We start from the raw sequence: 866,495 nt of genomic DNA, 5'->3' as shown, positions 1-866,495 counted from the left end.
CCGTGTCCGACTGGCCGCTGCTCAACGCCCTGCTCAACACCGCCAGCGGCGCCACCTGGGTGTCGCTGCACCATGGTGGCGGCGTGGGCATGGGCTTCTCCCAACACTCAGGCATGGTCATCGTCTGCGATGGCACCGACGAAGCCGCCGCGCGTATCGCTCGCGTGCTGACCAACGACCCCGGCACCGGGGTGATGCGTCACGCCGATGCCGGTTACCAGATCGCCATTGATTGCGCCAAGGAGCAGGGTTTGAACCTGCCGATGATCACTGGTTGAGGGGGTATTCGACGGGCATCAGCCCGTTCATAGGCTCAAGGATGAAGGCCAGATAAAGAGCTGTGCTTATTTTTGAACTGCCGATTCTTCATGACCGTCATTGGGAGTACCAAACAATGCAGATCAACAAAACGTTACTCGCCACACTGATCTCCATAGGCTTACTCGGCGCCGTTGGCAGCAGCCAGGCTGCGGGCTGGTGCGGCTCCGGCAAGGTGGTGAAATTCGCCGGCCTGAACTGGGAGAGCGGCATGCTGCTGACCGACGTTATGCAGTTCGTCCTGAAAAACGGCTATGGCTGTGAAACCGATAGCCTGCCGGGCAATTCGATCACCATGGAGCAAGCGCTGGCGAACAATGACATTCAGGTGTTCGCCGAAGAGTGGGTCGGCCGCAGTGATGCCTGGAACAAGGCCGAGGCTGCCAATAAGGTGGTTGGTGTCGGCGCGCCTATTGTCGGTGCTACCGAGGGTTGGTATGTCCCACGCTTTGTCATCGAAGGCGACAGCAGCCGGGGTATTGAGGCAAAAGCGCCGAAGCTCAAGACGGTGAAGGATCTGGCGCAGTACGCCGAGGTTTTTCGCGATCAGGAGGAGCCTGACAAAGGGCGCTTCTACAACTGCCCGGCAGGCTGGACCTGTGAGCTGGAAAACAGCGACATGCTGAAAAAGTATGGCCTGGCAGATCGATACACCAACTTCCGCCCCGGCACGGGGCCTGCGTTGGATGCTGCCGTACTGTCCAGCTACAAGCGTAAGGAGCCGATTCTGTTCTATTACTGGTCGCCTACACCGCTGATGGGGCAGGTCGATCTGGTCAAACTCGATGAGCCTGGTGTGAACAAGGACGTCAGCATCAAGGTTGGTCTATCCAAGGCATTCCATGATGAGGCACCGGAGCTGGTGGCCGTGCTGCAAAAGGTCAACCTGCCCATCGAATTGCTCAATCAGAGCCTAGCCAAAATGGCCAACGAGAAGATGTCTTCCGAGCAACTGGCGCACGCCTTCCTCAAGGAGCATCCCGAGGTTTGGCACACCTGGGTAAGCGACGACGCGGCGAAGAAAATCGACTCCGCGCTCTGAGCATGAACCACCGAGGGGGCCATGCTCCCTCGTCTGAGCAGCACTTTTAGCGAGAGCGAACCATGTTCCCCGAGCGCTTTACATTCTCCATCGCTGACTGGGTCAATGGCTGGGTCGATGCCCTGGTGACCAACTATGGCGACGTGTTTCGGCAGATATCCGATACCTTGCTATGGGCCATCGTGAATCTGGAAAGTCTGCTTCGCGCTACGCCCTGGTGGTTGATGCTGGCAGTTGTCGGCGCCATCGCTTGGCACGCGACGCGACGAATCCTTCCGGTGCTGAGTATTGTCGGCTTGCTGTTTTTGGTGGGCGCAGTCGGTCTGTGGGACAAGCTGATGCAGACGTTGGCGCTGATGATGGTGGCCACGTTTATCTCGGTGCTGATCGGGATTCCGCTGGGGGTTCTATCTGCGCGCAGTGACCGCCTGAGAACCGTGTTGATGCCCATGCTGGACATCATGCAGACCATGCCCAGCTTTGTGTATTTGATCCCGGTGCTGATGCTCTTTGGTCTGGGCAAGGTGCCGGCGATCCTGGCGACGGTGATTTACGCCGCGCCGCCGCTGATTCGTCTGACCGATCTCGGCATCCGCCAGGTCGATCGCGAGGTGATGGAGGCGGTGAGTGCATTTGGTGCCAACCGCTGGCAGCAATTGTTCGGTGTGCAACTGCCGTTGGCCCTGCCCAGCATCATGGCCGGGATCAACCAGACCACCATGATGGCGCTGTCGATGGTCGTGATTGCCTCGATGATCGGCGCGCGCGGCCTGGGTGAGAACGTACTGATCGGCATTCAAACGCTCAACGTCGGCAAAGGCCTGGAGGCCGGGCTGGCCATCGTCATTCTGGCGGTGGTGATTGATCGCATCACTCAGGCCTATGGCCGCTCGCGTCATCATGAGACCAGCCAATGAGCAAGATCGAAGTCAAAAACGTCTACAAGATCTTCGGCGCTAAGGCAGATGCCGCCGTGAAGATGATTGAGCAAGGCAAGAGCAAGGCCGAGGTGTTGCAGGACAGCGGCTGTGTGGTCGGCGTCAACAACCTTTCGCTGTCGATCGAAAGCGGCGAGATTTTCGTCATCATGGGCTTGTCCGGCTCCGGCAAATCCACGCTGGTGCGCCATTTCAACCGGCTGATCGATCCCACCAGCGGGCAGATTCTGGTCGATGGCGAAGATATCCTGACCTATGACGACGCGGCGCTGGAGCAATTTCGGCGACGCAAGATCAGCATGGTGTTCCAGAGCTTCGGTCTTCTGCCGCACAAGAGCGTGCTGGAGAACGTCGCCTACGGCTTGAAGATCCGTGGCGAAGCCAAGTCCCTGTGCCTGGAGCGGGCGCAGCACTGGATTACCACCGTTGGTCTCAAAGGGTACGAGAAGTCCTATCCGCATCAGTTGTCTGGCGGTATGCGCCAACGGGTTGGTTTGGCCCGAGCGCTGGCCGCCGACACCGACATCATTCTCATGGACGAAGCTTTCAGCGCCCTGGATCCGCTGATTCGTGCCGACATGCAGGATCAGTTGCTGGAGCTGCAGAAATCGCTGCACAAGACCATTGTGTTCATCACTCATGATCTGGATGAAGCGGTGCGTATCGGCAACCGCATCGCCATTTTGAAAGATGGCCAACTGATCCAGGTGGGTGACCCCGGCGAGATTCTCCACAAGCCCGCCGATGAATACGTGAACCGCTTCGTCCAGCGTCGTGCCACCGCGCTGTAGTGCCCCGTTAGAGGATTTTGCATGTCGTGCGCCGCTACCGTCTCGCTTGGCAATGGCCCGTTAACCTGGCAGGAGGTGGTTGCCGTTGCCCGTCATGACGCCCGCCTGGAACTGACCCCGAAAGCCTGGGCGCGCATCGATAATGCCCGGCAGATCGTCGAGCGCATCGTCGCGCGCGGCGAGCGCGCCTACGGCATCAGCACGGGGCTGGGCGCCCTGTGCAATGTCGTGCTGCAAGGTGAAGAGCTGGCCCAGTTGTCGAGAAACACCCTGCTCAGCCATGCCTGCGGCGTGGGTGAGCCGCTCAAGGATGAACAAACCCGAGCCATCATCTGCGCGGCGATCAGCAATTACAGCCATGGCAAGTCCGGCATCGACCGGCATGTCGTGGCGGCGCTGCTGGATCTGCTCAACAGCGGTATTACGCCGCGCGTGCCGTCGCAGGGATCGGTCGGTTACCTGACCCATATGGCGCATGTCGGTATCGCTCTGTTGGGCATCGGTGAAGTGAGCTACCAGGGGCAGATCGTGCCGGCGGCCAGCGCCCTGGCAGCAGAGGGGCTCGCACCCGTGGTGCTGGGCGCCAAGGATGGCCTGTGTCTGGTCAACGGTACGCCATGCATGACCGGGTTGAGCTGCCTGGCGCTCGACGATGCCACGCGGCTGATGCAATGGGCGGACGTCATCGCCGCCATGAGTTTCGAGGCGCTGCGCGGGCAGATCGACGCCTTCGACCCGGAAATCATCGCGCTCAAGCCACATCCAGGCATGCAGCAGGTTGCCGCCAACCTGCGTGCCCTGCTCGCGGGCAGCGAGGTGATCGCCGCAAGCAAGGGTATTCGCACCCAGGATGCATTGAGCATCCGCTCCATCCCGCAAATCCATGGCGCCTGCCGCGATCAGTTGGGCCATGCCATCAGGCAGATCGAGACCGAACTCAACTCGGTGACCGACAACCCGCTGGTGCTGGGCACGCCCGAGGCCTATCGCGTGGTATCGCAAGCCAACCCGCATGGTGAGTCCGTGGCGTTGGCGGCGGATGTGCTGGCCATCGCCATGGCCGAGCTGGGCGCCGTGGCCGAGCGCAGGCTGGATCGACTGATCAACCCGCTGGTCAGCGGCCTGCCGGCCTTTCTGGTCAGCCAGCCTGGGGTCAACTCCGGCATGATGATCGTGCAATACGTCGCCGCTGCCCTGGCTGGGGAGAACCGCCAGTTGGCGCAGCCGGCTGTCATCGACAATTTCGTCACCTCCGCGCTGCAGGAGGATCACCTCAGCCTGGGCACCAGCGCGGCGCTCAAACTGGGCAAGGTTATCCACAACTGTACGCAGATACTGGCCATCGAATATTTGCTGGCGGCTCAGGCGTTCGAGTTTCTCCAGTCGCAGCGCTTCGGTATTGGCACCGACTGCGCTTGGCGCCTGCTGCGCGAACGGATACCGGCATATGACCAGGATCGCTGGCTGGCGCCGGACATTGCCCAGGCCGCTGACCTGCTAAGGCAGGCGCAGAGTCTGGAGACGATCAGCGCATGCCTGCAGAGAACGCTATGAAACACGTTTGGCAGCACTGCCATACGGCGACCTATCCGATCATCACCGAAGGCTCGCGCATCGCCTGCACCACCTTTGCCATGACGCCCGAAGAGGCGCTGGCTGGCATCACCTTCAACGCGGCGCGAGCGCTGGACCAGGGCCACGGCAGCCTGGAACAGGGCAAGAGTGCCGACGTTATCGCCTGGGACATCCAGCGTCCTGCCGAACTGGCCTGCTGGCTGGGCGGCGACCTGCCCAAATGCGTCATTCGCCATGCCCAAGAGAACACAGCACATGGATAACGTACTTACCTTCAAACGCGGCCGGATTCCGCTACTGATCAGCATGCCGCACCCCGGCACCGAGTTGACCGGCGCCGTTGCCCAAGGGCTGGTGGCCGGGGCCGAAGAGCTGAGCGACACCGACTGGCACATCCCACGGCTTTACGCCTTCGCCGAAGCGCTGGGGGCCAGCACGTTGGCGGCGAGCTACTCGCGTTATGTCATCGACCTTAACCGACCAGCCGATGACACGCCGCTGTACAACACAGCCACCACCGGGCTGTACCCGGACACCCTGTTCGATGGCCGACCCTTGTACAAAGCGGGCATGACCCCCTCGGCGCAAGAGCGGGCGCGCTACCTCGAGCAGATCTGGATGCCCTATCACCAGACCCTGGCCAGCGAACTGCAGCGGCTGAAAGCCGAGTTCGGCTACGCCTTGCTGTGGGATGCCCATTCCATTTGCTCGGCGGTGCCACGGCTGTTCGACGGCAAGCTGCCGGACTTCAATCTGGGCACCTTCAACGGCGCCAGTTGCGACCCGAGCCTCGCCACAGAACTGACGCGCACCTGCGCTCAGCATCCGGCCTACAGCCATGTGCTCAATGGCCGCTTCAAGGGCGGCTATATCACCCGGCATTACGGCGCGCCGGAGCAGGCGATTCACGCGGTGCAGCTAGAGCTGGCACAAAGCACCTACATGGATGAGGTGGCGCCGTTCACCTACCGTGAGCCGCTCGCCCAGAACACCCAGCGCGTGCTGCAGGCCTTGCTCGAAACCCTGCTGCAATGGGGCGAAAAGCGCTATGGGTGATCCGAGCTGATCGGCGCTTGCAGGCGTTCATCTTGTAGACTGCCCAGGCCGCACGTTGCCACTGTCGGCCGAAACAGGAGAAAGGATGAAACGCGAGGACGTGAAACACCGAACAGCCCAAGGCGTGCTGTTTGACACCCAGATCATGGTCAACCCGGCCAATACCGCCGAATGGATCGTCATGTTCAAGAAAGGCGCCGGGCGCAGCTTCTTCTTGGTCGATGACGCTGACCAGGTGGAGGCCTTCTCCAGCCTGGATGATTTACTGCCCGAGCTGCGGGCCCTGGGTATCAAACGTATCGAAGTGCAACTCTGAGCGAGAGTTGCTAACAGTTGGCGTGGATCAACTTGTGGATATCCTTGTGATACACCGCTAAAGCCCTGATGAACAGGGCTTTTCAGCGATTTGTACAGAAATTGACCCTCATTAAAAGGCTATCCACAAAGCCACTGGATAATATGCATTGATTCCTGTTGATAAGTTGATCAAGGCCATGTGAACCGTGGCTTTGAGCGATCTGTACAGTTTTTCAGCACAATTCCGTGGCTTATCCACAGCCCGGACGGTAGAGGTGGCGATGTGCGGCGTCATACAGCGCCGATTCGGCGAAAGCGCCCGGATTGAGCACATGGCCGACCAGAATCAGCGCCGTGCGGCGAAAATCCTTGGTCGCGACCTTGGCCTCGATATCGGCGAGTGTGCCCAACACCCAATCCTGATCCGGCCAGCTCGCTCTGTGGATAACCGCGATAGGGCAGTCGGCGCCGTAATGCGGCAGCAACTCACAGATTATTGCGGGTAAATGGCGCACGCCAAGATGAATGGCCAGGGTTGCGCGGTGCCTGGCCAGATCGTGCAGTTGCTCGCCCTCGGGCATCGGCGAGGTGGTGCCGTAGCGGGTAAGGATCACTGTCTGGGCGATGCCCGGTAGGGTCAGCTCGCTTTCCAGCAGCGCCGCACAGGCGGCGGTGGCGGTGACGCCGGGGATGATCTCGAAGGGGATGCCGAGGGTGCGCAGTTCGCGGATCTGCTCGCCAATGGCGCCATACAGCGAGGGGTCGCCGGAATGCACGCGGGCCACATCCTGGCCGCGCTCATGCGCCTGGCGTAGCAGCTCGATGATCTCGTCCAGATGCAATTCGGCGGTGTTGACCACCTGCTCGGCGCAATGGCCTTGCAGCACTGCCTCTGGCACCAGCGAACCGGCGTAGAGAATGACCGGACAGTTGTGGATAAGCCGCTGGCCCTTGACGGTGATCAGCTCGGGATCGCCAGGGCCGGCGCCGATGAAGTAGACGGTCATGCTAAGGGTTCTCTCGAAAATGTGGCCAGTGCACAGGTGGCGCTGGCGCTGCGGTGTTTCTCTCCGAGCGCCCTGGGGCGTGCCCCCAGGCTGGCCGCCAGTGCCAGGGCGCAAGGCTCGGCCACGGCGGGGCTGCCGGTGGCGACTTGGCTGAGCGTGCTGCCGCCTGATATCGCCGGGTGGCGGCTCAGTTGTTCGGGGGTAAAGAAAACCAGTTCCAGGCCCAGGTGCTCGGCCAATTGTCGCAGCCCAGGCTCGTCGCGCTTGTGGGCGATGCTGGCCAGGCCGATCAGGTTGTCCACTGTCAGCGCATGCTGCGTCAGGCTGTGGATAAGCAGGCGGAGCAGCTCATCCATCGGGCAATTACGGCGGCAGCCCAGCCCGGCAACGACCTGTGGCGGCGAAGCAGATGAGGCTGTGGCAGTGGCTGGCGACATGAGCGGTATTCGGGTGGCGTGGGCGCGTAGCTCATCATGGCCCCTGCCAGTGGTCAACCGCGATTGACCGGCTGCTGCGCTCTGCGTAGCCTTCTCGCTTTCGAGGTTCTTCCCGGCGCGCTGCCGGGAAGCTAAGAGGGAACAGGGTGATGCCCTGGCTGTCCCCGCAACTGTGAATGGCCTTAAACCCTTCGAGACACCACTGCCTTTGGCGGGAAGGTGAAGGATGCACGAGCGTGCAGGCCGTGAGCCAGGAGACCTGCCTCGATCAACAGCCATTTTGCTCGGACGGGGTGTTCCGAGGCGGCCAGCACGTTACGCGTGCCTGTCTGCCCGTACCCGTCCGCCGAATTTACCGACGCCACGGGATCATTATGAAAACCCTCGCCAAACTGCCTGTCACCATCGTCACCGGATTCCTCGGGGCCGGTAAAACCACCCTGCTGCGTCACCTGCTGGCCAATGCTGAAGGCCGCCGTATCGCGGTGATCGTCAACGAATTTGGCGAGCTGGGCATCGACGGCGACATCCTCAAGCAGTGCTCCATCGGCTGCAGCGAAGAAGAAGCCAATGGCCGCGTCTTCGAGTTGGCCAACGGCTGCCTGTGCTGCACCGTGCAGGAAGAGTTCTTTCCGGTGATGCGCGAGCTGGTGGCGCGCCGTGGCGACCTCGACCATATCCTTATCGAAACCAGTGGTCTGGCCCTGCCCAAGCCGCTGGTGCAGGCCTTCAACTGGCCGGAAATCCGCAACGCCTGCACCGTCGATGCGGTAATCACCGTGGTCGATAGCCCGGCCGTGCTCGCTGGTACCTTTGCCGCCTTCCCCGATCAGGTCGACGAGCAACGCAAGCTCGACCCCAACCTCGACCACGAATCGCCCCTGCATGAGTTGTTCGCCGACCAGTTGGCCAGTGCCGATCTGGTGATCCTCAACAAGGCCGACCTGCTCGACCCCCAAGCGCTGGCTGCGGTGCGTGCGGAAGTCGCTGAAGAGCTGCCGCCCGCAGTGAAAGTTATCGAGGCACATGGCGGCGAACTGCCGTTGGACGTGCTGCTGGGCTTGAACAGCGAAACCGAGCTGCATATCGACAGCCGCCGTACTCATCACGACGATGAAGACGAAGACCACGATCACGAGGAATTCGACTCGTTCCACGTGGAACTACCGGAAACAGAGGAGGCGCGCCTGCTCGCTGCATTGAAGGATGCAGTGGCCAAGTACGGCATCCTGCGCGTGAAGGGCTTCGCGGCGATCCCTGGCAAACCCATGCGCCTGCTGGTGCAGGGCGTCGGCCAGCGCTTTGACCGTCACTTCGACCGCGCCTGGCAAGCCGACGAGCCGCGCATCAGCCGCCTGGTGGTGATCGGCCAGCAGCTCGACCGAGCGGCCATCGAGGCTGAACTCAAAATGGCGTTGGCCTGAGAGAGGGGGGGAGGGGGCTTTAGCCGCGCCGGCTTTGCTGATCGTCGCGGCTAAAGCCCCTCCCACCGAGCGGATATGCACTTACTTCGCACCCAGCCCGGCGCTCAACTGCCGGCCGACAGCATCGCCGACCTCGGCCAGACGCCCGCCGAGCTGGTAATCCTGTGCACCGGTGATTCGCACCTGTCGCTGCTCGCCGAAGCGGCCCGGCAACTGCCGACCGACTACCCCAGCCTGCGTCTGGCCAGCCCGGCGCAGTTGAGCAACAACGCTTCGGTGGACTTCTACGTCGAGCGGGTGCTGCAGCACGCCAAGGTCATCCTGATCTCGGTGCATGGCGGGGTGAGTTATTGGCGCTACGGCATCGAACGTCTGATGGAACTGGCTGCGCTCGGCACGCAGGTGATCATGGTGCCCGGCGACGATCAGCCGGATCCGTCCCTGATGGCCATGGGCAACGCCAGTGAGGACGACAGCCGCCGTCTCTGGCAGTACCTGCGCCAGGGCGGGCTGGACAATGCCGGGCAACTGTTCCGTTTTATCGGCAGCCGCTGGCTCGGGCGTAGTGAGAGCTGGGTCGAGCCGCAGCCGCTGCCGCGCGTCGTCCTCTATCATCCGCAGCGCAGCCCGGCGCAGTGGGCTGATTGGCAGGCGTCGGGGGCCTCTGAAAACGTCGAAGAGGCAGTCTTCAGGGGGGCCCCGCAATGGGGGCCCGGAGCGCCCGTGGTGGCGCTGCTGTTCTACCGCAACCACGTGCAGGCGGCGAACACCGCCTTTGTCGACACCTTTTGCCAGCATCTTGCCGCTCAAGGTCTTAACCCGCTGCCGATTGCCGTGGCCAGCCTCAAGGAGGCGGCCTGCCTCGATCAGGTGCAGGACTGGCTGGACGAGACTGGCGCCGCGCTGATCATCAACACCACCGGTTTTGCCCTGTCCAACCCCGAAGCGCCGCAGAGTCGACCATTTCGCCGCGACATTCCGGTGTTGCAGGCCATCTGCTCGCTGGATAACCAGGCGCAGTGGCAGGGGAGCGCGCAGGGCCTGGGCTCGCGTGATCTGGCCATGCATGTGGTGCTGCCGGAGCTGGACGGCCGCCTGATCGGCCCGGCGATCAGCTTCAAGGGCCTGGCTTGGCGCAGCGAGCGCAGCCAGAGCGACGTGGTGTGCTACCAGGCGCATGAACCGGGCATGGCCTATGTCGCGGAACTTGCGCGTAACTGGTGTCAGTTGGCGATTAAAAGCAACGATCAGAAGCGAATCGGTCTGATCCTGGCCAATTATCCGACCCGCGATGGCCGTATCGGCAATGGTGTGGGGTTGGATACGCCGGCCGCTGCGCTGAACATCCTGCGCGCTCTACAGGCGCAGGGCTACCCGGTGGATAACCTGCCGGACAGCGGCACCGCGCTTATCCACAGCCTGCTCGGTGGTGTCACCAACGACCTCGACAGCCTCGACGCGCGGCCCTGCGCGCAGAGCCTGGCGCTGGACGACTATCTGGCGTTTTTCCACAGCCTGCCAGCGGCCAACCAGCAGGCGGTGCGCGAGCGCTGGGGCGAGCCGCAGAACGACCCGATGTTTCGCAGCGGGCGGATGATGGTGGCTGGTCTGCGCTACGGTCTGACCTTTATCGGCATCCAGCCGGCGCGCGGTTATCAGCTCGACGCGGCGGCGGTGTACCACGACCCCGATCTGGTGCCACCGCACGGCTATATCGCCTTCTACGCCTGGCTGCGCAAGGCCTTCGCCGCTGATGCGCTGATCCACGTCGGCAAGCACGGCAATCTGGAGTGGCTGCCGGGCAAGAGTGTCGGGCTGTCGCCGAGCTGCTGGCCGCAGGCGCTGATCGGCCCGCTGCCCAACGTCTACCCGTTTATCGTCAACGATCCGGGCGAGGGCGCGCAGGCCAAACGCCGTACCCAGGCGGTGATCATCGACCACCTGATGCCGCCTTTGACCCGCGCCGAAAGCTACGGCCCGTTGCGCGATCTGGAGCGCCTGGCCGACGAGTATTACGACGCCAGCCAGCTCGACCAGCGCCGCGCTGTCGAGCTGCGCGGCGAGATTCTGGTCAAGGTGCGCGAGGCCAGCCTCGACCGCGAGCTGGGCCTACAGCTCAATGACGACGCCGACAGTTGGCTGCCGCAGCTCGACGCCTACCTGTGCGACCTCAAGGAATCGCAGATTCGCGATGGCCTGCATGTGTTCGGCGAATCGCCCTGTGGACAACTACGCCGCGACACCCTGCTGGCGCTGCTGCGCATCCCCCGTGGCGACGGCCAGGGCGCCAACGCCAGCCTGCTGCGTGCGCTGGCACTGGATCTGCAACTGGGCCTCGATCCGCTCGACTGTGACATGGGCCAGCCGTGGGACGGCCCACGTCCGCAGCAGTTGCTGGCTGTGGATAACAGCCTGTGGCGCACCGTCGGCGATACCCGCGAACGCCTGGAGCTGCTGGCGCTGACGCTGATCGAACAGCGTCTGAGCGGTGATGCCTGTGCACAATTTGGTGAGGCGGTACGGCTGATTCTCGACAGCCTGGCCGGACATATCGCGCCTTTGTTGGATGCCTGCGGTGAGTCTGAGATGGGTGGCCTGCTCGCCGCGCTGGCTGGGCGTTTCGTCCCCGCCGGGCCGAGCGGTGCGCCGAGTCGCGGGCGGTTGGACGTGCTGCCCACCGGGCGCAACTTCTTTACCGTCGACGTGCGCCACCTGCCCACGCCGACCGCCTGGCGCCTCGGCGTGCAGGCGGCTGATCGCCTGCTGGAGCGTCATCTGCAGGACGAGGGCGATCACCTGCGTCAGCTCGGCCTGTCGGTCTGGGGTACGGCGACCATGCGTACAGGCGGCGACGATATCGCTCAGGCCCTGGCGCTGCTCGGCGTGCGCCCGGTGTGGCAGCCGGGCAGCCAGCGCGTCGAGCGCTTCGAGGTGTTGCCGCTGGAACAGCTCGGTCGGCCACGGGTGGATGTCACCCTGCGTGTGTCAGGCTTTTTCCGCGATGCCTTCAGCAATCTGATTCGCCTGTTCGACGAGGCCGTGCAGGCGGTGATCGAGCTGGACGAACCGGAAGACATGAACCCGCTGTCCGCGCGGGTCTGGCGCGAGTCGCTGGTGCTCAAGGACGGTGGCCTGGACGAAGCCGAAGCGCGGCGGCAGGCCGGCTGGCGGGTGTTCGGCGCCAAGCCGGGCGCCTATGGCGCCGGGGTGCAGAACGCCATCGAAGAGCGCCTGTGGCAGAGCCGCGCGGATCTGGCCGAGGTGTATCTGAACTGGGGCGGCTACGCCTACGGCAGCGGCGCCGAGGGCGCGCCTGCGCGGCAGCGCTTCGTCGAACGCCTGGAGCAGATGCAGGCGGTGCTGCACAACCAGGACAATCGCGAGCACGACATCCTCGATTCCAACGACTACTACCAGTTCCAGGGTGGCATGCTGGCGGCGGTGGAAACCCTGCGCGGGCTCAAGGTGGCCAGCTACTTCGGCGACAACAGCCAGCCAGATACGCCGCGCATCCGCAGCCTCAAGGAAGAACTGAACCGCGTGGTGCGCGCCCGCGCCGCCAACCCCAAGTGGATCGAGGGCATGAAGCGCCACGGCTACAAGGGCGCCTTCGAACTGGCCGCGACCATCGACTACCTGTTCGCCTTCGACGCCACCAGCGAGCTGGTCGATGACCACCAGTACGCACTGCTCACCGATGCCTATTTGCTGGACAAGAACACCCGCGACTTTATCCAACAGCACAACCCCGGCGCCCTTAACGACATCCTCGAACGCCTGCTCGAAGCCCAGCAACGCGGCCTGTGGCAGAATCCCGGCGATTACCGCGAAGTGCTGGAAAACCTGCTGCTCGATAGCGAGGAGTCATGACGCGACTCGCACCCTACGCTTCGGCTCTGAACCCCGTAGGGTGGGTTAGCCGCCCGGCTCGGCGTTGGAGTTATCCGCCGACGCAATGGCGGCGTAACCTACCAGCGCAGCTACCAGCGGACACCCATGGTGGGTTACGCGGTGCGGCACGTTGCGTGCGGGCGGTTGGCGTGGTGCTCTGCACCGCTAACCCACCCTACGCCTCGGCTCTGTACTTCGTAGGGTGGGTTAGCCGCCCGGCTCGGCGTTGGAGTTATCCACCGACGCAATGGCGGCGTAACCCACCAGCGCAGCTATCGGCGGACACCCATGGTGGGTTACGCGGCGCGGCAGGTGATGTGTTGGCCTATAGCGCGGTTGCCAGCGCCGTTAACCCACCCTACGGTTGCGATGCACCGATTGTGGGAGGCGCTTTAGCGGCGACAGGCTCGCGGCTCAAGCCCTTCCGACAAAAGCCAGGTGCGACCCTTCACCACCACGGATCACTGTCATGACCGAACATCACTTCCCCCTTGCCGCTGTGGTCGGCGCCGATTCGTTGAAGCTGGCGCTGTGCCTGGCAGCCATCGATCCGGCCATCGGCGGGGTGCTGATCGAAGGCCCGCGCGGCATGGCCAAGTCCACCCTGGCCCGTGGCCTGGCCGACCTGCTCGATGGTGGGCGCTTCGTCACCCTGCCGCTGGGTGCGAGCGAGGAGCGCATCGTCGGCACTCTGGATCTGGACGCTGCACTGGGCGAAGGCCGGGCGCAGTTTTCCCCTGGCCTGCTGGCCCGTGCCGATGGCGGTGTGCTGTATGTCGATGAGGTCAACCTGCTGCCGGATCATCTGGTCGACCTGCTGCTCGATGCCGCTGCCAGTGGCGTCAACCATGTCGAGCGTGACGGCATCTCCCATCGGCATACCGCGCGCTTCGTGCTGATCGGCACCATGAACGCCGAGGAAGGCGAGCTGCGCCCGCAACTGCTCGACCGCTTTGGCCTCAATCTGGCGCTGGATGGTCAACCGCAGCCAGCCGAGCGTGCCGAGATCGTGCGTCGTCGCCTGGCCTTCGATGCAGGCCCCGCCGCCTTCCTGCAACGCTGGCAGGGTGAGCAGGCCGCTCTTGCCGAACGCTGCCGCAACGCCCGTCAGCGCCTGGCTGATATCCCGCTGGATGATGCCGCTCTGGGCGAGATCAGCCAACGCTGCTTCGCCGCTGGCGTCGATGGCCTGCGTGCCGATCTGGTCTGGCTGCGTGCTGCCCGCGCCCATACCGCTTGGCGTGGCGCGGCGGGTATCGAGCCTGTGGATATCGAGGCTGTGGAGGACTTCGTCCTGCGTCACCGCCGTCGCCAGCAGCAACCGCCGGCTGCCACACCGCCCGAACAGGGCCAGGCGCCGCAACAGGCGCAGGAACAGAGCCAGGGCGAAGGGCAGTGGGGCGAGCTGCCCGCGCAACCACAGGTTATGGGCGAGCGACGCGTGCCGCCGCGCTGGCCAAAAAAGCCCTGAGCATCCGCCCGCGCACAGCCACTGGCGCGGATGCCCGCAACCGGCCCGGACGACTCGGCGGCGGCCTGCATGGCGCCGCACGTAAGGGCGCGCGCGGGCGTATCGACTGGTCGGCGACCCTGCGCCAGGGGCGCCCGCAACGGCGTGAACAGCTCATATTGCGCCCGCGCAGTCAGCAGGCTGAGGAGCTGTGGCTGGTGCTGGTCGATGCCTCCGCCTCTACTCGCCGCCATGGTGCGTTGAGCCTGGCCAAAGGCGTGCTCGCCGAAGTCTTCGACAGCGCCTACCGCCAGCGCGCGCGCCTGGCCGTGCTACAAGCCGGTGGTCGCGAAGCGCAATGGCTGTGGCAGGGGCGCAAGGCCAGCGCGGAGTTGCATCAATGGCTTCAAGAATTAGGCGCCGGAGGCGGCACGCCGCTGCTCGACGCGCTGAGTCAGGCGGGTGACTGGCTGTCGCGTCGGCAACGGGCGAAACCGAGCGAACACCAGCGCCTGCTGATCCTGACCGATGGCCGTCTGCGTGATCTGCCAAATCTGGCGCCGCTGCCGTGCCCAACCCTGCTGCTCGACACCGAACGCGCGCCCATCCGCCTGGGCCGCGCCCGCCAGTTGGCGCAGGTGCTGCAGGCCGACTACCACCATATCGACGACCTGGCGCCCGGCGTGCCAGGGCGCACCTGGAGAACCCCATGAAAACCCTGCTGCTGGTCGGCATCGGCGCCGGCGACCCGGACTACATCACCTACCAGGCGATCAAGGCGCTGCGCTGTAGCGACGTGATCTTTCTGATGGACAAGGGCGCGGCCAAGCACAAGCTCAACGCCCTGCGCCGCGAGATCTGCGCGCGCTTTCTCGACGGCCACACGCCGCGCTTCGCCGAAGGCCTGCAACCGGAACGCGAACGCGAGGCAACGGACTACCGCGCCAGCGTCGACGAACTCAACCGCGATAAACAGGCGGTGTTCGAGCAACTGATCGACGAGCAGATGGCCGATGGCGAGACGGCGGCCTTTATGGTCTGGGGCGACCCGTCGCTGTACGACAGCAGCATCCGCATCATCGAGGCCATCGCCGCGCGGCGTAGCGATTTCGTCTACGACGTCATCCCCGGCATCACCAGCTTGCAGGCGCTGACCGCACGCCACCGCATCCCGCTCAACAGCATCGGCCGCGCCGTGGAAATCACCACCGGCCGCCTGCTCGCCGAAGGCTGGCCACAGGGCGTGGACAGCGTGGCGGTGATGCTCGACGCCAAGGACACCTACCGCCGCTTTGTCGGCCAGGGCCTGCATATCTACTGGGGCGCCTATGTCGGTACTGCCGATGAAATCCTCATTGCCGGGCCGCTGGATGAGGTGGCAGAACGCATCGTCACCACCCGCGCCGAGGCACGCGAGTGTAATGGCTGGATCATGGATAGTTATTTGCTTAGAAAGGAAGGCGTGGCAGGGGAGTGAGTGGCGCGTGCTTGCGCCCTTGTAGCCATAGAACCTACGATTTCACCCAAGTGGATTGGGGGTTCCCGGTCGGCGCTATGGCCTCGGTGCGATCACCGGGGCCTTTCGCTTTCTAGGGGCGGATAAATTTTCAGGCCCCATCCCTCGAAGCCAACACCCAGCTACATACGACCGCCGCTGCAGAAGAACTTTTCGAGTCAGCAGGAGCAGGGCGGACATCGCTTTTTATGTCCGCCAATATGCAGGCTGCGAACCTCGATTGGTGGATGAGAAGAGCGTCATCCACCCTACGTGCTGCGCAAGGAAGGTACGGTGCAGGACTGAGATCAGAAACGGTGGACAAGAAGAATGAGTCAGGATGGTGGCGAAGTGCCTTCGTTATGCGGCATGATAAATCGCTTTGACTAAGAAAATTGTCCCCCAGGGTCTGCAACGCTAAATTTTCGTAGGAGAGAACATGGACGTAGGTGTTTACAAAATAACTGAAGTAACCAATGAGCAGATACTTTCAAAGATACGAAAGCATGAAAGCTTTACGCTTGAGTGTGAGGAGTTTGACCGTTACAAGAACACTCTTGCATGGCTTGAGAAGGCCATTGAAGCGGAGGGTATGAAGGTACGGATTTACATGAAAGCTCGGGTCGCTACTATGGGTACTGCTGTTTTGTCAGGCTGGGGCTCGGTAGCTGCTGCTGCGGCTGGTATTGCAATGGCAGCACACAATATTGCTACATGGTCGCCAGACTATGAGATCGCCAAACATCCAATAGGAAATACTCTTTACGTTAATTATAAAAAATATAGTTGATTAGAAAAAGTAGGGTGGAAACTGCAAAGCGTTTCCACCATTTCCCAGTCAGTCATAATGTCTTGGCTTAAAAGAAAACCAAAGTAGTAGTTAGGATTTATTTATTTACAGCCCAAAATAGACCTGCTCGCTTTTCTAGGCTATTTCCTTTTCATGGGGCAATTTCTAGCATCGTGATTCCTGCCATTGCATACACTGCATCGCCGTGCATCAGGGCAAGTTTGGGCGTTATGCCCAGGCCTGTTACATACCGAGCAGCGATTTACGTTAGGACAGTTTCTGATAGTGTGGTTACCTGCGCCACAATGACTGCAAGACATATATAAACTCCTTGTAAATTTGATGAAAAAGTAAATTACAGTCTGGTGGCTTTACAAAGCTTTGTGCTGAATGTTGCTGCCAGCAGCATAAAATACCGAAATTTATATTTTTAGGGATGGTCTGAAATAGCCCGACATTTCCGGCCGACTTCGACCTCTGCCGATTTTGAACGCACCGACCAGTCAAAACCGGTCAGGTTGTCCGCTCAGCGCTTCGTTTTTGGCCGTCACGAGCACNAGGGTGGTGCAGGGATACTTCAATTACCACGCCGTGCCAGGAAACCTGCGGAGACTGAATGGCTTCCGTCTGGAACTGACACGTGCTTGGCGGCAGTCGTTGCTACGCCGCAGCCAGAAGCACCGCTTACCGTGGCGTCGCTTCAAGCGACTGGTGAACGCATTCATACCTTATGTCAGGTTGGCACACCCCTACCCGGCAGAACGTTTTCGCGTCAAAACCTGAGGTAGGAGCCGTATGCGGTAATGCTGCACGTACGGATCTGTGCGGGGGGCGGTGGGTAACCACCGTCTCTACCGCGACCCCCATTCTCTCCCACATTCTCATGGTCTAGGCTGTCTTAGAAATCAAGGGTGTTTCAAAATCTATTACGTTTACAAGAAGCCCCTCAATCATTCTTGTTAAGTCGGCGTGCTTTTCGCTAGTTGCAATTATAACTTGTCGTTTCATATTGCGAGTTTCAGATGCTCTTTCGATGAATGTCTTGAAGTTGACTTCCTTGGTTTCCTGTTGACGTGGTTCATCTAATATAAGCAGTCCGAGGTGATTGGTGCTGAGTCCTTCCAAATGATTGTCTAAAGTTAGAAGAGAGTATAGGTAGGCCCATATAACTCGGATATTGTCACTGGCAGAAGCCTCGGAGCCTAAGTCAACATCGTCAATTGAGGGTTTGTATGTGCGCTTTGAGATTTCAAAATCTTCAATGGGGGTGCTTTTGTATTCAAAGTCACTCAAATTCTTCTTAAATTGCTCGCTCAACTCTCCGAGCTTAATGTAGTCGTTGCGGCTAAAACCATCCCATGGCAGCTTTGAAATTGATCCTACTACTCTAGACCACTCTAGTTTTGTTGCAGATAATTTCTCTTTTATTTCGAGCTCAAGTGTAAGGGTTCTTTCGATTGCTTCTATTTTTTCTTCAATCAGAATTTCTTTTCTCAACTGAGCTCTAGATGGGGTCCCTTTAACATCAATAAGGCTTTCTTTTAGTGAACGAATTTCAGCTCTTGTTGAATTTACCTTGTCCTGGGCCTGAAGGATCAGTGTTCTTTTGCTTAGTGCCTTGCTTTCTTCTCCCGCTCTTAGGGATTCAAAAACTGAAAGTTGTTTCTCTAGATACTTTATGTTGTCGTCAATTCCTAGTGCGGACTGATTGTGCATGTGGGGGAGCAACGAATCCTCTATTGGCTGATTGCAGGTTGGGCAGCGGCCATTTAGGAATTTGAATTCTTCAGTGGAGCCGTAGTCATGAATTTTTTTTATGTCTCGGTATTTGCGGAGTCCTTCCTTGACCGCTTGAATTCGTTTGTCAATAGATCTGACGTAGTCTTCACTAACGTCTATATCCGAAAAAATAATTGAAATGGCCGAATCTTCTTCTGAAAGTTTTTTCATTAAGAGGTTGAGCTCTAGCTCTTGGGTGAGCGTTTTTGACTCAGATTCAGAAGTGGAGGTGAAGGCTGACTTTAGTGTTTTTAATTCGATCTTGAGTGTCGCTAATTGATCGGATAGATTCGTTTTGCGGGACTCGCTGTCTAAGATGTAAAGATCAGTTGAACTGTTTATGGTTTCTTGCTTGCTGATGTCATCACTGACAGCCGGGTCAACAAATGCGTAAATCTGTCGTGCGATGGAAATAAGTTTTTCAATTGTTACAGTCCAGATCGACTCAAGATTGTTTCTTTTGACAAGCAACTGTTGTCTCTTTTTGTTGTTCTCTTGGATGTCTAGATCTAGGTTGTATTCAAGAACTCTGCTGGCGAGATCTTTGATGCCGAGGTAAGTAGGAAGAATGTTAAGGATTCCGCCCCAGCCCCTGGTTTGCTCAACATAGTTTACTGAAAAAATTGACTCCAAATAGAGGGGGCAGGTATTTCCGTCATACTTGATGACTTGTGGATTTTCTATTCCAAGAAAATTCTCTAGGAAATTATGGAAGCCTCGTTCTCTAACCGCTGCGCCAGGATCTCGAACAAAGTAGTCTGTGAAGGAGGTGTCGGAGAAAAAATCGATGCTGTCAATTTTTTTGCAATAAACTGATATGACTCGGCTTTTATCTTCGATGCCGCTTCTTGATATTGTGATTGTCTCGCCTGTACTGTTGGATATCTCTAGGAAGACTCTGGATTCTGTGACAAGCGCATACCCGCCATCGGCCTTTTTAAGTTTGCTGGTTAGCGCAGACTTTAATGGGTTTTTCCTGCTGGGGCCTAAGGTTCCTTCTAGGCCTAATGCGTATACAATGCTTTGCACACAGGTTGATTTACCTAGTGTGTTGTCAGCCCGGATAATATTTAGTCCATAAGTAAAGGCTATGTCTACTCCAAAGTTACCCTCGTTTGTCTTGGATATAATTTTAAGCCTGTTTATCCTAAGCCTGCTCACGGAGATCACCGGAAATTAGTTTGTCAATAATGGTGTCGGTGAAGAAAGGTTTGCTAAAGTTCTGCATGAATTCTTTTTCTTCTGCAAATACTTCTTCGTCGGAGTCAATTGATTTGGCGAATGCTAGGCCTCTAATTGACAGCTTAATGCTTTTTGAAGGTTCTAGTTCGAAAACTCCCTCGCCTAGCCCTATGTTGATGGCTCTATCCACTAGAGGATCAAATCTGATATTTACAGCGGAGAAGAGATCTTGGAACTCAGAAAAATAATTCTTTCTCTTTTCGTGGGATGAAATCAAAGAGCTAAGTACTTGTATTTTTTTTACTCCTGCTTTATTTCCAGGGCTAAGTTTGAGCAGGATAAGAGCAATTAGAGATATTCTCCAGAGCGGTCTGAGTTCGGGCTCTACTGGGGTGCCGGTTTGTCGAAAGACTACTCTGTTCGGGATAGTGTCTAAGATATTCATTTATTCAAAATCCAAATTGCAGCGCATAAGCCAATCGGCCACGGTCCCGGTTGCAATGCAGTCCAAATTGTCCTCGTGGAGCTTGCTTCTCTTGGCAAGGGCTTCTTTAAGAGCTGTTGCATGTTGAGTTGGACTTTTCTGCTGTGCTTCGAAGTACTCCACGTGTAGCTTTTCCTCCCTTTCCATCACTCCAGAAGTGATTTGAGAGTGGTATTCAGGGTATTCCTGTTTTAGATCCTCAAGCATGTTCTGAGCGTAGATTGCTTGCTTAAACATTGCATCCCTAGCTTTCTCGATTTGATGTTGGGATGCTGGTTTAAGCTTTGATAGCTTCGTCTCTATGTTGCTTGCGAACTCTGACTTGTCGGCTTGGTAAGCACTTATGTCAATATCTGATATTGTTTTCCTTTCCAGTCGGAGCACTCTGATGCCTTGCTCTAATAGCTCCGACTCTTCTGTCTTGAATGTGCTTCTGTCCCATACAAGAACATGGAAGTCTTTATTGTCAACATAGGGTAGCTGGGCGGCAATTACTTCTGCTGTTTTTGTCGAGGCGTGAGCGTTCAGATGTCTTGAAAGGTGGTTTGGTACGACAAGTATCCATCGTCTGATCTTGGTCGAGCCGAAAATTGATGACAGAGCGTTGTTTTTGTTTTCTATGAATTTGTTGATGTCAGTTGTCATTTTGTCACGCTGCTTTTCATAGAGCTGCGCCATAGTGCAAAGCTCTTCAGGGCAGAAGGCTTGATAGGCATTGCCGCAGAAAGAAAATCCTTCAATTCCGGCATCTCCATTATGCCTATCGGGTATGGGGACATAGTTTTCTTGTCCATGTTTTATTCTGAGGAGATCATTTACATGCTCTTCCCATTCTTTTCTTTCCCATGCTTTATTTGGACTGATTTCCATAAATTTCCCGTACGAGGCTAATGCGCGTCATGCCAATGTACAAAGCGTGATAATTCTATTTCCTTAAATATTTGGGGTGGGTCACGATGTTTACCTCCCTTGTATCTATAAATTCTGCATCGTTCGGCACTTCGGAAACCCCGAACATCCCCAAAACTGCTGCCCCGCCTTCGGCCCTGACTTCACCGTGCGAATCAGTAACGCACTGCCACATTTCGGACACTGCCGCTCTGCCGTCGGATCACTTCGGCGCTTGAGGTTTTGCACATGCTCGCGGTGGGTGGCAAGCGTCGGCGCGCGGCGGCCGCTTTTCAGGGCGTGCAGCATGGCGTCGACTTCAGCCTCACTGAATACCGGCTGCTGGAATGACTGGATGTAGCGGATAAAGCCGATGCCCTGGGTCACGTTGGCCGGCACTTCAGTCTTGAAGGTGCTGCCGCCGACGAAGGTGATGACCGAATGCAGGTGTTCTGGGCTGACGCCAAGGGTGGCTTCCAGGGCTTTGAGGTGTTTGTAGTTCTGCCGCAACGGGTTCTGGAATTTGAAGCTGCGTTTGTAGAGCTTCTGCGTCCACTGCGTCTGTTTCTCGCTGCCGAAGATCCAGCCGCTCATGTTCTTCGTTTCCAGCACGAAGATGCCGTAAGGCGAGAGGAATACGTGGTCGATCTGCGTGGTGCCGTCCGGCGTGTTCAGGGTGACGTTGTGCAGACGGCGGTAGGTCTGCTTGTCCAACTGCCAGTGGGCGAACAGGCGCACCAGCAGTTCACCGATCTGCCCCTTGGCCCAGGGCGATTTGAGCAGGCCAATCAGCAGAGCTGCCGGGATAAACCAGGTCAGCATGCCCCAGACCTGGGCGACTATCGGGCTGTAATCCATTTTCTTCCTTGAGCCGAGCTGCTTGATGGAGAGGCGAGCAGGTGTGCCGAAATCCAGATGCCTGGCACTGAGCCGGATGATGGCTTATTGCTCACAATGGCTCAAGGGAGCCTCTAAAAACTACCGGCGTTCTCATCACTGGGTTAAAAGCAGGCTCGGAATGCTCATGTACAAAAGTACACTCCGCTTTCTCGCCTGCTTTTGCCTTGTGCTGACTGCCCCGCCTACGTTTTTAGGGGCACCCTTCTCGGGGGGCGCGACCATTGTTCTATGGCGAGATGACCCACAAGGGAGTTACTTGGTCGGCTCAGGTGCTCAGCGCGCTATCTGGTAACGGGTGCTGCGCCCGCCACCAGGCAGTCGCTCGATGCAGCCCTTTTCCAGCAGGTCGCTCAGGTGGCGGGTCGCGGTGGCTTTGGATACCTTGGCTACAGCTTGGTATTGCGCCGCGCTGATACCGTTTTCGAAACCCTGTTCGCCGCCATCGAGCAGGCGGTTAAGCACTTTGACTTGTTCCGCAGATAGCGTTTGGCTGCGGTGTGCCTGCCAGAAGCGCGCCTTGACCAGCACTCGGTCGATACGAGCGAGGGCCTGCTCCAGGCTATTGTGCAAGGTCGCGAGAAACCACTGCAGCCAGGCGGTGATATCCAGGGTGCCTTTCTGGCTAGCTTCGAGGATGCGGTAGTAACCGGTGCGGTCGTCGAGGATGCTCGCAGACATGGCATGGAAGCGAATGGTCTGCTGTTCGCCCTGGGCCAGTGCTAGGTCGGTAATGGCGCGCGTGAGGCGACCGTTGCCGTCATCGAATGGGTGCAGAGTGACAAACCAGAAATGGGCAATGCCGGCGCGCAGAAAAGGATCGAGGCTGGGATCGCTGCGGCTGCTCTCAAACCAGGCGAGAAAAACGGCCAATTGCGCTTCCAGCCCTGCGCGCGGAGGTGCTTCGAAATGGACGGTCGGTTGATCGATGCGACCGGAAACCACCTGCATGGGCTCTTCGCCGCGCAGTGCGCCGATGTGCAGGGGGCGAGCCCGCAGTTGCTCATCGGTGGGGAATAGCCAGCGCTGCCAGGTGAACAGCCGTGGTTCGTCCAGCGGTTGTTGGTGCGCGCGGGTGGCATCGAGCAACAGTTCCGCCAGGCCTTCGGAGAGGGGCGTGGTGCGACCTTCTTCATTCAGCCCCAGGCGCCGCGCCAATGATGAACGAACAGAACCGACATTCAACTGCTCATCCTCGATGGCTGAAGAGGTGACGATGTTCTGCAGCATGGCATCCAGGCTGCTCTGCACTTCGGTGTCACTGCCCACCGCACCGAGCATTCCTAACAAACGCCCCTGAGCCTGGCTGCAAGCGCGCAGCAGCGAGGCGAGCGCTTCGGCTTGCCAACTGAAGTGCGGCCAGTCGGGCTGCTGCCAGATCCAGAGCGGGTCATTCATGAGAGTTGTACATCCATGAGCCGATTAATGAGTCTATTCGGCTCATTTGGTGAGCCGATAATGCCGCCGATTCGGCTCGCTGTCTAATTCTCAAGTCGGGCTTACTGGTCGATGGGCGCGGAATCATCGGGGGGGCAAACCACTATTTGGAGCTTCCACCTGCATTTCAAAGGCTCTGCATTGTTTGGCATGTTGGACGCGTCGAGCATCCGCAAAACTGCTGCCCGCCTTCGGGCCCTGTATTCACCGTGCGAATTCGTAGTGCGCTAGTGCATTTCGGGCACAGCCGCGCGGCTGTCGGATCGCTGCGACGTTTTAGGTTCTGCACGTGCCAGCGGTAAGTGGCCAGGGCCGACACACGGCGGTCGGTTTGCTTGCCCAGTCGCCAATGGGCGAATAGGCGCACCAGCAATGGCCTGATCTGCCCCTTGGCCCAGGGGCAATTTGAGTCGGTTAATCAGCAGGGCTGCCGGGATAAACCAGGCCAGAAAGACAAAAGCCGCGCAGTGCGCGGCTTTGAAGATGGTGGGCCCAGCAGGACTTGAACCTGCGACCAATCGATTATGAGTCGACTGCTCTAACCAACTGAGCTATAGGCCCGAAACGAGCGCGGATTATAGCGGCGGCTGGTGCTCAGCGCCAAGCGCTTGAGTTGTCTGGAAAAATCACTAGGTGGAAATAACAACCCCGGCCTGGGCCGGGGTTGTAGGGGTCACTCGTCGAGGAAGGAGCGTAGGTGCTCGCTTCGTGTCGGGTGACGCAGTTTGCGCAGGGCTTTGGCTTCGATCTGGCGGATACGCTCACGGGTAACGTCGAACTGTTTGCCCACTTCCTCAAGGGTGTGGTCAGTGTTCATGTCGATACCGAAGCGCATGCGCAGAACCTTGGCCTCGCGGGCGGTAAGGCCGCCGAGCACTTCGCGAGTGGCTTCCTTGAGGCTTTCGACCGTAGCAACGTCGATCGGGGACTGCATGGTGCTGTCCTCGATGAAGTCGCCCAGGTGCGAATCTTCGTCGTCACCAATCGGGGTTTCCATGGAGATCGGCTCTTTGGCGATCTTCAGTACCTTGCGGATCTTGTCCTCGGGCATTTCCATGCGTTCACCCAGCTCTTCCGGCGTGGGTTCGCGACCCATTTCCTGCAGCATCTGGCGGGAGATGCGGTTGAGCTTGTTGATGGTCTCGATCATGTGCACCGGGATACGGATGGTGCGCGCCTGGTCGGCGATCGAGCGGGTGATCGCCTGGCGAATCCACCAGGTGGCGTAGGTCGAGAACTTGTAGCCGCGGCGGTATTCGAACTTGTCCACCGCCTTCATCAGGCCGATGTTGCCTTCCTGAATCAGGTCGAGGAACTGCAAGCCACGGTTGGTGTACTTCTTGGCGATGGAGATAACCAGGCGCAGGTTGGCCTCGACCATTTCCTTCTTGGCGCGGCGAGCTTTCGCTTCACCGATGGACATGCGGCGGTTGATGTCCTTGATCTCGGCCAGGCTCAGGCTGCATTCGGCTTCCAGGTCGACCAGTTTTTGCTGGCAGCGCTGGATGTCGGCTTGCAGATTGCCCAGGGCTTCGGCGTACTTGGCCTTGCCTTTGGACAGGTCGGCGGCCCAGTCCATGTCGATTTCGTTGCCGGGGAACATGCGCAGGAAGTCAGCACGCGGCATGCGCGCATCACGTACGCACAGTTGCATGATGGCGCGCTCTTGCGCACGCAGGCGCTCAAGCGCGCTGCGCACCTGAATGACCAGGGCGTCGTATTGCTTGGGCACCAGCTTGATCGGCATGAACAGCTCGGCCAGTGCGGCCAGCTCTTCAGTGACCTGCTTGCTGCCGCGGCCATGTTTCTTCAGGGCTTTCTGGACGTTTTCGTGTTGCTCGGCCACGGCGTTGAAGCGGCGTGCGGCTTCTTCCGGGTCCGGGCCGCCGTCGCCATCGGCTTCGTCGTCGTCGCCTTCGCTCTCTTCGTCCTCGTCTTCGTCGTCATCCTTGGCGTTAGCGCCGTCCTGTACGGGGACTGGGGCGGCTGCTTCGTCCGGGACACTGCCGTCATCCGGGTCGATGTAGCCGCTCAGTACCTCGGCCAGGCGACCGCCTTCGGTGGTGACGCGGTTGTATTCGGAGAGGATATTGTCGACGGTGCCGGGGAAGTGAGCGATGGCGCTCATCACCTCGCGGATGCCTTCCTCGATGCGTTTGGCGATTTCGATTTCGCCTTCGCGGGTCAGCAGTTCCACGGTGCCCATTTCGCGCATGTACATACGCACTGGGTCGGTGGTGCGCCCAATATCGGTCTCAACGGCTGCGAGTGCGGCGGCTGCTTCTTCTGCGGCTGCTTCGTCGGTGTCGGCCTCGGCCAACAACAGGGCGTCCGCATCCGGGGCGCTCTCGAATACGTTGATCCCCATGTCGTTGATCATGCGGATGATGTCTTCCACCTGTTCCGGATCGGAAATATCTTCCGGCAGGTGGTCATTGACCTCCGCATACGTCAGGTAACCCTGCTCGCGACCGCGGCTGATCAATTCTTTCAAACGAGATTGCTGTTGCGCTTTTACGGACATAACACCCTATCCACTGAAGGTCTTGGCGGGCTGAAAACAAGCCGAGGATTATACCAGAGAAAGAGCCCTAAATGCCAGTTGAAGAGGGGGCTACTGGAGGTGTCTCACGGCTCAATAAGGCGCGGAGCTGGTCTTTCTCCTCTGCGCTCAGTTCACTTAGACGGGCTTTGCGCAGTAATTGTTCAAGGCTGCGTTCCCGTTGTCGGGCTGCAAGGGTAGTTATAGTGTCGAAAAACTGCTGTTCAAGGTTGTCGGCGGTAATTAGCCATTCCTTTTCTGCCAGGGCGCGCAGCAGGCGGCCTTGTTCGGTGCCGTGCCAGCGGGCGATCAGTTGCAGTGAGCGCAGCTTGGGGCTTTTCTGCAGGGTGCCGATCAGGGCGACGAGCAGTTGTGCGTAGGTGTCTTCTTCGTCGGCGAAGTGGCTGACGTCCTCGACTTTCTGCGCCAGGTGCGGGTGGTGCAGAAGCGTGCGCAGGGCGATCAGGTGTGGGGATTCGACGCTCACCGCCGTGCGCGGCGGGTAATCCCGGCCCTGGCCCTTGCGATTCCACTTGCCGCCGCCTTTCTTCCAGTCCCCTCCGTCCTTCTTCCAGTTGCCTTTGTTTGGCTGGCTTTCGTAGCTCTGGTAGCTGGGGGCTGGCTGCTCGTAGCCGCCCAGGTCATGGGGGGCGTCGTAATAGTCGCCGCTGGGGATGTCGGCATAGTCCGGGTAGGCGTTGCCGCTGGGCTGTGTCTGCGATTGGCTGGGCGCTTGGCTGCGCGGTGCGTTGCTGATTTGGCTCAGGGCTTCGCCGGACAGGCCGGTGAGCTCGCTCAGGCGCTGGCGCATGAGTGCACGCAGGTTGTTGCCGGGGATCTTGTCGATCAGCGGCGCGGCAAGGGTCACCAGGTGTGCCTTGCCTTCCAGTGAGCGCGGGTCGGCCTCTTCGCATAATTGCTGGAAGAAGTAGTCGGCCAGCGGTTGTGCGTGCTGGTTGATGCGGGCGCGGAAGGCGTCGGTGCCTTCGGCGCGAACCAGGGTGTCCGGGTCTTCGCCGTCGGGCAGGAACAGAAAGCGCGCGCGGCGACCGTCCTGCAAGCTCGGTAGGGTGGACTCCAGGGCGCGCCAGGCAGCGTTGCGCCCGGCGGCGTCGCCGTCGAAGCAGAACAGTACGCTGGGCACGATGCGGAACAGGCGTTTGAGGTGTTCTTCGCTGGTGGCGGTGCCGAGGGTGGCGACGGCGTTGCGCAGACCCTGCTGGGCCAGGGCGATGACGTCCATGTAGCCTTCGACCACCATGATCTCGTCGAGATCACGATTGTGCTTGCGTGCCTCGTACAGGCCGTAGAGCTCCTGGCCTTTGTGGAATACCGGGGTTTCCGGCGAGTTGAGGTACTTGGGCTTGTCGTCGCCCAGTACGCGACCACCGAAGGCGATTACCCGCCCGCGACTGTCGCGAATGGGGAACATGATGCGGTCGCGGAAGCGGTCGTAGCGCTTGCCGGTATCGGCATTCTCGATCAGCAGGCCGGCGTCGATCATCGCTTTCTGCTGCAGGGTGTCGCCGCCCATTTGCTTGAGCAGGTTGTCCCAGCCCGGCGGGGCGAAACCGAGGCCGAAGTCGCGGGCTATCTCGCCGGTCAGGCCGCGCCCTTTGAGGTAGTCGACGGCATATTTGCGCTGCGGGTGGCTTTTCAGTGCTTGGCGATACTGTTCGGCGGCTGCTTCCAGCAGCGGGTAGAGCGGTGAGTCGACCGGTTGTCTGGGTTTGTGCCCGCGCCCGCTTTCTTCGCGCGGTACGTCCATGCCGGCGCGCTTGGCCAGTTCCTCGATTGCCTGGGGAAATTCCAGTTGGTCGTGGTCCATGACGAAGCCGAGGGCGTTGCCGCCGGCGCCGCAGCCGAAACAGTAGTAGAACTGCTTGTCCGGGCTGACGGTAAAGGAGGGGGTCTTTTCCTTGTGGAAGGGGCAGCAGGCGCTGTAATTCTTGCCGGTCTTTTTCAGTTGGATGCGCGAACTCACCACATCGACGATGTCGGTGCGGTTGAGCAAGTCATCGATGAAGGATTGCGGAATCAGACCGGCCATAGGTGCTCAGCATAGCCGCCCGTGCGGGGAGGCAGAAAGCAGAAAACTCCGCTGTTCACCCGAGGTGAGGCGGAGTTCCTAAAAAGCAATGCCCGGCAAGGGCCGGGCATTCGGGCGTCGCGTGTACTGTATTAGTACAGGCGGACGCTGCGACGCTGCTCGCGCTGCACTTTCTTGGCGTGACGCTTAACAGCGGCAGCGGCCTTGCGCTTACGCTCGGCAGTCGGCTTTTCGTAAAATTCGCGGCTGCGGACTTCAGCCAGTACACCGGCTTTTTCGCAGGAGCGCTTGAAACGACGCAGGGCTACGTCGAAGGGTTCGTTCTCTTTAACTTTGACGGCTGGCATCCAGGTCGTACCTATCTTTGATTACCGGTTTCAACGCTTTCCCGGCAGGTGGCTCGGGTGCGTCGGATTTCAAGGGTTGCGGATGTTACCGCCTCATCGCGCGGAATGCAAAGCCCTTAGGTCGAAAAGCGCTGGCCGCTCCGCCGAGCGGCGCTTATCATGCGCGCCTTCGTTCCACGCTGCAAACCAAGGCCTCGCTCCATGCTCGTACTGGGATTGGAAACCTCCTGCGATGAAACCGGCGTCGCGCTCTTCGATTCGGAGCGTGGTCTGCTGGCCGATGCGCTGTTTAGCCAGATCGACCTGCACCGCGTCTACGGCGGCGTGGTGCCGGAGCTGGCCTCGCGCGATCACGTCAAGCGCATGTTGCCGCTGATCCGTCAGGTGCTCGACGAGGCGCAGTGCCAGGCGAGCAATATCGATGCGTTGGCCTACACGGCTGGCCCTGGCTTGGTCGGTGCGCTGCTGGTCGGCGCGTCCTGCGCACAGGCGCTGGCCTTCGCTTGGGGCGTGCCTGCCGTGGGCGTACATCATATGGAAGGCCATCTGTTGGCGCCGATGCTGGAAGAGCAGCCGCCGCAGTTCCCGTTCGTCGCTTTGCTGGTCTCCGGTGGGCATACCCAGTTGGTGCGGGTCGATGGTATCGGGCAGTACCAGTTGCTCGGTGAGTCGCTGGACGATGCTGCCGGCGAAGCCTTCGACAAGACCGCCAAGCTGATGGGCCTCAATTATCCCGGTGGGCCGGAGATCGCCAAACTGGCCGAGCAGGGCGCGCCGGGGCGTTTTGTCTTCCCCCGGCCAATGACCGACCGGCCCGGCCTGGATTTCAGCTTCAGCGGGTTGAAGACCTTTGCGCTCAATACCTGGCAGCAGTGCCGGGACAGTGATGGCGACCTCGACCAAGCCCGTCGCGACATCGCGCTGGCCTTCCAGCAAGCGGTCGTCGAGACTCTGACCATCAAGTGCAAGCGCGCTCTCAAGCAAACAGGTTTGAACAATCTGGTGATCGCCGGCGGCGTCAGTGCCAATAAAGCGTTGCGTGAGTCGCTGGAGCGTATGTTGGCTGAGATGCGCGGCCAGGTGTTCTACGCACGGCCCCAGTTCTGTACCGATAACGGCGCGATGATCGCTTATGCAGGCTGTCAGCGTTTACTGGCTGGGCAGCACGAGGATCTGGCGATCAAGGTGCAGGCGCGCTGGCCGATGGAAAGTCTACCGGCGATCTGACGGGATGTTTGCCTCGTAGGAGCGGCTTGAGCCGCGATTCCCGTGAGGCAGGTTGCTTAAAAGCGCCGCTCGCGCCCGGCGAACAGATCGCGCAGGTTGTTGCGGTGACGCCAGACGATCAGTGCGGTCAGTACGCACGCGGGCAAGAGCGCCGCAGGTTGTTGCCAGGCCAGCAGTGGCAGGGTCAGCGGTGTGGCGATCAGCGAGGCTAGCGAACTGGTGCGGGTTAGCAGGAATACCAGCGCCCAGGCTCCTAGAGCGAGCAAGGCGGCTGGCGGGTAAAGCCCTAACAGCATACCGGCGGCGGTGGCGACGCCCTTGCCGCCACGGAAGCGGAAGTACAACGGGTAGAGGTGGCCGGTGATGGCTGCTAGCCCGATCCAGGCTTGTTGTTGCAGGTCAAGCCCGAACAGCTTGGCTATGAGGATGGGTAGCAGGCCCTTGAGCAGGTCGCCGAGCAGCGTCAGTATGGCGAGCTTGCGGCCTGCCACGCGCAACATATTGGTGGCGCCGGGATTGCCCGAACCGTTGGCGCGAGGGTCGGGTATGCCGCTCAGGCGGCTGAGCAGGATAGCGAAGGAGAGCGAACCGAGCAGATAGGCAAGGACTGCCAGAAGCCAGAACATGGTGGCCATTCCAGAGCTTGGGGTGGCCCGATTCTAACGAGGTGCGGCGCCCTTGTCGTGGCGCGGAGAGGCAGGTGGACAGAGTATTTATCGAGGGGCTTGAGGTCGAAACGGTGATCGGCGCCTACGACTGGGAGCGCGACATCCATCAGTGTCTGCGTCTGGATCTGCAGATGGGCTGGGATAACCGCCCGGCTGCCGCCGATGACGACCTCGATAAAGCACTCGACTACGCCAGTGTTTGCGCGCGTATCCAGGCATTCGCCACTGAGTCGCAGTTCATCCTGGTGGAAACCTTCGCCGAGCGCCTGGTGCAGACGCTGATGGCTGAATTCGATATTCCCTGGATGCGCCTGAAATTGACCAAGCCCGGTGCGGTGCCGGCGGCTCGTGGTGGTGTTGGTGTGGAGATCGAACGCGGATGTCTCTGACGCGGATCTACCTCGGCCTTGGCAGCAATATCGAGCGTGAGGCTCATTTGTGCGCCGGCCTCGACGCGCTGGCCGGTTTTCTCCATGACCTGCAGTGCTCGCCAGTGTTCGAGAGCCACGCGGTGGGCATCAAGAGTGGCAATTTCTTCAATCTGGTGGTGACCGCCACGACGGATCTGCCTTTGGCTGAGCTGGATCGTCGGTTGAAGTGCATTGAGGCCGACAATGGTCGCTATGCCCCGGAGCGTAAAGGCCTGCCGCTGGATATCGACGTACTGCTGTACGGCGATCAGGTCGGCAACTTCGATGGCTTGGTGTTGCCGCGCGCGGAAATCCTCAAGAACGCCTTCGTGCTCTGGCCGCTGTCGCTGCTGGCGCCGCAGTTACCGCACCCGCTCGATGGACGTCCGTTCGCCGAGTTGTGGGCCGTCGCTCAGATCGAACAGCAGCTATGGCCGGCGGCCTTTCAGTGGCGCGAGGCCGAGCTGACGCCGGCTGAGCTGTTGCAGGCGCTCGATCGGTAGGAGCGGATTCATCCGCGACAAGGCGTGCAGCGGGGCTTTGATGATCGCGGCTGAAACGGAATGCCGCCCAGCCGCTCCTAGGCATATTGCTCTTTGTAGGCTTTGAGTGCCTGCAGGCGCTCGCGGTTGAGCGCTTCACCCAGTTCAGCACCTTTGAATCCCTTCTCCAGCAGCGGTTTGACTGGCACCTGGCGTGTGGCTTCGCCAGCGCCTAGCAGGTAGGCGGCTTGTGGGTATTCGCGTTGTTCCAGGCCGTGACGACCGCGTGCATCCATCTCGCAGGCCGCGACGAATTCGGCAAAGCGCTGCGGGCGGCGGAACACATCGAAGCGCTGTAGCAGTTCCAGCAATGTCGAGGGGCGCAACTCCAGCGCGCGGTGGCCATGGGTGTGAAACTCGCCAACCAGTAACGCCAGCTCGGCGCAGTCGCGCGGTACCTTGCAGCGCTCGTTGATTGGCTGGATCAGGCGCAGCCCTTTGTGTTCATGGGCGATATGCCGTGGCCACTCATCCGTTGGCGTCAGGCCCTTGCCCACGTCATGCAGCAGGCAGGCCCAGCGCACGGTCAGCGGTTGCTCATGCTCGGCGCACTGGCGCAACACGGCGAGCACATGCACGCCGGTATCGATCTCGGGGTGATGCGCCTCGGGCTGTGGCACGCCGAACAGGGCGTCCACTTCTGGCAGCAGGACGGCCAGGGCGCCGCAGTCGCGCAGTACCTGCACGAATACGTCCGGGCGTGGTTCCATCAGGGCGCGGGAGATTTCCTTCCAACTGCGCTCCGGGGTGAGATCGCTCAGTTCACCGGATTCGGCCAGTTGGCGCATCAGTGCCAGGGTTTCGGGCGCGACGCTGAAGCCGAGTGGCGCATAGCGTGCGGCGAAGCGTGCGACGCGCAGCACGCGCAATGGATCCTCGGCGAAGGCGGGGGACACATGGCGCAGCAGGCGCGCGGCGAGATCCTGTTGGCCGCCGTAGGGGTCGTACAGTGTGCCGTGGTCGTCCTCGGCTATGGCATTGATGGTCAGGTCACGACGGATCAGGTCGTCTTCTAGGCTGACATCGGGGCTGGCATGGAAGGTGAAGCCGCCATAGCCACGCCCGCTTTTGCGTTCGGTACGGGCCAGGGCGTATTCCTCACCTGTTTGCGGGTGCAGGAATACGGGAAAGTCGGCGCCCACCGGGCGGTAGCCGAGTTCGAGCATTTGCTCGGCGCAGGCGCCGACCACGACCCAATCCACTTCGCTGACTGTGCGGCCCAGTAGGCGGTCGCGTACGGCACCGCCAACCTTGTATATCTGCATCACTGTTCCTCCGTTGAGTGCGGAGGATAGCGGTTGTGCGGTGCGGCGGGGTAGTTTCAGGCAATCATGGCCGTTTACCGCTTGCTTTCGATCAGATGGGCGAAATTGCCAGATCCAGGCGCGGGTAATCCCCTTCGCCTTCATGGCTACCGCGAGGTGGTACGTGTTGGGCGGTAATCAGTTGCTCGCCTTGCAGGGTTTCCAGATGGATGTCGAAGCCCCAAAGGCGATGCAGGTGCTTGAGCACTTCACCTGTTGAGTCGCCTAGAGGTTTGCGGTCGTGCTGCTGGTGGCGCAGGGTCAGCGAGCGGTCGCCACGGCGGTCGACGTTCCAGATTTGGATGTTGGGCTCGCGGTTGCCGAGGTTGTATTGGGCGGCGAGCAGTTCGCGAATGGTGCGGTAGCCCGATTCATCGTGGATAGCTGGCACGAGCAGTTCATCCTTTTGGTCGTCGTCGAGAATGCCGAACAGCTTGAAGTCGCGGATGACCTTGGGTGAGAGGAATTGCAGGATGAAGCTCTCGTCCTTGAAGCTGCTCATGGCGAATTTCAGGGTGGTCAGCCAGTCGCTGCCGGCGATGTCAGGGAACCAGCGCTTGTCTTCTTCGGTGGGCTCCTCGCAGATACGGCGGATATCACGGTACATGGCAAAACCCAGGGCATAGGGGTTGATGCCGCTGTAGTAGGGGCTGTCGAACGACGGTTGGTAGACCACGCTGGTGTGCGACTGCAGGAACTCCATCATGAAGCCGTCGGTGACCAGGCCCTCGTCGTACAGGTCGTTCATCAGGGTGTAATGCCAGAAGGTGGCCCAGCCTTCGTTCATTACTTGGGTCTGGCGCTGCGGGTAGAAGTATTGGGCGATCTTGCGCACGATACGAATGACTTCGCGCTGCCAGGGCTCCAGCAGGGGGGCGTGTTTTTCCAGGAAGTAGAGGATGTTTTCCTGGGGTTCAGCGGGGAAGCGTTTGTTGTCCTTCTCGCCGCTCTTGTCCGCACTTTTGGGAATGGTGCGCCAGAGGTCGTTGATCTGCTTCTGCAGGTGCTCTTCGCGATCCTTCTGACGGCGCCGTTCTTCCTCGGCGGAGATGGGGTAGGGCCGCTTGTAGCGATCTACGCCGTAGTTCATCAGGGCGTGGCAGGAGTCGAGCAACTCCTCGACTGCGTCGATACCGTAACGCTCTTCGCACTGCATGATGTACTGCTTGGCGAACACCAGGTAGTCGATGATCGAGCTGGCATCGGTCCAGGTGCGGAACAGGTAGTTACCCTTGAAAAAGCTGTTGTGCCCATAGCAGGCGTGGGCGATCACCAGCGCCTGCATGCAGATGGTGTTTTCCTCCATCAGATAAGCGATGCAGGGATCGGAGTTGATCACGATTTCGTAGGCTAGGCCCATCTGCCCACGCTTGTAGCCTTTTTCGGTGGCCAGGAAGTGCTTGCCGTACGACCAGTGGTGGTAGCCAAGCGGCATGCCGACCGAGGCGTAGGCGTCCATCATCTGCTCGGCGGTAATCACTTCGATCTGGTTGGGGTAAGTATCCAATGCGTAGCGCTCGGCAATGCGCGCGATTTCTCGGTCGTAGGTGCGGATCAGTTCGAAGGTCCATTCCGAACCGGTGGAAATCGGCTGACGCTTCTTCTCAGCAGTGCTCATGGCCACTCCTCAACTTACCAGGCGACGCTGGAACAGCTCGCGGAATACCGGATAAATGTCTGCCGCTGACACCAGTTGCTGCTGGGCGAAGCTGTCGGCGAAGGCTTCGGCCACTCGTTCGTATTCGAACCACAGCGCCTGGTGCTCGCGTGGGGTGATTTCGACATAGGTGAAATACTGCACGAACGGCATGATCTGGTTGATCAGGATGTCGCGGCAGGTTGGTGAGTCGTCGTTCCAGTTGTCACCGTCGGAGGCTTGGGCGGCGTAGATGTTCCATTCGTTGATTGGGTAGCGCTCGGCCATGATCTCCTGCATCAGCTTGAGTGCGCTGGAGACGATGGTGCCGCCGGTTTCGCGGGAGTAGAAGAACTCCTCCTCGTCCACTTCCTTGGCGCTGGTGTGGTGGCGGATGAATACCACGTCGATCTTGTCGTAGTTGCGCTTGAGGAACAGGTACAGAAGGATGAAAAAGCGTTTGGCTACGTCCTTCGTGGCCTGGGTCATCGAGCCGGAAACGTCCATCAGGCAGAACATGACGGCCTTGGAGCTGGGGTTGGGCTGCTTGGTCAGCAGGTTGTACTTGAGGTCGAAGGTGTCGAGGAAGGGCACGCGGTGGATGCGTGCGCTAAGGCGCTCGATCTCTTCCTGAATGCTCTGAATATCACCAAAGTTGTCTGGCTCTTCACGGCGCAAGCGTTCCAGCTCGGCTTTGGCTTCACGCAGTTTGGCGCGGCTGGAGCCGGACAGGGCGATGCGCCGGGCATGGGCCGAGCGCAGGGTGCGGATGATATTGATGCGTGAGGGGTTGCCCTCGCTGCTGATACCCGCGCGTACCGTCTTGAAGGTATCGGCGCCGGTCAGATGGCGCTTGACCAGATTCGGCAACTCCAGATCCTCGAACATGAAATCGAGGAATTCCTCCTGGGTGATCTGAAAGACGAACTCATCCATGCCTTCGCCAGAGTTGCTCGCCTTGCCGCTGCCGCGTCCGCCACCACCGCCTTGTGGGCGAGGGATGCGTTCGCCGGTGGTGAATTCCTTGTTGCCGGGGTGGACGATGGTTTGCTTGCCGCCCCGACCGTGATGCAGCACCGGCTCGTCGATATCGCGGCCGGGAATGCTGATCTGCTCGCCGTGCTCCATGTCGGTGATGGAGCGTCGGCTGACGGCTTCCTCCACCGCTTTCTTGATGTGTTCACGGTAACGCCGCAAAAAGCGCTGGCGGTTCACCGTGCTTTTGTTTTTGCCATTGAGGCGTCGGTCGATCACGTAGCTCATGACATCTCCTTCGAACCTGTTCAGAGCCTGCTGCGCGTCGGCCCTGCTGCGTTGAAAACAGGTTCGGACTGCTCATTTACAGCTCGTAAACTCCGCGTCCTCACCTGTTTACGCCTTGCAGTGCTCTAGCTCGCGAGGCTTTGAACAGGTTCTTGCCCGCCCGTAGCCACAGGCAGGCAGCGAATGACCCGGCGCGGGCGGCGCCGGACAGGGCTTACTGAGACTTGCGAACCCGCAGATACCACTCCGACAGCAGGCGCACCTGCTTCTCGGTGTAGCCGCGCTCGACCATGCGTTTGACGAAGTCGTTGTGCTTTTGCTGATCCTCTTTGCTGCCTTTGGCATTGAAGCTGATGACCGGGAGCAGATCTTCGGTGTTGGAGAACATTTTCTTCTCGATCACCACACGCAGCTTCTCGTAGCTGAGCCAGGTCGGGTTTTTGCCATTGTTGTTGGCACGGGCGCGCAGCACGAAGTTGACGATCTCGTTGCGGAAATCCTTCGGGTTGCTGATGCCAGCCGGCTTCTCGATTTTCTCCAACTCTTCGTTGAGCGCTACACGGTTGAGGATCTCGCCGGTTTCCGGGTCGCGGTATTCCTGATCCTGAATCCAGAAGTCGGCGTACAGCACGTAGCGGTCGAAGATGTTCTGCCCGTATTCGCTGTAAGACTCCAGATAGGCCGTCTGAATCTCCTTGCCGATAAACTCGATGTAGCGCGGCGCCAGGTATTCCTTGATGTAGCGCAGATAACGCTCGCGGACCTCGGCGGGGAACTGTTCCTGTTCGATCTGTTGCTCCAGCACGTAAAGCAGGTGCACTGGGTTGGCCGCGATTTCGTGTGGGTCGAAGTTGAACACCTTGGACAGGATCTTGAAGGCGAAGCGCGTGGATAGACCATTCATGCCTTCATCGACACCGGCGCTATCGCGGTATTCCTGAATGGACTTGGCTTTCGGATCGGTGTCCTTGAGATTCTCACCGTCGTAGACGCGCATCTTCGAATAGATGTTGGAGTTTTCCGGTTCTTTCAGACGGCTGAGTACCGAGAACTGGGCGAGCATTTTCAAGGTGTCCGGCGCGCAGTGGGCCTTGGCCAGCGAACTGTTGATCAGCAGCTTGTCGTAGATGCGGATTTCATCGTTGACGCGAAGGCAGTAGGGGACCTTGACGATGTAGATACGGTCGATGAAGGCCTCGTTGTTCTTGTTGTTGCGGAAGCTGTGCCATTCCGATTCGTTGGAGTGGGCCAGCAGGATGCCGCTGTAGGGAATCGCGCCGAGGCCTTCGGTGCTGTTGTAGTTGCCTTCTTGAGTCGCGGTCAGCAGGGGGTGCAGCACCTTGATCGGCGCCTTGAACATCTCGACGAACTCCATCAAGCCCTGGTTGGCTCGGCACAGCGCGCCGGAGTAACTGTAGGCGTCAGCGTCGTTCTGCGGAAACTCTTCCAGCTTGCGGATATCCACCTTGCCCACGAGCGCGGAGATGTCCTGATTGTTTTCGTCGCCAGGCTCGGTCTTGGCTACGGCGATCTGGTTGAGGATCGACGGGTAAAGCTTGACCACGCGGAACTGGCTGATGTCACCGCCGAACTCCTGCAGGCGCTTGGTGGCCCAGGGCGACATGATCGAGTTGAGGTAGCGGCGCGGGATGCCGTAGTCCTCTTCGAGGATGGCGCTGTCCTCGGCGGCATTGAATAGCCCTAACGGTGATTCGAATACCGGTGAGCCCTTGATGGCGTAGAAGGGCACCTTTTCCATCAGTTGTTTGAGTTTTTCGGCCAGTGACGATTTACCGCCACCAACTGGGCCGAGTAGATAGAGAATCTGTTTCTTTTCTTCCAGACCCTGGGCTGCATGGCGGAAGTAGGCAACGATCTGGTCGATGCATTCTTCCATGCCGTGGAAGTCGGCGAAGGCGGGATAGCGGCGTATCACCTTGTTGGAGAAGATACGCGACAGCCGTGGATCGCCGGAAGTATCCAACAGCTCCGGTTCGCCAATGGCCATCAGCAGGCGCTCGGCCGCGGTGGCGTAGGCACTGCGATCCTGCTTGCACAGTTCGAGGTACTCCTGCAGCGAGTACTCCTCCTGGCGGGTCGCCTCGAAACGTTGTTGGAAGTGACTGAAAATGCTCATGACTTCACCTCGCTCGATGCTGGATGCTGGCGTGGGTCGTCGGGCGAGTAGGCGCTGGGTAACTCCGGCTGAAGGTTGGCCGGGATGAATCCCCCAAATCCTAAAGATCGTTACCGATGGCCCAATGTCGGTTGGCCGACTCTATCTTGCTACGGATGGCCTGAGTAAGAGAATAGTTCTTTCTGGCCTGGGTCAAGGGCATGACAACTATAAGAGATTGTTACCGCCTCTCGGTAAATGGCTGCAGGCCAGAGCTGGTAAGGCTTGCAGCCAATTAAAAATTATTCTTCGCCGCCTTGGGCAATTTCAGTTGGATAGGTGGCGTGCCATAGCTCGAAGCCGCCATCAAGGCTGTACACCTCGGAAAACCCCTGGCCGACCAGATAGGCTGCTGCACTCTGGCTGGAGTTGCCGTGGTAGCAGGAGACGATCAGTGGAGCGTCTAGGTCGGCATGGGTGATGAAGTCGTGCAGGGAGTGATTGTCCAGATGGCGCGAGCCTGCGATATGGCCGTTGGCGAAGCTGTGTGGGTCGCGGATGTCGACCACCACGGCGCCTTTCTCGCGCAGTGTTTGGGCTTGTTGGGGGGATATACGCTGAAATTCGCTCATTGAGTGCCTCTGAGAGAGTCGTGTTCTAGGCCCGAGGGCAGGTGCAACGATGATGTTCGCCGCTGTCGACGTTGAGCAGGGTCATGGCGCCGCCCCATACGCAGCCAGTATCCAGCGCATAGATGCCGGGCTCTTGGCAGTTGCCTTCGAGTGCGGCCCAGTGGCCGAAGATGATCTTTTCGCCGCGCGTCTTGCGTTGTGGATGGCTGAACCAGGGGGCGAAGCCTGGCGGCGCACTGCCAATGCCCTCTTTGCTCTTCAGATCCAGGGTGCCATCGGCCTTGCAGAAACGCATGCGCGTGAAGTAGTTGGTGATTACGCGTAGGCGTGTGACGCCGTGCAGCTCCTTGTTCCATTTGGCCGGTTCATTGCCGTACATGCCGTCGAGAAACAGGGGCAGGCGGGTGTCGTCGCGTAGGGCTTGCTCGACCTCGGCGGCGCGGCGCAGTGCCTTATTCAGCGTCCATTGCGGTGGAATGCCAGCGTGAACGAGGGTGACCTGGCGCTCGGCGTCGTGGTGCACCAGTTTTTGTTGGCGTAGCCAGTCGAGCAGGTCATTGCGATCCGGTGCGTCGAGAATCTCGCGCAGGGTGTCGCCCTTTTTCAAGCGCTCGATGTTGTGCGCCACGGCCAGCAGGTGCAGGTCGTGATTGCCCAGCACGCAGGTCACTGCATGGCGGATGGAGAAAAGAAAACGCAGTGTCTCGAGTGATTCCGGGCCGCGATTGACCAGATCGCCGACCAGCCAGAGCTGGTCGTGTGCAGGGTCAAAGGCGACTTGTTCAAGCAGGCATTTGAGCGGTTTCAGGCAACCTTGTAAGTCGCCGACGGCGTACACCGCCATCAGTGCAGCGCTCCGGGTACTGCTAGACGAAAGGGGGCGATGGTGGCGTCGAAGCGTTTGCCGTCTTCGGCGAGCATCTGGTAGGTGCCCTGCATAGTGCCGACCTGAGTGGTCATCACCGTGCCGCTGCTGTAGGTGTGATTGGCGCCGGGCTCGATATGTGGTTGCTGACCGACCACGCCGGCGCCGCGCACTTCCTGCACCCGGCCGTCACCGTCGGTGATGATCCAGTGACGTGAGAGCAATTGGGCGGGTATCTCGCCGTTATTGGCGATGGTGATGGTGTAGGAAAAGGCGTAACGGTTTTCTTCTGGCTGCGATTGTGCGGCCAGATACCGGGTGGTGACGCTGACGTCGATCTGATAACGAGGGTCGGACATGCAGGAAACTCTTCAAGCCTGTTGGCAGTTTAGACCTGGCTGGCGGCCTGGTGCGCGGCAAGTTGATCGGCCAGGCGCACGAAGGCGGCCAAGTCGAGTTGTTCCGGGCGCAAGCTGCCATCGACACCGGCGGCCTCGATGGCGTCGGCCGGCAACAGTTGCTTGAGGGTATTGCGCAGGGTCTTGCGCCGCTGATTGAAGGCTTCGCGCACCACGCGTTCGAGTAGGTGCGGGTCTTGCGCCGGATGCGGCAGTGTTTCGTGCGGCACTAGGCGGACGATGGCCGAGTCCACCTTGGGCGGCGGATTGAAGGCGCCAGGGCCGACATTGAACAGATGCTCAACGCGGCAGTGGTATTGCACCATGATCGACAGGCGGCCCCAGTCACCGCCGCCAGGTTCGGCAGCCAGGCGCTCGACCACTTCCTTCTGCAACATGAAGTGCATGTCGCGAATCACCGGCGCATTGTTCAGCAGGTGGAATATCAGCGGTGTGGAGATGTTGTAGGGCAGGTTGCCGACTACGCGCAGGCTGTGTGGTGCCGCATTGAGACGGTCAAAGTCGAATTTCAGCGCATCGCCCTGATTGAGGATAAAGCGCGGATTGTCGCCGAACTTAGCTTGCAGAATGGGGATAAGGTCGAGATCCAGCTCGATCACGTCGAGCTGTGCGCCGCTGCCCAGAAGGCCTTCGGTCAGTGCGCCCTGGCCTGGCCCGATTTCCAGCAGGCGCTCGCCTTCCTTGGCGCGAATGGCGCGCAGGATGCGATCAATCACGCCGGCATCGTGGAGAAAGTTCTGGCCGAAGCGCTTGCGCGCACGGTGTTGGTATTCGGACATGGAGCAGCTCCAGGCTTCAAGCTGCAAGCGTCAGGCAAGAGCGTAAAGCGAAAAGATAAAGAGGCGAAGCTTATCAGTTGAGGCTGTCCCCGGCACCCATGCTGGGCAACTTGCGCCTTCAACTTGTGGCGCGAGGCTTGCTGCATGTAGCTGCTGCCATCTGGTACGCCGTTTCCAGGGCAACGCGCAGACTGCCGGTGTCGATCTGGCCGGTACCGGCTAGATCCAGCGCTGTACCGTGATCGACCGAGGTACGGATGATTGGCAGGCCCAGGGTGACGTTCAGGGCGGCGCCGAAACCTTTGTACTTGAGTACCGGCAGGCCTTGGTCGTGATACATCGCGAGGACCGCGTCGGCATTCTGTAGGTATTTGGGGGTGAACAGCGTATCGGCTGGTAGTGGGCCGATCAGGTTCATGCCCTCCGCGCGCAAGCCTTCCAGAGTCGGCTCGATGATTTCGATTTCTTCGCGACCCAGGTGGCCACCTTCGCCTGCATGGGGGTTGAGCCCGCAGACCAGAATGCGCGGTTTGGTGATACCAAACTTGCTTTGCAGATCGGCATGGAGGATGCGTGTGACCCGCTGCAGGCGTTCGGCGCTGATGGCCGCGGCAACATCCTTGAGCGGCAGGTGAGTGGTCACCAGTGCCACGCGCAGTCCGTGGGTGGCCAGCATCATGACGACCTGCTCGGTTGCCGTCAGCTCGGCGAGAAACTCGGTGTGCCCGGAGAAGGCAATGCCTGCCTCGTTGATTACGCCTTTGTGCACGGGCGCGGTGATCATCGCCGCGAAGGTGCCGTCCAGGCACCCCTGGCCTGCGCGGGTCAGCGTCTGCAGCACATAGCTGGCATTGGCGCGGTTCAGTTGTCCGGCTGCGCAGGTCTGCGCCATGGCTGTATCCCAGACATAGAGGCTGCCTGCGGGCGCTGGTCTGTCGGGCCAGTGCTCAGGGCCTGTCTCGATCAGTTCGATGTTCAGTGACAGTTGTGCTGCGCGTGACGCCAGTAACTGACGACTGGCGATGGCTACAAGAATCTCAGGCTGCGCCTCGCGGGCCAGCAGCAGGCAGAGGTCGGGGCCAATGCCGGCAGGCTCACCAGGGGTCAGGGCAAAGATCGGAGCGGCACTCATGGCGTATCTCGGTGGCTGGGCGTGTCAGGCAGTTTAATCTGCCTGTGGCCATAACGAAAAAGCCCGGCGCAGGCGCCGGGCTTTTGTGTTCACTACGGCCTATAGCTTGACTTCGACATAGGCCTCATCGCGGATCTGGCGTAGCCAGGTCTGCAGCTCTTCGTCGTATTTGCGGTTGCGCAACAAGTTGGCCGCTTGCTGTTTGCGGAACTCCTCGCTGTTGTCGGTCGCGCGGCGGCCAAGCACTTGCAGGACATGCCAGCCAAAAGGCGTCTTGAACGGCTTGGACAACTCACCGCTAGGGGTGTTGTTCATGACCTGGCGGAACTCGGGTACCAGCGCGCTCGGGTCGATCCAGTTGAGATCGCCGCCGTTGAGGGCCGAGCCGGGGTCTTCGGAGTAGCTTTTCGCCAGTTCCGCGAAGTCTTCGCCGGCAAGGATGCGCTGGTAAAGGCGCTCGACCAGGCGCTGGGTTTCTTCTTCGCTACGGATTTCGCTTGGCTTGATCAGGATATGGCGCACATGCACCTCGTCCCGTACCTGAGTGTCGCCACCGCGCTTCTCGACCAGCTTGAGGATGATGAAGCCGCCGGGGGTGCGAACCGGTTCGGTCACTTCACCCGGCTGCAGCGAGTTGAGCATGGTGTCGAAGGGAGGCGGCAGTTGACCTGCCTTGCGCCAGCCCATCTCGCCGCCTTCCAGGGCGTTTTCGCTAGCCGAATGGGCGACGGCCAGTTGAGCGAAGTCGGCGCCTTGTCGTAGTTGTTTATAGATGTCCTGAGATTGGCGATCGGCTGCCTGGATCTCGCTGGACGAGGCTGCTTCCGAAACCGGAATCAGGATGTTGGCCAGGTGGTACTCCTCCGACAGTTGCATTTTGCCGAGGTCGGAGGCGAGGAAGTTTTGTACTTCCTGGTCGGTAACCTGAATACGCTCAGCAACGCGACGCTGGCGCACGCGGCTGATGATCATTTCTCGGCGGACCTGATCGCGAGCATCTGCATAGGACAGGCCATCGCGGGCCAGCGCTGCGCGGAATTGTTCGAGCGACATGCCGTTACGCTGGGCAATGGTGCCCATCGCTTGGTTCAGTTCTTCATCGCTGATACGAATGCCGGAGCGGTCGCCGATCTGTAGCTGAATGTTCTCGATGATCAGGCGCTCAAGTACCTGCTGGCTCAGCACATTTTCGGGTGGCATGGCGCCGCCGCGCTTGGCGATGGTTTGTTCGACATCACGCAGGCGTGCATCGAGTTGGCTTTGCATGACCACGTCGTTATCGACGATGGCCACTACACGGTCCAGCGGGCGAACTTCGGCATGCGCCGTTGCCGCCAGTAGCGCTGCGCCCAACAGCAGGGGGCGCAGGTAATCAGAAAGCTTGGTCTTCACGTTCACGGTAACCTTGAATGCCTTGGTCGAGGAAAGTTTCCACCTTGTTGCCGATAACGCCGCCGAGTCCCTTGAAGACGATCTGCAGGAAGATGCCGCGGTCGGCTTCGTCGTTACGCGACGGGTTGAGGCTGACTTCGTCGTAGTCGACCCAGTAACGGTTGATCAGGCGCAGTTTCCAGCAGCAACTGTCGTACTCGAAGCCGCCGAAGGCTTCCAGCGTACGGTTGCGGTTGTAGTCGTACTGCCAGCGCGAAATTACGCTCCACTGCGGAACCAGCGGCCAGATGACGGAGAAGTCATGCTGGCTGATCTTGTAGTAGTCCTTGATGTAACCCGCAGTGCCAGGTGTGCCGTAGTCGCCACCAAAGCGCCACTGACCACTTGCCTGGTCGTATCGTACGGTGTCGTTGCGGTAGCGATAGCCCAGGTTGACCACCTTGTTCGGGTTGTCTTCCGGCTGGTAGTGGAACATGGCGCTACCTGAGCGGGTGCTGCGCTGATCCGGGTCCCAGTTGAAGGTGGAGTTCAGGCGCCAGTCACGGTTGAAGCGGTATTGGTATTCGAGAGCGTAGGGCGAAACGTCAGCCGTGGCGTCCTCGCGGGTGCGATAGTCGATACCCGGCATCTGCACTTTGCGGTCTTCGAAATAGAACGCCTGGCCGATGCTGAAGCGCTGACGCTCGAAGCCGTTCGGTTCGATCCAGCGGCTGGTCACACCCAGCGACAGCTTGTTTTCGTCGCCGATGCGATCTTTACCGGTGAAGCGGTTTTCACGCCATAGCGAGCCATAGCTGAAGGTGCTTTCACTGGTGTCGAACACAGGGATGTCGGTTTGGTCTTCTTCAGGCGCGTATAGATAGAAGGCGCGCGGCTCCAGGGTCTGGCGGTAGTCCTTGCCGAACAGTTGGGTGTTACGGTCGAAGTACAGGCCGCTGTCAACGCTGAACAGGCCCAGGCCGCGGTTTTGGCTGCTGCTGTAATTTTGACCGAAGAAGAAGTCGTTTGGATTGGCCTGGGCCAGGTCTCTCTTACCTTGACTATCCAGAGTCAGGTCGTAGTTGGTCTGCAGGTACTTAATCTTCGGCGTTATGAAGCCCCAGCTTGAAGTCATCGGCAGACTGACCGACGGCTCCAGATGCAGGCGCTCACCATTGGCGCGGGCCAGGCCGCGGACTCGGGCGTCATACCACTGCTCTGGGTTGCCATCCTTGTTGATATAGTTGCCGTCGCGCAGGCTACGGTCGAACTTCACGAACTCGGTGGCATAGGCGAAATTCAGGCCGCCCGGCTCGAAGGGCAATTTGCCGTTAAGCGTTAATTGCGGCAGACGATCATACGGGGTGATGTCGGTGATCGTCGTCAACTCGTAAGACTGCAGGTTCAGTTTGGCGGTGTAGCTGTCGCCGCGGTAGGTGAGCGTGCCGCGTTGATCGACGTAGGAGCCGTTGTCGATCCCCAGGTCGCTGTTCAAGTCCTGGAAGTAGTACGGGTCGCTGATGTCGGTGTAGTCGACCTCGGCGAGCAGGCGCGAATCGAGGCCTTGCTTGTGCTGCCAGCTATACATCCAGCGCTGGTCGGCGTATTCCGACTGCAGTTTGCGCTCGTCTTCCTCGTCGTTGAGCCATGCGCCGCCAACTTGGCCTTCGCTGCTCTTGGTCAGGTAGCGGAACTCGCCTTCCATGAGCAGGCCGCGCTTGGTCATGTAGGTCGGGTACAGCGTGGCGTCGTAGTTCGGCGCCAGGTTGAAGTAGTACGGCGTTTGCAATGCAAAACCGGTGTCGCTCGCCGTGCTGAAGCTTGGCGGCAGGAAACCGGATTGACGGCGATCATCGATCGGGAAGTAGATGTACGGGGTGTAGAACACCGGAATGTCTTTGACCCGTAGCGTCACGTTGGTTGCGGTGCCGAAGCCGGTTGCCGGATTCAGCGTGACGTTGTTGCCCTTCAGGTGCCAGGCATTGTCACCCGGTTCACAGCGGGTGTAGGTGCCATCCTTGAGGCGGATGATCGCGGTTTCTTCACGTTTGGCGTACAGCGCACTGCCGCGTACATGCGCTTGGTGCAGCACGTACTCGGCGTTGTCGATCGTAGCTTCGCCGTTGTCGAGTTGCAGGTCGGCACGATCACCGACAACCAGCATGCCTTTGTCGCGCAGACGGACATTGCCGACCAGTTCGCCACGATTTTCCGCCTGGTGCAGGCTGGCTTCGTTGGCTTCGACTTGCATGCCGGACTGGCGCAGTACGACATCGCCGGCCAGGGTTGCCACCTGCTGTTCCTGCTCGTAGCGCGAGGCTTTGGCCGAGACGAACATGGGGGCTTCATTCAGCGGCGTGGTGTCGTCCATGCCGGGGCGCAGTGGCTCGACATAGGCACCAGCGCAATAAGGGCCTGCTTCTGCCAATTGCGCTGCGGTCAGCTTGTCACGCGGAACCCAGTCGATGTGGCTGTAGTCAGCACTGCGTGAGGCCAGGGCTCGCCCCTTGCTCTCTGTGACCAGTGTTGGCCCAGCCTCCTGCTTGGCGGTCGCCTCGGCTGCCGGTGTTCCAGGCGCGCTGACGGCGTCACGGCTGTGTACCGGGCGCGGAGGTAGAGTGCTAGCTGCGCTTTTGGGGGCACAGGCCCAGCCACCGGTGGGCGACGCCGAGCAGTCGTATTGCTCTGCGGCGAACGCCTGTAGGCTGAAGGCGGGCTGTAAGGCCAGGAGGCTGCCGGTAACCAGCAGCGGGAACTTCTTGCGAAACGCGGGGTGTTTGACTGCCATCTTGTTAGTCCGGGCTTCCTGCGCGCTATCGGCCCAGGGGCCGCACGCCTCTCGATGGGCTGAAAAAGATGCTGGATAATAAAGCATGACCCGCGCAACGGCTAGCGCCGTCGGAGACCCCTAGATGTCCGAACACGATGTACGTCTGCAACACCTGCAAGCCTGGCTTGCCGAGCAATTGCCCATTCTGTTTGCTGCACGCGGCTGGGGTGAGGTTCCCGAGGCCGAACTGACGCCTGCCAGCAGCGATGCCAGTTTCCGCCGTTATTTTCGTTGGCAGGCCGGTGAACGCAGCTTGATTCTGATGGACGCGCCGCCGCCTCAGGAAAATTGCGCGCCCTTCGTGCGAATCGCTGCCTTGCTGGCCGGCGCCGGTGTGCATGTGCCCGAGGTGTTGGCGGCTGATCTCAAGCAGGGCTTTCTGATCCTCGATGATCTGGGGCGTCAGACCTACCTAGACGTGATCGGTGGAGACAATGCCGATGCCCTATTCAATGACGCCATCGAGGCTTTGCTGTTGCAGCAGCGCCTGCCGCTTGACGGCGACTTGCCGCATTACGATGAAGCGCTGCTGCGCCGCGAATTGCAGTTATTCCCCGAGTGGTATGTGCAGCGGCATCTTGGCCGCAGCTTTACGCCTGAGCAGGAGGCAGCCTGGCAGCGGATCAGTCGCTTGCTGATCGACAGTGCGCTGGCGCAGCCCAAGGTGCTGGTGCACCGTGACTTCATGCCGCGTAATCTGATGCAGAGCACGCCTAACCCCGGCGTGCTGGATTTTCAGGATGCCGTCTATGGCCCGGTGACCTACGACATCACCTGCCTGTTCAAGGACGCATTCTTGAGCTGGCCCGAGGCGCGGGTACGAAGCTGGCTGCAGGACTACTGGCAGCGCGCCGGGCAGGCCGGTATTGCGGTGCAGTCGTCACTGGATGAGTTTCTGCGTGCCAGCGACCTGATGGGCGTGCAGCGTCATCTGAAAGTAATTGGCATCTTCGCGCGCATCTGTCATCGCGACGGCAAGCCCAAATACCTGGGCGACGTGCCGCGCTTCTTCGCCTATATCCAGGCGGTGCTGGCGCGCCGGCCCGAATTGGCCGAGCTCGGTGAGCTGCTGGCCTGCCTCTCCGTAGATGAGGTTCGCTCATGAAGGCGATGATTCTTGCAGCAGGCAAGGGCGAGCGTTTACGGCCATTGACTCTGCATACACCGAAACCTCTAGTGAAGGCGGCAGGTGTGCCGTTGATCGAATATCACGTGCGGGCCTTGGCCGCTGCTGGTTTCACCGAGTTGGTAATCAACCACGCTTGGCTGGGGCAGCAGATTGAGGACTACCTTGGCGATGGCGCGCGCTTCGGTGTACGCATTGCCTATTCGCCGGAGGGCGAGCCGCTGGAGACCGGCGGTGGCATCTGCAAGGCGTTGCCGCTGCTGGGCGCTGCCCCGTTTGTTGTGGTCAACGGCGATATCTTTACCGACTACGCTTTCGCCGAGCTGCGTCGGCCTCTGACTGGGCTGGCGCACTTGGTCTTGGTGGATAACCCGGTGCACCACCCGCTGGGTGATTTCATCCTGCGCCAAGGCCAGGTGCAGGATGCCGAGGCAGACGGCGAACGCCTGACCTACAGCGGTATCGCCGTACTTAGCCCTGAGCTGTTCGTCGGCTGCCAGCCAGGTGCGTTCAAGCTTGCTCCGTTGCTGCGTAAGGCGATGGCGGCGGATCAGGTCAGTGGTGAGCGACATGTTGGGCGCTGGATCGATGTCGGTACCCATGAGCGCTTGGCCGAGGTCGAGCAACTATTGATGGAGTCCGCTTAGGTGTTGTGGCCGGTAACGGTGTTGGGTGCGGCAGCAGGCTGGGCGCTGGCCAGCATTCCGGGTGCTTTGCTGGGCGGCTTGCTCGGTCAGGTGCTTGATCGACGCTTGCGTCTGCATGATTGGCATGCCTTGCGTGAGCGCTTGGGCGGGCGCCATGCCGCAATTGATGACGAACTGCTGTTTGTCATGCTCGGGCGCCTGGCCAAAAGTGGTGGGCGTGTCGTGCCGAGCCACATTCAACAGGCTCGCTCGGAGATGCAGCGCATGGGCCTGGACGACGTGGCGCAGCGTCGCGCCATCGATGCTTTCGCCCGTGGCAAGACTGGCCGTGACAACCTGCGTGCGCCCTTGCAGCGTCAGCGTGAGCGGGCCGAGGCTTTGCTCAGGGCTTGCTGGCGCATGGCTTGGGTTGATGGTCGGGTGGCGCCCAGTGAACATGAGCTGATCCGGCTTTGGGGCAAGTGGTTGGGCTGGGACGCGGCGCGCGTTGAGCGCTTGGGCGAGGAATATGCACCCAAGCGCAGCCAGCAGCCGACGTCGGCGGGTGGGAGTTATCAGGAGGCGCTGCGCCTGCTGGGCGTGACCGCGGATGCCGAGCCGGAGGTGATCAAACGTGCCTACCGACGTTTGCTCAGTCGCCATCACCCGGACAAGCTGGTTGGTTCCGGGGCGTCGCCCGAGCGTATCCGCGAGGCCACCGAAATCACCCGGCAATTGCAACAGGCCTATGCGTTGATCCGTCAGCGCCGTGGGCTGCGCTGATGCGCTAGCTCAGCTTGCGCAGGTGCTGCTTTAGCCAGCCGCGTAGGCGGCGATAGAGCTGTTCCTGTTCGACCGCACGATTGCCCGGCAGGGCTTTCATGGCGACCTGTATATAGGTGGGCAGCTTGGCACGCTTACTGGCCTGCAGACGCTTGAGTGCTGCATTGCGCTCCTCGACCTGATCTCTGTAGTAGAAGTCGCCAACTGCCACCGGCAGTTGTGTCACCAGTTCGTCCAGCGGCGGCGTGAAGCCTGCCGGTACTGTAGGCGCCACCATCAACAGGTTTTGTACCGAGGCCGGCTTGCGTTCGTTGAGGTAGCGAATCGCCCAATAAGCGCCACTGCCATGCCCCAGCAAGACGATATGTATTGACTCTTGCTGCTTGGCAAACTCGATGGCGGCGTCGATGCGTGCCATCACCCGTTCGGCGTGTGCGTCGCGGCGCTCCTGTGGGCTGGGGATGGTGGGGGTATTGCTGGCCGCTTCGGCTGGGGGCGACGCTTCGCCATTGGCTTTGGCTGAAGGTTCTGTCGGCGGATTCGTGCTGTTCTCGGCAGGTGTCGGGGTGGTGCTGCGCGGTGGCAGAGGGTCGCCGTCCGGGTCGGGTAGGGTCAGGCTCAGGCTATTCCAGCCGCTGTCAGGCAGCTTGCGTCGTAATGGGCCGATGACCTGGGCATCGTTGGCATTTTCCATATCTGCGGGCAGTAAAATGATCGCGCCTGTCGGCTCGCCGACATTGGCCGGCAGCCATAGGGCGAGAAAGCTTTCCTGGTTGGCTTGCAGCATCTGCTGTTCGCGTTTGTCCAGGCGTTGCTCCAGTGCTTGCGTTTCGCTGACGCTACGCTCCGGCAGGGGCTGGCGCTCATTCTCGGGGGGTGTTGTGGCATCGGCGGGTGTTGCGCTGTTGACCGGCGCTGATTCCTGGGCCCAGGCCGAGGCGCTGATAAGCAGGCATAGGCCGAGCAGGGCAGGCGAGGTGGCGCGCATCGAGGATTCTCCAAAATTTCTTTGTCTGAGCCTAATGCCGAGCGCTGTGTTTGTCAGGCGGTGATCCTTGGTCTGGGTTAACTTAGGCTGTCGCGCTTGTGGATTCGCCCCGTCTATGAAGTCTCTTCTCGCCCTTATTTTCCCGCTCTGGTTGCTGCTGGGTGGCTTGCCTGCTTGGGCTGAGTCCAACCGAATGTCGCTGCGGCCGACCTTTGATGCCGAGCAGCAGGCTTGGCTGGCGGCTCATCCGGTGCTGCGTGTCGGGCTGGTACGGCAGGCGCCCTGGGTGCAGATGGAGCGCAATCGGCATCTGTCTGGCGCCAATGTTGAATTGATGCAGCGTTTGCTCGATGGCATGGGGGTAACGCCTGACTGGCGCCTCTACTCATCGCTCGATGCACTGGAGCAGGCTGTGCAGGCCGGTGAGGTGGATCTGGCGCCGGGTATGCAGCAGACGCCTGCCGGGTTGCGCCTGTGGCATTACTCCATGCCGTACCTGCGTGTCCCGCATCTGGTGGTCGGTGAGCCCAGTGGTAGCGGCTCTGTGGAACTGGATCAACTCGCGTTGGAGCAGTTGGTGGCCGTGCGTGCGCCCAGTCAGGCGGCGGACTACCTAGAGCGCACGCACAGCAATCTGCGTCTGATGAAGCTCGGTACCGAGCGCGCGGCCTTGCAGCGAGTGCTCAATCAAGAGGCTGACTACGCCGTGCTAGATGAGGCCAGCTTGAGCCTGTTGCTGCGCGAATCGCGCTTCGCGAATTTGCGTATCGTCGGCGATATCGGCTTGCCGCAACTGCTGCGCCTGGCTTCGCGCATCGATGCCCCGGAACTGGCAGCCATTGTCGATCGCACCTTACAAGCCATGCCTGCGCGAGAACTGGAAGACCTGCGTGAACGCTGGCTGCCGCTGCGTTATCCGCAGATGAGCGACTTTGTCGGCTTCTGGAAAACCATCACCCTGTTCTTCTGCCTGATGCTGTTGATCGGCGGCACGGCGCTTTATCGCCAGCGTCAGCAAACGCGCTTGTTGGAGCGTGACCTGCTCAGCGCGCGTGGTGAGCTTGATCATCACCAACAGGCCGCCGAAGCGCTGCGCCTGAGCCAATTTTCCATTGACCACAGCACGGTCGGCATTCTTTGGGTCAACTGGGACAGCCATCTGCGCTACGCCAACCGAGCGGCTGAGCGCATGCTCGGTTATCCCGCGGGCAAATTGGTGGACAAGCCTTTGAGCCATCTTGAGCCCGGCCTGGACATGGATCGCTGGTTGAATCTGTGGCGGCGTGTGCGCGAGCAGGATGATGCGGTCGCCAGCTTCGAAATCGATTGCCTGCGCGCCGATGGCAGCCGGATGCCGACTGACGTATCGCTGAGCTTTCTGCGTTATCGCCAAGCCGAGTACCTGGTGGTGTTTCTCAGTGATGTCACTGAACGCCGTCGCGCCCGCGCGGCGCTGGAAGAGAGCGAGGCGCGCTTCAAGGGGATTGCCGGCAATGTGCCGGGTCTGGTTTTCCGCCTGGAGCGGGCCGGGCCTGGGCAGGTGGTCAATTTCGCCTATATCAGCGAGGCCAGTCAGGAAATGCTCGGCTGGCCTGCGCACGAGTTGCAGCGTGAGGATCGTGGTATTCGCAGTCTGGTGCACCCGCAGGATCTGCACAGCTACCTCAACAGCCAAACCTTGGCCTTAGAAGGCGAGAGCGACTGGTATTGGCAAGGGCGCATCCTGACCGCCGAGCAGGAGGTGCTGTGGGCTGATATTCGTACCACCGCGCGTTCACTTGGCGGCGGTCGGGTGGTGTGGGACGGCATTCTCTGGGATATCACCGAGAACAAGCTGGCCGAACTGGCCCTGGCCGACTCGCGAGCGCGCTTGCGCGATTTGTCGGCGCACCTGGAGAGCGTGCGCGAAGAAGAAAAAGCGCGTATCGCCCGCGAAGTGCATGACGAACTGGGGCAGGTGCTGACCGTGCTCAAGCTGGAAACGGCCATGTGTGAATTGGCCTGTGCCGGGCAGATTCCGGCTCTTGATGAGCGCCTGGCCAGCATGAAGCGCCTGATTGCGCAGCTCTTCCAACTGGTGCGCGATGTGGCCACGGCGCTGCGCCCGCCGATTCTCGATGCCGGTATCGCTTCGGCAATCGAGTGGCAGGTGCGGCGTTTCGAGGAGCGTACGCAGATTCCCTGCCTGGTGAGCGTGCCGGAGCAACTCGTGGAACTGCCTGATGCGCAGGCCATTGGCCTGTTCCGTATCCTGCAGGAGGCGCTTACCAACGTCATGCGTCATGCCGGCGCGCACAGCGTCGAGGTGCGCTTGTGCTGGGAGGGGGACAGCCTGTGCTTGTCGGTCATCGATGACGGCAAGGGTTTCGACCCAGCATTGCGCAAGCCAGGACAATCGTTCGGCCTGGTTGGTATGCAAGAACGCATGCTCATGCTTGGCGGTCAGTTGCAGATTGACAGCCAACCGGGCGAGGGCACTACGCTGTGCGCGCGCATAGCGGTCAATGAGGAGGTATCGGCGTGATTCGGGTTCTGGTGGCCGAAGACCACACCATCGTGCGGGAAGGCATCAAGCAACTGATCGGCATGGCGCGCGATCTTGAAGTGGCGGGGGAAGCGAGCAACGGCGAGCAACTGCTTGAGGTGCTGCGTCGTACACCGTGCGATGTGGTGTTGCTGGATATCTCCATGCCTGGCGTCAACGGCTTGGAGGCCATTCCACGAATTCGTGCACTGAGCGAGGCGCCGGCGATTCTGGTGCTGTCGATGCATGACGAAGCGCAGATGGCGGCGCGTGCGCTCAAGGCCGGGGCTGCCGGTTACGCGACCAAGGACAGCGATCCGGCGCTGTTGATCACTGCCGTGCGCAAGGTCGCCAGCGGCGGTCGTTATATCGACCCGGCACTGGCCGACCGCATGGTCTTCGAAGTGGGCCTGACCGATTCGCGCCCGCCCCATGCGCAACTGTCCGAGCGTGAGTTCTCGGTGTTCGAGCGCCTGGTGCGCGGTGAGGGCGTCAACGATATCGCCCTGCACCTGGCCGTGAGCAACAAGACCGTGAGCACCCACAAGGCGCGCCTGATGCAGAAGCTCGGCGCGCATTCGGTGGCCGATCTGGTGCGCTACGCCATGGAGCATCGTCTGGTCTGAGAGCTGGCTCTGTGGGAGCGGCTGGCCGGCATTTTGCTTCAGCCGCGATTGGCTAGAGAACGCGAAGCTTCGCGGCTAAAGCCGCTCCCACACTTCGTGGGGGACTCGAAAGCCGTGGGTGGATGACGCTCTTTTCATTCACCGTTGCGATATGGGTACATCCGCATGGGCGGACATGAAAAGCGCTGTCCACCCTACTCATGGATTAGCCATGGGGTGCCTTCGATAACCGACACGATCACTCGGAATTTGTAGGGCGATCCCTACACGAGATTCTCCGCCCGCCTGATATCAGCTTGTCATCCCGCCCGATTTTTCACCTTTGCCTTGGCGGCCTACTCTTGGTTCATCGGCCTGAGACAAGAACAAGGGTGTGGTGTGATGGCAAACGATGTACTGGTGAGCTTCCGCGGCGTGCAGAAGAGCTACGACGGCGAAACGCTGATCGTCAAAGACCTCAACCTGGATATCCGCAAGGGCGAGTTTCTGACCCTGCTCGGCCCGTCCGGTTCCGGCAAGACCACCAGCCTGATGATGCTGGCCGGTTTCGAAACGCCGACCGCTGGCGAGATCCTGCTCGATGGACGCTCGCTGAACAAACTGCCGCCGCACAAACGCGATATCGGCATGGTGTTCCAGAACTACGCGCTGTTCCCGCACATGACCGTGGCGGAGAACCTTACCTTCCCCCTGAGCGTGCGTGGTATGTCGCGCACCGACATCAGTGAGCGGGTCAAGCGCGCCCTGTCGATGGTGCAGCTCGATAATTTCCGCAATCGTTATCCGGGCCAGCTTTCCGGTGGCCAGCAGCAGCGCGTGGCGTTGGCCCGCGCACTGGTGTTCGAGCCGCAACTGGTGCTGATGGACGAGCCGCTCGGCGCGCTGGACAAGCAGTTGCGCGAGCACATGCAAATGGAGATCAAGCATCTGCACCAGAGCCTGGGCGTCACCGTGGTCTACGTGACCCACGATCAGGGCGAGGCACTGACCATGTCTGACCGTGTGGCCGTGTTCCATCAGGGCGAAATCCAGCAAATCGCGCCGCCGCGCGAACTCTACGAAACCCCGCACAACACCTTCGTCGCCCAGTTCATCGGCGAGAACAATCGTCTGGCGGGGGAACTGCTCAGCCGCGATGGCGAGCAGTGCGTGGTGCGCCTGGCGCGCGGTGAAGAAGTGCGCGCCATGGCGGTCAACGTCGGCGCCGTCGGCGAGGCGGTGAGCCTGTCGATTCGCCCCGAGCGTATCCGTCTCAACGGTCATAGCGAGAACTGCCCGAATCGTTTCTCCGGGCGCATTGCCGAATTTATCTATCTGGGCGATCACGTGCGTATCCGCATGGAGGTCTGCGGCCAATCCGATTTCTACGTCAAGCAACCGGTGGCCGAGCTGGACTCGACCCTGGCGGTTGGTGACCTGGTTCCGCTCGGCTGGTCTGTCGAGCATGTCCGCGCGCTGGATCCACTCCAAGCCGAGTGAGCCGTTCGCGCAGTGCTTCACCTTTACCCGTAACACAGAGGAGCTGATAAGAATGACGAAAACCCTGAAGCTCGCGGCATTGGCCCTGGGCGTTAGCTGTGCAATGCCGGCACTGGCGGTGGATCTGACAGCGGTTTCCTTCGGCGGCGCGAACAAGGCGGCGCAGGTCAAGGCGTTCTACGAACCCTTCGAGAAGGACACCGGCAACAAGGTGATCGGCGGCGAATACAACGGTGAAATGGCCAAGGTCAAAGCCATGGTCGACACCCGCAGCGTGAGCTGGGATCTGGTCGAGGTGGAGTCACCGGAACTCGCGCGTGGCTGTGATGAAGGTCTGTTCGAGGAACTCGACCCGGCGCAGTTTGGCGATCAGTCCAACTTCATCGATGGCGCCATCCAGCCGTGCGGCGTCGGCTTCTTCGTCTGGTCCACCGTACTGGCTTACAACGCCGACAAACTCAGCGCGGCGCCGACCAGTTGGGCCGATTTCTGGGACGTGCAGAAATTCCCAGGCAAGCGTGGTCTGCGCAAGGGCGCCAAGTACACCCTGGAATTTGCCCTGATGGCTGACGGCGTGCCGGTCAAGGACGTGTACAAGGTGCTGGCCACCAAAGAAGGCCAGGATCGTGCGTTCAAGAAGCTCGACGAGCTGAAGCCGAACATCCAGTGGTGGGAAGCTGGCGCCCAGCCGCCGCAGTACCTGGCTTCCGGTGACGTGGTGATGAGTTCCGCGTACAACGGCCGTATCGCTGCCGTACAAGCCGAGAGCAACCTGCAGGTGGTGTGGAACGGCGGCATCTACGACTTCGACTCCTGGGCCATCCCGCGTGGTGCCAAGAACGCCGAAGCGGCCAAGGAATTCATCGCCTATGCGGTCAAGCCTGAAGCGCAGAAGACCTACTCGGAAAACATCGCCTACGGCCCGGCCAACAAAAAGGCCATCGAGCTGCTGGCGCCGGAGCGTCTTAATCTGATGCCGACCACGCCGGACAACATCGCCAACCAGGTGGCTATCGACGTGACCTTCTGGGCTGACTATGGCGAGCAGTTGGAGCAGCGTTTCAACGCCTGGGCCGCGCGTTAAGTCGCCTATCCGGCCCCGCCCTGCGGCGGGGCCGTCTGAATTTTCTTCTTGCTTGCGGAGTTGTCCATGGCCGCCGTACTGCCTGCCAACGATTTGCCTGGGCTGAGCCTGAAGCAGCGTCTGGCCCGTGCCGAGCGTTTCAATCGTCTGAAGTCCAAGGCGCTGATCCTGCCGCTGTTGCTGTTCCTTTTCCTGACTTTCCTGCTGCCCATCGGCGCCTTGCTGCTGCGCAGCGTGGATAACCCGGAAGTGGTCGGCAGCCTGCCGCGTACCGTCGAGGCGATTGCCGCCTGGGATGGCCGCGGCTTGCCGGAGGAGGCGGTGTATCGGGCGATTGCCACGGATATCGCCGAGGCGCGCCGCAATCAGAGCCTGGGCGATCTGTCCAAGCGCCTGAACATGGAGCTGGCAGGTTTCCGTAGCCTGGTCAGCAGCACCGCACGCAAGTTGCCGCTACGTGAAGAGCCGACTTCTTACCAGACCGCCTTCCTCGATATGGATGAGCGCTGGGGCGATCCCGCCTATTGGCAGGTTATTCGCCGCAATGCCTCGTCGGTGACGCCGTATTACCTGCTGGCCGCGCTCGATCATCGCATCGATGACCTCGGTGAACTGGCCCAGGCTACGCCGGATCAGGCCATTTATCTGGATATTTTCGCCCGCACCTTTTGGATGAGCCTGGTCATCACCGCCATCTGTCTGGTGCTGGCTTATCCGCTGGCGTACCTGCTGGCGAACCTGCCGACCCGTTCCGGCAACCTGCTGATGATTCTCGTGCTGCTGCCGTTCTGGACGTCGATTCTGGTGCGGGTTGCGGCCTGGATCGTGCTCTTGCAGTCCGGCGGTCTGATCAACACCGCGCTGATGTCGCTGGGCATCATCGAGCAGCCGTTGCAACTGGTGTTCAACCGCAGCGGCGTTTACGTGGCCATGGTGCACATCATGCTGCCGTTCATGATCCTGCCGATCTACAGCGTGATGAAGGGCATCTCGCCCAGCTATATGCGCGCGGCGGTGTCGCTCGGTTGCCACCCGTTCGCCAGCTTCTGGCGGGTGTACTTCCCGCAGACTCTGGCCGGTGTCGGTGCCGGTTGCCTGCTGGTGTTCATCCTGTCGATTGGCTACTACATCACCCCGGCGCTGCTGGGCAGTCCGAACGACCAGATGATCAGCTACTTCGTCGCCTTCTACACCAACACCACCATCAACTGGGGTATGGCCACTGCTCTCGGCGGCCTGCTGCTGGCTGCGACGCTGGTGCTCTACGTGGTGTATAGCTGGCTGGTTGGCGCCAGCAAACTGCGGCTTGGCTAAAAGCGGTCTGCATCTGATGACCCTCGCCCATTTATGGGAGAGGGTGCCCGAAGGGCGGGAGAGGGTGCTTGTTTTTGCACCACTGCTTCTCGGTAACCGAACTCGGGAGAATGGCGCAAAAGAGCGCCCTCTCCCCCAGCCCCTCTCCCGCAAGCGGGAGAGGGGAGCTAAACGCTCAAGTGGAGTAATGCCCCATGCTCAGCCCCTATATGTCGCCCATCGAGCGCCTCTGGTACTACGGCCTGCGCCTTATCTGCGCTCTGGTGCTGCTGTTTCTGATCCTGCCGGTGCTGGTGATCGTGCCGCTGTCGTTCAACTCCGGCACCTTTCTGGTCTACCCGCTGCAGGGCTTCTCGCTGCGCTGGTACGAAGACTTTTTTATGTCCGCCGACTGGATGCGTTCGCTGAAGAACAGCCTGATCATCGCCCCGGCGGCGACCATGCTGGCCATGGGCTTCGGCACTCTGGCGGCCATCGGCCTGACCCGTGGCGAGTTTCGCGGCAAGGCGCTGGTGATGAGCCTGCTGATCTCGCCGATGATCGTCCCGGTGGTGATCATCGGTGTCGCCAGCTACCTGTTCTTCGCGCCGCTGGGCCTGGGTAACAGCTACCTGTCGCTGATTTTGGTGCACGCGGTGCTCGGCGTACCCTTCGTCATCATCACCGTGTCGGCTACGCTGCAGGGCTTCAACCACAACCTAGTGCGTGCCGCCGCCAGTCTCGGCGCCTCGCCAATCACCACCTTCCGCCGGGTGACCCTGCCGCTGATCGCGCCGGGGGTGATTTCCGGCGCGCTGTTCGCCTTCGCCACCTCGTTCGATGAAGTGGTGGTGACGCTGTTTCTCGCCGGCCCCGAGCAGGCCACCCTGCCACGGCAGATGTTCAGCGGCATCCGCGAGAACCTGTCACCGACCATCGCCGCCGCCGCCACCCTGCTGATCGGTTTCTCGGTGCTGCTGCTGCTGACCCTGGAGTGGCTGCGCGGGCGTAGCGAGAAGCTGCGCACTTCGACGCCGGAATAGAACGTCGCGGTTGCATGAATGAGGCCTCGCCTGGGAAACCGGCGGGGCCTTTTGCTATGAGGCGAATTGGCGCGTCTGATCCCGTAGCGCTGTCAGATAGCCATTGAGCCGTTACAATGCGCGCCACCGTGACTCAAGCCCTCAGAGGTGCGCCATGCAACCCTTCGCCATCGCCCCGTCGATCCTTTCCGCTGACTTCGCCCGCCTGGGCGAGGAAGTGGACAACGTACTCGCCGCTGGCGCCGACATCGTCCATTTCGATGTCATGGACAACCACTACGTGCCCAACCTGACCATCGGCCCAATGGTCTGCGCGGCGCTGCGCAAGTACGGCATCACCGCGCCCATCGACGCGCACCTGATGGTCAAACCGGTGGATCGCATCATCGGCGACTTCATCGAAGCGGGCGCCAGCTACATCACTTTCCACCCGGAAGCGTCCGAGCACATCGACCGCTCCCTGCAACTGATCAAGGCCGGCGGCGCCAAGGCCGGCCTGGTGTTCAACCCGGCCACCCCGCTGGACGTGCTCAAGTACGTGATGGACAAGGTCGACATGATCCTCTTGATGAGCGTCAACCCTGGCTTCGGCGGGCAGAAGTTCATCCCCGGCACCCTCGACAAGCTGCGTGAAGCGCGCGCGCTGATCGATGCTAGCGGCCGCGAGATTCGCCTGGAAATCGACGGCGGCGTCAACGTGCAGAACATCCGCGAGATCGCCGAGGCGGGCGCCGACACCTTCGTCGCCGGCTCGGCGATCTTCAACCAGCCGGACTACAAGGCGGTGATCGACGCCATGCGTGCCGAACTGGCCCAGGTGCGTGGATGAAACCGCTGCGCGTGTTGTGCGGCGGCGAGCTGCCGCGCCTGGTGATGTTCGACCTGGACGGCACGCTGATCGACTCGGTGCCGGATCTGGCCGAGGCCATCGACCGCATGTTGGTCGAGCTGGGCCGTACGCCGGCTGGTGTCGAGAAGGTGCGTGATTGGGTCGGTAATGGCGCGCGGGTGCTGGTGCGTCGCGCTCTGGCCGGTGGTCTGGATCATTCGGCAGTGGGCGAGGCCGAGACGGAAGAGGCGCTGGCGCGCTTTCTCGATATCTATGCCGACTGTCATCACCTGACTGCGCTCTACCCAGGTGTACATGAACTGCTCGAAGCGCTGAGCACGGCGGCTGTCGAGCTTGCGGTGGTCACCAACAAGCCGGAGCGTTTCGTCGCGCCGCTGCTGGAGCAGGTCGGCCTCGGTGGGTACTTTCGGTGGATCATCGGCGGTGACACCCTGCCGCAGCAAAAGCCCGACCCGGCGGCGCTATTGCAGGTGATGCGCTTGGCTGATGTTACCCCGGCGCAATCGCTGTTCGTCGGCGACTCGCGCAATGATGTACTGGCTGCCCGCGCTGCTGGCGTGCCTTGCGTGGCGGTGAGCTACGGCTATAACCATGGCCGCCCGATTGCCGAGGAAGAGCCGCAACTGCTGGTCGATAGTCTCGCCGAACTGCTCTGACACATCTCCAGTTGTGCCATTCGGCTTTCGTAGGAGCGGATTTATCCGCGAAACGGGCAATTAAGATCGCGGATAAATCCGCTCCTACCAAGCTAGCGCTTTGCCCCGCTTGCAGCGTTTGGCGTGTAGCTGCTAACGTGCCCGCTCTCCTTATTCCCCGCCTGTCGAGATGCTTTTGTGGTGGTTACCTGCAAACTCTGGATGAAAGTGATCAAGGCTCTGGCCCGTTGGCGCTGGCGCGCTTGATCTCGTCCTGCCGCCGTGCGCGGCCCGTCTGCATCTGACCGATTTCCCGAGCCACGAGGCTAATCATGACCCACGAAGAATTCCTGCGTTTGGCCGCTGAAGGCTACAACCGCATTCCGCTCGCCTGCGAAACCATCGCCGACTTCGACACGCCGTTGTCGATCTACCTGAAACTGGCTGACGCGCCCAACTCCTACCTGCTCGAATCCGTGCAGGGTGGCGAGAAATGGGGGCGCTACTCGATCATCGGCCTGCCGGCGCGCACCGTGCTGCGTGTGCAGGGGCACGAGGTTGTGATTACGACCGATGGTGTCGAGGTCGAGCGCCACACCAGCCGCGACCCGCTGGCGTTCGTCGAGCAGTTCAAGGCGCGCTACAAGGTGCCGACCATCGCCGGTCTGCCGCGTTTCAACGGTGGCCTGGTCGGTTACTTCGGCTATGACAGCGTGCGTTATGTGGAGCCCAAGCTGGCTGATGGCGTGAATCCCGACACGCTGGGCACGCCGGATATCCTGCTGATGGTGTCCGATGCGGTGGTGGTGTTCGATAACCTGGCCGGCAAGATGCACGCCATCGTGCTGGTCGATCCGGCTGAGCCTGATGCTTTTGCACAGGGGCAGGCGCGTCTGCGTGATGTGCTGCTCAAGCTGCGTCAGCCGATCACCCCGCGTCTGGGCGTGGATCTGGCCGCTGCGCAGGGCGAGGAACCGGCGTTTCGTTCCAGCTACAGCAAGGCTGACTACGAGGCGGCGGTCAACTCCATCAAGGAGTACATCCTGGCCGGGGACTGCATGCAGGTGGTGATTTCCCAGCGTATGTCGATCCCGTTCACGGCGGCGCCTATCGATCTGTACCGCGCGCTGCGCTGTATCAATCCGACGCCTTATATGTACTTCTTCAATTTCGGTGACTTCCATGTGGTCGGCAGCTCGCCGGAAGTGCTGGTACGTGTCGAAGATGGCCTGGTCACCGTGCGCCCCATTGCCGGTACGCGCCCGCGTGGCGCCACGGAAGAGGCCGATCTGGCGCTGGAGCAGGATCTGCTCGCCGATGCCAAGGAGGTCGCCGAGCACCTGATGCTGATTGATCTGGGCCGCAACGATACGGGTCGCGTATCGCAGGTCGGTTCAGTCAAGCTGACCGAGAAAATGGTCATCGAACGCTACTCCAACGTCATGCACATCGTTTCCAACGTCACCGGTCAGCTCAAGCCCGAACTGTCGGCGATGGACGCACTGCGCGCGATCCTGCCGGCCGGCACCCTGTCCGGTGCGCCGAAAATCCGCGCCATGGAAATCATCGACGAGCTGGAGCCGGTCAAGCGTGGCGTCTACGGCGGCGCGGTTGGTTATTACGCCTGGAACGGCAACATGGACACCGCCATCGCCATTCGCACCGCGGTGATCAAGGACGGCGAACTGCATGTACAGGCTGGCGCGGGCATCGTTGCCGATTCGGTGCCTGCGTTGGAATGGGAAGAAACCCTGAACAAGCGCCGCGCCATGTTCAAGGCCGTGGCCTTGGCGGAGCAGGGCTCGCGCTGATCCGAGCGCATAACGAAAAGGGCAGCTCAGCAGGCTGCCCTTTTCGTTTCCGCTGCCTGGGGATCGCGCTCCACCCAGGCTACAAACCGTAAGGTGGACGACGCTGTATCCGTCCACCATGAGTTCGGCAAGATGGTGGATGAAAAGAGCGTCGGGTACGCGCCCCGATCCACCCTACTTGGCTGTAGCCTGGGTGGAGCGCAGCGATACCTGGGGCGATTTCAGCCCTCCAGCTTGGCCAACGCCGCCCCGGCATCCAGATAGGCGCCGGCCTGCTCACGAATATGCAGGGTGCCATCTGCTGGCGCACTGATTTGGGTTTCCATCTTCATCGCTTCCATCACCGCGATGACCTCGCCTGCTTTTACCTGTGCGCCGTCCTCGACCAGCCAGGCATGCAGGTTGCCGGAAATCGGCGCGCTGATCAGACCTTCTTCGGCAGCAGGCGCTGTGCCCTGCGCTGCAGACTGCGCCGGGCCACCAAGCGGGGCCAGACCCTGCAGCAGGGCGCTGGGTAGGCCCAGTTCATGGCGCTTGCCGTCGATTTCGATAAAGGTGCGCAGCACCGCGTCGCCCGCCACTGGCGGGGTGCGTGGGGCCAGGGTGATTTGTTCGGCGAAGTCGGTCTCGATCCAGCGCGTGTGTACGGCGAAGCGCTCGGCAGCGGTGAAGTCCTCGTGGTCCATCACCGCGCGGTGGAAGGGCAATACCGAGGCGATACCGTCGATCTGAAATTCAGCCAGGGCACGGCGGGCGCGGCTGATGGCCTGCTCGCGGGTAGCGCCGGTGACGATCAGCTTGGCCATCATCGAGTCGAAGTTGCCGGGCACCGTCGAGCCGCTTTCCACGCCGCTGTCCAGGCGCACGCCAGGGCCGCTGGGGGCGCGAAATTCGCTGATGCGCCCTGGTGTGGGCAAAAAGCCCTTGCCCGCGTCCTCGGCGTTGATACGGAACTCGAAGCTGTGTCCGCGCGGTGTTGGCGTGGCACTGAATGACAGCGGCAGGCCGTCGGCGACGCGCAGTTGTTCGATCACCAGGTCGACGCCGGTGGTTTCCTCGGTGACCGGGTGCTCCACTTGCAGGCGAGTGTTCACCTCCAGAAACGACAGGGTGCCATCGGCGCTGAGCAGGTATTCCACAGTGCCGGCACCGACGTAACCGGCCTTGGCGCAGATGTCGCGCGCGGACTGGTGAATGCGCTGGCGCTGCGCCTCGCTGATGAACGGCGCTGGCGCTTCTTCCACCAGCTTTTGGTTGCGCCGTTGCAGCGAGCAGTCGCGGGTGCCGACCACGACGACATTGCCGTGGGTGTCGGCGATCACCTGCGCTTCGATATGGCGCGGGCGGTCGAGGAACTGCTCGACGAAGCACTCGCCACGGCCGAAGGCAGCTTCGGCTTCACGCACCGCCGAGGCGTACAGCTCGGCCACTTCGTCCATGCGCCAGGCCACTTTCATGCCGCGCCCGCCACCGCCGAATGCGGCCTTGATGGCGATGGGTAGGCCGTGCTGCTCGGCGAAGGCCAGCACTTCGGCGGCGCTGTGCACCGGGCCGGGTGTACCGGCCACCAGCGGCGCGCCAACCTGTTGGGCGAGCTTGCGCGCGGCGACCTTGTCGCCGAGCACGTCGATGGTTTGTGGGTTAGGGCCAATCCAGGTCAGCCCGGCGCCCTGCACGGCGCGGGCGAAGTCAGCGCGCTCGGAGAGAAAGCCATAGCCGGGGTGCACGGCATCGGCGCCAGCGCGTTTGGCGATGGCCAGCAGTTTGTCGATGTTCAGGTAAGTATCGGCCGGGCGTTCGCCGTCCAGCGCGTAGGCTTCGTCGGCATGGCGTACGTGCAGGGCGTCGCTATCGGCATTGGCGTAGACGGCCACGCAGGCCACGCCGTGGTCGCGGCAGGCGCGAGCAATGCGTATGGCAATTTCACCACGGTTGGCGATCAGGACTTTTTTCATGGCTGGTTCTTCGCATCGGCAGTGAGAAGGGAAGCGTCGGGCACAAGCTCAACGAATGCCTCAATCGGATTGAAGCGAATCTGTGCATTGATCGGGATTTGCCCGGCCAGATCCAGATGGTGGCTGGCCACGGCGGCGATCACCGGATAGCCGCCGGTCAGCGGGTGGTCGGCGAGAAACAGCACCGGTTGGCCGCTGGCGGGCACTTGGATGGCGCCCAGTGAGGTGCCTTCGCTGGGCAGTTCGTCATGTTGGCAGCGCTCCAGCGGCACCTCGCCCTCAAGGCGAATGCCGACCCGATTGGATTGCGGGGTGACGCGCCACGGCTGGCTGCTCAGGCGTTCGATGGCCGCCTGGGTGAACCAGTCGCTGCGCGGGCCCATGACCACGTCCAGGGTGATGACGTCCTGGGTGGTCGGCAGGTCGAAGGCGGGCGACTCTTGTAGCGATACGCTGTTACCGGCGCTGATCTCATCCAGGGGCAAACGGTCGCCGATCCTGAGTGGTTCTGGGCCGACCTGAGCCAGGCTGTCGTAGGACAGGCTGCCCAGCACAGGCTGCACCTGAAAACCGCCGCGAACCGCCAGGTAGCTGCGCAGCCCGGCCTGGGGCGCGCCGAGGCTGACGCGGTCGCCGTCGTCCAGCTCGATAGGTTGATAGTTGTCTGGCTGCCAGTACAGGCCGCTGGCGGTGGTGATGCTGAGCGGCGTCCGGGCTCCCGTCACGGCGATGATCGCCCGGCCACGGCAGACGAAGCTCAGGCCGCCGAGCACCACTTCCAGACAGGCGCAGGCCGAGTCGTTACCCACCACGCGGTTGGCGGCGCGCAGGGCTGTACGATCGAGTGCACCAGACAGCGACACGCCCTGGTCGGTGTGACCGGCGCGGCCAAGATCCTGCAGCACGCTTTGCAGGCCGGGGCTGAGAATTTCCAGGTGCGCGCCACTTGGCTGGTCAGGGGCTGGTGGTTGCGGGCGCGCAGGCAGGCCACCGCTTGGCAGCGGCCCGGCATCCTGAAAACGCACTTTGTAGCCGGGGCGCAGCAGGGCTGCTTCGGCGCGGTTCAAGTCCCACATTTGTAGCGGGGTGACACCGATGATTTGCCAGCCACCGGGGCTGGCCTTGGGGTAGATCCCGCTGAAGTTGCCAGCCAGGGCCACGGCGCCCGCTGGAATGCGTGTGCGCGGGGTCTGCCGACGTGGCACCTGAAACTCGGCGCCGCCGCTCAGGTAAGCGAAGCCGGGGGCGAAGCCGCAGAAGGCCACTTCGTAATCCGCGCTGGTATGGCGGCGCACCACTTCTTCGCGGCTGATGCCGAGTAGCCCGGCCACTTCGTCGAGATCCTCGCCGTTGTAGTGCACGGGGATTTCCACCCGGCGGCTTGCGCGGCTGCTGCGCTGGCTGAGGTCACGAGCGGCGAGGTTGTCGATCAGGCTCTGGCGGTCGATGGCGCTGGGGCGGTATTGGATCAGCAGGGTGCGCGCTGCCGGGACGATTTCCTCGATCCCGGCGATGGGCTCGGCCTGCAGCGCCGCGAACAGTGCCAGGGTTTCGTCCAGATCCGCCAGCTCGACCAGCAGCGCATTCAGGTTTACAGGGAGAAAACGCACTGCAAGCTCCTAAACGTGGTACGCGCTGTCAGGCACGTCGGTGATGAACATATGGCCGGGGGCGTGGGTAATCGCGAAGGGCACGCCGGAGGCCATGACCGCCGCCTGGGGCGTCACGCCGCAGGCCCAGAACACCGGAACTTCGCCGGGCTCGATACGCACGGCATCGCCGAAATCAGGCTTGTGCAGATCGACGATGCCCAGACCCAGTGGCTCGCCGATATGCACCGGAGCGCCGTGCACCGAGGGATAGCGCCCGGAAATGGCGGCTGCCTCGGCGACGCGATCCGCCGGGATTGGCCGCATCGACACCACCATCTCGCCATGCAGACGGCCCGCCGGGCGGCAGGCGCGATTGCTGCGGTACATCGGCACGTTGCAGCCATCGGCGATATGCCGCACCTCGATACCGGCTTCCTGCAGACCGGTCTCGAAGGTGAAGCTGCAGCCAATCAGGAAGGTCACCATGTCGGTGTGTTCCGCCCAGGCGGCGGTGGCGTCGCTGACTTCCTCGGCCAGCTTGCCATCACGCCAGATACGGTACAGCGGCAGGTCGGTGCGCAGGTCGGCGCCTTCGGCCAGTACCGTGTGCGGGCTGCCGGCGTCGCTCACGTCGAGCACCGGGCAGGCCTTGGGGTTGCGCTGGGCGTAGAGCAGAAAGTCGTAGGCCCAGTCGCGGGGCAGGGCGATCAGGTTGGCTTGGGTCATGCCCGGCGCGATACCAGCGGTGGGCGCGACGCGGCCGCTGCGGTACTCGGCGCGGGCCTGGCGGGCGGCGGCAATGGCGGCCTGCTGGGCGCGTTGGATGGCATTCATTGGGCAACTCCGGCGAAAGCTTGCAGAGATACGCCGGACTGCTCCAGCAACTGGCGCACCTCGCGGGCCATTTGGATGGCGCCGGGGCTATCGCCGTGCACGCAGATGGAATCGGCTTCGATGCGGGTGAGGCTGCCGTCGATGGCTTCGACCTCGCCGGTTTGCACCAGGCGCAGCATGCGTTGGGCCACCTGTTCGGCGTCGTGCAGCACGGCACCTGGCTCGCGGCGTGACACCAGAGTGCCCTGCGGCGTGTAGGCGCGGTCGGCGAAGGCTTCGGCGATGCAGGTCAGGCCTTCGCGGCGGGCCAGCTCGATCAGCGGTGAGCCAGCCAGGGCAACGAGCACCAGGCGCGCGTCGACCGCACGGATCGCCTCGATCACCGCTAGGGCCTGGCGGGTGTCGTGAGCGATGGTGTTGTACAGCGCGCCGTGGGGCTTCACATAGCGCACCGAGGTGCCTGCGGCAGTGGCCAGGGCCTGTAGGGCGCCGATCTGGTAGATCACATCGGCGGTCAGATCAAAGCTGGCCACGTCCATGTTGCGGCGGCCGAAGCCAACCAGATCCGGGTAGGCGACGTGGGCGCCGATGGTCACGCCCTTGGCTGCGGCAGCCTTGAGGGTGCGCAGGATGCCCGCCGGATCGCCCGCATGGAAACCGCAGGCGACGTTGGCGCTGCTGACGATATCGAGCATGGCGGCATCGTCGCCCATGTGCCACTGGCCGAAGCTCTCGCCCAGGTCGCTGTTGAGGTCGATGGAAGGCATGTCGAAGTCTCCTAGAGGTTGACGAAGGCGAGGATGGGGCCGACCGATTTGGCTGCCATGTACCAGGTCAGCAGGCAGGTTATGGCGCCGAGCATCAGCAGCCAGCGTGGATAGTGATAGCCGCCCATCAGATCGCTGCGGCGCCAGCCCACGTAGACGAAAATGCTCAGGCCAATGGGGAGAATCAAGCCGTTGAAACCGCCCGCAAATAGCAGCAGGGCGGCAGGTGCAGTGCCCAGTGCCAGGTAGACACTCAGTGACACGGCGATGAACGCCACGGTCGCACGGTTGCGCCCTCGCTCGCCGATGCCGGGCACGAAGGCGGTGATGAACGACATCGAGGTGTAGGCCGCACCGATCACGCTGGTGATAGCGGCAGCCCAGAGTACCAAGCCAAAGGTGCGCAGACCGAGTTCACCGGCTGCGGCCTGGAAAGCCTGGGCTGCCGGGTTGGCGCCTTTGCCTGAGGTGTCGATGACCGCACCGCTGACGGCTACGCCGAGAATCGCCAGAAACAGGATGTAGCGCATCACGCCGGTCATAGCGATACCGCTGAGCGCTGCTTTGGTGACTTCCTTGATGTGTTCTTCGCCAACGAGGCCGCGATCGAGCAGGCGGTGTGCGCCAGCATAGGTGATGTAGCCGCCCACGGTGCCGCCAACGATGGTGGTGATGGTGGCGAAGTTGATCTGATCCGGCCAGACAGTCTGGCGCAGCGCCTCGCCCAGCGGCGGATTAGAGGCGAAGGCAACGAACAGGGTGAGCACAATCATCAGCAGACCCAGCACCACGATCAGGCGGTCGATGGCGATGCCTGCACGCTTGGACAGGAAGATGCCGATGGCCACCAGGGCGCTCAGGGCTCCGCCCCATTTGGGATCAAGTCCCATCAAGGCATTCAGGCCCAGGCCCGCGCCCGCGATGTTGCCGACGTTGAATACCAGACCGCCGAAGATCACCAGCAGGGCGAGCAGATAGCCGCTACCGGGAATCGCGGCGTTGGCCAGGTCCGAGGCGCGCATGCCGGTCAAGGACACGGTGCGCCAGACGTTCAACTGCACCACGAAGTCGATCAGGATTGAGGCGAGAATGCCGAAGGCGAAAGCCGCGCCCATGGTGGCGGTGAAGGTGGCGGTCTGGGTAATGAAGCCAGGGCCGATGGCCGAAGTGGCCATCAGGAATATCGCGGCGGTCAGAGAGGCGCGGCGTGAGCGGGTGAAGTCGCTAGCGGTTTGATCTTGCATGAGGCACTCCAAAGCGTTGGCTGGGTGTTTGCCGAAGACAACGCAAGCAGCGTGCCATGCCCTTTCTTTTTGGCTCTATCGTTGATTCACAATGAATTAATTGTTCAACAATACATGATGTTTGGTTGGTATGTATGCACTATTTTGTTACCTAATTACCCTGGTGTGTTCCATCATGATGCGCGAGGTTACATCCAGAGTGCTTGCCTGGCTGCGCGCAGTCATAGACCATCTGCCAGCCTGCAGCGAGCAGGTGAACATCAGTGAATGACGGGTAAGTGCAACGGATGGAGCAATGAGCAACGACACACCTGAAAATCCGCGCACCCTCGGTGAAACCGTGACGGCCGAGATCCGTCGCCAGTTGGTCGATGGCGAGCTGGTACCGGGGCAGCGTTTGTCCGAGGCGGCCTTGAGCGCGAGCCTGGACATCTCGCGTAATACGCTGCGTGAGGCCTTTCGCGTACTCACTCAGGAGGGTTTGCTCAAGCACGAGCCCAATCGCGGCGTATTTGTCGCGGTGCCTGATATGGCGTCGATCATCGATATTTACCGAGTACGGCGCTTTATCGAGTGCCAGGCGCTGGCGCAGGCGTATCCCAAGCACCCGGCGGTACTGCGCATGGCCGAGGCGGTGGCGGCTGCCAAGCGTTGTCGTCAAGCGCTGGACTGGAGAGGCGCAGGCACGGCTAACATGGCTTTCCACGCGGCAATCGTCGAACTGGCCGACAGTGAGCGCCTCAATACGTTTTATGCTCACCTGTCCGCTGAACTGCGTTTGGCCTTCGGCTTGCTCAACGATGCCGAATTTCTGCACTCGCCTTACATCGATATGAATGCCTCGATTCTCGAACGCCTCGAAGCAGGCCAGGCACAGGAAGCGGCACAGGCGCTGGACGCCTATCTGGTGCAGTCCGAGCGGATCGTGCTGGCCGCCTATGCACGTCGCTCACGCTGAGCGGCGCTCACGGTTGCGCGTGATCATTAGCTGGGCTACTGTGCCGCAACCGTGATGCGAGATACCTCCCGTGATCTATAGCAGTACCCTCCTGATGCGCCTGATCAAGGCCGTCGCCCGTTGGCGCTGGCGCGCCTAACTTCCCTGGCCGGCCCTGCCGGTATCTTCCTGTTCGCCCTTCTCCTGTAATCATTGATCCTGCCCGTGCAAACTCCAGCACAAGCCAAGGCGGGTAAAGATGCCGGTTTTAGATGAAGAGGCTTGAAGTTAAGGCAGTAAAATCAAGAGGTTAAGCAAAAAATGCTGCTGATGATCGACAACTACGACTCCTTTACCTACAACGTCGTGCAATACCTGGGCGAGCTGGGTGCCGATGTTCACGTCATTCGTAACGACGAACTTAGTATTGCCGAGATCGAAGCACTCAAGCCTGAGCGCATCGTCGTCTCGCCTGGCCCGTGCACGCCCAGCGAGGCTGGGGTGTCCATCGAGGCGATCCTGCATTTTGCCGGCAAGCTGCCGATCCTTGGCGTCTGCCTCGGCCACCAGAGCATCGGTCAGGCTTACGGCGGCGACGTGGTGCGCGCGCGTCAGGTGATGCACGGCAAGACCAGCCCGGTGTTCCACGAGGACAAGGGCGTGTTCGCCGGGCTGAACAAGCCGCTCACCGTGACTCGCTACCATTCCCTGGTGGTCAAGCGTGAAACCCTGCCCGATTGCCTGGAAGTTACCGCCTGGACGCAACATGAAGACGGCTCGGTCGACGAGATCATGGGCCTGCGTCACAAGACCCTGAACGTCGAAGGCGTGCAGTTTCACCCCGAGTCCATTCTCACCGAGCAGGGCCACGAACTGTTCGCCAACTTCCTCAAGCAGACCGGAGGCGTGCGCGCATGAACATCAAGGAGGCTTTGAGCCGGATCGTCAACCAGCTCGATCTGACCACCGAGGAAATGCAGGCCGTCATGCGCGAGATCATGACCGGCCAATGCACTGACGCCCAGGTTGGTGCCTTCCTGATGGGCATGCGGATGAAGAGTGAGACCATCGATGAGATCGTCGGCGCCGCCAGCGTGATGCGCGAACTGGCCGCGCCGGTGGTGATCGACGCCGAGCGTCTGGTCGACACCTGCGGCACCGGTGGCGATGGCATGAATATCTTCAACGTCTCCACGGCAGCGGCCTTCGTCGTCGCAGCCGCAGGCGGTAAAGTGGCCAAGCACGGTAACCGTGCGGTATCCGGCAAGAGCGGCAGTGCTGATCTGCTCGAAGCTGCCGGTGTTTACCTGGGGCTCAAGCCTGAGCAGGTGGGCCGCTGCGTCGAAGCGGTCGGTGTCGGCTTCATGTTCGCCCCGTCTCATCATGGCGCGATGAAGCATGCCATCGGCCCGCGCCGTGAGCTCGGCCTGCGCACGCTCTTCAACATGCTTGGCCCGATGACCAACCCGGCTGGAGCCAAGCATCAGGTCATCGGTGTATTCAGTCAGGCGCTTTGCCGCCCGATGGCTGAAGTGCTACAACGCCTGGGCAGTGAGCATGTATTGGTGGTGCATGCGCAGGATGGCCTGGACGAGATCAGCCTGGCCGCGCCGACCTTCGTGGCTGAGCTCAAGGACGGTGTGGTCAGCGAATACCGTATCCAGCCCGAGGATTTCGGCATCAAGAGCCAGAGCCTGATCGGCCTGACCGTCGATAACGCTGAGCAGTCGCTGGAGTTGATCCGCGATGCACTGGGGCGACGCAAGACCGACAATGGCCAGAAGGCCGCCGATATGATCGTGCTCAATGCCGGCGCAGCGCTGTATGCCGCCGACCATGCCAGCAGCCTGCGCGAAGGCATCCAGTTGGCGCATGACGCCCTGCATACCGGTCTTGCGCGCGAGAAGCTGGAGGAACTGGTGTCCTTTACCGCCGTATTCAAACAGGAGAACGAAGGGTGAGCGTACCAACCGTACTGGAGAAGATCGTCGCCCGTAAGTTCGAGGAAGTGGCGGTGCGCCGTGCTCAGGTCAGCCAGGCTGAACTCGAAGCCGCTGCGCGCAGTGCCGAGGCACCACGTGGTTTTGCCCGTGCCCTGCTGGAGCAGGCCGCGCGCAAACAGCCTGCCGTGATCGCCGAAGTGAAGAAGGCATCCCCCAGCAAAGGTATTCTGCGCGCCGATTTCGTGCCGGCCGATATTGCTCGCAGTTACGCGAGTGGCGGTGCGACCTGTCTCTCCGTGCTGACTGATATCGACTTCTTCCAGGGCGCCGATCAGTACCTGCAGCAAGCGCGGGCGGCGTGTGCACTGCCGGTAATTCGCAAGGACTTCATGGTCGATCCGTACCAAATCGTCGAGGCCCGTGCGTTGGGTGCCGACTGCGTGCTGTTGATCGTTTCCTGTCTGGATGATGGGCGTATGGCCGAGTTGGCCTCGGTGGCCAAGGATGTTGGCCTCGACGTACTGGTCGAAGTGCACGATGGCGACGAATTGGAGCGTGCACTCAATACCCTCGACACGCCTCTGGTCGGTATCAACAACCGCAACCTGCATACCTTCGATGTCAGCCTGGAAACCACTCTCGATCTATTGCCGCGTATTCCGCGTGATCGTCTGGTGGTGACCGAAAGCGGTATTCTCAACCGTGCCGATGTCGAGTTGATGGAGATTAACGAGGTTTACGCTTTCCTCGTCGGCGAAGCCTTCATGCGTGCAGAAAACCCCGGCGGCGAGCTGCAGCGCTTGTTCTTTCCCGAGCGTGGTCGGCCTGCCGTAATTGGCACGGCCCCCGAATAGCGCGCATAAAAAAGCCGACGATCAAGCCGGCTTTTTATTGGATGGTCTTCAGCGGGTGCCGAAGACCACCATGGTTTTGCCTTTGACGTGCACCAGTCCCTGCTCTTCCAGGGACTTGAGCACGCGCCCGACCATCTCGCGCGAGCAGCCGACGATGCGGCCAATCTCTTGTCGGGTAATCTTGATCTGCATGCCATCGGGATGGGTCATGGCATCGGGTTGTTTGCACAGATCCAATAGGGTGCGTGCAACACGGCCAGTGACATCGAGGAACGCCAGGTCGCCAACTTTACGCGTGGTATTGCGCAAGCGTTCGGCCATCTGACTGCCGAGGGCGAAGAGGATGTCCGGGTCCTGCTGGGTCAGTTCGCGGAACTTGGCATAGCTGATCTCCGCGACTTCGCATTCGGTCTTGGCGCGAACCCAGGCGCTGCGCTCCTTCTCCGCGCCTTCTTTTTCGAACAAGCCCATCTCACCGAAGAAATCGCCCGCGTTGAGGTAGGCGATGATCATTTCGCGACCGTCATCATCCTCGATGAGGATGGTGACCGAGCCCTTGACGATGAAAAACAGGGTTTCGCAGCGGTCTCCTGCATAAATGATGGTGCTTTTGGCCGTATAGCGGCGGCGATGACAATGCGCGAGCAGTTTGTCGAGGTGCTTGATTTTTGGGGTTAGGGTAATCGCGACCATGCCTGGATTCCGAATAATAGATAGGTGGGCCTTTATCCAACAGGCAATCCCTTATTACTTATCTGGACAAGTGTGCCAGCATTCCGGCGCCAGCTTAACAGGCACATGATAACAGTGGTGTGTTTTGTGACCTGGCTAACACAGGCTAGTTGAACTTTGACGTATTGGTCATACAACGGCGTGTCTACGGCCTGTGCTAACCTGCACACCTTTGCAAAGCAACGGAGCCTGGATAGATGAAAGCGCGCGTGCAGTGGGCTGGCGAAGCCCTGTTCCTCGGTGAGTCCGGCAGCGGCCATGCCGTGGTGATGGACGGCCCCCCCGAGGCTGGTGGCCGCAACCTGGGCGTTCGCCCGATGGAGATGGTGCTGATCGGCCTGGGTGGCTGCAGCAATTTCGATGTGGTCAGCATTCTGCGCAAGGGGCGTCAGCCGGTGGAGAGCTGCGAGGTGTTTCTGGACGCCGAGCGTGCGGACGAAGAGCCCAAGGTCTTCACCAAGATCCACCTGCATTTCGTGGTCAAGGGCCGTGGATTGAAGGAGGCTCAGGTCAAGCGTGCCGTTGAGTTATCTGCGGAGAAATACTGCTCGGCCTCGATCATGCTGGGGCGCGGTGGTGTGGATATCAGCCACGACTACGAGATTGTCGAGCTGGGCTAAGACGCTTTGCCGTAAACAACAAGGGCGCCAATGGCGCCCTTGTTGTTTCAGATGCGGTAGGTGCTTTTGGTCATGACCTTCGATAGCAGGGACATGCCGAACTTTACCGGTGCCGGGAAGCGCACGCCGCCCGCCGCCAGGGCGCTATCGGCGTGCTGCTGTTCGTCTAGGCGCATTTGTTCGAGGATGGCGCGAGACTTGGCATCATGCTCGGGTAGTTGCTCAAGATGTTCGTCGAGGTGCTTACACACCTGATCTTCGGTGGCCGCGACGAAGCCCAGGCTGACGCGGTCGCTGACCAGGCCAGCCACTGCGCCGACGCCGAAGGACAAACCATAGAACAGTGGGTTGAGCAGGCTGGGTTGACTACCCAGCTCGCGGATACGCTGTTCACACCAGGCCAGGTGGTCGACTTCTTCGTCGGCTGCATGCTCCATGGCGTCGCGGACTTCGGGCAATTTGGCGGTCAGGGCTTGGCCCTGATAGAGCGCCTGAGCACAGACTTCACCCGTGTGATTGATCCGCATGAGACCGGCCACGTGGCGAGACTCCTCACTGCTCATTTCACTCTCGGTCTGCACGATGGCGGGCGAGGGGCGGGCGGATGCACCGCTGAATGGCAGCAGGGTACGCAGGGCAGTGTCGGCCTGCAGTAACAGGCGATCGACAGGTGAATAGTGGCGTTCGCTGGCCATGGGGCACCTCCGGATGGTACGACGGCCTAGTTTACTGCAAAGTTGCGCGAACGTCCGTGCTCAGGGCAGTTCGCGCAGCACGCGAAATCCCAGGGCATAGTCGCGGTGCTGCGGCTGCTTGAGGTCGCGCATGCTGCTTCTCAGATAGACCGGGCCGCTGTTCCAGGCGCCGCCGCGTACCGCGCGGGGGCTATCGTCGAGTAGGGCAGCACTCTGGGTTTCGCTGCCGTCGAAGCGCTGAGTGAAGCGAGAGGCGGTCCACTCCCAGACATTGCCCGCTGTGTCATGCAGGCCGAAGCCATTGGCCGGGAACTGCCCGACGGCAGCGGTTTTGTTGCGCAGCAGTCGCGAGGTGGCGCAACCGCGGCAGTGGGCGCGTGGTGCCTGTTCTGTGCTGTCGAGTTCATCCCCCCACCAGTAGTAGCTCTGGCTGCCACCGCGCGCGGCGTATTCCCATTCGGCCTCGGTTGGCAGGCGGTAACGCGCGTCGCTCTGCTGCGAGAGCCAGCGCGTATAGGCTTGGACTTCATGCCAGGAAATATGAATCACAGGCCGTTGGGCTGAGAGCCCCCAGCCTTCGTTGTCTGGCATCGGTTGCCCGGTGGCTTTGGCGTAGTGCTGCCAGTCGGTGAAGGTGATCTCATAGCGACCAATGGCAAAGGGGCGCTCGATTACGATGCTACGTGGCGGACGTTCGTTGTCATTGCCGCGTCCGCTGCTATCGCCCATGAGAAAACGACCTGCCGGGACTTTTACCAGTTCCGGCCCGGACTCGCCGTCTTGTAGGTGATCGCGAAAGGCTTCGCTGGCGCTTGCCGGTAGCGTAAGCAGTGCAGCTAGGCATGCGCCGAGAATCGGGTGGGTGAGCTGGCGCGCGCTCGACTCTTGCACGACACGAGGCCTGCGGCGAGGATCTATGGTCAGCCAGCGCATGCGGTATTTCCCGTCGTTGCCAAACGAGCGATGGTAACCCTGCTGTTGTGGTGGGCCAAATTTCACAAGGAGCTTGTGTTGAAGAACGATATTCATGATTTGGGATTGGTGCTGGATTCGAAGGTCAAACTGGTGGTCATCGAGTCTTGGGATGAGCCTCGGGTGCTGGAGACGCTGACTGGCCTGGCGGTCAAGCGCGGGCTTGGCCTGCACACCTGGTCGGTGACTGAGGGCCTACAGCGTCTGGGCTTCGGCGGTGCGGATGTCGGTGAGTCGCCGACACTGGAGCCCGAGGCTGCGCTGCGCCTGATCAAGGCCGACCCGCAGGCGAACCTTTATGTGATGTGCGACCTGCACCCGTTCCTCGACGAAAATCCCCGCCTGGTGCGCCTGCTCAAGGAAATTGCCATGAGCGAGGCGGCGCACAAGCCGACCCTGGTGCTGGTTTCCCACGCGCTCAAGCTGCCGCCGGAAGTGCAGCGCTATGCGGCTCGCTTCAGCCTTTCCCTGCCTTCCGAAGACGAACTGCTGGGTATCGTGCGCGACGAGGCTACACGCTGGAGCGAAGGTAATCGCGGCGCTCGGGTGCGTACCGACAACCGTACCCTGCAACAGGTGGTGAAGAACCTGCGCGGCCTCAGCCATGCCGAGGCGCGAGCGCTGGCGCGTAATGTCATCTGTGATGATGGGGCGATCACCCAGGAAGATATCCCCGAGCTGAACAAGACCAAGTTCCAGTTGCTGGATCTGGAAGGCGTACTCAGTTTCGAGTACGACACCGCACGCTTTGCCGAGGTCGGCGGGCTGGTCAATTTGAAACGCTGGCTGGCTGAGCGTCAGGCCGGTTTCCTCGAGGGTAAGCTGCTCGATGCACCCAAGGGCGTCATGCTGGTCGGCGTTCAGGGTGGCGGCAAGAGCCTGGCCGCCAAGGCAGTGGCCGGGCTTTGGGGCCTGCCGCTGCTACGCCTGGATTTTGCCTGTCTGTACAACAAGTTCTTCGGCGAGACCGAGCGCAACCTGCGCGAGGCGCTGCGTCTCGCTGAGCAAATGGCGCCCTGCGTGCTGTGGATGGACGAGGTAGAGAAGGGCCTGGCCAGCGGTGATCATGATGGGGGCGTGAGTCAGCGCGTGCTTGGCACTTTGTTGACCTGGATGGCCGAGCGCAAGGCGCCGGTGTTTGTTGTGGCCACGGCTAACGCAATCGACCGGTTGCCGCCTGAATTGGTGCGCAAGGGGCGTTTTGATGAGCTGTTCTTCGTCGACTTGCCTGCGGCTGAGGTGCGTGCCGATATCTTCCGTATTCATCTGGAGCGACGTGAGTTGGAGGTCAGCCGTTTCGATCTTGCGCAGTTGGTGCAGGCCAGCGAAGGCTTTTCCGGGGCGGAGATCGAGCAGGCGGTGGTCAGCGCTTTGTATGCCGGGCAGGCGCAGCAGCAGGCTGTCGACCAGGCGCTGTTGCTGCGTGCCCTGCAAGGGACTGCGCCTTTGTCCGTGGTGATGGCCGAGCAGTTGGCGGCCCTGCGTAGTTGGGCTCATGGGCGTACGGTCGATGCCGGCTAGACGGCGCTAGCGCTTAGTGAAGGGCTGTGTAATGCGGCCAGCCAGTTTACGCATCAGCCAGCGAGGGGTCAGGCGCGGCAAGGTTGCCAACAGGCGATTGCGCCAATTGGGGATAATCAGCGGCTGATTTTTCTCCAGGGCACGCACGGTGAATAGGGCAACCTGATCGGCGTTCATCATCCAGGCGCTGCGCTCCAGGCGTGAGACATTCATCCGTGCGCTGCGAAAGAATGCGGTGCGCGTCGGGCCAGGGCACAGTACCGAAACACGAACGCCATAGTGCCGCAGTTCTTCGCGTAGCCCCTCGCTCAAGTGCAGGACGTAGGCCTTGCTGGCGTAGTAGCTGCTCATCCAGGGACCAGGGTGGAACGCTGCGACCGAGGCGACGTTGAGAATCTGCCCGCCGCCTTGCAGGGCCATGCGCTTGCCGAGCGCGTGGCACAGGCGTGTCAGGGCCAGCATATTGACTTCCAGTTGCTCCAGTTCGTGCATCCAATCCTGCTCAAGGAATGGCCCCGCATAGCCCCGCCCGGCATTGTTGATCAACAGGTCGATATGCCAGTCACCTTCCTCCAGCTCCAGCAGCAGCCCGGATATCTGCAAGGGTTTGCCGAGGTCGCAAAGCCGAAACAGCACTTGCACACCGAAACGCTGTGCCAGTTCGCTGGCGATGCTTTCCAGAGCATCGCGCCGACGCGCTACCAAAATCAGGTTACGCCCGCGACGCGCCAGTGCTTCGGCGAGCGCCAGGCCAAGTCCGCTGGAGGCGCCGGTAATCAATGTATAGCTAGGCATGACGGATAATCAGCGCGCCTCACTGTCGCTGGTGTGCTGTGAACTTGCGGCGCGTTCGACATAGCCCTGGTACTGCGGTAAGGCAATGGCGGCAAGAATAGCGATGACCGGCACCAGCAGGCTCAACCCTGCCAGCACTTTGACCGAGGTGCTGTTGGGCGGCGGCGGTGGGCCGTAGCGGTTGACACTCTTGGTGCCGGGAACAATCAGTATCAGCAGCGAGAAAAAGCCGCCCACGACGGGCACGAAATTGATCAACCATAACCAGCCGGACCAGCCGATATCGTGTAGCCGCTGGATACCGATAAACACGCCAACGGCAAGCATGGCAATGACTCCGATCGCCAAGATCAGGGTGCCGAGGATACTGGAGATGGCCGAGGCGCCGACGAACAGCAACGACAGTGGAAGCATGCACAGCAGCATGGCCATGCACCAGCCCAAATAGCGGATGCGCCCGATGCGCCCACTGATGCTGAATACCTTGAGTTCGCCGAATTGCGGAAGGTTTTCGGCGACATCGGCTTGCGGCGGTGCGTAGGGCGAGGTTGCCGTTTGCGCTGCGGCCGTAGGGGCAGTGGCAAGCTGCGCTTGGCGTGCGAGGTACTTCTCGATGACGATGCCGCAAGCACCGCAGCTCTCTGACTTGGGCTGTTCATGCCCGCATTTCGGGCAGGGCATGGACGCTCCGCTGCCTTCGGTTGGCGCGCTGTCGGCATGCTCTTCTGTTGGCACCAGGCTCAGACTTGTTGCCAGATTCAGCTCTTTACGCACTCGTGCACCGGCTTTCTGCAAGGCCTCCAGATACTGGTCGGCTTCGCGTTCGGTCAGATCCTTTTTCAGGGTTACCGCCGCCCCTGTGAACAACGCGTTGATTCGTGTGCTGTCGCTCTTGAACAGGCGGGCGAGATTTTCCTTGACCGTTTCCAGTGTGGTGTCGGGCATCAGTTCGCCGTTGAACACGATCTTGTAGGACGGTTGGTTCATGCGAGCTTCCTTGTCTGCTTGGGTTATGGGCAGGGGCCGGGTTTGACGAAGGTGATTCAGAGCAATCAGCGAATGAGGGCGCTTGGACGGTAAAGCGCGCATCTCGCCAATCTGTCGCTAAGGACTGCTAGTGTCGTGAGTTTGATGCCGTAGCAGTGTGCTTCGGCACCTCAGCTCGGCGGGTGAAGCGTAGAGCGCTCACAGGCCAGAGCACAAGCGGCCTGCAGCACAATTCACGTACTTGGCAGTGTTGACCAGCGACCAACCAACTGGCCGCCACGCAGCAGGCGGATTTCACGGAATCTGCCGATCACCCCTTCGCTGACCAATGGGCGTAGAAATACCCAGTCATTGACCTGTAGTCGGGTCGCAGAACTTCCAATCAGGCGCTCCTGGTCGGCGCTGCGACCATACAGTTTGTCGTAATCAAGCCCTTCAGGCGCAATTGCTTGGGCTGGCCAATGTCCGCCATAAAGGTAGTAGGCCTGCTGACGATTGGGATTCCAAGCCTCCAGCACGCGCTGTGCTGGTTGTAAGAAAGGCAGGGCGCCGTCTACCACCTTGAGCACCGGGCTGGCGATCCACAGTGCAGGTCGATGCTCGTTTAACAACTCGGTCTCGAAATCGCCGGGCTTAACTAAGGCCGAGCCCACCGTAACCTCGTTAAGTGGTGTATCTAGCTGGCTGTGTAATGCATAGGTCAGGCTGCCTGCACCATTGAGCAGCGGCTGAGTGGGCCAGATGTCAGTGAAGGTTTGGGCTGTCGCCAGCATATCGGCGTAGCGCTGGGTTGCTTGTGTGAAGGCCTCGCGACTGCTGATCCAGGGCGGTGTTCGGGCGATATGGGCGTCATAGCCCATCAGCCCTCGCAGGTGCAGGTTCGGTCTTTGGGTCTGCAGGAGCTGTAGGGCATGCGACAGGTTGGCCGGGTCGGCAAAACCACCGCGTTGCAGGCCGACATCGATTTCTAAGGCGATGCGCAGTGGGCGCTGCAGGGCTTCGGCCAGTGCCGCGTAGTCCTGCAGGCGCGCCTGCGTGTCGATTAACCAGGTTAGCTGCTGATCGGGATTGAAGGTGCTGTAGTGCGGTAACTGGCGATAGAAGTCGAGAGCCGCATGCGCCGACATGGGCTTGCCCAGCAACAGGTCCGCCTGTGGAAAGCTGCGCGCCAAGTGATTCAGGTGTGGTCGATGAAAAACCATGAAACGCTGGGTGTCGAGGCGCTTGGCAAGGTATTGCAGCAGCCCCGGCGATGCCAGGGATTTGACGGGTAAGCGTAACTGCAGGCGTTGGCCAAGGCGCTGAGCCAGCAAATCAGTGTTTTGGTCGAGTTGATCGAGGTCCAGCACTAAGACCGGTAGGCCGTCACTGTCAGCTTTGAGTTGCGCGTTGAGCGATTCGAAGTAGGGGGAATAGGGCTGGCCGCTGTCACCGGGGCGTATCGCCCAGATTCCAGCCAGCCCAAGTATGCCAAGGCCCAGGAAGTGACGGCGTTTCATCGGCAGTGGCGTTGTCTCTGTTGGGTGGTTTGACACGAGTGTAGGTATCGGCGGAGCAAAGCAGGCTAGGGCACGTTGAAGTCTTTAGAACGGGCGAACGACCACCAAGATGACGATGCCAAGCAAGGCCAGCACAGGCGCTTCATTGAACCAGCGATAGAAAACGTGGCCGCGGGTGTTTTCACCGCGTGCGAAGCGTTTGAGCTGCGCGCCGCAGACGTGATGATAGGCCACCAATGCAATGACCAGTGTGAGCTTGGCGTGCATCCATCCCTGGCTGAAGTAGTAGCTTGGGTTGAGGCTGATTAGCCAGATCCCTAATGCTAGGGTCAGAATCATCGAGGGCATCATGATCCCGCGATAGAGCTTGCGCTCCATGATGCAGAAGCGTTCGTGGCTGGTCGCATCGCTGCTCATGGCGTGATAGACGAACAACCTTGGTAGGTAGAACAGACCGGCGAACCAGCAGACCACTGCGATGATGTGAAAGGCTTTGAGCCACAGGTATAGCATGGGGGCATCCTCGGGGCATCTAATGTGCCGGATAGTAGAGGTTGTCACGCTACTGCGTCACCATCGGGTTTGGCGCCTGGCCAATGCAGCTTTATCATCGCCGGTTTACCAGTTGTATCTGGCGGGGGCATTTGATGGTCAACGATGTGATCGGCTTTGAGCTGCCAGCGAGTGGGGGCGTTACAACTTATGGCGTTGTTCTGTTGTGGCGGCATGTCGTGCAAGCCCTGGTCGGCTACCTGCGGGCGTTGCCATGAGTGCTGGCTGGGAGGTTCGTTTCAGTGATCCGCGACGTGAGCGCTTGCGTCGTCGTCTCGTATGGTTTCTGGTGCTGAGCATTCCTCTGGTATTCGCGGCTGGATGGTTCATTGCCTACTTGGGGTTCGCGCCAGATGCCGAAGAAACCCAGACGCTGCAGGCGCGCATCGTCGAGCAGGACAAGGAGCTGGAGTTTCTTCGTCAGCGTCTGGCTGTCGTGGGGAGCGGCGAGAAGGTAGGCCAGCAGGCGATGGAGCAAAATCGCCGAACTATCAAGCTGCTTGAGGAGCAGGTTTTCGCGTTGCAACAGGATGTCGCGTTCTACAAGGGGGTGTTAGCGCCTGGCAGTCGTCGAGATGGATTGCGTATTCGCGCCTTCGAACTTCAAGCGACCGATGATCCATTGCGTTTTCGCTACAAACTGCTGCTCAGTCGCGTTGGCTCTGCCGAACAACCGCTGGAAGGAAAACTGCGCATCAGTATCGAGGGTAAGCAGGATGGTAAAGCCGCCAAGCTTGCTCTAGCTGCAGTCAGCGAGGAGTTCGAGGGTGAGAAAACGCCATTTTCCTTCAAGCATTTTCAATCCTTGCCCGAGGCTGGTCGCTTTGGTGAATTAGCGTTGCCGAAAGGGTTCGTGCCGAGTCAGGTTAAGGTCGAGGCCGAAGTTAGCGGGCAAAAGCTGCAGAGTCGTACATTCAAATGGTTAAAGAAGGAGTAACACCCGCTCATGTGGAATAAAGAGAAGCCAAAACCAGATTTACAGCGTTTTAGCGGTAAGACCAGTCTCATCGCCTCGGGGGCTGAGCTGATCGGTAACATGCGCTTTCAGGGGGCTGTTCAGGTCGATGGCCGGGTCACGGGCAATCTGGTGGCGTCTGAGGGGTTGGTTCGGATTAGCGTTGGCGGCATGGTTGAAGGTGAGGTTCGAGCACCTCATATCGTCGTAGACGGTGAGGTGGTCGGTGATGTCTTCGCTTCGACCCATCTTGAGTTGGGGGCGCGCGCACGGGTTCGCGGTAATCTTCATTACGCTCTGATGGAAATGGCCATGGGCGCACAAATCGAAGGACGCCTGTGCCCAATCAAGGAGGGCGAAGGACGCCCGTTAGAGTTGCCTGAAACGCTGGATGTCGAGCAATAGTTGACCGATTTTCTAGGGCAAGCGGATAATGCATGCCTAACGCAGTATGGCGCATGTCGCCGGGAGTACAGCATGAGCGTCGAAAGCTTCACCCCTGCCCCCTTGCACTTCACCCAGGGCGCAGCCAGTAAGGTGAAGAACCTGGTTGATGAAGAAGGCAATCCGCGTCTGAAACTACGCGTATTCGTCACGGGCGGCGGTTGTTCTGGTTTCCAGTATGGCTTCACCTTCGATGAAGACGTTGCCGAAGATGACACCATTGTCGAGCGCGAGGGTGTCAGTTTGGTCGTCGATGCCATGAGCTTCCAGTACCTGGTCGGCTCGGAGGTCGATTATCAAGAAGGCCTGGAAGGGTCGCGCTTTGTGATCAAGAATCCCAACGCCACAACGACTTGTGGCTGTGGTTCGTCGTTCTCGATCTGATCGATCTATGTTCGCTAACGCCGCGTCTTGTATGCGGCGTTTTCATTTAGGCCGGATAGATGGCGCCGAGTACGCGTAGCCCGCGTGCGCCAGTGACACTGGGTCTATTGGCGGCAATGCCTTCCAGTGTGCAGTGTGCGAGCCAGGCGAAGGCCATTGCCTCGATCCAGTCCGGGTCGATGCCACAACTGCTAGTGGATGCGACTTCTGTGCTGGCAAGCAGGGCACTCATGCGTGCCATTAGGTATCGATTATGTGCCCCGCCACCGCAAACCAGTAGGCGGTCAGTCTGCGTTTGAGCCTGCTGCAAGGCTTCACAGATGCTGCGGGCGGTCAGCTCTACCAACGTCGCCTGCACGTCCTGTTCGGCGACTTGCGGGTGGCGTTTCAGGTGACTGAGCAGCCAGTTTAGGTTGAATAGCTCGCGCCCCGTGCTCTTTGGTCCATGGGTCGAGAAGAAGGGATCACTTAGTAGGTCGCTGAGTAACGCTTGCTGCACTGTCCCGCTTGCACCCCAGGCACCGTCGCGGTCGTAGGATTCATTGCGGCAATGTTGTATCCAGGCATCGAGCAGCACGTTTCCTGGGCCGCAGTCGAATCCGTGTACTTCATGTTCTGCTGTGAGCAAGCTCAGGTTACTGAATCCCCCGATGTTGAGGATGGCGGTGCATTGCTGCTCTGAGCCAAACAGTGCCTCATGAAAGGCTGGCACCAGTGGCGCACCTTGGCCGCCTGCTGCAACGTCACGCCGCCTGAAGTCTGCGATAACGCGGATCCCGGTACGCTCTGCCAAAAGGGCTGGATTACCGATCTGGATGGTAAAGCCGCGAGTCGGCTCATGGCGCACGGTCTGACCATGGCTGCCAATCGCACGAATCTGCTCTGCCGCCAAGCTTTGCTGTTGGAGCAGCGTATTGATGCAGTCTGCTGCCAGCTCCGCCCATTGATTTTCGGCAATGGCTGCGCGCGCAAGCTCATCATCGCCAGGGCTGCAGAGCTGCAGCAGTGCGCAACGCAGTGGGTCAGGAAGAGGGCGGTAGAGTGTCGCGATCAGGCGCGTGGTATGGCTGGCCTGTTCAATCAGCGCAATGTCCAGTCCGTCTAGGCTGGTGCCGGACATCACGCCGATATAGAGGTAAGACATGGATTAAGGCTTATTGGCGGCCAGCATGGTGGCTCTTTCCTGATCCATGCGAGCCATCAATGGCTTGCTTTGCTGCATGAAACGCGATTTCTCGTTGGCAGCGATCGGGTCAGCCATTGGCAGCTTCTGGCTCAGTGGGTCTACATGCACGCCGTTGACCTGGAACTCATAGTGCAGGTGAGGTCCTGTGGAAAGGCCGGTCGTACCGATATAGCCAATGATCTGGCCTTGTTTGACGTTAATGCCATTACGCATGCCTTTGGCAAAACCTTGCATATGTGCATAAAGCGTCCGGTAGCGCTGGCCATGCTGGAGAATCACGGTATTGCCGTAACCACCGTTGCGACCGGCGAGGACGACCTTGCCATCACCGGCAGCCTTGATCGGCGTGCCGCGGGGGGCTGCGTAGTCGACGCCTTTGTGGGCACGGATCTTGTTGAGAATCGGGTGCTTGCGCCCATTTGAAAAGCGCGAGCTGATGCGAGCAAAGTCGACCGGGGTACGGATGAACGCCTTGCGCATGCTCTCGCCATTGGCGGTGTAGTAACTGGTGTTGCCCTGACGGTCGGTGTAGCGCACCGCGGTGTAGGTCTTGCCTCGATTGGTGAAGCGGGCAGATAGAATGTCGCCTGTGCCGACACGCTTGCCGTTGATCACCCTATTTTCGTAAACCAGTTCGAACTCGTCGCCGTCGCGAATATCCATGGCGAAGTCGATGTCATAACCAAATATATTCGCCAGTTCCATCGTCAGGCCATGAGAGAGGCCAGCGCGCTTTGCCGAGAGGAATAGCGAGCTGTTGATCACGCCATGGCTGTAAGTATCGACGACCTCAGGTTTGACCACCTCACTCTGAAACTCATAGCCCTTGTCGGTACGGCTCAGGCGAATGGTTTCCAGCTCGTTGAGCTTGCTTTGAAGATTCTTGAGTTTGCCTTCCTCGTCCAGTTCGAACTGCAGGACTTGGCCTATCTTGAGGTTGCTAAATTGCTTGGCGTCCTTACTGCTATTTAGCGCCTCATGAAGGTCGTTGGCATTCAAGCCCACTTTGGCGAATACCGTTGAAAGCGTATCGCCGTTAGTTACGGTGATGCTTTTGTGGGTTGGGTCGTCGGGGGGCAGGTCTGCAGCAGCGAGAGCGTTTTCGTCAGCGTCTTCTAGTCCAGCGCTGTGCTCGGTGTCCGAGCTTTCTTCAATCAGAGCAAATGGAGAGGCAGTTTTGTCGTCTGCTCGTCCCGCTCGGAGGTCATCCTTTTCCTGCAGCACCATTTCGGCATCGTTGCCGAGATCCAGATCGATGAATGTCTTCTGCGCTTCGACTTCACGCGAAGGAAACACCAGCAGAGCCAGGCTCAAGAGCGCAGCAACGCCGCTCGCTGCCAGAATATGGGACTTTGGATAGAGTGGCGGCGCTTTAGATGTAGAGGTCATAGGGCTGCTTTTGAAGTGAAAAGATGAAGATTAAAAGAAGCGCATGATGAATATGCACTAACTGTATAAAATATAACCAAAACCGCCCAGAGGCAACCCTGCAGATGATGAACGACGCCGGGGCTGCCTTGCGCTGAGCAAAACTTGTGATTTGTTGGCGTTCTTGTATGGTTGGATCCCTTTTGAATACGGTCATTGCGAGTCATTTTATGAAGTCGGTTGAAGAGCAGCTGGCGCTTATCAAGCGTGGTGCGGAAGAGGTTCTGGTTGAGGCTGAGCTGGTAGAAAAGCTCAAGCGCGGTCAGCCGCTGCGGATCAAGGCGGGTTTCGACCCTACTGCGCCCGATCTGCATCTCGGTCATACCGTCCTTATTAATAAGCTGCGTCAGTTTCAGGAGCTGGGGCATCAGGTGGTCTTCCTGATTGGTGACTTCACCGGAATGATTGGTGATCCGAGTGGCAAGAGCGCTACTCGCCCGCCTCTAACTCGTGAGCAGGTGCTGGATAACGCTGAGACCTATAAGCAGCAGGTCTTCAAGATTCTCGATCCGGCTAAGACCGAGGTGGCGTTCAACTCCACATGGATGGATCAGCTCAAACCGGCTGAATTTATTCGCCTGGCATCGCAGTACACCGTGGCGCGGATGCTTGAGCGCGACGATTTCGATAAGCGCTACACCAGCAATCAGTCGATCGCCATTCATGAGTTCCTCTACCCATTGGTTCAGGGGTATGACTCCGTTGCGCTAAAGGCTGATGTGGAGCTTGGTGGTACCGACCAGAAATTCAACTTGCTGATGGGACGCGAGTTGCAGCGTGCCTACGGTCAGGAATCGCAGTGCATTGTCACCATGCCCTTGCTCGAAGGGCTCGATGGTGTGAAGAAGATGTCCAAGTCTCTTGGTAACTACGTCGGTATCCAAGAGGCGCCAGGTGTGATGTACAGCAAGCTGGTGTCCATGCCAGATGCACTGATGTGGCGTTACTTCGAGCTGCTCAGCTTCCGTACCATGGAGGAGATTGGGCAGTTCAAGCGTGATGTCGAGCAGGGAGCGAATCCTCGCGATATCAAAATCAAGCTGGCTGAAGAGCTCGTTGCGCGCTTCCATGGTAAGGAGGCTGCTGCCAGCGCACACCGTTCTGCTGGTAATCGCATGAAAGATGGCGAGTTGCCCGAAGATTTGCCAGGGGTGGAGCTGGCTTCGGCTGAGGATATGCCGATCTCCTCTGTTCTTAACAAGGCAGGCTTGGTTAAAAATGCAGCGGTAGCTCGCGATCTTCTTGGGTCGGGTGGCGTGCGTGTTGACGGTGAGGTGGTCGATCGCGCCTTCCTCTTCAAAGTAGGTTCCACTCATATCTGTCAGGCTGGTAAGAAAGCCTTTGCGCGCATCACGCTCCTCAAAGCAGAGTAACAAGACTGCAATCAAGGCTTGACGCGTATTCTGCTGGATGTAGAATGCGCGCCGGTCGACAGGGTGGTGGTTGAGTCCTGTTGGTGATTCGATCAAGTGGATCGAGAGCGGTAGAAAAGAGGTGTTGACAGCGGTTTTGAACGCTGTATGATTTGCCTCCCGCTTGAGAGAAGAAGCTCTGATCGAAAGCGCAAGTGGTTGAGTAGAAAGAAGTTTCTCTGGAAACAAAATCGAAAAACAGCTTGACGGATTGAAAGGCTGCTGTAGAATGCGCGGCCTCGGTTGAGACGAAAGGCTTAACCAACTGTTCTTTAACAACTGAATCAAGCAATTCGTGTGGGTGCTTGTGAAGTAAGACTGAGAGTCGAAAGATTATCAGCATCACAAAGCAACACTCGTTAATTCGAGAGTTAACTCTTTAGTAATAAAGAGATTTGCGATTGCTGAGCCAAGTTTAGGGTTTTCTCAAAACCCAAGCGTTCGACCAGCTCCTTAGGAATCTCAGGCAGCTCTTTCTTGGCCTTGATGGCCGGGGTCTTTTTGCTAGGCATGTCATGCACCTTAAACGCATGTGATGCCCGAACACAAAATTACTGACAGTCCCGTTTCGCCCTCCCGGGCGAGTCACTTTTGGGGCAAAAGTAACCAAAACCTCCGCCCTTTCATCCGGCCCTCGCTGCGCGAGGGTTCGCTCACTCCATCGCCGCTCCAGAGGCCCGCCGCGGTGGGCCATCCATGGCCCATCGCAGCTCTCGCGACATCCATGTCGCTCAACCTCTTCCACGACGATTCCGTTCGCCCTCCTGGGCGGGCTCTGCACGCGCCTGAAACTACGGTTATTCCCCGAGACTCTGCGTGCCTGAACACTGGTCAGCCCTAGGGCTGACCAAGATGCCGACTGAAAGCCGACAAGCTATCTAAGCGCATGAAACTACGCGAATGAAACTATTGGTTTAGCTCGGCGCCCCATCGCGACTTCACGACTACCAAAACACTGTGTGCAACACCTGGTATACCAGTTCGTTCAGGCGCGCAAATGCCCCCTTCAGGAGGCCGAACGTAGGCATTGCACAGGGGGCGAGCGGTATGGATGCCGCGAGATACCGATGGCGGCCCCGCTTGAAGGGCCATGGATGGCCCTTGCAAGCCGACCCCGGAGCGGTGCCGGAGTGAGGGAAGTCGAGCGAAGCGAGACCCGGATGGCGGGGTGCGCTTTCTTTTGCTTACTTTTCTTTGCGCATTTCAAAGAAAAGTGAGTCGCCCGAGGGGGCGAAACCCGGAATATCTGAACACGCCGTAGCGGCGTTGGAACACCCGCCCGGGAGGGCGAAACCAAAAACATCAGCAAAAACGCGGCAATTCGGAACAGATACCGAAACGCCGATAAGCAGCCCGAACACTGAAAACAAGCGAGCACTCATACAAACTCGCCAGTCCGGCACTCCCATAACCCACAAACAAAAACGGCTCGCCCCCAAGAGGGCGAGCCGTTGCGTCACGCGCGGATCGATCAGAACTCGTGATCAGCGGTATCCGGGTTCAGGTCGGAGATACCGAGCTTGCCCGAGGCCTGTTCGATGGCGCCGGTCTGCTTGACCAGAGAGGCAATGATGCCGCGGATCATCGCTTGACCTTCTTTGTTGTCAGCCGCGATCAACTGGTCGAAATGCACGTTGTTCTTCTCGGCGCTGTCGACCAGCTTTTGCAGCTCGGCCTGGGTGGCGTCGAGGTCGGCCTTGAGGGTGGTGTCAGTCGGTGCATCGATCTTCGCGACCATTGCCGACAGGCTCGGGCCGGTCAGGGTGCTGCCGTCGACCTTTTTGTATTCGCCCAGGTAGACGTTGCGAATACCCAGCGCGTTGTAGAAGTGCGAGTTGTGGGTGTTGTCGCTGAAGCAGTCATGCTCATCTTCGGTGGAGTTGGCTTCCAGCGCGACCTTCATGCGCTCGCCCGCCAGTTCGCCGAGCGACAGACTACCCATACCGAACAGCATCTTGCGCAGGCCGTTTTCGGCCGAGTCGCTGACCAGTTGGCTGCGGTAGTTGTCTTCGACGCCTGCCTTCCATTGCTCGACCATGTCGTTCAGGTCGCTGACCAGCAGGTCGGTAGCCGCTTTCAGGTAGGCGCGGCGGCGGTCGTTATGGCCGCCGGTGGCCCCTTCACCTTCCAGATAGTCGGTGTACGGACGCTCGCCTGCACCCGGCTTGGTGCCGTTCAAATCCTGGCCCCAGAGGAGGAATTCGATGGCGTGGTAGCCGGTGGCGACGTTGGCTTCGGAGCCGCCCAGTTCGTTCAGGCTGGCCAGCAGTTCGCCGGTGATGTTGCTGACGTCGATCTTGTCTTCGCCGACCTGAATCTCGGTGTTGGCGATGATGTTGGCCTGCGCACCTGGGTTGCCCAGCGCATGCTGATAATCCGGGGCGACGTAGTCGATCAGGCCTTCATCCAGCGGCCAGGCGTTGAGTTGGCCTTCCCAATCGTCGACCACCGGGTTGCCGAAGCGGAACACTTCGCTCTGCATGTAAGGCACGCGGGCAGCCAGCCAGGCTTGGCGGGCGGCTTTCAGGGTTTCTTCGCTGGGGTTGGCGAGCAGGGCGTCGACGGCGCTTTGCAGGGCCTTGCCGGTGCTGGCAGCGTCGCTGAACACAGCCAGGGCCAGATCCGCGTAATGATTGACCACGGCTTTGGCGGCGGCTTCGTCGACCTTGCTGGCGCTGGCAACTGGCGCGGCGCTCTCGCTGGCAGCCGGAGCGGCGGCTTGGGGGGCGGGCGCTTTGTCTTCACCACAACCGGCGAGGGATATGGCGATGGCCAACAGGCTGGCAGAAGCCAGGGGCATACGAATCATGACGGGGTCCTTTACAGAGCTTAATGTGAAGGCGCTGGGATCCGCGGATGAACACTGCTTCATCGGCTCTGGAGAATGCGCCAGGGCTGCATTTCCGGGGAGCTATGTGCAGAGGTTATCGACTGGAAGCCAAGCTGCGCCTGAAAAACCGCGACATAATGCAAATGTTTCGCATTATGTGTAAAGGCCAATTTATGCCTGGGCTGTGCGAGATATCGCTGTTGAGCCCAAATGATGTGGCTAGAATGCCAGCATCCCAGTCGCAGCCCCTTATGGAGAGAGCCGATGAGCCTGACTGCCGTGATCCTGATTGTTGCCATCGTTTTGTTAGGCGCCTACGCGATTACTCTCTACAACGGTCTGGTTCGCCTCAAGCATGGCGTGAGCAAGGCGTGGTCGAATATCGATGTGCTACTCAAACAGCGTCATGATGAATTGCCCAAGCTGGTGGAGACTTGCAAGCAGTACATGCAGTACGAAGGCGCCACCCTGGAGCGGGTAATTGCCGCTCGCAGCGCGGTGGCCAGTGCCCGTGAGCAAAAGGACGTGAGCGCTCTGGGTAAGGCTGAAGGGGGCTTGCGGGCCGGTCTTGGGCAACTCTTTGCGCTGGCCGAGAATTACCCGCAACTCAAGGCCAACGACAGCTTTCAGCACCTGCAGCAGCGCATCACCGGTTTGGAGAACGGCATCGCAGACCGCCGTGAGCTGTACAACGAGGCGGTGAATCTCAATAACGTGAGGATCGAGCAATTTCCTGATGTGATTCTGGCGCGCCTATTCAATTTCCAGGCTGCCGAGCTGCTGGTGTTCAGTGAGGCGGAAAAGGCCGACGTAGACCTCAAGTCGCTGTTCAACTGACATGCTGCAGGCTGATCCAATGGGCTTCTTCATGGCCCTCGGTCTTGCCCTCGCTGCCTGTCTGGGCGGCGCCTGGTGGAGCCTGCGGCGTTGGTCGCAGGCGCGCCATTTGCTCGATACGCCCACTTCGAAGATTCGTTCGGCGGCACAGGGATACGTCGAGTTGTATGGCGTGCTGCAGGCATTGCCGGACGCCGATATTCGTGGGCCGCTGACCGGCAAACCCTGCCTTTGGTGGCGCTTTCGTATCGAGCAATACCAGTGCGACGACAAAAAAAGTAGCTGGCGGGTGATCGATAGCGGCAGTAGCGAAGCTTTGCTGTGTTTGAGCGATGGTACCGGCGAGTGCTTGATCGACCCGCGCGGTGCCGAGGTTCGTCCTGTGGTGCGCGAAACCTGGGAAGGTTATCAGCGTCATCCACTGCGGCTGGTCAAACCGGGATTGCTCGGTTTTCTCAGCAGCGGCCAGCGCTACCGTTATGTTGAAGAACGCCTACATGTTGACCAGCCGCTGTATGCCATCGGTGACTTCAGCACGCAGGGGGCGGCCCATCAGGTTTTTGACGTGTCGGCGGCCCAAGGCGCGGTGATCCGCGAATGGAAGGGGGATTTTGCGGGCTTGCTGCGCCGTTTCGACAGCGATGGCAATGGCCAGTTGGATGAGCAGGAATGGACGCATGTACGCCTGGCCGCGCAGTTAGAAGCTGAGGATCGGCAGCGTGTAGACGTTCAGCAGCCTGCTCGTAACCAGATGGCCAGGCCGCGCGAGGCGCAGCCGTTCATTTTGTCCAACTCTGGGGAGGATGAGCTGGCGCGCAACTTCTACTGGCAGGCCTCTGGTGGCGCGTTACTGTGTTTGGCTGGCGCGTTGGCCACGGCTTGGTTGCTGGGCGTGCAGCATTGGTGACGCAGGGCGCAGGCAGCCGATAATGAAAACGCCGCGATTATCGCGGCGTTTTCATTGGCGCTTATCAAAGCGTAGCGGCTGAACTCAGGCGTTGTGATTGTTTGAGAAATAGTATCAGTTCACGTGCCGGTAGCGGTTTGCTGTACAGGTAGCCCTGACCTTCATGGCAGCCTTGGGCGATGATGTAAGCCTCTTGTTCGGAGGTCTCTACACCTTCGGCAATGACCTGCATGCCGAGGCTTTTGCCGAGCTGGATAATGGCACGCACGATGGTCGCGTCGTCTTCGTCTTCCAGTAAGTCCTGCACGAAGCTCTTGTCGATCTTGATTTTGTCCAGTGGCAGGCTCTTGAGGTAACTCAGTGAGGAATAGCCAGTACCGAAGTCATCAATGGCGATCAGTGCGCCGGAGCGGCGCAGGCTAAGCAGATGCTGGGCGGCGGTGCTGATGTCTTCCATCAGGCCGGTTTCGGTCACTTCCAGCTCCAGGCTTTTGGCCGGCAAGCGGTAGACCTGCATGAGGTTGTTGACCACGCGTGGCAGTTCGGAGTGGTGCAACTGCACGGTGGACAGGTTGATGGCCATGCGCAAATCGGCGAAGCCCTGATCGTGCCACTCGCGCAACTGGTGGCAGGTCTGATCGAGCACCCATTCGCCAATGGGAATGATGGTGCCGTTTTGCTCAGCCAGTGGAATGAAAAGATCCGGCGGGACGAAGCCATGCAGTGGATGCTGCCAGCGTAGTAAAGCCTCGACGCCGACCACGCGGTGATCGCGGTAGTCCACCTGCGGTTGATAGACCAGATGCAGTTGGTTCTGCGCCAGAGCGTCGCGTAGGTCTTTCTCCAGTTCGCGACGGCGGCGCATCTCGCTGTCGACGCTGGCGATGTAGAACTGGTAACGGTTGCGCGAACGGCTCTTGGCCAGGGTCATGGTTTGTTCGGCTTTCTGCAGCAACTTCTCGGTACTGTCGCCATCTTCGGGGAACAAGGTGATGCCGATGGTGGCGCGCAGGCGTACTTCCTGGCGGTCGAGCTGGAAGGGTTGCTCCAGATCGTCCAGTACGCTCTGGGCCAACTCTGCGGCTTCGTAAGGTTGCTCGATATCGGCCTGCACCAGGGCAAATTGGTCACCACCGAGGCGGGCCAGTGCACCGAGGCGACCGCTGTGGCTGCGCAGGCGATCGGAGAGGGCCAGTAGCAACTGGTCGCCGCTCTGGTAGCTGAATTGCTCGTTGATCCCCTTGAAGTCGTCGAGACCGACGCAGAGTACGGCAACGCGCCGCTGCAGGCGGCCTGCGTCTTCGAGAATCTGATCGAGTTGTTGCTGCAGTTGTTGGCGGTTGGGCAGGCCGGTGAGGAAGTCATATTGAGCCATGCGCAGCAGGCTGTTCTCCGCTTCGCGGCGCAGGGTGGTGTTGCGTTCAATGGAGGCGAGCAACTGGTTGGCGGTATTGATCCACAAGCCCAGCTCGTTGTTCTCATTGCCAGGGAGCATGGGCAGCTTGTGCTCGCTGGGACGATCCGGGTTGATGTGCGTCAGGTGCTCGATGATCTTCGACAGTGGCTTGGTCAGCAGCCAGTGGTAGACCAGATAGAGCACCAGGCCCATGGCCATGGCGCGTAATACGCCGGAGATGAAGATGACTACGGAGTTGGTGACGAAGCTTTCGCCGTAAGCCGCGGTGTCTAGGACGATATTGAGGTCGCCGTAATATTCGCTGTAGGGGCCGCGGCCAACCAGTTTGGTGGAGAACTGCTGTTCCTGGCCGAGAATGGGGTCGGTTAGCCAGCGGGTGGGTATTTGCGCCAGGTCGCGCGAGCGTTCGGCGAGCATGGGTTCATTGGGATGGCCGATGGAGGCGTAGCGCACCGACTCGTGCTGGAAAAGGCCCTCGATCACTTGCATGCCCATTTCCCTGTCTAGGCTGTACACCGCCTGGGTCGAGGGATCGCGGAACATGCCGAGGATACGCTGCGCATCGTTGCTGACGGCCTGACGCGTCTTGTAGACGTCGAAAACGATTTGTGCACAGCTAAGCACTACCCCGACCACCAGTGCTGAGAGCAGCACCACGCGGAGCAACTTCAGTGACAAGCTGTTCTTCAATTCCAGCTTCAAATGCAATTCCTTGTGTCGGTGTTGCAACGTCATCAGGCAAGAGTATTGGCAATCTCGCTCTAGCCGTCAAAGGGCCGGTATGAGTGGTGGCACTTTTCTTTTTTCAAGATCGAGCCTGGTGCAAGGTGAAGTGGCAGTAGGTGACCTTTGCTCTGTGTCGGTGCGTGTTATTGATACTTGAGCGTTTTTTCATCCATGTGGCGGCTGGCACAAGAGTTGCGGATGGTGGCACATCGACCATCGGGGATACTGGGATGAAAATGCTCTGGCTGTTGCTCCTGACTGTCTGTTTCGTACCTCAGGCCTATGCGGCCAGCGATGAGGCTGTCAATACCGCCTGGCTGGTGCTGGCAAGCGTGCTGGTGTTTTTCATGCAGGCGGGCTTCGCCTTGCTGGAGAGCGGTATGTCGAGGGCCAAGAACGCCGTTAACGTGATGATGAAAAATTACGTGGATTGCTGTGTCGGTGGGGTGGTTTTCTGGTTGTTCGGTTTTGGTTTGATGTTCGGTGCCAACCTCACGGGGTGGTACGGGATGAGTCATTTCGCTGTACATGACGGGCAACCCTGGGATTACACCTTCCTGCTTTTCCAGATGATGTTTGCCGCCACCGCCGCAACCATCGCCAGTGGTGCCATGGCTGAGCGTACGCACTACTGGGCGTATCTGATCGGAGCGGTGGTGATCAGCGGCGTGATCTACCCGATTTTCGGGAGCTGGGTCTGGAGTGGCTTGTATGGTGGCCAGGGGTGGCTGGCCAAGATGGGCTTTATCGATTTTGCAGGCTCCACCGTGGTGCACAGTATCGGCGCCTGGTGTGCATTGGCCGGTGTTCTGTTACTCGGCCCGCGCCTGGGGCGTTATGGCAGTGCAGGTGATGTGCGGCTGATCCCGGGGCATAACCTGGGGATGGTGGCGTTGGGGGGATTCATCCTCTGGTTTGGCTGGTTCGGTTTCAATGCTGGGAGCAATCTGGAGGTCAGTAGCAAGCTCGGTCTGATCGCGCTCAATACCCATCTTGCAGCCCTTTGCGGTGCCATTGGTGCGCTGGCGGCGCAACGCAGTACGGCCAGCCCGGTGTTGTTGAGCAGTACGGTCAATGGCTCCATTGGTGGGCTGGTGGCAATTACGGCCGGTTGCGCCACTATGGCGCCAGGGTATGCCGCGCTGACGGGGCTGATTGCCGGTTTCGTGGTTATCTATGGTATGCGTCTGCTTGATCGGTTGCGTATCGATGATGTGGTGGGGGCCGTCCCCGTGCATGGTTTCGCCGGTATCTGGGGCACCCTGGCTGCGGGGCTTTTCTATCAGGGTGATCTGTTCAATGGGGCGCGTGTAGCGGTGCAGGCATTGGGCGTTGCCTCGGCTTTTCTCTGGGCTTTCCCATTGGCGTTGCTGCTTTATTGGTTGCTGGCCAAGACCATTGGCTTGCGTGTTTCCGCCCAGCACGAGCAGCGTGGGCTGGATTTTGCCGAACATGCAGAAGTGGGGTACCCGGAGTTCAATCTGGCGCAGACCTTCGATAACGAACAATGGTCGCGGAGGGGCTAACCATGCGATTGAGCCTGCGCCGTCGTGCCATTTATACCGGGTTGGCCGGTCACTTTTCCGATGATGAGCTGTGGCCCTTGTTGGCGTTGTGGGAAAAAAAGTATTCGGACAAGCCGCCTTTTGCCCTCAACGAGTTTCTAGGTGAGGTGGTGCTGCGTAGCGAGCGAAAGCTCGAACGAGCAAGGCTTTATCGCGAGCTTGTCGGAGCGCTGACCGGTGCCGCTGACAATTTGCTGCCCGATCCCGAGGCGCAACTGGCGGCCTGGCGTGAGGGACGTAACGAAGCTGCGCGCAGCATGAGTGGTCCTGATACGGCTGCGCAGGCTAGCTTTCTGGCCCTCAACCAGGCATTGCTGGCTCAGATGGATAGCGTGCAACAACAGGCGCTAAGGCGTTTCGCGGCGGGTAATCTCGGCGGGATGGAGGTCAGTGTTGAGCTGAGCGCGCGCCTGCAGGCCTGGTTTGAGCAGGGCGCGATCGATGGCATCGAGCGACTGGGGCTTGAGCAATTGCGCAAGCTGCTCAATCTGCTTTATATCGGGTTATGCGAGTATTTCGGGCCGGTGCGAGCCGACCGCATGCTCAGCCAGGCCATCAGTCGTGTGGATGAACAGGGCACTGCTGGCTCCGCACGGCGATTGCTCTGAGGGAGTGGTGGCGAAAACAAAGAACCCGGCCGAGGCCGGGTTCTTGTCTTACGGGGCGCTGATTCAGGCCGCGTAGTTCTGGGCGACGAAGTCCCAGTTGACCAGGTTCCAGAACGCCTCGACGTACTTCGGACGGACGTTGCGGTAGTCGATGTAGTAAGCATGTTCCCAGACGTCGCAGGTCAGCAGCGGGGTGTCGCCGCTGGTCAGCGGGCAGCCGGCGCCGATGGTGCTGGCCAGGGCCAGGGAGCCGTCAGCTTTCTTCACCAGCCAGCCCCAACCGGAACCGAAGGTGCCGATGGAAACCTTGCTGAACTCTTCCTTGAACTTGTCGAAGGAGCCGAAGGCAGCGTTGATGGCATCAGCCAGGGCGCCGGTCGGCTGGCCACCGCCGTTCGGCGACAGGCAGTTCCAGTAGAAGGTGTGGTTCCACACTTGAGCGGCGTTGTTGAAGATGCCGCCCGAGGAAGTCTTGACGATCTCTTCCAGGCTCTTGCCTTCGAACTCGGTGCCCGGCACCAGGTTGTTCAGGTTCACCACGTAGGTGTTGTGGTGCTTGTCGTGGTGGAATTCCAGGGTCTCGGCGGAAATGTGCGGCTCGAGAGCATTCTTTTCGTAAGGCAGCGGCGGCAATTCGAAAGCCATGGTCTATCTCCTACTCAGGTCGTGTGCGGTATACGCATGAGGCCGATCACGGGCGGCCTTGACGGCAGGCTGGGGTCAGCCTGCGAGCGGCGTGGAGTTTGTACTCCTTGCGCCACAGACTCGGGATCATAGCACCCAGCCTCAGGCTTAACCACGCAACATCTGTGTGGGAAAGCCGATGCCAGGGCCTCTGCTGCGCTCTCTGCGAGTGTTTGGCTGTGTCTGCGGGTGCTTGGGCCTTAAAGGGCACCGGCTTTCTTCCAAGCCAAGTAGCTGCTAACCAGCTCAGGCCCCAATTCGCCGGGACGGGCATCGAGAACCGGAACGCCATGAGCGGCCAGGCGCTCGTGCAGGCCTGCGCGGGCGTTGAGGTAGTCCAGGGTGCCGCAGTAGGCCAGCGCCTGATCGAATTGCTCGACCGGTTCCTGGCGCAGACGGTCGAGCACCTCTTCGCGCAGGCTGGCAATCAGTACGCGGTGTTGGCGTGACAGGCGTTTGACCGCCGCGAGCAGATCCTGGTCATCTTCGTCGCGCAGGTTGGTTACCAGTACCACCAGCGCGCGGCGCCGTTGGCGGGCGAGAAGCTGCTCAGCAGCGGCGCTGAAATCGGCAGGCTGTTGGCTGGTTTGCAGGTCATACACGGCACCCAGCAGGGTGTTGAGCTGGGCCTGGCCCTTGACCGGGGCCAGGTAGCGCTGGTGATTGCCGGCGAAGGTTGCCAAGCCCACCGCATCACCCTGGCGTAGAGCCACGTAGCTCAGCAGCAGGCAGGCGTTTAGGGCGTGATCGAAGTGCGACAGCTCGTCGTCCTGGCTGCGCATGCGGCGGCCACAGTCGAGCAGGAAAACGATCTGCTGGTCGCGCTCGTCCTGATATTCACGGGCGATTGGCGTGCGTTTGCGTGCGGTGGCTTTCCAGTCGATCTGGCGCAGGGTGTCGCCGTCGCGAAACTCACGCAATTGGTGAAACTCCAGACCCAGCCCCCGGCGTGGACGCTGGCGCACGCCCAGTTGGCTGAGCCAGTCGTCCACGGCTTTCAATTGTGCGCCATAGAGGCGGGCGAAGTCGGGGAAGACGCGGCTTTCACCTGCCACATCGAGCAGGCGACGGCCCTGCCATAGGCGCAGGGGACTAGGCAGTAACAGTTCGCAGCGGTTGAAGGTGAAGTGGCCACGCTGCTGGGGTTTGAGGCGGTAATGCAGTTGTGTCTGCTGGCCAGGGTGCAGGTCGACGCGCAGCGGCATGTGCTCGAACGTCATGCCGTCTGGCACGTGGTCGAACAGTTCGATCTGCAGGCTGTGGGCGAAGTTGTGCTGCACGTTTAGCTGCACGTCGCTCCAGCGGCCCAGCGGCAGGTTGCCCGGCAGTGTGCGTTGCACCCTGGGCGTGGGCAGGCGGCGTAGCCACAGGGCGTCCACTGCAGCGATCAGGGTCAGGGCGAACAGTACGGCCCAGCCCAGTGTCTGCAGGTTGGCCGACAACTTCACTCCCAGCAGCGGCAAGGCACCGAGCAGTATGGCGGCGGCCAGCAGCGTGCCGAGCAGGGCGAGGAGCAGGCGCGATGGCTTCATAGACGCGGTGCCGGCACCTGATCGAGCAGTTGTTGCAGCACCTGGTCCACCGACAGGCCTTCGATGTCCAGCTCTGGAGCCAGGCGCACGCGATGGCGCAGCACGGCCAGGGCGCAGCCTTTGATGTCATCGGGCAGGACGAAGTCGCCGCCGCGTAGCAGGGCTCGGGCACGAGCGCCGCGTACCAGGGCGATCGAGGCGCGCGGCCCGGCGCCCATGGCCAGGCCTGGCCAAGTACGCGTGGCGCGGGCCAGACGCACGGCGTAGTCGAGCACCTGGTCGTCGAGGGGTAGGTCGCTGGCGATCTTCTGCAGGGCCAATACGTCCTTGGCTTGCAGCAGGGTGCGCAGCGGGCTGACTTCGAGCATGTCGGCCTTGGCCGAGCGGGTGACCTGACGCACCATGCTCAGCTCTTCGTCCTGCTCCGGGTAGTCCATGCGCAGTTTGAGCATGAAGCGGTCGAGTTCGGCTTCTGGCAGTGGATAGGTGCCTTCCTGCTCAATGGGGTTCTGCGTGGCCAGCACCATGAACGGCAGTGGTACAGGCAGGGCGCGACCTTCCAGGGTCACCTGACGCTCCTGCATCACCTCTAGTAAGGCGGCTTGGGTCTTGGCTGGCGCGCGGTTGATCTCGTCGGCCAGCAGCAGGTTGGTGAAAATCGGTCCCTTGCGCAGCTTGAACTGCTCGCTTTGCAGGTCGTACACCGCGTGGCCGGTGATGTCGCTGGGCATCAGATCCGGGGTGAACTGGATACGCGCGAACTCGCCGCCGAAGCAGCGGGCCAGGGCGCGCACCAGCAGGGTCTTGCCCAGGCCGGGTACCCCTTCGACCAGTACGTGGCCGCCGGCGATCAGCGCTGTGAGCACATCGTCGATCACCGCGCTCTGGCCGATCACGGCCTTGCGCAGTTCGTTGCGCAGCGCTTGAGCCAGCGTGCTGGCGCGCTGGCGCTGCTGCAGTTGCGGGTTGGCGGGTGTGCTCGCTGCATCGGAAGCCGGCAGGGTTTCGGTTTCAGGCGTCTGTTCGCTCGTCATAGGGCATTCCTGAGGGTTTGCAGGTGGGCGACCTGGCGGGTGAAGTCACTGGCGGATAGGCGCTGCTTGGGCAGCGGGCGCATGGCTTGGCTGATATCGCGCGAGGGCAGGCGCGTGAGGCGACCCAGTATCTGCCATTGTTCGGCGACGCCGAGTTTCTCGAATCCGGGGTAGCGGCGCCGGGCGCGGCGTTTGATGTCCTGTTGCAGGTTTTGCAGCAGGCTGTGCTGGCCGCTGCGGCGCAGCAGGAAGTCGGCACTGGCGCGCAGGTGTTCTTCCAGTTGCCTGCGTGCGCGGCTGCTTGGGGCGATCAGCGGCCCGTGGCGCATGCCCGCATGCCACAGTGCCGCGCCGATCAGCAGGGCCAGTGCGAGCAGCGCCAGTGGGAAGTTGCGCAGCAACTGGCTGAACAGATTGTCATGGTCGGCACGGTAGAGCAGGGTCACGGCGCTGTCCTGGCTGAGGTACCAGAGCAGCCAGGCATGGTCATATTCATTGATGGCGCGGTTCTGCCAGATCCACGGGTCGCTCAGTACGGTGACCAGCCCTTCGCCGTGGTAAAGCTGCAGCAGGTGCGTGGCCTTGGCGCTGTTGGCCCAGGCGTGGGCACGGTTCTGTGCGTCGTACAGGTGGAAGTCGGTGTCGAAGGCGATGTAGGCCGGTGCGTCTTCGTTCTGCAGGTAAAGCTTAGTCAGATTGGGGTAGGGGTCTTCATCCTGAGCCTCGGCGGCGGGCTCGCTTTGCGCTTCATCTTCGAGGTCTTCGCTCGTGTACTGCTCGATGTCGAGCAGGTCGAGCAGGATATCGCCGCTCTTGCCTTCGTCTTTGTCCCACAGGCGTTCGGCGATCAGCAGCAGGTGGCCGCCGTTGGCTGTCCATTGCAGTAGGTGTTCGGCCTGGCGCGGCGTCATGTCGCTACGGTCGGCCAGTAGCATCAGGGTCTGGCCCTGGCTGGGCAGGCTGGCCAGTACGTCCAGGCCATCGATTTGTTGCACGCTGATCCCTTGCTGACGCAGGAAATACTCTGCAGCCAGGTAGGGATTGGCGGCCACTTCAGGCGCTGGGCCGTGTTCGACGGTTTCCTGATACGGCTGCAGGTTCTGCGTGAGGTAGATGGCGAATAGGCCGACGAGCAGCAGTACGGCCATCGCGGTGATAAACCCGGCGCGACGGCTCATGCTTGCGCTCCCTGGTCGAACAGTTCTCGCCAGCTCTGGCAGAGGGCTTGTGCCTGTTCTGCTGATGGTTGGCGATGACCGTAGGCGAGCGCTTGCCAGTGCCGGGTCAGTTGCTCGCTATAGCTTTGCAGGTCTTGGTGGTTCAGGTTTTCAACTAGGCCCAGCACTTCGCCTTCGGTGTGCGATGCCTTGAGTGCGAGTTGATGCTCGTAGAGCAAGCGGCTGAGCAGTGCGCGGTAGAGCAGGCCAAGCGCGGCTCGTGGGTCGCTGTCCCAGAGCCGTTGCGCTTCGCTGGCGACATCGTCTGGCAGGCTTTGTGGTGCCACTTCCAGGCCGAACAGTTGCGTGGGCGCAGCGATACGCTGGCGCTTTTTCGGCAAGCCGAGCCGTTCACCGAAGGTCTGCAGCCAGTCACGACAGCGCCAGAGGATAAACGCCAGCAGAGCGAGCAAGCTGCCCCAGAGCAACACTTCGAAGAGCTGTGCGAGTGTGTCCAGGCTGTTGCTGAAGTTGAAGAGCTTCTCCAGCAGATCAGCGAAACTGTTGTCAGTTTCTGGCTGAGCTTGCTCCGGTTCGTCCTCGGTCTGTTGCTGTTCTTCACCCAGGCGCCAGCGGGTGACGCTTTCGCGGTGTTGGAAGGGCGGGGCGTCGAGTAGTCTGCTGATGCCGTCGTGCGCGGCCTGGCTGCTCAGCGGCTGTTTCAATAGGCGTGGTGCATCTGGGCCGTGCGGGTCGAGCTGCGTTGCAGGAGCAGCCTCATCGGCCCAGGCCGTCGTGGCGGGTTGGCCCAACAGCAGGGCGCAGCCCAGCAGCAAGGCGTAGGCGGTTCCAATCAGACGTTGGCGCAGTCGGCGCAATACCAGCTCGATATCCCAGGCCTCCAGCTCGGTACGACGATTGAGGTAGAGGGTGAAGCCGCAGGCGACATAGACCGGCTCCCAGGCGATCAGTAGTAGGGCGTAGCCTGCGTTCGATAGGTGTTCTAGCCATAGCCATTCGCCGCTGTCGGGCGTAACCAGGCTTTGCCAGTTCCAGTTCAGTTCTATCTGTTGCGGCAGCATCAGATAGAAGAGGGTGCCGAGGCCCATCCACAGAGCGGTTTCCAAGTGTACGCCAACTACGGTTAGCCAGGTCGCCGCGCCGTTGCTGCGCTGCCCGAGTACGATCAGGCGTTGGCTGCGTGCTTGGCCCGAGAGGCCTTCGAGTTGCAGCACCGGCAGGTCGAAGCTGCGTGTCGTGCTTAGGCGGCGCCAGGTCAGGCTGGCCAGCAACTGGGGCTTCAGCAGGCTTGGCCAGGCCTTGAGCGCCTGTTTGAGTGTCGGCGTAGTGCCGAACAGCGCTTGCGAGAGGATATACAGCGGCAGGCGCTCGTAGGCGGGCTTCAACCACCAGAATAGGAATATTGCCCAGCCCGGATACTGCCAGAGCAGCGCGCAGAGCAGGGCGAAGATCGGCAGGGTCACCAGTGCCCAGCTAAGCATGAGCAGGCGGGCATGTCGTTGCGCCATGAGTACGCCCAGATCCAGCGCCTCCCAGGCACTACGTGGGCGAATGGCTACGCTGGCTTCAGTCAGGCGCATATTGCCTCCGACCAACGAGGCACAGATAGCCCAGTACCAATGCCCAGAGCGCGGCGCCGACTATGTATTTGATCTGCGGTGTGGCTACGGTGGTGGACGACCAGAAGGCTTCGATAAAGGCTGCCAGCAGTAGGAACAGGATGACTCCGGCGACCAGTTGCACGGCTTTACCTGCCGCTTGGCGTAGCGCCTCGCCACGGCGCAGACGCCCAGGCGCGAGTAAGGCCCAGCCCAGCTTGAGGCCGGCGGCGCCGGCCAGGGCGATGGCGGTCAGTTCGAAGGCGCCATGGCCGACGACGAATGACCAAAAGGTTTCGCTGTAACCAATGCGCGTCAGGTGGCCGGCCACGGCGCCGATCATCAGGCCGTTGAACAGCAGGAAGAACAGGCTGCCCAAGCCCAGCAGCAGACCACTGGCGAAAGTCTGAAAGGCGATGCCGATGTTATTCATGATGTAGAAACCGAACATCATCCAGTCGTCGCCGGAGTCGCGTTCGCCGAAGCGGCCAATACGGCGGGCATCGGGATCGTACATGCGCTCCATCGAGCTGACCTGGCTGGGGTCGACCAGGCTGTAGATCAGCTCGGGAAACAGGTAGGTGAGTAGCCCCATCAGTATCAGGCTGCCGAAAAACAGCAGGCTGGCTGCACCGACGAAGCGCCATTCACTGCGTACCAGTTGCGGGAAGCCGCTAAGGAAGAAGCGGGCTATCTGGGCACCAATATGGCTGCGGTGGCGATAGAACTGCTGATGACCACGCATGGCCATGCGCTGCAGTTGATCGATCAGATGACTGCTGTAGCCTCGCGCCTGGGCCAGGGCCAGATGCTGGCAAAGTTGCCGATAGTCGGCGGCGAAACTCGTGCAGTCTTCGCTTTGTGTCTTGCCTTGCTCTAGCGTATCGAGCTGCCTGGCGAAGTTGTCCCACTCGGTTTGGTGGCGGTTTTCGAACAGGCTTTGCTTCATGGTGTGGTTCCCAACAGGCCGCGGGCGATGCCATTGAGTCGTGCCTCGGCCTGTTCGCTCGGAACCTGTAGAGGCTCTGCCAGCAGGCCCGCCAGTTCGGCTCTGCGTGCTGCGGAAAGTTGCCCGCCGCGTTCGGCGAAACTCAGCAGTGCGCGCTGTTCCGCCAGGGTCAGTGGGAAGGGGGGCGGCAGTGGTTCGGCATCCGGCAGGTTGGGGCGCGTTGGTGCCTCGTCGCGGTAGACCACCAATGTTCCGGCGGCGATATCGCCCAGGCGTTTGAACGCCGAATGATTGAGGCAACTGAGGATCCCCAGGGTATAGCCGAAGGGCAGCAGGTCGACGAAGCGCAGCAGGTTGCGCGTCAGCGACGCAGCCCAGCCTACAGGCGTGCCATCGTCATGCACCACGCGCAGCCCCAGCATCTGTTTGCCGGGGGAGCGCCCTTGGTTGAGCACTTCGAACAGCACCATGTACCACCACGTGACCAGGAACAGCACGATGGTGCCCAGGCCGATGCCGAACTGCCCGAGTAGGCCTAGCACTAGGTACGCGCCGCCAAGAATCAGGCCGCGGATGACCAGGTCAATGGCGAATGCCAGGGCGCGAGGCACGAGGCTGGCCGGGCGCAGATGCAGGTCGATGCCCTCTGGTGTTTCCACTTCATAGTGGGTGTCCAGGGCGACAGCAGAACTGGAGTGGGTAGATGATGGCATCGGCAGTCTGTATGGACGAAAGCCCGATGCTAGCGAGCAGCGGGACACAAACGCAACCGGGCCGCAGGGCGGCCCGCATAGAGTCAGGCAGCCGGTGCTGGTAGAACACCGAAAATGCGCTGATACAGCTCACCGAGCATGACGATGAACATGGGGACGGTCCAAATCAGGCCGATGCCTAGCGGCAGTGCACTGACGAACAGCAAGATGCCCATGGCTAGCAGTAGGAAAAACACTTTGAACCAATGTTGGTTGATCGCTTTGCAAGACACCAGTATGGCCTGCCAGGCAGATAGCCTGCGCTCGACGATCAGGGCAATGGTCAGGATCAGTGCGACCTGCAGGTAGATGCCCGGCACGATGAGCAACATGTAGCCGATATTGGTGGCGATCACCATAAGGATACCGGCCACCAAGAGCGGCAGGGTCCGGCCGAAATGGCTGAAAATTTCCGCAAAATGCAGGGGTTGGCCCGCCGCCTGGCGAATACCGATCATGTTGATGCCCGCCAGGAAGGGGTACATCAGGGCCACGATGACCACTGAGCTGAGTATGATGGCGCCGAACATGCCGATGAAGCCCGCGATGGCCATACCGCCACCGGCGCTGCCACCCATCGCGCTCAAGCCGATGAAACCGAAGCCAAAAATCATGGCCGCGATGTAGACGACGATCTGCGCGGCTATCAGCGCGCCCATGGCCACTAGAAAACCGCCCCAGATCAGCCCCTTGGTGCCGCTGGTTTTACGCCAGGCGCTAGCGAGCAGTTCACCGATCTCAAAGTCGTAACCGCGTGCCAGCGCAAGGCGCGGATCAAGGCTGACTTGCTCGTTTGTGATGGGGCTAAGATCGCTGCTGGGCGCGGAATACGGATTGATTACGCTGCTCTCACTCACGGTTGCGTCCTTGTAGGGAGTGGATGGAAGCGGCATCGTAGTGGCTTGACGAGCGCCGCTCAATCGCAAGTAGCAGGCGTTTCCCGCATTGAGCATTCGGTCACGTTTCTTTACGGTGGCCGATCCGTTCGATGCCGCTATCGCCTAAAGGAATCTGTTTTGAGCCACAGCATCTTCTGGTACGACTACGAAACCACCGGTATCAATCCGCGCTGTGATCGCCCGATCCAGGTGGCCGGTATCCGCACCGACGAGGCGCTCAACGAAATCGGCGAGCCGCTCAATATCTACTGCCGCCTGAGCGACGACATACTGCCGCATCCGGCAGCCTGCCTGGTGACCGGTATTGATCCGCAGCGCCTGGCCCTGTTGGGGCTTGACGAGGGCGAGTTCATCACCCGTGTACACGCAGAGTTGGCGCTACCCGGTACGTGCGGCGCGGGTTACAACACCTTGCGTTTCGATGACGAGGTCACGCGCTACAGCTTTTACCGCAACTTCTTCGACCCCTATGCCCGTGAATGGCAGGGCGGCAACAGTCGCTGGGATCTGATCGATCTGGTGCGTACGGCCTATGCTCTGCGCCCAGAAGGGATCGAGTGGCCGCAGGAGCAGGGGCGCGTAACGCTTAAGCTGGAACGGCTGACCCAGGCCAACGGCATCGATCATGGGCAGGCGCACGATGCACTTGCGGATGTGCGCGCCACCATTGGCCTGGCGCGGCTATTGCGCGAGCGCCAGCCACGGCTCTATGACTTTCTCTATCGCTTGCGTAGTAAGCAGCGTGTACTCGACCAGATTCGTCTGTTGCAACCCATGCTGCATATCTCTGGCCGCTTCTCGGCGGCGCGGCATTATCTTGCCCCAGTACTGCCGCTGGCCTGGCATCCGCGTAATCGCAATGCCTTGATCGTGATTGACTTGCAGGCCGACCCGGCACCGTTGTTCGAACTGGATGCCGACACCCTGCGTAGTCGCCTATATACCCGCCATGAGCAATTGGCTGAGGGTGAGTTGCCGGTGCCGCTGAAGTTGCTGCATATCAATCGTTGCCCGGTGGTGGCGCCGCTTTCCGTTTTGCGTGAGCAGGATTGTCAGCGCTTGGCGTTGGATTTGTCGCGGTGCGAGCAAAACGCCGAGCGTCTGCGTAGTAACCCCGGCGCCTGGCAAGACAAATTAGCGACCCTCTATAAGGACGAAGATTTTGCTGGAAGTGCCGATCCTGAACAGCAGCTATACGACGGATTTATCGGCGACCGTGATCGGCGTTTATGTGAGCAGGTCAGGCGTGCCGAGCCGGGTGATCTGGGCGCGGAAAAGTTTCCGTTCGATGATCCGCGTTTACCTGAATTGTTGTTCCGTTATCGTGCGCGCAACTTTCCAGGCAGTTTGTCGGCGGAGGAGCGTCAGCGCTGGTTTGACTTTTGCCGCCAGCGCCTGAACCAACCTGAATGGGGCGCACCGAACACCCTGGCGCAGTTCAAACAGGCAGTGGAAAAGTTACGCAGTGATTGCACAGCGGAGCAGGTGCAACTTCTTGCTCAATGGCTGAACCATGCCCAGGGGCTTGAACTTCGTTACGGGTTGACGGAGTAAGCCATTGGCCCGTGCGGGGCTGACCAAACCTGTTATACGGCGTGTGTCATGCACCGTTAGGCGAAGGCTGACTCAGGGCAAATAAATCAGCGAAATAAAATGACGGAAATAAAAAACGCCAGCGAGGCTGGCGTTTTGGGCGGTGCCGATAGAATCAGCCCAGCAGGGTGGCCCAACCTTCTACGGTGTCCGCGCCCCATTTGGCTTTCCATTCTTTCAGCGTTTTGTGATTGCCACCTTTGGTTTCGATGACTTCGCCAGTGTTCGGGTTTTTGTATTGCTTGACCTTGCGAGCGCGCTTGGCGGTCGGTTTGGCAGCGCTGCGCGATACTTTGCCGACTTTGGCTTCTGGGTCGAGCAGGGCGATGATGTCGCGCAGCGACTTCTGATATTCACCCATCAGGGTGCGCAGTTTGCCTTCGAACTCCAGCTCTTTTTGCAGCTTGTCGTCTTGCGACAGGTTCTTCAGACGCTCTTGCAGTTCTTTGATGGCTTCTTCAGTAGCGCGGTATTCGTTGATCAGCGACATGGATTTTACCTTATGAAGGGGGTGTACAGCGAACAGTGAGCTAATGGTAGTCAGGCTTCAATAACAAGTAAACAACGAACGGAAAACATTTGCAGTTGTGCAGTAACTGATGGATGGCTTCGGCTGCAATAACTGATGGAGTATGTAGCACGTGGAAAGTTCAGGGGTACGGCATTGGCTTTGCTGCAAGGACGCTAGGCTCAGCAATGCCCGGTCAGTCTGAACGGGAGCTGTATTAATTTAATCGAGCATCAAGGTGTTTTTAGCAGGCCGTTGAAAAACTACCTGAGTTAAAGCGGCCTCGCGTGCGAGCTCAGGCTAGACGCCTTCGTCTGCTCATTTACACAGGTAAAGTCGAACGTGACTCCGAGCGTTTTCGGCTGTTTTGTGGGGGCGCAATCATTATTGCCAGCGCGCCACTCGACGACCTTTCTTACAGAACGCTTCCGTCTGTTGGCTTTATACACATTGTGTATGAGGCCGCGTTGCAGCGCTGGTTGGCACGCCTTGCATCGCGCGCGTGGTGCTCGAAGCTCCGGCGTGCATGAGGTTGACTGATGGCATTGCTCGACGGCTTTTCTTCTAAACCCTAGAATGGCGCACTTTTGCGCTGTTAGCCGGGGTTATTACTTCATGCGTACATTCAGATTGGTCATTTCCTGCCCGGACGGTGTTGGTATCGTTGCCAAAGTCAGTAACTTTCTAGCCACTTACAATGGCTGGATTACCGAGGCCAGCCATCACTCCGATGCCCAGAGTGGCTGGTTCTTCATGCGTCACGAGATTCGCGCGGATTCGCTGCCGTTCGACCTGGACGGGTTCAAGCAGGCCTTTGCTCCTATTGCGCGTGAGTTTTCCATGCAATGGCGCATCACGGATTCAGACCAGAAGAAGCGCGTGGTGCTGATGGCCAGCCGCGAATCGCACTGCTTGGCCGACTTGCTGCATCGCTGGCATAGCAATGAACTGGACTGCGAGATTCCCTGTGTGATCGCTAACCATGACGATCTGCGCAGCATGGTCGAATGGCATGGCATTCCGTACTTTCACGTACCGGTCGATCCGAAAGATAAGGCGCCGGCTTTCGCCGAGGTGGAGCGTCTGGTCAAGGAACATCAGGCCGATGTCATCGTGTTGGCGCGTTACATGCAAATTCTGCCACCGGCCTTGTGCGCCGAATATGCGCAGCGGGTGATCAATATTCACCATAGTTTCCTGCCGTCGTTCGTGGGGGCCAAGCCTTATCACCAGGCTTCGTTGCGCGGTGTAAAACTGATCGGCGCGACTTCGCACTACGTGACCGAGGAGCTTGATGCCGGCCCGATTATTGAGCAGGACGTGGTGCGCGTGACCCATCGCGACGATATCGAGGAAATGGTGCGCCTTGGCAAAGATGTAGAGAAGATGGTGTTGGCGCGTGGACTACGCTATCACTTGGAAGATCGGGTTCTGGTTCACGACAACAAGACAGTGGTATTCGACTGATTCTGTTGCGGGGGCGAGCCCATCCAACGCGCAGGAGGCTGCCCCCATGCTCAAGTCCATCAAGGTGCGTGACTACATGACGCGCCATCTGGTGACCTTCAGGTCGGACACCGACTTGTTCACCGCCATCAATCACCTGCTGGAGCACCGTATTTCCGGCGCTCCAGTGGTCGATTCCCAGGGCCACTTGATCGGCATGCTGTCGGAAGGCGACTGCTTACGCGGCATCCTTTCCGGCGCCTATTACGAGGCAACCGGCGGCTGCGTCAGCACCTACATGACTACCGATGTTGAGACGGTTGGCCCGGATGCCGATGTCATCGAGTTGTCTCAGCGTTTTCTTAGCGGTCGACGTGGCCGCCTGCCTGTTATTGAGAATGGTCGATTGGTCGGACAGGTCAGCCGCCATGATGTGCTGCGTGCGGTCAAGGAGTTTGCCCAGCATGATCCGGGTCATGTGGCCAGTCGCGCGTAGGAGTGTCCGTGCATGAGTGATCCTTTGGACAAGGCGACCTCCACGGCGCCGCCCACCGTGGGTGAGGGCTGCGTGCGGCGCTACGACCCGCATGCGCTGAGCGATGATGATGGCACCGAATTTCCTGGCGCCGCCGAGCTATGGCTGCAGTTGCAGGAAGCGCCAGAACAGACGGATGAGACCTAGCCAGATAGACTCGCGCGTCTGAGCGGCGAACGCATTGATTGCACAACGCTGTCCCGCCAAGTGAAGATCGCTTGCTGGTCTGCCTTGTCCAAGGCCTGGCAGCATTCGATCGCTAACTTAGAGGATGGCAAGATGCCCGCAGCTTCTCAGTTCATCATTGGCGCCAGTCTCCAGGGTCAGCCGATTGGCCAGCCGCTGAGTTTGGCCAACCGCCATGGTTTGATTGCCGGTGCGACCGGCACTGGCAAAACCGTGACACTGCAACGGTTGATCGAAACCTTTAGTGACGCTGGCGTGGCTGTCTTCGCGGCTGATATCAAAGGTGATCTCTGCGGCCTTGGCGCTGAGGGCGCGCCACACGGCAAGGTAGCCGAACGCATCGCCAGTATGCCTTGGCTGGAGCATCGCCCGCAGGGCTATCCGCTGACGTTGTGGGATGTGCATGGCATCAGTGGCCATCCGCTGCGCACCACACTCAGCGAGATGGGGCCATTGTTGCTGGGGGCATTGCTCGAACTCACCGACAGCCAGCAGGCCGCGCTCTACGCCGCGTTTAAGGTGGCCGACCGCGAGGGGCTGTTGTTGCTCGATCTAAAGGATCTCAAGGCGCTGCTTGGCTATCTCAAGGACAATCCGCAGGCCTTGGGCGATGACAGTGCGCTGTTTACCCCCGCTTCGGCCCAGGCGCTGTTGCGGCGTTTGGCTGGCTTGGAGCAGCAGGGCGCTGAAGCGCTTTTCGGTGAGCCTGCCTTGCAGCTCGAAGACCTGCTGCGCCCTGAACGTGATGGTCGTGGTCGTGTGCATCTGCTCGATGCTAGCCGCCTGGTGCATGAAGCACCGAAGGTCTATGCCACCTTTTTGCTCTGGCTGCTGGCTGAGTTGTTTGAGCAACTGCCGGAGCGTGGCGATGCTGACAAGCCGCTAATGGCCTTGTTCTTCGATGAGGCGCACCTGCTTTTTCAGGGCACACCCAAGGCGCTGCAAGAGCGTTTGGAGCAGGTCGTGCGGCTGATTCGGTCCAAGGGCGTGGGGGTGTATTTCGTGACCCAATCGCCAAACGATCTGCCGGACGCTGTATTGGCGCAGTTGGGTTTACGCATTCAGCATGGCTTGCGAGCTTTCACGACCAGAGAACAGAAGGCCTTGCGTGCGGTGGCCGAGGGATTTCGTCCCAACCCGGCTTTTGACAGCCTCACGGTTCTGAGCGAGCTGGGGATCGGTGAGGCTCTGGTCGGCACTTTGGAGGAGAAGGGCACGCCTGCCATGGTGCAGCGTGTGGCTGTAGCGCCGCCGCAGTCTCGCATTGGCCCGCTGAGTGATGCCGAGCGTGCTGTGCTGGTGCGCCAGTCACCTTTGCAGGGGCGTTATGACAAGCCGATTGATCGTGAGTCCGCCTATGAGTTGCTGACCGCTCGCGCTGAAAAGAGCGCCGCTGGTGCTGTCGAACGGGCTGATCAGTCAGCGGCCGAGCCAGGTCTGGGGCAAATGGCGGGAGAGTTTCTCGGCGGTATTGCCGGACAGGCGCTGAAATCCGCGGTACGTCAGGCGGCTAACCAATTAGGGCGCCAGTTGGTACGTGGCTTGATGGGCTCGCTATTGGGCAGCAAGAGACGCTGAGTGATTAAGCGCAGCACGCAGGGTGCCGACGTATCGCCGATGCTGCGTTGAAATTGCTCTCAGAGTGCTCATTTGCAGCGCGTAAACTGCACCTGCTGTGATTTCGCGGGGCCGTCATCGGTATTGCGCTGGCTACCTCGCCTACGTTTTTAGAGGCGCCCTTTACCGCTCGCATTTAGGTGGCGCGCGGTAAAGGTGCGTTTGATCGGGCTGTTGCAGAAAACGCTTTTTAACGATGCACTCACCGAGTGCAGATAGTTTCTCAACTGCGGCTAACCCGGCGCCCGGTTGCTAGCTGAAAGTTCAAAAAACGGCCGAGAATTTTCCGATGGCTGCACGCTGTTTGGTGCATCTGCAGGCGCATTGTGCCGGCAGTCTCAAGCCGCGTATAAGAACCTTGTTAAGCCAGTGGGTATGCATGACACCCGCTGGGTTTCAGCGCATGCGGCAGTCTCAGTTCGCCGCTTCGTTGGCAGCGTCCTGTTTATCTTGGCGTTCTTTTTCGATCTTTTCGAGTTCTTTCTCGAAAGCCTGGTCTAGCAGGCTGGGGCGTTTACGCCAGGGCCTGCGGTCCGGATCCGGCTGGGCGGCGTAAGTCACTACTTCTCCGCCGTAAACATCCTTGTAACGCTGCGCCTGGCGCTCAAGTTCGGCACGCAGTTCGTCTTTCGTCACTTGGTTTTCCTATGTTTTTCATGGGTTCGAATAGCGCGTGAGGCGTCGTGCTTCACTGTGGCGGCTATTCGTTGGGACGGGGAGCGTCGATAAGTCTGCAACCTGTCGGTGCATAAGAGTATGGCTGGCAGATTTCGTTACGCTTAAATATGTAATGTTTTTTGCAGAGGTTATTTATATCCCAGCGGGCCATTATGGCGAAATGCCGCAGGCTGTCCAGTATCAGGATGTCGCAGTGCTCGATACTGCGTGCGATTACGCAGTTGCATTCGCTTGCGTGCATCCAGGGTGGGAACTCTGAAGTCCATTTGTGCAAGTGGTGTGTCTACTTTTTGCATAGCAATTGCTATGAGCAGACATGGCCGGATACGCGTGATGCATTAATTGATAGTGTCATCGTACAACCGCTAGGCTATGATTACCGTTTGACCGCTAGCCGAGAATTGCCGCTGATATGGATAACTCCACCGTCCAACCCCGCGCCCGTCGCAAGCACCGTAGCCTGGCCCAGGAGCTGGTTGCCGAGCTGTCGCAGCGCATTCGCGATGGCGTGATCAAGCGCGGCGACAAGTTGCCGACCGAGTCGGCGATCATGGAGGAGCAAGGCGTTAGCCGTACCGTTGTGCGCGAGGCGCTTTCACGTCTGCAGGCGGCAGGGTTGGTAGAAACCCGCCATGGTATTGGTACCTTTGTGCTCGATACCCCGAGCGCCAGCGGTTTTCGTATTGACCCGGCCACCATCGTCACCTTGCGAGATGTGCTGGCTATTCTCGAATTGCGTATCAGCCTTGAGGTGGAATCGGCCGGTATGGCCGCGCAGCGCCGTACTGAGGCGCAACTGCGTACTATCCGTGAGGCGTTGGACGTCATTAACGAGAGTTCGGCCAGTGCCAGTGATGCGGTAGCCTCGGACTTTCACTTCCACCTGCGTATTGCTGAGGCGACTGGCAATCGCTATTTCACGGACATTCTCAGCCACTTGGGCACCAGCATTATTCCGCGTACTCGGGTCAATTCTGCGCGCTTGGCGCATGACGACCAGGCTCATTACATGGCCCGCCTAGAACGTGAGCACGAGCAAATTTTCGAAGCCATCGCCCGTCAGGATGCCGAGGCTGCGCGGGCCGCCATGCGCTTGCACCTGACCAACAGTCGTGAGCGCCTGCGCCAAGCGCACGAGGCAGCCGAGGCTGAGGCATTGCACGGCTGATGCTGGCCTGCCGTTAGCGGCGGGCCAGCAGAACCACCCCACCGACAACGATCAGGCCGCCCAGCACCTGCAGGGCACCGAGCACCTGGCCTAGGATCAGCCAGCCGAACACCATGCCGGCTACCGGCTCCATGTTCATCACCGGGGCGTTGTGCGCGATGTTCAGGCGCGGCATGTAGATGAACAGCATGGAAAAGGCCGCCCCATAGAGCACCACCAGGCAGCTCAGCGCAATCCAGCCGGTCATGGCGTTGGGTGGGTTCAGACTGCCTGGTAGCAGGCCGCTGCCCCCCAGGGCGCCAGAGGCAACCAGTACCACGCTCAGAGTGAGCATGCTGCGAATCGACCCCGCCAGTTTCGACAAGCGATGCTCGGTGATCCACAGGGCGACGGCGAATACTGCCGCAGCGGTCAGACCAAAGGTAATGCCGACCAGCCACTGGCCATCTGTGGCGTCGCTGCCAAGCAGGCGTTCCGGCACATCCAGTACCAGTATCAAGCCGAACAGGATCAGCCCCATGATAGCTAGCGCCTGGCGTGTCGGTGCAGTGCCACCTAGCACCCAAGTCAGCAGCGCCAGCAGGATGGGAGACAAATTCACCACCAGCAGTGCCAGCGCCACCGGGATTCTCGCCACGGCTGAATAAATGCAAAAGCTCTGTACCGCGATCAGTAGCCCCAGCAGTATTTGCCAGCCCCAGGTACGGGCGTCCAGGCGCAGTGATTCACGACGCCAGAACACCAGCGCTGCCAGTGCTACCAAGGTGACGCCGGCGCGGCAGAGCATGGCCAGCAACAAGCCGGTGTCATGGTCGAAAGCGATACGTGCGGCGATGTGGTTGGCGGCGAAGGAGCAGGCGATAGCCGCCAGAATCAGCACGGCGATATGGCGGGGGAAGAGAGTGGAGCTATGCATGACGACAATCCTGTTTGTCATGGCCCAAAGTAAAACGCCGCCCCAGTGGGCGGCGTTTGCTTGCGTTGCCCTGGGCCGTCAGAGCACGACGCTCGGTAACCACAGCGAGATGGCGGGGATGTAAGTGACCGCCATCAGCACCGCGAACAAAGCGGCATAGAAGGGCAGCAGCGCTTTCACGGTGCTCTCGATGCTGACCTTGCCGACGGCCGCGCCGACGAACAGTACCGCGCCGACCGGCGGGGTAATCAGGCCGATACCCAGGTTGACCAGCATGATCATCCCGAAGTGCACCGGGTCTACGCCGAAGGAGGTTACGACCGGCAGCAGGATCGGTGTCAGGATCAGGATGAGTGGTGCCATGTCCATCAACGTGCCCAGCACCAGCAGCATGAAATTCACGCACATGAGGATCACATAGCGGTTATCTGACAGGGTCAGGAAGGCCGTGGTGATCTTCGACGGAATCTGCATTAGGGTCATGATGTAGCCAAAGCTGGCGGCGAAGGCAATCAGGATCATGACGATCGACAGAGTACGCACCGTGCGGTGCAGCATCTTCGGCAGTTCGCTCCACTTATAGTCGCGGTAGATGAACATGGTCACGAAGAAGGCCCAGACCACTGCCACGGCTGCCGACTCGGTGGCGGTGAACACGCCGCTGAGAATACCGCCGAGGATGATGCCCATGGTCATCAATCCCCACAGTGCCTCGGCGCAGATCTTCAAGGCCTGGCGCAGCGGGATCACTTCACCCTTGGGATAGTTGCGTTTACGGGCGAATACCAGGCACAACGCGGCCATGGTGAAGCTCAGCAGCAGGCCAGGGCCGATACCAGCGACGAACAGCGCGGCAATGGACACTGTGCCGCCCGCGGCCAGCGAGTAGATCACCGAGTTGTGGCTGGGCGGTGTGAGCAGCGCCTGTACCGAACCGGAGACGGTGACGGCGGTGGAGAACTCGCGCGGGTAGCCCTTTTTCTCCATTTCCGGGATCAGCACCGAGCCGACCGAAGCCGTATCGGCCAGGGACGAGCCGGAGATAGCGCCGAAGAAGGTCGAAGCGGTGATGTTGACCAGCGACAGGCCGCCACGGACGAAGCCTACCAGCACTCCAGCGAAGGCCACCAGGCGGCGCGCCATACCACCTTCGGCCATGATCGCGCCGGCCAAAACGAAGAACGGGATGGCCAGCAGAGAGAATTTGTTCACGCCGCCGGCAATCTGGATCATTACGGCATGCAACGGAATATCGATCCACCAGGCGCCGATCAACGAGGCCAGCCCCAGTGCGTAGGCAACCGGTACGCGTAACAGAATCAGGGCGATGAAGCTGCCCAGCAAGATGACTGCGTCCATTACACGGCCTCCTTGGCGTCTTCGTCGTTTTCATAGTCGACGACTCGACGCTTGTGCTGATCGCCATACAGCAACTGTTCGATGACGAACATCAGGGTGAGGAAACCGCCCAGCGGGATTGGCATGTAGCTGATGCCCACACGCATCCAGGTCAGGGTACTCAGGTATTGATTCCAGGTGGCCACACATAGTTTGTAGCCCCAGATCAGCATGAACAGGCTGATCGCGCCCATGGTCAGGCGTACGAACAGGGTTAGCAGCGGCTGCAGCCCTGCGGGCAGGCGGTCACTCAGTACCTGGACTGCCATATGGGCGCCAGCGCGATAGCTGGCGGCCGCGCCGATAAAGGTAAACAGCACCATCAGTAAAATGGCGATGGGCTCCGGCCAGCCGAGTCCTTGGCCGAGCACGTAGCGACTGAATACACCCCAAGGAATGATCAAAGCCATGATCACGATTGCCATACCGGCTACTGCAATGCAGGCCCGGTAAATAACGTCATTGACGCTTAGCACCAGAGTTTTCATGAGTCGTTACCGGACGCGGCGCCTTTCGGCGCCGCATCTATTTTCAGGGGGAGGGGTTACTGCACCGCTTCGATACGCTTGATCAGGTCTGCGAACTGTGCGCCGTATTTCTCGCGAACTGGGGCGGTGGCGTCGTAGAACGGTTTGGTGTCGACTTCGATGTACTCGACGCCTGCGGCCTTGAGCTTCTCGTCGCTGGCTTTTTCCTTGGCGGTCCACAGTTCACGTTCTTCCAACTGGGCCTCTTTAGCCAGTTTCTTCACCAGTGCCTGCTGCTCAGCGGTGAGCTTGTTCCAAGTGGTTTTGGACATCAGCAGCGGCTCGGGCAGGATCAGGTGGTGAGTCTGGGTGTAGTACTTGGCTGCGCGGTAGTGGTTGTGCTCGAGGATGGTCGGCGAATTGTTCTCGGCGCCGTCGATCACGCCGCTTTGCAGGGCGCTGAAGATCTCGCCGGTGTCCATGGCGATGCCGTTGGCACCCATGGCATTGAGGGTATCGATGAACAGCGGGTTGCCGATCACACGGATCTTCATGCCTTTGAGGTCTTCGATCTTGCGCACCGGCTTCTTGGTGTAGAGGCTGCGGCTGCCGGCTTCCATCCAGGCCAGACCAACCATGTTGAAGTCGGATTCAGTGATGGCGTCGAGAATTTCCTGGCCAATCTCACCGTCGATCACCTTGCGCATGTGGTCGACATCGCGGAACACGAACGGCATGTTGAACACATTGGTGGTCGGTACTACTGGGCCAACCGAACCGAGGCTGACGCGGGTGAGTTGTACGGCACCGATCTGGGTCTGTTCGATCACTTCCTTCTCGGAGCCGAGCACGCCGCCTGCGAACATGCGCGATTTGATCTCACCATTGGTGCCTGTTTCGAGTTTCTGGCCCAGATGCTCCATGGCCACCACGGTCGGATAACCTGCAGGATGAATTTCGGCGATTTTCAGCGTCATCTCCGCTTGGGCAAAGGATGACAGGCCGAGTGCGAGCGGAAGTGCGGCGAAAAGCAGCTTGCGTTTGAGGTTCATGTGGAAAGCTCCATCTTGTTGTTGTTGGTGAACAGCATGACTAGCCGGTGCCGCTCTGCAGCGGCCCAGGGTGGATCGGATCAGGGGTGGTAGGTTGGCTCCGCGAGGCCACGCACGCCGGGGTCAAGGGCGAATACGCCGCCGGCCAGTGGCTGATCGGCCAGATCGCCGCCTGGACGGATCGAGGTCACGAACAGCGTGTCCAGGTTGGCGCCGCCGAAGGCGCACATGGCGGGTTTCTTCACCGGTACGGCGAGCGAGCGATCGAGGTGGCCATCGGGCGTAAAGCGATGGATCAGGCCAGCGTCGTTACCGCAGATCCAGTAGCAACCATCGACGTCGATAGCTGCGCCGTCTGGGCGCCCCGGATGCTGGTTCATATCGATGAACAGACGGCGGTTGTGCGGTGTGCCGCTGTCAGTGTCGTAATCGAAGGCCCATACCGCCTGCACCGAAGGGTGAGAGTCGGATAGGTACATGGTGCGTCCATCTGGGCTGAAGGCCAGGCCGTTGGGCACGATGAAGTCATCAAGCACTTGCTGCAATTGACCGTCGAAGCGGTACAGCGCGCCAACACGAGCGCCTGCGGCCATGTCCAAAAGCATGGTGCCGGCCCAAAAACGGCCTTGGCGGTCGCAACGACCATCGTTGAAGCGCATCTCCGCCTGGGCGTGTTCGACAGTGGCGAGGCGCTCGGCCCGCAGGTTGCCATCATCTTGCGCTTGTAGGTGGAAGATGCCGCTTTGCATGCCGGCAATCCAACCACCGGCAGGGTGGATGGCGAGGCAGGCCAGCATTTCGGGTGCTTGCCAGCTCTGCGTCTGACCATCGGCCAGGCGCCAGCGGTGCAGACGGCCGACTGGAATATCGGCCCAATACAGGGCTTGTTCTGCTGTGTGCCAGACCGGGCTTTCACCGGTGGCGTTGCGTGCATCGAGGATCAGTTCGGCTGACATGGGGCGCTCTGCTTGTTCTGGTGGTGTAGCGATGGCGGGCAGGATCAGTCGTCGCCGAACGGGCCTGCGGCAACGAAAGCGCCGCCTTGATAGATGCGCGCGGGATCATCGTCTGCAGGCATCGGCTGCTCCTCGACCTTGTCGCGGAAGACTTCCGAGCTGTCCTTGGCGGTAAAGCCCAGGTGCGCGGCAAGGTGGTTGTCCCACCACACTTCGCGATTCGCCGACATGCCATAGACCACGGTATGGCCCACGCTCGGCGTGTAGAGCGAGCGCTCGATCAATTGGGTCAGGTCGTCATAGCTCAGCCAGGTGCTCATCATGCGGCGGTTGGCTGGCTCGGGGAACGAAGAACCGATGCGAATGCTGACGGTTTCGATGCCATAGCGATCGAAATAGAAGTTCGCCATATCTTCGCCATAGGCCTTGGACAGGCCGTAGTAACCGTCCGGGCGACGCGGGGAGTGAGCGTCGATTCGCTCGTCCTGCTTGTAGAAGCCGATGACATGGTTGGAACTGGCGAACACCACGCGTTTCACGCCGTGGCGACGGGCTGCTTCGTAGATATGGAATACGCCGCAGATGTTGGCGCCGAGAATTTCTTCGAAGGGACGCTCTACCGAAACACCGCCGAAGTGAATGATGGCGTCGACCCCCTCGACTAGTTCATGCACAGCGTGCTTGTCGGACAGGTCGCAGTGCACGATCTCTTCGTGCGGGCCTGTGGCGGGAGCCATCTCGCCAATGTCGGACAGACGCAGGATATTTGTGTAGGGGCGCAGGCGTTCGCGCAACACTTTGCCCAGGCCACCGGCGGCACCGGTCAGCAGCAGGCGATTGAAGGGGCGCAGTTCGCTGGAAGTGTTTGTCATGGAGTGGCCTGAATTCATTGCTTGTTGTTATTGAATTGTCATACGTTGTCGTATGACTTGGCCCGATTATCAACACCGGTCGCGAGCGATGTCAATGTGAGGTCTACGACTGATCCATTCCGTCCAGCTAAGCGTAGTTACCAAGAATGGGCTTGAAGGGCGCTGATTACGGTATTTTGAAGGGACTGTAGCCGCTCTATATTCGGCTTATCGTCAGGTGCGCAGGCATAGAGACGGGTGGTGCACCAGTGCAGTGAGTCTATGGATTGCGCGAATGCAACATATTCGACCATAGTTGTATGACAACGGGCGTCTGATTCAATACCTACAAATTTATACTTGGGTGAACAAGGAGTGACCCATGAGTAGACGATCCTCCGCTGCACGATCCGGCAATGCCCCGACACTTATCGACGTGGCCAAGGTCGCCGGTGTTTCGCCTATTACCGTATCGCGCGCCTTGGGGCGGCCCGAGGTGGTTACGGCCGCGACGCGCAAGCGAGTGTTGGAGGCCGTGCGAGCGACAGGCTATGTCCCGAACATGGCGGCGGGTGCTCTGGCATCGAGTCGCAGTCGGCTGGTGGCGGTATTTCTACCCACTATTGCTAACTCGATATTTTCCGACACCGTACAAGCACTGACTGATCGCTTGGCTGTGGCAGGTTATCAGACGCTGCTGGGCCTGACCGGTTATAGCCCCGAGCAGGAAGAGGCCTTGCTCGAAGCTGTGCTCGGGCGCCGCCCGGACGGCATCGTGCTGACCGGTACCGAACACACCCAGGCCAGCCGCGAGCGCCTGGCGCGTGTGGGCATGCCGGTGGTCGAGGCTTGGGATCTGGCGGCGCAAGCGCTGGATATGCAGGTAGGGTTTTCCCACGAGGCCGTAGGCAGGGCCGTGGCCGATTACCTGCTGCGCAAGGGCTACCGGCGCATCTCGGTTGTCAGCCTCGACGATCCCCGTGGCCTGCGCCGTTACCGCAGCCTGGCGCAGGCGTTGGCTGAGCAGGGCGTGGAGCTGATCGATACGCAGATACTGCCAGCACCGGCGACCCTGGGGGTTGGCCGCGAAGGCTGCGCCCGGCTGTTGCAAGTGGGCAGGGCCGGTGATGTGGTGGTATGCAGCTCCGACACTCTGGCTCAGGGCGTATTGGCCGAAGCTGCTAGCCGTGGCTTACGTGTGCCAGAGGATCTGGCGGTCATCGGCTTCGGCGACCTCTCTAGCGCTGCGTACAGCCATCCACCGCTGACCACCATCCGCATCGACGGGGCGCGTATCGGCAACGCTATCGCCGAAGCGCTGCTGGCCCGTATTGCCGAACCGAATCTGGCGCGTCAGCCGTTAAGGCTGGATGTGGGATTCGAGCTAGTGAGGCGGGGGAGTGGGTAAGTTGTGACTGATGCAATTATGAATGTATCCATATCCGATTTATTGCGTGGTGCTCATGCTTTGCCAATGGTGATATAGGCCTGCAATGTCTTAAGAGTACAGAAAAGACATCGTTTCTTTGATCTGTTTCAGCGGCTAATCCCGCTAAGCCATTTCTAAAGGTAAACGACCTTCTTAGTCGGGAATCTAGCTATCCCAATTTCCTGCGCCATTGCTCTTCCACTTAAAAACCATCATTGAATGATTGCGCAATCATCGTAGCCTGAATCAGGTTGCTCATTTTCGGCGGCCTCGTTGGGTCGTCGGCTGTCCATTCCGAGGAGGTTTGCATGAATGATCGATCCAACCCTGTCTGTGCCGATGATGACCGCATCGTCTGGTTGAGCATGCGCTCTGTGGCATTGCCGCTGGCCAATCCGATTAGCGATGCCAAGGTACTGACCGGGCGGCAGAAGCCGATGACCGAAATCGCCATCCTGATCGCCGAGATCGAGACTCGTGACGGTCATCGAGGCCTGGGCTTCAGCTATTCCAAGCGCGCCGGTGGCCCTGGGCAGTTCGCTCATGCTCTGGAGGTGGCGCCGAATCTGATTGGCGAGAACCCCAGCGATATCGCCAAGCTGTGGGACAAGCTGTGCTGGGCTGGTGCTTCGGTCGGGCGCAGCGGCTTGGCGACCCAGGCCATCGGCGCGTTCGACGTCGCCCTGTGGGATCTCAAGGCGCGCCGCAGTGGTCTGTCGCTGGCGCGTTTGCTCGGCAGTCACCGCGATTCCGTACGCTGCTACAACACCTCGGGGGGGTTTCTGCACACGCCGCTCGACCAACTGCTGAAGAACACCGACACCTCCCGCGAGAAGGGCATCGGTGGGATCAAGCTCAAGGTTGGCCAGCCGGACTGGGCGCTGGATATTCACCGCGTCAGCACCGTGCGCGAACACCTGGGTGAGAGCTTCCCGCTGATGGTCGATGCCAACCAGCAATGGGATCGCCCGACCGCACGACGCATGTGCCGTCGGCTGGAGCCGTTCAATCTGATCTGGATTGAGGAGCCGCTGGACTGCTACGACGCTGAAGGCCACGCCGAGCTGGTGCGCCAGTTCGATACGCCGATTGCTACCGGCGAGATGCTTACCAGCCCGGCCGAGCATTGGGAGTTCATTCGTCAGCGCGGTGCCGATTTCCTCATGCCCGATGCGCCGCGCGTTGGTGGCATCACTCCGTACCTGCGTGTGCAGGCTCTGGCCGAGCAGGCTGGCATGACCCTGGCGCCGCACTTCGCCATGGAGCTGCACGTGCACCTGGCCGCCAGCCATACGCGCGAGCCGTGGGTCGAGCACTTCGAGTGGTTGGAGCCGCTGTTCAACGAGCGCCTGGAGATTCGCGACGGGCGCATGCTGGTGCCGACCCGTCCGGGCCTTGGTTTGAGCCTGAGCGAGCAGGTGGCCGCCTGGGCGGTGCAGCAGGCCGAGGTTGGCAAGCGCGCCTGAGCTTTCAACTAGGCGGATAAATCTCGCGAGCGGCCTGGCGCACGGCATCGATCACCGCAGGCAAGGCAGGGTTGTCGTTGTCGTCGCGCCAGACCAGATGCAGTTCGCCGCACACGCCTTTGGGGAGCGGCAGGTCGCGGAACCGTATCTGCTCGAAGCGAATGGCGCTGGCGCTACGTGGCACCAGCGCCAGCCCCATGCCGGCATTGACCAGCGACAGAATGGTCAGGGTCGAGCCCAGTGCCTGGACGAACTCTGGTTGAATGCCGCTGGCGCGAAACAGACCGGTGTGCAACTCGTTGAACGGCTGCCAGGCCGTATGAGCGTACAGGATGAAAGGTTGGCCATGGAGCATCTCCAGGGTTGGCTGCTCGTGCTGCGCCAGTGGGTGCTCGGCGGGGACGGCCAGTACGAACGGCTCGTGCAGCAGGCACTGTGAAATCAGGCCTGGCTGCTGCAGTGGCGCGCGTACGATGGCCAGATCGACTCGGCGCGCATGCAGCGCTTGAGTCTGTTCGAAGGTGCCCATTTCCAGCAAGGCAATGTCCACGCCTGGCCGCGCGCGCCTGGCTGCGGTAATGGCGCGTGGCAGCACGTCATACACCGCGCTGGCAACGAAGCTGATGTTCAGCGAACCACTTTCACCAATGGCCGCCAGGCGCGCGCTCTGGGCGGCGCGCTGAGCTTGATCGAGCAGTGCCTGGGCTTCGACGAAAAAGGCGCGACCAGCCGCCGTCAGTGTTACTGAGCGCGTACTGCGGGTGAGCAGGCTGACACCTAATTGATGTTCGAGTAACTGAATCTGTCGGCTCAGCGGCGGTTGGGTCATGTTCAGGCGTTCGGCAGCGCGGCGGAAATTCAACTCTGCAGCCAGGGTGGTGAAGCAGCGCAGTTGGGCGAGGTCGAACATTGATTCAATCCGGGTATCAATCAAGTGATTGATTAGATTAGACCTGGATCAATGAAGGCGTCCATCATCTGCATCAAGCTGCTGTAGACGTCGTTCTAGAGCGCTTGAGGGATAGTGGGACGGAAAAGAAACCGCCCCCTGAGCAGAGGGGGCGGTGAGGTGGGTCAGGTACGCAGGATTTCGTTGATCGCGCTGGGTTTGGGACGCAGCGCGCTGAACACCTGCCAAAGCACGAACGCCAGCGCCAGGCCGAGGAAGGTGCCGGCGATGGGGTTGGTGAGGAAATCGGCAAAGTTGCCATCCGACAGCATCAGGCCGCGGCGCAGGTTGGTTTCCGCCATCGGCCCGAGGATGAAGCCGATGATGAACGGCGCCGCTGGCATGCCAGCCTTGACGAAACCATAGCCGAGCAGACCGAACAGCAGGATCGACCAGACGTCGAACAGGCGGCTGGACAGGCCGAAGGCGCCGACCACGCACAGCACCAGGATGATCGGCAACAGGATGTGCTTGGGCACGTCGAGCAGCTTGATGAACAGGCGCAGGCCATAGAACTCCATGAACAGCATCATGACGGTGGCGACGATCAGGGCGGCGAAGATGGTGTACACCAGCGGGCCTTGGCTGATGAACAGCAGCGGGCCGGGCTGGATGCCGTGGATCAGGAAGCCGCCGAGCAAGATCGCGGTAACGGTGTCACCGGGGATGCCCAGGGTCATCAGTGGCAGCATGGCGCCCCCGATACCGGCGTTGTTGGCAGTCTCGCTGGCGACCACGCCACCAATGTTGCCCTTGCCGTAGGTGTGGCCATCCTTCGCACGCTTCTTGGCGATGATGTAGGACACTAAGTTGGAGGTGCCAGCGCCGATACCCGGAAGAATACCAATGCCCAGGCCGATCAGGCCGGAGCGGCCAGCGTTGGGCAGTTGCTCGCGGAACTCCTTGAGCGAGAAGCCGAAGCCCTTGATGTGCTTCATGCTCACCGACTTGGCCTTGCCCTGCACGGCATGGCGACCGGTTTCGGCGACCTTGATGATCTCAGCTACAGCAAACATGCCGATCATTACCGTGAGCATGGAGAAGCCGCCGTTGAGTTCACTGAAGTCGAAGGTGAAGCGGCGGATGGCTTCGACCGGGGCGATACCAACGGTGGAAACGGCGATACCCAGCGCGCCGGCGAACAGCCCCTTGATCATGGAGCCCGCCGACAGGGTGGCGATCAGGGTCAGGGAGAAGATGGCGATGGCAAAGTATTCGTGCGGGCCGAAGCTCAGTGCCACCTTGGCCAGTTGCGGGGCAATGAACATCAGCGCCGCGATACTGAAGATGGTGCCGAGGAAGGAAAACACGATACCGACGCCGAGCGCCTTCACGCCTTCGCCTTTTTCCATCATTGGGCCACCGTCAAAGACCGTGGCGATGGAGGAGGGGGTACCCGGTATTTTCAACAGGATGGCGGAGATCAGACCCCCCGACGTGGCGCCGATGAACAGTGCCACCAACAGCGACAGACCCGCGTGTGGGCCCATGGTGAAGGTCAGCGGCAGGCACAGGGCCACGGCCATGGTGGCGGACAAGCCGGGCACCGCGCCGAAGACGATGCCCACGGCTACGCCGACGGCCATCAGCAGCATGATATGGATGGAGAAGACGGCACCGAAGCCTTGCTGCAGTAATTCGAGCATGGTCGATCCTCAGAGGAAGTTGTTCAGCAGGCCAGCGGGCAGCAACAGGTCGAAGGCCTCGCGGAACAGCAGGAAGATGACGGCCGAACTGATCACGGCGATCAGGGCATAAGTCAGGTGACGGACTTTCTGCTTCACCGGCGTCAGCACGATGAACTGCAGATATAGGTACAGCGCGGTCATGATCGGGAAGCCAATCGAGCCGAGCAGGGCCATGTAGGCGAGAATCAGAGCCAGGGTCTTGATGACGGTTTTCGGTTCAATGATCTCTGGTGCCGCTTGCTCACTGCTCTCATCCGCTTCTTTGCTTGGTGGCTCGGCGCTTACCGTAGCCTTGCTGGCAAAGGCGCTGAACAGTTGCATCACGCCAAGCAGTAGCAGCAGGCCGGAAAGCAGCACGGGCACGGTTGCGGCGTCTACGCCTTGGTGTCCGGGCAGTTGGTAGCTCATCACCATATAGCTAACGCTAGCGGCCAACATGGCAAGGCCGGTAATCAGTTCTTTCTTGTTCAGGGTGCTCATCGCATGCCTCGATGTTCTGAGGTGCGCTGCCGACCGGCATCAGGCCGGTCGGCAGCACTTTTGGGCTTACTTGGCCTTGCGCAGGTCATCCTTGAACTGCATGAAGTCATTGCGGGTCTTGGCCAGAATGGCCTTGGCATCTTCAGTGGCGTAGAAAGAAACCGGTTGTTTGAACTTCTTCAGATCCTCGGCGTACTCAGGCACTTCGGTGATCTGCTTCATCAGGTCAGACATTTTCTTGATGATGGCCGGGTCGGTACCTTTCGGGAAGGCGACCACGTAAGGCTTGTCCATGGTGATGTCCAGGCCTTGTTCCTTGAGGGTCGGTACATCGCCAAGCATGGGGTTGCGCTCGGCGTTGGGTTGGCCCAGTGCGACCATCTGCCCGCCCTGAACATAATCTTGTACCGAGCCATAGGTGATGGCGCCCATACCCAGGCGACCGCCGAGCATGCCAACCACGCGGTCGGATACGGTGCCGCCATCGACCATCTTCAGCTTGATGCCAGCCTGTTTCTCCAGCATCAGGCCTTGCAGGTGGGAGAAGCTACCCATCTCGGTGCCGTAGGTGACGCTGCCCGGATTGGCTTTGGACTTCTCAATCAGCTCTTTCATGTTGTTCACGCCGACCTGTTTGGAGGCGACGAACACGGTGCTCTTGTCGACGCCAGCGAAGCAGGCGACGTCGAAGGCTTCATAGCTGTCTTGGGTCAGCCCGGCGACTTCGTTGACGATCAATTGGCCTGGGTGAGTGAAGAGGATGGTGTTGCCGTCCGGTGCTGCGCCCTTGACCTGCTCGGCTGCCAGAGTGCCGCCGCCACCTGCGACGTTGGTGACCACCATGGTTTTGCCGGTGATCTGGTTGAAATATTTGGCCATCATGCGGGCGTTGAAGTCGGTGTCACCGCCGGGGTTGGCGATCACCACCACCTGGATCGGACGAGTCGGCCAGTTGACCTCGTCAGCGAAGGAGGCCGCGTGGCTGACCAAGGCACCGATGCCGACAACGGCAGAAAGGAGAGAAGCGCGGAATGTTTTTTTCATTGGAATGCTCCGGGTGGGGGATAGAAGTCGCGTGAGTCAGTCGCGACCGAGGCTGGGACGTTTCGGGTCATACTGCCAACCCGAAACCAGGTACTGCATGGCCATGGCGTCGTCACGCGCGCCATTGGCGACCTTCTTGTAAAGCTCGTGGGCGGCCATGATCCGCTCCATGTCCGGCTCGATACCGAGGCCGGGTTTGTCGGACACCTGCACCTGGCCACCAACGATCTGCAGTGGCTCGCGGGTCAGGCGTTCTTCACCTTCCTGCCAGATCCAGTGGGTGTCGATGGCGGTGACGCGGCCCGGTACGGCGGCGGCGGCATGGGTGAACATGGCCAGGGAAATGTCGAAGTGATTGTTGGAGTGCGAGCCCCAGGTCAGGCCGAATTCTTCGCACACCTGGCCGAGGCGCACGGCGCCCTGCATGGTCCAGAAGTGCGGGTCGGCCAGCGGAATGTCGACGGCTTCGAGGCGCAGCGAGTGGCCCATCTGCCGCCAGTCGGTGGCCACCATGTTGGTAGCGGTGGGGATACCGGTGGCGCGCTTGAACTCGGCCATCACCTCACGGCCTGAGTAGCCGTTTTCCGGGCCGCAGGGGTCTTCGGCGTAGGCCAGCACATGGCCTTGGCCTTTGCACAGGGCGATGGCTTCGTCCAGCGACCAGGCGCCATTGGGGTCGAGAGTGACGCGGGCGTCGGGGAAGCGCGCTTTGATTGCGCGGATCGCGTCCATCTCCTCGGCGCCGCGCATCACGCCGCCCTTTAGTTTGAAATCGTTGAAACCATAGCGGGCATTTGCCGCTTCAGCCAGGCGGGCGATGGCCTCTGGTGTCATCGCGGCTTGGTGACGCAGGTGGTACCAGTCATCCGCCGAACCTTGGCCGGCAAGGTAGGGCAGGTCGGTACGCTGGCGGTCGCCGATATAGAAGAGGTAGGCGAGCATCGGCACATGATCGCGCTGCTGACCACTGCCGAGCAGCTCGCAGGCCGGTACGCCCAGATGCTGGCCGAGCAGATCGAGCAAGGCCGCTTCGACTGCAGTGATGACGTTATCCAGGCGCAGGTTGATCTCGTGCGGTTGCTTGAGCACGCGTGCTTCGGATTCCGAGGTGACCTGATGCTGAGTGGTCTGCGGGCCCTTGGCCGGGCCGGAGATGGCTTGGCGCAGGCTGTTGAGGGTGCGGTTGTAACGGCCAATAGGCTGGCCGATCACCAAATCGCGGCAGCGCTCTAGCGCTTGGCGAATACCTTCGCCGCCTGGTACTTCACCGCAGCCGGTGTGCCCGGCGTTATCTTTGAGCAGTACCAGGTTGCGGGTGAAATAGGGGGCATGGGCGCCGCACAGGTTGAGCAACATGCTGTCATGACCGGCAACCGGAATGACCTGCATATCGATGATCAGCGGTGTGCTGTTATCTGCGTGTTGTTGCATGTGGCTTGTGGCTCCGAGCATGGCGCGACCTTGGCCGCGAAATTCGATTCAGGCGTTCGATAGGTTGTGCGCGGAGCAAAACCTGGTGGCTCGGGAGAGGTTGGCAGGAACACCGTCATGAAAGGTGTTGTGGCCGTGTACGCGGATTGCGCAGCCAGGGTGGGCCTGAGTGCCGCAGATGGCAGTGAAGGTCGGTGACATGACCTGAGCCTCGCTTGTATTTTTATTTGAAAGTCATAGGTTGTCATATGACATGGCGAAATTAGTACCAGTCAGATTGGGGGCTGTCAACGCTGTTTTGGTCTAGGATGATTGCGCTGCCATTCGCCAGGATGTTGTGCTAAAAGCGCTTCAAGGCCCTTATTTTCAGCGTAAGACAAGGTGCGCTCAGGGTGTGCCGAAATCGATTGAATGCACTTCGTCGAACGGGGAGTGCAAAAACTGGTGTTTTTTTTGTTGTTGTACGATAACGTATCTCTACAGCTTCGGCTGACGTTATTCCTCACAACTCGCTCTACAGGGTGTTCGCATAATGAATCCACAAGAACTGAAGTCCATCCTCTCTTCCGGTCTGCTGTCCTTCCCCGTGACCGATTTCGATGCTGCCGGCAATTTCAATCAGGCGGGCTATGTGCGCCGCCTGGAGTGGCTGGCGCCGTATGGTGCGTCGGCGCTGTTCGCCGCCGGTGGTACCGGTGAGTTCTTTTCGCTCGACAGCAACGAGTATTCGCAGATCATCAAAACTGCTGTTGATACCTGCGAGAAGTCCGTACCTATCCTGGCTGGCGTCGGTGGCCCGACTCGCGTAGCCATTCAGATGGCTCAGGAAGCCGAGCGCCTGGGTGCCAAAGGCCTGCTGCTGCTGCCGCACTACCTGACCGAAGCCTCGCAGGACGGCGTTGCCGCTCACGTCGAGCAGGTGTGCAAATCGGTGAACATCGGCGTGGTGGTTTACAACCGTAACGTCTGCCGCCTCAACGCCAACCTGCTGGAGCAACTGGCTGAGCGTTGCCCGAACCTGATCGGTTACAAAGATGGTCTGGGTGACATCGAGCTGATGGTGTCGATTCGTCGCCGCCTGGGCGATCGCTTCACCTACCTCGGTGGTCTGCCGACCGCTGAAGTCTATGCTGCTGCCTACAAGGCCTTGGGCGTGCCGGTTTACTCCTCGGCGGTGTTCAACTTCATCCCGAAAACCGCGATGGAGTTCTACAAGGCTATCGCAGCGGAAGATCACGCCACCGTTGGCAAGCTGATCGATGATTTCTTCCTGCCGTACCTGGACATCCGTAACCGTAAGGCCGGTTACGCAGTGAGCATCGTCAAGGCCGGCGCCAAGATCGTCGGTTACGATGCCGGCCCGGTACGTGCCCCGCTGACCGATCTGCTGCCGGACGAGTACGAAGCTCTGGCCAAGCTGATCGAAGCGCAAGGCGCTCAGTAATACCGCTGTTGGCCGCTCGCACCGCGGGCGGTTGGCGGCCAGTGTGTCCCGCCTCTTGTTAGGCGGGTTGCACTAGGGTTTGTACGAAAAGTCGTCGAGCGAAGGTCATGCGATACCGATGGCGGCACCGCAAAAACAGGTCAGGAACGGTCTGAGTCGCGCTCGACTTTACGAGCTGTAAATGAGCATTCCGAACCCGTTTTTAACGAAGCATCACCGAGCGCAGGCACTTTTCGTACAGAGCCTAATCAATTGTCAAACCCATAAGAACAACAGGGTAACGCTCATGAATTCACAGACTCCTGCCTCTGTCGGCACTCCGCTGATCACTGAGCTGCAAGTCGTACCGGTCGCCGGCCAGGACAGCATGCTGCTCAACCTGAGCGGTGCCCATGGTCCTTATTTCACTCGTAACATCCTTATTCTCAAAGACAGCGCTGGCCATGTTGGTGTCGGCGAAGTCCCAGGCGGCGAGGGCATTCGTCAGACCCTCGAAGACGCCCGCTCGATTCTCGTCGGCCAGCCGGTCGGCAACTACAACGCACTGCTCAACCAAGTACGCCGCGCTTTCGCTGACCGCGATTCCGGTGGCCGTGGCCTGCAGACTTTCGACCTGCGTATCACCATTCACGCCGTGACCGCGCTGGAGTCGGCACTGCTCGATTTGCTCGGCCAGCACCTCGGTGTACCGGTCGCAGCTCTGCTTGGTGAAGGCCAGCAGCGCGATGCAGTGGAAATGCTCGGTTATCTGTTCTTCGTCGGCGACAAAGGCAAGACCGATCTCGGTTACCGCGACGAGTCCGATGCCGATGACGAATGGTTCCGTGTGCGTAACCAGACGGCGCTGACCCCGGAGACCGTGGTGCGCCAGGCCGAAGCGGCGCACGCGCGCTACGGCTTCAATGACTTCAAACTCAAAGGTGGCGTGCTGCACGGTGAAGCCGAGGTTGAGGCGATCCGTGCCCTGGCTGCGCGTTTCCCCGATGCCCGTGTAACGCTCGATCCTAACGGTGGCTGGTCGCTGGATCAGGCTATAGCCCTGTGCCGCGACCTGCATGGCGTGCTGGCTTATGCCGAAGACCCGTGCGGCGCCGAGAACGGCTACAGCGGTCGTGAAGTGATGGCCGAATTCCGCCGTGCTACCGGTCTGCCGACGGCGACCAACATGATCGCCACCGACTGGCGGCAGATGGGCCACACCATCTCCCTGCAATCGGTGGACATCCCGCTGGCCGACCCGCACTTCTGGACCATGGCCGGTTCCGTGCGCGTGGCGCAGATGTGCAACGACTGGGGCCTGACCTGGGGTTCGCATTCGAATAACCACTTCGACATCTCCCTGGCCATGTTCACCCACGTCGCCGCCGCTGCTCCGGGCCGTGTCACCGCTATCGACACGCACTGGATCTGGCAGGACGGTCAGCACCTGACGCGCAACCCGCTGCGCATCGAGGGTGGCCTGGTGCAGGTGCCGAAAACGCCAGGTCTTGGCGTCGAGCTGGACTGGGATGCATTGGCCAAGGCGCACGAGCTGTATCGCGCCAAGGGGCTCGGTGCGCGCGATGACGCAGTCGCCATGCAGTACTTGATCCCCAACTGGACCTTCAATAACAAGAAGCCCTGCCTGGTGCGTTGAGTCGGGCCCGCAGTCCTGTAGGGTGGGCTTTAGCCCACAAATAATGCAGCCGGTGGGCTGAAGCGGAGCGCCGCCCGGCCCACCCTACAAGTGTGCAGTCCAACCCTACGGGCTCAGCCTTTCCTTTTGCTACGCGAGCCTTACCGATGCCTGATGCCAAACCGGGTCGTGTGCGCTACCGCATCCTGCTGATGCTGTTTCTGGTGACCTTGGTTACCTTTGCCGACCGTTCCAGCCTGTCGATTGCCGGTACTGCCTTGCAGGAAGGCCTGGGGATCGATGCCGTGACGCTTGGCTATATCTTTTCGGCTTTCGGCTGGGCCTATGTCATCGGGCAGATTCCCGGTGGCTGGTTGTTCGACCGTTTTGGCACCAAACCGGTATATACCCTGGCGCTGTTCCTCTGGTCAGGGTTGACCCTATTGCAGGGCTTCGTCGGCTGGCTGCCGACCACCTGGGCGGTGAGTACGATATTTCTCTTGCGCCTGCTGGTGGGCTTTGCTGGCGCACCATGTTTTCCCGGTAACGCGCGGGTGACGGCGTCCTGGTTTCCTTCTGCTGAGCGGGCTACCGCTACGGCCATCGCCAGCTCGGCGCAATATGCCGCCACTGCACTGTTCGCCCCGCTGATGGGCGCGGTGGTGCAAATGTTCGGCTGGCAATACGTGTTCATCATTCTCGGTTGTCTGGGACTGGGGTTGTCGCTGCTGTGGCTGAAGAATCTGCACAGCCCGCGTGAGCATCCGCTGCTCGGTGCGCCGGAGCTGACGTTGCTGGAACGGGGCGGGGCGCTGGTCGACCTCGATCAGCGCGCGGGTGCGACCGGCCCGCAGTGGCGTCATCTGCGTCTGCTGCTGACCCAGCGCACACTGCTCGGCATTTACCTGGGGCAGTACTGCAATAACGCGATTACCTATTTCTTTCTGACCTGGTTTCCGGTGTACCTGATCCAGGGCCGTGGCATGAGTATCGTCGGCGCCGGTTTCGCCGCTGCGGTGCCGGCCATCAGTGGCTGCATTGGCGGTGTGCTGGGTGGGCTGTTGTCCGACGGTTTGCTGCGCCGTGGTCATTCGCTGACGCTGGCGCGCAAGTTGCCCAGCGTGCTCGGCTTACTGTTGTCGAGCAGCCTGGTGCTGTGCATCTTCGTCGACAGCGATGCCGCCGTGGTGGCGCTGATGACTCTGGCCTTCTTCGGCAAGGGTTTGGGTTCGCTGGGCTGGACGCTGGTGGCCGACACCGCGCCGCGGCAGATACTCGGCCTGTGCGGCGGGCTGTTCAATACCTTCGGTAACCTGGCTGCCGTTACCACGCCAATCGTCATTGGTTACCTGGTCAGCCTGACCGGCTCATTCGATGGTGCACTACTTTATGTGGGCGCCAATGCCTTGCTGGCGGTGATTGGTTTCACGTTCATCGTCGGTCGTATAGACAGGATCGAGCTGCCGGCCGAAGGCCCTAGAGCAGCGTCCTGAGTGCCTAATGTAGGAGAACTTATCCATGCAGTTGATTCCCCATCAGGATTCGCCCCGTTACATCCGTCTGCACCCGAGCGATAACGTCGGCGTGGTGGTCAATGACCAGGGTGTGGCCGTGGGCGGTCAGTTCGACGATGGCCTGACGGCTATCGAAGGCATTCCGCAGAGCCACAAGGTGGCGCTGGTCAATATCGCCGAAGGCGGTGAGGTGGTGCGCTATGGCGAGGTCATCGGCTATGCGCTCAAGCCCATCGCGGCCGGTAGCTGGGTCACCGAGCAGGTGTTGCGCATGCCCGAGCCGCCGGTGCTCGACAACCTGCCCAAGGCAACGATCAAGGCCACGCCTGGCGAGCCGCTGGAGGGTTACACCTTCGAAGGTTTCCGCAACGCCGATGGTACGGTGGGCACGCGTAACATCCTGGCCGTGAGCACCACCGTGCAGTGCGTGGTCGGCGTGCTCGATCACGTGGTCGAGCGCGTGCGCAAGGAAATCCTGCCCAAGTATCCGAATGTCGATGACGTGGTGGCGCTGTCGCACAGCTACGGCTGCGGCGTGGCGATCAACGCGCCGGACGCCGTGGTGCCGATCCGCACCCTGTACAACATCAGCCGCAACCCCAACTTCGGCGGCCAGGCGCTGGTGATCAGCCTGGGCTGCGAGAAGTTGCAGGCCAACCAGTTGATGGATGGCGATGCGCTCACCAACGGCATGGACGAGGAAGATTGGCTGTTCCGCCTGCAGGACTCCGGCACCGGTTTCACCGGCATGGTCGAGCAGATCATGGCCATGATCGAAGAGCGCCTGAAGGTGCTCGACCTGCGCCGCCGTGAGACGGTTCCAGCCTCTGAACTAGTGGTAGGCATGCAATGCGGCGGCAGCGATGCCTTCTCCGGCATCACCGCCAACCCGGCTTTGGGTGTGGCCGCTGACCTGCTGGTGCGCGCTGGCGCCACCGTGATGTTCTCGGAAAACACCGAAGTACGTGACGGTATCCATCTGCTCACCCCGCGCGCGGCGAGCGTCGAGGTGGCCGATGCATTGATCCGCGAGATGGACTGGTACGACTGCTACCTGCAACGTGGCATGGCCGACCGCAGTGCCAACACCACGCCGGGTAACAAGAAGGGCGGGCTGAACAACATCGTCGAGAAGGCCATGGGTTCGATTGCCAAGTCCGGCAACGGCACCATCGCCGGGGTGGTGTCGCCGGGCGAGCGCATTCGCGGCAAGGGCCTGTGGTTCTGCGCCACGCCGGCCAGCGACTTCATCTGCGGCACCCTGCAACTGGCGGCAGGTATGAATCTGCACATCTTCACCACCGGTCGTGGCACGCCGTACGGCCTGTCCATGGTGCCGGTGATCAAGGTGGCCACACGCACGCAACTGGCTGAGCGCTGGCCGGACCTGATCGACGTCGACGCCGGGCAGATCGTCTCCGGGCGCATGACGCTGGAGGAAATGGGCTGGCACATCTTCCAGCTCTATCTGGACGTGGCCAGCGGTCGCAAGCAGACCTGCGCCGAGCACCTGCGCCTGCACAACGATCTGGTGCTGTTCAACCCGGCGCCGGTGACCTGAGATGACGGGCCTGTCCGATGATCTGCTTGAGGCATTGCGCGAGGCGGTCGGCGAGACTGGCCTGATCCTTGATGCCGAGCGTATGCAGAGCTACCTGAGCGACTGGCGCGGCGCCTATCGTGGTCAGGCGGCGGCGGTGTTGCGTCCCGCTTCGACCGAGGAGGTTGCCGCCGTGGTGCGCTTGTGCGCGCAGGCTGGCGTTGCTCTGGTGCCACAAGGCGGCAATACCGGCCTGTGCGGCGGCTCGATCCCTGACGGCTCTGGCGCGCAGATCGTGCTGTCGCTGACGCGCATGAAACGCATCCGCGCAGTGGACGTGGGCAATGAAACCATCACCGTCGAGGCCGGGGTGATCCTGCAACAGTTGCAGGAAGCCGCCGCCGAGGTGGGTCGACTGTTCCCGCTGTCCTTGGGCGCCGAAGGTAGTTGCACGGTCGGTGGCAACCTGGCGACCAATGCCGGTGGCACCGCGGTGCTGCGCTACGGCAACATGCGCGACCTGACCCTGGGTCTGGAAGTGGTGTTGCCTGATGGGCGTATCTGGGACGGCCTGCGCGGGTTGCGCAAGGACAACACCGGCTACGACCTCAAGCACCTGTTTATCGGCAGTGAGGGCACCCTGGGCATCATCACTGCCGCCGTGCTCAAACTGTTCCCTGCCGTGCGCAGCCTGACCACCGCTTGGGTAGCACTGCCGAGTCCGCAGGCAGCCATCGAGCTGATCGGGCAGATGCGTGGGCTATGTGGCGACCGCCTGACCGGCTTCGAGCTGATGTCGCGGCAAAGCGTGGAGTTCGTCCTGCGCCATGTCTCCGGTGTCAGCGATCCGTTCGCCGAGGTGCACCCCTGGTACGTGCTGATCGAGCTGAGCGACACCCAACCCAACGCGCCCTTGAACGAATTGCTGGAAGAGGGCCTTGGCGCCGCCTTCGAGCAAGGCGTGGCGCTGGATGCCGTGGTTGCCGCCAGCGACGCTCAGGTGCGCGCCTTGTGGGCGCTGCGCGAAGGCATCTCGGAGGCGCAGAACCACGAGGGGCCGAGCCTCAAGCACGACATCAGCGTGCCGGTCAGCCGTATCCCTGACTTCATCGCACGCACCGATGCCGCGCTGCAACAGGCCTTCCCCGGTGTGCGGATCGTGGCCTACGGGCATGTCGGTGACGGCAACCTGCATTACAACATCAGCAAGCCGGTTGGCGCCGAGGATGCGCCGTTCAAGGCGCAGGCCGAGGTGATCATGCGGCTGATCTATGACTCAACCCTGCAAGATGCCGGCAGCATCAGTGCCGAACATGGTCTGGGCCAATCCAAACGTCTGGCTGCGCAGCACTACAAGGCGCCGTTGGAGCTTGAGTTGATGGCGCGCATCAAGCAGGTGCTGGATCCGGCCGGGCTGATGAATCCAGGCAAAGTGTTGTAAATCGTACATACGAAACAGGAGGTTCCATGAGCAAAGCCAAGGTGTTGCAAATTGGCCCGCTAAGCGAGCGCTTCAACCGCGAGCTGGCCGAGGCGTACGAGGTCAGCGCGCTGTGGCAACAGGCCGAGCCGCTGGCGTTTCTGCGTGAGCACGGCGCGCAGTTTCTGTACATGGTGTCTTCGGCACGTTTCGGCTGTACGGCTGAGCAACTCGCACTGTTGCCCAACCTGCAAGCGATCAGCAGCTTCGGTGTTGGTTACGACCCCTATCCGTTGGATCTGCTGCGTGATCGCGGCATCGTGCTCAGCACCACCCCGGATGTGCTCAACGATTGCGTGGCCGACCTGGCCATGGGCCTGATGATCGACAGCGCGCGGCGCCTGTCCGAGGCCGACCGCTTCGTGCGCAGTGGCGCCTGGAGCAGCACCACGGGCTTCCCGCTGGCGCGCCGGGTCAGCGGCAAACGCCTGGGCATCGTCGGTCTCGGTCGTATCGGCGAGGCGGTGGCACTGCGCGCGTCGGGCTTCTCCATGCCGGTGCGTTATCACAACCGCCGACCGGTGGAGGGCAGCCCTTACCCGCATGAGCCGGATCTGCTGGCACTGGCGCGCTGGGCGGACTTCCTGGTGCTGACTTGTCCGGGGGGCAAGGCTACCCATCATCTGATCAACGCCGAGGTGCTCGAAGCGCTCGGGCCAGATGGCTTTCTGGTCAACGTCGCACGTGGCTCGGTGGTCGATGAGGCTGCGCTGATCACGGCGTTGCAGGACAAGGTAATTGGTGGCGCCGGGCTGGACGTGTTCGAGCGCGAACCCCAGGTGCCTGCGGCGCTACGCGAACTGGATAACGTGGTGCTGTTGCCGCATGTCGGCAGCGGCAGTGTCGAGACGCGCCAGCAGATGGCCGACCTGGTGCTCGACAACCTGCGCGCCTACATCGCCACCGGCAAACTGTTGACCCCATTGTAGGGCGGGTGCAACCCGTCAATCGAGGTGGCGGGTTGCACCCGCCCTACGGCATACGCCGGACAGCGCCTGCTGCCTGGCCTATCGTTGCACCGTCACAAGCGGTGCAATCGTTCCTTCCCTCCCCGTAGTACCCCCGGCGCACCACAAGTGCGCCGTTTTTTCTCCTGGCGCTAAGCCCTGTAAACTGTCGCGTTTTCCGCAAGCAAGGGGCGATTACCGTGCAGTCGGTCATTTCCATCGCGCAACTGAACAAAACCTATGCGTCCGGGCATCCGGCGCTGCAAGGCATCGACCTGGACATTCGCCAGGGCGAAATCTTCGCCTTGCTCGGCCCCAACGGCGCCGGCAAGACCACCCTGATCAGCATTATTTGCGGCATCGTCAATCCGGGCGAGGGCACGGTGCTGGTCGGCGGCAAGGACATCGTCCGTGACTACCGCGCGGCCCGCTCGCAGATCGGCCTGGTGCCGCAGGAACTGGTCAGTGACGTGTTCGAAACCGTCTGGGCGACGGTCAAGTTCAGCCGCGGCCTGTTCGGCAAGAAGCCCGATGCAGCCTACCTGGAGCAATTGCTCAAGGATTTGTCTTTGTGGGACAAGCGGGGCGCCAAGATCATGGAGCTTTCCGGCGGCATGAAGCGCCGGGTGATGATCGCCAAGGCGCTCTCCCACGAGCCGCAGATTCTCTTCCTTGACGAGCCCACCGCCGGTGTCGACGTCGAGCTGCGCCGCGATATGTGGGCCATGGTGCGGCGTCTGCGCGAGCGCGGCGTGACCATCATCCTCACCACCCATTACATCGAAGAGGCCGAGGAAATGGCCGACCGCATCGGGGTGATCAGCAAGGGCCGCATCATCCTGGTGGAGGACAAGCAGGTGCTGATGCACAAGCTGGGCAAGAAGCAGCTCACCCTGCAGTTGCAGCAGCCTTTGTCCTGCGTACCGGCCGAGCTGGCGCGCTACGGGCTGGAGCTGGCCGATCAGGGCCATGCCCTGGTGTTCACCTTCGATGCCCAGCACGAGAACACCGGTATCGCCGAGTTGCTGCGTGACCTGGCCCAGCACGGCATCGACTTCAAGGATCTGCAGTCGAGCCAGAGTTCGCTGGAGGAAATCTTCGTGTCCCTGCTCAAGGAGTCGCGCGCATGAACCTGTATGCCATCAAGGCCATCTACCTGTTCGAGCTGGCACGCACCTGGCGCACCTTGCTGCAGAGCATCGCCACGCCGGTGATCAGCACCTCGCTGTACTTCGTGGTGTTCGGCTCGGCCATCGGTGCGAGCATGACTCAGGTGCACGGCGTGAGCTACGGCGCCTTCATCATTCCCGGCCTGATCATGCTGGCGCTGCTGACCGAGAGCATTTCCAACGCCTCGTTCGGCATCTACATGCCCAAGTACTCGGGTAGCATCTACGAGATTCTCTCGGCGCCGGTCTCGTACCTGGAGATTCTGATCGGTTATGTCGGCGCGGCAGCCACCAAGTCGGTGATCCTCGGCATCATCATCCTGCTCACCGCCAGGCTGTTCGTCGATTTCGAGATTCAGCATCCGCTGTGGATGGCAGCGTTCCTGGTACTGACGGCGCTGACCTTCAGCCTGTTCGGCTTCATCATCGGCGTGTGGGCCGATGGCTGGGAGAAGCTGCAGATCGTCCCGGCGCTGATCGTCACGCCGCTGACCTTCCTCGGCGGTGCGTTCTATTCCATCAGCATGCTGCCGCCGGCCTGGCAGACGGTGACCCTGTTCAACCCGGTGGTGTACCTGATCAGCGCCTTCCGCTGGAGCTTCTACGGCGTGTCCGACGTCAACGTCGGCGTCAGCCTGGCGATGGTGCTGGGTTTTCTGGCGCTGTGCATCGCGCTGGTGGGCTGGATCTTCAGGACCGGTTACCGGCTCAAGAGCTGAAGCTGAGCGTGAGAGGGGCATTCGCGGCTGAAGCCGCTCCTACGTGCACGCTTCAAATTGTAGGAGCGGCTTCAGCCGCGAAAAGTGGGAGCGGGGGCATGATGCCCCCGCTCATTCTCAGCCTGTAGGGCGGGCGAAACCCGCCATGAATAGTTGGCGGGTTGCACCCGCCCTACAAATATGAGGTAAGCGCCGCAGTCACGATTTATTTCGAATCGTCGCGGCTAAAGCCCCTCCCACGGGATCAGCTTTCTTCGCTGGTTCCTCGAAGGTTTCCACTGCTGATTTAGCGCGCGTTGAAGCGCCAGGTGGAGATGCCGTCAGATGTAGGGCGGGTGCAACCCGCCATAAATAGGTGGCGGGTTGCACCCGCCCCACGGGAAGCGCCCCACAGAAGCCGTCGGGTCATTTCACCCGCAGTTCGCACTCGAAGGTTTCCGCCGGCGGCACGTTCGGCTCCCACGGCTGCTGGTAGGTCAGTAGCAGGCGGCCTTCGCCAGCGTCGCGCGCCGTGAAACGCCAGATGGATATGCCGCCTGCGCCCACCAGCCCGGCGTCTTCCGGGTTGCTGTAGACCTCGGGGCCGAGGCTGCGCAGCACTTTCTCCGCGCCGTCGCGAATTTCCCAGCGAAAACCAGTGGTGGGATTGCTCGGCAGGCTGAGGATCAGTTGCTGGCCCTTGTCCAGCGTCAGCGGGCATTGCCGCTGCTTGCTCAACTCCAGCGTGCCGCTCTGATGAGCGCAGGCGCTGAGTAGGGCCAGGACGGGTAAGGTAAGCAGGCGCAAGGTGGCGTGCATGACGAACTCCAGTCGACGAAACCTGGCCCAGCATAGCCGCATTGGCTTGCCGGGCGCGACCTCGCTGCTTATACCGTCGCGGCTAAAGCCCCTCCCACGAGAGCGTGATCAGGTTGTGCTCTGTGGGAGGCGCTTCAGCGGCGATCTTTGTGGTGTTAGTCGAACAACACCTTGGCCACGTCGCCATAGCGCTTGGCGAAGTGCACGGTGATGCCTTCCTTGAGATAGTCAGGCAACTCCTCGTAACTGCCGCGATTGGCCTCCGGAAGGATCAGTTCATGGATCTTCTGCCGCCGCGCCGCGATCACCTTCTCGCGCACGCCGCCGATGGGCAGCACCTGGCCGGTGAGGGTCAGCTCGCCGGTCATGGCTACACCTTTCTTCGGCGCCTGATTGCGCGCGAGCGAAAGCAGGGCGCTGGCCATGGTGATGCCCGCGCTGGGGCCGTCCTTGGGCGTGGCGCCTTCCGGCACGTGCAGGTGGATGAAGGCCTGGTCGAAGAAGGTCGGGTCGCCGCCGAGCTGCTTCAGGTGCGAGCTGACGTAGCTGTAAGCGATTTCCGCCGATTCCTTCATCACTTCGCCGAGCTGGCCGGTGAGCTTGAAGCCGCGGTTGAGCGTGTGGATGCGCGTCGCCTCGATCGGCAGTGTGGCGCCGCCCATGCTGGTCCAGGCCAGGCCGGTAATCACCCCGGTGCCGGCCAATACCCGCTCGTTGCGGAACACCGGCATGCCGAGGGCTTGTTCCAGATCCTTGGCGCCAATGCGGATTTTCGTTTCAGGATCATCCAGCAATTTCACTACGGATTTACGCACCAGTTTGCCCAGTTGTTTCTCAAGCTGACGCACGCCGGCCTCGCGGGCGTAACCTTCGATCACCGCGCGCAGCGCTGCATCGCTGATGGACAGACGCGCCTTCGGCACGCCGGCTTTCTCCAATTGCTTGGGCCACAGGTGACGCTTGGCGATGGCCAGTTTTTCCTCGGTGATGTAGCCGGACAGGCGAATCACCTCCATGCGGTCGAGCAGCGGGCCGGGGATGGAGTCGAGGGTGTTGGCGGTGCAGACGAACAGCACCTTGGACAGGTCCAGGCGCAGGTCGAGGTAATGATCGAGAAACTCGACGTTCTGCTCCGGGTCGAGGGTTTCCAGCAGCGCCGAGGCCGGGTCGCCCTGGTAGCTGGTGCCCATCTTGTCGATCTCGTCGAGCATGATCACTGGGTTCATCACCTCGGTTTCCTTCAGCGCCTGCACCAGCTTGCCGGGCATGGCGCCGATGTAGGTGCGGCGATGGCCCTTGATCTCCGCCTCGTCACGCATGCCGCCCACAGAGAACCGGTAGAACGGCCGACCGAGGGATTCGGCGATGGATTTGCCGATGCTGGTCTTGCCCACGCCGGGCGGGCCGACCAGCAGCACGATGGAGCCGGCGATCTCGCCCTTGAAGGCGCCGACGGCGAGGAACTCGGTGATGCGCTGCTTGATGTCGTCCATGCCAGCGTGGTGCTTGTCCAGCACCTTGCGGGCGCGGCCCAGGTCGAGCTTGTCCTCGCCATGTACGCCCCAGGGCAGGGCGGTGGCCCAATCCAAGTAGTTGCGGGTGACGGCGTATTCCGGCGATCCCGCTTCGAGGATTGACAGCTTGTTCAGCTCCTCATCGATGCGCTTCTGCGCGGGCGCCGGCAGGGTTTTGCCTTCGAGGCGGGCGAGGAATTCCTCGCGGTCGGCGCTCTTGTCGTCCTTGCTGATGCCCAGCTCCTGCTGGATCAGCTTGAGCTGTTCCTTGAGGAAGAACTCGCGCTGGCGTTCGCCGATCTGTTTGTTCACTTCGGCCGACAGCTCCTTCTGCAAGCGGCCGACCTCGACCTCCTTGCGCAGCAGCGGCAGTACCTTCTCCATGCGCTTGAGCATGGGCACGGTGTCGAGCACTTCCTGCAGTTCGGTGCCGGAAGCGGTGGTCAGCGCTGCGGCGAAGTCGGTGAGTGGTGACGGGTCGTTGGGGCTGAAGCGGTTCAGGTAGTTCTTCAGCTCTTCGCTATACAGCGGGTTGAGCGGCAGCAGCTCCTTGATCGCGTTGATCAGCGCCATGCCGTAAGCCTTGACCTCGTCACGTGAGTCGTTGGGCGACTGTGGGTATTCGACCTCAGCCAGATAAGGGCCGCGACGGCTGAGCCAGCCGCGAATACGCACGCGGCTCAGACCCTGGGCGACGAACTGCAGCTTGCCGCCTTCCTCGCTGACATGGTGCACGCGCACCAAGGTGCCGTGCTCGGGCAGGCTGTCGAGATCGAACTCGCCGTGCTCGTCCGGTGGGGTGTCGACGAAGAACACCGCCATGCACTTGTGCTCGGTATTGCCCACGCGCGTCAGGGTTCGGCCCCAGGGCTGCTGGTTGACGATCACCGGCAGTACCTGGGCAGGGAAGAACGGGCGGTTGTGGATGGGGATGATGTAGAGCTTGTCCGGCAACTGCTGCGCGGGCAGTACCAGGCTGGTGCTGTCAGCCTGGACGTGAACCTCGACGGCTTCTGGGGTGTTGTCCTGATCGTTCATGGAGCACCTGTGCGTGTACGTTGGCTGCTACATGGGGCGAAGCTTGGTGCTTTTCAACGTCTGCCGTCGGCTTCATCTGTGCTCCTGGCGGATTGCCTGCAAGCGTTCATCGATCAGTGGAGTGAGCAGGGCGAAGCACTGCCCAGGTGTGAGACGGATGTGCCGTGTGTCGATGAGTTCCTGTTCGAGGTGTGTCAGCAGGGTCAGTATTTGCTGATCGGGTGAGTGGCTGCGTAAGCGCTGGCAGATGAAGCGCAGTTGCATCTGCAGTCCCGATGGGCAGCGTCGGTTGCGCGCCGCGCGTACGCAGAGGCCACGCAGGCGAGCGAGGTCTTCGACAGCTCGGCAGGCCTGACCGATGCCGCGAAAGTTTGCTCGCCTGCGCTGTAGGCGATCCTCAAGTTGCTCAATCAGTGTAAGCAGCGCTTCGATCAACTGGCAGTGAGCATCGAAGTCTGCCGGGTTGCGCTGGAGTGCTGGCCACTTATCCGTGAGTGCAGGCGGGGGATGGCTGTGTGGCCAGTGCTGAAAAAGTTGATCGATATGGCGAGCTATGGCTAGGCGTTGGTTGATGCCTGCACTGTCTTGCAGGCCGCCTAGACCCCGGTGTTTTTGTAGGGCTTCAAGCAGATCCAGGCAATCATGGATAACTTCGCTGTCTGCAAGGTCGTCGGATAGTTTGGTTTGACGGCCGGTTTTCCCGCGCCTGATGAGGAGCCATCCCAGGGTCAGGAATGCCAGCAGCAGAATGAAAAGTGTCAGGTATTGCTGGGGCATGAGGCTCTCAGGCGTAAGCGTTGGCACGCTAGCTCAAGTAATGTCTCTGTGGCGTTTCTGGAGTCTAACGGGTCGAGCGGCAGCGTAGCAGGGAAACTTTCAGGGCTTTTGCTTCGCGGCAAAAATGTATCGGGTTGCTATAGGTGCAACCTTTTTCGACGAGGGGTTGCGGCGCTGTCTGGTAAATCGCGGTAAAGTGCAACCCACATTCCGTGCCGCAAGTCATAACCATGCTGCAAGCCCGAGTGATTCGCCTGGACGAACAGGCCCATATACATGCCCACGATCATCACCAATTGGTGATGTCGCTGGTTGGTCGCGCCGAATTTGAAGTGGCCGGTCGTGGTGGTGAAGTTTGCCGCATGCGCGCTTGCCTGGTGCCGGGCGATGAAGCTCACCAGTTTGCCGGCATGGGTGAAAACCGCATGCTGATCCTCGATCTGGACGAGCAAGACACGCCCAGCGAAGACCTCGAATTGCTTCATCGGTTGTTCGAAACGCCGAGTTATCCAGCGCTGGATGCCGACTTCCAGAACCTGCTCAACTATGCCGGCGCGGAGCTTGAGCGCTATGGCAGTGACTCGATCCTGGCGCGCTCCATTGGTGGCGTGTTGCTACGGGCCTTGCATTTGCGCCTGTTCGGCGAGTCACGTAGCCGGGTGCAGGGGGCGTTGGACTTGCAGCGTCTCGATGGTTATATCGGCCAGCACTTGGCGCGGCGCATCAGCGTGGCTGAGCTGGCTCAGGTGGTTTGCCTCAGCCCCAGTCATTTCCATGCGCAGTTCAAGAGCAGTGTGGGGCTTACGCCGCATCAGTATTTGCTCAAGACGCGCCTGGATCGTGCGGCGCGTCTGTTGCGCGAGAGCAATCTGCCGTTGGTGCGAATCGCCGAAGAGTGTGGTTTCTCCAGCCAGAGTGCGTTGACCACGGCAATGCGTCGCTATCTGGGGCTGACACCGAAGCGCTTGCGCGCCGAGTAGGCGCCGTTGCTGCTCAGGCGTAGTTCTGCGGGCTCAGCTTGCGCTCGATCAGCTCGATAAGGATGTGCAGCACTTTGATGTGCAGCTCCTGCACGCGGTCGGCGAAGTCGCCGCCTGGCGCGCAGATGCACACGTCGGCCAGGCTTTCCAGCAGCGAGCCGGGCTTGCCGGTCAGGGCAATCACCTTCACGCCCAATGCCTTGGCAGCTTCGGCCGCGTTGATCACGTTGGGGCTCTTGCCGCTGGTGCTGATGGCGATTAATACGTCACCGGCGCGGCCATGGGACTCGATATAGCGCGAGAAGATGAAGTCGTAACCGAAGTCGTTGGCCACGCAGCTAATGTGGCTGGGGTCGCTGATCGACACCGCAGCGATGCCGGGACGGTTCTTGCGGTAGCGTCCGGTCAGCTCTTCGGCGAAGTGCATGGCATCGCACATCGAGCCGCCGTTGCCGCAGGAGAAGGCCTTGCCCTTGTGCTCGAAGCTCTCGACCAGCAGCTCGGCGGCCTTCTGGATATTGCCCAGGGTCTGTTCGTTGGCGAGGAAGGCCTCCAGCGCGCGCTGGGCTTCCTGCAGGCTGTTGCGGATATGTTCGATCATCGTAGGTCTTAGAACCTCTTTTAAAGTTTCGCGAGCTAGAGCCATGCAAGGCAAAAACTGGCGAGAAAGCGGAGTTTACGAGTTGTAAATGAGCATTTCGAGCCAGTTTTTAACGCGGCAGGGCCGAAGCGCAGCAGACTTTAAATAGGTTCTCAGGGCAGTTCAGGGCTGGAGTAGAACGCTGTCAGCACTTTGACCAAGTGATCCAGGTCATGGCTGCCTGCAAGTTCACGCACCGAGTGCATGGCGAAGGTGGGCAGGCCGATATCGACCGTGCGTACGCCGAGCTGGCTGGCAGTGATGGGGCCGATGGTCGAGCCGCAGCCCATGTCGCTGCGCACCACGAAGCTTTGTACCGGTACTTCGTTTTCCAGGCACAGGTGGCGGAAGAAACCGGCGGTCTCGCTGTTGGTGGCGTAACGCTGGTTGCTGTTGATCTTGATAACTGGGCCAGCATTGAGCTTGGGGCCGTGGTTGCCGTCATGCTTGGCTTCGTAGTTGGGGTGCACGCCGTGGGCGTTATCGGCCGAGACCAGCAGCGAGCGTTGGATGGCACGAACGAAGGCGTCACCTTCCGGCAGCACGCGGCGCAGCACTTGTTCGAGGAACGGGCCATCGGCGCCGCATGCCGAGCAGGAGCCCACTTCTTCGTGGTCGGTGCAGACCAGTACGCAGGTTTCCTCGTCATCCGAGTCGATCAGCGCTTGCAGGCCGGCGTAGCACGACAGCAGGTTGTCCAGGCGCGCGCTGGCGATGAAATCCTGGTTGAGGCCGACAATGGCGGCGCTCTGGGTGTCGTAGAAGCTCAGCTCGTAGTCCAGTACCGCGTCCGGGTTGAAGTCATGCTCCATGGCCAGTTGCTCGGCGAGCAGGGCACGGAAGTCGGCGGTTTCGCTGCTGGCGAGCTGAGCGAGGATTGGCGGCAGTTCGTTCTGCGGGTTGATCGCCCAGCCCTGGTTGGCCTCACGGTTGAGGTGGATGGCCAGGCTGGGGATCACGGCGATGGGCTGGTAGAAGTCGATCAACTGGCTTTCGACCTTGCCGTCGCGGCGATAGGTTACGCGGCCAGCCAACGACAGGTCGCGGTCGAACCAAGGCGCGAGCAGGGCGCCGCCGTAGACTTCTACACCGAGCTGAAAGTAGCCCTGGCGCTGCAGCTCGGGGCTCGGTTTGACGCGCAGGCAAGGGCTGTCGGTATGCGCGCCGACCAGGCGAATACCGCCGTCAACGGCCGGGCGCTTGCCCAGCTTGAAGGCGATGATCGAGGAGTCGTTGCGGGTCACGTAATAACGGCCACCGGCCTCGGTGTGCCAGGGTGCACGTTCATCGAGGTGACGGTAACCGGCGGCTTCCAGGCGCATGGCCAGGCTGGCGGTGGCGTGGAAGGGGGTCGGCGAGGCGTTGAGAAAATCGAGCAGGCCTTGGGTCAGTTCTTCGCGCATAAAAGCTCCGGACAGCGATGGCGCGAGTGTAACCAATTTGCATCGCCCTGTGCCGGTCGCGCACTCGTTTGGGGCGATAGTTTCAGGCTATTCGTTAGGCGTTTGCGGGGGGCTTGGGCGACGGTCGTAGCGGTCAGAATGGTGGATGAAAAGCGTCATCCACCCTGCTGGGCGCCTCTAAAAACTACCAGCGTTGCCATTGCTGCGTTAAAAACAGCCTCAAAATGCTCATTTACAACACGTAAATTGCGCTTTTTCGGCTGTTTTTGCTCTGCACTGGCTGCCTCGCCTACATTTTTAGAGGCACCCTACGGCGGGTGATCAAAATGGCGCCGGGCATTCGAAGCGCATACGCTCGCCGCTTTGCGGGTGGGTGAGGGCGAGCATGCTGGCGTGTAGGCACAGGCGCTCATGGGCGGCCAGGGCTTGTTCGTGGGCGTAGAGGCGGTCGCCCAGCAGCGGGTGACCGATGGACAGCATGTGCACGCGCAACTGGTGGGAACGGCCGGTGATGGGCGTCAACTCCACTCGGCACCAGTCGCCGCAGCGCTCGATGATGCGCCAGTGGGTCAGGGCGTGCTTGCCCAGTTCGTGGTCGACCACGTGACGCGGCTTGGTCGGCGGGTCGTAGCGTAGCGGCAGGTCGATGCTGCCGCTGTCGGCTTCGGGCTGGCCCCAGCACAGCGCGGTGTAGGCCTTCTCGGTCTCGCGGTCATGGAACTGGCGCGACAGCTCGCGGTGGCTGTCGGCGTCGCGGGCCAGAACGATGACGCCCGAGGTTTCCCAGTCCAGCCGATGGACGATGCGCGCCTCGGGATAGCCGTTTTCCTGCAGGCGGGTGACCAGGCAATCCTTGTTGTCATCGGCGCGGCCGGGCACCGACAGCAGCAGGGTGGGCTTGTTGATCACCAGCAGTGCGGCGTCCTGGTGGAGAATTTCGATCTGGCTTAGGGGCATGGAATGTGGGCTGGTGTAGGAGCGGATTTATCCGCGATGCTGTTGGTCTGTAGAGGCTTCGCGGATGAATCCGCTCCTACAGGTGCGTATGGCTACAAATGAACACGGCGGCCGAAGCCGCCGTGAGCGTTACCGGTTCGACTTAACGATCCGGCAGGGTGATGTTCAATTCCAGGATCGAGCAACTGCCCTGATCTTCCAGTGCCACCTGCACGTCCTTCTGATCGATGTTGACGTACTTGCGAATCACCTCGACCAGCTCCTTCTGCAGGGCTGGCAGGTAATCCGGTTGGGTACGCTGGCCGCGCTCGTGAGCGACGATGATCTGCAGGCGTTCCTTGGCGATGGAGGCTGTGGTTTCCTTCTTGCGCGAGCGCAAGAAGTCGAAGATGTTCATTCTCGACCTCCAAATAGTCTTTGCAGGAAGCCCTGCTTCTTCACGTCCAGGAAGCGGTGTGGCATTTCCTTGCCAAGGAGGCGCTCGACGGCGTCGCTATAAGCTTGGCCTGCATCGCTTTGTTCGTCGAGGATGACCGGGATGCCCTGGTTGGATGCCTTGAGTACGGCCTGCGATTCGGGGATCACGCCGAGCAGGCGGATGGCGAGGATTTCCTCGACGTCTTCGACGCCGAGCATTTCGCCCTTGGTGACGCGCTCGGGGTTGTAGCGGGTCAGCAGCAGGTGTTCTTTGATCGCGTCCTCGCCTTTCTCGGCGCGGCGTGACTTGCTGGCCAACAGGCCGAGCATGCGGTCGGAGTCACGTACCGAGGACACTTCCGGGTTGGTCACGACGATGGCTTCGTCGGCGAAGTACATGGCCAGGTGGGCGCCTTTCTCGATGCCGGCTGGTGAATCGCAGACCACGTAGTCGAAGGTTTCCGAGAGTTCGGCGATGACCTTTTCCACGCCTTCGAGGGTCAGTGCATCTTTGTCGCGGGTCTGGCTGGCAGCCAGGACGAACAGGTTCTCGATGCGCTTGTCCTTGATCAGGGCTTGGGTAAGGCTGGCTTCGCCGTTGATCACGTTGACGAAGTCGTACACCACTCGGCGTTCGCAACCCATGATCAGGTCAAGGTTACGCAGACCGACGTCGAAGTCGACGATGACGGTCTTGTGCCCGCGCAGGGCGAGGCCGGTACCGATGGCAGCGCTGGTGGTGGTTTTGCCGACGCCACCCTTGCCGGAAGTGACTACGAGGATCTTGGCCAAGGTGATTCACCCTAAAAAATGAAAATAACGCGGGAATCCATAGGCCAGTCGAGGCTTGCGGATGCCCTTTGAAGAAGGCCTGAAAACGTCCTGCATGGCTGCCGTTACGTCGATAACAGGTCGGTATATGCGCCGGTTGTCGACTGTTTTGGGCGGTTTCGCCGGGGTTTCAGACGCTCCTTTTGTGTCCATGAAAAATGGCCGCAGTATCCGTCAAAGGCGGGTGATGTTCAACACGTCGCCAGACAGGCTGACCTGTACCGAATCACCCCAGAGCGGATGGCGGCGCAGGTCTTCTGCAACCTTGTATTGGCCTGCGATGGAGAGCATTTCTGCGCCCATTTGCTGGCAGAAAATGCGCGCCGTGACATCGCCCTTGATACCGGCCAGGGCGCGGCCGCGCATAGGCGCGTAAACATGGATGTTGCCGTCGGCGAGAAGTTCCGCCCCGGCGCTGACCGGGGCGAGCACGATCAGGTCGCCGCCCTGGGCGTAGATCTGCTGGCCGCCGCGTACCGGCGTGGTCACCACGCGGGTCGGCTTGCGCTCCGGCTCCACTGGTTTGGGCGGCGCCTTGGGGGCTGGATCGATGGGGCGTTCGCGCGCACCGGAGGGCGGCAATACTGGCAAGTCGAGCGCTTCGGCGGCGGCGATGTCGCTGTCGCGCACGGCGCGTACAGCCAGGGTGCGCAGGCCGTGGCGGCGGCAGACGTCCATCAGTGCGTCGAGGTTCAGCTCGCCTTCACCCTCCGGCATTTTGTCCAGGGCCAATACCAGCGGCGTGTTGCTGAAGAAGGCCGGGGCCTGGGCGACTTTCTCGGCGAGCTGGGCGTCCAGGCGTTCGAGGTCGTTGTGCGCCAGTTCCATCACGGTGATGGCGAGCATGCTGCCCTTGAGCTGGAATACGGGGTCTTGGTCGAGGAGATCGGCTTGGCTCATGGTCGGGCGCGGGGCTTCTGCAGCGGTACGAAAGGTTGCGGGTCTTATAGCGGTATCGACTGCACACCGCAACTCGCAACTCCTATGCCGGAGATTGACCGCCAAGTGCCGCGCAGGTTCGCCCTCTGGGGGATATGGTCGACGGCGAGGCGGGCAAACTGGGGTAGAATGCGCGGCTTTGCCTGTGACCGGATCTGCTTCATGGAACGCCCCCGATTTCGCGCTTTCTTCCTTCATCCGCGCTTCTGGCTGCTGTGGCTGGGCCTTGGGCTGCTGTGGCTGCTGGTGCAGTTGCCTTATCGCTGGCTGCTGGCCCTGGGGCGAGCGCTGGGCTGGGTGATGTACCGCAGCGCCGGCGCGCGGCGGCGTATCGCTCGGCGCAATCTGGAGCTGTGCTTCCCACAGAAGAACGAGGCTGAGCGCGAACGTCTGTTGCGCGAGAACTTTGCCTCCACCGGCATCGCCTTCTTCGAGATGGCCATGAGTTGGTGGTGGCCGCGTGCGCGTTTGGCGCGCCTGGCGCATGTCGAAGGCTTGGAGCATTTGCAGCAGGCGCAGGCCGAAGGTCAGGGCGTAATCCTCATGGCGGTGCACTTCACCACACTGGAGATTGGCGCCGCGCTGCTTGGTCAGTTGCACACCATCGACGGTATGTACCGTGAGCACAAGAACCCGCTGTTCGACTTCATCCAGCGCCGAGGTCGCGAGCGGCACAATCTCGATGCCACGGCCATCGAGCGCGAGGACATCCGCGCCATGCTCAAGGTGCTGCGTGGCGGCCGCGCGATCTGGTACGCACCGGATCAGGATTACGGGCGCAAGCAGAGCATTTTCGTGCCGCTGTTCGGCGTTCAAGCCGCTACTGTCACTGCCACCACCAAGTTCGCACGTCTCGGTAAGGCGCGCGTGGTGCCGTTCACCCAACGTCGCCTGGAAGACGGCAGCGGCTATCGGCTGGTGATCCATGCGCCGCTCGAAGGCTTCCCTGGCGAGAGCGAAGAGGCCGATTGCTTGCGTATCAACCAGTGGATCGAGCACGCCGTGAGCGCCTGCCCCGAGCAGTACCTGTGGGCCCATCGCCGCTTTAAAACGCGCCCGGAGGGAGCGCCAAAGCTGTACGGGAAGCACCGCTAGCCGCTCTATACTCAAACAAAAAATTGGATCGTCCGATGACCGTTATCGCTCAGCCACATACGCCCGTCACCGGGCTGATCCTGTCCGGTGGTGGGGCGCGAGCGGCTTATCAAGTGGGCGTGCTGGCCGCCATCGCTGATCTTCTGCCGGACCCGAGCCACAATCCCTTTCCTGTCATCGTTGGCACTTCGGCGGGTGCGATCAATGCCGTTGGCCTGGCTTGCGGGGCTCTGCAGTTCGGTGAGGCGGTGCGTCGGCTCACTGCGGTCTGGCAAAACTTTCATACCCATCAGGTGTACCGCAGCGACTGGCCTGGCGTGTTGCATCAGGCTGCGCGGTTTCTTGGTCATAGCCTTCTGGGCCTGGGACGTGAGACGCCGGTGGCATTGCTCGATAGCAGGCCATTGCGCAATTTGCTTGAGCGTGAGCTGGACTTCTCCGGCATTGCTGCTGCCGTGCGTCAGCGCAAGTTGCGCGCGGTTGCGGTGACTGCTTTTGGCTACGAGAGCGGCCAGGCGGTGACCTTCTATCAGGGCCGCGCGACCATCGACCCCTGGTTTCGCCATCGGCGTGTGGGCGTTCCGACGCGCCTGGCGTTGGATCATTTGCTGGCCAGCGCGTCGATTCCGTTGATCTTCCCGCCGACCAAGATCAATCGCGAGTATTTTGGCGATGGGGCGGTGCGCCAGTCGGCACCGATTAGCCCAGCGTTGCATTTGGGCGCCAGCCGCGTACTGGTGATCGGGGTCAGCAACAATGCGCAGTCTGCGGCAACTGAAGTGCCGCGCGCTAGTAGCCAAAGGCCGCCGACACTGGCGCAGATCGGTGGGCACCTGCTTAATAGCACCTTTATCGATAGCCTGGAGAGCGATATTGAATTGCTCAACCGGCTCAACCAGTTGAGCGCCATGCTGCCGGGTGAGCCGCGCAGCCGGGGGCTGGGTATGAAGCCGGTGGATGTGCTGGTGGTGGCGCCGAGTCGGCCGCTGGATCAGATTGCCGCACGTCATCAGCGTGAGCTGCCGCGTGTGCTGCGGTTGTTCTTGCGTGGGCCGGGGGCGACCAAGGCGGGTGGTGCCGGTGTGCTCAGTTATCTGCTGTTCGAGTCGGGCTATTGCAACGAGTTGATCGAACTGGGCTATCAGGACGCCATGGCGCGTAAGGCTGAGCTGTGCTCCTTCCTTGGGTTGGCCGAGGCGACGCAGCCGCTATAAACCGAGCGGCTGCGTATTGTGCCAATTCAGGCCAGCACGCCATCGCGAAAATCACGCAGGGCCTGTTCGATTTCTTCGCGGCTGTTCATCACGAATGGCCCGTACTGCACGATGGGTTCGTTCAAGGGTTTGCCCGCAATCAGCAGCACGCCAGCGCCTTGGCGGCTGCTCAACTGCAGCGCCCCTTCATTTGACAGGCGCACCAGGCGACCGGTCTTGATCGGATCCGGGCAGGCGTCTGGCAAGTGCAATTCACCTTGGTAGACATAGAGCATTACGCGGTGTCCGTCCGGCAGTTTGGGGCTGATAACGCCGCCCGCCGGCAGGCGCAGGTCGAACAAATGCGGTTCGGTGTGTGGCCGTTGCACGGCGCCGACCTGTTGGATCTGGCCATCGTCGAATTGACCGGCAATCACCACCGCTTCCACGCCTTGTGCCGTGGTCAGGCGGGGGATGTCCGTGGCGGGAATATCGCGATAGTCGGCCTCGCCGAGCTTGTCCTTGGCGGGTAGGTTGAGCCAGAGCTGAAAGCCGCGCATGGCGCCGGATTCCTGTTCGGGCATTTCACTGTGGATGATGCCGCGCGCAGCCGTCATCCACTGCACACCGCCGCTGCCGAGCAGGCCGACGTTGCCCAGGTGATCCTCATGGCGCATGCGCCCTTCGAGCATGTAGGTGACGGTTTCGAAACCGCGGTGCGGGTGCGGTGGGAAACCGGCGATGTAGTCGTCGGGGTTATCTGTGGCGAATTCATCGAGCATCAGGAACGGGTCGAAGCGCTCCAGGCCAGCGCCACCTATCACGCGGTTGAGGCGTACGCCTGCGCCGTCTGATGCGCGTTGGCCGGGTTGGATGCTGAGAACGCGGCGGTGCTGGGTCATGGCGGGCTCCTGTACGTTAAGGAATGCCGCCATGCTAGGCGTATTGAGTCGATAAATGGTTGGAAAATACTTCGGCAATGAATCGAATAAATCGATTCATTGCCGATTGAGAGTCAGTCCGCGATCTGCAGTTTGCGGGACTCGTGATAGAAGAAACGCAGCTTCTCGTACTCGAATGGCGAGCTGAACTGGCCGTAGCGGAAACTGGTATTGGCGCGCTGGTCGACCGCTCTGAAGACCGTGATGCCGGGGTTGTCACTGCTCGCTTCGGCGACGTTCAGGTAATTCACCGCAGTTTCCAGGCTGTAGTCGGCGACCAGGCCGCCCGTGTCACGCAGGTTGGAAGGGCCGAGCAGTGGCAGCATCAGGTAGGGGCCGGCCGGTACGCCGTAGTAGCCGAGGGTCTGGCCGAAATCCTCGCGGTACTTGGGCAGGCCCATGGCAGTGGCAGGGTCCCACAGACCGCCGATGCCGAGGATGGTGTTGAACAGCAGGCGCGCGGTGTTGTTCATCGCCCGTTCGCCCTTGAGCTGCAGCAGGCTGTTGGCCAGGCTGGGGATTTCGCCGAGGTTGCTGAAGAAGTTGTGCACGCCGGTCTGTATCAGGTTGGGCGTAACGTACTGGTAGCCCTCGACGACAGGCAAGAATACCCACTGATCGAAACGGTAGTTGAAGTGGTAGACGCGGCGGTTCCATGACTCAAGCGGGTCGTAGACCTGCAGGGCGTCGCTGGAGGCGCGTTCGAACTCCTGTTGGTCGAGCCCCGGATTGAACTTGAGCTCCTGCAGTGGATTGGTGAAACCATCATCATCGACTTGGCCTGCGGCCATTGCCTGCCCGCTGCTCAGCAGCAGGGCGGCGATCAGGATTTTGTGCTTAGCCACGGAAGAACTCCAGCATGGCGTCGCTGTTGACGCGGTAGTTGAGGTTGCCGCAGTGCCCGCCACGCGGGTACAGGGTCAAGCGGTCGCCGAAGGTGCGGCGCAGGAAGCCGATATCGCCTTTGCCGAGGATCAGATCATCGGCGTTGTGCATCACGGCAACCTTGTCACTGCTTTTGAGGTAGTCCTCCAGCGCGTAGAGGCTGGTGTCATGCACCAGTTGGTTGAGGCTGCCGCCGTCGTAGCGGGCGCGCCACATGGGCACCAGTTGTTCGGTGATGTAGCAATCGAAGTCGCAGCGCAGCGCTGCCTGGAAGAATGGCGTGAGGCTGGTGCCTTCGTTGATGTGGTAATCGCGTGGGGTGATCAGGCCGCGGCGGTTGAGCAGATCTGAGGTGAATACGATATCGGCCGCAGAGAAACGGAACGAGGTGCCAATCAGCATGGCCATCTGCTCGTCGGTGAGGTGCTCTTTGGAGCGTTGGAAGTCATAGAGCATGGCTTCGTTGATGTCGAAACCGCCCTTGTCGTTGAAGTAGCGGGTCAGCTTGCTCAGCACCAGTTCGTAGAAATTGGTGCTGTTGTCGATGCCCTGCACACGGGTTTGCACCAGCTTGTCGAGGTTGCTGATCGAGGTGTAGAGGTTCACTGGCGGGTTAAGCAGCAGCACGCGCTTGAAGTTGAAGGCGCGGCGGGTTTCGTCCAGATGGCTGACGAAAGCGGCATGCAGGGCGCCCAGGCTGTAGCCGGTGAGCATGAAGTCGCTGACTTGCAGATTCGGATGCTGCGCGCGAACCGCTTGCATGGCGCGATACAGGTCGTCGGCATCATCTGGGCTGTAGCCGGGGGTGGCGGAGCGTGATGCCGAGGCCATGAAGTCATAACTGGTGGGTGAGGAGAGCTGTACCACATGGTAGCCCGCGCCGTAGAACAGTTTCTTCAGGTATTCGGTGGTGGTACTGCTGTAGCTCGCGCCGGTGCCGGAAATAATGAAAATCAGTGGTGCCTTGCCTTTCTGCTCGGCCAGGCGGTAGTGCATGCGGGTTACGGGCCAGAAGTTGTCGAGCAATTCGAACTGGCGGTCCGGGCGTAGGCGCACGGAGTAGTCGCTCTGGTCGATGTCGCGATCATCCGGCAGCGTCGGGCGCAATTCCGGTGGCGTGGTGACGATGGTGGCTTCGAAGGGGTTGGCCAGTGGATAGCCATAGCTTGCCACGTCGATATCGGCGGCCGCAGCGGACACACAGAAAACCAGGCCACCGAGCCAGGTGGCAAGTCGTGCAAGGCTGGACATAGGTAAAGTCCCTTTAATAAGAGATCGTCTGGGATAAACAGCGTGCGTATGACAACGGCTATCCAGGCAAAGTGCCATTTGCGCCGCTGAAATGCCGATCTGGCCAATGGCGCATGTGTAAGTCATTGCGCGGCAGTTGAGCACAGGCCAGGTTGCGCGGCCATCGGCATAGGATGATTGGCCAGTCGGTTGGATGGGCGGCGGCTCGTGCTGTATTGCGCTGGCTCAGGCGTGGTGATGCAGCCAGGCGTGCTTTGGGCGTTCGCCGGGTGTTTGGCGATTCTTTTCGAAACGCTGCCAGAGTTTTTCGTGGAAGTAGAAACCAACCGAATTGCACAGAGGCTCGACCGCCGCGACCAGGCCGCTGACCGCGATGCTGCCAGTCAGCAGATACGCCACGCTGAAGGCGATGCAGAAATGCATGATGGTGAAGGTCAGGGTCTTGAGCATGGCGCACCTCGTTGCGAATCATTTGCTTAGTGAAGGCTAGTGCGCTGCAGGCTTCTGTGGAAATTCGGGCCTTGCATGGGCTTGATAGTCTTTGGGTATTGATTGTCTTTTTTCGACCTGTTTTATCTATGGATCTCACGTTCAGAGACGTTCGTATAGGCTCGCTCTTCATCTATTCAGGAGTGATTGTGCGTGCAGATCAGCGATATTCCCTTCGGTGTGACTGACTGGGCCGCGCTCAGTCCGACCGAGCATCCAGGGGACAGTGGAACCGCTTATTGGCGAACCTGCACCTTCGGGGCGATACGGGTTCGCATGGTGGAATATTCGCCTGGCTACCTGGTCGACCATTGGTGCCACAAGGGGCATGTGTTGTTGTGCCTGGACGGAGAGCTGCACACCGAGTTGGAAGATGGTCGGGTGTTCGTGCTCAAACCGGGCATGAGCTATCAGGTGGTCGATGGTGCTGAGGCTCATCGCTCGTCCACCGCCGTCGGCGCGCGGCTGTTCGTGGTCGACTGATGCTCTGGCGCCTGGCTGCCGATGCGTTGGTGCTGCTGCATCTGGCGTTCATTGCGTTCGTCTTGCTGGGCGGCTTGCTGCTCTGGCGTTGGCCGCGCCTGAGTTGGTTGCACTTACCTGCCGTGGCTTGGGGCATTGTGGTGGAGGCCTTTCACCTGATTTGCCCACTGACGCCCTGGGAAAATCAGTTGCGTCGAGCGGCAGGCGATGCCGGATATGCAGGTAGCTTCGTCGAGCACTATGTGCTGCCGGTGATCTATCCCGCCGGTTTGACGCCGCAGATTCAGCTCGGGCTCGCGGCCGTGGTGATTGTGCTCAACGCCACGGTTTATACCGCGCTGCTGTGGCGTTGGCGCCGATACACGCGGCGCTGATTTGCCCTGCCTATTCATGGGGCTGATGAAGGCTCGGAGCCGCCACTGCCTTCGCTACACTGCCAGCCATTGCAAACGAACACTCAAAGGCAGGCCTCTATGCAAAATCGCATGATGATCACGGGTGCAGGTTCCGGACTGGGGCGTGAAATCGCTCTGCGCTGGGCGCGCGATGGCTGGCAACTGGCGCTGTCGGATGTCAATGAAGGCGGCCTGGCTGAAACCCTGGCGATGGTGCGTGAGGTCGGCGGCGATGGCTTCACTCAGCGCTGCGATGTGCGTGATTACAGCCAACTGACGGCGCTGGCCCAGGCCTGCGAGGTGAAGTTCGGCGGCATCGATGTCATCGTCAACAACGCCGGCGTGGCCTCTGGTGGTTTTTTCGCCGAGTTGTCACTGGAGGACTGGGATTGGCAGATCGCGATTAACCTGATGGGCGTGGTCAAAGGCTGCAAGGCGTTCCTGCCGCTGCTGGAGAAGAGCAAGGGCAAGATCGTCAACATCGCCTCCATGGCGGCCTTGATGCAAGGGCCTGCGATGAGCAACTACAACGTGGCCAAGGCCGGTGTGGTGGCGCTCTCGGAAAGCCTGCTGGTGGAGCTGCGCGAACAGGAAGTCGGCGTGCACGTGGTGTGTCCGTCGTTCTTCCAGACCAATCTGCTCGACTCCTTCCGTGGCCCGACGCCGGCCATGAAGGCGCAGGTGGGCAAGTTACTGGAGAGTTCGCCGATCAGTGCGGCGGATATCGCCGACTACATCCATGCGCAGATGGCCAAGGGCAGCTTCCTTATCCTGCCGCATGAGATGGGGCGCATGGCGTGGGAGTTGAAGCAGAAAAACCCACAGGCGCTCTATGATGAAATGGCCAGCATGGCTGAGAAAATGCGCAGCAAGGCCCGTCCCAAGGATTGACCAGTAGGTCAGCTTATCGCCCCGGCGGGCTTGCCCCGCCAGAGTGACAGCGGTAGGGTGGCGCCCCCTGCCTGCCGTACGATTGTGGATAGCCTGTGACTGTTCTTCCTCGGAGCCTGCTGCTGCTGGCTCTGATACTGGCGGCGTTCAACCTGCGCCCTGGTATCACCTCCCTCGCGCCGCTTATCGAGCGCATTGCCACCGAACTTTCTCTGAGCCGCGGCTTTATTAGCCTGACCACCGCGTTGCCGGTGTTGTGTATGGGCTTGTTGGCGCCGCTGGCACCGCGTTTGGCGCAACGCTTGGGCCTGGAGCGCACGATCATGTTGTGCTTGGGATTGATCGCTCTGGCCGTATTGACGCGTCTGGCCGCGCAACACAGTTACCTGCTAATCGGCAGCGCCATTGTGCTCGGAGCCGCCATTGCGGTGGCTGGACCGTTGCTATCGGGGTTCATCAAACGTCATTTCGTTGGCCAGGTCGGGCGCGTGGTGGGCTGGTATTCCCTGGGGATGGCGCTGGGCGGGGCGGGCGGTGCGGTGCTGACTGCGCCATTGACCGGCCTGTTCGGTGATGCCTGGTATTTCGGCCTGGCCATTTGGTCCGTGCCGGCGCTGATTGCGACGCTGCTGTGGATGGGCTTGCCCAATCAGGTCGGCGGCCCCCAGGAGGGCGAATCGGCAGGGCTGCCCTGGCGTGAACCGCGCGCCTGGTTGTTGAGCAGCTTCTTCGCCATTCAAGCGGGGCTGTTCTACGCCATCGCCACCTGGATCGTGGCGCGTTACCACGAGGCTGGTTTGAGCATGCTGCACAGCAATTCGCTGCTCAGCATCATCATGCTCATGGGCCTGCCCAGCTCCTTCCTGCTGCCCTGGTTGGCGCAGCGCTTCGATGCCCGTTACACCCTGTTAATGCTCTGTGGGCTGACCACCTGCCTATGCCTGGCGATGATCACCTTCCTACCCGGCCTGCTGCCCGAGGTGTTCGCCTTCGTTATGGGGTTCTCGCTGGGCGGCTCTTTTGCGTTGTCGTTGGTGTTACCCCTGTATGAGGCAGGCTCGCCGCTGGCGGTCAGTCGCTGGACGGCGATGATGCTATTCACCGGTTATGGCCTGGGTAGTCTGACGCCGATCCTCACCGGGCTGGCGCGTGACTTGTCAGGCAACTACCGTTTGCCATTCGCGGTGCTGACCGTGCTGGCGTTGGTGATGGCGGCGTTGGCCTGGCTGCTCGGGCGCAAGCGCCAGGCGCAGGGCTGATTCTTCGCAGCAGTTCCTTCCGTGCCTGGGATGGCTGTGTTAGAAGGCAGGCTGTTTTTTCTGGAGTGCCGGTGTGGAGTCCGAATCCATCGTTTATGGCTGCATCCGCGACTGGCCGTCGGATGCGCCCGAGCAGCGTCGTCTGCGCCGCGAAACCAATCATGCTGTGCTGGCCGAGTTGCCGTCGGGTGATCTCTGGCCTTTTCTTGGGCGCGAAATGTTCTCTTTTTGCGAACTGCCTGGGGCCGGTCTGTACCAGACGCAGGTAATTCACTTCGGTGCCAGCTACGGCGCCGTGGAGTACGAGTGGAACCTGTGGATCGAAGCCTTCGAGGCCCTGCTCAAGCGCCTGTATTGGGCCAGTGCGGTGGTACACCTGGAGACTGAACTCAACGGCGTGCACACCTTTCGTTGGGAGTCCGACAGTGGTTTTCACAGCCCGCAGGAAGGCGCGTTGCGCGTGCGCTGTGCCTGGGAGCGTGAAGGGATGCTACGCAGCTAACCTCTGGAGCGGATGATGCTCAACTACTTGCTATTTCTGCTGGCGGCTGTGTTCGAGATTGCAGGCTGCTACGCCTTCTGGATGTGGCTGCGTCTTGACCGTAGCGCTCTGTGGAGCCTGCCAGGCGTGCTTAGCCTGGCGTTGTTCGCGCTGATTCTGACGCGCGTTGAGGCATCTTTTGCCGGACGCGCCTACGCCGCTTATGGCGGTGTGTATGTCGTGGCGTCTCTAGCCTGGTTGGCGTTGGTCGAGAAGGCGCGGCCATTGGCCAGTGATTGGCTGGGGGCTGCACTGTGTCTGGCTGGCGCGGCGGTCATCCTGCTCGGGCCGCGTTTGCAGGGACCGTGAAAATACGTCCCTTATAAGCATTGGGATTAAAAAGTTCCCGTGTAACCAAATCTTTATATATCAGCAACTGGGCTGAAATAACCCCTCGCCAAGATTCCCCCCAACACGAACGAGCCCATCGCTCGGGTGTTTCAACACTTAAAGTCCAACAGGGGAATCCTCGATGATCCGTAAGCACTTTGCCGGTTTCGCAGCCAGCGCCCTGGCTCTGGCCGTTTCCGCCCAGGCTTTCGCCGGCACCGTCACCACTGACGGCGCTGACATCGTAATCAAGACCAAAGGTGGTCTGGAAGTCGCTACCGCCGACAAGGAGTTCGGCTTCAAGATCGGTGGTCGTCTGCAGGCGGACTACAGCACTTTCGATGGTATTTACACTGCCAACGGCGATAACGCCGATGCGGCCTATTTCCGTCGTGCCTTCCTTGAGCTGTCGGGCTATGTCTACAAGGACTGGGCATACGTGATGAGCTACGACTTCTCTCACAATGCTGGCAGCGCCGACGATGGCTACTTCGATGAGGCGTCCATCGCCTATACCGGTTTCGCGCCGGTTGCCATCAAGGTCGGTCGTTTCGATCCTGAATTCGGTTTGGAGAAAGCCACCAGCTCCAAGTGGGTGACCGCTCAAGAGCGTACGGCTGCATACGATCTGGTCGATTGGGCCAACAGCCATCAGAACGGTATGGGGATTCAGGTTTCTGGTACTGCGGGTGATTCGCTGTACGGCTCCTTCAGCCTGAGCTCCAAGGACCAGAACGATGTCGATGGCGACAGCACCAAGCAGTTCAACCTGCGTGGCGTCTTTGCTCCGATGCACGAAGCCGGCAAAGTCCTGCACCTGGGTGTGAACTACGCTCGTCGTGATCTTTCCGATACCGCATTCGATGGCCGTATCCGCAGCCGTCTGGGCATGCGTGGCGTGAGCACCAACGGTGGTAACGACGCCGGTGCCAACGGTAACCGCCTGGTACTCGGTGGCATCCAGACTTCGCCTGCCGGCTCTTACGACAACGACAGCGCGCTGGGTCTTGAAGCCGCGTTCGCCATGGGCCCGTTCTCGGTTCAAGGCGAGTACATCAAGCGTGACATGAAAGCCGACAGCTCTGCTTTCGACGATATCGAAGGCAAGGGCTACTACGCTCAAGTGGCATACACCCTGACCGGCGAAGCGCGTGGCTACAAGCTCGGCAAGTTCGACAGCCTCAAGCCGAACAACAAGCAAGTCGGTGCCTGGGAGCTGTTCTATCGCTATGACAACCTGTCGGTCGATGACGATAACGGTGCCCGCGCCAATATCGGTGACATCGAAGCCAAGGTGCATAACCTGGGCGTGAACTGGTACGTCAACGATTCCGTGAAAATCAGCGGCGCCTACGTCAAGGCCAAGGTGGACAACGCCACCAACGCCAATGCTGATGATGACGGCGATGGCATGGTTTTCCGTGCGCAGTATGTCTTCTAATAAATAAACGCTGTTTTACCCCTGTTGAACCCCGCCCTCGTGCGGGGTTTTTCATGTAGCGCTCAGTCTGCGCGAACCTTGGGTCAGCGTTTGCCGTGGGGGCACGGCGAGCTTTAAAGTGTCTGTTTTGGGGTTTGACCTATGCCCATTACGCTTGTCGACTCGCTCAATACGTTGTCTGCCGATAGTTGGGACGCCCTGGTGCCGGAGGCGCAGCCTTTCCTACGCCATGCCTTTCTGTCGGCGCTCGAAGACAGCGGCAGCGTGGGCGGTCACAGTGGCTGGCAGCCCTCGCATCGGCTGTGGGTGGACGAGCGCGGTGAGCTCCAGGCGGCGCTTCCGGCCTATCTCAAACAGCACTCTTACGGTGAGTATGTGTTCGACCATGGCTGGGCTGATGCCTGCCATCGCGCGGGTATTGCCTATTACCCCAAGCTGCTGGGGGCTGTGCCGTTCTCGCCTGTCAGTGGGCCGCGTCTGCTGGGTTCGGCGCAGGCCGCCACGCAGTTGCTTGTGGCACTGAGCAGCGGTTTGGAGGCTGAAGGGCTGTCGAGCCTGCATGTCAATTTTACCCATGCGGCGTGCGATCAGGTGCTGGAGGCGCAAGAAGGCTGGTTGCAGCGCCTGGGCTGTCAGTTTCATTGGCACAACCGCGGCTATCGCGATTTTCAGGACTTTCTCGATGCGCTCAGTTCGCGCAAGCGCAAGCAGATGCGCAAGGAGCGCGAGCAGGTGGCGGGGCAGGGGATCGATTTCGACTGGCGCCATGGCGCGCAGTTGAGCGAAGCGGACTGGGACTTCGTCTATCACTGCTACGCCAACACCTATCACGTCAGGGGCCAGGCGCCATACCTGACGCGTGCATTCTTCAGCCTGCTGGCCGAGCGTATGCCGGAAGCGATCCGCGTGGTGCTGGCACGTCAGCATGGGCGGGCGGTGGCCATGGCGTTCAGCCTGGTCGGCGGTGATACCTTGTATGGCCGTTATTGGGGGTGTTTGACTGAGTTCGATCGGCTGCACTTCGAAACCTGCTTCTATCAGGGCATGGCGTATGCCATCGAGTCTGGCTATCAACGCTTTGATGCCGGTGCTCAGGGCGAGCACAAGTTGATTCGTGGCTTCGAGCCCGTCATCACCCACTCCTGGCATTACCTCTGTCATCCCGGCCTGCGCGCCGCCGTGACGGACTTTCTCGAACAGGAGCGTGTTGGTGTGCTCGCTTATGCCGAGCAGGCCCGTGTTCATCTACCGTATCGGCAGGTATGATCGCGGGCCTCGGGCACTGACGAGACCGCCAGGGCGCGGCTTGATCTGCTGTAGCTCTGCCTCATCGTGCTGCTGCGCTTGGTTTTTCCGACGGCGCCAGGAGCGCTATCGCGCATGCAGCAGAAGTTCCCCTGCGCGGAGTTTTTTGCAATAACTCCAGAGTTTTTTGCAAGAAGCTCGCGCGCCTGAGCCTCTACATTCAGCCTTTCACTTTCAAGCGGGCCGTTTTTCGGGCGTCTGGATTGGTTGGCGCAGGATGCCGGGCTAGACCGAAAGAGGCCGTTTGCAGCCGAAACCCTGCACGTTACGGCGCTTCGGCTGCTGGGGAGCGTAGGGTGTTTACCGTACGTTGGCCTATTGGGGGGCAGATTGATGCATACGCCCGCCTGAAAGTGATTGGTGCCCGACGCTTGCCGCGTGCGAGTGAGCTTTTGCCAATCAGGGCATGGGGTGATCCCGATGCCGATAACAACAAACGAGAGGGGATAACCCCAATGACAGCTAGTACTCCAATGCTCGTCACCTTCGTGGTGTACATCGCAGCCATGGTGCTGATCGGCCTGATCGCCTATCTGCGCACCAAGAACCTTTCCGACTACATCCTTGGCGGTCGCAGCCTGGGCAGTTTCGTCACCGCGTTGTCTGCGGGCGCTTCCGATATGAGTGGTTGGCTGCTGATGGGGCTGCCGGGCGCCATCTTCGTGGCCGGCATTTCCGAGAGCTGGATCGCTATTGGTCTGGTGATCGGCGCCTACCTCAACTGGCTGTTCGTGGCCGGCCGTCTGCGTGTGCAGACCGAGCACAACGGCAACGCCCTGACCTTGCCGGACTATTTCACCAACCGCTTCGAGGATAACAGCCGTATCCTGCGCATCTTCTCGGCGCTGGTGATTCTGGTGTTCTTCACCATCTACTGTGCTTCGGGTGTGGTGGCCGGTGCTCGCTTGTTCGAGAGTACGTTTGGCATGTCCTACGAAACCGCACTGTGGGCTGGCGCCGCTGCGACCATTGCCTACACCTTCATTGGCGGCTTCCTGGCGGTGAGTTGGACTGACACCGTGCAGGCCTCTTTGATGATCTTTGCCCTGATCCTGACGCCGATATTCGTGCTGATCGGCACTGGTGGTTTCGATCCGGCGATGACGGCCATTGAGGCTGTCGATCCGAGTCACTTCGACATGCTCAAAGGCGCCACCTTCATCGGTGTGATCTCGCTGATGGCCTGGGGGCTGGGGTACTTCGGCCAGCCGCACATTCTGGCGCGCTTTATGGCTGCCGACTCGGTCAAGTCGATCCCGGCTGCTCGTCGCATTTCCATGGCCTGGATGATCCTGACCCTGGCCGGTGCCGTGGCCGTGGGCTTCTTCGGTATCGCCTACTTCTCGGCGCATCCTGATGTCGCCGGCCCGGTTGGTGAGAACCCGGAGCGGGTATTCATCGAGCTGGCCAAGCTGCTGTTCAACCCCTGGATCGCCGGTATCCTGCTGTCGGCGATTCTGGCGGCGGTGATGAGCACCCTGAGCTGCCAATTGCTGGTGTGCTCCAGTGCGCTGACCGAGGACTTCTACAAGGCCTTCCTGCGCAAGGGCGCTTCGCAGACCGAGCTGGTTTGGGTCGGCCGCGCCATGGTGCTGTTGGTGGCGCTGATTGCTATTGGCTTGGCTGCCAACCCGGAAAACCGTGTGCTGGGTCTGGTGTCTTACGCCTGGGCTGGTTTCGGCGCGGCCTTCGGCCCGGTGGTGATCCTCTCGCTGCTGTGGAAAGGCATGACCCGTAACGGCGCGCTGGCCGGTATGTTGGTGGGGGCTGCCACCGTGATCGTGTGGAAGAACTGGATCGGTCTGGGTCTGTACGAAATCATTCCGGGCTTCATCCTCGCTACGCTGGCCATCGTGATCTTCAGCCGTATCGGCCAGGCGCCGAGCCAGTCGATGCTCAGCCGCTTCGATCAGGCCGAGAAAGAGTACAAATCGGTATAATCGGGCCGTTGAACAAAAGGCGATGATTGCGCTGCAGTCATCGCCTTTTTTATTGGGCGCAGTAAAAACAGGACAGCTCCATGCACAGCAATGACCCCCTGCACGGCCTCAGTTTGCAGACCATTCTTACGGCTTTGGTTGAGCGCATTGGCTGGGAAGGGTTGGCCCGGCAGGTGGATGTGCGTTGCTTCAAGCATGAGCCGAGCATCAAGTCGAGCCTGACCTTCCTACGCAAGACGCCCTGGGCGCGCGCCAAGGTCGAGGCGCTGTATCTGCAGACATTCCGCTCGCTCAGTTGAGGGCGATGCCTAGTGCCTGTAATGCCTGGCGGTAGCGATTGCCGGCCATGCTCAGGCCGTTGTTATGGTTGGCGCCATTGATCAGCAACAGGCGTTTGGGCTCACTGGCTGCGGCGTACAACGCCTCACTGAAACGTGCCGGTACGAAGCGGTCATTCTGTCCATGGGCGATCAGGACTGGAACGCCGACATCGCTGATCTTGCTCAGTGAGTCGAACTCCTGCGACAACAACCAGTGCAGCGGCCAGGCGGTGTTGGTGACGGCCTGGGTTACCTCTGCCAGATTGGTGAAGCTGGATTCGACGATCAAACCGCCAGCCTGTGGTGTAGACGGCTCTTGTGCCAGTTCGTGAGCCAGGTTGACAGCTACCGCGCCGCCTAAGGAGTGACCGTAGATAAAGCGTTTGCCTGCATCGGGTTGCAGGCTGGCGAGATGTTCCCAGGCGATGCGCGCGTCCTGATAAACACTGCCCTCGGAGGGCAACTGCCCCTGGCTCTGGCCAAAGCCACGGTAATCGATGGCCAACACGGCAAAGCCCATGGCATGCAGGCGCTCAATGCGAAACAGTTGCCCGGTCAGGTTCCAGCGTGAGCCGTGCAGGTACAGCAGTGTTGGCGCATTCTCACGCGCGGCTGGCCACCACCAGGCATGCAGGCTTTCGCCGGGAGCCAGGGCTGATGATTGCAGTTCGCTTTCCTTCACCCCTACAGGCAGGCCGCTGAACCAGCGCGCGGTGCCAGGCTCGATGCGAAATACCAGCTTGCGCTCGGTTTCTTCCAGTTTGGCGCAGCCGATGGGTAGAACGATGGCCAGGCACAACAGAGCCAGCAGGCTCATGCGTCGGCGACGCAACAGGGTAAGCGCGGACATGGCGACTCCGAAAAGGGGCGAATGCGGAATAAGCGTGACCCTGGCAGGCGCATGTGCGCCTGACCAGTCGCCGAGAGTTACCGCGTATTACTGGCTGCTGGGCAGTGGTGTATCGGGCGCCTGGCAGTGTGTCGCGTTGCCTGCTTGCAAGTAGGGTGCAAGCAATGGCGCCATCCCTTTGAGCACCTGCACCGGCAACGCCGAGGTGAAGGTAAAGCGCTCGGCCGCGCGCCCCGGAACGAATGCCGTCAGAGTGCCGTAGTGATTGGGCCCGAGATAGAACACGAAGGTCGCGGTGCGGTTCATGGCGTGCGAACTCAACACGCGGCCACCAGCACCGACGCTTTCGATGCGATTGTCGCCTGTGCCGGTCTTGCCGCCGAGAGTCAGGGGTTGCCCATCGGGTAGTTGGAAGCTGCCCTGCAGTCGCCGTGCGGTGCCACCCTCGACGACTTGAGAAAGTGCGCCGCGCAGAGCCGCTGCCACTTCCGGGGCCATCACCTGGCGGGTTTGACCACCATCGTTTTGTAGGCGCGTTTCATAAGGGGTGTCTGCTGCAAAATGCAGGGCATCGACCCGTAGCACGGGCTGACGAATGCCGTCGTTGAGAATGATGCCCATGAGTTCGGCCAGTGCTGCCGGGCGATCTCCCGAACTGCCGAGTGCGGTGGCCAGGGATGGCACCAGATGAGCGAAGGGGTAGCCGAGTTTTTTCCAGCGCCGATGCAGGTCGGAGAAGGCTTCGACTTCCAGCATGATGCGAATACGACTGTCGCGGGCGCTCTTGTGGCGACTGCGCAGCAGCCAGCCGTACACCTCCTGGCGTTTGTCGAAACTGGCGGTCACCGCATCCTCAAAAGTGGCCTGTGGGTTATCGGCAAGAAAGCCCAGCAGCCATAGCTCCAGCGGATGCACACGGGCGATGTAGCCTTGATCCGGCAGGCTGTAGGCTCCTGGCCCGTAGGCGCTGTAGAGCTGGGCAAGACGTACCTCGCTGAGCGTCTCTTGTGGCAGTTGTGCGCGCAGGAAGGCGGCGAAGGTGGCGTGATCGGCCTGGGGTTGCAGGTAGCGGTGTATGGCCGCCAGGCGTACCGGCGTTTGCCGCAGGCCGCTGAGGAAGGTGTCCAGGCGTTGTTGTGCTGCCTGGCCCTGATACTTGCGCCAGAAGCGCAGAAGGAAGGTTCGTCCTTCGCGGTCGGCAAAGCGCTGCAGGTACTTCAGGCGACGCGGATCGCTGTCGTCATGCAGTAGCTCGGCGCTGTTCTGGTAGGTGCTGTAGCGCACCAAATCACGCATCAGGCGGACGAAGGGCAGATTGATCGATTCACGCAGGGCTTCGCGCAGCGTGGGGTTGCGCCCATTGTCTTCGCGGCGGAAGTTACCGAAGGTGTGAAGGCCTCCGCCGGTGAAGAAGCGCTCCTGCGGATTGGCCGAATAGCGCCGTTCCAGGGCTGCATCGAGCATGGCGGTCAGATCGGCGCCTGGATGGCTGCGCAAGTAATCGAGACTCCAGCGGCTCAGGTAATCCTGCTTGGCGATGTCCAGTGCATCCAGCTCGGCGTTGCTCTTGCCAGCGTAGCGCTGGTGCAGTTCAGCGATGATCTCCAGGTAGGTCGCCAGCACGCGCAGCTTGGCAGTTGAGCCCAACTCCAGTTTGCTGCCTTCGTTGATATCGAAGGGCTGGTCGGTGCTGTCGGTTTGTACACGAACCCGGCTGCCGTTTGGCGTGCGTTCGAAGAGGGTGAAGCTGTAACGCACTTCGGCGGTTTTCTCCGCTGACAGCAGGCGCTCGCCGAACAGGCCGATCTGGCCGGCAAAGGCTGGATCGGCCAGCCGTTGCAGGTAGGCGCTGACGGCTTGCTGTAGATCGCGCTGCAGAGTGCTTTGGGCGGTCAGATCAAGCCGGTCGAGGTCGTACAGTGGCAAGCCGAGCAAGGCGGAAAGACGAGAGCGCACCACGCTGATGCCTTTGTCGCTTTCCACCGTACGCAGGGGAGGCTGCAGTTCCCAGTCGCGATAGTGCATGGGCTGGCTCAAGGCGGCGTCACGCAGGGCGCTATCGATTACTCCCGCACTGGCCAGTAGGCGCAGGTGACTGTCGGTCAGCGCTTGCAGATCCTTGCGTCCCTGGGCCAGGTAGTAGGTGGGCCGCCGCTGGGCGATCATCAGAGCCAATACCTGGCGCAAGGCCAGACCGCGTTCGGCCAGGCTGGCCTGGGGCGTACGCGATGGATCGAGTAGCGCATTGACCTGGTCGAAATCGGCGCCGTACCAGATGCGCAGGCCATCGGCTACGCCATGCACCTCACCGTGTCCGGGGGCAGCCGATAACGGCACGCTGTTGAGGTAGTCGCGTACGATCAATTGGCGCGCAGCCAGGGTCTGCGGCCCTTGCTGATAGGCGCGGACGCTGGCAGAGACCATTTGCCGCAGCTTGTCGCCGGCTGACAGGGTGAGCCCATCGGGGGAATGTCGGTATTTCTCTAACTGCGTGGCCAGGGTGCTGCCGCCTGCCGACTGCCCTTCGAAGTCGAGGAACTTGCCCATCTGCGACAGCGCCGCCATGGCGAAACGAGGCCAGTCCACTGCCGGGTTGGCTTGAGGTTGATCCTGAGTGAGCAGGTGACGGTTTTCGATGAACAGCAGGCTGTTGACCACCAGCGGCGGGATCGCGGCAAAGTCTGTATAGCCCTGCCGTGGGTAGTGAAATGCATAGAACGGCAGGCCACGGCAATCAGTCAGGGTCAGGCCGACGCTGCTTTTCTCCTGGTAGGGCGGGAAGAAGCCTTGTTGGCTATAGCGCATCAGGGCAGGCGAGAAACGCACCTGTTCACTGATATGGAAGTCACGCTGCTGCAGGCGTTCGAGCAGCAATGGTAGGTAGGCATAGCCCTGGCGTTTATCGAATGGGCCGTCATGCGGGTAGTCAATGGCTGGGCTTGGGCCGGGTTGCAGCGCGTAAGTCAGTGTCGCGGCGTAACGGCTGATTTCGCGTGCCTGGAAGTGCGAGCTGCGCAGCTCGAAAACCAGCAGGCTGCTGCTGCCCAGCAAAAGGCTCGTCAGCAGCAGGTAAAGCAGCCATTTGCGGCGCCGTGTCGGCGACGGTTTGGCAATCCATGCATGCTGGTCAGGATCGAATGATTGCGCTGTACTCATCATCGCCCCCACTGCATGCCGGTTTGAGCGCACGGGACGCAACCTGTGAGCAAATGCTCGCCTGGTCGTTGATGACAGTCTAGATCGCGTCTGGCATCGTTGCCGGGCGATCATCTGCGTGGCGCCATGCCATTGCGGGTCGTGCAAACCATAGAATGTTTGGCAAACCCGTGTGCGGACGTGTGTATGCAGCGAGATCACCGTGAGCAACTGAGGATGAGTTGGCAGGCTAACGCCGATGCCTGGGCTGCCGCCGTGCGCGAGCAACGCATTGAGAGCCGACGCCTGGTGACGGATGCTGCGATCCTGCAGGCGGTGCTGGCCTTGCAACCGAGTCGTGTGCTCGACATTGGCTGTGGTGAGGGGTGGCTATGCAGAGGCCTGGCTGAGCATGGCATTACGTCTGTTGGCGTGGATGCTTCTGCCCCTCTGATCGAAAAGGCGCGTGCCGCCTGCAAGGGGGGCAGCCAGTACCGTGTCTGTGGCTATGCAGAGCTGCAAGGCCAGGCTGAGCAGTTGGGTCAGTTCGAGGTGTTGGTATGCAATTTTGCGTTGCTTGAGGAGCCACTCGATGCATTGATGCGCAACTTGCACCCGCTCCTGGCGCCCAATGGCTGCCTGTTGATCCAAACGCTGCACCCCTGGCGGGCGCGCCATGGCGAACCGTATCAGGATGGTTGGCGCGTCGAAGATTTCGTCGGTTTCGGTGAGGGCTTTCAGGCGCCTATGCCCTGGTTCTTCCGCACCCTGCAGTCCTGGCTGAGTTTGATTGCAGCCACCGGCTGGCGCCTGGAGTGGCTGCAGGAACCATTGCACCCGGAGAGCGTACAGCCGGTTTCCCTGTTGCTGTTGCTCAAACCACTGTAAGCCGCTTCAAGGGCCGTGCCCTCAGCGTGCCTCTGGGTCGGCTGCCAGCCTACCGGCATCATGCAAGAGCGCTTTGAGGAAGGCGTCCTGCAGCTCTGGATCGTTGCGCGTCAGCTCGATCAGGCTTTGTTCCAGCTCACTGGCTTCTTCCTCAAGGCCAAGGTCGGACAAGCGCTTGACGCGATGCACCCACTGCGCCACGTCGCCGCCTTCCAAGTCCTCGAAGATCAGATCGTGAGCTTCGTGCAGTTTGCCGCGCAGGGTATGGCTGACCACGAGATTGGCTTCGGCCTTTGCTTCACCTTGCTCGTCCTCAATGCTCAACTGCAGGCTGCTGATACGGCCAACATCCTGTTCGCTGAAAGGACTGTCCAACAGGTTCAGGCGTAGCACACCATTACGGTCAGTCAGTAGCTCGAACTGCTGTTGGCCGGCTGTGACCTGTACTGGGCGTTCGGCCCACGGCAGGTTGCTGTATTCCATGTGCCGATCCTGCTGCACTTCGTCGATGCTGGCCAGGTTCTGCTCGGCGCGACCGTTGGACTCCACGTTCATGAACGGGTTGAGGCCCGCCATGCCGTAGCTGATCCAGTCGCGCGTCGCGGTTTCCGGCAGGCTGCCGAGTAACGCCACGTTGAGCACGTTGGCGCCGACACCGGCGACCACAGCAACGGCGCCCATGGGCACTTCATAAATTTCGCGCCATGGCTGATAGGGGGTATAGCGGTCGTAGCGGCGAGTGACCTCGAAATCGGTGACTTCGAAGCTTTTTTGTTCATGCACACGAACGCGCCGTTGCGGCAACTCCAGCACCTTGGGTTCACCCACGTCGATCTGCAGGGTGTGATCCAGCAGTTTGCGCTCGACGCGCTCCTCATGCTCGCTGCGTTGCGGTAGGTGATTGGCGCAACCGCTGAGGAAAAAGGCGCCGCACAGGGCGGCGCCGATGAAACGAAGGTTGTAGCTCGTGTGCATGATGGCTCGACGGTGCGGTGTGATCAGCGGCTGATACGGGCTTGCAGGAAGGGCAGAACGTCGGCCAGGGCGATGGACTGCGGTTCGGTTTCGGCGCGGCTCTTGTATTCGAGGTTGCCCTCGGCCAGGCCGCGATCGCTGACCACGATGCGATGCGGAATGCCGATCAGCTCCATGTCGGCGAACTTGATGCCGGGGCTGGTCTTCTTGTCGCGATCGTCCAGCAGCACTTCGTAACCGGCAGCGGTCAGTTCGGCGTAGAGCTTGTCGGTGGCTTCGCGCACTTGCTCGGTTTCGTAGCGCAGTGGCACCAGAGCGATCTGGAAGGGCGCCAGGGCGTCGTTCCAGCGAATGCCGCGCTCATCGAAGTTCTGCTCGATGGCGGCAGCAACCACGCGGGAAACGCCGATGCCGTAGCAGCCCATGGTCAGGACTACCGGTTTGCCGTTCTCGCCCAGCACCTGGCAGTTCATCGCTTCGCTGTACTTGGTGCCGAGCTGGAAGATGTGGCCGACTTCGATGCCGCGCTTGATTACCAGCGTGCCTTGGCCATCGGGGCTCGGATCGCCTTCAACGACATTGCGCAGGTCGGCTACGGTCGGCACCGGCAGGTCGCGCTCCCAGTTGACGCCGAAGTAGTGCTTGTCGTCGATGTTGGCGCCAATAGCGAAGTCGCTCATCAGTTCCACGGAGCGGTCGATGATGATGGGCAGCGGTAGATTCAGCGGGCCGAGGGAACCTGCACCGGCACCGATGGCGGCGCGCAGCTCGGCGTCGCTGGCCATGGTCAGCGGGTTGGCGACCTGCTCCAGGTTGGCGGCCTTAATCTCGTTGAGCTCATGGTCGCCACGCACTACCAGGGCGATCAGCTTGCCTTCTTCGGCAGCATGCACGATCAGGGTCTTGATGGTCTTCTCGATCGGCAGGTTGAAGCCTTCGACCAGAGCGGCGATGGTTTTCGCATTTGGGGTGTCGACCAGGCGCAGTTCTTCGGTCGGTGCCGGGCGCACTTTCTCGCGCGGCAGGGCTTCGGCCTTCTCGATGTTGGCGGCGTAGTCGGAGCTGTCGCTGAAGGCGATATCGTCTTCGCCGGAGTCGGCCAGCACATGGAATTCATGCGAGCCAGTACCGCCGATGGAGCCGGTATCGGCCTGCACCGGGCGGAAATTCAGACCCAGGCGGGTGAATACGTTGCAGTACGCCTGATGCATGCGGTCGTAGGTTTCCTGCAGGGAAGCCTGGTCAGCATGGAAGGAGTAAGCGTCCTTCATGAGGAACTCGCGTCCGCGCATCAGGCCGAAGCGCGGACGAATCTCGTCACGGAACTTGGTTTGGATCTGGTAGAAGTTGATTGGCAACTGCTTGTAGCTGTTCAGCTCATTGCGGGCCAAGTCGGTGATGACTTCCTCGTGGGTTGGGCCGACGCAGAACTCGCGATCATGACGATCCTTGATGCGCAGCAGCTCGGGGCCGTATTGCACCCAGCGACCGGATTCCTGCCACAGCTCGGCTGGCTGGATGGCGGGCATCAGCACTTCCAGGGCGCCAGCAGCGTTCATCTCTTCGCGCACCACGTTCTCCACCTTACGCAGCACGCGCAGGCCCATCGGCAGCCAGGTGTACAGGCCAGAGGCCAGCTTGCGGATCATGCCGGCACGCAGCATCAGTTGGTGGCTGATCACCACGGCATCGGAAGGGGTTTCTTTCAGGGTCGAGAGCAGGAACTGACTGGTACGCATGTTTGGCCGTTCTGTCGATTACGAGGGCTTGGAGTAGGGCGGCATTGTACGGTGCCTATACAGTGGCGTACAGGACGCAGCGACGTTCATTGGGGGGAGGTATAGGGAGTGGCTAGAGTGAGGTGCAATCCCTGATTCAGGGTGCTCCCTCGATAGCCAAGGTTATCTGAGCATGATTGACTCGAAAAAAACTGTGTGCTTGACGTTTCTATATTGCCGTGAGTTTGCAAATGATACGAAAGCTACATGTATAAAGATTGACTTGTTAGGAAAAACTCGCAGGTATGTAGTTGCGATAATGTTTAATTGTTGAAGGGTGTATAAAAAATCCGATGCTTGTTTTCAAGCATCGGATTCTCTTTCTACCGATCAGGCGCACCTGAGACTTCTATGAAGCTTAGGCTGCTTGAACTAGCAACTTTGATCCTTACAGGACTTCCAACGGGTATTCAATAATTACGCGGAAGTCATTGTTGTCGGAACCATAGTTAGCATTCTGAATGCTATTGGCGCGATAGATGGCGCTACGAAGACGGAAGGACAGGTCTTTAGCTGCACCTTCCTGTATGACGTACTTGGTTTCGAAGTTGAACTCCTTCTCTTTGCCTTCTTCGGTGCCTGCGCCGTAATTGATGTTGTCGCCGGTGACATAGCGAGTCATGAAGCTCAGGCCGGGGACACCGTACTCAGCCATGTTGATGTCATATCGTACTTGCCAGGAACGCTCATCTTCGCGGTCAAAGTCAGAGTACTGAATGGAGTTAGCGAGGAAAATACTACCGCCGCCATCAACGCCGTAGGCGTAAGAAGAATTACCCGAAGAGCGCTGGTGAGCCAGGGTCAGCTTGTGTGCGCCGAAGGAATAAGCAGCAGCAAGGCTCCAAATCTTGTTATCGATATCGCCTGACAGTTTGCGACCGTCATCGTCGGTTTTGTAAGCGTTGAAATCAAAGTTCAGAGCCTGGCTTTCTGCTAGAGGCAGATTGTAGTTCAGGTTGACATACTTCTTCTTGAAGTGATCTTCGACATCCGACGCATGTACGCCGCCGCTGAAGTTTTCAGTGAAGCTGTAGTTGGCGCCAACGATATTTGCCTCAGTCAGCTCTCGGCCATCACGGCCTGTTCCTGTCTGGCGGCTGATGGCGGTGAAACGACCTGCTGTTAGCTCGAGGCCTTCAATCTCATTGCTGGTAATCAAGGTGCCAGTGGCTACTTCTGGAAGGATCCGGGCATCGTCAGTGGAGAAAACGGGGCTGGCTACAATCTGGTTGCCATACTTTAGTACGGTATCAGATACGCGGAACTTGATAGCGCCGCCGACTTCGCTTTGGGTGTCCTCGGCTTCACCTTCACCATTTCTGGAGAATTGGCCAATGCCGGCGCGGCCTTTACCTGTATCAAGCTTGATGCTGCTCAGGGAGTGGGCGTCAACACCTACGCCAACGGTACCTTGGGTGAAGCCAGACTCATACATCAGGCGAATACCCAGACCGAACTCTTCGCTGTAGCCATTACGTTTGGTCGAGGCTGAGTCTGTGAGGGTGCTTGCACCATTCTTGTAATCGCGGTTGTGGTACAAGGCACGGTTCAGGATATTGAAGCTGCTGTCTTCAATGAAACCGTTCGACTCGGACTGCGCGCTGGCGAAGGCCAGTTGGCTGGTGCCCGCAGCTACTGCCAGGGCGATTACGCTCCACTTCATCACTTGCATCGTGATTGCTCCTTTGGTTTGGAAGAGTTGCGCTGCCCACTATTTTGTTATATGGGCGGCTCTTTCTTTTTGTGTCGGCGCTAACTTATAGCACTCGGCCAATGTTGGCGATAGTTACAGTCTATCTCTGACGACTTCTTGAGGCTCATGTCGCATCGAGCTGGAAGAATGTCGCAAATGTATAGCTCTGCTTCTTGTGCTATGTCAGCCCGACGCCTTCGCGACTTGGTGGGTGCCAGATGCCGCTGTTATTGGTCGACTGCACGGCTTACCGAGCATTGCTGAGAGTGTTAGCAAGAGTCGTGCACAATTTCATCTTGGCGAGCTAATTTGTTGATTTTTACCGCTCTCTGTCTGCTCGGATGCACGTCTGGCTGGGGTTAGGCCCCGTGAGGCTTGGTCTAGGTTCGCTCGAACCTTGTTTTTCTTGGAGGCGGGAAGTCAGTTTGGCGCGCTGTCTTGAAGGCGCGTTGTCGGTAACGCATGGTGCCGGGTATTACGTTAGGAAACAAAATGGTGCGCGTCTATGCGGTGTGTTTGCTGGTGCGCCTCTATCTGGTGCGCGTTTTTCGGGTGCTCTGGCGGCGTGCTCTGCGTATGCTGCGCGACTTCTGATTGGGGTGTTCGCCCGCGCTAAGCTTGTGGCAAGGCTGTATAGGAGAGATGTCATGTTCACGCTGGATTCACGTTTGCAGCAGGACTGCCTGTTGGTTGGAGACTTTCCGTTGAGTCGCTTGTTGTTGATGAATGATGCCCAGTATCCCTGGTTCATTCTCGTGCCCAGGCGTGAGGAGGTTAGCGAGCTGTTTCAGTTGGATGCTGAGGATCAGCGTCAACTCTGGCTGGAGACGACGCTGCTAGCCGAAACGCTGAAGGATACTTTTGCCGCAGACAAGATGAATGTTGCGACGCTTGGCAATGTGGTGAGCCAGTTGCACATGCATGTGATTGTGCGCAAACAGGGTGATCTGGCCTGGCCTGCCCCGGTCTGGGGGCGGCATCCGGCTGTTGCTTATACGTCTGAGCAGATCGAGGTGCTCAAGCACAAGCTGCGCTTGGTGCTGACGGACAGCTTCCATTTTGCGGAGGATGTTGTATGAGCCTGGAGGCGCGCGTAACTGAGTTGGAAAGTCGTTTGGCGTTTCAGGATGACACTATTCAGGCGCTCAATGATGAGTTGGTCGAGCAGCAAAAGCGCATTGAGCGCTTGCAGTTGCAGCTAGCGGCATTGGCGCGGCGTCAGGAAGAGTTGCAGGGGCAGGTCGGTATCGTCGAAAGCGATGCGCCGCCGCCGCATTATTGATCAGCAAAGAAAAGCCCGCGTTTTTTAGCGCGGGCTTTTCTTTTCTAGCGTGCTATTTAGCGGCGCGCTGGAGCAGCGGCGATAACGTCTTCCGCCTGCAGGCCCTTGTCGCGTTGCATCACGGAGAACTCCACACGTTGGCCTTCGACCAGTACACGGTGGCCTTCTCCGCGAATCGCGCGAAAGTGCACGAAAATATCTTCGCCACAGTCGCGAGAAATAAAGCCGAAGCCTTTGGATGTGTTGAACCACTTCACGGTGCCGGTTTCTCGTTCCTCTTCCGGGGCGCTGATGCTTGGGGTTTGCACTGGCGCTTCGGTTTTGGGGGCGTTGGTGGTGCGCTCGCTGCGTGGAAGCTGGCTAATCAAGTGCAGTGCCACTGCGAGACTGGTAATCAGCAGGCTCAGCCAGATCGCAGGGTGGTTACCGATGCTTGGCAGGGGGGCGAGCAGGACCAGGGTTTGTAGTCCGGCTGCCAGAATTAGCAGGGTGCCTGCGACGCTTTGTAGTTGCTGGTGTTTGTGTGGGGCGCTTGGGGCAAGGGCGAGATTGAGCAGGGCGATCAAGGCCAAATACAGCGCATCTGGTGTGGCCAATAATCCTTCTGGTGCGCTTAGGCCGAAAAATAGAGAGAGTAGCAGGGCGGCAAGCCCCACCAGTAGGTGGGCGATTTTCAACATATTCAACGAGCTCACTGATTCAAGGGTGACATTACAGGTAATGGTATGGGTATGTGGCCGTCGCGGCGCGGGGCCATGTCGTCGCAGGTAGAGAGCGCGACGCGCGCGGCGTATTTAACAGCAAAGGTAGGGGCTACTCAAATCAAGCGCTTAGCATGCTTTCGCTGAGTAGTGGGTGAACCTGGTTACGACCGCCGCGCTTGGCTTGGTAGAGTGCGTCATCGGCTCGGGTGAGCAGGGTTTCGAATGTGTCGCCTGGTTCTGCCATGGCGACGCCGAAGGATGCGGTGATGCTGTCTAGAACCTGATCGGTGCTGCGTACCTTCACTCGCAGGGCCTGGATTTTGTTGCGCAAAAGGTCAGCAAAACGGTGGGCATCCTCGAAAGTGGCGCTATTGCGCAGTACCACGCAGAACTCCTCTCCGCCATAGCGTGCGGCGAAGGCGTGCGCTGGCAGTTGATCGCGAAGCAATTGTCCGACGTGTTGCAGTACGCGGTCACCCAGTGGGTGGCCGTATTGATCGTTGAATTGCTTGAAGTGATCGATGTCCAGTATGACCAGGGCCAGGCCTGTGCTGGATTCATCCAGTGCCTGATCCAGCAGGCGGGTGAAGGCGTGGCGGTTGAATACGCGGGTCAGGCTGTCCAGGGTCGCGGCGAGGTGGGCGCGTTCCAGTTGGCTGCGCAGGTGATGGATTTCGTTCTGTGCGGCGCGCAAACGGTAGAGAAATTTTTCTTGCTGATCCTGCATGAGCTGAGTGCTTTCCTGCAGGTCGTTGAGCACGTTGGGCAGGTCGTCGATGATTGGTTCCTGTAATGCGCTCAAGCCTTGCGCCAGGCTGAGTTGATAGTTCTGGCTGCCGCTTACACTACGCGAGACGTCATCTTCGATGTCATCGACCAGTTCGATGACCTGCTGCTGGTTGGCGCGTGCTTGTTCGAGCTCGCCGTGTATCACGTATTCACGAAACAGCTTGGTTGCGATCTCTGGCGGGAAGGCATCGAAGTCTTCGACCACTTTATCCAGGCGTCGATTGAGTTCAGGGTCGCTGCCTTTGCTGTAGCAATACCACAGTGCGTAATGCACGGGGTTAGGGGGGATTTCGTGGCGCACCATCAGGGGAACGGCTTGCTTTAGCAGTTCAGCCGCTTCGCGGGTTTCCTCGGGGAAGAGTTCGAGGACGGTTGGGGTCTTGGAGGGCGGGGGCATACGTGCACTGTGGCGTGGTCACTGTGTGTACAGCATAGATCAGTGCGCGTTGCAGGGCTATTGAAAAGGCCCGGCGAGCCGGGCCTTTATGTTAATCAGGCTGCAAGGAGGCTGCGTAGCATCCAGGCAGTTTTTTCATGAACTTGCATGCGCTGGGTGAGCAGATCTGCCGTAGGCTCATCGCTGACTTTGTCCAGCAGCGGGAAAATACCGCGCGCTGTGCGTACGACGGCCTCTTGGCCTTCAACCAGTTGTTTGATCATGCCTTCTGCGTTTGGCACGCCTTCTTCTTCTTTGATCGAAGATAGGCGTGCGTACGCAGCATAGGTGCCTGGCGCTGGGAAGCCGAGAGCGCGGATGCGCTCTGCGATTGCGTCTACAGCCAGGGCCAGCTCGGTGTACTGCCCTTCGAACATCAGATGCAGGGTGTTGAACATCGGGCCGGTCACGTTCCAGTGAAAGTTATGGGTTTTCAGGTAGAGGGTGTAGGTATCGGCCAGCAAGCGCGAGAGGCCTTCGGCGATGTCGGCGCGGTCCTGCTCGGCGATTCCGATGTTTATATCCATGGTTTTCTCCTTTCATGTGGCTCGGGAAATGGCTGTCCCGATTTTGCGCAAAGCCTAGCACGGTGGTGATTGAGTCCGTTTTGGCTTATATCAATTACATGAATATTCTGAGGCTATTAATAGCATCGAGTTCATTCTCGTCCTAAAAGCCTGGTCTGATGGTGCTTGGTCGCTTGCTAAATCATTTGTGCAAATGCGCTTCGGGTGCTGCCTTGCGGCTGCGTCGAGGCGATTTAGGCTATATAATCCCGCGCTTTGTCAAAGCTGGGTGCACGCCAAGCGTGCAGTTCGGCGCCAGCCCAAGCTCAAGCGAGCCGGGCGAGACCTGACCTGTCCAAGACCTTAGAGAAGCGAAACACGATCATGATGCGCAGCCACTATTGCGGCCAGTTGAACGAGAGCCTGGATGGCCAGGAAATCACCCTTTGCGGCTGGGTCCACCGTCGCCGTGACCATGGCGGGGTGATCTTCCTCGATATCCGTGATCGTGAAGGTCTGGCACAGGTGGTGTTCGACCCGGATCGTGCCGAGACTTTCGCCAAAGCTGACCGTGTGCGCAGCGAGTACGTGGTCAAAATCACCGGTAAAGTGCGTTTGCGCCCTGAAGGTGCGCGCAATGCCAACATGGCATCCGGCGCTATCGAAGTGCTGGGCTATGAGCTGGAAGTGCTCAACGAAGCGGAAACCCCGCCGTTCCCGCTCAACGAGTATACCGACGTTGGCGAAGAAACCCGCCTGCGCTACCGCTTCATCGACCTGCGCCGCCCGGAGATGGCCGAGAAGCTCAAGCTGCGTTCGCGCATCACCTCGAGCATCCGTCGTTACCTGGATGAAAACGGCTTCCTCGACGTCGAGACGCCGATCCTAACCCGCGCTACTCCTGAGGGCGCGCGTGACTACCTGGTGCCGAGTCGCACTCACGCCGGTAGCTTCTTCGCCCTGCCGCAGTCGCCGCAGCTATTCAAGCAGTTGCTGATGGTTGCTGGCTTCGACCGTTACTACCAGATTGCCAAGTGCTTCCGTGACGAAGACCTGCGCGCTGATCGTCAGCCGGAATTTACCCAGATCGACATTGAAACCAGCTTCCTCGATGAAGCGGACATCATGGGGCTGACTGAGACCATGGTGCGCAACTTGTTCAAGGAAGTGCTGGATGTCGAGTTCGGCGAGCTGCCGCACATGACCCTGGCCGAGGCCATGCGCCGCTTTGGTTCGGACAAGCCGGACCTGCGCATTCCGATGGAGCTGGTCGACGTTGAGGATCAGCTCAAGGATGTCGAGTTCAAGGTCTTCGCCGGCCCGGCCAACGATCCGAAGTGCCGCGTGACCGCGCTGCGCGTGCCGGGTGGGGCGAGCATGCCACGCAAGCAGATCGATGATTACACCAAGTTCGTCGGTATCTACGGCGCCAAGGGGCTGGCTTACATCAAGGTCAACGAGCGCGCTGCCGGTGTCGATGGTCTGCAGTCGCCGATCGTCAAGAACATCCCGCTGGACAACATCAACGTGATCCTCGATCGCGTCGGTGCGGTCGATGGCGATATCGTGTTCTTCGGCGCCGACAAGGCCAAGATCGTCTCCGAAGCGCTGGGCGCACTGCGCATCAAGCTGGGTCACGATCTGAACCTGCTGACCTGCGAATGGGCGCCGTTGTGGGTTGTCGACTTCCCGATGTTCGAGGAAAACGACGACGGCAGCCTGACCGCCATGCATCACCCGTTCACGGCGCCTAAGTGCACTCCGGCAGAGCTGGAGGCCAACCCGGCTGCCGCGCTGTCGCGTGCTTACGACATGGTGCTCAACGGTACTGAGCTGGGTGGCGGTTCCATTCGTATTCACGATAAGGCCATGCAGCAAACCGTTTTCCGTGTACTGGGCATCGATGAGGCTGAGCAGCAGGAGAAGTTCGGCTTCCTGCTCGATGCGCTGAAGTTCGGTGCGCCACCTCATGGTGGTCTGGCCTTTGGTCTGGATCGTCTGGTGATGCTGATGACCGGTGCGCAGTCGATTCGCGAAGTGATTGCCTTCCCGAAAACTCAGAGCGCGGCCTGCGTTATGACTCAGGCGCCGGGTGTGGTGGATGCCAAGTCGCTGCGCGAGCTTCACATTCGTCTGCGCGAGCAACCCAAAGCCGAGTGATAACCTGCTGCGCTTGGTCATGCTGCGTTGGAAAGAGGTTCGAAATGCTCATTTGCGTCAGCAAACTGCGCTTTCTCACTTCTTTCCGCCTTGCCTGACCTGCGCTCGCGACGGTTTTCATCTCGGCTTGCGCCGGTTGTAGTCTGTTTTGAAAAAGATGGAGTGAGTTATGGCTGGTCATTCCAAATGGGCCAATATCAAGCACCGCAAGGGTCGTCAGGACGCCAAGCGGGGCAAGATTTTCACCAAACTGATTCGTGAGCTGACGGTCGCCGCCAAGCATGGCGGCCCGATCCCTGCGGATAACCCGCGTCTGCGCTTGGCCGTGGACAAGGCGCTGACTAACAATATGTCGCGTGACGTGATTGATCGCGCCATCGCCCGTGGTGCTGGCAACAACGAAGCCGACAACGTCGTCGAGTTCAGCTACGAAGGTTATGCGCCGAGCGGCGTGGCGATCATCGTTGAAGTGATGACCGATAACCGCAACCGTACTGCGGCGGAAGTGCGGCATGCCTTCACCAAGTGTGGCGGCAATCTGGGCACCGATGGCTCGGTGGCTTATATGTTCGAGCGCAAGGGGCAGATCAGCTTCGCGTCAGGTGTCGATGAGGATGCCTTGATGGAGGCTGCGTTGGAGGCGGGTGCCGATGACGTGGAAATGGGCGAGGATGGCTCGGCGCTGGTGTCGACCAGTTTCACCGAGTTTCACGCCGTGAACGAGGCGCTGAGTTCGGCTGGTTTCAAGGGGGAAGAGGCGGATATCGCCATGATCCCCTCGATCAGTGCGCCAATTGGTGACCTAGAAACTGCGCAAAAGGTGTTCAAGCTGATCGACATGCTCGAAGACTTGGATGACGTGCAAAACGTCTACCACAACGCTGAAGTCTCCGACGAGATCATGGAGCAGCTCGGCTGAGTCGGCTCGTCGCCCGCATGCGTAGGGTGGGCTGGCGGTGATCCGCTTGGGTTCGTCATGCCAGGCGGTCTTGGTGGGCTGAAGCCCACCCTACGCCCACCCTACGCCTCCCACCCTGCGTTTGCTCTGCGGTTTTCTCGGGTTCTGCCAGTGCGTCACGAGTGACGGCGCATGTGGACGCCCGTATACTCGCCAACTGGATAAATAGACAGTTGCCGACATGACCCTCATCCTAGGAATCGATCCCGGCTCGCGTATCACCGGCTATGGCGTGGTACGCGATACCGGACGTGGCTGCGAGTACGTCGCCTCCGGCTGCATTCGTACTGGCAATGGGCCGCTTGCCGAGCGTTTGCAGATCGTCTTTCGTGGTGTCGGTGAGGTGATACGCACCTATGGCCCGGTCACCATGGGCATCGAGCAGGTCTTCATGGCGCGTAATGCCGACTCTGCGCTCAAGCTCGGGCAGGCGCGTGGTGCCGCCATCGTCGCGGGGATCGAGGCGGGGCTGGAAATCAGCGAATACACCGCTACTCAGGTCAAGCAGGCGGTCGTGGGCACGGGGGCTGCTGACAAGCAGCAGGTGCAGATGATGGTCATGCATCTGCTGGGGCTGGTGCAAAAGCCGCAGATCGATGCCTCGGATGCCTTGGGTATTGCCTTGTGTCATGCCCATCATCGGCAGAGTCTGATTCCTCATGGTCTGGCCAGCGCCAAGCGGCGCGGTGGTCGTCTTCGTTTATAACCTGCTAAGGAATTTCTGGTGATCGGACGTTTGCGCGGCACCCTGGCGGAGAAGCAGCCGCCGCATTTGCTTCTGGATGTGAATGGCGTCGGTTACGAACTGGAAGTGCCGATGACCACCCTTTATCGTCTGCCTTCGGTGGGTGAGGCGGTTACCCTACATACCCATCTGGTGATTCGTGAGGACGCGCACCTGCTGTATGGCTTCTTCGAGAAGCGCGAGCGGGAGCTGTTTCGCGAGTTGATCCGCCTCAACGGCGTAGGGCCGAAGCTGGCGCTGGCATTGATGTCTGGTCTTGAGGTTGATGAGTTGGTGCGTTGCGTGCAGGCGCAGGACACGGCGGCGCTGGTCAAGGTGCCGGGCGTGGGCAAAAAAACAGCCGAGCGCTTGCTGGTCGAGCTCAAGGATCGCTTCAAGGCTTGGGAGTCGATTCCGTCCATTGCACCCTTGGTGGTTGAACCTCAGCGGGCGCAGGCAGTCTCAAGCGCGGAGAATGATGCTGTTAGTGCGCTCATCTCTCTTGGCTATAAGCCGCAGGAGGCCAGTCGGGCCATCGCTGCCGTCAAGGAGGATGGATTGACCAGTGAAGATTTGATTCGTCGCGCATTGCGCGCAATGGCCTAATGGAAAGTAATCGATGATCGAAGCTGATCGCCTGATCACCGCTAGCCCGCGTGAGCGTGAAGAGCAGCAGGACAGAGCCATTCGCCCTCTGCGGCTGGCGGATTATATTGGTCAGCCTGTGGTACGCGAGCAGATGGGGCTGTTCATCCAGGCGGCGCGTGGCAGAGCTGAAGCGCTCGACCACACCTTGATCTTCGGCCCGCCGGGCCTAGGCAAGACCACTCTGGCCAATATCATCGCTCAGGAAATGGGCAGCTCCATCAAATCGACCTCGGGGCCGGTGCTGGAGCGACCGGGGGACTTGGCCGCGCTGCTGACCAACTTGGATAGTGGTGATGTTTTGTTCATTGACGAAATTCATCGCCTATCGCCGGTGGTCGAAGAAGTGCTGTATCCGGCCATGGAAGACTTTCAGCTCGACATCATGATCGGTGAGGGGCCTGCCGCTCGCTCGATCAAGCTGGATCTGCCGCCGTTCACCCTGGTCGGCGCGACGACTCGAGCTGGGATGCTGACCAATCCGTTGCGTGATCGCTTCGGTATCGTGCAGCGCTTGGAGTTCTACGGTATCGACGATCTTGCGACCATCGTTTCGCGTTCTGCCGGGATTCTCGGTTTGCCTATCGAAGCCAAGGGCGCCTACGAGATCGCCCGCCGCGCGCGTGGTACGCCGCGTATTGCCAACCGCCTGCTACGCCGCGTGCGAGATTTCGCTGAGGTGCGTGGCAATGGCCAGATTTCCCAGGCCACTGCCGATCAGGCATTGAACCTGTTGGATGTCGACGAGCATGGTTTCGATCACTCCGACCGGCGCTTGCTGCTGGCAATGATCGAGAAATTTGACGGTGGCCCGGTAGGGCTGGACAGCCTGGCCGCAGCCATTGGTGAGGAGCGTCATACCATTGAAGATGTACTGGAGCCCTACCTGATTCAGCAGGGCTACATGATGCGTACTCCGCGTGGGCGCGTGGTCACCCGACATGCCTATTTGCACTTCGGTCTGAACATTCCCAAGCGCCTTGGTGAGTCGTCGGCGCCTGACCTTTTTTCCACAGGTGAGCAATGACTAAAAAATTGTTACCGGCCTGGATTGGCAAGTCCAAGAGGCAGGCATAGAGTATGCGCGCGCAAAACGGAGTCCAGCCGTTCAGTTACCGCTGTCGGGTCTATTACGAAGACACTGATGCCGGTGGCATCGTCTACTACGTCAACTACCTCAAATTCATGGAACGGGCTCGCACCGAGCGCCTGCGTGAGCTGGGTTATGCCCAGTCGACGTTGGCCGGTGAGGGCTTGTTGTTTGTCGTGCATTCGACCGAGGCGCGCTACCACGCCCCGGCACGTTTGGATGACGAGTTGCTGGTCAGCGCTGATGTAATCGAATTAAACCGTGCCAGCCTGCGCTTTCGTCAACAGGTCAGGCGGGCCGCGGATGATGTGCTGCTCTGTGAGGGGCAGTTCCTGGTGGCCTGTGTGTGCACCGAAAACTTGAAGCCCCGAGCTATTCCCGAGTCGATGCGTAATGCATTGGCGGGGTCGCAGGTGCCAGATCAAATTGCAGCAGGAGAGTAAGCGTGGAAGCCAACGCCGTTGACCACATGTCGATGTGGAGTCTGATCAGTAACGCCAGTCTGGTGGTGCAGTTGGTGATGCTCACCCTGGTGAGTGCATCAATCATTTCCTGGGTGATGATCTTTCAGCGCAGTAACGCGGTGCGTGCAGCCAAGCGTGCGCTGGATAACTTTGAGGATCGTTTCTGGTCAGGCATCGATCTGTCCAAGCTCTACCGTCAGGCCGGTAGCAACCCGGACCCTGATTCGGGGCTGGAGCAAATTTTCCGCGCTGGCTTCAAAGAGTTCTCGCGTCTGCGCCAGCAGCCGGGCGTCGATCCTGGTGCGGTGATGGATGGTGTCGCTCGCGCTATGCGTGTGGCTATCTCCCGTGAGGAAGAAAAACTGGAAACCGCGCTGCCGTTCCTGGCGACCGTTGGCTCCACCAGTCCTTATATCGGCTTGTTCGGTACCGTGTGGGGCATCATGAACTCCTTCCGCGGTCTGGCTCAGGTGCAGCAAGCCACCCTGGCTACTGTTGCTCCGGGTATCGCCGAAGCACTGATCGCCACGGCAATCGGTCTGTTTGCCGCGATCCCGGCGGTGATTGCCTACAACCGTTTCTCCGCTCGTGGCGAAATGCTGATCGGTCGTTACTACACCTTCGCTGACGAGTTCCAGGCCATCCTGCACCGCAAAGTGCACACCTCGGACGAATAAGGCAGGGCTCAAGCCATGGCGAGAATTCGCAACAGACGCAAGCCGGTCGCCGAGATGAATGTGGTGCCCTACATCGATGTGATGTTGGTGCTGCTGGTTATCTTCATGGTCACCGCGCCGATGCTCAACCAGGGCGTCAAAGTCGATCTGCCCAAGGTCAGCAGTGAGGCGTTGCCGCAGGACAACGACGCCCAGGTGCTGACCATTTCCATCAAGGCCGACAAGACCTACTACTGGAACATGGGCAGTGAGGTGGACATCGATACCGAGCAAGAGCGCGCCTCCACGCTGGCGCAGATGACCCAGGCCGTATCGGCGATCATCAACGAGAACCACCGTCAGGGTAAGAAGGTGCAGGTGTTCGTACGTGGTGACAAATCAGTCGATTACGGCACCGTGATGGCGGCCATGGGTGGCCTGCAGCAGGCCGACGTGGGCAACGTCGGATTGATTACCGAGGCCCCCTGATGCAGCAAACCGAGCGTTCGCAGTCGGAAAGCTACTTCTGGCCCATCGTTTGGGCCGTGGGTCTGCACGTCCTGATGTTCGCCATGCTGTTTGTCAGCTTCGCCTTCTCACCGGAGCTGCCTCCAGCGCGTCCCGTGGTGCAGGCTACGCTGTATCAGCTTAAATCACAGAGCCAGGCCACTACCCAGACTACGCAGAAGATTGCAGGAGAGGCACAGAAAACCTCTGCGCCGCAGTTCGAAACGGAGCGTCTGGAACAGAAAAAAGCCGAAGAGCAGAAGCAGGCTCAGGCTGAGGCGCAGAAGGTGGCGGCTGCCAAGAAGGCAGAGGAACAAAAGCAGGCTGAGCAGGCCAAAGCTGAGGCAGCCAAGAAAGCAGAGGCGGAAAAGGCGGCTGAGCAGAAACGCCAAGCCGATATCGCCAAGAAGCGCGCAGAAGAGGAGGCGAAGAAAAAAGCGGCTGAGGACGCCAAGAAGAAGGCGGCCGAAGACGCGAAGAAGAAAGCAGCAGAGGAGGCCAAGAAAAAGGCCGATGCCGAAGCTGCCAAGAAAAAAGCTGCCGAGGAGGCCAAGAAGAAAGCCGAAGCGGCCAAGCGTAAAGCGGCCGAAGAGCAGAAGGCGGCAGCACTGGCTGATTTGCTCTCGGACAATGTTCAGAACCAACAGGCGCTGGCAGATACGCACGGCGATCAGGTCGCGGGCAGTCTTGATGACCTGATCATCAACCTGATTACCCAGAACTGGCAGCGCCCCATGTCGGCACGTCGTGGCATGAGTGTGGAATTGCTGATTCAGATGTTGCCTGATGGCACCATTACCAACGCCAGTGTCTCGCGCTCCAGTGGTGATGCGCCGTTCGATAACTCGGCTGTTGCTGCAGTGCGTAACGTCGGTCGTATTCCCGAAATGCAGCAATTGGATCGCGCCACCTTCGACAGCCTTTACCGGCAGCGTCGCGTCATTTTCAAACCGGAGGATTAAGCTCTGTGAATAACCTGATTCGTATTGCCCTGTTAGGGCTGGTCATGTTGGTCGGCAGCGTTCAAGCCGCTGACCCGCTGGTCATTTCCCAAGGTGCCGACCGCGCTACGCCAATCGCCGTTGTACCTTTCGGTTGGCAGGGTGGCAGTGTGCTGCCTGCTGACATGGCCGAGATCGTCGGCAATGACCTGCGCAACTCCGGCTACTTCGAGCCGATTCCGCGGCAGAACATGATCAGCCTGCCGACCCAGGCCAGTGAAGTCATCTACCGTGACTGGAAGGCTCTTGGCGCCCAATACGTGTTGGTGGGCAACGTCGTGCCCAATGGCGGCCGCCTGCAGGTGCAGTACGCTCTGTTCAATGTCGCCACCGAGCAGCAGGTGATGACGGGTAACGTCGGTGGTGGCACCGATCAACTGCGTGACATGGCGCACCATATCGCCAACCAGTCGTTCGAGAAGCTCACTGGGGTCAAGGGCGCTTTCGCTACCAAGTTGCTCTACGTGACCGCTGAACGCGTTGGCACCAACAATACTCGCTACACGCTGCAGCGTTCTGATTACGACGGCGCGCGTGCGGTGACCCTGCTGCAGTCGCGTGAGCCCATCCTGTCGCCGTCTTTCGCGCCTGATGGTCGTCGTATCGCTTACGTGTCTTTCGAGCAGCGTCGTCCGCGCATTTTTGTGCAGCATATCGACACTGGGCGTCGTGAGCAGATCACCAACTTCGAGGGCCTCAACGGGGCGCCGGCCTGGTCGCCGGATGGTTCGCGCCTGGCCTTTGTGCTGTCGAAGGACGGCAACCCAGAAATTTACGTGATGGACATGGGTAGTCGGCAGATGCGTCGGGTGACCAATCACTATGCCATCGATACCGAACCATTCTGGGGTAAGGACGGTCAGACTCTGTACTTCACCTCGGATCGTGCAGGTAAGCCGCAGATCTACAAGACCAATATCAATTCAGGGGGCGTTGAGCGAGTGACCTTTGTGGGTAACTACAACGCCAACCCGAAATTGTCGGCCGATGAGAAGATGTTGGTGATGATCCACCGTCAGGACGGTTTTACCGTATTCAAGGTGGCTGCTCAGGACTTGGAAACCAACCGTTTGCGTATTCTTTCCGACACAAGTTTGGATGAGTCGCCCACTGTTGCGCCCAATGGCACCATGCTAATCTACGCCACCCGCCAGCAGGGCCGGGGAGTCTTGATGTTGGCGTCCACCAATGGACGCGTGAGGCTCCCTCTTCCTACCGCTCAAGGCGAAGTTCGAGAGCCTTCTTGGTCCCCTTACCTGAACTGATGCGGTGCTTCACCTTTATTGCTTAACACACTGGGGTTCATTAGGAGTTACATGATGGAAATGCTGAAATTCGGTAAGTTCGCTGCACTGTCCCTGGCTCTCGCCGTTGCCGTAGGTTGCTCCTCCAAAGGCGGTGACGCTGCTGGCGAAGGTGCTGTTGACCCGAACGCTGGTTACGATGCCAACGCCAACGCTGGCATGGATAGCAGCCTGAGCGAAGAAGCTGCTCTGCGCGCTATCACCACCTTCTACTTCGAGTACGACAGCTCCGACCTGAAGGCCGAAGCTATGCGCGCTCTGGACGTACACGCCAAAGACCTGAAAGCCAACGGCAACCGCGTTGTCCTGGAAGGCCACGCTGACGAGCGCGGTACCCGTGAGTACAACATGGCTCTGGGTGAGCGTCGTGCCAAGGCCGTTCAGCGCTACCTGGTTCTGCAGGGCGTTTCCCCGGCTCAACTGGAGCTGGTTTCCTACGGTGAAGAGCGTCCGGTTGCCACTGGCAACGATGAGCAGTCCTGGGCTCAGAACCGTCGCGTAGAGCTGCGCAAGTAATTTGCCATGCTAAAGTGCCGCCGTACTCTGACCGCTCTTACGCTCGCCTTGCCGCTTGCGGCAATGGCGGAAGTCCCCGTAATGGAAAGCAGCTCCATGCAAGGTAGCAGCTATCCTCCTGCGGGCTATGGTATGGCTGGCGCCTCCGCCGAATCAGGGGCGCAAGCTCCTGCTTCGGCGCAGGGCATGCTGTTCAATCAGCTCCAGCAGATGCAGCAGGAACTTGCGCAACTGCGTGGCATGGTTGAAGAGCAGCAGAATGAAATCCAGCGCCTCAAGCAGGAAGGCCTGGAGCGTTATCAGGATCTTGATCAACGTATTTCAGCCGGCGCTGCTGCCGGTGCTCCCGCTCAGAATTCTTCTGCCAATGGTGCGATCAACGCCGCTGGCACGCCGACGCCGCCTGCTGCCCAGCAACAGGCTAGCGCCGAGCCGGGTGATCCGGCCAAGGAAAAACTTTACTACGATGCCGCCTTTGACCTAATCAAGGCCAAGGATTTTGACAAGGCATCACAGGCCTTCACTGCCTTCCTCGGCCGCTATCCCAATAGCCAGTATGCCGGCAATGCCCAGTATTGGCTGGGTGAGGTCAATATGGCCAAGGGTGATTTGCAGGCTGCTGGTCAAGCGTTTGCTAAGGTCAGTCAGGCCTATCCGAACCACGCCAAGGTGCCGGATTCGCTGTTCAAGCTGGCTGATGTAGAGCGCCGCCTGGGCCACAACGACAAGGCGCGCGGTATTCTCCAGCAAGTTATCGCCCAGTTTCCAGGTAGCTCGGCCGCTCAATTGGCTCAGCGCGACCTGCAGCGTTTGTAAGTGACGCAGTTATGGCAAAACCCGCGCTCAGGCGCGGGTTTTTTCGTTTATGTCATCGCTCCAAGACGGCTCTAATATCTTCCTTTAGAATGGCCGCCCGCGCTGTCTTGGGGTTTCAGCTTCGCTGATGTCTCCAGGTCGCGCCTCGTCATGCCGAGACTCGGCATTGTTTTCAACGCAACGGAGGCGGATGACCTGTTTCGTCATCACGCCCGTGGCTACTATGCAAGAAACTCTGCGTATCACCGAGGTTTTCTACTCGTTGCAGGGGGAGACGCGTACCGCCGGCTTGCCGACGGTATTCGTGCGCCTGACCGGCTGCCCCCTGCGCTGTCAGTATTGCGACACAGCCTACGCCTTCAGTGGTGGGGAGGTTGTGACGCTCAATAGCATCCTCGAACAAGTGGCCGCTTATCGGCCTCGTTATGTTTGTGTGACGGGCGGTGAGCCACTTGCTCAGCCCAACTGCATCCCTTTGCTTGCTCGCTTATGTGACGCCGGTTACGAGGTGTCGCTGGAAACCAGTGGCGCGCTCGATGTGTCTGCTGTCGATCCGCGTGTAAGCAAGGTTCTTGATCTGAAGACGCCCGGTTCGGCCGAGGTGCAGCGTAATCGCTACGAGAATATCCAGTGGCTGACGCGTAATGACCAGGTCAAGTTTGTCATCTGCTCGCGCGAGGACTACGACTGGGCGGTTTCCAAGTTGATTGCGCATGACTTAGCAGCGCGCGTCGACGAGGTGTTGTTCTCGCCCAGCCACAAGCAGGTCGACGCGCGTGCGCTGGCTGACTGGATCGTGGCGGACAACCTGCCAGTACGTCTGCAACTGCAACTGCACAAGATTCTCTGGAACGACGAGCCGGGACACTGATATGAGCGAGAAAAGAGCAGTCATCCTCCTCTCTGGAGGGCTGGATTCGGCCACGGTGGTGGCAATGGCAAAAGCAGAGGGCTATGCCTGTTACAGCATGAGTTTCGATTATGGCCAGCGCCACCGTGCTGAACTGCAGGCTGCCGAGCGAGTGGCGAGGCAGTTGGGCGTGATCGAGCATAAGGTCATTGGGCTCGATCTGAACGGTATGGGCGGCTCGGCGCTGACCGATAGCAGCATCGCCGTGCCGGAAACGCCGGGCGAAGGCATTCCCGTGACCTATGTGCCAGCCCGCAATACGGTGTTTCTTGCTCTGGCCCTGGGTTGGGCTGAGGTGCTCGGTGCCCGCGATATCTTTATCGGCGTCAATGCGGTGGATTACTCGGGTTACCCTGATTGTCGGCCAGAGTTTGTCGAAGCTTTCGAGCGCATGGCCAACTTGGCAACCAAGGCTGGTGTGGAGGGGCAGGGCTTTACCATTCGCGCGCCGCTACAGTACATGAGCAAGGGCGAGATCATTCAAGCTGGGACGCGCCTGGGGGTAGATTACGGCCTGACCGTTTCCTGCTATCAGGCTGATGAGCAGGGGCGTGCCTGTGGCAAGTGCGATAGTTGTCGTCTTCGTGCAGTCGGATTCGCGGCTGCTGGCGTAGAAGACGCGACCCGTTATTTTTAAAAAACTTTTCGTATAGTGTTGATTTCCTGAATTAAATCAGTATCATGCGCCTCGCGTTGGGTCGTTAGCTCAGTCGGTAGAGCAGTTGGCTTTTAACCAATTGGTCGTAGGTTCGAATCCTACACGACCCACCAACATCGCAAGAGCCAGTCGAAAGACTGGCTTTTTTTTGCCTGGAAAAAGCCTCTGGCCGGTCGTGGCATTGGCTGCTTAGGGCAGGTGTATACTCGCGGCTCGCTTACGAGCGCCACAGGTTGGATGATATGTCGCAGATTTCCGAACGCCTTCTGGTTCAGGCCCACCTCGATGCCAAGCAGCCCAAGCCGCTGACTGCCGAGGAGGAGGCTGTCTATCGCCACGAAATCGCCGCCGAGCTGAAAAAACAGAACGCCGTGCTGGTGGCGCATTATTACTGTGACCCAGTGATTCAGGCGTTAGCTGAGGAAACCGGCGGGTGTGTTGCCGACTCCTTGGAAATGGCGCGTTTCGGCAATCAGCACCCGGCGCAAACCGTGGTGGTGGCTGGGGTCAAGTTCATGGGTGAAACAGCGAAGATTCTTAACCCGGAAAAGCGCGTGCTGATGCCGACGCTGGAGGCTACCTGCTCGCTGGATTTAGGGTGCCCGGTGGACGAGTTTTCGGCCTTCTGCGACCAGCATCCTGAACGCACCGTCGTGGTTTACGCCAATACTTCGGCTGCGGTGAAAGCGCGTGCAGACTGGGTGGTGACGTCTAGCTGCGCTTTAGAGATCGTCGAGAGCCTAATGGACAACGGTGAGTCCATCATTTGGGCGCCGGACAAGCATCTGGGCAATTACATCCAGCGCGAAACCGGTGCGGACATGCTGTTGTGGGATGGCGCCTGTATCGTCCATGAAGAGTTCAAGTCCAAGCAGCTTTTGGACATGAAGGCGCTCTACCCAGATGCCGCTATTCTCGTTCACCCTGAGTCGCCGCAGAATGTGGTGGAGCTGGCCGATGCGGTGGGTTCGACTAGTCAGTTGATCAAGGCCGCGCAGACGCTGCCGAACTCTACCTTCATTGTTGCTACCGACCGCGGCATCTTCTACAAGATGCAGCAGTTGTGCCCGGACAAGACTTTCATCGAGGCGCCCACAGCCGGTAACGGCGCGGCCTGCCGTAGCTGCGCGCATTGCCCGTGGATGGCGATGAATACGCTAGAGCGCGTGCTGACTGGCCTGCGCGAGGGGGAAGGGGAAATCCATGTCGATCCTGCGCTGATTCCCAAGGCGATCAAGCCGCTCAAGCGCATGCTTGATTTCACTCAGGCGGCCAAGCTGAAGGTAGTTGGCAACGCCTGATCAGGCAGCGCTTGTTGCTTTGCATAGCTGAAGACTGCGTGCTGATCCTCGGATTGCACAGGGCTACGATCAACTGACCTAGTTTATGGACTCGTTGACGACATCGAGCAGGGCGCGCAGGCGGCCGTAGTCGCGGCCGTTGAAGGCGAAGGCCAGGCGTGTCAGGTGGCACAGTTCAGGCTCGTCGCGCTCCTGTTCGCAGTGGGGTTGTTGAGTAAAGCCTCCACTCTTGCATAACCCGCCGAACTCTTCGTTCAGTCGCGTCAGTGTCTGCTCATTCAGTGGGTGGTTGAGGCGAATGACGAAGCGGTCCTTGAGCCAGCGGCTGGAGTGGAAGTTGCGATAGAAATGGGTGATTTCTTCTACCGCCTCTTCGGGGGTGTAGACCAGGCGCATCAAATTCAGGTCGTTGGGCAGTATGTAGCCACTGTCTTCCAGTTGGCTGCGGATGAAGCTCAGTGCGCTTTCCCAGTAGCTGCCGCCAGGCTGGTCAAGCAGCACCACCGGAACCAGCGGGCTCTTGCCGGTCTGGATCAGGGTCAGCACTTCCAGGGCTTCGTCGAGCGTGCCGAAACCACCAGGGCATAACACCAGGCCGTCAGCTTCCTTGACGAAGAACAATTTGCGCAGAAAGAAGAAGTGAAAGGACAGCAGGTGGTGGCTGTCGCGCATGGTGGCGTTGGCTTTTTGCTCGAAGGGGAGGGTGATGTTGAAGCCTAGGCTGTTTTCCGGGCCTGAGCCTTCGTGGGCGGCAGCCATGATCCCACCGCCAGCACCGGTAATCACCATCAAGTCCCGGCGTGCCAGCAAAGAGCCTAGCTCGCGGGCCTGGCGGTAAAGTGGGTGTTCTGCTGGCGTACGTGCCGAGCCGAACACTGTAACTTTGCGTCGACGTTTGAGCTGTTCTAGCACGCCGAAGGCTTGCTCCATCTCGCGTAGGGTCTGCAGCATGATCTTGGCGTCCCAGCGGTTACGGTCGGCCTGCGCCATGCGCAGCACGGTGGTCAGCATCTCTCGGTACAGCGCTAGGTTTGGGCTGTTGCGCGGGGCGCTGAGGTTGATCAGTTCATCGAGCTTGCTGCTCAGGTCGACTTCACTGGTTTGCACATGGCGTGAGAGGTAGTCGTCCGGTTCGTAAGGCATGGAAACGCTCCTTTGCGGGAGGGCGGGCATGGGCGCATAGCGTCTGCGCCAAGGCCGGTGTCTTGATTATGGCGCTTTGTAGGTGATGCTGCAGTCTCGCAGTAGTCCCGTGCAACTGCGATATAACGCGGCACGGAAGACTGCTGCTGGGCATGAAAGGCCTGTCCAGCCGAGGTTGCTGCAGATCATCCATCATGTTGATGGCCAAGAAGTTAGCGCAAATGTGACGAGATACCGTTCGTCTGTGGAACTCAGGTAATGCCTGGCGTCTGATTTACTTGCAGGAAGTGGGTGTTTCCGCGAAGCTCGCCATCGATACGCATGGCGGGCTTTATTGTGCGCCAGATGGATCGTTGCGTATCGAAGCCGGAAATCCAACGGCCTGCATCGAGTATCGACGGGTAGAGGAGGGCAGGTATGCCCAAGCTGATAGTGGAAGTGGATGAAGAGCTGTACCAGATGCTGCAGGAAGCTGCGCGCGTGAACCAACTAACCCTGCAGGATGAATGCCTGCGTCGTTTGGAGGGTGGGGTGCGGCGCTCGCGTTATATGGATGCCCTGCTGGCAGAGTTGCGTGCTGGCGATGCACAACGCCGCGCCAAAGGCTGACAGCGGCGCTGAGTTGAGCGTTTATAGGCCGCAGTCGGTGCGATCGAAAACCTCGGTGGTAATCGGCCGATTGCTGTGGTATTCACTGAACTGGTAACGCAGTTGTGCACCTTTGCTCATTAGTTGGCGGTAGCCGTTGTTGCGGCACACGCTTGCTGCCAACTGGCTCCTGACCGTATCGGGGTTGCCGCGCATCTTTGCCGCATGTGCAGAGCGCACACTGAGGTGGTTGATCAGGGTGTGCCCATCGACGGTATAGCCTTGGTCGAGAATATCCGCGTTGATCGCTCGCGGCGTGCCCACGCTACTCTCTTGGGCAACCTTCTCCAGCAATTGCGTCAATTCCATCTCCTTCAATGAGGCGGCCTGTGCCATGGGCAGCGTCAGGCTTAGCGCGAGTGCAGGGATGATGTAACGCAACATGGGGAAGCTCCTGAAAACATTGGTGTGGGTTTGACCGAGTGTTACCGCGATTGTTCGCAGCGCTGCGCCTGTGTCGTCGGTGGTCAAATTTGTCGATGCCGAGCCGCTCTCAAGGCCAGGTGCTGCGCAAGTTGGCGCTCAATGGCAAGGCTAGCAGTCTACGGTTTTGCGTGTGCTGCAGATACCGGCGTTCCTGGTTCGCTTCTCCCTGCTGTAAATAGCGTCGTGGCGCAGCCCTGATGGCTCACGGTGTCTGAAGTTGTGTGGTTGCGGGTGCTAGAATTGCGCTCTTTTTGCGGGCCCGTTGTTTCATGAGCCAAATGCCTAACTCTCTGCATGCTGTTGCCAGGCTACGCGCCGAACGCCTGGCGCGCAGTCTGAAACCCTTTATTGCTCGCGGCTCACGTGCCGAGCGCTGCCCGGACTGTCGCATTCAGCCTGCTTGCTGCCTGTGTGCATGGCGGCCGCAGGTCGCGGCGTATGCGGGAATGTGTCTGGTCATGCATGACATCGAGGCGCTCAAGCCGAGCAATACCGGCTGGTTGATCGCCGATGTGGTGCCTGACACTCACGCCTTCGGCTGGGCGCGTACCGAGGTCAATCCGGCGCTACCTGCGCTGCTCGCTGAGCCGCAGTGGCAGCCCTATCTGGTTTTTCCCGGTGAATATGCCGGGCAGGAGCGGGTGGTCGATGAGGTCAGCGTGGCGCCGGGTAAGCGGCCATTGTTCGTGTTGCTCGATGCAACCTGGACCGAGGCGCGCAAGATGTTTCGCAAGAGCCCCTATCTGGATGCGCTGCCGGTGCTCAGCTTCAAGCCGGAGCAGTTGTCGCGCTATCGCCTACGCCGGTCGACGCGCGGCGACCACTTGTGCACTGCCGAAGTGGCGGCGCTGTGCCTGGAGCTGGCCGGTGATGCCCAAGCCAGCGCCGCTTTGGACGACTATCTGGATGCCTTCAGCCAGCACTATTTAGCCGCCAAGCGGCGTCTGCCGCTGGATCTCAATGACGCGCTGCACCAGCGTTTGCAGGCGTATCGCTGATCGTGGCTGGTTTGGGCCATAGTTGTGCGATCAACATGCCCGCGAACATTAACGCGCAGCCCAGATAACCGCCTGGCGCCAGCACCTCATCCAGTAGCAGGGCGCCCGCAATGGCGGCAAAGACGGCTTCCAGCGACAGGATGATCGCTGCGTGCGAGGCGATGGCATGCTGCTGCGCAACCACTTGCAGGGTGAAGCCGACCGCCACGCCAAGCAGTCCACCGTAGAGAATCGCGGGTGCCGCTTCGATCACGCCGTCCAGCGTCGCGCTTTCGAAGCACAGAGCCAGGAACAGGCTGATCACCGCACAGGTGATGAACTGAATCAGTGCCAGGCGCAACGGATCGTGACGGCTGGCGAAGAAGCCAACCAACAGCACATGCACGCCCCAGACGAAGGCGCCGGTCAGTTGCAGCCAGTCGCCAGGCGCTACGCTGAAATCGTCGCCGACGCTGAGCAGGAACATGCCGACTACCGCCAGGCTGGCACCCAGCCAGATTCCCAGGCCGCTGCGTTGGCCGATGAATAGGCAGAGTATTGGCACCACAATCACGTAAAGCCCGGTGATGAAACCGGAGTTGGTCACGCTAGTGAACAGTAGGCCGACTTGCTGCAGGTTGATGCCTAGCGCGAGCACCACGCCCATGCTCATGCCTCCGAGCAGCAGGTTGCGATTGATTGGGGCGGGCGGCTGATGAGCGCGCCGCTGTAGCAGCGCGAGAACTGGCAGCAGCGCCACGCTGGCCAGGACGAAGCGCAGGCCGGTGTAAAGAAAGGGGCCGATATTGTCCATCCCCATGCGCTGGGCGACAAAGGCACTGCCCCAGATCATCGCCGTCAGCAACATCAGCAGATCGGCACGCAGGGCTTGGCTTGGCATGGGCAGGTTCTCGGCGCAAAGTCGCGCATCGTGCCGCAAAGCATGAGGCTTGACCACCCTGCCGTGTCTCGGCATGCTGGGCGCCGCTTTCGCGCCACAAGGGTGGCGTAGTGCCGTGGGGTGCTACGCTGGGTCGGCGCGATAACGGTGCTTTATTAATGTGCCGCTCATAAAAAGAACAGGATCTGCCAATGGCTGCCTATGAAATCCTGATTGCCGACGACCATCCGTTGTTTCGCAGCGCTCTGCATCAGGCGCTGACGCTCGGCCTGGGGCCTGATGTGCGCCTGGTCGAGGCGGCGAGCATCGCCGAGCTGGAAGCGTGTCTGGCTGAGAAGGGTGACTGGGATCTGGTGCTGCTTGATTTGAATATGCCAGGCGCCTATGGCTTCTCCGGCCTGGTGTTGTTGCGCGGGCAGTATCCGCAGATCCCGGTGGTGATGATCTCCGCGCAGGAAGATGCGTCGGTGATCGCACGTTCCCGTGAGTTTGGTGCCAGTGGTTTCATTCCCAAGTCCAGCCCGCTGGAAATCCTCCAACAAGCTGTGCGTCAGGTGCTTGACGGCGACACGTGGTGGCCTCCAATGGCGGAGACGAGCGCTCCGGTTTCCGAGGAAACCAAGGCGGCTAGTGCTGGGCTGGCAAGCCTTACGCCGCAGCAGTTCCGTGTCTTGACCATGGTTTGCGAAGGTTTGTTGAACAAGCAGATTGCCTATGAGCTGAGTGTCTCTGAGGCCACCGTCAAGGCGCATGTCACCGCGATATTCCGCAAGTTGGGCGTACGCACGCGTACCCAGGCGGCGTTGCTGTTGCAGCAAATGGAATCGATCCCTGCGCAGTAGTGCGCTAGATGCAGTAATCTGCGCGCCTATTTCTGCAGGGTGATGCTCATGTCGCCATTTAAGGGTCAGGTCGGCCTCCAGCGCATTCTCAATGCCGCCCGTTACTCGCTTGATGGCCTGCGTGCGGCTTTTATCGGCGAGGCTGCGTTTCGCCAGTTGGTACTGCTCAATCTGCTGCTGATTCCGGCGGCCTGGCTGTTCGATGTCGGTCGTGGTGAGCGCGCTTTGATGATCGCCGTATGTCTGCTGGCGCTGATCGTCGAGTTGCTTAACTCGGCGATTGAGGCGGCTATAGATCGTATTTCCCTGGAGCGGCATCCCTTATCGAAGAATGCCAAAGACATGGGCAGTGCCGCGCAGTTGGTGGCGCTGGTCATGATTGCCTTGGTCTGGGTCTCTATTTTGCTCGGCTGAGCCTCAGAAGATGGGTTGCAGGACGATCTGGTCGCTGCGGCTGACCCCGGCGGTGAACGCGCGGCATTGCTCAAGGAATTCGCGCATGGCGGCGGTCTGGTATTTCTGTCGGTGACGGATGAAGTAGAACTGCCTGCGCAGATCCAGCTCCGGGGTTTCCACTGCCACCAGGCTGCCACGGCGGATGGCGTCGCGCAGCGCCAGGCGCGAGATGCAGCCGATGCCCAGGCCAGATTCCACTGCCCGCTTGATCGCCTCGGTGTGTTCCAGCTCCAGGCGGATATTCAGTGAGCGTGGGTGGTGGCGCATGGCCTGGTCAAAGGTCAGGCGCGTGCCGGAGCCTTGCTCGCGGAGGATCCAGGCTTCGTGAGTGAGTTCTTCCAGGCTGGCGCTGCCGCGCTGTGCCAGTGGGTGTTGCGGTGCGCAGAACACCACTAGCTCGTCTTCCACCCAAGGCTCCACTTCAATCTCTGGATGTTGGCAGTCACCTTCGATCAGGCCCAGATCCAGCTCGTAGTGGGCGACCTGTTGCACCACATGGGCGGTGTTGTGCACCTGCAGTTTGACCCTGCACTCGGGATGGTTCTGCATGAAACTACCGATCAGCAGGGTGGCCAGGTAGTTGCCGATCGTCAGCGTGGCGCCGACATTGAGTGAGCCGAAACCGCTCTTGCCTCCCAGTAGGCGCTCGATCTCCTTGGCCTGATCGAGCAGCGCTACGGCTTGAGGCAGCAATTGTCGGCCCAGGGCGTTGAGGGCCAGGCGTTTGCCGGCGCGATCGAATAACTGGCAATCGGACTGGCGCTCCAGTTCGGTGAGCGAGGTGCTGGTGGCCGACTGCGACAATGCGAGCGATTGCGCAGCGCGTGAAACGCTCTCATGCTGCGCCACGGCGACGAATACTTGGAGTTGTCTGAGGGTAAATCGCATATCGATATAACCGATAACCTATATCTTGATAATCCACTTAACAGATATTGTTGCTGCGAATAGAATGCCGCGCAATCGTGCCTTCAGGCGCCGTGTTTCTCGAGGAAATCATCATCATGAGCAATATGAACGTCGAGCGTGTGCTCAGCGTCCACCACTGGAACGACACTCTGTTCAGCTTCAAGTGCACCCGTGATCCGGGCCTGCGCTTCGAGAATGGTCAGTTCGTGATGATTGGCCTGCAGCAGGAAAACGGTCGCCCGCTGATGCGTGCTTACTCCATCGCTAGTCCTAACTGGGAGGAGCACCTGGAGTTCTTCAGCATCAAGGTGCCGGACGGCCCGCTGACCTCGCAGTTGCAGCACCTGAAGGAAGGCGACGAAATCATCATCAGCAAGAAGCCCACCGGCACGCTGGTGCTCGATGACCTTAACCCCGGCAAGCACCTCTATCTGCTCAGCACCGGCACCGGTCTGGCGCCTTTTATGAGTGTGATTCAGGACCCGGAAACCTATGAGCGTTTCGAGAAGGTGATTTTGGTGCACGGCGTGCGCTACGTGAACGAAGTGGCCTACCGTGAGTTCATCACCGAGCACCTGCCGCAGAACGAGTTCTTCGGTGAGGCGCTGCGTGACAAGCTGATCTATTACCCCACCGTCACCCGCGAGCCGTTCGAGAATCAGGGCCGCCTGACCGACTTGATGCGCAGCGGCAAGCTGTTCGCCGACATCGGCCTGCCGCCGATCAACCCGCAGGACGACCGCGCGATGATCTGCGGCAGCCCGAGCATGCTCGACGAGACCAGCGAAGTGCTCGACAGCTTCGGCCTGAAGATCTCCCCGCGTATGCGTGAGCCGGGTGACTACCTGATCGAGCGTGCCTTCGTCGAGAAGTGACGCGTGCTTAGCTAGATCAGCCCCATAAACGACAATGCCCGTATCAAAAGATACGGGCATTGTCGTTTATGGGCATTAACTTCGTAGGCACCGGCCAGTGCCTGGGGTTAGTCGCCGAACGGGCCCGCCTGAGTGAATGCACCGCCTTGCAGATGAGCAGAGGGATCGTCTGCTGCCGGTTTTGGCTGTTGCTCCATTTGTGCGCGGAAGCGCTCGGAGCTGTCTTGTGGGTTGAACCCCAGGTGCGCGGCGTAGCGGTTGTTCCACCATACGTCACGGTTGGCCGACATGCCGTAGACCACGGTGTGGCCAACGTCTTTGCACAGCAGGGCACGCTCCACCAGATGGCCTAGGTCAGCGAAACTCAGCCAGGTCGAGAGCATGCGTACATTGCGCGGCTCTGGAAACGAAGAGCCGATGCGCAGGCTGACGGTCTCGATGCCGTAGCGATGGAAGTAGAAGGTTGCCAGGTCTTCGCCGTACGACTTGGACAGCCCGTAATAGCAGTCGGGGCGACGCGGCGAGTGCGCGTCCACTTCTTCATTCTGTGGGTAAAAGCCGGTGACATGGTTGGAGCTGGCGAATACGACCCGCTTGATGCCTTCCTTGCGCGCAGCTTCGTAGATGTGGAAGGTGCCACGGATGTTGGCTTCGAGAATCTCTTCGAAGGCTCGCTCGGTGGAAATCCCGCCCAGGTGGACGATGGCGTCTACGTCTTTGGCCAGTGCCAGCACTGCGGCTTTATCGGCCAGGTCGCAGGTTACGACTTCTTCGTGCTCTCCGGCCGCCGGGGCCATCGGGCTGATGTCGGAGACGCGGATGATCGAGGCATGTGCTTGCAGTGCTTCGCGCAGAACCTGTCCGAGGCCGCCGGCCGCACCTGTCAGGAGTAAGCGATTGAAAGGCTTGTCGCCGGTGTTCGAGGCGGATGCGGTCATGCTGTGAACCTTTGCTTGTGGGGGAGAGGGATATGAGAGCCGGGCAGCCGATTGGCTGCCCGAAGGGGGTTACATGAAGTTGTACTGAATCCCCAGACGCCAGCGAGCCTGGCGGTCATCGGTCGTTGAGTTGACCCGGATGTCACCGACTTCCATGAAGGGCGTCCATTGTTTGTTGAGCTTGTATTTGACGACCAGATTCTGCTCGTAGTCGCTTCTTTTGTTGTCGTAGCGGATGTAGTCGGTGGCGAAGTGGATGTACTGGTACTCGAAGGCCCAAGGGCCTTTCGGGGTGAAGCCGAGCCAGCCTTCGTAACGTGTGGTGTTCTGGTTGTCTCTTGCGCGATTCCCTACATTTTCATCAATGGTGTCGCGGTCTCGGCGGCGGGCGTCGTGGCGCAGGCGGGTGGCCACATACCAGGTGTCGTTGATCTTGTAGTTGTACTTCAGGCCGAACTTGTAGGTGGTGCTATCGCTGCCGCTGTCCATCTGAAAGGCTGGGGTCAGCGTCGATTGCGGACTGAGTTTGAGGTTGTAGTCGACTGTGAACTCGTGGCCGTTGTTGACCAGGTTGTCATAGGCGACATCCTCGCGGCGATTTCCAGCGGTTCTGTATTTGATCTCGGCCCCGAAGCCCAGGCCGCTGTCCATCCGGTAGCTGAGCTTGATCCGGTCGGAGTGCATGCTGTCGTCTTCGGTGAAGCCGTGGCGGTAGTTGATGTTGGCTGAGTCGGCGTAGGCATGGAAAGACAGGCCGAGTGCAGCTACGGCAACGAGAGTGCGGAGTGTGTTGTTCATACGATCTTCTTTTTTGTTTTTGTTGGGGTAGATGTACTGCTAGGGGTGTGGCGTGTTGGGGGGGGTGGTGCTCCTTCGTTCGAGTTTTTCTAGACGTTATCGTACAAGTTTTCAGTTGTCTACAAATTTGTTCAGTGTTGTCGGATGACGTCTGTGTGATTGCTATGTTCAGGTTTTATAAGGGTTTTGTAAGGCTGTAGAGGGCGTATTGCGAATGTGATGCCTGTTTTTTTTAGGATTTATAAAGTTTAGAAAGGGTTCTTCTCAAAAGTTGTATGATGACGTAGGATGGATTTCAGCGTATGAATCGCTCGCCATAAATTCAATAAGAAGGCTCTGACGTCCATGATCATCACTGCTGTAAACGTCCAGATTTTTTCCTATCCCACCCGTCGTGCCGTAGACAGTGCAGGGCATGCTCATCCGGGTGATGTCACGCAGGCTCAGATGGCTCTGCTACGGATCAAGACCGAGTGCGGCTGTGAAGGCTATGCGCTGGGTGCTCCCGAGCTGATCCGTCCTTATGTGCTCGATGGCTTCGTGCGCAAGGTGCTGGTGGGGGCTAATGCCTTCAATCGCGAAAAGATCTGGCACGACCTGGCACATTGGCAGCGTGGCAGTGCCAGTCAACTGACCGATCGCGCCCTGGCGCTGGTTGAGCAGGCGCTCTGGGACTGGGCTGGGCGCAAGTTGAATGTGCCTGTGTACAAGCTGATTGGCGGTTACCGGGACAAGGTGCCGGCCTATGGCTCGACCATGTGCGGTGATGAGCTGCCAGGCGGTTTGTCCACCCCGGAAGAATATGGTCGCTTCGCCGAAACGCTGGTCAAACGCGGCTACAAAGCCATCAAGTTGCACACCTGGATGCCGCCGGTGTCCTTCGCTCCCAGCGTGAGCATGGATATCAAAGCCTGCGCTGCCGTGCGTGAAGCTGTTGGCCCGGATATCGCGCTGATGATCGACGGCTATCACTGGTACAGCCGTACCGATGCCCTGACCATCGGTCGTGCTCTGGAGAAATTGAATTTCGCGTGGTTCGAAGAGCCGATGATGGAAGATTCGGCTGAGTCCTATGCCTGGCTGGCAGGGCAACTGGATATTCCAGTGCTAGGCCCGGAAAGCCTGGGTGGCAAGCACTTGAGCCGTGCTAGCTGGGTGAAAAATGATGTCTGCGATATCTTGCGCGCCGGCGTGGCTGGCGTTGGCGGTATTGCGCCTTGCCTGAAGGTGGCGCACATGGCTGAGTCGTTCGGCATGGACTGCGAGATTCACGGCAATGGTGCCGCTAACCTGGCCGTGGTCGGTGCAATCAAGAACTGCACCTGGTACGAGCGCGGTCTGTTGCACCCGTTCCTGAATTACGACGAAGTGCCGGCTTACCTCAAGCGCCTGGTTGACCCCATGGATGAAGATGGCTTCGTTCATCTCTCGGATCTGCCGGGGCTGGGTGAAGACATCGACTTCGATTACGTGGAAACCAACACGCTGCAACGCTTCTGATTCGTGTGTGGTGGCGCGCCAGATGGCGCGCCGCTTGAGAGTCCAATAAATATAAAAAGGCTATCTCGCATGAGTGTTCTTCCCAAGATTTGGGCGGGGGTTTTTGCTGCTTCTCTGGCAATGACCTCGGTGCCTGCAGCATTCGCCAAAACGCCAGCCGACCAACTGATCGTCGGCATGAGCATGATCAACTTGCTGTCGCTTGACCCGGCGGCGGCTACCGGGCTGGATGTCTCGGAGGTCAATGCCAACCTCTATGACATGCTATTGGTGCAGGACACCAAACAGCCGAACATCCTGGTGCCTGCGCTGGCTGAAAGCTGGCAGATCAGCGATGACCGCAAAACCCTGACGTTCAAACTGCGCAAGGGCGTCAACTTCCAGTCCGGCAACCCGTTGAGCGCCGCTGACGTTGCTTGGTCGTTGCAGCGTGTACTCAAACTCAATCTGGCCTTGTCGACGACGTGGAAAGCCTATGGTTTCACGGCGGATAACGTCGAGCAGTACATGCGCGCCGTGGACGACTACACCTTCGTTGTCGAGCTGCCTCGTCCGAGCGACCCGATGCTGGTGCTCAATACTCTGGCGACTTCGCCCAGTGCCTTCATTCTCGACCGCAAGGTGGTCATGCAGCACCAGAAGGGCGATGACATGGGCGGCGCCTGGCTGACCACCCATGCGGCCGGTAGCGGGCCATTCATTCTGAAGGACTGGCGTGCCAACGATGTGATCCTGATGAACCGCTTCGATGGTTATTGGGATGGTCCGGCCAAGCTCAAGCGTATCGTCATGCGTAACATGACCGAGTCGCAGTCACTGCGTCTGATGGTCGAGCGGGGCGATTTGGATATCGCCAAAGGTATGGCTGCGCCGGATATCGAGGCGCTGGAGAGCTCCGATCAGGTCAGCACGCAGAGCGTACAGCGTGGCACGCTGTATTACGTGGCCATGAGCCTCAAGTCCAAGCCTTTTGAAGATGTTCGTGTACGCAAAGCCGTGCGTTCATTGATCGACTATCAGGGCATCAATCAGAGCGTCATGCCGCACTACGGTTTGTTGAACCAGCGCCCGCTGCCGTTGGGGCTGCCCGCGCGGCTGGACGATCCGGGCTATAAGCTCGATGTCGCCGAAGCCAAGCGGCTGCTCGCCGAGGCCGGTTATCCCAATGGCTTCAAGACCACCATTCGCGTGCTGGTCGAGCCGCCGTTCATCAATATCGCGTCCAGCCTGCAGGCCACTCTGGCTCAGGCGGGTATCCAGGCGTCACTGGTGACGGGAACGGGTAACCAGATTTACGGTGCGATGCGCGAGCGTAGTTTCGACATTATCGTCGGGCGTGGCGGTGGTGGTGCCGAGCGGCATCCGCATTCGAGTCTGCGTACGCTGGTGTACAACCCGGACAACCGTGACGAGGCCAAGTTGAGCAACTTCCAGGGATGGCGCACATCGTTCTACAGCCCTGAGCTGAACAGCCTGATCGAGAAGGCCGAGGTTGAGCCGGATGCGCAGCAGCAACTGGCTCAGTACCAGCAGATCCAGCAAATGCTGGACGAGCAGGTGGGTGCGATCATTCCGATTTCGCAGATGACCGACACTGTGGTGCTGTACCACGACGTTCAGAACTACCAAGGCCACACCGCGGCCACCACCCGATACAAAGACGTCTACAAGTCGCGTTGAGGAGCGCTTGCGCTCCCTCGCTTCGGTGATTGGTAACGCTTTTTCAGGAGCCTGTTATGTTGTTTTCGACTGCCTCTGTGCTCGGCGCACGCGCCTCGGCACTGTCTCGTCGGGCCGGCACCGTGCTGGCGACCTTGCTGGGTCTGTTGGCGCTGACCTTCTTTATTGGTCGGGTCATGCCGCTGGATCCCGTACTCGCGGTGGTCGGGCCGGATGCCGATAGTTCCACTTACGATCAGGTCTACCAGGCCATGGGCCTGGATAAACCGATCTGGACGCAGTTCGGCTTGTATCTGGGCGACCTGCTGCGGGGCGACTTCGGTAATGCCCTGCTCACCGGGCACCCTGTGCTCGATGACATCAAGCGGGTGTTTCCGGCCACTATCGAGCTGGCAACGCTGGCCATTGTGTTCGGTGTGCTGATCGGTTTACCGCTGGGGGTTGTGGCGGCCAGCAATCACGGTCGCCTGGGCGATCACGTGGCGCGGGTGCTGACGTTGTTCGGCTATTCCACACCAATCTTCTGGGTCGGCATGATGGGGCTTCTGGTGTTCTACGCCTGGCTCGGTTGGGCAGGTGGGGCGGGGCGCATCGGTCTGGCTTATGACGGCATGGTCGATGAAGTCACTGGCTTGCTGCTGATCGACACCGCCCTGGCGCGTGACTGGGATGCCTTCTTCAGTGCGCTGCAGCATATCGTCCTGCCTGCGCTGATCCTGGGGCTCAACTCGGTCGCCTATATCAGCCGTATGACGCGCAGTTTCATGCTCGAGCAGCTCTCTCAGGAGTACATCATCACCGCTCGGGTCAAGGGCCTGTCACGCCGCCAGGTCATCTGGGGGCATGCCTTCCGCAATATTCTCGTGCAACTACTGACCGTCGTGGCTCTGGCCTATGGCTCGCTGCTTGAAGGCGCCGTGCTGATCGAGACCGTGTTCGCCTGGCCCGGCTTCGGTCAATACCTGACCAGCAGCCTGATGCTGGGTGACATGAATGCGGTGATGGGCTGTGTGCTGATCATCGGCCTGATTTTCGTGGCGCTGAACCTGATCAGTGACGCGCTGTACAAGGTGTTCGATCCGAGAACCCGCTAGCTCGCTGGGCTGGCATTCAAACCAAGTCGATAACTATAAAAAGAAGGTAAGCATATGAAAAAAACATTTCCGCTCCTGCGTCTGAGCCTGCTGGGTACGCTGCTGGCGTTTGGCCCGATGGCCGCCGTACAGGCCAAGACGCCAGCCGATCAACTGATCGTCGGCATGAGCATGGTCAACCTGTTCTCCATCGATCCGGCCAACGCGCCAGGTCTGGATGCCTCGGGGATCAATGCCAACCTGTACGACACGCTGCTCAAGCGTGACGGTGGCAGCCCGGAGAAGCACCTGCCGCAACTGGCCGAGCGCTGGGAAGTCAGCGAAGACGGCAAGCAGATCACCTTCCACCTGCGCACTGATGTCAAGTTCCACTCTGGCAATGCGCTGACTGCAGAAGACGTAGCCTGGTCGCTGTATCGGGTGATGAAGCTCAACTTCGGTTTGGCCACCACCTGGAAAGCCTACGGCTACAGCACCGAAAACATTCAATCGCTGATTCGTGCCACTGATGCACACACGCTGGTCATCGACCTGCCGCAACCGGTCAACCCTTTGCTGGTCATCGACTCGCTGGCCACTTCGCCCAGCGCGGTAGTGGTGGATCGTCAACTGGTGCTCAAGCATGAGAAGGACGGCGATCTGGGCGCCGCCTGGCTGGTCACCAACGAAGCGGGCAGTGGCCCGTTCACCCTGACCAAGTGGAGCGCTAACGACGCATTGGTGATGACGCGCTTCGATGGCTACTGGGCTGGCCCGGCAAAAATGAAGCGGATCCTGATTCGCCACATGACCGAGTCGCAGTCGCTGCGCCTGATGCTTGAGCGTGGCGATCTGGACTTGGCTTATGGCATGGCCGCACCGGATATCAAGGCGATCGAAAGCTCTGACAAGTTGCAGGTTCAGGCATTGCAGCGTGGCACCATCTATTACGTGGCCATGAGCATGAAACAGCCGGAGTTCGCCAAGCAGAAAGTACGCGAGGCGGTGCGCAACCTGATCGACTATCAGGGGCTCGATAAGCAGGTGATGCCGCACTACGGCAAGCTCAATCAGCGTCCGATGCCGCTGGGGCTTGAGGCGCGTCTGCCCGATCCGGGCTACAAGATGGATGTTCCCAAAGCCAAGGCGCTGCTCGCCGAAGCCGGTTATCCAGAGGGCTTCAGCACCACCATCCGCACGCTGTCTGAGCCGCCGTTCATCGATATCGCGGCGCGCATGCAGTCGACTCTGGCGCAAGCCGGTATCAAGGCCAGCATCGTCACTGGCACGGGTAACCAGGTGTACGGCGCAATGCGCGCACGTAATTTCGAGATGATCGTGGCCCGTGGTGCCGAGCGTTATCCGCACCCGTACTTCAGCCTACGCACCTTTGCCTATAACCCGAATAACAGCGATGACGCCGGCTTGCCGAACTTCCAGGGTTGGCGCGCTTCGTTCTTCAGTGAGCAGCTCAACGAGCTGATCGATCAGGCGGGTGTCGAGCGTGATGCCGACAAGCGCATGGCCATGTACCACAAGGCTCAGGATCTGTACGAGGAACAAGCAGGGCCGATCATGATGATTTCGCAAATGGTCGACACCGCTGTCAGTGCTGCGGACGTCAAGGGTTTCACCGGCGATGACGCCGAAGCGACCCGTTACCTGGGCGTTTACAAGCAACGTTGAGCACCAGCCAGGGCGCTTCCCGGCGCCCTGGCTGGCCATGACTTCAGATTGAGAACATGCCGATGATTGCCAACATGTCTTCTAGTCAATCCACTGCTAAGCAACGGCCTGATGCAGTGCCGTCGTCCAGTCTCGGCGCGCTGTACAAGAGCAGCCTGCGTGTACTGAGGCATCTGATCTATAACCCCATGACCCTGGTGGGCTCGCTGGTGGCATTGTTGCTGGTGGTGGTGGCCTGTTTCGCACCCTGGATCGCCACGCACGATCCGCTGTTGCAGAACCTCGCCAATGCCCTGCAGGCACCCAGTGCTGCGCATTGGTTCGGTACCGATGAGTACGGTCGCGACATTTTCAGTCGGCTGGTCTACGGCGCCCGTGTGACGCTGTACATCATCGCGCTGGTGACCATTATCGTCGGTCCTATCGGGCTGTTCATTGGCACCGTATCAGGCTACTTCGGTGGCATCGTCGATACCCTGTTCATGCGTATCACCGACATCTTCATCTCCTTCCCAAGCCTGGTGCTGGCGCTGGCCTTCATCGCGGCACTGGGCCCAGGCCTGGAGCAGGCGGTGATCGCCATTGCGCTCACGTCTTGGCCGCCGATCGCGCGTCTGGCTCGGGCTGAAACCCTGTCGCTGCGCAAGGCCGATTTCGTCGTTGCGGTCGAGCTGCAGGGCGCCTCCTCGACGCGCATCATCCTGCGTCACATCGTGCCGATGTGCATGCCATCGGTGATCGTACGGCTGACCATGAACATGGCCGGCATCATCCTCACCGCTGCCGCGTTGGGCTTCCTCGGTCTGGGGGCGCAGGCACCGCTGCCGGAGTGGGGGGCGATGATTTCCACTGGCCGACGCTACATGCTTGAGTGCTGGTGGCTGGTCGCTGTACCAGGGGCCGCCATCATGTTGGTGAGTTTGGCGTTCAACCTGCTGGGCGATGGCCTGCGGGACATTCTCGATCCGCGTAGCGAATAACAGGAGGCTGTATGTCGACACCCAAACTCAATGTCGATTCGCTCAATGTGCGTTTCGTCAATGGCAAGAAAGTCATGCACGCGGTGCGCGATGTGTCGTTCACCCTGGGCCGGGAAAAGCTGGCTATCGTGGGGGAGTCCGGCTCGGGTAAATCCACCGTAGGGCGCAGCTTGCTCAAGCTGCATCCGAGCAGCACGCAGATCACCGCCAAGGCGCTGCAATTTGGCGACATCGATCTGCTCAGCGCCAGTGAAAAGGCCATGCAGAAGATTCGTGGTCAGCGCATCTCGATGATCATGCAAGACCCCAAATATTCGCTTAATCCGGTGGTCAAGGTCGGCGATCAGATTGCCGAGGCCTACCTGGCACACTTCAAGGCCAGCCGCAGTGAGGCGCGCGAGCGTGCCCTGCTGATGCTGGAGAAGGTGCATATCCGCGATCCCAAGCGCGTCTATGAGCTGTACCCGCATGAGGTCAGCGGTGGCATGGGCCAGCGCATCATGATCGCCATGATGGTCATTACCAACCCGGAGGTGATCATCGCCGACGAGCCCACCTCGGCGCTCGACGTGTCGGTGCGCCAGCAGGTGCTCAATGTGCTCGAAGAGCTGGTGGTCGAGCAGCAGATGGGGCTGATCTTCGTCAGTCACGACCTCAATCTGGTGCGCAATTACTGCGACCGGGTGCTGGTGATGTACGCCGGTCGAGTGGTCGAGTCGCTGGCTGCCTGCGATCTGCAATACGCCGAGCATCCCTATACCCGTGGCCTGTTGTCTGCCTTGCCGAGCATGGACAACCGCCGTGCGCGCTTGCCGGTTCTGCAACGCGATCCACTCTGGCTCACCTGCTGAGGTAACTGACCATGTCCATGATCCAAGCCCGCGCGCTGAACCTCAGCTTCGGTTTCGGCAGTTCGCTCAACCAGGTTCTGCACGATGTCGAGTTGAGCGTCGAAGACGGCGAATCCTTCGGCCTGGTCGGTGAGTCCGGCTCTGGCAAAACCACTGTTTTGCGCTGCCTGGCCGGGCAATACCGGCATTGGAGCGGCGAGCTGAGCATCGCCGGGGTGCCGTTGCAGCACAAGATTCCCAAGGAGCACTTTCGCAAGGTGCAGATGGTCTTTCAGGACCCCTACGGTTCGCTGCATCCGCGCCACACCATCGATGCGGCCCTGCGTGAGCCGCTGACCATCCATGGTATGGGTGATCGTGATGATCGCATCAATGACATCCTGCTCAAGGTCGGCCTCAACGACAGCTTCCGCTATCGCTACCCGCACCAGCTTTCTGGTGGGCAACGGCAGCGTGTGGCGATTGCCCGCGCGCTGATTCTGGAGCCGCGCGTCTTGCTGCTCGATGAACCGACTTCGGCGCTGGACGTGTCGGTACAGGCGGAGATTCTCAACCTGCTGTCGGATCTGCGTCAGCGCGAGAAGCTCACCTATCTGATGGTCACTCACGATCTTGGGGTGGTCAGCCATCTGTGCGACAAGGTTGCGGTGATGCAGCACGGGCGCATCGTCGAGCGCCTTGATAGCCAGGGCCTGAGCCAGGATCTGGCCACTCATGAGTACACCCGTATGCTGGTGCAAGCCAGCCGTGACTTCAGTGCCGAGTCCCCGCGCGCCGTGGGCTAAGCACTGCAGTAACTGTCAAACAGCCTCATCGGCAGGGTTAACCGATACCCACGACGCTGGGTATCGGTAGCGGTTTTACCGCGTGCCGGATTTCACGCAACAGGATGGCGTAATGAAGCTCAATCATCGGCTTATGCTCATGGTGTTTTGTAGCGTACTCGGCCTAATACTGGTCGCCGGGTTCGGTTTGAGTGCCCTGCGCTCGAACATGCTGGAAAACAAGCGTGGCGAGATTTTCACCGTGCTCAATCTAGCGATTCAGCAGGTGGCTTATTTTCAGGAGCAAGAGAAGCGCGGCCTGCTCACGCGCGAGGCGGCGCAAGCGCGAGCGGTCGAAGCGTTGTCGAGTTTACGTGACGGCAAGAAGACCTATGTATGGGCGCGGACGGTGGGCGCTTTGAGCCTCGTGCATCCCAATGCCGAGGTGATTGGCAAGGTCGATTTCGGCTCGACCCAGCCGGACGGGCGGAGCAAGTGGCAGACCTATCTCGATGGCCTGCAAGGCAAGCCTTATGCCTTCTTCGACGATATGTCCCGTTACCCCGGCGTGGATAAACCTGTGCCCAAGATCAACGGCATCATGCGCGTCGAGGGTTGGGACTGGTTGGTGGGGTTCGGCATTTTCGTTGATGACATCGATACCGCATTCTGGCGCCTTGCCTGGCAACTCGTTTGTGTCGGTTTGCTCGCGTTATTGCTGAGCGTGACGGTGGCTTGGGGCATGTCGCGCGGTATCTACCGCAGCCTGGGCGGTGAGCCCATGTATGCCGCTGAAGTGGCGCGGGCTATCGCCGCAGGTGATCTCAGTCACCCCGTGCAAGGACGCTTCGGGGCGGACAGCCTGTTGGCTGCGGTGACCACCATGCAAAGCAACTTGCGCGACATGATCGTCAGCATGCAGGACGGCGCGCAAATGCTGGGCCAGGCGGCCCGAGGCCTGACCGGGCAAATGCAGCAGATCGACCAGGCCTCTTTGCAAACCTCGGAGGCGACGGCGGCAACGGCGGTGGCTATCGAGCAGATGTCCGACACCATCGAGCATATCTCCAGCAGTGCCCGAGAAACCGAAAGCAATTCGGCGCGTTCTGCGCAGTTGGCGCTCGAAGGTGAAGAGCGCGTGGTGCAGGCGGCAGCGGCAATCGCCGAGGTGTCCACACAGGTCGAGAACGCTTCGCAGCGCATTGCCGGTTTGGTCAAGCGCACCCAGGAAATCGACGGCATCACGGGTGTGATCAGCAACATTGCCAGTCAGACCAACCTGCTGGCGCTGAATGCGGCCATCGAAGCCGCGCGGGCAGGGGAGCAGGGGCGTGGTTTCGCCGTGGTTGCCGATGAGGTGCGCAACCTCGCGCAGCGTACGGCGCTGGCCACGCAGGACATCACGCGGATGATCGGCTCGATCCAGGTCGACACCGGCTCTGTGGTCGAAGGCATGACTGCGGTTACCCCGCAAGTGGCCAGTGGCTTGGCGCTGGCCGAGCAGGCTGCCGAGGCTCTGCGTGAGATCAACAGTGGCGTGTCACTGACACTGGTGCAGGTGCAGGGGGTGGCTAGCTCCACCGCCGAGCAAAGCCAGGCCAGTGCCAGCGTTGCGCAGAACATCGACAACATCGCCATACGTGTCGAGGAGTCTGCCACCTCGGTGCGTGAGGCTCGCGGCAATCTGCATTCGCTGGAAAACCTGGCTGACCAATTACGCGAATCCGTTGCGCGTTTTCGTTTGTAACCGGCCCGCTATCAAGCAGAAGGAGTGCCCCACTTCACCAGCCCAATAACAGCCCATCGTCTTTACGAAGCAACTGACCTGTTGGCGCAAGCCGACATGGCAAACCCTCGGTGTGATGATTCAAACAATAAAAAAGGAAAGCGAAATGCCCTCTGAACACTCTGCAACTCTGCCCCGTCATCTGCTGGCTCGTGCCGCGCTCACGTCTCTGATGCTGGGCTTCAGTATCCCGTCATGGGCGCTGCAGGCGCCGTCCAAGGTACAGGTTCCGACGCTGGCCTACGATGATCAGCAGATCATCCTGGTTTGGGAAAAGCCGACTGACCACGCCGACATCGTCGATTATCACGTCTATGCCAATGGCAAGCTGCTGGGCGGTAGCAATGCCAACAACGATCAGGTATCGCCAGCCAAGCCGTATATCGATCATTTCTACGAGCAGGACACGCGCAACTTCCATCACCGTATCGCCATTCACAGCTTTACCGCTGAAGGGCTGACGCCGGACACCGAATATCGCTTTACCGTGCGTTCGGTCGGTCGCGATGGCAAGGAGTCGGCCGATAGCCCGGTGATCGTGCAACGTACCACCGCCGTGCCTGCCTTGTTCGATGTGAAGCGCTATGGTGCCAAGGGTGATGGCAAGACGCTCGATACCGCAGCGATTCAGGCCGCCATCGATGCCTGTACGGTCGGCTGCAAGGTGTTGCTGCCGGCGGGTACCTACAAGAGTGGTTCGCTCTATCTCAAGAGCAACATGACGCTGGAAATCGCCGAGGGCGCGACTCTGCTCGGTTCCGAGCGTCCGGAAGATTACCCGCGCGCCGGTTATATCCAATACCCCTATTCGACCACCGTGCGTCCGGCCTCGCTGATCAACGCCTTGCCGCGCGACCCGCGTAGTCATCAGGAGTTCGAGAACATCCGCATCGTCGGTAAGGGCACCATTGATGGCAACGGCTGGAAGCGTAAGGAGGACGTAATCGATGAGCGTGGCCAGCCTCTGCCGTTCTATCTGCCTAGCGACAATACCCGCTACATGCAAGATGGTGTGCTGGCCAAGGCGCAGGTCGAGCGCGCGGTGGCCGAGGGGATGAATGTCAAGGATGCCTATGGGCAAATGCGTTCATCGCTGATCACCTTCCGTGATGTGAAGAACGTCTTCTATGGCGGCTTCACCGTGGTCAATCCGGCCTATCACGGCATTATGAACCTGGAAACCCAGAACGTGGTGCTGGCCAACACCACGCACAAGACCTATGACGCCAACAATGGTGACGGCATCGAGTTCGCCAACAGCCAGGGTGCGATGGTCTTCAACAACTTCTTCGATACCGGCGATGACTGCGTCAACTTCGCTGCCGGCACAGGGGCTGATGCGGTCAAGCAGAAGACTCAGGATGGCGCCTGGATCTTCAACAACTTCTTCCGCAAGGGCCACGGTATGGTGGTGGCGGGCAGCCATACCGGTGCCTGGATTCAAAACATTCTGGCTGAAGACAATGTTTCCGACGGCACCGATGCTGGTCTGCGCATGAAGAGCACCAACTTCATGGGGGGCGGCGCGCGCAATGTCACCTTCCGTGACTCGGCTATCCGCAACACGGTCAAGCAGGGCTTCATCTTCACCCTCGATTACAACGACCCGAATGCCATCCTCGATTACAAGCGCTCGACCATCCCAGGGCAATTCCGCGATATCAACGTCAGTGACGTAAGCGTGGAGAACGCACAGATGGCGGCAATCGAGGTCAAAGGTGACAGCCAGCACGATGCCTGGCACCAAGGGTTGGTGTTCGAGCGTGTTCGTTTCAGCGGCCAGGCCAAAGCCAAGATCGATGGGCTGAGGGATTCGCGTTTCGTCGATGTGAGCTTTAGCGACATGGCGGATGCCAACCCGTGGCAGGTCAGCAACAGCCAGGGGCTGAGCTTCGAGGGTGTGAATCCTGCCCCCTGATCACGGGCGATAAAGGGCAGGCGTTCTCGCGTTATTCGCTGTAGAACGCCTGAACCTCCTGAGCTTCACGCAGACGTCTGCGGCTGTTGCTCAGGTGCAGGAACATTGCGGTACGCGCGGCATCGACCTGGCGGCTGATGATAGCGTCGAAGATTTGCTGGTGTTCGGCGTTGATGCCTGCCAGGTAGCTGCTGCGGTTGCTTTGCCCGTTGTACGCGGAGTTCATCCGGGTGCGCGGGATCATTTTGGTGCCGAGGTTTTTCATCATGTCGATCAAGTAGCGATTGCCAGATGCCTTGGCGATCTTCAAGTGAAACTGAAAGTCGGCATTGGTAGTGCTGCCGGGTTTTTCCGGGCCCTCCAGCAGGGCTTGTAGGGCCTGCTCCAGCTCTTCCAGTGCTTGTGGTGTGGCGTTTTGTGCGGCCATGCCAGCGGCTTGTACTTCGATGCTGAGACGAAACTCCAGCAAGTCCAGTACATCGGACAGTAACACGATGGTTGCAGGCCCCAGGTTGAAGCCTTCTGGTGCCGGCATGTCGAGCACGTAAGTGCCGACGCCATGGTGGGTTTCGACCAGGCCAGCAGCTTGCATGCGTGATATGGCATCACGCACGACCGAGCGGCTGACATTTTCACTGGCCATGATCTGGGCTTCGGTGGGGAGCTTGTCGCCACGCTTGAGTTCGCCCGTACGCATACGCTGGGCAAAGCTTTCAACCAGGGTTTCGGCAAGGCGGCGAGGCTGGATTCTGGCACTAGAGGGCGAAGACGGCATTGTCGGGCTCTGTATTAAAGATGCTGAAGTATAGAACCTTATGGCTGTGATGTTGCGGCTATAATCCGAAACTAATCGACTTAAGTGGATTGATACAATGGAGCGTGCCGCACCTGAACGGCGCTTGAGCCTGGCCCAGCAGTTGGTGCTGGAGTTGTCACAAAAAATTCTCTCTGGCGAGTTGCCGGCTGGCAGCAAATTGCCGACCGAGCAAGCCTTTACCGAAGAGCGCAAGGTCAGCCGAACGGTGGTGCGTGAGGCCATGTCGCGTTTGCAGGCCGAAGGTCTGGTCGAGACGCGCCGCGGCATTGGCACCTTCGTGGTGGATGCGACTCGGCCTGGTGAATATCAAGATGGTCTACAGGACAGCAGTGATACTCATGATGCCGTGGCCATCACCGAGTTGCGTATGAGTCTTGAAGTCGAGGCTGCGGCACTGGCGGCCCGGCGAGCGACACCTGAGCAGTTGCAGGTCATCCGCACCGCTTTGGACAGAGCCAATGAGGTCGGGCTACGGCACAAGGATTGCGCCAGTATCGAGTTTGACTTTCATCTGCAGATTGCCCTGTGTACCGGTAATCGTTTCTTCAGTGATGCCATGATGCACATGAGCAAGGCATTGATCGGTGCTACTCAGGTAGCCACCGATGAACGTAGCCGACTTCTGCAAGCGCGCGAGCGTGAGCAAATTTATGCGGCCCTTGAACAGCGCGATGCTGAAGTGGCAAGGGCAGCGATGCTGTTGCACCTGACCAACCGCTTGTATCAGGCACGTAACGCTGAGGCTGGCTGAGTCCAGCTTGGTTGCAGCGGCGGTGTCGCCTCAGGTGTCCCTATGCTGAATGATCAGGCTCACGACGTAATGGGCCGATACTGCAGGGAAAACTGCAATTGGCAGGATTGGCCGGGCTCCAGCAGTAGCAGCCCAGGGCGTTCAGGCATGTGGTGAGCGTTGACTGGGTGAGTGACCGGCTCGAAGCAGAAGAACTTCTGCTCCGGCGGGCAGTACAAGAGAAATACGTCAGTCCCTTGCGCTTGGCAAACAAGCTCATACCCTGCGTCTCGCTGAATGATGCGTGCGCTGCCTGGCCAGGCGGTGAAGGCATTGTCGACCAGCTCATGCGGCAGCCAGGCCGCTTTGTTGAAATTCCATTGTTCAGGCAGTTCGACCCACTGGGTTGAAAGCCTGTTTTCATCGCATAACCAGACGCCTTTGGCAGGTGCCTCCAGATAGGTGTGCTCGGTACGCGTCAAGTAGGGGTGCAAGCCCAGTCCGTACCAGGTTGCCTGTGTGCCCATGTGGGTGGCGCCTAGGGTTAATGTCAGGCAACCATCGCTCAGTTGCACGTGCAGGCTGGCGCGATAGGGAAACGGCGATTGGCTGTCGAGCTGTAAGTAAGCGCTCTGATGATTGGCCTGTAGGATTTGCCAGGGTTGTTGCCAGGCCGTGCCATGCACTGACAGCGTTGCATGTTCTGTATTGGCGGGTAGTGGCTGCCAACCGCTGGGGGTTTGAAATCCCCCTGCGCTGATGCGATTTGACCAGGGAAGCAGGGGGTAGCAGCCCAGACGTCTGGGGTTGGCACTGGCGATGGCCTGTGCATCGCTGTGACGCAACAGCGGCCAGCCATCACTCAGGCGCGTCCAGTTGACCAGGCTGGCGCCTGCTTCTGGGGCGAGGGTCAGTTGTGTCAGGCCATCGTTCAAGGTCAGTAAGGTGGTTGTCATCGAAACTCCAAAGCAGGGGCTTAGCTAAAGTCGTTACTTATCGGGTGATGCCGTTGTGTCACGCTGAGTCAGGCTGCTCTGTTTCCCACTTCAGGGGCGCAGGGACGGCACTCAAGCGTTATTGCCAAGTATGTATATCGCTGTACTTCTTGCCGGAAAGCGCCGCCAGCCCGGCACCATCACGCACGACGGTGGGCCGCAGGAAGACCATCAGGTTGCGCTTGATATGTGCCTCGCGGGTGGAGCGAAACAGCCGTCCNTCAGGCGCGTGCAGAGCCCGCCCAGGAGGGTGAACGGAGTCGTCGTGGAAGAGGTCGAGCGACAGGATGTCGCGAGAGCCACGGAGGGCCATGGATGGCCCATCGTGGCGGGCCTCTGGAGCGGCGATGGAGTGAACGAACCCTCGCGAAGCGAGGGCCGGATGAACGGGCGGAGGGTTTTGGTTACTTTTGCCCTGCAAAAGTGACTCGCCTGGGAAGGCGAAACCAAAGACATCAACAAAACGCGACAATTCGGAACAAGCAACAAGCAACAAGCAACAAGCAACAAGCAACAAGCAACAAGCAACAAGCACTCACACAAACTTGCCAGTCCGGTGCCAATACTGATTTTCCCAAGATTCCGCGAAGAACCTAAAAAAACCGGCATGCGCCGGTTTCTTCATCTGTTCGAGGCTTATTGGTCGAACTCGTCCCAGCCGCCCATTTCCTTCCAGCGGTTGACGATGCCGCAGAACAGTTCGGCGGTCTTTTCGGTGTCGTAGCGCGCCGAATGCGCTTCCTTACCGTCGAATTCGATGCCAGCCGCCTGGCAGGCCTTGGCTAGCACGGTTTGGCCGTAAGCAAGGCCGGCCAGGGTGGCGGTGTCGAAGCTGGAGAACGGATGGAAGGGGTTGCGCTTGATGCCGCAACGCGCCACCGCCGCATTGAGAAAGCCCAGGTCGAAGCTGCTGTTGTGGCCAACCAGAACCGCGCGTTTACAACCGGCGGATTTGATCGACTTGCGCAGGCTTTTGAAAATCTCACCCAGGGCGTGTTCCTCGCTCACCGCCATGCGCAGCGGATGGTCGAGTTTGATGCCGGTGAACTCCAGGGCCGCTTGTTCGATGTTGGCGCCCTCGAACGGTTCGATGCGGAAGAAGTGGGTGTGATCCGGGTAGAGGAAGCCGCTCTCGTCCATGGCGATGGTGGTCGCGGCAATCTCCAGCAGGGCGTCGGTGGTGCTGTTGAAACCGCCGGTCTCGACGTCCACCACCACTGGCAGGTAGCCACGAAAGCGCGCCGCCATGGGCGTACGCGGGCCGGAGGGCAGGCTCGGTTCGAGTTCGTCGTCGTAGTTGTCTTCGCTCACGCCTGTTCCTCCAGCAGCTTCCAGCGCAGGGTTTCGCCGGCGCGCAGCGGGATCACGCTGTTTTCGCCCAGCGGCAGCGAGGTCGGCACGCTCCACTCTTCACGCACCAGGGTGATGCTGTCGGTGTTGCGTGGCAGGCCGTAGAAGTCCGGGCCGTGATGGCTGGCGAAGGCCTCCAGCTTGTCCAGCGCATTGCTCTGTTCGAACGCTTCGGCGTACAGCTCGATGGCGGCATAGGCGGTGTAGCAGCCGGCGCAGCCGCAGGCGGCTTCCTTGGCGTGCTGGGCGTGCGGTGCCGAGTCGGTGCCGAGGAAGAAGCGCGGGTTGCCGCCGGTGGCCGCATCAAGCAGGGCTTCCTGATGGATGTTGCGCTTGAGAATCGGCAGGCAATAGAAGTGCGGGCGAATACCGCCAACCAGCATGTGGTTGCGGTTATACAGCAGGTGGTGGGCGGTGATGGTGGCGCCGACGTTGGCCGAAGCGGCCTCGACGAACTGCACCGCGTCACGGGTGGTGATGTGCTCGAAGACCACCTTGAGGTTCGGAAAACGCTCGACCACGCGGGTCAGGTGCTCGTCGATAAAGGCCTTCTCGCGGTCGAACACGTCGATCTCGGAACGGGTCACCTCACCGTGTACCAGTAGCAGCATGCCGACTTCGGCCATGGCTTCGAGTACCGGGAAGATCTTGTCGATGCTGGTCACGCCCGAGTCGGAGTTGGTGGTGGCTCCCGCCGGGTAGAGCTTGGCGGCATGCACGAAACCGCTGGCCTTGGCCGCACGCACGTCCTCGGCAGTGGTTTTGTCGGTGAGGTAGAGCACCATCAGCGGCTCGAAACGGCTGCCGGCCGGGCGTGCAGCGAGAATGCGCTGGCGATAGGCGTCGGCTTCCTCGGCATTGCGTACCGGCGGAACCAGGTTGGGCATGATGATGGCGCGGCCAAATGTACGCGCGGCATCGCCGACGGTGTGTGGCAGCACCGCGCCATCGCGCAGGTGAATGTGCCAGTCATCGGGACGCAAAAGAGTCAGACGGTCGGACATGGAGGCTTCCAGGCGGGTAAAACGTGGCCGCATGGTAACTGAAAAGCACCTTCTCGCGCTCGCGCCAGCGCGATCATCGCATGCAGGGGTCAAGTTTCTGCGACCCTGACCGATACCCCGTGAGAATGCCGTGAACCGCCGTGGAGTCGACCGTGCGTGCGCCCAATTACCTCCTGATCAGCCTGTTGGCTGGCATGCCGCTGTGTTTGCCTGCGCATGCCATCAGTTTCCAGACGCGCCTGGAGAAGGTGGAGTGGATGGTCGAGGGCGACAAGTTCGAGTGTCGTCTCAGTCAGCCGATCAGCCATTTCGGCAGTGGCGAGTTCGTGCGTCGCGCGGGTGAGCAGGTCACCTTCCGTCTCAAGGCCAGTGAACACTGGCTTGGCAACGGTTCGGCAACCTTGTTGGCCGCCGCCGCACCCTGGCAGCCCGGGCGTGGCGATATCAACCTCGGCGTGGTCAGCGTGGCCAGTGGCGAGGTGCCGTTCAATAGCTCGCAGGAGCAGGGCGCGCGACTGCTGGCCGGCTTGCTGGAGGGACGTAGCCCGGTGGTGCGGCATCGCACCTTCAACGGTGGCGAAAGCCTGGAAGTGCGCTTGCTACCGGTGAAGTTTCATCAAGCTTATGACGACTACGAAGCCTGCACGGCCAAGTTGCTGCCGGTAAATTTCGATCAGATTCGTCTGGCGCAGGTCGGCTTTCCCGGTGGAGGTATCGACCTCGATCCGATGGCCAAGGCCAAGCTCGATGTCGTTCTTGAGTTCGTCAAGGCCGACCCGACCATCAATAGCTTTCAGATCGATGGGCATGCCGATAACAGTGGCAATCGCCTGACCAATCGCGACCTGTCGCGTCGTCGGGCCTTGGCCGTGCAGGATTACCTCAAGGCGCATGGCATACCCGTCGAGCAGATCACCGTGCGTTTTCACGGTGAGCGCTACCCCTTGGTGCCGAACACCAGCGAGGCCAATCGCGCCAAGAATCGCCGCGTTACGCTGCGTCTGGATCGCTTGCCGCAGGCCGAGGCGCCACAGGCGGACGCGCCTGCTCCCGCCGCAAGGCCCGTGGATCCGCCCGGTAGTCGCCCCTCCTGAGCCACTTTGGCGTCGCTTGGTCAACTCCGCCTGTCGCGCCCCTGTAAATTGAGCCGCTTGGTCAGTAGAATCACGGGTTTTACCGTACAACCCGTGGAGTGATGGCATGGCGGACGTCAAAAAGGTAGTTCTGGCCTATTCCGGTGGCCTGGACACCTCGGTGATCCTCAAGTGGCTGCAAGATACCTACAACTGTGAAGTGGTGACCTTCACCGCCGACCTCGGCCAGGGCGAAGAGGTCGAACCGGCCCGCGCCAAGGCTCAGGCCCTGGGCGTCAAGGAAATCTACATCGACGATCTGCGCGAAGAGTTCGTGCGTGATTTCGTCTACCCGATGTTCCGCGCCAACACCATTTATGAAGGCGAGTACCTGCTGGGTACTTCCATCGCCCGTCCGCTGATCGCCAAGCGCTTGATCGAGATTGCCAACGAGACCGGCGCTGACGCCATCTCCCATGGCGCCACCGGTAAGGGCAACGATCAGGTGCGTTTCGAACTGGGCGCTTATGCGCTCAAGCCGGGCGTGAAAGTCATCGCTCCTTGGCGCGAGTGGGATCTGCTGTCGCGCGAGAAGCTGATGGACTACGCCGAGAAGCACGCCATCCCGATCGAGCGTCACGGCAAGAAGAAGTCGCCGTACTCCATGGACGCCAACCTGCTGCACATCTCCTATGAAGGCGGCGTGCTGGAAGACACCTGGACCGAGCACGAAGAGGACATGTGGCGTTGGACCCAGTCGCCGGAAGCGGCGCCGGACGTACCGACCTACATCGAGCTGACCTACCGCGCCGGTGACATCGTTGCCATCGACGGCAAGGAAATGACCCCGGCGCAGGTGCTGGCCGAACTGAACCGCATCGGTGGCGAGAACGGCATCGGCCGTCTGGACATCGTCGAGAACCGTTTCGTCGGCATGAAGTCCCGTGGCTGCTACGAAACCCCCGGCGGCACCATCATGCTCAAAGGCCACCGCGCCATCGAGTCGATCACTCTCGACCGCGAAGTCGCCCACCTGAAAGACGAGCTGATGCCGAAATACGCTAGCCTGATCTACAACGGTTTCTGGTGGAGCCCGGAGCGTCTGATGCTGCAACAGATGATCGACGCCTCCCAGGCCAACGTGAACGGTGTGGTGCGCCTGAAGCTGTACAAGGGCAACGTCATTGTCACCGGTCGCAAGTCCGACGAGTCGCTGTTCGACGCCAACATCGCGACCTTCGAGGAAGATGGCGGCGCTTACAACCAGCAGGATGCGGCGGGCTTCATCAAGCTCAACGCCCTGCGCATGCGTATTGCCGCTGGCAAGGGCCGCAAGCTGGTCTGATCGACCGCTCGCGCTATGCAACGAACCCCGGCCATGTGCCGGGGTTTGTCGTTTTGGGGCAGTTAATTTCTGCGTTCAAACAAAAGCCCCGGCTGGCGGGGCTTTTGTTTGAAGGCCGTGACACTCAGATATCGAAGTCGTATTCGGCTAACTGTTTGTGCAGGCGGCGTTCTTCGAGAAAGTTGTCGATGATGCGGCGTTTGGTCAGATTGGTCTTGGCGACTTCCACCGCAGGCTCGGCATCGTCCGCGTCCTCTGCGACAAAGTCTTCGTCCAGTTCGAGGTCTTCTTTGTCAGTGCTCATTTACTTCACTCCAAGCCCATCACCGGGGGGCATTTGCGCACCTTATAGCGGCAAAAAATGAGCGGGTAAAAAAGATTTTTTCAATCAGGAGATGGTCGGTTTCTATGGTCGATCAATCGTCGGAGGTCTTGGCCTTGTACTCGCATAGATCTTCGATGCGGCAGGCACCACAGCGGGGTTTACGCGCGGTGCACACGTAGCGCCCGTGCAGGATCAGCCAGTGGTGGGCGTCGAGCAGATAATCCTTGGGCACGAACTTGAGCAGCTTCTTCTCCACCTCCACCACATTCTTGCCGGGGGCGATGCCGGTGCGGTTGCTGACGCGGAAGATATGCGTGTCCACCGCCATGGCGAGCTGACGGAAGGCGGTGTTGAGCACCACGTTGGCGGTCTTGCGGCCGACGCCGGGCAGCGCTTCGAGATCCTCGCGGTTGTCCGGCACCACACTGCCGTGTTTCTCGATCAAGATGCGGCAGGCTTCGATGACGTTCTTCGCCTTGCTGTTGTACAGGCCGATGGTCTTGATGTACTCGGATAGTCCCTCGACGCCGAGGGCGTAGATGGCCTCTGGCGTATTGGCCACCGGGAACAGCTTGGCCGTGGCCTTGTTGACGCTGACGTCGGTGGCCTGGGCCGAGAGCGTCACCGCCACCAGCAGCTCGAAGGGTGTGCTGTAGGCCAGCTCGGTCTTCGGTTCGGGGTTGTCCTCGTGCAGGCGACGGAAAATTTCCAGGCGTTTGGCGGCGTTCATTCGATCACTCCGGTAACGCGCACGCGGCGGCTTTGGGCAGGGGCTTCGGGCGCGGCGGCCTTGGCTCGTTCGGCGGCGATCTGGTCGATGCGGTTCTTGCCGGCGATCAGCAGGCCGAGAACGATGAAGGCACCCGGCGGCAGGATGGCCAGCAGAAAGCCGCGGTAATCGTGCACCAGGGTGAGTTTCCAGTCGGCGGCAATCGGGCCGAACAGCAGGTGCATATTGGCGAACAATGCGCCGGTGCCGAGCAGTTCGCGGATGGCGCCGATCAGCACCAGCACCGAGCCGAAGCCCAGGCCCATCATCAGGCCGTCATAGGCGGCGCGGGCCGGGTCGTGCTTGGCGGCGAAGCCGTCGGCGCGGCCGAGGATCACGCAGTTGGTGGTGATCAGCGGGATGAAGATGCCGAGTATCTGGTACAGCTCGTAGGTGTAGGCCTGCATCAGCAGCTCGATGCAGGTGGTCAGTGCGGCGATGATCATGACGAAGGCCGGCAGGCGCACGGCGGTATTGACCACCCCACGCACCAGCGACACGGCGGTGTTGGAACAGATCAGCACCACGGCGCTGGCCAGGGCCAGACCGAGGGCGTTGACCGTGGAGTTGCTTACCCCCAGCAGCGGGCAGAGGCCGAGCAGTTGTACCAGCGCTGGGTTGTTCTTCCACAGGCCGTTGAGGGTGATGTCGCGGTAGCTGGTCATCGTTCGTCCTCCGCCAGGCCCAGTAGCTGGGCACGGTGCGTATCGAAGTAGCGCAGGGCGCCGTGCACGGCCTTAACCACGGCGCGCGGGGTAATGGTGGCGCCGGCGAACTGGTCGAAGTCGCCGCGATCCTTTTTCACCGCCCAGCCCTCTTCGCCGGGGTTATCCAGAGATTTGCCGGTGAAACCGAGTGTCCAGTCGCTCTTGGCCAGCTCGATCTTGTCGCCCAGGCCTGGTGTTTCCTTGTGGCTGAGCACGCGCACGCCAGCCAGGCGGCCATCGGCATAGATGCCCACCAGCAGGTGGATGGCGCCGCTGTAGCCGTCCGGTGCGGTCACCGGCAGGATCAGCGCGCTGGGCTGGCCATTCTTGAGCGCCAGGTAGGCCGACTGTGGGCTGCGGTGGCCCAGTTCGGGGGCGTTGAGTTCGATGCGGTTATCCAGCAGGTGATTGTCGTAGCTGCCTGCTGGCAGGATTTCGGCCAGGGCGCGCACCTGGGCTTCGCGCTCGGCATTGGCGATGCGTTCGGCAGTGCCCTGCTGCAGCAGGGCGACGCTACCCACCGTGGCGATGGCGAACAGGCCGAGCACCAGGGCATTCTTCAGCATCGAGCGGCTGAGTTCCGGCAGCATGCTCATTCTCCCAGCTTGAAGCCGCTGTTGGGCTTGCGATGGCCGTAGCTGCGTGGCCGGGTGTAGTAGTCGATGGTCGGCGCCGCCAGGTTCATCAGCAGCACGGCGAAGGCCACCGCGTCCGGGTAGCCGCCCCAGGTGCGGATCACGTAGACCAGCACGCCGACACCGATGCCGAACACCAGGCGCCCGCGATTGCTGGTGGCACCGGACACCGGGTCGGTGACGATGAAGAAGGCGCCGAGCATGGTGGCGCCGGTGAGCAGGTGCAGCAGCGGCGAGCCGTTGGAGTCCGAGCCGCTGCCGTTCCAGAACAGCAGGCTCATGACGAACAGCCCGGCGAGCATGCCCAGCGGCGCGTGCCAGGTGATCAGGCGCTTGTGCAGCAGGTACAGACCGCCTGCAAGGAAGGCCAGATTGACCGCCTCGCTGCCCGCGCCGCCGAAGCGACCGAAGGCCAGGTTGCTGGCGTACAGTTCGTCGATGGTCAGGCTCTTGTTCACCTTCAGCGCGTCCAGCGCGGTGGCCTGGGCCCAGCCATCCGGCAGGCTGGCGATACCGAGGATGTGCTGGATGCCGTCCAGTGCGGCGACGGCGTGTGGCGCGGGCCAACTGGTCATATCGACGGGGAAGGAGATCAGCACCACCACGTAGCCGACCATGGCCGGGTTGAAGGGGTTCTGCCCGAGGCCGCCATAGAGCTGCTTGCCGAGGCTGATGGCGAAGCCGCAGGCGATCAGCGTCAGCCACCAGGGCGAGTAGGGCGGCAGGGCCAGGGCCAGCAGCACGGCGGTGACCAGGGCGCTGTAGTCCTTGAGAAAGAAGGCGATCGGGCGTTTGCGTGCCGCCAGCAATGCAGCCTCGAAGCCCAGGGCGCAGAGGCTGGCCCAGACCAGGTTGAACAGGGTGCCGACGCCGAACAGCCAGGTCAGGGCGAAGATGCCCGGTACGGTGGCCAGCAGCACCTGCAGCATGACCTGCTGGGTACGGTTACTGCCCGTGGCGTGGGGCGATGTGATGCGGGGCAGGGCCATCGGCGCTCCTGTTACTGCGTTCGTATTGACCGCAGTGGTGTTTATTCCCCGGATTGCATCCGGGCTACGGTTGTCTGTGCCGCCCGGCTACTCTGGGCTGTTTTTATGTAGCCCGGATGCAATCCGGGAAAGTTGTCAGGCTTGGTATTCCGCCAGCTTGCGTTCGGCCTCGGCCAGGCGCGTACGGGCCTGCTCCAGCGCATCGCTGGCGGCGTTGTCGTCACGCTCCAGCTTGCGCAGGTCGGCGCGGGCGAAGGCTACTTCGGTCTTCAGGGCTTTCAGTTCGGCGTCCACACCTGGGCGCTCGGTGCGTACCATCTCCGGTGCCGGTTTGCCCGAGGTTGCCTCCGCTGCGTGCAGGGCTTGTTCAGCGGCGGCCAGGGCCTCGCGCAGCGGTTGCAGCGCGGCTTCGTCGCTGTCGGCTTTTTCCGCCTTCTTCAGTTCGGCGCGTTTCATTGCCAGCTCGATCTTGGCCTTTTTCAGCGCTTCGTCACAGGCGGGTTTGGTGGTGGCAGCAGGTTTCTGGCTGTCTAGCTCGGCCAGGGCTTTCTCAGCGGTTTCCAGTTGCTGGCGCACGCGGGCGAGTTCGGCTTGCTGATCGTCGTCCGGGGCTTCGAGTTTTTCCAGCTTGCGCAGTTGCGCCTTGAGCATGGCGGCTTCGATCTTGGCCTTCTTCAGTGCTTCATCGCCTGCTGGCTTGGGCGTCGGGGCAGGGGCTGTCGCCTGGGCTTCGGCCAGGGCCTTCTGTGCGGCTTCGGCAGCCACGCGCAGCTCGGCGACCTGTGCCTGCAACTCGGGCGTGTCGTGAGCGGCCAGTTGCTTTTCTGCCTTCTTCAACGCGACCTGGGCCATGCTGGCTTCGATCTTGAGCTTCTTCAACGCTTCATCGGCTGGCGCGGCAGCAGTTGTCGTGGGGGCGTCGGCTTGCGCTGCCTTGGCGCGCGCGGCTTTCTCGGCGCGGGCCTTGCGCTCGGCTTCCTTCTGCTCTTCGGCGCGGCGCAGGCGTTCCTGGCGTTGCTCGAAGCGCTGTTTGGAGTGTTCGGCCTTGAGTTGCTTCTGCTCCAACTCGCGGATTTCCGCCTTGGCTACGCGGTAGTACTGCACCAGCGGGATGCTCGACGGGCAGACGTAGGCGCAGGCGCCACATTCGATGCAGTCGAACAGGTTGTGCTCCTTGAGCTGCTCGTGCTCCTGGCCGAGGGCGAAGAAGTGCAGTTGCTGTGGCAGTAGGCTGGCTGGGCAGGCCTGCGCACATTCGCCACAGCGGATGCAGGGCATAGCTGGCGCTGGCGGCGGCAGTTCGGCAGCGGTGCTGGCCAGCAGGCAGTTGCTGGTCTTGATCAGCGGCACGTCGAGGCTGGGCAGGGTAAAGCCCATCATTGGCCCGCCCATGATCAGGCGATTGAGCGTGCCCTGATCGAGCTCGGCGAACGCCAGCAATTCGCCCACTGGCGTGCCGAGCAGTGCCTCGACATTGCCGGGTCGCGCCAGCGCTTCGCCAGTGAGTGTGGTGATGCGTGAGATCAGTGGCCTGCCGAGCAACACGGCGTCGTGGATGGCCATGCAGGTGCCGACGTTCTGGCAGAGGATACCGATATCGGCAGGCAGGCCGCCGCTGGGCACCTCGACGCCGGTGAGAATCTGGATCAGTTGTTTCTCGCCGCCGGACGGGTACTTGGTGGGGAACACCCGCACCTGATAGTCGCGCCCGGCACAGGCTGTTTGCACGGCGGCGATGGCCTCGGGCTTGTTGTCCTCAATGCCGATCAGCACCTGCTGCGGTTGAATCAAGTGGGCGAGTATGTCGATACCCGCCACCAGCTCGGCGGCGCGCTCGCGCATCAGCATGTCATCGGCGGTGATGTACGGCTCGCACTCGGTGCCGTTGATGATCAGCGTGTGGATCTTCTGCGTCGGCCGGGCGGTGAGCTTGACCGCCGTGGGGAAGCCGGCGCCGCCCAGGCCGTTGATCCCGGCTTCGCGGATCAGCGTCAGCAACTCACTGGGCTCCAGGCTGCGATAGTCGGAGTGCGGCGCCAGCTCGATCCATTCGTCCAGACCGTCGCTGTCGATGACGATGGCCGGCGCCAACATGCCGGAAGCATGCGGATAAGGCTGCTCACCGATAAAGGCGACGCTGCCGGAGGTCGGCGCATGCAGCGGCACACTGACGAAACCGTTGGCCTTGGCGATCTGCTCGCCCTTGCGCACGTGCTGGCCGACGACCACGCAGGGCTCGGCGGCAGCGCCGATATGCTGGCCGAGCGGCAACACCAGCCGCTTTGGCAGCGGTACCTGCTGGATCGGTGTGCGGTTGGACAGTGCCTTGCGCTCGGCGGGATGGATGCCGCCTGGGATGTCCCAGATTCTTTCCTGCACGGTCATGCCGCCTGCTCCCGGTCACTGGCGATCAACTGGCCGGGTGCCAGTGGTTTGTCCCATTTCCAGCTTTGCACGCTGCTGCCCACGACGATCATGTCGATGCAGTCCACCGGGCAGGGCTCGACGCACAGGTCGCAGCCGGTGCATTCGCTGGCAATCACCGTGTGCATCTGCCGCGCCGCACCGACGATGGCGTCCACCGGGCAGGCCTGGATGCACTTGGTGCAGCCGATGCACTCGGCCTCGCGGATGAAGGCGACCATCTGCGGCTTCTCGCCTTCTACCGCATCCAGAGGTTCAGCCTCGACATCGAGCAGATCGGCCAGGGCGGCGATGGTGGCTTCGCCGCCGGGTGGGCACTTGTTGATCTTGTCGCCGCCGGCGATGGCCTCGGCGTAGGGCTTGCAGCCGGGGTAGCCGCACTGGCCGCACTGGGTCTGCGGCAGCAGGGCGTTGATCTGTTCGGCGATGGGGTCGCCCTCGACCTTGAAGCGCACGGCGGCAAAACCGAGGATGGCGCCGGCGATCAGGCACAGCGCGAGCAGGGCGAGAACGGCGACCAGCACCAGGCTCATAGCTTTATCAGCCCGGAAAAGCCCATGAACGCCAGCGACATCAAACCTGCGGTGATCATGCCGATGGCCGCGCCCTGGAAGGACTTTGGCACATCTGCGATGGCGATGCGCTCACGCATGGCGGCGAACAGCACCAGTACCAGGGAGAAGCCCAGCCCCGCCGCGAAGCCGTTGACGGTGGCGGTGACGAAGGTGAATTCGGCCTTGTTGGCGTTGAGCAGGGCCACGCCGAGGACGATGCAGTTGGTGGTAATCAGCGGCAGGAAGATGCCTAGCACGCGATACAGCAGCGGGCTGGTCTTATTCACCACCATCTCGGTGAACTGCACCACCACGGCGATCACCAGAATGAAGCTGATGGTGCGCAGAAACTCCAGATCCAGCGGTTTGAGGATGTACTGTTGCACCAGGTAGCTGCACATGGCAGCCAGGGTCAGCACAAAGGTGGTCGCCAGCGACAGGCCGATGGCGGTTTCGATCTTCTTCGACACGCCCATGAACGGGCACAGGCCGAGAAACTGCACCAGCACGAAGTTGTTGACCAGGATGGCGCTGACCATCATCAGGACGAGTTCGGTCATGGGGTTGCCGTCGAATGCGCAAAGGCCTTAGGAAAAGGGCGCCTATTATCGGGAGAAGCAGCGGCGCGCTACAAGTCACAAGCTGCAAGTAAAAGCGCAAAAGCCAGGCTGACGCTCAGCGTCAGCCTGCATTCTGATTAGCCTGTAGCCGCTTTATTTGACGCGCTGGCCCGGCTTGGCGCCGCTGTCGGGGCTGAGCAGGTAGATTTCTTCACCGCCGGGGCCGGCGGCCAGCACCATGCCTTCGCTGATGCCGAACTTCATCTTGCGCGGCGCCAGGTTGGCCACGTACAGGGTCAGGCGGCCTTCCAGCTTGCTCGGGTCGGGGTAGGCGGACTTGATGCCGGAGAACACGTTGCGTTTCTCGTCACCGATATCCAGCGACAGGCGCAGCAGCTTGTCGGCGCCTTCGACGAACTCGCATTTTTCGATCAGCGCGATACGCAGGTCGACAGCGGCGAAGGCATCGAAGTTGATCTCGGCGGCCAGCGGGTCTTTGGCCAGTTCGCCGTTACCGACATACGGGTTCCCGGCTGGTTTGCTGGCTTCGGCGGCCAGGTCTTCCTTGGAGGCTTCGGTCATGGCTTCGATCTTTGCCGGTTCGATGCGGGTCAGCAGCGGGTTGAACGGGTTGAGCTGGTGATTGGCCAGCGGCGTGGCCAGGTCTGCCCAGGTTAGCGCCGGTACGTTGAGGAAGGCTTCGGCGTCACTGGCCAGTTTCGGCAGCACTGGCTTGAGCATGATCACCAACTGGCGGAACAGGTTGATGCCCAGGGCGCAGATTTCCTGCACCTCGGCCTGCTTACCCTCGACCTTGTTCAGCGCCCACGGCGCCTTGTCGGCGATCCAGGCGTTGGCACGGTCGGCCAGCGCCATGATCTCGCGCATGGCGCGGGAGAAGTCACGCGCTTCGTAGGCGTCGGCGATGCTCGGCGCGGCGACCTGGAAGGCATCCCACAGGGCGGGCTCGGGGTTGGCGGTGACCAGCACACCGGCGTTGCCCTTGTGGATGAAGCCGACGCAGCGGCTGGCGATGTTGACCACCTTGCCGACCAGATCGGAGTTGACCTTCTGCACGAAGTCTTCGAGGTTCAGGTCGAGGTCATCGACGCCACGGCCCAGCTTGCTGGCGTAGTAGTAGCGCAGGTATTCCGGGTTCAGGTGGTCGAGGTAAGTGCGCGCCTTGACGAAGGTGCCACGCGACTTGGACATCTTCTGCCCGTTGACGGTGAGGTAACCGTGCACGTTGACCGCGGTTGGCTTGCGGTAGCCGGCGCCTTCGAGCATGGCCGGCCAGAACAGGGCGTGGAAGTTGACGATGTCCTTGCCGATGAAGTGGTACAGCTCGGCCGTGGAATCCTTGCCCCAGAAGGCATCGAAATCCAGATCCGGGCGGCGCGCGCAGAGGTTCTTGAAGCTGGCCATGTAGCCGATTGGCGCATCCAGCCAGACGTAGAAGTATTTGCCCGGCTGATCGGGGATCTCGAAGCCGAAGTAGGGCGCATCGCGGCTGATATCCCACTCCTGCAGGCCGCCATCGAGCCATTCGGCGATCTTGTTGGCCACGGCCTCCTGCAGTGCGCCGGAGCGCGTCCACTGCTTGAGCATGGCCTCGAAGTCCGGCAGCTTGAAGAAGAAGTGCTGCGATTCCTTGAGCACCGGGGTGGCGCCGGAGATGGCCGATTTGGGGTTCTTCAGCTCGGTGGGGGCGTAAGTGGCGCCGCATTTTTCGCAGTTGTCGCCGTACTGATCCTCGGCCGCGCATTTCGGGCAGGTGCCCTTGATGAAGCGGTCGGCGAGGAACATGCCCTTCTCGGGGTCGAAATACTGGGTCACGGCGCGGGTGGCGATATGGCCCTTGTCGCGCAGTGCCAGGTAGATGGCGGCGGACAGCTCGCGGTTCTCGTCCGAGTGGGTCGAATGATAGTTGTCGAAATCCACGCCGAAATCGGCGAAGTCGGCCATGTGTTCGGCACGCACGCCGTCGATCAGTTGCTCGGGGGTGATGCCTTCTTTCTCGGCGCGCAGCATGATCGCCGAGCCGTGGGCATCGTCGGCGCAGACGTAGACGGCCTGGTTACCACGCAGTTTCTGGTAGCGCACCCACATGTCGGTCTGGATGTATTCGAGCATATGGCCGAGGTGGATCGAGCCATTGGCATAGGGGAGGGCGCTGGTAACGAGAATCTTGCGGGCTTCGGTCATGGTGATCGGCTGCACGGGGAAAACGAGGGAAGTCGGCAACTATAAAGCAGCGGCAGGCTGCAAGCCACCAGCGACAACAACAGCGCTTCTTGCTCGTGGCCTGACACGTGGCGCACGTGGCTGCTGTTAAGATGCCTGTCTGATTTTTTGTCTGCCTTCTGGAGTTCATGCATGAGTGCCGTCACCCGCGAAGCGGTCGAAGCCTGTCTGCGTCAGTTCACCGACCCCCATCTCGAGCAGGATCCGGTCAGTGCCGGTTGCCTGCGTGAGGTCGATATCCAGGGCGCGCACGTGTCCGTGCGGCTTGAACTGGGCTATGCCGCTGGGCTGTTCAAGAATGGCTGGGCGCAGATGCTGCAGATGGCGCTGGAGAACCTGGCCGGGGTGGACCGCGCCAAGGTGCAGGTCGATTGCGTGATCGAGGCGCATCAGGGCCAGGCCCAGGTGCCTGCCCTGGCCAATGTGAAGAATGTGATTGCCGTCGCCTCGGGCAAGGGGGGGGTGGGCAAATCCACCACTGCCGCCAACCTGGCGCTGGCGCTGGCCCGTGAGGGCGCGCGCGTGGGCATCCTCGATGCTGATATCTATGGCCCCAGTCAGGGCATCATGTTCGGCATTGCTGAAGGTACGCGCCCTGAAGTGCGCGAGCAGAAGTGGCTGGTGCCGATGCAGGCGCATGGCGTGCAGGTGATGTCCATGGCCTTTCTCACTGACGACAACACGCCGATGGTCTGGCGCGGGCCGATGGTCAGCGGCGCGCTGCTGCAACTGCTTACCCAGACGGCCTGGGATGATCTCGACTATCTGGTGATCGACATGCCGCCGGGCACTGGCGACATCCAACTGACTCTGGCGCAGAAGGTGCCGGTGGCCGGCAGCGTGATCGTCACCACCCCGCAGGATCTGGCCCTGCTCGACGCCAAAAAAGGCGTGGAGATGTTCCGCAAAGTGCACATCCCGGTGCTGGGCGTGGTGGAAAACATGGCCGTGCACATCTGCTCCAACTGCGGTCATGCCGAGCACCTGTTCGGCGAGGGCGGTGGGGAGAAGCTGGCGGCGCAGTACGGTGTAGAACTGTTGGCCTCGTTGCCGCTATCGATGGCCATACGCATGCAGGCCGATGAGGGTAAGCCGACCACCATTGCTGATCCGGAAAGCCAGATCGCCATGATCTACCAGGATCTGGCGCGCAAGGTCGGTGCGCGTATCGCCCAAGGCGGGCAGATTGTCATGCCGAGTATCGAGATCAGCGAGGATTGAAAGCAGCCGGCAGCGGCATCTGATGACTCTCTCCCATTTATGGGAGACGACTGCATGGATGCAGGAGGTAGGGCGACGCAGGATGCTAAAGCCGAGGGTGCCCGAAGGGCGGGAGAGGGTGATGGACGAATCCTTCTCCGACCCGGTTTGCGTAGGAGCGGCTTCAGCCGCGAATCGCGGATAAATCCGCTCCTACAAAGGCGTGCAATCAACCATAAAAAAGCCCCGCACTGGGCGGGGCTCTTTACTGCAGCTTAAAAGCGCAGATCAACCAACGATCTGAACTTCTTCAGCTTGCATGCCTTTCTGGCCGCGGGTAGCCACGAAGGAGACCTGCTGGCCTTCTTTCAGGGTCTTGAAGCCGTCGGCCTGGATGGCTTTGAAGTGTACGAACAGGTCGTCACCGGATTGCGGGGTGATGAAGCCGTAGCCTTTCTCATCGTTGAACCACTTGACGGTGCCAGTCTGACGATTGGACATGTGATGTCTCCTAACTAAATTGATAACAGCCTCGGAAAAGCCCAGGCCGGGACTGAGTGCAACGAGTACTAGGAGTCGGACGATGTTTGGATCGAGATCTAGGCATCAAGTAGCGATTCGCGGTGACACATGCAGCACAGTGGGTCACACCATACGTGTTTTTAGCGCCAAGTGCTAATACGCCATGCAGCTTTTTTCGCAAAAAATCCATGAAGGTGCGGGGGGCGCTCTTTGATGGGGGGAGCCAGCATCGGATAAGATGCGTGCACTTTTTCGCAATGAACCATTCAGGACCTTCGCCATGAGCATCAAATCGGACAAGTGGATTCGCCGCATGGCCCAGGAACACGGGATGATTGAGCCTTTCGTCGAGCGCCAGGTGCGCGGTGCCGACTCCAGCCGCGTGATCTCCTACGGCGTTTCCAGCTACGGCTACGACGTGCGTTGCGCGGATGAATTCAAGGTGTTCACCAATATTCACTCGGCCATTGTCGATCCGAAGAACTTCGACGAGAAGAGCTTCGTCGACATCAAGAGCGATGTCTGCATCATCCCGCCGAACTCTTTCGCCTTGGCCCGTACCGTCGAATACTTCCGTATTCCGCGCGATGTGCTGACCATCTGCCTGGGCAAAAGCACCTACGCGCGCTGTGGCATCATCGTCAACGTCACGCCGCTGGAGCCAGAGTGGGAAGGCCATGTGACCCTGGAGTTCTCCAACACCACCAACCTGCCGGCGAAGATTTACGCCCACGAAGGTGTGGCGCAGATGCTGTTCCTGCAGTCCGACGAGGCGTGCGAGGTGTCGTACCGTGATCGTGGTGGCAAGTATCAGGGGCAGACGGGCGTGACCCTGCCGAAAGCCTGATCGACCTTCATGATGCAAAGAAGCCGGGCTATGCCCGGCTTCTTCTTTTTTGCTCTCTGCGATCAGGGCACCAGCGGCAGCTCGCGCTTGTGACGGGTATTGTCATAGGTACGCACGATGGTGGCATAGGCCTCGTCGCTGACCTTCTCGCCATGCAGGAAGGCGTCGATTTCGGCGTAGGTCACGCCGTGCGCTTCTTCGTCCGGTTTGCCTGGGCGCAGTTCTTCCAGGTCGGCGGTCGGGGTCTTCATCACCAGGTGCTGCGGTGCGCCCAGATGCGCGGCAATGGCGCGTACCTGCTTCTTCACCAGGCCGGACAGCGGGGCGAGGTCGCAGGCGCCGTCGCCGAATTTGGTGAAGAAGCCCATCACCGCTTCGGCGGCGTGGTCGGTGCCGATCACCAGGCCATTGTTGGCGTTGGCGATGGCGAACTGGGCAACCATGCGGATGCGCGCCTTGATGTTGCCGACAACGAAGTCGCGGCGGGCATCAGTGAGTTTTTGCAGGTGGGTGACTTGTTCACCCAGGCCGCTGACGGCGGCGGCGATGTTGACGGTGTCTTCTTCGTCAGCGCGGATGAATTTCAGCGAATCCTGGGCGTCGTGCTCGTCATGCTGGGCGTTGTGCGGCAGGCGTACGGCGATGAATCGGTAGGCGCTATCGCCAGTCTCCGCGCGCAGTTCTTCGACCGACAGTTGCGCCAGGCGCCCGGCTGTCAGCGAGTCGACGCCGCCGCTGATGCCCAGCACCAGCACCTTGAGGCCGGACTGCTTGAGGGTGTGTTTGATGAAATTCTTGCGCCGCTCGATCTCTCCGATCAGCGCGGCGGCGTCGGCAAAGGGCGGCACGACGTCGAGGGCGGCGGCAATTTCGGCTTGGCGGTTGCTCATGTCTGTGTCCTCACTGGGCGTCACTGACGCGAAAGACGTGTTTGAGGTAGTGGACGAAGTTTTCGTCGCGGCATTGGGTCTTGCCGGGGGTGTCGGATATCTTGGCCACCGGCTGACCGTTGCAGGCGATCATCTTGATGACGATGTTCATGGGCTCGACGCCGGGGAGGTCGCAGGTCAGGTTGGTGCCAACGCCGAAGCTTACGTGGATTCGCCCGCAAAGTGCACGGTAGAGGTGTAGCGACTTCTTCAGGTCGAGGCCGTCGGAGAACACCAGGGTCTTGCTCATAGGGTCGATGCCGAGCTTTTCGTAGTGGGCGATGGCTTTTTCCGCCCACACCAGCGGATCGCCGGAGTCGTGACGCAGGCCGTCGAAGAGCTTGGCGAAGTACAGGTCGAAGTCGGCCAAAAAAGCATCCATGGTGATGCAGTCGGTCAGGGCGATACCCAACTGGCCACGGTATTCGCGTACCCAGCAATCCAGCGCGGCGATTTGGCTGTCGATCAGGCGCGGGCCGAGTTGCTGGTGGGCCATCAGCCATTCGTGGGCCATGGTGCCGATGGGTTTGAGGTCGAACTCGCGCGCCAGGTGCAGATTGCTAGTGCCAACGAAACGCCCTGGGAAGTCGCGCTTGAGGATGCGTACGGCCTGTTCCTGCACGCGATAGGAGAAACGCCGACGGGTGCCGAAGTCCGCCAGTTGGAAGCCGGCCAGCTCGTTGTCACTGGCCTCGCTGCGCAGCCAGTCGATTTTCTCGTAGAGGCGCTCAGCCGCGTGTTCCAGTAGCACTTCGCGGTAGCGGTAACGGTTGCGCACTTCGCTGATGATCGCCAGCAGTGGCACTTCGAAGAGGATCACATGTAGCCAGGGGCCACGCAGGCGAATGCTCAACTGGCCGTCTTCGATACTGGTGTGCACGTAGCGCAGGTTGAAGCGGAACAGGCTGAGAAAGCGGATGAAGTCCGGCTTGATGAACGGAATGCGTTCGAGGAAAGCGAGCTGATCGACGGTCAGGCTCAGCTCACTGAGGCGCTCGAACTGGTAGCGGATCTCGGCCAGGTAGGGTGTCAGATCCTCGCTGTTGCGGCAGCGGAATTCCCACTCCACTTCGGCGTTGGGGTAGTTGTGCAGCACCGCCTGCATCATGGTCAGTTTATACAGGTCGGTATCGAGCAGGTTCTGCACGATACGGTCGGCGAAAACGCTGTCACTCATCCTTGGCACTCCAGGGGCATGTCCAGTTCTTGTGCGTTTTTGGCGAAGAGGATGCCTGCTTCGTTCATTGCCTGCAGTGCGAGCGATGCGGTTTCGTCGGCGATGGCGCGACAGGCGGGCAGGTAGACGATCACCTCGAAACCCGCCCGGCGCAGTTGCAGTGCGGTGGTCTTGACGCAGTAATCCAGCGCCAGGCCGCCGACCAGCACCCGTTCGACGCTATTGTGTCGGAGAAACTCGATCACGCCTGTGCTGCGCTTCTCGGCCAGGTCGTGGTAGCAGGCGCCGTAGGGGTGCAGATCCGGCTCTATGCCTTTCCACACGAAGTAGTCGTAGTCCAGCGGTGTGGGCAAACCGTCTAGCAGTTCAAAACCAGGGGTGCCGGGCACGCAGTGCCTTACCCAGGTCAGGTCGGCATTGGCCAGGGGGAGGGCGCGCAGCATGTCTTCATGACTGTCGACGACCCAGGCAGCGTGTGGGCTGTGGGCATCTTTGCTGCCGATGCGTAGTTGCGCATGAGTGGCCATCTGGTTCAGCGCAGCAACGATGCTATCGCCGCCGGGCACGGGCAGCTCGTTGGGGCAAAGCGGAGTAAAGCCTTTCTGAGCGTCTACATCGAAGCTGGCGGTCTTCATGGCGCACCTCTGTGCTGCGTGTTAGATGGGCACATATTCCACCTGATGAAATATGTGGTCAAGCGTTTTTCTGATTCAGGGGTGAAAACAGATGGCTTATTGGTCAAGATGAAATAAGTGCAAGCTGAGGTGAGGGACACGATGAGTGCAGTGGAAGTTCTGGCTGGTGTTGATATCGTGGCGCTGCGTCTGAGTGAGGCGGGGCGCCTGCAGGTGCTGTTGTTGTGTCGCCAGCGTGAGCCCTATGAGGGGCAGTGGGCATTGCCGGGCGTGCTAGTCAATGGTCGCTGCGCCGATGTCAGCCTGGATGCCGCGGCAGCACGGGCTCTGGTCGATAAGGCGCGGCTGCAACCGCAGTACCTGGAGCAGGTGGCAACAGTGGGTAATGGTGCGCGCGATCCGCGTGGTTGGTCACTGAGCACCTGTTACCTGGCGCTGCTGGCGCCGGACGCTGAACCGCAGGATGAGCACCTGCGCTTCGTTGAGTTGCAGGCCATTATGGCAGGTCAGCAGTCGCTACCCTTCGATCACGCGCAACTGGTGCGTTTGGCTGCCGAACGCTTGCAGGGTAAGTCGGTGTACAGCTCGTTGCCGTTGTACCTGCTGGCCTCGCGCTTCAGCGTGACTGAGGCGCTTGGCGCTTATCAGGCCTGCCTGGGGCAACCGGTGCAACACACCACGCTGCGTGGGCGCCTGGAGCGGATGAGGGCGCAGAGCTGGATTGTCGATACCGGTGAGAAGAACTACCCGAAGATGGGGCGACCGCAAACGCTGCTGCAGCATTGTCCGCAGGCCGACGAGGCGTTCATTTTTGATCGCAGCTTGCTGGCTTGAGGCGAGGCACAAAAACGCAGGCAAAAAAATAGGTTCTTCGCGGAATCTTGGGAAAATCAGTATTGGCACCGGACTGGCAAGTTTGTGTGAGTGTGCTCTGGTTTCCGGTGTAAAGCTGCTTATCGCGCTCTGCTGATGGCTCCCGTTTCGCCTCCCGGCGACCTTCTTTTGTCAAACGCCACAAAAGAAGGCAAAAAGTCTTGGCCCTGCCATCCGAGCTAGGCGCCCCCGCCCTGCTGCGCCGGGGTTCGTTCGCTCCATCGTTGCTCCGAGGGTCGGCGTACATGGCCATCCCTGGCCCATTTCGCGGGGCCGCCATCGGTATCTCGCCGCATCCCTGCGGCTCGCCCCTCTACACAACGATTCCACTCACCCTCCTGAAGGGGCCATTCGCGCGCCTGAGACTATAGATTTGACTCGATGACCACAGCGGCTCGCTGTTGCTCTTGCCAGAGCACTCCCAGCTACACCTGAGTTACCGCTGGTTCAGGCGCGTGCAGAGCCCGCCCAGGAGGGTGAACGGAGTCGTCGTGGAAGAGGTCGAGCGACAGGATGTCGCGAGAGCCACGGAGGGCCATGGATGGCCCATCGTGGCGGGCCTCTGGAGCGGCGATGGAGTGAACGAACCCTCGCGAAGCGAGGGCCGGATGAACGGGCGGAGGGTTTTGGTTACTTTTGCCCTGCAAAAGTGACTCGCCTGGGAAGGCGAAACCAAAGACATCAACAAAACGCGACAATTCGGAACAAGCAACAAGCACTCACACAAACTTGCCAGTCCGGTGTCAACCCGTCATTCCCCCTGAAAATGCGATGAACCAAAAAATAGGCGCCAGAGGCGCCAGGGGAGCATTGCAATCGATGCATAGGTTCTGAGCCCGTATTGATCAGGAAGTTCAATGCGGTGCGGTTTTTCTGTGGATAAAAGAAAAGGCGCCAAAGGCGCCTTAAAGATGATCGATGGAGTAAGTCGATTATTCAGAGGGTGGTGCTGGTTTGAAGGTTCAGCGCCACCCGACGAACGGTCATTATCGGGCGGGCACTAGGAGTAGCCGCTGGTTGCCGTAGACCTTGTCCAGATTCTTCGACTGGAACGGGAAACTCATGTAGCCGCCCTTGAGCCACGCGTCGATGCCGTCGGCATAGTGCTGGCTGGCCGGGTTGCCGGATTGCCCGGAGCTGTTGACGCCGCTCAGCGGCTCTTCGGCAGCGAAGTCGACGACGATACGCATGGCCGGGATCAGGGCCGTGTCGAAACTCTGCCCCCAAGGGTAGGCCGAGGTGTTCAGCGTGCTGTGATCGCCTCCGGCCGGGTAGGGGCCGCGATCCAGATAGCCTTTGAGCGCATTGATGCTGCTGCGCTGGCTGGCGCTCATGTAGGGCGCCATGCGCGTGGTATCGGTGACCCATTCGTAGGTGTGCAGTTTGCCCCACTGCCAATTGCGCCGCTCGTTGCCCAGGCGGCTCTCCAGTAGCGCGATGCTCGCGGCCAGGCTGCGTGCCAGAATGGTCGGCTTGTCTTCTTTCTGCGCGGTGCGTACGTCATCCCAGAACGGGCTATCAGGACGGCCGAGCAGGTGGTCAGCTTGCGCCGAGTAGGAGGTATTGGCGGTTTCCACCAGGGCCTTCCAGGCCGGGCTGCCTTCGGGGCCCAGTTCGTCGAGGAAGATCTGCCGCGCGCTTTCCTGCAGGAAGGCGCCGTAGACGGCCGCATCGGCAGAGGTGGCGGCCAGTTTGCCGTCAAAAGCCAGCAGGCGTTTCAGCGCCTCATCGGCGCGCTCACGCTGACCGGCTGGCAGGGCGGCGATGGCCTGGCGCAGCGGGTCATGCATGAGCGGGTCGTTGAACATGGTCTGCAGCTTGGCGACGAAGGGCGAAGTCTGGTCGTACTGCATGGCGATCATGCTGCGCCCATCGTGGCGGCCCTTGCTGGCCAGTTCGGCGATGCGTTCGGCGCGCTCCGGGTAATACCAGGAACTGGACAACTGCATGCCATAGCCAGGTGGCGCGCTGCGTTCATTGGCGCTACCCAGCCAGCCCTGGGGTGGGTCCTGATCGTAAGGATGCAGCATGGGGTCGGCATAGCCATCCCAGGCATAGCGCTCGTCCCAGCCGGGCGACGGCAGTAGGCCGCGGCCTTCGCGGCGGTTTGGATAGCGCCCGGTCACTTGCCAGCCGATATGCTGGGCGTCGGCGAAGAGGATGTTGAGCGGCATGGCGCGAATCTCGCGTGTCGCCTCGAAGGCCTCGTCAACTGACTGCGCGCGGGACAGGTCGAAGAACGCATCGAGGCTCTTGTCGTGTTCGAACACGGTGCTTTTCAGCGCCAGGCCATAGCCACTCTGCAACGGTAGCGGTTGCAGCCTGTTCTTGCGCTCGCCCAGCGCGGTGTTGAGCAACGGGCCGTTGCGGGTCTCGTAGAACGTCTCGCGGATTGGGCGTTGGCCTTTGATGAAGAAGGTTTCCTGGTGCTCGCTGACCGGCAGCCATTTGCCATCGGCCTGGTACATCAGGCGGCTGCCTTCGCGCTTGATGCGCTCAAGGAAGAGATCCTGACTGTCGCCCATCACCATGGTCATGCCCCAGGCTAGCTTGCCATTGTAACCGGCCACCACGGCGGGGACTCCAGCCAGGGAGATACCGGCGGCCTGGTACTTGGGCGAGCGGATCTGCACGAAATTCCACAGCGAAGGCATGCTCAGCGGCAGGTGCGTATCGTTGGCCAGCAGGCTCTTGCCGGTGCGGCTGTGCTCAGGTGCGATGGCCCAACTGTTCGACGCGGCGACGCCGAGCATGTGCTGATCGGCGACCTGCGCGGCGGTGCGAGCCATTGCCTGCAGGCCGGGTAACTGGCCCTTTAGATCGAGGCCGGCGAGTTTCTCCGCTTCGGCGAAGGGCAGCGGCTCGTCCGGGTAGATCGGCAGCAGCCAGGGCAGCTTGTCGACGCCGACTTGCTGGGCCATGGTCAGCGCGGCGATTTCTTCCTGCAGGTTCACCGACAGGCCGAAATTCAACAGGCAGAACAGCAGCACCGAATCCTCGGGCTTCCAGTATTCGGGGCGGTAGCCGGATTCGGCCAGATCCATCGGCAAGCGGTCGCGATAGCGGAACAGGTAGGCGTTGACGCCGCGTGCGTATACCTCGAAGAAGCGCTTGAGGCGTGGAGAGGCATCGGCGTAAAGAATTTCCGCGCTCTTTTTCAAGTTGACCGCACGCATGAAACGGTCCATTTCCAGCACGCCCGGCCCGGCCATCTCTGCCAGGCGGCCTTGAGCCAGCAGGCGCATGCCGACCATTTGGCTGAGGCGATCACCGGCGTGCACGTAGCCAAGGGTGAAGAGCGCATCGTGGACGGTACTCGACTCGATCAGCGGCATGCCCAGGGCGTTGCGCCGCACCGAGGCGCTTTCGGCCACGCCCTTGACTCGCTCCACACCACCGGTGGGCGGTAGGCTGTCGGCATAGCGGCTATTGAGTAGGGACTGGCAGCCGGTGAGGCTGAGCAATGAGGCGGCAAGCGTCAGGCGGGCCAGCAGGCGCATGGCGAATTTCCTTGGTATGCGAGCGGGTGTGGCCGGTCGTATCGACCGGCCACAAAGGCGCCAAGGTAAAGAGGCCGCTGCGGCCTGGCAAGAGGGCTCAGGCGTTCGTTTGCACGCGCGTTAAGCCATCGTCGAGCAGCCAGCGGGCTGCCGTACGGGCGGCGGCCTTGTGTTGCAGCTCCAGCTCGTTGAAACGCTTCTCGAAACGCCGCCGCTCGGTCTTATCCAGCGCTTTCCAGGCCGCGTGGGTTGGCACATCGGCAGTGGCGGCGAAGATCAGGTGGAATACCTGGCAGCGGCTGTCGTTGCTCAGGGCACTGTCGTAGTTGTCGAGCAGTACCTTGATGCGGATGGCGCCCTCGATCAGCGGCAACTGCTCGTCGAGCAGGCTGCTGGCAAGGATGCTCAGGTCACCGCCGAGCTGTGCCTGGCGTTCCTCGCGTGCCTTGTCCTGGGCGCGCTGTTGGGCCCAGACGCGGCGCCAAAGATGCCAGGCATAAGCGCCCAGCGCTGCGATCAGCAACAAACCGAGCAGCACAGACAGGGTCAGGGCGTTCATGCGCGGATCAGGCGCCGTGGCACTTCTTGAATTTCTTCTGGCTGCCGCACGGGCAGGGATCGTTGCGGCCGACATCCTTCAGCGCGTTGCGTACCGGCTCCTGATGGCCGTGATTGCAATGCGGGCCATGCACATGACCGTGATCGTGATGGTCATGATCATGGTCGTGGTTGCAGTCGGGGCCGTGGACGTGGGGTTGGTTGCTCATGAGGGTTACTCCGGGATGAAATCGCCGGGAATTATCTCGCCATTGCGCGACATGTGCACGTTGCGGCTGAAGAGCATGCCTGTTTTTACTTCGCCATTGAGGGTGTAGCGGATCGGCTGGTTGGGTTTTTCCAGCATCTTCACCACCTGGCGCACATGGCGCCAGAGGTTGGTACGCACCGGCACTTCGAAGGTGTATTGACCATGAGCGGGCACAGTGAACCACTCGCTGGAGGAACCCGCGGCGAGAGGGATTTCATTGAGTGTGATGTCGTATTCAAGGCCGCGCACTGGCAGGCTGACGCTGTTGGGGTTGTCGATACGAAAGCGCAAGCGAAACTCTTGTTCGAGCAGCTTGGCTTTGATCACGTCCACTTTGATGAGTCGGACATCCGGGTCCTTGAAACTACCTGTCATCCAGGTGGAGCATCCTGCCAAGCCTGAGATCAGGCTAAAAAACATCAGTAGGCTGATAATTCTTATCGTTTGCGCCTGAGAAAACATTTCATACCCCCATTGCGCGCCAGTTTAACAAGCATCTGCTTGGCTGCAACCTGGCGCGCGTCAATTATTTTCCGGGTGTCTCGATTAGCTTGTCGAGTCGCCTAAGCCGCTGTTTGCTATACGTTCGAGCGGTTTTGCCGGAGGCTGTGGGCGGTGCTGCGACGGCGTCGTTGTGAGCCGGAAAAAACCTGCGCCATACTGAGTGCCGAATAGGACAGGAGTGTGACCATGAGCCGCTATGAGATCGCCTTTTCCGGGCAACTGATACCGGGTGCCCAGTCGGACGCGGTCAAGGCCAATCTGGCCAAGCTATTTCAGGCCGATGCACAGCGCATCGCCTTGCTGTTCTCCGGGCGTCGCATCGTCATCAAGAGCAACCTCGATGCCGCTGGTGCCGAGAAGTATCGGGCGACGCTGCAGCGTGCCGGTGCTCTGGTCGAGGTGGTCGATATGGACATGCCTGTCGAGGAAGTGGAGCTGGCGCCGCCGCCCACAGAGACGCCGAGCGCTCCAGTTGCGGCCGCTCAGGCAGTGCGTCCGGGGCGCTTGCAGGTGGCACCACGTGATGAGTACATGGCGGCTTTCAGTAATGTTGACGCGCCGGACTTCGGTGTCGCCCCAGTCGGCAGTGATCTGCAAGATGCCAAGGCTGAACCGGTGGCGCCAGCAGTGGATTTGTCGCAGTTCAGTCTGGCTCCCGTAGGTAGCGATATGGGGCAAGCGCGCCCGGACGCACCTGCACCAGCGCCGGATACTTCACACCTCAAGCTACAGGAGTGAAACGCCTGCAAACGCCGCGACATCGGCGATGGCGCGGCGTTTGCGGCCAATTAGCTTGCGTTTTTCATGCACTTGGCCTCGGCCTCTTCGGGCTTGAGGTTGCGCACGGTTGTATAGAACAGCTCGCAGGTCTGTAGCTTGTTCGTGACCTGCCACTTCTGCTTGCAGCTATCGAGTGTTTGCTGGGCATTGGCCGCTGGTTGTTGCCCCATGTCCGCTTGCCAGCAGGCGGCGCTGAGATCCTCCCCCATCACCTTGATGCCCGTAGCGTCGGCTTTGGCCTGGTTGCCTTGATTGTTGGCAGGGTCAGCGGCGTACCAGATATAGCTGGGGTGGTTGGCGCCCAGTACAGCGACTGAGGTATTAGGTGCAGGTGTGATTTGCCCCAGGCCGAGTACTGGCAGATTGACGCCGTATTGCTGCTTAACCCAGCTACGCACTGGGCTGCCGAAGGCAACCATGGGCAGGCTTGCTCCATTTTTGCCTGCGCTGAGTTCGCTGACCATGCGTTGTTGGTAGTTGTTGAAGTAGCCGTAAACGCCCTCCAGTGTGCTGCCCGCGTTGGCGGGCGCGGCAATGGGGGCGATGTCGACGATGGTTTGGTAGGCCGGTGTCTGCGCCAGGGCGATGCCGTTGTAGCCGAGTAGTGCGGCCCAGCGGTCGGTTGTTTTGGACTCCAGGTAGTCTTGTGCCTGGGTCAGCGAATAGTCCGGTGGGAAGTGCAGCAACTCGACGCTCTTGCGGTTCTCCAGCGCCATGCCCAAGGGCAGGAAGAAATACCAGTCATACGCCCATTTACCATCCTTGTTCAGGCGGCTGGCGCCGTCGTAGGCCAGTTCGCCTGCGTCGAGCAACTGCTGCAACGGTTTGCCGTAACCATCCGGTACGCCACTGAAATAGGCCTGGATGCGCTCGCCTTCGCGCTTCACCTTGACGCTGGCCTGCGGGTAGCCGTCGCGTTGCAGGCTTTGGCCAAGGTAGTGCTCGACAGTCTGTTCCAGCGTCCAGTCACGAAAGCAGATTACGTTGCAATTGTTGGGGTAGGCGAACAGGCGCGTGACGCGCTGGCTGTCGCCTAGGTCGATGACATTCCCCGATTGCCCGCTGGGGACACTGGCGCAACCGGCCAGCAGGCTGGCCAGAACGAGGGCGATACCATGTTGCTTGTGCATATACATCTCCTTTGTTGAACGCGGGCGTTGGCTGGCCCGGCGCCGTCAACTCAAGCAGATGCATGGGCGCTTGTCAGGTCTTCATCCTAAATAGGTGCTGCAGCATTTCTTGAACTTTTGCCCACTGCCGCAGGGGCACGGATCGTTGCGGCCTGCCTTGAGGGGGGCGGTTGGGTCGATGAAATACCAGTGCCCCTCGTGCTGAACGAAGGCGGAGCATTCGCGGTGGCTGTGCTCGCCTGCCGCGTCATGCCAGCGTGCAGTGAAGGTGACCTGAGCATGCTCAGGTTTGCCGCCGAATACTTCGCTGCCTTGTACCTCCAGGCCGAGCCAGGTGCTCTGTGCGCTCCAGGCCGCGATGGCGTTACGGTCCAAGTGGGCTTGCTGAGCTGGTAAGGTGGTGGCTACCAGATAGTCCACCAGGCCCAGCACGTAAGCACTGTAGCGCGAGCGCATGAGTTGCTCGGCGCTGGGGGCTGGGGTGCCCGCGTGGTAGCGCCCGCAGCACTGCGCCAGTGGGTCGCCGCTGCCGCAAGGGCAGTTGGAAATCGCAGTATTCATCGCCTCACCACCAGTATTTGCCGAAAAGCTCGGGGTTGGCCCAGAACTTTGCATTCAACCAGTCGGGAACTTGCTTGTAATCGAGTAGATCATAGGTGAACAGATGTAGCACTTGGCCTTCACGCTGGAAGCATTCGCTGGCTTGCATCGCGAGGGAATAAAAGTCGGTTTCTTGCCAGTCGCAGGCGTGCATATCCACTAGGGTGGCGACGCGGTTGGCATTAAGGTTGCGAATACCACCGAGCAGTTCCAGCCCTTGTTTCTTGGGCAGGTGCTCCAGGCAATCGATCAGCAGCGCCAGATCGTAGCGCTTGCCGCGTAACTCGGCAGCCAGTGGCGCGGCAGGTGCGATATCTATGCAACACTGTGGATGGGCGTCTTGGAAGGCGCTGACGGCAGGCAGGGCGCTGGCGCCAACCAATAGCAGATGCTGCGGGGCGTAGCGGTCGAGCAGGGCAGCTAGAGCCTGCTGAGGGGTACGGGAAGAGGGGGTGCTGGTCATCTGGCGTCCTCGGGCTGGGAGGCAAAGGCTAACCCAGTGCGTCATTCACTGCCATTTCGGCAGGGAACGCGCCATTAGGGCGCATGCATCATCGTGGAAAAAGGCATAACTGGCATATCACCTGATAGCCGTCTTTACTGGTTGAGGATCGGTTATGGGCCGATGAATATTGGAGACCTAAAACTATGAGTATCACAAGGAATGCAGTACCCCTGATTCTGGCCAGCACCCTGCTGACTGGTTGCGCCGGTCTGCAGAAGACCGATTGGCCTACCTGTGCTGCCGTTGGCGGTGTCGGTGGTGCGGCGTTGGGTGCAATTGAAAGTTCTAGTTGGGCGGGGGGCGGCGCACTGGTCGGCGCTGGCATGGGCGCAGCCTATTGCTGGGTGCACGGTGCCGATGCGCAGCAGGTAGCCGTGGTCGAGGAAGAAGTCGTCGTCGAGGAGCCAGCCGCGCCGGAGCCGATGGAAGCGGTGCGCGTTGAGCTGGACGTCAAGTTCGACTTCGACAAAGCGCAGGTCAAGCAGGACAGCTACGGCGACATCAAGGCACTGGCTGACTTCATGAAGCAGTATCCGTCCACCAGCACCGTGGTTGAAGGGCACACCGACTCCGTGGGTAGCGATAAATACAACCAGGGTCTGTCTGAGCGCCGTGCCAAGGCCGTGCGTGACGTGCTGGTCAACCAATATGGTGTCGAAGGTGGTCGCATCAATGCCGTGGGTTATGGCGAGTCCCGTCCGGTGGCTGACAATGCCACTGCCGAAGGCCGTGCCATCAACCGTCGCGTAGAGGCTGCCGTCGAAGCGCGCCCCTGATTCCGGGCGTGTCAGCAAGCCCCGTCTGGCGTAAGCCAGGCGGGGCTTCGTTTTTTCAGGTGGTGCCTGACTGGAAAGGTGCAAGGCATGGATATCGCGCGTTGCTCTGGTGGTTGTCTGCGCGACCGGTTAACGTGCTGCACCCATCAGAAAAACGTAAACGAGGGCAGGATGAAGGTACTGATGATGCTCGGCAAGGTGTTGGCCGGGGCGTTCTGGCTGGTCTTCGCGGCGGCGTTGGCTAGGTGGCTGGATAGCCCGTTCGAGCAGATGATCTACGTGCTGGGCGCCTGCCTGTTGCTGTTGCATGGCTTGCAATTGTGGCTGTTCGCCAATCTCCTGGCGGCACGTGGCAGCCTGCTGCATGAGCGTCTTCAAGTGCTGCTGTTCGGTATCTTTCACCTCTATCCGTTACGCAAGGTGTCGGCGCCTGCGCCTACGAGCGTTGCCGATCAGGAGGTGGCCCATGCGTAGCCTGGCATTGGCCTTGTCTTTGTGTGCGGCGACGGCCATGGCCGATTCGCAGATCCGCGTGGCCAGCCACACCTTGATGCGCCTGCCCACCTCAGCGAGCGTGTTGCAGCTTGACCGCGTGGAGGTGAAGGATCAGGCGACGCTGATGATTCCCGCCACGGTCAAAGAGCTGCGCATCGGCCAACTGCTGATGGGTCGCGATGCCCATATTGGCGTAGCGCCGAGCGACCAGCCTCTGCGCCTCGAAGTGTTCGACGCCGATGTTGGCGATGGCGCCTGGATCAGTGCCAAGGGCGCGCCCGGCACCTACCGTCATCCGGCTACAGCGGGGCGTGAGATTCGTGTGAAGATGCACAAGCTGACTCTAGAGTCGCTGACGCTGGATGTGCGCGGTGGGCGCGGTACGCCGGGTTATGCCGGGCTCGATGGCGCTCACGGGAAGCCGGGCGGTTGCACCTGGGGCAGCGCCAGCGCTGGCTACGATGGCCAGGATGGTAGTGACGGCCATCCGGGCGCGCCGGGTGGCAAGGTCACCCTGGAAGTGCCGAGTGAGGTGCCGCAGGAGAAGTTGAACGTGCTGCTTGCAGGCGGTGCCGGTGGCAAGGCGGGAGCGGCTGGTCGTGGTGGCCGCGGTGGTGCTACCAAAGATTGCTGGCTGTATGACGTCAAGGGCGCGCCGGATGGCCGTTCGGGCGAACCGGGGCGTGAAGGCAGTCCTGGCCCCGAAGGGGATCTGCAGGTATTGCGCTTCTGAGTCAGAGCGCCGGGTGCGAGCCCGGCGCTTGTTTGCCACTCAGAACGACGGGCGCATGGCCACCAGCGCGATCAGCGCCATGCCGATCGACAGATTACTGCCGACTACACGGCGAATGCGCCCCAGTACCTGACCGCCGGCTGGCCAGTCTTCTGCTTCCACGGCGCGGCGCAGCTCCGGCAGTTGCAGGGCCTGTATGCGCAGAAACAGCGCCAGCATCACCAGATACAAGCCCATCATGATGTGCACGTAGCGTGGTGCGCCGTCGAAGCCACCATAGCCCGCGTGCAGCATGCCCATGCCTGTCACCGGCAGCACCAGCACCGCGGCCCATACCCAAACGAAGAAGCGCTTGAACACGTTCAGCCACAGGCGCAGGCGGGCAGGAGCGTCCAGCACCTCGACGGCGGCGGGGCGCAGGATCATCCAAGCGAAAAACATGCCGCCGACCCAGATCAGGGCAGCCAGCAAGTGCAGGGTGTAGAGCGGTGCGTAGACGGTCATCGGGCCTCTCCTGTCGGTTGTTCTCATGATCGATTTGGCACAGGGTTCTGCGCCGGATCGATTGGCGCGTTATGATAGCCACCGCTCCGCGAATACTGAAAATTTATCCAGCCTTTTTCGTTTCAGAATCCATGCTCAGCACCGAACTCAAGTCCCAGATCCAGGGCGCCTATTCCCGCTTCCTTGAGGCCAAGTCGCTCAAGCCTCGCTACGGCCAGCGGTTGATGATCGCCGAGATCGCCAAGGTGCTCGGCACCATCAAGAGCGACGACGAGGGCAAGCGCCTGGGCGAGCCTGCCGTTGTGGCCGTGGAGGCCGGAACCGGCACCGGCAAGACGGTGGCCTACAGCCTGGCCACCATCCCCACCGCCAAAGCGGCCGGCAAGCGCCTGGTGATCGCCACCGCCACCGTGGCGTTGCAGGAGCAGATCGTGCACAAGGATCTGCCCGATCTGTTGCGCAACAGCGGCCTGAACTTCAGCTTTGCCCTGGCCAAGGGGCGTGGTCGCTACCTGTGCCTGTCCAAGCTCGACAACCTGCTGCAGGACGGCGCCGCGCAAAGCGCCACGGCGCAGTTGTTCGAGGACGAAGGCTTCAAGCTCGACGTCGACGAGCAGGGCCAGAAGCTGTTCAACGCGATGATCGAAAAGCTCGCCGGCAACAAATGGGACGGCGACCGCGACAGTTGGCCCGAAGAGCTGGAAGACAGCCGCTGGGCGCAACTGACCACCGACCACAGCCAGTGCACCAACCGCCATTGCCCGAACTTCCAGCAATGCGCCTTCTACAAAGCGCGCGAGGGCATGGGCAAGGTCGATGTGATCGTCACCAACCACGACATGGTGCTGGCCGACCTCGCACTTGGCGGCGGCGCGGTGCTGCCCGACCCGCGTGAAACCCTCTACGTGTTCGACGAAGGCCACCACCTGCCGGACAAGGCCATCGGCCACTTTGCCCATTTCACCCGCCTGCGCTCGACCAGCGAGTGGCTGACCCAAATCGACAAGAACCTGACCAAGCTGCTGGCGCAGAACCCGCTGCCGGGCGACCTCGGCCGCCTGATCGAACAGGTGCCGGAGCTGGCCCGTGAGCTGAAGACCCAGCAGCAGTTCATGTTCACCGCCTGCGAAGAGCTTGCCGACTTCAAGGCTGGTGAGGACATGGAAGGGCGCGAACGCCCGCGTCATCGCTTCGTCGGCGGCGTGGTGCCGGAGCACCTGACCGAGCTCGGGCTGGAGCTGAAGAAAGGCTTCTCCAAACTCAACGACCTGTTTACCGGCGTAACCGAACTGCTCAAGGAAGCGATGGACGGCGAGGGCGCCGTGGGCATCGCCAGCCACCAGGCCGAGGAGTGGTACCCGCTATTCGGCAGCCTGATGGCGCGGGCCAAGGGTAATTGGGAACTGTGGCTGGCCTTCACCGCCGAAGACCCGGAAGAAAGCCCGCCCATGGCGCGTTGGTTGACCCTGGCCGAGAGCGGCGCGCTGTACGACATCGAGGTCAACGCCAGCCCGATCCTCGCCGCCGAAACCCTGCGTCGCAATCTGTGGAACGTCGCTTACGGCTGCCTGGTGACCTCCGCGACGCTGACCGCGCTGGGCACCTTCGACCGCTACCGCATGCGTGCCGGGCTGCCCAAGGTGGCGGTCACCGCCATCGTGCCGAGCCCCTTCCACCACGCCGATGCTGGCGTGCTGCGCGTGCCCGACCTCAAGGCCGACCCGCGTGATGCCACCGCGCACACCGCCGCGATCATCCGCGAGCTGCCGACGCTGGTGGCTGGCAGCCGTGGCACGCTGGTGCTGTTCTCCTCGCGTCGGCAGATGCAGGACGTGTTCGACGGCCTGGAGCGTGACTGGCGCAAGCGCGTGTTCATCCAGGGCAACCTGTCCAAACAGGAAACCCTGAACAAGCACAAGGCGCGCGTCGACTCCGGCGAAGAGAGCGTGTTGTTCGGTCTGGCCAGCTTCGCCGAGGGGGTCGACCTGCCCGGCGCCTACTGCGAGCATGTGGTGATCGCCAAGATTCCCTTCGCCGTGCCGGACGACCCGGTCGAGGCGGCGCTGGCCGAATGGATCGAGGCGCGCGGCGGTAACCCGTTCATGGAGATCGCCGTACCCGACGCCTCGTTGCGCCTGGTGCAGGCGTGCGGGCGCCTGCTGCGTACCGAGGCCGACCGCGGCACCATCACCCTGCTGGATCGGCGCGTGGTCACCCAGCGCTACGGCAAGGCGATTCTCAATGCACTGCCACCCTTTCGTCGGGAAATCCACTGAAACGCCCGTGGCGCGGGCGTTTTGTCGATTGGTAGCGGTTCCCAACTGGCGCATTGGCTGAAACAATGCGCGCAAATTCCTTAAAGGAGTCAACTGTGCAGGTTCAGGGTTATTTCGACTTGCGCTTCGAGGCGGTGAAGGAAGCCTTCGCCAGCCTCTTCGACGATCCCCAGGAGCGCGGCGCCGCGCTCTGTATCCAAGTCGGCGGCGAAACCGTCGTCGATATCTGGGCCGGGGTGATGGACAAGGACGGCCAGCAAGCCTGGCACAGCGACACCATCGCCAACCTGTTCTCCTGCACCAAACCCTTTGCGGCCGTGGTCGCCCTGCAACTGGTGGGCGAGGGCAAACTCGAACTCGACGCCCCGGTGGCCCGCTATTGGCCGGAGTTCGCAGCAGCCGGTAAGGAGCGCATCACCCTGCGTCACCTGCTCTGCCATCAGGCCGGTCTGCCCGCGCTGCGCGAGCCTTTGCCAGCCGAGGCGCTGTACGACTGGTCGACCATGACCGCCGCGCTGGCCGCCGAGACGCCCTGGTGGTCGCTTGGTGAAGGCCAGGGCTATGCACCGATTACCTATGGCTGGCTAATTGGCGAACTGATTCGCCGTGTCGAAGGACGCGGCCCCGGCGAGAGCATCGCCGCGCGCATCGCCAAGCCACTGGGCCTGGATTTTCACGTTGGCCTGCCCGATAGCGAATTCGACCGCGTGGCGCATATCGCTCGTGGCAAGGGCAACCTTGGCGACGCTGCCGCGCAACGTCTGCTCAAGGTGATGATGAGCGACGCCGGCGCCATGAGTACGCGCTCGTTCACCAACCCGCCGTCGATCATGACCAGCACCAACAAGCCCGAGTGGCGGCGTATGCAGCAGCCTGCGGCGAACGGCCATGGCAACGCCCGCAGCCTGGCCGGTTTCTACGCCGGTCTGCTCGATGGCGGTCTGCTGGAAAGCGAACTGCTCGCCGAGATGACCCGTGAACATGGTGTCGGCGAGGACAAAACCTTGCTCACCCGCACCCGTTTTGGCCTCGGCTGCATGCTCGACCAGGCCCAGGTGACCAACGCCACCTACGGCCTTGGCGGCAATGCCTTCGGCCATCCAGGGGCCGGTGGTTCGAGCGGCTTCGCCGACCCTGAGCGCGATGTCGCGTTCGGTTTCGTGATCAACAACCTGGGGCCCTATGTGCTGATGGATCCGCGTGCACAAAAACTGGCGAAAGCCTTGGCCCAATGCTTGTAACTGCCCGGCCAAATGGCTTGGCGGTGCTGCGAATAATTCGAATTGATTGAGACCCTGGGGGGCTTCATGCGTAACAAGATCATTGCCTTTACCTGCTGCCTGCTGATGGCCGGCTGCTCCAGTTCGGACCAGAAGAAGGAAGAGGCCGCCAAGGTTGCCGTGATGCCACCACCGCAGGTCACGCGTGCCTGGCTCGACGAGTACGAGCCGAAACTGCGTGAGGCGGTCAAAGGCAGCAACTTCGAGTTTGAGCGCCGTGAGAACCTGCTGGTAGTCACCGCGCCGGTGCAAGGCTCGTTCAACCCGGATCGCCCGCAAATGCTGCTGCCCGCCAGCCTGGGGCCGATCACCCGTGTGGCCAAGCTGCTCGAAGCCGACAACGATGTCGCCGTGGTGGTGCTCGGCCACGCCGACAGCAGCGGTGACGCCGCCGCCAATCTTGACCTGAGTCAGCAACGTGCACGTGCCGTCACCTCGATCTTTCGCCTCAGTGGCCTCAAGCAAAACCGTCTGCAGGTCATGGGCCTCGGCTCCGATGCTCCACGTGCGGCCAACGACACGGCTGCTGGGCGTGCCCTTAACCGCCGCGTGGAAATCCTCCTGACCTCGCCGGACACCATGCGCGGCCTGATCGCCAAGTACAGCCAGCCGCCCAAGGCCGAGCTCAAGGATGCGCCCAAGGTAGCTGCCGTAGATCAAGGAAAACAGGTCAAGTCGGAGTAAGCTTGGGGGCATTTCCACCCTGATACGGTGCTGTCTACGCTGCCTCTGGCGCTACAGCACCTAAGGAACTGCCATGACCCAAACCCTGGCCGATATGCGCCGTGACTACACCCGCGACGGTCTGAGCGAAACTCAGGCCCCGCTGGACCCCCTCGCCCTGTTCCGCCAGTGGTTCGAGGATGCCGTGAAGACCGAGCAACCGCCGGTCGAACCGAACGCCATGAGCCTGGCCACCGTCGACGAAGACGGCCGCCCGCATTGCCGTGTGCTGCTGCTCAAGGGCCTTGACGAGCGTGGCTTTACCTTCTTCAGCAACTACGACAGCGCCAAGGGGCGCCAACTCGCGGCGCGTCCGTTCGCAGCGATTACCTTCTTCTGGCCCAGCCTGGAGCGCCAGGTGCGTATCGAAGGGCGGGTCGAGCAGGTGACTCCGGCCGAATCCGACGGTTACTTCCAGGTACGCCCGCTGGGCAGCCGTATCGGCGCCTGGGCCTCGCCGCAGAGCCGTGTGATTCGCGACCGCGCCGAGCTGGAAAACCTGCTGGCGGAAACCGAAAAACGCTTTCTCAACCAGACCCCGCATTGCCCACCGCACTGGGGCGGTTACCGCCTGCTGCCCGAGCGCATCGAGTTCTGGCAGGGCCGCCCGAGCCGCCTGCACGACCGCCTCAACTACCGCCTCAAGGGCGAGGCCTGGATTCGTGAGCGGCTGGCGCCTTGAGGCGGGCCAGCGTGGTGAGAGTGTCGGTCAGTTGTTTTTCAGGCTTTGACGCGTTCCACGAATAGCGACCTGAGTATATTTTTGATTTTGTTTGAGGGACTGCCTACGACCATAAGTAGGCCGCTAGTCCAATAAATAAACTCGTCCTCTTCGTGCTGTGATTTTAATGAGGAGTTTTATGAGTATTTTGATGCGAGGAACGTGTGGAACTAATTTTTGATGTTTGGCAGTGGGTGGAGAATGCAGCTGTCCCATTCTCCCCGGTAGATCCCGCGTCGTGGGGGCAGCTAGGTGACTGGGTTGGGGGAGTCGGAGGAACATTTATCACTTTTGCTTCTCTTGTCGCGCTAGTTTTTACTCTGCGGCTGAATAGAGCTGCGATGACTCGGCAAAGTGTATATGCACTTTTTGCAACAATGTCCAAAACGCATGATGATCTCACTGCGTCATTTCAGATATACAATTCAAATGGGGCGGATGTATTTAGAGTTTTACTCAGCGATTTCAATGTTTGTCTCAATGCTACTGTAAAAAATTATCCAGAGTTGAATGTGCGTCAAACCATTGATGTGGCTTATTCATTATTTTTTTATGGGGCTACCATCTCAGGTCGTGATTATCTCAAAGAAACATATGATTCAAGTAAAGTAAAAGCGATTCTTGACGATATTAGTCTTAGGAGGAACAGGCTCACTAGTCTATACCCAAAGGCAAAAGGACATAGGTTAAGTGGGAATCAGGCTCGTCTTTCAAATTATTATCGGAATCTTTATGGGATTTATTCTTTCATTGATGAAAGTAAATTGCCCGCGAGAGAGAAACGCAGCATCCTCAAAACTGTTCGGACTAGAATGAGCAATCATGAGCAGGCGCTGTTGGCTCTCAATATTTGTTCGCATCTTGGGGCAAAGTGGGAGCATGAAAAACTTTTGGCGCGGTATGAGCCGATAAAAAATATTCCAAAGGCTTTCCTGAGTTTGCCTGGTGGTTCGTCGATTGAGGATTTTTTTCCAGAAGTAAATTTTGAGTTTGAGCAGCGGCGTAAATCGAGAGTAATTCTTCTGGGGTTCGATTTGTACGGAGTATTCTTTTCGATAAAGGTAAGGCATGCAGCAAACAAGCAAGTAGCCCGTACAACCGCCGCAAATGGTGGATGAAAAAGCGTCATCCACCCTACGCTGGAATAACCGCCGTGTAGGGTGGGCAACGCGAAGCTTGCCCACCAGGTTTCAGGGCACATCACCGCTCAAGAATGAGCCGTTATGCTCAATTGCCAGGCGCACTCCGAGCATTAACCGCGCGCCCCTGCAGCCAGATCACTGCGCTCCGCGCTGCAGCTCCGCTTGCCGCCAAGGCAACGGCAGTCGATAGGGCCCTGGGCCGGTCAGGGCCAGGCTGGCGAAAATCACCAGCATCCACCAGGCGAATTGGCCTTGTTCCAGGCTCCAGTCGGGGTGCACCATTACCAGTGCCACCAGCAGCACGGCGATGATCGGCAGGCAGGCCAGGCGTGCATAGAGCCCGACGATCAGCAGCAAGGGGCAGAGCACTTCGGCGAAGATCGCCAGGCTCAGTGTGAGTGTCGCGCCCAGGCCAAAGGGGTCTTCGATTTGCTGCAGGGCGTCTGGCCAGTGCAGCAGCTTGGGCAAGCCATGGACTTGCAGCAGCAGGAGGGCGGCGGTCACGCGCAGGAACAGCAAGCCCCAGGCGAGCGGGGCGGGCAGTGGTGGGGTGGCGGGGGTCATGAGTGGCTCCGAGTCGTTGGATGGATGCCATCAGCTTGTGCGTCTCGCCGCGCCAACGCTTGCATGCCTGTGCTCAGCTTGTACCCGTGCGCGCATGCTCGATCCCCGAGCGCCGCAATAAAGCCACACATCCTTTCAAAGCGAGCACGTCGCTTCAATTCTTATGCGTTGCGCTGGCAGAAGCTGATGGCTCCCTAATTCCATTCTTGGAGAACCACCATGGCTACCGCTATCGCCGCTCCCGGCAAAACCCTGCTCGATCCGCACAACCACACCCTGATCATGATTGACCACCAGTCGCAGATGGCCTTCGCCACCAAGTCCATCGACGCGGTGAGCCTGCGTAACAACGCCGCGCTGGTAGCCAAGGCCGCCTGCGAGTTCGAGGTGTCGACCATCCTCACCACCGTCGCCGAGAAGAGCTTCTCCGGCCCGATCTTCGATGAGATCAAGTCGGTATTCCCCGATCATCAGGTGATCGACCGCACCAGTATGAACACCTGGGAAGACCCGCGCATTGCCGTGGAAGTGAACCGCATCGGCAAGCCGAAGATCGTCCTCGCCGGTCTGTGGACTTCCGTGTGCATCGTTGGCCCGGCGTTGTCGGCGCTGGATCAGGGCTTCGAGGTGTACGTGATCACCGATGCCTGCGGCGACGTATCCACCGAGGCCCACGACATGGCCGTGCAGCGCATGATCCAGCTCGGCGCGCGCCCGATGACCGCTCTGCAATACCTGCTCGAACTGCAGCGCGACTGGGCCCGTGGCGAAACCTATAACCAGACCGTGAAGACTGCCATTGAGAACGGCGGCGCCTACGGCCTGGGCCTGATCTACGCCAAGACCATGTTCAACGCCTCCGAAGGCCACTGATATGAGCATCGAAAAGGTGCTTTACCGCGCCTATGCCGAGGCCACGGGTGGGCGTGACGGCCGCGCCCTTTCCAGCGACGGCGTGCTCGACGTAGCGCTGACCACGCCGCGCGAGCTGGGTGGTGCCGGCGGCGCCGGTACCAACCCGGAACAGTTGTTCGCCGCCGGTTATTCGGCCTGTTTTCTCGGCGCCATGAAGTTCGTCGCGGCGCGCGACAAGCTGGCCATTCCGGCTGACGTGTCGATCGAGGGCGTGGTTGGCATCGGCGCCATCCCCACCGGTTTCGGCATCGAGGTGGAGTTGCGCATCAGCCTGCCCGGTCTCGACGCCGAGGCGGCGAACACGCTGGTGGAGCGCGCGCACATCGTTTGCCCGTACTCCAACGCCACGCGCGACAACATCGACGTGACCCTCACTCTGGTTGCTTGAAAGGAGCAGACAACATGCCCCGTATTGCCTTGCTAAGTGCAGTCATCGCCCTGGCCATCGGCCAGGTGCACGCCGCTGATTACAGCGGCGTGGAAAGTAACACCCGAACCTTCCTCGAAGCGTTGGAGAAAGGCGGCGGCAAACCGCTGGAAAGCCTCAGCCCGCAGGATGCACGCGCCGTGCTGGTGGGCGCGCAGAACTCGGTAAAGGTCGACCTCTCCGGGGTCAAGGTCGAAGCCAAAACCATCCAGATCGGCGGCCAGCCGCTGAAACTGATGGTGGTGCGCCCCGAGGGCGTCAAGGGCAAGCCGCCGGTGTTCATGTTTTTCCACGGCGGCGGTTGGGTGCTGGGGGACTACCCGACCCACGCGCGTCTGATTCGCGATCTGGTGGTGAACTCTGGGGCAGTGGCCGTCTATGTCGACTACTCGCCGTCGCCGGAAGCGCACTATCCCATCGCCATCGACCAGGCCTACGCGGCCACCCGCTGGGTGGCCGAGCACGGCAAGGAACTCGGTGTGGACGCCAGCCGCCTGGCTGTGGCCGGCAACAGCGTTGGCGGCAACATGGCCGCCGTGGTGGCGCTCAAGGCCAAGGAGCAGGGTACGCCCAAGCTGCGCTTCCAACTGCTGCTGTGGCCGGTGACCGACGCCAGCTTCGATGACGCGTCCTACAGTCACTTCGCCCAGGGCTACTTCCTCACCCAGCCGATGATGAAGTGGTTCTGGGACAGTTACACCACCGACGCCGCCCAGCGTGCCGACATCCATGCCTCGCCGCTGCGCGCCAGCAGCGAACAGCTCAAGGGCCTGCCACCAGCGCTGGTGCAGACCGCCGAGTTCGACGTGCTGCGTGACGAAGGCGAAGCCTATGCACGCAAGCTGGACGCAGCCAGCGTCGAGGTCACCGCCGTGCGTTACAACGGCATGATTCACGACTACGGCCTGCTCAACCCGCTGGCCCATGCGCCGACCGTGCACACTGCGATGCGCCAGGCCGGTGTCGAGCTGAAGCGGCATCTGCAATGAGTAGCCTCCGGTCTGATGAAGGGCAGGGGGCGGGCGAGCCGGTCACCCTGCTGATCCGCCATCGCGTACGGCCCGTTCAGGCGGCGCAATACGAGGCCTGGCTACGCCGTATCGTCGGCGTCGCGCAGGACTATCCGGGGCATCTCGGGGTGGATGTGATCCGCAGCCATGAACAGGGCTCGCCGCTGTTCATCAGTGTGCTGCGCTTTACCGGGCCGGAGCGTCTGCAGGATTGGCTGGGCTCGGAGGTGCGGCGGCAACTGGTAGCGGAGATAGCGCCACTGTTGCTGGAGGACGAAGCCCTGGAGCTGAACCCGACGCGCGAATTTTGGTTCGCCCCGGCCAGCTCACAACAGCCACAACCACCGCGCTGGAAGCAGGCCTGCGTGAGCTTCCTGGTGATCCTGCCGCTGAGCCTGCTGGTGCCGCTGTTGTGGCACCCGGCATTCGTCGCCTGGCCCTGGCTGGGCGGCTGGTTGCCGAGCAACGTGGTCATCACCCTGAGCATCGTGCTGCTGGTGGTCTACCTGTTCATGCCGCGCGTCACCCGCTGGCTTGCACCCTGGCTGGAAAGCACTAGCAGCAGAGACCGCCATGAGCGATGAGTCCACTTCCAACAGGCGGCGCGTTTTCTTGCCGTCTGGTCCATTCTCGGCGCCGCTGGGGCGCTATAGCCGACGTTGCCGATCTTCGGCGGCGTGCGGCAAGGAGGTTCTTGCATGCATCCCGATCTGATTCTGTTCAACGGCCGTCTGCACACGGTCGACCGTGAAAACCCGCAGGCCACGGCAGTGGCCATCAAGGACGGGCGCTTCATCGCCGTCGGTGGCGACGCCGAGGTCATGCCGCTGCGCGGCGCCGGCACCCAGGTCATCGACTTGCAGCGGCGCACCGTGATCCCCGGCCTCAATGACTCGCACCTGCACCTGATCCGTGGCGGCCTCAATTACAACCTGGAGCTGCGCTGGGAAGGCGTGCCCTCGCTGGCCGATGCCCTGCGCATGCTCAAGACCCAGGCCGAGCGCACCCCGGCGCCGCAGTGGGTGCGTGTGGTCGGTGGCTGGAACGAATTTCAGTTCGCCGAAAAACGTATGCCCACCCTGGAGGAAATCAACCAGGCGGCGCCGGACACCCCGGTGTTCATCCTCCACCTCTACGACCGTGCGCTGCTCAACCGCGCGGCGCTGCGGGTGGTCGGCTACGACCGCAACACGCCCAACCCGCCCGGCGGCGAGATCGTCCGCGACGCCAACGGCGAGCCCACCGGCATGCTGGTGGCGCGGCCCAACGCGATGATCCTCTACGCCACTCTGGCCAAGGGGCCGAAGCTGCCGCTGGAATACCAGGTCAACTCCACCCGCCAGTTCATGCGCGAGCTCAACCGCCTCGGCGTGACCAGCGCCATCGACGCGGGCGGCGGCTTCCAGAACTACCCGGACGACTACCAGGTGATCGAACAACTGGCCAAGGAGGGCCAGCTCAGCGTACGCATCGCCTACAACCTGTTCACCCAGAAACCCAAGGAAGAGCTGGCCGACTTCCAGAACTGGAGCAAGATCGTCAAACCGGGGCAGGGCAGCGACTTCTTCCGCCACAACGGAGCGGGCGAAATGCTGGTGTTCTCCGCCGCCGACTTCGAGGACTTCCTCGAACCGCGCCCGGATCTGCCGCAGAGCATGGAAGATGAGCTGGAACCGGTGGTGCGCCACCTGGTCGAGCAGCGTTGGCCGTTCCGCCTGCACGCCACCTATGACGAGTCCATCTCGCGCATGCTCGACGTGTTCGAGAAGGTCGACCGCGACATTCCCTTCAATGGCCTGCCATGGTTCTTCGACCACGCCGAAACCATCAGCCCGCGCAATATCGAGCGCGTGCGCGCCCTCGGCGGCGGCATCGCGATTCAGGATCGCATGGCCTTCCAGGGTGAATACTTCGTCGACCGCTACGGCGCCAAAGCCGCCGAACAGACCCCGCCGATCCAGCGCATGCTCGCCGAAGGCGTGCCAGTCGGCGCCGGCACCGATGCCACCCGCGTCTCCAGCTACAACCCCTGGACGTCGCTGTACTGGCTGGTCAGCGGCAAGACCGTCGGCGGCCTGGAGCTGTACCCGCAGGGCCTATCGCGCGCCACCGCGCTGCAACTGTTCACCCATGGCAGCGCCTGGTTCTCCAGTGAGCAGGGCAAGAAGGGGCAGATCAAGGTCGGCCAACTGGCGGATCTGGTGGCCTTGTCGGCGGACTTCTTCGCCATCGAGGACGAGCAGATCAAGTGGCTGGAATCGGTGCTCACCGTAGTCGACGGCAAGGTGGTTTACGCCGCCGCCGAATTCGACAAACTCGGCCCGCCTGCACTGCCGGTGATGCCCGACTGGTCACCGGTGGCCCTGGTACCCGGCCACTGGCGGCAGAACGCACCACTGGTGGCCCAGGTACACCAGTGCGTCGGCTCCTGCGCCGTACACGTCCACAACCACGAACGCGCCCGCCTCTCCAACGCCCCAGTCAGCGACTTCCAGGGCTTCTGGGGCGCCTTCGGCTGCTCCTGCTTCGCTTTCTAAAGCAGCACCCCGTATCGCCTTTTGGGCGATGCGGGGAATTTTTGTTTGGGCTGTGGGGATTTGTATTTAGAGGGATTGGCTGCTTTCGGCCTGGAGCAGACGATCACAACCCGCTAGCAACTCATAGCCTGTTTGTCTCAAGTCGAAAGAAAAAGCTCAGCCAAGCACGATTGGATCTGGCCCCAGACGCTGCTCTCTGTCGATAGCGGCAATTGCTCCCATATCATCGGTAGTCAATTCGAAGTCGAACACGCAGTAGTTCTCTCGGATACGAGCTTCCGTGACTGACTTGGGAATGACCACCAGGCCAAGCTGCAGATGCCAGCGGATGATTACCTGAGAGCACGTACGGTCATGCTTAGCCGCAATTTTGCGTACTAGCGGATCGGCGAGTGCTTTCCCCTGCGCCAATGGGCTCCAGGACTCGGTACGAATTCCAAGCTCGGCGTTGCTCTTGCGTAGGTCAGCCCGCTGGAAGTATGGGTGCAGCTCGATCTGGTTCAGGACTGGGGCAACTCCTGTTTCCTCAATCAGGCGCTGCAGGTTATCTGGGTTGAAGTTTGAGACGCCAATGGAGCGGGCCTTGCCTAGCTTCTTGGCCTCGATCATCGCCCTCCAGGTATCAACGAATAGTCCTTTCGCCGGCGCCGGCCAGTGAATGAGTAGCAAGTCGACGTAATCCAGCTTGAGCCTAGCCAGGCTCTTATCCAGAGCTTGGCAAGAAGCTTCAAACCCCTGGTCGGCGTTCCAGATCTTGGTGGTTACGAAGACCTTCTCACGGTCGATACCGGAGTCACGCAGGCCTGCTCCGACACCTTCCTCGTTTTCATAGATCGAGGCGGTATCAATGTGACGGTATCCGATCTTCAGCGCTTGGCTGACGGAGGTGCGGGCTTGCTCTTGGCTTGCTTGCCAAACCCCCAAGCCCAGTTGGGGAATCACATTCCCGTCGGATAGCTCGATCATAGGTTGGTGGTTCGTCATGGTTACCTCACCAGGGATTAACAAAACAGTTCGGAAGCAGTGGAGTGCTCTTTCATCGATGGGATCACTTTGACGGCGATGTGGTTCTTGCCGCTCTTTCCAGCATCACGGAAATGACCATCGCCACGATGCCCAGGAGCGCAAGCAGGGCTCCAACCCACCCCGTTGATGCCCAGCCTAAACCCATAGCGATAGACATCCCGCCGAGGCCCGCTCCCACCGCGTTCGAGATGTTGAAGGCGCTGTGATTGAGTGCGGCAGCAAGTGTCTGTGCGTCTCCGGCGACATTCATCAAGCGCACCTGAAGAGCGGGTACCAGTGCGAAACCACAACCGACCAGGAACAGAACCGCGAGCGTCCCAACCTTCGACGGAGCAAGCAGAGAGAACAACGTCAGGAAAATCACGTTCCACACCATGATGGCGAAGATGGCTCGGATGAGCCCGCGATCCGCTAACCAGCCACCAATCAGGTTGCCAGCGATCATGCCGACGCCCCAGAAGGCCAGCACCATCGGTACCTGGTTGATAGAGAAGCCTGTCACCTCGGTCAGCGTTGGAGTGATGTAGCTGTACACCGCGAACATGCCACCGAAACCGATCGAAGCAGTCGCTAACGTCAGCCATATCAATGGGCGCTTGAGCCCACTCAGCTCGGCCCTAGGACTGGCGTTTGGATCACACGGTACCGACGGGACGTACAGCCAGAACAAGAGCATTGTGGCGATACCCGCTACAGCGAGTGATCCAAAAGCTGCTCTCCAGCCGAACGTTTGACCTATCCAGGTCGCCGCGGGCACACCTATCACGTTGGCGGCCGCAAGACCGGCCATTACATATCCAGCCGCTTGCGCCTTTCGCCCTTCACCCACCATGGCGGTAGCAACCAGGCAGGCAACGCCGTAGTAAGCACCATGAGGTAGTCCTGCCAGAAAGCGTGCGCCCAGCAGACTGAAGTGGTCCCATGCGACAGCACTGGCGGCGTAGCCGATGGCGAATAGTGCGATGAGGGCAATCAAAAGTGCTTTTCGAGACGAGCGTGCTGCCAGGATCGCGATCAGCGGAGCACCAATCACAACACCCAGCGCATACGCGCTGATGTAGCTGCCTGCCGTTGGTATAGACACCCCGGTGCTTTCGGCCAGGCCGGGCAAGAGGCTCATCGAAGCGAACTCACCGGTACCGATGAAAAGGCCTCCAAGCCCGAGGGTGACTATCGCAGTTGCTACGCCATGCGGGGCGTGAATTTCTGAATTGTCTGAGAGACGCTGTGAGGCGCTGGATATCGAGGCCATGGAAGTTCTCGGAAAAAGATGCCCACACCTGCAGAGGTTGGGCAATGCAAAGGAGCAGTAAGAGGTTGCTGCGCTTCAGCGCACTTCGATGGGGTTACTGCGGCGGGGCTACATCAGCGATGTACGCGTTGAACTGCTCGCGGAACGCGGGATGCCAACGAGATAAGGCAGGTCGGTTTTGGATAAGGTCGTCTGCGCTCCACTGCATACGCCGCTGATCCAGTTCGCGACTGACTTCGTTGTCCTCGCAGAAGATGTAGAAGTCGCTACGAGCCAAGCCCTCCAACAAGCGATCAACGACCTGATCGGCTGTCCATGGCGCGTTGGGTTTTGCGGAGCCGGCCGCCATGCCCGGAAAATTCATCGGTGTGAACGTGTAGCCGGGAATCAGTAGATGGGCCGATACGCGGCCATTGGTACGCTCGCGCAGCTCATGCTCAAGGTGCTCGGTCAGCACCTTCACTGCGACCTTCGAAACAGAGTAGGCGGTGTTTCCTGGAGGGGTGGTAATTCCTTCCTTGGAGCCAACATTAACCATTGCGGCTGGGTAGTCTTGGGTGAGCAGGTATTCGACGAACAGCTGCTGGACTGCCAGAACCGCCCAGAAGTTGACCTCCATCGTCTTACGCCACTGTTCCTGGTCGTTCCAAGGGCCAGCCCCTTTGAGAATGGCGGCATTGTTGACCACGAACGATACTTCGCCGAACTCTCGGGCCACGGCAAACAGTTCCTGCAACGCGCTTGGAGACGTTACATCCCCTGTGACGGTGGTTACCTGAGCATTCGCGTTCTCGCCATATAGCGAGAGTACTGCTGCGTCGAGTGCGGTCTGGTTCTTATCGAATAGAACAACCTTCATCCCCAATCGGGACAGGCGACTAGCAATTGCATAGCCGATTCCGACTGCCGCGCCGGTGATGACTGCAACTCGGTTCTGGCGGATAGCTGGATGATCCATGAGTAATCTCCTGGATTGGGATTAGGTGGACGAATCCACGCGAAGAATGACTTCGGTGATCTCAGCGGGCACGCCGATACGAATGGGGAATCCATTCCAGAGGCCAGTTCCATTGCTCGTGTAGAGCGTCATCGCACCGACCTGGTAGGCGCCGGAGATGAAACCTTCGTTGGCGTAGCGGCCCACCTGATCCAGTCCCTTGATCATTCCGCCGTGGGTGTGGCCAGAGAGCTGCAGGGATACGCCTGCTTGGGCGGAGCGATCTGCACCGGCTGGTCGGTGCTTGAGGAGAATGATGGGAGCAGTTTCTGGCACTCCCATGAGCGCAGCATTCAGGTTAGGCCCAGCCATCCCGAATTGAGCGGCAGCTTCGTCGGTAACACCGGCTACGACCAGCGACTCGGTGCCTGCTCCAATCACTACGTGCTCGTTCAGCAGCATCTGTATGCCGAGGCGCTCGAACTCGGTGCGCCACTGTGGCTCGTTGAAGTAGTACTCGTGATTGCCAGGAATGCCGATGATGCCGAGGCTAGCAGTCAGCCCTGCCAGGGGAGCCACATCGAGCTGTCGATCAGTGGTTGTCCCATCCATCAGATCGCCTGTGATCAGAATCAGGTCGGGATTGAGTGCATTGGTACGGGCGACAACCGCTTCTACCCAGGGCGTCTGGAAGAGCTTGCTGATGTGCAGATCTGTCAGCTGCACTACTCGCAGGCCGTCCATCGCTTGCGGCAGATTCTTGATCCTGACTTCCACAGTGCGAACGCCTGGCACCTGCGCCGCTTGGTACACGCCAAATGCCGACAGAAGAAGGGCGAAAGATGCGGCCACGTACCGATTGCTGGGTCCTACCAGCTTTTTGGCTGCACGTATCCGCAGGACTGACAGAATGCCGTTGGCCAGATCTGCCAGCACCACGAATACGAACAGCAGAACGAACGAGCAGAAAGCCCAGCCTGCGACCAACACTGCCCAGCGTGGCATTTCGGGCGAGAACATACTTCCGAACACCCAGATCTGAATCAGGTGGTACTTCGATACCACGAGCAGGACGGCAGCCAGGGCAATACGTCCGCCCTTCGAGATAGGTAAAGGAAAAACGAAACGCCACAGGACGTATAAGTAAGCAAAGCCAAGATAAAGGTGGAACACGGGAAGAACTCGTCTTGGGGCGATGGAGTCAGATCAACTATTGTTGAATTTATTTAATGTTAATCTGTAATTGGAGCAGCTTTGTTTAGGCTTTCTCCATGAGCTATTGAGAAATTCTCAACATTAAAGGCGCCCCGATGCCAGTACTCCCGACCACAAAGCTGTCACGAGCCGACTTAGCCGATCTGAATTCCTTTCTTGCGGTGGAGAGTCATCGCAGCTTCTCCAAAGCGGCCGTTGAACTGGGTATCACCACGTCCGCGCTTAGCCATTCCATTCGAAATCTGGAGACCCGCCTGGGAGTAAGGCTGCTTAACAGAACCAGCCGAACAGTTTCCCCGACAGACGCTGGCGCAACCTTGGCGAAGCGTCTGGCTGTTGGTTTTCAGGAAATTGGAGGGGCGCTGGCGGAAGTAGATCGGCATCGCGACCGTCCTGCAGGTCGCCTGCGTATCAACGTCCTCAGTGACGGGGCTCGACTGCTCTTCAATCGGTGGCTGCCGAAGTACCTGGAAGCCTATCCGGATGTGTCAGTCGAGGTTGCAGTGGATGATCGGATGGTGGACATCCTGGCTGCCGGTTTTGATGCGGGTATCAGGTATGGCGGGACGATCGCTGAAGACTTCATTGCTGTCCCCATCAGCGAACAGCTGCGCTGGGTTGCTGCGGCATCGCCTCGTTACCTCAACCGGACATCGCGGATCCTGGTGCCGGAGGATCTGAAGAACCATAACTGCATTCAGATTCGTACCGGTCAAGGCATTATCTATCGCTGGGACTTCGAGAAGGAAGGCGATCACCGAGTGATTGAGGTACCCGGCCAGCTTTGTGTGAACGAAACCGAGTTTGGTATTCAGATGGCGCTATCGGGCAGAGGCATTACGTACTGCCTTGAGGAGCGCATTGCAGATTACATCTCGCGAGGAGAGCTCCAGGTCGTACTACCTGACTGGGCACCCATTGAGCCGGCATTCCACATCTACTACCCAGGCCGCCGGCAAATGCCTCCAGGTTTGCGTGAGTTAATAGACCTGCTTCGCACCGACTCAGCCACCTGGTAGCTAGTCGTAGAGCTCGCTGCTCGCCAATAGGTGGGTGGTTGATCGATACCTGAGAGTCCCTGAGGACTTTGCCTACGTTTGCTTTTTGGCGAAAGCAGTCGCAGCCAAGATTTGCTGCCATTCTTCTTGGTCAAACCCGGCCCGCCCAATCGCTTTCCCTTGGCCACAGACCAGGCTACTGATCCCGCCAACCCCTACCACCGAGCATTACGACCATCGATAAGGCTGTATGAAAGCTGCGTATCGGATACCCTTGCACCACGAATCAACCAGGATGCTGTGAACTGAACCATGGGTTTCGAACAACTAGCTGAGCTACGTGACCGCCTGCGGGCTGAAAAAGGCCAGGCCAAGGCCGAGAACGCGAAAGAGCAGGTCAAGACCGAGGGCGCCAAGCCGCACAAGCGCAAGCCGCAGCCTAAAGCCAAGCAACGTGAGCAGGATCCGGCCGTTGAGGCGATCTGGCGTTTGCAGAAGCATTTCCCTCTGGCCTTCCCGGTCAATCCAGCACCCAAGGTGCCGCTCAAGGAGGGCATTCTCAAGGATGCCGAGCAGCATCTGGAGTTGCTGGGTATCACTCTGGAGCAGCTCAAGCTGGGCATCGCGGCTTGGTGCCGGGGCGGGCGTTACTGGGCGGCGATGACCGAGAATGCGCCGCGTCTGGATCTGCAGGGCCAGCCCGTTGGTGTGGTGACGGCGCCGCAGGCGCAGCATGCCAAGCAGCAGGCGCGGCGTCAGCGTATGGAGGCGCGGCGTCAGGCCAAGCCGAAAGCCGACGCGCCAGAACAGTCCGTTGAGAGCCACGCGCAGCCTAGTGCGCAATAAGTCATTGGGGTGTCCACGGTTGACGACGAGTCGTGCGTCAACCGCGTCGGCGTGGCTCAAGTGCCGAGCCGTGCTCATGGCGCTATTGCTCTGGCCAATTGGCGCTAAACTCCCTTGCCATGACTGATATCGCTATCTTGCTGTTTCCCGATGTACTGCTGCTGGATGTGGCCGGGCCGGTGGAGGCGTTTTCCATCGCCAATCGCTACCTGTCCGCCGAGCAGCATTACCGCATCCGTACACTGGCTCCGGGCGAGCGTCAGGTACGCGCCTCCTGCGGCCTGCTGATGGTCGCCGACGAGTTGATCGAGGAGGCGCCCGCTGTTGGCCATGATCTGCTGTTGGTGCCTGGCGGGCCAGGCGCTTACAACGACGATCACAGTGCCTTGCATCCATGGCTGCGCCAGGCGGCGGCAGCGGCGCGGCGTTTCGGCTCGATCTGCACCGGGGCGTTTATCCTCGGTCAGGCTGGGTTGCTCGATGGGCGCCGGGTGACCACCCACTGGAACTACACCGAGCGGCTGGCCGGGCGGCATCCGCAGGCGCAGGTGTTGAGCGAGCAGATTTACCTGGCCGACGGCAATCTCTACACCTCGGGTGGTATCACCGCCGGTATCGACCTGGCCCTGGGCATCATCGCCGAGGATCACGGCAAGGCGGTGGCCGTTGCGGTGGCCAAGGTGCTGCTGGTGGCCAAGACGCGTCAGGGCGGGCAGGCGCAGTTCAGCCCGCTGCTGGCCGAGGTGGCGCGCGAGGATACGCCCGTGGCGCGCGCCCAGCGCTATGCGCTGGAGCACCTGGCCGAAGAGCTCGGCGTCGAGACGCTGGCTGGTGTGGCGGGGCTTAGCGCGCGGCATTTCTCCCGGCTATTTAGCCGCGAAGTGGGCATGACGCCGACCGAGTTTGTCCACGACGCGCGTATCGATCATGCCCGGCAATTGCTCGAAAGCACCGATCTGCCGTTGAAGACCATCGCTTTTCGCAGCGGTTTGGGCAGTGTGCGCAGCATGCGCGTGCTGTTCACCGAGCGTCTGGGCCTGACACCTGCGCATTATCGTCACCAGTTCAGTTGATGTCCGAATTTTGCCCCACGATGTCCGCCAGGCGCCCCACGCTGGCGTTCTAAGGCATCGCTGCGGGCGGCATCATCTCTTCCTATATCCAGCACGCACCTCTATCCGCTCCGCGCGGTGGTTGGGGCGTTGGTGTAACCGGGAGGGAGCAAGCCGATGGATACCGGTAACGCGCAGAGCGATCTACCCGCGATTCGTCTGTCGGCCTGGCAATTGTGCCGGGCCAAGCAATTGATCGAGGCGCACCTCGACGAGCCCTTGAGCATCGCCTGGCTGGCGCGTGAGTGCAGCCTGTCACGCTGTCATTTTTCCTGCGCCTTTCATGGCAGTACGGGGGTGTCGCCGCATCAGTGGCTGACCCGTGCGCGGTTGGCGCGGGCGCGTAACCTGTTGCTTGCGGGCAATAGCGTGGCGGCGGTGGCCTGTGCCTGCGGCTTCAACGACCAGGCACATTTCGCTCGGGTATTCTCCCGCTGGCAGGGCCTGGCGCCGAGCCGCTGGCGCTCTGCGCAGCAGCTCGACGGCTGAGCACCTGCTCATGATCTTTCGGCACGGTTTGGCCGCTAATTGGCGAAAGCAGCCGCTCGCGATGTTGTAGGAGCGGCTTTAGCCGCGAGCGCTTTGCGCCCAAAAAAGCTCGGGGCTGAAGCCCCTCCTACATGTTCACCGAGCTCCTTCAGGGTGAACAGGTGCTGAGAGCTCTGCGGCGGGGCAGGCCCGCTGCAGAGCGTGGGCGGATGCTTACTTGGCCTGCAGGGCGAAGTAGCTGGTCATCAGGTTGCGGTAGTTGGGGATGTGCTCGGAGAGCAGGCTGCCGAGGCCTTCGATGTCGTTGCGCCAGTCGCGGTGCAGTTCGCAGGCGACGCTGAACCAGTTCATCAATTGCACGCCAGCGGCGTTCATGCGCGCCCAGGCCGCCTGTTGCACGGTTTTGTCGAAGGTGCCCGAGGCATCGGTGACGACGAACACATCGAAACCCTCGGCGATGGCCGACAGCGCCGGGAAGGTCACGCACACGTCGGTGACCACGCCGGCGATGATCAGTTGCTTGCGCCCGGTTTTCTTCACTGCCGCGACGAAGTCGTCGTTGTCCCAGGCGTTGATCTGGCCGGGGCGGGCGATGTACGGCGCGTCCGGGAACTGCGCCTTCAGCTCCGGCACCAGCGGGCCGTTGGGACCTTGCTCGAAGCTGGTGGTGAGGATGGTCGGTAGGCCGAAGAACTTGGCGACATCGCCCAGGGCCAGCACGTTGTTCTTGAAGTCGCTGGGGGTGAAGTCCTGCACCAGCGAGATCAGGCCGGACTGGTGGTCGATCAGCAATACGGCGGCGTCGTCTTTGTTCAGGCGGTTGTAGGGCTTGCTCATGGTGTGGCTCCTCGTGGGGTGGGTGTTTCACTGACGTGGCGCGGCGAGCAGATGGCGAATGCGAATGGGCTCGTCGGGCATTTGGTAGCGCCGTGCGCGCGCTTCGATGCGTTGCTCGGCGCGGGTGACGCGGTCGTGATGGCGCAGGTGTTCCAGCCAGGATTCGTCGAAGAAGAACTCCTGCCAGCGGGTCGGGTCTTCGGCGTCCTGCACCAGGCCCCAGGAGAAGGCACCGTTGCGCCGACGCATATGTCGCACGTCCTGCATCGCGGTTTGGAAGGCATCGCTGTCGAGCGGGGCGATGCGGTAGTCGAGGGTCACCAGCAGCGGGCCGCGCTCGCGTTCGAGGGCGTCGTCGAGAATCGGTGCAGGCCAGTGCAGCGAGGGCGCCAGATCATCGGCCTTGCTGACCGGTAACACGAAGCGCCAACCCGCCAGCAGGCCAAGTGCGAGTAAGGTGCTGCTGCCAGCGAAGGCGGCGCTCAGCGACACCGTACTGGCCAGCGCGCCCCAGGCCAGCCCGCCGAGCGCCGAGCAGCCGAAGAAGGTCAGGATGTACAGCGACAAGGCGCGTGCTCGCACCCAGGCCGGCACGGCGGTTTGCGCTGAGAGCTGCAGGCTAGACAGTGCCGCGATCCAGGCCATGCCGCTGAGCAGCATCACCGGCACCAGCGCGGGCATGCTGCGCAGCACGGCCAGCCCGCCCAGCACCAGGGCGTAGACCAGGCTGGCGCCGGTCAGCAGGCGGTCATTGCCGTAGCGGTTGCGCAGGCGTGGCAGCAGGGTGGCGCCGAACACCGCGCCGATCCCGACGCAGCCGAGCAGGATGCCGTAGTCCAGCGCGCTGCCGCCGATCTCGCGGCGCACCAGCACCGGCAGCAGCGACATGCCGGCCGAGGCGCCGATGAAGAAGGCCGCGGTGCGTACCAGCACCGCCTGCAGCGAGTGGCTGCTGCGGGCATAGCGCAGGCCCACACGCAGCGCGCCGAACAGGCGTTCGCCCGGCAGTACGCTGTGGCTGGGGGGGCGCTTCCAGCGCGCCAGGGCGACGATTACCGCGAGAAACGAGGCAGCATTGAGGGCGAAGGTCAGCCAGGGGCCGCTGAGGCTGACGAGAATGCCGGCCAGCGCCGGGCCGATGGCACGGGCGACGTTTACACCGAGGCTCGACAGCGCCACGGCGGCGGGCAATTCGGTGTGCCCGACCACCTCCGGCAGCATGGCCGACCAGGCGGGCATCATCAGCGCCGTACCGATGCCCATGGCGAAGGTCAGGCCGAGCAGCAGCTCGACGCTCATCCTGTCGCAGGCCGTGAGCAGGGCCAGGGTCATGGCCACGGCGGCCATCCAGCATTGCACGAGGAGCAGCGAGCGGCGCTTGTCGACGATATCGGCCAGCGCGCCAGCGGGTAGCGCCAGGAGGAATATCGGCAGGGCGCCGGCCACCTGCACGGCGGCCACGGCCAGCGGGCTGGCCGACAGCGAGGTCATCAACCAGCCGGCGCCGACCTCGTGCATCCAGGTGCCGATATTGGAGGCGATGCTGGCCAGCCACAGCGCCAGGAACAAGCGACTGCGCAGCGGCTGCCAGGGGGAACTGGCGCTCGGGGAGGCAGCTTGGGGGNACGTGCAGCTTTGCTGGCAGCACGACGCTGCCAGGCCCGTACACCGGAAAAGCTGACGCAGTTACAGCGCTGGGCTGTGCAGACGGCAGAGCGTATCGGCCACAACAAGGCAGCGGTGGCCCTGGCCAACAAACTGGTGCGGATCTGCTGGGCGGTGTGGTGCCATGAGCGGCGCTTCAATGGCAATTGGCAGAGCGTAAAGCCCGCCTGACGGCGGGGGTAATCAGAAAGGTGTGATGGTTTTCTTGTGGTTGTGGTGAATAGCGAAACTGTCGGAACAGGCGAGTCCTGCAGCGGAACAAGGCCGATAACAAGTGTGATCCCCGTGATCGATTGAACGCTTGGCCCCCGCTGCGCGAACTACAGAATGGCCAGGGCGTGAGCGCCCACAACAGGCCGGATATACGAATGCAACCGCGCTGACGACAGGTTCGAAAAGCTATTGCTCACTACTTGTGGGGAGAGTCCATATACCAGTTGTTAGGCATTCTATGCAACATATTCTGGGGGAGGAAGATCGCCGGATACTGTGTTTGGTGAGAAAATGTACGAGGTGTGGAATCTCTTTTTACCGCGCAGCTTGTTTGGTAAAGATAATAACCAGTTAATGATTCCCGGCGGCGCGTCATAGTAAATATTTAATGTGAATGTCTGGTTCTTCAGGCCCAGTGGCAGGCCGCCGCCTTCTGCGTATTCAAGTAAATCGTTATTGTCGAACTTAAAAAGAAGTTGAGATTGACCTGGCGCGAATTGTGCGACTGTTTGATTTATGAGGCCTCCGATTGTTTCTCTCGGAGAATTTCGCTTTAAGTTGCCCTCAATAGTTATGTTCACATTTTCTGCGCGAACGCCGCCAATGTTTATGAGCGTAAACTGAATAAAAATATCTTGAAATCGTGTCTTGTGCTTTGTAAGTGCGCCATTAGAGCCGTTAGGGATGTCGAACTCCTGCTCCGGGCCAAATCTGTTGCAAACCTGATGATATACCTCAAGCACTGGCCGCTTGTAGTTGCTAACAACCTGTAGGCCAACCCTTAAAGAGCCTGTAATGGCAGAGGCGGGGACTTCGATCATATTTGATTTGCCTAACGTTTGGTTAAGGGGCGGGCTTTAGCCCGTCCCAGTGAGCGCAGCGAACGATTTGAATCTGTTGTTAGGCTATGTAAGATTTATTCTTGTTTCGTCTAGAGGCGATATAGCTTGCTTCTGGGGAGAAACGAAGTTTATGCCTGAAATTGGTGACTCAGTAGATTGGCAAAAGCCCCAATAAGGCCCGCGCTCGCCATCCTTTGGGTAGGCCACGATGCTAATTGAGCTTTCATCCGTGTACTCCGTGTATATGCCAAGAAACATTCTGGATCTAACCACTTCTGGCTCTTTAGAGAACGGATTACGCTCTGGGAGCACCATTCCGAGTACCAACGCCAGATCTTCATCTGGAAGTGCTTTGAGTGCGGCCACTAATTCAAGGTTGGTCATTCTTTCTTGATTGCCTAACGTTTGGTTAAGGGGCGGGCTTTAGCCCGTCCCAGTGAGCGCAGCGAACGATTTGAACCAGTTGTTAGGCGTTCAACACGCTGATGTTTGATTGAGTGTGGTAATCCCCACTGAAATCAGTACTCGTCAGAAGTAGAATTTTCTCCTAATCGGATCAAGGAAATTTTGCGTGAAGACATCGCGTTTTTCGGACAGCCAGATCATCGCCATCCTCAAGCAGGCCGAAGCCGGCAGCCCAGTCCCCGAGCTGTGCCGCGAGCATGGCATCAGCTCGGCGACTTTCTATAAGTGGCGCGCCAAGTTCGGCGGCATGGACGCCTCGTTGATGACCCGGCTGCGTGAGCTGGAGGAGGAGAACCGTCGCCTTAAGAAGATGTATGCCGAGGAGCGCCTAAAGGCCGAGATCATTCAGGAAGCGATAGCAAAAAAGTGGTGAAGCCATCTCGGCGTCGAGAGATGGCGCAGCGCGCAGTTCGCTCGGGCCGAGTCAGCATCAAGCTAGCGTGCCAGGCCTTCGGAGTTAGCGTCACCTGCTATCGCTACCAGTCGCAGTTGTCTTCGGAGAATGCAGAGATTGCCGACCACCTGATTCGCCTCACGCACAACCAGCGCAACTGGGGTTTCGGCCTGTGCTTCCTGTACCTGCGCAACGTGAAAGGTTATCGCTGGAATCACAAGCGGGTGTACCGGATCTATCGGGAGCTGGAGCTGAACCTGCGGATCAAGCCGCGCAAACGCATCGTGCGGGAGAAGCCCGAACCGCTGGCGGTGCCAGAAGCGATCAATCACTGCTGGTCGATGGATTTCATGCATGACCAGTTGGCCGACGGTCGTAGCTTCCGCCTGTTCAATCTGATCGACGACTTCAACCGGGAAGCCCTGGCCATGGATATCGACTTGTCACTGCCGACGGAGCGAGTAGTGCGCGCACTGGATCAAGTCATCGAATGGCGCGGCAAGCCGCAAGCCATTCGCAGCGACAACGGCCCGGAATACATCAGCAGCAAGCTCGTTCTCTGGGCAGAAAAGCATGGCATCCGCCTGGAGCATATCCAACCAGGCAATCCGCAGCAGAACGCCTATGTCGAACGCTACAACCGTACGGTGCGTTACGACTGGCTGGGACATTACTTGTTCGAGTCCATCGTCGAGGTGCAGGAGCATGCAACTCGCTGGGTGTGGACATACAATCACGAACGGCCAAACATGGCCTTGGGAGGTATCACTCCCAAACAGAAGTTGGCCCTCGCGGCCTGACCTCTACTTCTGCCAGGTACTAAAAATGGGGGGATTACCGTGTCAGCCAAATATTATATCTAGTCTGTTATTCCAGTCTTCGCCAAAGCGTTTGGATGGGACGCCTATGCGCACGGTTGGATTGTTTATGTCGGTCGTAGAAAATTGGAAGTGTACATCTCTGTGTGAAAGCACACCGTTTTTTGATACTTCGGTGTAATGGAGTTGCCAGGATTTCATGTATTGGTAATCGACAATTTTTATATTGTCTTTGGATTTTATTAGTAGGATTTTTTTATTTTCTGCATCAAAACAAATATATCCGGTTGAGAATGTACCGAAGCCCAGTTTATTGGTAGAGAATTTTGTGTTGTATTTCTGGTCTTGTGCCTCAATGAGTGCTTCTAGCTCGGTTTTTCCGTGATTCAACCGGTATATTGCTCCGCGAAACATTAGATAGAATAGCCAAAGCCCTAATAGGGTTAACCATAGGAAGATAAGTGGCGAAAAGAATATTGTTGCTATAAACGCAATTGCGCCGGCAATTAATAGCAAAGGTTTTTTCATGCGTTCCTCGTATGGTTTGTTTTGATGCCTAACAGTGATTAGATGGAAGGCGGTACTAACGCGATAGTAGAGCCTTCCATCTAACTCCGCACCATCGTCATTCCCACCACAAAGCAAATCTATTTAAATCAATACCTTATCGCGCCTCAACTGACTTGCCAACGTATTCGCTTGACCTCTTCTTTTTGCTCCAGCATGGCGCTGGGTACAGCGTCGATGGATGGCGCTTTCCCATCCGCCGTTTGCTGTGCCTGCTCGCTACTTGCTGGCGAAAGCCTTAACTCGCACAAAGGCGACCCCCAGGGCAGCCGCAACAAGCACGGCATGTCATAACGTGCAGCAGAGCCACCTGCACATAAACGGGCCACGCCCGCATCAAGCAGTCTTACGCACATTCAGGAGCGCGACGGTTTGAGCCCGGACAAACGCGGCAGCAGCGCTCGCTCGAACAGTCTTGGGAAGAAGCGCGCCAGCACCCGCGCACGCCAGTCGACGTTGGACAGTACCAGCAGGCGCTTGCGCTTGAGCGCGCCGTGGTAGATCGCTTCGGCGACGTCTTGTGGCGAGGCCACTTTGCCCATCGCCAGTGCAGGCTGCGCCGCCACCGAGCCGTCGCCGACCAGGGCGTTCTTGCGCAGGTCGGTGGCGGTGAAGCCGGGGCACACCAGCATGACGTTCACGCCCGAGCCCTTGAGTTCGTAGCGCAGGGTTTCGAACAGGCCATGCAGGGCATGCTTGCTGGCGTTGTAGGCGCTGCGGTAGAGCAACGGGGCGATGCCCGACAGTGAACTGAGTACGATGATTTGGCCGCTGCGGGCGATGAGGCTGGGCAGGGCCGCCTGGGTGCAATGCAGGGCGCCGAAGTAGTTGACTGCCATGATCCGCTGAAACACCTCCTGGCGGGTGTCGGCGAAGGCGCTGCGGTGGGTGACGCCAGCATTGTTGACCAGTACGTCGATGCCGCCGAAGTGCTCGATCGTCAGCGCCACCGCGCGTTGCACCGCAGCGGCGTCAGCCACGTCGCAGAGCAGGCCGAGCGCCTCGGCATTGTGGTGGTCGGCCAGGTGCTGCACCAGGCTATCGAGCGCGGCTTGGTCGAGGTCGAGGATGACCAGGCGCGCACCGGCCTGGGCCATCCGCATGACCAGCGCACGTCCGATACCGGCACAGCCGCCCGTGACCAGCACCACTTTGCGTTCGAAGACCTTGTTGGCGAATACTTTGCGATGCATCTGCGCACTCCCCTTCAACCCTGTCTGCCTACAGCATGAACATGCCAGATTGCCCCAGCCTGGGCCACAGCCTCGCGCTCGGGTATCCTCGCCACCTTCCCAGCATAGTCGTCGCCACTGCCATGTCCTTGCCTCGCTTTGCCCGCCTGTTCGCACTCACTCTGGTGCTGCTGCTCGGCGCGTTGTGTGCGCTGATTTATGCACTGACCTGGCAGCCGCAAGCGCGCGAGCAGGCGCCGAGTGCCTGCAACGGCCAGGTGCCGCCGCTACAGCCGGGCCAGGCGCTCAAGGTGATGACCTGGAACGTGCAGTACCTGGCGGGCAAGCACTATGTGTTCTGGTATGACCTGCCCGGTGGCGATGGCCCGGACGAGCGCCCGAGCAGTGAGGATCTGGCCACCACCCTCGATGAGGTGGTACGCATCCTGCTGGATGAAAAGCCCGATGTGGTGCTGCTGCAGGAGGTGCACGACGGAGCACGCGCCAGCGACTATCAGGATCAGCTCGCCCTGCTACAAGAGCGCCTGGGCGACCTTTATCCCTGCGCCAGCCAGGCCCTCTATTGGAAGGCGGGCTTCGTCCCGCACCCGCATATTCTCGGCAGCGTCGGCATGAAGCTGGCCACCCTGAGCCGCTTCCAGATCGCCCGCGCCGAGCGCCTGCAACTGCCGGAGCCGCCCAGCAATCCGATCAGCCATTTATTCCAGCTCAAGCGCGCGCTGCTGGTCAGTTACCTGCCGATCCGTGGCGGCGGCGAGCTGGTGGCCATCAACACGCACTTCGATGCCTTCGCCCAGGGCGATGACACCATGCAGCGCCAGGTGGCGATGACCGATGAGCTGCTGCAGCAATTGCAGAAAACGGACGCGCCCTGGCTGCTCGGCGGCGACCTTAACCTGCTGCCGCCCGGTCAGTTTGAGCATCTGCCGCCAAGCCAACGCGGCTGGTACACCGCCGACAGTGAGTTGCTGGCTCTGGCCAGCCGCTACCCGATGATCCCCAGCCTGTCGCAGGCCAATGGTAGCGAGCAGGCGCAGTGGTACACCCACTTCCCCAACGACCCGGCGGCCAGCGGCCCGGATCGCACCCTCGACTATCTGTTCTACAGCCAGCAACTGACGCCCTTCAGCAGCCAGGTTCGCCAGCACGACACGCTGTCGATCTCCGACCATCTGCCGGTCATTGGCCGCTTCTTCCTGCCGCACGGGCAGTAGCCGCGATCATCGTCGACCTCACTGAATCGTGTAGCTGAAGGTGTTTTTCACGTTGGCCACGGCCACGGCATGGCCGTTGACCACGCGCGGCTGATAACGAAAGGTCTTGGCCGCCGCCAGCGAGGGTTTGACGAACAGTGGGTGGCAGTCGCCGACCACGCGCGGATCTTCCACCCGGCCCGCGGCATTGACCGTGTAGGCCACGGTGCATTCGCCCTCGATCCTGCGTTGCAGCGCTTTGGCCGGGTAGTCCGGCGCCTGCTTGGCGATGGGCAGATATTGCCGACTGGCCGCCTCGGCTTCGGCACGGGCAGCGGCGGCGGCATCCTGCGCGGCCTGGCGTTCGGCTGCGGCCTGGCGCGCCTGGGCCAGTTGCTGCGCCTTGAGCTGCGCCTGACGCGCCTGTTCTTCTCGGGCGCGCGCTTCACGTGCCAGTCGTTCCTGGCGCTGCGCCTCTTCCCGGCGCTGCTGGCGTTCACGCGCCTGCTTCTGCACCTTTTCCTCACGCTGCTGTTCCATCCGTTTGAAGGCCAGATCGGCCTGTTCCAGCGGCGGCGCGGCAACTATCGGCTCAGGTATGGGCGCCGGTGCTGGTGCCGGAGCGGGAACAGGCGGCTGCATCGCGACGGGCTCCGGGGTTGGTGGCACAGGCGCAGGCAAGGTAATCAGTTGCGTGGTCAACACCTTGGCCACGGGCGTAGGCAGCGTGATTGGCTGGCTCAGGCTGAACAGCACATAAGCCAGGCCAACATGCAGGGCCAGCGCCACGCCAAAGGCAACGCCATGTTCACGCCAGGCCGGCCAGACTGCAGTGGACGCGGGCATCTCCAGGGTCAGGCTGCTCATTTCAGGGCGCCTCGGTGATAAGGCCCAGGTGGCTGACGCCGCCGCGCTGCAGCTCGGCGATACCGGCCACCACGGCGGCGTAATCGGCATGCTGATCGGCGCGCACATACACCTGGGTATCGGGCCTGGCGGCGACCAAAGCGGCGATCTTCTCGCGCATTTCGTCTTTGTCCACGGCGCTGTCGGTCTGCGCCTCGATGTTCACCTCGCTGCCCAGGTTCCAGTAGAAGCTGCCATCGGCTTTCACCGAGAGGGTGACGATGCGCTGCTCACCCGGCGTCGGCAGCGCCTCGGCGGCCACCTTGGGCAGCTCGATCTGCACGCCCTGCACCAGCATCGGCGCGGTGACCATGAAGATCACCAGCAGCACCAGCATCACGTCGATATAAGGCACCACATTCATTTCGGCCTTCAGGCCGTGCTTGTGCGTCGGTCGAACCAGCATCGTGCGATCCTCCTCAGGCTGCGGCGGCGACGTTCGGCGCCGCGCCATTGAGGCGGCGATGCAGACGGCCCTGCAGCTCGTTGCCGAAGGCGTAATAGCGGGCAATGAGCGTCTGGCTGCGCGCCGAGAAGCGGTTGTAGGCCATCACCGCCGGGATCGCCGCGAACAGGCCGATGGCGGTGGCGATCAGTGCTTCGGCGATGCCCGGCGCCACGGTGGACAACGTCGCCTGCTGCACCTGGGACAAGCCGAGGAAGGAATTCATGATCCCCCACACGGTGCCGAACAGGCCGATATAGGGACTCACCGAACCGACGGTGGCGAGAAACGGCAGGCCCTTTTCCAGACGTTCTTCCTGCTCGGCGATGGCCACCGCCAGGCTGCGTTCAACGCCGTCGAGCACGCTGTCCGGGCTGCCAGCGGCATAGGGCTGCAGTTGGCTGAAGCTCTGGTAACCCGCCAGGAAGATACGCTGCAGGGCGGCATCGTTTGGCAGCTCTTGTTGGCTGCCTTCGCGGTACAGGGCGCTGATTTCATCGGTGCGAAAACGCTTGAGGAAGGCCTTGGCCATTTGCTCGCTGCGGCGCAGCACCGCGCCGCGCTGGACGATCAGATACCAACTGAGCAACGAGGCCAGCAGCAGGCAGAGCATCACCACCTGTACGACGATGCTGGCATCACTGATCAGTCCCCAGATGGTCATGTGTTCGAAATGGGCTTGGTTTTGCATCATGCTTTCCTTCAATGGCTTGAGCCCTCGGGCTCTCATTGGAAAACCGCGACGTTGCATACCGATGACAGGTGCAACGCCGCTCGTCTCACTCCAGCCCCAGCGCGGCGGCAACCGCTGTCCAGGGCACGTATTTGTAGTTCTGGTTGTCTTCGGGCATGCGCTTGCGACCGTCCTGTACAACCAGCAGCCCCTTGCTCCATGGGCCGCCGAGGTTGGCGGAGCTGATGTCTAGGCCGTCGGTTTCCGAAGCGCCGTCGATGCCGCGTGCGGCATTGAGGCCGATGCGAAAACTGCCGCGCAGCCGATACGGCGCCTGCGCCTCGACCACCACGTAGCTGTCGTTGCCCTGACTGGAGATCACCAGGTAGTCGCGCGTGTCGCCGTGATAGAGGCCCAAGCCTTCGATGTCGTCCTTGAGCGGGCCACCCACGGCGATCACCTGGGTGAAAGTGGCTGGCGCCTCGGCGCGGGCATCCAGCGCCCACACCGCTACGTCTTCCTCGCCGATGTACAGGCGCTGATTGCGGTCATCGGCAACGCAGCCCTCGGGTTGGCTGGCAGTGTTGAAGCGCCGCAGCAGCTCGCCGCGAGCCTTGCCATGCGTGCCGCTCAAGCGGTATTGCAGGAAGGTGCCGTCCTTGTCGTTGACGATGGCATCGATGGCGCCGTCGCGATTCTGGAACAGGCACAGGCCGTAGATTTCCTTGAGCGGCGTGGCGACCTGGCCGATGTCGGCAAGCACGCCGCTGCTGCGGTCGATGGCGAACAGGTGCAGGCTGTTGGTATCTCGGTTGCTGGCCACAGCCAGATCGACCTGGCGGCTACCCAGGGTAAAACCTGGGCGCAGGTCGACATTGTTCAGGCGCCCGACGCGTAAGTCCTGCACCTGCTTGCCGGCCAGGTCATAGACCAGCAAGCCGCCCTGCTTGTCGGTGCCTAGCACACGACTGCGCTCGGGGTGAGTCGGGTTGACCCAGATCGCCGGATCATCGGCGGCATCGCCCAGGCTCGGCGCCACGTCGGTTTGCACCTGCGGCGTGAGCATCGGGATCAGCGGCGGCGCAGGGCTCTTGTGCGGTTGCCAGTTCAGCGAGGCGCTGCGGGCGCCCTGTTCGTCGACCAGCAGCAGGTCGAGGCCTTGCGCCGAAGCCCGCGCGCTGATGCCCTCGGGCTTGTCGAGGCTGGCCAGGCTGAGTACACCGGCACGCTGCCACTGCTCGGCGTGGCGCTGGAACAGGTGCAGATTGGCGGCGTGGGCATCGAGCAGCAACAAGGCATCAGGCAGCACCGCCATGCCATCGGCAGATGCCTGCAGCGCACCGAACGGCGTGACCATTTCCACGGGTTCACGCTGCAAGGGGGCTTCGGCGCCCGCCTCGTAGCGCCACAGCCCCACGCCCTCTTCGTTGACGTAGAGGCTGGCCGAACGGTCGTCGACCTGGCAGCGGCTGCTGCTCGGCGGCAAGCTCAAAGCACGCACGCGCCGCGCCTGCGCCAGGGGCTGGCCGCGCTCGGCCACCAGCCACTGCTCGCCAATACCCTCCTCGCCGACCAGAAACAGCAAGTCATTGCGCGCCTCATCGCGATACAAACACAGCCCCTCGATGGCGAAATCGGTCTTGGGCAGGTAGCGCGGCGCGCTCCATTGCCGCTGCCCGTCGAGCCTTGTCAGCAGGGCTTGCTGGCGTTTCTTGTCGACAGTGGCGACCAGCACGCCCTCGACGTCGGCGCGATGGTCGAGCGCGGCGAAACGCCCCGGCAGTTCACTGACGACCTGCCCGTCTTGATCGATCAACTGCAGGCTCTTGGCGCTGATCTGCAAGCGTTCGGCACCGCCCAGAAACGGCAGCGGCGCCAGCCACTGGGTGTTTTCAGTGGCGATCAGATGATCGCTGATGGTCAGCGCAGGCGCAGCGGCAGCGGCCTGCGGCGCCTCGTTACTCTGGCACGCGGCCAGGGTGATACAGAGCCCCAGCAGGGGCAGATTGAACAGTCGCATAGATTGAGAATTTCCTGGATCAATTACCGGGTTGCAGTGACCTGAAATGTGTTCCAGGTCGCCGGATACAGCTTTGCGTTTTTCCCAAAACTGCCTGCGATATGGCGGTGATCGTGTGGATTAGGCTTTAGCCGCGAGCCTTTGGCGTCTGGATAAAAGCTCGCGACTAAAGCCCCTCCTACATCACTCATTCAGCCAGCCGGCAGCTTCACCTTTCACTCGCCAATCCCTGGCGGATAAGGCGCAGGCGTTCAAAACCCCGCCATCAAAAATGGGTCAGCGTCAGGCCGATCTTGTACGTCGGGCCATACTCCTCGTACTGGGCGTTGTAGCCGGGGCGGCCGTTGTAGACGTAGTAGGACTCGTCGGTGATGTTCTGCGCCTCCAAGCTCAACTGCAGTTCTGGGGTGATGAAGTAGCCGGCCTTGATGTCGACGAACAGTTGGTCGTCCACGTACAGATCCTGGCGCTTGTCCTGCACCGAGCCGATCTGGTTCAGGTAGCTGGATTTGTAGTTGGCCGCCACGCGCAGGCTGAAGCGCTCGTTCTCCCAACCGACCATGAAGTTACCGACGGTGTCGGACTGATTCGGCAGATCGATGGAGCGCTTGGCGCCCTGCCCTTCGATGCTCGCATCGGAGCGGCTCAAGGTCAGGTTGGAGCCCACCAGCAGGCCGTTCCAGGGCGCTGGCAGCCAGTCGAACTTCTGCGAGTAGGCCAACTCCAGGCCATACAGTTTGGCGCCACTGCCATTGGCAAAACTCAGCGCCTCGTCAAAGCCCGCCCAGGCGCCAGAACCGGCGAGGTCGGTGTTGTAGATGAAGTTGTCGATGTCCTTGTAGAAGGCGAAAGCCGAAACCACCCCGGCGCGGCCCATGTAGTGCTCGATGCCGAGGTCGAAATTCATCGATTCCAAGGGCTTCAGGTCGGGGTTACCGAACGAGGCGTCGTTGCCGTCGATGGCGAAACCCGGCGCCAGTTGGCCGAAGGTCGGGCGCACCACGGTGTTGGTCCAGGCGGCACGAATCGCGGTCGATGGCGACAACTGATAGCGCGCATGCAGGCCTGGCAGCCAGTGGTCGTAGCGGTTCTTGCTCTCGGTGTTCTGGTACACGCCGTCACGCTGGCCAGTACCCTTGGCCTCGAACTCGGTGCCCTCGTAACGCAGGCCGGCGATAAAGCGCCAGTCGTCCACGTCCAGGGTGTTCATCAGGTAGGCGGCGTTGATGTCTTCGTGCATGTCGAAGTCATTGATGCGCGAATCTTCCTCGTCATAGAACGAATTGCGATCCAGCCCGCCGATCAGATCCTTGATCGCGCCCGCACTGATGCCATTGCCGAAATTGCCCAGGGCGTAATCGACCCTGCCGCTCTGGAAGCCGCTTAGGTCAACGCCGCTGAAGTTGTCATAGACCCAGGTTTCGGTGTCGCTGGTCTTGGTGCGGCGGCTGAGCTTGCCGCCAAATTTGACCTGGGCGGCGTTGCCGTCCAGCGCGTAGTCGCGGGCCAAATCCAGACGGATGTTCTTTTCCTGATCCTGGCTGTCGGACTCCTCCCACTTCACTTCGTCGAGGTCGAAGGACGACGGATCGTAGAACCCGCTGCCCACGCTCAGCGCCGGTTTGCGCGTGCCATCGAAACCGATGCCGGTAAAGTCACCGACGAATTTGGCGCTGGCGATGCCGCCCGGATTCGTCTCCGAGGCCTGGCTGTAACCGGCCTGGCCGCTGATCGTCCACAGGTCGATCATGCGCTCACCGCCGAACACGTAGGACTGGATTTCCTGCGTCTCTTCGCGTGACTTCAACGCGCGCCAGCCCTCGCCATTACCGCGCTCGCCCGGTGCCTGGGCATCGTCCAGCTTGAGCCCCGCCGAGTTGCGCGTTTCGGTGTCCTTGAACTTGCTGTACAGGGTGCGCAGGTAGTAGTTGGAGAGGTCATCGGGCTGATAGTCGAAGTTCAAACCAAAACCGCTGCGTTCACGGGTGATGGCGTAGTCGCGCTGTTCGAGTTTCTTCAGCCGTGCGCCATTGTCGAACTCCCAATCGCCACCGGTTTCGACGTTGTCCGAGCCAAACTTGCGATCCTGCCAACTGAAGGCCGCGGCCACGCCGAAGTTGTCCACACCATCGCCCAGGCTGAAGCGGTCGCTGATGGCGCCGGAAAGCTTGGGGCTGTTTTTGCTGACATTGGTGTCGTGACTGGCCTCGCCGGACAGGGTGTAGAACAGGCCGTCATGGTCGAAGGCCGATAGGCTTTCCACCTCGATGGTGCCGCCCAGGGAGTTGGCGTCCATGTCCGGGGTCAGGCTCTTGACCACCGACAGCGACTGCACCAGCTCCGATGGCAACACATCCAGCGCCACCGCGCGGCGGTCGCTCTCCGGCGCGGGCACCAAGGTGCCGTTGATGGTCACGCTGTTCAGATCCGGGGCGATGCCGCGCACACTGACGAAGCGCCCTTCGCCCTGATCGCGCTCCACCGACAAGCCGGGGATGCGCTGCAGCGCCTCGGCAGCGTTGTCGTCCGGCAACTGGCCAACGGCATCGGCGTGCACCACGCTCTCGATGCTGTCGGAGTTCTTCTGCTCCTGCAGGGCGTTATCGATGCTGGCCGCCTGGCCGATCACCTCGACACGCTCGATTGCCTCTTGCGCCCAGGCAGGCGCGGTGCTGATCGCCAGGGCCAACACGCTGACGTGAAAGCTGGCATTACGGATTTGACGCAATGGCTTTGCCACCTTGAGTTCCTCGTTGCAATGGTCCCTGGCACACCAGGCAATGGCAGCGAACGCTAGAAATCCTTTGTGGCACTTGCATGACAGACCCAGCGCGCAAGACCCGAAAACAGCGGGTTACGACCTGTTTTGAGCTGAATTGACCTCGCCCAAGCGCGCGCTAAACGCAGCCAGAGCGCCGCCTGGCGGCCCTGCAAACGCCCCGCTACGGCGCCAATGCGCCGCCTGGCAGGCGTTATCGGCCTGGCCATGCGCTCGCCGCCATTTGCCACGGGCGAAAAACGCTCGGCTCAGGCAACGATTGCCTGAGCCGAATCGACCCCCCTGCCAGTCATCGAAGCGTCATGCGCCTTTGCTTACGTGAGCCAGCACAGTGCATCGCCATATCACCGCCGCGCGTCATTGGATTGAGACATTGCGCAGGCATGCTGGCCTACACGCACGGGCGCAAGGAGAACCGATGAAGTCATTACTGAAACTGCACGGCATGACGCTGGCCGGCCTGCTGCTGGCCGCCAACGCAGGCCTGCTGATTTATCTGGCGGCAGGCCAGATCAAGCCCTGGAGCAAGATCGACTGGATGGATGTGGTCGGTGAAGGTGGCACCTGCCTGATTCTCTGCGGCTGGCTGCTCATGCTGCTGCACGGGCGCCCAGCCGGGCACGTCACCCGCCTGCTGTCACTGGGCCTGAGCTGCATTGCCTTCTCGATGTGGATGGACAGCCTCGACGAGTTCATCCAGTTGCCGAGCGAGGTGCTCTGGGACAACTGGCTGGAAACCGCGCCCATGCCCGTGGGCATGCTGCTGCTGACGCTGGGCATGTATCACCTGCAGCAGGAGCAGCGCGCCATCAGCGAGCAAATGCGCAAACGCGAGCACGTACTGCGCGACCACCGCCTATTCGACAAGCTCACCCCGCTATCCGGCGCCCAGTACCTGCGCCTGCATCTGCAGCAAGCCCTGCTGCAGGCCCGTGCCGAGCAACAGCCGCTGTCGCTGTTGGCCATCGATCTGGATGACTTCAGCCAGATCAACCAGCGCTACGGGCAGGACGAGGGCGATCAGGTGCTACAGGCCGTCGCCCACCTGCTGCTGCTCAATCTGCGCCAGCAGGACATACTCTGCCGCCTGGCCGGCGACCGCTTCGTCGCCGTGCTGCCCAACACCGGCGAGCAGCAGGCGCAGGGCATGGCAGACGAACTGCGCCAGAGCATCGCCAGCCTCGCCCACCGCAGCCAACGCCACGGCGAACGCCTGCAACTGCGCGCCACGGTCGCCGCAGTGATGGCCCTGGATGAGGACGAAGGGCAACTGCTCAAACGCCTCAACCTGGCCCTGGCCCGCGCCAAACCACGCCTGGCGCGCAGCGCGTGACCGCCATGGGCTACGAATGCGACAGCCGTTTCATCGCCGCGCACCATCTGCCGGCGGTGCTGATTGACCTGGCCCATTCGCGCGGCATCGACAGCCATCACCTGCTGCGTGGTTGCGAGCTGTTCTATGAGGACATCGTCACCGGCCAGGCCCACATCAGCCCCAGCCAGTTCCTGCGCCTGATCGGCAACGCTCAGCGCCTGCTGGATGCGCCGGACAGCAGCTTCCTCTTCGGCCAGCGCCTGTGGCCGGGGCACTACGGCGCTGGCAGCCATTTGCTGGAGCAGGCCGACCACCTGTTGCAAGCGCTGGAGGATCTGACCACCTACCGCGCCCTGCTCTCGCCGTTGCTCACGCCGGTGCTGCACCTGGATGAGCACTACCTGCACCTGTACTGGCGCGACAGTTGCGGCGCCGCGGCTCTGCTGCCCTTTTTACTGGAAGCGAGCATGACCGCCGTGGTTGCCCTCGCCCGCCGCCAATGCAACGAGCGCCTGCCGTGGCGCTTCCAGTTCGCCTACGCCGAGCCGAGTTATGTCGAGCAATACTGGGTGCACCTGGGTGACGCCTTGAGCTTCGAGCGCCCATCGACGCTCATGAGCCTGCCGCGCGAATACCTGCTGCGCCCCTGGCCGAACGGCGGCACAACGAGCGCACGGGTCGCCCGCCAGGCCTGCAACGAACAACTGCAAACCTGGGGTTGGCACTGCAGCCTGCTCGACGCGCTGCACGAGCACCTCAGTACACAGATCTGCCACCCCCTGAGCCTGGAGCGCGTCGCCAGCGCCTTCGCCACCAGCCCGGCGACGCTCAAGCGCAAGCTGGGCAAGCACGGCACGCATTTTCAGGAACAGCTCGACCTGGCCCGCCGCGACCTGGCCCTGTACCTGTATCAGGTCAAAGGGTGTAGCAACGATGAAGTGGCGCAGCGCCTGGGCTTCAACGACACCACCAACTTGCGCCGCTCGTTCAAGCGCTGGACGGGGCGGGTGCCGAGCGAGCTGGGCCAGTTGCTGTGTCGCTGATCGCCCCCGGCAAGCATGATCGCAGGCGCACGCCACAGGTATAGTGGCGGACTCTTCTCGCTGCTCCATGGCCCTGATATGCGTCGCTTTCTTCCTTCCTTGTCGGCACTGCAAGCATTCGAAGCCGCCGCGCGCCACCTGAGCTTCACCCGCGCGGCAGAAGACCTGCAAATCACCCAGAGTGGCATCAGTCGGCAAATTGCCAATCTTGAACGGCAACTGGGCGTGGAGCTGTTCCAGCGCTCAGGCTCGCGCCTGATCCTGACCGACGCGGGCAAAACCTACCTGCGCGATGTCGACCACATGCTCAACCAACTGGAAGAAGTGACCATCGATCTGGTGCGTGGGCGCAAGGCCGATATGTCGCTGATGATCGGCGCCAACCCGACCTTCCTGTCGCGCTGGCTGATTCCGCGTCTGGACAGCTTTTTCGAGCTGGTGCCAGGCGTGCCAATCGATGTGTTCCCGATTGCCGGTGAGATCGACTTTCAAACCAGCGCCATCGACATTGCCATCGCCCGTGGCGCCGGTGCCTGGACCGGCGCCCGCGCCCTCGAACTGTTCACCGAAAAGCTGGTGGTCGTGGCCTCGCCCAAGCTGGTGCCGCTGCACACGAAACTGCAGCACCTGGATTTCGACCGCATCCCGACCTTGCAGAACTCCAGCAGGCCAAGCCTCTGGTTGCAGTGGCTCAGGGCCACAGGAGTGGCGCACACCGGGCATATTCAGGGCGCCCGGTTTTCCCACAGCGAAATGCTGATCAGCGCCGCCATCAGCGGTCTGGGCCTGGCAGTGGTGCCGCTGCACTACGTGAGCAAGGAACTGGAACGTGGCGAACTGCACCTGCCATTCGGCGCGCCGACTCAATCCAGCGATTCGTACTGGGTCATCAGCCCCGAACGCAAGCTGCATAAAAAGCATGCCCTGGACTTTCGCGACTGGTTGATCCAGCAGGCGCGCAAGGACGTCGCCGTCATCCCCGAGTGGCTGCACACCTCGATCTGAAAGCAGGCTTCACGGCCTGCATGACACTTTTCGTCATGATTGATCCCGTGCAGCAAACAGTTGCAAAAGGCCACTGCGCAGTAGCGACACACCAGAAAATGCGGGTAGCAAAGCCAGCACAAGCGGGTTTCTGCAAAGGCTTTTTCGCGCCCGGCATGCAATGACTAAAAGTCATCAGCAAGCAACTTATACTCACTTGCCCTCCCCTACAGTGTTCGCCAAGATGCTGAAACGCGTGGCCCAGGCCTGCGCCTCATCCAAGGAGTCATGAGTGCCAAACAATGCACACAAGCTCGGCGTGCTCATGCTGAACACCCATTTCCCGCGGCCGCTAGGTGATATCGGCAACCCTGGCTCGTTCGCCCAGCCGGTGGAGTTTCTCACCGTGCCTGCGGCCACGCCCGGCACGGTGGTCAGCCGCGAGGCCATCGCGCCGCAGGTCGTGCAGGGCTTTATCGATGGCGCCCAGATTCTCGTCGAACGCGGCTGCGAGCTGATCACCACCTCTTGCGGTTTTGCCTGTGCGATTCACGATGAACTGGAGCGCGCCATCGCCGTGCCGTTCGTCTCCTCGGCGCTCAATATGATTCCGGCGCTGGTCGGGCAACTGGGCGCAGACACGCCACTGCCGGTCATCACCTACGACGGGCGGGTATTGTCCAAGCGCCATTTCGGTCGTTTCTGGGCTGACAATGTGGTCATCCAGGGCATCGAGAACGGCCAGGAGCTGTACCCGGTGATCAAGCACGATCGCCCTCAGCTCGATGCTCACCTGGCCGAACAGGACGTGCTGCACAGCGTCGCCCAGGTGCTCGAACAGCACCCTGGCAGCCAGGCCATCGTCTTCGAATGCACCAATCTGCCGCCTTACCGCCAGGCGGTGGAAAAACGCTTCGGCCTGCCGGTCTATGACATTTTCTCCGCCCTGGCCAGCGTCAGCGCTGAGCGGCGGCATGCCGCCACCACACTGTGACGACACGGGAACCGCATATGAACGTAATCGTCGTGGGAGCAGGCATTGTCGGCGCCTGTGCAGCGCTTGAGCTGCTCAAGAGCGGTGCCCGCGTCACCCTGATCGACGCGGGCCCGCCCGGCGGCGAGCAAGCAGCCAGCCATGGCAACGGCGCGTGGCTGAGCCCCGCCTCGGTGGTGCCCATGTCCACCCCTGGTCTGTGGAAAAAGGTGCCCGGCTATCTGCTGGATAAAAGTGGCCCGCTGACGATCCGGCTCTCGTCCTTGCCGGGTCTGGCGCCCTGGCTGTGGCGTTTTACCCGTGCTGGCTCGACGCTGGAGAAGGTCGAACAGACAGCCCGCTCACTCAGCCGACTGCTGCGCGACGCGCCTGAACGGCATCGCCAACTGGCCAAGGAGGCCGGCCTCGAACACCTGATCAGCCACAACGGCTTGCTCTATGCCTACCCGGACAAGGCCGCCTTCGAAGCCGAAAGCCTGGCCTGGCGGCTGCGCCGCCTCAATGGCGTGCGCTGGCAGGAGTGGGGAGCGGCCACCCTCCGCCACAAGGTGCCGCAACTGGCGGACAAATACGGCTTCGGCGCCTGGGTCGAGGACGGCGCCCACTGCCTGAACCCCGGCGCCTATGTGCGCGGCCTGGTCGACTATGCCATCGCCCAGGGCGCCAACTTCATTAGCGGCACCGTGAGCCATATCGACAAGCAAGGCAACCTGACGATCAACGGCCAGGTGCTGCCGACAGACAGAATCGTGATTGCCTGCGGCATCGGCTCCGGCGAGCTGTGCAAGATGCTCGGCGACGACATCCCCATGCGCAGTGAGCGCGGTTACAACATCGTCATCAAGGAGCCGGGTTTCGAGCTGCCCATGCCGGTCATGCCCAGCGACGGCAAGATGGCCAATACCTCGACCAACGAAGGGCTGCGCTTTTCCGGCCAGGTCGAACTGGCCGATGAAGCCGCCGCCCCGAACTGGCAGCGCAGCGATATTTTGCTGCGGCACGCGGCAAGCACCTACCCGGCGATCAAGGACAAGGTATTCGACCCGGCGCGCATGACTCGCTGGATGGGCAAACGCCCGTCCGTGGCCGACGGCCTGCCGGTGATTTCCCAATCGCGCGCCTCACCGCGAATTTTCTATGCCTTCGGCCATGGTCATATCGGCCTGGCATCGGCACCGAAAACCGCCGAGCTGCTGGTCGCGCTGATGCACAACAAGGCAACCTACGCCGACTATAGGGTCGAGCGTTTTTACTGAACCACCATGCAATGGACGCCCGACAAACCTGTGTCGCCAGAGGGAACGAATACAAAACCAAGCCTGCGCATGGCGCGAAATGACAACAACAGGCCGTGCGAACACTCTGTTACTGCCTCGAAAACAACTCATCCAAACAACCGAGGGTCAGCAAAATGAAGCTTCCTTTTCCATCCTTCAGTGCAGTGCTGGGCGCCGCCTTGATCCTGTTTGCCAACGTCGATTCGGCACTCGCCGATAGCGAAACCTCCCTGGCCCGCGTCGAGCGCACCAAGACGCTGCGCGTCGGTGCGGTCAACGGCGCCGTGCCCTATTTCAGCAAGAACCTGGTCAGCGGTGAGTGGGCCGGGTTCGGCCCGGACTTCGCCAAGAATCTCGCCGACGAAATGGGCGTGAAGGTCGAATACGTTGAAACCACCTGGGGCAACGCCGTACTGGATCTGCAATCGAACAAGATCGACGTGATGTTCGGCATGGCCGAAACCCCGGCGCGCAAGGAGATGGTCAACTTCTCCAAGCCGATTTTCCAGAACACCTACACCATGGTGTGCAAGCCGGGCTACCCGGAAAAAACCTGGGAACAGTTCAACGCGCCGGATGCGAAGATTTCCGTCGATGTTGGCTCATCCATGGATAACTTCGTGACCAGCATGCTGCCCAAAGCCAACATCTCGCGCCTGGAGAACACCAGCGCAGCGACCATGGCGCTGCAATCCGGGCGCGTCGACTGCCAGGTACTGGTGGTGCTGCTGGCCCAACCGCTGCTGAAAAAGCTGCCCAACATCGGCAGCATCCAGGTGCCTGAGCCCGTGCTGTCGGCGCCCGTTACCATCGGCATGCAGAAGGAAGCCGACAACGGTTTTCGCGATGCGGTGAACAACTGGCTGGCCAAGGAGCAGAAGAGCGGCGCCGTGCGCCAAGTGGTGCTGGACAACATGCAGAAGCTCGCCGGTGTCGAGCCTGAGTCCTTCCCCGCTTCGGTCAAGTTCGAGTAGTCGCTATGCCTTCGTATACCTGGGATTTCACCTTCCTCGCCAATTACAGCCCGCTGCTGCTGACAGGGATTGGTTATACCCTGCTGTTCACCCTGATCTGCGTGCTGCTGGGCATGTTGATCGGCGTGCTGACGGCCTTGCCGCGCCTGTCCAGCAACATCTGGGTGCGCGCGCCCTTTCGGGCCTACGTGGAGGTTTTTCGTTGCACGCCGGTGCTGGTGCAGTTGGTGTGGTTCTACTACGCACTGCCGGTGCTGACCGGTATCCAGATCTCGGCCACGACGGCGGCGGTGTTGTGCCTGTCGCTGTACGGCGGCTCGTTCTACTCCGAGATTTTCCGGGGCGGCATCATCTCGGTCGATGAAGGGCAAAGCGAAGCAGCCAAGGCTCTGGGTATGCGACAAGGCCAGGTGATGCGCCGCGTGGTGCTACCCCAAGCGCTCAAACGGATGGTGCCACCGCTGGTCAACCAATCGATCATGCAGTTGAAGAACACCTCGCTGCTGTCTGTGCTGGCGTTGCCGGATCTGCTCTATCAAGGCCAGATCATCGCCCACGACACCTATCGCCCGCTTGAGGTCTATTCGGCGATCGCGGTGATCTACTTCATCATCCTTCTGCCAGCCACCATGTTGTCCAAGCGCCTGGAAACCCGCTTGAGCAGCAACACAGGAGCTTGAACATGACATCGCCGATCATCAGCGTTAACAACCTGAAGAAGTCCTTCGGCCAACTGTCGGTGCTCAAGGATGTCTCGCTTGAGGTCAACAAGGCCGAAGTGGTGGCACTGCTCGGGCCTTCGGGCTCCGGCAAGTCCACCCTGCTGCGCTGCCTGAACCTGCTGACCATCCCTGATGGCGGCTCGATTCAGGTCAACGACAGCAGCCTGTCCTTTGCCCAGGGCAAGCACTCCAAGCTGCCCAAGGACAAGGCGCTGGCACAGTTTCGCGCCAACACCGGCATGGTCTTCCAGCAGTTCAACCTGTTCCCGCACATGAGCGTGCTGCAGAACGTCATGGAAGGGCCGGTGACGGTCAAGAAGATGCCTAAGGATCAGGCCAAGGCCCTGGCCTTGAACCTGTTGGGCAAGGTCGGCCTGGGCGACCGCGCCGACTACTACCCGGACATGCTCTCCGGCGGGCAGAAGCAGCGCGTGGCCATCGCCCGAGCGCTGGCCATGGAGCCGGCGGTGATGCTTTTCGACGAGGCCACCTCGGCCCTGGACCCGGAGCTTGTCGGCGAAGTGCTGAGCGTGATGAAGTCACTGGCCAGCGAAGGCATGACCATGATTCTGGTCACCCATGAAATCGCCTTCGCCCGCGAGGTGGCGGACAAGGTGATCTTCATGAAAGACGGCGTGGTGGTCGAAGCCGGGCCGCCCTCGGTGGTCATCGACAACCCCACGTGCGAAGCCACGCGCAACTTCCTCAGCCACTTCTATGGCAGCAACGCCTCGGCGCCAACGCCCGCCTGAAAACCTGACACGGCGCGCCGCTCAGGCGCGCCCGCCAAGGCCCTAGCTGCGGTAAAGGTCTGGACGCCGCAAACGCACATATTCAAATGCCTGCCGGGCCTCTGCGATGGCGTCGTGCTCCAGTGTCACCAGCAGCAGCTCTTGCTCATCCCCCGCCCGGCTCAGCACCTGACCATCAGGCGCGGCCACGCTGCTCAAGCCGCAATACTCCAGCTCCCCCTCGCGTCCCGTGTAATTGGCGTAGGCGACGAAAAGCTGATTCTCGTAGGCGCGCGTCGCGATCAGCGTCTCGGCGACGAACTCGAAGGGGCGCATATTGGCGGTCGGCACCAACACCAATTCGGCACCGGCCAACGCCAGACTGCGGACGCTCTCGGGAAACTCCACGTCGAAGCAAATCAGCAGGCCGATCTGCCAGCCGTTGAACGTGAAGACCTGCGCCAGCGCATCCGCAGCGCTGAACTGTTGCTGATCGAGCACCCCGTACAGGTGCGTCTTGCGATAGTTGGCGAGCGCCACGCCGTGGTTATCGATCAGTTGCACGCTGTTGAACAGGCGGCCGTCAGCGTCACGCTCCGGGTAGCCATAAAGAATGCCCAGGCCCAGCTCGCGGGCGATGGCGGCAATCCGCGCGGCCGCCGGGCCATCAGCCGCCTGCGCCAGCGCCGCGACACGCTCGGCGCCAATGTTGTAGCCACTGAGAAACATCTCCGGCAGCACCAGTAGCTGCGCGCCGCTATGCGCCGCCTGGCGGGCGAAGCGCTCCAGGCGCTGCAGGTTGCTGTCTACGTCACTCGGGCCAGGGCGGCACTGGTAGAGAGCCAGTTTCATCATCTGCTCCTTCAATCGCTATACGATCTGCGCGCACGCCACGGGGTGCCACGTCTCAGTCCGGCAATTGCATCGGCCCCAGCTCGGCAAAGCAATCCCCCGGCCCTGGGTTTTGCGCATGGGTGGCGCCGCCGAAGTGACGCATGATGCCCCACACGGCATTGAGCGACGTCTGCACCGCGCCCTCGACCCAGGCTGGCGTCCACGACACATCATCGCCCGCGATAAACATGCCGCGCTGCTCAGCAGGCATCTCGTCCTGCATGAAGTGCGCGTACATGCGCTGGTTGTAGCGGTAATGGCCCGGCAGCGCGCCCTTGAAAGCGCCGAGAAAATGCGGATCGGCCTCCCAGGACACGGTGATGGGATTGCCGATGATATGCCCGGCGATATCGACCTTCGGGTAGACCTTCTGCAACGCGCTGAGGGCAAGCTGGACGCGTTTTTCCACCGGATGCGGCAGCATCTTCATGGCATCGCCCATCCACGAATAGGAAAGGCAGATGACGCCGGGCTTGTCGTCGCCGTTATCGAGCAGATAGGTGCCGCGAGTCAGGCGGTCGGTCAGGGTCATGCTCATCACGTCACGCCCGGTTTGCGGATCCTTGTCCTTCCAGAAGGGCCGATCCACCATGACGAAGGTTTTCGAAGACTGCATATAACGGGTGCGATCCAGCGCCATCCACATCTTCTGCGAGAACAACGCCTCCTCGCACTCGATCTGCGTGGTCAACAGCCAGCTCTGGCAGGTCGTCAGTACGGCGGCGTACTCGCGGGTATCGCCCCAGTAATCGGTCACGGCGAGATTACCGCTGCTGGCGCGGGCGATTTTCTTCACCCCAGGGCGCGGCGCGCCGTGGTGCAAACTGGCCAGCGAGGTGCCCGCCGGCCAGTGCGCGCACTGCTGCGGGACGTGACTCCAGATACCACACGGTACCTGCTCGACGCCGCCGACGACCAGATGCTGGTGATCGTCGCAGTTGGTCATCACCACGCGAAAGATCTCCAGCATCGAGTTGGGAAAATCCGAATCCCAGCCGCCAGTGCCGAAGCCAACCTGGCCGAAGATCTCGCGATGCCGGTAGCTCAAACGGGAGAAAGCCTTGGAACTGGCCACGAAGTCATAGAAGGTGCGGTCATCCCAGATCGGCACCAGCTCATTCCACAACGCCTTGAGTTTGGCCGCATCGCGCTCGCGAATGGCATCCTGAATTTCGGAGAAGCGCGCGCCATCTTCCAGGGCATCGGCCCAGGCCTGCGCGACCTCACGGAAGATTTCCGGCAGGTCATCGAGCGTCTCGGCGTAATGGCTGGTGCCTTCCAGATCCACCACCGTGCTGCCCGAGGCCGGGGTCAGCGGATTGGGGAAGGGTCGCGTCTCCAGCCCCAGCTTGTCGACATAGTGATAAAAGGCCGTGCTGGACACCGGAAAGCGCATACCGCCCAGCTCGGCGATCACACCTGCGGCGCCCTCGAAACGCTCCGAGCGCAAACGCCCGCCCATCTTCGAAGCCTCATACACCACGGGTTTGAGCCCCAGCTTCATCAGCTCGTAGGCCGCCACCAACCCGGCAATCCCCGCCCCGACAATCGCCACTTCCTGACCATATTGCCCACTGGGAATGCTGCCGAGCCCGGCGGGATGTTCAAGCCAGTCATCGTAGGCGAAGGGAAAATCCGGCCCGAACAGCGTCACAGGCTTTTTGCCGGGCGTATGAGGGTGACGCTGGTGCATGGGGCTCTCCCGCTCGTTCAACAACAGGGCAACGCAAGAGTATAAAAAGCGCTGCGCTCGTGAATGGATGGCCAACGCCAAGCGCTCGCCGTGCGCAACACTATTGCAAAGCGGGGTGTTGAAATGAACCCGGCAAACTGCAAGATTGACGACTAATTTCAATCAATTCGACAAGCCAAATGAGCAATATGACGAAAAATACCGATGCCAGCCTGCTGAACCTGCTGCGCGCCAACGCGCGCGCCCCGGTTTCCGAACTGGCTCGCAGCCTGGGCGTCTCGCGCAGCACCGTGCAAAGCCGTATCGAACGGCTGGAGCAGCAAGGCATCATCACCGGCTACTCGATCAAGGTATCGGACAGCTATGCCCAATCCCTGGTGCGCGCCCACGTGCTGGTAACAGCGCTACCCAAACTCTCCCACCAGGTCGTCCAGGCATTGGAAAAAATCGAAGAAGTGAAAACGCTGCATTCGGTCAGCGGGCAATTCGACATGATCGTGGTCGTAGAAGCCCTGTCGATCAGCGACCTGGACGCCCTGCTCGACCGTATCGGCGCACTAGACGGCGTCGAGCGCACCATGTCGTCGATCATCCTGTCCACGCGGATCGACCGCTGAAGCGCCCTCCAACACCGGCCATCAAGCGGGCACCCGCCTCACTTGCGCGGTTTGGCCCGCGCCGTCGGTTCGGCAATCAAGGGATCATCCGGCCAGTAGTGCTTGGGGTATCGGCCCTTCAAATCCTTCTTCACCTCGATATAGGTGTTGGCCCAGAAGCTGGCCAGATCCTGCGTCACCTGCACCGGGCGGCGCGCCGGTGATAGCAGGTGCAGCTTGAGGCCAAGGCGGCCACCGGCAATGCGCGGCGTGGCGGCCAGGCCGAACAGTTCCTGAAGGCGCACGGCGAGCACTGGCGGGTTCTCCGTGTAGTCGATGGCGATACGCGAGCCAGACGGCACGGCCAGGGTACGCGGCGCCAGTTCGTCGAGGCGTTGCGGCAACGGCCAGGGCAGCAGGGTTTGCAGGATCGACGACAGGTCGAGGTTGGCGAAGTGGCTGAGGCGGTTGACCTTGCTCAGGAACGGCGTCAGCCACTGATCGAGGCTGGCCAGCAGCGCGCTATCGGACAAGTCCGGCCACTCGCTCTGCCCCTGTTGCTGCATGTCCAGCTCGCGCAGCAGCGCCACGCGCGCCTGCCATTGGCGCAGTTCGGGCGTCCACGGCAGCAGTTCCAGGCCCTTGCGCCGCACCAGGCCGACCAACGCGCGGCAGCGGGCGTCTTCGTCCAGCGCGGCCAAGGCCTGGCGCTCCAGCACCAGTTCGCCGACCTTGCACTGGCGCTCGGCGCGCAGCACGCCTTCGCGCTCGTCCCAGTCGAGCACCTCCAGCGTCTGCACCTGCTCGGCCAACTCACGCTCGAACAATGCTGGGTCGAGGTCGGCGGCGAGATAGATGCGCTCTTCGCGCTGGCCCTGGCGGCTACCCAGATCAGCGACCACCAGCCATTCGTGCTTCATCAGCGCGTCGGCTTCGCCAAACTGCGCGGCGCGACCATTGGCCAGGCGGTAGTCGGCGCCACCGGTGCGGCGTTGCTGGGCGATGCGATCCGGGTAGGCGCAGGCCAGCAAGCAGCCAAGCCAGCGCGGGTGCTCAGGATCGCTCACGGCCTGTGTGATGGCTCGCCCTCTGAGCAGCCCCGAGAACTGTCGCGCCAACTGTCGTGCACGCTGCACAGCGCCTTGCGCGCCACGCCCAGCGCGGCTTTCACCACTGAGCAAGGTCAGGCGGCTGTGCAGATCGGCGCCGCCACCACGCAGAATATCGCGCTCGGCCAGCAGTGCGGCCAGGTCGCAGGCCAGCGCACCGAGGCCCAGCGCCTGGCCACGTAGCAGCAGATGGGCGATACGCGGGTGGCTGGGCAGCTCGGCCATGGCCTGGCCATGGGCATTGAGCGCACCACGCTCATCCAGCGCGCCAAGACGAGCCAGCAGGTCGACGGCCTGGGCGTAAGCCGCTGCTGGCGGCACGTCGAGCCAGCTCAGCTCCTGCGGCGTCACGCCCCAGCGCAGCAGTTGCAGAGCCAGAGCGGCGAGATCGGCCTGGAGAATTTCAGCGCTGGAATAGGCGCTGAGCTGTTCGTGCTGCGCCTGCGACCACAGCCGATAGCAGGCGCCCGGCTCCAGACGCCCTGCCCGACCGGCACGCTGCGTGGCCGAAGCGCGGGAGATGCGCTGGGTGTCGAGGCGCGTCATGCCGCTGGCCGGGTCGAAGCGTGGCACCCGCGCCAGGCCGGCATCGATCACCACGCGCACGCCGTCGATGGTCAGGCTGGTTTCGGCGATATTGGTGGCCAGTACCACCTTACGCTTGCCTGCCGGGGCCGGATCGATGGCCGCACGCTGGGCGGTCAGATCCAGCTCACCGTGCAGCGGGCAGAGCAGGATGTCATCACGCCCCGCCAGCGCCTCGCCCAGTTGCTCGGCCACGCGGCGAATCTCGGCCTGGCCCGGCAGGAATACCAGCAGACTGCCGGGCTCGTCGACCAGTGCCTGCTGCACCGTCTGCAGCACACGCGGCTCGATCCATTCACCGGCCTGAAACGGCGCGCCCCAGCGAATATCCACCGCGAACATGCGCCCTTCGCTGCGCAGCACCGGCGCCTCGCCCAGTAGCGCAGCCAGGCGCTCGCCTTCCAGCGTGGCGGACATCAGCAGCACTTTGAGTGGCCGCTCGCCGCTGTCTGCGCCGCGAAACATGGCGCGGCCATTGAGGGTCAGCGCCAGGGCCAGATCGGCGTCGAGGCTGCGTTCATGAAATTCATCGAATATCACCAGGCCGACGCCCTCCAGCGCCGGGTCATCCTGCAGACGGCGCGCCAGAATGCCTTCGGTGACCACCTCGATACGGGTGTTGGGCCCCACTTTGCTGTCTAAGCGAATGCGATAGCCGACCGTCTCACCAACCCGCTCGCCCAGCTCGCTGGCCAGGCGCTCAGCCGCCGCGCGCGCAGCCAGGCGGCGTGGTTCGAGCATAAGGATGCTTTGCCCGGCGAGCCACGGCGCATCGAGCAATGCCAGCGGCACACGGGTGGTCTTGCCGGCGCCGGGCGGCGCTTCCAGCACCACCTCATGGCGGGCAGACAAAGCATCGCCCAGAGCGGGCAACAGAGCATCGATGGGCAGTACGTTCATGAGGTCTCCACAGTCGGTCGGCGATTATAGGGCACTTGCCTCACTCACCCGCACTGGGCTCGTACTGCGCTCAATAGCGGCGAACCGCCAGCGCCTGCGTCGGTCTGAGAAAAACCGAGATGGCCGACGCGAAGAGAATTTTTGGCGCAACCGCATCGGCGCTATCGGGGCATGCAATATCAGAATGCTATAGTTGCGCCACTTTCTCTGGAGGTGCTCATGAGCACGAGATCCCGCGTTATCGCTGGCGTTGTCGCCGCTACCCTACTCACTCAACTGTCGGCCTGCGGCACGATTTTCTACCCGGATCGGCGTGGTCAGATCGAAGGCAAGGTCGACCCGGTTATCGTCGCTGCCGACGCCATCGGCATCCTGTTTTTCGTCATCCCCGGCTTGATCGCTTTCGCCGTGGACTTCGCCACCGGCGCCATCTACCTGCCGGAGGGCAAAACCGCACAAGTCGACCCACAGCAGCTCAAGCAAGTCATCGGTGCAGACGGCAAGGTCGATCAACTGGCGCTCAAGCAACTGATCGAAACCAGCAGCGGCCAACAACTGCCGCTTGATGACCCACGCCTGATCCAGCACAGCGGCAGCGCCGAGCAACTGGCCGCTTACGGCCTGCGCCCGGCCGCCTGAGCCCATGCAGGATCAGCAGCATGCCAGGCTGATGCGCCTGGCCACACGGGCAGCGCTGGCCGTAGCGCTGACCCTGGTGCTGGCCAAGGCCATCGCCTGGTGGCTCAGCGGTTCGGTCAGCCTGTTGGCAGGGCTGACCGACTCGTTGCTCGACAGTGCTGCCTCACTGATCAACCTGGTCGCCGTGCACTTCGCCCTGCGCCCGGCTGACGAGGACCATCGCTACGGTCATGGCAAGGCCGAAGCGCTGGCTGGGCTGGCCCAGGCGCTGTTCATTGGCATCAGTGCCATTGTTATCGCGCTGCAAGGCCTCGAACGGCTGCGCTCTCCGCAGGCACTCGATGCGGAAGGCGCGGGCATCGCCGTGATGCTGCTGTCGTTGGCCCTGACCGTCGCCTTGCTGAGCTTGCAACGCAAAGTGGTGCGTGAAACCGGCTCCACAGCCATCCACGCCGACTCGCTGCATTACCGCTCCGACATCCTGCTCAATAGCAGCATTCTCGTCGCCCTGCTGTTGACCCACTTTGGCTGGCAACAGATGGATGCGCTGTTCGCCCTCGGCATCGCGCTTTACATCTTCTGGAGCGCCATCAGCATCGTGCGCGGCGCCGTTGCCGTGCTGATGGACGAAGAGCTGCCCAGCGAAACCTCGCAACACATGCAGCAAGTGGCTAGCGCCGTACCGGGCGTGCTCGGTGTACATGACCTGCGCACGCGCATTTCCGGCACGCGCTGGTTCGTGCAACTGCACCTGGAGTTGCCCGGCCAGATGAGCCTAAGCGAAGCCCACGCGCATTGCGAAGCGGTGGAACAAGCCATCCATCAACACTACCCACGCGCCGAAGTGCTGGTGCATGCCGACCCACAGGAAGTGGTGCGGCACTGAGCGCAACCGACAGCAAAAATCCCAGGCATAAAAGCAGTTGGTGACGACGGATCTTTGTAGTTCTGGCGTTTGCAGGGTTTGTATCGACAAGGATGAGGCGCCACTCAGGTCGAAAGACGCTGAAAGTCCTCCTGCTCACTTTAAACGCCTGGCGAAGTCACCTGATCAATGTAGGCATCAAAGAACCACTCCGGGATCTCTTCGCTTCGGTACTCAAGAGAAGTGCCATCGGTAATCTCGGCCAGCCAAACAGACTCTTCGCCGGAGTTATCGAAGATATAGGCGCGATTCGAAGCAGCAACAGCAGATGGCAACAGAGCCAATGTCTTGTAGTAGCGCTTTACGATCTTGTCAGCATCAACATCGTGCCCATTTTCTTTAACCCTGATGGCCACCCGGTTGATGTTGATTTCTGGATCTTCAGTCGCGACGAAATATAGGTAGGTTCGGTAGCCACGTAGCTGCGCATCGCGCATAAATTCGACCTTGCTCTCGTGAGACATCACGGTTTCGAAGGTAAAAGATTGCTTCTGATTGAGCAGCCGTTGCCTGATGAAGTCAGCAAGCACTGACGCATGATAGGAATTTATTTTCTTGATCTTGCGGAAATCGATCCGCCCCTCATCCATTACCAAGCATCGCGACTCTGCCTGGAGCCCCTCCTTGACGGTGAGGTGGTGCTGCTCAAAGAACACTCGAAGGGCCGCAGTCGTCGAGACGATGCCATAGGCGCGAAGATCAACGAAGCCAGTCTCCTTGGCAGCCTTCTCGATATCGTCGGCGTTGACGTAAATGTTGATCAATTCGAGGGGAACTAGCCCCTTGATGGTGCTCTTGCCTGACCCATTAGGGCCTGCAAAAACGCGGAGTCTAGGAGTAGTCACAGGCGAAAAGGCCTAAGCCATACGCTGCACGGTGACAACTTGCCCTACGGTTACTTTCCGTCGCGGCTTGGCTTTGCCGACGATGCGGACACTACCATCTGCGCTAGTTTCAACTAGGTCACGGCCCAGAACGCCCATTACGGCCATACCTGTGGAGAGGGCACGAGAATGCGCCGACCGCGTTGCACGAACGGCGACATCTGGAATCATGCTCTCCAGCTTCGCAATTTCCTTCTCACTGAGGGATTTCTTCTTCGGCATGTACGTCTCCACTGGCCCTGGGGCAGGAATAGTCATCGACGTCATAATAGCCTCGCCTGACCGCATTCAAAAGGTTTCTCGCCGTACGGGGCGGCGCATAATAGCCATTCGGATAAGTGGCCACTGCTGAGCTGCTATAGCTGCCGTAGAACGGTGGGTTTGACGCTCGAAATCCAATCCTCGTGTCGTACGTGTAGAGTCTGCCTCCATCAAGCGAAAAGCGTTTAGCCATCTCCAAACCATGGCGACATCGCAAAGGTGGCATAAACGAGAAAGGGGCCTTGCGGCCCCCTCGGATCTGTCCGGTACTGGCGATGTTGTCGCCGCTTTCTTCGCCTGCCTGGTTGGGCAGTGCGGACCCGGGAGCCGGTACGATCCGGTGGGATCGTCGGCGCCGACTCGCCTGATTGGGCGAGGCCGGTAGGACATTTCGTCCGGGCCGTGAAACTGAGAGAAAGCTTACGCCTGCCACGCCGACAGAAGATTGCGAATATTGCGTGCATATTTACTCATTGCGCAATGATCCACCATGAGAGCAATATCTAGCGCAATCCAGCAACAGAACAATGAAGAAATGGACAAACTCGACCGCTACGACCTGAACATTCTCGCCGAATTGCAGCGCAACGCTTCCCTGTCCAATCAGGAGCTTGCCGAACGCATTGGTCTATCGCCCTCGCCCTGTTCGCGCCGGGTCAAGCAGCTAGAAGACGACGGCTATATCACCGGCCAGGTCGCCCTGCTCGACCGTAAGAAACTCGGCCTGAGCCTGACCGCCTATGTGCTGATCGGTATGGACCGGCACACGCCGGAGCGCTTCGAGCATTTTCAGGAGGTGATCCTCAAGTGCCCCGAGGTGCTGGAATGCTGCCTGGTGACCGGGATGGACGCCGACTATCAACTCAAGGTAGTGGTGCCGGACATGGATCATTACCAGAAGCTGCTGCTGGGCACGCTGACGCGGATCGACGGGGTTGCCAGCGTCCGGTCGAGCTTCGTGCTGCAGCAGATTCTCTCCAGCACCCAGTTGCCCCTGCAGCATCTACGCGGCTGATCGACGCACACGTAGCGCCAGGGTGCAGGCGTATACTCTGCGCCCGCACTTTGCGTGGTGCCGCTCGGTGCTCGCGGAGAAGTATCGTCATCCGGCGCCAGGGTTTTCGCCCTGGTGGTAGCAGGCGCATGAGGCTGTCATGGAAACCGAACAATTCGAAGCCCTGATGATGTACGTCCTGGTGGGCGGGCTGATTCTGTTCATGTTCTTCATCATCTGGGATCTGGCCAAGAAGTCCAAAGCAGGCCGCCTGGGCACCGCCATTTTGTTCCTTGGCCTCGGGCTGTGCCTGGTCGCCTTCCTGGCCAAGCCCATCATCACCTACATCATCGAGGTCACACGCGGCATCCACGGCTGATGCCAGCGGCCTAATCCAGGCGGGCCGGGACTTCGCGCCACTGCCCAGGCTGCAATTGCTGCAGATGCCAAGGGCCGATGGCCACCCGCACCAAACGCAGCGTGGGCAGGCCTACGGCAGCCGTCATGCGCCGCACCTGGCGGTTGCGTCCCTCGCGAATCACCAATTCCAGCCAGGCGGTCGGCACACTCTTGCGAAAACGTACCGGCGGGTTGCGCGGCCACAGCTCGGGCTCGTCCAGCAGATGCGCCTCGGCCGGTAGTGTGGGGCCGTCATTGAGCGTCACGCCATCGCGCAATTGCTGCAGTTGCGCTTCGTTCGGCTCACCTTCGACCTGTACCCAGTAGGTCTTCGGCAGCTTGTGCTTGGGGTCAGCGATACGCGCTTGCAGGCGGCCATCGTTGGTCAGCAACAACAAGCCTTCACTGTCACGATCCAAACGTCCAGCCGGGTAAATGCCAGGCACATCGACGAAGTCCTTGAGCGTGGCGCGGCCCTGGTCATCGTTGAACTGGGTAAGCACGTCGAACGGTTTGTTCAGCAGCAGCAGACGCGGCTGCACAGGCGGCGTCTTGGCTACTCGACGAGGAGCGGCGGGGCGACGATTGGTAGGAGGGCGAGGACGGGACATACGGCGCGGTTCGATGAAACATGACGGCGCAGTGTACCCCACGATAAGCGGCGCTGATGGTATTTCCACGCAGCATCACAGCGGCTAATCTGCTCGTCCGTCCTTTGCAAGCAGGAGCCACCATGAGCAACAGTGCCGAACTCGCTACTTTCACAGGCTGGGCCGCCACCGAGCCCAAGGCGCCCCTGCAGCGCCTGAGTTACGACCCAGGCCCGCTCGGCGCCGAAGAGGTCGAAGTGGCCGTGGAATACTGCGGCATCTGCCATTCCGATCAGTCGATGATCGACAACGAATGGGGCAATGCGCGCTATCCCTTCATCCCCGGCCATGAAGTGGTCGGCACCATCGTGCGCCTGGGCGAAAATGCGCGTGGCCTGAAGCTCGGCCAGCGCGTGGGCATCGGCTGGTACAAAGGCAGTTGCATGCACTGCGGCTCGTGCATGGAAGGCTCGCACCAGCTATGCCGTTCGGTGAAACCGACCATCGTGGGGCAGCCATGGCGGCTTCGCCGACCGCCTGCGCTCGCACTGGGCCTGGGCCATACCGCTGCCCGAAGGGCTCGATCCGGCACTGGTCGGCCCGCTGTTTTGCGCCGGTTCCACGGTGTTCAGCCCGCTACTGGAGTTCGATATCAAGCCCACCGACCGCGTTGGCGTGGTTGGCATCGGCGGCCTCGGTCACCTGGCGCTGCGCTTTCTCAACGCCTGGGGCTGCGAGGTCACGGCCTTCACCTCATCGCTGAACAAGCAGGATGAGGCCAAGCGCCTGGGCGCGCACAATGTGGTGGCCTCCACCGATAGCGCGGCGATGCAGGCGATTGCCGGTACCCTGGATTTTCTGCTGGTCACCGCCAGCGCCGACCTCGATTGGCCCACGCTGATCGCGACCCTGCGCGGCAAGGGCCGCCTGCACTTTGTCGGCATCGTGCCCAGCGCCATCCCGGTGCACGTGTTCAACCTGATCCCGCAGCAAAAGAGCCTGTCCGGCTCCCCCGTGGGCTCGCCGAAAAACATGGCGACCATGCTCGAATTCTGCGCGCGGCACCAGATTCTGCCGCAGGTCGAGCAGTTCCCCATGAGCCAGGTGAACGAAGCCATCGACCACCTGCGCAGCGGCAAGGCGCGCTACCGCGTGGTACTCGACGCCAGCCGCTAAGCGCACGGCTGAACGCGTCTGCCCCGGCTAGTTGGCGGGGGCAGACGTGCGGCATCAGGCTATAGGCCAGGCCGCGACGATCCCCTCCAGCGCCTGCTTGAGCTCAACCCGGCTGGCCGCAGCGGCCAGGCTAACGCGTACCGCGCGTATTGGATTAGCCTCGACCGCGAAGACCTCAGCCGGCACCACGTCCACCCCCTGCAACCGGCAAGCATCAGCCAACCCGGCGGGCGTCTCGACATCCAGCCACAGATGCGGCGCCACCGCCCTGCCCTGCGGCATACGCGGCCCCAGCACGCGCGCGGCCAAGCGCCAGCGCTGCTGCAACTCCTCGACCTGCCAGGCCAGGCGCTGCTGCGCCACGCCGCTTTCGATCCACTCACAGGCCAGCGCCAGGCTCAACGGCGTCACCGCCCAGCGCGTGGCCTGCGCCTCGCAGTCGATACGTTCGAGCAACTCAGGCGCCCCGGCGATAAATCCCAGACGCAAGCCTGGTGCGACACTCTTGGACAGGCTGCTGATCAGCAGACAGCGCTCGGGCAGTTGCACCGCCAACGGCGCCTCGCTGCCAAGCACGCCGTAGACATCATCCTCGATGACCCACAAACGGCGACGCCGCGCCACCTCGGCAATGGCCGCGCGGCGCTCGGCATCCAGGCAGGCGCCGGTGGGGTTTTGCAGACAGGGCGTCAGTACCACCACGCGCGCGCCGGTGGCCCTGGCCTGGCGGTCTAGGTCATCGGGCAGGATGCCGTGCGCGTCCATCGCCACGCCATGCAGCGGCAGACGCAACTGCCGCGCGGCGGCCTTGATCCCCGGCGCGGTGTAGCGCTCCACCAGAATCGGCTCACCGGCCTCGCACAGCGCCAGCAACGCCGCCGACACCCCCTGCTGCGCGCCCGCACAGAGCAACAGGCCGCCTGGCGCCAACTCCAGATCACGTCGGCGCAGCCAGGCGGCAGCGGCCAGGTGCGTGCGCTCGACCAGCGCCGCCGAAGGGTAAGCCTGCAGTGCATCCAATTCGCCACGCGCCGCCAAATCAGCGAGGCAGGCGGATAGGTCACGGTTGCTCGGATCATGCACTGGCACGTTAGTCGACAGGTCGATCAGCGCGCCCTTTGCGCTCGATTGCTTGAGGCGAAACAAACTCGCTTCGCGGCTGCTGGCCAGCACATAGGTGCCACGGCCAACCTCACCGGACACCAAATGCCGACGCGCCGCCTCACGGTAGGCGAGCATCACCGTGCTCGGGTTGATGCCCAGCGTCCAGGCCAGGCGCCGTTGCGGCGGCAGGCGTTCACCGGGCAGCAGATCGCCGCGACCAATCGCGCTGGCAATGGCCTCGACCAGTGCCAAATAGGTGGGTAAGGGGCTGTCGCTAAGGTCTGGGAGCCACATTGCTTGCCATGCAATATAAAGATTTACCCATACAATGCGCCGCACTAGCATCATGGTCAACGCCACCCGGAGTGCCCGTCATGTTCGACCTTGCCCAACTGCGCCAAAGCGCTGAACTGGTTCACCGCCATATGGCCGCCACTGCGCAACTGGCCTGGCCGCTGTTGAGCCAACGGCTGGGCTGCGAGGTCTGGGTCAAGCATGAGAACCACGCGCCCACCGCCGCCTTCAAGGTGCGCGGCGGGCTGGTGTATATCGATGCCCTGCTACGCCGCGAGCCGCAGGTGCGCGGCTTGGTCACCGCCACCCGTGGCAATCATGGTCAAAGCCTGGCGCTGGCGGCGCGCGCCGCGGGCCTGGCTATTCGCATTCTGGTACCGCACGGCAATGCACGTGAAAAGAACGCCGCCATGCGCGCCCTCGGCGCCGAGGTGATCGAGCATGGCCGTGACTTCGACGAGGCCCGCGCCGAGGCCGCGCGCATCGCAGAACGCGACGGCCTGCACGGGGTGCCATCGCTGCATGAGGATCTGGTGCGCGGCGTAGCCACCTACGCCCTGGAGCTGCTGGAAGCGGTGCCAAGTCTGCGCCGGGTCTATGTGCCCATCGGCCTAGGCTCGGGCATTTGCGGGATGATCCGCACTCGCGACCTGCTTGGCCTCGACACCGAGATCATCGGCGTGGTCGCCAGCGGCGCCGACGCCTATGCACGCAGCTTCGAGCAAGGCCGCCTGGTGCAAACCGAACGCGCCGAGACCCTGGCCGACGGCATGGCCTGCCGCCAGCCGCAGCAACTGGCGCTGGACATCATCCGCACCGGTGCCGCGCGTATCGTGCGGGTTGATGACGAGGAGATTCGCTGCGCCATCCGCGCCTACCACGAGGACACCCACAACCTCGCCGAAGGGGCTGGTGCGGCGGCTCTGGCCGCCCTGATGCAAGAACGCGAGCGCAATGTCGGCGAGCGCGTGGCGGTCGTGCTCAGCGGCGCCAATATCGATCGCGCGGCCCTGGCCGAACTACTGCGCGGCGAGGCCGTAGTCGCCTGACTCAGAGCAACGACACAGGCCCCGCTGAACGACGAGTGGGCGTCTGCCGCAACCCGCGCGACACGCCCCACTCTGCCGCTATCAGCACCAGCAGCAAGCCGATCTGGAGCAACAGAGCCATGTACAACGGCTTGAAAATTTGAGTGAGCTGGCGCTTGAGCAGCGCCAGGAGAAACTCGGCCTGAAACAACTGTTCGATACGCGCATCCAGTACCTGCGTCAGCACCTGCTTGTTGAGCCCGCTGTAAGCTGAGCTTTTGTCGACCACCAACTCACCGATGGCCTTACCCAGCAAACTCACCTGCAAGCGGTCGAACAGCTCCAACGCCATATGCTCCAGCATCGATGCATCGGCACGTTCGCTCGCGGCCAGCAGACGTTCGCGGTGCAGATAATCACGCGCCATCTGGTTGAGCACGTCCTGAATGCTACTGCCGCGTAGCACCATCAGACTCTGCTCATCCTGAACCTCGACATACGCCTGAAAATCACGCCAGGTATCATCGGCCAACACCTGCAGCGCGGGCGTAAAACTGTCGAGATGGCGATAGAGCTGCTGCTGACTGCCGTACAACAGGCCGCCCTGCAGGCCGAGAAGACCTCCAGCCAGCGGCAAGAGCAAAAAGTAGAGTTTGAGCAGCCCATGGTGCCAGGACGCGTTGCGCGCCAACCAGCCCGAGTGGTGCAGTTTGAATGCCAGCAGCAACCCGCCAGCCGCACCCAGTAGCAGAGCCAGGGCGATGCAAGAAAAAAGACTGAAGAAACTGAAGGGCTGCCACAAAGCGGTGAGCAGCAGACGGGCCTGTTCCATGCGTATTACCTCCTTCATCCATGACGAGGGCGAGTCTAAACCAGAGCACCGACCAGCGCCGCCAGGGCGTGGCCAGATTGTGCGTCAGGCCACGCCCCTCAGAACCTGTTCACGATCTTTATGCACCTGAAAAGGCAAAAGCAGTTGATGAACATGTAGGAGGGGCTTCAGCCCCGAGCTTTATTTGGGTAAGCCGCTCCTACAAGATCGCGAGCGGCCGCTTTCACCAAACTGCCAAAACCGACGAACCTGGTGAACAGGTTCTAAAAACATCAGCGGAACGGCGGCTCGTCGAAGCTGCGCAGCTTGCGCGAATGCAGCGAGTTGAGCTGGCTGCGCATCAGCTCCAGGGCGGCGATGCCGATATGCAGGTGCTGCGTCACCGCACGCTCGTAGAAGGCGCCCGCCGCCCCCGGCAGCTTGATCTCGCTGTGCAGCGGTTTATCCGACACGCACAGCAGCGTGCCGTAGGGCACCCGCAGGCGATAGCCCTGGGCGGCGATGGTGCCACTCTCCATATCCACCGCTACGGCGCGTGACAGGTTGATCAGCGGTCGCTCCTGGGCCCAGCGCAGCTCCCAGTTGCGGTCGTCATAGGTCAGCACGGTGCCGGTGCGCAGGCGCTTTTTCAGCTCATCGCCCTCTTCGCCGGTGATCAACTTGGCAGCCTCCTGCAGCGCCTGCTGCACCTCGGCCAACGCCGGCAGCGGAATGTGCGGCGGCAGCACGCGGTCGAGAATGCCGTCGCGGCGCATGTAGGCGTGGGCCAGCACGTAGTCGCCGATGGTCTGCGACTGACGCAAGCCGCCGCAGTGACCAATCATCAACCAGCAGTTGGGGCGCAGCACGGCCAGGTGGTCGGTGATGTTCTTGGCATTGGACGGGCCGACGCCAATATTGACCAGGGTGATGCCGTGGCCATCGGCAGCCTGCAGGTGATAGGCCGGCATCTGGTAACGATGCCAGACCACATTCTCGATGATCGCCTGCATCTCGCCTTCGTTCATGCCGCGCTCAATCACCACATTGCCCGGCAACACCATGCGCGTGAAGCGCGAGTCGCCCACCAGCATGTCCAGGCCATGGCGAATGAACTGGTCGACGTAACGGTGATAGTTGGTCAGCAGAATCCACGGCTGCACATGGCGCCAATCGCTGCCGGTGTAGTGCTGAATGCGCTTGAGCGAAAAGTCGGTACGCGCGGCGTCGAACAGCGCCAGCGGCAGCGGGTCGATATTCTCCCAGTCATACAGGCCATCGGCCGTGCCATCGGTGGCGGCAGACAGGTCGGTGCTGGGGAACACCCGCGCCAGCTCGGCAGCAGTCACGCCGCTGCCAGCCAGCTCATCGCCGCCCTCGACCACATACGGATAGGGAATATTCTGCTGGCTGCGACCGACCTCCACACGCAAGGTGAAGTCATTCATCAGCGGGCGCAGTTGCTCCAGCAGGTATTTGCGAAACGCCGACGGCTGGGTCACGGTAATCGCGTAAGTACCCGGCACCTGCACCTTGGCGTAGGCACGCACAGTGGTCGGCACCTCACCCTGGCACAGGTAGATCAAACGCAGTTCAGGGTAACGGAACAGGCAATGCTCGCTGGCATCCGGGCTCACGCGCGCCTTGAGATAACGCTTGAGCGCATGGCTCAGCGCCCCAGTGGCCTCGTGGTACAACGCGGCAAGGCGATCGACCGCCTCTTCGGGAGTGTGGACAACGACAAAATCATCGGAGCAGGCTTTCACAGGCGTCTTCCTGGCTGAACGAACGCCTCTATCTTGCCTGTAACTGCATGGCAAAACATAGCGTGGCGACCGAGCGAGTCGGTCGCCACACCGCCATCATCAGGCCGCCTGGTGCAAACGCACGTTGAACAGCGGGCCCCGGCTAAAACCTGACAAGCTCTTGGCCGCCGCCAGTACGCCCAGATCGATCAGCGGTTCAAGCAGAATCACGCTCATATAGGCCAGGCCGAAGCTGCCCACCGCAGCCAGGTTATCGCTGGTGAAGCCGTGGCCGTAGAAGGCCCAGAAGCCGACCCAGGCGACGATGCCGCCCTGATAGACGCTCGACAGCGCCAGCGCCTGCTTATAGGACAGCTCGACATAAGCGGTGCCAGGTGAGACAACGCGCTTGGCCAGCACGCTGATCGCCCACAACGGCACCAGCAGCGTGGTGACATTCATGCCGTACTGCGGCAAGTCGAACGGTGCGAACAGCAAGCCCTGCAACAGCAGACCCGCTGCCAGGCCAATGGCAGTAGCACCAGCGCCAAACAACAGCAGCAAGGTCGAACCGAGGATCAGGTGCACCTCGGAAACGCCCACCGCATGGTGCGGCAATACCTCGAAAAAGCAGAACACCAGCGCCGAGGTCAGCAAGCTGCGCAGCGCCAGAGCGCTTACCCCGCCGTTGTCACGAATGGCATCACGCGCCAGTTTGGCCGTCAGGCCAAAGGCGCCGACTGCCGTTGCGTAGCTGAGAAAGATCTTGGCGCCTTCAACGACACCCGGTTCGATATGCATGCAAGTTCCTTGGCCGCGCCCACCGCGCGACGATTCGGATGGAGGGTGGGCACAACGCCCGTTGTCGATGGCAGGTCTCCTGGCTCACGGCTTGGCACTTCGCCCACCTTCCCAACCAAAGTCAGTGGCATAGGGGCATCGTTCGCCGCTTACAGTTGCGGGGGCAGCCAGGGCATTGGCGGAATTCGCCGCACCCTGTTCCCTTTTCATCCGCGTCACGTACGTGCACGCAGAACCATCGCGCGCCAGATTACGCGCCTGACCAGGGAAAAAACAGCACGTCTGGGCGGCAAGCTTGGTTCATCGCCGCTGGCGCGGGGAACACGTGGAGAGTACGCGGCGTGCTACTTTCGCCCCCGGTTCATCCCCGCTGGCGCGGGGAACACTTGGCCATTTCAAAGCCAAGTGCTTTCAGCTTCGGTTCATCCCCGCTGGCGCGGGGAACACAGCTTAACTTTGACATGATGACCGACTGCGGACGGTTCATCCCCGCTGGCGCGGGGAACACGCCCGGCAGACTGCTGACTTTATAGAAGCGAACGGTTCATCCCCGCTGGCGCGGGGAACACCTCGGCAGCCGCAGTACGCTGCGCTTGCGTGCCGGTTCATCCCCGCTGGCGCGGGGAACACATTGCCTAAGTTTGAGAAAACCACGGCCTTTGCGGTTCATCCCCGCTGGCGCGGGGAACACTGCTGCTGGTGCTGGCGATTGTCCTTATCGAACGGTTCATCCCCGCTGGCGCGGGGAACACACCGCAGACATCGCATCCAACATCCTCACCGGCGGTTCATCCCCGCTGGCGCGGGGAACACCTCACCGCCTGCGCGGATCAAATCGCCGTTTTCGGTTCATCCCCGCTGGCGCGGGGAACACTGTCTGTTCGCGGCTAAGGCCGGTACGGATGGCGGTTCATCCCCGCTGGCGCGGGGAACACCGTACCAGCAAGAGCCGGAGTCAATTCTCTGGCGGTTCATCCCCGCTGGCGCGGGGAACACGCTGTCTGCTACGTCCTGGAGCACTATCCCAACGGTTCATCCCCGCTGGCGCGGGGAACACGCACAGCTCGACGCCTGGGCCAAGTTCCCTGACGGTTCATCCCCGCTGGCGCGGGGAACACCCGTCCATGCCCGCGCCGCGCCACATTTCGAGCGGTTCATCCCCGCTGGCGCGGGGAACACCGATTTGCCGTAGCACTCGACAATGATCTTGCCGGTTCATCCCCGCTGGCGCGGGGAACACCACCAGCAGCAGCTCCAAGGGGAGGGGCGTTGCGGTTCATCCCCGCTGGCGCGGGGAACACTAGCTATCAGCACCGCAATTATCACCCGTAGACGGTTCATCCCCGCTGGCGCGGGGAACACGAAGGTTCCAGAGCGCGGTAGCTACATATGGGCGGTTCATCCCCGCTGGCGCGGGGAACACCGCCTTATTGCGCGCCCACTTCTGAGCAATCTCGGTTCATCCCCGCTGGCGCGGGGAACACAAAATTTCCTCATACATGATTGTGAGCATGAACGGTTCATCCCCGCTGGCGCGGGGAACACCAGTCGGGCCATGTGGGTTTTAGACTGGCGGACGGTTCATCCCCGCTGGCGCGGGGAACACCCTTAGCGTAACCAATTGTTCCCAAAAGAAAAAATCAGCAGCTAAAAATCTACCAACTTTCCTTGTTAAAGATCGGGTGTTTCAGGAGGGTAAAAAGCGACCAAATGCAGGCCGTCGAACTCCACCGGGAGGCGGCGGTTTGGCCCAAGCGTCTGGAACTCATACCCCGACTCATGGTTGCTCGCCCAGGCCATCACTACGTTGCCATCTTCATGCCCCTTGCTCAGGTGCTCCCAGATCATTTCACGGGTACGCCTGGAGACATCACCGATATAGACACCAGCCCGTACTTCCAGCAGCCAGATGGCCATGCGCCCACGCAGGCGTGGCGGGACGTTCTCGGTGACCACGACCAGAAAGCTCATTACTGCGCCCTGTGCCCGGCATCGCCGATGCTTTCCGGGTTGGGGATCGCCGGTGGCACGGACTCCGGCGGCGCCTCGGGCGGCGAGATCCCGCCTGCCGACAGCACCTCTTCGATGATGGGGATGATCTTGCCGAGGATCTTGCTGGAACGAAACAGATCACGACAGCCCAGCCGCACTTCACGCTCGGGCTGGTGCGGTGTCTTGGCGGCGATGCGAAAGGCCAGCGGTACAACGGTCTCGAACTTGAACAGGTCAGCGATATCGTAGACGAAGGACAACGGCTTGCCGGTGTGGATGAAGCCCACCGCCGGCGCATAGCCTGCCGCCAGCACGGCGGCCTCGGTGATGCCATACAGGCAGGAGGTGGCTGCCGACAGGCAACGGTTGGGGATATCCGCTGCATCCCATTCGTTGCGGCCATAGTTGCGCGCCCGCCAGTCGACGCCGCATTGCTTGGCCAGCAGCTTATAGGTTTCGCGTACGCGGGCGCCCTCGATACCGCGCAACTGCTCGACGCTACGTCGAGCCGGTGCTGGCTCCTGAAAGCGTAGCTCGTACATCTTGCGCACCACCTTGAGCCGCAACTCATCGTCCAGCGCCAGCTTGGCCTGATAGAGCAAGCGATCCGCCCGCGCTCCGCCAGGCTGACCACTGGCATACAGGCGCACGCCGGACTCCCCCACCCACACCAGCAAGGTGCCGACGGTGGAAGCCAGGTGCACGGCAGCGTGCGAAACCCGCGTGCCGGGTTCGAGCATGATGCAGGCCACCGAACCGACCGGAATGTGCATACGCACGCCGGTCTTGTCGATGACCACGAAAGCACCGTCCTGCACGTCGATCTGCCCGTACTGGACGAAGATCATCGACACCCGATCCTTCATCGGCAGGGGTTTGAGCGGAGGCAGCAGGTTACCGGCCATGTTCAGACGCCTTCATCGAGCAATGGCTGCCGAGTAGCTTCGACCAATACGCGCATTTGCCGAATAGCCAGCTCGTTCAATTTCAGCAGGCGCTCGGACTGGGGCAGCCCTTCACTGATGAAGTGCGCGTTCATCGATTCCAGGTTGGCCAGACAGACCAATTGATGGACGTCGGCATGATCACGCAGATTGCCTTTCAGTCCTGGGTTGGCATCACGCCATTGTCGAGCGGTGACGCCGAACAATGCCACGTTCAACAGGTCGGCCTCACTGGCATAAACGAAGCTGATCTGCTGTGCGCTCAAGGTTTCGGGAATCAGATTCTCGCGAATGGCATCGGTATGGATCAGGTAGTTGACCTTGGCTAGGTTGCGGCGAATATCCCAACCCAACTGCTGAAACTCTTGCTCCTTGAGCCGCTGAAACTCCTTGATCAGGTAGAGCTTGAACTCCACCGAAATCCAACTGGCAAACTCGAAGGCAATATCCTTTTGGGCAAAGGTGCCACCATAACGCCCAGCTTTGGAAACCAAGCCAACAGCACCGGTCTGCTCGATCCACTGCTTGGGGGTCAGGGTGAAGCTATTAAGCCCTGCCTGCTTTCTAAACCCGTCGAATTCGACGGGTTTAAAATCGGGGTTATTGAGTTGCTCCCAGATCCCCAGAAACTCGAGGGTATTGCGATTACGCAACCAGTTGCGGATCAAGTCATCAATTCGATCCGCGTTTTTGTATCGCGCGATATCCGTTATGGAGATGTACTCAACCCCATCCTTGATATGCGTATTGATGTCCTGCTCAAGCACCTGCAGCTTGGCTTTCATGCAGCCCTCCATTTCTGCTCCAGAATCAGCCGCGCCCCACGCTGAGCAGCCCACAGCCGAATGCCTTGCCCGGGCCGATGCCTTGTTCAAGCGCACGACTGAAGGCCGCCAGTTCGCGCACCTGCAAGCGCCCCTCGAAGCACACCCGTTGCAAGCTGATGCGGCTGTCACCCTTGCGGCTTGCCAGCATATCGCTGGCCGTGACCAGGGCCGCTTCGACCGCGAAACCATGGCGCTCGCCCTGACGACTCAACCAGGCAAGTTGCTCCTGCTCGCCCACCAGGCCATAGCGTTTGCCCTGGCGCGTCACGGTTGGATTGGCCAACAGACGAAAGCGGTAGCGCACCCCGCCCTCGACCCAGGATTGGAGATCGAGCGGTTTGCTTTCGATCTCGCGCTGCAGGTAATTGGGCAGCACCTGCAAGGCCGACCAGTCGCCAGCCTGCGCCGATTGCACCAGCACCACAGGGCTTGCCCAGGCATTACTGCCCGCTTCCAGACGCCAGAGAAAACGCGCCGGAGTACTCTGCTCATCGGGCACGAAGGCACGGGCCAGCGTACGGTGCATCTCGTAGGCATCGGCCAGGTCACGCCGCGCCTGGGCGCTGCGCGGGTCAAGCGTCAGTCTGGTCAGGTACATGTAGCACTCCCGATTTCACGTAACGTGGGCCGAAACGACGTTCGGCAAAAGGCGCGACCGGCTGATCCAGGCGGACGGCGCCTTCCTGAGCATCTTCCAGCAGGCAACGCAGGGTTGGCTGTGAGTCGTCTCGGCGCGCACTGCTTAGCCTTGGGTATTGCGCCAGCGCTGTCTCCAGCGGCAGGGGCGACAAGCCATCGGGCAGCCAGACAGGCATGCCCGGCGCGAAGCTCTTGCGTCCCAGCGCCAACGGCCAGTGCGGGGCGCGCAAGGCGGCGTGAATGCGCGTCAGCAGGTCTTCATCCGCCCCTTCCAGACCGACCAGAAAGGCCGCATCCGACAGGTAATAGCGCGGGCTGACCACGGTGCGTCGCAAGTCCGACTTACCCGTGGCGATCAATACGCCGGTCGCTGTCTGGTAATCGCGCATGGGCGCGCCTTCATGGTCGACACGCACGCCCATGCGCAGGGCCGCCAAATCCTCGACCGGCTCATGCCGATCCCGCCCCAGGGCCGCACAGACCAGCCCAAGCACACCCGATTTGGAAGGCTCCAACTGGGTATCGCGCTCATCGAAGCGGCTGGTGGTGCCCCAGGATTGCATCGGCCCCTGCAAACGCAGCAACAGGGTGGCCATGCTCAACCCTCCAGTTGCGCGGCAACCTGCGTGCGTACCCAGGCCGCCAGCTCACTCAGGTTCTGCACCTGAGTGCCCTTCTGCGCAGGCCAGGCGTCGCTCAGATCGAGATACGCCCACTGATCGCGGGCATCGGCATAGACCGCCGCCAGCTTGCCCTCATGCTTGGCCAACTCGCTGACCGACAGCCCAGTCAACGATGCATCCTGACGGGCAGCGATGGGTTTCTCGAAGGCATTGGCCAGGTTCAGCGGGCCGGCGTGGCGCAGACAAACGCCGACGAAACTCGGCAGGTTATGTGCGGCGAAGGTGTTCTGCTTGCCCGTTGGGATGGCGCGCACCACGGCTTGGGTGAAAGCCTCTAGGGCGGACAGGGTCAGTTCGCGATCCTGCTGCAGGTTGCCGAGCAGCTTGCCAGCATCGACCACGGCATAGCGGTACAAGGTGGCGGAGTTGAACTCCACCTGGCCGATCATGCCGGCGCCGGTTTCGTCCGGCCCGCCTTTGTCGTCGACGGCGGTGAAGTAGTCGAACTCACGCTCCACGCGATGAGTACTGATGGCATGGGCGACCTGGCAGGCAGCGTCCTGGTTGACCTCCGGCATGTCGGCGAGCATGCGCCCGAACAGCGCCACGTCCACGGCCTTGCCGCCGTCGAGCAGGGCCTTGGCCTTTTTCACCACATCTGCCGGGGCGCTGGCCTTGGCTTCCTTCTTGCCTTTCTTCTCGCCACCCGCCGGGGCTCCGGCCAGTTCGTCCCAGTGCTGTTCGATCAGCGCAGCGAAACCCGCGATTTCGGCTTCGCCGAGAAACAGCAGGTACTCGGTCTTGCCGTCGTCTTTGAGCTTGAGACCAGCAGCGGCCAGGGCAACTTCGATCTTGCCTTCGGCTTCCAGCGGATCACGCCCAACCAGACGCTCCAGCAACAGCGCCTTGAGCTTCTTGGTACGCACGCCGCGATACTCCGGGGCGACCAGCTCATGCTCCTGCGCCGCCAGGCGAATGGCGCGCTTGAAGCACTGGCTGCTGACCCGCGCACGGCGATGACCACCGAACAGAGCATCCTTGGGCGCACCGGTGTCATCGCGGTTGAGGTTGGATGGGGCGAAGTTCTGGATCAGGTGAAACTCGACAAACAGACTCATGATGTCCCTCTCAGTCGTTGACAGCTTGTTCGGTGGATTCGGCAGCAGGCGTCGCCAGCGCACGATAGAAGTCCCGCGCCCAGCGCTGGCGTACGTTGTCGCGGCGCTCGGCATCGATATAGGGGTTGAGCCAGACGCTCAGGTCGCGCAGCAGCACGGCGTAGTCCAGCGGGCGATCATCGGCGGCCAACAGGCTGATGATCTGGCGCAGATACACCGCCAGGTTTTCCGCATCGGCACCGAGCAAGGCGACGAAGCGTTGCTCGATGCTGGCGCTTTCACGCTTGCGCATCAGTTCGCCAAGGCTGGCAGCCAGGCTTCGCGCACCATGATGAGGATGAGCGGCGTATAGGCCCGCCGTCAGATACAGCGCCAGGCGCGAAGCGTCCTGAGCATGCCGCTCGACCGCGACGAAGCGCTCCACATAGGGATAAGCCGGCGGATAGCTACCCGGCTCGAAGCTCAGGCTGCGGCGCAAGGTGGCGATGGCGCCCCGGTCACGCTCTTGCAGGCGCTGCAAATGGGCGATAAAGCTCTGCGCGAACTCACTCATGCGCGAACCTCCTTGTCAGGTGTGGGAGTCGCCCGCAACGGGGCAAGCAGCCCCAGCAGACGTGAATGATGACGTGCCTCGGCACGTAGAGCTTTGGCGCCTCGGCCCAAGCCGGCCAACACGGCCTGCCAGGCATCACGGGCGGCGTCATGCAGGCTCTGGCGCCAGAGTGCTTCGGCCTCGTCCAGTTCGTCGTTGCCCAACAGCGCCATGGCATGGCCCAGATGGCGCTCGGCACTGGCGAAGTACAAGGCGCCCGCTGGCCCGGCATCGATCAGGCTACGGGCACGAGCCCAGGTGTCCTTGCTGCCGGGGTCGGGCAGGGTTTCGGCGAGCATGCCGGTGGCCAGCTTGCGCAAGGCGGTAAACAACTCTTCGGCATCGCGCACATAGCGGCGCAGCTCGTTGGCGTGATCGGCGGAAGCCAGCAATTTGGACGGCAGTGCGATGCGTTCGGAGCGCCAGCGCAGCAATTTGGCCTGATCGCTGGCCAAGCCTGCGATCAGCAACGGTTGCACACCGCTGCCCAGGAAAAGTTGCAGATTGGCCGCCCACTCCAGCACCGCCGCAGGCTGCGAGGTCTTGCCTTCGGCATCCGGCAACAACGCGGGTAAGTCGCGCCACAAGGCACGGCCTTCGCTGAAGCTCAGGCGCACCAGGCTATTGCTGCCGGCCCGGTAGCTGGCCATTGGGTCGGGGGCCTGCACGTCGTCGCCCAGAGCCAAACCAGCGGCAAAGCGAATCCACTGCACACGCTGTTCATCGTCCGCCAATAGCAAAACTGCTCGGCTTTGCCGGGTGTAGCGATCATTGGGGCCAGTCGCCACCTCAGGGTCGCCACGCAACTGGGCAATGCTCGGCGCGTTGCGCTCCCAGGCGGGCAGGTCTTCATGCCCTGTTTGAGTCGGCGGGTGCAGAGCCAGGCACAAGCTTTGCCCCAGTGAATCGCCCACCGGCATTACCGCTGCCGTATTGGCCAAGGCGCCTGCCTTGTCGGAGTCGCGCAGCGTCTTGACCAGGCCGCCGGGCGTGAATTGCAGAAAGCCCAGCAAGGTACGCAGCGCATCGGCGGCTGCGATGCTGCGCGGCGCCAGGTCACAGGAGTGATCGAACACCACCGGCGCATTGCCGTTGGCGCTGGCCAGGGAGATTTGCGTCCAGGGTTTGAGCTTGTCGCGGGTTTCGTCGGCGTCAGCCAGTGCCGCCACCTGCATGAAGGGGTACTGCGGATGGAACAACCAAAAGCGCTCGCGCCAATGCTGCAGATAGTCGCGAATGGCGGCCAGCGGCAGCCCGTTCTGATACCAGCGCACACGCTCGGCATCCGTCCAGCGCCCTTGCGCCTGGCTGATGGCGCGGTGGGTAATAGCCAGCAACAGCCGGTATTGAGCGATCAGGCCCGGCGGCGAGGTTTCCGCCAGGGCACTGATCTCGCCGGCCTGTTCGAAGAGCGCCAACAAGCCCAGCTCACGCACCTGCCCATCGTGCATCCGTACCGCCAGCCATGGCTCGTCGAGCAGATTGAAAGACTCACTCATGCCTATCCCCCATTCCCTGTTGCCACGATTCCATATCCCTCTCCCTGAATCTAACAGGCCTGCAGTAAAGCAGACAAAGTGCCACTACGGCATGAGTCAAATCAATTCAACCGGCAAACTCCCAGGGGTTGACCAGTGCCACGCCCGTGGGCAGAAAGTCCGCCACGTTGCGTGTGGCGACCGTCATGCCATGCACCAATGCCGTGGCCGCGATCAGCGCGTCGCGTTCGGCCCGAGGGTCGGGAACGTGCAATTGCGCGCAGCGCTGCGCCACGGCGGCGTCGACCGGCAGGATGCGACCGGCGAAGCCAGGTAATACGTGGCCATCGAGCCAGGAGCGCAGCAGGCTGCCCTGCTGCGGGTCGCGTCTTTCCACCAGCAAAACGCCGGTTTCCAGCTCAAGCACGGTGATAGCGGAAATAAACAACTGCCCCGGCACCAGACGCTGAGCCCAGGCCGCCAGGCGCGGGTCGGCCTTGCCACTCTTGGCCTTGCGCAGTTCGGACACGACATTGGTGTCGAGGACGAACATCAGCTCAAGTCCGCCGGGCGCGACAAACCTTGCGCACGCGGCGCCTCGAACTCAATGTCCTCGACTGTCGGCATGGCCAGCAGATCGATGATGCTGCCGGGGCCGCCGGTCAGACGCTGGTATTGCTCGATGCTCAGCAGCACATGGGCCAGCTTGCCACGATCCGTGATAAAGACCGGCCCCCGATTAGCAGCGCGCTTGGCGCCACTGGTGTCCTGATTGAACTCGCGACTGGTAAGGATGGTTTGCATGGCGCACCTAGAAATGTAGAAACATGCCTACATGATACGCCTGATCATCATTCGGGCAAGCCACTAGCTGCGCCGCGCTGATAGACCAAGCCCAATTCATCCTCCAGACGCACCGTCAAACGCCCGATCTGCAGGCAGCCATCGATCAGTACCAGCGGCTTGAGATGACGCAGCAACGGATGCTCATTGAACGACCGCCGCGACTCCAACGCCTGCGTATGCTTGACCAAAGCGGTGCGTGAGGTTTTTAGCTGGCGGGCATGGAGCTGTTTGGCCAGCGCGTTGGGCAGCGGCTGATCGGGGTCGAAGGCCTCGCCACCTGGTGTCAGGCTCCAGCCACCGGGCACTTCATGCACGGGTATCAGCGTTACCGAGTCGTCACCGAGGCGGGTGTAATTGGGCAGCCCCAAGCCTTCCTCGCCCTCTTCATAACCGCGATTTTTCTGGGTGTAGGCGTTCTGCGGTTCGGCCTCGGGGTCGATGGCGACGTTGCGGGCCATCATGCGCTCGGTCTGCCGTTTGCCCAAGTAACTGCCGTAGGCCTCATCCTCGATAAAGGCACGATCCGCCTCGGCCAGATCCGCCGGTAAATCCTCGCAGTCATACACCGCCTGCACCAGCCGGTCGATGTCCTGTGGCAGGTGTAATTCCTGCTCACGCGACAGCAACGCCCAGGTGCGCCCAAGGATGTAGGGCTCATAGACGTATTCCCAGGCCGTGCTCTTGAGATCGGGCAAGGCTTCGGGCGCCAGCCCCGCCACATACAAGGTCGCCTGCCGATGTGCCTCGGGGCGCTCGCGCTGGTGGCGATGCAGACGACCGGCGCGCTGCAGAATCAGATCCACCGGCGCTAGGTCAGTAAGCATGAAGTCGAAGTCGATATCCAGGCTCTGCTCGGCCACCTGGGTGGCGATCAGCAAAGCCCTGGCCGGGCGCGCGCCACCCTCACCAAAACGCGCCAGCACGGCCTTTTCCTGCTCGCTGCGCTGATTGGCCGGGAAGCGCGCATGAAAGAGCAGCAGCGAAACCTCATCGCCCAGTTCAGCCTTGAGTTTTAGGTAAAGGCTTTGCGCGCGATCCACGGTATTGACGATCAGCGCGCCGCAACCACCTTGCTGCACCAGCACACAGGCCTTGGCGATCAGGCTGTCGACATCTTCCGCCACGGCCTGCAGGTGAATCGGCGGCAGTGGCCGCGAAGCACAGGTGCCACCCTTGAGGCCACGATCATCGGCCAACAACAGACGCGGATAGCTCAGATCGGGCGCGCTCTCCGGGGCAACGCCCCAGGCACGTAGCAAGGCATCGCGACGCGGCGCCGGCAAGGTAGCGCTCATCAACACTACCGAACTGCCCATCGCCTTGAGCCAACGCAGCAAGGCTTCGATCAGGCCGCTGGTGTAGGTGTCGTAGGCATGTACTTCATCGAGCACCACCACGCGGTTGCTCAAACCCCACAAGCGCACGAAATGGTGTTTGACGTTGAGTGTGGCGAACAGCGCCTGATCCACAGTGCCAACGCCATAAGGCGATAGCAGCGGGCGGCGGCGCTGAGAGAACCAGGCCGACGAGGACACGCTCTCGCCCTCGGCACCATAAATGCCCCGTAGCGCCAGCACCTGTTCGTTAAGCCCGGCGCCACCATGTACCAGTTGCACGTCCAGCGCCGTATCGCCCGAGAAGCCATGGAGAAAGGTCAAAGCACGGTTGAACAATGCATTGCCTGTGGCCTGCGTCGGCAGCGCGACATACAGGCCACGATGTTGGTTGGCCGCCTGCAGCCGCAGGTGAGCGAGAAAGGCCAGCTCGGTCTTGCCCTCACCCATCGGCGCCTCGACCAGCAGCAGTGCCGGGCCTTGTACACCACCGAGCAAGCGATCAGCCTCGCGCTGCAAAGGTCGCGCCGTCAGCTTCGGGCGCTGGACGATCTGTGCGATCAGATGATCCGCTGTGGACGAGTCTTTCAACAAAGGCTGAAAGACTCGCCAACCGATCTGCTGCAATGCCTGATCCGCGCGTAAGCAGGCATCAACATGATGCTCGGCCAGCAGCGCGTGGCGCTCGCCCAAGGGAAACCATTCGGGGTTGGAGCCAATCCAGTCAGCCACGCTGGTCAAGCCTGCCAGCCATTGCACCGCTGGCTGCGACAAGGCCTCGGTCTGCGGAGTGCCCTGTGGCGCCAATACGCCCCAGTAAGCCGCGAATATCTGCCGACGCGCCTCGCTCCAGGCCGGTGGCTCGAACGCCGGTTTGGCCCGATTGAATTCGCTTTGGTTGAAGTTGTAGCCATGGTGGGCGCTGATGGCCTGCAACACATGGCGAATCCACAACAGATGGCCGATACCCTGGCCAGGCAAGTGCTCCCAGAGCAACGCTGCACTGGCGCAAGCATGGTCGGTAACACCCAGGGCACGGTCGGGAAAGGCCAGCCCAAGCGCCTCACCGGCCTGTCGCCCTTCGAACCACTTGTCCTGAAAGCCGGGGATGGCCTTGCCGAAGTCATGCAGGCCTACCAGGCAGGCAACCCAACGCGCAACATGCTCACGCCCCAGGCCCAACGCCTGAGCGGCCCAATCCAGTGTGCTCGGAGGCTCATGAGCCAGCATCCGCTCGGCCACCGCAGCCACGTCCAGCAAATGCGCCAGCACACCATGGCCGTAGCCTTCACCACTCTTGGCCCAGAGGCGGCGGGCCTGGTCGCTGAGATCGGCGAATCCTTTCATCTGGCACTCCTTGCATCATGAAACTCGACTTGAAACAAAGTGCCACCATCGCCAGCGACAGACAATCGCAGGCATCGAAAATGCATCGCTGCTGCAAGAAAATCAGTGCAGCACTTGCCCCGTTAGCAGGAATGTGTAGAGCCGCCAGAGGCGGTGCAGCGCTGCGGCACTCATCCCTGCAAATGCGAATAGCAGGAAGTCACCACCTGCGACTCAAGCAGGACCATGCAAATACTTGTAGCGCACTCACCGCGGTATTAAAGTTCGATACCATGAACAATAAACCGAAAAACACTCTGCAAGCCATCTTCGCCAAGCCAGCCTCCAGTTCGCTTGAATGGGCTCGCATTGAGTCTCTTTTTATAGCGGCTGGCGCCAGGACTATCGAGGGCAATGGCTCCAGAGAGCGCTTTGAGCTGAACGGCGTGATCGGCACCTTTCACCGCCCCCACCCCGACAAGGAAGCCAAGCCCTACCAGGTTCGTGATGCTCGGGCCTTCCTTGAGCAAGCAGGAGTCACCCCATGAACGCAATGAATTACAAAGGTTATGCCGCTCGCATCGAATACAGCGATGAAGATGGTCTCTTCATTGGCCATATCGCAGGGATTCGCGATGTAGTGGGTTTCCATGGTGAGTCGGTAAAAGAACTTCGCGGTGCCTTTGAAGAAGCTGTCGACGATTACCTCGAAACCTGCGCCAAACTAGAGCGCTCGCCACAAAAACCCTACTCCGGCAAACTCAGCCTGCGCCTGGAGCCCGCGCTTCATGCGTCGGTCGCCGTGAAAGCCGAATTGGCTCACAAAAGTATCAATCAATGGGTGGTGGACGTGCTGGATCGCGAGGCACATGCCTGACAACTGCACGATCACACTCACCAGCGCAGAAGCATCCCTCGACCACAATTCAACGAGCACCGCAGCGTGCTCAACAGTCGCTAGGAGCAAGCCCCCCACAAAGGCCGCGCCGACAGCCGCTACAAGGCCTCACTTCGAGCGACTCCTTGAATTTGCCATTGCGCTCCATCCCCGCTGGCGCGGGGAACACTTCAAGTACCTGAAGCACGATCTGCGCGAAGGCGGTTCATCCCCGCTGAGCGGGGAACACTTCAGCGCCGCTATCGAGCTGGCCGCGCAGGACGGTTCATCCCCGCTGGCGCGGGGAACACTCGTCGGCGGTCATGGTCTGGCCCAGCACGCCCGGTTCATCCCCGCTGGCGCGGGGAACACCATTAGTGGCGCAACTAGGTTTTTGCCCCGTACGGTTCATCCCCGCTGGCGCGGGGAACACAACATCCTGCCACCAAGCCTCAAAAACCATGGCGGTTCATCCCCGCTGGCGCGGGGAACACCAGCACATCGAGGCCTTTGCAGGCGTTCCACACGGTTCATCCCCGCTGGCGCGGGGAACACGCCCTATATGTAAAGCGTATTTCGATCATCTGCGGTTCATCCCCGCTGGCGCGGGGAACACCTGCTAATGCCTGCCACGCTCGGAATGGGTGACGGTTCATCCCCGCTGGCGCGGGGAACACAAGGCCAGCGGATCCGGTAGATGTCGGGCCTACGGTTCATCCCCGCTGGCGCGGGGAACACGTGCTTCCCATCAGTGTACAGCGACTGCATTTCGGTTCATCCCCGCTGGCGCGGGGAACACTGTCCACTGAGCCAGAGGCTCCGAAAGTCAGCCGGTTCATCCCCGCTGGCGCGGGGAACACGGAAGTCGAAGTCGCGCTTGAGGCGGCTGAGCACGGTTCATCCCCGCTGGCGCGGGGAACACAACATTACCGGCGAGGCTCAGCAGCTTATTGACGGTTCATCCCCGCTGGCGCGGGGAACACGTCGACCAGTTAGAACCTGACCACTGGCTGCGCGGTTCATCCCCGCTGGCGCGGGGAACACACTTAGCGTAACCGATTGTCCCCAAAGGGAAAAATCAGCCGCTAAAAATCTACCAACTTTTCCTTGTTAAAGATCGCTCTGGCATCAAAACAGATTCGGCGTGCTGCGCGCCAGTAACGCCTCGACGTCGACCCCACGCGGCAGGGTGCCGTAGACCCGGCCACGGCCCTCCAGGCGGCTGGCGATAAAGGCATCGCTGACCACGCTGTTGCCCGCCTCCAGCAGCAACTTGGCCTGCAGGGCCACGGCCATGTCCTCGGTGAGTTGGCGGGCGCGGTACTGGATGTCGGCGGTATCGGCAAAATCGGCCTTCAGGCGCTGGATATGTGCCTTGAGGCGGGCATCGCCGTGACCATCGCCCAACTCATCGAACAGTGCATCGAGCACACCTGGCTCCTTGGACAGGGCGCGCAGCACGTCCAGGCATTGCACGTTGCCGGAGCCTTCCCAGATGGAGTTGACCGGTGCCTCGCGGTACAGGCGCGGCATGATGGTTTCCTCGACGTAACCGGCGCCGCCCATGCACTCGCTGGCCTCATAGATCATTTCCGGTGCGCGCTTGCAGATCCAGTATTTGCCCACGGCAGTGACCAGCCGGGCGAACTTGTCTTCCTGAGCATCATGCGAATGGTCGAGTGCGCGCCCCATACGCATGCAAAGCGCCAATGCGGCTTCGCTCTCCAGTGCCAGGTCGGCGAGCACGTTCTGCATCAGCGACTGGTCGGCGAGCAGCTTGCCGCCCACCTGGCGATGGGCGCAGTGGTGCGCGGCCTGGGTCAGAGCCTGACGCATCAGGCTGCTGGAGCCGACCATACAGTCGAAGCGGGTCATGGCCACCATCTCGATGATGGTCGGCACGCCGCGCCCTTCCTCGCCGAGCATCCAGGCAAAGGCGCCGCGATATTCCACCTCGCTGGAGGCGTTGGCCCAGTTGCCCAATTTGTTTTTCAGGCGCTGGATATAGAACGCATTACGCGAGCCGTCCGGGCGATGGCGCGGCAGCAGGAAGCACGACAGGCCCTTGTCGGTATGGGCCAGGGTAAGGAAGGCGTCGCACATCGGCGCCGAGCAGAACCATTTGTGCCCGACCAGCTCGTAGCCCTGCCCTGGCCCGCCCTGGCCGATGGGGTAGGCGCGGGTGGTGTTGGCGCGTACGTCGGTGCCACCCTGTTTCTCGGTCATGGCCATGCCGATGGTGACGCCGAGCTTCTGCTCCATCGGCAGGTTGCGCGGGTCGTACTCGGTGGCGAGGACCTTCGGCAGCCACTGTTCGGCCACGTTGGACTGCAGACGGATGGCGGGCACGGCGGCGAAGGTCATGGTCAACGGGCAGCCGCTGCCCGCCTCGGCCTGGCTGTGCAGGTAGGTCAGCCCGGCGCGGGCGACATGAGCGCCGGCGCGTGGGTCTGTCCAGGGCAACGACGGCAGGCCGTGCTCGACCGCTGTACGCATCAGTTCATGGTAGGCCGGGTGAAACTCGACCAGATCAATGCGGTTGCCATACCGATCATGGCTCTTGAACACCGGTTTGTTCTCATTGGCGAGAAAGCCGGCTTGCATCAGCGTGCCACCGGCCAGCGCGCCATAGGCGTGCAGGCGCTCATGGGCCCAGGCGCCGTCATAGCGGCGAATCCATTCTTGTAGCGGCAGGTCGAGGCGATAGAGGTTGGCGCCGTCCAGGCTCGGCACCTGGTTGAACACGGCATGAGTTTCGGCGTGCAAATTTGGGGTCATCACGTAGCTTCCTTGGCGGCCAGGGCGCATGGCCGCAGTGAAGCAAGCTTCAGACCGGGAGCAAAGAGGCGATAGCGCCAAATCGACGGATCAAAGCAGCCACCTCCTCGCTCAGGTCGGCGTGCTTAGGCGCGACAGAGTACCCAGTCATGCAGCAGCACGCGCAGCTCGTCGAACTTCACCGGTTTGGCCAGGTAATCGCTCATGCCGGCGGCCAGGCAGCGCTCGCGATCCCCGCTGTGGCTGTGGGCGGTGATCGCCAGCACCGGCAACTCGGCGCAGTCAGGCAGCGCGCGTAGCGCTCGACAAGTGGCAAAACCATCCATGACCGGCATCTGGCAATCGAGCAGCACCGCGTCCACTTGCTCGTTGCGCAGCAGATCCAGCGCCTCTGCACCGTTGTCGGCGGTGCGAACGCGATAGCCCAGTTTGAGCAGCATGCCGCGCGTCACCAGTTGGTTGATGGCATTGTCCTCGACCACCAGCACCGTGCATTGCTGCGGCGTGCGCTGTACTTGCCCGGCGCCGGGGCGAGCAGACCGCACTGGCGCGCTCAGCGGTTGCGGCGGCAGGGTTAGCGGTACGTCGAGACGGAAGCGGCTGCCCTGGCCCGGCGCCGAGTCGTGCGTCAGGCTGCCACCGAGCAGATCGACCAGTTGCCGACACAACGCCAGGCCGATACCCAGGCCGCCATATTGACGCGTCATCGAGCCGTCGAGCTGACGAAAACGCTGGTACAGCAGGTTTTGCGTCGGGTCAAAGCCGATGCCGGTATCGCTCACCACCACGCTCAGGGGTAAACCTTCGGCGCTCTGGCCGGCGCGCCCAACATCCAGGCTAACCTGCCCGGTGTGGGTGAACTTGATGGCGTTATCCAGCAGATAGCCAAGCGCCTGTGCCAGCTTGCCGGCATCGCCTTCGAGCACATCGGGCAGGCTTTCATCGAGATTGAGCTCAAAGCGCAGATTTTTATCTTCGGCACGCGGCGCATATTGGGCGCGCAAGCCATCGAACAGGCCGCGCAGGCTAAAGGTCTCGCGACGGGGGTACAGTTTGCCGGCCTGCAGCTCGGTCATTGCCAGGATGTCATTGACCATGTGCATCATGTCGCGCGCCGAGGAGGCAGCGGTTTTTTGGTACTGCTCCAACTCCACGTCCATCTTCAGCGTTTGCATCAACTCCAGCGAGCCGATTACCCCATTCATCGGGGTGCGCAACTCGTGGGTAACCGTGGCGAGAAACTCGTCCTTGAAGCGGTTGCTGTCGGCCAGTTCCTGGTTGAGCGCCTCCAGCTTGTGCCCGGCGTCCTGCAGGATGCGGGTGCGCTCTTCCTTCATGGCGTTGATGCGGTCGGCCAGCGCCAACGACAGCAGGGCCACCTCCAGTGCCGAGCCAATCTGGCTGGCGTACATGGTGAGGAACATATTGGGCAGGTAGCCCAGCACCATCAATGTGTTAATCACCCCTCCGGCCAGGAAGGTGGTCCAGGCGAAGATGAAATAGCGCGCCACACGCATGCCACGCAGCCAGGCCAGAATGCCGGCGGCGAAAATCACTACGGTGAACACCAGCGCCAAATAGGTGGCCAGACGTAGCGCGGTGGCATAGCTGATGGTCAACGCCAGCCCCATCACCACGGCGCCACACAACACCAGCGCCAGCAAACAGCGATCGACCCAGGGGCTATGCTCGCGGGTATGCAGGAAGCTACGCGCAAACTGGCAGCCGAAAAGCGCAGCCGAGCCGATCAGAAACGGCGTGGAGGCATTGGCCCACCAGGGGCTGTTGGGCCACAGATATTCGATGCCCGCGCCGTTGACCGACACCTGGTACAGACCGAACGAAGCGATGTAGAGGATGTAATAGAGGTAGCTGGTGTCGCGCACGCTGAGGAAGATGAACAGGTTGTACACCAACATCACCAGCAGCACGCCGTAGATGATACCCAGCACATAGATGCGCTCGGGCTGCTGCTCCAGATAGGCATTGGGCGCCCACAACGTCAGCGGCGCCTGGATCGAGCCCTGGCTTTCCAGGCGCAGGTAGAAACGCTGCGGCTTACCGGGCGGCAGGTCGAGCTCGAACAGGTAGTTGTTTTGCTTGATCTGGCGGCTATCGAAGGGCAAGCCATCGCCGGTGCGCTGGGTCAGGCTGAAACGCCCATCGGCACCACGACTGTAGAGTTCCAGATGGTCGAGCGGTGGGTAGGCCAGCTCCAGCAACCAGTGGCGCGGGCCTCTGTGCTGCTGTGGTTGATACTGCAGATCCAGGCGCAACCAGAACACCGAGCGCGAATAGCCGGCATTGAGCACGGGCCGCTCATGCCTCACGAAGCTGCGCTCCAGCGCCGGCGAAACGATGTCGTCGATGCTGGCATCACCGCGCACGTCCTCGAACACGTACATGCTCTGCCCGAGCGGCAGCGCACGCGTTTGCTCGTCGAAGGTAACGGCACCTGCAAGTGAAGAAACAACAAGGCCCAGGAAGAGCAGGAACAGCCGGTACATACAACCCCACGAGCCCTGTCGGACAACATCGGGATCCCATTCCCCCTTCAATCCCTCGATGATGTCGTCACGCATGGCAGACTTAATTCGAATGCCAATACTCTAGGGGCTGCCGGGCCGCTTTGCCAGGCGTTTTCGGTACGCCAGTGCAGCCTGGCGGCGGCAACGCGTAGAGAGGTCGACAGAAGCGGTTAGTGATAAGCTCGCGCACCATGAAAACGCCAAACTCCCGCCCCGTAGTGCTCTGCATGTCCGGCCACGACCCCAGCGGTGGTGCCGGTCTGCAAGCCGATATCGAAGCCCTGCTGGCTCAAGGCTGTCACGCCGCTCCGACGGTGACCGCGTTGACCGTGCAGGACACCGTCAACGTCTCCGATTTTCGCGTGCTCGACCGCGACTGGGTGCTGGCCCAGGCCCGCGCGGTGATGACCGACATGCCAGTGGCCGCCGTCAAACTGGGCATGCTCGGCTCGGTGGAAATGGTCGATACCGTGCTCGACGTGATGAGCCAGTTGCCTGGCATCCCGCTGGTCTGCGACCCGGTGCTACGCGCCGGTGGTGGCGGCTCGCTGGGCCAGGATGACGTTGGCTATGCCATGCGCGAGCGCCTGTTCGCCGCTGCCACCATCGCCACGCCGAACCTGCCGGAAGCGCGCATCCTCGCCGAACTGCCGGAAGGTACAGCCGACGAATGCGCCGAGAAGCTGCTGCACTTCATCGAGCACCTGCTGATTACCGGCGGCCATGGCGACGAAGCAGAGGTGCACAATCGCCTGTACTGTCGCGACGGCAGCCGCCACACCTTTACCTGCGCGCGCCTGCCCGGCAGCTACCACGGCTCCGGCTGCACCCTGGCCAGCACCCTGGCCGGACGCTTGGCGCTCGGCCAGGAACTGGTCAGCGCCGTGAAAACTGCCCTGGATTACACCTGGTGCACCCTGCGTGACGCCGAGCAGCCCGGTCACGGCCAGTACGTGCCACGCCGCCTGCCATTGGACTACGGCCAATGACGCCACTACGCGGCCTCTACGCCATCACCGACACACCACTGCTGGCTGGTGGCAAGCTGCTGCCCTACGCCGAGGCGGCGCTGATTGGCGGCGCGCGCCTGTTGCAGTACCGCGACAAATCCGCCGATGCCGGGCGTCGTTTCGATGAGGCCCAGGCCCTGGCCGAACTGTGCCAGCGCCACGGCGCCACGCTGATCATCAACGATGATCTGGAGCTGGCTGCGCGCCTGGGCGTCGGCCTGCACCTGGGCCAGACTGACGGCTCGCTGACCGCCGCCCGCGCCCGCCTCGGCACCGAGGCCGTGATCGGCGGCACCTGCCATGCCCAACTGGAGCTGGCCGAGCGCGCCGTCGCCGAAGGCGCCAGCTACATTGCCTTTGGCCGCTTCTTCAACTCCAACACCAAACCCGGCGCCCCGGCGGCTACCGTGGAGTTGCTGGATCAGGCCCACGCACGTTTCACCCAACCCATCGTCGCCATCGGCGGCGTGACCCTGGAAACCGCCCCCAGCCTGATCGCCCGTGGCGCCAGCCTGGTCGCCGTGATCCACGCCCTGTTCGCTGCGGACTCCGCCCTTGAGGTGCAAGACCGCGCCCGCGCCTTTGCCGCGCTGTTCGATTGATCATTTTGCAGAGAGAACCTGACATGTCCCGCTCCGAAATCCTCTTCGCCAACGCTCAGAAACACATCCCTGGCGGCGTCAACTCGCCGGTACGCGCCTTCCGCAGCGTCGGCGGCACGCCGCTGTTCTTCAAGCACGCCGAAGGCGCTTATGTGGTGGATGAGGACGACAAACGCTACGTCGACTACGTCGGATCCTGGGGCCCGATGATCCTCGGCCACAGCCACCCGGACGTACTCGACTCGGTACGTCGCCAGCTCGAACACGGCCTGTCCTACGGCGCGCCGACTGCGCTGGAAACCGAGATGGCCGAGCTGGTGTGCAGCCTGGTGCCGTCGATGGAGATGGTGCGTATGGTCAGCTCCGGCACCGAGGCGACCATGAGCGCCATCCGCCTGGCACGTGGTTACACAGGCCGCGACAGCATCATCAAGTTCGAGGGCTGCTACCACGGTCACTCCGACAGCCTGCTGGTCAAGGCCGGTTCCGGCCTGCTGACCCAGGGCGTGCCAAGCTCGGCCGGGGTGCCAGCGGACTTCGCCAAACACACCCTGACCCTGCCCTTCAATGACATCGCGGCGGTCGAGCAGACCCTGAGCGAAGTCGGCCAGAACGTGGCCTGCATCATTGTCGAGCCGGTGGCCGGCAACATGAACTGCGTGCCGCCAGCGCCGGGCTTTCTCGAAGGTCTGCGCGCACTGTGCGACCAGCACGGCGTGGTGCTGATCTTCGACGAAGTGATGACCGGCTTCCGCGTCGCCCTCGGCGGCGCCCAGGCGCACTACGGCATCACCCCGGATCTGTCGACCTTCGGCAAGATCGTCGGCGGCGGCATGCCGGTCGGCTGCTTCGGCGGCAAGCGCGAGATCATGGGCTGCATCGCCCCGCTCGGCCCGGTCTACCAGGCCGGTACCCTGTCCGGTAACCCGCTGGCGATGGCCGCTGGCCTGACCACGCTCAAGCTGATCAGCCGTCCGGGGTTCCACGCCGAGCTGAGCGACTACACCTCGCGCATGCTGGCCGGCCTGCAAGAGCGCGCCGATGCCGCCGGCATTCCCTTCGTCACCACGCAAGCCGGCGCCATGTTCGGCCTGTACTTCAGCGGCGCCGACGATATCGTCACCTTCGCCGACGTGATGGCCAGCGACAGCGCCCGCTTCAACCGCTTCTTCCACCTGATGCTGGACGGTGGCGTGTACCTGGCGCCGAGCGCCTTCGAGGCGGGCTTTACCTCCATCGCCCATGGCGACAAGGAGCTGGAAATCACCTTCGCGGCCGCCGAGCGCGCCTTTGCCGAGCTGAAAAAAGGCTGATGCAGTACAGCACCGCGCTCAGCGATGCCTTGCTGGCCATCGCCTGCGCCGCCTGCGCCGTACTCATCGGCCAGGCGCGCGGACGTTACAGCGAAGGCGATCAACCGGCCCTGTTCTGCGCGCTGCTGGGTGTGCTCATGCCCGCAGCAGCGGCAAGCATTGGCGTGCTGCGTTACGGTATCGATCCCAGTTGGCAGGCGGCTCACCTATGGCTTTCCCAAGCCAGCAGTTTTCTCGGTCTGCCGCTACTGGGCGCCGCCGCTTTGGCGCTCGGCCGTAGTTGGCAATGGAGCCGCCCAACCTGGGGACGCATCCTGCTGGGGCTGTGTGCCTTCTTCGAATTGTTCCGACAGTTCGGCCATCTGCAGGAATATCGCCTGGCCTTACACCTGGCGAGCCTCGCCGCGATTGCCTACGCCGGCATGGTGCAGTGGCCACGGCGTGGGCCGCTGATTGTCAGCCTGGCAGCAACCGGGGTGTTCCTCCTGGCGGGTTTGGCGAGCGCGAATGACGGTAGGCTCGGCCCAGTGCGCTACATCGACCTGTTCCATGGGCTTCTCGCCCTGGGCTACCCGCTGCTAGCCTGGCTACTGTTGAACTTACCGGGAATCCGCACCCAACAAGCCGGGTAAAGGCTTTGTAAGATTGTCGCGGTTTATTCCATAATGCGCCGGTCGGCACGTATCGCGCCGATCGGGCCTGTGACCCGCCCCGAACCGCTGAGGCACCGTAATCCAGATGACTCGCACCGGCCGCACCCTGTCCATGGGCTGCCTGTTGCTTTTCCTCCCGCTGTTTGCACTTGCAGGCGGCAACTCCCTGCTGATCCCGGCGACCGGCAGTTGCGCCCTGAACGGCCCCAACGAAGAAATGCCCGATGCACTCGCCAGTTGCCAGGACATGGCGCGCAGCGGCAACGTCCAGGCCGCCTTCGAACTCGGCGAATACTATTACGACGGCAAACGCACCCCGCGCGACCTCAAGCAGGCGCTGACTTGGTTCGAGCGTGCCTCGCTGCAGGGCCACGCCGAAGCGCAACTGCGTCTAGGCACCATGTTTTTCCGGGGTGAAGGCGTAGCAGCCAACAACGTGCAGGCTTACATCGTGCTGAAGATGGCCTCGGTCAATGGCTCGGACGAAGCCATGGACACCGCCGACCTGGTGTCGGCACAGATGCGCCGTGATGAGCTGGAAATCGCCAGCCAGGTGCTAGGGCAGATCTTCCGCAGCTACCTACTGGAACTGCAGACCGCCGAAAGCCGCTCACCCTTCGCACCGCTGCCCTGACCCGTAGGGTGGGCTTCGGGTGGGCCGCAATCTGTTTCGGCCGTAGGGTGGGCTTCAGCCCACCAAGATACCGTTCACTGGTGGGCTGAAGCCCACCCTACTTCCAGCATTTCTGTGTAGACGCTTACTTGTCCGGCATTGGCATGGGAAATGGCATCACGTTGCCGCCGCCCTTGGCTTCGCTGATCTTCGCCGTGCCCAGGCGCTCCACCTCGTCGATGCGGATGATCGCGTGCATCGGCACGAAGCTGCGCACCACACCCTCGAACTGCGCCTTGAGCTTCTCTTCGCTGGGGTCGACCACCAATTGGCTACGCTCGCCGAAGACGAACTCCTCCACTTCCAGAAAGCCCCACAGATCGCTCTGAAAGATCTGCTTGGCATACATCTCGTACACCTGACCCTGGTTGAGGAAAATCACCTTGTAGATGGGATCGCGCTTGCTCATGAAGACTCGAAGTCAGGAAAAACGGGGCGCGCAGGATAGCACAGCCCAGCCGAACGACACCGCGCACCCGCAACTGGAATAACATGCAACGACCATCAAGGATGAGCCCCATGCCACGCCATCGTATTTCACACGCCTTGCTGCTCAGCGTCGCCCTGGCACTGCCCGCGTACGCCACAGAAAAGGATTGTTCGACAGAGGCACTGCGCCGCCCACTGGTCGACGCCCTGGTATCCAGGGGCGATTACGAGAGTGCGATCGATCGCCTGGAGCAGGTCAAACAACGCCAGGATTCCTGCGATCCCGAGACCCTGGATGCCAATTGGTATTGGCTGCGCAGCGATCTGTCTTTCACCTACCTCAAGGTCGGCCGCGAACAGGACTGCCTCGCCTTGCTCGCACCACTGATCGACAACCCGGCCAGCTCCCAGAACATCATCCAGCAGAATCTGGAGGACTCGGGCCGACTGCAGCACGCTCTGGAAACCAACCAGCGGTTATGCACCGCGGCTCATGAGGCACGGCTTGGCGCTTATGCATCAACGCCTTGCCCATACCCCGTAAGCGGCGCACTGGCCAGCGTTGCCACCGCGGCAGGAGGTTGCCTAGCGCTCATGCCTGGCGCAGAAGCGGCAAACTGCCCTCAGCTTGAGCAATGGCAACAGGGAAAACCTATCCGCCAGATTCGCTCCGTAAAGACCGATATCGATAGCCCGCTCGTCGATACGTCGCGCTGCTGCAGTATCAACGAATTGCGCGTGGCAGAGAATGACGGCCAATACCGCCTGCGCCTGGCCGGTGAAGGGCGCGACTGCTACGGCGGCAGCGCCTACGACCTGATCGATACTCTCTATTTGCTGCAGGACAACGAACTGATACCCGAACGAGATTTTTCGCGCACGCGCTGAGCGGTAGCATCGCCCTTGGCACACGCCTATAATGCGCGGTCATTTTTTAACCACCTCAGACAGTGCCATGACCAAGAAGCTCTATATCGAAACCCACGGTTGCCAGATGAACGAGTACGACAGCTCGCGCATGGTCGACCTGCTGGGCGAGCATCAGGCCCTGGAGGTCACGGAAAAACCCGAAGAAGCCGACGTGATCCTGCTCAATACCTGCTCGATCCGCGAGAAGGCGCAGGACAAGGTGTTCTCCCAGCTCGGCCGCTGGCGCGAGCTGAAGCAGGCCAACCCGGATCTGGTGATCGGTGTCGGCGGCTGCGTGGCCAGCCAGGAAGGCGCGGCGATTCGTGATCGCGCGCCCTATGTCGACGTGGTATTCGGCCCGCAGACCCTGCACCGTCTGCCGGAGATGATCGACGCCGCGCGCGTGACCAAGACCGCGCAGGTGGACATCAGCTTCCCCGAAATCGAGAAATTCGACCGCCTGCCCGAGCCGCGCGTCGATGGCCCCAGCGCCTTCGTCTCGGTCATGGAAGGCTGCAGCAAGTACTGCACCTTCTGCGTGGTGCCCTATACCCGTGGCGAGGAAGTCAGCCGCCCGCTGGTCGACGTGCTAATGGAAATCACCTCCCTCACCGAGAAGGGCGTGAAAGAAATCACCCTGCTCGGGCAGAACGTCAACGGCTATCGCGGGCAAGCGCCGGATGGCCATATCGCTGATTTCGCCGAGTTGCTGCACGCCGTGGCCGCGCTCGATGGCGTCGAGCGCATCCGCTACACCACCAGCCACCCGCTAGAGTTTTCCGACGCGATCATCGCCGCCCATGCCGAGATCCCGCAGTTGGTGAAATACCTGCACCTGCCGGTGCAATCGGGCTCGGATCGCATCCTCGCAGCAATGAAGCGCAACCACACCGCGCTGGAATACAAGTCGCGCATCCGCAAGCTGCGTGCGGCGGTGCCGGACATCCTGATCAGCTCGGACTTCATCGTCGGCTTCCCCGGCGAAACCGAAAAAGACTTCGAGCAGACCATGAAGCTGATCGAAGACGTCGGTTTCGACTTCTCCTTCTCCTTCATCTACAGCTCGCGCCCCGGCACCCCGGCTGCCGATCTGGTCGATGAAACCCCGGAAGAGGTGAAAAAGCAGCGCCTGGCCCTGCTGCAGCACCGCATCAACCAGAACGGCTTCGAAAACAGCCGACGCATGGTCGGCACGGTGCAGCGCATCCTGGTCAGCGACTACTCGAAGAAGGATCCGGGTATGCTCCAGGGCCGCACCGAGCAGAACCGCATCGTCAACTTCCGTTGCGATAACCCGCGCCTGATCGGCCAGTTCGTCGACGTGCACATCGACGACGCCCTGCCGCACTCACTGCGCGGTACCCTGCTCGATACCGACACCCTCCACTAAAGACGCAGCCGCCGACACTTTGCGTTGTCGGCGGCCAGCGTTATGCTGCCTTTCCAACCCAGCCAAGTGACGATCACACCATCACCTTGAACGCTTCCCTAGAACCCCATCGCTTCACCCTCGAACCCTTCGAGGCCCGCCGTTTCGCCAACCTCTGCGGCCAGTTCGACGAGCACCTGCGCCTGATCGAAGAGCGCCTCGGCCTGGAAATCCGCAACCGAGGCAATCAGTTCGAGATGCTCGGCGCCGCCGATAAAACCCAGGCCGCCGAGACCCTGCTGCGCAAGCTGTACCGCGAAACCAAAGCCACCGAGCTATCGCCCGACCTGGTGCACCTGTATTTGCAGGAATCCGGCGTCGAAGAGCTGGTCAACCCGAGCAACCTGCCGCAGGTGACGTTGCGCACCAAGAAGGGCGTGATCAAGCCGCGCGGCGCCAACCAGCAGCGCTACGTCAAGGCGATCCTCGACAACGACATCAACTTCGGCATCGGCCCGGCCGGTACCGGCAAAACCTACCTGGCCGTGGCCTGCGCGGTCGACGCACTGGAGCGCGAGCAGGTGCGACGCATCCTGCTGGTGCGCCCGGCAGTCGAGGCTGGCGAGAAGCTCGGCTTCCTGCCCGGCGATCTAGCGCAGAAGATCGACCCCTACCTGCGCCCGCTGTACGACGCGCTGTACGAGATGCTCGGTTTCGAGCACGTGGCCAAGCTGATCGAGAAACAGGTGATCGAGATTGCGCCGCTGGCCTATATGCGTGGCCGCACCCTTAACAACAGCTTCATCATTCTCGATGAAAGTCAGAACACCACCGTCGAGCAGATGAAGATGTTCCTCACCCGTATCGGTTTCGGCTCCACCGCCGTTATCACCGGCGACATCACCCAGGTCGACCTGCCGCGCGGCACCAAGAGCGGCCTGGCGCATGTCATCGAGGTACTGCGTGACGTGCCCGGCATCAGCTTCACCCACTTCAAGCCCAAGGACGTCGTGCGCCACCCGCTGGTACAACGTATCGTCGAAGCCTACGAGCGCCACGACGCACGCCTGAACGGCAAGGGCGACAGCCACGATGCTTGAGCTCGACCTGCAACTGGCCACTGACGGCCAACACCCGGATGAGGCGCAACTGCGCCAATGGTGCGAACTGGCGCTGCGCCAGCGCACAGCCGATTCGGAGCTGACCATCCGCCTGGTCGACGAGGCCGAAGGCCGCGAACTGAACCACACCTGGCGGCACAAGGACTACGCCACCAACGTACTGTCCTTCCCCGCCGAGATTCCCGATGGGATTCTCGACATCCCGCTGCTGGGCGACCTGGTGATCTGCGTGCCGGTGGTCGAGCGCGAAGCCGCTGAGCAAAGCAAGACGCCGCAAGCGCACTGGGCCCATCTGGTGATCCACGGCTGCCTGCACCTGCTGGGCTACGACCATATCGAGGAAGACGAAGCCCTCGAAATGGAAGAACTGGAACGACAATTGCTCGCCGAATTGGGTCATCCCGACCCCTATGCCGGCGATGAATCTCCTAATGAAAAGGACCCCGAGTAAAACGCCATGAGCGAAGACCGATCGAGCAACGAGCAGAAGTCCTGGTTCAACAAGCTGACCCAGGCTTTTGCTCATGAGCCGAGAAACCGCCAGGAACTGCTGGAAGTCCTGCGCGAAGCCCACCAGAACAAACTGCTCGACAGCGAAGCGCTGGCCATCGTTGAAGGTGCCATTCAGGTCGCTGACCTACAGGTACGCGACATCATGGTGCCGCGTTCGCAGATGATCAGCATTAAAGCCAGCCAGACGCCACAGGAATTCCTCCCGGCCATCATCGAAGCGGCGCACTCGCGCTACCCGGTCATCGGCGAAGGCCTCGACGACGTCATCGGCATCCTCCTGGCCAAGGATCTGCTGCCACTGATCCTGCAGGGTGACCAGCCCAACTTCAACATCAAGGACATGCTGCGCCCGGCCACCTTCGTGCCCGAGTCCAAGCGCCTTAACGTGCTGCTGCGCGAGTTTCGCGCCAACCACAACCACATGGCCGTGGTCATCGACGAATACGGCGGCGTGGCCGGCCTGGTGACCATCGAAGACGTGCTGGAACAGATCGTCGGCGACATCGAGGACGAGCACGATGTCGAGGAAGACAGCTACATCAAGCCGCTGCCTTCCGGTGACTACCTGATCAAGGCACTGACGCCCATCGACAGCTTCAACGAAGCCTTCGACAGCCAGTTCTCCGACGACGAGTACGACACCGTCGGCGGCCTGGTGATGAATGCCTTCGGCCACCTGCCCAAGCGCAACGAAGTCACCGAAATCGGCGAGTTCCGCTTCCGCGTGCTCAACGCCGACAGCCGCCGCATCCACCTGCTGCGTCTGACCCCGGTAAGCCGCTGAGCCTCCAGCCCGAGGCGCGGCATTCGCGTCCTCGGGCAATCCCCCCTACAATCGCGCCCTTGAGCAGCAACGGGATCGCAACCTCATCATGAAACCCTGGATTCTCGGCCTGACTGGCGGCATCGGCAGTGGCAAAACCGCCGTTGCCCAGGCCTTCATCGACCGCGGCGTGCACACGGTGGACGCCGACCACGCTGCGCGCTGGGTGGTCGAACCGGGCCGCCCGGCACTGACGAAGATCGTCGAACACTTCGGCGCCGAGATCCTACAGGCCGACGGCACGCTGGATCGCGCCGCGCTGCGCCAGCGCATCTTCGCTGTACCCGAGGAGCGGCGATGGCTGGAAGCCCTGCTGCACCCGCTGATCGGCCAGGAGATCGCGAGCGTACTGGCGCACGCCGAGTCGCCCTACGCGATTCTGGTGTCGCCGCTGCTGATCGAATCCGGCCAGCATCGCCTGACCCAACGAGTACTGGTGGTGGACGCTCCCGAAGCGCTGCAAATCGAACGCACCATGGCGCGCGACAGCGCCAACGAAGAGCAGGTGCGCGCCATCGTCAAGGCCCAGGCCGACCGCGAAGAGCGCCTGCGCCATGCCCATGACGTGCTGAGCAACGACCGCGATCTGGCCTGGCTGGATCGCGAGGTCGAGCGCCTACACACCTTTTACCTGAGCCTGCGTGGAGGCCAAGCATGACCACCATCGTCCAATGCCCGACCTGTGGCGCCCCCGTCGAATGGAAAGCCGAGAGCACCTTTCGGCCGTTCTGCAGCGAGCGCTGCAAGCTGATCGACCTGGGTGCCTGGGCGGCTGAAGAGCACGCCATTGCTGGCAATGATCTGGAAGACGATCTGTTCAGCGGCGATCTGCCGACCAGGCCGCACTGAGGCCACGCGCACTCGCTAGAGTGATGCAACAGCCTTGTGGGGTGTTGATACCGGACTGGCAAGGTTGTGTGTTGTCTTTAGGCGCCTGTTCCGAGTTTCCGCGTTTTTGTTGATGTTTTTGGTTTCGCCCTTCCGGGCGAGTAACTTTTGCGGGCAAAAGTCACCAAAACCTCCGCCCTTTCATCCGGCCCTCGCTGCGCGAGGGTTCGCTCACTCCATCGTCGTTCCAGAGGCCCGCCACGGTGGGCCATCCATGGCCCATCGTGGCTCTCGCGACATCCATGTCGCTCGACCTCTTCCACGACGATTCCGTTCGCCCTCCTGGGCGGGCTCTGCACGCGCCTGAACCCGAGGTAACCCAGAAGTAGTGCGGAGTGCTTGAACATGGGTCAGCCGTAGGGCTGACCGGGATGCTGGCTGAAGGCCGGCAAACTGAAACTATGCGAATGAAAGTTTTGGTTTAACCCGACGGCCACATCGCAACGTCACAGCTACCAGAACACGCCGGGCGTACCTTGGAATGCCAGTTCGTTCAGGCGCGGGAATGTCCCCTTCAGGAGGGTGAGTGGAATCGTTGTGTAGAGGGTTGAGCGGCATGGATGCCGCGAGAGCCGCGATGGGCCAGGGATGGCCCTTCGCGGCGTGCCCTCGGAGCAATGATGGAGCGAACGAACCCCGGCGCAGCCGGGGCCGGATGATGGGGTGCGCTTTCTTTTGCTTACTTTTCTTTGCGCAGCTCAAAGAAAAGTGAGTCGCCCGAGGGGGCGAAACCCGGAATCTCTGAATACACCGCAGCGGCGTCCAGGACACCAAAAAACAAACAACCTTGCCAGTCCGGTATCAACACACTGCCAAAGCCTATGCCTGCATCCCTATCCCGAGACAGCTCAGGCCCTAAGGCCGCATAAAAACATACTCCCGCTCATCATCGAGATTGTCGGCCAGAAACTGCAGCTCATGCGCCAGCTCCTGCGCCTCGCGTTGCGCCTTGTTCATCTGCACCACTTCGCTGAGCAACGTGCGCAGCGCCAACAGTCTGTCGAACCCTTGCGCCTCGGCAGCCTGCAAATCGGCCTGCAACGCCGCTTTTGCCCATGCATGAATACTCATGATCACCTCCTGCGGTTTGCCACAGGATGGCGCGGACGACAGCAGCAGCCTTGACCCGGATCAACCCCAAATGATGCATTCAACGGGCTGATGAAGGCCCATCAGCCGTCGCGCTCGTTGTCCTTCCACGGCGCCTGCAGATAGCGGCTGCGATTGAAGGTTTCCAACCAGTCCGGGTAGAACACCACCAGCGCGCTGACCACGGTGCCGTTGATGAAGGCCTCGGGGAAGATGACCAGCCACAGGTAGCCGACGAAGTCGTCGAGCCACGGCGGCATGGGGAATAGCTCATCCAGCCACAGCAGCGCCAGCCCACCAAGCAACGTCACCAGGGTTGCCAGGGCCGCAGGGAAGAAGCCACAGCAGAAGATGTAGACGAACAAATTGCGCGGTTTTAGACGCTCGACGTACTGCGCGCAGAGTTCGGTGATCAGCACGGGAATCAGGATCAGCAAGAAGCCGTTAACGCCCAACGCGGCCAGATCCAGACGGCCCATCAGCAACAGGCCGAGCTGCGCCGCCAGACCGGCGAGAATCGCCAGCGGCCAGCCCAGCAGCAGAGTCACGGCAGTCATGCCGATAAAGTGATAGGACAGCCCGGAGTCGAAGTCGCGCCGCACCAGCCAGAGCAGGAACAGCCCGAGCATGGTGCCGAACAGCAGGTGCTGGCGACGCAGATCGCTGAATAGTTCCAGCCATGGGGCACGTAACACGGCCCAGAGCAACGCAGGCAAGTAGACCAGCCAGCCCAGCAGCAGGGTGCCAAATGCCAGCAGGTTGGCGGCGATCATGCGCGGTTCTCTCGTCAGCTCATCACGCCCGCAGTCTACACCGAGGGTTACACACTGCCGACGCTGGCATGGCGCCCCGGCATGCGGCTAAGCTGGCGCCATGGACGACTCAGATTACCTGCGACTGCTCACCCACCAGGCCGAGCAGGCCAATGCCTTTCTCTCCAACGCCAAAAAATGGGAGCGTGAGCGTTGGGTCTGCCAGCGCCTGCTGCAAGCGCTTAACGTGCCTCAGCACAGTGCCGACTTCACCCCCAGCAGTCAGGAGCCGCCGGACGTCGTGTTTCGCGATGCCAATTTCGAAGTGTTCTTCGTGCTCGATGAAGGCCGTCGCCTCAACGACGAGTGGCGCGCCGAGCTGGAAAGGCGCCGCAGCGCCTTCTCGCTGAGCCAACTGGTTCGGCGCGAGGCACGCCCCAAGCGTATTCCAGCCAGTGAGCTGCAGGCTCGCCTAGCGCCAACGCTGCGCAAGAAGGCGCATAACTACCGTGAACGCGGCATCGATCTGGGCGAGCTGGATCTGGTCGCCTTCGTCAACCTCAAACGCGCCGAGCTGGACTGCAATAGCTTCTTCCCGCCACCTACCGAATACCTGCGCCAGGGCTGGCGTTCGCTGTCGATGGTCGGCCCGCGCTTCGCCCGTGTGCTGTTCGCCCACCCAGACGCCCCGGATTTTCTGCGCCAGAACCTCGGTCGCAGCCTGCTGTTCGATATAGGGATCGGCCTGTGAGCACCTTGCAAGAGCTGCTCGCCGAGGTACCACAGATCGGCCAGGTGCGCTGGATCGGTGTACGCCCGCAACGTGGCGCGCCGATGCTCGAAGTCGAAGCGGTGGAAAGCCGCCTGGAAGCTGGCCTGACTGGCGACCACAGCCGCCCCGGCCCCCGCAATGCGCGCCAGGTGACCTTGATTCAATGGGAGCATCTAGCCGTAGCGGCCGCCCTCATGGGTCGAGACGCCGCGCTTCACCCCGGCGAGCTACGGCGCAACATCGCGGTTTCCGACATCAACCTATTTAGCCTCAAGGGCCGACGCTTTCGGATCGGCCAGGCAGTTTTCGAAACCACCGGCTGGTGCCAGCCATGCGCCAAGCTGGAGGCACGTCTGGGCCGGGGCACCTTCCAGGCCATGCGCGGTCATGGCGGTATCACCGCACGCGTGGTGCAGGGCGGCATCATCCGCCAAGGTGATCCGGTACAAGCCATGGAGCCAACGCTCGCCAATGCCAACGGCCAAGCCTAGAATGGCCGCCTCGTCAAAGAGGCCCCGATGACCAGCCGCCTTAGCCCAGACGACCTACTCCAGGTCGCGCCCCCAGCAGTAGAGCGCGCGCCAACCCTGGCGGCGCTGATGCCAGCTTGCCGCCGTCATCGCCCGAGGTCTCCTCGCCCGTTTATTGAATCGACTGATGCTATGAGCTGCCTCGCGCTCGCCCAGTCCGCCCCTTATTTCCTTCAAAACCTTGTGAGCATCCAATATGACTCATCGCATCGTGATCGTCGGCGGCGGCGCCGGCGGCCTGGAACTGGCTACCCGCCTGGGTAGAAAACTCGGCAAGAGCGGCGCCGCGCGCGTCATTCTGGTCGACGCCAACCTGACCCATATCTGGAAACCGCTGCTGCACGAAGTGGCCGCCGGCTCGCTCAACTCCTCGGAGGACGAACTGAACTACGTGGCCCAGGCCAAGTGGAATCACTTCGAGTTCCAGCTCGGACGCATGGCCGGCCTCGACCGTAGCGGCAAGACCATCACCCTGGAACCGACGCTGGACGAGGACGGCCAAGTGCTGATGCCCGAGCGGCAGATCGCCTACGACAGCCTGGTGCTCGCCGTGGGCAGCACCACCAATGATTTCGGCACCCAGGGCGCTGCCGAGCACTGCCTGTTTCTCGACACCCGCGCACAAGCTGAACGCTTCCACCGCAACCTGCTCAGCCAATACTTGCGCGCCCACGCCAATGAGCAGGCGCAGGGCACGCAAATCGACGTGGCCATCGTCGGTGCCGGTGCCACCGGCGTCGAACTGGCCGCCGAACTGCACCACGCCGCGCAGCAACTGGCAGCCTACGGCCTGAACCGGATTCGCCCGGAGGACATGCGTATCACCATCATCGAGGCCGGCCCTCGCGTACTGCCCGCCCTGCCCGAGCGCATCGCCATCCCCGTGCACCAGACCCTGCTCAAGCTGGGCGTCACCGTGCTGACCGGCGCTGCGGTCAGCGAAGTTACCGCTGAGGGGCTGAACACTCAAAACGGCCAATTTATTCCCGCGAGCCTCAAGGTCTGGGCCGCCGGCATCCGCGCGCCAGGCTTTCTCAAGGATCTCGATGGTTTGGAGAGCAATCGCATCAACCAACTGGTGGTGCGCCCGACGCTGCAAACTACGCTGGACGATGACATCTTCGCCTTTGGTGACTGCGCGGCCTGCCCGCAGCCCGGTAGCGACGGACGTAACGTGCCGCCGCGCGCGCAGGCTGCGCACCAACAGGCCTCGATGCTGGTCAAATCATTGCGCCTGAAGCTCAGCGGTGAAGCCCTGCCGCAATACCACTACCGTGACTATGGCTCGCTGATCTCGCTGTCACGTTTCTCTGCGGTGGGCAACCTGATGGGGAACCTGACTGGCAGCGTCATGCTCGAAGGCTGGCTGGCAAGAATGTTCTACGTCTCGCTCTACCGTATGCACCAGATGGCGCTCTACGGCCCACTGCGCACAGCTCTGCTGATGCTCAGCGACCGCATTGGGCGCAGTACAGAACCACGCCTCAAACTGCACTGAGGCGGTCAATATCGGGCTGGGACGCCCCATCAGGACTGCCGCCTTGCCGAACACCAGCCCCCACGCCCCGCGTCAATCCGCGCTCACCCTGCTGATCGCCGCCACCGGCGTGGTGTACGGCGATATCGGCACCAGCCCGCTTTATACCCTGCGCGAAGTCTTCAACTACGGCGTGCAGCCCAACCATGACGGTGTGCTCGGCATACTGTCGCTGATCATCTGGTCGCTGGTGTGGGTGGTTTCGATCAAGTACGTGCTGTTCATTCTGCGCGCCGACAACGACGGCGAAGGCGGCGTCATGGCACTGACCGCCCTGGCGCAGCGCGCCGCCCGCAATCACCCCAGGCTACGGCGCATTCTGCTACTGCTGGGTCTGTTCGGCGCCGCGCTGTTTTTCGGCGACAGCATGATCACCCCCGCCATTTCGGTGCTGTCAGCCGTTGAAGGGCTTGAGATCGCCTTCGACGGTATCGATAGCTGGATCGTGCCTTTGGCACTGCTGATATTGGTCAGCCTGTTCCTGATTCAGAAGCACGGCACCGCGCGCATCGGCATTCTATTCGGGCCGGTCATGCTGATCTGGTTCCTCACGCTCGGCGGCCTCGGTCTTTACGGCATCGCCCAGCACCCACAGATATTGCAGGCGTTGAACCCTTACTGGAGCGTGCACTTCTTCATCAGCCATCCGGGGATTGGTGTCGCCATTCTCGGCGCCGTGGTGCTGGCGCTGACAGGCGCCGAGGCGCTGTATGCCGATATGGGGCACTTCGGTCGTCAACCCATCGCCCGCGCCTGGTTCATCCTCGTGCTACCCGGCCTGCTACTCAACTATCTGGGCCAAGGCGCGCTGATCCTCAGCAACGCGCAAGCCGCGCACAACCCCTTCTTCCTCCTCACTCCAGGCTGGGCCCTGCTGCCAATAGTGCTGCTGTCGACCCTGGCCACGGTCATCGCCTCACAAGCGGTGATATCCGGTGCGTTCTCGCTGACGCAGCAGGCGATCCAACTGGGCTACATCCCGCGCATGTTCATTGAGCACACCTCGTCAACCGAGCAAGGACAGATCTACATTGGCGCAGTCAACTGGGCACTGATGCTCGGCGTGGTGCTGCTGGTGCTGGGGTTCGGTTCCTCCGCCGCACTGGCTTCGGCCTATGGCGTGGCCGTGACCGGCACCATGTTGATCACCACACTGCTGGCCGCAGCCGTGGTACTGCTGCTGTGGCAAATGCCCAAGTGGCTATCGATCCCATTGCTGCTCGGTTTTCTTGTGGTCGACAGCCTGTTCTTCGCCGCCAATCTGCCCAAGATCGCCGCAGGCGGGGCCTTTCCGCTGCTTGCAGCGGTCGTGCTATTCACCCTGATGGCCACCTGGAAGCGCGGCAAGGAGCTGCTCGTCGAGCGCCTAGCGGACAACGCCCTGCCCCTGGCCACCTTCATCGACAGCATCAGCCGTCAGCCAGCGCTGCGCGTACGCGGCACCGCCGTATTTCTGACCGCACGAGCCGATGCCGTGCCGCACGCCCTGCTGCATAATCTCCTGCACAATCAAGTGCTGCACGATCGCGTGGTGCTACTCACCGTCATCACCGCCGACAGCCCTCGCGTCGCCCCCAGCCAACGCCTTGAGCTGCACGACCACGGTGAAGGCTTTTATCGGGCGATTGTGCATTTTGGCTTCAGCGAACGCCCGGACGTGCCCCGTGCCCTGGCCCAGAGCCAAGTGGACGCCGTGGATTTCGAACCACTCAACACCACCTACTTTCTCAGCCGCGAGACGGTGATCGCCAGCCCGCGCACCGGCATGGCACGCTGGCGCGAAGTGCTGTTCGCCTTCATGCTGAAAAACGCCAACAGCAGCCTGCGCTTCTTCAACCTCCCCGCGAACCGGGTGATCGAACTGGGCACACAGGTGGAAATCTGAGCGTGCGCGAGGCTCGGAGACTGCTGCGCTTCTGAGCAGCAAACGCCAGAAACGACGAAGCCCGCACAAGGCGGGCTTCGTCGTTTACATGGTGGGTCGTGTAGGATTCGAACCTACGACCAATTGGTTAAAAGACAATTGGCCCGGGAGCGTCTAGGAAGGGTCTCTACGTAGACCAGAAGTCCTGCCTGCCAGGCGTTGCAGCCTCTAATGAACCCACATTAGAGGCGCAAAACCATGATCATCGCATCGGTCGTATCGACCAAAGGCGGTACCGGCAAAACCACTACTTCCGCAAACCTAGGCGCTTTCTCAGCCGATTCAGGTTTGCGAACCCTCCTGATAGACCTAGACCCGGTCCAACCTTCTCTTTCTTCCTACTACCCCATCATCGAAGAAGCACAGGGAGGTATTTACGACCTCCTCGCATTCAACATCACTGATTTTACTCGAATTATTTCAGCGACCTCCATCGCGAACCTGTCGTTGGTCATCTCCAATGACATTAACAACCAGCTGATTAACCTACTTCTGCAGGCACCCGACGGACGATTGCGCCTGGCAAACCTAATGCCGGCTTTCGAAGATCACTTCGACCTGGTGATCATCGACACCCAGGGTGCTCGTTCGGCCATGCTAGAGATGGTCGTTCTCGCCTCCGACGTGGCCATCTCCCCGCTCCCACCAAACATGCTCACCGCTCGCGAGTTCAGTCGCGGCACCATGCAGATGCTGGATGGCCTGAAGGCTTACGGACGTCTGGGCCTGAAGATTCCTCCCGTCAAGATCGTGGTCAATTGCCTAGATCAGACCACCGATGCACAAATGATCTTCGAAACCGTCCGCGAGATTTTCCAGGACAACCAGGATATCTCGGTGCTCGACAGCACCATTCCTGCTGCTGTCGTCTTCCGAAGCGCAGCCTCCCAGGGCATTCCCGCACACCGACTGGAATATCGCCAGCCTTCCAACCGGCAGTCCCCATCGGCCCTGAGCATCATTCGCCAGTTGGCCATCGACGTGTTTCCCCAGTGGCGTGACCGTTTCGAGGCAATGACCGAGGAGAAAGTTGCCCAGATAGCCAAGGCAGGGCGTTGAGATGGCCAATACCAAGCGGGACACTTTGAGACAGGCCACCGGCATCACCGCCGACCTGGTGATGGAGCTGGGCAAGTTCTACAGCGCCAAGGAAATGCGCAGCCTACAGACAGGCCTCACCAGCGCCGCACGCGAGCTCAGGGCGCTCACACACACAAATTCGCTGCTTGGGCGCGTCGGCGCCCACCTAAGCCGGGATCAACACGAGCTCCTGCTCGACGCAGCGGCGCTTCTCGACTCGGTAAAGGACAACGTCGAACACGCCAAGGAACGCAAAGACCGCGCAGAGAAGGCGGCGGAAAAGCGGCGTGCTGAACGAGAACGTGAGGCTAAGCGGCTGGTATCTCAGGCGTTTCCGATGCCTGTGGACACTCTGGAGGCGCAACTTGACCTGCTCAAGTTGGTCTTGGTTGCTCATTCCGTTGCTATTCCCGCCCTTTACCGTGATTACGGCCGTTTGCATCAGTCCTTGCGCGAAGACATGCAGCACAACAACCGCCTGATCGGCCTTGGCCAGGCTGAGTGGCGAATGCGCAATGTGTCCAGTGCCCGACATGCGCTTGAGCACGCCTTTGAGGAGTTCCTAACCTGGGGCGACGCAGAAACACCAACTGCTCGTTTACAGCACCTGCAGGAGCAGTTAGCTGCTAATCGGGACAAGGTGCTGGCGGACCCTGGGTCGGTTGAAACGATTCGAATTTGGTCCGAAGGACTACCCCTCATCTATCAGGGGAAGCAAGCATGAAACTGCTCAGCCACGCCAACTTCGAACACACCACTCTGCAGCACGTCATCGAGAAGGCTGAAGGCAGCAGCAAACAGGTGTTCGACCTGATCCACCTGTCCCTGGACTCCGGGCAGGAGCTTATCCTGCTCGCTGTCGCCGGCCCCAACCTCGATGCTGTCGGCATGATCCTGGAAGGCGTCCGCAATCTGCAGCCGGAGGCCAAGTGATGAACAAACAGAAGGTCCTAGACAAGGTCGCCAAACTGATGGCCTTGGCCAACTCCGCCGGCGCGACTCCGAACGAAGCAGAAACTGCACTGCGTCAGGCACGCGCCCTGATGAGGCAATACAACCTCGAGGCCGTCGAGCTGATTGCTCACGCAGTTAGTGAGTCGAGCATCCCCACGAATACGCGCCGCTCCCCCAAAGACTGGCTGCATTCGTTGGCCTCAATCTGCGCATCAGCTTTCGACTGCAGCCATATCGCCTACTTCAACCAGGTGCACGGCTGGTCATTCAAGTTCCTGGGCAAAGGCATCTCGCCTGAACTTGCAGCCTATGCGTACTCCGCACTGCACCACCAGTTGATAGCCGCCCGCCGGGAGCATGTTGCCCAGCAAAAGCGCTGCCAGCTAAAAACCAAACGCCGGCGCGGCCAACTGTTCGCCGAGGGCTGGTTGAATGCGGTCGCCACCAAGGTTGCGCAGTTCGCTGGAGCGATGGAAGACTCGACCCAGCAAGAGATCAAGGCCTATTTGGATCTGCATCATCCAGACCTGAAACAGATATCGATCACACCATTACAGGCCAAGGGACACGACACCGGCTCTCTGTATGCAGGCTGGGCCCAGGGTAGCAAAGCCAATCTGCACCGTGGTGTTGCCCAGGCACAAGTGGGCGCACTGGTCTACGGGGGTGGTCAATGAACCACCTGGACCTCTCCCCACCCCACTCCATTGAGGCTGAGCATGGAGTGCTCGGCGGCCTGATGCTAGATAACAACACCTGGGATCTACTGGCCGACCTGCTGGTTGCCGAGGACTTTTTCCGGCACGACCACCGCCTCATTTTCCGAACCATCGCCAGCCTGGCCGAGAAGGCCATGCCGTTCGACCTGATTACTGTGTCCCAGTCGATGGAGGACATCGATGAGGCAGGCGGTCTGCCCTACCTCGCGGAACTGTGCAAGAACACCCCGTCAGTCGCCAACATTGAGCACTACGCCAGCATCGTGCGTAACCGGGCACATCTGCGCCGCCTGATGTCGCTGGGGTATCAGTGCTCACGGGATGCCTCAGATCACCAGGCGGACGCCAATACGGTGCAGGAGCTGGTTGAGCAGAAGCTGTTCGCTCTTAGCCAGGATCGCACTGTTACTGAGTTCGTGGACGTCACCCAGTGCCTGATGGGCGTCGTCAACAAAGTCGACGAGCACTTCAATGGCAACGTCTCGGTTACCGGTGTTGCCTCCGGCCTGCATGATCTGGATCTGCTCACCGCAGGCTTCCAGCCTGCAGACTTGGTCGTCCTGGGCGCCCGACCATCGATGGGCAAAACCTCCCTGGCTCTGAACTTTGTCGACACTGCGCTGCAGAGCAAGCCGAAAGAAACAGTCCAGGTGTACAGCCTTGAAATGCCGGCCGAGGCTTTGATGTACCGACTGATGGCCATCCTCGGCCATCTGGACCTCAGCAAGCTGCTGAAGGGACAACTGGAAGATGAGGACTGGCCGAAACTCACGGCCGCAGTCGCTCGAATCAAAAGCTACGGCGAACGTCTTGTCATCGATGAGTCTAGCGGCCTGACGCCGGCAGCCATTCGTGCCAAGGCCCGCCGAGCGGCTCGACGCTTCGGGAAACCCTCCCTGATCCTGGTCGATTATCTGCAACTGATGAACTGCCCAGGGCAGGAAAATCGGGCGAACGAGATCAGCGAGATCTCGCGCTCATTGAAAGCCTTGGCCAAGGAGATGAACTGCCCTGTTATCGCTCTCTCGCAGTTGAACCGGGCTCTGGAGCAGCGGCAGAACAAGCGGCCCATCAACGCAGACCTGCGCGATAGCGGCGCTATCGAGCAAGACGCGGACATCATCATGTTCGTGTACCGAGACGAGGTCTACCACCCAGAGACCGAGTTCAAGGGCATTGCCGAAATCATCTTAGGCAAGCACCGCAACGGCCCGACCGGGACTATTAGAACAGCCTTTATTCCACACCAGACTCGCTTCGCGAACCTCAGTGCCAACAGCGATTGGCAAGGAGTTCGTGCATGAAGAAGCATCCAGTGCTCATAGCCGCAATGAACTCTCACGACATGCGCAAGATATTTACCTACTTCACTCTAGATATGGATGTCGATCTCCTCCACGCCCTAACCTCCGAGCAAAGCTCCCAAGTCATTGCACGCCACCATATGGCAGCGTCTGCACGCTCTGCTCCAGCTCAATCTGCGCAAACAAATGTCGTAGCGGCATGTGATAGCCCTCAAACGCCATCGACACAGCCAGCCGCTAACTCAGTGCTCAATGAACTTTTGCAGGCACCTCTACCTTTGCGTCCCTGGCTTGCAAGCCATGCGCAATTTGACCGAGCCCATCTTTGTACCCGGCCATCAGAAGAGGTGAATGCTGATCGCTCAGCCCTAGACGCTGAGGAGCAGCAGCCATGAATGCCTCATACGACTGCTTGAGCAAGGATCTAGAGCCTTCATCTTCTGCCAGTACGTGCCCGATAATTTTCAACGCATCACAAATTCCCGCGATCAGCGCTGAAGAGTATTGCCCATCGGCATCCAGCTCTGCGGGCTCTTTCCCATCTGCGTTTTTCTTCAAGATGGACCTCCGGAGGTCTATGAGTGGGTTGGTTTGCTCACCCAAAACTCTACCACTGGACACATCCGGCACACTTTACACCCTGCTCACGGCAACACCGACCGTGCAGCAAGGTATCGCTCGTCGCATCCCGAATAGCGGCGCTCTTCACGTCGTTTCTCGCACCACGAACCTCAGTGCCAACAGCGATTGGCAAGGAGCCCATGCATGACCACAACCCCAATGCAGTTAACGCACCATTGCCGCAATTGCGACGCCCACCATCCTCTCCATCGGGTTCGCCAGTGCATTCCAGCTGATAACACGCCTGAAGGTGAGGTCGAGGTGATGGTATGCCCAACTTGCGGTAGCTACGACCTAGAGCAGTTGCTGGAGGCCGGTCATGCAGAGTAGCGCAGCGCTATTCCCGTCAATCCCGGCCAGCGTCTCTTTCGAAGCCTCGGCGGTTGCCCATGCCCACCGTGTAGGTGTGAATGCCTTTGAACTCGATGCGATCGCGCAGGTGATCAGCCGGCTGGCCCGTAACGACAACACCGTAGTGCCGGCCAGCATGCAAAACGACCTAACCGAACTGGAGCATCTCGGCTATGTCGAGCTATCTCCAACCGCCAGCGGAACGGTCTCGGTCAATCTGCTTTGCCCTGGAGCTCTTCTGTCGAGTTACTTCTGGTCGGTCTGGGTACCGCGTCATTTGCTGGATCGTGCCTTGAAGGTTTCCGTTCTGCCCTATCTCGACGCTCAGTCAGAAGTGCAGCACTGCACCGTAGTGTTCCGCATTCCAGGCTCCCGCGAGGCAACCCGCGAGTTCCTGACGGACTTGGGCACGAAGTTCCCTGGTCATGCACCCGAGATCATCGCCATTCAGGTCGGCAACGGCCTGGAGGACAAGGAGCGGACTGCTGGAGATCGGCCATGACTGAGATAACGACCTTCCGCCCCTTGGAGAAGATCAGCACTTCCGAGCTCCAGTTGGAGATCAAGTTGCGCAAAGGCCCAGACTGGATCTGTGTCGGATGCGGCTACCACGCCGACGGCAGCGGCCAATGGCCCTGTCCCGACTGCGGCAAGAGAGGGAACTGGACTGGCGGTTGGAATGTGGAGCATCCACACCGCTTCCATGCCTGCCGCCTGGCCTGGGAGTCGCGCATCTGCTCCCACCTCCGCCCCATTGCCACCGAGCTGTGTGCTGTTGGAATTGGCCAAGCGCTGAAGTTGGACAAGCTGCAGGCCGAGGTCAGCATGCTGCGCTCTTCTCATGACAACGAAGTTGTACGTCGTGCTGCACTTGGCGAGCAACTGAACCAGTTGCTGCAGCAACTCCTCGCCGCCTCCAGCGCGGGAACGCTGCCGAAAGACCGCCAGGCCATGGAGGAGTGGCTGCTAGAGCTCGATAGGGAGGCCACCCATGCGTAGTTTCCTTCGCGGTGCCCGGGAAAGCCTTCGCCAGCTAGCCACTTTTGCGGAGACCAATGGCTGGACGATCACCCGCACCTCTGGTGGTCACATCAAGTTCAGCAAATTCGGCCACGCCTCAATCTTCGCCTCTTGCACCTCTAGCGATCACCGCGCCGATCGCAATGCACTCGCGAGTCTTCGCCGCGCCAACCGTACCTCTTCGTCCGACTCCAAGGAGGCAATCTGATGCCTATCCGTCATTGCATTGTTCATCTGCTCGATCACCCCATTGATGGAGGTGCCAAATGATCAGCTCACACTCTGTTGAACCAACAGTAGCGCTCGCCAGTGAATCGGATACCGCCGCATGCGCTATTCAAGCTGTGCCTGTTGAGCGAGATCAGCACGGTTTCTGGACACATCCGCAATACCCCCAGTTCTGGGACGAAGGAACCACGTCATCTGAGATCAATGCCTGGCTCTCAGCTAACGGTCTTCAGAGCCAAGTCACGGAATACGAGTACGACGCCCCCGACGAGCTGCAGGCGATCTGGATGGAAACAGGCACGCCTGCCTGCTGCCGTTGGCAACCCACCGAGCCAAGTGGTAGCGGCTGGTTCATCTTTTCGCTCCACGACACTGAGCGTGGGCCAGTGTGTGTTTGGGTACGGCAGAAGCCTCTATCAGACGAAAAGGAGGCACGCTAATGCCTATCCGTCACTGCATCGTCCACCAGATCGACAAGAAGCCAGACGGCAGCCCTTCCGTGCTGCACGCCCGTAACAGCGAGCTGGCCACGTCGCAAGCCATGGAAAACCTGCTGGCCGACCTCAACGAGAGCTACAACGCCAAGCAGGGCAAAGCCTGGGGCCTGTTCCACGAGGAATCCGGCGCCTACCCGTTCAGCGGCTGGCTGAAGGCCTACTTGGATGGCAAGCAGGACTTCACTGCCTTCAGCCTGGAATCCGTCGAGCATCTGCAGCGGTTGATCGAGGAGTCCAACCTGTCCACAGGCGGCCACGTGCTGTTCACCCACTACCAGCAGGGTATGACTGACTACCTGTTGATCGCCCTGCTGCACCACAGCGAAGGTGTGGCGGTGACCGACGCGCTGGACGTGGCTCCGGCCAAGCACCTCGACCTCGGCCAACTGCACCTGGCTGCGCGTATCAACATCAGCGAGTGGCAGAACAACAAGCAGTCCAAGCAATACATCTCCTTCATCAGGGGCAAGAACGGCAAGAAAGTCTCGGACTACTTCCGCGACTTCATCGGCTGCCAGGAAGGCGTCGACGGCCCCGGCGAGACGCGCACCCTGCTCAAGGCCTTCAGCGACTTCGTCGAGAGCGAAGACCTGCCTGAAGAGCAAGCGCGCGAGAAGACCAAGACCCTGGTCGGTTATGCCAGTGGCCAGGCCAAGCTGGGTGAGCCAATTACTCTGGAAGAACTCTCCGGGCTGATCGACGAGGAACGCCCCAAGGCCTTCTACGAGCACATCCGCAACAAGGACTACGGCATGGCCCCGGAATTTCCGGCGGACAAACGCACCCTGAACCAGTTCCAGCGTTTCACCGGCCGCGCAGAGGGCCTGTCGATCAGCTTCGAGGCTCACATGCTGGGCTCGAAGATCGATTACGACGAGGGCCGCGACACGCTGGTCATTCGCCAAGTGCCGACGCAGCTCCGTGAGCAGCTTCGTCGAGCCCAGAAAGGAGCGGGCCAATGAGCATTAAGCCTATCACCGCCCGAATGCTGTCAGGCCGCCTGGAAACAGTTGCCCGGCACTTGGATATACACGAGGAGCACCTGGTGCTCTTTGCACAGATTGCCGATCAACGTTTCCCCCTGACAACCGGAAACTTCCTTATCGATGATAACGGCACGCTCTTGATTGAGGATCAGACTCCCAACGCTGCGGTCGCGGCTATCGAATATGCCTTGAGCCACGACGATCCCATCGCGTTTCTTCGGTGCTGGCTTCAGTGCTTGCGTGAGGGCAACTTCGGTGCGTTGCGCAGCGAATGGCGAAACGTGCCTGAAGAAGTATTCATCGGCGCGGATTCTCACACGCCCACCACCGAGGCGTTGGATGTGCTCAGCGCACACGAACACGCCTTACTTAAAGACCTTGCCATACCTCACTTTCGCCCTCAGTCAGAGGGACAGCAGTGGCTTGCCGCATACCGACATCAGCCACTGCTATTCGCCAAATTCGGACTGTCTCAGGTCGAACAAGACTCCATCCTGCTGCAGGTTTTCAACAACTTCTACCGTGTTCTCACTGCGCTTGAGTTGACTGAGAGTCTTCGTCAGCAAGTATCACAGATATCCAATGCTCAACCACGTCAGAACCCTCGGAGCTAATGCCATGGAGCACATCCACAACCCTCCTCCATTTTGCACCAAGGTCGATGATGTCTTTGAAAGCAACACTCTCGCCTATTCGGGGAATTACTGGGATATGCCCTGCTTGATAAAGCAGATGAAACGCGCCATCAGGCATTGTGATCGCGCGCGTCTCACCGCTCCTTTGTCTCAGCGCATAGCTGACTCTGTACCTGAATTTTTCCTCAGTTCCTTTCATGCCGGACCTCCTGTGGTCTGTGGTCTTGGTTCGCACCCGCAACCCTACCACCGGATGAGTCCGGCACCACTTTCCCACGTACAAGACAGGTGCCCGAGAGGAGTCCGTCCATTCCCTGGCTATCCGTTGTACCCCAGCCGCCACAGTTGAAGCGCCGCTGACTCGAACAAACAGATTCTGGAGGCTGCCATGCCCGTCAAATCGCAATCGCCACGCAAAGATGAAGAGAAATTCGTTGTTCGCCTGCCCGCGGGTATGCGCAAACGTATCGCCGACAAGGCGCGCAACAACACCCGCTCCATGAACGGGGAGATCGTCTATCGCCTGGAGCGTGCCGACGAGCTCGAGGTCGAACTGAAACGTGCGAACGAGGTAATCGACCGACTACTCACCGCTCCGAAAGATAACGCTGCCCAAGCCCTGGAGGCCTAACCATGTCGTCCAAACCTTCCTTGGCCGACCTGAAAGGGCAGCTGCTGCGCCCCGGGTTCCAGCCAACCTCGCCAACTGCCGAACGCTTCAGCGATCCGATCGTTGATACACCGGTGGTTCTGACCCTGGACGATGTGCTCCCCTACGACTCCAACCCTCGGACAACCCGCAACCCGAAGTACGCGGAGATCAAGGAGTCGATTCGCCAGCGGGGCCTGGATGCCCCGCCCCCTGTAACTCGTCGACCAGGCGAGGACAAGTACCGGATCCGCAACGGCGGCAACACTCGCCTTGCGATCCTGAACGAGCTCTATCGTGAAACAGGAGATGAGCGGTACTTCCGCTTCAACTGCTTGTTCCGCCCCTGGGATCAGGCCCGAGGCGAGATCATCGCCCTCACCGGCCACTTGGCTGAGAATGATCTGCAGGGTCAGCTCATGTTCATCGAGCGAGCCGTGGGCATCGACAAGGCGAAAGCGCTGTACGAGCAAGAGGCTGGGGTAGCAATCTCCCAGCGAGAGCTAGCTCGGCGTCTTTCCGCTGATGGCTATCCCGTCTCGCACTCCCATATCAGCCGGATGCAAGACGCCATCCGCTATCTCCTGCCGGCGATCCCTAGCGTGCTCTACTCAGGCCTAGGAAAGCATCAGGTCGAGAAGATTCTGTCGCTCAGAAAAACATCTTTGCAATGCTGGGAGCTCCACAACAAGGACAACAGCATCGACTTCGAGATGCTGTTCCAGGATGTGCTGGCCCAGTTCGAAGGTGACGCCGAGGAGTTCTTGTTCCAGCGCTTCCAAGACGAGCTGATCGCACAGATGAAAGACCCATTGGGCATGGGCTATGAGGCAATCCTCCTGGAGATCACCCAGAACCAGGAGCAGCTTCGTCGCACCACGCCCGTGGTAAACCTACCTCAGGCTGCGCCCACCACACACCTGCTGGAAACAGAGACACCGCCACCAACGACGACCACTGTTCCGGTCAACACAGATCCACAGCAGAACGCCCAAGACAATAATCAGCAGCCAGCGCCGCCACCTCCTGCAGCTCGCCAGCCGCGCAAGGTTGCTCCCCCTCCTCCCGAGCAAATGAGTCCGCAGGAGCGCCAGTCTCGCCTGGAGGGCCACGTTGCCAGCCCAGTTTCGACGACACCGCGTGTCACCGAGATGAAACAGCGACTGGCTGCCCTTGACGGAGAAACGCTCCCTGACTTCAACGCCAACGTCCTTGTCGCCGTCCCTGTCCAGGCAGGAGGACTGCACCCGGTCTCCGACCTCTGGTACATCGAGCGCGAAATCGACAGTCCGGCAGAGCTCCGCCAGCACATCGCGGCCATGGCGCGCGAGATCGCTGAATCGGTCAACGCTCCCGGCGAATTCGTTGAGGTTGAGGGTGGCATTGGCTTCAGCTATCGCCACCCAGATGTGGACGTTGAAGTAACTGCAACAGCCCAACACACCCTGACCCTGCTCCAGTCCCTGAGTGGAACCATGGGCATTGCCCTGAAGATGCTCAAGCAGCAGCCCGAGCAGATGGATGCCATCGGGGAATTCCAATTCGCTGCAGGACTCAGCCAGATCCTTCTCGGCCAGCCTCTGGCCAAGGACCAGGTTCCAGATGACTCCGGTCGCCTCAGCGACGGAGCCCTGGTCAAGCTGTTCCGCATCATCCGGCTAGCACGGCGGTTGATCGACTTGGAGATTCAGGCAATCCAGAGCACGGCGGCACAGACCGCCAGCTGAGTTCGGACTTTTTGGGGAGGGAATCAATGATGTCCAAGTCACCGATCAACGAGGCAGTTCTGTCGCAGGTGTTGAACCACATGCGCAACGGCCAGCTACGGCGGTGTACGGAGATGGGGCTTGAGCCTGAAATACTGGCCCAGCTCCAACAGCCTTCTGTGCTGAGCCTACTGCTCAACACTCCCGTGTCGTGGTGCCAGGTCACCATCGACACCGAGATGGTGAAAAAGCTGCTCACAGGTGCCGAGCGCTCAGAGGAAGAAATGCGCATGATCGAGCGGGCTCTGCGACTGGGGGCTACAACCACCATGCTGCAACAGTTCTTCGGGCTCTCACCGCAGGATGTCGCGCTGCAGCGACTGATGATGGGCGTGCGAGTACGGCGCGGTCGCTGGAGAGAGTTCAGTGAGGAACTGGACGCCCTACTCTGGCACCGATGGACTCACCTCATGGAGGAGCACCAGGTCGAGGTTGAAGACAGCATGGCCATGCTCGATATCGCCATGCTAGTTGCAGAGGAACTCAATGCGCCTCAGGAATCGGACGACAGTGCAGAGAGCCTCAGCCTGGCCATCATCTGGAACAGGATCCACACCTGGATAGGTGAAGGCTTCTATCCGCCGACCAAAGACAAGTCCTGGAAGCCCAGGAAACTACATTTGGTCTCTCGGCAACAGCTTCCATTGGCGTCTGCGGAAGGTAGACCAGACCTATGAGGCTTGCTCGGTTCCCAATAGCAACACTCTTGGATTCGGCCTCGGGACACCTCGAGGCCCATTTGCTTCAAAAGAAAGAACAAGCTGCAGCCGGTACCGCCACCCCTAATACCTATTCAGGAATCATCTTCAGCGGGAACCCTCATGAGACGGTGCCCCGCCGCCTGCTGCTGGACGATAGGTTAACCCCTCTGGAGCGCAACGCTTGGCAAGTGTTTCGCCTCTTGGTCAACGAGGATGGCATCACCGCCTTCCCGACCTATGAACAGTTGCGTCCTTACCTGGGTATGCACCCGGGTAAGTCAGCTTCCCGGGAGACTGTCGCCAAGGCATTGACGGTCCTTCGCCTGACTCGCTGGCTCAGCCTAGGCCGTCGTGTCCGCAACGACCTTAGCGGCCAGGTTCAAGGCAACGTCTACTTGCTTCACGATGAGCCGGTCAGCCCCGCCGAGGCCCTGGAGTTCGATCGCGACTACATGCAGTTGCTTGGCCAATCGATGGATCACCCCAACCGTGCCATTCGAGAAATCGCGGAGATCACTTGGCGCGAGTTCGCCAGTGACCACGACGTCGGTCGTCGACTCCCCTCTCGTATTGAGGCGATTGAAGATCGCCTGAACAGCCAACAGTGGGCCCTGGAAAGCAATCTGGCAGCACTACCAGCACCTGAGTTCGGAATCCGAACTCAGCCAATTGACACTCAGTCGTCACTGAGTTCGGAATCCGAACTCAGTGAAAAACCAGCGGAGCAGAGGGCTCTTCCGCTGAGTTCGGATTCCGAACTCAGCCAAAAGTCACAGAGTTCGGCCTTAGTTCGGAATCCGAACTCATATAGTACGTATACAAATACACACAAAGCTGTATGTAAAAGCTCTGTACCTGTGGACAGACCTGAGCAGGACACGATGGCTCGATGGTTGATCGCACTTGAGCAGATGCCGTCGGAGCAAAAAATGAAGGCCCATGCCTCGATGCAGCGTGTGCCGATAGAACTCAGGGCAGCCGTCATCGAGCAGTGGCTGCATCGGTGTGCCTCTGGCGGAGTACGCAACCCGCTGGCCTACCTGTTGAGCTGCGTGCAACGAGCAATCCAGGGCGATTTCAACGCGGACTGGCGACCCGAGTCCCCGCCGCCCACGTCTTCGCCTAATCCACAAACCCCAGTTGGAAATGGCACAGCTCCAGGCGCGGCCATCTCGGAACGGGTACCGGGGCCACAACCACCGCGATCCACCGAGAACGTGCGCACGGCCCGTGAGCAACTGATGGCCATGCAGCACATTTTGAGCCCCCGGAGCGCCAACCAAGCCAGCAAAACACTGCCTGACGCCCCCCAATAGCCCACACAAATCAGGAATTCTCAGATGAAAAACGCACAGTCAGGTTGCAACATCCGCTTCTCGATCCGACAGGTTTTACCCTGCATGATGATCAAGACCGTAGCCATTCCATTACCCCTTTGCCTCCTTGGGGCTATGGCCTTGGTTCACTGGGGGCAATTGCGTCAGGAGCCCTGGTACTGGCTGATGTGGGCCAGCACCAACGTCACGCTGATCTACACCTTGCTCTGCTCCTCGCTCTGCACGGCCTGGACCGCCAAGCTACACCGAGATGAGGTAATGACTTCTCGTCGTGGGCTCATCGGCCTGCTCGTCAGCTCAATCGCATTTTGGATTCTGGGAGCCTGGCTGCTCGCCAGCCCAGTCTCGGACGAACTTGAGCGCATTACCGCACGAGATGGTAGCCGTCTTCCGCTTCCCGATGCGGCACTGATTGCCTCTCTCGGACTGCTTTTCTGGAGTTTACTGAGTGCCTGTCTGGCGCTATTTCGCCTATTAGAAAAAGTAGTGTTTAACGACTCCAATGGGAGTGCTCAACGGGCCGGAAACCAACAAGTACACAATGAAAAAAATGACCAGCAGCAGCCCCAGGTACGACGTTAGCTTTCTCATAACCTCTCCAACATGACCAATTCAGCGAGAACCTATCACGAACCGATTGACCTGGAATCACCGGGGCCAAGCAGTACCAGAGTGGTGCGGCCCGCACCACTCCAGCAAGGATCTGCCAGCAGCACCGCGCTATGCCCGGGGCATAGGCACAGGGTGGTGCCACGGGCATCACCCCGGTCAGGGTCAGCCTGCGACACCGGCCAACTGCTGAGTGTTGCGGCCAGCAACACCCAGAGCCAGATCCAGACAGCGGCGCCGACCAACTGCTGAGTGTTGCCCCGGGCAACACCCCGGTCAGGGTCAGCCTGCGGCACCGACCAACTGCTGAGTGTTGCCCCGGGCAACACCCCGGTCAGGGTCAGCCTGCGACACCGGCCAACTGCTGAGTGTTGCCCCGGGCAACACCCCGGTCAGGGTCAGCCTGCGGCGCCGACCAACTGCTGAGTGTTGCCCCGGGCAACACCCCGGTCAGGGTCAGCCTGCGACACCGGCCAACTGCTGAGTGTTGCGGCCAGCAACACCCAGAGCCAGATCCAGACAGCGGCGCCGACCAACTGCTGAGTGTTGCCCCGGGCAACACCCCGGTCAGGGTCAGCCTGCGGCACCGACCAACTGCTGAGTGTTGCCCCGGGCAACACCCCGGTCAGGGTCAGCCTGCGACACCGGCCAACTGCTGAGTGTTGCCCCGGGCAACACCCCAGGGTCAGCCTGCGACACCGGCCAACTGCTGAGTGTTGCGGCCAGCAACACCCAGAGCCAGATCCAGACAGCGGCGCCGACCAACTGCTGAGTGTTGCCCCGGGCAACACCCCGGTCAGGGTCAGCCGGCGGCACCGGTCAACTACTGAGTGCTGCCACTGGCAACACCCCGGTCAGGGTCAGCCGGCGGCGCCGGTCAACTACTGAGTGTTGCCACTGGCAACACCCCGGTCAGGGTCAGCCTGCGGCACCGACCAACTGCCGAGTGGTTCCACTGGAACCACTCCAGCCAGATCCAACCGGCGACACCGGCCAACTGCTCAGCTATTCCACTGGAATAGCTCCAGCCAGATCCAGCCAGCGGTACCGGCCAACTGCTGAGTGGTTCCCCGGGAACCACTCCAGCAAGGATCTGCCAGCAGCGCCTCCTATATAGAGAAGAAACGCCAGCCTCTACGAGCAACAACAAATCCCCTTCCATCGGGTTGCGGATTTATTGCTGCACCTGCACCAACTGAATTGCAGCATGGGCGCGAACCCTTCCCATAAGGAAATCCCGCGCTATGGTTGATAACTACCGGCTCAACATCGGCTCCCTACGGAGCGATGTGAAGCTCACCCTCCACACGCATCACGCTGCCCGCATCTGGATGGGGCGGCCCAAGACCGACACCAAGCCTGGGATCATTGGTCTGTCCGGCTTCTGCTCCCTCATCAACCGCATGTCCCGCGGCGCGACCCAAGACGACCCCTACTCAGACTGGTGGATGATCCTGGTCGAAGAGAAAGTCTCCCAGTCGGATGAAGCACTGAAGGCTCTCGATGAGCGCCTGGACGACGTGATGGCCTGCCTCCCCGCAGCCATCACCATCAGCAACAACCTCTCGGTCCAGCCGGTCAGCATGCCGCTGTTCATCTCCAACCCTCTCGGGTTCAAGGCCGTCTACCTGCTCTCCTCCTATGACGAGATCGTTCGCCGCATTCTGCTGGCACAGCACGTCGGCCTCATCGGCCGACGCGACATGGAGCTATGGATCGATGAGGGTGCCGCAGTCCTGCGCAAACTCTTCGGGCTGGCCCAGCACTATCGTTACTCGGGTGCTGCACGCGACGACTTTGCCGCTAACAACGCGAAGGCTGAAGCAGCTCGCAAGATGTACGAGCGCCACGGGGACATTCCCCAGGACATCCTGGAAGGCACTCGCCGCTCCAACTTCGCGCCTCCGATCACCCGGGGCCAGCAGGAACTGACGCCTGAGCCCTTCACCGACACCCGCGACGCCGACGAGGAGTGACCATCATGGGGCAGAAGAACTCCACCACGGGCTCACTGCAACAGACTGTCTTCCAGCCTCTGCAACAGAGTGCCTTCCAGGGGCTGCAACAGAGTGCCTCACTAAAAGGCCTTTTAAAGCCTTTTAAAGGTAAGGGGGAACTGGACCAGTTTGTGGAGCAATGCCGAGCACTGGAGGTGGGTTTGAAGGAGCTTGCCCAGGAAGTGCTGGCCCAGGTCCGTCGCCCCCCGTTCACTCTGTTGGCCGTCCGTTTGATCGAGCAGAACACCCAAGCCGGAACCACCTTTCTCCGCTGGCAGCACGTCGCCACTCGGAAGATGGGCGTGGGCGTTTGGGCCGAGATGATCGGCCAAGCCAGAACACCGATATCGATGCTGCAGGATCTTCACGCCCTGGAGCTGCAGCGCATCACCCTCAACATGCAGATCAGCCTGATCCACTCCATCGGCAAACAGGCCGCCGAGTGCGCCGAAAAGATGGGCCAGGCCCAGGCCGAAATCAGTAGCCGGCTGCAGCAGATCACCAACCAACAGCAACACCAATAACCGAGGTATTCAGCATGAGCACTACCGCACTGAACACCAGCAACGAGAACAGCAAGGTTTCCGTTGAGATCATTGATGGCAAGCCGACTACAACCAGCCTTGATGTGGCCAAGCATTTCGGGAAACAGCACAAGGACGTCCTGCGCGCAATCCGCAACCTGGATTGTTCGCCCGAGTTCCATGAGCGCAATTTTGCGCCCATACAAATCGACGTTGATCTGGGCATGGGCAGGAGCCGGAAAGACCAGGCATTCCGTATGACCCGCGATGGATTCACCTTCCTCTGCATGGGGTTCACCGGAAAGGAAGCCGCGAAGTGGAAGGAGGCGTACATCATTGCTTTCAACAAGATGGAGCAGGTGCTGATCGAGCAGCCGGAGATCCTGAGCCACAAGCATCTGCTTCGGTTCGCCCTGAAGACCCTCGAACTGATGCGCGATCGTACGCTGGGGCTTCCGCCCCGGCCAAGCACCGAGCAGGTGGTGCAGAACTACCTCGCGCTGGAATCGCTGGACCACGCCACCCCCGAGCAGATGGAACAGGCGATCACCTTCCTGCAGGGGCAGATCATCGGCGAAGGCGCGGCAGCCAAATCCCTGCCCGGTGTCGCCGGCAGCTCCATCGCTAAAGACCTGCTCTATGGCCTTCTCCGCTCCGCCCACGACGCCGAACTGCTCTTCAACTCGCTCTACGACAGTGGTGTCGAGAAGCTGGCCAGCGAGGTCTTCAAGAGCCACATGGCCAACAAGCTCGCCGAAACATCTCGCCAGACCCGTGACCTGCTGGGCTACGTCGCCAGCCGCGCTACTCACAACCCATTCACCAATAAATCCACTCACTGAGGAACACGCTATGGGTACGTCCATACAAAACTGGGAAGGCAACATCGGCTCCAAGCCGGAGTTCAAGGAGTTCCCCAACGGCAACAAAGAGCCTCGTCGCCTGCTGCGTCTCAACGTCTACTTCGACAACTCGGTGCCGCAAGCCGCAGGTGGCTATGAAGACAAGGGCGGGTTCTGGATGAACATCGACTATTGGCATAAGGATGCTGAGGCCTACTCGCGCCTGTTCCAGAAAGGCATGCGCGTGACTGTCTCAGGCCGTGTGGTGATGGATAGCTGGGAGAAGGATGGCGAAGAGTACGAAGCGCTGAAGATCCAGGCCAACCGCGTCGGGATACTGCCGCATCGTATCGAGTCCGTGACCCTGACCGCGTCTTCGCAAGCCCAGAATGGGCAGCAGCCTGCGCGCCAACAGCCGCAGCCGGACGTCTACCCGGACGATGAAATGAACTACTGATGGAGGCATAATTCGGCGCCGCCATTCGTGTAGCGGTCGGTGAAGGTGACTCGTTCATCGTCATCCTCCGCCACACATCAGCCCGTCGAGAAGTCTGAGTCATTGCCATGAGCAACCCACAGCAGCCCCTATCCCCCGAAGAAATCTCCCTCCTCGAGCTCTTCGAGCGGCTCGATGCAGTCCAGCAAGAACGGGTTTATGCGATTGTCACCGACCGCATCGAAGGTCGGGCCTCACATGCCGAGTTCCAGGAACGTCTGAGAGCCCTCTCAGCCGGCTAGGGGCTTAAATCGCGCCACACGTGACTCTGTTGGGGGACGAAACGTTGCATCGGCAACCCTGCGCGCCAACTCCTGCCACAGCCAGCGCTCCGACCGAAATAAAATCGCGCTAAACGCGGTTTTACTGGTGACGGCGAACCAATCAATCGGCAATCTGTAGCACACATTCTGCGAGCCAACCTGGAAAAATCGCCCAGTTCGTGACGCCATTGATGGGAGACACTCTCTCCTCGGGAGACACGCCCTATGCCGGACAAGCACCCCGAAGTGAAAACGCTGGATAGGCGTCAGTTCAACAATCCCCATCACACTGTCGCAGCTGCTGGGGCGGAAGCCGCCCGGAAAGGGTTGCCGTTGCATACCTGCCCATATAGCCATCCCGCCATGCGGGCATCCTGGTTAAAAGGGTTTGCCCAGGCACAGCAAATGGCTCTCCCGCTTTTCGATGCTGCCGATTGAACAATCTGGTGCTGGATAGGTTTCCCGTGGCGAACTCATCGGCTCGTTAAGCTCCCACTGGGGACACATTGCGCGTGCCCTGCTCCTGGTACTCCTGAGGCAGGTCAAATCCAGCCCCCACGCTAGTGCCCATTTCCCATTGTTCCTAGTCATCACTGCCCTGACAGTCCGATCTGGCAAATCGAGAGGGGCAACCCATGAATCTGTTGATCATCGAAGCACCTGGCAAGCTGAAGAAGCTGCAGCCGATGATGAAGAAGCTTCGACCTGGTGAGGATTGGCTGGTGATCGCCAGCGGCGGCCATATCCGCGATCTCCCGGCCAAAGGCCAGGACGAGACCATGATCACCACCGGCGTGCGCAAGAACTACGCTCCGGTCTACGAAGTCCTGGAAAAGAGCGCTCGCAACGTCCGTTCGATCAAGGCGGCGATGAAGCAGGCTCACGAAATCTACCTGGCCACTGACCCTGATCGCGAAGGCGAGAGCATCAGTTGGCACATCCAGCAAGAGTGCGGGATCGAGCACTACAAGCGCATCACCTTCAACGAGATCACCCTCAAGCGTGTCCAGGAAGCCCTGGCAAACCCTCGCCAAATCGACCTGAAGCGGGTCGCCTCGCAGGAATGTCGGCGGGTTCTGGATCGAATGGTCGGCTACCTGGTGACTCAGGAACTCCGGCGGCTGATGGGGAAGCCAACATCTGCCGGGCGCGTTCAAACGCCTGCGGTGTACCTAGTCGTGCTGCGCGAGCGCGAGATCCAGAGCTTCGTGGTCATCAACCACTTCGGCGCCAGGCTGCACTTCACTACTCCCTGCGGTCGGAGCACCTGGAGCGCGGAGTGGCAGCCAGTACCGGACTTCGCGTCGAAGGAACGCCCCTACATCCAGGATGGCAACCTCGCCCAGTTGGTCGCCTCCACGCGCAACGTGGTGGTCGAGGCCTGTGAGAACCGTCAGGCCGAGCGCAACCCACCTGCTCCGTTCATCTCGTCATCGCTGCAGCAAGCCGCCAGCAATGCCCTCCGCTGGGATCCGGACAAGACCATGCAGGTCGCCCAGCGACTGTACGAACAGGGCGTCATCACCTATCACCGGACAGACAACCCCAACGTTCCGGATGATGCGATGGAGGACATCCACGAGGTCGCCAACTCGCTTGGTTTGAAGGCTGTCGCCGAGCGTCGCACCTTCAAGGCAGCTGAAGGGGCCCAGGAAGGCCACCCAGCCATTACGCCAACCGACTGGGCAGCGGAGAGCGCAGGCGAGGATTCTGAAGAGCAGGCGCTGTACAAGCTCATACGAATACGGGCGCTGGCCAGCCAGTTGGAGGCCGCTATTTACGATGTTCGCACTGCCAAGCTGCTCGCCGTAGGCCCAGACAGGAAGCCCCTGCGATTCGTCGCTACCGGGAAGGCAGTGGTCTACTTGGGCTGGATGAAGCTCCTGCAGGCCGATGATACCGACGAGCCAGAGGATGCAGAGGCGGATAACCCGGTACCAGCGCTCTCCCCAAAGCAGATTCTGCCGGTTCAACGGGGCGAGTTACTGAAGAAAAAGACCCAGCCTCCGGTGCGCTACTCCAAGGCGAGCCTGATCAAAGAGATGGAGCGCCGCGGGATCGGACGCCCAAGTACCTTCGCCTCGATCATGAAGAACATCATGAGCAAGGGTCTGATCGAGGAGAAGAACCGCAAGTTGATACCGGCTCCGTTGGGCGTGGAGACCATCGCAAGGCTCGAAGGGTTCTTCAGCTTCATCGAGCTCGACTTCACTCGGGAACTGGAGCGTGATCTGGACAAGATCGCCCAGGGCACGGACACCTACGGTGCCGTGGTCGCCAGGCTGCACAAGCGCCTGGAGGACGAACTGTCGAAACAGCGAGGACTACCCAGCGTGGCCATGCAGTCGTACAAGCCATCCAAGCCTGCGGCGACATCGAGCAGCGAGTACAAGTGCGGCAAGTGCGGCCAGCCCCTGGCCCGGCGGCAGAAAAAAGGGGAAGGCGGCTACGACTTCTGGGGCTGCACCGCTTACAAGGCCGGCTGTAAGGTGAGCTACCCCACCACAAGGGGCAAACCGGACTTCGACAAACCACGCGGCCTCTGACCAACTCTGGCGGCTACCCGCGCACCAGGTAGTGCGCGGGAATTCACTCCCCATCCTGGTGCCCATTTGCCATAGATTCCAGCACAGGCCAACGCCGAGAGTGCCACCTCAGACAGAGGAGCACAGGCATGGCGCTACTGGAGATGCCGGCAGCATCGGGCCCAGCAGTACCCGATCCCACCCTTAACAAATACTCCGCGCGGCAATTAGCCGTCGCCACCACCTGGGCAGATCACTTCAAGCTGAACGGCAACAACCGTTCCGACTTCCTTCGGCACTATCTGCGCTCAACAGCCACCACCAGGTGCTGGACAGTTCCTCTAGGCGATCCGAGTCAGAAAGTGCAGCCGGTACTGACCCGCATGGGCGATCACCTTCAGCTGTTCGATGGCCAGCAGATCCGCTCCATGACGTTGCGGCCCGCTGATCGCATCGCGAACAAGCCTCCCAAACCTGTAGCTGCAGCCAATCTAATCAGCCGACTGGGCGAGCGCTGGCATGCCGTTTCTCTGCTGACCTCCTTCAGCAAGAGCGCTCGCGCTCTGTCGATGAAGATGGCAGATGCCGACCTAGGCCAGCTCAAACGCCGACAGTGGATCACCAGCACAGGCCGCCACAATCGCTTTTTCGGCGTTCGCTGTCGCTTCTACCTGATACAGATCGGTGCAGCCCTCAAGGCATTCAATCTCCACCTGGACCAGGAACTGCTGTTTGCCATTCGCTCGGTCAGTTGCCCATCGCCAGAGCTCTACAACTGGCTGGCAACCGGCGACCGTACTCGACGCCTGCAGGCGCTACGGGCACAGCCGATACTGATTCCCCTGATGGTGCTGAGTGAGGACATGCACTGGCCTGGCTGGGATGAGGACAATGCCAAAAGCTCGCCATGGGGCTGTCTCAACCGCTTCATGCACTGGAGCCCGTCGAACTCAGTTCTGCCAGGCCAGGTGATCGGTACAGCTGTAGACAATGGATTACCGCTGAATGACGTGCTGGCCTGGCTGCTCAGTAGCATCAGGTCCTCGGTGCGCTTCCTCGGCCAGGTCCGCCCTCACCATGCAGGTAGCGCATTGACACACCTGCAGCGAGAAGGTCGAGGCTCTGGATGGCACGCCCTGCTGGCAGGCGCATCGCTCGGCAATCGCCGCCCCACTCGCAAGTCAGATTGGACGGCCTTTTACTCCATCTGGCAGGAGCTGCCCTACGATTTGCGATACGGGGGAAGCAATCTCAATCGCTTGTTCACAGGCTGCCCCTCCGACTGGGGCGATCCCGCATGGGCGAAGATCTCCACTCGCCTGGCCGATTTGAAGGAGCTGCTCAACAACCTAGACAGCGGCACCCCTGACGCTATCTCGGCCAAAGCCAGGTTGAAGAGATTCCTCAGTGCCAGCACTTATCACCAGATCGGGCACCTGGTGGATGATTTCCACAAGGCTTTGTACGTGATTCGAGCCGAGCTCGACGCACAAGATCCAGCACGTAAGGACTCGGATGAGTTCACTCGCTGGCAAGCGCTTCTGCCAAACAAAGGCATCGTGGATTGCCCCAATGGGCTGCAGATCGTCGAGCTGCAGTGTCCCTCGGATCTAATTGCCGAGCACCTGGCGCTCAGTCACTGCATCGATACTTACGACGAATGGGCCTATCTTGGCCACTGCCGTTTGGTCTCAGTCCGGCGAGATGGTCGGCCGCTCGCCTCGGCCGAGCTTACCTTGCGCAACCGCACCCCCACCGAAACCATTGATCGCTGGACGCCCCGACACCTGCATACACAGCAGCTGCGTTCGAGAGGAAACGCCCCGGTACCGAAGAACTCACCGGTGAACGACGCGTACGTGTGGTTCATCGACCAGGTGAAATCGGGCGCCATCCCGGTCGTTCTGGATTGGCCAGACATGACCCAGTACATGACCCGCTTCGCGGATTATGGCCGGAAAGAACGGCATATCCGGGCCGTGGCTCAATGGGTCCTCCAGCGACTGGGTGATGTATGAGCCGTCCGAAGCAGATGAATCGGCGCCCCGCGCTGCTGAGCAAGGTCGTTTTCGACGGTTACGACTTCGGCGTGCTGCTGCAGTATGTCGAAGGTGCCAACCGGCTGCTCCTCGAGCGCGACGGGTTCTACATACGACGTGCTGAACACCCACTTCACCGGTACTGGCGCCTGCCCAAGAGCAAGCTGCTGCCGGAACTGGACGTGCTGTTCCACCGACTGGCCGAGCTGGTGGACGGGCGCTACAGCGAGTCCTGGCAATCGTTCTGCAGCAAGCTCGAGGAGGCCCAATCCTCACCTGATCGCCAGGCATTCATCTGGGGGCTGTCGTTACGCCTTGCTCCGCTTGTCCAGGGCGGCTGCCTACTGTCAGGGGACTACCACCCTGGGGTGGTGGCAGTCGCAAGGAGGATGCGTGGCGTTTTCCTCGGTCAGTCTAGGTCCTGGCGCATAGACGCCTCCCCTGAGTTGGTGCGCAGCAACATCATCCTGGAACTGGGCCTCGCGGAAGAGCAATTCGAGATCCTGGACACACTGCAAGAGCTGCTGAGCGATGGATCAGTGGCGCCGGCTGATGACATCACCAAAATCAGCATCGGTGGGCCTGCCCAGGAAAGGGAGGCAAAGAGTTCCGAGGAGGATTCGTCTGCAGACGTCTACCTGGCCGCTGTCCCATCGATCGAGCGCACCGAGTTTACTGAGCAGGCCATCCAGCAGGCTCTATTGGACTACTCGCTACTGGATCACCAACCAGCGGGTATCCAGCATCTGCTGCAGCGCACTAGTGCATTGCTGGCAGACGACATGGGGCTCGGTAAGACCCGTCAAGCAATCATCGCTGCTGCCATTCGGGCTGCTGGGAAGCCGGTTCTGGTGATCACATTGTCCACGCTGCTGATCAACTGGAAGCGAGAGATTGAGGCCGTCTACCCGAGCGCGCGCATCACCCTGCAGGCGTTCGATGCTGATGCGCAATGGATCCTCATCAACTACGAACGACTGGGCGACTTCGTGCTACAGGCCGCGCACTTTGTGGTCATGGTTGTCGACGAAGCCCACAAGCTGAAGGAGCCAACGGCAATGTGGACCCGGCATGGGTTCGATATCGCCGCCAAAGTGCCGAATCGCTACCTCCTGACCGGCACTCCCGTGCTCAATCGTGAATCCGAGCTGCATACGCTGTTGCGCCTTTCAGGCCACCCAGTGGGCCAGCTCCCACTGAAGGAGTTCTGCGACCAGTTCGCCGGCAGCCCAGAATTCAGGCAGGCGCTGCGTGAGGCCATTGGCGACTGGATGCTACGCCGGCGCAAGGACGTACTCACAGGGCTCAAGGGCAAGCAACGACAGCCGCTACCGGTTGAACTGTCCCAGGAAGAACGCAGCAGGTACGAGCAAATCCGCTGCGAAGATCGACCTATCTTCGCCAGGCTCGGCGCACTTCGCTTGTTCCTGGAACAAGTCAAAGTCCGCGTCATCATGGAGCTGCTGGCCGAGCTCGATATCGAGGACAAGGTGATCCTGTTCTGCGAGTTCAAGGAGACCGTCACCACCCTCCGCGAGCGTTGTGAGGCGACGGGGTATGGCTGTGTAACGCTGGTCGGTAGTGACTCGCTGACCAAGCGGCAGAAAGCGATCGACAAGTTCCAAGCAGACCCTGATACCAGAATCTTCATCGGCACGACGTCAGCTGCTGGTACAGGGAACAATCTCACGGCAGCGAACTACGTCATGTTCCTGGGCTTACCTTGGACGCCAGGCCTGCAGGATCAGGCGGAAGATCGCGCGTACCGGAATGGGCAAATTCGCCTGGTGGTGGTGAAGATCCCATTGGTCGAGAACACCATCGACCAGCAGCTCTGGCAGATGCTGATTGATAAACGGCAGTTGGCCCAGGATCTGATCGAGCCCGATGCTGCCGCAGCGAATCGCTCTGAACTGGCAGCACATCTGTAGCCAACTGCGACTGGCCCGTCAACAACCGCAGAAAATGGGTACGGGTCAGATACTGCATTTCCTGCTGCTGTTCGCCCCCTTGCACCCGCAACATGAACACCCCTACCCGTGGAGAGCGCTGCCGTGCCTACGCTTCTGAACCAACCGTCATCAATTGCTAACTGCCGAAAAAGCTTGGTTCTTTCGGCCATCTTCCAGTTGAACGAACTACGGAACTTGTCTCAGAGCGTCCCTGCTCTGCGGGACCGCTTTCCACTGCTTGCGCTTGAGCAAAATCTGGATGTCTTTCTCGACCTCATCCATTGTTTTGCGTACAGCGCTGCGCGCAACTCAGCGATCGTCCCGGCTATCATTTACGAAACCATCGAACAAGAACTTGGTGAGCTCCCTATTACAATTGAGGAAGTTCGGGCTGTACTCAACACGCCTTTGGGCGAAGCGCTGTCACTTCAGGTATGACCTTGCCTTCGCCCTCAGCCGCTCACGCTTCAAGTAGGTGTTATAGAACTTACCGCCATCGAATTGGATTTTCTGTCTATACAGAACTTCAAAAGCGTCAGCGCCTTTGCCCGCGTAAATCTCCACCACATTCATGACGATAGACCCCGTGCCATTCTCGCCTCCCAAAGAGTGGCTATCGAAAAACAGCCGAATCTTGTTGGCCGGCACCTTGTCCCTTCGCCTGACCCGCTCCTGTCCGTAGACCTTCTGCGTGCAAAAGCTTTCGGACTTCGCGTTGATGGCCGCAGCCAAGCAACTGCTGACCGAACAGCCATACAGGTCCTTTGCCTCGGTCATGAAGGCAAATCCGAAGGGCAAGTTGAAGAGATTGATCGCCTTGTATTCATACCCCTTGTTCAAGGCGAAATCCCTGAGCATCGCCTCCACCACCTGCTCGCTCAGCTTTATCTGAATGGCGCTCTCCAAGAAACTAGTCACCAGATCAATATCGGTGACAACGACGTCTCTCACCTCATTGCTTTTGAACCCACCCACCCTTCTCGCCTTGCTGTCGAAGCGCTCGGGATTGGCCAGGCTGCATGCTTGGTAATTGGCCTGGTTGTATTCGGCCAGCTTGGGAACGCTGTAGGGGGCGTGTGCGGCATAGAGAATGGCTTCCTGCGTTTCCGGCAACGTCCTGTTGATGAGTATCACCGGATTCTTGCAGTCAGGACATAACGCATAGGCGTTCAGCTTGCCGCCTCTCTCCTGTGAATAAGGAAACTCCCTGTTGGTCGCTCGATAGTAGTTGGCCTCTGTGAGGACGATTGGTTTTCCTGGGTCCGCTAAAACACTAAAAACATCCATACTCAACCCCCAATAAATCGTATTTCATAGGATCTGATTGAGCCCAATGCTGCGGGCCGAGCTGGCAGCTCTGCTCTAACACTCGGCGCCCAACTCCAAAGCTTTGCGAGTCAGTTCCCAGGCCCAGCCAAACTCTGGGTAACACGGCTTGCCCACGGTCCTCCCTGAAACGACACATCGCCATCGGTCTCCGTCATATCGCAGAGCGTGTAAGACGGGTGTGATATCTAGGTATTCCGTCGGAGCCAAGGTCACCTCACCACGAACGATGCCTTGACTGATCGAATGGTTGCCTCCGCCCACCCAGCCAATGCCAAGCGGGTACATATAGCAGACCCTGTGATTCGTCGATTGCTCGAACTCACCTTCGGGAAGCCCAAGGCCAATCGCACCAAGCTTGGCCACAAGACTGGTCGGGTGCCAGGCGGTCGGGAGCACAACATCGGAAGCCAGGTTGAGGGTCTCTTTCCCTGCTACGCATGACACAAGGCAATGGCTGTTGATATACGAAACAACGTCGCTATCCAGTTTTTGGGAAAGTCCAGAGAATCCCAATGCGAGCGGCCACCACAACGAGTCCGGACCATGATTCTCCGGTTTGAGGTATGCCTCTCGCATGTGCCGTGCCTGAATTGGCCGCAGAACAATCTTCACTAGGTCATGCAACCCTTCGGCATTTCGCTTTGCAACCAGTTCGTCCGCCCACTTCATCAGGCACTCAAACTGTGACCGTGGCGACTCATCACCTCGCCCCCTCTTCCACCACATCACACTCTGAACCCAGCGCCTCACACTTTCCTCCTGCAAAAAGTTCCTTCCCGACAGCCAAGAAAATAACCCAACGGCTGGAGTATCTATTTCCTGCTGCACCCTGGCAATTTGCCTGCCAACGTGACCCCATCACCAAAGGGGGCCTTTCGGCACATGATCAGGCAGTTGACCACTCTCTCGCTGCTCGCGCTCGTCGCCAGTTGCACCACACAGAAAGCAGAGCCGCCCAAGCCGGCATTCGATAGCAGCCGCAATCCGGACATCCTCGCCCCCGACCTTTACCCCAACGGTTCGGTCGCCGAGAAAGAACCGGTGGTTCGCTACGGGCGGTACACGCTCGTCAGCACTCAGCCCGAGTCCGGCCAGCGCGACCTGATGGCCCAGATCATCGACGTGACCATCCCGGCGAACATGCGCCCGAATGTCCGCGATGCAATGCAGTATGTCGTTGATCGCTCCGGCTATACGCTCTGCCCTTCGGATAGCGGGCACGTCAACATCCTCTTCACCCGCCCCCTGCCGGCAGCGCAGTACAAGATCGGGCCAATGACTCTGCGCAACGCACTGCAGGTGCTCGCAGGACCGGCCTGGCATGTGAAGGTCGACGAGGTCAATCGTCAGGTCTGCTACGTCCTGCGTCCGGGCTATCAACTGCCCGAACCTACTAAACCCGCGCCCACCCTCTACGCCAAGCAGAGCGATACAACGCCGGCATCCTCGACGCCCCAAGCACCTGCGATTGCAGCAACCAGCACAAGCAGCAGCCCCGTCGTGATCGCAACAGCCCCCACTGCAGCACCAATAATCGCCAGCTCTGCCCCAAGCAACCCTGCAACTCCTGTTGTGCTCCCTGTGGTGGTACCTGCCAAGGATGGCCCTACTACCTCGATGCCCCAGGCACTGGCCGTAACCGCCAGCACTGCATCCTCGAAATCGCCATCGCTCAATACAACGCCGCTTCCAGCCACTGCGATCGCGAAAGCAGCTCCGGCTCCCCGGCCGCTGCCCCAGGTATGGACGGCCGAAACTGGCTCAACCCTGCGTGAGTCTGTCGAGGCCTGGGCCGCGCGAGCCAACTGGAAGGTGAAGTGGCTGGCCAAGGGCCTGGATTACCCGATTGAGGCACCGCTGACCTTCGAGGGCACCTTTCAGGATGCAATAGGTGAATTGTTCCCCCTCTACGACTCAGCCCCACGTCCGTTTTACGTCAACGTGCATCAGGCCCCCCAACGGCTCATCGAGGTTGTGGAGAAGAAATGATGTTCAACCGCAGACTCAAGCAAGTAACCGCCCTGGCCCTCCTCGCCTGCGCCCTGACAGGGTGCGCAATGCAGCGTGTGGACGAATCCATTCGGCGGACCGAGGCCGCTGCTGGCTCGGCAAGTGCTATTACATCCAGCATGCGTACCGCGCCGACCAACGCCAAGCGCGATACGGTTGTCCACTCCGACAAGCCCTGGGTCAGCACGCAGCCGATTATTTCCAAACGCGGCCTGGCACCTCACCAGAACTGCCGGTTTATCTGGAAGCCTGTCGTTGCAGTAACCCTGCTGCAAGCCGCCCAGGAAGTAATGAGCCAGTGTGGCCTGAATGTGCAGATCACCCCGGACGCGATGAATCCAACCACGACCAGTGCTCCGATCGCGGCGTCCAACGCACCGGCTACGCAGTCCAACCAGGACATGGCCAGCATGCTCTTCCCCAGTTCGGTAACTGGGGCAACATCCCAAGGCAACAGCTTTGCGGCCTTGAGTGGCTTCGGAGTCGGCGCGACCGCTCCGATCTCGGGTATTTCATGGAGCGATAAGGTCTCAGGCTTTCTCGACCTGGTGACGTCCCGCACGGGGTTGTCGTGGCGCTTCGACCCTGTTGAAAACGCAGTGGTGATCTACTACCTGGACACCGAGACATTCCGCATCTTCGCCTTCGACGATACCAACCAGATGGACTCAACAGTGCGTTCTGGCATGAGCGCGTCCACCGGTGTTAGCGGAGACAGCAGCTCCGGGACGCAGAGCGGCGGTACAAGCTCTGGTATCAGCGGCAGCTCTGGGAGCAGCCAAAGCACTACCGTGACGCTGAAAACATCCCTGCTCAATGATATCGAGGGCAGCGTTAAGTCGATGTTGACCCCTGGGGTAGGCCGCCTGGCGCTGTCCCGAGCAACCGGGACGTTGACCGTCACCGACCGCCCAGAAGTGCTGCGCCGGGTCGCACAGATCATCAAGCATGAAAGCGACAGCATTACCACCCAGGTAATCCTGAACGTAAAAGCCGTATCCGTAACGCTGACGGACAAAGATCAACTGAGCGTCGACTGGAACCTGGTCTACAAGTCGCTCAGCGATGACTGGGGCATCAACCTCAAGAACACCGTACCGGGAATCGACCCCAGCGCCATTTCCGGCTCTGTCAGCATCTTGGACACCGCGAATAACTCCTGGGCTGGGTCGAACGCCATGATCCAGGCTCTCGCACAGCAAGGCAGAGTTTCTGCCGTTCGATCCCCCTCAGTAACCACCCTCAACCTGCAGTCGGCATCCATTCAGATAGGCCAAACCAAGAGCTACCTGGCCTCCAGCCAGATCAGCAACGTAGCTCAGGTCGGCTCCACCACATCCCTCATCCCTGGCACCATCACCAGCGGTTACAACATGACCCTGCTGCCGATGGTGATGCCGGAGAACGAGCTGCTCCTGAAGATCAACATCAATATGTCGTCCACCCCAACTTTTGAGGAGGTGGAAAGCGGTGAATCCAAAGCTCAGTTCCCCAGCTATGGCGTACAGATCTTCGACCAGAAAGTACGCCTGCAGAACGGCGAAACACTGGTTCTGAGCGGCTTCGAACAAGACTCGGAAGACGCCAACAAAACCGGCACCGGCGATCCAGGCTTCTTCGGCTTGGGCGGCGGGCGCTCGAGGAGCTCGGAGCGAACCGTCATCGTGGTGCTGATCACCCCGCTGGTCATGAGCAAGACTGCCAGCGGGATCCAGTACATCCCCCTCGATCAGTTCCACGCCGCGAATGACGACTCGTGGGGCGTATCGCCTGCAGTCCGCTCAACCTCACGCGGGGCCATGTGAGATGGAAGCCGAGATCACTCGATCCGACCCAGCCTCTTGGGTTCGGATCCTGACCTACCACGGTCGCAAGTTCGTCACCGGCCTGTACTGGCACCCATTGAGTTCGCCCCAGAAGTTCATGAAGGAGGCCCGTGCCTACGGCAAGCAGAACGATCTGGACTTTGTAGCCATCCGGGAAACGCCGACGAAGATCCAGGCTGGTTTCGTCTCGAAGAAGCTTGGTGCAGTCAAAGGCATGTACTCCCTGGCGAGAGCACTGGCTGGGCAGTTCGAGAGCGACTTTGTAGCCTGCTGGAAGATCGACGATGACTGCTATGCCGTCGTCGGCACCTCTGAAGGCGCCATCATCCCCGGCGTTGACCTGGTCACCACGCTAGCTGAGGCGAAGCAACGAATTGTCGGCCTGCAGAACAGGGGGCTGCTGAAAGGAGTGCAACTGTTCGTACCGGAAGGCTTCGGCTTTGATGTGCGGCCGTTTGACATCGAGGAGCTGCTCGCACCGGAGCGCTTGCGCAACGAGTTCAAGCTACGACAGTTAACCTTCGGGCTTTCGCGCAAAGAGTTGGCCAGCGCGAGCATGCTCGCGGGAGCCATTGTCTCCGCTGCCGGCGTATATCACCTGTGGAACATGCATCAGGAAGAACAAGCTCGTCAGGCCGCCATCGCCGCCGAGCAACGACGCCAGGAAGAGCTCAAGGCAAAGAACGCCCAGGCGAAAGATCCTCTGGATCTGGCAGCACTGGACCACCCATGGGCGTCACTGCCTGACACCGTGGACATGGTGAGAGCCTGCAGCAAGGCTGAGCGAGTTCTCCCCTTGTCGATCGCTGGCTGGCTATTTGAATCCTCGAAATGCGACGGGCAGGCTCTCGCTGCGACATACCACCGAACCGGTACCGCCACGGCCAAGCAGTTCACTGAGGCTGCGGTCGAGCTGTTTGAAGAGCCGCCGGCATTCTTGATCGACAACGGTAACACGGTTGGGGTGCGCGTCGCCCTGAAGGTGGCTATTGGTCGGAACGAAGCACTGCCAAACCAGGGCGAGGTGCTGCGCGAAGTGTCGAGCCACTTCTACATGCAGGGTGTTGAGCCGCAGTTCGCCCCAGTCCAGGCTGGGCCCATCCAGAAACTACCTGGAAACGACGAGAACCAACCTGCCCAGACCGTAATGCCGCCATGGGCAAAGCTCTCGTTCAAAGCAGAAACCAAGCTGCCACCAGCCCTTGCGCTGGAGGGGCTGCCAGACCTTGGCGTGCGCACCACCCTCCTCGAAACCAACCTCAAGAACAGCCAGTTCACCTGGTCTGTCGCAGGAGAAATCTATGCGAAGCCGCAATGAAATATTGACGCCTATGATTCTGTGTCTGCTGGGCTGCCTGACGTCGCTGTCGCAGACTGCACACGCCACTACGGTAGGCGAACTCACCGACGTGCAAGCACAGGCTGTTCTGGCCGAGGCCAGAGTCAGACTGGCCGAGGCACAGGCCAAGCTGCCGCCGAAGCCCAACACGACCGCCGCGTCCACAGGCACGACTACGCAACCTACCAAGGATGTTGACCTTCCAGCTCCGGTAGTTCGCACGATCTACGGTGCCGGCGGCCGCATGACTGCCTCATTTCTGTTTCCTGGAGGAGTCGAGGCTGACGCCGGTGCTGGCCAGGACCTTCCTGGGGGCTACCACGTCGAGTCGGTGAGTATGGACAAAGTCATGCTGAGCAAGTCAGGCAAACGATTCCCCGTTGGGTTCTCCAACGTTGCCCCCAGCGCGTCTACGACAATGACACAGATGGGTAGCATGGTTGCTCCGGCCTTGCCCGGGGCCACCATGGGCCAGCACTACCAGCCGACATCGCCGCTCGGGCAGTGAGGTGAAGCCATGACAAGTCTCACTTCCGCATCGCTGTTGCCACCCTTGGTATTGACCGCCCCTGGTGAACGTTGGGAGCTGTCGCCCCCTGAGCGTGAAATCATGGCGCTCACCGAGGACGGTGCGCTCTATGTCTCCGGCAGTCACCTGAACGACCTGCATGTAATGGCGTTCTGCAACAGGCTGGAACGCGCGGGAATCATTTTCCGAGTCGAGACGGTCGCCCCTGACACCATTAATCGTCTCTACAAGGCAGGTATTGTCCAAGCTGGCGAGGCATTCGTAAGCGACGGAGAGGAGGTCTCGCGCAACCAGCTGGAAGTGATAAAAATCATACGGGAAGCCTGCGAGCATCGGGCCAGCGATATCCATTTCATCGTCGCCCCCGACGGCAAGAGCAAGATCCGGTTTCGAATCGATGGTCGGCTCACTACGGTACAACGACCTCGCCACCAGCACATCAAGGACCTCTGTTCCACCATCTACCAGTCCATGTGCGACGTGGCCGACTCCCTGTTCCAGGAACACCTCCCTCAAGATGCACGAGTCAGCAAAAAGTTCGTAGATCAGTTGAGCCTCTATGGAGCTCGCGTCTCCACACGCCCACGAGCTCCAGGCTTGCTGATGGTTTTGCGCCTGCTCTACAACGATGAGGGGCTGAGTAGCCTCAAGGATCTCGGCTACCTTCCAGAGCAGATAGATCTGCTGCAACGAATGCTCCGCCTCCCGTATGGGATGAACATCCTATCCGGCCCAACTGGGTCGGGTAAGTCGATGACCCTGAAAGTCATTCTTGAAATGCTGGATCGGATGATGGGTGGTGCCAAACACATCCTGACCATCGAGGATCCACCCGAGTACAGCGCCGAAGGTGAAGGCATCAACCAGACGCCGCTGGTCTACGACACCACCGACCCTCAGGCGGAGATTCAAGCCTGGGCAGCTGGTATCAGCAACGGCATGCGCCTCGACCCCGACTACATGATGATCGGCGAAATCCGGGAGATCTTCGCGGCAGTCGCATCGTTCCGCGGAGCTATGACCGGACACGGCATGTGGTCCACGCTCCATACCAACACCGCGATCGGGATCCTGCAGCGACTGCTCGATCTCGGGGTAGACCCCTCACTCCTGTTCGACCCTGCCCTGTTGACCGGAATGATCAACCAGAGCCTGCTGCCGAAACTCTGCATCCACTGCCGGCAGCCATTCCTCTCACAAGCACATGCTCTGGCACCTGACTTGGTTGAGCGGGTGAGGAAGTGCTGTACACCTGAAACGGTCTTCGTGCGGGGGCCTGGCTGCGAACACTGCCGCTCAACTGGCATTTCTGGTCGGTCGGTGGTGGCAGAGGTTCTGATGCCTACCCTGAAGTTCATGCGGGTATTCCGCTCGAAAGGTGCTGCTGAGGCACGAAACTACTGGGTCAAAAGCATGGGTGGGATCACCAAGCATGATCACGCCATACGTCGTATCAACCAGGGCATCTTCGACCCGGCACTAGCCGAAGTGATCATCGGCCCCCTGGACATGGATCTGTACGTGCTCGATGACGAGGAGGTTAGCTCGTGATCGCAGAAGTCTGGCATGAGCTGCAGGAGCGTTGGTACAGCACCCAGTTTGGAGCCAAGGAGCGCCTGCAGTTCTACGAAAGCATGGCCACTCTCCTCGAGAACGGCGTAACGCTCAATGATGCCGTTCGCGAGGTCCATGGCATCTACAGCGATGATGGGAAACAACGCTATCACCCGATCGCCATGGCAAGCCGCGAAGCTGCCATGGGAGTGGCCAACGGCAAGGCCCTGGCCGATGCCATGGTGCACTGGCTGCCGGCGCAAGAACGGGCACTGATCGATGCCGGACAGGAGAGTGGGAATCTTATCGGAGCCCTCAGCGACTGCGCCCGCCTGATCGAAGCCCAGGGCAAGATTCTCGGGGCGGTTATCACCGCCACAGCCTATCCGATGATGCTGTGGGCGTTGCTGATCTACTTGCTGCATGTGATCGCCAACAAGATGGTGCCGAACATGGCCCGGATGAGCGATCCGGATAGCTGGACTGGGACGGCAGCGATGCTTTACAGCCTGTCTAACTTCGTCACAGGCCCCGGCATCTACTTTCTGATCAGCATCATCCTGTTGCTGGTCTCTGCCATTTGGTCGCTGCCCTACTACACCGGCCCTGGTCGAGTTGCGCTGGATCGGCTGCCCCCTTGGCACATCTACAGAACCCTGCAGGGCACCACATTCCTGCTGAACGTTGCAGTGATGCTGCGCGCTGGCATCAAGCCTTATGACAGCCTGCAGATGCTCAGCAGGACCGCCCCGCCGTGGCTTAAGCAGCGCATTGAGGCCACTCGCTACGGAGTTGGCCTAGGGCAGAACCTGGGCCAGGCCTTGAAGAACGCAGGCCATGAATTCCCAGACAAACAGGCCATTCAGTTCTTGTGCGTCCTGGCTAGCCGTAAAGGCTTTGCTGAAGCCGCCATGCGCTTCAGCTCACGCTGGCTGGAGACAAGCCTCAAGCAGGTCGCTATTGCGGCCAAGCTGATCCTCAACCTCTCTCTCCTGCTTGTCGGCTCAGTGATGGTGCTGGTCCTTCTCGGCTCCTACGAGATGGAAGCCATCGTGCGGGCCGGCATCCAGCAGTAACCCAAGCCCCCATCAAAGGAACTACAGATGCACACTCAGAGCAAACTCAAACAGCTAGGCTTCGTCTCCATCGAGGTTGTGATCGTCCTGGTCGTCGTAGCCATTGGCATTGGCCTGGCCGTAGCCCGAGGCGGTGGCCTCTTTGGCTCGTCGGACATTTCAGAGGAGCAAGGGAACCTCGCGACCTTGATCAACAACACCCGCGCGCTCAAAGACAGGAACGGTTACGGCACTTCGGGTACCGACCTGGTGCCGAGCTTGATTGCCACCAACGGCATCCCCCAGAACATGAGCGTGGTTAATGGCGTCCTGTACAACACCTATGGCGGTGCTGTCAGCATCACCTCTACGGGCATCGGCTTCACCCTAACCAACTCCAGCCTGCCGAAGGATGCCTGCGTTTCCCTGGCGAAGTCGTCCAGAAGTGATCGCGAGCAGACCCGGATCAACAGCGGAAGCACCATCACCGGTGACGTCACAACCGTTGCAGCAACTTCCGCCTGCAGCGGTACCACCAACACGATCGCCTGGACCATCAATTCGTGAGTTTGATCACTGCCGCTGACTTCATCGACCTCTACCTGGGCGACGACTTCGCGGATGTGAAAGGGCTGCAAGGAGCTGGCTCCCGTAGGGTGCCGGCCCCCGACGCCTGGGCTGAAGAAGTGAAGGTTCTGAAAGAAAAGTGCCAATCGACCTACCAAGACGGTCATGACCCTGAATTCGCCCTGGTCGTAGACGGTGTGATCCTGCGGGTGACTCAGCTGGATAACGCTTTCACCGGCAGCATTTTCGTTGTGCGCAAGTCCAACGCAGAGATCCGCGACTTCTACCAACTGGGCTTCCCCCAGGAAGTAGTCGATGCGCTGCTCGCACCAACGTTACAAGGGCTCGTCCTGATCGTGGGCGACATGGCCACCGGCAAAACCTCCACTGCTGCATCGCTAATCGTCGCCCGGCTACGGCGCCATGGTGGTATCGGCTTCGCAGTCGAGGATCCGCAAGAAACCAACACCAATGGCCAGCACGGCCTGGGTCGCTGCATCCAGGTGAGAACATCCAGGAAGTCTGGCGGCTACAGCGAGGCCCTGACACGAACTCTGCGCTCCGGCGCAGACCTGGTGCTGGTAGGCGAGATCCGCGACGAAGACACCGCGTATCAGGTCTGCAAGGCCTCACTCAACGGGCACCTGGTCATTGCAACCATGCACTCGAAAACCGGATCACAGGCCATCGAGAAACTGGTCACGCTCGCAAAGCCTCTTGCCCCAAACGCCTACGAGGTAGTTGCTGAGGGGCTGCAGGCCGTGGTCTGCCAGTCTCTGGAACAGATCGGCACTACAAGGCATCTGGTTGCAGAGCCGCTGTTGCTGACCGAAGGCGACCAGCACTCAATTCGCGACAAGATTCGCCGGCAGAACATTCATCTCATCGAAGAAGACATTCTCCGCCAGAAGCAGGCAAGCCTGTGGGGTTAACCATGAAGAGTCAAAGCAGAGGTTTTATCAGCATCGAGATTCTGATCGTGCTGATCGTCATCGCCATGGCCATCGTCCAAGGGAGCCGACTTTACGGGGAGTACCTGGACGGTCTGAACCAGCAGATGGCTGCCCAGCAACAGATCAAGGTTGCTGAGGCAGGAAGCAAGTACATCAAGGACAACTTCGCTGCGGTATTGGCGGCGGCCGGGCCGACTGAACCAGCGGTGATCACCGTGACCATGCTGAAAAACACTAAATATCTACCAACAGGGTTTAGCGACCAGAACATCTACGGCCAGTCCTACCGCATCCTGGCGCGAAAGCCTGACGTGAACCAGCTGGAGACGCTGGTAGTCACGACTGGAGGTACGGCTGCAGGCGAGATCGACATTCGCAGGGTCGCCCAGCTCATCGGTGCACAAGGGGGCTACATCTCCACCACAAATACAGCAATCGCCCAGGGCGCCGCCTGGCAGGTGCCTTTGAGCAACTTCGGTATCACACCTGGTGCCGGACGATTAGCCACCGCTTTGTTCTTCCAGAACGGAGCGGTCGCCAATGACTACCTGTACCGGAATGCGGTACCAGGCAAACCCGAGCTCAACGAGATGAACACTGCCCTCGGCATGAGGGGAAACAACATCAACAATGCCGGAGACGTGAACGCCAACGGCAACGTCAATGCGCAGGGCAACCTGAACGTTGCAGGTGACGCAGAGGTCGACGGCCAACTCTATACCAGCGGCTGGCTGAGAACTCGTGGAGATGGCGGCTGGTTCAGCGAGAAATGGAACGGCGGCTGGTACATGACCGACTCGACGTGGGTTCGCTCGTGGGCAAACAAGAGCATCTACACCGGCGGTGAAGTGCGTGGCGGGACCGTGCAGTCGGATGGCCGTACTACTGTTGGCGAGTACCTGATGATCAGTGGCACGGCGACTGAAAACACGGCTTGCTCACCGAATGGGCTTCAAGCCAGCAACGCCAACTCTAGCGGCCCCCCCACATTATATTGCCAATCCGGTGTGTGGAAGGCAGTCGGAGGAACTGATCGATGGGGGGGCTCATATTGGACAGGAACGCAATTCGCAACTGGCTGCGGAAATGTAAACCCATTTACAGGCTCGTGTAGTTGTCCTGCTGGATACGTTGCAAATCAGCAGTTTGCTATTCAAATCGAAGGCTGCCAACCATGCCGATCTTTCAGTTGTTATAAGAAGCCGTGATTGCCAATCCGGTGTCTGGCGAGCCCCAGGTGGTGTTAATACAGTCATGGCTAGTTGCACTAGCCCAGCAGATCGATTCCAATCGGGCTGTGTAGCATATTGCCCTGCACCGACCAAGATTCTCTCAGGCGGTTGCAGCGCCCCGAACATTAACTGGGAAATCAATGTTTCTGCCCCATCGGGAAACGGATGGTATTGCCTGGGCAGTGAAGACTATGGAAGCGGCTGGTATAACTTCTCCGTGACTGGTTACGCCATATGTGCGTATTAGCTTGCCAATCCGGTGTGTGGCGCGCAGTAGGGATTAGCGCTACTACTGTGATTCGCGTGGGCAACCCATGCGCATGCGCTGCAAACGAGATCAGAACCGGATGTTCAGGCAGACAATCAAGCAGTTATGACACATATGCTGTGTCCCCTAACATGTGCTATGGCGAGGCGGGCTCTGCACAATGCATCTGCGCTAGCTTTCAATGAGAGCAATTTGCGCAGACCCGCAATACCCTCACTTACACCGGACATCTGGCAAGAAGGCAGTTTTGCAGGCGAAGCTATTTAAGATTAAGAGCTTGGCAAGCCATGTGGTAACTATCGAGGCTTTTGTCATTAATCAAGCCAATGAGAACCGCTCCTTCAGGACAGTATGCGGCTCCTGAATTAGACGAGTCGTGATAAGACACGTAACCGCCGATTAGCTTTTCTCCGAGCGTTACGCCCGAGGCGGAAGTCCACACACCGGATTGGCAATCTAGTATAGATAGCCAATTGCTAGATAGTTCCAGTTGTTCTGCAGGTTTGGACACCTTACTGCTATGCGGTTGCCATCTATAATGCTCGCAAATGAGTAATCCGGTCCATAGGTGGCCGAGTCGTGGCTTACATTTGCATTCAAATGGAAATGCTGTGAAGTAAACCCGGCAGGCATTGTTACAACTACGGCAGCCCCAGTAGTAGCACAGTTATATGTTCCCCATACCGTTCGTAGCCTGCCATTGTCACACCAGCCATTCAGGCTATCCCCGTAGCAGGTCTGACTCCCCATTGCCTGCCAGACACCGGATTGGCAATCCTATTTGTAGCAGTACACAACTTGCGTTCCACTCCCGGAGTAAAACCAATTTCCATTGCTGAAGGTTAAGGATTTTGAGTTCCCGCTGCCGTAGTTAAGCGTACACATGGTCCAAGCCCCTAAGGAGGACCCAGAAACGCGGTAAGGGCCATCAAGACTTCCTTTGCTGCCAGTCCACACACCGGATTGGCAATCAAGAAGGGCAGCAAATTGCGGTGGCAGTTATCACGACAGTAGAGCCAGCGCCGACACGCGAGCATGTGACGGAGTTATTTGTGATAACTCGTGGCATAGCGTCGTATTGAACGCTATCGCCATCAGTATCCGTCGTCCTGCATGCCAGGCCCGTCATCGTGTAACTTGCGGGACAAGTGCTGGTCGAGTGCAGTGATCCAGATCCAGCGTTAGTGCTTTCAACGCGACCACAAGCGCCTACTCCACTATTCCCACGCCACGCACCGGATTGGCAAGGTAGTAGGCCTAAAACTCTGTTCTACTGCGGGCTGTAGATCCGCAAGGCATCACCGAACTTCAATAAAAAAGTGTGAGGCCTCTAGGCTGCAAGCTCGTAAGTGGTCAGCGGATCAAGCATGAACACTTCCGCCTCATTCACCTGGTCAAGGTACTGGTCCGGGGCTGGAATGTGGGACCGGTCACGCAGAGCAGTCATCAAGTGTCGGAGCAGCTCGTCCTGGGCACTTCGAACTGCGATATCCAGGGACGGGCCATGCCCTTGCACTCCCTCAAAATCGAGGACGCGAACCACGATGCCCTCTGGCTGCTGTTTGGCAATCGCTGGATAGGGTACCAAGTGGTTAATAACGACCTGCTGACCTCGATGTCGGACACCCTCCAGCTTCTTCACCAACTTGGCAGCCTTCAGATGCGTATATCGTTTAAGCATCGACAAGCTCTTGTGCCCGGAGATCGCAGCGATCTCCATGATATCGAGCGTGTTGAGTTCAAATAGCCTGGAACAGGCCTCATGACGTAAGTCGTGGAAGTGCAGGTCCTGGATGCCCAGGCGCATGGTCATAACGCGCCAGGCAGACTTGAGTCCGTTGGCTGTGTAAGCAAACACACGCCCTTTGGTCTTCACCCCCAGACGCTTGAGTGCATCACGTGCCTTCGGGCTGAGCGGCACGTCACGCTTCGTACCGTTCTTGGTATCCGGTAAATGGGCAATGCCGCTGCGCAGATTGATATGTTCCCACTCTAATTTGAGTAGCTCTCCCTGCCGCATCGCAGTCTCCAATGCGAGCACTACCAGCGACAGAAGCTCGAACGTAGGATGATTATGGCAGTAGCGGAAGATCAGCCGCTCTTCTCGGGGAAGTAGTCGCCGATCTCGTCCCGGAGGAGACTTGGGCTTACGGACTCGCGTGACGGGATTCAGATCGCATACCCCCCACTCGATCAACCCGACGTCGAATACGTTGGAGAGCAGGGACATCTCCAGGCGTACTGTTGCATTTGAAATGGGTTTGCCGCTCCGCGGGTTCACCTGTGACAGGCGATTGTCTCTATAGGTGGCGATGTGCGATCCCGATATGTCGCGCATAACCATGCTACAGAGCGGCGACTTCATAAGCTGCGCAAGCCTATACGACTCCTGAACGTAGCTTTTTTTCAGGATCGAAACCTTTTCACGGTAGAGCTTCAGACCTTCGCCAAGCGTGATGTTATGGCTCATCTCGGACTTCCAGTTGGGCCTCTATCAGCATGGCCAACTGGGTGAACGTGATGCCCAACGCCCGACAGAGGCAGATCAAAGTGTCGAGTGTCGGTGAGCGCAGCCCACGCTCAAGCAGGCTGATGAACGAACGATCCAACCCCGCCTCGAAACTGAGGGCTTCCTGGGACAGATGTTTTTCGTTGCGCAACTGGGAGAGCACCCGGCTAAAAGCGAGGCTGTAGTTCAGTTCGCTGTGGGGTTCACTGCTCAAAAGCCCGACCTTCGTTGAAAGGTCAGATTCTGAGTATCGTGACTATTGTCGTCAGCGGACTATAGTCACGAAAATTTTCCTGCCTGATTCCGGCTGTATGCAATCCCAGGTATGATGAGAAATTACAAATTCCGAACGGAACTCATGTGAATGCCAATTCTCTGGCTGGTGTTAGTAGTCCTGGTCTTTTCAGGCGGAATGGCGATGCGCTCCAACAATATCGCTGTACAGGCTGTGGACAGCTCTACCGTCGACACACTGAGCCAGAGCCTGCTGGTGTATCGCTGTGCTGCAACTGAGTTCGCGCATGCCAACCCCTCATTTGTCGGCGCCCCTAACGACGCTGTGTTGAACTTACCCACGTGGTTTAAGAAGCCAGCAGGGATCTCTGCTTACATCCAGGCAGGAAAGAGCTACACGTACATGGCTGGAGGCCCAAGCGGACTGCTTAGTGCGCTTTCCGTGGCCACTGAGTCCGAGCAGATTGGAGTGAAACGCTCCGGATTTCTGGTATCTAACCGCTCAACAAGTACCGGAATTGCCCTACCTGCTGCAGTGCCCGAGGAGGCAATAGTCGCTTTGAACTGAGCGATCTCCCGTGCCTGGCAAGGCCTGCAATAGTTCGGTCACTTGCCAAGCCACAGGGGGCAAACTCATAATGCCATCAGTAACGTTTCCACCTCGCTGGCTACTGGCGGTCATCAGTAGCGCCCTGGTGTTGCAGGCTTGCCTCTTCACCAAACCAAAAGCACGCTTAGCTCCGGGAAGGGCGTGCGAATCTGGTTGAGGATTCTCCCTGTGTCTCCCTGTCTCTTGCTGGGCACGCAGCCGTCTAACTCGTGAAAAGCGGGTTCATAGACACATAGGGTTCTCTTGAGGTTCGGTGCATTCTGATCTAAGGGCCGCACTGGTGTTGTGGCCCATCCTTTTCCTCTCTCGATGGGTAGCCTGATAGTCCTCGGCAGGGCTATCAGGCTACCCATTGGGTATTCTTGTCCTGCCGGTGGCCCGCCGGCGAAAAGAAGGGCTCCCTTTGTGCGCGGATGCGTGCCTTTTGTTTGCTGGCCATAGCCACGATAACCGGCCAGGTGATGTGAGACGTAACGATCAAAGCCCAGGGATCGACGCTTCAACTTTCACAGGTGGCATACTTCTCTTCGATTCTGATTCCTCGACTACAGTCGGGGGCATCTCTTGACTTGGTTGCCCTCGGCCGCTTTTCCCCTCCCCTCTTTGCCCCCTCCGCTCATCCCGCCTCGTTAGCCTTGCTCCCCACTTGACACTTTCCAGCACCACTCAGATGATAGGGGCGTGCTCTGCTGACGTCGTCAGCAACATGCCCATGCAGCTCGGATCTGAGAGGCTGCGACACGTTGCTCGTGTTGGTCCACCCAAGGTCGCATAGCTTCTGGTAGCGCGACCGGTCGATTCTGATCGATAGAGGCACATTCCGCCCACCCAGCGGGGAATTCACTTCCCCGTCAGGGACAGTGTTTCTCCGCATCTTCAATCTGCAGGAGAAGCACCATGTCTCATACTTCAACGATCGATTCTGACCTCCCTTGCCAAGCAATCTACCAAGGTACGGGTTCTGCCGCAGAGATCGAGGCTCAAGTAGATAGGTTCTATGGCGAGGCCGTAAAACGCTACCCCACGTACGAGACGATGGTTCAGTCTCACTTCTGCGAGCTTATGCGCAACACATTCGGAGAAAACGAAGAGGTCAATCAAGACGTGGCATATGCGTATGCATATGCCCGCGAGCTGTACGATTACCTCTCCCAAGATGAACTGGATAAAGCAAATGCCGATGCTTTCAATAAAGGCATCTGCTCACACGGGCTCACAGCAAAGACGTGCCCTTGTGGTTGCTTTGAACTTGAATAAATCTTACCTAGCTGGGGCAACTGTTTCGGTTGCCCCAGCATGCTACTCCGCCCCTGCTGCGCAGCCTTCTTGTTGCCCCGCCCCTCCACTTGACACTTCTACAACACCGATCCGATCATAGAGACGTGAGCTGCTGACGTCGTCAGCAACCATGCCCATGCAACCTGAACCCGAAGAGTTGCGACACCTTACCAGTGTTGGTTCACCCGAAGACCGTTTAGCTTCTGGCAGCACGGTTGATCGGCTCCCGCCGATAGAAGCACCTTCCGCTAACCCAGTGGGGAATTCACTTCCCCGTCAGGGACAGTGTTTCTCCGCACCTTCAACCTGCAGGAGAAACACCATGACCGAGCAAACTGCTAGCTACTACATCGGCTATGCCCTAGGCACCGTCACGCGGATATTCCTGCGTGCCATGCGAAAGAGAATGCCTGCCTCCACTGCTGCGACAGCTCACCTTGGTCAAGCCAAGCAAGTCATGCCGGCAGCTACGTACCCTAGTGGTAAAGCCCTGGAGCACATATGCCAGGTACCCGCTATCGTGCGCCGCAGAGGCGTCGACCTCAACGCCTGGTTTGAAGCCAACACCAAAGAGGCGCAGGTGAAAAAGCCACGGCGCACTCGGACTCGCACCCCTAAACAGAAACCTAACGCTGCGGCCGTACCGGCACTTCGGATGGGTTCGCTCAACGAGCTTATTGCTCCCGTTGAGCCAGCCATGAGTTGCTGACAAGAAACACAGCGCCCCTCTTGCGAGGGGCTTTTTTCTTCCAGGGGCTTGACATCTCAAAGCTCTATTTACATATTTCTCACCCATGTGCTGCTGACGTTGTCAGCGACCATGCCCGAGCAGTCACGATCTGTGAGACTGCCACACGGTTTAACGTGTTGATCGCCCCCTAGAAATCGCCAAGCTTCCGGTAGCGCGATTGATCAATCCGAAAGGACTGATGGAAGCACCCTCACCTCAGCGGTCACCGCATCGCAATCAACATATACCTTCGCGGGGAATACTTTTCCCTGGGGGGCAAAGTGTTTCTCCGCTTTCAACTACTGAAACTGGAGAATCACCATGAGCAACGCACAATCCAACGAAGCCAAATACTTCGACCTGCATACCACCGGTATCGGTTACCTCAACCGTATCCGCGAAGTGAAGCCACGTAAGGGCTCCCCTTTCATGGCGACCACCATCGCAGCCCTCCGTGGCTCGTCTGATGATGTGGAGTACACCTACATCGACTGCAACGTTGTCGGCGCCGAAGCTGAAAAGCTCGTCCGTCGCTGCATTGAAGCCGTTGATGCCGACAAGAAGGTCCTTGTGTCCTTCCGCATCGGCGACATCTGGGCAGATGCCTTCACCTACGAGAAAGGCGAGAAGCAAGGTCAACCCGGCGCAAGCCTCAAGGGTCGACTGCTCTTCATCGGCTGGATCAAGGTGGATGGTGAAACTGTCTACGAAGCCAAACCGAAAGATAACGCTTCTGACTCGGATCAGTCCGGCGAAAAGCGCAAAGCGAGCTAACGCAACATAGGCCCTCGGAAGGGGGCCCCAATTTTCTAAGCTAACCCATCCGGGGGGCCACCAATGCCCCTGGCGTGGTGCTCTCCAATATCAAATTTGGAGAGTCATCATGAGCACTAACGATCAAGCATTTGTAGTAGCCCCCCTGCCGGAAGTTGAGGAAATCACTGCCGGCGACGCCCTCGAAGAACTGCTCGAATCTGAGCGTTTTGTAGAGTATGCCTGGGCTGTTCTCGCAGCCTGATTCACCCTCAAGGCACCTTCGGGTGCCTTTTACTTTTCCCGACGGGGCTTGCCCCTAGGGCTGCTCCTCGATCACCAGGAGCACACCATGCCCCCCCCGAATCCTTTCGCCAACAACCCACTGAGCCTCACAATTACCAGGTTGCTGCAAATCACCTACGCCAACGACTGCCCGCCCTGCCATCGACTGCTGCACCCCACCCAGGAGATGCTCAGCGATGATCAACTGCAATGCTTCCCCTGCGCCTTCACTGATGAAACTGCTCTGATCACCGAAGGGCAGGACGTCGATGACGAGCTACTGGACACGCATATCTCTAGCGGGATCGTTCGTCAGGTTATCTATGCCATCAACGGCGACATCAAGGGTGTTCAGAGCCATGTCGCCGACACCTATAGCGCCGAGCAAGCACAGCAGTTGGTGGATCTACTGAACTCAACTGACATCCGTGCCTGCTCGGCCTGGGAGATCAGTGACCAGCACCTGGATCACGATGCTCACCAGTACCTAGTGCGAGTGACAGACGAGACTTGGTACACCGGCCTGGCCTTCGAGGCCTTCAAACTTTGGAAGCCTGGAGCACTCGGCATCCAACTGGTGACGGACTACTGGAGCTCGCTACTGGATGACTTAACCTTGCAGGCCTTTTACCAGGAGCAGCTACGCAACGGCGTGCCGACGTGCTTGGTCAATCTGCTGCATCTGGCAGCAGCGGCATCTGTCCGGTACGTGATGTTCGATCCAGACGCAAGCCAACTCGATGGCCTGCCGGTTTTCGAACGAGTTGAGTTGAACGAAAGCCATCGTTGATGGCACCCGTCCCAGCCGCGTGAATCTGTGAAGCGGCGCCGCAACTGCAGACTTCTCGACGGCGCGCGTTTTCGCCCTGGGAATGCACGAAGCAGTTTCACAAATAGCCTGACGGCTAACACCACCTCACCCTGACGGGGCTCTCGCCCTTCAGGGCGCAGTGCCTGCGTCACCTTGAAAAGTAAACGCTATGGCTACTGCAACCAACAAAATCACCGTCCGCATCATTGCAGATCACACCCCGGAAAACCCGCGCACATCGGACGTTCTGGGGATGATGGTATGCGCGCCAGGTCGCCACAATCTCGGTGATGACAATGCCAAACAATACGCGTTGGAAATCATCTACAAGCACCTGTCTGAAAAGACTCTGGAGATGATGCATTTTGACCCGGACTACCTGCCCGACGTCGAGCGAGCGCTGCAAAAAACCGAACAGGTGATCCTATTGCCGCTATACCTTTACGACCACGGAGGCATAACGATGAGAACGACCCCGTTTCGCTGCCCCTGGGACAGTGGAAAAGTCGGCTTCATCTTCATTTCCAAGGCCGCTGCACGCACAGAGTTTGGTTGGAAACGACTGACCGCCGGGCGTATAACCACACTCCAGACATACCTGGAAGGCGAGGTTGAAACTTACGACCAATACCTAACAGGCGATGTATGGGGTTATGAGGTAGTACACGATGGCGAAGTTGTGGAATCGTGTTGGGGCTTTTTCGGGCACGACCCAATCCAGAACGGGATCGTAGATCACCTGTCTGATGGTGCCGCCGAAGTTATTCGGCTCGGAAAATTCGAGCACACCTATCAGTAAACATCACACCCCAAAGATCTCTTTCTGCCTCAAGGGCCGGGTCTTTGGGCATTGTTTTCTCTACTCCGGATTAACCTGCTTCCTGTTGACAACTCATCCGTTACTCACAGTAAGCTAATCCAGTGGCTCGCTATCGTTGATAGCACCCGCCCAAGCCGTGTGAACCTGTAATACGGCGCCGCTCCTGCGGTGGTTCATCTCCCAAGTCTGTCTCGCATCCGGTAGCACAGACGGTCGCCTAAACAGCGATGGATGCTTCCTAAACCTCGTTGTTCCAACCCTGTGGGGATTCACTCCCCGCCAGGGCGCAGTGTTTCTCCACGTTTCCTATTGGAGAAACACCATGACCCAACAGCATGGCGCTATCGCGCTGTCTCACGAAACCTCGCGGATTCTGTCGCTGCCCGTGGTTTTTACCGCGGAAGCGTGGCAGCAAGCAGTGCACCTAGATGGAGCTGAGCCGGATGACATTACTGATCGGCTCAGCAATGCCCTCAAGGCGGCCTACCAGGCAGCACTGTCCGCCCCCGCCACCAACCTAGTCACGTTCGGCCTGCACCGCCTTCCTCCGGATGGCGACCCAAACAGTCCGCTCTGGCTGGATCTGCAGGTCAGTCACGATGATGCCCCGCAACTTACGCAATTGCTGATTGCCCTGAAGAAGCCGTCTCAACCACTTGCAGCCTAGATAGCAGCCGGAGGAAGCACCTTGGAAAGACTCAAGGCTTTCACCGTACCTCTGCTGCAGAACATAGGTGTGGGGATAATGCTCAGCGGCTTGTTCTACCTGCTCTTGAGCAGGCATGACGATCCTGACGCGCTCTACTATGCCGTAGTATGCTTACCGGCATCGGGGCTAATTCTCGCCTTAGCAGCGTGGCTTCACTGGAGGTAGTCGATGGACATTCTTATCTACTGCGGACTGGCTGCTCTAATGCTCGCTGGTGTGTTTGGCTGGGCCATGTGGCTCGATAAACACAGCAAACCGCACTCATAACACAGGGCTCTGCCCATCCTGAACTGAAAGCCCTGGCCGCAAGCTGGGGCTTTCTTCTTTCTCAACCCGCGGGGTGCCACCCTTCGGGGACGGCCTCCGCCTCTGGAGGACCTCATGATCAGCATCGATGGCGAACTTGCCATCCGCACCATCACTGGTCGCAATGGCAATTTCAACGTAGGCCGACTCATCACCCGGATCGGCGAGTTCGCTGTGAAGGATGCGTTGCTGGAGCAATATGGCGAGGGTAAGTACCAAGGCACCTTCGTCATCACGCAGATCAGCCCGTCCAGCTGGACCGCCAGTGGCCGAACCGTGATAGAGGTGCGAGCACGACTCGATAGCATGACGCTCGATGGTATGGACAACCTGTCGCCGGCCGAGGCCGAAAACCTGGTTCAACAGGTTATCGACCCGCTCGACGAAGAGCAGCCCACGCCGGCCACGCTGAAACCACACACACCAATTGCTGACGATGCCCCTTTCGGGATGTCGCCGGCGGAACTCAAATCCACCAAGCCTCGCTCCAAGCCAACAACGGCTGAGTCAGCTGCGGCTGACGAGGAACTGTTCGGCTCCATCTGGCCTCTCGGGGCCGAGGTGAAGCTTGATCCAACCGTAGACCGCCAGCGCATGCGCAATCAGATCGAACGCTTGAGGTGTCTCGGTTACGAGCTCGACTTCAAGAACCAGGCCTGGGCCAGCAAGCAGGCCTAACACCATCTAACACTTGCCTGAGGGGCTCCCTCGGGGGCTCCTCTTTCCACCAGGAGCTCACCATGAACCCACTATTCACCAATCTGACGCCGCTAACCCTGGAGAACATCGAGGACCAGTTGGCCAACAACGACGCGTCCTCCGACGAGGAGATGTTCGACTTCCTCCTCGAGGAGCTCGACCTGACGGCCGAGCAAGCGGAAGCAGTGATCGCGCTGCGCCCCCAGTACATAGGGCGGGTATTCCTCTCTGGCAACAGCCCGTTGTATCAGGATTCAACTGTGTACTTCGATCCGGCCGTTGGTATTTCACTCTCAGGTCGCCTGACCGAATACCAGTTGTTGGAGGTTTACCGCCTACTGCTGAAGAGCCGCCCCGGTAAACGTTTGCAACTGGCAAACAGCCTATGCGCGGGCCTGAACAGCAAGGGCCAGCTCTACTGGACCACCTACGACCCTGCGCACCCCAAGGCTGTGTACGAGGTTTACAGCTTCGACAAACTCCAGTTCGACGACGGCCACTGGCAAGGCGAAACCCTTGAGCAGACCACGGCCGCCATACAGCGACCTGTCTTCATCGACTAACACACACCCAGAGGGGCACTGCCCCTCCCGGGCAGTCGCTCCACATCCAGGAGAGACCCATGCCCAACTCTACCCAGCTCTACCAGATTGAGGAGTGCCCGGATCTGTACGTCGACGCCTGTGCGTGCGACGACCAGCGCAACCTGGTCTTCATCTCGATCTGGGGGCGCGACACCGCCGTCCAGGAACTACTGGCCAGGCTGACTCTCGGCGCCGCCGAGGGCGGCCTTGACCAGTTCCACGTCCTGCAGGACGGCCATACGCGACCTGTCTTCGTGAACGACGAGCTCCTGCAGAAACGGACGACCAGGGAATACCGGGCCACCCTATTCGGCAGCATGCTCCACGTCTGGCTGTTCGATTACCGCTGCACGCAGCCGGACCAAGCCAACCACTTCGCATACGCGCTGAAGCAGCGTTCCTCTCCCCGGGAAAGCCTCTGGCCCCTGGTGAAGGAAACCTGCCCCCTGCCGCTGCTAGATCACTGGCAGCAGCCGGTCATGCAGTTGCTCGACCAGCACGAAATGCTGACTCAACTCCCTGGCTCCCTAGGCCCCATTGCAGCCTGGCGCCTGGCCTTAAGGCTCGACGTCCTGGAGCCGGCGATAGGCGATCTGATCCGCCAACACCAACTCACCGCACAGGCCAGCGCCTGATGACCATACTCTGGAGACCCTATGGCTCTGATGTTTCCGCGCCTGGCGCACAACTTTGCCAAGAACGGCTATTACCCAACCGATGAGACAACCCTGGAGCGATCACTGCAGGCGCTGAGCCCCTCCAACTCTGGCATGCGGATCATTGATCCGGCTGCCGGCGAGGGCGTGGCTATCGCCGAAGCCGCCCACCACCTGGGTAAGGACCTGGTTCAATCGTTCGCCGTCGAGTACGACAAGGAGCGAGCCGACCACTCCCGCCAGTTGGTGGACCGGGCGCTGCACAGCGACCTCATGGACACCATGATCTCGCGCCAGGCCTTCGGCCTGCTCTGGCTCAACCCACCCTACGGCGACCTAGTCGCCGATCACTCCGGTGCATCGCAGTACCAAGGCAAAGGCCGGCGGAGGCTGGAGAAACTGTTCTACCAGCGCAGCCTGCCGCTTCTGCAGTACGGCGGCGTGATGGTCTTCATCGTCCCAGGCTATGTCCTGGACGACGAACTGTCTGGCTGGATCAGCAACCACTTCACCAACGTCCGCTGCTACAGCGCGGCTGATCGAACCTTCAAGCAGGTCGTGATCTTTGGTCTGCGCTCGCGCCGACAGGATCTCGGCCGCAGTCGCGTCACCGACGTGCGTGATCGCCTGCAGGCGATCGGGCGCGGCGAGCTGGAGCCAGAAGAACTGCCAGAGGCATGGCCATGGGAAACCTATACCGTGCCGTCGGCGGCGACGGAACTGCAGCACTTCTACAGACTGAGCCTGGAGCCTGAGCAGTTCGCTCAGGAGATAGACCGCATCAGGGGCCTTTGGCCAGACTTCACCCTCAACTTCAGCCAGACCGGGGCTCAATCCCGACCACCAGTACGAGAGCTTTCACGTTGGCATCTAGCGCTTGCGCTGGCTGCCGGCGCGATCTCCGGTGTGGTTCGCTCGAAGAGTGGCCGGGTACTGGTCGTGAAGGGTGACACCTACAAGGAGAAAGTCCGCAAAACCGAGTTCACCGAGGACGACGATGGCAACGTCACCGAAGTCCGCATCCTGACCGACCGCTTCGTGCCCGTGATCCGGGCATGGGAACTCACCCCGGGGTCACTGAACCTGGGGCGAGTATTGACCATCAGCTCTGCGCCGGCGACGAACGACGCGCCCCCATCGGAGCACGAGCCTCAACCAACCGCTGTCCGCTTCCCTCTCGGGGAGCAGGCGATGACGCAAGCCGTTCACCACCTAGTGGAAACCGGCCAGCTGAACCCCTACCCCTACCTGCTGCGTCATGCAACTGGGGACTGGGGCGAGCTGTGCGATGACGATCGGCGGCAGAACGAGCTGGCCCTCAAGCATGGGGATCGACTGTTCTCCTCCTACGACATCGATGCCGGCGAAGAGACCAGGCTCTGGATCATCACCGAAGCCGATCGCAGCTCCACCACCATCCTACTACCCAGCGACTACTGACCTCAGCGTCGCTTCATTCACCAACCCCACCGGGTATGCACATACCCTTGGGGGCGTGCATGCCCGGCATCAGGAGATCCGCATGCACACTTCCGCGACCAGCCTGCCTGCAGGCGCCGCTTCCTTGAACATCAACCTCACAGACTTCGTCGACGAGTTCGGCGAGGAGCTGCTGGACTCGCTCAACCGCTCCAACCCACCGGTCTACACCGGCCAGATCGACCCATTACGCCATGCCGTCATGGCCAACCTCAAACGCACGCCGTTCCCAGCTCAGGAGGAAGTGGTACAGGCGATCACAGCACTGTTGCTCGATCGAAATGAGCCGGCTGGCATCATCAATGCCGAGATGGGTACCGGCAAAACGATGATGGCCATCTGTATTGCCGCGGTCATGCACACTGCCGGCTACCGCCGAACCATGGTCATCTCCCCGCCCCACCTGGTCTACAAGTGGCGCAGAGAGATCCTGGAGACGGTACCGAATGCCCGGGTATGGGTGCTCAACGGACCAGACACCCTGGTCAAGCTGCTGAAGCTGCGCGACCAGTTGAACGAGCCCTACGACGGCCGCCAAGAGTTCTTCATCCTCGGTCGCGTGCGGATGCGGATGGGCTTTCACTGGCGCCTGGCCTGCTGGCCACGTCGAGCGGCTGGGGGTGTAACCCTGGCGGCCTGTCCGAGCTGCGGCGAGATCCTCACCGACGACGAAGGCAACCTGGTCAACCTGGAGCAGTTCCAGCGCGAGGAGCGCCGTAGGCGATGCCCCCACTGTGAAAGCACTCTCTGGACGCTGATGCGCCCGGGCAAGGGAGCTCCCATGGACCGGCGCGCAACGATCCTGAAGTCGATGTGCCGCATACCAACGATCGGGCCGGTAAAGGCCGAGAAGCTGCTGGGTGACTTCGGCGAGGAGTTCCTAGCCTCGATGCTGGCTGACAACGTCCATGAGTTCATCAACCTGATGGACGGCAAGGGCAATTTCGTCTTCACCGATCGGCAGGCCAAGCGCATGGAGCGTGCGATGGCCACCATCGAGTTCGGCCTCGGCGAAGGTGGGTACCAGCCGACGGAGTTCATCAAGCGCTACCTGCCTGATGGCTTCATCGACCTGCTCATCGTCGACGAGGGACACGAGTACAAGAACGCAGGCTCTGCCCAGGGGCAGGCCATGGGAGTTCTGGCAGCGAAGTGCCGCAAGGCACTGCTGCTGACCGGCACCTTGATGGGCGGCTATGCCGACGACCTGTTCTACCTGCTGTTCCGGATACTGACGCAGCGCATGATCGAGGACGGGTACCGTCCGAACGCTCGAGGCAGCATGGCTCCTGCAGCTATGTCCTTCATGCGGGATCACGGGGTGCTGAAGGACATATACACCGAGCGCGATGGCGATTCGCACAAGACGGCCCGCGGTAAGAAGCTGTCGGTACGAACGGTGAAGGCTCCGGGCTTCGGCCCAAAGGGTATCCACCGCTTCGTACTGCCGTTTACTGTGTTCCTGAAGCTAAAGGACATCGGCGGCAAGGTGCTGCCGCCCTATGAGGAAGAGTTCTTCGACATCCCCATGGACACCGAGCAAGCTGCTCAGTACCAGCAGTTGTCGTTGAACCTGACGCAGCAGCTCCGCCAAGCACTGGCACGCCGCGACACCACACTCCTCGGCGTTGTGCTCAACGTGCTCCTGGCCTGGCCCGACTGCTGCTTCCGTTCGGAGGTGGTGAAGCATCCGCGGTCGCGGGAAACGTTAGCGTTCATGCCGGCGATGTTCGGCGACCAGGAGCTGATGCCGAAAGAACAGGCGCTGGTCGACCTTTGCCTGCAGGAGAAAGCCAAGGGCCGCAAGGTCCTGGTCTACTCGGTATACAGCGGCACCCGGGACACCACGTCCAGGCTGAAGCAGATCCTCGAGCAGGCTGGCTTGAAAGCGGCGGTCCTTAGGGCCTCTGTGGACACCGCCAGACGAGAGGACTGGATTCTGGACCAGGTCGATCGCGGGATCGACGTGCTGATCACCAACCCCGAGCTGGTGAAGACGGGGCTGGATCTGCTCGACTTCCCGACCATCGTGTTCCTGCAGACGGGCTACAACGTGTACACCCTGCAGCAGGCCGCACGGCGGTCGTGGCGGATCGGACAGAAGCACCCAGTACGGGTAGTCTTCTTCGGTTATGCCGGCACCTCGCAGATCACCTGCTTGGCGCTCATGGCCAAGAAGATCGCGGTAGCCCAGAGCACCTCCGGTGATGTGCCTGAATCAGGCCTGGACGCGCTGAATCAGGATGGAGACTCTGTGGAGATGGCCCTGGCCAGGCAACTGCTAGCTGGATAACCTCAGGCCGCCTTCGGGCGGCCTTTTCTTTACCCGGAAAAGATGACCCCATTTTGGCTTGCAGCCTCCTGCAAACTCATTAGTCTCGTAACTCCCGTTCTCCTCAACGAGCAATCTCATGCTGCCAAGCCGTCTTGCCGCTCTCCCTTTGCTGCTGCTGTTCCTTATCGCGACCACATTCCTGATAGTCCAGACCCATGTGATGGACATCGTCAGGCTGAACTACAACCTCTGCCACTTTCTGTTCGGATTCGCTGCACCGCTCGCATTTGGCTACCTTGCGCTGTCACCGAAACGGCTAGACATCATCCCTTTTCCGGTATTCGTGAGGCAGATAGCCGCGACTCCCATCACTCAATGGCCGGCGGCCATGCTCCGCTCGATCAAACGAGATATCAGCAGCGATCGCCCCTGGAACCCTGTGATGGGTGCCATATGGACCCTGGTGATGTCGATGCTCAACGAGATGGTGGTTGATCCGCTACAAAACGGGATTCCGTTTATCTGGGCCTACCAGCATTTCTTGGCTGACCTCGCCGGCATCGCCCTGTTCCTGGCCGTTTCCCATGTGCTCCTCGGGCTTTACAAGAGACGCTATGCGTCCGCATAGGAAGGGGCGTCTGGCCCCCTAAAAAAATCCAGCCCTGTCGGGAAATGCATTTTCTACTGCGCCAGGTAGAGGTGGTTTGAGAGGGTGTCCCCAGCTTCGCGCGAGGACACCATGGACTTACCACACCCCACTCGATCAACCGTAATTCTCAGTTGCTGCTTGCTCGTGATGGCCTGCGGGATGGCCTATCAGGCCATTCAGCTGGCTGCTCTGCGCAGCTCGCTTGCCGAAGCAGCGGAGAAAACCTCTGTCAATGCGATGCTGTCCAGGTTGGACAAGATCGACGACCAATTGGAGTCCGCAAGCGGAAAGAACTTCGTCAGCCAAGACGACTTCAGGTCTGCTCAGCAGGCCCTGTCGAATCGCGTCGATGCCACGCAGGCACTAGCCAAGCAGGCGTTGGAGCTGGGTCAGCGGGCGTCTACCACGGGTGAGTTCCTCGTATTGAAGGCCACCGTTGAAGGTTGGGACGAGAGCATCCAGGCACTCCGTAAGTCCCAGTCCAAAGCGACACCACAGGCCTCCGGTAAGCAGTCCGTAGCCAAACGCAGCCAGGTGCAACGCCCCAAGCCAAAGCCAGCAGCACCGGAGCCACCGCCTTTCAGCATCGTCGGCGTGGAGTACCGCGGCGGTGAGCGTTTCCTCTCAGTTGCCCCGACCGGCAGCACTCAACTGAGCCAGATCTACCTGGTGCGGCCTGGTGATGCCGTGGCCGGGACGACCTGGCGTCTGAGCAACCTAGATGATGATGATCGTGCGGCCCGCTTTGATGTGGCCGGTAACAGCCGAACCATCAATATCCAGCCGTAGGAGCATTCATGACCCATCCTAAATTCTGGGGCCAGAGCCTCAACGCAATCAGAAAGACGGTTCTACTCACACTCTGCCTACTGCCTATCACCATCAGCGCAGCACCGTCCGTAACCAGTATCCAAGCCTCCACAGCTAGCAATTCTCGACAAAGCGACTCGCAAACCCAGGATATGCAGCGCGACCGACTCGCCGAGGCGCTTGCCAATGAATGGGGGATAACTCCACAAGAGTTCACCCGCTACCAGACCCTGATGCAGGGACCACGTGGAATCTACTCCCCTGGCCTGGATCCATTAACGGCACTGGGCATCGAAGCACGTACTGACGAAGAGCGCCGCCGCTATGCCGAGTTGCAGGTTCAGGCAGAACGGCAACGCATCGACAAGGAGCTGGCCTACCAGCGCGCCTACGATGCAGCAACCGCTCGGATGTACCCAGGCGAGAAGGTGATCCAGCTCAACGCCAGTCCAGCCTCGATCCCCAGCTCGCGGAATTCGGTAATGCTTGGGAATGGCCGGCTTGCGGTCTTTGTGAAAGACGACTGCGCGCCCTGCATTACTCAGGTACAGGGGCTCCAGGCCAAGAAAACCACGTTCGATCTGTACTTTGTTGGCAGCCAGGGTAATGACGAGCGCATCCGGCGCTGGGCAATCCTTGCCGGCATCGAGCCGGACAACGTGCGTAGCCGGCAAATCACCTTGAACCATGACCAGGGCCGGTGGTTGCGCCTGGGGCTCGGCGGTGACTTGCCCGCTGCCGTCCAGGAGGTGAACGGTCAATGGCTGCGGCAATGACGCGAGGCTTAGCAACTGTTGGGCTGATGCTGGTAGCAACAGTGGCCCAAGCAGTAGAAATTCCTCCACCCGCCTACCAGTTGATCGCACGCTCCAATGGCGTGCCGTCGGAAGTCCTGTACTCCGTTGCGCTGCAGGAAAGCGGCACACGTATCAGAGGGCAGATCGTCCCATGGCCGTGGACGCTGAACGTCGCCGGCACAGGCTACCGATTCGCAACCCGGGATGAAGCCTGCGTGGCGCTCATGACGGCATTGGTAACCGCCGGTGCCAACCGCGTCGACGTTGGGCTGGGGCAAACGAACATAGGTGCGAATGGACACCGCTACGCCTACCCATGCGAGGGCCTCGACCCTTACAAGAATCTCACGGTAACCGCTCAGATACTTGCAGAGCAGAAAGCCCGGGGGGGCGACTGGGTTATCGCAGCAGGCCACTACCACCGTCCTGCCGGTGGCGAACCCGCAGCCAAGTACCGCGCTGCTTTCGTGAAGCACTTCAACCGTGTCACTGGCACCACTCTACTGGCGACCACACCATGAAACCCTCAGCCCAAATGATGCTGGCCACGCTCTGCTGCTGGTTCACCGCCGCCAATGCAGGAACCCTGATCGTCGTCGAAGACCGTGGCGGAACCTCGGCACTCCCTTACTACCAGGGTCTGGCACCGGCTCCACAACCCAATCAGCCCACACCAGCAGCCGGGGTCCTGAACACAGGGGCCTATCCGGTACGCACTCCCCAGTTGTCCCCTGGACAGCTCCAAGGCCGAGTTATCAACGCACCAGGTCTGCAACCGGTGTTCCTGGTTGGCGATGATCCAATGTCACGGGCGTGGTTGCTCCAACGACGCGTGGATCTGCAGCGACTTCAAGCCGTCGGCCTGGCCGTCAACGTAGATAGCGAAGCGCGACTGATGGAGATCAGGCGCTGGGCTGGTGGCCTCCCGGTCAATCCTACTCCTGCCGGAGACCTGGCTGGCCGCCTCGGACTGAGACACTACCCCGCCCTGCTCACCCCAACTGCAATACAGCAATAGGAGTTCGCTGTGACACCGCCGACCTACATAACCCTGCTGATCAAACAGCCCGAGGATCCACGGGCACGACAGCTCATGCATGACCAGATTACGCATGTAATCGGCTTATATGGCGGCAATGTCGCAGGCATGTCCCCTGAGGATGAAATGACACTGTGCGAGCTCCTGCAGGAGCGGCTGCCCGACCATGAGATCAATGACGTCCGGCAGCAGGTATCAGCCATTCATACAGGGCAACGACGCCATGGGCGCCGTCGTCCAGCATCCTTAGAGGCGTAACCCATGGCCAACAGTTTTGCCATCGAGACGCTGCTACGGCCTGCCGTAGAGCTCTACTCCGTAGCCGTCAGCTATGCCGCTGCCATCCTGTGCGTGCTCTCACCCTCGTCCCTGGCCCTCACGCCGCTGTTCGGGCTGGTCGCCTCTGTCGGCTTCCTGGCACTGGGCAGCATCCGGCTGAAGCAGGCCCTGGTGGTGCTACGGTACAGGCGCAACATTCGCCGGCTACCGCTCTACACCATGACCAGCAAAGACATGCCGGTCAGCAATGAGCGGCTGTTCATTGGTAAGGGCTTTCGCTGGACGCAGAAACACACTCAGCGGCTGATGGACACCTACCTACCGAAGTTCGCCCCGTATGTTGAACCGACACCGCTCTATCAACGAGCTCGTCGCCTCGAGGAGCGACTCGAATTCGCCCCATTTCCGCTGAAGCTGCTGGCCAAGGCCACCTCCTGGAACATCAGCATCAACCCCATGCGGCCACTACCACCCGTTGGCGGCCTGCCGAGGATCCACGGCATTGAGCCAGATGAGCATGACGTCAGCCTGCCCCTGGGCGAGCGGGTTGGCCATTCGCTCGTGCTGGGTACCACACGGGTCGGCAAGACCCGGCTGGCTGAGCTGTTCATCACCCAAGACATCCGCCGCAAGCGCGGCGGACAGCATGAAGTTGTTATCGTCTTCGACCCGAAGGGTGACGCCGATCTGCTCAAACGTATGTACATCGAGTGCAAGCGCGCCGACCGGCTCGACGAGTTCTATGTGTTTCACCTGGGCTGGCCGGATCACTCAGCACGCTATAACGCTGTTGGCCGCTTCGGCCGCATTTCCGAAGTCGCCACACGTATCGCTGGTCAGCTCTCCGGTGAAGGCAACTCGGCTGCCTTCCGGGAGTTCGCCTGGCGATTCGTCAACATCATTGCCCGCGCCCTGGTAGCGCTGGGCCGGCGCCCGGACTACGAGCAGATCCTCCAGCACGTCATCAACATCGATGCCCTATTCGTCGAGTACGCTCAGAAATACTTCGACGAACACGACCCAAAGGCCTGGGAAGCCATCGTGATGATTGAGGGCAAGATTGATCGCAAGAATCTCAGCTTTGCGATGAAAGACCGTCCTCTACGGGTGGTGGCCATCGATATGTACGTCACCCAGCAACGAATCTCCGACCCAGTGATGGACGGCCTTCGCTCGGCTGTTCGCTACGACAAGACCTACTTCGACAAGATCGTAGCGTCCTTGCTGCCGTTGCTGGAGAAGCTCACCACCGGACGGATCGCCGAGCTTCTGTCCCCCGACTACCAGGATCTGAATGACCCACGGCCGATCTTCGACTGGATGCAGGTGATCCGCAAACGTGCCGTCGTCTACATCGGCCTGGACGCCCTATCTGACACTGAGGTGGCAGCTGCCGTAGGAAACTCCATGTTCAGCGATCTGGTCTCGGTCGCCGGTCATATCTACAAGTTCGGCATCGATGACGGGCTACCAGGTGCGGGCAGCGGCAAAGTGGCCATCAACCTGCATGCCGACGAGTTCAACGAGCTGATCGGCGATGAGTTCATCCCTATGGTGAACAAGTCAGGCGGCGCCGGCATGCAGGTCACCGCCTACACCCAGACTATGAGCGACATCGAGGCCAAGCTCGGCTCCCGCGCCAAGGCTGGGCAGGTCATCGGTAACTTCAACAACCTGTTCATGCTGCGCGTGCGGGAGACTGCCACAGCCGAGCTGCTCACCAACCAACTGCCGAAGGTCCAGGTTTTCAACAGCGTACCGGCAAGTAGCGCGAACGACACAGTGAATGGCAATACCGCGTTCACATCGAACACCAATGACCAGATTCAGTCGACCAGCGTTCCGATGATTGAGCCTGGCCATGTCGTTGGACTGCCGAAGGGTCAGTGCTTTGCCCTGATCGAGGGCGGAAACCTCTGGAAGATCCGCATGCCGCTGCCGGCAAGCGACCCTGACGAGGTGATGCCGAAAGACCTGCAGGAGCTTGCGGACAGCATGCGCAAGGGACAAGCCACCAAGAACGACTGGTGGGAGGCACCAGGTTATCAGTCGCTCAACGATTCGCTTCCGGCCGATCTGGTCGATAACTTCCGAGGCCTCGCCAATGGCGAAGCAGTCTCGTGAGGGCATGAACCATGGCTGACATTGCAGAGAAGGCCCAGCAGCAACAAGAGGGTCAGAAGACCTTCTTCGGCATGTTATTCAGCATGCCCTTCCATTTCATTGGGGTCATGTTCGGCTCCCTGCTCGGCGCCATCGTGATTGAGTGGCTGTGCCTCTACGTCTTCTGGCCAGAAGCCGGCTGGCGGCATGCCCAGACCATGTTCGAGTATGAGCTTCGTTGGCTGTCTCAGGATCTGCTACACAGCGTGATCATCCAAGAGCCGGGGAAAACAGCGACCTGGCTAGCTCATCTGGTGTACGACTGGTTGATGGTGCAGTCCGGACTCCAGGACGGCATCAACTCATTGACTCACTACGCGCGCTCGGCCCGTCATGTCGAAGGCTACGACCTGAGGTACCAGATCGGCTGGGTACTGATCCAGATGGAGGACTATGGCTTGGCAGCGCTCTATACGGTGCTGACCTTCTGCGTACGGATCGTAATCCTGACGCTCACAATACCGCTCTTCGTGCTAGCCGCGTTCACCGGTTTGGTCGACGGTCTTGTACGCCGCGACCTGAGAAAGTTCGGTTCTGGCCGGGAGTCCAGTTACCTCTATCACAAGGCCAGGGCCACCATCGTACCGCTGACCATCATTCCCTGGACGGTGTATCTGGCGATCCCCATCAGCATCAGCCCATTGCTGATTCTGCTGCCATGCGCGGCTTTGCTCGGACTTTCCGTCTGCATCACCGCATCCAGTTTCAAGAAATACCTGTAGGAGCCAACCAGTGCAGTGGACCCATGAACAGCAGCCCATCATCAACTCAGAAGCCAGTAAGCTGCTGATTCAAGCCTTCGCCGGCACTGGCAAGACCACAACGCTGGTGGGCTATGCCAAACACCACTCATCGGTGAAGCTGCTGTACCTCTGCTACAACAAATCCGTCGAGCAGGCAGCCAAGGGACGCTTCCCCAGGAACGTGGTCTGCAAAACTGCCCACGGACTGGCCTATGCGGTCTATGGCTCCCAGTACGCCCACAAGCAGACCAACAATCTGCGCCTCACCGATATCGCTCGGGCAATGAACACTCAGGACTGGGAGCTGGTCCGGGATGTGCTGACCACGCTGAACAATTTCATGGCCAGCGCCGACATGGCCATCGGGCAACAACACTTCCCCCGTTTCAGGGAACAGCGGATGCTAACCAGCGCCCAGGAGCGCTTCCTGAGTAAGGCTCTGCACCTTGCCAATACAATCTGGAACAGAATGATTGACCTGCAGGACACTGGGCTGCAGATCACACACGATGGATACCTCAAGCTCTACCAACTGAGCCAGCCTGACCTGAGCCAGCGTTTCGGCGGCATCCTGATGGACGAAGGCCAGGATGTGAACCCGGTAATCGCCAACATTGTGCGGATCCAACGCATCCGGAAGATCACAGTTGGTGACCCTCACCAGCAGATCTACCGCTTCAGGGGCGCAGAAGATGCCCTCAGCAGCAGTTGGATGGCTGACGCCGAGCGCCACTACCTGACCCAGAGTTTCCGCTTCGGCCCAGCGATTGCCCACGTGGCCAACATCATCCTCTCCTACAAAGGCGAGACCAGGAAGCTGCAAGGATTGGGGCCCAATACGCAGGTCAAACGATCATTGCCGGTAGATATTCCCCATCGGACGTTTATCCACCGGACGGTTGTCGGTGTCATAGAGAACGCGCTGAGCCTGGTACCAAGACAGCCCAGGATCTTCTGGGTTGGCGGTATCGACAGCTATTCATTGCGCGACCTTGAGGACCTGTTCCTATTCAGTCGCGGCCGCAATCAGGAAGTGCAGAACCGCAAGCTGCTGCGCGACTATCGGGACTACGCCCAGTACGTTGAAATAGCCGAGGTGAGCCAAGACTCGGAGATGCTCCGATCCATCAAGATCATTTCAGCTTACCCAGACCTACCCCAGCGGATTCTCGCGCTGCGCGCCTGCACGTTGACCGACGAGCTGGACGCAACTGTCACGCTCACCACCGGGCACAAGGCAAAGGGGCTAGAATGGGACTTCGTCGCCCTCTACGACGACTTCACCGCTGACCCGCTGGCACCAGACCTTGACAGTGGAAAACGGGACGATGAGCTGAATCTGCTGTACGTCGCGGCCACCCGAGCAATGAAGATACTTGCACTCAACAGCATGGTTCTGTCGATCATGCAGCGGTATGTCGACGCCCGGGAACCTGGGCCATTGGCAGCGCAGCGTCAGTAACAGCCAACAGGCTCCGCCAACGAAGCTGATCGACCTGGTTCGCTCATCAATACCTCGAGCTGTTAAGCTGAGCTATCAACGTTTCAGCCGTAGACAGCTGTGGGCTTTTGCCGCCCGTCAGAGGAACTGACTTATGCGTAAACGCACAACCGTCTGCTCCCATAGCGACTGCGAGGAGCCGCTGCAGTTTGCCGGCCTCTGTAGCGAGCATTATGAGGAGCACCAGGAGAAAAGACGCCGACGCGACGCTGCCCTGCAGGCGCTCCACCAAGGACAGATAGATGGACGTCTTCCGGATGACCAGGAACTTCGAGAGGAGCTTCAGAAACTCCGTTGCTGGTGGGATAGAGCCTGTTTATCGGTGAACCACCACGTCCAGGACAATATTCTCCAGGATGAAGCACCGTACGCACTTGAGTGGTGTATCAGTCTGGCTCAAGAGATTGTGGTTTCGGAGCGGGCCTCACGTGCCGGGCAGCCCGACTCTGGGGCCTTCACAAGTACCAGGGAGTGGGTTTGGAAGCGGTTTTCGAATCTACAGGCCGGCTATATGAGCAATGGCGTAAAAAGGCCGGCAAAGTAGCCCTCCGCCCCCGAGAAACACTGGCGGGCGTTACTCAAATTTGATTGACGGAAGCGCCTTATTTGCCTAGGATTTGGGTGTCTGGATATATACGGAGCTTTCGCGTAGTTCTACTACCGAGAGTGTTCAGATGCCGCCACAGGTTCCAGGCCTTGCCGGTTGATGGGAGAAATTCCTAAGGGCATCCGCGAAACCCCCTTCACAGGGGGTTTGCTTTTTCTGGGGTAACAGTTTATCGCCGACCTCTGTTTGGCGGACGGCGTACCCCCTCCCCTCGCGCTTTCTTCAGCAGCAATCGCCAGCCCTTGATGCGATCATCCTTCTTGAACTTGTAGGGATCGTTATCTGCATCGCCGTCGCGCACGTATGCGCTTTCCACAATCACCCTCACCGAGTTCTGATCGCTGCCCTGCCTTGCGCTGAAATAAACCTCGTACTGAGATCCAGGCGGATAGCCTGGCAGCAGTTGGTGGAGCTCGACTGTCAGGAAGTTCTCGTGCCCGGTGAACAGACACGGTCGTTCGTGCAGTGTCCCCATGATACCGGGCAGCAGATAGGACAACCCATGGCGCCCGGCGTGGAACGCCCGCCAGTTGTTCCGATGGTCAATCAGCAACTGGTCATAGCCCATCACCGAAAAGTCGAAAGCGGTGCCATTCCTCGGCCCCTTGCTGACACAGTGAGAACTGAACTCGACATCAAGGGCAAGCTGGATGGTTTTTCCATCTGCCTCAGCAATGTTGGCAATGAACCGCTGCTGGCGTAGGTGAGCAAGCGAAAAGCTGCTACCGCCTACATCGATAGAACCTGCAGCCAAGTGATCCGGCCAATATTTTCCCTTCATCAGTGTCCCTGCAATTTAGGAAAGCGACGAAGCCTATGGCACTGATCCAGGAAGCTCAAGCGCACCATGACACCTCACAGGGCCCGAGAATCCTGCGTGCATCGACTGGCGGTCAATCACCAGGAAGAAATCCATGGTGGTTGGGAAATGGATTTCTTGCAGCGAGCAACAAGGGCAGACGGCAAGCTGACATCACCCAGATCTGCTAGAGCCAAGCCGTGAAACCGCATCCGCCCCTCTCCGCAAATCAGCGCCGCCTCCTCCCGTTTGCCATGGCCACCCTGGTCGGCTTTAGCCTGGCCTCAACCGAGGCTAAAGCCTCAAGCGCCTCCGAGCAGGCAAATCTAGAGGTGATGATCCGCCAGCTTAATGCCCTTGAGGACACTGCACGCCGCAGCGCCCAAGTAGCTGATGAGCCAGGTCAACGCTACTTCTTCGACTACGAGCGGCTTGCTACGGATATCCAGCGCATTCGCCAAGGACTCCAAGGCTACCTCACCCCCAGCCGCGCCCAACCACGCGACCCGGTGGAGCTGACCGGCGACTACACGCTCACTGGAGGCCGGATGCCATGAGCATGACTGCCGCACAGACTTCTGCATTCCAGGCAGCTGGAGGATTTCCCCCCAGCGCGAGCTTCACCCTATTCGTCGGTTTCTGTGTCGCGCTCCTCTACCTGTGGGCGGCCTGGGCTATGTACAGCACCTACAGGGGCTGGGCGACCAACAACCTTGAGCGCTCAATCGCAGCAGGCTCGGCAGTCCGCATCATCATCCTTTGCATGATCCTCACCTTCTTTGTCCTCAGCTAACACTCGGAGTCTCCATGCCTAATCTCACGCCCAAAAAGCTCATCGGTACTACTCTCGTAGCCGGTTCTTTCGCCCTCTCTGAACAGAGTCTGGCCGCCCTGCCTCAATCCCAAGCCCCTACCCGCGGCGAAGGCACCAACCTGATGCAGACCATGCAGAACTACGGTTTCGACGGGCTGATGCTACTGGGCCTGATCGTACTGGGCGTGATGTTCTTGGGCGTGGCTTGGCACGCCTTCGGCGTTTACCACGAGATCCACGACGGCAAGAAGAAGTGGCGCGATCTTGGCTCTACCGCAGCCGTCGGCGTCGGCATCCTGGGCATCGGCATCTTCCTCGTGACCAAAGCCACCAGCATTCTCTGACGGGGGCTAGGTATGTCCGAAGATCGCCAAGACGACGGCACCCTCAGTTTTCTGCCAGTGCGCTTGAACAACCAACCTGTAGTGATGGGGGGGCTCACCGCTGACGAGATGTGGACCACCGTGCTGCTTAGCGGTGGAGCAGGCTTCGTGATTGGCACCCCTGTCGCGATCGCTACCCAGATCTGGGCATTGATTATCGGCGGGGCCCTTCTCGGCGGGGTATTCGGACTCCTTGTCGCAAGCCGCATCCTGCGCCGTATGAAACGTGGTCGCCCAGACACTTGGTTCTATCGCCAGGTTCAACTCTCCATCGCCCAATACATGCCGTCTTGGAGCAGCGCCGGTCTGATAACACGCTCCGGTGCGTGGACCTGTCATCGCACGGAGTGAGCATGACCTATCGCAAGAAAGTAGATGCCCAACAAGCCCACATCGTTAGCCTGCGGATAGCCCTGGGGCTTGTGTTCGCTCTTTGCCTGGCATTCGCCTACGGCTGGTGGACAGCGCCCAAGGATCTGACCATCCATGTACCACCAGACCTCCGTTCAGGCAGCACCCGCAAGTGGTGGGATATACCCCCTGAGAGCGTGTACGCCTTCGGTTTGTACATCTTCCAGCAGATGAACCGCTGGCCGACAGATGGTGAGACCGACTACCAGGACAATATCTACCGCCTTGATGCCTACCTGACCTCGAACTGCAAAGCCTACCTGCAAAAGGACTATGAACTGCGCCGCAACGCAGGCGAGCTCCGCAAGCGTGAACGAGGCGTGTTCGAGATCCCCGGTCGCGGAGTCGATGACCAACAGGAACAGCACACCATCCAGAATTCCATCAACGAATGGACGATAAACCTCGACGTCACCGCCGACGAGCATTACGGCGGCGAGCGGGTTAAGCGTGCGCTCGCCCGCTACCCACTGAGGATCATCCGTTCCGATATGGATCCCGAGAGAAATCCGTTCGGGCTGCAGTGGGACTGCTACGACGGTAATCCCCAGCGCATCGAGGTTGCCGAAGAAGTCGAAGTGTCTGGAGGCCAGCAATGAATTGCCTTGCTCGCTGTGCCGGCATAGCCCTCGCCCTGTTCACTCTCTCTGCAGGCGCTGTCGAGATCCAGCGCTGGGATCGCCTACCGCTGGCAATCCCACTGATTGTGGGCCAGGAACGCATTGTTTTCGTCGACCAGAACGTGCGGGTAGGGGTGCCACGAAACCTGGAAGGCAAGCTGCGCGTGCAAAGCACAGGCGGCGCGCTGTACCTACTGGCAAGCGCGCCAATCGAGCCGACTCGCCTGCAACTGCAGAACCTCACCAGTGGGGAAATCATGCTGGTTGATATCGCTGCCACCCCCGGGCAGGACAATCTACCGGCCCTGGAGCCAGTCAAGATCGTCGCTGGCGACAACCCTTCCGCTCGTTACGGCCAAGTGACCAGCACCACCACCCAGAACGCAAAGCCCTCCACCCAGCAAGAGAGTGATACCGCCGAGCAACCCGTAGTGCGCCGTGAAACACCGATCCCAGTAGTCCTGACGCGCTACGCCGCGCAAATGCTGTACGCCCCATTGCGAACGGTAGAGCCAGTTGAGGGTATCGCCCAGGTCAACACCAATAGGCGACTGGACGTCAGCACGCTGCTGCCATCCTTACCTATCGAAGCCTCCATCTTGGGGGCCTGGCGTCTGGATGGTTTTTCCGTAACGGCAGTGAAACTGCGTAACACCAGCACGCAACAGCTGGTCTTGGATCCTCGCGACCTGATGGGAAGCTTTGTCGCGGCCACCTTTCAGCACCCCTACCTCGGAGCTAAAGGTGATGCCAGCGATACCACCACGGTGTACCTGGTGACGCAAGGACGCAGTATTGCCGACGCCCTGCTGCCATCCGGTGTTGGCCAGATCGATCCGAAGGGAGGTAACCGTGCTCAAAGATAACGCTCTACTGAAGTGGCTCGCGATCCCCTTCGCGATCCTCGTTCTGGTTGTCGCAACCAGGAGCTGCTCGAATACCGGCGGCTCCCAAACCGGAGGTGAGTCCAAGCCACGGCTAGCCGCTGACCAAGCCAAAGCGCTCGGTGTCGATGGGGACACTCCCAGCGACACCCTGCGCACCATTGTGGCTGAAAGCAAACAGCTCAAAGACCAGGTCAGCCAGGCGCTCAACAACAACGAGGAGCTGAAACGCCAAAACCAGGAGTTGCAAACACGCCTGGGCAACATCGACCAGACGGTCGCTCAGCGCTTGGACAGTGCTCAACAGAAGCTTGAGCAGAAGTCGCAAGAGCAGAGTCAGAACATGCTCGGAATGCTGCAAAAGCAGCTAGATACCCTGGGCAAGCAAAGTGCCGGTAGTGCCGGTAGTGATCTGCCGATCGGCTTTGGTGTTCAACCTGGCGATGGTCAAGGCTTCCAGGGTGCCCCAGGACTGGACATCGTCTGGATTGAGCCCCAGGACGCCACACCCGTCGATGCCAACGGCAAACCAATTGCACCTGGATCGAGCCTGACGCCGAGCGGATTCAACTTCCCGTCCTCTTTCGGCCAAGCACTTGATCGTGGCCAGAACACGCTGAACACCAGCGCCCAGAGCATTGGTGGGGAGATGCCCGACCAAGACGTCCGTAAGCAAGTCCGCAAGACCTATACCCTGCCCCAGAACTCGACCCTGATGGGCTCGGTGGCCATGTCAGCCTTGATAGGCCGGGTGCCAGTCGACGGAACCGTCAACGACCCATACCCATTCAAGGTTTTGATTGGGCCGGACAACCTGACTGCCAACGGCATTGATATCCCCGACGTCGAAGGTGCGGTGGCCACCGGCACGGCCTCTGGCGACTGGACGCTATCGTGCGTTCGCGGGCAGATCCGCAGCCTCACGTTCGTGTTCAGCGACGGTACCATCCGAACCTTCCCGGCCCCGGCCGAGGAGTCGAACGGCAACCAGAACAACAATCAGACCAGCAGCGGGCAGCAGACGATCCAGGGCGGCCTGGGATGGATCAGCGACCCCTATGGGATTCCGTGCATTGCCGGCGATCGACGCTCAAACGCGAAGGAGTACCTGGGTAACCAAAGCCTGATAACAGCTGCCGGCGCCGGCGTTGCGAAGCTGCTCGATGCCGATGAAAGCAACACCTCGACAGTCTACAGCAGCGGTAGTGGCACATCCTTTGGCACCACCGGTACCACTCAGAACTCCGCTATCAACTCCATCCTGACAGGGGGCGTCAACGACATCCGCCAGTGGATGAACAAGCTCTACGGGGAGGCTTTCGCTGCGGTTTACGTCCAGCCCGGGGCGAAGGTCGCAATCCACCTCGATCAGCAACTAGCAATCGACTATGAACTGAAGGGCCGCAAGGTCGACTACAGCTCTGGAGCTACTCATGTTTCTGCAAATCTCGACTAAATCCAAGCCAGCGGCTTGGACCTGTCTGGCTTTCACCGTCCTGATCAGCGGCTGCTCCACAAGCTCTGAAGAAATGCTGCCCCGCGGGGAAACCAACATGATGGATGTCTGGGAGAACGGCACTACTGGGTCGGCAGGCAGCGCTAACAGCAGAGGCCTAATGGACGCCCGTCAGGCCCTACGTCGTCCGCTGGAAGCGCAACAGGCTGCAGCGATCAACGACCACGCTGCCTTCACCCGCACAGCTCAGAACGAGATCTACAGCCAATTCAAGCGGCTGCCTAACCCCGACTTGGTCATGTACGTGTTCCCCCACCTCGCGGGATCCGACCCTGCCCCTGTCCCGGGCTACACGACCGTTTTCCCCCTGTACCAGCGGGTGCAGTACGCAATGCCCGGTGAACGGACGGAGGATTACTAATGGGAATCGTAGAGCGCCTATTTGGTCGTCAAGCACGCACCCGAGTAGAACCAGGACTGCAGGCTACCGAGCTCGGCCCCCTGCCGGACATGGCCACCGACAAGCCCCCGCACCAGGACGCCTACCCACCTTCATCCGCTGCAACCGAGGACGCCACTGAGCGTTACCTTGATCGCCTAGCCCAGCTAGGTATCCCTGCCCCTATGGATTGGCGGAATCCCCAGCAGAAGCCAGCCACCCATGCAGACGTTGCCAGGATGTATGACGTGGATCCTTCCTTCGTCGACCTCTTGCCCTGGGTGGATTACCTCCCCAATGAGAAGGTAATGCTCCTCGAGGACGGAGTCTCTAGAGCAGCATTCTTCGAAATCACGCCGATCGGCACAGAAGGTCGAGATCCAGAATGGTTGCGCAAGGTGCGCGATGCGCTGGAGAACGCCCTGCAGGACTCGTTCGATGAAATGGAAACCTCACCCTGGGTGATGCAGCTGTATGCCCAGGACGAGATCCGGTGGGATGAGTACCTGCAGCAACTACACAACTACGTGCAGCCACGTGCCCAAGGCACCGCATTCAGCGAGCTCTACCTGCAGCTGTTCAAACAGCACCTGGAGGCGATTTCCAAGCCAGGGGGCCTCTTCGACGATACCAAGGTGAGCCATCTGCCCTGGCGCGGACAGCAGCGGAAGGTTCGCCTAGTGGTTTATCGCCGTGTCAGGAAGGCCGACAACGAGGTACGCGGCCAAGAGCCCGGTTCTTACTTGAAAGTGATCTGTGATCGCCTACTGGGCGGCATGGCCAACGCCGGCATCAAGGCTAAGCGCATGGATGGCCACGCCATTCGCCACTGGCTGGTCCGTTGGTTCAACCCACACCCGGACCACATTGGACCAACTGATGCCGATATCCGTCGTTTCTACGAGACGGTTTGCCAGCCTGTTACTGAGCTTCCAGAAGGCGAGTTGCCGCTGGCGAGCGGTACCGACTTCTCGCAGAACCTCTGCTACAGAGAGCCGGTTTCCAATACCGAAAAAGGACTGTGGTACTTCGACGGCATGCCGCACCGCGTCGTCATGCTCGATCGCCTGCGCGAAGCCCCCAAGACCGGCCACCTGACGGGTGAAACGCGCAAGGGTGGCGATGCGCTCAATGCTCTGTTCGATCAGTTGCCGGAAGACACGATTCTCTGCATCACCCTGGTGATCACCCCCCAGGACACCCTCGAAGGCCATCTGGAGCAGTTGTCCAAGAAAGCCGTCGGCGACACTCAAGCCTCCACCCTCACCCGTGAAGACGTCGCCACGGCCAGGCAGTTGTTAGGCCGCAAGCATAAGCTCTATCGCGGCAGTGTCGCGTTTTACCTGCGCGGCAAGGATCACGCTCAACTGCAGGAGCGGAGCCTGCAGTTGAGCAACGCCCTGCTCGGCGCCGGCATGTCGCCGGTTGAACCGCAGAACGAGGTAGCCCCGCTCAACAGCTATCTGCGCTGGCTGCCGGGCAACTTCGACCCGAATCAACGCCGTGCGATGGACTGGTACGTCCAACTCATGTTCGCCCAGCACATCGCGAACCTCGCACCTGTCTGGGGCCGCTCAACCGGTACCGGCCACCCAGGCATCACTGTGTTTAACCGCGGCGGAGCCCCACTGACCTTCGACCCACTGAACCGGCTCGATCGCCAGATGAACGCACATATGTTCATCTTCGGCCCCACCGGGTCGGGTAAATCGGCCACCGCGACCAACATCCTCTCTCAGGTGCTGGCCATCTATCGTCCGCGCCTGTTTATCGTGGAGGCCGGCAACTCGTTCGGCCTGCTCGGCGAGTTTGCGAAGCAACTGGGCCTGACCGTGAACCGTGTTCGCCTGGCCCCAGGCTCTGGCGTGAGTCTGGCGCCATTCGCTGACGCAGTGAAACTGGTAGAAGCCCCAGAGAAGGTGAAGGTGCTACGCGCTGATGACCTCGAGGCCTCCGACGAACACCTGGCCAGCCAAACCGAAGATGAACAGCGTGACATTCTGGGTGAAATGGAGATCACCGCTCGCCTGATGATCACAGGTGGCGAGGACAAAGAGGACCAGCGCCTTACCCGGGCAGACCGAAGCGCGATCCGCCAGTTCATCCTGGACGCAGCCAAGAAATGTGCCGCGGAAGAGCGCATCGTGCTGCCCGAGGATCTGCGGAACACGATCCGCGACGCGGGCATGGATGCAAGCTACCCGGAAACCCGCCGCAATCGCTTCCTGGAGATGGCGGAAGCCATGTCCATGTTCTGCATGGGTACTGAAGGCGAGATGTTCAACCGACCCGGTACTCCGTGGCCCGAGGCGGACATCACCATTGTCGACTTGGCCACCTATGCGCGCGAAGGCTACAGCGCCCAGATGGCCATCTCGTACATCTCCCTGCTCAACAGCGTTAACAACATCGCGGAGCGCGATCAATTCAAGGGGCGGCCACTGATCATGTTCACTGATGAAGGGCACATCCCACTCAAGGTACCGCTGCTGTCCCCGTACTCAGTGAAGATCACGAAAATGTGGCGGAAGTTGGGCGCCTGGTACTGGATGGCAACCCAGAACGTCGACGACGTGCCGCCTGAGGCCTCGGCGCTCTTGAACATGATCGAATGGTGGATCTGCCTGAACATGCCGCCAGACGAGGTCGAGAAGATCGCCCGCTTCCGTGAGCTCACGCCGGCACAGAAGTCGATGATGCTCTCGGCCCGAAAGGAGAACGGCAAGTTCACCGAAGGTGTGGTGCTCTCCAAGAGCATGGAGATGCTTTTCCGCGCTGTCCCGCCAAGCCTCTACCTAGCCTTGGCTATGACCGAGCCTGACGAGAAGAAACAGCGCTACGACGTTATGCAAGCACGGGGCTGCGACGAGTTGGAGGCAGCCTTAGAGGTCGCAGCTGAGCTGGACCGTAAACGTGGCATCACTCCTCACCAAATCACTTTTCCCACATCACCGGCGACCGTGGAGCGCCAGGCATGAGAGCACTAAATAACCTGACCCAGAATCTGATTGAAAGCCTGACCCAGCTCCTGCAGAAACCCGGGGAGGATGCTTTGCAGGCCCTTGAGGTCTGTGCCCCTGTACTGATCGAGCAGTTGCAACTGATCCAGGTGCGAGCAGTTGATCGCAGGGACATCGACGCTCAGCTGCAACAGGCACTTGGTGATTGGCTCCGACAGCACCCTCAGCCGGAGGCCGCGCAGAAGGACTTGTTGGACAACTTACGCAAACAGGCCCTGATCTCGCCCTCCAGCAGCAGGGCACAGGTATGAAGCTCCCTGCTCAAGTGCTGCCCATAGGGCTTGTACTGGCCATGGCCACCCTCGTCATGCTGGAAGGTCAGACCAGGCATCACGACGGCCCCTGGCTGTACGGGGCTCACGAAGCCCGCTGGACAATCACCGAGTTTGCGGATCTAGAGTGCCCGTACTGCAAATCCTATACACCCGAGCTGAAGCAATGGGTAAGCACGCAGAAGAACGTAGCCTTGCAGTGGCATCACCTGCCGCTGCCATTCCATGGCACAGCAGCTATCCACGAGGCACGCCTGGTGGAATGCGCTGGAAAGCTCAGGGGAGGCACCGCCTTTTGGCAGGCAATAGATCAAGTCCTCGAGCGCACCCTCAGCAACGGCCAGGGCTTTACCGCACCTCTCGACCTGGAAAATATCTCGCATGAGGATCTAGAGCGGTGTGCAAGCGAAGATGTCGGGGTGGCCCTACGCATTGACCAACAAGTGGAGGAGGCCAAACGCTTGGGCTTCAGCGGAACCCCCAGCTTGCTCATCGTAGACAACCTCACCGGGCACTCCATCAAGCTCGAAGGGCCTGTTGATGGGGCGACGCTGCTCTCCTCGATCGATTGGCTAGCACAACCCCCATACCCGACGTCGACAGAAAATCCATAAGGAGCTTTACATGGCTGACTCCAAGAGCAATGCCGCACATCTGGCTAACCGTGCCCAGGCCATCCCATCCAGTCCCCACGAACATGCGTGCCCGCACTGCGAAGAGGAGTTGCTATTTGCAATGAGGGACAAGTACCACGATTTTTCACTAGGCCTCAGTGTCGTATTGCAGTGTCTCCTGGTGGCGGAACAGAATGGCTACGTCCCCAAGCTGCCGGACGAATGGTGGACACAATTACGGCTTCGCTACGAACACGCATTCAGGACCTAACGATAGTGGATGTATACAAAGTCAGGGTTGATGACACCTCCGCCACCAAGATCACCGCTGCAAACTTTGAACGCGATACGCTAAAGCGCCCTCCCTACTACCAGGCAGGAACGGCGGGGGGCGAGCCGTCCCATTTTGCAGTCTGCCCTGCTTGCGATAACCCTATCCAAATAATCGGTCTCTATAAAAAGCTCGCGCACACACCCAATCCTTATGGCCGACATCACTCCCGCAGCGTAGCGAACCTTGCAGAGTATGATCAGGACTCCTATGACTTCTGCCCTTACTCCAATCCAGACCGAGAACCAGACCGTACAGCACGGCGTACCCGTGCAGAGGGGCTGCCTGAAAAGATCTTGAGTCTACTCATAGAGAACTTCGACTCGGTCATCTACATGATCGAGCAATCGATCGGCATTAAGATCGGTGATGCGCTCGCCAAGCGCATGCTTTTGAGCTATCGCGATGAACAAGGACACATGTACAAAGCGGCCACACTGCTGAATATCCCGTGGATATTCGCCTATATGGCCAATGCAAAATCAATAGCTAGGCAAAGGGTATTCAACAACCCAGAGCTACTGATTAATTTGAGCAGCGCTCTTCCAAATGCCGCCATTGATCAAGAAGGGAAACAGGAGGGCGTCCTCAAGCCCGCCAATGATAAGGACTATCTGGATGTGAACGTCAGTTTCATCCACCACCGTATTGTGCAAACCGGAAGCACAATCAATGAAACGATGAAAATGATTGTTTTCACGCATCGCGGTAAGCAAGTAATCACCATTCACGAGCAACTCATCCCGTTTGCAACAGATCACTTCCTTGCTCTGATTAATGTTCCTCTGGAGAGGGCATATCGTCCTCGCCAAGGGACACTGGTTCCTCTAGCAAGGCAAATACTGCAGCCGTGAATAGGCCATAGATCTACAGCCCACTAGTGCCATATCGAATTCGGGAGAAATAAGCATGCCGCAACCTGCAGCCATAAATGAACGCTGGACTGCTGCTCGCGAGGCGGCATCCAAGATGCTCGCATTCGACATCACAACATATCAGGGGGCGCGCGAGTTGCTGATCACCGCACTCTCGCTGCATGCTGTTTTTGGGCTTGGCCAACGCGAAAGCTGCCAGCAATACGCCACCCGATTATCTGACAAGCTGAACCGTTACTCTGTAGGGCAGGCATTACCGGCCTTCTATGAAGAGCTGACTCAGATCCTACGATCAGTCACCACAGATCACATCACATTCCACACCCATGGCGTTCCGCATGAGGAGGCTGCCTGCTTGATGGTATCCGCCATAGAGGCAAGGCCTCGAGCAACACGGGAAGGGGCGAAATTGCTTGAACTCTTCGAGACCCTGCAACCGAGGCCCCCATGTGATGTGCTGTGATGTGCCGCCTCACTGAGCTTGTCTTCGGTTGCTGAGAAAAATCCATCCCCTACCTGATACCTATTTCCTACTGCAGCAGAGGTCCGCTTCCGGTTTGCTGTACCTGCCCAGACTACAGGTACAGCATCCATGCCTACTCTCCTGCACTTTCGGTTGCTACCGCACCTGGTAGCAGCATCCACCCTAGCAGTCTCTATCGTCGCCCAAGCTGAAACGTGGGTTGTTACCGACCGCAACCATCCCATCCAGTCGCCGGCCGGCGTCCGTCTCATACTACTAGGCGAGAAAGATCGCCTCGAAGAGCGCCTCACCCGGGCACTCCCCGCCAATCCCCAGCTAGCAGCAGCTGCTTTCCCGCAGTTCATGTCCAGCCAAGAGGGACGAAGCCTGATCGCTGAGTTGGCCAAGGCTCAACAGGATGCCGCCGATGCTTGGAGCACAGGGGTTGAGAAAATCCCTGCTGTAGTCGTCGACCGCACGTACGTGGTGTACGGCGTCTCCGACGTTGTAGCGGCCGAGGCCATGATCAGCCAGGCCAGGAGTACCCAACAATGAATCGGCGCCCTCCCCTTCGCAGACTTTCAATGGCATTGATGTTCGGTACTGCCGTCTCCGCCTCGGCCGCCATCAACACGGCCGCAATCGTCTCCTCAACCGTCTCAGCAGACTGCCTTGAATATCGGGTCGTCGGTATCTGTTTCTGGCTCCGCTGCACCAGCTTCGGATGCGATATCGAGACCTCAACCAAAGTTCGCCACTACGTCCCAGATGCCGTGGTTTCCAGCTATGCCAACACCGGGATGAATCCCTGGACTGATGTTGCGGATTACGGATCACCAACAGTTACCGCACAGGCCGGGAACGACGGCACCACCAATCATGTTGCCGAGAACAACATGACAAAGTTCAAGGAGGCGGACGTCATCGGCCACCCCGGAGGCGCGGCATTCAGCAAATTCGCCAGCAGCTCTGGGTACATCTGCAATGGAGCGACAACCGCCTATGTTCCTTACCTGCTGAGCACACTCGACACAATCGCCTGGCGGTATGGAATCCCTGAGTCCGTCTACCCCGAAGCCTTGACACCAGGTAAACGCGAGGTCGGGAGCTTCGGTGACCAGTGGGGCAACATCTACCCTCGCAGCGGCTTCCTGGATCAGGCAGACGATTACAAGATGGCAGCAGTGGTAGCCCAGCGAGCAGGGGACATCACAACCAGAGACGGGCAGGTACACGTCTACTGGCCAATGCTCGCCGACGAGGACGATGGGTACTGGCCTGCCGGCGAGCTCCTTGAAGGTGATGCCAGCACCGGCAAGTGGCAAGAGCTAACCCCAACGCTCAGCCAAACCTGCGCCGTGTTCCCCAACACCAACCAGCTTACCCAAGCCATCGATGGGGGCTATGCCTGGGCCCTATGGCGCCCCTACTCCTGCTGCGAGCGCAAAGGCCAAACCTTCCTCGGCAGCGTGGACTTCCAATGATTCCAAGCGACTGGAGCACAACATGAAAACCATCATTTGGGCATTCGGACTGGCCCTAGGCCTGAGCAGCACGATGACTATGGCAGCCGACCCTATCAAGGTTGAGTCAGCGGGTAGCGTCATCGGCGATGACGTGCTGTACAGCATTGGGGGTGGCAGCGCCGTCACAATGGGTAGCGCCGGCAACATGGACAGCATCACCGTGGGAGGTGGCTGGCAGAACAACCTGATCTGCGGGAACCTCAACATGAGCAACACCCTAGAGAACCAGCTCAACGGGGCAACCCAAGGCTTTCAGCAGATCATGAGTTCCGTCGTCCAGAATGCCACCAGCGCAGTGGCATCACTGCCGGCCCTGATCCTGCAGCGGGCCAACCCGGCGCTCTACAACCTGATCACCAACGGGATCCTGCAGGCGCGTCTCGACTTCGACCGGTCGAAAGGCACCTGCAGGGCGATGGCCGACAAGATGGCAGATCTCGCGGGCGAGCAGATGGGCTGGAGCAAGCTGGCGGAGGGCCAGGCCATGGGCAAGACCCTCAACACCAACACGGATGCTGTTTCTGCACTCGACCAGGTCGAAAAGACCGGTGGCAATGAGGGCGTCACCTGGGTCGGTGGCGAGCATGCAGGCGGCTCTAGCCAGGCACCCATCCGGGTCGTCAGCGACGTGACCAAAGCAGGCTACAACCTGTTGACCAGCCGCGCAGTAGATGACTCCTCGAGCATCAGTGAAGAGAGCTGCAACAACGGCATGGTCTGCAACACCTGGTCCTCGCCTGAGGAGGCGACGAAATTCGCAACTCGCGTGCTGGGTGAGCAGCAGCTGCAAACCTGTGAAGGCTGCCCGACAACGGTAACCGCTGCCGGCGTTGGCCTGTCACCACTAATCCAAGAGACCTACGACACCAAGCTCGAGGCGCTGCAGGATCTGCTCAGCGGCGACAAGACCATGACAGCGGAGAACCTGGCGGCAGCCAGCAGCAACTCATTGCCCATTACCCGGGGGGTGATTGCTGCGCTTCGAGATGAGCGGGATCAGAGCATCCTCGCTCAGCGCCTGGCTTCGGAGGTTGCCTTCTCCGACGTGCTTGAGAAAGCACTGCTCCTGCAGAGAACCCTGCTCGCCGGCAGCAAGGAGCCGAACGTTGCCTCCAACGGCCTGGCCATCCAGGCAGTGAACCAGCAAAGCGCAGGCCTGCAGCAGGAGATCGGCAACCTCAAGATCGAGCTGGAGCTCCGCCAGCAACTGGCAAACAACTCCCCCATGGCCATCATCGATCGCGCAAAGGCGCGGGCTGACGGTTCCCGCGGGGTTTACCAGGGCGATGCCGAAGGGGACCGCCTCCACCAGTTGAACAACCCTGCTAAGCAGCAGTAGCGAGGAGCAAATGAACGAGCTTTCTGCAGGGCGAGGCCCTGATTCTGAAACAACTATTTCACCAAGAGTGGCCGACGGCTATGTGCTGTGCCAGGACTGTGGCCATGTTGATCTGTTCACCCTGGATCGGCATCAAAATCGCGAAGCTTGCGCAAAATGTGGCGGACCATTCTGTGGGTGCAATGGCTGTAACCGGTTCGCAGCCATTGCAGTGAAGCGTGGTTGGACTATGGATGCCGCTGGAGGGGTTCGCCAGCTCAAGGCTGATCAAACTGGGGAGGCCCCCCAATGAGTGCTGCGCTTGCTCAGACAAAATCCTTGCGCCTGGCGAAATGGCTGCTGCTCGGTGTATTCATCCTCGCGATAGTAAGTGCCATCGTGCTCCTGCTGGGCATCGCAGCGATGCGGATCTTCGGGAGCGTGCAGCTCTGGGAGGCCTGGAGACTGGAGCACTACTGGCACCTGCTGCTCTGGCGGATACTGCTTTACTCCATACTGGTGGGCTTCTGGCTCAAGGTCAGGCCGCACGTGCTCAGCCGACCGACTAGCACGCCCAAGCGGATGATCAAGATCGAGGTCTTGGCCGGTCTACTGATCACTCTGCTCGAGATCAGCAAAGCTGCTGTCCAGATGGGGTGGTTGTCATGACTCTGATGACCAATGACTACCTGGAGTATTACCTCACCCTGGTCGGCTGGCTGATCAACAACGGGATCTGGAACATGATCTCGGATACCGGCATATATGCCGTGCCGTTCTGCGTCATCATCGTCAAGGAGTGGCTGAAGGTGCGCGGCGAAGGCGCCGATGAAGGCAACAAGGGCGTGCTCTCCCTGGCCCGCATCGAGACAAGCATCTACGTGGGCTACGTGGTTGTCGCTCTCGCCGGCATCCCTGCCGTCAATGTCAGCTTCGGGACGCTCCAGTTCGACCAATCCAGAGCAGAACAATGCCAATACAAGCTCCCCTCCCCCTCAGAGACTGGCTGGGAAACCTCATTCAGCTCTCTGAACGGTAAGAGCGCCCAGGTACCTATCTGGTGGGCGTTCATGCATAGCCTTTCCAAGGGGTTCACCAGTGGTGCTGTTGCAGCCATTCCCTGCGGTCTTGATCTGAGACAGATGCGCATGGAAGTGAACAATACAAAGGTCAAAAACCCTCTACTGGCTCAAGAGGTTGGTGACTTCGCCCACTATTGCTACGGACCGTCCCGCGCCAGGTTCTTCATGCGGCAACCGGATCTGGGCTCCGCAGCTGATGCCCCTGAAACGCTCCACGACCTTAGCTGGATTGGCTCGAAGTATTTCCTCAATACACCAGGCTACTACGACACCGACTACTCCAAGACGCCAAGGACATCCTGGCCATATGACGCGATCCGGGATGCAGGGCTACCGGAGGTAACAGGAGGCGGCGGTTATCCGAACTGCAAGCAATGGTGGTCGGACAGTGGCATCGGACTGCGCGACAGGCTCCTCGCCCAGGTTGACCCTGACCTGATGACCAACATGCTGAAATGGGCTAATTGGCTGAGCTCCGACGAGGTCGAAGAGTCGGTCATTCGCCAGGTTGCGGCACCTCGGCAACAGATGGGTGGAGCCGTCTACAGCGACTACGGCGGCCAGGTTGGCGGACAGCAGAACAGCCTGGGCAATGGGGCTTCGCGTGCCGCGGGTTACGTTGGCATCGCACTCGGCACCATCGCTTATTTTCCCGCGATGGACATGGTGCGTCAGGCTCTGCCGATGGTCATGGCCTTCCTGAAAATGGCGATGGTCATCTGCATGCCACTGGTCTTGATCGTCGGGGCGTACCAGCTCCAGGTTGCGATGACGATGACGGTGCTGTTCTTCGCCCTGATCTTCGTGGACTTCTGGTTCCAACTCGCTCGCTGGATCGACAGCACCATCCTTGATGCGCTTTATGGTTCTGGATCGCCATACCAGAACTTCAATCCGACCCTGGGACTGGATAATGCGGCGCAGGACTTGGTGCTCAATTACGTGATGGGGGCGATGTTCATCATCTTACCCATGTTCTGGGTAGGTGCTCTTGGGTGGGCAGGAATAAGTGCAGGCAGCCTGCTAGACGGATTAGCAAAAGGAACAAAGGATGTTCAAACCCAGGGAAGCAGAGGTGGTGATATTGCAATTGATGTAGCTAAAAAATCGATATAACAACGAGGGAGAACTCAAGAGGTCCTGTTCAATGCAGGTCCTCTTGAAGCCCAATGAAAAACCGTGGACCTCGGTTAATCATCATCACCATCTACGCGATAATTACCCACGTAATATCCATACCCATCGAAGCCGTTCCTAGGTGCTGGGGTTACTTCTTTAACCATGCCACTCAACGCATCAAGACCATCACGATCAGGATTCGCAACGAGATATACCATCCCGGCCAGGAACACGAACCCCAGGATGAAGGAAACCAGCCAGGAGATAGCTGGAAGCAATGCCACAAGCACGGCAGCAACAGCGGCGAGCTTCATAGTCAGGAACAGCGCTCTCCCAACAAATAGCGCAGGCTTACCGAAGCAGGAAACGCCCACAAGCGCCCTACGCTCAAGCGAAAGAACACCTGCCACAACAATACCCAGGCCATTCCCAAGGTGATACGCGAAACCTTTGCGAGTGCTGTTCATGGTCATTGCTATCTCCGTCCCGCCTCTCTAGAGGCATCTTGCTATCAAATGTAGGCCAGTATCCGCCCGCACGCAAGACACATAGCGTAATATGCCATGAAATTCCGACGAACTGGAGCAGCACGATGGGCACCCGAAACGTTGTCTTCCCGGAACCACTGGAGCAGGCGATCCAAGGCCTGATAAGCACCGGCCGTTATCAGAACGCCAGTGAAGTTATCCGAGCCGGCTTGCGTCTGCTGCTGCAGGCCGAAGCCGAACAGACGGCCAGGATCGAGGCACTCAGGAATGCAACACTCGAAACGATCAAGGGACTGGAGCAAGGTCAGGTCGACCAGGTGGAGCTCCAGAACCTGCAGCAGCTCCTCGAGCAGCACCTGGCCAAGGCAAATGGCCCAAAAGGTGAAAGCCTTGAAGGGTGAAGGGAATGGTTCACAAGGGTAAAAGCCCTACCCGAAAGGGCCGCCTGCGCGGGGGAAAGGGCAGTTTCCCCCGCAATAGACCTACCTGAATATTTCAACCAGTTGCTGCTCAGTGAACCCACTGAGTAGCGAGAAGTAGCTCGCCCTAGAACCTGCGTCACTCAGCTTTCTGAAAGTTTGAGTAGACCTACTGCCAGAAACAACCACGCCATGCCGACCGCAGAGAGTCGCCAAGCAAGCACCATGCGGCGTTTTATCGTTTCCGGCAGGTTGCGCACTTCCTGCTCATCGAGCTCCCCACGTTTGATGTAGTTCTTTGGCCACAAAGCCACCGCCGCCAGGTGGCTGGTCAAGATGAAACGCGCAGGCAACGTGCTGATACCCCACAGAGCCCTTTGCCTTTTGACATATGGGCTGTTCGGAAAGGTCGCGAGAATGGTGTCGAGGTTTCGATAGGCCATAACAAGAATCATGAACACGCCAGGCAGGCCGATTATGAAAGGCGCGAGTAGGAAAGCGATACGCACGTATGGATGCCAATTATAAAAATCAATCATTTCAACACCTTGTATATTTCTTCGCCCGCTACCTCACCGGCCTTTCCGCCACCCGCCCCACCAGCAACCGAAGCGCCGCCGACCAAGACGAGGCCGCAAACAATTCCGCCTATACCACCAGAACCGAGGCCGATGGCAGCACAAATCGAACCGGCTACGGGGCCTGTTAGGGCGACAGCGAGCGATCCACCCCCGACACTCCCCACAAAACTCCCCGTCTCGGTAAAGCGGACTTTCTCGCAGGCCTGGGTATCCCCGGAACGGCATACCTCCTGCACTTTCAGGGTGGAGGCCGTGCCACCGAGGGCGATGCCGATATGACCGCCGTACTTGAGGTACTTGGCTGCCTTGGCGACTTCGTCCATGTGAGTGGCATAGCCGGGGATCTGGCCGGGTGCGCCGCCTTTGCTCCAATGGTGTACCAGGCTGCGAGTCGAAATACCGAGGTCACGGCGCAGCGTTGGGTAGCTGCCCAGCCCCAACTGTTTGCCGAGGAAGGTCGCCTTCAACTGGCTGTCGAGCTGGCGGTACAACTGTTGGCGAGAGGCGAAGAATTGCTGGCTGCGCAGGTGGCCATGGGCGGCGAATTCCCGCTGATGCAGATATTCGAGGTCACGCAGCGTTGCTTCGATCTGCTTCAGACCTTTGCCCAGCATGTCGGTGCCCATGCCCATCGATTGGCTGGCACCATCGACCATCAGGGCGATTTCAGCCTGATGCTCGACCATGAAATTGGCCTCGTCCTCGCTCAATGGAGTCAGGGCCGCATGAACCTTGGCGGCAGCGGCCATCAGGTCGGCTTCTTCGCGCAAACAGGCGGTGGGGTTGAGCAGGTTGCCCAACACGAACATTTCCCCAGCCTTGAAGCCCTGATCGAAGGTTGGATTGAGTGACCTGATGCGACTGACCAGGTCTTTATGAGGCTTATCGGCGAACAACCTGGCGAGCACCTGTTCGCCTGTCATGCTGCGTGGCACCACGTAGAACCCAGGCGGTAATGGCTCGGGAAGCTTGAGCATGTCCGCTGGAGGCCAGTCCGTCAGCTCGGGCTTGGCTTCGGCTTTCTGTTCCCAGGCGGCGAAGGAGGCGCCGCCGTTACCGGTTTTCGGCTTGGGTAGTTCTGCCTGAGGGCTCCAACCACGATCCGCCCCCCAACTGAGGTCGCGGTTGCCAGAGTTTTCGGCTTGCCAGCCCGTGTCGGCATCCCAGCCTTGATCGAATGGGTAGGCCGGGTCTTTGAGGTTGTCCATTGCCATGAATATCTCCCTGTAATGTTGAATCAAACAGGCGTGTAGTGTTCGAACAATGCGCCAGAATAGCCCTGACAGCATACAGCCTTGCTCATGTCGTCAAATGTGACGCAGTCCCTGGTCACGTCGAATGCAAATGATGGTCACACCCGATGCAATTTCGCACCCTACCTCAGCAACCCCTTCGCCGGTGACCTGCGCCTCTTCAGGTACCCTGCGGCGGGGCCGAAGCAACCCTTCGGCGCTCGAATCCAACCTCGGCAATCAGCCTGGAGATATTGTCCGAACGCTCCTGCAGGATCTTTGTCGAGATCATCATCTCCATCTGGTTCAGAACGCTAGGATCCGGATCGTTGGTCTTGGCATACTTCCAGAAGACCAAATAGGGAGTCCCGGTACCAGTACCAGCGGTGCCATCGAGCGCAAAGGTTCCGTGAGCCAGCAGGTTGCGAATCCAGAGCATGCGTTTGACCTGGAACAGCTCCGCTCCGAGCTCTTTCTCTAGCTCACTGCCGACCAACTGCTGCACCAGGTCTTCCAGTCGCCCCTTCAGAGGCTTGCTGATCCAGGAATTGCTGCACTCCCCGCCACAGAGTTGGCGCCTAATGGCATGAGTCATACCCTCAATCTCCCCCATGGCCACGACGAAAGCTCCAATACAGTCTTTCCACTGCTCCCGACTCAGGGGACTGCCAAATTGCTGCTGCGCCGACATAGTGCCTCCATCCGTTTGCGGGCCTCATGGTGGCATTCTGCCCGAGAAATGCATGAGCTACCCAGTTACGATTTAACCTTGTTGGCAAAACGCCATTAGCGGAAAAGCCCGGCCATGACCCGTTCATGGAGCGCCACATGCTTTCTCGTCTTTGGCCCAGCAAACGAACCCAGACCGACGCCACGTCGTCACATCCAGATGGGTTCATCACCCCACTTCGCAGCCAGCAGTTGCTGGATACTCCCCGGCGACAGCAGTTGCTGGAGAACATCTGGCAGAGGGCATCATTGTCCCGGCAGCAGTTCACCGAACTGTACCGACATCCACTGGAACGCTTTGCTGAACTGGTCCAGCAGTTCCCTGCCTCGGAAAACCACCACCACGCGCATCTCGGGGGAATGCTGGATCACGGCCTCGAAATCGTTGCCTATGCATTGAAGATTCGGCAGACCTTTCTACTCCCGATCGGTGCAGCTCCGGAGTCCCAGTCCGCCCAAGCCGAAGCATGGTCAGCGGCGGCAGCTTATGGGGCACTGATCCACGACTTAGGCAAGATTGCCGTCGACCTGCAGGTAGAGCTGCAAGGTGGGAAGGTGTGGCACCCCTGGCATGGACATATCACCCGCCCCTATCGCTTTCGCTATGTGAAGGGGCGCGACTACCAGCTCCATGGAGCTGCCTCAGCATTGATCTACTCCCAGATCCTGACACCAGACATTCTCGACTGGCTCAGTGGCTTCCCCGAGTTGTGGAAACCTCTGATCTTCGTGCTGGCCGGCCAGTACGAGCACGCCGGCATTCTCGGCGAGATTGTTGTGAGAGCCGACCAGGCCTCCGTTGCCCAGGAGCTTGGAGGCAATCCAGCACGCGCTCTGGCAGCACCCAAACAGTCGCTGCAGCGTCAACTGGCTGAAGGCCTGCGCTTCCTGGTGCGCGAGAAGTACAAGTTGAATCATCCGGATGGACCAGCTGATGGATGGCTGGCACAGGACGCCCTTTGGCTGGTGAGCAAGCCAACAGCGGACTCGCTAAGGGCCTACTTGATGTCCCAGGGCATCGAGGGCGTACCCAGCTCGAATGCGCCGTTCTTCAACATGATGCAGGATCAGGGCGTGATTCAGACAAACGCTCAGGACAAAGCCATCTGGAAGGCAACCATCGATACGGGCCGCGGCTGGCGCAATACTTTTACCCTTCTGAAACTCTCCCCGGCCCTGATCTGGCCTGACCCGAACGATCGTCCAGATATCTACACCGGGTCAGTATCAATCGAGGAAGGAGCAACCACAAACGATGATGCAACTGCAGAGCCCATCCTAGCTTCTGCACCGACAGCTGAAACATCGAGCTTCGAGCATCAACCCTCTTCCGGATCGAGTTTCATAGAGCAGACACCTGAAGCGTCAAAGGATCGTCCAGAGGAGATAGACGATTTACTGGCGCTATTTGGTAACATCACAATGACATCAGAAGAGCTAGCCACTAGCCAAACAACCGTAGCTGACGAAACCACTGCCGAGCAGCCATTTGAACATTGCGAGACCAAGACTGAGTCTCGCTCCGAAGAAAGCACAGCGATGCCTAGTAGTAATCAAGATCTTGGACTGGGATTCGTCGAGTGGCTAAAACTGGGCATCGACTCCCGCCGCATCATCATCAACGACACAAAAGCCCTCATTCATACTGTTTCTGGCACAGCGATGCTGGTTACACCGGTGATCTTTAAGCGCTACGTGCAAGAACACCCATCCCTGGAGCAGTTGGCCAAGGCCCAAGAGATCAGCGCCTGGCAATTGGTTCAGCGGAGCTTCGAAAAGCTGAAACTGCACCGCAAGACCAAGAAGAAGCTCAACATCTGGACCTTCGATGTTGTTGGCCCTCGCAAGTCGAAGCAGCTCCGCGGCTACCTGCTCGAGGATCCCAAAACCATCTTCAATGAAACGCCGTTCGACAATCCGAGCCTGCGGCTGAAGGCCGAGGATTCGGAGGTCGAGCAATGACGCCCCTCGCCCTCGCTGAAGACTATATCTTCGCGCACGATCTTCGCTCCGCGAGCGCGAAGATCTACCTGGCCGCAACGAAGGCCTTGATAAAGAACTTCGGCCCAGTGATCGAAGCCACCGAGATTGATCACCGAAGCATCTTGGCCTGGCGCAAAAAAGTCCTGGAGAACGGACTGTCAAAGCGCAGCTGGAACACCTACTCAAATCATTTGCGGACTATCTGGGGCTACGGCATCGAGCACGGCATCCTGACAGGCGTAACGGCCAATCCGTTCAAGAAAACGACAGTTATCCCTCCCAAACGCGCGAGCAAAACTGTTGCAGGAGACGCAATCCAGAAAGCGCGGCGCTGGCTTGAGTCGCTGGCCGACTCCGAGCGCTACACGGGAGAAAGAAGCCGAATCACTCCAGCCTGGTTCTGGCTGGCGACCTTCGAGATGTTCTACTACACCGGCATACGGCTGAATGCCCTGCTCTGTCTACGCCTGCAGGACATTGACTGGGACAGGCAACTCATCCTGGTTCGCGGTGATACAGAGAAAACTCATCGCGAATTCTACGTGCCCATCATGGACGGCCTCGCCCCTCACATCCTACGCATGCTGACTGAGGCAAAGCACGCCGGTTTCTCTCCTGGAGATCAGCTATTCAACGTCAATCGCTTCTCACGGCACTACAAACGCCAGGAGATGAACATTGACCAAATCGAAGCGATGTATCGCAAGCTCACCGAGAAACTCGGCGTGCGCATGACACCACACAGGTTCCGACACACTTTGGCCACGGATCTAATGAGGCAGCCAGAGCGGAATATCCACCTGACGAAGAGCCTGCTGAACCATTCCAATATCGCAACGACGATGGGGTACATCGAAGCGGACTACGACCACATGCGCTCAGTGCTTCATGAGCGAAGCCTGGCACAAGGCGCAGTCCAGCGCGTCCGTCGAGTCGACTACAGCGGAGCTCCGTCCAGTTCGGCGGCGCCCCATCATGAAGAACAACGTCAGCCCCCCGAAAAGCTGCTCATCGAGAACGCTCAGGGAATTGCCTGCCAGACGCCTGAAACCAGAATCGTGCCCGCCGGCAGCGAACATCCTGGGCACCTGAGCATCATCGACAGCAGCACCCCGACTCCGCCCCCAGAACACCTGTTCGAACCCACAATGCTGTTCTCGTTGCTCGCCAGCCAAATCAGACCTGCGGCACTCGGGGGTAAAGGCGGTATGCACGCAGACGCTTTCGCTGCCCGCGCATCCCCTTGATCAAGATGCAGGCATTCTCAGAGGACGGGGGATTTGGCGCCTACAAAATGGCGCTGAGCCTCTAGCCAAGCGCTTCCCAGAGGAAAAACTCGCTAAGACTCCTTGCGGTGAAAGACCGCGCCGGGAGGGATTTCGCACGCCAATCAAGCGCTTGGCGGGGCCTAGTAACGAAAAAGCCCACCTAAAGAGGTGGGCTATTCCATATTGACATCATCACGGGTCGAAACTAATGTTCGCCCCAGACGGCTGCACGTCCAGCAAGTTGGCGCTGCTACACACCTTGCCTAGTTCCGCACATCCGCCATCAAGTGGTGGGTCGTGTAGGATTCGAACCTACGACCAATTGGTTAAAAGCCAACTGCTCTACCGACTGAGCTAACGACCCAAAAATGGTCGGGGTAGGGGGATTCGAACTCCCGACATCTTGCTCCCAAAGCAAGCGCGCTACCGGACTGCGCTATACCCCGATTGGAAGTTGGCTCCGCGACCTGGACTCGAACCAGGGACCCAATGATTAACAGTCATTTGCTCTACCGACTGAGCTATCGCGGAACTTAGATCTTCCATCTCATCTGCGTTAGGCTTTTGCTTTACCGCTTCAGAGGCGCGCCATTTTACGCAGCAAAATCTTACTGTCAACCCCCATAAACTGCTTTTACGACAATGCCTTGCGCACGAAGCATGAACTACTATATCTGACAGTGCCCTGCGGCCATCGCACGACGCCTTGGCCGCACGTTTTCAGGACAGTCCATGAGCAACCAGGACAAACCGTCGCCGCCACCCAAGGTGACCAACCTCGCCAGCCGAGGCATTCAGCCGCGCTTCGGCGAGCTGGTGCAAAGCTGCCGCAAGCTGGTGATGAATCGCCTGGCCGAACACCTGGGCGGCGTCTTCGGCCAGGTCGACGACACCTTGTTCGAATGCGCGGAAAAAGCCGAGAACAACAAGGTTCAAACACTGTTCTTCGACAGCATGCGCGAGATCAGACGCCTGCGCCCGCAGATAGAACGCAGCTACCACCAACGTATCGCCCTGAACTTCTCCGACTTCCTCGATGGCAAGCGGCATGATCAGCCCATGGCCAGCCTCGATGCCGAACACCTGAGCCTGGTGCAAAACGAGGATTACGAAGAAACCCTGCAAGTGACCAATATGGTTAGCCGGGTCAAGGCCCGCTCCCCTCAAGTGCTGTTCGCCCTGGAGCAACGCCTGGCCTTGCTGAACAACGGGCAGAAACTCGCCGAAGACGACAACCCCTTTGGCCCGCAGGCGATTGCCCAGGCTTTTCGCGAAGCGCTGGCCCCCTGCCCCATCGCCCTGCAGATCAAGACCATCCTTTACGTGCTCTTCGACCGCCATGTCATGCAGAGCCTGGACGACCTCTACAGCGCCCTCAATCAGCGCTTGATAGAAGGCGGCATCCTGCCCAATCTGAAATACAGCGCGCAGGTCACACCCAGCTCGGTACGCCAGCCCGACACGACAGGCGCAGTCGTGCCAACAGCAGCAGCCCCGCCAGCAGAGCCGCACGAGCCATTCACGCCGCCGCCCGATCTCAACGCACCGCCTCCCAGCGATCCACGAGCACTGCTCAGCGGCCTGAGCAGCCTACTCAGCGAGCATCGCCAGCAGCACCCGCAAGCGCCACTGCTCGGCGGCACACCGAGCATCGCCAGCTTCTCGCCGGGCGGGGCCAGCCGCACCTACAGCGCCAGCGAATTGCTCGCCGCGCTCAATCGCATGCAGCAGCAATCGGCCCAGGAATTGGCCCAGCGCCTACACAAACCGCAACCGGTGGAAGACCTCAAGGTTGCCTTGCAGGCGCAGTTAGCCTCACACAACACGCAAGAACAGCCGAGCAAGGTGTCCGCCCCGGAGGCGGATGTCATCGACCTGGTTGGCATGGTGTTCGACTTCATACTCGACGACGCCAACCTACCTGACAGTTGCAAGACCGCCCTGTCTCACCTGCATACGCCTTATCTGAAGATCGCACTGCAGGACAAAGCCCTGTTCATCCAACCGCAGCATCCGGCACGGCGCCTGCTCAACACCATGGCGCAAGCCGGGGTTATGTACGGCGACCAAAGCGATGAGCGTGACCTGCAAGTGAAGATGCACTGGGTCGTGGAGCGAGTGATACAGGGCTTCAACGGCGATCTGCGCCTGTTCGATGAGCTGATTCTCGAATTCAGCGACTATGTCGAAACCCTGCGCCACAAGGTAGAACTGCGCGAGCGCCGCGCCGTGGAGGCTGCCAAGGGCCGAGACCGGCTGCTGGCGGCCCGCGAACAGGCCATCGAGGTGATCCGGCGTAGTCTGGCGCAGCGCGACCTGCCCACCATCATCCGCAACTTTCTGGAACTGACCTGGGCAGACGTATTGGTCTTTGTCCTGCTCCGTTATGGCGAGCAGAGCGAAGAGTGGCGGCGCGCCGGTGAAGTGGCCGAGCAGTTGGCCTGGAGCGGTACGCCGCTGGACGAATCCAATCGACAGCGCCTGCAGATGCTACGCGTGCCACTGCTTAGTGAGTTGCGCAAAGGCCTGGAACTGCTCGGCGGCTACCACGAGGACGGCATCCGCCGCCTGCTGCAGGATCTGGTCGCCTGCCAGCACGCCGTGCAAGCCAAACAACCGCAGTTGGCGGCAAAGCTCAAACCAACGCTACCGCAGAGTCCTCTGGGCGCGATGCTTGGCGAAGACGCCGATCTGATTCGTCAGGCCCCGCCACGCGCCGGGCTGTCGTCGCGCGCCCAAGCCCTGGCTCAAGAGCTGGCCAAACTGGAATTCGGCACCTGGTTCGAGTTCACCAGCAACGGCCAGAGCCGCATTCTTAAACTTTCCTGGTTCAGCCCTACGACGCATAACTATATGTTCGTCGACCATCAGGGCCAGCGGGTCGCGGTCAAGCCCCTGACCCTGCTGGCCTGCGAAATGGAACAGGGCCAGGCACGCATCGTTTCGGCAGAACGTGCAATCCCACTGATGGATCGCGCCATGACCGCCATCTACCGTGTGCTGCAGCGCTTCACCGGCCACGCAGCCGACCATCGCTAAGGAGCCTTCATGCACGAGCGTCGTCAGCACCGTCGTCACGGCACCGAGCTGCAATTGGAAGTCTTCGATCTCAACACCGGGCAGCGCCTGGGACGTATTGTCGATTTGTCTGCCGATGGTTTCATGCTCTTGAGCGACATGCCGCAAGTCCCCGAAACCGTGCTGCAGTGCCGCCTGGTATGCCATGAGCGCATGCAGCAGATCGACGAGGTTCAACTCGGCGCGGACTGTTTATGGAGCCGCCCAGGTGCCGACGATCAACGCTGCTGGGCCGGCTTTCACATCATCGACCTGGCCGAGGATCAAGCCAGGGCGCTGGACAGCCTCTTGGCCAGACTGTGAAGCAAACGCTACCCCGCAAATGAAAACGGAGCCCGCAGGCTCCGTTTTTCATCCGCCGGACGCTTACTGCGCCAGCTTCTTGTAACGCACGCGGTGCGGCTGCGCGGCAGCATCGCCCAGGCGTTTCTTGCGGTCAGCTTCGAACTCGGTGTAGTTGCCCTCGAAGAAGTTGACCTTGCCATCGTCCTCGTAGGAGAGGATGTGCGTGGCGATACGGTCAAGGAACCAGCGATCGTGGGAAATCACGATGGCGGCGCCGGGGAAGTCCAGCAGCGCTTCTTCCAGCGCACGCAGGGTTTCCACGTCGAGGTCGTTGGACGGTTCGTCGAGCAACAGCACGTTGCCGCCCTGCTTCAGGGTCAGCGCCATGTGCAGACGGCCGCGCTCACCACCGGAGAGATCCTTGACGAACTTCTGCTGGTCGGCGCCCTTGAAGTTGAAGCGGCCAACGTAACCACGCGACGGCACCTCGTAGTTGCCCACCTTGATCATGTCGAAGCCGTCGGAGACCTGCTCCCACACGGTCTTGTTGCCTTCGAGCGCCTCGCGGCTCTGCTCGACGCTGGCGATCTGCACGGTTTCGCCGATCTCGATGCTGCCCGAGTCCGGTTGTTCCTTGCCAGTGATCATGCGCAGCAGGGTCGACTTACCGGCACCGTTACCACCGATCACGCCGACGATGGCGCCTTTGGGGATGCTGAAGGACAGATCGTCGATCAGCACGCGATCGCCGAAGGACTTCGACACGTTGACGAAGTCGATGACCTTGTCGCCCAGACGCGGGCCAGCCGGGATGTAGATTTCGTTGGTTTCGCTGCGTTTCTGGAATTCCTGCGACTGCATTTCCTCGAAGCGCTGCAAGCGCGCCTTGGATTTCGACTGACGCGCCTTGGCGCCCTGACGAACCCACTCCAGTTCCGCTTTCATGGCTTTGGCGTGCGACGCCTCAGCCTTGGCTTCCTGGGCCAGACGGTTGGACTTCGATTCCAGCCAGCCGGAGTAGTTGCCCTCGTACGGAATACCGTGGCCGCGGTCGAGTTCGAGAATCCAGCCGGCGACGTTGTCGAGGAAGTAACGGTCGTGGGTGATGGCCACTACGGTGCCAGGGAAATCGTGCAGGAAGCGCTCCAGCCAGGCCACCGAGTCGGCGTCCAGGTGGTTGGTTGGTTCGTCCAGCAGCAGCATGTCGGGCGCCGACAGCAGCAGGCGGCACAGCGCCACACGGCGCTTCTCACCACCAGACAGGTGCTCAATCTTGGCATCCCAGGCAGGCAGACGCAGAGCGTCGGCGGCCACATCCAGTTGGCGCTCCAGGTTGTGACCATCGGCGGCCTGCAGGATGGCTTCCAGCTTGGCCTGCTCGGCGGCCAGCGCGTCGAAGTCGGCGTCCGGTTCAGCGTAGGCGGCGTACACCTCGTCGAGGCGCGCCTGGGCCTGTTTGATCTCGCCTACAGCCTCTTCAACAATGTCACGCACAGTCTTGCTCGGGTCGAGCTGCGGCTCCTGCGGCAGGTAGCCGACCTTGATGCCGGGCATCGGACGGGCTTCGCCGTCGATCTCGGTATCGACGCCGGCCATGATACGCAGCAAGGTCGACTTACCAGCACCGTTGAGACCCAGCACGCCGATCTTGGCGCCCGGAAAGAACGACAGAGAGATGTCCTTGAGAATTTCACGCTTCGGCGGGACGACCTTGCTGACCCGATGCATGCTGTAGACGTAAGAGCCTGTTTTTCCAGATTTGTCAGTTTTAGACATGATATGTGAGCCTTTAATCCTTTATTTTTCAGTGCCTTGTGGGTAGGAAAGGCACTCAAATTCGAAAAAGAAAACGTTAGGTTATGCGATGACTATCCGGAGCCCCTGACTATACTTAGAAAAAGTTATGTTATGAGGGGGCATCATGGGTTACCAGGTCATAGAGCAGGTGGTGAATGCTGCTCGAAGAAAGCTGCTGGTGCAAGACTACATCCCCGTGTACTACCCCAACCTATACATCACCATGGAGCATTCGGGCAGAGCCCTCGAAACGACCAAGAAGTACCTTGAGCATCTGGCTGTGCTTGAGGAGTTTCTGGCTTTTTCCTCCATTGATCTGATTGCTCGCCTCGAACAGCGCCCTCACAGCCAATACCTGACAGACAGTGAGCTTTCTAGGTTTGTGTCGGACGCGGGGTTTAGCAAGGAAACCTTGGCCATGAAGTATGCGGGGATGCGTCTGCATCCGACTGCCTACAAATCCGTTGGCAGAATCCATGCGCAGCAGCGAATCGAGGCGGTACGCGACTATCTGGCCTTCCTTTATGACAAGTTGGGTGATCACTCAACACGATATGAAGCGGTTGACGACCTGAAGAAGCGCATCAACCGCAAGATCAAAGCGGCCAGCCCTGCGTGGAAAAAAACGCGAACGGACGCAATGAAAGGGCTTACCAGCCCGGAGCGAACTCGATTGCTGGAAATCATGCACCCGGATAGCTCCGAGAACCCCTTTTCAGATGAAGCCATCAGGCTGCGTAACTACATCATTTTGCTGCTGGGTCTCGACATGGGGCTGCGCCGCTCCGAGATGCTGCTGATCAAGACCAGCGATATTCACTGGCACAGTCGTCAACTAGCGGTTGTTAACCTGGAGGATGAGAGCCTCGATCCACGCAGGATGGCCCCGCAATTCAAGACCCACGAGCGCATGCTGGTGATGACGGATGACCTGTATGACGCAATCACTTTGTACGAATCGAAATATCGCCACAGAAAGCCCCATAGCGGCGCATCGCAAGCGAGAAGGCATCCGTTTTTGCTGGTGGCGCACAAGCGAAATGAGGGTGGACCTCTGACCATCAAAGCAATCGATGGCGTTCTATCCAGGGTCCGAGAAATAGCGCCGGAACTGGCTCATGTGCACCTGCATATTCTGAGGCATGACGCGGTCTATACGATGCTGGAAAGCATGCGTGAGGAACTGGCAGTGCTAACGCCGGAGGATCGCACCACGCAAGTACAAAAGACCCTCACGTGGATGTTCGGCTGGAGTCCCGATTCGAACATGCCAGGCCACTACGGCGCGAAATTCTGGAAGGAAGAGGCAGACAAAGCGATACAGAAACGGGCCGAGCGACTTACGTCCAGCCGTCAGAAGGCCGGCACGACACAAGGAGGTTCAGGATGAGCATCGCGGTCGAAGCACTTCAGGCACCCACGAAGGCCAGCCTCGATGCATGGCTGAACACGCCTCGCCTGGCGAAATGTGGGAACGTGTTCACACCCGCCGAACCGATGTGGAAACCGGATAAATCGGCTTGTCAATCAGTCAACTGGGAAGCGGCTATTGTCAGCGTCTCGCCGGATTGGCAGCCTTGGTTGCACGCCGCCCTGGCGTACCGAATGGCCGATCAGGCAGCGTTGTCGGTGTCTAAACTCGCTAGTGTGTTGTCGCGGGCTGCTCAGGACGGGCTTGACCCGCTCAATGAAGATCAACTGATAGATCTGCGAGAGCGTTTCAATATTGGTGAGTTTAGTGCCACTGTCACTTTCATGGCGTTTTGGCACGACTGCGAATCCCTCGAACAGCGCCCGTCGCAATCCCTGATCGATGCCTACCAGGCACTGCCCAGAAATAAGCGCTCCAGCAACGATGTGATCCTCAGCCTTGACCCCGAGAAAGGCCCTTTGACGCAGGTGGAGCAGGACGCGCTGCATCAATGGATACATGAGCAGTTTGGTCACGGGCAGTTAGAGTTCGAGGAGTATCTTTACCTGCGCATATTGATGATTTACGGGCAGCGTGGCTCTCAGATACGAATGATGGTTTTTGGTGATTTCACCAAAAGCGATCAGGGATGCAAGGTGAAGCTTCATTGGGCAAAGCGAAAAGGCAACGAGGCGGGTTGGCGAGCAAAGGCCGAAACATTCAGTCTGGATGAGGATCTCTACAACACCGTGAAGGCCTACAAGGCAATGGTTCTGGCGCAACTATGGCAAACGTATCCAGACGGTGCCAACTGGAATGCAGCCATTGAGAATGTGCCCCTCTTTCGTCGGAAGCTTGATGATGAAACAGAAAATGGGGGGTCGCGGAATGCCCCTATTTTACTCGACAGCCCCCTTCAAAAAGACCTCGAAGACGCGCCGCAGCCGATCTTTCATACCGTATCAGGCTCGATCAAATGTTGGCTTGAGCGCATCGAGCAGAGGAGAGGCTTTCCGATTTCCCCCCGCACCCATCGCCCGCTGAAAGTTACGCGGGGGCACCGGTTCAGACATACCTTAGGCACCGACCTTTCCAATGCGGGGCTGGATGAGTGGACGATGGCCCGCGCATTGATGCACAGCGATACTCGGACAGTGCGCAAGTACCGCGCCGTGTCGCCGGAGTTGCTGGCGTTGATCGACGCGAAGATGAGCGACCATATGGCCTTGGTTGTGAATGCGTTCACCGGGATTATCGTCACGGATCGCGCTTCAGCGATAAACGGGGATCGAGCGGATCGACTAATCGAGGATGTGGCAGTTTGCGGCGCCACTGCCATCTGCCATCTCGATGCGCCTTACACCTGTTATGCATGCGGAAAATTTCAACCTCTTCTGCACGCAAATCATCGTGAGGTCCTTGAGCGATTGGAACGTCGTCGGGAGCAAACCATTGCTACGGATAAAACGACCGGAGTGCTCTGGGATCGGGCCATTCTGGCCTGCCGCAAGGTGATTTGGGATTGTGAGGCCATGCTACGGTCAGAGAGGAACAGCGAATGACCGATGCTTTTCATTCTGAATCAACGAACAACAACATTGCCGACTTTAAGCCCAGAAGCCAACTGGCTGCGAAAGCTCAACTCGCGGCGTTTGTCGAATGGGCAAAAAAGACCCTGCCCAAAGGAATTCCCAATCGAGTTCACGCGAGCATTCGCTGGGAAGACGGCAGTTGGCACCCACATGGCTTCCGAAGCTGTAGCTTCTCGGCGCTCGGATCGACTTTAGCTGCCCCAGTGGCGATGCAGGCTCCCTTCACGGATTTTGCCAAAGCCATACTTGTGTACCGAAAGGTTTTCTCGCAGAAAAAGGCGACAAGTGGCTGGCTGAATGCCCTGAAGGGGCTGGAAGCCGCCCTGTTCGAGTTGACCGGCACGCGGGATGTGACGCGGGTGTCAGCCGCGGTCTGTAATAAAGCGTGCGAGCACATGAACCGTCACTGGACAAAAGGCGATGCCGCATACGGTTTCAGTAAGGCACTTGAGGTCATCATCACCCTGATGCGGAACAAAAAACTGCTCAGGTCAGATTTCCGGTGGACCTCTCCGCTGACGCTGAGGCCATCTGGCACGCTCAAGCAGCAAAAGCAGGATCGGGAACAGAAGTTGCCCAGCCCTGACGCAATCAGAGCCCTCGGGGAAGTGTTCACTAACGAAATGACCCGCCCCCTCGATGTCGTTGTGACATCCGCCTGTGCACTGTTACTGAGTGCACCTAGTCGCGTGGGTGAACTGGCAGATATTGAATTGGATTGCCTAGTATTCAAAGAGGATCCCCAGGGCAATCGGCGCATGTTCCTGCGCTGGTACGCGGAAAAGATAAACCAGGTGATGCTGAAGCCCGTCGTTAAGCCTGAGATGGAGCCGGTCGTCGAGCGGGTCATCACATTACTGAAACCGATCACCGATGAGGCACGGGCTTACGCCGCCTGGCTGGAAGACCATCCCGATGAGTTTCCGCCCCATGAAGGATTGCCATCCAAGGGGCCTGATGAACCGCTCACGTTCGCCGAAGCCTGTGCCGCGCTGAAACTCACCTATAAAGAGGGCGGAGCGCGATCCTGCTTCAATGACAATTTACTGAGATCCTTGGAAAAGAGAGAGGCACTCAGCCCCGCCGCCAGAACCCTCTTGGCCGAGATCCGTGACGGGTGGGATTCCAGCGTAGGTAAGCGCATATATGTGAAGGGCAAGCATGGAGTCCAGGGTTATGAGTTTGACGACCGGTGTGTGATCACACTGCACAAGCTCAATGTGCTGTTGCGGATGAAGTATCTTCCAAAGGATTTTCCTTACACCACGCCCTACACAGAGGGCAAGGCTCGGGTGAAGTACCGTGATGCGTTGTTCACCGTGCGCACGGGAGCACTAGCTGAAGACTCAGGTACAGCTCATGCGACACTCGGGTTTGGAGTGGAGATCGCGGCGAACTCTTACCGACTTACCGCGCAATTAGGCGGTTCGAAAAACCCGGCATTGAAAAGCCTGTTCGAGCGTTTCGGCTACCCCGGCGTCAAGGTCAACACGCATGCGTTTCGGCACGAATTGAACACGCGGATGCACCAGGCCGGTCTGTCGCAGCTCCTGATTGACGCCTTCTCTGGGCGCACGACGATGGGATCGGTCTACAACCATGAAACCATCGAGGATCGCACCCAGAGGGTTGCGGCTTACCACCCAAAAACGAAGTACAGCAATGCTGCTCAGCTTATGGAAAAGGTCAAAACCAATCAGCCTCTGAATCTTGCTGATCTGATGGAACTGCGCGAGGGCGAGCAGAACCGCATTATCCATCAAACCCATATCGGCGTTTGCCTGCACAACTTCGCATCCGAGCCCTGCCCGAAAATGGGTGCCTGTTTGGACTGCGGGCGGCTCGGTTGCGTCAAAGGAGATGACGTCAAGCTGGGCAACCTCAGGGAAGAAAGCGACGACCTTAAACGTCGTCTCGATAAAGCCTTAGATGCGCAGTCTCGGGGCGTGTTTGGGGCATCGGAGTCGGCCAAAAAACTGGGTGAGAAACTCTTTAAGTGCGAAGCGCTCATCCAAACGCTGGAAAACCCCGAACTCGAAAACGGTGCCATTGTGTGGAACGCCGATAACGGTTGGACGCTTACCAAGAACGCCGCCGCAATGTCGGGGCTGATCGAAGTAAAAGTCATTGAAAACCAGGCGCAGGCGTTGCCATCGCTGGATGATGTCAAGGCTTTGCTGGATGAGATCGAGGGTTAACGATGGGGCATTTAACTCCAAAGGATGAGAAACGCATCATTAAGCTGATCGAGGAATGGTCAGAGCCGAAGCTGACCTGGCCTTTGCTCGTTGATGCCTGCAAAGAAAAACTGGGCATCAGCCGTGCTCGCCAGTCCCTGATGAATCTACCTGCCGTGGATTTAGCGATGAAGAATTGCAAAGCGGCATTGAAGGCTCAGAAGCTGAAGCCGGGCTGGATTAACGATATTCAGGCAGCCAACGAGCACATCGAGGAACTGAAAGCGACCAATCAGAAGCTGTTAGCTGCTGTTCGAGACATGCATAGCCGTTTTTTAATCTGGCAAGCCAATGCGGATATGCACGGGCTAACGCAATCGATGTTGGAGCGGCCGGTTTCACAGCTTAAAAAGAAGACCTGATCTGGTTTTCAAAAACTCATACCTGGAGAAGAATCATGGCAGCTACGTCCTGAAATTCGAGCACTCGTACCATGCTTCGCGCTACGTTCTGGAAGGGGACGAGCTGATGATCCTGGGAGTCGCGCCCCATATGCAGCGAAAGCTACTGTCTCCTTCCTCCATAACAGATCGGTCAGAGTTGCTAGTTATAAAAGCGCAGTGAAAATTGAGTGGCCAGGAACACTTTAGAGGGCCTCGAATTGAAGCCGAGTTGAGCAGCAGAACACCTCTGGACTTGTAGGAAACGGCCGATTTCTGCCTGTTATGGTGGGCCGGAGTCGCCCAGAAATTACCCAACTTGCCCGTGGTATTTGCTGCCGTTTTTGAACAGACTAACCTGTAAGCAGACGGCGCAGACCAGGCCTCCAGAACGGATTCTATAATCCTCTATAATCTGACTATAAAAGCCTATAAAGCCCTTCGTAGAGCTGCCCGCTATACCTCTCAACGGGTCACCACAAAGCCGGAAACTCCCTGCGCCGGCGCTTGGAACCAGTCAATAAAACCGAAGACGTCGGTACCAAAAACAGCTAGGGCAGCTAGGTTCTGTACGAAAAGTCCGAACGGGTAGAATTGACGCCATGACAGGCTGGAGGCCCGCATGGCAAAGCGTTACGAACTCCCGGATGCCGCTTGGGAGCTGATCGCAGATCTGGTTTCCCCCGAGCAGAAGATGGGGCGACCCCGCAGAGATGACCGACTGATGCTCAACGGCATCCTCTGGATCTTGTGCTCAGGCGCTGCCTGGCGTGACCTCCCCGAGCGGTTCGGGCCATGGTCAACGGTGTATCAACGCTTCCGTGACTGGCGGGATGACGGCACGTTCGACCAAGTTCTTGAGCGCTTGCACATTCGCCTGAACCAGGAAGGACTGATCGATCTGGATACCTGGATGATCGACTCGACAGCTGTACGAGCAACCCGAGCCTCTTCTGGCGCCGGAAAAAAGGGGGGCCAGAAGAGCCGGTAGACCATGCGTTGGGACGTAGTCGAGGCGGTCTGACCACCAAGATTCACATGCTCTGCGATGCCAACGGCGTGCCTCTGCGCTTTTTGCTGTCGCCGGGCCAGGCCAGCGACATCTCGAATGCTCAGGCACTCCTGGATCAGGTTCGCATCCCTGGTAAGCCAGGCTGACCTCGCAAGCGCTGCCGCTGGTTGCTGGCAGACAAGGGCTACGATGCCGAGCACTTGCGCCAGTACTGCGACCGTTACCGGATGCAGCCTGTGATTCCGCTGCGAACCATGAAACGCAAGCCCAAGCCAGGCCTACCAAGGCTGTTCGACCGCCCGAAATACCGGCAGCGCAATATCATCGAGCGGATGTTCGGCTGGCTGAAGGATAGCCACAGGATTGGCACTCGCTACGACAAGCTGGCAAGAAGTTTTGCCGCCATGGTCACGCTGGCCTGCACGCTGCGGTGCCTACGGCAGTACTTTTCGTACAGAACCTAGCATTGGCCGCTTCGAGTCAGTCTATTAGGCCGGAACCGGCCAGAAGCGGTCATCGAGTGGCTACATAATCAAGGGCAATCCATAAATCGTGAAGTCTAAATGCACGCTGAGGTTATCTCGCTGTGCCAGGCATTGCGCAGTCGGAGGCTGCTTTAGGGGATGGTCATGGCTGACATTGTAATGCTAGTGTGCGGCCAGAAATGTATTCCAAAAACCGCCACTAGCTGCAGGGAACGCCATGCGATCACTTGGAATTCGCGCTGAGCCCAAAAAGGCTACGTTCGTCATCTACGATCATGAAGCCAGGCAAATTTTGAACGTCGAGTTCTTGATCATTCCTCAGATCTTGAACAAGCCAGAGCAGCTCAAATTCGCTCGCCACAGCATCCTCGACATCCTTCGGGAGTACCAAGTCGACGCGGCGGGAATTCGGGTCGCAGAGGGTAACTCGCAGAACCAAGACGCTGACCGGTTTTACCTAGAGGCCGTGTTCATGGAGTCGTTCGCAAGCAGCAGCATCAAAAACTATTTCGTGGGACGAAAAACAAGCATCAGTGCGCGACTGGGTATCACCTCTGATGAGTTTAACTCGATCGTGAGGTGCGAGGCTGAGCTTGAGGGAGTGGAAGGCTGGCCGGCAGGGAAGGCACAGGCTGTTCGAGAGGCCATTCTCGTAGCCATAGGAGCAGCCCAATGATCCTTCCATACCAGACGGCCCAGGTTTCGTTCCAGAGGAAGGAGCGTATTGGCGAGAATGGTGAGAATTCCGAAGTGTACGTCGTCCATGACGAGCATCTGGATGCCGAGCTTGTGGTGAAGCAGGTCAAAACTGACGGTTTCAATGAAGAGATGTACCTGCTTGAGGCGCAACTGCTCTACAAAAGTACGCATCCGAATGTTGTGCAGGTACTGTACGCCTGCAAGGACGCGCAGCACATCTACATGGCCATGCCCTACTACCGGAACGGATCGCTGCACCAGGTTGCTGAGGCACAAGGGCTAACCTGCAGGCAGCTCATCCGCTACTCAATCCATTTCCTGAGCGGGCTGAACAACATACACTCCAAAGGGCTGCTCCATTTCGACATCAAGCCTGACAACATCCTGATCTCAGACAGTGATGAGGCCCTACTGTCTGACTTCGGCTTCGCCAAGAACATGGATGAAGATGGGTTCGCTACGCCTGAGGCGACATACCGCTACCATCTCCCACCCGAGAGTGCCCACACACGTGATTTCAATAATAGTGCAGACATCTACCAGGCCGGCTTGACCCTGTACCGTTTACTAGCTGGCTTGGATTCCCTTGAAAATCAGAGACGTGCATTCAGGAATGGTGCTGAATTGGCTGCTGCTCAGCGCAGAGAAACCTACCCGGATTTGTCGCAGCTCCCTCTGCATGTTCCGAAAAAACTCAAGACCATTATCAAGAAGTGCTTGAGATTTGATCCCAACTCACGCTATCAATCAGTAATAGACTTACTGAATAACCTGTCGTCCATCGAAGATTTAGGCCTGGATTGGCGTTTTTCTGTAGACGATCATACACAACGCTGGGAAAGCATTTCGTCGGACGGAACGACCCTTCTGGTAGAGGTGTCCGATAATGGCCAGTGTAGAGCCCAGAAGAAGACGACTGGCGGGGCATTTCGCAGGAAAGCCAAGCTCTGCGACGCCAGCCCAACCCCGGAGCGAATCCATGAAATCCTCATGTCATCAGACTGGTAAGTCGACAGGCAAAAAGGGTGTCGACGGGTATCTGACTAGATCCCAGATATCCACAGGACGTAGCCAGACCAGCTCTGGCCGTGCTCGCTCGTCCGTTCCGCTGGTGAGCGTGGATGACCTCATAGGTGACTCGAAAATCATCTACCATAGCCGCTGACCCTTCTAGAGCCCTCCGCAAGCGCGGTGCGGAGGGCTTATCAGCTGATCCCCTTGCATGTGCGCCTTAATCGGGATGTATAAGCCTAGCTTCAAAATCCCTCATCGAAGAAGATAACGCTAAAACAACTCGTTGCTCGATTGCCTACCGTGAAGGTCTAGAGCATCTGGGCATGGTCAAGGCGTCCGGCAAGTCGCTGGTTAGACCTGCAAGCAACATTATTCGAATCATCCTCTGGCAGTAGCGGCTAGGCGTAAGATCAACCGCAAGACAAGCGACGCCGTCACCGAGTGAGTGACCTGAAATTGTCAGTTGTAAGAGCAGATAGGAGTTATGACATCCGGTCCGCCATCGGCGATGGGTTGACCGGATCGCTAGGTAGACAGGAGTCTCAACATCATTATCTCTGGAGGGGCGGAGAACCTTTCATCGGCCACAAGGTAACTCTGCTTGCTCCTCTTCCGTCCAGCATTGCGCCAGAAATGCACAGGCCTGGCAGCAAGTCCGACTGTCGATGACCTGGATAAGACACCGCTGTTCACGGCGGTCCTGAACGACTTGATGCGCGCAGTGATGGCGCTGATTGTCCACAAAGAACACTGGAGGCTTGATCATGCGAGTGCTGATAGCGGATTGCATTGCGGCATGAGCCCCACATTCGGCCCAGCTATGGAATCGGCACGATTGGACACGAGGCTCTGCAAGAAGGAAATGCGACGCGCTGCCAGTAGCTACGAGCCATTCGTCCGCATCCTTTAATTCGCCAACTGGCCCCCTCCCGAACCCTTCATTACGAAAGCCAGGAAACGCAGAAATCTCGCTAGCTGGAAGCACGCCACCAAGTTCATGCCCACACGCATCAATTAACGCAGCACTGAGTGCCTGGATTTCACCCAGGTGCGGTAACAAAGTTTCGACGCCTTCATCATCCACTTCGTAGTCGAGCTCGATAGGGGAGGCATTGTCGATCACGGTGAAGATGGCGTCGTCTGTGCGGGTAACGAATAGGGCTGGGTAGATCAAGATGCGGGGGCGACGAGCGAATAGTTTGCTGCCGGTTCTCTCATAGTGGACATGCACGCCATGAAACGCTCCAGAGACATCTCCCAGCTTTAGATAATTCCGAAGCTGCGCGGGGCGCAAGGGCATCGGGGCATCTTCGGTGAGCGCCAAGCGATGAAGGAGTTTGTATATTTCTGCTGCTCGATCCTTGAACTCTTGACGGGTGAAAATCGCGATGTCGTCCGGCTGTGCGACACGTAAGAAGGTTTCAACTGGGGCTTTGAACACCACCATCCACTCGCCGCTAATGATGACTGCTCTTGGCAAGTCGTGGCCGTACTGTTCCTTGAGCGTCCTGACATAGCCGCAGACTTGACGTAGATAGTCGTCCCACTCTGCGATGATTGGCGACACATCCTTGGCCTTTCCATCACGAATATGCTGGATTGCCGCAACGAGAAGTATGGCCTCAGTAGCGTGCTTACCTTCCCCACGGGCTGATATTGGAGGCTTATTCCACGCTTTGGCTTCGACCAGCATTAGCGGTGTGCCAGTGATATCGACGACCCCGACGTAGTCCATGAACTTCGTGGTGTCGGCCTGGAGGCGAGCTTCTTCAAGGACATTGCCCCTAGCACCGAGCATCCATCCCAGATGAGCAAGCAATTCATCCACGAAGAGCAGCCGCGTGTCGTGCTCGTGGGGACGACGGTTCGGATCGGGCTCGGCGTACGGGTCACGCTGCAGCAGCGCTAGCTCTCTCTCAACCTCCGTAAGCAGGTCGTCGAGCCCTCGCTTGAAAAGGTTTTGAAGCGCCAATCCATTCACTGGATCAGTTCCGGCAAGCGATAGAGCAAGCGGCGCGCCGCCGGCCATCCGGCCTCTAGGAAAATTTCTAGACAGTCAATGAGGGCCACGCGCCGGGTTGATTCCTCAAAGATTTCCTTGTGATCGGCTAGGAACATACCGACTAGCCGAACCAGAAGATCAACGCCCAGGGATTCGTGTTGATAGCCTGATCGACGGCTGGCCTGCAGGTTGCTTGCCGCCAAATCGAAGGCCTTCCCCGCGTCCACATCGATTAGGCGCTCGACGAGTTGCAGCAAGTAATAGGTGGTGTGTGGCTGTGCGTACTCGCCAATTCGCTTTAGGAGGTCAGCGTTCTCTTGGAGGAAGACATCGAGATTTGCGTGGCAAAGCGCCACATCGGCGCCCTGTTGATTAGTCTCTGCGCTGGTCGCGAAGAACATTTGCATACCTGCAGCGTCTATCAGACGCGCACACTCCTGTGCCTCTGGGACTCCAGCCACACGCAGGTCGGGGTCTGCCATGTGCACGGCGAGTCGGGCGTTTGCAGCATTGACGATATCGGAGACAAGCGCTTGAGAGCGTTGGCGAAGACCGGCGCTCTTGTCAGGGATGTCGCCGGCTCCTGCAACAATAGCGCCGCGTAGAGTCGCCAGGACCTCTTTCACTGCTTCGGCGTGCTGCCAGGGAACACTTAACCAATGATCGAGAGCGGCCTTCGCCTCTGCCGACTGATAGGTTACCCAGAGAATTGTCAGATTACCTGCAATAGCCTTGAACAGCCTCCGTTGTCGCTCCGAGCCCGGCGTCTCTCGCTGCAACAGAATGAGCAGTATCTCTAGGCTCCGCTGCTGATCCGTATGAATCAATCGTGAGACGACATCGCCGACCAAGTGTTCGATGACAGTCAGATTGGGTTCGTTCGCGATTCGGTAGTTCAGCAGCCTCCAGAACCGGTCACGATCAAGATCCCAAATTCGGACGAGACGTATCGAGGCGTTTAGCCGGACTGCTGGATGTCTATCAGAGAGCAACTCCTCCGCCCGCAGCATAAGGTCGGCGTAAAGATCTGCGCGTTGTACAAACACATCCCAGTAGGCTTGCGCGGCTTCAATCCGAGCCGCAGGACTACCCCAGCCCGCAGACTGTTCGAACTGTGTCTCCGTGTCGACGTCCAGTTCTGGGCTCTCGGACTTACCCGCAATGTCTAGTAGCGCTGTAAATGTCGCGTCTTGCTCCAGCGTGGGCGGTTCCGCCCTCGATAATAGAAGCTTTCTCGACACGATCATTCCACAGCCTTGACCAATGATCGCCTCTGCATGCCGCTGTAGGTCGGCGTTCGGAGTATTGCCTGCTAGTGAGGTTCGAATTGACTGTAGGACTGCGAGAGACTCCTCTAGGGAGCTCATTGCAACATCTTCCGACCTCGAACCCAGCTGCAGGGATTTTTTCGCGAGGTTGATGGCGTCAATGACTAATGAGTTGCGTGGTTCCTCTCTGTCTAAGCCTTCAATCCAATGGAAGTCCTCTGGTACGCCAAAGCCGGAGTGAAGGGAGAAGAGTCGATCGTTCGTGGAGGTATATCCCTGAGGTTTCGCATCGAGGATGTGAATAGCTTCGTCAGTGACGAGGTTGTCACGGCCGATCGTAGAAAAAAGGCGCTCTAGGAAAGCCTGACGCGCTTCGATGCGATGCAGGAAAAGCGAAAAGTCGAACCCTAACGCTGCACGCTCAAAAGCGGCCTTCTCTTGCGGCGGTCGCCGTCCGAAACCTATCGCAACGAGATCAATGGCGTCCTTGCGAGTGTCGGGTAGAACAAGGAAGGGCTCTGTAACTGCAATGGGCCAGAGTATGTCTACTAGGACATCATTACGCTCAACGGCGCAGAGGAACATCCGAGCCCAGAGAATAGCGAACGACGCTTTGTCGACTAGGATGTCGATCAGCGCCACAGCTTCCGGCTCCGGAATGGCGCAGAGGTGCGCACGCAACTTCAAGATTAGACTTTCAGCATCCCGATCATAGTGGTTGTCTGGGTCATGCGCCCAGATATGACTGCGGTCCTCCAGCAAACGGATTGGCCGCCCACCGACCTGAAACGCTAGGTTGAGAGCGTCCTCAGGGGGGGCATGCTCGCGTGCAACGTAGCCTTCGACCGCATTGATGACGGCCCGAGCCGCGGCTTGTGGGTGAGCTTGTAGGAACTTGGGCAAGTACTCACCCAGCGACCATCGCGCCATTCCGTAATCTTGTCGGGCGTTGGAGGTCAGGTTGAGGATTTGGCTCTGGCCAATTCGGGTCTGGCGATCTTCCGTAACCTCGTAGCCAAACACAACCTGGTAGATGTAGGTGACGAATGCGGGATCGACGTCGCCCACTGCTGCAATCTTGTAGCAAACCGCTGGCACCTCCTCATGCCCGAAGCGGTCTAGTCGATCGTGCTCAAACAGCTGGGCCAGCAAGGTTCGCGACGCCTCGACATCTGTGCCATAGGTGGCGATAACGAAGTCAATGGAGGATCGCACGGTAAACTCAGGTTCTTGCTGGGCCAACCCGTGCGCCATCAGCGCGCGGGCAGCCTGGCCGAGCATCCCCCCGAATGCATCGCCCCCGGCTCGCTCGATGAGGTTGTGGAGTAGAAAGCGAAGTGTGCCCGGAACTTTGATTGGGGTCACAGCCAAGTGCTCGGCTAGGTAGGCCCATGGTTCAAGCTCAACTTGCTTATCGTCCTCGAGGCGCACTACTAGAGCGCCGGTCACGTGGGATAACGTCTTTAGTACCTTCTTGTCACCCGCGTTGGCAGGAGTACCCAACCAAAGACAATCGTTAGCCGAAGTAGGAAACTCCGCTCCCAGTCGACCGGCAGTGCTGCGAATTATCGGGTCTCCATCCTCGTCATTGATTAAGCTCCCCAGTGCAATCCAAAAGCGCGCGTGGTCCGTTTCAGATTCCCAGAGTTCTCGCAGTACAAACGCGAGGGCTGGCGATAGCATCAACCCCAAGGAGTCAGTCTTCCTGAATCGATAGGTACCACTAACTATGGCGCTTGGATCAAGGGCGAGCCTTGCGGCCGCATAGTCGAAGAGCAGGTGATGTCGGAACTGAACCCAGCGCCCGCCATCAACGACAACAAGTACGCCCTCCTTACAGAGGGTATCGATCATGGTTGGGTTGTCACCCGCTGCATAGAGTATTGGCGCGCGAAGCGCTCGTGCTTGAACCATGAGTTCGACCACACGGCTAAGACTGCTCTTTGCTGGCAACCCATGACCTTCAAGACGGTGGTCCCAATAGAGGTGCAACAAGTCAGCTTGGGACGCGACTTCGTCTAGATGTTTGATCGCGTCACCCGAGATCAGCTCGCTTAGCAGCCGGGTATTGAACGGTACCATTGCCAAGTCACGAAGACGCTGTGGCGTCTTAGCAAGGCATTTTGCTAGCGCCGGCGACAGTTGGAGGAGTTGCTCAAACTCGGTTTCCGACCAAGCCGGCACTTGAATGTGCCTGACTTGGGCGAAGGATGGATCTGCAAACGATGGCTCTGGCGGTGTGCCTTTGAACAGCGCGCGCAACTGCTGCCCCATGCGCAGATCAAAATTACGGATCGACGCGATAACATTCCATCGCCCCCTCCTTTCTAGAACTCGCTCGATGAGTGTGCGGAAGACGCCTTCACCGTGGCCGCCACGGGTTGCGTCCAATGCATCAACAACGAGATAGGCCTGCTCCAATCCGTCCCATGCTTCGAGTACATCAAGTAGTGGGTGTTGTAGCCCAAGCTCACGAGACAACCCTTCGAGGCTTTCGATCGAGTAACGATCAACGGCGAGTTGAAGGATGTCGATCCCGTCATCCGCCAGTTTGCGGGCGAGAGAGTTCAGAACTCCGCTCTTTCCAGCCCCCGGTTCTCCGATGATGAGCAGCGGGCCGTTACTCACTGCGACTTCAACGGCCGCTTGGCAGTCGCGACGCACGGATAACGCCTCGCCACTGGCTAACTCAATCTGCTCATAGCTCCCGAGCGCATCTGCGATGCGCTTGGAGTGCTGCTTAAGGGCTTCGATGTCGGTGCGATACTTAGGGGAGGCACAGAGGACGATGCCTCGGCTGACGAGTAGCTGCCGCCAAGTGGAAAGGTCACCGCCACTGCGATCCTTCATAAGCTGACCGCTAAGGTCAGACAGGACGGTAAAGGCGGCTGAGGCGTTCACGTCTTGGCCGAAGGCTCTAACAAGGGAGCCGCTCGCCAATGCGCAACCCCGATCGTCGTCAAAGGTGAAGACGACTACAAGTTTCGCCAACTCGGACAGCAACGTATTGTCGACTGGATTCTTAGTAATACTCACCCAAGCCTGTTCGACCAAGCTGGAGAACATCTGATATGCACGCTGCTGCTCTTGGTTAAGCGCACATCCACCAGGTTGAGAAATGAGATGAAGTGCAGCCGGTAGGTCAACCCTAATATGAGCTGAGGCCTGGGGACTAACAGCCAGCACCAACCGGTCGCGGGCAGGATCAAGTGGTCGGTTCCACTCCATCGAGCCGTCGCCCTGCTGAGCGACAAACCAATGGCGAACAAACTGCAAGATCGTCTTACCTAGTGGCGAGCCTAGGTCTTCACTCCTGCTAGCAGTTGTCTTTGCCTGTACAGCGACGTACCCGCCGTCGCTAGTTTTGATCAAAAGGTCGTCGACCGGAGCCTCAGTCTCGAAGCGGATCCATTCCGGTGCGGCGGAGCCCAGGCGAAAGCTCTGATCAAACCGGTCGCCCGCAAGAATCCAGGAGGAGAACAGCGCCCCTAGCTTCTGCTGGAAACGGATGCCAGCGCTGGTGGCAGCGCCCCCACCACCAATCCGGTCGTGGGGGAAGGGATTTCGCGGCGTCTGGGTCAAGGTACGGTTCCGGTTCACGTCTGAATCGTCGCGTAGTGATAGCCGGGTTTGCTGACGTTGGCAATCCGTGCGGGACTACCAATTGCGATACTCAGGACCTGTTGTCCTGGCGCGACTACTTCTCTACACGCGTATGCACGAAAGTACTGCGCTGAGTCATCGATGCTGCCAAGCAGTAGCACCGAAGACGTCACGCCTCACCACGAGGAGGGCCCTACCGGCCAGAGGTGAATATCCGTAGAACACTGGATTTCCCGGTTTGGTTTGCAGCCATGCCAGCCCGATAGAACTAACCCTCGGCTACTTCGTTTCGCCAGTCCTTGCTGCGTTAGAAGCGCCTTCAGGCTATAAGATAAGGCTTCAGTCAGCTTGACGCCCCAAAAATGCACACACTATTTCAAGTAGATACAGCGGACATAAAAGCCCTGAACGACGAGCAAGCGCGCACACTGATCGCAAGATTGTGTCGTGCCGAGATTCGCAAGCACGGGGGCTCCGAGTCGGCTGTCACCTGGGGTGGCGATCAAAGAGCGAAAGATGGAGGGGTGGACGTCAGGGTAGAGCTAAATCCGTCCCTGGGGATATCTGGCTATTTGCCCAATGACCACACAGCATTTCAAGTAAAGGCCGAAGTGTTTCCCCCACACAAGATACCTGGGGAAATGGCGCCCAAGGGAGCGCTAAGACCAGCAATATGCGACCTCGCAGCAACTAAAGGAAGTTACGTCATCGCCGCGACGCGAGACGACACCTCAGAGTCCGCTCTCGGTCTACGACTCAATGCGATGAGAGATTGCTTGTCGGCCAACGGCCTTGGCTCCTCGCCGCATATCGCCTTCTACGACGCAAGAAAAATTGCAGACTGGGTCGAGCAACACCCAGCAATCGTAGCTTGGGTCAAACACCAGCTAGGCAAGCCACTTGTGGGTTGGCGCCCGTATTCTGGATGGGCCTACTTGGAGACGACCGTCGACTCCGAATATCTGGTCGATGAACGTATCAAAGTGTTCACGCCTGGCGCCGAGAAGGGTATGAATATCTCGGCCACCATTGATCGCCTGCGGCTCGACCTGTCGAAGGGGGCAAGCGTACGCATTGTCGGCTTATCCGGCGTTGGCAAGACGAGATTGGTACAGGTGCTCTTCGATCCGCGTGTAAAGACGAATCAGGCCGTACTGAGTGCTGATGACGTGCTGTACACGGACCTTTCAGATGCGCCATCTCCTCAACCTTCAGCGATGCTAGAAGCTCTGATTGAGGACGGAAGTCAGTGTGTTCTCGTCGTGGACAACTGCGGAGCTGACACTCATCAGAGGCTCACCGAGCTGCTGAAAAAGTCTGGCAGCAAGATAGGCTTGGTTACTGTTGAGTACGACGTTCGAGACGACTTACCAGACGCCACAAAGTGCTACCGTCTCGAAGGCTCCTCCGATGACGTAATCAAGCAGCTTCTTCAGCGGCGCTATCCAGTCCTATCGCTCAGTGATGTCGATACCATCACCGCATTCTCAGACGGGAACGCTCGCGTCGCGTTTGCGTTGGCAGCGACGGTTACGACGACTGGTGAGCTGGCGCGGTTGCGAGACTCCGACTTGTTCAAGCGCCTGTTTCATCAGAAGAACGCCGAGAATGAAGATCTCCTCAGCTGCGCGGAAGCGGCCAGTATCTTGTACTCATTCGACGGCGAGGAGGATGGCCCTGGTTCAGAGCTCAACAAAATTGCCGCTGTTGCTGACGTGTCATTGATCACCCTACAGCGAAAAATGGTTGATCTACAGCGAAGAGGTCTCGTACAGGCGCGTGGAAAATGGCGTGCTGTTTTGCCACACGCGATTGCTAATCGACTTGCAGCCCAGGCACTAGAAGCGATACCCAAATCGCAGATCGTGAGTATCTTTCTCGATACCGCGACCGACCGTGTTGCCCGGTCGTTCTCGCGGCGACTTGGTTACCTACATGAAAGCGCAAAAGCCGCCGAGCTTGTACGGGAATGGCTCTCGCCATCCAGCCGCTTGGGCGATCTAACGGATCTCAATGACATTGGCCATGAGATCTTTCACAACATTGCGCCTGTATCTCCAAAGGTCGCCCTAGCGGCAATTGGACGGGCTGCCAATATCCCTAGCTTTCTTTCGGACGAAAACAGACAACGTGCTCAGTATGCGCACACGTTGAAAGCCATCGCTTTCGAAGAAGAAGACTTCGAGATGGCCGCCGATATTCTTGTCAGATTCGCCTTGGCAGACCCCCAGGAAAAAGGACGGCACGAATCTACTGTGGAAATTCTGAGGTCTCTGTTTTTCTGCGTGCTATCCGGGACGAATGCCCCTCCCAATCACAGGTCAGAGTTCGTTAGAAAATTGCTTGAATCCGGCGACCCCAAGCGAGAGCAGTTGGGGCTGTTGCTGCTCGATGCGGCGCTTGAGGCAGTGCATTTTACCTATGTGAGCAGATTCGATTTCGGAGCTCGAAAGCGTAGCGAGGGATGGGCTCCGGAATCCCGATCAGACGTAGAGGCGTGGTTTATGCCGTTCCTCCGCATGGCACTCGACTTTGGTAAGCAGAAGTCCGACCTTGCTGAAAATTGCAGATCTATTTTGGGTCGCCGCTTAAGAGGACTTTGGCTTGGCACGAGTCTGAGGCCAGAAGTGGGTGCAGCCGTAAAAGAACTGGCTTCAGTCGTGAGCTGGCCTCAAGGTTGGTTTGGAGTCAAAAGCATCCTTCGCTATGACTCTGGCAAATGCGATGAGGCAGTACAGAACGAGCTGCGCGAGTTGGAGGAGCTTCTCAAACCGAAGGCTATACCAGACATGATTCGAGCTCGACTTCTAGACTCGAACAATTTCGACCTGGATCTTGATGGCGATGATGCAGATCAGCTCGATACAACGACTGGTGAGCGAATCCGCAAATCAAACCAGGCCTTAGAGGAGCTTGGGGAGGCCGCTGCCACCATTGACGGCCTAATCTTGGAGTTACTTCCGCAATTGATCTCAATCAAGTCAGGAGCCAGTGCATTTCCTTTGGGGGTTGGTGTTGGAAAGCAGATTTCGGACCCGAGATCGATTTTGGATGCGGCTAAGGAACATATCGCCACTGCCACGCCAGGAGCAGTTGGTGTCTTGTTCCTACGCGGCTTGATCAACGGCTGGCATCACGCATCCCCCGCTTGTACCGAGGAGTTCCTCGACAGCGCGGTGACTGACGCAATTTGGGTCAAGTGGATCATGGACCTTCATTGCATACCGCTGAACCAAGCGGCTTACGCTCGTATCCTCCAATCAATCAAGGCTGGGGCTACTCCTGCCTGGCAATACTCCTATCTCGGGATGGGGAGACAAACCGACGCATTCTCTGTTGCAGAGATTGGTGAGTTGCTTGCTGCGATAGCACTGCTGCCTGGTGGTGGGGGAGTGTTTCTCGACGTTCTTTCTATGGTCGTCCACTGTGCGTCAGATCACGATGATGCGTACAAGGAGTCTCTGGCGAAAACCTGCCTGAATCTTTTGCGCTCAGCCGACTGGAGACAGGTTCTTGGGGATCGCGCCAATAGCGGTTACCGCATTGAGAGCGTATTGGAGTTTTCACTGAAGCGATTAGCTTTTTCCGAAGCAGCGCTGGAGGTTTTGAACGGTCTGATTACCTTTGCGCGTACGATGGAGGGTGGTTATTCCGATAGAGATGCCGTCAAAGACGCAATTTCGGCATTCCTGAGGCACATGCCGCGACTAACTCTCGACGCGATCTATGTTCCCGGAGAAGAAGGTTACTACCGTCAGATGTTGCCGGTGATTGGGCACCCTTACAATGATCGGAGGGAGACAGCCCTGAGCATAGTTCCACCGGAGGCATTGATCGATTGGTGTAATGACTCGCCGCCTGATCGTTACGTGTTCGCTGCACGTAGCTGCAAGCTATTCGATACTCGAAGTCGAGCTACTGAGGAGTATGTCAATATCGACTCTGTGGACGATTCTGAGTTGGTTATTGCGGAGGCTGCGCTCGCGGTTCTCGCTAATGCTCCTGATAAGAGGGTTGTAATCGAAGTCTATTTAAAGCGATTTACGCCTTCAGGCTGGTCGGGGTCTTTGGCCGAAATCCTAAAGAAACGGATCCCGCTTCTCGATGCGCTGAATCTCGGCAACGAAGATGAGCTGAAGCCAGTATTGGCGACAGCTAGAGCGAGCCTCGAACGAAGAATCGCTGCGGAAGAGCTTCGCGAGGACGAAGAAGAGCGCGAGCGTACTGGTAGCTTCGAATAGGCTAGCCCGGCGCCTCCGCCGGCCGATAGCAGACATCGCCTGTATTCGCTCTTGGCTGCCCCCTCGCTCGTAAGCAAGCCTTCGACTCTCAAAAGGCGATTCAACGCTATGTGGGACTGTATCCAACAACATCGACGTAGCGAACACCGCTGCATAGCGATGGCTACACTATGGCCTTCCGTCATTCGATACCTTTAAATGGTGAGTTCAAAGGTAGAGAGGACAGCACGCAGCGTTTTCTCTGGTTAGATGCAGATCCTACTGGAATCTATAAACCACACAGAGGAGCGGCATATTGACGGAAATCGGCGGGCCGACAACACAGGCAGGCATTAGATACCAGGATCGTGTGGCTGCACTCTATCTCGGGCGAATGATGGATCCTCGTGAACGCCCGAGTCGTGAGCGCCCTGTTGAAGTGCGAATTGAGACGCCAGATTATGTGGACGACTTCGTAGTCCGCCTTGACGACGGTTCGCAGCGGTATTTTCAAGTCAAGCTAAGTTTGCAGCGCCAAGGAGAAACGTGGAAATCCCTTTGGTTGGCGCTATACCGTCAGTTGACAAGCGGACTATCACCCGACGATAGACTTGCTCTGGTATTAGGCGAGCCTTCCCAACTTGCTTCCGACCTGAAGGCGCTCACCGAGCGCACCGATGGTGCAGATTTGGAGGAGTGGCTTGAACGTTTGACCACCAGGCAACGGGATATTAAGTCGTCGATCGGTCAGGTGATTGGTGTCAGTGACTCCGAACTGTTACTCCTTTTCAATCGCCTTGATCTGAGCATCTGGCCTTCGAAGGAGCTCGAACGTGACTATGTCCCGCTCTGGATGCCCTCTGCGAACGTGCCTTTAGTTCGGTTATTCGACGTCCTTGCGGGAATTGCGTGGGCCGGCTCGGAGACACGCTGCCGCTTTGAGGGAGCTGCGCTGCACGACCAATTAAGGAGCGAGTGGGAAATTACTATCGCAGCTCCCCCGAGTTGGGGTTTGGAGACTTATCGCGCCGCGATTGTTGCCCTAGCACGTATCGAGGTACCTGGTACAGACTTTCAACAGGTTCCAGATGCTGATTTCCTCTGGCCACGCTGTCTTCGATACGACCGTGATCGGCGAGCGGACTTCGACGACGACCTACCGGGCTGGCGTGATTTCAGTGCTGCCGAGGAGGTTGATCTGCGGGATTTCCCTGGAATCGATCTCAGGGCTGTGGTTGTCGTCGCAGGCCCAGGCTTTGGAAAGTCCACTGTGGTGAATGCGATCGCATGTAGGACTGCGCTTGCCGGCCTCGTTCCAGCGATCATATCCGTGACTAAACTATCGGATTCCAACCTTACGATTGCCGAGTACCTTGAGCGCGTGATCAATCCTGATTTCGACGTGAAGGTCGATTGGAGGGCTGCCGCCGCGACAGGGGCGCTGATCCTATTGGTCGACGGGCTGGACGAGGTTTCAAGCGATAGGCGCACGCTAGTGCTCGAGCGCTTTAAGGTCTATCGCGCTGCTCACCCGGGCGTCCGGTGGATGATGACTGTGCGCGATGCCGCTGCTTTGGCTTCGCCAGATGGCGCAACGATGATTGAGCTGGCACCGCTGCGTGATACGGATGTATCTCAGTACGTTGCCTTCTATAGGCCGGGTGAGCTAGGTATTGCCGAGGCACTGTTGGAGCGGATCGAGTCTCGAACTGATTTGGCACATCTAACCAGAATTCCGATCTTTCTCTCACTCATGCTTGTGATGCGGCTTGAAGGTGCCGATCTGCGGCGTAGTGATCTGCTTGATACGTACATCGAAACTCTTTTTCATCCAGCCGTGTTCAAGAGTATCGAAAGCGAGACCATTGATGTTGCATTGCTGAGAAGCGTTGCGGAACGTGCGGCCTACGATGCACTTGAAGCGGATTCAATCGGTGTGACAAATCAGCTATTCGCGCGCAGCGTAAACAGGATTGAGCCGACCTTGTCCGCCGATAGAGTGCGAGAGGCCCTCATACGTCGAGGGGTGTTGCGGCGATCGGGCTTGATCCGGCTGTCGTTTCCGTTCCCAATCGTGCAGGAATATCTCGCCTCTGCGGAGCTGCTTAAGCAGTCAACAGAGAAGCTCGTTCAGCGTCTTGGCATGATATCCAAGCGGCCATGGGCTCAGGCGGTTCAATTCGCGCTCGAACGACATCTCGATCCCGTGCCATTTGTTAACCATATCCTGGGCGTGGAAGATGACGTATTCCATACTGGGCTTAGGCTCCTCGGACGTTGCCTGGCCAACGGTATGCCTGCGAGCCCCTCCCAGCGCGAGGAGATAGGGCGTCGGCTGGCCTTAATCTGGGGCGGAAGCTCTTGGCGAGCGAACAAGCTTATCAACGGCATCATCGTAGACGCATTTTCCAGACCGTTGCACGGCGCAATAAGAGCGAGACTGGGTGAACATCGGCTCCTCTACGAAGGTTCTGGAACAATCGTCGCGCTGAATCAGGATGCTGAGTTGACGTTGTCAGTTCTGCGAGAGTTGCTTACCGACGATATCGAGCACCTGTTAAATATTGGAGAGCTTCAAGGCGAGGTTGATCGAATAGGAACTAAGTCGTTCGAGTTGTACATTGAACGATGTAAGCAGGTCACAGCAGTTGAAGCAGACGCAGACTCGATTAGCTGTCTGATCGGGCATATGAAAATCGGCAGCATCGATTGCGATCTAGCTCATGCTGCCGCGAACGACGAGACGCTGCCACCGCATGTGAGGCTTGCTGCATGGAGTAAGTCTGGGCGCAAGCTCGACGATACAATGACGGGCCTCGTGATTGAATGCATCAAAGCGGAAGGTTTCCATCCAAATGCATCCGCAGCTCAGGCACTTTCTTCGCCAACTGTCGACGCTTTAACCGTTGTTCAGACGTTGGGCTCTGCAGAAATCGAAGTTGCCAAGGCTGAGAAAATCCTTGATTACCTGATTTCAGATTGGCGTGACGAGGGTTGTCCTGATCGTGTCCAAGAACTACTCAGCGTGGAAGGATTCAGCGGACCGCTTCGCGATCTGGCTCTGCTTTATTCGATTGGCTTTGGGAACCTCAAGGCTCTGGACTGTTTAGTCGATCGGATAGAAGAACTGAGTGCTGAACTATTGAGCGCTACGGTGCTGCAGCTTGGGCATGCGCCTGAGCGGAACAGGGTAGAGAGGATCGTTAAAGCGATTGCCGGACGCACTTGGTCGGCGGAAGATCGGGTATCAATCACCCATGCGTTTTCCACGGGCCTGACCTACCGGGTGAAGATGATTGGGTTACGATCCGGAACCCTGGAGCCAATCCCTTTTCACCCCGGTAGGAGCGCTCCCCACGAACTGTTGAGGACATGGCTCGCCCAAAGCGACTACAGCGTAGTTGATCATCTTAGGATAATAATGGACTCAGTACGCTTAGGGGTAGCCGGAGCGAGCAAAGGACTTCGTTCGGCTTTGGACGCCGCCTTAGATGCTGGGGCCGGTGACGATTGTAATGATTCAAGCCTTGTTGGCCGTGCATTAGAAATGCTTCACGCCAATGGAGAGGAGCTTAGTGCGGACGAACTCGAGCAGCTGGCTAAGACCAGTTCATATAACCTAGCGACCAGCGCGGTGGCGCTAATCTCCGCTCGCGGAACCCAAGCCGAAGCGAACACTCTCATGCGCCTTTACGAGGAGGTGAACTCCAAGATGCTTCAATCGATGATCCTTAGTTACCTTGAGCCACTGGCGAGCCGCCTAGCGCTTCGCGTCACACGAAAAGGTCACAGACTCTCAGTAGTCTCGATATAAAAAATGACACTTTTTGGCCGATTTCAGCCTGTCGCGACAGGCCGGAGTCGGCTAAAAGCAGGCCATGGATACTCTTTTGAAGCGCCAGTAATTTGCGCACAAATCATGTCGCTTCCCTTCTAGATTTTTACCGCTCTTCTACCGCGACACTCAAGCCAAACAGAGAAGTCGACATCAATTGCTCACGAATATCATAATTTGCTCTAGTAGCGGCCCCTTGTTGACGTCCAGTCCTATCAGCCCATTGCGATCTATAAAGCGAAGGACTTGAGCGTTAAAATATTCGGTGACTCGCAGCTTTCGAATAACACCCTCTGGATAATGAATTTCCACTATATGGCTAAAATATTCTGGGGTGAGTATCGGGTAAAAGGTTTGCCGCTCAACTTCAGTGACTTCTCGAGATAATGGAGCCACAAGAAAGTGATCGAAGTGCTCGATTTCAGCGCCTTGCGCTGAGGGACGGCTTTTTCGAACGTGGGATACTGCGAGAATTTCATTGTGGTAGCCGCATGCACTTAACTCATGCAACCGTAAATCTCTAGCGTTACCCAGATGATCTATCTCCACACTCCAAATTGCAGTTGCATGACTGTCAAGTTTTTTAAACCTTCCATTAGATATGTAGGCGATTTCATAGCATCCGCCAGTGAAAAATAGAAGTGGCTGTTTATTAGTATACTCTTCGTACAATAACGCAGTTGTGATAGACAGAGCTTTGTGAATGGCATCCTGTTCTTTATTTAGAAATTCAAATTCATCAGGTTGATGTGCAGCGTGCGCCTCTAGCTGATGAACCAAAAGACTCTCGCCACAGCCACTAACCAAGCATGCCCCAAACTGATTTGACTCGTATAGTTTGGCAGCAATTTGGAATCTATGTATGTTCGACTTTCCAGGGCCTAGATCTTCTAAGAAGCAACCAATCAAAGATATTTCACCAGATAGATCCTCAGACAAATTATTTAGCGCATTTAGAACTGCCTGTATCGATTGCTCCTTAATTAAGGCCTCTTTGAGCCCCCCTTCTACAAGTCGAGCGTGGATTTTACTTCCAGCCCAGCAAATAACAAGGCGATCACAAATTATTGAGATTTTTTGAGTATATCCGGATATCGAATATCCAGAGCCCCGGGGGAACACCTCAGAGCTACAGCCAATTGTAGGCCATGGAATAATATTTTCTGTTGGTCTAGACTCGGCAATATCACCGATAAACACGGGATTGACTGTGGAGTTTAATTCAGCGATTAACGTCATAAATACTGACTCTATACGTTGACTCGGCTATCTTACGATGGTGATCCACATCTATTGTTATTCTTGGATTATTTTTTGATCAGCATGCCTAGCGAGGTCAGGCCTGGCTCGTCGCATTGAATTGCCCCCGTTTTGAACGGTGACCAATGGCCGGTTACGGCCAGTGTTCACTGGCTGAGATAGACTAATATTCGCAGTTGCAGCGAACGGTGTATTCTCAGCCTGCTTGCTCCGAGAACTCGTTGGCTTCTAGCTTCCCCTGGGAGACATCTGAAAGCCCGCCTATGGCGGGCTTTTTTGTATGACGACTTGGCGCTTATATCGCTAGGCCGTAGCAGTATCGGCCTAACGTCATGATCACCAAATCCAGCCGGCTCAAGCTGTAACCAGCCCGCCGCAGCTCGGCCCCGAGCTGCCTGAGGCTTACTCTACCCATAAATCTGCAGCACCCTGAATTCTTTAATCTGACGAACTTTTCTTCCGTCCATGGCTAGGTTCTTTCCAGCATTCGACCAAGCGGAATTCCGCAGCAAAGGCGAATACACCCTCTTTCAGGAGCTAACGGCGCTTGACGATAGCTTCACCGTCATCCATTCGCTGCCTTGGTTGCGAGGCAGGAGCAAGCGGGTGTACTCGCAAGAGCTGCAGGAGTACCTACGCGTCTCCTTGAGTAGGAAGCACCTATCCGGCGAAGTGGATTTCGTGATTTTGCATGCGGAGCTGGGCATGCTTTGCATCGAGACGAAGTCGGGGCTGTACAAGCCTTCTGGCTTTCGATTCATTCACGAGCGTGATGGGTACGAAATCGATCCACTGAATCAGGTCAAGGACAATACTTTCGTCCTCACCGAGATGCTGCTTTCGTGGCAGTTGAAGTGCCCAGTCGGGTACGCAGTGCACTTTCCAGACTTCGATCTTGATAGCTCACAAATAGCTAGCGCTTACGCACCGCTCGACCGGCCGATCCCCGATGGCATTCTGATCCTGCAGAAGCACCGTAGGGACATGCCGGCGCGCATCGTGCAACTTATGGCGCACTGGAAAGCTGCACTCAATTATGGCGGCCAGGACAATTTTGGCCGTGAAGTCGAGCATTTCCTCGATGCGGTCTGGCCGCTGGAGGTGCGGGACGGGCATCTCGGTCACAAGATCCTCGCGGACGGAGAGCTGTGGCTTCGATTAGACGATAAGCAGGCGCATCAGGTGACCTTGTGCCTCGATACTAATCACAGGCTCATTGCGGGCTTCTCAGGCAGCGGTAAGACGCTCATTGCGCGCTCCTTGGCTGAGCAATTTGCGCTTCAGGGTCTCACGGTGCTTTTCCTGCTGAAGAACCGCCAGATTACGCAGAAAGTCGCTGGCCAGTTGAGTCGTTTTGGTCGGACGGTCACGGTTCAGACCTTTCATTCGTACTGCGAGTCCTTGGGCATACGGAATAGAGAAAAACGTGTTGTTGAGCCCAACTATGACAAGCATCACTTGGCTCTGCATGGGACGGTGGATCACCAACATTCGGTGCTGATCGTCGATGAGGCCCAGGCGCTCAACGAGGACGATCACTTGGCATTGCGTGACCATTTCGCCAATGCACGCAAGTTCGTATTTGCTGATGAGCTTCAGGTTTTGCCCGGTATCGAGAAGGGCTGTTCCTATCGATTCCTAGAGGATACCTACGGTGAGCGATTCTTCTACCTGACGACGGTATACAGGAATCCCGGCGGCATCACTCAGACCATGATGGAGATGCGGCCGCCACAACATGAGGTGCACATCCCTCGGCCGACCTCCAAGCAGGACCTGTCTAGGAGCATTAGCAGGGATGTCTCTAGGAGTATCCAAACCATGACAGCGGAGCTCGAGAGGGCCGGTGTCATGAGGCAGGACATGATAGTGCTCAGTCAGTTCCCCTTGACGCTGGCGGGGAGCGATATTTCACGCTCCACGATCTCAGCGTATCGAGGTATGGAGAAGCCCGTTGTAATCGTTGTCGCGGGTTTTGAAATGGACGACACCACATTGGCGTGCGCTCTCGGGCGTGCCACCACGTGTGTCTACATCATCGTGCCTATCGACATGCTCGTGGGACTGCGGAGCGTGAAGTCAGATTTCCTGCGCAATGGATTGAAGATGATGAACCGCTCAGTGGTCCTCGAAAAGGACTCCCGTAATCCAGCACCACGATTCATCGACAACAGGGTCCAGAAGTACGCAGGCTTAATTGGAAGGCATAAGATCTTCGGTGAAGGGTTCGTCTACGCAAGCCGATGGAGACGATGGATCTATGAAGGCGGCACCAGATGGAACAGCCGCGGAGCTCAGCTTTGGGGCTGGTGGCTCTCATTATCGACGGGGCTACCCATCTCCGGTATCGACCACGCGCGTAATGAGGTGACCGACGGAGTTCTCCAAAACTGCGCCAAATGCAATAACACGACACCGCATGAAATGCTCGGCGCATGTCTGACGTGCCTGGCCACACCATTGGACGCGGCCAAGGTCTCAGAGATTGTCCTGCATGCGGCTGATTTGGGCTCCGTGCGCTCAACGACCCGGGGACAATCTATCGTTAAGGTCGCAGCACTAGTCGGGGATTACAATTTCCCGCGCGCTCTTGACCCTGTGAGAGGCATTACCGAGGTTGATTTCCTAACACTTGCCACGACGATCGTCGAGTTTCGGATGCGCTGCGAGGCGAGTGTTGCCACTAAATCCCAAGTGGTGCGATGGTTGCGCGAAGTGTTGGTAGTCAGCGATTTAGTTGGTTCAGTCGAGAGTCTTGCGGGGCGCACGATCAGTAGTCTCTGCGCGCAGAAGTTCATAGTGAAGATCGACACCGGGAAATACCGGCTAACTGATCTTCCATAGCCTCGTATAGTGCGGTTCCTTGGCCATCATATCCAAGCACTCGGAATCCAGGTATTCCTCATAGGTTGGCCCCGAGGCGCTTGATGCTGTGCCTATGGGCTACACGCGATCAGCCAATGCCGCCGCAGCGGCTGAGGGTAGGAGGTCTGACTAGAAAACGACCAATTATCTATATCGAGATAATTGCAGATAATTTCCGCGATCTGGGGGCGGCTTGAGGACAAGACATTTGTCAAACATCGCGAATCAGAGCTCCCGGGGAGAGCGGATCCGAGACTCCATTTACGCGTCAGCGCTCTTTCAACATAGCAGCGACCTGAGGGGACTGGCCGCTGGCTCAGCGCTGAAATGCTGTCCCCAAAATGACAAAGGCAGTCTCAAAGAGACCACCTCAAACCAAGTTTCATCACCGGTATACATACCCGGGAGAGGAAGCTCTTGGGCAGGGACTAAGAATAACACCGATCAAGGCTTCGCTGCGAAGACGATGCCGCCACGCCGAGCCGCCTTCAGGTAGACCGCAGATCCGCAACCTCAGCTTGGATACCGCTGAGAATCTGATCCACCTCTCCCTCCGGTGCCTGTTTTAGATAGGCCAGGATGAGCAAGGAGGCGGGATGAACCGAAAGAACTGCTGCGACTTGCTCGATCTTCTCCAGCGAAGGCTTCCACTTACCGCGCTCAATCGCACTGATGTAGCTCTGGCTGGGGCCCAGTCCTTCCTGAGGCAATTCCCTCTGTTGCCGAAGCTCCTTAATCACCAGCCCAAGCGCTTCATTCAATTCCACTTTTGCTGCCTCGCAAAAGGAACGATGAAGCCTTTTCGAGGCCGAATGAGCTATGCTGTATATAGCTTAAATATCGAGAGCCATCGATGTTCACCACCCATCGGCATGCCGAAATCCCGCTCGCGCCAGTATTTGGTGAACCTTACCAACTGTGGCGCTTTGTTGAGCTTGAGCAGCATCGTCCCTGGTTTTGCGTGACCCTGAACATAGGCAAGGGTAGAGCGAACTGGAGAACGATGTACCTTGTTGCGTCCGAGGCGGAGCTAGAACAAATGCTGGAAGGTGTTGCCGCCAACGCCAAAGTAGAGGACGTGCAGGTCATCACTCCTGCACGCCTGAATGGAACTGGTGCATGGCAGATGGAGCCGCTCGCCGAGCTGGTTCGTATCTCCGATACCGATGAAAAGGTACTGGGCTATGATCTCAGGACTGCGTCAGGGGTTATCTACTCGGATAGAGATCACATCAGCTCGTCCGATGTGGAGCGCGCTCAAATCTACCGTTCCACCATCGCCTAACGTGCGATGAGCAGTCTCAATGAGGAAATCCTCAGGCTAATTCAGTGCCTACCTGAAGGCAGTCTGTTGTCGGCTCGAGACCTTCTTCATCCGGGTAGTCGCAGGGCGGTAAATCAGGCCTTATCTCGGCTAGCGAAGGAGGAACTGTAGTGGTCAGCCTGACCATTAGGAACACTTCGAAAAAGTTAAGTTTTGAAGCCTAGATTTGACCCAAAATCAGCAAAAGCTAACTAAAAGCTCTGCAATGACACAGAGTTCAGAAGAAAAATATAGCTGGGCTGGCTGGAAAACCAGTGCCGGTGAGGGCTCGACTGCAGGTCGTAAAACGTGACTAAAAGCTAATAGGGCAGATAGGCGTACTGAGCCATGAGAACCTGACTTGATCAATGAATAAGAGAAAACGATAGGCGCACAACAGGGTGTGCAGATACCTTAGCCGCTACGCTGACAAGTACCAGCCCAGCCTCGTGCCGGGGAGGCAACGTCAGATCGTCGCGCATGCGGCGCAAAGCTACCGGAATGCAGCAAGCAGGGCAAACCGTCACTCGTCGACTTCACTGGCACTTAGCCACATTTAAAGGCATCCTACTCGGCTGGCGTGCCTGCACGCCCGCTCTGTACCGCTCAGTTAGTTGTAAGTAGCAGGTTCACTCTACGTGCCGACGCCCTCCACATTGCCCTCACCTACGCCCGGCGAACAGCAACCGAGGCGCCGCGAGTCGTTAAGACGTGCGCTGACTGTACTGGTGCTGGCCATGCTCGGCCTGCTCGCCTGGCAGTTGATGCAGGAACATCACCAGTTACTGGACAACCAGCGGCGCCTGAGCCAGACCTACACAGACCAACTCGCGCGCCACCTGAGCCTGAGCATGCGCCTCAAGGCCCAAGCAGCGCAGGCGGTATTGCAAGGGCGGGCAAACGAGCCGCTAAGCCTGGCGACTCAAGCAGAGCAGCTCGGCGCCTTGCACAGCATATTCCCCAGTCTCGATGACGTAATTCGCCTCGATGGCGAAGGCCAACTGCTAACCGACAGCAATGCAGGCAGTGGCGATCTCCCCTTCATCCGCAGTTTGCAACTACGCAATGGCCAAACGCCCTACCGCTACACACTGAGCCCACGCGGCGATAGTCAGCTTTACCTGGCACTGCAGCAATCCGACGGCGGACTGGCTGTACTGAGGATGAGCGCCAACTCCGTGCGCAACTGGCTGCATGAGCACCAGCAGAATGAATACCAGTGGCTGCTTGAGGAAATCACCAGCCGCCGAGTGATCGCACGCTTCGATGCGCAATCGACGCAAACGCCAATCAAAGCGCAAGTGACCCCGGAAGAACATGCCAGCACACTGCGTCTGTTCGCGCTCGACGGCAGCGACTGGCAACTGCGCGCACTGTTCGACAGTGCGCGCGCCAGTAGCCAGCTAATGCCGGTCCTGACCGGCAAGTTCATCCTGCTGGGTTTGCTCAGCCTGCTGACATTGCTTGCACTGCACGGCATACAACGCGAGCGCCGCAGCCTACAACGCCTGAATGCCGAGTCTCGGCGCTCACTACGCCAAGCCGCCAGCGCCTTGGGCGCCGTGGAAGAATGCATTCTGGTGACTCAAGCCAATGGCGTGCTGCGTTACCTCAATCCACAAGCCGAGAAAATGTTCGGCCTAGACAGCCAGAGCGCCTGGGATCGCCACCTGATCGAGTTACTCCCAGACCTTGACCCACAGCTATTCAACGCCCCGCAGCAGAGCCCTGATCTTGAGCCAGTGCTGGTGCGCCTGGAGAGCCAGGATCGCCCCCGCCTGCTCGCCGTCACCCGCAGCGACATCAGTGAAGGTGCCCACCATAGCGGCTATGTCTGGGTACTGCGCGATGTGACCGACGAACAACAAGCCATGCGCGTGCTGCAAGAAACCCGCCGACGTTATCAGGACATTTTCGACGGCACTGGCGTGGCACTGTGCGTGCTCGATCTATCGGGACTACACACCTTCCTGCAACAACAGCGCGTCCGTGATGCTGTTGGTCTACAGCGTTGGCTGCAGGCCGATCCGCAACACCACGCCCAATTGCTGCAACAGCTACACATCACCGAAGCCAACCAGGTTGCACTCAACCTGCTAGGTGCCAGCAGCACCGTTCAAGCCTGGGAGCAACTGTTCAACAGCAGCGCCATTGCCTCTGAAGACCTGAGTTTCAAGCTCACCGTCGCCGTTGTCGAAGGCCCCAATCTGGTTGAACTGGAAACCCAATTGGTGACCCGCCAGGGGCTCAAACGTCATGTCTGGCTGGTGCTGCGCCTGCCTGAGCTGCTTCAGGACTACCAGGCTGTGACGCTGAGTATCAGCGACATCACTAGCCGCAAGCGCATCGAACTGTCACTGATCGAGCGCGAACGCTTCTGGTCGGAAGTGGTGCGCTCGGTGCCTGATTTGCTCTATGTGCACGACATGCAGAACAAGCGCGCACTGTTCAGTAACCACAGCCTGGGCCTCAAACTGGGCTACAGCCCCGACGAACTCAAAGCCATGGGCGATGAGTTCTGGACACGAACGCTGCACCCCGACGATAGCGACTATTACGAGCGGATCCGTAATCTGCAGAAAGTGGTCGGTGACGGCATGCTGCTCGAATCGGTGCTGCGCTGGCGCCATCGCAATGGCCAATGGCGCTGGTTCAGTATCCGTGAGCAGGCCCTGGCACGTGACACACAGGGCAAGGTCAGCCGCCTGATCGGTGTAGCCAAGGACATCACCGAGCAGATCGAGCAGAACCAGTCGCTGCGCGACAGTGAGCAGCGCTATCGCCTGCTGGCTGAAAGCATCAGTGACGTGATCTTCTCCACCGACAGCACGCTCAAGCTCAACTACATCAGCCCCTCGGTGCAACCGGTGCTGGGTTACAGCGTCGACTGGATGATGCGCCATGGCCTGCAAAGCCTGGCCGCCAATCCACAGCAACTCAATGGCCTCAACCTGCTACTGGAGCGTATTCAAGACGCCCTGGACGAACGCTCCCGCCTCGACCGCCTGCGCGAGGAACTGCCTGATCAACTGTTCGTCTTCGACTGCCTGCGCGCCGACGGCCACAAGATCCCCGTGGAGTTGCGCCTGGTACTGATGTGGGACGAGAACGGCCGCTTCGAAGGCATTCTTGGCGTTGGCCGCGACATCAGCCAGCAGCGCCGCGCCGAGAAAGACCTGCGCATGGCTGCCACCGTATTCGAGCACTCCAGCGCAGCGATTCTGGTCACCGACCCGGCCGGCTATATCGTCCAGGTCAACAAGGCTTTCAGTCGTATCAGTGGCTATTCCGCCGGCCAGGTACTCGACCAGTTGCCCGGCATGCTCACCGCCGACCGGCAACAGGCCCCCCATGTGCAGTACATCCTCGGCCAACTCAGCCAGCGCGGCGCCTGGGAAGGCGAAGTATGGCTAAAACGCCGCGACGGCGAAAACTTCCCGGCCTGGGTCGGCATCACTGCGGTGCATGACGAGGAAGGCGATCTGGTCAGCTACGTGTGCTTCTTCAGCGACATCAGCGAGCGCAAGGCCAGCGAGCAGCGTATCCATCGCCTGGCCTACTACGACGCCCTCACCCACCTGCCCAACCGCACCCTGTTCCAAGATCGCCTGCACAGCGCCCTGCAGCATGCCGAGCGGCATGACGAATGGGTGGTACTGATGTTCCTCGACCTCGACCGCTTCAAGCCGATCAACGATTCGCTCGGCCACGCCGCCGGCGACCGCATGCTCAAGGATGTGGCCGTGCGCCTGTCGGCCTGCGTCGATGGCGACGACACCGTGGCACGCATGGGCGGTGACGAGTTCACCCTGCTTCTGCAGCCTCGCCCCAGCCGCGAAGCGGCACTCAATCGCGCCATTCATGTCGCCGAACAGATCCTCGCCAGCCTCGCCCGCCCGTTCGTGCTCGAAGGCCGCGAGTTCTTCGTCACCGCCAGCATCGGTATCGCCCTCGCGCCGCAAGATGGCAACGAACTGAGTCAGTTGATGAAGAACGCCGACACGGCGATGTACCACGCCAAAGAGCGCGGCAAGAACAACTTCCAGTTCTACCAGGCGGAAATGAACGCCAGCGCCCTGGAGCGCCTGGAACTGGAGAGCGACCTGCGCCACGCTCAGGAACAAGGCCAGTTCGTCCTGCATTACCAACCGCAGTTCTCTGGCGATGGCAAGCGCCTGACCGGCGTAGAAGCCTTGCTGCGCTGGAACCACCCAACGCGCGGGCTGGTACCACCAGACGACTTCATCCCCGTACTGGAAGAGCTCGGCCTGGTGGTACAGGTCGGTGAATGGGTACTGGAAGAAGCCTGCCGTCAGCTCAAAATCTGGCACGAAGAAAAAATCCGCATCCCCAAGGTGTCGGTCAACCTGTCGGCACGCCAATTCGCCGAGGGTGATCTGGAGAGCCGCATCGCTGCCATCATCCAGCGCACCGGCATTCCACCGGCCTGCCTGGAGGTGGAACTGACCGAAAGTATCCTGATGCAGGATGTCACCAGCGCCATGCAAATGCTCCACGACCTCAAGCGCCTCGGCCTGTGCATTGCGGTGGACGACTTCGGCACGGGCTACTCTTCGCTGAACTACCTCAAGCAGTTCCCCATCGACGTACTGAAAATCGACCGTAGCTTCGTCGACGGCCTGCCGGACGGCGAACAGGACGCTCAGATCGCCCGCGCCATCATCGCCATGGCGCACAGCCTGAACATGATGGTGATTGCCGAGGGCGTGGAGACCCAGGCACAGCTAGAGTTCCTGCGCGAACACGGCTGCGACGAAGTGCAGGGCTACTTATTCGGCAAACCGATGCAAGCCCAACAGTTCAGCGCCCAGTTCAGCGGCACGGCACTGTTCATGCTCGACTGAGGCGCTCACCTCGCCTCAATGCAGTTAATGAAGGCCGCTTGTCTGCCCCATGACCGACCTTCATGTGCCTGAAAGCGACCTTTGCGGTAGAATGCGCCCCCTCTCTCACCCGCCAAGCTGATTTCAGGGGACCGCCATGTTCAGCCGTGATTTGACCCTCGCTCGTTATGACGCCGAACTCTTTGCCGCGATGGAGCAGGAAGCTCTGCGCCAGGAAGAGCACATCGAGCTGATCGCCTCGGAAAACTACACCAGCCCAGCGGTGATGGAAGCACAAGGTAGTGTGCTGACCAACAAATACGCCGAAGGTTATCCGGGCAAACGCTACTACGGTGGCTGCGAATACGTCGACGTGGTCGAGCAGCTTGCCATCGACCGCGCCAAGGAGCTGTTCGCCGCCGACTACGCCAACGTCCAGCCGCACTCCGGCAGCCAAGCCAACAGCGCGGTCTACATGGCCCTGCTCAACGCTGGCGATACCGTACTGGGCATGAGCCTGGCCCACGGCGGCCACCTGACCCACGGCGCCAGCGTCAGCTTCTCCGGCAAGATCTACAACGCCGTGCAGTACGGCATCAACGACCAGGGCCTGATCGACTACGACGAAGTCGAGCGCCTGGCCGTGGAGCACAAGCCGAAAATGATCATCGCTGGCTTCAGCGCCTACTCGCAGGTGCTGGATTTCCCGCGTTTCCGCGCCATCGCCGACAAGGTTGGTGCTTACCTGTTCGTCGACATGGCCCACGTGGCAGGCTTGGTTGCTGCCGGCCTGTACCCGAACCCGGTGCCGTTCGCTGACGTAGTCACCACCACCACCCACAAGACCCTGCGCGGCCCGCGCGGCGGCCTGATCCTGGCACGCAAGAACGAAGAGCTGGAGAAGAAATTCAACTCCGCCGTGTTCCCAGGTGGTCAAGGTGGCCCGCTGGAGCACGTCATCGCCGCCAAGGCCGTGTGCTTCAAGGAAGCCCTGCAGCCGGAGTTCAAGGCCTATCAGGCCCAGGTGATCAAGAACGCCCAAAGCATGGCTCAAGTGTTCATCGAGAATGGCTACGACGTCGTCTCCGGCGGCACCGAAAACCACCTGTTCCTGCTCTCGCTGATCAAGCAGGACATCACCGGTAAGGATGCCGACGCTGCCCTGGGCCGCGCCTTCATCACCGTCAACAAGAACAGCGTGCCGAACGACCCGCGTTCGCCGTTCGTCACCTCCGGCCTGCGTATCGGCACCCCTGCGGTGACCACTCGCGGCTTCAAGGAAGACGAGTGCCGTCAACTGGCAGGCTGGATCTGCGAAGTGCTGGCCAACATCGGTAACGATGACGTCGAGAGCCGCGTGCGCGAGCAGGTCAAGGCCCTGTGCGCCAAGTTCCCGGTTTACGGTAACTAAGCTCTCGCCGAAATGAAGAGGCCCGCCAACTTGGCGGGCTTCTTTTTGCCTGGTATTCGCCTGGCGCCTGATGCGCCGACGCCGTATCAGGCAGGCTGTTTCACGTAACGCGCCAGTTGCGCATCGCGGCTCATCACATCGAGGGTAGCGGCCAGCACCTGCTCACTGGTGGCGTCAGCCTGGCTGAAGATAGTGCCGAAGTTGTCGTGGGTGACCTTGGCGAAATGCTCACGATCCTTGGCCTCGACACCCAGCAAAGTGGCGTAGGCATCCAGTGCTTCACCCTGACCGACCGCCATGTCCTCGGCAATGGAGTCGAGCATGCCGTTCATGGCCAGCAGCGAACGACCGTTGTAACCCAGCGCGCCACTGGTATCGCAACCGTTGGTGCCGGAAGTCATACCGAAGGTGGCGTTACCCGAGGTACCGTTCGTCGTGCTTGCAAGGAAGTGCGGCGCTATCCCGCGCTGCCCCTCGAACAACATATTGCCCCAGCCACAACCATTGCCCCCGGCCGCATCGGCAAAAGCCCCTACGCTGACCATGCTCAAAACCCCGAAAACCAACCCTTTGCTCAGCATTCGCTTGCTCATGTTTGGCACTCCGCATTATCGAGTAATGAAAACCGCCCATGCAGCTTTGGCGAGACTCGATTAGCTGTCAAACTGCAGCCGACCAACAGCCTATCGACGCAAAGCGCGCGCACTTGATCAAGCAGTGGATCGGGCCCAGCACGCAACCACACGCTGTTGGCTATAGTGTGTAAAACCACTCAGGAGCCTGCACCATGACCGATACCGCCAATGAGCGTCGGCGCTTTCAGCGTATTGCCTTCGACGCCCCCACCGTCATCGCTCAGGGCGAGCGGCGCTGGAAGGCAGCCCTGCAGGATCTTTCGCTAAAAGGCCTGCTGATCGAGACACCGACAGACTGGGACGGCAACCCCGAGCAACCGTTCGAGGCGCTGGTTCAATTAGGTGACGAAGCTCAGGTGCGAATGGAGGCAGTGCTGGCACGCACCCAGGACGGCTACCTGGGCTTTGTTTGCCAACATATCGATCTGGACTCGATCAGCCACTTGCGCCGCCTGGTCGAGCTTAACCTCGGCGATGAAGAGTTGCTGGAACGGGAACTGGCGGCCTTGGGCAAAGGCCGACTGTAAAACGCGACGCCAAAACAGTTAGGAAGGGCTCACCAGCGCGGCCCTTCCGAGGTTTCATCGACTCAAGCTGCACGTCTGCTCACAGCAGTACGCTCAGACTCGAAGTCACACGCAGACATGCTCAGTGCGGGGCGCACGCCTCTTCCGCCATCTGCCGACGCTGACGTCGACGCAAGACCCGTTGCCGCTCACGCAGGCTTGCATCACGCGAATTGACCGATTTAGCGTCGAAGTTAAAAGCACGAGAGAAGAAATCGAAGAACAGGAACATGATGGTGTCTCCTTGTTTGGATACACCTTCATGCTGCGCGCCGATAGGCTGCTACCTATTGATCCTGGTCAATTTCCACCAGTGCCTGATCGCGGCAGAACGCCGCATGCCGGGATCGCCGCTAAAGCCTCACAACAGACTCCAAACACCTTGGGAATGGAATTTAGCTGCGACTGCTATTACTCGAACAACGCATCCAGTGCCTGCTCAAGACGCGTCACCGCGACGATCTGTAATCCCGCCGGCGCCTCCTTGGGCGCGTTGCCCTTAGGCACGATGGCGCGCTTGAAGCCGTGCTTGGCGGCCTCCTTGAGGCGCTCCTGGCCGCTCGGCACCGGGCGGATCTCGCCAGACAGGCCAATCTCGCCGAACACCAGCAAGTCATGTTGCAGCGGGCGATTGCGCAGACTGGAGATCACCGCCGCCATCAACGCCAGGTCGGACGCTGTCTCCAGCACCTTGACGCCGCCAACCACGTTGAGAAACACGTCCTGATCGTAGGTCGGGATGCCGCCATGGCGGTGCAGTACCGCCAGAAGCATGGCCAAGCGGTTCTGATCCAGGCCAAGGGTGACGCGTCGTGGATTGCCCAGATGGCTGGTGTCGACCAGTGCCTGCACCTCCACCAACATCGGTCGCGAGCCTTCCCAGGTGGCCATCACCACACTGCCAGGCACCGCCTCCTGAGCGCGGGTGAGGAAGATAGCCGAGGGGTTGGAAACTTCCTTGAGGCCCTTGTCAGTCATGGCGAAAACGCCCAACTCGTTGACCGCGCCGAAGCGATTTTTCACCGCGCGCAGAAGACGTAAGCGCCCGTCAGACTCTCCCTCGAAATACAGCACGGTGTCGACCATGTGCTCCAGCACACGCGGGCCAGCCAATGCCCCCTCTTTGGTGACATGCCCGACGAGGAAGATCGCCGTGCCGCTCTGCTTGGCGAAACGCACCAAAAGCGCTGCGCTCTCACGCACCTGGGCAACGCCGCCAGGGGCCGACTGCAACTGCTCGGTGAAGATGGTCTGGATCGAGTCGATCACCATGACCTTGGGCTTTTCCTGACGCGCGGTGGCGATGATCGACTCGATGCAGGTCTCGGTCATCACCTTGAGCTTGTCCTGCGGCAGATCCAGGCGCCGCGCACGCATGGCCACCTGTTGCTGCGACTCTTCGCCGGTGACATACAGCGCCGGCAAGCGCTGAGCGACATTGCACAGCGTCTGCAGCAAAATGGTCGACTTGCCAATGCCTGGATCACCGCCGATCAGCACCACCGAGCCGTCGACCAGGCCACCGCCCAGCACCCGATCCAGCTCGCTGGAAGCGGTAGAAAAGCGCGGGATTTCCTCGACACTGACCTCAGCCAGCGTTTTGATATTGGCCTTGTCGCCGGCCCAGCCGGTACGGCCGCTGGGCGTGGCGCCCTCGACCACGGTTTCAACCAAGGTATTCCAGGCGCCGCACTCGCCACACTGGCCCGCCCACTTGGGAAAGGTGGCGCCGCACTCGGTGCAGCCGTACATGCGTTTTGCCTTGGCCATTGGGCTCGATCCTACCGCTTAACGAAGGCTGGAACGATACCGAACAACTGGATAAATTCACAGCCCCATACCCGTTCAGGACACGCCATGCAGATCGAACTGCTACCCACCAGCCCCGACCAACTGCCCCTGATCGCCAATCTCTATCAGTTCTATGCCTACGAAAGCTCGGACTGGGAGCAGGAAGATGTGGAAGCGGATGGCCGGTTCTACATCCACCACCCCCATCTGCAGCGTTACTGGCAGGAGCCGGGCTGGAGCGCGCAGTTGATTCTGGCAGACGGCTTTATCGCCGGTTTTCTGCTGATCGAACGCAGCGAACTGGAGCTGATCGATGCGCCGGAGTTCGCCGACCTGTTCATCCTGAAAAAATACCGCCGCAGCGGCATTGGCCGCGCGGTGGTGCAACAGGTCATGAGTGATGGCAGCCCGTGGCTACTGCGCTTCTACCGCCAGGACGAAACCGCCTACGGGTTTTGGCAGCACCTGCTCAGTGAGTGGCCAAGACCGGCGCGGCCGATCTGGACGCCAGAAGAAACGGACGGATTGCTCACCTACCTGCTCAATCCGCCCGTGCATTGAAACCGGGCAGCTTAGCCCTTGCAGCCTTTGCCGCAGCCGCAGCACTGACCACTGGCGCGCTTGAGCTGGCGCGCCAGATCATCCTTGAGCGCGACACGGCTCAGCTTCAGCCCTTGTAGCGTCACATCGTCGAGCATCTCGATACCGTCTTCGATGCGGCAGATGCGCTTATCCAAAGCTTCGTACTGCTCAGCTTGCTGGGCGAATTGCGCATCTTCCAGGCGCAGGCGCTGCAATGCCTGACGAAGCTCGGGGAAATCATGAACCAAAGGGTGATGTTCGACATGCATGGCACAGCTCCCGAATGAAAGATGGAGCCAGCCTAGCCACGCCCATCACGGCGGCTATTGATCCGGGTCAAGTTCAGCGCGCCTGCTGCAAAAGCTCGGCAATTTCGTCCTTCAGCGCCACACGCTGCAACTTGAGCCCCTGCAGTAACAGATCATCGACCGCCGCGCGACCGGCCTCGATCTCATAGACCCGCTTGTCCAGCGCCTCGTACTCCTCGGCGAGGCGAGCAAAATGGCCGTCACGCTGCAACAAGCGGCGCAGGGCGTCGAGTTGCTGGGGAAATTCTCGGGACAACGGGTGATGTTCGAGCGGCATGATAACCCTCCGATTACAGATACCCTTGAGCCTAGTCGATGCCCGCCAGCTTGTTGAGTCGCTACAACAATGGATTGTCTTTGCGCGCTGACTGGGGCTGAATCAAGCCTACACCCATCGAGCGACACCCAAGGGAGCAAGCATGAGCATTATCAGTGAGTTCAAGGCCTTCGCGGTCAAAGGCAACGTGGTCGACATGGCCGTCGGGATCATCATTGGCGCGGCGTTCGGCAAGATCGTCTCGTCCTTCGTCGGTGACGTAGTGATGCCGCCGCTGGGCATTTTGATCGGCGGCGTCGACTTCTCCGACCTGGCCGTCGTGCTCAAGGCCGCCGAAGGCGATAAGCCAGCCGTGGTGCTGGCCTATGGCAAGTTCATCCAGACCGTGGTGGATTTCACCATCATCGCCTTCGCCATCTTCATGGGCATCAAAGGCCTGAACCGACTCAAGCGCGAGGAAGAGAAAGCCCCAGCCGCGCCGCCAGCGCCGACCAAGGATCAGCAACTGCTCAGCGAGATCCGCGACTTGCTCAAGGCCCAGCAGGATAAAGGTTGACCCACTGCCGCTGGCGAAGTGCAAACGCACTGCGCCAGCGCAGGACACGATTTGTTGCAGCTTGCCAACATTTTCGGCGCGGCTTTCGTTACATTAGACGGCCCGTGGCTACTTATACCCTTACATGACACTCCTGATAGCGTTCGCTGTCCTCTCCATACTGGTTTCGTTCATCTGTTCCATCCTCGAAGCCGCTCTGCTTTCCCTCACGCCCAGCTATATCGCCCAGCAGAAGGTCGAAAGACCACGGCTGTACGAACGGCTGAAAGCCCTCAAAGACAAGATCGACCAGCCCCTGGCGGCCATCCTGACCCTCAACACCGTCGCGCATACTGTCGGTGCCACCGGCGTCGGGGCACAGGTCACCATCGTCTTCGGTGACGGTTATCTGGGTATCGCCTCGGCGGTCATGACCCTGCTGATCCTGGTGCTTTCGGAGATTCTGCCGAAAACCATCGGAGCCCGTTACTGGCGCGCCCTGGCGCCCATCCTGCCGGGCCTGCTGCAGGGGATGATTCTGCTGCTCAAGCCGTTCATCGTGATGTCCGACCTGATCATGCGCCTGTTCGGCGGCAAGGAGCCTGAACACGACATTCGCCAGGAGATCAAGGCGCTGACCCTGCTTGGCCGTGAAGTGGGCAAGCTCGATGAAGACGAGCAGCGGGTGATCAGCAACATCCTCGACCTGCACGAGATCCGCCTGCGCGACATCATGACGCCGCGCATCGTCTGTGAGTCCGCCGCGCCCGATGAGACCATCGCCACGTTCAAGGCCCGTGCCCGCGAGAGCCAGTTCTCCCGTTACCCAGTGATTGGCGAGGATGAGTCGCCGCTGGGCGTGGTGTTCCGCTACGACGCCCTGGCCGCCGAGAACGATGGCGAGCCGATCACCCAGATCATGAAGCCGCTGAAAGTCGTGCCGGAAAGCATGAACGTGGAGAACCTGATGACCCTGCTGATGCAGGAACGTCAGCACATGTGCCTGGTCTACGACGAGTTCGGCAGTTGGCGCGGTCTAGTGACCCTGGAAGACATCATGGAAACCATCATCGGTAAGCCGATCCTCGACGAGACCGACGACATCCCCAATATGCGCCGCTTCGCCAAGCGCCGCTGGGAGCACCGCATCAAGGCCATCCGTGAGGACTGATCACCAGTAGTTTTCCACCGCCACCTGGCCCGGCCTACGGGTCAGGCTCAGATTGAGGCCGCGCGCTTTCAGACGCTGACGAATGTCGTCGATCATCTGCGGATTGCCGCAGATCATCACCCGCGACTGCTCGGGCGTCAGTTCCAGCCCGGCGGCACGCTCCAGCTCGCCACTGTCGAGCAAGTCGGTGATCCGCGCAGCCAGGCAGCCCGGCGCCTGTTCGCGGGTAACCACCGGCAGGTAGGTGAGCTTGTGGGCGAACTCGGCCAGGTGCTCCAGCTCGGCGAAGCTTCTGATCAGCGGCTGATAGGCCAGCTCGGCGCTAGTACGCGCGCTGTACACCAGCACGATGCGCTCGAAGCGCTGCCACACCTCGAAGTCCTGCAGGATCGACAAAAACGGCGCGATGCCGGTGCCGCTACCCAGCAGCCACAGATCGCGGCCATCGACAAAGCGATCCAGAGTCAGAAATCCAGTGGCCTGCTTCTCCACCAACAGGCCGTCACCGACGCGCAGACGACTCAGCTCACTGGTAAATTCACCGCCCGGCACCACGATGGAGAAAAACTCGAGGAACTCGTCATGCGGCGCAGACACCAGCGAATAGGCGCGCCAGACCAGGCTGCCGTCGGATGTTTCCACGCCCAGGCGCACGAACTGCCCCGCGCGAAAGCGAAAGCCCACATCCCGCGTAGCGCGCAGGGTGAACAGGCCCGGTGTCAGCCTCTGCACGTCGAGCAAGGTCTGACGGGTGAACTTGTCTTCGCTGACGGTCATAATCGCCCCCTTCATTGAATACACGCCCAGTCTGGCGCAATCGACCGCCGACAAACACCGAAGGTTTGCATGCCTACTCTCGACACCCCCTTTGCCAGCCTCGACTTGCAGCGCCAGCCTCATCAACCGAACGAGCCTCTGCAAGCCTTCGACGCCGCCGACGAATACCTGCTGGGTCATCTGCACGAGCAAGGTATCGAAGCAGGCAGCCGTGTGCTGCTGCTCAACGACAGCTTCGGCGCCCTCGCCTGCTCGCTGGCCGGACATTGCCAGGTGACCAGCTGTGGCGACTCGCACCTGGGCTTTATCGCCCTGCAAAAGAACCTCGCCAGCAACGGCTTGAGTGGTGATGCGCTGACCTTCCTGCCAAGCAGCGTAACGCCGCAAGGGCCGTTCGACTGGGTGCTGATCCGCGTGCCCAAGACCCTGGCGCTGCTGGAGGAACAACTGATTCGTCTGCACGGCCAGTTGGCGCCAGGCGCTCGCGTGATTGCCGGGGCGATGATCAAGCACCTGCCGCGCGCGGCCGGCGATCTGCTGGAGCAATACATCGGCCCGGTACAGGCTTCGCTGGCAGTGAAGAAGGCCCGCCTGCTCAGTGCCACGCCAGAGACTAAAACCGCCCCACGCTCGCCCTACCCGAGCCGCTATCGCCTGGACAAGCCGGCGCTGGAACTGCTCAACCACGCCAACGTGTTCTGTCGCGACGGCCTGGACATCGGCACCCGCGCCTTCCTGCCACATCTGCCACGCCACTTAGATACGCGCCGCGTCGCCGATCTGGGCTGCGGCAACGGCGTGCTCGGCATCGCCTACGCCTTGGGCAGCCCGCAAGCGGAGCTAACCCTGGTGGACGAGTCGTACATGGCGGTGCAGTCGGCCCAGGAAAACTGGCGCGCAGCGCTGGGCGAGCGCGCGGTGACGATCCGCGCGGGTGATGGCCTGGCCGAGCAAGCCGCTGACTCACTGGATCTGGTGTTGTGCAACCCGCCGTTCCATCAGCAGCAGGTGGTCGGTGACTTTCTCGCCTGGCGCATGTTCCAGCAGGCACGCGCAGCATTGGTCACCGGCGGCGAACTGTGGATTGTCGGTAACCGCCACCTGGGTTATCACGCCAAGTTGGGGCGCCTGTTCCGTGGCGTCGAGCAGGTGGCGGCCAATCCGAAGTTCGTGGTGCTCAAGGCGAGAAAGTGACCCGTTGATTGAAACGACCGAAAAGTATCACTAAAGTGGCACTTGCATCTTCGCAGCGGGCACCGTTCATGAAAGTCGAGTTGGTCACGAACTTAAAGCGACAGGCCACCAAGATTCTGGCCGACCTTCACGAGTCCAAAGAACCTGTACTGATCACCGAGCATGGAATGCCCTCGGCTTATCTGGTGGATGTCGATGACTACCAGTTCATGCAGAAGCGCCTCGCCCTTCTGGATGCTTTGGCAAGCGGCGAACGGGCCATCGTCGAGGGCAACACGTTCAGCCACGAGCAAGCCAAGGAGCGGCTGGCCAAGTGGCTGAAATAGTCTGGACAAGCGCCGCGCTGGAGCAGCTCAACGATCTCGCCGAGTACATCGCCCTCGACAAACCGGATGCCGCCAGAGCGCTGGTCGGCAAAGTGCTGGAAGTCGTTGCACGACTGGAGCAGTTCCCCCTCTCAGGTCGGGTGCCAGAAGAGCTTCCCGGCTCCGTCTATCGTGAGGTCGTCGTGCCTCCCTGCCGAATCTTCTATCGGCATAGCGATGAAAAGGTCTTCATCATCCACATCATGCGAGAGGAGCGCATGCTGCGCGCTCACATGCTCGGATAAGCCTCACAAGGTCAGGGTAAACCGCGACAGCAACGCCCCCGGCAAGGCCATCGACCCCGTTTGCCGGGCGCCATAGGTGCCAGAGGGCAGCAGCAGCTCCGGCTCACGGGTCAGAGCCTCCAGTTGCGCGCCGAGAAAATCAAACAGCGAGTCATCGAAGCGCATGGTGCCCACCGGCGCCAGGATCTGCCCGTCCTCGACCCAGAAGGTGGCGAAACGGGTCATGCCGGTCAGGCGCGCGGCCGGCAGGTCGGAGAAGTTGCCGTACCACAGGTTGCCGATATACAGCCCCGTACCGAGCCGCTGCAGCACCTCGCGCTCATCCAGATCACCGCCGTGCATGTGCAGTGACAACGGGTATTCGCCGCGTCCGGCACCATTGGCGCTCAGGCCGTACTCGGCGGCGCTGCGCGAACTGACCAGCCGTTCAGCCGGGCGCCCTTGCTCGATCAAGCGCAATGGCTGACGCGGCCCCTCGGCGGTAAAGGCCGCAGCCAACCCACCGTCGACGCGCTCATCCATCGTTACCTGCGTGCTGAGTTCGGCCTTGCCACTGAACAGCCGTTGCAAGGGGCTACCGCCCGAAGCCAGCGCCTGAGCGCCGAAGCCCCAACCGAACAGGCTGACCAACTCTTCCAGCGCAGCCGGTGCCAGGTAGGCACGATAAGCGCCAGGTTGTAACGCCTTGGCCGGTTGGCCGAGAAACGCCAACTGCTGGCGCGCATGCGCCAACTTGTCAGCAAACACCTGGGCGTCCCACTGTTGCCCGGCGTAAGCGCTTTTCACCGCCTGGCCGTTGCCGTGGAACAGGCTGAAGTCAAGATTGAAGCTGCTGGCAGCGTACCAGCCGAACGCCCCCCAGGAGCTGGCGAAGCCCTGATATTGCGGCCCGGCAGCCAGAAAACCGACCAGATCCAGGCCATGGGCAGCAGCGACGATCTGCTGCGCCATGGCCGCACTGTCCAACAGCGCCCCATCGCCCACCGACTCGCTGCGCCAGGCATCACGATTCAGGCGCAGATAAGGGTCAGCACTGAGCGTCGGCAATAGCGCGCGCAAGTGCTGCAACGCCTGCTGCAACTGCACGACATCCTCATCCAGGCCGCCACTGAGCGCCAGCTTGCGCTCGGCATGGCGCTGCCCCTGGTACAGCGACAAGGTGACGTACACCTGCAGCACCTGCCCGGCCTGGCGCACACGGCCCTGATTGAAACGGATGAAGCTGGACTGTTCGGCGCCGTAGGCCAGGGTAAAGCCCTCGTCGCCCGCGACCTGCGCCTGCAGGTAGTCCGCCAAGGCACTGAAATGCTGACGTACATCCATCAGGCAGCCCCTCCAAACACATCGATATCGGCAAACACGCAGGCCGGTGAGGCATGCCCGACGCGGATCACCTGATTGGGTTCGCCCTTGCCGCAATAAGGCGTGCCCATCACCTCGAAGGTGCTGGCGTCGCCCACCGCGCGCAGGTTGCGCCAGAAACGCGAGCTGATACCGCGATAGTTGGGGTTCTTCACCACGCCCCTGAGTTCGCCGTTTTCGATCAGTTGGCCCCATTCGCAGCCGAACTGGAATTTGTTGCGTGCGTCGTCGATCGACCAGGAGCGGTTGTTGCTCATCAGGATGCCGCGCTCAATGCCGCCGATCAGTTCGGCCAGAGTCTGGTCACCGGGTTCCAGATTGAGATTGGCCATGCGGTCGATGGGTGGACGATTCCAACTGCAGGCGCGGCTGTTGGCCACCCCCGGCAGACCGCTGCGCCACTGCGACAGCGCGCCGCCGAGCGGACGCAGCAGGATGCCGTCCTTGATCAGCAACTGACGCTCGGCGGGCGTGCCGTCGTCGTCATGGTTGTAGCTGGCCAACTCGCCCGGCACACCGGGATCGAAGCTGACGTTGAGCAGCGGCGAGCCGTACGGGTACTGCCCGAAATCTTCCTGGCGGATAAAGCTGGTACCGGCGAAGTTGCGCTCGTCACCGAGGATGCGATCGAGCTCCAGCGGGTGGCCGATGGACTCGTGAATCTGCAGGATCATCTGATCCGGCATCAACAACAGATCGCGCGCACCGTTCGGCGTATTCGGTGCCAGCAGCAGTTGCAGCGCCTCGTCGGCGATGCGCGCGGCGCTGCCGAGCACGCCAAGCTGCTGCAACACCTCGGCGCCACCCTGGCGCGCCAGGTGGGTGCCACCAAAGCTGCGGCTCTGGCTGTCACGCTCGTCGCTAGCGGTGACGCCCACCTGCGGGAAAACGTAGCGCTGGGCGCGGCGCAAACAGGCGCCGACACTGTTGAGGTAGATCTGTTCATGGCGGGTGAAGGTCAGCCCAACATGGCTGTCCACCAGGCGATCATCGCGGGGAATCAGCGCCGACTCAGCCATCAGCAGCTCGAACCAGTGCGCGGCGCCGGCCAGCGGCTGCGGGTAACCCGGTATCACGTCATCGGCCTGTTCGGCCGACTGAGGGAGGTCACCGAGCGCCAACAGGTTATACCCGGTTAACGCACGGGCCATCTGCTCGGCCCGTTCCAGTGCCGATTGCAGACCGATCTGGCTGAGATCGCTGGTAGCCGCATAGGCTTCGACGGCGCCAACGCGCGCCGTAAGCATGGCACCGCCATCGTCGACGAAGGATGGCGCCTGCGCCACGTGCCGCCGCACCCAATAGGACTCCCGGCACTCCTGCACATAACGCAGCGACCAGAAGTCGGCCGTGGATTTCAGCGCGGCAAAGCGGCGCTGCAAGGTATCGCTAAAGGCGAACATCGGGCCTCCGAAGCGCAAGGCAAGGGCCGTCAGTATGGGAACAACCCGGCAGCGCGATCAACCGTGCATGTGGCCCTCTCTTAGCCCTCGCACACGCTTGATATCGCGATTCGGCGGGTCGCCGAATAAACGGCTGTACTCGCGACTGAACTGGGAGGCGCTCTCGTAACCGACGCGGGTAGCCGCGCTCCCGGCATCTAAATGCTCGTTGAGCATCAGTTGCCGGGCGTCGAGCAGGCGCAGGTTTTTCAGGTATTGCAAAGGGCTCATGCCGACCACAGCACGAAAATGCTGACGAAAGGTCGACGGGCTCATATGCGCCTTGGCCGCCAACTCATCCATCGGCACGTTTTCGGTGTAATGCTGTTTCAGCCAGGTGACGACCTTGGCCACTTGCTGGCTCGGCGAGCCGACCGCAATCAGGCGACGCAGGCTGGGGCCATGTCCACCGCTTAGCAAGCGGACGACGATCTCCTGCTGGATCAACGGTGCGATGGAGGAAATCAGAGACGGCTCGGTCAGCAGCCGGATCAACCTGATCAACGCCTCCTGCAATCCCGTATCGAGCGCTGCCAGGGATATACCCCGCCCCGCCGAAGCGTGAAGCGGTGTCGCGAACTCCATCTCTGCCGCCACCTGAGCAATCAGCCGTGCGTCCAGTTGCAGCCACATGCCGAGAAAAGGCTCTGCCGAACTGGCGCGAGTGATATAGGCGACCACAGGCATGTCCACGGTGGTGATCAGCGATTGCCCTGGCCCGTAGTCGAATATCTCATCGCCCAACATCACCCGCTTGCCACCCTGCACGATCAGCGCCAGACCCAGACCGTAGATACAGGGCATTGGCTCAGTGGTGGAGTTGCAGCGGCGCAGCTTCAGCGCGGGGATGGCGGTATCGTAATCCCCATCAAATTGGGCAATCTCCCCAACCAAATCAGAAAGTCTGTCGATGCCCGACACTGCCTTAAACATCATCGCAAACCTCATGAAATGGGCGGCTCATCCTTTATCTGGATGACAAAAGCCTAGCAGCATAACGAACAACTAACTCGACCGGCGATCCGCGCTCGGCAGATCAGGCAAAAATCACAACGGTTCTGGCAAACGCCCAACGCATCTTCGCCGTGATACTGCCAGACATCGGGCAACACCAACCACGATGCCCTGCTCAGCTCACGGAGATGCAGTTCTATGACTTCTAGCGAATCGCGGCTGTTCCAGCCTCTGACTTTTAACAACGGCCTGACCTTGCGCAACCGCATTGTAATGGCGCCGATGACCACATGGTCGGCCAACCCGGACGGCACCATCTCCGAGCAAGAACTTGCCTACTATCGCGCTCGCGTCAACGGCGTTGGCATGGTGATTACCGGCTGCACCCACGTAACGCCTGACGGCATCGGTTTCACCGACGAGTTCGCCAGCTACGACGACAGCTTTACCCCCAGTCTGCGCAGCCTCGCCGAGGCCGCCAAGCGCGGTGGTGCACCGGCGATCCTGCAGATCTTCCACGCTGGCAACAAAGCCTTGCCGCACTTGGTGCCCAATGGCCGTGTAGTCAGCGCCAGCGCACTCAAGGTGCCGCCCAGCCCATTCAACAGCGCCGAAGTAACCAGCGATGCATTGAGCGCGGCTGAAGTCGAGGCGATCATCAAAGCCTTTGGCGAAGCGGCTCGCCGTGGCATCGAGGCGGGTTTCGACGGCATCGAGCTGCATGGCGCACATGGATTCCTCATCCAGAACTTCTTCTCGCCCCTGTTCAACCAACGCGACGATCAGTGGGGAGGCTCGCTTGAAAACCGCATGCGCTTCCCCTTGGCTGTGGTCCAGGAAGTGCAGCGCGTAATTGCTGAGCACGCCAAGCAGCCGTTCCTGCTGGGCTACCGCATATCGCCGGAAGAATCGGAAGAAGGCGGGCTGCGTATCGACGACAGCTTTGTGCTGATCGACCGACTGATTGAAGCCGGTATCGATTACCTCCATGCCTCGCTCTTCAACATCCCGCATGCCCGCCCGGTAGGTCACGAGCGTACAACCGCCGAGCTGCTTGCCGAGCATGTCGGTGAGCGCCTGCCTTTGATTGCTGCGGGCCTTATCCGCACACCAGAGGACGCCGAGCAAGCGTTGAACGTCGGCCTGGCGCTGGTCGCCGTCGGCCAGGGGCTGGTGATGAACCCAGCGTGGGTGGAACTCGCAGGCCAGGGCAAAGCAGCCGAGATAGCCAGCGCGCTCGACCCCAAACACGTGCCGAACCTGGTGATCCCTGACAAGCTGTGGGGCGTCATCCAGATGGCAAAGGGCTGGTTCCCCCTTGTCGAGGACACCCCCGCAAGCGCCTGATGGCTGCAACAGGGTGGGCGCAATCCAACGGCGGGCTGCCCCGCCCCATGCAGGCCCGCAGCTCAGCCGGCCGCCAACGGCCTGTTCATGTAGTGCTCCAGCGCCGCCAGCGAATCCGGGCAATAGGGCAGGCGACGAGCCTCCTCCAGCGCCTGCTCAATGCTGATAAAGCGCGCCTCCAGCACCTCTTCCGGTTGCAACACCAGCGGTGCATCGGAGGCCGCCGAGTAGGCCATGCACCACAGGCGGCTTTGCGGCGAGTCGTAGAGGAAATGTGCATGCTCGACCAACTCGGTGTCGACGATGCCCAGTTCTTCGGCCAGCTCGCGCTCGGCAGACAGGCGATAGTCCTCACCTTCAAGCACCATGCCGCCCGCCGCTACATCCCAGTAGCCGGGATACAGCGCTTTGCTCAGGGTGCGCCGATGCACGCACAGCAAACCGGCCGAGTTGAATAGAAAGATGTAGGTGCAGCGGCCGATCAACCTGCGCTCACGCAACTCGGCGCGGGAAACGCCACCAAGCGGCTGATCATGCTCGTCGACCCAGGCCACGCGTTCCTGATCCGAGGCGGCGCGGTGCGCCGCCTCAGCCGCCGAGATCGACTCCATCAACCCTGGCTCAGCAACTGGCGCAGATCGATCAGGCCCGCATTGGCCCGCGAGATGTAGTTGGCCATGACCAGCGAGTGGTTGGCGAGAATGCCGTAACCACTGCCGTTGAGGATCATCGGACTCCACAGGGTCGCTTGCGCCGCCTCCAGTTCACGGATGATCTGACGCACACTGATGGTGGCGTTCTTCTTCGCCAACACGTCAGCGAAGTCCACTTCGACGGCGCGCAGTAGCTGCGCCAGCGCCCAAGCCTGGCCACGGGCCTCGTAGAACACGTTATCGATCTGCAGCCAGGGCGTCTCGTACACCCCGCCCTGACCGACCAGGCCCGACTCCTCGGCGTCGTTGCCGACCTGCAGACTCTCGTTCAGACGCACCTGGCCGACGCTGGCGGACAAGCGCTGGGACAGCGAACCCAGACGAGTACCGGCGTCCCCCAGCCAGTTGTTGAGGTTGTCGGCACGAGCATAGAACTGTGCGTTCTGCTGGCTCAGCTCGGCCAGGTAGCGATCCAGCGACTTGATGCCGTCACGGTATTCGGACTCGGAAGCCGGCAACGCCCAGCTCTTGTTGTCGAAGTGAAAGCGTGGCTCGGCCCTGGCCAGATCCGGGTTCTCCGTGGACTGCGACTGCGAGCGGGAAAAATCCTTGCGCAAGGCACGGGAGAAATCACGCACCTGCACCAGCACGCCGTACTCCCAGCTTGGCATGTTGTCCAGCCACAGGCCGGGAGGAGCCAGGTCGTTGGAGAGGTAGCCACCGGGCTTGTCGAGCAGGGTCGTCGCGACCTGCTTGAGCGTTTCCACCGTGGTGTACCCGGTCACCATCTGGCGCTGGGCTTGCTGCGCAGCGGCTTGCGCGTGCTGTTGCACAGGGAATGCGGCAGGCTCCTGACTCCAATACCAGCCCACCACCAGTGTCACGAGCAGGTAAACACCAATCAGCCCCCCTAGCGCACGGGCGATCAGGCTGCTGCCATTACGACGGTTCCTGGCGGCCTTGTCGGCGCCACCTTGAGAGCTCGTCGCGCGATTCTTCCAGTCCAGCATGGCGGTGTCCTTTCATCAGCAAATTCATGTGTTCGACCGCCAACCTCGGCAGGGGTTGCGACCTGCTCCGCACTATAAGGCAAGCAGACAGCAAAGCGCAGGGCGAGGCACTAAACTTGCCGCCTGTAGGTGAAAGCGGTGCTTTTATCGCCTGGCCGACAGGATGAAAGCGTCAATTGATCGGCGGCAATGTCAATCAATGCAGCGCCAGTGATAGCATCAAGCCACCAATCATCGCCCTGGAAGCAGGCCCATGTCCGAATTGCAAGACCCCAGCCGTGATCGCCTGAAACATCACTTCGCACAGCGTGTGATTCATCAGGCGCGCCAGGTGCTGGAGGTCTGGCAACGCTTGCAACGCAGCGAGTGGAGCGAGATTGGCATGAGCGAGCTGAGCGAAGCATCTGTGCGGCTGCTGCGCTACGCCGAGCGCTTCGACCAGGCTGAGCACGCGCAACTGGCACAGAGTATCTGCAACAGCCTGAGCGCCGTCGGCGAGAACCGTGGCCGCCTCAACAGCCAGTTGATCGCCCAGTTCAACCAGACCATGCAACGCCTGTCACGCACCGGCCTGCGCCATGGCGACCACTTCGAGCAGACCTTCCTGCCACCACTGCGCAAACCGGTCTACCTGGCACTGCAGGACAGCGACCGCGCCGAGCGCCTGGCGCAACAACTGGAATTCTTCGGCCTCAGCGCCCAAGCGCTGGCAAATGCCACTGCCTTCAAAACCGCCGTGGGCGAGCGCCATCCAGCCGCCATCGTCATGGATGTGGATTTCGCCGGCACTGGCCTGGAACTGGCGCATGCCGCGCAGCAAGGGCTGGAGCACAAAATCCCGGTGCTGTTCTACAGCCATAACGAAACCGACACCCCGACTCGCCTGGCTGCGGTACGCGCCGGCGGGCAGGAGTTCTTCACCGGCTCGCTGGATGCTTCCAGTTTGCTTGAGCGCATCGAGGTACTGACCCACGTTGTGCAGTACGACCCGTACAAGGTACTGATCGTCGACGATTCCAAAGCTCAGGCAACTCACACCGAACGCGTACTGAACAGCGCCGGCATCCTCACCCACACCCTGACCGAGCCGATCCTGGCGATGGATGCACTGGCCGAGCTCCAGCCAGATTTGATCATCCTCGACATGTACATGCCCGAGTGCAACGGCACCGAACTGGCCAAGGTGATCCGCCACAATGACCGTTACGTCAGCGTGCCAATCATCTACCTGTCCGCCGAGGACGATCTGGACAAGCAACTCGACGCCATGAGCGAGGGCGGCGATGACTTTCTCACCAAGCCGATCAAGCCGCGTCACCTGATTGCCACCGTGCGCAACCGCGCAGCCCGCGCGCGCAATCTCAAGGCGCGCATGGTGCGTGACAGCCTTACCGGTCTGTACAACCACACCCACACGCTGCAACTGCTCGACGACGCCTGCTTCCGCGCGCGCCGCGACGGCCAGCCGCTGGCCTTCGCCATGCTCGACATCGACCATTTCAAGAGGGTCAACGACACCTACGGCCATCCCATGGGCGACCGCGTGATCAAGAGCCTGGCGCTATTTCTCAAGCAACGACTGCGCAAGAGCGACTACATCGGTCGCTATGGTGGCGAGGAGTTCGCCGTCGTGCTGCCAGACACCGACGAGCGTTCGGCGCTCAAGGTACTGGATGAGATTCGCCAGCGTTTCGCCGAAATCCACTACCCCGCTCAGCCACAGGATCTGAGCTGCACCTTCAGCGGCGGCATCGCCATGCTGCAACCGGGTCTCGACAGCAGAGCACTGTCCAAGCAGGCCGACGAAGCGCTTTACGCTGCCAAGCACGGCGGGCGCAACCGAGTGGAGCTTTACCGCAGCGAGTAAGCCGACGAGCGCACACCGTCATTTGCCCGCCGTCATAAGATTGTCACCCTTTTGAAATATCTTCAGAGCTCATCGTTCAGTAGTCGATCGAGCCCTCCATGCGCCTCAAGCTGCTTACCAATCTCAATACCTTACTGCTGGTCACTGTCTGCGTAGCCCTGGCGGCCACCCTATGGTGGTCGCAGCGCGCACTCCAACAACCTGTACACCTGATGGAGCGCTATCTCGGCCTGTCACAGCGATTCCAGCACGAGGTTGCCGACAATATCCTGGCCTACCTCAGCTCCGGCAATGCCGTGCAACACAGCAAAGCCACTCAGGCCATGGACAGCTTCACCCAGGCATTGGACGAACTGCCCAAGGAGCTGGCCAACGAGCTGCGCCCCAGCCTTGAGCAACTGCGCAATTTCACCTCCAACGAACTGCTAGCCGCCGGCAAACTGGCTGGCGACCCTCAAGCGCTACTGGTGCAGGCCGAGCGCGAGATAAGCGGTGACCTGGATCAACTCAACGACTACGCAAACAGTGCCAACGGCAGTGCTGCCGAGGCCTATCGCGCCCCACTGTTCGAGGCCAGCAGTCGTTTGCTACGCCTGGCCCATGCCCGTGATCGCTTCGTCAACCTGGACCGCAGCGAACTGATCGGCGATGTCGAACGCGAACTCAATGCCCTGGGCCAACAGGTCGAGCGCCTGGATGCGCTTCCACTGCTGGGCGTGGAGGATTCATCCAGCTCAGCCAGCGAAGGCTTCGCCGCCATGCTCGGGCTCGACGACAGCGAACAGCAAAGCCAGGCCGAAGATCGCGGCATCGCCCTCAAGCGCGAACTGGGCTCACTGGTGCGCCGTTATCCGAGTGAACTGCAACGCACGCAGGAACTGGTCGAACAGCGACAGACACTGGCCAAGACCACCAGTGAACGCATTGCCGGACTGCAACAAGCCCTGGCAGCACTGGAGCCGCTGGTCAAGAGCGAGTACGGACGCATCCAGGGTGACGTCAGGATGATTCAAGGGCTGATGATCGGCTTGATCCTACTCATCGCGCTGATCATCGACCGTATCCAGCGCCGCCTGGCACGCGTACTGGCACAACTGGTGCCCGCACTGTCTGCCTGGGCGAGTGGCAACTTCACCGCCGCTGTCAGCATCGATTCGCGCATCCGCGAGCTGTGCGATATCGAAGCCTCGCTCAACCACATGCGGCGTTATCTGGTGGAACTGGTAAGCACGATCAATGGCCACGCCGAACGCGTCGCCGGCTCCAGCCGCGCCCTCGCACATCTCAGCGGCAGCCTGCACGGTAGCGCTCAGCACCAGGCCAACGACACCGCGCTAATCCGCGACGCGTTGGGCGAACTGGAGGCGACCATCGGCCAGGTTGCCGACGACGCCAGCCACACTGCCGATGCCAGCCAGGCTGCCGAGCAGGCTCTAGGCCACGGCCAGCAGGTCATCGGCGAAAGCCTGAAAGGCTTGCACGCGCTAGTCGGCGAAGTGCAGAACAACGCCCACGCCATCGAACGCCTGGCCGAGGAAACCACCACCATCGGTAACGTGCTCACGGTGATTCGTGGCATCGCCGAGCAGACCAACCTGCTGGCACTCAACGCGGCTATCGAAGCGGCTCGCGCAGGCGAGGCAGGTCGCGGTTTTGCCGTAGTTGCCGACGAAGTGCGTTCGCTGTCGCAGCGCACCGGGCACGCCACCTCGGAGATTCAGGATGTTATCGGCCGCTTGCAAAACGCTGCGCGGCAGTCGGTAAGCGCCATGCGCGAGCAAGTCGAGCACGCCGAAGCCACCGCAGGCAAAGCGCAGGCAGCCGATGGCGCACTGGATGAGATCGTCACAGCGATCCGCACCATCTCCAGCATGGCAGCGCGCATCGCTGAAGCCACGGCGCAACAGAGCGCTGCTGTCGGCGAGATTCGCGAGCACGGCGAGCGCATCCACCAGTTGGGCGACGACAATCTCGGCCAGATTGCCAGCGGGCGCAACGAAAGCGAGCGCTTGCTACAACTCGGCGGCCAGTTGCACGAGGCCGTGCAGGCATTTCGCGTTTAGGAGACTGCGACAAGGCAGCGCAGACGGCGAACTCAGCCCACCGCAACGGCTCCAAGGTTGCGCCCATCCCAGCAATCGACAGCCCGGCGCGGCAACGGTGCTGCGCTTGGGTGCTTTCCAGTATCATGCCGTCACCTTTCGCCGAGATAATCGTCCGATGTCACTGCGCCGTCTGCTGCTACCGCTACTGCTGCTCTGCCTGAGCCTGCCCGCCGCCGCCAGCCTCCTGGATCAGCGCCCCGCCCCTGCACCACTCGGCGCGCCGCTGAATAACAGCAGTGATTTTCTGCCCGTACGCGAAGCCTTCAAGCTCAGTCTGGTGGGCAGTGATGCGCAGTCCATTAGATTGCGCTTCGTCGCCGCCGAAGGTTATTACCTCTATCGCCACCGTCTGAATTTCAAGGTCGAACCCAGCGACCTGCAACTGGGCACGCCCGAACTACCGCCCGGCGAGCCTAAGCATGACGAGTTCTTCGGCGACACTGAGGTTTACTACGAGGTACTCGATGTAAGCCTGCCACTGAACAACCCGGATAACCGCCCTCTGCGCCTGCAGGTCGGCTACCAGGGGTGTGCCGACAAGGGCCTGTGCTATCCACCGGAAACCGAGTTCATCGAGATTGGCGAGATGCCTGCCACCGACGCCAAGGCGCCCACCACCACAACCAAGTGGGACTGGAAGGAGCTGGCGCTGTTCTTCCTCGGTGGCCTGGCCCTGACCTTTACCCCTTGCGTACTGCCGATGCTGCCGATTCTCTCCGGCGTAGTGCTACGCGGCCAGCTCGGCGGTATGCGCAGCCTCAGCCTGTCGCTGGCATATGTGATTCCGATGGCACTGTGTTTCGCCATCCTCGGCACACTGATGGGGCTGTTCGGCGCAGGCCTCAATCTGCAGGCACGCCTGCAGTCGCCTTGGGTACTGGTGCCCTTCGCCGCCTTCTTCGCCATTTTCGCGATGGCCATGTTCGGCCTGTTCGAGCTGCGCCTGCCACGTGCTATCAGCGAGCCGCTGGATCGCCTGGCCGGCAAAACCCACGGTGGTTCGCACTTAAATGCCGCGCTGCTTGGCGTCCTCTCCAGCCTGCTGGTCAGTCCTTGCGTCTCAGCGCCACTGGCCGGCGCACTGCTTTATATCAGCGCCAGCGGCGACGCCCTGGGCGGCGGCCTCAAGCTGCTCGCCCTGGGCCTCGGCATGGGTGCGCCACTGGTGCTGTTCGCCGTCGGTGGCGGCGCCCTGCTGCCCAAGACCGGCACCTGGATGGTTAGCGTGCGCAATGCCTTCGGCGTATTGCTGCTGGGCGTCTCGGTCTGGTTGCTCGAACGCGTGCTGCCAGGCAGCCTGAGCCTGGCGCTGTGGGGTCTGCTGGCCGGCGGTATGGCAGTGTTCCTCGGCGCGCTGGAGTTCGGGCCCAAGACGCACCGACAGAAGCTCGGCCAGATCGCCGGTCTGGCGCTGCTGGTCTACGCCCTGGCCGCCTGGGTCGGCGCCTTGCAAGGTGCGACCGATCCGCTCAGGCCGCTAGGGCAGCTACAGGTAGCAGGCGCTACCAGCAGCAAAAGCGGCGCCTGGCAAACGCTGACCACCCCCGCAGAGCTGGACGCCGCACTAGCCGAAGCCAAAGCCGCAGGTCAGCCCTTGCTGCTGGACTGGTACGCCGACTGGTGCATCAGTTGCAAGGTGATCGAGCGCGAGGTCTTCGGCAATGCCGAGGTAGGCAGCAAGCTGGCCGACTGGCGCCTGATCCGTTTCGACATCACCGAGAGCAACGCTGCCCAGCGCGCCCTGCTCGATCGTTACAAGCTGTTCGGCCCGCCCGCCATTCAGCTATTCGCAGGCAGCGGCGAGGAACTGCAAAGTCTGCGCGTCGTCGGAGAGATCGACGCACCAGCCTTCGCGACTCGCCTGGAAAGCGCGAAGACTTCCCAGTAACGACCAAAACGCCTGCTATAGTCATATTTCTTGCGCAAACATCCGGCAACGTGCTGGGTATTGCTGACAACTAGCAGCCTACGGCATAGTCCTGCGCAGCCCGAACAACAAGGAAAGCGTCCATGGCCACTCTACTGGTACTGCACGGCCCCAACCTGAACATGCTGGGCACCCGTGAGCCAGACAAATACGGCGCCACCACCCTGGCCGAAATCAATCAGGATCTGGAGCAGCGTGCCCGCGAAGCCGGCCACCACCTGATGCATCTGCAGAGCAATGCCGAGTACGAACTGATCGAACGCATTCATGCCGCCAGAGGCGAAGGCGTCGACTTTATCCTGATCAATCCCGCCGCATTTACACATACCAGCGTCGCATTACGTGACGCGTTGCTGGCGGTGAGCATCCCATTCATCGAAGTGCACCTGTCCAACGTGCACAAGCGTGAACCTTTCCGCCATCACTCCTACTTTTCCGACGTAGCCGTGGGAGTGATCTGCGGCCTTGGCGCCAGCGGTTATCGGCTGGCCCTGGAAGCGGCATTCGAACAACTGGCCGGGCGCGCCTGACGCGTAGCACGGTAGACAAGACCTACCTCACCTCTGGGAGTTGAACCTTCATGGATATCCGTAAAGTCAAGAAACTGATCGAGCTGCTGGAAGAGTCCGGTATCGACGAGCTGGAGATCAAAGAGGGCGAAGAGTCCGTACGCATCAGCCGTCACAGCAAGCAGCCAGCCTACGCCGCTCAGCCGATGTACGCTCCGGCCCCCGCACCAGTGGCCGCACCTGTAGCCGCTGCCGCACCGAGCGCTGAAGCCGCTCCGGCTGCCGCACCGAAGCTCAACGGCACCGTTGCCCGCTCGCCGATGGTCGGCACCTTCTACCGCGCGGCCTCGCCGACCTCTGCCAACTTCGCCGAAGTCGGTCAGACCGTGAAGAAAGGCGACATCCTGTGCATCGTCGAAGCGATGAAGATGATGAACCACATCGAAGCCGAAGCCAGCGGCGTGATCGAATCCATCCTGGTAGAAAACGGCCAGCCGGTTGAGTACGACCAGCCCCTGTTCACCATCGTTTGATGCGCGGGGAGCCTGCAATGCAGAAGCTGGAAAAAGTCCTGATCGCCAACCGTGGCGAAATCGCCCTGCGTATCCTGCGCGCCTGCAAGGAGCTGGGTATCAAGACGGTGGCCGTGCACTCCACCGCCGACCGCGAACTGATGCACCTGGGCCTGGCCGACGAGTCCGTCTGCATTGGTCCGGCACCTGGCTCGCAGTCTTACCTGAACATTCCTGCGATCATTAGCGCCGCAGAAGTCACAGGGGCCGATGCCATCCATCCGGGTTATGGCTTCCTCGCCGAGAACGCCGACTTCGCCGAGCAGGTGGAGAACTCTGGCTTCGCCTTCATTGGCCCGAAAGCCGACGTGATCCGCCTGATGGGTGACAAGGTGTCGGCCAAGAACGCCATGATCAAGTCCGGCGTGCCCGTGGTGCCTGGCTCCGAAGGCCCGCTGCCGGAGGACGAAGAAGAAGCCCTGCGCATCGCCCGTGAAGTGGGCTACCCGGTGATCATCAAGGCCGCTGGCGGCGGTGGTGGTCGCGGCATGCGCGTGGTGCACAAGGAAGAAGACCTGATCAAGTCGGCCAAGCTGACCCGCACCGAAGCCGGTGCCGCGTTCGGCAACCCGATGGTCTATCTGGAGAAATTCCTCGGCAACCCACGCCACGTCGAAGTCCAGGTACTGTCCGACGGCCAGGGCAACGCCATTCACCTGTATGACCGCGACTGCTCGCTGCAGCGTCGCCACCAGAAGGTGATCGAAGAAGCCCCGGCCCCACTGATCGACGAGAAGGCCCGCGCCGAAGTGCTCAAGCGCTGCGTCGATGCCTGCGTCGAGATCGGCTACCGTGGCGCCGGCACCTTCGAGTTCCTTTACGAAGACGGTCGTTTCTACTTCATCGAGATGAACACTCGCGTGCAAGTGGAGCACCCGGTCACCGAGATGGTCACCGGCATCGACATCGTCAAGGAAATGCTCAGCATCGCCGCTGGCAACAAGCTGTCCATCAAGCAGGAAGACGTGAAGATCCTCGGCCATTCCATCGAATGCCGGATCAACGCCGAAGACCCGGACAACTTCATGCCCAGCCCCGGCAAGGTCAAGCACTTCCACGCGCCAGGCGGTAACGGCGTACGCGTCGACTCGCACCTGTACAGCGGTTACAGCGTTCCGCCGCACTACGACTCGCTGATCGGCAAGCTGATCACCTACGGTCGTGACCGCGACGAAGCGATGGCGCGTATGCGCAATGCCCTGGACGAGATCGTCGTCGACGGCATCAAGACCAACGTACCGCTGCACCGCGACCTGACCCGCGACAAGGGCTTCCTTAAAGGTGGTGTGAACATTCACTACCTGGAGAAGAAGCTGGGGATGGACAAGCACTGAGTCCTGACTCGCTGTCATGACAGGGGCTGCCTTCGGGCGGCCCCTTGTCGTTTCGGCACCGAACTGGCAAGCCGCCTTGCCCTTCAAGTAAGCTGCGCGGCCAAACGCGCGCCCTTCACGAGGTTTCCCATGCCCTGGTTACAAGTACGTCTCGCCATCACGCCTGAGCAGGCAGAAACCTACGAAGACGCCCTGCTCAGCATCGGCGCAGTGTCGGTGACCTTCATGGACGCCGAAGACCAGCCGATCTTCGAACCGGACCTGGGCACCACACCGCTGTGGTCGAACACCCACCTGCTGGCACTGTTCGAAGCCGATACCGACGAAGCAGCGCTGATCGCCCACCTGACCCTGCTCTGCGGCGGCAGCCTGCCCGAACATCAGATCGAGCACATCGAAGATCAAGACTGGGAGCGCAGTTGGATGGATAACTTCCAGCCGATGCGCTTCGGCCAACGCCTGTGGATCGTGCCGAGCTGGCACGCCGCACCGCAGCCGGATGCAGTCAACCTGCTGCTCGATCCGGGCCTGGCGTTTGGCACCGGTACCCACCCGACCACCGCCCTGTGCCTGGAGTGGCTCGACGGTCAGCCGCTCGAAGGCTGCGACCTGATCGACTTCGGCTGCGGCTCAGGCATTCTCGCCATCGCCGCCCTGCTGCTCGGCGTGCCCAAAGCCGTCGGCACCGACATCGATCCGCAAGCCCTGGAAGCCTCGCGCGACAACGCCTCGCGCAACGGCATCGACCCGGCGCGCTTCCCGGTCTACCTGCCTGCAGACATGCCGCAGCAACCGGCAGACGTGGTGGTCGCCAACATTCTGGCCGGGCCGCTGGTTTCCCTAGCACCTCAGATCACCTCGCTGGTCAAAGCCGGTGGACGCCTGGCGCTCTCTGGCATCCTGGCCGAGCAGGCAGAAGAAGTGCGCGCCGCCTACGCCACCGACTTTACGCTCGACCCGACCGCCGAGAAGGACGGCTGGGTACGCATCAGCGGCGTAAAACGCTAAAGGCCAGGCTGCAGCTTGCAGCCTGAAGCCGCTCCTTTAGACTAACCGCTTCGTTTTACCGGACTCACGCATGAGCGAAAGCCACGTCACCCAGTGCCCCCATTGCCGCACCAGCTTCCGCGTCAGCCAGGCGCAACTGGCCGCAGCCCATGGCGCCGTGCGCTGCGGGGCATGCATGCACGTATTCAACGCCGCAGAGCAGTTGTTCGGCACTGCCGCGCGTGCACCCTCGCCCAAGCCGGTAGCGACGCCGCCAGCCGCGAGCGCTGTCACCAGCGCGCCCACCACAATAGCCAAACCGGCAACCAAAGCCAGCGATGACACGCTGTGGATCCATGACGACCTGGATCTGGACGGCCTCGACCTCGACGAGGAGTTGGCCAGACTGGAAGAACAGGAGCAGCAACTCTCGCAGCAATTTATGGCCCTTGAGCGCGCACCGAGTCCGGGTGAAAGCTTCAAACATGCCGAAGAGCCGCGCCCTAACGCTCATGACGAAGCCTGGGCCGAGGCCTTGCTGCGCGAAGAAGACGAAGCCGAAAACCAGCGTCAAGAGCGCCTGCTCGCAGAGCCGATCACGCCCCCTGTCGCCCCCGCCTTGCGCCCTACGCCTGTACCGACACCAGCACCAGCACCAGCACCAGCACCAGCACCAGCAACCGTACAGGACATAGACGATAACGAGCCAAATGAGCCCCGCCTGGGGCATCTCGATATCGAAGCCGAAAACGACGAGCGCGAAAACAGCTCACGCGAAGAACTGGAGCTCACCCCCACCCAGGATGACAACCGTAAACAGCGCAGCGAACCCAACCTGGGCCGCGAACGCCTGTTCGAGCTGGATGACGAGCCGCTGCAACTGGACTGGCAACCACGCCAAGGCATCGCCTGGGGACGCGTATTGGGCTGGAGCCTGCTCAACCTGCTGGCATTGGCCGGATTGCTGGCGCAGTACGCCACCTACAACTTCGACGAACTGGCCCGTCAGGATCGCTACCGCCCCTGGTTCGAGCAGCTCTGCCCGAACATCGGCTGCAGCCTGCCATCGAAGGTAGACATCAGCCAGATTCGCAGCAGCAACCTAGTGGTGCGCAGCCATCCTGATTTCTCCGGCGCCCTGGTGGTGGACGCCATCCTCTACAATCGCGCCCCCTTCGCCCAACCCTTCCCCCTACTGGAAATGCGCTTTGCCGACATGGGCGGACAACTGGTGGCCAGCCGCCGCTTCAAACCCAGCGAATACCTTGCCGGCGAACTGGCCGGGCAGAGCGAGATGCCGCCGCAAACCCCCATCCATATCTCGCTGGACATCCTCGACCCAGGGCCGCGCGCGGTGAACTACAGCCTCAACTTCCACTCCCCGCAATAGCCTGAAACCCTCGCCAATACTGAGCTTGAGCATACCGATCTAACCGCTGGCGATAAGCCGAAGGCTGTTCAGAATTTGTTCAAAACGGCCTTTATCCGCTCATCCAGAGCGGGTATCATGCCCACCCTTTCGCGAGCACCTGCCCACCACCGACTTCCTATTGAAGACAGTGGCGGCTAAGTGTTGATCGCCAATCGACTAACCCAGCAGGGACGCCCCATGTCGGCCCCACGCATCGGCCCATACACATTGCCCAATCGGTTGATTCTGGCCCCCATGGCCGGTGTCACCGATCGCCCGTTCCGCCAGCTATGCCGTACCCTCGGCGCCGGCCTGGTGGTATCGGAGATGGTCACCAGCGATGTACGCCTGTGGAACAGCCGCAAATCCAGCCTGCGCCTGCTGCACAGCGGCGATCCCGAGCCACGCTCGGTACAGATCGCCGGTGGCGACCCGCAAATGATGGCCGACGCGGCGCGCAAGAATGTCGAACTGGGCGCGCAGATCATCGACATCAACATGGGCTGCCCGGCGAAGAAGGTCTGCAACAAGGCCGCCGGCTCCGCCCTGCTGCGCGATGAGCCGTTGGTGCGCGAGATTCTCGATGCCGTGGTCGGTGCGGTGGACGTCCCGGTCACCCTGAAAATCCGTACCGGCTGGGATCGAGCGAACAAGAACGGCGTCACCGTGGCAAAAATCGCCGAAGATGCCGGCATCACTGCACTTTCCGTACATGGCCGCACCCGCGCCGACCTGTACACCGGTGAAGCCGAGTACGACACCATCGCCGCCATAAAGCAGGCGGTATCCATTCCGGTGTTCGCCAATGGCGACATCGACTCGCCACACAAGGCCCGCGCCGTGCTCGACGCCACTGGCGCCGACGCACTGCTGATTGGCCGTGCCGCCCAGGGGCGGCCGTGGATCTTCCGCGAAATCGATCATTACCTGCGCACCGGCGAACTGCTGCCGCCACCGGCACTGATCGAAGTGGAACGTATTCTGCTAGAGCACCTGGCCGCACTGCACGCCTTCTACGGCGACGAGATGGGCGTACGCATTGCCCGCAAGCATGTCGGCTGGTATCTAGCAACCCTGCCGGGCGCCAGGGAGTTTCGCGCCCAATTCAATCGTCTGGACAGCACGGACGCACAATGCGCCCAGGTTCGCGCGTTCTTCAGCGAACGACACGAAGAAGGAAACGAGGTGGCTGCATGACGTTGATGACTGAGACCTTAGTGAGTGGAACTGCACCCGTGAGTGACAACACCAGCCTGAAACAGCACCTGAACACGCCGAGCGAAGAGGGCCAGACCCTGCGCGGCGCCGTGGAAAAGGCGCTGCATAACTATTTCGCCCACCTTGAGGGCGCGGATGTCACCGATGTGTACAACCTGGTGCTCACCGAAGTCGAAGCGCCGCTGCTGGAAACCGTCATGAATTACGTGAAAGGTAACCAGACCAAGGCTTCCGAACTGCTCGGCCTGAACCGCGGCACGCTGCGCAAGAAACTCAAGCAGTACGACCTGCTGTAACCCAGAACTCCCGAAAAGGGCGGCCCACATGAGCCGCCTTTTTTGCTGATATCCCCGCTCTGATGGATAGTGAAATGACCGACCAAACCACCCTTCTGCCCGTGCGCCGCGCGCTGATCAGCGTTTCCGACAAGACCGGCATCCTCGAATTTGCTCGCGAGCTGTCCGCCCTCGGTGTCGAGATCCTCTCCACCGGCGGCACCTACAAGCTGCTCAAGGACAACGGCGTAGCCGCAGTGGAAGTGGCTGATTACACCGGTTTCCCGGAAATGATGGATGGTCGGGTCAAGACCCTGCACCCGAAAATTCACGGTGGCATCCTTGGCCGTCGTGCCCTGGACGGCGCGGTGATGGACGAGCACGGCATCAAGCCGATCGATCTGGTAGCGGTCAATCTGTATCCCTTCGAAGCCACAGTGGCCAAGCCTGACTGCGATCTGGCCGATGCCATCGAGAACATCGACATCGGCGGCCCGACCATGGTCCGCAGCGCGGCGAAGAACCACAAGGATGTAGCCATCGTGGTCAACACCGGCGATTACGCCGGCATCGTCACCTCGCTGAAAGCTGGCGGCCTGAGCTACGCCCAGCGCTTCGATCTGGCCCTGAAAGCCTTCGAGCACACCGCGGCCTACGACGGCATGATCGCCAACTACCTGGGCACCATCGACCAGGCGCGTGACACCCTGTCCACCGAAGGCCGTGGCGCCTTCCCGCGCACCTTCAACAGCCAGTTCGTCAAGGCGCAGGAAATGCGCTACGGCGAGAACCCGCACCAGAGCGCGGCGTTCTACGTGGAAGCGAAGAAGGGCGAAGCCAGCGTCTCCACCGCCGTGCAACTGCAGGGCAAAGAACTGTCGTTCAACAACGTGGCCGACACCGACGCCGCGCTGGAGTGCGTGAAGAGCTTCGTCAAGCCGGCCTGCGTCATCGTCAAGCACGCCAACCCGTGCGGCGTCGCCGTGGTACCTGAAGACGAAGGCGGCATCCGCAAGGCCTACGACCTGGCCTACGCCACCGACACCGAGTCGGCCTTCGGCGGCATCATCGCCTTCAACCGCGAGCTGGACGGCGAAACCGCCAAGGCCATCGTCGAGCGCCAGTTCGTCGAAGTGATCATCGCCCCGAAAATCAGCGCCGCCGCTCGTGAAGTAGTGGCAGCCAAGGCCAACGTACGCCTGCTCGAATGCGGCGAATGGCCTTCCGAGCGTGCTGCTGGCTGGGACTTCAAGCGCGTCAACGGCGGTCTGCTGGTACAGAGCCGCGACATTGGCATGATCAAGGCAGAAGACCTGAAGATCGTCACCCAGCGCGCGCCAAGCGAGCAGGAAATCCATGACCTGATCTTCGCCTGGAAAGTGGCCAAGTTCGTCAAATCCAACGCCATCGTCTACGCCAAAAACCGTCAGACCGTCGGCGTCGGCGCCGGCCAGATGAGCCGCGTAAACTCCGCCCGCATCGCCGCGATCAAGGCCGAGCACGCCGGCCTGCCGGTACCGGGCGCCGTCATGGCCTCGGACGCCTTCTTCCCCTTCCGCGACGGCATCGACAACGCCGCCAAGGTCGGCATCACCGCAGTGATCCAACCGGGTGGCTCGATGCGCGACAACGAGGTGATCGCCGCAGCCGACGAAGCCGGCATTGCCATGGTGTTCACCGGCATGCGCCATTTCAGGCACTGATTGGCTGGTGGATGGCTTCGGCCATCCACCCTACGCCAACCTTATTTCGTAGGGTGGATAACGCTTTTCCTATCCACCGAACGGGCCGTCGGCCCGCCTCCATTGGGAGAGAAACATGAACGTACTGATCATCGGCAGCGGCGGCCGCGAGCACGCCCTGGCCTGGAAAGTGGCGCAGGACAAGCGCGTCGAGAAAGTCTTCGTCGCACCGGGCAACGCCGGCACCGCCGTCGAAGACAAATGCGAGAACGTCGCCATCGACGTGCTGGCCATCGAGCAGCTTGCTGACTTCGCCGAGAAAAACGTCGCCCTGACCATCGTTGGCCCGGAAGCGCCACTGGTCAAAGGCGTGGTCGACCTGTTCCGCAAGCGCGGCCTGGACATTTTCGGCCCAACCGCCGCAGCCGCGCAGTTGGAAGGCTCCAAGGCCTTCACCAAGGATTTCCTGGCGCGCCAGAAGATTCCGACCGCCGACTACCAGAACTTCACCGAAGTCGAGCCGGCACTGGCCTATCTGCGCGAGAAAGGCGCCCCCATCGTGATCAAGGCCGACGGCCTGGCCGCCGGCAAAGGCGTGATTGTCGCCATGACCCTGCAGGAAGCCGAAGACGCCGTGCGCGACATGCTCGCCGGCAACGCCTTCGGTGACGCTGGTTCGCGCGTGGTAATCGAGGAGTTCCTCGACGGCGAAGAAGCCAGCTTTATCGTCATGGTCGACGGCGAAAACGTGCTGCCGATGGCCACCAGCCAGGATCACAAGCGCGTCGGCGACGCCGATACCGGCCCGAACACTGGCGGTATGGGCGCCTACTCGCCAGCCCCGGTGGTCACCGCCGAAGTGCACAAACGCGTGATGGACGAAGTCATCTACCCGACCGTTCGCGGCATGGCCAGCGAAGGCAACGTCTACACCGGCTTCCTCTATGCAGGCCTGATGATCGACAAGGTCGGCGCGCCGAAAGTCATCGAGTTCAACTGCCGCTTCGGCGACCCGGAAACCCAGCCGATCATGTGCCGCCTGGAAAGCTCCCTGGTGCTGCTGGTCGAGGCCGCGCTGGCCAAGGCGCTGAACAAGGTCGAAGCGACCTGGGATCCGCGTCCGACCGTCGGCGTGGTGCTGGCTGCTGGCGGTTATCCGGGCGACTACGCCAAAGGTGACGTCATCGAGGGCCTAGACGACGCGGCCCAGCTCGACGGCAAAGTGTTCCACGCCGGCACCGCGCTCAAAGACGGCCAGATCGTCACCGCCGGCGGCCGCGTGCTGTGCGCCACCGCCATCGGTGCCAGCGTGGCCGATGCCCAGCAGCAGGCCTACCGCCTGGCCGAGAAGATTCGCTGGAACGGCATGTTCCACCGTAACGACATCGGCTACCGCGCTATCGCACGCGAACGCGGCGAAAGCTGAGCAAATGCGAACAATGCGACGCAGAGCCTCCGGCAAGGCAGCAAATGCCTACCTGCGTCGTATTCCCCCCGGCAAATGCTTGGCTATAATCCGGCCACTGGTTTAGAAGGGAATTGCCCGTGCACCGGCTCAGGACTGCCATCGGCTTCATTGTCAGCATATTGCTGCTCACCTTGCCCCTGGCGGCCAAGGCGGTCGGCATACCGGTTGGCGGACAAAATTGGTCTTACCTGATCGATGACACCGCACGCCTGAGCCTTGAGGACATCCGCGCCCAACGCCAGCAGTTCAAGCCCCTCGATAAACAGTCCTTCACCTTCCCCCCCAGCAAGCATGCCGTCTGGTTACAGGTCGAGCTGCCGCCGCAGAGCGAGCCGAGCTGGTTGTGGATTTTCTCGCCACGGGTGCAGTACCTCGACTACTACCTGCTACGCGACGGCCAACTGGAGCAAAACCTGCAAACCGGCGAAGCCAGACCCCTGGATTCACGCCCACTGCCTTCGCGCTTCTACCTGATGCCGCTGCCCAATGACCAGCAAGCGCGCGTCGCCTATGTCCGCCTGACCTCCAACCACCCGCTGATGACCTGGTTCAAGATCATGGATCAGACCGAGCTGGTGGGCCTGGAAAAACCCGCCTATCTCTATGGCGTACTGTTCGGCGCACTGTTGCTGCTGACCCTGTACAACCTGGTGCGCTTCCTCTACAGCCGCAGCGCCACCAGCCTGTGGCTGGCCAGTGTCAACTTCAACCTGAGCATCTGCTCGGCGGCCAACCTCGGCGTATTTGCCCAGTGGCTGCCACAACTGGGCTACAACCAGTCGCTGGTCGCCGACCTCTCGGCACTCGCTGCCGCCTTCAGCGTGCAGGCCTTCGGCCTGGCCTTCGTGCACGGTACGCGAGTGCAGCACAGCGTGCTCAACCGCCTGCTGCAAGGCAATGCCCTGCTAATTCTCGGCTACGGGCTACTGATCGCCGTCACCGGCTGGCTCTGGTTCAGCTCGCTGGTCTATGCGCTGGTGGCGCTGAGCACCATCAATCTGCTGCTGATCAGCACCCTGCATTGGCGCGCGGGTTACCAGCCAATCCGCCTGGTAATAGTTGGCACGCTGGTGTTCAACATGGGCTTTGGTTTCTTCGTGCCGGTGTTGTTCGGCCTCGATCAGCTCAACCCCGGCTGGTTGGTGCTCGGCGTGTTCGGCGTCGCCACGCTGGCCGGTTTGATCCTCAGTGTGTCGCTGACCGAGCGCCAGCGGCAGATCAACTACGACACCCTCGACAGCCGCACCGCACTGGCCGCCAGCAGCGCCGAGCTACGCGCCAAGGCCGAGTTTCTGGCCAAGATCAGCCACGAGATTCGCACCCCCATGAACGGTGTGCTGGGCATGACCGAGCTGCTGCTGGGCACACCACTGTCGGCCAAGCAGCGCGATTACGTGCAGACCATTCACAGCTCGGGCAATGAGCTACTTACCCTGATCAACGAAATTCTCGATATTTCCAAGCTGGAATCCGGGCAGATCGAGCTCGATGACGTGCAGTTCGACCTCGGCGCACTGATCGAGGACTGCCTCGACATCTTCCGCGCCAAGGCCGAGCAACAAAAGGTCGAGCTGATCAGCTTCATCCAGCCACAAGTACCGCGCGTGGTCAGCGGCGATCCCACGCGTCTGCGCCAAGCCCTGCTGAGCCTGCTCGACAATGCCTTCAAACAAACCGACGAGGGCGAAATTCTGCTGGTCGCCGCGCTGGACAGCAGCAAAGGCCAGCAGCGCCTGCGCATCGCCGTACAAGACAGTGGCCGCCCGCTACAGCCCGAAGAGCGCGACGCCCTGCTCAACGCCGAACTACAGAGTCGTGACTTCCTCGCCGCCACCCGCCTGGGCGGGCGCCTTGGCCTGATCATCGCGCGTCAGTTGGTGCGCCTGATGGGGGGCGAGTTCGGCATTCAGGGCAGCGGCAACCAGGGCACCACCTTGTGGCTGGCCCTGCCGCTCGATGCAGAGCGCCTGGAGCAACCCGAAACCGATCTGGACAGCCCGTTACAGGGCGCGCGCCTGCTGGTGGTGGACGACAACGACACCTGCCGCAAGGTGCTGGTGCAGCAATGCAACGCCTGGGGCCTGCAGGTCAGCGCCGTGCCCTCCGGCAAAGAAGCCCTGGCCCTGCTGCGCACCAAGTCGCACATGCGTGAATACTTCGATGCTGTGCTGCTCGATCAGGACATGCCCGGCATGACCGGCATGCAACTGGCCGCACGGATCAAGGAAGACCCCAGCCTCAACCACGATATTCTGCTGATCATGCTCACCGGTATCAGCAACGCGCCGAGCAAGGTGATTGCACGCAACGCCGGGATCAAACGTATCCTGGCCAAACCTGTGGCCGGCTACACGCTCAAGACCACCCTGGCCGACGAGCTGTCCCGGCGCCCCAACACCGTGCCGACGCAGGCTGCGCCCACGCCGGTCAGCACACCGCTGAACGTACCGGAGGACTTTCGCATTCTGGTGGCCGAGGACAACAGCATCTCCACCAAGGTGATCCGCGGCATGCTCGGCAAACTCAATCTCAAGCCGGATACCGCCAGCAATGGCGAGCAAGCCCTCAGTGCGATGAAGGCCCAGCGCTACGATCTGGTGCTGATGGATTGTGAAATGCCGGTGCTCGACGGCTTCTCCGCGACCGAGCAGCTACGCGCCTGGGAAGCAGCCGAGCAGCGCCCGCGCACCCCCGTGGTCGCGCTGACCGCGCATATTCTCGACGAGCACAAAGAGCACGCACGCGCCGTGGGCATGGATGGCCATATGTCCAAACCGGTGGAGCTGTCGCAGTTGCGCGAGTTGCTCGAACATTGGATCAACGAACGCGAACTGCAGCGCCAGCGCGAGCCGTCGTAGTGTCTTAGGGCCTGCTCATGATCTTTAAGCTAGTTTCTATCCGTTTATCTGCAAAATCTTGCAATTTATGATGAGACGGTGGGCTGAAGCCCACCCTACAGTTGCTCGGATCCCGTAGGGTGGGCTTCAGCCCACCAATTTCGTTACACAGCGGAGAAAGATCGTGAACAGGCTCTTAGGGCGGGTGAAACCCGCCGCCTGATTATCAATGGCGGGTTGCATCCGCCCTACGCTGTTGCCCCACTCTCACAGCTCTTTGCACACGAGCCCTCGATGTCCGAACTGTTCACGCTCTACCTGAAACTGCTGGTGCTCTACAGCCCATTTTTCGTCCTCTCGTGCTTCATCGGCCTGAGCCGCGGCTACACGCTCAAGGAGCGCAAGCGCCTGGCCTGGAAGGTGGCCGCCGGCGTGCTAGTGGCCAGCGTGCTGTTGTACCTGTTCGGTCGGCATATCTTCACCCTGTTCGGCATCACCATCGACGCCTTCCGCATTGGCGCCGGCAGCGTGCTGTTCATCTCCGCCCTCGGCATGGCCCAGGGCAAATCGGCGGTGCAGAGCGACAACGTGCAGCAGGATGTGACCATCGTGCCGCTGACCATTCCCATCACCGTCGGCCCCGGCACCATCGGTGCGCTGCTGCTGATGGGCGCCGGGCATCCGAACTGGGACGACAAGCTGGTGGCCGTGGCGGCGATCTTCCTCGCCAGCCTCACCGTCGGCGTGGTGCTGTACCTGTCCAACCAGTTCGAGCGCCTGCTCGGTGATCAGGGCTTGCAGATCGTCAGCCGCCTGATGGGCCTTTTCGTCTGCGCCCTGGCCGCGCAGATCATCTTCACCGGGGTGAAGAACTATCTGATGCCTTGAGGCTTCAGGCGGTATCTCGTACTCGACGCTGCGCGCACCAACAGCCGCTAAAGCGCTGCACCATTCGCTTGCAGGTCGGCCCCAGCTCGGTGCGAAAGCCCCGCCATGATCGCAGTCAACGCGCTGTAACCCCTGAAAATACAAGCCTGCAGCGACCTGGCACCCTCGTTGCTCTGCTGACCCCAACTTGGATACAAGATGGGATCTCAGCACATGCGCAACGCACCTCATGCCTTCACTCTCGCCCAATGGCAACAGGCCTACCGCGATGGCCAAACACCTGCCGAGCTGATCGGCGCTCTGCGCGCCGAACTGAACGACGCCGACAACGCCTGGATCATCCTGGCTAGCGAAGCGCGACTCGCCAAGCAGTTCGCCGACCTGGCCGCCGCCCTGCAAGCTGCAGGTGGCGACACCAGCAAACTGCCGCTGTACGGCGTGCCCTTCGCCATCAAGGACAACATCGACGCCGCAGGCTGGCCAACCACCGCCGCCTGCCCCGAGTTCGCCTACGAAGCTGCGGCCGACGCCACCGTGGTCGCCCGCCTGCGCGCCGCCGGCGCCATCCTGATCGGCAAGACCAACCTCGATCAGTTCGCCACCGGCCTGGTCGGCACCCGCTCGCCTTATGGCGCGGTCAGCAACAGCTTCGACCCGGATTACGTCAGCGGCGGCTCCAGCTCCGGCTCGGCCAGCGTGGTCGCCCGTGGCCTGGTGCCCTTCGCCCTGGGCACCGACACTGCCGGCTCGGGCCGCGTACCAGCCGGTTTCAACAATATCGTCGGGCTCAAACCGACCAAGGGCTGGCTGCCCAACACCGGTCTGGTACCAGCATGCCGCACCCTGGACTGCATCTCCGTGTTCGCTCTGACCGTCAGCGACGCTCTAACCGTAGCCAATATCGCCGGTGGCTATGACGCCGCCGATGCCTACAGCCGCAAGAACCCCAACAGCGCCAAGGTCGGCATGCCGACCCAGCCGCGCCTGGCCGTGCCGAGCAACCCCGAGTTTTTCGGCGACAGCCAGAACCAGGCCGTCTACGAGGCCGCGCTGGGTAAACTGCGCGAGCTGGGTGCCGAGCTGGTGGAAATCGATTTCGCCCCCTTCCAGCAACTGGCCGAGCAGCTCTACTACGGCTCCTGGGTTGCCGAGCGCACCGTCGCGGTGGAAGGCGTGAACCCCGAACACATCAACCCGGTGGTGCGCGGCATCGTCGCGGGCGGCCACAAGTACAGCGCCTGCGATGCCTACAAGGCCGAATACATCCGCGCCGAACTGAGTCGCGTGATCAACGACGTGCTGGCCGACTTCGACGCGCTGGTCGTAGCGACCTCGCCGACCATTCGCACCCTGGCTGAGATGGAGGCCGAACCCGTGCTGTTCAACAGCCAGTTCGGCACCTACACCAACTTCACCAACCTCGCTGACTTGTCCGCTCTGGCCGTGCCCGCAGGCTTTCGCGCAGATGGCCTGCCGGCCGGCATCACCCTGATCGCTCCGGCCTGGCATGACCAGGCACTGGCCGCCTTCGGCCAGCGCTGGCAGCAGGCGCTCAATCTGCCGCTGGGCGCCACCGGCAAGCCGCTACCTGCGCAAACTGCCAGCGACAAACAGGCACCCGGCAGCATCCGCGTCGCCGTGGTCGGCGCACACCTGACCGGCATGCCACTGAACTTCCAGCTCAGCACACGCGATGCCGTGCTGGTGGAGCAGACCACCAGCGCCGCGCATTACCGCCTCTACGCGCTGCCCGGCACCGTACCGCCCAAACCAGGCCTGGCGCGGGTTGCCGAAGATGGCGCGGCGATCATCGTCGAGCTGTGGGACATACCGCAGGCGCGCTTCGGCGAATTCGTCGCGGAAATCCCGCCACCCTTGGGCATCGGCAACCTGGAGCTGGCCGACGGCCGCTGGGTCAAGGGCTTTATCTGCGAGCCCTATGCGCTGGACGGCGCGCGCGATATCACCAGCTTCGGTGGCTGGCGCGCCTTTATCGCCAGCACCAAGGCCTGAGCCCGCTCATGTCGAGTACCGCCGAACGCCCGCAGAGCCTGGCCGAGCGCATCTACGCCCGGCTCAAGGACGACATCTTCGAGTTCCGCCTGATGCCCGGTGATCGCTTCTCCGAAGGCGAGGTCGCCGCGCGCATGGCCGCCAGCCGCACGCCGGTGCGCCAGGCGCTGCACCGCTTGCAACGCGACGGCTATCTGGACGTGCACTTTCGCAGCGGCTGGCAGGTACGGGCATTGGACTTCGCGCAGTTCGACGAGCTCTACGAGCTGCGCATCGTCCTCGAACTCGAAGCGGTGCGGCGCATCTGCCAGCGCCCCACCGACGAACAACCCACTGCACTGCAAGCGCTCGCGCGCACCTGGCTGGTGCAAGAACAGCAGCGCTTGCAGGATGGCGCCGTCGTAGCTCAGCTCGACGAGGCCTTTCACTGCCAATTGCTGGAGGCCGCCGGCAATCAGGAGATGGCCCGCGTGCACCGTGAGGTCAGCGAGAAGATCCGCATTCTAAGGCGCCTGGACTTCACCCAGGCGCCGCGCATCGACCTCACCTACGCCGAGCACGGGCAGATTCTCCAGGCAATCCTGACCCGTCGTTCAGAAGAGGCACAGCAATTGCTCAAGAGCCATATAGAGGTCAGCCAGGCGCAGGTGCACAGCATCACCTTGCACAGGCTGTACGGCGCGCGCCAGCGCGTAGAGCCGACAAAGCCATGACCTTCACTGCATACCCATAACAACGCTGTCCGCTTACTCACATTCGAGAATGGAGATCGCACCATGCAACGTCGCCGCCTGATCAAGGCCTTCACTCTTTCCGCGTCCATCGCCGCCATGGGCCTGTCCTGGACCATCCAGGCCGCCGAGACCATCAAGGTCGGCATCCTGCACTCGCTGTCCGGCACCATGGCCATTTCGGAAACCTCGCTCAAAGACATGGCGCTGATGACCATTGACGAGATCAACGCCAAGGGTGGTGTGCTCGGCAAGAAACTGGAGCCGGTGGTGGTCGACCCCGCCTCCAACTGGCCGCTGTTCGCCGAGAAGGGCCGCCAACTGCTGACCCAGGACAAGGTCGCCGTGACCTTCGGCTGCTGGACCAGCGTGTCGCGCAAATCCGTGCTGCCGGTCTATGAAGAACTCAACGGCCTGCTGTTCTACCCGGTGCAATACGAAGGCGAAGAAATGTCGCCGAACGTCTTCTACACCGGCGCCGCGCCAAACCAGCAGGCCATCCCGGCGGTGGAATACCTGCTCAGCGAAGACGGCGGCAGCGCCAAGCGCTTCTTCCTGCTCGGCACCGACTACGTCTACCCGCGCACCACCAACAAGATCCTGCGCGCCTTCCTGCACAGCAAGGGCATCGCCGACAAGGATATCGAAGAGATCTACACCCCCTTCGGCCACAGCGACTATCAAACCATCGTCGCCAACATCAAGAAGTTCGCCGCCGGCGGCAAGACCGCCGTGATCTCCACCGTCAACGGCGACTCCAACGTACCGTTCTACAAGGAGCTGGCCAACCAGGGCCTGGACGCCACCGAAGTGCCGGTGGTGGCCTTCTCCGTGGGCGAAGAAGAACTGCGCGGCATCGACACCAAGCCGCTGGTCGGCCACCTGGCGGCCTGGAACTACTTCCAGTCCGTGGATAACCCGGTCAACGAGAAGTTCGTCGCCGACTGGAAGGCCTATGCCAAGGCCAAGAACCTGCCGAATGCCAACACCGTGGTCACCAACGACCCGATGGAAGCCACCTACGTGGGCATCCACATGTGGGCGCAGGCCGTCGAGAAGGCCGGCACCACCGACGTCGACAAGGTGCGCGAGGCCATGGCCGGGCAGACCTTCGACGCGCCGAGCGGCTTCACCCTGACCATGGACAAGACCAACCACCACCTGCACAAGCCAGTGATGATCGGCGAGATCCAGGATGACGGTCAGTTCTCCGTGGTCTGGCAGACCGAGAGCCCGATTCGCGCCCAGCCGTGGAGCCCGTACATCGAAGGCAACGACAAGAAGCCGGATCACCCGGTCAAGTCGAACTGAGGCAAAAGCCTCTCCCTGCACCGACCGTGCAGGGAGAGGACAAAAGTAGCCCGGATGCAATCCGGGGAGAGCTGTCCCGGATTGCATCCGGGCTACGCCAAGGACACACCTGATGCACACTGCCCTTACCCGAATTTTGCTGAGCCTGCTGCTCTGCCTGCCACTGGCAGCGAACGCGGGCGAGGCCGACGACTTCGTCGCCGCCAACGCTGGCAAGCAGGCCAAGCTGCTGCAAAGCTGGGCCGCCGCGCCCAAAGCCGAACGCATGCCGCTGCTGCAGGCCCTGCAGCAGGGCCGCGTTGGCAGCGACGCCGACAAGCGCGCCTTTATCGAACAGGATGACGACACCTGGCAGGCCGCCGAAGGCGACGCCGCAGCCAACGGCACGCCGCGCAAGGTGCGCCTGAACAACCGTTTGCGCGGCCTGACCGCCACCGCCCTGGCCAGCCATCAATTGCTCGGCGATGATGCGGCCCAGCGCCTTGAGGCCGCCCAGCAACTGCAACGCAACACCCCGGCGGCCCTGCTGCCACTGCTGGAAAGTCGTCTGAGCATCGAAGCCGATAACGCGGTAAAAGACGCCATCACCCTGGCCCTGGCCAACCTGCAACTGGTGGCCGAGGATCCCGCCGTGCGCCTGGCCGCGGTGCAGCGCCTGGGCGAAACCGGAGAGCCACTGGCACGCACCCGTCTGCAGTCGCTGATCGACGGCGGCCAGGAGAGCGACACCACGGTGCTCAGCGCCGCACGTCAGAGCCTGGCGCGGATCAACAACAAACTGATGATCGGCGAGGTGCTCGGCCAGGCCTTCAGCGGCCTGTCGCTGGGCTCGATCCTGCTGCTCGCCGCCCTCGGCCTGGCCATCACCTTCGGCCTGCTCGGGGTGATCAACATGGCCCACGGCGAGATGCTGATGCTCGGCGCCTACACCACTTACGTGGTGCAACTGAGCTTTCAGAAACTCGCCCCAGGCTATCTCGAACTCTATCCGCTGGCCGCGCTGCCGATTGCCTTCGTGGTCACCGCCTGCATCGGCATGGCGCTGGAGCGCACGGTGATTCGCCATCTCTATGGCCGCCCGCTGGAAACCCTGTTGGCCACCTGGGGCATCAGCCTGATCCTGATTCAACTGGTGCGCGTCACCTTCGGCGCGCAGAACGTCGAAGTGGCCAACCCGGCCTGGCTCTCCGGCGGCATGCAGGTGCTGCCGAATCTGGTGCTGCCGTACAACCGCATCGTCATCATCGGCTTCGCCCTGTTCGTGGTGGTGCTGACCTGGCTGCTGCTGAACAAGACGCGCTTGGGCCTGAACGTGCGTGCCGTGACGCAGAACCGCAACATGGCCGCCTGCTGCGGCGTGCCCACCGGGCGCGTGGACATGCTCGCCTTCGGCCTCGGCTCCGGCATCGCCGGCCTTGGCGGCGTGGCCCTGAGCCAGATCGGCAACGTCGGCCCGGATCTCGGCCAGAGCTACATCATCGACTCCTTCCTGGTGGTGGTGCTCGGCGGCGTTGGCCAGTTGGCCGGTAGCGTGCTGGCTGCCTTCGGCCTGGGGGTGGTGAACAAGTTCCTCGAACCGCAGATTGGCGCCGTGCTGGGCAAAATCCTCATCCTCGCGCTGATCATTCTGTTCATCCAGAAACGCCCGCAGGGCCTGTTCGCCTTGAAAGGCCGGGTGATCGATTGATGAGCGCGCCATCGAGCGTAGGGCGGGTGAAACCCGCCACCTCTACCGAACGCCATCGCTGTGCGGCGGGTTGCACCCGCCCTACGGAAATAACAGACGAGTGATCGACTGATGAATGCGATAAATCAAACGCTGCTGGCCCGCGCCAGCGCCAAGCTCGGCCCGCAGATCTCGCTGGGCATCGGCCTGCTGGTGCTGGCGATCCTTGTCGCCATGCCGCTACTGCATCTGCTGCCCGCCGACCACACCCTGCACGTGACGGCCTACAGCCTAACGCTGGTGGGCAAGATCCTCTGCTACGCCATCGTCGCCCTGGCGCTGGATCTGGTCTGGGGCTACGCCGGCATGCTGTCGCTGGGCCACGGCCTGTTCTTCGCCCTCGGCGGCTACGCCATGGGCATGTACCTGATGCGCCAGAGCGCCGGTGACGGCCTTCCAGCCTTTATGAGCTTTCTCGCCTGGAACGAGCTGCCCTGGTACTGGTACGGTACCTCCAGCTTCCTCTGGGCCATGTGCCTGGTGGTACTGGCGCCCGGCCTGCTGGCGCTGGTGTTCGGCTTCTTCGCCTTCCGCTCGCGGATCAAGGGCGTGTACTTCTCGATCATGACCCAGGCGCTGACCTTCGCCGGCATGCTCTTGTTCTTCCGCAACGAAACCGGCTTCGGCGGCAACAACGGCTTTACCGGTTTCACCCGCATTCTCGGCTTCGACATCACCGCGCAGGGCACCCGCGCGGTGTTGTTCATGGCCACCGTTTTGTTGCTGGTCGGCAGCCTGTACCTGGGCTTTCGCCTGGCGCGCAGCAAGTTCGGCCGTGTGCTCACCGCCCTGCGTGACGCCGAGAATCGGGTGATGTTCTGCGGCTACGATCCGCGTGGCTACAAGCTGTTCATCTGGGTTTTGAGCGCGGTGCTGTGCGGTCTGGCCGGGGCGCTGTACGTGCCGCTGGTGGGCATCATCAACCCCAGCGAGATGGCGCCGACGCAGTCCATCGAAGCCGCCGTCTGGGTCGCCCTCGGCGGGCGCGGCACGCTGATCGGGCCGCTGCTCGGCGCCGGTATCGTCAACGGCATGAAGAGCTGGTTCACCGTGGCCTTCCCGGAATACTGGCTGTTCGCGCTCGGCGCCCTGTTCATCGTCGTCACCCTGTATCTGCCGCGTGGCGTGGTGGGCCTGCTACGCAAGGAAAAGGATCAATGAGAGCCACTCCGGTACCTGAAACCATGCTCGAAGCCGCCCTGGATCCCAGCGCATTGGACACCCGCCCGGTACTGGGCAAGGGCGTCAACGTGCGCCACGGCACCATCCTCACCCTGGAAGATATCAACGTCAGCTTCGATGGCTTCAAGGCGCTGACCAACCTGACGCTGTACATCGGCGTCGGCGAACTGCGTTGCATCATCGGCCCCAACGGCGCCGGCAAGACCACCATGATGGACGTCATCACCGGCAAGACCCGCCCGGACAATGGCGTGGCCTACTTCGGCGAACAGTTCGACCTGACCCGCATGAGCGAGGTGGAAATCGCCCAGGCCGGCATCGGCCGCAAGTTCCAGAAGCCCACGGTGTTCGAAGCGCTCTCGGTGTTCGAGAACCTGGAACTGGCGCAGAAGACCGACAAATCGGTATGGGCCAGCCTGCGCGCCAAACTCAGCGGCGAGCAGCGCGACCGCATCGACGAAGTGCTGCAGATCATCCGCCTGGACAGCTCACGCAACCGCCCGGCTGGCCTGCTCTCGCACGGCCAGAAGCAGTTTCTGGAGATCGGCATGCTGCTGATGCAGGAGCCGCACCTGCTGCTACTCGACGAGCCGGTGGCGGGCATGACCGACGCCGAAACCGAATTCACCGCCGAGCTGTTCAAGTCCCTGGCGCGTAAGCACTCGCTGATGGTGGTCGAGCACGACATGGGCTTCGTTGGCTCCATCGCCGATCACGTCACCGTATTGCACCAGGGCAGCGTGCTGGCCGAAGGCTCATTGGAGCAGGTGCAGAACGACGAGCGGGTGATCGAGGTTTATCTGGGGCGCTAACGCATACCTGTGGGAGGGGCTTTAGCCGCGAGCGCTTAAAGATCAAAAGCATCGCGGCTAATCGGTTCGCCGCCCGCAAAACGAATAAAGGACATCGATATGCTGCAAGTCCAACAACTCCACCAGTATTACGGCGGCAGCCACATCCTGCGCGGCCTGTCGTTCGACGTGAAGGTCGGCGAAGTCACCTGCCTGCTCGGTCGTAACGGTGTGGGCAAAACCACCCTGCTCAAATGCCTGATGGGCCTGATCCCGGCCAAAGACGGCAGCGTGCAATGGGAAGGCAAGGCCATCACCGGCTTCAAACCGCACCAGCGCGTGCACGCCGGTATCGCCTACGTGCCGCAGGGGCGCGAAATCTTCGGTCGCCTGACCGTGGAAGAAAACCTGCTGATGGGCCTGTCACGCTTTCCCGGCAGCCAGGCCAAGGCCGTACCGGAATTTATCTACGAGCTGTTCCCGGTGCTGCGCGAGATGAAGCACCGCCGTGGCGGCGATCTCTCTGGCGGCCAGCAGCAACAGCTTGCAATTGGCCGCGCCCTGGCCAGCCAGCCGCGCCTGCTGATCCTCGACGAGCCTACCGAAGGCATCCAGCCCTCGGTGATCAAGGAGATCGGCGTGGTAATCAAGAAACTCGCCGAGCGTGGCGACATGGCCATCCTGCTGGTCGAGCAGTTCTACGATTTTGCCGCCGAACTGGCCGACCAGTACCTGGTGATGAGCCGTGGCGAGATCGTCCAGCAAGGCCGTGGCGAGAACATGGAAGCCGAAGGCGTGCGCGGCCTGGTAGCGATCTGATGCGCAGCGTAGGGCGGGTGAAACCCGCCTAATCCTTCATCAGAGAGCATCAATAACTGATGATGGGCCATGGCGAAAACTGGAAACCGAAGGCATGCGCGCCCTGGTGGCGATCCGATAGAAATGTAGGGCGGGTGCAACCCGCCAGATCCTCTATCCAGAGAGCGTCAGTTGCTGGTGATAGGCCATGGCGAAAACATGGAGCCGAAGGCGTGCACGGGCCGCATCTTGTGGCTTGAGCTCATTCAAGCCAATAAACACCCGTGCTCAAAGGTTATCCTCTTCGACACGCCGGGCCTCGAATCAGGTGAAGTGCCTGGAAAAGGGCCTGCTGATCGAGACATGCGCGCCGGAAACTCTTGATCAAACCGGCAACCGAACGCGTGCAGCAGTTCCTCGAACTGTCCGTATGACCATCGCTGGCGTATAACCAGCGATCCAACTGTGAGAAACGAGGTTATCCATGAGCAAGGTGGCATTCATCACAGGCGCAACATCCGGTTTCGGCCGCGCCACGGCACGACGCTTCGCCGAAGCGGGCTGGGCCCTGGTGCTCAGCGGTCGACGTCTGGAGCGCCTGGAAGAATTGCAGACAGAACTGCAGGACAAGGTGCCGGTACACATCGCCACACTTGACGTGCGCGACGCCGCAGCAGTGAAGGCGCTGGTCGATGGCCTGCAAGCGCCGTTCGATCGCATCGACGTGCTGGTCAACAACGCGGGTCTGGCGCTGGCCCCGGAAGCTGCGCAGAAGGTGGCCCTGGAAGACTGGCACACCATGATCGACACCAACATCACCGGCCTGGTCAACGTCACCCACGCGGTGCTGCCCAAGCTGCTGGAGATCGGCAAGGGCACCAGCATCATCAACATCGGCTCGGTGGCCGGTGAATGGCCCTATCCGGGCGGCCACGTGTATGGCGCCAGCAAGGCCTTCGTCAAACAGTTCAGCTTCAACCTGCGCTGCGACCTGGTATCGACCGGCGTACGCGTCACCGATATCGCACCGGGCATGGCCGAAACCGAGTTCACCCTGGTGCGTACCAAGGGCAATCAGGCCGCTTCCGACGCGTTGTACAGCAGCACCACGCCGCTGACCGCCGAAGACATCGCCGAGCAAATCTTCTACGTCGCCAGCCTGCCGGATCACATCAACATCAACCGCCTGGAAATCATGCCGAGCCGCCAGGCTTGGGCGCCCTTCGCCGTCGACCGCGATTGAAACGCTCACCGTAGGGCGAGCGTGCCTGATGCGCTCGCCCTACGGCCACCAAGCCCGCAGCACATATGCAATCACAGGGTGCCTGAACACAAAGGCCAACGCGCACCGAATTGGTTCGGGGCACGCCTCTTGCTTGCCCACTCGGTCAATAATCGAGTGGAACACCCGCCCTGCCATGAATCTGCCTGCCGCCCTGTTCACGCCTAGCTGGCCTGCCGAGCTGGAACTGGCCTATGCCCGCCAGGGCGAACGCACCACGCCAGTGCAAAGACGCCACCTAGGCCCACTTAGAGTGCAGAAACACCTGTACGCGGAAGGGCCGCAGGTTTGCCAGCACATCATCGTGCACCCACCTGGCGGCATTGCCGGCGGCGACCGCCTGGACATCAGCGCCCATGCCGGCGAAAAAAGCTGGGCACAGCTCACCAGCCCCGGCGCGGCCAAGTGGTATCGCGCAGCAGGCGTGGCCCATCAGCATCTGCGCCTGCGCGTCGATGCCGGCGCCACCCTGGAATGGCTGCCGCAGGAAACCATCATCTATGCCGGTGCCCAGGCCGAACTGCATACGCAGATCGACCTGCACGGCGACGCCCGCCTGTTCTACTGGGACATCATCGCCCTCGGTCGCCCGGCTGCCGACGAACGCTTTACCAGCGGCCACTTCCAGGCCGTATTGGACGTGCGCCGCGACGGCAAGCTGCTGTGGCACGAGCGCCAGCGCGTGAGCGGCGGCGACGGCCTGCTCGACTCACCCATCGGCCTCGACGGCCAGCCGGTGTTCGCCACCCTGCTGGTCAGCGGCGAGCTGGACAGCGAGCTGCTGGAGCGCTGCCGCGAGTTGCAAGTCGACGGCGTGCGCGGCGACCTCAGCCAACTGTCCGGCCTGCTGGTCGCCCGCTGCCTGGCCAGCGAAGCGCTCAAGGCGCGCGCCTGGCTGATCGCCCTGTGGCGCCTGCTACGCCCGGCACTGCTGGGCCGCGAAGCCGTGCCACCACGCATCTGGAGTACATGACGGCGGAGGTATAAAGCGACACCCGCCCCACCACCACGACACATTCCGGCGATGCCAGGCATACGCCCCAATGGAGTAACACGATGGATCTGAGTCCACGCGAGAAAGACAAACTGCTGATCTTCACCGCCGGCCTGGTGGCCGAGCGCCGCCTGGCGCGCGGGGTCAAGCTGAACTACCCGGAGGCCATGGCCTATATCTCCGCCGCCCTGCTCGAAGGCGCCCGCGACGGCCAGACCGTGGCCGAGCTGATGCACTTCGGCACCACCCTGCTGAGCCGCGAACAGGTGATGGAAGGGGTGCCGGAAATGATCCCGGAAATCCAGATCGAAGCCACCTTCCCCGACGGCACCAAGCTGGTGACCGTCCACCAGCCGATTGCATAAGTCATGAGTTACTCGATTCAAGACGCCAGTGAGGCCGACCTACCCGGCATCCTCGCCATCTACAACGACGCGGTGGAGTTCACCACGGCGATCTGGAACGAAATCCTGGTGGATCTGGCCAACCGTCGTGCCTGGCTGGCCGAACGCACAGCCGCCGGTTTTCCCGTGCTGGTGGCGCGTGATGCCGCCGGCGAGGTACTCGGCTACGCCACTTACGGCGCCTGGCGTCCGCACGACGGCTATAAACACACCGTCGAGCACTCGGTCTACGTGCGCGCCGACCAGCGCGGCCAGGGCCTCGGCGCGCTGCTGATGCAGGCGCTGCTCGAACGCGCCCGCGCAGCCCGCCTGCACGTCATGGTCGCCGCCATCGAGTCGGAAAACGCCGCCTCGATCCGCCTGCACCAGCGCGCAGGCTTCGTCACCAGCGGACAGATGCCCCAGGTCGGTCGCAAGTTTGGCCGCTGGCTGGATCTGACCTTTATGCAATTGATTCTGGAGTGAGCCCATGGACGTGACGCTGCGCACGCTCACCCCCAGCGACTTCGCCTCTTATCGCCAGGGTCTGAACACCCTGCTGCTCGATGCGGTCGAGCACGGTGCGTCGGTGGGCTTTCTCGCCGACCTCGATGCACAGGCTGCTGACGACTATTTCGCTCAAGTCGAAGCGGCGCTACTGGAGGGTTCGTTGCTGCTCTGGATCGCTCATGAGCAAGATCGCGTTCTGGGCAGCGTGCAACTAAGCCTGTGCCAGAAGCCCAACGGACTTAACCGCGCAGAGATTCAAAAACTGCTGGTACTGAGCACGGCACGTCGTCGTGGTATCGCCCGCCTGCTGATGCAAGCCGTCGAGCAGCAAGCGGCAACCCGCAAACGTGGCCTGCTCTACCTCGACACCGAGGCTGGCAGCGACGCAGAACAGTTTTATCGCCACCTCGGCTACCAATGCATTGGTGGCCTACCCGACTACGCCTGCGGCCCGGACGGTACCTACCGGGCCAATGCCATCTACTACAAGACGCTTGCGAGGCCTGCACCATGATTCCTGGCCAATACCAGATTGCCGACGGCGAGATCGAGCTCAATGCCGGTCGCCGCACCCTCACCCTCTCAGTGGCCAACAGCGGCGACCGGCCGATTCAGGTCGGCTCGCACTACCACTTCTTCGAGACCAACGACGCCCTGCTGTTCGACCGCGCCGCCGCACGCGGCATGCGCCTGAACATCCCGGCTGGCACCGCCGTGCGCTTCGAGCCGGGGCAAAGCCGCGAGGTGGAGCTGGTCGAGCTGGCTGGCGCGCGCCGGGTGTTCGGCTTCGCCGGCCGGGTGATGGGCGACCTGGATTAAGCACACTTTATCAGGGCCTGTGGGAGGGGCTTTAGCCGCGATTCCAGCGACATCGCGGCTAAAGCCCCTCCCACAGAGCTAAACCGAACGCACTGTGTCAGGACTTCATTGATGAAAATTTCCCGCCAAGCCTACGCCGACATGTTCGGCCCCACCGTCGGCGACAAGGTGCGCCTGGCCGATACCAACCTGTGGATTGAGGTTGAGAAGGACTTCACCACCTACGGTGAAGAAGTGAAATTCGGCGGCGGCAAGGTCATCCGCGACGGCATGGGCCAGGGCCAACTGTGCGCCGCCGACGTGGTCGACACCCTGATCACCAACGCGCTGATCATCGACCACTGGGGCATCGTCAAAGCCGACGTCGGCCTCAAGGACGGACGCATCCACGCCATCGGCAAGGCCGGCAACCCGGATATCCAGCCCGACGTAACCATCGCCATCGGCGCCGGCACCGAGGTGATCGCCGGCGAAGGCATGATCCTCACTGCTGGCGGCATCGACACCCACATCCACTTCATCTGCCCGCAGCAGATCGAAGAAGCGCTGATGAGCGGCGTAACCACCATGATTGGTGGCGGCACCGGGCCGGCCACCGGCACCAACGCCACCACTTGCACCTCCGGGCCGTGGCACATGGCGCGCATGCTCCAGGCCGCCGACGCCTTCCCGATGAACCTGGGCTTCACCGGCAAGGGCAACGCCTCGCTGCCCGAACCGTTGATCGAACAGGTCAAGGCCGGTGCCATCGGTCTGAAGCTGCACGAGGACTGGGGCACCACCCCGGCGGCCATCGACAACTGCCTGTCGGTCGCCGATCAGTACGACGTGCAGGTGGCGATCCACACCGACACCCTGAACGAGTCCGGCTTCGTCGAAACCACCCTTGGCGCGTTCAAGGGCCGCACCATCCACACCTACCACACCGAGGGTGCCGGTGGCGGCCACGCACCGGACATCATCAAGGCCTGCGGCTTCCCCAACGTGCTGCCGTCCTCGACCAACCCGACGCGGCCGTTCACCAAGAACACCATCGACGAGCACCTGGACATGCTCATGGTCTGCCACCACCTCGACCCGAGCATCGCCGAGGACGTAGCCTTCGCCGAAAGCCGTATCCGCCGCGAGACCATCGCTGCCGAAGACATCCTGCATGACCTCGGCGCGTTCTCCATGATCAGTTCCGACAGCCAGGCCATGGGCCGCGTCGGCGAGGTGATCACCCGCACCTGGCAGACCGCCGACAAGATGAAGCAGCAGCGCGGCCCGCTGCCCGAAGACGTGCCGGGCAACGACAACTTTCGCGCCAAGCGCTATATCGCCAAGTACACCATCAACCCGGCCATCACCCACGGCATCAGCCATGAGGTGGGCTCGATCGAAGTGGGCAAATGGGCCGACCTGGTGCTGTGGCGCCCGGCTTTCTTCGGCGTCAAACCGACGCTGATCCTCAAAGGCGGGGCGATTGCCGCCAGCCTGATGGGCGACGCCAACGCCTCGATCCCGACGCCGCAGCCGGTGCACTACCGGCCGATGTTCGCCAGCTACGGCGGCAGCCGCCATGCCACCAGCATCACCTTTATCAGCCAGGCGGCGTTCGAGGCCGGCGTGCCGCAGCAGCTTGGTTTGAAGAAGCAGATCGGCGTGGTCAAAGGCTGCCGCGAGGTGCAGAAGACCGACCTGATCCACAACGGCTACCTGCCGAATATCGAGGTCGATCCGCAGAACTACCAGGTCAAGGCCGACGGCCAGTTACTCTGGTGCGAGCCGGCCGACGTGCTGCCGATGGCGCAGCGCTATTTCCTGTTCTGACATCCCTGGCTGAAATGACAAATGGCGGGTTTCACCCGCCCTACAGGAACGGTGATTGCTCGCCTGCGCAAACAGCCTGGTCTGCTTTGACATGCTGGCGGGTTTCACCCGCCCTACGGGAAGGTGATTGTTCGTCTGCGCAAACCGCCTGGTTTGTTTTGACATGCTGGCGGGTTGCACCCGCCCTACGGGAAGGCGATTGCCCGCCTGCGCAAACCTGTAGGGCGGGTGCAACCCGCCAATTCACTCTCCGACGCCCAGGTCATCAAGGTTCGAATCACCGCCCCAATCAATCGGGTAAACGCCCTGCTTCACCCAACGGTGAAACGACGACCAGGGCCAGTCCCGCACACGCGTCACCAGGCCGTGCTTGAGCGGATTGCCGTGCAGGTAGTCAAAATGGCGGGTGTAGTCGTTCTCATCGCGGATCAGGTGCTCCCAGAAGCGTTGCTGCCAAAGCGTGCCCTGCCCCTTAACCTGACGTCGCTCGCTCAGCAGGTCGATACGGTTGTAATTGCGACAGGCATGGCTGACATGCCGCTTGATCAGTCGCCAGCGATTGGAAAAGTCCGCGTCGTCAGGCGGTAAACGCCAGATGGCATGCAGGTGATCCGGCAACAATACCCAGGCGTCGATGGTGAAGGGCTGGGTCAGGCGCACGGTCTGGATTGCCTCGCGCAAGGCCTGGCGGATATCGGGATGGGTGAGGATTGGCTGGCGCCGTTCGGTGACGAGGGTGAAGAAATAGGCGCCGCCAGGAACGGCGGCGCGGCGGTAGTCGGGCATGGCAACGTCCTTGTTGCAGATTTGATAAGTGGCGGGTTGCACCCGCCCTACGGGTAGGCGATTGCTCGCCTGCACAAATCACCTGGTCTGTTTTGACATTCTGGCGGATTTCACCCGCCCTACGGGTCATGTGTAGAGCGGGTGAAACCCGCCACAGCCATTGAGGCTAGCCCATTCAGGACGCTTGCTTCATCTCGTCGTAGGCGCTGAGGTAATCACCGGCCAGTTGCTGCTTCTCCTTGTCGCGCAGCAGCTTGCCGGCCATCTGGAAGAAGGTGTGTTCTTCCTCCTTGAGGTGATGCTCGACCTTATGCGCCAGCGCCTTGGCCTGCGCCAGCCAGCTCGGGCTGCTGGGGTCGGTTTCTTCCAGATCCTCGATCATTTCGTCCATCTGGTGATGCTCGGCAATCGCATGGCGCGACAGGTCGACGCCAGCGTCCTGCTGCATCAGGGGAATATAGAAATGGCGCTCCTCGGCCACCGAATGCACCGCCAGCTCCTGTTTGAGCTGGGCGAACAGGGCATGGCGCTCAGCGCTGTCGCCCTGGGTAGCAACCAGTTTCTGGGCCAGATCGCGCTGGATGTCGTGGCTGATACGCAAGGCTTCGAAAATCGTCATGCGGGCATCTCCTCCTGAGTCACGGTCTAGTAGCACTAGACCATCAGCTCAGCGATAGGTGCCGCATCGCTTGCTCAGCGCAGTTGGCTGTCCTTGCTGCCGCGACGGTTGTACCCCGTGAAAGCGGCGTTCTCCCGGTCGTGCTCGGTCTGGCAATTGACGCACAGGCGCACGCCGACAATGGCCCGGCGGCGCGCTTCGGGAATGACCGCGTCGCACTCTTCGCAGTGACGCAGGCTCTCACCTTTCGGCAACTGGCTGCGGGCACGCGCGACGGCGTCCTCGATGCTGCTGTCGATCTGCTCCTGCACTGCACTGTCGCTTGCCCAACCACCTGCCATGCTCGATCTCCTTCTGCTTGCCGGACAGATATGCGCCCGGCGCAGATGAAGTGCAAGAGCTGCCCGTCGTTACTCGCGGACTTCCATGAACTCCTTGGCCCAGACGATGTAATCCTCGGGCATCGTGTACTTGTGCGTCAGTTCGGTGGCGTTGAGGTCGCAAGGTTGGGCGCCGCGCTGCTCGCGCAGGCAGTCGTAGGTGGCCTTGATCGCGGCGAAGTAAGCGGCATGGCCGTTAACCACGATACGCACGCCCAGATGCGCCAGGCGCTCGTTGTCGCGCAGTTCCGGGTTGCCGTAGGTGACCAGCATCAGCGGCACCTTGAGGCCTTCGGCGATCTGTTCGAGGTGGGCGAAATCCTTGACCCCGACCAGGCAGATGCCATCGGCACCGGCCGCCTCGTAGGCGCGGGTGCGGCGGATCACTTCATCGACTTCCAGTACACCGGCATGGGTACGGGCGATGATCGACAGATCCGGGTCAACGCGCGCTTCCAGTGCGGCGAGGATCTTGCCCACGCCCTCTTCAATGGAAATCAGGTCGGTGGACTTGCGGCCAAACTGAGCCGGCAACAGGGTGTCTTCGATGGTCAGTGCAGCAACGCCTGCGCGCTCCAGTTCGACCACGGTACGCATGACGTTGAGGGCATTGCCATAGCCGTGGTCGGCATCGGCGATCACCGGCAAACGCGCCACGCGGCCAATTCGCGCGGCCTGCTCGACGAACTCACTCAAGGTGATCAGGGCGAAGTCCGGGGCGCCGAGCACCTGCAAAGAGGCGACGGAGCCGCCGAGAATGCCGACCTCGAAGTCGAGATCAGCGGCGATACGGGCCGACATCGGGTCGAAGACCGAGGCGGTGTGATAACAGCGGTCGGAAGCCAGCAGTGCACGAAAGGCACTGCGCAGCTCATGATGGGATGCACGTTGAAGGATGGGCATGGGGCGTATTCCAAAGTCGGTTGAATCGCTTTTTCTCTTTTTAGTCATCGCGTAGACGCCGCCAATGCTAGCGCAAGGCACTTGCATCAGGCTTTCGTCGGCATTGCTCGTTCGGCGCCTGTTGGACGCCAATTCGCCTTCTACAGCAATTTATCGGCCAGCCAGCTCGGCCGGCAGTTGTGGCATGAATCCACCGCTGGTCAGCAGCGCATAGGCCATCCACGCAGCCACCGCCAGATAGGCCAAACGCGGCAACCAGATGGCCAGCGCCTGCTGGCTGGATGCAAGCTGCGCCCCTTGTAGCTGGCCAAAGCGCAGCAGCGCCTGACCTGGCCGCCCGACGGCCTCGGCGCTGCTCAACTGCGCGATAAGCATGGCCTTGCCGGGAAACGACAGGGCCTGAAAGGCACCGACCAATGACTGCCCGGCGGCAACACGCCCAGCCACGCTGGCGAATTCCCGCCGCAGCCTGGCGTTGGCCAATGTGCGACAGGCTTGCGGCAAAGCATCGAGTACCGGTACGCCAGCCTCCAGCAACAGCCCAAAGCTATCGCAAAAATCTCGCATATCCGCCGCGCCCTGCATGCGCCCGAGCAGCGGCAGCGCCAGCAGCAGATCATCGACTCGGGACGCCCGCTGCCCACGACGCCGCTGCCAATAGCGCCAGGCGCTACGCACCAGCAACAGAGAGGCGAACAGCAGCAACAGCGGTAACAGCACAGCGGCCAGATAGCCGACCAGGCTCAACGTACCCGCCACCAAGGCAGGCAATGGCTTGACCGCCAGCGCCAGCAGCAATACCCCGACCGGCGGCAGCATGCGCGACTTCAGTGCCCGCGCCTGCCGAGACTGCGCAGCATAACGCTGAGCCAGTTGCGCATGCAGATGCCCCAAGGCACCGGCCTGCTGCGCCGCTCGCAGCAAGGCAACTTCCAGTGGCGTGAATACGCCACTCAGTTGGCCGGAAGTCGCCAGATCTCGCCCGCCGTTCACATGCTGGCGCAAGCGCTGCAAGCGCGCGCTGTGCCGTCGCGCCAGCGTCAGGCTCGCCAGCGCCTGCGCGACCGGCACGCCCGCCTGCTCCATGGCCGCCAGGTGCTCGAACAAACGAGCACGTTCATGCAAATCGAGAAAGGCAACTGAAGGAAGCATGACAAGTACCAAAGGGAGCAGCGCGGACAGGGTAACGAGCCGCCACGCAGACGGCTACGGCTCAGGCTCCGGCACACTGGCCTGGGGTAGCCAGCGATGCACAATGCTGCCCAGGCTGCCATCCTTGTGCATGGCAACCAATGCCTGGCGCCAGCGTGCCACGCGCGCAGGGTCAGTGCGTGTGGAGAAGGCGATGTAATAGGCCGAACGCATCAAGGGCAGGTGTTCGGTCAGGTCATCCGGGCGTAAACCGACAGACGCCAGCTCATAGCTCAGTGTCAGGTCTTCGGTGGCAATCAGATTGACACGTCCAAACTTGAGCATCGTCAGCATTTGCCGCGCACTGGAAACCCCATACAGATTGCTGAATCCCTGGCTGCTGAGCACTTCGTAGGTGTACCAGCGCTTGGGCACTGCCAGCGGCCCACTGGCGGCGGCATCCTGTAACGTGGAAATATTCAGCTTGCGCGACTTCATCGAGTAGAAGCGGGTCGTACCCACCAGAATCGGGCCGACCCATTGAAAACGCGCCTCGCGTTCGGCAGTCCGCACCGTGGAGAACAATCCGGTGTCGGCCTGGTTCTCGGTCAGGTGGATGGCACGCGTCCAGGGCATTAACTCGATACGCGCGTCATCGCCAGTACGCGCGATCAACGCCCGCACCACGGCAACCGATAGCCCCTCAAGTTGGCCATCACGCCGGAAACTCAGCGGCGCGGCATCCTCGGTGAGTAGACGCAGCGCATCGGCCCTTGCACTCATCGCGCAGAGACAGATCAATGCAATACCGAGACGTATCAACACGGTAGATCCTCCCTATAGCAGCAGCCTAGCAGCCAGGAGGAACAACCGCTCATCGGCCTATCAACTCGTTCACTTCTTCCTCCGTAGCCTGCGGGAACCACTGGCGATAAAACCGCTCCAGCGTTCCGTCCACGCGCATGCTCTGCAACTGTGCTCGCCACTGAGCAACCCGCGTTGGCGAGGTCTGCGGGGAAAAAGCGATATAGGAAGCCGTTGGCATCAGGTCGAACTGCCACTGCACCTCATCAACGGACATGCCCTGCTCGGCCAACATCGCATCGAGGCTCAGGTCATTGGCAATGATCAGCTTTACCCGCCCGTGATGAAACAGGCGCAGCATGTCGGCGGGAGTCGCCACACCGTAGAGATTCTTCAGCCCCTTGGCAGCCAGCACTTCGTGGCTGTACCACTGTTTGGGCACAGCCAGAGTGCCCATCTGGGCCAACTCCTTGAGATTGCGCACGCGCAGATGATCAGAACGGCGGCTGTAGAACCCCGTACGCCCGACAGCGATGGGGCCAACCCATTGGAAGTGGTCTTCACGCTGAGCAGTACGCACCACAGGGAACAACGCGGTATCGGGTTGCTGGCGCACCTGATGATAGCCACGTGTCCAAGGCACCATCTCGATCTGAGCAGGCACGCCAAGCCGGCGCGCCAACTCTTCGACCACTTGCACCGTCATGCCGTGCGGCCGACCGCCCTCCAAGTAGGTGAAGGGCCGGTTCTCTTCGGTATACAGGCGCAGCTCATCGGCCATGAGCGGGAGACTCAGGCACGACAGCAGTACGGCAAGTGCTATGGGTTTGAACATGAATACATCCGCAAAGTGGATGAGCGACGACAAAAACTGCTCACCACATGGCGATATTAAGGCGTCAATCCCATGTCGTCATCCTGCAGCAGACGTGATGCATGGCGGCCCCGGCTGTCTGCAAGCAGTCATCGCTCATACTTTTTCATAATCCGGGCGACGGTCGGGCTGGCTCTGCAGGCGCGCTCAGGCGATCATCAGCGTCCCATTTCGCTGTTCGATCGCTATGACCTCCACTACAGACAGCTCGACCCCGACTCATAAACCGCGCCCACTGATCGACCTGGCCATCAGCATTCTGATCCCTTCGTTCATCCTCATGAAGCTCAGCGGCGAGCAGCGCCTCGGCGCGGATGGCGCTCTGCTGCTGGCCCTGGCCTTGCCACTGGGCTGGGGCGCGTTCGAGCTGATCAAGTACCGCAAATTCAATTTCATTGCCCTGCTCGGCCTGATCAGCGTGGCGCTGACCGGCGGTATCGGCCTGCTGCACCTCGATACCCAATGGCTGGCGGTCAAGGAAGCGGCCATCCCCGGCCTGATCGGCATTGCCGTGCTGGTATCGACGCGTACACGCTATCCCTTGATCCGCACGCTGCTGTTCAACAAGACCGTACTGAATGTCGACAAGATCCACGAACGTCTGGAGCAAGGCGGCCATGTCGAACATTTCGAGACGCGCCTGATGCGCGCCACCTACTGGCTCAGCGGCACGTTCTTCTTCTCTTCGGCGATGAACTATGCGCTGGCCAAATGGATCGTGGTCAGCCCGTCTGGCACCGAAGCCTTCAACGATGAGCTCGGGCGCATGACGCTGCTCAGCTACCCGATGATCGCCATTCCCTCAATGATCATGCTCATGGCGATCTTCTACTACCTGTGGAAGACCATCCACGGCCTGACCGGGCTGAGCCTGGAAGAGATAATGGCCAATCAGGAGCGCCAGTCCTGAGCCGCTGACGCGGGCTGCCCATGCTGCTCTCGTCCGCTTACCTGGGGCTGCTGCTCTCAGCATTCGCTGCAGCCACCCTGTTACCGCTGCAGTCGGAGGCCGTGCTGGTGGCCCTGCTGCTCGGCGGCGCCCACGCCACCTGGGCGCTGCTGGCAGTGGCCACGCTGGGCAACGTACTGGGTTCGTGGGTCAACTGGCTGCTGGGTCGCTCGCTGGAACATTACCGGCACAAGCGCTGGTTCCCGGTCAGCGATACGCGCTTGGAGCAGGCGCAAGCCTGGTATGCGCGCTATGGTCGCTGGTCGCTGCTACTGAGCTGGATGCCCGTTATCGGCGATCCGCTGACCTTGGTTGCCGGGGTCATGCGCGAGCCGCTATGGCGCTTTGCGCTCATCGTCACCCTGGCCAAGGGCGCACGCTACGGCGTACTGGCGGCCATTACCCTGGCATGGATGTGAAGCCCTACAAAGCGCCAGGACATACGTGGTTACGCGCAGATTACGCAATGCAGTTGAGCAACGGACGCGCCTCCGTAATACTGCGCAGCGCGCCGCGCAGGCAGAGTACATTCGCGGTCACCGCTGGATCGGCCCGCAAGGCCCGTCATCATTGAGCCTCGATAGGGGTACAAGGCCCTTAACGAAGCGTCATGGGCCTATCGTGTGAGGATATGCAGTGTCCGTTGTTGAAGCCAAACCCAAACTGAAGCGCAGCGACCTGATCTGGACGCTGATCGGTCTTGGCGCTGTGGTGCTGTCCGGGTTCCTCCTTTACCGCGAACTGCGCAACATCTCCCTCGATGAAATCAAGGGCAGCCTCGAAGCGATCACCCACATGAACTGGATGCTCGCCGCCGGCGCTACGCTCGGCGCCTACTGGGCGCTGGCCTGGTACGACCGCATTGCCGTCGCGCACCTGGGCAAACGCATTCCCTGGCACTTCATCACCCTGTGCTCCTTCACCACCTACGCCCTGGCCCACAATATCGGTGCCTCGGTGTTCTCCGGCGCCGTGGTGCGCTATCGAGCCTATCGCAGCAAGGGCCTGACGCCGCAGGAAATCGGCATCCTGATCGTCTTCTGTTCCTTCACGTTCGCTATCGGCACGCTACTGGCCAGCGGCTGCGTGCTGATTGCCCAGCCCGACCTGCTGCATCGCGTCTTGAACGTCACACCAATGCTGTCGGTCGTCATCGGCTCGCTGCTACTACTGCTGGTCGCCCTGTACGTGCTCGGCTCCTGGCGCCAGTTCAAGCCCTGGACGTTGGGCAAACTGCATATCGAATACCCGCGCCTGCCCATCGTCGGCCGCCAGCTACTCGCCGGGCCGCTGGAGTTGCTGTGCGCTGCAGCGATCATCTACTTCGCCCTGCCCGCCGATAACCACCCCGGCTATCTGGTAGTGCTGGGCGTATTCCTCGCATCCTTCTCGCTGGCTCTGCTGTCCCACGCACCCGGCGGCCTCGGCGTGCTGGAAGTGACCTTCCTCGCGGCCATGCCGGAAGTACCCGCCGCCGATGTGCTGGCGGCGCTGATCGTGTTCCGCATGTTCTACCTGCTGCTGCCGTTCGCCCTCTCGCTGCTGGTGGTGCTGGGGTTCGAATGGAGCCAGTGGAAAAGCAAGCGGCACAACATCGACCTGCCCTCCTGAAACTCAAACTCGCCGTAGCGGCAGCACTGACATAGAATGCGCGGCCTTTTTCGTGGCCCGCCCTCGCGGGCGAGCGGCGTCGCCCTACGACGCCGCCACTGTTCACGCTAATTTTCCGGGCTGTCTGCACCATGTCTTTCTCCACTCCCGCCCGCGCCTGCGGCATCGACTTCGGCACCTCCAACTCCACCGTCGGCTGGTTTCGCCCCGGCCAGGACAGCCTGCTGCCCCTGGAAGACGGCAAGATCACCCTGCCCTCGGTGATTTTCTTCAACACCGAGGAGCGCCGCCCGGTCTACGGCCGCCTGGCCCTGCACGAATACCTGGAAGGCTATGAAGGCCGCCTGATGCGCTCGCTGAAAAGCCTGCTCGGCTCCAAGCTACTGAAGAGTGAAACCACCGTGCTCGGCAGCGCCCTGCCGTTCAAGGATCTGCTCGGTTTCTTCATCGGCGAGTTGAAAAAACGCGCCGAAGCCCAGGCCGATCATGCCTTCGAGGAAGTGGTGCTGGGCCGCCCGGTGTTCTTCGTCGATGACGACCCAGCCGCCGACCAGGAAGCGCAAAACACCCTGGTGGCCGTGGCGCACAAGCTCGGGTTCAAGGACGTGTCCTTCCAGTACGAGCCCATCGCCGCGGCCTTCGACTACGAGTCGAACCTCGACCGCGAAGAGCTGGTGCTGATCGTCGACATCGGCGGTGGTACCTCGGACTTCTCCCTGGTACGCCTGGCGCCAGAGCGCCATCACCTGGCCGAGCGCCAGGGCGACATCCTCGCCACTGGCGGCGTGCACATCGGTGGTACCGACTTCGACAAGCAGTTGTCGCTGGCCGGGGTGATGCCACTGTTCGGCTACGGCAGCCGGATGAAGAGCGACGCCTTCATGCCCACCAGCTACCACCTCAACCTGGCCACCTGGCACACCATCAACGCGCTGTACGCGCAAAAGACCCAGCTCGCGCTGCAGAACATGCGCTACGACATCGTCGACGCCAGCGGCATCGACCGCCTCTTCGGCCTGATCGAACAGCGCGCCGGGCACTGGCTGGCGATGCAGGTGGAAGACAGCAAGATCGCCCTGAGCGAACAGGACGCCCGCCCCATCGACCTGTCGCGCGTCGAACCGGGCCTGGTCGCCGAACTGACCCGCCCGCTGTTCGAAAACGCCATCGAGCCGCTGCTCGAACGCATCCGCGCCAGCCTCACACAGTTGCTCAGCGATGCCGGCATCACCGCCGATCAGGTCGACACGCTGTTCTTCACCGGCGGCTCCAGCGGCGTGCCGGCGCTGCGCCAGAGCGTGGCGGCGATGCTGCCCAACGCGCGCAGCGTCGAAGGTAACACCTTCGGCAGCATTGGCAGCGGCCTGGCCATCGAAGCGAAAAAACGCTACGGCTAAGTTTTTGTAGGAGCGGCTGGGCGGCATTCCGTTTCAGCCGCGATTCTGGCCACCCGCACAGACCACTCGCGGCTAAAGCCGCTCCTACGTCAGAAGTCCAACCTGTTCTCCCGTGCATCGCACGACAGGCTCTGAGTTATGCTTGCCGCCCATCCGAATGACCGAGAAATAGCCTGATGAAAGCCCAGTTGGAAGAACTGATCGCCAAGATAAGCTCCGGCTGCCTGCCCGAAGGCGAGATCGCCCGCATCGCCGACGAAGCCGCGCAGGCCTATGCCGACCCGGCCGCGTTCCTCGCCGCCAACCCGGACGTCAACTACGACGACGAATTTCCCATCCCGCTGGGCGAGTGGGTGGTGGTCGGCAGCTTGCCGGACACCGTGCTGTTTCAGGCCGACAGCTATGAAGAGCTGTTCCAGCGCATCACCGAATCCTTCGGCCCGCAGGTGCAATTCGTGCTCAAGGCCAAGCAACTGGCCAAGACCGAGCCGCTGAAAGCGCTCAACCGCATCCAAGTACAACTCGCGGCGCTGTCGCCGGAGACTGGCGGCTACGTGCTGGTGGATTTCAGCGAACCGCTGGATGACGAACTGCAAGCGGTGCTGGTGTATGCCAACGACCTGCCACGGGTGATGGAGCTGGCGGTGGAAGTGGGCATCTACGCCGCACCAGCCCTGCAAACGCTGCAGCAGCAGTTGGCTAACGAACAATAAGGGAACACCCGCCCCGCGTGGACAGTCACTATCTCTACCCGTTCAGCCACACGCACAAGGAAATCGCATGAAGATTTTGCTGGTACTGACCTCTCACGACCGTCTCGGCGACACCGGCCACAAGACCGGCTTCTGGCTGGAAGAGTTCGCCGCCCCCTACTACAGCTTCAAGGATGCAGGCGCTCAGCTAACGCTAGCCTCGCCCAAAGGCGGCCAGCCGCCCATCGACCCCAACAGTGACGCGGAAAGCGCGCAGACCGATGCCACCCGCCGCTTCGCCGACGATGCCCAGGCCCAGCGTGAACTGGCCAACACCCTGCCGCTGGCGGACATGCGCGCCGATGACTTCGATGCGCTGTTCTACCCCGGCGGCCACGGCCCGCTGTGGGATCTGGCCGAAAGCGCCGACTCCATCGCCCTGATCGAACGCTTCCTGGCGCTCGGCAAACCGGTCGGTACGGTCTGCCACGCCCCTGGCGTGCTGCGCCACGTCAAAGGCAGCGACGGCAAGCCGCTGGTCGCAGGCAAGCGCGTCACCGGTTTCAGCAACAGCGAAGAGGAAGCGGTGCAACTGACCGATGTGGTGCCCTTCCTGGTCGAAGACATGCTCAAGGCCAATGGCGGCCACTACAGTTGCGTCGCCGACTGGCAGATCCATGTCCAGGTCGACGGCCTACTGGTCACCGGGCAGAACCCGGCGTCCTCCGAGGCCAGCGCCGAAGCGCTGCTCAAACTGCTTGAGGCACGCGCATGAGCGTCGCCATTTTCGCCAGCATTCAGGCCCTGCCCGAGCACCGCGATGCGGTGCTGCAGGCCTTGCAGGAAATGGTCGCCAGCAGCCGCAGCGAACCTGGCAACCTACGCTACGACCTGTTCGAGCGCGACGGCGCGCCCGGCACCTTCGATCTCTACGAGCGGTATGTGGATCACGACGCGGTGCAGGCGCATCGGCAAAGCGCCCATTACCTCGACTACCGCCAGCGCACCGCCGCCTGGCTGGCCAACCCACCCGAGGTGAAGGTCAGCCTGCCACTGGATCTGGCCCCTTGAAGCAGCCTGCGGGCGTCCGCTGACGCCCGCATTCAAAAGCCCATCAGCATCATCCAGAGCGGCAAGCTGATGGCGGCCAGCAGTGTCGACAGCGAAATCGCCGCGCTAACGCTGCGGTTGTCCTCAGCCGTACGGGCAAATGCCATCACATTCACCCCACTCGGGCAGGCCGCCAGCAGCACCATCACCGTCCGCGCGGCATCGTTGAGGCCCGGCAGCAGGCCACTCAAGGCCCACACCAACGCTGGGAACAGCAGCAGCTTGACCAGCGCCACGCCCCACGCCTCAGTGGTCGGTCGCAGCCGATAGCGCGACAGACTCGCGCCCAGCACGATCAGGGCACAAGGCAAGGCAGCCTGGCCCAGCCAGGTCACCGCACGCCACAGGCTATCGGGCACCACTAGCCCGGAAAGATTGAGCATGGCGCCCAACAGCAGACCGATAATCATAGGGTTGGCCAGGTTCTTCAGCAGGGCGCGACCGTCAACCCGCTCCTGACTGCCGAACGCGGCATAAAAGCTCTGCAGGGAAAACAGCGTCAGGCTGTGAAACACCAGAATGGCGAACACATACACCAGTCCAGACGCCCCCATCAGGCTGGTGACCAACGGAATCCCCACCAGCACGTTATTGGAAAACGCCGCCACCAGGCCCAACGGCGTGGCCGCCCCGCGTCGCCAGTGCGCCACGCCGTTGACCAGCACAAACACCAGCAACACCGGCAGGTAATAACCCAGCAGCAGCATCGGCGACAGCCCTTCATTCAGATGCGCCTTGGCGATACCGCTGAACAGCAGCGTGGGCATGAACAGCTTGAAGGTGATATTGGCCAGCCCGGCGGCCGATTCGGCGTTGAGCCATTGGCGCCAGCCCAGCACATAGCCGAGCACGATCAGGGCGAAGATCGGCAGGATTGCCTGTACTGCGAGCATCGATTCACCAGCCTCCTGAGGCATGCCAAATGGGTGCGAATCAAGCCGGATCCGCCAAGGCCGCCCAGCATACGCGCTGCTGCGGGGTGATGCGACGCTTGTGCGCAACACAACAACCTGGCGCAAAAGCCCGATTTAGAGGCTGCCGAGCAGCTATTGAGGACGTCGATGTTCACTATCAGGACAGTCAAGTTCTTCTCCTACCAGCACGCTAGGAAAATTGCCCGCGACGCTACTTATTCCTCCTGTCGGAGACACAGACATGAAAACCCAACTGACCCTGACCGCCCTCGCTCTAACCCTGCTGACCTCCAGCGCTTTCGCCCTCCCCAGCAGCGCGCCCTTCCCGCTGCTGGGTGAACATCAAGACAGCCAGACCCAAGTGCATGAAGTGCTCAGCCCTGTCGCCGAAAACGGCGCTGAACGAACCCCAGGCGCACAACGCACGCAAGTTGCCGAAAATGGCTCCGAGCGCACGCCCGGAGCACAACGCGTGCAACTGGCCGAAGGCGGTTCGGATCGCCTGATCGAGCAACGCAGCGGCGACGCCTGAACTACCCCGAAGCCTTGTGCATACCAGGGCTCACACCATAGCTACCGGAGGCAGTCGATAAACCCAGATCCGCCACAGCACCGTCGCGAACTGTCGCCACAGGCTGGCGCAGTTGTAGTGCTGGCCATAACGCTCAGCGATCACCCTCACTTCACGCGCCAGCTCGGCATAGCGCCGCGCCGGCAGGTCGGGGAACAGGTGGTGTTCGATCTGATGGCTGAGGTTGCCGGTAAGGATATGCAGCAACGGCCCGCCACTGAGGTTGCTCGAACCGCGTAGCTGGCGCAGATACCAGTGGCCGCGTGTCTCGCCCTGCAAGACGTCGGGCGAAAACACCGCCGCCTTTTCGGTGAAGTGCCCGCAGAAGATCACTAAAAAAGTCCACAGATTGCGCAGCAGGTTGGCCACCACATTGCCCGCCAGCACAGCCAGGGCGTTGGCGCCGAGCAGCAGGGCCAGCAACGGGAAAATCAGATAATCCTTGCCCCACTGCCGCGCCAGCTTGGCACCGAGCTGACGGGCCAGCGGGCGCACTTCGTCCGCGCTGATACGGCCTTTGATCAGCTTGTCCAGGCGCAGGTGCTGGATGGCCACGGCGTACTGGAACAGCAGCGCCTGGATCGTCACCCACAGTGGCTGCCAGCGGTAAAAGGGCTTCCAGCGCTGCTCAGGGAACAGCCGCACCACGCCATAGCCCACGTCATCATCCATACCCAGCACGTTGGTGTAGGTGTGGTGCACGTGGTTGTGCGTGTGCCGCCAGAAGTCAGCAGGCCCGGCGATGTCCCACTCGTACTGGCGCCCGGCAAATTCCGGGTCGTTCATCCAGTCGTACTGGCCATGCATGACGTTATGGCCCAGCTCCATGTTTTCGAGGATCTTGCCCAGCCCCAGCAGCAAGGTGCCAAGCAGCCAGGTGGGCGGGAACCAGCCGAGCATCAGCAGCGCCCGCCCGCTCCAGCAACACAGGCGCACGACAGCGCGCACACGGCGGATATAACGCGCATCGGCCTCGCCCAGGTCAGCCAGGGTGCGCTGGCGCAGGGCGTCCAGCTCGGCACCGAAGGCCTCCAGCTCGGCGGGGCTCAGTTCGCGATCAGGACGATTATTCACAGGTCGATCTCCACGTCCCCGTGCGGGGCGCTGATGCATAGGCGAATGGGTTGATGAGGCTCGGCGAACAGCGCGCCACTGCGCACATCCCGCACCACGCCGCTGAGCAGGGTGCAAGTGCAACTGGCGCAGATGCCCTGGCGACAGCCATGAGCCGGGCGCAAGCCGTTGGCTTCGGCCTGTTCCAGCAGGCTGCGTTGATTCGTCCCCGTGACCTGCTGGCCGCTGCGAGCAAAACGCAGGGACAACGTGCGGCTTTCTCCCACGGCGAGCGGCTCGGGCGGGGTGAAGCTTTCCACCTGCAGCGAACCACTGCGTTCCCACCAGCCTTGCAGGCGCTCGACAAAGCCCCGTGGCCCGCAGGCGATCAAGTGCTCGCCGCACAGCCCATCCAGCTCCTCTTTTTCAATACGCCCGCCGCCCTCACCGCTGATGGCCCAGCGCAGTTGCAGATTCGTATGCCGCTCAGCCAACGCCTGCAACTCCTCGACAAAGGCACGCTGGCCTTGCCTACGCACCTGATGCAGTAGCGTCACAGGCGCGCTGAAGCCCTGCGCCAGCGCCTCGCGCAGCAAGCCCAGCAGCGGCGTGATGCCACTACCAGCGGCGGCCAGCAGTACGGGACGCCCATCGTCCGGCCACTGCAGTTCGCCAAAGGCTGGCGCCAGCTCCAACACCTGGCCGACATCCAGACGATCCAGCAGCGTATTGGACAGCCGCCCACCTGGCTGACGCTTGATCGCCAACTCGATACGCCCATCGCCCCCCACGGCGGTCAGGCTGTAGCTGCGGCCATGGCGCACGCCGTCCTGCTGCAGATAGAGCTGCACATGCTGGCCCGCACGCCAGCCGTGTTGATTGCCATTGCAGCGCAGGGTCAGCGCCAGCATGTCTTCGGCCACCCAACGGCGCGCCTCGACCTGGGCGAAGACGCGCTGCACACGCAGCACCGGGTGCAGCAGCCGCAAGCACAAATCGACATCAGCCTCGCGTAGCCAGCCACGCTCGCAAAGTCGGCGCAGTGGCCATAGCGCAGGCGCCAGGCGACGCGCGAGGGAAAGCGGGATAACGGACATGCAGCAGCCTTCTCAGTGAACAAGTGTTCACAATGCTGGCAGCGGCCGCAAAATGAGTCAACACTCGTTCACTGAAATGCCCGGCGCGGTTCGACGCTGCCCCGGCGCATTTGCTAGAGTGCCGCACCGCTTAAAGATCCGACCCGCATGACGCCACGCGCCGAACAAAAGCAGCAGACCCGCCAGGCCCTGATGCACGCCGCCCTCACCTTGATGGAGAGCGGCCGTGGCTTCGGCAGCCTGAGCCTGCGTGAAGTCACCCGTGTCGCCGGTATCGTGCCCACCGGCTTCTACCGCCATTTCGCCGATATGGACGAACTGGGCCTGGCCCTGGTGGCGGAGGTGGGCGAGACCTTCCGCGCGGCGATCCGCCAAGTGCGCCGCCATGAGTTCGAGATGCGCGGCATGATCGACGCCTCGGTGCGTATCTTCCTCGCCGAGGTGGCCGACAATCGTGCTCAATTTCTCTTCCTCGCCCGCGAGCAATACGGCGGCTCGCAACCTGTGCGCCAGGCCATCACCGCCTTGCGCGAGCGCATCACCAGCGACCTGGCAGCGGATCTGAAGCTGATGAACCGCATGCCGCAACTGGATGACGCCGGCCTCGACGTGGTCTCGGACCTGGTGGTCAAGACCGTGTTCGCCACCCTGCCCGAGCTGATCGACCCGCCCGCCGACAACCTCCCCGCGCACCTGAGCGCCGAGGCCAAGGTCATCCAGCAACTGCGCTTCATCATGATCGGCGGCAAGCACTGGATGGGCCTGGGCAAGCCGAGCGAATGATTCGCACCACATAGGTGCAGTAAACCTCGTCGCGCACCAAATAAATCCTGACCACACTGCCAAGTCAGCCACTGACGACCAAAATGCGCCGTGCCACAGCCTTGGCAAGGCCCTTGCACTATTTCCGGGCACACTGCCCCGGAATCGATGCACATGCTGGTGATCCACACCCGAATCGCGCCACAGAACACCTATGACGCCGAACTGGAACTGACCTTCGAGGCGCGCAGCAAGAGCCGCCTGCGCTGCTTCACCACCACAGGCGAAGAGGTCGGCCTGTTCCTCGAACGCGGCCAGGCCGCCCTGGCCGATGGCGAATGCCTGCAGGCCAATGACGGCCGCATCGTGCGCGTGCGCGCCAAGGCCGAGCCACTGCTGCACGTCACCTGCGCCAGCCCCTTCGAGCTGATGCGCGCCGCCTATCACCTGGGCAATCGCCACGTCGCCCTGCAACTGGGCGATGGCTGGCTGCGCCTGCCCGACGACTACGTGCTCAAGGCCATGCTCGAACAGCTCGGCGCCCAGGTCGACACCATCGAGGCACCTTACCAGCCGGAGCAAGGCGCCTACGGCGGCGGCCATCATCATTCGCACCATGGCGACGCCGAGTTCAATTACGGCCCGCGCCTGCACCAATTCGGTGTGCGAACGTGACAGCCGCCCTACCCGGCTCAGCCTGGGCGCTACTGCGCCTGGCCAGCCCGCAACTACCAATTGGCGGCTACAGCTACTCGCAGGGCCTGGAATGGGCCATCGACAGCGGCCTGATCAAGGATGCCGAGAGCGCCGAGCGCTGGCTGAGCGAGCAACTGTCACTCAACCTCTCGCGCTTCGAAGCGCCCTTGCTGCTAGCGCACTGCCGCGCCGCCGCAAGCGGTAACTGGCAAGAGTTGCTGGAACTTGCCGAACGCCATCGCGCCAGCCGTGAAACCCGCGAGCTGGCCCTGGAAAGTCGGCAGATGGGCTATTCGCTCAGGCAACTGCTCGAAGGTCTGCCGGAGCTGGATGACGACGCCCGCCGCGTTCTCGCCGAACATCCAGAACCGGGTCTGGCCCTGGCCTGGGCGCTGGCCGCGCGCGCCTGGCAGATCGCCCCGGACGATGCCCTGGCCGCCTGGCTCTGGGGCTGGCTGGAGAACCAGCTCGCCGTACTGATGAAGGTGCTGCCCATGGGCCAACAAGCCGCCCAGCGCCTGACCAGCCGCCTGTTGCCGCAGCTCGATGCCGCGCAGCAGCAGGCCGCCACTCTTTCCCCCGAACACTGGGGCAGCGCCGCTTTCGGCCTGGCCCTGGCGAGCATGGCGCACGAGCGCCAGTACTCGCGTCTCTTCCGCTCCTGACGAGGAACAACAGCAAATGAACAGCCAACCCCTGCGTGTCGGCATCGGCGGCCCGGTCGGTTCCGGCAAGACCGCCCTCACCCTGGCGCTGTGTCGCGCCCTGCGCGAGCGTTACAACATTGCCGTGGTCACCAACGACATCTACACCCAGGAAGACGCCCAGTTCCTGGTGCGCAACGAGGCGCTGGAGCCCGAGCGCATCATCGGCGTGGAAACCGGCGGCTGCCCGCACACCGCCATCCGCGAGGATGCCTCGATCAACCTGGAGGCAGTCGAGCAGCTAAATCGGCGCTTTCCGGGTCTGGATCTGATCATCGTCGAATCCGGCGGCGATAACCTGTCGGCCACCTTCAGCCCAGAGCTCTCCGACCTGACCCTGTACGTGATCGATGTGGCGGCGGGCGACAAACTGCCGCGCAAAGGCGGCCCGGGCATCTGCAAATCCGACCTGCTGGTGATCAACAAGATCGACCTGGCGCCGATGGTCGGCGCCTCGCTGGAAGTGATGGAGCGCGACACCCTGAAGATGCGCGGCGACAAGCCATTCGTCTTCAGTAACCAAAAAGTCGGCCAGGGTCTCGACGAGATCATCGCCTTCATCGAACGCCAGGGCATGCTCACCGCGGCCTGATTCCCCCAAGGAGAACCACATGAATCTGCGCAAGACCCTTTCCGCCATCGCCCTGTTCTGCACCCCGGCACTGGCCTTCGCCCACCCCGGTCATGGTGAATCAGGCCTGATGTCTGGCCTGGCCCACCCGGTGTTCGGCCTGGATCACCTGCTGGCCATGCTTGCCGTTGGCCTGTGGGCCGCACAGCAAAGCGGCGCGGCGCGCTGGGCGCTGCCTGTGACCTTCGTGGGCAGCATGCTGGTCGGCGGCCTGCTGGGCTTCTCCGGCGTGGAAATCCCGCTGATGGAAACCGGCATCGCCGGTTCGGTACTGGCTTTCGGGCTGTTGGTGGCCGTGGCCGCACGCCTGCCGATGGCGGTATCGATTGGCCTGACCGCCCTCTTCGCCCTCAGCCATGGCGTCGCTCACGGCCTGGAGCTGCCAGAGCTGGCCAGCCCCTACGGCTACGCCGCCGGTTTCATCATCGCCACCGCCGCCCTGCACGCCTGCGGCTACGCCCTGGTGCGCTTCCTGCCCCAGGCTGCGGCGCCACTGGTACGCATCGCCGGTGCTGCATCGGCGCTAGCAGGCGTGTGGCTGCTGGCCAATTAAGTCTCGCTGTCCGCCTCCACTCGGGGGCGGACAGCCGCTGTACACCGGCTCATATCCCCACCTCATACCACCTCAGCCTAGTTACCCACAGATAATTCACAAAGTAATACACAGAATCTGAGGATAACTCCCATAGACGCGGCTCAATCCCCCTGTAAACGTCTCTATTCCTTGCTCTCCATACCACCAGCCTAGGGCGATCAAAAAAACATCAAACGCCCAAAACCCTTACACTGCCTGACCTACAGCAAGCCTTACAAAGCTTATCCACATCTTCACCCACAGCCACTGGGGAAAACTTGGCAGCCTCTCGGAAAATCCACGAAAGAATGTCAAGCCCTTGTGAATAAAGGTTTTTATTGAGTGTTCAAAAATTAACCAGGCCGCGATAAGAGGCAGTATTTCAGCGACACAAGAAGGAGCCACCAGCTTATCCACAACATTACGCACAGCTCTCGGGGAAAACTTTTCCTACTCGTCGGCTTTGCCTATCAACTTGATCGAAACAATCTACGGGCAAGGCGTGCAGGCCCCGGCTAGCCTCTGTTGGCATACCTAAGCAAGGAGCCTTGCCATGTCCCTCGACGATCTCCGCCAGTTACTCGCCAGCTATGCCTGTGGCACCTGCGGCATTGATACACGCCATTGAGCAGGCCGCCGAAAAACTACCTGCGTTGGCAATACTGCGTTAAAAACAGCCTCGCGTGCGAGCCCAGTCAAAATGCTCATTTACAGCACGTAAAGTCGAACGCGACTCCGAGCGTTTTTCGGCTGTTTTTTGCGGGGCCGCCATCGGTATTGTCTTGCCTGCCTCGCCTACGTTTTTCAACGGCCTTCTCCCCCTTGGTCGCGCCGCGCCGGCTGGTTAACCTTGGCGTTTTTCGTCAAGGAACTCTGCCATGTCCCTGCGCAGCATCTGTGTTTTCTGTGGCGCCAGCCCCGGTGCCAGCCCGGCCTATCGTGAAGCCGCCGAAGCCCTCGGCCAGCACTTGGCCGAGCGCGGCGTACGGCTGATCTATGGTGGCGGCGCGGTCGGCCTGATGGGCGTGGTGGCTGATGCGGCGTTGAACGCCGGTGGCGAAGTCATTGGCATCATCCCGCAGAGCCTGGAGCGCGCTGAGATTGGCCATCGCGGCCTGACCCACCTGGAAGTGGTGGACGGCATGCACGCCCGCAAGGCGCGCATGGCCGAACTGGCTGACGCCTTTATCGCCCTGCCAGGTGGCCTCGGCACCCTGGAAGAACTGTTCGAAGTGTGGACCTGGGGCCAGCTCGGCTACCACGCCAAGCCGCTCGGTCTGCTGGAGATCAACGGTTTCTACAGCAAGCTCGGTGACTTCCTCGACCATCTGGTAGCCGAGCGTTTCGTGCGCTCACAGCACCGCGAGATGCTGCAGATCGCCGACTCGCCGCAAGCACTGCTCGACGCTCTGGGCGCCTGGCAGCCGAGCGTGGCACCGAAGTGGGTGGACAGAGCACCGGCCTGACCTTTGCTGTGAGCCACTACCTGCTTTCGCTCCAGGCGCGATGCTGGCAGTGGCCGAGGATGTTAGGCTCCGCCCTGCGTTTATCCACATGGAAGCCCAACAATGGCCGGAAGCAGTCTGCTCACCCTGATCGACGATATCAGCACCCTCCTCGATGACGTCGCCAGCATGACCAAGGTAGCCGCGCGCAAGACCGCCGGTGTGCTGGGTGATGACCTGGCACTCAATGCCCAACAAGTCACTGGCGTGCGCGCCGAGCGCGAGCTGCCGGTGGTCTGGGCGGTGGCCAAGGGCTCGCTGATCAATAAGGCGATCCTGGTGCCGGCGGCGCTGCTGATCAGCGCGGTCGCGCCCTGGCTGGTGGTGCCGCTACTGATGTTCGGCGGCCTGTTCCTTTGCTACGAGGGCGCCGAGAAGCTGCTGCACAAGTTCCTTCATCACGACGAGGACAACGGCAAGCAGGCGCGCCTGGAAGCACTGAGTAACCCCGAGGTGGATCTGGTCGCCTTCGAGCGCGACAAGATTCGCGGGGCCATCCGCACCGACTTCATCCTCTCGGCGGAAATCATCGCCATCACCCTGGGCACCGTCGCAGGCGCCAGCTTGATCAACCAATTGGTGGTGCTCAGCACCATCGCCCTGGTGATAACCGTCGGCGTTTATGGCCTGGTAGCCGGGATCGTCAAGCTGGACGACGCCGGGCTCTACCTCAGCCAGCGTGGCGGTGCCTTCGTCCAGGCTTGCGGACGCGGCCTGCTGGCACTGGCACCGAAGTTAATGAAGACGCTCTCGGTCGTCGGCACAGCAGCCATGTTCATGGTCGGCGGCGGCATTCTCAGCCATGGCCTGGCACCGGTCGAAGCAGCCATGCACCACAGCGCCGAGTGGGTGGCACAGGGCGCTGCAGCATGGCTCTCGGCAGCCGTGCCAACACTACTCAACGCTCTGCTGGGGATCGTCGTTGGCATCATCAGCGTGCCACTGGTGAGCCTCGGCACTCGCCTATGGCAAGCGTTGCGACCGGCCACAACAAACTAAGGCGTACATTTTTCGCGCAGCAGGCGGCGCGCCTTAGCGGGCGCCGTCGAGCGTGACTTTCCCCAAGCTTATCCACAGCTTGCTCCACGCTTTTAGGGGATAAGCCCACGCTTTGCACGGGCATTCGAACAGCCATCTTCCTATCCACTCAAGCATCTAATTTTCAAGGCTTTTCAACTGAAGCATGCACCTCTCAGTTGTGCTGAGCAAAAGCTGACCAGCCACCCAGAAACAACGCGTAGCGGGCTCTAGCGCTAACCATGCAGAGATTGCTCACACACTTATCCACAGATTATCGGGATAACCGGGCGTGGCGTTCGGTCGCACTTGCAAGCGGCCAGAGCTGTGCGAATCTGTCCAGACCTGAATGGACTATCAGAACCTGGAGGCTTCACGATGTTACGCAACATTGCTCTGATGACACTGCTTGGCCTGGCCAGCACCCCACTCTTCGCCGCCGACTGCTCGGTGGATGTCGAAGCCACCGACCAGATGACCTTCAACACCCAGGCCATCAACGTCAGCAAGAGCTGCAAGACCTTCACCGTCAACCTCAAGCACACCGGCGCCCTGCCCAAGACGGCCATGGGTCATAACTGGGTACTGAGCAAGACCGCCGACATGCAGGCCGTCGCCACCGATGGCATCGGCGCCGGCCCTGATGCCAGCTACCTCAAAGCAGACGACAGCCGCGTGCTCGCCCACACCAGCCTGATCGGCGGCGGCGAGAGCACCTCGGTGACATTCGATGTGAGCAAGCTGGCAGCCGGTGAGGATTACAGCTTCTTCTGCTCCTTCCCCGGCCACTACGCAATGATGAAAGGCAGCGTGAAACTGGTCGACTGAGTCATCCGCAAGGGCCTCGGCCGAGGCCCTTGATCGCGCCTATCCGAGCGGCAAGACCGTGACCTCTACTTCCGGGTCATGGCTGCCGCCCCCCAGAATCACCCCACGCAGCGGCGACACATCGGAGAAATCCCGGCCCCAGGCCAGGGTGATGTGCTCCAGTGCCGGACGGATGTTATTGGTGGGGTCGAAATCCACCCAGCCCTGGCGCGGGCAATACAACGAGATCCAGGCGTGCGAAGCATCGGCGCCGATCAACCGTGGTTGGCCGGGCGGTGGCTGAGTCAACAGATAGCCGCTGACGTAACGCGCCGCCAAACCGCGCGAACGCAGGCAAGCCAGCATCAGGTGGGCAAAGTCCTGGCAGACCCCGCGCTTCTCTTCCAGCACTTGCAACAAGGGCGTCGCCACCTGGGTCGCCTCGGCATCGAAGCTAAATTCATCGAAGATCTTCTGCATCAGTGCCTGTCCGGCCTGCAGCAGCGGCCTGCCAGGTGTGAAACAGTCATCGGCGTAGTCGGCGAAAACCTGCTTGAGGCGCACGTAGGGCGACTCGAAGCGGTAGCGTGCGGCCTCCAGCAACGCTGGCTCCATGCGCTGGCCGCTGTAACTGAGCGCTGCACACGCAGCCTCCCAGCTTGGCGAATCGGCCAGATCCAGAGGCGCGCGGGCCAGCACCTCGACGCGTAACCGGGCACTGACGCTGAGCACCTCATGCGGGCGCTCGAACACCAATCGCGTCAGCGGATTACCGAACACATCCAGGCCATCGCGGCGCTGGCAGGGCTGCGGGTCGATGCGCAACGTCTGCTCATGGCAACGCTGCCAAGCGCATTCGCGCGGCCACAGATGCGCCAGTTGCTGCGCCAGGGAAACCGGTGCCGAGTAACGGTAATGGGTATCGTGAAAGATCTGATACAGCGCACTGCTCATGAGGATTGCGTCCGCTGGCTAACGTCGACATGGACGAAGAAGCGCAGCCCAAGGTGGTCGGAAACCGCACCAGAGGCCTCGCTGATGGCGGTCAGCAGGTCGGCCAGACCTTCGAGCACCGCACGGGTGCTGCCTGGGCCGAACAGCGGGTTTTCCAGACTGGCCAGGCTGAACGCGGCGAGCTGCTGCTCCAGATAGACCAGGTAGCGCTCAGCCGGTAGCTGGAAGCGCTCGTTGAGCCCTTGCAGTGAGCGCAACAAGGTACTGAGCTGGAAGATCACCGCGTGCGGGTTCTGATCGTCCAGCAAGAGCAGGTCAAGTACCGGAATCAGTTGTGCCGAAGCCAGGTAGCGGGTGCGGTAAGTGATGCTGCTATTGCCCAGTTCCAGCAGCCACTCCAACGCGGACTGATCAGTGGCGGCGCCGCTGCGCAGGAAGTTGGCGAAGCTGTCGCAGAGAAATTGCAGGCGCTCGATATAGCGGCCCAGCATGAGAAAACGCCAGCCGTCGTCACGCGTCATGTCATCGAGGGCGAAGCCGGACAGCGCCGCCAGCGACATCAGCAGGCGGTTGAGAAAATCCAGCAACTCGCCGAAGTCGGCCGGCTGCCCTTCAAGCAATTGCGCTTCGCGCTGCAGCTCGACCAGCGCCTGCCAGTTGGCCTGGGACAACTTGCCACGCACGCTGCCAGCCGCCCATTGCAGGCGCTGCAGGTTGGCGCGCAAGCTGGCGGGCCAGTCACTGCCGAGCAGCGCCTGCAGCAGGCGCTCCTCAAGCTCGCCTTCATCGGGCTCAGCCAACAGCCCCAGGCTCTGCGCCAACGCCAGGGCGCTCTGCAGCGCCTGCGGGTCGTCGTCATCATCGACGTAGCGCGCCAGCATGATGCGCAGCAGCCGCGCGCTGCCCTCGCAACGCTCGGCATAGCGGCCAAACCAGAACAGATTCTCCACCACCCGCGAAGGCAGGAAAGGGTCGCTGCGCACCAGATCAGCGGTGCCCAGGGTGCGTTGCGTCTGCCAGGGCTCGCCGCCACTCTGCCGGTTACCCAGCACCCAGGTGTCCTTACTCGCGCCGCCGCGCTGCATGGATACCACCTCAGCATCGGCCTCACCGGCCACACGGGTCAAGCCGCCGGGCATCACCCGGTAGCCATCGGCGCTGGCCACAGCGAATACGCGCATGCCAATGGCGCGCGGTTGCAAACCGCTGCCGTCCCACACAGGGGCCTGCGACAGCTTGGCGCGCGCCTGCGCCACGTAGGCGTAGGGGCGCAATTTAAGGCGTGCGGCCAGCTTGGCGCGCTGCGCCTCGTCGAGGTCGCGACCAAACACCGGGGTGAAGCTCTGCGAAGGAAACGCCGGGCGCACCAGCACCTGATCGAGCATCTCCACTGCCTCTTCCAGCACGGGCGGCTCACCGCACCACCAACTGGCAATCGAGGGCAACAGCAGTTCTTCGCCCAGCAGATGCTCGCTGATCGCTGGCAGAAAGCCGGGCAAGCCGGGTGATTCCAGCACGCCGCTGCCAAGGGCATTGGCCACCAGCACGCGACCACGGCGCACCGCTTCCAACAGGCCCGGCACGCCAAGAGCAGAATCGGTGCGCAGCTCCAGCGGGTCGCAGTAGTCATCGTCGAGACGCCGCAACACCGCATGCACGCGGCGCAAACCTGCGAGCGTTTTCAGATAGAGCGTGGCGTCGCGCACGGTCAGGTCGCTGCCTTCGACCAGTGGATAACCGAGCTGGCGCGCCAGATAAAGGTGCTCGAAGTAGCTTTCGTTGAAGCGCCCCGGCGTCAGCAGCACCACCAGCGGCGTCTCGCCACCACTGGGCGCTTGGCGCGCCAGGGTGTCCTGCAAGGTGCGGAAGAAACCGGCCAGGTACTGCACGCGCAAATCGCGGTACAACTCGGGAAAGGCGCGCGAGACTATCTGCCGGTTCTCCAGTGCATAACCGGCGCCGGACGGTGCCTGGGTACGATCAGCGGTGACCCACCAGCGGCCATCCGGGGCACGCGCCAGATCCACGGCATACAGGTGCAGCCAGGTACCGCCCGGTGCCTGTACGCCCTGACAGGGCCAGAGGAAGTTGTTATGACCGAACACCAGCTCGCTCGGCAACAGGCCTTCGGCAATCAGTTTCTGCGGGCCGTACAGGTCGCCCAGCACGCGGTTGAGCAAGGTAGCGCGCTGCGCCACGCCAGCGGCGATCTGCTGCCACTCGTCCGCTGGAATCAGGTTGGGTAGCAGATCGAGTTCCCACGGGCGGTCTGACCCTTCGGGATCGGCATAGACGTTGTAGGTGACGCCGTTCTCCTGGATCTGCCGGGCCAGCATGGCCTCGCGCTGCGCCAGGTGCTCCGGGCGGCTGCGCGCCAGTTGCTCGTAAAGGCGGCGCCAGTGCGGGCGCACGTTGCCCTTGGCATCGAGCAGCTCGTGGTAGGCCCCGGCAGGGGGCGGATAATCGGCTAACAGGTCGTGCATGGCAGGCTCGGCAGTGGCAAGGCAGCGTGACGCAGATTGATGAGCCACATCCGTGGGAGGCGCTTCAGCGGCGACGGTTCGCGGCTAAAGCCCCTCCCACAGATGGAATCGACGTCAGACGCGACGCAGATCCAGGGTCATCGGCAGTTCATTATTGTCTATCGGATCCATGGCCGGGCGCTTGCCTGGAGTGTGCCCCAGGCGGAAGAAGCGCGCCAGGCGCCGACTCTCGGCCTCGTAGGCGTTGACCGGCAGGCTGTCGTAGTTGCGCCCGCCGGGATGGGCGACATGGTACTGGCAACCGCCCAACGAGCGCTGCATCCAGGTGTCGATGAGGTCGAACACCAGCGGCGCGTGCACACCGATGGTCGGCTGCAGGCAACTGGCCGGCTGCCAGGCACGGAAGCGCACGCCGCCGACGAACTCACCGACCTTGCCGGTGGGCCGCAGCGGCACCGGCACGCCGTTGCAGGTCAGCACGTAGCGATCCGGCGCCATGCCGACCACCTTCACCTGCATGCGCTCCAGCGACGAATCGACATAGCGCACGGTGCCGCCAACGGCGCCCTCCTCACCCAACACATGCCAGGGCTCCAAGGCCTGGCGCAGTTCCAGATCGATGCCCTTGACCACAAAGTCGCCGGCCTTGGGGAAGCGGAACTCGAAGTGCGGGGCGAACCATTCACTGCGCAGGCGGTAGCCGAAACTGCTCAGTTCCTGCAGCACATCGGCGAAATCCTGTTCGACGAAGTGCGGCAGCAGATAGCGGTCATGCAGCTCGGTGCCCCAGCGCACCAGCTTGGCCGGGCGATAAGGCTCCTGCCAGAAGCGTGCGATCAGCGCGCGCAGCAGCAGTTGCTGGGCCAGGCTCATCTGCGCGTGTGGCGGCATCTCGAAGGCACGCAGTTCCAGCAGGCCGAGACGGCCACTGGCCGAATCCGGCGAGTACAGTTTGTCGATGCAGAACTCGGCGCGGTGGGTATTGCCGGTGACATCCACCAGCAGGTTGCGCAGCAGACGATCGACCAGCCACGGCGGGCAATCGCGGCCTGGTTCGGGCATCTGTGCGAAAGCGATCTCCAACTCGTACAGGGCGTCGTTGCGCGCCTCGTCCACCCTCGGAGCTTGAGACGTCGGGCCGATAAACAACCCACTGAACAGGTAGGACAGCGACGGGTGGTTGTGCCAGTAGCTGATCAGGCTGCGTAGCAGATCGGGGCGGCGCAGGAAGGGCGAATCGCTCGGGGTCGCACCGCCGAGGACGAAATGGTTGCCCCCGCCAGTGCCGGTGTGGCGCCCGTCGATCATGAATTTCTCACTGGAAAGCCGCGACTGGCGCGCCGCCTCGTAAAGAAACTCACAACGCTCAACCAGCTCATCCCAGCTCGCCGCCGGATGAATGTTCACCTCAATCACGCCCGGATCAGGGGTGACGCGGAAGTATTGCAGGCGTGGATCGAGCGGCGGCTCGTAGCCTTCCATCAGCACCGGGCAGTTCAACTCGGCCGCCACTGCCTCGATGGCGGCGACCAGTTCCAGATAGTCCTCCAGATGCGCCAGCGGCGGCATGAACAGGTACAAACGGCCCTCGCGCGGCTCGGCGCACAAAGCGGTTCGCACGATACCGGCAGCCGACTGCCCAGTGGCCGGGCGCACAACACTCTGCACACCGGCACTGGCGCCACGCCAGACACCACGCAACTGACGCTGAACCTGCGCCGGGCTGGGTAGCGGCGGCAGTGTTTGGCTGGGGTCGACCGGGTTGATATAGGGGTAATCGGCCTGACTGACCCAAGGCAGCGAATCCAGCGGCAGGCGGTAGCCCAGCGCCGAATCACCCGGTAACAGACGGCAATGTTCATCGCGCAGGAACCAGCGCCCACTCTGCCAGCCCTCGCCGACGACCTGGCGCGCCAGCGGCAGGACATGGCCGACGATGTTATCCAGGCCCTGATCGAACACCTTGCGCAGGCGCTCGCGCTCCAGTGGGTCGCTCAGGCGCGGGTCGTCCGGGGTGACGTTGTCCGGCAGCTTGCGCTCGCGCCACAGGTAGTAAAACCAATCCTCATAGGCCGGGAATACATTGCCGCCATCGACCCCCAAGTGCACAGCCAGAGTGGCCAGGAAGCGCTTGGCGGTCTCGGCGGTAGCACCGTAGCCGCGTTTCTCGTCAGCCAGTAACTTGGGCTCGTGCCACAGCGGCTCGCCATCACGGCGCCAGAAACAGTTCAACGACCAGCGCGGCAGTTGCTCACCCGGATACCACTTGCCCTGGCCAAAGTGCACCAGCGCCTTGGGCGCGTAATGCTCACGCAAGCGATAGAACAGGTCGGCAGCCAGACGGCGCTTGTTCGGCCCCAACGCAGCGGTATTCCATTCATCATCATCGGGATAGTCGAGGGCAACGAACGTCGGCTCACCGCCCATGGTCAGGCGCACGTCATGCTTGTGCAGATCTTCGTCGATCTGCTGCCCCAGCGCCTGGATCGCCTGCCACTGCGCCTCACTATAGGGCTTGGTGACGCGCGGCGCCTCCCACACACGCTCGACGCTCATCAGGTGCTCGAACTCCACCTCGCACTCGTCCAGTCCGCCGGTAATCGGCGCCGCCGAAGAAGGCTCTGGGCTGCACGCCAGCGGGATATGGCCCTCACCAGCGAACAAGCCGCTGGTGGGGTCGAGGCCAATCCAGCCCGCACCGGGCAGATACACCTCGCACCAGGCGTGCAGATCGGTGAAGTCCTTGTCGGTACCGCTGGGGCCGTCGAGGGATTTGACGTCGGCGGTAAGCTGGATCAGGTAGCCGGAAACGAAGCGCGCCGCCAACCCCATGTGGCGCAGCAACTGCACCAGCAACCAGGCCGAATCGCGACAGGAGCCGGAGGCGTTCTCCAGGCTTTGCTCGGGCGTCTGTACACCGGGTTCCATGCGAATCAGGTACTGAATATCGGTCGACAGACGCTGATTCAGCGCCACCAGGAAATCGATGCTCGGCACCGGTTCGCGGGAGATGCTCGCCAGGTACTCGGCAAACAGCGGCGTAGCCTCCAGCTTGACCAGATAAGGCGCCAGCTCGCGCTGCTCACCCTCGGTATAAGCGAAGGGAATACGCTCGGCGTAGGGTTCGAGGAAGAAGTCGAAGGGGTTGAACACCGCCATCTCGGCGACCAGATCCACCTCGACCTTGAACTCGCGGGTCTTCTCCGGGAACACCAGGCGCGCCAGGTAGTTGCCCTGCGGGTCCTGCTGCCAATTGACGAAGTGTTCGCCCGGCTCGACCTTCAGCGCGTAAGAGAGGATGCGCGTGCGGCTGTGCGGCGCCGGTCGCAAACGTACGACCTGCGGCCCAAGATTGACCGCGCGGTCATAACGGTAGTGAGTGACATGATGCAGCGCGACATGAATCGACACGGCGGCCTCCTGCTAGCCTGGACGATGAACTGTGCCGCGCAAGACTTATGCCAGAGCGCGCAGCACAGGCCTATCAGGCCCCATCATAACCTCAGCGCACCAGCAAGAAGCCAGGAGCGCACCACGGCGGCAACGGCGCACCAATACGGAACACAACAAGCTGGCTTGCCATAACCGCTGCCTGCCATAGACTGCACGCATCACACGCAAGGATATGCACTATGCCCCTCCGCTTCGCACGCCGCCTGACCCTCAGTTTTCTGATGCTTTCTCTGAGCGGCACAATCTGGGCAGAGGACACACTGCTCGCCCCCCTGGATCAGGCTGCAACTGCGAGTGGCGAACGTCAGATACGCGGGGTGCTGCGAGCCCGCAACCAAGCCGTGATCAGCAGTGAGTTGTCAGGCCGGATCGTCGAAATGCCTTACAGCGACGGGCAAAGCTTCGCCAAGGGCGATCTGTTGGCACGCTTCGACTGCAGCGCCTATCAGGCTCAACTCAACGCGGCGCAAGCAGCCGCCCGCGCGACCCAGGAAGAGTTGAAACACAAGAAGCAACTGGCCGCGCTCAACTCGGTAGGACGCTTCGAAGTGGCGCTGGCCGAAGCCCATCTGGCGCAGGCGCAAGCCGAAACCCAGGTCTATCAGGTGCAGGTCAAGCGCTGCAGCATCACCGCGCCATTCAGCGGCAACGTGGTACAGCGCCGCGCGCAACCCCACGAGAGCGTCACCAGCGGCTCGCCACTGCTGGAAGTGGTGGATAACAGCACGCTGGAAATCTACTTGCTGCTGCCCTCTAGCTGGCTCAATCGCTTACAGCTCGGGCAAACATTCGAGTTCACCCCCGACGAAACCGGCAAACCACTCACCGCGAAGATTAAACGCCTAGGCGCCCGCATCGATGAAGGCAGTCAGACCCTGCTGCTCATTGGCAGCCTGCCCGAGAACGGCGAGGGACTGCTCGCCGGCATGAGTGGCACGGCGCAACTCAAGGTAGCGCCATGAACGCAGCGCTCCCCACCAGCGCTGAGCGCATTTTCGCCCTGTTTCTTGGACTGCAACAGCAAGCCCGCAACGCCAGCAACATCGAGCAGTTGGCCTTCGCCATGGTCAACGACGGGCAGGCAATGTTCGGCTTTCGCCATGCCGCCCTGTTGATCGCAGGCAAGGCGCAGGCACTGACCGGAATCAGCGTGGTAGAGGCGAATGCGCCCTTCGTCGCCTTCGTCGAACGCGCCGCCTCTGCCTTGCTCGGCCAGGGCCGTCTGGATGAAGGGCACAACGTCGACTCAGCCCATCTGGACGAACAAACACGTCTGGATATGAACAGCCTGTCCGCGCCGTACGCCTACTGGCTACCGTTGAAGAACCGCAGCGGTGAAACCTTCGGCGGCCTGTGGCTGGCACGCGAGCAACCTTTCAACGACGCCGAACAATCGCTACTGCAGCAGTTGGCCGACACCTACGCTCATGCCTGGCTGGCCCTGCAGCCTCGCAAGCCGTGGCGCATGCGCTGGCCACGGAAAAAACTGCTGGCCATGGCCGCACTGCTCTCGCTAGTGCTGTTGGTGCCGGTACGTCAGTCCGTGCTGGCCCCTGCCGAGGTGGTGCCACTGGGCGGCCGTGTGGTGGCGGCGCCGCTCGACGGCGTGATCGCCGAATTTCTAGTCAAACCCAACCAGAGCGTGGCCGCTGGGGACATATTGGTGCGTTTCGATGCCACCAGCCTCAAGGCTCAGGCCGACGTTGCCGAGCGTGCGCTGGGTGTGGCCGAAGCCGAACTCAAAGCCAACAGCCAGAGAGCCTTCGCCGACGCCGAATCCAGCGCCCGCCTGGATCTGCTGGCCGCGCGCGTCGAGCAGAAACGCGCCGAACGCGACTACGCCCAGCAACTGCTGGCACGCAGCGAAGTCCGCGCCGAGCGCGCCGGGATTGCGGTATTTGCCGATGCCGAGCGGCTGACCGGGAAACCCGTACAGACCGGTGAACGACTGATGCAGATTGCCGACCCAAGCCAGGCCGAACTGCGCATCGAACTGCCCGTCAGTGACGCCATCGCCCTGGAACCTGGCGCCGATGTAGCGCTCTTTCTCGACAGCGATCCGCTGCACCGTCACGAGGCCAAGCTGGAGCGCGCCGCCTATGAGGCGCAAGGCACTGCCGCCGGGCAACTCGCCTATCGTCTCGACGCCGCATTCGCCGCCACCCCTCCGCGCATCGGCCTGCGCGGCACCGCCAAATTATTCGGTGATCGCGCGCCGCTGGCGTACTACCTGCTGCGCCGCCCGCTAGCGGCCGCGCGCCAGGGGCTGGGCCTATGATGCTGCCCGCATTACGCGCCGACCTACAGCTCTCACCAGCAGCACCCGGCCTCGACGGTGCGCCGCAATGGACGCTGGCCGACCCGCTGCGTGGCCGCTACTTCAAGCTTGGCGCAGCCGCCGTACGCCTGCTGCGCCACTGGCCACTGGGCGAGCCCGAGCGCGTGCTGGCAGCCGCCAACAGCGAGCCCGGCCAACCCCTTGGCGCAGATGAGCTGACAGAGATGCTGAGTTTTCTCAGCCACCACGACCTGATCGCAGCCCTACATGACAAGCAGCGCGCCAGCTACGCTATGAAGGCCGCCGCGCAGCGCCAAAGCCCGTGGAAGCGAGCGCTGCATCAGTACCTGTTCTTCCGCATCCCGCTGTGGCGCCCGGATCCCTTTCTCAACCGCGCCTGGCCAGTGCTGGAACGCCACGGCCCCTGGTTGCTGCGCTGGGGCCTGCCACTGGTTTTCGCCCTCGGTCTGTTTCTGGTGATACGCGATTGGCAGCGTTTTCTCACCACCTTTCCCCATCTGTTTAGCCTGGGCGGCGCCCTGGCCTTTGGCGTGGCGCTGACCTTCGCCAAGCTCTGCCATGAATTCGGCCATGCCTTCATGGCCAAACGCGCTGGCTGCCGCGTGCAGAGCATGGGCCTGGCCTTCATGGTGCTGCTACCGATGTTCTACACCGATGTCAGCGACGCCTGGCGCGTGCGTGAGCGCCGCTCGCGACTGCTGATCGGCGCAGGCGGCGTACTCGCCGAACTGTTGTTAGCCGTGCTGGCGTTACTGGCCTGGTCGCTGCTGCCCGACGGCCCGGCACGCAGCGCTGCCTTCATGCTGGCCAGCGCCACCTGGATCACCACTCTGGTAATCAACCTCAACCCCTTCATGCGCTTCGATGGCTACTTTCTGATCAGCGACCTGTGGGGCGTGGACAACCTGCAGCAGCGCGCCTTCGCCCTATGCCGCTGGCGCCTGCGCGAAGCACTGTTCGGCTATGGCGAAGCGCCCCCCGAACCCTGGTCGCCAGCCATGCGCAAGCGCCTGCTGATCTGGGGCTACGGCTCTTGGATCTGGCGCGCCGTGCTGTTCTTCGGTATCGCCTTGGCGGTCTACCACCTGTTCTTCAAGGTGCTGGGCATCTTCCTCATGCTGGTGGAACTGCTGTGGTTCATCGGCCTGCCGATCTGGAAGGAGTTAGGCGAGTGGTACAAGCGCCGCGACCAGGCCGAGCCACGCAGGACATTGCTCACAGGTCTGGGCCTGAGCGCCGTACTGCTGGTGCTAGTGGTGCCCTGGCGCAGCTCGGTGGAAATACCCGCCATGCTCGAAGCCTCACGCAGCCACACCTTGCACGCGCCCGTAGCCGCCCGCCTGAAAGCCGTGCACGTGCAGGACGGGCAACAGGTGGCAGCGGACGAGTTGCTAATGGAGCTGGACTCCCCCGACCTGGATTCGCGACAAACCATCGTTCGCCGCGAAATCGAGATTCTGCAACTGCAACTGCGCCGCCTCTCGGCGCGCAGCGAAACCGCCGCCGATGCGGGCATCCTCGAACAGCGCCTGGCCGAAGCCGTGGCCGAATATCGCGGCCTGGCGGCCCAACGTGAACGCCTGCAGCTACGCGCCCCACAAGCGGGTGTTGTGCGTGACCTCCAACGTGATCTGAGCGTGGATCGCTGGCTACACCCGAGCGAGCCTCTGGCGCGCATCATTGAACCTGGGCTGCGCCTGCGCGGTTATCTGGCTGAAGAAGAACTCTGGCGAGTGACCAACGCCAGCGATGGTCGCTTTATCCCCGATGATCCCGCTCGCCCGGCGGTGTCCGTGCACCTGGACGAAGTAGACGCTACCGGCATCGCCTATCTGGAACTGGAAGCGCTCAGCTCCGATCATGGCGGCCCCATCGCCGTGCGCCGCGACGCACAGCAGCGCGCCGAACCCGTGCAGGCGCAATACGGGGTACGCCTGACGCTGCTTGATGACGATATCCACCCCGATCATCCGCTACGCGGCGTGGTGGTGCTCGATGGCGCAAGAGAATCGCTGCTAGGCGCAGCCTGGCGACGAATCGCAGCACTCGGTGTGCGGGAAAGCGGTTTCTAAAACAAGGATGCCCGATGAATCAGGATGCATTACCCAGATGTTCACGTCTGTCGCTGGCCCCGAACTTGCCTGCCTTGCTCGACGCGCTGGGGCAAATTCCCGAGAGTGCCTGGCAGCATCACTTCAATACGGGCTACTACGAAGGTGAGTGGAGCGGTATCGCACTGATCACCCCCGAGGACGCCCCTATGCCCCTGGCGCCAGGGGGCGGTGTGCCCGTGGCAAGTAGTTGGTGGCAAGGCGAAGCGGCCTGGCATGCTGTGCTCGCACTGTTCCAGACCACCATTCGCAGTGCCCGGCTTCTGCGTCTGGGCGCTGGCGCTCGCATTCACGAACACCGCGACCCTGACCTCGGCCAGCCCGGCGGTGATCTGCGCCTGCATGTGCCACTTCTCAGCCCAGCAGGCGTGGAGTTTCTCGTCGATGACCTGCAGGTGCCCATGCAACCGGGCGAGTGCTGGTTCATCGACCTCTCTCGTCCGCACCAAGTGCACAATCCAGGGCCAGGGGGGCGCGTGCATCTGGTGCTCGATTGCCAGCCCAACGCCTGGCTGCTGGAGCTTGTCCGACTGGGGCTAGAACAAACACCTGAGCTACTGCCGGGCAATGCCAAACACGCATTCGCAGCCTTCGCCGCAGAAGTAGGGCGTGATGCGCGCCTGGCCGAGCATCTACGCTCGATCAACGACCCACAGCACTTTTGCAACGAAGTGGTGCGCCTGGCTTTCGACAGAGGCCTGTACCTTGGCCAGGCGGATGTACTCAGCGCCATGCGCAGAGGTAAACGAGCCTGGAGCGAACAATGGCGCACATAACGCCCGAGCATGACTTCACGGGCTGGCTACCCATTCGGATCAACCCAACACGCGACGGCTGGCGAGTGGACTGGTGCTGGTTCGGCCAGCAACGGCTGACCCTGCCCTTTTTCCGCGATGACGTGAACCAAGCCCTGCGACTGCCCTTCAACCAGGCTTTGCGCCGGGAAACCGACCTGGACGCCTTGCGACAGTGGCACACAACCAGCCCCGGACTGCCGCCAGCGGCACTGATTTTCCATGCCTCACGCTGCGGCTCGACACTGATGGCGCAGATGCTCGCCGCGCTACCCAGCAACATCGTGCTCTCCGAACCGCCGCCACTGGACAGTCTGCTACGCGCTCATCGCCACGATCCCAGCATGGTCACCCACCAAGCACGCGATGTTGCAGCCCTTCTGTCAGCCTACGGCCAGAGCAGACAGGGCGATGAGCAGAGGTTATTCGTCAAGCTCGATACCTGGAATATCTTCGAGGCCCCACTACTGGCAGAGCTCTACCCTGACATACCGCGTATCTTCCTTTACCGCGATCCGCTGGAAATAGCGGTTTCCCATATGCACCAAGCGGGCATGCAATGCGTGCCAGGGCTGCTTGGCGCCAGTGGCCTGGAAGCCAGCAGCGACAACCAGACCTATCTCAGCCAAGCGACATTCATCAGCCGCGTTATCGCTCGAACGCTCGAAGCAGGCCTGAGCTTTTGCCAGCACCATGGCGGCATCCCCGTCAACTACAGCGAGCTGCCTGACGCACTATGGGGACGCCTGGCAGCGATATTCGACATCAGCGACACAAACACCCTGCCGCTACGCGATACCGCCCACCGAGACGCCAAACAGCCCGCCATGACCTTCAAGGCGGACAGCGCGAAAAAGCGACTGGCAGCCACAGACGAACTCCGTGCAAGTATCACTGAATGGGCCCAGAAGCCTTATAGACGACTTGAAGCACTGCGCCTTGCGGGCCTGCAAACGGAATGAAACTGATCCCACTCAGGTGTTTGAAAACATTTCAAACAATTGCGGAAAATTCACTGGCATCTCGCCATCCGTGAACTATAGTTCCAACTGTTTGTCGGCCCACACCTGAAATGGCCCGACCGGAGAGGCAGTAAAGCTGAAAGGACGCATTGCACGTTGAGTAGATTTGAGATCAGTCTTCGCCCAGCAAGGGACGCAGACATGCCTTTCCTCCAAGCCCTCTATGCCAGCACCCGCACAGAAGAGCTTGCCAAGCTTGCATGGGATCAAAGCGCCAAGGACGCCTTCCTGAAGCAACAGTTCACAGCCCAACACAGCTACTACCAAGCCCACTTTCCTCATGCCGAGTTCCAGCTCATCGAGCTGACTGGCGCCCCCATCGGGCGCGCCTACCTGCTCTGGGATGACTCACATCTGCAGATCATCGATATAGCCCTCTCCCCCACCTGGCGCGGTCAAGGCATCGGCAGCCAACTGTTGGAGCAATGGCTCGACCGCGCTGACGCTCAAGGGCTAAGCACTGGTTTGTATGTGGAAAGCTACAACCGAGCGCAAACGCTCTATCGCCGTAATGGTTTCGAGGTGACGGGGGAAGATGGCGTCTACCTCAAGATGCTGCGCCCCGCCAATCAAGCCAATGACTGACTGCCAAGGAGAGCACTGTGTATCCCATGCCGACTCAAGAAATGCTCACGCAACACGCAGGGCAGACCTTTCAACTCTGGATCACCCCCGAGCAGGCTCTGGACATCGAGCTTATCGATGTCGTTGCGGGTGTTCCGATGACCCCGCAATTCCAATGTTTCTCCGCCGTTTTCGCCCTGCCAAGCGGGTATGACTTGCCACAAGCCGTATTTCGCGTGTCGCGCCAAGACGAAGAAGGCTGGCTATTGCTCATGACCCCCGGACTGCCCTGCCGTGATGGACGCAAGGTACTCCATACATCGCTGCACACCGACAAGCTGTGAACCCCAGGCGAGCTTACGCCCGCAACACCAAAGCAAAAGGAGCTGCAAATGAGTGATCCATTTTTGGGTGAAATCAAGATGTTCGGCGGCAAATTCGCCCCCCGCGGCTATGCCATGTGCCAGGGGCAGCTCATGGGCATCGCGCAGAATACTGCGCTGTACACCCTACTTGGCACCCTGTACGGCGGTAACGGCACAACTAATTTCGGCCTCCCTGACTTTCAGGGTCGTTCTCCCGTAGGTATGGGAACGGGATCAGGCCTAACCACAATCATTCAAGGTGAAAACGAGGGGACGGAAACTGTCACCCTGCGGAGCCAAAATCTCCCACCATTTTCATTACCCGTCACTGGTTCGATGTCCGTGTCCATTCCAGCCTCCACTGCTGATGGCACCAGTCAAACGCCGGGCCCCACGTCCGTTCTGGCGAAACCTGTAGATTCAGCGATAGGCGCAGAAGTCAGCCTATACGCTAACGGAGCCGACACGACGCTGGCTCCCTTCAATGCCACCTTGAGCGGCACTGTCATACATACCACCGGCGGCGTCCCCGTGGATATCCGTACCCCGTACCTGGGCACCAACTTCATCATCGCCCTGATGGGAGAATATCCTAGCCGTAACTGACGCGTTTCATCGAGCAAGCGCAGCGCCATGACGGCGCTGCCGCCCCAACCTCAGATCGGGTTGTGTGCAGTACGTTTCACCCAATGCCTTAGCCATCCATCTATCTAGCGTCACGCTGCAATCCGAAGGGAGCCAAACCATGTACTGGCATACAACCAAAAAATCACAACCGAGCTCCCCTGCAGCCGTGGCCAAGGCCCCCCTGGCCATTTCTCTCGAGCCGCGCATGATGTTCGATGGTGCTGTGGCGGCTACAGCAGCCGAAGCGACCGTTACTGCAAGCACCGAGTCATCGACCGATACGTCAGCCGAGCACCTGGCGGCCACGCCCTCCTCGACCACATCTGGGGAGCGTCATGAAGTTGTCTTCATCGACGCCAGCGTCAAAGACAAGCAGCAATTGCTCGATAGCCTGGTAGCGGGCACGGAAGTCGTCGTGCTGGACGCAGACAGTGATGGCCTGCAGCAGATGGCCGACTACCTCGATGGTCGCTCAGGCATTGATGCCATCCACTTCATTTCTCATGGTGGTGAGGCCAGTCTGCAGATCGGCTCAACGCGCCTGAGCCTGGACAATGTGGCCAACGCCCAGAGCCAGCTTTCTGCCATCGGCAGTAGCCTGGCGGAAAATGGCGATTTCCTGATTTACGGCTGCGACACCAGCAAGGGCGAACAAGGCGCGGCCTTTGTCGAAAAACTTGCCGACTTCACCAGCGCCGACATCGCGGCATCGAATGACTGGACCGGCGACACCAGCAAAGGCGGCGACTGGGTGCTAGAAACCAGTACCGGCACCATCGAAACCGCCAGCCTGTTTGCCGATGCGGGTTACAGCCATGTGCTCAACACCCTGAACGCCGGTGATATGGTCGTCTTGGGCTGGAACGCACTGAACGATACGATCACCTTCGCCACGCTGGTCGATATACCTGCCGGCACCGTCCTTAAAATTACCGACTGGGGCTGGGATGCGGCGGGCACCGCATTTACAGGCACGACGACCGGCGACGGGCTGATCACCTGGACAACGAGCAGCACCATTAGCGCGGGCACAGTGCTCAACCTGTACCTAGGTGGCTCGGATGATCTCACGACGCTAACCAACGTAACGACGAATACCGACCTCACTACCGACATAGTAATAACCGGCTATTCGGCCTCCGATCCGATGAACACCGCTGGCGACAGTGTCTTCATCTATCAGGATTCGGACGCCAACCCCTATTTCATTCTTGGCATGAATAACAGCGCAGGCACGAACATTGATGCCAATAACTGGAATACCGCCTCGGGCTTTTCAACGCTCAGAGACTCTACACTCCCCGGCGGCGGCGGCAGCCAGAACGCGCTGACCAACGGCACCAACGCCATAGGCCTGCCTGGCGGCGCCAGCCAGCAGGACAACGTGCAATATACCGGCCCCACCTCTGCCGCCGACCGTGCGACCTGGCTGGCACGGATCACCAACCTGTCCAACTGGAGTGGTAGCGCCAATAGCGGCGACTCCACCAGCGTCGGTGTCAGCCCTGGCAGCGTAATCAACATTACCTCCAACAGTGCACCGACCATTGGCAACCTCAACGGCGACAGTGTCGCCTGGCCAGGTGTCGGTAACACCGTAACTCTCGACCTGGGCAGCAACGCCAGCCTGGCGGATGCCGAGCTAGCTGCACTGAACGGTGGCAATGGCAATTGGGCCGGGGCCAGCCTGGCCGTCCAGCGCAACGGCACAGCGGTAAGCAGCGATGTGCTGGGTTTCAACACCGTCGGCGCCCAATTCACCGTCAGCGGCAGCAATCTGCAGTCGGGGGGCCAGACCTTCGCCACCTTCACCAATACCGGCGGTGTGCTGACCATCACCTTCACCAGCAGCGACACCACCGCCACCACGGCGTTGGTCAACGATCTGGCGCAGCGCATCACCTACCGCAACGACACCCCTGCCGGTGATGCCAACATCCGTTTCACCCTCAATGACGGAGCCGGTGGCAGCGCCAACGCTACCACCACGGTCACCAGCGATACCATCTACGTCACCAACGACACCGACACGGCCACCATCGATGCCAGCAATGGCGTGAGCTTCAGCGAAGCCGTGGCCATTGCCGCCGCCGACAATACCGGCAGTCAGACCATCGTCTTCGATAGCTCCCTGGCAGGCCAGACGCTCAACCTCAATGTCGTGTCGATCAACGAGAGCCTGACCTTCGAACTGGGCGCGGTAAATGGCCTGACTCTAACGGGCGGCACCATCACCCTGGCCGGCGGCACTACCCAGACCTTCAGCAACGATTCGGGAGACACTGCTTCCATCGTCAGCGTGCTCGCCGGCAGCGGCGCCCTGACCAAGGCGGGGACCGGCAACCTGATCCTGGCCGGCAGTGCCAACAGCTTCTCCGGCGCCACCAGCATCGCTGGCGGCATCCTGACCGTCGCCAATGGCGATGCCATTGCCAACAACAGCAGCGTATCGATCGCCGCAGGCGCCACCCTGGCGCTGAACAGTAGCGAAACCATCGGCAATCTCTCCGGGGCGGGGGCGATCAACCTGGGCAGCAGCACCCTGACGACGACCCAGACTGCGGACACCTCCTTCTCTGGCAATATCAGTGGCAGCGGTGGCCTGTCTATCAACCAGACAGGCTCGGCCAGCCATGCGCTGACCCTCTCCGGCAGCAACAGCTACACCGGCAGCACCACACTGCTCAATTACGGTTGGCTGAAACTCGATGGCGACGCCTCGATGTCCAGCAGCAGTGCGGTACGGGTCAACGGCAACAGCGTGCTGACTCTGCTCTCGGATCAGACCATCGGCAGCCTGGCGAGCAACGATGCCAACGCCAGCATCCAACTGGGCAGCTACACCCTCACCAGTGGAGGCGACAATGCTTCAACCAGCGTCTCCGGGATCATTTCCGGCAGCGGCGCGCTGATCAAGCAGGGCAATGGCGTTCTCACCCTGGCCGGCAACAACAGCTATTCCGGCACCACCACGGTGTCCGCTGGCACCCTGTCGATCGGAGGTGATGCCAACCTCGGCACGGGCGACCTGACCCTGGCTGGCAGCACGCTCGCAATCACCGGCGCTACCACCATCGACAATGCCATCGCCCTCACCGGCAACAGCACCATCGACAACAGCGACGCCGCCACCCTCAGTGGTGCCATCAGCGGCGCCTATGACCTGACGAAAACCGGCGCAGGCACCCTGACCCTGTCCGCCAGCAACAGCTATGGCGCCACTTTCGTCAATGCCGGCGCCCTGAGCGTGGACAGCGACGCCAACCTGGGCTCTGGAACGGTCAATCTGGCCGCCGGCACCACGTTGGCGCTCACCGGCACGACCAACATCGACAACGCCATCATCCTCGGCGGCAACGCCACGGTCACTGCCGCGGCCAATGCCACCCTGTCCGGCGTGGTCAGCGGTGCCTATACCCTGACCAAGGCAGGCGCCGCAACCCTGACCCTGGATGGCAGCAACACCTACAGCGCCACCACCGTCAGCGCCGGCACCCTGAGCGTGTCCAGCGACGCCAACCTCGGCAGCGGTACCCTGACCCTGGGCGCCGGTACGACCCTGACCGTGACCAACGCCACCACCATCAACAACGCCATCGCCCTGAGCGGTAACGCCACAGTGAACGCTGGCGCCGCTACCACCCTGTCCGGCGTGATCAGCGGCAGCAACGACCTGACCAAGACAGGTGCTGCAACCCTGACGCTGAGCGGCAGCAATACCTATAGCGGCAGCACCAGCGTCAGCGCCGGCACCCTGAGCGTCGCCGGTGACGGCAACCTCGGCGCCGGCAGCCTCAACCTGGCCAACGGCACCACCCTGCAGATCACCGGCAACACCACCATCGACAATGCCCTGGCCTTGACCGGCGTGGCCACCATCAATGCCGGCGCGGCCTCTACCCTGTCTGGCACCATCAGTGGCACGGGCAGCCTGACCAAGACGGGCGCCAGCAACCTGACCTTGTCGGGCAGCAACACCAACACAGGTACGACCAGCGTATCTGTCGGCACCTTGGTCGTGGATGGCAGCACCAATAGCGCCACCTCGGTGGCCAATGGCGCCACCCTGGCCGGTGGCGGCATCCTGGGTGGCGACGTTTTCGTGCAGAACGGCGGCACCCTCTCCCCAGGCAACGGCGGCGCCGACACCCTGACCGTGAATGGCAACCTGACCCTGGATGCTGGCAGCACTCTGGCACTGGATGTCAATGGCACCAATGCTGGCACCGGCTACGATCAGATCGTGGTCAATGGCAACGTCGGCGTTTCCGGCGCGACCCTGACGGTCAACCACGGTTATGCAGCCGGTAATGGCGAGGTCTATCAGGTTATCCTCAATGCTGCCACCGATGCGATCACCGGCACCTTCAGTGGCCTCAACGAGGGCAGTACGTTCAACGCGGCGGGCAATGGCACCCAGTTGACCACCAGCTATGTCGGCGGCACTGGCAATGACCTGACTCTGACCGCCCCCACCGCCCCGATGGTCACCAGCGTCTCCTCCAGCACGGCCAACGGTACCTACAAGATCGGCGACACCATCACCATCAACGTGCAGTTCGACAGCGTGGTCGATGTCACTGGCACCCCGACCCTGACCCTGGAAACCGGCAGCACAGACCGCGTACTCAACTACCTTTCCGGCACCGGCAGCAATACCCTGAGCTTCAGCTATACCGTCCAGGCCGGCGACAGCTCCGCCGATCTCGACTACCTCTCCAGCTCCGCCCTGAGCCTCAATGGTGGCACCATCGAGGATGTCAACAATCAGTCCGCGCTCCTCACGCTGCCCACTCCAGGCGCAGCCGGTTCCCTGGGCGCCAACAAGGCACTGGTGATAGACGGTGTGCGCCCTGCTGCCACCAGCATCAGCCTGAGTGACAGCACCCTGGGCATCGGCGAAACCGCCACCGTCACCATCACCTTCAACGAGGCGGTGCTCGGCCTGGACACCGGCGACTTCAACGTAGCCAACGGCACACTCTCCAGCCCCATCAGCAGCGACGGTGGTCAGACCTGGACGGCCACCTTCACCCCGAGCGCCAATATCACCGATACCAGCAACATCATCACCCTCAACAACACAGGTGTGATGGATACGGCAGGCAACATCGGCAGCGGCACTACGGACTCGGCCAACTACGCCATCGACACCCAACGCCCAACAGCCACCATTAGCGTCGCCAACAGCACGCTCAGCGCAGGGCAGACCACCACCGTCACCATCACCTTCAACGAGGCGGTGAGCGGGCTGACCCTGGGCGACCTCACTGCAGCCAATGGTGTACTGAGCAACCTGAACACCTCGGACAACATCACCTACACGGCGACTTTCACACCCAGCGCCAATGTCACCGACGCCACCAACCTGATCACCCTGGACAACACCGGGGTGCAGGATCAGGCAGGCAATGCTGGTGTCGGCACCACCGACTCCAGCAACTACATCGTCGATACCCAGCGCCCGACCGCCACCATCACCGTAACCGACAACACACTCAGCGCAGGGCAGACCACCACCGTCACCATCACTTTCAACGAGGCGGTGGCAGGGCTGACGCTAGATGATTTCACGGCGGCCAATGGTGTACTGAGCAACCTGAACACTTCGGACAACATCACCTGGACGGCAACCCTGACACCAAACGCCAATGTCAGCGACACCACTAACCTGATCACCCTGAACAACACCGGTTATACCGATGCCGCTGGCAATACCGGCAACGGCACTACCGACTCCAACAACTACGCCATCGACACCCAACGCCCGACCGCCACAATCAACGTCGCCGACAGCACGCTGGCCATTGGTGAAACTACCACCGTCACCATCACCTTCAATGAGTCGGTGAACGGGCTGACCCTGGGTGACTTCACGGCAGCCAATGGTGTGCTAAGTAACCTGAGCACTTCGGATAACATCACGTGGACGGCGACCTTCACACCGAGCAGCAACATCAGCGACGCCACAAACCTGATCACCCTTGATAACACCGGGGTGCAAGACCTGGCAGGCAATGCTGGCGCAGGCACTACCGACTCCAACAACTACGCCATCGACACCCAGCGCCCAACAGCCACCATCAGCGTCGCCGACAGCACACTCAGCGCAGGGCAGACCACCACCGTCACCATCACCTTTAACGAGGCGGTGAACGGGCTGACTCTGGGCGACCTCACTGCAGCCAATGGTGTACTAAGCGACCTGAACACCTCGGACAACATCACCTACACGGCGACCCTCACACCCAGCGCCAATATCACCGACGCCACCAACTTGATCACCCTGGACAACACCGGGGTGCTGGATCAGGCAGGTAATGCTGGTGCCGGCACCACCGACTCCAGCAACTACATCGTCGATACCCAGCGCCCGACCGCCACCATAGCCATATCGGACAGCTCACTCAGCGCAGGGCAGACCACCACCGTCACCATCACCTTCAACGAGGCAGTAATCGGGCTGACGACTGGCAACTTTACGGTCAACAACGGCACACTGAGCACTCTCAGCTCGAATGACGGCGGCATCACCTGGACCGCCACCCTGACGCCCACCGCCAATGTCACCGACACCACCAACCTGATCACCCTGGACAACACCGGTTATACCGATGCCGCTGGCAATACCGGCAACGGCACTACCGACTCCAACAACTACGCCATCGACACCCAGGCGCCAACTATCACCTCCGTGGATGTTCCTGCCGATGGCACTTACACGGCAGGCGACACCCTTGACTTCACGGTGCACTTCGATGAAGCGGTCACGGTCGACACCAGCGGAGGTACGCCGCGCCTGGAAATAACGCTGGATACTGGCGGCACCGCCTACGCCAACTATTTCAGCGGTTCCGGCAGCACAGCTCTGGTGTTCCGCCTGACAATCAGCAACGGCCAGCAAGACAGCAATGGCATCAACGTCAGCACCGCACTGCAAAGCAACAGTGGCACCCTGCGTGATGCCGCTGGCAACAATGCACAAACAACCCTGAGCAACATCGCGGCCTCCGACGGTATTCTGGTGGATACGGCACCGCCACAGGTCGCCTCAGTCGTCCTCGACGGTACCTCACCTACAACAAGCAGCAGCTTGAGCTTTACCGTCACCTTCACAGAGAACGTCAATGGCGTCAGCCTTGACGACTTCGCGCTGGTCCGCAGCGGCAGTGCAAACGGTGTATTGCAGTCGTTGCAACAGGTGGATGCCCGCACGTATCGGGTCACGGTAAGCGACGTAACGGGCCAAGGTAGCTTGGGGCTTTCCATTTCGGCCAGCGGCAGTTTGATCACCGATACCATCGGCAATCCGTTGGCAGGAAACTTCCAGACGTCAGGCTTTGCTGTCGGTGGCTCTAACGATGGTGACCCAGAGTTCCGTAGCAACACGCCCGTGGTGGCACTGCCAAGCACCAGCACGGTATTTGAGCCTACTCAGCCGCAGCCTCAATCCTCACCCACAAACTCACCGCTGATGCCGCCCTCTTTATTCGAGGCACCCAACCTGGGCAGCGGCGTACCTCCGGTGGGCAATATTTTCATCCGCAACGGCGCTCTAGCACCCAGCTATATCGCTCAGGTTTTCGGTAGCAGCGCCGTCAACCTGGGCAATGGCGTGAGCAATGACACCTCCCCTACTGGCAACGCGGACAACACTTTCGGCAGTAGCAGCTTCTCAGGGCTGTTCAACAAGAACGTGCCACAACCCAGTATCCAGCTACGCCAGAGCTCAGCAGGCGGCACCGACCTGAGCCAGAACACGTTGCAGGGCGCACCGACCTTCACTCAGCAACTGCAAGACATACACAACGACGAGCGACGCCAGATCAGGAATTTGGCATCGGCTCTTGAGCAAATGGCCGCATCGACACCGCAGGCCTAATCGATAGCACAACGATAAATGACATATACCGTACTAGGGGGCAGTTCACGGATGAGTAATAAGAAGAAGCTATTTGCGATCAGCTTGTTGGCTCTGGCCATCAGTGGCTGCGCCGTTACCAGCAAGCCCATTGACCGCAGCGCCAGTGAGCAAAGGGCACAACAGGATCTGGTCACAATGTTCAAGGATCAGGAGCCGCTCAGCGGCCCCCTGACCTTGCATGAGGCCATGGCGCGTGCAGTGAAGTACAACCTTGAAGCCCGCCTGAAAGTCATGGAAGAAGCCATGGCACAGCGCCAAGTCGACCTGGCCACCTTCGACATGCTGCCACGCATGGCACTGTCCGCTGGCTACGCCGGGCGAGACAACATCAGTGCCTCCAGTAGCGAGAGCATCCGCACCGGCACCCAGTCGCTGGAACCGTCCACCTCGCAGGAACGCAACCGCAATGTCGCCGACCTGACCATGGTGTGGAACGTGCTGGATTTCGGTGTCAGTTACGTCAGCGCCAAACAGCAGGGCGACCAGCGCCTGATCGTGCAGGAGCGGCGGCGTAAAGTGGTGCATACCATCATTCAGGACGTGCGCTCCGCCTACTGGCGCGCCGTCGCCGCCGACCGCCTGCTGACACAGATAGATAGCCTGATGACGCGCGTGGCGCAGGCCCGTGATAACAGCCAGCGCCTCAGTGAACAGCGTATTGGCGACCCTATCCAGGCGCTGAGCTATCAGCGCGCGTTGATCGAAGCCACTCGCCAACTGGAAGAACAGCGCCGCGCGCTGTCGCTGGCCAAGACCGAGCTGGCAACCCTGATCAATCTGCCACTGGGCACTGACGTCAAGCTGGCGCCAGACGTCGGCTATCAAGTACCAGAGCTCAAGATAGGAATGGGTCAACTCGAACAAGAAGCCCTGGCCAGCCGTCCAGAGCTACGCGAGCAGGACTACCAGGCACGCATCAGCGCGGCGGAAACCCGTAAAGCCATGTTGCGCCTACTGCCAGGCCTGGAGTTCTCGGCCGGCGGCCATTACGACAGCAACGCCTTCCTGGTCAATCAAAGCTGGGCCGATTACGGCGTGAAGGTCACCTGGAATCTGTTCAACGTGCTTTCCGCACCAGCGGCCATCGATGCCGCCAAGGCTGGCCAGGACGTTGCCGACGCGCGCCGTCAGGCCATGTCGATGGCAATTCTGGCCCAACTGCACGTGGCCAACGCCAACTTCCATGAAGCCGAGCGCCAGTTCCAGACCAGCCAGCAATTGGCTGGCCTGGATAGCCAAATCGTCGAACAGTTGCGTAACCGTTATGAGGCGCAAGGAATCGGCGAGCTGGAATTGATCCAGGGTGAGCTCAACACGCTGCAAGCAGACCTGCGCCGCGACTTGGCCTACGCCGAGTTGCGCAACAGCTATGGTCAGTTGTTCGCCAGCGTGGGCTTCGATCCGCTACCGGAGAGCATCGCCTCCGACAGCGTCGAGGATATCGCGGCCGCACTCGCCAGTCGCGAAGCACAATGGCAGTCAGGCCAGATGTAATCTGAGCAGGCGTGCATTGCGACCAATCACGGCGCGATGCACGCAGCATATCCCCGATATGGTGCTCGCTGCACCGACGTGTGCCGAACTCACTCGTCATCCTGCAGCAGCACCGCGCCATCCTCCGCGCGTTTTACCGTGAATATATCCGGGTGCTTGTGGCGCATATCCCGCAGATAAGCCTCGTGTGCATCGATAGTCGCCTGCTGGCGACTGATACGCTCCAGCAGCGCCTTACGTTCGGTCAGTGCCTGCTGAAGCTCCAGGCAGGTCTGTAGCGTTCCACATAACTCGTAGGCATCCCACGGTTTGGAGATGAAGCGGTAAATCTCAGCCTTGTTCACGGCCCGGACCAGCGACTCACGATCACTGTCACCACTGAGTAGCAGGCGCAAGGCGTCGGGCTGCAACTGTCGGGCGAACTGCAAGAACGCAACGCCATCTAGCTCGGGCATACGCAGATCCGAAAGAACCAACTCGTAGGTGTTATGCGAGAGCGCCAGCAGGGCCTCTTGCGGCTCGCTGAAGGTATCGAGCAGCCAGCCTGTGCTGCGTAACTCACGGCATAACGCGTTGAGCACAGCAGGTTCATCGTCCAGCAACAATAGGCGCGCCATGGCATCACTCCTTGGCGACCTGTAATGCCGCAGTTTCAGGGTCGCGCACGAACAAGGTGTAGGACGCCGATTCGATGCCCTCGAAGGCGACCAGCTTGCGAATCAGCAACTCCGACAAGACCTTGCCCTCGTTGAGCAGCAGCATGCCGTTATCGGCGTGGAGATTGCGCGCCAACACCATTCCCGGTACCAGTTGACGTGTATCCACCGGACGAACCAGAGGATCGCCCAAGGTGATATCGGGCATCACCGCAACGCAGATATGGACAAAGCGCTCAATTAGATCAGGGTCATACAGACGACCGGAATACTTGCCGATGAACAGTAACGCTTCATCCCGGTTCAGGCGCCGTTCGAGCACCAACCCGCACTGCAACTCGACAAAGTCCACCGCCAACTTGAGCATGCGTGATCCCAGGGGAATATCGGTGCCCCGCAGATGGTCGGGAAAACCCGAACCATCCCAGCGTTCCTGGTGATGACGAATAAGTTTGGCCGCATCGTGCAACGGCTCCAGCGCCATCAGCACCGACTCGCTCTGCGCCGGATAACGCCGATACAACTCTCGATCCTTGCTGTGCATAAGATCGGCCGGGCTGACCAAAATGGAGTCCGGCAGGCTGAGCTTGCCGATGTTGTACAGCGCCGCCGCCATGCTCAGGTCGCGCGCCTGATCCTCCGGCATGCTCATTTCCGAAGCCATGGCACGAATGATCGCGATGATCTGCTGGTTAGTCTGCTTCTCCCTTGGCAGGCGTTGATTGACCAGCAGCGAGAACACCTCAGTGCTCAAGACATAGCTGCGGCGCAGTTCGTCATAGGCCAGGTCGAGCATGTCGGCCGTTTGCTGCAATTCAGCGGTACGTGCCTGCACGCGCATTTCCAGACTCTCGTTGAGCGCTGCCAGTTGCGTGTTCTGCTCCTGGGTCAGTTGCTGCAAGCGCTCACGTTCGCGCTCGGCGAACTGGAAGGCCAAGGCCTGGCGGATGGCCAACAGCAGCTCATCATCATTCCAGGGCTTACTCAGGTAACGATAGATCTGGCCCTCGTTGATGGCGGTGATGATGGTCTGAATATCGGCATAGCCGGTGAGCAGGATGCTCATGCACTGTGGACTGCGCCTGTGGATCTCGGCCAGTAAGGTAGCGCCATCCATGCCTGGCATACGCGCATCAGACACCACCAGATCAAAAGGCTGCGCTTCGAAAAGCTGCAGCGCCTGGGCACCGCCATTGGCCATCACCAGGTCATAGGGCTGACCGCGCAGCAAGCGCCGCAGACTATTGAGGATGTTTTCTTCATCATCGACCAACAGGACGCGCGGTCGCAGGGAATCTGCTTGCGATTCAGACATGATGAGCCCTCCGAGTGAATGCTCACCGGCCCTGACGGATCGGCAGGCGAATGGTGAAAACTGCGCCGCGGCCCACTTCACTGCTCACCGTCAGGCTGCCTCCATGCTTCTCGACAATGCTGAACGAGAGTGCAAGCCCCAGCCCCGTCCCCTTCCCTACCGGCTTGGTGGTGAAGAAGGGGTCGAATATCTGCGCCAGATGCTGAGCGGCGATACCACAGCCGTTATCACTCACCTGGATGAGCACATCATCCGCGTTGCGTTCAGTATGGATGACGATTCGGCCATCGTGCTCGATCGCCTGCGCGGCATTGACCAGCAGGTTCATGACCACCTGATTGATCTGCGCCGGGATGCACTCGACCAGAGGCAACTCGGCAAAATCGCAGACCACCTCGGCCTTGTACTTCACCTCGTTGTTCACCACGTTCAGGGTGCTGCGAATACCTTCGTGCAGGTCGGCCTGCACGAAGATTTCGTCATCGCTATGGGAAAAGTCTCTGAGCGAAGAAATGATGCGCTTGACCCGCTCCACACCATCGGTGGACTCGCTGAGCAAACCATTGATGTCGTCACGGATAAAGTCGTAATCAAACTGTTGCTTGAGCCGCTGCAGCTCCAGCCCACCCCACTCGCTCATCTGGTCGACCAGTTGCAGCAATTGCTGGACATAGCCGGCCAGGGTCTTGAGGTTGCTGGCGACGAAGCCCACCGGATTGTTGATTTCATGAGCCACGCCAGCGGCCAGTTGGCCAATAGCCGCCATTTTCTCCGATTGCAGCAGTTGCCGATTGGCTGTCTGCAGTTTGCCGCTCAGCTCACTGAGCTCATCATGTTTGCCACGCAGGGCCATCAACGCCTGCTGCAAGGCCGGGTTGGACGCCGCACGGCTGTTATCGAAGATGGCCAGACCCAGTATCAGGCTATCGCCAGTGCTTAGCACCGGGAACAACAGCGTGGCTTGTAACATCGGTAGGGGCGAGCACACTTCGTCACCCTGCGCGCAGCTAAGCAGGATCAGGTACGGCTGGTCGCGCCAGATCGTCTGCACCGGCTGCCGCTCACGACTCACTCGCTGAAACAGCTCGCGCCAGCGGGGCGTATCGATCTCGGGAAATGCCTCGGCTAGGCGCATGCCCGAAACCATACTGAGGTCACGAGGACAACGCTGCACGATGAAAGGGTTGCAGTAGAGCACGCGCTGAGCGGCATCCAGAAGCAGAAAGCCGGCGGGAATTTGCTCCACCGCAGCGACCAGCCGTTGCTGCAAGACCGTTGAGTTCATTGCATCACTCCTCATGTCACAGAGGCCTAAACTGAGTTTAGTTAAGCTCAGCGCAAGAGACGGAAAATCGACGGCAAAATGCCATCACTCGAACATTCGCTCTCTGGAGATACCATGAAAACCACCACGCCCCTGACGCACTACCAGTTGTTCTTCGAGGATGGTGGCAAGGCTTCTCTAGAGATTCCGACCGAGCCCGCGCAAGAGCCCCCCGACTGGGCACGTCTAGAGCACTATCAATGCCGCCACTGCCCTCTATCGGCAGCGCAAAGCCCCTTCTGCCCGTTCGCTCTGGGCCTGGTCAACCCCCTGCATGAACTGACAGGCCGACAGTCGTTCGACACGGTGCGTGTCAGCATCGATTGGCATGGCCGCCACCTGGAACAAACCAGCACCCTACAGCGCGTACTCAGCTCGGTCATCGGTCTGATAGGCGCAACATCGGGTTGCCCACATACCCGGCTGCTGTCGCCGATGGCGCATTTCCACCAACCCTTCAGCGGATCGAGCGAAACCTTATTCCGCGCACTAGGGACTTACCTCATTGGCCAGTATTTGCGCCAGCAGAGCGGCCTGAGCGCGCACTACAGCTCGGATGGCCTGATGGCGATTTACCGCGCCCTGCGCGAAGTCAACCTGCGCATGGCCGAACGCCTGCGCTCGGCGGTACGCGCAGAGCCGAGCGTGAACGGGCTCGTGTTGCTGGATGTACTGGCTGCGGAGACGCTGGAAAACATGGAATCGCCAGAGAACAGCCTCGGCGAACTGTTCGCGCCCTATCTCGACGACGGGGCCGAGCAGGGCTAGCCAGGCTGACGAGTCGGCAGGACGATACGAAAACAAGCACCTCCCTCTGCAGGGGAACTGACGCTGAGCTGGCCATGATGGCGCTCGATGATGTTGTAAGACACGGACAGTCCCAGCCCTGTGCCCTTACCCACGGGTTTGGTGGTGAAGAAGGGCTCGAAAATACGCCGGGCCAGATCAGCGGGCACGCCTGGGCCGTCATCCTTGATTTCGACGAACACACAGTCACCCTGAGTTCCGGTACGCAAGGTGATGACGCCATGCTCGACGATGGCCTGAGCGGCGTTGACGATCAGGTTGAGGAAGACCTGATTGATCTGCGAGGCGATGCACTGCACCGGCGGCAGCTCGCCATATGCCTTGACGACCTGAGCCTTGAACTTGACCTCGTTCCAGATCACGTTCAGCGTACTGTCCAACCCTTGGTGCAGGTCCGCGAACTGCCACTCGCCGTTGTCCACATGGGAAAAATCCCGCAGGTCCTTGACGATACGTTTGACCCGTTCCAGTCCCTCGCAAGACTCGCCCAGCAGTACCGGCGTGTCTTCACGCAGAAACCCATAATCTGCCGCCTGCCCCAGCGCTTCACAGGCCTGGATCAGCTCAGTATTTCCCGAGGCCTGCACCTGAGTCTGCAGGCCATCGACCAACCCCATCAGTTGATCGAGATAGCCCCGCAGGCTGTTGAGGTTGGAATAGACGAAACCCACGGGATTATTGATCTCATGGGCGACCCCGGCGGCCAGTTGCCCGATTGCCGCCATCTTTTCCGATTGCAGCAACTGCGCCTGGGCCTCTTCCAGTCGACGAATCAGTTGAGCCTGCTGCTCCTTCTCCACCTCCAGCAGCGCGTTGAGACGCTCCAGTTCCTGCTGGCGAGCAGCGGCATCGGTGGCGTCGGCAACGGTGATACAGGCGGCTCTGGGTTCCTGCTGCCCATCGTGCAAGGGAAAAAACGTGCAGTTCTGGTACATGCTCGACAAGTGACTGGTAATCGGTCGCGTACCGCTAAAGGGGAAAAGATGTGGCCGCTGCTGCCAGGTGGTGAAGGCCAGATTACGCAGCGTCAGAACGCCGCGCACTTTCTGCCGCAACCATCGCTCGGACAGCTCAGGAAATAGCTCGAACAGCGAGCGTCCGACAGCCTCGCTCGGCAGACGCCCGCTGTGGATAACCATGAAGCGATTCCAGAACAACACCCTGCAGTCAGCATCGACCACTACCACGCCCAGGTTAATGTTCTCCAGCACCGCTTCCAGCCCCGCCGGGGGCAGGCCAAGGGGATGCATGTCAAAGCTCGCTCAGCAACCGGTCGATCACGGCCAGCACGCTACCCACCGTATCCTCGGCGATGCACAACAGCAGGTCGCAGGTGAAGCGGCAAGCCTGCACCTCGAAGCGGATTTCCATGACCAACGCGCGATGACTCTGCAACGCCTTGTCGCCCATCGCCTGCTTGAACGAGGCATGCCGCGAAAAAACCGAGGGTGCGCCATAGCTGACAGGCAGATCGAACTGTTGCGCCAGGCTATTGATACAGGCACCGCTGAGAATGTTGGTGACATCCAGCATCAACTCCTCGCGCTGCTGGATATTGTGTTCGTCATAGCCCATCAGCTCGGCCAACTGATCGGCACCATGGCAGCCGAAACAGACGAAGGCCTCACCCCGCACCTGCCCCAAAAAGGACTGACGGGTAACGTCAACCACGGTTTCATCCCCCATCACCTCGGGGAGCTGAGTTTCCCTGAGGCTGGCGACGCTATGGATGCGCGGGACGGACAACACGACAAAGGTATCGGTCAGACACGCCAGTTGATCGGCCGCCTGCCCCATGGCTACGTTCATCAGTTCTTGTAAGGCATCTCGCTGGTCTTCACTGAGCCTGTCCATTACAGCACCCCGACTTGATGCAGAGTGGCCAGCATCGACTCACTGGAAATGGGTTTCTTGATGAAGGCCGCCGCCCCCAGTTCGGCGACACGTTGGCGGGCCTGAGGCTGAATGTCGGCACTGACCACGATCACCACAGCATTGGCATCGAGCCGGTGCAGATGTTCGAGCGTTTCGAAGCCATCCATCACCGGCATGGTCAGGTCGAGGAAAATGATCTCTGCCTGGCCAGCCGCGTATGCAGCGAGTACCTCTTGGCCATTGGCAGCCTGGCTCACCTCGCCTGTGAGCGCATCGGGCAGGGCCTTGAGCAGCAGTTTCCGGGAGAGACTGGAATCGTCCGCGATGAGCACTTTCATACACGCTCCTTAAACGCAAAGAGAGTTATGTATGAGCTTAGCCCAGCGCCATCGATGCACAGGCACCCATCACGCCAAGCAGCTTAAGGCCAGTATGGTTCATCTGCGGATAAACGCCGCATGCATCGCCCATGCGCGAGGCACCAGGTGCTTAGGAGCAGTAGACACAAGCCGTAAACAGCATGACGCCAGCTCAAGGCTGGCGTCATGTTCAGCGCGGGGCGACCGGGCGCGGTTTCTTCTTACCAGAGCCACCCTTGCCACTGCCTTTCTTCTGCTCCTGCAACTTGGCGAAGGCCTCGGCCTTGGCACGCTCACGCTTGTCCCAAGGTTTGCTACCGTCACTGGCGCGGGGCGGCAGACCATTGTGCTGAGTGAGAATTTTGCCGCCGCCGTTACCTGCCTTCTTGCTGCCAACCGGCGTGGAGTTCTTGCGCCGCGCGCTCTGGTAGCTGCCATCGCCGACCGGCTGGGTTGCCGGAATTAGCTGATGCTTGGCTGGGCCGATCAGGTCGGCGCGCCCCATGCGGGTCAGCGCCTCACGCAACAGCGGCCAGCCCTTCGGATCGTGGTAGCGCAGGAACGCCTTGTGCAAACGCCGCTGCTCCTCGCTCTTGACGATCTCCACGCCGTCGCTCTTGTAGGTGACCTTGCGCAGCGGGTTCTTGCCCGAGTGATACATGGCCGTGGCGCTGGCCATCGGCGACGGGTAGAAGGCCTGCACCTGGTCGGCGCGGAAACCGTTGCGCTTGAGCCACAGGGCGAGGTTCATCATGTCCTCGTCGGTGGTGCCTGGGTGGGCGGCGATGAAGTACGGAATCAGGTACTGCTCCTTGCCTGCTTCCTTCGAGAACTTCTCGAACATCTGCTTGAAGCGGTCGTAGCTACCGATGCCCGGCTTCATCATCTTGTCCAGCGGGCCGCGCTCGGTGTGCTCCGGGGCGATCTTCAGGTAGCCGCCAACGTGATGGGTGACCAGCTCCTTGACGTACTCCGGTGACTCAACGGCGAGGTCGTAGCGCAGACCGGAGGCAATCAGGATCTTCTTCACGCCGGGCAGCGCACGCGCCTTGCGGTACAGCTCAATCAAGGAGCTGTGGTCGGTGTTGAGGTTCTCGCAGATACCGGGGAACACGCACGAAGGCTTGCGGCAGTGGCGTTCAATTTCCGGGTCCTTGCAGGCGATGCGGTACATGTTGGCGGTCGGCCCGCCGAGGTCGGAGACCACGCCGGTGAAGCCCGGCACCTTGTCACGCATTTCCTCGATCTCGCGGATGATCGACTCGTGCGAACGGTTCTGGATGATGCGGCCCTCGTGCTCGGTGATCGAGCAGAAGGTGCAGCCGCCAAAGCAGCCGCGCATGATGTTCACCGAGAAGCGGATCATCTCGTAGGCCGGGATCTTCTCCTTGCCATAGGCCGGGTGCGGCACGCGCGCATAGGGCATGCCGAACACGTAATCCATTTCCTCGGTGGTCATGGGAATGGGCGGCGGGTTGAACCACACGTCCACCTCGCCATGCTTCTGCACCAGCGCGCGGGCGTTGCCTGGGTTGGTTTCCAGGTGCAGCACGCGATTGGCGTGGGCGTAGAGCACCGGATCGTTGCGCACCTTCTCGAACGACGGCAGGCGAATCACCGTCTTGTCGCGGGTCATGCGCGGGCTTTCGAGAATCTGCACCACCTTGGCTTCGTTCGGGTCTTCGACCTCGCCTTTGGCCTGCTCGATGGCGCAGGCCTCGGTGTCCTGGGTGTTCACATAGGGGTTGATGATCTTGTCGACACGGCCGGGGCGGTCGATACGGGTGGAATCCACCTCATACCAGCCCTGCGGGGTATCACGGCGAATGAAGGCCGTGCCACGCACGTCGGTGATGGCCTCGACACGCTCACCACGCGACAGGCGCTGGGCGATCTCGACCACGGCACGCTCGGCGTTGCCATAGAGCAGGATGTCGGCGGTGGCGTCCATCAGGATGGAGCGGCGCACCTTGTCCTGCCAATAATCGTAATGCGCGATGCGGCGCAAGGATGCCTCAATGCCACCGAGCACCACGGGCACATGACTGAAGGCTTCCTTGCAGCGCTGGCTGTAGACCAGGCTGGCGCGATCCGGACGCTTGCCGGCCAAACCACCCGGCGTGTAGGCGTCGTCGGAGCGAATCTTCTTGTCCGCGGTGTAGCGGTTGATCATCGAGTCCATGTTGCCCGCGGCCACGCCGAAGAACAGGTTCGGCTCGCCGAGCTTCATGAAGTCGTCTTTGCTGCGCCAGTCCGGCTGACTGATGATGCCGACGCGAAAGCCCTGGGCTTCGAGCAGACGACCGATGATGGCCATGCCAAAAGACGGATGATCCACATAGGCATCACCGGTGACGATGATGATGTCGCAGCTATCCCAGCCGAGCTGATCCATCTCTTCCCGACTCATGGGCAGGAAGGGCGCGGGCCCGAAACACTCGGCCCAGTATTTGGGATAGTCGAACAGCGGCTTGGCGGCTTGCATATTTTTTGATCAGCGGGCTATCACGAGGGGCGCGGATCATAGCACAAAAATTGACCAAACCAGACTACTGCGCTGGGTTTATCGCGCTGTGACAAGCCTGCATACAAGTAACCTGAAGCGATACCTAATCAGGGTTGCGCGCTCACCGCTAACGGCAAAAAAATCTACAAATCAAACACTTCCTGGCACTAACCATGCAGCGTATTGCCTTTCGATCATTAACCGTCTTGTGCATATACTCTGCCCCTCGGTGAACCCCGTTCAGGATCCACATGCTGAAGCGTTTCGTCTTACCGCTCGTTTTTCTGCTGGGGTTGGCCAACCTGTGCCAAGCCACGCCGTCTATCACGCTGAGCAAGGCCAGCAGCGGCATGCCGCTCAATACCCAGGCTGAGCTGCTGGAAGATACTCAGGGCACGCTGACTATCGCCGATATCGACTCCGCTGAGCAGCAGGCCCGTTTTCAGCCAGCCAATGGACGCGCCAGCGTAGGGCAGAGCCTGCACCCCTGGTGGATCAAGCTGCAACTGCAGCGAGAAAAGGACGCGCCATCGCGCTGGGTACTGGAAGTCGGCTCGGTCACCCTGCTCGACTTGCAACTCTATCTGCCCGATGGTCAAGGTGGTTGGCAACTGCGCCAAGCCGGCGAGCATATCGCCTTCCGCGACAATCGCGACCACCCCTACCGGCGTATGGTGTTCGACCTGCCGAGTCTCGATGAGCAACCGCTAACGCTCTATTTGCGCACCTTCGACCCAGCAGGCAACTCGTTCCCGCTGAGCATCTGGCAACTCGACGACCTCACCCAACTGGCAACACACGAAAACCTCGGCCTCGGCACCATCTACGGGATCATCTTCGCCCTGCTGCTGTACAACCTGTTCATCCTCATTGCACTGCGCAACCAAGCGTATTTCTGGTACGTCCTGACGACAGCCTTCGCCCTGCTCTTCATCATCAGCATGACCGGCCACGGCGCTCAGTATTTCTGGCCAAATCATCCCGTGCCGGTATGGCTCGACCGCATCACCCTACCGTCACTCTGGGGCCTATTGGTCTGCCGCTTCACCCAGACACTGCTGCAAACACGCCTGCATGTACGTTGGGCACATCGCCTGCTGAACACGGCCTGCGTCATTTACCTCATCGCCATCACCCTCAACCTGTTCGAGCAGCGCTACCTGGCAGCCTGGATGATTACCCTGCTGCCATTGATCAGTATTCCGGCCGCACTGGGCAGCGCAATCGTGCGCTGGCGCCAAGGATTCCTCCCAGCACAGTTGTACCTTTATGGCTATGGATTGGTGCTGAGCAGCGTCATCATCCTGCTGCTGCGTGCCACCGGGGTGTTGCAACCGGCGCAGTGGAATGCCTATGCCTTCCCTTTGGCTGTGGCGGCAGAATCCGTCCTGTTTTCCTTCGCACTGGCCTACCGTATCCAAATGCTCAAGCTGGAGCGCGCCGAGGCCTTGCAGCAGGCCGACCGCGAGAAAACCGCGCGCCTGGCGCAATTGCAAACCAGCACCGATGAACTTCAGGCCGCCGTAGACGCACGTACCGCAGAGTTGGCGGCAACCAACGAACAACTACGCACACGCGAACGTGAATTGCAGCATGCGGCCTTTCACGACCCACTGACGGAGCTCCCCAACCGTCGTTACCTGATCGAACGCTGCGAATCAGCCTTGGCACATGCCGAGCGCCATGAGGAGAGCGCGGCGCTACTGTTGATCGACCTCGACCACTTCAAACCAATCAATGACCGTTACGGCCATGCTGCCGGTGACGTGATGCTGCAAGCGGTTGGCAAGCGCCTGCGCGAGCAGGTGCGCGCGGGCGATACGGTCGCACGCCTGGGTGGTGATGAGTTCGCCGCACTGATTGGCGGCAAGGACGCCGAGCGCCAAGCGCGGGATATCGCTCAGCGACTGCTGGCGGCGCTGTCGGAGCCTGTGCTCTTCGGCAGCGAACGCCTGAGCGTGACAATCAGCATCGGCGCAGCCCTTTACCCACGACATGCAAGGAACTTCACCGAGCTCTACCACACAGCCGATCTGGCGCTCTATCAGGTCAAAGAGCAAGGGCGCTCGGGTTCACGCGTACATGACGACAATGACGTTCCAGGCGTCCTCACGCACTGACGAATTAGCCGACATAACGGCGCGGCACCCGCGCCGTTACCTTGCTCAGCAGTTCATAGCCAATGGTGCCGCAAGCTTTTGCGACCTCATCAACCGGTAAATGGCTACCCCAGAGCTCCACTGCACTGTCGAGCGCAACCCCCGGCAGGTCGGTGACATCAACCGTCAACATATCCATGGAAACTCGCCCCGCTAATGGTGCGTGCTGGCCATCGATCAAGACGGGGGTGCCACTGGGTGCGTTGCGCGGGTAACCATCGGCATAGCCACAGCTCACCGTGGCGATACGCGACACCCGCTGCGCCACCCACGCGGCACCGTAGCCAACGCTGTCGCCGACTGCGACATCGTGTATGGCAATCACGCGCGCGGCCAGGGTCATGGCAGGTTTAAGACCCAGCTCACGCGCACTCAACTCGGCAAACGGCGTCGCGCCATACAGCATGATGCCGGGGCGCAGCCAGTCCATATGCGTTGCCGGCATGGTCAGCACCGCAGCCGAGTTGGCCAGCGAACGCTGGTTGAAGTCCAGATCGAGCAGATCGAGAAAACGTTCGACCTGCAGCTCAGTCAGGGAATGACCGCGCTCATCGGCGCAAGCGAAATGACTGATCAGATTCAGCTCGGCGACCTGCCCAGCATCCTGCAGGCGCGCATGCCACAGGCGCAGCTCGGCGGATCCGAAACCCAGGCGATGCATACCGGAATCGAGCTTGAGCCAGACATTCAGCGGCCTGGATACATCACTGGCGATCAGCGCTTGGGCCTGCGCGGCGCTTTGCACCACCAGATCCAGCCCGAGCTGGGCGGCGATGGCGTACTCGCTGGCCTCGAAGCAGCCTTCGAGCAGCAGGATGCGCGCCTCGCCATGCATGGCGCGCACCTCCGCCGCCTCTTCCAGGCAAGCGACTGCAAAGCCATCGGCGATATCGTGCAGCGCTGTGACCACCTCGCGCACGCCATGCCCATAAGCATCGGCCTTGACCACCGCAAAAGCCTGGCGCCCGGGCGCACAGCGTTTAGCAACGGCGTAATTGTGGGCAATGGCGGAGAGGTCAACGATGGCGGCAAGCGGACGCATGACAGAGGCCTGAACGAAAAACGGGTGCCCATCTTAACCGCTGGGCACCCGTTTTCATTGAGCAAGGTCAGCGGCAAGCCTCATGCCTCAAGCTGCAAAGCCGCGCAGGGCTATGCCAAACCGCTTTTTCTCTTACTTGAAGCTGGTGGCTTGCAGCTTGAAGCTGCTGTTATTCATCCTCGAACTGATAGCTACCCGGCGCCAGGTTCTCGAAGCGAGAATATTTGCCGAGAAAGGCCAGACGCGCAGTGCCCAACGGGCCATTACGTTGCTTACCGATGATGATTTCGGCCACACCCTTGTACTCGGTCTCAGGGTGGTAGACCTCGTCGCGGTAGACGAACAGGATGATATCGGCGTCCTGCTCGATCGCCCCGGATTCACGCAAGTCGGAGTTGATCGGGCGCTTGTTGGGGCGCTGCTCCAGGCCACGGTTGAGCTGCGACAAGGCGATCACCGGACAGTTGAACTCCTTGGCCAAGCCCTTGAGCGAGCGCGAGATCTCGGAAATCTCGTTGACCCGGCTGTCGCCGCTGGAGCCGGGAATCTGCATGAGCTGCAGGTAGTCGACCATGATCAGACCGATTTCGCCGTGCTCGCGGGCCAGGCGCCGCGTGCGCGCACGCATTTCCGACGGAGAGATCCCCGCCGTATCGTCGATGAACAGCTTGCGGTCGTTGAGCAGGTTCACCGCACTGGTCAGACGCGGCCAGTCATCGTCATCGAGCTGACCGGCACGCACCTTGGTCTGATCGATACGCCCCAAGGATGCGAGCATACGAATGACGATGGACTCCGACGGCATCTCCAGCGAGTAGACCAGGATCGCCTTGTCGCTGCGCATCAGCGCGTTCTCCACCAGGTTCATGGCGAAGGTAGTCTTACCCATCGACGGACGCCCCGCGACGATGATCATGTCGGCTGGCTGCAGACCGCTGGTCAGGTTGTCCAGATCGTCGAAACCGGTGGACAGGCCGGTGATTGCATCGCCGTTGTTGAACAGCTCGTCGATGCGGTCGATGGCCTTGACCAGAATGTCGTTGATGCCAACCGGGCCACCGGTCTTGGGGCGATCCTCGGCGATCTCGAAGATCTTGCGCTCGGCCTCGTCGAGAATCTCCTCGCCGGTACGGCCCTCCGGGGCGTAGGCGCTGTCGGCGATATCGTTACTGATGCTGATGAGTTTGCGCAGCGTGGCACGCTCGCGAATGATCTGTGCATAGGCCTTGATGTTGGCCACCGACGGCGTGTTCTTCGCCAGTTCGGCCAGATAAGCCAGACCGCCAACCTGCGACAGTTGCCCTTCCTTGTCCAACTGTTCGGACAGCGTCACCACGTCGAACGGCTCGTTGCGCTCGGCCAATTTGAAGATCGCGCGGAAGATCAGACGATGGTCATGGCGATAGAAGTCGCCATCGGACACCCCGTCCAGCACCCGTTCCCAGGCGTTGTTGTCCAGCATCAGGCCACCCAGCACCGCCTGCTCGGCCTCGATGGAGTGCGGTGGCACTTTCAAGGCAGCGGTCTGCAGATCGTATTGCTCGGGGATGCTGATGTCGTTCATAGGCTCGGGGCGAAAAATTACGGCGGTAGAAACACAACGGGCACGTCACCGCTTGCGCAATGACGTGCCCGATTTTGGCAGACCCGCACCTGAGTGCAAAGGCTGCCTGGCGGCTACTGATTAGGCAGCGACCACGATCACCTTGACGGTGGCTTCGACGTCGGTGTGCAGGTGCAGTGCAACGTCGTACTCGCCGACCAGACGGATGGTACCGTTGGGCAGACGAACTTCAGCCTTGGCCACTTCAACGCCGGAGGCGGTCAGGGCGTCAGCGATGTCGTGGGTACCGATCGAACCGAACAGCTTGCCTTCATCGCCAGCGACGGCGGTGATGGTGACTTCCAGCTCAGCCAGTTGAGCAGCGCGAGCTTCGGCAGACGCTTTCTTGTCGGCAGCAGCTTTTTCCAGCTCGGCGCGGCGGGCTTCGAACGCAGCTACGTTTTCAGCGGTAGCAGCGGTGGCCTTGCCTTGCGGCAGCAGGAAGTTACGGCCGTAACCGGCTTTAACATTCACTTTGTCGCCCAGGTTGCCCAGGTTGGCGATTTTTTCCAGCAGGATGACTTCCATTTGGGTCTTACCTCTTAACTTTTAACCTTCACCGTTCGCAGAGCCTGGGCCGTTCTTGCGCGCCAGGCGACCGCGAAAATCAAACAGACTGTCGACGATGGCCAAGACCACCAGTAACGGATAGATCAGCTGCATGAACAGCAGCAACGTGATGTACAGACCCACCAACCAGAAGCGAGCGAGCCCCCCCTTTTCCACCAGGCCATGCACCAGGGCGATCCCGGCGAACAGCAGCGGCACACTGCACAGCGGCGTGAGCATGGCCAATTGCGGCCCGAGATTCGGGCCTAGCAACATGCCCACCAGCAGCAACAGCGCCTGCGGCAGCGACAGTCTCAGGGCGCGAAATTCACCACCGAAACCACCAGGGTTGTACAACACGGCCTGCCAGTAACGCCCAAGTACCAGGCTCAGCAAGCTCAGGATCTGCAGCAAAGCCGCCAGCAAACCGGTCAGCACTGGTGCAATCAGGGCCTCTAGGCGCTCGCGCTCGTTCACCGACATTTGCTGGTGAACGCCATCGAACATGGTCGGCAGCAGCTTTTGCAGCTCACCGGCCATAGCCGCGATGGGTTCGCGGAACACTGCCCCGAGGACAAGCCCATACACCAGGCCCAGCGCCACACTGCACAGCAGTATGCGGTTCCAAGGCCAACTGGCGCGCAACAACAACGCCAGCCCCAACGCCCCAACCAACACCAGCAAGGTGCGGGGTTCGCCGAAATACCACCAGACAATCGCCGGTAGCATCGCCCAGGCCACGATGCCTAAAGCATCGTTGACTCCGCGCCGCAGCAGCACCAGGCTGCCTGCAGCGGCACTCAACCAGAACAACAGCGGCATCGCTGCCGATCCCACCACCACAAGGGTGGCCTGCATACGGCCGCGCATGATGTATTCAGCCAGGGCGCGCATGCGATCTATTCCTTAAACTTTGTCGACTGTCCGATCTCAGCGGCCGTGGCTGTCGGTGTAGGGCAGCAGGGCCAGGAAGCGGGCGCGCTTGATAGCGACGGCCAGCTGACGCTGATAACGAGCCTTGGTACCGGTGATACGGCTAGGAACGATCTTGCCGGTTTCCGAGATGTAGGCTTTCAGGGTGTTGAGATCTTTGAAATCGATCTCTTTCACGTCTTCAGCGGTGAAGCGGCAGAATTTACGACGACGGAAGAAACGTGCCATGTGATTGGCTCCTCAATAGATCCGTGGATTACTCGTCAGCGTTGTCGCTGTCGTTGCTGTCGCTGTCATCGCTGTCATTGCTTTCAGCGTTTTCAGGACGTTCACGACGCTCGCGGCGCTCACTGCGGTTTTCTTCGGCCTTCAGCATCTCGGACTGACCAGTGACGGCCTCGTCGCGACGGATGACCAGGTTACGGATCACGGCGTCGTTGTAGCGGAAGTTGTCTTCCAGCTCGGCCAGAGCCTTGCCAGTGCACTCTACGTTCAGCATGACGTAGTGAGCTTTGTGGACGTTGTTGATGGCGTAAGCCAACTGACGACGGCCCCAATCTTCCAGACGGTGGATTTTGCCGCCGTCTTCTTCGATCAGCTTGGTGTAACGCTCGACCATGCCGCCGACTTGCTCGCTCTGGTCCGGGTGAACCAGAAAGATGATTTCGTAATGACGCATAAATGCTCCTTACGGGTTGTAGCCTGCCAACAAAGTGGTCAGGCAAGGAGTGGGTTTTTCTCGTGATGAGCTTGCCAGGCGGTAGGCGCAAAAGAGCCTGCCGTCACGACAAGGGGCGCCATTCTAGAGAAGCCCCCTGCGGCATGCAAGATGAGTTGGTGAATATTTGAGCAGATGGACAACCCGGCAGGGTATTTCCTTGCAGGAGCAAATTTATTCGCGATCATGGACCGGCACGCAGCCGAAACCATCGCGAATAAATTCGCTCCTACAGGCCGTTTATCTACCGCTTGCCGCTGCTTCTCTGGCGCACCGCCTCGAACAAGCAGACACCGGTGGCGACCGAGACGTTAAGACTACTGACGCTACCGCCCATGGGCAGCTTGACCAGGTAATCGCAGTGCTCACGAGTCAGGCGGCGCATGCCCTTACCTTCGGCGCCCATGACCAGCACCGTCGGGCCGGTCATGTCGAGCTGATAAAGCTCCTGCTCGACCTCACCAGCAGTACCGACCACCCAGAGGCCTTTCTTCTGCAGCTTTTCCAGGGTGCGCGCCAGGTTGGTCACGGCCACCAGCGGAATCACTTCCGCGGCGCCACATGCCACCTTGCGCACGGTGGCATTGAGCGTGGCGGACTTGTCCTTCGGCACGATCACCGCCAGCGCACCCGCCGCATCTGCAGTTCGCAGACAAGCGCCCAGATTGTGCGGATCGGTGACGCCGTCGAGCACCAGCAGCAAGGGCACGCCCTCGCTGCGCTCAAGCAACTCATCGAGCATGTTTTCGCCCCAGACCTGGCTCGGACTGACCTCGGCAACCACCCCTTGATGCACGCCTTCGGCCCACTCATCAAGCTCCTGGCGCTCCTTGTGCCCAACTGGCACACGATTCTGCACAGCCAGCTCCAGCATCGGCTGAATACGCGGAGCCTGGCGACTCTCGGCCAACCACAACTGCTTGACCCGCTTGGGGTGATGGCGCAACAGCGCCTCCACGGCATGCACGCCGTAGACCTTTTCCAACTGACTCATCGTTTCGCCTTACGCTTGCTCGGCTGACTACCGGCTGTCTCAGTCTTACTCCTGGGCACAGGCGCGCCCTTGCGATGACTGGACGACTTCTTCGCCGGCGCCTTGCCGCCTTTCTTGGCGCTATCGAGCAGCGCCTTCTTCACTTCACGACTTTTCTGTACGTCGGTATTGCCCATACCCGACTGCTTGCCGCCACGGCGTACATCATCTCCCTTGCCCGCCTTGCCCTGACTCAGCTCGAAATCGATCTTGCGCTCGTCCAGATCAACGCGCATCACCTTAACCTCAACGCTATCGCCAAGGCGGAAGTTGCGGCCACTGCGCTCACCGGACAGACGATGATGAACCGGATCGAAGTGGTAGTAGTCGGCTGGCAGCGCTGTCACGTGCACCAGGCCCTCAACGTAAATATCGCGCAGCTCGACGAAGATGCCGAAGCCAGTCACTGCGGTAATCACGCCCTCGAAGGTCTCACCAACACGATCTTGCATGAATTCGCACTTGAGCCAGTTGACCACATCACGAGTCGCCTCGTCGGCACGACGCTCAGTCATCGAGCACTGCTCGCCGAGTTTTTCCAGCGTCGCCTCGTCATATGGGTAGATGCGCGCCTTGGGCATGGCGGCCGCACCGGCACGCTCGACGTGCGTGGTTTCGCGCTTGGAGCGAATCACGCTGCGAATGGCGCGGTGTACCAGCAGATCGGGGTAGCGACGGATCGGCGAGGTGAAGTGGGTGTATGCCTCGTAGTTGAGGCCGAAGTGCCCTTCGTTCTGCGCGCTGTACACCGCCTGACTGAGCGAACGCAGCATCACGGTCTGGATCAGATGATAGTCCGGGCGCTCGCGGATGCTTTCCAACAGACGCTGATAGTCCTTGGGCGACGGGCCGTCCTTGGACTTGCCACGCTGCAGCGACAACCCCAACTCACCCAAAAATGCCTTGAGTTTTTCCAGGCGCTCAGCGGGCGGGCCATCGTGCACGCGGTACAGAGACGGAATTTCGTGATCCTGCATGAAGCGCGCGGTAGCCACGTTGGCCGCCAGCATGCACTCCTCGATCAACTTGTGCGCGTCGTTGCGCTGGGTCGGGCGAATCTCGTCGATCTTGCGGTCGGTGCCGAAGACGATACGGGTTTCCTGCGTCTCGAAGTCGATCGCACCGCGCTCGTGACGAGCCGCGACCAGCACCTGATACAGCGCATAGAGCTGGTTGAGGTGCGGCAGGACTTCCTTGTACTCGCTACGCAGGGCCTTGCCCTCGCTGCTCTTGGCATCTTCCAGCATCAGGCTGACCTTGTTGTAGGTCAGGCGCGCGTGGGAGTGGATAACCGCTTCGTAGAACTTGTAGTCAACCATCTGGCCGCTCTTGGACATGGTCATCTCGCAGACCATGGCCAGGCGATCGACATGCGGGTTGAGCGAACACAGGCCGTTGGACAGCTCCTCCGGCAGCATCGGCACCACGCGCTCGGGGAAGTACACCGAGTTGCCACGCTCGACCGCCTCGGCATCCAGCGCCGAACCAACCTTGACGTAATGCGACACGTCGGCGATGGCCACGTAGAGCTTCCAGCCACCGGAGAACAACTTCCAGCGGCTGCTGTTCTTCTCGCAGTACACAGCGTCGTCGAAGTCGCGCGCATCTTCGCCGTCGATGGTGACGAAAGGCAGGTGGCGCAAATCGACGCGTTTCTCCTTGTCCTTCTCTTCCACCTCGGGCTTGAGCTTGCGCGCCTCCTTGATCACCGCCTCGGGCCAGACGTGCGGGATGTCGTAACTGCGCAGGGCCACGTCGATTTCCATGCCCGGCGCCATATAGTTGCCGATCACCTCAACGATGTCGCCTTGCGGCTGGAAGCGCTGGGTCGGCCAATGGGTAATCTTGATCTCGACGAACTGGCCTATCCGCGCACCGGCGGTGCGCCCCGGTGTCACCAATACTTCCTGCTGGATCTTGGGATTATCGGGGATGACGAAACCGATACCGTTTTCTTCATAGTAACGACCAACAATGCTCTCGTGAGCACGCTCGATCACCTCGACGATGCCGCCTTCACGGCGGCCGCGGCGGTCGAAGCCCGCCACGCGTACCAGAGCGCGGTCGCGATCGAACACCAGGCGCATCTGCGCCGGGCTGAGAAACAGATCGTCACTGCCATCATCTGGCACCAAAAAACCGAAGCCATCGCGATGACCGCTGATGCGACCGCAGATCAGGTCGAGCTTGTCCACCGGCGCGTAGGTGCCACGACGGGTATAGATGAGTTGGCCGTCGCGCTCCATGGCGCGCAGACGGCGGCGCAGCGCTTCGAGCTGGTCTTCGGTATCAAGACCGAACTCCTCAACCAGTTGCTCGCGGCTGGCAGGCGAACCGCGCTCGGCCAGATGAGCCAGGATCAGTTCACGGCTGGGGATGGGGTTGTCGTATTTTTCCGCCTCGCGGGCGGCCTCGGGATCGAGGGATTGCCAATCGGCCATGTAGGAAGGATTACCTATGCTTATGTATAGAGGTGTATGCCATGTGCCTATTGAAGCGCGAAAACGCCATTCAAGGCAGCTTTTCCGGCGACAATAATTTTTTGGAGTCAGGGGTTTACAAGGTAAATGCCCGCCCGTATAGTTCGCGCCCACAGCGTCAAGCAGACGTTGTAACACGAAGCAGATGATGAATCATCGGTTTCAGTGCCCAGGTGGCGGAATTGGTAGACGCGCTGGTTTCAGGTATCAGTGGCTTAACGGCCGTGGAAGTTCGAGTCTTCTCCTGGGCACCAAATTTCGTGAAGTGGCTTGATAACCCACTTTGCAAATAACGGATGCAACGCTCCGTGTCGGCAACGACGAACATTGCTGCAGTGCCCAGGTGGCGGAATTGGTAGACGCGCTGGTTTCAGGTATCAGTGACTTAACGGTCGTGGAAGTTCGAGTCTTCTCCTGGGCACCAAAATTCAAAAAACCGAGTCAGTAGACTCGGTTTTTTATTGCCCCGAAGAAAGCGGCTACAGGCTGTCAGCGTGTTCGTAGGCCACGCCCATAGCAAGCTTCCGCTCTTGCCTGCCGCATGAAGCCCGCAGCCTGAAGCCCTCTCAGACTCTAAACTGCCCCAAGCTGGCCTTGAGCTGCACGGCCAGGTAATCCAACGCACGGGCATTATCCGCAATCGCCGCCACAGCCTCAGCCGCATGCCGAGCCTCGACATGAATCACTTCGACTCGCTCACGCACAGCCCCAGCACCTTGCGCCTGATGAGCCGCCGCTAGGGTCGCGGCATCGATAGCGCCATGCACTTCATCCACCGACTGCTGCACCGACTGCTGCAGGCGCGCACTGTCGCGCAAAACCTCGAGCCCTTCACTACCCCGATCAGCCGCCTGAGCAATGGCCGCCACCGCCTCTTGAGCACCACGCTGCAGTGCCGCGATATGCGTCTGGATATCACCCGTCGACTGCTGCGTCTTACTCGCCAGGGCACGAACCTCATCCGCCACCACAGCAAAACCGCGACCACTCTCCCCAGCCCTCGCCGCCTCAATGGCAGCATTGAGCGCCAGCAGATTGGTCTGCTCGGCAATCGACTGAATGACCGTCAACACCACCTCGATTTGCTCACTCTGCCTGGCCAGACGCTCGATAACCGCAGAACCATCAGCAACCCGAGCGACCAACCCCTCAATCAGTGACGAAAGACGCTGGGCAATAACGCTATTCTCATGCGCAGCAGAACGGATGGTCTCTACACGCAACAAGGCATCCTGCATGGCCCTGCTCTCGGCCTGCGCCTCGTCGGCCATCTGCGCCAGCGCCTGCAGGCTTGCCGCGACCTCATCGCGCTGACGCCCAGCCGCCGACTCAGCCGCCGCACCACGCTGAGTCAGACTGCGGATCTGTTCACTGGTACGCAACGCCACTTCGCCAGACTCACGCACGATTGGCTGCAATTTATCCATGAAGCGGTTGACCGCACCGGCCATCTCACCCACTTCATCTCGACTACGAACAGCGACACGCCGAGTCAGATCCCCCTCCCCCGCCGCCAGATCGTTGAGCGCATCACTCAGCAGGCGCAGACGACTTAACACTCGCCACCCCAGCACCAGGGCCACCACAACCAGCGCCACAGCCCCCACCAAGAACAGCCCAAAGGCGATATTCCAGCGCAAACCATCCGCTGCCTGGCGCACCGACTCCCCACCGTTACGCGCCATCTCTTGGGTGTAGCGCTCAGCCGACTGCAAGCGCTCACGCAACGCCCGCGCCGTCTCCTCCGAGGCGCCCGACAAACTGCTGTCGACCAGTTTGCCAGCCCCCTCGACCAGAACATCGAAACGCCCATCAAGCGCCTGCAGCTCACGCTCAGCCACCGCCAAAGACAAACCCATTTGGATTTTGCCGATTGAGGCTCCCATGGGGTTGATATCCGCCTCAACGATGTAGACGCTCGCATCACGTGAAGCCGCATCGACCAACTTATCCAGCGGCGAATCGCCCTGACCAGCAGCGATCAGCTCACGCACCCGCTCATTGCTGCGATTGAAATTACGCGTCAAGCGCTGCCCCTCGGCATCGTAAATGATGGCGAAGAGCACGGCAGGATCCTGCTGCGCGATACGCGTTAGAGCCGTCAGCGCGGGGATATCAAGATCCCAGATAGATTTGGGCGCAACACCCGCCAACAACTGCGCAAAGGATTGACCGGATTGCTTGAGACTACCCTCCAGCACACCGCGCAGTTGCACCTGCTCCTGCTTGAGCTGCGTCGACAGGCCTTCAGACAGGCGAGTCCGAGTATTGTGCGAGAGCGCAGCCAACCCCTGACTCATTTCCTGCTGCGCGCCATTCAATTCCTGCCCCAGGCGTAAGCTTTCACCGCCTAGACGCTGAGCAAGATCATCGACCATGTCATTCACTGAGGCACGCATCAGCCACACCGCCAACCCCACCTGCACCAACATGGCCAAACCGAGAGCAATGAAAACCGGGCGTAATAAGCGGCTGCGCAACATCGAGACAATGGCGAACACTAGCACTCTCCTGAACGACCTGAACGACCTGAACGACCTGAACGACCTGAACGCTATAACGGCAATTTTGACGATTTATTGAGGATTGCAAGTTTCGCGCCGACACCACAGATACAAAAAGACCGCCAGAAGGCGGTCTCTATGGATCAAGAAAACTCGATCAGGCGAACGGATGACGCAGCACAATGGTTTCGTTGCGATCCGGACCAGTGGAGATAATGTCGATCGGCGCACCAACCAACTCTTCCACCCGCTTGATATAGGCGCGAGCCGCGGCAGGAAGCTCTTCCAGGCTCTTGGCGCCCAGGGTCGACTCACTCCAGCCTGGCATTTCCTCGTACACCGGTTGCAGGCCAATGTAGCTATCGGCATCGGTCGGCGCATCAACCAGCACCTGACCATCAGCATCCTTGTAGCCCGTGCAGATACGGATGGTTTCCAGACCGTCGAGCACATCCAGCTTGGTCAGGCATATACCCGAAATACTGTTGACGTCGATGGCACGACGCAAAATCACGGCATCGAACCAACCGCAGCGACGAGCACGACCAGTGGTCGAACCGAACTCATGCCCACGCTTGGCTAAAGTAGCGCCGACATCATCGAACAGCTCGGTGGGGAACGGGCCGGAGCCAACACGAGTGGTATAGGCCTTGGTGATACCGAGGATGTAGTCAAGGTACATCGGACCGACACCGGAACCGGTGGAGATGCCGCCTGCCGTGGTATTGGAGCTGGTGACGTACGGGTAGGTGCCGTGGTCGATATCCAGCAGCGAGCCCTGAGCACCTTCGAACATGATGTCTTTACCGGCGCGACGCAGGTTGTGCAGCTCGGCAGTGACATCGAGCATCATCGGCTTGAGCAGCTCGGCGTACTCCATGCACTCGTCCAACGTCTGCTGGAAGTCTATGGCTGGCTCTTTGTAATAATTGACCAACTGAAAGTTGTGGTAGTCCAGCAACTCACCGAGCTTGGCAGCAAAGCGCTCACGGTGGAACAGATCACCAACGCGCAGGCCACGACGTGCCACTTTATCTTCGTATGCTGGCCCGATACCACGCCCGGTAGTACCGATTTTGGCCTCGCCACGCGCCTTCTCGCGCGCCTGATCGAGCGCCACGTGGTAGGACAAGATCAGCGGCGCCGCTGGGCTGATACGCAGGCGCTCACGAACCGGAACGCCCTTCTCTTCCAGCTTGGTGATTTCACGCATCAGCGCGTCAGGTGCAACGACCACGCCATTACCGATCAGGCACTGTACGCCTTCGCGCAGAATGCCGGACGGAATCAGGTGCAGTACGGTTTTCTCACCGTTGATCACCAGGGTGTGACCCGCGTTATGACCACCCTGATAGCGCACAACGGCCGCGGCCTGTTCGGTGAGCAGGTCAACAATCTTGCCCTTGCCCTCATCACCCCACTGGGTACCCAGGACGACGACATTCTTACCCATAAACTTGTCCTCTTCGCGCAAGTTTGGATGCTGGCTTCAAGCCAACGAGAAAAAATCAGGATGCCAATGGCACCACTTGCCAGCGACCGTCGCGCAGCGTCAGCAGGCGATCACAGCCCGCCTCACGCGCATCAGCCTCGCCCTGCCCAGGCAATGCCTGAACGACGCGTACGCCCTCGCCGCGCAGGCGACGCACCGCCTGCCACAAATACAGGTCATGATTATCTGGCGCCCAGACACCCACCACGGGCTCATCCAGACGCATATCACCCAGCGTCACCAGCGTCTTCAGATCCGTGGAAAAGCCCGTGGCCGGGCGAGCGCGCCCAAAAACGGCTCCGGTGTCATCGTAACGACCACCCTGCGCGATAGCTCCGCCCTCGCCAGGCACGAACGCCGCAAAGACGACGCCCGTGTGGTAGTTGTAACCGCGCAGTTCACCCAGATCGAAATACAGTGGCAACTCTGGATAACGCAGCTCCAACGCTTCAGCAATCGCCATCAACTCATCCAGCGCGGCATGCACGCTTTCCGGGGCCTCGACCAGAGCAGCCTGCGCCAGATCGAGCACATCGCGACCACCACACAGCTCGGCCAATGAGCGCAACATATTGCCAAGGCCAGCGGACAAACCCGAGGTCAGCACCTCGATCTCATCAACTGCCTTGCGCTGCAGCGCATCGAACAGTTGCTGCTCGACCTCACCAGACAAGTCGGCAGCACGAGCCAGACCGCGATAGATGCCAACATGCCCAAGATCCATATGCACGTCAGGCACGGCAGCCAGCTCCAGGGTTTCCACCAGCAGGCTAATGACTTCGATGTCGCTAGCCGGACTGGCATCGCCATACAGCTCGGCACCAAGTTGGATAGGGCTACGCGAAGTGGTCAACGCACGCGGTTTGGCATGCAGCACACTACCGGCATAACACAAACGACTCGGTCCCTCGCGGCGCAGCGTATGCGCGTCGATACGCGCCACCTGCGGCGTGATGTCGGCACGAAAGCCCATCTGCCGACCTGACAGCGGATCCGTCACCTTGAAAGTGCGCAGGTCGAGATCCTGCCCGGCACCGGTCAGCAAGGATTCCAGATATTCGATATGCGGGGTGACGACAAACTCGTAGCCCCAACGCTGAAACAGATCCAACACCTGACGGCGGGCTGCCTCAATGCGCGCCGCCTCCGGCGGCAGTACTTCTTCGATGCCATCTGGCAGCAGCCAGCGGTCTACCGTTGCCATTTCGCCATTCCCCTCTCGATCCGGGCGGCACAAGCCTTCAGTGAAGCAAATAAAGGAGCGCTGTTCCCAGCAGCATGCTGGTCAGCCCCATAAGACGCAGTCGACGGTCGGGCAACCGCGCTGCCAGCAATACCGCCCCGCGCCACTGGCGCGGATACAGGAAGGGCAGGATGCCTTCCAACACCAAAAGCAAACACAGCGCGATGCCCAGTTCCTGCCACATGATTCCCACAGACGCAAAAAAGCCGGGATTTTCCCGGCTGCCGCATGATAACACGGTCAGGGCGACAAGCCACAGGCTTCAGGCCGCAGGCGGACGGGTGTGCACCTGCGGCTTGTAGCTCGCGGCCTGAAGCCGCTGTTTTAAGGCTTGGCCTTCTCCAGATAACGGAAGAAATCACTGCTCGGATCGAGCACCAACACATCGCGCTTGTCAGCAAAGCTCTCGCGATAGGCTTTCAGGCTGCGATAGAAGCTATAGAACTCCTGATCCTGGCCATAAGCTTTGGAGTAGATGGCAGCAGCCTGGGCGTCACCATCACCACGCAGCTCTTCCGCCTGGCGGTATGCTTCGGCGATCAGAACCCGGCGCTGACGGTCGGCATCAGCACGAATACCTTCGGCCAACTCACGACCCTTGGCACGGTGCTCGCGTGCTTCACGCTCACGTTCGGTACTCATACGTTCGAACACACTACGGTTCACCTCACGCGGCAGGTCAATGGCCTTAACCCGCACATCCACCACCTCGATACCCAGCTCACGCTCGGCAGCACGGTTGAGAGTTGCGGTCACATCCGCCATCAGCGCGTCACGCTCACCGGACACCGACTCGTGCAAAGTGCGCTTACCGAACTGGTCACGCAACGAAGCCTCAAGACGACGCGCCAGACGCTCATCGGCCACCTGTTTCACACCAGAGGTGGACTGATAGAAGCGCTCGGCATCCTTAACCCGCCACTTGGCGTAGGCATCGACCATCAGCGCCTTCTTTTCCAGCGTGAGGAAACGCGAGGAAGTTGAATCCAGCGTCAGCAGACGACCATCGAAGATCCGCACTTGGTTGACGTAAGGAATCTTCACATGCAGGCCTGGCTGCACATCAGGATTAACCACTCGACCAAACTGCAGGAGCACAGCACGCTCGGTTTGCGCCACGATATAGAAGCTGTTCCATGCCACGATGGCCAGAACCACGGCCACGATCAGGCCGATCAGGGACTTATTGCTCATCAACGGCTCTCCCGTGTACGCAGGTTACGCTGGGATAGATCGCTGCTCGCTGGCAGAGCCGGGTCGCGCACCACTCCGCCAGTGCTACCGGTAGAGCTGGCACCGGAAGAACCGGCACGATTGTCGATCATCTTGTCCAGAGGCAGGTAGAGCAGGTTGTTTTGCCCCTTGTCGCCGGTGACCAGCACCTTGCTGGTGTTGCTCATCAGCTCCTGCATGGTGTCGAGGTACAGACGCTCGCGAGTGACCTCAGGCGCCTTGCGGTATTCGGCAACCAGTTTAGTGAAGCGATCGGCCTCACCCTGAGCACGTGCAATGACCTCATCGCGGTAACCATTGGCCTCTTCGAGCATACGCTGAGCCTGACCACGCGCCTCCGGGATCACACCATTGGCATAGGACTCAGCCTGATTCTTCTCACGCTGCTCATCTTCACGCGCACGAATCACATCGTCGAACGCCTCCTGCACCTCACGCGGTGCAGCAGCACTCTGGATGTTGACCTGAGTGATAGTGATACCAGTGGAGTAATTATCCAGGAAACGCTGCAGGCGCTCGCGCACCTCGCTAGCCATCAACTCACGCCCTTCGGTCAGCACCTGATCCATCTCGGTGGAGCCAACGACATGGCGCACAGCACTGTCGGTAGCATGCTGCAGGCTAACTTCGGGCTCATCGACGTTAAGGACGAAATCCTTCAAGTTGCTGATGCGGTACTGCACCGTCAGCGGCACTTCAATGATGTTCTCGTCCTCGGTAAGCATCGCACCCTGCTTGCTGTAGGCGCGCTCGCGGGTGACGTTCTCCTGGTACTTGCGGTCGAACGGTGGGAAATAGATGTTCAGGCCCGGTCCAACGGTTTCATGGTACTTGCCGAAGCGCAGCACCACTGCCTGCTCCTGCTCATCGACGACATAAATGGCGTTGTACATCCAAATCGCGGCAAGCAAGCCAAAGCCGACCAACAGCAGACCAAAGCCACCGCCGCCGCTACGCCCTGAATCATCGCCGCCGCGCTTCTTACCGCCGCCGAACAAGCCATTGAGGCTCTCTTGCAACTTGCGGAACGCTTCGTCGAGGTCTGGCGGGCCCTGCCGACCACCGCCTTTGCGGCCGCCCCAAGGGTCTTGATTGTTCGAGTTTCCACCCGGCTCATTCCAAGCCATAGCGTTCTCCGTACTGATAAAGCGAAGGCGCGCCCACGGCGCGCCGGCCAATGCTACCCAAAGCCTTATATCGACAGCAAAACAAGCGTCCCAGGCTTTATTGCAAAGTATGTTGCTCGATGAACGCCTGTGGCTCCAAACCTTCACGACTGACCAGACGATTGAGCTCGACCCGCGGCAATCTCACCGAAAGCAGACTCTGCCCCTGCTCGTCATACCCTTCATTCTGCACCGCCCCCAAGGCAAAGAACTGTGCCCGCAAGCGCCCAAGTTGCTGTGGCAACTGCAGAATACCGACGAACAGATCATCGCCAAGCAGCTCCGCCACAGCCTGGCGCAACAACTCCAGGCCACGCCCCTCACGGGCCGACAGCCAGACGCGCACAGGCTTGCCATCCCCATCACGCTGAATCTGCGGCTCTACACCTTCCAACAAATCCAGCTTGTTGTATACCTCAAGCATCGGCAGTTCATGTGCACCGATCTCCTGCAGCACGTTCTGCACCTGCTCGATCTGCGCCATACGCTCAGGCTCGTGCGCGTCGATCACGTGCAACAGCAGATCGGAGTTACTCGACTCCTCAAGCGTAGCGCGAAAGGCCTCGACCAGCTTGTGCGGCAGGTGACGAATGAAGCCCACAGTGTCAGCCAGGACGATCGGCCCAAGGTCATCCAGCTCGATACGACGCAGAGTCGGGTCGAGCGTGGCGAACAACTGATCCGCCGCATAGACCTGCGAAGTCGTCACCGCATTGAACAAGGTAGACTTGCCGGCATTGGTGTAACCCACCAGCGAAACCGAAGGAATATCGGCACGCCTGCGCCCACGGCGAGCCTGCTCACGCTGGCTGCGCACTTTTTCCAACTTTTGCTTGATCTGGCGAATCCGTACACGCAACAGGCGACGGTCGGTTTCGAGCTGGGTTTCACCCGGCCCACGCAGACCGATCCCTCCCTTCTGTCGCTCAAGGTGAGTCCAGCCACGCACCAGGCGCGTGCTCATATGGTCGAGCTGAGCCAGCTCTACCTGCAACTTGCCTTCATGAGTGCGCGCGCGCTGCGCGAAGATATCGAGAATCAAACCGGTGCGATCAAGCACGCGACACTCGAACGCTCGCTCGAGATTACGTTCCTGACTGGGCGTAAGCGTGTGATTGAAGATGACCAGATCGGCCTCGACGGCCTTGACCTGATCGCGCAGCTCTTCGACTTTTCCGCTACCGATAAGGTATTTCGCGGTTAGTCTACTGCTGGGGACGCTAAAGAAAGCGACCATGTCGGCGCCTGCCGACATGGCCAGTTCCTGAAACTCCTGGGGGTCTTCGCTCGCCTCGGAGTCTTGACCCTCCAGATGCACCAGGATGGCCCGTTCACCGCCTTCATGACGTTCGAAGAACAATGCAGCCCCCTAATCAGGCGTTACCCAGATCACCTTCACCCTGCTCGGAATCACCTGCGCTAGGCAGACGAACCGGACGGCTTGGAACGACGGTGGAGATTGCATGCTTGTAGACCATCTGGCTAACAGTGTTCTTCAGCAGGATAACGAATTGGTCGAAAGACTCGATCTGGCCTTGCAGCTTGATGCCATTAACCAGATAGATGGAAACCGGGACGCGTTCCTTACGCAGGGTATTAAGGTAAGGGTCTTGTAGCGAATGCCCTTTTGACATGTGCCGCACTCCTTCAAGGATCAAATTTCAATAGTTTTAGTTGGTAAACAATGGCTTTCTGTCGCCCATCGGTAAGGATAGACGCCAAGCGGCAAGGTCTCAGTCCAATATGGAGACGCTGGCCAGGTATTTCAAGGCGCGAGACAGATTGTCGCAGTCCAGGCTATCGAGCCACTGCACATCATCCCAGCCACGCAGCCAGGTAAATTGACGCTTGGCTAACTGACGCGTCGCGATGATGCCACGCTCAGCCATTTCACTCCGCGAGAGCCTGCCATCCAGATGCTCCCAAACCTGGCGATAACCAACCGCTCGTATAGACGGCAATCGCTCGTGCAAGTCACCTCGCATGCGTAGAGCTTCGACCTCTTCGATAAAGCCCTGTTCCAGCATTGCGTGAAAACGATGCGCGATGCGCGAATGCAGAATCTGACGCTCACTCGGCGCGATGGCAAGCTGCGCCACAGTATAGGGCAATTGCCCGGCACCGGGCGTGTCTGAATCGGGGTTTCCAGCCTGTTGCCGTAAGCGATGCTCGGTCATGCTCAGGCCACTGACGCGATAGACCTCCAGCGCACGTACCAGTCGCTGCGGGTCATTGGGGTGAATACGCGCAGCCGACGCAGGGTCAACCTCGGCCAACTCGCCATGCAGCACGTGCCACCCTTCACAGGCCGCGCGCGCCTCCAGCTCGGCACGCACGACAGGATCGGCACTGGGCATATCAGCCAAACCATCAAGCAAAGCCTTGTAGTACAGCATGGTGCCGCCCACCAGCAGTGGAATGCGGCCGCGTGCCGTACTGCGCGCCATCGCCGCCAAGGCATCGGCGCGAAACTCCGCAGCCGAGTAGCTCTGCGCCGGATCAAGAATATCGATCAAAGCATGAGGAAAGGCGTCCAGTGTCGCACGATCAGGCTTGGCCGTACCAATGTCCATGCCACGATAGACCAGCGCCGAATCGACACTGATCAGATCACACGGCAATACTCGCGCCAGCTCAAGAGCCAGATCAGTCTTACCGGCGGCGGTCGGCCCCATCAGAAAGATGGCTGGCGGCAGTCCCCGAGCCATCAACGCCCCCGCAGGAAAAGTTTATCGAGGTCGTCCATGCCCAACTGCGTCCAGGTCGGACGCCCATGGTTGCACTGACCACTTCGCTCGGTTTGCTCCATGTCGCGCAGCAAGGCATTCATCTCCGGCAGGGTCAGACGCCGGTTGGCACGTACGGCACCATGACAGGCCATGGTCGCCAGCAGCTCATTGAGGTGAGCCTGGATACGGTCACTGGTGCCATATTCGAGCAGATCGGCGAGCACGTCACGCACCAGCTGGGTCGCCTGCGCCTGCTTGAGTAGCGCCGGAATCTGGCGGATCGCCAGACTTTCCTCACCCAAGCGCTGCAACTCAAAGCCGAGGCGCTGGAACCATTCGGCGTGCTCCTCGGCGCAATCGGCTTCGCGTTGACTCAAGGCAATCGACTCCGGCACCAGCAGCGGCTGGCCGCGCAAGCCCTCGCTGGCCATCGCCTGCTTGAGACGCTCGTAGGTGATGCGCTCGTGTGCGGCGTGCATGTCCACCACGACCATGCCCTGAGCGCTCTCCGCCAGGATGTAAACGCCCTTGAGCTGCGCCACCGCATAACCCAGCGGCGGTATGTCGCCCTGCTCCTGCGGCAAGGCCTGAACCGGAGCCGCAGGCAGTGGCGCGTAATAGCCCCGATATGCGGCCTGAGCCTCGGCAGACGGCACACCCGGATTGTTGGCCGGAGCCTGATAACCCGCACCCGCGCCTCGCCAGGCTGGCTGAGGGCTGGCCTGCGGCGCGTCAAGCACGCTGGCAGCAAGCCCCATTTCACCCTGCGGGCCAAATTCGCCAGCCGCTGCGCCAGTTGCGCGCACCACCGGCGCTACGGCAGCCGGTGCCGCCACCTGATCTTCGGGGCGCACGTCGGCCAGCGCCCGGTGCAAGGTGCCGTAGAGGAAATCGTGCACCATACGGCTGTCGCGAAAGCGCACTTCGTGTTTGGTCGGGTGCACGTTGACATCGACAGTGCTCGGGTCGATCTCAAGGAACAACACGAAGGTCGGATGCCGACCGTTGAACAGCACGTCACGATAGGCCTGGCGCACCGCATGGGCGACCAGCTTGTCGCGCACCATGCGCCCGTTGACGTAGAAATACTGCAGATCCGCCTGACTGCGTGAGAAGGTCGGCAACCCAACCCAGCCCCACAAGCGCAGGCCGCCACGTTCGATTTCGATGGGCAGAGCCTGTTCGAGAAAGGCCGGGCCGCATACCGACGCCACACGCCGCGCGCGGGTCATCTCATCGCTGGCCTCATGCAGAGCGAACACGGTCTTGCCATTGTGGCGCAGATGGAAGGCCACATCGAAACGCGCCAGCGCCAGGCGCTTGATTACTTCCTGCAGGTGATCGAATTCGGTTTTCTCGGCACGCAGGAACTTGCGACGCGCCGGCGTATTGAAGAACAGATCGCGCACCTCGACCGAGGTGCCGACCGGATGCGCCGCTGGCTGCACACGCGGTTCCATGTCACGCCCTTCGGTCTCCACTTGCCAGGCTTGCTCGGCATCGGCTGTGCGCGAAGTCAGGGTCAGGCGTGACACCGAACTGATCGAAGCCAGCGCCTCTCCACGAAAGCCCATGCTGAGCACGGCTTCGAGGTCTTCCAGTTCGCGGATCTTGCTGGTGGCGTGACGCGCCAGCGCCAGCGGCAGGTCATCCGGGGCAATGCCACTGCCATCGTCACGCACCTTTAGCAGCTTGACGCCCCCCTGCTCAACCTCAACATCGATACGCCGGGCGCCGGAGTCCAGGCTGTTTTCCAGCAGCTCCTTGGCTACAGAGGCAGGGCGTTCGACCACCTCACCGGCAGCAATCTGGTTGGCCAGGCGAGGAGTCAGCAGGTGAATACGGCTTGGCTCACCCATCATTGAGCAGCCAGAGCCGTAGCAGGAATCTGCAGGGTCTGACCGACCTTGATCACGTCGCTGCGTAAATTGTTGGCGCTGCGCAGAGCCGACAGGCTGACCTGATAACGCTGGGCGATGAGCGCCAGGCTCTCACCGGACGACACCCGATGCTCACGCGGGCCGACGGCCAACTTGCCTTCGTCACGCAGCCAGGCAACGTAGGTGCCGGGCGGCGGGTTCTGCTGGAAGAATTGCTTGACCCCACTGGTGATGGAGCGCGCCAGTGCCTGCTGATGGCTGGCACTGTGCAGTTTTTTGGCTTCATTAGGGTTGGAGATGAAGCCGGTTTCCACCAGGATCGACGGAATATCCGGCGACTTGAGCACCATGAACCCCGCCTGTTCGACCCGACGTTTGTGCAGCGGCGTAATGCGCCCAACATTATTGAGCACCTTCTGGCCAACATTCAGGCTCGAGGTCAGCGAAGCGGTCATGGACAGATCCAGCAACACACCGGCAAGCATCTTGTCCTTGTCATCGAGGCTGACGTTGCCCGCGCCGCCGATCAGGTCGGACTGGTTTTCGGCATCGGCCAACCAGCGCGCGGTTTCCGAAGTAGCGCCACGCTCGGACAGTGCATAAACCGAGGCGCCGAACGCAGACGAGCGCGGCGCGGCATCCGCATGGATGGAAACAAACAGGTCAGCACCCTTCTTACGGGCAATCTCAGTACGCTTGCGCAACGGGATGAAATAGTCCCCGGTACGCACCAACTCGCCGCGAAAACCTTTCTCGGCATTGATCTGCCGCTGCAGTTCCTTGGCGATGGCCAAAGTTACGTTCTTCTCGTATTGCCCTTTGACCGGCGAGAGTGCGCCTGGATCCTCACCGCCATGCCCGGCATCGATGGCGACAACGATGTCACGCTTGCCACTGGGCACCGGCGTGAGCTTGGGCGGCACCTGAGTCGGCGTGACTGGCAGTTGCGGCTCACTGGCAGCCGGACTTGGTGGCTGCGTAGCGGCTGCGGCGGCACTGGGCTGATCAAACAGGTCAACGACTAGGCGATTGCCATACTGCTGATTCGGCGCCAAGGAGAAGCTTTTCGGCGTGACCGACGTGGAAAGATCGATAACCACCCGCAAATCATCAGCGCTACGCTGTGCTGAGCGAATCCCGGTAATCGGTGTATTGGCAAGCGATAGCTGGCCCAAATCAGTCGCCAGTTTGGCGCCGGATATATCGATAACGATGCGATCAGGCGCCGAGAGAGTGAACACGCTATGTTCAGCCGGGCCGGACAGATCGAACACCAGACGGGTGTTGTCCGGCGCGCGCCACAGCCGTACGCTGCGCACATCGGAGGCGGCCATTGCCTCGGCAGCCAAAGCCGCCCACAACAGCATTACAGCGCTAATCAGCGCGCCTATGCGCATACCCAACCCCATCGCGTATTGTTTATTGCTTGCTGACCAGCGCCTTGCACCAGGCCTCCCCACGAGCCCCATGCCCCTGCAGCAACAGCGAGCGGCCGCTCGCTTGGGGGCTAATGGTAATGTCCATGTCCGGCTTTGGCAAAACGCCCGCACCACGCTGGGGCCACTCGATCAGGCACAGCGCATCGCCTTCGAAGTAATCACGGATGCCAAGGAACTCCAGTTCCTCGGGATCCACCAGGCGATACAGGTCGAAGTGAAAGGCACGTACCTCGCCCACTTCATAGGGTTCAACCAGCGTGAAAGTTGGGCTTTTGACCGCCCCGACATGCCCTAGCCCACGCAAGATGCCGCGCGACAGCGTAGTTTTCCCCGCCCCAAGATCACCATGCAGATAGATGACGCCCACACCGCTACTAACGCGGGCAAGCTGCGCACCTAACGCCAACATGGCGGCCTCGTCGGCGGCCTGCAACCTCAACTCTGACAAGGACAAAACTCCTCCAATAACAGACGAATGGCTGCAGGCAGATCAGCCGCTGCCAGACCGCGCCCCTGCGCGCCTAACTGCTCACCAGCGCAGGCATGCAACCAGACAGCCAGGCAAGCGGCATCGAATGATGCCATGCCTTGCGCCAGCAAGGCGCCAATCAAACCGGCCAGCACATCACCCAACCCGGCCCCAGCCATCGCCGGATGACCACGATCACACAGTGCCAGGCGCCCGTCAGGCGCAGCGATCAGGCTGCCAGCGCCCTTTAGCACCACGATCAGACCATAGCGCGCAGCCAGTTTGCGCGCTGCCGCCGGACGATCAGACTGCACGTGGGCAGTAGAGATTCCCAACAGGCGTCCAGCCTCTCCGGGATGTGGCGTCATGACGCCCTGCACAGGAGCACGGCAGCGGCCGGCTGCGAGCAGATTGAGCGCGTCAGCATCCCACACCTGCGGTATGGCACTGGACGCCATGACCGAGAGCAAACCAAGCGCCCAGGCGCTCCCCCCCAAGCCCGGCCCAACCACGGCGACATCGGCACGCTGCGCCAGCGGCAATAACTGATTGGCCGAGACTACCCCTTGACTCATGACCTCCGGGCGACGCACCAGAGCAGCTACGACATGCTCACTGCGCGTGGCCAGCGTAACCAGGCCAGCACCAGAGCGCAGCGCGCTCTCAGCACTCAACAACCCCGCGCCGCCCATACCCAGATCGCCAGCGACCACCAATACATGACCGCACTGGCCTTTATGCGTAGTCCGCGAGCGCGGGGCCAGACGCGGCAGCACACTCACATCCAGGCGCTGCGCCACATACGAGACCTGCGCCAGCAAACCGGGATCGCCCTGCAGATCATCGAACTGCAACACGCCGGTGCAAGCCGGGCCTTCGCCCGTCAGCAGACCGATCTTCAAGGCGATGAAGGTCACCGTCAGGCTCGCACGCACCGCACAACCGAGCACCGCACCGGTATCGGCATGCAGCCCGGAGGCGATATCCACAGCCAGCACCGGCAGGCCACTGGCATTGATGGCCGCGATGGCTGCGGCATAAGGCTCACGCACGGCGCCGCACAGGCCAGTGCCCAGCAATGCATCGACCACGACACCCGCCAGGTGCAGGTCGACGCGCCAGGCCTCCACGGGCACGCCCGCCGCTACCGCCTCGTCGCGCGCCAGCGCAGCGTCGCCCGCCAATAGAGCCGGATCGCCGACAGCCAATACGCGCACACGCCAGCCGGCGCGCTGCGCCAGCGCGGCGATCAGGTAACCATCCCCGGCGTTATTACCGCGCCCGGCCAGCACGGTGACCTCACCCACGTCAGGCCAACGCCTACGCAGCGCACGCCAGGCAGTATGGGCGGCGCGGGTCATTAGTTCGAAGCCGGGCGTACCGGCGGCTATCAGTTGCGCATCGAGCTGACGCACCTGTTCGGCACTGTGCAGACTGCAAGGTAAGGGGAGAGATTGCGGATGCATGGCTCGCTCGCTGCAGATGTCTGGCAGAATTATACGCACCTCCATCGCCCGCGCCCGCACCATGTCCCTATACGCACTCGACCTCGACACCCTGGCGCAGTCCATCAAGGACTGGGGGCGCGAGTTGGGTTTCCAGCAGGTTGGCATCGCCGATGTGCAACTGGGCGAGCATGAGCAGCACCTGCAGCGCTGGCTGGAGGCGGGTTTTCAGGGCGAGATGGACTACATGGCCGCCCACGGCAGCAAACGCTCGCACCCTGATGAACTGGTGCCAGGCACCTTGCGCGTGGTGTCCTTGCGTATGGACTATCTGCCCGGCGACACGCAGATGAGCCAACGCCTGACCCAGCCCGAGCAAGCCTATATCTCGCGCTATGCCCTGGGCCGCGACTATCACAAATTGATCCGCAAGCGCCTGCAGCAACTGGCCGAGCGCATTCAGCAGGCCATTGGCCCATTCGGCTACCGCGCCTTTGTCGACAGCGCGCCAGTGCTGGAAAAGGCCATTGCCGAAAAAGCCGGGCTCGGCTGGATCGGCAAGAACACCCTGGTGCTCAACCGCAAAGCGGGTAGCTGGTTCTTTCTCGGCGAACTGTTCGTCGACCTACCTTTGCCGGTCGACGCTGCCCACGGTAGCGAGCACTGCGGACGCTGCAGCGCCTGCCTGGACATCTGCCCGACCAATGCATTTGCCGGGCCTTATCGCCTGGATGCAAGGCGCTGCATCTCCTACCTGACCATCGAACTGAAAGGCTCGATACCCGAGGACTTGCGCGCACCCATCGGCAATCGCGTGTTCGGCTGCGACGACTGCCAGATCGTCTGCCCGTGGAACCGCTTCGCCCGCCCGACCGAGCAGGGCGACTTCCAGCCGCGCCACGGTCTCGACAACGCAGGCCTGGCCGAGCTGTTTCTATGGACGGAAGACGAATTCCTCAGCCGCACCGAAGGCTCGCCACTGCGCCGCGCCGGCTATGAGCGCTGGCTGCGCAACCTGGCGGTTGGCTTGGGCAATGCGCCGTCGACCATTCCCGTGCTACAGGCACTGGAAGCACGCCGCGAACACCCCTCAGAGCTGGTGCGCGAGCATGTGCAATGGGCGCTGAAGCAGCACGAGAGACACCGCGACAAGTCTCAAGCTGCAAGCGGCAAGTAACTACAGACTACATAGCGTGCAGGTTGAGCACTGCGCTTTACCAGAGCTCGAAGCCGCTTTTGCTTTGCGCTTGCAGCTTTAGCGGCTTTTAAGCCTTGAGGAAGTGCTCGCGGTAGTGCCGCAGTTCGGCTATGGACTCGCGAATATCGTCCAACGCCTGATGTGTACCGGCTTTCTGGAAGCTGTCCTTGACCTCGGGCGCCCACATACCGGCCAGAATCTTCAGCGTGGAAACATCCAGATAGCGGTAGTGGAAGTAGGCCTCCAGCGCAGGCATGTACTTGTAGAGGAAGCGACGATCTTGACCGATGCTATTGCCGCAGATCGGCGATTTGCCCTTAGGCACCCACTGTTCAAGGAAGGCAAGCGTCTGCGCCTCGGCAGCAGCGGTGTCGATACGGCTCTCGCGCACCCGCTGGGTCAGGCCGCTCTGACCATGAGTACGAGTATTCCACTCGTCCATACCGGCCAAGGCTTCATCACTCTGATGAATGGCGATCACCGGGCCTTCAGCCAGCACATTCAACTCGCTGTCAGTGACGATGGTGGCCATCTCGATGATCACATCGCGCTCCGGCTCCAGGCCGGTCATTTCCAGGTCAATCCAGATCAGGTTGTTAGGGTTCTGCATGTTGGGAGGCTCCTTGACTCAAGCGCGCAGTCTAGCGGATATCAGCCCCCTTCATCTGCCACAGTAACAACTGGGTCTGCCGCCCTTCGTGGATTTCAAGCAATCGGTCAGCCGCTACGCCAGGAACCTCGAAGCTGTTGCTGATCAGCCAACTGCCAGGCTGCATTTCGGCTTGCGCCTTGCCCCACAAACGCGGCATGGGCACCGGCGAGAGAAAACAGTAGACGACATCGAAGGCCGCCAGATCCACCTGCCAAAGATTGATGTAACGAATCCGGCAATTGTCCTGCAACAGGCAGCGCAGCCAGGCACAGAGAAACACCAGCGGCGCGGTTTCCACTCCGACGAACTGTCCGCGCGGAAAGCGCCGCGCCAGCTCCAGCAGCGTACCAGCGGTGCCGCAGCCCAGATCGACGAAACGCAGCGACGGCTCGCATTCGCTCAAGAAACGCTGCAGTTGCTGTTGCGCACGGCGACCGCTGAGGTACAGCGGCACCTGCTCGCGCAAACTGTTCCAGTTGATCAACAGCAGCACGACGAAACCCAGCAGGTAGACCCAACCCGGCAGCCCGACCTGCTGCGCCACGAACAGTGCCGGTAAAAAGGCGAAGTTGATCCACGACCACCAGCGCGACAGCCCCAGGCGCCAGCCGATCAGTGCCGCCAGCGCGCCCTGCAGCAAGGCCACCGAAAACAACGACAGTCGCCACGGCAACAGCGCCAACAGATAGACCATCACCACCACCAGCGCGAGCGCAATACCCTGCGCCAGCAGCGCGCGCAACAGCGGTAATCGAATAAAGGCCGAATGAGTGTTGTCGTGCATGCTGCAACCCAGGCTAGAGGCCACCGAATCGGTAGCGTGCCGCCATGCTAAACTCGCCGCGACCGACACTCCACCACCCGGACGCCCCATGGCCAAACGCCAACTCAACCGTCGCCAGAGCTGGCGCATCGAAAAAATCCAGGGCGAGCGCGCCGCCCGCGCGGCCAAGCGTGAATCTAGGGCCGTTGAGGCCTTGGAAGGCGGCGACCTAGGCCCCGAGCAAACCGGCCTGGTGATTGCGCACTTCGGCGTTCAGGTAGAGGTCGAGGCACTACAGGGCGAATGCATCGGTCAGGTATTTCGCTGCCACCTGCGCGCCAACCTGCCTGCCTTGGTAACTGGCGACCAGGTGGTCTGGCGCGCCGGCAACCAGGGCGACGGCGTAATTGTCGCGCAACTGCCGCGCAACAGCGAACTGTGCCGCCCGGATATGCGCGGCCAATTGAAGCCAGTAGCGGCCAACGTCGACCAAATTGTCATCGTTTTTGCCCCGCTGCCCGAGCCGCACGCCAACTTGATCGACCGTTATCTGGTTGCTGCCGAACACGCTGGCATCGAACCGTTGCTGCTGCTGAACAAGGCTGACCTGATTGCGGCCGACAACAGCCAGACAATTAACGCCCTGCTCGACGTCTATCGCCAGCTCGGTTATTCACTGCTGGAAGTATCCGCCCATCAGGGCGACGGCATCGCACAACTGAAGAAACGCCTGGACGGCCATGTCAGCGTCTTCGTCGGCCAATCCGGCGTGGGCAAGTCATCGCTGGTCAACGGCTTACTGCCAGGCGTCGACACCCGCGTCGGCGCACTTTCAGAGCTGACCGGCAAGGGCACCCACACCACGACCACCGCACGCCTGTTCCACTTTCCTGGCGGCGGTCAGTTGATCGACTCGCCCGGCATTCGCGAATTTGGCCTCGGCCATGTCAGCCGCGACGATGTGGAGGCGGGCTTCATCGAATTCAATGACCTGCTCGGCCGCTGCCGTTTCCGCGACTGCAAGCACGATCGCGAACCGGGTTGCGCATTGCTGCAAGCACTGGAAGAAGGCCGCATCCAGCCACAACGGATGGCCAGCTACCGTCACATCATCGCCAGCCTGCCTGAAGACGATTACTGACGGTTGAGCTGATCGAGCGGATTTTTGCTGCTATCGAAGATATTCAAGCGCTGACGTAGCTGCTCGGCGGGCAACACATCACCGCTGGCGCCTTCCGCCCCCGGCGCACCGCTAGCGGCATCGGGACTGCCTTCAGCAGCAGGTGCCGGTGCCTCACTGCCCTGCTCGCCCTCGATGGCGCGCTGCGCACGCTTGGTCAGAACGACGATATCGATGCGCCGATTGACCGGATTGAGCGGGTCTTCCCGGTCGAATAGCGCCGACGAGGCATAGCCCACCACACGCGCCACCTGCTCGTCTGGGTAACCACCGGCAACCAGCGTACGCCGCGCCGCGTTGGCGCGATTAGCCGACAATTCCCAGTTGCCAAAATCCCCACGCCCTGAGAAAGGCTTGGCATCGGTGTGACCGCTGACACTGATTTTGTTGGGCACGGCCTTGATGGTATCGGCCATGGCCAACAGGATGTCTTCGAAGTAAGGCTGCAGGTTGGCGCTGCCGAGCGCGAACATCGGGCGATTTTCGGCATCCATGATCTGAATGCGCAAACCATCCTGAGTGATCTCGAACAGGATCTGATCCTTGAAACGCTGCAGTTCCGGGTTTTCCTCGACCTTGTTCTGCAACTCCTGCAGTAGCAGTTCCAGGCGTTCGCGCTCCATCTTGTCGGCCAGGGTTTCGACCTGATTGGCGTCGACGCTGACTTCATCCGGCTGACTTTCCGGGGTTTCGGATACGTCCGGGTTGAGCGTGCGCTCCGGTGCTGGAGTCGGCGTACCGCCTAGATCGATGGCGTAGGGGCTGGCACTTTCAGTGAAACCTATCGGATCCTGAAAATAGCCGGAAATCGCGCGCTTTTGCTCAGGCGTGGCCGACGACATCAGCCACATCACCAAGAAGAACGCCATCATCGCCGTGGCGAAGTCGGCGAAGGCGATCTTCCAGGCACCACCATGGTGCCCGCCCGCGGTCTTCTTGACCCGTTTGACGATAATGGGTTGGTTGTTTTCCATCGCTTAACTGCCGCGCATGGCCTGTTCGAGCTCGCTGAAGCTCGGACGATGCGCCGGATACAACACCTTGCGGCCGAACTCCACCGCCAGACTCGGCGGCATACCGGAGGCCGACGCCACCAGACTGGCCTTGATCGCCTCGTAGAGGTTCACCTCTTCCTTGGCGTCATGCTCCAGCGCCGCCGACAGCGGCCCGAAGAAGCCGTAGGAGGCAAGAATCCCGAGGAAAGTACCGACCAGTGCAGTACCGACCTTCTCACCAATTTGCGCGTTGTCCGCCTCAGCCAGGATCGACATGGTGATAACGATACCCAACACCGCCGCTACGATACCCATTGCAGGCATACCGTCGGCAACCTTGGCCACGGCATGGGCCGGATGCTCCAGCTCCTCCTTGAGGCTGGCCAGCTCCATGTCGAACAGGCCCTCAAGCTCGTGTGGCGCCATGTTGCCGGACGACATAATGCGCAGGTAATCGCAGATGAAAGCGGTCATCCGCGCATCCTTGAGCACGCCGGGGTATTTACTGAAGATCGGACTGGCGCTCGGATCCTCGACATCGGCCTCAATGGCCATCATGCCCTCACGCCGACTCTTGTTGAGAATCTCATAGAGCAGCTTGAGCACTTCGAGGTAGTAGGTATGAGTGAAGCGGGTGCCGAACATGCTCAGCGACTTCTTGAACACCAGCATGAACATGCTGCCCGGATTGGACTGCAGAAATGCACCCAGGGCCGCACCACCGATGATCATGACTTCGAAGGGATGCACCAAGGCCATCAACTGCCCGCCAGACAATATGAACCCGCCGAACACGCAGCCGAAAACAACGATGATGCCTATGATTTTTGCCATAAAAGAACGCTTGTAGAGCCAAGAGAAAGGGCTATTGAAAACAACCCTTCTATTTATCGGAACTTATACGCCAGACTATAGCCAGTTAAGGTCAAAAGCCAGTTTGGCTCAACTCTGCCATGCCAACCGCCACGCCCATGCCGCGTACTCTCGATGCCTGGCTGCAACAGCTAGGCCAACTGTGCCTGCCCATCGAGCAGGAGCAGCACACGCGCCTGCGTCGCACCCTCACCGACGGGCGCAAAACCTGGCGCGACATTGCCCAGCAGATCGAACACTGCCCCACCTTTGCCTTGCAGGTGCTGCGCGAGGCCAATCAGTCATCAAACAGCCTCAACGAACCGGCTGATAGCCTGGAAATCGCACTGGCGCGACTCGGTCTGCAACGCTGCGAAGCCTTGTTGGCAAAAACACCAGCACTCGCCGAGGCAGACATCCCCCTGGCCTTGCGACAAATTCTGCTGATCAGCCAGCACGCCAGCCAACAAGCACGCGGCCTGTTCGGCTCGCGCCTGGCGCGACTGTGGAACGAACTGCATGGCTGCAGCCTGCTGTTTCTCGCCCCATTGTGGCCGCTACTCAGCCAGTATCCGCAGCTTTTCGAGACCTGGGAGCAACGCGTACTGGTCAAGGGCGAAGCACCGGGCAAAGTCGAGCGCGAGATTTTGGGCGTGCCCTTGATCCAGCTATGCCTAAAACTGGCCGAACGCTGGCGCCTGCCCGAGTGGATCGTACGCGGCTATCAGTTGCTCGCTCGCGACCGTCGAGAACTGGTCAAGGCCCTGCATATAGCCCGTGACAACGAACACCCCCTGCATCAACAGCAGATGCTGGACGCCGATATACCTCTGCGTCACTGGCTGACCCACCCTAGCAACTGCGTGCTACTGGCCAACGGATTGGCCGTGTCCGCACACCACGCCTGGAGCACCGACCACTGCCTGCGCTGGCAGCGCCTGATAGGGCTCTATCTGCAACTGCCACTGGATGCCGTGCAACAGGAAGTGCACCAACATGCCGTTAGCAGCGCCCAGGCAATCCACGACCCAACCCTCTGGCATCCCGCACAGGCGCTGCTCTGGCCCTGGTCAGCACGTCGCTTGAAACCCGCCAAGGCAGTAGAACGCTCCTCACCCCCCCCTGCCCTTGAGACCTGGCGCCAGCATTGCAAGCGCCTGCTCAGCGAGCCAAGTGACTTCGCCAACGTCCTGCAACTGACCGCCTGCGCCCGCGATGCACTGAATGACTGTGGCATGCTGCGCGTCCTCGTACTGCTCGCCGATCGCCAGCATAGCCGCCTGCAGAGCCAACAAATGGCAGGCCTGGACAAGGCAGCCCTAGCCCTAAACCTCGACCCGAGCAACAGTCAAATTCTGCGCCGCCTGCTCGCTCAACCCGGACAACTGCGCCTGAGCCCGGAGAATGCCGCACAGTATTCGGCACTGCTGCCAGGCAGCCTCAAAGCCCTGTTTCCTGGCGAGCACCTGCTGCTGCGCTCAATCACCAACAATGGCCGCGTGGTCATGCTGTTGGTGGCCGATCAGGATGGTCGAGCGTTCAACGACATCAGCCTGCAGGCCTTTGCCAAAACGGCTCAGTGCATCGAGCGCGCCCTGCATAATTTCGCCAAACGCCCCCGCTGACGGCAAAGGGCGCTCGTGCACAGGCTTTCCGCTACAATCCCCAGCTTTCCATTCAAGGAGGCTTCATGTCCGCCTTCGCCAACCTGCCGCTGGTTATCGAACCCGCCGAGCTCGCCAGCCGACTGGACGCCAGCGAGCTGATCCTGGTCGATCTGAGCAACGCAGCACGCTATGCCGAGGGGCACATTCCCGGCGCCTACTGGGTCGACAGCAAGCGCACCCAACTCGGCCAAGCGCCAGCCCCAGGCCTGGTGCCTGAACTGGAGCCCTTGCAAGCACTGTTCGCCGAGCTTGGCCATCACGCCGAAGCCACCTACGTGGTGTATGACGACGAAGGCGGGGGTTGGGCCGGGCGTTTCATCTGGCTGCTGGATGTCATCGGCCACACCCGCTACCACTTTCTCAACGGTGGCTTGCGCGCCTGGATGGGCGAGAACCGCCCGTTAACTCAGCAGACCCCAGCGCCGCACAAGACGCCGGTGCACCTAACCCTGAGCGAAGCACCCACCGCCACGTGCAGCTACCTGCAAGCACGCCTCGGTGCACCCGACCTAGCTATCTGGGACGCACGCGGTGCAGACGAATACCGCGGCGAGAAGGTCAGCGCTGCGCGTGCCGGGCACATTCCAGGAGCCATCAACTTCGAGTGGACTGCCGGCATGGATGCCGCGCGCGATCTACGCATCCGCACAGATATTGCCGAGGTGCTGCAGAGCCTTGGCATCACACCCGACAAAGAAGTGGTCACCCACTGCCAGACCCATCGCCGCTCGGGCTTCACCTATGTCGTCGCCAAAGCACTCGGTTATCCCCGCGTGAAGGCCTATGCTGGCTCCTGGTCGGAATGGGGCAATCTGCCCGACACACCGATCGAGCGCTGATACCTCAAGGAAACAAGATGAAACAACGCCTATTCATACTCAGCCAGTACCTGCTGCCGCACCACCTGCTCTCGCGCCTGATCGGCTACGTGGCCGAATGCCGCATCGGCTGGCTGAAGAACCCACTGATCAACTGGTTCGCCAAGCAATACCAGGTGAACATGAGCGAAGCGCAGATCGAAGACCCGCAAGCCTTCGAGCACTTCAACGCGTTTTTCACTCGCGCACTGAAAGACGGCGCCCGCCCGCTTGATGAGACGCCAGGTGCGATCCTCTGTCCGGCCGATGGCGCCATCAGCCAACTCGGCGCCATTGAACACGGGCGCATCTTCCAGGCCAAAGGCCATAGTTTCAGCGCCGTCGAACTGCTCGGTGGCGACGCCGAACGAGCCGCGCCCTTCATGGGTGGCCAGTTCGCCACCGTGTACCTCTCGCCCAAGGACTACCACCGCGTGCACATGCCGCTGGCCGGCACCTTGAAAGAGATGGTCTACGTGCCGGGTCGACTGTTCTCGGTGAACCAAACCACCGCCGAAAACGTGCCCGAACTGTTCGCCCGCAACGAGCGCGTGGTCTGTCTGTTCGATACCGAACGCGGCCCCATGGCCGTGGTATTGGTCGGCGCAATGATCGTTGCCAGCATCGAAACCACCTGGGCGGGCCTGATCACACCACCTAAACGCGAGTTGAAAGTGACGGGCTACGATGCCGCAGCACGGACACCGATCGAACTGGCCAAAGGCGCAGAGATGGGCCGTTTCAAACTGGGCTCGACAGCTATCGTCTTGTTTGGCCCACAACAGGTAGAGTGGGCCAGCACACTCGGAGCAGGCAGCGCAGTACGCATGGGCCAATTGCTCGGCGAGCCCAGCACAAACCAGTGATACCCAAGGCGCGCAGAGAACGCGCGCCGACTCGCCCAAGCATCACATGCCGTGACACCCCATCACTAGGATGGGCTGCCACGGGCAGCCAGATGCTGCTAGAGTTCAGGCACCGGAGGGTTCATCAACCCTGAAGCCGCTCGCCTCATCGTGGCCAGGAGCGCCCAAGTTTAATGGACAAACAGAGTTCCCACTTGCTTTCGTTACGCGTACCGACCCCGGATAAGCAAAGCCTGAGCTTCTGTGATGGAACGCCGCGTGACCTCAAGCGCTGGATCTCCGACCTGCCCAAGGCCAACCTCGGTGAAACCGCACGTCAGCTCTACCAGAGCCTGGTCGAACTGAACCAGCTACAGACCCCTTCGGAAAACCGCCTGCAACTACTAGAGCTGCTGCGCCCCGAGGTGTACTTCGTCTGCCAGCATCTGGAGCGGCACTTTCTTAACCAGGCCATCGTCCTCGACGAGCGCCCACGCAAAGTCGCCAACCTCTGCCAGGCCCTGCAAAATCACCTGGCAATCGGCTACAAACTAATCATCACACGCATCACCGAGCGCACAGGCAAGGACCGCGACCAGGCATTGGCGCTCACCCTGCAGCGCGCCATGCACAGCCTGTGCAGCCCGCTGATACGCGCCAGCCAGCTCTACTGCCCAGTGCCCGAGGGACTATGGCTGGAACTGCACCAACTTTACCGAATCGCCTGCCAGCAACGCCTACAGCGTCAACTGGTACGCGATCCACTGGCTCGCAGCAGCCAGGGGCTGAGCCCTGAACAAACCTACATTACCGCCCTGCTATTGGGCTGTGCGCGCACCAATCAAATGCGCCAGAACGGTATCGCCCGCCTGGCCGAAGCACTGGAGCAGTGGAGCAGCCTGGTAAAACTGCAGCCAGGCGATGCGCCAAGCAGCTTGTTCGTCCTCGCCCCTCAAGTTGACGGGCCACCGCGCTATAAATCGCTATACCCCAGCAACGAGCTGCACAACCTGCTCGGCATCGATCCGCAGCCACTGGTTGATGCCATCAAGCACTACCTGGCACTACCCGAAGAGCAACGCGCGCGCGCCTCGCTGCCAATGTCCGAGGGCATCAGCCTAGATCTACTGCAACACGTCGCAGCCGCTTGGGGTGACATTGCCGAGCGCACATTCCAGCGCACCCCCGGCCAGGGCAACCTGACCCTGTGCATTGGCATGACCGCCCTGCACTTCTTCCTGGCAGGCCAGCGCTCCTTCGCCGATCTACTGAGGCGCCCCGTGGAGCTGGGCGCCGCTGTATTCAAACCATCGACAGGTGAAACCGACATTTGGGCTAATGCCTTCGATGCACAGCGAACCTCGACCGAAGAGATCCACTTCGAGGAAATCCAGTACACCCAAGTCACGCCGGGCGAACAGCCGGAAGCCCCTCAAAGTAGCCACGAAACTTACCCCACTTACCCGCTGGCTATCGTCAACCATAGTCCCGGCGGCTACTGCCTGTCCTGGCCCAAAGACGTGCCCAGTCAACTGCAGGCTGGCGAGTTGCTCGGTATCCAGGACAGCCCCAGCCAAGGCTGGAGCGTGGCCATCGTGCGCTGGATTCGCCAGGTCCGTGGCGGCGGCACACAAATGGGTATCGAACTGATCGCCCCACATGCACAACCCTGCGGCCTGCAATTGGTGCGCAAGGCGGAACAGAACAGCCAGTACCTGCGCGCCTTGCTGCTGCCGGAAATCGCCGCCATCTCACGCCCGGCCAGCCTGATAACACCACGCCTGCCGTTCCAGGAAGGCAGCAAGGTATTGATCAACAATCACGGCGAAGAGCACCGCGCAGTGCTCACGCGCAGGCAGATCAGCACCGGCAGTTTCAGCCAGTTCGAGTACCACCGCGTAGGCGGCAACAACGGCATCGCCGGGAAGCCTGTCACAGCCTCGTCAGGCCAGAGCGCGGCGGATGAGGAAGATTTTGACTCGCTCTGGAAGTCGCTGTAGGCTCCTAAAACGCCCTATTTCAAGCCATGTGAAAACATAGCGAGCGAAAGCCAGGCACAGCAAAACAGTGAAAACCGCTCTAAGTCGAATTCGACGTCGTAAGTTGCGCATGAGCATTGCGAGCCGTTTTTATGCCCGGCCAAGTGCAGTAAATTCACATAGCCTGATTCGTCGCCTTCTCGCCCCCTCGGCGCGGTACTGACCACCTCTATGGCAATCGACAAGAAAACCATCCGCCTGCTGATTCTTGAGGATTCGCAGAATGAGGCCGAGCGCTTGGTCAGCCTATTTCGCAACTCCGGCCATGCCACCCGCGTTCACCGCCTGACCTCCAGCGACGACCTCGCCGAGGCTTTGCAGCAGACCTGGGATCTACTGATCTGTGCCGCGACCAGTGAGCACCTTGAACCGAGCGAAGCGATCGTCGCCATCCGCCGTCAGGCCAAGGACATTCCGGTGATCCAGCTAATCGAGGGCAACGACTCCGAGGCCATTACCGAAGCCATGTTGTTCGGCGCTCAGGACGCCCTGCCGCAAGGCGAAGACGAACGCCTGGTACTGGTCGCCAAACGCGAGCTGGCCAGCCTTGAAGAGCGCCGCGCCCGACGCGCTGCCGAAGTCGCGCTACGCGAAGCAGAAAAACGCTGCCAGTTGCTACTAGAAAGCTCGGTAGACGCCATCACCTATGTGCACGATGGCATGCACATCTACGCCAACCGCGCCTATCTTGAGCTGTTCGGCTACGAAGACGCCGACGAGTTGGAAGGCATGCCGATGATCGACCTGATCGCCAGCGCCGACCAAAGCAGCTTCAAGGATTTTCTCAAGCACTACCAAAGCATCGAAGGCAGCGCTGATCTCAACTGCCAGGGCGTGCGCGCCGATGGCAGCAGCTTCGCCGCGCAGATGAGTTTCTCACCGGCAACCTACGACGGCGAACCCTGCATCCAGGTGGTCATCCGCGCCGAAACCTCGAATGCCGAACTGGAAGAAAAACTGCGCGAGATCAGTTGCCAGGATCTGGTCACCGGCCTGTTCAACCGCATGCACTTCATCGAGCTAATGGATGCAGCCGCCGAGCGCGCAGTCAACGCCAGCCTACCCTCCACGCTCGCCTATATCCGCGTCGATCGCTACACCGGCCTGCAGGGCGAGATTGGCCTGGCCGCTATCGACTTGTTGCTCACCGACCTGGCCGGACTGCTGCGCGCGCATTTCCCGGCAGACACGCAACTGGCCCGCTTCGGAGACGACCTGTTCGCCGCTCTATTGCCAGGGCGAACGCCCGAGCAGTGCGAGGCCAGCCTCAAGGAACTGCTGAAGAAAATCGAAGGCCATCTGTTCGATATCAGCGGCCGCACCGCCCAGACCACACTGTCTATCGGGGTGGCGGGGCTCAGCGAGAAGACCGCCAAGGCTCAGACCGTGATCGACCGCGCTCATCGCTGCGCCGATGAAATTGTCGAAGGCAACGGCGTCAAACTATTCAACCCGGCGGCGGAGCTGGCCGCCGCCGCCAATCGCGGCAATCTGCTGGCGATGGTGCAACAGGCGCTGGAGAGCAACAGCTTCCGCCTACTGTTCCAACCCATCATCAGCCTGCGCGGCGACGCTCATGAACATTATGAAGTGCTGTTGCGCTTGCTCAGCCCTCAGGGTGAAGAAGTGCCACCGGCACAGTTCCTGGCAGCCGCCCGCGATGCCGGGCTAGGCGAGAAGATCGACCGCTGGGTGATCCTCAATTCGATCAAGCTGCTAGCCGACCACCGCGCCAAAGGACACAACACCCGCCTGTTCGTCCATCTGTCGACCGCCAGCCTGCAGGATCAGACTCTGCTGCCATGGCTCAGCGTGGCGCTCAAGGCCGCACGCCTGCCATCCGACTCACTGGTATTCCAGTTCAGCGAACCGGACGCCATCGCCTACCTGAAACAGGCCAAGGCCCTCACCCAGGGCATGGCCGAACTGCACTGCAAAATCGCCCTGAGCCAGTTCGGCTGCGCGATCAACCCATTCAATACGCTCAAGCACCTGCATGTCGACTTCGTCAAAGTCGACGGCTCATTCACTCAAGATTTGAGCAACCCCGAGAACCAGGAAGTGCTAAAGACGCTGCTCAGCAGCCTGCACGCCCAGGCCAAGCTGACCATCGTGCCGTTTGTGGAAAGCGCCAGCGTACTGGCGACGCTGTGGCAGGCGGGGGTCAACTTCATTCAGGGCTACTACTTGCAAGGCCCCAGCCAGTCGATGGACTACGACTTCTCGGCTGGTGACGAATAGAAGCAGCTACAAGCCATAAGCTACGAGCTGCAAGCGGTTAGGCGCGCACCGCGATTCGTGCTTCTACTTGCAGCTTGTGGCTTACAACTTGTGACGGCCTTATTCCTGCCCCTCACGATCGCGGAAGCCCAGTAGATAGAGAATGCCGTCCAGGCCGAGCGTGGAGATGGCCTGTTTGGCCGACTGCTTGACCAGCGGCTTAGCACGGAACGCCACACCAAGGCCCGCCAACCCGAGCATCGGTAGGTCGTTGGCGCCGTCACCTACGGCGATGGTCTGCTCCAGTTGCAGGCCTTCTTTTTCGGCTAGTTCACGTAGCAGGTCAGCCTTGCGCTGAGCATCGACGATAGGCTCGACGGCCACGCCGGTGACCTTACCGTTCTCGATTTGCAGTTCGTTGGCAAACACGTAGTCGATGCCCAGCTTGGCCTGCAACTGCCGGGCGAAATAGGTGAAGCCACCGGAGAGAATCGCGGTCTTATAGCCCAGCCGCTTGAGCTCGGCGAACAACACTTCGGCGCCTTCGGTCAGACGCAGCGAAGCGCCGATTTCTTCCAGCACGTCTTCAGACAAGCCCTGCAGCAAGCCCAGGCGCTCCTTGAAGCTGGCACGAAAATCCAACTCGCCGCGCATGGCGCGCTCGGTAATCTCGGCGACCTGTTCACCCACACCGGCAGCCTTGGCCAGCTCATCGATCACCTCGGCCTCGATCAACGTCGAGTCCATATCGAAGACCGCCAAACGACGATTACGGCGGAACACCGAATCACGCTGGAAGGCGATATCGACGTTCAGCTCCTGCGCCACACTGAGGAACTCAGCACGCAGTGCCACCGGATCAGCCGGCTCACCGCGCACGGAAAACTCGATGCAACCCTTACCCTGCTCAGCAGGCATGTCCAGCGGCATACGCCCAGACAGACGGTCGATATGGTCGATATTCAGGCCGTACTTGGCAGTAATCGTGCTGACCCGCTGCAACTGCTCGGCGCTGACCTTGCGCGTCAGCAGGGTAACAATATGCCGCGCCTTACCCTGACCATTGACCCACTGGTGATAGTCAGCCTCGGAAACCGGCGTGAAGCGCACCTGCTGATCGAGTTCATAAGCGGTGAACAGTAGATCCTTGAGCACGGCCTGCGAGCGACCGTTATCAGGAATCTCGATCAGAATGCCGAACGACAGCGTGTCGTGGATCACAGCCTGGCCGATGTCGAGAATATTCACCCCGCCCTGCGCCAGGACGCCAGTGATGGCAGCGGTGAGCCCAGGGCGATCTTCGCCGGTGATATTGATCAGGACGATTTCGCGCAAAGCGCACTCTCCAAAACAGATGAATGGGTTGGGGCCGGGCCGCTCGGGGCATCAACCGACGAAAAGGCGCACATTCTAACCAGATTCACCCTGCTGCGCGCAGCCGCGCGCTTTGCCCATACCAGACCGCTCGCTATACTGCGCGGCATCTTCAGTCGACAAGAGCCGAGCTCTGTGAACCGGCCCGCCCCCGTCAAACCCGATAACTTCTTCCTCATGATCTTCCACGCGCTGCGCCAGCGGCGGGTGCCTCTGGTGCTGCGTATCGCCAGTCACAGCTTGCTGCTGGTGACACTGGCCATGCTCATCTATGCCTGGGTGATGGGGATGCAGTTCAAACAAGCCATGCAGCAGCAAGCCGATGCCCTGGGCCAGGCGCTGATCACCCAGACGGCAGCCTCGGCTACCGAGCTGCTGGTGTCCAACGACATTCTCAGCCTCAACGTACTGCTCAATAATCTGGCGAAAAACCCGCTGGTGGCGCATGCCGCCATCTACAGCGTTGACAACCGCATCCTCGCCGAGGCCGGATCACGCCCGACGCGCAACATGCTGGGCGAGAGCGAAGGTCTGTACTCAACGCCTATCACCTTTCAGGAGGTGATGGCTGGGCAATTGCGTATCAGCCTGGACATGCGCCAATTCCAGCAGCCTATGACCATCAGCCTGCAGAGCATGGGCATCCTCAGCCTGATCCTGCTGGCGCTCACGCTGTCGCTGAGCATGCGCCTGGGTCGACATATTTCCACGCCGCTGCTGCAACTGCGCGTATGGCTACGCGACCCGGATGATCCCGCACCGGGCGCCGGGCGTAACGATGAGCTCGGCGACCTGGCTCGCCAACTGCAATCACGCCTGGTGCCGCCGCGTCCGCAGCCCGAGCTAGAGGAAGACGACTTCCCCGAGGAAGAATCCTTCGACCAAGAGCAAAGTGCACCGCTCGCTGCCGACAACCAGCCCCGCTCGCAGACCGCTACGGCATTCGACGCCCCACTGGTTAGGGACAAAGCCGCGCAGGATTTGCCCTGGGACGAGCACGACGGCGACCCCTTCGCCGACCTGGCAGAAGAGCCCACACCACCACAGCAGCCGGTTGCGCCAGCACCCTCACGCGCCAGCGCCGTACTAGCCATCCAGCTCGGCGGCCAGGAACAGTTGCGCCGCCTGCCACGCACACGCTTGCTGGATCTGCTGCAACGCTATCGCGATTGCCTGGAGCAGGCTGCCGCGCTGTATCAGGGCGAGCTGCATACGCTCAAAGATGGCAGCAGCCTGATGCTGTTCCACGAACGCGATTGTGCCGAGGATTACCTGACCCACGCCATCTGCTGTGGCGAACTGATGCGCGCCCTTGGCCATGCCCTGCAAATCGAAGTGGCCGACAGCGGCCTGACCCTGCAATTGCAGCTTGGGCTGACGCTGGGCCGCGATCTGGAAGCCCTCGGTCAAGCCGACCTGCTACTGAGCGACAGCGCCCTCGATGCCCTGGCCTTGTCCCAGCACAGCCGCAACCTGCTGCTGGTGGAGCAAAGCGTCGCAGCCGACATGCTGATCCGCCAGCGCGCGCGCATTCGCCCCATCGCCAGCCCCGAGGGCGCGAGCTGCGTGGAACGCCTGCTCGACCCTTACCCGGCCCTGCTGGAGCGTCAGCTCACGCGCATGCATGAAAGCCGCGTGAACTGACGCACGGCATCAGCCCAAGCGCCGCTGCGGTGCCTGCACACCGTAGCGCTGCTGCCAATCCTTCCAACGCACACGCCCATCGCGCACCAGCCAACCGTCCTGCTCGGCAAAGCTTTCCGAGAGCCATACACCACGGGTGCTGGCGGCGATCAGCTCACCTTCGCGCAAGGTGTACAAACCTCCCGTGGGCTGCCCCTTATGCAAAGCCAACAGATACAGGTCGGGGCGGCGTCTTTCCAGGCGCGCCACCAGGCTACCGCCCTCTAGACGCTCATCGACATGGAACAGACTGGGCGTGCGGACATCACGCGGCAGCTCCAGGCTCAGGTCATAGACCAACTGCAAGGATGCAGTGGGCACATGCACATAGGCGCGCGGACGCTCAAGCAAACGCAGGTTGCCACACTGCACGGGACGCGCAGCACCTGACAAGGGGCTGAGACGGAAATGACTGCTCTCGCGATAGCGCAAGGCGCCCTGATAAGGCGTCGGCAGCCAGGTGTCACCGAAGCGGCCACCGAGCCAACCCTCCTCAGTTTCGATCAGACACTCCTCGGCCACTTCCTGAATGGCCGTGAGCAACGGCAGATTCAACTCGTGCGCGGGCACATAGCCGGAGATCAGCTTGAGCACCGTATCGCCACGATCCGGTCGACGCTGGCGCACCAGCACCCAATAGTCGCGCCCCTGCAATCGCAGGGTCAGGCGCACCGACACGCCCAGATTGGCCAATTCAATAGAGAAGCAGCGGCTATCGGCAACGTCCACCGGACGCCGCCTGTCGAGCATCTGACGGAAATTCAGCGGCTGGCCAAGGCTCTGATAACGAAGGCCTTCAGAGCTGGCCTCGACGAACAGTGGCAGGGTCTTGAAGCGACTCGGGTCCTTGCGAATCAGCGTACGCGACATCTCGGCTCCTCATGAACTCGTGCCGGGCAATATGTGCCCGACGAGGGATAGGGCGAAACAGTCTGCTAGGCTGCCTCAGGCCAAGTGACAGACACAACCTGATCCTGTAAAGGAACGTGACGAACTCAGCCCAGCTCGCCGATCACCGCCGCCGCCGTGGCTACGTTGGCGGCCAGATGCTGCGGATTAATGGTGCCGACGATGGCGCTACTCACACCAGGATGGGCGAAGATCATCTCGAAGCTGGCGCGCACCGGATCAACACCTTCGGCCAGGCAGACATGCCCACTAGCCAGAGCCTTCTTGATCAGAATGCCCTTGGCGTGACTGGCAGCGTAGTCCAAAACCGGCTTCTCGCCCTGTTCACTCAGGTTGTAAGTAACCATGGCGCAGTCCCCCTGCTGCAACGCCAGCAGCCCGCCTTCGACGGTCTTGCCGGAAATGCCGTAGCCGAGAATCTTGCCCTCGCGCTTGAGCGCCTCCAGCGTCTCGTAGACGCCCGTGTCGCGCAGTACCGCCAGATCATTGCCATCGGAGTGCACCAACAGCAGATCGATACGATCGGTTTCCAGACGCTTGAGACTGCGCTCCACCGACAAGCGGGTGTGCGCGGCGGAAAAATCAAAGTGCGACTGGCCCCGCTCGAACTCCTCGCCCGTCTTGCTGACGATCACCCACTCATTGCGCTGGCCGCGCAGCAAGGGGCCGAGGCGCTGCTCACTGACGCCATAGGCAGGCGCCGTGTCGATCAGGTTGATACCCAGCTCACGTGCCTGATGCAACAGGGCAAGTGCCTGGGCATCGTCGGGGATGGTGAAGCCATTGGGGTATTTGACGCCCTGATCGCGGCCCAGCTTGACCGTACCCAGCCCCAATGGCGACACGCGCAGGCCGGTACTGCCAAGTGGGCGATGCAGATTGTGCAAACTCATGGCAGCAGGGTCTCCCACACCGGCTGGGCAACCGGCGGGCGCGGCAACTCGGGCAGCGGCGCCTGGGCGCCAGGTTGCACGCCATCGCGAGCCAGGGCTTGCAGTACGCGGTCGGCGAAATCCGGCGACAGCGCCAGTTTGGTCGGCCAGCCCACCAGCAAGCGGCCCTGTTCAGCCAGGAAGGCATTGTCCGGCCGCACCAGGCCTGATTGCGCCGGTTCTGCACGGTCGACACGCAGGGTCGCCCAACGGATCTGGCCCTGGTCGAGCCAGGGCAGCAGCGCGGCAATTTCCTTCTGTGCGGCCTGAATCTGCGCAGTCTCGTCACGCGCTACGCCATCGGCCTCGGCCAGATCGCCACCGAGGTACCAGACCCATTGGCCATCGGCTGCCGGGTGCGTGGTCACCGTCACCCGCGGCTTCGGCCCGCCGCCCAGGCAGTGGGCATACAAGGGCTTCAGCGCCGCCCCCTTGGCCAGCACCATGTGCAGCGAGCGCAATTGCTGGCGCGGCTGCTCGATACCGAGCGCGGCCAGCAGTGCAGCGTTACCCGCACCGGCACTGAGCACGACACGCTGCGCGCGAATTTCGCGGCCATCGACACGCAAGCCGACCAGCTCATCCGCCTCGTGCAGCGGCTCGATGCGCTCTCCAGCGAGCAGGCCATCGCCGGCCAGCTCGGCCAGGCGCGCGATCAGGCTGGGCACGTCCAGCACCAGCTCGTTGAGTCGATAGACCTTGCCCTTGAATTTGGGGTCGCGCAGCGCCGGAGGTAGCTGATCGCCCTTGACCGCATCGACCCGCGTACGCATGGCCTTGCTGGCGAAGAAGCTGGTCAGATTGCCCGCCAGAGTCCCCGGCGACCACAGGTAATGCGCGTCAGAAAGCAAACGCACGCCGCGCAAATCCAGCTCTCCATCACCGGCCAGTGCCTCACGCCAGCGCCTCGGCATGTCGCCGATGGCCTCGGCAGAACCGGTCAGCGCACCATGCAAGGCGTACTTGGCGCCGCCATGAATGATGCCCTGCGACTTCACGCTCTGCCCGCCGCCCAGGCTCGCCGACTCCACCAAAAGCGTGGAGAAACCCTGACGGCGCAGACGGGCATTGAGCCAGAGGCCGGCGATACCGCCGCCGACGATCAGGACATCGGTGCTGAGAGCTTGGGACATAGACGGGCCTCGAAGAAAAACAGGGGCGCAGTATAACCCTCGGGGAAGCCGCAAGCGGCAAGCTTCAAGCCACAAGTCCGCTTGTGCTCAATGCCCGGTCGAGTGCGAGAACAACTGGATCACCACCACGCCGCTGACAATCAGCCCCATGCCCAGGATGGCCGGTAGGTCGAGCTTTTGTTGATAAAGCACCAGCGCGGCGATGCTCACCAGGACGATGCCCAACCCCGCCCAGATGGCGTAGGCGATGCCCACCGGGATGCTGCGTACCACCAGGGTCAACATCCAGAAGGCGATGGCGTAGCCGCCGATCACCAGCAGCAACGGCAAGGGTTTGTTGAAGCCGTCAATGGCCTTCATCGAGGTGGTGGCGATGACTTCGGCGGCGATGGCGATAGCGAGGTAGAGGTATCCGGTCATGGCGGCGACTCCTGTATGAAGCGAGGATTCTAAGGCCCACAGCGATGGGATAAAGTCATTACCTATCTGCTTTGGAGATAGGCCAGCCATGAACTGGAACCTCGACCAACTTCACCTGTTCGTCCGCACCGCCGAAAGTAACTCCTTCTCAGCCGTGGCCCGTGAAACAGGGCGCGCGCAGTCCGCCATCAGCACCGCCATCGCCCTGCTCGAAGCGGATCTGGGCATCACCCTGTTCGAGCGCAGCAGCGGTCGCCAGCCACGCCTAACCGACGCCGGCCTGGCCTTGCTCGCTGAAGCGCGCAGCATCCTGCAGCAATGCCAACGACTGGACGGCCGCGCCCTGCGCCTGGCCCGTGGCGAAGAAGCGCGTCTACGCCTGGCCCTGGACGAGGCCATGCCTTACCAACCGGTACTGGCTAGCCTACAAGCGCTGGCGGACGCCTTTCCCCTGCTCGAAGTGCAACTGTCCAGCGGCGCGCAGGGCGATGTGGCGCGCAAGCTGGTGCAGCGTCAGGCCGATCTCGGTCTGCTGTTCCATCACGAACAGATGCCCGCCGAGCTGGAAAGCCAACGCCTGGGCACCATCGAAATGGTCACGGTGTGCAGCCCGCAACATCCCCTGGCCGACCTCGCAAGCGTCGAACGGCGCGACCTGGCCGAACACCGACAATTACTGATGACCCCGCAGGACAGCCGCTACCCAGGCGGGGAGCCAATCAGCCCACTGCTGTGGCGCGCCGACAGCTTCTACGCCATGGCCGAATTGGTCGTGCGCGGGCTAGGTTGGGCCTGGCTGCCACGGCATGTCGCGCAGTACCCCACCTACCTCGGCCACCTACAAGAACTGCGTAGCGACTGGGCACCGCCGCCTCTAATGGTGGAACTGATATGGCGCCGCGACACCGCACTCGGCCCGGCAGCAAGCTGGCTGGCCGACTGCCTGGCGCAAGAGCTGCTGCGCCCGCAGGCCTGAGTGGGCTTCCAGGCTCGGGCCGGCGGCGCTAGCAGGCCGTTGAAAAACGTAGGCGAGGCAGCCAATGCAAGGCAAGAACAGGCGAAAAAGCGGAGTTTACGAGCTGTAAATGAGCATTTTGAGCCTGTTTTTAACGCAGCAGTGGCAACGCAGATAGTTTTTCAACAGCCTGCTAAGCTGCGCACCCATGAACAGACTCCTCTACACCCTGCTACTGCACCTGGCCCTGCCCCTGATCGCCCTGCGCCTGGCCTTGCGCGCACGCAAGGCGTCGGCCTACGCGCAGCGCATCAAGGAGCGCTTTGCCTTCGACCTGCCGCCCATGCAGCCCGGCGGCATTTGGGTGCATGCCGTATCGGTGGGTGAAAGCATCGCCGCCGCGCCGATGATCCGCGCGCTACAGGCGCGCCACCCCGAGCTGCCGATCACCGTCACCTGCATGACCCCGACCGGCTCCGAACGCATCCAAGCCATGTTCGGCGACAGCGTGCAGCACTGCTACCTGCCCTACGACCTGCCCTGGGCGGCAGCGCGCTTTCTCGACCGCGCCCAGCCACGCCTGGCCGTGGTGATGGAAACCGAGCTGTGGCCGAACCACATTCATCAGTGTGCCAAGCGCGGCATTGCAGTTGCTCTGGCCAATGCACGCCTGTCCGAACGCTCAGCGCGCGGTTATGCACGCTTTGCCAAGCTCACCGCACCGATGCTCGCCGAGCTGTCGCTGATCGCCGCACAAACCCAGGCCGAGGCGCAGCGCTTCCTGGCGCTTGGCGCACGCCCCGAGTGCGTAGACGTAACCGGCTCGATCAAATTCGACCTGAGCATCGCTGCCGAACTGCCGCAGCGCGCTGCCGAACTACGCCAACACTGGCAGGCCCAGCAGCGCCCCATCTGGATAGCTGCCAGCACCCATGCTGGCGAAGACGAGATCATCCTGGCCGCCCACCAGCAGTTACTGCGAACCAGGCCGGACAGCTTATTGATCCTCGTCCCACGTCACCCGGAGCGCTTCAACGCCGTGCACACACTGTGCCTGAGCCAAGGCCTGCACACGCGTAGGCGCTCCACGGGGGAAGACGTGCAGGCAGGGGATCAGGTACTGCTCGGCGACACCATGGGCGAGCTGCTGTTTCTCTATGCCCTGGCCGATATCGCCTTCGTCGGCGGCAGCCTGGTGGCCAATGGCGGGCACAACCTGCTGGAGCCAGCAGCGCTGGGCAAGCCCGTAGTCAGCGGCCCACACCTGTTCAACTTTCTGGAAATCGCCGCACAACTGCGCGAGGCCGGCGCGTTGAGCGAAGTGGAGAACGCCACAGAATTGGTCAACAAGATCGCCGCATTGCTGAACCAGCCCGAATCAGCCAAACGCATGAGTGATGCCGGCCTGGCCGTACTCAAGGCCAACCAGGGTGCGCTGGAGCGCCTTCTGGCAGGACTGCAGCGCCTGCTATAACCGGACGTTCCGGGTAAAGAGCCACAAACGAAAAGCCTGACTTCGCGTCAGGCTTTTGCGTATCCGGGTTTCAGTACCCCTGACCGTTCTTCAACCGCGCCTCGGCGGCCGAGGCCAGGTCCGGCGGCAGGAAGTCCTTGTCCGGGTTGTAGTCCGGCTTGAGGAAACGACCCAGCGCTTCCAGGTCGCTCGGGCTCAGCGTGCCAGCGGCCTGTTTCAAACGCAGGTTGTTGAGGATGTAGTCGTACCGCGCGTCATTGTAGTTACGCACCGCGCTGTACAACTGACGCTGAGCATCGAGCACATCGACGATGTTGCGCGTACCAACCTGATAGCCAATCTCGGTGGCTTCCAGGGCGCTCTGGTTGGAGATGATCGACTGGCGCCGCGCCTGCACGGTATCCACATCGGTGTTGACCGCGCGGAACAGGTTGCGCGTGTTCTGCACCACCTGGCGGCGCAGGCTCTCGCGCAGTTGCTCGGTCTGCCCCAGACGCTGGTAGGCCTCGCGCACCTGCGAGCTGGTCAGGCCGCCGCTGTACAACGGGATATTGAGTTGCAGGCCGATCGAGCGCTGCGAGACGTCACCGCTGTAACCCGGCGACAAAGGCGAGTTCGAGTTGGTGAAGCCCAGGCTGTCGTTGTCACCTTTCTGATAGCTGGCAACGGCATCGAGGGTCGGCGCATGGCCAGCCTTGCGCTGGCGCAGATTTTCTTCGGCCGCACTGACCGCATAGAGGCTGGCCTGCAGATTAAGATTCTGCGCCGCGGCGGTATCGACCCAGGCCTTGGCATCATTCGGCGTCGGCGCCAGCACCGGCAGGCTGTGGACGATCCCCTCGACCGCCACGTAGTCGCGATTGGTTAGCGCCACCAGCGCCTCGAAGGCGTCGTCCACGGCACGCTTGGCCAAGAGTCGGTTGGCACGTGCGGTGTCAAAACCGGCCTGCGCCTCAAGCACATCGGTCTTGTCGGAGAGGCCGACATCGAAGCGCTCGTTGGCCTGATCGAGCTGGCGTTTGAAGGCCGCTTCCTCAGCGCGAGTCGAGGCTAGGTTGTCCTGCGCACGCAGAACAGCGAAGTAGGTTTCGGCGCTCTGCAGGATCAGGTTCTGCTCGGTAGCCGACAGCTCCAGTGCCGCCTGTTCGCTAGTGGCCTCAGCGGCCTGCAACTGGAACCAGCGGTCAGCGCGGAACAGTGGCTGGCTCAGGTTGGCCTGATAGACCAGGCCACTGCGCGAAAGGGTCGAACTGGGCGAGTCGATCTCGGTGCGCGTGTCGCCATAATTGGCGCCTGCCGAAAGATTGGGCAGCAGCCCGGCACGCGCCTGTGGCACCACCTCACGACGCGCCTTGTAATCTGCTCGGGCAGCAGCGATATCGGCGTTATTTCGTGCGGCTTCCTGGTAAACGGTTACCAGATCGGTCTTGCTCGACAGGGGCGCCTCTTCGCCGTGAGCCGGGCTCAGCGAAGCAGCGGCCACGGCAAGGGCCAGGGAAAGTCTGCGCAACATGGGGTCGTTCCTTGAATCAGGCGGTAATCGGCAAGGCTACGGGCGGCCACTGGCCAGGGTCAAGGGCCGCTCCAGCGGCTTGAGTCTAGTTTGCAAGAAGCTTTGTTGCTCGACTGCAACAATGCCTGTCGTCAAAGCGTGACGACCGCGTTCCGACGCACGGGTCGACTTATTTCAGCCACTCGCTTGGTTTTACCTGCGCGCCTTGATTAGACTGCGCCAGTTCTTGTCGGGGTGCCTCATGTGAGGGGCTGAGATTGGCTAATGCCGGATCCCGTTGAACCTGATCAGGTTAAGGCCTGCGTAGGGAACAAGATGTCCTCGCCGCATTCGTGGCGAGTCTCTCGGCACCGCCCTCGGTGCGCCCGCGCTCGTACTCCGCCCAGGTTCTACTCCGACATCCAACCCGGAGAGCCCTGATGAGTACACAACAACAAAAGCACCTGAGCGAAAGCGCCCAGGTCGACCAGCAGTCCGTACAGCCCTTCCCCCGTTCGCAGAAAGTCTATGTGCAGGGCACACGAGCGGACATCCGCGTGCCAATGCGCGAGATCAGCCTGGATGTGACGCCAACGGACTTCGGCGGCGAGATCAACGCGCCGGTCACCGTCTACGATACCTCCGGCCCCTACACCGATCCGAACGTCAGCATCGACGTGCGCAAGGGCCTGGCCGACGTGCGCAGCGCCTGGATCGAGGATCGTGGCGACACCGAGAAACTGCCGGGGCTCTCCTCCGAGTTCGGCCAGCGTCGTCTGGCCGATGAAGAGCTGACCAAGATGCGCTTCGCCCACGTGCGCAACCCGCGCCGGGCCAAGGCTGGGCACAACGTCAGTCAGATGCACTACGCCAAGCAGGGCATCATCACGCCCGAGATGGAATACGTCGCCATCCGCGAGAACATGAAGCTGGCAGAAGCGCGCGAAGCCGGCCTGCTCGCTGAGCAGCACGCCGGCCACAGCTTCGGCGCTGCGATCCCCAAAGAAATCACCCCCGAGTTCGTGCGCAGCGAAGTCGCCCGTGGTCGCGCCATCATCCCGGCCAACATCAACCACGTGGAGCTGGAGCCGATGATCATTGGCCGCAACTTCCTGGTGAAGATCAACGGCAATATCGGCAACTCGGCGCTCGGCTCCAGCATCGAGGAAGAAGTCGCCAAGCTGACCTGGGGCATCCGCTGGGGCTCGGACACGGTCATGGATCTGTCCACCGGCAAGCACATCCACGAAACCCGCGAGTGGATCATCCGCAACTCACCGGTACCGATTGGCACGGTGCCGATCTACCAGGCGCTGGAGAAGGTCGGCGGCATCGCCGAAGACCTGACCTGGGAGCTATTCCGCGACACCCTGATCGAGCAGGCCGAGCAAGGCGTGGACTATTTCACCATTCACGCCGGCGTGCTGCTGCGCTACGTGCCGCTGACCGCCAAGCGCGTCACCGGCATCGTCAGCCGTGGTGGTTCGATCATGGCCAAGTGGTGCCTGGCGCATCACAAGGAAAACTTCCTCTACACCCATTTCGACGACATCTGCGAAATCATGAAGGCCTACGACGTGTCCTTCTCGCTGGGTGATGGCCTGCGCCCCGGATCCATCGCCGACGCCAACGACGCCGCACAGTTCGGCGAGCTGGAGACCCTCGGCGAACTGACCAAGATCGCCTGGAAGCACGACGTGCAGTGCATGATCGAAGGCCCCGGCCACGTACCGATGCACCTGATCAAGGAGAACATGGACAAGCAGCTCGAATGCTGCGACGAGGCGCCGTTCTACACCCTCGGCCCGCTGACCACCGATATCGCACCGGGTTACGACCACATCACCAGCGGCATCGGCGCGGCGATGATCGGCTGGTTCGGCTGCGCCATGCTCTGCTACGTCACGCCCAAGGAGCACCTGGGCCTGCCGAACAAGGATGACGTCAAAACCGGCATCATTACTTACAAGATCGCCGCGCATGCGGCCGACCTGGCCAAGGGTCATCCGGGCGCGCAGATCCGCGACAATGCGCTGTCCAAGGCGCGCTTCGAGTTCCGCTGGGAGGATCAGTTCAACCTCGGCCTCGACCCGGACACCGCGCGCGCCTACCACGACGAGACGCTGCCCAAAGATTCGGCCAAGGTGGCGCACTTCTGTTCCATGTGCGGGCCGAAGTTCTGCTCCATGAAGATTACCCAGGAGGTGCGCGACTACGCCAAGGAGCAACGTATCGAGGCCGTCGATGTGGATGCCGAACAAGGCATGCAGGCCAAGGCCGAGGAGTTCAAGGCGCAAGGCAGCCAGCTTTATCAGCGTGTGTAACAGGCCGTCACGCAAGCTTGATCTGACGGCACTATGCTCGATAGTGTGACGTTAACGGGCCGCAGTTCGCCGAACATTGAAAACCCAAAGCGGTCTTTCAATGATCTGCCAGGCCCGTTACGACCATCTGGAGCGCCCCATGGACAAGAACGACATCGACATCCTCACCCGCGAGGAATGCTTTCGCGGCTTCTACCGGCTCGACCGAGTCAAGTTGCGTCACCGGCAATTCTCCGGCGCAATGGGCCCTGAGCTGACCCGTGAGCTTTTCGTACGTCACGACGCCGTGTGCGTACTGCCTTACGATCCGCAGCGCGACGAAGTGGTACTGATCGAACAGTTTCGTGTCGGCGCCATGGACAAGGCAGCCAATCCCTGGCTGCTGGAACTGGTCGCCGGGCTGATCGACAAAGACGAGGAACCCGAAGAAGTCGCGCGCCGCGAAGCCGTCGAAGAGGCCGATCTGACGCTCGGCTCACTGTGGCCAATCACCCAGTATTTCCCTTCCCCTGGCGGCTCCGATGAGTTCGTCCACCTGTTTCTCGGTCGCTGTGACAGTAGCGCGGCTGGCGGTGTGCATGGATTGGCCGAAGAAGGCGAAGATATCCGTGTGCACGTAATGCCACTGCAAGATGCACTGGCCGCGACACGTGATGGTCGCATCAACAATGCGGCCAGCCTCATCGCCCTGCAATGGTTGGCACTGAACCGTGATGAAGTAAGGGGCATGTGGTCATGACCCTGCTGCGCGAGCGCTACCGGGTCGACCTGGTCGAGCTGCAAAGCACTTGCGAGGCCAATTACGCGCGCCTGATGCGCCTACTGCCGAGCATGCGCAACGAGCATCAGTCGCGCCGCGTAGCCCTGAGTCAAGGCGATCACCTGCTGGGGGTGCTCAATCTGGAAGTGCTGGAGAGCTGCCCCTACACCACCACGGTGTGCGTGCGCCAGGAGCACAGCCTGCCCTGGTTACCAGTGCCGCAACTGCACGTGCGCGTCTACCATGACGCCCGCATGGCAGAAGTGGTTGGTGCCGAGAACGCCCGGCGCCTGCACATTCGCTACACCTACCCGAATGCCTCCATGCACCAACCGGACGAGAAGAGTCAGCTCAATCTGTTTCTCGGTGAGTGGCTAAGCCATTGCCTGGCCTGCGGTCACGAAGCGCAATCGGTTATCTGAGTCCTCGGTACACAGCTCTCTGCGCAATACACGAGGCGACCTGGCGCGCCTCGCTCGCCGGTACAGGCTGCCGATGAAATTTCCCGCCCCGAGCATAGGCATGCATTGACGAAAAAGGATGGCAAAGTAACATCATAGCGCCAGCCTCAAAATCGAACAGCAAATCCATACAGCACCAATAGCAGACGTGTTATCGACCATTAACCGCCGAATGCACTGCTTTTCTGTGATGTACGTCCAGTTCCTGGGTTTTCTCTTTACTGCGGCAGCCACCATAATTCAGTCGATTGCGACCTAGGAGACCGCCTTGCCGAGTCATGCCCCCCTTGCCACCGATTCCTCGGTGCTGCTGGTGCAACTGTCCGACAGCCATCTGTTCGCCGAAGCAGACGGCAAGCTGTTGGGCATGGATACCTACGCCAGCCTGCAGCGGGTGATCGAGCAGGTGCAGCAAGAGCAGCCTGAAATCGACCTGATTCTGGCCACAGGTGACCTCTCGCAAGACGGCAGCCTGGAGTCCTATGAGCACTTTCGCCGCTTGACCGAAACCTTCGCCACACAGGTGCGCTGGCTGGCCGGCAACCATGATGAAGTCCCGCCAATGCAGGCGGTCTGCAGCGGCACCGCCTTGCTGGAGCCTGTAGTCGATGTCGGCAACTGGCGTGTCATCCTGCTCGATTCATCGATTCCGGGGGCGGTGCCGGGCTTTCTCGCCGACAGTCAGCTTGAGTTACTTGAGCGTGCACTGGCCGAAGCGCCGCAGCGCCATCACCTGATCTGCCTGCACCATCATCCGGTCCCCATCGGCTGCAAATGGATGGAGCCCATCGGCCTGCGTAACCCGGCAGCCCTGTTCGCCATCGTCGACCGCTACCCACAGGCGCGAGCTATTCTCTGGGGGCATATCCACCAGGAATTCGACCAGCAACGCGGCGATCTGCGGCTGATTGCCTCGCCCTCGACCTGCGTGCAATTCGCCCCCGGTAGCGAAGAGTTCCAGGTTGGTAGCGAAGCCCCCGGTTACCGCTGGCTGCGCCTGCACGCCGACGGCACGCTGGAAACCGGTGTCTCGCGCGTTACCGGCATCACCTTCGAGATTGATTACAGCGTCAAGGGCTATTGAGGCCACAAGCTGCAGGCCTCAGGCTGCAGGAAAACCGCTTTGCTCTTGCCTGAAGCCTGCCGCCTGAAGCCTATCGCCGCTTTTTGTAGTAGCCTCCCGCACCATGACTGCGCCCATCCTTTATATCCACGGCCTCAACAGCTCGCCCGCCTCGCACAAGGCCAGGCAACTAAGCCGCGTGATGAACCATCTGCAAATCGCTGAGCAGTTACACGTACCGGCGCTGCATCATCATCCACGTCAAGCCATGGCCCAGCTCGAAGCGCTGGTCGCCGAACTCGGTGCGCCACTGCTGGTGGGCAGTTCGCTGGGCGGCTACTACGCCACCTATCTAGCCGAGCGCCATGGCCTCAAAGCCTTGCTGATCAACCCGGCCGTGCGTCCGCACCTACGCTTCGACGGCTACCTCGGCCCGCAGCGTAACTATTACAGTGACGAAACCTGGGAACTCACCGAGGATCACGTCTACGCTCTGGCCGAGCTGGAAGTGGCGCCGCCACAAGACGCCAGCCGTTATCAGGTGTGGCTGCAGACCGCTGATGAAACCCTCGATTACCGCGACGCCGAGCGCTACTACCAGGCCTGCGCCCTGCGTATCCAGGCCGGTGGCGACCATGGCTTCCAGGGTTTTACCGAACGCCTGCCAGCACTTTTCGCATTCGCCGACATTGGCGCCATACTCTGGCGCGATACCGACTTTTCCGCCTTCAATTGACGATCAAGAGAGCACATGGCCCAGCAGAACGCCTATAACGCCGACGCTATCGAAGTCCTTTCCGGCCTCGACCCGGTGCGCAAGCGCCCGGGCATGTACACCGACACCACACGCCCCAACCACCTGGCCCAGGAAGTAATCGACAACAGCGTCGACGAAGCGCTGGCTGGGCACGCCAAGACCATCCAGGTGATCCTCCACGAGGACAACTCGCTGGAAGTGCTCGACGATGGACGCGGCATGCCGGTGGACATCCACCCGGAAGAAGGCGTACCGGGTGTCGAGCTGATCCTCACCAAGCTGCACGCCGGCGGCAAGTTCAGCAACAAGAACTACCAGTTCTCCGGCGGTCTGCACGGCGTCGGTATCAGCGTGGTCAACGCCCTGTCGACCCGTGTGGTGGTCACCGTCAAGCGCGATGGCAACGAGTACCAGATGAGTTTCGCCGACGGCTTCAAGGCCAGCGAACTGGCAGTCATCGGCACGGTGGGCAAGCGCAACACCGGCACCAGCGTGCACTTTTGGCCGGACGCCAAGTATTTCGACTCCTTCAAGTTCTCCGTCAGCCGCCTCAAGCACGTGCTCAAAGCCAAGGCCGTGCTGTGCCCGGGCCTGTCGGTGACCTTTGAAGACAAGGCCGCCGGCGAGAAGGTCGAGTGGCTGTACGAGGACGGCCTGCGCTCCTACCTGGTCGATGCCGTCAGCGAATTCGAGCGCCTGCCCGCCGAGCCGTTCTGTGGAGCCCTGGCTGGCAACAAGGAGGCCGTGGACTGGGCCTTGCTGTGGCTGCCCGAAGGCGGCGACGCGGTGCAGGAAAGCTACGTCAACCTGATCCCTACCGCGCAAGGCGGTACTCACGTCAACGGCCTGCGCCAGGGTCTGCTCGATGCCATGCGCGAGTTCTGCGAGTTCCGCAATCTGCTGCCGCGTGGGGTCAAGCTGGCACCGGAAGACGTCTGGGAACGCATCGCCTTCGTCCTCTCGATGAAGATGCAGGACGCGCAGTTCTCCGGCCAGACCAAGGAGCGTCTGTCCTCACGCGAAGCTGCTGCCTTCGTCTCCGGCGTGGTCAAGGATGCCTTCAGCCTGTGGCTCAACGCCAACCCGGAAACCGGCCTGGCGCTGGCCGAGCTGGCCATCAGCAACGCCGGGCGCCGCCTCAAGGCCGGCAAGAAAGTCGAGCGCAAGAAGATTACCCAGGGCCCAGCACTGCCCGGCAAACTGGCCGACTGCGCCGGACAGAACCCGCTGCGTTGCGAGCTGTTCCTAGTCGAGGGGGATTCGGCCGGCGGCAGCGCCAAGCAGGCACGCGACAAGGAATTTCAGGCCATCATGCCGCTACGCGGCAAGATCCTGAACACCTGGGAAGTGGACGGCGGCGAGGTGCTGGCCAGTCAGGAGGTGCACGACATCGCCGTGGCCATCGGCATCGATCCCGGCTCCAGCGACCTTTCGGCCCTGCGCTACGGCAAGATCTGCATTCTCGCCGACGCCGACTCCGATGGTCTGCACATCGCCACCCTGCTCTGTGCCCTGTTCGTACGGCACTTTCGCCCGCTGGTCGATGCCGGCCACGTCTACGTGGCCATGCCGCCGCTGTATCGCATCGACCTGGGCAAGGAAATTTTCTACGCCCTGGACGACGCAGAGCGCGATGGCATCCTCGACCGCCTGGTGGCCGAGAAGCGCCGTGGTAAACCGCAGGTCACGCGCTTCAAGGGCCTCGGTGAGATGAACCCGCCGCAACTGCGCGAAACCACCATGGACCCAAACACCCGGCGCCTGGTGCAGCTCACGCTGGATGATTTCGAGGGCACCCGTGAAGTAATGGACATGCTGCTGGCGAAAAAACGCGCCAGTGACCGCAAGAACTGGCTGGAATCCAAGGGCAACTTGGCCGAGGTATTGGCCTGATGCGTTACTTGCTACTCGCTACCAGCCTGCTGGCTGGCCTAGCACAGGCAGAGCCAGGCGCACTGGAAGAACTGGGCCTGGACGCCGAATACCCGGTCAGCGGTATGCCCAACGGCAACTTATCCGGGCTGGCCATATGTGGCGAAACCCTGTGGGGCGTATCGGATCGCGACGATGACCGCGTGTTCCAACTCAGCCTCGCAGGCGATCACCTACAGGCAGAAGCGGAAACCTTCGCGGCCCCGGAGCCGCCTGAAAGTCAGCAACCCTGGGGCCTGCGCATGCGCAACTGGGCAGCCAGCCAGGTACGCGGCGGCACCCTGGACTTCGAAGGATTGAGCTGCGACACACAGGGCAACCGTTACCTGACCAGCGAGACCCAATCCGCCGTGTTGCAACTCGGCGCCAACGGCAGCGCGCAGTGGCTGCGCCTGCCCAACGCGCTGGTACGCCAGGCACGCGCCAGTGGCATGCTGCTGCACTTCAACCAAGGTTTCGAAGGTATCGCCATTGACCCCGCAGGCGAACGCCTATGGCTGGCCGCCGAACAACGCCGCCGTGGCCTGGCTGTGCTGCTGCGCAAAAGTAGCGCCTGGCGCTGTAGCGGCGGTTGCGTGCTACTCAATGAGAGCGGTATGGAGCCCTCGCCTGCCGCATTAGGCGGGCACAACGCCCCGCGCGACTTTTCCGGCCTGGCCTATTTCAATGACAAATTATTCACCCTCGAACGCCAGGCCTATCGCATCTGCCGCCGCTCGCTGAGCGATGGCGCAGTCGAGCGCTGCTGGTCGTTCGCCGCCGAAGCGCTGAGCGAGCCACGCCGCTACCCGGTGGACTACGGCGTAGCCGAAGCGTTGTGGGTCGACAAAGATGGCGCCTGGATCGGTGTCGACAACGGCAGCCAGACCCGTGCCGATGGCGAAGATCGTCCAATTGTCTGGCGCTTCAAAGCCCCTGAGGGCGGCTGGAGTCAGCGTCAGTGAGCGAACAGGCGCCGGGCAAACGTGCCGGACGAGTGATGTGGGTGCTCGCCTGGGGCGCAGGCCTGCTGCTGGCCACACATTTTTTCGGCAACTGGGAAGACCGCCAGCGCAACCCTAATCAGGTGCCGCAGTCGGTGCATGGCGAGGGTTACGTGGAAGTCAGCCTGGTCGGCAACCGCCAGGGGCATTACCTGCTGGACGGGCAGATCGACGGCCAAGCGGTGACCTTCCTGCTCGACACCGGCGCCACTGCCGTGGCCATCCCCGAAGCACTGGCACGCAAGCTTGGCCTCGAACGCGGCTCCCCGATCACACTGAGCACCGCCAATGGCCGTGCCACCGGGCACCGCACTAGCCTGTCCAGCCTGCGCCTGGGCGACATCGAACTGCGCGACGTGGCCGCGCTGATCGCCCCCGGCATGGACGGCGACGAAGTGCTGCTGGGCATGAGCGCCCTGAAGCAACTCGAATTCACTCAGAAGGGCGGCACCCTGGTGCTGCGCCAATCAACCCTGCAATGAGGCCCGCATGAGCGAATCCCTCGATTTGAGCCTGGAAGGCGTGGAGCGTCGGTCGCTGGCCGAGTTCACCGAACAGGCCTACCTGAACTACTCCATGTACGTGATCATGGATCGCGCCCTGCCGCATATCGGCGACGGCCTCAAGCCGGTACAGCGCCGCATCATCTATGCCATGAGCGAGCTGGGCCTGGACGCCGACTCCAAGCACAAGAAGTCGGCGCGTACCGTCGGCGACGTGCTCGGTAAATATCACCCGCACGGCGACAGCGCCTGTTACGAAGCCATGGTGCTGATGGCGCAGCCGTTCAGCTACCGCTACACCCTGGTCGATGGCCAGGGCAACTGGGGTGCACCGGACGATCCCAAATCCTTCGCCGCCATGCGTTACACCGAAGCGCGCCTGTCGCGCTACTCGGAAGTGCTGCTCGACGAACTGGGCCAGGGCACCGTCGACTGGGTGCCGAACTTCGACGGCACCATGAATGAGCCCGCCACCCTGCCGGCGCGCCTGCCCAACCTGCTGCTCAACGGCACCACCGGCATCGCCGTGGGCATGGCCACCGACGTGCCGCCGCACAACCTGCGCGAAGTCGCCGCTGCCTGCGTGCGCCTGCTCGACGAGCCGAGCGCCAGCGTCGAACAGTTGATGGAACACGTACAGGGCCCGGACTTCCCTACCGAGGCGGAAATCATCACGCCGCGCGCCGATCTGCTGAAGATCTACCTGAGCGGTCGCGGCTCGGTACGCATGCGCGCCGTGTACCGCGTCGAGGACGGCGATATCGTCGTCACCGCGCTGCCGCACCAGGTCTCCGGGGCCAAGGTGCTGGAGCAGATCGCCGCGCAGATGCAGGCCAAGAAGCTGCCGATGGTCGCTGACCTACGTGACGAGTCCGACCACGAGAACCCCTGCCGTATCGTCATCATCCCGCGCTCCAACCGCGTCGATGCCGAAGAACTGATGACCCACCTGTTCGCCACCACCGATCTGGAGTCCAGCTACCGGGTCAACACCAACGTCATCGGCCTCGACGGCAAGCCGCAGGTCAAGGATCTGCGCACCCTGCTCAGCGAGTGGCTGGTGTATCGCGTCGGCACCGTGCGCCGCCGCCTGCAGTTCCGCCTGGACAAGGTGGAGAAACGCCTGCACCTGTTGGAAGGCTTGCTGATCGCCTTCCTCAACCTCGACGAAGTCATCCGCATCATCCGTAGCGAGGATCATCCCAAGCCGGTGCTGATGGAGCGCTTCGGCCTCACCGACATCCAGGCCGATTACATCCTCGACACCCGCCTGCGTCAGCTCGCCCGCCTGGAAGAAATGAAGATCCGCGGCGAGCAGGACGAACTGGCCAAGGAGCGCGAGAAGCTGCTGGCCCTGCTCGGCAGCGAAGCCAAGCTGAAGAAGCTGGTGCGCAAGGAAATTCTCGAAGACGCGGAGAAATACGGCGACGACCGCCGCTCGCCGATCGTCGAGCGCGCCGAAGCCCGCGCCCTCTCGGAAACCGAGCTGATGCCGACCGAGCCGGTCACCGTGGTGCTCTCGGAAAAAGGCTGGGTGCGCTGCGCCAAGGGCCACGACATCGACGCCACCGGTCTGTCCTACAAGGCCGGCGACGGCTTCAAGGCGGCAGCGCCAGGCCGCTCCAACCAGTACGCGGTATTTATCGACTCAACCGGCCGCAGTTATTCGCTGGCCGCGCACTCGCTGCCATCGGCACGCGGCCAAGGCGAGCCACTGACCGGCCGCCTGACGCCGCCGCCTGGCGCCAGTTTCGAGTGCCTGCTGCTGCCCGATGACAGCGCGCTGTACGTGATCGCCTCGGACGCTGGCTACGGCTTCGTGGTCAAGGGCGAAGACCTGCAGGCCAAGAACAAGGCAGGCAAGGCCTTGCTGACCTTACCCAACGGTGCACATGTGGTCGCACCCAAGCCGCTGAACAGCCTCGAAGACGACTGGCTGGCTGCCGTCACCACCGAAGGCCGTCTGCTGTTGTTCCCGGTGCGCGACCTGCCGCAACTGGGCAAAGGCAAGGGTAACAAGATCATCGGCATCCCCGGTGAACGCGTGGCCAGCCGCGAAGAGTTCCTCACCGACCTGGCCGTTCTGCCGAACGGTAGCAGCCTGGTCTTGCAGGCGGGCAAGCGTACCCTGACACTCAAGGCTGACGACCTCGAACACTACAAGGGTGAGCGCGGCCGCCGCGGCAACAAGCTGCCACGCGGCTTCCAGCGTGTCGATCAACTGCTGGTCGAGTGAGCCATTGCGTCCGCCTGCCAATCGACAGACGGCAGGAAGGGCTGGAGTCGCAAGGCCGTTTGACGGATGATACGCGGCTCGGGCTGCCCATAAGGCAGCCCATCGGCATGAAATGCTAATGCTATTGATGTGCAGCCTTCATCCTGGCTGCCGGGATCTGATGATGACCGTAGTACGCCCCCTGGCCCTATTACTCACCACCCTGCTAACACTGAGTGGCTGTAGCCTGCTGCAGCCCAAACCGGTACCGCTCTATCAGCTAGACGCGGGCGAAGCCGTAGCACCGAAACAGCAAAACGGTGTCGCAGTTCTAGTCGGGCCGGTCAGCATTGCCGACTATCTGCGCAACGGCAATCTGTTGCAGCGCCAGGCTGACGGCAGCCTCATGGCCGCACCCAATGCACGCTGGGCCAGCGGCCTGGCCAACGATATCGACCAACAACTGCTGCGCCAGTTGGCATGGCGCCTCGACAGCCAGCGCCTGGTGCTAGCTCCAGCCCCTGGTTTCAATGCCGATGCGCAAGTGATGCTGACCATCACCCGCCTCGACTCTGGCCCTCAAGAGCCCGCCGTACTGGAAGCCCAATGGCGACTGCTCGATCGGCGCGGCCAATTGCGTGACAGCCGCCTGATCCACCTCGAAGAGAAGCACGATGGCAGCCTGCCACAGCAGGTCAAGGCGCAAAGTGCTCTGCTGCAGCGCATGGCCGCCGAATTGGCCGTAGCCATTCAACCAGTGGTAGCACTTGCCGAACAACCTGCCGCCAGCGCACGCAAAAAGCCCACACAACCCAAACCGGAAGTCCAGGCACCACCACAGGTACCAAGGATTCCGGTAGCCGAGCCCATCAAGATCGAGAAGGGCGTGTTCCGCTTCTAAACAAAAGCCCGCTGAAGCGGGCTTTTTTAGCGATACAGTACGTGCAACACAGTGCCTACTTGCTGCGAATCTTCTCGACGATTGCAGTTGTGGAGCTGTTCTCTACCAAACCGAGCACACGCACCTCGCCACCATAGGCCTGGACGATATCGGCGCCGACCACCTGGTCGATGCCATAGTCACCGCCCTTGACCAGCACATCCGGCTGCACTTGCTTGAGCAGACGCTCGGGCGTGTCCTCGCAGAAACTCACCACCCAATCCACCGCCCCCAAGCCGGCCAGCACCGCCATACGGCGGTCTACGGCATTGATCGGGCGACCGGGACCTTTGAGACGACTGACCGAGGCGTCGTCATTGATCGCCACGATCAGGCGATCACCCTGGGCACGCGCCTGCTCCAGATAAGTCACATGACCGGCATGGAGAATGTCGAAACAACCGTTGGTGAAGACGATCTTCTCGCCATGAGCACGCGCGTCCTCAATGGCGATAAGCAACTGATCCAGGCTCAGCACACCGCGCTCGGAGCCCTCTTCACGCTGCACCGCACGACGCAGCTCCGGCGCGCTGATCGCCGCCGTCCCCAGTTTTCCAACGACGATGCCAGCCGCCAGATTGGCCAGGGCCACGGCACAGGGCAACTCCTCAGCAGCGGCGATGGAGGCCGCCAAAGTGGAGATCACCGTATCACCGGCACCGGTGACATCGAACACTTCACGGGCGCGGGCCGGCAGATGCAGCGGAGCGTGCTCCGGGCGCAATAAGGTCATGCCATGCTCGCCACGGGTCACCAACAAAGCGCCCAGCTCCAACTCATGCATCAGCTTGGCGCCCTTGCTGACAAGCTCGGCCTCATCGACGCAACCACCGACGATAGCCTCGAACTCATGCAAGTTGGGAGTAATCAGACTAGCCCCACGATAAATGGAGAAGTCCTTACCTTTCGGATCGGCCAATACTGCAATGCCCTTCTTGCGAGCTGCCTGGATCAGCGCCTGATGGTTTTGCAAAGCACCTTTGCCATAGTCCGAGAGCACCAGCACCTTGACCCCGGAGAGTAGTGCCTCGACCTCACGCGCCAACGCCTGGGCATCGGTGCGAAAAGGCTCCTCAAAGTCCATGCGCAACAGTTGCTGATGACGACTCATCACTCGCAGCTTGACGATCGTAGGCTGGTCGTCAAGGCGCTGAAAGTGAGTTTCCACACCTGCCCCACGCAGGCTATCGCTAAGGCTTTCGGCTGCTTCATCCTCACCGGTTACGCCGACCAGTACGGCGCGTGCGCCCAGCGCAGCGATATTCAGTGCGACGTTGGCAGCACCACCGGGGCGATCCTCGATCTGATCGACACGCACCACTGGCACGGGCGCTTCCGGGGAAATCCGTGAGGTACCGCCATGCCAGTAGCGGTCGAGCATGACATCGCCCACAACTAGGACGGACGCTTGATCGTAACGAGGCATGGACAGCTTCATGGACACTCCAGGGCGGTAAAAAACGCCGCAAATCATAGCACGCCCGTCACATACCACGCGGCACGAGCGAGAAGACCGTCAGTATCAGGACACCACCTCGGCCTGTTCAGCGACTTCATCTTCAGCGAAATGCTGGGCATGCAGACGAGCGTAATAGCCATTGAGTGCGAGCAGTTCGGCGTGGGTACCACGCTCAACAATCACACCCTGATCCATTACCAAAATCTGATCGGCCTTCTCGATCGTCGAAAGGCGATGAGCGATTACCAAGGTTGTACGCCCTTTCATCACCTCATCCAGCGCTGACTGAATATGCCGCTCGGACTCGGTATCCAGAGCCGAAGTGGCCTCATCGAGGATCAGCAACGGAGCGTCTTTGAGCAGAGCACGGGCGATGGCCAGACGCTGACGCTGGCCGCCGGAAAGCAGTACGCCATTCTCGCCGACCAGGGTGTCGTAACCCTGCGGCATCTTCTCGATGAACTCCGCCGCATACGCGTCGGCTGCAGCCCGCTGCACAGCTTCCAGTGGCGCACCGGCCAAATCGCCATATGCAATATTGTTGCGTACGCTGTCATTGAACAGGGTGACATGCTGGGTCACCAACGCGATATGTCGTCGCAGGTTGCGCAGGGTATAGGCTTCGATAGCCAGACCATCGAGCAGAATCTGCCCCTGCTCGTGTTGATAAAAGCGCGGGATTAGATTGGCCAGAGTCGATTTGCCACTACCAGAACGCCCAACCAGTGCAATCATCTGCCCAGGCTCAGCCGTGAAGGAAATATTATTGAGCACCGGTTTCTGTGTGCCCGGATAGCTGAAGCTCAAATCACGCACTTCCAAACGGCCACTGATGTGGTCACGTGCCTGCGAGCCATGATCGACCTCTGGCTCCTCGTCCAATTGCTCGAAGATGCTCTCAGCACCTGCCAAGCCCTTCTGAATGGTGGAGCTGACCTCGGACAACTGACGAATAGGTTTGGGCAGCAAGCCAGCCAGCGTGATGTAAGCCACCAAATCGCCCGCCGATGCATCACCCCGTAACCACAAAACGAGAAACATCAGCACAGCCATGGCGCTGTAAATCACCAACTGCAGCGATGGCGTATAAACCGCCCCCGTACGCACCATCTTTAGCTGCTTGCTTTTATTCGCTTCACTGGCCGCCCAAAAGCGCTGCTTCTCGTAATCTTCACCGCCAAAACTGCGCACTACGCGGTAGCCCTGAATACTTTCCGAGGTCACATGGGTAACATCGCCCATACTGGTCTGAATCTTCTTGCTCTGCTTGCGGAATTTTTTGCTGGTGCTACTCACCATCAGACCAATCACAGGCAGAATGGCCAGCATCACCAGGGTCAGTTTCCAGTTCATCCACAGCAGCGTGGCAAACAGAAACAGCACTGTCATTCCCTCGCGCACCACAACCTTGATCGCATCGGTCGCAGCTCCCGTCACCATCGTCACGTTGTAGGTGATGCGTGAGATCAGATGACCGGAGTTGTGGTTGTCGAAGTAACGGTTGGGCAAGGTCAGCAGGTTGTTGAACAAGGCAATACGCAGATCTTGCACCAGGCCCATGGAAACCTTGGCCAAAAAGTAATTGCCCAAGAAAGAACCTACGCCCTGCCAGAGCGCAATCAGCACAATCAGTAACGGCACAGCCTGGAGCAGCTTCAAATGCGCCAGCCAAGGTGCATGCTCCAGCAACCAGGGGGCCCCTGCAAAAAGACTCGCTTCAGGATTGGACAAGCCATCAACAAAATACTTGAGGATGTAACCCATCATTGGCTGAGTAGAAGCAAAGATTAGGAAGCCACTAATGCTGATAGCGAATAGCCCCCAGTAAGGCACCACATAACGCAGCAGCCGCAGATACACCTTCACACTGGATTGCTGGGTAGAATTGGCCATTCGGCATGTCCCACAACTGGCTAGAGAAAAACGATGCGGATTGTAACAGCGAACGAGCTACAGCACTGGCTCAACGGCGGTCAAGTACTGGAGAAAGATGCCCGTGGGCCTAAGGTCGTTCGCCTGGAAGACGGACGTTTTCTTAAGATATTCCGTAGCAAACGCCCGCTGTTGGCACGCTGGCGCCCCGAAGCGCAACGTTTTGCCAGCAATGCTCAAGCACTGCAAACGCGAGGCGTCGCCACTCCAGAGCTCCTCGAATGCTTATGGATTGAGCCCGCCAAGGGAGTGAGCGCCTGCCTATACCGCCCCCTGGCAGGCACACCATTGGAGGACTTATTCAAGCAGCAGCGCGCAAAATTCGACACTCTCCTACCGGACTTTGCTACCTACATTCATCAACTGCACCGGAACGGCATCTATTTTCGCTCCCTGCACCTAGGTAACGTGCTAAGCCTACCTGAAGGCGACTTCGGGCTGATCGACTTCCTCGATCTGCGCCTGAAACGCTGCCCACTGAGCAGAAGTCTTGTCAAACGCAACTTCGCTCATTTACAGAGTTATCTGAAGCGTCGACGTATCGAAAGTTTCCCTCTGGAAAAACTACTTGCCAGCTATGAGCAAGCAAGTAACCGATCGAGCTCATCGTAGCCGATCTTAGGAACGATACTTCCTGGCAAGCGACTACCGGCAGAAAGGTTGTATACCTTAAAATGTGGCCCCACAACCCGTTCGGACATTAGCTGGAAGCACGGCAGGATATAATCCTCGTAATCACCATCCAGTCGACTAGGCACCGCGTCGCTGCCCTGCTCGTAGAAACGTCCCGCACCGGAGCTCAGATCCAAGCCAACCATAAAGACCCGGCTAAAACCCAAATGATGTGCAAGCTGCACACCTGCATAAGGCACAGTGCGATTACTGAAATAGCCCTTTCCCAAATTACGGCTAAAACCGATACGGTTGGGTTTCTGCCGAAATAAAGAAAACTGGCACTCAATATCAATATCTTTGCGCGCCAGCCAAGCAAAACGCCGATCACCTAAAGCGACCTTATCCTCTGCACTCCGGTTGACACGCTGAAAGTGATAGACACTGCGCCCATCTAAGGCATGCGGCTCACGCTCAAGCAAGCTATCAATCACCCGGGGACTCAATGCTAAATTCTGCGCAACTGCCAAGGCCTCCAATAGTAAGGGTAAGCGGTTGCGTACAAAGCTACTGTCATCGCACAGGTAGAAATAGGGCGCGACTCCAGCTTCGGTAAACAGACGAATAGAGCCGTTAACCGCCATCATAGGCAAATGGGCATAACGCTGTAATGGGAACTCCCTAGCGGAGGGCCCAGATGCCACGATAAATAAATCCCCCTTGCACGAGTCACGCAGCTCGGTCAGATTCCGCACACTCATTGACGCCATCCTTCTCAATACGCTCCCTTGGATATTCTCGAGTTGCCAATACCAGACTGAGTGCAATCGGCAACCAGGTGATCAACCAATCGGCATTTGGCTTGAACCACAGACCAATACCATCGGTCAGCAAAGCAACAGTGGAAAAAGTCCACAGACCTAGCAAGGCAAACCCTAGCGATGACTCACGGTTTCGCCATGCACGCCACGCGACACTGATCCATAGTGCCAGGAATAATCCCAGTCCGATTACCCCCCAACGAATCCCCGTATCGATATATATATTATGCGGATGTTCGAAGGTACGCCCCATTGACTCAACAAGAATGCCGTACTCATTGAAGCCAAGGCCAAATGGCCAATGCTCGGCAAATATAGCCAAGCCCTTCTGCCATAACTCTGGGCGGTAGGAAAATCCGCGCTGAGTTACGAATTCTGGCATAACCACCACAATCAAAAGTGAACCCAAGATGCCGCACCCGAGGGTAATCAATCCCCAACGTGACGGCCGCCCTAGGACACACACCACCAGTGTCGCCAGTAGCGCGAGCCACACACCACGGGTTTGCCCAAGAAATAAGAACAGCGCCAATCCCGCCCCCACCAGTGCATAGATGGCCCAGCGCCATCCACCCTTGGTACGCAGGCTCAGCAGGCAGCCGAGTACGGATAAGGCCCCCACCGCATGAGCCGCCATGATAATGGTATCCCATAGCCCCACGGCAACGACGCGCCTAGCGCCAAGGTGGCCAAAGAGTAGATCAGCGTGAATAACTGACCATAAAGCGAAAGGCCCCGCTATCAGAGCAGCCATACGCAACTGCCATTCGGTTGGATAATTGCGCTGCTGTGCGGCAAGCAGTATCCCCAACATCGTCAACAGAACATAGAAAGGCAGCTTGGCATCACCCAATCCCTGCCCGTGACTCTGTACGAGCGTCACCAAAAGTGTCCAACCGGCCAGAAGAGTAAACAAAAACATCTCCGGCTGCGGCAACAAACGTCGAAACCCGGCATATCCCACTGCCAGCAGGCCCGGCAACCATAGCAAGAAGATTAGCCCCTGATGGTAAAGCTTGTTGCTGGGCAATACCCAAGGAGCACACAACAGGACCAGCACGCCTATCAGCGCCCAGTTAGTTAGATACTGAAAACTTGGGAGAAGCCTTTTCACGTCAAGCTTCTCGAAAGCATCAGCATACGCTGCGCCACCCGTTTTAATTGAGCCGCGTCGGCATCGCGCCAACCACCTTTAATGCAATACTCTGCAGCCAGATAACGCAGAAAACCCTCGCGAACCTGAGGCTCCAGCGACCACCGGGGAAAACGCTTGGCCAGATCTAGCATCTCACGATCCGACTCAGCATGTTCCACCAAACCAGGGATGTTGAAAAATGCCTGCCCCAGTGTCATTACTGGCTTACCCAATAACAAGCCTTCGAGACCAACAGTTGAATTAATTGTCACAACAAAATCACTGTTTTGGATCAATTCTTGAGTCGGATTTCCGTTAGCGAACAACAGACGGTCATGTGCTTGTGCATGCAACTCTGGGTAACGCTCACGACTCGACGGATGCTCCTTGAAAACCACAGTAAGGCCACACTCATCAGCTAGGCGCTTGCCCAGTGCAAAAAGTTGGCGCATGTCTGCAATCCAGGGAGAAAACAGCCGTATCTGAGTATCACGATCATCCTGGAATGGAATAAACACATAATGTTCCGGCAAACTTATTGGCTGGAGGTTTTTATTGCGCGATGGCCTTGGTATCAATTCCAGGCTCGCTTCATTGGCACCCTCGGGGGCTCGGTAAACACGATAAAAAGCAGAGTCACGAGGCACCGAGTTTCGGTAATTGACCCCCTTGGCATCCAGCGTCGTGGTATCTGGAAGCAAGCCATTCTCAAAGAAAAAGGTTCCACAATCAGCAGGCCGCAAGGCCAGAAGCAACTGACAATAACGGTGCGAACCATTCCACATGACAAGATTCGCTGGCCTCTCACGACGAAGAAGAGCATCGACTCGCAGCGCCATCCACGCAAGTTCCAAGCGCAGCAATAATCGGTAAATAAGTCCCTCATATTTGCGTTTTACCCGCCGTTCCTGACACTTTTCCTCAATAAGTGCCGACCAGTCTAGACGTGCAATGACTGCAGGCAGCCGCCATAATCTCGGCAACGGCATCTGCCCCGGCAAAAGAACCTTGCCCGACAGCTCGGTCTCGTCAAGCAGACGCTTAAAGTAAAGATTTTGATGCTTGGCCAGGGCCAAAAATAAAAACTGCGTCATTCGTCAATCCAGCTATAAGTTGAGCCTACTGTCGGGCTTGAGCACGCACATCCTGGGCGATCTGTATAAACATCTGACGCGCACGTGCCGCACTGTCCGAGACAAAACGACGTACCGCTTGCTTTTCCTGTGCACTGAAATCAATTCGATGCGCAGATGCGAACGCCGAAGCATAGTCACTGAAAATCCGCCCGCTCAATCCACACTGATCAAGCAGTCCCTCGATTTTGTGCGTATTGGAAGCGATGGCAAAGAAAGGAGTCTCACTCAGTAGGCAAAGCGTCACACAGTGAAAGCGCCCAGTAATAACGCCACGGCTGACAGCAAGGCGCTGCAAAAACTGTTCAGACGTTGCAAACGAATACCGCCAGCGCATGGCCTTTATTTGTCGCACAGGCAAATCTCGCCCGAATTCCTCCATGCGCCTAGCCTTGTAGCGGGCACGCCAAGCCTTGAAGAGGCTGCGCAAACTACGCCAAAAATACCCTGTAAAGCCTTTGCCCCACTGAACTTGCGGCATACTCTGAATGCTCAGGTACTGCAAGGCGCCGTCGGCATCCCGATAAAGACGCCAGGCTTCTTGGGTACGTTCCTCGTAGAAACTGCCATTGACCAACAATCCTTCGCGCTGCTGCGCAGGCGGGGGAACCGCACTCAAGGTCAGATCAGGCACTACTTCGCTCGCTAATCCAGAACGCGCAAGCTCCGCTTGACTATGATGGTCACGCAGGTAGATCGCACTGAAGCTTCGCGCAGCCTCGACCATTTCCATCGAATTGCGCTGCCAAACACTGTTGATCAGGAAGCACGGCACATTTCGCTCTCGGCAAAACGGAGCAAGCTCTACCAAAATTCGCGCGGCCTTAGCGTCATCGTGAATGGTGCCTTCTCCATTGATCAGGCACAGATCCACCTTGGCTATTTCTCGTTTCAGGGCCTCATCACGGCGCCAGTCATGGCGCATGGGGCATGCCTTGACGATGCGGATACCCGCCTGCTGCGCCAGAGCGTAAATCTGCCTGACCACAATTTGGCAACCATGATGCTTGTTATGGGACGTATCGTTAAACAGGATTGCTGTCAGCATCTGTAGCTACTCAATTGTCGAAGACAGACTCTGGGCACTGCCAGACAGCGACTGCCCCTCTAGCAGCGAAACCAATGTATCTAGATTACTAGCCAAGCCGGCACAACCGTTGGCCAAGTGATATTCCGCAAAGCCCTGGCACTGCTTCAAAGCATCAGCATAATCGCTCTCAACTCCAATGACGCGCGCCTGAAGGGCATTAACGGAAGTAACGCAAGCGCCAAAAAAACGCTCCTGGGCGAAAATATCCTGATCGCCACTGGCATTAACATAAATCACTGGACGCCGAGCCAATGCTGCCTCGATAACAGCATTGGACATGATGTTGATCACCAAAGATGCCTGGTCGAGGGCTTCGGCTAGGTTGCAGTCTTGGGTCAGAACAGTGAGTTGAGGCAATTCACCTGCTGCCTGCACCCAAAACGGCACACGACTGCGCGGGTGCGCCTTGACCAACACCCGGTACTCAGGATGTTGACGCGCCCAATCCAGAAGTAGCTGGTAAGTGGCCTGATAGCCCGTTTCCTTCTCTTTATCCGGCCCAACTCCGAGTATCAGCATGGTACGCAAGGCTGGGTCGGCTGGAGGCAGGTCATAGGTGTTATCGATCATATGCGAACCAGCCAGAACGGCCATGGACGAGCCAAAGCGTAGCGACCTCGCCTGTAGCGCCTCCAGCGAGCTACGCCCGAATAGAAAGTAATAGTCGTAGTCGTTCATACCCAGTCGGCGCGAGCCTTCCACTGTAGTGGCATGAGCGAGGTGCACGAGCAAACTCTGGCGGGCGTTGAGAGCCAGGCGCAAGAAAGGAGAATAGAGACTGCCGTTGCGATCATTGAGCAGTATCCGCGGCTGATAGCACTCAACCAGCCATTGTGCATGCGCTGCATAAGCGAAGTAGCGAGTAGGAAGCGGGTACGGCGGCAGGCAGAGCATGCGCTCACGTAGCATATCGCCTGGCTCCGGCAAGGCGGTTTCCACCAGGCTGTAACCTCGAGCCACCAACGCCTCTTTGAGTAAGCGCTTACGCTGTAAGGGAATAACCTTGGCCATTGACTGTAGCAGCAGGAAATCACAGCGCTGGCCTTGCAGCGCATCGGCCAGATGCCTTCTCGCCCGGAAACCGAACCACCAATCGACAATGGCCTCGCGGGCAAACCGCGCAGCGCTGGCAAGCAGCCCATGACGCTCGCGCAGCACCAGCCAGCGGTAGCGATCAAGTGCACGGGCCTTCGCCTTCCAAGGGTTGCTCATTGGCGCCATGCCCCGCCCAACGTCGCGGACAACGCTTGAAAATGCGCCGCCGCCGCCTGATCCGAAAAATGCTCCTGCAGACGCGCCTGCATCGCCTTGGACACAGCGTCCCTGGATGGAGCTTGCAGCAACTCGCGAGCCAGTCCATCGGCATCGCCCAGTGGGAATACCTGACCCACCCCCGCGATCACCTCACGCCCGCCGCCACAGTCCGTGCATATCACCGGCACTCCAGCCGCCATCGCCTCCAGCAACACCATACCGAACGGTTCATGATCGGAGGTCAGAGCAAACACATCAAACGCCTTGAAGTAACGCCGGGCGCTCGCAACCTGCCCAAGAAAGCGCACGGCGTCGCTGACGCCCAACTCTGCCGCCAGAGCCTTGAGCTGAGCATCCAGACGACCGCTACCCATGATCACCAGCAAGCTTCCGTCAGGTAACTGCGGTAAAGCCTGGGCGAAGCCGCGAATCAATGTGGCCTGATCCTTGTCCGGATGAAGACGCCCTACATTACCCACCACCCAGGCGTCCTGCGGCAGGCCAAGGTGCTCACGGGCCGCCTCGCGCGACACCTGTTCAGCCTGCACCGCCTCAACATCAATACGGTTATAGAGCGTTTCAATACGCTCAGGCGGCCAGCCAGACAAATCCCGACGTATCTCGTCACGTACTGCGTTGGAGACGCCGAGCAGCAGCAAGCGGTGGCGGAAGCGGTTGACGAACAGGCGTCGGCCAAGCCGTGAATAGACGCCGAAGGCATGATGCACAGCGACCACCGGCAGGTTGCCGCCCAGCAAGGCAACATAAATTGGCTTGAAACGATGCGCGATACACAGGGAGAAGTCGCGCGAAGCGGCGATGCGGCGGAAATCGCGAATCGCCGCCAGTTTCAGACCACGCACCTGCGCACTGGAGTAATCGAGGAAGATCACCTCATCGGAAGCCGAGCCGCGCTCGACCTCCGCCGAAGGCGCACCCGTCAGGTAGACGGTGCAGACTTTGTAGGGTGTGCCCTTGAACAGCACCGCGTACTGCCGCGCACAATCTAAAAAAGGGCCGTCATAACCATGGCAGAGCTGCAGAACCCAGCGCTGGGCCGGGACACCGCCCTGCTCAGACGCCGTCATACCAATCCTTGCCATCCTTGACCACGAGCACGTCTTCCATGATCAGGTACTGCAGATCCGAACCGTAGAACATGTTCAGCGCATCGGTCGGCGAACAGATCATCGGTTCGCCGCGGCGGTTGAGCGAGGTGTTCAGCGACACGCCATTGCCCGTCAGCTTCTCCAGCTCCAGCATCAGGTCGTACCAGCGCGGGTTGTACTGACGTTCCAGCACCTGCGCACGCGAGGTGCCGTCCTCGTGCACCACCTCGCCAACGCGCTCCTTCCACTCTTCGTTGACTTCGAAGGTGAAGGTCATGAACGGGCTCGGGTGGTCAACCTTGAGCATCTTCGCCGCCACGGTGTCGAGCATCGACGGGCAGAAGGGTCTCCAGCGCTCGCGGAACTTGATCTGTTCGTTGATGCGGTCAGCCACGCCCGGCACGCTCGGGCAACCGATGATCGAACGGCCGCCGAGGGCGCGCGGGCCGAACTCCATACGGCCCTGGAACCAGGCCACCGGGTTGCCATCGACCATGATCCGGGCGATGCGCTCGGGGGTGTTTTCGATGCGTTTGAACACCGGCTTGTTCGGGTGCTTGGCGCAGGCGGCGATGACGTCTTCGTTGGAGTAGGACGGGCCGAGGTAAACGTGCTCCATCTTCTCCACCGGCACGCCACGCTGGTTCGACACGTAGGCGGCAGCGCCGACAGCCGTACCGGCATCGCCAGAGGCCGGTTGCACGAACAGCTCCTTGACGTCATCGCGGGCGATGATCTTCTGGTTCAGTTTGACGTTCAGCGCACAACCGCCGGCGAAGGCGATCTTGCCGGTCTCACGCAGGATGTCGCCCAGGTAGTACTCCATCATCTGCAGCGCCAGCTTCTCGAACAGCGCTTGCATGCTGGCCGCGTAATGGATGTACGGATCGTCGGCGATGTCGCCTTCGCGTTTCGGGCCGAGCCACTCGATCAGCTTGGGCGAGAAGTAGTAACCCTTGCCCTTTTCCTTGTAGCGACGGAAACCGATGACGTTGGCGTACTCGGTGTTGATGATCAGCTCACCGTTCTCGAACTTGGCCAGACGCGAGAAATCGTACTTGCTGGCGTCGCCGTAGGGCGCCATGCCCATGACCTTGAACTCGCCATCGAGCATCTCGAAACCGAGGAACTCGGTGATCGCACCATACAGGCCGCCGAGCGAATCCGGATCGTAGAACTCCTTGATCTTGTGGATCTTGCCGTTTTCGCCGTAGCCGAAGAAGGTGGTGGCGTACTCGCCCTTGCCGTCGATGCCAAGGATCGCGGTTTTTTCCTTGAAGCCCGAGCAGTGATAGGCACTGGAGGCGTGTGCCAGATGGTGCTCGACCGGTTCGATCTTGACCTTCTTCAGGTCGAAGCCGAGCTGCACCAGGCACCATTCGATGCGCTTTTTATAGCGCTTGTAACGGCGGTTGCCGAACAGGATGGCGTCCAGCGCGCGGTCCGGTGCGTAGGCGTAGCGCTTGGCGTACTGCCAGCGGGCCTTCTCGAAGATGCTGATGGGCGCGAAGGGAATGGCCACCACGTCAACGTCGGACGGTTTGATGCCCGCCTGCTCCAGGCAGAACTTGGCTGACTCGTAAGGCATGCGGTTCTTCGCGTGCTTATCGCGCACGAAGCGCTCCTCTTCCACCGCCGCGATCAGCTTGCCGTCGATATACAAGGCAGCGGAAGGGTCGTGACTGAGGGCGCCGGACAGGCCGAGAATGGTCAATGCCACAGGTGTAAGCCTCTAATTCGGGCAGGTGCCGGGCACCTGCGGTAAGCGTTGGTCGAGCAACTGGTGCAGAGCGGAATCCGCTGGCCAGTTGCGCAGAAAACGGGCGCGGTCGCGGGCATAGGCCTTGGCGAAACTACGCGCATTGCGATGCTGCCTCATGGCGTCGAGGTCGATCAGCGACCAGGCGCCCTGCGCGTCATCCCAGAACAGGTTGGTGCCCTTGAAATCGCCATGACTGATGCGCTCACGCAGCAGCGCTGCGAACAGTCGCTCCAGAGCCAGCAGCTCGTTCTGCGGCACAGCGGCCTGTTGGTAACCCGCAAAACGCGTAAGTATATCCTGACCGCCACAATAGTCAGTAATCAGGTAGGCGCGGCTACGCAACCAGCAACAGCGCCGTTCCAGCACAGCCAGCGGCGTCGGCGTGGCAATCCCCAGCAATTGCAAGCGATTGCCCTCGCGCCAGCTATGCCAGGCGCGGCTCGGCCGCCAGCAGCGCTTGAGCCAATGCATCAGGTTCTTGATGTTGTAGCGTTTGACCACCAGGGTGCGCCCGGCCACCTCGACCTGAGCCACCGTCGCACTGCCGCCCTGTTTCAGCGAACGCCCGGCAGCGAGTCGGGAATCGGGATCAGCCAACAGCTCGGCCAGCTCAGCGGCACGCTCGCGGCGCACGACCCGCAGCAGGCTCGCGCCACGCTGTGCAGCAAACAGCGTGCAATCGCGAGCGATTTTCTTCATGTAATCGCGCAGACGCCAACGGCGCACCTTGAGCACTTCAGCCTGGAGCCTTTCCAGCGGCAGAGCATGCTCGCCATTGACCAGCAGATAGTGGATTAGCAGCTCTTCGAGATAAGGCTCAAGCTCTGCTGGCAACTGGGCGAAAAACACTCCGAGGTTTTCCAGCACGCGCTCACGGGACAACGGCTGCCCCGCACTTTCGACGCAAACGCCGCCGCCATCGATCAGATACAGGTGACCGTCATGGCGCAGCAGATTGTCCAAATGCAGATCGCTCTGCCATAGCCCCTGCGCATGCATCTGCGCGATGGCCGCCAGTGCTTGCCCCAAAACGGCCTGCTGGCCCTCACTGAGCAGAGCCTCGCCAGCTCGCGCGCACCAGGCCTGCCATAAACTCTCGGCACCTTGCAGGTAATCGAACAGCAGCCAACCGCCCTGCCCCTCGGTAAACCCCTGAGCCAGCAATTCAGGCGTGAGCAAAGCATGAGAGGCCAGCAGTTGAGCGCCCTCCAGCTCGCGCTGATAGTGGCGCTGCGCCTTGTCACCGACCAGCAATTTGGCCAGCACAGCACGCCCCTGCCACTGCGCCAAAGCGACATAACGCTGCCCCGGCAGCACACGCAGCCACTGCTGTAGCTGCAGGCTCTGACCATCTAGGTCAAGCGTCAGCGGCAGCTCCGGGTTACGCCCGGCCTGCGTCAACTCAGCCAAGCGCATTAACGCGCCTCCTTGTGCCGACGCCGTGAATCGAGCTGCTGCCACCAGCTTTCGACCCCTTGCTCAGCCCCAAGGTAGGCCGCCAACAGACGGCGAACATCAGCCTCCTGCCAGACCGTCGCACGGCGCAGCAGTGGCTCAAGATCCTTGACCCGGTCGCGCTGTCCGAACAGTAATGGACGCGTTTTCTCCAGATCGATCAGTTGCCCTTCGAATCCAGGCCCCTGCTCACGCAGGAAGATGTGCTTAGGGTAAAAGCAGCCATGGATCTGCCCCGCCTCGTGCAGGCGCCGCGCCAGCTCGCCGCAAGCCCACAGAATGGCCGCCTGCTGAACAGCATCCAAACTCGTCCAATGACTCAACCAGTGCTCAAGATCTTGCCAGCCATCGAGCGCACGCGTGAGCAGCACCGCTCGCCGCTCACCGGGCAAGCGGCGCTCGGCGAAGAAAGCGGCCTGAAGCGCCGGGATACCGAGCTCGGTGTAACGGCAAATATTGCGAAATTCACGGGCAAAGGTGGGCTCACCAAACGGATGCAGCAAGGTGCGCGTCAGGTGGTTGCTCTGGCGTTTGAGGTAAAAGGCGCGCTCGCCCAGCTCCAGGCGATAGACACTGCTCCAACCGCCGCGCTCGGTATTAGGCTCATCCACGGCCTGCAGTTGCAGCGCCCATAGCGCGTCGAAGCTGGCCAAACCGTGAGCCTCGAGCAGCGCCAGGTCGCTAGCTGCAATGAAATCGTTCATTCCCTGCCCTCGAAAAACTTCAGCACCCGCCGAATTCGTCGCTTGTCACTGTCATTGAGGCGGTCGCGGCCGCGATACTGCAGGTAGAAGCGCAAGCGCTGGGCGCGCGAAAGCACCTGCTTGGCCACTTTATCCAGACAAGCCAGATCCTTGACGATCCGATAGCGCAGCAGCGGCCCCCACCAGAAACTTCCAGTCGGGCAGTCGATAAAAAACAACTCACCGCGCTCATTGACCAGCAGATTGCGCCACTTCAAATCGTTATGAGTAAAGTGGTGGTCATGCAAGGTACGCGTGCTGCGCGCCAACTGTGCACTGATATTACGCACCCAGATCGGATCACCCAGACGCTGATCGCCCACGCGCGCCAGCTCGGCTAGATCGCGAGTTTGCTCCAGCTCACGAGTAATCAACGCACCACGAGCGAAAGACCCGGCACGCCGCTCCAAACCATAGGCAACCAATGGCGCAGTCGGCACGCCCCACTTGGCGAACAACTTGAGATTCTGCCACTCGGCTTTAACCCGCGGGCGCCCCAGGTAACGCCGCAGCCCCTTGCCAGCCCCCCAGTAGCGCTTGACGTAATAACGCACGCCCTCGCGTTCGATCAGAATGACCTCTGACAGCGGGTCACGCGTCAGCCGCTTGCCTTCAATGGCGAACACCGACTGCAGCGAGCCAAACTCCTCAGCCAGTGGCCCCACCAGCCCCGCGTTCAAGCGCCATACACTCACTGTGGCGGCCTCGCATACTTGCGCTCGAAACGCTGCAACAGGCGTTCAGCCTTACGCTCCAGCCAGGCGAGCAAGCCCGCCTCTTCGCGCAATATCTGACGCAAGGGGCGCTGGAAGTAGGTGCGCAGGAAACGCAGTTTGTCGCGCCGGGTAAGGCCGATGCCTAGCGCCGAAAAGTACAGACCAGCCAGATCCTTATTGCGCCAGCGGGTCGGCACGCGCTCACGGACTTGAGCACGGTGCAGGTCGATCACCGACAGGCGCAAGTCGCTGGCTTGGATCGGCCGATCACTGTGCAGCAGGAAGTGACAGATGTAGCAATCGCGATGATTAACCCCGGCTCGGTGCATGCCGCCAGTCATCTGCGCCACCCGCTCGATCAGCGCCCGCTTGAGCGCCGGTTTAGGAGGTTGCTCGGCCCAGTTGAGGCTGAGCTGTTCCAGATCGACGGTCGGCGCCAGTTCCTCGGTGACGATGAACGAGTGTTGGCGTGCGGGATTGGCACCGCGCTCACCGTAGGCCACGGCGGTCATGGTCGGCACGCCCGCCTCGGTCAGACGCTGAATCGCCCGCCACTCCTGACCGGCGCCCAGCACCGGCGCCTTGGCCGTCAGCAGGTTCTTGGCGATTTCACCCCAGCCAATGCCACGGTGGATCTTGACGAAATAGCCACGTCCGTCGACTTCCGTGCGCAGGGTGCGGCGCCCTTCTAGCTCGCGATAGACCTGGCCCTGCAGCGCCTCGACAGCCTCGAAGGCATCACGGTTCGCCCACAGACTTTTGAAGGGTTCAGCGAGGATCAGCTTCACGCGTGCTTCTCCGCGAGAATCACGTCGGCGGCCTTTTTCGGCATCGAGTACAGATCAGCGCTGTCGGCGTAAGCCAGGCCATTACGCCCCCAGAACGCACGGCGCTCGGGGTCGGCGAGCATATCGGCGAGCATGCGATTGAGCTGCTCCTGCTCGAAGGGGCTGGGCACGACACGGCCGCAATCGGCATCGGCGATGTAATGCGCGTAGCCGCAGACATCAGTGACCAGCACCGGCAAGCCGGACACCAGCGCCTCCAGCAGCACAGTGCCGGTGTTCTCGTTGTAGGCCGGATGGATCAGCAGGTCAGCGCCGAGCAGAAAACGCGGAATATCGCTGCGCCCCTTGAGGATCTGCACCTGATCGGACAGGCCCAGTGCCTTGATCTGCAGCAGGAAGGGCTTGGGATCGTCCTGGCCAATGGCGATCAGGCACGTGCGCTTGCGCAATTCACGCGGCAACGAGGCCAGTGCCTTGAGGCTGCGATCCAGGCCCTTGGTCTTGAAACCGGAGCCGATCTGCACCAGCAGCAGGTCATCCTCGGCCAGCTTGAATTCACGGCGAAACTCGGCGCGAATCTCGGCGGCATTGGCCGGCGCGCGGCGGTCAAAGGCGATGCCCGGCGGCAACAGGTGGAAACGCTGCAGCGGGGTTTTGTAATGCTTGATGAACAGCGGCTGCTGCACCTCGGAGATCATCAGAATCTCGGTCTTCGACTCCGGTGCGAAAACCGCGCGCTCGTACTCGGCGAAGTGCTTGTAGCGACCCCAGCGCCGGTAGATGGGGTTGCGCAGGGTCTGCGCCTTGTCCTCGAAGCAGCCGTCAGCAGCGTAGTAGACGTCGAGGCCCGGCATCTTGTTGAAGCCGATGACCCGGTCGACCGGGTCGCGCTTCAGATCGGCCTGCAGCCAGGCAGTGAATTTTTCGTTGCGACGGTGATTGAACAGCGCCCGCACTGGCGCCACACGCACATCGAAACCTGCGGGGTTTTCCCCTTCCCAGATCGGCGTGTAGACGCGGATGGCATGGCCACGCGCCTGACACTCCAGGGCGATACGCATGAAATCACGCTGCAACCCGCCGAACGGGAAATATTTGTAGAGAACGAAGGCCAGTTGCATAGCCGCTCCTTAAAGGGTGCCGGGAGGCGCCAGCAGCAGCGCCTCCAGTTCCAGGCCGACGCGCTCGGCGCCGAGGCCATCGAAGCAGGGCTTGTCACGGTCACCGTTGCCAGCGTTCGGGCCGCTTGCACACAGGTGAATCTGGCTACGGCCGTAGGCGCCCACCTTGCCGGGCAGGGTCGGGCCGTAGAGGGAAATATTCGGTACATCCAGCGCGGCAGCCAGATGACCAAGGCCGGTGTCGACGGAAACGCAGGCTCTGGCACCAGCGATGACCTTGGCCACGCCAGCCAGATTCAACTTGGGCAGCACAGCGGCATGCATCAGGCCAGCCGCGATGCGTTCGGCGCGCGCCTTCTCCGCCTCGTTGCCCCAGGGCAGGCGCACAGCCCAACCCAGTTCGTCCATGCGCTCGGCCAGGGCGCGCCAATCGGCTTCTGGCCAGTGCTTGCTGGCCCAGGTGGTGCCGTGCAGGAACACCAGGTAGGGCTGCGCCGAGGCATCCATCATCGCCGCACGATTCAGCCCGTAGTCACCCGCACCGGCCGACAAGGGATAGTCCAGCGCCTTGGCGAACAACTGGCGCACACGCTCAAGTGCGTGCTGATCCTTGGGCACCGCGTAGCGACGATCGTAGAAACGGCTGGCCAGCGGCTCACGCGCCGAATCGCGATCCAGCCCGGCCACCGGCGCCGACACATAGCGCGTCAGCCAGGCGCTTTTGAGCAGCCCCTGAGCGTCAATCACCAGGTCGTAGCGGGTTTCACGCAGACGTTTTTTGAAGCGCGCCCACTCGCCACTGCGCCAGGTGCGCAGCGGATGCTTGCGCCAACGGCGGATGGCCACCGGGATCACCTGGGACACCGCCGGATGCCAGGCGGGAATCTCGGCGAAGCCTTCTTCGACCACCCAATCGAAGCGAATACCGGGAATCGCACGGGCTGCGTCGGTCAATGCCGGCAGGGTATGCACCACATCGCCAAGCGACGAGGTCTTGATAATCAGAACCCGCAAGATCAGTCGCCCTCGACCAGAACCAGAGCATCACCGACCAGGCGTTCCAACGCCTCGATTACCGGGCGCGGCTTGAGCTCACGCAGGCAGTTGTAATGGCCGTAACGACAGGTGCGCTCGAAGCAGGGGCTGCACTCCAAGCCCAAGCGAACGATTTCAACACGATCGGCCAAAGGCGGCGTGAACTGCGGCGAGGTGGAACCGTAAACCGCCACCAGCGGACGATTCAGCGCCGCCGCGACATGCATCAGACCGGAATCGTTGGACACCACCGCCGTGGCTGCCGACATCAGGTCGATAGCCTCGGCCAGGCTGGTTTGCCCGGATAGGTTGCTGACTTCCTCACGCAGCCCAGGAATCAGGCGTAGGCGAATGTCTTCGCCACCGGCATGGTCGTTCTTCGAGCCGAACAGCCAGACCTGCCAACCCTCGCGAATCTTGACCTCGGCGACCTTGGCATAGTGCTCGGCCGGCCAGCGCTTGGCCTCGCCGAACTCCGCGCCCGGACAAAGCGCCAGTACCGGACGATCAAGCTGCAAGCCGAACTTGGCCAGGGCAGCGTCGCGGCTGGACTCATCGATCTGCAAGCGCGGCTGTGGATAAGGCTGCGCCAACAGGGCACCGGGCTCATAAGCCAGCGCCATGAAACGCTCGATCATCAGCGGGTAACGCCCTTTATCCAACGTGCGGATATCGTTGAGCAAGCCATAGCGCATTTCGCCTTTCCAGCCAGTGCGCTTGGGAATACCGGCAAACCAGGGCACCAGCGCGGACTTGAGCGAGTTAGGCAGCAAGATGGCTTGGTCATACTGACCCGCCAGCGACTTGCCGATACGTCGACGAGCACCCAGGTCGAGCACACCATGACCCAGCGGCAGACTCAGCGCTGCGCGCACCTCAGGCATGCGTTCGAGCAACGGGCGGCTCCAGTCCGGCGCCAGCACGTCGATCTCACAGCCAGGATGGCGCTGTTTCAAGCACTGGAACAGCGTCTGCGCCATCACCATGTCGCCTACCCAGCTCGGCCCAACGATCAGTATTTTCATCAAGGACAGCCTCAAGCGCCAAGCCACGAGCTGCAAGCCAAAGCAGCTCGGGCCACTTGAAGCTTGCAGCTTGTGGCTGCGACTTATTTAACCAGCGTACGCCATTCAGCGTGACCACTGGTTTTACCGGTCACCAGGTCGAAATAGGCTTTCTGCAATTTCTCGGTGACCGGGCCACGACGACCGGCGCCGATCTTGCGGCCATCGACCTCACGAATCGGCGTAACTTCAGCGGCAGTGCCGGTGAAGAAGGCTTCGTCGGCGATGTACACCTCGTCACGGGTGATGCGCTTCTCGACCACTTTGATGCCGTGCTCGGCAGCCAGAGTGAGAACAGTGCTACGCGTGATGCCGTTGAGGCAGGACGTCACTTCCGGGGTGTACACCACGCCGTCTTTGACCAGGAAGATGTTCTCGCCGGAGCCTTCGGCCACGTAGCCTTCCGGGTCCAGCAGCATGGCCTCGTCGGCGCCGCCAGAGATGGCTTCCTGCAGGGCCAGCATCGAGTTGATGTAGTTACCGTTGGCCTTAGCGCGGGTCATGGCGATATTGACGTGGTGGCGAGTGTAGGAGCTGGTACGCACCTTGATGCCGGCCTCCAGCGCCTCTTCGCCCATATAGGCACCCCAGTGCCAGGCGGCGACGATCACGTGCACCTTCAGACCGGCGGCGCGCAGGCCCATGCCTTCGCTGCCGAAGAACACCATCGGGCGCAGGTAGGCGCTTTCCAGGCCGTTTTCACGGACGGCGGCGCGCTGTGCTTCGTTGATCTCTTCCTTGGTGTAGGGGATCTGCATATTGAAGATATGCGCGGAGTCGAACAGGCGGTCGGTGTGCGCCTGCAGACGGAAGATCGCGGTGCCGTCCGGGGTGTTGTAGGCACGTACGCCTTCGAAAACGCCCATGCCGTAGTGCAGGGTATGGGTCAGTACATGGGTGTTGGCCTCGCGCCACGGCACCAGTTTACCGTCGTACCAGATCACGCCATCACGGTCGGACATCGACATCTTGCCTGCTCCTCAATTCGCTTCGCGGTTCGATCTTGCTTGGGGCTGAGCCCCTTTCATTCAACCCAGTTGCAGTTTTCGCCATAGGCGCATGACCGCACGGCGCTCGTCCTGAAACTGATCACCCGGCACCACCCCAGGCTGCTTCTGCAGTGCCTGACGGTGCGCCGCCGAGCGATAAATCTTGTACACCTCACGCAGCAGGCCCGCATCCTCGGCCGTCATCAAACCGACCCGCTCCAGACCTTCCAGAATGCGGATGTTATCGGTGAATTCAAGCAGTTGCGGATGTTGCCACGACCAGGCCAGGGCCGCGTATTGCACCATAAATTCAATATCGACGATACCACCGGCATCCTGCTTCAGATCGAAGGAGGACGCGGCATCAAAGGCGTTCGCCCCGGTACCGGCAACGGTTGCGCGCGTGCCGAGGTTGTCGCGCATCTTCGCCCGCATATCGCTGACTTCAACGCGCAGCGCCTCGATGTCACGTTGGCGCCCCAGCACTTCGGCGCGCACACGGGCAAATTCCCCGGCCAGACGCTGGCAGCCGACCAGCACCCGCGCGCGCACCAAAGCCTGATGCTCCCAGGTCCAGGCCTCGTTCTCCTGATAGCGCTGGAAGGCGCCGAGCGAGCTGACGAGCAAACCGGCCGCGCCCGATGGTCGCAGGCGCATGTCCACTTCATAAAGGGCGCCGGAAGTTGTCTGAGCCGTCAGCAGGTGAATGATGCGCTGCCCCAGGCGGGTGAAGAATTGTGCGCCATCGATCGGCTTGGGCCCATCGGTTTCGGCCTGCGGGTCACCGTCATGAATAAAGACCAAATCCAGGTCCGAGCCATGGCCAAATTCCAAACCCCCGACCTTGCCGTAACCGACAATAATGAAATCCGGGTCACAGGGTGTACCGTCGGCACGCAGCGGGCGTCCATGACGCTGCACCGTATGCTGCCAGGCCAGTGCCAGCACCTGATCGAGAATCGCCTCGGCCAGCCAGGTGAGATAGTCCGAGACCTTCATCAACGGCAATGTACCGGCGATCTCCGAAGCTGCCACGCGCAGGCTGTGCGCCAGCTTGAAATGCCGCAGCGCCTCCATCTGCTGCTCCAGATCTTCTTCTGGAATGCGGATCAAGCGCTCACGCAATTCAGCCGCCAGTTCCGGCGCCAACGGCGGCGAATAGAGGCGCCCTTCATTAAGCAGTTCGTCGAGCAGTAGCGGGTAACGGGCAATTTGCTCGGCAATCCAGGGGCTGGCAGCGCAGAGCGTGATCAGTCGCTCCAACGCGCCCGGGTTCTCGCTCAGCAGCACCAGATAGGCCGAACGCCGCGCCACCTTCTCCACCAATGGCAGCACACGCTCCAACACCAGATCAGGCTTGCCATGCTCGACCGTCTGCGCCAGCAGGCGCGGAATGAAAGCATCCAACCGCTCGCGCCCCAGACGCTGCATGGCGCGCACTTGCGGGCCATTACGCAAATCCAGCAAGCGCCGGTAAGCCACCGAAGCCTCGGCAAAACCGGCCTCCAGCAACTGCTGCAACGCTGCTTCCTCATCCAGCGCGCCCTGCCACAAGGGCAGCCACTCGGCGCCAGCACCGGCCTCCCCGACCTGCTCATCATCCTCGTCAGGGTCAGCAATCACCTGCTGGAAGTGCCACTCGATACGCCCACGCCAGTACATCAAGCGCTCATGGAAGCTCGCCCAGTCGGCAAAACCCATGATCGCCGCCACGCGCGCCTGATCCTGCGCGTCGGCCGGCAACATCTGTGTCTGCCGGTCGCCGATGCCTTGCAGGGCGTGCTCGGTGTAACGGAGGAATTCGTAGCCCTCCTTCATCTCGGCGACCACGGCGGGCGGCAGGTAGCCCTGCCCTTCCAGAGTGGTCAGCACCTTGAGCAGCGGCCGCTGCTGCAGGCTGAGATCACGCCCGCCGTGAATGAGCTGGAAAGCCTGGGCGATGAACTCGATCTCGCGGATGCCGCCCGCCCCGAGCTTGATGTTCTCGCTCATGCCCTTGCGCCGCACTTCCTGCTGGATCAGCAGCTTCATCGCACGTAGCGCCTCGATGGCGGAGAAGTCCAGATAACGGCGATAGACGAAGGGCCTCAGCATCTCCAGCAGCTCGGCACCGGCGGCCTGATCACCGCCGACCACGCGCGCCTTGATCATGGCGTAGCGCTCCCAGTCGCGGCCTTGATCCTGGTAGTACTGCTCCAGCGCATTGAAGCTGAACACCAACGCACCGGATGAGCCATAAGGACGCAGGCGCATGTCGGTGCGAAACACGAAGCCATCGACGGTGATGGCATCCAGCGCCTTGATCAGCCTCTGCCCCAGGCGAATGAAGAACTCCTGGTTGTCCAGCGGGCGCTTCACGCCCTCGGTCTCTCCACCCTCCGGGTAGCCGAAAATCAGGTCGATGTCCGAGGACAGGTTCAGCTCGTGCGCCCCAAGCTTGCCCATGCCGAGGATGACCATGTGCTGGGGCCGACCACTGCGCCGACCAGTCGGCGTACCGAACTGCGCGCAATGACGTGGATAGAGCCAGTGATAGGCCAGATCGATACAGGCATCGGCCAGATCGGACAGATCGCGGCAGGTTTCCGCCAGCACGGCCTGACGGCTGAAGTCGCGCCAGATGATGCGCAGTTGCTGACGATTGCGGAAACGCCGCAGGCAACGCCCCAGCGCGTCTTCATCGGCGCACTCGGCCAGCCGCTCAGACAGTTGCGCACGCAACTCGCCAGGCGCCAGAGGGCGCTCCAACTGGCCAGACTCTGCCAGTTCGATAAACATGCCGGGGTCACGCGCCGCGTGTTCAGCAACGAAGTCGCTGAGCGCCGCCACACGTCGCCAGGCCGCCTGACGCTCGCTCGGCCAGGCACGCCATTGCGCCTGCCACGCGGAATTATCCGCGAGGGCGGCGGCAAGAAACTGCTCGGCACGTTCAAAGATGGATGCAACAGAGGCAGGTAAGTCGAGCAGTACAGGCAGGCTCATGGTCTATCCTTTTGCGGGCCGCCAGCCGCTCGTCGGGATCTCCAAGATCCTGCTGCCGCTTGAAATTCACGGCATGCGGCGTAGCTCAGCGTAGTGTCACTACTAACGAAATGTGCCGGGAGAGCTGAATCTGCCGTCGAAATGTAGTAAAACTACACGCCGACCGGCTCTACCCCCGGTAAATCCAAGAATTCAGCTCGCCCACCCAAAAAGTCGGCGAGACCCACTGGCCTCCGATTCTGGAAGCCTTTCCGCTCTGGAGCAAGCCATGCAAGACCTCGATCCGATCGAAACCCAGGAATGGCTGGACGCACTTGAGTCCGTCCTCGACCACGAGGGTGAAGACCGAGCGCACTATCTGATGACCCGCATGGGCGAGTTAGCCACCCGCAGTGGTGCGCAACTGCCTTATGCGATCACCACTCCGTACCGCAACACCATCCCGGTCACGCACGAAGCGCGTATGCCCGGCGATCTGTTCATGGAGCGCCGCATCCGCTCGCTGGTGCGCTGGAACGCCCTAGCCATGGTGATGCGTACCAACCTGGAAGACCCGGATCTGGGTGGCCACATCTCCAGCTTCGCCTCCTCGGCGACGCTGTACGACATCGGCTTCAACTACTTCTTCCAGGCACCGACCGAAGAACACGGCGGCGACCTGGTGTTCTATCAGGGCCACGCGAGCCCCGGCGTCTACGCCCGCGCCTTCATGGAAGGCCGTCTGAGCGAAGACCAGATGCAGAACTTCCGTCGTGAAGTCGACGGCAAGGGTCTGTCGTCCTACCCGCACCCCTGGCTGATGCCGGACTTCTGGCAGTTCCCGACCGTATCCATGGGTCTGGGGCCGATCCAGGCGATCTACCAGGCACGCTTCATGAAGTACCTGGAAGCGCGCGGCTTCATCCCGGCCGGCAAGCAGAAGGTCTGGTGCTTCATGGGTGACGGCGAGTGCGACGAGCCGGAATCCCTGGGCGCCATCGCCCTGGCCGGCCGCGAGAAGCTGGACAACCTGATCTTCGTCATCAACTGCAACCTGCAGCGCCTCGACGGCCCGGTGCGCGGTAACGGCAAGATCATCCAGGAACTCGAAGGCGTGTTCCGTGGCGGCGGCTGGAACGTCAACAAGGTCGTTTGGGGTCGCTTCTGGGATCCGCTGCTGGCCAAGGACAAGGACGGCGCCTTGCAGCGTCGCATGGACGAAGTGGTTGACGGTGAATACCAGAACTACAAAGCCAAAGACGGCGCCTACGTGCGTGAAAACTTCTTCAACACCCCAGAACTCAAGGAAATGGTCAAAGACCTTTCCGACGACGAGATCTGGAAGCTCAACCGTGGCGGCCACGACCCGTACAAGGTTTACGCAGCCTACCACCAGGCCGTGAACCACAGCGGTCAGCCAACCGTAGTCCTGGCCAAGACCATCAAGGGTTACGGTACCGGCGCCGGTGAAGCGAAGAACACCGCGCACAACACCAAGAAGGTCGATGTCGAGAGCCTGCGCCAGTTCCGCGACCGTTTCGACATCCCGATCAAGGACGAGGAGCTGGAGAACCTGCCCTTCGTACGCCCAGAGCCGGGCAGCGCCGAATACAAGTACCTGCACGAGCGCCGCGCCGCACTGGGTGGTTTCGTACCGCAGCGGCGCGCCAAGAGCTTCAGCATCCCAACCCCGCCGCTGGATACCCTCAAGGCCATCCTCGACGGTTCGGGCGACCGCGAAATCTCCACCACCATGGCCTTCGTGCGTATCCTCGCGCAACTGGTCAAGGACAAGGACATCGGCCAGCGCATCGTCCCGATCATCCCGGACGAAGCCCGTACCTTTGGTATGGAAGGCATGTTCCGCCAGCTCGGCATCTACTCCTCGGTCGGCCAGCTCTACGAGCCAGTGGATAAAGACCAGGTGATGTTCTATCGCGAGGACAAGAAAGGTCAGATACTTGAGGAAGGCATCAACGAAGCCGGTGCCATGAGCTCCTTCATCGCTGCCGGTACGTCGTACTCCTGCCATAACCAGCCGATGCTGCCGTTCTACATCTTCTATTCGATGTTCGGCTTCCAGCGTATTGGCGACCTGGCCTGGGCCGCTGGCGACAGCCGCACCCGTGGTTTCCTGATCGGCGGCACCGCCGGCCGTACCACCCTCAACGGTGAAGGCCTGCAGCACGAAGACGGTCACAGCCACATCATGGCCGCGACCATCCCCAACTGCCGCACCTATGATCCGACCTACGGCTACGAGCTGGCGGTGATCATTCAGGACGGCATGAAGAAGATGACCGAAGAGCAACAGGACGTCTTCTACTACATCACCGTGATGAACGAGTCCTACCAGCAGCCGGCCATGCCGGAAGGCGCGCAGGAAGGCATCATCAAGGGCATGTACCTGCTCGAAGAAGACAAGAAGGAAGCCGCGCACCACGTGCAACTGCTGGGTTCGGGCACCATCCTGCGTGAAGTCCGCGAAGCGGCGAAGATTCTGCGCGACGAGTTCAACATCGCTGCCGATGTGTGGAGCGTCACCAGCTTCAACGAACTGCGCCGCGACGGCCTGGCCATCGAGCGCAGCAACCGCCTGCATCCGGGTCAGAAGCCGCAGCAAACCTACGTCGAGCAGTGCCTGAGCGGTCGTAAGGGCCCAGTCATCGCCTCCACCGACTACATGAAGCTGTTCGCCGAACAGATTCGTCAGTGGGTACCGAGCAAGGAATACAAGGTCCTGGGCACCGACGGCTTCGGCCGCAGTGACAGCCGCAAGCAACTGCGTAACTTCTTCGAAGTCGATCGCAAATGGGTCGTGCTGGCCGCGCTGGAAGCACTGGTCGACCGTGGCGAGATCGAAGCCAAGGTCATGGCCGATGCCATCGCCAAGTTTGGCATCAACCCTGATAAAGCCAACCCGCTGGACTGCTGAGGAGCGTAGCGATGAGTGAACTGATTCGCGTACCCGACCTCGGCGGTGAAGGCGAGGTAATCGAACTGCTGGTCAAGGTCGGCGACCGTGTCGAAGCCGACCAGAGCATCCTGACCCTGGAGTCCGACAAGGCCTCCATGGAGGTGCCCTCGCCCAAGGCCGGCGTCATCAAAGAGCTGAAAGTCAAAATCGGCGACCGCCTGAAAGAAGGCGACGAGCTGCTGGTTCTGGAAGTCGAAGGTGCTGCGCAAGCCGCGCCTGCGCCGAAAGCCGAAGCCGTCCCTGCCGAAGCCCCGCAAGCGGCTGCTCCGGCCGCCGCGCCTGCCGCTGCCGCAACCAGCAGCAGCGTGCAGGACGTGCACGTGCCGGACATCGGCACCGACGGCAAGGTCAAGGTCATCGAAGTGATGGTCAAGGCCGGTGACCGCATCGAAGCCGATCAGTCGCTGATCACCCTGGAGTCCGACAAGGCCTCCATGGAGATCCCCGCACCGGCTGCGGGTGTGGTGGAGTCGGTGCAGGTCAAGCTGGACGATGAAATCGGCACCGGCGACCTGATCCTCAAGCTCAAAGTCGAAGGAGCCGCACCGGCTGCCGCTCCGGCTCAAGCTGCCGCACCGAAGGCAGAAGCTGCGCCAGCAGCGGCACCGACCCCAGCGGCTGCGCCGACAGGCAGCAGCGTGCAGGACGTGCACGTGCCGGACATCGGCACCGACGGCAAGGTCAAGATCATCGAAGTCATGGTCAAGGTCGGTGACACCATCGAAGCCGATCAGTCGCTGATCACCCTGGAGTCCGACAAGGCCTCCATGGAGATCCCAGCGCCGGCTGCCGGTGTGGTGGAAGCCTTGCACGTGCAACTGAACGATGAAGTGGGGACTGGCGACCTGATCCTCAAGCTGAAAGTCGCAGGTGCTGCCCCCGCAGCCGCGGCTCCCAGCCAGGAAGTCCATCGCGTACCGGAAGGCGCCGCGCCGCAAGTGGCCGCAGAAGTACGCGCCATCGCCTCGCTGTCCGCTGCTGCCGCCGACCCGGCCAATGCGCCCAAGCGTGACCGCGCCAAGGTGCATGCTGGCCCGGCCGTGCGTCTGACTGCCCGCGACTTCGGCGTCGATCTGGCGGATATCACCGGCACAGGCCCGAAAGGTCGCATCCTCAAGGAAGACGTGCAGGCCTACGTCAAAGCCATGATGCAGAAAGCCAAGGCGGCACCCGCCGCAGCGGCGGCCACTGCTACTACAGGCGGCGCGGGCATCCCGCCAATCCCGACGGTGGACTTCAGCAAGTTCGGCGAAATCGAAGAAGTACCGATGACCCGCCTGATGCAGGTCGGCGCCGCCAACCTGCACCGTAGCTGGCTCAACGTGCCGCACGTGACTCAGTTCGATTCGGCCGACATCACCGACCTGGAAGCCTTCCGCGTCGCACAGAAGGCCGTAGCCGAGAAGGCTGGCGTCAAACTGACCGTGCTGCCGCTGCTGCTCAAATCCTGCGCACACCTGCTCAAGGAGCTGCCGGACTTCAACAGTTCGCTGGCGCCGAGCGGCAAGGCGATCATCCGCAAGAAGTACGTGCACATCGGCTTCGCCGTCGATACGCCGGACGGCCTGCTGGTGCCGGTGATCAAGAACGTCGATCAGAAGAGCCTGCTGCAACTGGCAGCCGAAGCCGCCGAGCTGGCCGACAAGGCACGCAAGAAGAAGCTTTCGGCTGACGACATGCAGGGCGCCTGCTTCACCATCTCCAGCCTCGGCCACATTGGCGGCACCGGCTTCACGCCGATCGTCAACGCGCCGGAAGTGGCGATCCTCGGTGTCAGCAAGGCGACCATGCAGCCGGTCTGGGACGGCAAGGCCTTCCAGCCCAAGCTGATGCTGCCGCTGTCGCTGTCCTATGATCACCGTGTGATCAACGGCGCTGCTGCTGCGCGCTTCACTCAGCGCCTGTCGCAGGTGCTGGCGGACATCCGCACCATCCTGCTGTAAGTGCCTTGCTGCGCTGACCGGTAGAACAAAAACCCGCCTTCACCGGCGGGTTTTTTATGCCCGCAAAAGGCTCAGCCTTTCTGCAGGTTGCGGATCAGAAAACTCAGGGCCTTAGCCAATTCGGCAGCACCCTCGTGATCACGCACGATGGTCAACAGCGGCTGACCATCGCGAGGGTCGAGCAAGATGCAACGAATACCACCCGGCGGGCACTGGTAGTGAATATAGGGGTCAAGCCCGAAGACCGAGAGGTGGCGGTTGCGCACACTCACCGCCGCAGCCTGGTCCTCACGCACCTCTTCGCGCAAGATCAGCTCGCCTGACGCCCCCGCCCGCAAGCGATACGAAAGATCGCCTCGCTGCGCCTGGCCGACCTGATAAGCAGCGCGCAAAGCATAGGTATCGAGCAGGGCATTGCTATGCGCCAACAAGGCCTGGCGCTCATCAGTCGTCAAGTACAGCCGTTTAAGCTCACTCAGATAGGCCGCCTGCTCATCACCCTGCACACCGTCGGCAGCAGCGACTGCAGAAAAAAACGTGACCAGCAGCGTCAACACCATGAGTTTTCTTGTCAGTAACGATTGCATCATGCACCCTTGCCGAACGCTGTAGTGAAGTAGGCCCGAGCCGGGGCTGGTGCATATGCCGCAATAGCCTTCAAGCCTTGCAGCAAATGCGCCCTCAGCTCACCAGGCCAGCATACTGGAAGCCCACCGCCTAATGAAAAGTCATCCCGATGCCGGTAATCGCCTGGCAGCCGAGGTTGTGACGCAGTTGCCAGTGCCCTCGCGGCTCGGGATGCTGCGTTTCGAGCGCTTGAACGAGCCAAGCTGGGCCATGTTATTTCTCGACCCCGCTTGCGAGCGGGCGCTAGGGGTGAGTGCAACCGAACTCTGCGCACTGATCGATGCCCCTTATGCCAGCCTGATGGAGCCGGAGGCACGTTATGAACTGCACGACGCCATCCAGCAGCAGTTGTTAAGCAACCCGCACTATGTCGTGCACTACACCCTGCATACCCCGCGCGGCCCACTCACATTGCTGGAGGTCGGTGAGCCCTTCAAACAGCGTAGCCGCCAATTGCTGCGCGGCTATCTATTGCTCGCTAACGAGCATGGCGCCGAGCGCGCGATTCTCGATCACACGCAAAGAGCGTTCAACGAGAGGCACTACACGCCACAGGAACAACAGGATTACCTGGCCCGCGCGCGTAGTCGTCAGGCCTTGATCGTCCGCCTGGCCAGACAACGCTACCTGTCCTCTGAACCACTGCGTGAAGCCGCCGAGCTCATCACTCAAGCGGCCTGCGAAACCTATGGCATAGCCCAGGCGGGTATCTGGCGCATCAATCAGCAGAACATCGAGTCAGTCACGCTCTATCGGGCCGACCTCAACCGCCATGAGCGTCTGCGTCATTTCGATATACGCAGCTTCCCGATTTACCTTAAAGCCCTGCAAAGCGGGCGAGTCATCGACGCCCAGAACGCCCGCCTGGATCCCCGCACCCGCGAACTGGCCAGCAGCTATCTCGACGCCGAAAATATCACCTCCATACTCGACGCCAGCATTCGCGTGGATGGCGAAGTGGTCGGCATGCTTTGCCTGGAGCACCGAGGCGCACCACGCACCTGGCAAGCCGATGAGATCGCCTTCGCCGGGGAGCTCGCCGACCAGTACGCCCAGGTGCTGATCAATCAGCAGAAACGCGACGCCACCCACGCGCTGAACCTGTTCCAACGCGCCGTGGAACAAAGCGCTAGCGCCTTCCTGCTGGTCGACCGCGACGGGCGAGTGGAGTACGTCAATCCCAGCTTCACGGCCATCACCCTGTACAGTAGCGACGAAGTCTGCGGGCAGCGCCTGTCCGAGCTTCCAGCACTGGAAAATCTCAGCGACCTGCTGTTCGACACCGCCTCCAGCCTGGCAGAGCACAACAGTTGGCAAGGTGAGTTTCGCAGCCGCCGCAAGAATCAAGAGCCCTACTGGGGGCAACTGTCGATTTCCAAGGTGTACGGTGACAGCGGTGAGCTGACTCACTACATCGGCATCTACGAAGACATCACCGAGGCCAAGCTCGCGCAGTTGCGTATCGAGCGCCTGGCCTACACGGACAACCTGACCAACCTGGGCAACCGCCCCTTCTTCATCCGCAGCCTAGAAGAACGCTTCGCACGCAATAGCCAGCAATCACTGGGGCTGCTGCTGGTGGACATCGACAACTTCAAGCGAATCAACGATAGCCTCGGCCACCAGACCGGTGACAAATTGCTTGCGGCGCTCGCCCGCCGTCTGCGTAACAGCCTGGGAGCGCATGGCGCCCTGGCGCGCTTTGCCAGCAACGAATTCGCCATCCTGCTCGATAACTGCGATCAGGACACCGCCCAGCGCATCGCCCAGCAAGTGCTGCAGACCCTGGACAAACCCCTGTTCGTAGACAACCAGTTGATCAGCATTACCGGCTCGGTCGGACTGGCCCTGACGCCCGAACATGGCAGTGACCCACAAACCCTGATGAAGCATGCAGGCCTGGCCCTGCACAAGGCCAAGGCCAACGGCAAACATCAGGTGCAGTTATTTACCGAGGCACTGAACGCCGAAGCCAACTACAAGCTGTTCGTCGAGAACAACCTGCGCCGCGCCCTGACCCAGAACGAACTGGACGTGTTCTACCAACCCAAGCTGTGCCTCAAGAGCGGGCAACTGGTGGGTATGGAAGCTCTGTTGCGCTGGCAGCACCCGGAAAAAGGCATGATTCGCCCGGATCAGTTCATCAGCGTGGCCGAAGAAACCGGGCTGATCATCCCCATCGGAAAATGGGTGGTACGCCAGGCCTGCCGCATGAGCAAGCAGATCGCGGCTATCGGCCTGGGCGAACTGCAGGTGGCGATCAACCTGTCGCCCAAGCAATTCTCCGACCCGGATCTGGTCGGCTCCATCGCCGCCATCCTGCACGAAGAACAGCTCGACCCGAAACTGCTGGAACTGGAGCTGACCGAAGGCCTGCTGCTGGAAGCCACCGATGATACCCGCCACCAGCTTGGCCGCCTGAAGAGCCTGGGCTTGACCCTGGCCATGGATGACTTCGGCACCGGCTATTCATCGCTCAGTTACCTGAAAAAATTCCCCATCGACGTCATCAAGATCGACCGCAGCTTCATCAAGGACATTCCCGACAATCAGGACGACATGGAGATCACCTCAGCGGTGATAGCCATGGCCCATAACCTCAAACTCAAGGTCGTGGCCGAGGGCATAGAGAGCCCAGCCCAACTCGCCTTCCTGCGGCGCCAGCGCTGCGATGTGGGTCAGGGTTACCTCTTCGACCAACCGATTCCCGGTCGCGAACTGATAGAACACCTGCGCCGCTACCCTTGTCGACCACAAGGCCCGAGCGATCCACGGACGTAATACGCGCCTCTTTACGTCTTGCCCACCATCAGGAGACCGTCATGGTTCTGCGCTCACAGATTCTCGTTCACAAACTCGCCCTGCCGACGGCCGAACAAGCCCTGCCGGGGCGCGCCGATCCATTGCCCGTGACCGACACCCATTACCTCAACGGCAACCCGATAAAGCCCCCCTTCCCCGCAGGCCTGCAGCAGGCAATATTTGCCCTGGGCTGTTTCTGGGGAGCCGAGCGCCGCTTCTGGCAACAGACCGGCGTGTTCAGCACAGCGGTCGGTTACGCTGGCGGCTTCACCCCCAACCCCACTTATGAAGAAGTCTGCTCCGGGCTGACCGGGCACACCGAAGTAGTGCTGGTGGTATTCGACCCGCAGCACACCTGCTACGAGGCACTGCTCAAGGTGTTCTGGGAGGCGCACAACCCGACTCAGGGCATGCGCCAAGGCAATGACCAGGGCACCCAGTACCGCTCAGCCATCTACTGCCACGATGAAGCGCAACTGCATGCCGCACAGGCCAGCCAAGCGCGCTTCCAGGCTGAGCTGGACAAGGCGGGCTTGGGCAGCATCACCACAGAAATCCGCCAGGCGCCGACCTTCTACTACGCCGAGACCTACCATCAGCAATACCTGGCCAAGAACCCCAACGGCTATTGCGGTCTGGGTGGAACAGGCGTATGCCTACCACCTGAGCCCCTTGCATGAGCTAACCATCGTGGAATCGAACAGTGTCGCTAGCCAGGCCTCGACCCAGATCGCCGCGCAGATGTCGCTGGTGCTGCTGCGCAAAACCCTGGATCAGCAAACGGCCAACATGACAGGCGCGGTGCAAGCAGCCCCAGCGGCCACCGCGCCAAGCAATCCGCCCAACCTGGGTAACAGCATCGACGTGATAGCCTGAACAACAGATGCCTTTAGGCCATCAGCCGGACTAAACTGCGGGCAACTCGCCAGCAAACAATGAGCCCGGCATGGCCGCCACGTTACCCACCATCACCCCCGAACAGCTTTGCATCGGCCTCTACGTCCAACTGGACCTGAGCTGGTGGGAACATGATTTCGCCTTCAGCAATTTCAAGATCAAGGATGAAGGGCAACTGCGCGCCCTACGCGCCTTGAATCTCAAGCAGTTGCGCTACGACCCATCACGCAGCGACTGCGCGCCGCTGGAGCTTGCACAAGAGACGAGCAGCTCCGCTGATATCACCGAACCAGCACCGCTCGACCCGGAGAGCCTCGCTCGCCAGGAACGCTCGCAGAAACTGCGTCATCTGCGTACCCGCCTGGCCTCCGTGGACCGCCGTTTCATCGAAGCCAGTCAGCGCATCAAGGCACTCAACCAGACCCTGCGCAGCCGCCCAGAGGACGCCATGCGTCAGGCTGGCGAGATCGTCGGAGAAATGGTCGAAACGCTGCTCGGCTCGGCTGGCGTGGTGCTCCATGGCATCACCGGCAAGGCAGCCGAAGACAGCTACTTTCACGCCCTCAACGTCACCGTGCTGTCACTGCTGCTGGGTCGCCAGCTCGGCCTCGACAGCGAGGTCTGCCACAGCATTGGCCTCGGCGCGCTGCTGCACGACATCGGCAAGATGGAAGTGCCGAGCAAAGTGCTGCTCAAACCCGAGCCGCTAACCCGCCCGGAGCAGCAACTGCTGCAGATGCACACCGATTTCGGCCTGCGCATAGGGCAGAAGCTGATGCTCGATGACGAGGTGCTGCGCATCATCCATGAGCACCACGAACACTGCGACGGCACGGGCTATCCGCGCGGCCTGCGTGAAGCCAGCATCGGCCGCCTGAGCCGCTTGGTGGCCATCACCAATCACTTCGACGGCCTGTGCAACCCGCTCGACCCACGCCAAGCGCTGAGCCCGCACGAAGCGCTGGCGCTGATGTTCAAGCAGCAGCGCGAACGCTTCGACGAGGTGATGCTCAAGGCTTTCATCCGCGTCATGGGTATCTACCCGCCGGGCAGCCTGGTACAGCTCGAAGACGAGCGTTACGCGCTGGTACTGGGCATGAATCCGACCCAAGCGCTGAAACCGACGCTGATTCTCTACGATGCCGAGATTCCCAAGCAGGAAGCATTGATCCTCGATCTGGCACAGGAGCCGAAGCTGGCCATCGCCCGCAGCCTGCGCCCCTCGCAGCTACCGCTGGAGGTGCTGGAGTACCTCAGCCCGCGGCGCAATCTGAGCTATCACATCGAGCCCAACCACAAGCCGGGCTAAGGCTACAAGCTGGTAGCCCGGATGCAATCCGGGGATCGGAGGGCACGGCTCCCGGATTTCATCCGGGCTACGCTTATGACTTGCCGCTTGTGGCTTCTTCTATCAGCCAATCCAGGCGCCAGCCGCCCTGGCTCTGGCCGAGCGCATTAGCCAGCCACGGCAGCAGTTGCTTGAGCTCGTCCTCTAGCCCCCATGGCGGGTTGCTGATCACCAGACCGGAGCCGGTCAACCTTGCGTCGTCGTCAGGGGCGTGCACATAGAGCTCGGCGCGTAGCAACTTGGGCGCGGCGCTCTTTTGCAGGTCACGATAGAACCGCGCCAACTGGCGTTCGTCCTTGATCGGGTACCAGATCGCCACGATGGCCTGGCGCATACGCCCATGCGCTTCATTCAAGGCCTCGACACAGCGTTGCAGTTCGTCCGCCTGCTCGAAGGGCGGATCGATTAGCAGCAGCACGCGCTTCTCGCGGGTCGGCATCAGTGCACGTGGCACGTGCCAGCCTTCACCCAGGTGCACGGCCACGCGCCGGTCACCGCGCATGTTGTCCTTGAGCAGGCGACCATCCTCGGGGTGCTTCTCGTTAAGTTGCAGGCGATCCTGCTCACGGCTGAGCAAGCGCGCCAGCTCGGGCGAGCCGGGGTAGTAACGCAACTCACCATCCGGGTTCATGGCCCGTACCACTTCCAGATAAGCCTCCACTGCGTCCGGCATCTGCGTTTTTTGCCAAAGGCGAGTAATGCCTTCCAGGTACTCGCCGGTGCGGCTCGCCGCATCACCATGCAAGTCATACAGACCGATACCGGCATGGCTGTCGAGGTAAGCGAAGGGCGCTTCCTTTTTCGACAGCAGGGCGATCAGGCGGGTCAGCAGCAAGTGCTTGAGCACGTCGGCGTGATTGCCGGCATGGAAGGCGTGGCGGTAGTTCATGCGGGGGTCCTCGAATCAGGCGCGCAGTTTAACAGGCCTCGGGCAGCTCGCATCGTGGCTTGCAGCATGGCACGCTGGTTACCTCCTCAGCGGACAGCGAGAACTCATGATGTCTCTGCAAGGCTTGCTCGGCAGCGCACTGCCCTTGATTCAAGCACCGATGGCCGGCGCACAGGATCATCGCCTGGCGGCGGCCGTATGCGAGGCTGGCGGCTTGGGCTCCATCCCCTGCGCCATGCTCACGCCGATCGCTCTGCGTCAGGAGTTGGAGCTGCTACGCAGCCTGACCGCACGGCCGTTCAACCTCAATTTCTTCAGCCATGTACAGCCCGAGCCGGACGCACGACGAGACGCAGCCTGGCGCGAAACGCTGGCGCCCTACTATCGAGAGTTAAGCGAGGATCAGGCGAATATCGCCAGCGGACCGGGGCGCTTGCCCTTCAACGAGGAAGCCGCCGCACTGGTGGAGGCGTTCCGCCCGGCGGTAGTCAGCTTTCATTTCGGCTTGCCGGAACCGGCCTTGCTGGAGCGAGTACGCCGCAGCGGCACTAAGATTCTTTCCAGCGCCACCACGCTGGACGAAGCACTCTGGCTGCAGGAGCGCGGCGTCGATGCAGTGATCGCACAGGGTCTGGAAGCCGGCGGGCATCGCGGGCACTTTCTCGATCATGACCTGAGCCGCCAACTCGGCACCTTCGCCCTGCTGCCACAGTTGGTCGATGCGCTGTCGGTGCCAGTGATCGCCGCCGGAGGCATCAGCGATGCGCGCGGTGTAGCTGCCGCCATGGCACTCGGCGCCGCAGGTGTGCAGGTGGGTAGCGCTTACCTGCTCTGCCACGAGTCCAACATCAGCGCCATCCACCGCGCCGCCTTGCAAAGCCCGGCGGCGCGCCATACGGCGCTGACCAACCTGTTCAGCGGTCGCCCGGCACGCGGTATCGTCAATCGTCTGATGCGCGAACTGGGGCCGCTCAGCACCCAGGCGCCTGAATTTCCGTTGGCAACCGCAGCCATCGGGCCATTGCGGGCGGCAGCCGAGTCGCAGGGCAGCGGGGACTTTTCGCCGCTATGGGCCGGGCAGAACATTGCCAACTGCAGGCCAATGTCGGCGGCCGAGCTGACCCGCGAGCTGGCGCGGGGCTTCGCCTGAGATTCTGGTAGGGGGGTGCAACCCGCCGTCTCGGTTATGGCGGGTTGCACCCGCCCTACAGACACCAACCAGTGATTATCACGCTGAATGATGATACTGGGCAGTAGGGTGGTCGGCTGCCTAGACTCGCTCGATCATCTGGAGGCCCGTTCCATGTCCGAGACCCTGCTCAGCTCCCGCAATCTGGCGTTCGAACTCTATGAAGTGCTCGACGCCGAAGCCCTGACCCAGCGCCCGCGCTTCGCCGATCACAACCGCGAGACCTTCGATGCGGCGATCGACACTGCACGCAGTATTGCCGAGGAGTTGTTCGCCCCTCACAACCGCAAGAACGACGAGCACGAGCCGCAGTACGTCGATGGCGGCGCGGTGCTGATCCCGGAAGTCGAACCGGCGCTGCGCGCCTTCCATGAGGCTGGCTTTCTCAATGCCACGCGCGACTTCGAGCACGGCGGCATGCAACTGCCCAACCTGCTGTCGCAAGCCTGCTTCGCGCACTTTCAGTCAGCCAACTGCGCCACCAGTTCCTATTCGATGCTGACCATGGGCGTGGCCAATCTGATCGAAGCCTTCGGCAGTGAGGAGCAGAAGGCGCGCTACCTGCAGCCGATCATCGACGGGCGCTTCTTCGGCACCATGGCACTGACCGAGCCACACGCGGGCTCGTCGCTGTCGGACATCCGCACCAAGGCAGAGCCGCACGCCGACGGCAGCTACCGAATCAAGGGCAACAAAATTTTCATCTCCGGCGGCGACCAGCCAATTTCCGAGAACATCGTGCACATGGTGCTGGCCAAGCTGCCGGACGCACCGCCCGGTGTTAAGGGCATCAGCCTGTTTCTGGTGCCCAAGTTCCACGTCAACGACGACGGCAGCCTGGGCGCCCGTAACGACGTGACCTTGGCTGGGCTGTTCCACAAGATGGGCTGGCGCGGCACCACGTCCACGGCACTGAACTTCGGCGACAACGGCGAATGCGTCGGCTATCTGGTGGGCAAGCCGCATGCGGGTCTGTCCTACATGTTCCAGATGATGAACGAGGCGCGTATCGGCGTCGGCATGGGCGCGATCATGCTCGGCTACGCCGGCTACCTCTACTCACTGGACTACGCGCGCAACCGCCCGCAGGGTCGCCAGCCCGATGGCAAGGATCCGACCAGCGCGCAAATCTCGATCATCGAGCACGCCGACGTACGGCGCATGCTGCTGACGCAGAAAGCTTATGTCGAAGGTTCCTTCGACCTCGGCCTGTATGCTGCGCGCCTGTTCGACGATACCCACACCCTGGCAACGACAGAAGAGCGCCAGCAGGCTCTGGAGTTGCTCGACCTGCTCACCCCCATCGTCAAATCCTGGCCCTCGGAGTTCTGCCTCAAGGCCAACGAGTTGGCCATCCAGATCCTCGGCGGCCACGGCTACACCCGCGAATACCCGGTGGAGCAGTATTACCGCGACAACCGCCTTAACCCGATCCACGAAGGCACCCACGGTATCCAGTCGCTCGACCTGCTCGGGCGCAAGGTGTCGATGAACGGCGGCGCGGCGCTCAAGCAACTGCTCAAGCTGATCAACGCCTGCTGCCAGCGCGCCAGCGCGCATGAATCGCTAACGGCTCTGCGCCAGCCGCTGGAACAACTGGTGGAACGCCTGCAGGCGGTGACCCTGGCGCTGCTCGGCGACCTGATGAGTGGCAAGGTCAACCAGGGCCTGGCCAACTCGGCGCTATACCTCAAGGTATTCGGCCACACGGTCATCGGCTGGCGCTGGCTGGAGCAGGCGATTCGCGCCGAAGAGGGCCTGGCCAAGACCAGTAACGCCGATGAGCAGGCCTTCTATCGCGGCAAGCTGCAGGCCGCGCGCTACTTCCTGACCTGGGAGGTGCCGAGCTGTCATCACGATCTGGCTATTCTCGAAGCCCGCGACGATACCTGCCTGGGTATGCAGGACGCCTGGTTCTGAGGAGCGGCCTCAAACTGCAAGCAGCAAGCAAAGCTTTGCAAGCTTGCCGCCTGCAAAATGTAATAACCTTTTTGACAGACAGGCGAAGGCTACGGTTAGAATCCCTGGCACGCACCCTGCATGATGGTGCATTTCCTTAATCGGATCAGGGAGTAAGCCGTTGGACGCTAGCGCCATCAACAATCTGTTCTTGATCGGCGCCTCACTGGTAGCGGCAAGTATCCTCGTCAGTGCCTTCGGCACCCGCTTCGGTATTCCCATTCTGGTGATATTCCTCGCCGTCGGCATGATTGCCGGCGTCGACGGCCCCGGCGGCATCGTTTTCGACAATTACCCCCTGGCCTATCTGGTCGGCAACCTGGCGCTGGCTGTCATTCTGCTCGATGGCGGTATGCGAACACGGGTGTCGACCTTCCGTGTAGCCCTGTGGCCCTCGCTGTCACTGGCAACTATAGGGGTGATGGTCACGGCCGGGCTGACTGGCCTGGCCGCCGCCTGGCTGTTCAATCTGACCCTGCTCGAAGGCCTGCTGATCGGCGCCATCGTCGGTTCCACCGACGCCGCAGCGGTGTTCTCGCTGCTCGGTGGGCGCGGCCTCAACGAGCGGGTCAGCTCCACGCTGGAGATCGAATCCGGCAGCAACGACCCAATGGCGGTGTTCCTCACCATTACGCTGATCGCCATGCTCGCCAGTGGCCAGAGCGGTTTCACTTGGGACTTACCGATTCAGTTGGTCAAACAGTTCGGCCTCGGCACGCTGCTGGGCCTGGGCGGCGGCTGGCTGCTGCTCAAGCTGATCAACCGCATGGAGCTGGCCAGTGGGCTGTACTCCCTGTTGGTGGTCAGCGGCGGTCTGATCATCTTTGCCATCACCACCGCCATCGGCGGCAGCGGCATCTTGGCCATCTATCTGTGTGGCCTGCTGCTGGGCAACCGCCCGATTCGCGCACGTCACAGTATTTTGCACATGCTCGACGGCCTTACCTGGCTGGCGCAAATTGGCATGTTCCTGGTACTCGGCCTGTTGGTCACGCCACATCAACTGCTGCCTATCGCCCTGCCGGCATTGGCCTTGGCGCTGTGGATGATTTTCTTCGCCCGCCCGCTGTCGATCTTTCTCGGGCTGCTGCCGTTTCGCTCGTTCCATGATCGCGAGCGAGCGTTCATCGCCTGGGTTGGTTTACGTGGCGCAGTGCCGATCATCCTCGCCGTATTCCCGCTGATGGCGGGGCTGCCCAACGCACAGTTGTTCTTCAACGTAGCGTTCTTCATCGTCATCATCTCCCTGCTGCTGCAGGGCACCAGCCTACCGCTGGCCGCCAAGCTGCTGCGTGTCACCGTACCGCCAGAGCCCGCGCCGGTTTCGCGTGCTGGCCTGGAAGTACACCCGACCAGCCAGTGGGAGCTGTTCGTCTACCGCCTGGGCGCAGAGAAATGGTGCATCGGCGCCGCCCTGCGCGAGCTGAATATGCCGGAAGGCACCCGTATCGCCGCCTTGTTCCGTGGCCGCGAACTGCTCCATCCGTCCGGCAGCACACGCCTGGAAGCCGGCGACCTGCTCTGCGTCATCGGCCACGAGCATGACCTTTCGGCGCTCGGCAAGTTGTTCAGCCAGGCGCCCAAGCGTGGTCAGGACCTGCGTTTCTTCGGTGATTTCGTGCTCGAAGGCGATGCCGAACTCAACGCCATCGCCACACTCTACGGCCTCAAACTCGAAGATATCGAAGGCAACATGTCGCTGGGGCGTTTCATCGCTCATGAGATCGGCGGCGAGCCGGTAGTCGGTGACCAAGTAGAGTGGCAGGGTCTGACCTGGACGGTCGCCGCCATGGAAGGGAACAAGGTGCGCAAGGTCGGCGTCAGATTCCCCGAAGGTAGTCGCCCTGGCCCCGGCTTGTTCCTCTGATACTTTGCTAGGATCAGCACGGCTGACGTCGATCGAGTGATCGACGTCGACGCGCCTGCCACCCAACACTGAGCACGCCCATTTCCTCGGTCACCGGATCATCATGCCCAAGCTGCGCCTATTCCTTGCAGTCACCTTCACCCTTCTGTGTTTCGGCCTGAGCAGCGCATACGCCGAAGATCCTCCCAAGATAGATGATGTCCAGCAAAGCCTGGATAACCTCGCCGAGCGCAAGCTGCCGGAAGCCGAGCAACAGGCCGTCAAGCAGATGCTGGAGCAAACCCTGCGCACACTCAGGGACCGCGACACTGCCGAGCAACGCCTGAGCGATCTGCGCAAACAGCTCGACAGCGCACCGCGCCAGATCAGCGAAGCACAGCGCGAGCTGAGCCAGCTAAAAGCCAGCCCCGAAGTGGCGGTGGCCAAGCGCTATACACACAGCTCGCTGGATCAGTTACAGCAACTACTAAGCGAGCGCTCCACCCAACTCAGCGACTGGAACAAAGCCATCATCGATGCCAACAGCATGGTGATTACTGCGCAGACACGCCCTGAGCGCTCCCAGGCCGAGATCAGCCAAAACCAGATTCGCGCCCAGCAGATCAACGAAAGCCTGAAAAGCGGCCGCTTCGACGGCAAACCCCTGACCCCAGAGCGCAGCGACCAGCTCAACGCCGAACTGGCCCTGCTCGCCGCGCAAACCCAGTTGCGCCGCCAGGAGCTGGCTGGCAACAGCCTGCTGCAAGACCTCGGCAGCGCCCAACGGGCACTGTTGGAAGAACGAATCAACCGCGCCGAACTGGAGCGCCAAGCGCTTCAGGGGCTGATCAACGAACGACGCCGGGCCGAGTCGGAACAAACCGTTGCTGAGCAATCGGCCGAAGCCAAGCGTGCCAGCTCGGACAAGCTGCTGGCCAAGGAGAGCACGCTCAACCTCACGCTCTCGGACTACCTGCTGCGCTCGACCGAACGCCTCAACCACCTGACCGAACAGAACCTGCAGACGCGCCAGCAACTCGATAACCTGTCGCAGGCCAACCAGGCGCTGGACGAACAAATTCGCGTGCTGCAAGGCAGCCTGCTGCTGTCGAAGATCCTCTACCAGCAGAAGCAAGCCCTGCCGCAACTCAAGCGTGAAGATGGCTCACTGGCCGATGAAATCGCCGATATCCGCCTGTATCAGTTCGAGGTGAACAAGCAGCGCGACGAGATCAGCGATCCAAACCGCTACGTGGACAACCTCCTCGCCAGCCAGCCCAGCGAAGAAGCCACACCGGATCTGCGTTCAGCGCTGCTCGATCAGCTCACCACCCGCCGCGAATTGCTCGACAAGCTCAACCGCTCGCTCAACGCCCTACTCAACGAGTCGATTACCCTGCAGCTCAACCAGAATGAGCTGCAGAGCACCGCCAGCAGTCTGCGCGCGACCATCGACGAACAGATGTTCTGGATTCCCAGCAACAAACCGCTCGACCTGGAATGGCTGAAATCGGCGCCGCACTTCCTGCAACAACAACTGGCCGACATGCCCTGGGGCATGGCCATCAGCGAACTGGGCGCAGGCCTGATCGAACGACCGCTGGTGTTTTTGCCGCTCATCCTGCTCTGCGGTCTGATTCTCTGGCGCCGCCAGTTCCTGTTCAGCAAGCTCGGCGCTCTGCACGCCGATATCGGCCACTACAAGCACGACAGCCAACTGCATACACCGCTGGCTCTGGGGCTGAATCTAATCCTGGCGCTGCCGCTGTCAGTGTTCCTGGCGCTGTGCGGTTACGCCCTGCTGCACGATGCACGAGGGCAGAACCTCTACCTGGGCGCCGCGCTGTATGAAATGGCCGAAGCCTGGCTGGTGTTCTACACCCTGCACCGCATCCTCTCGCCTGAAGGCGTGGCAGTGCTGCACTTCCACTGGGCACCTGCCAACGTCGCCTTCTTTCGCCAGCACATACGCCGTCTGGGCTTGGTCGTCATGGCGCTGGTGGCCGTGGTGAGCATCGCCGAGCACCAGCCTGCCAGCCTGTCCGAAGACGTGATCGGCATTGCCGTGGTACTGAGCTGTTATGCCCTGATGGCCTGGCTGCTGTTCCATCTACTGTTCAATGCGCCACTGCGCGAAAACGCCTCAGGCCTGCGCACGGGTGTCGGTGTGCTGTTCAACCTGCTGCCACTGGCGCTGATCGGCGCGGTCGCCTTCGGCTATTACTACACCGCGCTCAAGCTCACCGACCGCCTGATCGATACTCTCTACCTGCTGATCATCCTGCTTATTGTCGAGGCCACTCTGGTACGCGGCCTGAGCGTGGCAGCCAGACGTCTGGCCTATCAGCGCGCTCTGGCAAAGCGCCAGGCAAGCAAGGAAAGCCTGGACGGCGAAGCCCCCGTCGAAGAGCCCACGCTGGACATCGAGCAGATCAACCAGCAGTCCCTGCGCCTGATCCGCCTGGCCTTGCTGGGCGGCTTCCTGGTTTGCCTGTACTGGGTTTGGGCCGACCTGATCGGCGTATTCACCTACCTCGACACAGTGAATCTGTACGAATACAGCAGCGGCACCGGGGACAACGCGACACAAGTGCCCATCAGCCTGATGGATGTGATCGGCGCGCTGATCATCGTCGGTATCACCGTAGCGCTAGCGCGCAACCTGCCCGGTTTGCTGGAAGTGCTGGTGCTGTCACGCATGCGCCTGGCACAAGGCAGCTCCTATGCCACCACCACCCTTTTGTCCTACGCGCTGGTGGCCATCGGCAGCGTCACCACGCTGTCGACGCTCGGCGTCAGTTGGGACAAGCTGCAATGGCTGGTAGCGGCATTGTCGGTGGGGCTGGGCTTCGGCTTGCAGGAGATTTTCGCCAACTTCATCTCCGGCCTGATCATCCTCTTCGAGCGCCCGGTGCGTATCGGCGACGTGGTGACCATCGGCAACCTGTCCGGCACGGTAAGCAAGATCCGCATTCGCGCCACCACCATCACCGATTTCGACCACAAGGAAATCATCGTCCCCAACAAGACCTTCATCACCGGCCAGTTGATCAACTGGTCCCTGAGCGACACGGTAACCCGCGTGACGCTGAAGGTCGGCGTAGGCTATGGCTCGGATCTGGACAAGGTACGCAAGCTGCTGCTGCAGGCTGCCCAGGAAAATGTGCGGGTGCTCAAAGAGCCGGAACCGCTCGTGTACTTCCTCAATTTCGGCGAAAGCACCCTCGACCATGAGCTACGCATTCACGTGCGCGATCTCGGTGACCGCAACCCGGCCACCGATGAGATCAACCGCTTCATCGACCGCGAGTTCCCGAAAAATGGCATCAACATCGCGTTCCGCCAGGTCGAGGTGTATGTGAAGAACCTGGAGCACGGCGAGCAGAAGCTCGATCAGAAAGACCTGGCGAAAATCGCCGCCGCTGGTGCAGCGGATATACAAACACCGCCGCCGCCCGTAGCGCCCTGATCCACAGAGGAACATCCGGTGAAAACGCTCGACCAACTGACCTTCGACAACCGCTTCGCCCGTCTGGGTGAAGCCTTCGCCAGCGAAATACTGCCCGAACCCATCGAGCAGCCACGCTTGGTGGTGGTCAGCGAGTCAGCCATGGCACTGCTCGACCTCGACCCAGGTGAGGCGCAGCGTGCGGAGTTCGCCGAACTGTTCGCCGGGCACAAGCTGTGGGCAGAGGCCGAGCCGCGCGCGATGGTCTACTCCGGCCACCAGTTCGGCGGCTACACACCGCGCCTGGGCGATGGTCGCGGCCTGCTGCTGGGCGAGGTACTCAACGACGCGGGCGAGCACTGGGATCTGCACCTCAAAGGCGCGGGCATGACGCCTTACTCGCGCATGGGCGATGGCCGCGCCGTGCTGCGCTCATCGATCCGCGAGTTTCTCGCCAGCGAGCACCTGCATGCACTGGGCATCCCCAGCTCGCGGGCGCTGTGCGTCACCGGATCGAGTACACCGGTCTGGCGCGAAAAACAGGAAAGCGCTGCGATGGTGCTACGCCTGGCGCCCAGTCACGTGCGCTTCGGCCACTTCGAATACTTCTACTACACGCGCCAGCACGAGCACCTCAAAACCCTAGGTGAGCACGTTCTGGCCAGCCACTTCCCGCACTGCCTGGAGCAGGACGAACCCTGGCTGGCGATGCTGCGCGAGGTGATCGAGCGAACCGCGTTGATGATCGCCCACTGGCAGGCCTACGGCTTCTGCCATGGCGTGATGAACACCGACAACATGTCGATCCTCGGCATCACCTTCGACTACGGCCCCTACGCCTTCCTCGACGACTTCGACGCCAACCACATCTGCAACCACTCCGACGATACAGGCCGCTACAGCTTCACTAACCAGGTGCCCATCGCCCACTGGAACCTCGCCGCCCTCGCCCAGGCACTGACGCCGCAGGTTGAAGTCGAGGCGTTGCGCGCCAGCCTGGATCTGTTCCTGCCGCTGTACCAGGCGCATTACCTCGACCTGATGCGCAAGCGCCTGGGTTTCAGCAGCGCGCAGGAGGATGACGAAACGCTGATCCAGCGCCTGCTGCAGCTGATGCAGGCCGGCCAAGCCACCGACTACACACTGTTCTTCCGGCGTCTCGGCGAGCAGGCGCCAGCCGAGGCGCTGAAGGTCGTGCGTGACGACTTCGTCGACCTCGCTGGCTTCGACGTCTGGGGCCGCGATTACCTGGCGCGCTGCGAGCAAGAAGGCGGCGAGCAGGCCGAGCGCCAGACGCGCATGCACGCGGTCAATCCCAAGTACATTCTGCGTAACTACCTGGCGCAGCAAGCCATCGAAGCGGCAGAGCAAGGCGACTATGGCCCGGTGCGCGAGCTGCACAGCGTGTTGTCGCGGCCATTCGACGAACAACCTGGAATGGAGCGCTATGCCGAGCGCCCGCCGCACTGGGGCAAACACCTGCAAATCAGTTGTTCATCCTGATAAATCAAGCCTGCCCCAATGGCTACAGCAGCGGCGCCAGCGCACTGAGCTGCGGGTGAAAATGCCTTATCTGTTAAACCGAAAAGGCATATCAATCTACCCAAACATTCTTAGACTATCTAAGAGAACCCCTCTATCGTGGCGCGCAGCCAGGCCGCCACGTGCGCGCCCGATACCTCATACGAGATTCGACGCAGAACCTCTGTCCGTGATTTTGCGAGCCCCGCCCGCAGCAGATCCACCGGCAGGTTCTAAGGATGTTCATGTTCTGGGATTCCCTGCCCCTGCTGTTTGTCGGCGCCCTGCTGATCTGGGTGCTCTATGCCTTCATACGGGAGAAATGGAGCCCGGATATCGTCGCCGCGATAGCCGTGGCCGCTCTGCTGGTGAGTCAACTGCTGACGCCTGGCGAAGTGCTCAGCGTGCTCTCCAACTCGGCACCGGTGACCATCGCCTGCATGTTCGTGCTCTCCGCCGCACTGGAGCGTACCGGCTGCATCGACGCCCTGGGTAACTGGCTGGGTGAGCTGGTCGGCACCAACCCGATTCGTGTACTCACTGGCCTGACCATCACCGCCCTGGTGGTATCGGCGTGTCTGAACAACACCCCCGTGGTGGCCATTCTCACGCCGGTGGCTATCGCCTTGGCGCGCCGTGCCGGCACCCTGCCCTCCAAGCTGTTGATCCCGCTGTCCTACGCCACCATCTTGGGCGGCACGCTGACCATGATCGGCACCTCGACCAACATTCTGGTCGATGGCGTCGCGCGCAAGGCGGGCATGGAGCCATTCGGCATCTTCGAGATCACTGGCGCCGGCTTGGTGCTAGCGGCTGTCGGCATGCTCTACCTGCTGACCATCGGCCATCGCCTGCTGCCCGAACGCGAAACGCTGTCGCGGCAGTTGCGACCAGACCTGGATCGCACCTTCATGACCGAACTGCTGGTGCCGCATAACTCACCGATGATCGGCAAGACCCTGCACGAAGCTAACCTCAACGGCGGCAGCGGCCTGCAGGTGCTCAAACTGCTGCGTAACGATCAGGAGTTGAGCGAACCCGGCGCCGACACCCTGCTGGCCAGCGGTGACCGCCTGCTGCTGCACGGCCAGGTCAAGGATGTGGTGGAACTGCGTGAAAGCGGCCACCTGAGCTTCAACCGTGGCGACGCCTTCGAAACCATCAGCAGCCATGACGTGATCCTCGCCGAAGCCATCGTTGGACGGAACTCGCGTTACAGTCACCGGCCGATACGCGACCTCGACCTCAGCGCACGCTATGGCATCGCTGTGCTGGCCATTCACCGCCAGGACGAGAACGTGCAGGGCAACCTCGACGATTTCCAACTGCAATTCGGCGACGTCATGCTGGTCGAAGGCACGCCCACGCAGATCAAGCGTTTTGCCGACAACGGTGAACTGATCAGCCTCAATGCCGTACAGGAGCGCGCATTCCGTCGCGACAAGGCCCCCATCGCCATCATCGCCACACTGGCCGTGATGCTGCTGGCCGCGTTTGGCGTCATGCCCATCGAGGGCCTGGCGATCATCGGCGCGGTGACCGTGCTGGCCACCCGCTGCCTCGATGTCGAGGATGCCTACAAGGCCGTGGACTGGAAGATCCTCAGCCTGATCTTCGGCATGCTCGCCATCAGCATCGCCATGGACAAGGTCGGCCTGGTCAGACTGGTGGTCGAACACGTAATGGGCTGGCTGCCCTGGGCCGGGCCGCTGCTGATGCTGAGCTTCATCTACCTGTTCACCTCGGTGCTCACTGAGGTGCTGTCAAACAACGCCGTCGCCGTACTGGTAACCCCCATCGCCATCGGTGTCGCCCAGCATATGGGGGTCGACCCTCGTGCCTTCGTAGTCGCGGTGATGTTCGCCGCCAGCGCCAGCTTTGCCACTCCCATCGGCTACCAGACCAACACCTTCGTCTACAACGCCGGCGGCTACCGCTTCACCGACTTCATGCGTATTGGTATTCCGCTGAACCTGCTGCTGTGGGCCGTGGGCACGCTGGTCATCCCATGGTTCTTCCCGCTGACGCCGGTATGACTTGATATAAGAGGGCGGCGACTCCATCTGCGAGTGATATCGTCTGGAGCTGCCCCGCCATGTCCACCCCTCTGCTAATCCCCTGCCCGTATTGCAACGGGCTCAACCGCATTCCTGCTGAGCGCCTGGGCGAAACGCCACACTGCGGCCGCTGCAAAGCCGTGGTGCTGCCTGCAGCGCCGATCACGCTGACGCAAGGCAACTTCGCCAGCCAACTCAAAGGCGATCTACCGTTACTGGTCGATGTCTGGGCAAGCTGGTGCGGCCCCTGTCGCGCCTTCGCCCCGGTCTTCGAGCAAGCGGCCACGCAACTGCAAGGCCGCTGCCGCCTGGGAAAACTCGACAGCGAGGCAGCCCCACAACTGGCCGCTCAGCTCGCGATCCGCTCCATTCCCAGCCTGCTGCTGTTCAAAGGCGGCGCCGAAGCCGCACGCCTGAGCGGTGCCTTGTCGCTGCCGCAATTACTTGGCTGGTTACGCCAACAGGGCTTGTGAGCACATCTCTGCGCAGCAGGCACTTGCAGGCGAGCGTGGGCCGTATAGGCTGGCAGGACACTCATTCGAGCAGGCGCTCAACAACAGCCAATGTTTTGCAAAAAACTCGAGGGAGACTGATTGAGCACACATTGACTTGCCACAGGTCAAAAGAAGGACTAATTGAACAGGCACAATAAAATTGCCGAGCCAGGCAGGAGAGCCGTCAGCATGTACCAGCACATTCTTATCGCCCACGACCTTCGCGATACCGCCGATATGGCGCTCTGCCGTGCCGCTCAACTGGCCCAGCAACATGGCGCCCGCCTGACCCTGCTGCATGTGCTCACCCCAGGACAAAGCGCCGAACAGCAGGAAAAGGTACGCCAGACACTGGATCAGAGCCTGACCCGCTACGCCCCGCCAGGCAGTGAATTACGCGTCCTCGCCGGCAAGCCCTCCGACGTGGTGCTGCAAGAAGTGCAAAGCAGCGGCTGCGACCTGTTAGTGCTCGGCGGCCACCAACAGCGCCATGACCTGTTCTCCGGCACCAGCCTCGACCGCATCGCCAGGCGCTGCACCGTGCCCATGCTGCTGGTGGCCCGTAACGACAGCACGCCCTACCAACGCGCCATCGCCGCCATCGATTTTTCCCTGTGTGCCTGCAGCGCACTGGGCAAGGCCTATCGCCTACTACCGAGCGAAGCCGAGCTACATGCCATCCACGTCTTCGAGCCGGACAAGGGCACGGCCAAGCAGGTGGCGGAGCAACTGCAAATGCAGCAAGGCCTGATCGCACAACTGCTACACGACGAAACCCAGCACCTACCACCACACGGCCCAACGATCAGCCACGAAGTGCTGCAGGGCGGCATCCTGCGTAGCCTGCAGGAGCAGATCAAGTCACGCCGCAGCGACCTGCTGGTGCTCGGCAGCCATGGCCGCAGCGCCTTCTCCCAGGCGCTGCTGGGCAGCCTGGCTCAGCACTTCTTGCACAAGGCGCCGTGTGATGTGTTCGTGGTGCGCTGAACAGATACATCGGCTGTCTTGCGATGAGGAACCATTTCGTTCCTCAGGCATTGTTCTCTCATCACCCAAGGCACCGCTCGGAGAAAGCCAGACGAAGCGAGATGCCAAATAGCCATCATCCCTATAGAATCGCCACTCCAACAAGCTGAACCGATATATGCAAGGAGTAGTTTCTATGGGGATGGACAAGATGCTTAAACTGGTTACCGTCAGCTTTCTGCTGGCACTTTGCGTAGGCTGTGCAACGAGCCGTTCCGAGGTCGACGTGATGCCCGCATCGCTGGACAAGGCCAGTAATACCGCTAGCCTCGGCAAAAAGGTGTACATCAACACGGTCGATGAACGCGTTTTCGAGGCCAAGCCGAAACAGGCCGACATTCCGTCGCTGAAGAACGCGGAAATCAGTGATCGCGCGATCACCGAGCGCGCCATTGGTCGCAAGCGAAATGGCTATGGCAAAGCACTTGGCGACGTTCTACTTCCGTCTGGCCGCACGATCTCCGCCCTGGTGGGTGAATCAGTGGCATCAGCCTACCGGCAAGCTGGCTATGAGGTGGTGACGAAACCCGAGACCTCAGCGGCTGAAGTGAAAGTTCACGTCAAGGAGTTCTGGTCATGGTTCTCGCCAGGCTTCTTCTACGTCACGGTCAACAACAAGTCGCGACTGAACATAGAAACCGATGGCCAACAGAGCATGGAAATCGTCACGTTCAAGAGCGATGGCATGCAAGCCGTCACTGATAGCGACTGGAAAGCCATCACGGAAGCCGGCCTACAGGAAATCGCCAAGGAAACTGCAAGCAAGCTTTGACACGCTGGCGTAGACAAGGACGTCGCTGAACACCGCGACGCCCTTGTATCTAGCCGCCAACGCGCTTACCCAGCAGCGTTGAGCAGATCGTGCAACTCGACGAACTGCTGGGTCAGCTTGTGCCGCGCATCGAGATGGATCAGCGGCGTGCACACCTGGTGCGATTCACGCATCTTCACCGAACTCATCAGGTTCACCGGTAGCACCGGCAAGCCTTCTGCGATCAGTTCATCGAGCAGTTGCTGAGGCAGTGTGGCACGTGGCTGAAATTGATTGACCACGATGCCCTCAACCTCCAGATCCTCGTTGTGATCCTCCTTCAACTCCTCGATCTCGGCCAGCAGGCCGTACAGCGCATTACGCGAGAAGCTGTCGCAGTCGAAGGGAATCAACACCCGATCAGCCGCGATCAAGGCTGAAACCGTATAGAAATTCAGCGCTGGTGGCGTATCCAGGTAGATGTGGTCGTAGTCCTCGGCCAATTCCTGAAGCAATTTGCGCAGCTTGTTGATCTTGTGCTTCTGCTCCAGCTTGGGCTGCAACTCGGCCAGTTCGGCGGTTGCCGTGACCACATGCAGGTTGTCGAAGGGCGTTTCGTAGATGTCGACCTTGCCTTTCTTGGCGAACGGTCCGGAGGCCAGGGTCTGCTTGAAGAAATCGGCGATGCCCACCGGAATATCGTCACCGGTCAGGCCTGTCAGGTAGTGGGTCGAATTGGCCTGGGCATCGAGGTCGATCAGCAGTGTGCGATAGCCCTGCGCCGCGCTAACTGCCGCAAGATTACACGCGATGCTGGACTTGCCCACGCCGCCCTTCTGATTGAACACGACACGTCGCATCGTCGCTCCCCCTGCGTCTCAAAGTCCCAAAGCCTATGCAAAGCTCATGACAAGCATGAGATGCGAACCACAAGGCCATCATCCGCCTATCAGAAGACACTGCGCAACATTTGCACAGTTGCGCACGCATCTAGATAATGCCCGGCCGAACCAATACCGGCACTATGCCATGGCACGACTGATATCAGCTCTTTCAGTCACTCTGCCGCGCCCATCGGCCTGCCCGGAGTGACGAAAAACCTCGTCCTATGAATTTCAAGATCGAAGGATTGCGTGCCTGGGCTCCGGGCTTAGAGTCAGTGGAAGATTGGCGTGCCTGGAGCAACGCCCCCACAGTCGTGCCCGATGGGCAGCAACAGCCTGATGTGAGCTTCCTGCCCGCCATGCAGCGCAGGCGCCTCAGTCGGCTGGCGCGGATGATGTTCCACGTGGCCTGGCCACTGGCCGATGAGCAAGGCCCCCTGCCGCTGGTGTTCGCCTCCCGACACGGCGAAACGCCACGAACGCTGGCTATTCTCAGCGATCTAGCCAAAGACGAGCCGCTATCCCCGACCCAGTTCAGCTTGTCGGTACACAACTCAATTGTCGGCCTGTGGTCAATCCTGCGCAATGACACCAGCGAAATGACCGCCATGGCCGCCTGCGGAGACGGTCTGGAGCAAGCCATACTCGAAGCCAGCGGCTTACTTGCCGATGGCGCTCCTGCCGTGTTGCTGGTCATCGCCGAAGAATTGCCGCCTGACCTCTACACGTCACATATAGATGACGTACCCTTTCCCTATGCGCTGGCTCTGCTGCTGAAACCGGGCAAAACCTGGACCTTGAGCCTCGCTCCTGCCGATTCTGGCGTACCCGCCGCCTGGCCACATCCGCTGAACCTGCTGCGCGCCTTCTATGGCGAGCAGCGAACACTGACTCACAACTGCAAAGGCCGCCAATGGATCTGGTCACGCAACGAGGACTGAGCCCTTACAGCCCGCCCTATGTCTGGAGGCTGATTACCACCGCCCTGAGCTTTGCTTTGTTCGGCATTGGCGGCGTATTGCTACGCGTACTGGTATTCCCCCTGCTCGCGCTGCTGCCTGGCGACATCCTGCGGCGCCGCAGTCGTGCTCGCGCCGTGGTCAGTTGGACCTTTCGCGTGTTCGTTCAGTTCATGTACCGCATGGGCGTACTCACTTATGAGGTCGAAGGTGCCGAACGCCTTGGCCGCCCTGGGCAAATGGTGATTGCCAATCATCCCTCGCTGATCGACGTGGTGGTATTGATCGCCTTCATCCGCGACGCCAACTGCGTGGTCAAGCAAAGCCTGTGGGAAAACCCCTGTATGCGCGGGCCGATTCGCGCCGCCCAGTACATCAGCAACAGCGGCAGCCTGGACATGCTCGACGAAGCCGCCGGCGCCCTGCAGAACGGCGAGACCCTGATCGTATTCCCCGAAGGAACGCGTACCGTTCCTGGCAGCAACCCAGAGTTTCACCGTGGCGCGGCGGCTATCGCCGTGCGTGGTGCCAGCATCGTCACGCCCGTGGTGATCAGCGTGACGCCCACCACGCTGACCAAGGCCGAGCCCTGGTACAGCATCCCGTCACGTCGTTTTCACTTTCGCTTGCGCGTCGGCGAGGATATCGACCCTCGGCAATTCACCGAGCAGGCTCCGCTGCCTATTGCGTCGCGCAAGCTCAATGACCATTTGCATCAACACTTCATGAAGGAGCTCGCAACAGATGAGCGATCTGCAACTTGAAATCAAGAGCCTGATCATCGATGCCCTGGGCCTCGAGGACATGAGCGCTGACGACATCGGCGCAGAACAGCCCCTGTTCGGCGAAGGGCTCGGTCTGGACTCGGTAGACGCCCTGGAACTGGGCCTGGCGATCCAGAAACGCTTTGGCATCAAGATCGACGCCGAAGCCAAGGACACCCGCAAGCACTTCGCCAATGTCACCAGCCTGGCTGAGTTCATCTCCGCCCGCCAGGCCGCCTGAGGATCAGCCACCATGCAAAACCGCGATGAAATCTTCGCCACCTTGCACAGCGCACTGGTGGAGCTGTTCGAACTGGATGCCGAGCGTGTGACCCTGGACGCGAACCTCTACGAAGACCTGGAAATCGACAGCATCGATGCCGTCGACCTGATCGACCACATCAAGCGCCAGACCGGCCGCAAACTCGCCGCCGAAGAGTTCAAGAGCGTACGTACGGTAGGCGACGTGGTGGAAGCCGTATATAGACTAATCAACACCCCACCGGCACAAGACTGACACCATGGCTCGGCTGTTTGGCCTGCTCCTACTGCTGGCTGGCGTGCTCTATCCCTTTGCCGTCTATTACGGCATGGAGCATCTTTCGCCGCGTGGGTTCGCAGTGCTGCTCGGAGGGCTGTGGCTGGCGCGGGCCTTGACCGCCAAGCGCCGCCCCGGTGGCTTGTGGCTGGCGATCTCGGCGCTGGCGTTCTGCCTGTTGCTCGGCCTCGCGGGCAATCCGGCCTTGCTGCGCTGGTATCCGGTGTTGCTCAACCTGATGCTGTTGGCACTGTTCGGCCTCAGCCTGAAGTTCGGCCCGCCGCTGGTCGAACGCATGGCTCGCCTGCGCGAACCGCAGCTACCGGAAGTCGCCGTGCGCTACACGCGCAAGGTCACCCTGGTCTGGACGCTGTTCTTTCTCGGCAACGCCCTGGTGCTGATCGCACTGGCACTGTGTGCACCGCTGTCCTGGTGGACGCTGTACACCGGTTTGATCTCTTACGGCCTGATCGGCCTGTTGTTCGCTGGCGAATGGCTGGTACGCCAGCAAGTAAGGAAACACGCATGAGTTGGTTGCCCATCACCGAGCTGTTGCTTGAGGCTCATCCTGAACGCCAGGTAGCCCTAGCGCCGAGTCTAAGCCACGCACAGTTGCGTCTGCAGGCGTTGAGGCTGGCCGCCGCCCTGCAAGCGCGAGGCGTACAGCGCGTGGCGCTGTTTCTGGAAGATGCCGCTGAGCTGGCCGTCGCCCTGCTCGGCGCCTGGCGTGCCGGGGTGCAAGTGTTGCTACCGGCCGACGCCCAGGCACAGACACGTCAGCGCCTGGCAGATCAGGTCGACCTGTGGCTGGACGATCTGAGCGAGCTGGACGCCGAGCCTCTGCCCGGCGCACGCCTGCTGCCCGAGCACTGCCGTCTGACGCTGTGCACCTCAGGTTCCAGCGGCGAGCCCAAGCTGATCGACAAGAGCCTGGAGCAACTGGCCAACGAGGTCGACGCGCTGGAGCAGTTGTGGGGTGAGAACCTGGGCCAGGCCACCATCCTCGGCAGCGTCGCCTGTCAGCATATCTACGGCCTACTGTTCCGCCTGCTCTGGCCACTGTGCGCCGGTCGCCCACTGTACCGCCGCGCGCTGCCCTTTCCTGAAGACCTGCAGCAGGCCAGTCTTGGCCAGAGCAACTTTGCCTGGGTAGCCAGCCCGGCCTTGCTCAAGCGCATGGGCGACAACCTCGACTGGCCGGCGCTGAGCCGCGTCAAACAGGTGTTTTCCTCCGGTGGCGCTCTGCCCGCCGAGGCCGCGCAGAGCCTGCATGAACGCCTGGGCCAATGGCCGACGGAAATCTACGGCAGTTCGGAGACCGGCGGTATCGGCTGGCGCCAGGGCCACACCACCTGGCAACCGTTCACCGGCATCGAGCTGAGCCTGGATGAGGCAGGCGCCCTGCGTATCGCCTCACCCTATCTGCCCGCCGGGCATATCGAGCAAAGCGCGGACGCCGCCGAGCTGGGCGCCGATGGCCGCTTCGTCCTGCGCGGGCGGCTCGACCGCATCGTCAAACTGGAAGAAAAACGCATCTCCCTGCCCATGATTGAGCAGGCGCTGATCGGCCACGGCTGGGTTGCCGATGCTCGCCTGGGCGTTATTCAGGAAGGCCGTGCCTTCCTCGGTGCCGTGCTCGCACTGAGCCCAGAAGGCTTGCACGTGCTGCGCAACCAGGGCCGCCGCACACTGACCGAGACCTTGCGCAAGCATCTGGCCGAGCATTGCGAAACCATCGCCCTGCCACGCCGCTGGCGCCTGCTGCTAGAGCTACCCTACAGCAGCCAGGGCAAGCTGGCGCAGAGCCAGATCGACACCCTGCTGGCTGCCTCACGACCGACGCGGGGCGTACCCAGCAGCAGCGAAGAACGCGATGGCGAGTGGCTGCTGCAACTGCCCGTGCCACCGGATCTTGCCCATTTCACCGGGCACTTTCCCAAGACGCCGGTACTGCCAGGCGTGGTGCAGGTCGATTGGGCGCAGCACCTGGCTCGCCAACTGATCCCCGGCCTGCCGCCGCGCTTCGCTGGCATGGAAGTGCTCAAGTTCCAGCAACTGGTGCGCCCCGGCGACACCCTGCAGCTGTCCCTGCGCTTCGATGCGGAACGCGGCAAGCTGTATTTCGCCTACCGCAATGGCGAAGCAGCCTGCTCCTCAGGGCGCATCCTGCTGGAACCAGCCCATGGCTGAGTTAGACTTCTATCCCTGTGCGGTCATCCCTGTGTACAACCACGAGCGGCCTCTGCCTGGGGTTGTCGACGCGCTGTGCAAGGCCGGTCTACCCTGCCTGCTGGTGGACGATGGCTCGCATGCGGCCTGCGCCACAGTCATGGACGAACTGGCTCAACGCCCGCAGGTTCACCTGCTGCGGCTGCCCAGCAATCAGGGCAAGGGCGGCGCAGTGACAGCCGGCCTGCGCGAAGCAGCGCGTCTTGGCTACAGCCACGCACTGCAGGTAGATGCCGATGGCCAGCATGACCTGAGCGCGCTCGAGACCTTTCTCAACACCGCGCGCCAGCACCCACAGGCCATGATCTGCGGCTATCCGGAATATGACGCGAGCGTGCCGAAGGGCCGCCTCTACGCCCGCTACCTGACCCATGTCTGGGTCTGGATCAACTGCTTGTCGCTGCAGATTCGCGACTCCATGTGCGGCTTTCGCGTCTACCCACTGCGCGCCACCCTGGCGCTGCTCGATACGGTCAAACTTGGCCGCCGCATGGACTTCGATACCGAAATCCTGGTGCGTATGGCCTGGCGTGAGCAGCCTATGCACTGGCTGCCAACCCGCGTGCACTACCCGGAAGACGGCCTGTCGCACTTTCGCCTGTGGCACGACAATCTGCTGATCTCGGGCATGCACGCCCGGCTCTTCTTCGGCATGCTGGTGCGTGCGCCACGGATCATCTGGCGCAGGTTGACCGCATGAGCGCGACAGGGGCAAAAGGTCACTGGGCCAAGCAGGGCGAGCGTGGCAGCTTCCTGCTGATGCGCTTTACCGCTGCCGCCGTGCGCCTGCTGGGCCGCCGCCCACTGACACCACTTTTGTACCTGATCGTCCTGTACTTCTTCATCTTTGGTCGGCGCGCGCGCGCCAGCATCGCCGAGTACCAGAACAACCTCGCGGCCTGGGGCCAACGCCCCGAGCTGCGCCCCACATCCGGCTCCGTGCTGCGCCAGTTCCTCGCCTTCGCCGACAGCCTGCTGGACAAGCTGGATGTGTGGAACGGCCGCTTGCCGTTACAGCAACTGCAGCTCGTCGACCCTGACGAACTGCGCGCCAGCCTGCACGACGGCAGCCGTGGGCAATTGCTGGTCGGTGCCCATCTGGGCAACCTGGAAGTCTGCCGCGCCCTGGCCGAACTGGGCGAGCGCGTACGCATGAACGTGCTGGTGCATACCAAGCATGCCGAGCGCTTCAACCGTCTGCTCGGCGAATCAGGCGCCAGCCATCTGCGCCTGATTCAGGTCAGCGAACTGGATCCGGCGATCATGCTGCAACTGGCCGAACGCCTCGAACGCGGCGAATGGCTGGCCATCGCCGGTGATCGCGTACCGCTGCATGGCGCCCGCCATGCCGTGGTCGACTTCCTCGGCCATCCCGCTGCATTCCCGCAAGGTCCCTGGCTGCTGGCCGGGCTGCTGCAGTGCCCGGTGAGCCTGGTGCACTGCCTGAAGATCGATGGCCACTATCAGGTACGCCTCGAACATTTTGCCGACAGCGTGCAATGGACGCGCCGCGACCGCGAGCGAGTCATCACCGAGTGGGCGCAACGCTATGCACAGCGCCTGGGCGAGCACTGCCTGGACGCGCCACAACAATGGTTCAACTTCTACCCCTTCTGGAAGCGAGATGACGACATACCAGCCTGAGCCGGTGATCTTCGGCGAGCGCGCCCTGACCATCGAGAACATCGTAGCCTTGTCGCAGCGCCAGGCCCGCGCCCAGTTGCAGGGCGATCCGGCCTACCGCGAGAAGATCGCCAAGGGTGCGCGTTTCCTCGACACCCTGCTGGACAAGGAAGGCGTGATCTATGGCGTCACCACCGGCTACGGCGACTCCTGCGTGGTCGCGGTACCGCTGCATCAGGTCGAGGCATTGCCCCAGCATCTGTTCACCTTCCACGGCTGCGGCTTGGGCAAACTGCTCGACGCCCCCAGCACCCGTGCGGTACTCGCCGCCCGTTTGCAGTCGCTGTGCCACGGCGTATCCGGGGTGCGCGTGGAGTTGCTCGAGCGCTTGCAGGCGTTCATCGAGCACGACGTGCTGCCTTTGATCCCGGAGGAAGGCTCGGTCGGTGCCAGCGGCGATCTGACCCCGCTGTCCTATGTCGCCGCCACCCTCAGTGGCGAGCGCGAGGTGCTGTACAAGGGCGAGCGCCGCAGCGCCGCCGACGTGCACTGCGAACTGGGCTGGACACCACTGACCCTGCGCCCCAAGGAAGCCCTGGCGCTGATGAACGGCACCGCCGTGATGACCGCCCTGGCCTGCCTGGCCTATGCCCGCGCCGACTACCTGCTGAAGCTGGCGACGCGCATCACCGCGCTCAACGTGATCGCCCTGGAGGGCAACCCGGAGCACTTCGACGAGCGCCTGTTCGCCGCCAAGCCGCATCCGGGTCAAACCCAGGTGGCCGCCTGGATTCGCCAAGATCTGGCCGTCGAGGCGCCTCTGCCGCCGCTGCATCGCCTGCAAGATCGCTACTCGATCCGCTGCGCACCTCACGTGCTCGGCGTACTGGCCGACAGCCTGGGCCTGCTGCGCCAGTTCATCGAGATCGAACTCAACAGCGCCAACGACAACCCGCTGTTCGACGCCGAAACCGAGCGCACGCTGCACGGCGGGCACTTCTATGGCGGGCATATCGCCTTCGCCATGGACAGCCTGAAGAACCTCGTCGGCAACGTCGCCGACCTGCTCGACCGCCAGCTCGCCCTGCTAGTGGACAGCCGCTACAACCACGGCCTACCGAGCAACCTGTCCGGCGCGCCAAAGGAAACCGCGATGATCAACCACGGCTTCAAGGCCGTGCAGATCGGCGCCAGCGCCTGGACCGCCGAAGCCCTGAAGAACACCCTACCGGCCAGCGTGTTCTCGCGCTCCACCGAATGCCACAACCAGGACAAGGTGAGCATGGGCACCATCGCCGCGCGCGATGCCCTGCGCAGCCTGGAGCTGACCGAGCAGGTCGCAGCCGCCACCCTGCTGGCCGCCAACCAGGGCGTGTGGCTGCGCGAGTGCGGTGGCAAGCGCGACATCCCCGCACCGCTGGCGGCCATGCGTGCTCAGTTGGCCGAGGATTTCCGCCCGGTGATCGAGGACCGCGCCCTGGAAAGCGAGCTGCGCCTGTGCCTGGAGCGTATCCGCAACCAGCATTGGAGGCTGTATGCGTAAGGCCGGCGTATTGCAGGCACAGATCGAGCTGCAAGTGCAGTTCTACGACGTAGACATGATGGAGATTGTCTGGCATGGCCACTACGTCAAATACTTCGAGCAGGCACGCTGTGCCCTGCTCGACAAGCTCGGCCACAACTATCAGCAGATGCGTGGCTCCGGTTATGCCTGGCCAGTGATCGACCTGCAGGTGCGCTACGTGCGCGGCGCTCAGTTTGGCCAACGCATCGTCGTGCGCGCCGATCTGGTGGAATGGGAGAACCGCCTGAAGATCAATTACCTGATCAGCGACGCCGCGACCGGCGAGCGCATGACCCGTGGTAGCACCGTGCAAGTGGCCGTGGAGATCGCCACGCGAGAAATGCAGTTCGCCTCGCCCCAAGTTTTCCTCGATGCCGTACGGAGCGCCATCGCGTGAGACGTCTTCTGACTGCGGCTCTAGGCCTGCTTTTGGCTGCCACGGCGCAACTTGCGCAAGCCTTCGACCTCGACCAGCTCAGCGCCCAGCTCGGTCAATCCGCGGTGGTGCGCGGCCAGTTCATTCAGGAAAAGCACCTGCGCGCCCTGCCGCAACCACTGACCAGCCATGGCCAGTTCGTCCTGGCCAAGGATCATGGCCTGCTCTGGCTGCTCAAGCGCCCACTGCAGCAGGACTACCGCATCGACAAGCAAGGCATCGCTCGGCGTAGCGAGCAGGGCTGGCAACTGGTCACCCAACAGAGCGCCAGCGCTCAGCAGAATCGCCTGTTCCTTGCCGTTCTCCAGGGCGACAGCAGCGGCCTGCGCCAGGATTTCGAACTCAGTCTGAGCGGCAGTGCCACAGCCTGGCAGCTCGATCTGGTCCCTCGCAGCGTGCTGCTCAAGCAGATTTTTCAAGCTGTCCACATCAGCGGCGGCGCCCTGGTGCAGCGTATCGAGCTACAGGAAACTCAGGGCGACAGCACCGTGCTACGCCTGCAGAACAGCCAGGCTGACAACGCCCTGAGCGACTCGGAGCGAGATGATTTCCAGAATTGAATACTGGGGGTCACGGCTCTTCCCGCTCGCCCTGCTCCTGCTGCTCGCCGTGGCCGCTTGGCAATGGCGAGGCGGCGCCCCAGTATCGGCCAACCTGCTGGAACTGGTGCCCAGCGGCAAGCCGGACGCGCTGCAGGAGCAAGCCGTTCAGCGCATGCAGGAGCCGCTCAACCGCGAACTGCTGGTGCTGATCAGCCACCCACAGCGCGAACGCGCGCTGGCACTGGCTGCCGAGCTGGGCAAACGCTGGCAGCAACAGCCGCTATTCGAGAGGGTGCAGTGGGATCTTCAGGCCGATCTGCCCAGCCTACGCCAGCAACTGCTGCAACAACGTCTGGCGCTGCTGCCAGCCGCTGACCGGCAGCTATTGATCGACAACCCACAAGCCTTCATCAGCAACCGCGTGCAGGATCTATTCGACCCGTTCCGCAGCCAGAGCGTGGTGGCCAGCGATGACGACCTGCTCGGCCTGAGCAGCCTGGTGGAGAAACATCTGCCGCATCACAACAACATCCAGCTCGACCTTAGCGGCGCTCTGATCGCCGAAAGCGCAGGCACCACCTGGGCACTGCTGCGCGCCCGCACCAACGCCGACGCCTTCGACGGCAACCTGGTACTGGCGGTGGAAGGTCTGGTCAGCCGGGCCCGCACGGAGGTGCAGGCACACGGCGGCCAACTGCTCGCCAGCAGCGGCTTGCTGTACTCCGCCCACGGCCAGCGCGAGGCCACTCGCGAGATCAGCCTGATGGGCAGCATCGCTAGTGTCGGCGCCCTGTTGGTGATGCTGCTGGTGTTTCGTCGGGTGCGCGTCTTGCTGGCATTCGTTCCCGCCGCCATCGGCGTACTCGCTGGGCTCACGGCCTGCGTCGCGGTGTTCGGCCATATTCATGTCATGACCCTGGTGCTGGGCGCCAGCCTGATCGGCGTGGCCATCGACTACCCCCTGCACCTGTTGTCGAAGAGCTGGACGCTGCAACCCTGGGATAACTGGCGGGCACTGCGCGCCACCCTGCTCGGCCTGACCCTCGGCCTGGTGACCAACGTCATCGGCTATCTGGCTCTGGCCTTCACCCCCTTTCCGGCCCTCAAGCAGGTGGCGATCTTCTCTGCCACAGGCTTGCTCGGCGCCTACCTAAGCACCCTGTTTTTGCTACCCACGCTGCTGGCCAAGGTCGAGATCCGCCCCTGGCAGCCCCCTCTGGCGCTTGCGCAAGGTCTGCTCAGGTGGCGTGAAGCGCTGCTGCGCTGGCTGTCTACCCCCTGGCTGCTGGCGATCTTCGCGCTGTTCTGTCTGGGCGGTCTGCTGCAACTTTCGCACAAGGACGATCTGCGCCAGTGGGCCAGCGTGCCGCCGCAGTTGCTGGAGCAATCGAAAGCCATCAGCCAGATCATCGGTATGCAGCCCACCAGCCAGTTCTTTCTGGTACGTGGCCAGGACGAGGAGCAGTTGCTGCAGCGTCAGCAGCAGTTGAGCCAGCGCCTAGACGAACTGGTGCAGCGAGGCCAGTTGCAGAGCTACCAGGCCCTGAGCCAACTGGTTGCGCCGCAAACGCAACAGCAAGCCCTGCGCCAGGCCCTGACGCAACTACCCCGCGCCAGTACCGCGCTCACCGAACTGGGCGTTCCAGCCCAAGCCATCGCGCAAGAAGTGAAGCACCTGCAAGCCTTGCCCTCACTGGGCATCGAACAGGTGCTGGCAGGCCCACTGGGCGAGCCCTGGCGGCCGCTCTGGCTGGGGCCGACGGATGACGGCCAAGTCGCCGGTCTGGTCAGCCTGCAAGGGCTGAGGGACAGCGAGCTGCTGCCCGCACAGGCCGAGGGGCTCGCTGGCGTGAAGCTGGTCGACCGCCTCGGCGAGCTCAACCGCCTGTTCGCAGCCACGCAGGTCAGCGCAGCCGAACTCAAGCTGGCGTCCTGCCTGCTGATCTTCGCCATACTGTGCATTCCCTTTGGTGTGCGCGGCGCCGCTCGGGTGCTGGCGGTTTCGCTGCTGGCGGCATTGGCCAGCCTGGCATGCCTGGGTTGGCTGGGACAGCCGTTGACGCTGTTCGGCCTGTTCGGCCTGCTGCTGGTCACCGCCATTGGTGTGGACTACGCCATCCTGATCCGCGAACGGGTCGGCGGCTCCGCCACCAGCCTGCTCGGCACCCTGTTGTCGGCCCTGACCACCTGGCTGTCATTTGGCCTGCTGGCCGTATCGAGCACCCCTGCGGTGAGCAATTTCGGCCTGACCATCAGCATCGGCCTGGTCTTCAGCTTCCTTCTGGCGCCCTGGGCGGGCGACAGGCAGGCCGAGGCGGCGCCGCGATGAACCGACCTGCATCAATCGTCCCCCATCCAATCTGGCGCATGGTGCGCCAGACATGCCCACAACCTTGAGGCGAAGAAATCGTCATGCAATCTCCTGAAATCGAGCAGCGTCAGATTGTCGTTATCGGTGCAGGCCCGTCCGGAGCAATCGCGGCAGCCATTCTCAAACGCCAGGGGCATGACGTATTGGTACTCGAACGCCAGCGTTTCCCACGCTTTTCCATCGGTGAGAGCCTACTGTCGCACTGCCTGGACTTCGTCGAGGAAGCCGGGATGCTCGAAGCCGTTCAGGCTGCAGGTTTCCAGACCAAGCAAGGCGCCGCGTTCGCCTGGGGCGAGCGCCACACCAGCTTCGATTTCCGCGACAAGTTCACCGAGGGCAAGGGCTCGACTTATCAGGTGATCCGAGCTGACTTCGACAAACTCTTAGCCGATGAAGCCGAACGTCAGGGGGTGGAGATTCGCTACGAGGAAGAAATCTTCGCCGCCGACTTCACCGGTGATTGCCCGCAACTATCGGTACACCGCCTGACCGATGGCCTCAAATACCAGATCGAATGCGCCTTCGTCCTTGACGGCAGCGGCTATGGCCGAGTACTGCCGCGCCTGCTCGATCTCGACACACCATCGGCCTTCCCGGTGCGCCGCGCGGTGTTCACCCACATCGAGGACAACATCGACCCAGCCTCGGGCTTCAACCGCGAGATGATCCTCATCACCACCCACCCGACCCTGCGCGACGTGTGGTTCTGGACGATTCCATTCAGCAACGGCCGCTGCTCGCTGGGCGTGGTTGCCGCGGCCGAGCATTATGCGAATTACCCGCAGGATCTCGACGTCTGCCTCAAGCAGTTCGTCGCCGAAACGCCGTCACTGAGCAGGGTGCTGGGCAATGCCGTGTGGGATACCCCGGCGCGCGAGATCAACGGCTACTCGGCCAACGTCAAGAGCCTGCACGGGCCGGGCTTCGCCCTGCTGGGTAACGCCGCCGAATTCCTCGACCCGGTGTTCAGCTCCGGGGTGACCATCGCCATGCGCTCGGCGAGCATGGCCGCCGGGCTTTTGCATCGTCAGCTCAATGGCGAAATGGTGGACTGGGAGCAGGAGTTCGCAATCCCGCTCAAGCGCGGTGTGGATACGTTCCGCGTCTATGTCCAGGGTTGGTACGATGGCACCTTCCAGGACGTGATCTACTACGAAAACGCATCACCGGACATCCGCCGTATGATCAGCTCGATCCTCGCCGGTTACGCCTGGGATACCCAGAACCCCTACGTGGCAGAACCCAAGCGCCGGCTCGGCGTACTGGCAGAGCTCTGCGCCCCGAACTGACAAAGGAGTGTCGATGAACAGCGCCCCCGTCTCGCCCACCTACGTCGAAGAAACCCGCTTCGGCTTCTGGTTCCTGCAAAGCCACGTGTGGCAACACCATGTACTGCGCGTGGCCATCAACGACCTGCAGCGCCTGCTCGGCACGCCACTGCCGCAAGCGCCAGTGTTGCTCGATGTCGGCTGCGGCCAGGGACGCTCGTTCGGTTTGCTGCAACAAGCCTTCGCCCCTGCCCGCCTGATCGGTCTCGATGCCGACCCGCACAGCCTTGGCTGCTCGCGCCGCGAAGCCGAGCGCCTGGGCCTGCAGGTTGAGCTGATCGCGAGTGACTGCGCCGCCATCGACCTGCCTGACGCCAGCATCGACCTGCTGTTCTGCCACCAGACGTTGCACCACCTGGTGGAACAGGAGAAGGCGCTGGCCGAGTTCTGGCGCGTGCTCAAACCCGGCGGCCGACTGCTGTTGGCAGAGTCGACCAAGTACTACATCGACACCTGGGTGATTCGCTGGCTGTTTCGCCACCCGATGCACGTGCAGCGCAGTGCCGAGCAATACCTGGACATGCTCAGCGCCCAGGGCTTCGAGTTCGCCGCCGACGACATCTCCTACCCCTACCTGTGGTGGAGCCGGGCCAAGGACTTCGGCCTGCTCGAACGCTGTGGGCTGATGCGGCCGAAAGCCGTCGGCCAGCGCGATGAAACCCTGCTCAACGTAGTGGCCCGCAAACCATCATGAGCCGCCTCGTTCTGCTTTTCGCCAGCCTTCTGCTCGCGGCCTGCGCCGCGCGTACGCCACTGCCCGAAGCCACGCCGACGCTCGTCGCCACGCTGCCGCTGAGCCTGCAGATACAGCGCCAGCAAGGCGAAAGCCAAGAGGATTGGCTGCTGGTGATCCAGCGTGAAGGTCAGGCCCTGCGCTGGTCACTGCTTGATCCACTGGGGATACCACTGGCCCGCCAACGCCTGCAAGCCGGTACCTGGCACAATGACGGCCTGCTACCGCCCAACCCCGAAGCCCGGGAATTGTTCGCCGCCTTGTTGTTCGCCCTCAGCGACGACACAGCACTGCCACGCAGCTACCCTGCCGACACCTGGCAACGGCGATCCGACGGGAATCGCGAACTGGCACCGCACTGGCGGGTAAACTACCGCACCGCGCTGAGCTTCAGCCTCGACAAACCAGGCTTGAGCTACCGGATAAGCGTATTGAATCAGGAAGGCCGCAATTGATGCCCAGCTACCTCAACGCACTCGGAGTTGTCTGCGCTCTCGGCGCGGGCAAACAGGCCGTTGCCGATGCGCTGTTCGCCGGCGACAGCAGCGGCATGCGTGCAGAGGATGGCTGGGTCAGCGGGCGCCAACTGACCGTCGGCGCCGTACACGCCGAGCTGCCTGCGATGCCCGCAGGCTTCGAGGCCGCGCACAGCCGCAACAACCAGTTGCTCCTGGCGGCGGCGCTGCAGATCGAACCCGAGCTGCGCCAGGCGATCAGCCAGCACGGCACGCTGCGCGTCGGCCTGGTACTGGGCACCAGCACCTCGGGCATTCGCGAAGCCAGTGAGCACATCGCCCGCTACGAGCAAGACGGCCAATTACCGCACGACTACACCTACGTCCAGCAGGAAATGGCCGCACCAGCGGTCTTTCTCGCCGACTGGCTGGGCGTGACGGGGCCTGTCTATTGCCAGTCCACCGCCTGCACCTCCAGCGCCCGCGCGCTGCTCAGCGCTCATCGTCTGCTGCAGCAAGGCATCTGCGACGCGGTGATCTGCGGCGGCGTGGACAGCCTGTGCCGCCTGACGCTCAACGGCTTCTCCGCGCTGGAGGCGGTTTCGCCCGAGCCGTGCAATCCGTTCTCGGTGAACCGCAACGGCATCAACATCGGCGAAGCGGCAGCGCTGTTTCTGATGACCCGCGAGCCAGCCCCCATCGCTTTGCTCGGCGGCGGCGCCAGCTCCGACGCCCACCACATCTCCGCCCCGCACCCGGATGGCCTCGGCGCCCGTAGCGCGATGGAGAAAGCCCTGGCCAGCGCCAGGCTGCAACCCGCCCAAATCGACTACCTCAACCTGCACGGCACCGCCACCCGGCACAACGACGCGATGGAGAGCAAGGCCGTGCACACCCTGTTTCCTGCTGATCTACCCTGCTCGTCGAGCAAGCCCATGACTGGCCATACGCTGGGTGCAGCCGGCGCGCTGGAGGCAGCCTTCTGCTGGCTGACCCTGAGCGAGTACAACTGCGGCGGTCTGTTGCCACCACACCTCTGGGACGGACAACGCGACCCCGAACTGGCGCCACTCGAACTCGTCCAGACCGGCGCCCGCCTGAGCCGTGACCAGGGGCGTCACCTGATGAGCAATTCCTTCGCCTTTGGCGGTAACAACATCGCACTGATTATCGGAGATGCACCATGAGCCTGTGGCCCATAGCCGAACTGGTGCCCCACGCCGGCGACATGGTGTTGCTCGATGAAGTGCTGAGCTGCGACAGCGAAGCGATCGAGGTACGCCTCAGGGTGCGCCCCGACGGTCTGCTCAACGACAGCGACGGCAGCCTGCCAGCCTGGACAGGTATCGAACTGATGGCGCAGGCTATCGCCGCGTTCGTCGGCATCCAAGCCAAGCGCGCCGGCTTGCCGGTGGAGCTGGGCTTTCTGCTCGGCACACGCAAATACACCTGCAACGTCGAGCGTTTTCCAGTTGCTAGCGAGCTGCACATCCACGCCCTCTGCTCGCTGCAGGACGACAACGGCATGGGCGTCTTCGAATGCCACCTACAAGGCCCCGGCATACAAGCCGAAGCGCGCCTCAATGTGTTCCGCCCGCCGCAACCGGCGGTCTATTTACAAGAACAGCAAGAACAATTCCATGACTGAAACCATCCTCGTCACCGGTTCGAGCCGCGGCATCGGCCGCGCCATCGCCCTGCGCCTGGCGCAGTCAGGCCATGACATCGTCCTGCACTGCCGCTCGCGCCGCAGTGAAGCCGAAGCTGTGCAGGCGCAAATCGCCGAAATGGGCCGCCAGGCGCGCCTCCTGCAATTCGACGTCTCCGATCGCGCCGCTTGCCGCGAAGCACTGGAAGCCGATATCGAAGCGCATGGTGCCTACTACGGCGTGGTGTGCAACGCTGGCCTGACCCGCGACGGAGCCTTCCCCGCGCTCTCCGAAGAAGACTGGGATCAGGTGCTGCGCACCAACCTCGACGGTTTCTACAACGTGCTGCACCCGCTGACCATGCCGATGATCCGCCGTCGCGCAGCCGGGCGCATCGTCTGTATCACCTCGGTATCGGGCTTGGTCGGTAATCGCGGCCAGGTCAACTACAGCGCCTCCAAGGCCGGCATAATCGGCGCCGCCAAGGCCCTGGCCATTGAGCTGGCCAAGCGCAAGATCACCGTCAACTGCGTCGCCCCGGGGCTGATCGATACCGAGATTCTCGACGAGCTGGTACCGGTGGACGAGATTCTCAAGATGATTCCGGCCGCGCGCATGGGCACCCCGGATGAAGTGGCCGGAGCGGTGAATTTTCTGATGTCCGCCGAGGCGGCGTACATCACCCGCCAGGTTCTGGCAGTCAATGGCGGTCTTTGCTAATGAAACGTGTAGTTGTCACCGGCATGGCCGGTATCACCTCGCTGGGCAGCGACTGGCCAACCATTTCGACCAACTTCAAAGCGGGTAAGAGCGGCATCCGCCGCATGGACGAGTGGGATCGCTTCACCGAGCTGAACACTCGACTGGGCGGGCCGGTGGACGACTTTGTCCAGCCCAAACACTGGAACCGCAAGCAGACGCGCAGCATGGGCCGCGTCTCCAAACTGGCGGTATTCGCTGCCGAGCGCGCGCTGGAACATGCCGGTCTGCTCGGCGATCCGTGCATCAGCGACGGTCGCATGGGCGTGGCCTGCGGCTCATCCACCGGCAGCACCGAAGAGGTCAAAGCCTTCGGCAACATGCTGCTGAACTCGGTGGCCGACGGCCTCAACGCCAACTCCTACATCCGCATGATGCCGCACACTACGGCGGCCAATATCAGCATCTTCTTCGGCCTCAAGGGCCGCCTGATCCCGACGTCTAGCGCCTGCACCAGCGGTAGCCAGGGCATTGGTTATGCCTATGAAGCGATCAAATTCGGCCGACTGAAGATGATGCTCGCCGGTGGCGCCGAAGAACTCTGCCCGACCGAGGCCATGGTCTTCGACGCACTTTACGCCACCAGCCTGAAGAACGACGCACCGCACACCAGCCCGCGCCCCTACGACAGCGGCCGCGACGGCCTGGTGATCGGCGAAGGCGCCGGCATCCTGGTGCTCGAAGAACTGGAGCACGCCCTCGCCCGTGGCGCCACCATCCATGCCGAGATCGTCGGCTTCGGCTGCAACTCCGACGGCCAGCACGCCACCAAGCCGGTGCAGGAGACCATGCGTGGCGCGATGCAACTGGCGCTGGACGACGCCGGCCTGGAGCCCTCGGCAATCGGCTACGTCAACGGTCATGGCACAGCCACCGAACAGGGCGATGTCGCCGAAAGCCTGGCCACCAGCAGCCTGTTCGGTCCACGTATGCCGATCAGCTCGCAGAAGGGCTATTTCGGCCATACCCTCGGTGCCTGTGGCGCGCTGGAGTCCTGGTTCAGCATCGAGATGATGAACACCGACAGCTATGCGTACACCCTGAACCTCGACCACATCGACCCGGCGTGCGGCGACTTGGACTACTTGCGCGGCGAGTTCCGCCAGATGAGCCACGAGTACGTGATGAACAACAACTTCGCCTTCGGCGGGATCAACACATCGTTGATCTTCCGCCGCTGGAGCTGATCCCTAGTCCCCCCGAAAAGGAGTTAAGAAATGACACGGACATATAGAGCACTGTCACTGCTAACCATGGTTTTTCTGCTAAATGCCTGCACGAGCAAGCCCATCTACAACGCGCAAGAGCATTTCGCTTCGGAGCTGACAATCAGCAACAGTCAGATGCAACGGGCGATCATCACGGCGCTACACGACCGCCAGTGGAACGTGCAATCGGCCAAGCCCGGGCTGGTTCAGGCGGAGATCACTATTCGTGGCAGACACCATGCGGAAGTGGACATACCCTACACACCAACGTCTTTTCAGATCCTCTACCGCAGCAGTTGGGGGCTGGACTACAAGGACGGCAAGATCCATGGCAACTACAACCGCTGGGTCAACAAACTGCGTGACAATATCCTTAAAGAGCTCAATGTAGATCCGATCATCGAGTCAGTGAACGAACTAGGAGCAGTCAACCAGGGCGTCGAGGGGGCTACCTACCTAGACTTCCAAGAGGGCATCACCCGCGCAACACAGGCTGGCCTTCTTGATGGCAGCGTGAAGTTCTACCTCGCAGGCCAGGTGGTGCAGGGTGAAATTCACAAGATTCGTACCGTGACCAGCAGCCGCAAAACCAACGGTTCCAACAAGTCCGATGAAGAAGCCTGCGTATGGGCACTACAGTCGGCGCTAGTATCGTTGCAGAGCGCAGCGAAAAAGGCTGGAGCCAATGCGGTGGTCGACATTGCCAGCATCTATAAGCGCGACGTTTACAAAGACACCCAGAAATATCAGTGCCGCGCCGGCATGTTGATTGCCAGCGTAGCACTGCGAGGAGAGCTGGCTACCGTCAAGTAAACCACTCCCGATCATGGACACGGCCGCACCAGCAGCCTTGTCCATGGTTATCAGTCATGGTATTGCGCGGACAACTCATGCACCGCCTCGAAGAAGGCCGCTGCATTGGCGGGATCGACTTCCGGGGTAATGCCGTGACCGAGGTTGAAAACGTGGCCGCTGCCGGCACCATAGGCCGCCAGAATGCGCGCCACTTCGGCGCGGATCGCTTCGGGCTTGGCATAAAGCACCGCCGGGTCCATGTTGCCTTGCAGGGCGACCTTGGCACCGACACGAGCGCGAGCGCTGCCGATATCGCATGTCCAGTCCAGGCCCAGCGCCTCGGCACCAGTGTCGGCCAGGGATTCAAGCCATAGACCGCCGCCCTTGGTGAACAGAATCACCGGCACGCGCCGACCATCATGTTCGCGAATCAGGCCATCGACGATCTTCTTCATATAGGCCAGGGAAAATTCCTGATAGGCCGCCGCCGACAGCGCGCCGCCCCAGGAATCGAAGATCTGCACCGCTTGCGCACCGGCCAGGATCTGCCCGTTGAGGTAGGCCGCCACCGACTGCGCCAGCTTGTCGAGCAGCGCGTGCAAGGCTTGCGGGTTGTCGTAGAGCATGGCCTTGGTCTTGCGGAAGTCCTTGCTTGAGCCGCCTTCGACCATATAGGTGGCCAGCGTCCACGGGCTGCCGGAGAAGCCGATCAGCGGCACCCGGCCACCCAACTCGCGGCGAATGGTACGCACCGCGTCCATCACGTAGCCCAGATCCGTCTCGGCGTCCGGCACCGGCAGCGCCTCGATATCGGCCAGGCTACTGACCACCTTCTTGAAGCGCGGCCCCTCACCTGTCTCGAAGTACAGGCCTTGGCCCATGGCATCGGGGATGGTGAGGATGTCGGAGAAGAGAATCGCCGCGTCCAGTTGCGGGTAGCGATCCAGCGGCTGGATGGTGACCTCGCAGGCCAGTTCCGGGTTCTTCATCAGGCTCACGAAGTCGCCAGCCTTGGCCCGAGTCGCGCGGTACTCCGGCAGATAGCGACCGGCCTGGCGCATCATCCAGACCGGAGTGATATCCACGGGTTGCTTGAGCAGAGCACGGAGGAAACGGTCGTTCTTCAGGGCGGTCATGGCAGCATCCAGCGAAAAAAGTGCGGGCATTTTCGCAGAGCACAAAACAAAAGGCACGGCGGGTGCCGTGCCTTTTGTCTATCGCGACGATTTGTCTCGTCTTTACTTGCCCTGCGTCATCAGACGCCCAGGTAGTCGAGGATGCCTTCAGCGGCGTTTCTACCCTCGAAGATCGCCGTCACCACCAGGTCGGAACCGCGCACCATATCGCCACCGGCGAAGATCTTCGGGTTGCTGGTCTGGTGCTTGAAGGTGTTCTTCTCCGGCGCGACGACGCGCCCCTGGCTGTCGGTCTGGATTTCGAACTGCTCGAACCAGGGCGCCGGGCTCGGACGGAAACCGAAGGCGATCAGCACGGCATCAGCCGGGATGATTTCTTCAGAGCCCGGAATCGGCTCGGGGCTGCGACGGCCACGGGCATCCGGCTCGCCGAGACGGGTCTCGACCACCTTGATGCCTTCCACCTTGCCGTCGCCGACGATGGCGATGGGCTGGCGGTTGAAGAGGAACTTCACGCCCTCTTCCTTGGCGTTTTTCACTTCCTTGCGCGAGCCCGGCATGTTCTCTTCGTCACGACGGTAGGCGCAGGTCACGGCCTTGGCGCCCTGACGGATCGAGGTGCGATTGCAGTCCATCGCGGTGTCACCACCACCGAGCACTACGACGCGCTTGCCCTTCATGTCGATGAAGTCTTCCGGCGACTTCTCGAAACCCAGGTTGCGATTGACGTTGGCGATGAGGAAGTCCAGCGCGTCGTATACGCCCGGCAGGTCTTCACCGGGGAAGCCACCTTTCATGTAGGTGTAGGTGCCCATGCCCATGAACACGGCATCGTACTCATCCAGCAGTTGCTGCATGGTCACGTCCTTGCCGATCTCGGTATTCAGGCGGAATTCGATGCCCATGCCGGTGAAGACTTCACGGCGGCGGCTGAGCACGGTCTTTTCCAGCTTGAACTCGGGGATGCCGAAGGTCAGCAGGCCACCGATTTCCGGGTTCTTGTCGAACACCACCGGGGTCACGCCGTTGCGCACCAGCACGTCGGCGCAGCCCAGACCGGCCGGGCCAGCACCGATCACTGCGACACGTTTGCCGGTCGGCACGACCCGCGACATATCCGGGCGCCAGCCCATGGCGAAGGCGGTGTCGGTGATGTACTTCTCCACCGAGCCGATAGTCACCGCGCCAAAGCCGTCATTGAGGGTACAGGCACCTTCGCAGAGACGATCCTGCGGGCATACACGACCGCAGACTTCCGGCAGGGTGTTGGTCTGGTGCGAAAGCTCGGCGGCGGCCAGGATGTTGCCTTCCGACACCAGTTTCAGCCAGTTGGGAATGAAGTTGTGCACCGGGCACTTCCACTCGCAATACGGGTTGCCGCAACCCAGGCAGCGATGCGCCTGGTCGCAGGCCTGCGCTGGCTTGAAGTTGTCGTAGATCTCGACGAATTCCTTCTTGCGCTGACGCAGCAGTTTCTTCTTCGGGTCTTTGCGCCCGACTTCGATGAACTGGAAGTCGTTATTCAGACGTTCAGTCATTGCATTACCTCATAACAGCAGCGGCAAGCATCAAGCTGCAAGCTGCAAGACAATCACGTTGGATCGGCAAGCCCGGAGCTGCTTCTGACTTGCAGCTTGGGGCTTGCCGCTTGCGGCTTTATTGCGGGTTGGCACGGGTGCTGGAGAGCAGCGATTTCAAGCTGGCTGCTTTAGGTTTCACCAGCCAGAACTTGCGCAGGTAATCGTCCAGGTTTTCCAGCAGGTTCTGACCCCACTCGCTACCGGTCTCTTCGACGTACTCGGCGAGCACGCTTTCCAGGTGGCTGCGGTAGGCCTCCATCGCTTCGTTGTTGATGCGCTGGATTTCCACCAACTCGTGGTTGACGCGATCGTAGAAGCCATTGTCCATGTCGAGCACGTAGGCGAAGCCGCCGGTCATGCCCGAGCCGAAGTTGTAGCCGGTCTTGCCCAGTACACAGACGAAACCGCCGGTCATGTACTCGCAGCAGTGGTCGCCCGTGCCTTCCACCACGGCATGGGCGCCGGAGTTACGCACCGCGAAACGCTCGCCCGCGGTGCCGGTGGCGAACAGCTTGCCGCCAGTGGCGCCATATAGGCAGGTGTTACCGATAATGGCGCTGTCCTCGGTGGCGAACGGGCTGCCGGCAGGCGGAGTAATGACGATCTTGCCCGCCGTCATGCCCTTACCCACGTAATCGTTGGCGTCGCCTTCCAGGCGCAGGTGCAGGCCACCGGCGTTCCACACACCGAAGCTCTGACCGGCAGTGCCCTTGAAGCGGAAGGTGATCGGCGCACCGTTCATGCCCTGGTTGCCATGCACACGGGCGATCTCACCGGAAATGCGCGCACCGATGGAGCGGTCGCAGTTGCCGATGTTCAGCTCGTACTCACCGCCAGTTTTGTTGGCGATGGCGTCCTTGGCCATTTCCACCATCTTCTCGGCCAGCAGGCCTTCATCGAACGGCGGGTTCTTCGGCACCTGGCAGAACTGCGGCTTGTCAGCCGGGATATGGGCGCTGGCCAGCAGCGGCGACAGATCCAGGTTGCCCTGCTTGGCGGTTTCGCCCGGCAGCATTTCGAGCAGGTCGGTACGCCCGATCAGCTCTTCCAGGCTGCGTACACCGAGCTTGGCCAGCCACTCGCGGGTTTCCTCGGCGACATAGGTGAAGAAGTTCATCACCATCTCGACGGTGCCGATGAAGTGATCCTTGCGCAGCTTGTCGTTCTGCGTGGCCACGCCAGTGGCGCAGTTGTTCAGGTGGCAGATGCGCAGGTATTTGCAGCCCAGGGCGACCATCGGTGCGGTGCCGAAACCAAAGCTCTCGGCGCCGAGGATGGCCGCCTTGATCACGTCCAGGCCGGTTTTCAGACCACCATCGGTCTGCACCCGCACCTTACCGCGCAGGTCATTGCCGCGCAGGGTCTGGTGGGTTTCGGCCAGGCCCAGCTCCCACGGCGCACCGGCGTAACGGATGGAGGTCAGCGGCGATGCGCCGGTGCCACCGTCGTAACCGGAAATGGTGATCAGGTCGGCATAGGCTTTGGCCACACCGGCAGCGATGGTGCCGACACCGGCTTCCGCCACCAGCTTGACCGACACCAGCGCCTTCGGGTTGACCTGCTTGAGGTCATAGATCAACTGCGCCAGGTCTTCGATCGAGTAGATGTCATGGTGCGGCGGCGGCGAAATCAGGGTCACGCCCGGCACCGCGTAGCGCAGCTTGGCGATCAGACCGTTGACCTTGCCACCCGGCAACTGGCCGCCCTCGCCAGGCTTGGCGCCCTGGGCCACCTTGATCTGCAGCACTTCGGCGTTGACCAGGTATTCCGGGGTCACACCAAAGCGGCCGGTAGCCACCTGCTTGATCTTGGAGCTCTTGATGGTGCCGTAGCGGGCCGGGTCTTCGCCGCCCTCACCGGAGTTGGAACGACCACCCAGACGGTTCATCGCCTCGGCCAACGCCTCGTGCGCCTCGGGCGACAGCGCGCCGAGGGAGATGCCGGCAGCGTCGAAGCGCTTGAAGATCGACTGCAGCGGCTCGACTTCGTCCAGGGAAATCGGCGTGGCCGATTCCTTGACCTTGAGCAGGTCGCGGATCATCGACACGGGGCGGGTATCGACCAGCGTCGAGTACTCCTTGTACTTCTCGTAGTTACCCTGCTGCACAGCTTCCTGCAGCGTGCGTACCACGTCCGGGTTGTAGGCATGGTATTCACCGCCGTAAACGAACTTGAGCAGACCGCCCTGCTGGATCGGCTTGCGGTTGTTCCAGGCCTCGAAGGACAGCAGCTTCTGTTCGCTTTCGATATCGACGAAACGCGCCCCCTGGATGCGGCTGGCCACACCCCGGAAGCACAGCTCGGTCACTTCGTCGGCCAGGCCGACCGCCTCGAACAGTTGCGCACCGCGATAGGACGCGACCGTGGAAATGCCCATCTTCGACAGGATTTTCAGCAGGCCTTTGGAGATGCCCTTGCGGTAGTACTTGAAGACCTCGTACAGATCGCCCAGCACTTCGCCAGTGCGGATCAGGTCGCCCAGCACTTCGTAGGCCAGGAACGGATACACCGCCGAGGCGCCGAAGCCCAGCAGCACGGCATAGTGGTGCGGGTCACGCGCAGTGGCGGTTTCCACCAGGATGTTGCAGTCGCAACGCAGGCCTTTCTCGGTCAGGCGGTGATGCACGGCGCCGGTGACCAGCGCAGCATGGGCCGGCAGCTTGCCCGGAGCGATGTGGCGGTCGGTCAATACCAGCAGTACCTTCCCCGCGCGCACGGCTTCCTGGGCCTGGTCGGCCATGTTACGCACGGCCGCTTCCAGACCCAGCGGCTCGTCATAGTTCATGTCGATGACATGACGGTCGAAGCCGGGGCGATCCAGATTCATCAGCGCGCGCCACTTGGCCGGCGAAATAACCGGACTGCTGAGGATCACGCGGGTAGCGTGCTCCGGCGACTCACTGAAGATGTTGCGCTCGGCGCCCAGGCAGATTTCCAGGGACATGACGATCGCTTCGCGCAGCGGGTCGATCGGCGGGTTGGTGACCTGCGCGAACTGCTGGCGGAAGTAATCGTAGGGCGAGCGCACGCGCTGGCTGAGTACGGCCATCGGCGTGTCATCGCCCATCGAGCCGACGGCTTCCTGGCCCTGCTCACCGAGCGGACGCAGCACCTGGTCACGCTCCTCGAAGGTGACCTGGAACATCTTCATGTACTGCTTGAGCTGATCCGGGTCGTAAAAGGCCGAACCATGGTCGCGGTCTTCCAGCGTCGCCTTGATGCGCTGAGCATGCTTGCGCAGCCACAGCTTGTAGGGGTGGCGCGACTTCAGGCGGCTGTCGATGGACTCGGTGTCCAGCACCTGACCAGTTTCGGTATCGACGGCGAGGATCTGCCCCGGGCCGACACGCCCCTTGGCGATGACGTCCTCGGGCTGGTAGTCCCACACGCCAATTTCCGATGCCAGGGTGATGTATCCGTTCCTGGTGGTGACCCAGCGCGCCGGGCGCAGACCGTTACGGTCGAGCAGGCACACGGCATGGCGACCATCGGTCAGCACCACGCCGGCCGGGCCATCCCAGGGCTCCATGTGCATGGAGTTGTATTCGTAGAACGCGCGCAGGTCGGCGTCCATGGTCTCGACGTTCTGCCAGGCCGGCGGAATGATCATGCGCAGGCCACGGAACAGGTCGATGCCGCCGGTGACCATCAGTTCGAGCATGTTGTCCATGCTCGAGGAGTCGGAGCCGACGCGGTTGACCAGCGGGCCCAGCTCGTCGAGGTCGGGAATCAGCTCGTTGGCGAACTTGGTGCGACGAGCCTGTGCCCAGTTACGGTTGCCGGTGATGGTGTTGATCTCGCCGTTGTGCGCGAGATAACGGAACGGCTGCGCCAGCGGCCACTTCGGCAGTGTGTTGGTGGAGAAGCGCTGGTGGAAGACCGCGATGGCGGTCTGCAGGCGCTCATCACCCAGATCTGGGTAGAACTGCTGCAGGTCCGCCGGCATCATCAGGCCTTTGTAGATGATGGTCTTGTGCGAAAAGCTGCAGATGTAGTGATCGCTGTCGCCGGCATTGGCCACCGACGAACGCCGACGAGCACTGAACAGCTTGATGGCGAATTCCTGGTCGCTCAGGCCTTCGCCGCCGATGAACACTTGCTCGATCTGCGGCAGGCGCTCCAAGGCCAGTTGGCCGAGCACGCTGGTATCGATCGGCACCTTGCGCCAGCCCACCAATTGCAGGCCGGCCGCGAGGATCTCGCGGTTCATGTTCTCGCGCGCGGCTTCGGCCTTGGCCGAATCCTGGTTGAGGAACACCATGCCCACAGCGTATTGCCCAGGCAGTGCGACGCCAAATTGCTCCTGGGCGATGGCGCGCAGGAATTGATCAGGCTTCTGGATCAGCAGGCCGCAGCCATCACCGGTCTTGCCGTCGGCGTTGATACCGCCGCGGTGGGTCATGCAGGTGAGGGCTTCAATAGCGGTATTGAGCAGGTGATGACTAGGTTCACCTTGCATGTGGGCGATCAAGCCGAAGCCGCAGTTATCCTTGAACTCATCAGGACGGTACAAACCTGCTTTCATAGGGGAACTCTCACCAGGCTGCCTAGACCTCAGGCAAATTACTTTCTAATTCAATGACTTAAACCCGAAAAGCAGGACAGACCCGCTTTGCTAGGGCAAAAGGGAGGTCATTGTACATATCCACCCACGGCGTCACAAATTTTCGCGACGATAGATTGAATATTTATGTCGCAAAAACGAAGGATAAGACCGACCAGCCATGATAGCGACGATCTGAGCCATCCCAGCGACGGAGACAACTCAGCCGATAGAGACTTGGCAGCTCGATTGAAAGCTGTTCAGGACGAACAGGCAAGAGGGAAAGGGCGGCGTAGATACCGCCCTCATCGCATAGGCTAGCGACTCATTTCCTGCTGGATGCTACCAATGGTTTTCGGCCATGGCTTACCAGCCTGCTGCTTCGCAGGCAGCGTACTGATGGCTGCCTGCGCGGCGTCACGAGTAGCAAAACTACCATAGGTAAGCACATACAGTGGCTGTCCCTGGTGGATCTTCTTGAAGTAGCGATATTCGCTGCCCCCCTGACGCACCATGGCCTGGATGTTGGCCTCCGAACGCGAACCCAGCACCTGCAGCGCATAACGAGAGGCCGGTTGCTGGGCATACCAGTTGCCACTCGATGTGCTCGCGCTCGGCGCTGTCGGCTTGGCTGGCGAAGGGGCTGGGGTCGGTTTGGCAGGTGTCGACTCGACCGGTTTGGGCTGTACCGCAGGCTTAGGTGCAGGTGCAGGTGCAGGTGCAGGTGCAGGTGCAGGTGCAGGTGCAGGTGCAGCAGGGATTGGCGCAGAAGGCGCAGTCACTGTCGAGGGCTCTGGCGCAGCCGGAGGCTCGAAGTCATCCAGTTCCTCGCCCGCCGCCTCGGCCAAAGGCTGACGAATAACGGTTTGCGCTTCGCCAACCAAAGGCAACGGCAGCGGCTGGCTGCTACCGGCAAACTCGATCGCAGGCGCACTACCACCTGATGGAGCCGGAGCAACTTCATCTTCCGCCTGACCGGCAGTCGAAGATCCCAGCGGTAACGCTGAGCTTGCAACCGGCGCCTCCACCCCACTCTGTTCACGCCCCTGCATCAGCCAAGCTGCAAGCACGCCGACAAAGACAACGCCTAACGCCAACAGATGCTTCTTCGGCAACGAGAAGGAAAAACCACGACGCCGCTCACCCGAGCGCTGCTGCAGCATCTGCTCGATCAATAACTCGCGAGCTTCACTATTGATTGCTCCCGGCCAACCGCCGGAGCGCTGATGAATGTCTTCGATCTGCTCATCAGCCAGAATATCAATCCCCTGCCCAGCCCCCTCAAGGCGCTGAGCCAGGTACTCGCGAGTCTCATCCTCTGCGTAGGGCTGCAACTCAATGGCGTGATAACACTCTTCACCCCCAGCCAAAGCCTCAAGACGCGCCAGCAAGGCCTCTTGAGCAAACAGGAAGACGTGCGGGCGACCCTCACCATCCCCCGCGGCAAGCGTCAGAACAACCCCAAGCGCCGCATCATCTAGCTGGTCGGCATCATCAATCAGGAGGTAAACCTCCTGACCGGTCAGCGCCAACTGTGCAATCTGACTCAAAATGCTGCGAGCATCGGCGCTAGCTAGCGACAAGCTTTGAGCAACCTGCCGCAACATCGCTTCACCACCCTGAATGCCCTGGGCGATTACGACACTCTGCACGGCCTGCTTGTTGGTACTGGCAACCAGCGCCTGACGCAACAACGTCTTGCCGCTGCCCTCAGGCCCGGTCACCACCAGCAATAACTGACTGTAACGCGCTAAGTGATGCAACTGCCCCAGCACAGGTTTACGTTGCGCAGGGAAAAACTTAAAGCCCGGCACTCTTGGGGCAAATGGATCGTGGCTAAGCTGGTAATGGGCCAGGAACGCCTCATCAGCATGCAAACTGGTCATGAATCACTCTTCAAGCGTTGATCGAGTGGGCCAGCGCAGCGTAATCAGTACGCAACGTGGCATCGAGAATCTCTCGCGGATAATCGGCCGTTACCACGGCCTCACCTAGGCGTTTTAGCAACACCAGGCGTAGCTGACCATCCAGCACTTTCTTGTCCACCGCCATATGTTCCAGGAACTGTTCTGGCGTCATATCCTGCGGTGGCACGATAGGCAGCCCCGCCGCATGCAGCAAGCGAACGCCACGATCGCGCTCATCTGCTGACAGCCAGCCCAGGCGATGCGACATTTCCAGCGCCATCACCGTGCCAGCCGCAACAGCCTCACCATGCAGCCAAACACCATAGCCCTGCTCGGTCTCGATGGCGTGGCCAAAGGTATGACCGAGGTTCAAGGTCGCCCGGATCCCCGACTCCCTCTCATCAGCCCCCACCACACGAGCCTTCGCGGCGCAGGAGCGTTCGATAGCTTCGGTCAAGGCGCCCTGCTCTAGCGCTCGCAGGGCCGACATATTCTGCTCAAGCCAGCCGAGAAATGGCTCGTCACAGATCAAGCCATACTTGATGACCTCCGCCAGACCTGCCGACAACTCGCGAACCGGCAGAGTATTGAGGCTTGCGGTATCGATAAGCACGGCCTTGGGCTGATAGAACGCCCCAACCATGTTCTTACCTAGAGGGTGATTAATACCCGTCTTGCCCCCCACAGATGAGTCAACCTGGGAAAGCAACGTGGTCGGCACCTGGATGAAGTCGACACCGCGCTGATAACAGGCCGCCGCAAAACCCGCCATATCGCCGATCACACCGCCACCCAAAGCCACAACGGTGGTGCGGCGATCATGCCGAGCCGTCAACAGGCCGTCGAATATCAACTGCAGGGTTTCCCAGTTCTTGAAGGACTCGCCATCAGGCAACACCACACAAGCGACGCTGTAGCCGCCAAGTGACTGCTGCAGCACCTCCAAGTACAGCGGGGCAACCGTTTCATTGGTAATGATCGCAACCTGACGACCAGCGATATGCCGCGACAGTATCTCAGGGCGCGACAGCAAGCCCTGGCCTATGTAGATGGGATAACTGCGCTCACCGAGTTCAACGTGAAGAGTCTGCATGACGCCCCCAGGATGGAAAGGCCGCTAGGATAACGCAGTTCGCCCAAGGCTTTAACGGGGCGAAAGCGTCTCCAATCGAGCGAGGATTTCCTGAACGACCATACGCGGAGGACGCTCATCCGTTTCGATGATCACATCTGCCACTTCGCGATAGAGCGGATCACGCAGCGCCATCAGGTCACGCAAGACCTGCGCAGGATTGGCCGTACGCAATAAAGGGCGATTGCGGTCTCGTGCCGTTCGGTCGATTTGCTGATCCACAGAAGCATGCAGATACACCACGCGCCCACCAGCATGCAAAGCACTGCGGTTCTCGGGGCGCATCACGACGCCCCCGCCAGTGGCAAGCACAAGACCGTCCTGCTGCGCGAGCTCAGCGATAACCGCCTGCTCCCGCTCACGAAACCCCTGCTCACCCTCAACATCGAAGATCCAGGGGATATTGGCGCCCGTACGCTGCTCGATCTCCTTGTCGGAGTCTTTGAAGGGCAAACGCAGTTCTTTAGCAAGTAAACGCCCGATGGTGCTCTTTCCAGCACCCATCGGGCCTACGAGGATTACATTCCGCACTTAGATCATCGATTCACGGCAATGGCTTGGCTGTTCATGATGCGCGGAGTGATGAAAACCAGCAACTCAGTCTTGTTGTCGTTGACGATGTCACGCCGGAAAATCCGCCCCAAGTAAGGGAGATCTCCCAAGAACGGCACCTTCTCCGTAGCCTTGGTCTGGGTATTCTCGAAAACCCCACCAATTACGATCGTCTCGCCATCCGAAACCAACACCTTTGCATTGACTTCGTTCTTATTGATAGGCGGAGCAGATCCATCGAGAGCTCGCTGATAGTCCGCCGAATCCTTGTTGACCTTCACTTCCATGATGATGCGGTTATCTGGAGTAATTTGTGGCGTCACTTCCAGCGATAGGGCCGCCTCCTTGAAGGATGTTGTGGTCGCGCCGCTGGAGCTTGCTTCCTGATAAGGGATCTCCTGACCTTTCAGAATTTTCGCCGTCTCCTTGTCCGAAGTAACCACCTTCGGCTGCGAAACGATTTCACCATTACCCGAGCTCTCCATCGCGGAAAGCTGCAAATCGATGATGGCACTGTTGGAAATGAAACCGATACCGATGCCCGAGGTGCTTCCAGTCACCCCCATATCCACGAATGGGGTAGGCGAACCACCAGTATCACCACCACCGGTAACAGGCAGAGTACACCGACCATTGAAGGGACCGCAGCTAAAGCCATCCTCATCCTCAACACCGATGTTTCCGTTTTGACCGAAGGTTCTCCAACCATTGCCAGCGTTAAGAGCACCGCCCCAGCGCACGCCCAATGCTTTACTGTAATTGACGTTCGCTTCGACTATACGCGCCTCGATCAGCACCTGCCGCACAGGGATATCGAGCTGAGCAATGATGCGCCGCAACTCGTCCAGACGCTCCTGCGTCTGATAAGCAATGATGCTGTTGGTGCGATCATCCACAGTGATGGAACCGCGGGCGTCTGGAGTCCCATCGGCACTGGTAACCGACTGGAACAACTTGGCCATGTCAGCCGCTTTAGCGTAATTGACCTGAATCAGCTCACGACGCAAAGGCGCCAGCTCTGCAATTTGCTTCTGCGATTCCAGCTCTTGGCGCTCACGCGCCGCGATCTCGTCCGCGGGCGCAACAAGCAGCACATTACCCACCTTGCGCTTATCCAAACCCTTGGTCTTGAGCACAAGATCCAAAGCCTGGTCCCAGGGAACATTCTGCAGACGAAGCGTAATATTGCCTGCAACGGTATCACTCGCCACCAAATTCAAATCGGTAAAGTCCGCAATCAACTGCAGCACCGAACGAACATCGATGTCCTGGAAATTAAGCGACAACTTTTCGCCCGTATAGGCAAATCGGTCAGCATTACGACGCTCAACGGCCTCCTGACTGAGCGGCTTGACGCTCAAAGTAAGCTTGTTATCAGTTTGATAGGCGAGATAGTCGTACTGACCAACAGGCTCGACCAAAATACTGGTCTTATCGGCACTGCCGGTAGCGCTTACAAACTGCACCGGAGTAGCGAAATCCTTGACGTCCAAGCGTACACGTAGAGAGTCAGGCAACTGGGTTTTGGCGAAGTCCAAGCGAATCTTCCCACCCTGTTCCTGAATATCCGGGCTTATGGAGGCGTCAGACAATGTAATCACAACATTGCCTTCACCCTGCTCACCACGCTGAAAATCAATGTTGCTCACCGACTTGGCTTGCATACCGTAGGTTTTCTCACGTGGAGCCTGAGCGACCGGGGCAGGCGTCGCCACAGCCGGGCGACTTGCGGTCGACGCATTGCCCCCGACCAGGACATAGAGGTCATTGCCTTCGACACGCGTACTATAGGGAGCCAACGAAGTTAGATTGACGATCAATCGCGTACGGTCTTTAGCCTCAACGATGGTCACACTGCGCGCATTACCCGCACCCAACTCCTTATTCTTGGTACCCAACTTATTGGACACCCCCGGAAGGTCAAGGGCGATACGTGCGGGCTGCTCGATCGTGTAACCACGAGGCGCAGTAACCGGCTCGTCAAAAGACAGTTTCAGCTCGACACGATCGCCTGGCAGGCTGGCGACGTTCATACCCTGAAGATTCGCTGCCAGAACCGATGACGATAACAAGGTCATCACCAGGGCAACACTCAGACGCGAAAGGGAGCCATTCATTTTCGTACCCTGTTTGGCAGACAGATTATTGGTATTCATTTATTCACTTGCTCCTTCAGGAGCGCTCCTTCAAGGGCAGCGTACGAGGCCGCTCAAGCCAGCCACCGTCACCATCAGGAACGATCTCGACCACTTCGACTTTGGATTCGTCGATAGCTGTGATTTTGCCGTCATTACGCCCCAGATAATCGCCAACCTTGACTCGATGAACCCCCCCTGCACCATTGACCAAGGCGAACAGCTCTTGATCATTCCTCAGGGTTCCCACCATCTGGAAAGACTCGATATTGAAGCCTTCCAAGAACTGCTTGACTCGAGTTTCGTCCGGTTTAATTTCTTTAGAGCCCTTCTGTCGGGCAACTACGTCGATCTTAACGGGAGGCTGAAAAGGGCTGCGCAAGGATGCAGCTTTGTAGATAAAACTCTCATAAGGCGGAAAAGTAGGGAGTGGTTCGATAGCGCCTTTAGGCTTGGCACGCACCTCATCCATATAGGCACGCAGGTCAGAAAAATCACTACCCGAACCGCACCCGGCAACAAGCGAAACAATCAGCACAAGAGGCATGCGAGAAATACGCATCATTGAGCCCCCTTGTCGTTGTAGCGATAGGTTTTAGCCATTATCTGCATGCTCAAACGCGTGGAGCTATCGGCACTACTTGGCGCCAATTGAAAGTCATGCAAGGTAACGATTCGCGGCAAGCGCGCAACGCCACTCACGAAAGTAGCCAGGTCGTGATAAGTCCCAGTAACTTTTATCTGAATAGGCAATTCGATATAAAACTGCTGGGTAACTTCAGGCAGCAACTTGATTTCTTCGAACTCAAGACCACTATCCAACCCCGTACGTGTAATGTCCTCCAACAGACCAGGCACTTCAGTGTCGCTAGGCAGTTGCTTGAGCAACGCACCGAACGAAACCTCCATCTCTTTCATCTGTTCTTTATAAGCCTCAAGATTTGCCGCCTGAAAAGCCTTGGTGGAAAATTGCTGTTTAAGCGTCCCTTCTTCTTGCTGGCGCTGCTCCAGCACGGCCTGCATGTCTTTCAAATGAAAGTTGTAGCCAAGAAACAACATCACAACGAACAGCAGTAGACCCGCAATAAATTTTACCGGCCCTGGCCAAGAGCCAAGGTTATTAACATCCAGGTCGTTGATATCGACACTACGCAAACTTTCCAGCGACTCACGAATGCTCATTTTCCGGCCTCCGGCTGCTGCTCAGGCTGCGTCTGCTGCACGGTCAACTGAAACACGTTCGCTTGATCCACCGCCCCCGCCGTGACCGCTTTCACTTCAGTCAGATTAGGCGCTGTCAGCCATTCGGAGGCATCGAGATTACGCATGAGATTGGAAACTCGGTTATTGGACTCGGCAGCCCCGACGATAGCGATATCCTTGCCGGTCATTTTCACACTGGTGAAATACACGCCATCCGGTAAAGTTCTCACCAACTGATCGAAAATACGCCCAATAATCGGTCGATTGCCCTGCAAATCCTGAATGATCTTCATGCGCTCAAGCAATTGCTGACGACGCGTTTTCAGCTCGCTAATTTCCTTGATCCGCGCATCAAGAACAGCAATTTCCTTTTTGATGAAAGCATTACGGGCATCCTGATTTTCGATCGCCCCCGACAGCACCTGATCACTGAGGAAAACAAGGCCTGCCGCAACGATCAGCACACCCACCAGACTGACCAAAAAGCGCTGCTTGCGCTCTTCTCGTAGCTGCTCACGCCAGGGAAGTAAGTTGATCCGCGCCATCAGTCGAAACTCCTCATCGCCAGACCACAGGCAATCATCAATGACGGCGCATCACTGGCCAGAGCCCCCGCATTGACTTTGCTGCCCAAGGCCATATCGGCAAAAGGGTTAGCCACGAGGGTTTGCGTTCCGATCTTCTGCTGAATGAGGCGATCCAAATCGGTAATCGAGGCAGTACCACCGGCCAGCAGTATGTAGTCGACGTCATTGAACTGACCTGCCGCGAAGAAGAACTGCAGCGAGCGAGACACCTGCTGCACGACAGCTTCCTTGAAGGGTTGCAGCACCTCTGAATCATAGTCATCCGGCAAGCCACCCTGCTTCTTCGCCAGGCCAGCCTCTTCGACAGAAAGGCCATAGCGTCGCTGAATTTCTTCAGTCAGTTGTTTGCCGCCGAACAGTTGTTCACGGGTATAAATGGTGCGCCCGTTGTGCAATACACTCAGAGTCGTCATGGTGGCACCAATATCGACAACCGCAACCGTCAGCTCATCATGCCCTGCACCTAGCTGAGCTTCGAGCAGAGCATAAGCCCGCTCCAGAGCGTAAGCCTCGACATCGACGACCTTGGCAGTCAACCCTGCCAGGGCAAGCGCTGCCTCACGCACTTCGACGTTCTCTTTTCGACAGGCTGCGAGCAGCACCTCGACACGCTCGGGGTTACGAGCAGCCGCACCCTGAACCTCGAAGTCGATCGCAACTTCCTCAAGCGGGTATGGGATGTACTGATCAGCTTCGATCTTCAGTTGATTCTCCAATTCATCGTCGGAAAGCCCTGCTTCCATCTCGATAGTTTTGGTAATCACTGCAGAGCCGGCCACGGCTACGGCGGCGGCCTTAACCCCGGTCTTGGCCTTGGCCAACACGCGAGAAAGCGCCTGCCCCACCCCTTCAAGTTCGGCGATGTTTTTTTCTACCACAGCATTTGGTGGGAGCGGCTCGACAGCGTAGGCCTCTACCTTGTAGCGGCTTCCCGAGCGACTCAATTCGAGGAGCTTCACTGAGGTCGAGCTTATGTCGATCCCCAGCAGCGTATTCGCTTTCTTCTTGAAGAGCCCTAGCACGACCGTTTTCCTATTAGCATCCGCGACTTACGGACTATTTATGTTTTTCCACATTAAATATCAGTCTTGACAGAAGCGCAAATGGCTACCCGGAGGAAAAAACGCTTATAATGTGATCAGTTTTTCCCTTTTAGCCCCGGCTACTGCTTAACTCATTCTTTTACTTGGAATTCCTGACATTTTGATGCGCCTGCTGAAGTTCTTTTGTTGGTCTTGCGTTGCCATATTTTGTGGACTGTTGCTCAGTTTAAGCGGCGCATACCTTTATCTTAGCCCCACCCTTCCGTCCGTCGAGTCGCTGCGCCAGGTTCAGTTGCAGATTCCACTGCGGGTCTACAGCAGCGATGGCAAGCTGATCGCCGAGTTCGGCGAGATGCGCCGTTCCCCCATTCGCTTCGATGAAATCCCCAAGGACTTCATCAGCGCCCTGCTTGCAGCCGAAGACGATAACTTCGCCAACCATTATGGCGTCGATGTGAGCAGCCTGATGCGCGCTGCCACGCAATTATTGAAGAGCGGTCAGATACAAAGTGGTGGCAGCACCATCACCATGCAGGTGGCGAAGAATTTCTTCCTCACTAATGAACGCAGCTTCTCGCGCAAGGCAACGGAGATTCTTCTAGCGCTGCAAATCGAACGCGAGCTGAGCAAAGACGAAATCCTCGAGCTCTATGTAAACAAAATCTACCTCGGCAACCGCGCCTATGGCATCGAAGCCGCCGCACAGGTCTACTACGGCAAATCCATCCGCGACCTATCGCTGGCACAGATGGCCATGATTGCTGGTCTGCCGAAAGCGCCGTCGCGCTACAACCCGCTAGTCAACCCAACCCGAGCCAAAGAGCGCCGCGACTGGATTCTCGGTCGCCTGTATCGCCTTGGCCGCATAGACCAGACTCGCTATGAAAACGCTCTAGCCGAGGGAGTCGATGCCCGCTACCACGTCCCCACCCCTGAGCTGAACGCCCCGTACATTGCTGAAATGGCACGTGCCGAAATGGTCGGTCGTTATGGCAGCGAGGCTTACACGGAAGGCTACAACGTCACCACCACCGTCCCCAGTAATCTGCAAGAAATTGCCAATACCGCGCTGCGCGACGGGCTGATCGCCTATGACCAACGCCATGGTTACCGTGGCCCGGAAAGCAGCCTACCCGGCATGACCCGCGAAACCTGGCAAAACGAGCTGAGCAAGTTCCGCAGCATCGGCGGCCTGGAACCCGTCGTCGTTACTCAGGTAGAGAAAAGCGGCATCCTGGTAATCAACCGCAGAGGTGAAGAGCAGGCTGTCTCTTGGGACAGCATGAAATGGGCGCGCCCTTTCTTGAACACCAACAGCCTCGGCCCACGACCACAGCAGCCTGCCGATGTGGTCAAGGTTGGCGACATCGTGCGAGTACAGCGTCAGAGCGATGACAGCCTGAGTTTCGCGCAAATTCCCACCGCACAGAGTGCTCTGGTTTCGCTTGATCCTTACAGCGGCGCGATTCAGTCACTGGTCGGCGGCTTCTCCTTCGATCAAAGCAACTACAACCGCGCGACACAGGCCAAGCGCCAGCCCGGCTCAAGCTTCAAACCCTTCATCTATAGCGCTGCGCTGGACAACGGCTACACCGCCGCCACCCTAGTAAACGATGCACCGATCATCCTCTCCGATGACTACCTGTCGCAGAAGTGGCGTCCGAAGAACGACAACAACACCTTCCTCGGCCCGATCCGCCTGCGTGAAGCACTGTACAAGTCGCGCAATCTGGTCTCGATTCGCCTGCTGCAGGACCTCGGGGTTTCGCGCACGCTCGATTACATCCAGCGCTTCGGCTTCGATGAGCAAGACCTGCCACGCAACCTGTCGCTCGCACTCGGCACAGCCAGCCTCACCCCGATGGAGATTGCCGAGGGCTGGGCAACCTTTGCCAATGGCGGCTACAAAATCGAGCCGTACCTGATCCAGCGCATCGATGATCGCAACGGCAAAACACTGTTCCGCGCCAACCCGGCACGCGTCCCCGGCACCACTGCGGTATCGGAAGCAGCCAACCAGACAGCCAACGCAGAAAACGATCTGCCGACAGAAGAGCCCAAGGTCGCCGAACAGATCATCGACGAGCGCACGGCTTACATCATGACCAGCATGCTACAGGACGTGATCCGTCGCGGTACCGGCCGCAGAGCGATGGCCCTGGGTCGCGATGACTTGGCAGGCAAGACCGGCACCACCAATGAATCCAAAGACAGTTGGTTCTCGGGCTACAACGCGGACTACGTCACCACCGTATGGACTGGCTTCGATCAGCCGGAAAGCCTGGGCCGCAACGAATACGGCGGCACTGTGGCACTGCCCATCTGGATGAATTACATGGGGCCGGTGCTCAAGGGACGTCCGAGTCATACGCCCAAGGAACCCAAAGGTATCCTCACGCTACGGGTCGACCCCGTAAGCGGCCGCGCAGCCTCGCCAGGTACGCCGGATGCCTACTTCGAGCTATTCAAGAGTGAGGACACGCCACCAGAGATGAACGAGCTCGAACCGGGAGTAGGCGCCCCTGGCAGCCCTCTCCCCGCTGACGAGATGGCGCCAATCGATTTGTTCTAAAGCAGCAGCGACAAGCTGCAAGTCTCAAGCGCCAGGTAGCAGCGGCGCGGGGAGCACTTGAGATACAGGCAGACGAGACCAAGGCCATGCCTTGGTTCTCTTTAGCTCTTACTTGAAGCTTGTGACTCAATAAAAAACCCGCCGAAGCGGGTTTTTTATTGCTAGGCAGCTTAGCCGTTGAACACTTCATCAACCGAGTTCAGCGGGTAGTGCTTCGGATAGGGCAGCGTCGCTACACCGGACTCGATGGCAGCCTTGGCCACAGCATCGGAGACCACGGTGATCAGGCGCTTGTCCATCGGCTTCGGAATGATGTACTCACGGCCAAAGCTCAGCGAATCAACGCCGTAGGCTTCGCAAACATCCTGCGGCACCGGCAGCTTAGCCAGATCACGCAGCGCCAGAGCAGCAGCAATCTTCATCTCTTCATTAATGCGAGTGGCGCGAACATCCAAAGCACCACGGAAGATGAAGGGGAAGCCCAGCACGTTGTTAACCTGGTTCGGGTAGTCGGAACGACCGGTTGCCATGATCACGTCGTTGCGGGTGGCATGCGCCAGCTCCGGCTTGATTTCCGGGTCCGGGTTGGAGCAGGCGAATACGATCGGGTTAGCCGCCATGCGCTGCAGATCTTCCGCGCCCAGCAGGTTGGCACCGGACAGACCGACGAATACGTCGGCACCTTCCAGCGCATCGGACAGGGTGCGCTTGTCGGTCTCGGTGGCGAATACGGCCTTGTACTGGTTCAGGTCGTCACGGCCGGCGTGGATTACGCCCTGACGGTCGATCATGAAGATGTTCTCGACTTTGGCACCCATGCTCACCAGCAACTTCATGCAGGAGATAGCGGCAGCGCCAGCACCCAGGCAGACGATTTTGGCGTCTTCGAGGGTCTTACCAGCGATTTCCAGAGCATTGAGCATACCGGCCGCGGTGACGATGGCGGTGCCGTGCTGATCATCATGGAAAACCGGGATATCGCACTGCTCGATCAGCGCGCGTTCGATCTCGAAGCATTCGGGGGCCTTGATATCTTCCAAGTTGATGCCGCCGAAAGTGATGGAGATGCGCTTTACGGTGTCGATGAAAGCCTGCGGGCTTTCCGAGTCGACTTCGATGTCGAACACATCGATGCCAGCGAAACGCTTGAACAGCACACCCTTGCCTTCCATCACCGGCTTGGAAGCCAGCGGGCCGAGGTTACCCAGACCAAGGATGGCGGTACCGTCGGAGATCACGGCGACCAGGTTGCCTTTACCGGTGTAACGGTAGGCCAACTCGGCATCACGGGCGATTTCACGCACCGGCTCAGCAACGCCAGGGCTGTAAGCCAGCGACAGGTCACGAGCGGTAGAAGTGGCTTTGGTCAACTCGACGCTGAGCTTACCGGGACGGGGCTGAGCGTGGTATTCGAGAGCGGCAGTTTTGAGATCTGACATAGTGGCGTTCCGCCTTTTTTACTGTTGAATGGGCAGGCGGGCGAGGATACGCAAGTTGCATATAACTCGACAAGACTGTTCGGTCGCACTGCAACCACTCATTCAGCGTAGCGTCTTCAGCCAATCTCCGGGGCGTGGTTCGCCACTTGGATAGAGGTTGTTGAGCAGACGCAAACGCGCCTCGCCGCCCTCTGCCGCTGCGCCCTGACCAACGAATGCGGCCAAACGCTGCCCCGCCCGCACTCGCTGCAATTTCAGGCGCACCGGCTCGGCCAATAGGCGCTCCTGCGGCGTCAGCGCGCGCAAGCTGCGAATCACGCTCAGGAAGCGCTCGTCCTCGGTTTCCAGGGAGGCGCGCCCCTTGACTGCCGCGACAAAGAGAAAGGCGCTGTCACCGCGATAAATCACCGCCACTCGGCGCGCCGACTGCCCGGAAAGCACGGCGGTATAACCCCGCAACGGCCCGACCTGTAACGGCTCACCGGCGAGAAGGCGCTGATTGCCAACCCGCTTACGCAAGAACTCGACGGGGCTCAAGCGCTTATCTGCCGCCTCCAGTGTCACGGCGATGAACGCCTGCTCATCTTCGCTATGACCAATCAATACATCCGGACGATTGACCAGTTGCCAGCCAGGCGGGTAGTTCAGGGTGAAATCCAGCGGCCCATGATAGAAATGCTGGCCACGCCGAATGCCACTGGATGCCGAATCGCCAAACACCAGACCATCGAGCATCTGCAGAAAGACGTCACGCCCGACTTCCTGCTGACCGCCCGCCAGGGCACGGGCCGGGCCGATCACCTCCTGCAAGCGACGGTCATTGTCCGGGTGCGTATCGAACAAGCCGTGGTAGCCGCCACTCTCGGGCACCGCCTCTCCACGCTTGGCAGCCTGATCACGAGCGAAGGTCTCCTGATTCTTCAGCACCTTGACCACCTCGATCATCGCTTGCGGGTCGTAGCCTGCACGCGCCAGGTACTGGGCACCAAGACCGTCAGCCTCAAGCTCCATATCGCGCCCATAGCCACGCACGAAGGCATTGCCCATAACATTGGTGACGTCGCCCATCGCACCAATGCCCGTACCAATGGCAGCCGCCTGACCAAGTAGGCCCCAGGCCATCGACTGGCTCTGCTGGCGCACACTGTGACGCGCCGTGACGTGACCGACCTCATGCCCCAGCACCGCGGCCAGCTCCGCCTCGGAGTTGAGATAGGCAAGCAGCCCGCGATGGATATAGATGTAGCCGCCCGGCAGGGCGAAGGCGTTGACGTCCGGGCTGTCCACCAAGGTGAAGACATACTTGAGCTGGCCACGGTGACTGCTACGCGCCACCCGCTCACCCACACGCTGGATATAGGCCTGCAACCTGGCGTCATCGTAGCGAGGGTTCTGCTTGAGAATTTCCTGGTTGTAGCGGGCGCCGAGTTCCAGCTCCTGACGCTCGCTCATCATCACGAAATCGCTGCGCCCGGTTGCCGGGTTGACCGCGCAGCCGGCCAGCCAGAACAGCGCCAGACACAGCATCAGCACAGACTTCACGGCAGCACCTCCAGCATGGCCGGATCGGTCAATGGCAACAGCCAGCGCGCCTGTCCCGACCGGCTCGCACCTCGCGCCTGCCGGTCGATCACCCAGCCACGCGCCTCGACACTTCGGCCTTTCAGGCGCGCCAAGGCACGCTCGTCGAAATCCGCGAGCAACTCGGGCGCCACGCGCAACACGCGATTGCCGTCCATCTCCAGCCACAGCCCACCACGATTGCGCTGTACAGAGGCGACACGTCCGCTTATCAGGGCGAAGCCGCCACGACGCAACTGCCCGGCCTGCTTGACCTGCGCCTGCGTCCACAAGCCCAGACGCTGCTGGCGCGCCTCACGCTCGGCCTGCACCTGGCAGCTCACAAGTTGCGTATTGGGCGCGACAGCGACCATGAAGCCGAGCCCCTCGCGGAGCAACTGCGCTTCCAGATTGCGCCCATTACGGTCATACAGATGCGCCAAGGTACGGCCATAACGATCCTTGCCCTGCTTGCCAGGCAGCACACCGACCTTGCCGCCACTGGACTCGACCAGCGCTTGCAGGCGGCGCTTGGCCTGGACGGCATAAGGCTCATCACTGCGGCCTTTGCGCCCTAACTCGGGAGTATTGATACCGATTAGACGCACACTGCGACCATCGGCCAGACGCAACGTATCGCCGTCCACCACTTGGCGCACAGCGACCTGCGGCAGATCGGCGCGCAGCGGGCAGAACGCCTGCGCGAGATCCAACCACAGCAGAGAAACGAAAAAGGCGCCCACCAGGGACGCCTTTTTCAGATTTACGGAAAGGTGCATGGCACGTTCCGCTATCGTTCGGCCGCTTACTTGGCGCCGAATACGCCGAAGCGCTGCTTGAAGCGGTCGATACGACCACCGGTGTCCAGCACTTTCTGCTTACCGGTGTAGAACGGGTGGCACTCGGAGCAAACGTCCAGGCTCAGGTTCTTACCGATGGTGGAGCGGGTCTTGATGACGTTACCGCAGGAGCAGGTGGCGTCGATTTCGACGTAATTCGGGTGGATATCGGCTTTCATGGTGCTTTCCTCGGGGTAGTCGTGCCGCCACCCGACCCAACGTCAGGCACCGCACAGAAATAGGCCGCGCATATTACCAGACAAACAGGGCTATGCAAGCCGCGCTAGGCGCCGACTGTCGCATGCTAAGATCGCTCGCCAGCCATGGAGCCCCTGCGTGTCCGATCTGATCCTGCGCCTAGCCTTACCGTCACCGCTGCGCCGCCTGTTCGACTACCTGCCGCCTGCTGGCGTGTCGCGCAATGCTCTGCAGCCAGGCGCGCGCCTGCGCGTGCCGTTCGGGCGGCGAGAAATGATCGGCATTCTGGTGGAACTCGATAGCCAGAGCGAGGTGCCGCCGGACAAACTCAAGCCCGCGCTTGAGCTGCTCGATGCGCGTTCGCCGCTGCCGACCTCGCTGTTCAAGCTGTGCCTGTGGACCGCACAGTACTACCAGCACAGCCTCGGCGACACCCTGAGCTGGGCGCTACCGGTGCTGCTGCGCCAAGGCGAACCCGCCCAAGTACATCAAGAACGCTACTGGCTGGCCAAGCCCGGCGCCAGCGTCGACGATCCACGCCTGGCGCGCGCACCGCGTCAGCAGGAGGCACTCAAGGCCCTGGCGCAGCACCCGCATGGCGTTGCTCACAGCCTGCTCAGCCAGTTACAGCTCAACCGCGACAGCCTGCAACTGCTGCACGAGAAAGGCCTGGTCAAGGTCGAGCTACGGCGCAACCAACCGCACGCCAAGCCTGCTCACTGGCTAGCCCAGCCGGAACTGCCGCTCAATAGCGAGCAGCGCGCTGCCGTCAACGCAGTCGCCTCGGGCTGGGGGCGCTTCAATGCCTACCTGCTGGCCGGCGTGACCGGCAGTGGCAAAACCGAGGTTTACCTGCAACTGATCCACCAGTGCCTGCAAGCTGGCAAGCAAGCACTGGTGCTGATCCCCGAGATCAACCTCGGCCCGCAGACCTTCGAGCGCTTCGCCCGCCGCTTCAATGCACGCATCGCCTTGCTGCACTCGGCAGTGAGCGACCGCGAGCGCCTGGACGCCTGGCTGGCCGCTCGCGATGGCGAGGCCGACATCATCATCGGCACTCGCTCGGCATTGTTCACGCCAATGAAGCATCCCGGCCTGATCATCGTCGACGAGGAGCACGACGCTTCCTATAAACAGCAGGAGGGCCTGCGCTACCACGCCCGTGACCTGGCTCTGGTGCGCGCCCACCAAGACAACATACCGATCGTACTGGGCTCAGCCACACCTTCACTGGAAAGCCTGCACAACGCCCACACGGGCCGCTACGCCCTGCTCAAGCTGACTCAACGCGCTGGCGGCGCCAGCCAACCACGTTTCCTACGCCTGGACGTCAAGAGCAGGCCGCTGGACTCCGGTATTTCCGGGCCGATGCAGCAAGCCATCGCCCAGACGCTCGCAGCAGGTCAGCAGGTGCTGGTGTTCCTCAACCGCCGCGGCTTCGCCCCGACCCTGCTCTGCCACGACTGCGGCTGGCTATCGGAATGCCCACGCTGCGATGCACGCATGACCGTGCACCAGCGCTACCAGGAACTGCGCTGCCATCACTGCGGCCATGTCGAACGCCAGCCGAGCAATTGCCCCAAGTGCCAACACGTCGACCTGCGCCCAGTCGGTGCCGGCACCGAGCGTGCCGAAGAACGCCTGGCTGTACTGTTCCCCGATTACCCGGTGTTGCGCATCGACCGTGACAGCACGGCGCGTAAGGGCGCGATGGATCGCCTGTTCGCCACCATCAACAAGGGCGAGCCATGCATTCTGGTGGGCACCCAGATGCTCGCCAAGGGCCATCACTTCCCGCGCGTCACTCTGGTGGCCATTCTCGATGCCGATGGCGGCCTTTTCTCGGCGGACTTTCGCGCCAGCGAGCGCATGGCCCAGTTGATCGTGCAGGTGGCTGGCCGCGCCGGGCGTGCCGAAGAACCAGGCAAGGTGATCATCCAGAGCCATCTGGCTGATCATCCGCTGCTGGTGCAACTGACCGAACAGGGCTACTTCGCCTTCGCCGAACAAGCCCTGAGCGAACGTCGCGCCGCCGGTCTGCCACCTTTCTGCCACCTGGCCCTGCTGCGCGCAGAAGCGCACAAGCCTGGCCAGGCCGAGAGTTTTCTCGACCAAGCCTGTAGCGAAGCCGAGCACTTACTGGGCGAGCTGGGACTTTCCGGCATCGAACTGCTGGGGCCGATCCCCGCCCCGATGGAACGCCGCGCCGGGCGCTTTCGCGCGCAACTACTGCTACAGGGCAGCGCTCGCGCCTCGCTACACCGCCTGCTCACACCCTGGCTGCAGGCCCTTGAGCAAATGCCCAGCGGCCGCGCCGTACGCTGGTCGCTGGACGTCGACCCGATCGATCTGTTCTGAACCGACGCACTGTAACAGTCTGCAGGGTGGGCCGGGCGGCGCCCCGCTTCAGCCCACCAGCAGCGGCCAGCCTTGGTGGGCTGCAGCCCACCCTACCCACTCCCCACGGAAACGCGGCACGCTTTTCCTTGCCGCTTGTGGCTTGCAGCTTGTCGCTGCTCTTATAATGCGCAGTTTTCGACCAAAGCCCCCAAGGCAGCCCGAGCCGAACATGAAAGACAGCATTCGCCACCTGATCCAGCAAGCCCTCGCCCGCCTCACCGCCGAAGGCGTGCTGCCTGAAGGCCTGACGCCGACCATTCAGGTGGAGAACACCAAGGATAAAACCCACGGCGACTTCGCCAGCAATATCGCCATGATGCTAGCCAAACCCGCCGGTATGAAGCCGCGCGACCTGGCCGAGAAGCTGATTGCCGCCCTGCCCGCCGACGAGCAAATCAGCAAGGTGGACATCGCCGGCCCCGGCTTCCTGAATTTCTTCCAGAACAGCGACGCCCTGGCCCAGCGCCTGGAAGCGGCGCTGGCCGACGCCAAGCTCGGCGTGCGCAAGAGCGGCGCAGCGCAGCGCGTGGTGGTCGACCTGTCGGCGCCCAACCTGGCCAAGGAGATGCACGTCGGTCACCTGCGCTCGACCATCATTGGCGACAGCGTGGCGCGTGTACTGGAGTTTCTCGGCGACAGCGTGATCCGCCAAAACCACGTCGGCGACTGGGGCACCCAGTTCGGCATGCTGCTGGCCTACATGCAGGAGAACCCGGCGGCAGCCGAGAGCGAACTGGCCGACCTGGAAGGCTTCTACCGAGCAGCCAAGAAGCGCTTCGACGAGTCGCCCGAATTCGCCGACCGTGCACGCCAACTGGTGGTCGAACTGCAGGCCGGCGACGCCGAGTGCCTGCGCCTGTGGAATCGCTTCAACGACATCTCCCTGAGCCACTGCCAGGCGCTCTATGACCGCCTCGGCGTCAAACTGAGCATGGCCGACGTCAAGGGCGAAAGCGCCTACAACGACGACCTGCCGCAGGTGGTCGCCGATCTGGCCGCCAAAGGCCTGCTGACCGAAGACAACGGCGCCCAGTGCGTATTCATGGACGCCTTCAAGAACGCCGAAGGCAACCCGCTGCCGCTGATCGTGCAGAAGGCTGGCGGCGGCTACCTGTATGCCACCACCGACCTGGCTGCCACCCGCTACCGCGCCGGTACGCTCAAGGCCGACCGCGTGCTGTACTTCGTCGACCAACGCCAGGCCCTGCACTTCCAGATGGTCTTCGCCTGCGCCCGCCTGGCTGGCTTCGTGCCCGCCAGCATGGACATGGAACACATGGGCTTCGGCACCATGAACGGCCCGGACGGCCGCCCGTTCAAGACTCGCGACGGCGGCACGGTGAAACTGGTGCAACTGCTCGATGAAGCCGAGCAGCGCGCTTACGAGCTGGTCAAGAGCAAGAACCCGGAGCTGGGCGACGACGAGCTGCGTCAGATTGCCCGCGTGGTCGGCATCGCCTCGGTGAAGTACGCCGACCTGTCCAAGCATCGCACCAGCGACTACAGCTTCAACTTCGACCTGATGCTGAGCTTCGAGGGCAATACCGCACCTTACCTGCTGTACGCCTACACCCGTGTGGCCGGTGTGTTCCGCAAGCTGGGCACGGGCGTGGAGGAAATCGGCGGGCAGATTACCCTGGCCGCCGAACAGGAGCAGGCTCTGGCCGCCAAGCTGGCGCAGTTCAACGAACTACTCGCCAGCGTCGCCGAGAAAGGCACGCCACACATGCTCTGCGCTTACCTGTACGACATCGCGGGTCTGTTCTCCAGTTTCTACGAGAACTGCCCAATCCTTACGGCCTCCGATGAAGCCACCCGCAACAGCCGCCTGCGCCTGACCGCCCTAACCGGCCGCACCCTCAAGCAGGGCCTGGAGCTGCTCGGCCTGGAAACCCTGGAGCGGATGTAAATGGCAGCGCGCAAGAAGCCAGCCCCAAAGCGCGGCGCAAGCCGTTACCAAGCCCCGGCGAAAAAGCCTGTACCGGGCTGGATCTGGCTGGCCTGCGGCCTGGTGGTCGGCGGCTTCTTCATGTTCCTGTTCAGCCTCGAACCGGGGCGTGACGAGGTACGCCGCGACAAGGGCGAGCAGGCCAAGAGCAGCAAGGTCGAACCCAAGCCCAAGGCGAACGAGCCAGACAAGCCCAAGTACGACTTCTACACCCTGCTGCCGGAGTCCGAGGTGATCCTGCCGCAAGCGCTGGAGGAAACGCCAACACCAGCGCCTGCGCCGGAACAGAAACCGGTTACCCCAGAGGAAGCGGCGAAGATCGACACCGCCCGCGCCGAAGCCGCACTGCAAGGGCAAGTACCGCCGCCCGCCCCGCAGGTGATTGCCAATGCGCCGCTGACCACGCAGTTCTTCCTTCAGGCCGGCTCGTTCCGCCGCCGCGAAGACGCCGACGCGCTGCGTGCGCAGATCATCCTGCTCGGCCAGAGCGTGCAGGTCGAAGCCGGCAAGGTGCGCGATGAAACCTGGAACCGCGTGCTGGTTGGCCCCTTTGCCACCCGCGAACAGCTCGCTGCCGCGCAGAAATCCCTCGCCGCCAGCGGCTTCGGCAACCTGCTGTTACAGCAGCGTCAGATCCGCTGAGCAGCGATTCACCCGCTGGCGGTTGAAAAGCCGCGGCGGGCACCCCATCTGATTCTCCATCCGGGCAATTCGCCCCGCAGCGTGGAGATTCACCCTTGACCACCATCGTTTCAGTACGCCGCCACGGCAAGGTCGTGATGGCTGGTGACGGCCAGGTTTCCCTCGGCAACACCGTCATGAAGGGCAACGCCAAGAAGGTGCGCCGCCTCTACCACGGTCAGGTGCTGGCCGGCTTCGCCGGCGCTACCGCCGATGCCTTCACCCTGTTCGAGCGCTTCGAAGGCCAGCTTGAGAAACACCAGGGCCATCTGGTGCGCGCCGCTGTCGAGCTGGCCAAGGACTGGCGTACCGACCGCAGCCTGAGCCGCCTGGAAGCCATGCTGGCCGTGGCCAACAAGGACGCCTCACTGATCATCACCGGCAACGGCGACGTAGTCGAACCCGAGGAAGGCCTGATCGCCATGGGTTCCGGTGGCAACTTCGCCCAGGCCGCCGCCCGCGCCCTGCTGATGAAGACCGACCTGTCCGCCCGTGAAGTGGCCGAAACCGCGCTGGGCATCGCCGGCGATATCTGCGTCTTCACCAATCATCACCAGACCATCGAGGAACTGGACGCCCCCGAGTGACGTCCGTTCTTCCATCCCGATTCGATAGCGAGCCCGATTCCATGTCCATGACGCCCCGCGAGATCGTCCACGAACTCAACCGCCACATCATCGGCCAGGACGACGCCAAGCGCGCCGTTGCCATTGCCCTGCGCAACCGTTGGCGGCGCATGCAACTGCCGACCGATCTGCGCCAGGAAGTCACGCCGAAGAACATCCTGATGATCGGCCCGACCGGCGTGGGTAAAACCGAGATCGCCCGCCGCCTGGCCAAACTGGCCAACGCGCCGTTCCTGAAAGTCGAAGCGACCAAATTTACCGAGGTCGGCTACGTCGGCCGCGACGTCGAATCGATCATCCGTGATCTGGCCGATGCTGCCGTGAAAATGCTCCGTGAGCAGGAAATGGTCAAAGTCCGCCACCGCGCCGAGGACGCCGCCGAAGAGCGCATCCTCGACGCCCTGCTGCCACCGGCGCGCCAGGGTTTCGGTGACGAGCCTGCCCGCCACGAGGATTCCAACACCCGTCAGTTGTTCCGCAAACGCCTGCGCGAGGGTCAACTGAACGACAAGGAAATCGACATCGAGGTCGCCGAATCGCCGATGGGCGTGGAAATCATGACCCCGCCAGGCATGGAGGAAATGACCAGCCAATTGCAGAACCTCTTTTCCGGCCTCGGCAAAGGCAAGACCAAGACCCGCAAACTCAAGGTCGCCGACGCGCTGAAAATGGTGCGCGACGAAGAGGCTGCACGCCTGGTCAACGAGGAAGAACTCAAGGCTCGCGCCCTGGAAGCGGTCGAGCAGCACGGCATCGTCTTCATCGACGAAATCGACAAAGTGGCCAAACGCGCCAACGCCGGCGGCGCCGATGTATCGCGTGAAGGCGTGCAGCGCGACCTGCTGCCGCTGATCGAGGGCTGCACGGTCAACACCAAGCTGGGCATGGTCAAGACCGACCATATCCTGTTCATCGCCTCGGGCGCCTTCCACCTGAGCAAACCAAGCGATCTGGTGCCCGAACTGCAAGGCCGTCTGCCAATCCGCGTCGAGCTCAAGGCGCTGAGCCCACAGGACTTCGAACGCATCCTCAGCGAACCGCACGCCTCGCTCACCGAGCAGTACAGCGCGCTGCTGAAGACCGAAGGGCTGGACATCGAGTTTGCCGAGGACGGCATCAAGCGTCTGGCCGAGATCGCCTGGCAGGTCAACGAGAAGACCGAAAACATCGGCGCGCGCCGCCTGCACACCCTGCTCGAACGCCTGCTCGAAGAAGTCTCCTTCAGCGCCGGCGATCTGGCTGCGCAGCACGATGGCCAGGCCATCCGCATCGATGCTGACTACGTCAACAGCCACCTCGGCGAACTGGCGCAGGATGAAGACCTGTCGCGCTACATCCTGTAAACCCTGTCGCACGATCTAGTCGCCGATGGTCGGCGTCATCCTGTAGGAGCGGATTTATCCCCGAATTTCGCGGCTGAAGCGCAATGCCGCCCAGCCGCTCCTACAGGATGGCGCAATCACTCAACCGGGCGTAGCGCCTAAAAAGATCACGGACATCAGCCATGCCCATCCCAAGCGCGATCAAACTGCACAAGGCGTCGAAAACCCTGGAGCTGCGCTACGGCGAGCAGAGCTACTCGCTCAGCGCCGAGTTCCTCCGTGTCCACTCACCTTCAGCCGAAGTTCAGGGGCACGGCAAGCCGGTCCTGCAAACCGGCAAGCTCAATGTCGCGCTCGAACGCCTCGAACCGGCCGGCAACTATGCACTGAAACTGTGCTTCGACGACGGCCATGACAGCGGCCTGTTCACCTGGGATTATCTTTTTGCACTGGCTACCCGCCAGGATCAGCTATGGGCCGATTATCTGGCGCAACTGGCCGCCGCCGGTCAGTCGCGAGACCCCAACGAATCCGTCGTCCGCTTGATGCTCTGATACGCCACAGCAAAACCTCGGCGCAGAGCGCTCCAGCGTACTTCCCTCGCCCCAATGCCCGCTAGTTAGAACGATTTTTCTAAACTGTCGCGGCATACTCCTGCGTCATCGAGCGACTTGCTTAACAACACAAACTCGGGTAACCAAGGAACTGGCAGGTTCCCTGCATTTGGCCAAACCAGATGCAATGCATGACGCGGACTCGATCCGCCCCCGGCAACCCGAGCAGTACCTGGCCACTGTTTCGCCGCGAGCAAGGCCGGTATGCGACTCAGGACATTGGAGCGTCGTAGATGAGTGAAAAGAACAACGAAGACCTGAAACGTCAGGCCTCGGAGAACACACTGGGACTCAACCCAGTGATCGGTATTCGCGGCAGGGATCTTCTGACCTCTGCCCGCATGGTACTGGCACAAGCACTCAAGCAGCCCTTCCACAGCACCAAGCATGTTGCCCATTTCGGCATTGAGCTGAAAAACGTCTTGCTCGGCCAGTCCGCGCTCAAACCCGAGGAAGGCGACCGCCGCTTCACCGACCCGGCCTGGAGCCAGAACCCGCTGTATCGCCGCTACCTGCAAACCTACCTGGCCTGGCGCAAAGAGCTGCATGACTGGATCGAGCACAGCTCGCTGTCTGAACAGGACGCCAGCCGTGGCCACTTCGTCATCAACCTGATGACCGAAGCCATGGCCCCCAGCAACAGCATGGCCAACCCGGCGGCGGTCAAACGCTTCTTCGAAACCGGCGGCAAGAGCCTGCTCGATGGCCTTTCGCACCTGGCCAAGGACATGGTCAACAACGGCGGCATGCCCAGCCAGGTGAACATGGATGCCTTCGAAGTCGGCAAAAACCTGGCCACTACCGACGGCGCCGTGGTGTTTCGCAACGACGTGCTGGAGCTGATCCAGTACAAGCCAGTCACCGAAAGCGTGCACGAACGCCCGCTGCTGGTCGTGCCACCGCAGATCAACAAGTTCTACGTCTTCGACCTTTCGCCGGAGAAGAGCCTGGCGCGCTTCCTCCTGCGCAACCAGGTGCAAACCTTCATCGTCAGTTGGCGTAACCCGACCAAAGCGCAACGCGAGTGGGGCCTGTCCACCTATATCGAGGCGCTCAAAGAGGCCATCGACGTGGTCTGCGCCATCACTGGCAGCAAAGACGTCAACATGCTCGGCGCCTGCTCCGGTGGCCTGACCACCGCCTCGCTGCTCGGCCATTACGCCGCGCTCGGCGAACAGAAGGTCAGCGCCCTGACTCTGCTGGTCAGCGTGCTCGATACTCAGCTCGACACCCAGGTCGCCCTATTCGCCGACGAAAAGACCCTGGAAGTGGCCAAGCGCCGGTCCTACCAAAGCGGCGTTCTCGAAGGCAGCGACATGGCCAAGGTGTTCGCCTGGATGCGCCCCAACGACCTGATCTGGAACTACTGGGTCAACAACTACCTGCTCGGCAACGAGCCACCGGTGTTCGACATCCTCTACTGGAACAACGACACCACGCGCCTGCCAGCCGCCCTGCACGGCGAGTTCATCGACATGTTCCAGACCAACCCGCTGACCCGTCCGGACGCTCTGGAAGTCTGCGGCACCCCGATCGACCTCAAGCAGGTCAACTGCGATTTCTTCGTCGTCGCCGGCACCACCGATCACATCACGCCGTGGACGTCCTGCTACAAATCGGCGCTGCTGTTCGGCGGCAAATGCGAGTTCGTCCTCTCCAACAGCGGCCACATCCAGAGCATCCTCAACCCACCGGGCAATCCCAAGGCGCGCTACATGACCAACAGCGAAATGCCGCTGGATCCGACTGCCTGGCAGGAGAGCGCGACCAAGAACGCCGACTCCTGGTGGCTACACTGGCAGAAGTGGCTGGCCGAACGCTCAGGCAAAACCAAGAATACGCCGACCAGTCTGGGCAATAAGAAGTACCCAGCAGGTGAAGCCTCGCCAGGCACCTATGTGCACGAGCGCTGATCGACAGCAGTACGACATACGGCACTGGGAGGTGCCGCATGCCACGACGGCCTGGCCGGGTGTGGCAAACCAGGCATGTCCTGGTCACTCTGGAAACGGCCGGGATGGTCGTTGCCAGCGCTCAACTCGATAGGGGCTGCGCTTATGCCGCAACCGTTCGTCTTCCGCACCATCGATCTCGATGGGCAGACCATCCGCACAGCAGTTCGCCCTGGCAACGGGCAACTGGTGCCGCTGCTGATTTTCAACGGCATTGGCGCCAACCTGGAGCTGGTCATGCCCTTCGTCGCGGCGCTCGACCCCGACATGGAGATAATCGCCTTCGACGTGCCCGGTGTTGGCGGCTCCTCCACGCCAGCCACACCCTACCGCTTTCCGGGCTTGGCCAAGCTGGCGGCACGCATGCTCGACTACCTCGACTACGGCCAGGTCAACGCCATTGGCGTGTCCTGGGGCGGAGCCCTGGCGCAGCAGTTCGCCCATGACTACCCGGAGCGCTGCAAGAAGCTGATTCTCGCGGCCACCTCGGCCGGTGCGGTGATGGTGCCGGGCAAACCCAAGGTGCTCTGGCGCATGGCCAGCCCCCGGCGCTACGTGCAACCCTCCTATGGTGTACGCATCGCCCCGGACATCTACGGCGGCGCCTTTCGCCGCGATCCCAAACTGGCCATGGCGCATGCCAGCAAGGTGCGTTCGGGCGGCAAGATGGGCTACTACTGGCAACTATTCGCCGGCCTCGGCTGGACCAGCATCCACTGGCTGCACAAGATTCGCCAGCCGACACTGGTAATGGCGGGCGATGACGACCCACTGATCCCACTGATCAACATGCGCCTACTGGCTTGGCGCATTCCCAATGCCGAGTTGCATGTGATCGACGACGGCCACCTGTTCCTGGTGACCCGAGCCGAAGCCGTGGCGCCAATCATCATGAAATTCCTTGAGGAAGAACGACATCGCGCCGTGATGCACCCACAACCGATGCCTTTACGCCATTGATTGAAAGCTGGCAGACCGTCAGCAGATTAAACGCACCAGCGTAGTGCGCGATATTCACCACATTCGGCCTTTTCGCCGTCAACGCAGCAGTCTGGAATGCACCTCCTGCGCGTCTGGTACAGGCCTTGCTGCGAATGGATACGGGAGTTCTGCTCCCGACTGGCGCCAACAACAGCGGCGCCCGAAAGTCTCTACACGGTTTGACGACGGAGTGTTGCCCCATGCGAGACAAGTCGAATAACGGCGGTTTGCCGACACCTGCCAGTTTCCTCAATGCGCAAAGTGCAGTGGTCGGCCTGCGTGGTCGAGATCTGCTCTCCACCGTGCGCTTGCTGGCCGGTCACAGCCTGCGCAACCCGCTACACAATGCTCGCCACCTGCTGGCATTTGGCGGGCAACTCGGTCGTGTGCTGCTGGGTGACACCCTGCACAAACCCAACCCGCAGGATGCACGCTTCGCCGACCCCACCTGGCATCTCAACCCTTTTTACAAGCGCAGCCTGCAGGCTTACCTGGCCTGGCAAAAACAGCTCAATGCCTGGATCGAGGAAAGTGACCTGCCGTCCGATGACCGCGCCCGCGCGCGCTTTCTCGCCGCCCTGGTCGGCGATGCCCTGTCGCCCTCCAACAGCCTGCTCAATCCACTGGCGCTGAAGGAACTGTTCAACAGCGGCGGCAGCAGTGTGTTCAACGGGCTACGTCACCTGTTCGAGGACATGCTGCACAACGACGGCCTCCCCAGCCAGGTCAGCAAACATGCCTTCGAGGTCGGTCGGAATCTGGCCACCACAGTCGGCGCGGTAGTCTTTCGCAATGAGTTACTGGAGCTGATCCAGTACAAACCAATGAGCGAGAAGCAGTACCTGCGCCCATTGCTGATCGTGCCGCCGCAGATCAACAAGTACTACATATTCGACCTGTCCAACGACAAGAGCTTCGTCCAGTACGCCCTGAAGAACGACTTACAAACCTTCATGATCAGTTGGCGTAACCCCGATCCACGGCATCGCGAATGGGGGCTTTCGAGCTACGTGCAAGCCGTTGAGGAGGCCGTCGATGTGTGCCGCGCCATCACCGGTAGCAAGGACGTCAACCTGCTCGGCGCCTGCGCAGGCGGCCTGACCATCGCCGCCTTGCAAGGCCATCTGCAGGCACGTCGGCAATTACGCAAGATCGCCAGCGCCACCTACTTGGTCAGCCTGCTCGATAGTCAGATCGATGGCCCTGCCATGCTCTTCGCCGACGAGCAAGCGCTGGAGTCGGCCAAGCGCCGCTCTTACCAGAATGGCGTGCTCCATGGCCGCGATATGGCTCGCGTATTCGCCTGGATGCGCCCGAATGACCTGATTTGGAACTACTGGATCAACAATTACCTGCTCGGCAAGCAGCCTCCGGCCTTCGACATCCTCTACTGGAACAACGACAGCACGCGCCTACCGGCGGCACTGCACGGTGATCTGATCGATTTCTTCAAGCACAACCCGCTGACCCGCGCAGGCGCCCTGGAAGTCTGCGGTACGCCGGTTGATCTGAGCAAAGTCACCCTCGACAGTTTTAGCGTGGCTGGCATCAATGACCACATCACCCCCTGGGATTCGGTCTACCGTTCGACCTTGCTACTCGGAGGCAACCGCCGCTTTATCCTGTCCAACAGCGGCCACATCCAGAGCATCCTCAACCCGCCGGGCAACCCCAAGGCCAATTACTACGAAAATGCCAAACTCACTTCGGACCCACGCGCCTGGTTCCACGATGCACAGCACCAGCAAGGCAGTTGGTGGGCGCAATGGCTGGAATGGATTCAAGCCCGCTCAGGCGAGCAGCGCGAGACCCTGATGGCACTTGGCAGCAGCAAATACCCGCCCATGGAAGCGGCACCAGGCAACTACGTGCATATCCGCTGAAAGCGCTGGTCGACACCTGATGATCAGCCAGGCTATCGTCACGCCCCAGGCGCCCCAAACAAGAAGAGACGGATGAAAACCCGCGAGCGCATCCTGCACACCGCCCTGCAGCTATTCAACAACCTGGGCGAGCCCAATGTTTCCACACTGGAAATCGCTAACGAGTTGGAGATCAGCCCAGGCAATCTCTACTACCACTTTCACGGCAAGGAGCCGCTGATACTGGAGCTGTTCGAGCGTTTCCAGACCGAGATGGCGCCTCTTCTCGACCCGCCAGCCAATGCCCGTCTGGACGTCGAAGATTATTGGCTGTTCCTGCACCTGATCGTCGAGCGCTTGGCGCAGTACCGCTTCCTCTTTCAGGACCTGTCCAACCTGGCCGGGCGCCTGCCCAAACTAGCCCGCGGCATTCGCCATTGGCTGAACTCACTCAAGCGTACTCTGGCTTCACTGCTTGCGCGCCTGATGGCTGAAGGGCAACTGGTCAGCGACACACGCGCCCTCGGGCAGTTGGTGGAGCAAATCACCCTGACGCTGCTGTTCTCTCTCGACTATCAGCGCATTCTCGATCAGGACGGCGAAGTTCGCCTGGTGGTTTACCAGGTCATGATGCTAGTCGCGCCACATCTGATAGCGCCCTCACGCGCCGCAGTCGAGCACCTGGCCCAGCGCTATCTGGAAGCCTGACGCTCGATACCTCAGTCTCTGATCGTAAGGCAGGTGCAACCCGCCAAGGCCGCAGATGGCAGGTTGCCCCCTACGCGACGCCGTACCCCAACATGCAAACGCCCGGCACTAGGCCGGGCGCTTGTGCTTCCAAGAGACTCAGGAAGCGCTGGCTGCAGTGGCCGGAGTCGCGACCGGAGCGGGCTCTGCTGCCGGGGCGGTGGCAGCAGGCGCCGTCGGAACGGGCTTCGCAGCGGTCTTGGGCGCAGCAGGTTTTTTCGCTGCTGGTTTTTTCGCAGCAGCCGCCTCTGCAGTCGCAGGTTTGGCTGCTAGTTTCGCGGCGGGCTTGGCTGCAGGCTTGGCAGCGGCAGCAGCGGGTTTCGCCGCAGCAGGCTTGGCGGCGGCTTTCGGGGCAGCCTTGGCAGTCGCTTTCGCTGCTGGCTTGGCAGCAGGTTTGGCGGCTATTTTTGGCGCAGGTTTGGCCACCGACTTGGCGGTTACACCGGTCAGCTTCTCCAACTGCTTGGTGAGGGTGTCGACCTTATCGTTGAGCGCCTTCACTTCGTTGCGACTCGGCACCCCCAGACGCGAGATGGCGTTATTCAAACGCTTGTCGAACGCTTCCTCAAGCTCGTTCCACTTACCGAAAGCCTTGCCCTTGACCTCATCGACCTTGGACTTGGCAGTACCTACACGAGAACCAACGCTGCTTTTAACGGCATCGACTTGCTTGTCGACTTCAGTTTTGGCCTGCTTTTCAGCCTTCTCGCCATCCTTGACCAGCGTGTCAAACAGCTTGGAGCCATCCTTGCTGACCTTGGAATAGGCCCCCAGGCCCGCCAACCAGATCTGGCGCGAGTATTTCTCGACCTCGCCGATCCAGGAACTGGTCTGCTTTTCGGTTTTCTTCTTAACAGCCATCCTGATCTCCTTACTTGGTACGCGCGACGTGCTCGAGCAAGGCGCCCAGCTCGTCCAACTTAGCAGAGAGCGTCTCGACATCCTGCTTGGAGGGGATGCCGATACGGTTGAGTGCTGCGGCAACACGGGTATCAAATGCCTTCTCGATCTTGTCGAGTTGCACCTCTACCTTACCCTTGACGCTGCTGACATTGCTATTGACCGACTGTTTGACCGATTCGATCTGGCTGTTAGCCGCCTCGACCTGCTCATCAACCAGTTTCTTGCCCTTGGTCTCGACACCTTCACCGGTCTTGACCAACTCTTTGAAATACTCGGCGCTTTCGCTACCGGCCTTGGCATAAGCCCCCAGACCTGCGAGATAAATCTTGCGGGCGTAACCTTTCACATCATCGAACAAGCCAGACTTGTCTTCGACCACAGCCTCGACTTTTTTCTTCACGGCAACTTTCGACATGGTGCACCTCACGCGCTGTGACAGTCAGCGGAAACGCCCACGGAGTGCAGGCTTGAGCACAGCCTATGAAGAAAAATTAGAAATCGCATACTAAGAGCGGCTTCAGGCTGCAAACCCGTAGGGTGGATCACGCTTCACCGATCCACCAAATCTGGTGGATGTAAAAAGCGACATCCACCCTACGCACTGAGGCCTGCCACCTCTTCAGCCCAGCGATTTGTCCAACGCCTGCTCGATCTCACGCTGGATCATCCCGCCCATGGCCGACAACAGCAGACCCAATTTGACCTCAACGCGAACGCGATCCTCACCGACCTCAATCTGGCCATCGGCACCGCTGCGCTTGAACTCCAGCGTGTCGCCGTTCCAGCGGTAGCGCACGTCGTACTCGCTGGCCAAGCGCTCGGCCAGACGCTCGGCTTTCTCGCGCGCGGCCTCTCGGCCTAGGGAATGGGATCGTTCAACATGAATACGCGACATGACAGTTCCTCGAACAAGCAGATACCGCAACGCTGCGGCATGAAGTCACGGCACTCTACCAGCCCAGCACAGGCCCTGAGCAAGACAAAGACTGCATGCAGCTTTAGAATGGTGCGGTTTTCTACCCGGTGAGAGCGACATGAGCGATCCACGCAAGGCCCAGGAGCAGGAACCCACCACCCACTTCGGTTTTCAGGATGTACCGGAAAGCCAGAAGGCGGAGAAGGTTGCCGAGGTTTTCCACTCCGTAGCCGCCAAGTACGACCTGATGAACGACGTGCTCTCCGGCGGCCTGCATCGCCTGTGGAAGCGTTTCACCATCGAGCTGTCCGGCGTACGCCCAGGCAATCGCGTGCTCGACATCGCTGGCGGCACCGGCGACCTGACCCGCAAGTTTTCCAGCATCGTCGGACCTACCGGCCAGGTCGTCCTCGCTGATATCAACGACTCCATGCTCAAGGTTGGCCGTGATCGCCTGCTGGACAAGGGCGTGGCCGGCAACGTGCAATTCGTCCAGGCCGATGCCGAGAAGCTGCCGTTCCCCGACAACCACTTCGATGTGGTCACCATCGCCTTCGGCCTGCGCAACGTCACCCACAAGGAAGACGCCCTGCGCTCGATGCTGCGCGTGCTCAAGCCCGGCGGTCGCCTGCTGGTGCTGGAGTTTTCCAAGCCCGGCAACCCGCTGCTGGCAAAGATCTACGACACCTACTCGTTCAGCTTCATGCCGCTGGCTGGCAAGCTGATCACCAACGACTCGGACAGCTACCGCTACCTGGCCGAATCGATCCGCATGCACCCAGATCAGGAAACCCTCAAGGCGATGATGGTCGACGCCGGCTTCGAGCGCGTCACCTACCACAACATGACCGGCGGCATCGTCGCCCTGCATCGCGGCATCAAGCCTTAATGCCAGGGTCGGTTACCGTATCCGCGCGGCCGCGCCGGAGCCGCTCTTTGCGCGAGGCAAGGCATGAGGAGAGTAGTTTGGTTATTCCAAATGAACGACGAATAACGCGGCATCGCGCAAAGAACGGTCCGGCCCATAGGGTTGCGCGGCAAATGACGCCATGCGGCGTTGCGGGACTTGGCAAGGGAACGACCATTGCCGGCGTCCCGCGCCTTGCCTGGCGTCATTTGTCGCTGCAACGCGTCTCGCGATGATACGGCAACCGACCCTGATTACGGGCTTGCTGGCGGGCGTCGAAACGGGCCTCAACCGCGTCCTGCGCCTCGACGGCACGGCGCTGCCACGCCTGCATGCACTGGCTGGCAAGGTCATCGCCGTGCACTGCCAGAGCCCGGCGCTGGAATTGTTCATCCTGCCCAGCGGCAAGGGGCTGCAACTGGCATCCCAGTGGCATGCGTCCGCCGACTGCACCCTGACGGCGTCGGCCACCAGCCTGATTCGCCTGGCCCTGAGCCGCGACAAAACCGCAGTGCTGCACAGCCCCGAGGTTTCGCTCGATGGCGACAGCGGCGTGCTCATGCAGTTGGCCGGCATTCTTCAAGATCTGGAGCTGGACTGGGAATACGAAGTCTCGCGCTGGCTCGGCCCGGTCGCCACACCCCTGCTCGCCAGCCACTTGCGCAGCCGGATAAACCTGGCCACACACGGCGCCGCCAGCCTCAAACAGGATCTAGCCGACTACCTGGCCGAAGAATCACGAACTCTGGTCGGGCAGCGTGAGGCCGATGTGCGCTTCGCCGAGCTGGACCAACTCAAACTCGCCCTCGACCGCCTGGAAGCACGCATCGAGCGCCTCACTTGTGCCCATAAGTCCGACGCATGAAGCTGCTTGCCGTTCGCCGTCTGCTGCGCATCCAACGCGTGGTCATCCGCTACCAACTGGACGACCTGCTCCTCGAACTACCGCTGCCACTGCGGCTGCGTGCACTGTCTTGGCTGCTGCCATGGCGCTGGCTGCCGCGTAAAAAGCTGGATCTATCGCGCGGCGCGCGTCTGCGCCTGGCACTACAGGATCTGGGGCCAATCTTCATCAAGTTCGGCCAGATACTGTCCACTCGCCGCGACCTGCTGCCGCCAGATATCGCCGAGGAACTGGCGCACCTGCAAGATCGCGTGCCGCCCTTCCCTGAAGACCAGGCCATCGCCCTCATCGAGCGCCAGCTCGGCGCACCGGTGAGCGAAGTATTCGCCCGTTTCGACAGCCAGCCACTGGCCTCGGCATCCGTCGCCCAGGTGCATGCAGCGCAACTCAAAAGTGGTGAGCAGGTGGTGGTCAAGGTGGTACGCCCTGGCCTCAAGCCGGTCATTCGCCAGGATCTGGCCTGGCTGTTTTTGATCGCGCGCATCGCCGAGAAAGCCTCAGCCGATGCCCGTCGCCTGCACCCGGTAGAGGTGGTCAGCGACTACGAGAAGACCATCTTCGACGAGCTCGATCTGCTGCGTGAGGCGGCCAACGCCAGCCAACTACGACGTAACTTCGAAGGCTCGCCGCTGCTTTATGTGCCGCAGGTTTACTGGGATCTGTGCCGCCCACAGGTGCTGGTGATGGAGCGCATCTACGGCATTCCAGTCACCGATCTGGCGACCCTGGCCGACCAGCGCACCGACATGAAACTGCTGGCCGAACGCGGCGTGGAAATTTTCTTCACCCAGGTGTTCCGCGACAGTTTCTTCCACGCCGACATGCACCCCGGCAACATCTTCGTCAGCACCCGCACGCCATGGAGCCCGCAGTACATCGCCATCGATTGTGGCATCGTCGGCAGCCTTACCGACGAAGACCAAGACTACCTGGCGCGCAACCTGCTGGCCTTCTTCAAGCGCGATTACCGCAAGGTCGCGCAACTACACATTGATTCAGGCTGGGTGCCGGCCGATACCAAGGTCAACGAGTTCGAGGCGGCGATTCGCACCGTGTGCGAGCCGATCTTCGAGCGGCCGCTGAAAGACATCTCCTTCGGCCAATTGCTGCTGCGCCTGTTCCAGACCGCACGGCGCTTCAATATGGAAGTGCAGCCGCAGCTCGTGCTGCTGCAGAAAACCCTGCTCAATATCGAAGGCCTGGGCCGTCAGCTCTACCCGGACCTCGACCTGTGGAGCACCGCTCAACCCTTCCTCGAACGCTGGATGCGCGAGCGTGTGAGCCCGTTGCACCTGCTGCGCAACCTGCAGCAGCAAGCCGAACAAGTCCCCCATCTATCCCAGATCGCCCGCGACACGCTGGAGCGCCTGCAACAGCAACCCGCGCCCCAATCCACCGCACAAAGCCCTCAGTGGCCGCTGCGTTTACTTGGCGCCGCACTGATTGGCGCCGGTGCGATGCAGGGGCTGGAACCGCTACTGATCACCTGGCCGGCCTGGCTGATGGTCGGCGGCGGGCTGTATCTGGTGTTGCGCCGATAGCCAGCCAGCGACGGCACTGGCACACTTGGCGAATTGACAGCCCGGCACGCCCGGCAGACTTGGAACACAGATGAACGATTGGCTCGACGAAATCCACTGGAACGAAGACGGCCTGGTGCCGGCCATCGCCCAGGACCACCAGACTGGCCGCATTTTGATGATGGCCTGGATGAACCGCGAATCCCTCGCCCTCACCGTCAATGAACAACGTGCCATTTATTGGTCACGTTCGCGTGGCAAGCTATGGCGCAAGGGCGAGGAGTCCGGCCACGTGCAGAAGCTGCACGAACTGCGCCTGGACTGCGACGCCGACGTCATCGTGCTGATGGTCGAGCAACTGGGCGGCATCGCCTGCCACACCGGCCGTGAGAGCTGCTTCTATCGCGTCTTTGAGAACGGCGCCTGGAAAACCGTCGACGCCGTGCTCAAAGACCCGCACGCCATCTATGCAGGACACAGCCATGAGTGACACCCTCAGCCGCCTGGCCGAAGTACTAGAGGCGCGCAAGGGCGCAGCGCCCGATAGCTCCTACGTCGCCAGCCTGTATCACAAGGGTCTGAACAAGATTCTGGAAAAGGTCGGCGAAGAATCGGTGGAAACCATCCTCGCCGCCAAGGACGCCGCTATCAGCGGTGACAGCACGGATCTGATCTACGAAACCGCCGACCTGTGGTTCCACAGCCTGGTCATGCTCGCAGCTCTAGGGCAGCACCCGCAGGCCGTACTGGACGAACTTGATCGCCGTTTCGGCCTTTCCGGCCACGCGGAAAAAGCCGCGCGACCACAATCCGAATAACTTTCATAACGGAGAACGCATCATGGGTTTCGGCGGTATCAGCATCTGGCAACTCCTGATCATCCTGCTCATCGTGGTCATGCTGTTCGGCACCAAGCGTCTGAAGAACTTGGGCTCGGATCTGGGCGACGCGATCAAAGGCTTCCGCAAATCGATGGACAATGGCGAAGCTGAAAAGCCGGCCGTCGAAGAGCCCAAAGGGCAGACCATCGATGCCCAGGCGCGCAAGGTCGAAGAGACGGCGAAGAAAGACTAAGAGCGCCACGCCATGTTCGACATCGGTTTTACCGAGTTACTGCTAGTTGGCCTGGTCGCCCTGGTGGTGCTGGGTCCTGAGCGCCTGCCGGGCGCCGTGCGTACGGCAGGTTTGTGGATCGGCCGGATAAAGCGCAGCTTCAACTCGATTAAGGCCGAGGTGGAGCGCGAGATCGGCGCCGACGAGATACGCCGTCAATTGCACAACGAGCGAATTCTCGAGCTTGAGCGCGAGATGAATGCGATGAAGCAGGACATCCTAGGCACCGGCAACGGCACCAGCCCGCCTGCCGAGAGCAGCGCCAAACCAACAGCCGCAGCGACCCCGAGCGTTCAGGACAAGAATCCCCAGCCATGAGCAAAAACCCGCAAGACGACCAGGAAATGCCTCTGGTCTCGCATCTGACCGAGTTGCGTACTCGCCTGTTGCGCTGCGTCGTGATCATCCTGCTGATCTTCGCCGGCCTCTTCTACTTCGCTCAGGACATCTACGCCCTGGTGGCCGCGCCGTTACGCGCCTACCTACCAGAAGGTGCGACGATGATCGCCACTGGTGTCGCATCGCCGTTTCTCACGCCTTTCAAGCTGACCCTGATGTGCGCGCTGTTTCTCAGCATGCCGGTGATTCTGCACCAGGCCTGGGGATTCATCGCGCCCGGACTGTACACCCACGAAAAGCGCATCGCCGTACCACTGCTAATCTCCAGCATTCTGCTGTTCTACGCAGGCATGGCCTTCGCCTACTTCGTGGTGTTCCCGATCATGTTCGGTTTCTTCGCCAGCGTGACCCCGGAAGGGGTGGCGATGATGACCGATATCGGCCAGTACCTGGACTTCGTCCTAACCCTGTTCTTCGCCTTCGGCGTGGCCTTTGAAATTCCCATCGCCACCTTCCTGGTGATCTGGGTGGGCCTGGTCGATGTGACGACCCTACGCAAGAGCCGCCCCTACGTCATCGTCGGCTGCTTTATCGTCGGTATGGTACTGACGCCGCCCGACGTGTTCTCGCAGACACTGCTGGCCGTGCCAATGTGGCTGCTGTTCGAAAGCGGTCTGCTGGCCGGAGCGCTGGTCAAGCGTCAACGCACTGAGGAAGAGGCAGAAGACACCAAGCCCGCCGACCAACCGCCCGCACCGCTGTCGTGAATCTGTTGCTACTGGAAGACGCCGACTTCACCGGCGTCGATCGGGTTCGTCTGACGGGCAGGCGCCTCAAGCATCTGCATGAAGTGCACCGCGCTGAAGTCGGCGACCGCCTGCGCGTAGGTCGTTTGGGCGGACTGATGGGCGAAGGCCATCTGCTCAGTCTGGATGCAGACAGCGCCGAACTCACAGTCGAACTGCACCAACAGCCGCCGGCCAAGCTGCCGCTGACCCTGATCCTCGCCCTGCCCCGCCCGAAGATGCTCAAGCGCACCCTGCAGACCATCGCCAGCATGGGTGTGCCGCGCCTGGTACTGGTCAACAGTTACCGGGTGGAGAAAAGCTTCTGGCAAACGCCCTTCCTGCAGCCCGAGGAAGTTCGTGAGCAATTGATCCTCGGTCTGGAGCAGGCGCGCGACACGGTGCTGCCCGAAGTGAGCATCGAAAAACGCTTCAAACCCTTCGTCGAGGATCGCCTACCGGCGCTGGCAACCGGCACCCTAGGCCTGGTCGGCCACCCTGGCGACTACCCGGCGTGCCCGCGCGCCGTCGAGCAGCCGGTGACCCTGGCCATAGGACCGGAGGGGGGCTGGATTCCCTACGAAGTCGAACTGCTGCGCGAGGCTGCAGACCTGCAACCGGTGCAACTCGGCGAGCGCATTCTGCGAGTGGAGACGGCAGTACCGGTGCTGCTGGCCAGGTTGTTCTAAGAGCCTGTTCATGATCTTTAAGCTAATGTCTATCCGTTTTATCTGCAAAATCTTGCAATTTATGATGAGGCGGTGGGCTGAAGCCCACCCTACAATTGCTCGGATCCCGTAGGGTGGGCTTCAGCCCACCAATTTCGTTACACAGCACAGAAAGATCGTGAATAGGCTCTAAAGGCTCCTACTTACCGCCGTACCTTCAGCGCAGTAGTGTGGACTCAGGAGCGCCAGCGAACAATCCACCAGGCGCGCCCAGATGATTCACACCTCCAGCAAAAAGGTTACCGGCCCGTCATTGACCAAGTGCACCTGCATATTGGCGCCGAAACGCCCGGTGGCGACCTGCGGGTGCTGGCTGTGCGCCAATTCCACCAGCGCATCGAACAAGGCCGCCCCCTGTGACGGTGGCGCAGCACTGGAGAAACTCGGGCGCATACCGCTCTTGGTATCGGCAGCGAGGGTAAACTGCGAGACCAGCAACAGACCGCCCTGCACATCGGCGAGCGAGCGGTTCATCTTGCCCGCCTCGTCACTGAACACGCGATAACCGAGCAGCTTGTGTAGGGCACGGCCGATGCTGGCCTGATCGTCCTGCGGCTCAATGCCGACCAGCGCCAACAAGCCCTGATCGATGCTGCCCACCACTTCGCCGTCGACTTCCACTCTGGCAGCGCTGACGCGCTGGATCAGCAGTTTCATGCGTCCTCCAACGGCAGTTCGAGCAGGCGTCGGGCCATCTGTTCGGCCGCGCGCACCAGCGCATCGGTGATACCCGGCTCGGCTGCCGAGTGACCGGCATCGCGGATGATCTGCAGCTCACTGTTGGGCCAGGCCTGGTGCAGCGCCCAGGCGTTATCCAGCGGGCAGATGGCGTCGTAGCGGCCATGCACGATGATGCCCGGCAAGTGGGCGATTTTCGGCATGTCGCGCAGCAACTGATTAGGTTCGAGAAAGGCATCGTTAACGAAGTAATGGCACTCGATGCGGGCGATGGACAGCGCCCGGTGCGCCTCACTGAAGCGGTCGACCACCTGCGTGTTGGGACGCAGGGTGGCGGTACGGCCTTCCCAGGTCGACCACGCCTTGGCCGCATGCATCTGCGCGATCTGGTCAGCGCCGGTCAGGCGCTTGTAGAAGGCGCGCATGAGATCGCCACGCTCTTCAACGGGAATCGGCGCCACGTAGTCCTCCCAGTAATCGGGGAACAGACGGCTGGCACCTTCCTGATAGAACCAACTGAACTCCTGCGGTCGGCAGAGGAAGATGCCACGCAGAATCAGGCCATGCACACGTTGCGGGTGCGCCTGGGCATAAGCCAGCGCCAGAGTGGAACCCCAGGAGCCACCGAACAGCACGAACTTGTCCACACCCAGATGCTCGCGAATGCGTTCGATATCGGCGATCAGCGCCTGGGTGGTGTTGTTTTCCAGGCTCGCATGCGGCGTCGAGCGGCCGCAGCCACGCTGGTCGAAGGTGACGATACGGTACAGGGCCGGATCGAAGTAGCGACGACTGGCAGCGTCACAGCCCGCACCAGGACCGCCATGGATGAACAGCACCGGCAACCCATCTGCCGAACCGCTCTCGTCGACATAGAGCACATGCGGTGGCTCGACCGCCAGCTCATGACGGGCGTAGGGTTTGATTTCCGGGTACAGGGTCTGCATGGTGGGCTCCTGATTCAGTGGGCTACAGCTACCGCGTTCCGCTTTCAGGCATCATAACCATGAAAAGAAAGTTCAGCATGTCGATGCGTCATCTGTCTTGCTCACTGCTTTTTGCCATCAGCCTTCTACTCGCAGGCTGCGGCGCGGGTGACGCCCCACAGGACGCCCTGCAAACCGCCGCGCAACAGTTGCAGGACAACCTCGAAAGCAAGAACAGCAGCGCGGTGATGGATCAGTTGCATGCGGACTTTCTGGCACGCCAGGAGCTGGATCGCGACTGGGCCAAGCGCACCATGGCCCTGCTATTGCTACGTCACAAGAACATTCAGGTCATCGCGCTGGGCAAGAACAGTTGGATCGACTCAGCGATCAGCAGCAAGGGCTACACCGAGGCACAGATTGGCCTGAGCGGCGCCGATGGACTGATCCCCGACACTGTTCGGCATTATTCGGTAAAGCTGGAGTGGTGGCGAGAGGGCCGCCAATGGAAGCTCGCGCGCCTGGACTGGGAGTAAAGGCGTAGCCGGATGCAATCGGGGAGAATCCTCGGGGTTGCATCCGGCTACAGACGCATCAGTCGGCCTTACGCCAGATCAGCTCAGAGGTGTCATAGCCTTGTTCACGCGCGACGGACAGCAGCTTGTCGCGGGTTTCCTGATCGATCTGCGGCGTACGCGAGAGCAACCATAGGTACTTGTGCTTGGGATGGCCAACCAGCGCGACGCGGTAATCGTCATCGTGGTAAAGCACCCAGTAATCACCTTTTACCGGCAGGATCTTGCTGACCCAATTATCGAAGCGTACCCAGAGCTTGTCGGTGCGCCCTTCGACCTGCGGCTCAGCCGTGCCGTGCGCCTCTTGCCAGTTGCCCTCGGCATCGCGACAGCGGTTGGTGACATCAATGCGGCCATCGTCGCGCAGGCTGTAATGCGCCTCGGACTGCACACAGTTGCGCTGGAAGAACATCGGCAGTCGCGCCAACTCATACCAGGTGCCCTGGTAGCGCTGCAGGTCAATCTGCACCGTCTCGGGCGGCTCGACGGCGATGGGGCCGGTACCGGAGTTGGCACAGCCAGCGAGAATAACAATGGCACTGGCGAGCAGAATCGAACGCATGATGTCTCCTGATTACTTGAGGCCCTTGCCGGAAAACAGCATGACCGTGTCCCCGGCGTACTGGACGCTGATGTAGGCCTTGTCATCACCCCAGGTGCAACTGGTCATACGCAGCGCATTAGCACACTCACCTGGCGCACCGAGCAGGTTTTCCACTTCAGCCTTGCTCATGCCGGGCTCAAGCTTTGAATAGTTTTCCTGATTGACCTTGCTACAGGCCGCCAGCAAAGCGCAGGCGAGCAGGGCGAAAAATCGCATCTTCATGGGGTGCAACTCCTGATGGGAAGATGCCAGCAAGCTTGGCATAGCCGACAACGACTTGCCCGCTTGGAGTTCAGAAACGCGAGCCAGGTTCCCAGATAAGGGGCGGCTATTAATCGCTGCAGATAAGGCCGGCAATGGCCAAGCGATTGGGAAAACGCCAGGAGCGAGACAGTGCTCGCCCCTGGCGTTGTAGATCAACTGCGATGATAGGCAGTGATGCGCAGCACTTCTTCCTTGGAGCCGAGGAATACCGGCACACGCTGGTGCAAGGAGGTCGGCTGGATATCGAGGATGCGCTGGCTGCCGTCAGTGGCAGCACCACCGGCCTGCTCGATGATCATGGCCATCGGGTTGGCTTCGTACATCAGGCGCAGCTTGCCAGGCATCGCGGGATCACGACCATCGCGCGGGTACATGAAGACGCCACCGCGAGTCAGGATGCGGTGCACATCGGCGACCATCGAAGCAATCCAGCGCATGTTGTAATTGCGCCCCAGCGGGCCGCTTTCACCAGCCAGCAGCTCACCGACGTAACGCTGTACAGGGGCTTCCCAGTGACGCTGGTTAGACATGTTGATGGCGAATTCCTTGGTGGATTCCGGCACCTTGATGGTGTCGTGAGTGAGCACGAAGCTGCCCAGCTCGCGATCCAGGGTGAAGCCCTTGACGCCATTGCCCAGGGTCAACATCAACATGGTCTGTGGGCCATAGATGGCGTAGCCGGCGCACACCTGTTCGGTGCCAGGCTGCAGGAAAGCGTCCTCGCCCAGGTCGCCGGTTTCGCCCTGTTGCTCATCGGGGCAACGCAGCACCGAGAAAATGGTGCCGACCGAGACGTTGACGTCGATGTTGCTGGAGCCATCGAGCGGGTCGAAGACCAGCAGGTAGGCACCTTTCGGGTACTTACCGGGAATCTGATAGGCGTTGTCCATTTCTTCGGAGGCCATGCCGGCCAGGTGACCGCCCCACTCGTTGGCCTCCAGCAGAATCTCGTTGGAAATCACATCCAGCTTCTTCTGCACTTCGCCTTGCACGTTCTCGCTGTCCAGGCTGCCCAGTACGCCGCCGAGGGCGCCCTTGGAAACCTGATGGCTGATCGCCTTGCAGGCACGCGCCACGACTTCGATAAGGAAACGCAGGTCAGCGGGGGTATTGTGGCTGCGAGTCTGCTCAATCAGGTAGCGGCTCAGGGTGACACGGGACATGGACGACTCCAAGAGAGAAAGAACTTACGAAGTTTAACCCGACTCGCCGCGCAATGCTGCCTACCGGGATGGATGACCGTTTTCAGCCAAATCATCAGCACTACAGACCCGATTGCGCCCTTTGTGCTTGGCCTGGTAGAGCGCCTCATCGGCAGCGTGCAGCAACTCATCGAGTCCGTGCCTGCGCGTAGACAAATACGCCACGCCTGCAGACAAGGTCACCCGCTGATTACCTCCTCGCGTGGCAACCTCGCGACTGGCCAGTTGCGAGCAGATTGTCTGCAGGCGGCTGCGTGCCTCATCGGGATCGGCACCGGGCATGATCAGCAAGAACTCTTCGCCACCGATGCGAAATACTGCGTCGGTGCTGCGCAGGTTATCCAGCAGATGCTGAGCCACGGCCTTGAGCACATCATCTCCGACCAGATGCCCGCACTCATCGTTCAACAGCTTGAAATGGTCGAGGTCGATCAAGGCCACGGCCAGCGGCAACTGGTCACGCTGCACCCTGGCCAGTTCGCGCGCGAAGAACTCGTCCAGATAACGCCGGTTATACAAGCCGGTCAACGGATCGCAGAGCGCCTGCTCACGCAGTTGCTCGTGGAGGCTGGAGATCGTACGCAGACGCTCCTCGCTGAGCGCCAGCGCCTCGGCCAGTTTCAACTCGCTCAGGTGGCGCTGCGTAACGTCTCTCACATAAATCATGTGGCCGAGCAGTGCCGCCCCATGACGTGTAGCGCGCTCGATGGCACGGACACGCACTTCGTAATAGCGCGCCGCACTGGTCATGGTCAGCGGCAGCTCCTGCTCACTGGCATGAGCCTGCATCAGCGCCTGCAGATCCGCGCCAAAAACCGGCCATTGTTGCAGCGCCCGACCCTGCCAGCCCTGCTGCAAGCCCGCCAGTTTCAGAGCAGCCGGGTTGGCTTCGATTACCCGTTGTCCGGGATCGATGACCAGCACCGGATCAAGCAAAGCCTCCAGCAGCAGATGCCTGGCCACCGGCAACAGATCGAACAGGCGCACCCCAACGATCAGCCAGGAAAATGCCACAAGGGTGAAGGCAAAACTAAAGGGCGTAGGGTCGAAGCCGAACAGCGTCCTGCCAAATGCCACGTAACTGATATTGGCCACCCAGGGCACGGCGGTCACCAGCACGAAGGCCAGATAATGACGGCGATGCAACCCCTGGCTGAGCGCTGCCGCACGAGTCACCACGCCCATGCAGAAGGCCATGAACAGGTAGACATAAACCGTCGCTGCGTAGAACAACGGGCCATGCTCGTAGCGTACAGGCGCGCCCAGGCTGTCATTGATCGGTGCGCTGCCCGCACCATAGAACAGCCCATGCCAAGGATTGCTCAGGGCCAGCCCCCAAATCAGCAACGGCACGATGGCGAGCCCCAGTATGCTTTTGCGCGCCAGAGGCGCATGCATGCTGTTGACATACTGCCAGAGGAAAATCGCCCAAAACGTGGGGGTAAAGAGAATGCCCGGCCATGCCATGCCAGCCCAGAACATCTTGCACTCAGCAGAGAAGAAGCTCATTTCCAGCGCGGCAGAGCCCATCCACCAGAGGCTTGCCAGGTGCAACAGGAGAAAGCTGCCACGTCCTGGGAAATCACGCTGGCGCGTGACCCAGCGGGCCAGCAGCAGCACGCCGATGCAGACCAGCAGGGTCAGCCAAACCGGCGCTGAAATACTCCAGGCGGAAGCCGTGCAGGCCTGAATCACCCTTCGCTCCCGGCAGGCAAGAAAAAGTCGCACGAACCGAACGCTGCGGCAGCGCAATGGGCAGCGACACGAATCGAACTCGGCAAAGGCTTTCCTGACCTCAAGTAGGGTATTGGCGCAAGGCCATTAAGATACTGCAAAAACCTCGCCACAGCAGTGTTTGAGTGCGTTGAGTGTCCTGAGCCGCCAGCCGGTGCTTCACAAACGCCGCGCGCCAGCTATCATCGCCGCCCCGTGACAGCAGCGGCGCAGACCGCACTATAGCCCAACCATGATCAAACCCCGCCTGATAGCCGCTGCAGAAATCGACCGCCTGGAAACCTGGGCCAAATACACCGCCGACATGTGCCATAGCTGCATGTCCAGTTGCTGCACCCTGCCCGTCGAAGTGCGCCTGAACGATCTGATCCGCCTGGAGCTGGTGGACGAGTTCGAACGCAGCGAACCGCCGAAGAACATCGCCAAACGTCTGCAGAAAGATGGCATCGTCGAGCGCTTCAACCAAAAGTCGGGCATCTTCACCCTGACCCGCATGTCCAACAACGACTGCCTGTTTCTCGATCGCAAGACGCGTCTGTGCACGGTTTACGAGAAACGCCCGGACACCTGCCGCCATCACCCCAAGGTCGGGCCGCGCCCAGGATATTGCGCCTACAAACCCAAGTAACCGGCCTCTCAGACGCTGAAACCGCAAGCTGAGCCTCGTTAGCGGCGCAGACCAATCACCCGTCCCACGCAGGTTGGGCGCGGCAAGTCCTGCTGCTCGGCGGCCAACTGCGCCACCCGGTCTGCAATCTGTGCATCGAAAAGTGCCGCCCGGCCAGCGGCACTGTCTATATTCATCAGCATCTGCTCGCTTTGCGCCAGGCAGGCATCGCTGCCGACTCGATACAGACTGTGGTGGATATGCAGACGCTTGGCATCGTGCGCAAGCAATTGGGTGCGAACTTCAACCTGCTCGGCCTCCTTTACTTCTGCCAGGAAGTTGATGTGGCACTCCAGGGTGAAAAGCGTGTGGCCAGTGCGGCTACGCCCAGCTTCATCCAGGCCCAGTATGTCCATCAGCGCATCGGTGGCGTGGCTAAAGATCAGCAAGTAGAAGGCATCGCGTAGATGGCCGTTGTAGTCGACCCAATCAGCGCAAATGAGGGTACGGTAGGACGTGCGTGGCGTGTTGCACATTTCAATGCGACTCCTGAAGCTGCCCTATCACAGCCCCGCCCACAAATGATCGAGGGGCACCGTACGCAGCGCCTGAATGTTCTGACGAGGGTGCACCAGAACCGATTCAGCTTACTCGGCGAAATCGAAGCATGCCTGGCCTTGGTCTGAGGTATCGGCGCCAACACCACATGGCAAGCGTCGCGATAACGCGCCTGCTCGTCCCGGCCTCTCGGCGCTGCCAATAGCCGACCCATCGCCAGCGCATGGCGATATGGCCGGATGCCATGCAGAGCATTGACGCAGCGAAATACCCCGGATTGCACTGCGCTCATATTGCAGCGCTCGGGACGACGGCATGTCAATTCACGACCTCCGTTTGACGCTTTCGGCAAACCCCCAGTCGTTTTTGTACCGGGTCGCCCAGCCCCCCAGGGATAAGCTCTTGGCAAAGCGCCGACATACGACTCGGCGCATCCGTTTAGGGGACAAGCCTGATGAGCCCAGCCGAATTACACGCCGACAGCATCGTCATCGACGGTCTGATCATCGCCAAATGGAACCGTGAACTGTTCGAAGACATGCGCAAGGGCGGCCTGACTGCCGCCAACTGTACCGTGTCCGTATGGGAAGGTTTCCAGGCCACCGTCAACAGCATCGCTGCCAGCAGCAAGCTGATCCGTGAGAACAGCGACCTGGTGATGCCGGTGCGTACCACCGCCGACATCCGCAAGGCCAAGGAACAGGGCAAAACCGGCATCATCTATGGCTTCCAGAACGCCCACGCGTTCGAAGACCAGATCGGCTACGTCGAAGTGTTCAAGCAGCTCGGCGTGGGCATCGTGCAGATGTGCTACAACACCCAGAATCTGATCGGCACCGGCTGCTACGAGCGTGATGGCGGCCTGTCCGGCTTCGGCCGCGAGATCGTCGCCGAGATGAACCGCGTCGGCATCATGTGCGACCTGTCGCACGTAGGCAGCAAGACTAGCGAGGAAGTCATCCTCGAATCGAAGAAGCCGGTGACCTATTCGCACTGCCTGCCTTCCGGCCTGAAAGAGCACCCGCGCAACAAGTCCGACGAGGAATTGAAATTCATCGCCGACCACGGCGGTTTCGTCGGTGTGACCATGTTCGCGCCCTTCCTGGCCAAGGGCATCGACTCGACCATCGACGACTACGCCGAAGCCATCGAGTATGTCATGAACATCGTCGGCGAAGACGCCATCGGCATCGGCACCGACTTCACCCAGGGTCACGGCAAGGAATTCTTCGAATACCTGACTCACGACAAGGGCTACGCCCGTCGCCTGACCAATTTCGGCAAGATCATCAACCCGCTGGGTATCCGTACCGTTGGCGAGTTCCCCAACCTGACCGAAACCCTGCTCAAACGCGGCCATTCCGAGCGCGTCGTGCGCAAAATCATGGGCGAGAACTGGGTACGCGTTCTGGCCGACGTCTGGGGCGAGTAAGCCCCCCCAACCCAATCCTTGTAGGAGCGGCTTCAGCCGCGATCCGCCCCAAAGGGCCGCATGCCTAGAGGCTTCGCGGCTGACGCCACTCCTACGACACAAACTCAGGAGCTACCCAACATGTCCACCCATGCCCCCGAAATGCCCATCCTGGTCGACGACGAAACCGGCGTTTGGACCACCGACGCCTTGCCGATGCTGTACGTGCCGCGTCACTTCTTCGTCAACAACCACATGGGCATCGAGGAAGTCCTCGGCGCCGAAAAATACGCCGAGATTCTCTACAAGGCCGGCTACAAATCCGCCTGGCACTGGTGCGAGAAGGAAGCCGAATGCCACGGCATCGAAGGCGCGGCTGTGTTCGAGCACTACATGAAGCGCCTGTCGCAACGCGGCTGGGGCCTGTTCGAAACGCAGAAGCTCGATCTGGAAACCGGCTATGCCGAGGTCAAGCTCAAGCATTCGGCCTTCGTTTACGTCTACGGCAAAGTGAACCGCAAGGTCGACTACATGTTCACCGGCTGGTTCTCCGGCGCCATCGACCAGATCCTGGCAGCCAAGGGCAGCCCGATCCGCACCGTTACCGTGCAGGAGTACAGCGGCTCCGAAGAAGGCCATGACGACGGCCTGTTCATCACTCGCCCGCTCTAACCAAACGCCAAGGTGGATGCGCAGCACCATCCACCTCACGAAAAAATACCGCGCACCGTGAGCGCAGCCGCCGATTCGAGGAGAAGGTCATGGCCTTCGAAGCAATGTTCCAGCCGATCCAGATCGGCAAACTCACCATCCGTAACCGCGTACTCAGCACGGCACACGCCGAGGTCTACGCCACCGACGGCGGCATGACCACCGAGCGCTACGTCAAATACTACGAAGAGAAGGCCAAAGGCGGCATCGGCCTGGCCATCTGCGGTGGTTCGTCCGTGGTCGCCATCGACAGCCCGCAGGAGTGGTGGAGCTCGGTCAACCTATCCACCGACCGCATCATCCCGCACTTTCAGAATCTCGCCGACGCCATGCACAAGCACGGCGCCAAAATCATGATCCAGATTACCCATATGGGCCGCCGCTCGCGCTGGGATGGTTTCAACTGGCCGACCCTGATGTCGCCCTCCGGCGTGCGCGAGCCGGTGCACCGCGCCACCTGCAAGACCATCGAGGTCGAGGAAATCTGGCGCGTGATCGGCAACTACGCGCAAGCTGCGCGTCGCGCCAAGGAAGGCGGCCTGGACGGCGTCGAGCTGTCCGCCGTGCACCAGCACATGATCGACCAGTTCTGGTCGCCGCGCGTGAACAAGCGTACCGATGAGTGGGGCGGCACTTTCGAGGGCCGCATGAAGTTCGGCCTGGAAGTGCTCAAGGCCGTACGCGCAGAGGTTGGTGACGACTTCTGCGTCGGCATGCGTATCTGCGGCGACGAATTCCACCCGGACGGCCTGTCCCATGAGGACATGAAGCAGATCGCCGCTTACTACGACGCCACCGGCATGCTCGACTTCATCGGCGTGGTCGGCTCGGGCTGCGATACCCACAACACCCTGGCCAACGTCATCCCGAACATGAGCTACCCGCCGGAGCCCTTCCTGCACCTGGCCGCTGGCATCAAGGAAGTGGTCAAGGTGCCAGTGCTGCACGCGCAGAACATCAAGGACCCGAACCAGGCCACGCGCATCCTCGAAGGCGGCTACGTGGACATGGTCGGCATGACCCGCGCGCACATCGCCGACCCGCACCTGATCGCCAAGATCAAGATGGGCCAGATCGACCAGATCAAACAGTGCGTCGGCGCCAACTATTGCATCGACCGTCAGTACCAGGGGCTGGACGTGCTGTGCATCCAGAACGCCGCAACCAGCCGTGAATACATGGGCGTGCCACACATCATCGAGAAAACCACCGGGCCCAAGCGCAAGGTGGTCATCGTCGGTGGCGGCCCCGCCGGTATGGAAGCGGCCCGCGTCGCCGCCGAGCGTGGCCATGACGTGACCCTGTTCGAGAAGCAGGAACAACTGGGCGGCCAGATCACTCTGGCAGCCAAGGCCCCGCAGCGTGACCAGATCGCCGGCATCACCCGCTGGTATCAACTGGAACTTGCGCGCCTGGGCATCGATCTGCGCCTGAGCACTCCGGCCGATGAAGCGACCATTCTCGACCTGCGCCCGGACATCGTACTGCTGGCCAACGGCGGCCACTCCTTCCTCGAACAGAACGAACACTGGGGCGCTGCCGAAGGCCTGGTGGTGAGCAGTTGGGACGTACTGGCTGGCAAGGTCGCGCCGGGCAAGAACGTGCTGGTGTACGACACCATCTGCGAATTTACCGGCATGTCGGTGGCAGATTTTCTCGCCGACAAGGGCGCACAAGTGGAGATCGTCACCGACGACATCAAGCCAGGTGTAGCCATGGGCGGCACCACCTTCCCCACCTACTACCGCAGCCTGTACCCGAAAGAAGTCATCATGACCGGTGACATGATGCTGGAGAAGGTCTACCGCGAAGGCGACAAGCTGGTAGCGGTACTGGAGAACGAATACACCGGCGGCAAGGAAGAGCGTGTGGTCGACCAGGTGGTGGTAGAGAACGGCGTGCGCCCGGACGAAAGCCTCTACTACGCACTCAAGGACGGCTCGCGCAACAAGGGCCAGATAGACGTCGAAGCGTTGTTCGCGATCAAGCCGCAGCCTTGTTTGTCCGAGGCGGGCGACGGCTACCTGCTGTTCCGTATCGGCGACTGTGTGGCCCAGCGCAACGTGCACGCGGCGATCTACGACGCGCTGCGCCTGTGCAAAGATTTCTGACGGCGTCCTGATTCATGTAGGAGCGGTCAGCCGCGAAGCGATGTCACCCGGAGACCCGGCGACATCGCGGCTGAAGCCGCTCCTACGAGACTGCGCTGCGTTTCGACGAGTTCGCCCGGAGCCATCATGCTCGATACCCTCCTCCCCATCCTGCTCTTCGCTGCCCTGGCCCTCGCGGTCATCGGCGCGGCCAAGCGCTTTCTCATGTGGCGTCGCGGCCGACCGGCCAAGGTCGACTGGATCGTCGGCCTGCTGCAGATACCGCGCCGTTACCTGGTGGATCTGCACCACGTGGTCGAGCGCGACAGGTACATGTCCAAAACCCACGTGGCCACTGCCGGTGGCTTCGTCCTGGCAGCGCTGCTGGCCATCGTCGTGCACGGTTTCGGCCTGCATAACCGCATCCTAGGTTTCGCCCTGCTGGCCGCCACGGTGCTGATGTTCGTCGGCGCCCTGTTCGTCGCCAAGCGTCGTCTGGATCCGCCGTCGCGCCTGTCGAAAGGCCCGTGGATGCGCCTGCCCAAGAGCTTGCTGATGTTCGCGGGCAGCTTCTTTATCGCCACGCTTCCCGTTGCCGGGATTCTGCCCGCCGATTTTGGCGGCTGGGTGCTGGCGGCGATTCTCACCGTGGGCGTGGCCTGGGGCGTGTCCGAGCTGTTCTTCGGCATGACCTGGGGCGGGCCGATGAAACACGCCTTCGCCGGCGCCCTGCATCTGGCCTGGCACCGCCGCGCCGAGCGCTTCGGCGGCGGTCGCTCCACCGGCCTGAAAGCCCTCGATCTGGACAACCCGAAAGCGCCGCTGGGTGTGGAAAAGCCTACCGACTTCACCTGGAACCAGCTGCTTGGCTTCGACGCCTGCGTGCAGTGCGGCAAGTGCGAGGCCATGTGCCCAGCCTTCGCCGCCGGCCAGCCGCTGAACCCGAAGAAACTGATCCAGGACATGGTCATCGGCCTGGCCGGTGGCAATGACGCCAACTTCGCCGGCTCGCCCTACCCCGGCAAGCCACTGGGCGAACACAGCGGCGACCCGCATCAGCCGATCGTGTCGCTGCAAGGCAAGGCCCTGGTGGATGCCGAGACCCTCTGGTCGTGCACCACCTGCCGTGCCTGCGTCGAGGAATGCCCGATGATGATCGAGCACGTCGATGCCATCGTCGACATGCGCCGTCACCTCACCCTGGAAAAGGGCGCCACGCCGAACAAGGGCGCCGAGGTGCTGGACAACCTGATCGCCACCGACAACCCGGGCGGCTTCAACCCGGGCGGTCGCCTGAACTGGGCCGCCGACCTGAACCTGCCGCTGCTGGCGGACAAGAAAGAGACCGACGTGCTGTTCTGGGTCGGTGATGGCGCCTTTGACATGCGCAACCAGCGCACCCTGCGCGCCTTCGTGAAGATCCTCAAGGCTGCCGACGTCGACTTCGCCGTACTCGGCCTGGAAGAACGCGACAGCGGCGACGTGGCTCGCCGCCTGGGTGACGAGGCGACCTTCCAGAACCTGGCCAAACGCAACATCGCCACCCTGGCCAAGTACCGCTTCAAGCGCATCGTCAGCTGCGATCCGCACAGCTTCCACGTGCTGAAGAACGAATACGGCGCGCTCGGCGGCAACTACCAGGTTCTGCACCACAGCACCTTCATCGAAGAGCTGGTGCGCAAGGGCTCGCTGAATCTCGGCCAGAGCAAGGCTGCCAGCGTCACCTACCACGATCCCTGCTACCTCGGCCGCTACAACGGCGAGTACGAAGCGCCCCGCGCGGTGCTCAAGGCCATCGGTATCGAGGTCAAGGAGATGGAACGCTCGGGCTTCCGGTCGCGCTGCTGCGGCGGCGGTGGCGGCGCACCGATCACCGACATCCCCGGCAAGCAACGTATCCCCGACATGCGCATGGTCGACATCAAGGAAACCGGTGCCGAACTGGTAGCCGTCGGCTGTCCGCAATGCACCGCGATGCTCGAAGGCGTGGTCGCGCCGCGCCCGGAGATCAAGGACATCGCCGAGCTGGTGGCAGACGTGCTGATCGAAGCCAGCGAAGGACCGGCCAAGCGCTCGAATACCAAGCGCGAAGCGGCGGAGGCGCAGTGATGAACGCGACTGACGTACGGCGGGCGCAACCCGCCAGCATCTGTCCGGCGGGTTACACCCGCCCTATACACCGCCTGGAGGCCCTGCAATGAGCGACATCATCCGCCGCGACCCACGCGCCGAGTGGATCGCCCGCAACCGCCTGCACCCGTTGCATGCGTCGATGCAAAAGGCCGAAACCAGTTGGATGGGGCCCAACGGCATCATGCGCAAGAACCCGCATGCCATCGCCGCGGGCTTCATCGGCCCGGCCGGACTCAAGCGTATCGACCGCAGCGGCGCCCAGCAGGGCACCAGCGGCAAACGCAGCAGCGCCAGTGTCGAGGTGCAACTGCCGCTGCACGTCGTCGAGCAACCGGCCTTCCACATCTGCGTGGTGCCGGATATGGTCGGCGGTCGTCTGTCCAGCCACGACAAGGATCTGCTCGGCCTGGCGCGCAAGCTGGCCGGCGATAGCGGTGCTGTAGTCGCCGTAATCTTCGGCGAAGACAAGGAAAGTACCTTCGATACAGCCGGCATCGACCGTCTGCTGCGCATCACTGGCAACGCCTTCGACGGCTACGCCCCGGAAGCCCGTGTACTGGCACTAAGCGCTGTGGAAAGCCAATTAGCGCCACGCCACTGGCTGCTGCCCGACAGCCGCACTGGTGGTGGCGAACTGGGTCGACGCCTGGCCGCCAAGCTCGGTGAACGCCCGGCAACGCGTGTCTGGCAAGTAGCAGGGGAGCATGCCATCGGTCGCGCCGGCAGTGGCCAGCAGGACATCCAGCGCGCCCTGCCACGCCTGATCCTGGCCGCGGCCGAATGCGCCGACCCGGTCAGCGAAACTCGCCACGAAGCACGCACAATCGAGCTGGCCGAAAACGTCGCCCACAGCCTGCCACGCATTGAAGACCTCGGCCCGGTGGCCGTGGACCCGGCGCAGATCCCCATGGCCGAAGCCGAGTTCATCCTCTCCGGCGGCAACGGCGTGAAGAACTGGGAGCTGTTCCACCAGGCCGCTGTTGCCCTCGGCGCCACCGAAGGCGCCTCGCGCGTGGCGGTGGACGACGGCTTCATGCCGCGCAACCGTCAGGTCGGCGCCACCGGTACCTGGGTCACCGCCCGCGTCTACCTGGCCGTCGGTATTTCCGGCGCCATCCAGCACCTGCAGGGCATCGGCGCCTGCGACAAGGTGGTGGCGGTGAACATGGATCCTGGCTGCGACATGATCAAACGCGCTGATCTCTCGGTGATCGGCGATTCGGCGGCAATCCTTGCCGCACTGATCGAACGCGTCGCTGCCTGGCGTCAGGAAGGAAAGCGTGATGCGGCCTAATCCTCACCAATACGCCCTCGTGGGAGGGGCTTCAGCCGCGACAGATTGCGCGTATGGCCATATCGCGGCTAAAGCCGCTCCCACGGTTCGAGGTTGCCCAAATGACTGACCTGAATATCGTCGCCCTGGTCTCGGTCGGCGCCCACCCCACCTCCGGCCGCCCACGCCGCGCCGAACAAGACGCTCGCGCCGTCGAACTCGGCCTGCGCCTGAGCGGGGCCAATCTGCAACTGCTGCATGCGGGCGACCCACAGGCCGAAGCCCTGCGCGGTTACCTGGGCATGGGCCTGGAACAGCTTGACGTACTGGAACAACCGGAAGGCGCCGACGCTCTGCCGCTGCTGGTCGATTATCTGCAAGGCAGCCGCACGCAACTGGTGCTCACCGGTAGCCAGGCGGAAACCGGCGAAGGTTCCGGCATGCTGCCCTTCCTGCTCGCCGAACGCCTGGGCTGGCCGATGGTGGTCGGCCTGGCCGAGGTGGAAAAGGTGGAAAACGGAGTGGCTCAGGTGCTGCAGGCCTTGCCACGCGGTCAGCGGCGGCGCCTGAAGGTACGCTTGCCGTGCGTGGCCAGCGTCGACAACGCCGCCCCGGTCGCCCGCCAGAGCGCTTTCGGCCCGGCCCGTCGCGGGCAGATCGAAGCGCACGAAGTCACCGTGGTGGATGACACCTTGCTGGCCGAGGCCAGCCTGCAGCCCGCCAAGCCACGCCCCAAGCGCCTCAAAGTGATCAAGGCCAAGACTGGTGCGGAACGGATGAAGGCGGCGACGGCCAAAGCCAGCGGTGGTGGCGGCCAGGTGCTCAAGGATGTCTCGCCACAAGACGGCGCGGAAGCTATCTTCAAGCTGCTGATCGAAGAAGGCGTCCTACGCTAACAGGGTGGCGCTCGAAGCCAAGGCTTCGCGCCGACCGCCGTGCGAAGGAAACGCGTAATATCCGGATACCCTGTCGACTCGCCTGGGTTTCAAACGCTTGCCTCGTCATAAGGAGCCACGACCATGATGCATGCCGACCTGATCGACCAGGAAGACTTCCGCGAGCGCCTGGTGGCGCTGGGCCTTAGCATCCCTGCGGGCGCTTCGCCCGAGCAGGCCTGCGAACTGGCCGTCAGCGGCCTCAGCGCGGAGCGCGCCGTGGCTCTGCGCCGCCTGGTGGAAGAGCTGCTTGGCGGCAGCGCCACGTTGCTACCAAACGTACGCGAAGCCATCAGTCGGCATCTGCTGCCGGCGCTGGCGCCCAAGCCTGCTTGAACCCTGAAACCAAGCCTCCTAACGGAGGCTTTTTCTTGGCGCCACACTCGCACCTACTCCCATGAAAAAGGGTTCCCTGTCTGGTTGGCTGTAGGCCAGCCATTTGCCAAGTCCTCGCCAAGACTGCGCCCCTGTATTGAAAAATCCCGCTTTTCTGTATCTGTCACCTCACCAACCCGTTCCCGCACCATCGCTCTCGCAACGCCAGTTGCGCCTGGCGCGCCTGCATGCCAACCCCAAACATCACGAGCACCATCCTGTCCATGGATGAAAAGCGCGTTTGTAAAACCTTAAAACCCACTACCCACAGCCCCGCTACCGCGCTACTCAAAGCCAGCGGTACTGATACGAACGGCACGCTTCGCTCGGAAAAACTAACAAGGACGTATGAGTGATCAAGCAATTAATAAACGAAAATAACTACGTTCAGGTCGATCAGTTGTGCAGTGCCAAGGTGCACTTGAAGATCGAGGGCCTGAACCCGGCCGGCTCCATCAAGCTCAAGACCGCCCACGCGATCATCGCCGACCTTGAAAGCCGTGGGCTGATCACGCCCAGAACGAGGCTGATCGAATCCTCGTCGGGCAACCTCGGCGTGGCCCTGGCGATGGTCTGCGCAGCCAAGGGCTACCAGTTCGTCTGCGTCATCGACCCCAACACTTCGGCGCCCAACCGCAAGCTGATCCAGACCCTGGGCGCGCAGGTGATCGTGGTCGACCAGCGCGACGAAAACGGTGGTTTCCTCTATTCGCGTATCCGCCTGATCGAGCAGATGGTCGCGCAGAACCCTGACTACATCTGGCTCAACCAGTACCAGAACCCGAACAACCCGCTGGCCCACTACAACGCCACAGCGCGGGCCATCGCCGAAAAGTTCGGGCATGTCGACTACCTGTTCGTCGGCGCTGGCACCACCGGCACGCTGATGGGCTGCAAGCGCTACTTCGCCGACCACCACCCGCGCACCAAAGTGATCGCAGTGGACTCGGCCGGCTCAGTGACCTTCGGCCTGCCCGGCGGCACCCGCCATATCCCGGGCCTGGGCACCAGCCGCCGTCCGGAAATCTATGAGCCCAGCGATATCCATGCCTTTCTCACCGTGCCCGAGGTGCGCACAGTGCAGGTGTGCCGCTGGCTGGCGCAGCGCTACGGCCTGCTATTCGGTGGTTCCACCGGCACGGTGCTGGCCGGCGTGCAGCAGTGGGCAGCGCAGATCCGCCCGGACGATGTGGTGGTGGCGATCTCCCCGGACATGGGCGAGCGCTACCTGGAAACCCTCTTTTCAGACGACTGGATCAGCCAACGCTTGGGCCCGGACGCGCTGCAACCGTTGTTCCCCGAATTCCCTCTCTCCCTTACAGCGTAACCAGTCATGACCGCACAAGCTTCGATATCCCCGTTCCACGTGATCCCCGGCGCCACCGTCAAGGACATCCTTGCCAGCATGCGCCAGGAGGCCATCGAGGTGGTCGCGCAGACCTACCTCACCCACGAGCGCGGCGAAACCGTCAACCCGGACAGCTACTTCCTGCGTTTCCCCGAAGAGCCGGCCAACCGCATCATTGCCCTGCCGGCGGCGATCGTCGACAAACAGGGCGAACAGTCGGTATCAGGCATCAAGTGGATCGCCAGCTACCCGGACAACATCCACGCCGGCATCCCACGGGCCTCGGCGGTACTGATCCTCAACGACCCACAAACCGGCTACCCCTACGCGCTGCTCGAAGGCGCGCTGATCAGCGCCGTGCGCACCGCCGCCTCGGCCGTGCTGGGCGCCTGGCTGCTCAATGACCAACACAAACGCGCCGGCAGCCTGTCGATCATTGGCGGCGGCGTAATCGCCCGCAACATCCTCGATACCTTCATCGGCGACGACTGGTCGTTCGGCCAGGTCGGCGTGCATGACCTCAACCGCGAGTCGGCCGAGGCACTGGCCGGTTTCGGTGAGCAACTGGGCCTGCCGCAGGTGCAACTGTGGTCGCTGGAAGAAGCGCTCAAGGCCGATATCGTGGTGTTCGCCACCAGCGCCGGCACCCCGTACGTCAGCGGCGACGACACCTTCCGCCCAGGCCAGATCGTGCTGAACATCTCGCTGCGCGACATCGATGCCGGCATCATCGCCGCCAGCTACAACTACTTCGACGACGTCAGCCACTGCCTCAAGGCCAACACTTCGCCGCATCTGGCCGAGCAGCGCTTCGGCCACCGCGATTTCGTCACCGGCACCGTGGCGCAGATCCTGCGAGGCGAACTACAGGTGAAACGTGACAAGCCACTGATCTATTCGCCGTTCGGCATGGGCATCCTCGATCTGGCTCTGGGCCGGCGTATCCATGACGTCGCCCTCGAACAAGGCTCGGCAGTCGCCGTGCCGTCGTTCTTCGGAGAGGAGCGCAGATGGTGAGCAAACTCCTGCACATCGGCCTGGTGGGCTGCGGCTCGCGCGGGCTGTCGATCTTCGAGCGCCTGCTGAGCATCGCCGAAACCCGCCCGCAACAGCCGCTGGTGATCGATATCTTCGACCCCAATGTGTTCGGCACCGGTACCCACTGGCCCAACCAGCCTGACTACCTGCTGCTCAACACCGTGGCCGGGCAACTCGGGGTGTACCCCGACGCGGCGGCCTTCGGCACCCTGCACGATGCACGCGAACGCACCGGCCCGGACTTCCTGGACTGGTGCCGGGCCAAGGGGGTCAAGGTCGACCCGAAAACCGGCTTAGTGGCCGAAGAGGGGCGCGCGGTGGAGCCGGAGGACTTCCTCCCGCGCCGGCTGCTCGGCAGCTACCTGGCCGACGCCTTCTCGCGCATCCTGAGCAGCGCACCCGCCTGGGTGGCCGTACGCCTGCACCCACACCCGGTGGTCGGCCTGCGCACCGATGCGCAGCAGGCCTACCAGCTCAAGCTGCCGTCGGGCGACAGCGTGACCGTGGACCGGCTGATCCTGACCGTCGGCCACACCGGGCGGGTGCGCGCTGACGAGGAAGGCCGGGTGGGCGATATCTACCCGCTGCCGGGCAGTCTCGACAGCATCGCCGCCGGCGAAGCCGTGCTGCTCGAAGGGCTGGGCCTGGGGGCGATGGATACCCTGGCGGCGCTGACCGCTGGCCGCGGTGGCGCCTACCACCGCATGGCCGATGCCAGCCATGTGTACTTCCCCTCCGGCAGGGAGCCGGTGATCTATATCCAGTCGCGTGACGGCCTGCCGTTCCGCGCGCGCCCCAATGGCCTGACCCGGGCGCCACGGCACAAGCCGATCTTCCTCACCAGCACCCATATCGATGCGCTGCGCCAGCAAGCGCCGAACGGTCAGCTGGACTTCGAGCGTGACGTGCTGCCGCGCATGCTGCTGGAAATGCGCGCGGCCGGCGTGGCGGTGCTACACGCCAAGACCGACCCAGCGCGCCACCGTGAAGTGCTGGAGCAACTGCGCACCGTCAGCCTACAAACGCCCACCGACACCCGCGAAAGCGAGGGCCTGCTGCGCCATTACGAGGCGCTGTCCGGCGCCATTGATCCGCAGGCGCTGATCCTGCACAGCCTGCCGGCGCAGGTGAGCGTGCACAACTACCATGCGTGGATCTACGACGCCATCGAGGCCGACCTGCACGAGGCCCGCATCGGCCGCGCCGAGTCGCCGGTCAAGGCGGCCATCGAGGTGTGGCGCGACCTACGTGACCGGCTGCGCGAGGCGGTCGACTTCGACGGCCTCACCGAGACTTCGCACCGGCAGTTCTACGGCCGCTGGCACAAGGCGATCAACCGCCTGGTGGCCGGGCCGCAGAAGGAGCGCCACGCCGACCTACTGGCCCTCTGCGACGCCGGGCTGCTGACCTTCCTGCAGCCGGGCGCCGTGCCAGCCGCCAAGCCTTACCAGCGCGTGGCCGGTTACGTGCAGGGCAGTGGCGTGCACGAAAGCGACTGCGCCCCGGTGCGCGACCTGGCGCGGCTTGGTCTGATCCGCCCGCGCACCGATTTGCCGGGCCTGGATGGCATCGATGTCGACGCTGCCTGCCACCCGCGCGCCAGCAGCGGCGAACCCGTGCGCAACCTCTGGGTTCTCGGGCCGCTGGCCGAAGGCTCGTGCTACTACAACCACTACGTCACCTCGGCAGGCGCGCCGTCGCGGCTGTTCATCGACGCCCACAAGGCCGCCTCGGCCATCCTCGACACAGGGACCGCCCCATGAAGCTCTACTACCAGACCCACTCGCCCTACGCCCGCAAGGTGCTGGTGATGGCCCATGAGCTCGGGCTCGCCGAGCGCCTGCAGGTGATCCACCACGAGACCAGCCCCACCACCCGCAACGAGACCATCTACCAGGCCAACCCGCTGGGCAAGGTGCCGGTGCTGATACTGCCCGAGGGCGAGGCGCTGTTCGACTCGATCGTGATCTGCGACTACCTCGACACCTTGCACCAAGGCGCAAAGCTGATCCCGGCCCAAGGCCCCGAGCGCTACCAGGCCCTGCGCCTGCAGGCGCTGGCCCAGGGCCTGTGCGATGTCGGCATCAAGCTGCGCTGGGAAGTCGAGCGCCGCCCGGCGCACCTGCGCTACCCGGCCTATGGCGAGGGCCAGAAGTACAAGCTTGAAGAGTCGTATCGCTACCTCGAACAGCAGGTCGACCTCGACGGCCCGCTGAACGTCGGCCACGTGGCACTGGGCACCGCCCTGGACTGGATCGTGTTCCGCGAGCTCTCGGACTTCTCCCAGCACCCGCGCCTGAACGCCTGGTACCAGCGTTTCTGCGACCGCCCCTCGATGCGCGCCACCGAGTACAGCGGTCAGACCCACGATTAAGGAACACAGCACATGGCTGCTCTCTTGTTGCAAATGTCGCCCATCGGCCTGGTGATCGCCCTGATCCTGCTGGTGCGTCGCCCCCCCGTTCAGGCAGCGCTGGTCGGCGTCGCGGTGGTCTTCCTGCTGTGGGGCATGGGCGCCGCGGCGCCGCTGTCGGCCGCCGCCAGCTCGGCGATCATCAAGGACACAATGATCCTGTTCCTCAGCACCGCCTGTGTGATCGTGCCGGGGCTGGCCTTCGTCATCCTGGTGGAGCGCGGCGGCGCGCCTCAGGCGATCGGAGCCTGGGTGCGCGAGCTGGGTTGGAAGCCACCGGCGCAGGTGATCTTCATCGTGCTGGGGTTGGCGCCGCTGCTGGAAGCGATGACCGGCTTCGGCGTCTCGCTGATCGCCACCGTGCCGCTGCTGATGGGGCTGTTTTCGCGTCAGGCCGGGATGAAGATCGCCCTGGCTGGCATGGTCATCATGCCGTGGGGCACCCTGGGCCTGGCCACGGTGATCGGCGGCTTGCTCACCCATCTGCCGGCCAACGAGCTGGGCAGCCATTCGGCGCTGATCAGCGCGCCGGTGTTCCTGGTGCTGGCGGGCATCGCCCTGTGGCTGACCGGCATTCGCAGCACCCTGCCGTGGCTGGGCTTGTGTGCGGTATCGGTGCTGTTCAGCGCGGTGCTGTACGGCATCAACCGCTTTGTCGGGCCTGAGGTATCGGGGGTGCTGGCGGGGCTGACCGTGGCCGCCGTGGGCCTGGTGATTTCGTACCTGCAGCGCAAGCGCCTGGTACGCTGGCCGGCGGCGGCCTGGCCGTACCTGGCGCTGCTGGGGGTGATCGTCGCCTCGCGCGCACTGTTCGTATTGTCGGGCTGGGATGGTGTGTGGGTGATCAAGGGCGAGCATGTGTCGTGGAAGCCGCTGGCCTCGCCGGGGCTGGCGCTGCTGATCGTCACCGTGCTGATGACCCTGCGCCAACGCGCCGACGGCAGCTTCCCGTGGGCCTCGCTGTTCAAGCGCGCCAAGTTTCCGGTGGCGACCATCTTCCTGTTCCTGCTGCTGTCGCAGGTGATGGTCAACGCGGGCTTTCTGGTCGAGGCGCAGCGCGCCCTGCAATCGCTGTCGGGGATTTCGCTGGCGCCGATCGTGGCGCTGCTGGCGGGTATCGCGGGCTACGTCACCGGCTCCAACGTGGGCGGCAACACCCTGGTGATGCCGTCGATCGCCGCCCTGGGCAGTGACTACGGGCCGTGGCTGGCGGCGATGGTCAACAGCGCCGCCGGGCATGGTGCGCTGGGCTCGCTGTCGATCCTGTCGCTGATCACCGGGCTGGCGGCCGCCAACCGCGATGAAGAGCACGGGCTGATCCGCTTCGCCTTCGGCCTGGTGGCGCTGAACATCGCCATCGTTGCTGCAACCGGGGTGGTTTTACTTTATGTTCTGGGAGGTAATTCCTGAGCTGACAAGAGGCACCATGGATCGGTTCGAAACACCTGATAAACGCTGGCGGATAGTCAATGACTGGATCATCCGCCAGATCGACAGCGGTGAATGGCCGGCGCGAACCAAGCTGCCGTCGATCCGCACCCTGGCCCGCCTGTTCGACACCAGCATCACCACCGTACAGCGGGCGCTGGCCGACCTCGAAGCCAACGCCTATGTGCTGACCGAGCCGCGGGTTGGCTACTTCGTGTCGGCGGCGGGGCGCGCCAACCCAGCCAGCCATTTCAACTTCTCCAGCGTCACGGTCAACGTCAACCACGCGGTGGTCGCCATGCTCTCCCAGGCGGCCAGCCGCACCACCCTGTCGCTGAGCTCAGCCGTGCTGCATGACGACCTCACCCCCCACGTGCTGCTCAACAAGTGCATGACCACACTGGCCAACAAGGCCGACCTGGCCATCGCCGGGCTGGTGACGCCACCTGGGCATGCGGCGCTGCGCCGGCGCATTGCCGGGCTGATGCTGACCCGGGGCGTGATCTGCGGCCCGGACGAAGTGCTGGTGACCTCCGGCGATACCGTCGCCCTGGAACTGGCCCTGGAGGCCGTGGCCCAGCGCGGCGCCACGGTGGCCATCGAAACCCCCACCTACTACGGAATCCTGCAGACCATCGAGCGCCTGGGAATGCGTGCGCTGCCCATGCGCACCCACGGGGAAACCGGGATCGACATGGACCACCTCGAAGAGGCGCTGAAGCTTAAAAAAGTAGATGTGATCTTCCTCAACCCGACCCTGCAGAACCCGCGCGGCTTCATCATGCCCGAGGCAGCCCGCGCCAGGCTCTCGCAACTGGCCGGCGAGGCCGATGTACCGACCATCGAGGACGACATCTTCTTCGACCTGGTGCCGGAAACCGAGCGGCCACGCGCGCTCAAGAGCTATGACAGCACCGGGCAGACCATCTACTGCTCATCGTTCTCCAAGACCGTCGCCCCGGGCTTCCGGGTGGGCTGGTGCGTGGCCGGTAAGTACCGCGACGCTATCCTCGCACAGATGTTTTCGCGCAACCTGGCGGTATCGAGCCTCGCACAAAGCACGCTGAACGAGTTCATCGGCCGTGGGTACATGGAAGAACACTGCGCTCGGTTACGCGAACAACTGGCCACCACGAGCGAAGTGATGCGAGCACTGGTGAATTCGTCATTCCCGCCAGGCACGCTTTACGTACCGCCATGTGGAGGGTTCATCCACTGGCTGGAATTACCAATGGGTACCGACATGGCCATGCTGCAACAATTGGCACATCAGCAGGGCTGCCATATTGCGAGCAGCGGCATCTTCTTCGCTGATGGTCAGCCCACTACGGGCCTAAGATTATGCCTGGGCAGGCCACTTTCTCCAGGGTTGGCCAAGGGTCTACGAGTATTGGGGGAGTGTGCTTTGCTGGCGCAGCCTGAACGACCGGTTTAGCCATCGACGCAAAGCGAACTGTACGCGTGGCCAGCTCAGGCAACGCAGCCCCTTGGCTTACTGAGAACTAGATACGCACACTGGCGAAGGTCGACTCACCCTGCGCACGATTGAGCGCCAGCACCGCACTGGAATTGACCTGCTGATCAGGAATCGGCAACAGCACCACCAGGTTGTTTCCCTGCTGACCGGCACGCTCATCGCGTGGCGGAATGCCGAAATACTCGCGGTAGCACTTGGAGAAGTGCGGAGTGGAAACGAAGCCGCAAACCGAGGCCACTTCGATGATCGACATGCTGGTTTGCTTGAGCAACTGGCGTGCACGGATCAGGCGCAGTTTGAGGTAATAGCGCGATGGCGAGCAGTGCAGATACTTCTGGAACAGGCGCTCAAGCTGGCGCCGCGAGATGTCGACGAAGCAGGCCAGCTCGTCGAGGTCGATCGGCTCTTCCAGATTGGCCTCCATCAGCGCGACGATTTCCTGCAGCTTGGGCTGGTTGCTACCGAGCATGTGCTTGAGCGGCACGCGCTGGTGATCCTGCTCGTTGCGGATACGCTCGTAGATGAACATTTCCGAGATACCGGCGGCCAACTCACGGCCATGCTGCTGGCCAATCATGTGCAGCATCATGTCCATCGGCGCCGTGCCGCCGGACGAGGTATTGCGATTACGGTCAATGGAGAACAGCCGCGTGGTGATGGCCGCCCGCGGGAAGGCTTCCTGCATCGAAGCCAAGCATTCCCAGTGCACGCTGCAGTCGTAGCCATCGAGCAGTCCGGCCTTGGCCAACGCCCAACTCCCCGTACACACCGCGCCAAGCTGACGCCCCTGACGCGCTTGCAGTTGCAACCAACTGACGTGCTCACGCTTGACGGCGTGCTGGATATCCACGCCGCCGCAGACGATCACCGCATCCAATGCCGGCGAGCTTTGCATCGCCGCATCCGGGGTAATTCGCAGACCATCGCTGGCAACCACAGGCTGGCCGTCATGTGTGAGGGTGTGCCAACGATAAAGCTCCTTGCCGGATAGCTGATTGGCCATGCGCAAGGGTTCTACCGCCGAGGCGAGCGAGATAAGCGTGAAGTTGTCCAACAACAGGAAGCCGACAGATTGAGGAACACGGTTCTGGGGCTGCGCCCCTTGGCTGAACTGCGACATTGGTGAAGCCCTCACGCTAAGCACGGTACCGACCCGACGGTGAACGGGTCGCGGTTTTGTTATGGCGCTGATTCGAGACCAGCTAGTCACAGATATTACGCAAAGCCCATGCCTAAATTGATCGAACATTCAACAAACGCACGGCACGCCCTAATTTGGCTCTCGGCGGCCCAGGATAGCCCTGTGCAAACGCCTAAAATCTGGAAGTTCTGTGCATTTCGGTAGCACCGCAGCATGCGGCCTCATCATGGCCAATCAGCGGCAGTAACGGTTGCGCGGTAACACCCTTTGCAACCGAACCATGACGGCAACATCTGAATGCACCAAAAACTGGCAAAAAAGCCTTTCTCGCCCCACCTCAGACCAAAATTCAAATGCTCATGTCAAGACCGCTGGCACAGCGCCGCCCCAAACCAACGGACCGCCACTTGCATCCCCATTGCCACCTGCCCCCTAAAACAACCGGAAGCTGAAGCAAGGTGACGCGTGCAAAATCCCAGAACCACAAAACCGAAAAGCACAGAAAAACAGCTAAAAATCACTAAACCGCAACAAAAAACCATTTCAGCCAACACCCACCGTAGCAGTAAGCCCTCCATGGACAAGCAACCTGCCGAGAATTGGTCAGCTATCCGCAAAGCGAGAACATGACCTTTTTCGAGACGCCACTGTCAATTTTTTTCAACACGGACGCAGCCCCCATGAGACGGTGCCTGCAGGCCGACGAACAGAGCGAGATCCACGCTGTGTGCGGCCTCCAGATTTGACCTGGGGGTAAAAAAGTCTGTTAAGGTTTTAAAGGCATGTACCAGTTACCCCATTCAGAATCTCGTGCAGCGAGGTACTTATCGCAACATTTCGACGGTCTGATAACGGGGGCATAAAAAGGCGCATGCAGCGAACAAGCGCTATGTCGTCGCCCAGCACGTCAGAGTCGTAAATCGACAATTGCGTAGACTCCAAGGCTATATCGTTGAGTCAGCCGATGACGTCGCTGCCGACTCTCATGGAGAAGCGGCAGACTGGGGCCCACAACCCCAGACCGAAGAACAGATAAGCGCTGGTTCACCCACATTCGGGCACCAGCCCAATAAGAAATTTCGGATGTACGCATGTTCCAGGACGGAACATGAACCCCCAAGGGACTGGGTTCGAAACACTGCCAGAGGTTTTGGAAAGCGGTTTGCAGCACGGCAAGGCAACGATCACTCACCGACACAAAGCAACGGCGCGACAGGCTGCAGCAGCGCCAGCCAGCGTGTTGGCGTATGTGCACGAATGCCGACATCTGCCAGCGCAGCGGAACGCTCGCCAACCTCGAATCTCAGCACACCCACACAGGTATCAGAGGCCTGCCGCTACTGCTTTGTGCACCGATGATTCGTGCCCAGCCGTAGCAGCGCCGACAGAATATCGTTCGAAGGGGAAACGTCCCATGCAGTCTGGAAAGATCGTGGTCGAGCACCTGTACAAGGTTTTCGGCTCTAACCCACAAGAAGCCATTGACCTGCTCAAGGAAGGCTGGAGCAAGGAGAAGATCCTTGCCGAGAAAGGCGCAGTGATTGGCGTCAGCGATGTATCGTTCAGTGTCGAAGAGGGTGAGATCTTCGTCCTTATGGGCCTATCCGGCTCCGGCAAATCAACGCTCATTCGCCTGATCAACCGCTTGGTCGAACCCAGCGCCGGCGATGTCTACATCGATGGTCAAAACGTGGCCAAGCTGCCGCAGTCGCAACTGATCGATCTGCGCCGCCGCGACATGAGCATGGTCTTCCAATCATTCGCCCTAATGCCCTCGCGCAGTGTGCTGGACAATGCCGCCTTCGGCCTGGAAGTCGCCGGTGTCGGTCGTAAGGAGCGCGAACAGCGCGCCATGGAAGTGCTCGAACAGGTCGGCCTGGCGCCTTTCGCCAGCAAATACCCCAACGAACTCTCCGGCGGTATGCAACAGCGTGTCGGTCTGGCTCGCGCGCTGACCGTCAACCCATCCATGATCATCATGGACGAAGCCTTCTCCGCACTCGACCCGCTCAAGCGTCGCGAGATGCAGGACGTTCTGTTGGAGCTGCAAAAGACCCACCGCCGCACCATCATCTTCGTCTCCCATGACATCGAAGAAGCCATGCGTATCGGTTCGCGCATCGGCATCATGGAAGGCGGTAAATTGATCCAGGTTGGCACCCCGCAGGAACTGGTCGAAAAACCGGCCAATGACTATGTACGCAACTTCTTCGACACCGTCGACACCAGCCGCTACCTCACCGCCGGCCAGCTCAAGGCCGACAGCGTGCCGACCTACGTGTACAACGGCAAAGCGCCGGATGCTGCGCGCATCTGCAAGGAACTGCAGGAGCTGGACAAGCACTACGCCTTCATCGTCGACGAGGACAATCACTTTCAGGGCTCCATCAGCCTGGAGAAGATCGCCCTAATGGTCGATGGTGACGAACCCAAACCACTTGAGGCCGATGCCCTCAAACAAGTTGTGCCAGTACCGGAGGACATGCCACTGGAAGATGTCATTAGCCGCCTGGTGGACAACGAGGGGCCAATCCCGGTGGTGGACGCCGAAGGTCATTATTGCGGCGCCATCAGCAAAGGCCGCCTACTGACCCGACTGCAGGGAGAATCCCATGAGTGACAAGAAACTCGACCTGGGTAGCTGGGTCAACGATGTCGTTCAGCACCTGCTGGACAACTACAGCGGCGCCTTCGACAGCATCGGTCAGGTAGTCAGCGGCTTCTCCGAAGCCATCGAGAACCTGTTAATGCTGCCGCCGGCCTGGCTGCTGATCGCCATTTTCGTCGGCCTTGGCTTGTGGCGCATTGGCGTGCGTTTCGCGATCTTCACCACGGTAGCGTTCGTCCTCATCGTCATGACGGGCTTCTGGGATCAGACCGTAGTGACCCTCGGTCTGACGTTCTCCGCCACCCTCATCAGCCTGCTGCTGGGCATTCCGCTGGGCATCTGGGCAGCGCGCAGCGAGCGTGTAGCGACCATCATCCGACCGATCCTCGACTTCATGCAGACCATGCCGGCATTCGTCTACCTGATCCCGGCGGCCATGCTGTTCGGCCTCGGTCGCGTGCCCGGCATCATCGCCACGGTGATCTTCGCCATGCCGCCCGCCGTACGCCTGACCAGCCTGGGTATTCGCCAGGTGAACAAGGAAATCGTTGAGGCCGGCCAGTCTTTCGGCTGCACCAGCTCGCAGTTGCTGTTCAAGGTACAGCTACCCAACGCCATGCCGTCGATCATGGCCGGGGTCAACCAGACCATCATGATGGCCCTGTCGATGGTGATTATCGCCTCAATGGTCGGCGCTGGCGGCCTAGGTAACGATGTACTGGCCAGTATCCAGCGACTGGATATCGGCCTGGGCTTCGAGAGCGGCATGGCCGTGGTACTGCTGGCCATCATCCTCGACCGCATTACCGAGAGCTTCGGCACTCCGCAAGCAGCCAAAAGCGGCATCGTTGCCTGGTTCAGCAGCAAGCTGCAGCGTCAGCCCACCTAATTCCGTTTCACTTCACAGGGAACCGCAGATGAAAACGATCAAGACCACTGCCGCCATCGGCCTGCTGTCCTGCGCACTGATGCAAGGCGCCATGGCTGCCGAACCGGCTAGCTGCAAACAGGTACGTTTCGCCGAAATCGGCTGGGCCGATATCGCCGCCACCACGGGCGTTGCGATGACGCTGACCGAGGCGCTGGGTTACCAGCCGCGCAAGATCATGGCCTCCGTGCCCATCGCCTTCACAGGCGTGAAAAGCGGCCAGGTCGATGTATTCCTCGGCTACTGGGCGCCGTCGATGGACTCGGTGATCGAGCCTTTCCTCAAAGACAATGGTGTCAAGGTTCTGCCCAAGGCCAACCTCGAAGGCGCCAAGTACACCCTGGCTGTCCCCACCTACGCGGCCGAAGCCGGGCTCAAGAGCTTTCAAGACATCGCCAAGTTCAAGGATCAGTTGGACGGCAAAATCTATGGTATCGAGCCAGGCAACGACGGCAACCTGCTAATCGACGGCATGATCAAGAACAACCAGTACGACCTGGGCGGCTTCCGCATGGTCGAGTCCAGCGAAGCTGGCATGCTGGTGCAGGTCTCGCGCGCCATCAAGAAGAAACAGCCGGTGGTATTCCTTGGTTGGGCGCCGCACCCGATGAACACTCAGTACGACATCACCTACCTCTCCGGTGGTGACGACGTGTTCGGCCCCGACTACGGCGCGGCCAAGGTCTACACCGTGGTACCGCCGGATTACGAAGCACGCTGCGGCAACGTCGGCAAATTGCTGAACAACCTGCAGTTCACCGTCGATCAGGAAAGCCAACTGATGGAAAAGGTGCTGGAAAAAGAGAACCCACAAGACGTCGCCAAGGCCTGGATCAAGGCTAACCCGGCTGTGCTGGATCAGTGGCTGAACGGCGTGACCACCTTCGATGGTCAGGACGGCGTCGCCGCAGTGAAGAAACACGTAGGCCTATAACAGGTCACAACCCGATTCGGGCTAGCGCCCCATGGAGCTAGCCCGAAAACCTCCCAATAAAAACAGTGGCCTATTGGCCATGACGGGGAGGCTTTGCCCGCGAACCGGCAACCTGCTACGCAACACGGTTTCGCAAGGCCCGCAATGAGAACGAGCCAGTCAACGATTTTGCAACTGCCACTCAACTGACGGAGCACAACAAACATGCGCGTACTTAAACACCTCTGCCTCGGCGCTGCAGCCTTGGCTATCGGCATGGGCAGCGCCCTGGCCGCCGACAAACCCGCCTTGAAAATCGGCTACGTGAATGGCTGGGACGACAGCGTCGCAGTCACCCACGTTGCGGCTGAAGTCCTGCAAAGCAAACTTGGCTACAGCGTCGAGCTGAAACCGGTCGAACCCGCCATCATGTGGCAGGGCGTGGCCCGTGGCGACCTCGACGTCACCCTCTCCGCCTGGCTGCCCGCCACCCACGGCGAGTACTACGAGAAGCTCAAGGACAAGGTCGAAGTTCTCGGCACCAACTACGCCGGTGCCAAAATCGGCCTGATCGTGCCCGACTACGTGCAAGCCAAGAGCATCGAGGATCTGGAGAAGTACGCCAAGGACTTCGACGGCAAGATCACCGGCATCGACGCCGGCGCCGGCGTGATGCGCCGCACCGAAGACGCCATCAAGGCGTACAACCTCTCTAGCATCAAGCTGATGCCCAGCTCCGGTCCGGCCATGGCCACCGCCCTGACCCGCGCCGAGAAAGGCCAGAAGCCGATCGTGGTCACCGGTTGGATTCCGCACTGGATGTTCGCCAAATGGAAACTGCGTTTCCTCGAAGATCCGAAGAAAGTCTTCGGCGATGACGAGCACGTCGACACCGTGGCCAACCCCGCATTGAAGGGCAAAGCCGCTGACGCAGCCGCCTTCCTCAGCAAGATCTCCTGGAGCGGCGAAGAAGTGGGGGCGGTCATGCTCGCCATCCGCGAGGGCGCCAAGCCGGACGAGGCTGCCAAGGCCTGGATCGCCAAGAACCCGGATCGCGTTGCCGAGTGGCTGAAATAAGGCTCCCCAGCCTCAAGACGAAGCGGGCTGCGGCCCGCTTCGTCATTTTCGCGGCCAGCACAACCGCTCTGCTTAATTGATCAGCCGATCAAAAAACGCCTAGACTGCGCCCTCCTGTTCCCCATGGAGAGCCCAATGCCCAAGGTCGGCATGCAGCCCATTCGCCGCTCACAGCTAATAGCCGCCACTCTGGAGGCTGTCGATCAGGTCGGCATGGCCGACGCCAGCATCGCCTATATCGCCCGTCTGGCGGGTGTATCCAACGGCATCATTAGCCACTACTTCAAGGACAAGAACGGCCTGCTCGAAGCCACCATGCGCCACCTGATGAAGGCACTGCGCGAGGCTGTGGCCGGGCGACGTGAGGCGCTGACCGATGACAGCCCACAGGCCCACTTGCGCGCGATGATCGACGGCAACTTCGACGACAGCCAGGTCAGCGGCCCGGCAATGAAGACCTGGCTGGCGTTCTGGGCCAGCAGCATGCACCAGCCAGCCCTGCGGCGCTTGCAACGGGTCAACGACCACCGCCTGTACTCCAACCTCTGCGGCCAGTTCCGCCGCGCCCTGCCGCAGGATCAGGCACGCCATGCCGCGCGCGGCCTGGCCTCGCTGATCGATGGACTATGGCTGCGCGGCGCACTCTCCGGAGAAACCTTCGACACCGCCCAGGCACGCCGCATCGCCTACGACTATCTCGACCTGCAATTGGCCAAGGCGGGTGCATAGGACGGCGGATTTCACCCGCCCTACCTGATACATGACAAGCAGTATCACGCTCAGTTCTTGGAAAGCGCTATCGCCTTCTCCAAAATAGCCTGCAACATCTCCGCCGATGATTGCTCCTGGGTGAAGATACTTTCGGACATTTTCTCGGCATCCTGCTCCGCCGATTGTTTGATTAGGGCGAGCGGCCCCCACTGGCCCAACTGCTCCTGATATAGGCTTTCGATGCTGTCCCTATAACCGCTCGGATAAGCCGTCTTCTCTACGGGGGGCAGGTTGTCGAAATAATCCAGGATGCCTTTGAATACTTCGCGGTTATCCCCACCATTTGTAATCTTGGTGAATAATTTTGAAAAGTATTCCTCGTCCTGCCTGCTAAGTTCTGCGTAAGCAGAATATCGCTCAGCATCGGTATAAGTTCCCGAATCATCGTAGACTACGGCACTCAGATCATTACGCGCCATTCCTGCAAAAGGATTGGATACCTTTCCAGGAGGTGATTGATGTCTAGCGATAGCATAATCTAATGACTTTTCCCCTAACTCTAATCGAGACGGGTCATCTGTCTTCGGGAGCAGATCATCCCGATTGTAATTTCCCTTTGATATAAACTGAGAGAAGTTATATATATCGGACTGCCCTTTATTATACAACCTATTCAGCTCGCCTTTGGACATTGAGACCTGTCGCTCGGCAGCATTGCTCTGGGCATAAAGTGCCTGCGCCGAACTGGATATGAAAACAGACCCAGCAGCACTCGAACTGGAGCTCTTCGCCTCAGACTTCGCAGCATTATCCAGTGCAGCACTCTCCTGCACGGAAGCTTTCACAGAGATGCTTGTTTGATAAGACTTGATCGAGATATTCATGGCCACTCTCCAAAAGTTGGAGATAGCTGTAGCACCAGCCACCTCCAACCATGCTGCTAAAACAACGCGGAATTACTTGATTTCAAATTCGACCGTATAGTTGTACGGAAGCGAAGTTTGAACCGCCGTGATAGTGGCATTGCAGGTGGCACGAGTGCTGCCGATGCTGGTACCAGTCTTGGTGAAGCTCGGCACCTTGGTGCTGACGTTTACCGTGCGAGAGGCTGCAAAGCGGCACTTTTTGGTGCCTGACGTGTAGACGAAGCGCATGCCGGAAACAATGTCAGCACCGCTCGTTAGCACGAACGCTGTAGCAGCAGATGGCTGAATCGTCCCCGGAGTCGGAGCAACACTTCCCGAGAAATACTCGCAGATATAACCCGCCTGTGGATTGGGCGAGCGTCTCAGTTTGATGGTGGCAATGGGACTAGCCACCGACAGCCTAGTTTTTTGCATAGAAACTCCTTGTATTTAGCTACGCTCGTCCTTCAACAAAACTCTGGGCGCCTGCTTCAGGCTATCGCGGGCAACATGATTCAAGCTACCCCAGCCAGCTAACAGGCGATTGATCTGAGCCGAACACGGACAGCACCTTTATACCTGTGATATTGCGCTCAGAATCGCTCTGCCCGAAAGCACGGCCATTATGGCTAGTAGGTCGGCTCGCCCCTCAGAAGCTTTAATGGCGATATTTTTAGGCACCAGTTACTGGCTTACTTACCGCCGCGCAAGGCGGCCTAGGATACCCCATAGGCTCAAATCCAATGTCGTGATTGGCTGCGCGCTGTCGTTTTTATTGATTGATCGTTCAATTTAAATAAAATAGGCTGTTCTCTCAGCCAATCGAAGACAGAGGACAGCCCATGCCACGCTTCGCCGAACAGCAGCTCTACATCGGTGGCCAGTACGTCGCCGCCAGCAGTGGAGAGACCTTCGACAGCATCAACCCCGCCACCGGCGAGGTGCTGGCCAAGGTGCAATGCGCCAGCCAGGCAGACGTGGACCGCGCAGCAGCAAGCGCCGCCGAAGGGCAGAAGGTGTGGGCGGCGATGACCGCCATGCAGCGCTCACGCATTCTGCGCAAGGCGGTGGACATCCTCCGTGCGCGCAACGATGAGCTGGCCGAGCTGGAAACCCTCGACACCGGCAAGCCGCTCTCCGAAACCCGCTACGTCGACATCGTCACCGGTGCCGACGTGCTGGAGTATTACGCCGGCCTGATTCCGGCCATCGAGGGCGAGCAGGTTCCGCTGCGCGAAACCTCCTTCGTCTACACCCGCCGCGAACCGTTGGGCGTGGTCGCCGGCATCGGCGCGTGGAACTACCCAATCCAGATCGCCCTGTGGAAATCCGCCCCGGCCCTGGCCGCCGGTAACGCGATGATCTTCAAGCCCAGCGAGGTCACCTCGCTGACCGCACTGAAACTGGCCGAGATCTACACCGAGGCCGGTCTGCCCGCTGGCGTATTCAACGTGGTCACAGGGCTGGGCGGCACTGTGGGTCAATGGCTCACCGAGCATCCGGGCATCGAGAAGATTTCCTTCACCGGCGGCACCGTCACCGGCAAGAAGGTGATGGCCAGTGCCTCCAGCTCCAGCCTCAAGGAGGTGACCATGGAGCTAGGCGGCAAGTCGCCACTGATCATCTTCGAAGACGCGGACCTCGAACGCGCCGCCGACATCGCAGTGATGGCCAACTTCTACAGCTCCGGCCAGGTGTGCACCAACGGCACTCGCGTGTTCGTGCCGCGCATGCTGCAGGCGCGTTTCGAGGCCAAAGTGCTGGAGCGGGTCAAACGCATCCGCCTCGGCGACCCGCTGGCTGACGCCACCAACTTCGGCCCGCTGGTGAGCTTCGCCCATATGGAGCGCGTGCTCGGCTACATCGACAAGGGCCGTAGCGAAGGCGCGCGCCTGTTAATCGGCGGCTCGCGCGTCACCGATGGCGACTACGCCAAGGGCGCCTACGTTGCACCGACCGTGTTCACCGACTGCCGGGATGACATGACCATCACCCGCGAGGAAATCTTCGGCCCGGTCATGAGCATCCTCATCTATGACGACGAGGAAGAAGTGATCCGCCGCGCCAACGACACCACCTACGGCCTGGCCGCCGGTGTGGTGACCCGCGACCTCAATCGCGCGCACCGGGTTATCCACAAGCTGGAAGCCGGCATCTGCTGGATCAACACCTGGGGTGAATCGCCAGCCGAGATGCCGGTGGGCGGCTACAAGCAGTCTGGCGTCGGCCGCGAGAACGGCCTGGTCACCCTCGGCCACTACACCCGCATCAAGTCCGTGCAGTTGGAAATGGGCGACTACGCCTCGGTGTTCTGAGCCCCCTAGCGTGGGAGCGGCTTTAGCCGCGAAAAGCATCGCGGATAAATCCGCTCCTACAAAAAAACGCTGCCCCGTAGCCCGGATGCAATCCGGGGACTGTCACTCGTGTTTTCCCGGATAACAGCCGGGCAACTGGAGGAATCATGACGCAGGAATACGACTACATCATCATCGGCGCCGGCTCGGCCGGTAACGTCCTGGCCACCCGCCTGACCGAAGACGCAGACGTCAGCGTACTGCTGCTCGAAGCCGGTGGCCCTGACTATCGCCTGGATTTCCGCACCCAGATGCCCGCCGCTCTGGCCTTCCCGCTGCAAGGTCGGCGCTACAACTGGGCCTACGAGACCGATCCCGAACCCTACATGAACAACCGCCGCATGGAGTGCGGGCGCGGCAAGGGCCTGGGTGGCTCGTCGCTGATCAACGGCATGTGCTACATCCGCGGCAACGCCATGGACTTCGACAACTGGACCAAGGCCAAGGGGCTGGAAGACTGGAGCTACCTCGATTGCCTGCCGTATTTCCGCAAGGCGGAAACCCGCGACATCGGCGCCAATGACTACCACGGCGGCGACGGCCCGGTCAGCGTGACCACGCCCAAGAACGGCAACAACCCGCTGTTCCACGCCATGGTCGAGGCAGGCGTGCAGGCCGGTTATCCGCGCACCGACGATCTCAATGGCTACCAGCAGGAAGGCTTCGGCCCGATGGATCGCACGGTGACGCCGACAGGGCGACGCGCCAGCACCGCGCGCGGCTATCTGGATCAGGCGCGGGCCCGTTCGAACCTGACCATCGTGACCCACGCCACCACCGATCGCATTCTGTTCGACGGCAAGCGCGCCAGCGGCGTCAGCTATCTGGTCGGCAACGCGAACGATGCCTCTGTCGCTCATGCCCGCCGCGAAGTGCTGCTGTGCGCCGGCGCCATCGCCTCGCCGCAAATCCTGCAGCGCTCCGGCGTCGGCCCTGCTGCTCTGCTGCGCGAGTTCGACATCCCCGTGGTGCAGGATCTGCCCGGCGTCGGCGAAAACCTGCAAGATCACCTCGAACTTTACCTGCAGTACGCCTGCAAGGAACCGGTGTCCATCTACCCGGCCACCAAGTGGTGGAACCAGCCGGCCATCGGCGCCAACTGGCTGTTTCTTGGCAAGGGCCTGGGCGCCAGCAACCAGTTCGAAGCGGGCGGTTTCATCCGCACCCGTGAGGAATTCGCCTGGCCCAACATCCAGTACCACTTCCTCCCGGTGGCGATCAATTACAACGGCAGCAAGGGCGTGCAGGAACACGGCTTCCAGGCGCACATGGGGTCGATGCGCTCGCCGAGCCGTGGCCGTATTCGCCTCAAGTCCCGCGATCCGCACGAACACCCGAGCATCCTGTTCAACTACATGAGCCATGAACAGGACTGGCAGGAATTCCGCGACGGTATTCGAATCACTCGCGAGATCATGGCGCAACCGGCTCTGGACAAATACCGGGGCCGCGAACTCAGCCCCGGAGCGCATGTACAAAGTGACGCCGAACTGGACGCGTTCATCCGTGAACATGCCGAAACCGCCTTCCACCCTTCCTGCTCATGCAAGATGGGTGAAGACGACATGGCGGTGGTCGATGGCCAGGGCCGCGTGCATGGCTTGCAGGGTCTGCGCGTGGTGGATGCCTCGATCATGCCGGAGATCATCACCGGCAACCTCAACGCCACCACCATCATGATTGCCGAGAAGATCGCCGACCGCATTCGTGGTCGTCAGCCGCTGCCGCGCAGCACCGCGCCCTATTTCGTGGCGGGTTCTCGACCGGTACGCGGACAGCCTGCCGTATCCCTGGACAGCAAGCGGCTGGCGGGCTAGTTCGGCAGGTCCTGGCGGATCATCCAATGCCCATCGGGCGGCATCAGCCGCCCGAGGTCGAAATGCCCCAGCGTGGCGGCATCGAGCATCTCGATCTTCGGACTGACCAGCTTCGGCAGGGTTTCCCCCTGCAGGCCACGGACGGCCAGATCCAACGCAATGCGCGCCTGGATTACTGGCGAGTCGGTCGGCGCGGCCAGCACCTGACCTTCACGAATCTGTTCCAGCACCCGCTCGGTGGCATAGAACGACAACACCTGCGTCTTGGCGCCCGTGTTTTTCACCAACTGCGCAGCGAACGCTGCGGCCTCGGCATTGCCGATCAGGTAGTCGAGTTGCGGCTGTTGCTTGAACAGTTCGCGCACCAGTTGCGCTTGGCGGCTGCGATCGACCGGGCCGTAGCCACCATGAGCCAGAGTCACGGACGTTCCGGCCAGGGCGTCACGCAACCCGCGCTCAGCGTCCTGCACCCAACCGGCATCGGCAGGCCCTGGCAGCCAGCCGACCCGCACGGCTCGACCAACGCTGCGTTGCACCACGTACTCAAGGGTTGCACGCGCCATGTTGGCAAAGTCGACGCGTGAATGAGCGCTGACCCCTGGGCACTCCAGGCGATTGACCAGATCGATCACCGGGCGCCCCGCCTTGATCTGTTGCTCTACGATGGGGCACAGATCATAAGTATTGATGCCTGCCAGGACGAAGGCCTCGGCGCCCTGCGCTACACACTGCTCGAATTGCTCACGCTGCACCACGGCATGCTCATAACCACCAGCTTCATAAATGCCCAGGCGCAAACCGAGTCGTTTCGACTCCTGGCTCAACCCCCAAGCCACGCCCCACCAATAACGGTCCTTGCCATGGGGTAGCAATGCGCAGATACGCCAAGGCGCTGCCGCCTGTTTCACAGGTCGATAGTCCTGCATACGGCCATCGACTTCGACCGGGTAGGGAAACCATTCGGCAGCCTGCAGCGACTGGTAGGCAAAAAAACACAACAACGATAACCAGCGCATGAAGCCATCCTTAAATGCCCGAGCGGGCGCTACCCCAACAGTCCAAGCCTAGCACTGGAGTCAGAACCAAGCGGGCTTGCCCGTGCGGCTCCCGACACCTAGATTAAAGCGCAACCATGAGAACAACATGAACGTCACGCTAACACCCCTTACAGCCCGGCTATTGCCCTGGATCATCGCCATCGCCTTCTTCATGCAGACGCTGGACGGTACCATCCTCAATACCGCCCTGCCTGCGATGGCCCAGAGTCTGAGCGAAGATCCGCTGCGCATGCAGTCGGTGGTGATTGCCTACATGCTCACCGTGGCGCTGCTGATTCCGGCCTCGGGCTGGATTGCCGACCGCTTCGGCACGCGACGCATCTTCTTCGGCGCCATGGCCCTGTTCAGCCTCGGCTCGCTGCTGTGCGCGCTGTCCGAGTCGCTCACCATGCTGGTGGGCGCGCGAGTGATTCAGGGGCTGGGCGGCGCCCTGATGATGCCGGTAGGACGCCTGGTGGTGCTGCGCGCCTACCCGCGAACCGAGCTGGTGCGGATCATGAGCTTTATCACCCTGCCCGGCCTGCTCGGCCCGTTGATCGGCCCAACCCTCGGCGGCTGGCTGGTGGAGGCCGCCAGTTGGCACTGGATCTTCCTTATCAACCTGCCGGTCGGCCTGCTCGGCTGCTGGGCGGCAATGCGCTACATGCCGGATCTGCGCGGCCCGCAGCGCAGCCGTTTCGATGCACCCGGTTTCCTCCTGTTCGGCGCCGCCATGCTGCTGATCACTGTGGCGCTGGAGGGCCTCGGTGAAATGAACCTGCCCGCCCTGCGCGTGACCCTGCTACTGCTCGGCGGCCTGGCCTGCCTGGCAGTGTACTGGCTGCGCGCGGCACGTATCGCCGAGCCGCTGTTCTCGCCCGGCCTGTTCGCCACCCGCACCTTCGCCACCGGCATCCTCGGCAATCTGTTCGCCCGCCTGGGCAGCGGCGCCCTGCCCTTTCTCGCGCCATTGCTGCTGCAATTGGCGATGGGCTACTCCCCGGCGCAGGCCGGTATGAGCATGATTCCCCTGGCGCTCGCCGCCATGGCGATGAAGCCGCTGGCCAAGCCTCTGATCGACCGCCTTGGCTACCGCCGCGTCCTGACCAGCAACACCCTGCTACTCGGCGCCCTGATCGCCAGCCTGGCGTTGGTCGATAAAGACACCGCGATGCTGCAACTGATCGTGCAATTGAGCCTGATCGGCGCCTGCAACTCGCTGCAGTTCACCGCGATGAACACCGTGACCCTGATCGACCTGGACAACAACGAAGCCAGCAGCGGCAATGGCCTGCTGTCAGTGGTGGTGCAATTGGCCATGAGCCTTGGCGTGGCCGCCGCGGCAGCGCTGCTCAGTGGCTTCAGCGCAGAGTTCAGCGACGTGCAGCAGGCGTTTCAAGCCACCTTCCTATGCGTTGGCTTGCTGTCCATACTGGCGGCAGCGATCTTCCTCCAGCTCGATCCGATGGCTGGCCGACGTAGCCGCTTGGTCGAGGTGCCAGCGGAAGACTAAGGCGGCCTGCTACACTGCCGCCCCAATCCCCCCAGCCGGACATTTCTGCCGTGAGCGCCACCGCCTTTTCCAGCCTGCCACTGTCCGCATCCATGCAGGCTAACCTCGCCGCCCTCGGCTACAGCGAGATGACTGCCATCCAGGCCGCCAGCCTGCCGCTGATCCTCAAGGGCCGCGACCTGATCGCCCAAGCCAAGACCGGCAGCGGCAAGACCGCCGCCTTCGGCATCGGCCTGCTGCATCCGCTCAATCCGCGCTACTTCGGCTGCCAGGCGCTGGTGCTGTGCCCGACCCGCGAGCTGGCTGACCAGGTGGCCAAGGAACTGCGCCGCCTGGCCCGCGCCGCCGACAACATCAAGATACTGACCCTCTGCGGCGGTGTGCCCTTCGGCCCACAGATCGGCTCGCTGGAGCACGGCGCCCATGTCATCGTCGGCACACCTGGCCGCGTGCAGGAACACCTGCGCAAGGGCACGCTGAAGGTCGACGGTCTCAACACTCTGGTGCTCGACGAAGCCGACCGCATGCTCGATATGGGCTTTATCGACAGCATCGCCGAAATCATCGAGCAAACCCCAGCCCGTCGGCAGACCCTGCTGTTCTCCGCCACCTATCCGAGCGGAATCGAACAGCTCGCCTCACGTTTTCTGCGCAGTCCCGAGCGCGTCGAAGTGCAGGCCCAGCACGATGACGGACAAATCGAGCAACGCTTCTACGAGATTGCCCCAGCACAGCGCCTGGACGCCGTCGCCGCACTGTTGCGGCACTTTCGCAAGCAGCCAGCCGTGGCCTTCTGCGCCACACGCCAGCAATGCACAGAACTGGTCGAACGCCTGGAAGCCGAGAAGATTTCCGCTGCCGCACTGCATGGCGATCTGGAACAACGTGAGCGTGATCAGGTACTGGCGCTGTTCGCCGGGCGCAGCCTGAGCGTGCTGGTGGCCACCGACGTGGCCGCCCGTGGCCTGGACATTGCTGGGCTGGAACTGGTGATCAACGTCGAGCTCACGCGTGATGCCGAGGTGCATATCCACCGCATCGGCCGCAGTGGCCGTGCCGGCGAGAAAGGCCTGGCCGTAAGCCTGGTGGCGCCAGCCGAAGCTGGCCGAGCGCAGGCCATCGAGGCGCTACAAGGCCAGCCCCTGGCCTGGTATCCACTGCCTGCGGACAACAGCAGCTTCAATCTGCTGCCACCGATGCATACGCTATGCATCGGTGCCGGACGCAAGGACAAGCTGCGTCCTGGCGACATCCTCGGCGCATTGACTGGCGATGCAGGTCTGAGCGGCGATCAGGTCGGCAAGATCGCCCTGTTCGAGCACCAGGCCTACGTCGCCGTGCAACGTGACGCTGCCAGAAAAGCTCTGCAACGTCTCACCGAAGGAAAGATCAAGGGGCGCTCGCTGCGCGTTCGCATGATCTAGTCTCTAGCAAGGGCCACAGAGGTCGGAGTCGTTCCATGCGTAATATCCTGGTCATCGAGGACAGCCCAATGGTGCTGAAGATCCTGGCCCACCTATTCCGTCAGGAACCGGATCTGGAGCCGGTGTTCTGCGCCTCGCTGGCCGAAGCGGAAGTTATGCTGGAAACCTCCGCGGGGCTGTTCTTCGCCGCCATCGTCGACCTGCACCTACCCGATGCCCCCGATGGCGAAAGCGTCGATCTGGTGATGCGCTATCGCCTGCCCTGCATCGTGCTCAGCGGCAGCTACAACGAGCAGCGCCGCGACGAGCTGCTGATGAAGGGTGTGGTCGACTACGTGCTCAAGGAAAGCCAACATTCCTACGAGTACGCCTTCCGCCTGCTGCATCGCCTGGATCACAACAGCCAGATCAAAATTCTCATCGCCGACGACTCCAATGCCCAGCGGCGCTATATCCGCCACATTATCGAGCCGCACCACTACAAGATCATCGAGGCCACCGACGGCAAGGAAACCCTGCGCCTACTCGCTGAACAGCCGGACATCGACCTGCTGATCCTCGATCACTCCATGCCCGGCGTCAGCGGCTTCGATCTGGTCAAGCTGCTGCGCCAGAAGCTCAAGCTCAACGAACTTATCATCATCGGAGTCTCGGCCGACCCCAAAGGCTCGCTCAGCGCTCAGTTCATCAAGCACGGCGCCGATGATTTCCTGCGAAAACCGTTCTGCCCGGAAGAACTCAACTGCCGGGTGATGTCAACGCTGGAACGCCGCGACCTGCTGCAAGCACTGAAAAAAGCCGCGGAATACGATGCCCTCACCGGCCTGCGCAACCGCCGCTCCTTCTACGAGCGCGGCTTGCGCCTGATCCAGCAGGCACAACAAAGTGGTCAGCATCTGAGCGTGGCCATGCTCGACATCGACCACTTCAAACACATCAACGACGGCTTTGGTCATGCCAGCGGTGACAGCGCCCTGGTGGTGTTCGCCAAAGCCTTCGCCAGCGCCTTCCCCGACGCGCTAATCGGGCGCCTGGGTGGCGAGGAATTTGCCCTGCTCAGTCACCTGGATGCCAGCGACCTCGGTGCCACCATCGACAGCCTTCGCCAGCGCTGCGCCACGCTGTACTACGCCAACGGCGCACCGCCCCTGTCGTTCAGCGCCGGCATTTACCGGGGTGAAGCAGAAGACCTGGAAAGCCTGCTGCATGAGGCCGACCAGCGCCTGTACCAAGCCAAGCAGAGCGGTCGAGCACGCACGGTACTGGCCTGATCAGTTCGCCATGCCATGGCGGCGCATGGTCTCGTTGTAGCTGCCATCGGCCTGCATGGCCTTTATCGCCTCATCGAAGCGTTGAGCGATTTCCTGATGATGCGGATGACTCAGGCGCACCAGAATGCGCAGACCGTTCTCGCTCAACGGCTTGGGCAAGAACTCCAGCTCGTCACGTAACGGCGCCAGCTCGCGCCCCAATTGATAGCGTGCCACCAGCTCATCCTCCAACGCGAGCTGCACGCGCCCGGCATGCAGCATACGCGCGGCGATCTCGAAACTGTTCACACCGACACGCTGCAGGCGCGCGTCGTGATCGAACGCTGACGTATACGCGTAACCACGCACCACCGCGATGCTATGCGGGTACAGATCGGCGATCCGATCGAAAACGATACCGGCGCCCTTGCGCTGCAGGAAGCGAATACGGTTGATCAAATAAGGTTGCGAGAAGTGACCAAAATAGGTGCGCTCACGGCTATACCAGGCATTGATCAGCACATCCTGTTCGCCACGTCGCAGGCTGAGCACAGCCCGTTCCCAAGGCACCTCGACATACTCCGTACGATAACCGGCGCGACTCAGAGCCTGCTGCACCAGATCACTGGCCAGACCATTGTTGGGCAATCTGTGGTCATTGAACGGCGGCCAAGGGTCGGCAACCAGGCGCAATAACTCTGCCGCTCCTATTGAGGGAGACAGCAGCAGGAGCAAGAACCACGCGCGTACATAAGGCATTGTTCAAGTCTGATCCATCAGCAGCCTGGCTTGGCCTTTAACTAATAGCAGGGCCCGTGCCATAAGTCATGAGGCAACACACAAACAACTGCGGCCGATCGCCTCGACGCGGCTTCAGGTAAGATGCGCGCTCACGTCGCGCGGCAGTTGGGCCGACGCGTCGCTTGGGGATATCACGTGTTGCAAACCGATGTACTGATCATCGGCGCTGGGGCTGCGGGCCTGATGTGCGCCGCCACGGCGGCGGCGCGCGGGCGACGCGTACTGGTGCTCGATCACGCCAACAAGGCCGGCAAGAAGATCCTCATGTCCGGCGGCGGGCGCTGCAATTTCACCAATCTGTATTGCGAGCCGAGCAACTTTCTCTCGGGTAACCCGCACTTCTGCAAGTCAGCGCTGGCACGCTTCACCCAGTGGGACTTCATCGGCCTGGTGGCCAAGCACGGCGTGCCTTATCACGAGAAGAAGCTCGGCCAACTGTTCTGCGATAACAAGTCCAGCGACATCCTCGAACTGCTGCTGGCCGAGTGCAGCGACGCCGGCGCCGAGATCCGTCTGAACACGGCGGCGCAGAGCATCGAGAAAACTGCAGGCGGCTTTCATCTGTACAGCGATATCGGCGAGATCGCCTGCCAGTCGCTGGTGATCGCCAGCGGCGGGCTGTCGATCCCAACCCTAGGCGCCACCGGCTTCGGCTATCAGGTGGCCAAGCAGTTCGGCCATGAGGTGCTGCCGACCCGCGCCGGCCTGGTGCCCTTCACCCTTACCGATCCACAGCTCAAGGCGCTGTGCACGGAGCTGTCCGGCACGTCGGTGGAGGACTGCCGGGTGAGCTGCAATGGCCAGAGTTTCGTCGAGAACATCCTGTTCACCCACCGCGGCCTGTCCGGCCCGGCGATCCTGCAGATTTCCTCCTACTGGCAGCCAGGCGATACCGTGCACATCGACCTGCTGCCACATATCGACCTGCCCGAGTGGCTGGCCACGCAGCAACGCGAACGCGGCAACAGCGAGCTGAAGACGTTGCTGGCCGAGCTGTTCACCAAGAAGATGGCGACGCTGCTGGTCGATGCCTGGTTCAGCAACAAGCCGCTGAAGCAGTACACATCGACCGAGCTCAAGGCGATTGCCGAGAAGCTGTCCGACTGGCAACTGGTGCCGGCCGGCACCGAGGGCTATCGCACCGCCGAGGTCACCCTGGGCGGCGTGAACACCGACGAGGTGTCGTCCAAGACCCTGGAATCACTCAAGGCGCCAGGACTGTACTTCATTGGTGAGGTACTGGACGTCACCGGCCACCTGGGCGGCTTCAACTTCCAGTGGGCCTGGGCGTCGGGTTATGCCGCCGCCCAGTACGTCTAACAGACCGTTGAAAAACGACCTGCGTTGCCATTACGCCTCGCCTCGTTTTTTCAACAGCCGCTAAGAGCCTGTTCACGATCTTTCTGCGCTGTGTAACGAAATTGGTGGGCTGAAGCCCACCCTACGGGTCCGAGCAACTGTAGGGTGGGCTTCAGCCCACCGCCTCATCATAAATTGCAAGATTTTGCAGATAAAACGGATAGAAATTAGCTTAAAAATCATGAACAGGCTCTAACTTCCCTGCCCGAACAACAGCCGACGCGCCTCGGCGCTGAGCAGCGCCTGCGGGTCTTCGTTGACCTTCTCCGCCAGGGCATAGGCACGCTGCACCGCAGGCCGCGCGGCGATGCGTTCGAGCCAGGCAGCCATATTGGGGAAGTCCTCGATCGTCTGCCGCTGCAGCTCCCACAGTTTGGCCCAGGGATAGATGGCCATGTCGGCGATGGAGTAATCACCCGCCACGTAGTCGCGCCCGGCCAATTGCCGGTCGAGCACGCCGTACAGGCGCGCCGTCTCGCGCACGTAGCGGTCGATGGCATAGGGAATCGGCTCGGGAGCGTAACGCACGAAGTGGTGGTTCTGCCCGGCCATCGGCCCGACGCCAGCCATCTGCCAATACAGCCACTGCAGCACGTCGAAGCGCGCCCGTGTCTCGCGCGGCAGGAACTGCCCGCACTTGTCGGCCAAGTATTCGAGGATGGCACCAGACTCGAAGAGGGCGATGGGCTCGCCGCCGTCGACAGGCGCCTGATCGACGATGGCCGGAATACGGTTATTCGGCGCAATCTTGAGGAACTCGGGGGTGAACTGCTCGCCCTTGCCGATATGCACCGGGCAAATGCGGTAATCCAGCCCCGCCTCCTCAAGAAAGATGCTGACCTTGTGGCCATTCGGCGTGGTCCAGTAGTACAGGTCGATCATATTGCCTCCCGTGCTCAGAATGAGGCCCGTTTGATCGGGCCGTGGTCGCGCTCATAAGCCTGGCGGATGCGCGTGAACCAGGCGCCAACGGCCGATTCCTCGGCCCAGGGCTGCACACCCAGGCACCAGGCCCAGAACAGCATGCCAGCCACCAGATAATCGCAGGCACCCGCTGCATCGCCCTCCAGATAAGGCTTGTCGCCGAGCCAGGCCTCCAGAGGCGCCAATGCTTGACGCAATTGCTGCTCGCCGCCCGGTGGGTCGACGAAGTCCTCCAGGCGCATACCAAAGGCCTGCTCACGGCTGCTGCGAAAGTAGTCGCGGTCTTGCTCGGCGCAAACCTGATAGACGCGCAACAGCAGAAGCTTGAGCAGCGGCATACGCAGCGCATGGAAACTCAGACGTTCGACCAGCCGTGCGCGTTCGGCAGCAGCGCCCTCACCCAGCAGCGGCCGCTGCGGATAACGCGCATCAAGGTGGGCGAAGATGGCGACGCTGTCGTGTACCGCCTGGCCGTCGTCGACCAGCACCGGCACCAGTTTCTGCCCGGAAAACGCGATCAATTGCTTCTCACCGAAGCGCATCGGGTGGCTGTGAAAATCCAATCCCTTGTGCGCCAGGGCCAGGCGCACCCGCCAGCAATAGGGGGAAAACAGCAACTCACGGTCGGCACCGCACAGTTCATACAGCTCTAGCATGGTCTTCTCCTCGATGTTCAGAACGAACGGTTCTTCGTTGGCAAAGAACATATCGCGGACTGATCGTGCAACCGGCGACGCTATCACCACCTCGACAAGGCTGCCACGAAGAGCGAACGCGGTGAGTCAAACGCTCGGAGTCTTGATACCGGACTGGCAATACGGTTGTCGTTTTTATGGGTGCTTGTTCCGAATTGCCGCGTTTTGGCTGATGTTTCTGGTTTCGCCCTCCCGGGCGAGTCACTTTGCGGGCAAAGTAACCAAAACCTCCGCCCTTTCATCCGGCCCTCGCTGCGCGAGGGTTCGCTCACTCCATCGCCGTTCCAGAGGCCCGCCGCGGTGGGCCATCCATGGCCCATCGCGGCTCTCGCGACATCCATGTCGCTCGACCTCTTCCACGACGATTCCGTTCGCCCTCCTGGACGGGCTCTGCACGCGCCTGAAACCTAGGTAAACCAGAATAAGCGTGGAGTGCTTGTACATATGTCAGCCTTCGGGCTGACCGGGATGCCGGCTAATGAAACTATTGGTTTAACTCGACAACCCAATCGCGACTCCACAGCTACCAGAGCACGCCGCGCAGACCCTGAAGTTCCCGTTCGTTCAGGCGCGCTAAGTCCCCCTTCAGGAGGCCGAACGTAGGCATTGCGCAGGGGGCGAGCGGCATGGATGCCGCGAGAGGCGTAATGGGCCAAGGATGGCCCATGTACGCCGACCCCGGAGCGGTGCCGGAGTGAGGGAAGTCGAGCGCAGCGAGACCCGGATGGCGGGGGTGCGTTTCTTTTGCTTACTTTTCTTTGCGCAGCTCAAAGAAAAGTGAGTCGCCCGAGGGGGCGAAACCCGGAATTGCTGAACACACAGCAGCGGCGTCCAGAACAGCCAACAAGCCAACTCACAAACTTGCCAGTCCGGTATCAAGAGCCTCTATTTGAACCTGTTTTAAACGCAGCAATGGCAACGCAGGTAGTTCTTAGAGGCGCCCGACTCGGGTAGTCTGCTCGCATCGTTTCAGACAAGGCCTAGTATGCCCCGCCCCAGCCTTCGCCAATCCCTTCGCCGCCTCTGGGCGCTGGACAAGTTCAGCAGCGGCCTGCGGGTGTTCATCGCCCTGGCCGGGGCCTTGGCGTTGTGCTGGTGGCAGGACTGGACGCATGGCCTGATCCCGCTGTTCCTCGGCGTCATCGCCTGCGCCCTGACCGAAACCGACGATAGTTGGCAGGGCCGCCTGGGCAGCGTGCTGGTGACGCTGCTGTGCTTCAGCGCCGCCGCCTATGCGGTGGAAGCACTCTTCCCCTACCCCTGGCTGTTCGTCATTGCCCTGGCGCTTTCGGCCTTTTCCCTGACCATGCTCGGCGCCCTGGGCGAGCGCTTTGCCACCCTCGGTTCGGGCACGCTGATCCTGGCCGTGTACAGCATGATCGGCGTCGAGCAGCGCGGCGGCGTCGCCGGGCTATGGCTGGAGCCCCTGCTGCTGGTGGCCGGCGCCGCCTGGTATGGTTTGCTCTCGGTGATCTGGCATGGCCTGTTCGCCCACCAGCCGGTGCAACTGGCGCTGGCCCGTCTGTTCCGCGAGCTAGGCAAGTACCTCAAACTCAAGGCGGCGCTGTTCGAGCCGCTGCGTCAGCTTGATGTAGAGCCTCGTCGCCTAGCCCTAGCGCAGCAGAACGGGCGGGTGGTGTCGGCGCTAAACGCGGCCAAGGAGATCATCTTGCATCGGGTCGGCAACGGTCGCCCCGGCCCCAAGGTCAGCCGTTACCTCAAGCTGTACTTCCTCGCTCAGGACATCCACGAGCGCGCCAGCTCCTCGCACTACCCGTACAACGAACTGGCCGAGGCGTTCTTCCACAGCGACGTGCTGTTTCGCTGCCAGCGCCTGCTGCGTCTGCATGGCGAGGCCTGCGAGCGCCTGGCCGGAGCCATCGAGCTGCGCCAGCCATTCGAATACCGCGAGCTGTGCAGCCAAGCTCTGGAAGACCTGCACGCCTCGCTTGATCATCTGCACCTGCAGAGCAACCCGGCTTGGCGTCGCCTGCTGCGCTCGCTCGGCGCGCTGGCCGGCAATCTGGCCACGCTCGATCAGCTTCTGAGCAAGGCCAGCAACCCCGATGCCCTGGCCGAGGAGCAGGACAGCAGCCTGCTCGACCGCGAGCCACACTCGTTACGTGAAATGGTCGAGCGCATTGGCCAGCAGCTCACTCCGACCTCGCTGCTGTTCCGCCACGCCCTGCGCCTGTCCATCGCCCTGGCTGCCGGTTATGGCCTGCTGCACCTGATCCACCCGGCGCAAGGCTACTGGATCCTGCTCACCACCCTGTTCGTCTGCCAACCCAACTACGGCGCCACCCGTATCAAGCTGGTGCAACGAGTCGTCGGCACCGTGCTCGGTCTGGCACTGGGCTGGGCGCTGTTCGATCTGTTCCCTGACCCGCGCGTACAGGCGCTGTTTGCCGTGATCGCCGGGGTGGTTTTCTTCACCACCCGCGCCACCCGTTACACCTTGGCCACAGCCGCCATCACCCTACTGGTGCTGTTCTGCTTCAATCAGGTCGGCAATAGCTACAGCCTGTTCGTCCCGCGCCTGGTCGATACCCTGCTCGGCAGCCTGATCGCCGGCCTGGCAGTGTTCCTGATCCTGCCGGACTGGCAGGGCCGACGCCTGGGGCGCATGCTCGCCAGCACCCTGAGCTGCAACAGCGCCTACCTGCGCCAGATCATCACCCAATACACCCAAGGCAAGCGCGACGACCTCGGCTACCGCCTGGCCCGACGCAACGCACACAACGCCGATGCCGCGCTGTCCACCACGCTCGGCAACATGCTGATGGAACCTGGGCACTTCCGTAAGGACGCCGACCTGGGCTTTCGCTTCCTGGTGTTGTCGCACACCCTGCTCAGCTACCTCTCGGCACTTGGCGCTCACCGTGGCGAACGTCTGCCCGAAACCGAACAGGCGCGCCTGCTGGAGCACGCCGAACGCATTGCCGACAGCCTCGACGAAATCGCCGCGGGGCTGCTCGACAAGCAACCACTGGCCATCCATAGCGACAGCGAACAGCAACTTGCCTTGGACCTGGAGCAAATTGCCGAGGATGCCGATGAGCGCCAACGTCTGGTGCAAACGCAACTGGCACTGATCAGCCGACAGCTCGCCCCCCTGCGTACGCTCGGCGCGCATCTGCACAAGCAAAGTCACACGGCGGAGCCTACGAAAACCTGAAAGATGACGCCATTTAGCTGACACTTCCTGTTTTTTCGCCACACACTAGCGACATGCGGCAGCTTTCTGCCAGTATGCGGAAAACACCGATAATTCGGGGCCACCCGATGCTTGTCGCCCGCCGCCACACACGCACCTCAACTCCCTGGCTGCTTCTACTGCTGTATCTGCTGCTGCCCAATGCCTGGGCCACCACCCTCCTGAACGACACCAGCACGGCGCAAGATCTGTACGAAACAGCAGACTTTCTACTCGACGCCAATGCCAGCCTGAGTCTGGATCAGGTTCGCGCCGCCGATGCCGCCTTCACCCCGGCCAACACGCGGCGCGATCTGAGCTTCGGCTATATCTCCGGCGTGGTCTGGCTACGCCTGAACCTGCAGTCCAACGCCGAACGACTGCTGCACTGGCGACTGGAACTGAACTACGCCTCGCTGGATGAAGTGCGCCTCTACGACATCGGCGCCGATGGCGTGCGCGAGTCACGCAGCGGCGACACCGTGCCTTACGCCGAACGCGCCATTGGCCATCGCTATCCAGTGTTCGAAATCGTGCTGCAACCGGGTGAGCAGCGCACCCTGTACCTGCGCGCGGACTCGCTCGGCAGCATGACCCTCAGTGGCATGCTGATGTCGGAGCGAGATTTCGAACAGCACAGCCAGAACGGCTACCTGGCGCACGCCATCTACTGCGGCGTGCTGATTGCCCTCGGCTTGTACAACCTGCTGCTGTTCCTGGCCCTGCGCGAGCGCCCCTTCCTCAACTACGTGCTGTTCATGGTCGCCTTCGCCCTGGCCGTGCTCTCGCTCAATGGCCTCGGCGCCCAGTACCTATGGCCACAGGCCGCGCCTTGGAGCAACCGCATGTTGCCTGTCAGCCTGACCATGGCCGCACTGCTCTCAGCCGTGTTCGCCCGCAGTTTTCTGGGTACCCGTCAATGGCTGCCACGCTGGGATCGCGTGCTGCAGGTGCTGTGCCTGGCCAGTGCCCTGGCAGTAGTGGCAACGCTGCTGCTACCGGTACAACGCGCCCTGCAGACGATGTCCGCCACTGGCCTGATCGTGACCCTAATGCTGCTAATCACCAGCTTCGTTTGCATAGGCTACCGCGTGCCCGGTGCACGCCTGTTCGCGCTGGCCTGGCTGCTGCTACTGAGCGGCGCCGTGGCCCTGGCGCTGCGCAACTTCGCTCTGGTTCCGTCGAACTTCTTCACCCTCTACGCCATGCAGATCGGCTCAGGCCTGGAGATGATCCTGTTGTCCTTCGCCCTCGCCGCACGCTTCAATGCCCACAAGCGCCAGCGCGAGGCCGCCCTGCAAGACAGCGAGCGCACCCTGGAAAAACGCGTTACCGAGCGCACCGAGGCCCTCGAACAAGCCAACCAGCGCCTGCGCCAACTGGCGCTGGAAGATCCGCTGACCGGCCTGGCCAATCGCAACGCCCTGCAGCAGCAACTCGATCAGGCCCTCAAACGCGGCCTGCGCAGTCACGCCCCCGTGGCTGTCATGCTGATCGACCTCGACGGCTTCAAGTCCATCAACGATCAATACGGCCATGCCTTCGGCGACCTGGTACTGGCACAGGTGGCGCAACGCCTACGCCAGTACCTGCGCGAGATGGATCTACCGGCACGCCTGGGCGGTGACGAGTTCGTCGCCATTTGCGAACACCTGCCATCAGCCGCAGATGCCCTGCAACTGGCCAAACGCCTACTCGAAGGCCTGGATACACCCATGTACATCGAGAGCCGCAGCGTGCGTGTCGGCGCCAGCATCGGCATCGCCATGAGCCATCGCGCCGACGATGTCACCAGCCTGATCCGCCGCGCCGATGCAGCCATGTATCAGGCCAAGGCCGAAGGTCGTAATCGCATATGCCTGGCCAATGCACCCACTCAAGGGCCTGGACAGCCGGGCAGCGGCCTGGGATAAACGCGGCTTTGCCGCTCGCGACTCCGACCATGGACAAGACCCAGCTACAGCAGCAGGTGCTGGCTCATCTGCAAGCCGACCTCGACCAAGCGCATCAGGCAGCGCTCAGCGCCCACGAAACAGCGACCCACGAAGAAAACATCGCCGAGAACAAATACGACACCCTCGGCCTGGAGGCAGCCTACCTGGCCAGCGGTCAGGCACGCCGTGTCGAGGAACTGCGCCAGACACTGATCACCTGGCGCCAGTTGCGCCCACGGCCATTCGATACCGCGCAAGGCATCGCTCTCGGCGCACTGATCCAGTTACTCGATGCCGAAGGCAGGCCGCAGTGGCTGCTGCTCGGCCCACCCGGCGCCAGCATGAAACTACACATCGGCGAGCAGACCGTTCAGGTCATCGGCAGCGCCGCGCCACTCGGTCGGCTGCTACTGGGCAAACAGCCAGGCGATGAAATCAGCCTGCATCTGGCGGGCCGCCAGCAGCATTTCGAAGTGGTCGAGGTGCTCTAAGAACCTGTTCACGACCTTTATGCGCCTAAAGCGGCAACTACAAAGCAAAAGCGGTCGGTGAACACCTGGGAGGGGCTTCAGCCCCGAGCTTTATTGGGGGGCAAAGAGCTCGCGGCTAAAGTCCCTCCAACAAGATCGCGAACGGCCGCTTTCACCAATCAGATGAAAAAACGACGAAACTGAGCTGAAAGATCATGAACAGGCTCTAAGCACTCATCTCGCGCCAGGTCAGATACATGCGCAGATCGAACTCGATCTGCGCATAGCCAGGCAACATGTGCTCGCAGAGTTTGTAGAAGGCCTTGTTGTGCTCGGACTCCTTCAGGTGCGCCAGTTCATGCACCACGATCATCTGCAGAAAAACCGGCGCGGCATCGCGAAACAGCGACGCCACGCGAATTTCCTTCTTCGCCTTGAGCTTGCCGCCCTGCACCCGTGAGATAGCCGTGTGCAGACCGAGGGCGCGGTGAGTGAGGTCGAGTCGATTGTCGTAGAGCACCTTATCGACGGCCGGTGCGTTCTTCAGGTGCTCGTGCTTGAGGGCCATGACATAACCGTACAGCGCCTTGTCGCTCTGCACGTCATGGCGGCCGGGATAACGCTGAGCCAGGTAGCCGCCCAGACGATCATCGGCAATCAACTGGCGCACCTGCTGCTGGATGGCCACCGGATAGCCCTGGAGGTATTTCACCGGTACATGCCCAATGCGAAGGAAGGAGCGTGCAGTGTAACGCGCCTCAGTCGCTCGGCACGACCCGCAGCAGGCGCCCCTCAGCATTGTCGGTGAGCAGATAGAGCGCGCCGTCCGGCCCGCTGCGCACATCGCGGATACGCTCACCCAATTCCTCGAATAACACTTCCTCGCCCGCCAGCATGCCGTCGTGCAGACGGATACGCCGCACGCTACGCTCAGCCAAGGTGGCGGCGAACAGGTCCCCCTGCCAATCAGGGAATAGCGTGCCGCGATACTGCGTCAGGCTTGAGGGCGCAACCGAGGGCGTCCAGTGCAGCAACGGCGAGATCAGGCCTGGCAATTGGGTGTAAGGGCTGACCAGCGCACCGGTGTAGTCAACACCGAAGGTCGCCAATGGCCAGCCGTAGTTCTGCCCGGCCTGGATCAGGTTCAACTCATCACCGCCGCGCGGGCCATGCTCATGGCTATACAGTCGGCCACTCTCGGCATCGAAGACGATGCCCTGCACGTTGCGGTGGCCCAGGCTGTAGATTTCTGCGGCAGCGCCCTGCTGCGCCAGCAGCGGGTTGTCCTGCGGCACGCTGCCATCACGGTTAAGGCGCACGATCTTGCCTAGGTGATTGGCCGGGTTCTGCGCCTGCTCGCGCCAGTCGAAACCATCGCCCAGGGTCAGCACCAGGGTTTTGTCCGCGAGAAAGGCAATGCGCCCGCCATAATGCGCAGCGCCAGCCTTGAGCGGCTGAGCGGTAAACAACACTTCGACGTCACGCAGTTCGCCCCCCACCAGTCGCGCACGGATCAGTCGGGTGTTGTTGGCCTCGACATCACCATGGGCATAGCTCAGGTACAGCCAGCGGGTATCCGGGTAATCCGGGTCGAGCGCCACCTCCATCAAACCGGCCTGAGCGGCGATGAAAGCCTCCGGCAGCCCGGCAACCGGGTCTTCGACCAACCGACCATCGGCCTCGATCAAACGCAGGCGTCCGACGCGCTCGGTCACCAGCATGCGCCCATCCGGCAGAAAAGCCAGCGACCAAGGGTGCTCCAGGCCCTCGGTCAAGGTTTCGATCAGGTAATCATTGGCCTGCACCGAGACACTGAACAGCAACGCAGCGCCCAGCAAGGTAGGAAGGGTTTTCAGCATGGCGACAACCTTGTCACATCGAGTCAGGGAGGTTTTTCTGCGCCTTGTAGCGCAACCGCCGCGCAAGTTGCGCGAAGAGCAGTGCCCCGACACTACCACAAGCCATTAACGCCAGAGTCCCCAGAAGCTCGCGGTCGGCGGCGATCAGCGTCGGCATAGGCGCCAGGGCATTGGCGACGGCCAGCGCCAACCAGATCGCAGCAGCACCCGCGAGCGGGAAGATCAACCAACGCCAAGGCCGCAGACGTGCCGACAACCAGAGCGCCAGCGGCATGGCCACAGCGAAACCGGCGCCAGCCAGCAGCGCGAAGGTCGGCGCAAACCCAAGCAGATCCAGCCCCATGGTGCTCAACCGAACATCAAGCGGTACGGGCACACCCAGTGCTTGCAGGGCAGCAAGATTGCTCTGTGTCTGAAAGATCGAAGCAAAGCTGCTGACCAGCAACACAGCGGTGATGAAGGCAAGCAGCAAGCGCGGCAGGTTAGACATGAACGGCTGTTCCGGGACGGCAGTGCACGGATTATGGCGTAGGCCATCAAGTGCCACGCCTCAGGTGTTTTACAGGGTTTTACCTGAGCCCTTGCAAACCAGGCGCCATGAATAGACTTTATATTGACGCCAAGAAGTCGACGAGCGGTCTCATGCACTCACCAAACGCGCCGTTATAGAGCGCGCCACGGGCGTATTGATCGCTCATGGCGGGCAGTCCTGCCACCTTCTAGATCGAGCGCCACCCGCTGGAACGCCAAGTAGCCGTTACTGACTCCTGGACGAGATGGGCCCCGACTGAAGTTTGCGAACCTCAGGAGCTTTGAACATGATTGATCTCGCCATATGGAACCTCAGCATTCCAGTCGGTGTTCCCGCCACGACCATCGACACCCCAGTGCTGGCTGGCGGTTACCAGGATTACTATTTCCAATCCAAAGATGGCGCCATCTTCTTCTGGTCACCGGTCAACGGCACCACCACCGAGAACGCCAAGTACCCGCGTAGCGAGCTGCGCGAAACTTACGCCAACGGCAGCGTGCACAATTGGCTCTACACGCAGGCTGACAACTACCTCAATGCAACGCTGAGCGTCAGCCAGGTGCCTTCCACCGGCAAAATCGTCATTGGCCAGATCCACGCCTACAAAGTCTCGACGCCCTTGCTCAAACTGGAGTACCAGTACAAGACCAAGACCGCCGACGGCAATATCGTCGCCAAGCTGCGCATGACGCCGGATTCCGAGATCGAGGTGCTGACCATCGCCCAAGGCATCAAACTGGATCAGGCCTTCCGCTACATGCTCAACCTGAAGCCAGACGGCACCCTGGCAATCGGGCTCAACAATACCCAGTGGAGCACGCAGATAGACCCGTCCTGGGCGAGCCAGTTGCTGTACTTCAAGGCCGGCGTTTACACCCAGGACAACACCGGTTACGAGACCGAAGCCGGCGCTGCACGTTTCGATCAGTTGAGCATCGAGCACCGCGCCCTGGTCAGCAGCGCGCCCAAATAACGAAGAGCAGGCATGAAAAAGCCGCGACGCTTGCGCAGTCGCGGCTCTCGGCTGAGCGTTGCGGGCCTTGAGCCCGCCACGGATCAGTTGACCTTGGCGTTCAGCTCGCCGCTGGCGTAACGCTGGTACATGCCTTCCAGGGAGATCGGCTTGATCTTCGAGGCATTGCCGGCGGTGCCGAAGGCTTCATAGCGGGCGATGCAGATGTCACGCATGGCCACGATGGTTTTGGCGAAAAACTTGCGCGGGTCGAACTCGCTCGGGTGCTCGGCCATCATGCGGCGGATCGCGCCGGTGGAAGCCAGACGCAGATCGGTGTCGATGTTGACCTTGCGCACGCCGTGCTTGATACCTTCGACGATTTCCTCGACCGGCACACCGTAGGTTTCCTTGATGTCGCCGCCGAACTCGTTGATCACCTTCAGCCATTCCTGCGGAACGGAGGAGGAGCCGTGCATCACCAGGTGAGTGTTGGGGATGCGCGCGTGAATTTCCTTGATGCGCTGGATCGACAGCACGTCGCCGGTTGGCGGCTTGGTGAACTTGTAGGCGCCGTGGCTGGTGCCGATGGCGATGGCCAGGGCATCGACCTGAGTGGCCTTGACGAAAGCAGCGGCTTCTTCCGGGTCGGTCAGCAGTTGGCTGTGATCGAGCACGCCTTCGGCGCCGACGCCGTCTTCCTCACCAGCCATGCCGGTTTCCAGGCTGCCCAGGCAACCCAGCTCACCTTCCACGGACACGCCGCAGGCGTGAGCGAAAGCCACGGTCTGCTGGGTCACGCGGACGTTGTAGTCGTAGTCGGCCGGGGTCTTGCCGTCTTCTTTCAGCGAGCCGTCCATCATCACCGAGGAAAAACCCAGTTGGATGGAGCGCTGGCAGACGTCAGGGCTGGTGCCGTGGTCCTGGTGCATGCACACCGGGATATGCGGGAATTCTTCGATGGCCGCCAGAATCAGGTGACGCAGGAAAGGCGCACCGGCGTATTTGCGGGCACCTGCGGAGGCTTGGACGATGACCGGCGAATCGGTCTTGTCGGCGGCTTCCATGATGGCGCGCATCTGCTCAAGGTTGTTGACGTTGAAGGCCGGCACGCCGTAGCCGAATTCGGCGGCGTGGTCGAGCATCTGGCGCATGCTGATAAGTGCCATCTTTTGAAGCTCCCGATATGGGTTGTTTAATGTGCAAGCCTGCCGCAGGGGCAGGCGTTGTTCAAGTTTCGTCTGGCCGAGAGCTATGCCCTCGACTCATATCTCGGCATCGCCGAGGGTATTACGGTGCCTTGCAGCCACGACCAATCAGATCATCGGTGGCCGTCCAGTACACCAGCCCTTCATCACCCTGGGTATGAAAGGACAGGTTACCGTCGCTGTACAACGCACCAGAACCAGCCGGCTCCAGGGTTAGGCGGTGAACGACATCATCACTGCCCAGGCGTATATCCACCTGTTCACCCTTGCCATCGGCCTGGCGCCAGAGCACCTCGGCTTTACTGTCACAGACCCAATGCGTCCACTGTTCAGGCGCTGTCTGTTGCTGGCTACAAGCGCCCAACAACAGCGCCATGGCGGTCATGCCCGCCAGTCTTACGATCATCTTGCACCCTCGTCAGCAACGCTGCTCTACCGGCTCACCCAACGGCTGGCCGCTGTTTTGCTCGATACTCTGGTCGTTCTGCGTGGTCGGCACCTCGATCGTCGCGGGGCTGAGCACCTCGCAGGCCGATTCGTGACCACCACCGGCGCAGCCGGTAAGCACCAGCGCGATACATCCCAACGCAGCTAGCTTGCCCATGACATGACTCCTTGTTCGAGGGTTCAGTCTCAACAGACCACTCGATCACGCCAGGGTTTAATGCGCAGGCAAAGGACGGCACATCCTTCGCCTCATAGCCGTCACTTGGCGCGCTGCTCCAGCACCTCGACCGCCGGCAGTACCTTGCCTTCGACAAATTCGAGGAACGCGCCGCCACCGGTGGAAATGTAGGAGATTTTCTCCGCCACACCGTATTTATCGATGGCCGCCAGGGTGTCGCCACCGCCAGCGATGGAGAACGCCGGGCTTTCGGCGATGGCCAGAGCCAGCGCCTTGGTGCCATTGCCGAACTGATCGAACTCGAACACGCCCACCGGGCCGTTCCACAGAATGGTCTGCGAGGCCTTGAGCATTTCGGCGAATTGCGCGGCGGTTTGCGGGCCGATGTCGAGGATCATGTCGTCTTCGGCCACGTCAGCGACGGCCTTGACAGTGGCTTCGGCGTCCTCGGCAAACGCCTTGGCCACTACCACGTCCACCGGCAGCGGCACGGCGACCTTGGCCGCGATGGCCTTGGCGGTGTCGACCAGATCGGCTTCATACAGCGACTTGCCCACCGGCAGGCCAGCAGCGGCCAGGAAGGTATTGGCGATACCGCCACCGACGATCAGCGAGTCGCAAATCTCGGCCAGGGAGTTGAGCACGTCGAGCTTGGTCGACACCTTGGAGCCAGCAACGATGGCCGCCATCGGCCGATTGGGCTTATCCAGCGCCTTGCCCAGGGCGTCCAGCTCGGCCGCCAGCAGCGGGCCGGCGCAAGCAACCTTGGCGAACTTGGCCACGCCATGGGTCGAACCCTGAGCGCGATGCGCAGTGCCGAAAGCGTCCATGACGAACACATCGCACAGCCCTGCGTACTGCTGCGCCAGCTCGTCGGTGTTCTTCTTCTCGCCCTTGTTGAAGCGCACGTTCTCCAGCAGCACCAGTTCACCAGCAGCGACTTCGACGCCGCCCAGGTAATCCTTGACCAGCGGCACTTCGCGACCCAGCGCCTTGCTCAGGTAAGCAGCGACCGGGGCCAGGCTGTCTTGCTCGCTGTAGATGCCCTCTTCCGGACGACCCAGATGCGAGCAGACCAGCACGGCAGCGCCTTTTTCCAGCGCCAGCTTGATGGTCGGCAGCGCGGCGAGGATACGTGCGTCGCTCTTGACCACACCGTCCTTCACCGGGACGTTGAGGTCTTCGCGGATCAACACGCGCTTACCGGCGAGGTCGAGGTCGGTCATCTTCAAAACGGTCATAGATTCAGTCCTTCAAGGGGCTGGATTGGCTTTGAGTAAAAAGTGTTCGGCCACGTCGAGCATACGATTGGCGAAGCCCCATTCGTTGTCGAACCAGGCCAGCAGGTTGACCAGGCGCGGGCCGGACACGCGGGTCTGGCTGCCGTCGACGATGGCCGAGTGCGGGTCGTGGTTGAAGTCGCAACTGGCGTGCGGCAGCTCAGTGTAGGCCAGCAACCCCTTGAGTGGGCCGCTGGCAGCCGCCTGGCGCAACACCTGATTGATCTCGGCAGCCGAGGTATCACGCGCGGTCTGCAGGGTGATATCGAGACAGGAGACGTTTACCGTCGGCACCCGGATAGCCTTGGCCTGGATGCGCCCGGCCAGTTCCGGCAACAGGCGCTCGATACCGCGAGCCAGGCCGGTGGATACCGGAATCACCGACTGAAAGGCCGAGCGCGTGCGGCGCAGGTCTTCGTGGTGGTAAGCGTCGATTACAGGCTGGTCGTTCATCGCCGAGTGGATGGTGGTAATGGAGACGTACTCCAGACCCACCACCTCGTCGAGAAGTTTCAACAGCGGCACGCCGCAGTTGGTGGTACATGACGCATTCGACACCAGGCGTTCGGCACCGCTCAGGCAATCCTGATTGACGCCGTAGACAATGGTGGCGTCGATATCCGCCTCGCTGGCCATCGGCTGCGACAGCAGCACGCGTGGTGCACCGGCAGCGATGAAACGCTCGGCATCGGCGCGCGTGGTGTACTGCCCGGAGCACTCCAGCAGCAGGTCGATATTCAGCGCCGCCCAGTCGATAGACTCGGGCTCGGCCTGGCGCAGCACCTTCACGCAGCCGCCGTTAATATGAAGGCAATCACCGTCGACTTTCACTTCGCCGGGAAAGCGCCCGTGAGTGGAGTCGAAGCGGGTGAGGTATTCGATGCTGGCCTGATCCGCCAGATCATTGAGCGCGACGATTTCCAGACGCGCCCCTGCGCCGCGTTCGTGCAAGGCACGCAGCACGCAACGGCCAATGCGGCCGTAGCCGTTGAGGGCAACGCGATAGGGGCGTCGTGACATCGAAGGTCTCGGAGAACGTAGGGTGGATCGCGCTTTACCGATCCACCGTCAGCGGAACGGCGGGTGAGAAAAGCCTCACCCGCCCTACAGCGTCACTCAGGCGTCGAGCAGTTCTTCGGCGGTGCCGACGATGTTGTCGACGGTGAAGCCGAACTCTTCGAACAGCGCAGCAGCCGGAGCCGACTCACCGAAGGTGGTCATGCCGATGATGCGCCCTTCCAGGCCGACGTACTTGTACCAGAAGTCGGCATGGGCGGCTTCGATGGCGATACGCGCACCGATTTCCACCGGCAATACGGACTGCTTGTAGGCAGCGTCCTGTTGATCGAACACGCTGGTCGACGGCATCGACACCACGCGCACCTTACGGCCGGCGGCGGTCAGTTTGTCGTAGGCAGCCACGGCCAGGCCGACTTCAGAACCCGTGGCAATCAGGATCAGCTCGGGCTCACCGGCGCTGTCCTTGAGCACGTAACCGCCACGTTCAATATCGCTAAGCTGCTGGGCGTCACGCGCCTGGTGCGGCAGGTTCTGACGACTGAACACCAGGGCGCTCGGGCCGTCGGCGCGCTCGATGGCGTGTTTCCAGGCCACGGCGGACTCCACCGCATCGGCCGGACGCCAGGTGTCGAGGTTCGGCGTGCCACGCAGGCTGGCCAGTTGCTCGATGGGCTGGTGGGTCGGGCCGTCTTCACCGAGGCCGATGGAGTCATGGGTGAACACGTACAGCACGCGCTTCTTCATCAACGCGGACATACGCACGGCGTTGCGCGCGTATTCCATGAAGATCAGGAAAGTCGCGCCGTAGGGCACGAAGCCGCCGTGCAGGGCCACGCCGTTCATGATCGCACTCATGCCGAACTCGCGCACACCGTAGAACATGTAGTTGCCGGAGGCGTCTTCGGCAGATACGCCCTTGCAGCCCTTCCACAGAGTCAGGTTGGAGCCGGCCAGGTCAGCCGAGCCGCCGAGGAATTCCGGCAGCAGCGGGCCAAAGGCGTTCAGCGCATTCTGGCTGGCTTTGCGGCTGGCGATGGTTTCGCCCTTCTCGGCCACTTCACGCACGTAGGCGGCGGCCTTCTCGGCGAAGTCGGCCGGCAGCTCACCGGCGATGCGGCGCTTGAACTCGGCAGCCAGTTCGGGGAAGGCAGCGGCGTAGGCAGCGAACTTGTCGTTCCAGGCGGCTTCGGCGGCAGCACCGGCGGCCTTGGCGTCCCACTCGGCGTAGATCTCGGCAGGAATTTCGAACGGGCCATGGTTCCAGCCCAGGGCGGCGCGAGTCAGGGCGATCTCGTCATTGCCCAGCGGCGCGCCGTGGCACTCTTCCTTACCGCCCTTGTTCGGCGAACCGAAACCGATGGTGGTCTTGCAGCAGATCAGGGTTGGCTGATCCGTGCTCTTGCGCGCGGTCTCGATGGCCATTTTGATTTCTTCGGCGTCATGGCCGTCGACATTGCGGATCACCTGCCAGCCGTAGGCTTCGAAGCGCTTGGGCGTGTCGTCGGTGAACCAGCCTTCGACTTCACCGTCGATGGAGATGCCGTTGTCGTCGTAGAAGGCAACCAGTTTGCCCAGGCCGAGAGTACCGGCCAGCGAGCAGACCTCATGGGAAATGCCTTCCATCATGCAGCCATCGCCGAGAAACACGTAGGTGTTGTGGTCGACGATGGTGTGGCCGTCACGGTTGAACTGCGCGCCCAGCACCTTCTCGGCGATGGCGAAACCGACGGCATTGGCGATGCCCTGACCGAGCGGGCCGGTGGTGGTTTCCACACCTGGCGTGTAGCCGTACTCCGGGTGGCCCGGCGTTTTGCTGTGCAGTTGACGGAAATTTTTCAGATCGTCGATCGACAGGTCGTAGCCGGTCAGGTGCAGCAGCGAGTAAATCAGCATCGAACCATGGCCGTTGGACAGCACGAAGCGGTCACGATCGGCGAAGTTCGGGTTCTGCGGGTTGTGCTTGAGAAAATCGCGCCACAGCACTTCGGCGATGTCCGCCATGCCCATGGGGGCACCGGGGTGGCCGCTGTTGGCTTTCTGCACGGCATCCATGCTGAGGGCACGAATGGCATTGGCTCGCTCACGACGGCTGGGCATCGCTGAATCTCCTACGGGGCTGCTTCACAAGTGAAGGGGGCGAAAAAAGGCGGCTATTTTCGCCCAGCCAGGCCTATGGAGCAATGACAGATAGTCGTAGATGGCAAATCAGTCGGCGCACGCACTCAACACACTCAGCGCCGGACTACCCGACCCACTCAAACAGGGCGCCCGAAACAGCTCGCCATTCCAGAACCCAACCAGGGTTCGACTGAACACCAGCAGCCAGACCGCAAGCAGTTGCACCGCCAGGGCCACACCCATCAGCTCGAACAACCACAGCCCAGTCAGGCTCTGCAACTCGAAGGTGGCCAAGGTGAACACCCCCAACGGAAAGGTGAAGCCCCACCAACCCAAATTGAACGGCATGCTGCCGCGCATATAGTGCCGGGTGAACAGGCTGGCGATCACCAGCCACCAAAGCCCCGCGCCCCATAGCGCCAGACCGCCGATCAACCCCATATCGCGGGCCAGCTCAGCCGCACTGGCCAAGGGGGTAGCAGCAAAAGCCAGCGGCGCTGCCTGGCCCATGCTCAGCAAACCAAGGCAACCGGTAGCCAGCGGCCCCAGCGGCAGCCAACTGGTGGCGGCAAAGTCGGTATCCGGCAACTTGTGCAGCGCCAAGCGCAGCAGTACCAGCGTGATTAGCGAGAAGGCCAGAGAAAGCGACACCCCCCACAGCACGAAGCCGGTCACCAGTACCTGCCGCGCCGCCTCCGCAGGCAGATGTGGCGCCAACGCGCCAGCCGTACTGGCCGCCACCTCCGGCGCGACGATAGGCAGCAACCAGACCGCCGTAAGCTTCTCCAGCGCATGCTGCTGGCGGGTGAACATCAGATACGGCACCAGCATCGCCGCGAGCAGCGCCAAAGCGGCATCCAGCCACCACAACACATGCGCCACCGCGTAAACCGCCTCACCCCAACGCGGCACGCCAAACAGCAGCAAGCCCTTGATCAACACCGCCAACCCCATAGGGATTGCACCAAGAAACATCGACTGCACCGGATGCAGCAGCATCGGCCACAAGGTGTCGCGAAACAGCACCAAGCGCAGCAGCAACAGCAGACTGAACAGGGCGAACAGCAACACATCGAACAGCCACACCCCCTCCGCCAGCCACAACAAGCCCGGAACCTGCCCTGACACATGAGCCATCACCAACGCCAGCACCCCGGTGCCCATGGTCATGGCAAACCAGTTGGGCGTGAAGTGACGAATAAAAGCCAGTGGCTCGGGCAGACGGCTGAACGGGCGCTGCATGGTCGGGTGATCCCGTGACATGAATGACGCCGCCAGCTTAAAAAGCGCCTTACCATATTAAAAATACATATTCAGCATCAGAAGCATGCTTTCTATTTATGCAAGGCCGTCATGAACCTTCACCACCTCAAAGTCTTTCTCGCCGTCGCCGAGGCAGGCAGCATCAGCGCCGGCGCTGAGCGCCTGCATATCAGCCAGCCCGCCGTGACGCGAGAAATCCGCGACCTCGAAGCCAGCCTCGACCTGCGCCTGTTTGACCGCCAGCCCAGAGGCGTACGACTGACCGAAGGCGGCCAGCGCCTGCTCGACTACGCGCAGCGCATCTTCACCCTGGAACGCGCCGCCGAGCGCGACCTGCGCGACTTCGCCCAGGTGGAACAGGGCGAACTGCACATAGGCGCCAGCGCTACCCTGGGCTCATACCTGTTGCCACCGCTGATCCGCCGTTTCCGCCACGCCCACCCGCATATCTTCGTCAGCGTGGAGGTCAGCAACACCGACGCAGTGACACGGCAGCTAAACGAAGGACACATCAGCCTGGGCTTCGTCGAGGGATCGTTCGATCGCGAGGCCTACGGGCACCGCCTGCTGGCTCGCGACGCGCTGCTGCCGGTGGTGGCCCCGACGCATCCGCTGGCCCGCCTCGACAGCCTCAGCGCGGAACGCCTGCTCGCCTACCCCTTGTACATGCGCGAACCCGGCTCGGGCGCGCGCAGCAGCATCGAGCAGGCCTACCGCGCGCACGGCCTGCAAGCACAGGCGCAGATGGCCATTGGCAGCACCGAAGCCCTCAAGCGCCTGCTCGCCGACGGCCAGGGCATCGCCTGGCTGTCACAGCGCGTCGTCGAACGCGAACTGGCCAGCGGCGAACTGCATCACCTCCCCGTGTCGGACCTGCAGATCGAACGCGAGCTGCACGCACTCTGGCGTCAGGGCGCCAGCCTGAGCCCGGCGCCAGCGGCGTTTCTGGCGCTGAGCGAAACGCCGGACTGACGCAAAGGCCAATATCAATATTTTTTGATATTGGTGTTGCTGTACGAAAAATGACCGACTAGACTGCGCCACCATGACCCTGCGTGCATCCGAGTTGGCATTCGACCCCTGCGACACGCTCGCCGCCCTGTGCAAGGCCGGCGGCGATCCGCTGCGCCTGAACGTGCTGCGCGTGCTGAGCAACGACTCGTTCGGCGTGCTGGAACTGGCGCAGATCTTCGCGATCGGTCAGTCGGGCATGAGCCACCACCTCAAGGTGCTGGCCCAGGTCGGCCTGGTCGCCACACGCCGTGAAGGCAACGCGATCTTCTATCGTCGCGCCCTGCCCGTCGGCGTGCTGCATGCGGCGCTATTGGAAGAGATCGACGCCCTAACGCTGGCCGATGCCCTGCAGGCGCGCATCGCCGCCGTGCATCGTCAGCGCGCCGCCGTCAGCCGCGATTTTTTCGCCCGCATGGCGGCCAACTTCCAGGCCCAGCAGGATCTGATCGCCGGTCTGCCACAGTACCGCGACAGCCTGCTCGCCCTGCTCGATGCACTGAGCTTTGCCCCTGATGCCACGGCTCTGGAAATCGGCCCTGGCGATGGCGCGTTCCTGCCCGAGCTGGCGCGGCGCTTTGCTCGCGTCACCGCGCTGGACAACAGCGAGGCGATGCTCGATCTGGCGCGCCAGCGCTGCGCCGCCGAAGGCCTGAGCCATGTCGAGTTGCGCCTGGCCGACGCGCTCGAAGACCGCGCGCCGCGCCAAGCCGACTGCGTGGTGCTGAACATGGTGCTGCACCATTTCGCCACGCCCGCCGAAGCCTTCCGCCAACTGGCGCGGCACGTTGCGCCAGGCGGCAGCCTGCTGATCAGCGAGCTGTGCAGCCATGATCAGAGCTGGGCGCGCGAGGCCTGCGGCGATCTTTGGCTAGGCTTCGAGCAGGACGATCTATCGCGCTGGGCCAGCGCCGCCGGGCTGATCCCCGGCGAAAGTCTCTATATCGGTCTGAAGAACGGTTTTCAGATCCAGTTACGGCACTTCGCCCAACCTGGCGAGCGAAGCGCTCCACGTTACGGCACACAAGGAACCCACCCATGAGCGAATACTCCCTGTTCACCTCCGAGTCCGTGTCCGAAGGGCACCCGGACAAGATCGCCGACCAGATTTCCGATGCCGTGCTCGACGCCATCATCACCCAGGACAAGCACGCCCGCGTGGCCGTGGAAACCCTGGTCAAGACGGGTGTGGCCATCGTCGCCGGTGAAGTCACCACCAGCGCCTGGGTCGACCTGGAGCAGATCGTCCGCGACGTGATCTGCGATATCGGCTACACCAGCAGCGACGTCGGCTTCGACGGCGCCACCTGCGGCGTCATGAACATCATTGGCAAGCAGTCCCCGGACATCAACCAGGGTGTTGACCGCGCCAAGCCGGAAGATCAGGGCGCGGGCGACCAGGGCCTGATGTTCGGCTACGCCAGCAACGAAACCGACGTGCTGATGCCCGCGCCGATCCGCTTCTCCCACGCCCTGGTCGAGCGCCAGGCCGAAGCGCGCAAGTCCGGCCTGCTGCCGTGGCTGCGCCCGGATGCGAAATCCCAGGTCACCTGCCAGTACGAGAACGGCAAGGTGGTCGGCATCGACGCCGTAGTGCTGTCCACCCAGCACAGCCCGGACGTGTCGCTCAAGGATCTGCGCGAAGCGGTGATGGAGCTGATCATTAAGCACAGCCTGCCGGCCGAGCTGCTGCACGCGGGCACCCAGTTCCACATCAACCCCACCGGCAACTTCGTCATCGGTGGCCCGGTGGGCGACTGCGGCCTGACCGGGCGCAAGATCATCGTCGACAGCTACGGCGGCATGGCTCGCCACGGTGGCGGCGCGTTCTCCGGCAAGGATCCGTCCAAGGTTGACCGCAGCGCCGCCTACGCGGGTCGCTACGTGGCCAAGAATATCGTCGCTGCCGGTCTGGCCGAGCGCTGCGAGATCCAGGTGTCCTACGCCATCGGCGTGGCCCAGCCGACCTCCATCTCGATCAACACCTTCGGCACCCACAAGATCGCCGAAGACAAGATCATCAAGCTGGTGCGCGAGGTGTTCGACCTGCGCCCGTACGCCATCACCAAGATGCTCGACCTGCTTCACCCGATGTACCGCGACACCGCGGCCTACGGTCACTTCGGTCGCACCCCGGAGCAAAAGAGCGTCGGCGACGACAGCTTCACCACCTTCACCTGGGAGAAGACCGACAAGGTCGAGGCCCTGCGCGCTGCCGCCGGCCTGTAAGCGCCGCCCGCAAAAAAGCCCCGCCAGCGCGAGCTGTGCGGGGCTTTTAGTTTTCGGCGACTTATTTGCCGAACATCGAGCCAAGGCCCTTGAGCTGGTCTTTGACCGAGTTGACGTCGCTCACAGCCTGGCTCAGCTTGCTCTGCTCAGCCGTCTGCGTGGCGCCATCAGCCTCGGCACCCAGACGCTCACAACCGCTGTCGAGCTTGGCCAGATCGTCGTTGGTCTTGTCATTGCCGACCAGTTGAGCAAGCTGCTTGACCTTGGCCAGGCCCTCTTGATTGGCGGCCATTTGCTCCTGGCACTTGCTCTGCAGCGAAGCGCTGTCAGCCGCAGCATGGCTGGCCAGGCTGGTGAACATCAGGGCAGAAAAACAAACAAAAGATAGGGTACGCATTGGGGAAGACCTCCAGTGTTGAGGCCCGGCTATCCATGCCCCCCGCCGGGCAAATCCATTTGAGTGGGGGTGAAAAGGGCGCGCAATCTACCACCACCTCGACCTCGCGACAAGAAACCCTCTCTGCGCCGTGACGCAACGCACAGGACCAACGCAGGCTGCAGCATCTGCTAGGCTGAACCGATGATTCGAGCAAGGAAGCTCTGCCATGAATGCCATGCATGCCACATCGCTATTGCTGCTACTGCCCCTCTTCGCCCAGGCCGAACCCTGCCCTGACTGGCCCACTGCACGCGCCACCCAGGAACTGTCGGCGCTACAGGCACAACTCGCGACCTGGGACGACGCCTACCACAACCACGGCGACAGCCTGGTGGCCGACGAACTCTACGACCAAGCCCGCGCCCGTCTGAGCCGATGGCAGAACTGCTTTGGCCAGCCACAGCAGGCGCCTCAAATCGCCCTGCAAGGCGCGCCTTCCGAGCTCGTTCACCCCATCGCCCAGACCGGCCTGCGCAAGCTCGATGAAAGCGCGATTGAGCAATGGATGAGCAAGCGCGATGACCTGTGGATCCAGCCCAAGGTCGATGGCGTCGCCGTCACCCTGGTCTACCGCAACGGCCAACTGCAACAGGCCATCAGCCGCGGAGACGGGCTCAGCGGTCAAGACTGGACCGCCCGCGCCCAACAACTGCCCGCCATTCCCAAGCGACTGCCAGAAGCACTGGATGCCACTCTGCAGGGCGAGCTGTACTGGCGCCTGGAGAATCACCAGCAGGCGCGCGATGGCAGCGTCGGCGCGCGCGGCAAGGCGGCCGGGCTGATGGCGCGACAAAGCATTCAAGATGACGAAGCCTCCGCCATCGGCCTGTTCGTCTGGGCCTGGCCGGACGGCCCGGAGGAGATGCCGCAACGCCTGGCGGGCCTGCAACGCCTGGGCTTGGGCGACAGCACGCATTACACCTACCCCGTAGCGGATCTGGCCCAGGCCCAACAGTGGCGCCAGCGCTGGTATCGCCAAGCCCTGCCGTTTGCCAGCGATGGCGTGGTACTGCGCCAAGGCCGCCGCCCTGCGGGGGAGCGCTGGCAGGCCGAGCCCCCGCACTGGGCAGTGGCCTGGAAATACCCCGCCAGCCAGGCACTGGCCGTGGTGCAGAAGGTGCATTTCAATATCGGTCGCAGCGGGCGCATCAGCCCGGTACTGGAGCTACAACCCGTACAGCTCGACGACCGCCGCATCAGCCGTGTCGCCGTGGGCTCGCTGTCACGCTGGCAGGCGCTGGACATCCGCCCAGGCGATCAGGTATCCATCCGCCTCTCCGGGCTGACCATCCCACGTCTGGACGCTGTGATCTGGCGCAGCCAACAACGCGCCGAAGTGAACGCGCCGCGCCCCGACGACTTTCACTCACTGAGTTGCTGGCATAGCAGCCCGCAGTGCCAGACCCAATTTCAGGCCCGCCTCGCCTGGCTGAGCGGCAAGCAAGGCCTGGCGCTGAACGGTGTAGGCCCTGGCACCTGGAGCAACCTGAACATGCAGGGCCTGCTCGACTGGCTGGAGTTGGATGCACAGCAACTGCAAAGCCTGCCCGGCATAGGCGCGCAACGGGCACAGCAGTTACAACAGACGTTCAACCAAGCCCGAGAAAAACCACTGCAGCAATGGCTGGGGGCCCTAGGCGCCCCCAGCGGTTTCGACAGCGGCGCGCTGCATGATTGGCCAAGCCTCGTTGCCCGCAGCCAGGACGACTGGCAACGCCTGCCGGGCATCGGTCCCAAACGCGCCGAACAGCTCCAGGCTTTCTTCAGCCACGCCGAAGTGCAACGCCTGGCCGCGCACCTGCAAAAAATCGGTGTAACGGCCTTCCAGCCCAATCAGGCCGCCCCCGCACTAAGCGCATCAAGCGAACCTCAGGCATCCGCCAAGGTCACTTCGCAATAGGCAATAACAAGGAAACGCCATGATCCGCCAAGCCGCCGTGCTCGGCCTATTGCTCATCGCCGGGCTGAACGTCACGCCACCCCTGGTCGCCGAAGCGGACAAAGGTTGCGACAGCACACGCCAGGTGCTGCAAAAGAAAATCGCCAGCGCCCGCCTACAGGGCGATACAGCCGAGCTGGAAGGGCTGCACCAAGCGCAGAAAAACGTCGACGCGTACTGCCGTGGCGCTCAGTTGCAAAAGGAGCGCCTGGCCAACGTCGAGCAAGCCCGCGAGGCGGTCGAGCAACGCGAAATGGCTCTACGCGGCGCCATCGCCCAAGACGACCCGCAAATGATCGCCAAGGATCAGGCCAAACTGGCCGAGGCACGTGAAGAACAAGCGCAAAGCGAAGACCAGGCACGGCACGCTCAATAAGCGCGAAACGCCTTGTGGCAGGCCTCGCAACTATCCTCGATACGCTGCACGGCAGGCTCCAGCGCAGAACGGCTCAGCGGAGCTGCGCTGGTAACCGTCACCAAGGCAGCCGTGGCGGCCTCCAGATCACGAGCCATCTGCTGAAAACGCTCCTGACGCTGCCAGACATCGTCAGTGGCCTGACTGCGCTCATCGTCACGCACCTGCGGAAAATGCTGCCAGGGCTCGCGAGAAAGGCTGTCCAGCTTTACGGCGCCAGCGATGAACGCCGCTTCGTCATAGGCAATGCGCCCGCGCAACATGCCGCCCAGATCCTCACTTTCCTTGAGCATCTGTTTGAACAACGCCTGGCGCTTGCCCAGCGGCGAGTTGGGATCAACGCCGCCACAGGCGGCCAACGCCAGACAGGCACAGGTCACCAGTAGCAGTTTCTTCATCGTCATCGATACGACTTCCAGGCGAGAAGCGGGGCGCCAGTATCGCCACTTGCCGCAGCCAGGCCAAGCTCACAAATGTCGCACAAGCACACGGGCTCAGCCCTTGGCGTAGGTGATCTCGGTCTTGCCGTGAGGCGCCGGCAAGCCATCCTCGCCCAGGTTGACGAACACCAGCCGGTCGATGGTGAGGATGCTCTTGCGGGTGATCTTGTTGCGCACTTCGCAGCGCAGCGTGATGGACGTACGGCCAAACTCGGTGGCGGTAATGCCCAGCTCGATGATGTCGCTCTGCCGCGCCGAACTGACGAAGTTGATCTCGGAAATGAACTTGGTGACCACCCGCTGATTACCGAGCTGGACGATGGCATAGATCGCCGCCTCCTCATCGATCCACCTCAGCAGGCTGCCACCAAACAGGGTGCCGTTAGGGTTGAGATCCTCGGGCTTGATCCACTTACGGGTGTGGAAATTCATGCAGTGTCCTCCGTTGCAGATGGGCCGCCTATGATGCGCCAACAGTCACCCACATCGCGACCGCGCAATAGGCAGATGGCGGGTTTAGGTTTTGCCGCCCACCTTGAAGGCTTTAGCCAGACGATCCCTCATCACTTTTACAATTCGCTCTCGATACAGAAATAACAACACCGACAGGCCGATGCTCACACCTACCGCCGCCGCACCCAAGCGGGCAAATACGACGATGTTGATAAGGAGCAAAATCATGATACCGAAAAACTCAGCATTCGCCTTTGCCCCTGTGAGAACCTGTTGTTCTGTCAACATCCACTTGGGTGATAGGCAAAACGGACAAACTGAGTACTCTGGATCTCGCCCGCCAACGGGGACGCCACTGATATAGAAAGGTGCGCTAGCGACCACCTTCGGAACCATCATCTTCTTGCAGCACTGGCACTCCACTTTGTCGTTTTGCATTTTGCTCACTATTCAATCGGCATTACTTTGGCGATTACAGAATCTGAGTGCGGCAACACCATCATCTAAAAATAACCGACCTCTTGGTTACTCGAATTTTGCTCCTGTACGAATCAATTTGTGAAACCGTTCTTTAGAACGCCGCCACTCCCCGCCGACAGAAAGCCTTGGGCAGTGCCGCAGGCCTCGCTATACTTTGCAGGTTTAACGCGACCGGCACCGTCCGGTCGCTCCCGCCACCTGTCCGAGGGGCGCTGCAGCAAATCCGCATCGGGCGGTTTTGTCAGGCTCGGATGGGGCGTTATCCAAACGCATCAACGGCGCCCATCGGACTGCGTGAAAACGTAGCGAGCGAAGGACTGGCAAGGCAGAAATGGGCGCGGAAGCGGAGTTTACGACTGTAAATGAGCATTCCAAGCGCGTTTCTAACGCAGCCAGAGCGAGCGCAGTAGTTTTCATGTAGCCCGATCGCAGACAACGAACGGAGAGTTACTGCATGAGCGCTTTCAACGACTACAAGGTCGCCGATATTTCCCTGGCCGACTGGGGCCGCCGCGAGCTGATCATCGCCGAATCCGAGATGCCGGCACTGATGGGCCTGCGCCGCAAATACGCCGCCAGCCAGCCGCTCAAGGGCGCGAAGATCCTCGGCTGCATCCACATGACCATCCAGACCGGCGTGCTGATCGAGACGCTAACCGCCCTGGGCGCCGAAGTGCGCTGGTCGAGCTGCAACATCTTCTCCACCCAGGATCAGGCCGCTGCCGCCATCGCCGCCGCCGGCATCCCGGTATTTGCCTGGAAGGGCGAGACCGAGCAGGAGTACGAGTGGTGCATCGAGCAGACCATCCTCAAAGACGGTCAGCCGTGGGACGCCAACATGGTGCTGGACGACGGCGGTGACCTGACCGAGATCCTGCACAAGAAATACCCGCAGATGCTCGAGCGCATCCACGGTGTGACCGAAGAAACCACCACCGGCGTGCACCGCCTGCTCGACATGCTCAAGGCCGGCACCCTGAAAGTCCCAGCGATCAACGTCAACGACGCGGTCACCAAGAGCAAGAACGACAACAAGTACGGCTGCCGTCACAGCCTCAACGACGCCATCAAGCGTGGCACCGACCACCTGTTGTCGGGCAAGCAGGCGCTGGTCATCGGCTACGGCGACGTGGGCAAGGGCTCGGCCGCTTCGCTGCGCCAGGAAGGCATGATCGTCAAGGTTTCCGAGATCGACCCGATCTGCGCCATGCAGGCCTGCATGGACGGCTATGAGCTGGTTTCGCCGTACATCGATGGCATCAACAACGGCACCGACGCCTGCATCGACAAGGCGCTGCTGGGCAAGATCGACCTGATCGTCACCACCACCGGCAACGCCAACGTCTGCGACGCCGGCATGCTCAAAGCGCTGAAGAAGCGCGCCGTGGTGTGCAACATCGGTCACTTCGACAACGAGATCGACACCGCCTTCATGCGCAAGAACTGGGCGTGGGAAGAGGTCAAGCCGCAGGTACACAAGATTCACCGTACCGGCGCAGGCAGCTTCGATCCGGCCAACGACGACTACCTGATCCTGCTGGCCGAAGGCCGTCTGGTGAACCTGGGCAACGCCACTGGCCACCCGAGCCGCATCATGGATGGCTCGTTCGCCAACCAGGTGCTGGCGCAGATCTTCCTGTTCGAGCAGAAGTTCGCTGATCTGTCCGCCGAGAAGAAAGCCGAGCGCCTGACCGTCGAAGTGCTGCCGAAGAAACTCGACGAAGAAGTCGCCCTGGAGATGGTGAAAGGCTTTGGCGGCGTGGTCACCCAACTGACCCAGCAACAGGCCGATTACATCGGCGTGACTGTGGAAGGCCCGTTCAAGCCGGACACCTATCGCTACTAAACCAAAACCGTAGGGTGGGTTAGCCGCGCAGTGGCCTAACCCACCAGCGCTGACGACTGGTTTATGGCGTTACGCCTACTACCGCCTGGTGGGTTACGCGCCGCTCAGATATTCCGAGCGGCCTGAACCCAGGTGGCAGGCGTCGCTAACCCACCCTACGAAGGGAACCTTCTCCATGTCTCAAGAACGCCGTTACAGCTTCGAGTTCTTCCCCACCAAGACCGAAGCCGGGCATGAAAAACTGATGGATGTGGCGCGCGAGCTGGCGAGCTACAACCCCGATTTCTTCTCATGCACCTATGGTGCCGGGGGCTCCACCCGCGACCGCACACTCAACACCGTGCTGCAGCTCGATGGCGAGGTGAAGGTGCCGACCGCACCGCACCTGTCCTGTGTTGGTGATACAAAAGCCGAGCTGCGTGAGCTGCTCAACCTGTACAAGAATGCGGGTATCAAGCGCATCGTCGCCCTACGTGGCGACCTGCCGTCAGGTATGGGTATGGCCAGCGGCGAGCTGCGCTACGCCAACGAACTGGTCGAGTTCATCCGTAGCGAGACCGGCGATCACTTCCACATCGAAGTCGCGGCCTACCCGGAGATGCATCCGCAGGCGCGCAACTTCGAGAGCGATATCGCCAACTTCGTGCGCAAGGCCAAGGCCGGTGCCGACAGCGCCATCACCCAATACTTCTTCAACGCCGATAGCTACTTCTACTTCGTCGAGCGCGTGCGCAAGTTCGGGGTGGATATCCCCGTGGTGCCGGGCATCATGCCGATCACCAACTACAGCAAGCTGGCGCGCTTCTCCGATGCCTGCGGTGCGGAGATCCCGCGCTGGGTGCGCAAGCAACTGGAAGCCTATGGCGACGACAGCGACAGCATTCGCGCCTTCGGTGAGCAAGTCATCAGCGAGATGTGCGAACGCCTGCTGCAAGGCGGCGCGCCGGGCCTGCACTTCTACAGCATGAATCTGGCTGGCCCTAGCCTGGCCATCTGGAATAACCTCAAGCTGCCACGCTAAGGCCCTTACCCACAGGCTGCCGGCGAGGCAGCCTGTTCGTTTCACCTCCCGCCTTGTCGCCGAAGGATCGCCTCATGCTCAAACGCTCCACGATCAATGCCTCCGTCAGCCCCAAGGGCAGCCTGGAAACCCTCTCCCAGCGCGAAGTGCAGCAACTACGCGAAACCGGCTCCGGCAGCGTCTACCGCCTGTTCCGCCAGTGTGCTCTGGCGATTCTCAACACCGGCTCGCATAGCGACAACGCCAAGACCATCCTCGAAGCCTACCCGGACTTCGAAGTAAAGATTCATCAACAGGATCGCGGTATCCGCCTCGAACTGCTCAACGCGCCGGCTGACGCCTTCGTCGATGGCGAGATGATCGCCAGCACCCGCGAAATGCTGTTCAGCTCGCTGCGCGACATCGTTTTCACCCAGAGCGAGCTGGAGAACAAACGCATCGATCTGGACAGCTCCGAAGGCATCACCGATTACGTCTTCCACCTGCTACGCAACGCACGCACCCTGCGCAGCGGTGTCGAACCGAAGATGGTGGTGTGCTGGGGCGGCCATTCGATCAGCTCCGAGGAATACAAGTACACCAAGAAAGTCGGCCACGAGTTGGGCCTGCGCGGTCTGGATATCTGCACCGGCTGCGGCCCAGGCGTGATGAAGGGGCCGATGAAGGGCGCCACCATCAGCCATGCCAAGCAGCGCAACCTCAAGGGTCGCTACCTGGGGCTGACCGAGCCAGGCATCATCGCTGCCGAAGCGCCGAACCCGATCGTCAACGAGTTGGTGATCCTGCCGGATATCGAAAAGCGCCTGGAAGCCTTCGTCCGCGTCGGCCACGGCATCATCATCTTCCCCGGCGGCGCCGGCACCGCCGAAGAGTTCCTTTACCTGCTGGGCATCCTCACTCACCCGGACAACCAGGATCTGCCCTTCCCGGTCATCCTCACAGGGCCGAAGAGTGCCAGTGCCTACCTGCAGCAGTTGCATGCTTTCATCGGCGCCACCCTGGGCGAAGCCGCTCAAAAACGCTACCGCATCATTGCCGACGACCCTGCCGAAGTCGCGCGCGCCATGCACAGTGGCATCCGTGAAGTGGAGCGCTTCCGTCGCGAGCGCAACGATGCCTTCCACTTCAACTGGCTGCTGAAGATCGACGAGGGTTTCCAACACCCCTTCGAACCCACTCACGCCGCCATGGCCAGCCTCAATCTGACTCGCCAACAACCACTGCATGAGCTGGCTGCCAACCTGCGCCGCGCGTTCTCAGGCATCGTCGCCGGCAACGTCAAGGAAAATGGTATCCGCCTGATAGAAGAGCACGGCCCATACGAGATCAAAGGCGAGCCCGGCATCATGCAGCCCCTGGATCGGCTGCTACAGGCCTTTGTCGAACAGCACCGCATGAAGCTACCCGGTGGCAGCGCCTACGAGCCCTGCTATCGAGTGGTCTCATAAGTGCCAGCCGTTCGCCGGGGCAACCCGGCGAATGGCCTCAATCGGCAACGTGGCAGCCCAGGTGAATGCAATTGTTACTGCGCCAAATCATTTCCACATTCCTGCTATGTGGCCTTGCGCTATGCGCTAAAGCGCAAACCCTGCACCTGGTTACCGAGGCCTGGCCGCCTTACGTTTTCGAGCAGGATGGCCAACCTACCGGGCTGGATTACGAAGTCACTCGCGAGGTACTCAAGCGCCTGGGTATCGACTTGCAACTGCACTTCATGCCCTGGAAGCGCTGCCTACTCGCCATGGATCAGGGCCATGCCGATGGCATTCTCGATATCTTTCAGCGCCCCGAACGTGAAGCACACATGCAATTTGTCATGGAGCCTCTCAGTGAAATCGAATTCGTACTGTTCTTCGCCCGCAATCGGCCCGTCCCTTACAACAATCTCACGGACTTAAAGGGCCGCGTGGTCGGTATCTCAGCCGGTTACTGGTACCACAATGATGCCTTCCAGAACGCCAGCGACTTCAGCCGCGAAGAAGCCCCGACTCACAAGGCCAATTTCGGTAAGTTGATACGCCACCGCGTCGATCTGGTAGTGAATGATCGACGCACCGGCCTGTTTCTCGCTAAAGAAATGGGGCTGGAGACGGAAATCGGCTACCACAGCACACGACTGGGCCGTGATCATTTGCGCCTGGCACTGCGCAAGACCCCCGAAATGAACGAGCTGAGCGCCAACTTCGCGCGAGAACTGCGGCGTTTCAAAGATGAGCCCGGTTACCGGAATCTACAGCAGCGTTATATTGACTCGCTGGAACCGAGCGTAGCTCAAGTCGTGAAGTAACCGACAGGCTGAGGGGTGCGCAAGCCGCGCGCTCTGTTATACTCGGGGCTTCCCGCCAGGCTTGCGCCCGGATGTTGGTTCTCGGAAGCCAACAGTACCGGACGGGATCATGCCTCCCAACGCATGATTCAAGCCAGGCTCTACACCCCCAGGGCCACGCCCTCACTAGTACAGGATTGCTCATGTCCTTTGCCTCCCTCGGTCTCTCCGAGGCTTTAGTCCGTGCGGTCGAATCCGCCGGCTACACCCAACCCACTCCGGTGCAACAGCGGGCCATTCCCGCCGTGTTGCAAGGTCGCGATCTGATGGTGGCGGCCCAGACGGGTACAGGTAAGACGGGCGGTTTCGCCCTGCCGATCCTTGAACGCCTGTTCCCAGGCGGTCATCCAGATCGCGAACAACGTCATGGCCCGAAGCAACCACGCGTGCTGGTGCTGACCCCCACCCGCGAGCTGGCCGCCCAGGTGCATGACAGCTTCAAGCTCTACGCTCGCGACCTCAAGTTCGTCAGCACCTGCATCTTCGGCGGTGTCGGCATGAACCCACAGGTACAGGCACTGGCCAAGGGTGTAGACGTGCTCGTTGCCTGCCCGGGCCGCCTGCTCGACCTCGCTGGCCAAGGCAGCGTCGACCTGTCTCGCGTGGAAATCCTCGTGCTGGACGAAGCCGACCGTATGCTCGACATGGGCTTCATTCATGATGTGAAGAAGGTACTGGCCCGCCTGCCGACGCAGCGCCAAAACCTGCTGTTCTCGGCGACCTTCTCCAAGGACATCACCGATCTGGCTGGCAAGCTGCTGCACAACCCTGAGCGCATCGAGGTCACGCCGCCGAACACCACGGTCGAGCGCATCGAGCAGCGCGTGTTCCGCCTGGCCGCCAGCCACAAGCGCGCCCTGCTCGCGCACCTGATCACTCAGGGCGCCTGGGAGCAGGTGCTGGTGTTCACCCGCACCAAGCACGGTGCCAACCGCCTGGCTGAGTATCTCGACAAACACGGCCTACCGGCTGCAGCGATTCATGGCAACAAGAGCCAGAACGCGCGCACCAAGGCTCTGGCCGACTTCAAGGCGAACAAGGTACGCATCCTCGTCGCCACCGACATCGCCGCCCGCGGCCTGGACATCGACCAGTTGCCGCACGTGGTCAACTTCGAGCTGCCCAACGTCGAGGAAGACTATGTGCACCGTATCGGCCGCACCGGGCGTGCCGGGCGTAGCGGCGAAGCCATCTCACTGGTCGCGCCGGACGAGGAAAAGCTGCTGAAAAGCATCGAACGGATGACCAAGCAGCAGATCCCCGACGGTGATCTGATGGGCTTTGACGCCAGCACCATCGAGGCCGAGCGCCCGGAGGTACGCGAACCGCGTCAGCAGCGCGGCGGACAGCGTGGCCAGAAGCAGCCGAAGGCGCAGAAAGCCCAGGGCGATGGCGAGCATAAGGCCAAGGCCGAGCACGACAATGGCGGCCGCAAGGACAAGGGCAAGGAGGCCAGCCAGGATGCCCAGGCGGCCAAGCCCAAGCGCGACCGCAAGCGCCGCAGCCGCAAAGGTACTGAAGGCAGTAGTGCGACGACGACAGCAGCACCGGCACTGCCACCGAACCGTGACCCGGAGGAGTTCCTCGACGACGACGTCGACAACTTCGGTAACCGCGTCGACTACGTCAGCCCGCACCAGAACAAGGCCGGCAACGGTCGTGGCCGTCGCTCTGGCAGCAATGGCCAGCCAAGCAAGAATGGTCAAAACCGTGCTCAGGGCAAAGCTCAGGCCCAGGGTCAAGGTGGTCAGGGCCAGCCACGCGCCGCGCGCAACAGCAACGGCGCCGGCGGCCAGAACGGCAAGCCACGTCGCCAGGGTGGCGGCCAGGGCAATGGTCAGGGCCGCGCTAACAACGGCCGCCGCCAGAGTAGTCACGACGGCCGCATCACCTCGCTGGATCGTGACGAACTACCACGCAGCGAAGCCGCCGTACGCAACCCGCGCGAACGCCAGCCGGTGATCGTGCACAAGAGCTCGCGTCTGGATCGCTTCCCGACGCCGGAGCAACTCGACGAGCTGGCCACCAGCAACCGTCCGCGTGGTGAAAAGCCCGCCCTGCTGACGCGCAATCGCGACGAGTAACCGCTGCACTGCAGTAACGCAAACGCCGCCTCTAGGGGCGGCGTTTTCATTATTGCCAGAGACGCGGGAGGATGAACGGCTGAATAGCCCTCTCCCGCCCCCCCTGCGCGCCCCTGCCTGATCGCTAGCGATCAGGCACTCATCGGTGTAGGAGGCAGTGCCTCCAAAAACACACCTCTTCGCCCCATAAATGGCAGAGGGTCATCAGCTAGGCTGCGAGCGGCCGCCTTCTTTACTGACGAATACCTTCGATGGAAATGATCAGCTCGACTGTTTCCGAAGCCGGGCCGAGATCCATGGAAATATCGAAGTCCTTCATCTTGATGGTGGTGGTGCCTTCGAAACCGGCGCGGTAGCCACCCCACGGATCTTTGCCTTCGCCGATGAACTTGGCGGCGAACACGACCGGTTTGGTCACGCCATTGAGCGTCAGGTTACCGGTGACGTCAGCAGTGCCTTCGCCGGTGGACTTGACCGACGTGGACTCAAAGGTCGCAGTATCGTGAGCCGAAACATTGAGGAAATCAGCGCTGCGGATGTGCTTGTCACGCTCGGCGTGGTTGGTGTCGACGCTGGCGGTCTTCAGGGTCACGCTGACCTTGCTGGCCTCAGGCTTGGCGGCGTCGAAGCTGAACTTGCCGTCGAAATCCTTGAAGGTGCCATACAGCCAGCTATAGCCCAGGTGGCTGATCTTGAAGTTGACGAAGGCGTGCTGACCCTTCTTATCAATCACGTAATCAGCAGCCATAGCCTGAGCGCCGATCAAAGCAGTACCAAGCGCCAGCGCGGTGAGAGTTTTCTTCAGCATCTTGTGTCTCCTTGCAGGTCGTACGAAAGTGGGCAAGCCGTTTGCCCGATATGGATTCAGCGTCCGAACATGCGCAGCAGCGTGCTGTCACGGTCGATGAAGTGGTGTTTGAGCGCTGCCAGACCATGGACACCGGCAAAGATCACCAAGCCCCAGGCCAGTATGCGGTGGATATCGCCAGCGACATCCTCCTGGTCGGGAATGCCGGTGAGTGTGGCGGGCACGGTAAACAGGCCGAAAACCTCGATACCGCGGCCATCAGCGGTAGAAATGAGATAGCCAGCGATCATTACGGCGAACAGCCCCAGATAAAGCAGGCCATGGCCAATTTTTGAAGCCAGACGTGTCATCGTGCCATGGCTAGCCAGTGGTGCCGGTGGGGGACTGATCAGACGCCAGAGCACGCGCAACAACATCAACGCGAACAGAATCAAACCAATGCTCTTGTGCAGGTCAGGTGCTTCTTGCCGCCAAGGATCGTAGTAACTCAAGCCCACCATCCAGTAACCGAGAGCGAACAAGCCAAAAACAGCCAACGCGACCAGCCAGTGCAGCGAAATATTGATCAGACCATAACGAGCGGAAGAGTTACGCCACTGCATGCCATATGTCCCTGAGAAGGAAGTGGAGAAAGATTATCGACAAAAGCATCGAATTAAAGGGAATTTTTTCGCTTGGAAATATCGAGAAATACGATATCTAAACCCTTATTTCAGGGCGACTGATTAGTCGAGCAAGCACCTGAGAAAGTTGCCCGCTCGCCGCCCAGCGGCGCAACGGCAGGCATGAACGGCCACAGGTGCAGCAAGCGAGCATCTGCTAGGCTGTGCGGCCGAAAACTGGGAGAACCTCATGAGCCTGAATGACCAGTGGATGCAGCGCGACCTCAAGGTGCTGTGGCACCCCTGCACACAGATGAAGGATCACCAAAGCCTACCGCTGATCCCGATTCGACGCGGCCAGGGCGTGTGGCTGGAAGACTTCGACGGCAAGCGCTATCTCGACGCTGTCAGCTCCTGGTGGGTCAACGTCTTCGGCCACGGCAATGCGTGCATCAACGCACGCATTCGTGACCAGTTGGAAAACCTCGAACACGTGATGCTCGCCGGTTTCACCCACGAGCCCGTGGTTGAACTGTCCGAACGCCTGGTGCAAATCACCCCGCCAGGATTGAACAAGGTGTTCTACGCCGATAACGGCTCTTCAGGCATCGAAGTGGCGCTGAAGATGAGCTTCCATTACTGGCTCAACAGCGGTCAGGCAGCCAAGAAGCGCTTCATCACACTGACCAACAGCTACCACGGCGAAACCGTGGCGGCGATGTCGGTGGGCGACGTGTCGCTGTTCACCGACACCTATAAGGCGCTGCTGCTCGACACCATCAAGGTGCCTAGCCCGGACTGCTACCTGCGCCCCGAGGGCGTGAGCTGGGAGGAACACTCGCGTGTCATGTTCGCCCATATGGAGCAGGCGCTGGCAGAACACCACCAAGAAGTCGCCGCCGTAATTGTCGAGCCGCTGATCCAGGGCGCGGGCGGCATGCGTATGTATCACCCGATCTACCTCAGACTGCTGCGCGAAGCCTGCGATCGCTATGGTGTGCACCTGATCCACGACGAAATCGCCGTCGGCTTTGGCCGCACCGGGACGATGTTTGCCTGCGAGCAGGCCGCTATCACCCCGGATTTTCTGGTGCTGTCCAAAGCACTCACCGGCGGTTACCTACCAATGGCCGCCGTACTCACCACCGATGAGGTCTACGCCGCCTTCTACGACGACTACGCCACGCTGCGCGCCTTCCTCCATTCGCACACCTACACCGGCAACCCGCTGGCCTGCGCAGCCGCTCTGGCGACTCTGGACATTTTCCGCGACGACAACGTGATCGAGCGCAACAAGGCGCTGGCCGCGCGCATGCATAGCGCTAACGCGCACCTGGCCGAGCACCCGCATGTAGCGGAAGTGCGCCAGACGGGCATGGCCCTGGCCATCGAGATGGTGCAGGACAAGACCGCCAAGACCGCCTATCCCTGGCAAGAGCGCCGAGGCCTGCGTGTCTATCAGCATGCACTGCAACGCGGCGCACTGCTGCGTCCGTTGGGCAGCGTGGTGTATTTCCTGCCGCCCTACGTGATCACCCCGGAGGAGATCGACTTTCTCGCCGAAGTGGCCAGCGAAGGCATCGACATCGCCACGCGCGAGTCAGTCAGCGTGGCGGTGGACAACCGCTACCCTGACCACCGCGATCCAGGCTGAGACGGCCACAGGCTTCAGGCAGCACGCTGCCGGCGTTAAACTGCGCGCCTAAAGCCTGCCGCCTGTAGCCTGAAGCCCCTATGCGCCTATCCCGTTTCTTCATCGATGCCCCCCTTTCCCTCGGCCAACACGAGCTGCCCGAGGCCCAAGCCCACTACATCGGCCGTGTGCTGCGCCATGCAGTAGGCGATGCCGTGCAACTGTTCGACGGCAGCGGCCAGGAATACCTCGGCGAGCTGATCGAGGTGAGCAAGAAGAGCGTGCGCGTGGAATTACGCGAGGCAATACCGGGGCTGAGCGAATCACCACTGAGCATCCACCTCGGCCAGGGCCTGTCGCGCGGTGAACGCATGGACTGGGCGATTCAGAAAGCCACTGAGCTGGGCGCCAGCGAAATTACCCCAATCGTTTCCGAACGCTGCGAGGTGCGTCTAAAAGACGAACGCGCTGATAAACGCTTGGCCCACTGGCGCCAGGTGGCAATCAGCGCCTGCGAGCAGTGCGGTCGCTCGGTGCTACCAACGATCAACCCGCCGCTGGAGCTGGCCACCTGGCTGCAACAAATCGAAGCTGACCTAAAGCTGGTACTGCACCCGGTAGCAGCGCCCCTGCAAAGCCACGACAGGCCAGGCAGCCTGGCGTTTCTGATCGGCCCGGAAGGCGGCTTGAGCGATGCCGAAGTCGATCTGGCCAAAGGTGCCGACTTCCATGCCGCTCGCCTGGGCCCACGGGTTTTACGCACGGAAACAGCCCCTGTGGTCGCACTGAGCGTGGCTCAACAACTCTGGGGCGACCTTCAGGCGTAAGATGTCGCCTCCGCGTAACAAAATGTGACCTCAAGAGATTGCAAGCCCGCCAGGCTTTGTCATGCTCTGCGCGCCGCGCGCAACCCGCTTTACCAGCAATCTGCGCCCGGCTAAGGCCGACGCCCCGCTGCGTCGCTCGTCTTCCTATAACAAATCAACGGGCAACGGCCCCGCCCAAAAGGCGACCGCAAGCCCAGGAGCATTGCATGAACGAACTGGTCTCGACCCTCAACGGTCTGGTCTGGAGCCCGGCGCTGATTTACCTCTGTCTCGGCGTTGGTCTCTACTTCTCTCTGCGCGGTCGCTTTCTCCAGGTCCGTCACTTCAAGGAAATGATTCGCCTGATGTTCGCCGGGCGTACCGACGAACACGGCATCACCTCGTTCCAGGCACTGACCATGACACTCGCCGGTCGCGTCGGTACCGGCAACATCGCCGGTGTGGCCACTGCCATCACCTTCGGCGGCCCAGGCGCTGTGTTCTGGATGTGGATGGTGGCCTTCCTCGGCGCCAGCTCGGCATTCGTCGAATCCACCCTCGGCCAGGTGTACAAGGAAAAGCTCAACGGTGAATACCGCGGCGGCCCGGCCTTCTACATCGAGAAAGGCCTGGGCCTGAAGTGGTACGCCTGGCTGTTCGCCATCGTTACCGTGTTCGCCTGCGGCCTGCTGCTGCCGGGTGTACAGGCCAACTCCATCGCCTCAAGTGTGAACACCGCCTTCGGCATCAGCCCGAACGTCACCGCCGCGGTGCTGGCGGTGCTGATCGGCCTGATCATCTTCGGCGGCGTCAAGCGCATCGCCCACTTCACTCAGGTGGTGGTGCCGTTCATGGCGCTGGGCTACATCCTGGTCGCCCTGGTCATCATCCTGCTCAACATCGGCCAACTGCCGAGCGTGATCGCTCTGATCTTCAAGAGCGCCTTCGGGATGGAAGCCGGTTTCGGCGCCATTCTCGGTATGGCCATCCAGTGGGGCGTGAAACGCGGCGTCTATTCCAACGAAGCTGGCCAGGGCACCGGCCCGCACGCCTCGTCCGCCGCAGCCGTCAGCCACCCGGCCAAACAGGGCCTGGTACAAGGCTTCTCGGTCTATGTCGACACCCTGTTCGTCTGCTCGGCAACCGCCTTCATGCTGCTGATCACCGGCCAGTACAACGTCCAGGCGCCGGACGGTAGCGCGCTGTTCACCGGCATCGCCGGTGTCGCCGCCGGCCCCGGCTACGTGCAAACAGCCATGGAGAACATGATGCCCGGCTTCGGCAACGCCTTCGTCGCCATCGCCCTGTTCTTCTTCGCCTTCACCACCATCCTGGCGTACTACTACATCGCTGAAACCAACATCGCCTACATCAACCGCAAGGTGAACCGCCCCATTCTCACCCTGCTGCTGAAGTTCGCCATCATCGCCGCGACCGTCTACGGCACCGTGCACAGTGCCACCTTCGCCTGGGATCTGGGTGACCTCGGCGTGGGCCTGATGGCCTGGCTGAACATCATCGCCATCATCCTGATGCACAAAATCGCCTACAAGTGCCTGAAGGACTACGAAGAGCAGCAGGATCAGGGCAAGGATCCGGTGTTCCACCCCGAGAAGCTCGGCATCAAGAATGCCGACTACTGGGGTAGCCACACGTCGGAAGACAACCTAGCCGCTGAGAAGGCTGAAAAAGCGCAGCAACTGCAGCGCTGATGCGCCTATAGAGTTGCCCGGGCTGAGCCCTGGGTGACACTGGCAGCACCCTAGAAATCCGATGTCGCCATGGCGGCATCGGATTTTTTGTTTCTGGTGTATTGGATCAGAGGCGGTTTGATTGATACCGGACTGGCAAGTTTGTGTGCTGGCCGTTCGGGTGTATGTTCCGAATTGCCGCGTTTCTGCTGATGTTTCTGGTTTCGCCCTCCCGGGCGAGTGACTTTTGACGGGCAAAAGTAACCAAAACCCTCCGCCCTTTCATCCGGCCCTGGCTGCGCCAGGGTTCGCTCACTCCATCGCCGCTCCAGAGGCCCGCCGCGGTGGGCCATCCATGGCCCATCGCGGCTCTCGCGACATCCATGTCGCTCGACCTCTTACACGACGATTCCGTTCGCCCTCCTGGGCGGGCTCTGCACGCGCCTGAGCCTGCGGTAATCCAGAATTAGCGTGGAGTGCTTGAACATGGGGCAGCCTTAGGGCTGACCGGAATGCTGGCTGAAAGCCGGCAAGCTAAAACTACGTGAATGAAAGTATTGGTTTAACTCGACGGCCACATCGCAACTTCACAGCTACCAGAACGCGCCGAGCGCACCTTGGAATGCCAGTTCGTTCAGGCGCGCGAATGTCCCCTTCAGGAGGATGAGTGGAATCGTTGTGTAGAGGGTTGAGCGGCATGGATGCCGCGACGACTGCATGGATGCAGGAGGTAGAGCGACGCAGGATGCCAAAGCCGAGAGCTGCGATGGGCCAGGGATGGCCCTTCGCAGCGTGCCCTCGGAGCAACGATGGAGCGAACGAACCCCGGCGAAGCCGGGGCCGGATGATGGGGTGCGCTTTCTTTTGCTTACTTTTCTTTGCGCTGGGCGGCAATCCGAGTTCAAAGAAAAGTGAGTCGCCCGAGGGGGCGAAACCCGGAATATCTGAAGACATCCAAAGCGGCGCCCAGAACACCAACACAGACCCAAAAGATCACACACAAACTTGCCCGTCCGGTATCAAACCCGCCCCGATACACCGCAAAGAATCCCCCTGAAAATCACCCCAACCCACGCAAGGTCAGCGCCGCCAGCGCCAGCAACAACACCCCACATCCGGCATAACTCAACCGATGCCAGAGCAGCGAGGTGTTGCGCCGTAACCAATCCACCAACGCCGCACAAACAAAACACCAGACCAACGAAGCCAGCATGAAGCCAGCGAAGAACACCAGCATCTGCTCGCTCGTCGGCGTGCCCTCGACGATCCCGGCCAGCGCACTGCCCAACGCGCCCCAGAACACGATGTTCTTCGGGTTGGACAACGACAGCAACGCGCCAGCGGCAAAGGCGCTGCGAGCCTGTGCGTCGCCTTCTTCCTCCTGTTGCGGCGGCTGCCAGGCATCGCGCAGGCCCTGCACGCCCAGCCAGGCCAGATAAGCGGCGCTGGCCAGCGTCAACGGCACACGCACGCTGTCCTGGCCGAGCAGCAACACCAGGCCACTCAGGCCGATCAACGCCCACAGCGCATCACCGATCAACGAGCCCAGCTGCACCAGCAATGCCGGGCGATAGCCGCCACTGAGACCACGACGCAGGGTTTCACTGAATACCGCCCCTGGCGAGATGACGAATGCCAGACCGAACAGCACGGCGGCGATAAAGACCGTCAACATGACTCGACTCCCCTTTCAAGATGGCGCCGATTATGGCGCGGCGCCAAGGGAAGCGCTTGAACCGGATTGCTCAGCAGCGCAGCAAGGTCTGATAGCGCCCAGGGCTGATGCCATAGGCTGCGCGGAAATGGCGGTTCAGATGGCTCTGGTCGGCAAAGCCCAGCACATGAGCCACCTCGCCGGCTGGCCTGCCCTGACGCAACAGCCCCTGAGCACGACGCGTGCGCAATTGCATGGCCCACTGCCTGGGGCTGAGGCCGGTGTATTTCTGGAAGCTGCGCAGCAGATGGAATTTCGACAGGCCCAGTTCACTGGCCATTTCCCCCAGGCCAGGGCTGCGCTGCAGATTGGCAGCCAGCAACTCCTGCAGGCGGTGCACGGCGGTATGCCCGACCTCGCGGAGAGATACCAGACCGATACCAGCACCGGATACCACCCGCGCCAGCAGCAGGGTCAGGTGCTCTTCACCGCGCTCGCGCCAGAGCGCATCGTCACTCAGGCAGGCCTCGACTGCGCGGCCTAGCTCGCCCGCCAGTACCGCATCGTGCTGCCAGGGACGCTCGAACTGCACAGCATTCAGCCCCAGACTGTCTGCCAGACTCTCCACCGGCAGGTAGACCCCAACATAGCGCCACGGCTGGCCTTCGACCGCGCCGCCGCCCTGGATTTCGCCTGGGTTATAGGTGGTGATGCAGCCGGCAGACGCCGTGAAGGTTCGGCCATCCAGCCACACCTGCTCTTCACCCAGCAGGTTGGCGCTGATGACGAATTCGTCGTGGCTGTGTTTGTCGAAGTGCTGACCGGACGCCGTGCAACTGGCGACCTCGAGATCGCCCAGGCGCGCCAGGCGCAAACCGCCGTTAGATGATTCCGGCATCTTCGAGCAACTGCTCAAGGCCGATCAGATCGGGAATACGCACCACGTCCTCACCGATCCGCGCCGCGCCCAGCTCCAGCGGCGCCAAAGCCACATCGGCGGCAGGTAGATCGCTCTCAACCTTGAACGAACGCGGAATGCCCTGCACCAACAGAGCGATGAATTTAACCTTGGGACGTCCACCGAGCGCATTGAGCACGGCAACTCGAGCGCGGCTACCTGGCTCGACCTGGGCGCCACTGGCGGCCTCAAAGGACAACAGCGGCAAGCGCAGATCACGCCAGGCGATTTGGCCAAGATACCAGTCAGGCATACCCTCATCGACCTGCGGTGCGCGGTAGGCAATCAACTCTGCAACGGCCACGTTAGGCAGCAGCAGGGTTCGGTCAGCCAGCGGCACCAGCAGGCCGGTAAGGCTGGCGGCACTGTTCTGGGTGGCAACGGCTTGGCTCATGGAAACGTCCTTAACTGCAATGTTCGGCGATGTGATTGACCAGGGCCACGGCCAGCTCGCGCGGGTCGGCACTGAAGGCGCTATAACCACCCTCGCGCAGGCTGTCGGGCATGCTCGGGCTGGCGCAACTGTCGGCACGCTGCGTCCAGATCACCCCGCCCTGCCGTTTGACGTAGGCTGCAGCGGCGCTGCCATCGCTACCCATGCCACTGAAGACGATCACGCCACACTGAGCGCCATACTGCTGCGCCAGATTGAGCATCATCTGGTCAATCGAAGGACTATAAGGATCCGGCCAACCGCGCTCGGCAATCTGCATGGCGCCATCTTCGGCGAAACCCAACTCGTGATTGATCGGCGCGACCACCACTTCGCCACAGCGTACCGGGTCGCCCTGGCGCGCGCTGTTGACGTGCCACTGACTGTGGCGACCAACGGCCTGGGGTAACGCCGCTTCGAAGCTGGCATCGATGTGTTGGGCATAGATGAATCCAACTGGCAGACCACCAGGCAGCGCATCAAGGAAAGACTTGACCGCCGCCGGCCCCCCAAGGGAAGCGGCCAGCAACCAGACCTGGCGCGCGGGCTCACCCGCTTTGAGCGGAGTATCAGCCAGCACTTGGGGCAACTCCAGACGCGCTGGGCGCTGCCCGTCATCCAGCAACGCCTGCAGGCTTGGCCCAACCGCCTGAGTCGGGTCGCCAACCAGACGCTTGAGCTTACTGAACAAGCTGCGCTCCCAGCGTGGGTAGTTTTCCGAATGCCGCTCGGGAGCATGCCCCTCACCAAACAAGACCGGTGCGCTGGCACGTTCGAGCAAGCTATCGACCAATGGCGAGTCCTCGGACTGAGCCAGGTCAACCAGCCATAGATCGGTTTCACAGTCAGCCAGCGCAGCCTCATCGAGGCGTGCCGGGTCACTGTTAAGCACCACGTTGTAACCACCTCCGGCCAGAGCCTGCTGCAGCACATGACGCTGCAGCGAAGTGTCGGCAATGACCGCGATACGCGCTGCCATTCTTTGCGTCATGCCTGATCCCCTCGCTGGCTACTGACCAATTGCACAATGCTGTCGAGCAGCAGGGACTCCTGATAAGGCTTGCCGAGGTACTGGTTGACCCCGATGGCCATGGCGCGCTCGCGGTGTTTCTCACCGGTACGCGAGGTGATCATGATGATCGGCAGATCCTTGAGGTGTTCGTCGTGGCGCACCAGGGTCGCCACCTCGAAGCCGTCCATGCGCGGCATCTCGATGTCCAGCAGCATGATGTCAGGCTTGTGCTCCTGCAGTTGGGCGATGGCGTCTACCCCGTCCTTGGCGGTCATCACGTTCATGCCATTGCGCTCAAGCAGGCGGCTGGTGACCTTGCGCACGGTAACCGAATCGTCCACCACCATGACCAGCGTGGGACGCTCCGCCTCCACCTCTTCGTTGGCAGCATCAGCGCGACCAAGCTGACGCGGCGTGAGCTGGCTGAGCAACCGCGCATGCAGACTGCGGATGGTCGCCAGCAAATCGAGAATCACCACCACGCGACCGTCACCGAGGATGGTCGCACCGGAAATGCCGTGCACCCCAGCGAACTGCGGGCCAAGGCTCTTCACCACAATCTCGCGCGAGCCTGCCAGGCTGTCGACCTGCACCGCCACAGCGTGCTCGCTGGAGCGCACCAGAATCACCGGCAGCGGCAAGCTCTGCCCAACTAGCTTAGGATGATGGCCGTTATTGAGCAGATCGCCCAGGTACTTCAGCTCATAGGCCTGCCCGGCGTATTCGAAGCGCGGGGCATCTGGCGCGTAGTAGGCCTCCAGCTCATAAGGCGAGACGCGCACGATACCTTCGATGGTATTGAGCGGAATGGCGTAGAGATCTTCGCCGGAATACACCATCAACGCGCGGTTGACCGACACGGTGAACGGCAGGCGAATGGTGAAGCGCGTGCCCTGGCCAACGCTCGAGTCGATACTCATTGAGCCGCCGAGCTGCTTGACCTCCGAGTGCACCACATCCATACCGACGCCACGCCCAGAAATCTGCGTGACCTTTTCAGCCGTGGAGAAACCGGCTTCAAGAATGAACTGCAGGATCTCGTGATCGCTGAGATCGCTGCCCTCGTCCATCAGGCCACGTTCGAGGGCCTTGCGCCGTACAGCATCGAGGCGAATGCCGCCACCGTCGTCATCCAACGTCAGGACGATATCACCGCCCTCGCGACCGAGGCTGAGGCGGATACTGCCAGTTTCCGACTTGCCGGCGGCGCGGCGCACTTCGGCAGTCTCGATACCGTGGTCGACGGCGTTGCGCAGCATGTGCTCCAGAGGCGCGACGATGCGCTCAAGCACCGTGCGATCCATTTCACCCTCGGCGTTACTGACGAGGAACTCCACCTGCTTACCCAACTCGCTCGCCACCTGCCGGACGATACGGCGCAAACGTGGCACCAGACGGTCGAACGGCACCATGCGCGTACGCATCAGGCCTTCCTGCAGCTCGGTGTTGACCCGTGCCTGCTGCAACAACAGCGTCTCGGCGTCACGGTTCTTCGCCGCCAGGGTCTCTTTCAGATCGAGCAAGTCGGAGGCCGATTCGAACAGGGCACGCGAAAGCTGCTGCAACTGCGAATGGCGATCCATCTCCAGCGGGTCGAAGTCTTCGTAACCGGCACGCTCGGCCTCGGCTTGATAGCGGCTGAGAATCTGTGCCTGGGTTTCGGTATCGAGGCGACGCAACTGGTCGCGTACCCGGTCGATGGTCGCTTCCATCTCGCTCAGAGTGAAACTGACATCGCTTACCTGCTGCTCGACGCGGCCCCGGAAGATCGAGGTTTCACCGGCCAGGTTGACCAGCCCTTCGAGCAGTTCCGCTGGCACCTTGACCAGTTCCTGCGGCGCGCGGCGCGCGGCGGCCTCTTCGGCAGCTTCACGGGCACGCTGTACGAACGGCAGCACCTTGTCGAGCTGTACCTGTACTGACTGCTCGCTGGCGGCAATGATCGGCGCAGGTGCAAGGCGTGCGGGGGCGAGCTGCGGAACAGCAGGCGGCTCACTGGACACCTCGTCGACCAGGCTTTCATCCAGGCGCTGGCGCAGTTGATCGAGCTCCGCCTGCAGGCCCTCGAAACCGGACTGCACATCGAGGAACAGGCTCTGCGGCCAAGGTGCACCCTGCTGTAAGGCCTCGCTCAGATGCTGTTCCAGAGCGTGGCTCATATCGCCAAGACGTTTCTGCCCAGCCAAGCGTGCACCGCCCTTGAGGGTGTGCAGGATACGCAGCATCTCGTCGATGGCAGCACTGTCGTCGCGCTGCTCTTCCCAGCGCCCGTGAGCAGTTTCCATCGCTTCTAGCAGGTCGTCCGCTTCCTCAAGGAAGATTTCCAGAATATCGCTGTCCGCCTCGTTTTCAGGGCTGGACTCCACAACTGCCTTGAGCTGCACGGACGAGGGAATGCTGACCTGCTCGTCTGGATTGGCACGCAGGCGCTTGATCGCCTCGATCAGGGTTTCGCCTTGTGGCACGGCGCGCCTGGCACGCACGGCGTCGAGCATCTCCGCCAGGCGGTCATGGCAGGCTTGCAGGAGGGCAAACAGCTCCGGGCTGGCGCGCATGCGCCCTGTGCCCAGACCTTCATAGAGAAACTCAAGCTCATGCGCGAGATCGCCGATCTCGCGGATCTCGGCCATACGCGCACCGCCTTTGAGGGTGTGCAAATCGCGCTGCAGGGCTTCGAGTTCGAGGCTGTTGTCGACATCCGCCATCCAGCGCTGCAAGGCAGCACCGGCACTATCGATAATGTCGAAACCTTCCTCCAGAAAGATTTCCACGAGCTCGGGGTCGCGCTCGTCATGCCAGTCGGACTGCGCCTGTACTGGAGCATCTGGCTCTGGCTCTGGCTCTGGCTCTGGCTCTGGCTCTGGCTCTGGCTCTGGCTCTGGCTCTGGCTCTGGCTCTGGCTCTGGCTCTGGCTCTGGCTCTGGCTCTGGCTCTACAGCAGGATCGTCCGCCACTGGCAGTTCGTCGAGCGCCAATACGTCGCTGTCCATGCTCGACTCATCGGGCTCGCTCGGCGGTTCGAGGTGCTCTGCGGCCTCCCCCAATACAGACGAGGACTCGTCGTGCGCTTGCTCCTCGTCCGGCGTCTCATCGACCACCGCCTCGATTGGCGTAACACCAGCCGACAAGCCTTGGCCGACGCCTACCTGGCGGAACTGACGAATAGCCTGGATCAAGTCATTGCCCAATGTCAGCGGCTGGCGCGCCTGCAATTGGTCGAGCATCAATCCAAGACGATCATGGCTACGCTGCAGTAGATCCCCCAGTTGCTCGGAATAGGCGTAACGACGATCCACCAAGCCCTCATAGAGTGACTCCAGCTCATGGCCGAGATCACCGATGGGGCGAATGGCAGCCATGCGTGCACCACCTTTGAGGGTGTGCAAATCGCGCTGCAATGAGGACAGTGGCAGGGTGTTTTCCGGCTCACTGAGCCAGCGTTCTAGGGCCTGACCGGCACTGTCGAGAATATCCACCGCCTCTTCGAGAAAGATTTCCACCATCTCGTCGTCAAGGTCGGCGTCAAGTGCCTGCGGCGATACGACAGACTCCTGCGGCAGCTCATCGAGCGGCTCAGCATTGCCCGGCAACGCCTCGACATCAGCCCCCAGGGCCTCGGTGGCAGCGCCCAAATCAATAGCTTCGAGACCTTCAGCGCCTGGTTTGAGCAGGGCCAGCATGGACGGATCCAGAGCCTCGTCGAGCAATCTGCGCAGAGCATCGACGCGCTCAGGCTGCGGCGTTACCTCCAGAGCAGCAGCAACCTGATCCATCATGCCGACAAGGGCTTCGTGGGCAGCCTCCGCCTCATCGAAGAAACGCTTGCTGACCGCTAGGCTGCCGTCTTCAACCGCGCCATAAGTATCCAGCAGTGCCTCGCACAGTTCATCGATCTGCGGCAGCTCGGCCATTTCGGCGCCACGCCCGAGCGTTGTCAGCTCGTCTAGCAGTTCAGATAGCTCCTGACGCTCGGCTGGATGTTCACGCCATTTGCGCAGCAACTCTTCGGCGTCGAGCAGAATATCCATACCTTCTGCAAGGAAAATACCGATAAGTTGCGGATCGCGAAGCTCGCCACTTTCGCTATTGCGATCATCCTCTGCCTGATCAAGTCGCTCTTGATGTAATGCCTGCACCTGCGCGACAAAAGCATCAGCGCCATCAATGGGCGCCAACGGCTGGCTTTCTAGCTGATCGAGCCCGGCACGGAACAGCTTTTCGGCCTGACTAAGCAACTCTGCGGCAACCAGATCCACCTCAATCAGGTTGGTCTTGAACTCTTTGACCAGTTTTTCCAGCGGTGCGGCAATTTCTGCCACGGGCAGAATGCCTGCCATGTAGGCACTGCCTTTGAGCGTATGCAACGCACGCTGCAGGTTATCGGTCACTGGTTGAGGCAGTTCTCGACTGCAATCGGCGAGGAAGCCAACCAGGGTTTCCAAATGGGTGTCCGCTTCGTTGCGGAAAATTTCCAGCAACTGCGGATCAAGGGGCTCGCTTTCAGCGAGCCTTTCAGTCGATGCCTCGCTGTCGGGGGACTCGCCCTTGCTGTGGTCGATTTCATCAGAGGAGTCGGCGAGGGCTGGAGCATCCGCCAAGACGCTATCGGTAGCCTCATTGTCGCCCACGGACTCGGCTACCTGCTCGGCGACCGGGGCGTCAGATTTTGGGGGGGTCAGCCCCTTGGCCAGCGCATGCGCGGTCGCCGCCAGCAGGTCGACATCATTGCGCTGACGCTGAGCCTTGGCAGCAAACTCATCGACCAGCGCGGGCATCAAGGCGACTACATCGAGCACGACCTGTTGCACAGCCTCACCCGGCTCGATGCTACGGTCGAGCACACGGTTGAGCAGGTTCTCGATCGACCAAGCCAGCTCACCGATGACCAACGCACGCACCATCCGCCCACTGCCTTTGAGTGTATGAAAGGCACGGCGTATCTCGATCAGAGCTTCCTTGTCATCGGTATTGGCCTGCCACTTGGGCAGATACTCGGCGATGGTTTCCAGCACCTCGCCAGCTTCTTCGATGAAGACTTCGAGCAGGTCTTCATCCACCGGCTCTTCATCGGCAGGCGGTGGCAACAGGCTCGGCGGTACCTCGCCAGCGGGGGGGTTGATCGCCTGCGCCGGGGCAGCCATGACATCGGCCATGGACAGAGGCCTTTCGACCTCATCAGGGACGGTAGCAGGCGACACCGGCGCAGCACTGGGCAGTTCGACCTCCGGCAGCTCCAGATCGGCCAGTTCCAGCTCGTCCCACTGCGGCGCTGCGGCTGGCTCATCGAGGTCGAGCTCAATTTCGTCGAGCTGGTACTCTTCTTCAGCGGCCTCTACCGGCTGCACTGCAGGCAGTTCCTCGAGAGGCTCCAAGTCGAAGGTGACAGTCTCGGCTGGCAGCGATTCGGAGGTCGTCGGCTCCGCCAGCGGCTCAGCGTCCAGCAGCCATTGTTCCTCCACGGGCGTGGTCGGCTCGACGTCAGCGATCAGCCGCTCATCCAGCGGCAGCTCCAGCGCGCCGTCTTCAGCGCTAAGCAGCTCGATCTCCTGAAGCGGATCGTCGAGCGGCGCCGGAGTCTCGACCCGGTCAAGAATCGAAGGTTTTTCCTGCAACGGGTAGCCCAATGCCTCCAAGCTCTCCTCAGCCACGTCGAGAATCAGATCGCCCTGAGAGCCATGATCCTCGGCCAGACGCTCAAGGTAATACTCAACACTGGTGATCGCATCCGCCAGGGTGTCCAGGCTCTGCCAGTTGGGTACGGCCTTGCGTGCCAGCAACTGCTCCTGAATATAGCGATTACATGCATTGAGCTGGTCGGCAGCACGTTGCAGTGGAATCATTGCCAGGCCACCGCGCACCTGAGTGAGCAACTCCGGCACACGCGCCAGGTGTTCGTGATTCCACTGCGACGCAATGAATTCGATAATCGCGTCTTTGGCCTGCTCCAGCCCGTTGCGCGCCTCTTTGATGACAAGCTGGTGAATCTGCGCCACATCAGTGGTCGGCAGGTGGCTCTGCTCGTTCTGGCGCTCCTCACTCGGGCCAACCATCCCGGCTAACGTGGCCTCGACATAAAGCAAGGCACCGGCGACGTCCATCAACACCGCATCGTTCGGCTCACGCTGACCGAGGGACAGGCCATGAATGACGTCAATCTGATCGAGAATCACCTTACGCGGCTGACCAAAGCCCAACACGGCCAGCGTATCGGCGATCTGTTTGAGCGGCCCCAGCAGGGCATCCAACTCGCTGGGCTGGTTGCGGTCACTGCGTACGAACAAATCGAGGCTGTCCTTGACCCGCACCAGTTCCTCGCACAGCGCGCCCACGACAGAACGCATGGCATCGCGATCAGGGCCGGCTAAACGAGCGCGCTCTTCATCCACGACCTCAGTGTCCGGCAGCGCTTCGTCCAGACGATATTGCTCTTTGAGGGCGTTGATACGAGGCGATTGCGCCGGGGCCTTGGCCACATAGAACAGCAGGTTCTTGGTCAGCTCATCTGGCGCAGGTTGGTTGATGCCATCAGCGCCCTGCTCAGCCAGGCGTTTGAGTTCCTTGTCGACCTGACGCAGCAGGGTACGCACCGATGTGCCGTTGACCACACTGCCATTGGCCAGGCCTTCGACCATACCGGAAGCGATCTGCCACAAGCTGCCAAGCGGAGCGTCTTTGCACAAGCTTTCCAGACGCGCGAAAACACGTGCCATATAACCAAGATTGGTGGCCAAATCCTGGTTGCGAATCACGCCCACCAGTGCGACCTGCAGCATCTGCCGCAGCTTACGCAACAGCCCTGGCAGCTCGGCGGTACGCAGGCGTGCCAGGCCACCCTCCGGCAGCGCCGACTGGCGCATTGACATATCAGGCGAGAATAAACTCGTTTCCGACAGCAGCTTCTCACCACGGGCGGCACGCAGATCGTTGAGTAGCGGCAGGACGACCATCGGCAAGTCGCGGCGCGCGGTCTGGATGCGATCAAGGTACACAGGCAACTGCAGGATGGCCTGCATCAGCACTTCCAGCGCCTCACCCTGGTTGGCAACGCGACCTTCCATCAGCGCCTTGGCTAGCTGCTCCATTTCCTCTGCCAGCAGAGCGGCACCATAGAACTCGACCATTTGCAGGGTGCCATGCACCTGATGCACATAGGTCAGGCAGAAGCGCATGCGCGTCGGATCCTGAGGATTCTCGACGAACGCCTCCAGAGCCTGGCGCGCCTGCTTCAGGGTTTCTGCAATTTCGCCTTTGACCCACTCCAGGGCGACATAATCATGCCGATCACCCATAGCCACTCCACTCATAAACTTGGCTTATCCCTTGCGGGTAAACGCCAGAACGCGCTCGTCGGCCACCGGTACCAGATCCGGGTGCTGCCAACCAGATACCTCACCCACACCCACCACCAACAAACCACCCGGCACCAGGCTCTCGGCCAGACGGTTGAGGATGTCGCGGCGACGCCAACGGCGGAAGTAAATCAGCACGTTCTGACAGAAAATCACATCCATGCCGGACATCGGCGCCTTGGCCAGTTCCAGCACATTGAGCTTGGCGCAGCACACTCGCGCCGCCAGGCTCGGCACCACTTTGAAACGTCCATCGGGCTGAGCGAAAAAATAGCGCCTGCGCAACTCGTCGCTCACCTGCTCCAACCTGCGCCCCGAGTAGCAGCCCTCGCGCGCCTTACTTAACGCGCCTTGACTGATATCCGTACCGGTCACGGCAAAATGCTCTGGCAGCTCACTGCCCTGCAACGCCTCGGCGGCCTGGATGGCCAGCGAGTAAGCCTCCTCACCACTGGAGCAGCCAACACTCCAGAACTCCCAGGGTCTGCTCAGACCTGCCTGCAAACGCTCCTGCAGATAACTCGCCAGCACCTCGAACGAAGGCGGGTGGCGAAAGAAGCAGGTCTCCTGCACGGTCAGACGATCCAGCAAGGTCGACCACTCCACTGCACCACGCGGCCCATCGGTCACCTGGCGGTAGTAGCTGGCGTAATCCGTGACGCCCAATTCGCGCATGCGCGCGCTTAGGTTGGTTTGCAGGAAAGATCGGCGCTGTTCGCTAACAATCACGCCCGTACGCTCTTCGAGGAGCGTCTGCCAGTCGTGAAAATCGGCCTGAGACATGTCAACCGAGGGCGTCAAGGCCCAGATGCCGGCTGCCTGCATACCCTGCCCCTCACCCTGAGTCATGCTTATCAAGCAGTGGCCGCAAGCGGCCACCGCACTCCTCATCAGACCGAGTCGTGACTATCCGGGAGAGTGAAGCCCGACACCGAGCGACGCATCTCACTGGCCATCTTGGCCAGGTTACCGATGCTGCGTGCGGTGGCGGTGGTACCTGAAGAAGTCTGCGAGGTGATTTCCTGAATCACGTTCATGGTGTTGGAAATATGACCTGCCGAGGAGGCCTGCTGGCGGGCAGCGTTGGAAATGTTCTGGATAAGGGCCGCGAGGGTCTTGGATACCTTCTCGATCTCTTCCAGCGCCACACCGGCGTCCTGCGCCAGACGGGCACCGCGCACCACTTCAGAGGTCGTCTGCTCCATGGAGATAACGGCTTCGTTGGTGTCGGTCTGAATGGTTTTTACCAGCGCCTCGATCTGCTTGGTGGCTGCAGAGGAGCGCTCTGCAAGGCGTTGCACTTCGTCCGCGACCACGGCGAAGCCACGCCCAGCATCACCGGCCATGGAGGCCTGGATCGCGGCATTCAGTGCGAGGATGTTGGTCTGGTCGGCAATGTCGTTAATCAGGCTAACGATGTCACCGATCTCCTGGGACGACTCACCGAGGCGCTTGATCCGCTTCGAGGTGTCCTGAATCTGCTCACGGATGTTATCCATGCCGGTGATGGTGTTGTGTACAACCTCGTTGCCCTTGTTGGCGATGGCTACGGAGCGTTCCGCTACCGCGGAGGATTCCGAGGCGTTTGCCGATACCTGGTCAATCGACACGGCCATTTCGTTGATTGCCGCCGAAGCCCCGGCGATTTCCTGCGCCTGGTGCTCGGAAGCCTCGGCCAGGTGCATGGCCGTGGCCTGGGTTTCCTGAGCCGCACCGGCCACCTGAACGGCGGTCTGGTTGATGGTTTCTACCAGATCGCGTAGCTGGTCGATGGAGTAGTTGATGGAGTCAGCGATGGCACCGGTGAAGTCTTCGGTTACCGTCGCGGCTACGGTCAGGTCACCGTCGGCGAGGTCGGCGATCTCATCGAGCAGGCGCAGAATCGCGGCCTGGTTACGCTCATTTTTCTCGGCGGTTTCGGCCAGGCGGCGGTTGGTTTCCCGCACCATTACCAGACCGATGAGAATGATCGAGGCCAACGCCAGGCCACCCAGCGCATAAGCAAACAGGGTATTGATGGTGCGCCCGGTCGCCTGATCTTCGAAACCAACAGCCAGGGCGGAAGCTTTGTCCAGCAATGTTTGCGACACCGAGAAAATCGAGTTGGCGGACTCACGCACCTGGAACAATTCCGGCGAGGTTTCCAGAATCTCGTCCACGGAGCCGGATACGAATTCGAACAGCTCAGAAATCTCCGACAGACGATCCAACGCCTCACTGTCGGTTACTTTGCTGATCTCCATTGCTGCGTTGCCTTCAAGCATAGCGCTCAAGACACGACCGAACAGACTGGCATCGCGACCGAACATGTCGGCAGCCTGCACCGAGTCCTCGTCACCGGCCAATACCTTGTTCACCGAACCCAGGATACGTTCTGCCAGCAGCGACTGCCGCTGTGCCACGGCAACCTGGGCAGCAGGCGCGCCGCTCTCGAGCAGAATGTCGACCACTTCTTCGTACTCGACCTGCAGTTGCGGAATGGTCTCAGCCAGCGTCGCGGCTACCTGGTGCAACGACAACACGGTCTGCTCACTGGCCAGGATGGCGTCGGCGTTCTTGCGCAGACTGTCCCAGTCCTGCTGCACGGCAGCCATCTGTGGCCTTACCGACTCGGGCGCAGGCGGCAGCGCGGTACTCGCATCACCATCGGTGAGGAAGCCCCAGCGCTGCTGGAAGTCATTGCGCGCATCGCGCAGCAGGCCGAAGGCCTCCGCCTTACCCGTCGACGCTTCCGTGGCGTTCTTGGCAATACGTTGCGACAGTACGCGCAGCTCACCGGAGTGGCTGATGTACTCAGTGTCATAGTTCGATTGCGTATTGATGTACGCAAAGTTTGCGAACTCCAGTACGAGGGAGACGATCAACACGACGAACAGGCTCGCAATCAGCGTGCTGCTGCGTGTCCCGCCTAATAGATTGCTTGCATTGAGTTTCTTCATTATCTGGCCCCCGCCTGGACCGACCGCACTACGGTGCACGTATAACGCCAACGGGCCGACGGAGCCGACCCAACCGAATTATTTCTAATGAGCCACATCGAGAAACACCTGATCCCGCGTCAGGGCATGCGGACTGAATACCAACCAGGGGTGCTCGCGCTGAAAGACGCCATGAATGAATGGCGCAATACTCGCCTCAAGAGGCGGCAACTGCTCGGAAAAGGTATCCACGGGAAAATGCTGCATACCAAAGACTTCGTCGACCGTGAGGCCCGCGAAGATATCCTGATGATCAACCACCAGCACTCGTCGCAGCTTGCGTAGCGGCGACAATTCACTACCGAAGAAGCCACACAGGTCCATCAGTGGCAACAGGCGGCCGCGCACATTGGCAACGCCTTTGACCCAGCCTTTCACACCTGGCAACTGCGTGTAACGCGGCTCGTGCAGCACCTCGCCAACCTCCCCCATGGGCGCAACGAACAAGCGCTCCCCCATACGGAAACCGATACCGCTCCAGGTCTGTACCGCAGCTTGCTGGGATGGCAAGCCAGCCGCCAACGCACGACAGCGCTGGTCGATCTCACGGAGAATCTGGAAGGGAGTCAGTACGTCCGACATGCCGCAGCGGCCTTCTTCTTATCTAATACACGGACGGCAGGGCATCAGCCGACCAACACTGAATTGAGCGTTTTCAGCAACGTATCTTCATCAACAGGCTTGGTCAGATAATCCTTGGCGCCCTGACGCTTACCCCAAACCTTGTCAGTTTCCTGATCTTTGGTGGTGACGATGATCACCGGAATATGGCTAGTTTCAGCGTCTTTGGTCAGTTGACGAGTTGCCTGAAAGCCATTGAGGCCAGGCATGACGATATCCATGAGCACGGCGTCGGGTTTTTCCTGGCGAGCCAGAGCGACACCATCGGCACCATTTTCCGCCTTCAAGACCTGATGCCCGTGCTTTTCCAGCATAGCGGTCAGCTTGTACATTTCAGTGGGGGAGTCATCAACAATCAGAATTCGAGCCATGGTCTATCCCAATACAGAAGAAGCGTAGTAGCTCTGAAGCTAAAACGTCAGGAGGCTTGTTCCACCGGGGTGAAGTCCGGCACGTGAGTCTTGATTGCACCGAGCAGCTCTTCCTTGCTGAAAGGCTTGGTCAGGTACTGATCGGAACCCACGATACGCCCCTTGGCCTTGTCGAACAGACCATCCTTGGAGGACAGCATGATCACCGGGGTGGATTTAAAAGCACTGTTGTTCTTGATCAGGGCACAGGTCTGATAACCATCGAGACGCGGCATCATGATGTCGACAAAAATGATGCGGGGGTGGGTGTCAGCAATCTTGGCGAGGGCATCGAAGCCGTCGACCGCAGTGATGACTTCGCAACCCACTTTCTTCAGTAGGGTTTCAGCAGTGCGACGAATCGTCTTCGAATCGTCTATCACCATCACTTTCAAACCGTCGGAATGCTGTTCCATGTTCGCCCTACCATCGCCTCGGTGAGTCGTTATTTACGCGTTATCAGTATGCCTGAGGCCCAATTTCTGGTGGCCTGGAGCCCACCGTCGGGCCTTTTTAGCACACTCTCCACATGCAAGCCACAAGCCCGCCAGACGGCTCTTCGCCCTTGACCACAGCCCCGCCTGGCGCCAACCTGACAGCCCTTGTTGAGCATCGCCAAGATGGCCGATGCCGGTATTTTTCTCGCGGAGAGTCACCCCATGAGCCTTCGTCTCGGGATCGTCATGGATCCCATTGCAGACATCACCTTCAAGAAAGATAGCTCGCTGGCCATGCTGCTGGCGGCCCAGGCTCGCGGCTGGTCGCTGCTTTACATGGAACAACAAGACCTCTATCAGGCTCGCGACCAAGCACGTGGCCGCATGCGCCCGCTGAAAGTCTTCAACGATCCGCACCACTGGTTCGAACTGGACGCCGAGCAGGACACCCCTCTTGCCGAGCTGGACGTGATCCTGATGCGCAAGGATCCACCCTTCGATAACGAGTTCATCTATTCCACCTACCTATTAGAGCAGGCGGAGCGCGATGGCGTGCTGGTGGTCAATCGCCCACAGAGCCTGCGCGACTGCAACGAGAAGTTCTTCGCAACGCAGTTTTCCCAATACACACCGCCAACCCTAGTCAGTCGACGCGCCGACATTCTGCGCCAGTTTGCCGATGAGCACCGTGACATCATTCTCAAACCCCTGGATGGCATGGGCGGATCACAGATATTTCGTCACCGCGAAGGCGACCCCAATCTCTCTGTGATTCTGGAGACCCTAACCCAGCATAGTCGCCAACAGATAATGGCGCAGGGTTACTTACCGGCAATCAAAGATGGCGACAAACGGATTCTGATGATCGATGGCGAGCCCATCCCTTATTGCCTGGCACGCATCCCTGCGGCGGGCGAAACGCGTGGCAACCTGGCCGCAGGCGGGCGCGGTGAAGCACGCCCACTAACCGAACGCGACAAGGAGATCGCCGCTGCCGTAGGGCCAACCCTGCGCGAGAAGGGCCTGATTTTCGTGGGCCTGGATGTCATCGGCGAGCACCTGACGGAAATCAACGTCACCAGCCCCACCTGCATCCGCGAGATAGACGCGGCCTTCGACACACGCATCGGTGAACGCCTCATGGAGTGCATCGCAGGCAAACTCGGCGCAAAAGCTTGACGCAGGTTACAGCTTGGCGCTTCAGGCTTGCAGCCTGAAGCGTCGCGCCGCAGACTGCGCCTCACCCCAAGCAGACCCCGACACGCGATGAACGCAGCAGCAACGCCTCCCGCCATGCCCTCCGCGGCCGTCCGCCCAGCGGATCGCCTGGGCTTCACGCTGTTCGTCGCAGCCGCGCTGCATGTCGCCATCATTCTCGGCGTTGGTTTTTCCATGGAAGCGCCGCCGCAGATCAGCAAGACGCTGGAAATCACCCTTTCCACCTTCAAGAGCGAAGAAAAACCCAAAGAGGCCGACTTCCTCGCGCAGGACAACCAGCAAGGCAGCGGCACCCTTGAGCACGCTGCCGCCCCGAAGACCACCGAGCAGGCCATCTTCCAAGACAGCGAAGTACGCAAGGTCACGCCACCCGCCGCGCCACAACAACCAGCCACCAAACAGGAGGCCCCCAAGGCTGCTGTCGCCACCCGCGCCCCGCAGCAGCAGAAAACGCCGGTCAAGCGCGAGGAAACCAAGCCCACACCACAGGCGCGTCCTGCCCCCGTTTTCGACTCAGCGCAACTGTCTGCGGAAATCGCCAGCCTGGAGGCCGAACTGGCACAAGAAGTCCAGGCGTACGCCAAGCGCCCCAAGATCCACCGACTGAGCGCCGCCTCAACCATGCGTGACAAGGGCGCCTGGTATAAGGATGAGTGGCGCAAGAAGGTCGAGCGCATCGGCAACCTCAATTACCCGGACGACGCCCGCCGCAAACGCATCTACGGCAGCTTGCGCCTGCTGGTGTCGATCAATCGTGACGGCTCGCTGTATGAAGTCCAAGTACTGGAGTCCTCCGGGCAAGCGGTTCTCGATCAAGCCGCCCAACGCATCGTGCGCCTGGCCGCACCCTACGCACCATTTACCGGCGACCTAGCTGATATCGACCGCCTGGAAATCATCCGTACCTGGCGTTTCGAGCGCGGCGACCGGCTGTCTAGCAACTGAGTGAAGCGGCTACAGGACGCCCCACAGGCCGAAAGAAAGCCTCCCACACTGGCCTTTCGCTGCTACTTGCAGCTTGTCGCGTGCAGCTTGCCGCTTCAAACTAGTCGGCATGAAGAACTCAGCCCCCATCTCGCTCAAGCACCACTTCCTGATCGCCATGCCGCATATGGCCGACCCGAACTTCGCGCAGACCGTGACCTACCTGGTCGAGCACAACGAACAGGGGGCAATGGGCCTGGTGATCAATAAGCCCAACGGGCTGAATCTGGCCGATGTAATGGAACAATTACGCCCCGCCGAAGACCCGCCGGTACTGTGCCATAGCCTGCCGATATTCTCTGGCGGCCCGGTACAGACCGACCGCGGCTTTGTTCTGCATCCGGCAGGCCAGCAATACCAGGCCACCCTGGAGCTCGGCGAATTGAGCCTGAGCACCTCGCAAGACGTGCTATTCGCCATCGCCGACGGTCACGGCCCGGACAAATACCTGATTGCCCTCGGCTACGCTGGCTGGGACGCGGGCCAACTAGAAGCCGAGCTGGCCGACAATGCCTGGCTGACTTGCCCAGCCGACAGCAGCATTCTGTTCGACTTGCCCTATGATCAGCGCCTGCATGCCGCCGCCTCACGCCTGGGGGTCAACCTGGCCCTGCTCACCTCGCAGGCGGGGCATGCCTGATGAGCGAAAAACCACTGCGCCTGCTGCTGGGCTTCGACTACGGCACCAAGCAAATCGGCGTCGCCGTCGGCCAGGTGATCACCGGCCAGGCGCGTGAGCTGTGTGTGCTCAAGGCGCAGAATGGCGTACCGGACTGGAGCCGCGTCGAAGCACTGATCAAGGAGTGGCAGCCGGACGCCGTGGTAGTCGGCCTGCCACTGAACATGGATGGCACGCCCAGCGAGATGAGCGCCCGTGCCGAGAAGTTCGCCCGCCGCCTCAATGGCCGCTTCAACCTGCCCGCCTATACCCACGATGAACGCCTGACCACTTTCGAGGCCAAAGGCCAACGCCTGCGTGAAGGCCAGAGCGGTGGTTATCGCGAGCGCCCCGTCGACGCCATTGCCGCGGCTTTACTGCTGCAAGGTTGGCTAGAGGAACACTGTTCGAACTGAGAGCCACCTGCATTGCCTAAGGTGCGTTAAAAAACCTCGGCAGCCCGTTTACGCTCTCAGGAGCGGCTCATATTAGGAGTTTCGCCATGCTACCCAACCCAACCGAACTGCTACCGGCCATGGCCAGCGCCCTGACCCAACACCTTAACCAACGGCAGATCAGCGAGCCACGCTTCATCGGTATCCGCACCGGCGGGGTCTGGGTCGCCCAGGCACTGCTGAGCGCGCTGGGTAGAGAGGATGCCCTGGGCATCCTCGATGTGTCCTTCTACCGTGACGACTTCACCCAGAACGGCCTGCACCCGCAGGTGCAGCCATCCGAACTGCCGTTCGAGATCGAAGGTCAGCATCTGGTGCTGATCGACGACGTGCTGATGAGCGGGCGGACCATTCGCGCCGCACTGAACGAGCTGTTCGACTACGGCCGCCCAGCCAGCGTAACCCTGGTCAGCCTGCTCGACCTGAATGCCCGCGAGCTGCCGATCCGCCCTGATGTGGTCGGCGCCACCCTGTCACTGGCAGAAGGCGAGCGGGTAAAATTGTCCGGCCCCACGCCCCTGACCCTCGAACTCCAGACGCTCGCCAACTGAGGCCCCCGCGATGACGCCACTCGCCGCCAAGCGCCCGCTGCAACTGAATGACCAAGGCCAGCTACGCCACTTCCTCTCACTCGACGGCCTGCCCCGCGAGCTGTTGACGGAAATCCTCGACACTGCCGACTCCTTCCTCGAAGTCGGCGCCCGCGCCGTGAAGAAAGTCCCGCTGCTGCGCGGCAAGACCGTGTGCAACGTGTTCTTCGAGAACTCCACGCGCACCCGCACCACCTTCGAGCTGGCCGCCCAGCGCCTGTCGGCTGACGTCATCAGCCTCAACGTGTCGACCAGCTCCACCAGCAAGGGCGAGACGCTGTTCGACACCCTGCGCAACCTCGAAGCCATGGCCGCCGACATCTTCGTTGTGCGCCACAGCGACTCCGGCGCGGCGCACTTCATCGCCGAGCACGTCTGCCCGAACCTGGCGATCATCAACGGCGGCGACGGCCGCCACGCGCATCCAACTCAGGGCATGCTCGACATGCTCACCATCCGCCGGCACAAGGGCGATTTCACCAATCTCTCGGTGGCCATCGTCGGCGACATCCTGCACTCGCGTGTGGCGCGCTCGAACATGCTGGCACTGAAAGCCCTGGGCTGCCCGGACATCCGCGTCATCGCACCTAAGACCCTGCTGCCCATCGGCCTGGAGCAAGCTTACGGCGTGCGTGTGTTCCACAACGCCGACGAAGGCCTCAAAGATGTCGACGTAGTGATCATGCTGCGTCTGCAGCGCGAGCGCATGCAAGGCGGCCTGCTGCCCAGCGAGGGCGAGTTCTATCGCCTGTTCGGCCTGACCGAGCAGCGCCTCAAACTGGCCAAGCCGGATGCCCTGGTGATGCACCCAGGCCCGATCAACCGCGGCGTAGAGATCGAGTCGGCGGTGGCCGACGGCCCGCAGTCAGTGATCCTCAACCAGGTCACCTACGGTATCGCCATCCGCATGGCTGTGCTGTCGATGGCCATGAGCGGGCAGAACGCCCAACGTCAACTCAACGCCGAGGAGGCCAACTGATGCGTACCGCAATCCTCGGTGCCCGCGTGATCGACCCGGCCAGCGGCCTGGATCAAGTCACTGACCTCTATATCGACGGCAGCAAGCTGGCCGCCATTGGCCAGGCGCCTGCGGGCTTCACTGCCGACAACACTATCGACGCACAAGGCCTGGTCGCCGCGCCCGGCCTGGTCGACCTCTCGGTAGCCCTGCGCGAGCCGGGCTACAGCCGTAAGGGCAGCATCGCCACGGAAACCCTGGCCGCTGCGGCAGGCGGCGTCACCAGCCTGTGCTGCCCACCGATTACCAAGCCGATTCTGGATACCTCGGCCGTGGCCGAGCTGATCCTCGACCGCGCCCGCGATGCCGGTCACACCAAGGTTTTCCCCATTGGCGCGCTGAGCAAAGGCCTGGCTGGCGAGCAGCTCGCCGAGCTGGTCGCCCTGCGCGATGCTGGCTGCGTGGCCTTCGGCAACGGCCTGGATAACTTCCGCAGCAGCCGCACACTGCGCCGCGCGCTGGAATACGCGGCAACCTTCGACCTGCAAGTGATTTTCCACTCGCAGGATGCCGACCTGGCTGAAGGCGGCCTGGCCCACGAAGGCCCGACAGCCAGCTTCCTGGGCCTGGCTGGCATCCCGGAAACTGCCGAAACCGTGGCCCTGGCCCGCGACCTGCTGCTGGTCGAGCAGAGCGGCGTGCGCGCGCACTTCAGCCAGATCACCAGCGCTCGCGGCGCCGAGCTGATCGCCCAAGCCCAGGCCCGTGGCCTGCCGGTGACCGCCGATGTTGCGCTGTATCAGTTGATCCTCACCGACGCGGCACTGATCGACTTCTCCAGCCTGTATCACGTGCAGCCGCCGCTGCGTTCGCGCCGCGATCGCGATGGCCTGCGCGAAGCGGTGAAGGCCGGCGTGATTTCTGCCATCGCCAGCCACCACCAACCGCATGAGCGCGACGCCAAACTGGCGCCCTTCGCCGCTACCGAGCCGGGTATCAGCAGCGTGCAATTGCAACTACCGCTGGCGATGACCCTGGTGCAGGACGGCCTGCTGGATCTGCCAACACTACTCGCGCGCCTGTCCAGCGGCCCGGCAGCCGCACTGCGCCTGCCAGCCGGCAGCCTGAGTGTCGGCAGCGCCGCCGACATCGTGCTGCTCGACGCGCAAGCTTCGACCATCGCTGGCGAACAGTGGTATTCCAAGGGCCACAACTGCCCCTTCATGGGTCACTGCCTGCCTGGCGCGGTGCGTTACACCCTGGTCGACGGGCATATCAGCTATCAAAGCTGAAGCTACGAGCCCGCCACAGGCGGGCTCACTTTTTCTGGCGCCTCGCCCCCAACGATCGGCAACGATTCGGCGGTGATATTGGACGAATGAGTGACTCGGCAGTCATCATCCACGTCAGGTTAAGCAGTCAAAATTTTTCCAAACGCCACCGCCCTATGACCCCGCCCGCCCTCCAGGCGCAGGTTCGGCGTCGCGCTGGCCTTGTTCAGGAGCTTTTGAGTTATGTCGCGCTTACCTGTGATCGTGGGTTTCGGGGGTTACAACGCAGCCGGGCGCAGCTCCTTCCATCATGGTTTCCGTCGCACCGTGCTGGAATCGCTAGCGCCCCAGGCACGTCAGGAAACCCTGGCCGGGCTGGCGCAGATGATGAAGCTGGTGCAGGTGGTCGAGGGTCAGTACCGCGATCAGGATGGCCAAGCGCTGACTCACGCCGATATCGAAGCCCGCTTCGCCAAGGAAATTCTCGCTGGCACTCTGGTGCGCCGCATCGAAGCGCAGCATCTGGACCCTGACGCCGCCCATTGGCAAAAGAGCATCACCCTAGACGCTGGCCTGCAGCCGCTGACCTTCACCACCTCGCGCAAGCAACTGCCCGAGCCGCTGCCGGCCAACTGGTCGGTGCAAGAACTCGACGGCAACGAAGTGCGTGTGACCCTGCACGACAGTTGCGAATTCAAAGTCGACAGCTACCGCCCGCTGGCGGTGAAGTCCGCAGGGCAACTGCCCACTGGCTTCGAGCCGAGCGAGCTGTACAACGCCCGTTTCCACCCTCGCGGCCTGGCCATGACGGTAGTTGGCGTCACCGATGCCCTGCGCTCGGTGGGCATCGAATGGCAGCGCATCATCCAGCACGTGCGCCCGGATGAAGTGGCTGTGTTCGCCGGCAGCGTCATGAGCCAACTGGACGACAACGGTTACGGCGGCATGATGCAGTCGCGCCTCAAGGGTGGTCGCGTTACCGCCAAGCAACTGGCCCTGGGCCTGAACACCATGCCGGCCGACTTCATCAACGCCTACGTGCTCGGCAGTGTCGGCACCTCCGGTAGCGTCACCGGCGCCTGCGCCACCTTCCTCTACAACCTGCAGAAAGGCATCGAGCAGATTGCCAGCGGCAAGGCCCGCGTGGTCATCGTCGGCAACAGCGAGGCGCCTATCACTCAGGAATGCATCGAGGGCTACGGCGCCATGGGCGCACTGGCCACCGAAGACGGCCTGCGCCAGATCGAGGGCAGCGCCGAGGCCGACTTGCGCCGCGCCAGCCGCCCATTCGGCGAGAATTGCGGCTTCACCCTGGCCGAAGCCTGCCAGTTCGCCGTGCTGATGGATGACGAGTTGGCCCTGGAGCTGGGTGCCGACATCCACGGCGCAGTGCCGGACGTGTTCATCAACGCCGATGGCTTCAAGAAATCCATCTCCGCGCCCGGCCCAGGCAACTACCTGACTGTGGCCAAAGCCGTAGCCAGCGCCGTGCAACTGCTTGGCGCGGAGGCCGTGCGCAACCGCAGCTTCGTCCACGCCCACGGCTCCAGCACCCCAGCCAACCGCATCACCGAATCAGAGATTCTTGATCGCGTAGCCGGCGCCTTCGGCATCGAGCAATGGCCAGTGACGGCAGTGAAGGCCTTCGTCGGCCATTCCCTGGCCACCGCCAGTGGCGACCAGGTGATCGCAGCCCTGGGTGCCTTCAAGTACGGCATCGTGCCGGGCATCAAAACCATCGACGCGGTAGCCGATGACGTGCACCAGCAACACCTGAGCCTGTCCACCACAGACCGCAAAATGGGCGAGCAGGCATTGGACGTGGCCTTCATCAACTCCAAGGGTTTTGGCGGCAACAACGCCAGCGCCGTGATCCTCGCCCCGCACGTGGCCGAGCGCATGCTGCGCAAGCGCCATGGCCAGGCCGCCTTCGACGCCTACCTGGCACGCCGCGAGGGCACCCGTAGCGCCGCAGCCGCCTATGACCAGCAGGCACTGTTGGGCAAGCTAGATATCATCTACAACTTCGGCAACGACATGATCGACGACCAGGCCATCTCCATCACCACCGAGGAGATCAAGGTGCCCGGCTTCGAGCAGCCATTGGTGTTCAAGAAGGACGAGCGCTACAGCGACATGCTCGATTGAGCTTGCCGCATTCCCGTAGGGCGGGTGCAACCCGCCATGGTCGATGTGGCGGGTTGCACCCGCCCTACGACTGAAGCGCCCGCGCCAGCTCGATCAGATCGCCACGCCATTCGGCGGCGGCGGGCAACGCCAGAAAAGACGGATTGAGGAAGGATTCACGCGCCTCATAGGTCAGCGGCGTACCGCTCAGATCCAACACTTCGCCGCCCGCCCCTTCCAGCACCCCCTGCGCCGCTGCGGTGTCCCACTGCGAGGTCGGCGCCAGGCGCGGATAGCAGTCGGCATTGCCTTCGGCCAGCAGACAGAACTTCAGCGAGCTGCCGATATTGGCTAGCGCAGGTTCACCGAAACGCGCAGCCAAACCCGCAAGCAGGCTCTCTTGCTCCGGGCTGGAGTGGCGCTTGCTGGCCACCAGGGTGAACCCCCGTGCAGGAGCCAGGCGCACGCTGATCGACTGCTCCCCCCCCGGCGCCTCACTGCGCCAGGCGCCAAGACCAGCGCCACCGTAATAGCAACGACCACTGGCGGGGATGCCAACCACGCCGAAGACCACGCGACCGCGCTCAATCAGCGCGACATTGACGGTGAACTCTTCGGAACCAGCGATGAACTCCTTGGTGCCATCGAGTGGATCGACCAGCCACCAACGCGTCCAAGCAGTACGCTCGGCCAGCGGGATATCAGCAGCCTCTTCCGACAGCACCGGCACCTCAGGCGCCAACGCCTGCAGGCCGTCGAGCAAGACATGGTGCGCTGCCAGATCGGCGGCAGTCACCGGCGAGGCATCGGCCTTCTCCGTCACGGCCACGCCGCTGCGCCAATACGGCAGGGTGGCAGCGCCAGCGCTACGCACCAGCTCGATCACACGGGCAATATAAGGATGGCTCACAGGCTGAACTCTCCACGCTGCGTCAGCAAATCACGCACCAGATAAAGTGCTGCCAGGGCGCGCCCCTCGCTGAACTGTTCATGCAACGCCAGGCTCGATAGCTCGCGCAGGCTGATACGATCGACCCGCATCGGCTCGGGCTCATCGCCGGGCAGGCGCTCCTCATATAAGTCACGCGCCAGCACCACCTGGATTTTCTGGCTCATATAACCGGGCGACAGGCTCAGCTCGGTGATGAACTCCAGCGAGCGAGCGCCAAAACCCGCCTCCTCCTTGAGCTCGCGGTTGGCCGCCACCAGCACGTCTTCGCCTGGCTCGATCAGCCCCTTGGGTAGCGACAGTTGATAGTCGTCCGTGCCACCGCAGTATTCCTCGATCAACACGGCGTGTTCGGCATCGAGCATCGCCACCACCATCACCGCGCCGTAGCCCGAGCCCTTACCGACCAGGCGTTCATAGGTACGCTCGGCGCCGTTGGAAAAACGCAACTGCACCTGTTCGACACGGAACAGGCGGCTGCTGGCGACGATTTCGCGAGCGAGTACCGTGGGTTTTTGACGCATGGGACAACTCCTTGGCGCGACCTGGTCGGTTATCATACAGCGGCTTTTGCCATTATCCGTGGCCCAGATTGCATCACCGCCAAACAGGCGACCGATCCCCCTGACAGAGACGACGCATGCCCGTACTGCCCTGGCACCAGATCGACACCGTCCTGCTGGACATGGACGGCACCCTGCTCGACCTGCACTTCGACAATCATTTCTGGCTGACCCACCTGCCACGGCGCTATGCCGAGCATCACGGCATCAGCCTGGCACTCGCCGAAGCCGAACTGCTGCCGTTGTTTCGTCAACATGCCGGCACACTGAACTGGTATTGCACCGACTTCTGGAGCCGCGAACTGAAGCTGCCGATCCGCGCCCTAAAACGCGAGGTGGCACACCTGATCGCCCTGCGCCCGGATGCCGAGGCATTTCTGCGCGCCCTGCGTGAGGCGGGTAAGCGCGTGGTACTGATCACCAACGCGCACCGCGACTCACTGTCACTGAAACTGGAACGGGTGGAACTGGCGCCCTGGTTCGAGCGCCTGATCAGCTCACACGACTACGGCTTTCCCAAGGAAGACCAGCAATTCTGGCAGGCCCTGCAGCAAGACATCGATTTCGCCCCGGCGCGTAGCCTGTTCATCGACGACAGCCTGTCGATCCTGCGCAGCGCGCGCACCTTTGGCGTTGCTCATCTGCTCGCCGTACGCCAGCCAGACAGCCAAGGCGAGCCCCGCCACACGGAAGAATTTGCCGCCGTAGAAGACTACCGCGCCCTGATCGACAACCTCTGAGGACGCCCATGGACATCAAGCAGTTGAAGTTCCTCGTCGCCCTCGACGAAACCCGCCACTTCGGCCAGGCCGCTGCGCGCTGCCACGTCACCCAACCCACGCTGTCCATGCGCCTGCGCCAACTGGAAGACGAATTGGGTCTGGAGCTGGTGCACCGAGGCCAGCGTTTCGAGGGTTTCAGCGCCGAAGGCGAACGTATTCTGGCCTGGGCGCGCAGCCTGCTCGCCGCGCAGGACGGCCTGCTCGCCGAAGCCGCCGCCTGCCGCGGACAACTGGTCGGCACCCTACGCCTGGGCGTGGTGCCCTTGACCGGCTTCGACCCGATGCGCCTGGTCAGCCTGTTCGCTGAACGCCACCCTGGCCTGCGCTTTCAACTGCATGCACTGAGCAGCGAACAGGTGCTTGAACGCCTGGCACGTAATCAGCTCGATCTGGGCTTGTCGTATCTGGATCGGCTCGACCGCGAGCACTTCGCCTCGCTGGAACTGGCCGAAACACGCATGGGCCTGCTGTATTGTGCCAACCACTGGCGCTTCGACAGCCCCAGCCTGCGCTGGGAGCAACTGGCCGACCTGGCGCTGGGGCTGCTGTCGACTGGCATGCATTTTCGCCAGTCCATCGACCATAGCTTTCGCGCACGCGGCCTGAAACCGCAGGTCAGACTAGAGACAGATGCCGTACACCAACTCACTCAAGCGGTCAGCGCCGGGCTGTGCTGCAGCATCATGCCACTACCGACGGACGGCCAAACGATGATCGGTAATCTGCGCCTGCTGCCCATCGAAGATGCTCATACCCTGGCTCCACTAGGTTTGATATTGCGGCGCGGCGGCCCTAGCTCGCCGCTTGCACAGGCCTGCTTCGACGAAGCGAGGGACTGGCTGAACAAACCACGATAGAGCACATCGATCGGCGTATCGAAGCGGACGATTAGACGACATTCGGTCATGGGCCTAGGCTTACTGTGTCAATCTGTCACAGGAAACTCTGCTCCATGGCTCAGTCAGCCGTTCTGCCAGGCACCGCCAGTGCCTATGCCTACACCGAACTCGGTGATGGCCGTGCGCAGAACGCCGCACTGGCCGAGGAATGCGCCCTGGCAATCAGCTACAACGACCTCAATCAGGCCGTGATGATGGTTTCCCCCCATCATCTGGAAGATTTCGCGGTAGGTTTCAGCTTAGGTAACGCGCTGGTCACCTCAATCGATGATATCTATGACATCCAGTTGCGCGGCCTTGCCTCCAGCCGCGAAGCACGGCTGGAAGTCAGTAGCCGCTGCTTCTGGGCGATCAAGCAGCAGCGTCGGCAACTGGCTGGCAACAGCGGCTGCGGCCTATGTGGTGTCGATGCACTGGAACAGGCGCTCCCCGTACTCAATGCGTTGCCTGGCGCCCCCCTGCCGCCTCTGGCGCATCTGCAGGGCCTACGCGAACGTATTAGCGAGCAACAGCAATTGGCGCGGCACAGTGGTGCGCTGCACGCCGCACTATTCATCGATGCCCAGGGCGAGATTCGCCTGTGCCGCGAGGATATTGGCCGCCACAACGCCCTGGACAAACTGATTGGCGCGATTGCCCGCGAACGGATCGATACATACGCTGGTTTCGCTCTGGTCACTAGCCGCTGCAGCTTGGAACTGCTGCATAAAGCCGTGCGCGCAGGCCTCGCCACGCTGGTCAGCCTGTCAGCCCCCACCGCCCTGACTGTCGAGTGGGCCCGTCGCCATCGCCTCAATCTGATCCATCTCCCTCATCACAGTACGCCGCGTGTTTACAGCCCGGCGCCCGTCACTGAAGAATCCCTATGAGCCTACAACCCATCGACCCGCGCTATAAACCCTACAACGGCCCCGCAGCCGGCTGGGGGGCCCTGAAAAGCGTCACCCGCTTCTGGCTGGACAGCAAACAGCCGTTCAAGAACCTGCGCGCCTTGCTCAAGACCAACCAGAATGGCGGCTTCGACTGCCCCGGTTGCGCCTGGGGTGATTCGCCCGAAGATGGCCACATCAAGTTCTGCGAGAACGGCGCCAAGGCCGTCAACTGGGAAGCCACCAAGCGCCGTGTGGATGCGAGCTTTTTCGCTCGTCATACGGTCAGCCAACTGCGCGAACAAAGCGACTACTGGCTTGAGTATCAGGGCCGCCTGACTCACCCAATGCGCTATGACGCGGCCACCGACCGCTACCTGCCGGTCACCTGGGACGACGCCTTCGCCCTCATCGCACAACACCTCAAGGCGCTCGAAAGCCCCAACCAGGCCGAGTTCTACACCTCCGGGCGGGCCAGTAATGAGGCGGCGTTTCTCTATCAATTATTCGTTCGCGCCTTCGGCACCAACAACTTCCCCGACTGCTCGAACATGTGCCACGAGGCCAGCGGCACGGCGTTGATTCAAAGTGTCGGCATCGGTAAAGGCACCGTCACTTTCGCTGACTTCGAGCATGCCGACGCCATCTTCGTCTTAGGCCAGAACCCTGGCACTAACCATCCGCGTATGCTCGATCCGCTGCGCGAGGCGGTCAAGCGTGGCGCTCAGGTGGTCTGCTTCAACCCGCTCAAAGAGCGCGGCCTGGAGCGTTTCCAGCACCCACAGCACGCGCTGGAAATGCTCACCAACGGTTCCGAGCCACTCAACACGGCCTTCTTCCGCCCGGCGCTGGGTGGCGACATGGCCGCCATTCGTGGCATCGCCAAATTCCTCCTGCAGTGGGAGCGTGAAGCCAAGGACAAGGGCGAACCCGCAGTGTTCGACCACGCCTTCATCGCCGAGCATACCGATGGCCTGCAGGCTTATCTGGATGAGGTGGACGCCACCGACTGGGCGCACATCGAGCAGCAATCGGGCCTGTCCCTGAACGAGATCGAACAGGCCGCACGCATGTATCGCCGCGCAGAGCGCGTCATCATCTGCTGGGCCATGGGCATCACCCAGCATCACCACTCGGTGGCGACCATTCAGGAAATCGCCAACCTGCAACTGCTACGTGGGCAGATCGGTCGCCCAGGCGCAGGCCTGTGCCCGGTGCGTGGTCACAGCAACGTGCAGGGCGACCGCACCATGGGTATCAACGACCGCCCGCCAGCCGCTCTGCTCGACGCCATCGAGAAGCGCTTTGGCTTCAGCGTGCCGCGCGCCGATGGTCACAACACGATCGAAGCGATCAACGCCATGCTTGATGGGCAGGCCAAGGTGTTTATCGGTCTTGGCGGCAACTTTGCCCAGGCCACCCCAGACAGCCCACGCACTCATCAGGCGTTGCAGAGCTGCAATCTCACCGTACAGATCAGCACCAAGCTCAACCGCAGCCACCTCACCGTAGGTAAAGACGCGCTGATCCTGCCGTGCCTGGGACGTACCGATATCGACCGTCAGGCCAACGGCCCACAAGCGGTGACAGTAGAAGACTCGTTCAGCATGATCCACGCCTCATTTGGCCAGTTGGAACCGCTGTCGGGCAGCGACATGCGCTCGGAACCCGCCATCGTCGCCGGTATCGCCAAGGCGACCCTGGGCAACTACCCAGTCAACTGGGACGCACTGATCGCCGACTACGACCGCATTCGTGATCTGATCGCCGACACCATTGCCGGCTTCCAGGACTTCAATAAGCGCGTCGCCCACCCAGGTGGCTTCTACCTGGGCAACTCGGCCGCTGCACGCACCTGGAAAACCAGCGTCGGACGCGCCATGTTCAAAGCCAATGCGTTGCCGCAGAACCTGATCCATGAACGCATCCGTGGCAGCGGCCAACAACCGGATCTGATCCTGCAGACACTACGTTCGCACGATCAGTACAACACCACGATTTATGGCCTCGACGACCGCTACCGCGGCGTAAGCGGCCAGCGCCATGTGGTTTTCGCCAACGAAGCCGACATCCACCGCCTGGGTCTAACCCCAGGACAAAAGGTGGACATGCTGTCGCTGTGGGACGATGGCATTGAGCGCAAGGTCGAGGGTTTCACCCTGCTTGCCTTCGATATCCCCAGCGGCCAGGCAGCGGCCTACTACCCGGAAACCAACCCGCTGGTACCGCTGGACAGCGTTGGCGTCGGCAGCCACACACCAACGAGCAAGTTCGTGGCCATTCGCATCCTGCCATCGCGTGGCAACAACGTGCTGGCAGCCGGCTGACGGAAGGCCAGGAACCTCGATCAGGGTGCACAGGTCAATGGCATAACGCCGATCTGCGGCTCCCTGACGAGGCTCTTATGAAGTCACTGCAATTTCTCTTTCTATCCCTGGGTATCAGCAGTGGCGGCTACGCCTTTGCCGGTAACACCGAAGCTGGCCTGGGTGGCGCACTGGGCGGCGCGTTGGGCGCAGTCGTTGGTCAACAGGTCGGCGGCAATACCGGTGCGGCCATTGGTGCTGGTGTTGGCGGCGCGGCAGGTAGTGCCGTAGGCGCTGATCGCCGTAGCCGTACCGAGGCAGCAATCGGCGGCGCACTAGGCGCAGCAGGTGGCAACGTAATCGGCCAACAGGTCGGTGGCAGTACCGGCGGTGTGGTCGGCGCGGCAGCCGGCGGCGGTGCTGGCGGCGCGCTAGGCAACTACATGGGCAACACCAGCTACAACGATGATCGTCGCGGCAAATACCATCCCGGCAAGAAGTATCGTCACGGCAAGAAGCACTGGCATCGTCGCTGAAATGTGACGGGCCGATACACCGTATCGGCCCCACCCCGCGTCACACCTATCTGCAACGTCCCAAGATCCTCCAACTATCTCAGGCAAACAACTCGATAATGCGCTGACGCTGTGCGGCGTCAGGCATGTTGCCCTGCCCTGCCTGAAGATTGTCAGCCATATATCGCGGGTTGGAGGTGGCCGGAATGACCGCCGTTACCGCCGGATTGGCGAGGATGAACTTGAGCATCAGTTGCGCCCAGGACGTGACTCCCAGCTCCACTGCAGCCCAATCAGGCAGACTTCTACCGCGTACCCGATCAAACAATGCCGCACGCTGAAAGGGCCGATTGATCAGTACCGCAATGCCCTTATCCATGCAGTAAGGCAGCAACTCACGCTCGGCATTACGTTCACCGATTGAATAGTTCAACTGAACGAAATCCACAGGTTCCTGACGCAACACATCGAATAGCCGCTCATGGGCAGAGTCCAGATAATGGGTCACGCCGATATAGCGAACTCGCCCCTGCGCCTTCAAATCGCGTAAAAGGCCGAGCTGGGTGCTGGTGTCCTGCAGGTTGTGCACCTGCATCAGATCGATGGTGTCGGTCTTGAGCGCGGCGAAGCTGGCCTCGACCTGCCGCTGCCCAGCAGCACGTCCGGTTGATGAGACCTTACTCGCCAGGAACAGCTTACGGCGCAGCCCGCTTTGCGCCGCCAACGCGCCACATACCGCTTCGGCACGGCCATAACTCGGCGCAGTATCCAGCAAACTTGCACCGCCATTGGTCAAGGCACGCAACACCTCACGTAGCGGCTCTAAAGCAGCATCGTTCAACGCTACGTCATGGGTGCGCGAGGTACCTAGGCCAATGACTGGCAACATTTCACCGCTGCCAGGAATTGGCCGCTTGAGCAGCGAGCGAGGTGCAGGGCTGGCGGATGGAAACCAGGGTGTCAAGGCAGCCAATGCCGCTAGGCTGGCCCCCACGTGGAGGATCTGACGACGACTGGGCATGGCAAGACTCCTCATTGGCAACGCGACGAGATTCGTCCCTTATAGGCACAGAGTGCGTTCAGACCAAGAGGCAGGAATAAGCTGGCAAAGGAGATGACACGCAGAAATCGGACTCAAGGCCTGTCATCAGGGGAGCTAGAGGAAATATCCGAGCGCAACGAGCAATATGCAGTTACGAAAAGACACCACTGCGCTAAAGCGGGGACAGCGCAGTGGCAGGAGAAAAAGTCAGGCGACGCGGGAAATAGAATCGCTGATCAGCATACCGTGAGAAACCAAATAGCAGCGCTGGCCATTCTGCAGGGTCAGTGGGCTGCGATTGGAAATGATCCAGCCCTTACTCAGCAAAGTCTCGATGTGAGCACGCAGGGCGGGTAGATGGCGCTGCTCCTTCATGGCCGTTTCCTCGGGAGAAGGGGGGATACTTTGGCATCCTCTGTTTTATTAGTGATGCAGTTCACGCGATTATAGTGGCCTCGCGCCACACCTCATAGCCTCCACTCTCTACAAAGGCGTGTAAGACAATCGCCATACCAGCCCACCCTAGCGCCCATAAAAACCTAGAAAACGCCTGTCACGCGGATGAAAGCAGTTCATTACAAGCAGAACTGGCGGCTAGTACCAGCGCAGAGATAAGCTGTCACCATGACCGCAAGCGCCCCCTTCATTCGCCCGTTCGACAGTAGCCAGAGTCACCCCGTACTGCAGATAGGCGGTGACTGGACGCTGGCTCACTATGAACACCTGGAAGAGCAGGTAAACCAACTCCGTGAACATCTGGACGACACCGTGCAGATGGACTTACAGCCGCTGGCAGCGCTGGATACGGCGGGTGCTGCGCTGCTTCTGGAGTTACTTGGCAGCCAACGCCTGCGCGAGATTGCCCAGCAGGCGCAAAATCTGAGCGCAGAGCGCCGGGCTCTACTTTTGGCGGTGGCCAATGCCACCGCCAGCGAATCCCTGCCGCCACTACACACCACGCCCTCGGCGCTGCGCGAAGTGCTCGGCCATGTCGGCGTGGAGATGGAAGAAATTTGGGGCCAGACCAAGGCTCTGCTCGGTTTTATCGGGCTGACCCTGAGTAGCCTGTTCATCACCCTGCCACGTCCACGTCGCTGGCGCATCACCGCACTGGTGGCGAACCTGGAGCAATGCGGGCTCAACGCCGTGCCCATCGTCGCCCTGCTGACCTTTCTGGTCGGCGCCGTGGTGGCCTTTCTCGGCGCGACCATCCTCGCCGACTTCGGCGCCAGCATCTACACGGTGAACCTGGTCGCCTTCTCCTTCCTGCGTGAATTTGGCGTGCTACTCACCGCCATCCTCATGGCCGGCCGCACCGCCAGCGCCTTCACCGCGCAGATCGGCTCGATGAAGGCCAACGAAGAGATCGACGCCATCCGTACGCTCGGCCTCAACCCCATCGAGCTACTGGTGCTGCCACGCCTGCTGGCCATGCTGATCGCCCTACCCATGCTCACCTTCGTCGCCATGCTCAGCGGCATGCTCGGCGGCGGCCTGGTGTGCGCCTTCGCGCTGGACATTCCACCGGTGATGTACCTGTCGATCCTGCAGGACAGCGTCGAGTTGCGGCACTTTCTGGTAGGCATGCTCAAAGCACCGCTCTTTGCTTTCCTGATCGCCCTGATAGGCTGCCAGGAAGGCTTCAAAGTCAGCGGCAGCGCGCAGTCAGTCGGCGAGCACACCACCTCGGCGGTGGTGCAGTCGATCTTCATTGTCATCCTGCTCGACGCCTTGGCCGCCCTGTTTTTCATGGAGATGGGCTGGTGACGCAGGAAACGCTGATCGAAGTCCGTGACCTGTGCAATCGTTTCGGCGCGCAGGCGGTGCACGAGCATCTCAACCTCGACCTGTTCCGTGGCGAGGTCCTCGGCGTCGTCGGTGGCTCAGGCACTGGCAAGTCCGTGCTGCTGCGTAGCATTGTCGGCCTGCGCCAACCCACCTCGGGCACCATACAAGTCTTCGGCCAGCAATTGCTGAACCTGCCCAACGAGCAGCGCTCGCAGCTCGAACGACGCTTCGGCGTGTTGTTCCAGCGCGGCGCATTGTTTTCTTCGTTGACCGTCAGCGAGAACATCGCCCTGCCGCTGATCGAGCATGCAGGCCTGTCGCGCGCCAGCGCCGAGCGCCTGGCGCAAGTCAAGATCGCCCTCGCTGGCTTGCCGCAGAACGCTGGTGATAAATACCCCAGCGAGCTGTCCGGCGGCATGATCAAGCGCGCCGCCCTGGCCCGAGCCCTGGCGCTTGATCCAGACATCCTGTTTCTCGACGAGCCAACAGCGGGCCTCGACCCCATCGGAGCGGCGGCTTTCGATCAATTGATTCGCACCCTCTGCGACAGCCTGGGTCTGAGTGTATTTCTGGTCACCCATGACCTGGATACGCTCTACAGCATCTGCGACCGGGTCGCGGTACTGGCGCAGAAGAAGGTGCTGATCGCTGATCGCCTGGAGGTAGTGTCAGCTATCGACGATGCCTGGATTCAGGCGTACTTTCACGGCCCGCGTGGACGCGCGGCTGCACAGGCCGTCAACGCGGCCAGGAGCGATTGAATGGAACCCAGAGCCCATCACGTGCTGATTGGCCTGTTCACCGTGGTCACGGTCGGCGCCGCCTTGCTGTTCGCCCTGTGGCTGGGCAAGATCGGCGCCGACAAGGCCTTTACCGACTACGAAGTGGTCTTTCATGAGGATGTAACGGGCCTGTCGCAAGGCAGCGCCGTGCAGTACAGCGGTATTAACATCGGCGATGTCATCACCCTCGGTCTCGACCCCAAGGATCCGAGCATCGTCCGCGCCCGCATCCGCGTCAGCGGCGCCAGCCCGATCAAAAGCGACACCCGCGCACGCCTGGCCATTACCAGCATCACGGGCCTGGCGGTGATCCAGCTATACAGTGGCACCCCACAAAGCCCGCCACTGGAAGGCCAGGATGGCAGGCCAGGCGTGATCATCGCCGACCCATCGCCCCTCTCGCGGCTGATGTCCAACGGTGAGGATCTGGTCGTGGGCATTACCCGCTTGCTGGAGCAGGCCAATCGCTTGCTCTCGGACGACAACACCGCACATATCAGCCGCACCCTGGCCAACCTGGAGCAGGCAACCGCAGGCCTCGCCGAACAGCGCCAGGAACTGAGCACCGCCCTGCAGCAAGTGGCCGCAGCCACCCACGAAGCCGGTGAACTGCTGCGCAGCGCCAACCGCCTGATTGAGGGTTCCGGCAAACAGACACTGGAAAACACCGAGCGCCTGAGCGCCTCACTGGAGCGCAGCAGTCGCATGCTGGAGACGTTACTCGACAGCAATCATCAGGCCCTGGACAACGGCATGCAGAGCCTCGGTCAGCTCGGCCCAGCCATTGGCGAACTGCGCGACACCCTCGGCGCACTGCGTAGCTTCTCGCAGCGTCTGGAGCGCGACCCCGCCGGTTACCTGCTGCGCAACGACAGCGTCAAGGAGTTCCAACCATGAAGCACCTCTCCCTGCTGCTGGCCGCAGGCCTGCTCAGTGCCTGCTCGATCCTGCCGCAAAGCGAGCCGCTGAATATCTACCTGCTGCCCGCCACCGCACTGCCGACGCAGACGCAAGCGGTCGACTGGTCACTGCGCATCGGCACACCGAGCAGCGGTGAGCTGTTCGACGGCACGCGCATCGTCGTGCTGCCCGCACCCGGTCGCATCAACACCTACCAGGGCGCCCGCTGGAGCGAGCGCACGCCACAGCTCGTACGCCAGCGCCTGCTCGACGCCTTCCAGGATGACGGCCGGATCAAGGCCTTGAGCACCGAGGAGCAACATCTGCAGGCTGACCTGGAACTGGTCAGCGAGCTGCGAAGCTTCCAGAGCCAGTACCGCGACGACCGCCCCGAAGCACAGATCCAGCTCAACGTGCGGCTGGTGGACGTGCGCGCTCAGCGTATCGTCGCCAGCCACCGCTTCAGTGCTCGCCAGGCAGCCAGCAATACCTCGGTTGCGGCCGTGGTGGCCGCGTTCGGCCAGGCGAGCGATCAGCTCTCGCGTGAGCTGGTGGATTGGACGCTGAGCGAAGGGCAACGCAGCCGCCGATAGACGCTGCGGGAAGCGCTTTAGCGGCGACAGGTGCCTCGGTAAAGCGTCACGGCTGAAGGATCTCGCCTAAGCGCTCTGCAGCCAGCCGCGCACCTCAGCGTAGGGGTAATCCTCCAGCGCGGCGAAACCGGCCAGTTGCCGCGCCTTGAGTTTGCTGAGCAAAGGCGTGCTCACACCACAGAGAAAACGCGTCAGGCACTCGTGGCTCGGTTTGTGGCCCGCGTGCTGCTGGTGCTTCTCGATGAAGGCGGCGCACAGCGCCTGCGCATCGCGACCGCTCAAGGGCGGCAGTTCCGGTGGTGGCGGCAGGGTGACAACGCGGCCCTGACAGACCGAACAATGGCCGCAACGCTCGGGCGCCTGCTCATCACCGAAATACAGCGCCAGGCGTCGACTCAGGCACTCGCGGCTCTCAAACAAACCGAGCATGGCCTGAATACGAGCGATCTCGCTGGCCTCGTGGGCACGAAAGTGTGTATGCAGCTCACTGGCCAGGGCATCGACATCGAAGTCGCCATCAAGTACGGCATACACCTCGGTCATCTGCTTGCTTTCCAGCTCAAGCCAGCCCTTTTCCTGAAAGTAATCCAGCGCCTTGACCACCCGCGCGCGCTCGGCGCCGTACTGCTGATACAAGGCGTCGAAATCCAAGGTCGACCAGGTACGCGCCCGTTTCGAGCAGGCCAGGATGGCCTCGACGAACTGGCGCCGCTCGCCCTCGAACTGCGCCAGCAGCACGTCGTCTTCCAGCAAGAGCTTGAAGCGATACTCGGCGAAATACGCGTAACGCGGCGCGATGATGCCACGTAGTTCTAGCTGCACCAGCAAGGTCTTGAGCGGCAGCGCACGGATATTACTCAGATCCGATAGCTGATTGAGCATCAGCTCCCACTGCCCGCCCGTGCCGACCGCACGCAGGTCGTCGAGCACCGCGCGAATGCCGGAAAGCTCGGGCGTATCACCGTAGACGAAGTTCTCCAGTACGCTGAGGCCGTCGCGGCTGGCCAACACCAGGCAATCGGAAGCCTGGCCGTCACGCCCGGCGCGGCCGATCTCCTGGCTGTAGTTCTCCACCGACTTGGGTAGATCGAAGTGCACCACGTTGCGGATGTCGCGCTTGTCGATGCCCATGCCGAAGGCGATGGTGGCGACGATGCATTCCAGCTCGCCGGCCATGAAGCGACGCTGAATCGACTCGCGTACCTCGTGCGCCATACCCGCGTGATAAGCGCTGACCGCCAAGCCCTGCCCCTGCAGACGCTCGGCCACCTGCTCGGCAGTCTTCTGCTGGGTGACGTAGACGATGCTCGCCTGGCCGCGACGCGGTGCCAGCCATTGCTGCAGGCGCTGCTGCTTGGCACCGCCAGGCACCGGCTCGACCAGTAAGTTGAGGTTGGGCCGGTAAAAGCCAGTGGTGACCACGTCCGCCTCGGCGATGGCGAATTTCTCGCGCATGTCGGCGATCACCTTGGGCGTTGCCGTAGCGGTCAGCAACAGCACCTGCTTGATGCCGAACTGGCGCTGATAGTCAGGCAGCTTGAGGTAATCCGGGCGGAAGTTGTGGCCCCACTCGGAGATGCAGTGCGCCTCATCGACCACCAGCAGGGAAATCGGCACCTGGGCGATGAAGTTACGGAAGCGCTCGTTCTTCAGGCGCTCCACCGAGATCATCAGGATCTTCAGCTCGCCGCTACGCGCGCGGTTCATTACGTCCATCGTCTGCTCGCGACTCTGCGCCGAGTCGATGCTGGCTGCCGCGATGCCGTGGGCATGCAGAAACGCCAACTGATCCTGCATCAGCGCCAGCAGCGGCGAGATCACCAGGGTCAGGTGCGGCAAATGCAGGGCCGGTAACTGATAGCACAGCGACTTGCCCGAACCGGTGGGAAAGATCGCCGCCGCCGAGCGACCAGCGAGCACGGCGCTGATCACGGCTTCCTGGCCAGGACGCAGCTTATCGAAACCGAAAACACGTTTGAGGGTGGACACGCGCTGTCACTCCTTTGACCGCTTGAAGGTCAGAGCGTAAGGCCATGGCGGATTGCGCCCGCCCTACGGCTTTCCGTTGAAGAGCCACAAGCCTAGCGAAGATTGCAGGGCGGGTGAAACCCGCCATTTCTGGCCACGGCGGGTTTCACCCGCCCTACGGCTGCTGTTCTAACCTGCGGCCTGAAACCTGTCGCCCAAAAAAGAAACCGCCCGAAGGCGGTTTCTTTTGCTCTGCCCAGCGCTTAGAGCTGCGGGCCGGCGCTCTTGATGGCGTCGCTGACATCGAACTTGGTGAAGTTGTCGATGAACAGCTTGGCCAGGCCCTTGGCGGCTTCGTCGTAGGCGTTCTTGTCAGCCCAGGTGTTGCGCGGGTTGAGCAGGTTGGTCTCGACGCCCGGCACGGCCTTCGGCACGTCCAGGTTGATGATCGGCAGGTGCTCTGTTTCGGCACCGATCAGCGCACCGCTCTGGATGGCAGCGATCACGCCACGGGTGGTGGGGATGTTGAAGCGTTTGCCGACGCCATAGCCACCGCCAGTCCAGCCGGTGTTGACCAGATAGACCTTGGAGCCGAAGGCGTTGATACGCTTGATCAGCAGCTCGGCGTAGACGCCAGCCGGACGCGGGAAGAACGGTGCGCCGAAGCAGGTGGAGAAGGTCGACTTGATGCCGCCGCCCGAGCCCATTTCGGTGGAACCGACCAGCGCGGTGTAGCCGGACAGGAAGTGGTAGGCTGCCTGCTCGTTGTTGAGGATCGACACCGGCGGCAGTACGCCGGTCAGGTCGCAGGTCAGGAAGATCACGGCGTTCGGCTCGCCGCCCAGATTCTTCTCGCTGCGCTTCTCGACGTACTCCAGCGGGTAGGCCGCGCGGCTGTTCTGGGTCAGGCTGTCGTCGGCGTAGTTCGGTACGCGCTCTTCGTCGAGCACGACGTTTTCCAGCACGGTGCCGAACTGGATGGCTTTCCAGATCACCGGCTCGTTCTTCTCGGACAGGTCGATGCACTTGGCATAGCAACCGCCTTCGACGTTGAACACCACGCCTTCGCCCCAGCCGTGCTCGTCGTCACCGATCAGGTAACGCGACTCGTCGGCGGACAGGGTGGTCTTGCCGGTGCCGGACAGGCCGAAGAACAGGGTCACATCACCTTCTTCGCCGATGTTGGCGGCGCAGTGCATCGGCAGCACGTCTTTTTCCGGCAGCAGGAAGTTCTGCACGGAGAACATGGCTTTCTTCATTTCACCGGCGTAACGCATGCCGGCGATCAGCACTTTTTTGGCCGCGAAGTTGATGATCACGCAGCCGTCGGAGTTGGTGCCGTCACGCTCAGGCACGCACTCAAAGTTGGCGACGTTGAGAATCTGCCACTCGGCCTTGGCGGACGGGTTGTAGGTCTCGGGATTGATGAACAACTGACGACCGAACAGGTTCTGCCAAGCGGTGGCAGTGGTCATCTTGACCGCCAGGTAGTGCTCTTCAGCAGAGCCTACGTGAACGTGGGAGACGAAGTGTTCCTGAGCGGCATTGAAGGCCTCGACACGATCCCACAGGGCATCGAACTTGTCGGCCGGGAACGGACGGTTGATGTTACCCCAGGCGATTTGCGCCTCGGTGCTCGGCTCCTGAACGATGAAACGATCAGCCGGCGAGCGGCCCGTGCGATGGCCCGTGCGGACGACCAGCGCGCCGTTGGCGGCCAGTTCCCCTTCACCACGGCGGATGGCTTCTTCGACCAGTTGCGCTGCGCTGATGTCGGTGTACACGGCGTTGTTGGCTTGCGTCATGAGGATCCCCGTCGGCCGCTGGCCGAGTTTTCCGAACGTTGTGTAGTAACAGGGGCAACTGCACTACACGGTAAAAAGTCGCGGGATTATGCCAGAAGAGTGAACTATTTGGCAGCATCCGCCCGATAGAGAACGCCTATAAGGAGGGAAAGTTCATCAATGCCGTGTTTCTGACGGCGCCTCGCTGCCAGCCCCTGCGAATAGCTGGGCAATATCGGCGGCATCGAACAGGTAACGCTCATTGCAGAATTGACAGTCGATCTCAACCTGCCCGCCCTGCTCGACCAGCAGCAGTTCGGCATCGGCCTGGCCAAGGCTAACCAGCGCACTGGCCGAGCGCTCGCGCGAGCAACTGCAGCGAAACTGCAGCGGCTGCTCGTCGAACAGGCGCACGCTTTCCTCGTGGTAGAGGCGATGCAGCAGGGTCGGATTGTCCAAACCCAGCAGCTCTTCGGCGCTCAAGGTGTCAGCCAGGGTCAGCACATGATTCCAACTCTCGGCGCGTTCCTGCGGCTCGGTCTGATGGTGCACAGGTAACTGTTGCAGCAGCAGACCGCGAGCGCGCTGGCCGTCGGCCTTGAGCCAGAAGCGGGTCGGCAGTTGTTCGGAACTGGCGAAGTAGTTGGACAGGCACTCGGCGAGGTCAACACCGTCGAGCGCAACGATACCCTGGTAACGCTGGCCTTTGGCCGGGTCGATGGTGATGGCCAGCACGCCCTCGGGCATCAGGCTTTGCAGGTCGGCATCAGCACCGATGCGCTCGGCATCGTAACGGGCAATACCACGCAGTTCACGAGCACTGGAGCACTCGACCATCAGCAATGGCAGCGGCCCATCGGAACGCGCCTGCAGCACCAGCAAGCCATCGAACTTGAGCGTGCCGACCAGCAGCGCGGCGGCGGCCATCATCTCGCCAAGCAGTTGCGCCACCGGCTGCGGATAGGCGTGTTTGGCCAACACATGGGCATAGCTTTCACGCAGGGCGACCAGCTCACCGCGCACATCGGTGTCATCGAACAGGAAGCGTTGGCTGAAGTCATTCATGGCGGTTTGCCCAGGCTCTCAAAAAGGCTGGCGATTTTATGCACAAATGCCTTTGCAACCAAGGCCCGAACGTCGAACGCGCCTTTTGTCTGAACATGGCCTGAACCGAGCGCCAGGTCACATTGCATGCCCGGAGCAAGGGTCTAACATGCGCGCGCTCAGGTAGAGCTGTCATATTTTTGCAAAGGGACTTTCCATGGCGACCGTCTTTCTCAATACGCAGTGGCGCGTGAAGCCACTGCTGATCTGCCATATCGTCAGCCTGTTACTGCTCGCGAGCTGGTTATGGCAGCCCACGCGCCAAGTGTGGAACACCTTCGATCTGTGGCTGTTCCATCTGCTCAATGACCCGGTGCACGCTGGCGGTTTGTGGGCGCATATCTGGGCCATCGGCAGCATGCGCCCGGTCGACGCCGCCGTCGGCGTAGTGATGCTGGCGGTGATGCTCAAGGCGGATCTGGTGTTCGAAGGCCCGCAAGTGCGCCGCGCGCTCTACGCCTTTCTGAGCATGTTGGTGGTGATGCTGCTGATCCGTGTGCTGTTTTCCGATCTGGTCGAGTACATGGGCTGGCAACACCAGAGTGCGTCACTGGCCGTCGAGGGTAGCGCGCGCCTGACCGAAATGTTCCCTGACTGGGAAGAACGCTGGGACCTGAAGGACAGCGCCAGCCGCAGCTTCCCAGGCGACCATGCATCGGTACTGATGATCTGGGCTTATTTCCTCAGCTTCTTCGCTCGCGGCTGGCGCCTGCTGCTGGTTTGGACGATTGCAGTTATAGGCATCCTGCCGCGCCTGGTAGCGGGCGCGCACTGGGGCTCGGATGCCTTCGTCGGCGGCGTGCTGCTGAGCCTGATCGGCATGGCCTGGGGCTGCTACACGCCACTGGGCTACCGCACCAGTGAGTGGCTGGAAAAAATCACCCTGCCGATTACTGCCCGCCTGGCCAAGCTGCCATTGCTGGGCAGCATAAGCGTCGTCAGCGGGCGCTGAGGAGCACAACTCAGGAGTAGCTCGCGAATCTTACGTTCGCATTCGCCGCGCCTAATCGTCGTCCGCCCAGGGGTGGCGCATGCCACCTTGCTGATGCTCGTTGAACTGATGGATCTGTCGGCGCTGCTTCTTGCTCGGCCGCCCCTCACTCTGCACACCGAGGGCACCGGCCTTGCGCATGGCTGCCGCTTGCTCGCGGCGGGCGACACTTTCTTCGGTTTCGCGGTAGAGCAACTGCGCCTCGGGCGCACCACGGCGCACAGCAGAAAGCGCCAGCACGACAACCGTGCGCTCATCGAACCCTGTGCGCAGCACATATTCATCACCAACCTTAGGTTCCTTGCCGGGTTTGCAACGATCCCCGCGATGATGCACCTTGCCCCCTTCTATCGCCGCCTTGGCCAGGGCGCGGGTCTTGTAGAAACGCGCCGCCCACAGCCACTTGTCCAGGCGTACCTTGTCGTCGTCTTTCTCGCTCATCTCACACTCTTGTTGGTTCTACGCTGCCTGATGCAGTTGTCACACAGCACATCTAGAATGCGCGGAACTATAGGCCCGTCAGTCACGGGGGAACACCGTCGTTTTGAAAAGTACCGACTCTCTCAGCGTGATCGGCCTGCGCGAATGGATCAACCTGCCGCAACTGGGCATCATTGGTCTACGCGCCAAGATCGATACTGGCGCCAGCACTTCAAGCCTGCACGCCAGCGATATTCAGCCGTTCCAGCGGGATGGCGAGGACTGGGTGCGCTTTACCGCCTACCTCGGCACCCAGGTGCAACGCCGCCATCGCTGCGAAGCACCACTGGTGTCAGTGCGGCGCATCAAGAGCTCCAATGGCCAGGCGCAGAATCGCTACGTGATCCGTACCGAACTGGCGCTTGGCGATCGTCTATGGCCAGTGGAGTTTACCCTGGCCTGCCGCAAGACCATGCGCTACCGCGTACTACTCGGCTCCAAAGCACTGGTCACTGGCAACCTGCTGGTCAACCCGGCGCTAAGCTACGTCCAAGACAAACCCGCCCTGCCCTCATCCCTTTCAGGTGCCCCATGAAAATCGCCGTGCTGTCGCGCAACCCGCGTCTGTATTCCACCCGTCGCCTGGTGGAGGCTGGCGAGCAACGTGGGCATGAGATGCAGGTGATCGACACCCTGCGCGCCTATATGAACATCGCCAGCCACAAGCCACAGATCCACTACCGCGGCCAGGCGCTGGAGGGCTTCGACGCGGTGATTCCGCGTATCGGCGCCTCGGTGACCTTCTATGGCTGCGCGGTGCTGCGCCAGTTCGAGATGATGGGCGTGTTCCCGCTCAACGAATCGGTGGCCATCAGCCGCTCGCGCGACAAGCTGCGCGCCCTGCAACTGCTCTCGCGCAAGGGTATCGGCCTGCCGGTGACCGGCTTCGCCCACTCGCCGGATGACATTCCCGACCTGATCCAGATGGTCGGCGGCGCGCCGCTGGTGATCAAGGTGCTCGAAGGCACGCAAGGCATGGGCGTGGTGCTGGCCGAGACGCACAAGGCCGCCGAGTCGGTGATCGAGGCCTTCCTCGGTCTCAAGCAGGACATCATGGTGCAGGAATACATCAGCGAAGCCGGCGGCGCCGATATCCGCTGCTTCGTGGTCGGCGACAAGGTGATCGCGGCCATGAAGCGCCAGGCCAAGGCTGGCGAGTTCCGCTCCAACCTGCACCGTGGCGGCAGCGCCAGCCTGATCAAGATTACCCCCGAGGAACGCATGACCGCCGTGCGCGCGGCCAAGGTGATGGGCCTGAACGTCGCCGGTGTCGACATCCTGCGCTCCAATCACGGCCCGCTGGTGATGGAGGTGAACTCTTCGCCCGGCCTGGAAGGCATCGAAACCACCACCGGCAAGAATGTCGCGGGCATGATCATCGAACATCTGGAAAAGAATGCCGAACCGGGGCAAACGCGCACCCGAGGTCGCGGATGAGCCAAGTCTTCGCCGCACGTGTAGCGCTGATCGCACCGGCAGCCGCCATCGCCGAAGAAGTTCTGGAAGCGACCCTGGCTCAACTTGACGTTCAAGGTATCCGTTATCACCTGGGGCAGCACGTGCGCGCTCGCCACCGCTACCTGGCCGGTACGCACGAGCAACGCCTGGAGGATTTGCACCAGGCTTTCACCCAGCCCGACATCGGCGCGGTCTGGTGCCTGCGTGGCGGCTACGGCTGCGCGCAACTGGTGGCGGATATCGACTGGACACGGCTCAAGCAGGCCAGCCCACGCCCGCTGATCGGTTTCTCCGACCTGTCGATCCTACTAGAGGCGTTCCAACGCCACGGCCTACCTGCCATTCATGGTCCGGTAGCCACGGCACTCGGCCAGCAGGCACTGGCCGCGCCGGGCGGCCAGCGCGAACGACTGGCCTCAGTACAGGCGCTCTGGCGCCTACTCGCTGCCGATGCGCAACAGCTCCCCGCACGGCATATCAGCGGCCCGCGCCACGCCATCAGCGGCACCTTGCAAGGCGGAAACCTCACAGCACTGGCCAGCGCCTGCGGCACGCCCGCGCAGATGCACTTGGCCGAAGATTCGATCCTGATTCTGGAGGATGTCGGCGAGCCCTACTACCGCCTGGAGCGCAGCCTCTGGCAGTTGCTGCACAGCTTCGCCGGGCGGCGCCCGCGCGCCATCTGTCTGGGCAGCTTTACCGACTGCCCACGGCGCGGCGTGCATCACAGCATCGAAGAAATCTTCAGCGAGTACCTGGCGCCGCTAGGCATCGCGCTATACGGCGACCTCCCCAGCGGCCATGGCGATGCCAACTTTCCCTGGCCCTATGGCCAGTCAGCCAGACTCGGCAACGAAGGGCTCACCTGGTAAGCCCCCACGCCCTTACACCGCATCACGCGGCAACAACAGACCCAACGGCAAGCGCACACGTGCTTCCAGGCCACCGCCGCTGCGATTGCGCAACTCAACGCTGCCACCATGCATGGCTGCGATACGCTTGACGATGGCCAGCCCCAAGCCGGTGCCACGCCCACCGCGCGCACGGTCACCACGAATGAAGGGATTGAAGATGCTATCAAGCTCAGCCGGATCGATACCGGCGCCACGATCCAGCACGCTCAGCACCACATAAGGCGCACTCTGATCGCCGGCCAAGCTGGCAACCACCTCCACCGCACTGCCGCCGCCATGGTTGAGGGCGTTCTCCACCAGGTTGGTCAGCAGACGTTTGACCGACACGCGGCGCAATGGGAATGGCGGGATATCTTCCAAAAACAGACGCACACGCTCGTTGCCCTGGTTATAGGGCGCCAGCGTTTCACGCACCAGACTGGGGAAGTCGGCTTCCTCTACTGGCTCGCCACGACCATCGCGGATAAAGGCGAGAAACTGATCGAGGATGGCATCCATATCCTCAATGTCGCGCACCATATCGTCGGTCAGCTCACTGTCGTTTTCCATGAACTCCAGCGCCAGGCGCAGACGCGTCAGCGGCGTGCGCAAGTCGTGGGAGACGCCCGCGAGCATCAACTCCCGCTCACGCGCAGCCTGCTCGACATCTTCGGCCATCTGGTTGAACGCGCGGTACACCTCAGTCATCTCACTCGGGGTATCACTGATAGGCAGACGCACGCTGCGCCCCTGACCGAGCTGGCGTGCGGCAAAGACCAAGCGCTTTAGCGGCGCGCTGAGCTGACGCACGAAGATCCAGGCCGCTGCGGTCGACAACAGACCGATACCGAGGAACCAGCCGAGCACACTCCAGATGCGCTGCCCCCGCAACGGGTGCGGGTACATCGGCACGCGAATCCACTCCGGCCCCAGGCTCGGCGCCCGCACCCATAGTGCAGGCGGGCTCTTGGCGCGAACCCGCACCTCGGTATCCGGGCCAAGCTCGGTCTGCATCTGGCGCTGAAAGATTTCGCTATAGGGCCAGTGCTGCTCATTGGGCGGCACCTGATCGCTGGGCGTACGCTTGAGCCCAGCAGCCTGAGCGACACGCTCGCGGTCATCGGGATTGGTCGCCCAGTAGGCGCGCAGCGTCAGCGCCGCGCCATGGCTGTATTGGCGATCGACCAGCACATCCTCGTTCATCATCAGATACACCAAGGTCAATGCCTTGGAAAACAGCACGACAATGAGCACCAGCCAGAGGGTGCGGGCGAAAAAGCTTTGCGGGAACCAGGCAGGAGTCTTCACGAACGGCAAGCCCCGGAGGTGCGGCTGCAAGCCTCAAGCTTGAAGCTACAAGTGGTTATACCGTCCGCTTTTTCTTGCAGCTTGTGGTGTGCAACTTGCCGCTTCACTTGTTGCCATCCGGCACGAACACATAACCCACGCCCCAGACGGTCTGGATATAGCGCGGCTTGGACGGATCCGGCTCGATCAAGCGGCGCAGACGGCTGATCTGCACGTCGATGGAGCGCTCCAGCGCATCCCATTCACGGCCGCGCGCCAGGTTCATCAGCTTGTCGCGGGTCAGCGGCTCGCGAGCGTGCTGCACCAGCGCCTTGAGCACGGCGAACTCACCGGTGGTGAGCATATGGACTTCCTCGCCCTTTTTCAGCTCACGCGTGGCCAGCGACAGTTCGTATTCACCGAAGGTGACGCTTTCATCCTCGGTGCCCGGTGCACCCGGCACGACAGGCGCCTGACGGCGCAGCACCGCCTTGATCCGCGCCAACAGCTCGCGCGGGTTGAACGGTTTGGCCAGATAATCGTCAGCGCCAATTTCCAGACCCTGAATACGGCTGCCCTCATCGCCTTTGGCAGTGAGCATGATAATCGGCACCTGGTTGTTCGACTCGCGCAGGCGACGGCAAGCGGAAAGCCCGTCCTCACCCGGCAACATCAGGTCGAGCACCACCAGATTGAACAGTTCGCGCGCCAGCAGACGATCCATCTGCTCGACGTTTTCCACCGCACGCACCCGATAACCTTGCTCGTCGAAAAAGCGCTCGAGCAGGCGGCGCAGACGGGCATCGTCATCGACGATGAGAATTTTCTCGCCTTCGGTGGCAGGGGCGGACTGGGTCATGGTGTCTCCTTGGGCAGCCGTGCGATGGACGGCAAAGTGGCGGCATTATCGCTCAGGCGCATAGCCAGGCGCTTCAGCCATTGTTAGCAGATTTTTCCCCAACGGTTCGCAGCGCTCGCGAATGCGGTGTTTATAATGCGCCGCTTTCGTATATGGCCAGCATCTTAGCGGCCGCCCTGTCGCTTCAGTGGGTAGTTTTTATATGGACAGCATCAACAACCGCATCGCCAACGAACTGGGTGTGCGCCCGCAACAGGTTGCCGCCGCCGTGGTCCTGCTCGACGAAGGCTCCACCGTGCCCTTCATCGCCCGTTACCGTAAAGAAGTGACCGGCAGCCTCGACGACACCCAGTTGCGTCACCTGGAAGAACGCCTGCGCTATCTGCGCGAACTGGACGAGCGCCGCACCACGATCCTCGCCAGCATCGAGGAACAAGGCAAGCTGACCCCCGAACTCAAGCGCGAGATCGACCTGGCCGACACCAAGACGCGCCTCGAAGACCTCTATCTGCCGTACAAGCAGAAGCGCCGTACCAAGGGCCAGATCGCCCTGGAAGCCGGCCTGGGCGAGCTGGCCGATGCACTGTTCAACGACCCGAGCCTGACGCCCGAGCAGGAAGCCGAGCGCTTTATCGATGCCGAGAAAGGCTTCGCCGATGTCAAAGCCGTGCTCGAAGGCGCCAAGTACATCCTCATGGAGCGCTTCGCCGAAGACGCCACCCTGCTCGACAAGCTGCGCAGCTTCCTGAAAAACGAAGCCACCCTCAGCGCCCGCCTGGTGCCCGGCAAGGAAAACGAAGGCGCCAAGTTCAGCGACTACTTCGAGCACGACGAAGCGCTCAAGGGCGTGCCGTCGCACCGCGCGCTGGCGATCTTCCGTGGCCGTAACGAAGGCATCCTCAGCGCCAGCCTGAAAGTCGGCGAAGAGCTGCCCGGCGCCATGCATCCTTGCGAGCTGATGATCGGCGAACGCTTCGGCATCAGCGCGCAAGGCCGTGCCGCCGACAAATGGCTGGCCGAAGTGGTGCGCTGGACCTGGAAGGTCAAGCTGTACAACCACCTGGAAACCGACCTGCTCGGCGAACTGCGCGAGAAGGCCGAAGACGAGGCGATCAGCGTCTTCGCCCGTAACCTGCACGACCTGCTGCTGGCCGCCCCAGCCGGCCCGCGCGCCACGCTGGCGCTGGACCCAGGCCTGCGTACCGGCTGCAAGGTGGCCGTGGTCGATGCCACCGGCAAGGTGCTGGAAACCGCCACCGTTTACCCGCACGCCCCGCGCAATGACTGGGATGGCACCCTCGCCATCCTCGCCAAACTGTGCGCCAAGCATGGCGTCGATCTCATCTCCATTGGCAACGGCACCGCCAGCCGTGAAACCGACAAGCTAGCCGCCGAGCTGATCAAGAAGGTGCCAGGCCTGAAACTGACCAAGGTGATGGTCTCCGAGGCCGGCGCTTCGGTGTATTCGGCATCCGAGCTGGCCGCCCGCGAATTTCCCGATCTCGACGTCTCGCTGCGTGGCGCAGTGAGCATCGCCCGCCGCCTGCAGGACCCGCTGGCCGAGCTGGTGAAGATCGACCCGAAATCCATCGGTGTCGGCCAGTACCAGCACGACGTCTCGCAGCTCAAGCTGGCGCGCAGCCTGGACGCCGTGGTCGAGGACTGCGTGAACGCCGTCGGCGTGGATGTGAACACCGCCTCCGCCGCCCTGCTGGCACGCATTTCCGGCCTCAACGCGACCCTGGCGCAGAACATCGTGCAGTACCGCGACGCCAACGGCGCCTTCGCCTCGCGCGCGGCGCTGAAAAAGGTGCCGCGCCTGGGCGAAAAGACGTTCGAGCAGGCCGCCGGCTTCCTCCGTGTGATGAACGGCGACAACCCGCTGGACGCCTCGGCGGTGCACCCGGAGACCTACCCGCTGGTCGAGCGCATTGCCGCCGATACCTCGCGTGACATCCGCTCGCTGATCGGCGATTCGGGCTTTCTCAAGCGCCTCGACCCAGCCAAGTTCACCGACGAGCGCTTCGGCCTGGTCACCGTCGGCGACATCCTCAAGGAACTGGACAAACCCGGCCGCGACCCGCGCCCGGAGTTCAAGACCGCTGAGTTCCAGGAAGGTGTGGAAACGCTGGCCGACCTCAAGCTGGGCATGATGCTCGAAGGCGTGGTGACCAACGTGACCAACTTCGGCGCCTTCGTCGACATCGGCGTGCACCAGGACGGCCTGGTGCACATCAGCGCACTGTCGGAGAAGTTCATCAAGGACCCGCACGAAGCGGTCAAGGCTGGCGACGTGGTCAAGGTCAAGGTGATGGAAGTGGACATTCCACGTAACCGTATCGCGTTATCCATGCGTATGGGCGACACACCCGGCGAGAAAGTCGAGGGCGCGCGTGGCGGCCAGCGCCCCGGCGGCAATCGCGGCGGCAACACGCCGCGCAGCGAGCGCCATTCCAGCCAGGACAAACCAGCCCCCGCCACCGG

779 protein-coding genes, 7 tRNA genes, 14 pseudogenes, 2 CRISPR repeat arrays and 4 riboswitches (1 of these 806 running past the window's edge) are annotated in these 866,495 nt (G+C 60.9%); of the genes and pseudogenes, 468 read left to right on the top strand and 332 right to left on the bottom strand.

The genetic code is table 11. The annotated features are described in order from the left end of the window. The 8 genes and pseudogenes from AERO9A_RS04245 to AERO9A_RS04210 form a co-directional block, all read left to right on the top strand. Nucleotides 1-278, top strand: a pseudogene (locus AERO9A_RS04245) (urocanate hydratase); the annotation flags it as partial. A gap of 116 nt (nt 279-394) precedes the next feature. Further along, a complete protein-coding gene (locus tag AERO9A_RS04240; protein ID WP_159970653.1) occupies nt 395-1,360 on the top strand; it encodes an ABC transporter substrate-binding protein in 966 nt (321 codons plus the stop codon). 62 nt (nt 1,361-1,422) lie between these two features. Further along, nucleotides 1,423-2,277, top strand: a complete 855-nt coding sequence (locus AERO9A_RS04235) for a proline/glycine betaine ABC transporter permease (protein WP_159970652.1) — start codon at nt 1,423-1,425, stop codon at nt 2,275-2,277. After that, the gene (locus AERO9A_RS04230; RefSeq protein WP_159970651.1) at nt 2,274-3,089 is read left to right on the top strand and encodes a glycine betaine/L-proline ABC transporter ATP-binding protein; all 816 of its coding nucleotides are present in this window, start codon (nt 2,274-2,276) and stop codon (nt 3,087-3,089) included. The genes AERO9A_RS04235 and AERO9A_RS04230 overlap by 4 nt, the downstream gene beginning before the upstream one ends. A 21-nt stretch (nt 3,090-3,110) precedes the next feature. After that, nucleotides 3,111-4,643 carry a histidine ammonia-lyase gene (gene hutH / locus AERO9A_RS04225; RefSeq protein WP_159970650.1) on the top strand — a complete coding sequence of 511 codons (1,533 nt, stop codon included), beginning with the start codon at nt 3,111-3,113 and terminating at the stop codon, nt 4,641-4,643. Nucleotides 4,644-4,702: 59 nt separating this feature from the next. Further along, nucleotides 4,703-4,927, top strand: a pseudogene (locus tag AERO9A_RS04220) (amidohydrolase family protein); the annotation flags it as partial. After that, nucleotides 4,920-5,720 (top strand): N-formylglutamate deformylase, encoded by an 801-nt coding sequence (hutG, locus tag AERO9A_RS04215; protein WP_159970648.1) that lies wholly within the window; start codon nt 4,920-4,922, stop codon nt 5,718-5,720. The pseudogene AERO9A_RS04220 and the gene hutG, both read left to right, overlap by 8 nt. A gap of 85 nt (nt 5,721-5,805) precedes the next feature. Beyond that, nucleotides 5,806-6,036, top strand: coding sequence for a hypothetical protein (locus AERO9A_RS04210; protein WP_159970647.1), 231 nt, complete (start codon nt 5,806-5,808; stop codon nt 6,034-6,036). Nucleotides 6,037-6,268: 232 nt separating this feature from the next. Here the strand turns inward: AERO9A_RS04210 and cobM are convergent, their stop codons facing one another. Both cobM and AERO9A_RS04200 read right to left on the bottom strand, forming a co-directional pair. Then, nucleotides 6,269-7,024: a precorrin-4 C(11)-methyltransferase gene (cobM, locus tag AERO9A_RS04205; RefSeq protein ID WP_159970646.1), complete on the bottom strand. Its 756-nt coding sequence runs from the start codon at nt 7,022-7,024 to the stop codon at nt 6,269-6,271. Next, on the bottom strand, nt 7,021-7,461 hold the full coding sequence (locus tag AERO9A_RS04200; RefSeq protein WP_159970645.1) for a cobalamin biosynthesis protein: 441 nt from the start codon (nt 7,459-7,461) through the stop codon (nt 7,021-7,023). The genes cobM and AERO9A_RS04200 overlap by 4 nt, the downstream gene beginning before the upstream one ends. A gap of 86 nt (nt 7,462-7,547) precedes the next feature. Further along, nucleotides 7,548-7,743, top strand: a riboswitch (cobalamin riboswitch). Nucleotides 7,744-7,835: 92 nt separating this feature from the next. Between AERO9A_RS04200 and cobW the strand changes: the two genes are divergently transcribed. The 7 genes and pseudogenes from cobW to AERO9A_RS04165 form a co-directional block, all read left to right on the top strand. Beyond that, nucleotides 7,836-8,885, top strand: a complete 1,050-nt coding sequence (gene cobW, locus AERO9A_RS04195) for a cobalamin biosynthesis protein CobW (RefSeq protein ID WP_159970644.1) — start codon at nt 7,836-7,838, stop codon at nt 8,883-8,885. Between the two features lie 75 nt (nt 8,886-8,960). After that, a complete protein-coding gene (gene cobN / locus AERO9A_RS04190; protein ID WP_159970643.1) occupies nt 8,961-12,755 on the top strand; it encodes a cobaltochelatase subunit CobN in 3,795 nt (1,264 codons plus the stop codon). 490 nt (nt 12,756-13,245) lie between these two features. Continuing rightward, nucleotides 13,246-14,247 carry an ATP-binding protein gene (locus tag AERO9A_RS04185; protein ID WP_159970642.1) on the top strand — a complete coding sequence of 334 codons (1,002 nt, stop codon included), beginning with the start codon at nt 13,246-13,248 and terminating at the stop codon, nt 14,245-14,247. Further along, nucleotides 14,172-14,939, top strand: a complete 768-nt coding sequence (locus AERO9A_RS04180) for a VWA domain-containing protein (RefSeq protein WP_159970641.1) — start codon at nt 14,172-14,174, stop codon at nt 14,937-14,939. The genes AERO9A_RS04185 and AERO9A_RS04180 overlap by 76 nt, the downstream gene beginning before the upstream one ends. Then, the gene (cobF, locus tag AERO9A_RS04175; protein ID WP_159970640.1) at nt 14,936-15,703 is read left to right on the top strand and encodes a precorrin-6A synthase (deacetylating); all 768 of its coding nucleotides are present in this window, start codon (nt 14,936-14,938) and stop codon (nt 15,701-15,703) included. The genes AERO9A_RS04180 and cobF overlap by 4 nt, the downstream gene beginning before the upstream one ends. Before the next feature lie 457 nt (nt 15,704-16,160). After that, nucleotides 16,161-16,511 (top strand): hypothetical protein, encoded by a 351-nt coding sequence (locus AERO9A_RS04170; protein WP_159970639.1) that lies wholly within the window; start codon nt 16,161-16,163, stop codon nt 16,509-16,511. A gap of 558 nt (nt 16,512-17,069) precedes the next feature. Then, nucleotides 17,070-17,294 (top strand): annotated as a pseudogene (locus AERO9A_RS04165) (hypothetical protein); the annotation flags it as partial. Between the two features lie 105 nt (nt 17,295-17,399). On the opposite strand, the gene AERO9A_RS04160 reads toward AERO9A_RS04165, so the two are convergent. From AERO9A_RS04160 to rpsU, 10 genes and pseudogenes are all read right to left on the bottom strand, one after another. Then, nucleotides 17,400-19,451, bottom strand: a complete 2,052-nt coding sequence (locus AERO9A_RS04160) for a hypothetical protein (RefSeq protein WP_159970638.1) — start codon at nt 19,449-19,451, stop codon at nt 17,400-17,402. Beyond that, a complete protein-coding gene (locus AERO9A_RS04155; protein WP_159970637.1) occupies nt 19,438-19,917 on the bottom strand; it encodes a hypothetical protein in 480 nt (159 codons plus the stop codon). The genes AERO9A_RS04160 and AERO9A_RS04155 overlap by 14 nt, the downstream gene beginning before the upstream one ends. Then, the gene (locus tag AERO9A_RS04150; RefSeq protein WP_159970636.1) at nt 19,918-20,826 is read right to left on the bottom strand and encodes a hypothetical protein; all 909 of its coding nucleotides are present in this window, start codon (nt 20,824-20,826) and stop codon (nt 19,918-19,920) included. Between the two features lie 105 nt (nt 20,827-20,931). Further along, nucleotides 20,932-21,702, bottom strand: a complete 771-nt coding sequence (locus AERO9A_RS04145) for a nuclease-related domain-containing protein (protein WP_159970635.1) — start codon at nt 21,700-21,702, stop codon at nt 20,932-20,934. 315 nt (nt 21,703-22,017) lie between these two features. Further along, on the bottom strand, nt 22,018-23,139 hold the full coding sequence (locus AERO9A_RS04140) for a Fic family protein (RefSeq protein WP_159970634.1): 1,122 nt from the start codon (nt 23,137-23,139) through the stop codon (nt 22,018-22,020). A gap of 166 nt (nt 23,140-23,305) precedes the next feature. Next, nucleotides 23,306-23,512: pseudogene (locus AERO9A_RS22400) on the bottom strand (nuclease); the annotation flags it as partial. A gap of 150 nt (nt 23,513-23,662) precedes the next feature. Continuing rightward, nucleotides 23,663-23,739 (bottom strand) — tRNA-Ile (locus tag AERO9A_RS04135). A 112-nt stretch (nt 23,740-23,851) separates the two neighbouring features. After that, entirely contained in the window at nt 23,852-25,702 is a 1,851-nt protein-coding gene (rpoD, locus tag AERO9A_RS04130; RefSeq protein WP_159970633.1) for an RNA polymerase sigma factor RpoD, read from the bottom strand. Between the two features lie 67 nt (nt 25,703-25,769). Continuing rightward, a complete protein-coding gene (dnaG, locus tag AERO9A_RS04125; protein ID WP_159970632.1) occupies nt 25,770-27,770 on the bottom strand; it encodes a DNA primase in 2,001 nt (666 codons plus the stop codon). A 131-nt stretch (nt 27,771-27,901) separates the two neighbouring features. Then, nucleotides 27,902-28,117 carry a 30S ribosomal protein S21 gene (gene rpsU, locus AERO9A_RS04120; RefSeq protein WP_003290642.1) on the bottom strand — a complete coding sequence of 72 codons (216 nt, stop codon included), beginning with the start codon at nt 28,115-28,117 and terminating at the stop codon, nt 27,902-27,904. Nucleotides 28,118-28,318: 201 nt separating this feature from the next. Here rpsU and tsaD point away from each other — a divergent pair, with 201 nt between their 5' ends. Next, nucleotides 28,319-29,344, top strand: a complete 1,026-nt coding sequence (gene tsaD / locus AERO9A_RS04115) for a tRNA (adenosine(37)-N6)-threonylcarbamoyltransferase complex transferase subunit TsaD (protein ID WP_159970631.1) — start codon at nt 28,319-28,321, stop codon at nt 29,342-29,344. A gap of 56 nt (nt 29,345-29,400) precedes the next feature. Here the strand turns inward: tsaD and plsY are convergent, their stop codons facing one another. Continuing rightward, the gene (plsY, locus tag AERO9A_RS04110) at nt 29,401-29,970 is read right to left on the bottom strand and encodes a glycerol-3-phosphate 1-O-acyltransferase PlsY (protein WP_159970630.1); all 570 of its coding nucleotides are present in this window, start codon (nt 29,968-29,970) and stop codon (nt 29,401-29,403) included. 74 nt (nt 29,971-30,044) lie between these two features. Here plsY and folB point away from each other — a divergent pair, with 74 nt between their 5' ends. Then, nucleotides 30,045-30,401, top strand: a complete 357-nt coding sequence (gene folB, locus AERO9A_RS04105; protein WP_159970629.1) for a dihydroneopterin aldolase — start codon at nt 30,045-30,047, stop codon at nt 30,399-30,401. Continuing rightward, entirely contained in the window at nt 30,392-30,925 is a 534-nt protein-coding gene (gene folK, locus AERO9A_RS04100; protein ID WP_159970628.1) for a 2-amino-4-hydroxy-6-hydroxymethyldihydropteridine diphosphokinase, read from the top strand. The genes folB and folK overlap by 10 nt, the downstream gene beginning before the upstream one ends. Nucleotides 30,926-31,002: 77 nt before the next feature. Here folK and AERO9A_RS04095 read toward each other — a convergent pair whose 3' ends face one another. The 11 genes from AERO9A_RS04095 to AERO9A_RS04045 form a co-directional block, all read right to left on the bottom strand. Further along, the gene (locus tag AERO9A_RS04095; protein WP_159970627.1) at nt 31,003-32,229 is read right to left on the bottom strand and encodes a multifunctional CCA addition/repair protein; all 1,227 of its coding nucleotides are present in this window, start codon (nt 32,227-32,229) and stop codon (nt 31,003-31,005) included. A gap of 91 nt (nt 32,230-32,320) precedes the next feature. After that, nucleotides 32,321-33,886 (bottom strand): SpoVR family protein, encoded by a 1,566-nt coding sequence (locus AERO9A_RS04090; protein WP_159970626.1) that lies wholly within the window; start codon nt 33,884-33,886, stop codon nt 32,321-32,323. A gap of 9 nt (nt 33,887-33,895) precedes the next feature. Then, nucleotides 33,896-35,167, bottom strand: a complete 1,272-nt coding sequence (locus tag AERO9A_RS04085; RefSeq protein WP_159970625.1) for a YeaH/YhbH family protein — start codon at nt 35,165-35,167, stop codon at nt 33,896-33,898. Between the two features lie 214 nt (nt 35,168-35,381). After that, nucleotides 35,382-37,304: a PrkA family serine protein kinase gene (locus AERO9A_RS04080; protein WP_159970624.1), complete on the bottom strand. Its 1,923-nt coding sequence runs from the start codon at nt 37,302-37,304 to the stop codon at nt 35,382-35,384. Between the two features lie 281 nt (nt 37,305-37,585). After that, nucleotides 37,586-37,915 carry a thiosulfate sulfurtransferase GlpE gene (gene glpE / locus AERO9A_RS04075; protein ID WP_159970623.1) on the bottom strand — a complete coding sequence of 110 codons (330 nt, stop codon included), beginning with the start codon at nt 37,913-37,915 and terminating at the stop codon, nt 37,586-37,588. A 25-nt stretch (nt 37,916-37,940) separates the two neighbouring features. Beyond that, complete coding sequence (locus AERO9A_RS04070) at nt 37,941-38,759, bottom strand: symmetrical bis(5'-nucleosyl)-tetraphosphatase (protein WP_159970622.1); 819 nt, start codon at nt 38,757-38,759, stop codon at nt 37,941-37,943. Continuing rightward, the gene (gene apaG, locus AERO9A_RS04065; protein ID WP_159970621.1) at nt 38,759-39,139 is read right to left on the bottom strand and encodes a Co2+/Mg2+ efflux protein ApaG; all 381 of its coding nucleotides are present in this window, start codon (nt 39,137-39,139) and stop codon (nt 38,759-38,761) included. The genes AERO9A_RS04070 and apaG overlap by 1 nt, the downstream gene beginning before the upstream one ends. 29 nt (nt 39,140-39,168) lie before the next feature. Then, complete coding sequence (gene rsmA / locus AERO9A_RS04060; protein WP_159970620.1) at nt 39,169-39,978, bottom strand: 16S rRNA (adenine(1518)-N(6)/adenine(1519)-N(6))-dimethyltransferase RsmA; 810 nt, start codon at nt 39,976-39,978, stop codon at nt 39,169-39,171. A gap of 118 nt (nt 39,979-40,096) precedes the next feature. Further along, nucleotides 40,097-41,110 carry a 4-hydroxythreonine-4-phosphate dehydrogenase PdxA gene (pdxA, locus tag AERO9A_RS04055; protein WP_159970619.1) on the bottom strand — a complete coding sequence of 338 codons (1,014 nt, stop codon included), beginning with the start codon at nt 41,108-41,110 and terminating at the stop codon, nt 40,097-40,099. A 99-nt stretch (nt 41,111-41,209) separates the two neighbouring features. Further along, entirely contained in the window at nt 41,210-42,502 is a 1,293-nt protein-coding gene (gene surA / locus AERO9A_RS04050) for a peptidylprolyl isomerase SurA (RefSeq protein ID WP_159970618.1), read from the bottom strand. Then, nucleotides 42,483-45,269 carry an LPS-assembly protein LptD gene (locus AERO9A_RS04045; RefSeq protein ID WP_159970617.1) on the bottom strand — a complete coding sequence of 929 codons (2,787 nt, stop codon included), beginning with the start codon at nt 45,267-45,269 and terminating at the stop codon, nt 42,483-42,485. The genes surA and AERO9A_RS04045 overlap by 20 nt, the downstream gene beginning before the upstream one ends. A 124-nt stretch (nt 45,270-45,393) precedes the next feature. Between AERO9A_RS04045 and AERO9A_RS04040 the strand changes: the two genes are divergently transcribed. Genes AERO9A_RS04040 through AERO9A_RS04030 form a run of 3 tightly spaced genes read left to right on the top strand, consistent with a single transcriptional unit; the run spans nt 45,394 to nt 47,846 of the window. Further along, nucleotides 45,394-46,416 (top strand): aminoglycoside phosphotransferase family protein, encoded by a 1,023-nt coding sequence (locus AERO9A_RS04040; RefSeq protein WP_159970616.1) that lies wholly within the window; start codon nt 45,394-45,396, stop codon nt 46,414-46,416. Beyond that, nucleotides 46,413-47,084 (top strand): N-acetylmuramate alpha-1-phosphate uridylyltransferase MurU, encoded by a 672-nt coding sequence (gene murU / locus AERO9A_RS04035; protein WP_159970615.1) that lies wholly within the window; start codon nt 46,413-46,415, stop codon nt 47,082-47,084. The genes AERO9A_RS04040 and murU overlap by 4 nt, the downstream gene beginning before the upstream one ends. After that, complete coding sequence (locus tag AERO9A_RS04030) at nt 47,085-47,846, top strand: DnaJ domain-containing protein (RefSeq protein ID WP_159970614.1); 762 nt, start codon at nt 47,085-47,087, stop codon at nt 47,844-47,846. It abuts the gene before it with no gap. A 4-nt stretch (nt 47,847-47,850) separates the two neighbouring features. On the opposite strand, the gene AERO9A_RS04025 is transcribed toward AERO9A_RS04030, so the two are convergent. Then, nucleotides 47,851-48,834 carry an alpha/beta hydrolase family protein gene (locus AERO9A_RS04025; RefSeq protein ID WP_159970613.1) on the bottom strand — a complete coding sequence of 328 codons (984 nt, stop codon included), beginning with the start codon at nt 48,832-48,834 and terminating at the stop codon, nt 47,851-47,853. A 115-nt stretch (nt 48,835-48,949) separates the two neighbouring features. Between AERO9A_RS04025 and AERO9A_RS04020 the strand changes: the two genes are divergently transcribed. The 9 genes and pseudogenes from AERO9A_RS04020 (at nt 48,950) to trpE (ending at nt 60,179) form a co-directional block, all read left to right on the top strand. Next, nucleotides 48,950-51,358: a PAS domain S-box protein gene (locus tag AERO9A_RS04020; RefSeq protein WP_159970612.1), complete on the top strand. Its 2,409-nt coding sequence runs from the start codon at nt 48,950-48,952 to the stop codon at nt 51,356-51,358. Continuing rightward, a complete protein-coding gene (locus AERO9A_RS04015) occupies nt 51,355-51,984 on the top strand; it encodes a response regulator transcription factor (protein WP_159970611.1) in 630 nt (209 codons plus the stop codon). The genes AERO9A_RS04020 and AERO9A_RS04015 overlap by 4 nt, the downstream gene beginning before the upstream one ends. Before the next feature lie 381 nt (nt 51,985-52,365). Then, a complete protein-coding gene (locus tag AERO9A_RS04010; protein WP_159970610.1) occupies nt 52,366-53,463 on the top strand; it encodes an ABC transporter ATP-binding protein in 1,098 nt (365 codons plus the stop codon). Between the two features lie 52 nt (nt 53,464-53,515). Next, nucleotides 53,516-54,547: an ABC transporter substrate-binding protein gene (locus AERO9A_RS04005; protein WP_159970609.1), complete on the top strand. Its 1,032-nt coding sequence runs from the start codon at nt 53,516-53,518 to the stop codon at nt 54,545-54,547. A 66-nt stretch (nt 54,548-54,613) separates the two neighbouring features. Further along, entirely contained in the window at nt 54,614-55,861 is a 1,248-nt protein-coding gene (locus AERO9A_RS04000; RefSeq protein WP_159970608.1) for an ABC transporter permease, read from the top strand. Between the two features lie 194 nt (nt 55,862-56,055). After that, the gene (locus AERO9A_RS03995) at nt 56,056-56,883 is read left to right on the top strand and encodes an ABC transporter permease (RefSeq protein WP_159970607.1); all 828 of its coding nucleotides are present in this window, start codon (nt 56,056-56,058) and stop codon (nt 56,881-56,883) included. 154 nt (nt 56,884-57,037) lie between these two features. Then, the gene (gene rpe, locus AERO9A_RS03990) at nt 57,038-57,712 is read left to right on the top strand and encodes a ribulose-phosphate 3-epimerase (RefSeq protein WP_012019851.1); all 675 of its coding nucleotides are present in this window, start codon (nt 57,038-57,040) and stop codon (nt 57,710-57,712) included. Further along, nucleotides 57,709-58,379: pseudogene (locus AERO9A_RS03985) on the top strand (phosphoglycolate phosphatase); the annotation flags it as partial. The gene rpe and the pseudogene AERO9A_RS03985, both read left to right, overlap by 4 nt. A gap of 321 nt (nt 58,380-58,700) precedes the next feature. Next, on the top strand, nt 58,701-60,179 hold the full coding sequence (trpE, locus tag AERO9A_RS03975; RefSeq protein WP_159970605.1) for an anthranilate synthase component I: 1,479 nt from the start codon (nt 58,701-58,703) through the stop codon (nt 60,177-60,179). Between the two features lie 221 nt (nt 60,180-60,400). Here trpE and AERO9A_RS03970 read toward each other — a convergent pair whose 3' ends face one another. Genes AERO9A_RS03970 through AERO9A_RS03950 form a run of 5 tightly spaced genes read right to left on the bottom strand, consistent with a single transcriptional unit; the run spans nt 60,401 to nt 66,571 of the window. Then, nucleotides 60,401-62,134, bottom strand: a complete 1,734-nt coding sequence (locus AERO9A_RS03970; protein ID WP_159970604.1) for a biotin carboxylase N-terminal domain-containing protein — start codon at nt 62,132-62,134, stop codon at nt 60,401-60,403. Next, the gene (locus AERO9A_RS03965; protein WP_159970603.1) at nt 62,131-63,744 is read right to left on the bottom strand and encodes a 5-oxoprolinase/urea amidolyase family protein; all 1,614 of its coding nucleotides are present in this window, start codon (nt 63,742-63,744) and stop codon (nt 62,131-62,133) included. Before AERO9A_RS03965 ends, AERO9A_RS03970 begins: the two co-directional genes overlap by 4 nt. Nucleotides 63,745-63,753: 9 nt before the next feature. Further along, nucleotides 63,754-64,560, bottom strand: a complete 807-nt coding sequence (locus AERO9A_RS03960; protein ID WP_159970602.1) for a putative hydro-lyase — start codon at nt 64,558-64,560, stop codon at nt 63,754-63,756. After that, the gene (locus AERO9A_RS03955) at nt 64,557-65,327 is read right to left on the bottom strand and encodes a LamB/YcsF family protein (RefSeq protein ID WP_159970601.1); all 771 of its coding nucleotides are present in this window, start codon (nt 65,325-65,327) and stop codon (nt 64,557-64,559) included. The genes AERO9A_RS03960 and AERO9A_RS03955 overlap by 4 nt, the downstream gene beginning before the upstream one ends. Before the next feature lie 11 nt (nt 65,328-65,338). Next, the gene (locus tag AERO9A_RS03950; protein WP_159970600.1) at nt 65,339-66,571 is read right to left on the bottom strand and encodes an NRAMP family divalent metal transporter; all 1,233 of its coding nucleotides are present in this window, start codon (nt 66,569-66,571) and stop codon (nt 65,339-65,341) included. Between the two features lie 295 nt (nt 66,572-66,866). Between AERO9A_RS03950 and AERO9A_RS03945 the strand changes: the two genes are divergently transcribed. From AERO9A_RS03945 to trpC, 4 genes are all read left to right on the top strand, one after another. Continuing rightward, nucleotides 66,867-67,529, top strand: a complete 663-nt coding sequence (locus AERO9A_RS03945; protein WP_159970599.1) for a GntR family transcriptional regulator — start codon at nt 66,867-66,869, stop codon at nt 67,527-67,529. A 300-nt stretch (nt 67,530-67,829) separates the two neighbouring features. Continuing rightward, on the top strand, nt 67,830-68,426 hold the full coding sequence (locus tag AERO9A_RS03940; protein WP_159970598.1) for an aminodeoxychorismate/anthranilate synthase component II: 597 nt from the start codon (nt 67,830-67,832) through the stop codon (nt 68,424-68,426). Further along, complete coding sequence (trpD, locus tag AERO9A_RS03935; RefSeq protein WP_159970597.1) at nt 68,423-69,469, top strand: anthranilate phosphoribosyltransferase; 1,047 nt, start codon at nt 68,423-68,425, stop codon at nt 69,467-69,469. The genes AERO9A_RS03940 and trpD overlap by 4 nt, the downstream gene beginning before the upstream one ends. Then, nucleotides 69,466-70,305, top strand: a complete 840-nt coding sequence (trpC, locus tag AERO9A_RS03930) for an indole-3-glycerol phosphate synthase TrpC (RefSeq protein WP_159970596.1) — start codon at nt 69,466-69,468, stop codon at nt 70,303-70,305. Before trpD ends, trpC begins: the two co-directional genes overlap by 4 nt. Nucleotides 70,306-70,353: 48 nt before the next feature. Here trpC and crp read toward each other — a convergent pair whose 3' ends face one another. After that, entirely contained in the window at nt 70,354-70,998 is a 645-nt protein-coding gene (gene crp / locus AERO9A_RS03925) for a cAMP-activated global transcriptional regulator CRP (protein ID WP_159970595.1), read from the bottom strand. A 236-nt stretch (nt 70,999-71,234) separates the two neighbouring features. Between crp and AERO9A_RS03920 the strand changes: the two genes are divergently transcribed. Further along, nucleotides 71,235-71,657, top strand: a complete 423-nt coding sequence (locus tag AERO9A_RS03920; RefSeq protein ID WP_159970594.1) for an OsmC family protein — start codon at nt 71,235-71,237, stop codon at nt 71,655-71,657. A 47-nt stretch (nt 71,658-71,704) separates the two neighbouring features. Here the strand turns inward: AERO9A_RS03920 and coq7 are convergent, their stop codons facing one another. Both coq7 and AERO9A_RS03910 read right to left on the bottom strand, forming a co-directional pair. Beyond that, complete coding sequence (gene coq7 / locus AERO9A_RS03915; RefSeq protein WP_159970593.1) at nt 71,705-72,352, bottom strand: 2-polyprenyl-3-methyl-6-methoxy-1,4-benzoquinone monooxygenase; 648 nt, start codon at nt 72,350-72,352, stop codon at nt 71,705-71,707. Nucleotides 72,353-72,412: 60 nt separating this feature from the next. Then, nucleotides 72,413-73,243: a formylglycine-generating enzyme family protein gene (locus AERO9A_RS03910; protein ID WP_256665844.1), complete on the bottom strand. Its 831-nt coding sequence runs from the start codon at nt 73,241-73,243 to the stop codon at nt 72,413-72,415. A gap of 120 nt (nt 73,244-73,363) precedes the next feature. Here AERO9A_RS03910 and AERO9A_RS03905 point away from each other — a divergent pair, with 120 nt between their 5' ends. Continuing rightward, nucleotides 73,364-74,845, top strand: coding sequence for an AAA family ATPase (locus AERO9A_RS03905; RefSeq protein WP_159970591.1), 1,482 nt, complete (start codon nt 73,364-73,366; stop codon nt 74,843-74,845). 6 nt (nt 74,846-74,851) lie between these two features. Here the strand turns inward: AERO9A_RS03905 and AERO9A_RS03900 are convergent, their stop codons facing one another. The 4 genes from AERO9A_RS03900 to hemJ all read right to left on the bottom strand — a co-directional run bounded on the left by AERO9A_RS03900 (nt 74,852) and on the right by hemJ (nt 78,639). After that, nucleotides 74,852-75,640, bottom strand: a complete 789-nt coding sequence (locus tag AERO9A_RS03900) for an SDR family oxidoreductase (RefSeq protein ID WP_159970590.1) — start codon at nt 75,638-75,640, stop codon at nt 74,852-74,854. Between the two features lie 9 nt (nt 75,641-75,649). Beyond that, nucleotides 75,650-76,627 (bottom strand): DUF805 domain-containing protein, encoded by a 978-nt coding sequence (locus AERO9A_RS03895; protein ID WP_159970589.1) that lies wholly within the window; start codon nt 76,625-76,627, stop codon nt 75,650-75,652. A 233-nt stretch (nt 76,628-76,860) separates the two neighbouring features. After that, nucleotides 76,861-78,126, bottom strand: a complete 1,266-nt coding sequence (locus AERO9A_RS03890; protein ID WP_159970588.1) for an alanine racemase — start codon at nt 78,124-78,126, stop codon at nt 76,861-76,863. Between the two features lie 84 nt (nt 78,127-78,210). Then, on the bottom strand, nt 78,211-78,639 hold the full coding sequence (hemJ, locus tag AERO9A_RS03885; protein WP_159970587.1) for a protoporphyrinogen oxidase HemJ: 429 nt from the start codon (nt 78,637-78,639) through the stop codon (nt 78,211-78,213). A gap of 253 nt (nt 78,640-78,892) precedes the next feature. Between hemJ and AERO9A_RS03880 the strand changes: the two genes are divergently transcribed. The 3 genes from AERO9A_RS03880 to erpA all read left to right on the top strand — a co-directional run bounded on the left by AERO9A_RS03880 (nt 78,893) and on the right by erpA (nt 80,461). Beyond that, complete coding sequence (locus tag AERO9A_RS03880; protein ID WP_159970586.1) at nt 78,893-79,615, top strand: DUF6776 family protein; 723 nt, start codon at nt 78,893-78,895, stop codon at nt 79,613-79,615. A 9-nt stretch (nt 79,616-79,624) separates the two neighbouring features. Then, a complete protein-coding gene (locus tag AERO9A_RS03875) occupies nt 79,625-80,038 on the top strand; it encodes a polymer-forming cytoskeletal protein (RefSeq protein WP_159970585.1) in 414 nt (137 codons plus the stop codon). Between the two features lie 72 nt (nt 80,039-80,110). Continuing rightward, nucleotides 80,111-80,461, top strand: coding sequence for an iron-sulfur cluster insertion protein ErpA (gene erpA, locus AERO9A_RS03870; RefSeq protein ID WP_159970584.1), 351 nt, complete (start codon nt 80,111-80,113; stop codon nt 80,459-80,461). A gap of 46 nt (nt 80,462-80,507) precedes the next feature. Here erpA and AERO9A_RS03865 read toward each other — a convergent pair whose 3' ends face one another. Next, nucleotides 80,508-81,605, bottom strand: coding sequence for an anhydro-N-acetylmuramic acid kinase (locus AERO9A_RS03865; RefSeq protein WP_159970583.1), 1,098 nt, complete (start codon nt 81,603-81,605; stop codon nt 80,508-80,510). A 3-nt stretch (nt 81,606-81,608) separates the two neighbouring features. Further along, a complete protein-coding gene (locus AERO9A_RS03860; protein WP_159970582.1) occupies nt 81,609-83,036 on the bottom strand; it encodes a peptidoglycan DD-metalloendopeptidase family protein in 1,428 nt (475 codons plus the stop codon). 209 nt (nt 83,037-83,245) lie between these two features. On the opposite strand from AERO9A_RS03860, the gene tyrS reads away from it, so the two are divergent. Continuing rightward, nucleotides 83,246-84,448, top strand: coding sequence for a tyrosine--tRNA ligase (gene tyrS, locus AERO9A_RS03855; RefSeq protein WP_159970695.1), 1,203 nt, complete (start codon nt 83,246-83,248; stop codon nt 84,446-84,448). A gap of 410 nt (nt 84,449-84,858) precedes the next feature. On the opposite strand, the gene AERO9A_RS03850 is transcribed toward tyrS, so the two are convergent. The 3 genes from AERO9A_RS03850 to AERO9A_RS03840 all read right to left on the bottom strand — a co-directional run bounded on the left by AERO9A_RS03850 (nt 84,859) and on the right by AERO9A_RS03840 (nt 87,296). Beyond that, on the bottom strand, nt 84,859-84,999 hold the full coding sequence (locus tag AERO9A_RS03850) for a hypothetical protein (RefSeq protein WP_159970581.1): 141 nt from the start codon (nt 84,997-84,999) through the stop codon (nt 84,859-84,861). A gap of 672 nt (nt 85,000-85,671) precedes the next feature. Further along, a complete protein-coding gene (locus AERO9A_RS03845) occupies nt 85,672-85,869 on the bottom strand; it encodes a hypothetical protein (RefSeq protein WP_178111075.1) in 198 nt (65 codons plus the stop codon). Nucleotides 85,870-85,958: 89 nt separating this feature from the next. After that, a complete protein-coding gene (locus tag AERO9A_RS03840; protein WP_159970580.1) occupies nt 85,959-87,296 on the bottom strand; it encodes an imelysin family protein in 1,338 nt (445 codons plus the stop codon). Between the two features lie 285 nt (nt 87,297-87,581). Here AERO9A_RS03840 and AERO9A_RS03835 point away from each other — a divergent pair, with 285 nt between their 5' ends. Both AERO9A_RS03835 and AERO9A_RS03830 read left to right on the top strand, forming a co-directional pair. Continuing rightward, nucleotides 87,582-88,154, top strand: coding sequence for a LemA family protein (locus AERO9A_RS03835; protein ID WP_159970579.1), 573 nt, complete (start codon nt 87,582-87,584; stop codon nt 88,152-88,154). 1 nt (nt 88,155) lies between these two features. Beyond that, nucleotides 88,156-89,061: a GIDE domain-containing protein gene (locus AERO9A_RS03830; RefSeq protein WP_159970578.1), complete on the top strand. Its 906-nt coding sequence runs from the start codon at nt 88,156-88,158 to the stop codon at nt 89,059-89,061. A 64-nt stretch (nt 89,062-89,125) separates the two neighbouring features. Here the strand turns inward: AERO9A_RS03830 and AERO9A_RS03825 are convergent, their stop codons facing one another. Beyond that, nucleotides 89,126-91,213 (bottom strand): putative bifunctional diguanylate cyclase/phosphodiesterase, encoded by a 2,088-nt coding sequence (locus AERO9A_RS03825; protein ID WP_372239625.1) that lies wholly within the window; start codon nt 91,211-91,213, stop codon nt 89,126-89,128. 221 nt (nt 91,214-91,434) lie between these two features. Here AERO9A_RS03825 and AERO9A_RS03820 point away from each other — a divergent pair, with 221 nt between their 5' ends. Both AERO9A_RS03820 and AERO9A_RS03815 read left to right on the top strand, forming a co-directional pair. Then, nucleotides 91,435-92,730, top strand: coding sequence for an ammonium transporter (locus tag AERO9A_RS03820; RefSeq protein ID WP_159970576.1), 1,296 nt, complete (start codon nt 91,435-91,437; stop codon nt 92,728-92,730). A gap of 2 nt (nt 92,731-92,732) precedes the next feature. Next, on the top strand, nt 92,733-93,377 hold the full coding sequence (locus AERO9A_RS03815) for a hypothetical protein (RefSeq protein WP_159970575.1): 645 nt from the start codon (nt 92,733-92,735) through the stop codon (nt 93,375-93,377). 63 nt (nt 93,378-93,440) lie between these two features. Here the strand turns inward: AERO9A_RS03815 and sodB are convergent, their stop codons facing one another. The 8 genes from sodB to AERO9A_RS03775 all read right to left on the bottom strand — a co-directional run bounded on the left by sodB (nt 93,441) and on the right by AERO9A_RS03775 (nt 101,961). Continuing rightward, nucleotides 93,441-94,022 carry a superoxide dismutase [Fe] gene (gene sodB / locus AERO9A_RS03810; RefSeq protein WP_159970574.1) on the bottom strand — a complete coding sequence of 194 codons (582 nt, stop codon included), beginning with the start codon at nt 94,020-94,022 and terminating at the stop codon, nt 93,441-93,443. 239 nt (nt 94,023-94,261) lie between these two features. Further along, nucleotides 94,262-95,593, bottom strand: coding sequence for a DUF58 domain-containing protein (locus tag AERO9A_RS03805; protein WP_159970573.1), 1,332 nt, complete (start codon nt 95,591-95,593; stop codon nt 94,262-94,264). Next, nucleotides 95,590-96,627: a MoxR family ATPase gene (locus AERO9A_RS03800; RefSeq protein ID WP_159970572.1), complete on the bottom strand. Its 1,038-nt coding sequence runs from the start codon at nt 96,625-96,627 to the stop codon at nt 95,590-95,592. Before AERO9A_RS03800 ends, AERO9A_RS03805 begins: the two co-directional genes overlap by 4 nt. Then, nucleotides 96,624-97,805, bottom strand: coding sequence for a DUF4350 domain-containing protein (locus tag AERO9A_RS03795; protein WP_159970571.1), 1,182 nt, complete (start codon nt 97,803-97,805; stop codon nt 96,624-96,626). Before AERO9A_RS03795 ends, AERO9A_RS03800 begins: the two co-directional genes overlap by 4 nt. Continuing rightward, on the bottom strand, nt 97,802-99,385 hold the full coding sequence (locus tag AERO9A_RS03790) for a DUF4129 domain-containing protein (RefSeq protein WP_159970570.1): 1,584 nt from the start codon (nt 99,383-99,385) through the stop codon (nt 97,802-97,804). Before AERO9A_RS03790 ends, AERO9A_RS03795 begins: the two co-directional genes overlap by 4 nt. Continuing rightward, the gene (locus AERO9A_RS03785) at nt 99,372-100,352 is read right to left on the bottom strand and encodes a stage II sporulation protein M (protein ID WP_159970569.1); all 981 of its coding nucleotides are present in this window, start codon (nt 100,350-100,352) and stop codon (nt 99,372-99,374) included. The genes AERO9A_RS03790 and AERO9A_RS03785 overlap by 14 nt, the downstream gene beginning before the upstream one ends. Then, nucleotides 100,349-101,065 (bottom strand): RDD family protein, encoded by a 717-nt coding sequence (locus AERO9A_RS03780; RefSeq protein WP_159970568.1) that lies wholly within the window; start codon nt 101,063-101,065, stop codon nt 100,349-100,351. Before AERO9A_RS03780 ends, AERO9A_RS03785 begins: the two co-directional genes overlap by 4 nt. A gap of 83 nt (nt 101,066-101,148) precedes the next feature. After that, nucleotides 101,149-101,961 carry a hypothetical protein gene (locus AERO9A_RS03775; RefSeq protein ID WP_159970567.1) on the bottom strand — a complete coding sequence of 271 codons (813 nt, stop codon included), beginning with the start codon at nt 101,959-101,961 and terminating at the stop codon, nt 101,149-101,151. A gap of 159 nt (nt 101,962-102,120) precedes the next feature. Here AERO9A_RS03775 and sbcB point away from each other — a divergent pair, with 159 nt between their 5' ends. Further along, entirely contained in the window at nt 102,121-103,557 is a 1,437-nt protein-coding gene (sbcB, locus tag AERO9A_RS03770) for an exodeoxyribonuclease I (protein ID WP_159970566.1), read from the top strand. A gap of 154 nt (nt 103,558-103,711) precedes the next feature. Here sbcB and mvaT read toward each other — a convergent pair whose 3' ends face one another. Then, nucleotides 103,712-104,086 carry a histone-like nucleoid-structuring protein MvaT gene (gene mvaT, locus AERO9A_RS03765; protein WP_159970565.1) on the bottom strand — a complete coding sequence of 125 codons (375 nt, stop codon included), beginning with the start codon at nt 104,084-104,086 and terminating at the stop codon, nt 103,712-103,714. A 633-nt stretch (nt 104,087-104,719) separates the two neighbouring features. On the opposite strand from mvaT, the gene purU reads away from it, so the two are divergent. From purU to AERO9A_RS03745, 4 genes are all read left to right on the top strand, one after another. Next, the gene (gene purU, locus AERO9A_RS03760) at nt 104,720-105,571 is read left to right on the top strand and encodes a formyltetrahydrofolate deformylase (protein WP_159970564.1); all 852 of its coding nucleotides are present in this window, start codon (nt 104,720-104,722) and stop codon (nt 105,569-105,571) included. A 46-nt stretch (nt 105,572-105,617) separates the two neighbouring features. Then, nucleotides 105,618-106,046, top strand: coding sequence for a CBS domain-containing protein (locus tag AERO9A_RS03755; RefSeq protein WP_159970563.1), 429 nt, complete (start codon nt 105,618-105,620; stop codon nt 106,044-106,046). A 12-nt stretch (nt 106,047-106,058) separates the two neighbouring features. Beyond that, a complete protein-coding gene (locus AERO9A_RS03750; RefSeq protein ID WP_178111089.1) occupies nt 106,059-106,232 on the top strand; it encodes a hypothetical protein in 174 nt (57 codons plus the stop codon). A 132-nt stretch (nt 106,233-106,364) separates the two neighbouring features. Continuing rightward, nucleotides 106,365-107,849, top strand: coding sequence for a helicase HerA-like domain-containing protein (locus AERO9A_RS03745; RefSeq protein WP_159970562.1), 1,485 nt, complete (start codon nt 106,365-106,367; stop codon nt 107,847-107,849). A 453-nt stretch (nt 107,850-108,302) separates the two neighbouring features. Here AERO9A_RS03745 and AERO9A_RS03740 read toward each other — a convergent pair whose 3' ends face one another. After that, entirely contained in the window at nt 108,303-108,524 is a 222-nt protein-coding gene (locus AERO9A_RS03740; protein ID WP_159970561.1) for a hypothetical protein, read from the bottom strand. 454 nt (nt 108,525-108,978) lie between these two features. On the opposite strand from AERO9A_RS03740, the gene AERO9A_RS03735 reads away from it, so the two are divergent. Then, nucleotides 108,979-109,734: a FadR/GntR family transcriptional regulator gene (locus tag AERO9A_RS03735; RefSeq protein ID WP_159970560.1), complete on the top strand. Its 756-nt coding sequence runs from the start codon at nt 108,979-108,981 to the stop codon at nt 109,732-109,734. A 13-nt stretch (nt 109,735-109,747) separates the two neighbouring features. Here the strand turns inward: AERO9A_RS03735 and AERO9A_RS03730 are convergent, their stop codons facing one another. From AERO9A_RS03730 to AERO9A_RS03705, 6 genes are all read right to left on the bottom strand, one after another. Further along, the gene (locus tag AERO9A_RS03730) at nt 109,748-110,650 is read right to left on the bottom strand and encodes a DMT family transporter (RefSeq protein ID WP_159970559.1); all 903 of its coding nucleotides are present in this window, start codon (nt 110,648-110,650) and stop codon (nt 109,748-109,750) included. Nucleotides 110,651-110,728: 78 nt separating this feature from the next. Then, nucleotides 110,729-112,009 (bottom strand): TRAP transporter large permease, encoded by a 1,281-nt coding sequence (locus AERO9A_RS03725; protein ID WP_159970558.1) that lies wholly within the window; start codon nt 112,007-112,009, stop codon nt 110,729-110,731. After that, nucleotides 112,009-112,536: a TRAP transporter small permease gene (locus AERO9A_RS03720; protein WP_159970557.1), complete on the bottom strand. Its 528-nt coding sequence runs from the start codon at nt 112,534-112,536 to the stop codon at nt 112,009-112,011. The genes AERO9A_RS03725 and AERO9A_RS03720 overlap by 1 nt, the downstream gene beginning before the upstream one ends. A gap of 56 nt (nt 112,537-112,592) precedes the next feature. Next, complete coding sequence (locus tag AERO9A_RS03715; protein WP_159970556.1) at nt 112,593-113,567, bottom strand: TRAP transporter substrate-binding protein; 975 nt, start codon at nt 113,565-113,567, stop codon at nt 112,593-112,595. Nucleotides 113,568-113,647: 80 nt separating this feature from the next. Further along, nucleotides 113,648-114,523, bottom strand: coding sequence for an SMP-30/gluconolactonase/LRE family protein (locus AERO9A_RS03710; RefSeq protein ID WP_159970555.1), 876 nt, complete (start codon nt 114,521-114,523; stop codon nt 113,648-113,650). A 44-nt stretch (nt 114,524-114,567) separates the two neighbouring features. Continuing rightward, a complete protein-coding gene (locus tag AERO9A_RS03705) occupies nt 114,568-115,395 on the bottom strand; it encodes an NAD(P)-dependent oxidoreductase (protein ID WP_159970554.1) in 828 nt (275 codons plus the stop codon). A 361-nt stretch (nt 115,396-115,756) separates the two neighbouring features. Here AERO9A_RS03705 and AERO9A_RS03700 point away from each other — a divergent pair, with 361 nt between their 5' ends. Continuing rightward, nucleotides 115,757-116,782, top strand: coding sequence for a LacI family DNA-binding transcriptional regulator (locus AERO9A_RS03700; protein ID WP_159970553.1), 1,026 nt, complete (start codon nt 115,757-115,759; stop codon nt 116,780-116,782). A 329-nt stretch (nt 116,783-117,111) separates the two neighbouring features. After that, nucleotides 117,112-118,269 carry a mandelate racemase/muconate lactonizing enzyme family protein gene (locus AERO9A_RS03695; protein WP_159970552.1) on the top strand — a complete coding sequence of 386 codons (1,158 nt, stop codon included), beginning with the start codon at nt 117,112-117,114 and terminating at the stop codon, nt 118,267-118,269. Between the two features lie 4 nt (nt 118,270-118,273). Here the strand turns inward: AERO9A_RS03695 and AERO9A_RS03690 are convergent, their stop codons facing one another. The 5 genes from AERO9A_RS03690 to AERO9A_RS03670 form a co-directional block, all read right to left on the bottom strand. Beyond that, a complete protein-coding gene (locus AERO9A_RS03690) occupies nt 118,274-119,179 on the bottom strand; it encodes a LysR family transcriptional regulator (protein WP_159970551.1) in 906 nt (301 codons plus the stop codon). A 164-nt stretch (nt 119,180-119,343) separates the two neighbouring features. Further along, nucleotides 119,344-120,864, bottom strand: coding sequence for a tripartite tricarboxylate transporter permease (locus AERO9A_RS03685; RefSeq protein ID WP_159970550.1), 1,521 nt, complete (start codon nt 120,862-120,864; stop codon nt 119,344-119,346). Nucleotides 120,865-120,873: 9 nt separating this feature from the next. Then, nucleotides 120,874-121,386, bottom strand: coding sequence for a tripartite tricarboxylate transporter TctB family protein (locus AERO9A_RS03680; RefSeq protein ID WP_159970549.1), 513 nt, complete (start codon nt 121,384-121,386; stop codon nt 120,874-120,876). A gap of 66 nt (nt 121,387-121,452) precedes the next feature. Further along, the gene (locus AERO9A_RS03675) at nt 121,453-122,430 is read right to left on the bottom strand and encodes a tripartite tricarboxylate transporter substrate binding protein (RefSeq protein ID WP_159970548.1); all 978 of its coding nucleotides are present in this window, start codon (nt 122,428-122,430) and stop codon (nt 121,453-121,455) included. A gap of 36 nt (nt 122,431-122,466) precedes the next feature. Continuing rightward, nucleotides 122,467-123,861 carry an enolase C-terminal domain-like protein gene (locus AERO9A_RS03670; protein WP_159970547.1) on the bottom strand — a complete coding sequence of 465 codons (1,395 nt, stop codon included), beginning with the start codon at nt 123,859-123,861 and terminating at the stop codon, nt 122,467-122,469. A 532-nt stretch (nt 123,862-124,393) separates the two neighbouring features. Between AERO9A_RS03670 and kdgD the strand changes: the two genes are divergently transcribed. The 8 genes from kdgD to AERO9A_RS03630 all read left to right on the top strand — a co-directional run bounded on the left by kdgD (nt 124,394) and on the right by AERO9A_RS03630 (nt 134,289). Beyond that, entirely contained in the window at nt 124,394-125,305 is a 912-nt protein-coding gene (gene kdgD, locus AERO9A_RS03665) for a 5-dehydro-4-deoxyglucarate dehydratase (protein WP_159970546.1), read from the top strand. 286 nt (nt 125,306-125,591) lie between these two features. Then, complete coding sequence (gene gudD / locus AERO9A_RS03660) at nt 125,592-126,941, top strand: glucarate dehydratase (protein ID WP_159970545.1); 1,350 nt, start codon at nt 125,592-125,594, stop codon at nt 126,939-126,941. 146 nt (nt 126,942-127,087) lie between these two features. Beyond that, the gene (locus AERO9A_RS03655) at nt 127,088-128,413 is read left to right on the top strand and encodes a D-galactonate transporter (protein ID WP_159970544.1); all 1,326 of its coding nucleotides are present in this window, start codon (nt 127,088-127,090) and stop codon (nt 128,411-128,413) included. A gap of 25 nt (nt 128,414-128,438) precedes the next feature. Next, nucleotides 128,439-129,995, top strand: coding sequence for a galactarate dehydratase (garD, locus tag AERO9A_RS03650; RefSeq protein ID WP_159970543.1), 1,557 nt, complete (start codon nt 128,439-128,441; stop codon nt 129,993-129,995). Between the two features lies 1 nt (nt 129,996). Next, complete coding sequence (locus AERO9A_RS03645) at nt 129,997-131,415, top strand: FAD-binding oxidoreductase (RefSeq protein WP_159970542.1); 1,419 nt, start codon at nt 129,997-129,999, stop codon at nt 131,413-131,415. Nucleotides 131,416-131,441: 26 nt separating this feature from the next. Continuing rightward, on the top strand, nt 131,442-132,383 hold the full coding sequence (locus AERO9A_RS03640; RefSeq protein WP_159970541.1) for a 2-hydroxyacid dehydrogenase: 942 nt from the start codon (nt 131,442-131,444) through the stop codon (nt 132,381-132,383). 218 nt (nt 132,384-132,601) lie between these two features. Continuing rightward, nucleotides 132,602-133,531: an ABC transporter ATP-binding protein gene (locus AERO9A_RS03635; protein ID WP_159970540.1), complete on the top strand. Its 930-nt coding sequence runs from the start codon at nt 132,602-132,604 to the stop codon at nt 133,529-133,531. After that, on the top strand, nt 133,528-134,289 hold the full coding sequence (locus AERO9A_RS03630) for an ABC transporter permease (protein ID WP_159970539.1): 762 nt from the start codon (nt 133,528-133,530) through the stop codon (nt 134,287-134,289). The genes AERO9A_RS03635 and AERO9A_RS03630 overlap by 4 nt, the downstream gene beginning before the upstream one ends. Before the next feature lie 405 nt (nt 134,290-134,694). Here AERO9A_RS03630 and AERO9A_RS03625 read toward each other — a convergent pair whose 3' ends face one another. The 3 genes from AERO9A_RS03625 to AERO9A_RS03615 form a co-directional block, all read right to left on the bottom strand. Further along, a complete protein-coding gene (locus tag AERO9A_RS03625; RefSeq protein WP_159970538.1) occupies nt 134,695-135,087 on the bottom strand; it encodes a protease inhibitor I42 family protein in 393 nt (130 codons plus the stop codon). A gap of 155 nt (nt 135,088-135,242) precedes the next feature. After that, the gene (gene lon / locus AERO9A_RS03620; RefSeq protein WP_159970537.1) at nt 135,243-137,639 is read right to left on the bottom strand and encodes an endopeptidase La; all 2,397 of its coding nucleotides are present in this window, start codon (nt 137,637-137,639) and stop codon (nt 135,243-135,245) included. A gap of 72 nt (nt 137,640-137,711) precedes the next feature. Then, nucleotides 137,712-138,416 carry a hypothetical protein gene (locus AERO9A_RS03615; RefSeq protein ID WP_159970536.1) on the bottom strand — a complete coding sequence of 235 codons (705 nt, stop codon included), beginning with the start codon at nt 138,414-138,416 and terminating at the stop codon, nt 137,712-137,714. 230 nt (nt 138,417-138,646) lie between these two features. On the opposite strand from AERO9A_RS03615, the gene AERO9A_RS03610 reads away from it, so the two are divergent. Next, complete coding sequence (locus AERO9A_RS03610; protein WP_159970535.1) at nt 138,647-139,396, top strand: AraC family transcriptional regulator; 750 nt, start codon at nt 138,647-138,649, stop codon at nt 139,394-139,396. A gap of 13 nt (nt 139,397-139,409) precedes the next feature. Here the strand turns inward: AERO9A_RS03610 and lpcA are convergent, their stop codons facing one another. The 6 genes from lpcA to minC form a co-directional block, all read right to left on the bottom strand. Further along, nucleotides 139,410-139,997: a D-sedoheptulose 7-phosphate isomerase gene (lpcA, locus tag AERO9A_RS03605; protein ID WP_159970534.1), complete on the bottom strand. Its 588-nt coding sequence runs from the start codon at nt 139,995-139,997 to the stop codon at nt 139,410-139,412. 152 nt (nt 139,998-140,149) lie between these two features. After that, the gene (locus AERO9A_RS03600; protein WP_159970533.1) at nt 140,150-141,439 is read right to left on the bottom strand and encodes a M18 family aminopeptidase; all 1,290 of its coding nucleotides are present in this window, start codon (nt 141,437-141,439) and stop codon (nt 140,150-140,152) included. A gap of 321 nt (nt 141,440-141,760) precedes the next feature. Beyond that, nucleotides 141,761-142,396 (bottom strand): RluA family pseudouridine synthase, encoded by a 636-nt coding sequence (locus AERO9A_RS03595; RefSeq protein WP_159970532.1) that lies wholly within the window; start codon nt 142,394-142,396, stop codon nt 141,761-141,763. Between the two features lie 142 nt (nt 142,397-142,538). Then, on the bottom strand, nt 142,539-142,793 hold the full coding sequence (minE, locus tag AERO9A_RS03590) for a cell division topological specificity factor MinE (protein WP_159970531.1): 255 nt from the start codon (nt 142,791-142,793) through the stop codon (nt 142,539-142,541). After that, nucleotides 142,790-143,605: a septum site-determining protein MinD gene (gene minD / locus AERO9A_RS03585; RefSeq protein WP_159970530.1), complete on the bottom strand. Its 816-nt coding sequence runs from the start codon at nt 143,603-143,605 to the stop codon at nt 142,790-142,792. Before minD ends, minE begins: the two co-directional genes overlap by 4 nt. 213 nt (nt 143,606-143,818) lie before the next feature. Continuing rightward, a complete protein-coding gene (minC, locus tag AERO9A_RS03580) occupies nt 143,819-144,544 on the bottom strand; it encodes a septum site-determining protein MinC (RefSeq protein ID WP_159970529.1) in 726 nt (241 codons plus the stop codon). 201 nt (nt 144,545-144,745) lie between these two features. Here minC and AERO9A_RS03575 point away from each other — a divergent pair, with 201 nt between their 5' ends. Further along, entirely contained in the window at nt 144,746-145,678 is a 933-nt protein-coding gene (locus AERO9A_RS03575; protein ID WP_159970528.1) for a lipid A biosynthesis lauroyl acyltransferase, read from the top strand. A gap of 35 nt (nt 145,679-145,713) precedes the next feature. Further along, on the top strand, nt 145,714-146,892 hold the full coding sequence (locus AERO9A_RS03570; RefSeq protein ID WP_159970527.1) for a patatin-like phospholipase family protein: 1,179 nt from the start codon (nt 145,714-145,716) through the stop codon (nt 146,890-146,892). A gap of 26 nt (nt 146,893-146,918) precedes the next feature. Here AERO9A_RS03570 and AERO9A_RS03565 read toward each other — a convergent pair whose 3' ends face one another. From AERO9A_RS03565 to AERO9A_RS03550, 4 genes are all read right to left on the bottom strand, one after another. After that, on the bottom strand, nt 146,919-147,773 hold the full coding sequence (locus tag AERO9A_RS03565; RefSeq protein ID WP_159970526.1) for a pirin family protein: 855 nt from the start codon (nt 147,771-147,773) through the stop codon (nt 146,919-146,921). A 113-nt stretch (nt 147,774-147,886) separates the two neighbouring features. Next, nucleotides 147,887-148,657: a VacJ family lipoprotein gene (locus tag AERO9A_RS03560; RefSeq protein ID WP_159970525.1), complete on the bottom strand. Its 771-nt coding sequence runs from the start codon at nt 148,655-148,657 to the stop codon at nt 147,887-147,889. After that, a complete protein-coding gene (locus tag AERO9A_RS03555; RefSeq protein ID WP_159970524.1) occupies nt 148,650-149,948 on the bottom strand; it encodes a serine/threonine protein kinase in 1,299 nt (432 codons plus the stop codon). Before AERO9A_RS03555 ends, AERO9A_RS03560 begins: the two co-directional genes overlap by 8 nt. Before the next feature lie 225 nt (nt 149,949-150,173). Further along, on the bottom strand, nt 150,174-150,398 hold the full coding sequence (locus AERO9A_RS03550; RefSeq protein ID WP_159970523.1) for a DUF2061 domain-containing protein: 225 nt from the start codon (nt 150,396-150,398) through the stop codon (nt 150,174-150,176). A 192-nt stretch (nt 150,399-150,590) separates the two neighbouring features. Between AERO9A_RS03550 and AERO9A_RS03545 the strand changes: the two genes are divergently transcribed. The 10 genes from AERO9A_RS03545 (at nt 150,591) to AERO9A_RS03500 (ending at nt 159,321) form a co-directional block, all read left to right on the top strand. Beyond that, complete coding sequence (locus AERO9A_RS03545) at nt 150,591-150,920, top strand: DHCW motif cupin fold protein (RefSeq protein WP_159970522.1); 330 nt, start codon at nt 150,591-150,593, stop codon at nt 150,918-150,920. Further along, complete coding sequence (locus AERO9A_RS03540; protein WP_159970521.1) at nt 150,920-151,294, top strand: DUF2784 domain-containing protein; 375 nt, start codon at nt 150,920-150,922, stop codon at nt 151,292-151,294. Before AERO9A_RS03545 ends, AERO9A_RS03540 begins: the two co-directional genes overlap by 1 nt. Before the next feature lie 99 nt (nt 151,295-151,393). Then, nucleotides 151,394-152,206 carry an SDR family oxidoreductase gene (locus tag AERO9A_RS03535; protein WP_159970520.1) on the top strand — a complete coding sequence of 271 codons (813 nt, stop codon included), beginning with the start codon at nt 151,394-151,396 and terminating at the stop codon, nt 152,204-152,206. A 95-nt stretch (nt 152,207-152,301) separates the two neighbouring features. Continuing rightward, on the top strand, nt 152,302-153,465 hold the full coding sequence (locus AERO9A_RS03530; protein WP_159970519.1) for a CynX/NimT family MFS transporter: 1,164 nt from the start codon (nt 152,302-152,304) through the stop codon (nt 153,463-153,465). Nucleotides 153,466-153,538: 73 nt separating this feature from the next. After that, on the top strand, nt 153,539-153,967 hold the full coding sequence (locus tag AERO9A_RS03525) for a hypothetical protein (RefSeq protein ID WP_159970518.1): 429 nt from the start codon (nt 153,539-153,541) through the stop codon (nt 153,965-153,967). Nucleotides 153,968-153,982: 15 nt separating this feature from the next. Beyond that, nucleotides 153,983-154,315, top strand: coding sequence for a YnfA family protein (locus tag AERO9A_RS03520; protein WP_159970517.1), 333 nt, complete (start codon nt 153,983-153,985; stop codon nt 154,313-154,315). A gap of 163 nt (nt 154,316-154,478) precedes the next feature. After that, a complete protein-coding gene (locus tag AERO9A_RS03515; RefSeq protein WP_159970516.1) occupies nt 154,479-155,777 on the top strand; it encodes an OprO/OprP family phosphate-selective porin in 1,299 nt (432 codons plus the stop codon). A 141-nt stretch (nt 155,778-155,918) separates the two neighbouring features. Beyond that, entirely contained in the window at nt 155,919-157,043 is a 1,125-nt protein-coding gene (locus AERO9A_RS03510; RefSeq protein ID WP_159970515.1) for a GNAT family N-acetyltransferase, read from the top strand. A gap of 494 nt (nt 157,044-157,537) precedes the next feature. Then, nucleotides 157,538-159,022 carry a sodium/proline symporter PutP gene (gene putP, locus AERO9A_RS03505; RefSeq protein WP_159970514.1) on the top strand — a complete coding sequence of 495 codons (1,485 nt, stop codon included), beginning with the start codon at nt 157,538-157,540 and terminating at the stop codon, nt 159,020-159,022. Nucleotides 159,023-159,102: 80 nt separating this feature from the next. Further along, on the top strand, nt 159,103-159,321 hold the full coding sequence (locus AERO9A_RS03500) for a VF530 family DNA-binding protein (RefSeq protein WP_159970513.1): 219 nt from the start codon (nt 159,103-159,105) through the stop codon (nt 159,319-159,321). On the opposite strand, the gene AERO9A_RS03495 is transcribed toward AERO9A_RS03500, so the two are convergent. Both AERO9A_RS03495 and AERO9A_RS03490 read right to left on the bottom strand, forming a co-directional pair. Further along, complete coding sequence (locus AERO9A_RS03495) at nt 159,314-160,192, bottom strand: alpha/beta hydrolase (protein WP_159970512.1); 879 nt, start codon at nt 160,190-160,192, stop codon at nt 159,314-159,316. The genes AERO9A_RS03500 and AERO9A_RS03495 overlap by 8 nt on opposite strands. An 87-nt stretch (nt 160,193-160,279) precedes the next feature. Beyond that, nucleotides 160,280-163,348: a transglycosylase domain-containing protein gene (locus AERO9A_RS03490; protein WP_178111088.1), complete on the bottom strand. Its 3,069-nt coding sequence runs from the start codon at nt 163,346-163,348 to the stop codon at nt 160,280-160,282. A gap of 186 nt (nt 163,349-163,534) precedes the next feature. Here AERO9A_RS03490 and AERO9A_RS03485 point away from each other — a divergent pair, with 186 nt between their 5' ends. Next, entirely contained in the window at nt 163,535-164,215 is a 681-nt protein-coding gene (locus AERO9A_RS03485; RefSeq protein ID WP_159970510.1) for a bifunctional 2-polyprenyl-6-hydroxyphenol methylase/3-demethylubiquinol 3-O-methyltransferase UbiG, read from the top strand. Between the two features lie 21 nt (nt 164,216-164,236). Here AERO9A_RS03485 and AERO9A_RS03480 read toward each other — a convergent pair whose 3' ends face one another. From AERO9A_RS03480 to AERO9A_RS03470, 3 genes are all read right to left on the bottom strand, one after another. Further along, on the bottom strand, nt 164,237-165,190 hold the full coding sequence (locus AERO9A_RS03480) for a hypothetical protein (RefSeq protein ID WP_159970509.1): 954 nt from the start codon (nt 165,188-165,190) through the stop codon (nt 164,237-164,239). Between the two features lie 23 nt (nt 165,191-165,213). Beyond that, nucleotides 165,214-166,929 (bottom strand): proline--tRNA ligase, encoded by a 1,716-nt coding sequence (locus AERO9A_RS03475; RefSeq protein ID WP_159970508.1) that lies wholly within the window; start codon nt 166,927-166,929, stop codon nt 165,214-165,216. 427 nt (nt 166,930-167,356) lie between these two features. Then, nucleotides 167,357-168,640 (bottom strand): OprD family porin, encoded by a 1,284-nt coding sequence (locus tag AERO9A_RS03470; RefSeq protein ID WP_159970507.1) that lies wholly within the window; start codon nt 168,638-168,640, stop codon nt 167,357-167,359. Nucleotides 168,641-169,308: 668 nt separating this feature from the next. Between AERO9A_RS03470 and AERO9A_RS03465 the strand changes: the two genes are divergently transcribed. Beyond that, a complete protein-coding gene (locus tag AERO9A_RS03465) occupies nt 169,309-169,740 on the top strand; it encodes an HIT domain-containing protein (RefSeq protein ID WP_159970506.1) in 432 nt (143 codons plus the stop codon). Next, nucleotides 169,737-169,943 (top strand): SlyX family protein, encoded by a 207-nt coding sequence (locus AERO9A_RS03460; RefSeq protein WP_159970505.1) that lies wholly within the window; start codon nt 169,737-169,739, stop codon nt 169,941-169,943. Before AERO9A_RS03465 ends, AERO9A_RS03460 begins: the two co-directional genes overlap by 4 nt. Nucleotides 169,944-169,999: 56 nt before the next feature. Here AERO9A_RS03460 and AERO9A_RS22395 read toward each other — a convergent pair whose 3' ends face one another. The 4 genes and pseudogenes from AERO9A_RS22395 to AERO9A_RS03445 form a co-directional block, all read right to left on the bottom strand. Next, complete coding sequence (locus tag AERO9A_RS22395; protein ID WP_256665851.1) at nt 170,000-170,236, bottom strand: cold-shock protein; 237 nt, start codon at nt 170,234-170,236, stop codon at nt 170,000-170,002. Nucleotides 170,237-170,365: 129 nt separating this feature from the next. Continuing rightward, nucleotides 170,366-170,623 (bottom strand): annotated as a pseudogene (locus AERO9A_RS22615) (cold shock domain-containing protein membrane protein); the annotation flags it as partial. Nucleotides 170,624-170,765: 142 nt separating this feature from the next. Beyond that, nucleotides 170,766-171,833 carry a GGDEF domain-containing protein gene (locus AERO9A_RS03450; RefSeq protein ID WP_159970503.1) on the bottom strand — a complete coding sequence of 356 codons (1,068 nt, stop codon included), beginning with the start codon at nt 171,831-171,833 and terminating at the stop codon, nt 170,766-170,768. 95 nt (nt 171,834-171,928) lie between these two features. Continuing rightward, complete coding sequence (locus tag AERO9A_RS03445; RefSeq protein ID WP_159970502.1) at nt 171,929-172,399, bottom strand: Dps family protein; 471 nt, start codon at nt 172,397-172,399, stop codon at nt 171,929-171,931. A gap of 363 nt (nt 172,400-172,762) precedes the next feature. On the opposite strand from AERO9A_RS03445, the gene aspS reads away from it, so the two are divergent. From aspS to nadA, 16 genes are all read left to right on the top strand, one after another. After that, nucleotides 172,763-174,538 carry an aspartate--tRNA ligase gene (gene aspS / locus AERO9A_RS03440; protein ID WP_159970501.1) on the top strand — a complete coding sequence of 592 codons (1,776 nt, stop codon included), beginning with the start codon at nt 172,763-172,765 and terminating at the stop codon, nt 174,536-174,538. A 169-nt stretch (nt 174,539-174,707) separates the two neighbouring features. Next, nucleotides 174,708-175,457: a YebC/PmpR family DNA-binding transcriptional regulator gene (locus AERO9A_RS03435; RefSeq protein ID WP_159970500.1), complete on the top strand. Its 750-nt coding sequence runs from the start codon at nt 174,708-174,710 to the stop codon at nt 175,455-175,457. A 220-nt stretch (nt 175,458-175,677) separates the two neighbouring features. Further along, nucleotides 175,678-176,202: a crossover junction endodeoxyribonuclease RuvC gene (gene ruvC, locus AERO9A_RS03430; protein WP_159970499.1), complete on the top strand. Its 525-nt coding sequence runs from the start codon at nt 175,678-175,680 to the stop codon at nt 176,200-176,202. Between the two features lie 18 nt (nt 176,203-176,220). Then, on the top strand, nt 176,221-176,826 hold the full coding sequence (gene ruvA / locus AERO9A_RS03425) for a Holliday junction branch migration protein RuvA (RefSeq protein ID WP_159970498.1): 606 nt from the start codon (nt 176,221-176,223) through the stop codon (nt 176,824-176,826). A 13-nt stretch (nt 176,827-176,839) separates the two neighbouring features. Beyond that, nucleotides 176,840-177,892, top strand: a complete 1,053-nt coding sequence (gene ruvB / locus AERO9A_RS03420) for a Holliday junction branch migration DNA helicase RuvB (RefSeq protein WP_159970497.1) — start codon at nt 176,840-176,842, stop codon at nt 177,890-177,892. A 53-nt stretch (nt 177,893-177,945) separates the two neighbouring features. Further along, a complete protein-coding gene (gene ybgC / locus AERO9A_RS03415) occupies nt 177,946-178,398 on the top strand; it encodes a tol-pal system-associated acyl-CoA thioesterase (RefSeq protein WP_159970496.1) in 453 nt (150 codons plus the stop codon). A 2-nt stretch (nt 178,399-178,400) separates the two neighbouring features. Then, nucleotides 178,401-179,096: a protein TolQ gene (gene tolQ, locus AERO9A_RS03410; protein ID WP_159970495.1), complete on the top strand. Its 696-nt coding sequence runs from the start codon at nt 178,401-178,403 to the stop codon at nt 179,094-179,096. A gap of 15 nt (nt 179,097-179,111) precedes the next feature. Further along, nucleotides 179,112-179,564: a protein TolR gene (tolR, locus tag AERO9A_RS03405; protein ID WP_159970494.1), complete on the top strand. Its 453-nt coding sequence runs from the start codon at nt 179,112-179,114 to the stop codon at nt 179,562-179,564. Then, nucleotides 179,561-180,544: a cell envelope integrity protein TolA gene (gene tolA / locus AERO9A_RS03400; RefSeq protein ID WP_159970694.1), complete on the top strand. Its 984-nt coding sequence runs from the start codon at nt 179,561-179,563 to the stop codon at nt 180,542-180,544. The genes tolR (AERO9A_RS03405) and tolA overlap by 4 nt, the downstream gene beginning before the upstream one ends. Before the next feature lie 5 nt (nt 180,545-180,549). Beyond that, nucleotides 180,550-181,848, top strand: a complete 1,299-nt coding sequence (gene tolB, locus AERO9A_RS03395) for a Tol-Pal system beta propeller repeat protein TolB (protein ID WP_159970493.1) — start codon at nt 180,550-180,552, stop codon at nt 181,846-181,848. A gap of 54 nt (nt 181,849-181,902) precedes the next feature. After that, nucleotides 181,903-182,403: a peptidoglycan-associated lipoprotein Pal gene (gene pal, locus AERO9A_RS03390; protein WP_159970492.1), complete on the top strand. Its 501-nt coding sequence runs from the start codon at nt 181,903-181,905 to the stop codon at nt 182,401-182,403. Between the two features lie 6 nt (nt 182,404-182,409). Next, nucleotides 182,410-183,219 (top strand): tol-pal system protein YbgF, encoded by an 810-nt coding sequence (gene ybgF / locus AERO9A_RS03385; RefSeq protein WP_159970491.1) that lies wholly within the window; start codon nt 182,410-182,412, stop codon nt 183,217-183,219. A 223-nt stretch (nt 183,220-183,442) separates the two neighbouring features. Then, nucleotides 183,443-184,090 (top strand): 7-carboxy-7-deazaguanine synthase QueE, encoded by a 648-nt coding sequence (queE, locus tag AERO9A_RS03380; protein ID WP_159970490.1) that lies wholly within the window; start codon nt 183,443-183,445, stop codon nt 184,088-184,090. Nucleotide 184,091: 1 nt separating this feature from the next. Then, nucleotides 184,092-184,766 (top strand): 7-cyano-7-deazaguanine synthase QueC, encoded by a 675-nt coding sequence (queC, locus tag AERO9A_RS03375; RefSeq protein WP_159970489.1) that lies wholly within the window; start codon nt 184,092-184,094, stop codon nt 184,764-184,766. A gap of 58 nt (nt 184,767-184,824) precedes the next feature. Next, nucleotides 184,825-184,900: transfer RNA gene (locus AERO9A_RS03370), tRNA-Lys, on the top strand. 129 nt (nt 184,901-185,029) lie between these two features. Then, on the top strand, nt 185,030-186,088 hold the full coding sequence (nadA, locus tag AERO9A_RS03365; RefSeq protein WP_159970488.1) for a quinolinate synthase NadA: 1,059 nt from the start codon (nt 185,030-185,032) through the stop codon (nt 186,086-186,088). A 78-nt stretch (nt 186,089-186,166) separates the two neighbouring features. Here nadA and AERO9A_RS03360 read toward each other — a convergent pair whose 3' ends face one another. Further along, on the bottom strand, nt 186,167-187,231 hold the full coding sequence (locus tag AERO9A_RS03360; protein WP_159970487.1) for an LOG family protein: 1,065 nt from the start codon (nt 187,229-187,231) through the stop codon (nt 186,167-186,169). Between the two features lie 417 nt (nt 187,232-187,648). Between AERO9A_RS03360 and AERO9A_RS03355 the strand changes: the two genes are divergently transcribed. Continuing rightward, nucleotides 187,649-187,840 (top strand): hypothetical protein, encoded by a 192-nt coding sequence (locus AERO9A_RS03355; RefSeq protein ID WP_159970486.1) that lies wholly within the window; start codon nt 187,649-187,651, stop codon nt 187,838-187,840. 21 nt (nt 187,841-187,861) lie between these two features. Here AERO9A_RS03355 and AERO9A_RS03350 read toward each other — a convergent pair whose 3' ends face one another. Then, complete coding sequence (locus AERO9A_RS03350) at nt 187,862-188,263, bottom strand: quorum-sensing-regulated virulence factor family protein (protein WP_159970485.1); 402 nt, start codon at nt 188,261-188,263, stop codon at nt 187,862-187,864. A 320-nt stretch (nt 188,264-188,583) separates the two neighbouring features. On the opposite strand from AERO9A_RS03350, the gene AERO9A_RS03345 reads away from it, so the two are divergent. Beyond that, nucleotides 188,584-189,303 (top strand): tRNA-uridine aminocarboxypropyltransferase, encoded by a 720-nt coding sequence (locus AERO9A_RS03345; RefSeq protein ID WP_372239624.1) that lies wholly within the window; start codon nt 188,584-188,586, stop codon nt 189,301-189,303. On the opposite strand, the gene AERO9A_RS03340 is transcribed toward AERO9A_RS03345, so the two are convergent. Continuing rightward, entirely contained in the window at nt 189,263-190,183 is a 921-nt protein-coding gene (locus AERO9A_RS03340; RefSeq protein ID WP_159970483.1) for a DMT family transporter, read from the bottom strand. The genes AERO9A_RS03345 and AERO9A_RS03340 overlap by 41 nt on opposite strands. Nucleotides 190,184-190,374: 191 nt before the next feature. Here AERO9A_RS03340 and erdR point away from each other — a divergent pair, with 191 nt between their 5' ends. Continuing rightward, a complete protein-coding gene (erdR, locus tag AERO9A_RS03335; RefSeq protein ID WP_159970482.1) occupies nt 190,375-191,025 on the top strand; it encodes a response regulator transcription factor ErdR in 651 nt (216 codons plus the stop codon). 42 nt (nt 191,026-191,067) lie between these two features. Continuing rightward, nucleotides 191,068-191,439 carry a diacylglycerol kinase gene (locus tag AERO9A_RS03330; protein ID WP_178111087.1) on the top strand — a complete coding sequence of 124 codons (372 nt, stop codon included), beginning with the start codon at nt 191,068-191,070 and terminating at the stop codon, nt 191,437-191,439. Between the two features lie 3 nt (nt 191,440-191,442). Here AERO9A_RS03330 and AERO9A_RS03325 read toward each other — a convergent pair whose 3' ends face one another. Further along, entirely contained in the window at nt 191,443-192,369 is a 927-nt protein-coding gene (locus tag AERO9A_RS03325) for a LysR family transcriptional regulator (protein WP_159970480.1), read from the bottom strand. Between the two features lie 116 nt (nt 192,370-192,485). On the opposite strand from AERO9A_RS03325, the gene fpr reads away from it, so the two are divergent. Then, the gene (fpr, locus tag AERO9A_RS03320) at nt 192,486-193,265 is read left to right on the top strand and encodes a ferredoxin-NADP reductase (RefSeq protein WP_159970479.1); all 780 of its coding nucleotides are present in this window, start codon (nt 192,486-192,488) and stop codon (nt 193,263-193,265) included. Between the two features lie 107 nt (nt 193,266-193,372). Here fpr and AERO9A_RS03315 read toward each other — a convergent pair whose 3' ends face one another. Together AERO9A_RS03315 and AERO9A_RS03310 are read right to left on the bottom strand one after the other, a co-directional pair. Further along, on the bottom strand, nt 193,373-194,203 hold the full coding sequence (locus tag AERO9A_RS03315; protein WP_159970478.1) for an NAD(P)-dependent oxidoreductase: 831 nt from the start codon (nt 194,201-194,203) through the stop codon (nt 193,373-193,375). A gap of 69 nt (nt 194,204-194,272) precedes the next feature. After that, nucleotides 194,273-195,001 carry an oligogalacturonate-specific porin KdgM family protein gene (locus tag AERO9A_RS03310; protein WP_159970477.1) on the bottom strand — a complete coding sequence of 243 codons (729 nt, stop codon included), beginning with the start codon at nt 194,999-195,001 and terminating at the stop codon, nt 194,273-194,275. A 345-nt stretch (nt 195,002-195,346) separates the two neighbouring features. Between AERO9A_RS03310 and AERO9A_RS03305 the strand changes: the two genes are divergently transcribed. The 10 genes and pseudogenes from AERO9A_RS03305 to AERO9A_RS03265 all read left to right on the top strand — a co-directional run bounded on the left by AERO9A_RS03305 (nt 195,347) and on the right by AERO9A_RS03265 (nt 207,239). After that, nucleotides 195,347-196,501: a mandelate racemase family protein gene (locus tag AERO9A_RS03305; protein ID WP_159970476.1), complete on the top strand. Its 1,155-nt coding sequence runs from the start codon at nt 195,347-195,349 to the stop codon at nt 196,499-196,501. A 69-nt stretch (nt 196,502-196,570) separates the two neighbouring features. Continuing rightward, nucleotides 196,571-198,181 (top strand): ABC transporter substrate-binding protein, encoded by a 1,611-nt coding sequence (locus AERO9A_RS03300; protein WP_159970475.1) that lies wholly within the window; start codon nt 196,571-196,573, stop codon nt 198,179-198,181. 56 nt (nt 198,182-198,237) lie between these two features. Continuing rightward, a complete protein-coding gene (locus AERO9A_RS03295) occupies nt 198,238-199,275 on the top strand; it encodes an ABC transporter permease (RefSeq protein ID WP_159970474.1) in 1,038 nt (345 codons plus the stop codon). Between the two features lie 54 nt (nt 199,276-199,329). Beyond that, the gene (locus AERO9A_RS03290) at nt 199,330-200,940 is read left to right on the top strand and encodes an ABC transporter substrate-binding protein (protein ID WP_159970473.1); all 1,611 of its coding nucleotides are present in this window, start codon (nt 199,330-199,332) and stop codon (nt 200,938-200,940) included. Nucleotides 200,941-201,002: 62 nt separating this feature from the next. Continuing rightward, on the top strand, nt 201,003-201,920 hold the full coding sequence (locus AERO9A_RS03285; protein WP_159970693.1) for an ABC transporter permease: 918 nt from the start codon (nt 201,003-201,005) through the stop codon (nt 201,918-201,920). Between the two features lie 11 nt (nt 201,921-201,931). Continuing rightward, nucleotides 201,932-202,771, top strand: a complete 840-nt coding sequence (locus AERO9A_RS03280; protein WP_159970472.1) for an ABC transporter ATP-binding protein — start codon at nt 201,932-201,934, stop codon at nt 202,769-202,771. Nucleotides 202,772-202,782: 11 nt separating this feature from the next. Then, a complete protein-coding gene (locus AERO9A_RS03275) occupies nt 202,783-203,556 on the top strand; it encodes an ABC transporter ATP-binding protein (protein ID WP_159970471.1) in 774 nt (257 codons plus the stop codon). A gap of 112 nt (nt 203,557-203,668) precedes the next feature. Then, nucleotides 203,669-204,211 (top strand): annotated as a pseudogene (locus AERO9A_RS22675) (cache domain-containing protein); the annotation flags it as partial. A 66-nt stretch (nt 204,212-204,277) separates the two neighbouring features. Then, nucleotides 204,278-205,282, top strand: coding sequence for a methyl-accepting chemotaxis protein (locus AERO9A_RS22670; protein WP_372239633.1), 1,005 nt, complete (start codon nt 204,278-204,280; stop codon nt 205,280-205,282). A 145-nt stretch (nt 205,283-205,427) separates the two neighbouring features. Beyond that, nucleotides 205,428-207,239, top strand: a complete 1,812-nt coding sequence (locus AERO9A_RS03265) for a glycosyl hydrolase family 28 protein (protein ID WP_159970470.1) — start codon at nt 205,428-205,430, stop codon at nt 207,237-207,239. 31 nt (nt 207,240-207,270) lie between these two features. On the opposite strand, the gene AERO9A_RS03260 is transcribed toward AERO9A_RS03265, so the two are convergent. After that, the gene (locus tag AERO9A_RS03260) at nt 207,271-208,014 is read right to left on the bottom strand and encodes a FadR/GntR family transcriptional regulator (protein ID WP_159970469.1); all 744 of its coding nucleotides are present in this window, start codon (nt 208,012-208,014) and stop codon (nt 207,271-207,273) included. Nucleotides 208,015-208,111: 97 nt separating this feature from the next. On the opposite strand from AERO9A_RS03260, the gene AERO9A_RS03255 reads away from it, so the two are divergent. Then, nucleotides 208,112-208,807, top strand: coding sequence for a FadR/GntR family transcriptional regulator (locus tag AERO9A_RS03255; RefSeq protein ID WP_159970468.1), 696 nt, complete (start codon nt 208,112-208,114; stop codon nt 208,805-208,807). Nucleotides 208,808-208,866: 59 nt separating this feature from the next. On the opposite strand, the gene AERO9A_RS03250 is transcribed toward AERO9A_RS03255, so the two are convergent. The 4 genes and pseudogenes from AERO9A_RS03250 to pyrC form a co-directional block, all read right to left on the bottom strand. Further along, nucleotides 208,867-209,742 (bottom strand): aldose 1-epimerase, encoded by an 876-nt coding sequence (locus AERO9A_RS03250; protein WP_159970467.1) that lies wholly within the window; start codon nt 209,740-209,742, stop codon nt 208,867-208,869. A gap of 133 nt (nt 209,743-209,875) precedes the next feature. Beyond that, a pseudogene (locus AERO9A_RS22390) lies at nt 209,876-210,001 on the bottom strand (hypothetical protein); the annotation flags it as partial. A gap of 416 nt (nt 210,002-210,417) precedes the next feature. Further along, on the bottom strand, nt 210,418-211,092 hold the full coding sequence (rnt, locus tag AERO9A_RS03245) for a ribonuclease T (RefSeq protein ID WP_159970466.1): 675 nt from the start codon (nt 211,090-211,092) through the stop codon (nt 210,418-210,420). Next, on the bottom strand, nt 211,089-212,135 hold the full coding sequence (gene pyrC / locus AERO9A_RS03240; RefSeq protein ID WP_159970465.1) for a dihydroorotase: 1,047 nt from the start codon (nt 212,133-212,135) through the stop codon (nt 211,089-211,091). The genes rnt and pyrC overlap by 4 nt, the downstream gene beginning before the upstream one ends. Nucleotides 212,136-212,287: 152 nt before the next feature. Between pyrC and AERO9A_RS03235 the strand changes: the two genes are divergently transcribed. Together AERO9A_RS03235 and AERO9A_RS03230 are read left to right on the top strand one after the other, a co-directional pair. Continuing rightward, nucleotides 212,288-213,229: an OmpA family protein gene (locus AERO9A_RS03235; RefSeq protein ID WP_159970464.1), complete on the top strand. Its 942-nt coding sequence runs from the start codon at nt 212,288-212,290 to the stop codon at nt 213,227-213,229. 106 nt (nt 213,230-213,335) lie between these two features. Continuing rightward, entirely contained in the window at nt 213,336-214,553 is a 1,218-nt protein-coding gene (locus AERO9A_RS03230) for an argininosuccinate synthase (RefSeq protein WP_159970463.1), read from the top strand. A gap of 124 nt (nt 214,554-214,677) precedes the next feature. Here AERO9A_RS03230 and AERO9A_RS03225 read toward each other — a convergent pair whose 3' ends face one another. The 9 genes from AERO9A_RS03225 to metG form a co-directional block, all read right to left on the bottom strand. Next, nucleotides 214,678-214,857 (bottom strand): PA3496 family putative envelope integrity protein, encoded by a 180-nt coding sequence (locus AERO9A_RS03225; RefSeq protein ID WP_159970462.1) that lies wholly within the window; start codon nt 214,855-214,857, stop codon nt 214,678-214,680. Between the two features lie 112 nt (nt 214,858-214,969). After that, complete coding sequence (gene nth, locus AERO9A_RS03220) at nt 214,970-215,608, bottom strand: endonuclease III (protein WP_013714588.1); 639 nt, start codon at nt 215,606-215,608, stop codon at nt 214,970-214,972. Continuing rightward, entirely contained in the window at nt 215,605-216,312 is a 708-nt protein-coding gene (locus AERO9A_RS03215; RefSeq protein WP_159970461.1) for an electron transport complex subunit E, read from the bottom strand. The genes nth and AERO9A_RS03215 overlap by 4 nt, the downstream gene beginning before the upstream one ends. Beyond that, nucleotides 216,309-216,944, bottom strand: coding sequence for an electron transport complex subunit RsxG (rsxG, locus tag AERO9A_RS03210; RefSeq protein WP_159970460.1), 636 nt, complete (start codon nt 216,942-216,944; stop codon nt 216,309-216,311). Before rsxG ends, AERO9A_RS03215 begins: the two co-directional genes overlap by 4 nt. A 2-nt stretch (nt 216,945-216,946) precedes the next feature. Next, nucleotides 216,947-217,978 carry an RnfABCDGE type electron transport complex subunit D gene (locus AERO9A_RS03205; RefSeq protein WP_159970459.1) on the bottom strand — a complete coding sequence of 344 codons (1,032 nt, stop codon included), beginning with the start codon at nt 217,976-217,978 and terminating at the stop codon, nt 216,947-216,949. Between the two features lie 135 nt (nt 217,979-218,113). After that, entirely contained in the window at nt 218,114-220,363 is a 2,250-nt protein-coding gene (gene rsxC / locus AERO9A_RS03200) for an electron transport complex subunit RsxC (protein WP_159970458.1), read from the bottom strand. After that, nucleotides 220,360-220,935 (bottom strand): electron transport complex subunit RsxB, encoded by a 576-nt coding sequence (gene rsxB, locus AERO9A_RS03195; RefSeq protein ID WP_159970457.1) that lies wholly within the window; start codon nt 220,933-220,935, stop codon nt 220,360-220,362. Before rsxB ends, rsxC begins: the two co-directional genes overlap by 4 nt. Then, a complete protein-coding gene (gene rsxA, locus AERO9A_RS03190) occupies nt 220,932-221,516 on the bottom strand; it encodes an electron transport complex subunit RsxA (protein WP_159970456.1) in 585 nt (194 codons plus the stop codon). Before rsxA ends, rsxB begins: the two co-directional genes overlap by 4 nt. 153 nt (nt 221,517-221,669) lie before the next feature. Then, a complete protein-coding gene (metG, locus tag AERO9A_RS03185; RefSeq protein ID WP_159970455.1) occupies nt 221,670-223,721 on the bottom strand; it encodes a methionine--tRNA ligase in 2,052 nt (683 codons plus the stop codon). Nucleotides 223,722-223,892: 171 nt separating this feature from the next. Between metG and apbC the strand changes: the two genes are divergently transcribed. Beyond that, the gene (gene apbC, locus AERO9A_RS03180; RefSeq protein ID WP_159970454.1) at nt 223,893-224,981 is read left to right on the top strand and encodes an iron-sulfur cluster carrier protein ApbC; all 1,089 of its coding nucleotides are present in this window, start codon (nt 223,893-223,895) and stop codon (nt 224,979-224,981) included. 267 nt (nt 224,982-225,248) lie between these two features. Here apbC and AERO9A_RS03175 read toward each other — a convergent pair whose 3' ends face one another. Further along, nucleotides 225,249-225,461, bottom strand: a complete 213-nt coding sequence (locus AERO9A_RS03175; RefSeq protein WP_037049100.1) for a cold-shock protein — start codon at nt 225,459-225,461, stop codon at nt 225,249-225,251. Between the two features lie 301 nt (nt 225,462-225,762). Between AERO9A_RS03175 and dcd the strand changes: the two genes are divergently transcribed. Beyond that, nucleotides 225,763-226,329 (top strand): dCTP deaminase, encoded by a 567-nt coding sequence (gene dcd, locus AERO9A_RS03170; protein WP_159970453.1) that lies wholly within the window; start codon nt 225,763-225,765, stop codon nt 226,327-226,329. Nucleotides 226,330-226,391: 62 nt separating this feature from the next. Here the strand turns inward: dcd and nadE are convergent, their stop codons facing one another. From nadE to AERO9A_RS03155, 3 genes are read right to left on the bottom strand one after another with little or no spacing between them, the layout of a single operon-like run. Then, entirely contained in the window at nt 226,392-227,219 is an 828-nt protein-coding gene (gene nadE / locus AERO9A_RS03165) for an ammonia-dependent NAD(+) synthetase (RefSeq protein ID WP_159970452.1), read from the bottom strand. 10 nt (nt 227,220-227,229) lie between these two features. Then, nucleotides 227,230-228,435, bottom strand: coding sequence for a nicotinate phosphoribosyltransferase (pncB, locus tag AERO9A_RS03160; protein WP_159970451.1), 1,206 nt, complete (start codon nt 228,433-228,435; stop codon nt 227,230-227,232). Beyond that, nucleotides 228,432-229,070 (bottom strand): nicotinamidase, encoded by a 639-nt coding sequence (locus tag AERO9A_RS03155; RefSeq protein ID WP_159970450.1) that lies wholly within the window; start codon nt 229,068-229,070, stop codon nt 228,432-228,434. Before AERO9A_RS03155 ends, pncB begins: the two co-directional genes overlap by 4 nt. Nucleotides 229,071-229,211: 141 nt before the next feature. Here AERO9A_RS03155 and AERO9A_RS03150 point away from each other — a divergent pair, with 141 nt between their 5' ends. Beyond that, on the top strand, nt 229,212-229,904 hold the full coding sequence (locus tag AERO9A_RS03150; protein WP_159970449.1) for an NUDIX hydrolase: 693 nt from the start codon (nt 229,212-229,214) through the stop codon (nt 229,902-229,904). A 1,025-nt stretch (nt 229,905-230,929) separates the two neighbouring features. Here the strand turns inward: AERO9A_RS03150 and AERO9A_RS03145 are convergent. The 4 genes from AERO9A_RS03145 to AERO9A_RS03130 all read right to left on the bottom strand — a co-directional run bounded on the left by AERO9A_RS03145 (nt 230,930) and on the right by AERO9A_RS03130 (nt 234,713). Continuing rightward, nucleotides 230,930-233,443 carry a penicillin acylase family protein gene (locus tag AERO9A_RS03145; protein ID WP_159970448.1) on the bottom strand — a complete coding sequence of 838 codons (2,514 nt, stop codon included), beginning with the start codon at nt 233,441-233,443 and terminating at the stop codon, nt 230,930-230,932. A 97-nt stretch (nt 233,444-233,540) separates the two neighbouring features. Further along, nucleotides 233,541-234,002: a DUF2489 domain-containing protein gene (locus AERO9A_RS03140; RefSeq protein ID WP_159970447.1), complete on the bottom strand. Its 462-nt coding sequence runs from the start codon at nt 234,000-234,002 to the stop codon at nt 233,541-233,543. A gap of 7 nt (nt 234,003-234,009) precedes the next feature. Continuing rightward, complete coding sequence (locus AERO9A_RS03135) at nt 234,010-234,210, bottom strand: SEC-C metal-binding domain-containing protein (protein WP_159970446.1); 201 nt, start codon at nt 234,208-234,210, stop codon at nt 234,010-234,012. Nucleotides 234,211-234,215: 5 nt separating this feature from the next. Beyond that, nucleotides 234,216-234,713, bottom strand: coding sequence for an LEA type 2 family protein (locus AERO9A_RS03130; protein ID WP_159970445.1), 498 nt, complete (start codon nt 234,711-234,713; stop codon nt 234,216-234,218). A gap of 228 nt (nt 234,714-234,941) precedes the next feature. Between AERO9A_RS03130 and AERO9A_RS03125 the strand changes: the two genes are divergently transcribed. After that, the gene (locus AERO9A_RS03125; protein ID WP_159970444.1) at nt 234,942-235,493 is read left to right on the top strand and encodes a hypothetical protein; all 552 of its coding nucleotides are present in this window, start codon (nt 234,942-234,944) and stop codon (nt 235,491-235,493) included. Between the two features lie 50 nt (nt 235,494-235,543). On the opposite strand, the gene AERO9A_RS03120 is transcribed toward AERO9A_RS03125, so the two are convergent. From AERO9A_RS03120 to AERO9A_RS03110, 3 genes are all read right to left on the bottom strand, one after another. Then, a complete protein-coding gene (locus AERO9A_RS03120) occupies nt 235,544-236,665 on the bottom strand; it encodes a hypothetical protein (RefSeq protein ID WP_159970443.1) in 1,122 nt (373 codons plus the stop codon). Nucleotides 236,666-236,746: 81 nt separating this feature from the next. Beyond that, entirely contained in the window at nt 236,747-237,226 is a 480-nt protein-coding gene (locus tag AERO9A_RS03115; RefSeq protein WP_159970442.1) for a YchJ family protein, read from the bottom strand. Nucleotides 237,227-237,230: 4 nt separating this feature from the next. Continuing rightward, a complete protein-coding gene (locus AERO9A_RS03110; protein WP_159970441.1) occupies nt 237,231-237,728 on the bottom strand; it encodes a DUF6231 family protein in 498 nt (165 codons plus the stop codon). Nucleotides 237,729-238,192: 464 nt separating this feature from the next. Here AERO9A_RS03110 and AERO9A_RS22385 point away from each other — a divergent pair. The 3 genes and pseudogenes from AERO9A_RS22385 to AERO9A_RS03095 all read left to right on the top strand — a co-directional run. Then, nucleotides 238,193-238,546, top strand: a pseudogene (locus AERO9A_RS22385) (OmpA family protein); the annotation flags it as partial. A gap of 171 nt (nt 238,547-238,717) precedes the next feature. Next, complete coding sequence (locus AERO9A_RS03100) at nt 238,718-239,020, top strand: DUF1145 domain-containing protein (RefSeq protein ID WP_159970439.1); 303 nt, start codon at nt 238,718-238,720, stop codon at nt 239,018-239,020. Then, nucleotides 239,013-239,774, top strand: coding sequence for a collagen-like protein (locus AERO9A_RS03095; protein ID WP_159970438.1), 762 nt, complete (start codon nt 239,013-239,015; stop codon nt 239,772-239,774). The genes AERO9A_RS03100 and AERO9A_RS03095 overlap by 8 nt, the downstream gene beginning before the upstream one ends. A 39-nt stretch (nt 239,775-239,813) precedes the next feature. Here the strand turns inward: AERO9A_RS03095 and AERO9A_RS03090 are convergent, their stop codons facing one another. Then, on the bottom strand, nt 239,814-240,278 hold the full coding sequence (locus AERO9A_RS03090; protein WP_159970437.1) for a CopD family protein: 465 nt from the start codon (nt 240,276-240,278) through the stop codon (nt 239,814-239,816). Between the two features lie 131 nt (nt 240,279-240,409). Between AERO9A_RS03090 and dinG the strand changes: the two genes are divergently transcribed. The 5 genes and pseudogenes from dinG (at nt 240,410) to AERO9A_RS03065 (ending at nt 246,396) form a co-directional block, all read left to right on the top strand. Continuing rightward, nucleotides 240,410-242,554 (top strand): ATP-dependent DNA helicase DinG, encoded by a 2,145-nt coding sequence (gene dinG, locus AERO9A_RS03085; RefSeq protein WP_159970436.1) that lies wholly within the window; start codon nt 240,410-240,412, stop codon nt 242,552-242,554. Nucleotides 242,555-242,649: 95 nt separating this feature from the next. Further along, nucleotides 242,650-243,795 carry a serine hydrolase domain-containing protein gene (locus AERO9A_RS03080; RefSeq protein ID WP_159970435.1) on the top strand — a complete coding sequence of 382 codons (1,146 nt, stop codon included), beginning with the start codon at nt 242,650-242,652 and terminating at the stop codon, nt 243,793-243,795. Nucleotides 243,796-243,900: 105 nt separating this feature from the next. Beyond that, nucleotides 243,901-244,491 (top strand): annotated as a pseudogene (locus tag AERO9A_RS03075) (OmpA family protein); the annotation flags it as partial. Between the two features lie 100 nt (nt 244,492-244,591). Next, a complete protein-coding gene (gene pdxH / locus AERO9A_RS03070; protein ID WP_159970433.1) occupies nt 244,592-245,239 on the top strand; it encodes a pyridoxamine 5'-phosphate oxidase in 648 nt (215 codons plus the stop codon). Between the two features lie 203 nt (nt 245,240-245,442). Next, on the top strand, nt 245,443-246,396 hold the full coding sequence (locus AERO9A_RS03065) for a putative phage abortive infection protein (RefSeq protein ID WP_159970432.1): 954 nt from the start codon (nt 245,443-245,445) through the stop codon (nt 246,394-246,396). A gap of 159 nt (nt 246,397-246,555) precedes the next feature. On the opposite strand, the gene AERO9A_RS03060 is transcribed toward AERO9A_RS03065, so the two are convergent. Beyond that, nucleotides 246,556-246,984, bottom strand: a complete 429-nt coding sequence (locus tag AERO9A_RS03060; protein WP_159970431.1) for a DoxX family protein — start codon at nt 246,982-246,984, stop codon at nt 246,556-246,558. A gap of 219 nt (nt 246,985-247,203) precedes the next feature. On the opposite strand from AERO9A_RS03060, the gene AERO9A_RS03055 reads away from it, so the two are divergent. From AERO9A_RS03055 to AERO9A_RS03035, 5 genes are all read left to right on the top strand, one after another. Next, nucleotides 247,204-247,857 carry a hydrolase gene (locus tag AERO9A_RS03055; protein ID WP_159970430.1) on the top strand — a complete coding sequence of 218 codons (654 nt, stop codon included), beginning with the start codon at nt 247,204-247,206 and terminating at the stop codon, nt 247,855-247,857. Between the two features lies 1 nt (nt 247,858). After that, nucleotides 247,859-248,287 carry an organic hydroperoxide resistance protein gene (locus tag AERO9A_RS03050; protein WP_159970429.1) on the top strand — a complete coding sequence of 143 codons (429 nt, stop codon included), beginning with the start codon at nt 247,859-247,861 and terminating at the stop codon, nt 248,285-248,287. Nucleotides 248,288-248,301: 14 nt separating this feature from the next. Further along, on the top strand, nt 248,302-249,315 hold the full coding sequence (locus AERO9A_RS03045) for an alpha/beta hydrolase (protein WP_159970428.1): 1,014 nt from the start codon (nt 248,302-248,304) through the stop codon (nt 249,313-249,315). Beyond that, nucleotides 249,312-249,920 carry an antibiotic biosynthesis monooxygenase gene (locus AERO9A_RS03040; RefSeq protein ID WP_159970427.1) on the top strand — a complete coding sequence of 203 codons (609 nt, stop codon included), beginning with the start codon at nt 249,312-249,314 and terminating at the stop codon, nt 249,918-249,920. Before AERO9A_RS03045 ends, AERO9A_RS03040 begins: the two co-directional genes overlap by 4 nt. A gap of 114 nt (nt 249,921-250,034) precedes the next feature. Then, nucleotides 250,035-251,873, top strand: a complete 1,839-nt coding sequence (locus AERO9A_RS03035; protein WP_159970426.1) for an amidohydrolase — start codon at nt 250,035-250,037, stop codon at nt 251,871-251,873. Between the two features lie 156 nt (nt 251,874-252,029). On the opposite strand, the gene AERO9A_RS03030 is transcribed toward AERO9A_RS03035, so the two are convergent. From AERO9A_RS03030 to AERO9A_RS03015, 4 genes are all read right to left on the bottom strand, one after another. Then, nucleotides 252,030-252,857 (bottom strand): aldo/keto reductase, encoded by an 828-nt coding sequence (locus AERO9A_RS03030; RefSeq protein WP_159970425.1) that lies wholly within the window; start codon nt 252,855-252,857, stop codon nt 252,030-252,032. A gap of 64 nt (nt 252,858-252,921) precedes the next feature. Then, nucleotides 252,922-254,151 carry an MFS transporter gene (locus AERO9A_RS03025; protein ID WP_159970424.1) on the bottom strand — a complete coding sequence of 410 codons (1,230 nt, stop codon included), beginning with the start codon at nt 254,149-254,151 and terminating at the stop codon, nt 252,922-252,924. A 94-nt stretch (nt 254,152-254,245) separates the two neighbouring features. Continuing rightward, nucleotides 254,246-255,109: an SDR family oxidoreductase gene (locus AERO9A_RS03020; RefSeq protein WP_159970423.1), complete on the bottom strand. Its 864-nt coding sequence runs from the start codon at nt 255,107-255,109 to the stop codon at nt 254,246-254,248. A gap of 21 nt (nt 255,110-255,130) precedes the next feature. Next, nucleotides 255,131-256,261, bottom strand: a complete 1,131-nt coding sequence (locus AERO9A_RS03015; RefSeq protein WP_159970422.1) for a metallophosphoesterase — start codon at nt 256,259-256,261, stop codon at nt 255,131-255,133. A 137-nt stretch (nt 256,262-256,398) separates the two neighbouring features. Here AERO9A_RS03015 and AERO9A_RS03010 point away from each other — a divergent pair, with 137 nt between their 5' ends. From AERO9A_RS03010 to AERO9A_RS02995, 4 genes are all read left to right on the top strand, one after another. After that, complete coding sequence (locus AERO9A_RS03010; protein WP_159970421.1) at nt 256,399-257,322, top strand: LysR family transcriptional regulator; 924 nt, start codon at nt 256,399-256,401, stop codon at nt 257,320-257,322. A gap of 291 nt (nt 257,323-257,613) precedes the next feature. After that, nucleotides 257,614-258,147, top strand: a complete 534-nt coding sequence (locus tag AERO9A_RS03005) for a ProQ/FinO family protein (RefSeq protein ID WP_159970420.1) — start codon at nt 257,614-257,616, stop codon at nt 258,145-258,147. 119 nt (nt 258,148-258,266) lie between these two features. Next, nucleotides 258,267-259,220, top strand: a complete 954-nt coding sequence (locus AERO9A_RS03000) for a GlxA family transcriptional regulator (protein ID WP_159970419.1) — start codon at nt 258,267-258,269, stop codon at nt 259,218-259,220. A 156-nt stretch (nt 259,221-259,376) separates the two neighbouring features. Continuing rightward, the gene (locus AERO9A_RS02995; RefSeq protein WP_159970418.1) at nt 259,377-259,748 is read left to right on the top strand and encodes a helix-turn-helix domain-containing protein; all 372 of its coding nucleotides are present in this window, start codon (nt 259,377-259,379) and stop codon (nt 259,746-259,748) included. Between the two features lie 213 nt (nt 259,749-259,961). Here AERO9A_RS02995 and ycaC read toward each other — a convergent pair whose 3' ends face one another. After that, entirely contained in the window at nt 259,962-260,585 is a 624-nt protein-coding gene (ycaC, locus tag AERO9A_RS02990; RefSeq protein WP_159970417.1) for an isochorismate family cysteine hydrolase YcaC, read from the bottom strand. A gap of 27 nt (nt 260,586-260,612) precedes the next feature. Further along, a pseudogene (locus AERO9A_RS02985) lies at nt 260,613-262,209 on the bottom strand (MFS transporter); the annotation flags it as partial. 1 nt (nt 262,210) lies between these two features. On the opposite strand from AERO9A_RS02985, the pseudogene AERO9A_RS02980 reads away from it, so the two are divergent. After that, nucleotides 262,211-262,421, top strand: a pseudogene (locus tag AERO9A_RS02980) (IS110 family transposase); the annotation flags it as partial. A 278-nt stretch (nt 262,422-262,699) separates the two neighbouring features. Here the strand turns inward: AERO9A_RS02980 and AERO9A_RS02975 are convergent. Further along, nucleotides 262,700-263,284, bottom strand: a complete 585-nt coding sequence (locus tag AERO9A_RS02975) for a hypothetical protein (protein WP_159970416.1) — start codon at nt 263,282-263,284, stop codon at nt 262,700-262,702. 592 nt (nt 263,285-263,876) lie between these two features. Between AERO9A_RS02975 and AERO9A_RS02970 the strand changes: the two genes are divergently transcribed. Further along, nucleotides 263,877-264,964 (top strand): IS3 family transposase gene (locus AERO9A_RS02970; RefSeq protein WP_159970415.1). Its coding sequence is split into 2 segments (ribosomal slippage): nt 263,877-264,126 and nt 264,126-264,964, totalling 1,089 coding nucleotides; the frame shifts between segments, so codons are not numbered across the junction. 42 nt (nt 264,965-265,006) lie between these two features. On the opposite strand, the gene AERO9A_RS02965 is transcribed toward AERO9A_RS02970, so the two are convergent. Then, complete coding sequence (locus AERO9A_RS02965; RefSeq protein WP_159970414.1) at nt 265,007-265,510, bottom strand: hypothetical protein; 504 nt, start codon at nt 265,508-265,510, stop codon at nt 265,007-265,009. Between the two features lie 395 nt (nt 265,511-265,905). After that, on the bottom strand, nt 265,906-266,742 hold the full coding sequence (locus tag AERO9A_RS02960; RefSeq protein ID WP_159970413.1) for an SDR family oxidoreductase: 837 nt from the start codon (nt 266,740-266,742) through the stop codon (nt 265,906-265,908). Between the two features lie 122 nt (nt 266,743-266,864). Here AERO9A_RS02960 and AERO9A_RS02955 point away from each other — a divergent pair, with 122 nt between their 5' ends. Beyond that, nucleotides 266,865-267,956: an endonuclease/exonuclease/phosphatase family protein gene (locus tag AERO9A_RS02955; RefSeq protein ID WP_159970412.1), complete on the top strand. Its 1,092-nt coding sequence runs from the start codon at nt 266,865-266,867 to the stop codon at nt 267,954-267,956. 18 nt (nt 267,957-267,974) lie between these two features. Here the strand turns inward: AERO9A_RS02955 and AERO9A_RS02950 are convergent, their stop codons facing one another. The 5 genes from AERO9A_RS02950 to AERO9A_RS02930 all read right to left on the bottom strand — a co-directional run bounded on the left by AERO9A_RS02950 (nt 267,975) and on the right by AERO9A_RS02930 (nt 274,719). Beyond that, nucleotides 267,975-268,802, bottom strand: coding sequence for an energy transducer TonB (locus tag AERO9A_RS02950; protein ID WP_159970411.1), 828 nt, complete (start codon nt 268,800-268,802; stop codon nt 267,975-267,977). A gap of 1 nt (nt 268,803) precedes the next feature. Further along, nucleotides 268,804-269,247, bottom strand: coding sequence for a protein TolR (gene tolR / locus AERO9A_RS02945; RefSeq protein ID WP_159970410.1), 444 nt, complete (start codon nt 269,245-269,247; stop codon nt 268,804-268,806). A gap of 13 nt (nt 269,248-269,260) precedes the next feature. Further along, the gene (tolQ, locus tag AERO9A_RS02940) at nt 269,261-269,977 is read right to left on the bottom strand and encodes a protein TolQ (RefSeq protein ID WP_159970409.1); all 717 of its coding nucleotides are present in this window, start codon (nt 269,975-269,977) and stop codon (nt 269,261-269,263) included. Between the two features lie 88 nt (nt 269,978-270,065). Next, nucleotides 270,066-271,979 (bottom strand): phytase, encoded by a 1,914-nt coding sequence (locus AERO9A_RS02935; protein WP_159970408.1) that lies wholly within the window; start codon nt 271,977-271,979, stop codon nt 270,066-270,068. Nucleotides 271,980-272,244: 265 nt separating this feature from the next. Beyond that, complete coding sequence (locus AERO9A_RS02930; RefSeq protein WP_256665838.1) at nt 272,245-274,719, bottom strand: TonB-dependent receptor; 2,475 nt, start codon at nt 274,717-274,719, stop codon at nt 272,245-272,247. A 457-nt stretch (nt 274,720-275,176) separates the two neighbouring features. Between AERO9A_RS02930 and AERO9A_RS02925 the strand changes: the two genes are divergently transcribed. The 8 genes from AERO9A_RS02925 (at nt 275,177) to AERO9A_RS02890 (ending at nt 282,819) form a co-directional block, all read left to right on the top strand. Beyond that, nucleotides 275,177-276,091: a sensor domain-containing diguanylate cyclase gene (locus AERO9A_RS02925; RefSeq protein WP_159970407.1), complete on the top strand. Its 915-nt coding sequence runs from the start codon at nt 275,177-275,179 to the stop codon at nt 276,089-276,091. Nucleotides 276,092-276,096: 5 nt separating this feature from the next. Then, the gene (locus tag AERO9A_RS02920) at nt 276,097-277,116 is read left to right on the top strand and encodes an AraC family transcriptional regulator ligand-binding domain-containing protein (RefSeq protein WP_159970689.1); all 1,020 of its coding nucleotides are present in this window, start codon (nt 276,097-276,099) and stop codon (nt 277,114-277,116) included. 78 nt (nt 277,117-277,194) lie between these two features. Next, nucleotides 277,195-278,121, top strand: coding sequence for a LysR substrate-binding domain-containing protein (locus AERO9A_RS02915; RefSeq protein ID WP_159970406.1), 927 nt, complete (start codon nt 277,195-277,197; stop codon nt 278,119-278,121). A 271-nt stretch (nt 278,122-278,392) separates the two neighbouring features. Continuing rightward, nucleotides 278,393-279,094: an aspartate/glutamate racemase family protein gene (locus AERO9A_RS02910; RefSeq protein ID WP_159970405.1), complete on the top strand. Its 702-nt coding sequence runs from the start codon at nt 278,393-278,395 to the stop codon at nt 279,092-279,094. Between the two features lie 17 nt (nt 279,095-279,111). After that, entirely contained in the window at nt 279,112-280,350 is a 1,239-nt protein-coding gene (locus AERO9A_RS02905; protein WP_159970404.1) for an FAD-binding oxidoreductase, read from the top strand. Between the two features lie 155 nt (nt 280,351-280,505). After that, on the top strand, nt 280,506-281,345 hold the full coding sequence (locus AERO9A_RS02900) for a transporter substrate-binding domain-containing protein (protein WP_159970403.1): 840 nt from the start codon (nt 280,506-280,508) through the stop codon (nt 281,343-281,345). Between the two features lie 5 nt (nt 281,346-281,350). After that, nucleotides 281,351-282,025, top strand: coding sequence for an amino acid ABC transporter permease (locus AERO9A_RS02895; RefSeq protein WP_159970402.1), 675 nt, complete (start codon nt 281,351-281,353; stop codon nt 282,023-282,025). 2 nt (nt 282,026-282,027) lie between these two features. Then, nucleotides 282,028-282,819: an amino acid ABC transporter ATP-binding protein gene (locus tag AERO9A_RS02890; protein WP_159970401.1), complete on the top strand. Its 792-nt coding sequence runs from the start codon at nt 282,028-282,030 to the stop codon at nt 282,817-282,819. Between the two features lie 42 nt (nt 282,820-282,861). Here AERO9A_RS02890 and AERO9A_RS02885 read toward each other — a convergent pair whose 3' ends face one another. Both AERO9A_RS02885 and AERO9A_RS02880 read right to left on the bottom strand, forming a co-directional pair. Beyond that, on the bottom strand, nt 282,862-283,650 hold the full coding sequence (locus AERO9A_RS02885; RefSeq protein WP_159970400.1) for a carbon-nitrogen hydrolase family protein: 789 nt from the start codon (nt 283,648-283,650) through the stop codon (nt 282,862-282,864). A 55-nt stretch (nt 283,651-283,705) separates the two neighbouring features. Continuing rightward, nucleotides 283,706-285,385 carry an NAD(P)/FAD-dependent oxidoreductase gene (locus tag AERO9A_RS02880; protein ID WP_159970399.1) on the bottom strand — a complete coding sequence of 560 codons (1,680 nt, stop codon included), beginning with the start codon at nt 285,383-285,385 and terminating at the stop codon, nt 283,706-283,708. Nucleotides 285,386-285,573: 188 nt separating this feature from the next. Between AERO9A_RS02880 and AERO9A_RS02875 the strand changes: the two genes are divergently transcribed. Further along, entirely contained in the window at nt 285,574-286,002 is a 429-nt protein-coding gene (locus AERO9A_RS02875) for an Lrp/AsnC family transcriptional regulator (protein ID WP_159970398.1), read from the top strand. 38 nt (nt 286,003-286,040) lie between these two features. On the opposite strand, the gene hrpB is transcribed toward AERO9A_RS02875, so the two are convergent. Beyond that, complete coding sequence (gene hrpB / locus AERO9A_RS02870) at nt 286,041-288,575, bottom strand: ATP-dependent helicase HrpB (RefSeq protein ID WP_159970397.1); 2,535 nt, start codon at nt 288,573-288,575, stop codon at nt 286,041-286,043. Between the two features lie 219 nt (nt 288,576-288,794). On the opposite strand from hrpB, the gene AERO9A_RS02865 reads away from it, so the two are divergent. Together AERO9A_RS02865 and AERO9A_RS02860 are read left to right on the top strand one after the other, a co-directional pair. Then, complete coding sequence (locus AERO9A_RS02865; RefSeq protein WP_159970396.1) at nt 288,795-289,214, top strand: polyribonucleotide nucleotidyltransferase; 420 nt, start codon at nt 288,795-288,797, stop codon at nt 289,212-289,214. A 4-nt stretch (nt 289,215-289,218) separates the two neighbouring features. Further along, the gene (locus AERO9A_RS02860) at nt 289,219-290,100 is read left to right on the top strand and encodes a cation diffusion facilitator family transporter (protein ID WP_159970395.1); all 882 of its coding nucleotides are present in this window, start codon (nt 289,219-289,221) and stop codon (nt 290,098-290,100) included. Between the two features lie 140 nt (nt 290,101-290,240). Here AERO9A_RS02860 and AERO9A_RS02855 read toward each other — a convergent pair whose 3' ends face one another. Beyond that, nucleotides 290,241-290,984 (bottom strand): zeta toxin family protein, encoded by a 744-nt coding sequence (locus AERO9A_RS02855; protein WP_159970394.1) that lies wholly within the window; start codon nt 290,982-290,984, stop codon nt 290,241-290,243. 12 nt (nt 290,985-290,996) lie between these two features. Then, on the bottom strand, nt 290,997-291,245 hold the full coding sequence (locus AERO9A_RS02850; protein ID WP_159970393.1) for a hypothetical protein: 249 nt from the start codon (nt 291,243-291,245) through the stop codon (nt 290,997-290,999). Between the two features lie 574 nt (nt 291,246-291,819). Here AERO9A_RS02850 and AERO9A_RS02845 point away from each other — a divergent pair. Both AERO9A_RS02845 and AERO9A_RS02840 read left to right on the top strand, forming a co-directional pair. Beyond that, the gene (locus AERO9A_RS02845) at nt 291,820-292,299 is read left to right on the top strand and encodes an Lrp/AsnC family transcriptional regulator (protein ID WP_159970688.1); all 480 of its coding nucleotides are present in this window, start codon (nt 291,820-291,822) and stop codon (nt 292,297-292,299) included. 139 nt (nt 292,300-292,438) lie between these two features. Beyond that, entirely contained in the window at nt 292,439-292,657 is a 219-nt protein-coding gene (locus tag AERO9A_RS02840; RefSeq protein ID WP_159970392.1) for a DUF2788 domain-containing protein, read from the top strand. A 10-nt stretch (nt 292,658-292,667) separates the two neighbouring features. Here AERO9A_RS02840 and AERO9A_RS02835 read toward each other — a convergent pair whose 3' ends face one another. Then, nucleotides 292,668-293,288, bottom strand: a complete 621-nt coding sequence (locus tag AERO9A_RS02835) for a pseudouridine synthase (RefSeq protein ID WP_159970391.1) — start codon at nt 293,286-293,288, stop codon at nt 292,668-292,670. 122 nt (nt 293,289-293,410) lie between these two features. Between AERO9A_RS02835 and AERO9A_RS02830 the strand changes: the two are divergent. Next, a pseudogene (locus AERO9A_RS02830) lies at nt 293,411-294,443 on the top strand (NAD(P)-dependent alcohol dehydrogenase). Nucleotides 294,444-294,497: 54 nt separating this feature from the next. On the opposite strand, the gene AERO9A_RS02825 reads toward AERO9A_RS02830, so the two are convergent. Continuing rightward, entirely contained in the window at nt 294,498-295,841 is a 1,344-nt protein-coding gene (locus AERO9A_RS02825) for a PLP-dependent aminotransferase family protein (RefSeq protein WP_159970390.1), read from the bottom strand. 80 nt (nt 295,842-295,921) lie between these two features. On the opposite strand from AERO9A_RS02825, the gene AERO9A_RS02820 reads away from it, so the two are divergent. After that, nucleotides 295,922-296,890, top strand: a complete 969-nt coding sequence (locus AERO9A_RS02820; protein WP_159970389.1) for a threonine dehydratase — start codon at nt 295,922-295,924, stop codon at nt 296,888-296,890. A gap of 1 nt (nt 296,891) precedes the next feature. Here AERO9A_RS02820 and AERO9A_RS02815 read toward each other — a convergent pair whose 3' ends face one another. The 14 genes from AERO9A_RS02815 to cas3 form a co-directional block, all read right to left on the bottom strand. Further along, the gene (locus AERO9A_RS02815) at nt 296,892-297,701 is read right to left on the bottom strand and encodes a hypothetical protein (RefSeq protein ID WP_159970388.1); all 810 of its coding nucleotides are present in this window, start codon (nt 297,699-297,701) and stop codon (nt 296,892-296,894) included. A gap of 272 nt (nt 297,702-297,973) precedes the next feature. Beyond that, complete coding sequence (amn, locus tag AERO9A_RS02810; protein ID WP_159970387.1) at nt 297,974-299,446, bottom strand: AMP nucleosidase; 1,473 nt, start codon at nt 299,444-299,446, stop codon at nt 297,974-297,976. A gap of 99 nt (nt 299,447-299,545) precedes the next feature. Then, nucleotides 299,546-300,226: an energy-coupling factor ABC transporter permease gene (locus AERO9A_RS02805; protein WP_159970386.1), complete on the bottom strand. Its 681-nt coding sequence runs from the start codon at nt 300,224-300,226 to the stop codon at nt 299,546-299,548. Nucleotides 300,227-300,277: 51 nt separating this feature from the next. Continuing rightward, nucleotides 300,278-300,481, bottom strand: a riboswitch (cobalamin riboswitch). 41 nt (nt 300,482-300,522) lie between these two features. After that, a CRISPR array of direct repeats spans nt 300,523-301,832; the repeat unit is 29 nt; unit sequence CGGTTCATCCCCGCTGGCGCGGGGAACAC. Nucleotides 301,833-301,897: 65 nt separating this feature from the next. Continuing rightward, a complete protein-coding gene (gene cas2e, locus AERO9A_RS02800; RefSeq protein WP_159970385.1) occupies nt 301,898-302,197 on the bottom strand; it encodes a type I-E CRISPR-associated endoribonuclease Cas2e in 300 nt (99 codons plus the stop codon). Further along, nucleotides 302,197-303,123 (bottom strand): type I-E CRISPR-associated endonuclease Cas1e, encoded by a 927-nt coding sequence (cas1e, locus tag AERO9A_RS02795; protein ID WP_218580124.1) that lies wholly within the window; start codon nt 303,121-303,123, stop codon nt 302,197-302,199. The genes cas2e and cas1e overlap by 1 nt, the downstream gene beginning before the upstream one ends. A 2-nt stretch (nt 303,124-303,125) precedes the next feature. Further along, nucleotides 303,126-303,947, bottom strand: coding sequence for a KilA-N domain-containing protein (locus AERO9A_RS02790; RefSeq protein WP_159970384.1), 822 nt, complete (start codon nt 303,945-303,947; stop codon nt 303,126-303,128). 25 nt (nt 303,948-303,972) lie between these two features. Beyond that, the gene (gene cas6e, locus AERO9A_RS02785; RefSeq protein WP_159970383.1) at nt 303,973-304,587 is read right to left on the bottom strand and encodes a type I-E CRISPR-associated protein Cas6/Cse3/CasE; all 615 of its coding nucleotides are present in this window, start codon (nt 304,585-304,587) and stop codon (nt 303,973-303,975) included. Continuing rightward, nucleotides 304,562-305,224 carry a type I-E CRISPR-associated protein Cas5/CasD gene (cas5e, locus tag AERO9A_RS02780; protein WP_159970382.1) on the bottom strand — a complete coding sequence of 221 codons (663 nt, stop codon included), beginning with the start codon at nt 305,222-305,224 and terminating at the stop codon, nt 304,562-304,564. Before cas5e ends, cas6e begins: the two co-directional genes overlap by 26 nt. Before the next feature lie 2 nt (nt 305,225-305,226). Continuing rightward, nucleotides 305,227-306,369, bottom strand: a complete 1,143-nt coding sequence (gene cas7e, locus AERO9A_RS02775; RefSeq protein WP_159970381.1) for a type I-E CRISPR-associated protein Cas7/Cse4/CasC — start codon at nt 306,367-306,369, stop codon at nt 305,227-305,229. 10 nt (nt 306,370-306,379) lie between these two features. Continuing rightward, nucleotides 306,380-306,922, bottom strand: coding sequence for a type I-E CRISPR-associated protein Cse2/CasB (gene casB / locus AERO9A_RS02770; RefSeq protein ID WP_159970380.1), 543 nt, complete (start codon nt 306,920-306,922; stop codon nt 306,380-306,382). After that, nucleotides 306,919-308,460: a type I-E CRISPR-associated protein Cse1/CasA gene (gene casA / locus AERO9A_RS02765; RefSeq protein WP_159970379.1), complete on the bottom strand. Its 1,542-nt coding sequence runs from the start codon at nt 308,458-308,460 to the stop codon at nt 306,919-306,921. The genes casB and casA overlap by 4 nt, the downstream gene beginning before the upstream one ends. Before the next feature lie 106 nt (nt 308,461-308,566). Next, nucleotides 308,567-308,992, bottom strand: coding sequence for a type II toxin-antitoxin system VapC family toxin (locus tag AERO9A_RS02760; RefSeq protein ID WP_159970378.1), 426 nt, complete (start codon nt 308,990-308,992; stop codon nt 308,567-308,569). Continuing rightward, complete coding sequence (locus AERO9A_RS02755) at nt 308,992-309,243, bottom strand: type II toxin-antitoxin system Phd/YefM family antitoxin (RefSeq protein ID WP_159970377.1); 252 nt, start codon at nt 309,241-309,243, stop codon at nt 308,992-308,994. The genes AERO9A_RS02760 and AERO9A_RS02755 overlap by 1 nt, the downstream gene beginning before the upstream one ends. Before the next feature lie 47 nt (nt 309,244-309,290). Continuing rightward, on the bottom strand, nt 309,291-311,966 hold the full coding sequence (gene cas3, locus AERO9A_RS02750) for a CRISPR-associated helicase Cas3' (RefSeq protein ID WP_159970376.1): 2,676 nt from the start codon (nt 311,964-311,966) through the stop codon (nt 309,291-309,293). A gap of 272 nt (nt 311,967-312,238) precedes the next feature. On the opposite strand from cas3, the gene AERO9A_RS22665 reads away from it, so the two are divergent. Both AERO9A_RS22665 and AERO9A_RS02740 read left to right on the top strand, forming a co-directional pair. Further along, nucleotides 312,239-312,493 (top strand): type II toxin-antitoxin system HicA family toxin, encoded by a 255-nt coding sequence (locus tag AERO9A_RS22665; RefSeq protein WP_159970686.1) that lies wholly within the window; start codon nt 312,239-312,241, stop codon nt 312,491-312,493. Beyond that, a complete protein-coding gene (locus AERO9A_RS02740) occupies nt 312,490-312,822 on the top strand; it encodes a type II toxin-antitoxin system HicB family antitoxin (protein WP_159970375.1) in 333 nt (110 codons plus the stop codon). Before AERO9A_RS22665 ends, AERO9A_RS02740 begins: the two co-directional genes overlap by 4 nt. A gap of 161 nt (nt 312,823-312,983) precedes the next feature. Continuing rightward, nucleotides 312,984-313,866: a CRISPR direct-repeat array (repeat unit 29 nt; unit sequence CGGTTCATCCCCGCTGGCGCGGGGAACAC). An 84-nt stretch (nt 313,867-313,950) separates the two neighbouring features. Here AERO9A_RS02740 and AERO9A_RS02735 read toward each other — a convergent pair. After that, entirely contained in the window at nt 313,951-315,600 is a 1,650-nt protein-coding gene (locus tag AERO9A_RS02735) for an acyl-CoA dehydrogenase family protein (RefSeq protein ID WP_159970374.1), read from the bottom strand. A 125-nt stretch (nt 315,601-315,725) separates the two neighbouring features. Continuing rightward, complete coding sequence (locus AERO9A_RS02730) at nt 315,726-318,107, bottom strand: hybrid sensor histidine kinase/response regulator (RefSeq protein ID WP_159970373.1); 2,382 nt, start codon at nt 318,105-318,107, stop codon at nt 315,726-315,728. Between the two features lie 212 nt (nt 318,108-318,319). Between AERO9A_RS02730 and AERO9A_RS02725 the strand changes: the two genes are divergently transcribed. The 5 genes from AERO9A_RS02725 to AERO9A_RS02705 all read left to right on the top strand — a co-directional run bounded on the left by AERO9A_RS02725 (nt 318,320) and on the right by AERO9A_RS02705 (nt 322,340). Then, the gene (locus AERO9A_RS02725) at nt 318,320-319,117 is read left to right on the top strand and encodes a hydroxymethylpyrimidine/phosphomethylpyrimidine kinase (RefSeq protein ID WP_178111085.1); all 798 of its coding nucleotides are present in this window, start codon (nt 318,320-318,322) and stop codon (nt 319,115-319,117) included. Then, nucleotides 319,114-319,740 (top strand): thiamine phosphate synthase, encoded by a 627-nt coding sequence (gene thiE, locus AERO9A_RS02720; protein ID WP_159970371.1) that lies wholly within the window; start codon nt 319,114-319,116, stop codon nt 319,738-319,740. Before AERO9A_RS02725 ends, thiE begins: the two co-directional genes overlap by 4 nt. A 23-nt stretch (nt 319,741-319,763) precedes the next feature. Beyond that, entirely contained in the window at nt 319,764-321,053 is a 1,290-nt protein-coding gene (gene hemL, locus AERO9A_RS02715) for a glutamate-1-semialdehyde 2,1-aminomutase (protein ID WP_159970370.1), read from the top strand. Next, nucleotides 321,053-321,685 carry a hypothetical protein gene (locus tag AERO9A_RS02710; protein WP_159970369.1) on the top strand — a complete coding sequence of 211 codons (633 nt, stop codon included), beginning with the start codon at nt 321,053-321,055 and terminating at the stop codon, nt 321,683-321,685. Before hemL ends, AERO9A_RS02710 begins: the two co-directional genes overlap by 1 nt. Before the next feature lie 106 nt (nt 321,686-321,791). Next, a complete protein-coding gene (locus tag AERO9A_RS02705; RefSeq protein WP_159970368.1) occupies nt 321,792-322,340 on the top strand; it encodes a tetratricopeptide repeat protein in 549 nt (182 codons plus the stop codon). Nucleotides 322,341-322,464: 124 nt separating this feature from the next. On the opposite strand, the gene AERO9A_RS02700 is transcribed toward AERO9A_RS02705, so the two are convergent. Next, entirely contained in the window at nt 322,465-322,788 is a 324-nt protein-coding gene (locus AERO9A_RS02700) for a DUF1820 family protein (RefSeq protein ID WP_004424773.1), read from the bottom strand. A 110-nt stretch (nt 322,789-322,898) separates the two neighbouring features. Here AERO9A_RS02700 and AERO9A_RS02695 point away from each other — a divergent pair, with 110 nt between their 5' ends. The 7 genes from AERO9A_RS02695 (at nt 322,899) to yacG (ending at nt 328,392) form a co-directional block, all read left to right on the top strand. Continuing rightward, nucleotides 322,899-323,696: a hypothetical protein gene (locus tag AERO9A_RS02695; RefSeq protein ID WP_159970367.1), complete on the top strand. Its 798-nt coding sequence runs from the start codon at nt 322,899-322,901 to the stop codon at nt 323,694-323,696. Nucleotides 323,697-323,763: 67 nt separating this feature from the next. Next, nucleotides 323,764-325,107 (top strand): tRNA (N6-isopentenyl adenosine(37)-C2)-methylthiotransferase MiaB, encoded by a 1,344-nt coding sequence (gene miaB / locus AERO9A_RS02690; RefSeq protein ID WP_159970366.1) that lies wholly within the window; start codon nt 323,764-323,766, stop codon nt 325,105-325,107. A gap of 86 nt (nt 325,108-325,193) precedes the next feature. Continuing rightward, the gene (locus AERO9A_RS02685) at nt 325,194-326,186 is read left to right on the top strand and encodes a PhoH family protein (protein ID WP_159970365.1); all 993 of its coding nucleotides are present in this window, start codon (nt 325,194-325,196) and stop codon (nt 326,184-326,186) included. Beyond that, the gene (ybeY, locus tag AERO9A_RS02680; RefSeq protein WP_159970364.1) at nt 326,179-326,658 is read left to right on the top strand and encodes an rRNA maturation RNase YbeY; all 480 of its coding nucleotides are present in this window, start codon (nt 326,179-326,181) and stop codon (nt 326,656-326,658) included. Before AERO9A_RS02685 ends, ybeY begins: the two co-directional genes overlap by 8 nt. A 6-nt stretch (nt 326,659-326,664) precedes the next feature. Beyond that, nucleotides 326,665-327,504 carry an HlyC/CorC family transporter gene (locus AERO9A_RS02675; protein WP_159970363.1) on the top strand — a complete coding sequence of 280 codons (840 nt, stop codon included), beginning with the start codon at nt 326,665-326,667 and terminating at the stop codon, nt 327,502-327,504. 88 nt (nt 327,505-327,592) lie between these two features. Further along, on the top strand, nt 327,593-328,201 hold the full coding sequence (gene coaE / locus AERO9A_RS02670; RefSeq protein ID WP_159970362.1) for a dephospho-CoA kinase: 609 nt from the start codon (nt 327,593-327,595) through the stop codon (nt 328,199-328,201). Further along, nucleotides 328,198-328,392: a DNA gyrase inhibitor YacG gene (yacG, locus tag AERO9A_RS02665; protein ID WP_159970361.1), complete on the top strand. Its 195-nt coding sequence runs from the start codon at nt 328,198-328,200 to the stop codon at nt 328,390-328,392. Before coaE ends, yacG begins: the two co-directional genes overlap by 4 nt. An 894-nt stretch (nt 328,393-329,286) precedes the next feature. On the opposite strand, the gene AERO9A_RS02660 is transcribed toward yacG, so the two are convergent. Together AERO9A_RS02660 and AERO9A_RS02655 are read right to left on the bottom strand one after the other, a co-directional pair. Continuing rightward, nucleotides 329,287-329,502 carry a hypothetical protein gene (locus tag AERO9A_RS02660; RefSeq protein WP_159970360.1) on the bottom strand — a complete coding sequence of 72 codons (216 nt, stop codon included), beginning with the start codon at nt 329,500-329,502 and terminating at the stop codon, nt 329,287-329,289. Nucleotides 329,503-329,603: 101 nt separating this feature from the next. Further along, nucleotides 329,604-330,293, bottom strand: coding sequence for an energy-coupling factor ABC transporter permease (locus AERO9A_RS02655; protein WP_159970359.1), 690 nt, complete (start codon nt 330,291-330,293; stop codon nt 329,604-329,606). A 100-nt stretch (nt 330,294-330,393) separates the two neighbouring features. Here AERO9A_RS02655 and AERO9A_RS02650 point away from each other — a divergent pair, with 100 nt between their 5' ends. From AERO9A_RS02650 to dnaB (AERO9A_RS02610), 9 genes are all read left to right on the top strand, one after another. Then, nucleotides 330,394-331,023 (top strand): DUF1780 domain-containing protein, encoded by a 630-nt coding sequence (locus AERO9A_RS02650; protein WP_159970358.1) that lies wholly within the window; start codon nt 330,394-330,396, stop codon nt 331,021-331,023. After that, nucleotides 331,020-331,535, top strand: coding sequence for an MOSC domain-containing protein (locus tag AERO9A_RS02645; protein ID WP_159970357.1), 516 nt, complete (start codon nt 331,020-331,022; stop codon nt 331,533-331,535). The genes AERO9A_RS02650 and AERO9A_RS02645 overlap by 4 nt, the downstream gene beginning before the upstream one ends. Before the next feature lie 235 nt (nt 331,536-331,770). Then, the gene (locus AERO9A_RS02640) at nt 331,771-333,072 is read left to right on the top strand and encodes an NAD(P)/FAD-dependent oxidoreductase (RefSeq protein WP_159970356.1); all 1,302 of its coding nucleotides are present in this window, start codon (nt 331,771-331,773) and stop codon (nt 333,070-333,072) included. An 88-nt stretch (nt 333,073-333,160) separates the two neighbouring features. Continuing rightward, on the top strand, nt 333,161-334,996 hold the full coding sequence (locus AERO9A_RS02635) for a potassium transporter Kup (protein WP_159970685.1): 1,836 nt from the start codon (nt 333,161-333,163) through the stop codon (nt 334,994-334,996). Between the two features lie 237 nt (nt 334,997-335,233). Further along, nucleotides 335,234-336,094 carry a ParA family protein gene (locus AERO9A_RS02630; RefSeq protein WP_159970355.1) on the top strand — a complete coding sequence of 287 codons (861 nt, stop codon included), beginning with the start codon at nt 335,234-335,236 and terminating at the stop codon, nt 336,092-336,094. A gap of 1 nt (nt 336,095) precedes the next feature. Then, nucleotides 336,096-336,839 carry a hypothetical protein gene (locus AERO9A_RS02625; RefSeq protein WP_159970354.1) on the top strand — a complete coding sequence of 248 codons (744 nt, stop codon included), beginning with the start codon at nt 336,096-336,098 and terminating at the stop codon, nt 336,837-336,839. Beyond that, the gene (locus AERO9A_RS02620) at nt 336,836-337,048 is read left to right on the top strand and encodes a hypothetical protein (protein ID WP_159970353.1); all 213 of its coding nucleotides are present in this window, start codon (nt 336,836-336,838) and stop codon (nt 337,046-337,048) included. The genes AERO9A_RS02625 and AERO9A_RS02620 overlap by 4 nt, the downstream gene beginning before the upstream one ends. Continuing rightward, nucleotides 337,048-337,746, top strand: a complete 699-nt coding sequence (locus AERO9A_RS02615; protein ID WP_159970352.1) for a DUF2786 domain-containing protein — start codon at nt 337,048-337,050, stop codon at nt 337,744-337,746. The genes AERO9A_RS02620 and AERO9A_RS02615 overlap by 1 nt, the downstream gene beginning before the upstream one ends. Further along, the gene (gene dnaB, locus AERO9A_RS02610; RefSeq protein WP_159970351.1) at nt 337,743-339,092 is read left to right on the top strand and encodes a replicative DNA helicase; all 1,350 of its coding nucleotides are present in this window, start codon (nt 337,743-337,745) and stop codon (nt 339,090-339,092) included. The genes AERO9A_RS02615 and dnaB (AERO9A_RS02610) overlap by 4 nt, the downstream gene beginning before the upstream one ends. Before the next feature lie 249 nt (nt 339,093-339,341). Here dnaB (AERO9A_RS02610) and AERO9A_RS02605 read toward each other — a convergent pair whose 3' ends face one another. Further along, entirely contained in the window at nt 339,342-339,650 is a 309-nt protein-coding gene (locus tag AERO9A_RS02605) for a hypothetical protein (protein ID WP_159970350.1), read from the bottom strand. A 382-nt stretch (nt 339,651-340,032) separates the two neighbouring features. Here AERO9A_RS02605 and AERO9A_RS02600 point away from each other — a divergent pair, with 382 nt between their 5' ends. The 11 genes from AERO9A_RS02600 (at nt 340,033) to AERO9A_RS02550 (ending at nt 348,465) form a co-directional block, all read left to right on the top strand. After that, entirely contained in the window at nt 340,033-340,566 is a 534-nt protein-coding gene (locus tag AERO9A_RS02600) for a hypothetical protein (protein ID WP_159970349.1), read from the top strand. After that, complete coding sequence (locus AERO9A_RS02595; protein WP_159970348.1) at nt 340,563-341,063, top strand: hypothetical protein; 501 nt, start codon at nt 340,563-340,565, stop codon at nt 341,061-341,063. The genes AERO9A_RS02600 and AERO9A_RS02595 overlap by 4 nt, the downstream gene beginning before the upstream one ends. Beyond that, nucleotides 341,056-341,292, top strand: a complete 237-nt coding sequence (locus AERO9A_RS02590) for a type II toxin-antitoxin system HicA family toxin (RefSeq protein WP_159970347.1) — start codon at nt 341,056-341,058, stop codon at nt 341,290-341,292. Before AERO9A_RS02595 ends, AERO9A_RS02590 begins: the two co-directional genes overlap by 8 nt. 58 nt (nt 341,293-341,350) lie before the next feature. After that, entirely contained in the window at nt 341,351-341,752 is a 402-nt protein-coding gene (locus tag AERO9A_RS02585; protein WP_256665837.1) for a hypothetical protein, read from the top strand. Then, a complete protein-coding gene (gene yejK / locus AERO9A_RS02580; RefSeq protein WP_159970346.1) occupies nt 341,752-342,771 on the top strand; it encodes a nucleoid-associated protein YejK in 1,020 nt (339 codons plus the stop codon). Before AERO9A_RS02585 ends, yejK begins: the two co-directional genes overlap by 1 nt. Beyond that, on the top strand, nt 342,768-343,409 hold the full coding sequence (locus AERO9A_RS02575) for a hypothetical protein (RefSeq protein ID WP_159970345.1): 642 nt from the start codon (nt 342,768-342,770) through the stop codon (nt 343,407-343,409). Before yejK ends, AERO9A_RS02575 begins: the two co-directional genes overlap by 4 nt. A gap of 409 nt (nt 343,410-343,818) precedes the next feature. Then, the gene (locus AERO9A_RS02570) at nt 343,819-344,061 is read left to right on the top strand and encodes an Arc family DNA-binding protein (RefSeq protein WP_159970344.1); all 243 of its coding nucleotides are present in this window, start codon (nt 343,819-343,821) and stop codon (nt 344,059-344,061) included. Between the two features lie 2 nt (nt 344,062-344,063). Further along, nucleotides 344,064-345,806 (top strand): ParB family protein, encoded by a 1,743-nt coding sequence (locus AERO9A_RS02565; RefSeq protein ID WP_159970343.1) that lies wholly within the window; start codon nt 344,064-344,066, stop codon nt 345,804-345,806. A 29-nt stretch (nt 345,807-345,835) separates the two neighbouring features. Beyond that, nucleotides 345,836-346,522: a DUF2857 domain-containing protein gene (locus AERO9A_RS02560; RefSeq protein ID WP_159970342.1), complete on the top strand. Its 687-nt coding sequence runs from the start codon at nt 345,836-345,838 to the stop codon at nt 346,520-346,522. Beyond that, entirely contained in the window at nt 346,519-347,862 is a 1,344-nt protein-coding gene (locus AERO9A_RS02555) for an STY4528 family pathogenicity island replication protein (RefSeq protein ID WP_159970341.1), read from the top strand. The genes AERO9A_RS02560 and AERO9A_RS02555 overlap by 4 nt, the downstream gene beginning before the upstream one ends. A gap of 24 nt (nt 347,863-347,886) precedes the next feature. Then, nucleotides 347,887-348,465, top strand: coding sequence for a hypothetical protein (locus tag AERO9A_RS02550; RefSeq protein WP_159970340.1), 579 nt, complete (start codon nt 347,887-347,889; stop codon nt 348,463-348,465). A 44-nt stretch (nt 348,466-348,509) separates the two neighbouring features. On the opposite strand, the gene AERO9A_RS02545 is transcribed toward AERO9A_RS02550, so the two are convergent. The 3 genes from AERO9A_RS02545 to AERO9A_RS02535 form a co-directional block, all read right to left on the bottom strand. After that, the gene (locus AERO9A_RS02545; RefSeq protein ID WP_159970339.1) at nt 348,510-348,788 is read right to left on the bottom strand and encodes a hypothetical protein; all 279 of its coding nucleotides are present in this window, start codon (nt 348,786-348,788) and stop codon (nt 348,510-348,512) included. Nucleotides 348,789-348,890: 102 nt separating this feature from the next. Then, nucleotides 348,891-349,079, bottom strand: a complete 189-nt coding sequence (locus tag AERO9A_RS02540) for a hypothetical protein (protein ID WP_159970338.1) — start codon at nt 349,077-349,079, stop codon at nt 348,891-348,893. Continuing rightward, on the bottom strand, nt 349,066-349,308 hold the full coding sequence (locus AERO9A_RS02535; RefSeq protein ID WP_159970337.1) for a hypothetical protein: 243 nt from the start codon (nt 349,306-349,308) through the stop codon (nt 349,066-349,068). The genes AERO9A_RS02540 and AERO9A_RS02535 overlap by 14 nt, the downstream gene beginning before the upstream one ends. 428 nt (nt 349,309-349,736) lie before the next feature. Between AERO9A_RS02535 and AERO9A_RS02530 the strand changes: the two genes are divergently transcribed. From AERO9A_RS02530 to AERO9A_RS02485, 10 genes are all read left to right on the top strand, one after another. Then, nucleotides 349,737-350,468: a PFL_4669 family integrating conjugative element protein gene (locus AERO9A_RS02530; protein WP_159970336.1), complete on the top strand. Its 732-nt coding sequence runs from the start codon at nt 349,737-349,739 to the stop codon at nt 350,466-350,468. Between the two features lie 5 nt (nt 350,469-350,473). Then, complete coding sequence (locus AERO9A_RS02525) at nt 350,474-351,013, top strand: DUF3158 family protein (RefSeq protein ID WP_159970335.1); 540 nt, start codon at nt 350,474-350,476, stop codon at nt 351,011-351,013. Nucleotides 351,014-351,027: 14 nt separating this feature from the next. Then, entirely contained in the window at nt 351,028-351,855 is an 828-nt protein-coding gene (locus AERO9A_RS02520) for a Rha family transcriptional regulator (protein WP_159970334.1), read from the top strand. A 10-nt stretch (nt 351,856-351,865) separates the two neighbouring features. Next, complete coding sequence (locus AERO9A_RS02515; RefSeq protein ID WP_159970333.1) at nt 351,866-352,312, top strand: single-stranded DNA-binding protein; 447 nt, start codon at nt 351,866-351,868, stop codon at nt 352,310-352,312. Nucleotides 352,313-352,419: 107 nt separating this feature from the next. Continuing rightward, nucleotides 352,420-352,593, top strand: coding sequence for a hypothetical protein (locus AERO9A_RS02510; protein WP_218580123.1), 174 nt, complete (start codon nt 352,420-352,422; stop codon nt 352,591-352,593). Nucleotides 352,594-352,839: 246 nt separating this feature from the next. Then, a complete protein-coding gene (locus tag AERO9A_RS02505) occupies nt 352,840-353,052 on the top strand; it encodes a CrpP family ICE-associated protein (RefSeq protein ID WP_159970332.1) in 213 nt (70 codons plus the stop codon). Between the two features lie 197 nt (nt 353,053-353,249). Next, complete coding sequence (topA, locus tag AERO9A_RS02500; protein ID WP_159970331.1) at nt 353,250-355,160, top strand: type I DNA topoisomerase; 1,911 nt, start codon at nt 353,250-353,252, stop codon at nt 355,158-355,160. A 128-nt stretch (nt 355,161-355,288) separates the two neighbouring features. Beyond that, nucleotides 355,289-357,157, top strand: a complete 1,869-nt coding sequence (locus AERO9A_RS02495) for a hypothetical protein (RefSeq protein WP_159970330.1) — start codon at nt 355,289-355,291, stop codon at nt 357,155-357,157. Beyond that, nucleotides 357,154-359,109, top strand: coding sequence for a DEAD/DEAH box helicase (locus AERO9A_RS02490; RefSeq protein ID WP_159970329.1), 1,956 nt, complete (start codon nt 357,154-357,156; stop codon nt 359,107-359,109). The genes AERO9A_RS02495 and AERO9A_RS02490 overlap by 4 nt, the downstream gene beginning before the upstream one ends. A 123-nt stretch (nt 359,110-359,232) precedes the next feature. After that, nucleotides 359,233-359,568, top strand: coding sequence for a hypothetical protein (locus AERO9A_RS02485; protein ID WP_159970328.1), 336 nt, complete (start codon nt 359,233-359,235; stop codon nt 359,566-359,568). Here AERO9A_RS02485 and AERO9A_RS02480 read toward each other — a convergent pair. Continuing rightward, nucleotides 359,554-360,417, bottom strand: coding sequence for a hypothetical protein (locus AERO9A_RS02480; RefSeq protein ID WP_178111084.1), 864 nt, complete (start codon nt 360,415-360,417; stop codon nt 359,554-359,556). The genes AERO9A_RS02485 and AERO9A_RS02480 overlap by 15 nt on opposite strands. A 75-nt stretch (nt 360,418-360,492) precedes the next feature. Further along, nucleotides 360,493-361,185, bottom strand: a complete 693-nt coding sequence (locus AERO9A_RS22660; protein ID WP_372239632.1) for a DUF6710 family protein — start codon at nt 361,183-361,185, stop codon at nt 360,493-360,495. A 156-nt stretch (nt 361,186-361,341) separates the two neighbouring features. Between AERO9A_RS22660 and AERO9A_RS02475 the strand changes: the two genes are divergently transcribed. Genes AERO9A_RS02475 through pilV form a run of 9 tightly spaced genes read left to right on the top strand, consistent with a single transcriptional unit; the run spans nt 361,342 to nt 371,500 of the window. Further along, complete coding sequence (locus AERO9A_RS02475; RefSeq protein WP_159970327.1) at nt 361,342-362,448, top strand: TcpQ domain-containing protein; 1,107 nt, start codon at nt 361,342-361,344, stop codon at nt 362,446-362,448. Then, the gene (locus AERO9A_RS02470; RefSeq protein WP_256665836.1) at nt 362,445-364,274 is read left to right on the top strand and encodes a PilN family type IVB pilus formation outer membrane protein; all 1,830 of its coding nucleotides are present in this window, start codon (nt 362,445-362,447) and stop codon (nt 364,272-364,274) included. Before AERO9A_RS02475 ends, AERO9A_RS02470 begins: the two co-directional genes overlap by 4 nt. Before the next feature lies 1 nt (nt 364,275). Next, on the top strand, nt 364,276-365,613 hold the full coding sequence (gene pilO2 / locus AERO9A_RS02465) for a type 4b pilus protein PilO2 (protein ID WP_159970326.1): 1,338 nt from the start codon (nt 364,276-364,278) through the stop codon (nt 365,611-365,613). Continuing rightward, nucleotides 365,597-366,142: a type IV pilus biogenesis protein PilP gene (pilP, locus tag AERO9A_RS02460; protein ID WP_256665835.1), complete on the top strand. Its 546-nt coding sequence runs from the start codon at nt 365,597-365,599 to the stop codon at nt 366,140-366,142. Before pilO2 ends, pilP (AERO9A_RS02460) begins: the two co-directional genes overlap by 17 nt. A 9-nt stretch (nt 366,143-366,151) precedes the next feature. Further along, on the top strand, nt 366,152-367,714 hold the full coding sequence (locus AERO9A_RS02455; protein ID WP_159970325.1) for a GspE/PulE family protein: 1,563 nt from the start codon (nt 366,152-366,154) through the stop codon (nt 367,712-367,714). Beyond that, complete coding sequence (locus AERO9A_RS02450; RefSeq protein ID WP_256665834.1) at nt 367,711-368,793, top strand: type II secretion system F family protein; 1,083 nt, start codon at nt 367,711-367,713, stop codon at nt 368,791-368,793. The genes AERO9A_RS02455 and AERO9A_RS02450 overlap by 4 nt, the downstream gene beginning before the upstream one ends. 27 nt (nt 368,794-368,820) lie before the next feature. Continuing rightward, on the top strand, nt 368,821-369,339 hold the full coding sequence (locus AERO9A_RS02445; protein ID WP_159970324.1) for a type 4 pilus major pilin: 519 nt from the start codon (nt 368,821-368,823) through the stop codon (nt 369,337-369,339). Continuing rightward, complete coding sequence (locus AERO9A_RS02440; RefSeq protein ID WP_159970323.1) at nt 369,336-370,271, top strand: ATPase, T2SS/T4P/T4SS family; 936 nt, start codon at nt 369,336-369,338, stop codon at nt 370,269-370,271. The genes AERO9A_RS02445 and AERO9A_RS02440 overlap by 4 nt, the downstream gene beginning before the upstream one ends. 2 nt (nt 370,272-370,273) lie before the next feature. Then, nucleotides 370,274-371,500: a shufflon system plasmid conjugative transfer pilus tip adhesin PilV gene (gene pilV, locus AERO9A_RS02435; protein WP_159970322.1), complete on the top strand. Its 1,227-nt coding sequence runs from the start codon at nt 370,274-370,276 to the stop codon at nt 371,498-371,500. 1,622 nt (nt 371,501-373,122) lie between these two features. Here the strand turns inward: pilV and AERO9A_RS02430 are convergent. Together AERO9A_RS02430 and AERO9A_RS02425 are read right to left on the bottom strand one after the other, a co-directional pair. Next, nucleotides 373,123-374,262 carry a site-specific integrase gene (locus AERO9A_RS02430; RefSeq protein WP_159970321.1) on the bottom strand — a complete coding sequence of 380 codons (1,140 nt, stop codon included), beginning with the start codon at nt 374,260-374,262 and terminating at the stop codon, nt 373,123-373,125. Beyond that, on the bottom strand, nt 374,252-374,515 hold the full coding sequence (locus AERO9A_RS02425) for a helix-turn-helix domain-containing protein (RefSeq protein WP_256665833.1): 264 nt from the start codon (nt 374,513-374,515) through the stop codon (nt 374,252-374,254). Before AERO9A_RS02425 ends, AERO9A_RS02430 begins: the two co-directional genes overlap by 11 nt. A 150-nt stretch (nt 374,516-374,665) precedes the next feature. On the opposite strand from AERO9A_RS02425, the gene pilM reads away from it, so the two are divergent. From pilM to AERO9A_RS02320, 22 genes are all read left to right on the top strand, one after another. Beyond that, entirely contained in the window at nt 374,666-375,103 is a 438-nt protein-coding gene (gene pilM, locus AERO9A_RS02420; RefSeq protein WP_159970320.1) for a type IV pilus biogenesis protein PilM, read from the top strand. Between the two features lie 939 nt (nt 375,104-376,042). Further along, nucleotides 376,043-376,402, top strand: coding sequence for a hypothetical protein (locus AERO9A_RS02415; RefSeq protein ID WP_159970319.1), 360 nt, complete (start codon nt 376,043-376,045; stop codon nt 376,400-376,402). 343 nt (nt 376,403-376,745) lie between these two features. Further along, complete coding sequence (locus AERO9A_RS02410) at nt 376,746-377,132, top strand: hypothetical protein (RefSeq protein WP_256665832.1); 387 nt, start codon at nt 376,746-376,748, stop codon at nt 377,130-377,132. Between the two features lie 342 nt (nt 377,133-377,474). Beyond that, a complete protein-coding gene (locus AERO9A_RS02405; RefSeq protein WP_159970318.1) occupies nt 377,475-377,927 on the top strand; it encodes an STY4534 family ICE replication protein in 453 nt (150 codons plus the stop codon). A 109-nt stretch (nt 377,928-378,036) separates the two neighbouring features. After that, nucleotides 378,037-378,171 (top strand): hypothetical protein, encoded by a 135-nt coding sequence (locus AERO9A_RS22380; protein ID WP_256665831.1) that lies wholly within the window; start codon nt 378,037-378,039, stop codon nt 378,169-378,171. Nucleotides 378,172-378,258: 87 nt separating this feature from the next. Next, nucleotides 378,259-378,981 carry an ABC transporter substrate-binding protein gene (locus AERO9A_RS02400; RefSeq protein WP_159970317.1) on the top strand — a complete coding sequence of 241 codons (723 nt, stop codon included), beginning with the start codon at nt 378,259-378,261 and terminating at the stop codon, nt 378,979-378,981. Nucleotides 378,982-379,171: 190 nt separating this feature from the next. Beyond that, nucleotides 379,172-379,801, top strand: coding sequence for a hypothetical protein (locus AERO9A_RS02395; protein ID WP_159970316.1), 630 nt, complete (start codon nt 379,172-379,174; stop codon nt 379,799-379,801). Nucleotides 379,802-380,144: 343 nt separating this feature from the next. Beyond that, nucleotides 380,145-380,489, top strand: a complete 345-nt coding sequence (locus AERO9A_RS02390; RefSeq protein ID WP_159970315.1) for a hypothetical protein — start codon at nt 380,145-380,147, stop codon at nt 380,487-380,489. A 423-nt stretch (nt 380,490-380,912) separates the two neighbouring features. Next, nucleotides 380,913-381,515 carry a DUF3275 family protein gene (locus AERO9A_RS02385; RefSeq protein WP_159970314.1) on the top strand — a complete coding sequence of 201 codons (603 nt, stop codon included), beginning with the start codon at nt 380,913-380,915 and terminating at the stop codon, nt 381,513-381,515. A gap of 62 nt (nt 381,516-381,577) precedes the next feature. Beyond that, nucleotides 381,578-382,099, top strand: a complete 522-nt coding sequence (locus AERO9A_RS02380; protein WP_159970313.1) for a hypothetical protein — start codon at nt 381,578-381,580, stop codon at nt 382,097-382,099. Nucleotides 382,100-382,158: 59 nt separating this feature from the next. Further along, nucleotides 382,159-382,755 carry a hypothetical protein gene (locus AERO9A_RS02375; RefSeq protein WP_159970312.1) on the top strand — a complete coding sequence of 199 codons (597 nt, stop codon included), beginning with the start codon at nt 382,159-382,161 and terminating at the stop codon, nt 382,753-382,755. Between the two features lie 21 nt (nt 382,756-382,776). Continuing rightward, nucleotides 382,777-384,216, top strand: coding sequence for a DUF6094 domain-containing protein (locus tag AERO9A_RS02370; protein WP_159970311.1), 1,440 nt, complete (start codon nt 382,777-382,779; stop codon nt 384,214-384,216). Nucleotides 384,217-384,298: 82 nt separating this feature from the next. Continuing rightward, on the top strand, nt 384,299-386,548 hold the full coding sequence (locus AERO9A_RS02365) for a DEAD/DEAH box helicase (protein ID WP_159970310.1): 2,250 nt from the start codon (nt 384,299-384,301) through the stop codon (nt 386,546-386,548). A gap of 118 nt (nt 386,549-386,666) precedes the next feature. Continuing rightward, nucleotides 386,667-387,158 (top strand): hypothetical protein, encoded by a 492-nt coding sequence (locus AERO9A_RS02360; protein WP_159970309.1) that lies wholly within the window; start codon nt 386,667-386,669, stop codon nt 387,156-387,158. Between the two features lie 111 nt (nt 387,159-387,269). After that, complete coding sequence (locus AERO9A_RS02355) at nt 387,270-387,968, top strand: methyl-accepting chemotaxis protein (protein ID WP_159970308.1); 699 nt, start codon at nt 387,270-387,272, stop codon at nt 387,966-387,968. A gap of 8 nt (nt 387,969-387,976) precedes the next feature. Continuing rightward, entirely contained in the window at nt 387,977-388,765 is a 789-nt protein-coding gene (locus tag AERO9A_RS02350; protein ID WP_159970307.1) for a TIGR03759 family integrating conjugative element protein, read from the top strand. Further along, the gene (locus AERO9A_RS02345; RefSeq protein WP_159970306.1) at nt 388,750-389,307 is read left to right on the top strand and encodes a lytic transglycosylase domain-containing protein; all 558 of its coding nucleotides are present in this window, start codon (nt 388,750-388,752) and stop codon (nt 389,305-389,307) included. The genes AERO9A_RS02350 and AERO9A_RS02345 overlap by 16 nt, the downstream gene beginning before the upstream one ends. Nucleotides 389,308-389,321: 14 nt before the next feature. Continuing rightward, the gene (locus AERO9A_RS02340) at nt 389,322-389,804 is read left to right on the top strand and encodes an integrating conjugative element protein (RefSeq protein ID WP_256665850.1); all 483 of its coding nucleotides are present in this window, start codon (nt 389,322-389,324) and stop codon (nt 389,802-389,804) included. A gap of 9 nt (nt 389,805-389,813) precedes the next feature. Beyond that, entirely contained in the window at nt 389,814-390,083 is a 270-nt protein-coding gene (locus AERO9A_RS02335; protein WP_159970304.1) for a hypothetical protein, read from the top strand. A 3-nt stretch (nt 390,084-390,086) separates the two neighbouring features. Further along, the gene (gene traD, locus AERO9A_RS02330; RefSeq protein ID WP_159970303.1) at nt 390,087-392,228 is read left to right on the top strand and encodes a type IV conjugative transfer system coupling protein TraD; all 2,142 of its coding nucleotides are present in this window, start codon (nt 390,087-390,089) and stop codon (nt 392,226-392,228) included. Between the two features lie 11 nt (nt 392,229-392,239). Further along, a complete protein-coding gene (locus AERO9A_RS02325) occupies nt 392,240-392,989 on the top strand; it encodes a TIGR03747 family integrating conjugative element membrane protein (RefSeq protein WP_159970302.1) in 750 nt (249 codons plus the stop codon). A 10-nt stretch (nt 392,990-392,999) separates the two neighbouring features. After that, nucleotides 393,000-394,472, top strand: a complete 1,473-nt coding sequence (locus AERO9A_RS02320) for a UvrD-helicase domain-containing protein (RefSeq protein WP_159970301.1) — start codon at nt 393,000-393,002, stop codon at nt 394,470-394,472. A gap of 815 nt (nt 394,473-395,287) precedes the next feature. On the opposite strand, the gene AERO9A_RS02315 is transcribed toward AERO9A_RS02320, so the two are convergent. Next, nucleotides 395,288-395,899, bottom strand: a complete 612-nt coding sequence (locus AERO9A_RS02315) for a hypothetical protein (RefSeq protein WP_159970300.1) — start codon at nt 395,897-395,899, stop codon at nt 395,288-395,290. Nucleotides 395,900-396,171: 272 nt separating this feature from the next. Between AERO9A_RS02315 and AERO9A_RS02310 the strand changes: the two genes are divergently transcribed. The 19 genes from AERO9A_RS02310 (at nt 396,172) to AERO9A_RS02220 (ending at nt 411,541) form a co-directional block, all read left to right on the top strand. Further along, nucleotides 396,172-396,474 carry an RAQPRD family integrative conjugative element protein gene (locus AERO9A_RS02310; protein ID WP_159970299.1) on the top strand — a complete coding sequence of 101 codons (303 nt, stop codon included), beginning with the start codon at nt 396,172-396,174 and terminating at the stop codon, nt 396,472-396,474. After that, complete coding sequence (locus AERO9A_RS02305; RefSeq protein ID WP_159970298.1) at nt 396,471-396,710, top strand: TIGR03758 family integrating conjugative element protein; 240 nt, start codon at nt 396,471-396,473, stop codon at nt 396,708-396,710. Before AERO9A_RS02310 ends, AERO9A_RS02305 begins: the two co-directional genes overlap by 4 nt. Nucleotides 396,711-396,724: 14 nt before the next feature. Continuing rightward, complete coding sequence (locus AERO9A_RS02300; protein ID WP_159970297.1) at nt 396,725-397,075, top strand: TIGR03745 family integrating conjugative element membrane protein; 351 nt, start codon at nt 396,725-396,727, stop codon at nt 397,073-397,075. A gap of 12 nt (nt 397,076-397,087) precedes the next feature. Beyond that, nucleotides 397,088-397,465: a TIGR03750 family conjugal transfer protein gene (locus AERO9A_RS02295; protein WP_159970296.1), complete on the top strand. Its 378-nt coding sequence runs from the start codon at nt 397,088-397,090 to the stop codon at nt 397,463-397,465. A gap of 2 nt (nt 397,466-397,467) precedes the next feature. Continuing rightward, nucleotides 397,468-398,124: a PFL_4703 family integrating conjugative element protein gene (locus AERO9A_RS02290; RefSeq protein WP_159970295.1), complete on the top strand. Its 657-nt coding sequence runs from the start codon at nt 397,468-397,470 to the stop codon at nt 398,122-398,124. Further along, nucleotides 398,121-399,011, top strand: coding sequence for a TIGR03749 family integrating conjugative element protein (locus AERO9A_RS02285; RefSeq protein WP_159970294.1), 891 nt, complete (start codon nt 398,121-398,123; stop codon nt 399,009-399,011). The genes AERO9A_RS02290 and AERO9A_RS02285 overlap by 4 nt, the downstream gene beginning before the upstream one ends. Continuing rightward, nucleotides 398,998-400,485, top strand: a complete 1,488-nt coding sequence (locus AERO9A_RS02280) for a TIGR03752 family integrating conjugative element protein (RefSeq protein ID WP_159970293.1) — start codon at nt 398,998-399,000, stop codon at nt 400,483-400,485. The genes AERO9A_RS02285 and AERO9A_RS02280 overlap by 14 nt, the downstream gene beginning before the upstream one ends. Continuing rightward, nucleotides 400,463-400,906 carry a TIGR03751 family conjugal transfer lipoprotein gene (locus tag AERO9A_RS02275; RefSeq protein ID WP_159970292.1) on the top strand — a complete coding sequence of 148 codons (444 nt, stop codon included), beginning with the start codon at nt 400,463-400,465 and terminating at the stop codon, nt 400,904-400,906. The genes AERO9A_RS02280 and AERO9A_RS02275 overlap by 23 nt, the downstream gene beginning before the upstream one ends. A 203-nt stretch (nt 400,907-401,109) precedes the next feature. Further along, the gene (locus AERO9A_RS02270; protein ID WP_256665849.1) at nt 401,110-403,902 is read left to right on the top strand and encodes a conjugative transfer ATPase; all 2,793 of its coding nucleotides are present in this window, start codon (nt 401,110-401,112) and stop codon (nt 403,900-403,902) included. Further along, nucleotides 403,899-404,195: a hypothetical protein gene (locus AERO9A_RS02265; protein ID WP_159970290.1), complete on the top strand. Its 297-nt coding sequence runs from the start codon at nt 403,899-403,901 to the stop codon at nt 404,193-404,195. Before AERO9A_RS02270 ends, AERO9A_RS02265 begins: the two co-directional genes overlap by 4 nt. Beyond that, nucleotides 404,192-404,830, top strand: a complete 639-nt coding sequence (locus AERO9A_RS02260) for a thioredoxin domain-containing protein (RefSeq protein ID WP_159970289.1) — start codon at nt 404,192-404,194, stop codon at nt 404,828-404,830. Before AERO9A_RS02265 ends, AERO9A_RS02260 begins: the two co-directional genes overlap by 4 nt. Nucleotides 404,831-404,840: 10 nt before the next feature. Further along, nucleotides 404,841-405,101, top strand: coding sequence for a hypothetical protein (locus AERO9A_RS02255; RefSeq protein ID WP_159970288.1), 261 nt, complete (start codon nt 404,841-404,843; stop codon nt 405,099-405,101). Nucleotides 405,102-405,106: 5 nt separating this feature from the next. Continuing rightward, nucleotides 405,107-406,015, top strand: coding sequence for a hypothetical protein (locus AERO9A_RS02250; RefSeq protein WP_159970287.1), 909 nt, complete (start codon nt 405,107-405,109; stop codon nt 406,013-406,015). A gap of 55 nt (nt 406,016-406,070) precedes the next feature. Continuing rightward, nucleotides 406,071-406,499: a hypothetical protein gene (locus AERO9A_RS02245; RefSeq protein ID WP_159970286.1), complete on the top strand. Its 429-nt coding sequence runs from the start codon at nt 406,071-406,073 to the stop codon at nt 406,497-406,499. A gap of 129 nt (nt 406,500-406,628) precedes the next feature. After that, nucleotides 406,629-407,054: a TIGR03757 family integrating conjugative element protein gene (locus AERO9A_RS02240; protein ID WP_159970285.1), complete on the top strand. Its 426-nt coding sequence runs from the start codon at nt 406,629-406,631 to the stop codon at nt 407,052-407,054. Then, nucleotides 407,051-407,983 carry a TIGR03756 family integrating conjugative element protein gene (locus AERO9A_RS02235; RefSeq protein ID WP_159970284.1) on the top strand — a complete coding sequence of 311 codons (933 nt, stop codon included), beginning with the start codon at nt 407,051-407,053 and terminating at the stop codon, nt 407,981-407,983. The genes AERO9A_RS02240 and AERO9A_RS02235 overlap by 4 nt, the downstream gene beginning before the upstream one ends. 22 nt (nt 407,984-408,005) lie before the next feature. Next, the gene (locus AERO9A_RS02230) at nt 408,006-409,364 is read left to right on the top strand and encodes an integrating conjugative element protein (protein ID WP_159970283.1); all 1,359 of its coding nucleotides are present in this window, start codon (nt 408,006-408,008) and stop codon (nt 409,362-409,364) included. Nucleotides 409,365-409,652: 288 nt separating this feature from the next. Continuing rightward, nucleotides 409,653-410,012 (top strand): hypothetical protein, encoded by a 360-nt coding sequence (locus AERO9A_RS02225; protein WP_159970282.1) that lies wholly within the window; start codon nt 409,653-409,655, stop codon nt 410,010-410,012. Further along, entirely contained in the window at nt 410,009-411,541 is a 1,533-nt protein-coding gene (locus tag AERO9A_RS02220; RefSeq protein ID WP_159970281.1) for a conjugal transfer protein TraG N-terminal domain-containing protein, read from the top strand. The genes AERO9A_RS02225 and AERO9A_RS02220 overlap by 4 nt, the downstream gene beginning before the upstream one ends. A gap of 74 nt (nt 411,542-411,615) precedes the next feature. On the opposite strand, the gene AERO9A_RS02215 is transcribed toward AERO9A_RS02220, so the two are convergent. Then, nucleotides 411,616-412,017 (bottom strand): DUF3742 family protein, encoded by a 402-nt coding sequence (locus AERO9A_RS02215; RefSeq protein WP_159970280.1) that lies wholly within the window; start codon nt 412,015-412,017, stop codon nt 411,616-411,618. Nucleotides 412,018-412,136: 119 nt separating this feature from the next. Here AERO9A_RS02215 and AERO9A_RS02210 point away from each other — a divergent pair, with 119 nt between their 5' ends. After that, on the top strand, nt 412,137-412,433 hold the full coding sequence (locus AERO9A_RS02210) for a type II toxin-antitoxin system ParD family antitoxin (protein WP_159970279.1): 297 nt from the start codon (nt 412,137-412,139) through the stop codon (nt 412,431-412,433). A gap of 161 nt (nt 412,434-412,594) precedes the next feature. On the opposite strand, the gene AERO9A_RS02205 is transcribed toward AERO9A_RS02210, so the two are convergent. The 3 genes from AERO9A_RS02205 to AERO9A_RS02195 all read right to left on the bottom strand — a co-directional run bounded on the left by AERO9A_RS02205 (nt 412,595) and on the right by AERO9A_RS02195 (nt 414,955). Beyond that, nucleotides 412,595-412,990, bottom strand: a complete 396-nt coding sequence (locus AERO9A_RS02205; protein WP_159970278.1) for a hypothetical protein — start codon at nt 412,988-412,990, stop codon at nt 412,595-412,597. Then, complete coding sequence (locus AERO9A_RS02200; protein WP_159970277.1) at nt 412,987-414,246, bottom strand: hypothetical protein; 1,260 nt, start codon at nt 414,244-414,246, stop codon at nt 412,987-412,989. The genes AERO9A_RS02205 and AERO9A_RS02200 overlap by 4 nt, the downstream gene beginning before the upstream one ends. Nucleotides 414,247-414,445: 199 nt before the next feature. After that, nucleotides 414,446-414,955: a hypothetical protein gene (locus AERO9A_RS02195; protein ID WP_159970276.1), complete on the bottom strand. Its 510-nt coding sequence runs from the start codon at nt 414,953-414,955 to the stop codon at nt 414,446-414,448. 137 nt (nt 414,956-415,092) lie between these two features. On the opposite strand from AERO9A_RS02195, the gene mobH reads away from it, so the two are divergent. Then, nucleotides 415,093-416,955: a MobH family relaxase gene (gene mobH / locus AERO9A_RS02190; RefSeq protein ID WP_159970275.1), complete on the top strand. Its 1,863-nt coding sequence runs from the start codon at nt 415,093-415,095 to the stop codon at nt 416,953-416,955. After that, a complete protein-coding gene (gene xerC / locus AERO9A_RS02185) occupies nt 416,952-418,223 on the top strand; it encodes a tyrosine recombinase XerC (protein WP_159970274.1) in 1,272 nt (423 codons plus the stop codon). Before mobH ends, xerC begins: the two co-directional genes overlap by 4 nt. 309 nt (nt 418,224-418,532) lie before the next feature. Here the strand turns inward: xerC and AERO9A_RS02180 are convergent. The 3 genes from AERO9A_RS02180 to AERO9A_RS02170 all read right to left on the bottom strand — a co-directional run bounded on the left by AERO9A_RS02180 (nt 418,533) and on the right by AERO9A_RS02170 (nt 418,775). Then, nucleotides 418,533-418,608 (bottom strand) — tRNA-Lys (locus tag AERO9A_RS02180). A 5-nt stretch (nt 418,609-418,613) separates the two neighbouring features. Continuing rightward, a tRNA-Pro gene (locus AERO9A_RS02175) sits at nt 418,614-418,690 on the bottom strand. A gap of 9 nt (nt 418,691-418,699) precedes the next feature. Then, nucleotides 418,700-418,775, bottom strand: a tRNA-Asn gene (locus tag AERO9A_RS02170). Between the two features lie 201 nt (nt 418,776-418,976). Between AERO9A_RS02170 and AERO9A_RS02165 the strand changes: the two genes are divergently transcribed. Further along, nucleotides 418,977-421,283, top strand: a complete 2,307-nt coding sequence (locus tag AERO9A_RS02165) for a DUF1631 domain-containing protein (RefSeq protein ID WP_159970273.1) — start codon at nt 418,977-418,979, stop codon at nt 421,281-421,283. A gap of 9 nt (nt 421,284-421,292) precedes the next feature. Then, the gene (locus AERO9A_RS02160; protein ID WP_159970272.1) at nt 421,293-421,625 is read left to right on the top strand and encodes a PilZ domain-containing protein; all 333 of its coding nucleotides are present in this window, start codon (nt 421,293-421,295) and stop codon (nt 421,623-421,625) included. Nucleotides 421,626-421,688: 63 nt separating this feature from the next. On the opposite strand, the gene ettA is transcribed toward AERO9A_RS02160, so the two are convergent. Continuing rightward, nucleotides 421,689-423,383, bottom strand: coding sequence for an energy-dependent translational throttle protein EttA (gene ettA / locus AERO9A_RS02155; protein WP_159970271.1), 1,695 nt, complete (start codon nt 423,381-423,383; stop codon nt 421,689-421,691). A gap of 145 nt (nt 423,384-423,528) precedes the next feature. On the opposite strand from ettA, the gene AERO9A_RS02150 reads away from it, so the two are divergent. The 7 genes and pseudogenes from AERO9A_RS02150 to AERO9A_RS02120 all read left to right on the top strand — a co-directional run bounded on the left by AERO9A_RS02150 (nt 423,529) and on the right by AERO9A_RS02120 (nt 432,228). Continuing rightward, complete coding sequence (locus tag AERO9A_RS02150) at nt 423,529-424,794, top strand: site-specific integrase (protein ID WP_159970270.1); 1,266 nt, start codon at nt 423,529-423,531, stop codon at nt 424,792-424,794. Then, nucleotides 424,791-426,377 (top strand): site-specific integrase, encoded by a 1,587-nt coding sequence (locus AERO9A_RS02145; protein WP_159970269.1) that lies wholly within the window; start codon nt 424,791-424,793, stop codon nt 426,375-426,377. The genes AERO9A_RS02150 and AERO9A_RS02145 overlap by 4 nt, the downstream gene beginning before the upstream one ends. Next, nucleotides 426,374-428,605 carry a hypothetical protein gene (locus AERO9A_RS02140; RefSeq protein ID WP_159970268.1) on the top strand — a complete coding sequence of 744 codons (2,232 nt, stop codon included), beginning with the start codon at nt 426,374-426,376 and terminating at the stop codon, nt 428,603-428,605. Before AERO9A_RS02145 ends, AERO9A_RS02140 begins: the two co-directional genes overlap by 4 nt. Nucleotides 428,606-428,607: 2 nt before the next feature. After that, nucleotides 428,608-429,006, top strand: a complete 399-nt coding sequence (locus tag AERO9A_RS02135) for a hypothetical protein (RefSeq protein ID WP_159970267.1) — start codon at nt 428,608-428,610, stop codon at nt 429,004-429,006. Nucleotides 429,007-429,646: 640 nt separating this feature from the next. After that, a pseudogene (locus AERO9A_RS02130) lies at nt 429,647-430,500 on the top strand (IS5 family transposase). A 238-nt stretch (nt 430,501-430,738) separates the two neighbouring features. Beyond that, nucleotides 430,739-431,197: a hypothetical protein gene (locus tag AERO9A_RS02125; RefSeq protein ID WP_159970266.1), complete on the top strand. Its 459-nt coding sequence runs from the start codon at nt 430,739-430,741 to the stop codon at nt 431,195-431,197. Then, nucleotides 431,194-432,228, top strand: a complete 1,035-nt coding sequence (locus AERO9A_RS02120; RefSeq protein ID WP_159970265.1) for a serine/threonine-protein kinase — start codon at nt 431,194-431,196, stop codon at nt 432,226-432,228. Before AERO9A_RS02125 ends, AERO9A_RS02120 begins: the two co-directional genes overlap by 4 nt. Nucleotides 432,229-432,811: 583 nt before the next feature. Here AERO9A_RS02120 and AERO9A_RS02115 read toward each other — a convergent pair. Next, entirely contained in the window at nt 432,812-434,263 is a 1,452-nt protein-coding gene (locus AERO9A_RS02115; RefSeq protein ID WP_159970264.1) for a hypothetical protein, read from the bottom strand. Next, nucleotides 434,212-439,086, bottom strand: coding sequence for a hypothetical protein (locus tag AERO9A_RS02110; RefSeq protein ID WP_159970263.1), 4,875 nt, complete (start codon nt 439,084-439,086; stop codon nt 434,212-434,214). The genes AERO9A_RS02115 and AERO9A_RS02110 overlap by 52 nt, the downstream gene beginning before the upstream one ends. Before the next feature lie 797 nt (nt 439,087-439,883). Between AERO9A_RS02110 and AERO9A_RS02105 the strand changes: the two genes are divergently transcribed. Beyond that, complete coding sequence (locus AERO9A_RS02105) at nt 439,884-443,348, top strand: hypothetical protein (RefSeq protein ID WP_159970262.1); 3,465 nt, start codon at nt 439,884-439,886, stop codon at nt 443,346-443,348. Nucleotides 443,349-443,643: 295 nt separating this feature from the next. Next, complete coding sequence (locus AERO9A_RS02100) at nt 443,644-447,141, top strand: NACHT domain-containing NTPase (protein WP_159970261.1); 3,498 nt, start codon at nt 443,644-443,646, stop codon at nt 447,139-447,141. Nucleotides 447,142-447,315: 174 nt separating this feature from the next. Here the strand turns inward: AERO9A_RS02100 and AERO9A_RS02095 are convergent, their stop codons facing one another. Beyond that, complete coding sequence (locus tag AERO9A_RS02095; protein WP_159970260.1) at nt 447,316-448,401, bottom strand: hypothetical protein; 1,086 nt, start codon at nt 448,399-448,401, stop codon at nt 447,316-447,318. Nucleotides 448,402-448,887: 486 nt separating this feature from the next. Here AERO9A_RS02095 and AERO9A_RS02090 point away from each other — a divergent pair, with 486 nt between their 5' ends. Continuing rightward, nucleotides 448,888-451,266, top strand: coding sequence for an NERD domain-containing protein/DEAD/DEAH box helicase (locus AERO9A_RS02090; RefSeq protein WP_159970259.1), 2,379 nt, complete (start codon nt 448,888-448,890; stop codon nt 451,264-451,266). Between the two features lie 509 nt (nt 451,267-451,775). Here the strand turns inward: AERO9A_RS02090 and AERO9A_RS02085 are convergent. Beyond that, nucleotides 451,776-452,054, bottom strand: coding sequence for a helix-turn-helix domain-containing protein (locus tag AERO9A_RS02085; RefSeq protein WP_159970258.1), 279 nt, complete (start codon nt 452,052-452,054; stop codon nt 451,776-451,778). Nucleotides 452,055-452,140: 86 nt separating this feature from the next. Between AERO9A_RS02085 and AERO9A_RS02080 the strand changes: the two genes are divergently transcribed. The 3 genes from AERO9A_RS02080 to glyA all read left to right on the top strand — a co-directional run bounded on the left by AERO9A_RS02080 (nt 452,141) and on the right by glyA (nt 458,845). Continuing rightward, entirely contained in the window at nt 452,141-452,572 is a 432-nt protein-coding gene (locus AERO9A_RS02080) for a hypothetical protein (RefSeq protein WP_178111083.1), read from the top strand. 755 nt (nt 452,573-453,327) lie between these two features. Beyond that, nucleotides 453,328-457,455, top strand: a complete 4,128-nt coding sequence (locus AERO9A_RS02075) for a GGDEF and EAL domain-containing protein (RefSeq protein WP_159970676.1) — start codon at nt 453,328-453,330, stop codon at nt 457,453-457,455. Between the two features lie 136 nt (nt 457,456-457,591). Further along, nucleotides 457,592-458,845: a serine hydroxymethyltransferase gene (gene glyA, locus AERO9A_RS02070; RefSeq protein WP_159970257.1), complete on the top strand. Its 1,254-nt coding sequence runs from the start codon at nt 457,592-457,594 to the stop codon at nt 458,843-458,845. A gap of 86 nt (nt 458,846-458,931) precedes the next feature. Here glyA and AERO9A_RS02065 read toward each other — a convergent pair whose 3' ends face one another. Then, nucleotides 458,932-459,438 carry a DUF3015 domain-containing protein gene (locus tag AERO9A_RS02065; protein WP_159970256.1) on the bottom strand — a complete coding sequence of 169 codons (507 nt, stop codon included), beginning with the start codon at nt 459,436-459,438 and terminating at the stop codon, nt 458,932-458,934. 194 nt (nt 459,439-459,632) lie between these two features. On the opposite strand from AERO9A_RS02065, the gene AERO9A_RS02060 reads away from it, so the two are divergent. After that, nucleotides 459,633-460,007, top strand: a complete 375-nt coding sequence (locus tag AERO9A_RS02060; protein ID WP_159970255.1) for a PilZ domain-containing protein — start codon at nt 459,633-459,635, stop codon at nt 460,005-460,007. A gap of 121 nt (nt 460,008-460,128) precedes the next feature. On the opposite strand, the gene AERO9A_RS02055 is transcribed toward AERO9A_RS02060, so the two are convergent. Both AERO9A_RS02055 and radA read right to left on the bottom strand, forming a co-directional pair. Continuing rightward, nucleotides 460,129-460,278, bottom strand: coding sequence for a hypothetical protein (locus AERO9A_RS02055; RefSeq protein ID WP_178111082.1), 150 nt, complete (start codon nt 460,276-460,278; stop codon nt 460,129-460,131). A gap of 179 nt (nt 460,279-460,457) precedes the next feature. Further along, nucleotides 460,458-461,816, bottom strand: a complete 1,359-nt coding sequence (radA, locus tag AERO9A_RS02050; protein ID WP_159970254.1) for a DNA repair protein RadA — start codon at nt 461,814-461,816, stop codon at nt 460,458-460,460. An 87-nt stretch (nt 461,817-461,903) separates the two neighbouring features. Between radA and AERO9A_RS02045 the strand changes: the two genes are divergently transcribed. Beyond that, entirely contained in the window at nt 461,904-462,398 is a 495-nt protein-coding gene (locus tag AERO9A_RS02045) for a GNAT family N-acetyltransferase (protein ID WP_159970253.1), read from the top strand. 11 nt (nt 462,399-462,409) lie between these two features. On the opposite strand, the gene AERO9A_RS02040 is transcribed toward AERO9A_RS02045, so the two are convergent. Next, nucleotides 462,410-462,688, bottom strand: coding sequence for a YdcH family protein (locus AERO9A_RS02040; protein WP_159970252.1), 279 nt, complete (start codon nt 462,686-462,688; stop codon nt 462,410-462,412). Between the two features lie 73 nt (nt 462,689-462,761). Continuing rightward, a complete protein-coding gene (locus tag AERO9A_RS02035) occupies nt 462,762-463,004 on the bottom strand; it encodes a YdcH family protein (RefSeq protein WP_159970251.1) in 243 nt (80 codons plus the stop codon). Nucleotides 463,005-463,146: 142 nt separating this feature from the next. Between AERO9A_RS02035 and mscL the strand changes: the two genes are divergently transcribed. After that, complete coding sequence (gene mscL / locus AERO9A_RS02030) at nt 463,147-463,560, top strand: large-conductance mechanosensitive channel protein MscL (RefSeq protein ID WP_159970250.1); 414 nt, start codon at nt 463,147-463,149, stop codon at nt 463,558-463,560. Nucleotides 463,561-463,684: 124 nt separating this feature from the next. Next, nucleotides 463,685-464,710, top strand: coding sequence for a CNNM domain-containing protein (locus AERO9A_RS02025; RefSeq protein WP_159970249.1), 1,026 nt, complete (start codon nt 463,685-463,687; stop codon nt 464,708-464,710). Here the strand turns inward: AERO9A_RS02025 and AERO9A_RS02020 are convergent, their stop codons facing one another. Further along, nucleotides 464,711-465,487, bottom strand: a complete 777-nt coding sequence (locus AERO9A_RS02020; protein ID WP_159970248.1) for a ferredoxin--NADP reductase — start codon at nt 465,485-465,487, stop codon at nt 464,711-464,713. A 69-nt stretch (nt 465,488-465,556) separates the two neighbouring features. Here AERO9A_RS02020 and AERO9A_RS02015 point away from each other — a divergent pair, with 69 nt between their 5' ends. From AERO9A_RS02015 to AERO9A_RS02005, 3 genes are all read left to right on the top strand, one after another. Continuing rightward, entirely contained in the window at nt 465,557-466,681 is a 1,125-nt protein-coding gene (locus AERO9A_RS02015; RefSeq protein ID WP_159970247.1) for a class I SAM-dependent methyltransferase, read from the top strand. 68 nt (nt 466,682-466,749) lie between these two features. Next, the gene (locus AERO9A_RS02010; protein ID WP_159970246.1) at nt 466,750-467,007 is read left to right on the top strand and encodes a type II toxin-antitoxin system Phd/YefM family antitoxin; all 258 of its coding nucleotides are present in this window, start codon (nt 466,750-466,752) and stop codon (nt 467,005-467,007) included. Continuing rightward, nucleotides 466,995-467,291 carry a type II toxin-antitoxin system RelE/ParE family toxin gene (locus AERO9A_RS02005; protein ID WP_159970245.1) on the top strand — a complete coding sequence of 99 codons (297 nt, stop codon included), beginning with the start codon at nt 466,995-466,997 and terminating at the stop codon, nt 467,289-467,291. The genes AERO9A_RS02010 and AERO9A_RS02005 overlap by 13 nt, the downstream gene beginning before the upstream one ends. Before the next feature lie 3 nt (nt 467,292-467,294). Here AERO9A_RS02005 and AERO9A_RS02000 read toward each other — a convergent pair whose 3' ends face one another. From AERO9A_RS02000 to AERO9A_RS01990, 3 genes are read right to left on the bottom strand one after another with little or no spacing between them, the layout of a single operon-like run. Then, nucleotides 467,295-468,614: a TldD/PmbA family protein gene (locus AERO9A_RS02000; RefSeq protein ID WP_159970244.1), complete on the bottom strand. Its 1,320-nt coding sequence runs from the start codon at nt 468,612-468,614 to the stop codon at nt 467,295-467,297. Next, entirely contained in the window at nt 468,614-470,056 is a 1,443-nt protein-coding gene (locus AERO9A_RS01995; protein WP_159970243.1) for a TldD/PmbA family protein, read from the bottom strand. The genes AERO9A_RS02000 and AERO9A_RS01995 overlap by 1 nt, the downstream gene beginning before the upstream one ends. Nucleotides 470,057-470,113: 57 nt before the next feature. Then, nucleotides 470,114-471,031: an AraC family transcriptional regulator gene (locus tag AERO9A_RS01990; RefSeq protein WP_256665828.1), complete on the bottom strand. Its 918-nt coding sequence runs from the start codon at nt 471,029-471,031 to the stop codon at nt 470,114-470,116. 216 nt (nt 471,032-471,247) lie between these two features. Between AERO9A_RS01990 and AERO9A_RS01985 the strand changes: the two genes are divergently transcribed. After that, nucleotides 471,248-472,396: an NADH-dependent flavin oxidoreductase gene (locus tag AERO9A_RS01985; RefSeq protein ID WP_159970242.1), complete on the top strand. Its 1,149-nt coding sequence runs from the start codon at nt 471,248-471,250 to the stop codon at nt 472,394-472,396. A gap of 62 nt (nt 472,397-472,458) precedes the next feature. Here AERO9A_RS01985 and AERO9A_RS01980 read toward each other — a convergent pair whose 3' ends face one another. After that, nucleotides 472,459-473,007, bottom strand: a complete 549-nt coding sequence (locus tag AERO9A_RS01980; protein ID WP_159970241.1) for an NUDIX hydrolase — start codon at nt 473,005-473,007, stop codon at nt 472,459-472,461. Continuing rightward, the gene (locus AERO9A_RS01975; RefSeq protein WP_159970240.1) at nt 473,007-474,059 is read right to left on the bottom strand and encodes a DUF2333 family protein; all 1,053 of its coding nucleotides are present in this window, start codon (nt 474,057-474,059) and stop codon (nt 473,007-473,009) included. The genes AERO9A_RS01980 and AERO9A_RS01975 overlap by 1 nt, the downstream gene beginning before the upstream one ends. Nucleotides 474,060-474,312: 253 nt before the next feature. Between AERO9A_RS01975 and AERO9A_RS01970 the strand changes: the two genes are divergently transcribed. The 28 genes from AERO9A_RS01970 to ureC all read left to right on the top strand — a co-directional run bounded on the left by AERO9A_RS01970 (nt 474,313) and on the right by ureC (nt 507,491). Then, complete coding sequence (locus tag AERO9A_RS01970) at nt 474,313-475,926, top strand: PleD family two-component system response regulator (RefSeq protein WP_159970239.1); 1,614 nt, start codon at nt 474,313-474,315, stop codon at nt 475,924-475,926. 98 nt (nt 475,927-476,024) lie between these two features. Beyond that, nucleotides 476,025-477,989, top strand: coding sequence for a methyl-accepting chemotaxis protein (locus AERO9A_RS01965; RefSeq protein ID WP_159970238.1), 1,965 nt, complete (start codon nt 476,025-476,027; stop codon nt 477,987-477,989). Nucleotides 477,990-478,146: 157 nt separating this feature from the next. Next, nucleotides 478,147-479,919: a protein-disulfide reductase DsbD gene (gene dsbD / locus AERO9A_RS01960; RefSeq protein ID WP_159970237.1), complete on the top strand. Its 1,773-nt coding sequence runs from the start codon at nt 478,147-478,149 to the stop codon at nt 479,917-479,919. Between the two features lie 122 nt (nt 479,920-480,041). Continuing rightward, nucleotides 480,042-480,488 (top strand): type II 3-dehydroquinate dehydratase, encoded by a 447-nt coding sequence (gene aroQ / locus AERO9A_RS01955; protein WP_159970236.1) that lies wholly within the window; start codon nt 480,042-480,044, stop codon nt 480,486-480,488. A 50-nt stretch (nt 480,489-480,538) separates the two neighbouring features. Then, the gene (gene accB / locus AERO9A_RS01950; RefSeq protein ID WP_159970235.1) at nt 480,539-481,000 is read left to right on the top strand and encodes an acetyl-CoA carboxylase biotin carboxyl carrier protein; all 462 of its coding nucleotides are present in this window, start codon (nt 480,539-480,541) and stop codon (nt 480,998-481,000) included. A 17-nt stretch (nt 481,001-481,017) separates the two neighbouring features. Then, the gene (gene accC, locus AERO9A_RS01945; protein ID WP_159970234.1) at nt 481,018-482,373 is read left to right on the top strand and encodes an acetyl-CoA carboxylase biotin carboxylase subunit; all 1,356 of its coding nucleotides are present in this window, start codon (nt 481,018-481,020) and stop codon (nt 482,371-482,373) included. A gap of 129 nt (nt 482,374-482,502) precedes the next feature. Beyond that, the gene (gene prmA / locus AERO9A_RS01940) at nt 482,503-483,381 is read left to right on the top strand and encodes a 50S ribosomal protein L11 methyltransferase (RefSeq protein ID WP_159970233.1); all 879 of its coding nucleotides are present in this window, start codon (nt 482,503-482,505) and stop codon (nt 483,379-483,381) included. Between the two features lie 70 nt (nt 483,382-483,451). Beyond that, on the top strand, nt 483,452-484,750 hold the full coding sequence (locus tag AERO9A_RS01935) for a DUF3426 domain-containing protein (RefSeq protein ID WP_159970232.1): 1,299 nt from the start codon (nt 483,452-483,454) through the stop codon (nt 484,748-484,750). Between the two features lie 219 nt (nt 484,751-484,969). Next, nucleotides 484,970-485,968: a tRNA dihydrouridine synthase DusB gene (gene dusB, locus AERO9A_RS01930; RefSeq protein ID WP_159970231.1), complete on the top strand. Its 999-nt coding sequence runs from the start codon at nt 484,970-484,972 to the stop codon at nt 485,966-485,968. Then, the gene (gene fis / locus AERO9A_RS01925; RefSeq protein WP_159970230.1) at nt 485,965-486,285 is read left to right on the top strand and encodes a DNA-binding transcriptional regulator Fis; all 321 of its coding nucleotides are present in this window, start codon (nt 485,965-485,967) and stop codon (nt 486,283-486,285) included. The genes dusB and fis overlap by 4 nt, the downstream gene beginning before the upstream one ends. A 74-nt stretch (nt 486,286-486,359) precedes the next feature. Then, the gene (gene purH / locus AERO9A_RS01920; RefSeq protein ID WP_159970229.1) at nt 486,360-487,967 is read left to right on the top strand and encodes a bifunctional phosphoribosylaminoimidazolecarboxamide formyltransferase/IMP cyclohydrolase; all 1,608 of its coding nucleotides are present in this window, start codon (nt 486,360-486,362) and stop codon (nt 487,965-487,967) included. Nucleotides 487,968-488,082: 115 nt separating this feature from the next. Then, entirely contained in the window at nt 488,083-489,372 is a 1,290-nt protein-coding gene (purD, locus tag AERO9A_RS01915) for a phosphoribosylamine--glycine ligase (RefSeq protein WP_159970228.1), read from the top strand. A gap of 119 nt (nt 489,373-489,491) precedes the next feature. Beyond that, on the top strand, nt 489,492-492,272 hold the full coding sequence (locus AERO9A_RS01910) for a hybrid sensor histidine kinase/response regulator (RefSeq protein ID WP_159970227.1): 2,781 nt from the start codon (nt 489,492-489,494) through the stop codon (nt 492,270-492,272). Between the two features lie 273 nt (nt 492,273-492,545). Further along, a complete protein-coding gene (locus AERO9A_RS01905; protein ID WP_159970226.1) occupies nt 492,546-493,139 on the top strand; it encodes a MarC family protein in 594 nt (197 codons plus the stop codon). Between the two features lie 213 nt (nt 493,140-493,352). Further along, entirely contained in the window at nt 493,353-495,152 is a 1,800-nt protein-coding gene (atzF, locus tag AERO9A_RS01900) for an allophanate hydrolase (protein ID WP_178111081.1), read from the top strand. An 8-nt stretch (nt 495,153-495,160) separates the two neighbouring features. Beyond that, on the top strand, nt 495,161-495,865 hold the full coding sequence (locus tag AERO9A_RS01895) for a GntR family transcriptional regulator (protein ID WP_159970224.1): 705 nt from the start codon (nt 495,161-495,163) through the stop codon (nt 495,863-495,865). Nucleotides 495,866-495,928: 63 nt separating this feature from the next. Then, nucleotides 495,929-497,194, top strand: a complete 1,266-nt coding sequence (gene urtA, locus AERO9A_RS01890) for an urea ABC transporter substrate-binding protein (protein ID WP_159970223.1) — start codon at nt 495,929-495,931, stop codon at nt 497,192-497,194. 112 nt (nt 497,195-497,306) lie between these two features. After that, the gene (gene urtB / locus AERO9A_RS01885; RefSeq protein ID WP_159970222.1) at nt 497,307-498,881 is read left to right on the top strand and encodes an urea ABC transporter permease subunit UrtB; all 1,575 of its coding nucleotides are present in this window, start codon (nt 497,307-497,309) and stop codon (nt 498,879-498,881) included. A 111-nt stretch (nt 498,882-498,992) separates the two neighbouring features. After that, nucleotides 498,993-500,081 (top strand): urea ABC transporter permease subunit UrtC, encoded by a 1,089-nt coding sequence (gene urtC / locus AERO9A_RS01880; protein ID WP_159970221.1) that lies wholly within the window; start codon nt 498,993-498,995, stop codon nt 500,079-500,081. Next, nucleotides 500,078-500,914, top strand: coding sequence for an urea ABC transporter ATP-binding protein UrtD (gene urtD, locus AERO9A_RS01875; protein WP_159970220.1), 837 nt, complete (start codon nt 500,078-500,080; stop codon nt 500,912-500,914). The genes urtC and urtD overlap by 4 nt, the downstream gene beginning before the upstream one ends. A gap of 99 nt (nt 500,915-501,013) precedes the next feature. Further along, a complete protein-coding gene (gene urtE, locus AERO9A_RS01870; RefSeq protein WP_159970219.1) occupies nt 501,014-501,712 on the top strand; it encodes an urea ABC transporter ATP-binding subunit UrtE in 699 nt (232 codons plus the stop codon). Nucleotides 501,713-502,175: 463 nt separating this feature from the next. Continuing rightward, entirely contained in the window at nt 502,176-502,934 is a 759-nt protein-coding gene (locus AERO9A_RS01865) for an SDR family NAD(P)-dependent oxidoreductase (RefSeq protein ID WP_159970218.1), read from the top strand. A gap of 175 nt (nt 502,935-503,109) precedes the next feature. Next, nucleotides 503,110-503,946 carry an urease accessory protein UreD gene (locus AERO9A_RS01860; RefSeq protein WP_159970217.1) on the top strand — a complete coding sequence of 279 codons (837 nt, stop codon included), beginning with the start codon at nt 503,110-503,112 and terminating at the stop codon, nt 503,944-503,946. Between the two features lie 83 nt (nt 503,947-504,029). Then, nucleotides 504,030-504,332: an urease subunit gamma gene (gene ureA, locus AERO9A_RS01855; RefSeq protein WP_003246897.1), complete on the top strand. Its 303-nt coding sequence runs from the start codon at nt 504,030-504,032 to the stop codon at nt 504,330-504,332. A 3-nt stretch (nt 504,333-504,335) separates the two neighbouring features. Continuing rightward, nucleotides 504,336-504,836, top strand: a complete 501-nt coding sequence (locus AERO9A_RS01850; protein WP_159970216.1) for a GNAT family N-acetyltransferase — start codon at nt 504,336-504,338, stop codon at nt 504,834-504,836. 4 nt (nt 504,837-504,840) lie between these two features. Continuing rightward, on the top strand, nt 504,841-505,374 hold the full coding sequence (locus AERO9A_RS01845) for a GNAT family N-acetyltransferase (protein WP_159970215.1): 534 nt from the start codon (nt 504,841-504,843) through the stop codon (nt 505,372-505,374). After that, on the top strand, nt 505,371-505,679 hold the full coding sequence (locus tag AERO9A_RS01840; protein WP_159970214.1) for an urease subunit beta: 309 nt from the start codon (nt 505,371-505,373) through the stop codon (nt 505,677-505,679). The genes AERO9A_RS01845 and AERO9A_RS01840 overlap by 4 nt, the downstream gene beginning before the upstream one ends. 111 nt (nt 505,680-505,790) lie before the next feature. Further along, on the top strand, nt 505,791-507,491 hold the full coding sequence (ureC, locus tag AERO9A_RS01835) for an urease subunit alpha (RefSeq protein ID WP_159970213.1): 1,701 nt from the start codon (nt 505,791-505,793) through the stop codon (nt 507,489-507,491). A 243-nt stretch (nt 507,492-507,734) separates the two neighbouring features. Here ureC and AERO9A_RS01830 read toward each other — a convergent pair whose 3' ends face one another. The 7 genes from AERO9A_RS01830 to AERO9A_RS01800 form a co-directional block, all read right to left on the bottom strand. Further along, nucleotides 507,735-508,277, bottom strand: coding sequence for a transposase (locus tag AERO9A_RS01830; RefSeq protein WP_159970212.1), 543 nt, complete (start codon nt 508,275-508,277; stop codon nt 507,735-507,737). Nucleotides 508,278-508,452: 175 nt separating this feature from the next. Further along, the gene (locus AERO9A_RS01825) at nt 508,453-508,896 is read right to left on the bottom strand and encodes a hemerythrin domain-containing protein (RefSeq protein WP_159970211.1); all 444 of its coding nucleotides are present in this window, start codon (nt 508,894-508,896) and stop codon (nt 508,453-508,455) included. Nucleotides 508,897-508,970: 74 nt separating this feature from the next. After that, a complete protein-coding gene (locus AERO9A_RS01820) occupies nt 508,971-509,237 on the bottom strand; it encodes a DksA/TraR family C4-type zinc finger protein (RefSeq protein ID WP_159970210.1) in 267 nt (88 codons plus the stop codon). Nucleotides 509,238-509,306: 69 nt separating this feature from the next. Continuing rightward, nucleotides 509,307-510,179 carry an oxaloacetate decarboxylase gene (locus AERO9A_RS01815; RefSeq protein WP_159970209.1) on the bottom strand — a complete coding sequence of 291 codons (873 nt, stop codon included), beginning with the start codon at nt 510,177-510,179 and terminating at the stop codon, nt 509,307-509,309. 150 nt (nt 510,180-510,329) lie between these two features. Beyond that, a complete protein-coding gene (locus AERO9A_RS01810) occupies nt 510,330-511,331 on the bottom strand; it encodes a type II secretion system F family protein (protein ID WP_159970208.1) in 1,002 nt (333 codons plus the stop codon). A 54-nt stretch (nt 511,332-511,385) separates the two neighbouring features. Continuing rightward, nucleotides 511,386-512,093 (bottom strand): transporter substrate-binding domain-containing protein, encoded by a 708-nt coding sequence (locus AERO9A_RS01805; protein WP_159970674.1) that lies wholly within the window; start codon nt 512,091-512,093, stop codon nt 511,386-511,388. 91 nt (nt 512,094-512,184) lie between these two features. Beyond that, on the bottom strand, nt 512,185-512,949 hold the full coding sequence (locus tag AERO9A_RS01800; RefSeq protein ID WP_159970207.1) for an ABC transporter substrate-binding protein: 765 nt from the start codon (nt 512,947-512,949) through the stop codon (nt 512,185-512,187). A gap of 226 nt (nt 512,950-513,175) precedes the next feature. On the opposite strand from AERO9A_RS01800, the gene AERO9A_RS01795 reads away from it, so the two are divergent. The 7 genes from AERO9A_RS01795 to AERO9A_RS01765 all read left to right on the top strand — a co-directional run bounded on the left by AERO9A_RS01795 (nt 513,176) and on the right by AERO9A_RS01765 (nt 518,708). Then, nucleotides 513,176-513,898: a VC0807 family protein gene (locus tag AERO9A_RS01795; protein ID WP_159970206.1), complete on the top strand. Its 723-nt coding sequence runs from the start codon at nt 513,176-513,178 to the stop codon at nt 513,896-513,898. 20 nt (nt 513,899-513,918) lie between these two features. Then, nucleotides 513,919-514,356 carry a YqaA family protein gene (locus tag AERO9A_RS01790; RefSeq protein WP_159970205.1) on the top strand — a complete coding sequence of 146 codons (438 nt, stop codon included), beginning with the start codon at nt 513,919-513,921 and terminating at the stop codon, nt 514,354-514,356. Nucleotides 514,357-514,573: 217 nt separating this feature from the next. Then, nucleotides 514,574-515,548, top strand: a complete 975-nt coding sequence (locus AERO9A_RS01785; protein WP_159970204.1) for a YbhN family protein — start codon at nt 514,574-514,576, stop codon at nt 515,546-515,548. 131 nt (nt 515,549-515,679) lie between these two features. Further along, on the top strand, nt 515,680-516,945 hold the full coding sequence (locus AERO9A_RS01780; RefSeq protein ID WP_159970203.1) for an Hsp70 family protein: 1,266 nt from the start codon (nt 515,680-515,682) through the stop codon (nt 516,943-516,945). Between the two features lie 176 nt (nt 516,946-517,121). Continuing rightward, nucleotides 517,122-517,658 (top strand): hypothetical protein, encoded by a 537-nt coding sequence (locus AERO9A_RS01775; protein ID WP_159970202.1) that lies wholly within the window; start codon nt 517,122-517,124, stop codon nt 517,656-517,658. A gap of 67 nt (nt 517,659-517,725) precedes the next feature. Further along, nucleotides 517,726-518,412 carry a type 1 glutamine amidotransferase domain-containing protein gene (locus tag AERO9A_RS01770; RefSeq protein ID WP_159970201.1) on the top strand — a complete coding sequence of 229 codons (687 nt, stop codon included), beginning with the start codon at nt 517,726-517,728 and terminating at the stop codon, nt 518,410-518,412. Beyond that, nucleotides 518,409-518,708 (top strand): putative quinol monooxygenase, encoded by a 300-nt coding sequence (locus AERO9A_RS01765; RefSeq protein ID WP_159970200.1) that lies wholly within the window; start codon nt 518,409-518,411, stop codon nt 518,706-518,708. Before AERO9A_RS01770 ends, AERO9A_RS01765 begins: the two co-directional genes overlap by 4 nt. A 32-nt stretch (nt 518,709-518,740) precedes the next feature. On the opposite strand, the gene AERO9A_RS01760 is transcribed toward AERO9A_RS01765, so the two are convergent. Further along, the gene (locus AERO9A_RS01760) at nt 518,741-519,640 is read right to left on the bottom strand and encodes an AEC family transporter (RefSeq protein ID WP_159970199.1); all 900 of its coding nucleotides are present in this window, start codon (nt 519,638-519,640) and stop codon (nt 518,741-518,743) included. Between the two features lie 262 nt (nt 519,641-519,902). On the opposite strand from AERO9A_RS01760, the gene AERO9A_RS01755 reads away from it, so the two are divergent. Next, entirely contained in the window at nt 519,903-520,193 is a 291-nt protein-coding gene (locus AERO9A_RS01755) for a hypothetical protein (RefSeq protein WP_159970198.1), read from the top strand. Between the two features lie 30 nt (nt 520,194-520,223). Here the strand turns inward: AERO9A_RS01755 and AERO9A_RS01750 are convergent, their stop codons facing one another. Both AERO9A_RS01750 and AERO9A_RS01745 read right to left on the bottom strand, forming a co-directional pair. Continuing rightward, complete coding sequence (locus tag AERO9A_RS01750) at nt 520,224-521,345, bottom strand: fatty acid desaturase (protein ID WP_159970197.1); 1,122 nt, start codon at nt 521,343-521,345, stop codon at nt 520,224-520,226. Then, a complete protein-coding gene (locus tag AERO9A_RS01745; protein WP_159970196.1) occupies nt 521,303-522,382 on the bottom strand; it encodes a ferredoxin reductase in 1,080 nt (359 codons plus the stop codon). The genes AERO9A_RS01750 and AERO9A_RS01745 overlap by 43 nt, the downstream gene beginning before the upstream one ends. A gap of 147 nt (nt 522,383-522,529) precedes the next feature. On the opposite strand from AERO9A_RS01745, the gene AERO9A_RS01740 reads away from it, so the two are divergent. The 8 genes from AERO9A_RS01740 to azu all read left to right on the top strand — a co-directional run bounded on the left by AERO9A_RS01740 (nt 522,530) and on the right by azu (nt 529,099). Further along, nucleotides 522,530-523,165: a TetR family transcriptional regulator gene (locus AERO9A_RS01740; RefSeq protein ID WP_159970195.1), complete on the top strand. Its 636-nt coding sequence runs from the start codon at nt 522,530-522,532 to the stop codon at nt 523,163-523,165. Nucleotides 523,166-523,318: 153 nt separating this feature from the next. Then, nucleotides 523,319-523,819: an urease accessory protein UreE gene (gene ureE / locus AERO9A_RS01735; protein WP_159970194.1), complete on the top strand. Its 501-nt coding sequence runs from the start codon at nt 523,319-523,321 to the stop codon at nt 523,817-523,819. Then, nucleotides 523,816-524,505: an urease accessory protein UreF gene (locus AERO9A_RS01730; protein WP_159970193.1), complete on the top strand. Its 690-nt coding sequence runs from the start codon at nt 523,816-523,818 to the stop codon at nt 524,503-524,505. Before ureE ends, AERO9A_RS01730 begins: the two co-directional genes overlap by 4 nt. Nucleotides 524,506-524,521: 16 nt before the next feature. Continuing rightward, complete coding sequence (gene ureG, locus AERO9A_RS01725; RefSeq protein ID WP_159970192.1) at nt 524,522-525,136, top strand: urease accessory protein UreG; 615 nt, start codon at nt 524,522-524,524, stop codon at nt 525,134-525,136. Between the two features lie 19 nt (nt 525,137-525,155). After that, the gene (locus tag AERO9A_RS01720; protein WP_159970191.1) at nt 525,156-525,728 is read left to right on the top strand and encodes a HupE/UreJ family protein; all 573 of its coding nucleotides are present in this window, start codon (nt 525,156-525,158) and stop codon (nt 525,726-525,728) included. A gap of 899 nt (nt 525,729-526,627) precedes the next feature. Then, nucleotides 526,628-527,215, top strand: coding sequence for a TIGR00730 family Rossman fold protein (locus AERO9A_RS01715; protein ID WP_159970190.1), 588 nt, complete (start codon nt 526,628-526,630; stop codon nt 527,213-527,215). A 102-nt stretch (nt 527,216-527,317) separates the two neighbouring features. Next, nucleotides 527,318-528,253 carry a DUF808 domain-containing protein gene (locus AERO9A_RS01710; RefSeq protein ID WP_159970189.1) on the top strand — a complete coding sequence of 312 codons (936 nt, stop codon included), beginning with the start codon at nt 527,318-527,320 and terminating at the stop codon, nt 528,251-528,253. A 396-nt stretch (nt 528,254-528,649) separates the two neighbouring features. Then, nucleotides 528,650-529,099 (top strand): azurin, encoded by a 450-nt coding sequence (gene azu / locus AERO9A_RS01705; RefSeq protein WP_159970188.1) that lies wholly within the window; start codon nt 528,650-528,652, stop codon nt 529,097-529,099. A gap of 39 nt (nt 529,100-529,138) precedes the next feature. Here azu and AERO9A_RS01700 read toward each other — a convergent pair whose 3' ends face one another. The 3 genes from AERO9A_RS01700 to AERO9A_RS01690 form a co-directional block, all read right to left on the bottom strand. After that, nucleotides 529,139-530,032 (bottom strand): transglutaminase family protein, encoded by an 894-nt coding sequence (locus tag AERO9A_RS01700; RefSeq protein ID WP_159970187.1) that lies wholly within the window; start codon nt 530,030-530,032, stop codon nt 529,139-529,141. Then, nucleotides 530,029-532,515 carry a circularly permuted type 2 ATP-grasp protein gene (locus tag AERO9A_RS01695; RefSeq protein WP_159970186.1) on the bottom strand — a complete coding sequence of 829 codons (2,487 nt, stop codon included), beginning with the start codon at nt 532,513-532,515 and terminating at the stop codon, nt 530,029-530,031. The genes AERO9A_RS01700 and AERO9A_RS01695 overlap by 4 nt, the downstream gene beginning before the upstream one ends. Before the next feature lie 114 nt (nt 532,516-532,629). Further along, nucleotides 532,630-535,926 (bottom strand): DUF2126 domain-containing protein, encoded by a 3,297-nt coding sequence (locus tag AERO9A_RS01690; RefSeq protein ID WP_159970185.1) that lies wholly within the window; start codon nt 535,924-535,926, stop codon nt 532,630-532,632. 263 nt (nt 535,927-536,189) lie between these two features. Between AERO9A_RS01690 and AERO9A_RS01685 the strand changes: the two genes are divergently transcribed. From AERO9A_RS01685 to AERO9A_RS01640, 10 genes are all read left to right on the top strand, one after another. Next, a complete protein-coding gene (locus tag AERO9A_RS01685) occupies nt 536,190-536,930 on the top strand; it encodes an efflux RND transporter periplasmic adaptor subunit (protein ID WP_178111095.1) in 741 nt (246 codons plus the stop codon). Beyond that, nucleotides 536,927-538,246 (top strand): efflux RND transporter periplasmic adaptor subunit, encoded by a 1,320-nt coding sequence (locus tag AERO9A_RS01680; RefSeq protein ID WP_159970183.1) that lies wholly within the window; start codon nt 536,927-536,929, stop codon nt 538,244-538,246. The genes AERO9A_RS01685 and AERO9A_RS01680 overlap by 4 nt, the downstream gene beginning before the upstream one ends. Next, the gene (locus AERO9A_RS01675) at nt 538,243-540,339 is read left to right on the top strand and encodes an efflux RND transporter periplasmic adaptor subunit (RefSeq protein WP_178111080.1); all 2,097 of its coding nucleotides are present in this window, start codon (nt 538,243-538,245) and stop codon (nt 540,337-540,339) included. The genes AERO9A_RS01680 and AERO9A_RS01675 overlap by 4 nt, the downstream gene beginning before the upstream one ends. Nucleotides 540,340-540,353: 14 nt before the next feature. Continuing rightward, nucleotides 540,354-541,154 (top strand): aspartyl/asparaginyl beta-hydroxylase domain-containing protein, encoded by an 801-nt coding sequence (locus AERO9A_RS01670; protein ID WP_159970182.1) that lies wholly within the window; start codon nt 540,354-540,356, stop codon nt 541,152-541,154. Then, entirely contained in the window at nt 541,142-542,134 is a 993-nt protein-coding gene (locus AERO9A_RS01665; RefSeq protein ID WP_159970181.1) for a sulfotransferase, read from the top strand. The genes AERO9A_RS01670 and AERO9A_RS01665 overlap by 13 nt, the downstream gene beginning before the upstream one ends. A 201-nt stretch (nt 542,135-542,335) precedes the next feature. Then, the gene (locus tag AERO9A_RS01660) at nt 542,336-542,779 is read left to right on the top strand and encodes a GNAT family N-acetyltransferase (RefSeq protein WP_256665820.1); all 444 of its coding nucleotides are present in this window, start codon (nt 542,336-542,338) and stop codon (nt 542,777-542,779) included. A gap of 26 nt (nt 542,780-542,805) precedes the next feature. Then, nucleotides 542,806-543,102 carry a hypothetical protein gene (locus AERO9A_RS01655; RefSeq protein WP_159970179.1) on the top strand — a complete coding sequence of 99 codons (297 nt, stop codon included), beginning with the start codon at nt 542,806-542,808 and terminating at the stop codon, nt 543,100-543,102. Nucleotides 543,103-543,150: 48 nt separating this feature from the next. Further along, nucleotides 543,151-543,729, top strand: coding sequence for a phage tail protein (locus AERO9A_RS01650; RefSeq protein WP_159970178.1), 579 nt, complete (start codon nt 543,151-543,153; stop codon nt 543,727-543,729). A gap of 226 nt (nt 543,730-543,955) precedes the next feature. After that, nucleotides 543,956-551,632: an Ig-like domain-containing protein gene (locus tag AERO9A_RS01645; protein ID WP_159970177.1), complete on the top strand. Its 7,677-nt coding sequence runs from the start codon at nt 543,956-543,958 to the stop codon at nt 551,630-551,632. 51 nt (nt 551,633-551,683) lie between these two features. Next, nucleotides 551,684-553,168 (top strand): TolC family protein, encoded by a 1,485-nt coding sequence (locus AERO9A_RS01640; protein WP_159970176.1) that lies wholly within the window; start codon nt 551,684-551,686, stop codon nt 553,166-553,168. A gap of 89 nt (nt 553,169-553,257) precedes the next feature. Here AERO9A_RS01640 and AERO9A_RS01635 read toward each other — a convergent pair whose 3' ends face one another. The 3 genes from AERO9A_RS01635 to AERO9A_RS01625 are packed head-to-tail and all read right to left on the bottom strand — an operon-like array spanning nt 553,258 to nt 556,424. Further along, nucleotides 553,258-553,785 (bottom strand): response regulator, encoded by a 528-nt coding sequence (locus tag AERO9A_RS01635; protein ID WP_159970175.1) that lies wholly within the window; start codon nt 553,783-553,785, stop codon nt 553,258-553,260. 4 nt (nt 553,786-553,789) lie between these two features. After that, on the bottom strand, nt 553,790-555,139 hold the full coding sequence (locus AERO9A_RS01630; RefSeq protein WP_159970174.1) for an HD domain-containing phosphohydrolase: 1,350 nt from the start codon (nt 555,137-555,139) through the stop codon (nt 553,790-553,792). Between the two features lie 22 nt (nt 555,140-555,161). Then, complete coding sequence (locus AERO9A_RS01625; RefSeq protein ID WP_159970173.1) at nt 555,162-556,424, bottom strand: ATP-binding protein; 1,263 nt, start codon at nt 556,422-556,424, stop codon at nt 555,162-555,164. 114 nt (nt 556,425-556,538) lie between these two features. Here AERO9A_RS01625 and AERO9A_RS01620 point away from each other — a divergent pair, with 114 nt between their 5' ends. Further along, a complete protein-coding gene (locus tag AERO9A_RS01620) occupies nt 556,539-557,231 on the top strand; it encodes a hypothetical protein (RefSeq protein ID WP_159970172.1) in 693 nt (230 codons plus the stop codon). Here AERO9A_RS01620 and AERO9A_RS01615 read toward each other — a convergent pair. The 4 genes from AERO9A_RS01615 to AERO9A_RS01600 form a co-directional block, all read right to left on the bottom strand. Continuing rightward, complete coding sequence (locus AERO9A_RS01615) at nt 557,228-558,520, bottom strand: ATP-binding protein (RefSeq protein WP_159970171.1); 1,293 nt, start codon at nt 558,518-558,520, stop codon at nt 557,228-557,230. The two genes, AERO9A_RS01620 and AERO9A_RS01615, sit on opposite strands and share 4 nt — an antisense overlap. Nucleotide 558,521: 1 nt before the next feature. After that, nucleotides 558,522-559,124 (bottom strand): chemotaxis protein CheC, encoded by a 603-nt coding sequence (locus AERO9A_RS01610; RefSeq protein WP_159970170.1) that lies wholly within the window; start codon nt 559,122-559,124, stop codon nt 558,522-558,524. Further along, nucleotides 559,124-559,483 carry a response regulator gene (locus AERO9A_RS01605; RefSeq protein ID WP_159970169.1) on the bottom strand — a complete coding sequence of 120 codons (360 nt, stop codon included), beginning with the start codon at nt 559,481-559,483 and terminating at the stop codon, nt 559,124-559,126. The genes AERO9A_RS01610 and AERO9A_RS01605 overlap by 1 nt, the downstream gene beginning before the upstream one ends. 211 nt (nt 559,484-559,694) lie before the next feature. Beyond that, nucleotides 559,695-561,989 (bottom strand): YgiQ family radical SAM protein, encoded by a 2,295-nt coding sequence (locus AERO9A_RS01600; RefSeq protein ID WP_159970168.1) that lies wholly within the window; start codon nt 561,987-561,989, stop codon nt 559,695-559,697. Between the two features lie 272 nt (nt 561,990-562,261). Here AERO9A_RS01600 and AERO9A_RS01595 point away from each other — a divergent pair, with 272 nt between their 5' ends. Next, entirely contained in the window at nt 562,262-564,130 is a 1,869-nt protein-coding gene (locus AERO9A_RS01595) for a diguanylate cyclase (RefSeq protein ID WP_159970167.1), read from the top strand. 4 nt (nt 564,131-564,134) lie between these two features. On the opposite strand, the gene alr is transcribed toward AERO9A_RS01595, so the two are convergent. The 8 genes from alr to rnr form a co-directional block, all read right to left on the bottom strand. Continuing rightward, nucleotides 564,135-565,211 carry an alanine racemase gene (alr, locus tag AERO9A_RS01590; RefSeq protein ID WP_159970166.1) on the bottom strand — a complete coding sequence of 359 codons (1,077 nt, stop codon included), beginning with the start codon at nt 565,209-565,211 and terminating at the stop codon, nt 564,135-564,137. A 169-nt stretch (nt 565,212-565,380) separates the two neighbouring features. Then, entirely contained in the window at nt 565,381-566,775 is a 1,395-nt protein-coding gene (gene dnaB / locus AERO9A_RS01585) for a replicative DNA helicase (protein WP_159970165.1), read from the bottom strand. A 120-nt stretch (nt 566,776-566,895) separates the two neighbouring features. Beyond that, nucleotides 566,896-567,342, bottom strand: a complete 447-nt coding sequence (gene rplI / locus AERO9A_RS01580) for a 50S ribosomal protein L9 (RefSeq protein WP_159970164.1) — start codon at nt 567,340-567,342, stop codon at nt 566,896-566,898. 21 nt (nt 567,343-567,363) lie between these two features. Then, a complete protein-coding gene (locus AERO9A_RS01575; RefSeq protein ID WP_159970163.1) occupies nt 567,364-568,257 on the bottom strand; it encodes a hypothetical protein in 894 nt (297 codons plus the stop codon). Nucleotides 568,258-568,293: 36 nt separating this feature from the next. Next, nucleotides 568,294-568,524: a 30S ribosomal protein S18 gene (gene rpsR, locus AERO9A_RS01570; RefSeq protein WP_159970162.1), complete on the bottom strand. Its 231-nt coding sequence runs from the start codon at nt 568,522-568,524 to the stop codon at nt 568,294-568,296. Nucleotides 568,525-568,552: 28 nt separating this feature from the next. After that, a complete protein-coding gene (gene rpsF / locus AERO9A_RS01565) occupies nt 568,553-568,975 on the bottom strand; it encodes a 30S ribosomal protein S6 (RefSeq protein ID WP_159970161.1) in 423 nt (140 codons plus the stop codon). Nucleotides 568,976-569,258: 283 nt separating this feature from the next. After that, entirely contained in the window at nt 569,259-570,008 is a 750-nt protein-coding gene (gene rlmB, locus AERO9A_RS01560) for a 23S rRNA (guanosine(2251)-2'-O)-methyltransferase RlmB (protein ID WP_159970160.1), read from the bottom strand. Continuing rightward, nucleotides 570,005-572,488 (bottom strand): ribonuclease R, encoded by a 2,484-nt coding sequence (gene rnr / locus AERO9A_RS01555; RefSeq protein WP_159970159.1) that lies wholly within the window; start codon nt 572,486-572,488, stop codon nt 570,005-570,007. The genes rlmB and rnr overlap by 4 nt, the downstream gene beginning before the upstream one ends. A 206-nt stretch (nt 572,489-572,694) precedes the next feature. Here rnr and AERO9A_RS01550 point away from each other — a divergent pair. Both AERO9A_RS01550 and AERO9A_RS01545 read left to right on the top strand, forming a co-directional pair. Next, nucleotides 572,695-572,781, top strand: a tRNA-Leu gene (locus AERO9A_RS01550). An 83-nt stretch (nt 572,782-572,864) separates the two neighbouring features. Next, nucleotides 572,865-572,951, top strand: a tRNA-Leu gene (locus tag AERO9A_RS01545). A gap of 142 nt (nt 572,952-573,093) precedes the next feature. On the opposite strand, the gene AERO9A_RS01540 is transcribed toward AERO9A_RS01545, so the two are convergent. The 13 genes from AERO9A_RS01540 to AERO9A_RS01480 all read right to left on the bottom strand — a co-directional run bounded on the left by AERO9A_RS01540 (nt 573,094) and on the right by AERO9A_RS01480 (nt 588,148). Then, nucleotides 573,094-575,028 (bottom strand): methyl-accepting chemotaxis protein, encoded by a 1,935-nt coding sequence (locus AERO9A_RS01540; protein WP_159970158.1) that lies wholly within the window; start codon nt 575,026-575,028, stop codon nt 573,094-573,096. Nucleotides 575,029-575,188: 160 nt separating this feature from the next. Further along, nucleotides 575,189-576,484, bottom strand: coding sequence for an adenylosuccinate synthase (locus AERO9A_RS01535; protein ID WP_159970157.1), 1,296 nt, complete (start codon nt 576,482-576,484; stop codon nt 575,189-575,191). A gap of 55 nt (nt 576,485-576,539) precedes the next feature. After that, nucleotides 576,540-577,727, bottom strand: a complete 1,188-nt coding sequence (locus AERO9A_RS01530; protein ID WP_159970156.1) for an ATP phosphoribosyltransferase regulatory subunit — start codon at nt 577,725-577,727, stop codon at nt 576,540-576,542. Between the two features lie 37 nt (nt 577,728-577,764). Beyond that, a complete protein-coding gene (locus AERO9A_RS01525) occupies nt 577,765-577,950 on the bottom strand; it encodes a DUF2065 family protein (protein ID WP_159970155.1) in 186 nt (61 codons plus the stop codon). Between the two features lie 140 nt (nt 577,951-578,090). Continuing rightward, nucleotides 578,091-578,960 (bottom strand): protease modulator HflC, encoded by an 870-nt coding sequence (hflC, locus tag AERO9A_RS01520; protein ID WP_159970154.1) that lies wholly within the window; start codon nt 578,958-578,960, stop codon nt 578,091-578,093. Next, nucleotides 578,960-580,126: an FtsH protease activity modulator HflK gene (gene hflK / locus AERO9A_RS01515; RefSeq protein WP_159970153.1), complete on the bottom strand. Its 1,167-nt coding sequence runs from the start codon at nt 580,124-580,126 to the stop codon at nt 578,960-578,962. The genes hflC and hflK overlap by 1 nt, the downstream gene beginning before the upstream one ends. A 97-nt stretch (nt 580,127-580,223) precedes the next feature. Further along, nucleotides 580,224-581,525: a ribosome rescue GTPase HflX gene (gene hflX, locus AERO9A_RS01510; RefSeq protein WP_159970152.1), complete on the bottom strand. Its 1,302-nt coding sequence runs from the start codon at nt 581,523-581,525 to the stop codon at nt 580,224-580,226. 13 nt (nt 581,526-581,538) lie between these two features. Further along, entirely contained in the window at nt 581,539-581,799 is a 261-nt protein-coding gene (gene hfq / locus AERO9A_RS01505) for an RNA chaperone Hfq (RefSeq protein ID WP_159970151.1), read from the bottom strand. A 99-nt stretch (nt 581,800-581,898) separates the two neighbouring features. After that, the gene (gene miaA / locus AERO9A_RS01500) at nt 581,899-582,873 is read right to left on the bottom strand and encodes a tRNA (adenosine(37)-N6)-dimethylallyltransferase MiaA (RefSeq protein ID WP_159970150.1); all 975 of its coding nucleotides are present in this window, start codon (nt 582,871-582,873) and stop codon (nt 581,899-581,901) included. Further along, entirely contained in the window at nt 582,873-584,753 is a 1,881-nt protein-coding gene (gene mutL, locus AERO9A_RS01495; protein ID WP_159970149.1) for a DNA mismatch repair endonuclease MutL, read from the bottom strand. Before mutL ends, miaA begins: the two co-directional genes overlap by 1 nt. Next, complete coding sequence (locus AERO9A_RS01490; RefSeq protein ID WP_218580122.1) at nt 584,753-586,183, bottom strand: N-acetylmuramoyl-L-alanine amidase; 1,431 nt, start codon at nt 586,181-586,183, stop codon at nt 584,753-584,755. The genes mutL and AERO9A_RS01490 overlap by 1 nt, the downstream gene beginning before the upstream one ends. Before the next feature lie 10 nt (nt 586,184-586,193). Then, entirely contained in the window at nt 586,194-586,661 is a 468-nt protein-coding gene (gene tsaE, locus AERO9A_RS01485; protein ID WP_159970147.1) for a tRNA (adenosine(37)-N6)-threonylcarbamoyltransferase complex ATPase subunit type 1 TsaE, read from the bottom strand. Further along, entirely contained in the window at nt 586,649-588,148 is a 1,500-nt protein-coding gene (locus AERO9A_RS01480) for an NAD(P)H-hydrate dehydratase (RefSeq protein WP_159970146.1), read from the bottom strand. The genes tsaE and AERO9A_RS01480 overlap by 13 nt, the downstream gene beginning before the upstream one ends. A 61-nt stretch (nt 588,149-588,209) precedes the next feature. Between AERO9A_RS01480 and queG the strand changes: the two genes are divergently transcribed. After that, nucleotides 588,210-589,304 carry a tRNA epoxyqueuosine(34) reductase QueG gene (queG, locus tag AERO9A_RS01475; RefSeq protein ID WP_159970145.1) on the top strand — a complete coding sequence of 365 codons (1,095 nt, stop codon included), beginning with the start codon at nt 588,210-588,212 and terminating at the stop codon, nt 589,302-589,304. Between the two features lie 88 nt (nt 589,305-589,392). Here queG and orn read toward each other — a convergent pair whose 3' ends face one another. Both orn and AERO9A_RS01465 read right to left on the bottom strand, forming a co-directional pair. Continuing rightward, complete coding sequence (gene orn / locus AERO9A_RS01470) at nt 589,393-589,935, bottom strand: oligoribonuclease (RefSeq protein WP_159970144.1); 543 nt, start codon at nt 589,933-589,935, stop codon at nt 589,393-589,395. Nucleotides 589,936-589,966: 31 nt separating this feature from the next. Beyond that, a complete protein-coding gene (locus tag AERO9A_RS01465) occupies nt 589,967-590,761 on the bottom strand; it encodes a class I SAM-dependent methyltransferase (protein WP_159970143.1) in 795 nt (264 codons plus the stop codon). Between the two features lie 88 nt (nt 590,762-590,849). Between AERO9A_RS01465 and rsgA the strand changes: the two genes are divergently transcribed. After that, nucleotides 590,850-591,881, top strand: a complete 1,032-nt coding sequence (gene rsgA, locus AERO9A_RS01460) for a small ribosomal subunit biogenesis GTPase RsgA (protein ID WP_159970142.1) — start codon at nt 590,850-590,852, stop codon at nt 591,879-591,881. On the opposite strand, the gene motB is transcribed toward rsgA, so the two are convergent. Continuing rightward, on the bottom strand, nt 591,875-592,894 hold the full coding sequence (motB, locus tag AERO9A_RS01455) for a flagellar motor protein MotB (protein ID WP_159970141.1): 1,020 nt from the start codon (nt 592,892-592,894) through the stop codon (nt 591,875-591,877). The two genes, rsgA and motB, sit on opposite strands and share 7 nt — an antisense overlap. A gap of 3 nt (nt 592,895-592,897) precedes the next feature. Further along, on the bottom strand, nt 592,898-593,749 hold the full coding sequence (gene motA / locus AERO9A_RS01450; RefSeq protein ID WP_159970140.1) for a flagellar motor stator protein MotA: 852 nt from the start codon (nt 593,747-593,749) through the stop codon (nt 592,898-592,900). Nucleotides 593,750-593,868: 119 nt separating this feature from the next. On the opposite strand from motA, the gene AERO9A_RS01445 reads away from it, so the two are divergent. From AERO9A_RS01445 to AERO9A_RS01425, 5 genes are all read left to right on the top strand, one after another. After that, complete coding sequence (locus AERO9A_RS01445) at nt 593,869-595,392, top strand: HDOD domain-containing protein (protein ID WP_159970139.1); 1,524 nt, start codon at nt 593,869-593,871, stop codon at nt 595,390-595,392. Nucleotides 595,393-595,457: 65 nt separating this feature from the next. After that, the gene (locus tag AERO9A_RS01440) at nt 595,458-596,273 is read left to right on the top strand and encodes a rhodanese-like domain-containing protein (RefSeq protein ID WP_159970138.1); all 816 of its coding nucleotides are present in this window, start codon (nt 595,458-595,460) and stop codon (nt 596,271-596,273) included. Nucleotides 596,274-596,290: 17 nt separating this feature from the next. Continuing rightward, entirely contained in the window at nt 596,291-597,157 is an 867-nt protein-coding gene (asd, locus tag AERO9A_RS01435; RefSeq protein ID WP_159970137.1) for an archaetidylserine decarboxylase, read from the top strand. 173 nt (nt 597,158-597,330) lie between these two features. After that, nucleotides 597,331-599,136: a molecular chaperone gene (locus tag AERO9A_RS01430; protein WP_159970136.1), complete on the top strand. Its 1,806-nt coding sequence runs from the start codon at nt 597,331-597,333 to the stop codon at nt 599,134-599,136. Nucleotides 599,137-599,346: 210 nt separating this feature from the next. Further along, nucleotides 599,347-601,416, top strand: coding sequence for an EAL domain-containing protein (locus AERO9A_RS01425; RefSeq protein WP_159970135.1), 2,070 nt, complete (start codon nt 599,347-599,349; stop codon nt 601,414-601,416). Nucleotides 601,417-601,515: 99 nt separating this feature from the next. Here the strand turns inward: AERO9A_RS01425 and serB are convergent, their stop codons facing one another. Further along, the gene (gene serB / locus AERO9A_RS01420; protein ID WP_159970134.1) at nt 601,516-602,730 is read right to left on the bottom strand and encodes a phosphoserine phosphatase SerB; all 1,215 of its coding nucleotides are present in this window, start codon (nt 602,728-602,730) and stop codon (nt 601,516-601,518) included. A 174-nt stretch (nt 602,731-602,904) separates the two neighbouring features. On the opposite strand from serB, the gene AERO9A_RS01415 reads away from it, so the two are divergent. Then, nucleotides 602,905-604,413 (top strand): AhpA/YtjB family protein, encoded by a 1,509-nt coding sequence (locus AERO9A_RS01415; protein ID WP_159970133.1) that lies wholly within the window; start codon nt 602,905-602,907, stop codon nt 604,411-604,413. 9 nt (nt 604,414-604,422) lie between these two features. Here AERO9A_RS01415 and AERO9A_RS01410 read toward each other — a convergent pair whose 3' ends face one another. The 4 genes from AERO9A_RS01410 to AERO9A_RS01395 form a co-directional block, all read right to left on the bottom strand. Beyond that, nucleotides 604,423-605,322, bottom strand: a complete 900-nt coding sequence (locus AERO9A_RS01410; RefSeq protein ID WP_159970132.1) for a metal ABC transporter ATPase — start codon at nt 605,320-605,322, stop codon at nt 604,423-604,425. Nucleotides 605,323-605,447: 125 nt separating this feature from the next. After that, nucleotides 605,448-606,254 carry an aldo/keto reductase gene (locus AERO9A_RS01405; protein WP_159970131.1) on the bottom strand — a complete coding sequence of 269 codons (807 nt, stop codon included), beginning with the start codon at nt 606,252-606,254 and terminating at the stop codon, nt 605,448-605,450. Beyond that, nucleotides 606,251-607,426, bottom strand: coding sequence for an FAD-binding oxidoreductase (locus AERO9A_RS01400; RefSeq protein WP_159970130.1), 1,176 nt, complete (start codon nt 607,424-607,426; stop codon nt 606,251-606,253). Before AERO9A_RS01400 ends, AERO9A_RS01405 begins: the two co-directional genes overlap by 4 nt. 87 nt (nt 607,427-607,513) lie before the next feature. Then, the gene (locus AERO9A_RS01395) at nt 607,514-607,846 is read right to left on the bottom strand and encodes a multidrug efflux SMR transporter (RefSeq protein WP_159970129.1); all 333 of its coding nucleotides are present in this window, start codon (nt 607,844-607,846) and stop codon (nt 607,514-607,516) included. 88 nt (nt 607,847-607,934) lie between these two features. Between AERO9A_RS01395 and AERO9A_RS01390 the strand changes: the two genes are divergently transcribed. Both AERO9A_RS01390 and waaA read left to right on the top strand, forming a co-directional pair. Beyond that, the gene (locus tag AERO9A_RS01390; RefSeq protein WP_159970128.1) at nt 607,935-608,822 is read left to right on the top strand and encodes a LysR family transcriptional regulator; all 888 of its coding nucleotides are present in this window, start codon (nt 607,935-607,937) and stop codon (nt 608,820-608,822) included. Between the two features lie 187 nt (nt 608,823-609,009). Beyond that, nucleotides 609,010-610,275, top strand: coding sequence for a lipid IV(A) 3-deoxy-D-manno-octulosonic acid transferase (waaA, locus tag AERO9A_RS01385; protein WP_159970127.1), 1,266 nt, complete (start codon nt 609,010-609,012; stop codon nt 610,273-610,275). 70 nt (nt 610,276-610,345) lie between these two features. Here the strand turns inward: waaA and AERO9A_RS01380 are convergent, their stop codons facing one another. Beyond that, a complete protein-coding gene (locus AERO9A_RS01380) occupies nt 610,346-611,788 on the bottom strand; it encodes a TolC family outer membrane protein (RefSeq protein WP_159970126.1) in 1,443 nt (480 codons plus the stop codon). Between the two features lie 220 nt (nt 611,789-612,008). Further along, nucleotides 612,009-612,115, top strand: a riboswitch (TPP riboswitch). Nucleotides 612,116-612,207: 92 nt separating this feature from the next. On the opposite strand from AERO9A_RS01380, the gene thiC reads away from it, so the two are divergent. The 10 genes from thiC (at nt 612,208) to AERO9A_RS01330 (ending at nt 623,666) form a co-directional block, all read left to right on the top strand. Further along, nucleotides 612,208-614,091 carry a phosphomethylpyrimidine synthase ThiC gene (gene thiC, locus AERO9A_RS01375; protein ID WP_159970125.1) on the top strand — a complete coding sequence of 628 codons (1,884 nt, stop codon included), beginning with the start codon at nt 612,208-612,210 and terminating at the stop codon, nt 614,089-614,091. A gap of 139 nt (nt 614,092-614,230) precedes the next feature. Beyond that, the gene (locus tag AERO9A_RS01370; protein ID WP_159970124.1) at nt 614,231-614,830 is read left to right on the top strand and encodes an NUDIX domain-containing protein; all 600 of its coding nucleotides are present in this window, start codon (nt 614,231-614,233) and stop codon (nt 614,828-614,830) included. After that, a complete protein-coding gene (locus AERO9A_RS01365; RefSeq protein ID WP_159970123.1) occupies nt 614,821-615,273 on the top strand; it encodes a DUF1249 domain-containing protein in 453 nt (150 codons plus the stop codon). Before AERO9A_RS01370 ends, AERO9A_RS01365 begins: the two co-directional genes overlap by 10 nt. A gap of 307 nt (nt 615,274-615,580) precedes the next feature. Beyond that, a complete protein-coding gene (gene cpdA / locus AERO9A_RS01360) occupies nt 615,581-616,396 on the top strand; it encodes a 3',5'-cyclic-AMP phosphodiesterase (protein ID WP_159970122.1) in 816 nt (271 codons plus the stop codon). Between the two features lie 103 nt (nt 616,397-616,499). Then, nucleotides 616,500-617,111 carry a YqiA/YcfP family alpha/beta fold hydrolase gene (locus AERO9A_RS01355; RefSeq protein ID WP_159970121.1) on the top strand — a complete coding sequence of 204 codons (612 nt, stop codon included), beginning with the start codon at nt 616,500-616,502 and terminating at the stop codon, nt 617,109-617,111. 15 nt (nt 617,112-617,126) lie between these two features. After that, the gene (gene parE / locus AERO9A_RS01350; protein WP_159970120.1) at nt 617,127-619,025 is read left to right on the top strand and encodes a DNA topoisomerase IV subunit B; all 1,899 of its coding nucleotides are present in this window, start codon (nt 617,127-617,129) and stop codon (nt 619,023-619,025) included. Beyond that, nucleotides 619,025-620,008 (top strand): esterase-like activity of phytase family protein, encoded by a 984-nt coding sequence (locus AERO9A_RS01345; protein WP_159970119.1) that lies wholly within the window; start codon nt 619,025-619,027, stop codon nt 620,006-620,008. Before parE ends, AERO9A_RS01345 begins: the two co-directional genes overlap by 1 nt. Beyond that, entirely contained in the window at nt 620,005-620,529 is a 525-nt protein-coding gene (locus tag AERO9A_RS01340; protein ID WP_159970118.1) for a TIGR02281 family clan AA aspartic protease, read from the top strand. Before AERO9A_RS01345 ends, AERO9A_RS01340 begins: the two co-directional genes overlap by 4 nt. A gap of 7 nt (nt 620,530-620,536) precedes the next feature. Next, nucleotides 620,537-622,786 carry a DNA topoisomerase IV subunit A gene (gene parC, locus AERO9A_RS01335; protein WP_159970117.1) on the top strand — a complete coding sequence of 750 codons (2,250 nt, stop codon included), beginning with the start codon at nt 620,537-620,539 and terminating at the stop codon, nt 622,784-622,786. A gap of 160 nt (nt 622,787-622,946) precedes the next feature. Then, nucleotides 622,947-623,666 (top strand): membrane integrity-associated transporter subunit PqiC, encoded by a 720-nt coding sequence (locus AERO9A_RS01330; RefSeq protein WP_159970672.1) that lies wholly within the window; start codon nt 622,947-622,949, stop codon nt 623,664-623,666. 55 nt (nt 623,667-623,721) lie between these two features. On the opposite strand, the gene hldE is transcribed toward AERO9A_RS01330, so the two are convergent. Together hldE and msbA are read right to left on the bottom strand one after the other, a co-directional pair. Then, on the bottom strand, nt 623,722-625,143 hold the full coding sequence (hldE, locus tag AERO9A_RS01325; protein ID WP_159970116.1) for a bifunctional D-glycero-beta-D-manno-heptose-7-phosphate kinase/D-glycero-beta-D-manno-heptose 1-phosphate adenylyltransferase HldE: 1,422 nt from the start codon (nt 625,141-625,143) through the stop codon (nt 623,722-623,724). A gap of 84 nt (nt 625,144-625,227) precedes the next feature. Next, nucleotides 625,228-627,057: a lipid A export permease/ATP-binding protein MsbA gene (gene msbA / locus AERO9A_RS01320; RefSeq protein ID WP_159970115.1), complete on the bottom strand. Its 1,830-nt coding sequence runs from the start codon at nt 627,055-627,057 to the stop codon at nt 625,228-625,230. 33 nt (nt 627,058-627,090) lie between these two features. Between msbA and AERO9A_RS01315 the strand changes: the two genes are divergently transcribed. Then, nucleotides 627,091-627,708, top strand: a complete 618-nt coding sequence (locus AERO9A_RS01315) for a toluene tolerance protein (protein WP_159970114.1) — start codon at nt 627,091-627,093, stop codon at nt 627,706-627,708. Here AERO9A_RS01315 and AERO9A_RS01310 read toward each other — a convergent pair. The 16 genes from AERO9A_RS01310 to glnE all read right to left on the bottom strand — a co-directional run bounded on the left by AERO9A_RS01310 (nt 627,672) and on the right by glnE (nt 646,905). After that, nucleotides 627,672-628,469, bottom strand: coding sequence for a lipopolysaccharide core biosynthesis protein (locus AERO9A_RS01310; protein WP_159970113.1), 798 nt, complete (start codon nt 628,467-628,469; stop codon nt 627,672-627,674). The genes AERO9A_RS01315 and AERO9A_RS01310 overlap by 37 nt on opposite strands. Next, nucleotides 628,438-629,643, bottom strand: a complete 1,206-nt coding sequence (locus AERO9A_RS01305) for an O-antigen ligase (RefSeq protein ID WP_159970112.1) — start codon at nt 629,641-629,643, stop codon at nt 628,438-628,440. Before AERO9A_RS01305 ends, AERO9A_RS01310 begins: the two co-directional genes overlap by 32 nt. Next, nucleotides 629,640-630,758, bottom strand: coding sequence for a capsular biosynthesis protein (locus tag AERO9A_RS01300; protein WP_159970111.1), 1,119 nt, complete (start codon nt 630,756-630,758; stop codon nt 629,640-629,642). Before AERO9A_RS01300 ends, AERO9A_RS01305 begins: the two co-directional genes overlap by 4 nt. Nucleotides 630,759-630,783: 25 nt before the next feature. Next, nucleotides 630,784-631,845: a polysaccharide pyruvyl transferase family protein gene (locus AERO9A_RS01295; protein ID WP_159970110.1), complete on the bottom strand. Its 1,062-nt coding sequence runs from the start codon at nt 631,843-631,845 to the stop codon at nt 630,784-630,786. A 6-nt stretch (nt 631,846-631,851) separates the two neighbouring features. Further along, nucleotides 631,852-633,045: a capsule biosynthesis protein gene (locus AERO9A_RS01290; protein ID WP_256665818.1), complete on the bottom strand. Its 1,194-nt coding sequence runs from the start codon at nt 633,043-633,045 to the stop codon at nt 631,852-631,854. Between the two features lie 50 nt (nt 633,046-633,095). Beyond that, a complete protein-coding gene (locus tag AERO9A_RS01285; RefSeq protein WP_159970108.1) occupies nt 633,096-634,229 on the bottom strand; it encodes a glycosyltransferase in 1,134 nt (377 codons plus the stop codon). Next, the gene (locus AERO9A_RS01280) at nt 634,216-635,970 is read right to left on the bottom strand and encodes a carbamoyltransferase (protein WP_159970107.1); all 1,755 of its coding nucleotides are present in this window, start codon (nt 635,968-635,970) and stop codon (nt 634,216-634,218) included. The genes AERO9A_RS01285 and AERO9A_RS01280 overlap by 14 nt, the downstream gene beginning before the upstream one ends. A gap of 12 nt (nt 635,971-635,982) precedes the next feature. Beyond that, nucleotides 635,983-637,428, bottom strand: coding sequence for a lipopolysaccharide kinase InaA family protein (locus AERO9A_RS01275; protein WP_159970106.1), 1,446 nt, complete (start codon nt 637,426-637,428; stop codon nt 635,983-635,985). Beyond that, the gene (locus AERO9A_RS01270; RefSeq protein WP_159970105.1) at nt 637,428-638,171 is read right to left on the bottom strand and encodes a lipopolysaccharide kinase InaA family protein; all 744 of its coding nucleotides are present in this window, start codon (nt 638,169-638,171) and stop codon (nt 637,428-637,430) included. The genes AERO9A_RS01275 and AERO9A_RS01270 overlap by 1 nt, the downstream gene beginning before the upstream one ends. Then, nucleotides 638,168-638,905 carry a lipopolysaccharide kinase InaA family protein gene (locus AERO9A_RS01265; protein ID WP_159970104.1) on the bottom strand — a complete coding sequence of 246 codons (738 nt, stop codon included), beginning with the start codon at nt 638,903-638,905 and terminating at the stop codon, nt 638,168-638,170. The genes AERO9A_RS01270 and AERO9A_RS01265 overlap by 4 nt, the downstream gene beginning before the upstream one ends. Next, nucleotides 638,902-639,714, bottom strand: coding sequence for a lipopolysaccharide core heptose(I) kinase RfaP (rfaP, locus tag AERO9A_RS01260; protein ID WP_159970103.1), 813 nt, complete (start codon nt 639,712-639,714; stop codon nt 638,902-638,904). Before rfaP ends, AERO9A_RS01265 begins: the two co-directional genes overlap by 4 nt. Next, complete coding sequence (locus AERO9A_RS01255) at nt 639,711-640,835, bottom strand: glycosyltransferase family 4 protein (RefSeq protein WP_159970102.1); 1,125 nt, start codon at nt 640,833-640,835, stop codon at nt 639,711-639,713. The genes rfaP and AERO9A_RS01255 overlap by 4 nt, the downstream gene beginning before the upstream one ends. 9 nt (nt 640,836-640,844) lie before the next feature. Continuing rightward, on the bottom strand, nt 640,845-641,849 hold the full coding sequence (gene waaC, locus AERO9A_RS01250; RefSeq protein WP_159970101.1) for a lipopolysaccharide heptosyltransferase I: 1,005 nt from the start codon (nt 641,847-641,849) through the stop codon (nt 640,845-640,847). Nucleotides 641,850-641,851: 2 nt separating this feature from the next. Further along, nucleotides 641,852-642,895: a lipopolysaccharide heptosyltransferase II gene (gene waaF / locus AERO9A_RS01245; protein ID WP_159970100.1), complete on the bottom strand. Its 1,044-nt coding sequence runs from the start codon at nt 642,893-642,895 to the stop codon at nt 641,852-641,854. Nucleotides 642,896-642,978: 83 nt separating this feature from the next. After that, entirely contained in the window at nt 642,979-643,902 is a 924-nt protein-coding gene (locus AERO9A_RS01240; protein WP_159970099.1) for a branched-chain amino acid transaminase, read from the bottom strand. Between the two features lie 60 nt (nt 643,903-643,962). Continuing rightward, on the bottom strand, nt 643,963-646,905 hold the full coding sequence (gene glnE / locus AERO9A_RS01235) for a bifunctional [glutamate--ammonia ligase]-adenylyl-L-tyrosine phosphorylase/[glutamate--ammonia-ligase] adenylyltransferase (protein WP_159970098.1): 2,943 nt from the start codon (nt 646,903-646,905) through the stop codon (nt 643,963-643,965). 268 nt (nt 646,906-647,173) lie between these two features. Between glnE and aceE the strand changes: the two genes are divergently transcribed. Both aceE and aceF read left to right on the top strand, forming a co-directional pair. Then, nucleotides 647,174-649,819 carry a pyruvate dehydrogenase (acetyl-transferring), homodimeric type gene (gene aceE, locus AERO9A_RS01230; RefSeq protein ID WP_159970097.1) on the top strand — a complete coding sequence of 882 codons (2,646 nt, stop codon included), beginning with the start codon at nt 647,174-647,176 and terminating at the stop codon, nt 649,817-649,819. 11 nt (nt 649,820-649,830) lie between these two features. Next, on the top strand, nt 649,831-651,804 hold the full coding sequence (gene aceF / locus AERO9A_RS01225; protein WP_159970096.1) for a dihydrolipoyllysine-residue acetyltransferase: 1,974 nt from the start codon (nt 649,831-649,833) through the stop codon (nt 651,802-651,804). A gap of 71 nt (nt 651,805-651,875) precedes the next feature. Here aceF and AERO9A_RS01220 read toward each other — a convergent pair whose 3' ends face one another. Beyond that, complete coding sequence (locus AERO9A_RS01220; protein WP_256665817.1) at nt 651,876-652,364, bottom strand: hypothetical protein; 489 nt, start codon at nt 652,362-652,364, stop codon at nt 651,876-651,878. Between the two features lie 160 nt (nt 652,365-652,524). Between AERO9A_RS01220 and AERO9A_RS01215 the strand changes: the two genes are divergently transcribed. From AERO9A_RS01215 to AERO9A_RS01200, 4 genes are all read left to right on the top strand, one after another. Continuing rightward, complete coding sequence (locus AERO9A_RS01215; protein WP_159970094.1) at nt 652,525-655,212, top strand: bifunctional diguanylate cyclase/phosphodiesterase; 2,688 nt, start codon at nt 652,525-652,527, stop codon at nt 655,210-655,212. A gap of 41 nt (nt 655,213-655,253) precedes the next feature. Continuing rightward, nucleotides 655,254-655,913 carry a peptide-methionine (S)-S-oxide reductase MsrA gene (gene msrA, locus AERO9A_RS01210; RefSeq protein WP_159970093.1) on the top strand — a complete coding sequence of 220 codons (660 nt, stop codon included), beginning with the start codon at nt 655,254-655,256 and terminating at the stop codon, nt 655,911-655,913. 10 nt (nt 655,914-655,923) lie between these two features. Further along, nucleotides 655,924-656,109 (top strand): putative motility protein, encoded by a 186-nt coding sequence (locus tag AERO9A_RS01205; protein WP_256665816.1) that lies wholly within the window; start codon nt 655,924-655,926, stop codon nt 656,107-656,109. Nucleotides 656,110-656,179: 70 nt separating this feature from the next. Continuing rightward, nucleotides 656,180-657,439 carry an HD-GYP domain-containing protein gene (locus tag AERO9A_RS01200; protein WP_159970092.1) on the top strand — a complete coding sequence of 420 codons (1,260 nt, stop codon included), beginning with the start codon at nt 656,180-656,182 and terminating at the stop codon, nt 657,437-657,439. Between the two features lie 73 nt (nt 657,440-657,512). Here the strand turns inward: AERO9A_RS01200 and AERO9A_RS01195 are convergent, their stop codons facing one another. Then, entirely contained in the window at nt 657,513-658,367 is an 855-nt protein-coding gene (locus AERO9A_RS01195; RefSeq protein ID WP_159970091.1) for a 23S rRNA (adenine(2030)-N(6))-methyltransferase RlmJ, read from the bottom strand. A gap of 109 nt (nt 658,368-658,476) precedes the next feature. On the opposite strand from AERO9A_RS01195, the gene AERO9A_RS01190 reads away from it, so the two are divergent. The 9 genes from AERO9A_RS01190 to AERO9A_RS01150 all read left to right on the top strand — a co-directional run bounded on the left by AERO9A_RS01190 (nt 658,477) and on the right by AERO9A_RS01150 (nt 672,679). Further along, nucleotides 658,477-659,517, top strand: coding sequence for a nitronate monooxygenase family protein (locus AERO9A_RS01190; RefSeq protein WP_159970670.1), 1,041 nt, complete (start codon nt 658,477-658,479; stop codon nt 659,515-659,517). 153 nt (nt 659,518-659,670) lie between these two features. Further along, nucleotides 659,671-661,476: an acyl-CoA dehydrogenase gene (locus tag AERO9A_RS01185; protein WP_159970090.1), complete on the top strand. Its 1,806-nt coding sequence runs from the start codon at nt 659,671-659,673 to the stop codon at nt 661,474-661,476. 160 nt (nt 661,477-661,636) lie between these two features. After that, nucleotides 661,637-663,382, top strand: coding sequence for a potassium/proton antiporter (locus AERO9A_RS01180; protein ID WP_159970089.1), 1,746 nt, complete (start codon nt 661,637-661,639; stop codon nt 663,380-663,382). A gap of 103 nt (nt 663,383-663,485) precedes the next feature. Next, the gene (mscK, locus tag AERO9A_RS01175; protein ID WP_159970088.1) at nt 663,486-666,830 is read left to right on the top strand and encodes a mechanosensitive channel MscK; all 3,345 of its coding nucleotides are present in this window, start codon (nt 663,486-663,488) and stop codon (nt 666,828-666,830) included. Nucleotides 666,831-666,848: 18 nt separating this feature from the next. Then, entirely contained in the window at nt 666,849-668,312 is a 1,464-nt protein-coding gene (gene selO, locus AERO9A_RS01170; protein ID WP_159970087.1) for a protein adenylyltransferase SelO, read from the top strand. 263 nt (nt 668,313-668,575) lie between these two features. After that, nucleotides 668,576-670,366: an SLC13 family permease gene (locus tag AERO9A_RS01165; protein ID WP_159970086.1), complete on the top strand. Its 1,791-nt coding sequence runs from the start codon at nt 668,576-668,578 to the stop codon at nt 670,364-670,366. A 59-nt stretch (nt 670,367-670,425) separates the two neighbouring features. Continuing rightward, nucleotides 670,426-670,860, top strand: coding sequence for a thioredoxin TrxC (gene trxC, locus AERO9A_RS01160; protein WP_159970085.1), 435 nt, complete (start codon nt 670,426-670,428; stop codon nt 670,858-670,860). A 210-nt stretch (nt 670,861-671,070) separates the two neighbouring features. Continuing rightward, a complete protein-coding gene (locus tag AERO9A_RS01155; protein ID WP_159970084.1) occupies nt 671,071-671,868 on the top strand; it encodes a universal stress protein in 798 nt (265 codons plus the stop codon). Between the two features lie 175 nt (nt 671,869-672,043). Continuing rightward, the gene (locus AERO9A_RS01150; protein WP_159970083.1) at nt 672,044-672,679 is read left to right on the top strand and encodes a flagellar biosynthesis protein; all 636 of its coding nucleotides are present in this window, start codon (nt 672,044-672,046) and stop codon (nt 672,677-672,679) included. A gap of 65 nt (nt 672,680-672,744) precedes the next feature. On the opposite strand, the gene AERO9A_RS01145 is transcribed toward AERO9A_RS01150, so the two are convergent. Beyond that, nucleotides 672,745-673,518 (bottom strand): ParA family protein, encoded by a 774-nt coding sequence (locus AERO9A_RS01145; protein ID WP_159970082.1) that lies wholly within the window; start codon nt 673,516-673,518, stop codon nt 672,745-672,747. A gap of 248 nt (nt 673,519-673,766) precedes the next feature. On the opposite strand from AERO9A_RS01145, the gene AERO9A_RS01140 reads away from it, so the two are divergent. From AERO9A_RS01140 to AERO9A_RS22605, 20 genes are all read left to right on the top strand, one after another. Next, complete coding sequence (locus AERO9A_RS01140) at nt 673,767-674,483, top strand: beta-ketoacyl synthase chain length factor (RefSeq protein WP_159970081.1); 717 nt, start codon at nt 673,767-673,769, stop codon at nt 674,481-674,483. Next, nucleotides 674,456-675,265: a 1-acyl-sn-glycerol-3-phosphate acyltransferase gene (locus AERO9A_RS01135; RefSeq protein ID WP_178111079.1), complete on the top strand. Its 810-nt coding sequence runs from the start codon at nt 674,456-674,458 to the stop codon at nt 675,263-675,265. The genes AERO9A_RS01140 and AERO9A_RS01135 overlap by 28 nt, the downstream gene beginning before the upstream one ends. After that, complete coding sequence (locus AERO9A_RS01130) at nt 675,246-675,506, top strand: phosphopantetheine-binding protein (protein WP_159970080.1); 261 nt, start codon at nt 675,246-675,248, stop codon at nt 675,504-675,506. Before AERO9A_RS01135 ends, AERO9A_RS01130 begins: the two co-directional genes overlap by 20 nt. A 12-nt stretch (nt 675,507-675,518) precedes the next feature. Beyond that, a complete protein-coding gene (locus tag AERO9A_RS01125) occupies nt 675,519-675,782 on the top strand; it encodes an acyl carrier protein (protein WP_159970079.1) in 264 nt (87 codons plus the stop codon). 4 nt (nt 675,783-675,786) lie between these two features. Next, on the top strand, nt 675,787-676,332 hold the full coding sequence (locus AERO9A_RS01120; RefSeq protein ID WP_159970078.1) for a hypothetical protein: 546 nt from the start codon (nt 675,787-675,789) through the stop codon (nt 676,330-676,332). Further along, nucleotides 676,329-677,993 carry an acyl-CoA synthetase family protein gene (locus AERO9A_RS01115; RefSeq protein ID WP_159970077.1) on the top strand — a complete coding sequence of 555 codons (1,665 nt, stop codon included), beginning with the start codon at nt 676,329-676,331 and terminating at the stop codon, nt 677,991-677,993. Before AERO9A_RS01120 ends, AERO9A_RS01115 begins: the two co-directional genes overlap by 4 nt. Continuing rightward, entirely contained in the window at nt 677,986-678,732 is a 747-nt protein-coding gene (locus AERO9A_RS01110) for a glycosyltransferase family 2 protein (RefSeq protein WP_159970076.1), read from the top strand. The genes AERO9A_RS01115 and AERO9A_RS01110 overlap by 8 nt, the downstream gene beginning before the upstream one ends. After that, on the top strand, nt 678,729-679,676 hold the full coding sequence (locus AERO9A_RS01105) for a glycosyl transferase (protein ID WP_159970075.1): 948 nt from the start codon (nt 678,729-678,731) through the stop codon (nt 679,674-679,676). Before AERO9A_RS01110 ends, AERO9A_RS01105 begins: the two co-directional genes overlap by 4 nt. Then, entirely contained in the window at nt 679,657-681,198 is a 1,542-nt protein-coding gene (hutH, locus tag AERO9A_RS01100) for a histidine ammonia-lyase (RefSeq protein ID WP_159970074.1), read from the top strand. Before AERO9A_RS01105 ends, hutH (AERO9A_RS01100) begins: the two co-directional genes overlap by 20 nt. Next, nucleotides 681,191-681,616: a thioesterase family protein gene (locus tag AERO9A_RS01095; RefSeq protein WP_159970073.1), complete on the top strand. Its 426-nt coding sequence runs from the start codon at nt 681,191-681,193 to the stop codon at nt 681,614-681,616. The genes hutH (AERO9A_RS01100) and AERO9A_RS01095 overlap by 8 nt, the downstream gene beginning before the upstream one ends. Beyond that, nucleotides 681,613-682,215, top strand: coding sequence for an outer membrane lipoprotein carrier protein LolA (locus AERO9A_RS01090; protein ID WP_159970072.1), 603 nt, complete (start codon nt 681,613-681,615; stop codon nt 682,213-682,215). Before AERO9A_RS01095 ends, AERO9A_RS01090 begins: the two co-directional genes overlap by 4 nt. After that, nucleotides 682,199-684,526, top strand: a complete 2,328-nt coding sequence (locus tag AERO9A_RS01085; RefSeq protein ID WP_159970071.1) for an MMPL family transporter — start codon at nt 682,199-682,201, stop codon at nt 684,524-684,526. The genes AERO9A_RS01090 and AERO9A_RS01085 overlap by 17 nt, the downstream gene beginning before the upstream one ends. A gap of 83 nt (nt 684,527-684,609) precedes the next feature. Then, nucleotides 684,610-685,857 (top strand): NAD(P)/FAD-dependent oxidoreductase, encoded by a 1,248-nt coding sequence (locus tag AERO9A_RS01080; protein ID WP_159970070.1) that lies wholly within the window; start codon nt 684,610-684,612, stop codon nt 685,855-685,857. A 13-nt stretch (nt 685,858-685,870) separates the two neighbouring features. Then, complete coding sequence (locus AERO9A_RS01075; protein WP_159970069.1) at nt 685,871-686,590, top strand: class I SAM-dependent methyltransferase; 720 nt, start codon at nt 685,871-685,873, stop codon at nt 686,588-686,590. Continuing rightward, the gene (locus AERO9A_RS01070; protein ID WP_159970068.1) at nt 686,587-687,084 is read left to right on the top strand and encodes a DUF3261 domain-containing protein; all 498 of its coding nucleotides are present in this window, start codon (nt 686,587-686,589) and stop codon (nt 687,082-687,084) included. Before AERO9A_RS01075 ends, AERO9A_RS01070 begins: the two co-directional genes overlap by 4 nt. Further along, nucleotides 687,084-688,271 (top strand): beta-ketoacyl-[acyl-carrier-protein] synthase family protein, encoded by a 1,188-nt coding sequence (locus AERO9A_RS01065; RefSeq protein WP_159970067.1) that lies wholly within the window; start codon nt 687,084-687,086, stop codon nt 688,269-688,271. The genes AERO9A_RS01070 and AERO9A_RS01065 overlap by 1 nt, the downstream gene beginning before the upstream one ends. Beyond that, a complete protein-coding gene (locus AERO9A_RS01060; RefSeq protein WP_159970066.1) occupies nt 688,268-688,732 on the top strand; it encodes a hotdog family protein in 465 nt (154 codons plus the stop codon). The genes AERO9A_RS01065 and AERO9A_RS01060 overlap by 4 nt, the downstream gene beginning before the upstream one ends. After that, on the top strand, nt 688,725-689,453 hold the full coding sequence (gene fabG, locus AERO9A_RS01055; protein ID WP_159970065.1) for a 3-oxoacyl-ACP reductase FabG: 729 nt from the start codon (nt 688,725-688,727) through the stop codon (nt 689,451-689,453). Before AERO9A_RS01060 ends, fabG begins: the two co-directional genes overlap by 8 nt. After that, nucleotides 689,453-690,679, top strand: a complete 1,227-nt coding sequence (locus tag AERO9A_RS01050) for a beta-ketoacyl-ACP synthase (protein ID WP_159970064.1) — start codon at nt 689,453-689,455, stop codon at nt 690,677-690,679. The genes fabG and AERO9A_RS01050 overlap by 1 nt, the downstream gene beginning before the upstream one ends. 66 nt (nt 690,680-690,745) lie before the next feature. Continuing rightward, nucleotides 690,746-691,513 carry a hypothetical protein gene (locus tag AERO9A_RS22605; protein WP_306109798.1) on the top strand — a complete coding sequence of 256 codons (768 nt, stop codon included), beginning with the start codon at nt 690,746-690,748 and terminating at the stop codon, nt 691,511-691,513. Between the two features lie 50 nt (nt 691,514-691,563). Here AERO9A_RS22605 and hemE read toward each other — a convergent pair whose 3' ends face one another. From hemE to AERO9A_RS00990, 11 genes are all read right to left on the bottom strand, one after another. Then, nucleotides 691,564-692,631 (bottom strand): uroporphyrinogen decarboxylase, encoded by a 1,068-nt coding sequence (gene hemE / locus AERO9A_RS01040; RefSeq protein ID WP_159970062.1) that lies wholly within the window; start codon nt 692,629-692,631, stop codon nt 691,564-691,566. A gap of 119 nt (nt 692,632-692,750) precedes the next feature. After that, a complete protein-coding gene (locus AERO9A_RS01035; RefSeq protein WP_159970061.1) occupies nt 692,751-694,169 on the bottom strand; it encodes an FAD-dependent oxidoreductase in 1,419 nt (472 codons plus the stop codon). Between the two features lie 118 nt (nt 694,170-694,287). Next, nucleotides 694,288-698,736 (bottom strand): glutamate synthase large subunit, encoded by a 4,449-nt coding sequence (gene gltB, locus AERO9A_RS01030; RefSeq protein ID WP_159970060.1) that lies wholly within the window; start codon nt 698,734-698,736, stop codon nt 694,288-694,290. Between the two features lie 335 nt (nt 698,737-699,071). Then, nucleotides 699,072-700,640 (bottom strand): SPOR domain-containing protein, encoded by a 1,569-nt coding sequence (locus AERO9A_RS01025; RefSeq protein ID WP_159970059.1) that lies wholly within the window; start codon nt 700,638-700,640, stop codon nt 699,072-699,074. A gap of 10 nt (nt 700,641-700,650) precedes the next feature. Next, nucleotides 700,651-701,754, bottom strand: coding sequence for a 3-dehydroquinate synthase (gene aroB, locus AERO9A_RS01020; protein ID WP_159970058.1), 1,104 nt, complete (start codon nt 701,752-701,754; stop codon nt 700,651-700,653). A 51-nt stretch (nt 701,755-701,805) separates the two neighbouring features. After that, nucleotides 701,806-702,324, bottom strand: coding sequence for a shikimate kinase AroK (gene aroK / locus AERO9A_RS01015; RefSeq protein WP_159970057.1), 519 nt, complete (start codon nt 702,322-702,324; stop codon nt 701,806-701,808). 5 nt (nt 702,325-702,329) lie between these two features. Further along, entirely contained in the window at nt 702,330-704,462 is a 2,133-nt protein-coding gene (gene pilQ, locus AERO9A_RS01010) for a type IV pilus secretin PilQ (RefSeq protein WP_159970668.1), read from the bottom strand. A 55-nt stretch (nt 704,463-704,517) separates the two neighbouring features. Beyond that, nucleotides 704,518-705,042 carry a type 4a pilus biogenesis lipoprotein PilP gene (gene pilP, locus AERO9A_RS01005; RefSeq protein WP_159970056.1) on the bottom strand — a complete coding sequence of 175 codons (525 nt, stop codon included), beginning with the start codon at nt 705,040-705,042 and terminating at the stop codon, nt 704,518-704,520. Beyond that, nucleotides 705,042-705,662, bottom strand: coding sequence for a type 4a pilus biogenesis protein PilO (gene pilO / locus AERO9A_RS01000; RefSeq protein WP_159970055.1), 621 nt, complete (start codon nt 705,660-705,662; stop codon nt 705,042-705,044). Before pilO ends, pilP (AERO9A_RS01005) begins: the two co-directional genes overlap by 1 nt. Then, nucleotides 705,659-706,228, bottom strand: coding sequence for a type 4a pilus biogenesis protein PilN (gene pilN, locus AERO9A_RS00995; RefSeq protein WP_159970054.1), 570 nt, complete (start codon nt 706,226-706,228; stop codon nt 705,659-705,661). Before pilN ends, pilO begins: the two co-directional genes overlap by 4 nt. Further along, nucleotides 706,228-707,292: a pilus assembly protein PilM gene (locus AERO9A_RS00990; protein WP_159970053.1), complete on the bottom strand. Its 1,065-nt coding sequence runs from the start codon at nt 707,290-707,292 to the stop codon at nt 706,228-706,230. Before AERO9A_RS00990 ends, pilN begins: the two co-directional genes overlap by 1 nt. Nucleotides 707,293-707,476: 184 nt before the next feature. Between AERO9A_RS00990 and AERO9A_RS00985 the strand changes: the two genes are divergently transcribed. After that, a complete protein-coding gene (locus AERO9A_RS00985; RefSeq protein WP_372239614.1) occupies nt 707,477-709,885 on the top strand; it encodes a penicillin-binding protein 1A in 2,409 nt (802 codons plus the stop codon). A 170-nt stretch (nt 709,886-710,055) separates the two neighbouring features. Here the strand turns inward: AERO9A_RS00985 and AERO9A_RS00980 are convergent, their stop codons facing one another. The 4 genes from AERO9A_RS00980 to rpmE all read right to left on the bottom strand — a co-directional run bounded on the left by AERO9A_RS00980 (nt 710,056) and on the right by rpmE (nt 713,902). Further along, complete coding sequence (locus AERO9A_RS00980; RefSeq protein WP_159970051.1) at nt 710,056-711,324, bottom strand: malic enzyme-like NAD(P)-binding protein; 1,269 nt, start codon at nt 711,322-711,324, stop codon at nt 710,056-710,058. Between the two features lie 102 nt (nt 711,325-711,426). Then, nucleotides 711,427-712,851 (bottom strand): M48 family metalloprotease, encoded by a 1,425-nt coding sequence (locus AERO9A_RS00975; RefSeq protein WP_372239630.1) that lies wholly within the window; start codon nt 712,849-712,851, stop codon nt 711,427-711,429. Between the two features lie 11 nt (nt 712,852-712,862). Next, on the bottom strand, nt 712,863-713,663 hold the full coding sequence (locus tag AERO9A_RS00970) for a thermonuclease family protein (RefSeq protein WP_159970049.1): 801 nt from the start codon (nt 713,661-713,663) through the stop codon (nt 712,863-712,865). Between the two features lie 26 nt (nt 713,664-713,689). Then, nucleotides 713,690-713,902 (bottom strand): 50S ribosomal protein L31, encoded by a 213-nt coding sequence (gene rpmE / locus AERO9A_RS00965; RefSeq protein ID WP_024306629.1) that lies wholly within the window; start codon nt 713,900-713,902, stop codon nt 713,690-713,692. Between the two features lie 157 nt (nt 713,903-714,059). Between rpmE and AERO9A_RS00960 the strand changes: the two genes are divergently transcribed. From AERO9A_RS00960 to AERO9A_RS00915, 10 genes are all read left to right on the top strand, one after another. Next, nucleotides 714,060-716,279, top strand: coding sequence for a primosomal protein N' (locus tag AERO9A_RS00960; RefSeq protein WP_159970048.1), 2,220 nt, complete (start codon nt 714,060-714,062; stop codon nt 716,277-716,279). A 211-nt stretch (nt 716,280-716,490) separates the two neighbouring features. Next, nucleotides 716,491-718,230, top strand: coding sequence for an arginine--tRNA ligase (gene argS, locus AERO9A_RS00955; RefSeq protein WP_159970047.1), 1,740 nt, complete (start codon nt 716,491-716,493; stop codon nt 718,228-718,230). Then, entirely contained in the window at nt 718,231-718,911 is a 681-nt protein-coding gene (locus AERO9A_RS00950) for an SPOR domain-containing protein (protein ID WP_159970046.1), read from the top strand. Nucleotides 718,912-719,006: 95 nt separating this feature from the next. Then, on the top strand, nt 719,007-719,537 hold the full coding sequence (gene hslV, locus AERO9A_RS00945) for an ATP-dependent protease subunit HslV (RefSeq protein ID WP_024306625.1): 531 nt from the start codon (nt 719,007-719,009) through the stop codon (nt 719,535-719,537). A gap of 41 nt (nt 719,538-719,578) precedes the next feature. Then, entirely contained in the window at nt 719,579-720,919 is a 1,341-nt protein-coding gene (gene hslU / locus AERO9A_RS00940; protein WP_159970045.1) for an HslU--HslV peptidase ATPase subunit, read from the top strand. A 161-nt stretch (nt 720,920-721,080) separates the two neighbouring features. Further along, complete coding sequence (locus AERO9A_RS00935) at nt 721,081-721,452, top strand: gamma-butyrobetaine hydroxylase-like domain-containing protein (RefSeq protein ID WP_159970044.1); 372 nt, start codon at nt 721,081-721,083, stop codon at nt 721,450-721,452. A gap of 293 nt (nt 721,453-721,745) precedes the next feature. After that, nucleotides 721,746-723,425, top strand: coding sequence for a class II poly(R)-hydroxyalkanoic acid synthase (gene phaC / locus AERO9A_RS00930; protein ID WP_159970043.1), 1,680 nt, complete (start codon nt 721,746-721,748; stop codon nt 723,423-723,425). Nucleotides 723,426-723,569: 144 nt separating this feature from the next. Continuing rightward, nucleotides 723,570-724,424 carry a poly(3-hydroxyalkanoate) depolymerase gene (gene phaZ, locus AERO9A_RS00925; RefSeq protein WP_159970042.1) on the top strand — a complete coding sequence of 285 codons (855 nt, stop codon included), beginning with the start codon at nt 723,570-723,572 and terminating at the stop codon, nt 724,422-724,424. A 221-nt stretch (nt 724,425-724,645) separates the two neighbouring features. Further along, nucleotides 724,646-726,328 (top strand): class II poly(R)-hydroxyalkanoic acid synthase, encoded by a 1,683-nt coding sequence (phaC, locus tag AERO9A_RS00920; RefSeq protein ID WP_159970041.1) that lies wholly within the window; start codon nt 724,646-724,648, stop codon nt 726,326-726,328. Between the two features lie 72 nt (nt 726,329-726,400). After that, a complete protein-coding gene (locus tag AERO9A_RS00915) occupies nt 726,401-727,015 on the top strand; it encodes a TetR/AcrR family transcriptional regulator (RefSeq protein WP_159970040.1) in 615 nt (204 codons plus the stop codon). Between the two features lie 138 nt (nt 727,016-727,153). Here the strand turns inward: AERO9A_RS00915 and AERO9A_RS00910 are convergent, their stop codons facing one another. The 3 genes from AERO9A_RS00910 to AERO9A_RS00900 form a co-directional block, all read right to left on the bottom strand. Beyond that, a complete protein-coding gene (locus AERO9A_RS00910) occupies nt 727,154-727,915 on the bottom strand; it encodes a phasin family protein (RefSeq protein ID WP_159970039.1) in 762 nt (253 codons plus the stop codon). Nucleotides 727,916-727,925: 10 nt separating this feature from the next. Then, complete coding sequence (locus AERO9A_RS00905) at nt 727,926-728,372, bottom strand: phasin family protein (protein ID WP_159970038.1); 447 nt, start codon at nt 728,370-728,372, stop codon at nt 727,926-727,928. Nucleotides 728,373-728,576: 204 nt separating this feature from the next. Further along, nucleotides 728,577-728,852 carry a polyhydroxyalkanoic acid system family protein gene (locus tag AERO9A_RS00900; RefSeq protein ID WP_159970037.1) on the bottom strand — a complete coding sequence of 92 codons (276 nt, stop codon included), beginning with the start codon at nt 728,850-728,852 and terminating at the stop codon, nt 728,577-728,579. A gap of 139 nt (nt 728,853-728,991) precedes the next feature. Here AERO9A_RS00900 and ubiE point away from each other — a divergent pair, with 139 nt between their 5' ends. The 9 genes from ubiE (at nt 728,992) to AERO9A_RS00855 (ending at nt 735,130) form a co-directional block, all read left to right on the top strand. Further along, complete coding sequence (ubiE, locus tag AERO9A_RS00895) at nt 728,992-729,762, top strand: bifunctional demethylmenaquinone methyltransferase/2-methoxy-6-polyprenyl-1,4-benzoquinol methylase UbiE (protein WP_159970036.1); 771 nt, start codon at nt 728,992-728,994, stop codon at nt 729,760-729,762. 250 nt (nt 729,763-730,012) lie between these two features. Further along, nucleotides 730,013-730,645, top strand: a complete 633-nt coding sequence (locus tag AERO9A_RS00890; RefSeq protein WP_159970035.1) for an SCP2 domain-containing protein — start codon at nt 730,013-730,015, stop codon at nt 730,643-730,645. Then, complete coding sequence (gene ubiB, locus AERO9A_RS00885; protein WP_159970034.1) at nt 730,642-732,225, top strand: ubiquinone biosynthesis regulatory protein kinase UbiB; 1,584 nt, start codon at nt 730,642-730,644, stop codon at nt 732,223-732,225. Before AERO9A_RS00890 ends, ubiB begins: the two co-directional genes overlap by 4 nt. Before the next feature lie 70 nt (nt 732,226-732,295). Continuing rightward, nucleotides 732,296-732,694: a phosphoribosyl-AMP cyclohydrolase gene (gene hisI / locus AERO9A_RS00880; RefSeq protein WP_159970033.1), complete on the top strand. Its 399-nt coding sequence runs from the start codon at nt 732,296-732,298 to the stop codon at nt 732,692-732,694. Further along, nucleotides 732,687-733,022: a phosphoribosyl-ATP diphosphatase gene (locus AERO9A_RS00875; RefSeq protein ID WP_159970032.1), complete on the top strand. Its 336-nt coding sequence runs from the start codon at nt 732,687-732,689 to the stop codon at nt 733,020-733,022. Before hisI ends, AERO9A_RS00875 begins: the two co-directional genes overlap by 8 nt. Nucleotides 733,023-733,044: 22 nt before the next feature. Continuing rightward, nucleotides 733,045-733,278, top strand: coding sequence for a twin-arginine translocase TatA/TatE family subunit (tatA, locus tag AERO9A_RS00870; RefSeq protein ID WP_159970031.1), 234 nt, complete (start codon nt 733,045-733,047; stop codon nt 733,276-733,278). Nucleotides 733,279-733,290: 12 nt separating this feature from the next. Next, nucleotides 733,291-733,635 carry a Sec-independent protein translocase protein TatB gene (gene tatB, locus AERO9A_RS00865; RefSeq protein ID WP_159970030.1) on the top strand — a complete coding sequence of 115 codons (345 nt, stop codon included), beginning with the start codon at nt 733,291-733,293 and terminating at the stop codon, nt 733,633-733,635. Beyond that, nucleotides 733,632-734,423: a twin-arginine translocase subunit TatC gene (gene tatC / locus AERO9A_RS00860; RefSeq protein ID WP_159970029.1), complete on the top strand. Its 792-nt coding sequence runs from the start codon at nt 733,632-733,634 to the stop codon at nt 734,421-734,423. The genes tatB and tatC overlap by 4 nt, the downstream gene beginning before the upstream one ends. Continuing rightward, nucleotides 734,420-735,130, top strand: coding sequence for a 16S rRNA (uracil(1498)-N(3))-methyltransferase (locus tag AERO9A_RS00855; RefSeq protein WP_159970028.1), 711 nt, complete (start codon nt 734,420-734,422; stop codon nt 735,128-735,130). Before tatC ends, AERO9A_RS00855 begins: the two co-directional genes overlap by 4 nt. Nucleotides 735,131-735,388: 258 nt before the next feature. Here the strand turns inward: AERO9A_RS00855 and dtd are convergent, their stop codons facing one another. Both dtd and pip read right to left on the bottom strand, forming a co-directional pair. Further along, complete coding sequence (dtd, locus tag AERO9A_RS00850; protein ID WP_159970027.1) at nt 735,389-735,826, bottom strand: D-aminoacyl-tRNA deacylase; 438 nt, start codon at nt 735,824-735,826, stop codon at nt 735,389-735,391. After that, complete coding sequence (pip, locus tag AERO9A_RS00845) at nt 735,823-736,794, bottom strand: prolyl aminopeptidase (protein ID WP_159970026.1); 972 nt, start codon at nt 736,792-736,794, stop codon at nt 735,823-735,825. The genes dtd and pip overlap by 4 nt, the downstream gene beginning before the upstream one ends. Nucleotides 736,795-736,871: 77 nt before the next feature. On the opposite strand from pip, the gene AERO9A_RS00840 reads away from it, so the two are divergent. Further along, nucleotides 736,872-737,309, top strand: coding sequence for a hypothetical protein (locus AERO9A_RS00840; protein ID WP_159970667.1), 438 nt, complete (start codon nt 736,872-736,874; stop codon nt 737,307-737,309). Between the two features lie 58 nt (nt 737,310-737,367). Here AERO9A_RS00840 and AERO9A_RS00835 read toward each other — a convergent pair whose 3' ends face one another. The 4 genes from AERO9A_RS00835 to AERO9A_RS00820 all read right to left on the bottom strand — a co-directional run bounded on the left by AERO9A_RS00835 (nt 737,368) and on the right by AERO9A_RS00820 (nt 741,110). Continuing rightward, a complete protein-coding gene (locus AERO9A_RS00835; RefSeq protein WP_159970025.1) occupies nt 737,368-737,910 on the bottom strand; it encodes a lipocalin family protein in 543 nt (180 codons plus the stop codon). A 12-nt stretch (nt 737,911-737,922) separates the two neighbouring features. Beyond that, nucleotides 737,923-738,174: an outer membrane protein assembly factor BamE gene (bamE, locus tag AERO9A_RS00830; protein ID WP_159970024.1), complete on the bottom strand. Its 252-nt coding sequence runs from the start codon at nt 738,172-738,174 to the stop codon at nt 737,923-737,925. A gap of 194 nt (nt 738,175-738,368) precedes the next feature. Next, the gene (locus AERO9A_RS00825) at nt 738,369-739,379 is read right to left on the bottom strand and encodes a class 1 fructose-bisphosphatase (RefSeq protein ID WP_159970023.1); all 1,011 of its coding nucleotides are present in this window, start codon (nt 739,377-739,379) and stop codon (nt 738,369-738,371) included. Nucleotides 739,380-739,439: 60 nt separating this feature from the next. After that, nucleotides 739,440-741,110, bottom strand: coding sequence for a histidine kinase N-terminal 7TM domain-containing protein (locus AERO9A_RS00820; protein WP_159970666.1), 1,671 nt, complete (start codon nt 741,108-741,110; stop codon nt 739,440-739,442). Nucleotides 741,111-741,384: 274 nt separating this feature from the next. Between AERO9A_RS00820 and AERO9A_RS00815 the strand changes: the two genes are divergently transcribed. Beyond that, nucleotides 741,385-741,780, top strand: a complete 396-nt coding sequence (locus AERO9A_RS00815; RefSeq protein WP_104729989.1) for a YkgJ family cysteine cluster protein — start codon at nt 741,385-741,387, stop codon at nt 741,778-741,780. A gap of 38 nt (nt 741,781-741,818) precedes the next feature. Here AERO9A_RS00815 and AERO9A_RS00810 read toward each other — a convergent pair whose 3' ends face one another. Continuing rightward, nucleotides 741,819-742,295, bottom strand: coding sequence for a thioesterase family protein (locus tag AERO9A_RS00810; protein WP_159970022.1), 477 nt, complete (start codon nt 742,293-742,295; stop codon nt 741,819-741,821). Nucleotides 742,296-742,771: 476 nt separating this feature from the next. On the opposite strand from AERO9A_RS00810, the gene AERO9A_RS00805 reads away from it, so the two are divergent. The 13 genes from AERO9A_RS00805 (at nt 742,772) to AERO9A_RS00750 (ending at nt 758,907) form a co-directional block, all read left to right on the top strand. Further along, nucleotides 742,772-743,749 carry a dipeptidase gene (locus tag AERO9A_RS00805; protein ID WP_024306596.1) on the top strand — a complete coding sequence of 326 codons (978 nt, stop codon included), beginning with the start codon at nt 742,772-742,774 and terminating at the stop codon, nt 743,747-743,749. A gap of 120 nt (nt 743,750-743,869) precedes the next feature. Then, nucleotides 743,870-744,400 carry a DUF5943 domain-containing protein gene (locus AERO9A_RS00800; protein WP_159970021.1) on the top strand — a complete coding sequence of 177 codons (531 nt, stop codon included), beginning with the start codon at nt 743,870-743,872 and terminating at the stop codon, nt 744,398-744,400. Between the two features lie 89 nt (nt 744,401-744,489). Beyond that, nucleotides 744,490-746,550, top strand: coding sequence for a dimethylglycine demethylation protein DgcA (gene dgcA / locus AERO9A_RS00795; RefSeq protein WP_159970020.1), 2,061 nt, complete (start codon nt 744,490-744,492; stop codon nt 746,548-746,550). A gap of 126 nt (nt 746,551-746,676) precedes the next feature. Next, entirely contained in the window at nt 746,677-748,638 is a 1,962-nt protein-coding gene (gene dgcB / locus AERO9A_RS00790; RefSeq protein ID WP_159970019.1) for a dimethylglycine demethylation protein DgcB, read from the top strand. Between the two features lie 88 nt (nt 748,639-748,726). Next, nucleotides 748,727-749,956, top strand: a complete 1,230-nt coding sequence (locus AERO9A_RS00785; RefSeq protein WP_159970018.1) for an electron transfer flavoprotein subunit alpha/FixB family protein — start codon at nt 748,727-748,729, stop codon at nt 749,954-749,956. A gap of 101 nt (nt 749,957-750,057) precedes the next feature. Beyond that, the gene (locus tag AERO9A_RS00780) at nt 750,058-750,831 is read left to right on the top strand and encodes an electron transfer flavoprotein subunit beta (protein WP_159970017.1); all 774 of its coding nucleotides are present in this window, start codon (nt 750,058-750,060) and stop codon (nt 750,829-750,831) included. A gap of 123 nt (nt 750,832-750,954) precedes the next feature. Continuing rightward, nucleotides 750,955-751,206 carry a hypothetical protein gene (locus tag AERO9A_RS00775; RefSeq protein ID WP_159970016.1) on the top strand — a complete coding sequence of 84 codons (252 nt, stop codon included), beginning with the start codon at nt 750,955-750,957 and terminating at the stop codon, nt 751,204-751,206. 391 nt (nt 751,207-751,597) lie between these two features. Continuing rightward, nucleotides 751,598-752,572, top strand: coding sequence for a 2,3-diaminopropionate biosynthesis protein SbnA (gene sbnA, locus AERO9A_RS22375; RefSeq protein ID WP_256665815.1), 975 nt, complete (start codon nt 751,598-751,600; stop codon nt 752,570-752,572). 6 nt (nt 752,573-752,578) lie between these two features. Then, the gene (gene sbnB / locus AERO9A_RS22370) at nt 752,579-753,610 is read left to right on the top strand and encodes a 2,3-diaminopropionate biosynthesis protein SbnB (RefSeq protein WP_256665814.1); all 1,032 of its coding nucleotides are present in this window, start codon (nt 752,579-752,581) and stop codon (nt 753,608-753,610) included. Further along, nucleotides 753,604-755,394 carry an FAD/NAD(P)-binding protein gene (locus AERO9A_RS00765; protein WP_159970015.1) on the top strand — a complete coding sequence of 597 codons (1,791 nt, stop codon included), beginning with the start codon at nt 753,604-753,606 and terminating at the stop codon, nt 755,392-755,394. Before sbnB ends, AERO9A_RS00765 begins: the two co-directional genes overlap by 7 nt. Further along, on the top strand, nt 755,391-756,005 hold the full coding sequence (locus AERO9A_RS00760) for a glutathione S-transferase family protein (RefSeq protein ID WP_159970014.1): 615 nt from the start codon (nt 755,391-755,393) through the stop codon (nt 756,003-756,005). The genes AERO9A_RS00765 and AERO9A_RS00760 overlap by 4 nt, the downstream gene beginning before the upstream one ends. 12 nt (nt 756,006-756,017) lie before the next feature. Beyond that, the gene (locus AERO9A_RS00755; RefSeq protein ID WP_159970013.1) at nt 756,018-757,454 is read left to right on the top strand and encodes an L-lactate permease; all 1,437 of its coding nucleotides are present in this window, start codon (nt 756,018-756,020) and stop codon (nt 757,452-757,454) included. Nucleotides 757,455-757,470: 16 nt separating this feature from the next. Continuing rightward, nucleotides 757,471-758,907 carry a PLP-dependent aminotransferase family protein gene (locus tag AERO9A_RS00750; protein ID WP_159970012.1) on the top strand — a complete coding sequence of 479 codons (1,437 nt, stop codon included), beginning with the start codon at nt 757,471-757,473 and terminating at the stop codon, nt 758,905-758,907. Between the two features lie 67 nt (nt 758,908-758,974). On the opposite strand, the gene AERO9A_RS00745 is transcribed toward AERO9A_RS00750, so the two are convergent. Further along, nucleotides 758,975-760,069 (bottom strand): GlxA family transcriptional regulator, encoded by a 1,095-nt coding sequence (locus AERO9A_RS00745; protein WP_159970011.1) that lies wholly within the window; start codon nt 760,067-760,069, stop codon nt 758,975-758,977. Nucleotides 760,070-761,274: 1,205 nt separating this feature from the next. Next, a complete protein-coding gene (locus AERO9A_RS22365) occupies nt 761,275-761,406 on the bottom strand; it encodes a hypothetical protein (protein WP_256665813.1) in 132 nt (43 codons plus the stop codon). Between the two features lie 98 nt (nt 761,407-761,504). Here AERO9A_RS22365 and AERO9A_RS00740 point away from each other — a divergent pair, with 98 nt between their 5' ends. The 5 genes from AERO9A_RS00740 (at nt 761,505) to betI (ending at nt 766,345) form a co-directional block, all read left to right on the top strand. Then, nucleotides 761,505-762,710, top strand: a complete 1,206-nt coding sequence (locus AERO9A_RS00740; protein ID WP_159970010.1) for a glycine betaine/L-proline ABC transporter ATP-binding protein — start codon at nt 761,505-761,507, stop codon at nt 762,708-762,710. Continuing rightward, complete coding sequence (locus tag AERO9A_RS00735) at nt 762,703-763,587, top strand: proline/glycine betaine ABC transporter permease (RefSeq protein WP_159970009.1); 885 nt, start codon at nt 762,703-762,705, stop codon at nt 763,585-763,587. The genes AERO9A_RS00740 and AERO9A_RS00735 overlap by 8 nt, the downstream gene beginning before the upstream one ends. 28 nt (nt 763,588-763,615) lie before the next feature. Next, a complete protein-coding gene (locus AERO9A_RS00730; RefSeq protein ID WP_159970008.1) occupies nt 763,616-764,560 on the top strand; it encodes a choline ABC transporter substrate-binding protein in 945 nt (314 codons plus the stop codon). A gap of 204 nt (nt 764,561-764,764) precedes the next feature. After that, nucleotides 764,765-765,616, top strand: a complete 852-nt coding sequence (locus AERO9A_RS00725) for a glycine betaine ABC transporter substrate-binding protein (protein WP_159970007.1) — start codon at nt 764,765-764,767, stop codon at nt 765,614-765,616. Between the two features lie 135 nt (nt 765,617-765,751). After that, nucleotides 765,752-766,345, top strand: coding sequence for a transcriptional regulator BetI (gene betI / locus AERO9A_RS00720; protein WP_159970006.1), 594 nt, complete (start codon nt 765,752-765,754; stop codon nt 766,343-766,345). Between the two features lie 50 nt (nt 766,346-766,395). Here betI and AERO9A_RS00715 read toward each other — a convergent pair whose 3' ends face one another. Beyond that, entirely contained in the window at nt 766,396-767,211 is an 816-nt protein-coding gene (locus tag AERO9A_RS00715; RefSeq protein ID WP_256665812.1) for a hypothetical protein, read from the bottom strand. 72 nt (nt 767,212-767,283) lie between these two features. Further along, on the bottom strand, nt 767,284-767,667 hold the full coding sequence (locus AERO9A_RS00710) for a hypothetical protein (RefSeq protein ID WP_159970005.1): 384 nt from the start codon (nt 767,665-767,667) through the stop codon (nt 767,284-767,286). 407 nt (nt 767,668-768,074) lie between these two features. Between AERO9A_RS00710 and betB the strand changes: the two genes are divergently transcribed. Both betB and betA read left to right on the top strand, forming a co-directional pair. Further along, nucleotides 768,075-769,547, top strand: a complete 1,473-nt coding sequence (gene betB / locus AERO9A_RS00705; RefSeq protein ID WP_159970004.1) for a betaine-aldehyde dehydrogenase — start codon at nt 768,075-768,077, stop codon at nt 769,545-769,547. A 146-nt stretch (nt 769,548-769,693) separates the two neighbouring features. Then, entirely contained in the window at nt 769,694-771,403 is a 1,710-nt protein-coding gene (betA, locus tag AERO9A_RS00700) for a choline dehydrogenase (RefSeq protein WP_159970003.1), read from the top strand. Here betA and torT read toward each other — a convergent pair. After that, nucleotides 771,400-772,419 carry a TMAO reductase system periplasmic protein TorT gene (gene torT, locus AERO9A_RS00695; RefSeq protein ID WP_159970002.1) on the bottom strand — a complete coding sequence of 340 codons (1,020 nt, stop codon included), beginning with the start codon at nt 772,417-772,419 and terminating at the stop codon, nt 771,400-771,402. The genes betA and torT overlap by 4 nt on opposite strands. A gap of 127 nt (nt 772,420-772,546) precedes the next feature. Between torT and mdtD the strand changes: the two genes are divergently transcribed. Genes mdtD through AERO9A_RS00680 form a run of 3 tightly spaced genes read left to right on the top strand, consistent with a single transcriptional unit; the run spans nt 772,547 to nt 776,648 of the window. Beyond that, nucleotides 772,547-773,953 (top strand): multidrug transporter subunit MdtD, encoded by a 1,407-nt coding sequence (mdtD, locus tag AERO9A_RS00690; RefSeq protein ID WP_159970001.1) that lies wholly within the window; start codon nt 772,547-772,549, stop codon nt 773,951-773,953. 50 nt (nt 773,954-774,003) lie between these two features. Next, complete coding sequence (gene dbpA / locus AERO9A_RS00685) at nt 774,004-775,377, top strand: ATP-dependent RNA helicase DbpA (protein WP_159970000.1); 1,374 nt, start codon at nt 774,004-774,006, stop codon at nt 775,375-775,377. A gap of 35 nt (nt 775,378-775,412) precedes the next feature. Beyond that, nucleotides 775,413-776,648 carry a diguanylate cyclase domain-containing protein gene (locus AERO9A_RS00680; RefSeq protein WP_159969999.1) on the top strand — a complete coding sequence of 412 codons (1,236 nt, stop codon included), beginning with the start codon at nt 775,413-775,415 and terminating at the stop codon, nt 776,646-776,648. Here AERO9A_RS00680 and AERO9A_RS00675 read toward each other — a convergent pair whose 3' ends face one another. Continuing rightward, nucleotides 776,649-777,386, bottom strand: a complete 738-nt coding sequence (locus AERO9A_RS00675) for an ABC transporter substrate-binding protein (RefSeq protein ID WP_159969998.1) — start codon at nt 777,384-777,386, stop codon at nt 776,649-776,651. It abuts the gene before it with no gap. 177 nt (nt 777,387-777,563) lie between these two features. Between AERO9A_RS00675 and AERO9A_RS00670 the strand changes: the two genes are divergently transcribed. Further along, the gene (locus tag AERO9A_RS00670) at nt 777,564-778,748 is read left to right on the top strand and encodes an NAD(P)/FAD-dependent oxidoreductase (RefSeq protein WP_159969997.1); all 1,185 of its coding nucleotides are present in this window, start codon (nt 777,564-777,566) and stop codon (nt 778,746-778,748) included. 231 nt (nt 778,749-778,979) lie between these two features. Here the strand turns inward: AERO9A_RS00670 and AERO9A_RS00665 are convergent, their stop codons facing one another. Together AERO9A_RS00665 and AERO9A_RS00660 are read right to left on the bottom strand one after the other, a co-directional pair. Then, nucleotides 778,980-779,669, bottom strand: coding sequence for a glutathione S-transferase N-terminal domain-containing protein (locus AERO9A_RS00665; protein ID WP_159969996.1), 690 nt, complete (start codon nt 779,667-779,669; stop codon nt 778,980-778,982). Between the two features lie 14 nt (nt 779,670-779,683). Continuing rightward, entirely contained in the window at nt 779,684-780,418 is a 735-nt protein-coding gene (locus AERO9A_RS00660) for a glutathione S-transferase family protein (protein WP_256665811.1), read from the bottom strand. A 973-nt stretch (nt 780,419-781,391) separates the two neighbouring features. Between AERO9A_RS00660 and yccS the strand changes: the two genes are divergently transcribed. The 3 genes from yccS to AERO9A_RS00645 all read left to right on the top strand — a co-directional run bounded on the left by yccS (nt 781,392) and on the right by AERO9A_RS00645 (nt 786,027). Continuing rightward, entirely contained in the window at nt 781,392-783,584 is a 2,193-nt protein-coding gene (yccS, locus tag AERO9A_RS00655) for a YccS family putative transporter (RefSeq protein ID WP_159969995.1), read from the top strand. Between the two features lie 107 nt (nt 783,585-783,691). Next, nucleotides 783,692-785,515, top strand: a complete 1,824-nt coding sequence (locus AERO9A_RS00650) for a diguanylate cyclase (protein ID WP_159969994.1) — start codon at nt 783,692-783,694, stop codon at nt 785,513-785,515. 29 nt (nt 785,516-785,544) lie between these two features. After that, complete coding sequence (locus AERO9A_RS00645) at nt 785,545-786,027, top strand: GreA/GreB family elongation factor (protein WP_159969993.1); 483 nt, start codon at nt 785,545-785,547, stop codon at nt 786,025-786,027. A gap of 205 nt (nt 786,028-786,232) precedes the next feature. Here the strand turns inward: AERO9A_RS00645 and AERO9A_RS00640 are convergent, their stop codons facing one another. From AERO9A_RS00640 to AERO9A_RS00630, 3 genes are read right to left on the bottom strand one after another with little or no spacing between them, the layout of a single operon-like run. Continuing rightward, nucleotides 786,233-786,733 carry a YgjP-like metallopeptidase domain-containing protein gene (locus AERO9A_RS00640; protein WP_178111093.1) on the bottom strand — a complete coding sequence of 167 codons (501 nt, stop codon included), beginning with the start codon at nt 786,731-786,733 and terminating at the stop codon, nt 786,233-786,235. 31 nt (nt 786,734-786,764) lie between these two features. Beyond that, entirely contained in the window at nt 786,765-787,865 is a 1,101-nt protein-coding gene (locus AERO9A_RS00635) for a PQQ-dependent sugar dehydrogenase (RefSeq protein ID WP_159969991.1), read from the bottom strand. Nucleotides 787,866-787,878: 13 nt separating this feature from the next. Further along, on the bottom strand, nt 787,879-788,355 hold the full coding sequence (locus AERO9A_RS00630; protein ID WP_159969990.1) for a hypothetical protein: 477 nt from the start codon (nt 788,353-788,355) through the stop codon (nt 787,879-787,881). 328 nt (nt 788,356-788,683) lie between these two features. Between AERO9A_RS00630 and AERO9A_RS00625 the strand changes: the two genes are divergently transcribed. Beyond that, nucleotides 788,684-789,370, top strand: a complete 687-nt coding sequence (locus AERO9A_RS00625) for a polysaccharide lyase family 7 protein (protein ID WP_159969989.1) — start codon at nt 788,684-788,686, stop codon at nt 789,368-789,370. Between the two features lie 83 nt (nt 789,371-789,453). Here AERO9A_RS00625 and fba read toward each other — a convergent pair whose 3' ends face one another. The 7 genes from fba to AERO9A_RS00590 form a co-directional block, all read right to left on the bottom strand. Then, nucleotides 789,454-790,518: a class II fructose-bisphosphate aldolase gene (gene fba, locus AERO9A_RS00620; protein ID WP_159969988.1), complete on the bottom strand. Its 1,065-nt coding sequence runs from the start codon at nt 790,516-790,518 to the stop codon at nt 789,454-789,456. 121 nt (nt 790,519-790,639) lie between these two features. After that, a complete protein-coding gene (locus AERO9A_RS00615; RefSeq protein ID WP_159969987.1) occupies nt 790,640-790,963 on the bottom strand; it encodes an MliC family protein in 324 nt (107 codons plus the stop codon). Nucleotides 790,964-790,975: 12 nt separating this feature from the next. Further along, entirely contained in the window at nt 790,976-791,161 is a 186-nt protein-coding gene (locus AERO9A_RS00610; protein WP_159969986.1) for a hypothetical protein, read from the bottom strand. Nucleotides 791,162-791,262: 101 nt separating this feature from the next. Further along, complete coding sequence (locus AERO9A_RS00605; RefSeq protein ID WP_159969985.1) at nt 791,263-792,423, bottom strand: phosphoglycerate kinase; 1,161 nt, start codon at nt 792,421-792,423, stop codon at nt 791,263-791,265. A gap of 12 nt (nt 792,424-792,435) precedes the next feature. Continuing rightward, on the bottom strand, nt 792,436-793,482 hold the full coding sequence (gene epd, locus AERO9A_RS00600) for an erythrose-4-phosphate dehydrogenase (RefSeq protein WP_159969984.1): 1,047 nt from the start codon (nt 793,480-793,482) through the stop codon (nt 792,436-792,438). A 96-nt stretch (nt 793,483-793,578) separates the two neighbouring features. Then, nucleotides 793,579-795,579: a transketolase gene (tkt, locus tag AERO9A_RS00595; protein ID WP_159969983.1), complete on the bottom strand. Its 2,001-nt coding sequence runs from the start codon at nt 795,577-795,579 to the stop codon at nt 793,579-793,581. Nucleotides 795,580-795,687: 108 nt separating this feature from the next. Continuing rightward, complete coding sequence (locus AERO9A_RS00590; protein WP_159970663.1) at nt 795,688-796,842, bottom strand: TDT family transporter; 1,155 nt, start codon at nt 796,840-796,842, stop codon at nt 795,688-795,690. Nucleotides 796,843-796,953: 111 nt separating this feature from the next. Between AERO9A_RS00590 and AERO9A_RS00585 the strand changes: the two genes are divergently transcribed. The 3 genes from AERO9A_RS00585 (at nt 796,954) to metK (ending at nt 800,103) form a co-directional block, all read left to right on the top strand. Continuing rightward, nucleotides 796,954-797,835 (top strand): LysR family transcriptional regulator, encoded by an 882-nt coding sequence (locus tag AERO9A_RS00585; RefSeq protein ID WP_159969982.1) that lies wholly within the window; start codon nt 796,954-796,956, stop codon nt 797,833-797,835. Nucleotides 797,836-797,908: 73 nt separating this feature from the next. Next, the gene (locus AERO9A_RS00580) at nt 797,909-798,916 is read left to right on the top strand and encodes a metalloregulator ArsR/SmtB family transcription factor (protein WP_159969981.1); all 1,008 of its coding nucleotides are present in this window, start codon (nt 797,909-797,911) and stop codon (nt 798,914-798,916) included. Beyond that, a complete protein-coding gene (gene metK, locus AERO9A_RS00575; RefSeq protein ID WP_159969980.1) occupies nt 798,913-800,103 on the top strand; it encodes a methionine adenosyltransferase in 1,191 nt (396 codons plus the stop codon). Before AERO9A_RS00580 ends, metK begins: the two co-directional genes overlap by 4 nt. A gap of 61 nt (nt 800,104-800,164) precedes the next feature. On the opposite strand, the gene AERO9A_RS00570 is transcribed toward metK, so the two are convergent. After that, the gene (locus tag AERO9A_RS00570; RefSeq protein ID WP_159969979.1) at nt 800,165-800,500 is read right to left on the bottom strand and encodes a hypothetical protein; all 336 of its coding nucleotides are present in this window, start codon (nt 800,498-800,500) and stop codon (nt 800,165-800,167) included. A gap of 208 nt (nt 800,501-800,708) precedes the next feature. Between AERO9A_RS00570 and ligB the strand changes: the two genes are divergently transcribed. Together ligB and AERO9A_RS00560 are read left to right on the top strand one after the other, a co-directional pair. Beyond that, complete coding sequence (gene ligB, locus AERO9A_RS00565) at nt 800,709-802,442, top strand: NAD-dependent DNA ligase LigB (protein WP_159969978.1); 1,734 nt, start codon at nt 800,709-800,711, stop codon at nt 802,440-802,442. Nucleotides 802,443-802,461: 19 nt separating this feature from the next. Next, the gene (locus tag AERO9A_RS00560; protein WP_159969977.1) at nt 802,462-802,857 is read left to right on the top strand and encodes a DUF1090 domain-containing protein; all 396 of its coding nucleotides are present in this window, start codon (nt 802,462-802,464) and stop codon (nt 802,855-802,857) included. Here the strand turns inward: AERO9A_RS00560 and AERO9A_RS00555 are convergent. The 3 genes from AERO9A_RS00555 to AERO9A_RS00545 form a co-directional block, all read right to left on the bottom strand. Further along, nucleotides 802,851-803,300: a cytochrome c gene (locus tag AERO9A_RS00555; protein ID WP_159969976.1), complete on the bottom strand. Its 450-nt coding sequence runs from the start codon at nt 803,298-803,300 to the stop codon at nt 802,851-802,853. The two genes, AERO9A_RS00560 and AERO9A_RS00555, sit on opposite strands and share 7 nt — an antisense overlap. 90 nt (nt 803,301-803,390) lie before the next feature. Beyond that, entirely contained in the window at nt 803,391-803,768 is a 378-nt protein-coding gene (locus AERO9A_RS00550; protein WP_159969975.1) for an acyl-CoA thioesterase, read from the bottom strand. An 84-nt stretch (nt 803,769-803,852) separates the two neighbouring features. Further along, the gene (locus tag AERO9A_RS00545; protein ID WP_178111078.1) at nt 803,853-804,227 is read right to left on the bottom strand and encodes a hypothetical protein; all 375 of its coding nucleotides are present in this window, start codon (nt 804,225-804,227) and stop codon (nt 803,853-803,855) included. Nucleotides 804,228-804,467: 240 nt separating this feature from the next. Continuing rightward, nucleotides 804,468-804,560, top strand: a riboswitch (S-adenosyl-L-homocysteine riboswitch). Nucleotides 804,561-804,723: 163 nt separating this feature from the next. Here AERO9A_RS00545 and ahcY point away from each other — a divergent pair. The 5 genes from ahcY (at nt 804,724) to AERO9A_RS00520 (ending at nt 811,546) form a co-directional block, all read left to right on the top strand. Further along, complete coding sequence (gene ahcY / locus AERO9A_RS00540) at nt 804,724-806,115, top strand: adenosylhomocysteinase (RefSeq protein ID WP_159969974.1); 1,392 nt, start codon at nt 804,724-804,726, stop codon at nt 806,113-806,115. 175 nt (nt 806,116-806,290) lie between these two features. Next, the gene (gene metF / locus AERO9A_RS00535) at nt 806,291-807,136 is read left to right on the top strand and encodes a methylenetetrahydrofolate reductase [NAD(P)H] (protein ID WP_159969973.1); all 846 of its coding nucleotides are present in this window, start codon (nt 806,291-806,293) and stop codon (nt 807,134-807,136) included. 74 nt (nt 807,137-807,210) lie between these two features. After that, a complete protein-coding gene (gene ppnN / locus AERO9A_RS00530) occupies nt 807,211-808,584 on the top strand; it encodes a nucleotide 5'-monophosphate nucleosidase PpnN (protein ID WP_159969972.1) in 1,374 nt (457 codons plus the stop codon). 65 nt (nt 808,585-808,649) lie between these two features. Beyond that, nucleotides 808,650-809,423: an ABC transporter substrate-binding protein gene (locus tag AERO9A_RS00525; protein WP_159969971.1), complete on the top strand. Its 774-nt coding sequence runs from the start codon at nt 808,650-808,652 to the stop codon at nt 809,421-809,423. 182 nt (nt 809,424-809,605) lie between these two features. Then, the gene (locus tag AERO9A_RS00520; RefSeq protein ID WP_159969970.1) at nt 809,606-811,546 is read left to right on the top strand and encodes a DEAD/DEAH box helicase; all 1,941 of its coding nucleotides are present in this window, start codon (nt 809,606-809,608) and stop codon (nt 811,544-811,546) included. Nucleotides 811,547-811,778: 232 nt separating this feature from the next. Here AERO9A_RS00520 and AERO9A_RS00515 read toward each other — a convergent pair whose 3' ends face one another. Together AERO9A_RS00515 and AERO9A_RS00510 are read right to left on the bottom strand one after the other, a co-directional pair. Then, the gene (locus AERO9A_RS00515) at nt 811,779-812,354 is read right to left on the bottom strand and encodes a YceI family protein (protein WP_159969969.1); all 576 of its coding nucleotides are present in this window, start codon (nt 812,352-812,354) and stop codon (nt 811,779-811,781) included. A gap of 56 nt (nt 812,355-812,410) precedes the next feature. Further along, entirely contained in the window at nt 812,411-812,956 is a 546-nt protein-coding gene (locus AERO9A_RS00510) for a cytochrome b (RefSeq protein WP_159969968.1), read from the bottom strand. Between the two features lie 250 nt (nt 812,957-813,206). Here AERO9A_RS00510 and AERO9A_RS00505 point away from each other — a divergent pair, with 250 nt between their 5' ends. The 3 genes from AERO9A_RS00505 (at nt 813,207) to AERO9A_RS00495 (ending at nt 817,107) form a co-directional block, all read left to right on the top strand. Next, nucleotides 813,207-814,610 (top strand): adenosylmethionine--8-amino-7-oxononanoate transaminase, encoded by a 1,404-nt coding sequence (locus AERO9A_RS00505; RefSeq protein ID WP_159969967.1) that lies wholly within the window; start codon nt 813,207-813,209, stop codon nt 814,608-814,610. Nucleotides 814,611-814,690: 80 nt separating this feature from the next. Continuing rightward, complete coding sequence (locus AERO9A_RS00500) at nt 814,691-815,416, top strand: 16S rRNA (uracil(1498)-N(3))-methyltransferase (RefSeq protein WP_159969966.1); 726 nt, start codon at nt 814,691-814,693, stop codon at nt 815,414-815,416. Between the two features lie 206 nt (nt 815,417-815,622). Beyond that, nucleotides 815,623-817,107 carry a sodium:alanine symporter family protein gene (locus AERO9A_RS00495; RefSeq protein WP_159969965.1) on the top strand — a complete coding sequence of 495 codons (1,485 nt, stop codon included), beginning with the start codon at nt 815,623-815,625 and terminating at the stop codon, nt 817,105-817,107. A 1,039-nt stretch (nt 817,108-818,146) separates the two neighbouring features. On the opposite strand, the gene AERO9A_RS00490 is transcribed toward AERO9A_RS00495, so the two are convergent. The 10 genes from AERO9A_RS00490 to pilG all read right to left on the bottom strand — a co-directional run bounded on the left by AERO9A_RS00490 (nt 818,147) and on the right by pilG (nt 832,917). Then, on the bottom strand, nt 818,147-818,761 hold the full coding sequence (locus tag AERO9A_RS00490; RefSeq protein ID WP_159969964.1) for a LysE family translocator: 615 nt from the start codon (nt 818,759-818,761) through the stop codon (nt 818,147-818,149). A gap of 70 nt (nt 818,762-818,831) precedes the next feature. After that, on the bottom strand, nt 818,832-819,638 hold the full coding sequence (locus AERO9A_RS00485; protein WP_159969963.1) for an AraC family transcriptional regulator: 807 nt from the start codon (nt 819,636-819,638) through the stop codon (nt 818,832-818,834). Then, nucleotides 819,622-820,092: a chemotaxis protein CheW gene (locus AERO9A_RS00480; protein ID WP_159969962.1), complete on the bottom strand. Its 471-nt coding sequence runs from the start codon at nt 820,090-820,092 to the stop codon at nt 819,622-819,624. Before AERO9A_RS00480 ends, AERO9A_RS00485 begins: the two co-directional genes overlap by 17 nt. A 10-nt stretch (nt 820,093-820,102) precedes the next feature. Then, complete coding sequence (locus AERO9A_RS00475) at nt 820,103-821,122, bottom strand: chemotaxis protein CheB (RefSeq protein WP_159969961.1); 1,020 nt, start codon at nt 821,120-821,122, stop codon at nt 820,103-820,105. After that, nucleotides 821,119-828,432 carry an Hpt domain-containing protein gene (locus tag AERO9A_RS00470; RefSeq protein ID WP_159969960.1) on the bottom strand — a complete coding sequence of 2,438 codons (7,314 nt, stop codon included), beginning with the start codon at nt 828,430-828,432 and terminating at the stop codon, nt 821,119-821,121. The genes AERO9A_RS00475 and AERO9A_RS00470 overlap by 4 nt, the downstream gene beginning before the upstream one ends. A 24-nt stretch (nt 828,433-828,456) precedes the next feature. Then, nucleotides 828,457-829,317 (bottom strand): protein-glutamate O-methyltransferase, encoded by an 861-nt coding sequence (locus tag AERO9A_RS00465; protein WP_159969959.1) that lies wholly within the window; start codon nt 829,315-829,317, stop codon nt 828,457-828,459. Between the two features lie 65 nt (nt 829,318-829,382). Next, nucleotides 829,383-831,431 carry a methyl-accepting chemotaxis protein gene (locus AERO9A_RS00460; RefSeq protein WP_159969958.1) on the bottom strand — a complete coding sequence of 683 codons (2,049 nt, stop codon included), beginning with the start codon at nt 831,429-831,431 and terminating at the stop codon, nt 829,383-829,385. A gap of 84 nt (nt 831,432-831,515) precedes the next feature. Continuing rightward, complete coding sequence (locus AERO9A_RS00455) at nt 831,516-832,052, bottom strand: chemotaxis protein CheW (RefSeq protein ID WP_159969957.1); 537 nt, start codon at nt 832,050-832,052, stop codon at nt 831,516-831,518. A 44-nt stretch (nt 832,053-832,096) separates the two neighbouring features. Next, the gene (gene pilH, locus AERO9A_RS00450) at nt 832,097-832,462 is read right to left on the bottom strand and encodes a twitching motility response regulator PilH (RefSeq protein ID WP_159969956.1); all 366 of its coding nucleotides are present in this window, start codon (nt 832,460-832,462) and stop codon (nt 832,097-832,099) included. 47 nt (nt 832,463-832,509) lie between these two features. Then, a complete protein-coding gene (gene pilG / locus AERO9A_RS00445) occupies nt 832,510-832,917 on the bottom strand; it encodes a twitching motility response regulator PilG (protein ID WP_159969955.1) in 408 nt (135 codons plus the stop codon). Nucleotides 832,918-833,160: 243 nt separating this feature from the next. Here pilG and gshB point away from each other — a divergent pair, with 243 nt between their 5' ends. The 8 genes from gshB to AERO9A_RS00405 all read left to right on the top strand — a co-directional run bounded on the left by gshB (nt 833,161) and on the right by AERO9A_RS00405 (nt 841,220). Then, the gene (gshB, locus tag AERO9A_RS00440; RefSeq protein WP_159969954.1) at nt 833,161-834,117 is read left to right on the top strand and encodes a glutathione synthase; all 957 of its coding nucleotides are present in this window, start codon (nt 833,161-833,163) and stop codon (nt 834,115-834,117) included. 87 nt (nt 834,118-834,204) lie between these two features. Next, nucleotides 834,205-835,101, top strand: coding sequence for an energy transducer TonB (locus AERO9A_RS00435; RefSeq protein WP_159969953.1), 897 nt, complete (start codon nt 834,205-834,207; stop codon nt 835,099-835,101). Nucleotides 835,102-835,210: 109 nt separating this feature from the next. Beyond that, entirely contained in the window at nt 835,211-835,780 is a 570-nt protein-coding gene (locus AERO9A_RS00430; RefSeq protein WP_159969952.1) for a YqgE/AlgH family protein, read from the top strand. Next, nucleotides 835,777-836,214, top strand: coding sequence for a Holliday junction resolvase RuvX (ruvX, locus tag AERO9A_RS00425; RefSeq protein ID WP_159970661.1), 438 nt, complete (start codon nt 835,777-835,779; stop codon nt 836,212-836,214). Before AERO9A_RS00430 ends, ruvX begins: the two co-directional genes overlap by 4 nt. Nucleotides 836,215-836,300: 86 nt before the next feature. Next, entirely contained in the window at nt 836,301-836,804 is a 504-nt protein-coding gene (pyrR, locus tag AERO9A_RS00420; RefSeq protein WP_159969951.1) for a bifunctional pyr operon transcriptional regulator/uracil phosphoribosyltransferase PyrR, read from the top strand. Nucleotides 836,805-836,814: 10 nt separating this feature from the next. Next, entirely contained in the window at nt 836,815-837,822 is a 1,008-nt protein-coding gene (locus AERO9A_RS00415) for an aspartate carbamoyltransferase catalytic subunit (RefSeq protein ID WP_159969950.1), read from the top strand. After that, nucleotides 837,822-839,093, top strand: a complete 1,272-nt coding sequence (locus AERO9A_RS00410) for a dihydroorotase (RefSeq protein ID WP_159969949.1) — start codon at nt 837,822-837,824, stop codon at nt 839,091-839,093. The genes AERO9A_RS00415 and AERO9A_RS00410 overlap by 1 nt, the downstream gene beginning before the upstream one ends. Nucleotides 839,094-839,315: 222 nt before the next feature. Then, entirely contained in the window at nt 839,316-841,220 is a 1,905-nt protein-coding gene (locus tag AERO9A_RS00405) for a beta-ketoacyl synthase (RefSeq protein ID WP_159969948.1), read from the top strand. Between the two features lie 64 nt (nt 841,221-841,284). Here AERO9A_RS00405 and cysQ read toward each other — a convergent pair whose 3' ends face one another. Both cysQ and nudE read right to left on the bottom strand, forming a co-directional pair. Beyond that, a complete protein-coding gene (gene cysQ, locus AERO9A_RS00400) occupies nt 841,285-842,109 on the bottom strand; it encodes a 3'(2'),5'-bisphosphate nucleotidase CysQ (protein ID WP_159969947.1) in 825 nt (274 codons plus the stop codon). Next, nucleotides 842,106-842,672, bottom strand: a complete 567-nt coding sequence (gene nudE, locus AERO9A_RS00395; RefSeq protein WP_159969946.1) for an ADP compounds hydrolase NudE — start codon at nt 842,670-842,672, stop codon at nt 842,106-842,108. Before nudE ends, cysQ begins: the two co-directional genes overlap by 4 nt. A gap of 116 nt (nt 842,673-842,788) precedes the next feature. Between nudE and yrfG the strand changes: the two genes are divergently transcribed. From yrfG to AERO9A_RS00370, 5 genes are all read left to right on the top strand, one after another. Further along, a complete protein-coding gene (gene yrfG / locus AERO9A_RS00390; RefSeq protein WP_159969945.1) occupies nt 842,789-843,451 on the top strand; it encodes a GMP/IMP nucleotidase in 663 nt (220 codons plus the stop codon). Nucleotides 843,452-843,459: 8 nt separating this feature from the next. After that, nucleotides 843,460-844,350, top strand: coding sequence for a LysR family transcriptional regulator (locus AERO9A_RS00385; protein ID WP_159969944.1), 891 nt, complete (start codon nt 843,460-843,462; stop codon nt 844,348-844,350). A gap of 95 nt (nt 844,351-844,445) precedes the next feature. Continuing rightward, nucleotides 844,446-845,261 carry a formate dehydrogenase accessory sulfurtransferase FdhD gene (gene fdhD / locus AERO9A_RS00380; protein WP_159969943.1) on the top strand — a complete coding sequence of 272 codons (816 nt, stop codon included), beginning with the start codon at nt 844,446-844,448 and terminating at the stop codon, nt 845,259-845,261. Next, a complete protein-coding gene (locus tag AERO9A_RS00375) occupies nt 845,258-847,588 on the top strand; it encodes an FdhF/YdeP family oxidoreductase (RefSeq protein ID WP_159969942.1) in 2,331 nt (776 codons plus the stop codon). The genes fdhD and AERO9A_RS00375 overlap by 4 nt, the downstream gene beginning before the upstream one ends. A 77-nt stretch (nt 847,589-847,665) precedes the next feature. Further along, nucleotides 847,666-848,103: a YMGG-like glycine zipper-containing protein gene (locus tag AERO9A_RS00370; RefSeq protein WP_159969941.1), complete on the top strand. Its 438-nt coding sequence runs from the start codon at nt 847,666-847,668 to the stop codon at nt 848,101-848,103. A gap of 79 nt (nt 848,104-848,182) precedes the next feature. Here the strand turns inward: AERO9A_RS00370 and AERO9A_RS00365 are convergent, their stop codons facing one another. Both AERO9A_RS00365 and AERO9A_RS00360 read right to left on the bottom strand, forming a co-directional pair. Then, nucleotides 848,183-849,103 (bottom strand): aldo/keto reductase, encoded by a 921-nt coding sequence (locus AERO9A_RS00365; protein ID WP_159969940.1) that lies wholly within the window; start codon nt 849,101-849,103, stop codon nt 848,183-848,185. A gap of 228 nt (nt 849,104-849,331) precedes the next feature. Then, the gene (locus tag AERO9A_RS00360) at nt 849,332-849,499 is read right to left on the bottom strand and encodes a hypothetical protein (protein WP_178111077.1); all 168 of its coding nucleotides are present in this window, start codon (nt 849,497-849,499) and stop codon (nt 849,332-849,334) included. Nucleotides 849,500-849,748: 249 nt separating this feature from the next. Here AERO9A_RS00360 and AERO9A_RS00355 point away from each other — a divergent pair, with 249 nt between their 5' ends. The 4 genes from AERO9A_RS00355 to AERO9A_RS00340 are packed head-to-tail and all read left to right on the top strand — an operon-like array spanning nt 849,749 to nt 853,187. After that, on the top strand, nt 849,749-850,891 hold the full coding sequence (locus AERO9A_RS00355) for an ABC transporter permease (RefSeq protein ID WP_159969939.1): 1,143 nt from the start codon (nt 849,749-849,751) through the stop codon (nt 850,889-850,891). Continuing rightward, a complete protein-coding gene (locus AERO9A_RS00350; protein ID WP_159969938.1) occupies nt 850,888-851,673 on the top strand; it encodes an ABC transporter ATP-binding protein in 786 nt (261 codons plus the stop codon). The genes AERO9A_RS00355 and AERO9A_RS00350 overlap by 4 nt, the downstream gene beginning before the upstream one ends. Further along, complete coding sequence (locus tag AERO9A_RS00345) at nt 851,674-852,591, top strand: MlaD family protein (protein ID WP_159969937.1); 918 nt, start codon at nt 851,674-851,676, stop codon at nt 852,589-852,591. Then, a complete protein-coding gene (locus AERO9A_RS00340) occupies nt 852,588-853,187 on the top strand; it encodes an ABC-type transport auxiliary lipoprotein family protein (protein WP_159969936.1) in 600 nt (199 codons plus the stop codon). Before AERO9A_RS00345 ends, AERO9A_RS00340 begins: the two co-directional genes overlap by 4 nt. Nucleotides 853,188-853,253: 66 nt before the next feature. Here AERO9A_RS00340 and AERO9A_RS00335 read toward each other — a convergent pair whose 3' ends face one another. The 3 genes from AERO9A_RS00335 to hslO all read right to left on the bottom strand — a co-directional run bounded on the left by AERO9A_RS00335 (nt 853,254) and on the right by hslO (nt 858,004). Then, nucleotides 853,254-855,176 carry an ATP-dependent DNA helicase RecQ gene (locus AERO9A_RS00335; protein ID WP_159969935.1) on the bottom strand — a complete coding sequence of 641 codons (1,923 nt, stop codon included), beginning with the start codon at nt 855,174-855,176 and terminating at the stop codon, nt 853,254-853,256. Between the two features lie 242 nt (nt 855,177-855,418). After that, nucleotides 855,419-856,960 (bottom strand): phosphoenolpyruvate carboxykinase, encoded by a 1,542-nt coding sequence (locus AERO9A_RS00330; protein ID WP_159969934.1) that lies wholly within the window; start codon nt 856,958-856,960, stop codon nt 855,419-855,421. Nucleotides 856,961-857,116: 156 nt separating this feature from the next. Further along, nucleotides 857,117-858,004: an Hsp33 family molecular chaperone HslO gene (hslO, locus tag AERO9A_RS00325; protein WP_159969933.1), complete on the bottom strand. Its 888-nt coding sequence runs from the start codon at nt 858,002-858,004 to the stop codon at nt 857,117-857,119. Between the two features lie 196 nt (nt 858,005-858,200). On the opposite strand from hslO, the gene AERO9A_RS00320 reads away from it, so the two are divergent. Then, entirely contained in the window at nt 858,201-858,995 is a 795-nt protein-coding gene (locus AERO9A_RS00320) for a phosphatase PAP2 family protein (protein WP_159969932.1), read from the top strand. 51 nt (nt 858,996-859,046) lie between these two features. Here the strand turns inward: AERO9A_RS00320 and AERO9A_RS00315 are convergent, their stop codons facing one another. Beyond that, nucleotides 859,047-859,475 (bottom strand): RNA-binding S4 domain-containing protein, encoded by a 429-nt coding sequence (locus AERO9A_RS00315; protein ID WP_159969931.1) that lies wholly within the window; start codon nt 859,473-859,475, stop codon nt 859,047-859,049. Nucleotides 859,476-859,611: 136 nt separating this feature from the next. On the opposite strand from AERO9A_RS00315, the gene AERO9A_RS00310 reads away from it, so the two are divergent. From AERO9A_RS00310 to AERO9A_RS00300, 3 genes are read left to right on the top strand one after another with little or no spacing between them, the layout of a single operon-like run. Then, entirely contained in the window at nt 859,612-860,049 is a 438-nt protein-coding gene (locus tag AERO9A_RS00310) for an ATP-dependent zinc protease (protein ID WP_178111092.1), read from the top strand. Beyond that, a complete protein-coding gene (rimK, locus tag AERO9A_RS00305) occupies nt 860,046-860,951 on the top strand; it encodes a 30S ribosomal protein S6--L-glutamate ligase (protein WP_159969929.1) in 906 nt (301 codons plus the stop codon). The genes AERO9A_RS00310 and rimK overlap by 4 nt, the downstream gene beginning before the upstream one ends. After that, nucleotides 860,948-861,844, top strand: a complete 897-nt coding sequence (locus tag AERO9A_RS00300) for an LD-carboxypeptidase (RefSeq protein WP_159969928.1) — start codon at nt 860,948-860,950, stop codon at nt 861,842-861,844. The genes rimK and AERO9A_RS00300 overlap by 4 nt, the downstream gene beginning before the upstream one ends. A 12-nt stretch (nt 861,845-861,856) precedes the next feature. On the opposite strand, the gene AERO9A_RS00295 is transcribed toward AERO9A_RS00300, so the two are convergent. Together AERO9A_RS00295 and ompR are read right to left on the bottom strand one after the other, a co-directional pair. Next, nucleotides 861,857-863,173, bottom strand: coding sequence for an ATP-binding protein (locus AERO9A_RS00295; protein ID WP_159969927.1), 1,317 nt, complete (start codon nt 863,171-863,173; stop codon nt 861,857-861,859). Between the two features lie 103 nt (nt 863,174-863,276). Then, nucleotides 863,277-864,011, bottom strand: a complete 735-nt coding sequence (gene ompR / locus AERO9A_RS00290) for a two-component system response regulator OmpR (protein WP_159969926.1) — start codon at nt 864,009-864,011, stop codon at nt 863,277-863,279. A 202-nt stretch (nt 864,012-864,213) separates the two neighbouring features. On the opposite strand from ompR, the gene AERO9A_RS00285 reads away from it, so the two are divergent. Continuing rightward, a protein-coding gene (locus AERO9A_RS00285) for a Tex family protein (RefSeq protein ID WP_159969925.1) crosses the window boundary here: on the top strand, nt 864,214-866,495 show its 5' portion. It continues 46 nt past the right edge of the window; 2,282 of the gene's 2,328 nt are visible here — the first part of the coding sequence; the start codon lies at nt 864,214-864,216; the stop codon falls past the right edge of the window.

Origin of the sequence: Pseudomonas sp. 8Z, from assembly GCF_902506535.1 — a bacterium.
Classification (GTDB): Bacteria; Pseudomonadota; Gammaproteobacteria; order Pseudomonadales; family Pseudomonadaceae; genus Aquipseudomonas.
This window is presented reverse-complemented; position numbering and strand designations above follow the sequence as displayed.

What these genes read in the sequence shown, in the direction of transcription:
- AERO9A_RS04240 (WP_159970653.1), top strand. Translation starts at nt 395, where the DNA reads ATGCAGATCAACAAAACGTTACTCGCCACACTGATCTCCATAGGCTTA.
- AERO9A_RS04235 (WP_159970652.1), top strand. Translation starts at nt 1,423, where the DNA reads ATGTTCCCCGAGCGCTTTACATTCTCCATCGCTGACTGGGTCAATGGC.
- AERO9A_RS04230 (WP_159970651.1), top strand. Translation starts at nt 2,274, where the DNA reads ATGAGCAAGATCGAAGTCAAAAACGTCTACAAGATCTTCGGCGCTAAG.
- hutH (WP_159970650.1), top strand. Translation starts at nt 3,111, where the DNA reads ATGTCGTGCGCCGCTACCGTCTCGCTTGGCAATGGCCCGTTAACCTGG.
- hutG (WP_159970648.1), top strand. Translation starts at nt 4,920, where the DNA reads ATGGATAACGTACTTACCTTCAAACGCGGCCGGATTCCGCTACTGATC.
- AERO9A_RS04210 (WP_159970647.1), top strand. Translation starts at nt 5,806, where the DNA reads ATGAAACGCGAGGACGTGAAACACCGAACAGCCCAAGGCGTGCTGTTT.
- cobM (WP_159970646.1), bottom strand. Translation starts at nt 7,024, where the DNA reads ATGACCGTCTACTTCATCGGCGCCGGCCCTGGCGATCCCGAGCTGATC.
- AERO9A_RS04200 (WP_159970645.1), bottom strand. Translation starts at nt 7,461, where the DNA reads ATGTCGCCAGCCACTGCCACAGCCTCATCTGCTTCGCCGCCACAGGTC.
- cobW (WP_159970644.1), top strand. Translation starts at nt 7,836, where the DNA reads ATGAAAACCCTCGCCAAACTGCCTGTCACCATCGTCACCGGATTCCTC.
- cobN (WP_159970643.1), top strand. Translation starts at nt 8,961, where the DNA reads ATGCACTTACTTCGCACCCAGCCCGGCGCTCAACTGCCGGCCGACAGC.
- AERO9A_RS04185 (WP_159970642.1), top strand. Translation starts at nt 13,246, where the DNA reads ATGACCGAACATCACTTCCCCCTTGCCGCTGTGGTCGGCGCCGATTCG.
- cobF (WP_159970640.1), top strand. Translation starts at nt 14,936, where the DNA reads ATGAAAACCCTGCTGCTGGTCGGCATCGGCGCCGGCGACCCGGACTAC.
- AERO9A_RS04170 (WP_159970639.1), top strand. Translation starts at nt 16,161, where the DNA reads ATGGACGTAGGTGTTTACAAAATAACTGAAGTAACCAATGAGCAGATA.
- AERO9A_RS04155 (WP_159970637.1), bottom strand. Translation starts at nt 19,917, where the DNA reads ATGAATATCTTAGACACTATCCCGAACAGAGTAGTCTTTCGACAAACC.
- AERO9A_RS04150 (WP_159970636.1), bottom strand. Translation starts at nt 20,826, where the DNA reads ATGGAAATCAGTCCAAATAAAGCATGGGAAAGAAAAGAATGGGAAGAG.
- AERO9A_RS04145 (WP_159970635.1), bottom strand. Translation starts at nt 21,702, where the DNA reads ATGGATTACAGCCCGATAGTCGCCCAGGTCTGGGGCATGCTGACCTGG.
- AERO9A_RS04140 (WP_159970634.1), bottom strand. Translation starts at nt 23,139, where the DNA reads ATGAATGACCCGCTCTGGATCTGGCAGCAGCCCGACTGGCCGCACTTC.
- rpoD (WP_159970633.1), bottom strand. Translation starts at nt 25,702, where the DNA reads ATGTCCGTAAAAGCGCAACAGCAATCTCGTTTGAAAGAATTGATCAGC.
- dnaG (WP_159970632.1), bottom strand. Translation starts at nt 27,770, where the DNA reads ATGGCCGGTCTGATTCCGCAATCCTTCATCGATGACTTGCTCAACCGC.
- rpsU (WP_003290642.1), bottom strand. Translation starts at nt 28,117, where the DNA reads ATGCCAGCCGTCAAAGTTAAAGAGAACGAACCCTTCGACGTAGCCCTG.
- tsaD (WP_159970631.1), top strand. Translation starts at nt 28,319, where the DNA reads ATGCTCGTACTGGGATTGGAAACCTCCTGCGATGAAACCGGCGTCGCG.
- plsY (WP_159970630.1), bottom strand. Translation starts at nt 29,970, where the DNA reads ATGTTCTGGCTTCTGGCAGTCCTTGCCTATCTGCTCGGTTCGCTCTCC.
- folK (WP_159970628.1), top strand. Translation starts at nt 30,392, where the DNA reads ATGTCTCTGACGCGGATCTACCTCGGCCTTGGCAGCAATATCGAGCGT.
- AERO9A_RS04095 (WP_159970627.1), bottom strand. Translation starts at nt 32,229, where the DNA reads ATGCAGATATACAAGGTTGGCGGTGCCGTACGCGACCGCCTACTGGGC.
- AERO9A_RS04090 (WP_159970626.1), bottom strand. Translation starts at nt 33,886, where the DNA reads ATGAGCACTGCTGAGAAGAAGCGTCAGCCGATTTCCACCGGTTCGGAA.
- AERO9A_RS04085 (WP_159970625.1), bottom strand. Translation starts at nt 35,167, where the DNA reads ATGAGCTACGTGATCGACCGACGCCTCAATGGCAAAAACAAAAGCACG.
- AERO9A_RS04080 (WP_159970624.1), bottom strand. Translation starts at nt 37,304, where the DNA reads ATGAGCATTTTCAGTCACTTCCAACAACGTTTCGAGGCGACCCGCCAG.
- glpE (WP_159970623.1), bottom strand. Translation starts at nt 37,915, where the DNA reads ATGAGCGAATTTCAGCGTATATCCCCCCAACAAGCCCAAACACTGCGC.
- AERO9A_RS04070 (WP_159970622.1), bottom strand. Translation starts at nt 38,759, where the DNA reads ATGGCGGTGTACGCCGTCGGCGACTTACAAGGTTGCCTGAAACCGCTC.
- apaG (WP_159970621.1), bottom strand. Translation starts at nt 39,139, where the DNA reads ATGTCCGACCCTCGTTATCAGATCGACGTCAGCGTCACCACCCGGTAT.
- rsmA (WP_159970620.1), bottom strand. Translation starts at nt 39,978, where the DNA reads ATGTCCGAATACCAACACCGTGCGCGCAAGCGCTTCGGCCAGAACTTT.
- pdxA (WP_159970619.1), bottom strand. Translation starts at nt 41,110, where the DNA reads ATGAGTGCCGCTCCGATCTTTGCCCTGACCCCTGGTGAGCCTGCCGGC.
- AERO9A_RS04045 (WP_159970617.1), bottom strand. Translation starts at nt 45,269, where the DNA reads ATGGCAGTCAAACACCCCGCGTTTCGCAAGAAGTTCCCGCTGCTGGTT.
- AERO9A_RS04040 (WP_159970616.1), top strand. Translation starts at nt 45,394, where the DNA reads ATGTCCGAACACGATGTACGTCTGCAACACCTGCAAGCCTGGCTTGCC.
- murU (WP_159970615.1), top strand. Translation starts at nt 46,413, where the DNA reads ATGAAGGCGATGATTCTTGCAGCAGGCAAGGGCGAGCGTTTACGGCCA.
- AERO9A_RS04025 (WP_159970613.1), bottom strand. Translation starts at nt 48,834, where the DNA reads ATGCGCGCCACCTCGCCTGCCCTGCTCGGCCTATGCCTGCTTATCAGC.
- AERO9A_RS04020 (WP_159970612.1), top strand. Translation starts at nt 48,950, where the DNA reads ATGAAGTCTCTTCTCGCCCTTATTTTCCCGCTCTGGTTGCTGCTGGGT.
- AERO9A_RS04010 (WP_159970610.1), top strand. Translation starts at nt 52,366, where the DNA reads ATGGCAAACGATGTACTGGTGAGCTTCCGCGGCGTGCAGAAGAGCTAC.
- AERO9A_RS04005 (WP_159970609.1), top strand. Translation starts at nt 53,516, where the DNA reads ATGACGAAAACCCTGAAGCTCGCGGCATTGGCCCTGGGCGTTAGCTGT.
- AERO9A_RS04000 (WP_159970608.1), top strand. Translation starts at nt 54,614, where the DNA reads ATGGCCGCCGTACTGCCTGCCAACGATTTGCCTGGGCTGAGCCTGAAG.
- AERO9A_RS03995 (WP_159970607.1), top strand. Translation starts at nt 56,056, where the DNA reads ATGCTCAGCCCCTATATGTCGCCCATCGAGCGCCTCTGGTACTACGGC.
- rpe (WP_012019851.1), top strand. Translation starts at nt 57,038, where the DNA reads ATGCAACCCTTCGCCATCGCCCCGTCGATCCTTTCCGCTGACTTCGCC.
- trpE (WP_159970605.1), top strand. Translation starts at nt 58,701, where the DNA reads ATGACCCACGAAGAATTCCTGCGTTTGGCCGCTGAAGGCTACAACCGC.
- AERO9A_RS03970 (WP_159970604.1), bottom strand. Translation starts at nt 62,134, where the DNA reads ATGAAAAAAGTCCTGATCGCCAACCGTGGTGAAATTGCCATACGCATT.
- AERO9A_RS03960 (WP_159970602.1), bottom strand. Translation starts at nt 64,560, where the DNA reads ATGAATGCCATCCAACGCGCCCAGCAGGCCGCCATTGCCGCCGCCCGC.
- AERO9A_RS03955 (WP_159970601.1), bottom strand. Translation starts at nt 65,327, where the DNA reads ATGCCTTCCATCGACCTCAACAGCGACCTGGGCGAGAGCTTCGGCCAG.
- AERO9A_RS03950 (WP_159970600.1), bottom strand. Translation starts at nt 66,571, where the DNA reads ATGCAAGATCAAACCGCTAGCGACTTCACCCGCTCACGCCGCGCCTCT.
- AERO9A_RS03945 (WP_159970599.1), top strand. Translation starts at nt 66,867, where the DNA reads ATGAGCAACGACACACCTGAAAATCCGCGCACCCTCGGTGAAACCGTG.
- AERO9A_RS03940 (WP_159970598.1), top strand. Translation starts at nt 67,830, where the DNA reads ATGCTGCTGATGATCGACAACTACGACTCCTTTACCTACAACGTCGTG.
- trpD (WP_159970597.1), top strand. Translation starts at nt 68,423, where the DNA reads ATGAACATCAAGGAGGCTTTGAGCCGGATCGTCAACCAGCTCGATCTG.
- crp (WP_159970595.1), bottom strand. Translation starts at nt 70,998, where the DNA reads ATGGTCGCGATTACCCTAACCCCAAAAATCAAGCACCTCGACAAACTG.
- AERO9A_RS03920 (WP_159970594.1), top strand. Translation starts at nt 71,235, where the DNA reads ATGAAAGCGCGCGTGCAGTGGGCTGGCGAAGCCCTGTTCCTCGGTGAG.
- coq7 (WP_159970593.1), bottom strand. Translation starts at nt 72,352, where the DNA reads ATGGCCAGCGAACGCCACTATTCACCTGTCGATCGCCTGTTACTGCAG.
- AERO9A_RS03900 (WP_159970590.1), bottom strand. Translation starts at nt 75,640, where the DNA reads ATGCCTAGCTATACATTGATTACCGGCGCCTCCAGCGGACTTGGCCTG.
- AERO9A_RS03895 (WP_159970589.1), bottom strand. Translation starts at nt 76,627, where the DNA reads ATGAACCAACCGTCCTACAAGATCGTGTTCAACGGCGAACTGATGCCC.
- AERO9A_RS03890 (WP_159970588.1), bottom strand. Translation starts at nt 78,126, where the DNA reads ATGAAACGCCGTCACTTCCTGGGCCTTGGCATACTTGGGCTGGCTGGA.
- hemJ (WP_159970587.1), bottom strand. Translation starts at nt 78,639, where the DNA reads ATGCTATACCTGTGGCTCAAAGCCTTTCACATCATCGCAGTGGTCTGC.
- AERO9A_RS03880 (WP_159970586.1), top strand. Translation starts at nt 78,893, where the DNA reads ATGAGTGCTGGCTGGGAGGTTCGTTTCAGTGATCCGCGACGTGAGCGC.
- AERO9A_RS03875 (WP_159970585.1), top strand. Translation starts at nt 79,625, where the DNA reads ATGTGGAATAAAGAGAAGCCAAAACCAGATTTACAGCGTTTTAGCGGT.
- erpA (WP_159970584.1), top strand. Translation starts at nt 80,111, where the DNA reads ATGAGCGTCGAAAGCTTCACCCCTGCCCCCTTGCACTTCACCCAGGGC.
- AERO9A_RS03865 (WP_159970583.1), bottom strand. Translation starts at nt 81,605, where the DNA reads ATGTCTTACCTCTATATCGGCGTGATGTCCGGCACCAGCCTAGACGGA.
- AERO9A_RS03860 (WP_159970582.1), bottom strand. Translation starts at nt 83,036, where the DNA reads ATGACCTCTACATCTAAAGCGCCGCCACTCTATCCAAAGTCCCATATT.
- tyrS (WP_159970695.1), top strand. Translation starts at nt 83,246, where the DNA reads ATGAAGTCGGTTGAAGAGCAGCTGGCGCTTATCAAGCGTGGTGCGGAA.
- AERO9A_RS03850 (WP_159970581.1), bottom strand. Translation starts at nt 84,999, where the DNA reads ATGCCTAGCAAAAAGACCCCGGCCATCAAGGCCAAGAAAGAGCTGCCT.
- AERO9A_RS03845 (WP_178111075.1), bottom strand. Translation starts at nt 85,869, where the DNA reads ATGAGTGCTCGCTTGTTTTCAGTGTTCGGGCTGCTTATCGGCGTTTCG.
- AERO9A_RS03840 (WP_159970580.1), bottom strand. Translation starts at nt 87,296, where the DNA reads ATGATTCGTATGCCCCTGGCTTCTGCCAGCCTGTTGGCCATCGCCATA.
- AERO9A_RS03835 (WP_159970579.1), top strand. Translation starts at nt 87,582, where the DNA reads ATGAGCCTGACTGCCGTGATCCTGATTGTTGCCATCGTTTTGTTAGGC.
- AERO9A_RS03830 (WP_159970578.1), top strand. Translation starts at nt 88,156, where the DNA reads ATGCTGCAGGCTGATCCAATGGGCTTCTTCATGGCCCTCGGTCTTGCC.
- AERO9A_RS03825 (WP_372239625.1), bottom strand. Translation starts at nt 91,213, where the DNA reads ATGACGTTGCAACACCGACACAAGGAATTGCATTTGAAGCTGGAATTG.
- AERO9A_RS03820 (WP_159970576.1), top strand. Translation starts at nt 91,435, where the DNA reads ATGAAAATGCTCTGGCTGTTGCTCCTGACTGTCTGTTTCGTACCTCAG.
- AERO9A_RS03815 (WP_159970575.1), top strand. Translation starts at nt 92,733, where the DNA reads ATGCGATTGAGCCTGCGCCGTCGTGCCATTTATACCGGGTTGGCCGGT.
- sodB (WP_159970574.1), bottom strand. Translation starts at nt 94,022, where the DNA reads ATGGCTTTCGAATTGCCGCCGCTGCCTTACGAAAAGAATGCTCTCGAG.
- AERO9A_RS03805 (WP_159970573.1), bottom strand. Translation starts at nt 95,593, where the DNA reads ATGAAGCCATCGCGCCTGCTCCTCGCCCTGCTCGGCACGCTGCTGGCC.
- AERO9A_RS03800 (WP_159970572.1), bottom strand. Translation starts at nt 96,627, where the DNA reads ATGACGAGCGAACAGACGCCTGAAACCGAAACCCTGCCGGCTTCCGAT.
- AERO9A_RS03795 (WP_159970571.1), bottom strand. Translation starts at nt 97,805, where the DNA reads ATGAGCCGTCGCGCCGGGTTTATCACCGCGATGGCCGTACTGCTGCTC.
- AERO9A_RS03790 (WP_159970570.1), bottom strand. Translation starts at nt 99,385, where the DNA reads ATGCGCCTGACTGAAGCCAGCGTAGCCATTCGCCCACGTAGTGCCTGG.
- AERO9A_RS03785 (WP_159970569.1), bottom strand. Translation starts at nt 100,352, where the DNA reads ATGAAGCAAAGCCTGTTCGAAAACCGCCACCAAACCGAGTGGGACAAC.
- AERO9A_RS03780 (WP_159970568.1), bottom strand. Translation starts at nt 101,065, where the DNA reads ATGCCATCATCTACCCACTCCAGTTCTGCTGTCGCCCTGGACACCCAC.
- mvaT (WP_159970565.1), bottom strand. Translation starts at nt 104,086, where the DNA reads ATGTCGCTGATCAACGAATACCGCGCTACTGAAGAAGCCATCAAAGAA.
- purU (WP_159970564.1), top strand. Translation starts at nt 104,720, where the DNA reads ATGCGTACATTCAGATTGGTCATTTCCTGCCCGGACGGTGTTGGTATC.
- AERO9A_RS03755 (WP_159970563.1), top strand. Translation starts at nt 105,618, where the DNA reads ATGCTCAAGTCCATCAAGGTGCGTGACTACATGACGCGCCATCTGGTG.
- AERO9A_RS03750 (WP_178111089.1), top strand. Translation starts at nt 106,059, where the DNA reads ATGAGTGATCCTTTGGACAAGGCGACCTCCACGGCGCCGCCCACCGTG.
- AERO9A_RS03745 (WP_159970562.1), top strand. Translation starts at nt 106,365, where the DNA reads ATGCCCGCAGCTTCTCAGTTCATCATTGGCGCCAGTCTCCAGGGTCAG.
- AERO9A_RS03735 (WP_159970560.1), top strand. Translation starts at nt 108,979, where the DNA reads ATGGATAACTCCACCGTCCAACCCCGCGCCCGTCGCAAGCACCGTAGC.
- AERO9A_RS03730 (WP_159970559.1), bottom strand. Translation starts at nt 110,650, where the DNA reads ATGCATAGCTCCACTCTCTTCCCCCGCCATATCGCCGTGCTGATTCTG.
- AERO9A_RS03725 (WP_159970558.1), bottom strand. Translation starts at nt 112,009, where the DNA reads ATGGACGCAGTCATCTTGCTGGGCAGCTTCATCGCCCTGATTCTGTTA.
- AERO9A_RS03720 (WP_159970557.1), bottom strand. Translation starts at nt 112,536, where the DNA reads ATGAAAACTCTGGTGCTAAGCGTCAATGACGTTATTTACCGGGCCTGC.
- AERO9A_RS03715 (WP_159970556.1), bottom strand. Translation starts at nt 113,567, where the DNA reads ATGAACCTCAAACGCAAGCTGCTTTTCGCCGCACTTCCGCTCGCACTC.
- AERO9A_RS03710 (WP_159970555.1), bottom strand. Translation starts at nt 114,523, where the DNA reads ATGTCAGCCGAACTGATCCTCGATGCACGCAACGCCACCGGTGAAAGC.
- AERO9A_RS03705 (WP_159970554.1), bottom strand. Translation starts at nt 115,395, where the DNA reads ATGACAAACACTTCCAGCGAACTGCGCCCCTTCAATCGCCTGCTGCTG.
- AERO9A_RS03700 (WP_159970553.1), top strand. Translation starts at nt 115,757, where the DNA reads ATGAGTAGACGATCCTCCGCTGCACGATCCGGCAATGCCCCGACACTT.
- AERO9A_RS03695 (WP_159970552.1), top strand. Translation starts at nt 117,112, where the DNA reads ATGAATGATCGATCCAACCCTGTCTGTGCCGATGATGACCGCATCGTC.
- AERO9A_RS03690 (WP_159970551.1), bottom strand. Translation starts at nt 119,179, where the DNA reads ATGTTCGACCTCGCCCAACTGCGCTGCTTCACCACCCTGGCTGCAGAG.
- AERO9A_RS03685 (WP_159970550.1), bottom strand. Translation starts at nt 120,864, where the DNA reads ATGCTCGAATTACTGCAGCAAGGCTTCGGTGCCGTCTTCTCCATCCAT.
- AERO9A_RS03680 (WP_159970549.1), bottom strand. Translation starts at nt 121,386, where the DNA reads ATGAGCACCCTGAACAAGAAAGAACTGATTACCGGCCTTGCCATGTTG.
- AERO9A_RS03675 (WP_159970548.1), bottom strand. Translation starts at nt 122,430, where the DNA reads ATGAAAAAAACATTCCGCGCTTCTCTCCTTTCTGCCGTTGTCGGCATC.
- AERO9A_RS03670 (WP_159970547.1), bottom strand. Translation starts at nt 123,861, where the DNA reads ATGCAACAACACGCAGATAACAGCACACCGCTGATCATCGATATGCAG.
- kdgD (WP_159970546.1), top strand. Translation starts at nt 124,394, where the DNA reads ATGAATCCACAAGAACTGAAGTCCATCCTCTCTTCCGGTCTGCTGTCC.
- gudD (WP_159970545.1), top strand. Translation starts at nt 125,592, where the DNA reads ATGAATTCACAGACTCCTGCCTCTGTCGGCACTCCGCTGATCACTGAG.
- AERO9A_RS03655 (WP_159970544.1), top strand. Translation starts at nt 127,088, where the DNA reads ATGCCTGATGCCAAACCGGGTCGTGTGCGCTACCGCATCCTGCTGATG.
- garD (WP_159970543.1), top strand. Translation starts at nt 128,439, where the DNA reads ATGCAGTTGATTCCCCATCAGGATTCGCCCCGTTACATCCGTCTGCAC.
- AERO9A_RS03645 (WP_159970542.1), top strand. Translation starts at nt 129,997, where the DNA reads ATGACGGGCCTGTCCGATGATCTGCTTGAGGCATTGCGCGAGGCGGTC.
- AERO9A_RS03640 (WP_159970541.1), top strand. Translation starts at nt 131,442, where the DNA reads ATGAGCAAAGCCAAGGTGTTGCAAATTGGCCCGCTAAGCGAGCGCTTC.
- AERO9A_RS03630 (WP_159970539.1), top strand. Translation starts at nt 133,528, where the DNA reads ATGAACCTGTATGCCATCAAGGCCATCTACCTGTTCGAGCTGGCACGC.
- AERO9A_RS03625 (WP_159970538.1), bottom strand. Translation starts at nt 135,087, where the DNA reads ATGCACGCCACCTTGCGCCTGCTTACCTTACCCGTCCTGGCCCTACTC.
- lon (WP_159970537.1), bottom strand. Translation starts at nt 137,639, where the DNA reads ATGAACGATCAGGACAACACCCCAGAAGCCGTCGAGGTTCACGTCCAG.
- AERO9A_RS03615 (WP_159970536.1), bottom strand. Translation starts at nt 138,416, where the DNA reads ATGCCCCAGCAATACCTGACACTTTTCATTCTGCTGCTGGCATTCCTG.
- AERO9A_RS03610 (WP_159970535.1), top strand. Translation starts at nt 138,647, where the DNA reads ATGCTGCAAGCCCGAGTGATTCGCCTGGACGAACAGGCCCATATACAT.
- lpcA (WP_159970534.1), bottom strand. Translation starts at nt 139,997, where the DNA reads ATGATCGAACATATCCGCAACAGCCTGCAGGAAGCCCAGCGCGCGCTG.
- AERO9A_RS03600 (WP_159970533.1), bottom strand. Translation starts at nt 141,439, where the DNA reads ATGCGCGAAGAACTGACCCAAGGCCTGCTCGATTTTCTCAACGCCTCG.
- AERO9A_RS03595 (WP_159970532.1), bottom strand. Translation starts at nt 142,396, where the DNA reads ATGCCCCTAAGCCAGATCGAAATTCTCCACCAGGACGCCGCACTGCTG.
- minE (WP_159970531.1), bottom strand. Translation starts at nt 142,793, where the DNA reads ATGAACATCTTCGACTTCTTGCGCTCGCGCAAGAAGGAAACCACAGCC.
- minC (WP_159970529.1), bottom strand. Translation starts at nt 144,544, where the DNA reads ATGAGCCAAGCCGATCTCCTCGACCAAGACCCCGTATTCCAGCTCAAG.
- AERO9A_RS03575 (WP_159970528.1), top strand. Translation starts at nt 144,746, where the DNA reads ATGGAACGCCCCCGATTTCGCGCTTTCTTCCTTCATCCGCGCTTCTGG.
- AERO9A_RS03570 (WP_159970527.1), top strand. Translation starts at nt 145,714, where the DNA reads ATGACCGTTATCGCTCAGCCACATACGCCCGTCACCGGGCTGATCCTG.
- AERO9A_RS03565 (WP_159970526.1), bottom strand. Translation starts at nt 147,773, where the DNA reads ATGACCCAGCACCGCCGCGTTCTCAGCATCCAACCCGGCCAACGCGCA.
- AERO9A_RS03555 (WP_159970524.1), bottom strand. Translation starts at nt 149,948, where the DNA reads ATGTCCAGCCTTGCACGACTTGCCACCTGGCTCGGTGGCCTGGTTTTC.
- AERO9A_RS03550 (WP_159970523.1), bottom strand. Translation starts at nt 150,398, where the DNA reads ATGCTCAAGACCCTGACCTTCACCATCATGCATTTCTGCATCGCCTTC.
- AERO9A_RS03540 (WP_159970521.1), top strand. Translation starts at nt 150,920, where the DNA reads ATGCTCTGGCGCCTGGCTGCCGATGCGTTGGTGCTGCTGCATCTGGCG.
- AERO9A_RS03535 (WP_159970520.1), top strand. Translation starts at nt 151,394, where the DNA reads ATGCAAAATCGCATGATGATCACGGGTGCAGGTTCCGGACTGGGGCGT.
- AERO9A_RS03520 (WP_159970517.1), top strand. Translation starts at nt 153,983, where the DNA reads ATGCTCAACTACTTGCTATTTCTGCTGGCGGCTGTGTTCGAGATTGCA.
- AERO9A_RS03515 (WP_159970516.1), top strand. Translation starts at nt 154,479, where the DNA reads ATGATCCGTAAGCACTTTGCCGGTTTCGCAGCCAGCGCCCTGGCTCTG.
- AERO9A_RS03510 (WP_159970515.1), top strand. Translation starts at nt 155,919, where the DNA reads ATGCCCATTACGCTTGTCGACTCGCTCAATACGTTGTCTGCCGATAGT.
- putP (WP_159970514.1), top strand. Translation starts at nt 157,538, where the DNA reads ATGACAGCTAGTACTCCAATGCTCGTCACCTTCGTGGTGTACATCGCA.
- AERO9A_RS03500 (WP_159970513.1), top strand. Translation starts at nt 159,103, where the DNA reads ATGCACAGCAATGACCCCCTGCACGGCCTCAGTTTGCAGACCATTCTT.
- AERO9A_RS03495 (WP_159970512.1), bottom strand. Translation starts at nt 160,192, where the DNA reads ATGTCCGCGCTTACCCTGTTGCGTCGCCGACGCATGAGCCTGCTGGCT.
- AERO9A_RS03490 (WP_178111088.1), bottom strand. Translation starts at nt 163,348, where the DNA reads ATGAGTACAGCGCAATCATTCGATCCTGACCAGCATGCATGGATTGCC.
- AERO9A_RS03485 (WP_159970510.1), top strand. Translation starts at nt 163,535, where the DNA reads ATGCAGCGAGATCACCGTGAGCAACTGAGGATGAGTTGGCAGGCTAAC.
- AERO9A_RS03480 (WP_159970509.1), bottom strand. Translation starts at nt 165,190, where the DNA reads ATGCACACGAGCTACAACCTTCGTTTCATCGGCGCCGCCCTGTGCGGC.
- AERO9A_RS03475 (WP_159970508.1), bottom strand. Translation starts at nt 166,929, where the DNA reads ATGCGTACCAGTCAGTTCCTGCTCTCGACCCTGAAAGAAACCCCTTCC.
- AERO9A_RS03470 (WP_159970507.1), bottom strand. Translation starts at nt 168,640, where the DNA reads ATGCAAGTGATGAAGTGGAGCGTAATCGCCCTGGCAGTAGCTGCGGGC.
- AERO9A_RS03465 (WP_159970506.1), top strand. Translation starts at nt 169,309, where the DNA reads ATGTTCACGCTGGATTCACGTTTGCAGCAGGACTGCCTGTTGGTTGGA.
- AERO9A_RS03460 (WP_159970505.1), top strand. Translation starts at nt 169,737, where the DNA reads ATGAGCCTGGAGGCGCGCGTAACTGAGTTGGAAAGTCGTTTGGCGTTT.
- AERO9A_RS03450 (WP_159970503.1), bottom strand. Translation starts at nt 171,833, where the DNA reads ATGCCCCCGCCCTCCAAGACCCCAACCGTCCTCGAACTCTTCCCCGAG.
- AERO9A_RS03445 (WP_159970502.1), bottom strand. Translation starts at nt 172,399, where the DNA reads ATGGATATAAACATCGGAATCGCCGAGCAGGACCGCGCCGACATCGCC.
- aspS (WP_159970501.1), top strand. Translation starts at nt 172,763, where the DNA reads ATGATGCGCAGCCACTATTGCGGCCAGTTGAACGAGAGCCTGGATGGC.
- AERO9A_RS03435 (WP_159970500.1), top strand. Translation starts at nt 174,708, where the DNA reads ATGGCTGGTCATTCCAAATGGGCCAATATCAAGCACCGCAAGGGTCGT.
- ruvC (WP_159970499.1), top strand. Translation starts at nt 175,678, where the DNA reads ATGACCCTCATCCTAGGAATCGATCCCGGCTCGCGTATCACCGGCTAT.
- ruvB (WP_159970497.1), top strand. Translation starts at nt 176,840, where the DNA reads ATGATCGAAGCTGATCGCCTGATCACCGCTAGCCCGCGTGAGCGTGAA.
- ybgC (WP_159970496.1), top strand. Translation starts at nt 177,946, where the DNA reads ATGCGCGCGCAAAACGGAGTCCAGCCGTTCAGTTACCGCTGTCGGGTC.
- tolR (WP_159970494.1), top strand. Translation starts at nt 179,112, where the DNA reads ATGGCGAGAATTCGCAACAGACGCAAGCCGGTCGCCGAGATGAATGTG.
- pal (WP_159970492.1), top strand. Translation starts at nt 181,903, where the DNA reads ATGGAAATGCTGAAATTCGGTAAGTTCGCTGCACTGTCCCTGGCTCTC.
- ybgF (WP_159970491.1), top strand. Translation starts at nt 182,410, where the DNA reads ATGCTAAAGTGCCGCCGTACTCTGACCGCTCTTACGCTCGCCTTGCCG.
- queE (WP_159970490.1), top strand. Translation starts at nt 183,443, where the DNA reads ATGCAAGAAACTCTGCGTATCACCGAGGTTTTCTACTCGTTGCAGGGG.
- queC (WP_159970489.1), top strand. Translation starts at nt 184,092, where the DNA reads ATGAGCGAGAAAAGAGCAGTCATCCTCCTCTCTGGAGGGCTGGATTCG.
- nadA (WP_159970488.1), top strand. Translation starts at nt 185,030, where the DNA reads ATGTCGCAGATTTCCGAACGCCTTCTGGTTCAGGCCCACCTCGATGCC.
- AERO9A_RS03360 (WP_159970487.1), bottom strand. Translation starts at nt 187,231, where the DNA reads ATGCCTTACGAACCGGACGACTACCTCTCACGCCATGTGCAAACCAGT.
- AERO9A_RS03355 (WP_159970486.1), top strand. Translation starts at nt 187,649, where the DNA reads ATGCCCAAGCTGATAGTGGAAGTGGATGAAGAGCTGTACCAGATGCTG.
- AERO9A_RS03350 (WP_159970485.1), bottom strand. Translation starts at nt 188,263, where the DNA reads ATGTTGCGTTACATCATCCCTGCACTCGCGCTAAGCCTGACGCTGCCC.
- AERO9A_RS03345 (WP_372239624.1), top strand. Translation starts at nt 188,584, where the DNA reads ATGCCTAACTCTCTGCATGCTGTTGCCAGGCTACGCGCCGAACGCCTG.
- AERO9A_RS03340 (WP_159970483.1), bottom strand. Translation starts at nt 190,183, where the DNA reads ATGCCAAGCCAAGCCCTGCGTGCCGATCTGCTGATGTTGCTGACGGCG.
- erdR (WP_159970482.1), top strand. Translation starts at nt 190,375, where the DNA reads ATGGCTGCCTATGAAATCCTGATTGCCGACGACCATCCGTTGTTTCGC.
- AERO9A_RS03330 (WP_178111087.1), top strand. Translation starts at nt 191,068, where the DNA reads ATGCTCATGTCGCCATTTAAGGGTCAGGTCGGCCTCCAGCGCATTCTC.
- AERO9A_RS03325 (WP_159970480.1), bottom strand. Translation starts at nt 192,369, where the DNA reads ATGCGATTTACCCTCAGACAACTCCAAGTATTCGTCGCCGTGGCGCAG.
- fpr (WP_159970479.1), top strand. Translation starts at nt 192,486, where the DNA reads ATGAGCAATATGAACGTCGAGCGTGTGCTCAGCGTCCACCACTGGAAC.
- AERO9A_RS03315 (WP_159970478.1), bottom strand. Translation starts at nt 194,203, where the DNA reads ATGACCGCATCCGCCTCGAACACCGGCGACAAGCCTTTCAATCGCTTA.
- AERO9A_RS03310 (WP_159970477.1), bottom strand. Translation starts at nt 195,001, where the DNA reads ATGAACAACACACTCCGCACTCTCGTTGCCGTAGCTGCACTCGGCCTG.
- AERO9A_RS03305 (WP_159970476.1), top strand. Translation starts at nt 195,347, where the DNA reads ATGATCATCACTGCTGTAAACGTCCAGATTTTTTCCTATCCCACCCGT.
- AERO9A_RS03300 (WP_159970475.1), top strand. Translation starts at nt 196,571, where the DNA reads ATGAGTGTTCTTCCCAAGATTTGGGCGGGGGTTTTTGCTGCTTCTCTG.
- AERO9A_RS03295 (WP_159970474.1), top strand. Translation starts at nt 198,238, where the DNA reads ATGTTGTTTTCGACTGCCTCTGTGCTCGGCGCACGCGCCTCGGCACTG.
- AERO9A_RS03290 (WP_159970473.1), top strand. Translation starts at nt 199,330, where the DNA reads ATGAAAAAAACATTTCCGCTCCTGCGTCTGAGCCTGCTGGGTACGCTG.
- AERO9A_RS03285 (WP_159970693.1), top strand. Translation starts at nt 201,003, where the DNA reads ATGATTGCCAACATGTCTTCTAGTCAATCCACTGCTAAGCAACGGCCT.
- AERO9A_RS03280 (WP_159970472.1), top strand. Translation starts at nt 201,932, where the DNA reads ATGTCGACACCCAAACTCAATGTCGATTCGCTCAATGTGCGTTTCGTC.
- AERO9A_RS03275 (WP_159970471.1), top strand. Translation starts at nt 202,783, where the DNA reads ATGTCCATGATCCAAGCCCGCGCGCTGAACCTCAGCTTCGGTTTCGGC.
- AERO9A_RS22670 (WP_372239633.1), top strand. Translation starts at nt 204,278, where the DNA reads ATGTCGCGCGGTATCTACCGCAGCCTGGGCGGTGAGCCCATGTATGCC.
- AERO9A_RS03265 (WP_159970470.1), top strand. Translation starts at nt 205,428, where the DNA reads ATGCCCTCTGAACACTCTGCAACTCTGCCCCGTCATCTGCTGGCTCGT.
- AERO9A_RS03260 (WP_159970469.1), bottom strand. Translation starts at nt 208,014, where the DNA reads ATGCCGTCTTCGCCCTCTAGTGCCAGAATCCAGCCTCGCCGCCTTGCC.
- AERO9A_RS03255 (WP_159970468.1), top strand. Translation starts at nt 208,112, where the DNA reads ATGGAGCGTGCCGCACCTGAACGGCGCTTGAGCCTGGCCCAGCAGTTG.
- AERO9A_RS03250 (WP_159970467.1), bottom strand. Translation starts at nt 209,742, where the DNA reads ATGACAACCACCTTACTGACCTTGAACGATGGCCTGACACAACTGACC.
- pyrC (WP_159970465.1), bottom strand. Translation starts at nt 212,135, where the DNA reads ATGTCCGACCGTCTGACTCTTTTGCGTCCCGATGACTGGCACATTCAC.
- AERO9A_RS03230 (WP_159970463.1), top strand. Translation starts at nt 213,336, where the DNA reads ATGGCGGACGTCAAAAAGGTAGTTCTGGCCTATTCCGGTGGCCTGGAC.
- AERO9A_RS03225 (WP_159970462.1), bottom strand. Translation starts at nt 214,857, where the DNA reads ATGAGCACTGACAAAGAAGACCTCGAACTGGACGAAGACTTTGTCGCA.
- nth (WP_013714588.1), bottom strand. Translation starts at nt 215,608, where the DNA reads ATGAACGCCGCCAAACGCCTGGAAATTTTCCGTCGCCTGCACGAGGAC.
- AERO9A_RS03215 (WP_159970461.1), bottom strand. Translation starts at nt 216,312, where the DNA reads ATGACCAGCTACCGCGACATCACCCTCAACGGCCTGTGGAAGAACAAC.
- rsxG (WP_159970460.1), bottom strand. Translation starts at nt 216,944, where the DNA reads ATGCTGCCGGAACTCAGCCGCTCGATGCTGAAGAATGCCCTGGTGCTC.
- AERO9A_RS03205 (WP_159970459.1), bottom strand. Translation starts at nt 217,978, where the DNA reads ATGGCCCTGCCCCGCATCACATCGCCCCACGCCACGGGCAGTAACCGT.
- rsxC (WP_159970458.1), bottom strand. Translation starts at nt 220,363, where the DNA reads ATGACCGTGCAGGAAAGAATCTGGGACATCCCAGGCGGCATCCATCCC.
- rsxB (WP_159970457.1), bottom strand. Translation starts at nt 220,935, where the DNA reads ATGAGCCTGGTGCTGGTCGCCGTTCTCGCCCTGCTCGCGCTGTGCCTG.
- rsxA (WP_159970456.1), bottom strand. Translation starts at nt 221,516, where the DNA reads ATGACCGAACTCGTCCTGATGATGGTCAGCGCCATCCTGGTCAACAAC.
- metG (WP_159970455.1), bottom strand. Translation starts at nt 223,721, where the DNA reads ATGACCGAAGCCCGCAAGATTCTCGTTACCAGCGCCCTCCCCTATGCC.
- apbC (WP_159970454.1), top strand. Translation starts at nt 223,893, where the DNA reads ATGAGTGCCGTCACCCGCGAAGCGGTCGAAGCCTGTCTGCGTCAGTTC.
- AERO9A_RS03175 (WP_037049100.1), bottom strand. Translation starts at nt 225,461, where the DNA reads ATGTCCAATCGTCAGACTGGCACCGTCAAGTGGTTCAACGATGAGAAA.
- dcd (WP_159970453.1), top strand. Translation starts at nt 225,763, where the DNA reads ATGAGCATCAAATCGGACAAGTGGATTCGCCGCATGGCCCAGGAACAC.
- nadE (WP_159970452.1), bottom strand. Translation starts at nt 227,219, where the DNA reads ATGAGCAACCGCCAAGCCGAAATTGCCGCCGCCCTCGACGTCGTGCCG.
- pncB (WP_159970451.1), bottom strand. Translation starts at nt 228,435, where the DNA reads ATGAGTGACAGCGTTTTCGCCGACCGTATCGTGCAGAACCTGCTCGAT.
- AERO9A_RS03155 (WP_159970450.1), bottom strand. Translation starts at nt 229,070, where the DNA reads ATGAAGACCGCCAGCTTCGATGTAGACGCTCAGAAAGGCTTTACTCCG.
- AERO9A_RS03150 (WP_159970449.1), top strand. Translation starts at nt 229,212, where the DNA reads ATGAGTGCAGTGGAAGTTCTGGCTGGTGTTGATATCGTGGCGCTGCGT.
- AERO9A_RS03145 (WP_159970448.1), bottom strand. Translation starts at nt 233,443, where the DNA reads ATGCGCCTGCTGGCCCGCCTGACGCTTGCCGCCTCATTGCTCAGCCTC.
- AERO9A_RS03140 (WP_159970447.1), bottom strand. Translation starts at nt 234,002, where the DNA reads ATGAACGCCCTGACCCTGTCTGTGCTGCTCGGTTTGTTGCTGATCGCA.
- AERO9A_RS03135 (WP_159970446.1), bottom strand. Translation starts at nt 234,210, where the DNA reads ATGAGCAACCAACCCCACGTCCACGGCCCCGACTGCAACCACGACCAT.
- AERO9A_RS03130 (WP_159970445.1), bottom strand. Translation starts at nt 234,713, where the DNA reads ATGTTTTCTCAGGCGCAAACGATAAGAATTATCAGCCTACTGATGTTT.
- AERO9A_RS03125 (WP_159970444.1), top strand. Translation starts at nt 234,942, where the DNA reads ATGAGCCGCTATGAGATCGCCTTTTCCGGGCAACTGATACCGGGTGCC.
- AERO9A_RS03120 (WP_159970443.1), bottom strand. Translation starts at nt 236,665, where the DNA reads ATGCACAAGCAACATGGTATCGCCCTCGTTCTGGCCAGCCTGCTGGCC.
- AERO9A_RS03115 (WP_159970442.1), bottom strand. Translation starts at nt 237,226, where the DNA reads ATGAATACTGCGATTTCCAACTGCCCTTGCGGCAGCGGCGACCCACTG.
- AERO9A_RS03110 (WP_159970441.1), bottom strand. Translation starts at nt 237,728, where the DNA reads ATGACCAGCACCCCCTCTTCCCGTACCCCTCAGCAGGCTCTAGCTGCC.
- AERO9A_RS03100 (WP_159970439.1), top strand. Translation starts at nt 238,718, where the DNA reads ATGAAGGTACTGATGATGCTCGGCAAGGTGTTGGCCGGGGCGTTCTGG.
- AERO9A_RS03095 (WP_159970438.1), top strand. Translation starts at nt 239,013, where the DNA reads ATGCGTAGCCTGGCATTGGCCTTGTCTTTGTGTGCGGCGACGGCCATG.
- AERO9A_RS03090 (WP_159970437.1), bottom strand. Translation starts at nt 240,278, where the DNA reads ATGACCGTCTACGCACCGCTCTACACCCTGCACTTGCTGGCTGCCCTG.
- dinG (WP_159970436.1), top strand. Translation starts at nt 240,410, where the DNA reads ATGCTCAGCACCGAACTCAAGTCCCAGATCCAGGGCGCCTATTCCCGC.
- pdxH (WP_159970433.1), top strand. Translation starts at nt 244,592, where the DNA reads ATGACCCAAACCCTGGCCGATATGCGCCGTGACTACACCCGCGACGGT.
- AERO9A_RS03060 (WP_159970431.1), bottom strand. Translation starts at nt 246,984, where the DNA reads ATGACCCCCGCCACCCCACCACTGCCCGCCCCGCTCGCCTGGGGCTTG.
- AERO9A_RS03055 (WP_159970430.1), top strand. Translation starts at nt 247,204, where the DNA reads ATGGCTACCGCTATCGCCGCTCCCGGCAAAACCCTGCTCGATCCGCAC.
- AERO9A_RS03050 (WP_159970429.1), top strand. Translation starts at nt 247,859, where the DNA reads ATGAGCATCGAAAAGGTGCTTTACCGCGCCTATGCCGAGGCCACGGGT.
- AERO9A_RS03045 (WP_159970428.1), top strand. Translation starts at nt 248,302, where the DNA reads ATGCCCCGTATTGCCTTGCTAAGTGCAGTCATCGCCCTGGCCATCGGC.
- AERO9A_RS03040 (WP_159970427.1), top strand. Translation starts at nt 249,312, where the DNA reads ATGAGTAGCCTCCGGTCTGATGAAGGGCAGGGGGCGGGCGAGCCGGTC.
- AERO9A_RS03035 (WP_159970426.1), top strand. Translation starts at nt 250,035, where the DNA reads ATGCATCCCGATCTGATTCTGTTCAACGGCCGTCTGCACACGGTCGAC.
- AERO9A_RS03030 (WP_159970425.1), bottom strand. Translation starts at nt 252,857, where the DNA reads ATGACGAACCACCAACCTATGATCGAGCTATCCGACGGGAATGTGATT.
- AERO9A_RS03025 (WP_159970424.1), bottom strand. Translation starts at nt 254,151, where the DNA reads ATGGCCTCGATATCCAGCGCCTCACAGCGTCTCTCAGACAATTCAGAA.
- AERO9A_RS03020 (WP_159970423.1), bottom strand. Translation starts at nt 255,109, where the DNA reads ATGGATCATCCAGCTATCCGCCAGAACCGAGTTGCAGTCATCACCGGC.
- AERO9A_RS03010 (WP_159970421.1), top strand. Translation starts at nt 256,399, where the DNA reads ATGCCAGTACTCCCGACCACAAAGCTGTCACGAGCCGACTTAGCCGAT.
- AERO9A_RS03005 (WP_159970420.1), top strand. Translation starts at nt 257,614, where the DNA reads ATGGGTTTCGAACAACTAGCTGAGCTACGTGACCGCCTGCGGGCTGAA.
- AERO9A_RS03000 (WP_159970419.1), top strand. Translation starts at nt 258,267, where the DNA reads ATGACTGATATCGCTATCTTGCTGTTTCCCGATGTACTGCTGCTGGAT.
- AERO9A_RS02995 (WP_159970418.1), top strand. Translation starts at nt 259,377, where the DNA reads ATGGATACCGGTAACGCGCAGAGCGATCTACCCGCGATTCGTCTGTCG.
- ycaC (WP_159970417.1), bottom strand. Translation starts at nt 260,585, where the DNA reads ATGAGCAAGCCCTACAACCGCCTGAACAAAGACGACGCCGCCGTATTG.
- AERO9A_RS02975 (WP_159970416.1), bottom strand. Translation starts at nt 263,284, where the DNA reads ATGATCGAAGTCCCCGCCTCTGCCATTACAGGCTCTTTAAGGGTTGGC.
- AERO9A_RS02965 (WP_159970414.1), bottom strand. Translation starts at nt 265,510, where the DNA reads ATGAAAAAACCTTTGCTATTAATTGCCGGCGCAATTGCGTTTATAGCA.
- AERO9A_RS02960 (WP_159970413.1), bottom strand. Translation starts at nt 266,742, where the DNA reads ATGCATCGCAAAGTATTCGCCAACAAGGTCTTCGAACGCAAAGTGGTG.
- AERO9A_RS02955 (WP_159970412.1), top strand. Translation starts at nt 266,865, where the DNA reads ATGTCCTTGCCTCGCTTTGCCCGCCTGTTCGCACTCACTCTGGTGCTG.
- AERO9A_RS02950 (WP_159970411.1), bottom strand. Translation starts at nt 268,802, where the DNA reads ATGAGCAGCCTGACCCTGGAGATGCCCGCGTCCACTGCAGTCTGGCCG.
- tolR (WP_159970410.1), bottom strand. Translation starts at nt 269,247, where the DNA reads ATGCTGGTTCGACCGACGCACAAGCACGGCCTGAAGGCCGAAATGAAT.
- tolQ (WP_159970409.1), bottom strand. Translation starts at nt 269,977, where the DNA reads ATGCAAAACCAAGCCCATTTCGAACACATGACCATCTGGGGACTGATC.
- AERO9A_RS02935 (WP_159970408.1), bottom strand. Translation starts at nt 271,979, where the DNA reads ATGCGACTGTTCAATCTGCCCCTGCTGGGGCTCTGTATCACCCTGGCC.
- AERO9A_RS02925 (WP_159970407.1), top strand. Translation starts at nt 275,177, where the DNA reads ATGAAGTCATTACTGAAACTGCACGGCATGACGCTGGCCGGCCTGCTG.
- AERO9A_RS02920 (WP_159970689.1), top strand. Translation starts at nt 276,097, where the DNA reads ATGGGCTACGAATGCGACAGCCGTTTCATCGCCGCGCACCATCTGCCG.
- AERO9A_RS02915 (WP_159970406.1), top strand. Translation starts at nt 277,195, where the DNA reads ATGCGTCGCTTTCTTCCTTCCTTGTCGGCACTGCAAGCATTCGAAGCC.
- AERO9A_RS02905 (WP_159970404.1), top strand. Translation starts at nt 279,112, where the DNA reads ATGAACGTAATCGTCGTGGGAGCAGGCATTGTCGGCGCCTGTGCAGCG.
- AERO9A_RS02900 (WP_159970403.1), top strand. Translation starts at nt 280,506, where the DNA reads ATGAAGCTTCCTTTTCCATCCTTCAGTGCAGTGCTGGGCGCCGCCTTG.
- AERO9A_RS02895 (WP_159970402.1), top strand. Translation starts at nt 281,351, where the DNA reads ATGCCTTCGTATACCTGGGATTTCACCTTCCTCGCCAATTACAGCCCG.
- AERO9A_RS02890 (WP_159970401.1), top strand. Translation starts at nt 282,028, where the DNA reads ATGACATCGCCGATCATCAGCGTTAACAACCTGAAGAAGTCCTTCGGC.
- AERO9A_RS02885 (WP_159970400.1), bottom strand. Translation starts at nt 283,650, where the DNA reads ATGAAACTGGCTCTCTACCAGTGCCGCCCTGGCCCGAGTGACGTAGAC.
- AERO9A_RS02880 (WP_159970399.1), bottom strand. Translation starts at nt 285,385, where the DNA reads ATGCACCAGCGTCACCCTCATACGCCCGGCAAAAAGCCTGTGACGCTG.
- AERO9A_RS02875 (WP_159970398.1), top strand. Translation starts at nt 285,574, where the DNA reads ATGACGAAAAATACCGATGCCAGCCTGCTGAACCTGCTGCGCGCCAAC.
- hrpB (WP_159970397.1), bottom strand. Translation starts at nt 288,575, where the DNA reads ATGAACGTACTGCCCATCGATGCTCTGTTGCCCGCTCTGGGCGATGCT.
- AERO9A_RS02865 (WP_159970396.1), top strand. Translation starts at nt 288,795, where the DNA reads ATGAGCACGAGATCCCGCGTTATCGCTGGCGTTGTCGCCGCTACCCTA.
- AERO9A_RS02860 (WP_159970395.1), top strand. Translation starts at nt 289,219, where the DNA reads ATGCAGGATCAGCAGCATGCCAGGCTGATGCGCCTGGCCACACGGGCA.
- AERO9A_RS02850 (WP_159970393.1), bottom strand. Translation starts at nt 291,245, where the DNA reads ATGCCGAAGAAGAAATCCCTCAGTGAGAAGGAAATTGCGAAGCTGGAG.
- AERO9A_RS02845 (WP_159970688.1), top strand. Translation starts at nt 291,820, where the DNA reads ATGGACAAACTCGACCGCTACGACCTGAACATTCTCGCCGAATTGCAG.
- AERO9A_RS02840 (WP_159970392.1), top strand. Translation starts at nt 292,439, where the DNA reads ATGGAAACCGAACAATTCGAAGCCCTGATGATGTACGTCCTGGTGGGC.
- AERO9A_RS02835 (WP_159970391.1), bottom strand. Translation starts at nt 293,288, where the DNA reads ATGTCCCGTCCTCGCCCTCCTACCAATCGTCGCCCCGCCGCTCCTCGT.
- AERO9A_RS02825 (WP_159970390.1), bottom strand. Translation starts at nt 295,841, where the DNA reads ATGTGGCTCCCAGACCTTAGCGACAGCCCCTTACCCACCTATTTGGCA.
- AERO9A_RS02820 (WP_159970389.1), top strand. Translation starts at nt 295,922, where the DNA reads ATGTTCGACCTTGCCCAACTGCGCCAAAGCGCTGAACTGGTTCACCGC.
- AERO9A_RS02815 (WP_159970388.1), bottom strand. Translation starts at nt 297,701, where the DNA reads ATGGAACAGGCCCGTCTGCTGCTCACCGCTTTGTGGCAGCCCTTCAGT.
- AERO9A_RS02805 (WP_159970386.1), bottom strand. Translation starts at nt 300,226, where the DNA reads ATGCATATCGAACCGGGTGTCGTTGAAGGCGCCAAGATCTTTCTCAGC.
- cas2e (WP_159970385.1), bottom strand. Translation starts at nt 302,197, where the DNA reads ATGAGCTTTCTGGTCGTGGTCACCGAGAACGTCCCGCCACGCCTGCGT.
- cas1e (WP_218580124.1), bottom strand. Translation starts at nt 303,123, where the DNA reads ATGGCCGGTAACCTGCTGCCTCCGCTCAAACCCCTGCCGATGAAGGAT.
- AERO9A_RS02790 (WP_159970384.1), bottom strand. Translation starts at nt 303,947, where the DNA reads ATGAAAGCCAAGCTGCAGGTGCTTGAGCAGGACATCAATACGCATATC.
- cas6e (WP_159970383.1), bottom strand. Translation starts at nt 304,587, where the DNA reads ATGTACCTGACCAGACTGACGCTTGACCCGCGCAGCGCCCAGGCGCGG.
- cas5e (WP_159970382.1), bottom strand. Translation starts at nt 305,224, where the DNA reads ATGGCCACCCTGTTGCTGCGTTTGCAGGGGCCGATGCAATCCTGGGGC.
- cas7e (WP_159970381.1), bottom strand. Translation starts at nt 306,369, where the DNA reads ATGAGTCTGTTTGTCGAGTTTCACCTGATCCAGAACTTCGCCCCATCC.
- casB (WP_159970380.1), bottom strand. Translation starts at nt 306,922, where the DNA reads ATGAGTGAGTTCGCGCAGAGCTTTATCGCCCATTTGCAGCGCCTGCAA.
- casA (WP_159970379.1), bottom strand. Translation starts at nt 308,460, where the DNA reads ATGAGTGAGTCTTTCAATCTGCTCGACGAGCCATGGCTGGCGGTACGG.
- AERO9A_RS02760 (WP_159970378.1), bottom strand. Translation starts at nt 308,992, where the DNA reads ATGTTCGTCCTCGACACCAATGTCGTGTCCGAACTGCGCAAGGCCAAG.
- AERO9A_RS02755 (WP_159970377.1), bottom strand. Translation starts at nt 309,243, where the DNA reads ATGCAAACCATCCTTACCAGTCGCGAGTTCAATCAGGACACCAGTGGC.
- cas3 (WP_159970376.1), bottom strand. Translation starts at nt 311,966, where the DNA reads ATGAAAGGATTCGCCGATCTCAGCGACCAGGCCCGCCGCCTCTGGGCC.
- AERO9A_RS22665 (WP_159970686.1), top strand. Translation starts at nt 312,239, where the DNA reads ATGAACAATAAACCGAAAAACACTCTGCAAGCCATCTTCGCCAAGCCA.
- AERO9A_RS02740 (WP_159970375.1), top strand. Translation starts at nt 312,490, where the DNA reads ATGAACGCAATGAATTACAAAGGTTATGCCGCTCGCATCGAATACAGC.
- AERO9A_RS02735 (WP_159970374.1), bottom strand. Translation starts at nt 315,600, where the DNA reads ATGACCCCAAATTTGCACGCCGAAACTCATGCCGTGTTCAACCAGGTG.
- AERO9A_RS02730 (WP_159970373.1), bottom strand. Translation starts at nt 318,107, where the DNA reads ATGTACCGGCTGTTCCTGCTCTTCCTGGGCCTTGTTGTTTCTTCACTT.
- AERO9A_RS02725 (WP_178111085.1), top strand. Translation starts at nt 318,320, where the DNA reads ATGAAAACGCCAAACTCCCGCCCCGTAGTGCTCTGCATGTCCGGCCAC.
- thiE (WP_159970371.1), top strand. Translation starts at nt 319,114, where the DNA reads ATGACGCCACTACGCGGCCTCTACGCCATCACCGACACACCACTGCTG.
- hemL (WP_159970370.1), top strand. Translation starts at nt 319,764, where the DNA reads ATGTCCCGCTCCGAAATCCTCTTCGCCAACGCTCAGAAACACATCCCT.
- AERO9A_RS02710 (WP_159970369.1), top strand. Translation starts at nt 321,053, where the DNA reads ATGCAGTACAGCACCGCGCTCAGCGATGCCTTGCTGGCCATCGCCTGC.
- AERO9A_RS02705 (WP_159970368.1), top strand. Translation starts at nt 321,792, where the DNA reads ATGACTCGCACCGGCCGCACCCTGTCCATGGGCTGCCTGTTGCTTTTC.
- AERO9A_RS02700 (WP_004424773.1), bottom strand. Translation starts at nt 322,788, where the DNA reads ATGAGCAAGCGCGATCCCATCTACAAGGTGATTTTCCTCAACCAGGGT.
- AERO9A_RS02695 (WP_159970367.1), top strand. Translation starts at nt 322,899, where the DNA reads ATGCCACGCCATCGTATTTCACACGCCTTGCTGCTCAGCGTCGCCCTG.
- miaB (WP_159970366.1), top strand. Translation starts at nt 323,764, where the DNA reads ATGACCAAGAAGCTCTATATCGAAACCCACGGTTGCCAGATGAACGAG.
- ybeY (WP_159970364.1), top strand. Translation starts at nt 326,179, where the DNA reads ATGCTTGAGCTCGACCTGCAACTGGCCACTGACGGCCAACACCCGGAT.
- AERO9A_RS02675 (WP_159970363.1), top strand. Translation starts at nt 326,665, where the DNA reads ATGAGCGAAGACCGATCGAGCAACGAGCAGAAGTCCTGGTTCAACAAG.
- coaE (WP_159970362.1), top strand. Translation starts at nt 327,593, where the DNA reads ATGAAACCCTGGATTCTCGGCCTGACTGGCGGCATCGGCAGTGGCAAA.
- yacG (WP_159970361.1), top strand. Translation starts at nt 328,198, where the DNA reads ATGACCACCATCGTCCAATGCCCGACCTGTGGCGCCCCCGTCGAATGG.
- AERO9A_RS02660 (WP_159970360.1), bottom strand. Translation starts at nt 329,502, where the DNA reads ATGAGTATTCATGCATGGGCAAAAGCGGCGTTGCAGGCCGATTTGCAG.
- AERO9A_RS02655 (WP_159970359.1), bottom strand. Translation starts at nt 330,293, where the DNA reads ATGATCGCCGCCAACCTGCTGGCATTTGGCACCCTGCTGCTGGGCTGG.
- AERO9A_RS02650 (WP_159970358.1), top strand. Translation starts at nt 330,394, where the DNA reads ATGGACGACTCAGATTACCTGCGACTGCTCACCCACCAGGCCGAGCAG.
- AERO9A_RS02640 (WP_159970356.1), top strand. Translation starts at nt 331,771, where the DNA reads ATGACTCATCGCATCGTGATCGTCGGCGGCGGCGCCGGCGGCCTGGAA.
- AERO9A_RS02630 (WP_159970355.1), top strand. Translation starts at nt 335,234, where the DNA reads ATGATCATCGCATCGGTCGTATCGACCAAAGGCGGTACCGGCAAAACC.
- AERO9A_RS02625 (WP_159970354.1), top strand. Translation starts at nt 336,096, where the DNA reads ATGGCCAATACCAAGCGGGACACTTTGAGACAGGCCACCGGCATCACC.
- AERO9A_RS02620 (WP_159970353.1), top strand. Translation starts at nt 336,836, where the DNA reads ATGAAACTGCTCAGCCACGCCAACTTCGAACACACCACTCTGCAGCAC.
- AERO9A_RS02615 (WP_159970352.1), top strand. Translation starts at nt 337,048, where the DNA reads ATGAACAAACAGAAGGTCCTAGACAAGGTCGCCAAACTGATGGCCTTG.
- dnaB (WP_159970351.1), top strand. Translation starts at nt 337,743, where the DNA reads ATGAACCACCTGGACCTCTCCCCACCCCACTCCATTGAGGCTGAGCAT.
- AERO9A_RS02600 (WP_159970349.1), top strand. Translation starts at nt 340,033, where the DNA reads ATGCAGAGTAGCGCAGCGCTATTCCCGTCAATCCCGGCCAGCGTCTCT.
- AERO9A_RS02595 (WP_159970348.1), top strand. Translation starts at nt 340,563, where the DNA reads ATGACTGAGATAACGACCTTCCGCCCCTTGGAGAAGATCAGCACTTCC.
- AERO9A_RS02590 (WP_159970347.1), top strand. Translation starts at nt 341,056, where the DNA reads ATGCGTAGTTTCCTTCGCGGTGCCCGGGAAAGCCTTCGCCAGCTAGCC.
- AERO9A_RS02585 (WP_256665837.1), top strand. Translation starts at nt 341,351, where the DNA reads ATGATCAGCTCACACTCTGTTGAACCAACAGTAGCGCTCGCCAGTGAA.
- yejK (WP_159970346.1), top strand. Translation starts at nt 341,752, where the DNA reads ATGCCTATCCGTCACTGCATCGTCCACCAGATCGACAAGAAGCCAGAC.
- AERO9A_RS02575 (WP_159970345.1), top strand. Translation starts at nt 342,768, where the DNA reads ATGAGCATTAAGCCTATCACCGCCCGAATGCTGTCAGGCCGCCTGGAA.
- AERO9A_RS02570 (WP_159970344.1), top strand. Translation starts at nt 343,819, where the DNA reads ATGCCCGTCAAATCGCAATCGCCACGCAAAGATGAAGAGAAATTCGTT.
- AERO9A_RS02565 (WP_159970343.1), top strand. Translation starts at nt 344,064, where the DNA reads ATGTCGTCCAAACCTTCCTTGGCCGACCTGAAAGGGCAGCTGCTGCGC.
- AERO9A_RS02560 (WP_159970342.1), top strand. Translation starts at nt 345,836, where the DNA reads ATGTCCAAGTCACCGATCAACGAGGCAGTTCTGTCGCAGGTGTTGAAC.
- AERO9A_RS02555 (WP_159970341.1), top strand. Translation starts at nt 346,519, where the DNA reads ATGAGGCTTGCTCGGTTCCCAATAGCAACACTCTTGGATTCGGCCTCG.
- AERO9A_RS02550 (WP_159970340.1), top strand. Translation starts at nt 347,887, where the DNA reads ATGAAAAACGCACAGTCAGGTTGCAACATCCGCTTCTCGATCCGACAG.
- AERO9A_RS02530 (WP_159970336.1), top strand. Translation starts at nt 349,737, where the DNA reads ATGGTTGATAACTACCGGCTCAACATCGGCTCCCTACGGAGCGATGTG.
- AERO9A_RS02525 (WP_159970335.1), top strand. Translation starts at nt 350,474, where the DNA reads ATGGGGCAGAAGAACTCCACCACGGGCTCACTGCAACAGACTGTCTTC.
- AERO9A_RS02520 (WP_159970334.1), top strand. Translation starts at nt 351,028, where the DNA reads ATGAGCACTACCGCACTGAACACCAGCAACGAGAACAGCAAGGTTTCC.
- AERO9A_RS02515 (WP_159970333.1), top strand. Translation starts at nt 351,866, where the DNA reads ATGGGTACGTCCATACAAAACTGGGAAGGCAACATCGGCTCCAAGCCG.
- AERO9A_RS02510 (WP_218580123.1), top strand. Translation starts at nt 352,420, where the DNA reads ATGAGCAACCCACAGCAGCCCCTATCCCCCGAAGAAATCTCCCTCCTC.
- AERO9A_RS02505 (WP_159970332.1), top strand. Translation starts at nt 352,840, where the DNA reads ATGCCGGACAAGCACCCCGAAGTGAAAACGCTGGATAGGCGTCAGTTC.
- topA (WP_159970331.1), top strand. Translation starts at nt 353,250, where the DNA reads ATGAATCTGTTGATCATCGAAGCACCTGGCAAGCTGAAGAAGCTGCAG.
- AERO9A_RS02495 (WP_159970330.1), top strand. Translation starts at nt 355,289, where the DNA reads ATGGCGCTACTGGAGATGCCGGCAGCATCGGGCCCAGCAGTACCCGAT.
- AERO9A_RS02490 (WP_159970329.1), top strand. Translation starts at nt 357,154, where the DNA reads ATGAGCCGTCCGAAGCAGATGAATCGGCGCCCCGCGCTGCTGAGCAAG.
- AERO9A_RS02480 (WP_178111084.1), bottom strand. Translation starts at nt 360,417, where the DNA reads ATGGATGTTTTTAGTGTTTTAGCGGACCCAGGAAAACCAATCGTCCTC.
- AERO9A_RS22660 (WP_372239632.1), bottom strand. Translation starts at nt 361,185, where the DNA reads ATGTGGTGGAAGAGGGGGCGAGGTGATGAGTCGCCACGGTCACAGTTT.
- AERO9A_RS02475 (WP_159970327.1), top strand. Translation starts at nt 361,342, where the DNA reads ATGATCAGGCAGTTGACCACTCTCTCGCTGCTCGCGCTCGTCGCCAGT.
- AERO9A_RS02470 (WP_256665836.1), top strand. Translation starts at nt 362,445, where the DNA reads ATGATGTTCAACCGCAGACTCAAGCAAGTAACCGCCCTGGCCCTCCTC.
- pilO2 (WP_159970326.1), top strand. Translation starts at nt 364,276, where the DNA reads ATGGAAGCCGAGATCACTCGATCCGACCCAGCCTCTTGGGTTCGGATC.
- pilP (WP_256665835.1), top strand. Translation starts at nt 365,597, where the DNA reads ATGCGAAGCCGCAATGAAATATTGACGCCTATGATTCTGTGTCTGCTG.
- AERO9A_RS02455 (WP_159970325.1), top strand. Translation starts at nt 366,152, where the DNA reads ATGACAAGTCTCACTTCCGCATCGCTGTTGCCACCCTTGGTATTGACC.
- AERO9A_RS02445 (WP_159970324.1), top strand. Translation starts at nt 368,821, where the DNA reads ATGCACACTCAGAGCAAACTCAAACAGCTAGGCTTCGTCTCCATCGAG.
- pilV (WP_159970322.1), top strand. Translation starts at nt 370,274, where the DNA reads ATGAAGAGTCAAAGCAGAGGTTTTATCAGCATCGAGATTCTGATCGTG.
- AERO9A_RS02430 (WP_159970321.1), bottom strand. Translation starts at nt 374,262, where the DNA reads ATGAGCCATAACATCACGCTTGGCGAAGGTCTGAAGCTCTACCGTGAA.
- pilM (WP_159970320.1), top strand. Translation starts at nt 374,666, where the DNA reads ATGCCAATTCTCTGGCTGGTGTTAGTAGTCCTGGTCTTTTCAGGCGGA.
- AERO9A_RS02415 (WP_159970319.1), top strand. Translation starts at nt 376,043, where the DNA reads ATGTCTCATACTTCAACGATCGATTCTGACCTCCCTTGCCAAGCAATC.
- AERO9A_RS02410 (WP_256665832.1), top strand. Translation starts at nt 376,746, where the DNA reads ATGACCGAGCAAACTGCTAGCTACTACATCGGCTATGCCCTAGGCACC.
- AERO9A_RS02405 (WP_159970318.1), top strand. Translation starts at nt 377,475, where the DNA reads ATGAGCAACGCACAATCCAACGAAGCCAAATACTTCGACCTGCATACC.
- AERO9A_RS22380 (WP_256665831.1), top strand. Translation starts at nt 378,037, where the DNA reads ATGAGCACTAACGATCAAGCATTTGTAGTAGCCCCCCTGCCGGAAGTT.
- AERO9A_RS02400 (WP_159970317.1), top strand. Translation starts at nt 378,259, where the DNA reads ATGCCCCCCCCGAATCCTTTCGCCAACAACCCACTGAGCCTCACAATT.
- AERO9A_RS02395 (WP_159970316.1), top strand. Translation starts at nt 379,172, where the DNA reads ATGGCTACTGCAACCAACAAAATCACCGTCCGCATCATTGCAGATCAC.
- AERO9A_RS02390 (WP_159970315.1), top strand. Translation starts at nt 380,145, where the DNA reads ATGACCCAACAGCATGGCGCTATCGCGCTGTCTCACGAAACCTCGCGG.
- AERO9A_RS02385 (WP_159970314.1), top strand. Translation starts at nt 380,913, where the DNA reads ATGATCAGCATCGATGGCGAACTTGCCATCCGCACCATCACTGGTCGC.
- AERO9A_RS02380 (WP_159970313.1), top strand. Translation starts at nt 381,578, where the DNA reads ATGAACCCACTATTCACCAATCTGACGCCGCTAACCCTGGAGAACATC.
- AERO9A_RS02375 (WP_159970312.1), top strand. Translation starts at nt 382,159, where the DNA reads ATGCCCAACTCTACCCAGCTCTACCAGATTGAGGAGTGCCCGGATCTG.
- AERO9A_RS02370 (WP_159970311.1), top strand. Translation starts at nt 382,777, where the DNA reads ATGGCTCTGATGTTTCCGCGCCTGGCGCACAACTTTGCCAAGAACGGC.
- AERO9A_RS02365 (WP_159970310.1), top strand. Translation starts at nt 384,299, where the DNA reads ATGCACACTTCCGCGACCAGCCTGCCTGCAGGCGCCGCTTCCTTGAAC.
- AERO9A_RS02360 (WP_159970309.1), top strand. Translation starts at nt 386,667, where the DNA reads ATGCTGCCAAGCCGTCTTGCCGCTCTCCCTTTGCTGCTGCTGTTCCTT.
- AERO9A_RS02355 (WP_159970308.1), top strand. Translation starts at nt 387,270, where the DNA reads ATGGACTTACCACACCCCACTCGATCAACCGTAATTCTCAGTTGCTGC.
- AERO9A_RS02350 (WP_159970307.1), top strand. Translation starts at nt 387,977, where the DNA reads ATGACCCATCCTAAATTCTGGGGCCAGAGCCTCAACGCAATCAGAAAG.
- AERO9A_RS02345 (WP_159970306.1), top strand. Translation starts at nt 388,750, where the DNA reads ATGGCTGCGGCAATGACGCGAGGCTTAGCAACTGTTGGGCTGATGCTG.
- AERO9A_RS02340 (WP_256665850.1), top strand. Translation starts at nt 389,322, where the DNA reads ATGATGCTGGCCACGCTCTGCTGCTGGTTCACCGCCGCCAATGCAGGA.
- traD (WP_159970303.1), top strand. Translation starts at nt 390,087, where the DNA reads ATGGCCAACAGTTTTGCCATCGAGACGCTGCTACGGCCTGCCGTAGAG.
- AERO9A_RS02325 (WP_159970302.1), top strand. Translation starts at nt 392,240, where the DNA reads ATGGCTGACATTGCAGAGAAGGCCCAGCAGCAACAAGAGGGTCAGAAG.
- AERO9A_RS02315 (WP_159970300.1), bottom strand. Translation starts at nt 395,899, where the DNA reads ATGAAGGGAAAATATTGGCCGGATCACTTGGCTGCAGGTTCTATCGAT.
- AERO9A_RS02310 (WP_159970299.1), top strand. Translation starts at nt 396,172, where the DNA reads ATGGCCACCCTGGTCGGCTTTAGCCTGGCCTCAACCGAGGCTAAAGCC.
- AERO9A_RS02305 (WP_159970298.1), top strand. Translation starts at nt 396,471, where the DNA reads ATGAGCATGACTGCCGCACAGACTTCTGCATTCCAGGCAGCTGGAGGA.
- AERO9A_RS02300 (WP_159970297.1), top strand. Translation starts at nt 396,725, where the DNA reads ATGCCTAATCTCACGCCCAAAAAGCTCATCGGTACTACTCTCGTAGCC.
- AERO9A_RS02295 (WP_159970296.1), top strand. Translation starts at nt 397,088, where the DNA reads ATGTCCGAAGATCGCCAAGACGACGGCACCCTCAGTTTTCTGCCAGTG.
- AERO9A_RS02290 (WP_159970295.1), top strand. Translation starts at nt 397,468, where the DNA reads ATGACCTATCGCAAGAAAGTAGATGCCCAACAAGCCCACATCGTTAGC.
- AERO9A_RS02285 (WP_159970294.1), top strand. Translation starts at nt 398,121, where the DNA reads ATGAATTGCCTTGCTCGCTGTGCCGGCATAGCCCTCGCCCTGTTCACT.
- AERO9A_RS02275 (WP_159970292.1), top strand. Translation starts at nt 400,463, where the DNA reads ATGTTTCTGCAAATCTCGACTAAATCCAAGCCAGCGGCTTGGACCTGT.
- AERO9A_RS02270 (WP_256665849.1), top strand. Translation starts at nt 401,110, where the DNA reads ATGGATTGGCGGAATCCCCAGCAGAAGCCAGCCACCCATGCAGACGTT.
- AERO9A_RS02265 (WP_159970290.1), top strand. Translation starts at nt 403,899, where the DNA reads ATGAGAGCACTAAATAACCTGACCCAGAATCTGATTGAAAGCCTGACC.
- AERO9A_RS02260 (WP_159970289.1), top strand. Translation starts at nt 404,192, where the DNA reads ATGAAGCTCCCTGCTCAAGTGCTGCCCATAGGGCTTGTACTGGCCATG.
- AERO9A_RS02255 (WP_159970288.1), top strand. Translation starts at nt 404,841, where the DNA reads ATGGCTGACTCCAAGAGCAATGCCGCACATCTGGCTAACCGTGCCCAG.
- AERO9A_RS02245 (WP_159970286.1), top strand. Translation starts at nt 406,071, where the DNA reads ATGCCGCAACCTGCAGCCATAAATGAACGCTGGACTGCTGCTCGCGAG.
- AERO9A_RS02240 (WP_159970285.1), top strand. Translation starts at nt 406,629, where the DNA reads ATGCCTACTCTCCTGCACTTTCGGTTGCTACCGCACCTGGTAGCAGCA.
- AERO9A_RS02235 (WP_159970284.1), top strand. Translation starts at nt 407,051, where the DNA reads ATGAATCGGCGCCCTCCCCTTCGCAGACTTTCAATGGCATTGATGTTC.
- AERO9A_RS02230 (WP_159970283.1), top strand. Translation starts at nt 408,006, where the DNA reads ATGAAAACCATCATTTGGGCATTCGGACTGGCCCTAGGCCTGAGCAGC.
- AERO9A_RS02225 (WP_159970282.1), top strand. Translation starts at nt 409,653, where the DNA reads ATGAGTGCTGCGCTTGCTCAGACAAAATCCTTGCGCCTGGCGAAATGG.
- AERO9A_RS02220 (WP_159970281.1), top strand. Translation starts at nt 410,009, where the DNA reads ATGACTCTGATGACCAATGACTACCTGGAGTATTACCTCACCCTGGTC.
- AERO9A_RS02215 (WP_159970280.1), bottom strand. Translation starts at nt 412,017, where the DNA reads ATGACCATGAACAGCACTCGCAAAGGTTTCGCGTATCACCTTGGGAAT.
- AERO9A_RS02210 (WP_159970279.1), top strand. Translation starts at nt 412,137, where the DNA reads ATGGGCACCCGAAACGTTGTCTTCCCGGAACCACTGGAGCAGGCGATC.
- AERO9A_RS02205 (WP_159970278.1), bottom strand. Translation starts at nt 412,990, where the DNA reads ATGATTGATTTTTATAATTGGCATCCATACGTGCGTATCGCTTTCCTA.
- AERO9A_RS02200 (WP_159970277.1), bottom strand. Translation starts at nt 414,246, where the DNA reads ATGGCAATGGACAACCTCAAAGACCCGGCCTACCCATTCGATCAAGGC.
- AERO9A_RS02195 (WP_159970276.1), bottom strand. Translation starts at nt 414,955, where the DNA reads ATGTCGGCGCAGCAGCAATTTGGCAGTCCCCTGAGTCGGGAGCAGTGG.
- mobH (WP_159970275.1), top strand. Translation starts at nt 415,093, where the DNA reads ATGCTTTCTCGTCTTTGGCCCAGCAAACGAACCCAGACCGACGCCACG.
- xerC (WP_159970274.1), top strand. Translation starts at nt 416,952, where the DNA reads ATGACGCCCCTCGCCCTCGCTGAAGACTATATCTTCGCGCACGATCTT.
- AERO9A_RS02165 (WP_159970273.1), top strand. Translation starts at nt 418,977, where the DNA reads ATGAGCAACCAGGACAAACCGTCGCCGCCACCCAAGGTGACCAACCTC.
- AERO9A_RS02160 (WP_159970272.1), top strand. Translation starts at nt 421,293, where the DNA reads ATGCACGAGCGTCGTCAGCACCGTCGTCACGGCACCGAGCTGCAATTG.
- ettA (WP_159970271.1), bottom strand. Translation starts at nt 423,383, where the DNA reads ATGTCTAAAACTGACAAATCTGGAAAAACAGGCTCTTACGTCTACAGC.
- AERO9A_RS02150 (WP_159970270.1), top strand. Translation starts at nt 423,529, where the DNA reads ATGGGTTACCAGGTCATAGAGCAGGTGGTGAATGCTGCTCGAAGAAAG.
- AERO9A_RS02145 (WP_159970269.1), top strand. Translation starts at nt 424,791, where the DNA reads ATGAGCATCGCGGTCGAAGCACTTCAGGCACCCACGAAGGCCAGCCTC.
- AERO9A_RS02140 (WP_159970268.1), top strand. Translation starts at nt 426,374, where the DNA reads ATGACCGATGCTTTTCATTCTGAATCAACGAACAACAACATTGCCGAC.
- AERO9A_RS02135 (WP_159970267.1), top strand. Translation starts at nt 428,608, where the DNA reads ATGGGGCATTTAACTCCAAAGGATGAGAAACGCATCATTAAGCTGATC.
- AERO9A_RS02125 (WP_159970266.1), top strand. Translation starts at nt 430,739, where the DNA reads ATGCGATCACTTGGAATTCGCGCTGAGCCCAAAAAGGCTACGTTCGTC.
- AERO9A_RS02120 (WP_159970265.1), top strand. Translation starts at nt 431,194, where the DNA reads ATGATCCTTCCATACCAGACGGCCCAGGTTTCGTTCCAGAGGAAGGAG.
- AERO9A_RS02115 (WP_159970264.1), bottom strand. Translation starts at nt 434,263, where the DNA reads ATGGCCGGCGGCGCGCCGCTTGCTCTATCGCTTGCCGGAACTGATCCA.
- AERO9A_RS02095 (WP_159970260.1), bottom strand. Translation starts at nt 448,401, where the DNA reads ATGACGTTAATCGCTGAATTAAACTCCACAGTCAATCCCGTGTTTATC.
- AERO9A_RS02090 (WP_159970259.1), top strand. Translation starts at nt 448,888, where the DNA reads ATGGCTAGGTTCTTTCCAGCATTCGACCAAGCGGAATTCCGCAGCAAA.
- AERO9A_RS02080 (WP_178111083.1), top strand. Translation starts at nt 452,141, where the DNA reads ATGTTCACCACCCATCGGCATGCCGAAATCCCGCTCGCGCCAGTATTT.
- AERO9A_RS02075 (WP_159970676.1), top strand. Translation starts at nt 453,328, where the DNA reads ATGCTCGGCCTGCTCGCCTGGCAGTTGATGCAGGAACATCACCAGTTA.
- glyA (WP_159970257.1), top strand. Translation starts at nt 457,592, where the DNA reads ATGTTCAGCCGTGATTTGACCCTCGCTCGTTATGACGCCGAACTCTTT.
- AERO9A_RS02065 (WP_159970256.1), bottom strand. Translation starts at nt 459,438, where the DNA reads ATGAGCAAGCGAATGCTGAGCAAAGGGTTGGTTTTCGGGGTTTTGAGC.
- AERO9A_RS02060 (WP_159970255.1), top strand. Translation starts at nt 459,633, where the DNA reads ATGACCGATACCGCCAATGAGCGTCGGCGCTTTCAGCGTATTGCCTTC.
- AERO9A_RS02055 (WP_178111082.1), bottom strand. Translation starts at nt 460,278, where the DNA reads ATGTTCCTGTTCTTCGATTTCTTCTCTCGTGCTTTTAACTTCGACGCT.
- radA (WP_159970254.1), bottom strand. Translation starts at nt 461,816, where the DNA reads ATGGCCAAGGCAAAACGCATGTACGGCTGCACCGAGTGCGGCGCCACC.
- AERO9A_RS02045 (WP_159970253.1), top strand. Translation starts at nt 461,904, where the DNA reads ATGCAGATCGAACTGCTACCCACCAGCCCCGACCAACTGCCCCTGATC.
- AERO9A_RS02040 (WP_159970252.1), bottom strand. Translation starts at nt 462,688, where the DNA reads ATGCATGTCGAACATCACCCTTTGGTTCATGATTTCCCCGAGCTTCGT.
- AERO9A_RS02035 (WP_159970251.1), bottom strand. Translation starts at nt 463,004, where the DNA reads ATGCCGCTCGAACATCACCCGTTGTCCCGAGAATTTCCCCAGCAACTC.
- mscL (WP_159970250.1), top strand. Translation starts at nt 463,147, where the DNA reads ATGAGCATTATCAGTGAGTTCAAGGCCTTCGCGGTCAAAGGCAACGTG.
- AERO9A_RS02025 (WP_159970249.1), top strand. Translation starts at nt 463,685, where the DNA reads ATGACACTCCTGATAGCGTTCGCTGTCCTCTCCATACTGGTTTCGTTC.
- AERO9A_RS02020 (WP_159970248.1), bottom strand. Translation starts at nt 465,487, where the DNA reads ATGACCGTCAGCGAAGACAAGTTCACCCGTCAGACCTTGCTCGACGTG.
- AERO9A_RS02015 (WP_159970247.1), top strand. Translation starts at nt 465,557, where the DNA reads ATGCCTACTCTCGACACCCCCTTTGCCAGCCTCGACTTGCAGCGCCAG.
- AERO9A_RS02010 (WP_159970246.1), top strand. Translation starts at nt 466,750, where the DNA reads ATGAAAGTCGAGTTGGTCACGAACTTAAAGCGACAGGCCACCAAGATT.
- AERO9A_RS02000 (WP_159970244.1), bottom strand. Translation starts at nt 468,614, where the DNA reads ATGGATGTACGTCAGCATTTCAGTGCCTTGGCGGACTACCTGCAGGCG.
- AERO9A_RS01995 (WP_159970243.1), bottom strand. Translation starts at nt 470,056, where the DNA reads ATGTTCGCCTTTAGCGATACCTTGCAGCGCCGCTTTGCCGCGCTGAAA.
- AERO9A_RS01990 (WP_256665828.1), bottom strand. Translation starts at nt 471,031, where the DNA reads ATGATGTTTAAGGCAGTGTCGGGCATCGACAGACTTTCTGATTTGGTT.
- AERO9A_RS01985 (WP_159970242.1), top strand. Translation starts at nt 471,248, where the DNA reads ATGACTTCTAGCGAATCGCGGCTGTTCCAGCCTCTGACTTTTAACAAC.
- AERO9A_RS01980 (WP_159970241.1), bottom strand. Translation starts at nt 473,007, where the DNA reads ATGGAGTCGATCTCGGCGGCTGAGGCGGCGCACCGCGCCGCCTCGGAT.
- AERO9A_RS01975 (WP_159970240.1), bottom strand. Translation starts at nt 474,059, where the DNA reads ATGCTGGACTGGAAGAATCGCGCGACGAGCTCTCAAGGTGGCGCCGAC.
- AERO9A_RS01970 (WP_159970239.1), top strand. Translation starts at nt 474,313, where the DNA reads ATGTCCGAATTGCAAGACCCCAGCCGTGATCGCCTGAAACATCACTTC.
- AERO9A_RS01965 (WP_159970238.1), top strand. Translation starts at nt 476,025, where the DNA reads ATGCGCCTCAAGCTGCTTACCAATCTCAATACCTTACTGCTGGTCACT.
- dsbD (WP_159970237.1), top strand. Translation starts at nt 478,147, where the DNA reads ATGTCACTGCGCCGTCTGCTGCTACCGCTACTGCTGCTCTGCCTGAGC.
- aroQ (WP_159970236.1), top strand. Translation starts at nt 480,042, where the DNA reads ATGGCCACTCTACTGGTACTGCACGGCCCCAACCTGAACATGCTGGGC.
- accB (WP_159970235.1), top strand. Translation starts at nt 480,539, where the DNA reads ATGGATATCCGTAAAGTCAAGAAACTGATCGAGCTGCTGGAAGAGTCC.
- accC (WP_159970234.1), top strand. Translation starts at nt 481,018, where the DNA reads ATGCAGAAGCTGGAAAAAGTCCTGATCGCCAACCGTGGCGAAATCGCC.
- prmA (WP_159970233.1), top strand. Translation starts at nt 482,503, where the DNA reads ATGCCCTGGTTACAAGTACGTCTCGCCATCACGCCTGAGCAGGCAGAA.
- AERO9A_RS01935 (WP_159970232.1), top strand. Translation starts at nt 483,452, where the DNA reads ATGAGCGAAAGCCACGTCACCCAGTGCCCCCATTGCCGCACCAGCTTC.
- dusB (WP_159970231.1), top strand. Translation starts at nt 484,970, where the DNA reads ATGTCGGCCCCACGCATCGGCCCATACACATTGCCCAATCGGTTGATT.
- fis (WP_159970230.1), top strand. Translation starts at nt 485,965, where the DNA reads ATGACGTTGATGACTGAGACCTTAGTGAGTGGAACTGCACCCGTGAGT.
- purH (WP_159970229.1), top strand. Translation starts at nt 486,360, where the DNA reads ATGACCGACCAAACCACCCTTCTGCCCGTGCGCCGCGCGCTGATCAGC.
- purD (WP_159970228.1), top strand. Translation starts at nt 488,083, where the DNA reads ATGAACGTACTGATCATCGGCAGCGGCGGCCGCGAGCACGCCCTGGCC.
- AERO9A_RS01905 (WP_159970226.1), top strand. Translation starts at nt 492,546, where the DNA reads ATGTCCGAACTGTTCACGCTCTACCTGAAACTGCTGGTGCTCTACAGC.
- atzF (WP_178111081.1), top strand. Translation starts at nt 493,353, where the DNA reads ATGCGCAACGCACCTCATGCCTTCACTCTCGCCCAATGGCAACAGGCC.
- AERO9A_RS01895 (WP_159970224.1), top strand. Translation starts at nt 495,161, where the DNA reads ATGTCGAGTACCGCCGAACGCCCGCAGAGCCTGGCCGAGCGCATCTAC.
- urtA (WP_159970223.1), top strand. Translation starts at nt 495,929, where the DNA reads ATGCAACGTCGCCGCCTGATCAAGGCCTTCACTCTTTCCGCGTCCATC.
- urtB (WP_159970222.1), top strand. Translation starts at nt 497,307, where the DNA reads ATGCACACTGCCCTTACCCGAATTTTGCTGAGCCTGCTGCTCTGCCTG.
- urtC (WP_159970221.1), top strand. Translation starts at nt 498,993, where the DNA reads ATGAATGCGATAAATCAAACGCTGCTGGCCCGCGCCAGCGCCAAGCTC.
- urtD (WP_159970220.1), top strand. Translation starts at nt 500,078, where the DNA reads ATGAGAGCCACTCCGGTACCTGAAACCATGCTCGAAGCCGCCCTGGAT.
- urtE (WP_159970219.1), top strand. Translation starts at nt 501,014, where the DNA reads ATGCTGCAAGTCCAACAACTCCACCAGTATTACGGCGGCAGCCACATC.
- AERO9A_RS01865 (WP_159970218.1), top strand. Translation starts at nt 502,176, where the DNA reads ATGAGCAAGGTGGCATTCATCACAGGCGCAACATCCGGTTTCGGCCGC.
- AERO9A_RS01860 (WP_159970217.1), top strand. Translation starts at nt 503,110, where the DNA reads ATGAATCTGCCTGCCGCCCTGTTCACGCCTAGCTGGCCTGCCGAGCTG.
- ureA (WP_003246897.1), top strand. Translation starts at nt 504,030, where the DNA reads ATGGATCTGAGTCCACGCGAGAAAGACAAACTGCTGATCTTCACCGCC.
- AERO9A_RS01850 (WP_159970216.1), top strand. Translation starts at nt 504,336, where the DNA reads ATGAGTTACTCGATTCAAGACGCCAGTGAGGCCGACCTACCCGGCATC.
- AERO9A_RS01845 (WP_159970215.1), top strand. Translation starts at nt 504,841, where the DNA reads ATGGACGTGACGCTGCGCACGCTCACCCCCAGCGACTTCGCCTCTTAT.
- AERO9A_RS01840 (WP_159970214.1), top strand. Translation starts at nt 505,371, where the DNA reads ATGATTCCTGGCCAATACCAGATTGCCGACGGCGAGATCGAGCTCAAT.
- ureC (WP_159970213.1), top strand. Translation starts at nt 505,791, where the DNA reads ATGAAAATTTCCCGCCAAGCCTACGCCGACATGTTCGGCCCCACCGTC.
- AERO9A_RS01830 (WP_159970212.1), bottom strand. Translation starts at nt 508,277, where the DNA reads ATGCCCGACTACCGCCGCGCCGCCGTTCCTGGCGGCGCCTATTTCTTC.
- AERO9A_RS01825 (WP_159970211.1), bottom strand. Translation starts at nt 508,896, where the DNA reads ATGACGATTTTCGAAGCCTTGCGTATCAGCCACGACATCCAGCGCGAT.
- AERO9A_RS01820 (WP_159970210.1), bottom strand. Translation starts at nt 509,237, where the DNA reads ATGGCAGGTGGTTGGGCAAGCGACAGTGCAGTGCAGGAGCAGATCGAC.
- AERO9A_RS01815 (WP_159970209.1), bottom strand. Translation starts at nt 510,179, where the DNA reads ATGCCCATCCTTCAACGTGCATCCCATCATGAGCTGCGCAGTGCCTTT.
- AERO9A_RS01810 (WP_159970208.1), bottom strand. Translation starts at nt 511,331, where the DNA reads ATGCTTCCTTCAGTTGCCTTTCTCGATTTGCATGAACGTGCTCGTTTG.
- AERO9A_RS01805 (WP_159970674.1), bottom strand. Translation starts at nt 512,093, where the DNA reads ATGAGTGCAAGGGCCGATGCGCTGCGTCTACTCACCGAGGATGCCGCG.
- AERO9A_RS01800 (WP_159970207.1), bottom strand. Translation starts at nt 512,949, where the DNA reads ATGTTCAAACCCATAGCACTTGCCGTACTGCTGTCGTGCCTGAGTCTC.
- AERO9A_RS01795 (WP_159970206.1), top strand. Translation starts at nt 513,176, where the DNA reads ATGACCTCCACTACAGACAGCTCGACCCCGACTCATAAACCGCGCCCA.
- AERO9A_RS01790 (WP_159970205.1), top strand. Translation starts at nt 513,919, where the DNA reads ATGCTGCTCTCGTCCGCTTACCTGGGGCTGCTGCTCTCAGCATTCGCT.
- AERO9A_RS01780 (WP_159970203.1), top strand. Translation starts at nt 515,680, where the DNA reads ATGTCTTTCTCCACTCCCGCCCGCGCCTGCGGCATCGACTTCGGCACC.
- AERO9A_RS01775 (WP_159970202.1), top strand. Translation starts at nt 517,122, where the DNA reads ATGAAAGCCCAGTTGGAAGAACTGATCGCCAAGATAAGCTCCGGCTGC.
- AERO9A_RS01770 (WP_159970201.1), top strand. Translation starts at nt 517,726, where the DNA reads ATGAAGATTTTGCTGGTACTGACCTCTCACGACCGTCTCGGCGACACC.
- AERO9A_RS01765 (WP_159970200.1), top strand. Translation starts at nt 518,409, where the DNA reads ATGAGCGTCGCCATTTTCGCCAGCATTCAGGCCCTGCCCGAGCACCGC.
- AERO9A_RS01760 (WP_159970199.1), bottom strand. Translation starts at nt 519,640, where the DNA reads ATGCTCGCAGTACAGGCAATCCTGCCGATCTTCGCCCTGATCGTGCTC.
- AERO9A_RS01755 (WP_159970198.1), top strand. Translation starts at nt 519,903, where the DNA reads ATGAAAACCCAACTGACCCTGACCGCCCTCGCTCTAACCCTGCTGACC.
- AERO9A_RS01750 (WP_159970197.1), bottom strand. Translation starts at nt 521,345, where the DNA reads ATGCATCAGCGCCCCGCACGGGGACGTGGAGATCGACCTGTGAATAAT.
- AERO9A_RS01745 (WP_159970196.1), bottom strand. Translation starts at nt 522,382, where the DNA reads ATGTCCGTTATCCCGCTTTCCCTCGCGCGTCGCCTGGCGCCTGCGCTA.
- AERO9A_RS01740 (WP_159970195.1), top strand. Translation starts at nt 522,530, where the DNA reads ATGACGCCACGCGCCGAACAAAAGCAGCAGACCCGCCAGGCCCTGATG.
- ureE (WP_159970194.1), top strand. Translation starts at nt 523,319, where the DNA reads ATGCTGGTGATCCACACCCGAATCGCGCCACAGAACACCTATGACGCC.
- ureG (WP_159970192.1), top strand. Translation starts at nt 524,522, where the DNA reads ATGAACAGCCAACCCCTGCGTGTCGGCATCGGCGGCCCGGTCGGTTCC.
- AERO9A_RS01720 (WP_159970191.1), top strand. Translation starts at nt 525,156, where the DNA reads ATGAATCTGCGCAAGACCCTTTCCGCCATCGCCCTGTTCTGCACCCCG.
- AERO9A_RS01715 (WP_159970190.1), top strand. Translation starts at nt 526,628, where the DNA reads ATGTCCCTGCGCAGCATCTGTGTTTTCTGTGGCGCCAGCCCCGGTGCC.
- AERO9A_RS01710 (WP_159970189.1), top strand. Translation starts at nt 527,318, where the DNA reads ATGGCCGGAAGCAGTCTGCTCACCCTGATCGACGATATCAGCACCCTC.
- azu (WP_159970188.1), top strand. Translation starts at nt 528,650, where the DNA reads ATGTTACGCAACATTGCTCTGATGACACTGCTTGGCCTGGCCAGCACC.
- AERO9A_RS01700 (WP_159970187.1), bottom strand. Translation starts at nt 530,032, where the DNA reads ATGAGCAGTGCGCTGTATCAGATCTTTCACGATACCCATTACCGTTAC.
- AERO9A_RS01695 (WP_159970186.1), bottom strand. Translation starts at nt 532,515, where the DNA reads ATGCACGACCTGTTAGCCGATTATCCGCCCCCTGCCGGGGCCTACCAC.
- AERO9A_RS01685 (WP_178111095.1), top strand. Translation starts at nt 536,190, where the DNA reads ATGCTTTCTCTGAGCGGCACAATCTGGGCAGAGGACACACTGCTCGCC.
- AERO9A_RS01680 (WP_159970183.1), top strand. Translation starts at nt 536,927, where the DNA reads ATGAACGCAGCGCTCCCCACCAGCGCTGAGCGCATTTTCGCCCTGTTT.
- AERO9A_RS01675 (WP_178111080.1), top strand. Translation starts at nt 538,243, where the DNA reads ATGATGCTGCCCGCATTACGCGCCGACCTACAGCTCTCACCAGCAGCA.
- AERO9A_RS01670 (WP_159970182.1), top strand. Translation starts at nt 540,354, where the DNA reads ATGAATCAGGATGCATTACCCAGATGTTCACGTCTGTCGCTGGCCCCG.
- AERO9A_RS01665 (WP_159970181.1), top strand. Translation starts at nt 541,142, where the DNA reads ATGGCGCACATAACGCCCGAGCATGACTTCACGGGCTGGCTACCCATT.
- AERO9A_RS01660 (WP_256665820.1), top strand. Translation starts at nt 542,336, where the DNA reads ATGCCTTTCCTCCAAGCCCTCTATGCCAGCACCCGCACAGAAGAGCTT.
- AERO9A_RS01655 (WP_159970179.1), top strand. Translation starts at nt 542,806, where the DNA reads ATGCCGACTCAAGAAATGCTCACGCAACACGCAGGGCAGACCTTTCAA.
- AERO9A_RS01650 (WP_159970178.1), top strand. Translation starts at nt 543,151, where the DNA reads ATGAGTGATCCATTTTTGGGTGAAATCAAGATGTTCGGCGGCAAATTC.
- AERO9A_RS01645 (WP_159970177.1), top strand. Translation starts at nt 543,956, where the DNA reads ATGATGTTCGATGGTGCTGTGGCGGCTACAGCAGCCGAAGCGACCGTT.
- AERO9A_RS01640 (WP_159970176.1), top strand. Translation starts at nt 551,684, where the DNA reads ATGAGTAATAAGAAGAAGCTATTTGCGATCAGCTTGTTGGCTCTGGCC.
- AERO9A_RS01635 (WP_159970175.1), bottom strand. Translation starts at nt 553,785, where the DNA reads ATGGCGCGCCTATTGTTGCTGGACGATGAACCTGCTGTGCTCAACGCG.
- AERO9A_RS01630 (WP_159970174.1), bottom strand. Translation starts at nt 555,139, where the DNA reads ATGTCTGAATCGCAAGCAGATTCCCTGCGACCGCGCGTCCTGTTGGTC.
- AERO9A_RS01625 (WP_159970173.1), bottom strand. Translation starts at nt 556,424, where the DNA reads ATGAACTCAACGGTCTTGCAGCAACGGCTGGTCGCTGCGGTGGAGCAA.
- AERO9A_RS01620 (WP_159970172.1), top strand. Translation starts at nt 556,539, where the DNA reads ATGAAAACCACCACGCCCCTGACGCACTACCAGTTGTTCTTCGAGGAT.
- AERO9A_RS01615 (WP_159970171.1), bottom strand. Translation starts at nt 558,520, where the DNA reads ATGCATCCCCTTGGCCTGCCCCCGGCGGGGCTGGAAGCGGTGCTGGAG.
- AERO9A_RS01610 (WP_159970170.1), bottom strand. Translation starts at nt 559,124, where the DNA reads ATGGACAGGCTCAGTGAAGACCAGCGAGATGCCTTACAAGAACTGATG.
- AERO9A_RS01605 (WP_159970169.1), bottom strand. Translation starts at nt 559,483, where the DNA reads ATGAAAGTGCTCATCGCGGACGATTCCAGTCTCTCCCGGAAACTGCTG.
- AERO9A_RS01600 (WP_159970168.1), bottom strand. Translation starts at nt 561,989, where the DNA reads ATGCAAGCCGCCAAGCCGCTGTTCGACTATCCCAAATACTGGGCCGAG.
- AERO9A_RS01595 (WP_159970167.1), top strand. Translation starts at nt 562,262, where the DNA reads ATGCTGAAGCGTTTCGTCTTACCGCTCGTTTTTCTGCTGGGGTTGGCC.
- alr (WP_159970166.1), bottom strand. Translation starts at nt 565,211, where the DNA reads ATGCGTCCGCTTGCCGCCATCGTTGACCTCTCCGCCATTGCCCACAAT.
- dnaB (WP_159970165.1), bottom strand. Translation starts at nt 566,775, where the DNA reads ATGAACGACATCAGCATCCCCGAGCAATACGATCTGCAGACCGCTGCC.
- rplI (WP_159970164.1), bottom strand. Translation starts at nt 567,342, where the DNA reads ATGGAAGTCATCCTGCTGGAAAAAATCGCCAACCTGGGCAACCTGGGC.
- AERO9A_RS01575 (WP_159970163.1), bottom strand. Translation starts at nt 568,257, where the DNA reads ATGCGCGCCCTGGCTGAATACATCATGCGCGGCCGTATGCAGGCCACC.
- rpsR (WP_159970162.1), bottom strand. Translation starts at nt 568,524, where the DNA reads ATGGCACGTTTCTTCCGTCGTCGTAAATTCTGCCGCTTCACCGCTGAA.
- rpsF (WP_159970161.1), bottom strand. Translation starts at nt 568,975, where the DNA reads ATGCGTCATTACGAAATCATCTTTCTGGTTCACCCGGACCAGAGCGAG.
- rlmB (WP_159970160.1), bottom strand. Translation starts at nt 570,008, where the DNA reads ATGAGTCAGTTGGAAAAGGTCTACGGCGTGCATGCCGTGGAGGCGCTG.
- rnr (WP_159970159.1), bottom strand. Translation starts at nt 572,488, where the DNA reads ATGGCCGATTGGCAATCCCTCGATCCCGAGGCCGCCCGCGAGGCGGAA.
- AERO9A_RS01535 (WP_159970157.1), bottom strand. Translation starts at nt 576,484, where the DNA reads ATGGGTAAGAATGTCGTCGTCCTGGGTACCCAGTGGGGTGATGAGGGC.
- AERO9A_RS01530 (WP_159970156.1), bottom strand. Translation starts at nt 577,727, where the DNA reads ATGGCAACGGTAGACCGCTGGCTGCTGCCAGATGGCATCGAAGAAGTA.
- AERO9A_RS01525 (WP_159970155.1), bottom strand. Translation starts at nt 577,950, where the DNA reads ATGTGGCAGGAACTGGGCATCGCGCTGTGTTTGCTTTTGGTGTTGGAA.
- hflC (WP_159970154.1), bottom strand. Translation starts at nt 578,960, where the DNA reads ATGAGCAATAAGTCCCTGATCGGCCTGATCGTGGCCGTGGTTCTGGCC.
- hflK (WP_159970153.1), bottom strand. Translation starts at nt 580,126, where the DNA reads ATGGCTTGGAATGAGCCGGGTGGAAACTCGAACAATCAAGACCCTTGG.
- hfq (WP_159970151.1), bottom strand. Translation starts at nt 581,799, where the DNA reads ATGTCAAAAGGGCATTCGCTACAAGACCCTTACCTTAATACCCTGCGT.
- miaA (WP_159970150.1), bottom strand. Translation starts at nt 582,873, where the DNA reads ATGGCTCGGGGACTGCCGCCAGCCATCTTTCTGATGGGGCCGACCGCC.
- mutL (WP_159970149.1), bottom strand. Translation starts at nt 584,753, where the DNA reads ATGGGTGAGCCAAGCCGTATTCACCTGCTGACTCCTCGCCTGGCCAAC.
- AERO9A_RS01490 (WP_218580122.1), bottom strand. Translation starts at nt 586,183, where the DNA reads ATGGGGTTGGGTATGCGCATAGGCGCGCTGATTAGCGCTGTAATGCTG.
- AERO9A_RS01480 (WP_159970146.1), bottom strand. Translation starts at nt 588,148, where the DNA reads ATGCATCCGCAATCTCTCCCCTTACCTTGCAGTCTGCACAGTGCCGAA.
- queG (WP_159970145.1), top strand. Translation starts at nt 588,210, where the DNA reads ATGTCCCTATACGCACTCGACCTCGACACCCTGGCGCAGTCCATCAAG.
- orn (WP_159970144.1), bottom strand. Translation starts at nt 589,935, where the DNA reads ATGCAGAACCCTAACAACCTGATCTGGATTGACCTGGAAATGACCGGC.
- AERO9A_RS01465 (WP_159970143.1), bottom strand. Translation starts at nt 590,761, where the DNA reads ATGCACGACAACACTCATTCGGCCTTTATTCGATTACCGCTGTTGCGC.
- rsgA (WP_159970142.1), top strand. Translation starts at nt 590,850, where the DNA reads ATGGCCAAACGCCAACTCAACCGTCGCCAGAGCTGGCGCATCGAAAAA.
- motB (WP_159970141.1), bottom strand. Translation starts at nt 592,894, where the DNA reads ATGGAAAACAACCAACCCATTATCGTCAAACGGGTCAAGAAGACCGCG.
- motA (WP_159970140.1), bottom strand. Translation starts at nt 593,749, where the DNA reads ATGGCAAAAATCATAGGCATCATCGTTGTTTTCGGCTGCGTGTTCGGC.
- AERO9A_RS01445 (WP_159970139.1), top strand. Translation starts at nt 593,869, where the DNA reads ATGCCAACCGCCACGCCCATGCCGCGTACTCTCGATGCCTGGCTGCAA.
- AERO9A_RS01440 (WP_159970138.1), top strand. Translation starts at nt 595,458, where the DNA reads ATGTCCGCCTTCGCCAACCTGCCGCTGGTTATCGAACCCGCCGAGCTC.
- asd (WP_159970137.1), top strand. Translation starts at nt 596,291, where the DNA reads ATGAAACAACGCCTATTCATACTCAGCCAGTACCTGCTGCCGCACCAC.
- AERO9A_RS01430 (WP_159970136.1), top strand. Translation starts at nt 597,331, where the DNA reads ATGGACAAACAGAGTTCCCACTTGCTTTCGTTACGCGTACCGACCCCG.
- AERO9A_RS01425 (WP_159970135.1), top strand. Translation starts at nt 599,347, where the DNA reads ATGGCAATCGACAAGAAAACCATCCGCCTGCTGATTCTTGAGGATTCG.
- AERO9A_RS01410 (WP_159970132.1), bottom strand. Translation starts at nt 605,322, where the DNA reads ATGTCGCGTACGCTGATTCGCAAGGACCCGAGTCGCTTCAAGACCCTG.
- AERO9A_RS01405 (WP_159970131.1), bottom strand. Translation starts at nt 606,254, where the DNA reads ATGAGTTTGCACAATCTGCATCGCCCACTTGGCAGTACCGGCCTGCGC.
- AERO9A_RS01400 (WP_159970130.1), bottom strand. Translation starts at nt 607,426, where the DNA reads ATGTCCCAAGCTCTCAGCACCGATGTCCTGATCGTCGGCGGCGGTATC.
- AERO9A_RS01395 (WP_159970129.1), bottom strand. Translation starts at nt 607,846, where the DNA reads ATGACCGGATACCTCTACCTCGCTATCGCCATCGCCGCCGAAGTCATC.
- AERO9A_RS01390 (WP_159970128.1), top strand. Translation starts at nt 607,935, where the DNA reads ATGAACTGGAACCTCGACCAACTTCACCTGTTCGTCCGCACCGCCGAA.
- waaA (WP_159970127.1), top strand. Translation starts at nt 609,010, where the DNA reads ATGAACAGACTCCTCTACACCCTGCTACTGCACCTGGCCCTGCCCCTG.
- AERO9A_RS01380 (WP_159970126.1), bottom strand. Translation starts at nt 611,788, where the DNA reads ATGTTGCGCAGACTTTCCCTGGCCCTTGCCGTGGCCGCTGCTTCGCTG.
- thiC (WP_159970125.1), top strand. Translation starts at nt 612,208, where the DNA reads ATGAGTACACAACAACAAAAGCACCTGAGCGAAAGCGCCCAGGTCGAC.
- AERO9A_RS01370 (WP_159970124.1), top strand. Translation starts at nt 614,231, where the DNA reads ATGGACAAGAACGACATCGACATCCTCACCCGCGAGGAATGCTTTCGC.
- AERO9A_RS01355 (WP_159970121.1), top strand. Translation starts at nt 616,500, where the DNA reads ATGACTGCGCCCATCCTTTATATCCACGGCCTCAACAGCTCGCCCGCC.
- parE (WP_159970120.1), top strand. Translation starts at nt 617,127, where the DNA reads ATGGCCCAGCAGAACGCCTATAACGCCGACGCTATCGAAGTCCTTTCC.
- AERO9A_RS01345 (WP_159970119.1), top strand. Translation starts at nt 619,025, where the DNA reads ATGCGTTACTTGCTACTCGCTACCAGCCTGCTGGCTGGCCTAGCACAG.
- parC (WP_159970117.1), top strand. Translation starts at nt 620,537, where the DNA reads ATGAGCGAATCCCTCGATTTGAGCCTGGAAGGCGTGGAGCGTCGGTCG.
- AERO9A_RS01330 (WP_159970672.1), top strand. Translation starts at nt 622,947, where the DNA reads ATGATGACCGTAGTACGCCCCCTGGCCCTATTACTCACCACCCTGCTA.
- hldE (WP_159970116.1), bottom strand. Translation starts at nt 625,143, where the DNA reads ATGAAGCTGTCCATGCCTCGTTACGATCAAGCGTCCGTCCTAGTTGTG.
- msbA (WP_159970115.1), bottom strand. Translation starts at nt 627,057, where the DNA reads ATGGCCAATTCTACCCAGCAATCCAGTGTGAAGGTGTATCTGCGGCTG.
- AERO9A_RS01315 (WP_159970114.1), top strand. Translation starts at nt 627,091, where the DNA reads ATGCGGATTGTAACAGCGAACGAGCTACAGCACTGGCTCAACGGCGGT.
- AERO9A_RS01310 (WP_159970113.1), bottom strand. Translation starts at nt 628,469, where the DNA reads ATGAGTGTGCGGAATCTGACCGAGCTGCGTGACTCGTGCAAGGGGGAT.
- AERO9A_RS01300 (WP_159970111.1), bottom strand. Translation starts at nt 630,758, where the DNA reads ATGACGCAGTTTTTATTTTTGGCCCTGGCCAAGCATCAAAATCTTTAC.
- AERO9A_RS01295 (WP_159970110.1), bottom strand. Translation starts at nt 631,845, where the DNA reads ATGCTGACAGCAATCCTGTTTAACGATACGTCCCATAACAAGCATCAT.
- AERO9A_RS01285 (WP_159970108.1), bottom strand. Translation starts at nt 634,229, where the DNA reads ATGACGGCGTCTGAGCAGGGCGGTGTCCCGGCCCAGCGCTGGGTTCTG.
- AERO9A_RS01275 (WP_159970106.1), bottom strand. Translation starts at nt 637,428, where the DNA reads ATGCGCTTGGCTGAGTTGACGCAGGCCGGGCGTAACCCGGAGCTGCCG.
- AERO9A_RS01270 (WP_159970105.1), bottom strand. Translation starts at nt 638,171, where the DNA reads ATGAACGATTTCATTGCAGCTAGCGACCTGGCGCTGCTCGAGGCTCAC.
- AERO9A_RS01255 (WP_159970102.1), bottom strand. Translation starts at nt 640,835, where the DNA reads ATGCAACTGGCCTTCGTTCTCTACAAATATTTCCCGTTCGGCGGGTTG.
- waaF (WP_159970100.1), bottom strand. Translation starts at nt 642,895, where the DNA reads ATGAAAATACTGATCGTTGGGCCGAGCTGGGTAGGCGACATGGTGATG.
- AERO9A_RS01240 (WP_159970099.1), bottom strand. Translation starts at nt 643,902, where the DNA reads ATGTCGATGTCCGACCGTGATGGCGTGATCTGGTACGACGGTAAACTG.
- glnE (WP_159970098.1), bottom strand. Translation starts at nt 646,905, where the DNA reads ATGAGCCTGCCTGTACTGCTCGACTTACCTGCCTCTGTTGCATCCATC.
- aceE (WP_159970097.1), top strand. Translation starts at nt 647,174, where the DNA reads ATGCAAGACCTCGATCCGATCGAAACCCAGGAATGGCTGGACGCACTT.
- aceF (WP_159970096.1), top strand. Translation starts at nt 649,831, where the DNA reads ATGAGTGAACTGATTCGCGTACCCGACCTCGGCGGTGAAGGCGAGGTA.
- AERO9A_RS01220 (WP_256665817.1), bottom strand. Translation starts at nt 652,364, where the DNA reads ATGGTGTTGACGCTGCTGGTCACGTTTTTTTCTGCAGTCGCTGCTGCC.
- AERO9A_RS01215 (WP_159970094.1), top strand. Translation starts at nt 652,525, where the DNA reads ATGAAAAGTCATCCCGATGCCGGTAATCGCCTGGCAGCCGAGGTTGTG.
- msrA (WP_159970093.1), top strand. Translation starts at nt 655,254, where the DNA reads ATGGTTCTGCGCTCACAGATTCTCGTTCACAAACTCGCCCTGCCGACG.
- AERO9A_RS01200 (WP_159970092.1), top strand. Translation starts at nt 656,180, where the DNA reads ATGGCCGCCACGTTACCCACCATCACCCCCGAACAGCTTTGCATCGGC.
- AERO9A_RS01195 (WP_159970091.1), bottom strand. Translation starts at nt 658,367, where the DNA reads ATGAACTACCGCCACGCCTTCCATGCCGGCAATCACGCCGACGTGCTC.
- AERO9A_RS01190 (WP_159970670.1), top strand. Translation starts at nt 658,477, where the DNA reads ATGTCTCTGCAAGGCTTGCTCGGCAGCGCACTGCCCTTGATTCAAGCA.
- AERO9A_RS01185 (WP_159970090.1), top strand. Translation starts at nt 659,671, where the DNA reads ATGTCCGAGACCCTGCTCAGCTCCCGCAATCTGGCGTTCGAACTCTAT.
- mscK (WP_159970088.1), top strand. Translation starts at nt 663,486, where the DNA reads ATGCCCAAGCTGCGCCTATTCCTTGCAGTCACCTTCACCCTTCTGTGT.
- AERO9A_RS01165 (WP_159970086.1), top strand. Translation starts at nt 668,576, where the DNA reads ATGTTCTGGGATTCCCTGCCCCTGCTGTTTGTCGGCGCCCTGCTGATC.
- trxC (WP_159970085.1), top strand. Translation starts at nt 670,426, where the DNA reads ATGTCCACCCCTCTGCTAATCCCCTGCCCGTATTGCAACGGGCTCAAC.
- AERO9A_RS01155 (WP_159970084.1), top strand. Translation starts at nt 671,071, where the DNA reads ATGTACCAGCACATTCTTATCGCCCACGACCTTCGCGATACCGCCGAT.
- AERO9A_RS01150 (WP_159970083.1), top strand. Translation starts at nt 672,044, where the DNA reads ATGGGGATGGACAAGATGCTTAAACTGGTTACCGTCAGCTTTCTGCTG.
- AERO9A_RS01145 (WP_159970082.1), bottom strand. Translation starts at nt 673,518, where the DNA reads ATGCGACGTGTCGTGTTCAATCAGAAGGGCGGCGTGGGCAAGTCCAGC.
- AERO9A_RS01140 (WP_159970081.1), top strand. Translation starts at nt 673,767, where the DNA reads ATGAATTTCAAGATCGAAGGATTGCGTGCCTGGGCTCCGGGCTTAGAG.
- AERO9A_RS01135 (WP_178111079.1), top strand. Translation starts at nt 674,456, where the DNA reads ATGGATCTGGTCACGCAACGAGGACTGAGCCCTTACAGCCCGCCCTAT.
- AERO9A_RS01130 (WP_159970080.1), top strand. Translation starts at nt 675,246, where the DNA reads ATGAGCGATCTGCAACTTGAAATCAAGAGCCTGATCATCGATGCCCTG.
- AERO9A_RS01125 (WP_159970079.1), top strand. Translation starts at nt 675,519, where the DNA reads ATGCAAAACCGCGATGAAATCTTCGCCACCTTGCACAGCGCACTGGTG.
- AERO9A_RS01120 (WP_159970078.1), top strand. Translation starts at nt 675,787, where the DNA reads ATGGCTCGGCTGTTTGGCCTGCTCCTACTGCTGGCTGGCGTGCTCTAT.
- AERO9A_RS01115 (WP_159970077.1), top strand. Translation starts at nt 676,329, where the DNA reads ATGAGTTGGTTGCCCATCACCGAGCTGTTGCTTGAGGCTCATCCTGAA.
- AERO9A_RS01110 (WP_159970076.1), top strand. Translation starts at nt 677,986, where the DNA reads ATGGCTGAGTTAGACTTCTATCCCTGTGCGGTCATCCCTGTGTACAAC.
- AERO9A_RS01105 (WP_159970075.1), top strand. Translation starts at nt 678,729, where the DNA reads ATGAGCGCGACAGGGGCAAAAGGTCACTGGGCCAAGCAGGGCGAGCGT.
- hutH (WP_159970074.1), top strand. Translation starts at nt 679,657, where the DNA reads ATGACGACATACCAGCCTGAGCCGGTGATCTTCGGCGAGCGCGCCCTG.
- AERO9A_RS01095 (WP_159970073.1), top strand. Translation starts at nt 681,191, where the DNA reads ATGCGTAAGGCCGGCGTATTGCAGGCACAGATCGAGCTGCAAGTGCAG.
- AERO9A_RS01085 (WP_159970071.1), top strand. Translation starts at nt 682,199, where the DNA reads ATGATTTCCAGAATTGAATACTGGGGGTCACGGCTCTTCCCGCTCGCC.
- AERO9A_RS01080 (WP_159970070.1), top strand. Translation starts at nt 684,610, where the DNA reads ATGCAATCTCCTGAAATCGAGCAGCGTCAGATTGTCGTTATCGGTGCA.
- AERO9A_RS01075 (WP_159970069.1), top strand. Translation starts at nt 685,871, where the DNA reads ATGAACAGCGCCCCCGTCTCGCCCACCTACGTCGAAGAAACCCGCTTC.
- AERO9A_RS01070 (WP_159970068.1), top strand. Translation starts at nt 686,587, where the DNA reads ATGAGCCGCCTCGTTCTGCTTTTCGCCAGCCTTCTGCTCGCGGCCTGC.
- AERO9A_RS01065 (WP_159970067.1), top strand. Translation starts at nt 687,084, where the DNA reads ATGCCCAGCTACCTCAACGCACTCGGAGTTGTCTGCGCTCTCGGCGCG.
- AERO9A_RS01060 (WP_159970066.1), top strand. Translation starts at nt 688,268, where the DNA reads ATGAGCCTGTGGCCCATAGCCGAACTGGTGCCCCACGCCGGCGACATG.
- fabG (WP_159970065.1), top strand. Translation starts at nt 688,725, where the DNA reads ATGACTGAAACCATCCTCGTCACCGGTTCGAGCCGCGGCATCGGCCGC.
- AERO9A_RS01050 (WP_159970064.1), top strand. Translation starts at nt 689,453, where the DNA reads ATGAAACGTGTAGTTGTCACCGGCATGGCCGGTATCACCTCGCTGGGC.
- AERO9A_RS22605 (WP_306109798.1), top strand. Translation starts at nt 690,746, where the DNA reads ATGGTTTTTCTGCTAAATGCCTGCACGAGCAAGCCCATCTACAACGCG.
- hemE (WP_159970062.1), bottom strand. Translation starts at nt 692,631, where the DNA reads ATGACCGCCCTGAAGAACGACCGTTTCCTCCGTGCTCTGCTCAAGCAA.
- AERO9A_RS01035 (WP_159970061.1), bottom strand. Translation starts at nt 694,169, where the DNA reads ATGACTGAACGTCTGAATAACGACTTCCAGTTCATCGAAGTCGGGCGC.
- gltB (WP_159970060.1), bottom strand. Translation starts at nt 698,736, where the DNA reads ATGAAAGCAGGTTTGTACCGTCCTGATGAGTTCAAGGATAACTGCGGC.
- AERO9A_RS01025 (WP_159970059.1), bottom strand. Translation starts at nt 700,640, where the DNA reads ATGACCAGTTTGCATGCTGATGAGGCGTTCCTGGCCCATTACCAGCTT.
- aroB (WP_159970058.1), bottom strand. Translation starts at nt 701,754, where the DNA reads ATGCAGACTCTTCACGTTGAACTCGGTGAGCGCAGTTATCCCATCTAC.
- pilQ (WP_159970668.1), bottom strand. Translation starts at nt 704,462, where the DNA reads ATGAATGGCTCCCTTTCGCGTCTGAGTGTTGCCCTGGTGATGACCTTG.
- pilP (WP_159970056.1), bottom strand. Translation starts at nt 705,042, where the DNA reads ATGCGTATTTCTCGCATGCCTCTTGTGCTGATTGTTTCGCTTGTTGCC.
- pilO (WP_159970055.1), bottom strand. Translation starts at nt 705,662, where the DNA reads ATGAGCATTCGTGAGTCGCTGGAAAGTTTGCGTAGTGTCGATATCAAC.
- pilN (WP_159970054.1), bottom strand. Translation starts at nt 706,228, where the DNA reads ATGGCGCGGATCAACTTACTTCCCTGGCGTGAGCAGCTACGAGAAGAG.
- AERO9A_RS00985 (WP_372239614.1), top strand. Translation starts at nt 707,477, where the DNA reads ATGCGCCTGCTGAAGTTCTTTTGTTGGTCTTGCGTTGCCATATTTTGT.
- AERO9A_RS00980 (WP_159970051.1), bottom strand. Translation starts at nt 711,324, where the DNA reads ATGTCAGATCTCAAAACTGCCGCTCTCGAATACCACGCTCAGCCCCGT.
- AERO9A_RS00975 (WP_372239630.1), bottom strand. Translation starts at nt 712,851, where the DNA reads ATGCTGTGTCTGGCGCTGTTCTGGCTGGCCGGCTGCGCGGTCAACCCG.
- AERO9A_RS00970 (WP_159970049.1), bottom strand. Translation starts at nt 713,663, where the DNA reads ATGCACCTTTCCGTAAATCTGAAAAAGGCGTCCCTGGTGGGCGCCTTT.
- rpmE (WP_024306629.1), bottom strand. Translation starts at nt 713,902, where the DNA reads ATGAAAGCCGATATCCACCCGAATTACGTCGAAATCGACGCCACCTGC.
- argS (WP_159970047.1), top strand. Translation starts at nt 716,491, where the DNA reads ATGAAAGACAGCATTCGCCACCTGATCCAGCAAGCCCTCGCCCGCCTC.
- AERO9A_RS00950 (WP_159970046.1), top strand. Translation starts at nt 718,231, where the DNA reads ATGGCAGCGCGCAAGAAGCCAGCCCCAAAGCGCGGCGCAAGCCGTTAC.
- hslU (WP_159970045.1), top strand. Translation starts at nt 719,579, where the DNA reads ATGTCCATGACGCCCCGCGAGATCGTCCACGAACTCAACCGCCACATC.
- AERO9A_RS00935 (WP_159970044.1), top strand. Translation starts at nt 721,081, where the DNA reads ATGCCCATCCCAAGCGCGATCAAACTGCACAAGGCGTCGAAAACCCTG.
- phaC (WP_159970043.1), top strand. Translation starts at nt 721,746, where the DNA reads ATGAGTGAAAAGAACAACGAAGACCTGAAACGTCAGGCCTCGGAGAAC.
- phaZ (WP_159970042.1), top strand. Translation starts at nt 723,570, where the DNA reads ATGCCGCAACCGTTCGTCTTCCGCACCATCGATCTCGATGGGCAGACC.
- phaC (WP_159970041.1), top strand. Translation starts at nt 724,646, where the DNA reads ATGCGAGACAAGTCGAATAACGGCGGTTTGCCGACACCTGCCAGTTTC.
- AERO9A_RS00915 (WP_159970040.1), top strand. Translation starts at nt 726,401, where the DNA reads ATGAAAACCCGCGAGCGCATCCTGCACACCGCCCTGCAGCTATTCAAC.
- AERO9A_RS00910 (WP_159970039.1), bottom strand. Translation starts at nt 727,915, where the DNA reads ATGGCTGTTAAGAAGAAAACCGAAAAGCAGACCAGTTCCTGGATCGGC.
- AERO9A_RS00905 (WP_159970038.1), bottom strand. Translation starts at nt 728,372, where the DNA reads ATGTCGAAAGTTGCCGTGAAGAAAAAAGTCGAGGCTGTGGTCGAAGAC.
- AERO9A_RS00900 (WP_159970037.1), bottom strand. Translation starts at nt 728,852, where the DNA reads ATGTCGCGTATTCATGTTGAACGATCCCATTCCCTAGGCCGAGAGGCC.
- ubiE (WP_159970036.1), top strand. Translation starts at nt 728,992, where the DNA reads ATGAGCGATCCACGCAAGGCCCAGGAGCAGGAACCCACCACCCACTTC.
- AERO9A_RS00890 (WP_159970035.1), top strand. Translation starts at nt 730,013, where the DNA reads ATGATACGGCAACCGACCCTGATTACGGGCTTGCTGGCGGGCGTCGAA.
- ubiB (WP_159970034.1), top strand. Translation starts at nt 730,642, where the DNA reads ATGAAGCTGCTTGCCGTTCGCCGTCTGCTGCGCATCCAACGCGTGGTC.
- hisI (WP_159970033.1), top strand. Translation starts at nt 732,296, where the DNA reads ATGAACGATTGGCTCGACGAAATCCACTGGAACGAAGACGGCCTGGTG.
- AERO9A_RS00875 (WP_159970032.1), top strand. Translation starts at nt 732,687, where the DNA reads ATGAGTGACACCCTCAGCCGCCTGGCCGAAGTACTAGAGGCGCGCAAG.
- tatA (WP_159970031.1), top strand. Translation starts at nt 733,045, where the DNA reads ATGGGTTTCGGCGGTATCAGCATCTGGCAACTCCTGATCATCCTGCTC.
- tatB (WP_159970030.1), top strand. Translation starts at nt 733,291, where the DNA reads ATGTTCGACATCGGTTTTACCGAGTTACTGCTAGTTGGCCTGGTCGCC.
- tatC (WP_159970029.1), top strand. Translation starts at nt 733,632, where the DNA reads ATGAGCAAAAACCCGCAAGACGACCAGGAAATGCCTCTGGTCTCGCAT.
- dtd (WP_159970027.1), bottom strand. Translation starts at nt 735,826, where the DNA reads ATGAAACTGCTGATCCAGCGCGTCAGCGCTGCCAGAGTGGAAGTCGAC.
- pip (WP_159970026.1), bottom strand. Translation starts at nt 736,794, where the DNA reads ATGCAGACCCTGTACCCGGAAATCAAACCCTACGCCCGTCATGAGCTG.
- AERO9A_RS00840 (WP_159970667.1), top strand. Translation starts at nt 736,872, where the DNA reads ATGTCGATGCGTCATCTGTCTTGCTCACTGCTTTTTGCCATCAGCCTT.
- AERO9A_RS00835 (WP_159970025.1), bottom strand. Translation starts at nt 737,910, where the DNA reads ATGCGTTCGATTCTGCTCGCCAGTGCCATTGTTATTCTCGCTGGCTGT.
- bamE (WP_159970024.1), bottom strand. Translation starts at nt 738,174, where the DNA reads ATGAAGATGCGATTTTTCGCCCTGCTCGCCTGCGCTTTGCTGGCGGCC.
- AERO9A_RS00825 (WP_159970023.1), bottom strand. Translation starts at nt 739,379, where the DNA reads ATGTCCCGTGTCACCCTGAGCCGCTACCTGATTGAGCAGACTCGCAGC.
- AERO9A_RS00815 (WP_104729989.1), top strand. Translation starts at nt 741,385, where the DNA reads ATGATCAAACCCCGCCTGATAGCCGCTGCAGAAATCGACCGCCTGGAA.
- AERO9A_RS00810 (WP_159970022.1), bottom strand. Translation starts at nt 742,295, where the DNA reads ATGTGCAACACGCCACGCACGTCCTACCGTACCCTCATTTGCGCTGAT.
- AERO9A_RS00805 (WP_024306596.1), top strand. Translation starts at nt 742,772, where the DNA reads ATGAGCCCAGCCGAATTACACGCCGACAGCATCGTCATCGACGGTCTG.
- AERO9A_RS00800 (WP_159970021.1), top strand. Translation starts at nt 743,870, where the DNA reads ATGTCCACCCATGCCCCCGAAATGCCCATCCTGGTCGACGACGAAACC.
- dgcA (WP_159970020.1), top strand. Translation starts at nt 744,490, where the DNA reads ATGGCCTTCGAAGCAATGTTCCAGCCGATCCAGATCGGCAAACTCACC.
- dgcB (WP_159970019.1), top strand. Translation starts at nt 746,677, where the DNA reads ATGCTCGATACCCTCCTCCCCATCCTGCTCTTCGCTGCCCTGGCCCTC.
- AERO9A_RS00785 (WP_159970018.1), top strand. Translation starts at nt 748,727, where the DNA reads ATGAGCGACATCATCCGCCGCGACCCACGCGCCGAGTGGATCGCCCGC.
- AERO9A_RS00780 (WP_159970017.1), top strand. Translation starts at nt 750,058, where the DNA reads ATGACTGACCTGAATATCGTCGCCCTGGTCTCGGTCGGCGCCCACCCC.
- AERO9A_RS00775 (WP_159970016.1), top strand. Translation starts at nt 750,955, where the DNA reads ATGATGCATGCCGACCTGATCGACCAGGAAGACTTCCGCGAGCGCCTG.
- sbnB (WP_256665814.1), top strand. Translation starts at nt 752,579, where the DNA reads ATGACCGCACAAGCTTCGATATCCCCGTTCCACGTGATCCCCGGCGCC.
- AERO9A_RS00765 (WP_159970015.1), top strand. Translation starts at nt 753,604, where the DNA reads ATGGTGAGCAAACTCCTGCACATCGGCCTGGTGGGCTGCGGCTCGCGC.
- AERO9A_RS00760 (WP_159970014.1), top strand. Translation starts at nt 755,391, where the DNA reads ATGAAGCTCTACTACCAGACCCACTCGCCCTACGCCCGCAAGGTGCTG.
- AERO9A_RS00755 (WP_159970013.1), top strand. Translation starts at nt 756,018, where the DNA reads ATGGCTGCTCTCTTGTTGCAAATGTCGCCCATCGGCCTGGTGATCGCC.
- AERO9A_RS00750 (WP_159970012.1), top strand. Translation starts at nt 757,471, where the DNA reads ATGGATCGGTTCGAAACACCTGATAAACGCTGGCGGATAGTCAATGAC.
- AERO9A_RS00745 (WP_159970011.1), bottom strand. Translation starts at nt 760,069, where the DNA reads ATGTCGCAGTTCAGCCAAGGGGCGCAGCCCCAGAACCGTGTTCCTCAA.
- AERO9A_RS00740 (WP_159970010.1), top strand. Translation starts at nt 761,505, where the DNA reads ATGCAGTCTGGAAAGATCGTGGTCGAGCACCTGTACAAGGTTTTCGGC.
- AERO9A_RS00735 (WP_159970009.1), top strand. Translation starts at nt 762,703, where the DNA reads ATGAGTGACAAGAAACTCGACCTGGGTAGCTGGGTCAACGATGTCGTT.
- AERO9A_RS00730 (WP_159970008.1), top strand. Translation starts at nt 763,616, where the DNA reads ATGAAAACGATCAAGACCACTGCCGCCATCGGCCTGCTGTCCTGCGCA.
- AERO9A_RS00725 (WP_159970007.1), top strand. Translation starts at nt 764,765, where the DNA reads ATGCGCGTACTTAAACACCTCTGCCTCGGCGCTGCAGCCTTGGCTATC.
- betI (WP_159970006.1), top strand. Translation starts at nt 765,752, where the DNA reads ATGCCCAAGGTCGGCATGCAGCCCATTCGCCGCTCACAGCTAATAGCC.
- AERO9A_RS00715 (WP_256665812.1), bottom strand. Translation starts at nt 767,211, where the DNA reads ATGAATATCTCGATCAAGTCTTATCAAACAAGCATCTCTGTGAAAGCT.
- AERO9A_RS00710 (WP_159970005.1), bottom strand. Translation starts at nt 767,667, where the DNA reads ATGCAAAAAACTAGGCTGTCGGTGGCTAGTCCCATTGCCACCATCAAA.
- betB (WP_159970004.1), top strand. Translation starts at nt 768,075, where the DNA reads ATGCCACGCTTCGCCGAACAGCAGCTCTACATCGGTGGCCAGTACGTC.
- betA (WP_159970003.1), top strand. Translation starts at nt 769,694, where the DNA reads ATGACGCAGGAATACGACTACATCATCATCGGCGCCGGCTCGGCCGGT.
- torT (WP_159970002.1), bottom strand. Translation starts at nt 772,419, where the DNA reads ATGCGCTGGTTATCGTTGTTGTGTTTTTTTGCCTACCAGTCGCTGCAG.
- mdtD (WP_159970001.1), top strand. Translation starts at nt 772,547, where the DNA reads ATGAACGTCACGCTAACACCCCTTACAGCCCGGCTATTGCCCTGGATC.
- AERO9A_RS00680 (WP_159969999.1), top strand. Translation starts at nt 775,413, where the DNA reads ATGCGTAATATCCTGGTCATCGAGGACAGCCCAATGGTGCTGAAGATC.
- AERO9A_RS00675 (WP_159969998.1), bottom strand. Translation starts at nt 777,386, where the DNA reads ATGCCTTATGTACGCGCGTGGTTCTTGCTCCTGCTGCTGTCTCCCTCA.
- AERO9A_RS00665 (WP_159969996.1), bottom strand. Translation starts at nt 779,669, where the DNA reads ATGATCGACCTGTACTACTGGACCACGCCGAATGGCCACAAGGTCAGC.
- AERO9A_RS00660 (WP_256665811.1), bottom strand. Translation starts at nt 780,418, where the DNA reads ATGTTCTTTGCCAACGAAGAACCGTTCGTTCTGAACATCGAGGAGAAG.
- yccS (WP_159969995.1), top strand. Translation starts at nt 781,392, where the DNA reads ATGCCCCGCCCCAGCCTTCGCCAATCCCTTCGCCGCCTCTGGGCGCTG.
- AERO9A_RS00650 (WP_159969994.1), top strand. Translation starts at nt 783,692, where the DNA reads ATGCTTGTCGCCCGCCGCCACACACGCACCTCAACTCCCTGGCTGCTT.
- AERO9A_RS00645 (WP_159969993.1), top strand. Translation starts at nt 785,545, where the DNA reads ATGGACAAGACCCAGCTACAGCAGCAGGTGCTGGCTCATCTGCAAGCC.
- AERO9A_RS00635 (WP_159969991.1), bottom strand. Translation starts at nt 787,865, where the DNA reads ATGCTGAAAACCCTTCCTACCTTGCTGGGCGCTGCGTTGCTGTTCAGT.
- AERO9A_RS00630 (WP_159969990.1), bottom strand. Translation starts at nt 788,355, where the DNA reads ATGTCTAACCTGCCGCGCTTGCTGCTTGCCTTCATCACCGCTGTGTTG.
- AERO9A_RS00625 (WP_159969989.1), top strand. Translation starts at nt 788,684, where the DNA reads ATGATTGATCTCGCCATATGGAACCTCAGCATTCCAGTCGGTGTTCCC.
- fba (WP_159969988.1), bottom strand. Translation starts at nt 790,518, where the DNA reads ATGGCACTTATCAGCATGCGCCAGATGCTCGACCACGCCGCCGAATTC.
- AERO9A_RS00615 (WP_159969987.1), bottom strand. Translation starts at nt 790,963, where the DNA reads ATGATCGTAAGACTGGCGGGCATGACCGCCATGGCGCTGTTGTTGGGC.
- AERO9A_RS00610 (WP_159969986.1), bottom strand. Translation starts at nt 791,161, where the DNA reads ATGGGCAAGCTAGCTGCGTTGGGATGTATCGCGCTGGTGCTTACCGGC.
- AERO9A_RS00605 (WP_159969985.1), bottom strand. Translation starts at nt 792,423, where the DNA reads ATGACCGTTTTGAAGATGACCGACCTCGACCTCGCCGGTAAGCGCGTG.
- epd (WP_159969984.1), bottom strand. Translation starts at nt 793,482, where the DNA reads ATGTCACGACGCCCCTATCGCGTTGCCCTCAACGGCTACGGCCGCATT.
- tkt (WP_159969983.1), bottom strand. Translation starts at nt 795,579, where the DNA reads ATGCCCAGCCGTCGTGAGCGAGCCAATGCCATTCGTGCCCTCAGCATG.
- AERO9A_RS00590 (WP_159970663.1), bottom strand. Translation starts at nt 796,842, where the DNA reads ATGCAGCGCCCGTTCAGCCGTCTGCCCGAGCCACTGGCTTTTATTCGT.
- AERO9A_RS00585 (WP_159969982.1), top strand. Translation starts at nt 796,954, where the DNA reads ATGAACCTTCACCACCTCAAAGTCTTTCTCGCCGTCGCCGAGGCAGGC.
- AERO9A_RS00580 (WP_159969981.1), top strand. Translation starts at nt 797,909, where the DNA reads ATGACCCTGCGTGCATCCGAGTTGGCATTCGACCCCTGCGACACGCTC.
- metK (WP_159969980.1), top strand. Translation starts at nt 798,913, where the DNA reads ATGAGCGAATACTCCCTGTTCACCTCCGAGTCCGTGTCCGAAGGGCAC.
- AERO9A_RS00570 (WP_159969979.1), bottom strand. Translation starts at nt 800,500, where the DNA reads ATGCGTACCCTATCTTTTGTTTGTTTTTCTGCCCTGATGTTCACCAGC.
- ligB (WP_159969978.1), top strand. Translation starts at nt 800,709, where the DNA reads ATGAATGCCATGCATGCCACATCGCTATTGCTGCTACTGCCCCTCTTC.
- AERO9A_RS00560 (WP_159969977.1), top strand. Translation starts at nt 802,462, where the DNA reads ATGATCCGCCAAGCCGCCGTGCTCGGCCTATTGCTCATCGCCGGGCTG.
- AERO9A_RS00555 (WP_159969976.1), bottom strand. Translation starts at nt 803,300, where the DNA reads ATGACGATGAAGAAACTGCTACTGGTGACCTGTGCCTGTCTGGCGTTG.
- AERO9A_RS00550 (WP_159969975.1), bottom strand. Translation starts at nt 803,768, where the DNA reads ATGAATTTCCACACCCGTAAGTGGATCAAGCCCGAGGATCTCAACCCT.
- AERO9A_RS00545 (WP_178111078.1), bottom strand. Translation starts at nt 804,227, where the DNA reads ATGCAAAACGACAAAGTGGAGTGCCAGTGCTGCAAGAAGATGATGGTT.
- ahcY (WP_159969974.1), top strand. Translation starts at nt 804,724, where the DNA reads ATGAGCGCTTTCAACGACTACAAGGTCGCCGATATTTCCCTGGCCGAC.
- metF (WP_159969973.1), top strand. Translation starts at nt 806,291, where the DNA reads ATGTCTCAAGAACGCCGTTACAGCTTCGAGTTCTTCCCCACCAAGACC.
- ppnN (WP_159969972.1), top strand. Translation starts at nt 807,211, where the DNA reads ATGCTCAAACGCTCCACGATCAATGCCTCCGTCAGCCCCAAGGGCAGC.
- AERO9A_RS00525 (WP_159969971.1), top strand. Translation starts at nt 808,650, where the DNA reads ATGCAATTGTTACTGCGCCAAATCATTTCCACATTCCTGCTATGTGGC.
- AERO9A_RS00520 (WP_159969970.1), top strand. Translation starts at nt 809,606, where the DNA reads ATGTCCTTTGCCTCCCTCGGTCTCTCCGAGGCTTTAGTCCGTGCGGTC.
- AERO9A_RS00515 (WP_159969969.1), bottom strand. Translation starts at nt 812,354, where the DNA reads ATGCTGAAGAAAACTCTCACCGCGCTGGCGCTTGGTACTGCTTTGATC.
- AERO9A_RS00510 (WP_159969968.1), bottom strand. Translation starts at nt 812,956, where the DNA reads ATGCAGTGGCGTAACTCTTCCGCTCGTTATGGTCTGATCAATATTTCG.
- AERO9A_RS00505 (WP_159969967.1), top strand. Translation starts at nt 813,207, where the DNA reads ATGAGCCTGAATGACCAGTGGATGCAGCGCGACCTCAAGGTGCTGTGG.
- AERO9A_RS00500 (WP_159969966.1), top strand. Translation starts at nt 814,691, where the DNA reads ATGCGCCTATCCCGTTTCTTCATCGATGCCCCCCTTTCCCTCGGCCAA.
- AERO9A_RS00495 (WP_159969965.1), top strand. Translation starts at nt 815,623, where the DNA reads ATGAACGAACTGGTCTCGACCCTCAACGGTCTGGTCTGGAGCCCGGCG.
- AERO9A_RS00490 (WP_159969964.1), bottom strand. Translation starts at nt 818,761, where the DNA reads ATGTTGACGGTCTTTATCGCCGCCGTGCTGTTCGGTCTGGCATTCGTC.
- AERO9A_RS00485 (WP_159969963.1), bottom strand. Translation starts at nt 819,638, where the DNA reads ATGCCGGAATCATCTAACGGCGGTTTGCGCCTGGCGCGCCTGGGCGAT.
- AERO9A_RS00480 (WP_159969962.1), bottom strand. Translation starts at nt 820,092, where the DNA reads ATGAGCCAAGCCGTTGCCACCCAGAACAGTGCCGCCAGCCTTACCGGC.
- AERO9A_RS00475 (WP_159969961.1), bottom strand. Translation starts at nt 821,122, where the DNA reads ATGACGCAAAGAATGGCAGCGCGTATCGCGGTCATTGCCGACACTTCG.
- AERO9A_RS00470 (WP_159969960.1), bottom strand. Translation starts at nt 828,432, where the DNA reads ATGGGTGATCGGCATGATTATGTCGCCCTGGAGTGGGTCAAAGGCGAA.
- AERO9A_RS00465 (WP_159969959.1), bottom strand. Translation starts at nt 829,317, where the DNA reads ATGCAGGCAGCCGGCATCTGGGCCTTGACGCCCTCGGTTGACATGTCT.
- AERO9A_RS00460 (WP_159969958.1), bottom strand. Translation starts at nt 831,431, where the DNA reads ATGAAGAAACTCAATGCAAGCAATCTATTAGGCGGGACACGCAGCAGC.
- AERO9A_RS00455 (WP_159969957.1), bottom strand. Translation starts at nt 832,052, where the DNA reads ATGTCGGACGTACTGACTCCCTTCCAGATTCTCCGTGAGATCGACCAG.
- pilH (WP_159969956.1), bottom strand. Translation starts at nt 832,462, where the DNA reads ATGGCTCGAATTCTGATTGTTGATGACTCCCCCACTGAAATGTACAAG.
- pilG (WP_159969955.1), bottom strand. Translation starts at nt 832,917, where the DNA reads ATGGAACAGCATTCCGACGGTTTGAAAGTGATGGTGATAGACGATTCG.
- gshB (WP_159969954.1), top strand. Translation starts at nt 833,161, where the DNA reads ATGAGCCTTCGTCTCGGGATCGTCATGGATCCCATTGCAGACATCACC.
- AERO9A_RS00435 (WP_159969953.1), top strand. Translation starts at nt 834,205, where the DNA reads ATGAACGCAGCAGCAACGCCTCCCGCCATGCCCTCCGCGGCCGTCCGC.
- AERO9A_RS00430 (WP_159969952.1), top strand. Translation starts at nt 835,211, where the DNA reads ATGAAGAACTCAGCCCCCATCTCGCTCAAGCACCACTTCCTGATCGCC.
- pyrR (WP_159969951.1), top strand. Translation starts at nt 836,301, where the DNA reads ATGCTACCCAACCCAACCGAACTGCTACCGGCCATGGCCAGCGCCCTG.
- AERO9A_RS00415 (WP_159969950.1), top strand. Translation starts at nt 836,815, where the DNA reads ATGACGCCACTCGCCGCCAAGCGCCCGCTGCAACTGAATGACCAAGGC.
- AERO9A_RS00410 (WP_159969949.1), top strand. Translation starts at nt 837,822, where the DNA reads ATGCGTACCGCAATCCTCGGTGCCCGCGTGATCGACCCGGCCAGCGGC.
- AERO9A_RS00405 (WP_159969948.1), top strand. Translation starts at nt 839,316, where the DNA reads ATGTCGCGCTTACCTGTGATCGTGGGTTTCGGGGGTTACAACGCAGCC.
- nudE (WP_159969946.1), bottom strand. Translation starts at nt 842,672, where the DNA reads ATGCGTCAAAAACCCACGGTACTCGCTCGCGAAATCGTCGCCAGCAGC.
- yrfG (WP_159969945.1), top strand. Translation starts at nt 842,789, where the DNA reads ATGCCCGTACTGCCCTGGCACCAGATCGACACCGTCCTGCTGGACATG.
- AERO9A_RS00385 (WP_159969944.1), top strand. Translation starts at nt 843,460, where the DNA reads ATGGACATCAAGCAGTTGAAGTTCCTCGTCGCCCTCGACGAAACCCGC.
- fdhD (WP_159969943.1), top strand. Translation starts at nt 844,446, where the DNA reads ATGGCTCAGTCAGCCGTTCTGCCAGGCACCGCCAGTGCCTATGCCTAC.
- AERO9A_RS00375 (WP_159969942.1), top strand. Translation starts at nt 845,258, where the DNA reads ATGAGCCTACAACCCATCGACCCGCGCTATAAACCCTACAACGGCCCC.
- AERO9A_RS00370 (WP_159969941.1), top strand. Translation starts at nt 847,666, where the DNA reads ATGAAGTCACTGCAATTTCTCTTTCTATCCCTGGGTATCAGCAGTGGC.
- AERO9A_RS00365 (WP_159969940.1), bottom strand. Translation starts at nt 849,103, where the DNA reads ATGCCCAGTCGTCGTCAGATCCTCCACGTGGGGGCCAGCCTAGCGGCA.
- AERO9A_RS00360 (WP_178111077.1), bottom strand. Translation starts at nt 849,499, where the DNA reads ATGAAGGAGCAGCGCCATCTACCCGCCCTGCGTGCTCACATCGAGACT.
- AERO9A_RS00355 (WP_159969939.1), top strand. Translation starts at nt 849,749, where the DNA reads ATGACCGCAAGCGCCCCCTTCATTCGCCCGTTCGACAGTAGCCAGAGT.
- AERO9A_RS00345 (WP_159969937.1), top strand. Translation starts at nt 851,674, where the DNA reads ATGGAACCCAGAGCCCATCACGTGCTGATTGGCCTGTTCACCGTGGTC.
- AERO9A_RS00340 (WP_159969936.1), top strand. Translation starts at nt 852,588, where the DNA reads ATGAAGCACCTCTCCCTGCTGCTGGCCGCAGGCCTGCTCAGTGCCTGC.
- AERO9A_RS00330 (WP_159969934.1), bottom strand. Translation starts at nt 856,960, where the DNA reads ATGACGCAAGCCAACAACGCCGTGTACACCGACATCAGCGCAGCGCAA.
- hslO (WP_159969933.1), bottom strand. Translation starts at nt 858,004, where the DNA reads ATGAATGACTTCAGCCAACGCTTCCTGTTCGATGACACCGATGTGCGC.
- AERO9A_RS00320 (WP_159969932.1), top strand. Translation starts at nt 858,201, where the DNA reads ATGGCGACCGTCTTTCTCAATACGCAGTGGCGCGTGAAGCCACTGCTG.
- AERO9A_RS00315 (WP_159969931.1), bottom strand. Translation starts at nt 859,475, where the DNA reads ATGAGCGAGAAAGACGACGACAAGGTACGCCTGGACAAGTGGCTGTGG.
- rimK (WP_159969929.1), top strand. Translation starts at nt 860,046, where the DNA reads ATGAAAATCGCCGTGCTGTCGCGCAACCCGCGTCTGTATTCCACCCGT.
- AERO9A_RS00300 (WP_159969928.1), top strand. Translation starts at nt 860,948, where the DNA reads ATGAGCCAAGTCTTCGCCGCACGTGTAGCGCTGATCGCACCGGCAGCC.
- ompR (WP_159969926.1), bottom strand. Translation starts at nt 864,011, where the DNA reads ATGACCCAGTCCGCCCCTGCCACCGAAGGCGAGAAAATTCTCATCGTC.